The 903,887-nt window shown below is 61.2% G+C and carries 811 protein-coding genes, 9 tRNA genes, 3 rRNA genes and 17 pseudogenes (2 of these 840 cut by a window edge); 419 read left to right on the top strand and 421 right to left on the bottom strand.

Annotated features, from left to right (window positions below):
- Positions 1–1,350: the 3' portion of a malate dehydrogenase (quinone) gene (gene mqo, locus LJX93_RS07775; protein ID WP_033700443.1), read on the top strand. Its footprint begins 219 nt before the window's first position; the window shows 1,350 of its 1,569 coding nt (coding positions 220–1,569); its start codon lies beyond the left edge, outside the window; it ends in the stop codon at positions 1,348–1,350.
- A gap of 87 nt (positions 1,351–1,437) precedes the next feature.
- Here the strand turns inward: mqo and LJX93_RS07780 are convergent.
- A tRNA-Pro gene (locus LJX93_RS07780) sits at positions 1,438–1,514 on the bottom strand.
- Between the two features lie 81 nt (positions 1,515–1,595).
- Entirely contained in the window at positions 1,596–1,817 is a 222-nt protein-coding gene (locus tag LJX93_RS07785) for a YgdI/YgdR family lipoprotein (RefSeq protein WP_027596642.1), read from the bottom strand.
- A gap of 194 nt (positions 1,818–2,011) precedes the next feature.
- Here LJX93_RS07785 and moaB point away from each other — a divergent pair, with 194 nt between their 5' ends.
- Both moaB and glp read left to right on the top strand, forming a co-directional pair.
- The gene (gene moaB, locus LJX93_RS07790) at positions 2,012–2,551 is read left to right on the top strand and encodes a molybdenum cofactor biosynthesis protein B (RefSeq protein ID WP_033700442.1); all 540 of its coding nucleotides are present in this window, start codon (positions 2,012–2,014) and stop codon (positions 2,549–2,551) included.
- Positions 2,535–3,761 (top strand): gephyrin-like molybdotransferase Glp, encoded by a 1,227-nt coding sequence (gene glp, locus LJX93_RS07795; protein WP_084213349.1) that lies wholly within the window; start codon positions 2,535–2,537, stop codon positions 3,759–3,761. The genes moaB and glp overlap by 17 nt, the downstream gene beginning before the upstream one ends.
- Here glp and LJX93_RS07800 read toward each other — a convergent pair.
- Positions 3,750–4,997, bottom strand: coding sequence for a glycosyltransferase family 4 protein (locus LJX93_RS07800; protein WP_047583285.1), 1,248 nt, complete (start codon positions 4,995–4,997; stop codon positions 3,750–3,752). The two genes, glp and LJX93_RS07800, sit on opposite strands and share 12 nt — an antisense overlap.
- 314 nt (positions 4,998–5,311) lie before the next feature.
- On the opposite strand from LJX93_RS07800, the gene yegS reads away from it, so the two are divergent.
- Positions 5,312–6,199 carry a lipid kinase YegS gene (yegS, locus tag LJX93_RS07805; RefSeq protein ID WP_033700440.1) on the top strand — a complete coding sequence of 296 codons (888 nt, stop codon included), beginning with the start codon at positions 5,312–5,314 and terminating at the stop codon, positions 6,197–6,199.
- Here the strand turns inward: yegS and LJX93_RS07810 are convergent.
- The 3 genes from LJX93_RS07810 to LJX93_RS07820 form a co-directional block, all read right to left on the bottom strand.
- The gene (locus LJX93_RS07810; RefSeq protein WP_033700438.1) at positions 6,183–6,842 is read right to left on the bottom strand and encodes a response regulator; all 660 of its coding nucleotides are present in this window, start codon (positions 6,840–6,842) and stop codon (positions 6,183–6,185) included. The two genes, yegS and LJX93_RS07810, sit on opposite strands and share 17 nt — an antisense overlap.
- On the bottom strand, positions 6,832–7,728 hold the full coding sequence (locus tag LJX93_RS07815; RefSeq protein ID WP_227696898.1) for a sensor histidine kinase: 897 nt from the start codon (positions 7,726–7,728) through the stop codon (positions 6,832–6,834). Before LJX93_RS07815 ends, LJX93_RS07810 begins: the two co-directional genes overlap by 11 nt.
- A gap of 386 nt (positions 7,729–8,114) precedes the next feature.
- Positions 8,115–8,615 carry a hypothetical protein gene (locus tag LJX93_RS07820; RefSeq protein ID WP_047583289.1) on the bottom strand — a complete coding sequence of 167 codons (501 nt, stop codon included), beginning with the start codon at positions 8,613–8,615 and terminating at the stop codon, positions 8,115–8,117.
- A gap of 349 nt (positions 8,616–8,964) precedes the next feature.
- Between LJX93_RS07820 and LJX93_RS07825 the strand changes: the two genes are divergently transcribed.
- Positions 8,965–9,900, top strand: a complete 936-nt coding sequence (locus LJX93_RS07825; RefSeq protein WP_033700434.1) for a chemotaxis protein CheV — start codon at positions 8,965–8,967, stop codon at positions 9,898–9,900.
- 55 nt (positions 9,901–9,955) lie between these two features.
- Complete coding sequence (locus LJX93_RS07830; protein ID WP_033700433.1) at positions 9,956–10,756, top strand: MOSC domain-containing protein; 801 nt, start codon at positions 9,956–9,958, stop codon at positions 10,754–10,756.
- 57 nt (positions 10,757–10,813) lie between these two features.
- Here LJX93_RS07830 and LJX93_RS07835 read toward each other — a convergent pair whose 3' ends face one another.
- On the bottom strand, positions 10,814–12,742 hold the full coding sequence (locus tag LJX93_RS07835; protein WP_227696899.1) for a transglycosylase SLT domain-containing protein: 1,929 nt from the start codon (positions 12,740–12,742) through the stop codon (positions 10,814–10,816).
- Between the two features lie 221 nt (positions 12,743–12,963).
- Between LJX93_RS07835 and LJX93_RS07840 the strand changes: the two genes are divergently transcribed.
- On the top strand, positions 12,964–14,892 hold the full coding sequence (locus LJX93_RS07840) for an ATP-binding cassette domain-containing protein (protein ID WP_033700430.1): 1,929 nt from the start codon (positions 12,964–12,966) through the stop codon (positions 14,890–14,892).
- A 64-nt stretch (positions 14,893–14,956) separates the two neighbouring features.
- Here the strand turns inward: LJX93_RS07840 and LJX93_RS07845 are convergent, their stop codons facing one another.
- On the bottom strand, positions 14,957–15,397 hold the full coding sequence (locus tag LJX93_RS07845) for a universal stress protein (protein ID WP_033700428.1): 441 nt from the start codon (positions 15,395–15,397) through the stop codon (positions 14,957–14,959).
- A 110-nt stretch (positions 15,398–15,507) separates the two neighbouring features.
- Here LJX93_RS07845 and LJX93_RS07850 point away from each other — a divergent pair, with 110 nt between their 5' ends.
- From LJX93_RS07850 to LJX93_RS07880, 7 genes are all read left to right on the top strand, one after another.
- Positions 15,508–15,945: a hypothetical protein gene (locus LJX93_RS07850; protein WP_047583292.1), complete on the top strand. Its 438-nt coding sequence runs from the start codon at positions 15,508–15,510 to the stop codon at positions 15,943–15,945.
- A gap of 496 nt (positions 15,946–16,441) precedes the next feature.
- A complete protein-coding gene (gene fadB / locus LJX93_RS07855) occupies positions 16,442–18,589 on the top strand; it encodes a fatty acid oxidation complex subunit alpha FadB (protein ID WP_047583293.1) in 2,148 nt (715 codons plus the stop codon).
- Between the two features lie 34 nt (positions 18,590–18,623).
- Positions 18,624–19,799, top strand: coding sequence for an acetyl-CoA C-acyltransferase FadA (gene fadA, locus LJX93_RS07860; RefSeq protein WP_033700424.1), 1,176 nt, complete (start codon positions 18,624–18,626; stop codon positions 19,797–19,799).
- Positions 19,800–19,877: 78 nt separating this feature from the next.
- The gene (locus LJX93_RS07865; RefSeq protein ID WP_033700421.1) at positions 19,878–20,129 is read left to right on the top strand and encodes a DUF1653 domain-containing protein; all 252 of its coding nucleotides are present in this window, start codon (positions 19,878–19,880) and stop codon (positions 20,127–20,129) included.
- A 101-nt stretch (positions 20,130–20,230) separates the two neighbouring features.
- Positions 20,231–22,840: a type I DNA topoisomerase gene (gene topA / locus LJX93_RS07870; protein WP_033700418.1), complete on the top strand. Its 2,610-nt coding sequence runs from the start codon at positions 20,231–20,233 to the stop codon at positions 22,838–22,840.
- A 123-nt stretch (positions 22,841–22,963) separates the two neighbouring features.
- Entirely contained in the window at positions 22,964–23,479 is a 516-nt protein-coding gene (locus LJX93_RS07875; protein WP_033700416.1) for a DUF6586 family protein, read from the top strand.
- 50 nt (positions 23,480–23,529) lie between these two features.
- Positions 23,530–23,763: a hypothetical protein gene (locus tag LJX93_RS07880; RefSeq protein ID WP_028632474.1), complete on the top strand. Its 234-nt coding sequence runs from the start codon at positions 23,530–23,532 to the stop codon at positions 23,761–23,763.
- Between the two features lie 50 nt (positions 23,764–23,813).
- Here LJX93_RS07880 and sulA read toward each other — a convergent pair whose 3' ends face one another.
- Both sulA and lexA read right to left on the bottom strand, forming a co-directional pair.
- On the bottom strand, positions 23,814–24,290 hold the full coding sequence (gene sulA / locus LJX93_RS07885) for an SOS-induced cell division inhibitor SulA (RefSeq protein ID WP_033700413.1): 477 nt from the start codon (positions 24,288–24,290) through the stop codon (positions 23,814–23,816).
- A gap of 13 nt (positions 24,291–24,303) precedes the next feature.
- Entirely contained in the window at positions 24,304–24,912 is a 609-nt protein-coding gene (gene lexA / locus LJX93_RS07890) for a transcriptional repressor LexA (protein WP_033700412.1), read from the bottom strand.
- Positions 24,913–25,129: 217 nt separating this feature from the next.
- On the opposite strand from lexA, the gene LJX93_RS07895 reads away from it, so the two are divergent.
- Genes LJX93_RS07895 through nagZ form a run of 3 tightly spaced genes read left to right on the top strand, consistent with a single transcriptional unit; the run spans position 25,130 to position 27,423 of the window.
- Positions 25,130–25,837 (top strand): TetR/AcrR family transcriptional regulator, encoded by a 708-nt coding sequence (locus LJX93_RS07895; RefSeq protein ID WP_227696901.1) that lies wholly within the window; start codon positions 25,130–25,132, stop codon positions 25,835–25,837.
- A 40-nt stretch (positions 25,838–25,877) separates the two neighbouring features.
- Positions 25,878–26,402, top strand: coding sequence for a L,D-transpeptidase (locus LJX93_RS07900; RefSeq protein ID WP_227696903.1), 525 nt, complete (start codon positions 25,878–25,880; stop codon positions 26,400–26,402).
- A gap of 22 nt (positions 26,403–26,424) precedes the next feature.
- Positions 26,425–27,423: a beta-N-acetylhexosaminidase gene (nagZ, locus tag LJX93_RS07905; RefSeq protein ID WP_177326498.1), complete on the top strand. Its 999-nt coding sequence runs from the start codon at positions 26,425–26,427 to the stop codon at positions 27,421–27,423.
- Positions 27,424–27,534: 111 nt separating this feature from the next.
- On the opposite strand, the gene LJX93_RS07910 is transcribed toward nagZ, so the two are convergent.
- Genes LJX93_RS07910 through mfd form a run of 3 tightly spaced genes read right to left on the bottom strand, consistent with a single transcriptional unit; the run spans position 27,535 to position 34,915 of the window.
- Positions 27,535–30,882, bottom strand: coding sequence for a DEAD/DEAH box helicase (locus LJX93_RS07910; RefSeq protein ID WP_227696905.1), 3,348 nt, complete (start codon positions 30,880–30,882; stop codon positions 27,535–27,537).
- Between the two features lies 1 nt (position 30,883).
- Positions 30,884–31,456: a CsiV family protein gene (locus LJX93_RS07915; RefSeq protein ID WP_033700403.1), complete on the bottom strand. Its 573-nt coding sequence runs from the start codon at positions 31,454–31,456 to the stop codon at positions 30,884–30,886.
- Positions 31,457–31,465: 9 nt separating this feature from the next.
- Positions 31,466–34,915, bottom strand: a complete 3,450-nt coding sequence (mfd, locus tag LJX93_RS07920) for a transcription-repair coupling factor (protein ID WP_033700401.1) — start codon at positions 34,913–34,915, stop codon at positions 31,466–31,468.
- Between the two features lie 167 nt (positions 34,916–35,082).
- Between mfd and LJX93_RS07925 the strand changes: the two genes are divergently transcribed.
- The 3 genes from LJX93_RS07925 to sthA all read left to right on the top strand — a co-directional run bounded on the left by LJX93_RS07925 (position 35,083) and on the right by sthA (position 39,338).
- The gene (locus LJX93_RS07925; protein WP_033700399.1) at positions 35,083–36,546 is read left to right on the top strand and encodes a glyceraldehyde-3-phosphate dehydrogenase; all 1,464 of its coding nucleotides are present in this window, start codon (positions 35,083–35,085) and stop codon (positions 36,544–36,546) included.
- A 197-nt stretch (positions 36,547–36,743) separates the two neighbouring features.
- Entirely contained in the window at positions 36,744–37,742 is a 999-nt protein-coding gene (locus LJX93_RS07930; protein WP_033700398.1) for an FAD:protein FMN transferase, read from the top strand.
- A 201-nt stretch (positions 37,743–37,943) separates the two neighbouring features.
- Positions 37,944–39,338 carry a Si-specific NAD(P)(+) transhydrogenase gene (gene sthA, locus LJX93_RS07935; protein WP_033700396.1) on the top strand — a complete coding sequence of 465 codons (1,395 nt, stop codon included), beginning with the start codon at positions 37,944–37,946 and terminating at the stop codon, positions 39,336–39,338.
- 48 nt (positions 39,339–39,386) lie between these two features.
- On the opposite strand, the gene LJX93_RS07940 is transcribed toward sthA, so the two are convergent.
- A complete protein-coding gene (locus LJX93_RS07940) occupies positions 39,387–40,103 on the bottom strand; it encodes a glycerophosphodiester phosphodiesterase (RefSeq protein ID WP_033700395.1) in 717 nt (238 codons plus the stop codon).
- A 29-nt stretch (positions 40,104–40,132) separates the two neighbouring features.
- Entirely contained in the window at positions 40,133–40,717 is a 585-nt protein-coding gene (locus LJX93_RS07945; protein ID WP_033700393.1) for a PilZ domain-containing protein, read from the bottom strand.
- 93 nt (positions 40,718–40,810) lie between these two features.
- Here LJX93_RS07945 and LJX93_RS07950 point away from each other — a divergent pair, with 93 nt between their 5' ends.
- Genes LJX93_RS07950 through LJX93_RS07960 form a run of 3 tightly spaced genes read left to right on the top strand, consistent with a single transcriptional unit; the run spans position 40,811 to position 44,050 of the window.
- Positions 40,811–42,061 carry a lipoprotein-releasing ABC transporter permease subunit gene (locus LJX93_RS07950; protein ID WP_033700392.1) on the top strand — a complete coding sequence of 417 codons (1,251 nt, stop codon included), beginning with the start codon at positions 40,811–40,813 and terminating at the stop codon, positions 42,059–42,061.
- 7 nt (positions 42,062–42,068) lie between these two features.
- Positions 42,069–42,752, top strand: coding sequence for a lipoprotein-releasing ABC transporter ATP-binding protein LolD (gene lolD, locus LJX93_RS07955; RefSeq protein WP_177326495.1), 684 nt, complete (start codon positions 42,069–42,071; stop codon positions 42,750–42,752).
- Positions 42,753–42,808: 56 nt separating this feature from the next.
- Positions 42,809–44,050, top strand: a complete 1,242-nt coding sequence (locus LJX93_RS07960) for a lipoprotein-releasing ABC transporter permease subunit (RefSeq protein ID WP_227696906.1) — start codon at positions 42,809–42,811, stop codon at positions 44,048–44,050.
- A gap of 38 nt (positions 44,051–44,088) precedes the next feature.
- Here LJX93_RS07960 and LJX93_RS07965 read toward each other — a convergent pair whose 3' ends face one another.
- Together LJX93_RS07965 and cinR are read right to left on the bottom strand one after the other, a co-directional pair.
- Entirely contained in the window at positions 44,089–45,441 is a 1,353-nt protein-coding gene (locus tag LJX93_RS07965; RefSeq protein WP_227696907.1) for a heavy metal sensor histidine kinase, read from the bottom strand.
- On the bottom strand, positions 45,438–46,118 hold the full coding sequence (gene cinR / locus LJX93_RS07970; protein ID WP_033700385.1) for a two-component system response regulator CinR: 681 nt from the start codon (positions 46,116–46,118) through the stop codon (positions 45,438–45,440). Before cinR ends, LJX93_RS07965 begins: the two co-directional genes overlap by 4 nt.
- 184 nt (positions 46,119–46,302) lie before the next feature.
- Between cinR and LJX93_RS07975 the strand changes: the two genes are divergently transcribed.
- Both LJX93_RS07975 and queF read left to right on the top strand, forming a co-directional pair.
- Positions 46,303–46,806: a plastocyanin/azurin family copper-binding protein gene (locus LJX93_RS07975; RefSeq protein WP_033700384.1), complete on the top strand. Its 504-nt coding sequence runs from the start codon at positions 46,303–46,305 to the stop codon at positions 46,804–46,806.
- 67 nt (positions 46,807–46,873) lie between these two features.
- On the top strand, positions 46,874–47,704 hold the full coding sequence (gene queF, locus LJX93_RS07980; RefSeq protein ID WP_227696909.1) for an NADPH-dependent 7-cyano-7-deazaguanine reductase QueF: 831 nt from the start codon (positions 46,874–46,876) through the stop codon (positions 47,702–47,704).
- A gap of 142 nt (positions 47,705–47,846) precedes the next feature.
- Here queF and LJX93_RS07985 read toward each other — a convergent pair whose 3' ends face one another.
- Positions 47,847–48,110 (bottom strand): DUF4404 family protein, encoded by a 264-nt coding sequence (locus LJX93_RS07985; RefSeq protein WP_003248815.1) that lies wholly within the window; start codon positions 48,108–48,110, stop codon positions 47,847–47,849.
- A gap of 122 nt (positions 48,111–48,232) precedes the next feature.
- Complete coding sequence (locus LJX93_RS07990; protein ID WP_156310700.1) at positions 48,233–48,796, bottom strand: phosphonoacetaldehyde phosphonohydrolase-related protein; 564 nt, start codon at positions 48,794–48,796, stop codon at positions 48,233–48,235.
- A 191-nt stretch (positions 48,797–48,987) separates the two neighbouring features.
- On the opposite strand from LJX93_RS07990, the gene LJX93_RS07995 reads away from it, so the two are divergent.
- Entirely contained in the window at positions 48,988–49,695 is a 708-nt protein-coding gene (locus tag LJX93_RS07995) for a VacJ family lipoprotein (RefSeq protein WP_227696911.1), read from the top strand.
- A gap of 34 nt (positions 49,696–49,729) precedes the next feature.
- Here LJX93_RS07995 and LJX93_RS08000 read toward each other — a convergent pair whose 3' ends face one another.
- Entirely contained in the window at positions 49,730–50,029 is a 300-nt protein-coding gene (locus tag LJX93_RS08000) for a PilZ domain-containing protein (protein ID WP_033700379.1), read from the bottom strand.
- Positions 50,030–50,298: 269 nt separating this feature from the next.
- Here LJX93_RS08000 and rssB point away from each other — a divergent pair, with 269 nt between their 5' ends.
- A complete protein-coding gene (rssB, locus tag LJX93_RS08005) occupies positions 50,299–51,483 on the top strand; it encodes a two-component system response regulator RssB (protein WP_027596602.1) in 1,185 nt (394 codons plus the stop codon).
- Positions 51,480–51,962 carry an anti-sigma factor antagonist RssC gene (gene rssC, locus LJX93_RS08010; RefSeq protein ID WP_016500715.1) on the top strand — a complete coding sequence of 161 codons (483 nt, stop codon included), beginning with the start codon at positions 51,480–51,482 and terminating at the stop codon, positions 51,960–51,962. Before rssB ends, rssC begins: the two co-directional genes overlap by 4 nt.
- Before the next feature lie 70 nt (positions 51,963–52,032).
- Here rssC and LJX93_RS08015 read toward each other — a convergent pair whose 3' ends face one another.
- From LJX93_RS08015 to dusA, 4 genes are all read right to left on the bottom strand, one after another.
- Positions 52,033–53,898 carry an alkaline phosphatase D family protein gene (locus LJX93_RS08015; RefSeq protein ID WP_227696912.1) on the bottom strand — a complete coding sequence of 622 codons (1,866 nt, stop codon included), beginning with the start codon at positions 53,896–53,898 and terminating at the stop codon, positions 52,033–52,035.
- A 189-nt stretch (positions 53,899–54,087) separates the two neighbouring features.
- Positions 54,088–55,014 (bottom strand): transaldolase, encoded by a 927-nt coding sequence (tal, locus tag LJX93_RS08020; RefSeq protein ID WP_047583300.1) that lies wholly within the window; start codon positions 55,012–55,014, stop codon positions 54,088–54,090.
- Positions 55,015–55,190: 176 nt separating this feature from the next.
- Positions 55,191–55,412: a hypothetical protein gene (locus tag LJX93_RS08025; RefSeq protein WP_227696913.1), complete on the bottom strand. Its 222-nt coding sequence runs from the start codon at positions 55,410–55,412 to the stop codon at positions 55,191–55,193.
- A 32-nt stretch (positions 55,413–55,444) separates the two neighbouring features.
- Positions 55,445–56,455: a tRNA dihydrouridine(20/20a) synthase DusA gene (gene dusA / locus LJX93_RS08030; RefSeq protein WP_227696914.1), complete on the bottom strand. Its 1,011-nt coding sequence runs from the start codon at positions 56,453–56,455 to the stop codon at positions 55,445–55,447.
- Positions 56,456–56,558: 103 nt separating this feature from the next.
- Here dusA and LJX93_RS08035 point away from each other — a divergent pair, with 103 nt between their 5' ends.
- Positions 56,559–57,695, top strand: coding sequence for a site-specific integrase (locus LJX93_RS08035; RefSeq protein ID WP_227696915.1), 1,137 nt, complete (start codon positions 56,559–56,561; stop codon positions 57,693–57,695).
- A gap of 491 nt (positions 57,696–58,186) precedes the next feature.
- On the opposite strand, the gene LJX93_RS08040 is transcribed toward LJX93_RS08035, so the two are convergent.
- The 6 genes from LJX93_RS08040 to LJX93_RS08065 all read right to left on the bottom strand — a co-directional run bounded on the left by LJX93_RS08040 (position 58,187) and on the right by LJX93_RS08065 (position 61,959).
- Entirely contained in the window at positions 58,187–59,710 is a 1,524-nt protein-coding gene (locus LJX93_RS08040) for an SIR2 family protein (protein ID WP_227696916.1), read from the bottom strand.
- 373 nt (positions 59,711–60,083) lie between these two features.
- Entirely contained in the window at positions 60,084–60,347 is a 264-nt protein-coding gene (locus tag LJX93_RS08045; protein ID WP_227696918.1) for a pyocin activator PrtN family protein, read from the bottom strand.
- The gene (locus LJX93_RS08050; protein WP_227696920.1) at positions 60,344–60,727 is read right to left on the bottom strand and encodes a hypothetical protein; all 384 of its coding nucleotides are present in this window, start codon (positions 60,725–60,727) and stop codon (positions 60,344–60,346) included. The genes LJX93_RS08045 and LJX93_RS08050 overlap by 4 nt, the downstream gene beginning before the upstream one ends.
- Positions 60,724–61,221, bottom strand: coding sequence for a hypothetical protein (locus tag LJX93_RS08055; RefSeq protein ID WP_227696921.1), 498 nt, complete (start codon positions 61,219–61,221; stop codon positions 60,724–60,726). Before LJX93_RS08055 ends, LJX93_RS08050 begins: the two co-directional genes overlap by 4 nt.
- 85 nt (positions 61,222–61,306) lie before the next feature.
- On the bottom strand, positions 61,307–61,555 hold the full coding sequence (locus LJX93_RS08060; protein WP_061203481.1) for a pyocin activator PrtN family protein: 249 nt from the start codon (positions 61,553–61,555) through the stop codon (positions 61,307–61,309).
- Complete coding sequence (locus LJX93_RS08065; RefSeq protein ID WP_227696922.1) at positions 61,552–61,959, bottom strand: hypothetical protein; 408 nt, start codon at positions 61,957–61,959, stop codon at positions 61,552–61,554. The genes LJX93_RS08060 and LJX93_RS08065 overlap by 4 nt, the downstream gene beginning before the upstream one ends.
- A gap of 20 nt (positions 61,960–61,979) precedes the next feature.
- On the opposite strand from LJX93_RS08065, the pseudogene LJX93_RS08070 reads away from it, so the two are divergent.
- The 6 genes and pseudogenes from LJX93_RS08070 to LJX93_RS08095 all read left to right on the top strand — a co-directional run.
- Positions 61,980–62,585 (top strand): annotated as a pseudogene (locus LJX93_RS08070) (phage tail protein); the annotation flags it as partial.
- Positions 62,560–62,766, top strand: coding sequence for a tail protein X (locus LJX93_RS08075; RefSeq protein ID WP_227696923.1), 207 nt, complete (start codon positions 62,560–62,562; stop codon positions 62,764–62,766). The pseudogene LJX93_RS08070 and the gene LJX93_RS08075, both read left to right, overlap by 26 nt.
- A 59-nt stretch (positions 62,767–62,825) precedes the next feature.
- Complete coding sequence (locus LJX93_RS08080; RefSeq protein ID WP_227696924.1) at positions 62,826–63,869, top strand: phage late control D family protein; 1,044 nt, start codon at positions 62,826–62,828, stop codon at positions 63,867–63,869.
- Between the two features lie 36 nt (positions 63,870–63,905).
- Positions 63,906–64,475 carry a glycoside hydrolase family 19 protein gene (locus LJX93_RS08085; RefSeq protein ID WP_095065277.1) on the top strand — a complete coding sequence of 190 codons (570 nt, stop codon included), beginning with the start codon at positions 63,906–63,908 and terminating at the stop codon, positions 64,473–64,475.
- Positions 64,475–65,029, top strand: coding sequence for a lysis system i-spanin subunit Rz (locus LJX93_RS08090; protein WP_227696925.1), 555 nt, complete (start codon positions 64,475–64,477; stop codon positions 65,027–65,029). Before LJX93_RS08085 ends, LJX93_RS08090 begins: the two co-directional genes overlap by 1 nt.
- Before the next feature lie 151 nt (positions 65,030–65,180).
- Entirely contained in the window at positions 65,181–65,975 is a 795-nt protein-coding gene (locus LJX93_RS08095; RefSeq protein WP_227696926.1) for a DNA adenine methylase, read from the top strand.
- A gap of 167 nt (positions 65,976–66,142) precedes the next feature.
- Here the strand turns inward: LJX93_RS08095 and LJX93_RS08100 are convergent, their stop codons facing one another.
- Together LJX93_RS08100 and LJX93_RS08105 are read right to left on the bottom strand one after the other, a co-directional pair.
- Entirely contained in the window at positions 66,143–67,063 is a 921-nt protein-coding gene (locus tag LJX93_RS08100; RefSeq protein WP_227696927.1) for a hypothetical protein, read from the bottom strand.
- 467 nt (positions 67,064–67,530) lie between these two features.
- Positions 67,531–68,946: a hypothetical protein gene (locus LJX93_RS08105; RefSeq protein WP_227696928.1), complete on the bottom strand. Its 1,416-nt coding sequence runs from the start codon at positions 68,944–68,946 to the stop codon at positions 67,531–67,533.
- Between the two features lie 577 nt (positions 68,947–69,523).
- On the opposite strand from LJX93_RS08105, the gene LJX93_RS08110 reads away from it, so the two are divergent.
- Positions 69,524–69,757: a hypothetical protein gene (locus tag LJX93_RS08110; protein ID WP_320442644.1), complete on the top strand. Its 234-nt coding sequence runs from the start codon at positions 69,524–69,526 to the stop codon at positions 69,755–69,757.
- Positions 69,758–69,819: 62 nt separating this feature from the next.
- Here the strand turns inward: LJX93_RS08110 and LJX93_RS08115 are convergent, their stop codons facing one another.
- From LJX93_RS08115 to LJX93_RS27455, 3 genes and pseudogenes are all read right to left on the bottom strand, one after another.
- The gene (locus LJX93_RS08115; RefSeq protein ID WP_227696930.1) at positions 69,820–71,727 is read right to left on the bottom strand and encodes an acyltransferase family protein; all 1,908 of its coding nucleotides are present in this window, start codon (positions 71,725–71,727) and stop codon (positions 69,820–69,822) included.
- Between the two features lie 159 nt (positions 71,728–71,886).
- Entirely contained in the window at positions 71,887–72,324 is a 438-nt protein-coding gene (locus LJX93_RS08120; protein WP_033700370.1) for an acetyltransferase, read from the bottom strand.
- 278 nt (positions 72,325–72,602) lie between these two features.
- A pseudogene (locus LJX93_RS27455) lies at positions 72,603–72,728 on the bottom strand (arsenical resistance protein ArsH); the annotation flags it as partial.
- A 290-nt stretch (positions 72,729–73,018) separates the two neighbouring features.
- On the opposite strand from LJX93_RS27455, the gene LJX93_RS08130 reads away from it, so the two are divergent.
- From LJX93_RS08130 to LJX93_RS08170, 9 genes are all read left to right on the top strand, one after another.
- Positions 73,019–73,306 (top strand): DUF3077 domain-containing protein, encoded by a 288-nt coding sequence (locus LJX93_RS08130; protein WP_047583310.1) that lies wholly within the window; start codon positions 73,019–73,021, stop codon positions 73,304–73,306.
- Between the two features lie 129 nt (positions 73,307–73,435).
- Positions 73,436–74,035 carry a DUF2491 family protein gene (locus tag LJX93_RS08135; protein WP_050506117.1) on the top strand — a complete coding sequence of 200 codons (600 nt, stop codon included), beginning with the start codon at positions 73,436–73,438 and terminating at the stop codon, positions 74,033–74,035.
- A 12-nt stretch (positions 74,036–74,047) separates the two neighbouring features.
- Complete coding sequence (locus LJX93_RS08140) at positions 74,048–74,473, top strand: DUF350 domain-containing protein (protein ID WP_033700365.1); 426 nt, start codon at positions 74,048–74,050, stop codon at positions 74,471–74,473.
- A 28-nt stretch (positions 74,474–74,501) separates the two neighbouring features.
- The gene (locus tag LJX93_RS08145; protein WP_177447961.1) at positions 74,502–75,218 is read left to right on the top strand and encodes a DUF1190 domain-containing protein; all 717 of its coding nucleotides are present in this window, start codon (positions 74,502–74,504) and stop codon (positions 75,216–75,218) included.
- A gap of 2 nt (positions 75,219–75,220) precedes the next feature.
- Entirely contained in the window at positions 75,221–76,378 is a 1,158-nt protein-coding gene (locus tag LJX93_RS08150) for a glutathionylspermidine synthase family protein (protein ID WP_227696931.1), read from the top strand.
- A gap of 262 nt (positions 76,379–76,640) precedes the next feature.
- The gene (locus LJX93_RS08155) at positions 76,641–77,123 is read left to right on the top strand and encodes a formate dehydrogenase subunit gamma (RefSeq protein WP_033700360.1); all 483 of its coding nucleotides are present in this window, start codon (positions 76,641–76,643) and stop codon (positions 77,121–77,123) included.
- Complete coding sequence (locus tag LJX93_RS08160) at positions 77,117–78,676, top strand: formate dehydrogenase beta subunit (RefSeq protein ID WP_227696933.1); 1,560 nt, start codon at positions 77,117–77,119, stop codon at positions 78,674–78,676. The genes LJX93_RS08155 and LJX93_RS08160 overlap by 7 nt, the downstream gene beginning before the upstream one ends.
- Positions 78,673–81,552, top strand: a complete 2,880-nt coding sequence (gene fdhF / locus LJX93_RS08165; RefSeq protein ID WP_033700357.1) for a formate dehydrogenase subunit alpha — start codon at positions 78,673–78,675, stop codon at positions 81,550–81,552. The genes LJX93_RS08160 and fdhF overlap by 4 nt, the downstream gene beginning before the upstream one ends.
- A complete protein-coding gene (locus LJX93_RS08170; RefSeq protein WP_033700355.1) occupies positions 81,549–81,752 on the top strand; it encodes a formate dehydrogenase subunit delta in 204 nt (67 codons plus the stop codon). Before fdhF ends, LJX93_RS08170 begins: the two co-directional genes overlap by 4 nt.
- Before the next feature lie 195 nt (positions 81,753–81,947).
- Here LJX93_RS08170 and LJX93_RS08175 read toward each other — a convergent pair whose 3' ends face one another.
- Positions 81,948–82,811, bottom strand: coding sequence for a universal stress protein (locus tag LJX93_RS08175; RefSeq protein WP_156310694.1), 864 nt, complete (start codon positions 82,809–82,811; stop codon positions 81,948–81,950).
- A 154-nt stretch (positions 82,812–82,965) separates the two neighbouring features.
- Here LJX93_RS08175 and LJX93_RS08180 point away from each other — a divergent pair, with 154 nt between their 5' ends.
- The gene (locus tag LJX93_RS08180; protein WP_047583899.1) at positions 82,966–83,583 is read left to right on the top strand and encodes a tRNA-(ms[2]io[6]A)-hydroxylase; all 618 of its coding nucleotides are present in this window, start codon (positions 82,966–82,968) and stop codon (positions 83,581–83,583) included.
- Positions 83,584–83,618: 35 nt separating this feature from the next.
- On the opposite strand, the gene LJX93_RS08185 is transcribed toward LJX93_RS08180, so the two are convergent.
- Complete coding sequence (locus LJX93_RS08185; protein WP_033700349.1) at positions 83,619–83,939, bottom strand: DUF883 family protein; 321 nt, start codon at positions 83,937–83,939, stop codon at positions 83,619–83,621.
- 126 nt (positions 83,940–84,065) lie between these two features.
- Between LJX93_RS08185 and LJX93_RS08190 the strand changes: the two genes are divergently transcribed.
- Positions 84,066–84,329 (top strand): hypothetical protein, encoded by a 264-nt coding sequence (locus tag LJX93_RS08190; RefSeq protein ID WP_033700347.1) that lies wholly within the window; start codon positions 84,066–84,068, stop codon positions 84,327–84,329.
- 6 nt (positions 84,330–84,335) lie between these two features.
- Here the strand turns inward: LJX93_RS08190 and LJX93_RS08195 are convergent, their stop codons facing one another.
- A complete protein-coding gene (locus LJX93_RS08195) occupies positions 84,336–84,824 on the bottom strand; it encodes an LEA type 2 family protein (RefSeq protein WP_227696934.1) in 489 nt (162 codons plus the stop codon).
- Positions 84,825–84,960: 136 nt separating this feature from the next.
- Here LJX93_RS08195 and LJX93_RS08200 point away from each other — a divergent pair.
- From LJX93_RS08200 to zapE, 7 genes and pseudogenes are all read left to right on the top strand, one after another.
- Positions 84,961–85,467: pseudogene (locus LJX93_RS08200) on the top strand (RNA polymerase sigma factor); the annotation flags it as partial.
- A 4-nt stretch (positions 85,468–85,471) separates the two neighbouring features.
- Complete coding sequence (locus LJX93_RS08205) at positions 85,472–86,344, top strand: FecR family protein (RefSeq protein ID WP_315972656.1); 873 nt, start codon at positions 85,472–85,474, stop codon at positions 86,342–86,344.
- A gap of 120 nt (positions 86,345–86,464) precedes the next feature.
- The gene (locus tag LJX93_RS08210; protein WP_186661180.1) at positions 86,465–88,900 is read left to right on the top strand and encodes a TonB-dependent receptor; all 2,436 of its coding nucleotides are present in this window, start codon (positions 86,465–86,467) and stop codon (positions 88,898–88,900) included.
- Between the two features lie 64 nt (positions 88,901–88,964).
- Positions 88,965–90,044: an extracellular solute-binding protein gene (locus LJX93_RS08215; protein ID WP_033700343.1), complete on the top strand. Its 1,080-nt coding sequence runs from the start codon at positions 88,965–88,967 to the stop codon at positions 90,042–90,044.
- A gap of 131 nt (positions 90,045–90,175) precedes the next feature.
- Positions 90,176–90,493 (top strand): hypothetical protein, encoded by a 318-nt coding sequence (locus LJX93_RS08220; RefSeq protein WP_033700341.1) that lies wholly within the window; start codon positions 90,176–90,178, stop codon positions 90,491–90,493.
- 22 nt (positions 90,494–90,515) lie between these two features.
- On the top strand, positions 90,516–91,664 hold the full coding sequence (locus LJX93_RS08225) for a PQQ-dependent sugar dehydrogenase (protein WP_033700340.1): 1,149 nt from the start codon (positions 90,516–90,518) through the stop codon (positions 91,662–91,664).
- Positions 91,665–91,712: 48 nt separating this feature from the next.
- Positions 91,713–92,822, top strand: coding sequence for a cell division protein ZapE (zapE, locus tag LJX93_RS08230; RefSeq protein ID WP_227696935.1), 1,110 nt, complete (start codon positions 91,713–91,715; stop codon positions 92,820–92,822).
- A gap of 2 nt (positions 92,823–92,824) precedes the next feature.
- On the opposite strand, the gene LJX93_RS08235 is transcribed toward zapE, so the two are convergent.
- The 6 genes from LJX93_RS08235 to yegQ form a co-directional block, all read right to left on the bottom strand.
- Positions 92,825–93,823 (bottom strand): alpha/beta fold hydrolase, encoded by a 999-nt coding sequence (locus tag LJX93_RS08235; RefSeq protein WP_227696936.1) that lies wholly within the window; start codon positions 93,821–93,823, stop codon positions 92,825–92,827.
- A gap of 75 nt (positions 93,824–93,898) precedes the next feature.
- Positions 93,899–94,336, bottom strand: a complete 438-nt coding sequence (locus LJX93_RS08240; RefSeq protein ID WP_033700336.1) for a YqaA family protein — start codon at positions 94,334–94,336, stop codon at positions 93,899–93,901.
- Positions 94,336–94,764, bottom strand: coding sequence for a DUF411 domain-containing protein (locus LJX93_RS08245; protein ID WP_033700334.1), 429 nt, complete (start codon positions 94,762–94,764; stop codon positions 94,336–94,338). Before LJX93_RS08245 ends, LJX93_RS08240 begins: the two co-directional genes overlap by 1 nt.
- Before the next feature lie 14 nt (positions 94,765–94,778).
- Positions 94,779–95,648: a copper resistance protein B gene (locus tag LJX93_RS08250; protein WP_047583903.1), complete on the bottom strand. Its 870-nt coding sequence runs from the start codon at positions 95,646–95,648 to the stop codon at positions 94,779–94,781.
- Positions 95,641–97,332 (bottom strand): copper resistance system multicopper oxidase, encoded by a 1,692-nt coding sequence (locus LJX93_RS08255; RefSeq protein ID WP_227696938.1) that lies wholly within the window; start codon positions 97,330–97,332, stop codon positions 95,641–95,643. The genes LJX93_RS08250 and LJX93_RS08255 overlap by 8 nt, the downstream gene beginning before the upstream one ends.
- Positions 97,333–97,410: 78 nt before the next feature.
- Positions 97,411–98,745 (bottom strand): tRNA 5-hydroxyuridine modification protein YegQ, encoded by a 1,335-nt coding sequence (yegQ, locus tag LJX93_RS08260; protein WP_033700329.1) that lies wholly within the window; start codon positions 98,743–98,745, stop codon positions 97,411–97,413.
- 131 nt (positions 98,746–98,876) lie between these two features.
- On the opposite strand from yegQ, the gene LJX93_RS08265 reads away from it, so the two are divergent.
- Complete coding sequence (locus LJX93_RS08265; RefSeq protein WP_033700327.1) at positions 98,877–99,941, top strand: AI-2E family transporter; 1,065 nt, start codon at positions 98,877–98,879, stop codon at positions 99,939–99,941.
- A gap of 79 nt (positions 99,942–100,020) precedes the next feature.
- Positions 100,021–101,430 carry a PLP-dependent aminotransferase family protein gene (locus tag LJX93_RS08270; RefSeq protein ID WP_227696940.1) on the top strand — a complete coding sequence of 470 codons (1,410 nt, stop codon included), beginning with the start codon at positions 100,021–100,023 and terminating at the stop codon, positions 101,428–101,430.
- Here the strand turns inward: LJX93_RS08270 and panB are convergent.
- The 3 genes from panB to LJX93_RS08285 all read right to left on the bottom strand — a co-directional run bounded on the left by panB (position 101,418) and on the right by LJX93_RS08285 (position 104,351).
- Complete coding sequence (panB, locus tag LJX93_RS08275; protein ID WP_033700322.1) at positions 101,418–102,233, bottom strand: 3-methyl-2-oxobutanoate hydroxymethyltransferase; 816 nt, start codon at positions 102,231–102,233, stop codon at positions 101,418–101,420. The genes LJX93_RS08270 and panB overlap by 13 nt on opposite strands.
- 149 nt (positions 102,234–102,382) lie before the next feature.
- Positions 102,383–103,210, bottom strand: coding sequence for a phosphonoacetaldehyde hydrolase (gene phnX / locus LJX93_RS08280; RefSeq protein ID WP_033700321.1), 828 nt, complete (start codon positions 103,208–103,210; stop codon positions 102,383–102,385).
- A 34-nt stretch (positions 103,211–103,244) separates the two neighbouring features.
- A complete protein-coding gene (locus LJX93_RS08285; RefSeq protein ID WP_156310683.1) occupies positions 103,245–104,351 on the bottom strand; it encodes a 2-aminoethylphosphonate--pyruvate transaminase in 1,107 nt (368 codons plus the stop codon).
- 134 nt (positions 104,352–104,485) lie between these two features.
- Between LJX93_RS08285 and LJX93_RS08290 the strand changes: the two genes are divergently transcribed.
- From LJX93_RS08290 to LJX93_RS08340, 11 genes are all read left to right on the top strand, one after another.
- Positions 104,486–105,349, top strand: coding sequence for a LysR substrate-binding domain-containing protein (locus tag LJX93_RS08290; protein WP_033700317.1), 864 nt, complete (start codon positions 104,486–104,488; stop codon positions 105,347–105,349).
- Positions 105,350–105,406: 57 nt separating this feature from the next.
- Entirely contained in the window at positions 105,407–106,429 is a 1,023-nt protein-coding gene (locus tag LJX93_RS08295) for an AraC family transcriptional regulator (RefSeq protein WP_156310681.1), read from the top strand.
- A gap of 263 nt (positions 106,430–106,692) precedes the next feature.
- Positions 106,693–108,339, top strand: a complete 1,647-nt coding sequence (locus LJX93_RS08300) for an acyl-CoA synthetase (protein WP_033700313.1) — start codon at positions 106,693–106,695, stop codon at positions 108,337–108,339.
- A gap of 11 nt (positions 108,340–108,350) precedes the next feature.
- A complete protein-coding gene (locus LJX93_RS08305) occupies positions 108,351–109,118 on the top strand; it encodes an SDR family NAD(P)-dependent oxidoreductase (RefSeq protein WP_033700311.1) in 768 nt (255 codons plus the stop codon).
- Between the two features lie 12 nt (positions 109,119–109,130).
- A complete protein-coding gene (locus LJX93_RS08310) occupies positions 109,131–110,324 on the top strand; it encodes an acetyl-CoA C-acyltransferase (protein WP_033700309.1) in 1,194 nt (397 codons plus the stop codon).
- A gap of 8 nt (positions 110,325–110,332) precedes the next feature.
- Positions 110,333–111,460, top strand: coding sequence for an acyl-CoA dehydrogenase (locus LJX93_RS08315; RefSeq protein ID WP_033700307.1), 1,128 nt, complete (start codon positions 110,333–110,335; stop codon positions 111,458–111,460).
- A 13-nt stretch (positions 111,461–111,473) separates the two neighbouring features.
- Positions 111,474–112,247 (top strand): enoyl-CoA hydratase, encoded by a 774-nt coding sequence (locus LJX93_RS08320; RefSeq protein ID WP_033700305.1) that lies wholly within the window; start codon positions 111,474–111,476, stop codon positions 112,245–112,247.
- A 267-nt stretch (positions 112,248–112,514) separates the two neighbouring features.
- Positions 112,515–112,919: a TraR/DksA family transcriptional regulator gene (locus LJX93_RS08325; RefSeq protein WP_033700302.1), complete on the top strand. Its 405-nt coding sequence runs from the start codon at positions 112,515–112,517 to the stop codon at positions 112,917–112,919.
- Positions 112,920–113,101: 182 nt separating this feature from the next.
- Complete coding sequence (locus LJX93_RS08330; RefSeq protein ID WP_033700301.1) at positions 113,102–113,296, top strand: hypothetical protein; 195 nt, start codon at positions 113,102–113,104, stop codon at positions 113,294–113,296.
- A 362-nt stretch (positions 113,297–113,658) separates the two neighbouring features.
- A complete protein-coding gene (locus tag LJX93_RS08335) occupies positions 113,659–114,129 on the top strand; it encodes a hypothetical protein (protein ID WP_033700299.1) in 471 nt (156 codons plus the stop codon).
- Positions 114,126–114,338: a hypothetical protein gene (locus tag LJX93_RS08340; protein ID WP_033700297.1), complete on the top strand. Its 213-nt coding sequence runs from the start codon at positions 114,126–114,128 to the stop codon at positions 114,336–114,338. The genes LJX93_RS08335 and LJX93_RS08340 overlap by 4 nt, the downstream gene beginning before the upstream one ends.
- A gap of 12 nt (positions 114,339–114,350) precedes the next feature.
- Here the strand turns inward: LJX93_RS08340 and LJX93_RS08345 are convergent, their stop codons facing one another.
- From LJX93_RS08345 to LJX93_RS08375, 7 genes are all read right to left on the bottom strand, one after another.
- The gene (locus LJX93_RS08345; protein WP_033700295.1) at positions 114,351–114,716 is read right to left on the bottom strand and encodes a Na+/H+ antiporter subunit G; all 366 of its coding nucleotides are present in this window, start codon (positions 114,714–114,716) and stop codon (positions 114,351–114,353) included.
- Positions 114,713–114,991 (bottom strand): K+/H+ antiporter subunit F, encoded by a 279-nt coding sequence (locus tag LJX93_RS08350; protein WP_003259015.1) that lies wholly within the window; start codon positions 114,989–114,991, stop codon positions 114,713–114,715. The genes LJX93_RS08345 and LJX93_RS08350 overlap by 4 nt, the downstream gene beginning before the upstream one ends.
- Positions 114,988–115,476 carry a Na+/H+ antiporter subunit E gene (locus tag LJX93_RS08355; protein WP_033700293.1) on the bottom strand — a complete coding sequence of 163 codons (489 nt, stop codon included), beginning with the start codon at positions 115,474–115,476 and terminating at the stop codon, positions 114,988–114,990. The genes LJX93_RS08350 and LJX93_RS08355 overlap by 4 nt, the downstream gene beginning before the upstream one ends.
- Positions 115,473–117,152 carry a monovalent cation/H+ antiporter subunit D gene (locus LJX93_RS08360; protein ID WP_033700290.1) on the bottom strand — a complete coding sequence of 560 codons (1,680 nt, stop codon included), beginning with the start codon at positions 117,150–117,152 and terminating at the stop codon, positions 115,473–115,475. The genes LJX93_RS08355 and LJX93_RS08360 overlap by 4 nt, the downstream gene beginning before the upstream one ends.
- Entirely contained in the window at positions 117,149–117,493 is a 345-nt protein-coding gene (locus tag LJX93_RS08365) for a Na+/H+ antiporter subunit C (RefSeq protein ID WP_003250128.1), read from the bottom strand. The genes LJX93_RS08360 and LJX93_RS08365 overlap by 4 nt, the downstream gene beginning before the upstream one ends.
- Positions 117,493–120,408, bottom strand: a complete 2,916-nt coding sequence (locus tag LJX93_RS08370; protein ID WP_047583907.1) for a monovalent cation/H+ antiporter subunit A — start codon at positions 120,406–120,408, stop codon at positions 117,493–117,495. The genes LJX93_RS08365 and LJX93_RS08370 overlap by 1 nt, the downstream gene beginning before the upstream one ends.
- Before the next feature lie 149 nt (positions 120,409–120,557).
- Positions 120,558–121,508: a DMT family transporter gene (locus LJX93_RS08375; protein ID WP_047583908.1), complete on the bottom strand. Its 951-nt coding sequence runs from the start codon at positions 121,506–121,508 to the stop codon at positions 120,558–120,560.
- A gap of 83 nt (positions 121,509–121,591) precedes the next feature.
- Here LJX93_RS08375 and LJX93_RS08380 point away from each other — a divergent pair, with 83 nt between their 5' ends.
- Positions 121,592–122,155 (top strand): helix-turn-helix domain-containing protein, encoded by a 564-nt coding sequence (locus LJX93_RS08380; protein ID WP_033700285.1) that lies wholly within the window; start codon positions 121,592–121,594, stop codon positions 122,153–122,155.
- A 49-nt stretch (positions 122,156–122,204) separates the two neighbouring features.
- On the opposite strand, the gene LJX93_RS08385 is transcribed toward LJX93_RS08380, so the two are convergent.
- Positions 122,205–122,759, bottom strand: coding sequence for a cysteine hydrolase family protein (locus tag LJX93_RS08385; RefSeq protein ID WP_033700282.1), 555 nt, complete (start codon positions 122,757–122,759; stop codon positions 122,205–122,207).
- 174 nt (positions 122,760–122,933) lie between these two features.
- Between LJX93_RS08385 and LJX93_RS08390 the strand changes: the two genes are divergently transcribed.
- Positions 122,934–123,314, top strand: coding sequence for an antibiotic biosynthesis monooxygenase (locus LJX93_RS08390; RefSeq protein WP_033700280.1), 381 nt, complete (start codon positions 122,934–122,936; stop codon positions 123,312–123,314).
- On the opposite strand, the gene LJX93_RS08395 is transcribed toward LJX93_RS08390, so the two are convergent.
- Positions 123,293–124,063: an alpha/beta hydrolase family protein gene (locus LJX93_RS08395; protein ID WP_033700278.1), complete on the bottom strand. Its 771-nt coding sequence runs from the start codon at positions 124,061–124,063 to the stop codon at positions 123,293–123,295. The genes LJX93_RS08390 and LJX93_RS08395 overlap by 22 nt on opposite strands.
- The gene (locus LJX93_RS08400) at positions 124,047–125,159 is read right to left on the bottom strand and encodes a DUF3182 family protein (RefSeq protein WP_227696941.1); all 1,113 of its coding nucleotides are present in this window, start codon (positions 125,157–125,159) and stop codon (positions 124,047–124,049) included. Before LJX93_RS08400 ends, LJX93_RS08395 begins: the two co-directional genes overlap by 17 nt.
- A gap of 237 nt (positions 125,160–125,396) precedes the next feature.
- On the opposite strand from LJX93_RS08400, the gene LJX93_RS08405 reads away from it, so the two are divergent.
- Complete coding sequence (locus LJX93_RS08405) at positions 125,397–127,205, top strand: aminopeptidase P family protein (protein WP_227696942.1); 1,809 nt, start codon at positions 125,397–125,399, stop codon at positions 127,203–127,205.
- A gap of 57 nt (positions 127,206–127,262) precedes the next feature.
- Here the strand turns inward: LJX93_RS08405 and LJX93_RS08410 are convergent, their stop codons facing one another.
- Positions 127,263–127,544 carry a hypothetical protein gene (locus tag LJX93_RS08410; RefSeq protein WP_033700272.1) on the bottom strand — a complete coding sequence of 94 codons (282 nt, stop codon included), beginning with the start codon at positions 127,542–127,544 and terminating at the stop codon, positions 127,263–127,265.
- Between the two features lie 190 nt (positions 127,545–127,734).
- Complete coding sequence (gene rhtA, locus LJX93_RS08415) at positions 127,735–128,622, bottom strand: threonine/homoserine exporter RhtA (RefSeq protein WP_033700271.1); 888 nt, start codon at positions 128,620–128,622, stop codon at positions 127,735–127,737.
- Positions 128,623–129,373: 751 nt separating this feature from the next.
- On the opposite strand from rhtA, the gene LJX93_RS08420 reads away from it, so the two are divergent.
- The 6 genes from LJX93_RS08420 to LJX93_RS08445 all read left to right on the top strand — a co-directional run bounded on the left by LJX93_RS08420 (position 129,374) and on the right by LJX93_RS08445 (position 136,508).
- A 16S ribosomal RNA gene (locus tag LJX93_RS08420) occupies positions 129,374–130,910 on the top strand.
- Positions 130,911–130,987: 77 nt separating this feature from the next.
- A tRNA-Ile gene (locus LJX93_RS08425) sits at positions 130,988–131,064 on the top strand.
- Positions 131,065–131,070: 6 nt separating this feature from the next.
- A tRNA-Ala gene (locus LJX93_RS08430) sits at positions 131,071–131,146 on the top strand.
- 236 nt (positions 131,147–131,382) lie between these two features.
- Positions 131,383–134,275 (top strand): 23S ribosomal RNA (locus LJX93_RS08435).
- Between the two features lie 133 nt (positions 134,276–134,408).
- Positions 134,409–134,524: ribosomal RNA gene (gene rrf / locus LJX93_RS08440) — 5S ribosomal RNA — on the top strand.
- The 16S, 23S and 5S rRNA genes sit together here with 2 tRNA genes alongside, the layout of an rRNA operon.
- Positions 134,525–134,693: 169 nt before the next feature.
- Positions 134,694–136,508 carry an ABC transporter ATP-binding protein/permease gene (locus LJX93_RS08445; protein ID WP_033696665.1) on the top strand — a complete coding sequence of 605 codons (1,815 nt, stop codon included), beginning with the start codon at positions 134,694–134,696 and terminating at the stop codon, positions 136,506–136,508.
- A 34-nt stretch (positions 136,509–136,542) separates the two neighbouring features.
- Here the strand turns inward: LJX93_RS08445 and LJX93_RS08450 are convergent, their stop codons facing one another.
- Positions 136,543–137,247 (bottom strand): SOS response-associated peptidase family protein, encoded by a 705-nt coding sequence (locus tag LJX93_RS08450; RefSeq protein ID WP_227696943.1) that lies wholly within the window; start codon positions 137,245–137,247, stop codon positions 136,543–136,545.
- Between the two features lie 100 nt (positions 137,248–137,347).
- Here LJX93_RS08450 and LJX93_RS08455 point away from each other — a divergent pair, with 100 nt between their 5' ends.
- Both LJX93_RS08455 and LJX93_RS08460 read left to right on the top strand, forming a co-directional pair.
- Entirely contained in the window at positions 137,348–137,776 is a 429-nt protein-coding gene (locus tag LJX93_RS08455) for a LexA family protein (RefSeq protein ID WP_227696944.1), read from the top strand.
- A 250-nt stretch (positions 137,777–138,026) separates the two neighbouring features.
- Positions 138,027–139,316: a Y-family DNA polymerase gene (locus LJX93_RS08460; protein ID WP_227696945.1), complete on the top strand. Its 1,290-nt coding sequence runs from the start codon at positions 138,027–138,029 to the stop codon at positions 139,314–139,316.
- A gap of 70 nt (positions 139,317–139,386) precedes the next feature.
- Here LJX93_RS08460 and LJX93_RS27460 read toward each other — a convergent pair.
- Positions 139,387–139,587: pseudogene (locus tag LJX93_RS27460) on the bottom strand (ArsB/NhaD family transporter); the annotation flags it as partial.
- A 206-nt stretch (positions 139,588–139,793) separates the two neighbouring features.
- Here LJX93_RS27460 and LJX93_RS08470 point away from each other — a divergent pair.
- From LJX93_RS08470 to LJX93_RS08485, 4 genes are all read left to right on the top strand, one after another.
- Positions 139,794–142,034: a TonB-dependent siderophore receptor gene (locus LJX93_RS08470; RefSeq protein ID WP_033696670.1), complete on the top strand. Its 2,241-nt coding sequence runs from the start codon at positions 139,794–139,796 to the stop codon at positions 142,032–142,034.
- Between the two features lie 112 nt (positions 142,035–142,146).
- The gene (locus tag LJX93_RS08475) at positions 142,147–142,434 is read left to right on the top strand and encodes a hypothetical protein (protein ID WP_033696671.1); all 288 of its coding nucleotides are present in this window, start codon (positions 142,147–142,149) and stop codon (positions 142,432–142,434) included.
- A complete protein-coding gene (locus tag LJX93_RS08480) occupies positions 142,431–143,951 on the top strand; it encodes a PepSY-associated TM helix domain-containing protein (protein ID WP_033696672.1) in 1,521 nt (506 codons plus the stop codon). Before LJX93_RS08475 ends, LJX93_RS08480 begins: the two co-directional genes overlap by 4 nt.
- On the top strand, positions 143,948–144,280 hold the full coding sequence (locus LJX93_RS08485; protein ID WP_047583942.1) for a DUF3325 domain-containing protein: 333 nt from the start codon (positions 143,948–143,950) through the stop codon (positions 144,278–144,280). The genes LJX93_RS08480 and LJX93_RS08485 overlap by 4 nt, the downstream gene beginning before the upstream one ends.
- Before the next feature lie 20 nt (positions 144,281–144,300).
- On the opposite strand, the gene LJX93_RS08490 is transcribed toward LJX93_RS08485, so the two are convergent.
- A complete protein-coding gene (locus tag LJX93_RS08490; RefSeq protein WP_033696674.1) occupies positions 144,301–144,816 on the bottom strand; it encodes a DUF4880 domain-containing protein in 516 nt (171 codons plus the stop codon).
- 434 nt (positions 144,817–145,250) lie between these two features.
- Complete coding sequence (locus LJX93_RS08495; protein WP_033696675.1) at positions 145,251–145,562, bottom strand: DUF6124 family protein; 312 nt, start codon at positions 145,560–145,562, stop codon at positions 145,251–145,253.
- A gap of 88 nt (positions 145,563–145,650) precedes the next feature.
- Between LJX93_RS08495 and LJX93_RS08500 the strand changes: the two genes are divergently transcribed.
- Entirely contained in the window at positions 145,651–146,358 is a 708-nt protein-coding gene (locus LJX93_RS08500) for a LexA family protein (RefSeq protein WP_095064378.1), read from the top strand.
- A gap of 93 nt (positions 146,359–146,451) precedes the next feature.
- On the opposite strand, the gene LJX93_RS08505 is transcribed toward LJX93_RS08500, so the two are convergent.
- Genes LJX93_RS08505 through LJX93_RS08520 form a run of 4 tightly spaced genes read right to left on the bottom strand, consistent with a single transcriptional unit; the run spans position 146,452 to position 152,010 of the window.
- Positions 146,452–148,404, bottom strand: coding sequence for an acetyl/propionyl/methylcrotonyl-CoA carboxylase subunit alpha (locus tag LJX93_RS08505; RefSeq protein WP_033696677.1), 1,953 nt, complete (start codon positions 148,402–148,404; stop codon positions 146,452–146,454).
- Positions 148,401–149,216 carry a gamma-carboxygeranoyl-CoA hydratase gene (locus tag LJX93_RS08510; protein ID WP_033696678.1) on the bottom strand — a complete coding sequence of 272 codons (816 nt, stop codon included), beginning with the start codon at positions 149,214–149,216 and terminating at the stop codon, positions 148,401–148,403. Before LJX93_RS08510 ends, LJX93_RS08505 begins: the two co-directional genes overlap by 4 nt.
- Positions 149,217–149,219: 3 nt before the next feature.
- The gene (locus tag LJX93_RS08515) at positions 149,220–150,827 is read right to left on the bottom strand and encodes a carboxyl transferase domain-containing protein (RefSeq protein ID WP_033696679.1); all 1,608 of its coding nucleotides are present in this window, start codon (positions 150,825–150,827) and stop codon (positions 149,220–149,222) included.
- Positions 150,828–150,846: 19 nt separating this feature from the next.
- Positions 150,847–152,010, bottom strand: coding sequence for an isovaleryl-CoA dehydrogenase (locus LJX93_RS08520; protein ID WP_033696680.1), 1,164 nt, complete (start codon positions 152,008–152,010; stop codon positions 150,847–150,849).
- Between the two features lie 181 nt (positions 152,011–152,191).
- Between LJX93_RS08520 and LJX93_RS08525 the strand changes: the two genes are divergently transcribed.
- Positions 152,192–153,874, top strand: coding sequence for an AMP-binding protein (locus tag LJX93_RS08525; protein WP_227696946.1), 1,683 nt, complete (start codon positions 152,192–152,194; stop codon positions 153,872–153,874).
- A gap of 75 nt (positions 153,875–153,949) precedes the next feature.
- On the opposite strand, the gene LJX93_RS08530 is transcribed toward LJX93_RS08525, so the two are convergent.
- Positions 153,950–154,111, bottom strand: a complete 162-nt coding sequence (locus LJX93_RS08530; RefSeq protein WP_003251307.1) for a hypothetical protein — start codon at positions 154,109–154,111, stop codon at positions 153,950–153,952.
- Between the two features lie 142 nt (positions 154,112–154,253).
- On the opposite strand from LJX93_RS08530, the gene LJX93_RS08535 reads away from it, so the two are divergent.
- The 3 genes from LJX93_RS08535 to glgB are packed head-to-tail and all read left to right on the top strand — an operon-like array spanning position 154,254 to position 161,845.
- On the top strand, positions 154,254–156,272 hold the full coding sequence (locus LJX93_RS08535) for an alpha-1,4-glucan--maltose-1-phosphate maltosyltransferase (RefSeq protein WP_227696947.1): 2,019 nt from the start codon (positions 154,254–154,256) through the stop codon (positions 156,270–156,272).
- A 44-nt stretch (positions 156,273–156,316) separates the two neighbouring features.
- The gene (gene treS / locus LJX93_RS08540; RefSeq protein ID WP_227696948.1) at positions 156,317–159,634 is read left to right on the top strand and encodes a maltose alpha-D-glucosyltransferase; all 3,318 of its coding nucleotides are present in this window, start codon (positions 156,317–156,319) and stop codon (positions 159,632–159,634) included.
- Positions 159,635–161,845, top strand: coding sequence for a 1,4-alpha-glucan branching protein GlgB (glgB, locus tag LJX93_RS08545; protein WP_033696684.1), 2,211 nt, complete (start codon positions 159,635–159,637; stop codon positions 161,843–161,845). It begins immediately after the preceding gene.
- 183 nt (positions 161,846–162,028) lie between these two features.
- Here glgB and LJX93_RS08550 read toward each other — a convergent pair whose 3' ends face one another.
- Entirely contained in the window at positions 162,029–163,105 is a 1,077-nt protein-coding gene (locus LJX93_RS08550; protein ID WP_033696685.1) for an autotransporter outer membrane beta-barrel domain-containing protein, read from the bottom strand.
- 187 nt (positions 163,106–163,292) lie between these two features.
- Between LJX93_RS08550 and LJX93_RS27270 the strand changes: the two genes are divergently transcribed.
- On the top strand, positions 163,293–163,418 hold the full coding sequence (locus LJX93_RS27270; RefSeq protein ID WP_256577300.1) for a hypothetical protein: 126 nt from the start codon (positions 163,293–163,295) through the stop codon (positions 163,416–163,418).
- A 3-nt stretch (positions 163,419–163,421) separates the two neighbouring features.
- Here LJX93_RS27270 and LJX93_RS08555 read toward each other — a convergent pair whose 3' ends face one another.
- The 8 genes from LJX93_RS08555 to LJX93_RS08590 all read right to left on the bottom strand — a co-directional run bounded on the left by LJX93_RS08555 (position 163,422) and on the right by LJX93_RS08590 (position 175,777).
- Positions 163,422–164,216, bottom strand: a complete 795-nt coding sequence (locus LJX93_RS08555; protein ID WP_227696949.1) for an endonuclease/exonuclease/phosphatase family protein — start codon at positions 164,214–164,216, stop codon at positions 163,422–163,424.
- Positions 164,217–164,393: 177 nt separating this feature from the next.
- On the bottom strand, positions 164,394–166,547 hold the full coding sequence (gene glgX, locus LJX93_RS08560; protein WP_227696951.1) for a glycogen debranching protein GlgX: 2,154 nt from the start codon (positions 166,545–166,547) through the stop codon (positions 164,394–164,396).
- A gap of 103 nt (positions 166,548–166,650) precedes the next feature.
- Entirely contained in the window at positions 166,651–166,899 is a 249-nt protein-coding gene (locus tag LJX93_RS08565) for a DUF2934 domain-containing protein (protein ID WP_033696691.1), read from the bottom strand.
- Between the two features lie 14 nt (positions 166,900–166,913).
- Positions 166,914–169,688, bottom strand: a complete 2,775-nt coding sequence (locus LJX93_RS08570) for a malto-oligosyltrehalose synthase (protein WP_227696952.1) — start codon at positions 169,686–169,688, stop codon at positions 166,914–166,916.
- Positions 169,685–171,754 carry a 4-alpha-glucanotransferase gene (gene malQ, locus LJX93_RS08575; protein WP_156310074.1) on the bottom strand — a complete coding sequence of 690 codons (2,070 nt, stop codon included), beginning with the start codon at positions 171,752–171,754 and terminating at the stop codon, positions 169,685–169,687. The genes LJX93_RS08570 and malQ overlap by 4 nt, the downstream gene beginning before the upstream one ends.
- On the bottom strand, positions 171,751–173,493 hold the full coding sequence (gene treZ / locus LJX93_RS08580; RefSeq protein ID WP_033696694.1) for a malto-oligosyltrehalose trehalohydrolase: 1,743 nt from the start codon (positions 173,491–173,493) through the stop codon (positions 171,751–171,753). The genes malQ and treZ overlap by 4 nt, the downstream gene beginning before the upstream one ends.
- A gap of 14 nt (positions 173,494–173,507) precedes the next feature.
- Positions 173,508–175,067 carry a glycogen synthase GlgA gene (gene glgA, locus LJX93_RS08585; protein ID WP_033696695.1) on the bottom strand — a complete coding sequence of 520 codons (1,560 nt, stop codon included), beginning with the start codon at positions 175,065–175,067 and terminating at the stop codon, positions 173,508–173,510.
- A gap of 542 nt (positions 175,068–175,609) precedes the next feature.
- Positions 175,610–175,777 (bottom strand): DUF6026 family protein, encoded by a 168-nt coding sequence (locus tag LJX93_RS08590; RefSeq protein WP_077068354.1) that lies wholly within the window; start codon positions 175,775–175,777, stop codon positions 175,610–175,612.
- A 204-nt stretch (positions 175,778–175,981) separates the two neighbouring features.
- On the opposite strand from LJX93_RS08590, the gene gnd reads away from it, so the two are divergent.
- The 6 genes from gnd to LJX93_RS08620 all read left to right on the top strand — a co-directional run bounded on the left by gnd (position 175,982) and on the right by LJX93_RS08620 (position 181,841).
- Positions 175,982–176,965, top strand: a complete 984-nt coding sequence (gnd, locus tag LJX93_RS08595) for a phosphogluconate dehydrogenase (NAD(+)-dependent, decarboxylating) (RefSeq protein ID WP_156310076.1) — start codon at positions 175,982–175,984, stop codon at positions 176,963–176,965.
- Complete coding sequence (zwf, locus tag LJX93_RS08600) at positions 176,962–178,467, top strand: glucose-6-phosphate dehydrogenase (RefSeq protein WP_047581814.1); 1,506 nt, start codon at positions 176,962–176,964, stop codon at positions 178,465–178,467. Before gnd ends, zwf begins: the two co-directional genes overlap by 4 nt.
- 143 nt (positions 178,468–178,610) lie before the next feature.
- Entirely contained in the window at positions 178,611–180,407 is a 1,797-nt protein-coding gene (locus LJX93_RS08605) for a glycoside hydrolase family 15 protein (protein WP_047581816.1), read from the top strand.
- Between the two features lie 60 nt (positions 180,408–180,467).
- Positions 180,468–180,824, top strand: coding sequence for a VOC family protein (locus LJX93_RS08610; RefSeq protein WP_047581818.1), 357 nt, complete (start codon positions 180,468–180,470; stop codon positions 180,822–180,824).
- Complete coding sequence (locus tag LJX93_RS08615; RefSeq protein WP_033696704.1) at positions 180,824–181,444, top strand: TetR/AcrR family transcriptional regulator; 621 nt, start codon at positions 180,824–180,826, stop codon at positions 181,442–181,444. The genes LJX93_RS08610 and LJX93_RS08615 overlap by 1 nt, the downstream gene beginning before the upstream one ends.
- Position 181,445: 1 nt before the next feature.
- Positions 181,446–181,841: a DUF4440 domain-containing protein gene (locus tag LJX93_RS08620; protein WP_052040622.1), complete on the top strand. Its 396-nt coding sequence runs from the start codon at positions 181,446–181,448 to the stop codon at positions 181,839–181,841.
- Between the two features lie 101 nt (positions 181,842–181,942).
- Here the strand turns inward: LJX93_RS08620 and preA are convergent, their stop codons facing one another.
- The 3 genes from preA to hydA all read right to left on the bottom strand — a co-directional run bounded on the left by preA (position 181,943) and on the right by hydA (position 186,131).
- Positions 181,943–183,217, bottom strand: a complete 1,275-nt coding sequence (gene preA, locus LJX93_RS08625; RefSeq protein ID WP_095064368.1) for an NAD-dependent dihydropyrimidine dehydrogenase subunit PreA — start codon at positions 183,215–183,217, stop codon at positions 181,943–181,945.
- Complete coding sequence (locus tag LJX93_RS08630; RefSeq protein ID WP_227696953.1) at positions 183,218–184,585, bottom strand: NAD(P)-dependent oxidoreductase; 1,368 nt, start codon at positions 184,583–184,585, stop codon at positions 183,218–183,220.
- 106 nt (positions 184,586–184,691) lie between these two features.
- Positions 184,692–186,131 carry a dihydropyrimidinase gene (hydA, locus tag LJX93_RS08635; protein WP_186660184.1) on the bottom strand — a complete coding sequence of 480 codons (1,440 nt, stop codon included), beginning with the start codon at positions 186,129–186,131 and terminating at the stop codon, positions 184,692–184,694.
- A 616-nt stretch (positions 186,132–186,747) separates the two neighbouring features.
- On the opposite strand from hydA, the gene LJX93_RS08640 reads away from it, so the two are divergent.
- A complete protein-coding gene (locus tag LJX93_RS08640; protein ID WP_033696709.1) occupies positions 186,748–188,238 on the top strand; it encodes an NCS1 family nucleobase:cation symporter-1 in 1,491 nt (496 codons plus the stop codon).
- A gap of 45 nt (positions 188,239–188,283) precedes the next feature.
- Positions 188,284–189,567, top strand: a complete 1,284-nt coding sequence (locus LJX93_RS08645; protein WP_033696711.1) for a Zn-dependent hydrolase — start codon at positions 188,284–188,286, stop codon at positions 189,565–189,567.
- Positions 189,568–189,687: 120 nt separating this feature from the next.
- On the opposite strand, the gene LJX93_RS08650 is transcribed toward LJX93_RS08645, so the two are convergent.
- From LJX93_RS08650 to nhaB, 5 genes and pseudogenes are all read right to left on the bottom strand, one after another.
- Positions 189,688–190,647, bottom strand: coding sequence for a ribonuclease Z (locus LJX93_RS08650; protein WP_227696955.1), 960 nt, complete (start codon positions 190,645–190,647; stop codon positions 189,688–189,690).
- Positions 190,648–190,664: 17 nt separating this feature from the next.
- Positions 190,665–191,111, bottom strand: a complete 447-nt coding sequence (locus LJX93_RS27275; RefSeq protein WP_050506093.1) for an NUDIX hydrolase — start codon at positions 191,109–191,111, stop codon at positions 190,665–190,667.
- Positions 191,106–191,405: pseudogene (locus tag LJX93_RS27280) on the bottom strand (NIPSNAP family protein); the annotation flags it as partial. The gene LJX93_RS27275 and the pseudogene LJX93_RS27280, both read right to left, overlap by 6 nt.
- A gap of 81 nt (positions 191,406–191,486) precedes the next feature.
- Positions 191,487–192,038, bottom strand: coding sequence for a lipocalin family protein (locus tag LJX93_RS08660; RefSeq protein WP_077068357.1), 552 nt, complete (start codon positions 192,036–192,038; stop codon positions 191,487–191,489).
- 172 nt (positions 192,039–192,210) lie between these two features.
- Positions 192,211–193,713, bottom strand: coding sequence for a sodium/proton antiporter NhaB (gene nhaB / locus LJX93_RS08665; RefSeq protein ID WP_227696958.1), 1,503 nt, complete (start codon positions 193,711–193,713; stop codon positions 192,211–192,213).
- A 151-nt stretch (positions 193,714–193,864) separates the two neighbouring features.
- On the opposite strand from nhaB, the gene LJX93_RS08670 reads away from it, so the two are divergent.
- Positions 193,865–194,677: a crotonase/enoyl-CoA hydratase family protein gene (locus LJX93_RS08670; protein WP_047581826.1), complete on the top strand. Its 813-nt coding sequence runs from the start codon at positions 193,865–193,867 to the stop codon at positions 194,675–194,677.
- A 34-nt stretch (positions 194,678–194,711) separates the two neighbouring features.
- Positions 194,712–195,542, top strand: coding sequence for an NAD(+) diphosphatase (gene nudC, locus LJX93_RS08675; RefSeq protein ID WP_033696716.1), 831 nt, complete (start codon positions 194,712–194,714; stop codon positions 195,540–195,542).
- Here nudC and LJX93_RS08680 read toward each other — a convergent pair.
- From LJX93_RS08680 to LJX93_RS08740, 13 genes are all read right to left on the bottom strand, one after another.
- Complete coding sequence (locus tag LJX93_RS08680; RefSeq protein ID WP_033696718.1) at positions 195,510–196,289, bottom strand: TSUP family transporter; 780 nt, start codon at positions 196,287–196,289, stop codon at positions 195,510–195,512. The two genes, nudC and LJX93_RS08680, sit on opposite strands and share 33 nt — an antisense overlap.
- Positions 196,290–196,432: 143 nt before the next feature.
- Entirely contained in the window at positions 196,433–197,263 is an 831-nt protein-coding gene (locus tag LJX93_RS08685) for an alpha/beta fold hydrolase (RefSeq protein WP_047581828.1), read from the bottom strand.
- 182 nt (positions 197,264–197,445) lie between these two features.
- On the bottom strand, positions 197,446–198,792 hold the full coding sequence (locus LJX93_RS08690; RefSeq protein ID WP_077068516.1) for a glutamine synthetase family protein: 1,347 nt from the start codon (positions 198,790–198,792) through the stop codon (positions 197,446–197,448).
- Positions 198,793–198,807: 15 nt separating this feature from the next.
- Positions 198,808–199,359, bottom strand: a complete 552-nt coding sequence (locus LJX93_RS08695) for a helix-turn-helix domain-containing protein (RefSeq protein WP_033696721.1) — start codon at positions 199,357–199,359, stop codon at positions 198,808–198,810.
- Positions 199,352–200,641 (bottom strand): NAD(P)/FAD-dependent oxidoreductase, encoded by a 1,290-nt coding sequence (locus LJX93_RS08700; RefSeq protein WP_095064364.1) that lies wholly within the window; start codon positions 200,639–200,641, stop codon positions 199,352–199,354. Before LJX93_RS08700 ends, LJX93_RS08695 begins: the two co-directional genes overlap by 8 nt.
- A gap of 108 nt (positions 200,642–200,749) precedes the next feature.
- Positions 200,750–202,708 (bottom strand): DNA topoisomerase III, encoded by a 1,959-nt coding sequence (locus LJX93_RS08705; RefSeq protein WP_227697296.1) that lies wholly within the window; start codon positions 202,706–202,708, stop codon positions 200,750–200,752.
- 155 nt (positions 202,709–202,863) lie between these two features.
- A complete protein-coding gene (locus LJX93_RS08710) occupies positions 202,864–203,298 on the bottom strand; it encodes a GNAT family N-acetyltransferase (protein ID WP_033696724.1) in 435 nt (144 codons plus the stop codon).
- A complete protein-coding gene (locus LJX93_RS08715; RefSeq protein ID WP_033696725.1) occupies positions 203,291–204,457 on the bottom strand; it encodes a cupin domain-containing protein in 1,167 nt (388 codons plus the stop codon). Before LJX93_RS08715 ends, LJX93_RS08710 begins: the two co-directional genes overlap by 8 nt.
- Positions 204,458–204,538: 81 nt before the next feature.
- A complete protein-coding gene (purB, locus tag LJX93_RS08720) occupies positions 204,539–205,909 on the bottom strand; it encodes an adenylosuccinate lyase (protein ID WP_033699922.1) in 1,371 nt (456 codons plus the stop codon).
- A 189-nt stretch (positions 205,910–206,098) separates the two neighbouring features.
- The gene (gene hflD / locus LJX93_RS08725) at positions 206,099–206,725 is read right to left on the bottom strand and encodes a high frequency lysogenization protein HflD (protein ID WP_047581833.1); all 627 of its coding nucleotides are present in this window, start codon (positions 206,723–206,725) and stop codon (positions 206,099–206,101) included.
- Positions 206,722–207,846 (bottom strand): tRNA 2-thiouridine(34) synthase MnmA, encoded by a 1,125-nt coding sequence (gene mnmA, locus LJX93_RS08730; RefSeq protein WP_033696727.1) that lies wholly within the window; start codon positions 207,844–207,846, stop codon positions 206,722–206,724. Before mnmA ends, hflD begins: the two co-directional genes overlap by 4 nt.
- Before the next feature lie 59 nt (positions 207,847–207,905).
- Positions 207,906–208,346 carry an NUDIX hydrolase gene (locus tag LJX93_RS08735; RefSeq protein WP_033696728.1) on the bottom strand — a complete coding sequence of 147 codons (441 nt, stop codon included), beginning with the start codon at positions 208,344–208,346 and terminating at the stop codon, positions 207,906–207,908.
- 152 nt (positions 208,347–208,498) lie between these two features.
- Positions 208,499–210,724, bottom strand: a complete 2,226-nt coding sequence (locus LJX93_RS08740) for an NADP-dependent isocitrate dehydrogenase (protein ID WP_033696729.1) — start codon at positions 210,722–210,724, stop codon at positions 208,499–208,501.
- 414 nt (positions 210,725–211,138) lie between these two features.
- Between LJX93_RS08740 and icd the strand changes: the two genes are divergently transcribed.
- Positions 211,139–212,395 carry an NADP-dependent isocitrate dehydrogenase gene (gene icd / locus LJX93_RS08745; protein ID WP_033696730.1) on the top strand — a complete coding sequence of 419 codons (1,257 nt, stop codon included), beginning with the start codon at positions 211,139–211,141 and terminating at the stop codon, positions 212,393–212,395.
- Between the two features lie 69 nt (positions 212,396–212,464).
- Here the strand turns inward: icd and cspD are convergent, their stop codons facing one another.
- The gene (gene cspD, locus LJX93_RS08750) at positions 212,465–212,725 is read right to left on the bottom strand and encodes a cold shock domain-containing protein CspD (protein WP_033696731.1); all 261 of its coding nucleotides are present in this window, start codon (positions 212,723–212,725) and stop codon (positions 212,465–212,467) included.
- A 230-nt stretch (positions 212,726–212,955) separates the two neighbouring features.
- On the opposite strand from cspD, the gene clpS reads away from it, so the two are divergent.
- Both clpS and clpA read left to right on the top strand, forming a co-directional pair.
- Positions 212,956–213,318 carry an ATP-dependent Clp protease adapter ClpS gene (clpS, locus tag LJX93_RS08755; RefSeq protein ID WP_003251220.1) on the top strand — a complete coding sequence of 121 codons (363 nt, stop codon included), beginning with the start codon at positions 212,956–212,958 and terminating at the stop codon, positions 213,316–213,318.
- Between the two features lie 30 nt (positions 213,319–213,348).
- Positions 213,349–215,619 carry an ATP-dependent Clp protease ATP-binding subunit ClpA gene (gene clpA, locus LJX93_RS08760; RefSeq protein ID WP_033696733.1) on the top strand — a complete coding sequence of 757 codons (2,271 nt, stop codon included), beginning with the start codon at positions 213,349–213,351 and terminating at the stop codon, positions 215,617–215,619.
- Positions 215,620–215,774: 155 nt separating this feature from the next.
- Here the strand turns inward: clpA and infA are convergent, their stop codons facing one another.
- From infA to aat, 3 genes are all read right to left on the bottom strand, one after another.
- Positions 215,775–215,993, bottom strand: coding sequence for a translation initiation factor IF-1 (gene infA / locus LJX93_RS08765; protein WP_002553999.1), 219 nt, complete (start codon positions 215,991–215,993; stop codon positions 215,775–215,777).
- 102 nt (positions 215,994–216,095) lie between these two features.
- Positions 216,096–216,803, bottom strand: coding sequence for an arginyltransferase (locus LJX93_RS08770; RefSeq protein ID WP_033696734.1), 708 nt, complete (start codon positions 216,801–216,803; stop codon positions 216,096–216,098).
- A gap of 57 nt (positions 216,804–216,860) precedes the next feature.
- On the bottom strand, positions 216,861–217,541 hold the full coding sequence (aat, locus tag LJX93_RS08775; RefSeq protein ID WP_047581837.1) for a leucyl/phenylalanyl-tRNA--protein transferase: 681 nt from the start codon (positions 217,539–217,541) through the stop codon (positions 216,861–216,863).
- Between aat and LJX93_RS08780 the strand changes: the two genes are divergently transcribed.
- The 7 genes from LJX93_RS08780 (at position 217,534) to cysG (ending at position 225,468) form a co-directional block, all read left to right on the top strand.
- Positions 217,534–217,767 (top strand): hypothetical protein, encoded by a 234-nt coding sequence (locus tag LJX93_RS08780; protein ID WP_143500745.1) that lies wholly within the window; start codon positions 217,534–217,536, stop codon positions 217,765–217,767. The genes aat and LJX93_RS08780 overlap by 8 nt on opposite strands.
- An 87-nt stretch (positions 217,768–217,854) precedes the next feature.
- The gene (locus LJX93_RS08785; RefSeq protein ID WP_371856424.1) at positions 217,855–220,371 is read left to right on the top strand and encodes a DNA translocase FtsK; all 2,517 of its coding nucleotides are present in this window, start codon (positions 217,855–217,857) and stop codon (positions 220,369–220,371) included.
- A gap of 61 nt (positions 220,372–220,432) precedes the next feature.
- Positions 220,433–221,056, top strand: coding sequence for an outer membrane lipoprotein chaperone LolA (gene lolA / locus LJX93_RS08790; RefSeq protein WP_033696739.1), 624 nt, complete (start codon positions 220,433–220,435; stop codon positions 221,054–221,056).
- 12 nt (positions 221,057–221,068) lie between these two features.
- Positions 221,069–222,394: a replication-associated recombination protein A gene (locus LJX93_RS08795; RefSeq protein WP_033696740.1), complete on the top strand. Its 1,326-nt coding sequence runs from the start codon at positions 221,069–221,071 to the stop codon at positions 222,392–222,394.
- Positions 222,391–222,765: a fluoride efflux transporter CrcB gene (crcB, locus tag LJX93_RS08800; protein WP_033696741.1), complete on the top strand. Its 375-nt coding sequence runs from the start codon at positions 222,391–222,393 to the stop codon at positions 222,763–222,765. Before LJX93_RS08795 ends, crcB begins: the two co-directional genes overlap by 4 nt.
- A gap of 30 nt (positions 222,766–222,795) precedes the next feature.
- The gene (gene serS, locus LJX93_RS08805; RefSeq protein ID WP_033696744.1) at positions 222,796–224,076 is read left to right on the top strand and encodes a serine--tRNA ligase; all 1,281 of its coding nucleotides are present in this window, start codon (positions 222,796–222,798) and stop codon (positions 224,074–224,076) included.
- On the top strand, positions 224,077–225,468 hold the full coding sequence (cysG, locus tag LJX93_RS08810; protein WP_033696745.1) for a siroheme synthase CysG: 1,392 nt from the start codon (positions 224,077–224,079) through the stop codon (positions 225,466–225,468). It abuts the gene before it with no gap.
- A gap of 34 nt (positions 225,469–225,502) precedes the next feature.
- Here the strand turns inward: cysG and LJX93_RS08815 are convergent, their stop codons facing one another.
- From LJX93_RS08815 to LJX93_RS08850, 8 genes are all read right to left on the bottom strand, one after another.
- Positions 225,503–226,465 (bottom strand): glutathione S-transferase family protein, encoded by a 963-nt coding sequence (locus LJX93_RS08815; protein WP_033696746.1) that lies wholly within the window; start codon positions 226,463–226,465, stop codon positions 225,503–225,505.
- Positions 226,466–226,560: 95 nt separating this feature from the next.
- The gene (locus LJX93_RS08820) at positions 226,561–227,562 is read right to left on the bottom strand and encodes a glycosyl transferase family protein (protein ID WP_227696960.1); all 1,002 of its coding nucleotides are present in this window, start codon (positions 227,560–227,562) and stop codon (positions 226,561–226,563) included.
- Positions 227,559–227,894, bottom strand: a complete 336-nt coding sequence (locus LJX93_RS08825; protein ID WP_033696748.1) for a TusE/DsrC/DsvC family sulfur relay protein — start codon at positions 227,892–227,894, stop codon at positions 227,559–227,561. The genes LJX93_RS08820 and LJX93_RS08825 overlap by 4 nt, the downstream gene beginning before the upstream one ends.
- Entirely contained in the window at positions 227,891–228,187 is a 297-nt protein-coding gene (gene tusB, locus LJX93_RS08830) for a sulfurtransferase complex subunit TusB (RefSeq protein ID WP_033696751.1), read from the bottom strand. Before tusB ends, LJX93_RS08825 begins: the two co-directional genes overlap by 4 nt.
- Entirely contained in the window at positions 228,187–228,546 is a 360-nt protein-coding gene (gene tusC / locus LJX93_RS08835; protein WP_033696752.1) for a sulfurtransferase complex subunit TusC, read from the bottom strand. The genes tusB and tusC overlap by 1 nt, the downstream gene beginning before the upstream one ends.
- 1 nt (position 228,547) lies before the next feature.
- The gene (gene tusD / locus LJX93_RS08840) at positions 228,548–228,940 is read right to left on the bottom strand and encodes a sulfurtransferase complex subunit TusD (protein ID WP_033696753.1); all 393 of its coding nucleotides are present in this window, start codon (positions 228,938–228,940) and stop codon (positions 228,548–228,550) included.
- A gap of 117 nt (positions 228,941–229,057) precedes the next feature.
- Positions 229,058–230,437 (bottom strand): nucleobase:cation symporter-2 family protein, encoded by a 1,380-nt coding sequence (locus LJX93_RS08845; RefSeq protein WP_033696754.1) that lies wholly within the window; start codon positions 230,435–230,437, stop codon positions 229,058–229,060.
- Positions 230,438–230,626: 189 nt separating this feature from the next.
- Positions 230,627–231,298: a Bax inhibitor-1/YccA family protein gene (locus LJX93_RS08850; protein ID WP_033696755.1), complete on the bottom strand. Its 672-nt coding sequence runs from the start codon at positions 231,296–231,298 to the stop codon at positions 230,627–230,629.
- A gap of 133 nt (positions 231,299–231,431) precedes the next feature.
- On the opposite strand from LJX93_RS08850, the gene LJX93_RS08855 reads away from it, so the two are divergent.
- Positions 231,432–231,519, top strand: a tRNA-Ser gene (locus tag LJX93_RS08855).
- Positions 231,520–231,720: 201 nt separating this feature from the next.
- Here the strand turns inward: LJX93_RS08855 and LJX93_RS08860 are convergent.
- A complete protein-coding gene (locus tag LJX93_RS08860; protein WP_033696799.1) occupies positions 231,721–231,900 on the bottom strand; it encodes a hypothetical protein in 180 nt (59 codons plus the stop codon).
- A 208-nt stretch (positions 231,901–232,108) separates the two neighbouring features.
- On the bottom strand, positions 232,109–232,294 hold the full coding sequence (locus tag LJX93_RS08865; RefSeq protein WP_033696800.1) for a hypothetical protein: 186 nt from the start codon (positions 232,292–232,294) through the stop codon (positions 232,109–232,111).
- A 398-nt stretch (positions 232,295–232,692) separates the two neighbouring features.
- Here LJX93_RS08865 and LJX93_RS08870 point away from each other — a divergent pair, with 398 nt between their 5' ends.
- Both LJX93_RS08870 and LJX93_RS08875 read left to right on the top strand, forming a co-directional pair.
- Positions 232,693–233,046, top strand: a complete 354-nt coding sequence (locus LJX93_RS08870) for an SH3 domain-containing protein (RefSeq protein WP_186663850.1) — start codon at positions 232,693–232,695, stop codon at positions 233,044–233,046.
- Positions 233,047–233,472: 426 nt separating this feature from the next.
- Positions 233,473–233,667 (top strand): hypothetical protein, encoded by a 195-nt coding sequence (locus LJX93_RS08875; RefSeq protein WP_033696802.1) that lies wholly within the window; start codon positions 233,473–233,475, stop codon positions 233,665–233,667.
- Between the two features lie 132 nt (positions 233,668–233,799).
- On the opposite strand, the gene LJX93_RS08880 is transcribed toward LJX93_RS08875, so the two are convergent.
- Positions 233,800–234,705 carry a LysR family transcriptional regulator gene (locus LJX93_RS08880; RefSeq protein ID WP_033696803.1) on the bottom strand — a complete coding sequence of 302 codons (906 nt, stop codon included), beginning with the start codon at positions 234,703–234,705 and terminating at the stop codon, positions 233,800–233,802.
- Positions 234,706–234,803: 98 nt separating this feature from the next.
- Between LJX93_RS08880 and LJX93_RS08885 the strand changes: the two genes are divergently transcribed.
- The gene (locus LJX93_RS08885) at positions 234,804–235,565 is read left to right on the top strand and encodes a sulfite exporter TauE/SafE family protein (RefSeq protein WP_033696804.1); all 762 of its coding nucleotides are present in this window, start codon (positions 234,804–234,806) and stop codon (positions 235,563–235,565) included.
- A 1-nt stretch (position 235,566) separates the two neighbouring features.
- On the opposite strand, the gene LJX93_RS08890 is transcribed toward LJX93_RS08885, so the two are convergent.
- The 4 genes from LJX93_RS08890 to LJX93_RS08905 form a co-directional block, all read right to left on the bottom strand.
- Positions 235,567–236,991 carry a GGDEF domain-containing protein gene (locus LJX93_RS08890; RefSeq protein ID WP_227696961.1) on the bottom strand — a complete coding sequence of 475 codons (1,425 nt, stop codon included), beginning with the start codon at positions 236,989–236,991 and terminating at the stop codon, positions 235,567–235,569.
- A gap of 138 nt (positions 236,992–237,129) precedes the next feature.
- On the bottom strand, positions 237,130–238,959 hold the full coding sequence (locus tag LJX93_RS08895; RefSeq protein ID WP_033696806.1) for an SLC13 family permease: 1,830 nt from the start codon (positions 238,957–238,959) through the stop codon (positions 237,130–237,132).
- Positions 238,960–239,097: 138 nt separating this feature from the next.
- Complete coding sequence (locus LJX93_RS08900; RefSeq protein ID WP_033696807.1) at positions 239,098–239,484, bottom strand: glycine zipper domain-containing protein; 387 nt, start codon at positions 239,482–239,484, stop codon at positions 239,098–239,100.
- Positions 239,485–239,558: 74 nt separating this feature from the next.
- Positions 239,559–239,747, bottom strand: coding sequence for a hypothetical protein (locus LJX93_RS08905; RefSeq protein WP_033696810.1), 189 nt, complete (start codon positions 239,745–239,747; stop codon positions 239,559–239,561).
- Positions 239,748–239,971: 224 nt separating this feature from the next.
- Here LJX93_RS08905 and LJX93_RS08910 point away from each other — a divergent pair, with 224 nt between their 5' ends.
- Complete coding sequence (locus LJX93_RS08910) at positions 239,972–241,123, top strand: GGDEF domain-containing protein (protein ID WP_227696963.1); 1,152 nt, start codon at positions 239,972–239,974, stop codon at positions 241,121–241,123.
- A 10-nt stretch (positions 241,124–241,133) separates the two neighbouring features.
- Here LJX93_RS08910 and LJX93_RS08915 read toward each other — a convergent pair whose 3' ends face one another.
- On the bottom strand, positions 241,134–241,436 hold the full coding sequence (locus LJX93_RS08915) for an RcnB family protein (RefSeq protein WP_033696812.1): 303 nt from the start codon (positions 241,434–241,436) through the stop codon (positions 241,134–241,136).
- 114 nt (positions 241,437–241,550) lie between these two features.
- Here LJX93_RS08915 and LJX93_RS08920 point away from each other — a divergent pair, with 114 nt between their 5' ends.
- Both LJX93_RS08920 and LJX93_RS08925 read left to right on the top strand, forming a co-directional pair.
- The gene (locus LJX93_RS08920) at positions 241,551–241,901 is read left to right on the top strand and encodes a hypothetical protein (RefSeq protein ID WP_227696964.1); all 351 of its coding nucleotides are present in this window, start codon (positions 241,551–241,553) and stop codon (positions 241,899–241,901) included.
- Positions 241,902–241,956: 55 nt separating this feature from the next.
- Positions 241,957–242,778, top strand: coding sequence for a class I SAM-dependent methyltransferase (locus LJX93_RS08925; protein WP_033696814.1), 822 nt, complete (start codon positions 241,957–241,959; stop codon positions 242,776–242,778).
- On the opposite strand, the gene LJX93_RS08930 is transcribed toward LJX93_RS08925, so the two are convergent.
- The 4 genes from LJX93_RS08930 to LJX93_RS08945 form a co-directional block, all read right to left on the bottom strand.
- On the bottom strand, positions 242,779–243,546 hold the full coding sequence (locus LJX93_RS08930) for an SDR family oxidoreductase (RefSeq protein ID WP_227696965.1): 768 nt from the start codon (positions 243,544–243,546) through the stop codon (positions 242,779–242,781). It lies immediately after the preceding gene.
- Between the two features lie 23 nt (positions 243,547–243,569).
- A complete protein-coding gene (locus LJX93_RS08935) occupies positions 243,570–244,637 on the bottom strand; it encodes a phosphotransferase family protein (RefSeq protein WP_227696966.1) in 1,068 nt (355 codons plus the stop codon).
- Positions 244,638–244,824: 187 nt separating this feature from the next.
- Positions 244,825–245,142, bottom strand: a complete 318-nt coding sequence (locus LJX93_RS08940) for an SCP2 sterol-binding domain-containing protein (protein WP_033696817.1) — start codon at positions 245,140–245,142, stop codon at positions 244,825–244,827.
- A gap of 56 nt (positions 245,143–245,198) precedes the next feature.
- Positions 245,199–245,909: a histidine phosphatase family protein gene (locus LJX93_RS08945; RefSeq protein ID WP_033696819.1), complete on the bottom strand. Its 711-nt coding sequence runs from the start codon at positions 245,907–245,909 to the stop codon at positions 245,199–245,201.
- A gap of 198 nt (positions 245,910–246,107) precedes the next feature.
- Between LJX93_RS08945 and sohB the strand changes: the two genes are divergently transcribed.
- From sohB to trbK, 3 genes are all read left to right on the top strand, one after another.
- On the top strand, positions 246,108–247,127 hold the full coding sequence (gene sohB, locus LJX93_RS08950) for a protease SohB (RefSeq protein WP_047581873.1): 1,020 nt from the start codon (positions 246,108–246,110) through the stop codon (positions 247,125–247,127).
- Positions 247,128–247,281: 154 nt separating this feature from the next.
- Positions 247,282–247,355 (top strand) — tRNA-Cys (locus LJX93_RS08955).
- A 310-nt stretch (positions 247,356–247,665) separates the two neighbouring features.
- Positions 247,666–247,884 (top strand): entry exclusion lipoprotein TrbK, encoded by a 219-nt coding sequence (trbK, locus tag LJX93_RS08960; RefSeq protein WP_033696822.1) that lies wholly within the window; start codon positions 247,666–247,668, stop codon positions 247,882–247,884.
- Positions 247,885–248,147: 263 nt separating this feature from the next.
- Here the strand turns inward: trbK and LJX93_RS08965 are convergent, their stop codons facing one another.
- Both LJX93_RS08965 and LJX93_RS08970 read right to left on the bottom strand, forming a co-directional pair.
- The gene (locus LJX93_RS08965; RefSeq protein WP_047581907.1) at positions 248,148–249,047 is read right to left on the bottom strand and encodes a DMT family transporter; all 900 of its coding nucleotides are present in this window, start codon (positions 249,045–249,047) and stop codon (positions 248,148–248,150) included.
- 178 nt (positions 249,048–249,225) lie between these two features.
- On the bottom strand, positions 249,226–250,293 hold the full coding sequence (locus LJX93_RS08970; protein ID WP_033696824.1) for an SDR family oxidoreductase: 1,068 nt from the start codon (positions 250,291–250,293) through the stop codon (positions 249,226–249,228).
- Between the two features lie 73 nt (positions 250,294–250,366).
- Here LJX93_RS08970 and LJX93_RS08975 point away from each other — a divergent pair, with 73 nt between their 5' ends.
- On the top strand, positions 250,367–250,762 hold the full coding sequence (locus LJX93_RS08975) for a MerR family transcriptional regulator (protein ID WP_227696967.1): 396 nt from the start codon (positions 250,367–250,369) through the stop codon (positions 250,760–250,762).
- A gap of 105 nt (positions 250,763–250,867) precedes the next feature.
- Here the strand turns inward: LJX93_RS08975 and LJX93_RS08980 are convergent, their stop codons facing one another.
- Both LJX93_RS08980 and LJX93_RS08985 read right to left on the bottom strand, forming a co-directional pair.
- Complete coding sequence (locus LJX93_RS08980; protein ID WP_227696969.1) at positions 250,868–252,838, bottom strand: acyltransferase family protein; 1,971 nt, start codon at positions 252,836–252,838, stop codon at positions 250,868–250,870.
- Between the two features lie 223 nt (positions 252,839–253,061).
- A complete protein-coding gene (locus tag LJX93_RS08985; RefSeq protein WP_186660094.1) occupies positions 253,062–253,271 on the bottom strand; it encodes a DUF6434 domain-containing protein in 210 nt (69 codons plus the stop codon).
- Between the two features lie 183 nt (positions 253,272–253,454).
- On the opposite strand from LJX93_RS08985, the gene LJX93_RS08990 reads away from it, so the two are divergent.
- The gene (locus LJX93_RS08990; protein WP_047582044.1) at positions 253,455–253,679 is read left to right on the top strand and encodes a hypothetical protein; all 225 of its coding nucleotides are present in this window, start codon (positions 253,455–253,457) and stop codon (positions 253,677–253,679) included.
- Between the two features lie 342 nt (positions 253,680–254,021).
- Here LJX93_RS08990 and LJX93_RS08995 read toward each other — a convergent pair whose 3' ends face one another.
- Positions 254,022–254,363: a hypothetical protein gene (locus LJX93_RS08995; RefSeq protein WP_227696970.1), complete on the bottom strand. Its 342-nt coding sequence runs from the start codon at positions 254,361–254,363 to the stop codon at positions 254,022–254,024.
- 444 nt (positions 254,364–254,807) lie between these two features.
- Here LJX93_RS08995 and LJX93_RS09000 point away from each other — a divergent pair, with 444 nt between their 5' ends.
- Positions 254,808–255,005, top strand: coding sequence for a hypothetical protein (locus LJX93_RS09000; RefSeq protein WP_227696971.1), 198 nt, complete (start codon positions 254,808–254,810; stop codon positions 255,003–255,005).
- Between the two features lies 1 nt (position 255,006).
- On the opposite strand, the gene LJX93_RS09005 is transcribed toward LJX93_RS09000, so the two are convergent.
- Together LJX93_RS09005 and LJX93_RS09010 are read right to left on the bottom strand one after the other, a co-directional pair.
- A complete protein-coding gene (locus tag LJX93_RS09005; RefSeq protein ID WP_033696831.1) occupies positions 255,007–255,420 on the bottom strand; it encodes a DoxX family protein in 414 nt (137 codons plus the stop codon).
- 103 nt (positions 255,421–255,523) lie between these two features.
- Positions 255,524–255,608: transfer RNA gene (locus LJX93_RS09010), tRNA-Leu, on the bottom strand.
- A 213-nt stretch (positions 255,609–255,821) separates the two neighbouring features.
- On the opposite strand from LJX93_RS09010, the gene LJX93_RS09015 reads away from it, so the two are divergent.
- The 4 genes from LJX93_RS09015 to LJX93_RS09030 all read left to right on the top strand — a co-directional run bounded on the left by LJX93_RS09015 (position 255,822) and on the right by LJX93_RS09030 (position 259,175).
- Entirely contained in the window at positions 255,822–256,106 is a 285-nt protein-coding gene (locus tag LJX93_RS09015) for a hypothetical protein (protein WP_177447944.1), read from the top strand.
- Between the two features lie 83 nt (positions 256,107–256,189).
- A complete protein-coding gene (locus tag LJX93_RS09020; RefSeq protein WP_033696834.1) occupies positions 256,190–257,350 on the top strand; it encodes a two-component system sensor histidine kinase NtrB in 1,161 nt (386 codons plus the stop codon).
- Between the two features lie 5 nt (positions 257,351–257,355).
- Positions 257,356–258,801, top strand: coding sequence for an ATPase domain-containing protein (locus LJX93_RS09025; RefSeq protein WP_033696835.1), 1,446 nt, complete (start codon positions 257,356–257,358; stop codon positions 258,799–258,801).
- An 11-nt stretch (positions 258,802–258,812) separates the two neighbouring features.
- Positions 258,813–259,175, top strand: a complete 363-nt coding sequence (locus LJX93_RS09030; RefSeq protein WP_033696837.1) for a response regulator — start codon at positions 258,813–258,815, stop codon at positions 259,173–259,175.
- Between the two features lie 45 nt (positions 259,176–259,220).
- On the opposite strand, the gene csrA is transcribed toward LJX93_RS09030, so the two are convergent.
- The 8 genes from csrA to LJX93_RS09070 form a co-directional block, all read right to left on the bottom strand.
- Positions 259,221–259,418, bottom strand: a complete 198-nt coding sequence (gene csrA / locus LJX93_RS09035) for a carbon storage regulator CsrA (RefSeq protein ID WP_004375914.1) — start codon at positions 259,416–259,418, stop codon at positions 259,221–259,223.
- A 253-nt stretch (positions 259,419–259,671) separates the two neighbouring features.
- Positions 259,672–260,694: a DNA topoisomerase IB gene (locus LJX93_RS09040; RefSeq protein ID WP_033696839.1), complete on the bottom strand. Its 1,023-nt coding sequence runs from the start codon at positions 260,692–260,694 to the stop codon at positions 259,672–259,674.
- A gap of 57 nt (positions 260,695–260,751) precedes the next feature.
- A complete protein-coding gene (modC, locus tag LJX93_RS09045) occupies positions 260,752–261,843 on the bottom strand; it encodes a molybdenum ABC transporter ATP-binding protein (protein ID WP_033696840.1) in 1,092 nt (363 codons plus the stop codon).
- A gap of 1 nt (position 261,844) precedes the next feature.
- Positions 261,845–262,525 carry a molybdate ABC transporter permease subunit gene (modB, locus tag LJX93_RS09050; protein ID WP_033696842.1) on the bottom strand — a complete coding sequence of 227 codons (681 nt, stop codon included), beginning with the start codon at positions 262,523–262,525 and terminating at the stop codon, positions 261,845–261,847.
- Positions 262,525–263,283 carry a molybdate ABC transporter substrate-binding protein gene (gene modA / locus LJX93_RS09055; RefSeq protein WP_033696843.1) on the bottom strand — a complete coding sequence of 253 codons (759 nt, stop codon included), beginning with the start codon at positions 263,281–263,283 and terminating at the stop codon, positions 262,525–262,527. The genes modB and modA overlap by 1 nt, the downstream gene beginning before the upstream one ends.
- A gap of 107 nt (positions 263,284–263,390) precedes the next feature.
- Entirely contained in the window at positions 263,391–264,467 is a 1,077-nt protein-coding gene (locus LJX93_RS09060) for an NAD(P)H-dependent flavin oxidoreductase (protein WP_047581918.1), read from the bottom strand.
- A 51-nt stretch (positions 264,468–264,518) separates the two neighbouring features.
- Positions 264,519–264,689 carry a hypothetical protein gene (locus LJX93_RS09065; protein WP_077068364.1) on the bottom strand — a complete coding sequence of 57 codons (171 nt, stop codon included), beginning with the start codon at positions 264,687–264,689 and terminating at the stop codon, positions 264,519–264,521.
- Between the two features lie 7 nt (positions 264,690–264,696).
- Positions 264,697–264,999 (bottom strand): DUF1883 domain-containing protein, encoded by a 303-nt coding sequence (locus LJX93_RS09070; protein ID WP_033696846.1) that lies wholly within the window; start codon positions 264,997–264,999, stop codon positions 264,697–264,699.
- Positions 265,000–265,160: 161 nt separating this feature from the next.
- Between LJX93_RS09070 and LJX93_RS09075 the strand changes: the two genes are divergently transcribed.
- From LJX93_RS09075 to LJX93_RS09115, 9 genes are all read left to right on the top strand, one after another.
- The gene (locus LJX93_RS09075) at positions 265,161–265,520 is read left to right on the top strand and encodes a hypothetical protein (RefSeq protein WP_033696847.1); all 360 of its coding nucleotides are present in this window, start codon (positions 265,161–265,163) and stop codon (positions 265,518–265,520) included.
- Positions 265,521–265,664: 144 nt separating this feature from the next.
- Positions 265,665–266,315, top strand: a complete 651-nt coding sequence (locus LJX93_RS09080) for a c-type cytochrome (RefSeq protein ID WP_033696848.1) — start codon at positions 265,665–265,667, stop codon at positions 266,313–266,315.
- On the top strand, positions 266,312–267,226 hold the full coding sequence (locus tag LJX93_RS09085; protein ID WP_033696850.1) for a c-type cytochrome: 915 nt from the start codon (positions 266,312–266,314) through the stop codon (positions 267,224–267,226). Before LJX93_RS09080 ends, LJX93_RS09085 begins: the two co-directional genes overlap by 4 nt.
- A gap of 102 nt (positions 267,227–267,328) precedes the next feature.
- Positions 267,329–268,690 carry a UDP-glucose dehydrogenase family protein gene (locus tag LJX93_RS09090; RefSeq protein WP_047581924.1) on the top strand — a complete coding sequence of 454 codons (1,362 nt, stop codon included), beginning with the start codon at positions 267,329–267,331 and terminating at the stop codon, positions 268,688–268,690.
- A gap of 48 nt (positions 268,691–268,738) precedes the next feature.
- Entirely contained in the window at positions 268,739–269,578 is an 840-nt protein-coding gene (galU, locus tag LJX93_RS09095) for a UTP--glucose-1-phosphate uridylyltransferase GalU (RefSeq protein WP_033696852.1), read from the top strand.
- Positions 269,579–269,675: 97 nt separating this feature from the next.
- A complete protein-coding gene (gene gorA, locus LJX93_RS09100; protein WP_227696972.1) occupies positions 269,676–271,031 on the top strand; it encodes a glutathione-disulfide reductase in 1,356 nt (451 codons plus the stop codon).
- A 288-nt stretch (positions 271,032–271,319) separates the two neighbouring features.
- Entirely contained in the window at positions 271,320–271,883 is a 564-nt protein-coding gene (gene ahpC, locus LJX93_RS09105) for an alkyl hydroperoxide reductase subunit C (RefSeq protein WP_033696855.1), read from the top strand.
- Between the two features lie 203 nt (positions 271,884–272,086).
- Positions 272,087–273,649: an alkyl hydroperoxide reductase subunit F gene (gene ahpF, locus LJX93_RS09110; protein ID WP_033696856.1), complete on the top strand. Its 1,563-nt coding sequence runs from the start codon at positions 272,087–272,089 to the stop codon at positions 273,647–273,649.
- A gap of 57 nt (positions 273,650–273,706) precedes the next feature.
- Entirely contained in the window at positions 273,707–273,895 is a 189-nt protein-coding gene (locus tag LJX93_RS09115) for a hypothetical protein (RefSeq protein ID WP_047581928.1), read from the top strand.
- 4 nt (positions 273,896–273,899) lie between these two features.
- Here LJX93_RS09115 and LJX93_RS09120 read toward each other — a convergent pair whose 3' ends face one another.
- The 3 genes from LJX93_RS09120 to nhaR all read right to left on the bottom strand — a co-directional run bounded on the left by LJX93_RS09120 (position 273,900) and on the right by nhaR (position 276,845).
- Positions 273,900–274,547, bottom strand: coding sequence for a YceH family protein (locus tag LJX93_RS09120; protein ID WP_033696859.1), 648 nt, complete (start codon positions 274,545–274,547; stop codon positions 273,900–273,902).
- Positions 274,548–274,635: 88 nt separating this feature from the next.
- Complete coding sequence (sstT, locus tag LJX93_RS09125) at positions 274,636–275,847, bottom strand: serine/threonine transporter SstT (RefSeq protein ID WP_033696861.1); 1,212 nt, start codon at positions 275,845–275,847, stop codon at positions 274,636–274,638.
- A gap of 104 nt (positions 275,848–275,951) precedes the next feature.
- Positions 275,952–276,845 carry a transcriptional activator NhaR gene (nhaR, locus tag LJX93_RS09130; RefSeq protein ID WP_033696862.1) on the bottom strand — a complete coding sequence of 298 codons (894 nt, stop codon included), beginning with the start codon at positions 276,843–276,845 and terminating at the stop codon, positions 275,952–275,954.
- A 135-nt stretch (positions 276,846–276,980) separates the two neighbouring features.
- On the opposite strand from nhaR, the gene LJX93_RS09135 reads away from it, so the two are divergent.
- On the top strand, positions 276,981–277,220 hold the full coding sequence (locus tag LJX93_RS09135) for a hypothetical protein (RefSeq protein ID WP_033696863.1): 240 nt from the start codon (positions 276,981–276,983) through the stop codon (positions 277,218–277,220).
- 28 nt (positions 277,221–277,248) lie between these two features.
- Entirely contained in the window at positions 277,249–278,001 is a 753-nt protein-coding gene (locus LJX93_RS09140; protein WP_033696865.1) for a TerC family protein, read from the top strand.
- A gap of 77 nt (positions 278,002–278,078) precedes the next feature.
- On the opposite strand, the gene LJX93_RS09145 is transcribed toward LJX93_RS09140, so the two are convergent.
- Positions 278,079–278,258 carry a hypothetical protein gene (locus LJX93_RS09145; protein ID WP_033696866.1) on the bottom strand — a complete coding sequence of 60 codons (180 nt, stop codon included), beginning with the start codon at positions 278,256–278,258 and terminating at the stop codon, positions 278,079–278,081.
- Positions 278,259–278,481: 223 nt separating this feature from the next.
- On the opposite strand from LJX93_RS09145, the gene LJX93_RS09150 reads away from it, so the two are divergent.
- Positions 278,482–279,168: a peptidase C39 family protein gene (locus LJX93_RS09150; protein WP_033696868.1), complete on the top strand. Its 687-nt coding sequence runs from the start codon at positions 278,482–278,484 to the stop codon at positions 279,166–279,168.
- A 50-nt stretch (positions 279,169–279,218) separates the two neighbouring features.
- On the opposite strand, the gene LJX93_RS09155 is transcribed toward LJX93_RS09150, so the two are convergent.
- Positions 279,219–280,502, bottom strand: coding sequence for an NAD(P)/FAD-dependent oxidoreductase (locus LJX93_RS09155; protein ID WP_033696870.1), 1,284 nt, complete (start codon positions 280,500–280,502; stop codon positions 279,219–279,221).
- A gap of 201 nt (positions 280,503–280,703) precedes the next feature.
- Here LJX93_RS09155 and LJX93_RS09160 point away from each other — a divergent pair.
- Positions 280,704–280,780 (top strand) — tRNA-Val (locus LJX93_RS09160).
- A gap of 182 nt (positions 280,781–280,962) precedes the next feature.
- Positions 280,963–281,039 (top strand) — tRNA-Val (locus LJX93_RS09165).
- A gap of 46 nt (positions 281,040–281,085) precedes the next feature.
- Here LJX93_RS09165 and LJX93_RS09170 read toward each other — a convergent pair.
- From LJX93_RS09170 to LJX93_RS09185, 4 genes are read right to left on the bottom strand one after another with little or no spacing between them, the layout of a single operon-like run.
- Positions 281,086–282,366: a TRAP transporter large permease gene (locus tag LJX93_RS09170; protein WP_047581930.1), complete on the bottom strand. Its 1,281-nt coding sequence runs from the start codon at positions 282,364–282,366 to the stop codon at positions 281,086–281,088.
- Complete coding sequence (locus tag LJX93_RS09175; protein WP_050506094.1) at positions 282,360–282,968, bottom strand: TRAP transporter small permease subunit; 609 nt, start codon at positions 282,966–282,968, stop codon at positions 282,360–282,362. The genes LJX93_RS09170 and LJX93_RS09175 overlap by 7 nt, the downstream gene beginning before the upstream one ends.
- A gap of 26 nt (positions 282,969–282,994) precedes the next feature.
- Positions 282,995–284,044 (bottom strand): TRAP transporter substrate-binding protein, encoded by a 1,050-nt coding sequence (locus LJX93_RS09180; RefSeq protein WP_227696973.1) that lies wholly within the window; start codon positions 284,042–284,044, stop codon positions 282,995–282,997.
- Positions 284,045–284,090: 46 nt separating this feature from the next.
- Complete coding sequence (locus LJX93_RS09185; RefSeq protein WP_047581932.1) at positions 284,091–284,759, bottom strand: RraA family protein; 669 nt, start codon at positions 284,757–284,759, stop codon at positions 284,091–284,093.
- A gap of 112 nt (positions 284,760–284,871) precedes the next feature.
- Here LJX93_RS09185 and LJX93_RS09190 point away from each other — a divergent pair, with 112 nt between their 5' ends.
- Positions 284,872–285,771, top strand: a complete 900-nt coding sequence (locus tag LJX93_RS09190) for a LysR family transcriptional regulator (RefSeq protein ID WP_033696874.1) — start codon at positions 284,872–284,874, stop codon at positions 285,769–285,771.
- A gap of 51 nt (positions 285,772–285,822) precedes the next feature.
- Here LJX93_RS09190 and LJX93_RS09195 read toward each other — a convergent pair whose 3' ends face one another.
- Genes LJX93_RS09195 through LJX93_RS09215 form a run of 5 tightly spaced genes read right to left on the bottom strand, consistent with a single transcriptional unit; the run spans position 285,823 to position 290,329 of the window.
- On the bottom strand, positions 285,823–286,623 hold the full coding sequence (locus LJX93_RS09195; RefSeq protein WP_320442645.1) for an HpcH/HpaI aldolase family protein: 801 nt from the start codon (positions 286,621–286,623) through the stop codon (positions 285,823–285,825).
- Positions 286,624–286,648: 25 nt separating this feature from the next.
- Positions 286,649–287,452, bottom strand: coding sequence for a carbon-nitrogen hydrolase family protein (locus tag LJX93_RS09200; protein ID WP_033696876.1), 804 nt, complete (start codon positions 287,450–287,452; stop codon positions 286,649–286,651).
- A gap of 51 nt (positions 287,453–287,503) precedes the next feature.
- Positions 287,504–288,499, bottom strand: a complete 996-nt coding sequence (locus LJX93_RS09205) for a TRAP transporter substrate-binding protein (RefSeq protein ID WP_033696877.1) — start codon at positions 288,497–288,499, stop codon at positions 287,504–287,506.
- A gap of 28 nt (positions 288,500–288,527) precedes the next feature.
- Complete coding sequence (locus tag LJX93_RS09210; RefSeq protein WP_033696879.1) at positions 288,528–289,811, bottom strand: TRAP transporter large permease subunit; 1,284 nt, start codon at positions 289,809–289,811, stop codon at positions 288,528–288,530.
- Positions 289,811–290,329 (bottom strand): TRAP transporter small permease, encoded by a 519-nt coding sequence (locus tag LJX93_RS09215; RefSeq protein WP_033696880.1) that lies wholly within the window; start codon positions 290,327–290,329, stop codon positions 289,811–289,813. Before LJX93_RS09215 ends, LJX93_RS09210 begins: the two co-directional genes overlap by 1 nt.
- A gap of 341 nt (positions 290,330–290,670) precedes the next feature.
- Here LJX93_RS09215 and LJX93_RS09220 point away from each other — a divergent pair, with 341 nt between their 5' ends.
- Both LJX93_RS09220 and LJX93_RS09225 read left to right on the top strand, forming a co-directional pair.
- Complete coding sequence (locus tag LJX93_RS09220) at positions 290,671–291,240, top strand: SPOR domain-containing protein (RefSeq protein WP_033696881.1); 570 nt, start codon at positions 290,671–290,673, stop codon at positions 291,238–291,240.
- Between the two features lie 115 nt (positions 291,241–291,355).
- Positions 291,356–291,781: a GTP pyrophosphokinase gene (locus tag LJX93_RS09225; RefSeq protein WP_033696882.1), complete on the top strand. Its 426-nt coding sequence runs from the start codon at positions 291,356–291,358 to the stop codon at positions 291,779–291,781.
- A gap of 3 nt (positions 291,782–291,784) precedes the next feature.
- Here the strand turns inward: LJX93_RS09225 and LJX93_RS09230 are convergent.
- Positions 291,785–292,108: pseudogene (locus LJX93_RS09230) on the bottom strand (endonuclease); the annotation flags it as partial.
- Between the two features lie 1,109 nt (positions 292,109–293,217).
- Between LJX93_RS09230 and LJX93_RS09235 the strand changes: the two are divergent.
- The gene (locus LJX93_RS09235) at positions 293,218–294,333 is read left to right on the top strand and encodes an RES family NAD+ phosphorylase (RefSeq protein ID WP_414004133.1); all 1,116 of its coding nucleotides are present in this window, start codon (positions 293,218–293,220) and stop codon (positions 294,331–294,333) included.
- A gap of 359 nt (positions 294,334–294,692) precedes the next feature.
- Here the strand turns inward: LJX93_RS09235 and LJX93_RS09240 are convergent, their stop codons facing one another.
- Both LJX93_RS09240 and LJX93_RS09245 read right to left on the bottom strand, forming a co-directional pair.
- On the bottom strand, positions 294,693–295,169 hold the full coding sequence (locus LJX93_RS09240) for a hypothetical protein (protein WP_227696977.1): 477 nt from the start codon (positions 295,167–295,169) through the stop codon (positions 294,693–294,695).
- A complete protein-coding gene (locus LJX93_RS09245; protein WP_227696978.1) occupies positions 295,166–295,438 on the bottom strand; it encodes an ECs_2282 family putative zinc-binding protein in 273 nt (90 codons plus the stop codon). The genes LJX93_RS09240 and LJX93_RS09245 overlap by 4 nt, the downstream gene beginning before the upstream one ends.
- Positions 295,439–295,646: 208 nt before the next feature.
- Here LJX93_RS09245 and LJX93_RS09250 point away from each other — a divergent pair, with 208 nt between their 5' ends.
- Together LJX93_RS09250 and LJX93_RS09255 are read left to right on the top strand one after the other, a co-directional pair.
- A complete protein-coding gene (locus LJX93_RS09250; protein WP_122388858.1) occupies positions 295,647–296,225 on the top strand; it encodes a DUF6037 family protein in 579 nt (192 codons plus the stop codon).
- A 123-nt stretch (positions 296,226–296,348) separates the two neighbouring features.
- Entirely contained in the window at positions 296,349–297,173 is an 825-nt protein-coding gene (locus LJX93_RS09255) for a hypothetical protein (protein ID WP_227696980.1), read from the top strand.
- Positions 297,174–297,201: 28 nt separating this feature from the next.
- Here LJX93_RS09255 and LJX93_RS09260 read toward each other — a convergent pair whose 3' ends face one another.
- Together LJX93_RS09260 and LJX93_RS09265 are read right to left on the bottom strand one after the other, a co-directional pair.
- Entirely contained in the window at positions 297,202–299,202 is a 2,001-nt protein-coding gene (locus LJX93_RS09260) for a UvrD-helicase domain-containing protein (protein ID WP_227696981.1), read from the bottom strand.
- The gene (locus tag LJX93_RS09265; protein ID WP_227696982.1) at positions 299,199–301,364 is read right to left on the bottom strand and encodes an ATP-dependent nuclease; all 2,166 of its coding nucleotides are present in this window, start codon (positions 301,362–301,364) and stop codon (positions 299,199–299,201) included. The genes LJX93_RS09260 and LJX93_RS09265 overlap by 4 nt, the downstream gene beginning before the upstream one ends.
- A 281-nt stretch (positions 301,365–301,645) precedes the next feature.
- On the opposite strand from LJX93_RS09265, the gene LJX93_RS09270 reads away from it, so the two are divergent.
- From LJX93_RS09270 to LJX93_RS09290, 5 genes are all read left to right on the top strand, one after another.
- Positions 301,646–302,695 (top strand): hypothetical protein, encoded by a 1,050-nt coding sequence (locus LJX93_RS09270; RefSeq protein ID WP_227696983.1) that lies wholly within the window; start codon positions 301,646–301,648, stop codon positions 302,693–302,695.
- Between the two features lie 87 nt (positions 302,696–302,782).
- The gene (locus LJX93_RS09275) at positions 302,783–302,986 is read left to right on the top strand and encodes a hypothetical protein (RefSeq protein WP_227696984.1); all 204 of its coding nucleotides are present in this window, start codon (positions 302,783–302,785) and stop codon (positions 302,984–302,986) included.
- A 118-nt stretch (positions 302,987–303,104) separates the two neighbouring features.
- The gene (locus tag LJX93_RS09280; protein ID WP_227696985.1) at positions 303,105–303,293 is read left to right on the top strand and encodes a hypothetical protein; all 189 of its coding nucleotides are present in this window, start codon (positions 303,105–303,107) and stop codon (positions 303,291–303,293) included.
- A 267-nt stretch (positions 303,294–303,560) separates the two neighbouring features.
- The gene (locus tag LJX93_RS09285; RefSeq protein WP_227696986.1) at positions 303,561–305,159 is read left to right on the top strand and encodes an ATP-dependent nuclease; all 1,599 of its coding nucleotides are present in this window, start codon (positions 303,561–303,563) and stop codon (positions 305,157–305,159) included.
- Entirely contained in the window at positions 305,149–306,540 is a 1,392-nt protein-coding gene (locus LJX93_RS09290) for a UvrD-helicase domain-containing protein (RefSeq protein ID WP_227696987.1), read from the top strand. The genes LJX93_RS09285 and LJX93_RS09290 overlap by 11 nt, the downstream gene beginning before the upstream one ends.
- A gap of 1,672 nt (positions 306,541–308,212) precedes the next feature.
- Here the strand turns inward: LJX93_RS09290 and LJX93_RS27285 are convergent.
- Positions 308,213–308,341: a hypothetical protein gene (locus LJX93_RS27285; protein WP_265106051.1), complete on the bottom strand. Its 129-nt coding sequence runs from the start codon at positions 308,339–308,341 to the stop codon at positions 308,213–308,215.
- A gap of 30 nt (positions 308,342–308,371) precedes the next feature.
- Positions 308,372–308,764, bottom strand: a complete 393-nt coding sequence (locus LJX93_RS09300; RefSeq protein WP_227696988.1) for a helix-turn-helix domain-containing protein — start codon at positions 308,762–308,764, stop codon at positions 308,372–308,374.
- Positions 308,765–308,976: 212 nt separating this feature from the next.
- Here LJX93_RS09300 and LJX93_RS09305 point away from each other — a divergent pair, with 212 nt between their 5' ends.
- Entirely contained in the window at positions 308,977–309,438 is a 462-nt protein-coding gene (locus LJX93_RS09305; protein WP_227696990.1) for a Rid family hydrolase, read from the top strand.
- 20 nt (positions 309,439–309,458) lie between these two features.
- On the opposite strand, the gene LJX93_RS09310 is transcribed toward LJX93_RS09305, so the two are convergent.
- A complete protein-coding gene (locus LJX93_RS09310) occupies positions 309,459–310,442 on the bottom strand; it encodes a LysR family transcriptional regulator (RefSeq protein WP_227696991.1) in 984 nt (327 codons plus the stop codon).
- 183 nt (positions 310,443–310,625) lie between these two features.
- Positions 310,626–311,735 (bottom strand): alkene reductase, encoded by a 1,110-nt coding sequence (locus LJX93_RS09315; RefSeq protein WP_227696992.1) that lies wholly within the window; start codon positions 311,733–311,735, stop codon positions 310,626–310,628.
- 255 nt (positions 311,736–311,990) lie between these two features.
- Here LJX93_RS09315 and LJX93_RS09320 point away from each other — a divergent pair, with 255 nt between their 5' ends.
- The 3 genes from LJX93_RS09320 to LJX93_RS09330 all read left to right on the top strand — a co-directional run bounded on the left by LJX93_RS09320 (position 311,991) and on the right by LJX93_RS09330 (position 314,862).
- Entirely contained in the window at positions 311,991–312,941 is a 951-nt protein-coding gene (locus tag LJX93_RS09320; RefSeq protein ID WP_227697297.1) for a LysR family transcriptional regulator, read from the top strand.
- Between the two features lie 119 nt (positions 312,942–313,060).
- Positions 313,061–314,215, top strand: coding sequence for an FAD binding domain-containing protein (locus tag LJX93_RS09325; protein WP_227696993.1), 1,155 nt, complete (start codon positions 313,061–313,063; stop codon positions 314,213–314,215).
- Positions 314,215–314,862 carry a DsbA family protein gene (locus LJX93_RS09330; protein WP_227696994.1) on the top strand — a complete coding sequence of 216 codons (648 nt, stop codon included), beginning with the start codon at positions 314,215–314,217 and terminating at the stop codon, positions 314,860–314,862. Before LJX93_RS09325 ends, LJX93_RS09330 begins: the two co-directional genes overlap by 1 nt.
- 150 nt (positions 314,863–315,012) lie before the next feature.
- Here the strand turns inward: LJX93_RS09330 and LJX93_RS09335 are convergent, their stop codons facing one another.
- Positions 315,013–315,636 carry a TetR/AcrR family transcriptional regulator gene (locus LJX93_RS09335; protein WP_227696995.1) on the bottom strand — a complete coding sequence of 208 codons (624 nt, stop codon included), beginning with the start codon at positions 315,634–315,636 and terminating at the stop codon, positions 315,013–315,015.
- Positions 315,637–315,762: 126 nt separating this feature from the next.
- Here LJX93_RS09335 and LJX93_RS09340 point away from each other — a divergent pair, with 126 nt between their 5' ends.
- On the top strand, positions 315,763–316,203 hold the full coding sequence (locus LJX93_RS09340) for a hotdog fold domain-containing protein (RefSeq protein ID WP_227696996.1): 441 nt from the start codon (positions 315,763–315,765) through the stop codon (positions 316,201–316,203).
- Positions 316,204–316,627: 424 nt separating this feature from the next.
- Here LJX93_RS09340 and LJX93_RS09345 read toward each other — a convergent pair whose 3' ends face one another.
- Genes LJX93_RS09345 through LJX93_RS09360 form a run of 4 tightly spaced genes read right to left on the bottom strand, consistent with a single transcriptional unit; the run spans position 316,628 to position 321,594 of the window.
- Positions 316,628–317,596 (bottom strand): XdhC family protein, encoded by a 969-nt coding sequence (locus LJX93_RS09345; protein WP_227696997.1) that lies wholly within the window; start codon positions 317,594–317,596, stop codon positions 316,628–316,630.
- 44 nt (positions 317,597–317,640) lie between these two features.
- The gene (locus tag LJX93_RS09350) at positions 317,641–319,875 is read right to left on the bottom strand and encodes a xanthine dehydrogenase family protein molybdopterin-binding subunit (RefSeq protein ID WP_227696998.1); all 2,235 of its coding nucleotides are present in this window, start codon (positions 319,873–319,875) and stop codon (positions 317,641–317,643) included.
- On the bottom strand, positions 319,865–320,335 hold the full coding sequence (locus LJX93_RS09355) for a (2Fe-2S)-binding protein (protein WP_227696999.1): 471 nt from the start codon (positions 320,333–320,335) through the stop codon (positions 319,865–319,867). The genes LJX93_RS09350 and LJX93_RS09355 overlap by 11 nt, the downstream gene beginning before the upstream one ends.
- On the bottom strand, positions 320,332–321,594 hold the full coding sequence (locus LJX93_RS09360; RefSeq protein WP_227697001.1) for a c-type cytochrome: 1,263 nt from the start codon (positions 321,592–321,594) through the stop codon (positions 320,332–320,334). Before LJX93_RS09360 ends, LJX93_RS09355 begins: the two co-directional genes overlap by 4 nt.
- A 748-nt stretch (positions 321,595–322,342) precedes the next feature.
- Here LJX93_RS09360 and LJX93_RS09365 point away from each other — a divergent pair.
- The 9 genes from LJX93_RS09365 (at position 322,343) to LJX93_RS09405 (ending at position 332,209) form a co-directional block, all read left to right on the top strand.
- Entirely contained in the window at positions 322,343–323,245 is a 903-nt protein-coding gene (locus LJX93_RS09365; RefSeq protein ID WP_227697002.1) for a LysR family transcriptional regulator, read from the top strand.
- Between the two features lie 93 nt (positions 323,246–323,338).
- The gene (locus tag LJX93_RS09370) at positions 323,339–324,019 is read left to right on the top strand and encodes a DsbA family protein (RefSeq protein ID WP_227697003.1); all 681 of its coding nucleotides are present in this window, start codon (positions 323,339–323,341) and stop codon (positions 324,017–324,019) included.
- Positions 324,020–324,203: 184 nt separating this feature from the next.
- Positions 324,204–325,337, top strand: a complete 1,134-nt coding sequence (locus LJX93_RS09375) for an efflux RND transporter periplasmic adaptor subunit (protein WP_227697004.1) — start codon at positions 324,204–324,206, stop codon at positions 325,335–325,337.
- Positions 325,338–325,340: 3 nt separating this feature from the next.
- Positions 325,341–328,499, top strand: coding sequence for an efflux RND transporter permease subunit (locus LJX93_RS09380; RefSeq protein WP_227697006.1), 3,159 nt, complete (start codon positions 325,341–325,343; stop codon positions 328,497–328,499).
- The gene (locus LJX93_RS09385) at positions 328,496–329,890 is read left to right on the top strand and encodes an efflux transporter outer membrane subunit (RefSeq protein ID WP_227697008.1); all 1,395 of its coding nucleotides are present in this window, start codon (positions 328,496–328,498) and stop codon (positions 329,888–329,890) included. Before LJX93_RS09380 ends, LJX93_RS09385 begins: the two co-directional genes overlap by 4 nt.
- A 123-nt stretch (positions 329,891–330,013) precedes the next feature.
- Positions 330,014–330,511, top strand: coding sequence for a helix-turn-helix domain-containing protein (locus LJX93_RS09390; RefSeq protein WP_227697009.1), 498 nt, complete (start codon positions 330,014–330,016; stop codon positions 330,509–330,511).
- Positions 330,512–330,898: 387 nt separating this feature from the next.
- Entirely contained in the window at positions 330,899–331,267 is a 369-nt protein-coding gene (gene bamE / locus LJX93_RS09395; protein WP_227697011.1) for an outer membrane protein assembly factor BamE, read from the top strand.
- 475 nt (positions 331,268–331,742) lie between these two features.
- Complete coding sequence (locus LJX93_RS09400; protein ID WP_227697013.1) at positions 331,743–331,901, top strand: hypothetical protein; 159 nt, start codon at positions 331,743–331,745, stop codon at positions 331,899–331,901.
- Between the two features lie 83 nt (positions 331,902–331,984).
- On the top strand, positions 331,985–332,209 hold the full coding sequence (locus LJX93_RS09405; RefSeq protein ID WP_227697014.1) for a DUF2188 domain-containing protein: 225 nt from the start codon (positions 331,985–331,987) through the stop codon (positions 332,207–332,209).
- A 543-nt stretch (positions 332,210–332,752) separates the two neighbouring features.
- Here the strand turns inward: LJX93_RS09405 and LJX93_RS09410 are convergent.
- Positions 332,753–333,001: a DUF6555 family protein gene (locus tag LJX93_RS09410; RefSeq protein ID WP_227697015.1), complete on the bottom strand. Its 249-nt coding sequence runs from the start codon at positions 332,999–333,001 to the stop codon at positions 332,753–332,755.
- Positions 333,002–333,300: 299 nt separating this feature from the next.
- Here LJX93_RS09410 and LJX93_RS09415 point away from each other — a divergent pair, with 299 nt between their 5' ends.
- A complete protein-coding gene (locus LJX93_RS09415; RefSeq protein WP_227697016.1) occupies positions 333,301–333,558 on the top strand; it encodes a DUF1652 domain-containing protein in 258 nt (85 codons plus the stop codon).
- Positions 333,551–333,928, top strand: a complete 378-nt coding sequence (locus LJX93_RS09420) for a hypothetical protein (RefSeq protein WP_227697017.1) — start codon at positions 333,551–333,553, stop codon at positions 333,926–333,928. The genes LJX93_RS09415 and LJX93_RS09420 overlap by 8 nt, the downstream gene beginning before the upstream one ends.
- Here LJX93_RS09420 and LJX93_RS09425 read toward each other — a convergent pair.
- A complete protein-coding gene (locus LJX93_RS09425; protein WP_227697018.1) occupies positions 333,916–334,326 on the bottom strand; it encodes a response regulator in 411 nt (136 codons plus the stop codon). The two genes, LJX93_RS09420 and LJX93_RS09425, sit on opposite strands and share 13 nt — an antisense overlap.
- Positions 334,327–334,572: 246 nt before the next feature.
- On the opposite strand from LJX93_RS09425, the gene LJX93_RS09430 reads away from it, so the two are divergent.
- Together LJX93_RS09430 and LJX93_RS09435 are read left to right on the top strand one after the other, a co-directional pair.
- A complete protein-coding gene (locus LJX93_RS09430) occupies positions 334,573–335,274 on the top strand; it encodes a glycosyltransferase (protein WP_227697019.1) in 702 nt (233 codons plus the stop codon).
- Between the two features lie 14 nt (positions 335,275–335,288).
- A complete protein-coding gene (locus LJX93_RS09435; protein WP_227697020.1) occupies positions 335,289–335,537 on the top strand; it encodes a hypothetical protein in 249 nt (82 codons plus the stop codon).
- Positions 335,538–335,622: 85 nt separating this feature from the next.
- Here LJX93_RS09435 and LJX93_RS09440 read toward each other — a convergent pair whose 3' ends face one another.
- Together LJX93_RS09440 and LJX93_RS09445 are read right to left on the bottom strand one after the other, a co-directional pair.
- Positions 335,623–335,937: a hypothetical protein gene (locus LJX93_RS09440; RefSeq protein ID WP_227697022.1), complete on the bottom strand. Its 315-nt coding sequence runs from the start codon at positions 335,935–335,937 to the stop codon at positions 335,623–335,625.
- Positions 335,934–336,342 (bottom strand): annotated as a pseudogene (locus tag LJX93_RS09445) (low affinity iron permease family protein). The gene LJX93_RS09440 and the pseudogene LJX93_RS09445 overlap by 4 nt, the downstream one beginning before the upstream one ends.
- A 219-nt stretch (positions 336,343–336,561) precedes the next feature.
- Between LJX93_RS09445 and LJX93_RS09450 the strand changes: the two are divergent.
- From LJX93_RS09450 to LJX93_RS09485, 8 genes are all read left to right on the top strand, one after another.
- Positions 336,562–336,867, top strand: a complete 306-nt coding sequence (locus tag LJX93_RS09450; protein ID WP_227697023.1) for a hypothetical protein — start codon at positions 336,562–336,564, stop codon at positions 336,865–336,867.
- The gene (locus LJX93_RS09455; RefSeq protein WP_227697025.1) at positions 336,842–337,354 is read left to right on the top strand and encodes a CinA family protein; all 513 of its coding nucleotides are present in this window, start codon (positions 336,842–336,844) and stop codon (positions 337,352–337,354) included. The genes LJX93_RS09450 and LJX93_RS09455 overlap by 26 nt, the downstream gene beginning before the upstream one ends.
- Positions 337,347–337,865, top strand: a complete 519-nt coding sequence (locus LJX93_RS09460; RefSeq protein ID WP_227697026.1) for a hypothetical protein — start codon at positions 337,347–337,349, stop codon at positions 337,863–337,865. Before LJX93_RS09455 ends, LJX93_RS09460 begins: the two co-directional genes overlap by 8 nt.
- Before the next feature lie 7 nt (positions 337,866–337,872).
- Entirely contained in the window at positions 337,873–338,319 is a 447-nt protein-coding gene (locus LJX93_RS09465; RefSeq protein WP_227697028.1) for a DUF421 domain-containing protein, read from the top strand.
- Positions 338,320–338,412: 93 nt separating this feature from the next.
- On the top strand, positions 338,413–338,640 hold the full coding sequence (locus LJX93_RS09470) for a PLD nuclease N-terminal domain-containing protein (protein ID WP_227697029.1): 228 nt from the start codon (positions 338,413–338,415) through the stop codon (positions 338,638–338,640).
- A gap of 132 nt (positions 338,641–338,772) precedes the next feature.
- Entirely contained in the window at positions 338,773–339,657 is an 885-nt protein-coding gene (locus LJX93_RS09475; RefSeq protein WP_227697032.1) for a manganese catalase family protein, read from the top strand.
- 216 nt (positions 339,658–339,873) lie between these two features.
- Positions 339,874–340,803: a ZIP family metal transporter gene (locus tag LJX93_RS09480; RefSeq protein WP_227697034.1), complete on the top strand. Its 930-nt coding sequence runs from the start codon at positions 339,874–339,876 to the stop codon at positions 340,801–340,803.
- A gap of 157 nt (positions 340,804–340,960) precedes the next feature.
- The gene (locus tag LJX93_RS09485) at positions 340,961–341,458 is read left to right on the top strand and encodes a ferritin-like domain-containing protein (protein WP_227697035.1); all 498 of its coding nucleotides are present in this window, start codon (positions 340,961–340,963) and stop codon (positions 341,456–341,458) included.
- 94 nt (positions 341,459–341,552) lie between these two features.
- Here LJX93_RS09485 and LJX93_RS09490 read toward each other — a convergent pair whose 3' ends face one another.
- Together LJX93_RS09490 and LJX93_RS09495 are read right to left on the bottom strand one after the other, a co-directional pair.
- Positions 341,553–342,776: a zinc-dependent alcohol dehydrogenase gene (locus LJX93_RS09490; RefSeq protein WP_227697036.1), complete on the bottom strand. Its 1,224-nt coding sequence runs from the start codon at positions 342,774–342,776 to the stop codon at positions 341,553–341,555.
- A 185-nt stretch (positions 342,777–342,961) separates the two neighbouring features.
- Positions 342,962–343,216 carry an AbrB/MazE/SpoVT family DNA-binding domain-containing protein gene (locus tag LJX93_RS09495; protein WP_227697037.1) on the bottom strand — a complete coding sequence of 85 codons (255 nt, stop codon included), beginning with the start codon at positions 343,214–343,216 and terminating at the stop codon, positions 342,962–342,964.
- Between the two features lie 365 nt (positions 343,217–343,581).
- On the opposite strand from LJX93_RS09495, the gene LJX93_RS09500 reads away from it, so the two are divergent.
- The gene (locus LJX93_RS09500) at positions 343,582–344,049 is read left to right on the top strand and encodes a nuclear transport factor 2 family protein (RefSeq protein ID WP_227697038.1); all 468 of its coding nucleotides are present in this window, start codon (positions 343,582–343,584) and stop codon (positions 344,047–344,049) included.
- 312 nt (positions 344,050–344,361) lie between these two features.
- On the opposite strand, the gene LJX93_RS09505 is transcribed toward LJX93_RS09500, so the two are convergent.
- A complete protein-coding gene (locus LJX93_RS09505) occupies positions 344,362–345,006 on the bottom strand; it encodes a hydrolase (RefSeq protein ID WP_227697039.1) in 645 nt (214 codons plus the stop codon).
- A 359-nt stretch (positions 345,007–345,365) separates the two neighbouring features.
- On the opposite strand from LJX93_RS09505, the gene LJX93_RS09510 reads away from it, so the two are divergent.
- The 5 genes from LJX93_RS09510 to ycaC (LJX93_RS09530) all read left to right on the top strand — a co-directional run bounded on the left by LJX93_RS09510 (position 345,366) and on the right by ycaC (LJX93_RS09530) (position 351,044).
- Positions 345,366–346,286, top strand: a complete 921-nt coding sequence (locus LJX93_RS09510) for a LysR substrate-binding domain-containing protein (protein WP_227697040.1) — start codon at positions 345,366–345,368, stop codon at positions 346,284–346,286.
- Between the two features lie 248 nt (positions 346,287–346,534).
- Positions 346,535–346,948: a DoxX family protein gene (locus LJX93_RS09515; RefSeq protein WP_227697041.1), complete on the top strand. Its 414-nt coding sequence runs from the start codon at positions 346,535–346,537 to the stop codon at positions 346,946–346,948.
- A gap of 96 nt (positions 346,949–347,044) precedes the next feature.
- Positions 347,045–348,883: an amidohydrolase gene (locus LJX93_RS09520; protein ID WP_227697042.1), complete on the top strand. Its 1,839-nt coding sequence runs from the start codon at positions 347,045–347,047 to the stop codon at positions 348,881–348,883.
- 101 nt (positions 348,884–348,984) lie between these two features.
- Entirely contained in the window at positions 348,985–349,608 is a 624-nt protein-coding gene (gene ycaC, locus LJX93_RS09525) for an isochorismate family cysteine hydrolase YcaC (RefSeq protein WP_227697043.1), read from the top strand.
- An 815-nt stretch (positions 349,609–350,423) separates the two neighbouring features.
- Positions 350,424–351,044, top strand: coding sequence for an isochorismate family cysteine hydrolase YcaC (gene ycaC / locus LJX93_RS09530; RefSeq protein ID WP_227697044.1), 621 nt, complete (start codon positions 350,424–350,426; stop codon positions 351,042–351,044).
- A gap of 144 nt (positions 351,045–351,188) precedes the next feature.
- Here ycaC (LJX93_RS09530) and LJX93_RS09535 read toward each other — a convergent pair whose 3' ends face one another.
- Positions 351,189–352,094 (bottom strand): LysR family transcriptional regulator, encoded by a 906-nt coding sequence (locus LJX93_RS09535; protein WP_227697045.1) that lies wholly within the window; start codon positions 352,092–352,094, stop codon positions 351,189–351,191.
- A gap of 257 nt (positions 352,095–352,351) precedes the next feature.
- Positions 352,352–352,870 (bottom strand): acyloxyacyl hydrolase, encoded by a 519-nt coding sequence (locus LJX93_RS09540; protein WP_227697046.1) that lies wholly within the window; start codon positions 352,868–352,870, stop codon positions 352,352–352,354.
- Between the two features lie 372 nt (positions 352,871–353,242).
- On the opposite strand from LJX93_RS09540, the gene LJX93_RS09545 reads away from it, so the two are divergent.
- A complete protein-coding gene (locus LJX93_RS09545; protein ID WP_227697048.1) occupies positions 353,243–354,364 on the top strand; it encodes an amidohydrolase family protein in 1,122 nt (373 codons plus the stop codon).
- Positions 354,365–354,617: 253 nt separating this feature from the next.
- Entirely contained in the window at positions 354,618–354,887 is a 270-nt protein-coding gene (locus LJX93_RS09550) for a DUF2790 domain-containing protein (protein ID WP_227697049.1), read from the top strand.
- Between the two features lie 133 nt (positions 354,888–355,020).
- On the opposite strand, the gene LJX93_RS09555 is transcribed toward LJX93_RS09550, so the two are convergent.
- The 9 genes from LJX93_RS09555 to LJX93_RS09595 form a co-directional block, all read right to left on the bottom strand.
- Positions 355,021–356,358, bottom strand: a complete 1,338-nt coding sequence (locus LJX93_RS09555) for an OprD family porin (RefSeq protein WP_227697050.1) — start codon at positions 356,356–356,358, stop codon at positions 355,021–355,023.
- Positions 356,359–356,537: 179 nt separating this feature from the next.
- The gene (locus tag LJX93_RS09560; protein WP_227697051.1) at positions 356,538–358,193 is read right to left on the bottom strand and encodes a cation acetate symporter; all 1,656 of its coding nucleotides are present in this window, start codon (positions 358,191–358,193) and stop codon (positions 356,538–356,540) included.
- Positions 358,190–358,552, bottom strand: a complete 363-nt coding sequence (locus tag LJX93_RS09565) for a DUF485 domain-containing protein (RefSeq protein ID WP_227697053.1) — start codon at positions 358,550–358,552, stop codon at positions 358,190–358,192. Before LJX93_RS09565 ends, LJX93_RS09560 begins: the two co-directional genes overlap by 4 nt.
- A 28-nt stretch (positions 358,553–358,580) precedes the next feature.
- Positions 358,581–359,804, bottom strand: coding sequence for an FAD binding domain-containing protein (locus LJX93_RS09570; protein WP_227697054.1), 1,224 nt, complete (start codon positions 359,802–359,804; stop codon positions 358,581–358,583).
- Positions 359,801–360,283 (bottom strand): VOC family protein, encoded by a 483-nt coding sequence (locus LJX93_RS09575; RefSeq protein WP_227697055.1) that lies wholly within the window; start codon positions 360,281–360,283, stop codon positions 359,801–359,803. Before LJX93_RS09575 ends, LJX93_RS09570 begins: the two co-directional genes overlap by 4 nt.
- Positions 360,284–360,573: 290 nt before the next feature.
- A complete protein-coding gene (locus LJX93_RS09580; protein WP_227697056.1) occupies positions 360,574–361,293 on the bottom strand; it encodes a TetR/AcrR family transcriptional regulator in 720 nt (239 codons plus the stop codon).
- Positions 361,294–361,938: 645 nt separating this feature from the next.
- Positions 361,939–362,343 carry a helix-turn-helix domain-containing protein gene (locus LJX93_RS09585; RefSeq protein WP_227697058.1) on the bottom strand — a complete coding sequence of 135 codons (405 nt, stop codon included), beginning with the start codon at positions 362,341–362,343 and terminating at the stop codon, positions 361,939–361,941.
- Between the two features lie 67 nt (positions 362,344–362,410).
- The gene (locus tag LJX93_RS09590) at positions 362,411–362,665 is read right to left on the bottom strand and encodes an AbrB/MazE/SpoVT family DNA-binding domain-containing protein (protein ID WP_227697059.1); all 255 of its coding nucleotides are present in this window, start codon (positions 362,663–362,665) and stop codon (positions 362,411–362,413) included.
- A gap of 563 nt (positions 362,666–363,228) precedes the next feature.
- Positions 363,229–363,810, bottom strand: a complete 582-nt coding sequence (locus tag LJX93_RS09595) for a hypothetical protein (RefSeq protein ID WP_227697060.1) — start codon at positions 363,808–363,810, stop codon at positions 363,229–363,231.
- Positions 363,811–364,523: 713 nt separating this feature from the next.
- Here LJX93_RS09595 and LJX93_RS09600 point away from each other — a divergent pair.
- The 7 genes from LJX93_RS09600 to LJX93_RS09630 all read left to right on the top strand — a co-directional run bounded on the left by LJX93_RS09600 (position 364,524) and on the right by LJX93_RS09630 (position 371,274).
- On the top strand, positions 364,524–365,747 hold the full coding sequence (locus LJX93_RS09600) for a hypothetical protein (protein ID WP_227697061.1): 1,224 nt from the start codon (positions 364,524–364,526) through the stop codon (positions 365,745–365,747).
- Positions 365,744–366,205 carry a three component ABC system middle component gene (locus LJX93_RS09605; protein ID WP_227697063.1) on the top strand — a complete coding sequence of 154 codons (462 nt, stop codon included), beginning with the start codon at positions 365,744–365,746 and terminating at the stop codon, positions 366,203–366,205. Before LJX93_RS09600 ends, LJX93_RS09605 begins: the two co-directional genes overlap by 4 nt.
- Positions 366,202–368,205, top strand: a complete 2,004-nt coding sequence (locus tag LJX93_RS09610) for a DUF3732 domain-containing protein (RefSeq protein WP_227697064.1) — start codon at positions 366,202–366,204, stop codon at positions 368,203–368,205. Before LJX93_RS09605 ends, LJX93_RS09610 begins: the two co-directional genes overlap by 4 nt.
- Before the next feature lie 28 nt (positions 368,206–368,233).
- Positions 368,234–368,617 carry a hypothetical protein gene (locus tag LJX93_RS09615; RefSeq protein ID WP_227697066.1) on the top strand — a complete coding sequence of 128 codons (384 nt, stop codon included), beginning with the start codon at positions 368,234–368,236 and terminating at the stop codon, positions 368,615–368,617.
- A gap of 96 nt (positions 368,618–368,713) precedes the next feature.
- Positions 368,714–369,082 carry a type II toxin-antitoxin system CcdA family antitoxin gene (locus LJX93_RS09620; RefSeq protein ID WP_227697067.1) on the top strand — a complete coding sequence of 123 codons (369 nt, stop codon included), beginning with the start codon at positions 368,714–368,716 and terminating at the stop codon, positions 369,080–369,082.
- Positions 369,083–369,892: 810 nt separating this feature from the next.
- Complete coding sequence (locus LJX93_RS09625) at positions 369,893–370,204, top strand: hypothetical protein (protein WP_227697069.1); 312 nt, start codon at positions 369,893–369,895, stop codon at positions 370,202–370,204.
- A gap of 410 nt (positions 370,205–370,614) precedes the next feature.
- On the top strand, positions 370,615–371,274 hold the full coding sequence (locus tag LJX93_RS09630) for an HAD family hydrolase (protein WP_227697070.1): 660 nt from the start codon (positions 370,615–370,617) through the stop codon (positions 371,272–371,274).
- A 194-nt stretch (positions 371,275–371,468) separates the two neighbouring features.
- On the opposite strand, the gene LJX93_RS09635 is transcribed toward LJX93_RS09630, so the two are convergent.
- Entirely contained in the window at positions 371,469–371,885 is a 417-nt protein-coding gene (locus LJX93_RS09635) for a hypothetical protein (RefSeq protein ID WP_227697071.1), read from the bottom strand.
- Between the two features lie 11 nt (positions 371,886–371,896).
- On the opposite strand from LJX93_RS09635, the gene LJX93_RS09640 reads away from it, so the two are divergent.
- Both LJX93_RS09640 and LJX93_RS09645 read left to right on the top strand, forming a co-directional pair.
- Positions 371,897–372,070 carry a rhodanese-like domain-containing protein gene (locus LJX93_RS09640; protein WP_227697072.1) on the top strand — a complete coding sequence of 58 codons (174 nt, stop codon included), beginning with the start codon at positions 371,897–371,899 and terminating at the stop codon, positions 372,068–372,070.
- A 286-nt stretch (positions 372,071–372,356) separates the two neighbouring features.
- A protein-coding gene (locus LJX93_RS09645; protein WP_227697073.1) for an IS3 family transposase occupies positions 372,357–373,507 on the top strand; the annotation gives its coding sequence in 2 pieces (ribosomal slippage) (positions 372,357–372,591 and positions 372,591–373,507; 1,152 coding nt in all).
- Positions 373,508–373,600: 93 nt separating this feature from the next.
- Here the strand turns inward: LJX93_RS09645 and LJX93_RS09650 are convergent.
- Positions 373,601–374,014 carry a Cro/Cl family transcriptional regulator gene (locus tag LJX93_RS09650; RefSeq protein ID WP_320442648.1) on the bottom strand — a complete coding sequence of 138 codons (414 nt, stop codon included), beginning with the start codon at positions 374,012–374,014 and terminating at the stop codon, positions 373,601–373,603.
- Positions 374,015–374,365: 351 nt separating this feature from the next.
- Here LJX93_RS09650 and LJX93_RS09655 point away from each other — a divergent pair, with 351 nt between their 5' ends.
- From LJX93_RS09655 to LJX93_RS09670, 4 genes are all read left to right on the top strand, one after another.
- Positions 374,366–375,097 carry a metallophosphoesterase gene (locus LJX93_RS09655; RefSeq protein ID WP_227697075.1) on the top strand — a complete coding sequence of 244 codons (732 nt, stop codon included), beginning with the start codon at positions 374,366–374,368 and terminating at the stop codon, positions 375,095–375,097.
- Positions 375,097–375,411: a hypothetical protein gene (locus tag LJX93_RS09660; RefSeq protein ID WP_227697076.1), complete on the top strand. Its 315-nt coding sequence runs from the start codon at positions 375,097–375,099 to the stop codon at positions 375,409–375,411. Before LJX93_RS09655 ends, LJX93_RS09660 begins: the two co-directional genes overlap by 1 nt.
- A gap of 167 nt (positions 375,412–375,578) precedes the next feature.
- Positions 375,579–376,076: a hypothetical protein gene (locus tag LJX93_RS09665; RefSeq protein ID WP_227697078.1), complete on the top strand. Its 498-nt coding sequence runs from the start codon at positions 375,579–375,581 to the stop codon at positions 376,074–376,076.
- 290 nt (positions 376,077–376,366) lie between these two features.
- Positions 376,367–376,777 carry a hypothetical protein gene (locus LJX93_RS09670; RefSeq protein ID WP_227697080.1) on the top strand — a complete coding sequence of 137 codons (411 nt, stop codon included), beginning with the start codon at positions 376,367–376,369 and terminating at the stop codon, positions 376,775–376,777.
- Positions 376,778–377,080: 303 nt separating this feature from the next.
- On the opposite strand, the gene LJX93_RS09675 is transcribed toward LJX93_RS09670, so the two are convergent.
- Together LJX93_RS09675 and LJX93_RS09680 are read right to left on the bottom strand one after the other, a co-directional pair.
- Positions 377,081–377,275, bottom strand: coding sequence for a hypothetical protein (locus LJX93_RS09675; RefSeq protein WP_227697081.1), 195 nt, complete (start codon positions 377,273–377,275; stop codon positions 377,081–377,083).
- 140 nt (positions 377,276–377,415) lie between these two features.
- The gene (locus LJX93_RS09680) at positions 377,416–378,234 is read right to left on the bottom strand and encodes a DUF6602 domain-containing protein (protein ID WP_227697082.1); all 819 of its coding nucleotides are present in this window, start codon (positions 378,232–378,234) and stop codon (positions 377,416–377,418) included.
- Between the two features lie 335 nt (positions 378,235–378,569).
- Here LJX93_RS09680 and LJX93_RS09685 point away from each other — a divergent pair, with 335 nt between their 5' ends.
- Both LJX93_RS09685 and LJX93_RS09690 read left to right on the top strand, forming a co-directional pair.
- Positions 378,570–378,989, top strand: coding sequence for a DUF6088 family protein (locus LJX93_RS09685; protein WP_227697083.1), 420 nt, complete (start codon positions 378,570–378,572; stop codon positions 378,987–378,989).
- Positions 378,958–380,040, top strand: a complete 1,083-nt coding sequence (locus LJX93_RS09690) for a nucleotidyl transferase AbiEii/AbiGii toxin family protein (protein ID WP_227697084.1) — start codon at positions 378,958–378,960, stop codon at positions 380,038–380,040. The genes LJX93_RS09685 and LJX93_RS09690 overlap by 32 nt, the downstream gene beginning before the upstream one ends.
- Positions 380,041–380,155: 115 nt before the next feature.
- Here LJX93_RS09690 and LJX93_RS09695 read toward each other — a convergent pair whose 3' ends face one another.
- Together LJX93_RS09695 and LJX93_RS09700 are read right to left on the bottom strand one after the other, a co-directional pair.
- Complete coding sequence (locus LJX93_RS09695; protein ID WP_227697085.1) at positions 380,156–380,776, bottom strand: 3'-5' exonuclease; 621 nt, start codon at positions 380,774–380,776, stop codon at positions 380,156–380,158.
- Positions 380,777–381,053: 277 nt separating this feature from the next.
- Positions 381,054–382,310, bottom strand: coding sequence for a DUF4427 domain-containing protein (locus LJX93_RS09700; RefSeq protein WP_227697087.1), 1,257 nt, complete (start codon positions 382,308–382,310; stop codon positions 381,054–381,056).
- A 460-nt stretch (positions 382,311–382,770) separates the two neighbouring features.
- On the opposite strand from LJX93_RS09700, the gene LJX93_RS09705 reads away from it, so the two are divergent.
- Positions 382,771–385,578, top strand: a complete 2,808-nt coding sequence (locus tag LJX93_RS09705; RefSeq protein ID WP_227697088.1) for a TrlF family AAA-like ATPase — start codon at positions 382,771–382,773, stop codon at positions 385,576–385,578.
- A gap of 158 nt (positions 385,579–385,736) precedes the next feature.
- Here LJX93_RS09705 and LJX93_RS09710 read toward each other — a convergent pair whose 3' ends face one another.
- Both LJX93_RS09710 and LJX93_RS09715 read right to left on the bottom strand, forming a co-directional pair.
- Complete coding sequence (locus tag LJX93_RS09710) at positions 385,737–386,903, bottom strand: reverse transcriptase family protein (protein WP_227697089.1); 1,167 nt, start codon at positions 386,901–386,903, stop codon at positions 385,737–385,739.
- A gap of 161 nt (positions 386,904–387,064) precedes the next feature.
- Positions 387,065–388,333, bottom strand: coding sequence for a hypothetical protein (locus tag LJX93_RS09715; RefSeq protein WP_227697090.1), 1,269 nt, complete (start codon positions 388,331–388,333; stop codon positions 387,065–387,067).
- A gap of 387 nt (positions 388,334–388,720) precedes the next feature.
- Between LJX93_RS09715 and LJX93_RS27290 the strand changes: the two genes are divergently transcribed.
- Entirely contained in the window at positions 388,721–388,837 is a 117-nt protein-coding gene (locus LJX93_RS27290; protein WP_265106055.1) for an MbcA/ParS/Xre antitoxin family protein, read from the top strand.
- 350 nt (positions 388,838–389,187) lie between these two features.
- On the opposite strand, the gene LJX93_RS09725 is transcribed toward LJX93_RS27290, so the two are convergent.
- The 7 genes and pseudogenes from LJX93_RS09725 to LJX93_RS09755 all read right to left on the bottom strand — a co-directional run bounded on the left by LJX93_RS09725 (position 389,188) and on the right by LJX93_RS09755 (position 396,874).
- Positions 389,188–390,255, bottom strand: coding sequence for an endonuclease/exonuclease/phosphatase family protein (locus tag LJX93_RS09725; RefSeq protein WP_227697092.1), 1,068 nt, complete (start codon positions 390,253–390,255; stop codon positions 389,188–389,190).
- Between the two features lie 26 nt (positions 390,256–390,281).
- The gene (locus LJX93_RS09730; protein ID WP_227697093.1) at positions 390,282–390,857 is read right to left on the bottom strand and encodes a hypothetical protein; all 576 of its coding nucleotides are present in this window, start codon (positions 390,855–390,857) and stop codon (positions 390,282–390,284) included.
- Complete coding sequence (locus LJX93_RS09735) at positions 390,854–392,815, bottom strand: hypothetical protein (protein WP_227697095.1); 1,962 nt, start codon at positions 392,813–392,815, stop codon at positions 390,854–390,856. Before LJX93_RS09735 ends, LJX93_RS09730 begins: the two co-directional genes overlap by 4 nt.
- Before the next feature lie 7 nt (positions 392,816–392,822).
- A complete protein-coding gene (locus LJX93_RS09740) occupies positions 392,823–394,985 on the bottom strand; it encodes a hypothetical protein (RefSeq protein ID WP_227697097.1) in 2,163 nt (720 codons plus the stop codon).
- Positions 394,978–396,123, bottom strand: coding sequence for a tyrosine-type recombinase/integrase (locus LJX93_RS09745; RefSeq protein ID WP_227697098.1), 1,146 nt, complete (start codon positions 396,121–396,123; stop codon positions 394,978–394,980). The genes LJX93_RS09740 and LJX93_RS09745 overlap by 8 nt, the downstream gene beginning before the upstream one ends.
- A gap of 109 nt (positions 396,124–396,232) precedes the next feature.
- Positions 396,233–396,625 (bottom strand): annotated as a pseudogene (locus tag LJX93_RS09750) (endonuclease); the annotation flags it as partial.
- 6 nt (positions 396,626–396,631) lie between these two features.
- Positions 396,632–396,874 (bottom strand): DUF1654 domain-containing protein, encoded by a 243-nt coding sequence (locus tag LJX93_RS09755; RefSeq protein ID WP_033696884.1) that lies wholly within the window; start codon positions 396,872–396,874, stop codon positions 396,632–396,634.
- 219 nt (positions 396,875–397,093) lie between these two features.
- Here LJX93_RS09755 and LJX93_RS09760 point away from each other — a divergent pair, with 219 nt between their 5' ends.
- Positions 397,094–399,217 (top strand): TonB-dependent receptor family protein, encoded by a 2,124-nt coding sequence (locus LJX93_RS09760; protein ID WP_371856421.1) that lies wholly within the window; start codon positions 397,094–397,096, stop codon positions 399,215–399,217.
- A 29-nt stretch (positions 399,218–399,246) separates the two neighbouring features.
- Here the strand turns inward: LJX93_RS09760 and LJX93_RS09765 are convergent, their stop codons facing one another.
- From LJX93_RS09765 to LJX93_RS09785, 5 genes are all read right to left on the bottom strand, one after another.
- The gene (locus LJX93_RS09765) at positions 399,247–400,542 is read right to left on the bottom strand and encodes an NAD(P)/FAD-dependent oxidoreductase (RefSeq protein WP_047581940.1); all 1,296 of its coding nucleotides are present in this window, start codon (positions 400,540–400,542) and stop codon (positions 399,247–399,249) included.
- Between the two features lie 53 nt (positions 400,543–400,595).
- Positions 400,596–401,018: a RidA family protein gene (locus LJX93_RS09770; protein WP_227697099.1), complete on the bottom strand. Its 423-nt coding sequence runs from the start codon at positions 401,016–401,018 to the stop codon at positions 400,596–400,598.
- Between the two features lie 26 nt (positions 401,019–401,044).
- Entirely contained in the window at positions 401,045–402,184 is a 1,140-nt protein-coding gene (locus tag LJX93_RS09775) for a tyramine oxidase subunit B (RefSeq protein ID WP_033696889.1), read from the bottom strand.
- 185 nt (positions 402,185–402,369) lie between these two features.
- On the bottom strand, positions 402,370–403,680 hold the full coding sequence (locus tag LJX93_RS09780) for a hypothetical protein (protein ID WP_033696891.1): 1,311 nt from the start codon (positions 403,678–403,680) through the stop codon (positions 402,370–402,372).
- Positions 403,681–403,868: 188 nt separating this feature from the next.
- A complete protein-coding gene (locus LJX93_RS09785; RefSeq protein WP_095064272.1) occupies positions 403,869–405,356 on the bottom strand; it encodes an aldehyde dehydrogenase family protein in 1,488 nt (495 codons plus the stop codon).
- A 275-nt stretch (positions 405,357–405,631) separates the two neighbouring features.
- Between LJX93_RS09785 and LJX93_RS09790 the strand changes: the two genes are divergently transcribed.
- The 3 genes and pseudogenes from LJX93_RS09790 to LJX93_RS09800 form a co-directional block, all read left to right on the top strand.
- Entirely contained in the window at positions 405,632–407,128 is a 1,497-nt protein-coding gene (locus LJX93_RS09790; RefSeq protein WP_033696897.1) for an APC family permease, read from the top strand.
- Positions 407,109–407,720, top strand: coding sequence for a DUF3156 family protein (locus LJX93_RS09795; RefSeq protein WP_227697101.1), 612 nt, complete (start codon positions 407,109–407,111; stop codon positions 407,718–407,720). Before LJX93_RS09790 ends, LJX93_RS09795 begins: the two co-directional genes overlap by 20 nt.
- Positions 407,648–408,154 (top strand): annotated as a pseudogene (locus tag LJX93_RS09800) (MarR family winged helix-turn-helix transcriptional regulator); the annotation flags it as partial. The gene LJX93_RS09795 and the pseudogene LJX93_RS09800, both read left to right, overlap by 73 nt.
- Positions 408,155–408,285: 131 nt before the next feature.
- On the opposite strand, the gene hpaI reads toward LJX93_RS09800, so the two are convergent.
- The 8 genes from hpaI to LJX93_RS09840 form a co-directional block, all read right to left on the bottom strand.
- Complete coding sequence (hpaI, locus tag LJX93_RS09805; RefSeq protein ID WP_047581952.1) at positions 408,286–409,089, bottom strand: 4-hydroxy-2-oxoheptanedioate aldolase; 804 nt, start codon at positions 409,087–409,089, stop codon at positions 408,286–408,288.
- 10 nt (positions 409,090–409,099) lie between these two features.
- A complete protein-coding gene (gene hpaH, locus LJX93_RS09810) occupies positions 409,100–409,903 on the bottom strand; it encodes a 2-oxo-hept-4-ene-1,7-dioate hydratase (protein WP_033696913.1) in 804 nt (267 codons plus the stop codon).
- 17 nt (positions 409,904–409,920) lie between these two features.
- On the bottom strand, positions 409,921–411,228 hold the full coding sequence (locus tag LJX93_RS09815; RefSeq protein WP_033696916.1) for an MFS transporter: 1,308 nt from the start codon (positions 411,226–411,228) through the stop codon (positions 409,921–409,923).
- Positions 411,229–411,277: 49 nt separating this feature from the next.
- Entirely contained in the window at positions 411,278–411,688 is a 411-nt protein-coding gene (locus tag LJX93_RS09820; RefSeq protein ID WP_033696918.1) for a 5-carboxymethyl-2-hydroxymuconate Delta-isomerase, read from the bottom strand.
- 59 nt (positions 411,689–411,747) lie between these two features.
- On the bottom strand, positions 411,748–412,671 hold the full coding sequence (gene hpaD, locus LJX93_RS09825) for a 3,4-dihydroxyphenylacetate 2,3-dioxygenase (protein ID WP_033696920.1): 924 nt from the start codon (positions 412,669–412,671) through the stop codon (positions 411,748–411,750).
- A gap of 69 nt (positions 412,672–412,740) precedes the next feature.
- Entirely contained in the window at positions 412,741–414,201 is a 1,461-nt protein-coding gene (hpaE, locus tag LJX93_RS09830) for a 5-carboxymethyl-2-hydroxymuconate semialdehyde dehydrogenase (RefSeq protein WP_033696922.1), read from the bottom strand.
- On the bottom strand, positions 414,198–414,971 hold the full coding sequence (locus tag LJX93_RS09835) for a fumarylacetoacetate hydrolase family protein (RefSeq protein ID WP_033696925.1): 774 nt from the start codon (positions 414,969–414,971) through the stop codon (positions 414,198–414,200). The genes hpaE and LJX93_RS09835 overlap by 4 nt, the downstream gene beginning before the upstream one ends.
- A gap of 11 nt (positions 414,972–414,982) precedes the next feature.
- Positions 414,983–415,642, bottom strand: a complete 660-nt coding sequence (locus LJX93_RS09840) for a fumarylacetoacetate hydrolase family protein (RefSeq protein WP_033696928.1) — start codon at positions 415,640–415,642, stop codon at positions 414,983–414,985.
- A 172-nt stretch (positions 415,643–415,814) separates the two neighbouring features.
- Between LJX93_RS09840 and hpaA the strand changes: the two genes are divergently transcribed.
- Positions 415,815–416,720, top strand: a complete 906-nt coding sequence (gene hpaA / locus LJX93_RS09845; RefSeq protein ID WP_033696929.1) for a 4-hydroxyphenylacetate catabolism regulatory protein HpaA — start codon at positions 415,815–415,817, stop codon at positions 416,718–416,720.
- Positions 416,721–416,895: 175 nt separating this feature from the next.
- Positions 416,896–417,318 (top strand): homoprotocatechuate degradation operon regulator HpaR, encoded by a 423-nt coding sequence (gene hpaR / locus LJX93_RS09850; protein WP_033696931.1) that lies wholly within the window; start codon positions 416,896–416,898, stop codon positions 417,316–417,318.
- Positions 417,319–417,375: 57 nt separating this feature from the next.
- Here the strand turns inward: hpaR and LJX93_RS09855 are convergent, their stop codons facing one another.
- A complete protein-coding gene (locus tag LJX93_RS09855) occupies positions 417,376–418,464 on the bottom strand; it encodes an asparaginase (RefSeq protein WP_033696933.1) in 1,089 nt (362 codons plus the stop codon).
- A gap of 392 nt (positions 418,465–418,856) precedes the next feature.
- Between LJX93_RS09855 and LJX93_RS09860 the strand changes: the two genes are divergently transcribed.
- The 7 genes from LJX93_RS09860 to LJX93_RS09890 are packed head-to-tail and all read left to right on the top strand — an operon-like array spanning position 418,857 to position 425,784.
- Entirely contained in the window at positions 418,857–419,813 is a 957-nt protein-coding gene (locus LJX93_RS09860) for a sugar ABC transporter substrate-binding protein (RefSeq protein WP_047581957.1), read from the top strand.
- A gap of 21 nt (positions 419,814–419,834) precedes the next feature.
- Complete coding sequence (locus LJX93_RS09865; protein WP_033696935.1) at positions 419,835–421,388, top strand: sugar ABC transporter ATP-binding protein; 1,554 nt, start codon at positions 419,835–419,837, stop codon at positions 421,386–421,388.
- Entirely contained in the window at positions 421,385–422,380 is a 996-nt protein-coding gene (locus LJX93_RS09870; protein WP_033696936.1) for an ABC transporter permease, read from the top strand. Before LJX93_RS09865 ends, LJX93_RS09870 begins: the two co-directional genes overlap by 4 nt.
- Positions 422,381–422,384: 4 nt before the next feature.
- Entirely contained in the window at positions 422,385–423,407 is a 1,023-nt protein-coding gene (locus LJX93_RS09875) for a LacI family DNA-binding transcriptional regulator (RefSeq protein WP_033696937.1), read from the top strand.
- Between the two features lie 9 nt (positions 423,408–423,416).
- Entirely contained in the window at positions 423,417–424,325 is a 909-nt protein-coding gene (gene rbsK, locus LJX93_RS09880) for a ribokinase (RefSeq protein ID WP_033696938.1), read from the top strand.
- The gene (gene rbsD, locus LJX93_RS09885) at positions 424,322–424,720 is read left to right on the top strand and encodes a D-ribose pyranase (protein WP_156310109.1); all 399 of its coding nucleotides are present in this window, start codon (positions 424,322–424,324) and stop codon (positions 424,718–424,720) included. The genes rbsK and rbsD overlap by 4 nt, the downstream gene beginning before the upstream one ends.
- 56 nt (positions 424,721–424,776) lie before the next feature.
- Positions 424,777–425,784 (top strand): nucleoside hydrolase, encoded by a 1,008-nt coding sequence (locus tag LJX93_RS09890; protein WP_095064266.1) that lies wholly within the window; start codon positions 424,777–424,779, stop codon positions 425,782–425,784.
- Here the strand turns inward: LJX93_RS09890 and LJX93_RS09895 are convergent.
- Positions 425,756–425,968 (bottom strand): hypothetical protein, encoded by a 213-nt coding sequence (locus LJX93_RS09895; protein WP_033696941.1) that lies wholly within the window; start codon positions 425,966–425,968, stop codon positions 425,756–425,758. The genes LJX93_RS09890 and LJX93_RS09895 overlap by 29 nt on opposite strands.
- Positions 425,969–426,256: 288 nt before the next feature.
- Here LJX93_RS09895 and LJX93_RS09900 point away from each other — a divergent pair, with 288 nt between their 5' ends.
- Positions 426,257–426,574, top strand: a complete 318-nt coding sequence (locus LJX93_RS09900) for an I78 family peptidase inhibitor (protein ID WP_186659810.1) — start codon at positions 426,257–426,259, stop codon at positions 426,572–426,574.
- Positions 426,575–426,635: 61 nt separating this feature from the next.
- Here LJX93_RS09900 and LJX93_RS09905 read toward each other — a convergent pair whose 3' ends face one another.
- Positions 426,636–426,848: a cold-shock protein gene (locus LJX93_RS09905; RefSeq protein ID WP_003179963.1), complete on the bottom strand. Its 213-nt coding sequence runs from the start codon at positions 426,846–426,848 to the stop codon at positions 426,636–426,638.
- A gap of 163 nt (positions 426,849–427,011) precedes the next feature.
- The gene (locus LJX93_RS09910) at positions 427,012–427,314 is read right to left on the bottom strand and encodes a hypothetical protein (protein WP_033696944.1); all 303 of its coding nucleotides are present in this window, start codon (positions 427,312–427,314) and stop codon (positions 427,012–427,014) included.
- Positions 427,315–427,650: 336 nt separating this feature from the next.
- On the opposite strand from LJX93_RS09910, the gene thrS reads away from it, so the two are divergent.
- The 9 genes from thrS (at position 427,651) to LJX93_RS09955 (ending at position 435,124) form a co-directional block, all read left to right on the top strand.
- Positions 427,651–429,573 carry a threonine--tRNA ligase gene (thrS, locus tag LJX93_RS09915; protein ID WP_227697102.1) on the top strand — a complete coding sequence of 641 codons (1,923 nt, stop codon included), beginning with the start codon at positions 427,651–427,653 and terminating at the stop codon, positions 429,571–429,573.
- Positions 429,573–430,124, top strand: a complete 552-nt coding sequence (gene infC, locus LJX93_RS09920; RefSeq protein WP_177326478.1) for a translation initiation factor IF-3 — start codon at positions 429,573–429,575, stop codon at positions 430,122–430,124. The genes thrS and infC overlap by 1 nt, the downstream gene beginning before the upstream one ends.
- A 60-nt stretch (positions 430,125–430,184) precedes the next feature.
- Positions 430,185–430,379, top strand: a complete 195-nt coding sequence (rpmI, locus tag LJX93_RS09925) for a 50S ribosomal protein L35 (protein WP_028696462.1) — start codon at positions 430,185–430,187, stop codon at positions 430,377–430,379.
- A 28-nt stretch (positions 430,380–430,407) separates the two neighbouring features.
- On the top strand, positions 430,408–430,764 hold the full coding sequence (gene rplT / locus LJX93_RS09930; protein ID WP_009394046.1) for a 50S ribosomal protein L20: 357 nt from the start codon (positions 430,408–430,410) through the stop codon (positions 430,762–430,764).
- Between the two features lie 109 nt (positions 430,765–430,873).
- On the top strand, positions 430,874–431,890 hold the full coding sequence (gene pheS, locus LJX93_RS09935) for a phenylalanine--tRNA ligase subunit alpha (protein ID WP_047581971.1): 1,017 nt from the start codon (positions 430,874–430,876) through the stop codon (positions 431,888–431,890).
- A gap of 33 nt (positions 431,891–431,923) precedes the next feature.
- On the top strand, positions 431,924–434,305 hold the full coding sequence (gene pheT, locus LJX93_RS09940) for a phenylalanine--tRNA ligase subunit beta (RefSeq protein WP_033696947.1): 2,382 nt from the start codon (positions 431,924–431,926) through the stop codon (positions 434,303–434,305).
- Between the two features lie 4 nt (positions 434,306–434,309).
- Complete coding sequence (ihfA, locus tag LJX93_RS09945; protein WP_033696948.1) at positions 434,310–434,612, top strand: integration host factor subunit alpha; 303 nt, start codon at positions 434,310–434,312, stop codon at positions 434,610–434,612.
- On the top strand, positions 434,593–434,949 hold the full coding sequence (locus tag LJX93_RS09950; RefSeq protein WP_033696949.1) for a MerR family transcriptional regulator: 357 nt from the start codon (positions 434,593–434,595) through the stop codon (positions 434,947–434,949). Before ihfA ends, LJX93_RS09950 begins: the two co-directional genes overlap by 20 nt.
- Before the next feature lie 98 nt (positions 434,950–435,047).
- Positions 435,048–435,124: transfer RNA gene (locus LJX93_RS09955), tRNA-Pro, on the top strand.
- Between the two features lie 79 nt (positions 435,125–435,203).
- Here the strand turns inward: LJX93_RS09955 and LJX93_RS09960 are convergent.
- The 5 genes and pseudogenes from LJX93_RS09960 to LJX93_RS09980 all read right to left on the bottom strand — a co-directional run.
- Positions 435,204–435,395 (bottom strand): annotated as a pseudogene (locus tag LJX93_RS09960) (site-specific integrase); the annotation flags it as partial.
- A gap of 41 nt (positions 435,396–435,436) precedes the next feature.
- Positions 435,437–435,874, bottom strand: coding sequence for a GNAT family N-acetyltransferase (locus tag LJX93_RS09965; RefSeq protein ID WP_156310111.1), 438 nt, complete (start codon positions 435,872–435,874; stop codon positions 435,437–435,439).
- A 230-nt stretch (positions 435,875–436,104) separates the two neighbouring features.
- Positions 436,105–436,341: a hypothetical protein gene (locus LJX93_RS09970; RefSeq protein ID WP_033697049.1), complete on the bottom strand. Its 237-nt coding sequence runs from the start codon at positions 436,339–436,341 to the stop codon at positions 436,105–436,107.
- 138 nt (positions 436,342–436,479) lie between these two features.
- Positions 436,480–436,866, bottom strand: a complete 387-nt coding sequence (locus tag LJX93_RS09975) for a cupin domain-containing protein (RefSeq protein WP_227697103.1) — start codon at positions 436,864–436,866, stop codon at positions 436,480–436,482.
- A 72-nt stretch (positions 436,867–436,938) separates the two neighbouring features.
- Positions 436,939–437,763, bottom strand: coding sequence for an AraC family transcriptional regulator (locus tag LJX93_RS09980; protein ID WP_047581977.1), 825 nt, complete (start codon positions 437,761–437,763; stop codon positions 436,939–436,941).
- Between the two features lie 2,051 nt (positions 437,764–439,814).
- On the opposite strand from LJX93_RS09980, the gene LJX93_RS27465 reads away from it, so the two are divergent.
- On the top strand, positions 439,815–440,465 hold the full coding sequence (locus tag LJX93_RS27465; protein ID WP_371925411.1) for a methyl-accepting chemotaxis protein: 651 nt from the start codon (positions 439,815–439,817) through the stop codon (positions 440,463–440,465).
- 76 nt (positions 440,466–440,541) lie between these two features.
- Here LJX93_RS27465 and LJX93_RS09990 read toward each other — a convergent pair whose 3' ends face one another.
- Both LJX93_RS09990 and LJX93_RS10000 read right to left on the bottom strand, forming a co-directional pair.
- Complete coding sequence (locus LJX93_RS09990; protein ID WP_033697054.1) at positions 440,542–442,587, bottom strand: TonB-dependent receptor domain-containing protein; 2,046 nt, start codon at positions 442,585–442,587, stop codon at positions 440,542–440,544.
- 410 nt (positions 442,588–442,997) lie between these two features.
- A complete protein-coding gene (locus tag LJX93_RS10000; RefSeq protein ID WP_167334455.1) occupies positions 442,998–443,174 on the bottom strand; it encodes a hypothetical protein in 177 nt (58 codons plus the stop codon).
- Positions 443,175–443,332: 158 nt separating this feature from the next.
- Here LJX93_RS10000 and LJX93_RS10005 point away from each other — a divergent pair, with 158 nt between their 5' ends.
- The 3 genes from LJX93_RS10005 (at position 443,333) to LJX93_RS10015 (ending at position 446,145) form a co-directional block, all read left to right on the top strand.
- A complete protein-coding gene (locus LJX93_RS10005) occupies positions 443,333–444,046 on the top strand; it encodes a hypothetical protein (RefSeq protein ID WP_033697059.1) in 714 nt (237 codons plus the stop codon).
- A gap of 366 nt (positions 444,047–444,412) precedes the next feature.
- Positions 444,413–444,742 (top strand): hypothetical protein, encoded by a 330-nt coding sequence (locus LJX93_RS10010; protein WP_033697060.1) that lies wholly within the window; start codon positions 444,413–444,415, stop codon positions 444,740–444,742.
- A gap of 329 nt (positions 444,743–445,071) precedes the next feature.
- On the top strand, positions 445,072–446,145 hold the full coding sequence (locus tag LJX93_RS10015) for an aldo/keto reductase (protein ID WP_227697105.1): 1,074 nt from the start codon (positions 445,072–445,074) through the stop codon (positions 446,143–446,145).
- A 79-nt stretch (positions 446,146–446,224) separates the two neighbouring features.
- Here the strand turns inward: LJX93_RS10015 and LJX93_RS10020 are convergent, their stop codons facing one another.
- Positions 446,225–446,788, bottom strand: coding sequence for a DUF1003 domain-containing protein (locus LJX93_RS10020; protein WP_227697106.1), 564 nt, complete (start codon positions 446,786–446,788; stop codon positions 446,225–446,227).
- 110 nt (positions 446,789–446,898) lie between these two features.
- Between LJX93_RS10020 and LJX93_RS10025 the strand changes: the two genes are divergently transcribed.
- Positions 446,899–447,372, top strand: coding sequence for an anti-virulence regulator CigR family protein (locus LJX93_RS10025; protein WP_227697108.1), 474 nt, complete (start codon positions 446,899–446,901; stop codon positions 447,370–447,372).
- Between the two features lie 79 nt (positions 447,373–447,451).
- Positions 447,452–448,090, top strand: coding sequence for a hypothetical protein (locus LJX93_RS10030; protein WP_143500738.1), 639 nt, complete (start codon positions 447,452–447,454; stop codon positions 448,088–448,090).
- 114 nt (positions 448,091–448,204) lie between these two features.
- Here the strand turns inward: LJX93_RS10030 and LJX93_RS10035 are convergent, their stop codons facing one another.
- A complete protein-coding gene (locus LJX93_RS10035; protein ID WP_033697067.1) occupies positions 448,205–448,663 on the bottom strand; it encodes a GNAT family N-acetyltransferase in 459 nt (152 codons plus the stop codon).
- Positions 448,664–448,904: 241 nt separating this feature from the next.
- On the opposite strand from LJX93_RS10035, the gene LJX93_RS10040 reads away from it, so the two are divergent.
- The 3 genes from LJX93_RS10040 to LJX93_RS10050 are packed head-to-tail and all read left to right on the top strand — an operon-like array spanning position 448,905 to position 454,668.
- Positions 448,905–452,420, top strand: a complete 3,516-nt coding sequence (locus LJX93_RS10040) for a hypothetical protein (protein ID WP_227697109.1) — start codon at positions 448,905–448,907, stop codon at positions 452,418–452,420.
- Positions 452,421–452,438: 18 nt separating this feature from the next.
- On the top strand, positions 452,439–453,602 hold the full coding sequence (locus LJX93_RS10045) for a hypothetical protein (RefSeq protein WP_033697071.1): 1,164 nt from the start codon (positions 452,439–452,441) through the stop codon (positions 453,600–453,602).
- A 22-nt stretch (positions 453,603–453,624) separates the two neighbouring features.
- A complete protein-coding gene (locus tag LJX93_RS10050) occupies positions 453,625–454,668 on the top strand; it encodes a hypothetical protein (RefSeq protein WP_047581997.1) in 1,044 nt (347 codons plus the stop codon).
- On the opposite strand, the gene LJX93_RS10055 is transcribed toward LJX93_RS10050, so the two are convergent.
- Entirely contained in the window at positions 454,655–455,662 is a 1,008-nt protein-coding gene (locus LJX93_RS10055) for a 5'-nucleotidase (RefSeq protein WP_227697111.1), read from the bottom strand. The two genes, LJX93_RS10050 and LJX93_RS10055, sit on opposite strands and share 14 nt — an antisense overlap.
- Before the next feature lie 59 nt (positions 455,663–455,721).
- A complete protein-coding gene (locus LJX93_RS10060) occupies positions 455,722–455,967 on the bottom strand; it encodes a hypothetical protein (RefSeq protein ID WP_033697075.1) in 246 nt (81 codons plus the stop codon).
- Positions 455,968–456,327: 360 nt separating this feature from the next.
- Here LJX93_RS10060 and LJX93_RS10065 point away from each other — a divergent pair, with 360 nt between their 5' ends.
- The 9 genes from LJX93_RS10065 to adhP all read left to right on the top strand — a co-directional run bounded on the left by LJX93_RS10065 (position 456,328) and on the right by adhP (position 466,362).
- Positions 456,328–457,206: a helix-turn-helix transcriptional regulator gene (locus LJX93_RS10065; protein ID WP_033697079.1), complete on the top strand. Its 879-nt coding sequence runs from the start codon at positions 456,328–456,330 to the stop codon at positions 457,204–457,206.
- A 52-nt stretch (positions 457,207–457,258) separates the two neighbouring features.
- A complete protein-coding gene (locus LJX93_RS10070; protein ID WP_227697113.1) occupies positions 457,259–458,746 on the top strand; it encodes a hypothetical protein in 1,488 nt (495 codons plus the stop codon).
- A gap of 274 nt (positions 458,747–459,020) precedes the next feature.
- Positions 459,021–460,691, top strand: a complete 1,671-nt coding sequence (locus LJX93_RS10075) for a hypothetical protein (RefSeq protein WP_227697114.1) — start codon at positions 459,021–459,023, stop codon at positions 460,689–460,691.
- Positions 460,692–460,776: 85 nt separating this feature from the next.
- Positions 460,777–461,106 (top strand): hypothetical protein, encoded by a 330-nt coding sequence (locus tag LJX93_RS10080; RefSeq protein ID WP_033697085.1) that lies wholly within the window; start codon positions 460,777–460,779, stop codon positions 461,104–461,106.
- 131 nt (positions 461,107–461,237) lie between these two features.
- Positions 461,238–462,719 carry a GIY-YIG nuclease family protein gene (locus LJX93_RS10085; protein WP_227697116.1) on the top strand — a complete coding sequence of 494 codons (1,482 nt, stop codon included), beginning with the start codon at positions 461,238–461,240 and terminating at the stop codon, positions 462,717–462,719.
- Between the two features lie 3 nt (positions 462,720–462,722).
- A complete protein-coding gene (locus LJX93_RS27470) occupies positions 462,723–463,718 on the top strand; it encodes a hypothetical protein (protein WP_227697118.1) in 996 nt (331 codons plus the stop codon).
- A gap of 62 nt (positions 463,719–463,780) precedes the next feature.
- Positions 463,781–464,032, top strand: a complete 252-nt coding sequence (locus LJX93_RS10095; protein ID WP_047582004.1) for a helix-turn-helix transcriptional regulator — start codon at positions 463,781–463,783, stop codon at positions 464,030–464,032.
- Positions 464,032–465,228, top strand: coding sequence for a type II toxin-antitoxin system HipA family toxin (locus LJX93_RS10100; RefSeq protein WP_227697119.1), 1,197 nt, complete (start codon positions 464,032–464,034; stop codon positions 465,226–465,228). Before LJX93_RS10095 ends, LJX93_RS10100 begins: the two co-directional genes overlap by 1 nt.
- A 123-nt stretch (positions 465,229–465,351) precedes the next feature.
- On the top strand, positions 465,352–466,362 hold the full coding sequence (gene adhP / locus LJX93_RS10105) for an alcohol dehydrogenase AdhP (protein ID WP_033697090.1): 1,011 nt from the start codon (positions 465,352–465,354) through the stop codon (positions 466,360–466,362).
- Between the two features lie 61 nt (positions 466,363–466,423).
- On the opposite strand, the gene LJX93_RS10110 is transcribed toward adhP, so the two are convergent.
- The 5 genes from LJX93_RS10110 to LJX93_RS10130 all read right to left on the bottom strand — a co-directional run bounded on the left by LJX93_RS10110 (position 466,424) and on the right by LJX93_RS10130 (position 472,456).
- On the bottom strand, positions 466,424–467,938 hold the full coding sequence (locus tag LJX93_RS10110) for a DHA2 family efflux MFS transporter permease subunit (protein WP_047582009.1): 1,515 nt from the start codon (positions 467,936–467,938) through the stop codon (positions 466,424–466,426).
- On the bottom strand, positions 467,928–469,082 hold the full coding sequence (locus tag LJX93_RS10115; RefSeq protein WP_033697093.1) for an HlyD family secretion protein: 1,155 nt from the start codon (positions 469,080–469,082) through the stop codon (positions 467,928–467,930). Before LJX93_RS10115 ends, LJX93_RS10110 begins: the two co-directional genes overlap by 11 nt.
- Positions 469,079–470,434 carry an efflux transporter outer membrane subunit gene (locus tag LJX93_RS10120; RefSeq protein WP_081874743.1) on the bottom strand — a complete coding sequence of 452 codons (1,356 nt, stop codon included), beginning with the start codon at positions 470,432–470,434 and terminating at the stop codon, positions 469,079–469,081. The genes LJX93_RS10115 and LJX93_RS10120 overlap by 4 nt, the downstream gene beginning before the upstream one ends.
- Positions 470,435–470,680: 246 nt before the next feature.
- The gene (locus LJX93_RS10125) at positions 470,681–471,412 is read right to left on the bottom strand and encodes an AraC family transcriptional regulator (RefSeq protein WP_033697094.1); all 732 of its coding nucleotides are present in this window, start codon (positions 471,410–471,412) and stop codon (positions 470,681–470,683) included.
- 114 nt (positions 471,413–471,526) lie between these two features.
- A complete protein-coding gene (locus tag LJX93_RS10130; protein ID WP_033699968.1) occupies positions 471,527–472,456 on the bottom strand; it encodes a LysR family transcriptional regulator in 930 nt (309 codons plus the stop codon).
- A 94-nt stretch (positions 472,457–472,550) separates the two neighbouring features.
- Here LJX93_RS10130 and LJX93_RS10135 point away from each other — a divergent pair, with 94 nt between their 5' ends.
- Both LJX93_RS10135 and LJX93_RS10140 read left to right on the top strand, forming a co-directional pair.
- Positions 472,551–473,726: an MFS transporter gene (locus LJX93_RS10135; RefSeq protein ID WP_033697095.1), complete on the top strand. Its 1,176-nt coding sequence runs from the start codon at positions 472,551–472,553 to the stop codon at positions 473,724–473,726.
- A gap of 187 nt (positions 473,727–473,913) precedes the next feature.
- Positions 473,914–474,678, top strand: coding sequence for a hypothetical protein (locus LJX93_RS10140; protein WP_227697121.1), 765 nt, complete (start codon positions 473,914–473,916; stop codon positions 474,676–474,678).
- 55 nt (positions 474,679–474,733) lie between these two features.
- Here LJX93_RS10140 and LJX93_RS10145 read toward each other — a convergent pair whose 3' ends face one another.
- The gene (locus tag LJX93_RS10145; RefSeq protein WP_033697098.1) at positions 474,734–475,357 is read right to left on the bottom strand and encodes a glutathione S-transferase family protein; all 624 of its coding nucleotides are present in this window, start codon (positions 475,355–475,357) and stop codon (positions 474,734–474,736) included.
- A 201-nt stretch (positions 475,358–475,558) separates the two neighbouring features.
- Between LJX93_RS10145 and LJX93_RS10150 the strand changes: the two genes are divergently transcribed.
- The gene (locus tag LJX93_RS10150; RefSeq protein ID WP_227697123.1) at positions 475,559–476,293 is read left to right on the top strand and encodes a hypothetical protein; all 735 of its coding nucleotides are present in this window, start codon (positions 475,559–475,561) and stop codon (positions 476,291–476,293) included.
- Between the two features lie 13 nt (positions 476,294–476,306).
- On the opposite strand, the gene LJX93_RS10155 is transcribed toward LJX93_RS10150, so the two are convergent.
- On the bottom strand, positions 476,307–476,849 hold the full coding sequence (locus LJX93_RS10155) for a WYL domain-containing protein (RefSeq protein WP_033699969.1): 543 nt from the start codon (positions 476,847–476,849) through the stop codon (positions 476,307–476,309).
- A 169-nt stretch (positions 476,850–477,018) separates the two neighbouring features.
- Between LJX93_RS10155 and LJX93_RS10160 the strand changes: the two are divergent.
- Positions 477,019–477,263 (top strand): annotated as a pseudogene (locus tag LJX93_RS10160) (type II toxin-antitoxin system Phd/YefM family antitoxin).
- A gap of 76 nt (positions 477,264–477,339) precedes the next feature.
- Here LJX93_RS10160 and LJX93_RS10165 read toward each other — a convergent pair.
- Positions 477,340–478,260 carry a LysR family transcriptional regulator gene (locus LJX93_RS10165; RefSeq protein ID WP_227697124.1) on the bottom strand — a complete coding sequence of 307 codons (921 nt, stop codon included), beginning with the start codon at positions 478,258–478,260 and terminating at the stop codon, positions 477,340–477,342.
- A gap of 167 nt (positions 478,261–478,427) precedes the next feature.
- Here LJX93_RS10165 and LJX93_RS10170 point away from each other — a divergent pair, with 167 nt between their 5' ends.
- The 3 genes from LJX93_RS10170 to LJX93_RS10180 are packed head-to-tail and all read left to right on the top strand — an operon-like array spanning position 478,428 to position 482,026.
- The gene (locus LJX93_RS10170; protein ID WP_047582020.1) at positions 478,428–479,732 is read left to right on the top strand and encodes an MFS transporter; all 1,305 of its coding nucleotides are present in this window, start codon (positions 478,428–478,430) and stop codon (positions 479,730–479,732) included.
- Between the two features lie 30 nt (positions 479,733–479,762).
- Positions 479,763–481,004, top strand: coding sequence for a Zn-dependent hydrolase (locus LJX93_RS10175; RefSeq protein WP_033697105.1), 1,242 nt, complete (start codon positions 479,763–479,765; stop codon positions 481,002–481,004).
- Positions 481,004–482,026 (top strand): histone deacetylase family protein, encoded by a 1,023-nt coding sequence (locus LJX93_RS10180; protein WP_033697106.1) that lies wholly within the window; start codon positions 481,004–481,006, stop codon positions 482,024–482,026. The genes LJX93_RS10175 and LJX93_RS10180 overlap by 1 nt, the downstream gene beginning before the upstream one ends.
- A gap of 127 nt (positions 482,027–482,153) precedes the next feature.
- Here LJX93_RS10180 and LJX93_RS10185 read toward each other — a convergent pair whose 3' ends face one another.
- Positions 482,154–483,578, bottom strand: coding sequence for a PLP-dependent aminotransferase family protein (locus LJX93_RS10185; protein WP_033699971.1), 1,425 nt, complete (start codon positions 483,576–483,578; stop codon positions 482,154–482,156).
- A 326-nt stretch (positions 483,579–483,904) separates the two neighbouring features.
- Between LJX93_RS10185 and LJX93_RS10190 the strand changes: the two genes are divergently transcribed.
- Positions 483,905–485,314, top strand: a complete 1,410-nt coding sequence (locus LJX93_RS10190) for an amino acid permease (RefSeq protein ID WP_033697107.1) — start codon at positions 483,905–483,907, stop codon at positions 485,312–485,314.
- 3 nt (positions 485,315–485,317) lie between these two features.
- On the opposite strand, the gene LJX93_RS10195 is transcribed toward LJX93_RS10190, so the two are convergent.
- On the bottom strand, positions 485,318–485,509 hold the full coding sequence (locus LJX93_RS10195; protein WP_033699973.1) for a hypothetical protein: 192 nt from the start codon (positions 485,507–485,509) through the stop codon (positions 485,318–485,320).
- A 107-nt stretch (positions 485,510–485,616) separates the two neighbouring features.
- Between LJX93_RS10195 and tam the strand changes: the two genes are divergently transcribed.
- Positions 485,617–486,393 carry a trans-aconitate 2-methyltransferase gene (tam, locus tag LJX93_RS10200; RefSeq protein WP_186661340.1) on the top strand — a complete coding sequence of 259 codons (777 nt, stop codon included), beginning with the start codon at positions 485,617–485,619 and terminating at the stop codon, positions 486,391–486,393.
- Here tam and LJX93_RS10205 read toward each other — a convergent pair.
- Both LJX93_RS10205 and LJX93_RS10210 read right to left on the bottom strand, forming a co-directional pair.
- The gene (locus LJX93_RS10205) at positions 486,383–486,754 is read right to left on the bottom strand and encodes a DUF2784 domain-containing protein (RefSeq protein WP_047582021.1); all 372 of its coding nucleotides are present in this window, start codon (positions 486,752–486,754) and stop codon (positions 486,383–486,385) included. The genes tam and LJX93_RS10205 overlap by 11 nt on opposite strands.
- A gap of 63 nt (positions 486,755–486,817) precedes the next feature.
- Positions 486,818–487,687 carry a LysR substrate-binding domain-containing protein gene (locus tag LJX93_RS10210; RefSeq protein ID WP_227697125.1) on the bottom strand — a complete coding sequence of 290 codons (870 nt, stop codon included), beginning with the start codon at positions 487,685–487,687 and terminating at the stop codon, positions 486,818–486,820.
- Between the two features lie 245 nt (positions 487,688–487,932).
- Between LJX93_RS10210 and LJX93_RS10215 the strand changes: the two genes are divergently transcribed.
- From LJX93_RS10215 to LJX93_RS10235, 5 genes are all read left to right on the top strand, one after another.
- Positions 487,933–489,249 (top strand): MFS transporter, encoded by a 1,317-nt coding sequence (locus LJX93_RS10215; RefSeq protein WP_156310120.1) that lies wholly within the window; start codon positions 487,933–487,935, stop codon positions 489,247–489,249.
- A gap of 14 nt (positions 489,250–489,263) precedes the next feature.
- Positions 489,264–490,655, top strand: coding sequence for an FAD-dependent oxidoreductase (locus LJX93_RS10220; protein WP_095064249.1), 1,392 nt, complete (start codon positions 489,264–489,266; stop codon positions 490,653–490,655).
- Between the two features lie 95 nt (positions 490,656–490,750).
- The gene (locus LJX93_RS10225) at positions 490,751–491,461 is read left to right on the top strand and encodes a YebC/PmpR family DNA-binding transcriptional regulator (RefSeq protein ID WP_033697117.1); all 711 of its coding nucleotides are present in this window, start codon (positions 490,751–490,753) and stop codon (positions 491,459–491,461) included.
- A 138-nt stretch (positions 491,462–491,599) separates the two neighbouring features.
- Complete coding sequence (locus LJX93_RS10230) at positions 491,600–492,544, top strand: LysR family transcriptional regulator (protein WP_033697119.1); 945 nt, start codon at positions 491,600–491,602, stop codon at positions 492,542–492,544.
- A gap of 82 nt (positions 492,545–492,626) precedes the next feature.
- Entirely contained in the window at positions 492,627–494,039 is a 1,413-nt protein-coding gene (locus tag LJX93_RS10235; RefSeq protein WP_227697126.1) for a DOPA decarboxylase, read from the top strand.
- Between the two features lie 38 nt (positions 494,040–494,077).
- Here the strand turns inward: LJX93_RS10235 and LJX93_RS10240 are convergent, their stop codons facing one another.
- On the bottom strand, positions 494,078–495,451 hold the full coding sequence (locus tag LJX93_RS10240) for an MFS transporter (RefSeq protein WP_033697123.1): 1,374 nt from the start codon (positions 495,449–495,451) through the stop codon (positions 494,078–494,080).
- 466 nt (positions 495,452–495,917) lie between these two features.
- Here LJX93_RS10240 and quiC point away from each other — a divergent pair, with 466 nt between their 5' ends.
- Complete coding sequence (gene quiC / locus LJX93_RS10245; protein ID WP_033697125.1) at positions 495,918–497,825, top strand: 3-dehydroshikimate dehydratase QuiC; 1,908 nt, start codon at positions 495,918–495,920, stop codon at positions 497,823–497,825.
- A 75-nt stretch (positions 497,826–497,900) separates the two neighbouring features.
- Here quiC and LJX93_RS10250 read toward each other — a convergent pair whose 3' ends face one another.
- The 4 genes from LJX93_RS10250 to LJX93_RS10265 all read right to left on the bottom strand — a co-directional run bounded on the left by LJX93_RS10250 (position 497,901) and on the right by LJX93_RS10265 (position 503,516).
- Positions 497,901–498,569, bottom strand: a complete 669-nt coding sequence (locus LJX93_RS10250; protein ID WP_227697127.1) for a class I SAM-dependent methyltransferase — start codon at positions 498,567–498,569, stop codon at positions 497,901–497,903.
- Between the two features lie 533 nt (positions 498,570–499,102).
- Positions 499,103–500,431, bottom strand: coding sequence for a TolC family outer membrane protein (locus tag LJX93_RS10255; protein WP_033697129.1), 1,329 nt, complete (start codon positions 500,429–500,431; stop codon positions 499,103–499,105).
- A 1-nt stretch (position 500,432) separates the two neighbouring features.
- The gene (locus tag LJX93_RS10260) at positions 500,433–501,773 is read right to left on the bottom strand and encodes an HlyD family type I secretion periplasmic adaptor subunit (RefSeq protein WP_050506031.1); all 1,341 of its coding nucleotides are present in this window, start codon (positions 501,771–501,773) and stop codon (positions 500,433–500,435) included.
- A gap of 6 nt (positions 501,774–501,779) precedes the next feature.
- Complete coding sequence (locus LJX93_RS10265) at positions 501,780–503,516, bottom strand: type I secretion system permease/ATPase (protein ID WP_033697131.1); 1,737 nt, start codon at positions 503,514–503,516, stop codon at positions 501,780–501,782.
- Between the two features lie 477 nt (positions 503,517–503,993).
- Here LJX93_RS10265 and LJX93_RS10270 point away from each other — a divergent pair, with 477 nt between their 5' ends.
- Positions 503,994–515,522 (top strand): peroxidase family protein, encoded by an 11,529-nt coding sequence (locus tag LJX93_RS10270; RefSeq protein WP_227697128.1) that lies wholly within the window; start codon positions 503,994–503,996, stop codon positions 515,520–515,522.
- Positions 515,523–515,670: 148 nt separating this feature from the next.
- On the opposite strand, the gene LJX93_RS10275 is transcribed toward LJX93_RS10270, so the two are convergent.
- From LJX93_RS10275 to LJX93_RS10330, 12 genes are all read right to left on the bottom strand, one after another.
- Complete coding sequence (locus LJX93_RS10275) at positions 515,671–515,967, bottom strand: chorismate mutase (protein ID WP_047582030.1); 297 nt, start codon at positions 515,965–515,967, stop codon at positions 515,671–515,673.
- Positions 515,968–516,024: 57 nt separating this feature from the next.
- On the bottom strand, positions 516,025–516,810 hold the full coding sequence (locus LJX93_RS10280; RefSeq protein ID WP_033697136.1) for an ABC transporter ATP-binding protein: 786 nt from the start codon (positions 516,808–516,810) through the stop codon (positions 516,025–516,027).
- An 11-nt stretch (positions 516,811–516,821) separates the two neighbouring features.
- Positions 516,822–517,577, bottom strand: coding sequence for an ABC transporter permease (locus LJX93_RS10285; protein WP_095065611.1), 756 nt, complete (start codon positions 517,575–517,577; stop codon positions 516,822–516,824).
- 10 nt (positions 517,578–517,587) lie between these two features.
- Positions 517,588–518,340: an ABC transporter permease gene (locus LJX93_RS10290; RefSeq protein WP_095065609.1), complete on the bottom strand. Its 753-nt coding sequence runs from the start codon at positions 518,338–518,340 to the stop codon at positions 517,588–517,590.
- A gap of 180 nt (positions 518,341–518,520) precedes the next feature.
- Positions 518,521–520,968 (bottom strand): TonB-dependent receptor plug domain-containing protein, encoded by a 2,448-nt coding sequence (locus LJX93_RS10295; protein ID WP_227697130.1) that lies wholly within the window; start codon positions 520,966–520,968, stop codon positions 518,521–518,523.
- A gap of 72 nt (positions 520,969–521,040) precedes the next feature.
- Entirely contained in the window at positions 521,041–523,284 is a 2,244-nt protein-coding gene (locus tag LJX93_RS10300) for a TonB-dependent receptor (RefSeq protein ID WP_033697144.1), read from the bottom strand.
- Between the two features lie 204 nt (positions 523,285–523,488).
- On the bottom strand, positions 523,489–524,547 hold the full coding sequence (locus tag LJX93_RS10305) for an ABC transporter substrate-binding protein (RefSeq protein ID WP_033697146.1): 1,059 nt from the start codon (positions 524,545–524,547) through the stop codon (positions 523,489–523,491).
- Positions 524,544–525,608, bottom strand: a complete 1,065-nt coding sequence (locus LJX93_RS10310) for an ABC transporter substrate-binding protein (protein ID WP_033697147.1) — start codon at positions 525,606–525,608, stop codon at positions 524,544–524,546. The genes LJX93_RS10305 and LJX93_RS10310 overlap by 4 nt, the downstream gene beginning before the upstream one ends.
- A 19-nt stretch (positions 525,609–525,627) precedes the next feature.
- Positions 525,628–526,779: an LLM class flavin-dependent oxidoreductase gene (locus LJX93_RS10315; protein ID WP_033697148.1), complete on the bottom strand. Its 1,152-nt coding sequence runs from the start codon at positions 526,777–526,779 to the stop codon at positions 525,628–525,630.
- Between the two features lie 502 nt (positions 526,780–527,281).
- Complete coding sequence (locus tag LJX93_RS10320) at positions 527,282–529,129, bottom strand: ABC transporter ATP-binding protein (protein WP_095065241.1); 1,848 nt, start codon at positions 529,127–529,129, stop codon at positions 527,282–527,284.
- A complete protein-coding gene (locus tag LJX93_RS10325; protein WP_033697152.1) occupies positions 529,122–530,897 on the bottom strand; it encodes an ABC transporter ATP-binding protein in 1,776 nt (591 codons plus the stop codon). Before LJX93_RS10325 ends, LJX93_RS10320 begins: the two co-directional genes overlap by 8 nt.
- Positions 530,898–530,987: 90 nt before the next feature.
- Positions 530,988–532,220, bottom strand: a complete 1,233-nt coding sequence (locus tag LJX93_RS10330) for an acyl-CoA dehydrogenase family protein (protein WP_227697131.1) — start codon at positions 532,218–532,220, stop codon at positions 530,988–530,990.
- Positions 532,221–532,577: 357 nt separating this feature from the next.
- Between LJX93_RS10330 and LJX93_RS10335 the strand changes: the two genes are divergently transcribed.
- The 8 genes from LJX93_RS10335 (at position 532,578) to LJX93_RS10370 (ending at position 541,987) form a co-directional block, all read left to right on the top strand.
- Positions 532,578–533,633 carry an ABC transporter substrate-binding protein gene (locus LJX93_RS10335; protein ID WP_047583975.1) on the top strand — a complete coding sequence of 352 codons (1,056 nt, stop codon included), beginning with the start codon at positions 532,578–532,580 and terminating at the stop codon, positions 533,631–533,633.
- A 27-nt stretch (positions 533,634–533,660) separates the two neighbouring features.
- Positions 533,661–534,392: a class II aldolase/adducin family protein gene (locus LJX93_RS10340; protein ID WP_033697159.1), complete on the top strand. Its 732-nt coding sequence runs from the start codon at positions 533,661–533,663 to the stop codon at positions 534,390–534,392.
- 63 nt (positions 534,393–534,455) lie between these two features.
- Positions 534,456–535,643 carry an LLM class flavin-dependent oxidoreductase gene (locus LJX93_RS10345; RefSeq protein WP_033697161.1) on the top strand — a complete coding sequence of 396 codons (1,188 nt, stop codon included), beginning with the start codon at positions 534,456–534,458 and terminating at the stop codon, positions 535,641–535,643.
- 10 nt (positions 535,644–535,653) lie between these two features.
- Positions 535,654–537,231, top strand: coding sequence for an ABC transporter substrate-binding protein (locus LJX93_RS10350; RefSeq protein WP_227697133.1), 1,578 nt, complete (start codon positions 535,654–535,656; stop codon positions 537,229–537,231).
- A complete protein-coding gene (locus tag LJX93_RS10355) occupies positions 537,224–538,303 on the top strand; it encodes an ABC transporter permease (protein WP_033697165.1) in 1,080 nt (359 codons plus the stop codon). The genes LJX93_RS10350 and LJX93_RS10355 overlap by 8 nt, the downstream gene beginning before the upstream one ends.
- Positions 538,296–539,123: an ABC transporter permease gene (locus LJX93_RS10360; protein WP_227697134.1), complete on the top strand. Its 828-nt coding sequence runs from the start codon at positions 538,296–538,298 to the stop codon at positions 539,121–539,123. Before LJX93_RS10355 ends, LJX93_RS10360 begins: the two co-directional genes overlap by 8 nt.
- Positions 539,120–540,904 (top strand): ABC transporter ATP-binding protein, encoded by a 1,785-nt coding sequence (locus LJX93_RS10365; RefSeq protein ID WP_033697168.1) that lies wholly within the window; start codon positions 539,120–539,122, stop codon positions 540,902–540,904. Before LJX93_RS10360 ends, LJX93_RS10365 begins: the two co-directional genes overlap by 4 nt.
- A 369-nt stretch (positions 540,905–541,273) precedes the next feature.
- The gene (locus tag LJX93_RS10370; protein ID WP_033697173.1) at positions 541,274–541,987 is read left to right on the top strand and encodes a GntR family transcriptional regulator; all 714 of its coding nucleotides are present in this window, start codon (positions 541,274–541,276) and stop codon (positions 541,985–541,987) included.
- 6 nt (positions 541,988–541,993) lie between these two features.
- On the opposite strand, the gene LJX93_RS10375 is transcribed toward LJX93_RS10370, so the two are convergent.
- Together LJX93_RS10375 and LJX93_RS10380 are read right to left on the bottom strand one after the other, a co-directional pair.
- The gene (locus tag LJX93_RS10375; RefSeq protein WP_227697136.1) at positions 541,994–542,944 is read right to left on the bottom strand and encodes a PDR/VanB family oxidoreductase; all 951 of its coding nucleotides are present in this window, start codon (positions 542,942–542,944) and stop codon (positions 541,994–541,996) included.
- A 12-nt stretch (positions 542,945–542,956) separates the two neighbouring features.
- A complete protein-coding gene (locus LJX93_RS10380) occupies positions 542,957–544,024 on the bottom strand; it encodes an aromatic ring-hydroxylating oxygenase subunit alpha (RefSeq protein WP_033697176.1) in 1,068 nt (355 codons plus the stop codon).
- 245 nt (positions 544,025–544,269) lie between these two features.
- On the opposite strand from LJX93_RS10380, the gene LJX93_RS10385 reads away from it, so the two are divergent.
- Genes LJX93_RS10385 through LJX93_RS10395 form a run of 3 tightly spaced genes read left to right on the top strand, consistent with a single transcriptional unit; the run spans position 544,270 to position 548,442 of the window.
- Positions 544,270–544,938, top strand: coding sequence for an ABC transporter ATP-binding protein (locus tag LJX93_RS10385; protein ID WP_227697138.1), 669 nt, complete (start codon positions 544,270–544,272; stop codon positions 544,936–544,938).
- Positions 544,935–547,397, top strand: coding sequence for an ABC transporter permease (locus tag LJX93_RS10390; RefSeq protein WP_227697139.1), 2,463 nt, complete (start codon positions 544,935–544,937; stop codon positions 547,395–547,397). Before LJX93_RS10385 ends, LJX93_RS10390 begins: the two co-directional genes overlap by 4 nt.
- Positions 547,387–548,442: a lipocalin-like domain-containing protein gene (locus tag LJX93_RS10395; protein WP_227697140.1), complete on the top strand. Its 1,056-nt coding sequence runs from the start codon at positions 547,387–547,389 to the stop codon at positions 548,440–548,442. Before LJX93_RS10390 ends, LJX93_RS10395 begins: the two co-directional genes overlap by 11 nt.
- Before the next feature lie 244 nt (positions 548,443–548,686).
- On the opposite strand, the gene LJX93_RS10400 is transcribed toward LJX93_RS10395, so the two are convergent.
- The 10 genes from LJX93_RS10400 to tssB all read right to left on the bottom strand — a co-directional run bounded on the left by LJX93_RS10400 (position 548,687) and on the right by tssB (position 558,102).
- Complete coding sequence (locus LJX93_RS10400) at positions 548,687–549,211, bottom strand: Hcp family type VI secretion system effector (protein WP_227697141.1); 525 nt, start codon at positions 549,209–549,211, stop codon at positions 548,687–548,689.
- A gap of 134 nt (positions 549,212–549,345) precedes the next feature.
- Complete coding sequence (gene icmH / locus LJX93_RS10405) at positions 549,346–550,188, bottom strand: type IVB secretion system protein IcmH/DotU (protein ID WP_414004134.1); 843 nt, start codon at positions 550,186–550,188, stop codon at positions 549,346–549,348.
- Between the two features lies 1 nt (position 550,189).
- Positions 550,190–551,527 (bottom strand): type VI secretion system baseplate subunit TssK, encoded by a 1,338-nt coding sequence (gene tssK / locus LJX93_RS10410; protein ID WP_227697142.1) that lies wholly within the window; start codon positions 551,525–551,527, stop codon positions 550,190–550,192.
- A 55-nt stretch (positions 551,528–551,582) separates the two neighbouring features.
- Positions 551,583–552,377 carry a type VI secretion system lipoprotein TssJ gene (gene tssJ / locus LJX93_RS10415; RefSeq protein ID WP_227697143.1) on the bottom strand — a complete coding sequence of 265 codons (795 nt, stop codon included), beginning with the start codon at positions 552,375–552,377 and terminating at the stop codon, positions 551,583–551,585.
- Positions 552,374–552,937 carry an FHA domain-containing protein gene (locus tag LJX93_RS10420; RefSeq protein ID WP_227697144.1) on the bottom strand — a complete coding sequence of 188 codons (564 nt, stop codon included), beginning with the start codon at positions 552,935–552,937 and terminating at the stop codon, positions 552,374–552,376. The genes tssJ and LJX93_RS10420 overlap by 4 nt, the downstream gene beginning before the upstream one ends.
- Positions 552,934–553,950: a type VI secretion system baseplate subunit TssG gene (tssG, locus tag LJX93_RS10425; protein WP_227697145.1), complete on the bottom strand. Its 1,017-nt coding sequence runs from the start codon at positions 553,948–553,950 to the stop codon at positions 552,934–552,936. Before tssG ends, LJX93_RS10420 begins: the two co-directional genes overlap by 4 nt.
- Positions 553,914–555,680 (bottom strand): type VI secretion system baseplate subunit TssF, encoded by a 1,767-nt coding sequence (gene tssF / locus LJX93_RS10430; RefSeq protein WP_227697146.1) that lies wholly within the window; start codon positions 555,678–555,680, stop codon positions 553,914–553,916. Before tssF ends, tssG begins: the two co-directional genes overlap by 37 nt.
- A gap of 3 nt (positions 555,681–555,683) precedes the next feature.
- Positions 555,684–556,094, bottom strand: a complete 411-nt coding sequence (gene tssE, locus LJX93_RS10435) for a type VI secretion system baseplate subunit TssE (RefSeq protein ID WP_227697147.1) — start codon at positions 556,092–556,094, stop codon at positions 555,684–555,686.
- Positions 556,091–557,581 carry a type VI secretion system contractile sheath large subunit gene (gene tssC, locus LJX93_RS10440; protein WP_227697148.1) on the bottom strand — a complete coding sequence of 497 codons (1,491 nt, stop codon included), beginning with the start codon at positions 557,579–557,581 and terminating at the stop codon, positions 556,091–556,093. The genes tssE and tssC overlap by 4 nt, the downstream gene beginning before the upstream one ends.
- Positions 557,582–557,598: 17 nt before the next feature.
- Positions 557,599–558,102, bottom strand: a complete 504-nt coding sequence (gene tssB, locus LJX93_RS10445; protein WP_186660765.1) for a type VI secretion system contractile sheath small subunit — start codon at positions 558,100–558,102, stop codon at positions 557,599–557,601.
- 341 nt (positions 558,103–558,443) lie between these two features.
- Here tssB and vasI point away from each other — a divergent pair, with 341 nt between their 5' ends.
- Genes vasI through tssM form a run of 3 tightly spaced genes read left to right on the top strand, consistent with a single transcriptional unit; the run spans position 558,444 to position 564,147 of the window.
- Complete coding sequence (gene vasI, locus LJX93_RS10450; RefSeq protein ID WP_227697149.1) at positions 558,444–559,094, top strand: type VI secretion system-associated protein VasI; 651 nt, start codon at positions 558,444–558,446, stop codon at positions 559,092–559,094.
- Positions 559,082–560,551, top strand: a complete 1,470-nt coding sequence (gene tssA / locus LJX93_RS10455) for a type VI secretion system protein TssA (protein WP_227697150.1) — start codon at positions 559,082–559,084, stop codon at positions 560,549–560,551. Before vasI ends, tssA begins: the two co-directional genes overlap by 13 nt.
- Positions 560,548–564,147 carry a type VI secretion system membrane subunit TssM gene (gene tssM / locus LJX93_RS10460; protein ID WP_227697151.1) on the top strand — a complete coding sequence of 1,200 codons (3,600 nt, stop codon included), beginning with the start codon at positions 560,548–560,550 and terminating at the stop codon, positions 564,145–564,147. The genes tssA and tssM overlap by 4 nt, the downstream gene beginning before the upstream one ends.
- A gap of 7 nt (positions 564,148–564,154) precedes the next feature.
- Here the strand turns inward: tssM and LJX93_RS10465 are convergent, their stop codons facing one another.
- Positions 564,155–564,925 carry an NAD(P)-binding domain-containing protein gene (locus LJX93_RS10465; protein ID WP_227697152.1) on the bottom strand — a complete coding sequence of 257 codons (771 nt, stop codon included), beginning with the start codon at positions 564,923–564,925 and terminating at the stop codon, positions 564,155–564,157.
- Positions 564,926–564,937: 12 nt separating this feature from the next.
- Positions 564,938–566,257, bottom strand: coding sequence for an NAD(P)/FAD-dependent oxidoreductase (locus tag LJX93_RS10470; protein WP_033697215.1), 1,320 nt, complete (start codon positions 566,255–566,257; stop codon positions 564,938–564,940).
- Positions 566,258–566,448: 191 nt separating this feature from the next.
- On the opposite strand from LJX93_RS10470, the gene LJX93_RS10475 reads away from it, so the two are divergent.
- The gene (locus tag LJX93_RS10475) at positions 566,449–567,078 is read left to right on the top strand and encodes a glutathione S-transferase family protein (RefSeq protein ID WP_227697153.1); all 630 of its coding nucleotides are present in this window, start codon (positions 566,449–566,451) and stop codon (positions 567,076–567,078) included.
- A gap of 260 nt (positions 567,079–567,338) precedes the next feature.
- Here the strand turns inward: LJX93_RS10475 and LJX93_RS27475 are convergent, their stop codons facing one another.
- The 4 genes and pseudogenes from LJX93_RS27475 to mrdA all read right to left on the bottom strand — a co-directional run bounded on the left by LJX93_RS27475 (position 567,339) and on the right by mrdA (position 569,785).
- Complete coding sequence (locus LJX93_RS27475; protein WP_410011016.1) at positions 567,339–567,560, bottom strand: hypothetical protein; 222 nt, start codon at positions 567,558–567,560, stop codon at positions 567,339–567,341.
- Between the two features lie 6 nt (positions 567,561–567,566).
- A complete protein-coding gene (locus LJX93_RS27295; RefSeq protein ID WP_256577332.1) occupies positions 567,567–567,701 on the bottom strand; it encodes a hypothetical protein in 135 nt (44 codons plus the stop codon).
- Between the two features lie 68 nt (positions 567,702–567,769).
- Positions 567,770–567,889 (bottom strand): annotated as a pseudogene (locus tag LJX93_RS10485) (sigma-54-dependent Fis family transcriptional regulator); the annotation flags it as partial.
- Positions 567,890–567,892: 3 nt separating this feature from the next.
- A complete protein-coding gene (mrdA, locus tag LJX93_RS10490; RefSeq protein WP_033697218.1) occupies positions 567,893–569,785 on the bottom strand; it encodes a penicillin-binding protein 2 in 1,893 nt (630 codons plus the stop codon).
- 564 nt (positions 569,786–570,349) lie between these two features.
- On the opposite strand from mrdA, the gene LJX93_RS10495 reads away from it, so the two are divergent.
- On the top strand, positions 570,350–571,681 hold the full coding sequence (locus LJX93_RS10495) for an MFS transporter (protein ID WP_227697154.1): 1,332 nt from the start codon (positions 570,350–570,352) through the stop codon (positions 571,679–571,681).
- Here LJX93_RS10495 and LJX93_RS10500 read toward each other — a convergent pair.
- Positions 571,678–572,574, bottom strand: a complete 897-nt coding sequence (locus tag LJX93_RS10500) for a LysR family transcriptional regulator (RefSeq protein ID WP_227697155.1) — start codon at positions 572,572–572,574, stop codon at positions 571,678–571,680. The genes LJX93_RS10495 and LJX93_RS10500 overlap by 4 nt on opposite strands.
- A gap of 126 nt (positions 572,575–572,700) precedes the next feature.
- Between LJX93_RS10500 and mdlC the strand changes: the two genes are divergently transcribed.
- The 4 genes from mdlC (at position 572,701) to LJX93_RS10520 (ending at position 578,551) form a co-directional block, all read left to right on the top strand.
- Positions 572,701–574,287: a benzoylformate decarboxylase gene (mdlC, locus tag LJX93_RS10505; RefSeq protein WP_033697224.1), complete on the top strand. Its 1,587-nt coding sequence runs from the start codon at positions 572,701–572,703 to the stop codon at positions 574,285–574,287.
- A gap of 61 nt (positions 574,288–574,348) precedes the next feature.
- Entirely contained in the window at positions 574,349–575,689 is a 1,341-nt protein-coding gene (locus tag LJX93_RS10510) for an MFS transporter (protein ID WP_033697225.1), read from the top strand.
- Between the two features lie 14 nt (positions 575,690–575,703).
- Positions 575,704–577,179, top strand: coding sequence for an aldehyde dehydrogenase family protein (locus LJX93_RS10515; RefSeq protein WP_047583524.1), 1,476 nt, complete (start codon positions 575,704–575,706; stop codon positions 577,177–577,179).
- Positions 577,180–577,297: 118 nt separating this feature from the next.
- On the top strand, positions 577,298–578,551 hold the full coding sequence (locus LJX93_RS10520) for an OprD family porin (RefSeq protein ID WP_033697229.1): 1,254 nt from the start codon (positions 577,298–577,300) through the stop codon (positions 578,549–578,551).
- Positions 578,552–578,601: 50 nt separating this feature from the next.
- Here LJX93_RS10520 and LJX93_RS10525 read toward each other — a convergent pair whose 3' ends face one another.
- From LJX93_RS10525 to LJX93_RS10550, 6 genes are all read right to left on the bottom strand, one after another.
- Positions 578,602–579,690 carry an LLM class flavin-dependent oxidoreductase gene (locus tag LJX93_RS10525; protein ID WP_047583525.1) on the bottom strand — a complete coding sequence of 363 codons (1,089 nt, stop codon included), beginning with the start codon at positions 579,688–579,690 and terminating at the stop codon, positions 578,602–578,604.
- A 29-nt stretch (positions 579,691–579,719) separates the two neighbouring features.
- Positions 579,720–582,296 (bottom strand): TonB-dependent receptor, encoded by a 2,577-nt coding sequence (locus LJX93_RS10530; RefSeq protein ID WP_095065221.1) that lies wholly within the window; start codon positions 582,294–582,296, stop codon positions 579,720–579,722.
- Positions 582,297–582,406: 110 nt separating this feature from the next.
- Positions 582,407–583,960 carry an ABC transporter substrate-binding protein gene (locus LJX93_RS10535; protein ID WP_033697235.1) on the bottom strand — a complete coding sequence of 518 codons (1,554 nt, stop codon included), beginning with the start codon at positions 583,958–583,960 and terminating at the stop codon, positions 582,407–582,409.
- A 4-nt stretch (positions 583,961–583,964) separates the two neighbouring features.
- The gene (locus tag LJX93_RS10540) at positions 583,965–585,170 is read right to left on the bottom strand and encodes an LLM class flavin-dependent oxidoreductase (protein ID WP_156311374.1); all 1,206 of its coding nucleotides are present in this window, start codon (positions 585,168–585,170) and stop codon (positions 583,965–583,967) included.
- A 12-nt stretch (positions 585,171–585,182) separates the two neighbouring features.
- A complete protein-coding gene (locus tag LJX93_RS10545; protein WP_033697239.1) occupies positions 585,183–586,406 on the bottom strand; it encodes a lipase family protein in 1,224 nt (407 codons plus the stop codon).
- 11 nt (positions 586,407–586,417) lie between these two features.
- Positions 586,418–587,491 carry a PhnD/SsuA/transferrin family substrate-binding protein gene (locus LJX93_RS10550; protein ID WP_227697156.1) on the bottom strand — a complete coding sequence of 358 codons (1,074 nt, stop codon included), beginning with the start codon at positions 587,489–587,491 and terminating at the stop codon, positions 586,418–586,420.
- A 331-nt stretch (positions 587,492–587,822) separates the two neighbouring features.
- On the opposite strand from LJX93_RS10550, the gene LJX93_RS10555 reads away from it, so the two are divergent.
- The 4 genes from LJX93_RS10555 (at position 587,823) to LJX93_RS10570 (ending at position 593,528) form a co-directional block, all read left to right on the top strand.
- Positions 587,823–588,887, top strand: a complete 1,065-nt coding sequence (locus LJX93_RS10555; protein WP_033697246.1) for a sigma-54 interaction domain-containing protein — start codon at positions 587,823–587,825, stop codon at positions 588,885–588,887.
- Between the two features lie 134 nt (positions 588,888–589,021).
- Positions 589,022–589,531 (top strand): sigma-70 family RNA polymerase sigma factor, encoded by a 510-nt coding sequence (locus tag LJX93_RS10560; protein ID WP_227697157.1) that lies wholly within the window; start codon positions 589,022–589,024, stop codon positions 589,529–589,531.
- A 3-nt stretch (positions 589,532–589,534) separates the two neighbouring features.
- The gene (locus tag LJX93_RS10565) at positions 589,535–590,482 is read left to right on the top strand and encodes a FecR domain-containing protein (protein ID WP_033697251.1); all 948 of its coding nucleotides are present in this window, start codon (positions 589,535–589,537) and stop codon (positions 590,480–590,482) included.
- A gap of 568 nt (positions 590,483–591,050) precedes the next feature.
- Entirely contained in the window at positions 591,051–593,528 is a 2,478-nt protein-coding gene (locus LJX93_RS10570) for a TonB-dependent siderophore receptor (RefSeq protein ID WP_081874701.1), read from the top strand.
- 11 nt (positions 593,529–593,539) lie between these two features.
- On the opposite strand, the gene LJX93_RS10575 is transcribed toward LJX93_RS10570, so the two are convergent.
- Entirely contained in the window at positions 593,540–593,980 is a 441-nt protein-coding gene (locus LJX93_RS10575; protein WP_033697253.1) for a GNAT family N-acetyltransferase, read from the bottom strand.
- Positions 593,981–594,199: 219 nt separating this feature from the next.
- Between LJX93_RS10575 and LJX93_RS10580 the strand changes: the two genes are divergently transcribed.
- Both LJX93_RS10580 and LJX93_RS10585 read left to right on the top strand, forming a co-directional pair.
- Positions 594,200–594,679, top strand: coding sequence for an isochorismatase family protein (locus tag LJX93_RS10580; RefSeq protein ID WP_033697255.1), 480 nt, complete (start codon positions 594,200–594,202; stop codon positions 594,677–594,679).
- A 106-nt stretch (positions 594,680–594,785) separates the two neighbouring features.
- Complete coding sequence (locus LJX93_RS10585; RefSeq protein ID WP_156311462.1) at positions 594,786–596,636, top strand: DUF3857 domain-containing transglutaminase family protein; 1,851 nt, start codon at positions 594,786–594,788, stop codon at positions 596,634–596,636.
- Positions 596,637–596,720: 84 nt separating this feature from the next.
- Here LJX93_RS10585 and LJX93_RS10590 read toward each other — a convergent pair whose 3' ends face one another.
- The 5 genes from LJX93_RS10590 to LJX93_RS10610 all read right to left on the bottom strand — a co-directional run bounded on the left by LJX93_RS10590 (position 596,721) and on the right by LJX93_RS10610 (position 604,522).
- Positions 596,721–599,171: a TonB-dependent siderophore receptor gene (locus LJX93_RS10590; RefSeq protein ID WP_033697259.1), complete on the bottom strand. Its 2,451-nt coding sequence runs from the start codon at positions 599,169–599,171 to the stop codon at positions 596,721–596,723.
- 135 nt (positions 599,172–599,306) lie between these two features.
- A complete protein-coding gene (locus tag LJX93_RS10595) occupies positions 599,307–600,254 on the bottom strand; it encodes a FecR domain-containing protein (protein WP_095065214.1) in 948 nt (315 codons plus the stop codon).
- A gap of 2 nt (positions 600,255–600,256) precedes the next feature.
- A complete protein-coding gene (locus LJX93_RS10600; protein ID WP_033697263.1) occupies positions 600,257–600,787 on the bottom strand; it encodes a sigma-70 family RNA polymerase sigma factor in 531 nt (176 codons plus the stop codon).
- A gap of 96 nt (positions 600,788–600,883) precedes the next feature.
- The gene (locus tag LJX93_RS10605) at positions 600,884–603,685 is read right to left on the bottom strand and encodes an amino acid adenylation domain-containing protein (RefSeq protein ID WP_227697158.1); all 2,802 of its coding nucleotides are present in this window, start codon (positions 603,683–603,685) and stop codon (positions 600,884–600,886) included.
- 138 nt (positions 603,686–603,823) lie between these two features.
- Positions 603,824–604,522 carry a pirin family protein gene (locus tag LJX93_RS10610; protein ID WP_033697268.1) on the bottom strand — a complete coding sequence of 233 codons (699 nt, stop codon included), beginning with the start codon at positions 604,520–604,522 and terminating at the stop codon, positions 603,824–603,826.
- 175 nt (positions 604,523–604,697) lie between these two features.
- Here LJX93_RS10610 and LJX93_RS10615 point away from each other — a divergent pair, with 175 nt between their 5' ends.
- The 4 genes from LJX93_RS10615 to LJX93_RS10630 all read left to right on the top strand — a co-directional run bounded on the left by LJX93_RS10615 (position 604,698) and on the right by LJX93_RS10630 (position 610,741).
- On the top strand, positions 604,698–607,214 hold the full coding sequence (locus LJX93_RS10615; RefSeq protein WP_227697159.1) for a UvrD-helicase domain-containing protein: 2,517 nt from the start codon (positions 604,698–604,700) through the stop codon (positions 607,212–607,214).
- A 216-nt stretch (positions 607,215–607,430) separates the two neighbouring features.
- Positions 607,431–608,351 (top strand): alpha/beta fold hydrolase, encoded by a 921-nt coding sequence (locus LJX93_RS10620; RefSeq protein WP_033697269.1) that lies wholly within the window; start codon positions 607,431–607,433, stop codon positions 608,349–608,351.
- A 76-nt stretch (positions 608,352–608,427) separates the two neighbouring features.
- On the top strand, positions 608,428–608,862 hold the full coding sequence (locus LJX93_RS10625; protein WP_033697270.1) for a VOC family protein: 435 nt from the start codon (positions 608,428–608,430) through the stop codon (positions 608,860–608,862).
- A gap of 199 nt (positions 608,863–609,061) precedes the next feature.
- A complete protein-coding gene (locus LJX93_RS10630; protein WP_033697271.1) occupies positions 609,062–610,741 on the top strand; it encodes an MFS transporter in 1,680 nt (559 codons plus the stop codon).
- A 68-nt stretch (positions 610,742–610,809) separates the two neighbouring features.
- On the opposite strand, the gene LJX93_RS10635 is transcribed toward LJX93_RS10630, so the two are convergent.
- Together LJX93_RS10635 and LJX93_RS10640 are read right to left on the bottom strand one after the other, a co-directional pair.
- Entirely contained in the window at positions 610,810–611,379 is a 570-nt protein-coding gene (locus tag LJX93_RS10635) for a hypothetical protein (protein WP_033697272.1), read from the bottom strand.
- 83 nt (positions 611,380–611,462) lie between these two features.
- Positions 611,463–611,849 carry a VOC family protein gene (locus LJX93_RS10640; RefSeq protein WP_033697273.1) on the bottom strand — a complete coding sequence of 129 codons (387 nt, stop codon included), beginning with the start codon at positions 611,847–611,849 and terminating at the stop codon, positions 611,463–611,465.
- 216 nt (positions 611,850–612,065) lie between these two features.
- On the opposite strand from LJX93_RS10640, the gene LJX93_RS10645 reads away from it, so the two are divergent.
- On the top strand, positions 612,066–612,971 hold the full coding sequence (locus LJX93_RS10645; RefSeq protein WP_227697160.1) for a LysR family transcriptional regulator: 906 nt from the start codon (positions 612,066–612,068) through the stop codon (positions 612,969–612,971).
- A 32-nt stretch (positions 612,972–613,003) separates the two neighbouring features.
- On the opposite strand, the gene LJX93_RS10650 is transcribed toward LJX93_RS10645, so the two are convergent.
- Positions 613,004–613,477, bottom strand: coding sequence for a YMGG-like glycine zipper-containing protein (locus tag LJX93_RS10650; RefSeq protein WP_047583536.1), 474 nt, complete (start codon positions 613,475–613,477; stop codon positions 613,004–613,006).
- 166 nt (positions 613,478–613,643) lie between these two features.
- On the opposite strand from LJX93_RS10650, the gene LJX93_RS10655 reads away from it, so the two are divergent.
- Positions 613,644–614,861 (top strand): MFS transporter, encoded by a 1,218-nt coding sequence (locus LJX93_RS10655; RefSeq protein ID WP_047583537.1) that lies wholly within the window; start codon positions 613,644–613,646, stop codon positions 614,859–614,861.
- Positions 614,862–614,874: 13 nt separating this feature from the next.
- Here LJX93_RS10655 and LJX93_RS10660 read toward each other — a convergent pair whose 3' ends face one another.
- Positions 614,875–616,656, bottom strand: a complete 1,782-nt coding sequence (locus LJX93_RS10660; protein ID WP_077068372.1) for a phosphoethanolamine transferase CptA — start codon at positions 616,654–616,656, stop codon at positions 614,875–614,877.
- Positions 616,657–616,906: 250 nt separating this feature from the next.
- Here LJX93_RS10660 and LJX93_RS10665 point away from each other — a divergent pair, with 250 nt between their 5' ends.
- On the top strand, positions 616,907–617,068 hold the full coding sequence (locus LJX93_RS10665) for a DUF2986 domain-containing protein (RefSeq protein ID WP_077068373.1): 162 nt from the start codon (positions 616,907–616,909) through the stop codon (positions 617,066–617,068).
- 19 nt (positions 617,069–617,087) lie between these two features.
- Here the strand turns inward: LJX93_RS10665 and LJX93_RS10670 are convergent, their stop codons facing one another.
- Complete coding sequence (locus LJX93_RS10670) at positions 617,088–617,465, bottom strand: hypothetical protein (protein ID WP_050506036.1); 378 nt, start codon at positions 617,463–617,465, stop codon at positions 617,088–617,090.
- A 279-nt stretch (positions 617,466–617,744) separates the two neighbouring features.
- Positions 617,745–618,335 (bottom strand): biliverdin-producing heme oxygenase, encoded by a 591-nt coding sequence (locus LJX93_RS10675; RefSeq protein WP_033697278.1) that lies wholly within the window; start codon positions 618,333–618,335, stop codon positions 617,745–617,747.
- A 136-nt stretch (positions 618,336–618,471) separates the two neighbouring features.
- On the opposite strand from LJX93_RS10675, the gene LJX93_RS10680 reads away from it, so the two are divergent.
- A complete protein-coding gene (locus tag LJX93_RS10680) occupies positions 618,472–618,963 on the top strand; it encodes a GNAT family N-acetyltransferase (protein WP_033697279.1) in 492 nt (163 codons plus the stop codon).
- A 3-nt stretch (positions 618,964–618,966) separates the two neighbouring features.
- On the opposite strand, the gene LJX93_RS10685 is transcribed toward LJX93_RS10680, so the two are convergent.
- Positions 618,967–620,346, bottom strand: coding sequence for an APC family permease (locus LJX93_RS10685; RefSeq protein ID WP_227697161.1), 1,380 nt, complete (start codon positions 620,344–620,346; stop codon positions 618,967–618,969).
- Between the two features lie 354 nt (positions 620,347–620,700).
- Between LJX93_RS10685 and LJX93_RS10690 the strand changes: the two genes are divergently transcribed.
- From LJX93_RS10690 to LJX93_RS10700, 3 genes are read left to right on the top strand one after another with little or no spacing between them, the layout of a single operon-like run.
- Positions 620,701–621,486, top strand: a complete 786-nt coding sequence (locus tag LJX93_RS10690) for a helix-turn-helix transcriptional regulator (protein ID WP_050506037.1) — start codon at positions 620,701–620,703, stop codon at positions 621,484–621,486.
- Positions 621,487–621,531: 45 nt separating this feature from the next.
- Positions 621,532–622,914 (top strand): aspartate aminotransferase family protein, encoded by a 1,383-nt coding sequence (locus LJX93_RS10695; protein WP_033697281.1) that lies wholly within the window; start codon positions 621,532–621,534, stop codon positions 622,912–622,914.
- Positions 622,915–622,968: 54 nt separating this feature from the next.
- Positions 622,969–624,462, top strand: a complete 1,494-nt coding sequence (locus LJX93_RS10700; RefSeq protein WP_227697162.1) for an aldehyde dehydrogenase — start codon at positions 622,969–622,971, stop codon at positions 624,460–624,462.
- 120 nt (positions 624,463–624,582) lie between these two features.
- On the opposite strand, the gene LJX93_RS10705 is transcribed toward LJX93_RS10700, so the two are convergent.
- Positions 624,583–625,131 (bottom strand): GNAT family N-acetyltransferase, encoded by a 549-nt coding sequence (locus LJX93_RS10705; protein WP_227697163.1) that lies wholly within the window; start codon positions 625,129–625,131, stop codon positions 624,583–624,585.
- A gap of 478 nt (positions 625,132–625,609) precedes the next feature.
- On the opposite strand from LJX93_RS10705, the gene LJX93_RS10710 reads away from it, so the two are divergent.
- A complete protein-coding gene (locus LJX93_RS10710) occupies positions 625,610–626,056 on the top strand; it encodes a GNAT family N-acetyltransferase (protein WP_227697164.1) in 447 nt (148 codons plus the stop codon).
- On the opposite strand, the gene LJX93_RS10715 is transcribed toward LJX93_RS10710, so the two are convergent.
- Together LJX93_RS10715 and LJX93_RS10720 are read right to left on the bottom strand one after the other, a co-directional pair.
- Positions 626,057–627,877 (bottom strand): DAHL domain-containing protein, encoded by a 1,821-nt coding sequence (locus LJX93_RS10715; protein ID WP_033697285.1) that lies wholly within the window; start codon positions 627,875–627,877, stop codon positions 626,057–626,059.
- Positions 627,874–628,839 carry a cytochrome-c peroxidase gene (locus LJX93_RS10720; protein WP_227697165.1) on the bottom strand — a complete coding sequence of 322 codons (966 nt, stop codon included), beginning with the start codon at positions 628,837–628,839 and terminating at the stop codon, positions 627,874–627,876. Before LJX93_RS10720 ends, LJX93_RS10715 begins: the two co-directional genes overlap by 4 nt.
- Positions 628,840–628,976: 137 nt before the next feature.
- Between LJX93_RS10720 and LJX93_RS10725 the strand changes: the two genes are divergently transcribed.
- Entirely contained in the window at positions 628,977–630,329 is a 1,353-nt protein-coding gene (locus tag LJX93_RS10725; protein WP_033697286.1) for an HD domain-containing phosphohydrolase, read from the top strand.
- Positions 630,330–630,338: 9 nt separating this feature from the next.
- Here the strand turns inward: LJX93_RS10725 and LJX93_RS10730 are convergent, their stop codons facing one another.
- Positions 630,339–630,722 carry a tautomerase family protein gene (locus LJX93_RS10730; protein ID WP_033697287.1) on the bottom strand — a complete coding sequence of 128 codons (384 nt, stop codon included), beginning with the start codon at positions 630,720–630,722 and terminating at the stop codon, positions 630,339–630,341.
- A 94-nt stretch (positions 630,723–630,816) separates the two neighbouring features.
- Positions 630,817–631,641 (bottom strand): aldo/keto reductase, encoded by an 825-nt coding sequence (locus LJX93_RS10735; RefSeq protein ID WP_033697288.1) that lies wholly within the window; start codon positions 631,639–631,641, stop codon positions 630,817–630,819.
- A gap of 247 nt (positions 631,642–631,888) precedes the next feature.
- Here LJX93_RS10735 and LJX93_RS10740 point away from each other — a divergent pair, with 247 nt between their 5' ends.
- Positions 631,889–632,767 (top strand): DMT family transporter, encoded by an 879-nt coding sequence (locus tag LJX93_RS10740; RefSeq protein ID WP_033697289.1) that lies wholly within the window; start codon positions 631,889–631,891, stop codon positions 632,765–632,767.
- 12 nt (positions 632,768–632,779) lie between these two features.
- Here the strand turns inward: LJX93_RS10740 and LJX93_RS10745 are convergent, their stop codons facing one another.
- Positions 632,780–633,685, bottom strand: a complete 906-nt coding sequence (locus LJX93_RS10745) for a LysR family transcriptional regulator (RefSeq protein ID WP_033699993.1) — start codon at positions 633,683–633,685, stop codon at positions 632,780–632,782.
- A gap of 382 nt (positions 633,686–634,067) precedes the next feature.
- Here LJX93_RS10745 and katG point away from each other — a divergent pair, with 382 nt between their 5' ends.
- The 3 genes from katG (at position 634,068) to LJX93_RS10760 (ending at position 639,217) form a co-directional block, all read left to right on the top strand.
- On the top strand, positions 634,068–636,326 hold the full coding sequence (katG, locus tag LJX93_RS10750) for a catalase/peroxidase HPI (protein WP_186660051.1): 2,259 nt from the start codon (positions 634,068–634,070) through the stop codon (positions 636,324–636,326).
- A 221-nt stretch (positions 636,327–636,547) separates the two neighbouring features.
- On the top strand, positions 636,548–637,759 hold the full coding sequence (locus LJX93_RS10755) for a M24 family metallopeptidase (RefSeq protein WP_033697291.1): 1,212 nt from the start codon (positions 636,548–636,550) through the stop codon (positions 637,757–637,759).
- 123 nt (positions 637,760–637,882) lie between these two features.
- Entirely contained in the window at positions 637,883–639,217 is a 1,335-nt protein-coding gene (locus LJX93_RS10760) for an MFS transporter (protein ID WP_095065208.1), read from the top strand.
- Positions 639,218–639,269: 52 nt separating this feature from the next.
- Here LJX93_RS10760 and LJX93_RS10765 read toward each other — a convergent pair whose 3' ends face one another.
- A complete protein-coding gene (locus tag LJX93_RS10765) occupies positions 639,270–640,262 on the bottom strand; it encodes a GlxA family transcriptional regulator (protein WP_033697293.1) in 993 nt (330 codons plus the stop codon).
- A 183-nt stretch (positions 640,263–640,445) separates the two neighbouring features.
- Between LJX93_RS10765 and pssA the strand changes: the two genes are divergently transcribed.
- On the top strand, positions 640,446–641,774 hold the full coding sequence (gene pssA, locus LJX93_RS10770) for a CDP-diacylglycerol--serine O-phosphatidyltransferase (protein ID WP_084213381.1): 1,329 nt from the start codon (positions 640,446–640,448) through the stop codon (positions 641,772–641,774).
- 83 nt (positions 641,775–641,857) lie between these two features.
- On the top strand, positions 641,858–643,024 hold the full coding sequence (locus tag LJX93_RS10775; protein WP_227697166.1) for a GGDEF domain-containing protein: 1,167 nt from the start codon (positions 641,858–641,860) through the stop codon (positions 643,022–643,024).
- Between the two features lie 42 nt (positions 643,025–643,066).
- Here the strand turns inward: LJX93_RS10775 and ppnN are convergent, their stop codons facing one another.
- On the bottom strand, positions 643,067–644,440 hold the full coding sequence (ppnN, locus tag LJX93_RS10780; RefSeq protein ID WP_033697295.1) for a nucleotide 5'-monophosphate nucleosidase PpnN: 1,374 nt from the start codon (positions 644,438–644,440) through the stop codon (positions 643,067–643,069).
- Between the two features lie 155 nt (positions 644,441–644,595).
- Positions 644,596–645,657, bottom strand: a complete 1,062-nt coding sequence (locus LJX93_RS10785; RefSeq protein WP_186659411.1) for a YeiH family protein — start codon at positions 645,655–645,657, stop codon at positions 644,596–644,598.
- Between the two features lie 112 nt (positions 645,658–645,769).
- Between LJX93_RS10785 and LJX93_RS10790 the strand changes: the two genes are divergently transcribed.
- The gene (locus LJX93_RS10790; RefSeq protein WP_033697297.1) at positions 645,770–646,657 is read left to right on the top strand and encodes a LysR family transcriptional regulator; all 888 of its coding nucleotides are present in this window, start codon (positions 645,770–645,772) and stop codon (positions 646,655–646,657) included.
- Positions 646,658–646,746: 89 nt separating this feature from the next.
- On the opposite strand, the gene LJX93_RS10795 is transcribed toward LJX93_RS10790, so the two are convergent.
- The 5 genes and pseudogenes from LJX93_RS10795 to LJX93_RS10815 form a co-directional block, all read right to left on the bottom strand.
- Complete coding sequence (locus tag LJX93_RS10795; RefSeq protein WP_033697298.1) at positions 646,747–647,439, bottom strand: DUF421 domain-containing protein; 693 nt, start codon at positions 647,437–647,439, stop codon at positions 646,747–646,749.
- A gap of 12 nt (positions 647,440–647,451) precedes the next feature.
- Entirely contained in the window at positions 647,452–647,688 is a 237-nt protein-coding gene (locus tag LJX93_RS10800) for a hypothetical protein (RefSeq protein WP_186659415.1), read from the bottom strand.
- 81 nt (positions 647,689–647,769) lie between these two features.
- Positions 647,770–648,969 (bottom strand): nicotinate phosphoribosyltransferase, encoded by a 1,200-nt coding sequence (pncB, locus tag LJX93_RS10805; protein ID WP_227697167.1) that lies wholly within the window; start codon positions 648,967–648,969, stop codon positions 647,770–647,772.
- Positions 648,966–649,280, bottom strand: a pseudogene (locus tag LJX93_RS10810) (isochorismatase family protein); the annotation flags it as partial. The gene pncB and the pseudogene LJX93_RS10810, both read right to left, overlap by 4 nt.
- A gap of 202 nt (positions 649,281–649,482) precedes the next feature.
- Positions 649,483–650,127 (bottom strand): annotated as a pseudogene (locus LJX93_RS10815) (IS66 family transposase); the annotation flags it as partial.
- Positions 650,128–650,147: 20 nt separating this feature from the next.
- Here LJX93_RS10815 and LJX93_RS10820 point away from each other — a divergent pair.
- On the top strand, positions 650,148–650,555 hold the full coding sequence (locus tag LJX93_RS10820; protein ID WP_261871932.1) for a reverse transcriptase/maturase family protein: 408 nt from the start codon (positions 650,148–650,150) through the stop codon (positions 650,553–650,555).
- Between the two features lie 457 nt (positions 650,556–651,012).
- Here the strand turns inward: LJX93_RS10820 and LJX93_RS10825 are convergent, their stop codons facing one another.
- From LJX93_RS10825 to LJX93_RS10840, 4 genes are all read right to left on the bottom strand, one after another.
- A complete protein-coding gene (locus LJX93_RS10825) occupies positions 651,013–651,975 on the bottom strand; it encodes a Gfo/Idh/MocA family protein (protein WP_186665024.1) in 963 nt (320 codons plus the stop codon).
- Positions 651,976–651,984: 9 nt separating this feature from the next.
- Positions 651,985–652,917: an inositol 2-dehydrogenase gene (gene iolG / locus LJX93_RS10830; RefSeq protein ID WP_265106053.1), complete on the bottom strand. Its 933-nt coding sequence runs from the start codon at positions 652,915–652,917 to the stop codon at positions 651,985–651,987.
- 700 nt (positions 652,918–653,617) lie between these two features.
- Positions 653,618–653,884 (bottom strand): hydroxyacylglutathione hydrolase C-terminal domain-containing protein, encoded by a 267-nt coding sequence (locus LJX93_RS10835; RefSeq protein ID WP_227697169.1) that lies wholly within the window; start codon positions 653,882–653,884, stop codon positions 653,618–653,620.
- Positions 653,885–654,085: 201 nt separating this feature from the next.
- Entirely contained in the window at positions 654,086–654,211 is a 126-nt protein-coding gene (locus LJX93_RS10840) for a VOC family protein (RefSeq protein WP_227697170.1), read from the bottom strand.
- 615 nt (positions 654,212–654,826) lie between these two features.
- Here LJX93_RS10840 and LJX93_RS10845 point away from each other — a divergent pair.
- The 4 genes from LJX93_RS10845 (at position 654,827) to LJX93_RS10855 (ending at position 659,769) form a co-directional block, all read left to right on the top strand.
- Positions 654,827–656,494: an AMP-binding protein gene (locus LJX93_RS10845; protein ID WP_227697171.1), complete on the top strand. Its 1,668-nt coding sequence runs from the start codon at positions 654,827–654,829 to the stop codon at positions 656,492–656,494.
- 203 nt (positions 656,495–656,697) lie between these two features.
- Positions 656,698–658,050: an MFS transporter gene (locus LJX93_RS10850; protein ID WP_186665018.1), complete on the top strand. Its 1,353-nt coding sequence runs from the start codon at positions 656,698–656,700 to the stop codon at positions 658,048–658,050.
- Between the two features lie 198 nt (positions 658,051–658,248).
- A complete protein-coding gene (locus LJX93_RS27480; protein ID WP_414004137.1) occupies positions 658,249–658,407 on the top strand; it encodes a hypothetical protein in 159 nt (52 codons plus the stop codon).
- A gap of 42 nt (positions 658,408–658,449) precedes the next feature.
- On the top strand, positions 658,450–659,769 hold the full coding sequence (locus LJX93_RS10855) for an OprD family porin (protein WP_227697172.1): 1,320 nt from the start codon (positions 658,450–658,452) through the stop codon (positions 659,767–659,769).
- Between the two features lie 206 nt (positions 659,770–659,975).
- Here the strand turns inward: LJX93_RS10855 and LJX93_RS27300 are convergent, their stop codons facing one another.
- The gene (locus LJX93_RS27300; RefSeq protein WP_261871920.1) at positions 659,976–660,110 is read right to left on the bottom strand and encodes a hypothetical protein; all 135 of its coding nucleotides are present in this window, start codon (positions 660,108–660,110) and stop codon (positions 659,976–659,978) included.
- A gap of 374 nt (positions 660,111–660,484) precedes the next feature.
- On the opposite strand from LJX93_RS27300, the gene LJX93_RS10860 reads away from it, so the two are divergent.
- The 5 genes from LJX93_RS10860 to LJX93_RS10880 all read left to right on the top strand — a co-directional run bounded on the left by LJX93_RS10860 (position 660,485) and on the right by LJX93_RS10880 (position 666,658).
- Positions 660,485–661,891 carry an NAD(P)/FAD-dependent oxidoreductase gene (locus LJX93_RS10860; RefSeq protein WP_186664984.1) on the top strand — a complete coding sequence of 469 codons (1,407 nt, stop codon included), beginning with the start codon at positions 660,485–660,487 and terminating at the stop codon, positions 661,889–661,891.
- A gap of 18 nt (positions 661,892–661,909) precedes the next feature.
- On the top strand, positions 661,910–662,257 hold the full coding sequence (locus LJX93_RS10865) for a cupin domain-containing protein (RefSeq protein ID WP_227697173.1): 348 nt from the start codon (positions 661,910–661,912) through the stop codon (positions 662,255–662,257).
- A 43-nt stretch (positions 662,258–662,300) separates the two neighbouring features.
- Complete coding sequence (locus tag LJX93_RS10870; protein ID WP_186664980.1) at positions 662,301–663,665, top strand: MFS transporter; 1,365 nt, start codon at positions 662,301–662,303, stop codon at positions 663,663–663,665.
- A 136-nt stretch (positions 663,666–663,801) separates the two neighbouring features.
- Positions 663,802–665,295: a PucR family transcriptional regulator gene (locus LJX93_RS10875; RefSeq protein ID WP_186664978.1), complete on the top strand. Its 1,494-nt coding sequence runs from the start codon at positions 663,802–663,804 to the stop codon at positions 665,293–665,295.
- 322 nt (positions 665,296–665,617) lie between these two features.
- Positions 665,618–666,658, top strand: coding sequence for an ABC transporter substrate-binding protein (locus tag LJX93_RS10880; RefSeq protein WP_186664976.1), 1,041 nt, complete (start codon positions 665,618–665,620; stop codon positions 666,656–666,658).
- Between the two features lie 44 nt (positions 666,659–666,702).
- On the opposite strand, the gene LJX93_RS10885 is transcribed toward LJX93_RS10880, so the two are convergent.
- Positions 666,703–667,068: a hypothetical protein gene (locus tag LJX93_RS10885; protein ID WP_227697174.1), complete on the bottom strand. Its 366-nt coding sequence runs from the start codon at positions 667,066–667,068 to the stop codon at positions 666,703–666,705.
- A gap of 368 nt (positions 667,069–667,436) precedes the next feature.
- On the opposite strand from LJX93_RS10885, the gene LJX93_RS10890 reads away from it, so the two are divergent.
- The 5 genes from LJX93_RS10890 to LJX93_RS10910 all read left to right on the top strand — a co-directional run bounded on the left by LJX93_RS10890 (position 667,437) and on the right by LJX93_RS10910 (position 672,907).
- Positions 667,437–668,714, top strand: a complete 1,278-nt coding sequence (locus tag LJX93_RS10890; RefSeq protein WP_227697175.1) for an FAD-dependent oxidoreductase — start codon at positions 667,437–667,439, stop codon at positions 668,712–668,714.
- 25 nt (positions 668,715–668,739) lie between these two features.
- Complete coding sequence (locus LJX93_RS10895; protein WP_227697176.1) at positions 668,740–669,180, top strand: flavodoxin domain-containing protein; 441 nt, start codon at positions 668,740–668,742, stop codon at positions 669,178–669,180.
- 20 nt (positions 669,181–669,200) lie between these two features.
- On the top strand, positions 669,201–670,382 hold the full coding sequence (locus LJX93_RS10900; RefSeq protein ID WP_227697177.1) for a cytochrome P450: 1,182 nt from the start codon (positions 669,201–669,203) through the stop codon (positions 670,380–670,382).
- A 255-nt stretch (positions 670,383–670,637) separates the two neighbouring features.
- Positions 670,638–672,107 (top strand): APC family permease, encoded by a 1,470-nt coding sequence (locus LJX93_RS10905; protein ID WP_227697178.1) that lies wholly within the window; start codon positions 670,638–670,640, stop codon positions 672,105–672,107.
- Positions 672,108–672,232: 125 nt separating this feature from the next.
- Entirely contained in the window at positions 672,233–672,907 is a 675-nt protein-coding gene (locus tag LJX93_RS10910; protein WP_186664964.1) for a TetR/AcrR family transcriptional regulator, read from the top strand.
- 34 nt (positions 672,908–672,941) lie between these two features.
- On the opposite strand, the gene LJX93_RS10915 is transcribed toward LJX93_RS10910, so the two are convergent.
- The 4 genes from LJX93_RS10915 to glcD all read right to left on the bottom strand — a co-directional run bounded on the left by LJX93_RS10915 (position 672,942) and on the right by glcD (position 678,302).
- Complete coding sequence (locus LJX93_RS10915) at positions 672,942–674,129, bottom strand: MFS transporter (protein ID WP_410011014.1); 1,188 nt, start codon at positions 674,127–674,129, stop codon at positions 672,942–672,944.
- 340 nt (positions 674,130–674,469) lie between these two features.
- Positions 674,470–675,741: a glycolate oxidase subunit GlcF gene (gene glcF, locus LJX93_RS10920; RefSeq protein WP_186664962.1), complete on the bottom strand. Its 1,272-nt coding sequence runs from the start codon at positions 675,739–675,741 to the stop codon at positions 674,470–674,472.
- Positions 675,742–675,750: 9 nt separating this feature from the next.
- The gene (gene glcE, locus LJX93_RS10925) at positions 675,751–676,803 is read right to left on the bottom strand and encodes a glycolate oxidase subunit GlcE (protein ID WP_186664960.1); all 1,053 of its coding nucleotides are present in this window, start codon (positions 676,801–676,803) and stop codon (positions 675,751–675,753) included.
- Positions 676,803–678,302 (bottom strand): glycolate oxidase subunit GlcD, encoded by a 1,500-nt coding sequence (gene glcD / locus LJX93_RS10930; protein WP_186665028.1) that lies wholly within the window; start codon positions 678,300–678,302, stop codon positions 676,803–676,805. Before glcD ends, glcE begins: the two co-directional genes overlap by 1 nt.
- A gap of 249 nt (positions 678,303–678,551) precedes the next feature.
- Here glcD and glcC point away from each other — a divergent pair, with 249 nt between their 5' ends.
- A complete protein-coding gene (gene glcC / locus LJX93_RS10935) occupies positions 678,552–679,343 on the top strand; it encodes a transcriptional regulator GlcC (protein ID WP_227697180.1) in 792 nt (263 codons plus the stop codon).
- Between the two features lie 104 nt (positions 679,344–679,447).
- On the opposite strand, the gene LJX93_RS10940 is transcribed toward glcC, so the two are convergent.
- Genes LJX93_RS10940 through gcl form a run of 3 tightly spaced genes read right to left on the bottom strand, consistent with a single transcriptional unit; the run spans position 679,448 to position 682,978 of the window.
- Positions 679,448–680,341: a 2-hydroxy-3-oxopropionate reductase gene (locus LJX93_RS10940; protein WP_186664956.1), complete on the bottom strand. Its 894-nt coding sequence runs from the start codon at positions 680,339–680,341 to the stop codon at positions 679,448–679,450.
- A 53-nt stretch (positions 680,342–680,394) separates the two neighbouring features.
- A complete protein-coding gene (hyi, locus tag LJX93_RS10945) occupies positions 680,395–681,177 on the bottom strand; it encodes a hydroxypyruvate isomerase (protein ID WP_186664946.1) in 783 nt (260 codons plus the stop codon).
- A gap of 19 nt (positions 681,178–681,196) precedes the next feature.
- The gene (gene gcl / locus LJX93_RS10950) at positions 681,197–682,978 is read right to left on the bottom strand and encodes a glyoxylate carboligase (RefSeq protein WP_186664938.1); all 1,782 of its coding nucleotides are present in this window, start codon (positions 682,976–682,978) and stop codon (positions 681,197–681,199) included.
- 111 nt (positions 682,979–683,089) lie between these two features.
- On the opposite strand from gcl, the gene LJX93_RS10955 reads away from it, so the two are divergent.
- The 4 genes from LJX93_RS10955 (at position 683,090) to LJX93_RS10970 (ending at position 686,992) form a co-directional block, all read left to right on the top strand.
- A complete protein-coding gene (locus LJX93_RS10955; RefSeq protein WP_186664936.1) occupies positions 683,090–683,992 on the top strand; it encodes a LysR family transcriptional regulator in 903 nt (300 codons plus the stop codon).
- 705 nt (positions 683,993–684,697) lie between these two features.
- Positions 684,698–684,865 (top strand): LysR family transcriptional regulator, encoded by a 168-nt coding sequence (locus tag LJX93_RS27485; RefSeq protein WP_227697181.1) that lies wholly within the window; start codon positions 684,698–684,700, stop codon positions 684,863–684,865.
- Positions 684,862–685,194, top strand: a complete 333-nt coding sequence (locus tag LJX93_RS10965; RefSeq protein WP_227697182.1) for a LysR substrate-binding domain-containing protein — start codon at positions 684,862–684,864, stop codon at positions 685,192–685,194. The genes LJX93_RS27485 and LJX93_RS10965 overlap by 4 nt, the downstream gene beginning before the upstream one ends.
- 334 nt (positions 685,195–685,528) lie before the next feature.
- Positions 685,529–686,992, top strand: a complete 1,464-nt coding sequence (locus tag LJX93_RS10970; protein ID WP_186664908.1) for an APC family permease — start codon at positions 685,529–685,531, stop codon at positions 686,990–686,992.
- Positions 686,993–687,025: 33 nt separating this feature from the next.
- Here the strand turns inward: LJX93_RS10970 and LJX93_RS10975 are convergent, their stop codons facing one another.
- The gene (locus LJX93_RS10975; RefSeq protein WP_186664906.1) at positions 687,026–687,919 is read right to left on the bottom strand and encodes a LysR family transcriptional regulator; all 894 of its coding nucleotides are present in this window, start codon (positions 687,917–687,919) and stop codon (positions 687,026–687,028) included.
- A 346-nt stretch (positions 687,920–688,265) separates the two neighbouring features.
- Between LJX93_RS10975 and LJX93_RS10980 the strand changes: the two genes are divergently transcribed.
- The 24 genes from LJX93_RS10980 (at position 688,266) to LJX93_RS11095 (ending at position 712,310) form a co-directional block, all read left to right on the top strand.
- The gene (locus tag LJX93_RS10980; protein ID WP_186664904.1) at positions 688,266–689,243 is read left to right on the top strand and encodes a thiamine pyrophosphate-dependent dehydrogenase E1 component subunit alpha; all 978 of its coding nucleotides are present in this window, start codon (positions 688,266–688,268) and stop codon (positions 689,241–689,243) included.
- A gap of 7 nt (positions 689,244–689,250) precedes the next feature.
- Entirely contained in the window at positions 689,251–690,261 is a 1,011-nt protein-coding gene (locus LJX93_RS10985; protein WP_274080638.1) for an alpha-ketoacid dehydrogenase subunit beta, read from the top strand.
- 5 nt (positions 690,262–690,266) lie between these two features.
- Positions 690,267–691,391 (top strand): acetoin dehydrogenase dihydrolipoyllysine-residue acetyltransferase subunit, encoded by a 1,125-nt coding sequence (locus tag LJX93_RS10990; protein ID WP_227697183.1) that lies wholly within the window; start codon positions 690,267–690,269, stop codon positions 691,389–691,391.
- Positions 691,392–691,455: 64 nt separating this feature from the next.
- Positions 691,456–692,211 (top strand): SDR family NAD(P)-dependent oxidoreductase, encoded by a 756-nt coding sequence (locus LJX93_RS10995; protein WP_186664896.1) that lies wholly within the window; start codon positions 691,456–691,458, stop codon positions 692,209–692,211.
- A gap of 19 nt (positions 692,212–692,230) precedes the next feature.
- Positions 692,231–692,638 (top strand): GlcG/HbpS family heme-binding protein, encoded by a 408-nt coding sequence (locus LJX93_RS11000; protein ID WP_186664893.1) that lies wholly within the window; start codon positions 692,231–692,233, stop codon positions 692,636–692,638.
- Positions 692,639–692,668: 30 nt separating this feature from the next.
- Positions 692,669–693,472 (top strand): putative hydro-lyase, encoded by an 804-nt coding sequence (locus LJX93_RS11005; RefSeq protein WP_227697184.1) that lies wholly within the window; start codon positions 692,669–692,671, stop codon positions 693,470–693,472.
- A gap of 23 nt (positions 693,473–693,495) precedes the next feature.
- On the top strand, positions 693,496–693,945 hold the full coding sequence (locus tag LJX93_RS11010; RefSeq protein WP_186664887.1) for an OsmC family protein: 450 nt from the start codon (positions 693,496–693,498) through the stop codon (positions 693,943–693,945).
- Between the two features lie 23 nt (positions 693,946–693,968).
- Complete coding sequence (locus LJX93_RS11015) at positions 693,969–694,259, top strand: putative quinol monooxygenase (RefSeq protein WP_227697185.1); 291 nt, start codon at positions 693,969–693,971, stop codon at positions 694,257–694,259.
- A 43-nt stretch (positions 694,260–694,302) separates the two neighbouring features.
- Positions 694,303–695,076: a LamB/YcsF family protein gene (locus LJX93_RS11020; RefSeq protein WP_186664881.1), complete on the top strand. Its 774-nt coding sequence runs from the start codon at positions 694,303–694,305 to the stop codon at positions 695,074–695,076.
- Between the two features lie 16 nt (positions 695,077–695,092).
- Positions 695,093–696,679, top strand: a complete 1,587-nt coding sequence (locus tag LJX93_RS11025) for an urea amidolyase family protein (RefSeq protein ID WP_227697300.1) — start codon at positions 695,093–695,095, stop codon at positions 696,677–696,679.
- Positions 696,676–698,385 carry an acetyl/propionyl/methylcrotonyl-CoA carboxylase subunit alpha gene (locus tag LJX93_RS11030; protein ID WP_186664875.1) on the top strand — a complete coding sequence of 570 codons (1,710 nt, stop codon included), beginning with the start codon at positions 696,676–696,678 and terminating at the stop codon, positions 698,383–698,385. Before LJX93_RS11025 ends, LJX93_RS11030 begins: the two co-directional genes overlap by 4 nt.
- Before the next feature lie 143 nt (positions 698,386–698,528).
- Positions 698,529–699,689 carry a Gfo/Idh/MocA family protein gene (locus tag LJX93_RS11035; protein ID WP_119688877.1) on the top strand — a complete coding sequence of 387 codons (1,161 nt, stop codon included), beginning with the start codon at positions 698,529–698,531 and terminating at the stop codon, positions 699,687–699,689.
- Positions 699,690–699,774: 85 nt separating this feature from the next.
- Entirely contained in the window at positions 699,775–700,752 is a 978-nt protein-coding gene (locus LJX93_RS11040) for a Gfo/Idh/MocA family oxidoreductase (protein ID WP_227697186.1), read from the top strand.
- A gap of 47 nt (positions 700,753–700,799) precedes the next feature.
- Positions 700,800–701,885 (top strand): Gfo/Idh/MocA family protein, encoded by a 1,086-nt coding sequence (locus LJX93_RS11045; RefSeq protein ID WP_186664869.1) that lies wholly within the window; start codon positions 700,800–700,802, stop codon positions 701,883–701,885.
- Between the two features lie 59 nt (positions 701,886–701,944).
- The gene (locus LJX93_RS11050) at positions 701,945–703,066 is read left to right on the top strand and encodes a Re/Si-specific NAD(P)(+) transhydrogenase subunit alpha (RefSeq protein WP_186664866.1); all 1,122 of its coding nucleotides are present in this window, start codon (positions 701,945–701,947) and stop codon (positions 703,064–703,066) included.
- 11 nt (positions 703,067–703,077) lie between these two features.
- Positions 703,078–703,392 carry an NAD(P) transhydrogenase subunit alpha gene (locus LJX93_RS11055; protein WP_227697187.1) on the top strand — a complete coding sequence of 105 codons (315 nt, stop codon included), beginning with the start codon at positions 703,078–703,080 and terminating at the stop codon, positions 703,390–703,392.
- Between the two features lies 1 nt (position 703,393).
- On the top strand, positions 703,394–704,830 hold the full coding sequence (locus tag LJX93_RS11060) for an NAD(P)(+) transhydrogenase (Re/Si-specific) subunit beta (protein WP_186664859.1): 1,437 nt from the start codon (positions 703,394–703,396) through the stop codon (positions 704,828–704,830).
- Between the two features lie 136 nt (positions 704,831–704,966).
- Positions 704,967–705,740: an SDR family NAD(P)-dependent oxidoreductase gene (locus LJX93_RS11065; RefSeq protein WP_227697188.1), complete on the top strand. Its 774-nt coding sequence runs from the start codon at positions 704,967–704,969 to the stop codon at positions 705,738–705,740.
- A 41-nt stretch (positions 705,741–705,781) separates the two neighbouring features.
- Positions 705,782–706,666 carry an alpha/beta fold hydrolase gene (locus LJX93_RS11070; RefSeq protein WP_186664853.1) on the top strand — a complete coding sequence of 295 codons (885 nt, stop codon included), beginning with the start codon at positions 705,782–705,784 and terminating at the stop codon, positions 706,664–706,666.
- A 200-nt stretch (positions 706,667–706,866) separates the two neighbouring features.
- Positions 706,867–708,093, top strand: a complete 1,227-nt coding sequence (locus LJX93_RS11075) for a maltoporin (protein WP_186664850.1) — start codon at positions 706,867–706,869, stop codon at positions 708,091–708,093.
- Positions 708,094–708,144: 51 nt separating this feature from the next.
- A complete protein-coding gene (locus LJX93_RS11080; RefSeq protein ID WP_227697189.1) occupies positions 708,145–709,740 on the top strand; it encodes a purine-cytosine permease family protein in 1,596 nt (531 codons plus the stop codon).
- A gap of 552 nt (positions 709,741–710,292) precedes the next feature.
- Positions 710,293–711,261 carry an AraC family transcriptional regulator gene (locus tag LJX93_RS11085; protein WP_227697190.1) on the top strand — a complete coding sequence of 323 codons (969 nt, stop codon included), beginning with the start codon at positions 710,293–710,295 and terminating at the stop codon, positions 711,259–711,261.
- An 86-nt stretch (positions 711,262–711,347) separates the two neighbouring features.
- Positions 711,348–711,716: a histone-like nucleoid-structuring protein, MvaT/MvaU family gene (locus LJX93_RS11090; RefSeq protein ID WP_227697191.1), complete on the top strand. Its 369-nt coding sequence runs from the start codon at positions 711,348–711,350 to the stop codon at positions 711,714–711,716.
- 48 nt (positions 711,717–711,764) lie between these two features.
- Positions 711,765–712,310, top strand: a complete 546-nt coding sequence (locus LJX93_RS11095; protein WP_227697192.1) for an IS110 family transposase — start codon at positions 711,765–711,767, stop codon at positions 712,308–712,310.
- 57 nt (positions 712,311–712,367) lie between these two features.
- Here LJX93_RS11095 and LJX93_RS11100 read toward each other — a convergent pair whose 3' ends face one another.
- Both LJX93_RS11100 and LJX93_RS11105 read right to left on the bottom strand, forming a co-directional pair.
- Positions 712,368–713,297: a DMT family transporter gene (locus LJX93_RS11100; RefSeq protein WP_186664836.1), complete on the bottom strand. Its 930-nt coding sequence runs from the start codon at positions 713,295–713,297 to the stop codon at positions 712,368–712,370.
- Between the two features lie 294 nt (positions 713,298–713,591).
- Positions 713,592–714,185 carry a helix-turn-helix domain-containing protein gene (locus LJX93_RS11105; protein WP_186659426.1) on the bottom strand — a complete coding sequence of 198 codons (594 nt, stop codon included), beginning with the start codon at positions 714,183–714,185 and terminating at the stop codon, positions 713,592–713,594.
- A gap of 303 nt (positions 714,186–714,488) precedes the next feature.
- Between LJX93_RS11105 and glnT the strand changes: the two genes are divergently transcribed.
- The 4 genes from glnT (at position 714,489) to LJX93_RS11125 (ending at position 718,837) form a co-directional block, all read left to right on the top strand.
- A complete protein-coding gene (gene glnT, locus LJX93_RS11110) occupies positions 714,489–715,823 on the top strand; it encodes a type III glutamate--ammonia ligase (protein ID WP_186659429.1) in 1,335 nt (444 codons plus the stop codon).
- 65 nt (positions 715,824–715,888) lie between these two features.
- Positions 715,889–716,794 (top strand): class II glutamine amidotransferase, encoded by a 906-nt coding sequence (locus LJX93_RS11115; RefSeq protein WP_227697193.1) that lies wholly within the window; start codon positions 715,889–715,891, stop codon positions 716,792–716,794.
- A gap of 27 nt (positions 716,795–716,821) precedes the next feature.
- Positions 716,822–717,496 carry a protein glxC gene (locus LJX93_RS11120; protein ID WP_047583883.1) on the top strand — a complete coding sequence of 225 codons (675 nt, stop codon included), beginning with the start codon at positions 716,822–716,824 and terminating at the stop codon, positions 717,494–717,496.
- A 15-nt stretch (positions 717,497–717,511) separates the two neighbouring features.
- Positions 717,512–718,837, top strand: a complete 1,326-nt coding sequence (locus tag LJX93_RS11125; protein ID WP_033697307.1) for an FMN-binding glutamate synthase family protein — start codon at positions 717,512–717,514, stop codon at positions 718,835–718,837.
- 98 nt (positions 718,838–718,935) lie between these two features.
- Here LJX93_RS11125 and LJX93_RS11130 read toward each other — a convergent pair whose 3' ends face one another.
- The 4 genes from LJX93_RS11130 to LJX93_RS11145 form a co-directional block, all read right to left on the bottom strand.
- Entirely contained in the window at positions 718,936–720,186 is a 1,251-nt protein-coding gene (locus LJX93_RS11130; RefSeq protein ID WP_227697194.1) for an OprD family porin, read from the bottom strand.
- A 36-nt stretch (positions 720,187–720,222) separates the two neighbouring features.
- Entirely contained in the window at positions 720,223–721,527 is a 1,305-nt protein-coding gene (locus LJX93_RS11135) for a CitMHS family transporter (RefSeq protein ID WP_033697309.1), read from the bottom strand.
- Positions 721,528–721,639: 112 nt separating this feature from the next.
- Positions 721,640–722,956 carry a C4-dicarboxylate transporter DctA gene (gene dctA, locus LJX93_RS11140; protein WP_033697310.1) on the bottom strand — a complete coding sequence of 439 codons (1,317 nt, stop codon included), beginning with the start codon at positions 722,954–722,956 and terminating at the stop codon, positions 721,640–721,642.
- A gap of 62 nt (positions 722,957–723,018) precedes the next feature.
- Entirely contained in the window at positions 723,019–724,089 is a 1,071-nt protein-coding gene (locus tag LJX93_RS11145; protein ID WP_077068377.1) for a 4-oxalomesaconate tautomerase, read from the bottom strand.
- Between the two features lie 147 nt (positions 724,090–724,236).
- On the opposite strand from LJX93_RS11145, the gene LJX93_RS11150 reads away from it, so the two are divergent.
- Complete coding sequence (locus LJX93_RS11150; RefSeq protein ID WP_033697311.1) at positions 724,237–725,130, top strand: LysR family transcriptional regulator; 894 nt, start codon at positions 724,237–724,239, stop codon at positions 725,128–725,130.
- 83 nt (positions 725,131–725,213) lie between these two features.
- On the opposite strand, the gene LJX93_RS11155 is transcribed toward LJX93_RS11150, so the two are convergent.
- Both LJX93_RS11155 and LJX93_RS11160 read right to left on the bottom strand, forming a co-directional pair.
- Positions 725,214–726,626: a purine-cytosine permease family protein gene (locus tag LJX93_RS11155; RefSeq protein WP_033697312.1), complete on the bottom strand. Its 1,413-nt coding sequence runs from the start codon at positions 726,624–726,626 to the stop codon at positions 725,214–725,216.
- Positions 726,627–726,941: 315 nt separating this feature from the next.
- Complete coding sequence (locus tag LJX93_RS11160; protein WP_033697313.1) at positions 726,942–727,394, bottom strand: Lrp/AsnC family transcriptional regulator; 453 nt, start codon at positions 727,392–727,394, stop codon at positions 726,942–726,944.
- A 110-nt stretch (positions 727,395–727,504) separates the two neighbouring features.
- On the opposite strand from LJX93_RS11160, the gene LJX93_RS11165 reads away from it, so the two are divergent.
- From LJX93_RS11165 to LJX93_RS11175, 3 genes are all read left to right on the top strand, one after another.
- Complete coding sequence (locus tag LJX93_RS11165; RefSeq protein WP_047583884.1) at positions 727,505–728,119, top strand: LysE family translocator; 615 nt, start codon at positions 727,505–727,507, stop codon at positions 728,117–728,119.
- Between the two features lie 66 nt (positions 728,120–728,185).
- Positions 728,186–728,818, top strand: coding sequence for a LysE family translocator (locus tag LJX93_RS11170; RefSeq protein WP_033697315.1), 633 nt, complete (start codon positions 728,186–728,188; stop codon positions 728,816–728,818).
- An 86-nt stretch (positions 728,819–728,904) separates the two neighbouring features.
- The gene (locus tag LJX93_RS11175) at positions 728,905–731,070 is read left to right on the top strand and encodes a response regulator (RefSeq protein WP_227697195.1); all 2,166 of its coding nucleotides are present in this window, start codon (positions 728,905–728,907) and stop codon (positions 731,068–731,070) included.
- A gap of 7 nt (positions 731,071–731,077) precedes the next feature.
- On the opposite strand, the gene LJX93_RS11180 is transcribed toward LJX93_RS11175, so the two are convergent.
- The 10 genes from LJX93_RS11180 to LJX93_RS11225 all read right to left on the bottom strand — a co-directional run bounded on the left by LJX93_RS11180 (position 731,078) and on the right by LJX93_RS11225 (position 740,639).
- On the bottom strand, positions 731,078–733,261 hold the full coding sequence (locus LJX93_RS11180; RefSeq protein WP_033697317.1) for a response regulator: 2,184 nt from the start codon (positions 733,259–733,261) through the stop codon (positions 731,078–731,080).
- A 186-nt stretch (positions 733,262–733,447) separates the two neighbouring features.
- Positions 733,448–734,011 carry an NUDIX hydrolase gene (locus LJX93_RS11185; protein ID WP_033697318.1) on the bottom strand — a complete coding sequence of 188 codons (564 nt, stop codon included), beginning with the start codon at positions 734,009–734,011 and terminating at the stop codon, positions 733,448–733,450.
- A gap of 2 nt (positions 734,012–734,013) precedes the next feature.
- The gene (locus LJX93_RS11190) at positions 734,014–734,778 is read right to left on the bottom strand and encodes a GntR family transcriptional regulator (RefSeq protein WP_033697319.1); all 765 of its coding nucleotides are present in this window, start codon (positions 734,776–734,778) and stop codon (positions 734,014–734,016) included.
- Between the two features lie 88 nt (positions 734,779–734,866).
- Positions 734,867–735,256 (bottom strand): carboxymuconolactone decarboxylase family protein, encoded by a 390-nt coding sequence (locus LJX93_RS11195; RefSeq protein WP_033697320.1) that lies wholly within the window; start codon positions 735,254–735,256, stop codon positions 734,867–734,869.
- 84 nt (positions 735,257–735,340) lie between these two features.
- Positions 735,341–735,826, bottom strand: coding sequence for a flavin reductase family protein (locus tag LJX93_RS11200; protein WP_033697321.1), 486 nt, complete (start codon positions 735,824–735,826; stop codon positions 735,341–735,343).
- Positions 735,827–735,839: 13 nt separating this feature from the next.
- Complete coding sequence (locus tag LJX93_RS11205) at positions 735,840–737,321, bottom strand: aldehyde dehydrogenase (RefSeq protein WP_227697196.1); 1,482 nt, start codon at positions 737,319–737,321, stop codon at positions 735,840–735,842.
- Entirely contained in the window at positions 737,318–738,151 is an 834-nt protein-coding gene (locus LJX93_RS11210; protein ID WP_033697323.1) for an alpha/beta fold hydrolase, read from the bottom strand. Before LJX93_RS11210 ends, LJX93_RS11205 begins: the two co-directional genes overlap by 4 nt.
- A 68-nt stretch (positions 738,152–738,219) precedes the next feature.
- Positions 738,220–738,816, bottom strand: a complete 597-nt coding sequence (locus LJX93_RS11215) for an amino acid synthesis family protein (RefSeq protein ID WP_033697324.1) — start codon at positions 738,814–738,816, stop codon at positions 738,220–738,222.
- A 230-nt stretch (positions 738,817–739,046) separates the two neighbouring features.
- Complete coding sequence (locus tag LJX93_RS11220) at positions 739,047–740,087, bottom strand: LLM class flavin-dependent oxidoreductase (RefSeq protein WP_033697325.1); 1,041 nt, start codon at positions 740,085–740,087, stop codon at positions 739,047–739,049.
- 66 nt (positions 740,088–740,153) lie between these two features.
- Positions 740,154–740,639, bottom strand: a complete 486-nt coding sequence (locus LJX93_RS11225; protein ID WP_033697327.1) for a flavin reductase family protein — start codon at positions 740,637–740,639, stop codon at positions 740,154–740,156.
- Positions 740,640–740,955: 316 nt separating this feature from the next.
- On the opposite strand from LJX93_RS11225, the gene LJX93_RS11230 reads away from it, so the two are divergent.
- Positions 740,956–742,359, top strand: a complete 1,404-nt coding sequence (locus tag LJX93_RS11230; RefSeq protein WP_227697197.1) for a purine-cytosine permease family protein — start codon at positions 740,956–740,958, stop codon at positions 742,357–742,359.
- A 137-nt stretch (positions 742,360–742,496) separates the two neighbouring features.
- Here LJX93_RS11230 and LJX93_RS11235 read toward each other — a convergent pair whose 3' ends face one another.
- Together LJX93_RS11235 and LJX93_RS11240 are read right to left on the bottom strand one after the other, a co-directional pair.
- Complete coding sequence (locus LJX93_RS11235; protein ID WP_033697330.1) at positions 742,497–744,122, bottom strand: methyl-accepting chemotaxis protein; 1,626 nt, start codon at positions 744,120–744,122, stop codon at positions 742,497–742,499.
- A 228-nt stretch (positions 744,123–744,350) separates the two neighbouring features.
- Positions 744,351–744,596 (bottom strand): annotated as a pseudogene (locus LJX93_RS11240) (NAD(P)/FAD-dependent oxidoreductase); the annotation flags it as partial.
- Positions 744,597–744,941: 345 nt separating this feature from the next.
- Here LJX93_RS11240 and LJX93_RS11245 point away from each other — a divergent pair.
- Both LJX93_RS11245 and LJX93_RS11250 read left to right on the top strand, forming a co-directional pair.
- Positions 744,942–746,321, top strand: a complete 1,380-nt coding sequence (locus tag LJX93_RS11245; RefSeq protein ID WP_033697334.1) for an NAD(P)-binding domain-containing protein — start codon at positions 744,942–744,944, stop codon at positions 746,319–746,321.
- A 105-nt stretch (positions 746,322–746,426) separates the two neighbouring features.
- The gene (locus tag LJX93_RS11250) at positions 746,427–746,966 is read left to right on the top strand and encodes an RrF2 family transcriptional regulator (protein ID WP_033697335.1); all 540 of its coding nucleotides are present in this window, start codon (positions 746,427–746,429) and stop codon (positions 746,964–746,966) included.
- A 158-nt stretch (positions 746,967–747,124) separates the two neighbouring features.
- Here LJX93_RS11250 and LJX93_RS11255 read toward each other — a convergent pair whose 3' ends face one another.
- Positions 747,125–749,989, bottom strand: coding sequence for a hypothetical protein (locus LJX93_RS11255; protein WP_227697198.1), 2,865 nt, complete (start codon positions 749,987–749,989; stop codon positions 747,125–747,127).
- Between the two features lie 786 nt (positions 749,990–750,775).
- Here LJX93_RS11255 and tnpB point away from each other — a divergent pair.
- Positions 750,776–751,135, top strand: coding sequence for an IS66 family insertion sequence element accessory protein TnpB (gene tnpB, locus LJX93_RS11260; protein WP_033697337.1), 360 nt, complete (start codon positions 750,776–750,778; stop codon positions 751,133–751,135).
- Between the two features lie 182 nt (positions 751,136–751,317).
- Here the strand turns inward: tnpB and LJX93_RS11265 are convergent, their stop codons facing one another.
- The 3 genes from LJX93_RS11265 to LJX93_RS11275 form a co-directional block, all read right to left on the bottom strand.
- The gene (locus LJX93_RS11265; protein WP_227697324.1) at positions 751,318–751,833 is read right to left on the bottom strand and encodes a hypothetical protein; all 516 of its coding nucleotides are present in this window, start codon (positions 751,831–751,833) and stop codon (positions 751,318–751,320) included.
- Positions 751,833–752,453: a hypothetical protein gene (locus LJX93_RS11270; RefSeq protein WP_227697199.1), complete on the bottom strand. Its 621-nt coding sequence runs from the start codon at positions 752,451–752,453 to the stop codon at positions 751,833–751,835. Before LJX93_RS11270 ends, LJX93_RS11265 begins: the two co-directional genes overlap by 1 nt.
- A 297-nt stretch (positions 752,454–752,750) precedes the next feature.
- A complete protein-coding gene (locus LJX93_RS11275) occupies positions 752,751–753,662 on the bottom strand; it encodes an AraC family transcriptional regulator (RefSeq protein WP_033697341.1) in 912 nt (303 codons plus the stop codon).
- A 102-nt stretch (positions 753,663–753,764) separates the two neighbouring features.
- Here LJX93_RS11275 and LJX93_RS11280 point away from each other — a divergent pair, with 102 nt between their 5' ends.
- The 5 genes from LJX93_RS11280 to LJX93_RS11300 are packed head-to-tail and all read left to right on the top strand — an operon-like array spanning position 753,765 to position 758,202.
- The gene (locus tag LJX93_RS11280; protein ID WP_033697343.1) at positions 753,765–754,325 is read left to right on the top strand and encodes a carboxymuconolactone decarboxylase family protein; all 561 of its coding nucleotides are present in this window, start codon (positions 753,765–753,767) and stop codon (positions 754,323–754,325) included.
- Between the two features lie 47 nt (positions 754,326–754,372).
- The gene (locus LJX93_RS11285; RefSeq protein ID WP_033697344.1) at positions 754,373–755,437 is read left to right on the top strand and encodes an acyl-CoA dehydrogenase family protein; all 1,065 of its coding nucleotides are present in this window, start codon (positions 754,373–754,375) and stop codon (positions 755,435–755,437) included.
- On the top strand, positions 755,434–756,255 hold the full coding sequence (locus LJX93_RS11290; protein WP_047583895.1) for an ABC transporter ATP-binding protein: 822 nt from the start codon (positions 755,434–755,436) through the stop codon (positions 756,253–756,255). The genes LJX93_RS11285 and LJX93_RS11290 overlap by 4 nt, the downstream gene beginning before the upstream one ends.
- Positions 756,242–757,447, top strand: a complete 1,206-nt coding sequence (locus tag LJX93_RS11295) for an ABC transporter substrate-binding protein (protein WP_227697200.1) — start codon at positions 756,242–756,244, stop codon at positions 757,445–757,447. Before LJX93_RS11290 ends, LJX93_RS11295 begins: the two co-directional genes overlap by 14 nt.
- Positions 757,447–758,202 (top strand): ABC transporter permease, encoded by a 756-nt coding sequence (locus LJX93_RS11300; RefSeq protein WP_227697201.1) that lies wholly within the window; start codon positions 757,447–757,449, stop codon positions 758,200–758,202. The genes LJX93_RS11295 and LJX93_RS11300 overlap by 1 nt, the downstream gene beginning before the upstream one ends.
- 33 nt (positions 758,203–758,235) lie before the next feature.
- On the opposite strand, the gene LJX93_RS11305 is transcribed toward LJX93_RS11300, so the two are convergent.
- The gene (locus LJX93_RS11305; RefSeq protein WP_033697350.1) at positions 758,236–758,922 is read right to left on the bottom strand and encodes a GNAT family N-acetyltransferase; all 687 of its coding nucleotides are present in this window, start codon (positions 758,920–758,922) and stop codon (positions 758,236–758,238) included.
- 80 nt (positions 758,923–759,002) lie between these two features.
- The gene (gene argC, locus LJX93_RS11310; RefSeq protein WP_227697202.1) at positions 759,003–759,944 is read right to left on the bottom strand and encodes an N-acetyl-gamma-glutamyl-phosphate reductase; all 942 of its coding nucleotides are present in this window, start codon (positions 759,942–759,944) and stop codon (positions 759,003–759,005) included.
- 104 nt (positions 759,945–760,048) lie between these two features.
- Between argC and LJX93_RS11315 the strand changes: the two genes are divergently transcribed.
- On the top strand, positions 760,049–760,927 hold the full coding sequence (locus tag LJX93_RS11315) for a LysR family transcriptional regulator (protein ID WP_047583897.1): 879 nt from the start codon (positions 760,049–760,051) through the stop codon (positions 760,925–760,927).
- A gap of 368 nt (positions 760,928–761,295) precedes the next feature.
- Here the strand turns inward: LJX93_RS11315 and LJX93_RS11320 are convergent, their stop codons facing one another.
- A complete protein-coding gene (locus LJX93_RS11320) occupies positions 761,296–761,946 on the bottom strand; it encodes a TIGR04211 family SH3 domain-containing protein (RefSeq protein ID WP_227697203.1) in 651 nt (216 codons plus the stop codon).
- A gap of 203 nt (positions 761,947–762,149) precedes the next feature.
- Entirely contained in the window at positions 762,150–763,199 is a 1,050-nt protein-coding gene (locus LJX93_RS11325) for a cytochrome D1 domain-containing protein (protein ID WP_162525107.1), read from the bottom strand.
- Between the two features lie 140 nt (positions 763,200–763,339).
- Here LJX93_RS11325 and LJX93_RS11330 point away from each other — a divergent pair, with 140 nt between their 5' ends.
- On the top strand, positions 763,340–763,819 hold the full coding sequence (locus LJX93_RS11330; protein WP_033697354.1) for a VOC family protein: 480 nt from the start codon (positions 763,340–763,342) through the stop codon (positions 763,817–763,819).
- A 44-nt stretch (positions 763,820–763,863) separates the two neighbouring features.
- On the opposite strand, the gene LJX93_RS11335 is transcribed toward LJX93_RS11330, so the two are convergent.
- Positions 763,864–765,615, bottom strand: coding sequence for a BCCT family transporter (locus tag LJX93_RS11335; protein WP_095065095.1), 1,752 nt, complete (start codon positions 765,613–765,615; stop codon positions 763,864–763,866).
- A 312-nt stretch (positions 765,616–765,927) separates the two neighbouring features.
- On the opposite strand from LJX93_RS11335, the gene LJX93_RS11340 reads away from it, so the two are divergent.
- The 4 genes from LJX93_RS11340 to LJX93_RS11355 all read left to right on the top strand — a co-directional run bounded on the left by LJX93_RS11340 (position 765,928) and on the right by LJX93_RS11355 (position 768,100).
- Positions 765,928–766,245, top strand: coding sequence for a hypothetical protein (locus LJX93_RS11340; RefSeq protein WP_033697356.1), 318 nt, complete (start codon positions 765,928–765,930; stop codon positions 766,243–766,245).
- Between the two features lie 8 nt (positions 766,246–766,253).
- Positions 766,254–766,454 (top strand): DUF1289 domain-containing protein, encoded by a 201-nt coding sequence (locus tag LJX93_RS11345; protein WP_033697358.1) that lies wholly within the window; start codon positions 766,254–766,256, stop codon positions 766,452–766,454.
- A gap of 52 nt (positions 766,455–766,506) precedes the next feature.
- Entirely contained in the window at positions 766,507–767,148 is a 642-nt protein-coding gene (locus tag LJX93_RS11350; protein WP_227697204.1) for a LysE family translocator, read from the top strand.
- A 136-nt stretch (positions 767,149–767,284) separates the two neighbouring features.
- Positions 767,285–768,100: a substrate-binding periplasmic protein gene (locus LJX93_RS11355; RefSeq protein WP_033697361.1), complete on the top strand. Its 816-nt coding sequence runs from the start codon at positions 767,285–767,287 to the stop codon at positions 768,098–768,100.
- Here LJX93_RS11355 and LJX93_RS11360 read toward each other — a convergent pair.
- The 5 genes from LJX93_RS11360 to LJX93_RS11380 are packed head-to-tail and all read right to left on the bottom strand — an operon-like array spanning position 768,094 to position 773,806.
- Entirely contained in the window at positions 768,094–768,693 is a 600-nt protein-coding gene (locus tag LJX93_RS11360) for an NTP transferase domain-containing protein (protein WP_227697205.1), read from the bottom strand. The genes LJX93_RS11355 and LJX93_RS11360 overlap by 7 nt on opposite strands.
- The gene (locus LJX93_RS11365; RefSeq protein ID WP_033697364.1) at positions 768,675–769,703 is read right to left on the bottom strand and encodes an XdhC family protein; all 1,029 of its coding nucleotides are present in this window, start codon (positions 769,701–769,703) and stop codon (positions 768,675–768,677) included. The genes LJX93_RS11360 and LJX93_RS11365 overlap by 19 nt, the downstream gene beginning before the upstream one ends.
- Positions 769,704–769,737: 34 nt before the next feature.
- Positions 769,738–771,084 (bottom strand): c-type cytochrome, encoded by a 1,347-nt coding sequence (locus tag LJX93_RS11370; protein WP_033697366.1) that lies wholly within the window; start codon positions 771,082–771,084, stop codon positions 769,738–769,740.
- Between the two features lie 17 nt (positions 771,085–771,101).
- Positions 771,102–773,348 carry a xanthine dehydrogenase family protein molybdopterin-binding subunit gene (locus LJX93_RS11375; RefSeq protein WP_033697367.1) on the bottom strand — a complete coding sequence of 749 codons (2,247 nt, stop codon included), beginning with the start codon at positions 773,346–773,348 and terminating at the stop codon, positions 771,102–771,104.
- Positions 773,348–773,806 (bottom strand): (2Fe-2S)-binding protein, encoded by a 459-nt coding sequence (locus tag LJX93_RS11380; RefSeq protein WP_033697370.1) that lies wholly within the window; start codon positions 773,804–773,806, stop codon positions 773,348–773,350. Before LJX93_RS11380 ends, LJX93_RS11375 begins: the two co-directional genes overlap by 1 nt.
- A gap of 254 nt (positions 773,807–774,060) precedes the next feature.
- Here LJX93_RS11380 and LJX93_RS11385 point away from each other — a divergent pair, with 254 nt between their 5' ends.
- On the top strand, positions 774,061–776,247 hold the full coding sequence (locus LJX93_RS11385) for an OsmC domain/YcaO domain-containing protein (RefSeq protein ID WP_227697206.1): 2,187 nt from the start codon (positions 774,061–774,063) through the stop codon (positions 776,245–776,247).
- A gap of 97 nt (positions 776,248–776,344) precedes the next feature.
- Here the strand turns inward: LJX93_RS11385 and LJX93_RS11390 are convergent, their stop codons facing one another.
- Positions 776,345–776,644, bottom strand: a complete 300-nt coding sequence (locus LJX93_RS11390; protein WP_033697374.1) for a hypothetical protein — start codon at positions 776,642–776,644, stop codon at positions 776,345–776,347.
- A 234-nt stretch (positions 776,645–776,878) separates the two neighbouring features.
- Between LJX93_RS11390 and LJX93_RS11395 the strand changes: the two genes are divergently transcribed.
- The 3 genes from LJX93_RS11395 to LJX93_RS11405 all read left to right on the top strand — a co-directional run bounded on the left by LJX93_RS11395 (position 776,879) and on the right by LJX93_RS11405 (position 779,231).
- Positions 776,879–777,253 carry a DUF2231 domain-containing protein gene (locus tag LJX93_RS11395; protein ID WP_095065156.1) on the top strand — a complete coding sequence of 125 codons (375 nt, stop codon included), beginning with the start codon at positions 776,879–776,881 and terminating at the stop codon, positions 777,251–777,253.
- Positions 777,250–778,542, top strand: coding sequence for a PQQ-dependent sugar dehydrogenase (locus LJX93_RS11400; protein ID WP_186659521.1), 1,293 nt, complete (start codon positions 777,250–777,252; stop codon positions 778,540–778,542). The genes LJX93_RS11395 and LJX93_RS11400 overlap by 4 nt, the downstream gene beginning before the upstream one ends.
- Positions 778,543–778,652: 110 nt before the next feature.
- On the top strand, positions 778,653–779,231 hold the full coding sequence (locus LJX93_RS11405; protein ID WP_033697378.1) for a hypothetical protein: 579 nt from the start codon (positions 778,653–778,655) through the stop codon (positions 779,229–779,231).
- A 20-nt stretch (positions 779,232–779,251) separates the two neighbouring features.
- On the opposite strand, the gene LJX93_RS11410 is transcribed toward LJX93_RS11405, so the two are convergent.
- Complete coding sequence (locus LJX93_RS11410) at positions 779,252–780,016, bottom strand: DNA alkylation repair protein (protein WP_227697207.1); 765 nt, start codon at positions 780,014–780,016, stop codon at positions 779,252–779,254.
- 223 nt (positions 780,017–780,239) lie between these two features.
- On the opposite strand from LJX93_RS11410, the gene LJX93_RS11415 reads away from it, so the two are divergent.
- The gene (locus LJX93_RS11415; protein WP_047583743.1) at positions 780,240–780,755 is read left to right on the top strand and encodes a DMT family transporter; all 516 of its coding nucleotides are present in this window, start codon (positions 780,240–780,242) and stop codon (positions 780,753–780,755) included.
- Here the strand turns inward: LJX93_RS11415 and LJX93_RS11420 are convergent.
- From LJX93_RS11420 to LJX93_RS11430, 3 genes are all read right to left on the bottom strand, one after another.
- Positions 780,740–781,660, bottom strand: coding sequence for a LysR family transcriptional regulator (locus LJX93_RS11420; protein WP_033697381.1), 921 nt, complete (start codon positions 781,658–781,660; stop codon positions 780,740–780,742). The genes LJX93_RS11415 and LJX93_RS11420 overlap by 16 nt on opposite strands.
- 161 nt (positions 781,661–781,821) lie before the next feature.
- Positions 781,822–782,151, bottom strand: a complete 330-nt coding sequence (locus tag LJX93_RS11425; protein ID WP_033697382.1) for a hypothetical protein — start codon at positions 782,149–782,151, stop codon at positions 781,822–781,824.
- A gap of 74 nt (positions 782,152–782,225) precedes the next feature.
- Entirely contained in the window at positions 782,226–782,873 is a 648-nt protein-coding gene (locus LJX93_RS11430; RefSeq protein ID WP_047583742.1) for a DUF998 domain-containing protein, read from the bottom strand.
- Positions 782,874–783,070: 197 nt separating this feature from the next.
- Here LJX93_RS11430 and LJX93_RS11435 point away from each other — a divergent pair, with 197 nt between their 5' ends.
- Positions 783,071–783,820 carry a FadR/GntR family transcriptional regulator gene (locus LJX93_RS11435; RefSeq protein ID WP_033697384.1) on the top strand — a complete coding sequence of 250 codons (750 nt, stop codon included), beginning with the start codon at positions 783,071–783,073 and terminating at the stop codon, positions 783,818–783,820.
- Between the two features lie 81 nt (positions 783,821–783,901).
- Here LJX93_RS11435 and LJX93_RS11440 read toward each other — a convergent pair whose 3' ends face one another.
- The 11 genes from LJX93_RS11440 to LJX93_RS11490 form a co-directional block, all read right to left on the bottom strand.
- Positions 783,902–785,482 (bottom strand): aldehyde dehydrogenase (NADP(+)), encoded by a 1,581-nt coding sequence (locus LJX93_RS11440; RefSeq protein WP_033697385.1) that lies wholly within the window; start codon positions 785,480–785,482, stop codon positions 783,902–783,904.
- A gap of 69 nt (positions 785,483–785,551) precedes the next feature.
- Positions 785,552–787,105: a galactarate dehydratase gene (gene garD / locus LJX93_RS11445; RefSeq protein WP_227697208.1), complete on the bottom strand. Its 1,554-nt coding sequence runs from the start codon at positions 787,103–787,105 to the stop codon at positions 785,552–785,554.
- Positions 787,106–787,183: 78 nt separating this feature from the next.
- The gene (locus LJX93_RS11450) at positions 787,184–788,545 is read right to left on the bottom strand and encodes an MFS transporter (RefSeq protein ID WP_033697387.1); all 1,362 of its coding nucleotides are present in this window, start codon (positions 788,543–788,545) and stop codon (positions 787,184–787,186) included.
- Positions 788,546–788,648: 103 nt separating this feature from the next.
- Complete coding sequence (gene kdgD, locus LJX93_RS11455) at positions 788,649–789,560, bottom strand: 5-dehydro-4-deoxyglucarate dehydratase (protein WP_033697388.1); 912 nt, start codon at positions 789,558–789,560, stop codon at positions 788,649–788,651.
- Positions 789,561–789,940: 380 nt separating this feature from the next.
- A complete protein-coding gene (locus LJX93_RS11460) occupies positions 789,941–790,750 on the bottom strand; it encodes a gamma-glutamyl-gamma-aminobutyrate hydrolase family protein (RefSeq protein ID WP_033697389.1) in 810 nt (269 codons plus the stop codon).
- Positions 790,751–791,120: 370 nt separating this feature from the next.
- Positions 791,121–791,903: an amino acid ABC transporter ATP-binding protein gene (locus tag LJX93_RS11465; protein ID WP_227697209.1), complete on the bottom strand. Its 783-nt coding sequence runs from the start codon at positions 791,901–791,903 to the stop codon at positions 791,121–791,123.
- 20 nt (positions 791,904–791,923) lie between these two features.
- On the bottom strand, positions 791,924–793,168 hold the full coding sequence (locus LJX93_RS11470) for an NAD(P)/FAD-dependent oxidoreductase (protein ID WP_033697391.1): 1,245 nt from the start codon (positions 793,166–793,168) through the stop codon (positions 791,924–791,926).
- Between the two features lie 16 nt (positions 793,169–793,184).
- Positions 793,185–793,895, bottom strand: coding sequence for an ABC transporter permease (locus tag LJX93_RS11475; protein WP_033697392.1), 711 nt, complete (start codon positions 793,893–793,895; stop codon positions 793,185–793,187).
- Positions 793,892–794,611, bottom strand: coding sequence for an ABC transporter permease (locus LJX93_RS11480; protein ID WP_033697393.1), 720 nt, complete (start codon positions 794,609–794,611; stop codon positions 793,892–793,894). The genes LJX93_RS11475 and LJX93_RS11480 overlap by 4 nt, the downstream gene beginning before the upstream one ends.
- Positions 794,612–794,852: 241 nt before the next feature.
- Positions 794,853–795,605, bottom strand: coding sequence for a transporter substrate-binding domain-containing protein (locus LJX93_RS11485; RefSeq protein WP_033697395.1), 753 nt, complete (start codon positions 795,603–795,605; stop codon positions 794,853–794,855).
- Positions 795,606–795,626: 21 nt separating this feature from the next.
- A complete protein-coding gene (locus tag LJX93_RS11490) occupies positions 795,627–796,499 on the bottom strand; it encodes a MurR/RpiR family transcriptional regulator (RefSeq protein WP_033697396.1) in 873 nt (290 codons plus the stop codon).
- Positions 796,500–796,641: 142 nt separating this feature from the next.
- On the opposite strand from LJX93_RS11490, the gene LJX93_RS11495 reads away from it, so the two are divergent.
- The 9 genes from LJX93_RS11495 (at position 796,642) to LJX93_RS11535 (ending at position 812,815) form a co-directional block, all read left to right on the top strand.
- On the top strand, positions 796,642–797,667 hold the full coding sequence (locus tag LJX93_RS11495; protein WP_033697397.1) for an Ldh family oxidoreductase: 1,026 nt from the start codon (positions 796,642–796,644) through the stop codon (positions 797,665–797,667).
- A gap of 138 nt (positions 797,668–797,805) precedes the next feature.
- A complete protein-coding gene (locus tag LJX93_RS11500; protein WP_033697399.1) occupies positions 797,806–799,002 on the top strand; it encodes an aromatic amino acid transaminase in 1,197 nt (398 codons plus the stop codon).
- A gap of 196 nt (positions 799,003–799,198) precedes the next feature.
- Positions 799,199–800,479 (top strand): serine/threonine transporter, encoded by a 1,281-nt coding sequence (locus LJX93_RS11505; protein WP_047583738.1) that lies wholly within the window; start codon positions 799,199–799,201, stop codon positions 800,477–800,479.
- 168 nt (positions 800,480–800,647) lie between these two features.
- Positions 800,648–801,148 carry a thiol peroxidase gene (gene tpx, locus LJX93_RS11510; protein WP_033697401.1) on the top strand — a complete coding sequence of 167 codons (501 nt, stop codon included), beginning with the start codon at positions 800,648–800,650 and terminating at the stop codon, positions 801,146–801,148.
- 231 nt (positions 801,149–801,379) lie between these two features.
- Complete coding sequence (locus LJX93_RS11515) at positions 801,380–802,651, top strand: MdtA/MuxA family multidrug efflux RND transporter periplasmic adaptor subunit (RefSeq protein ID WP_095065104.1); 1,272 nt, start codon at positions 801,380–801,382, stop codon at positions 802,649–802,651.
- The gene (locus tag LJX93_RS11520; RefSeq protein ID WP_033697403.1) at positions 802,648–805,743 is read left to right on the top strand and encodes an MdtB/MuxB family multidrug efflux RND transporter permease subunit; all 3,096 of its coding nucleotides are present in this window, start codon (positions 802,648–802,650) and stop codon (positions 805,741–805,743) included. Before LJX93_RS11515 ends, LJX93_RS11520 begins: the two co-directional genes overlap by 4 nt.
- Before the next feature lie 109 nt (positions 805,744–805,852).
- Positions 805,853–808,960, top strand: coding sequence for an efflux RND transporter permease subunit (locus tag LJX93_RS11525; protein WP_033697405.1), 3,108 nt, complete (start codon positions 805,853–805,855; stop codon positions 808,958–808,960).
- Positions 808,957–810,438 (top strand): efflux transporter outer membrane subunit, encoded by a 1,482-nt coding sequence (locus tag LJX93_RS11530; RefSeq protein ID WP_033697406.1) that lies wholly within the window; start codon positions 808,957–808,959, stop codon positions 810,436–810,438. The genes LJX93_RS11525 and LJX93_RS11530 overlap by 4 nt, the downstream gene beginning before the upstream one ends.
- A gap of 289 nt (positions 810,439–810,727) precedes the next feature.
- The gene (locus LJX93_RS11535; protein ID WP_033697407.1) at positions 810,728–812,815 is read left to right on the top strand and encodes a putative bifunctional diguanylate cyclase/phosphodiesterase; all 2,088 of its coding nucleotides are present in this window, start codon (positions 810,728–810,730) and stop codon (positions 812,813–812,815) included.
- Here the strand turns inward: LJX93_RS11535 and LJX93_RS11540 are convergent.
- The gene (locus LJX93_RS11540) at positions 812,812–813,072 is read right to left on the bottom strand and encodes a DUF1652 domain-containing protein (RefSeq protein ID WP_027593589.1); all 261 of its coding nucleotides are present in this window, start codon (positions 813,070–813,072) and stop codon (positions 812,812–812,814) included. The two genes, LJX93_RS11535 and LJX93_RS11540, sit on opposite strands and share 4 nt — an antisense overlap.
- Before the next feature lie 285 nt (positions 813,073–813,357).
- A complete protein-coding gene (locus LJX93_RS11545; RefSeq protein WP_227697210.1) occupies positions 813,358–814,005 on the bottom strand; it encodes a DUF1345 domain-containing protein in 648 nt (215 codons plus the stop codon).
- Positions 814,006–814,118: 113 nt separating this feature from the next.
- Here LJX93_RS11545 and pgm point away from each other — a divergent pair, with 113 nt between their 5' ends.
- Positions 814,119–815,756 carry a phosphoglucomutase (alpha-D-glucose-1,6-bisphosphate-dependent) gene (pgm, locus tag LJX93_RS11550; protein WP_033697410.1) on the top strand — a complete coding sequence of 546 codons (1,638 nt, stop codon included), beginning with the start codon at positions 814,119–814,121 and terminating at the stop codon, positions 815,754–815,756.
- 39 nt (positions 815,757–815,795) lie between these two features.
- On the opposite strand, the gene LJX93_RS11555 is transcribed toward pgm, so the two are convergent.
- Positions 815,796–816,749, bottom strand: a complete 954-nt coding sequence (locus LJX93_RS11555; protein WP_227697211.1) for a LysR family transcriptional regulator — start codon at positions 816,747–816,749, stop codon at positions 815,796–815,798.
- 147 nt (positions 816,750–816,896) lie between these two features.
- On the opposite strand from LJX93_RS11555, the gene LJX93_RS11560 reads away from it, so the two are divergent.
- Genes LJX93_RS11560 through LJX93_RS11575 form a run of 4 tightly spaced genes read left to right on the top strand, consistent with a single transcriptional unit; the run spans position 816,897 to position 820,656 of the window.
- Positions 816,897–817,724: an amidohydrolase family protein gene (locus LJX93_RS11560; protein ID WP_033697412.1), complete on the top strand. Its 828-nt coding sequence runs from the start codon at positions 816,897–816,899 to the stop codon at positions 817,722–817,724.
- A gap of 42 nt (positions 817,725–817,766) precedes the next feature.
- Positions 817,767–819,116, top strand: a complete 1,350-nt coding sequence (locus LJX93_RS11565; protein ID WP_050506041.1) for an MFS transporter — start codon at positions 817,767–817,769, stop codon at positions 819,114–819,116.
- Complete coding sequence (locus LJX93_RS11570) at positions 819,113–819,853, top strand: SDR family NAD(P)-dependent oxidoreductase (RefSeq protein WP_033697414.1); 741 nt, start codon at positions 819,113–819,115, stop codon at positions 819,851–819,853. Before LJX93_RS11565 ends, LJX93_RS11570 begins: the two co-directional genes overlap by 4 nt.
- Positions 819,850–820,656: a sugar phosphate isomerase/epimerase family protein gene (locus tag LJX93_RS11575; RefSeq protein WP_033697415.1), complete on the top strand. Its 807-nt coding sequence runs from the start codon at positions 819,850–819,852 to the stop codon at positions 820,654–820,656. Before LJX93_RS11570 ends, LJX93_RS11575 begins: the two co-directional genes overlap by 4 nt.
- Here the strand turns inward: LJX93_RS11575 and LJX93_RS11580 are convergent.
- From LJX93_RS11580 to LJX93_RS11590, 3 genes are all read right to left on the bottom strand, one after another.
- Positions 820,647–821,063, bottom strand: a complete 417-nt coding sequence (locus tag LJX93_RS11580; protein ID WP_033697417.1) for a RidA family protein — start codon at positions 821,061–821,063, stop codon at positions 820,647–820,649. The genes LJX93_RS11575 and LJX93_RS11580 overlap by 10 nt on opposite strands.
- Entirely contained in the window at positions 821,063–822,382 is a 1,320-nt protein-coding gene (locus tag LJX93_RS11585; RefSeq protein ID WP_033697419.1) for a flavin-containing monooxygenase, read from the bottom strand. Before LJX93_RS11585 ends, LJX93_RS11580 begins: the two co-directional genes overlap by 1 nt.
- Before the next feature lie 99 nt (positions 822,383–822,481).
- Positions 822,482–822,676: a hypothetical protein gene (locus tag LJX93_RS11590; protein ID WP_152604624.1), complete on the bottom strand. Its 195-nt coding sequence runs from the start codon at positions 822,674–822,676 to the stop codon at positions 822,482–822,484.
- Here LJX93_RS11590 and LJX93_RS11595 point away from each other — a divergent pair.
- Complete coding sequence (locus tag LJX93_RS11595) at positions 822,675–823,349, top strand: DUF1028 domain-containing protein (RefSeq protein ID WP_033697421.1); 675 nt, start codon at positions 822,675–822,677, stop codon at positions 823,347–823,349. The genes LJX93_RS11590 and LJX93_RS11595 overlap by 2 nt on opposite strands.
- A complete protein-coding gene (argE, locus tag LJX93_RS11600; RefSeq protein ID WP_033697422.1) occupies positions 823,342–824,502 on the top strand; it encodes an acetylornithine deacetylase in 1,161 nt (386 codons plus the stop codon). The genes LJX93_RS11595 and argE overlap by 8 nt, the downstream gene beginning before the upstream one ends.
- A 46-nt stretch (positions 824,503–824,548) precedes the next feature.
- Here the strand turns inward: argE and LJX93_RS11605 are convergent, their stop codons facing one another.
- The 3 genes from LJX93_RS11605 to LJX93_RS11615 all read right to left on the bottom strand — a co-directional run bounded on the left by LJX93_RS11605 (position 824,549) and on the right by LJX93_RS11615 (position 828,951).
- A complete protein-coding gene (locus tag LJX93_RS11605; protein ID WP_033697423.1) occupies positions 824,549–825,817 on the bottom strand; it encodes a carbohydrate porin in 1,269 nt (422 codons plus the stop codon).
- 109 nt (positions 825,818–825,926) lie between these two features.
- Positions 825,927–828,344, bottom strand: coding sequence for a glucose/quinate/shikimate family membrane-bound PQQ-dependent dehydrogenase (locus LJX93_RS11610; protein ID WP_033697424.1), 2,418 nt, complete (start codon positions 828,342–828,344; stop codon positions 825,927–825,929).
- Between the two features lie 256 nt (positions 828,345–828,600).
- Positions 828,601–828,951 (bottom strand): cupin domain-containing protein, encoded by a 351-nt coding sequence (locus LJX93_RS11615; RefSeq protein ID WP_095065112.1) that lies wholly within the window; start codon positions 828,949–828,951, stop codon positions 828,601–828,603.
- Between the two features lie 117 nt (positions 828,952–829,068).
- On the opposite strand from LJX93_RS11615, the gene LJX93_RS11620 reads away from it, so the two are divergent.
- Entirely contained in the window at positions 829,069–829,968 is a 900-nt protein-coding gene (locus tag LJX93_RS11620; protein ID WP_227697212.1) for a LysR family transcriptional regulator, read from the top strand.
- 113 nt (positions 829,969–830,081) lie between these two features.
- Positions 830,082–831,284, top strand: a complete 1,203-nt coding sequence (locus LJX93_RS11625; protein ID WP_156311089.1) for an MFS transporter — start codon at positions 830,082–830,084, stop codon at positions 831,282–831,284.
- Positions 831,285–831,727: 443 nt separating this feature from the next.
- Here LJX93_RS11625 and LJX93_RS11635 read toward each other — a convergent pair whose 3' ends face one another.
- Positions 831,728–832,339, bottom strand: coding sequence for a LysE family translocator (locus LJX93_RS11635; protein ID WP_156311090.1), 612 nt, complete (start codon positions 832,337–832,339; stop codon positions 831,728–831,730).
- Between the two features lie 101 nt (positions 832,340–832,440).
- Between LJX93_RS11635 and LJX93_RS11640 the strand changes: the two genes are divergently transcribed.
- Entirely contained in the window at positions 832,441–833,421 is a 981-nt protein-coding gene (locus LJX93_RS11640) for a GlxA family transcriptional regulator (protein WP_227697213.1), read from the top strand.
- Between the two features lie 23 nt (positions 833,422–833,444).
- Here LJX93_RS11640 and LJX93_RS11645 read toward each other — a convergent pair whose 3' ends face one another.
- Positions 833,445–834,296: a CAP domain-containing protein gene (locus LJX93_RS11645; protein ID WP_033697431.1), complete on the bottom strand. Its 852-nt coding sequence runs from the start codon at positions 834,294–834,296 to the stop codon at positions 833,445–833,447.
- Between the two features lie 256 nt (positions 834,297–834,552).
- Here LJX93_RS11645 and LJX93_RS11650 point away from each other — a divergent pair, with 256 nt between their 5' ends.
- On the top strand, positions 834,553–836,718 hold the full coding sequence (locus tag LJX93_RS11650; RefSeq protein ID WP_033697433.1) for a TonB-dependent receptor: 2,166 nt from the start codon (positions 834,553–834,555) through the stop codon (positions 836,716–836,718).
- A gap of 9 nt (positions 836,719–836,727) precedes the next feature.
- On the opposite strand, the gene LJX93_RS11655 is transcribed toward LJX93_RS11650, so the two are convergent.
- The 5 genes from LJX93_RS11655 to LJX93_RS11675 form a co-directional block, all read right to left on the bottom strand.
- Positions 836,728–837,339, bottom strand: a complete 612-nt coding sequence (locus LJX93_RS11655) for a cell wall hydrolase (protein WP_033697434.1) — start codon at positions 837,337–837,339, stop codon at positions 836,728–836,730.
- Positions 837,340–837,373: 34 nt separating this feature from the next.
- Positions 837,374–838,291, bottom strand: a complete 918-nt coding sequence (locus tag LJX93_RS11660; protein ID WP_033697436.1) for an AEC family transporter — start codon at positions 838,289–838,291, stop codon at positions 837,374–837,376.
- Between the two features lie 109 nt (positions 838,292–838,400).
- Positions 838,401–839,264 (bottom strand): LysR family transcriptional regulator, encoded by an 864-nt coding sequence (locus LJX93_RS11665; RefSeq protein WP_033697437.1) that lies wholly within the window; start codon positions 839,262–839,264, stop codon positions 838,401–838,403.
- 81 nt (positions 839,265–839,345) lie between these two features.
- A complete protein-coding gene (locus tag LJX93_RS11670; RefSeq protein ID WP_033697438.1) occupies positions 839,346–840,194 on the bottom strand; it encodes an ABC transporter permease in 849 nt (282 codons plus the stop codon).
- Positions 840,191–841,207, bottom strand: coding sequence for an ABC transporter substrate-binding protein (locus LJX93_RS11675; RefSeq protein ID WP_047583765.1), 1,017 nt, complete (start codon positions 841,205–841,207; stop codon positions 840,191–840,193). Before LJX93_RS11675 ends, LJX93_RS11670 begins: the two co-directional genes overlap by 4 nt.
- A 186-nt stretch (positions 841,208–841,393) precedes the next feature.
- Between LJX93_RS11675 and LJX93_RS11680 the strand changes: the two genes are divergently transcribed.
- Positions 841,394–843,322 (top strand): S8 family serine peptidase, encoded by a 1,929-nt coding sequence (locus tag LJX93_RS11680; RefSeq protein ID WP_227697214.1) that lies wholly within the window; start codon positions 841,394–841,396, stop codon positions 843,320–843,322.
- On the opposite strand, the gene LJX93_RS27490 is transcribed toward LJX93_RS11680, so the two are convergent.
- The gene (locus tag LJX93_RS27490; protein ID WP_371097434.1) at positions 843,319–844,074 is read right to left on the bottom strand and encodes a methyl-accepting chemotaxis protein; all 756 of its coding nucleotides are present in this window, start codon (positions 844,072–844,074) and stop codon (positions 843,319–843,321) included. The two genes, LJX93_RS11680 and LJX93_RS27490, sit on opposite strands and share 4 nt — an antisense overlap.
- 150 nt (positions 844,075–844,224) lie before the next feature.
- A pseudogene (locus LJX93_RS27495) lies at positions 844,225–845,463 on the bottom strand (chemotaxis protein); the annotation flags it as partial.
- Between the two features lie 188 nt (positions 845,464–845,651).
- On the opposite strand from LJX93_RS27495, the gene LJX93_RS11690 reads away from it, so the two are divergent.
- Positions 845,652–846,971, top strand: a complete 1,320-nt coding sequence (locus LJX93_RS11690) for a Na+/H+ antiporter family protein (protein WP_033700005.1) — start codon at positions 845,652–845,654, stop codon at positions 846,969–846,971.
- Positions 846,972–846,975: 4 nt separating this feature from the next.
- Here LJX93_RS11690 and LJX93_RS11695 read toward each other — a convergent pair whose 3' ends face one another.
- The 3 genes from LJX93_RS11695 to LJX93_RS11705 form a co-directional block, all read right to left on the bottom strand.
- Entirely contained in the window at positions 846,976–847,983 is a 1,008-nt protein-coding gene (locus LJX93_RS11695) for a FecR family protein (protein WP_033697443.1), read from the bottom strand.
- Between the two features lie 170 nt (positions 847,984–848,153).
- The gene (locus LJX93_RS11700; RefSeq protein WP_033697444.1) at positions 848,154–849,923 is read right to left on the bottom strand and encodes an acyl-CoA dehydrogenase C-terminal domain-containing protein; all 1,770 of its coding nucleotides are present in this window, start codon (positions 849,921–849,923) and stop codon (positions 848,154–848,156) included.
- 80 nt (positions 849,924–850,003) lie between these two features.
- Positions 850,004–851,626, bottom strand: coding sequence for an acyl-CoA synthetase (locus tag LJX93_RS11705; RefSeq protein ID WP_033697445.1), 1,623 nt, complete (start codon positions 851,624–851,626; stop codon positions 850,004–850,006).
- 196 nt (positions 851,627–851,822) lie between these two features.
- Between LJX93_RS11705 and LJX93_RS11710 the strand changes: the two genes are divergently transcribed.
- From LJX93_RS11710 to LJX93_RS11735, 6 genes are all read left to right on the top strand, one after another.
- Positions 851,823–853,229 carry a sensor histidine kinase gene (locus tag LJX93_RS11710; RefSeq protein ID WP_047583761.1) on the top strand — a complete coding sequence of 469 codons (1,407 nt, stop codon included), beginning with the start codon at positions 851,823–851,825 and terminating at the stop codon, positions 853,227–853,229.
- 12 nt (positions 853,230–853,241) lie between these two features.
- Positions 853,242–853,859, top strand: a complete 618-nt coding sequence (locus tag LJX93_RS11715) for a response regulator transcription factor (protein ID WP_033697449.1) — start codon at positions 853,242–853,244, stop codon at positions 853,857–853,859.
- Positions 853,860–853,984: 125 nt separating this feature from the next.
- Positions 853,985–854,458, top strand: coding sequence for a MarR family winged helix-turn-helix transcriptional regulator (locus tag LJX93_RS11720; RefSeq protein WP_227697215.1), 474 nt, complete (start codon positions 853,985–853,987; stop codon positions 854,456–854,458).
- 30 nt (positions 854,459–854,488) lie between these two features.
- A complete protein-coding gene (locus LJX93_RS11725; RefSeq protein WP_033697453.1) occupies positions 854,489–855,682 on the top strand; it encodes an HlyD family efflux transporter periplasmic adaptor subunit in 1,194 nt (397 codons plus the stop codon).
- The gene (locus LJX93_RS11730) at positions 855,679–857,214 is read left to right on the top strand and encodes a DHA2 family efflux MFS transporter permease subunit (RefSeq protein ID WP_033697455.1); all 1,536 of its coding nucleotides are present in this window, start codon (positions 855,679–855,681) and stop codon (positions 857,212–857,214) included. The genes LJX93_RS11725 and LJX93_RS11730 overlap by 4 nt, the downstream gene beginning before the upstream one ends.
- 335 nt (positions 857,215–857,549) lie before the next feature.
- A complete protein-coding gene (locus LJX93_RS11735) occupies positions 857,550–858,296 on the top strand; it encodes an SDR family oxidoreductase (RefSeq protein WP_033697456.1) in 747 nt (248 codons plus the stop codon).
- Between the two features lie 6 nt (positions 858,297–858,302).
- Here the strand turns inward: LJX93_RS11735 and LJX93_RS11740 are convergent, their stop codons facing one another.
- From LJX93_RS11740 to LJX93_RS11765, 6 genes and pseudogenes are all read right to left on the bottom strand, one after another.
- Positions 858,303–860,027: an ATP-binding protein gene (locus LJX93_RS11740; RefSeq protein WP_081874704.1), complete on the bottom strand. Its 1,725-nt coding sequence runs from the start codon at positions 860,025–860,027 to the stop codon at positions 858,303–858,305.
- A gap of 165 nt (positions 860,028–860,192) precedes the next feature.
- Positions 860,193–860,453: pseudogene (locus LJX93_RS11745) on the bottom strand (PAS domain-containing protein); the annotation flags it as partial.
- Positions 860,454–860,480: 27 nt separating this feature from the next.
- Positions 860,481–862,136 (bottom strand): PAS domain-containing sensor histidine kinase, encoded by a 1,656-nt coding sequence (locus LJX93_RS11750; RefSeq protein WP_033697459.1) that lies wholly within the window; start codon positions 862,134–862,136, stop codon positions 860,481–860,483.
- 60 nt (positions 862,137–862,196) lie between these two features.
- A complete protein-coding gene (gene mapR, locus LJX93_RS11755) occupies positions 862,197–863,606 on the bottom strand; it encodes a GntR family transcriptional regulator MpaR (protein WP_033697460.1) in 1,410 nt (469 codons plus the stop codon).
- Between the two features lie 52 nt (positions 863,607–863,658).
- Positions 863,659–865,062 carry a cytochrome c oxidase accessory protein CcoG gene (gene ccoG, locus LJX93_RS11760; RefSeq protein ID WP_033697461.1) on the bottom strand — a complete coding sequence of 468 codons (1,404 nt, stop codon included), beginning with the start codon at positions 865,060–865,062 and terminating at the stop codon, positions 863,659–863,661.
- 121 nt (positions 865,063–865,183) lie between these two features.
- The gene (locus tag LJX93_RS11765) at positions 865,184–865,423 is read right to left on the bottom strand and encodes a DUF3203 family protein (RefSeq protein WP_033697462.1); all 240 of its coding nucleotides are present in this window, start codon (positions 865,421–865,423) and stop codon (positions 865,184–865,186) included.
- A 154-nt stretch (positions 865,424–865,577) separates the two neighbouring features.
- Here LJX93_RS11765 and LJX93_RS11770 point away from each other — a divergent pair, with 154 nt between their 5' ends.
- Positions 865,578–866,111 carry an MgtC/SapB family protein gene (locus LJX93_RS11770; RefSeq protein WP_033697463.1) on the top strand — a complete coding sequence of 178 codons (534 nt, stop codon included), beginning with the start codon at positions 865,578–865,580 and terminating at the stop codon, positions 866,109–866,111.
- A 531-nt stretch (positions 866,112–866,642) separates the two neighbouring features.
- Here LJX93_RS11770 and LJX93_RS11775 read toward each other — a convergent pair.
- The 3 genes from LJX93_RS11775 to LJX93_RS11785 all read right to left on the bottom strand — a co-directional run bounded on the left by LJX93_RS11775 (position 866,643) and on the right by LJX93_RS11785 (position 868,925).
- Positions 866,643–867,542: a hydroxymethylglutaryl-CoA lyase gene (locus LJX93_RS11775; RefSeq protein ID WP_033697465.1), complete on the bottom strand. Its 900-nt coding sequence runs from the start codon at positions 867,540–867,542 to the stop codon at positions 866,643–866,645.
- A 20-nt stretch (positions 867,543–867,562) separates the two neighbouring features.
- Entirely contained in the window at positions 867,563–867,961 is a 399-nt protein-coding gene (locus LJX93_RS11780; RefSeq protein ID WP_027593543.1) for a MerR family transcriptional regulator, read from the bottom strand.
- 85 nt (positions 867,962–868,046) lie between these two features.
- Positions 868,047–868,925 (bottom strand): helix-turn-helix domain-containing protein, encoded by an 879-nt coding sequence (locus tag LJX93_RS11785; RefSeq protein WP_033697466.1) that lies wholly within the window; start codon positions 868,923–868,925, stop codon positions 868,047–868,049.
- 171 nt (positions 868,926–869,096) lie between these two features.
- Between LJX93_RS11785 and pobA the strand changes: the two genes are divergently transcribed.
- On the top strand, positions 869,097–870,284 hold the full coding sequence (gene pobA / locus LJX93_RS11790; RefSeq protein ID WP_227697216.1) for a 4-hydroxybenzoate 3-monooxygenase: 1,188 nt from the start codon (positions 869,097–869,099) through the stop codon (positions 870,282–870,284).
- 37 nt (positions 870,285–870,321) lie between these two features.
- Here pobA and LJX93_RS11795 read toward each other — a convergent pair whose 3' ends face one another.
- On the bottom strand, positions 870,322–870,972 hold the full coding sequence (locus tag LJX93_RS11795) for an ankyrin repeat domain-containing protein (RefSeq protein WP_265106054.1): 651 nt from the start codon (positions 870,970–870,972) through the stop codon (positions 870,322–870,324).
- Between the two features lie 116 nt (positions 870,973–871,088).
- On the opposite strand from LJX93_RS11795, the gene ggt reads away from it, so the two are divergent.
- The 3 genes from ggt to sodC all read left to right on the top strand — a co-directional run bounded on the left by ggt (position 871,089) and on the right by sodC (position 874,474).
- A complete protein-coding gene (ggt, locus tag LJX93_RS11800) occupies positions 871,089–872,879 on the top strand; it encodes a gamma-glutamyltransferase (RefSeq protein ID WP_033697473.1) in 1,791 nt (596 codons plus the stop codon).
- A 70-nt stretch (positions 872,880–872,949) separates the two neighbouring features.
- Entirely contained in the window at positions 872,950–873,831 is an 882-nt protein-coding gene (locus LJX93_RS11805; RefSeq protein ID WP_033697476.1) for a LysR substrate-binding domain-containing protein, read from the top strand.
- A gap of 127 nt (positions 873,832–873,958) precedes the next feature.
- On the top strand, positions 873,959–874,474 hold the full coding sequence (gene sodC / locus LJX93_RS11810) for a superoxide dismutase family protein (protein ID WP_227697217.1): 516 nt from the start codon (positions 873,959–873,961) through the stop codon (positions 874,472–874,474).
- Between the two features lie 374 nt (positions 874,475–874,848).
- On the opposite strand, the gene ctlX is transcribed toward sodC, so the two are convergent.
- Together ctlX and LJX93_RS11820 are read right to left on the bottom strand one after the other, a co-directional pair.
- Positions 874,849–875,805, bottom strand: coding sequence for a citrulline utilization hydrolase CtlX (ctlX, locus tag LJX93_RS11815; RefSeq protein ID WP_052040690.1), 957 nt, complete (start codon positions 875,803–875,805; stop codon positions 874,849–874,851).
- Between the two features lie 23 nt (positions 875,806–875,828).
- A complete protein-coding gene (locus LJX93_RS11820; protein WP_227697218.1) occupies positions 875,829–876,881 on the bottom strand; it encodes an ornithine cyclodeaminase in 1,053 nt (350 codons plus the stop codon).
- Between the two features lie 190 nt (positions 876,882–877,071).
- On the opposite strand from LJX93_RS11820, the gene LJX93_RS11825 reads away from it, so the two are divergent.
- Entirely contained in the window at positions 877,072–877,494 is a 423-nt protein-coding gene (locus LJX93_RS11825) for an Lrp/AsnC family transcriptional regulator (protein WP_033697484.1), read from the top strand.
- Between the two features lie 384 nt (positions 877,495–877,878).
- The gene (locus tag LJX93_RS11830; protein WP_227697219.1) at positions 877,879–879,297 is read left to right on the top strand and encodes an amino acid permease; all 1,419 of its coding nucleotides are present in this window, start codon (positions 877,879–877,881) and stop codon (positions 879,295–879,297) included.
- A 25-nt stretch (positions 879,298–879,322) separates the two neighbouring features.
- Here the strand turns inward: LJX93_RS11830 and LJX93_RS11835 are convergent, their stop codons facing one another.
- From LJX93_RS11835 to LJX93_RS11850, 4 genes are all read right to left on the bottom strand, one after another.
- Positions 879,323–879,928, bottom strand: coding sequence for an START domain-containing protein (locus LJX93_RS11835; RefSeq protein WP_033697488.1), 606 nt, complete (start codon positions 879,926–879,928; stop codon positions 879,323–879,325).
- Positions 879,929–880,016: 88 nt separating this feature from the next.
- Positions 880,017–880,853, bottom strand: a complete 837-nt coding sequence (locus LJX93_RS11840; protein ID WP_047583757.1) for a bifunctional allantoicase/(S)-ureidoglycine aminohydrolase — start codon at positions 880,851–880,853, stop codon at positions 880,017–880,019.
- Between the two features lie 106 nt (positions 880,854–880,959).
- On the bottom strand, positions 880,960–882,351 hold the full coding sequence (locus LJX93_RS11845; protein ID WP_227697220.1) for an LLM class flavin-dependent oxidoreductase: 1,392 nt from the start codon (positions 882,349–882,351) through the stop codon (positions 880,960–880,962).
- Positions 882,352–882,367: 16 nt separating this feature from the next.
- On the bottom strand, positions 882,368–883,348 hold the full coding sequence (locus tag LJX93_RS11850; RefSeq protein WP_033697494.1) for an aliphatic sulfonate ABC transporter substrate-binding protein: 981 nt from the start codon (positions 883,346–883,348) through the stop codon (positions 882,368–882,370).
- A 221-nt stretch (positions 883,349–883,569) separates the two neighbouring features.
- On the opposite strand from LJX93_RS11850, the gene LJX93_RS11855 reads away from it, so the two are divergent.
- The gene (locus tag LJX93_RS11855) at positions 883,570–884,454 is read left to right on the top strand and encodes a hypothetical protein (RefSeq protein WP_227697221.1); all 885 of its coding nucleotides are present in this window, start codon (positions 883,570–883,572) and stop codon (positions 884,452–884,454) included.
- A 4-nt stretch (positions 884,455–884,458) separates the two neighbouring features.
- On the opposite strand, the gene LJX93_RS11860 is transcribed toward LJX93_RS11855, so the two are convergent.
- Positions 884,459–885,343, bottom strand: coding sequence for a DMT family transporter (locus LJX93_RS11860; protein ID WP_033697496.1), 885 nt, complete (start codon positions 885,341–885,343; stop codon positions 884,459–884,461).
- Positions 885,344–885,523: 180 nt separating this feature from the next.
- Between LJX93_RS11860 and LJX93_RS11865 the strand changes: the two genes are divergently transcribed.
- The gene (locus LJX93_RS11865) at positions 885,524–886,195 is read left to right on the top strand and encodes a TetR/AcrR family transcriptional regulator (protein WP_095065147.1); all 672 of its coding nucleotides are present in this window, start codon (positions 885,524–885,526) and stop codon (positions 886,193–886,195) included.
- Positions 886,196–886,201: 6 nt separating this feature from the next.
- Here LJX93_RS11865 and LJX93_RS11870 read toward each other — a convergent pair whose 3' ends face one another.
- Positions 886,202–887,209, bottom strand: a complete 1,008-nt coding sequence (locus tag LJX93_RS11870; RefSeq protein WP_033697498.1) for a GlxA family transcriptional regulator — start codon at positions 887,207–887,209, stop codon at positions 886,202–886,204.
- 500 nt (positions 887,210–887,709) lie between these two features.
- Here LJX93_RS11870 and LJX93_RS11875 point away from each other — a divergent pair, with 500 nt between their 5' ends.
- On the top strand, positions 887,710–887,922 hold the full coding sequence (locus LJX93_RS11875; protein WP_033697499.1) for a PLDc N-terminal domain-containing protein: 213 nt from the start codon (positions 887,710–887,712) through the stop codon (positions 887,920–887,922).
- Positions 887,923–887,972: 50 nt separating this feature from the next.
- Here LJX93_RS11875 and LJX93_RS11880 read toward each other — a convergent pair whose 3' ends face one another.
- Complete coding sequence (locus LJX93_RS11880) at positions 887,973–888,290, bottom strand: hypothetical protein (RefSeq protein WP_033697500.1); 318 nt, start codon at positions 888,288–888,290, stop codon at positions 887,973–887,975.
- A gap of 287 nt (positions 888,291–888,577) precedes the next feature.
- Complete coding sequence (locus LJX93_RS11885) at positions 888,578–889,297, bottom strand: TorF family putative porin (RefSeq protein WP_033697501.1); 720 nt, start codon at positions 889,295–889,297, stop codon at positions 888,578–888,580.
- 179 nt (positions 889,298–889,476) lie between these two features.
- Between LJX93_RS11885 and LJX93_RS11890 the strand changes: the two genes are divergently transcribed.
- Entirely contained in the window at positions 889,477–889,821 is a 345-nt protein-coding gene (locus LJX93_RS11890) for a hypothetical protein (RefSeq protein ID WP_033697502.1), read from the top strand.
- 12 nt (positions 889,822–889,833) lie between these two features.
- On the opposite strand, the gene LJX93_RS11895 is transcribed toward LJX93_RS11890, so the two are convergent.
- Positions 889,834–890,085 carry a hypothetical protein gene (locus tag LJX93_RS11895; RefSeq protein ID WP_033697503.1) on the bottom strand — a complete coding sequence of 84 codons (252 nt, stop codon included), beginning with the start codon at positions 890,083–890,085 and terminating at the stop codon, positions 889,834–889,836.
- 180 nt (positions 890,086–890,265) lie between these two features.
- On the opposite strand from LJX93_RS11895, the gene LJX93_RS11900 reads away from it, so the two are divergent.
- Together LJX93_RS11900 and LJX93_RS11905 are read left to right on the top strand one after the other, a co-directional pair.
- Positions 890,266–891,621: a DUF3300 domain-containing protein gene (locus tag LJX93_RS11900; protein ID WP_227697222.1), complete on the top strand. Its 1,356-nt coding sequence runs from the start codon at positions 890,266–890,268 to the stop codon at positions 891,619–891,621.
- Positions 891,618–892,526 (top strand): DUF2950 domain-containing protein, encoded by a 909-nt coding sequence (locus tag LJX93_RS11905; protein ID WP_050506043.1) that lies wholly within the window; start codon positions 891,618–891,620, stop codon positions 892,524–892,526. The genes LJX93_RS11900 and LJX93_RS11905 overlap by 4 nt, the downstream gene beginning before the upstream one ends.
- Positions 892,527–892,553: 27 nt before the next feature.
- Here LJX93_RS11905 and LJX93_RS11910 read toward each other — a convergent pair whose 3' ends face one another.
- From LJX93_RS11910 to LJX93_RS11925, 4 genes are all read right to left on the bottom strand, one after another.
- Complete coding sequence (locus tag LJX93_RS11910) at positions 892,554–893,510, bottom strand: helix-turn-helix domain-containing protein (protein WP_095065150.1); 957 nt, start codon at positions 893,508–893,510, stop codon at positions 892,554–892,556.
- 149 nt (positions 893,511–893,659) lie between these two features.
- Positions 893,660–895,744 carry a hydantoinase/oxoprolinase family protein gene (locus LJX93_RS11915; protein ID WP_156311544.1) on the bottom strand — a complete coding sequence of 695 codons (2,085 nt, stop codon included), beginning with the start codon at positions 895,742–895,744 and terminating at the stop codon, positions 893,660–893,662.
- Between the two features lie 13 nt (positions 895,745–895,757).
- A complete protein-coding gene (locus tag LJX93_RS11920) occupies positions 895,758–897,437 on the bottom strand; it encodes a hydantoinase B/oxoprolinase family protein (protein WP_241380952.1) in 1,680 nt (559 codons plus the stop codon).
- A 234-nt stretch (positions 897,438–897,671) separates the two neighbouring features.
- Positions 897,672–898,526, bottom strand: coding sequence for a LysR family transcriptional regulator (locus LJX93_RS11925; RefSeq protein ID WP_033697508.1), 855 nt, complete (start codon positions 898,524–898,526; stop codon positions 897,672–897,674).
- A gap of 93 nt (positions 898,527–898,619) precedes the next feature.
- Between LJX93_RS11925 and LJX93_RS11930 the strand changes: the two genes are divergently transcribed.
- Complete coding sequence (locus tag LJX93_RS11930; protein WP_033697509.1) at positions 898,620–899,051, top strand: multidrug/biocide efflux PACE transporter; 432 nt, start codon at positions 898,620–898,622, stop codon at positions 899,049–899,051.
- 13 nt (positions 899,052–899,064) lie between these two features.
- Here the strand turns inward: LJX93_RS11930 and LJX93_RS11935 are convergent, their stop codons facing one another.
- The 4 genes from LJX93_RS11935 to LJX93_RS11950 all read right to left on the bottom strand — a co-directional run.
- Entirely contained in the window at positions 899,065–900,555 is a 1,491-nt protein-coding gene (locus LJX93_RS11935) for an aldehyde dehydrogenase (protein ID WP_227697223.1), read from the bottom strand.
- A 2-nt stretch (positions 900,556–900,557) separates the two neighbouring features.
- A complete protein-coding gene (locus LJX93_RS11940) occupies positions 900,558–901,460 on the bottom strand; it encodes a dihydrodipicolinate synthase family protein (RefSeq protein WP_033697511.1) in 903 nt (300 codons plus the stop codon).
- A gap of 64 nt (positions 901,461–901,524) precedes the next feature.
- On the bottom strand, positions 901,525–902,853 hold the full coding sequence (locus LJX93_RS11945) for an MFS transporter (RefSeq protein ID WP_033697512.1): 1,329 nt from the start codon (positions 902,851–902,853) through the stop codon (positions 901,525–901,527).
- 144 nt (positions 902,854–902,997) lie between these two features.
- Positions 902,998–903,887: the 3' portion of an NAD(P)/FAD-dependent oxidoreductase gene (locus tag LJX93_RS11950; RefSeq protein WP_033697513.1), read on the bottom strand. It continues 430 nt past the right edge of the window; the window shows 890 of its 1,320 coding nt (coding positions 431–1,320); the start codon falls outside the window, past its right edge; the stop codon is at positions 902,998–903,000.

Below are 903,887 nucleotides of genomic sequence, written 5' to 3' on the forward strand. Positions count from 1 at the left end.
GGTACCGGCCACTCCGCGTTTTGCGAACTGAACTACACCAGTGTCGGCACGGATGGCAGCATCGACATCAGCAAGGCCGTGGGCGTCAACGAGCAATTCGAAGTCTCCAAGCAGTTCTGGGCCTACCAGGTCGAGCAAGGCGTGCTGAACAACCCGAAAACGTTCATCAACAACGTGCCGCACATGAGCTTTGTGTGGGGCGACGACAACATTGCCTTCCTCCACAAGCGCGTCGCTGCCCTGCAGCACAGCTCGCTGTTCCGTGGCATGCAGATCAGCGAAGACCACGAGCAGATCCGCCAATGGGCGCCGTTGGTGATGGAAGGCCGTGACCCTCAACAGAAGGTCGCAGCCACGCGCATGGCGATCGGCACCGACGTGAACTTTGGCGAGATCACCCGTCAGCTGTTCGCCTCGATGACCCGCAACCCTAACGTCAGCGTGAACCTTAGCCATGAAGTGCGTGACATCGTGCGCAACGATGACGGCACCTGGCGGGTGGTGGTGGCCGACCTGGCCAATGGCGGCAACGAAGTGGCGGTCAACGCCAAGTTCGTCTTCATCGGTGCCGGTGGTGGCGCGCTCAAGCTGTTGCAGAAGTCGGGCATCCCCGAAGCCGAAGGCTATGCCGGGTTCCCGGTGGGTGGCCAGTTTCTGATGACCGACAACCCGGACGTGGTTGCGCGCCACCAGGCCAAGCTGTACGGCAAGGCGTCGGTCGGTGCACCGCCTATGTCGGTCCCGCACCTGGACACACGTATGATCGACGGCAAGCAGGTGCTGCTGTTCGGCCCGTTCGCGACCTTCTCCACCAAGTACCTCAAGCACGGCTCGCTGCTGGACATGTTCGCGTCGCTGAACAGCCACAACATCCTGCCGATGGTGAACGCCGGCATCGACAACATCGACCTCAGCACCTACCTGATGGGGCAATTGATGCTGAGCTTCGACGACCGCATGAATGCCCTGCGCGAGTACTTCCCCAATGCCAAGAACCAGGACTGGAAGCTGCTGCAGGCCGGCCAGCGCGTGCAGGTGATCAAGAAGGACCCGGTGCTCGGTGGCGTGCTGCAGTTCGGCACTGAAGTGGTCGCTGCCCAGGACGGCACTATCGCCGCGCTGCTGGGGGCCTCGCCAGGCGCTTCGACTGCCGCGCCGATCATGCTGACGGTGCTGGAGAAGACCTTCAAGGACCGCCTCAAGAGCCCTGAATGGCAGGCCAGGCTCAAGCAGATCGTACCCAGCTACGGGCAGAAGCTGAACAACAACCTTGAGCTGACCAACCAGACTCGGGCATGGAGCAGCGAGCGTTTGCAACTGCTGTACGTGCCCGTGCAGGCCGAGCAGTAAGCCGCGCCTGCCGCCCCCTGTGCATGCAGGGGGCATTTTTGGCGCACAACAAAAAGCCCGCGCAAGGCGGGCTTCTTGAATAGGATTTGGTCGGAGAGACAGGATTCGAACCTGCGGCCTTCTCGTCCCGAACGAGACGCGCTACCTGGCTGCGCTACACTCCGATGAACGAAATCCTACTGCATCCCTTTTTTGCACGCAAGCCCTTGTTGTTAAAAGGGCGTTTGCCAAAAAGGGAAGCCAGATCACAGCTCTTTGACGGTACGGATCTGGTCTTTGTTCAGGCGCGTACGCTTGCCATCAAGTTGCTCGAATTCGTAGAAGCCCGAGTCCTCGTCGAACGAAGGGGTGTCCACTGCCTGGATCTCGCGACCATCGTTCAGGGTAATGACGGTTGGCGATGCGCAGCCAGCGAGGGCGCCCAGGCCCAGGGCAAGCAGAAAGGCGGGAAGGGTCCGTTGAATCATCGTGTTTCTCCAGTGCGATGGTGCTAGATGACAGTTATGACGCAGGGCGTCCGCGCAAGTTCCTTTACAGTGCAGCATAGCGGCAAAACCTGAGTATTGACCAAGGGCAAGGGCAAGGGCACAGGGGCGCGCCGCTGTGTCGGGGGTGTGCTGTGTTATAAATGCGCCATCCCATCTTCTTGTGACGGACACCCATGAAAGCCAAGGCAGATACCCCCTTCGTGCCGCTGAACATCGCCGTGCTGACGGTCAGCGACACGCGTACCTTCGACACCGACACCTCCGGCCAACTGTTCGTCGACCGCCTGACTGCGGCTGGTCATCAACTGGCGGCGCGGGTGTTGCTCAAGGATGACCTGTACAAGATTCGCGCCCAGGTCGCGACCTGGATCGCCGAGGAAGGCGTGCAGGTGGTATTGGTTACTGGCGGCACCGGTTTCACCGGCCGCGACAGCACGCCCGAGGCCGTGGCCTGCCTGCTGGACAAGCAGGTGGACGGTTTCGGTGAGCTGTTCCGGCAGATCTCCGTGGCCGATATCGGCACCTCTACCGTACAGTCGCGCGCGCTGGCAGGCCTGGCCAATGGCACGCTGGTGTGCTGCCTGCCGGGCTCGACCAATGCAGTGCGCACCGGCTGGGACGGCATCCTCGCCGAACAGCTCGATGCCCGCCATCGCCCGTGCAATTTCGTGCCACACCTGAAGCAGGCAGCGGCCTGTGAAAGCCGTGGCTGAGGTCAATCAGGCCCGGCCGCTGATGCCGGTGGAAGACGCCTTGGCGCGGTTGCTTGCGCTGGCAGAGGCCGCACCGATCCGGGAAACCGAAAACGTGCCGTTGGCCGAAGCCGAGGGGCGAGTGCTGGCCAGCGACCTGGTGGCGTCTCTCGACCTGCCGCCTTGGCCGAACAGCGCCATGGATGGCTACGCCCTGCGCCTGGCGGACTGGCAGGGCGAGCCCTTGCCGGTCAGTCAGCGTATCTTTGCCGGCCATGCCCCGCAGCCCCTGCAGCCAGGTACGTGTGCGCGCATCTTCACCGGCGCACCGGTGCCGGCCGGCGCTGACTGTGTCGAGATGCAGGAAAACGCCGACGTGACTGACGACGGTCGGGTACGCTTCCTCGAACCATTGAAAACCGACCAGAACATCCGCCCACAAGGCCAGGAAACGCGTCAGGGCGAGCAGGTGATGAGCGCCGGTACGCGCCTGGGGCCGATCGAGCTGGGCTTGGCTGCAACCCTCGGCCAGGCCCGCCTGGACGTGGTGCGCAAGGTGCGCGTGGCCGTGCTGTCTACCGGTGACGAGCTGATCGAGCCTGGCCAGCCCTTGGGACCAGGGCAGATCTACAACAGCAACCGTCGCCTGTTGGTCAGCTGGTTGCAGCGTTTGGGGTGCGAGGTTCGGGATGCGGGTATTCTGCATGATGACCTGGCGCGTACCCGTGAATGCCTGGGGGCACTGGGCGATGTTGACCTGATCCTGTCCACCGGCGGTGTCTCTGTTGGCGAGGCCGATTACCTGGGGGCCGCTTTGCGTGAGGCCGGCGAACTGGCCTTGTGGAAGCTGGCTATCAAGCCGGGCAAGCCACTGACCTTCGGCCATTTTCGCGGTGTGCCGGTGATCGGCCTGCCGGGTAACCCGGCTTCCACGCTGGTCACCTTTGGCCTGCTGACGCGGCCGTACCTGTTGCGGCGCCAGGGTGTGGCCGATGTCACGCCGCTGCGCTTCGACATGCCGGCAGGCTTCGACTGGCCCAAGCCAGGCATGCGGCGCGAGTACCTGCGCGCCCGCATCGAGCATGGCCAGGTGCACATCTACAAGAACCAGAGCTCTGGGGTGCTGCGCAGTGCGGCCTGGGCCGAAGGCTTGGTGGAGGTGCGCGAAGGCAGCACGCCCAAGCTGGGTGACAGCGTGCCGTTTATCCCGTTCAGCGAGCTACTTGGCTGAACGACCGAGCCAGCCTCCCACCAATTGCGTAGCGTCGGTGGGCTGTGCCTGGTGCAGGCGCATGTGCACGTTTTCCAGTTGCTGCGCCGCGACACTCCAGTCGTGACGCTGGCGGGCGAATTGCCGGCCGGCTTCGCTCAACTGCGCCATGCGCCACGGCTGGTTGAGCAACTGGGTGATCAGCAGCGCCAGTTGGTCGCCATCGTCGCTGCCCAGGTAATGCTCAGCGTTGTTCACGGCCAGCCCTGAAACACCCTTGCTGGTGGTGATCACCGGCAGCCCGGCAGCCATCGCTTCGAGCACCTTGGCCTTGGAGCCCCCGGCATAAAGCAGGGGGGCGAAGAACAGTGCCGAGCGGCGCTGCAGCTCGCGCAGGTCGGGGCGATAACCGACCCATTCGATGCGTGGGTCGTTCCAGTGCAGCCTCCAGCTGGCGGGCAGGGCATGGCCGGCAATGGCCAGGCGCACTGCTGGGTTGCTCATCCACACCTGCGGCATGATCTCTTCCAGCGCCCATTCGATGGCCTCCAGGTTGGAGCCATATTCGAAGTTGCCGACAAACAGCAGGCGCTGGCTGTGCAGCGAGGGTTGCACCTGCTGATAGAAGTCGCAGTCAACGCCACTGACCACCACGTTCACCGGGCGGCCGCTGATCTGGGCGATCAGCTCGGCGTCATGGCTGCTGACGGCCACCACTTCAGTGGGTTGGCGCAGTACCCGTTGCTCCCAGCGCCGATAGCGCCAGCGATCAAATGCGTTGAGTGGGCGCAGCCACAGCGGCAGGCGGTCATGGCGAGCGCCGCCCATGACCGATTCCAAGGTGTGTTCGCTGAGCATGTAGGGCAGGCCGCGGGCCTGCAGGGCCTTCTCGAACGGTTGGAAGCTGTAGCTGTGCTCGATCTGGATGACGTCCCAGGGCTCGTCCAGCAATTGCTCGAAGCGGTGCCTGAGGCAGGGCGCCAGGCCATTGATGATCGCCCGCATGGGGTAGTCGATGATCGGTGATGCCAGCAGGTTGAGCGGGCTGTGCAGGGCACGCCTGGGCATTACGATCAAGCGTTCGAGCAAGGGCTCGAGGGCTTCGCGGGCAGCGTCGCTCAAGGGGATCTTGGACTGCACCAGCAGGGTGATCCGGTGGCCACGCTGGGCGAGTGCGCGCATCAGGTGGTATTGCCGGGTCTTGCTGCCGCTGGTGGTCGGCCAAGGCAGGTAGGGCAGTGTCCAGAGAATGCGCATGTCCCGGAATCCTCGCAACAGATCGCGGATGAAAAGACGCGCCCATCGGCAGTCAGCTGATCACTGCTGCCGGGGCGCGTCCATGGCTATCGGAAATAGGGGCCCAAGGTTGACCGAGTCAATATGCTGACTCGCGGGGTGATTTCCAGCGCTTGGGTCAAATACTTGTCAACTGTGCGTTTTCTGAGCATAGCCGGGCATTGGCGGGTGTGTGGAAAATGGCTGAAATCCATTGTTTATTGTGTTCGGTATGCAACGATCAGTGTGCGTCAGTGGTCGAGATCAGGGTTGGTCATTTTTCTCGGAGAAGCGCGATGCAAGGGCGCAAGGCAATGATGATCCTGCACGGCAAGCAGGCGATGAACGAAGCGCTGCGCAGTGCCGTTCTGGCGATGCGCGAGACCGGCTGGGTGCTGGATGTGCGGGTAACCTGGGAGGCCGGGGATGCCCAGCGCCTGGTGGCCGAGGCACTGGCAGCCGGCTACAGCCATATCGTCGCCGGGGGCGGTGACGGCACCTTGCGCGATGTGGCAGAGGCCATGGGCCTGGCGGCGACCGACGCCAGCCTGGCGCTGATGCCGCTGGGCACCGCCAATGATTTTGCCAAGGCTGCGGGGGTGCCCTTGGAGCCGGCAGAGGCGCTGGCGCTGCTGAACAACCCGGCGCAACCAATCGACCTGGGGCAGGTCGGTGATCAGTTGTTTCTCAATATGGCCACCGGTGGCTTCGGCAGCCAGGTCACGGCGAACACCTCCGAGGACCTGAAAAAGGTCCTGGGCGCTGCTGCCTATCTGTTCACGGGGTTGTCGCGTTTCAGCGAGTTGCAGGCGGCGTCGGTAGAGCTGCAGGGCCCGGATTTTCACTGGCAAGGTGACGTGCTGGCACTGGGTATCGGCAATGGCCGGCAGGCCGGCGGTGGCCAGGTACTGTGCCCGGATGCGCTGGCTGACGATGGCCTGCTCGACATCGCCATCTTGCCGGCGCCGCAGGAGGTGGTGGGGGCATTGCGCGACCTGGTGGCCGGCGATGGGTTGTTTGTGCGGGCCAGGTTGCCGTGGGTTGAAATCAAGAGCTCGCAGGGCCTGGACATCAACCTCGATGGCGAGCCGTTGCAGGCCGACAGCCTGCGCTTCGAGGCAAGGCCAGCGGCGCTGCGCCTGCACTTGCCGGCCGGGTCGCCGTTGCTCAGTCGTCCAGGCTGATGATTTTTTCGCGCACCGCGTATAGCACCAGGCCTGCCACATCGTGAATCTGCAGGCGTTTCATGATCTGCGAGCGGTGGGTTTCCACGGTTTTTATCGAAAGCCCCAGGCCGCTGGCGATCTCCCGGGTCGATTTGCCCCGCACGATCAGGCGCAGGATTTCCAGTTGGCGGGCAGTCAGGGTGTGGCGCTCGCCGCTCGGTTGCTTGCGATGCTGAGTGTGCAGCAATGCCTGGTTGATGACCGTGTGCGCGATTGCCGGGCTGAGGTAGCGCTCGCCGTTGCGCAGGGCGCACAGGGCCTGCTCCAGTTCGGTGGCGCTGGTGTCCTTGAGCAGGTAGCCATGGGCGCCGCTTTCCAGGGCGCGCATGATCAGGTCCGGGTCGGTGTGCATCGACAGGATCAGCACCTTGCAGGTGCTGCCGCTGGCGCTGAGTTGGGTCAGGGCATCCAGGCCGCTGGTCGAGCGCATGGAGATGTCCAGCAAAACGATATCGGGTGCCAGCGTGCGCACCTGCTCAAGTAACAGATTGCCGTCGTCGGCCTCACCGACCACGCAGTAGCCAGGGATGTCGGAGACCAGCGCGCGCACCCCGGCGCGTATCAGTGAGTGGTCGTCGACCAGCAGCAATTTACAGGTCATGGGCGGTCAAGGTCCTGGCGCGTTCCCGGGTGCGCGGCGGCCACGGGAACAGGGCTTCGATCTGCGTGCCAAGGCCCGGCTGGCTGGTGATCTGCAGGCGGCCTTGCAAGGCTGTCACGCGTTCCTGCATGCCAGCCAGGCCACGCTGGCCCGACGCGGCCGGGTGCCTGGCGGGGAGAAAACCGCGACCATCGTCCTCGATCTTCAAGGCAAGCCCGGCGTGGCTGCGTTGCAGGCGGATCGACAGGTTGCGCGCCTGGGCATGGCGCAGCATGTTGGTCACGGCCTCCTGGGTGATGCGAAACACGGCCATCGCGACGGCTTCGTCAATGCCCCTGAGGCGCTGGTTGCATGCCAGGCTCCAGTGCACGTCGGTGTTTTCCAGCGTGCGCAGCAGGTGCGCGCGAAGGCTGGCTTCGAGCCCAAGGCTGGCCAGTTGCCGCGGGTTGAGCAAGGCGGAAACATCGCGCACGTTGCCAAGGGCGTCGTCGAGCGTGGTGCGCAGGGTATCGCAGTGGCTGTGCAGTTCATCGGGCACCCGCCGTTGCAGCCATTGCAACTGAAGCTTGGCGGCGGTGAGCAGTTGGCCGATGTCGTCATGCAGTTCGCGGCTCAGCTGCTGGCGCTCGCCTTCTTGAACCTTGAGCATGCGCTTGGCCAGTTCTGCCGGGTGCAGGCGGATCGACCCTGCCCCCAGGCTTACCTGCAGGCCCACGCCGAGCATCGCCGCAGCGTGCAGCAGCAACAGGCTGGCTGGCATCGGTTTGCCGGCCATGTACAGCAGCAGGTTGGCGACCACCGAGGCCACGCACAATACTATCGTCGTCCAGCGCAGCAGCGCAGTACGGGAGCAGCAGCGCAGGGGAGTCTTCAAGCGTGGGAACATAAATAGAGAAGCCACTGAAGTGTTGCTGATGGAGGCCTTGCACACGTCTTGCTAGAGGCTCTGGCGCATTACTTTCGAAGTTTTGCCGGGTCACGTCCTCAATCAGCCTTGTTACAGACTGCAGGCATTCGCTGGCGAGCATGGTAACACTTCGCGTGGCGTTGGTCGCTGCTGGGCAACGCTTTGAAACCTCATGGTTTACGGGGTATTCCGGGACGTCCGTCCGATTAGCGCAAGTAGCAAAATGCCATCCGTTATTCGGCTGGCAATCACTTTCAGAGCAACTAGCGGGTTAATGCCAGCGGTATTGCGGCCGACACTTGGGGGAACTTCCAAGTTAGACCATCGTGGGCTTGAACAAGGCCCTTAGTTGCTCTTCGGGTGAGTTAATGCGCAGCGCGAGGGCGCGTGTCGGGGGTAGCGTCTACGTGGGGGTGAAGGCAGCGGCTGCCCTGTTCTTCGCACGAGGCACACGTTTGCGGTAGCGGTTGTTCCAAAACACTGGCCAATTCAGTAAGCAGCGTGACCTGTTCACCGCTATCAAGGTTCAGCTGCCCGGTGCTGGGGTCTGTCAGCTCCAGTTGCCAGGCCAGCAGAGTCAGGCAGGCATCCGTCGCCGGCAAGGCCCCACGCAGCAGGCGTTGCTGCTCGCAGGCGGGTGCCAGCAGTTGCTGCAATACGGTGGTGTAGTGGGCAACCTCAACCAATTGCAGGCGGCTGGCACGGCGGGCCAGGGTGTCGAGGGCGGTGTTCAGGCACTTGCAGGCATCTGCATCGTTGTCGATCAGCTCCAGGTGCTGCAGGCACTCCTGGGACTGAGTCAGCAAGACATGCGCATCCAGCAGAAACTCCTGCAGGGCAGCTTCAAACGATAAGGCACTGTCCATCAGGACGCTCCAGCGCTTGGAGCTGCAGCAAGGGGCGGACACGGCGATACGATAGCGAGCAAAAGCCTGACTCCATTCATGCAATGAGAATGGTGTCACATTAATGGCTAATGGATATCGCGAACATCAGGTTGCACCCGATTGCCACTAAGGGTTTCCCTGATGTGCGGCTAGGGTGCAACAAGGTGCAAAGCGGCAGACAGCCACCGTGAAGTGCCCGCAGTAAAGCATGATGGTAAAGTGATATCAATTGCCTCGGCGGCATTTTCCAGCAAGGGTCAAGGTGTGCGTGAATCCGCCGATACAGGGTGAAGAACTCAACTTTTCGACTCAAGCCTGGGGGCTTCCAATGGCTGGCATTCTCGACACGGTAGACCAACGCACGCAATTGGTGGGTGAGAACCGCCTGGAAATTCTGATGTTTCGCCTGGCAGGTCGGCAGCTGTTCGCGATCAACGTGTTCAAGGTGCAGGAGGTGCTGCAACTGCCCAAGCTGACGCTGATGCCGCAGCGCCATGCCTTCGTCTGCGGGGTGGTCAACCTGCGTGGGCAGACCTTGCCGGTGATCGACCTGTCCCAGGCGATTGGCATGCGCCCACTGCAGCCTGGGCCGGACAGCACCATCATCGTGACGGAATACAACCGCTCGGTGCAGGCCTTCCTGGTGGGTGGCGTGGACCGCATCGTCAACATGAACTGGGAAGCGATCATGCCGCCGCCTACCAGTGCCGGGCGCCAGCATTACCTCACCGCCATCACCAAAGTCGACGAGCAACTGGTCGAAGTGATCGATGTGGAGAAGGTGCTGGCTGAGATCGTGCCCTACAACGCCAAGGTCTCCGGCGAACGCCTCGCCGACCCGGTGCTGGCCCGCGCCAGAGGGCGTGAAGTGCTGCTGGTGGACGACTCCAGCGTAGCCCTGGCGCAGTTGCGCGACACCCTGTCGCAACTGGGCATGAAGTTGCACGTGGCCAGCGATGGTCTGAAAGCCTTGCGCCTGCTCAAGAGCTGGGCCGATGCCGGTGAGGATGTTTGCGAGAAGCTGCTGATGGTGTTCACCGATGCCGAAATGCCGGAGATGGACGGCTACCGGTTGACCACCGAGATCCGCAGCGATGCCCGCCTGCGTCAGCTCTACGTGGTGCTGCACACCTCGTTGTCGGGCAGTTTCAACGAGTCCATGGTCAAGAAGGTTGGCTGTGACAACTTCTTGTCCAAGTTCCAGCCGGATCGTCTGGTCGAGGTGGTCAAGCAGCGGCTGCTGCTGGATTCCGCTACTGCGTGATACCGGGCCCTGCGGGGTATAAGCTTGGCGTTTTGAATGACGCGAGGCGGCAGGGATGTTTCTGAGTGAGTTGTATCGGTACCCGGTGAAGTCGGGGCGGGCGCAAAGCCTGCAGGCGTCACCGGTTGGCCAATTGGGGTTGTTGGGTGACCGTCGCTGGATGGTGGTGGAGGCAGACAATGGCCGCTTTCTCACCCAACGTGCCTGGCCTCAGCTCGGCCAGCTCAGGGCGAGCTACGATGCTGCCGGGCAGTTGTTGCTGGAGGCCCCAGGGCAGGCGCCACTTCGCGTGCCCGTACCGCTTGCAGACGACGACCTGCGGGGGGTGACCCTCTGGCGTGACACCCTGCGGGTACCGGATGCCGGCGATGCGGCAGCGCTGTGGCTGTCGGCGCTGCTTGGCAAGGACGTGCGGCTCGTCTATTGCCCGGAACAGCGGGCGCGTTATCTGCCCAATGGTTATGGCCTCAACAGTGACCGTGCGGCGTTTCCGGATGGTTTTCCGCTGCTGTTGATCGGCCAGGGTTCGTTGGACGAATTGAACCGGCGCATTGGCCGGCCGATGGAGATGCTGCGGTTCAGGCCGAATCTGGTGGTGCAGGGTGCAGAGCCGTTTGCCGAGGATGGCTGGAAGCGGATTCGCATCGGCGCGCTGGAGTTTCGAGTGCTCAAGCCCAGTGTGCGTTGCATTTTCACCACGATCGACCCGTTGACCGGCGAGCGCAGCGCAGACCGCGAGCCGATGACTACGCTCAAGACGTTCCGCGAGAAGGAGGGGGATGTGTTGTTCGGCCAGAACCTGGCCGTGGATGGCAGTGGCGTACTTGAAGTAGGTATGGAAGTCGAGGTCTTGTAGGCGCGGCCTTCCGTTGCGAAAGGGCCGCGCAGCGGCCCCTACACGACCCCGACGCAGCTACATATCGTCGAAGTACCGCTCGTGCCAATCCACCAGCGGCTGCGGCGAGTTGAGCTTCTGCCCGTAGATCACCGAATACGACAGCACGTTCTGCACATACTGACGTGTCTCATCGAAGGGTATCGATTCGACCCAGACATCGAAGCTCAAATGCTTGGCGCCCTTGAGCCACTGGCGTACTCGTCCGGGGCCTGCGTTATAGGCCGCAGAAGCCAGTACCCGGTTGCCATTGAACTGGCTGTGTACCTGGCTCAGGTACGCGGCCCCCAACTGGATGTTCTTGTCCGGGTTGAACACCTGCGCAGGCGAGGCCAGCGGGATGCTGAACTTGCGCGCGGTTTCCTTGGCGGTGGCCGGCATCAGTTGCATGAGGCCGCTGGCGCCCACGCTGGAGCGTGCATCTTCCATGAAGGCGCTTTCCTGGCGGGTGATGGCAAACACCCAGCTCGAATGCAGCCCACGGACCTTGGCCTCGCGCACCAGGGTGTCGCGGTGGGCCATCGGGAAGCGGATATCCAGGTCATCCCAGTACTTCGCCTGGCTGATGGTGCGGATGGCCGGGAAGTACCAGCGCAGGTCGTAGGCCAGGCGTGCCTGGGCGACCATCTCGTCGCGGTTGAAGTGGCGGCTGACGTGGTACCACTCGCGGCGCCCATCGACGATCTGCCCGCGGGCATGGAATTCCAGCGCGCGCTGGATGCCCGGGGTGTTGCGCACCTTGCTGACCAGTTGCGGGCTCAGTACCAGTGGCTTGTTGTTCAACTGGTAGGGGGTCTGCGCCCGGTCGGCTGCAAGGAACCCATAGAAATCACGCTCGCGCGCCACGGTCTTGTACAGCAGGGTGACCTGCGGGTTGTTCGGCTGGGCCAGCTCAAGGCTGCGGGCTTGCCAGTACTTCCAGCGGCTACTGCTGGCCAGGTCCTGGGGCAGGCGTTTGGTCAGCTCGTAGGCATCCTCCCAGCGGCCCAGGCGCAGCAGCAGGCGCAGGCGCCATTCGCTGACGGTGTTGTCACGCAGCTCGGGGTCGTAGCGGGTCATCAGGTCGAGCGCGCGAGGGTCGTAACGGCGCGCCAGGGTCAGGCCGATTTCGCGGGCGATGGCGACTTTTTCATCGCGCGAGAAGTGCATGCGCTGGGCGTAGTCGTCGAGCAGCGCCATGGCCCGCTCCGGGTCCTGCCGGGCCAGGCGGCGCAGGCCGAGGCTGACCACGTCGGACATGGCTTCGTTGACCGGGCTGAAGCGCGATGGCTGGTTGAGCAGCTCGGGTTTTTGCGCCACGTCGATCAGCAGACGCCCTTGTGGGCCGAGCGTGGTCAAGGTCTTGACCAGGTTGTTGGCCAGGCCGTAGTTGCGTGCCTGTGCCGCCAGTTTGGCGCGGTTCCAGCGCTTGGCCTCGGTCAGTTGGCCTTCGGCGGCCCACATGCCGAACAGGGTGTCACAGGCCGCCGGTTGCGACTTGCCGACGTTCCACAGCTTGTCGGCCGTGGCATACCCTTCGGCGCGCAGGCCGTGGCTCAACTGGTACTGGCCGTTGAGGCAGTCCAGTTCGGTGAAATTGAGTTTGGGGTCGTAGTACTTGACGAAAGTATTCCATTCGCCGCGCTCGGCCAGCCAGCGCAACCAGCGCAGTTTCATCCAGTTGGACTGGGGCAGGTCGCCATGCTTGGCCAGGAACCCTTCGATCTCCTCGTTGCTGGCGCTTTTCAGGCGCGCGGTCAGCTCGTCGTACGTGAGGTAAGGCGTCAGCGGGTAGTCGCGCAACTGTTGGGCATAGCGCAGGTAAGGGCCTTTGTCGCCCTTGGCCAGGGCGCGCTTGGCCTCGTCGTAGTACTGGCGTTGTTGAGTGAGGTCGAGGGCCTGCGCCGCGCTGGCGGTGGCGGCGGTAAGCAGCAGGCAGGATGCAATCTGTAACAGGCGGCTGCGCATGATACGTCCGGGCAGTTGAACCATGGGGAAGTGACGGCGAAGCCAGCACTGTTGGAAGCTATGGCCTTAGCTTAGCCGTTTGCCGGCGGCAGATGAAAGCACAGTGCTTGTATCAAGACATTAAGTTCGACCAGATGTCGTAAAGCCCTCGCAGGGTGGTCAACTTAATGCCCTCGGGCCCCAAGTCAGGTAGAATGCGCGCCCGATTTCTGGAGACCAATATGACCCTGCTCAAATTCAGCGATGTGTCCCTCGCATTCGGCGCCATGCCGCTGCTGGACAAAGTGTCCTGGCAGATCGCTCGTGGTGAGCGGGTGTGCATCATCGGCCGCAACGGCACCGGCAAGTCGAGCATGATGCGCCTGGTCAAGGGCGAACAGAAGGGCGACGACGGTGAGATCTGGCGCGCCCCGGGCCTGAAAATCGGCGAGCTGCCGCAAGAGTTGCCGCTGGCCGACGAGCGCAGCGTGTTCGATGTGGTGGCCGAGGGCCTTGACGGCGTGGGTGCGCTGCTGGCCGAGTTCCACCACCTGAGCCAGAACATCCAGGGCGACGAAGACCTGGAAAAACTCATGCACGTTCAGCACGAACTCGAAGCCCGTGACGGCTGGCGCCTGCAGCAAGTGGTGGATAGCACCCTGAGCCGCCTGCAACTGCCCGCCGACAAGACCCTGGCCGAGCTGTCCGGTGGCTGGCGCCGCCGTGTGCTGCTGGCCCAGGCGCTGGTGTCCGAGCCTGACCTGCTGCTGCTCGATGAACCGACCAACCACCTGGACATCGGTGCGATCGCCTGGCTTGAAGAGGCGCTGCGCGGGTTCAATGGTGCGGTGCTGTTCATTACCCACGACCGCTCCTTCCTGCAAAACCTCGCGACCCGCATCCTCGAACTGGACCGCGGTGGCCTGATCGACTGGAACGGCGACTACGCCAGCTTCCTGGTGCACAAGGAAGCCGCGCTGGCCGCGGAAGAAACCGCCAACGCGCTGTTCGACAAGCGCCTGGCCCAGGAAGAAGTGTGGATCCGCCAGGGCATCAAGGCCCGCCGTACCCGCAACGAAGGGCGTGTGCGTGCCCTCAAGGCCTTGCGCGTCGAACGCGGCGAGCGCCGTGAGCGTCAGGGCAAGGCGAACATCCAGATCGAAGCGGCCGACAAGTCCGGCAAGCAGGTCATGGTGCTGGAGAACGTCAGCTTCGCCCATGCCGAAGGCCCGATGCTGGTCAAGGACTTCTCCATGGTCCTGCAGCGCCAGGATCGCATTGGCCTGCTGGGTGCCAACGGTACCGGCAAGACCACCTTGCTCAAGCTGATGCTCGGCGACCTGGAGCCTACCTCGGGCAAGGTCGAGCGTGGCACCAAGCTGGAAGTGGCGTATTTCGACCAGATGCGTCATCAGCTCGATCTGGAAAAAACCGTGATCGACAACCTGGCCGAAGGCCGTGACTTCATCGAGATCGATGGCCAGAACCGCCACGTGCTGAGCTACCTGGGCGACTTCCTGTTCAGCCCCCAGCGTGCCCGGACCCCGGTCAAGGCGCTGTCGGGTGGCGAGCGTGCACGTTTGCTGCTGGCCAAGCTGTTCAGCAAGCCGGCCAACCTGCTGGTGCTCGACGAACCGACCAACGACCTGGACGTGGAAACCCTCGAACTGCTGGAAGAGGTGCTGGCCAACTACAAGGGCACGGTGCTGATGGTCAGCCACGACCGGGCCTTCCTCGACAACGTCGTCACCAGCACCCTGGTGTTCGAAGGTGGGGGCAAGGTACGCGAGTATGTCGGCGGCTATGAGGACTGGATCCGTCAGGGCGGTTCGCCCAAGCTGCTGGGGGTAACCGAGAGCAAAGGCGGCAAGTCCGAACTCAACAGCGCAGTGGTTGAGAAGCAGGAAGTGCAAGCGGCACCGGCGCCGGTGGCGGCTGCTGCCGATGCCTCGAAGAAGAAGCTCAGCTACAAGCTGCAGCGTGAGCTGGAGATGCTGCCTGGGCAAATCGACGAGGTCGAACAGCGCATGGCGGCGGCCCAGGAAGAGGTCAATGCACCAGGTTTCTATCAGCGGTCGATCGAAGAGACCACCGCGGTGCTGGCCAAGATCGAGCAGTTGCAGGCAGAGCTGGATGTGCTGGTAGAGCGCTGGGCCGAGCTGGAAGGGTGATCAGCTTTTGATCTGCACTGGCTTCTTCGCGGGTAAACCCGCGAAGAAGCTGGCACAGGTCAACTCATTCCTTCTTCAGCAAGCGCACTGCCAGCACATCGCAGGGTGCGCCGTGCAGTACATCGTTGGCGGTGGAGCCCAGCAGCAACGCCAGGCCATGCCGGCCGTGGCTGCCCACGACGATCAGGTCGCACTTCTGGTCCTTGGCCAGTTGGTGGATTTCCTGGCGTGGCTGGCCGTAGGTCAGGTGCGAATCGCCGCGCTGGATGTCCGGGTACTTGTTGAACAGGCGGTCCATGCGCTCTTTGGCCTGGTCGAACTGCTGTTGCTGCAGTTGCGACAGGTCCATGGGGACGTCACCGCCAAAAGCCATGGCCATGGGTTCGACGATGTGCACCAGCGAGACCTTGGCGTTGTACGGCGCTGCCAGCGCCATGGCACGCTTGATCACCGGGTCGCATTCCTCGGTCAGGTCGACGGCAACCAGAAGATGTTCGTAGGACATGAGCGGTACTCCTGACAATCGCGATAGAAGAAGTATGGTCGCTTTCGGGCGGGTCTTCCGTGAAAAATGGCTAACCAGCTCATTTGCAACGCTTTATGGGGTCTACTGATATGACGGTATTGCTGGTGGTGTCAATCCTTGCGCTGATTCTCAGCCCGCTTTCCTGGTTGCGCACATCGCGCAAGCAGAGCGAGCAGATGAACCTGCGCCTGGAAGCGCGGCGCATGGGGCTGGCCATGCAGCTGGCGCCCCAGCAGTGGCCGCACTGGCTGGTAAAGGAGCCGCCAAGCCCCTGCCCGCAGTACCATCGCGCACGGCGCCGGGGGCGTGAGGACAGCTTCTGTTACTGGCAGGTCACGCCGGGCGTGTGGTGGAACCAGTGGCGCGAGCCGTGTGAGGACCCGCGCCTTGCCGAGGCCTTTGCGCGCTTGCCCGCCAGCGTCTACAAGGTCGAAGCCGACCCGCGCATGATCGCCTTGTACTGGACCGAACGGGGCGATAAATCTGTATTGCAGGATATTGCCCAGGTCTTCGAAACACTCGCCTGACACATGGCTTAACGACAAAGCGGCGGCTTGGCAGAGCCCCTGAAGGGGTGGGGTGCCAAGTCGCCGCTTTGCGTTCTGCTGCGCAGAAAAGGCCAGGCAGGCCGGGAATGCTTGAAGCCATTGGCAGTGTAGTCGGCTGCCAGTGAAATGCCGGAAAAATCTTCCCCTCGCAGGGTCACTCCCTCCTCCTCGTGGTCAATCGCTGACATGAATGCCCCGTGATCACTGACGTCATGCTTTGTACCCAGACGCTACAAAATGACCGGAAAGTCGTGTTTTCGCTCTGTGCGTGAGCATTTGACAACGCTGATCTTTTCGGAGAATGTGTGCACACCCAAATCAAACGGGCGTATGAATTGAGCGTTTGTATGTCACACGGCTCGTTCATAGTCCCGACTAGCGCGCTGACGGGTGTGCCTGGGGCAGGGCCACATGGCCTGCCTGGGCAGCAGCGACCGGCGTGTACAGTTAGCTTCCATATCGTGGAGATCAGTTGATGATTTACGAAGGTAAAGCCATCACGGTTAAGGCTCTTGAAAGTGGCATCGTCGAACTCAAGTTCGACCTCAAGGGTGAGTCCGTCAACAAATTCAACCGCCTGACCCTGAACGAGCTTCGCCAAGCCGTCGATGCCATCAAGGCCGACGCTTCGGTCAAAGGCGTAATCGTCAGCAGTGGCAAGGACGTGTTCATCGTCGGCGCCGACATCACCGAGTTCGTCGACAACTTCAAGCTGCCCGAGGCCGAACTGGTCGCTGGCAACCTGGAAGCCAACCGCATCTTCAACGCCTTCGAAGACCTCGAAGTGCCGACCGTAGCCGCCATCAACGGCATCGCCCTGGGCGGCGGCCTGGAAATGTGCCTGGCGGCCGACTACCGGGTCATGTCCAGCAGCGCCAAGATTGGCCTGCCTGAAGTCAAACTGGGTATCTACCCAGGCTTTGGCGGTACTGTGCGCCTGCCACGCCTGATCGGCTCGGACAACGCTGTCGAGTGGATTGCAGCCGGCAAGGAAAACCGCGCCGAAGACGCCCTGAAAGTAGGCGCCGTCGATGCCGTGGTCGCCCCGGAGCTGCTGCAGGCTGGTGCCCTTGACCTGATCAAGCGCGCCATCAGTGGCGAGCTGGACTACAAGGCCAAGCGCCAGCCGAAACTGGAAAAACTCAAGCTCAATGCCATCGAGCAGATGATGGCGTTCGAGACGGCCAAGGGCTTCGTCGCCGGCCAGGCTGGGCCGAACTACCCAGCGCCGGTCGAAGCGATCAAGAGCATTCAGAAAGCCGCCAACTTCGGCCGTGACAAAGCCCTGGAAATCGAGGCCGCTGGCTTTGCCAAGCTGGCCAAGACCTCGGTTGCCGAGAGCCTGATCGGCCTGTTCCTGAATGACCAGGAGCTCAAGCGCAAGGCCAAGGCTCATGACGAAATCGCCCATGACGTGAAGCAGGCTGCCGTGCTCGGCGCCGGCATCATGGGTGGCGGTATCGCCTACCAGTCGGCGGTCAAGGGCACGCCGATTCTGATGAAGGACATCCGCGAGGACGCCATCCAGCTGGGCTTGAATGAAGCCTCCAAGCTGCTGGGCAATCGCGTCGAGAAGGGCCGCCTGACCCCGGCGAAGATGGCTGAAGCACTCAATGCCATCCGTCCGACCCTGTCCTACGGTGATTTTGCCAACGTCGATATCGTCGTCGAGGCCGTGGTCGAGAACCCTAAGGTCAAGCAAGCTGTGCTGGCAGAAGTCGAAGGCCAGGTGAAAGAGGATGCCATCCTCGCGTCCAACACCTCGACCATCTCCATCAACCTGCTGGCCAAGGCGCTCAAGCGCCCCGAGAACTTCGTCGGCATGCACTTCTTCAACCCGGTGCACATGATGCCGCTGGTCGAAGTGATTCGTGGCGAGAAGTCCAGTGATGTGGCGGTTGCCACCACCGTGGCCTACGCCAAGAAGATGGGCAAGAACCCGATCGTGGTCAACGACTGCCCGGGCTTTTTGGTCAACCGCGTGCTGTTCCCGTACTTCGGCGGCTTCGCCAAGCTGGTCAGTGCAGGGGTCGACTTCGTGCGCATCGACAAGGTCATGGAGCGCTTCGGCTGGCCCATGGGCCCTGCATACCTGATGGACGTGGTCGGCATCGACACCGGCCACCATGGCCGCGACGTCATGGCCGAGGGCTTCCCGGACCGCATGAAAGACGAGCGCCGCTCGGCGGTAGACGCCCTGTACGAGGCCAACCGCCTGGGCCAGAAGAACGGCAAAGGCTTCTACGCCTACGAGACCGACAAACGCGGCAAGCCGAAGAAGGTGTTCGATGCCGCCGTGCTCGACGTGCTCAAGCCGATCGTGTTCGAGCAACGTGAAGTCAGCGACGACGACATCATCAACTGGATGATGGTCCCGCTGTGCCTGGAGACCGTGCGCTGCCTGGAAGACGGCATTGTCGAGACCGCCGCCGAAGCTGACATGGGTCTGGTCTACGGCATCGGCTTCCCTCCGTTCCGCGGTGGTGCGCTGCGCTACATCGACTCGATTGGTGTCGCCGAATTCGTCGCCCTGGCCGATCAGTACGCCGACCTGGGGCCGCTGTACCACCCGACCGCGAAGCTGCGCGAAATGGCCAAGAGCGGCCAGCGTTTCTTCAACTGAGCGGCCAACGCAAGAGTAGAGCGAGAGATTTGATATGAGCCTCAATCCAAGAGACGTGGTGATTGTCGACTTCGGTCGCACACCAATGGGCCGCTCCAAGGGTGGCATGCACCGCAACACGCGCGCCGAAGACATGTCCGCGCACCTGATCACCAAGCTGCTGGAACGCAACGGCAAGGTCGACCCTAAAGAGGTCGAGGATGTGATCTGGGGCTGCGTCAACCAGACCCTGGAGCAGGGCTGGAACGTCGCCCGCATGGCCTCGCTGATGACCCCGATCCCGCATACGTCGGCGGCGCAGACCGTCAGCCGTCTGTGCGGGTCATCGATGAGTGCGTTGCACACCGCCGCCCAGGCAATCATGACTGGCAATGGCGATGTGTTCGTGGTCGGGGGTGTCGAGCACATGGGCCACGTCAGCATGATGCATGGCGTCGACCCCAACCCGCACCTGTCCTTGCATGCCGCCAAGGCTTCCGGAATGATGGGCCTGACGGCAGAGATGCTCGGCAAAATGCATGGCATCAGCCGCGAACAGCAAGATCTGTTCGGCCTGCGTTCGCACCAGCTCGCCCACAAGGCGACGGTCGAAGGCAAGTTCAAGGACGAGATCATCCCGATGCAGGGCTATGACGAGAACGGCTTCCTGAAGGTCTTCGATTTCGACGAGACCATTCGCCCGGAAACCACGCTCGAAGGGCTGGCGTCGCTCAAGCCTGCGTTCAACCCCAAAGGTGGCACCGTTACCGCCGGTACTTCGTCGCAGATTACCGACGGCGCTTCGTGCATGATCGTCATGTCTGGCCAGCGTGCCATGGACCTGGGTATCCAGCCATTGGCGGTGCTTCGCTCGATGGCCGTGGCCGGTGTCGACCCGGCGATCATGGGCTACGGCCCGGTGCCGGCGACCCAGAAAGCCCTCAAGCGCGCCGGCCTGACCATGGCCGATATCGACTTCATCGAGCTCAACGAAGCCTTCGCTGCACAGGCCCTGCCAGTGCTCAAAGATTTGAAAGTGCTCGACAAGATGGATGAGAAGGTTAACCTGCACGGCGGCGCCATTGCTTTGGGCCACCCGTTCGGTTGCTCTGGGGCACGGATTTCCGGCACCCTGCTCAACGTCATGAAGCAGAATGGCGGTACTCTGGGGGTCGCTACCATGTGCGTCGGCCTCGGCCAGGGCATCACCACTGTCTTCGAACGCGTCTGATCGCGTTGCGGGACAGCAGCCGGGGCCATGTGCCCCGGTTTTTGTTTTTTACAAGATTTGTTCAAGAGGGTGAGTAGCATGCAGATACAGCCAGGCGTATACCGGCACTACAAGGGGCCTGAGTACCGTGTCTTCAGTGTTGCGCAGCACTCCGAGAGCGAAGAGTGGATGGTGTTCTACCAATGCCTGTATGGTGATTACGGGTTCTGGGTACGCCCCCTTTCGATGTTCCAGGAGTCCGTCGAGGTTGACGGCGAGCAGGTGCCACGCTTTGCTTTGGTCAAGGCCGAAGAGGGGCTGCCAGGGTTGCTTGGCAAGTCGCACGTGTGAACGACCGCGCTTGACCTCACTCTTTTGCCACTATATATAGCGGTGCCGCGTCTGGCACCTGACGCGTTTTTCATCTTTCAGATTCAGGAATACTCCGATCCATGGGCAAATCGCTGGTCATTGTGGAATCCCCGGCCAAGGCCAAGACCATCAACAAGTACCTGGGCAACCAGTACGTGGTGAAGTCGAGTATCGGCCATATCCGAGACCTCCCCACCAGCGGTTCGGCCAGCGCTAGCAAAGAGCCGGCCGCCAAGCGTGGCAAGGCTGCGGGTGAGGCGCCGGCCCTTTCGCCGAAAGAAAAGGCACGCCGCCAACTGGTGGCGCGCATGGGTGTCGACCCCGATCACGGCTGGAAGGCCAAGTACGAGATCCTGCCTGGCAAGGAAAAGGTGATCGAAGAACTGCGCCGCCTGGCCAAGGACGCCGACACCATCTATCTCGCAACCGACTTGGACCGCGAAGGGGAGGCCATCGCATGGCACCTGCGCGAAGCCATCGGTGGTGACGACAGCCGCTACAAGCGCGTGGTGTTCAACGAAATTACCAAGAAGGCCATCCAGGAGGCCTTCTCGCAACCGGGCGAGCTGGACATCGACCGCGTCAATGCCCAGCAGGCGCGACGCTTCCTCGATCGCGTGGTGGGCTACATGGTTTCGCCGCTGTTGTGGGCCAAGATTGCCCGTGGCTTGTCGGCCGGCCGGGTCCAGTCGGTAGCGGTGAAGCTGGTGGTCGAGCGCGAACGCGAGATCCGCGCCTTCATCCCCGAAGAGTACTGGGAGATCCACGCCGACCTCGGCACCGCCAAGAACGCCAAGGTGCGTTTCGAAGTGGCGCGCGAGAAGGGCGAGGCTTTCAAGCCGCTGAATGAAGCACAGACCATGGCTGCACTGGAGAAGCTCAAGGCTTCCAGCTACAGCGTGGTCAAGCGTGAAGACCGCCCGACCAGCAGCAAGCCGTCGGCGCCGTTCATTACCTCCACCTTGCAGCAGGCGGCGAGCAACCGCCTGGGCTTCGGGGTGAAGAAAACCATGATGATGGCCCAGCGTCTGTACGAAGCCGGCTACATCACTTACATGCGTACCGACTCGACCAACCTGTCGGCTGATGCCCTGGACATGGCGCGTGGCTACATCGAGCGCGAGTTCGGCAAGCAGTACCTGCCGGAAAACCCGCTGGTGTATAGCAGCAAGGAAGGGGCTCAGGAGGCGCACGAAGCGATTCGTCCTTCCGACGTCAACACCCACCCGACCAAGCTCAGTGGCATGGAGCGCGACGCAGAGCGCCTGTACGAGTTGATCTGGCGCCAGTTCCTGGCCTGCCAGATGCCGCCGGCGCAATACCTGTCCACCAGCGTCACTGTAGCCGCTGGCGACTTCGAGCTGCGTGCCAAGGGCCGTATCCTCAAGTTCGACGGTTACACCCGTGTGCTGCCGCAACAGAGCAAGCCTGGCGAAGACGACGTACTGCCGGAGATGGTCCAGGGTGAAGCGCTCAAGCTGATCCAGATCGACCCGAGCCAGCACTTCACCAAGCCACCGGCGCGGTTCACCGAAGCGAGCCTGGTCAAGGAAATGGAAAAGCGCGGCATCGGCCGCCCGTCGACCTACGCCGCGATCATCTCGACCATCCAGGACCGTGGCTATGTGACCCTGCACAACCGCCGCTTCTACTCCGAGAAGATGGGCGACATCGTCACCGAGCGCCTGTCCGAGAGCTTCGCCAACCTGATGGACTACGGCTTCACCGCCGGCATGGAAGAAAACCTCGACGACGTGGCCCAGGGCGAGCGTGACTGGAAGAACGTGCTCGACGAGTTCTACGGCGACTTCAGCAAAAAACTGCAGACAGCCGAGTCGGCCGAAAACGGCATGCGTGCCAACCAGCCGACCATGACCAACATTGCCTGCAAGGAATGTGGTCGCCCAATGATGATTCGCACCGCCTCGACGGGCGTGTTCCTTGGCTGCTCGGGCTACACCCTGCCGCCCAAGGAGCGTTGCAAGGCAACCGTCAACCTGGTGCCGGGTGACGAAATTGCAGCGGACGATGAAGGCGAGTCGGAATCCCGTGTTCTCTTGGGCAAGCACCGCTGCCCGATCTGCGCCACGGCGATGGACGCTTACCTGCTGGACGAGAAGCACAAGCTGCACATCTGCGGTAACAACCCGGACTGTGTGGGCTACGAGATCGAAGAGGGTAGCTACCGCATCAAGGGCTATGAAGGGCCGAGCCTGGAGTGCGACAAGTGTGGCAGCGAGATGCAGCTCAAGACCGGCCGCTTCGGCAAGTTCTTCGGTTGCACCAACCCTGCGTGCAAGAACACCCGTAAGCTGCTCAAGAGCGGTGAGGCGGCGCCACCGAAGATGGACAAGGTGGACATGCCGGAGCTCAAGTGCGAGAAGGTCGATGACACCTACGTGTTGCGTGACGGTGCTTCGGGGTTGTTCCTGGCGGCCAGTCAGTTCCCGAAAAACCGCGAGACACGTGCACCACTGGTGTTGGAGATCGTCCCGCACAAGCATGAGATCGATCCGAAGTACCACTTCCTCTGCGATGCACCGCAGAAAGACCCGGAAGGGCGTCCAGCGGTAATTCGCTACAGCCGCAAGACCAAGGAGCAGTATGTGCAGTCCGAGGTCGATGGCAAGCCGACCGGCTGGAAGGCGTTCTACGACGGTAATGCGTGGAAGGTTGAAGACAAACGCTGATTGGCGTTGAACTGGGGGCCGCTTTGCGGCCCCCAGTCATTTCAGGGACATTCAGCTTGCGGCCGGGCAGGGCTTGCCGGAAACTGGCTGCAATCGTTCTGCATCTCAGGGGAGGGCATTAAAATGGCCCAGGAACTCTACACCCGCACCAATCAGAAGCTGTTCTTCGCAGGCCTCGCACTCGAGTCCATGGCCAAGGCCGAACAGGGCCAGGCAATGAACGCCCAGGGCCTGGTCCAGGCCGAACGCGAATCGGCACTGTTCCACCTGTACGGTGCTCTGCTGGGGCTGTGCCATGAGATCGGCGGTTTCTACCGCTTGCCGGCAGGGGCTAATGTCGAGCAGCTGCTGGCTGGCGATGCTTTTAATGAGATTGCTATCCCGGAGGTGGCCGAGCTGCTGGAATTGTCCCGCCAGCGGGAAACCTGGCTGGCGCAAATGCTCAGTGCTTATGCCGATCTGTTCCGACCACCGGTCGCGAAAAAAACGCCTAAAACCGATGTCACCCAGCCGTTGATCCAGGCCGTCAATCTCGATGAGCCCGAGCAACCCGCGCTGTCGCGTGAAGAATTGGAAAGCTGGCGCAGCAACCTCAAAAGCTTGGTGAGACGTTTCCGTGACGCGTTGAGTGAGTGCTGATAGCCGCTGCGGCTGGTACAATGCTGGCCTTTCGTGGAGAACAGCCTTTTATGTCTACGTCTTTTCTGGAAATTGTCGAGTTGCCTGATGGCCGGATCGAACTGCGTCGTGCGGAGGATGAGGGCTCTCTGGTAACCCTGGATTTCTCGGAAGACGCCAAGGTGTTCCTGCAGGGTCAGCATGTGGAAGTGGCCAAGGCCATGCTCAGTGTGGGCGTGCAGATGGCAGGTCGCCTGATGGACGGCGAGCTCGAACGCGAAGAAGGCCCTCGCGTTCTGCATTGATCGGCGTGCAGGGTATCAGCGGTTTCTGAGTGACAGGCAAAGCCTGAACATCAGCCGAGGCGGATGTTCAGGCTTTGTGCGTTTCCGGCACTGGCTGAGCGAAGCAGCAGTTGACGCGCGCTGGCATTGACGCTGCCAAGCCAGCTGACCACGGTGTGGCTGCGGCCCAGGCGCAGCGCTTCGCAAGTGAGTTGCAGTGGGCTCTGATTGCCACGAGGGTGCAGCAGCAGGATGCGTTCGCGGTTGAGGCCGGCATCGCGCAACCAGGCCTGGGTCAGGCTTGCGGGTGGGGCGATCAGGGTCAACCAGCGGGCATCGTCCTCTTCGCTCAGTTCGCGCAGCACCGGGGCCAACAGGCTCTGGCAGTGCCCGGCAGCGCCGCGCAGCGACAGCTCGCTGAACAGATCGGGCTGGCTGATCTTGCGCGCCTGCTCACTGGCTTTCAGGCCGGGCAGGATGGGCTGGGCTAGAAATGCTTCGAACAGTGGCAACTGGGCTTGCTCGGGTGCGTGAATGAACTGCTGCATGGCGCCTCCTGGATCAGCGGCGTATGACGCCGACGCTCAAGCCCTCGATCACCAGTTCCTGTTCTTTCAGGTCGACTTCGATGGGGGCGAATTCGGGGTTTTCGGCAAGCAGCCAGACCTTGGTGCCTTCGCGCTTGAAGCGCTTGACGGTCACCTCGTCACCGATGCGGGCGACGACGATCTGGCCATTGCGGGCTTCGCGGCAGGTGTGCACTGCCAGCAGGTCGCCGTCGAAGATGCCGACATCCTTCATGCTCATGCCGTGTACGCGAAGCAGATAGTCGGCGTGAGGGTGGAAGAAGCTCGGGTTGATGTTGCAAGATTGCTCGATGTGCTGCTCGGCGAGGATCGGTGCGCCGGCTGCGACCCGGCCAATGATCGGCAGGCCGTTCTCTTCGGCCTTGGTTTCAAGGCCCGGGATACGGATGCCGCGGGATGCGCCCGGGGTCATCTCGATGGCGCCTTTGCGGGCAAGGGCCTTGAGGTGCTCTTCGGCGGCGTTGGGCGATTTGAAGCCCAGCTCCTGAGCGATTTCAGCGCGCGTCGGAGGGAAACCGTTGTCTTCAAGGCAACGTTTGATGAACGCGAGAATTTCGGCTTGGCGTGGCGTCAGTTTCAACATGGTGAGCGCTCTGTCTTTTTATACAGTGACTGGGATTATATACAGTACTGGATGAGCTGCAAGCGCCAAGCAGCAACAAAAAGTGCCGCGCGGGCCAACTTGTCGCTTGCAGCGTGTAAAGGGGCGCTTTTAAATGGCGACCGCCCGGTCACCGAGCCTTGACAGAAGCAGGACTGAAACGTATGTTTCAAACACCTGTTTGTCTGGCGGAATAATCATGGCCCAATCGGAAACCGTTGAACGCATTCTCGATGCTGCCGAGCAGTTGTTCGCGGAAAGAGGGTTTGCAGAAACGTCGTTGCGGCTGATTACCAGCAAGGCCGGGGTGAACCTGGCAGCGGTCAACTATCACTTCGGTTCCAAGAAGGCCCTGATCCAGGCGGTGTTCTCGCGCTTCCTTGGGCCGTTCTGTGCCAGCCTCGAGCGTGAGCTGGAGCGTCGTCAGGCGCGCCCGGAGCAAAAGCCCAGTCTCGAAGAGCTGTTGGAAATGCTCGTCGAGCAGGCCCTGGCCGTGCAGCCGCGCAGCAATAACGACCTGTCCATCTTCATGCGCCTGTTGGGGCTGGCTTTCAGTCAGAGCCAGGGGCACTTGCGCCGCTACCTGGAAGACATGTACGGCAAGGTGTTCCGCCGCTACATGCTGCTGGTCAACGAGGCTGCACCACGGGTGCCGCCGCTGGAGCTGTTCTGGCGCGTGCATTTCATGCTCGGCGCCGCCGCGTTCAGCATGTCCGGCATCAAGGCCCTGCGTGCCATCGCCGAGACCGATTTCGGCATCAATACCTCGATCGAACAGGTCATGCGCCTGATGGTGCCATTCCTGGCTGCGGGCATGCGCGCCGACAGCGGGGTTACCGACGAAGCGATGGCAGCGGCCCAGCTGCGCCCACGCAGCAAGACCAGCGCCACCACCGCCAAGGCCTGAAGGCTGGGCGGGGCAGGGCGCTTCGGCTAAGCTAGCGCCCATGCCCGATCTCGATTTTTTGCACATATCCCTTGCCGACCAGTGCCTCTATGGGTTCACCCAGGGGCGGCTGTGCGTGCGCATGGTGGTTTCTACGGCGCGCAACGGCGCTGGCGAGCGCAACGGTTCGGGCTGCACCCCGCGCGGGCTGCATCAGGTGCGGGCAAAAATTGGCACGGGCCTGCCGCTGAACGCAGTGTTGCGCGGGCGGCGCTGGACCGGCGAAGTCTGGTCGCCCGAGCTGCAGGCGCAGTTCCCCGGGCGTGACTGGGTGCTCACCCGCATACTTTGGCTCAGTGGCTGCGAGCCGGGCGTCAACCGCCTGGGTGCGGTCGACACGTTCCGGCGCTATATCTACCTGCATGGCACCCCGCTGAGCGAACCTTTGGGCGTGCCGCTGTCCCATGGCTGCATTCGCCTGCACAACACCGATTTGGTTGCCCTGTTCGACCGGGTGCCGGCCCATTGCCGCGTGCGCATCGAACAGGCGGCTTGCCCCCAGTGGGCTTCTTTAAGTCTTCAATGAAGGATTTCCCATGACCGTCAGCCTGCAAGGCTCCCTGATGGTGGACATCGCCGGTAAATGGCTGACCGCCGAAGACCGTCACCTGCTGCGCCAGCCTGAAGTGGCCGGCTTGATCATTTTTGCCCGCAACATCGACAGCCCGCGCCAGGTGCGCGAACTGTGTGCGTCGATCCGCGCGATTCGCCCTGAGTTGATCCTGGCGGTCGACCAGGAGGGTGGTCGGGTACAGCGGCTGCGCCAAGGTTTCGTGCGCCTGCCGGCCATGCGTGCGCTGGCCGACAACGACAACGCCGAGTACCTGGCGGAACAATGCGGCTGGTTGATGGCCACCGAGGTGTTGGCTGTAGGCCTGGACCTGAGCTTTGCGCCGGTGCTGGACCTGGATCACCAGCGCAGCGCCGTGGTCGGCAGCCGCGCCTTCGAAGGTAACCCGCAGCGTGCCACGCAGTTGGCGGCGGCCTTTATCCGTGGCATGAACGCTGCGGGCATGGCGGCCTGTGGCAAGCATTTCCCGGGGCATGGTTGGGCCGAGGCCGATTCCCATGTGGCCATCCCCACTGACGAGCGCAGCCTTGAGCAGTTGCGCCAGGCGGACCTGGTGCCGTTCACCCGGCTCAGCGGGCAACTGGCGGCGGTAATGCCGGCGCACGTGATCTATCCGCAGGTCGACAACCAGCCGGCGGGCTTCTCGCGGCGTTGGTTGCAGGACATCCTGCGGGGCGAGTTGGGCTTTGACGGGGTGATCTTCAGTGACGACCTGTCCATGGCCGGTGCGCACGTGGTCGGGGATGCCGCCAACCGGATCGAGGCGGCCTTGAGCGCCGGTTGCGACATGGGCCTGGTGTGCAATGACCGGGCGGCGGCGGAGCTGGCATTGAGTGCGGCGCAGCGGCTCAAGGTCAAGCCTTCGCCGCGCATTGCGCGGATGCAGGGGCAGGGCTTTGCACGTACCGATTATCGCCAGCAGCCGCGTTGGCTGGAGGCGTTGGGGGCCTTGAAAGAGGCGCAGTTGATCGACTGAGTTTGGCCAAGAGGCGCATGTCTTGAGGCTTGAGGTGTATTGGAGATCGAGCGCCGCCCGCGCGGCGCTCGATTCTGAAGGCGCCGTAAACCCCAAGCGGACGCCGTAAGCTCAGCGCCCGCGCTTGCCAGGCAGCGGCGCGAACAGCGCTTCGATCTCCTCATCCCCCAGCCGCCACTGCCCTGCCTGCCCACCATCGAGCAGGCTCGAGGCCAGTGCCGCCTTCTCCTGTTGCAACAACTGGATTTTCTCTTCCACGGTGCCGCGGGTGATCAGCTTGAACACGAACACCGGCTTGTCCTGGCCAATGCGGTAAGCGCGGTCGGTGGCCTGGTTCTCGCTTGCCGGGTTCCACCAGGGGTCGAAGTGGATCACCGTGTCTGCAGCCGTCAGGTTCAGCCCGGTGCCACCTGCCTTGAGGCTGATCAGAAACACCTCGCTGTCCCCCTGCTGGAATGCCTGCACCGGTGTGCGGCGGTCACGGGTGTCGCCGGTCAGCAGGCTGTAACGGACTTTGCGCTTCTGCAGTTCCTGCTCGATCAGTGCCAGCATCGAGGTGAACTGGGAGAACAACAATACCCGGCGGCCTTCACTGAGCAGCTCTTCGAGCATTTCCAGAAGCGCCCCGAGCTTGCCCTTGTCGGCCTGGTTGCCCTTGGTTTCAACGCCCTTCACCAGGCGCAGGTCGCAGCACACCTGGCGCAATTTGAGCAGGGCGTCGAGGATGATGATCTGGCTACGCGAGGCGCCATTGCGGGCGATCTCGTCGCGGACCTTCTTGTCCATGGCCACGCGCACGGCTTCGTAGGTGTCGCGCTGGGCATCGCTGAGCTCGACCCAGTGGACCATTTCGGTCTTGGCAGGCAGCTCGGTGGCTACCTGCTCCTTGGTTCGGCGCAGCAGGAACGGGCGGATGCGGCTGGCCAGGTGGGCCAGGCGCTCGGTATCGCCATGGCGTTCGATCGGGGTCCGGTAGGCCTGGTTGAAGTGCTTGAGGTCGCCCAGCCAGCCAGGCATCAGGAAGTGGAAGATCGACCACAACTCGCCGAGGTTGTTTTCCATGGGCGTGCCGGTCAGGCACAGGCGTTGTTCGGCCTGCAATTCGCAGACGGCGAGGGCCGCCTTGCTGGTGCTGCTTTTGATGTTTTGCGCCTCGTCGAGCACCAGCAGGTGCCAAGGCTGCGCGCGCAGGTGTTCGAGGTCGCGGGGTACCAGGGCGTAGGTGGTCAGGACCAGGTCGTAGTCGTGCAGCGCGGCAAAATGCTTGCTGCGCCCCGGGCCGTGTAACGCCAGCACGCGCAGGTCGGGGGCGAAGCGTTGGGCTTCGTCGAGCCAGTTCGGTACCAGGCTGGTCGGCATCACAGCCAGGGCCGGGGCGGTCAGGCGCCCGGACTGTTTTTCCAGCAGCAGGTGCGCCAGGGCCTGCAGGGTCTTGCCCAGGCCCATGTCATCGCCGAGGATGCCGCCGGTACCCATTTCGCGCAGGGCCTGCAACCAGTTCAGGCCTTGTTGCTGATAGGGGCGCAGGGTGGCGTTCAGCTGCGTGGGCGGCGCGACCTGCAGGTCGCGCGCATCGCGCAGGCGCTTGCCCAAATCGCGCACATGCGCACCACCTTCCCAGTGCAACGGCAGGTGATCGAGTTCGTTCAGGCGCGCGGCATCTGCACGGTCCAGGCGCAGCGAGGGGCCTGCGGCGTGTTCATGCAGGTACAGTTCGCCAAGGGTGCCCATGACGGCCTTGATGCGGCCGTAGGGCAGGGCGACGCGCAACGCAGGGCTGTCGAGGCGGCCGCGGTTGAGGTCGATCAGCAGGTGTTCGTCATCGCTGCGCCGGGCCAGTTCGGTGGCGCGCAGCAGCTCCGGGTTGCTGCGCAGCAACTGCAGCACGATCGGCAGCAGGCTGTGGCGCTGGCCATCGACCACGATGCCCAGCTCCAGGTCGAACCATTCATGGCCGGGGGCTTCGTCGATGTTGGCGTACCAGTCGTCCACCTCTTGCAGGTTGAAGGCAAAATCACGGTGGATATCGATCACCCAGCCGTCTTCACGCAGGCGCGCCAAGTCGTTGCGGGCAAAGTGCAGCCAGGCCTCGTCATCCGGCAACTGGTGCATCTCACCGGCGCTGTCGGGCAGGGCTTTGCTCTGCCGGGTGGCGGCCTTGAAGCCCAGGTCGCGCAAGGCTTTGCGCAGTGCCTGCTCGGCTTTGGGCTGGCGGCGAATGCGCTGGCTGGTGGCGTCGACCAGGCGGGTCAGTGGCTTGTCGTCGTTGCCACTGGTGCGCAGGCCATCGTAGTCGAACGACAGCGCGGCGCGGTGCTGCATCTGGCGCTGCATGCGGCCGGTCTTGGGCATGTAGGCGCTGAATTCGAGGCTGCCCAAGGTCAGGTGAGGGCGCGGCTGGATGTCATCGATCTGTTCGCTGCGCACGGTTGTGGGGGTCGGCACCTGCCGGTTCAGCGCATTCAAGCGATGGCTCAACGGAATGATCAGGTGCTCGGGAACCGTGGGTGCACTCGCCAACTGACTGGCAATGAACGGGTCAAGGTCATGCAGCAGCTTGCCGGTCTGCCCGTTCTGGGTGTCCACGTAATAGAGTGGGTCGAGCGGCAGTGCCAACCGGTGGGCATGTTCATCATGGTGCCAGGCGCCGCGATAGCTACCGTTGTCCAGTCGCACCCAGCGAAATTCGGCAGGCAGGTCCGGGCCTTGGGCCAGTGGAGCCTGTTGTTCGTCGTACAGCAAGCGGCCGGTGGCCAGCGCATACTCATAGAGTTCGGCGCCCTTTTTGCCTTCCAGTCGCGCAATCGGCAGGCTGTAATCCTTGCCGAGGGCATCGATCAGCCGGAGTGCGCGCAAGTCCTCATCGGTCACGTATTTGGGCGTGTAGTAGATGAGCTCGGGCATCGAACTGGGGCGGCCCAGCTTCAAGGTGCCATCGGCCTGCCGGGTGCCTTTGAAAACGCTGAGCATGCATTGGCCATGGTTGTTGCTCACCACGTAGTAGAGTGCGGGGCCTTTTCGCTTGGCAGGCTCCGCAGTGGGTGCTGCTGGTAGTTCCAGCGCCTCCACCCAGTGCGCGAGTTCGGGGGGCAGTTCAAGGGATTGCTGCGCTGACTGCGTGGCAGCAAGGGGCTGGTCTGGCGCGCCTTCGATAAAGTCCGGGCCACGTTCCAGCACATAGAGCGCCGCCGCGCAGTGTTTGCAATTGTCACCGACCGGGCACGAGCACGTTCCCTCGCATTCAAGGCCGTCCTCGGTCATGTCCAGTTCGATGCGTTGGTGGTATTCGCGGCCACCGGAACCCGCACATTGAGCGCGGATGGTCAGGTCGAGGATCGATACGATCTTGCTCCTGCCATCCTCGGCATAATCCAGGCCGCGCTGCAGGGTTTTGCGGTCAAACGTGAACGTCCACCCGTCATGCTCGCGGACGAAGAACTGCGCATCGCTCTCGCTCACATCACTGCTCCATCATCTCCGGGTCAAGCGCCGGCAGTTTGCGCATCCCGGCCGGGGTCACCTTCAGCAGCACCGCCAGGTGCCCGCCGTCGAGGAAGGTCAGCTGGCCGGCCTTGACGTTGCTGTTGCTCTGCTTGAATTGCTCGCTGCGCAGCACGCTACCGTTGCTGTCGAGCTGGTTGACCCAGAAGTTGGCCTGCACGGCAATGAAGCGGCCTTCGGCGATGCTCAGGTTGCCTTCGATGGGGAAGTGGCCGAACTGCTCTTCACCCTCGCTCAGGGCGATGCGGCTGGGCTCGCTGCCGGCCTGCTGCTGCCAGGCCTTGTGCATGAGCACGGTGTAGTCGGCGGTGGCCTGCAGGCGGGTGACCTCGTCCTCCAGGCCCAGCGGGCGCTCGGCCGCCTTGTCCAGGGGGTTGCCGTCGGCGCGCCAGTTTTCGGGCGCGAACGGGCTGGTGAAGGCGGGCACGCTGTTTTGCCGCACCAGGATCATTTCTACCTGATACACCCCTTCGGCGAAGGCTGTTGGCGCGAACAGCGCCAGCAGCAGGGTCAGGCAACGGATGGCACGCATGGATCTTCCTTAGGCAGGCTGTGGGGTCAGGCGCTCGAACAGCGCCTCAAGGGTGTTGAAACGTTCGTCGGGGCGCTCCATCGGGACCAGGAAGCGGAACTGGGTGGCGCCTTCGAATTTGTAGCGTTTGGGCTGGCCCTGGATCAGCTTGATCAAGGTCAGCGGGTCGACCGGTGTTTCGGCCTCGAACTCGAGTTTGCCGCCGTTGGGGCCGGCATCGACTTTCTTGATGCCGAGCTTTTCCGCCTGCAGTTTGAGTGAGGTCAGGCGCATCAGGTTCTTGGTCGGCTCGGGCAGCAGGCCGAAGCGGTCGATCATCTCGACCTGCAGGTCCTTGAGGCCCTCTTCGTCGGCCGCCGAGGCGATGCGCTTGTAGAGGATCAGCCGTGCATGCACATCGGGCAGGTAGTCTTCGGGGATCAGCGCTGGCAGGCGCAGGTTGATCTCTGGGCCGCCACCGAGCGGTTGCTCCAGGTTCGGCTGGTTGCCCTTGCGGATCGCCTTGACGGCGCGTTCGAGCATTTCCATGTAGAGGGTGAAGCCCACGGCCTGGATCTGCCCGCTCTGGCCTTCGCCAAGCAGTTCGCCGGCGCCGCGGATTTCCAGGTCGTTGGTGGCCAGAACAAAACCGGCCCCCAGGTCCTGGGTATTGGCGATGGCTTCCAGGCGTTTCTCGGCGTCGCTGCTGACCTTCTGCCGTGCCGGGGTCAGCAAGTAGGCGTAGGCCTGGTGGTGGCTGCGCCCGACCCGGCCGCGCAACTGGTGCAACTGGGCCAGGCCGAACTTGTCGGCACGCTCGATGACAATGGTGTTGGCGCTGGGCACGTCGATGCCGGTCTCGATGATGGTCGAGGCGATCAGCACGTTGAAGCGCTTGTGGTAGAAGTCGCTCATCACCTGTTCCAGCTCGCGCTCGCGCATCTGCCCGTGGCCGATGCCGATGCGTGCTTCCGGCACCAGTTCGGCGAGGTCTGCGGCGCATTTTTCGATGGTTTTCACATCGTTGTGCAGGTAATACACCTGGCCGCCGCGCAGCAGTTCACGCAGCAGTGCTTCTTTGACCGTGCTGTTGTTGTGCTCCATGACGAAGGTGCGCACCGACAGGCGTCGCGCCGGCGGCGTGGCGATAATCGACAGATCGCGCATGCCGGCCACGGCCATGTTCAGGGTGCGTGGAATTGGCGTGGCGGTCAGGGTGAGGATGTCCACCTCGCTGCGCAGCGCCTTGAGCTGTTCCTTCTGGCGTACGCCAAAGCGGTGCTCTTCGTCGATCACCACCAGGCCCAGGTCCTTGAAGCGGACATCGTCCTGCAGCAGCTTGTGGGTGCCGATGAGGATGTCGATCTTGCCCTCGGCAAGGTCTGCCGCAGCGCTGGCCACTTCCTTGGCCGACTTGAAGCGGCTCATCACTTCGACGGTTACCGGCCAGTCGGCGAAGCGGTCGCGGAAGCTGTTGTAGTGCTGTTGGGCGAGCAGGGTAGTAGGCACCAGTACCGCCACCTGGCGGCCGCTGTGCACGGCGATGAAGGCCGCACGCATGGCCACTTCGGTCTTGCCGAAGCCCACGTCGCCACACACCAGGCGGTCCATCGGCTTGGCCGCGAGCATGTCGGCGCGCACGGCTTCGATGGCGTTTTGCTGGTCGGGGGTTTCCTCGAAGGGGAAGCCGGCACTGAAGGTGGCGTAGTCGGCGGCCGGGTCGGCGAAGGCATAGCCTTTGCGGGCGGCGCGGCGGGCGTAGATGTCGAGCAGTTCGGCAGCGACATCGCGCACCTGTTCGGCGGCCTTGCGCTTGGCCTTCTGCCAGGCCTCGGAGCCGAGCCGGTGCAGCGGCGCCAAGGCGTCGTCGCTGCCGGTGTAGCGGGCAATCAGGTGCAGGTTGGCCACCGGCACGTAAAGCTTGGCGTTCTCGGCGTATTCCAGGGTGAGGAACTCAGCGGCTTGGCCGTCGATCTCCAGGGTCGCCAGGCCCAGGTAGCGGCCCACGCCATGGTCGATGTGCACCACCGGCGCGCCTTCGCGCAGCTCGGTGAGGTTCTTGATCACGGCATCGTTGGCGGCTTCGCCACGTTTGTCGCGGCGCCGGCGCTGCATCACGCGCTGGCCGAACAACGGGCTCTCGGCCACCAGGGCGATGGCCGGGTCGTCCAGCACCAGGCCCTCGTCAAGCGGCGCGACGGTGATCGCCAGGCGCTCGGAGCCGGTGATGAAGTCGGTCCAGCCTTCGACGGTGTGTGGGCGCAGCTTGAGGCGCTCGAGCAGTTCCAGCAGTACTTCGCGACGGCCCGCCGATTCTGCGGTGAACAGTACCCGCCCGGGGAACTGGTCGAGGAACCCGGCCAGCGCGGCCAGCGGCTGATTAGCCTTGGCCTCGATGGCAAGGTCCGGCAGGGCGCGTGCGGGGAAGCGCTCACGGCCGACGCCAGGGTCGACGTCTTCGGCGCTGACCACCACCCGCGGCCATTGCTTGAGCTGGGCGAAACAGTCTTCGACCGGCAGGAACAGTTCGGCAGGCGGCAGCAATGGCCGGCTCAGGTCGCCACGGCGGTCTTCGTAGCGCCCGCGCACGTCGTTCCAGAAGTGCTCGGCCGCCTGCTCGACACCGGGCAGGGAAAACACCTGGGTATCGCTGGGCAGGTAGTCGAACAGGGTCGAGGTTTCTTCGAAGAACAGCGGCAAGTAGTACTCGATGCCGGCCGGGATGATGCCGCTGGCCAGGTCCTGGAAGATCGCGCTGCGCCGGAAGTCGACGTCGAAGCGCTCCCGGAAGCGGGCCTTGAAGCGGGTCACTTCCTCTTTCTGCATCGGGAACTCGCGCGCCGGCAGCAGGCGTACCGAGTCGACCTTGTCGATCGAGCGCTGGGTCTCGGGGTCGAAGGTGCGCAGCGTTTCGATCTCGTCATCGAACAGGTCGATGCGGTAGGGCAATTTGCTGCCCATGGGGTACAGGTCGATGAGGGCGCCGCGCACGGCGAACTCGCCATGCTCGTACACCGTGTCGACGCAGCGGTAGCCGCTGGCTTCGAGGCGCGTGCGCATCTGCTCGACGTCGATGGTCTGGCCGATGTCCAGCACCAGGCTGCTGCCCAGCAGGAAGCGGGTCGGCGCCAGGCGATGCAGGGCGGTGGTGATCGGCACCACCAGGATGCCGTGGCTCAGCTCCGGCAGCCGGTACAGGCTGGCAATACGCTGGGAGATGATGTCCTGGTGTGGCGAGAACAGGTCGTAGGGCAGGGTTTCCCAATCGGGGAAGGGCAGCACCGGCAGGTCTGGGGCAAAGAAGCGCAGCTCCTGTTCCAGACGGTCGGCGGCCTGGCTGTCTGCCGTCAGCAGCAGGGTAAAGCGGCCAGCGCTGCTGGCGGCTTCGGCAATGGCAAGGCTGAGGGCGGCACCGGGCAGGTTGCCCCAGGTTTGTTTGCCGGCCGTGGCCGACAGTTGCGGTAGGCGCAGAACTGACACGGGAGATTGCACTCCAAGCGTTGCGGCAAAGAGACCGATTGTACCGGTGCCGGTGCCCGCTGTCAGGCTCCAAAGGCCATGAACACTGGCTCTGGCTGCCGCGACAGGCGCTCATTGCCCGTTCCGCGTTGGGGCGTCATAATGTAGCCCCTTTTTTCTGTCCCTACATGTGGAAGGTTCCCGTGACTCAGAAGCCCGACCAGTGTCTTGGTGAGTGGATTGATCGTGAAGCGTTGGCTGAAGCGATGATCCCGCTTATCGGTCAGCTCTACCGCAACAACAACGTGGTGAGCTCGATTTATGGCCGCAGCCTGATCAACCGTTCGGTTATCTCGATCCTCAAAGCACACCGCTTTGCGCGTCATCGTCAGGCCGACGAGACCGAACTGTCTGTCCACGAGACGTTCCCCCTGCTCAAGGCCATGAGCGAGCTGAAACTGGGCGCCGCTTCGGTCGACCTGGGCAAGCTGGCCAACAAGTTCAAGCTAGAAGGCAACGGCCGCAGCGCCGAGCAGTTCGTGCGTGAAGAACTGGCCGACGTGGTTGGCCAGCAGAACGCTTCGGCGCGTAAAGGCACCGACGTCGTGCTGTACGGTTTCGGCCGTATCGGCCGCCTGCTGGCGCGCATCCTGATCGAGAAGACCGGTGGTGGCGATGGCCTGCGTCTGCGTGCCATCGTCGTGCGCAAAGGCGCCGAGAACGACCTGGTCAAGCGTGCCAGCCTGCTGCGCCGTGACTCGGTGCACGGCCCGTTCGATGGCACCATCACCATCGACGAAGCCAACAACACCATCACCGCCAACGGCAACCTGATCCAGGTTATCTACGCCAAGAGCCCGAGCGAAGTCGACTACACCCAGTACGGTATCGACAACGCGCTGATCGTCGACAACACCGGCGTATGGCGTGATGCCGACGGCCTGGGCCAGCACCTGGCCTGCCCGGGCGCTGCCCGCGTGATCCTCACCGCACCTGGCAAGGGCGCGCTGAAGAACATCGTGCACGGCATCAACCACGGCGAAATCGCTGCTGATGACAAGATCATCTCGGCCGCCTCCTGCACCACCAACGCCATCGTGCCGGTGCTGAAGGCTGTCAACGACCAGTACGGCATCATCAATGGTCACGTCGAAACCGTTCACTCGTTCACCAACGACCAGAACCTGATCGACAACTTCCACAAGGGCAGCCGCCGTGGCCGCGCCGCGCCGCTGAACATGGTCATCACCGAGACCGGTGCCGCCACTGCTGCCGCCAAGGCGCTGCCAGTGCTCAAAGGCAAGCTGACCGGCAACGCCATTCGCGTGCCGACGCCGAACGTCTCGATGGCCATCCTGAACCTGAACCTGGAAAAGGCCACCACCCGCGAAGAGATCAACGAGTACCTGCGCCAGACGGCCATGCACTCGGACCTGCACAAGCAGATCGACTACGTCAGCTCGCAGGAAGTGGTTTCCACCGACTTCGTCGGTTCGCGCCACGCCGGTGTGGTTGATGCCGAAGCCACCATCTGCAATGACAACCGCGTTGTGCTGTACGTCTGGTACGACAACGAATTCGGTTACAGCTGCCAGGTGGTTCGCGTGATGGAAGACATGGCCGGTGTGAACCCGCCAGCGTTTCCGCGCTGATTCGCTTGTAAGGCAATGAAAAAACGGGAACCTTCGGGTTCCCGTTTTTTTGTCCTGACTATTGTGTTGTCCGGGCTGCCTCTTCGCGGGGCAAGCCCGCTCCTACAGGATGAGTGACATCCTCAAGGTTGAGGGTTTTTCTGTGGGAGCGGGCTTGCCCCGCGAAGAGGCCGTCCCGGATAGTCGAGTAAGCGAATGTGCGTACAGTCCTTCTCCTGGCATTGATGCTCCTCACCGCCTGCAACCAAGGCCCGACCCTGGAGCGCCTGGGCGGCCCTACCATGGGCAGCAGCTACAGCATCCAGTACGTGCGCGAGCCCGCAGGCCCGCCCCCGGCCCAGGTGCAGGCGGCAGTCGAGGCAATCCTGCAGGAGATCGACCTGCACTACTCGACCTATCGCAGCGATTCCACCGTCAGCCAGTTCAACCAGCTCGCGGCCAACCAGTGCCTGGCGCTGCCGCGCGACATGCTCGACCTGGTCCGTTTCGGCCAGCACCTGGCTGTGCAAAGTGCCGGCGCCTTCGACCTCACTGTCGAGCCCTTGCTCGACCTCTGGGGCTTCGGCCCCCAGGCTCGTCACGAACAGGTGCCCGACCCGCAGGCCCTGGCCCAGGTGCGCCTTCGCGTGGGCTACCAGCACCTGCGCATCGAAGGCCAGGCGCTGTGCAAGGACGCCCCCGTCGAGCTGGATTTCAACAGCATCGCCGCCGGCCACGCCGTCGACCTGATCGCCGAGCGCCTGCGCGCCATGGGTATTACCAGCTTCATCGCCGAAGCCACTGGCGAGCTCAAGGCCGTTGGCCGCAAGCCTGATGGCAGCGCCTGGCGCATCGCCCTGGAGCTGCCCCGTGAAGACCGCCAGATCGCCCGCCAGGTCATCCCGGTGGATGGCCTTTCGGTATCGACCTCGGGTGACTATCGCCATTATTTCGAGGAGAATGGCCGGCGCTATTCGCACACCTTCGATGCCCGCCTCGGGCGCCCGGTCGCGCACGACCTGGCCGCCGTCACCGTGCTCGATGCCTCGGCGCTGCAGGCCGATGGCTACTCGACCCTGCTGCTGATCCTCGGGCCGGAGCGCGGCTGGGATTTCGCCATCAGCCATGACCTTGCCGCTGTGCTGGTGACTCGGGCCGAGGGTGGCTTCGTCTCCCGAACCACCCCTGCGTTCGAACGGGCAATGAAAGGCGAGTGAAAGCGCAAGGATGGATGATCGCCAGGGAATCGGTGAACCACATGTAGTGCAGGCAAAATTGGCCTACGACGCGACCAAGGGTTAATGTGCGCGGCGTTCACGCTTGATTAGACTGCAACCGAATTTTCTCATGGCGCCCCGGCGACATGATCGCGCCCCGCGAGCCACCGTGACTCGCGGGCCAGTTCTGAAGGAGTACGCATGGCTGTCTACAACTACGACGTAGTGGTGCTGGGTTCCGGCCCGGCCGGAGAAGGCGCGGCAATGAACGCCGCCAAAGCAGGGCGCAAGGTGGCGATGGTCGACAGCCGTCGCCAGGTCGGCGGCAACTGCACCCACTTGGGCACCATCCCGTCCAAGGCACTGCGTCACTCGGTGCGGCAGATCATGCAGTTCAACACCAACCCGATGTTCCGTGCCATCGGCGAGCCCCGCTGGTTCTCCTTCCCGGACGTGCTCAAGAGCGCCGAGAAGGTCATTTCCAAGCAGGTCGCCTCGCGCACCGGCTACTACGCGCGCAACCGTGTCGACCTGTTCTTCGGCACCGGCAGCTTCGCCGACGAGCAGACCGTCGAAGTGGTCTGCCCCAACGGTGTGGTGGAAAAACTAAACGCCAAGCACATCATCATCGCCACCGGCTCGCGCCCTTATCGCCCGGCCGACATCGACTTCCATCACCCACGCGTCTACGACAGCGACACCATCCTCAGCCTCAGCCACACCCCGCGCAAACTGATCGTCTACGGCGCCGGCGTGATCGGCTGCGAGTACGCCTCGATCTTCAGCGGCTTGGGCGTGCTGGTCGAGCTGGTCGATAACCGTGGCCAGTTGCTGAGCTTCCTGGATTCGGAAATTTCCCAGGCGTTGAGCTACCACTTCAGCAACAACAACATCACCGTACGCCATAACGAGGAGTACGAGCGGGTCGAAGGCCTGGACAATGGTGTGGTCCTGCACCTGAAGTCGGGCAAGAAGATCAAGGCCGACGCCTTGCTGTGGTGCAACGGCCGTACCGGCAACACCGACAAGCTGGGCCTGGAAAACATCGGCATCAAGGTCAACAGCCGTGGCCAGATCGAGGTCGACGAGGCCTACCGCACGACCGTGCCGAACATCTACGGCGCCGGTGATGTGATCGGCTGGCCGAGCCTGGCCAGTGCCGCCCACGACCAGGGCCGTTCGGCTGCCGGCAGCATCGTCGACAATGGCAGCTGGCGCTTCGTCAATGACGTGCCGACCGGCATCTACACCATTCCGGAGATCAGCTCGATCGGCAAGAACGAGCAAGAGCTGACCCAGGCCAAGGTGCCGTACGAAGTGGGCAAGGCTTTCTTCAAAGGCATGGCGCGTGCGCAGATCGCTGGCGAGCCGCAGGGCATGCTGAAGATTCTGTTCCACCGTGAAACCCTGGAAATCCTCGGCGTGCACTGCTTCGGCTACCAGGCTTCGGAAATCGTCCACATCGGCCAGGCCATCATGAACCAGCCGGGTGAGCTGAATAACCTGAAGTACTTCGTCAACACCACCTTCAACTACCCGACCATGGCCGAAGCTTATCGGGTAGCTGCCTACGACGGCCTGAACCGGCTTTTTTAAGCGGCTCCGGCCGGTGGCCTGAGCCGGTCGGGGAGACCGATTTCAGCCCTACCCGAGGGTGGTCTTGGCCAAACCGGGAAAGTCTGTAATCAGGCTGTCCACGCCAAAATCAGCGAGCCGGCGCATCAGTGCCGGTTCGTTGACTGTCCACACCGACACGTGCAACCCCTGGCCCTGTGCCTTGAGCAGGCGCTCGGGGGTGCACAGTGTCCAGTTCAATGCCAGCAGCTCGCAGCCGTAGTTCTGCGCGACCTTCAGTGGGTCGAGCCAGGCGTATTCGGCCACCAGCCCGCGCGCCACGTCCGGCACCAGCTCCAGGGCAGCACCCAGCACTTCGCGTGAGCTCGAGGTGATGGTGACTTTGTCCAGCAGGCCGTATTGCTGGGCCAGTTCACGAATCGCCAGCACCGTGCTGGCGGCGCGGGTGCGCGAGGCGCTCTTGACCTCCAGCTGCCAATGCTCGAAAGCGCATTTTTCGAACAGTTCTTCCAGTTTCGGGATGGGGCAGGGCTGCACCCAGCCCGGGCCGCCCTTGCGCGCGTCGATCTTGGTGAGGTCGGCCGCCGGCTGCTCGACCACCTTGCCGCGACGGCCGGTGGTGCGTTTGAGGGTCGGGTCGTGGATCACCATCAGCTCGTTATCGGCCGACAGGTGCAGGTCCAGCTCGCAGCGATTGACGCCGTGGGACAGGCATTGGCGGAAGCTGTTCAGGGTGTTTTCGGGGGCTTCGCCCTTGGCGCCGCGATGGCCGTAGATCAGGGTCACGTTCGTTCCTTCAATTCAAAGGGAAAGGCTCAGGAAGCAGGGTCGTTCTGTTCCAGTTGCTGGCGCCGTTGCTGTTGCTGGCGCTGCAGGATGTAACGGGCCAGCAGTTGGCGCTGGGCGTCGGTCATGTCGATGAATTCGGTGCCGAGCTCGAAGCTGCCGTCCGGGCGCGGGTCGCAGTGGCTGACCTTGCCGCGCAGCAGCAGGCCGTGGGCGCGGGGCATCAGCACCATCTTCACCTTGACCCGGGTGCCAGGGGTGATGGGCTGGGCCTGGCTGGACTCGATGCCGCCTTCGGAGATGACCACTGCCTGCGGCTGGCCGATTTCGCCGATGAGGGTCTGCGCGACCACGGCGCTGAGCAGGTCGAGGCGTTTGCTCTGCGCCCGCAGAAACGCCGCGAGGGTGCGGTCCTTGTCACTCAACTGGCGCAGCAGGTGCTGGGCTTCGAAGTCGGACAGGTGCAGCTCGCTGAGCAGGTTGAACAGCGGTGAATCATCCTGCAACACTTCTGGCTCAAGGGCTTCGGCCGCACTCAAGGGGCTGATTTGAAGTGCGATCTGATCTTCGATGCGGTAGTATTCGCGGCGATCTTCTTCGTCTAATGTCGTCATGGCGAACCCATGGTAGCGGCGGTGGTCCGAGTGTAAAGCCGCCGTAAGCGCCTCGCCACAAGGACGTTCCCTTTCATCCGAACAAGCCCCGACATGTTCAGACCTCTTTTCGCATTTATCGGCACGCGTTATACCCGTGCCAAACGTCGCAATCACTTCGTCTCGTTCATTTCCCTGACCTCGATGATCGGCCTCGCCCTGGGCGTGGTAGTGATGATCGTGGTGCTCTCGGTCATGAACGGCTTCGACCACGAGATGCGTACCCGCGTGCTGGGCATGATTCCCCATGCCACGCTCGAGAGCGGCCAGCCGCTTGACGACTGGCCTGCGCTTGCCCAACAAGTAAAGCAGAATCCGCAGGTGGTGGCGGTTGCGCCCTTCACCCAGATGCAGGGCCTGCTGACCCATGACGGCAAGGTGCAGAAGGTGCTGCTCAATGGCATCGACCCGGCGCGCGAACGCGAGGTGTCGATCATTGACAACTTCGTCCAGCAAGGCCGTCTCGACCAGCTGGCGCCGGGCGAGTGGGGCATCATGATCGGCGACAAGGCTGCGGCCAAGCTGGGTGTCGCCATCGGCGACAAGCTGACCTTCGTCGCCCCCGAGGTCAGTGTGACCCCGGCCGGCATGTTCCCGCGCATGAAGCGCTTCACCGTGGTCGGTACCTTCCACGTGGGCGCCGGCGAGATCGACGGTTACCTGGGCCTGACCAACATCAACGACCTGTCTCGCCTGCACCGCTGGAAGCCGAACCAGGTGCAGGGCCTGCGCCTGAAGTTCGACGACCTGTTCCAGGCACCGCGCGTGGCCTGGGACATCGCCCAGCACTTGGGTGACCAGGAGTTCTACAGCCGTGACTGGACTCGCACCCATGGCAACCTGTACCAGGCGATCCGCATGGAGAAGGCCATGATCGGCCTGCTGTTGCTGCTGATCGTGGCGGTGGCGGCATTCAACATCATTTCCACCCTGGTAATGGTGGTCAACGACAAGCGCGGCGACATCGCGATCTTGCGCACCCTTGGCGCCACGCCTGGGCAGATCATGGCCATCTTCATGGTGCAGGGTACGGTGATCGGGGTGATCGGCACCTTGATCGGCGCCGTGGTCGGCATCCTGGCAGCGCTCAACGTGAGCGCGGCGATTGCCGGCATTGAGACGCTGATCGGGCACAAGTTCCTCAACGCCGACGTCTATTTCATCGATTACCTGCCGTCGCAGATCATGGCCAATGACGTGTACATGGTCTGCGCCGCGGCGCTGGTCCTGAGTTTCTTCGCCACCCTGTACCCGGCCTGGCGTGCGGCCCGCACCCAGCCTGCAGAGGCGCTACGTTATGAGTGAGTCGCGCATGAGTGATAAAGCCGTTCTGAGTTGCCGCAACCTGGGCAAGTCCTACGACGAAGGCCCGGAGTCGGTACAGGTGCTGTCGGGCCTGCAGCTGGAGCTGCACCCGGGTGAGCGCGTGGCCATCGTCGGCAGCTCGGGCTCTGGCAAGAGCACCTTGCTCAACCTGCTTGGCGGCCTCGACACGCCCACCCAGGGCAGCGTCTGGCTGGCGGGTGAGGAACTGTCGGCCCTGGGTGAGCGTGCGCGTGGCCTGTTGCGCAACCGGGCACTGGGTTTCGTTTATCAATTCCACCACCTGCTGCCGGAATTCACCGCGCTGGAAAACGTCTGCATGCCGCTGCTGATCGGCCGCACGCCAATCCCGGAAGCCCGTGAGCGCGCTGAGGCGCTGCTCAAGCGGGTCGGCCTGAGCCACCGGCTCACGCACAAGCCAGCCGAGCTGTCCGGCGGCGAGCGCCAGCGTGTGGCGATCGCCCGTGCACTGGTCAACCGCCCGGGCCTGGTGATGCTCGACGAGCCTACCGGCAACCTCGACCACCACACCGCCCAGGGTATTCAGGAATTGATGCAAGAGCTGTCCAGCGCCTCGCGCACGGCGTTCCTGGTGGTAACCCACGACCTCAACCTGGCGCGCCAGATGGACCGCGTGCTTAAACTCGACGACGGTCACCTGGTGGCGATCTGAGCCGCCTGCACGGGGTGGCCTGAGCCGCCCCGCAACTCTTTCATTGGGTGTTTTACATGTTCAGACCCTTGCCCTTGTTCATCGGTGCTCGCTACACCCGTGCCAAGCGCCGCAACCATTTCATCTCGTTCATCTCGATGACTTCGATGATCGGCCTGTCCCTGGGCGTGCTGGCGATGATCGTGGTGCTGTCGGTAATGAACGGCTTCCAGCGTGAAATGAGCTCGCGCATCCTTGGCCTGGTGCCGCATGCCAGCATCCTGGGCGTGCAGCCGCTGGACGACTGGCGCACGGTCGCCGATGCCGCGCTGAAAGACCCGGCAGTGATGGCCGCCGCGCCGATCACCGAGATGGAAGGCATGCTCTCGTACAGGGGCGCGATGCAGCCGATCCAGGTCAGCGGCATCGACCCGGCAGAGGAAGGCAAGGTCTCCATTGTCGGCCAGCATATTGTTCAGGGCCGTTTGCAAGACCTGCAGCCGGGTGAGTTCGGCGTGGTGATCGGTGAGCTGAGTGCGCGCCGTTTCCGCCTGAACACCGGCGACAAGCTGACCCTGATCGTGCCGGAAATCAGCAAGGCACCGGGTGGCATCACCCCGCGCATGCAGCGCCTGACGGTGGTCGGCATCTTCAAGGTTGGCGCCGAGTTGGACGGTTCGCAAGCCTACATTCACGTCGCCGATGCGGGCGAAATGCAGCGCTGGGCACCCGGCCAGGTGCAGGGCGTGCGGCTGAAGCTGCATGACCTGTATGCGGCGCCGCAGGTGTCCAAGGCCATCGTCGCGGGCCTGGGTGATGCCTACCGCGCCGATGACTGGTCGCATACCCAGGGCAGCCTGTTCAGCGCCATGAAGATGGAAAAAACCATGATCGGCCTGTTGCTGATGATGATCATCGCGGTCGCGGCGTTCAACATCATTGCCACGCTGGTGATGGTGGTGAACGACAAGGGGCCGGATATCGCCATCCTGCGTACCTTGGGCGCCACGCCTGCGCAGATCATGGGCACGTTCATGGTGCAGGGTAGCTTGATCGGTGTGGTGGGGACGTTGATCGGGGGTGTGCTGGGGGTGATTGCCGCGTTCAATGTCAGCCAGATCGTGGGCTGGCTGGAGCGAGTCAGCGGCCAGCACATCTTCACTTCGGATGTGTACTTCATCAGCAGCCTGCCTTCGCAGCTGCAGTGGGGGGATGTGGCGATGATCTGTGCGGCGGGGTTGGTGATGAGCTTTTTGGCGACTATTTACCCGGCTTATCGGGCATCGCAGGTGCAGCCGGCGATTGGCTTGGCGGTTTGAGGGCTGTTTGAGCGTCTGGGGGCGCATTGCGCCCTCGGTCACCGACCTTCAGGCAGCTCGATCACAAAGCGCGTCCAGCCGTTTTCACTCGTCGCAGAAATGCTGCCGCCATGCGCTTGCACGATCGAGCGGGTAATCGCCAACCCTAATCCTGCATGCTCGCTACTGCCTTCCCGTCGCGCCGGGTCCACCCGGTAGAACCGATCGAACAAGCGTGGCAATGCAGCCGGTTCGATCGCAGCCCCGGTATTGGCCACGCATATCCGTGAACCAGGCCCCAACGTCACCTGTACCTGCCCACCCGGCGGGGTAAAGCGCAAGGCGTTGTCGAGCAGGTTGGACAGTGCCCGGCGCAGCATATGGCGGTCCCCCTGCAGCAGCAATTGGCCTTCGCGCAACAGCCTTACATCAGAGTCTTCGGCCAGCGGGGCATAGAACTCCAGCAACGCATCCACATCCTCGTGCAAGGCCAGCGCAGCCTGCCCGGGCACCAGCAAGCCGTGGTCGGCTTTGGCCAGGTACAGCATGTCGTTGATCATCTGTGCCATCCATTGCAGTTCCTCCAGGTTGCCATGCAGCGCCTCGCGGTACTCTTCGAGGCTGCGCGGACGGGTGAGGGTGACCTGGGTGTGGGTCAGCAGGTTGGACAGCGGCGTGCGCAGTTCGTGGGCGATATCGGCCGAGAACGCCGACAGGCGCTGGAAGGCATCGTCCAGGCGTTGCAGCATGGCATTCACGGTGGTGGCCAGTTCGGCCAGTTCTTCCGGCATCTGCGCCACTGGCAAACGGGTGGTCAGCGAGCGTGCCGACACGCTGGCGGCGACCTGGCCCATCTGCCGCAGGGGCCGCAGCCCGCGGCGTACGGCCCAGGCGCCGAGCAGCGCCGTAGCCAGGGCCGAGAGGCCGACGGTGAGCCAGATCAAGCGCTGCATGCCCTGCAGAAAATGTTGATGGTGGGTGATGTCGAGGTACAGCGTCAGCTGCGCGGATTGCGGGTCGGCCGGCTTCAGGGGCATGGCCAGGCTGCGGTAGTCGGTGCCGTCCGTGTGCAAGGTCGCAAGCCCGGAGGGCGGCGTGGTGTCGGGCAACTGCGTGCGGCTGTCGAACCACGGTGTGCCGTCTTTACCGCTGATGCGCAGGGCCAGGTCAGCCTGGTGGCTGAGCTCATCGCGCAGGGCCGGGAGCCGGGTCGCAAGCTCGGCGGGTGTGGCGACACCGGCGAGTTGCGTGCGAAACAGCGACAGGCGTGATTCGAGCAGTTGTTGGTCCAGCTCGATGAAGTGCTGTTCGCTGGCACGGTTGAACAGGATGCCGGCACCCAGCGAAACAGCAGCCGTGCAGGCCGCGAACAGCAGCGCCAGGCGGCTGCCGAGGGAAAGCCTGCGCATCAATCTTGACGTTCCTCCAGTACATAACCCATGCCGCGCACCGTGTGGATCAGCTTGTTGGCATGCGGGTCGTCGATCTTCAGGCGCAGGCGGCGAATCGCCACTTCGATGACATTGGTGTCGCTGTCGAAATTCATGTCCCAGACTTGCGAGGCAATCAGTGACTTGGGCAACACCTCACCCTGGCGCCGCAGCAGCAGTTCGAGCAGGGCGAACTCTTTGGCGGTGAGGTCGATGCGCTGGCCGGCACGCTCGGCACGGCGGCGGATCAGGTCCAGGCGCAGGTCGGCCAGGCTCAAGGTGGTGTCCAGGCTGGGGCTGGCGCCGCGGCGCAGCAGGCTGCGTACCCGTGCCAGCAGTTCGGAGAAGGCGAACGGCTTGACCAGGTAATCATCCGCGCCCAGCTCCAGGCCGTGCACGCGGTCCTCGACGGCATCGCGGGCGGTGAGGAACAGCACAGGTGTGTCCAGGCCGGCCTGGCGCACGGCTTGCAGAATCTGCCAGCCGTTGCGGCCTGGCAGCATGACATCGAGGATCAACAAGTCGTGATCGCCGCTTAGCGCCAGGTGCTGGCCGGTTTCGCCATCGGCCGCCAGTTCGGTGGCAAAGCCTGCTTCGCTCAGGCCTTGGCTGAGGTACTGGCCGGTGCGGGCCTGGTCTTCGACGATCAACAGTTTCATGCGGTGTCCACACTATCGGGAGGCAGCCCTGTGCGGGCGGTGTGATGACTGAAATGATACGTGACTATATCAAGGGCCGCCCAAGCGCCGCCCAAGCTGACAAAGTTGTAATCTTCCTGTCAGGTAGTTGCCAGCCGGCCTTTTCTAAAGTGGCCTTATCCCCGCTGTAAGCTTTGGAGTCATCATGAAACACCTGTTCATCGCCGCCGCCTTTGCCCTGGTAAGCCTGTCCGCCCTGGCTGACGGTGGCAAAAGCTTCGCCTTCGGCGAGCCGGCCCCGGCGGCCAAGGCTACCCGCACGGTCGAGGTCGTGCTCAAGGACATCGCGTTCGAGCCCAAGCGCCTGCACGCCAAAGCTGGCGAAACTGTGCGTTTTGTCTTGATCAACGAAGGCAAGTTGCCCCACGAGTTCAACCTGGGCGACAAGGCCATGCACGCGGAGCACCAGAAGCAGATGATCGCCATGCAGGGCAAGCTGTTTACCGCAGGCATGCACCACGAGGGCATGGACCACGGCCAGATGGGCCACGCAGACCATGGCCATGACGCGGGCAACACCGTGCTGGTGCAACCGGGCCAGCGTGCCGAGCTGACCTGGACCTTCCGCCAGTCGGCGCCCATCGAGTTCGCCTGCAACGTGCCGGGGCACTACCAGGCCGGCATGGTCGGGCCGCTGACCATCGAGTGACTTGCCCTGCAAGGCGGGCGGTAAAAACGGTAGACTAGGGGTATTTCGAACCTTCAGGTCAGTTTCCATGCATCCCGCCGCCGAACACTCCCCGCTGGGCAAGTCCAGCGAATACATCGCTACCTACTCCCCTGAGTTGCTGTTCCCGATCCCGCGTACTGCCAAGTGGGCCGAGCTGGGCGTCACTGCCCAGACCCTGCCATGGCAGGGCGTGGACTACTGGAACTGCTTCGAGTTGTCGTGGCTGTTGCCCTCGGGCAAGCCGGTGGTAGCGATCGGTGAGTTCGCCATCCCTGCCGATTCGCCGAACATCATCGAGTCCAAGTCGTTCAAGTTGTACCTGAACTCGCTGAACCAGACGGTGTTCGCCGCGATTGGCGAGCTGCAGGCTTGCCTGGTGAAGGACTTGTCGGCAGCCGCTGGCAAGCCGGTCAGCGTCAAGGTTCGCACCTTGGCTGAAGTCGAGGCCCAGGGCGTGGTGGCGTTGCCGGGGCAGTGCATTGATGCACTGGATGTGGCCATCAGCAACTATGAACAGCCGCAACCGGAGCTGCTGCGCTGCAACCCGGAGCGTGTGGTCGAAGAGACCGTACACAGCCATTTGCTCAAATCCAACTGCCCGGTCACCGGTCAACCGGACTGGGGCAGCGTCGTGGTCGAGTACAAGGGCAGGGCGCTGGACCATGCCAGCCTGCTGACTTACCTGATCAGCTTCCGTCAGCATGCCGACTTCCATGAGCAGTGCGTGGAGCGGATCTACCTGGACTTGAGGAACCTGCTGCAGCCCGAGTATATGACGGTGTATGCGCGGTATGTGCGACGAGGGGGGCTGGATATCAACCCGTATCGCAGCACCGGGGCGATCAGCCCGAATAACGTGCGCCTGGTGCGTCAGTAATTCTGACATGACGGGGGCCGTTTCTCGGCCCATTCGCGGGGCAAGCCCGCTCCCACAGGTACCGCGCTGCCCTCAAGTACAGCCAATAGCCTGTGGGAGCGGGCTTGCCCCGCGAATGGGCCGAGAAACGGCCCTTGCTATTTCAGATCCCCATGCTGTGCAGCGAGTTGGCAATGCTGCGCAGGGTGGCGGTCAGGTCGGGGTGATCAGCCTCGAAGCGTTCAATCGCCAGGTTCACGCCATCCACCAGGTTGTTGTCCGGCGTGGCTTCTTCAAGCTTCAGTTGCGCTTCTATCTGTCTGGCTTCCTCATGCAGGGCGGCCAGCTCTTCTTCCGAAAGCGGTACGTTCCGGTCCAGTTGCTCGCGCAAGCTGTTCAGACGCTCTTGCAATTCGCGGGCAGGCATTGGCTTTTCTCCATCAATGGCTTGGCAAGGCATGGACCTCAGCGAAGCGGCAAAGGTTCTGGCCTGCTTTCAATGTAATCCACTCGCAGCCGCTTTGCATGATCCGCATCAAAGGTGCTGTATCAGGGTTTTTCACCCTTGCGGCGCCGTTGGGCAATGTCCTGCAGGCAGGTGTCCAGCGCTTCGAGGTGATCGATCACCGAGTGCACGCCCAGGCTGAACAGTTCGAGGGTGGCCTTGCCGCGGGCCAGGTCCCGCTCCTGTTGGCTCATGGCTTGCCAATGGCGGGAACTGAGGTCGCAATAAGGGCTGCAGGCGGCCAGGCCCACGGTCCACAACCCGGCGTTCAGGCCCGATTGCAATAGCGCCGGTTCGCCACTGACCAGTACGCAGCCATCCAGGCGCGCGCTGTCCAGCGCCATCAGTGCCTGCCAGCAGGCGTTCGGTGCCGGCCAGCGCATACCATTAACCGAATGCCCCGGCAACCAGTCGGGCAGCACGTTGGCCAGGCGTTTGCCTTGCGTGGCACTCAGGTCGTCCAGCCAGATGCAGGGCACCTGGCGCTGGCGCAGGCTGGCCAGTGTTGCCAGGGCGCCGGGCGCGGGCAGCGGGTTGCCGTTCGCCCCCTGGACCAGGCAGCCACGCAGGCCGAACAGCACAGCAGTGAAGGCGGATGCATCGTGCATGGCAACTTCCCTGAAATAGTCCGCAGGCTATGCCGCCATTGTTACTGGGCGATGACGGTGCAACATGCGCTCACAAAATCTTGAGCAAAAATGTGTAATGCTGGTGATCAGCCCGTAAGCCCTTATACTTGCGCCTTACCAGCAGCGCGCCCGGTGCGGCTGCGGCCAAGAAATTCGATGGAGAGACATCTATGCGTAGGATCGGTGCCGGTGTGATCGAGCGAGTCACCCAGGCCTGTGTCTGCGCCAGCTTGCTGCTGGCGCCCGTGGCGGCTACCCAGGCGGCCACCGAGGACGACCCGTGGGAGGCGGTCAACCGACCGATCTTCAGGTTCAACGATACCGTCGACACCTATGCCCTCAAGCCATTGGCCAAGGGCTACGAGGCGGTGACGCCGCAATTCCTCGAAGACGGCATCCACAATGTCTTCCGCAACCTGGGCGACGTGACCAACCTGGTCAACAACGTGCTGCAGCTCAAGCCGCATGCGGCAGGGGTGGACACCGCACGCTTGATCGTCAACACCACGTTCGGCATCGGTGGCTTCTTCGACGTCGGCACCAAGATGGGCCTGCAGCGCAGCGACGAGGACTTTGGCCAGACCCTGGGTTACTGGGGCGTGGGCAGCGGCCCTTACGTAGTCATCCCGTTGCTGGGCCCAAGCACCGTGCGTGATGGCCTGGCCAAGTACCCTGACAGCTACACCAAGCCCTACCGCTATATCGACCATGTGCCGACGCGCAACTCAATCTTTGCACTGGACGTGATCGATACCCGCGCCAGCCTGCTGTCGGCGGAAAAATTGATTCAGGGCGACAAGTACATCTTCATTCGCAACGCCTACCTGCAGAACCGCGAGTTCAAGGTCAAGGACGGCGAAGTCGAAGACGACTTCTGATTCTTGAACAAGGGGCTGCCCTGCAGCCCCCGCGTCAATGCATGGCCAGGATGCGCAGGCCGAACTTCTGCTGCCCATCGGGCTGATCGGCGATCCACACCACCTCGGTGCTGGCGTGCAAGCCCTTGAGCGCCGGGTGATCAGAGTCGATCCGCACCTCAAGCGTATCCCCCACCTGAAAGCGCTGCGGCGCCTGCACCTGCATGCCCCCGCTGGACAGGTCCAGGCACACCGCCGCAATCACCTGGCCTTCGTGCAGCAGGCTCACCTCGGTATCGATGCGCATGCGGATGAAATCGCGTTTTTCGCTGTGGTTGGAGGGCGTCTGAGGCATGCTGCATCCTTCCCTTTGGGTTGCACGGTCGGCTTTCTTATAACTCCCGGTGATTTGGCCTGTAAAGAGCAGCGAGGTCGACCCTCGTACGCTTGAAACGCCTGGCGGATGGGAGTACCGTCTGCGCCTTACAGGGTAGCGCTGATAGTTGCCGGGCGGGTCTTCTTGTCCTACAACTCAAGTAGAGTGTTACCACAGAGTATTCCCGTAGCTGGCCGTCAGCTTTGCCGACACCGCTGCACCAACCCAAATCGGCGCCGTTCGCCCACATGCAGAAAACCAGTGCAACGCTGTTGATCATCGATGACGACGACGTGGTCCGTGCGAGCCTCGCCGCCTATCTTGAAGACAGTGGTTTCAGCGTCCTCCAGGCCGGTAATGGCCAGCAGGGGCTTCAGGTCTTCGAAGAACACCAGCCCGACCTCGTGATCTGCGATCTGCGCATGCCGCAGATGGGCGGGCTCGAACTGATCCGCCAGATCAGCGAGCGCGCGCCGCAATTGCCGGTTATCGTGGTGTCCGGTGCCGGCGTCATGAGCGATGCGGTCGAGGCCTTGCGCCTGGGCGCTGCCGACTACCTGATCAAGCCGCTGGAAGACCTTGCCGTGCTCGAGCATTCGGTGCGCCGGGCGCTCGACCGTTCGCGCCTGGTGCTGGAAAACCAGCGCTACCGCGACAAGCTCGAAGCGGCCAACCGTGAGCTTGAAGCCAGCCTGCACCTGCTGCAGGAGGACCAGACCGCCGGTCGGCAGGTGCAGATGAACATGCTGCCGGAAAGCCCCTGGGTAGCCGGCGAGTTCGCGTTCGAGCACCAGATCATCCCGTCGCTGTACTTGTCGGGTGACTTCGCCGACTACTTCCGTGTGGATGACCGCCGCATCGCCTTCTACCTCGCCGATGTCTCCGGGCATGGCGCGTCGTCGGCCTTCGTCACGGTGCTGCTCAAGTTCATGACCACGCGCCTGTTGTTCGAATTCAAGCGCGGCAGCAAGATGCGCGAGTTCAAGCCTTCGCAAGTGCTCAGCCACATCAACCGCGGGCTGATCAACTGCAAGCTGGGCAAGCATGTGACCATGGTCGGCGGTGTCATCGACGAAGACACCGGCCTGTTGACCTATGCCGTGGGCGGCCACTTGCCGCTGCCGGTGCTGTACACCCCGGGCAATACCCGCTACCTGGAAGGCCGCGGCCTGCCGGTGGGGTTGTTCGACGAGGCCAGTTACCAGGACCTAGTGGTGGAGCTGCCGCCTGTGTTCAGCCTCAGCTTGATGTCCGATGGCATTCTGGACCTTTTGCCGGGTGACACGCTCAAAGATAAAGAAGCCGCCTTGCCAGAAATCGTCAAGGCAGCGGGTGGCAGCCTGGATGGGCTGCGCCAACGATTTGGATTGGCTACGCTTGGGGAGATGCCGGATGATATCGCCCTATTGGTGTTGAGCAGGAACCTTCAATGAGTACCGGTAGAATTCAGTTCGCCGAGCAAAGCGGTACCTTTGTACTGAAATTCGTCGGTGAAGTGCGCCTGACCTTGTGTTCGGCGCTGGATGCGACGATCGAGAAAATCTTCACTGCGCTGAATTTCTCGGCCATCGTCATCGACTTGACTGAAACCGAGAGCATCGACAGCACCACCTTGGGCTTGCTGGCCAAGTTGTCGATCCTGTCGCGCCAGAAGGTTGGGCTGCTGCCGACCGTGGTCACCACCAACCCGGATATTTCCCGGTTGCTGCAGTCGATGGGCTTCGATCAGGTGTTCAACATCGTCGATCGTCCGATACCGTGCCCGGAGTGCCTGACCGACCTGCCGTCGCAGGACCAGAACGAAGAGGTGGTGCGGTCAAAGGTGCTGGAGGCGCACAAGATCCTGATGGGCTTGAATGACTCCAACCGTGAAGCCTTCCATGACCTGGTGAATGCGCTAGAGCGCACCTGACTCATGCCTTTACCGGCCCGTGGTCGCGGGCTTACCCCGCCAAGAGGTCGGTAAAGGTTAAAACCATCGCTTATTCCGGCGCAACGAACTCTGTCACTTCCCGCCCACCGGCATCCAGCTGAAACACCCGCGCCGGCCGCCCTTGCTCATCAAAGAACACCTGCCCCAACCCCGCACCATTCCACAGCCGTTCCCCCGCCTTGCTATGGTTGGGCGTACGCGGCACCACCTCCATCTCCCGCCGCTTGGTAAACCAGTTGAGCGGCGAGCGTGGTGAATACAGCCAACGGTTCAGCCGGTCGAGCACATCGAGCAGGCGCCTGGGGAACTCGTTCTTGATGCCGCTGCTGGTGATCTGCCACAAGTGCGGGCTGCGCTGGCGATGGCGAATCAGTACTTCATACACGAATGAATAATGCACGTCGCCGGAGAGCACCACGTAATGCCCCGGCGTGCGCGAGTGGCGGAAGATATTCAAAATTACCTGCGCCGCGCCGCGGTGTGCCATCCAGTTCTCGGCATCCACCAACAACGGGTAGCCCAGCCAACTGAACACCTTCTGCACGGTTTCGATCAGTTTTACCCCGAAGATCGGCGCGGGTGACACGATAATCGCCGAGGGATGATCGAGCAGCGCCTGCTGCAGCTCGCTCAACGCTTCCCAGTCGAGCAGGCCGGATGGCTTGGCCAGGCTGCTTTCGCTGCGCCAGCGGCGGGTGCGGGTGTCGAGCACCAGCAACGGCGGGTTGCTGGGCAAGCTGTACTGCCAGCCCTGGAACTGCAACGCTTCGCCGATCAGTTCGTCCTGTGCCTGGCTGTCTAGCGTTGTACCTGTCAGCACCTGGCAGCGCTCGACCAGCCCCGCGCAGCCATCCGGGTCGTTGCCCCAGCCCTGGCACAGCAAGTAGCCAAGCAACGCGTTGCCGATGATGCGCCGCGAGAAGGGGTGGCCATAGGCGGTTTCTTCCCACTGTGCCGAGAGGTTCCAGTCGTCGGTGATGTCGTGGTCATCGAAGATCATCAGGCACGGCAGGTGGGCCATTACCCGTGCCACCTGGCCCAGGTTGCTGGCGAAGGCCTCGATCAGTGGCAGCTCTTGCCGATACCGCGCCTGGCGCTCATCAGTGAGCCCGGCGGGCATGTCCAGGTTCACCAGGCGCCAAGGCTCGGGTGACCATACCAGCAGGTACATGGCCATGACTTCAGCGAAGGTGACCAGGTGGTTGTCGGCATTGCTTGACGAGAAGATCGGCTTGCGTTTGCCGCCGAAAAAGCGCTCGCGCAGGCTTTCGTTCTGTTCTTGGGCCGGCAGCAGGTCTGCACGGTGGTAATAGCTGGCCGGGTGCTGGTACAGCGCTGTGCTGTCGGCCACCACCGCACCATCGAGCTGTTCGTCGAACAGCCCCAGGCGCTCGATCAGGCTATGGATGGCCCGCAGCATGGGGCCGGCAACATCGTCGGCATACACCTGGTCACCGCTCATCAGCAGCACGGCAGGGCGCTGTTCGGGCTGTTCGCACTGTGCCAGCAAACGGTCGGCGCAGAGCAGGCCATCCGCGGCAGGGTGGTGCGGCTTGCGACAAGAACCATGCAATAAATGGTCGAGGCGGTCCCGCAGCACAAAGCTTGGGCGCTGGCAGCCTGGGTAGAGCAGGTGGGGTGCCCACTCGGCGATGCCCTGGCCATCGATGCGCAAGTCATAGCCCAGCGCCTGGTTGCAAGGGAGGGGCTGGTCGAAGTGGATATCCAGCAAGTGGATAAACGCGTGCTGGCCTATCGGGATAACCTGGCAAGTTGCGTTGGCTGTACGCGCTGCGCCGTCCAGGGTGAATTCGGGTTGCAAGGGTTGCGTGGCGACCAGCCAGATGGCCAGGCGCTGGGGCTCTAGCCGGCGCAGTACCGGGCCGGCAAGAACGAGGGGTAGGGATGAGGTCATCAACAGCTCTGTTGGCTAGACAGCCCATCCACCCGTGCAGCGACAGCACTGCACCAGTGGCAGCGGGCTTGCCCGCGAATAGGCCATCGAATTCAAAATACCTCTGAAGCCTGGCGCTATTCAGCGCCAAACCAAAAACGGGCGGAAAATGCTGAGCATTTCCCGCCCGTCAGGCAAACCTAATATGTATCAGGCTTTTTCAGCCATCAGTTTCTCCAGCTTCTCCTGATCGCGGGCAAACTGACGAATACCCTCGGCCAGCTTCTCGGTGCCCATGGCATCTTCGTTCATCGCCCAGCGGAACTGGCTCTCGCTCAACACCTGCTTGGCCTCGCCAGCGTTGCCCGGTTTGAGCACGCGCGGCAGCTCGCCCTGATCATCGCTCAGTTGCTGCAGCAGCTCGGGGCTGATGGTCAGGCGATCGCAGCCTGCCAACTGCTCGATCTGGCTGATGTTGCGGAAGCTGGCGCCCATGACCACGGTGTCGTAGCCATTGGTCTTGTAGTAGTCGTAGATGCGCGTGACCGATTGCACGCCCGGGTCCTCGGCGCCCACATACTCCTTGCCGGTGCTTTTCTTGTACCAGTCGTAGATACGGCCCACGAACGGCGAAATCAGGAACACCCCGGCATCGGCGCAGGCCTGAGCCTGGGCGAAGGAGAACAGCAGGGTGAGGTTGGTCTGGATGCCTTCCTTCTCCAGCTTCTCGGCGGCGCGGATGCCTTCCCAGGTGGAGGCCAGCTTGATCAGCACGCGGTCTTTGCCGACCCCGGCTTTGTCGTACAGCGCGATCAACTGGCGGGCCTTGGCCAGCAGGGCCGGTTCATCGAACGACAGGCGGGCATCCACTTCGGTGGAGATTCGCCCAGGGATGGCCTTCAGAATGCCCGAACCCACCGCCACCGCGAACTTGTCGCAGGCCAGGTCCACATCGCCGTTGGCATCGCCCTTCACCTGCTTGAGCAGTTCCGCATAGCCGGGCATGGCAGCCGCCTTGAGCAGCAGCGACGGGTTGGTGGTGGCATCGACCGGTTTCAGGCGGGTGATGGCGTCCAGGTCCCCGGTGTCGGCGACCACGGTGGTGAACTGTTTGAGTTGTTCCAGCTTGGAGGTCATGGGCGTGCTCTGTCCTGTGCAATGACTCGACATTACCCGAGCCCCGGCGGCCGCTCAAGGCCCGTCGAAGCCGGGCGTGCAAAGCGGCCTTGCCGGGGCATCGGGCCGGTCGGAAAGGGCTGCGAAAGGTGATGATTCGAGTCCCCTCCCGCCGCGAGGTTCCCAAGTCTGCTGGACTATCTGCTTTTCAGCGCTTCGCCCAAGGTGCCGGATTCCCCTTCCTGGAGCCGTTTGCCGTCGGGCATGATGATTTCCAGCGTGGTCCCCGCAGGCCGAGGTGCTGGTTGTGCCGCCCGCGCCTGCGCCTTCCTCGCTTCAACCCTGCGCTCGATCATGGTCGGGTACTGCGAGGCCACCAACAGGATGATGGCGACCGGAGCAAAAATCGCCAGTGCCACACCCCAAGTGCCCTGGGAACGCGTGCGCCTTTTCAACGCCCCTCCATCAGTTCCGCCGCTTGATCAAACACCGCCAACGGCTCGGCCGCCTTGTGAATATCCGCCGACAGCAACTGCCGGAACCGCCGAGCGCCCTTGAACCCCTGGGCCAGCCCCAGAATATGCCGGGTGATGTGGTGCATTGCCCCGCCACTTTCTATATGCGCCACGATATAAGGCCGCAGCAGCGCCAACGCCTCGCTGCGGCTGACCACCGGCGCCTCGCTGCCAAACAGTTGCTGGTCGACATCGGCCAGCAGGTAAGGGTTGTGGTACGCCTCACGCCCCAGCATCACCCCGTCGAACGTTTCAAGGTGCGCCTGGCATTGCGCCAAGGTCTTGATCCCCCCGTTGAGCACAAACTCCAAGTCCGGGAAGTCCGCCTTCAACTGTGCCGCCACGTCATAGCGCAACGGCGGCACCTCACGGTTCTCCTTGGGCGACAGCCCCTCAAGAATCGCGATCCGCGCATGCACGGTAAAACTCCGGCACCCGGCCTCACGCACCTGGCCGACGAAGTCGCACAGCTCGGCATAGCTGTCACGGCCATTGATGCCAATGCGGTGCTTCACCGTCACCGGCGTCGAAACCGCATCCCGCATGGCCTTCACGCAATCGGCCACCAGCGCCGGGTGGGCCATCAGGCAGGCGCCGATCATGTTGTTCTGCACCCGGTCGCTCGGGCAGCCGACGTTGAGGTTGACCTCGTCGTAACCGGCCTCTTCGGCCAAGCGCGCGCAGGCCGCCAGGTCAGCCGGCACGCTGCCACCCAGTTGCAGGGCCAGCGGGTGCTCGGACGCGTCGTGACGCAGGAAACGGTGGGCGTCGTTGTGCAGCAGGGCGCCGGTGGTGACCATTTCGGTGTAGAGCAGGGTGTGCTTGGAAAGCAGGCGCAGGAAGAAGCGGCAGTGGCGGTCTGTCCAGTCCATCATCGGTGCAACGCTGAAGCGGCGTGACGGCTCATGGCGCGTGGTTTGTGGCTTTGAAGCTGATTCTAGGGGCATTCTGGTCTACGCATTTTGTACCATTTTTCGGGGTTTTTGGGCGTTTTTGGTGTGACGGTGGTACGATGTACCACCGCCAGCCACGCTTGTACCACCGGAAATCATGGCAACGATTAGAGCAAGGAAAAAGGCCGATGGAACGGTTAGCTATACCGTCCAGATCCGCCTCAAGAAAAAGGGTGTCATAGTCTACCAAGAAGCCCAGACGTTCGCCCGAAAGCAGGCAGCTCAGGCCTGGGCGAAGCGACGAGAGACAGAGTTGGCAGAGCCGGGCGCGATCGAGCGGGCCAACCGTGGTGGGCACGCAGTCAAGGACATGATTGATCGCTATCTGGTGGAAGCCGAGAAAGCCCGGCCGCTGGGTAAGACGAAGCGGCAGACCCTCTTGGCTATCAAGAACAGTTACCTCGGGGAAGTGGTCGACTCAGACATATCTCAGCAGGTGCTGGTGGACTATGCCCTCTGGCGTATGAGCCCTGAAGGCGGTGGTATCAAGCCGCAGACAGCCGGCAATGATCTGGCTCACCTTGGGTCAGTGTTGTCGCTGGCCAGAGCAGCGTGGGGGTACGAGATAAACCCCCAGGCTATGCCCGACGCACGGCTTGTCCTGAAGCGTCTCGGCTACAACATGAAAAGCCGTGAGCGGGATCGCCGGCCAACGCTCGAAGAGCTCGACAAGGTGCTTAAGCATTTTTTCGAGATGCTTGCACGGCGTCCGACAGTCATTCACATGCCGAAGGTCGTGGCGTTTGCCATCTTTTCTACGCGCCGTATGGACGAGATCGCTCGCATCATGTGGGAGGATCTGGATGAGCACCGCCAAGCGGTGAAAGTGCGGGACATGAAGAATCCCGGGCAGAAGATCGGCAACGATGTGTGGTGCCATCTGCCGGATGAGGCGTGGGCGATTGTGCAAAGCATGCCTCGTCAGTGCACTGAGATCTTCCCTTACAACACCGACTCTATCGGCACGGCCTGGTCCAGGGCATGCAAGATGGTTGGCGTGGAGGACCTGCATTTTCACGATCTGCGCCACGAAGGTGTGAGCAGGCTGTTCGAAATGGATTGGGATATACCGAGGGTGTCGAGTGTTTCCGGCCATCGAGACTGGAACTCGCTGCGGCGTTATACCCATCTAAGAGGGCGAGGCGATCGATATGTGGAGTGGAGTTGGTTGGAGCGGATTATCCAGGCTTCAGTCACCCTAGGCGCCCGCGTTGAGCAGTTGGTTAGGGTATGAGCAGAGTTGGCCATCACTTGCACTCGTCTCGACGAGTCGGTTGTATCGGACCTCGTTAGTGCATTGTATCCGTTGATCGACACGAAATGGCCATGATCTACCCTGTGTGTACCACCGCCTTGGGGCTATCCGTCTCGGAGGAGTGGCCGCTTTCGACCTAAGCTTTGTTGAGAACTTCTGGTGTGATTCGAGTAGTTAAAAACCATCCCAGAATTCGCGCCTTTATGCGAACTCTGGGTCAGCTGAGTAGCCAAGCTTTTTCAGTTTTCACGTAGGGCCGCGCTCTCTTAAGAGCTATTGGGGGCACACACCCTGGCCCATTACATGGAGCCCTCTCGAGTATTGATGGGGCTGTTTGGGATGAACAATTTCTTAATCGTGATGATCAAAGTACTACTTGGTGTGAGCTACGCGATCAGTGTCAGTCACCTTTAAAGTTACGCGCTTAGAGTTACATGGAGCGTCACCATTCTGCGGTTTTAATCCGCAGATTAGACCCTGGTTAGCTTCTCCAGGATCTCTGGTATTTCATCGTATTTTTCGTACCAGATTACAGTTACGCCAAGTTCCATCATCAGGCCCTCATTGAGGGCGTGATGTGTATCCAGGAATTTTTTTGCTGCCTCTAGGTTCTTTATTGCACCTTTTTTTTCTGCCCCGGTAGAATCGAAACAAAATTCTTCTATCGAAAGCCTCTTCATAAATGCAAAGTGCTTGTTAAGTTCAAGGCTGCGTGCAGAGATATCCATTAGCCTCCGCAGATTTGGATCAGTCATAGACAGGCCGATCATCAGGCAGTTATTTTCCCTCAAGCAATTCAGCTGCACTAGGTTCGACCAGTGATATGCGTTAGTGTAGATGTGATGATAGCCTTCTTCAGAAAAGACGAGTGTGGATTTTTCTAACGACGGGTAGTTGGTGCGATCTTCAGGAAGAAAACCATGCACGTGGTATACGGGTAGTTCATCTGGATCGTAGACTTCAGCCTCAGTGTAAACGCTTCGATGTGAGATGCCCACATTGGAAAGCTGTTTCTCTAATAAGTCGTCAAAGTTATAATTCACCACAGATCTCACCCGTGCGCCAGTGCGGCGAGGCATACAGGTTGCAGCAATGGCACGTAATAATCTGGAATTGATGTTGTAGTTTTTGTTTCTGAGTTCGTAGAGGCTCTTAGTTATGGCGTCAACGAATGCGCTTGCTTCGGCAGAGCTGCCTACAAGCCCTTTTCTGAGATATCTTGCGCCCATAAGAGCTGAGGATTCAGAGACTTTATTCAATCGCCCAACCAGCTCTTTTATATCAGAGCTATCGATTGCATTGTCTTCGTCAAATTCTTGAGATAAGTATGCCACAAAAAGAGAATTTAATAGGTTTTCCCAGTTCGGCATTCCCGCGCTACTAGAAACTCCGGCCCCAAGAAATAGAGAGAACTGCCCCCGCTCATAGCTGTCCTTCAATTTCTCTATAATGGCCTCTCGATCAGCAACCCAATCGGCCGCCGGAGTTTTCACGGCTGCCTCTAGTCGCAGTGAGAACAAGTTGTTAACGATTTCTGATGCTTTGGCTCTGTGTCTGTTTACTATTTTGTTTATCTCTTCAGGTCCCCAATAAATTATCTTAACGGCACTATTGGAAATTCCTAGGCCTAAAGGCATTTCGTTCTTAAAATTCTTAGATAGAGGTTTTGCACTTATAAATATAATGCTTTTTGGGCGTTTTTCAGGGTCGGTGAGGCTTAAGTAGCTGAAAATCGTCGATGCCCAAGCTTCTTTGAAACTCTTTATATCTCTAGGTGGGTTGAATCTTATTTCAAACAAGGCTGGGCCTGGGATGTCATCAATCCCTTCAGGAGCCACTGCGTCGCATGGGAGATTTCGATCTGAATTAGACTCTAACGACTTCCCCTGAAGTGATAAGTGATGTTTGAGTAAATTTATAATAAAAGTCTCAAAGGAGTAGTAGCTTTTTGGTCCGCCCTCATCTAGTCGGGCTACAATATCATCTATGAGCATTTTTTTGCCTTCCGATTTTTGGGCAAAACGATATCACACCATTCATGAGCTGACGGCCATTTCTTTTCCAGTTTGGAAGCTTCAACGTTGCTCTAAAGGCCGGCGCTGTGAACCTCCGCTTCCGGTCGATAGATGACCTCTATGAGACGCAGTAATCGGTCCGGATCGCTCACTATCACCTAAAGGTTTGGGCATTTCCGCCGTTCCGATCCAGTCGATTCAGGGACGGTTGATAGCTGCCGATCGTAGGCGGCCATCAACGCAAGGTTGATAAGGTGTATTCGACTGCGGGGAACGACGGATGCAGCCAGATGTCCGCGAATACGGCTGCCCCCTGATCAAGTGGGGTGCATTTTCCGTATCAGCCTCTCCATCACCTCCTATTTAGTTGCGCACACTCTTTGCGCGCGGCATCCCGCTGCTGGTCCAGGTAGAGAGCCAGATCGGCAATGTGTATGCCTCGGGCGCTTTTCTGGCTCGGTTCAAGTCGGGTGATGGGCAGCTTGATCTCCCCGGCCAGCACCTTGCGTTGGAATACGAGCGGCGTGAGGTGCGTGAAGTAGTCAGCGCATACCTGGTCGAGCGAGATAATCGCCATGCCGTTGTACTGCGCCATCAAAACAAAGGCTGTGTTCACGCGAGGGCCTCCTGTTGCTCCGAGTTCGGCTGTGTGCTGCTGGGCTGAGCGGATTGCCGGCCCTCATTGAACTGGCTCAGCACCTGCTTGCTGGCAAGGTTGAACAACTCGTCGGCGGTAACCGGCGCTACGGACTGCTCGAAGTTGCCCACGGCCTCAAACCGAGTTCGGTACAGCCCGGCCTGGCCGAGCCAAGCGACGGCGTGATATTCGGCGTCGGATACGGGGCAAGGTGTCGCAAGGCGCTCGCCTTGAGAGCCGAGTTTGCACTTCTTGCAGATGTGATAACCGCCGTCGTAAGGGTCCACTGTTTCCCAGAGATGCTTGTGCGTGGTTATGCGTCCATCAACGAGGCAGCTTCGTTGGATAACGGTGGTCATGCTGCAGCCTCCGCAGTCGATGCCGTGGCTGGGGTGCTGCGCAACTGGGCGTGAATGCGCTTGGCGAGCGAATCAACACTGAGTGCCTGTGCTGTAGCCAGGATCGCCTGCTGATCCGACTTCAAGGCTTTCATGGTGCGATGAGCGAGCTGCAGTGTTTCGCCGACCTTTGTCAGCAGCTCGTAATCGGCCCTGGTCACCGGCATGCCGGTGTAGGACATGATTCGCTCCTCGAGCTCGCTGATGGTGAGCTTGAGGTTTGCCACGGTCTTGAGGTGTTTGCGTTGGTCGGCTTCGCGTTGTACGGCGAGTTCTGCCAGTTCTTCGTTCAGCGTTCTGAGCCGTTGGGCATGCGTGGCATTGCGTTCCGCCAAGCCAATTTCCTTGCCTTCTTCATGTGCCCGGCGACGGGCTCCAGCGAGCAAGTAGGGCAGGATCGCCAAGACGAAGAGTAAGACGATCCCGGCGCTGAGTGCGTATTGGTAGGGTTGCATGTGCTGTGCTCCGAACTGCCCGCCATCGGTGCAAGTGAGAGGTCGACGGCGAGCTGGTTGCCCCTGTAGACCGGGGCCGTCTGGTTTAAGCCGACTGCTTTGTCTCTTCCGACTGGCGGTCGAGGTACTCGGCCAGGTCGTGGAGGTAGATCACGTGTTGTGCCTTTGCCGAGTTGTGCAGCTTCTTGAGCTTCAACTTGATCTGGCCTTTGTTGATCAGCTCCCGGAAGCGGCGGTCAGTCCCGATGTGGGAGAAGTAGTGCTCCCTTACAGCCGTCAACGTGGGGCAGGGCGTGCTCCACTGACTGCGCAATTGCTCCAGCGTGCTGCTCATGCGCGCTCCCCGAGCCCCTCTTGGGCGGGCCGGAGCTGGGTGCGGATGACTTGAGCGAGGTGCTCTTTGCAAGTGCCGGTGGCGGCTGCGCAGATCTCGCCCAGGTCATTGGTCACTACTGCGCCAACCGGTAGCTCAGGGTTGGTGGTGGCGGTGATGTAGGCTATCTGATCGGCGCGGATGACGGTGTTTACGCTGTCTAGCGCCTCCCTCAAGTCGATGTCTTCCTGCGAGATTTGGCCAGATTCGGTTCGGCCGTTCGCCACGTCTTGGAGGAAGTCCCGCAGGGCCATGTACTTGGCAGAGTCGCCACGCTTGAGCGTGATCGAGCTGGTGAGCGGGCCAAAGCGAACGCTCAGGCGGTGGGCCTGGCTATCGTTCTCGACTTCAATCTCCGCGTCCATCGTCGTTTCTGGCCGAAACATATGGCCGTGTCGTATCCGGCGCGTCCCAGGTGCAGGAACGGCTCGGCACGTTCAAGCGGATGGCGTCCAAGGTCACGGCCGAGGCCAGCCGGGTGGCGGGAAGGGTGAGCCCTTCGCTGTCCAACATCCTGCCCACCGGCGGGCTGCTGGGCTCGGCCACGCCGCTGCCCGAGGCGGTCGCGCCGTTCCCGCACCTGCTGATCATCCAGCCGCATGACCCGAAGCTGCAGCCGTATTACTTCAACCTTGATACAGCCGCGTTTGACGAGCTGCGGCGGCAGGCGACGTACCGCTGGGCTGGCCAGGAGCGCCTGCGCCGCAGTGTGGCGCAGCAGGCGGTGGGCTTGGGTGAGGAAAAAATCACGCTCAAGGGCGCGATCTTCCCCCACCACAAGGGCGGCATTAAGCAGTTGAACGTGCTGCGCAGCATTGGCCGCAACCTGCAGCCGTTGAACCTGGTCACGGGATATGGCGAGGTCCTGGGCAACTGGTGCCTGGTCAGCATCGAGGAAGAGCAAAGCCACCTGCTGCCAGGCGGCATCCCCCGAAAACAAGGCTTCACCCTGGAGTTTGTGAGCTATGGCAACGACCTGCAGAACGTCTGACGGGGATCTGCTCGATGTGATCTGCCAGCACCATTATGGGCACCTCAACGGCACCGTCGAAGCGGTGCTAGAGGCCAACCCGGATCTGGCCAGGGAGGCGCAGCCTTATCGCGCCGGCCTGCTGATCCGTTTGCCCGATCTGTCGGCGCCGGCGGTCGAGCTGCTGCAGCTGTTCGGCTAACCCGCGTTACGCGTAACCAAGCCCCGCCCTGTGCGGGGTTTCTTGTTTCTGGAGCAAGCATGAAACCCACGTTTCAAATCGTCGCGGATGGCAAGGACATTACCGCCTTGATCAATGACCGCCTGTTGCTGCTGCGCATATCGGACAAACCCGGCATGGAGTCGGACGAGTTCGAGCTGCGCATTGACGACCGCGCCCAGGCTGTCGCGCTGCCGGCGCGCGGTGGCCGGGTGGAGGTGTTCCTGGGCTATGAGGGCCAGCCGATCACGCGCATGGGCGCCTTTACGGTGGACGAGGTGCAGGTATCTGGCCCGCCGGACGAACTGACCATACGCGGCAAGGCCAGCGACATGCGCGGCAGCGGTAAGACCGTTCGCAGCGGTAGCTGGGAAAACGTGCCGCTGTCGCAGATCGTCACCGAGGTGGCCAAGCGCAACGGCTGGGAGCCGGTGTGCCCGGTGACAACCAAGGTCGAGCGCATCGACCAGCGCAACGAATCGGATTTTAACTTCATCACGCGCCTGGCCCGGCAGTACGACAGCACCGCCAAGGTGGCCGAGGGCAAGCTGCTGGTCATGCCTCGGCAGGGTGGCAAGACCACAACCGGCAAGTCGCTGCTGGTCGTGACCATCAACAAGACGGACGTCGCCCGGTACCAGTTCCGTCTAGGAGATCGCAGCACGCAAAAGGCTGTGAAGACCCAGCATCAGGACCAGAAAACCGGTGCCTTGAAGGTGGTGCAGCTGGACAACGGCGAGTCGCCCGATGGTCTGCCTCCGGTCCACACCGACCGCCATATCTACCCCAACAAGACCGCCGCCGAGCAGGCCGCCAAGGCGCGGCTGGCCGCGTTCAACCGCAGCACCGCTGCCGTGCGTCTGGAGATGGCCGGGCGTACCGACCTGTTTGCCGAGTGCTCGATCAACGCCCAGGGCTTCAAGGTCGGGCTCGATGGCGAGTACCTGGTGGATGCCGTCGAGCAGGTGTTTACCCAATCCGGGTGGACGACGACGGTGGAGTGCAACGGCGGCAAAAAGGGCAAGGCCAAGGCCTCGGGCAAGAAGAAGAAAGAACAAAAGCCGCTCAGGGTTGAGCAGCTGTAACCCCACGGCCGCACGCGGCTATCACTGGAGAACGCAATGGCTATCTCGGTTCAACAACTGCAACAAATCCTCCCCAACGCCGGCCGCAAAGCCGGCGTTTTTGTTCCTGGCCTCAACGCGACAATGGGCAAGTACTCGATCATCACGCCCAAGCGTATGGCAGCATTCCTTGCCCAGGTCGGCCATGAGTCTGGCCAGCTGCTGTATGTGCGTGAGCTCGGTAACGAGGCCTACTTGGCCAAGTACGACACCGGCCGCTTGGCGCAGCGTCTCGGCAACACCCCGCAGGCTGATGGCGATGGCCAACGGTACCGTGGCCGTGGGCTAATTCAGATCACCGGACGTGACAACTACGAGGCCTGCAGCGAGGCGCTGTTCGGCGACAGCCGCTTGCTCAATACCCCTGATCTGCTCGAGCAGCCGGTTTATGCATCGCTGTCAGCTGGCTGGTACTGGCAGCGGGCGGGGCTCAACAGTCTCGCTGACAAGGTGACGCATGCTGATGATGCGGCTTTCGAGTCGATCACCCGCCGCATCAATGGTGGCCTGAATGGTTTGAAAGATCGCCAAGCGCTCTACAAGCGAGCTCTTGAGGTGCTGCAGTGATGTCACTTAACGTGCGCATCGCGTTGCTCGCCATAGCGGTAGGGCTGTGGGTTGGTGGTCGCGGTGCCTGGGTGTGGCAGGCGAGCGACTACGGGAAGCAGCTCGCCGAACAGGCTGCGGATTTTGGCCGGCAACTGGCGGACAAGGATCGAGCCTATGGCCGTGAACGTGAAGAAGCCTCTGTTGCTGCCCTCAAGAAGTTGGCGGAACAGCAGGCGCAACGGCGCACCCTGGAAAATCACCTGCAGGAGCAGAGCCAGGCGCATTGGAAGGAGATGAACGATGCTCACCAAACTCAAGCTCGCCTGCGTGACAGGCTTGCTACCGCTGATCTGCGGTTGTCAGTCCTTGTCGACGCCGGAGCCTTTGCCGCCCCGGGTTGTGACGGTGGGGTGCGAGAAACCGCCGGCACCGGAGGCGTGGTACATGGCGCCTTACGCGCCCAACTTGACCGAGCGCATGCTCAACGAATTGTCGCCATCACCGACGAAGGCGACCGGGGGCTGATCGCGTTGCAGGCCTGCCAGGGCTACGTGCGCGAAGTCACCAAGTGAAAAGAGGCGAGCCGGGTGGATGCGTCAACATCCAGCCCGGCCCGCCGAACCCGCAGACCCTTCCTGCAAGTCCAGCCGTGGCCTCTGCCTTGTGCACAAAGCGCGGCGAGCCTAACACCTGTCTATCCATACAGTAAAGACTTGCATACCTATGACCTCTCCAATCATTCCCTGGATGGGTGGCAAACGCCGCCTGGCCGACCGCTTGATCCCCCTCTTTCCCACTCATGAATGCTACGTCGAAGTCTTCGCCGGCGGTGCCGCGTTGTTCTTCATGCGCCCCCAGCCCGCCCCGGTGGAGGTGCTAAACGATCTCAACGGTGACCTGGTCACCCTCTATCGCGTTGTGCAGAATCATCTGGAAGAGTTCGTGCGCCAGTTCAAATGGGCGCTCAGCTCCCGCCAGATCTTCGAGTGGCAGAAGATGACACGCCCCGAGACCCTGACTGACATCCAGCGCGCCGCTCGGTTCTTCTACCTGCAGCAGCACGCCTTCGGTGGCAAGGTCACCGGGCAGACGTTCGGTACCGCAACTACGGGGCCGGCCATCAACTTGTTGCGCATCGAGGAGAACCTGTCTGCGGCGTGGCAGCGTCTCGCCGGCACTTACGTCGAGAACCTTTCCTGGCTCGACTGCGCCGAGCGCTACGATCGGGCACACACCTTCTTCTACATGGATCCGCCTTACTGGCAGACCGCTGGTTATGGGCTTAATTTCCCGTTCGAGGAATACGAGCGCATGGCCAATTTCATGCGGCGCTGCAAGGGCAGGGTCATGGTAAGTATCAACGATCACCCGGATATCCGGCGCGCCTTCGATGGCTTCCACTTCGAGTGTCTAGATATTCGCTACTGCAACACAAACCAGCGTCAAGGCACGGCCGAGATGACAGGCGAGCTGGTGATCATGAATTGGCAGCCTTCAGTGTTGGAGCAACTTTTCTAGCTGTCGTAATTGAAGCCATCGGAAGCACATTCTCACGGCGGAGCAGGGGCACGAGCGTGTTGAGATCAGGTGTGCGTAGAATCCCTGCGCCTGGCACTGCACAGAAAATTCACTGACCGATGTGCATAGGAGGGTGCAAGGATGCCCTAATTAAATACAGGTGCGTATTAGCTAAAGATTCTCTTTCTCAGACGATGCAACGTGCTAAAGCTTTCCTTTTTAGGCGAGGCTGGGAAACCAGATAGCCAGCCATCGTACTCTTCGTCCCTCGGCAGTAATCCTTCCTGCTCTGCCTTGCTCCAATCGAAATCGCTTACCTTCGGAGCATCGCCACGAAAGTTTTTCGTATATTTTTTTGCAACATGCAGGCCATGCTCCCGAAGATCTTCACTTAGCTTCATGCTGAAGAATATCACGTCGTTAGTATACAGCCACAGTGCTTGAACATAGCATCCGTATTCTATGTTTGCTTTTCCCTCAGCATACGGGATGCCAAGATAGAAATGCTCTATTTTTGCTCCTTGTGGAAGGTCATCTTCTTTTATTTTCTCAAGAAGATGATTTCGTCCTCGTAAAGTGTCATTCAAATTTCCTATGGCGTCAGCCAGCCCTGTTACTGATGCTATGGCCCGACCCGTAGTGGAAATTTGCCCCATTACGATGTTTTGAAGGGCTGAAATCGGCGGGGCGACCTCCTCTAAGCGGTCGAGATTAGGAGACATCTTGAAAGGCTCCTTCCCTGCGCCGTTGGCTTTTTCTTGCTTGTAAAGCTCGAACAATAAACAATCGCTGTCATAGCTCTCTTTAAGTTTTTTTATATGTTGCTTCTTTAGGGCGTATGATAGATTCGTTATAGTATAGGATAACATGATGCCTGCATTCGTACTGCGCAGCTCTTTCTGCAGTTCATCACGGAGTTTATGGCGAGCTGCAATACGTTGGGCTGCCCACGCACCCAGCCAAGCACCTGCCAACGCCCCTATAACAGTGGTGAACAGCGACCAATAGTCAATAGAAAAGTCCAAACTCGGCAGCCACGATGCCGAAGCTGTGAACACACCGTTTACTGGCTCCCACAATTGTGTCATTGCATCCCCTTGGTTTGACTCGTGGCAAATAGCCGGCAATCATAGCCGCAGTAGTGGGTGGCCGCTACCTGCTGCGCTGAGCACCGTGGTCGTACTCCGGTTTCTTTCAAGTGGGTTCTTTCCTGTCCCCAGCACACCCACATGTGGTGAACGCGCTTCGTCGTAGCGGTCGAGCGCCCCAATCGGCTCGTAGATCGGATAATGTCCACACACATCCACCTCTCGCCTCCCAGAAATTTCGCCGCCTAGGACGTGGAGGCAGTGATGGTCCAATCGGTGGTGATGAGGCACAAAGTGTGTGAGCCGCACGCCATGCATTCCCAATGTGCGGCCACTGTTACGCTTATGCCCGAATGTAGAAAGGCACGCAGGTCCCTGCGTTTACGGGTGGTGCCTTTTTCTGCTCATGTTCCAGCACAATTGAAAGCTTGTTTTATAATGAGTAAAAGACTTGCCTAGGGGTGGTGTTAATCTTTCTTTTTTACAATTTCAATAAGTTTTTTTACTTCGTCTATATTGAGCTTTTCTAGTGCTTGAAATATTGGTGGCTTCTCAGTGTGCTTTCCATCTAGGGTGGATGAAGCATTAAAGGCTATAGCATCAATGGCTTTGGCGATAAGTTCTTTTTGCAGTTCGTCGCCACTGACCTGAAGATCGCTCAGTTGTTTTTTGTAGCTCTCGTATGAGGCCGCAAATGCTTCTTTGTGGGCATATTCCTGCTGAAGGCGCTCATATTGACTTCTTCGGGTGGCAGAAAATATAGCAAGCCAGATTACAGGTAGTACGATTGGCGATCGCATAAGAAGATTTCGAAGTATTTCTTGCCAATCAGTAGCTTTTATAAAGGTAATGCTTGGCGGCCACAGAGATAGTGAGTCTGTTACAAGAAGTAGACCGCCGATAAGCAGTGCTGCCATAGAAGAATAAAATGCGACCGTATATCGCTGAATTGGTGTACTGAAGTAATCTTTCAAGGTTTTGTAGGCAGACGCTAAGCCCGCACTGGTCGCACCTGGTAAAAGGGCCTCAATCGAAGTGTATAAAGTTTTATGGCGATTTTTTTGCTCGACTTCAAAGCTGTTGAGTTGACGTAATCTCTCTTCCAGTTCTTGTTTGAGGCCACCTTCAGCTATCTCGTCGTCATCACCTTTTTTTACTCCGAATATTTTATTGTGGAACTTTGTTAGGTCATTGGTTTGCTGGGTGCTAGAATCTAGCAGTTCACTTAGTTCGCTATTGATTTTAACGATTTCTTGTTGGTTTGTCTTTATGCCTGCAAAAGTTGATTCTGGGCCCTCAAGCAGGGATTCTTTAAGCTCACTTATTGCTTTGTGATGTTCGGTGATTTCTTTTACTGCAGATCGAGTGTATTCCTCTGCGGGTGCAAAGTCTGCGTCTCCCTCATACAGGTATTTGTCAAGTTCTTTGACTTTTGATTCTATGTCGTTGAGGTAGCTCTGCTGTTGCCTAGATTTCTCAATGGTTTCATTTAGCTCGGTTGTTATATTGGCGATGTGGCGGTTGTAGTTTTCTGCGTGTTGCTTCAGTGTGTCTGAATAGGCCGCTGTGGCGGCGCTGTAAGCTGGAAGCACTTCTCGGGGAAGTACCATGTATGGCCGTATATAAGTGAGTAAGTTGTCCGCGTGCTCGTTGGCTTGTACTAAATGGCTGGCGGCTCTTGATGCGGTATATGCGGTTACTTGATTGAGGCACGCATGGCTTTGATTGTAGCAGTTATCTAGTACTGATTTTGGGGTGAGTTCCGCATCGATGCTTTTAATGATCTCGTCGATGAAGTATGCAACTTTATTTAAGCGGGCAAGTTCTTCTACGGTTGTTGTAATGGTTTTGTCGTCAACATCCTGCTCGCTGATGGTGCCCAAGAGACTTGGCCATATCGACATGAAATTGCTGGATTGAAACTGTTGAACCCATCTGGTCAATTTGGTATCCGTCCTTTTCCATGTTTGCAAGCGTTAACCAAGGCTCGAAACGTCTGTCCATTTTAGAATGCACTGAGGACATTCTTCACCCGGGTTTCCGCTGGGTACAGTAGTTGTATGGTTCTGCGCAGCCTCTGAGCAATAGAGGGAGCCAACCCATGGCTAACGCGCCAGTACGATGGGATAGTAGCTAAATGATATTCTATAAGGAATGGGCGGATGAGAGGATTTGGGTCAAGGTTGGCTCAGTCAGGGGGTTGGGTGGTACAAGTTTGGTACATGAAGGTGGGGTGCGATGCTTCAAGCCTTTCTATGAAGGGGTTTTAGGTAAAGTATGCCCAATCCATCATCGGCGCGACAGAAAACCTCCTAACGACCAAATCGCCTGAGGTTGCTGGGGTTTCTGCTTGTTTCAGTGGCATTTTGGGGTCTCTGTTTGTCGTCGCTTTTTCCGGTTCTTGCTGGTTTTGCTACAGGCGTTGCTTCTGTTTAGCAAATCAGCCATGGAGCAAATCCGATGGGAGCCATCACGCAGCGCAAGCGCAAGGACGGGTCATCTGGCTTCACAGCCCAGATCCAAATCATGAAGGAAGTGGCGGCAGTTTATCAGGAAACCCAGACCTTCGATCGCAAGCGCAGAGCCCACTTCTGGATCCGGAATCGAGAGGCCGAGCTCTACGAGCCGGGCGCGATAGCGGAGGCGAAACGCCAAGGCATCACTGTTAAGCCGATGATCGAGCGGGCAAGCTGAAATGACTGCGACGCCCGTCGATCAGGCCAGGCGCCGCATGCAATCCACGCTACCTCCTGCCGTTAGCTATTGCTGTTGATGCCGGCAAGGATGTTAGGCATTTTCTGGTACAGCTTCACAGAACCGGTATTGCTCAGGTGGCCTGGATCTCGGTAGATCGGCACGCCATCGATGATGGTTTTGCACGACTTGGCATCGCAGAGTGCGTCGGACAGGTAGATCACCTTGGCACCGAGGCTAGTCTCGGCGTACTTCATCAGGTTGAGCACATTTTTGTGGGAGCGCTCGAACAGCTTCCTGTCGAGCAGGCATTTGCTGGATTGATTGGTGAGCGATGGACTGGCCATTTCGGCCTGAATGCAGCTCACGATGGTGGTGTTGATGGGGGGTGGCGGAGAAATGATGACTACCTGTTTACCCAGTGCCTTCAGCTTCTCGACGACCACCTGCATATCCTTCATGGCGCGCTCTGGGGTCGACTTTTCAATCTGCATTACCCCGCTGGTGTCGAAGGAAATCGACTCGAAGGTGTCTTGCATGTATTGGCCATAGGAGCCGGCCAGGATAACGGTCTTGATCGACGGGGTGTCGCTGATGAACTTGAAGGTGCTGTCATTGAAGCCAACGCACTGACGCGCTTGCGCTTCGAAGTCGCTGCGCTTGGTATTGGGCGCTGTGTTCAGGAAGGGCGCACAGGCACTGCGGGTGGCTTGGCGGATGTCAATCTTCTGCGCTTGCGACAGTCCAGGGATGTTGTGCATTGCATAGGAATCGCCCCACACGATGATCTTCGGATCTTGCGAGGTCCGGCACTTCTCGGTGTCTTTGTAGATGTTGGTGCCGCAGGACCGGTCAAGGCCGTAGTTCGGTGCGAACAGCTTCTCGATCTTCTCCGCCGACTGGACCTTGAGGAATGAATGCGAAAGGCCGAACAGTGCCAGGGTAAGGGCAGGGAAGACGACCAGCGATGGCTTGAAGCCGTACTGCATAACCCGGAAAGGCTTTTCCACCAGGTTGTACAGTGCGATGGCCGTGACCAACGAAGCGGCTAGCAGGGTCGCTTTCACCGTCATGCTCTCGGTGCCGATTGAGGCGTTCGCGATCGCGATGATTGGCCAGTGAACCAGGTACAGGGAGTAGGAAATGTCGCCCGCTTTCTCGATGGGTGACCAAACCTTGCTATTGATCAGTCGGTGGTTCGCCAGAAGAACGATGGCAGTAGCGAAGCAAACCACCACTGCGTCAAGGCCAGGGTGCGACAGGCCAGAGTTGAAGAAGGGCGATGCCAGCAGTACGGCGAATGCCGGAATTGCCAGCTTCGACGTGACGTTCTTGACGGAGGCGCTGTGCACGAACATGGACGCGATGCTGCCGATCAGCAGTTCCCAGGCTCGGGTCGGGAGCAGATAGAACGCTGCCGACTGGTTGCTCAAGGACAGGTACAGGCAGCCCACGAAGCTGGCGATGGCGAGCACCACCAGGATCTTGCGCCAATGCCTGGCCGGGGTGAAGGCCAGCAGCGCTGGGACAAAGAAGTAGAACTGTTCTTCAACCGCGAGCGACCACATGTGCAGCAGGGGCTTGGTCGCAGACTCGAGGTCGAAGTAACCCGCCTGGCTCAGCAATACAAAGTTTGTGGAGAAGGTCAGCGCACCGATGATCTGTTGCTTCAGCGATTCAATCTGCATGGGTGGCAGGAAGAGTTTCGCCGCAATGATAGTTGCAAGGATCGTTACGAACGAAGCAGGCAGCAGGCGTTTGGCGCGGCGAAGATAGAATTCTTTGAAGGAGAACTTATCGCGCGCTAGTCCTCTTGAAACTATGGATGTAATCAAGAAGCCAGAGATGACAAAGAATATGTCTACGCCCAGATATCCATAGTGGAATCCCGGGATAGCCAAGTGTTCTAGAACGACGAATAAGACGGCAAGCCCGCGTAAGACTTGTATATCAACCCTGATAGTAGACATCGAGATCCCGGTTTGTTTTTCTGCGACAGCCGGAAATTGTATCCACAAATCCCCCCGGAACCAATGACTATCGGAGTTGTCAGGCTGCCTTTTGGTGCTCGGACCGCGATGCCGGAAATCGTCCCTGCGTCCTGGCGCAGGAACGATTTTGCCAGTTGCCTAGCCAGGCAAGCTCATATGCAACAACGGAAATGGCCGCCCCTCGCCATCCAGCGCAGAGCGCCCCGTTTGCACAAACCCGTAATGCAGATAAAACCCCACGGCCTCGGGGTTCTGCTCGTTCACATCAACGCTCAATGCGCTGCGCGAACTGCGGGCGTAATCCAGGAGCGCGCGGCCAATGCCTTGCCCACGCAAATCGGGATCGATAAAGAGCATTTCCACATGGTGCTGATTCAGCCCGATAAAGCCCTGCGGGCAGTCGTCAGCATCGACTGCAACCCACAGCTCGACCGCGGGTAGGTAAACGTCGCGCAGCTGCGGTAGCAGCGCGTCTATGTCGGATGCCTGCAAAAAATGGTGAGTGGCGCGAACGGCGCGCAGCCAGATGTCGAGCAGCAGCGAGTGGTCGGCGGCGTTGGCCTGACGAATGATCATGGAAGCAACCTTTTGCACTTGATGACGGATAGCGGCACGCCATTGAGTGGCGACCGTATAAGTGTCGGCATCATGAATGCCCGCTTCGCGATTTAACGCCTGGGCGGTGCACAGCAGAGGTAGCCGAAAAGGAAGGGGCTGAAAAATACTGGGCGCCGCAGGGGGCGTCAAGGCCAGAGCCCCTGCAAACACCAGGTGCTCAGATCGAACGCTGGTTCACCCGCGCGGTAAGCTGTTCGGCGCTATACGGCGATGGCTTCATGCGGCCGCTGTCGTTTGAACGACTGCGAGCCGCCGCATACCTGCATCACGGCCAGGGTTTTGCCTTGGGTGGGGCGCACGGCGCCAAGGGCCAGGGGTATCCAGTCGATCTGTGCCTTGAACACGGCCGACAGGGCGCCATGTGCGCATGAACAGGACTTGCATGGAAGGATCGCTCGTGGGGTGGCGGATTTAGCCGCAGGCAGCTGCGCGGACAGGGCGGTCGTCCATGTTCTGCAGGCGGGAGGTGTTCTCTTCGAGCCCCAAGTTGGCGATGAGCAGGGTGGCGCGGGCGCGGGTCTCGTCGCCAGGTTCTTGAAGACCTTGGGTGGGGTAATCATGGAGGGGCTTTACATATGAATAATCGAATATGCGGATATCCATATGTATTGTTCAGGCTCGAAAATGGCATCAAAAGGGTGCAGGCCTTGAAATGGACAAGACAGTACCAGAAGGCACCGGCACGCTGGGTTTGACCGTAGGTTCAGCGTCGTGCATGGACGGCGTGATAAAGGGCAAGCGCCTGTTTCGCGTTAAAGCCGGCAACTGCTGCAACCATGCCATCGAGCAGGCCTCGCTGCTGCTGGATTGCTCACGACGGGCATCGTTCATCGGTGTGATGGACGACGAACCTGTGCTGGTCTGGGCTTCGCACTTTCTTTGCGAAATGGCCAAGGCGCTGATGGATGATGCGCACATGGGTATGCGTAAACAACGCTGATGCGTCTCGGGGCTGTTGGCTGTTGCCCCCGCAACAGTGTTTCGCAAACAGTGCTTGAATTGGCTCGGGCGGCCAAACCCGTTAAGGTGTCGCCCCTCGCAAGGACTGCCCCGCTTCAGGACGTTTACGATGCCACTTTCGCCTAGTGCCACGCCGCCATTTGGCTTGCTCAGCGGTCGCCGGTTCACACCCGCTGCGTCACTCGAACCATTGCTTGAGGGGCATTCGCAACTGCTGGTTCCCGGCCCGGAAACGGTCTGGGCCATCGGCGAGGTCGACCTCGGTGCTTCGATGCACCTGCTGCGTTTCTATCTGGACGATGAAGACTATTGGCTGCAAGTGCTGATGAACGGTAGCGAAGTGGGTGATACCGTATTGTTCGGTTATCACAGCGCTGTACCGATCCGCGACACGTCGCACCTTCAGCGCCTTGTCGGCAGCCAGTCCAAGGTCGGCCTGCCGATCTACGAACACGACGACTACCTGTATTCCCGCCAGTGGGGCCAGGAGGCAGGCCAGGCCAAACTGGTTCCGTTGCACGAGCGCGTGACCAGCCCTGATGCGCGCTATGGCATCCAGCACCTGTCGATGCTCTACGCCCGCGATACCGGCCTGCCAGAGCGTCGCGAATTCCTGCTGCTGTCAGCGGAGGAGGACGAGCAGGGCAACGCCACTTTCACCACTTCGTTGGGCGTCACCCTGCACCCCACGGACTTTCACGTAACCTGACAAGGACTCACCATGCTCGACGCTCTGCGCCTGTCGCTCAATGCCACTGCAGTGACTGGCTTCATCCTTTATATCAGCGTGGCACTGTTGCTGTTCTGGCTGTTCCAGTTCATCTATACCCGCCTTACTCCGCACCGCGAGTTCGCGCTCATTCGTGAGAACAACCCGGCCGCGGCCATTGCCCTGGGCGGCTCGCTGATCGGCTTTTCGCTGCCGGCCAGCAATATCATTGCCTACAGCGTCGGCATCCTCGACGTGGTGGCCTGGGTTGTGATTGCGGCAGTGGTGCAGTTGCTTGCCTTCGGCCTTACCAGCCTGGTGCTGCGCGGCCTGTCCAGGCGTATCGCCGCAGGCGAACTGGCCGCTGCCATCTACGCTGCCAGCGTGGCGATCAGCGTCGGCTTACTCAATTCGGCTTGCATGACCCCGTCGGCCTGACGCACTAGGAGCCCCCATGAAATCCCCAATGAGACGAAGCTCCGTCAAGCTGGTGCTGGCCAGCTCGCTGCCCTTGGCGTTGACCGCGTGCAGCCCGCAAGAAGAAACCTACACCGTCAGCCAGCAGGTGAACTACGGCAGTGTCGAAGCCTGCGTCAACGACAAGGTGCCGGAGAAGGCGTGCAACGATGCCTACAAGCAGGCGCTGGCCGAGTACCGGCGCACCGCCCCGACCTATGTATCGAAGCCCGACTGCGAAGCCGAATTCGCCCCTGACGGTTGCCAGATAGGCGCCGGTGGCCGTTACATGCCCCGCATGAGCGGGTTCGAGCTGGACACCGCAGGTGAAGTCACCCAGTCCCAGGTCGATGCGGCCCACGCTCAGGGCGGCGGCTATGGCCATGTCGCCACCGCCGTGGTCGCTGGCATGCTGCTGGGGCAGATGACCAACAGCGCCGACCGCCGTTATCGCGCGCAGCCGCTGTATACCTACCGCGATGGCGCCGGGCAGCGCAGTGGCCTGCTTGGGCAGCGATATGGTTCCGCCGGGGGCATTCAGCGCAACAAGGATGAGCAGAGCAGCAGTGGCGGTTCGTCCGGCGGCGGCGGTGCTGGCTATGGCGCCTCAGGCCGCACGGCGTCGCGCTCAGCCGTCTCTGCGTCCATCTCGCGGGGTGGGTTTGGCAGCCAGGCCACGGCCCGCAGTGGCTGGGGCGGCAAGTCCGGCAGCTTCTTCGGGGGGTAGGCATGCGCAAGGTCGAGCTCGCAGAGCGCCCAGGTTGGCGCGCCACTGCCCAACAAGAGGGCTTTGCCTTCCACACCCTCGATGGCGAGCGCTACTGGGACGAGCGGGGCTACTACCAATTCAGCCAGGCCCAGGTCGAGCGCGACTTGCAGGCCCCGACCGAAGCACTGCACGCGATGTGCCTGGACGCCGTTGATCGTATCGTCGACAGCGAGGCGCTGATGACGCGCCTGGCCATTCCTGCGGCATTCTTCGACCTGGTGCGGCACTCGTGGCTAGCGCGGCAGCCGCATCTGTATGGGCGCTTTGACTTCAGCTATGACGGCCATGGCCCGGCGAAACTGATCGAGGCCAACTACGACACGCCTACCTCGCTGTACGAGGCGGCGGCGTTCCAGTTGATCTGGCTTGAAGAGCAGATCCAGCGGGGCGTTCTGCCCGCGCATGCCAGCCAGTTCAATACCCTGGCCGAAGACCTCATTCAGGCGTTTGCCGCGCAGCAGGGGCAGGGCACGTTCTACTTCTCGACCATCTCGGGCTCGGTAGAGGACCGTGGCACAACGGACTTTTTGCGCAAGATGGCCGCGCACGCCGGTATTCCCACACGGCATATCGACCTGGAGGACATCGGCCTGAATGGCGAGGGGCGTTTCGTTGACCTGAAGGGGCAGCCGATTCAGCGCTTGTTCAAGCTGCACGCCTGGGAGCACATCTTCCACGAAGCCTTCGGCAAGGCCATCCCAGGTTGTGACACGCAGTTCATCGAGCCGCCGTGGAAGGCGCTGATCTCCAACAAGGGCATCTTGCCGTTGCTGTGGGAATGGCACCCAGGGCACCCCAACCTGTTGCCGGCCTTCATCGACGATAGCCCTTCGCGGCCTGTGCCCAAGGGCTGGGTACGCAAGCCGTATTTCTCGCGGGAAGGGGCCAATGTGGACATCCGCACCGGCGAGGGGCAGCGGGTGTTCGAAGACGGGCCCTACAACGATGCGCCGTACATCCTGCAAGGGTTTGCGCCGTTGCCCAGGTTTGCTGACAGCTACACGCTGATCGGTTCGTGGGTAGTCGGTGACACAGCGGCGGGTATCGGCATCCGTGAGGATGACTCACTGATTACCAAGGACAGCTCGCGGTTTTTGCCGCATGTCGTGCTGGACTGACGGGCCGCGAAGCGGGGCAGCTGAAACCCCCTGAACCTCACGTCGGTTTCAGGATGCGCCTGGTCGTTCGCATGCAACCCTGCGCCGCCACAAGTGCCATGCTTGCAGGATGCCCTCGGGCCAGTGCGCGCAGACGCACGGCCATGGGCAAGGAGGCTGCCGACACCACGCAACCGTGACGTGGCCGGTACGCCGCAGCAGAACACGCCGGCCCCTGCCTCTACAACGCCAAGGCAGGGTCCGTGATGCCGAGGTCCGCTGTATGCCTGATGAACTGCTCCACCTGCCTTTGATCCACAGCATCCTGGCCCGTGAAAAGGAGACCCCCGGCGCCCTGTTGCCGATCCTTCACGCCATTCAGCAAGGCATCGGCTTCGTCCCCGATGCCGCTGTCGCCGAAATTGCCCATGCCCTGAACCTCAGCCTGGCCGAGGTGCGCGGGGTGATCAGCTTCTACCACGACTTCCGTACCACGCCGCCTGCACGCCATACCTTGCGCCTGTGCCGGGCCGAGTCATGCCAGAGCCGTGGCGCCGAGGCCTTGGCCGCGCAACTGCGCGACCAATTGGCGCTGGACGACCATGGCACCAGCGCCGACGGCGCCATCAGCCTGCGCCCGGTGTACTGCCTGGGCGCCTGCGCCTGCTCGCCAGCACTGGAGCTGGACGGCCAATTGCACGCACGCCTCACGCCTGAGCGCCTGCGTGCCCTGGTAAACGGTTGCCTGGAGGGCGAAACATGTTGAAGGTGTTCATCCCCTGTGATTCGGTAGCCCGCGCCGTGGGTGCCGACCAGGTTGCCGAGGCCGTGCAGCGCGAGGCCGAACGCCGGCAGTTGGCGGTCGATATCCAGCGCACCAGTTCGCGTGGCCTGTACTGGCTGGAGCCGCTGCTTGAATGCGAAACCGCACAAGGGCGCCAGGGTTTCGGCCCGGTCACGGTGCACGATGTGCCGGCGCTACTCGATGGCTTGGCAGGCGAGGCCCACGAACATGCCCTGGCCTTGGGGCCGGTTGAGCAAATCCCTTATCTGAAAAGCCAGCAACGCCTGCTGTTCGCCCGGGCCGGGGTAACCCGGCCGCTGTCGCTGGACGACTACCGTGCCCACGGCGGCTTTGCCGGCCTGGAACACGCGGTGGCGCTGGACGGCGCCGAGGTGGTTGCCGCAGTGCTTGATTCCGGCCTGCGTGGCCGTGGCGGTGCGGCGTTCCCGGCTGGCATCAAATGGCGCACCGTGCGCGATGCCGGGGCTGGGCAGAAGTACGTGGTCTGCAACGCCGACGAAGGCGACTCCGGTACCTTCGCCGACCGTATGCTGATGGAAGGCGACCCGTTTCTGCTGATCGAAGGCATGATCATCGCCGGCCTGGCCGTGGGGGCCGACAAAGGCTACATCTACGTGCGCTCGGAATACCCCGACGCCATTCGCGTGCTCGACCAGGCCTTTGCCATCGCCCGTGACGCCGGCTACCTCGGTGTGAACGTGGCCGGCAGCGGCAAGGCCTTCGACCTGGAAGTCCGGGTTGGCGCTGGCGCTTATATCTGCGGCGAAGAAACCGCGCTGCTGGAGTCCCTTGAAGGCAAGCGCGGCATCGTCCGCGCCAAGCCGCCCTTGCCGGCCCTGCAGGGCCTGTTCGGCTTGCCGACCCTGGTGCACAACGTACTTACCCTGGCCTCGGTGCCGATCATCCTGGCCAAGGGCGCGGCGTTCTACCGCGACTTCGGCATGGGCCGTTCGCTGGGCACCATGCCGTTTCAGCTGGCCGGCAATATCCGCCACGGCGGCCTGGTGGAGCGGGCGTTCGGCCTGACCCTGCGCGAGCTGGTGGAAGGCTATGGCGGCGGTACCGCCAGCGGCCGGCCACTGAAGGCCGCGCAGGTCGGTGGGCCGCTCGGTGCCTGGGTGCCGCCCAGCCACTTCGACACGCCGCTGGACTATGAAGCCTTCGCCGCCATGGGCGCGATGCTGGGCCACGGCGGTGTGGTGGTGGCCGATGACACCCTCAACATGGCCGGCATGGCGCGCTTCGCCCTGCAGTTCTGCGCCGAGGAATCCTGCGGCAAGTGCACGCCCTGCCGCATCGGCTCGACCCGTGGCATGGAGGTGGTGGATCGGCTGATCGCCAGCACCGATTTCACCGAGCGCCACGACCACGCCCTGCTGCTGCGCGACCTCTGCGACACGATGCAGTACGGCTCGCTGTGCGCCATGGGCGGGATGACGGCCTACCCCGTGGCCAGCGCGCTCAAGTACTTCCCCGCCGATTTCGGTCTGACTCAGACGGAGGCCGCACAGTGATCAATTTTTTCGACCCCGAGACCGATCTTGGCACCCCGGCCCGCGACAGCCAGGTGCAGGTCAGCCTGAACATTGACGGCCGCGCGATCAGCGTGCCTGCCGGTACCTCGGTGATGCGCGCCGCCGCCATGCTCGGCACCAGCATCCCCAAACTGTGCGCCACCGACAGCCTTGAAGCGTTCGGCTCGTGCCGCATGTGCATGGTGGAAATCGACGGCATGCGCGGGTATCCCGCCTCCTGCACCACCCCTGTCAGCGAAGGCATGGTGGTGCGCACCGAAACCCCGCGCCTGGCCGGGCTACGGCGCAATGTGATGGAGCTGTACATCTCCGATCACCCGCTGGACTGCCTGACCTGCTCGGCCAACGGTAACTGCGAACTGCAGACCGTCGCCGGCCAGGTGGGGCTGCGTGAGGTCCGCTACGGCTACGACGGCGCCAATCACCTGGCTGAGAAGAAGGACGTCTCCAACCCGTACTTCGACTACGAACCCAGCAAATGCATCGTCTGCAGCCGCTGCGTGCGCGCCTGCGAAGACATCCAGGGCACCTTTGCCCTGACCATCACCGGGCGTGGTTTCGACTCGCGGGTGGCGGCGGCTGGGGGCGATAACTTCCTGGCCTCCGAGTGTGTGTCGTGCGGTGCTTGCGTGCAGGCGTGCCCGACCGCCACCTTGACCGAAAAGAGCCTGGTGCAGCTCGGCCAGCCCGAACGTGCGGTGATCACCACCTGCGCCTACTGCGGTGTCGGCTGCTCGTTCCGTGCCGAGATGAAGGGCGACCAGTTGGTGCGCATGGTCCCGGACAAGAACGGCGGCGCCAACCACGGCCACGCCTGCGTCAAGGGCCGCTTCGCCTGGGGCTATGCCACCCACCCGGACCGCATCACCAAGCCGATGATCCGCAAGCGCCTCGAAGACCCGTGGCAGGAAGTCAGCTGGGAAGAGGCGGTAAACTATGCGGCCAGCGAGTTCCGGCGCATTCAGCTCAAGTACGGGCGTGATTCGATTGGCGGCATCACCTCCAGCCGCTGCACCAACGAAGAGGCTTACCTGGTGCAGAAACTGGTGCGCGTGGCGTTTGGCAACAACAACGTCGACACCTGCGCCCGGGTGTGCCATTCGCCCACCGGCTACGGCCTCAAGCAGACCCTCGGTGAGTCGGCCGGTACCCAGAGCTTCGATTCGGTGATGCAGGCCGACGTGGTGCTGGTGATTGGCGCCAACCCCACCGACGCCCACCCGGTGTTCGGCTCGCAGCTCAAGCGCCGCCTGCGCCAGGGCGCGCGGCTGATCGTCATCGACCCACGGCGCATCGACCTGGTCGACTCGCCCCACGCCCGCGCCGAGCTGCACCTGCAACTGCGCCCTGGCACCAACGTGGCCATGCTCAACGCCCTGGCCCATGTGATCGTCAGTGAAGGCTTGCTGGCCCAGCGCTTTATCGACGCGCGCTGCGAGACCGAGGACTTCGCCCGCTGGCGCGACTTCGTCAGCCTGCCAGAGAACGCGCCGGAAGTACTCGGCCCGGTCTGCGGCGTGCCTGCCGAGCAGATCCGCGCCGCAGCCCGGCTGTACGCCACCGGCGGCAATGCGGCCATCTACTACGGCCTGGGTGTCACCGAGCACAGCCAGGGCAGCACTGCGGTGATGGGCATCGCCAACCTGGCCATGGCCACCGGCAACATTGGCCGCGAAGGGGTAGGGGTGAACCCACTGCGTGGGCAGAACAACGTGCAGGGTTCGTGCGACATGGGCTCGTTCCCGCACGAACTGCCCGGCTACCGGCATATCTCCAACGAAGGGGTACGTGCCGAATTCGAGCGGGCCTGGGGCGTGACCTTGCAACCCGACCCGGGCCTGCGCATTCCCAACATGTTCGAAGCGGCCCTGGATGGCAGCTTCAAGGCGCTGTACTGCCAGGGTGAGGACATTGCCCAGAGCGACCCCAACACCCAGCACGTCACTGCGGCCCTGCATGCCATGGAGTGTGTGGTGGTGCAGGACATCTTCCTCAACGAAACGGCCAAGTTCGCCCACGTGTTCCTGCCGGGCAGTTCGTTCCTTGAAAAGGACGGCACCTTCACCAACGCCGAGCGGCGTATCTCGCGGGTGCGCAAGGTCATGGAGCCGCTGGCCGGCAAGGCCGACTGGGAGGCCACGGTGGCCTTGGCCAACGCCTTGGGCTACCCGATGCAGTACCGCCACCCGTCCCAGATCATGGACGAGATCGCCCGCCTGACGCCGACCTTCCACCGCGTCAGCTACGCCGAGCTCGACCGCCATGGCAGCCTGCAGTGGCCGTGCAACGATGCCGCGCCCGATGGCACGCCGACCATGCACATCGACCAGTTCGTGCGCGGCAAGGGGCGCTTCATGCTCACGGGTTACGTGCCCACCGACGAGAAGGTCAACAGCCGCTACCCGCTGTTGCTGACCACCGGGCGTATCCTCAGCCAGTACAACGTTGGCGCCCAGACCCGGCGCACCGGCAACGTTGCCTGGCATGATGCCGACCGCCTGGAGCTGCACCCGACCGATGCCGAGAGCCGTGGCATTCGCGACGGTGACTGGGTGGGTATCGGCAGCCGTGCCGGGCAGACGGTGCTGCGCGCCAAAGTCAGTGCGCGGGTGGCGCCGGGGGTGGTGTACACCACGTTCCACTTCCCTGAGTCTGGCGCCAACGTGATCACCACCGACAACTCCGACTGGGCCACCAATTGCCCTGAATACAAGGTGACGGCGGTGGAGGTGGTGAAGGTGTTCCACCCGTCTGAATGGCAGAAGCGCTACCAGGACTTCAGCGACGAACAGCGCCGCCTGCTCAAGGAGCGCCGCACCGCCGAGCAACCGGAGAACGCCGAGGTGCGCCGATGAGCAGCGACAACCTGGTCAAGATGGCCAACCAGATTGCCCATTATTTTGACAGCGAACCGAACCGGGTGCTGGCGGTGCAGGGGGTGAGGCAGCACTTGCAGAGCTTCTGGACGCCGGCGATGCGCCGGCAGTTGCTGGCGTGGAGCGAGGCCAATGGCGGGGAAGGCCTGGACCCAAAAGTGCGCGAGGCGCTGACCTAGCCCTTCGCGCGAGGCAACGCCTTGCCTGTGTAGGAGCGGCCTTGCCGGGGCGCCGGACCGGTCGGAAAGGGCCGCATAGCGGCCCCAGGTTCTGTGGCGCAGCAAAAATCGCCGGGGCCGCTTCGCGCCCCTTTCCGACCGGTCCGGCGCCCCGGCAAGGCCGCTCCTACAAAAGCATGCTGATGCTGTGCTGGCCTACCCGCGGGCCAGTTCCGTCAGGTGGGCAATCGCTTCTTCGCTCTTGAGCACCAGCACATCCCCTTCGAGCGAGTCGAGCACCACCTCCGACGTATTGCCGATCAAGGCACCGGAAATCCCCGTGCGGGCCACCGTGCCGATCACCGTGACCACGGCGCCGAACCTCTTCTCGGTATGGGGTATCAGCACATCGGCCGGGCCTTCGGCGACATGCAGGCGTTCATCGCTGATGTCGAACTCGGCCTGAAACGCGCGGCAGGCTTCGCGGTAGCGCTCTGCAATGGTCTCGCTGAGCTGGTAGACCGGGTCCGCAGCCGACAGCATGGGGGAGGGGTGCGCACTGATGACGTGCAACTGACCTTTAGCCAGGCCGGCAATGGCATAGCCATGGTCGATGATGCTTGCGTGCAACCGGCGGTGATCCTCATCCTGATTGCCGACATCCACGGCCGCCAGAATCACCCCGCCCGTCCATGGGCGCTCGGTTTTCACCATCAGCACCGGGCTGGGGCACAGGCGCAGCAGCTTCCAGTCGCTGGGCGTCAGCAGTGCTTTTTTCAGGGGGTTGTCCGGCCGGTGCTCCTTGATGACCAGCTCGCAGCCTTCAGCTTGCTGCACCGCGATGATCGACTCGTGAAGGGTGTCGTGCCAGGCCTGCTCAAAGGTCACGTTGTCATACCCGTCATCGTGCAACTGGCTGCACAGCAGGCTGAGCAGCGCGCTGTGGTCCTGCTTCTTGTCACACATCAACAGGTGCAGGCGCGCGCCGGTAACCCCTGCGATTAGCTTGGCGCGGGTCAAGGCCCGGCTATGGGCATGCGTGGGGTCGAGGACGACGAGGATGCTGCGGACGGCTTGCATGGGCTTGAGCTCCGTTCAAAGATGGCGGCCAATGCCTGACTATAGTCGGCGCCCCACTCGCCGCCGCTTGATGTACATCAAGCATAGTCACTGGCGCTGCCGCTTGCCGCCGGTATAATCGCCGGCCTTGCCTGTTCTGTCTGGTTGCACGTTTATGTCCTTGATCCCCGAAATCGACGCCTTTCTCGGCTGCCCGACCCCAGATGCCTGGATCGAAGCGGCGCTTGCCGACCAGGAAACCCTGCTGATCGACCACAAGAACTGCGAGTTCAAGGCCGCCAGCACCGCCTTGAGCCTGATCGCCAAGTACAACACGCACCTGGACCTGATCAACATGATGTCGCGTCTGGCCCGTGAAGAACTGGTGCACCATGAGCAGGTGTTGCGCCTGATGAAGCGCCGGGGTGTGCCTTTGCGCCCGGTGTCGGCCGGGCGTTATGCCTCGGGCCTGCGCCGCCTGGTGCGTGCCCATGAACCGGTCAAACTGGTGGATACCCTGGTGGTGGGGGCTTTCATCGAAGCACGCAGTTGCGAGCGCTTTGCCGCACTGGTGCCGCACCTGGATGAAGAGCTGGGTACCTTCTACCACGGCTTGCTGAAAAGTGAAGCGCGCCATTACCAGGGCTACCTGAAGCTGGCCCATCAGTATGGTGAGGCAGCGGACATCGCCCGCCGGGTGGAGCTGGTACGTGAGGCCGAGGCCGAACTGATCCAGTCACCGGACCAGGAGCTGCGCTTCCATAGCGGTATCCCGCTGGCGCAGGCCGCCTGAAACCGGTCAGGCGGCGCTGCGGCCGTTAGCGCTGCTTAGTAACGGCGGCCCAGCAACAGGCCGACCACCAGGCCGAAGCCTGCGGACACGGCAACGGTCTGCCAGGGGTGGCCGCCGATGTAGTCCTGGGTGGCATCCACCACCGGCTGGGCCTTGTCACGCACATTGCTCGCCGCCTGGCGGGCCTGGCGCAGTTTCAGGCTGACTTGGGCGCGCAGGGTTTCTGCCTCCTCGCCAACCAGGGCTGCGCTGTCGTTGAGCAGCTTTTCGGATTCTTCGATCAATGCCTGCAGTTCGCTGAAGACCTGATCCTTGATCTGATCGCTGGCGGCTTGTGCGGCGTTTTTTCGGGCCATGAACTCATCCTCGTCAATGGGGGGGTGAACAATGGATGCCGGCGCGTCGGGAAAGTTGCGCCGGCTTTCCGGTGACGCATCGCTACGGTGTAAGATAGCGGCCATTTTCAACAGGCAGGTACCTTCATGAGTTTCAATCTGGCCAACAAGAGCTTCGAGGAACGGGCGCAGATCGAGGCAGAGAAGGCGCGGTTGTTCGAAATGTGGCAGAGCAACCTGGGCAAGGCCAAGGGCGAAGCGGCCCGGCTGATTTCCGAAAAGCCACGGCGCAAGGGCAAATGGGCCGAGTGGGTGCGTGCCGAGCTTGAAAGCATGTCGCCGCCCGAATACGCCAGCATGGTGCGCAGTGAGGTCAACAAGATGATGGCCGCCGCCAACAACAGCCGCTGAGGCTGGTTACCCGCCAGCGCCTGCAGCCTTCGGCAAATCCAGCGTGCCTTCGTCGGTGAAGCGGACGGTGCCCAACCACCCGCCTGCCAGTTTGCCGCGCAGTACATAGGGTAGCCCTTGCAGCGAATTGCGCTGGCCCAGGCCATACGCCTGGCGCAGGAAGGAAAACGCGGTGACGCTGACCGGCACCACGATCACCGCTTCGTCGAACCGGCCTATATTCCCCTGCTGGTCACTCACCCCGGCGGCCAGCGGCTGGCCGTTGACCTGCAGGTCGAGCGCGATGCCGTTGTAGTCGATCGGGGTTTCGTTAGGGTTCTGTACGCGTATTTTCACCGCCATGCGCAGTTCCAGCTCCTGGCCGGGCAGCGGCTCGATGCCGATCACGCTGATGTTGAGCGGGTCGCGCGCTTGGAACAACGCACAGGCGCTGAGGCCGAACGCCAACAGCAGTACCAGGCAGCCGCGGGCACAGCGGTGCAAATGGGCAGTCATGGGTTGCAACCTTGCCAGAAGAATTCAAGCGTCAGTGTGGCAAATGCTCTCTGACGTTGAAAGTGGCGTGCACAATGAAAGATACTGTTTCTCATTAACGCCCGACAATTCCTCTTACTGGCCTTTCTCCTACCTCATGCTGACGTCTCCCGTGTCTGGTCTGCTGGCGAGTTTCCAGGAGCACTACGACGACCTCCTGCAGTTCCTGACCCGGCGCATGAGCGATCGCCAGCGCGCTGCCGACGTCGCGCAGGAGACGTACCTGAAGCTGGTGAAGATCGACCAGCAAGCGGTCACGGTGCTGCATGCGCGCAGCTTCATCTTTCGGGTCGCGGGCAACCTGGCGATCGATGCCTTGCGCCGTGAGCAACGCAACGCTGCCCGTCACGATGACAGCGATGGCACAGGGGAGGTGGCCTGCCCGGCGCCGGCGCCCGAGGCGGCGTTGCTTGCCCGCGAGCGCCTGCAGATACTCGACGAGGCGCTGTTGCAGCTGCCCAGCAATGCCCGCCAGGCGCTGCTGCTCAACCGCATCGAAGGCCTGACCCAGGCACAGATTGCACAACGGCTGGGCGTTTCCGAAAGCATGGTGGCAAAATACATCGGCCAGGCGCTGCGCCATTGCCGTGACTGGCTCAAACACAACCATGACTGAGCCTTACGCCATGCCTGCAGCCCAACCGCTCAGCGACCTCAGCGACGATGCCATCGATTGGCAGGTGCTGTTGCACGCGGGCAATGCCACGGCGGCGGACCACGCCCGCTACCAGCGCTGGTGCGCATTGAGCCCGGCGCATGCCGAGGCGGCGCGCGAGGCGCAAGCGCTGTGGCAAGACATTGGCCACACCCCGACCGCCCAGGTTGTCGCGCCACCACCCGTGCGGCGCCGACGGCACTGGGCGGCCGGCTTGGCGGCCTCGGTGGTGGTGCTGGCCGCAGGCTTTACCGGCTGGCAGCAGGCCCCAATCTGGCTGGCGGACTACCACACCGGGCTGGGGCAGCGGCAGGCTATTACCCTGGCCGATGGCTCGCGGGTACTGCTGAACAGCGGCAGTGCCTTGACGGTGGCATTTACCGACCGCGAGCGCCGAGTGGTGCTCAATGCTGGCGAGGCCTTGTTCGAAACGGCCAACGACGCACGGCCCTTTGTGGTCGATACCGAAGGCGAGGCGGTGCGGGGCACGGCGGCGACGTTCAGCGTGCGCCGCGATGGCCGCGTGGTGCTGGCCCAGGGCGAGGCCACGGTGGGTGAGCGCAGGGTGCCGGTGTCGCCCGATGCCAGCGCACAGACCGCCTGGCAGCGCGGCAAGCTGATTTTCAACGGCAAGCCGCTGGGGCAGGTGCTGGCGGAGCTTGAGCGTTACCAGCAGGGGCGCATTTTGCTGTCCGATACCACGCTGGCCGCCCTGGAAGTGAGCGGGGTGTTCGACCTCGATGAGCCCCAGGCACTGCTGCGTACCTTGGAGCAGCGTTATGGCCTGAAGGTCACCTACCTGCCCTGGTTGGCCGTGGTGCACTGAGCCTGCAAAAAATAATCGAAATATTTTTCATCTGCCGCTGCAAGTTCATGCAGGCCAGATCGTCGTAGTGGGACTGATCAGCAACCCATTCTCATTTACGACTTGTCTGGAAGCTCATTCGTGGCCCTTACGCTCAAGCCCTTGCACCGCCGCAGCGGTTCTCTCCATCACGCCTTGCTGTCTTGCAGTGCCCTGGCCATGCTGGCTGGCCCGCTGCAGGCGTTGGCCTCGACCGCTGCGCAAGCGGCCCAGGTCGAAGCCCGCCAGGTGCAGTTGGACGTGCCGGCCCAGCCACTGGACCAGGCCCTGACGGCGTTCGCCGACCAGGCCGGTTTGCACTTGCTGTACACCACCGGTGATGTGTCGGGCCTGAATAGCCAGGCCTTGCAGGGCAGCTACAGCATCGAGCAGGCGTTGCAGCAGTTGCTGGCCGGCAGCGGCATGGGCTGGCAGTTCAGCGATGCCCGCACCGTTACCCTGCGCAAGGCGGACACTGCGCCGCAGGCTGTCAACTTGAAGCCCATCGAAGTCAGCGTCGCCTCGCGCACGAGCACCGCCATCAGTGAAATCCCCGGCACCGTCTGGGTGGTCGACCAGCAGCAACTGCGCGAGCAGATCGACAGCGGTGTGAGCCTGAAGGAAGCCATCGGCAAGCTGGTGCCGGGCCTGGACCTGGCCCCAGAGGGGCGCACCAACTACGGCCAGAACATGCGTGGGCGCAATGTGCTGGTGATGATCGACGGGGTCAGCCAGAACAGCTCGCGCGGCCTGTCGCGCCAGTTCGACAGTATTTCGCCGTTCAACGTCGAGCGTGTCGAAGTGCTGTCGGGTGCCAGTGCCCTCTACGGGGGTGGCGCCACCGGCGGCATCATCAACATCGTGACCAAGAAGGGCGAGCCCGGCCCGGCACGCTTCGAGACCCAATTAGGAGCCAGCAGCGGTTTCAACAACAGTGACGACCTGGCCACCCGCATCGCCCAGTCGATCAGCGGCGGCAACGAGCGGGTCAGCGCCCGCCTGGGCATCTCCGGCGAGCAGAATGAAGCCTTTTACGACGGCGCTGGCGACCAGATCTTCATCGACAATACCCAGACCGACCTGCAGTACAACCGCACAATCGACGTGCTCGGCACCTTGGGCCTGACCCTGACCGACGAGCAGAGCCTGGACCTGCTGGCCCAGTACTACGACTCGGGCAACCACGGCAGCACGGGTATCTACTTCCCCAACCTCAACCACAACGCCCCCTCGGACCTGGAAGACGCCGAACTGCGCAGCGGCTATTCCTCCGACCTCGAGCCACGCACCCGGCGCCTGTTGCTCAACGCCAACTACCATCACACCGATGTGCTGGGCCAGGACTTCTACCTGCAGGCCTCGTACCGCAAGGAAGACGACAACTTCTACCCGTTTCCGTACTACAACCGCGCCACCCCCACCGGGTCGCGCGGGGTGTACTTCGCCGCATCACAACAGAACTTCGAAGTCACCAGCCTCAAAGGCCTGTTCGCCAAACAATGGGATGCGCTCAAGCTGACCTACGGCGTCGACCTGGACCGCGAGCGCTTCAACGCCGAACAGACCACCTTCGATGCCCTGACGTCATCCGAAAGCGGTGGCCTGGAAATGGACAAGGCCAGCAAGGCCGCGCGCTACCCCAGTTACCGGGTTGACGGTGTGTCGGTGTACGCCCAGCTCGACTGGCATGCCACCGACAACCTGACCTTGTCCGGTGGCGCGCGGCGCCAGCAGATGGACGTGGATGTCAGCGATTTCAAAGGCGTACCCGGCGGCAGCAACGATTATCAGGTCAGCCTGTACAACGTCGGCGCCATTTACGATTTCAAGAATGGCCATCAGCTGTGGACCAACTACGGTGAAGGTTTCGACCTGCCAGACCCGGCCAAGTACTACGGCAAGCCAGGCCTGAGCGTCGCCGACAACCCGCTGGCCGGTATCAAGAGCCGCCAGGTCGAACTCGGCTGGCGCTTTGCCGACTTGGACTGGGACGCCCAGGCGGCGCTGTACTACATCTGGTCGGACAAGATCATCAACGTCGACTCGCAAACGCTGACCATCAACGTCGAAGAGCAGAAGAGCCGCGACTTTGGTTTCGAAGGTGCGTTGACCCGTCACTTCCAGAGCGGTTGGGAGGCCGGTGGTACCTTGCACCTGACCCGTTCCGAAGAAGAGGCCGCCAACGGTGGCTGGAACAAGCGCGATGCCCGCTATGCGTCGCTGTCCAAGTCCACCGCGTTCGTCGGCTGGAAGGGCGATGGCCGCAGTGCGCGGCTGCAGGCCAACCACGCATTCAGCCTCAAGGACGATGCCGATCACGAAATCGACGGCTACACCACTTTCGACCTGCTGGGCAGCCAGGACACTGGCTTCGGCACCTTCAGTGCAGGCATCCAGAACTTGCTGGACAAGCAGTACAGCACGGTCTGGGGGCAGCGTGCGACGTTGTTCTATGCACCGACCTATGGGCCAGCGTACCTGTATGACTACCAAGGGCGTGGGCGCACCTACACCCTGACCTGGAGCATGGCCTACTGATTGGCGCAGCCTGAAAACCCTTGGGCTACAGTGACGGGCAGCCCCCTTTGCCGAGGTGTCCGTCATGCGTCGATCGCTGTGCCTGTTGTCCGTGTGCCTGGCCCTGCCGCTGCAGGCCCAGGAAAAGGTCGTCAACCTCTACAGCTGGGCCGACTATGTCGCCCCGCAAACCCTTCAGCGCTTTGAGCGCGAAACCGGCTACAAGGTGCGCTACGACACCTTCGACACCACCGAGGTGCTGGAGACCAAGCTGCTGACCGGGGGCAGCGGCTACGATGTGGTGGTGCCGTCATCCACCGTGCTGGCCCGTGCCCTCAGGGCCAATGCCCTGCAGCCGCTCGAAGCCCAGGCCATGCCGGGTTATGCCAACCTCGACCAGGACCTGCTGGCCAAGCTGGCCGAGGCCGACCCCGGCAACCGCTATGCGGTGCCCTATACCTGGGGCACTTTGGGCCTGGGGGTGAATGTCGAGGCCGTACGCCAGCGCCTGGGCGATGTGCCGCTGGACAGCCTCGACCTGTTGTTCAAGCCCGAGTACGCCAGCCGCCTGAAGGACTGCGGTATCGCCATGCCCGACTCGCCGCAGGAAGTGATCGGCCTGACCTTGAACTACCTGGGCAAGGACCCCTACAGCCAGGACAAAACCGACCTTGCAGCGGCGCAGAAACTGCTGAACCAGCTGCAGCCTTCGATCCGCTATGTCGCCAACGGCCGGCAGATCAGCGACCTGGCCAACGGCAGTGTGTGCCTGGCACTGACCTACAACGGCGATGCGGCGATGGCCGCCGACCAGGCCCGCCGTGCGGGCAAGCCGTTCGAGTTGATCTACCGCATCCCCCAGGAAGGCACCGTGGTCTGGCAAGACAACCTGGTCATCCCCAAGGATGCGCCGCACCCTGAAGCAGCCCGGGCGTTCATCGCCTTCATGCTCAAGCCGGAGTCGGTTGCGGCACTGACCAACACGCTGTTCTTCGCCAATGCCAATCGCGCAGCCACGCCCTTGGTGGACGAAGCCGTGCGCAACGACCCGGACATCTACCCGCCTACCCAGGTACGTAAGCGGCTGTATGCCGACCGCAGCATGGCGCTTTCCGACCTGCGCCAACGCAACCGCCTGTGGATGGCCTTTCGCACCGGCCAGTAAACCCGCCCGTGCGGGTCCATACTGAAACATCAGGAATTATCTCCAGCTGCATTCACACTTTTGCCGCGAACCCCTCGCGCCTTAGGCTATCAAACGCACAAGGCGCGGCATTTTCGTACAGGAGGTGAAGCATGAACCTGACCCTGCCAATCCTGGCCATCGGCCTGGCGTTGTGTATGCCCGCGCGCGCCGCGCCGGTTGCGCCCTTGCAGCTCGCTGCCAGCAACAACAACCCGTACAACAGCCCGATCCAGCGTGCCAACCCTAACAGTCGGCAAGGCAGCATGCCTGCCACACCGCCGGTGCGCGGCCCTTCGACCGACCCCTACCAGCGCACGCCGTCACTGGACAACCGCGGCATTGGCAACGGTGACAACCTGCGTCGCCAACAGCAGACCCCTAATCTGGAACCCACCCGGCCACCGCGCGATAACCCACGCGCGCCGTGAGCCCCGTTGCAAGGAACCCTGAATGACCAGAGCTACCTGGCTGACCACCGTGACCGCTGCCGCGCTGCTGCCTTTGCTGGCACAAGCGGCCTCCGAACAGCAGTTCCCCAGCGAGCAAGGGCAGTTGACTGTCAATACCGTGGCCGACGGCCTGCGCAACCCTTGGGCACTGGCCTTCCTGCCCGGTGGCAAAGACATGCTGGTCACCGAACGCCCCGGCAACCTGCGGCTGGTGAACGCCGAAGGCAAGGTCGGCCCGCCCATCAGCGGTGTGCCCAAGGTCTGGGCCGAGGGCCAGGGCGGCTTGCTGGATGTGGTGTTGTCGCCGGCATTCGGCAAGGACCGTACCGTTTACCTGTCCTATGCCGAAGCGGGCGATGACGGCAAGGCCGGTACGGCGGTTGGCCGGGGCCAGTTGTCTGAAGACCGCGCGCGGTTGGAGAACTTCACCGTGATCTTCCGCCAGCAGCCCAAACTGTCGGTGGGCAACCACTTCGGCTCGCGGCTGGTGTTCGACCGTGAGGGTTATCTGTTCATCGCCTTGGGCGAGAACAACCAACGGCCAACCGCCCAGGACCTCGACAAGCTGCAAGGCAAGATCGTGCGCATTCTGCCCGACGGCGAAGTGCCCAAGGACAACCCCTTCGTCGGCCAGGCCAACGTGCGGCCCGAGATCTGGTCGTTCGGCCACCGTAACCAGCAGGGTGCGGCGCTCAACCCCTGGACAGACACGCTCTGGACCCACGAACACGGCCCGCGTGGCGGTGACGAAATCAATATTCCGCAGCCCGGCAAAAACTACGGCTGGCCGATTGCTACCCACGGCATCAACTACTCGCTGCTGCCGATTCCGGAGGCCAAGGGCAAGCATGTGCAGGGCATGGTCGACCCGCACCATGTCTGGGAGAAGTCCCCTGGCATCAGCGGCATGGCGTTCTACGACAGCCCGACATTCAAGGGCTGGGACCATAATCTGTTCATTGGTGCACTGGCCAGCCAGGAGCTGATTCGTCTGCAGCTCAAGGGCGACAAGGTCGTGCACGAGGAGCGCTTGCTGGGGGACCTCAAGGCACGAATCCGTGATGTGCGGGTAGGGCCGGATGGCTACTTGTATGTACTGACCGACGACAAGGACGGCCAGTTGTTGAAAGTGGGGCTCAACGAAGGCTGAGGGGCAGGGCCGGCTTGCCGGCGAGGGGGCCGGTACTGATAATGCCGCATGACCCCAGACCCGCAGACCCTCTACCAACAAGCCCTGGCCGACCACGGCTATGTCCACGACCCTGCACAGGCCGATGCGATCAACGCGCTGCAGGCCTGTTTCGAGGCAGTGGCACATGGCCGCCCGACCCAGGGCATCTACCTCTGGGGCCCGGTCGGCCGTGGCAAGACCTGGCTGATGGACCAGTTCCACCGCTGCCTGCAACTGCCCAGCCGACGCCAGCACTTTCACCATTTCATGGCCTGGGTGCACCAGCGCCTGTTCCAGCTCAACGGCACCGCTGACCCGCTGCTGGCCCTGGCCCGTGAACTGGCCAGGCAGATTCGTGTGCTGTGTTTCGACGAGTTGTTCGTCAACGACATCGGCGACGCGATCATCCTCGGGCGGCTGTTCCAGGTACTGTTCGATCAGGGCGTGGTGATCGTCGCTACCTCCAACCAGCCACCAGACCAGCTCTACCGCGACGGCTTCAACCGTGACCGCTTCGTGCCGGCAATTGCGGCCATCGAGCGGCACATGCGGGTGCTGTCGGTGGCCGGTGATCAGGACCATCGCCTGCACCCGGGCGCGCAGCACCAGCGTTACTGGGTGGTCGAACCCGGTGAGCGAGGGGTGCTCGCCGAGGTGTTTCGCCAACTCAGCCCGGCAGACCCGGGGAGCGACCAGCCGTTGGCCATAGGCTCCAGGCAGATCACGGTCATCCGGCGCAGCGAGCAGGCCATCTGGTGCCGCTTTAGCGACCTCTGCGAGCAACCCTTGGCGGCCACCGAGTTCATGGCGTTGTGTGACCGCTTCCCCTCGATTCTGCTGGAAGGGGTACCGGCGTTGGGCGGCGAACAACGGGCCGGCCGCATCGCCCGGGGTACAGAAGATGGCGCGGCGCGGGTCGCGGCAGGGGACCGTGAACTGCCGGCGCTGTCGCCCAAGGACGATGCGGTGCGCCGGTTCATTGCGCTGGTCGACGAATGCTACGACCGCCGGGTGGCGTTGTATGTGGAGGCGCAGGTACCGCTCGATGCGCTGTACACGCAAGGGTACCTGGCGTTCCCGTACCAACGCACCCTGAGCCGCTTGCGCGAGATGCAACTGCAGCGCTTCGGCTCGTAGGCTTAGCGCTCCAGCCACTCGATCAGGGTCCGGTTGAACCGCACCGGCTCTTCGATCTGCGGCGCGTGGCCCATGCCTTCGAATGTCACCAGTTCACCCTGGGGGATCAGCCTGGCCACCTGCGGCCCCAGCACCTGGTACTTGCCCAGCTGTGCCTTGACTTCTGGCGGTGCGATATCGCTGCCAATGGCCGTGGTGTCCTGATCGCCGATCAGCAGCAGGGTCGGCATCTTCAGGTCCTTGAACTCGTGGTACACCGGCTGGGTGAAGATCATGTCGTAGATCAGCGCCGAGTTCCACGCCACTGCTTCGTGGCCCGGGCCTTGGTTCAGGCCTACCAGCATCTGCACCCAGCGCTCGTACTCCGGCTTCCAGCGCCCGGCGTAGTACGTCTTGCGCTCATACTCACGTACCCCTGCGGCATCGAGCTTGAGCTCCCGTGCATACCACTGGTCCACCGTACGATACGGCACGCCCAGGGCTTTCCAGTCCTCAAGGCCGATCGGGTTGACCATCGCCAGGCGCTCGACCTGCTGCGGGTACATCAGTGCATAGCGGGTGGCGAGCATGCCGCCTGTGGAGTGGCCCAGCACAATGGCCTGCTTCACGCCCAATTTGTCGAGCAGGGCATGGGTGTTGTCTGCCAGTTGCTGGAAGCTGTACTGGTAATACGCGGGTTTGCTGGAGGTGCAGAAGCCGACCTGGTCCGGGGCGATGACCCGGTAGCCGGCCTTGCTCAGGGCATTGATGGTGGTTTCCCAGGTGGCGGCGCAGAAGTTCTTGCCATGCATCAGCAGCACGCTGCGGCCGTTGGCCTGACCTTGGGCAGGCACGTCCATGTAGCCCATCTGCAGGGGTTGGCCCTGGGATTTGAAATCGAAATGCTTGAGCGGGTGAGGGTAGCTGAACCCTTCGAGCTGTTTACCGTAGGTGGGCGACTCGGCGGCGATGGCCGGGCCGCCGACAAGGCAGGCCAGAGCCAGGGCGGTTGCGCGCAGCATGGGGGCACTCCGTGTAGGGCCATGTAGGAATTGGCGACTGTAACAGTGAGTTGACCCCCGCAAGCGGCAAAGGTGTTACCAGGCGTGAAACCAGCCCAGAGTGATCATTGCCACCACCGCGTAACGGCCGGCCTTGGCCAGGGTTACCAGCAGCATGAAGCGCCAGAACGGCTCGCGCATGATCCCGGCGATCAGGGTGAGCGGGTCGCCGATCACTGGCATCCAGCTCAGCAGCAGCGACCACTGCCCCCACCGCTGGTAGCGCTGCTGGGCACGCTCCAGCTGGACGGCGCTGAACGGGAACCAACGCTTGTCACGCCAGTGTTCGATGGCCCGCCCCAGTAGCCAGTTGACCACCGAGCCGAGCACATTGCCCAGGGTAGCCACCAGCAGCAAGGTTACCCAGGCATCGGGCTGGCGCAGCAGCAAGCCGACCAGCACCGCCTCCGATTGCAGCGGCAGCAGGGTGGCGGCGCCGAAGGCGCTGAAAAACAGCGCCCATAAGCTGAGCATCAGTAGTTGGCGACCACGGTGTCCTTGCCATCCTGGGTCACGCCGATGACCTGGTAGGCGTCTTTGTGGTCACCCATTTCCATGCCCGGCGAGCCCATGGGCATGCCCGGCACGGCCAGGCCCTTGAGGTCGTCGCGCTTGGCCAGCAGGCGAACCTGTTCGGCCGGTACATGGCCTTCGACGAACTTGCCGTCGATCACCCCGGTATGGCACGAGGCCAGGCGCGGCGCCACGCCCAGGCGTTGCTTGACCGCGCTCATGTTGGGTTCGACGTGGTCATTGACGGTGAAGCCGTTGTCGCGCAGGTGGCTGATCCAGGCCTTGCAGCAGCCGCAGTTGGGGTCGCGGTACACATCGAGGGTTTCGGCGGCCTGGGCCAGGCCGGTGATGGCCAGCAGGCCGACGGTGAGCAGGTGTTTGCGCAGCATGGTGAAGCACTCCTTTAGAAACGCAGGCGGATACCGGCCACCAGGCGGGTCTGGCCTGTGTCTTCGCCGTCTTCGCGGGCCTGATCGGCGCGGTTGCCGTGCAGGCGATTGAAACTGACCCCGAGGTAGGGCGCAAAGCCACGGCTGATTTCGTAGCGCAGGCGCAGGCCGACCTCGCTGTCAGCCAGCCCTGTGCCTTGCTCGCGGCCGCCATCGTTGCGGCCGAAGAAGTTGGCTTCCAGGGTGGGTTCGAGTATCCAGCGGTTGGTCAGCAGCATAGCGTAAGCGGCTTCCAGGCGCAGCGCGGACTGTTGCCGCTCGCCGGCATAGGCGGTGGCCTCCAGCTCTACGCCATACAGCGGTGTGCCCTGGATGCCGAAGGCTGCCCAGGCCTGGCCGCTGGCGGGCTTGAAGTCTTGGCGCAGGCCGCCGACCAGTTCCCACCAGGGGCTGATGGCGTGGCCCCACAGCGCCTGCAGTTCGGCCTTGTGGGTCTGGCCTTGCTCGCGCTCGCCTTCGCTGCGCAGCCACAGCCGGTCGATATCGCCGCCGACCCAGGCGCTGGCGTTCCAGTTCAAGGCACTGCCGTTGTCCACATGCTGGTATTCGAGCTGGTCGACGATCACTGCCCAGTTGAGCGCGCGGTCATGCACCTGGTGCCCTGGCAGCGGCGCGAAGGCGGCGTGGCGGTCGGCGTCGCTGAACATCGGCAATGGTGTGCGCGGTTGCTGCGCAGGCGGCGTTGCATGGTTCATCTGGCGGTGGTCCATGGGCATGGCGCCGTGGTCCATGTGCTGCATGCCGGCGGCCAGGACGCGCTCACTGGCGAGCAATGCCAGCAGGGCTACGCCGGTGATGATGCGGCGGTTGTTGGGCTCATTCATCGACCCGTACCTCGCGGAACATGCCGGTCTCCATGTGGTAGAGCAGGTGGCAGTGGTAGGCCCAGCGGCCCAGGGCGTCGGCAGTGACCCGGTACGAGCGGCGGCTGCCAGGCGGGATGTCGACGGTATGCTTGCGCACCTGAAAGCGCCCGTGCTCGTCCTCCAGGTCGCTCCACATGCCGTGCAGGTGGATGGGGTGGGTCATCATGGTGTCGTTGACCAGGGTGATGCGCACGCGCTCGCCGTAGGTCAGGCGCAACGGTGCGGCATCGCTGAACTTGACCCCGTCGAACGACCAGGCGAAGCGTTCCATGTGGCCGGTCAGGTGCAGCTCGATGTCGCGTGACGGTTCGCGGCCGTCGGGGTCGGGGTAGGGGCTGCGCAGGTCGGCGTAGGTCAGCACCCGCCTGCCATTGCCGCGCAGGCCGATGCCTGGGTCGGCGAGGTTGGGCTGTGGGGCCATGGTCTGCATGTCCACCAGTGGGTTGTCGGTTTCGCTGGCCGGGTGCTGCTGCATGGCGGGCATGGCCGAATGGTCCATGCCGGCCATATTGCTGTGGTCCATGCCGGCCATGGCGCCGTGGCCCATGTCGGCCATGCTCAGCACCGGCCGAGGGTCGGGCTGCGGCACCGGTGCCTGCAAGCCGCTGGCGCGGGCCAGGGTGCCGCGGGCGTAGCCGCTGCGGTCCATGCTCTGGGCGTACAGGGTGTAGGCGGGCAGGTTGCCGACGGTTACCAGCACGTCGTAGGTTTCGGCCACGGCGATGCGCAGTTCGTCCACGCTGACCGGCGTCACCGGCAGGCCGTCGGCGGCGATCACCGTCAGTTTCAGGCCGGGGATGCGAAAGTCGAAATAGGTCATGGCCGAGGCATTGATCAGCCGCAGGCGCACGGTTTCACCCGGTTGGAACAGGCAGGTGAAGTTGCCGTCCGGCGGCTGGCCATTGAGCAGGTAGGTGTAGGTAGCTGCGCTGATATCGGCAAGGTCGGTGGGGCTCATGCGCATGCTTGCCCAGCCCATGCGTTCGGCGACCGTAGCGCGCCAGCCATTGTCAGCCACGTCATCGATGAAGTCACCGAGCGTGCGCTTGTGGTAGTTGAAGGCGTCGGACTGCTTCTTCAGTGTCGCCAGCAGCTGCTCGGGAGGTTGGTCCGACCAGTCGCTGAACAGCAGCACATGGTCACGCTGGTAGCGGTGCGCCTCGGCTTCGCGGGGTTCGATGACGATCGCCCCATACACCCCCGCCTGCTCCTGCAGCCCGGAATGGCTGTGGTACCAGTAGGTGCCGCTTTGGCGCAGGGTGAACTGGTAGAGGTAGCTGCCCCCAGGCTCGATACCGGCAAAGCTCAGGCCAGGGACGCCGTCCATGTTGGCCGGCAGAAGGATGCCATGCCAGTGGATCGAGGTGGCCTGATCGAGGTGGTTGCGCACGCGCAGGCTGACCGTATCACCTTCGCGCCAGCGCAGCACCGGGCCGGGCAGGCTGTTGTTGACGGTGAGGGCTGTGCGCGGGCGGCCGGTGATATTGACGGCGCTCTGGCCGACCGACAGCTCGAAGTGCTGCCCGGCCAGGTCGCGGCCATCGGCTGCCTGGGCCAACGGCCGCCACAGGCCCAGGCCTGCCAGTGTGGTGGCGGCGCCCAGGCCTTTGACGAAGGTACGACGGGAGGGGGTGCGCAACATGGCGAGGCCTCATGCGAGAGAGCCCCGATGTTCGCTTGTGCCGGCTGTCAGCCAGCTGAGCTGCACATTACAGCGTTGTCAGGCGGCGGCTTCTTCGTGGCGCAGGTCGCGCATCAGCAGGCCGTACTCCAGGGAGACCTGTTCAGGGATCGGCAGGTACACCACATGGCCGTCCCCTGGGGCCACTTCGAGGGCTTGCTGCTGGCGGCCGCACAGGCGGTGCAGGTCGAAATGGTAGTTGCCACGCGGTGTCATCAGCTCCAGGTGGTCGCCCACGGCGAAGCGGTTCTTGACCTTGACCTCGGCCAGGCCGTCCACGCGCGCGCCGGTCAGCTCGCCGACGAACTGCTGGCGTTCGGACAGTGAGTTGCCACGCTGGTAGTTCTGGTACTCGTCGTGCACATGCCGGCGCAGAAAACCTTCGGTGTAACCGCGCTGGGCCAGGGATTCAAGGTTGTCCATCAGGGCGCGATCGAAAGGCCGGCCGGCCACGGCGTCATCGATCGCCTGGCGGTACGACTGCACCGCGCGGGCGCAGTAAAAGTGCGACTTGGTCCGGCCCTCGATCTTCAGCGAGTGCACGCCCATGCCGGCCAGGCGCCCGACGTGCTGGATGGCGCGCAGGTCCTTGGCGTTCATGATGTAGGTGCCGTGCTCGTCCTCGAACGCCGGCATCGCGTCGTCTGGGCGGTTGCTTTCGTGCAGCAGGAAGACGTGCTCGGTGGGCGCACCGAGGCCCAGGGTCGGCTCGACCTGGCGCACGATGTCGCCCGTGGCGTCTTCGCCGGCGGGCGTGGCCTGGTACTTCCAGCGGCAGGCATTGGTGCAGCTGCCCTGGTTCGCGTCGCGCTTGTTGAGGTAGCCCGACAGCAGGCAGCGGCCGGAATAGGCCATGCACAGCGCGCCGTGGACGAAAACCTCCAGCTCCATGCCCGGCACCTGCTGGCGGATTTCTTCGATCTCCTCCAGCGACAGCTCCCGCGACAAAATCACTCGGCTTATCCCCTGCTGTTGCCAGAACTGCACGCTGGCCCAGTTGACCGTGTTGGCCTGCACCGACAGGTGTACTGGCATCTCTGGGTAGTGCTGGCGCACCAGCATGATCAGGCCGGGGTCGGACATGATCAGCGCATCCGGTGCCATTGCGATCACCGGTGCGAGGTCCTTGAGGAAAGTCTTGAGCTTGGCATTGTGCGGGGCGATGTTGACCACCACGTAGAAGTGCTTGCCCAGGGCATGCGCTTCCTGGATGCCCAGCGCCAGGTTGGCGTGGTCGAATTCGTTGTTGCGCACCCGCAAGCTGTAGCGCGGCTGGCCGGCATAGACCGCGTCGGCGCCATAGGCGAAGGCATAACGCATGCTCTTGAGGGAGCCGGCGGGGGCCAGCAGTTCGGGCTTGGCGGGAGGGTTCATGGACGCACCGGGGCAAAAGGTGCGGATGCTAAGCACCTGCCGGCCACAGCGTATTGACCTGAATCAACGGAGCAGCGGCACTTTTGCGGCAGCGGCGGGCACTAATGTCCAAGAACCCGCGAGGAAGTGCCATGAACCCAACCGCTCTACAGAACAAAGCCCTGGCAGTCCTCCTGACGCTGGTGACCATTGCCTTCGTCTGGATCCTGCTGCCGTACTACGGTGCGATCTTCTGGGCGGTGATACTGGGCATCCTGTTTGCCCCCTTGCAGCGGAACCTGCTGATCCGCTTTGGGCGGCGGCGCAACCTGGCAGCGTTCACCACCTTGATGGTGTGCCTGCTGGTGGCGGTACTGCCGGTCATCATCACCAGTGCCCTGCTAGTACAGGAGGGCGCCACGCTGTACCAGCGCATCGAGAGCGGGCAACTGGATATCGCCGGCTACGTCGAGCGCGGCAAGGTCATGCTGCCGGCCTTCGCGCAGCACAGCCTGGACAGCATGGGCATGGGTAACCTGGATGGGCTGCGCGACAAGATCACCAAGTGGGCCACGCAAGGTAGCCAGGTGCTGGCCAGCCAGGCATTCAACTTTGGCCAGGGCACGTTCGAGTTCCTGATCAGCTTCGGCATCATGATGTACCTGCTGTTCTTCTTTCTGCGTGAGGGGCCGGAAGTCGCCAGGCGAGTGCGGTTGGCGGTGCCACTGCCCGAGCACCAGAAGCGCCGGTTGCAGTTGAAGTTCAACCGTGTGGTGCGGGCGACGGTCAAGGGCAACGTGCTGGTTGCCATTACCCAGGGCGCGCTGGGCGGTCTGATCTTCTGGGTGCTGGATATTCCGAGTGCGCTGGTGTGGGCGGTGCTGATGGCGTTTCTGTCGCTGTTGCCAGCGGTGGGGGCGGGCATCGTGTGGGCGCCGGTGGCGGCGTACTTCCTGCTGACCGGGGCGATTTTGCCGGGGGTGATCCTGAGCGCTTTCGGCGTGCTGGTGATCGGCCTGGTGGACAACGTGCTGCGGCCGATTCTGGTGGGCAAGGATACGCGCATGCCAGACTACCTGATCCTGGTTTCCACCTTGGGCGGGCTGGCGGTGTTCGGGCTCAACGGGTTCGTGATCGGGCCGTTGATCGCGGCGTTGTTCGTGTCGAGCTGGGCGATTTTTGCCGCGACCAAGCCGCAGGTGCAGTTACCGGAATAAAGGTTGCGCCGCTGATGCTGGACGCTGGGCAGGGGCTTTCGTTTACCCTGTAGCCGTTATCTGCCTACGATGCCCGAGTATGGATACCCGCCACAGCGACAAACCCGGCTTCACCTACCAGGCGGTCTACCGCTACCTGCTCGACTGGATCGAGGCGGCGCCTTGCGACGTGGAGCAGCGCATGCCGTCGTTGCGTGATCTGGCCCAGCGGCTGAGTGTTTCGGTCTCCAGCACCAAGTACGCCTATGCGCTGCTCGAGGATCAGGGGCGGGTGATTGCGCGGCCCAAGCGGGGCTACTTCACCGTCACCCGCAGCGCGCCGTTGCGCAGGGAGCCCTCCGCGAGCTTGCTCGACACCGTGTTTGCCAGCGCTCGCCAGCCTGGCATGCTGGCCCTTGGCAGTGATGCGCCGGCCATGCTGCTGTCGCTGGATAAACCGCTGCTGATGATCGAACGGGAGCTGGCGCGCCAATACCCGCGTGCCCAAGTGCCGCTGTATCAACCGTTCGGTGAACCTGAATTGCGCAGCGTGCTGGCGGGCATTTATACCCGCTCGGCGCAGCTTTGCTGGCAAGCCGAGCACGTGTTCATCGGTGCCGACCTGCGCAGCATGCTGGAGCTGGCGGTGCGTGCCCTGAACCTCGAAGGCGAGGTGGCGCTGGTCGAGTCGCCCTGCAGCTGGGCGGTACTGAGGCAGTTGCAGGCCGCGCGCATGACCATCATCGAAGTGCCCTTGGGCGACGACGGTCGGTTCGACCTGCAGCACTTGCAGCAACTGCTGAGCAACGCGCCGGTACGCCTGGCAGTGCTGTCCTCAACCACCAATGCGCCTCAGGGTGGCCTGATGCCGGCCGAGGACAAACAGCAGATCTGCCGCTGGCTGGCCGAGCGCGAGGTGTGGCTGTTCGAGAACGACGGTTATGGCGAACTGTGTTTCCACGAGGCGGCGCCGCGCTATCGTGATTTCGCCGACCCCGACCGGCTGTTGGTGTTCGCTGCCTTCGACAAGGTGATCGGTGCCGAGGCGCCTTATGGCTATCTGCTTTGCAAGCGCCATGCCGAGCGCTTGCAGCACGTGTTTCTGGAGCGCGGTTTTCGGTTGTCACCGATTCGCCAGAAGGCGATCGCCAAGTTGTTCACCTCGCGTCGGGTAGAGCAGCATCTGCAACGCCTGCGGCCTTTGCTGCGCGCTCGCATGCTGTACATGAAGGCGTTGCTGGAGGCCCACGGCCAAGGCTGCCTGCGTATCGTCGAGCCGCAGGGCGGGGCGAGCCTGTGGCTGGCGGCGACCCGGCCAGTGGACATGCGCCGGGTCTTCGAGCGGCTGTTGGCCCAGCGCATCGTCATCGCGCCGGGGGAAATCTTCAGCCAACGTGGCCTTTGGCAGGGCCACCTGCGGCTGTGCTACACGCTGGACTGGGACAAGGACATTCGCCAGGCGCTGCAACGCCTGGTCAAGGCGATTCAGGACGAGGCTCAGACCCCGTAGCAGTGATGCATTTCGGGGAAGGCGCCGTTGCGCACTTCGTCAGCGTAGCGGGCGCAGGCCTCGCGGATCACCTGGCCTACGTCGGCATACTGCTTGACGAAGCGTGGCACGTGCTCGCCGCCCAGCCCCAGCAGGTCTTCGGTGACCAGCACCTGGCCATCGCAAGCGGGTGAGGCGCCAATGCCGATGGTCGGTTTGTCGGTGGCCTCGGTGATGGCGCGGGCAATGGGTTCGGCCACGCCTTCGAGCACCAGGCTGAAGGCTCCGGCCTCAAGGTTGGCCTGCGCATCGGCACGCAGTGCAGCGCCACTGTCGGGGCTCAGGCCTTGGGCCTTGTAGCCGCCCATCACATTGATGAACTGCGGCATCAGGCCGATGTGCGCCATGACCGGTATGCCGCGCGCGACCAGAAACGCCACGGTGCTTGCCAAGGCCTGGTTGGCCTCCAGCTTTACCGCGTCGCAACCGGTGCTGGCGAGTACCTGGGCGCAGTTGCGAAACGCCTGCTCATGGGATTCCTGGTAGCTGCCGAATGGCATGTCGGCGATCACGCAGGCCAGGCGCGTGCTGTCTACGACCGCCCGGGTATGGCCAATGATTTCGTCCAGGCGCATGCCCAGGGTGGACGGGCGGCCGTAGCCGACCATCGCGGTGGAGTCACCCACCAGAATGAAATCGACCAGGGGGTCGATGACCTTGGCAATAGCGCTGGAGTAGGCCGTCAGCGAAACGATTTTCTGCCGGCCTTTCATGGCCACCAGCTGCGGTACCGTCAGCCGTCTGTTGCGGGTATGCGTGCTCATCGGTGTTCCCTTTGCGGTGTAATCGTCAGGAAAGAGGTGGCCCGATTATTGAGTTTCGCAGTCACGGCGCAATGTACAGAATGGCCCTGGAAAACAACCCAGATGCGCGCCTGGGGCTGCAAGGCAACCCCAGGCGCCAAGCGCGACGGTCAGCAGGCCTGCGGCATCTCGCCCTTGGCCAGGCGCTGGTTGATATCGGCAATCACCTCGGGCAGCTCGTTGATGGTGTCGATCAGGTAGTGCGGGCGGGAACTGGCGAACAGCGCATGAATGCGCTTGCGCTCGCTCTCCAGCGCCTCGGCACTCAGCGCCTGGTAGCCTTCCCAGGTCAGCCCCAAGGCATTGCCGGAGCACACCAGGGCCACGGTCCACATGCCCGCACGACGGCCTTCGAGGATACCCGGCACGGTGTCATCGACCTTCACACAGGCCGCCACGTCATCGATGCCCAGGGCAATCACGTTGGCCAGGGCCTGGGCCGGCCATGGGCGGCCATTCGGGGTTTCGTCGGTGGCCACTACATGGTCGGCCACGTAGCCGTTCTGCGCGGCCAGCGCCACCACCTTGTCCATGACCACCTTCGGGTAACCCGAGCACGAGCCGATCTTCAGGCCGCCCTGGCGCAGGCCGGTGAGGGTGTCCAGCGCGCCGGGGATCAGCGCCGAGTGCACGGCGATTTTTTCGATCTGCAGCGGCATGAAGCGGTTGTAGAGGGCGGTGACGTCATCGTCGGTCGGGGTGCGCCCGAACACCTTGCGGTAGCGCTCGGCGATGTCTGGCACGTTGCACAGGGTGCGGATGTGGTCCCACTTGCCCATGCCCATCGGGCCACGGGCTTCTTCGATGGAGACCTGGACATCGAACTCGGCGAAGGCTTCGACGAAGATCTGCGTCGGGGCGAACGAGCCGAAATCGACCACGGTGCCGGCCCAGTCGAGGATGGCGGCTTGCAGCTGTGTTGGGTTGCTGTAGTTCATGTGCGCTAATTCCTGAAGTCGGGTGGGCAAAGGGTCAGATGGTCAGTACTTCCATTTCCCGCAGTACGTCGGCCACGGCATTTACGGCGGCCTGCATGCCGTCTGGCCCGACCACGCCGATGCAGCCGACGCGGAAGGTTTCGACCTGGGTCAGCTTGCCGGGGTAGAGGATGAAGCCCTTGGCCTTGACCCGCTCGTAGAAGTCCTTGAACTGGTAGCGGGCGTCGTTCGGGGCATGGAAGGTGACGATGATCGGCGCCTGGATGTCGGCGGGCAGGAAACTGCGCAGGCCGATGGCGGCCATGCCGTCCAGCAGCGTCTTGCAGTTGTCGGCGTAGCGCTGGTGGCGGGCGGGCAGGCCGCCTTCCTCGTTGTACTGTTGCAATGCTTCGTGCAGCGCCGCGACCACGTGGGTGGGTGGGGTGAAGCGCCACTGGCCGGTCTTGGCCATGTAGGTGTGCTGGTCGTACAGGTCCATGGCCAGGGAGTGGGCGTTGCCTTCGGCTGCGGCCAGTGCGGTTTTTTCGGCGAAGACGAAGCCCATGCCAGGTACGCCTTCCAGGCATTTGCCGGAGGCGGCGATCAATGCCTCGAAGGGGACTGCACGGGCATCGATCGGCAGGGCGCCGAACGAGCTCATGGCATCGATGATCAGGCGCTTGCCGTGGCGTTTGATCACCTGGGCGATCTCTGGCAGCGGGTTGAGGATGCCGGTGCTGGTTTCGCAGTGGATCAGCGCCACGTGGGTGACACCCGGGTCGGCAGCCAGCAGGCGGTCGACGTCGGCGGCGGTGGTCGGCTGGTCTTCGGCGGTTTCGAAGGTGCTGTAGGTGCGCCCCAGCACCTTGCAGATCTTCGCAAGGCGTTGGCCGTAGGCCCCGTTGATCAACACCAGCACCTTGCCGTCACGCGGAACCAGAGTGCCGATGGCGGCTTCCACGGCGAAGGTGCCGCTGCCTTGCAGGGGCACGCAGTGGTGGCTGGCGCTGCCGTCGATGATCGCCAGCAATTGCTCGCAGACGCTGGCCGTGAGTTGGTTGAAGTCGCGGTCCCAGGAGCCCCAGTCCACCAGCATGGCTTGGCGGGTACGGGCTGAAGTGGTCAGGGGGCCGGGGGTCAGCAGGATCGGGGCGTTGCTCATTCCGTGGTTCCTCACAAGCGGCGGGTGGTGAGCCGAAAAATCTGGCGCTGAAACTACGGAGCCAAGGTTGCAATTCACTGTGCTATCAATCAAATTGTTTGTTGTTATGCCAGCCATAAGTCGGGCCGATAGATATGAACCTGTTCCAGCTGCGTGCCTTCGATGCGGTGGCGCGTGAAGGTAGCTTCACCCGCGCTGCGGCGCGGTTGTTCATCAGCCAGCCGGCCGTCACCGGCCACGTCAAGGCGCTGGAAGAGCACTACCAGATCACCTTGTTGCGGCGTACCGCCCGGCGCGTGGAGCTGACCGAGGAGGGCACGCGGTTGGCAGCCATCACCCGCGCCATGTTCGGCCTGGCGGAGGAGGCCCAGGCCATGCTCGAGGCCAACCGGCAATTGCTGACCGGGCGCCTGGAAGTGGCCGCCGACGGCCCGCACCGGGTCATGCCGATGCTTGCGCTGCTGCGCGAGCGCTACCCGGGCATTACTGTCAACCTGCGCCTGGGCAATGCCCAGGAAACCCTGGCTGCGTTGCTCAGCGAGCATGCCGACGTGGCCGTGCTGACCGAGATCGAACCGCGCAAGGGCCTGCATTTGCAGAGCCTGTGTGAATCGCGCCTGTGCGCCTTGCTGCCGGCGGGGCATGCCTGGGCCAGTGGCGAGGGGGACTTGCCGCTGGCCGAGCTGCACCAGCAGATCATGGTGCTGCGTGAGCCGAGCTCCACTACCCGGCGTACCTTTGACAAGGCCTGCGCCAAGGCGGGCGTGCAGCCGCGGGTACTGTTGGAGCTGGACAGCCGCGAGGCAGTAACCGAAGCGGTGGCCTCGGAGCTGGGCATTGGCGTTGTGTCGTCCACTGAAGTGGCCCATGACCCACGGGTGGTGGCTCGGCCGCTGGCCGGCGATGGTCTGCTCAACCAGCACATGATCGGCTGCCTGGAGCGCCGCCGCGAACTGCGCCTGATCCAGGCCTTCCTGAGCCTGGCGGCGGGGCTGTGATGGCTGTTTTCAACTGGGCGCCCTAACATGGCCGGCACAGAACCGACAGGACTGTCGATGAGCGATAAAGACACTATCTCCATGCAGCTGGTGCGCGAAGCGCTGTTGCAGACCTGCCCGAAGGGTGAACCCGACAGCGGCTTGCTGGCGCGGGCTGGCATTGCCGTCGAGCACTTGCACCTGCCCGCTGCACGGGTCAGTGCCGACGCCTATGCCCGCCTCTGGCGTTTGCTGGCGCGGCGCTGCAATGACGAGTTCTTCGCCATGGACCCGCGTGGCCTGCGCAGCGGCAGCCTGGCGTTCATGTGCCGGGCGAGCATGGGCCAGCCGAGCTTGGGCACGGCGCTGGAAACCGCGTTGGCGTTCCTGTCGCTGATGCTCGAAGACCTGCAGCCAAGTTTGGTTCGCCAGGAAGGCCTGGCCGAGATCGTCATCAACGAGCCGCGTGACGAACCCCGTCGCGCCTTCACGTATTTCACCTTCTGGATGATCGTGCATGGCGTGGCCTGCTGGCTGGCCGGGCGGCGCATCCCGATCCTGGCCATCGACCTGCGCTGTGCCGAACCCCCCTTCTGTGATGACTATCGGGTGATGTTTTCGGAGAACCTGCAGTTCGAGCGCCCGCGCACGCGCATGATCATCGCCGCCGAATGCCTCGAGCTGCCACTGCGGCGCAGCGAGGAGGAACTGCAGCGCTTTCTTGCCGAAGCGCCGGGCAACATTCTGGTCAAATACCGTGACCCCGCAAGCCTTGGGCGGCGTATCCGCACCGACCTGCTGCGCCTGGCCCCGGAGCATTGGCCCGACGGTGACAGCCTGGCGCGCCAGTTGTGCCTGTCGCCCTCGACCCTGCGCCGGCGCCTGGCCGAGGAGGGGCAGAACTACCAGGGCTTGAAAGACAGCGTGCGCCGTGAGCTGGCGATCGCCTGGTTGAGCCAGGAAGAGGCGGCCATGGGCGAGATCGCCGAGCGTCTTGGGTTTGCCGACAGCAGTTCGTTCTACAAGGCGTTTCGCAAGTGGTTTGGCTGTAACCCGGGGCACTACCGGGCATTGATTCAGGCACGCGATTCGGGGCACTGAGGGCGCTGCCGTGGCAAGGCCGCGCGGGCCGCTTCCCTCTGCGTAAAGCGGCCTGCGGGAACAGCAGAGCATGGATACCGAGCGCCTGATCAGCGGGCTCACCCAGTCCTACCTGCGTGCAGCCAAGCGCGCAGCGGGGTGAACGAGGGCGGCCAAACCGGTCATCCAGATTGACAGCTTTGGCCATTGCCGCCGCGATTGAGCGGCGCGAACATCGTCGGACTGATGGTTAAACTCCAAAAACAAGAACCAGGAGTCAGACGATGCGTGATTACGCCGAGGCCGTTCGAGCGTTCGACCTTGCCCAGGCCGCCAGCACGGCGCTGCATGGCAACCTCGCTGCCCTCAATGCCTGTGTCGAATGCTGTGATCGGCATGCCGGTGACGGCAAGCTGGCGCTGATCCACGAGGACCGCGAGGGCAACAGCACGCGCCACAGCTTCGATCAGCTGAAGGCGCAAGCTGCCCGTTTTGCCAATGTGCTCAAGGCGCAGGGCGTGGGTGCCGGCGACCGGGTTGCCGGCCTGATGCCGCGTACCCCCGAGCTGCTGGTCACCATTCTCGCCACCTGGCGCCTGGGGGCGGTGTACCAGCCGCTGTTCACCGCGTTCGGGCCTAAGGCCATCGAACACCGCCTGGAGCAGTCCCACGCCCGGGTCGTCGTCACCGACAGCCACAATCGCGCCAAGCTGGACGATGTGCAGGCCTGCCCGACGATCATCACGGTCAACGCCCGCAGTGGCGAGCTGGATTTCCAACAATGCCTGGCGACGGCCTCAGCCGTCTGTGAGCCCGTCATGCGCTCGGGCGATGACCCGTTCCTGCTGATGTTCACCTCCGGCACCACCGGCCCTGCCAAACCCTTGGAGGTGCCGCTGCGCGCGATTGTGGCCTTCCAGGGCTACATGCGCGATGCCATCGGCCTGCGCCCCGAGGACAACTTCTGGAACCTGGCCGACCCAGGCTGGGCGTATGGCCTGTATTACGCGGTGACCGGCCCGCTGTCGCTGGGCCACGCCACCACCTTCTACGATGGCCCGTTCAGCGTCGAGAGCTGCGCGCGGGTCATCAACAAGCTGGGCATCACCAACCTGGCGGGCTCACCCACGGCCTATCGGCTGCTGATTGCCGCGGGTAGCGAGTTCTCCGCGCCGATCAAGGGGCGCCTGCGGGTCGTCAGCAGCGCGGGCGAACCGCTCAACCCGGAGGTGATTCGCTGGTTCGCCGACGAGCTGGGTGTGACCATCCACGATCATTACGGCCAGACCGAACTGGGCATGGTGCTGTGCAACCACCATGCTCTCAAACACCCGGTACACCTGGGGTCAGCCGGGTTCGCCATTCCCGGTCACCGCATCGTCGTGCTGGATGAACAGGGCGCAGAATTACCGGTCGGCCAGCCAGGCATCCTGGCGGTTGACCGCGAGCAATCGCCGCTTTGCTGGTTCGGTGGTTACCACGGTGTGCCTACCCGATCTTTCGTGGGCAAGTACTACCTCAGCGGCGACACTGTCGAGCTCAACGCTGACGGCAGCATCAGTTTTGTCGGCCGCAGCGACGACGTGATCACCACCTCCGGCTACCGGGTTGGTCCGTTCGATGTGGAAAGCGCGCTGATCGAACACCCGGCAGTCATCGAGGCGGCGGTGATCGGCAAGCCCGACCCCGAGCGCACCGAACTGATCAAGGCCTTCGTGGTATTGGCCAACGGTGTGTCAGGCACCGCTGAGCTGGAAGAGACCTTGCGCCAACACGTGCGCCAGCGCCTGTATGCCCACGCCTACCCGCGTGAAATCGAATTCGTCAGCGAGCTGCCCAAGACCCCGAGCGGCAAGCTGCAACGCTTCATCCTGCGCAACCAGGAAATCGCCAAACAACACGCGCTGCTGGCCGCCAGCGCCAGCGCCTGAGGGAACCTACCATGCAGATCATCAACAAACATTTCATCGTCAGCGGCGCGGCTTCCGGGCTAGGTGCCGCCACCGCGCAAATGCTGATCGAGGCGGGTGCCAAGGTCATGCTGGTCGACCTCAATGCCCAGGCCGTCGAAGCCAAGGCGCGTGAACTGGGCGACAACGCCCGTTTCGCAGTCGCTGACATCAGCGACGAGCAGGCCGCCAAGGCTGCGGTCGACGCCGCCGTCAGCGCGTTTGGCAGCATTCATGGCTTGGTCAACTGCGCCGGTATCGTCGGCGCCGAGAAGGTCCTGGGCAAGCAAGGGCCGCATGGGCTGGCGAGCTTCGCCAAGGTCATCAACGTCAACCTGATTGGCAGCTTCAACCTGCTGCGCCTGACGGCGGCGGCGATGGCCGAGGGCCCGGCTGACGAAGGCGCTGAACGGGGTGTGATCATCAACACCGCGTCCATCGCCGCCTATGACGGGCAGATCGGCCAGGCCGCCTACGCCGCGTCCAAGGGCGCCATCGCCAGCCTCACGCTGCCAGCGGCCCGTGAGCTGGCGCGTTTCGGTATCCGCGTGATGACCATCGCCCCAGGCATTTTCGAGACGCCCATGATGGCCGGCATGACCCAGGAAGTGCGCGACTCGCTTGCCGCTGGCGTACCGTTCCCGCCACGCCTGGGCCGCCCGCAGGAATACGCCGCACTGGCCCGCCACATCATCGAGAACAGCATGCTCAACGGCGAGGTGATCCGCCTCGACGGCGCACTGCGCATGGCTGCCAAGTAAGGAGAAATGAACATGACCCTCGCCAACGACCCGATTGTCATCGTCAACGCCGTGCGCACGCCCATGGGCGGCCTGCAGGGCGACCTCAAGAGCCTGACCGCGCCGCAACTGGGCGCCGCCGCAATCCGCGCCGCCGTCGAGCGCGCCGGCATCCAGGCCACCAGCGTCGAGCAGGTGCTGTTCGGTTGCGTGCTGCCGGCAGGCCTGGGGCAGGCGCCTGCACGTCAGGCGGCGCTGGGCGCCGGCCTGGATAAACACACCACCTGCACCACCCTGAACAAGATGTGCGGTTCGGGCATGCAGGCGGCGATCATGGCCCATGACCTGCTGCTGGCCGGCAGCGCCGATGTGGTGGTGGCCGGTGGCATGGAGAGCATGACCAACGCGCCCTACCTGCTGGACAAGGCCCGCAGTGGCTACCGCATGGGGCATGGCAAGATCATTGACCATATGTTCATGGACGGCCTGGAAGACGCTTACGACAAAGGGCGCCTGATGGGCACCTTCGCCGAGGATTGCGCGCAGGCTGGCGGCTTTAGCCGCGAAGCCCAGGATGCCTTCGCCATCAGCTCGCTGACCCGCGCCCAGGACGCCATCAAAAACGGCCGCTTCAGCGCCGAGATCGTCCCGGTAGAGGTCACCGAAGGCAAGGAAAAGCGCGTGATCAAGGATGACGAACAACCGCCCAAGGCGCGTCTGGACAAGATCCCGCAGCTCAAGCCGGCCTTCCGTGAGGGCGGGACGGTGACAGCGGCCAACGCCAGTTCGATTTCCGACGGCGCCGCGGCACTGGTGCTGATGCGCCGTAGCGAAGCTGAAAAGCGCGGTTTGAAACCCCTGGCCGTCATTCATGGCCATGCGGCGTTCGCCGATGCTCCGGCGCTGTTCCCCACCGCGCCGATCGGCGCCATCGACAAACTGATGAAGCGCACCGGCTGGAACCTGGCCGAGGTGGACCTGTTCGAGATCAACGAAGCCTTTGCCGTCGTCACCCTCGCGGCCATGAAGCACCTCGACCTGCCGCATGACAAGGTCAACATCCACGGCGGTGCCTGCGCGCTGGGCCACCCGATCGGTGCCTCGGGTGCGCGGATTTTGGTGACCTTGCTGTCGGCCCTGCGCCAGAACAACCTGCGCCGGGGCGTGGCCGCCATCTGCATCGGCGGTGGCGAGGCCACGGCCATGGCCGTCGAATGCCTGTATTGAGGTGAACCATGCTGGTAACTGACGAGCAACAACAAATCGCTGACGCTGTCCGTGACTTTGCCCAGGAACGGCTGCGGCCGTTCGCCGAACAGTGGGACAAGGCGCACCGCTTCCCCCGTGAAGCCATCGACGAGATGGCCGCGCTGGGCCTGTTCGGCATGCTGGTGCCGGAGCAGTACGGGGGCAGCGACACCGGCTATGTAGCCTACGCCATGGCCCTTGAAGAAATCGCCGCAGGCGACGGTGCCTGCTCGACCATCATGAGCGTGCACAACTCGGTGGGTTGTGTGCCGATCCTGAAGTTTGGCACCGAGCAGCAAAAGCAGCAGTTTCTGACGCCGCTGGCCAGCGGTGCGATGATCGGCGCCTTCGCCCTGACCGAGCCCCAGGCGGGCTCCGATGCCAGCAGCCTGAAGACCCGCGCGCGTCTGGAGGGCGATCACTATGTGCTCAACGGCAGCAAACAGTTCATCACCTCCGGGCAGAACGCCGGTGTGGTCATCGTGTTTGCGGTGACCGACCCGCAAGCGGGCAAGCGCGGCATCACCGCTTTCATCGTGCCCACCGATGCGCCGGGCTACCAGGTGGCGAGGGTCGAGGACAAGCTAGGGCAGCATGCCTCGGACACCTGTCAGATCGTTTTCGACAATGTGCGCGTGCCCGTTGCCAATCGCCTGGGCGAAGAAGGGCAGGGCTACAAGATCGCCCTGGCCAACCTTGAGGGTGGGCGTATCGGCATTGCGTCCCAGTCGGTCGGCATGGCACGTGCCGCGTTCGAGGTGGCGCGCGACTATGCCAAGGAGCGCCAGAGCTTTGGCAAGCCGTTGATCGAGCACCAGGCCGTGGCGTTCCGCCTGGCTGACATGGCCACGCGCATTGCCGTGGCCCGGCAGATGGTGTTGCATGCCGCCGCGCTGCGTGACGCCGGGCGCCCTGCGCTGGTGGAGGCGTCGATGGCCAAGCTGTTCGCCTCGGAAATGGCCGAAAAGGTCTGTTCGGATGCCTTGCAGACCCTGGGCGGATATGGCTATCTGAGTGACTTCCCGCTGGAGCGGATCTACCGCGACGTTCGGGTTTGCCAGATCTACGAAGGCACCAGCGACATTCAGCGCATGGTCATTGCGCGCAATCTTTGAAGGAGCAGTCTGCATGGCATTCGAAACCATCCTGTTGGACATCCACGGCAAGGTCGGCCTGATTACCCTCAACCGGCCCCAGGCGCTCAATGCACTCAACGCGCAGATCGTGGGCGAGATCAACCAGGCCCTGGACCAGCTGGAAAAGGACCCGAACATCGGCTGCGTAGTGCTGACAGGCTCGGCCAAGGCGTTTGCCGCCGGTGCCGACATCAAGGAAATGGCCGACCTCAAATACCCGCAGATCTACGTCGATGACCTGTTCAGCGATGCTGATCGCATCGCCAACCGGCGCAAACCGATCATTGCTGCGGTGTCGGGTTTTGCCTTGGGTGGCGGCTGTGAACTGGCGATGATGTGCGACTTCATTCTGGCCGCTGACAATGCCAAATTCGGTCAGCCTGAGGTCAACCTGGGCGTATTGCCCGGCATGGGCGGCACCCAGCGGCTGACCCGCGCAGTCGGCAAGGCCAAGGCCATGGAACTGTGCCTGACCGGCCGCCTGATGGGCGCCGAAGAGGCAGAGCGCGCCGGCCTTGTGGCGCGCATCGTGCCCCAGGTCGAGCTGCTTGAGGAAGCGCTGAAAGTGGCTGCGACCATTGCCAGCAAGTCGATCCCGGTGAGCATGATGGTCAAGGAGAGTGTCAATCGGGCCTTTGAAGTTACCCTCAGTGAGGGCGTGCGGTTTGAGCGTCGAGTGTTCCATGCGGCCTTCGCCACTGAAGACCAGAAGGAAGGCATGAGTGCCTTCATTGGCAAGCGTGAGGCGCAGTTCAAGGATCGCTGAGTGCGTTGTACTTGCCTTGAGAGGTGGCGCGCTTCTTCTCGAATGCACCCGCCCTCTCAAGGCATGCCCGCCCAGGGCGCCGACCAGCGGATTCTGGTCAATGGGCGTAAATTCCCCCCCAATTGCAGTTGCTCCACGCGACGTGGCGCCTTAGACTGCCGCCCCCTGTAAAAGAGTGCCGGTTGGCGCTTGAAGAATTCCGCTGCCGACGCGCTGGCGTCGGCGGCACCCGAATCGCCCAATGCACATTTTTTCATAGAGAAATCGATGACCAAGGAACAGTTGCTGGCCATGTCGGCCGATGACTACATGAGCGCTGAACAGCTGGCCTTTTTCACTGGCCTGCTGCAAGCGATGAAAGTCGAAACCCATGAACGCATCGATAAGAACCGCATCATCATCGAAAGCCTGGAAACCCCGTCGGATCCAGCTGATGTGGCCTCGGTCGAAGAAGAGCGCCACTGGTTGGTCAACGCCATCGAGCGTGACCAACGCCTGCTGCCGCAGCTGGAGATGGCCCTGGGCCGAATCGCTGACGAAAGCTTTGGCTGGTGCGATGACAGTGGTGAGCCCATCGGCCTGCAGCGTCTGCTGATCAGCCCGACCACCAAGTACTGCATCGAAGCCCAGGAGCGCCACGAGCAGCTCGACCGCCACCAGCGGCAGATCTGATCGAGCGCGGTGCGTGAGCCCCACGGAGAAATCCCTGGGGCTTTTTGCGTTGTTGCGGCAAACGCTGCTGAATTTGTTGCTTGTGGCGTAACACTGCTGTACCGAGATGCGCTGTTTCCTGCCTGCAGGCAGGCGTATCATGGCTTTATCGTTAGGGTGCTAATTAAATTCCGGAGGGGATGATGAATAGCCGAGTCGATGTAGCCGTGATGATTGGCTCCGGTGTGCCTGCCACCTTGCAGGCGCTGGGCAAGCGCATTTGCTGGGTGGTGCTGGTCAATGGTGAGCGCCGCGGTACTGCGTTCGCCACGCGTGATGAGGCTGTGGAATGCCAGGCGGCCTGGTTGCAGCAACTCAGGAAGGGCCTTGCCGCTTGAAGGCGGTCGCAAGAAATGTTGTTTGCCTCTCGACGGATTTCGGTGTTTTCGTGCATATTCCTTCCCCAGTAATGCGCTGATGGATTTCAGAGCCCGTTCTGTCGGGTGCTCTGCAACGCCCTATCGCATCTTTTCTGGCGGCTTTATTGTCAGGCATTACACTTCCCGCGTTGGGAATTTGCCGAAAGCCTGTACTGAGGCCAGATCTGGCAAGCCAGAGTAAAGAATCCTGCATGCTGCATCGCCAGCAGGCACAGACATCAGCGCATCGCTTTATTACTCTTTTCGCCTATCGCTATGTAATGGCCGTGCCTCACCGAGCGTGTGTGGGGGCGGGATGTAACCGGTTGAGGATCACTTCATTGGCAGTCAGCACTCTTGATACCCACGCCTTGTTCGCCCTGGGCGATTTGCGCGGTAAATTGGCCCAGCTGTTCCAAGGCCGCTTTATCTATGTCACCGAACAAAGTCCTGAAGGCTTGTATATGGCCGAGATCGACACCGAGAGCGCATTGGTGGTCGATGACAAGCAGCGCCTGGAGCTGAAAGTAGGCGATCACTTCCGTGCCGCCGTACTGCCCAGCCGCGAGGGCGGCAAGTTGGAAATGCGCTTTCGTGACATCAAGCTCAACGTCTACGGCGTGGGCGACTATGCCTTTGTTTCGGTGCCTGAAGGCGAGGGCATCGTGCTGCGCGAGGGCCATGGCGTGATGTTGGTCTTTGCTGCGCAACAGCAAGTGCAGGAAGGCCTGGGCAAGCTGCTCAAGGCCGTGACCGGCAAAGTCGCGAAATGGCGCAAGGGTGAGCTGACCACCTTCAAGGCAAGTGAATGACTGACGGCAACGGCTCGCCCGTTTCGCGTGCCGAGTTCCATCAGCAGCACCAGGCGGATGCGCTGGCGCAAGCCGAACGCCTGTTGGCTCGGCGTGAGGACTTGCAAGGGGCTTGGCTGAACTGGGTGGCCGGTGAACTGTATCGGCTCGGCCCGCCACCGTATGCCGCCATGGTCCGACGCGAGCTGCAGCGCCTCAGCCAGGGCTGAGGCTGCACGCTGTCAGTGGCCGCGGTCGCCGCCGCTGCTGACTTCCTCGGGCACCGCTTCTTTCGACATGCGCTTGCGAAACAGCGCAGCCCTGGCCAGCAAGAGCGTGGTGACCGGTACGGTGATCGACAGCAGTATCGGGATCAACCAGGCGTGCAGGATGGGCGCTTCCTTGAGCCACGAGAAGTAGATGATCGAGGCCAAGGCCACGCACCATGCGCCGAGGGTCGAGGCCAGCGCGGGTGGGTGCATGCGCTGGAAGTAATCCTTCAGGCGCAGCAGGCCCACGGCACCGATCAGGGCAAACAGGCTGCCGATCAGCAGCAGCGCGGCAGTGACCAACTCCAGCCAGAAGGGCAGTGCTAGCGTTTCGGTCATTCGATCACCTCACCACGAAGCAGGAACTTGGCCAGGGCGAACGAGCCGACAAAGCCGAACAACGCAATCAGCAGCGCACCTTCGAAGTAGGTGTCACTTGCATAGCGAATCCCCAGTACCAGCATGGTCAGCATGGCCAGGATATACAGGTAGTCCAGCGCCAGAACCCGGTCCTGGGCGGACGGGCCGCGGAACAACCGGATCAGCGCCAGGGCCATGGCCAGGGCGAAGATGAACAGGCTGGCGAGTACAGCGTTGGCGAGCAGGCCTGTCATTGGAAAATCTCCATCAGCGGGCGTTCATAGGTGGCCTTGAAGTGCTCGATGAAGGCGGCTTCATCCTCCAGGTCGAACACATGCAGCAGCAGCACGCTGCGGTCCAGTGCCAGCTCGGACCAGACCGTACCCGGTACCACCGTGGTGATCATCGAAAGCGCGGCCAGGCCATGGGCATCACGCAGGGCCAGCGGGATGTGCACGAATGCCGAGCGCGGCGGCTGTTTGCCGGCGCGCAGCACGCCACGGGCCACCAGCAGGTTGGACACAATCACATCAAGGCCTACCCGGCCAATCAGCTTGGCAATCACCAGTGGGCGCCGCACATGGGCATGCTGGGGGCGTAGGGGTGCCATCAACAGCGGTGCAAGGATGCCGAGCAGGGCAGCGAGCAGCAGGTTGCCGGCGCTGACCGACAGGTTCAGCAGCAACCACAGGCCAAACAGCGACACCGACAGCAGCGGGGCGGGGAACAGACGGTTCATGGCTGCAGCTCCACGTCGAGGGAGGTCGGGCCAGGGATCGGTTGGGCAGCCATCACCGCTTTTATGTAGGTGTCCGGCGCCTGCAGGCTGGCAGCCGTGTCCTGGGTGTAGCGCAGCAACGGCTCGGCTTTGAAGCTGAGGATGATGCACAGCCCAAGCAGGATGACGATCGGCAGGCACTCATAGCGACGCAGCACAGGCGAGGGGCGCTCCTCGGGCTTCCAGAAGCGCTGAATACCTACGCGGCCAAAGGCGATCAGCGATGCCATGCCGGAAAGTACAAGCAATGCCACCAGGCCCCAGCCAGCTGTTGTCAGCGGTTGCTCCGGCGCTATGCCCAGCCCCAGCGGGTTGAACAGCGCACTGATCAGGTTGAGTTTGCCGACGAAGCCCGAAAGCGGCGGCATGCCGATGATCAGCAACGCACAGGCGATGAAGCTCAGGCCGAGGAAGGCCATGGTCCATGGGATGATCTGGCCGATCACGACCTTTTGTTCATCATCGAGGTTGATGCCCTTGGGCGGGTGCAGCGACTCCAGGGGCGAAGGCATGGCGTCTTCTTCTTCATCCAGCGGCACTTCGTTGGCCGAGCGCGAGCGCTCGACCAGCTCGGCGAGCAGGAACAGGGCGCACAGCGCCAGGGTCGAGTTGACCAGGTAGAACAATGCCGCGCCGGTGAGCACCGGTTGGGCAAAACCGACGGCCGCGAGCAGCGTGCCGGCGGAGACCAGGATGCTCAGGGCAGCCATGCGTTCCAGGCGTTGTGCGGCCAATATCGATACGGCGGCCACCGCCAGGGTGACCAGGCCGCCGTAAACCAGCCACTCGCCACCGAAGTGCGCCGAGGCGCCGGCTTGCCCGGAGAACAGCAGCGTCCACAGGCGCAGCACGGCATACAGGCCGACCTTGGTCATGATGGCAAAAAGCGCGGCAACCGGTGCGCTGGCCGAGGCGTAGGCAGGCACCAGCCAGAAGTTGAGGGGCCATATGCCGGCCTTGGCCAGAAACGCCATGGCCAGTATCGCGGCGCCTGCGTGCAGCAAGCCGCGATCGGCCTCCGGCACCAGCGGGATCTTCAGCGCCAGGTCGGCCATGTTCAAGGTGCCTGTCACGCCATAGAGCATCGCCGCGCCCACCAGAAACAACGACGAAGCGAACAGGTTGATGGCGATATAGTGCAGGCCGGCCCTGACCCTTGCGCGGCCCGAACCGTGCAGCAGCAAGCCATAGGAGGCTGCCAGCAGCACCTCGAAGAACACGAACAAGTTGAACAGGTCGGCCGTCAGGAATGCACCGTACAGCCCCATCAGCTGGATCTGGAACAGTGCGTGGAAGCTGGCACCGGCGCTGTCCCAGCGGGCGCGGGCAAACAGCAGGGCGCTGAAGCCGATGATGCCGGTCAGGGTCAGTAGCAATGCCGAAAGATGGTCGACTACCAACACGATGCCGAACGGTGCCGGCCAGTTGCCTGGCAGGTACACACCGATCGATTCGGCCTGGCCCTGGGTGCGCACCCACAGCAGCAGGCTGACCGCGATGGCCAGGCCGGCGAAGGTGGACAGCAGGTTCAGTTGCGCCTTGATGCGCCGGTGTTTCTCGCCCAGCAACAGCATCACCGCAGCGGTGATGAGGGGCAGCAGGATGGGGGCGACGATCAGTTGACTCATGCCACTCATTCGTCACGCTCCCGGCCATCCACATGGTCGGTGCCGGTCAACCCGCGTGAGGCCAGCAGCACCACCAGGAACAGTGCGGTCATGGCGAAGCTGATGACGATGGCAGTCAGTACCAGGGCCTGGGGCAGGGGGTCGGTGTAGTGCAGCAAGTCCTGGGTCACGCCGTCCTTGATGATGGGCTCCTTGCCGATGAACAGGCTGCCCATGCTGAAGATGAACAGGTTGACGCCGTACGACAGCAGGCACAGGCCCATGATCACCTGGTAGGTCCGTGGGCGCAGGATCAACCAGACCCCCGAGGCGGCCAGTACGCCGATGGCGACTGCAATGACTTCTTCCATCAGGCGGCTCCTGCTTGGCTGGATTTCGACGGGTTGCCCGGGCGGTAGGCGCGCACCGACTGGTGCGCCAGGGCAGTGAGGATCAGCAGGGTCGAGCCGACCACCACGGTGTACACGCCGATATCGAAGAACAGCGCGCTGGCCACGTGCACATCCCCCAGCACGGGCAGGTGCAGGTGTGCCGTGTGCGTGGTCAGGAACGGGTAACCCAGCAGCATGGCGCCGACCCCGGTCAGGGTCGCGCACAGCAGGCCAGTGCCCATCCAGCGCAGCGGCCGCAAGCTCATTTGCGCCTCGACCCATTGGGTGCCGGCGACCATGTACTGCAGGATGAACGCCACCGACATCACCAGGCCGGCGACGAACCCGCCGCCAGGCTGGTTGTGGCCGCGCATGAACAGGTACATCGATACCAGCAGGGCGATTGGCAGCAGCAGCCGCACCAGCACCGCAGGCACCATCATGAAGCCCAGCGCGGTGTCTGTGGCGTGACGCGGGTTGATCAGGTCTGTGACCACGTCGGGCGCCAGCTGGCGCTGCTGGGCGGGCAACTGCATGCTCTCCTTGGGCGGGCGGAAGCGTCGCAGCAGGGCGAACACGGTCAGGGCCACGGCGACCAGCACGGTGATTTCACCGAGGGTGTCGAAGCCACGGAAGTCGACCAGCATCACATTGACCACATTGGTACCGCCCCCTTGCGGCAGGGCGCGGCTCAGGTAGAACGAGGAAATGTCGTTGGGCGTTGGCCGGGTGAGCATGGCGTACGACAGCACCGCCATGCCGCCACCCACCAGCACCGCCAGCAGCAGGTCGCGCAGGCGGCGCATGCGGGCGCGCTCCAGGCTGCCCGGCAGCGGTGATACGCCTTCGATACGGCGCGGCAGCCAGCGCAGGCCGAGCAGGATCAGTACAGTGGTGACCACTTCCACGACCAGCTGGGTCAAGGCCAGGTCGGGCGCCGAGAACCAGACGAAGGTGATGCAGGTCATCAGGCCGCAGACGCTGACCATGATCAAGGCGGCCAGACGGTGGTATTTGGCCTGGTAGGCGGCGCCGATGGCGCAGGCGATGGCGATCAGCCAGAGTGCGACGAACACGCCGGAACCAGGGATTTTCGGGCGCTCACCCCAGGTCAGCCCGCTGTACAGCATGGGCGTGAGGCCGGCCAGGAAGGCCGCCAGTACCAGCATGAACAACTGCGATTGCAGGCGGCGCGTGGTCAGCAAGCCTTCGATTCGGCGGGCCAGCAGCATCAGGCGCACCAGGCCGTGCTCGAACAAGCGCTTGCCGTTGAACCGCTCGATCAGTGGTGGGTAGGGGAAGCGGCCCATGCGCAGTTGCTTGCGCAGCAGCAGGTAGAGCACGATGCCGCCGCTCATGGCGACCAGGCTCATGATCAGTGGCGCATTCCAGCCGTGCCAGATGGCCAGGCTGTATTCCGGTAGCGTACCGCCCACCACCGGCAGGGCCGCCGCAGCCAGCAACGGGCCGACCGACTGGGCAGGGAAGATGCCTACCACCAGGCAGGTGAGCACCAGCAGTTCGACCGGCGCGCGCATCCAGCGGGGTGGTTCGTGAGGTGTGTGGGGCAGGTCCTGGGCGGTTGGCCCGAAGAAGACATCGACGGTAAAGCGCAGTGCGTAGGCCACGCTGAAGGTACCGGCCAGCGTGGCGATCACCGGGAGGGCGGCTTCGACCCAGGCCGTGGAGCTGATGAACACTGTTTCTGCGAAGAACATCTCCTTGGACAGGAAGCCGTTCATCAGCGGCACGCCGGCCATCGAGGCGCTGGCCACCATGGCCAGGGTGGCGGTGTAGGGCACCAGGCGGATCAGGCCGCTGAGGCGCCGGATATCGCGCGTACCGCTCTCGTGGTCGATGATGCCGGCGGCCATGAACAGCGAGGCCTTGAAGGTGGCATGGTTGAGGATGTGGAAGACGGCGGCGACCGCCGCCAGCGGGCTGTTCAGGCCCAGCAGCAGGGTGATCAGGCCCAAGTGGCTGATGGTGGAATACGCCAGCAGGCCCTTGAGGTCGTTCTGGAACATCGCGGCAAAGGCGCCGAGCAGCAGCGTGATGGCGCCAGCCCCGCCGACGATCCAGAACCACTCCTCGCTGCCTGACAGCACAGGCCAGAGCCGCGCCAGCAGAAACACCCCGGCCTTTACCATGGTTGCCGAGTGCAGGTAGGCGGACACAGGGGTCGGCGCCGCCATCGCGTGGGGCAACCAGAAGTGGAACGGAAACTGCGCACTCTTGCTCAGGGCGCCGATCAGGATCAGTGGCAGCAGCACCGGGTACAGTGCGTGCTGGCGGATAACGTCACCCGCGGCCAGCACCTTGTCCAGGTCGTAGCTGCCGACCACGTGGCCCAGCAGCAAGGCACCGACCAGCAGGCACAGGCCGCCGGCACCGGTCACCATCAGCGCCATGTAGGCGCCGCGGCGGGCGTCGGCGCGATGGTGCCAATAACCGATCAGCAGGAAGGAGAAAACGCTGGTCAGCTCCCAGAAGAACACCAGCTGGATCAGGTTGCCAGAGATCACCAGGCCCAGCATGGCGCCCATGAACGCGAGGAAGAAGGCGAAGAAACGCGGCACCGGGTCTTGCGGTGACATGTAGTAGCGGGCATACAGCGACACCAGTGTGCCGATGCCCAGTACCAGCAGCGAGAACAGCCAGGCGAAGCCGTCCATGCGCAGCACAAGGTTCAAACCCAGGCTGGGCAGCCAGAGGAATTCCTCGCGAATCACGCCACCGTGGGCGACCTGAGGGTACAGCAGTGCTACCTGGACCGTACCGACCAAGGCGACGAGCCCCGCCAATATGGACTCGGCGTTACGTGCGTTGTGCGGCAGCACGGCTGCCAGGCAACTGCCCACGAACGGCAGAAGCAATAGCACTATCAAGGACATAGCGTTCTATTCTGGAGAGGTTTGCAAGGATCATACGTGCCGATCAGTTGATCACCAACACGCAAGCTGTCGCAGAATCGTACAAATACGCTGTGACAAGGTGTTTTTTTATAACAGTTTTTTACAAAGCATAGCTGGAGTTGGCCGCTTTACAGGCCGGCTTGCTGCTCGCGTTCGGCCTGTGCTTCGCGTGCCTCGGCGTCTTCGCGGGGGCGGCGCACCTTCAGTTCGCTGACCACCACTGCGATCACGATCAGCAGCCCGCCGATCAATGCAACGCCAGGCAGGCGCTCGCCGGCGAGGCGCCCGACGATCCCGGCCCACACCGGCTCGCCGGCATAGATCAGGGTGGCGCGGGTGGGCGAAACCGACTTCTGTGCCCAGTTCATCGCTACCTGGATCACGGCGCTCATGGCGCCAAGCCCCAGGGCACTGGCCAGCAGCAGCCAGGAGAAGTCGGGGATGCGTTCCTGGGTCGGTACGATCATCAGGAACGACAGCAACGAGGCGGTCGCCAGCTGCACCACGGTTACACGGCGCACATCGACCTGGCCGGCATAGCGGCTGATCAGGATGATTTCGCCAGCAATGGCGATGGCGCTGACCAGGGTCACTATCTCGCCTTCGCTGAAGTGCAAGGTGCCGCCCTCTGGCCCGGCCAGCAGCATCAAGCCGCAGAATGCCAGGCAGATGCCAATGCTTGGCATCAGGCCGGGCCGGCGGCCGAGCACCAGCCATTGCAGCAGCGGCACGAAGGGCACATATAGCGCGGTAATGAAGGCTGACTGGCTGCTGCTGATGGTTTGCAGGCCCATGGTCTGCAAACCGTAGCCCAGCATGATCGACACGCCGATCAGCACGCCGGCCTTGAGCTCGGTAAGCGTCAGCCCCGGCAGTGCACGCGCCGAGACCACCCCCACGAACAACGCCGCCGCAGCGAAACGCAGGCCGACGAAGAACATCGGGCCGCTTACCGTCATCACGTTATGCACCAGCAAGAAGGTGCCGCCCCACAGCATGGTGATGAAGACCAGCACCAGTTCAGCCTTGCTCAGGCGAAAAGAGACGGCAGTGTTCGGTTTGCGGCTGGGGTGGGTCATGGTCTTGCACACTCGGAGGGGCCGGCGCACAATCTGCGCAAAGTGGGCAGTATACTGCGCAGCCACGATCAGCGAGCAACAACGTGCACAAAAATCCCACACACCGCGCCTCGGTGCTGCAGCATGTCAGCCTCAACGTTCGGCGCCTGCGTAACGCAGCCGGTATGAGCCAGTCGGCCCTGGCCGAGCGCTCTGGCGTCAGCCGGCGGATGCTGGTGGCGATCGAGGCGGGTGAGAAGAATGTCAGCCTCACCACCCTCGATCTGATTGCCGAAGCCCTCGGCGTAGCATTCAGTACCTTGATCCAGGCGCCTGAGCAGCGCGACCCGAGCCGTATCGATGAACTGGCCTGGGCTGGCGAACATCCGCAAAGCAAGGCGGTGCTGCTGGGTAGCAGCACCGCCCGGCGTGAGGTCGAGCTTTGGGAATGGACGTTGGCGCCGGGCGAGTGCTACCTCAGCGAGGCGGATGCCGATGGCTGGAGCGAGCAGATCTATGTGGCCGAAGGGCAGCTCACACTGGTCATCGAAGACGCCGAGCACCGCTTGCAGGTCGGCCAGTTTCATGTGTTCCCCAGCAACTGCCGTTATGCCTATCGCAATGATGGCGCCGTGGCTGTGCGCTTTGTCCGCAACGTGGTGATCTGACCCTTGCAGGAGCGGCCTTGCGTCGCGAAAGGGGCGCAGTTCACAAGCGTCAAGCCTTGGGGGGCAACAGGTCGTCGGTCTTCACCACCTTGGCATAGGCAAATGCCAGTGCAGCCATCGCCGAGTCGTGCACATGGGCCGCCGGCACCTGTTTACCATTGAAATCCAGGGGCAGGGTGGCGCAGGCATCGTGGGCCACGGTCACTTCGTAGCCAAAATCGGCGGCGGCTCGGGTTGCTGCATCGATGCACATATGGCTCATGCTGCCGACGATGGTCAACGCCTGAACCCCATGCTGGTCCAGCGTATCCTTGAGGCCGGTGCCGAGAAACGCATTGACCTTGTGCTTGAGTACCACGGGTTCGCCGGTCACGGGCTCGACCTTGGCATGGATGGCCGCCCCTGGTGACTGCGGCGTGAAGAACGGCGCATCGGCGCTTTCGAATTCATGCCGCACATGCACCACCAGGTCGCCCCGGTCGCGTGCGGCGGCCAGCAGCCGGGCGGCGTTGTCGGCTGCCTGCTCGGCGCCGTCGAGGGTCCATTTGCCACCGGGGAAATAGTCGTTCTGGATGTCGATGATGATCAGCGCTTGCTTGCTCATGTTGCCTCCTGCGGCGGTAGTCGTTGAATGACCATAGCGTGTGTACATCGACCTGAGGGTTCAACTGCAGCGCTTTTGCGTCTTCTGACGAAAAAACCACTTGACCTTGACTTAGCTTGAGGTTTTACCCTGCTCACCATCACGCTGATAGCGTCCAGAGCAAGGAGACTGTTCATGAGGGCGACGCCTCACTCTCTGTGGTTTACCCAGATGATCGAATATGAAGTCCCGGCCATGCGCCAGGTGGCATTGGCCCAGGCGTTGGTGGCGCGCAGCGAGGAACTGGCAACGCGCTGTGAAGGCTTGCAGGGCGTGAGCATCCAGGCCAGTGACGATGGCAGCCGGGTCTTGCAGTATCTGCAATGGCAATCGCGGCAGGCTTGGGCGGCAGCTGCGGCTGACTTCGCCGAGGAGCCTTTCTTCGACCTGCTGTGCCAGCATCAGGCGCGCGGCGTCAACTTTGCTGCCTACCAGACATTGCGCAGCCTCGTACGTGGCGCCGATGGTGGCCTGCACTGCCAGGTCGGCGAGCCTCAGGCATACCAGGGCGCGTAGTGCGGGTAGCGATCCAGGCGCGCGCCTACGACCATTTCGCCGATCCAGGAGGCAAGGATCGAACTGTAGGCTTTCTGGCTCTCTTCGCTGGACAGCGCGTGGTCGGCACCGTCGACGATGCGGTGGGTCAGCGAATGGGCGCTGACGAACGCCGAGCGGTAGCTCATCAGTGTGCTGTGGGGCACATAGTCGTCTTGTTCAGACTCCACAAGTAATACATCACCACCGAATTCCGCGCACGCGGCCAGGGCACGGTTGTCCGTCGGGCCAAGCGGGCGTTTGCGGTAGGCGTTAAGCCGCTGCCGATCAAGGGTTTGCTTGGGGTTATCCCACTCGTCGTCCCAGTACATGGCGGGTACCCGCAGTGCCAGCCATTTCACTGGCCGCAGCCGGGTCAGCAGAGTGGCCAGGTAGCCACCGTAGCTGCTGCCGATGATGGCGATGGCACTGCTGTCCACGGACGGGTGGCTGACCAGGCGGTCGTAGGCGGCCAGCAAGTCGTTGAGGTTCTGTTCGCGGGTGACGGTCAGGCGCTGGCTTTCGGTCTTCTCGTGCCCGCGCAGGTCGAAGGTCATGCACACGCAGCCCAGCCCGGTGATATGCCGGGCGCGGGCCAGGTCGCGTTGCTGGCTGCCGCCCCAGCCGTGGACGAAGAGTATGCCTGGCATCTTGCTGCCAGGGCTGACCAGGGTGCCGACGATGGTGTCGTTCTCGACCTGCAGTTCGATGGTTTCACTCTGAATGGTCATGTTCGCGAATCCGTGCATATTTGCTGAGTTGTCCGAGTTCACTGTCGATTCCTTGGTAAAAGAGGGTGGCGTCAGTGGGCAGGTCGGGCGTACCGAACACTTCATGGGTGGAAGCGCGAACCCGTTGCAGGGCGGGGTCATCGGCGAAGGCCTGCAGGGCCAGCAGTTCTGCACTGCTGGCACCCCCTAGGCGCCAGGACTGTTCAAGCACGCCGCTGCGCACATGGCCTTGGGCGGTGGTGCCGCGCGCGATGTCGTAGTTGCGCCTTGATGCGACGAAGCCCGGGAAGTGCTGCTCGGCCGCCCGTTCGTAGGCCATGGCCTGGTTGATCGCCAGGCGCAGGTGGTCTTCCAGTGGCAGTTGCAGCAGTGCCTGATAGTCACCGCGCACCACGATCAGGTCGGAGCCGCCATAAACCTCTGTGCCTTGATGGTCGTGGGTCAGCTGCTGGGTGCCGTGGTAGCTGCAGGTCAGGCCGGCGACCCGCACTTGGCCGACACTGAAGGTCTGTACCTCGCTCAGGTCTTCTTCAAGTACCAGGCCCCACACTGCCAGGGCCTGATCATCCATGTCGGCCAGCAAAGGCTCCAGCGCATCCGCTGTATCGATTACCTGTTGCCCGCGGCCGGCGCAAGCCAATACCGGCTTGATGCGCACTGGGCCGTCGAGCAGCAGCAAGCGTGCCGCAGTGCGGGCATCGGTTTTGCTGAACACGGTGTAGCCCCGCAGCAACGCATCGCTGGCCTGCAGGGCGAAGGCGTCGGTCCAGCCTGGCGGGAAGCTGGCGTCGGCCGGCAGCGGATGGGAGATCGCCTTGGTCGCCATGTAGGGATAGGCGACCAACCCGCCGAACAGGTCCTGCTCGGTACGGATACCCAGCGCGGCATGGCGCTGTGGGTCGACCAGCGTTTCGGTCGGTACATAGTAGTAGCGGTCTGCAGCAGTGGCAGGTGCGGCAGGGTCTAAGCGTGGGCAGCCCAGCAGTTGTGCCAGGCCATCGGCGAGCTTGAGGTGGGCGGCATGTTGGTGGTCGGGCGTGTGCTCGCGGGTGTCGAGCAGCACAACGCCGGTTTTCGAGTCGCAGGCAGCGGGCATAAGGGTTGGCCTGTCTGCAATGAATGTACTGTGTGTGAATCCGTCGTTTTGGGGAAGTTCATCGGGATGTGATCGGCGGTCCGTGCGACTCTGTAGGGTCAGTTGTAGGAAACGTCTTGATTGCAGAGGGCGTGCCGGGCATTGCATGCCGTTAGCCGGTCGCCGCGATTGCAGGGCTCGGGTGGCTGTTCCATTATCGACAGCCTGGATTAGCCAAGATGTTTCGCAGGAGTGCGCATGAACGTTCAGACCACGATTGAGCAGAGTGTGCCGGAGCGCCTGATGCAGGTGCGCCAGGCAATGGCCGCAGAGGGCATCGATGCGCTGCTGGTGCCATCGGCCGATCCCCATCTTTCCGAATACCTGCCCGGCTTCTGGCAGGGGCGCCAATGGTTGTCCGGTTTCCACGGCTCTGTCGGCACGCTGGTGGTCACGGCGGGCTTTGCCGGGCTCTGGGTCGACAGCCGCTACTGGGAGCAGGCCGAAAACGAGCTGGCCGGCAGTGGCATCGAACTGATGAAGCTGCTGCCAGGCAAGCCGGGCGCGTTGGAGTGGCTGGGTGAGCACATCGCGCCGAAGGGGGCCGTTGCCGTGGACGGTGCCGTCATGGCCCTGGCGTCGGCGCGGCTGTTGGGCGAGCGGCTGAAGGCCCGCGAGGTAAGGTTGGTGACTGACAAGGACCTGCTCGGCAAGGTTTGGCAGGGGCGCCCGCCGTTGCCAAGCAACCCGGTCTATCAGCACTTGCCGCCACATGCGACGCAGAACCGGGCGGACAAACTCGCCCAATTGCGCGACAGCCTGAAGGCCAAGGGCGCCGACTGGCACTTCATCGCTACCCTGGATGACATTGCCTGGCTGTTCAACTTGCGCGGCAGTGATGTGTCGTACAACCCAGTCTTTGTTTCGTTCGCTCTGATCAGCCAGCAGCAGGCGACTGTGTTCGTGGGGCGCGACAAAGTCGATGATCATCTGCGCCATGTGTTGGCGGTAGACGGCATTGAGGTGCGTGACTACGCCGATATAGGTCAGGCCCTGGGTGCGGTGCCCTCAGGGAGCCGGCTGTTGCTCGACCCGGCGCGAGTCACTTGCGGCCTGCTGGAAAACCTGAGCCCTGGGGTGGAACTGGTCGAGGGGATCAACCCCACTACCCTGAGCAAGTCGTGCAAGCGTGAGGAGGACCTTGTGCACGTTCGCCGGGTCATGGAGCAGGATGGCGCCGCCTTGTGCGAGTTCTTCGCCTGGCTGGACGCAAACCTGGGCCGGGAGGTCATTACCGAGTTGACGGTCGATGAGCAACTGAGCGCCGCGCGTGCCCGACGCCCCGACTTCGTGTCGTTGAGCTTCTCGACCATTGCGGCCTTCAACGGCAATGGTGCGATGCCTCATTACCGCGCCACCGAGCAGTCGCATGCCACGCTCGAAGGTGACGGCTTGCTGCTGATCGATTCGGGTGGGCAGTACCTGGGCGGCACCACCGACATTACCCGGATGGTGCCGGTGGGCAACCCGACGCTTGAGCAGAAGCAGGATTGCACGCGTGTGCTCAAGGGTATGATTGCATTGTCGCGGGCCACCTTCCCGCGCGGGATCCTCTCACCACTGCTCGATGCCATTGCCCGGGCACCGATCTGGGCTGATCAAGTGGACTATGGCCACGGCACCGGTCATGGGGTGGGCTACTTCATGAACGTGCACGAGGGGCCACAGGTAATCGCCTATCAGGCGGCAGCCACGCCGCAAACTGCGATGCAGGCGGGCATGATCAGCTCAATCGAGCCAGGCACCTACCGGCCGCGCGAGTGGGGCGTTCGTATCGAGAACCTGGTGGTCAGTCGTGAAGCGGGCAAGAGTGCTTTTGGTGACTTCCTGAATTTCGAGACCTTGACGCTTTGCCCGATCGATACGCGCTGCCTGTTGCCCGAGTTGCTTGCCAGGGAAGAGCTGGACTGGCTGAACGGTTACCACGCGATGGTGCGTGAGCGCCTTGCGCCTTTATTGAAAGGCGAGGCGCTGGCCTGGCTGCAGGCGCGCACCGCGTCGCTGTGATAACCGGCCAATGAAAAGGGCAGCGTTCGCGCTGCCCTTTTCAATTGCGTGTGGTCATCACTTGCAGATGACGATCATGCTGCGGCTGGTATAGCCGGCCGGGTTGATACCGAACAGGTAGTCGCCGGGTTCTTCGTCGGTGTCGCCCGAGCGCGCAATGACCTTGTAGCCACGTGAGCTGCAAGACGTCGCGGCCTTGCTGTAGCAGTTGTCCCAGGACGAGGAAAGGCCAGAACAATTGATATGCAGGCCTTTCTTACCCCTTTTGACCTCAGTCTTGGCCGTGGCGGCACATCCAGCAATAGCCAAGATGGCCAGGATGAGCAAAATACGTTTCATTCCTGTCCTTAAATGCAGGGCGGAGCAGCTGTCTTGCCCTGTCGTTATCGCTTTGGTTCTTCCTGAAGTTTCCCCAGCGTCCGTGTTCGCTCCAGTAGATAGCGTAAAGATGTTGAAGCTGTGACAGCTTAATCAGCGAGACGGGCCGCTACAATCACTATTCCCGTCACAAATGAAAATATTTCTCATATCAGTCGGCGGCGACGGGTGGGGTGGGCGTCTGTCGCATGGACAGCGTGGTGCCTACCGATGCGACGATGATCGCCAGAATTGCCAACCATTGGGTGGTACTGAGTACTTCGCCGAGAAACAGCAGGCCGGACAGCGCGCCAAAGGCCGGTTCGATACTCATCAGCGTGCCGAAGGTGCGTGCAGGCATGCGTGTCAGGGCGACCATTTCCAGGCTGTAGGGCAGGGCGGTGGACAGTACCGCGACAGCCAAGGCCATTGGGATCACGGCTGGGGTGAGCAAGGCGCTGCCGGCGTGGATTACGCCGATAGGGGCAACGAACAGGGCGGCGACGACTACCCCGAGTGCGGCACTCTGGATGCCGTGCTCGGCGCCGGCGCGTTGGCCAAACAGGATATACAGCGCCCAGCACACGCCTGCCCCCAATGCGTAGGCGGCGCCCACCGGGTCAAGTGCTTGCCCACCATCGCCTGCCGGCAGCAATAGCAACAGGCCAACAATCGCCAGGGCGATCCAGAGGAAGTCGATCGGGCGGCGCGAAGAGCAGATCGCCACGGCCAGGGGGCCGGTAAATTCCAGTGCCACGGCAATGCCGATAGGTACCGTCTGCAGAGACATATAGAAGAGGAAGTTCATGCCGCCGAGTGCCATGCCATAGATGATGACATTGCGCAGGGTGTTGGCGGTCATGCGGACACGCCATGGGCGCAGGATCAGCAGCATGATGATGCTGGCGAAGATCAGGCGCAGCGCGGTGGTGCCCTGAGCGCCGATGATAGGGAACATGCTTTTGGCCAGTGACGCACCGGATTGTATCGATGCCATGGCGATGAGCAGCAGGCCGATGGGAAAGAGCGTGGCGGCCAGGCTGCGGGCTTGGGTGTTCATTTATGTGCGGCGATCCTTGAGCAGGCGTGGGTGTGCACTATAGTGCGCACTTGTGGGGCTGCGGGGCAATGGGTTATTGGGTGTAAGGGTGGTGGCCGCGCGCCAATCCCTCACCAATAACTGGCCCGAAACAAATGTAGGAGCGGCCTTGCGTCGCGATGCGCCGCGCGGGCGGCGCTCGATCTCATAGGCGCCGAAAGGGTAATGGCGGGCACCTGTCAGCCTTGATGCGGTCTTTTCTGCGGTTATTTCACTTTAATGAACATTAAGGGTTGACGCGATTTCGAATCCCCTTATAATGCGCCCCACTTCCAGCGTAGTCGGAACGAAAAGCTCCTTGAGATTCAACGAGTTAAATAGTCAAGACGAAGTTTGAAGGGCTCCGATCGAAAGATCGTCAGCGGTTAAGATGGTGGTTGACAGCGCTTCTAAACGCTGTATGATTCGCCTCCCGCTACGAGAGATCGCAGCGAGTCAAGTGTTTGAAGCTAAACGAGTTTCTCGAAAAAACTTCAAAATAAACGCTTGACAGCAAATGAGGAAAGCGTAGAATGCGCGCCTCGGTTGAGACGAAAAGCTCTTAACCAACCGCTCTTTAACAAATTGAATCAAGCAATTCGTGTGGGTGCTTGTGAGTACGGACTGATAGTCACAAAGATTATCAGCATCACAAGTGACCATGCGAGAAATCACATAGTCATTTGAGATTGCTGAGCCAAGTTTAGGGTTTCTTAAAAACCCAAGCAGTATTGAACTGAAGAGTTTGATCATGGCTCAGATTGAACGCTGGCGGCAGGCCTAACACATGCAAGTCGAGCGGATGAGAAGAGCTTGCTCTTCGATTCAGCGGCGGACGGGTGAGTAATGCCTAGGAATCTGCCTGATAGTGGGGGACAACGTTTCGAAAGGAACGCTAATACCGCATACGTCCTACGGGAGAAAGCAGGGGACCTTCGGGCCTTGCGCTATCAGATGAGCCTAGGTCGGATTAGCTAGTTGGTGGGGTAATGGCTCACCAAGGCGACGATCCGTAACTGGTCTGAGAGGATGATCAGTCACACTGGAACTGAGACACGGTCCAGACTCCTACGGGAGGCAGCAGTGGGGAATATTGGACAATGGGCGAAAGCCTGATCCAGCCATGCCGCGTGTGTGAAGAAGGTCTTCGGATTGTAAAGCACTTTAAGTTGGGAGGAAGGGCAGTAAGCGAATACCTTGCTGTTTTGACGTTACCGACAGAATAAGCACCGGCTAACTCTGTGCCAGCAGCCGCGGTAATACAGAGGGTGCAAGCGTTAATCGGAATTACTGGGCGTAAAGCGCGCGTAGGTGGTTTGTTAAGTTGAATGTGAAAGCCCCGGGCTCAACCTGGGAACTGCATCCAAAACTGGCAAGCTAGAGTACGGTAGAGGGTGGTGGAATTTCCTGTGTAGCGGTGAAATGCGTAGATATAGGAAGGAACACCAGTGGCGAAGGCGACCACCTGGACTGATACTGACACTGAGGTGCGAAAGCGTGGGGAGCAAACAGGATTAGATACCCTGGTAGTCCACGCCGTAAACGATGTCAACTAGCCGTTGGAATCCTTGAGATTTTAGTGGCGCAGCTAACGCATTAAGTTGACCGCCTGGGGAGTACGGCCGCAAGGTTAAAACTCAAATGAATTGACGGGGGCCCGCACAAGCGGTGGAGCATGTGGTTTAATTCGAAGCAACGCGAAGAACCTTACCAGGCCTTGACATGCAGAGAACTTTCCAGAGATGGATTGGTGCCTTCGGGAACTCTGACACAGGTGCTGCATGGCTGTCGTCAGCTCGTGTCGTGAGATGTTGGGTTAAGTCCCGTAACGAGCGCAACCCTTGTCCTTAGTTACCAGCACGTTATGGTGGGCACTCTAAGGAGACTGCCGGTGACAAACCGGAGGAAGGTGGGGATGACGTCAAGTCATCATGGCCCTTACGGCCTGGGCTACACACGTGCTACAATGGTCGGTACAGAGGGTTGCCAAGCCGCGAGGTGGAGCTAATCTCACAAAACCGATCGTAGTCCGGATCGCAGTCTGCAACTCGACTGCGTGAAGTCGGAATCGCTAGTAATCGCGAATCAGAATGTCGCGGTGAATACGTTCCCGGGCCTTGTACACACCGCCCGTCACACCATGGGAGTGGGTTGCACCAGAAGTAGCTAGTCTAACCTTCGGGAGGACGGTTACCACGGTGTGATTCATGACTGGGGTGAAGTCGTAACAAGGTAGCCGTAGGGGAACCTGCGGCTGGATCACCTCCTTAATCGACGACATCAGCCTGCTGATGAGCTCCCACACGAATTGCTTGATTCATATGTGAAGACGATCAAGACCCTATATAGGTCTGTAGCTCAGTTGGTTAGAGCGCACCCCTGATAAGGGTGAGGTCGGCAGTTCAAATCTGCCCAGACCTACCAATATGCGGGGCCATAGCTCAGCTGGGAGAGCGCCTGCCTTGCACGCAGGAGGTCAGCGGTTCGATCCCGCTTGGCTCCACCACTCTTGCAGTACCTTGATCAAACTTAGAAATGAGCATTCGCGTCGAATGTTGATTTCTGGCTTTTGTCAGATCGTTCTTTAAAAATTCGGATATGTGATAGAAATAGACTGAACACTACTTTCACTGGTAGTGGATCAGGCTAAGGTAAAATTTGTGATGTGCTCTTAACTGAGCAGCATGCGAATTTTCGGCGAATGTCGTCTTCACAGTATAACCAGATTGCTTGGGGTTATATGGTCAAGTGAAGAAGCGCATACGGTGGATGCCTTGGCAGTCAGAGGCGATGAAAGACGTGGTAGCCTGCGATAAGCTTTGGGGAGTCGGCAAACAGACTGTGATCCAGAGATCTCTGAATGGGGGAACCCACTCAGCATAAGCTGAGTATCTTGTACTGAATACATAGGTGCAAGAGGCGAACCAGGGGAACTGAAACATCTAAGTACCCTGAGGAAAAGAAATCAACCGAGATTCCCTTAGTAGTGGCGAGCGAACGGGGACCAGCCCTTAAGTTGGTTTGAGATTAGTGGAACGCTCTGGAAAGTGCGGCCATAGTGGGTGATAGCCCCGTACACGAAAATCTCTTATCAATGAAATCGAGTAGGACGGAGCACGAGAAACTTTGTCTGAATATGGGGGGACCATCCTCCAAGGCTAAATACTACTGACTGACCGATAGTGAACTAGTACCGTGAGGGAAAGGCGAAAAGAACCCCGGAGAGGGGAGTGAAATAGATCCTGAAACCGTATGCGTACAAGCAGTGGGAGCCTACTTTGTTAGGTGACTGCGTACCTTTTGTATAATGGGTCAGCGACTTATATTCAGTGGCGAGCTTAACCGAATAGGGGAGGCGTAGCGAAAGCGAGTCTTAATAGGGCGTTTAGTCGCTGGGTATAGACCCGAAACCGGGCGATCTATCCATGGGCAGGTTGAAGGTTAGGTAACACTGACTGGAGGACCGAACCGACTACCGTTGAAAAGTTAGCGGATGACCTGTGGATCGGAGTGAAAGGCTAATCAAGCTCGGAGATAGCTGGTTCTCCTCGAAAGCTATTTAGGTAGCGCCTCATGTATCACTGTAGGGGGTAGAGCACTGTTTCGGCTAGGGGGTCATCCCGACTTACCAAACCGATGCAAACTCCGAATACCTACAAGTGCCGAGCATGGGAGACACACGGCGGGTGCTAACGTCCGTCGTGAAAAGGGAAACAACCCAGACCGTCAGCTAAGGTCCCAAAGTCATGGTTAAGTGGGAAACGATGTGGGAAGGCTTAGACAGCTAGGAGGTTGGCTTAGAAGCAGCCACCCTTTAAAGAAAGCGTAATAGCTCACTAGTCGAGTCGGCCTGCGCGGAAGATGTAACGGGGCTCAAACCATGCACCGAAGCTACGGGTATCATCTTATGATGATGCGGTAGAGGAGCGTTCTGTAAGCCTGTGAAGGTGAGTTGAGAAGCTTGCTGGAGGTATCAGAAGTGCGAATGCTGACATGAGTAACGACAATGGGAGTGAAAAACTCCCACGCCGAAAGACCAAGGTTTCCTGCGCAACGTTAATCGACGCAGGGTTAGTCGGTCCCTAAGGCGAGGCTGAAAAGCGTAGTCGATGGAAAACAGGTTAATATTCCTGTACTTGCAGTTATTGCGATGGAGGGACGGAGAAGGCTAGGCCAGCTTGGCGTTGGTTGTCCAAGTTTAAGGTGGTAGGCTGAAATCTTAGGCAAATCCGGGATTTCAAGGCCGAGAGCTGATGACGAGTTGCCTTTAGGCGACGAAGTGGTTGATGCCATGCTTCCAAGAAAAGCTCCTAAGCTTCAGATAACTGGGAACCGTACCCCAAACCGACACAGGTGGTTAGGTAGAGAATACCAAGGCGCTTGAGAGAACTCGGGTGAAGGAACTAGGCAAAATGGCACCGTAACTTCGGGAGAAGGTGCGCCGGCGAGGGTCAAGGACTTGCTCCGTAAGCCCATGCCGGTCGAAGATACCAGGCCGCTGCGACTGTTTATTAAAAACACAGCACTCTGCAAACACGAAAGTGGACGTATAGGGTGTGACGCCTGCCCGGTGCCGGAAGGTTAATTGATGGGGTTAGCGCAAGCGAAGCTCTTGATCGAAGCCCCGGTAAACGGCGGCCGTAACTATAACGGTCCTAAGGTAGCGAAATTCCTTGTCGGGTAAGTTCCGACCTGCACGAATGGCGTAACGATGGCGGCGCTGTCTCCACCCGAGACTCAGTGAAATTGAAATCGCTGTGAAGATGCAGTGTATCCGCGGCTAGACGGAAAGACCCCGTGAACCTTTACTATAGCTTTGCACTGGACTTTGAATTTGCTTGTGTAGGATAGGTGGGAGGCTTTGAAGTGGGGACGCCAGTTCTCATGGAGCCATCCTTGAAATACCACCCTGGCAACTTTGAGGTTCTAACTCAGGTCCGTTATCCGGATCGAGGACAGTGTATGGTGGGTAGTTTGACTGGGGCGGTCTCCTCCCAAAGAGTAACGGAGGAGTACGAAGGTGCGCTCAGACCGGTCGGAAATCGGTCGTAGAGTATAAAGGCAAAAGCGCGCTTGACTGCGAGACAAACACGTCGAGCAGGTACGAAAGTAGGTCTTAGTGATCCGGTGGTTCTGTATGGAAGGGCCATCGCTCAACGGATAAAAGGTACTCCGGGGATAACAGGCTGATACCGCCCAAGAGTTCATATCGACGGCGGTGTTTGGCACCTCGATGTCGGCTCATCACATCCTGGGGCTGAAGCCGGTCCCAAGGGTATGGCTGTTCGCCATTTAAAGTGGTACGCGAGCTGGGTTTAGAACGTCGTGAGACAGTTCGGTCCCTATCTGCCGTGGACGTTTGAGATTTGAGAGGGGCTGCTCCTAGTACGAGAGGACCGGAGTGGACGAACCTCTGGTGTTCCGGTTGTCACGCCAGTGGCATTGCCGGGTAGCTATGTTCGGAAGAGATAACCGCTGAAAGCATCTAAGCGGGAAACTTGCCTCAAGATGAGATCTCACTGGGATCTAGAATCCCCTAAAGGGCCGTCGAAGACTACGACGTTGATAGGTTGGGTGTGTAAGCGCTGTGAGGCGTTGAGCTAACCAATACTAATTGCCCGTGAGGCTTGACCATATAACACCCAAGCAATTTGCTCATGCAGATTGCGGTGGTGAAGACACACGAACCGAAAGTTCGAATGTACATCACAACATCACATATCCGAATTCGCTGGGCTGTCCATCTGGACGTTCTGGCAACAGAATTTCTTGACGACCATAGAGCATTGGAACCACCTGATCCCATCCCGAACTCAGTAGTGAAACGATGCATCGCCGATGGTAGTGTGGGGTTTCCCCATGTGAGAGTAGGTCATCGTCAAGATTCATTTCGCAAAACCCCTATCTGCGCGAGCAGGTAGGGGTTTTGTCTTTTCCGGCTTGCACTCTCTATCGCGCTGCCGGGCACCCGACAATGAAATCTGCGTCATCTATGCCTGATTAATCGCGGGGTAGTGCTACCCTCGCGGAAATACTCAGCATGGATACCCATCATGGAAATGAACTGGCACCAGGCCCTGCAAGAGAGTCTGAGCTGGCTTGCAATTGCCTCGTTCATCACCTTGGTCTGCTTCACCGCAGCCGCCACACTGGCAGTACGTTATACCCGCTGGGGCAGCCAGTTCTGGCAGCTTGCCGGGGCATATTTCAGCTTCAGGCGCAGTTGGCGGCCGTTGTTGGTGTTTGCCTTGCTACTGGTGCTGACACTGTTCTCGGTGCGCCTGAACGTGCTGTTCTCATTCTGGTACAACGGGTTCTACAGTGCCCTGCAAGGCCTCGACCAGAATGCCTTCTGGTACCTGCTTGGGGTATTTGCGGTGCTGGCGACCATTCACGTATTGCGCTCGCTGTTCACGTTCTACGTGACACAGGCTTTCAGCATTCAATGGCGAGTCTGGCTCACCGAGCGCTTGACCCGCGACTGGATGCATGGCGATGCCTATTACCGTAGTCAGTTCCTCGCTGAGCCGGTAGATAACCCTGACCAACGTATCGAGCTGGACGTAAACGCGTTCGTCACCAACTCGGTGTCGCTTGCGCTCGGCGCGGTCAGCGCGCTGGTCTCGCTGGTAGCCTTCACTGGCATCCTCTGGGGGTTGTCGGCGCCGCTTGAAGTGGCGGGGTACGAGGTACCACGGGCGATGGTCTTTGCCGTTTACCTGTATGTGATCGTCGCCACCTGGATCGCCTTTCGTCTCGGGCGCCCGCTGATTCGCCTGAACTTCCTCAACGAAAAACTCACCGCCAACTTCCGTTACGCCCTGATGCGTCTGCGCGAAAATGCCGAAAACATTGCCTTCTACCAGGGCGCGGATGTCGAGCGGGGTACGTTGTTGGGCCGCTTTGGCGCATTGATCGTCAACGCGTGGGCATTGGTCTTCCGAAACCTCAAGTTCAGCGGCTTCAACCTGGGCATCAGCCAGGTCGCCGTGGTGTTCCCGTTCATCCTCCAGGCGCCGCGCTTCTTCAGTGGCGCGATCAAGCTGGGTGACGTCATGCAGACCTCCCAGGCATTTGGCCAAGTGCAGGATTCGTTGTCTTTCTTCCGTGAGTCCTACGATGCGTTTGCCCAATACCGTGCCACCCTCGATCGTTTGACCGGCTTCCTGGATGCCAACGAGCAGGCCAGTTCACTGCCGCGCGTCAACACCGAGGAACAGGCGCACGCCCTGGATATCACCCGTTTGCAGGTGCTTCGCCCCGATGGCCATCACCTGATCGCCGACCTCGCCCTGAGCCTGCGTGCCGGTCAGGCGCTGTTGATCAAAGGGCCGTCGGGTAGCGGTAAAACCACCTTGTTGCGCGCCCTGGCGGGCCTCTGGCCATACGCCGAAGGTGAGGTGAAACGGCCTACGGGGCATCAGGCGTTGTTCCTGTCGCAGCGGCCCTACCTGCCGTTGGGTGACCTGCGTACCATCATCGCCTATCCCTCGGCCAGCGTGCCCGAGGACGAAGCGCGCATGCAGCAGGCTTTGCGCCAAGTCAACCTGGCCCACCTTGCCGAGCGCCTAGATGTCAGTTGTGACTGGTCGCACATACTCTCGGTCGGTGAACAACAACGCCTGGCGTTTGCCCGCGTGCTGTTCAACCAGCCCCAGGTGGTGTTTCTCGACGAGTCCACCTCGGCAATGGATGAAGGGCTGGAGCATGCGCTGTATGCGCTGTTGCGCAGCGAAATGCCAGACACCTTGCTGGTCAGTGTCGGCCACCGCAGTACCTTGGCGGCGTTCCACACCCACCGCCTGGAAGTGGATGGGCATGGGGGGTGGTCAGTACAGGAGCAGCACCCGGCGCAGGTTCCGGTTTAGCGACATTGCACACGCGGATAACGGCAAGACGACGTCAGGGCTGGTGCTCGGTATGCTGCATCACGATCAACTCGGCACCGTCGTTGCGCACATTCCCTACGTCCTTGCCCACCGCAAACCACTCGAACGCCTCCACCGGCAGGCATCGCTCCCGCGCCAGGCGTTCGGCTTGTGCGGCTGGCACATCAGCGTCAATCCACGCGCGCGCGTCCGCCGGCCCCAGCACCAGAGGCCGGCGGTCATGGATGTCGACCATTCCCTCATCACTGGCGGCGGTGATGATCACGAAGCCATCGCCCTCGTTGGGCGCCAGCCCCGTGTGCACTTCGGCCAACGCGGCCATGAACATCGGCGCGCGGCTTTTCAGGCGGATGTAATAGGGCTGCTTGCGCTTGGCATCGTGCGGGTCGGCCACCCATTCGTACCAACCATCCGCCATTACCAAGGCCCGCCCCTGAGGCCACAGGGCCTTGAAGAACTTGCCGGTGGTCACTGTCTCGACCCGCGCATTGATGGGGGTCGGGTGTTTGCGAGTGGCCCAGAAAGGTGCCCAGCCCCAGTGGCAAGGGTCGATGCGCAGGCCGTGCTCGGCATTGTGCAGGATCAGCACCCGGCTGCCGGGGGCAACGTTGTAGCGTCCGATTGGCAGGTTGTCGTAGCCGCTGATTACGTCCTGTTCGGCGTCCAGTTCACGCAGGTAATCGGCCAGGCCCTGATATTGAGCGAAGCGTCCGCACATGGCATGTACCCCCACTTGTCGAAATTTCCTACGCCGAAATTGACCTGATACTCAGCAGGTCGATACTGTATCTATATACAGTTAATTTCAAGGTCGTACCATGACATCCATCCTGGGCCCCATCACCTGCGGTAGCGGTGTTGTTCCACGTTATCTGTTCCGTATCCCGGCAGGCTTTCCGTCACCGGCGGCGGATCACATGGAGCAGCCCATCTCGCTGGACGAACTGTTCAACCTGCGCGCCCCGCACATGTATCTGGTCAGGATAGACGGCGACAGCATGCAGGGCGCCGGGATCTTCGACTGCGACCTGGTGCTGGTCGACCGCTCCCTCGAAGCGCGGCATGGCCAGATCGTGATCGCTGCGGTCAATGGCGAGCCGCTGTGCAAGCGGCTGCACCGCATTGGCGGACAGGTGGCGTTGCGCTCGGAGAATCCGCGTTACCCGCCGAGGTACATCCTCGAAGGCGACGAGTTGACGATCTGGGGCGTGGTGACGTTCAGCGTCCGCAGCCATGACCTGAAATAGCGGCGCAGCCCGTTCAGCGCAGCAGGCGAAGCCCTGCAAAGGTAGCCCCGGCGCACACTGCGTGGGATCTTCGGCAAGGCCTTGGCGGGTGGCCATGTGCTGGGGTTTCTCGACGCTGCGCATCGGCCTTGTGGTTACGTTCGAAACTGTAGGAGCCCTGGCCCAAGATGCAAATCGGATGAGCGGGTAGCAGCATCCGCGCAGCGGTGTGTTTAACTGTATATAAATACAGTATTCGTGTTGCCGCCCGATGAATCCTGCTCCCGTTTTCGCCCTGATCGATTGCAACAGCTTCTACGCCAGTTGCGAGCGTGTGTTCCGCCCCGATCTGTTGCGCACACCCATCGTCGTGTTGAGCAACAACGACGGCTGCATCATCGCCCGCAGCGCCGAGGCCAAGCAGTGGGTGAAGATGGGCCAGCCGTATTATCAGGTGAAGGAGCTGCTGCACCGCCATGGCGTCGTGGCTTTTTCATCCAACTACGCGCTGTACGGCGACATGAGCCAGCGCGTAATGACGGTAATCGAAGGCATGGTCCCGGCACTGGAGGTGTATTCCATCGACGAAGCCTTCGCGGACCTGGCCGGCGTGCCTGGCGACCTCGACTACCTTGGCCGTTGCATTCGCGAGCGGGTGCTCAAGCACACCGGCATTCCTGTGGGCGTTGGCATCGCCGGCACCAAGACCCTGGCCAAGCTGGCCAACCATGCGGCCAAGCGCTGGGCGGTGCACAGCGGCGGGGTGGTCGACCTGCGGGTTGCGTCGCATCGTGAGTGGGTGCTGAAAAAGTGCGACGTGTCCGAGGTCTGGGGCATCGGCAAGCGCCTCACCGCGCACCTGCAGGGCTTGGGCATCCGCACGGCCTGGGACCTGTCCCGCGCCGAGCCGGGCTTGTTGCGCAAGACCTTCAGCGTGGTGGTGGAAAAGACCGCGCGCGAACTGGCCGGCACGCCGTGCCTGCAACTGCAGGACATCGATCCGCCACGCCAGGAAATCTGTTGCAGCCGTATGTTCGGCCAGCGCCTGACCGAACTGGCGCCCATCAAGGAAGCAGTGGCCACCTACGTGATGCGCGCCTCGGAGAAGCTGCGTGGCCAGGGTTCACTGGCGAGCAAGATGCGTGTCAGCATCCGTACCGGCATGTTCAACCCGGACGAAGCCAAGTATGCCAATGGCGTGGTGGTGCAGTTGCCATACCCTACCGATGACGTGCGGCTGCTCACGCGCATGGCCCTGGAGGCGGTGGGCCGGGTGTATCGGCAGGGCTTTCGCTACAGCAAGGCAGAGGTGTTGCTGTTGCAGTTGTGCCGGCGCGGGGAGTTCACCGGCGACTTGTTTACGCCGTCGCAGACGCTGCAGACGGAGCGGGTGATGAGCGTGATCGACGGTGTGAATGCGCGCTGGGGCAGGGGCACGCTGCGCAGTGCGGCGGTGCCGGCGGCGGCGCAATGGGCGATGCGGCGTGAGTTGATGAGCGCAGGCTTTACCACGCAGGTGGATGGGTTGTGGCGGGTAAACCGCGCGCCCACAGAGCGCTGATGCACCTAAATACTCAAGCGCACCGCCAACGCCGCCAATGTCACCAGCAACACCGGACCGTCAGCAGTACCCCGACCTTGAAGTAATCCCCCCAGCCAATGCTGACCCCTTTGCGCGCCAGCACATGCAGCCCCAGGTTCGACACCACCAGCGGCAGGCTGGCGGTGTCGGCGATGAAACCTGCGCCCATCACGAAGGCCAGAGTCGCGGCAGGCGAGAAGCGCAGCGCCAGCAGCATCGACATGACGAGGTCTCGATGGGCCAAAGAGGCCGCCACAGAGTAGGGCAAGCTCGGGCGTTTCAGCAAAGTTCCGTTACAAACATGTAAGTTTCGTAAATAAGATTTAAACTCATTTGAGAATCACTATATTTACCACCCCTATTGACCTCCACATTGTGTTTGCGAGGGCGGTGGGCGAGGGCTCTCCGGCCTGGCAAGGATGTGCCTTTCGCTCATGAACCGCAGGAGATGTACCGATGCAATCCAGAACCTCACCCAACAGCCTGGCCCTGGCGTTCGTCGCGCTGGCCTCGCCGGCCATGGTCGCGACCGCAGCCCACGCCGAAGAGCAACGCACGGGTGAAGTGCTGGAAGTACCGGCTGCTGAAAATACCCTGGTCATCCAGGACACCCTCGTCACCGCCGAGCGCGAGGCGCGGCAGGCACTGGGTTCGTCGATCATCACCGAAGAAGACATCAAGCGTCACCCTCCGAGCAATGACCTGTCCGAGCTGATCCGTCGCGAGCCCGGGGTCAACCTGACCGGCAACAGCGCCAGCGGTGCGCGCGGCAACAACCGGCAGATCGACCTGCGCGGCATGGGGCCGGAAAACACCTTGATCCTCATCGACGGCAAGCCTTCCAGCGCCCGTAACGCCGTGCGCTACGGCTGGAACGGCGACCGTGACACCCGTGGCGAAACCAACTGGGTGCCGGCTGAAGCGGTCGAGCGCATCGAGATCCTGCGCGGGCCGGCGGCGGCGCGTTACGGCTCCGGCGCCATGGGTGGGGTGGTCAACATCATCACCAAGCGCCCGACCGATGAGCTCAAGGGCAGCGTCAGCCTGTACACGCAGATGCCCGAAGACAGCGCTGAGGGTGCCAGCCGCCGCGCCAACTTCAACCTGGGCGGCGGGCTCACCGAAAACCTTGGGTTCCGCCTGTACGGTGGCCTGGCCAAGACCGATGCCGACGACCTGGACATCAACGCCAGCCATGCCAACAGTGCGTTGTCGGCTGGCCGCGAAGGCGTGCGCAACAAGGACATCAACGGCCTGTTGAGCTGGAAGCTCAACGATGAGCACCGCCTCGAAGCCAGCGCCGGCTACAGCCGCCAAGGCAACCTCTACGCCGGCGACACCATGAACAGCAACGGTGGCAGCAATGTCGAGCTGATCTCCAGCCTGTATGGCCACGAGACCAACGTGATGCAACGCAACACCTACGACCTGACCCACCTGGGCGACTTCACCTGGGGCACCAGCAAGACCACCCTGGCCTATGAATACGTGCGCAACTGGCGCCTCAACGAAGGCCTGGCCGGTGGCCCGGAAGGCGCGATCAACGACAGCGGCGCGGCCATGTCGCGGCTGCGCAATACACGCCTGAGCAGTGAAGTGAACCTGCCGTTCGCGATGGGCAGCACCGAACATGTGCTGACCCTGGGGGGGGAGTACCTGTACGAGTCGCTGAACGATCAGGGCTCGTTCCGCCCGCAGAGTTTCGACCCGAGCGGCGGTGGCAACGACGCGATCAGCGGCTTCGATCGCAGCAACTCGAAGATGACCGCCAAGAGCTACGCGCTGTTCGTCGAAGACAACATCATTGTTGGCGACACCACCGTCACCCCGGGCCTGCGCTTCGACCACCACGAAACCTTCGGCGACAACTTCAGCCCTAGCCTGAACCTGTCGCACAAGCTGACCGAGGCGCTGTCGCTCAAGGGCGGTATCGCCCGGGCCTACAAGGTGCCGAACCTGTACCAGTCCAACCCCAATTACCTGCTCTACAGCCGGGGTAACGGTTGCAGCGTGCAGCAGACCAACTCCGGTGGCTGCTACCTGCAGGGCAACGCCGACCTCAAGCCCGAGATCAGCGTCAACAAGGAGATCGGCCTGCTGTACGACCGTGGCACCTGGCGTACCAGCGCGACCTACTTCCGCAACGACTACAAGAACAAGATCATCGGTGACACCGATGTGCTCTACACCATCAACAGCGGCCGTCGCGTGACCCAGTGGGAGAACGCCGGCGAGGCGCGCGTGGAAGGTATCGAGGGCAACTTCTTCATCGAGCTGACCCCGACCCTGGACTGGAACACCAACCTGACCTGGATGCTCGACAACGACAGCCGCGAGACTGGCGAACCGCTGTCGGTGATCCCGGAATACACGGTCAATACCACCCTCGACTGGCGCGCCACCGACAAGCTGTCGTTCCAGGTCGCGGGTACGTACTTCGGCAAGCAGAAATCGCCGACCTACAACTACCGCACCCAGGAAAGCTACGACCAGGATGCGCAGCAGGATGTGGAAGCCTACGGCCTGGTGGACGTGAGCACGGGTTACAAATTCAACGCCAACTATGACGTGCGGGTGGGGGTGAACAACGTGTTCGACAAACAGATCCTGCGCGGTGGCAATGCCAGCAGCTCGGGGGCCAATACCTATAACCAACCGGGTCGGGCGGTGTTTGCCTCGTTGAACATCACCTTCTGACCCCTGGGGCCGCTGTGCGGCCCTTTGCGATCGGTCGGCGCGAAGCAAGGCCGCTCCTGTACGCAGGCGCGGCCTTGCTTCGCGCCCCATCATGACCTTTGAGGGACACCCGATGATCCAAGCCCCCGCCTGGCTGCAGATCCTCTCCCGCAGCGCGGCCGCACTGTTTGGCGGCTACGCGCTCAGCTACGCCGCCAGTGCCTGCCTGGCCCGGTTGTTGCCGCTTTCAGCCGCCGATGCAGTCATTGTCGCGACCCTGCCAGCGTTCGTCTTCTACACCGGCGCAATCCTCTGGGCCTTTGCCAGCCGTGATGCCGTGCGCGCCTGGGCACCCTTGGCCCTCGCCGCACCGCTGGCATTGCTCGGCTTCTGGCCGCAGGCATTGGGGTGGCTGGCATGAAGAATACCTTCACACAATCGATGGCCTGGCTGCATACCTGGGCCGGGCTGATCTTCGGCTGGCTGTTGTTCGCCATCTTCGTCACCGGCACCCTGGCGGTGTTCGACAAGGAACTCGACCACTGGATGCAGCCAGAGGTCCCGGCTACCGAGGTTTCCCAGGCCGATGCCGCGCGACGGGCCGTTGCCTACCTGCAGGCCCATGAACCGCAGGCCGGCAACTGGGGCATCAGCCTGCCGACCGAACGCTCGCCGGGGTTGCGCGTATCCACCGGCGACCGTCGCCATGGCGGTGGCGTGCAGCTCGACCCGCGAACCGGCGAGGCCATCGAGGTGCGTGACAGCGTTGGCGGCAACTTCTTTTTCCGCTTCCATTTCACCCTCGACCTGCCGCGCAACTGGGGCATCTTCGTGGTTGGTGCGTTGGCGCTGGTGATGCTGGCCGCATTGGTCACCGGCATCGTGATCCACAAGAAAATCTTCAAAGAGTTCTTCACCTTCCGGCCCAACAAGGGCCAACGTTCGTGGCTGGACTTTCACAATGCCAGCGCTGTGCTGTTGCTACCGTTCCACCTGATGATCACCTATACCGGGCTGGTGATCTTCATGCTCATCTACATCCCGGCAGGGGTCGATGCGCTGTTCGAAGGCGACAGCCGCGCCTACTTCAATGCCCAGGGCAATGCCCGCCTGGAGCAGCCTCGGCAGCTGGCCAGGCAGCCGGGCCAACTGGTCGATGTAGCACCCTTGCTGGCCCAGGCCGAGGCTCGGCTGGGGCCGCTGGGCGGCCTCAACATCCGCAACCCCAACACGGCCGGTGCGCGCATCGAAATCCGCCCCGAGCTGGGCAACCGCATCGCCCTCGCCAAAGGCCAGGCCATGGTCTTCGATGGCGTCAGTGGCGAGCTGCTCAGCGATGTACCGCAATGGCGCGCGGCCCCCCTGACCCAGCGGGTGATGGTCGGCCTGCACTTCGCGCAGTTTGGCGGTTACCCGATGCGCTGGTTGTACTTCATCTGTGGGCTGGTCAGTTGCGTGATGATCGCCAGTGGGTTGGTGCTGTTCTGCGTCAAGCGTGGGCGCAAGTATGGCAACGGCACGGCCCAGGCTTCGGCGCGGCGCTGGTACCGGGTGGCCGAAGTGTGCAATGTCGGTTTCATCAGCGGCTTGCTGCTGGCCTGCGTGGCCCTGCTGTGGGCCAGCCGCGTACTGCCGGTCGAGCTGGCGCAACGGGAAAGCTGGGAAGTGCGTACGTTCTTCGGTGTGTGGGTGTTGGCGCTGTTGCATGCAGGCGTCAGGCCGGCCCGGCGGGCTTGGGTCGAGCAACTGCTGCTGGTGGCCGTGCTGTGCATCGGCTTGGGCGCACTGGGCGGCGTGGGGGATGCGATGCGCGTGGGGGTGGTACTCAGTGCCCTGGTGATGGGCGTTTTGCTGGGGCTGGTGGCGTGGCGGGTGGGCAAAGCGGTACCGGCGCCGATCCGGGCCAAAGCTGGGCGCAATGTGGAGGCTGGCGCATGATGATGTGGGTCACAGGTGGCGTGTTGTTCGCCTACGTCGGCATGCTCGGGCTGTGCCAAGGCCTGGAACGGCATTACAAGCAGGTATGGCAGCGGCCCTGCCCACGTGCGCTGCGTGTGGGGTTGCGCGGCGCGGGATGGCTCGCGTTGCTGGTCAGCCTGCTGTTGTGCGCTCAAGCCTGGGGGTGGGCCATGGGGCCGGTGGCCTGGCTGGGCGCGATGTCGTTGTCGGGGATGCTGCTGGTGATGCTGCTGCCGTACTGGCCACGGCTGGCCGTCGGCTTGGCGGCGGTTGTGCCTGTGTGGGGGATGGTGCAGCTGTTTGGGTGATGCCCGTTACTGAGCAGGGGTCAGGCCCAAAAGCCAAACAGCAGCAACGCTGCAACGCCTAGGCCCATTGCAATCGAACACCCCCCCAACGACAGCGCCGCGCGCCCTTGGCGGTACCAACCGTCCTGGCCAAGTTGCCGGGCCGGGGCCAGCAGGCTGCGCCAGCGCAACTCGGTGTCGTGAAACGCCTGCAAGTTCGCCGGGTCGGCATCCAGCCAGCGGCGAAAGTCGATGCGCTCGCACGCGGTCACGTGGGGGCTCTGCAGGCGCACGTACCATTGCCCGGCAACGCTCGCCAGCACATCGAGGCGCGAACGGCCTGCCTGCAGCGCCTGGTTCATATGGCGCTCGATGCTGCTCAACGGCAAATCAAGCCGGGCAGAGAGGGTGGCGAAATCCAGTTGGTCAAGACGGTTGAGCAGGAACACTTGCTGGACGCGTCGGGGCAGGCGTTTCAGGGCATGCAGCAGGGCGTCTTCGGCAGCGTGCTCGGCAGTGGCGGTGGGGTGTTCAAGGGGCAGCAGCAGACGTGTCATGGACAGCTCCTTGCTCAAAAGGGGAGGTGTGGGGGCATCTTCCTTGATGCCTCATCAGCGTAGGTGAAACGAGATTGATTCTCAAGTGCTGATTCGGCAAAGTTTTGTAATGAGCGTTCACGGTCTGACACACTTTTGCTATCATGCCGGCCACTCACGATCTTCATTAGCCTGAAGAGCAAAAAAAAAGACCCGGCAAAAAGCCGGGTCAAAAACCGTGATTAGCCTGATGAGGAGATAATCTGAGAGCGACCTAAGCTCCAGGTTATCCAGCAGATCTCGCGATCAGCTGAGTGCAATAATAATCGTTATCATTTGCCAGTCAAATGATTTTTCGCTAATTCGGTAAAATAGTTTTACCGATGCGCTTCCTTGTCCCGGCAATCGGGGCCTTTGCCGTTACCCGGCCATCACGTATCTCCCTTCCTTGTTACCTACAAACCCGTCTGCGCGGTGCGTTTGTGCTCCAGCAGTGCGCGCGCCATGTCCATCATGTGCATCAATGCGAAGGTCAACTCGCGCTGGGTGCCTTGCTGATGGACAGCGGTTTCCTGCGCCGTGGCGGCGGCGCAGCGGAGCAGGGCGATGGCGTGCTCCTGGGCTTGCTCACCGCTTACGCCTTCGTGGAGCGTCCAGATCTTGTTCTCGGTACTGGGGCGCGTCGGGTTGGGGTTGAGGTAGTAGTCGAGGGCGCGGCGGGCCGCTTCGCTGTCGAGATCTGTTTCGTCGTTTTGCGGTGGTTTCATCCTGATACCTGCGAATGCCAATAGGGAAAGGGTTCAGGTCGATACTAATACCTAAAGTATTTTCGCGCTTTCTGATAAATAATACTGAATGTTTATTGAGCGCCGGAAGGCAGTCCGTATCGTGCCAGCGATGAATATGGATAAATGGATTGCCCTCGTCCGTGACCGGATGGAGGAGCTAGGGCTTACTCAAGAGCAGCTTGCCGAGCGCGTTGGCGTGTCGCAAGGCAGCGTAGGGCATTGGGTGAACAAGCGGCGACAACCGAAGATCGAGTCGATGAACCGAACGTTCATCGAGCTTGGCATGCCTCATTACAATGTCAGCTTACGGCTGCGCATCGTGGGGCAGGTTGGCGAGGTGCGAGGCATCTATGATGTGGATGATGCCGACGACGACCTGGATCTCATGCAATACATCGTGTGTTTCCGCTACCCGGTACTGAGTTGGGATGAACTCGGTGCAGAGGCGCTGGCGGAGCCTGTTGCATACGAGCAGACGGACTACATGGCCCAGGGCAAGGCGTTCTGGCTGACCGTTGAAAACGATGCGATGAGTGCCGCCAGTGGCCGCAGTGTGCCGCAGGGCATGCGCATGCTGGTGGACCCAGGGGTGGAGGCTGAGCCGGGGCGCTTGGTCATCGCCCGCCAACCGGGCAAGCAGGCGATTTTCCGTGAGCTGGCCGAAGAGGGTGGCCAGCTGTACCTGAAGGCGCTGAACAGCAGCTACCCGGCACTGTTGTGCGAGGAGGGCTGCGTGTTTCTGGGCGTGGTCGTGCGGGTGCATGGGGCGTTTTGACTGCTGGTTTTTGTAGCGCCCATGTGATCGAGCGCCGCCCGCGCGGCACTCGATCGCATAGACACCCCAGGCCTCAAGCCGGCCCGCCTTGAATCATTCCACCAATTCGACCAGCACCGTCCCTTCGCTGACCATATCCCCTTCCTGACAGAACAGCGCCTTCACCGCCCCAGCATGCGGTGCGCGAATGCTGTGCTCCATCTTCATCGCCTCCAGTACCACCAGCGCGGTACCGGCCTCCACCACCTGCCCCGGCTCGACCAGCACCCGCACGATGCTGCCGTTCATGGGCGCGCCCAGGCCACCTTGGTGGCTATGGCTGGCCTCAGCCTCGGCAATCGGGTCGAAGGCTTCGATGGCGTGCATCTCGCCCTCCCAGCGCAGGTACAAGGTGCCACCGCGGCGTATCGCCAGGTGCTGACGGCGCACGCCTTCCTGGTCGTGCACCAGTTGCTCGCCATCGAGCTGCCAGGTAGAGGCCGCGCTGTGTTCCAGCGCCACTGCCTGGTCCTGCCCGGCACTGGCCAGATGCAGACAGCTACGCGCTGGCAGCCCCAGGCGCAGGCCGTTGCGCTCAGCCCACGGCGAACGGTTGTCGTCGTCCCGTTGCTGACCGGCCTGGCCCTGTAGCCAGGCTTCGGCGGCCGCCTCCCAGAAAGGTGCTGGCAGCGCTTGCGGGGCGGGCAGCAAAACATCCTGGTGACGCGGGATGAACCCGGTGTCGAGCTCGGCCTCGGCAAACGCCGGGTGGGCGAGAATGCGCCGCAGGAAGGCGATGTTGGTCTTCAACCCGCCGATGGCGAACTCGTCCAGCATCGCCAGCAAGCGCAGGCGAGCCTGTTCACGGTCCTCGCCCCAGGCAATCAGCTTGCCCAACATGGGGTCGTAGAACGGCGACACCTCGTCACCCTCGCTGACTCCGCTGTCCACCCGACGGCCTTCGCCCGGGGTCGACTCGCGGTACAGGGCCAGCTTGCCAGTGGCTGGCAGGAAGCCGTTGGCCGGGTCTTCGGCATACAGGCGCACCTCGATGGCATGGCCGATCAGCGGCACCTGTGCCTGCGTGATCGGCAATGCCTCGCCGCGCGCCACGCGGATTTGCCAGGCCACTAGATCAAGGCCGGTGATGGCTTCGGTAACCGGGTGTTCGACCTGCAGGCGGGTGTTCATCTCCATGAAGAAGAACTCGCCGCGGGCATCGAGCAGGAACTCCACCGTGCCCGCACCCACATAGCCGATGGCCTGAGCAGCGCGCACCGCGGCCTCGCCCATGGCCTGGCGCTGCGCGGGGGACAGGCCAGGGGCAGGGGCTTCTTCGACCACTTTCTGGTGGCGGCGCTGGATCGAGCAGTCACGTTCGTTGAGGTACAGGCAGTTGCCGTGCTGGTCGGCGAACACCTGGATTTCTACGTGGCGTGGCTTGAGTACGTACTTTTCCACCAGCATGCGAGCATCGCCAAACGACGATTGCGCCTCACGCTGCGCCGAGGCCAAGGCGTCGGCCAGTTGGCTTTCGTCCTCGACCACTTTCATGCCTTTGCCGCCACCACCGGCGCTGGCCTTGAGCAGCACCGGGTAGCCGATGCGTTCGGCGGCGGCACGGAAGGTGTCCAGGTCCTGGGCTTCACCGTGGTAGCCCGGCACCAGCGGCACGCCGGCCGCGTCCATCAGGGCCTTGGCCGCCGACTTGCTGCCCATCGCGTCGATGGCGCTGGCCGGTGGGCCGAGGAAGATCAGCCCGGCGTCTTCGATGGCGCGGGCAAAGCCTGCGTTTTCGGAAAGAAAGCCATAGCCCGGGTGGATGGCTTGGGCGCCGCTGGCCTTGGCCGCGGCAAGCAGTTTGTCCACCAGCAAGTAGCTTTCGGCGGCCTTGGTGCCGCCGAGGTCGACGCGGATATCGGCTTCGCGGCTGTGCCGTGCGTCACGGTCGGTGGCGCTGTGCACGGCAACGGTGGTCAGGCCCATGGCCTTGGCGGTGCGCATCACCCGGCAGGCAATCTCGCCGCGGTTGGCGACCAGCAGGGTGGTCAACGGGGTGCGGCTCATGGGCGCGGCTCCTTGTTATCGTCGGTTTGCCAGGCTGGGCGGCGCTTTTCGAGGAAGGCGCGCAGGCCCTCCTGGCCTTCGGCGCTGACGCGGATGCGAGCGATGGTGTTTTCGCAGTAGCGGCGCAGGGCAGGGCTCAGCTCGCCGTCATCGACCTCGCGCAGCAGGTCTTTGCTGGCGCGCAGGGCTTGCGGGCTGTTGAGCAGCAGGTTGGCCACCCAGGCTTCGACCTGGGCATCCAGTTCATGGGCCGGGTACACCTCGGCCAGCAGCCCCAGTTCACGGGCGCGCACGCCGCTGAAGCGTTCGGCGGTCAGGGCATAGCGGCGCGTGGCGCGCTCGCCGATGGCCTTGACCACGAACGGGCTGATGACCGCCGGGGCCAGGCCGATGCGCACTTCCGAAAGGCACAGCTGGGCGTCTTCGGCGCCGATGGCCATGTCGCAGCAACTGATCAGGCCCAACGCGCCACCAAAGGCCGCGCCTTGCACCACGGCCAGGGTCGGCGCCTTGAACCGGTGCAGGGTGTACATCAGCTCGCCCAGCTCGTGGGCGTCATCGAGGTTGGTGTTGAAGTCCAGTTGTGCCGACTGTTGCATCCAGGCCAGGTCGGCGCCGGCGCTGAAGTGCCGGCCACGGCCACGCAGCAGCAGAAAACGCAGGCTGCTGTCTTCGGCTAGCTGGCCGAGGGCGACGATCAGCTCGCGGATCATCTGGGCGTTGAAAGCGTTGTTCTTGTCTTCGCGGCTGAGCCACAGGGTGGCGAAGCCGCGAGGGTCGTTGACCACTTCAAGGGTGCTGAAATCGCTCATGGATCACATCCGGAAAATGCCGAAGCGGCTCTGTTCGATCGGGGCGTTCAGCGCGGCGGACAACGCCAGGCCGAGCACGTCGCGGGTCTGTGCCGGGTCGATCACGCCGTCGTCCCACAGCCGGGCGCTGGAGTAGTAGGGGTGGCCCTGGTGCTCGTACTGGTCGAGGATCGGCTGCTTGAGCCTGGCCTCGTCCTCGGCGCTGAAGGGCTGGCCGCTGCGCTCGCTTTGTTCGCGTTTGACCTGGGCTAGCACGCCTGCGGCCTGCTCGGCGCCCATCACGCCGATGCGTGCGTTAGGCCACATCCACAGCATGCGTGGGTCGTAGGCGCGGCCGCACATGCCATAGTTGCCGGCGCCGAAGCTGCCGCCGATGATTACCGTGAACTTCGGTACCTGGGCGCAGGCCACTGCGGTCACCAGCTTGGCGCCATGCTTGGCGATGCCGCCTTCCTCGTACTTCTTGCCGACCATGAAGCCGGTGATGTTCTGCAGGAACAGCAGCGGGATGCCGCGCTGGCAGGCCAGTTCGATGAAGTGCGCGCCCTTTTGCGCGGCCTCGGCGAACAGAATGCCGTTGTTGGCCAGGATCGCTATCGGGTAGCCGTGCAGGTGGGCGAAGCCACACACCAGGGTGGTGCCGAACAGTGCCTTGAACTCATCGAACACCGAGCCATCGACCAGGCGGGCAATGACCTCGCGCACGTCGAACGGCTGCTTGGCGTCTGCCGGTACCACGCCGTACAGCTCATCGGCAGGATACAGCGGGGCGATCGGCGCCTGGCGCTGCAAGGTGCCCAGCTTGTGCCAGTTGAGGTTGGCCACGCTGCGCCGGGCCAGGGCCAAGGCGTGTTCGTCATTGTCGGCGTAATGGTCGGCCACGCCGCTGATGCGGCAGTGCACATCGGCGCCGCCGAGGTCTTCGGCGCTCACCACCTCACCGGTGGCGGCCTTCACCAGCGGCGGGCCGGCCAGGAAGATGGTGGCCTGCTGGCGGACCATGATCGCTTCGTCGGCCATGGCCGGCACATAGGCCCCGCCGGCGGTACACGAGCCCATCACCACGGCGATCTGCGGGATGCCCAGCGCGCTCATGTTGGCCTGGTTGAAGAAGATCCGCCCGAAGTGCTCGCGGTCAGGGAACACTTCGTCCTGACGCGGCAGGTTGGCGCCACCGGAATCGACCAGGTAGATGCACGGCAGGCGGTTCTGCAGGGCGATGGTTTGCGCGCGTAGGTGTTTCTTGACCGTCAGCGGGTAGTAGGAGCCGCCTTTGACCGTGGCGTCGTTGGCCACGATCATGCACTCCACGCCTTCGACTCGGCCGATGCCGGCAATCACGCCCGCAGCGGGCACGTCTTCGCCATACACCTCATGGGCGGCCAACTGGCCGATTTCGAGGAAGGGTGAGCCTGCGTCCAGCAGGCGGTCGATACGCTCGCGCGGTAGCAGTTTGCCGCGCGAGGTATGCCGCTCCTGGGCCTTGGGGCCGCCGCCCTGGGCGATGTGGGCAAGCAGGCCACGCAGGGCCTGGACCTGTTCGAGCATGGCCGCGCTGTTGCCGGCGAACTCCGCCGAACGCGGGTTGATCTGGGTGTGCAAGGTAGCCATGTGCGCCCGTCCCTTGTGCTCAGCGGGTTTCGTTGAACAGTTCGCGGCCGATCAGCATCCGGCGGATTTCGCTGGTGCCGGCGCCGATCTCGTAGAGTTTCGCGTCGCGCAGCAGGCGCCCGGCCGGGAACTCGTTGATGTAGCCGTTGCCGCCGAGAATCTGGATAGCCTCCAGGGCCATTTGCGTGGCGCGTTCGGCGGTATAGAGGATGACCCCGGCAGCGTCCTTGCGGGTGGTCTCGCCACGGTCGCAGGCCTGGGCCACGGCGTACAGGTAGGCGCGGCTGGCGTTGAGCTGGGTGTACATGTCGGCGATCTTGCCCTGGATCAGCTGGAACTCGCCGATGCTCTGGCCAAATTGCTTGCGGTCGTGGATGTAGGGCACTACCAGGTCCATGCAGCTTTGCATGATGCCAGTCGGGCCGCCGGAGAGCACCACGCGCTCGTAGTCCAGGCCGCTCATCAGTACGCGTACGCCGCCGTTGAGCTGGCCGAGGATGTTCTCTTCGGGCACCTCGACGTCATCGAAGAACAGCTCGCAGGTGTTGGAGCCGCGCATGCCCAGCTTGTCGAACTTGTTGCTGCGGCTGAAGCCGTTCCAGTCACGTTCGACGATGAACGCAGTGATGCCGTGTGCGCCCTTGTCCAGGTCGGTCTTGGCGTAGATCACGTAGGTGTTGGCGTCGGGGCCATTGGTGATCCAGGTCTTGCTGCCGTTGAGCACGTAGCGGTCGCCGCGTTTTTCGGCGCGCAGCTTCATCGAGACCACGTCGGAGCCGGCGTTGGGCTCGCTCATGGCCAACGCGCCGATGTGTTCGCCGCTGATCAGCTTGGGCAGGTACTTGAGCTTTTGCTCATGGGTGCCGTTGCGGTTGATCTGGTTGACGCAGAGGTTGGAGTGCGCGCCGTAGGACAGTGCCACCGAGGCCGAGCCCCGGCTGATTTCTTCCATCGACACCACATGGGCCAGGTAGCCCAGGCCAGCGCCGCCGTATTCTTCCGATACGGTGATGCCCAGCAGGCCCATGTCACCGAATTTGCGCCACATGTCGGCAGGGAACAGGTTGTCGTGGTCGATTTGCGCGGCACGCGGCGCCAGTTCGGCGGCGACGAAGCTGCGCACCTGGTCGCGGAGCATGTCGATGGTCTCGCCCAGGGCGAAGTTCAGGGAGGGGTAATGCATGGGGGCACCTTCTTGTTCTTGAAATAGGGAAAGCACAGTGTCTTTTTCACCTTTACGTTAACGTAAACCTGCCTTCTATTACTGTCAATCTCAGCATCACCTTTACGTAAACGTAAATCTGCGCCAGAGTATCTCCCGCTTGCTCCAATCGTGCCCAGAACAACCACAAGAAGGGACACCCATGAGTCAACCGAGCTATACCCGCGGTCGCCAGGACCGGCCCTTGCTGACCCTGACCATCGGCCAGGCCTTCGACGCCACTGTGGCCCGTTACCCCGACCGCGAAGCGTTGGTGGTGCGCCATCAGGGCCTGCGGTACACCTGGGGGCAGTTGGCCGAACAGGTCGATGTACACGCCCGCGCCTTGATGGCCCTGGGCGTGGGCACCGCCGACCGGGTCGGCATCTGGGCGCCCAACTGCGCCCAGTGGTGCATCCTGCAACTGGCCAGCGCCAAGGTCGGCGCGATTCTGGTCAACATCAACCCGGCCTACCGCGTGGGTGAGCTGGAATACGTGCTGCGGCAGTCTGGCTGCCGCTGGCTGGTGTGCGCCGATACCTTCAAGACGTCCGATTACCACGCCATGGTCCAGGAGCTGGTACCGGAACTGGCTGCAGCGGCCCCCGGTGAGCTGGCCAGCGAACGCTTGCCCGATCTGCACGGGGTGATCAGCCTGGCCTGCAACCCGCCGCAGGGCTTTCTGCCCTGGCCTGCGCTGGCAGAGCGGGCAGGGCAGACGCCTGCCGAAGCCTACCAGGCCCGCCAGCAGAGCCTGCAGTTCGACCAGCCGGTGAACATCCAGTACACCTCCGGTACCACTGGCGCACCCAAGGGGGCGACGCTCAGCCACTACAACATCCTCAACAACGGTTTCATGGTCGGCGAGAGCCTGGGCCTGACCAGCGACGACCGCATGGTGATCCCGGTGCCGTTGTACCACTGCTTCGGCATGGTCATGGCCAACCTCGGTTGCATTACCCATGGCAGCACGATGGTCTACCCCAATGACGCCTTCGATGCCGAGCTGACCCTGCGAGCGGTTGCCGAAGAGCGCGCCAGCATCCTCTACGGCGTGCCCACCATGTTCATCGCCATGCTCGACCACCCGGCCCGCCAGGGCATGGACCTCTCGACCCTGCGCAGCGGCATCATGGCCGGCGCCACCTGCCCGATCGAGGTGATGCGCCGGGTCATCGACCAGATGCACATGGCCCAGGTGCAGATCGCCTACGGCATGACCGAGACCAGCCCGGTATCACTGCAGACCGGCCCGGATGACGCGCTTGAACTGCGCGTGACCACGGTCGGCCGCACCCAGCCGCAGCTGGAGAACAAGCTGGTGGATGCCGACGGCTGCATCGTACCCAGGGGCGAAATCGGCGAATTGTGCACCCGTGGCTACAGCGTGATGCTGGGATACTGGGACAATCCGCAGGCCACGGCAGATGCCATCGACCCCGCGGGGTGGATGCACTCGGGCGACCTGGCGGTGATGGACGAAGAGGGCCATGTGCGCATCGTCGGGCGCAACAAGGACATGATCATCCGCGGTGGCGAGAACATCTATCCACGCGAGCTGGAGGAGTTCTTCTATACCCACCCGGCGGTGGCCGATGCGCAGGTGATCGGCATTCCGTGCAGCAAATATGGCGAAGAGGTGGTGGCCTGGATCAAACTGCATCCGGGGCATAGCGCTACGGTTGATGAGCTGCACGGCTGGTGCAAGGCACGTATCGCGCATTACAAGGTGCCGCGGCATTTTCGCTTTGTCGACGAGTTCCCGATGACGGTGACGGGCAAGGTGCAGAAGTTTCGGATGCGCGAAATCAGCTCGGCGGAAATTCCGGCGGTCTCTGCGGGTTGACAGGTTTGCGCTGCCGGCCTCTTCGCGGGTAAGCCCGCGAAGAGGCCAGTGCGGCCACTGTAAAAGCCTCTATCCTTAAGCCTTCACCGGTGGCTCCTGGCTCGGCGGGTCGCCCACTGTCGGCGGTACCGTCGGCTTGATCGGCAGCTCGTCCGGGTCTTCTTCCGGTACGGGCGGCGGCAAGCTGGGGTCGTCGATGTTGGGATCGGGTGTCTCCGGTGGAATGGGAATGTTCATGGCCTGACCTCGCGTGGGTGAATGAAGAGGTGCTGCAGGCTCTGACTGTCAGGGGCTGCCATTCGCTCAATTTTTTTTGAACCCCCACGCCCGCGCTCGGCTCTGAACCCTTACCGCCACCAGCCCAAGGGAGCAAGGTCCGATGTCACGAAACGAGCCCTTCCAGAGCGTGCCTGCGGCGAATGATCACCCGGAGCAGGCCATCAGCCTGTCCCAGGCGTTGCTGGCGCCGCGCATCGTGATCGAAGGCACGCAACCCGCGCTCGACGGTGGTACGTTCGCCGTCAAGGCCATCAGCGGCCAGGCGGTCGCAGTCAGCAGCAAGGTCTACAGCGACGGCCACGACCGCCTGGCCGTGATGCTCAATTGGCGCCAGGCGAACAGCCGGCGCTGGCACTGCGTGCCGATGCAGTCGCCGGGCAATGACCTGTGGCTGGCCGAGTTCACCCCGACCGAGCTCGGCCCGCACCTGTTCAGCATCGAAGCCTGGATCGACCCGTTCGCCACCTACTGCCACGACCTGGAGAAAAAGTACCACGCCGGGGTGGAGGTGAAGCTGGAGCTGGAAGAAGGCAGGTTGATGCTGGGCAAAGGCATCGAGCTGAGCCAAGGCGCGTTGCGTGACGAACTGCAAGCCGTGCAGCAGCGCTTGCCTGGGTTGAGCGCCGATGACCAAGTGGCGGTGTTTCTGAGCGAGAGCACCGCGCGCCTGATGAGCGAGGCCGAGCACCGCAGCTACTTGACCCGCAGCAGTGACTTCCCCCTCGACGTCGACCGCCCCGCCGCGCAATTCGCCAGTTGGTACGAGCTGTTTCCGCGTTCGATCACCGACAGCCCCGAGCGCCACGGCACCTTCAATGACGTGCACGAACGCCTGCCGATGATCCGCGACATGGGCTTTGACGTGCTGTATTTCCCACCCATTCATCCGATTGGCAAGCAGCACCGCAAGGGCCGCAACAATGCCTTGCAGGCAGCGCCCAGCGACCCGGGCAGCCCATACGCCATCGGCAGCGACGAAGGCGGGCACGATGCCATTCATCCTGAATTGGGCACCCGTGAAGACTTCCGCCGCCTGGTAGCCGCCGCTGCCGAGCATGGCCTGGAAATCGCCCTGGATTTCGCCATCCAGTGCTCCCAGGACCACCCGTGGCTCAAACAGCACCCTGGTTGGTTCAGCTGGCGCCCCGACGGCACCATCCGCTATGCGGAAAACCCGCCGAAGAAGTACCAGGACATCGTCAACGTCGACTTCTACGCCCCCGACGCCGTGCCTTCGCTGTGGCTGGCGCTGCGCGATGTGGTGGTCGGCTGGGTCGAGGAGGGCGTCAAGACCTTCCGCGTCGACAACCCGCACACCAAGCCGTTGCCATTCTGGCAATGGCTGATCGCCAATGTGCGCAGCCAGCACCCGGACGTGATCTTTCTCGCCGAAGCCTTCACCAAGCCTGCAATGATGGCGCGCCTGGGTAAGGTCGGCTACGCGCAGAGCTACACCTATTTCACCTGGCGCAACACCAAGCAGGAATTGCGCGAGTTCTACGAACAGCTCAACCAGCCACCGTGGAGCCTGTGCTACCGGCCCAACTTCTTCGTCAACACACCCGACATCAACCCGTTTTTCCTGCACACCTCAGGGCGTGCCGGTTTTCTCATTCGCGCGGCCCTCGCCACCATGGGGTCGGGGTTGTGGGGCATGTATTCGGGCTTCGAGCTGTGCGAAGCCACACCGCTGCCCGGCAAGGAGGAATACCTCGATTCGGAGAAGTACGAAATCCGCCCGCGTGATTTCACCCAACCCGGCAACATCATTGCCGAGATCGCCCAGCTCAACCGAATTCGCCGGCAGAACCGCGCCCTGCAGACGCACCTGGGGGTGGCGTTCTTCAATTGCTGGAACGACAACATCCTGTACTTCGCCAAGCGCACGCCCGAGCGCGACAACTTCATCCTGGTGGCCATCAGCCTGGACCCGCACAACGCCCAGGAAGCCAGCTTCGAGTTGCCGCTGTGGGAGTTGGGGCTGGACGACAATGCCGACACGTTGGGTGAAGACTTGATGAACGGCCACCGCTGGACCTGGCACGGCAAGACCCAGTGGATGCGTATCGAACCCTGGCATCAGCCGTTTGGTATCTGGCGCATAGAAAAGGCCCGTTAGTCCCTCAGGGGCGGTGCTGAACCCGCAATTGAAAGGAGTCACCCATGGCCAAGCGTTCCCGCCCGGCAGCCTTCATCGACGACCCGCTGTGGTACAAGGACGCGGTGATCTACCAGCTGCACATCAAGTCGTTCTTCGACGCCAACAACGACGGCATTGGCGATTTCGCCGGGCTGATCAGCAAGCTCGACTACATCGCCGAACTGGGCGTCAACACCCTCTGGCTGCTGCCGTTCTACCCCTCGCCACGGCGCGACGACGGCTACGACATCGCCGAGTACAAGGCCGTGCACCCCGACTACGGCAGCATGGCCGACGCCCGGCGCTTCATTGCCGAGGCGCACAAGCGCGGCCTGCGGGTGATCACCGAACTGGTCATCAACCATACCTCCGACCAGCACCCGTGGTTCCAGCGCGCCCGCCTGGCCAAGCGCGGCAGCAAGGCGCGCGACTTCTACGTGTGGTCGGATGACGACCAGAAGTATGACGGCACACGCATCATCTTCCTCGACACCGAAAAGTCCAATTGGACCTGGGACCCGGTCGCCGGCCAATACTTCTGGCACCGCTTCTACTCGCACCAGCCCGACCTCAACTTCGACAACCCGCAGGTGCTCAAGGCCGTGATCGGGGTGATGCGCTTCTGGCTCGACCTGGGCGTCGACGGCCTGCGCCTGGACGCCATCCCCTACCTGATCGAGCGCGACGGCACCAACAACGAAAACCTCCCCGAGACCCACCGGGTGCTCAAAGCCATCCGCGCCGAGATCGACGCCAACTACCCGGACCGCATGCTCCTGGCCGAAGCCAACCAGTGGCCCGAAGACACCCGCCCGTACTTTGGCGAGGGCGACGGCGACGAGTGCCACATGGCCTTCCACTTCCCGCTGATGCCGCGCATGTACATGGCCCTGGCGATGGAGGACCGCTTCCCGATCACCGACATCCTGCGCCAGACCCCAGAGATCCCCGCCCACTGCCAGTGGGCGATCTTCCTGCGCAACCACGATGAGCTGACCCTGGAGATGGTCACCGACCGCGAGCGCGACTACCTGTGGAACTACTACGCCGAAGACCGCCGCGCGCGTATCAACCTCGGCATCCGCCGCAGGTTGGCGCCTTTGCTGCAACGCGACCGCCGGCGCATCGAACTGCTGACCAGCCTGCTGCTGTCGATGCCCGGCACACCGACCCTGTACTACGGCGATGAGCTGGGCATGGGCGATAACATCTACCTGGGCGACCGCGATGGCGTGCGCACCCCCATGCAATGGTCGCCGGACCGCAACGGCGGGTTCTCCCGCGCCGACCCGCAGCGCCTGGTGCTGCCGCCGATCATGGACCCGCTGTACGGCTACCAGACGGTCAACGTCGAAGCCCAGGCCCACGACCCGCATTCGCTGCTCAACTGGAACCGCCGCCTGCTGGCGGTGCGCAACCAGCAGAAGGCCTTTGGCCGGGGCAGCATTCGCATGCTCACACCGAGCAACCGGCGCATCCTCGCTTACCTGCGCGAGTACGTCGACCAGGACGGCAACAGCGAGGTGATCCTGTGTGTGGCCAACGTGTCCCGTGCCGCACAGGCCGCTGAACTGGAGCTGTCGCAATACGCCGATAAAGTGCCGGTGGAAATGCTCGGTGGCAGCGCCTTCCCACCGATCGGCCAGTTGCCTTTTCTGCTCACGTTACCGCCGTATGCGTTCTACTGGTTCCTGCTGGCCTCGCACGACCGCATGCCCAGCTGGCACATCCAGGCTACCGAGGGGTTACCCGAATTGACCACACTGGTGCTGCGCAAGCGCCTGGAAGAGTTGCTCGAAGCGCCTTCCAGCGAAATACTCGAAGGCTCGATACTGCCGCAGTACCTGCCTAAACGGCGCTGGTTCGCCGGCAAGGAAGGGCCGCTCGACCAGGTTCGCCTGCGCTATGGCGTGCGCTTCGGCACCGCGACCACACCGGTGCTGCTCAGCGAGCTGGAGGTGCTCAGCGACGGTGTGGCCAACCACTACCAACTGCCCTTCGGCCTGTTGCCCGAAGAGCAGATCAAGAGCGCCTTGCCCCAGCAGCTGGCGCTGTCGCGGGTGCGCCGTGGCCGCCAGGTCGGCCTGATCACCGACGCGTTCGTCCTCGAGCCGTTTATCCGCGCCGTGCTACGTGCCTGCCAGGAGCGCCACCGGCTGCCGTGCGGCAATGGCCTGGGCGAGCTGCGCTTCGAGTGCACCGATCAACTGGCCGGGCTGGGGCTTGGCGAAGACAGCCCGGTGCGCTACTTGAGTGCCGAGCAGTCCAACAGCTCGGTGGTGGTCGCTGACCGGGTGGTGCTCAAGTTGATCCGCCGGGTCAACCCGGGCATTCACCCCGAGCTTGAGATGAGCGCCTACCTGACCGCGGCGGGCTTTACCAATATTTCGCCGCTGCTGGCGTGGGTCAGCCGCGTGGACGAGCACGCCACCCCGCACCTGCTGATGATTGCCCAGGGCTACCTGAGCAACCAGGGCGATGCCTGGGCCTGGACCCAGAACACCCTGGAACGGGCCATCCGCGACGAAATGGAGCCGTCCAGCGCGGCCAGCGAAGCCCACACCGATGCGCTGGCCGAACTCGACGGCTTCGCCGCCTTGCTCGGCCAGCGCCTGGGCGAAATGCACCTGTTGCTGGCGGCACCGACCGAAGACACCGCCTTCCAGCCGCGCCCAAGCGATGCCCGGGACAGCGAACGCTGGAGCAGCCAGATCAGTGCCGAACTGACCCACGCCCTCGACCTGCTGGCCCAGCACCGCGACAGCCTCGACAGTGACAGCCAGGCGCTGGTAGATGACCTGCAGCAACAGCGCGACGGCCTTGCCCAGCACATCGATAACCTCGCGCACCAAGCCCAGGGCGGCTTGCTGATGCGGGTGCACGGCGATCTGCACCTGGGCCAGGTGCTGGTGGTGCAGGGCGATGCCTACCTGATCGATTTCGAGGGTGAGCCGTCCCGCCCCGTGGAAGAGCGCCGGGCCCGGCACAGCCCCTACAAAGATGTCAGCGGCGTGCTGCGATCCTTCGACTATGCTGCTGCGATGATTCTGCGCAGCGCCTCTGCCGTGGACCTTTCCGACCCTGCGCGCAAGGCGCGGCAACGGGTGGCCAGGCAGTACCTGCACCAGTCGCGGCATGCCTTTGTCGAAGCCTATGGCCTGGCCACCGCTGCCATGCCCCACGCCTGGCAACAGGCGGAAGGCGAGCGTGCCGCGCTGGAATTGTTCTGCCTGGAAAAAGCCGCGTACGAAATCACATACGAAGCTGAAAATCGACCGAATTGGCTGGCCGTGCCTTTGCATGGCTTGCATGGACTGATCAGTACCTGGGGAGAGTCATAGATGAATGCAACCACGCGTGAAAACGGCGGTCTTCGGCAACGGGACCTCGACGCCCTGGCCCGCGCCGAGCACGCCGATCCATTTGCGGTACTTGGCCCCCATGGCGATGGCGCGGGTGGGCAGTTCGTGCGCGCCTTCTTGCCCACTGCCCTGAACGTGCGCGTACTGGCGCGCGACGATGGGCGCGTACTCGCCGAAATGCGCCAGGGCAGCCTGCCGGGGCTGTTTACCGCGCACCTTGATGAGGCACAGCCGTACCAGCTGCACATTGCCTGGGCCGGCGGCGAGCAGGTGACCGAAGACCCGTACAGCTTTGGCCCGCAGTTGGGCGATATGGACCTGTACCTGTTCGCCGAGGGCAACCACCGTGACCTGTCGGGGCGCTTCGGTGCGCAGCCGATGCAGGCCGACGGCGTCGACGGCGTGTGCTTCTCGGTGTGGGCACCGAATGCCCGACGGGTGTCGGTGGTGGGTGACTTCAACAACTGGGACGGCCGCCGTCACCCCATGCGCCTGCGTCACAGTGCAGGGGTCTGGGAGCTGTTTGTGCCACGCCTTGGCGTTGGCGAAACCTACAAGTTCGAGGTGCTGGGCAAAGACGGTGTGTTGCCCTTGAAAGCCGACCCGCTGGCCCGTGCCACCGAACTGCCGCCGAGCACGGCGTCGAAGGTGGCCAGCGCGCTCAGCCACCCCTGGCAGGACCACGACTGGATGGCGCAGCGTGCGCAACGTCACGCCTACAGCGCGCCCCTGTCGATCTATGAGTTGCATGTCGGCTCGTGGCAATGCGAGCTGGATGACCTGGGCGAAGTCGCGCGTTACTACAACTGGCGCGAGCTGGCCGAGCGTCTGGTTCCCTATGTGCAGGCGCTGGGCTTCACCCACATCGAACTGATGCCGATCATGGAGCACCCGTTCGGCGGCTCGTGGGGCTACCAGCCCCTGTCGATGTTCGCGCCCACCTCACGCTACGGCAGTGCCGAAGATTTCGCCGCCTTCATCGACGCCTGCCACCAGGGCGGCATCGGTGTGATCCTCGACTGGGTGCCGGCGCATTTCCCCACCGACGAACATGGCCTGGCGCGTTTCGACGGCACCGCCTTGTACGAATACGAGAACCCGCTGGAGGGTTACCACCAGGACTGGAACACGCTGATCTACAACCTTGGGCGTAACGAAGTGCGCGGCTTCATGCTGGCCTCGGCGTTGCTCTGGCTCAAGCAGTTCCACATCGACGGCCTGCGGGTCGACGCGGTGGCATCGATGCTCTACCGCGACTACTCGCGCAAGGCCGGCGAGTGGGTGCCCAACCGCCATGGCGGGCGCGAGAACCTGGAGGCCATCGACTTCATCCGCCACCTCAATGGCGTGGCGGCGCACGAGGCTCCTGGCGCGTTGATCATCGCCGAAGAGTCCACCGCCTGGCCGGGCGTCAGCCAGCCGATCCAGCAGGGCGGGCTGGGCTTTGCCTACAAGTGGAACATGGGCTGGATGCACGACACCTTGCACTACATCCAGAACGACCCGGTGCACCGCACCTATCACCACAACGAGATGAGCTTCGGGCTGATCTATGCCTACTCCGAGCATTTCATCCTGCCGATTTCCCACGACGAAGTGGTGCATGGCAAGCATTCGCTGATCGACAAGATGCCGGGCGACCGCTGGCAGAAGTTCGCCAACCTGCGGGCCTACCTGACGTTCATGTGGGCGCACCCGGGCAAGAAGCTGTTGTTCATGGGCTGCGAATTTGGCCAGTGGCGCGAGTGGAACCACGACAGCGAGCTGGACTGGTACCTGCTGCAGTACCCCGAGCACAAGGGCGTGCAGCGCTTGGTCGGCGACCTCAACCGGCTGTACCGCGAGGTGCCGGCGCTGCACGAACAGGATTGCCAGCCCCAGGGCTTCCAGTGGCTGATCGGCGACGACGCGCAAAACAGCGTGTATGCCTGGCTGCGCTGGAGCAGCAATGGCGAGCCGTTGCTGGTGGTGGCCAACTTCACCCCGGTGCCGCGCGAGGGGTACCGGATTGGCGTGCCGTTTGGCGAGCGCTGGGAAGAACTGCTGAACAGCGATGCCGAATTGTATGCAGGGTCTAATGTAGGCAACCTGGGGGCCGTGGAAAGTGACCAGGTATCCAGCCATGGGCAGCCATTGTCGCTGGCGCTGAACCTGCCGCCGCTGGGCGTATTGATCCTCAAACCGGCCTGATCGATCGGCCAACTCGGTTGCGTTGTAGGAGCGGCCTTGCGTCGCGAAAGGGCTGCGCAGCGGCCCCAGCAATCTCTGCGGCGAAGCTGAAATTCAGCTCTGCGGCGAAGCTGAAATCCAGGGGCTGCTACGCACCCCGTTCGCGACGCAAGGCCGCTCCTACACACAAACCGGGGTTACCGGCTACCAGCGCATCCGCACCCCAAGGCTGCCGATCAACCCATTCAGGTCATTGTCATCCACATCGCTGCTGTAGTCGGCACTCACAAACAACGCCACATTCGGCGTCACCCGGGCTACCAGCCCCAACCCCAATTCCACTGTGGTCGAATACCGCGAGCTGGAAATTTTGTCGACCTGGTCCAGCTTCACCTCGTCGGCATTGCTGAAGTCATACCAGACGTTGGTCCGCACGTAGGGTTCGATCGGCATGCCACGCACCTCGTAGCGCCCGGACAACTTGGCACCGACCCGGCCGCTCCAGCTGGGCTGGCTGTCGAATGCCTGCAGCGTCTCCTCCTGCACGCGGCTGCCGGGGAAAAACTGCTGGTTGATCAACTGTGCCTGCGGCTCGATCACCCAACCCCCGCCCAGGCCGATCGGGTAGCCACCTTCCAGCGAGAAGGTCATGGCATGGCCGCTGTCGTCCAGGCGCTGGCCGCTCTCGCCACGGCCATTGATATCGATACGCGAGCCCATGGCCACGGCATCCAGGTGCCAGCCCCGTTCATGGGTCATGCTCCAGTACACGCCCAGGCTTTCGCCACTCAGGTTCACGGCATTGCGCTGCTTGTCGCCCAGCAGCGGGCGAATGCCATTGAAGCTGCTCTGCAGGTTGTTGTGGCCAACGAAGATGCCCGCGCGGTGCACATTGCCCGCCGTGGTTTCACGCATGAACAGGTCCGGGCCGATCATCAGTTGCTGGCTGGGGGCCTCTAACTGGTCGGGCGGCTGTGCACCGGTGCGCGGGGCACCAGGGAAGAATTGCGACCACTGGCTGGCGACCAGGTCGGCTACTCCCTGGTCGTGGCGCTCGGACATCTTTTCCGAGAATGCGTTGAGGGTACCGATGTTCAACCCGCTGGCGCTGACCGGGTCGAGCGATAGCTGCGGGACCGCCGCTTGTTGCAGAAAACGGGGGGAGGTCGGGTCGTCCTGCAAGTCGAATGCGAAAGTTTCCACCGGGGTTGCCAGAAGCAGCGACGTGGAAACCGCGCAGAAAATGCTGTCGAAGCGCAAGGGATTCGAGGTTCTTTTCATGGCGGATCTCCGTAGTTTTTGTGGTACAGCCCAAGGACCTGGCCTGTTGTCACGAGCTGTACGGCAAAAACAGGGGGCGACCCAAACCAGCACGCCTGCTTTCGCAAACGCGCACGAAGGCGCGAGCTAGAGGCCCGGCGCGAGATCTTTACGACTAGATACTGTTCAGCTAAGGAGAGGTCTGGGCTTGCGTCAAGAAAGCGTGAAGGATCTGTTCATAGCCTGTGATTCGGTACAAGTAGCTGATTTGTTGAGTGAAATACTCGGGGATATCGAAGTTCGCTATTTACCGCTGCTTGGCTATGAAGAATGATTGCTACAGCTTGACCTCGACGGCCAGCGGCAGATGGTCGGAGAGGTGCGTCCAAGGTTTGTGCCCCAGAATCCGAGGTGCATGGCTTTCGGCGTTGCGCAGGTAGATACGGTCCAGGCGCAGCAGCGGCATGCGCGCGGGGTAGGTGCGCGCCAAGTGCCCGTGGTGGCGCTCGAACGCTTCGTGCAAGTCGTTGCGCAGGCCCAAGGTGCGATTGCCGCGCAGCTTCCAGTCGTTGAAGTCGCCGGCGATGATCACCGGGGCGCCTTCCGGCAGTGATTCGAGCAACCTGCGCAGCAGCTGCAACTGTTGCTGGCGGTGGCTTTCCAATAGCGACAAGTGCACGCAGATGGCATGCACCTGGTGTGGGCCGGGCACATCGAGGATGCAATGCAACAGGCCACGGCGTTCGGGGCCGGTGATCGAGATGTCGAGGTTGCGGTGCTCGATGATCGGGTACTTCGACAGCAGGGCGTTGCCATGGTGGCCGTCGGGGTAGACCGCGTTGCGGCCGTAGGCGAAGTCGCTCCACATGCTGTCGGCGAGAAATTCGTACTGGGAGGTTTGCGGCCAACCGGGGTAGCGCGCAGCGTGGCGGTCGTGGCTGCCCAGCACTTCCTGGAGGAAGACGATGTCGGCCTGGGTACTGCGCACCGCCTCGCGCAGTTCCGGCAGGATGAAGCGCCGGTTGAAGGCGGTAAACCCCTTGTGGGTGTTGACCGTGAGTACCCGCAGCCGATGCACGGCCGGGGCCTGGTTGACGGTGGCGAAACCTGCACTGCCGGCTTCGAGGTTCACAGTGGCTCCTCTGTTAAAACGTCACGCTCGGCCTTTGTAGGAGCGGCCTTGCGTCGCGAAAGGGTCGCGCAGCGGCCCCAGCAATCTCTGCGGCGAAGCTGAAATCCAGGGGCCGCTGCGCAGCCCTTTCGCGACGCAAGGCCGCTCCTACAAGGGACCGGTCAGGGCCCTTCGGGTTCACTCTTCCTCGCGTTGCAACACCATCAATAGCATTGAGCGCCCCTTCACCTCGAACGTGCTCTCGAACGCCAAGTGCTGCCCCTTGCGCAACTCTGGCCGGTCGGTATCCACCAGGCAGCTCCAGTAATCACCGTCAGGCACGGTCGGCAACTGGAACGGCACCACGTCATGATGGGCATTGACGATCAGCAGCACCGTCGCCTCGGCGCCTGGCCGGGCGATGCCGCTGACCTGGGCACGCCCGTCGATCAACATGCCCAGGCACCGGCCATGGGGGTCTTCCCATTGCTCGACGCTCATCTCGCTGCCATCCGGCGCCAACCAGGTGACATCCTTGACCCCGATCGCCTCGTTGTAGTCGCCCACCAGAAAGCGTGAGCGGCGCAGCACCGGGTAGGCCAGGCGCAGGCGGGTCAGGCGCTTGACGAAGGCCAGCAGCGCGGCGCCCTCGTCGTCCAGGTCCCAGTTGACCCAACCGATCTCGCTGTCCTGGCAATAGGCGTTGTTGTTGCCGTGCTGAGTGCGGCTGAACTCGTCGCCGGCGACGATCATCGGCGTGCCTTGGGCAAACAACAGGGTGGCGAAGTAGTTACGCATCTGGCGCATGCGCAGGGCATTGATTTCCGGGTCGTCGGTGGGGCCTTCGGCGCCACAGTTCCACGACAGGTTGTTGTCGGTGCCGTCCTGGTTGTTCTCGTCGTTGTCCTCGTTGTGCTTGTTGTTGTACGACACCAGGTCGCGCAAGGTGAAACCATCGTGGGCGGTGACAAAATTGACCGAGGCATAGGGGCGCCGGCCGCGGTTGTTGAACATGTCGCCCGACGCGGTCATGCGCGAAGCGAAGTCGGCCAGCTGGCCTTCGTCACCTTTCCAGAACGCCCGCACGGTATCGCGGAAGCGGTCGTTCCACTCGGCCCAGCCGGGCGCGAAGTTGCCCACCTGGTAGCCACCGGGGCCGCAGTCCCAAGGTTCGGCAATCAGCTTGACCTGGCTCAGCATCGGGTCCTGGCGGCAGGCGACGAGGAACCCGTGGCGTTCGCTGTAGCCGTCATGGTAACGGCCAAGGATGGTCGCCAGGTCGAAGCGGAAGCCATCCACGTGCATCTCACCGGCCCAGTAACGCAGTGAGTCGGTGACCAGTTGCAGCACGCAAGGGTGGCTCAGGTCCAGGGTATTGCCGGTGCCCGAATCGTTGATGTAGTAACGCTTGTCATCGGGCATCAGGCGGTAGTAGGAGGCGTTGTCGATGCCGCGCATGGACAGCGTCGGGCCACGCTCGTTGCCTTCGGCAGTGTGGTTGTAGACCACATCCAGAATCACCTCCAGGCCGGCGTCATGCAGGTGCGCAACCATCTCCTTGAATTCGGCGATCTTGCCGCTGGCCAGGTAGCGGGGGTGGGGGGCGAAAAAGGCAATGCTGTTGTAGCCCCAGTAATTGTTGAGGCCCTTGTCCAGCAGGTGCTGGTCGTTGACGAAGGCGTGGATCGGCAGCAGTTCGATGCTGGAAACGCCCAGGTCCTTGATGTGCTTGAGCAACTCGTCATTGGCAAGGCCGGCGAAGGTCCCGCGCAGCGCTTCGGGCACCGCCGGGTGGCGCATGCTGATGCCGCGGGTATGGGCTTCGTAGAGGATGGTGCGCTCCCACGGTATCTGCACGCGCTGATCGCGGCCCCAGGTGAAGGCCGGGTCGATAACCTTGCATTTGGGCACGAATGGCGCGCTGTCACGCTCATCGAACGACAGGTCGCCGTCGGGGTGGCCGATGGTGTAGCCGAACAGGGCCTCGGACCATTTCAGGCTGCCGACCAGTTGCTTGGCGTAGGGGTCGATCAGCAGTTTGTTGGAGTTGAAGCGGTGGCCGTTCTCGGGCTCGTAAGGGCCGTAGACGCGGTACCCGTAGACCAGGCCCGGGTGCGCGTCGGGCAGGTAGCCGTGGTAGATCTCGTCGGTGTACTCGGGCAGTTCGATGCGTTCGATTTCCTGTTCGCCGCTGGAGTCGAACAGGCACAGCTCAACCTTGGTGGCATTGGCCGAGAACAGGGCGAAGTTGACCCCAAGCCCGTCCCAGGTGGCGCCGAGGGGGAAGGGCATACCTTCGCGAATGCGCGATGGGGCGACTGACCGGGTTTTCTTCGGGATGCGGGGGCTCATGGCGGTCCTCGTGTGGCCGTGGTGAAGGGGGAAACAGTGCAGCGTCTGTGCCGTCTTCTTCGCGGGGCGATCCGACTTGCCCCGCGAAGAGGCCGGTACAGGTTTAACCAGCAGCCGGCTTCTTCACCGCGCGAGGCTTCTTCACCGCTGCAGGTTTCTGAACCGGCTCTGCTGCTACCTTAGGCTTGGCCGGCGCTTTCTTGCGTGGTGCTGCCTTGGGCGCAAGCGCTTCAGCCTCGGCGAGCTTGCGCGCCATGTCCCAGTGGCGCTCCTCCTCACCGACCGGCTTACCTTCCGATTCCCAGATCTGGTAGGCAAATTCACGAATACGTTTTTCATCGACACTCATCATGACGCTCCTGATGCTCAAGATTGTTGTATCAACACATTGACTGGAAATTCCGACAGTACGGCGCTCAACGGCAGCTCCTTTGAAAGGCTGACCGCAGCACAGGGGAAAAGTCCCGTCGAGTTGGCAGACGACAAGGCAAACGGCAGTATCAGCCGGGTGTCGTCCCAGTTATGGGCCGGGATCAACGGTGTAGGGGCGCTACCGAGCAGGCCACTGGCCAGGCGCGGCGCAATCACGATGGCGCGCTCGTCGTCACCCAGGCGGGCGAAAGCCAGCACTTTGTCGGCATGCCGGCCCTGCACGGTCAGCGGCAGGTAGGCGCCACGGCGAAACAGTTCGGCATGCGCCTGGCGACAGTCCAGCACCCGCGCCACCAGCGCTTGCTTGATGCGGCCATCGCGCCAGTGCGCCAGCAGTTCGGCGACCGGCGTGGCGTCGTCCAGGGTGCGGCGCCTGCTGGCGTAGTCGACTGGGCGGCGGTTGTCCGGGTCGACCAGGCTGAAGTCCCAGTATTCATTGCCCTGGTACAGGTCGGGCACGCCGGGCACGGTCATGCGCAACAGCGCCTGGACCAGGCCGTTGAGCGCGCCTGGGCAGGCGATGAGCTGGGCGGCATCGGCCAGCGACTTGCGCAACTGCTGGTTTTCGCCATCGAGCAGCAGGCCATCGATGTAGCGTGCGCAGGCGGCCTCGTAGGCGTCGTTCGGGGCGCTCCAGCTGCTGCGCAACTTGGCTTCGCGCAGGGCCTTCTGCTGCCATTGCCGCAGGCGCTCGGCGTACTGGCGCAGTGCGCCGTCATCGTGTGGCTCAAGGCTCAGCGGCCAACTGCCCAGCAGCGTCTGCAGCAGCATCAGCTCATCACCGGGGCTGGGTGCCAGGCCATCGTCCAGTTGCGCCCGCAGGGGCGCCGCCAGCTCGCGCCAATGCTCCACGCGGCTGGCCAGCCACGGCCCGCGTTCGCTGAGCACCGCCAAGCGGGCGCGGGTGTCTTCGCCGCGTTTATGGTCGTGGGTAGCGGTGGCCAGCAGGCTGTCGGGGAAGTCGCGCAGGCGCCGCTGTGCCTCGTTATGGAAATACGCTGGGCCCGCGCTGAAGCGCTCGGCCTCGAAGCCCACGTCGTTACGCGACAGCAGCCGCGCACTGCGGTAGAAGGCGGTGTCTTCCACTGCCTTGGCGGCGCTGGGTGCGGTCAGTTGCTGGAACCGCACGCAGGCATGGCGCAGGTGCTTGCGCGGCCGGCCCGGTGGTAGGCCACGCCAAGGCTGGCCACCCAGCCATCGTTCGAGCTGTTCGAGCAGTGGCCAGTCCGCCTCGCCAAGGTCCTGGCGGGCAGCGGCCAAGGCCTGCTGGAAGAACGCTTCGTCCTCGGCTGGGCGGCCGCAGGCGTTGAAGTAGGTGCGGTACACCGGGTAATGCGCGACCAGCGCCTGCAAGGCCCGGCGGATGGCGCCAAGGGTCAGGTCACGGGTCATCAGGTCGTCGCGAGCCACTTGCAGCAACGCCTGGGCCACCGATTCGCAGTCACCGGCCAGGCTGGCGTTGAGCACCAGGTGGCGGGCCAGGCGCACCTCCTCGGTGAAGTCCGGGCGTTCGCTGACGTTGGCCCAGAGCTCGGTCAACGGCGCTTCGCCCGCCGGGTCGTGTTGCAGCAGCGAGACCTGGTTCATGAACTCGTAGCCGGTGGTGCCGTCGGTGAGCCAGTCGCGGTGCAGGTGTTCGTTGGCCCCGAGAATCTTCTCCACGTAGATCGGGAAGTGCTCCAGCGCCGCATGCAAGGGCCGCCGGGCCAGCAGGCCATCGACCCTTCGGCGCAGTTTGCGGCAATAGCCGCGTGGGTCGGCCAGGCCGTCGATATGGTCGATGCGCAGGCCGTCCACCAGGCCGCGTTCGATCAGTTCGAACAGCTTGGCGTGGGTGGCTTCGAATACCACGGCGCGCTCGACCCGCAGGCCGCCCAGCTCGTTGATATCGAAGAAGCGCCGCCAGTTGATGTCGTCGGCGGCGGTGCGCCAGCTGGCCAGGCGGTAGGTCTGGCGTTCGAGCAGCAGGTGCAGGCGCTTGAAACCGGCCTCGCTGCGGCTATCGAAAGCGAGCAGGGCCGCGTCGAGGTCGGCGCCGTCCTTTACCAGGCGCGCCAGTTCAGCCTGCAAGGGCAGGGCGTCGGCCAGCGGTTGGGCGCTGTCGTGCAGGGCAGTGAAATGCGCGGCCAACGCCTGCAAGGCGGGTTCGGGGCTTTGCGCGAGGATCCAGCCGTAGTCGATCGGGCAGATGGGGAACCGGTGTTCGTAGTGGGCAATCTGCAGCACACCGTGGTGCTTGTCGAACGTCAGCGGCATATCGCCTTGCTTCAAGGCCGCCCCGTAATCGCTGCCCAGGAAGGGCAGCAGCAACTGGCCGGCCAACAGCGGGTCGCTGGAGTGCCACTGGATATCGAAGAATGCCGCATACGGGCTACGCCGGCCCCAGGCCAGCAGGCTTTGCCACCACGGGTTGTCGGCGCCGCCCACGGCCATGTGGTTGGACACCGTGTCGAGGATCAGCCCCATGCCGTGCTGGCGCAGTGCGGCCACCAGGCGCTCCAGTGCAGCCTCACCGCCAAGCTCCGGGTTGACCTGGGTCGGGTCGACCACGTCGTAACCGTGGCGGGAGCCGGCGCGGGCCTTGAGAATCGGCGAGGCATACAGGTGGCTGATGCCTAACTGGGCAAAATACGGCACCAGCGGCACGGCGTGATCAAGGGTGAAGTCGCTGTGAAATTGCAGGCGCAGGGTCGCGGTCAAGGGCTTCATCGGTCACGCTCCCAGGCTTGTTCACGGGCCTGGGCCAGCAGCTCCAGGCGCCGTGCGGCGTCTTCGTCGTCGAGCAGTTCGCGCACCGGCAGGGCGAAGCGCCGGCGCCAATTGGGGTGCCCTTCGGTGGTGCCGGGCAGGTTGGGTTGTTCGTCGCAGCCCAGCAGGTCTTCAAGTGGCACCAGCACCAGCGGGGCGCGGGTATGGCCGACGTAGCGCAGGGCGGCATCGATAACCGCGTCGTTGTCGGGCAAGGGGCCGTAGTTGGCCTCCAGGGTGCGGCGCAGGCCGTCGTGTTCTTGCTGGCGCTCCTGGCGCCAATGGAGTTCGGTGGCGGCGTCGATCAACTGCAGGCGATGGCTCCAGTCGATGTCGCGGTTCTGCAGCCAGCCGGCCAGCGGGGCCAGGTCGTGGGTGCCGGTGGTGGCCAGGGCGCTGTCCGGCCAGTCGAGAATGGGCCTGAAGTGGCCGGGTTGGGTCTGCTCGAAGGGCAGCACACGCATGCCCAGCACGGCCTTGTCGGCCAAGTGTTCGCGCAGGCCTTCGGGCACGGTGCCGAGGTCTTCGCCGAGGATGATCGCCTGGTGGCGCACCGACTCCAGCGCCAGCAGGCGCAGCAGGTCTTCGAGGGGGTAGTTCAGGTATGCGCCCTCGCTGGGCTTGGCGCCCCGGGGGATCAGCCACAGCCGACGCAGGCCCATGACGTGGTCGATGCGCAGTCCACCGGCATGGGCCATGTTGGCCCTCAGCATCTCGATGAAGGCGCGGTAGCCATTGCGCTTGAGGCCTTCTGGGGAGAACGCGCAAATGCCCCAGTCCTGCCCCGAGCGGTTGAGAATGTCGGGCGGCGCGCCGACCTTGAGGTTGGCCAACAACTCGTCTTGGCGGCTCCAGGCCTGGCTGCCGGCACCGTCGGCGCCTACCGCCAGGTCGGCGATCAGGCCGACGGCCATGCCATTGCCACGGGCGGCCTCCTGGGCTCGTTGCAGGCTGCGTTCGGTCAGCCATTGGCAGAAGGCGTGGAACTCGACCTTGGCCGGGTAGGCATTGGCGAAGGCTTCGACCTCGGCGTGGTAGGGGTCGTGCCAGGCACTGGGCCACTTGCGCCAGTCGGCGCCCAGGCCATGCTCCACCGCTTGTGCCTGCAGCACCTCGAAGCGGCAGTGGTGCTCCAGGGCCTGGCCGGCGGCTTCGCGGTAGCTGTCGAAGTCCTTGCGCAGCGGGTGATCGCCCTGGCTGAAGTCCTGGTACAGCGCTTCGAGCAGGCGCAGGCGGGCACTGGCAGCGCGGGGCCAGTCGACCAGCGGGCGTTGCTCCAGGTCTTCGAGCTGCTGCTGCAGCCCGCAGGCTTCGATGGCCATGCGCACGGCGCGCTCGCCAAACAGCGCGGCCGGGCTGGCATAAAGGCTGTTGAGCAGCAGGCGGCTGGAGGGCGAGTAGGGGCTGTAGTGCTGCTGGTCGATGGACGACAGGGCGTGGATCGGGCTGATGGCCAAGGCGTCCGCACCGCGCTCGGCGGCCGTACGCGCCAGTTGCTCCAGCGCCAGGCAATCGCCGTAGCCGCCATCGCCGCTGCGGCGCAGGCTGTACAGCTGCACGGCCAGGCCCCAGCAGCGCGGCGGCGGTTGCGGCACGCTGTCTTCGAGGCTGTAGCAGCGCGACGGCGCCACCGCCACGGTGAAGGTGCGGCCGTCGATTTCCAGGCTGTGGTAGCCCAAGGGCAGTTCGCCGGGCAGGCGAGCCTGGCTGTCCAGTGCCAGGCTGTGCTGGCTGTGGTCTTCCAAGGTGCAACGCACCGCGCTGCCTGCGCTGAAATAGCGGTGCAGGGCCAGCGGTTGGCCCAGCTCGACGGTCAGCAAGGGCGGCAGGTGCTCGCTGTCCTCGGCGGCCTCCACAGCGCGCAGGCTGGCCTGGATGGCGGTCTCGTCGGCGGCGGGGTGGCCCAAACCTTCGAGGACGTTGCGCAGTACGGCGTCACTGACTTGCTGGGGCCGGGCGTTGGCATCGATCCAGTCACGGCTGAGCCCGACGCGGGCCGCCAGACGGTGCAGGGCGGTTTCGCTCATGGGCGCTCCTGGCCAGGGGGAATCAGGCTGACCACGCAGCTGTACGCGGCCAGATGGGTATCGGGGTGGCGGTTGTCACTGCTGTCGAACAGCCGTGTTGCGGCAGGGGGTAGTTCCACGGCTTGGGGGCTTGCGGCCAGGTTCAAGTCGATGCGCAAGGTGTTGCCATCGCCCAGCCGCCAGCGTGCGCTGAGCGCTTTGTCGCCGTGCACGTCGGCGCCCAGCGCACGGCTGCCAGGCAGGTGCGGGATGACATGGCGACGGCGCAGGTCGAGCAACTGCTGATAGAGGCCGTGCCAGCCGGCAATGACCTCGTTGTGCTGCGGGCGTGATGACTCGAATGTCTGCTCGGCGTTGGGGTCGGGAATGCGCTCACGCTGCGCGGGGTCGGCAAATGCGGTGAAGTGGGCGAATTCGCCGCGTCGGCCTTCGCGCACGGCATCGGCCAGTTCATCGTGAAAGTCGGTAAAGAACAGGAACGGGCGGCAACTGCCGTCATCGTCGCCCATGAACAGCAGCGGGATCATCGGCGCCAGCAGCAGCAGGCCCGTGGCCGCACGCAGGGCTGGCGGCGGGCACAGGCGGGTCAGGCGTTCACCCAGGGCGCGGTTGCCGATCTGGTCGTGGTTCTGCAAGAACAGCACGAACGCGCTCGGCGCCAGGTGCCCACTGGGTTCACCGCGCGGCTCGCCATGGCGGTTGGCCTGGCCCTGGAACACGAAGCCTTCCGACAGGCAGCGGGCGAGCTGGTCGATGGGGCGCTGTTTGTAGTCGGCGTAATAGCCTTCGGTTTCGCCGGTCAGCAGCACGTGCAGGGCGTTGTGGCCGTCGTCATTCCACTGCGCGTCGAAACCTTGCTCCAGCAAAAAGGCCTGGTTGTGCTCGTTCTCCAGCACCAGCCACACATGCCGGCCAGGCTCCACCGCAGCGCGTACCCGTTGCGCCAGCTCGACGAGAAAGTCTGGCTGGTCGATTGCGTGCACCGCATCCAGGCGCAGGCCGTCGCAGCGGTAGTCGCACAGCCACATCAGGGCGTTCTGGATGAAGAACTCGCGCACCTCGGCGCGGCGGAAGTCGATGGCCGCGCCCCACGGCGTCTGCTGGTCTTCGCGGAAAAACGGGCTGGCGTACTGGTGCAGGTAATTACCGTCCGGGCCGAAGTGGTTGTAGACCACGTCCACCAGCACCATCAACCCTTCGCCATGGGCCTTGTCGACCAGCGCGCACAGCTGCTGCGGACTGCCGTAGGTATTCTGCGGCGCGAACGGCAGCACGCCGTCGTACCCCCAGTTGCGTTCACCCGGAAACTGCCCCAGCGGCATCAATTCGACAGCACTGATGCCGATGGCGGCCAGGCGTGGCAGTTGCCGGGCAACCCCGGCATAGCCGCCCAGCACGCCGACGTGCAATTCCTGAATGACCGCTTCGTGCCACGGGCGGCCCTGCCAGGGGTGTTGCCAGTCGTAGCTGGCCACATCCACCAGTTCGCTCGGCCCCTGCACGCCCTCGGGCTGGTAGCGCGACGCGGGGTCCGCTACCTGCAGTTTGCCGTCGATCCGATAGTGATAGCGATCGCCGGCCTGGCACGGGGCGGTGCCGGTGTACCAGCCATCATTGTCGGGCAGCAGCTCGACCGGCGGCTGCTGCTCGATTTCCACGCTCACGCTGCGCGCATCCGGCGCCCAGAGGGCGAAGCGCGCCGACGTGGCGTCCAACAACTGTGCGCCATGCCTGTGCATCTTCGATTCTCCGCTCAGTTGTGGCTGAACTGTGCCTGCTTGACCAAGTCCTCATAGAGGCGAGCGTAGGGTTCCACCGCCTGGCACCAGTTGAACGGCTGGGTCATCGACAGGCAGCGCATGGCGTTGAGCAAGTCTTTCTTGCCGTACACATAGAAGGCGCGGCTCAGCGCTTCGCGGTAGCTCTCGACGGTCGATTCGTTGAACAGAAAACCCGTGACCCCACACTCGATGGTATCGGCCAGGCCGCCGGTGTTGCGCGCCACCGGCAGTGAACCGAAGCGCTGCGCGTACATCTGGCTCAGGCCGCATGGTTCATAGCGCGACGGCATCAGCAGGAAGTCGCTGCCGGCGAACATGCGCCGCGCGTCGGTCTCGTTGAAACCGATGCGCACGCCGATACGGCCCGGGTGGCGCAGCGCCAGTTCGCGCATGGCCTGTTCTTCTTCCGGCTCACCACGGCCGATGATCGCGATCTGCCCGCCTTGCTCGACGATGTAGTCGGCCACACCCAGGGTCAGGTCGAGGCCTTTCTGGTAGACCAGGCGCGAGACCACGGCAAACAGCGGCCCCTCGGAGGGTTCGAGCTCGAACAGCTGGCGCACGGCTTCGGCGTTGCGCGCCTTGCCGTCCCAGTCATTGATGCTGAAGTTGTGTTGCAGGTGCTTGTCGGTGGCCGAGTCCCAGCTTTCGTCGATGCCGTTGGGGATCCCGCCCAGCAGGCCTTGCTGGGCCTTGGCCGCAAGGAAACCGTCCAGGCCGCAGCCAAACTCGGGGGTGGTGATTTCCCGGGCATAGGTGGCGCTGACCGTGGTGATGTGGCTGGAGTAGGCCAGGCCGGCCTTGAGGAACGACAGCTTGCCGTAGAACTCCATGCCTTCCTGCTGCATGGCGTGCTCGGGGATTGCCAGCTCCGGGCTGCAGCCACGGCTGTAGACGCCCTGGTAGGCCAGGTTGTGGATGGTGAACAGGGTCGGCGTGTTCAGCCCGCGCCAGTGCATGTAGGCCGGGGCCAGGCCTGCAGGCCAGTCGTGGGCGTGCACCACTTCGGGCTTCCAGTGGATCATGCCTTCGCCGGCAGCAATCTCGGCTGCAGCCAGGCCCAGGCGGGCGAAGCGGATATGGTTGTCGGGCCAGTCGCGGCCATTGTTGGCACCATAGGGAGTGCCGTCACGCTGGTACAGCTCAGGGCAGATCAACACATAGATGACCAGGCCATCGGCCAGGTCCATACGGCCGATCTTGCACGGCGGCAGTGCGGCGTGGCCGCCCAATTCGCCGACGATGTGAATCGGGTTGTCGCTCTCCATCACCTGGCGATAGCCGGGGATCAATACGCGCACATCGTGCAGGTGCGCCAAGGCGCGGGGCAGGGCGGCAGAGACGTCGCCCAGGCCGCCGGTCTTGACCAGGTCGGCGATTTCAGAGGTGACGAACAGGATCTTGCGTTTGTTCGGGTTGTGCTGGCGCTGTGCGCCGGGTGCCTTGCCTGTCGTGGCGAATTCCGGGGTAAGCGGCTCGCGGTTGTCCGGTTTGAATGACTCTACGTGAGGCTCGACAGCGGCACTGATCATACTTCTCTCCGTCCCTATGCTTGGCCGGGTGCTGGCACCCGCGGCGTTATCTCGTGTTGGTTCTCTCTGGTTCAAATCCGTGTAGTGCTATCCATGCCCCTGAGTCGTGCGCGCAGGCACAGCGCGATCAGCATTCCGGCCGAAGGCGATTGGACTGAATGGGGTTGGTGGGCCGAAGCGGGGGAGGTCCCTTTGCATTTGGCCTACTTAGTTCCTGACCCACCGCCGTTTGTGAAAGTTCGACTTTTTTACGTCACTCTTTCTATGAGCAAATGGCGGGCCGAAAGCTGAGTGTAGGAGAGAAGAAGTAAAAAAGGTGACCCACTGGTCACTTTCGTTATGGCCGGTTTAGACGCAAACGTTGGCGTCTGCGACCCGATGTGAACGGGGTGCTCGAGGGTAGGGCACAGGGTTTCAGACGCGCATCATTTCGTCGCGCAGAGAACGGGGTTGCCCTGTTTTGGTGCGCCCGCAGAGGCAAGCGGAGAGGGGGAGGTACAGCAGCGTGGGAGCCGGTCAGCCCCCACCGGGGAAGGTCACGATCAGAGATTGATAGCTTTGTCGCCGGAGCGAGCTTGCTCAAGCATCATGTGCAACTGAGCGACCTGCTGACGCAACTGGTCACGTTCGTCTTTCAACTTACGCAGCTCATCACGGCGTACGGAGACATAGAGGGTCTGGGTTGGAGTAGCAGGCATCAAGGTACCCATGAGCACACCTCGCGGTTTTGGCTGGTGACAGTTAAAGCGTAGTCGCTTCACGCGGGGCGCATTCTGAATTCTTTCGCCGCCCATGGGAACTTTTTTGTTTATCGTGGTCTCGCCGTTCGTCGCTGAACCCTTGGGCGGTACGCTGGACTAATCTGAAACGCTTAACTGCATCATCATCCATTTTCGAAACGGGAGCATCGGCTCATGCAACTGGGAATCGTCGGGCTGGGCCGCATGGGCGGCAATATCGCAAGGCGCCTGATGGGCGCCGGCCATCGCACCGTGGTGCACGACCGCAACCGCGACGCCGTCGTCGGGCTGGAGGGCGAGGGCGCACAAGGTGCCCACGACCTCGGCGCCCTGGTGCAAAAACTCAAGGCCCCGCGTGCGGTGTGGGTGATGTTGCCGGCCGGTGACCCTACCGAGCAGACCATTGCCCAACTGGCCGACCTGCTGGAACCGGGCGATGCGATCATCGACGGTGGCAACACCTTCTATAAAGACGACATGCGCCGTGCCGCCGATCTGGCCAAACGTGGCCTGCACTATCTGGACGTGGGCACCTCTGGCGGCGTGTGGGGGCTGGAGCGTGGCTACTGCATGATGATCGGGGGCGAAAAGGACGTGTTCGAGCGCCTCGAGCCGCTGTTCAAGGCCTTGGCGCCCGGCGTCGGCGACATCCCGCGTACCCATGGCCGCGAGGGCGAGCACCAGCGCGCCGAGCATGGCTACATCCACGCAGGCCCACCCGGTGCCGGGCACTACGTGAAAATGGTGCACAACGGCATCGAGTACGGCCTGATGCAGGCCTACGCCGAAGGCTTCGACTTGCTGCGCAGCAAGGGCGGCAACGAGCTGCCCGAGGACCAGCGCTTTGACCTCGACGTGGCCGAGATCGCTGAAGTCTGGCGCCGCGGCAGTGTGGTCACGTCCTGGTTGCTAGACCTTACCGCCGATGCGCTGGTGGCCGACCCGCAGTTGGCGCAGTTCAGTGGTTCGGTGTCCGACAGTGGCGAGGGCCGCTGGACCATCGACGCCGCCGTGGAGCAGGCCGTGCCAGTGCCGGTGCTGTCCAGCGCGCTGTTCGCCCGCTTCCGTTCGCGCCAGCAGCAGGGCACGTATGGCGACAAGATTCTCTCGGCCATGCGCCTGGGCTTTGGTGGGCATGTCGAGAAGAAAGGCGAATGACTAAACAGACGATCCCTGCAGCGCCTCCCTGCACCCTGTTTCTGTTCGGCGCCAATGGCGACCTGGTCAAGCGCCTGCTGATGCCGGCGCTGTACAACCTCAGCCGTGACGGGTTGCTGGACCGCAACCTGCGCATCGTTGGCGTCGATCACAATGCCGCCACCGCCGAGGCGTTCGCCGAGCGCCTGCACGCCTTCATGCTGGAGCGTGACAAGGGCGGCGAGGGCAGCGCCAAGTGCCTGGACGAAAAACTGTGGGCGCGGCTGGCCAAACGGCTGGACTACCAGACCGGCGACTTTCTTGACCCGGCCACGTACCAGGCGATTGCCAAGCGCATCGAAGCGACCCGTCATGGCAACGCGATCTTCTACCTGGCCACCTCGCCACGTTTCTTCCCCGAAGTGGCCCTGCGCCTGGGCCAGGCCGGCCTGCTCGACGAGTCGGCCGGTGGCTTTCGTCGCGTCGTGGTGGAGAAACCCTTTGGCACTGACCTTGCCAGCGCCGAGGCACTCAACGCCTGTTTGCTGAAGGTGATGGGCGAGCGGCAGATCTACCGCATCGACCATTACCTGGGTAAAGAGACGGTGCAGAACATTCTGGTCAGCCGCTTCTCCAACGGGCTGTTCGAGTCGTTCTGGAACAACCACTACATCGACCATGTGCAGATCACCGCCGCCGAGACCGTCGGCGTCGAAACCCGCGGTGCGTTCTATGACAACACCGGGGCCCTGCGCGACATGGTCCCCAATCACCTGTTCCAGTTGCTGGCGATGGTCGCCATGGAGCCTCCGGCCGCCTTTGGCGCCGATGCCGTGCGCGGCGAAAAGGCCAAGGTGGTCGGCGCCATTCGCCCGTGGTCGGCGAAGATGGCGCTGAAAAACTCGGTGCGAGGCCAGTACACGGCGGGCAAGCTGGGGCGCAAGCGCTTGCCCGGCTATCGCCAGGAAGCCAATGTCGGCGAAGACAGCCAGACCGAGACCTACGTGGCACTCAAGGTGATGATCGACAACTGGCGCTGGGCCGGCGTGCCGTTCTACCTGCGTACCGGCAAGCGCATGAGCGTGCGCGACACCGAGATCGCCATCTGCTTCAAGCCCGCGCCCTATGCGCAGTTCCGCGAGTCGGAGCTGGAGCGGCCCAAGCCCAACTACCTGAAGATCCAGATCCAGCCCAATGAGGGCATGTGGTTCGACCTGCAGGCCAAGCGCCCGGGGCCTGAGCTGGTGATGGAGAACGTCGAGCTGGGCTTTGCCTACAAGGACTTCTTCAAGATGACCCCGGCGACGGGCTACGAAACCTTGATCTACGACTGCCTGACCGGTGACCAGACGCTGTTCCAGCGGGCCGACAACATCGAGAACGGCTGGCGCGCGGTGCAGCCCTTTCTCGATGCCTGGGCCAAGGATGGCGAAGTGCACGAATACCCGGCAGGTGAAGATGGGCCAGAGGCTGGCAATGAACTGCTGACCCGTGACAGGCGGGAATGGCACCGTTTGGGGTGACCTGATCAAGTTGGGTTGCCAGTGCCGGCCTCTTCGCGGGGCAAGCCCGCTCCCACTGGTGCGGTGTTGTACCTGTGGGAGCGGGCTTGCCCCGCGAAGAGGCCGACCCAGGCGACCAACCGGCTCAACCGAAAGGAGACTCAATGCCCGCCCACATCGAAGACTACGCCTTGCTCGGCAATTGCCGCAGCGCCGCCCTGGTCAGCCGCGATGGCTCCATTGACTGGCTGTGCCTGCCCCGCTTCGACGCCCCCGCCGTGTTTGCAGCCCTGCTGGGCAATGAAGAAAACGGCCGCTGGCGCCTGGCCCCTTGCGACCCGGTCGAGCACACCAGCCGGCAATACCTGGAGGACACCCTGGTGCTTGAAACCACCTGGGTCACCGCCTCTGGTCGGGCGCGCGTGCTCGACCTGATGCCCCTGGGCGAGGTCAACTCGGTCGTGCGCATCGTCGAAGGCCTGGCCGGCGAAACCAGCTTCGAGATGGACCTGGTGCTGCGTTTCGACTACGGGCGCAGCGTGCCTTGGGTAGAAAAGCTCGACCCCCTGACCCTCAGCGCCGTAGCCGGCCCTGACCGCCTGATCCTGTGCAGCACGGTCCCCTCGCACGCACGTGACCACCACACTGTCGCACGCTTTCGTGTCGGTGCCGGCCAACGTCAGGTGTTCAGCATGCGCCACCAACCCTCGCACCTGCCTGTGCAGCCCGATTGCGATGTCGAGGCGGCGCTGGCGCAAACCATCAACCAATGGCAGGCCTTTGCCGCCCGCTGCCCGGAGGTCGGTCCCTACACCGCCCTGGTGCGGCGCTCGCTGCTCACGCTTAAGGCCATGACCTACGCGCCCACCGGCGGCATCGTCGCCGCTGTCACCACCTCGCTGCCCGAGCGCATAGGTGGCGAACGCAACTGGGACTACCGCTTCTGCTGGCTGCGCGACGCCACCATGACCCTGCTGGCGTTCATGAACCTGGGCTACTTCGACGAAGCCCAGGCCTGGCGCGAATGGCTGTTGCGTTCGGTGGCAGGCAACCCCGAACAGATGCAGATCATGTACGGCCTGGCTGGCGAGCGTGACCTGCAGGAGTACACCCTGCCATGGTTGGCCGGTTACGAGCACTCGCAGCCGGTGCGGGTGGGCAACGCGGCGGCCGGGCAGATGCAACTGGATATCTACGGCGAGCTGGCCGATGCCATGACCCAGGCGATCAAAGGCGGCTTGCCTCGGCACCCACGCAGCGCCGCGATTGCCCGTTTGATCCTGCCGTACGTGGAGCGCATCTGGCGAGACCCGGACGAAGGTATCTGGGAAGTTCGCGGTGGCAGGCAGCATTTCGTGCATTCCAAGGTCATGGCGTGGGTGGCGTTCGACCGCGCGGCGGGGTTGGCCGAAACCACCGAAGAGGATCGCGAGCGCGGGCGGCACTACCGCCAGGTGGCAGACGAGATTCGCCGTGAGGTGTGCGAGCGCGGGCTGGACCCGAGCGGGGCGTTTTTTGTCCAGGCCTACGGCGCCAACGAAATGGACGCCAGCCTGTTGCAGATTGCATTGACCGGCTTTCTGCCGGCGGAAGACCCACGGTTTTTGCGCACGCTGGCAGAAATCGAAAAGCGGCTGCTGAAAAATGGCCTGTTGTCGCGCTATGACACCGACAGCTGCAGCGACGGCCTGACACCCGGGGAGGGTACGTTCCTGGTGTGTTCATTCTGGCTGGCCGATGTCTATGTGCTGCTAGGCCGGCAAGCCCAGGCACAGGCCCTGTACGAACGCTTGAGCGGCCTTTGCAACGACCTGGGGTTGCTGGCGGAGCAGTATGACCCGGCAGGCAAGCGAATGCTGGGCAACTTCCCCCAGGCGTTCAGCCATATCGGCATCATCAACACGGCGCTGAACCTGCACCGCGCGCAGTGCCCGGTGCGCGATCGGGCGCGTTGTGGTTAGGTCTGCGTGTGTGCACTGACTCAAGTAGACTGGGCCATTACCCATTGGCAAGGAGCACGCATGAGCGTTCGTGGCCACGATCGACAGATCGACAACATCGAATTCAATGTCAGCGATATCGCACGGAGCAAGGCCTTTTATGGCAGCGTCTTCGGCTGGCGCTTCACCGATTACGGCCCTGCCTACACCGAATTCAGCGATGGTCGGCTGACGGGTGGCTTTACTACAGGCGAGCCGGTACGCCCGGGTGGCCCGCTGGTCATCCTGTACGCCGACGATCTCGACGCCACGCAGCAGCGGGTCGAGGCCGCCGGTGCGCAGATCAGCCGTGCCACGTTCTCGTTCCCCGGCGGGCGAAGGTTCCACTTCGTCGACCCGGACGGCTATGAACTGGCGGTGTGGACGGCCCAAGCTTGATGGCCAACCACAAGATCGAGATCCGCCGGCGTAACATCGAGAAGATTCTCCAGGCTGCAGAAAAGGTGTTCGCCGAGAAAGGCTATGGCGCCACCTCGATGGGCGATATCGCCGAGCAGGCCGAGTTGCCGCGCTCCAACCTTCATTACTACTTCAGCACCAAGGACGACCTGTTCCGCGCCGTGCTGCAGGACCTGCTGGATGTGTGGAAGCAGGATGCGCTGTGTTTCGAGAACTTCGATGACCCACGTGTGGTGCTCACCAGCTACATCCGCGCCAAGATGGGCCATTCGCGTTCACGCTCGCTGGGCTCGAAAATCTGGGCTGAAGAAATGCTGCACGGCGCGCCCGTGCTGGGCGTGAGCCTGGACGAAAGCCTGGTGCCCTGGGCGAAGCTGAAGGAGACCAAGATTCGCCGTTGGGTGGAAGACGGGCGCATCCTGCCGGTAGAGCCGTCTGCGCTGTTGTACATGATCTGGGCATCGACCCAGCACTATGCCGACTTTGGCTATCAAGTGGCGTTGCTCAATGGCGGCGAGCCCTTGTCGGACATGGCATTCGAAAACGCAGTGCAGACGGTGACCAGTGTCATCCTGCGTGGCATTGGTTTGGAACCTTGATATGACCTTGAGTGAACGGGCTGCACGCAGCATCCACGATGTACATGATCTGATCCATGCAGTATTCACCCGGCCCGCTGCGCGAACCGAGGCGCTTCGCAGCGAGTTGATGGCGGTGTTTGCCGACAACTTCAGTATGGTCACCACGGCGGGCGCGATCGTTGATCGGCAGCAGGTAGGGCAGTTGTTCGAGCGGGGGGCCGGGGCTCGGCCAGGGCTGGAAATCGAGGTCAGTGACGTGCAGGTAGTGTGGCAGGCGGGGGCGAGTGTGGCGGTGCGCTACAAGGAGACGCACCGGTTGCAGGGGCAGGAGACTGCGCGGTATTCGTTGGCCATTGTGGAGTGTGACGAGCAGCGGGTGGTGTGGGTGTACCTGCATGAGACAGCGGTGGCTTGACCAGAGATGGGGCCGCTTCACAGCCTTTCGCGGGGCAAGCCCGCTCCCACAGGATTTCTGCCTGCCTGAAAAAGCACACAACGCCTGTGGGAGCTTCAGCCTCAGCTCGCCTCGCGATAGGGGTTACGCGGGTCTTGTGTCCAGTTCAGGTAAGGCTTGCCGGTATCCTGCGCCACCATGTCGATGCAGTTTTCCACCGGGCAGGTGATCTGGCACAGGTTACAGCCCACGCATTCCTCCTCGATCACGCTGTAGATGTGGGTGCCATCAGCCTTGGCCGTGCTGGCAATGGCCTGGTGCGACGTATCTTCGCAGGCGATGTGGCAGCGCCCGCAACCGATGCAGGCGTCCTGGTCGATGTGTGCCACTGACTTGTAGTTGATGTCCAGGTACTTCCAGTCGGTGGTATGCCCCACGGCCTGGCCTCTGAACGCCTCCAGGTTGCGGTGCCCATGCTGGTCCATCCAGCGGGCCAGGCCATCTTTCATGTCTTCGACGATACGGAACCCATGTAGCATCGCGGCCGTGCACACCTGCACGGCGCCACTGCCCAGGGCGATGAACTCGGCAGCGTCACGCCAGTTGCCGATACCGCCGATGCCGCAAATCGGCAAGCTACGTGTCTCGGGGTCGCGGGCGATCTCCGCGACCATGTTCAGGGCGATCGGTTTGACCGCCGAACCGCAGTAACCGCCATGGGTGCTCTGGTCGCCGACGATGGGGTGGGCCACCATGCGGTCCAGGTCAACGCTGGTGATCGAGTTGATGGTGTTGATCAACGACACCGCATCCGCCCCGCCGCGGTGCGCGGCGCGGGCCGACTGGCGAATGTCGGTGATGTTCGGCGTGAGCTTGACGATCACCGGCAGGGCGCAATAAGTCTTGCACCAGCGGGTGACCATCTCCACATACTCCGGCACCTGGCCGACCGCCGCGCCCATGCCACGTTCAGGCATGCCGTGGGGGCAGCCGAAGTTCAGTTCGATGCCATCGGCGCCCGTGGCCTCCACCAGGGGCAGGATGAACTTCCACGATTGTTCCTCGCACGGCACCATCAGCGACACGATCAACGCGCGGTCGGGCCAGTCCTTCTTCACCTGGGTGATCTCACGCAGGTTGATCTCCAGCGAGCGGTCGGTGATCAGCTCGATGTTGTTGATGCCCTGCACCTGGCGGTTGGCGCCGTAGTGCGCTGAGTAGCGCGACGACACGTTGACCGCCGCCGGGTCCTCGCCCAGGGTCTTCCAGACCACGCCGCCCCAGCCGGCCTCGAACGCGCGGACCACGTTGTAGGCCTTGTCGGTGGGTGGCGCCGATGCCAGCCAGAAAGGATTGGGCGCCTTGATACCGGCGAATTCGATAGACAAGTCGGCCATTTACGCAGCCTCCACATTGAGCATGAGTTGGGCATGGATGGCTTCAGCGGCCAGCTTGCCGTGTTGCACGGCCTGGACGGTGAGGTCCTGGCCCATGGCGGTGCAGTCGCCCCCCGCGTAGACACCCGCAAGGCTGGTGCGCATGTGCGCATCGACGTGGATGCGTTCACCGTCGCGGGCCAGTTGCGCGGCCACGGGGTCGATGAGGCTGGCGTCGTCGAAGCGCTGGCCGATGGCCTTGAAGATCGCATCGGCGGCCAGTTCGAAGGTTTCGCCGGTGTCGCGCAGGCGCCCATCCGCCAGTGCCGTGCGGGCGAAGCGCATGCCGCGCACCTTGCCGGCGTCATCCAGCAACACGGCATCGGGGCGCGCCCAGGTGTGCAGGCGCACCTGGTTGGCCTTGGCGATGTCCTGCTCGTGGTCGGTGGCGCCCATGTCGGCGTGGCCGCGGCGGTACACCAGGTTGACGTCACGGGCGCCCAGGCGGCTCATCTGCACGGCCATGTCGATGGCGGTGTTACCGGCGCCGATCACCAGGCAGCGGTCGGCCAGCGGCAGTTGGCTCAGGTCGTCGGCCTGGCGCAGTTCGCGGATGTATGCAGTGGCGGCGAGCACGCCGGGCGCCTCTTCATCGGCCAGGCCGAGCTGACGCACCGCATTCAGGCCAAGGCCCAGGAATACTGCATCGTACTGATCGCGCAGCTCGCCCAGGCTGAGGTTGCTACCCAGGCGTTGACCGTGGCGGATTTCGATGCCGCCAATACCCAACAGGAATTCCACCTCGCGCTGGGCGTAGTCGTCCACCAGCTTGTAGCGGGCGATGCCGTACTCGTTGAGGCCACCGGCCTTGTCGCACGCTTCGAAGACCACTACGTCGTGCCCATGCATGGCCAGGCGGTGCGCGCAGGACAACCCGGCCGGGCCTGCGCCGACCACGGCGATGCGCTTGCCGGTGGCCGGCGAGCGGGTGAAGGGGTGCTCGGTGAAGTGGGCGTTGTCCAAGGCATAGCGCTGCAGTTGGCCGATCAGCACCGGTGCGCATTCCTGGGCGTTGTTGCGCACGCAGGCTTGCTGGCAGAGGATTTCGGTCGGGCACACACGGGCACAGCTGCCGCCGAGGATATTCGCCGAGAGAATGCGTTCGGCAGCGCCTTGCAGGTTCTCGTCACTGATGCGGTGGATGAACGAGGGGATGTCGATTTCGCTTGGGCAGGCATTGACGCAGGGGGCGTCGTAGCAATACAGGCAGCGGGCGCTTTCCACGGCGGCCTGGCGGGCGGTGAGGGGCGGGGCGAGGTCGCCGAAGCGCTCGGCCAACTGGTCGGCGCCGGCCCGGGGGCGCGGCAAGTGGTTCAGGGCATCGATCACGGTTGTTAGCCTCTCTTTTCTTTTTTGGATGTGGCAGTCAACGGCAATACGGCGCCGCCCGGCCTCTTCAGGGCCGGTACGGCAGTGCGGGTGCTGTGGGTAAGGCTCAGCGCTGGACGGGTGTCGGGCGCTGCTGCTCGGCGCGTCGGCCCAACACCTCGTACACCGAGGGGTAGGCCGGGCGCTCCACGTAACGGCCGGCGCCAGGTTCGGCGCGCAGGTCGCCATCGGCCCAGACCACACGGCCCTGGCTGATGGTGTGGCTGGGGATGCCGCGCACGGTGCGGCCTTCGAAAATGTTGAAGTCCACGCGCTGGTGGTGGGTCTGCGCCGAGATCAATCGCGTGCCCTCTGGGTCCCACAGCACCAGGTCGGCATCGGCACCGACGCGGATGGCGCCCTTGCGCGGGAACAGGTTGAAGATCTTCGCGGTGTTGGTGGAAGTCAGTGCGACGAACTCCTGCATCGACAGGCGCCCACTGTTGACCCCGGCATCCCACAGCACGGCCATGCGGTCCTCGATACCGGCGGTGCCATTGGGGATGCGGCTGAAGTCGTCGCGGCCCATAGCCTTCTGCTCGGCGCAGAAACAGCAGTGGTCGGTGGCGGTGGTGTGCAGGTTGCCCGATTGCAGGCCGCGCCACAGGGCTTCCTGGTGTTCCCGTGGGCGGAAGGGCGGGCTCATCACGTAGCCGGCGGCGGTGGCCCAGTCCGGGCTGCGGTAGACGCTGTCATCGAGCAGCAGGTGGCCGGGCAGTACTTCACCGTACACCGGCTGGCCTTTGGCCCGGGCATAGGTGATCTCGTCCAGCGCTTCGCGGCTTGAGATGTGCACCACATACAGCGGCGTACCGATGGTTTCGGCAATGCGGATGGCGCGACTGGCGGCTTCGCCTTCGACCTGCGAAGGGCGCGACAGGGGGTGTGCCTCGGGGCCCGTCATGCCCTGGGCCAGCAGTTTTTTCTGCAGGTGGTAGACCAGTTCGCCGTTCTCGGCATGCACGGTGGGCACCGCGCCCAGTTGCAGGCAGCGCTCGAAGCTGGCCACCAGCGTGTCGTCGGCGGCCATGATGGCGTTCTTGTAGGCCATGAAGTGCTTGAAGCTGTTGACCCCGTGCTTGGCCACCAGCTCGCCCATTTCTTCGGCGACCTGCTCGCTCCACCAGGTGATGGCGACGTGGAAGCCGTAGTCGCAGGCGCTCTTCTGTGCCCAGCCACGCCAGGTGTGGAAGGCCTCCAGCAACGACTGCTGCGGGTTGGGGATGACGAAGTCGATGATCGAGGTGGTACCGCCGGCCAGGCCTGCAGCAGTGCCGCTGAAGAAGTCCTCGCTGGCCACGGTGCCCATGAAGGGCAGTTGCATGTGGGTGTGCGGGTCGATGCCGCCGGGCATCAGGTACTGCCCAGTGCCGTCGAGGATTTCGCAGTCGGTGGGGGGGTCGAGGTTTTCGCCAATGGCGCGGATCACACCCTCGACACACAAAACATCGGCGGGGTAACGCTCTTCGTGGGTTATCACGGTGGCACCACGGATCAACAGGGACATGCCGTCTTCCTCGCAGGCTGACCGGTCTGGGCCGGTTCTTGAATTGTTATCGGCCAGTGGCTGAAGGGTAACTTGCAATCCTGTCAGACCTGACAAGAATAAAATTTAGATGGTGATTTGAGATTGTTCAAGAAAATAATTTATTAGCTTATAACATTTATAACTTATTGATATTAAAGGGGAAAATATAAAAATCACCAAAATGGTGAGGCCCTTCACCATTTTGACGCACTTGACAAGAAGCCAAATTGGTCAAGATTTTCCATGCAAAATCAGCTGCTTGATAACCGGTTCGAAGGGCCGGCTATCCTGCTCAAAAAACCAGGCTGCACCAGATTGAAACCAAAGGCAGGGTGCAGGGGCGGCCGAAGGTGGTATGCGCAGCAGGCGAGGGGAACACCGTACTTTCGCCAGGCGCAGATAAATGCTTTGCAGTTCAGTTGATTACCTCCGGTAGGCGGCGGCCACCCGGGACGGCGCAGGCCAACCCGGCACGCAATTTGAGTACGGCCACAACCGCCAGGCCGGACCGGAGGAGCAGTACTGGTGGTGTGTGTACTCCGGCCATCGCGTTAGCCCGATGAGCAAACAATTAGAAAAACCTGGAGAAGGCCCCATGCAACAGAGCAGATCGCAAGTGATCGAGCAGGAAGGCCTGTTCGAGCTGGAGGCGGGCAGTGACGTGCTCGACAGCCCGCGCTACAACCACGACATCGCGCCCACCAAGGTGCACCAGCGCACCTGGAACAAGTGGCACATCACTGCCTTGTGGGTGGGCATGTCCATCTGCGTACCCACCTACACCCTTGGCGGTGTGCTCACGGCCTACTTTGGCCTGAGTGTGGGTGAAGCGTTGCTGGCGATCCTGCTGGCCAACCTGATTGTGCTGATCCCGCTGACCCTCAACGCGTTCCCCGGCACCAAGTACGGCATCCCCTTTCCGGTGCTGCTGCGTTCCTCGTTCGGCATCCTTGGCTCTAACGTGCCGTGCTTGATCCGCGCCGTCGTCGCCTGTGGCTGGTTCGGCATCCAGACGATGTTTGGCGGTCTGGCCATTCACCTGTTCCTCGGTTCGATGTTCGATGGCTGGAAGGCCCTGGAGGGCACCGGTGAGGTCATTGGCTTCATGATCTTCTGGGCCCTCAACCTGTGGGTGGTGCTGCGCGGGGCGGAGTCGATCAAATGGCTTGAAACCCTTTCAGCGCCATTGCTGGTGGCGGTCGGCATCGGCCTGCTGGTGTGGGCTCTGCCGCACATGTCGATGACCGAGTTGCTGGCGCAACCGCCCAAGCGGCCCGAGGGCGCCAGCGTGGTCAGTTACTTCTGTGCCGGGCTCACCGCCATGGTCGGTTTCTGGGCCACGTTGTCGCTGAACATTCCCGACTTCAGCCGCTACGCGAAAAGCCAGAAGGACCAGATTCTGGGGCAGATCTTCGGCCTGCCGCTGACCATGTTCCTGTTCGCCGCCCTGGGTGTGGTGCTGACCGCCGCTTCGGCGTCGCTGGTGGGCGAAACGGTGTCGGACCCGGTGAGCCTGATCGGCAAGATCCAGAGCCCAGGCTGGGTGGCCCTGGCCATGGCACTGATCGTGATCGCCACACTGTCGACCAATACTGCGGCGAACATTGTGTCGCCAACCAATGACTTCCAGAACATCGCCCCACGCCTGATCGGGCGTAGCCGTGCGGTGTGGCTGACCGGCCTTATCGGCTTGGCGCTGATGAGTCACGAACTGCTCAAAAAGCTTGGCTTGATCGTTTCCGACCTGAGCCTTGAGAGCGTCTATTCCAACTGGTTGCTGGGCTATTCGAGCCTGCTTGGGCCCATTGCCGGGATCATGGTGGTGGACTACTTCCTGATCCGTCGCCAGCGTCTGGACCTGGCCGGGCTGTACCGTGACGACGTGTATCCGGCCTGGAACTGGGCGGGGTTTGCGGCCTTCGCACTGCCGGTGGCGCTGACTGTCATGGCCATCGGCAACAGCAGTTTCAGCTGGTTCTACGACTACGGCTGGTTCACCGGTTCGCTGCTGGGTGGGGCGCTTTACTACGTCCTCGGCGGCGTGGCGGCGCGCAGCCCGACGCGGCTGGCCAAGCCTTTGCCGTGACCGCTTGCCAGTACCGACAACTAGAAATGCCTGAGGAGAACGATCATGACCCCAGCCAAGCAAGTGCTGCATTCCACCCAACGCCACGTCGACAGCGCGCGCCTGTGGCAATCGTTGATGGACCTGGCCCGCCTCGGCGCCACGGCCAAGGGCGGCGTCTGCCGCCTGGCGCTGACCGACCTCGACCGCCAGGCCCGTGACCTGTTCGTCCAGTGGTGCGAGGCGGCCGGTTGCAGCGTCAGTGTGGACGCGGTCGGCAACATCTTTGCCCGCCGCCCGGGGCGCAACCCCAAGCTGCCCCCGGTGATGACGGGCAGCCACATCGATACCCAGCCCACCGGCGGCAAGTTCGATGGCTGCTTCGGGGTGATGGCTGGGTTGGAGGTGATCCGTACACTCAACGACCTGGGCGTGGAAACCGAAGCACCGCTGGAAGTGGTGGTGTGGACCAACGAAGAAGGTTCGCGCTTTGCGCCTTGCATGATGGGCTCGGGGGTGTTTGCCGGGAAGTTCACCCTGGAAGACACCTTGGCCAAGCGCGATGCCCAGGGCGTCAGTGTTGGCGAGGCGCTCAACGCCATCGGCTACGCGGGCCAGCGCGCCGTGCTAGGCCACCCGGTGGGGGCTTATTTCGAAGCGCATATCGAGCAGGGGCCGATTCTTGAAGACCAGGCCAAGACCATCGGCGTCGTGCTTGGGGCCTTGGGCCAGAAGTGGTTCGACCTGACCTTGCGCGGTGTAGAGGCCCACGCAGGCCCGACGCCCATGCACCTGCGCAAGGATGCCCTGGTGGGGGCGGCGGCGGTGGTCGAGGCGGTCAACCGCACCGCCCTTGGCCATCAGCCGCATGCCTGTGGCACGGTGGGTTGCTTGCAGGCCTACCCTGGATCGCGCAACGTGATTCCGGGTGAGGTGCGCATGACCCTGGATTTTCGCCACCTTGAAGGTGAGCAGCTGGATGCGATGATCGCCGAGGTGCGTGGGGTGATCGAAAGCACTTGCGCCAAGCATGGCCTGGCGCATGAGCTGACCCCCACGGCGGATTTCCCGGCGTTGTACTTCGACAAGGCGTGTGTCGATGCGGTGCGGGATTCGGCAGATACACTGGGGCTGGCGCACATGGATATTGTCAGCGGCGCCGGGCATGACGCGATCTTTTTGGCTGAGCTGGGGCCGGCGGGGATGATTTTTGTACCGTGCGAGAATGGCATCAGCCATAACGAAATCGAGAATGCCACGCCGGAGGATCTGGCGGCGGGGTGTGCGGTGTTGTTGCGGGCGATGCTGGCGGCTTCGGAGGCGATTGCCAGTGGGCGGTTGGCGGCTTAAAGCCGCTAGGCCCTTGGTTTGAGGTTTCAGCGCCCATGAGATCGAGCGCCGCGCGGGCGGCGCCCGATCTCATGGGCGCCACACCCCCAACGGCATGCACCTGTCAGCCCAACCCCAAATCTACCCAACCGCCACCAGACACCCATCGCGCCCAATGTGATACCGCTGCAGGTCCCGCGCCAAGGTCAAATGCCCGTGGTAATGGGCCAGCGCCTCGACCCGAACATCATCAATGGATGGACTACGCCGCGAATCACTCTGATACCGCGCACTGAAATGCGTCAGCACCAGGTTACGTACACCCGCGGCCTCGGCAAACCGTGCCACTTGCGCCGCCGTGCTATGGCCGAATGTAGCCCCCGTGCGTTCGACGATCGCCTGGGTGAAGGTCGCCTCATGCACCAGGACATCCACGCCCTTGGCGACCTCCGCCAGCAGTTCGGGCCTGTCGTTGTCACCGCACACAATCACTCGCCGTGCCGCTCGCGACGCACGCAGGTAGTCATGCCCGTGCAGGGTTCGCCCCTCATGTTCCACCGACAGCCCCTTGGCCAGGTCACCCCACAACGGCCCGCGAGGGATGCCCTCGGCATCCAGGCGTTGCACGTCCAGGCGCGGCCCAGGGTTGAGCTCGGTAAACACGAAGCCAACGCTCGGCACCCGATGCGACAACTGCACGGTACTGACCTGCAGCGTCTCGCTACGCCAGTCAGCCAGGCTCTCTACTGCCAGCAGGCGCACTTCGAAAGGCAGGTAGCTGTCGCTGGCAGCCAGGCTCAGCCTCACCCAATCATGCAGCGCAGCGGGCAGGATCAGGTCCAGCGGCTGGGTACGCCCGCTCATTCCGGCACTGGCCAGCAAGCCCGGCAGGCCGAAGCAATGGTCGCCATGAACGTGGGTGATGAAAATGCCGCGTAGGTCGCGTATCGATAACGGCGTGTGCAGTAGCCGGTGTTGCGTGCCTTCGCCGCAATCGACCAGGTACCACTGGCTGCCGCTGGCTTCGATCACGGCGGTGGCACTGACGTTGCGGGCCTTGGTCGGCACACCGGCACTGGTGCCTAGAAACAGCAGGTCCATGATCTGCCTCCTTCAGTTCAACCGAGCAGCGACAGGTCGCGCAGCATGGCTTGCAACCCTTCGGGGACAAGCGGGCCGATACTGTCGAAGTCGGCGCTGTCGCACCACTTGGCGCGAAAAGGGTTGCCGTTGGATTCGCGGCCTTCCAGCCACGGCTGCTGGTACAAGCTGGCGTCATCGAAGCGGGCATCGAAAACCTGCACAATCTCATGCCCCGGTGCACCGGCATAGGTGAACAGGCTCTCCAGCGTACCAAGCAAGCGCACATCGCTGATCGACTGCCCCAGTTCTTCTTCGATTTCCCGGGCGATGGCTGCACTGCCCCGTTCACCAAACTCGATACCGCCACCGAGCGGTCGGCACAGTGTCCGTTGCGTCACAGGGTCATCGAAGACGTTGACCAGGATCTTGCCCTGGTGATGGAACACGCACAGGGCAAGTGAGCGAATGCGCGGCTCGAGCAGTGGCTTGAGGAAGCTGCGCTCATAGCTGAGGATAAACCGTTGCTCAGTGGCCAGGGCCACCGCGGCGATGCATTCGGGGTCGGTCTCCGCCTGTTTGCGGTATTGCTCGTAGGCCGCCAGGCTGGGAAAACTGAACAGGCAGTAGGCAACATTGTTGGCGCCTTCGGCAGGCAGGAAGTAGCCGTGGTGCTTGCCGCCCATGCGCGTAACCAGGCCCATCCACAGGCGCGAATAGGCCTCGAACGCTGGCAGCTGGTAAGGGTCGACGGTGTATTTGACGTGGCAGGTGATCAACGGCTCGTTCCTTCGAGGGGATGCGGGGCGCACACCTTAGCTTGATTGCCCCGCGTCGTCGACGAGCAGCCGTGCGGCGGGCTAGCCCTCCTGGCGCCAGATCAGCTTGCTGGTGTCATAGCCTTGCTTGCGGGCTATCGACAGCAGCTGTTCGCGCTCCTGGTCGGTGACCGCCGGTGTGCGCGAAAGCAGCCACAGGTACTCGCGGTTAGGGTGCCCGACCAGGGCTACGCGGTAGTCCTTGTCGTGGTAAAGCACCCAGTAGTCACCCTTGGTCAGGCCCGGTGCCAGGCGGCTGAACCAGTTGTCGAACTGCACCCAGAGCTTGTCGGTCTTGCCTGGCTGCTGGGCTTCGGCGATGCCCTTGGCTTCATTCCATTGGCCGTCCTTTTCCTTGCAGCGGTTGTTGACGTCGATGCGGCCGTCCTCGCGCAGGCCGTAGTGCGCTTCGGATTGCACGCAGTTGCGCTGGAAGAACATCGGCAGGCGTGCCAGCTCGTACCAGGTGCCTTGGTAGCGTTGCAGGTCGACCTGCTGCGTGGTGGGGGGCGTCTTGTGTTCGTCGTTGGACCCGGCGCAACCGATCAGGGCAAGGGTCATGCAGGAAAGCAACAGTGCCGAGCGCATCGCCATGGCGAACCTCCTTGAAGCGGATGGGGACTTACTGTGATTCGATGCTGGGTAGGGGGAAAAGTTGTATCGGGTTGGGTGTGGGATGTTTGTCTTTAGGATTGCAGCGTCTGAGATCGAGCGCCGCGCGGGCAGCGCTCGATCTCACAGACGCAGCAAAACCCAAGCCAGGCCCTCACAACCAGTAGGTCACCGCCCACCACCCCAGCCCACCCATGACCACGGTATAAGGCAAGGCCATCCACACCATTCGGCCATACGACAGCCGGATCAGCGGCGCAACCGCCGAGGTCAGCAGAAACAGGAACGCCGCCTGCCCATTAGGGGTCGCCACGCTCGGCAGGTTGGTACCGGTGTTGATCGCCACCGCCAGCGTCTCGAAATGCTCGCGGCTCATGCCACCATTGAGAAACGCCTGCTTGACCTCGGTAATGTAGATGGTAGCGACAAACACGTTGTCGCTGATCGCCGACAGCAAACCGTTGGCCAGGTACAGCATGCCGGGTTGTTGTTCGGCGGGTAGCGCCAGTACCCAGGCGATCAGCGGGCTGAACAGCTGCTGTTGATGGATCACCGCGACCACGGCGAAAAACACCACCAGCAGCGCGGTGAACGGCATGGCGTCCTGGAAGGCACGGCCTAGGCGGTGCTCATCGGTAATGCCGGTAAACGCGGTGATCAGCACGATCACCAGCAGGCCCACCAGGCCAACCTCGGCAATGTGCAGGCCCAGGCAGATCATCAGGATCAGCGCGGCGCTGCCTTGCACCCACAGCGCGGCTCGCTGTGCCGCGGTGCGCGCGGCATCGTCTTCGGCGGCGTAGGCGGCCAGTACCTGGCGCACACGCTCGGGCATCAGCGTGCCGTAGCCGAACAGGCGCAGTTTTTCCAGCAGCACACAGGTCAGCAGCCCGGCGCCGAGCACCGGCAACGACACGGGCGCGACCTTGAAAAAGAAGTCGGCGAAGTGCCAACCCATCTCATGGCCGATCAACAGGTTCTGCGGTTCGCCCACCAGCGTGCACACGCCGCCCAACGCGGTACCGACCGCACCGTGCATCAGCAGGCTGCGCAGGAAGGCGCGGAACTGGTCGAGGTCTTCACGGTGCAGTTGGGGGATCTGCTGGTCGCTGTCGAGCGCGCTGTCTTCGCGCGGGTTGGCGCCGGAGGCGACACGGTGAAAGACCGCGTAGAAGCCTACCGCAGCGCTGATGATCACCGCCGTAACCGTCAGGGCATCGAGAAAGGCCGAGAGAAACGCCGACAGCACGCAGAACAGGACCGACAGCAGCGCTTTCGAGCGCACGCCAAGCAGGATCCGCGAGAACAGGAACAGCAGTAGTTCCTTCATGAAGTGAATACCGGCAACCATGAACATCAGCAGCAGGATCACCGGGAAGTTGTGCTGCAGTTCTTCGTACAGCGCCTGAGGCGTGGTCATCTCCAGCAGCAGTGCTTCAACCAGCAACAATCCGCCAGGCATCAGCGGGTAGCACTTGAGCGCCATGCCCAGGGTGAAGATGAATTCGATCACCAGCACCCAGCCCGCCGTGACCGGGCCTGCAGTCAGCAACAGCAATGGGTTGAGCACCAGGAACAGGCCGATGACGGCCTTGTACCAGAGCGGTGACTGGCCCAGGAAATTGTGCGCGAGCGCGCCGGCCACGGAGCGTGACATGAATATGTATCCTTATAATTCGGCAATGCCGCACGGTGCCGGATCGGGCCGCCTTAGGCAAGGTGTGCAGTCCCGTTTTTGGCACAAGTGCGGCCTCGCGGCTGGGTTACCATCCTGCGCTATGAACCCTTCAACCGCAGGAGTGCCGCACGTGACCGAGTACAGCGCGTTCAAGGTCGAACTGACCGACAACATTGCCCACGTTCAGATCAACCGCCCGGAAAAGGTCAACGCCATGAACGCGGCCTTCTGGGAAGAGATCATCGACATCTTCCAGTGGGTCGACGACACCGATGCCGTGCGTGCCGTGGTCATCAGCGGTGCGGGCAAGCATTTTTCCGCCGGCATCGACTTGATGATGCTGGCCTCGCTCGCTGGCCAGATGGGCAAGGACGTCGGCCGTAATGCGCGCTTCCTGCGCAGTACCATCCTGCGCCTGCAGGGCTCGTTCAACGCCGTGGACAAATGCCGCAAGCCGGTGCTGGCGGCGGTGCAGGGCTACTGCATTGGGGGCGCCATCGACCTCATCTCGGCGTGCGACATGCGCTACTGCAGCCAGGATGCGCAGTTCTCGATCAAGGAAATCGACATGGGCATGGCCGCCGATGTCGGCACGCTGCAACGTTTGCCACGTATCATCGGCGACGGCATGATGCGTGAGCTGGCATTCACCGGGCGCAACGTCGAGGCCGATGAGGCGCTGCGCATCGGCCTGGTCAACCGCGTCTATGATGATCAGGCCGCGCTGCTCGACGGGGTCTTTGCCATTGCCCGCGAGATTGCCGCAAAATCGCCGATCGCCGTGGCCGGCACCAAGGAAATGCTCAGCTACATGCGTGACCATCGCATTGACGATGGCCTGGAGTACATCGCCACCTGGAACGCCGCGATGCTGCAGTCCGAAGACCTGCGCGTGGCAGTGGCGGCGCACATGAGCAAACAGAAACCGACGTTCGCCGACTGACAGCTCGGGGGGCGCTCAGCAAGGAACCCCCAACATGTCAGCACGCTGGACTACCGCAGTACTCGACCCGCAGATCACCGGGGGCTGGGCCGTCGCCCGCAGCCCGGAAGGGTTCCTGGTGGACGACAACGGCGCGCTGTTCCCCCGCGAGTGGCTCAAGCGCCAGGACCTGGACGTACTGTGCGAGCATGGTATCGGTCACTTCGATGGCCAGCCGGTGTTCCTGCTCGAACTGCGCACCGCCACCGACGTGCCGGGGTGTGCCTGGCGTGGGTTGCGTGCGTTCATGCTCGAAGGCGACTTCGCCCTGTACAAGGTGCTGGGCTACGCCGCGCAGATCGGCACCTGGGCCCGCGAACACCGGTTCTGCGGCAGTTGCGGCCAGGCGATGACGCAAATCCGTTGGGAGCGGGCAATGTATTGCCAGCCGTGCGACCTGCGCAGCTACCCACGCATTTCGCCGAGCATGATCGTGCTGGTCACCCGCGGTGACGAGATTCTGCTGGCGCGCTCGCCGCGTTTTGTCACCGGTGTCTACAGCACCCTGGCGGGCTTTGCCGAGCCAGGCGAGTCGGCCGAGGACTGCCTGGTACGCGAGGTGCGTGAAGAGGTGGCGGTCGAGGTGCAGAACATCCAGTACGTTGGCAGCCAGTGCTGGCCGTTCCCCCATTCGATGATGCTGGGCTTCCATGCCGAGTACGCGGGCGGGGAGATTGTGATGCAACCGGACGAGATCGAGGACGCCCAGTGGTTCAGCGTGCACGACCTGCCGCCGCTGCCGGCCGGGCGTTCCATCGCCCGCTACCTGATCGACCTGTATGTGGCTCGGCGTTTAGGCCTGCCCGAACCAGTGCTGCCACGCTAGGCGCACGGTCAAGGCCAGCACCACGGTGATGAACACCGGGCGGATGAACTTGCTGCCGCCGCTGATCGCCGTGCGTGCGCCGAAGAAGGCGCCGACCATCACCGACAGGCCCATGGCCAGGCCGACGATGTAGTCCACCTGCCCGGAAATGATGAACACCGTCAGCGCCGCGATGTTGCTGACGAAGTTCATGCTGCGTGCCACGCCGCTGGCGCGCACCAGGTCGATGGGGTACAGCAGCAGGGTGCTCACGGTCCAGAACGCGCCGGTGCCGGGGCCGGCCACGCCATCGTAGAAGCCCAGGGTGAAGCCTTGCGGCACTTGCCATTTCTTCTTGATCGGCGCATTGGCATCCAGCGGTGCCTTTGGCGTGCCGCCGAACAGCAGGTAGACCCCGCAGGCGAAGACCACCACCGGCAGCATCTTGTTCAGCCATTCGGCGGGCAGGTAGTGGGCGATCACTGCGCCCAGCGAGGCGCCGACCAAGGTGGCGAACAGTGCCGGGCGCCACTGCGCAGGGTGGAACAGTTTGCGCTTGTAGTAGGTGAAACCGGCGGTGGCCGAGCCAAACGTGGAGCTGAGCTTGTTGGTGCCCAGCACCAGGTGCGGTGGCATGCCGGCCGTCAGCAATGCCGGGGTGGTGAGCAGGCCACCACCGCCGGCGATGGCGTCGATGAAGCCGGCGACGAAGGCGACCAGGGCCAGGATCAGCAGCGTGAGGGGTTCTACGGTGAGTTCGAAGGGCATTGGTATCTGGCAGGCAGGGAGGCAAGGGTGCGGCAAACGGCCGCGCTAGAAGTGGGACATGGTAATCCTGACGAGTGGGTGTTGCCAGTGCGGGCCGTTTCGCGGGTAAACCCGCTGCCATAGGGGCCCGCACTGGCACCGCTTCAGTTGCGGATGAACGCCAGCAAATCGGCATTGATCACATCGGCATGGGTGGTGGGCATGCCGTGCGGGTAGCCTTTGTAAGTCTTCAGCGTGCCGTTAGGCAGCAACTTAGCTGACAACGGGCCGGAATTCTCGTAGGGCACGATCTGGTCATCGTCGCCATGCATCACCAGAACCGGTTGGTTGATGCCCTTCAGGTCTTCGGTGAAGTCAGTCTGCGAGAACGCAACGATGCCGTCGTAGTGCGCCTTGGCGCTGCCGATCATGCCCTGGCGCCACCAGTTGCCGATGATGCCTTCAGCAGGTTCGACGCCAGGCCGGTTGTAGCCATAAAAGGGCCCTGTCGGCACGTCGCGGTAGAACTGCGCCCGGTTATCTGCCACCTGGGCCTGGAAGCCGTCGAACACCGACTTGGGCAGGCCGCCCGGGTTGGCAGGTGTTTGCACCATCAGCGGTGGCACGGCGGCAATCAGTACCGCCTTGGCGACCTTGTCGCCGGGGTAGCGCGCCATGTAGCGCACCACTTCGCCGCCGCCGGTCGAGTGGCCTACATGCACCGCGCCCTGGATGCCCAGATGTTCGACAACGGCCGCCACGTCGTCGGCGTAGTGGTCCATGTCATGGCCGTCCCACACCTGGCTGGAGCGCCCATGGCCGCGGCGGTCGTGGGCGACCACGCGAAAGCCCTCGGCCAGGAAAAACAGCAGCTGGGCGTCCCAGTCGTCGGCACTCAGCGGCCAGCCGTGGTGGAAGTGGATGACCGGCGCATCGCGCGGGCCCCAGTCCTTGTAGAAGATCTGAACGCCATCCTTCGTGGTTACGTAGCTCATGGTCGCGGCTCCTCTGTGCAGGGGGATTGCCAAGTGAGCTATTGAGAACAGGAGAGATTTTGGTCTTGTCAGTACCGGCCCTTTCGCGGGGCAAGCCCGCTCCCACTACAATCTCCAACCTTGTGGGAGACCTGTGGGAGCGGGCTGGCCCCGCGAAAGGGCCAGCACTGACAATCAAGTCATTACAGGAACCATCGATATTCTCTGGCACTGACCTCCTGCATGAACGCCAGATGGTCCTGACGCTTGTTCTCGCAATACACCATCACGAACTCTTCGCCCAGCCCCTCATTCACCGCCGGGTGATTGCGCATCGCGGCTACGGCGCTGAGCATGTCCTTCGGAAAGTCGATACCGCTGCCACGGTCTTCGTTCAGCGGCGCAATCGGCTCCCGCGCCGCATCCAGCCCATGCTCCATGCCACACAGGATCGCCGCCAGCACCAGGTACGGGTTGGCGTCGGCACCCGCCAGACGATGCTCGATGCGTAAATTGCGCGCATCGGACTCGGGAATGCGGATGCACGCATCGCGGTCCTCGAAGCCCCAGCTCGCACGGCTGGCAGCGTTGACCATGGCGCCATAGCGGCGAAATGCATTGTGGTTGGCGGCAAAGATCGGCATGCAGTGCGGCAGGGTCGCCAGGCAACCTGCCACCGCCTGGCGCAGCGGGCGCTGCCCGTCGGCGGCCAGCAGGTTGTTGCCGTCGTTGTCATACAGGCTTACATGCACATGCATGCCGCTGCCCGGGGCTTGCAGGTAGGGTTTGCTCATGAACGAGGCGCGCAGGCCATGCTTGAGCGCCACGCCACGGGTGCTGCGGCAGAACAGGGCTGCCCAGTCGGCGGCGCGCAGGCCGTCGTCGCAGTGGCCGAAGTTGATTTCGAACTGGCCCGGCCCAAGCTCCGCGGTGATGACATTGGCGTCGACGCCTTGCGCGTTGGCCGTTTCGACCATGTCGCGCAGCACATCGCTGAAGCGCGATAGCCGCTCGATGTGCATGTTGGGCTGATCGTCCGGGTCATCGCTGAACGGGTCGCGCGGAAACTGTGGCAGGCCTTCCTTGAGTGCCCGCTCAAACAGGTAGAACTCCAGTTCGAACGCCACGACCGGGCGAATGCCGCGCCGGGCCAGGCGCTGCAACACGCGGGCGAGCACTTCTCGTGGCTCGAACTCGATGGGCGCTGCGGTGCCATCGGAGCTGATCAGCATCTGGCCCAGCGGCTCGCGCTCCCAGGTGACCGGCTTGAGGGTGCCGGGGATCAGGCGCCGCAGCGCATCCGGGTCTCCATCGTTGAAGCAATAGTCGCCAATCGGGAACAACCCGCCCTGTACCCCCAGCAGCACGCAGTTCTGTGGCAGTTTCAGCGGGCTGCCGGCGGCGACCTTTTCCAGCATGTCGATGGGGTAGCGCTTGCCGTAGAAATGCCCGGGGATATCCAGGCTCAGCAGGTCGACGTGGCGTACGTCGGGGTAGCGGGCACGGAACGCGCGTACTTCACTGAGCAGATCGGGAAAACCTGTGGTGATGGTCATGCTGTGCTCTCATCGGAAGACCCAGAGGACCCGGGTCGTCTGGTCGGTCAGGTTGGCGTAGCGGAACTGGTTGTGCGGGGGGAGCTGAAAGCTGTCGTTGCGCCGCAGCGTCACCGCCTCGGCGTGGCCTTCGCGCCAAAGCGTCAGCTCGCCTTCGAGGACGAAGCCGCCTTGCTCGGAACTGTCGTTCAGGTGCCCCTCGCCACTGCTGGCGCCAGGCGCCAGGTGGCTTTCGAGCATGGAGAAGCCGCCATTGAGGGTGGGCGATACCAGCACGTCGCTGATGCCCTCGGCGTAGTAGATCGTGCGCCGTTCACCGGGCCGGGTGACCCAGTCCAGCGGGCGCGGCTGGCCGGCCTGGTAGAAGTAGGTGGTCGGCACGTGCAGGGCTTCGCTGATGGCCGTCAGGTCGGCCACGGTCGGGCGCGACAGGCCGCGCTCGACCTGCGAGAGAAAGCCCAGTGAGCGCTTGACCTTGCCGGCCAGCTCGTCAAGCGTCAGCCCGCGGTGCTTGCGCAGGTCGCGGATCAGCACCGCCAGTGTTTGAACTTCATCAGACATGGTCGCGCAACCTGTACCAGGCTTTGGCCGCGGCCTCCAGCGGTGCGGCTATCAAGTCGCCGCCAGGGAAGCGACCGTTGTCGATGCCTTGGTACAGCGTCAGCAGGTCGTCGTTGCCGAGGATCGCATCGCTGACCGCCCGCGCCCCAGCCAGGGTAGGCAGCACGCCATGACCGGAGAAACCCTGCAACCAATAGCGCTGGCCGTCACGGCCGATGTCGGGCGTGCGCTGGATGCTGCAGTCGATGTGGCCGCCCCAGGCAAAGTCGATGGCCACCCCAGCCAATTGCGGGAACACCCGTTCAAGGTAGGGGCGGGTGGCGCCGGCCACGTCCTTGGGGATGCCGCCCAGGTAGGTGCAGCCGCCGCCGAACAGCAGGCGGTTGTCGGGGGTAAGGCGGAAATAGTCGGGCACGAACTGGTTGTCGATCACGCAGCTGTTGCGCGGCAGTAATGATTTGGCGAAGTCGGCTTCCAGTGGCGCGGTCGTTACCTGGTAGGAGCCAACGGGCAGCAAACGGCGCGACAGTGCCGGGTCGAGGCGGTCGATGTAGGCGTTGCAGGCCAGCACCAGGACCTGGCTGTGCACCTCGCCATGGCCGGTGCGGGTGACATACCCGTTGCCGGTCTTCTGGTAGTCGAGCACCTGGCTTTGCTCGAAGATGTGCCCGCCGGCTGCCTCGATAGTGCTGGCCAGGCCCTGGGCCAGCTTGAGCGGGTTGAGGTGTGCACCTTTGGCGTCATACAGCGCAGCCTGGTAGCGCGGGCTGTCGATCCACTGGGGCAGCTCATCGCGCCCAATCAGGCGCAGGGCGTCATAGCCCCACTTGGCCTGGGCGTCATGCAGGGCATCCTCAAGCATCTTCACCCGCCGTGGCAACACGGCGGTCCACAAGCTGCCAAGCCGATAGTCGACATCGAAACCATGGCGTTGCGGCAGTTCACGCATTTCATCGGCGGCCCAGCACATGCTGTCCCACAAGCGCCTAGTGCGTTCGATGCCGAGGGCTTTTTCCAACGGCGGCATGTCGCATGACCAGCCCAGCAACGCCTGGCCACCGTTGCGCCCGGACGCAGCCCAGGCCACACGGCTGGCTTCCAGCAGCGTCACTCGCTTGCCGGCCATGGCCAGGCGCAGGGCGGTGTGCAGGCCGCTGAACCCGGCGCCGACAATCAGCACGTCAGTGTCGTGTGGGCCTTGCAGAGTAGGGCGTAGAGGAATAGGGGTGGGGTAGGTCTGGGCGTAGTAGGTGGCAATGTGTTGCGCGGATTGCTTGAACATGCCGGGGCCTCATGAAAATTTTTATCATTATTTTCATGAAAATTTAGCAGGTAAATTTCACGGCGCCAGTTTGTTTGTCGGGTTTTGTGGTTTTGGCATTGCAAGGGGTCAGGTTGCCGCCTTTTTCCTCGGTTGCCTTGGCTTGCCTGCGGCCGCCTTGCTTGCGGTGGTTTTGCCTTTCCCGCCGCCCCGGCGCTTCTTTTTCCAGGGCGGCGCGGCGCCGGCTGCCGGCCCTGTGATGGTCATGCGCATGCCGCTGCAGCGCTCGACCAGCTTGCCCATCCAGGCCGACTGCCGGGCGACGAACTCTTCCAGGCTCATTTCACCGCTCTGCACCATGTCCAGGGCCTGCTCCCAGATTGCCGTGGTGCCGGGGTCGGCGATAGCGCGTGGCACGGCGTCGATCAGGCTGAAGGCCGCAGGCGTAGCGGCCAAGGCCTTGCCGTGCTTGACCAGGTAGCCGCGGTCGAGCAGGCCCTGGATGATGCTGGCCCGGGTCGCTTCGGTGCCGATGCCGGTGGTTTCCTTGAGCTTCTGTTTCAGCCGAGGGTCATCTACCAGTTTGGCGACGTTCTTCATCGCCTTGATCAGGTCGCCTTCGGTGAAGGGCTTGGGCGGCTGGGTCCACATGTCCTTCAGCTGCAGGCTTTGTACGTTGCAGTCCTGGCCTTCGCGCAAGGCTGGCAGGACCTGGGCTGGCGCTGCCTCGCGGCCTTTGGCCGGGGTCAATGCCTCGGGCAAGGCACGCCGCCAGCCAGGCTCGACGATCTGCTTGCCCACGGCGCGCAGGGCATGGCCCGCACAGTCGAAATCGGCCTGGGTGCGGTCGTACTCGTGGTTGGGCAGAAACTGCGCCAGGTAACGGGCACGTATCAAGGTGTAGACCGCTTTGTACTTGGCGGGCAGGCGCGCGGGGTCGCTGGCCGCTGCTGTGGGAATGATGCCGTGGTGGGCACTGACCTTGGCATCGTTCCAGGCACGGGAGCGGCGCTGTGGCTCAAGGTAAGGCTGCAGCGGCGCAAGGCTGCTATCGGCGCGCTGCAACGCTGCGAGAATGGCGGGCGCCTCGGCGTGCTGGCTCAGTGGCAGGTAGCCGCAGTCGCTGCGCGGGTAGGTGATCAGCTTGTGGGTTTCGTACAGGGCCTGGGCGATGTCGAGGGTTTCCTGGGCGCCGAGGCCAAACTTTTTCGAGCACAGCTCCTGCAGGGTGCCCAGGTCGAAGGGCAGGGGGGCAGCTTCGCGCACGCGTTCTGTCGCCACCTTGACCGCTCGGGCCGTGCCCGCGTTACTCATATCGGCGGCAGCCTGTTGCGCCAAGGCCGGGTTGAGGCACCGGCCCTGATCGTCACAGGCGTCCTCCGGGGCCCGCCATTGGGCATTGAAGCCTTGGCCGGCATGTTCGAGTTGCACGTCGATGGCCCAGAACGGCACTGGCACGAAGTCGGCGATGCTGCGATCGCGGTCCACCACCAGGCGCAGGGTCGGCGTCTGCACCCGGCCTACCGGCAACACCCCTTGGTAGCCGGACTGGCGGCCGAGCAAGGTAAACAGCCGGCTCATGTTCATGCCGATCAGCCAGTCGGCACGGGAGCGGCCCAGCGCCGAGTGGTAAAGGCTGAACGTCTCCTGGCCGGGCAGCAGGCGCGCCAGGGCCTTGCGGATGGAGGCATCGTCGAGTGCCGACAGCCACAAACGCTGGATCGGCCCGCGGTAACGGCAGTGCTCGACCAGTTCGCGGGCGATCATCTCGCCTTCGCGGTCGGCGTCGGTGGCGATCACCAGTTCGCGCGCTTCGCCGAGCAGGCGCTTGACGGCCTTGAACTGGCTGGCGGTCTTGGGTTTGACCAGCATCTTCCATTTTTCGGGAATGATCGGCAGGTCGGCGAGGTTCCAGCGCTTGTAGCGTTCGTCGTAACTGTCGGGCGGGGCGGTTTCGAGCAGGTGGCCAATGCACCAGGTCACGCAGACTTCGGTGCCTTGCCAGCAGCCGTCGGCCTTGCGAGTGGCGCCGAGTACTTTGGCGATGTCTTTTGCCTGGGAGGGTTTTTCGCAGAGGAACAGGCGCATGGCCGCAAACGCTTCATCGGGGGTGATGGGCACTAGGATGCGCAAGCAGGGGCGCAGAGGCAAGTTTTATCTGGATGGATGTACAGGTTTTGTCGGTCGAGATGTTTTGCCTGCGCTGCCCCTTTCGCGGGGCAGTGCAGGCAAACGCTTAGGGATCAGGCGATTTCGCGAGAGTCGCGCACCATGTCCACATGCGGGATGCCGGCTTCAAGGAACTCTTCGCTGACGACGCGAAAGCCCAGGCGCTCGTAGAACGGCGTGGCGTGCACCTGGGCACTGAGTGTCTGCTGCTTCAGGTCGCGCTGCTGGGCTTCGATGATGACCGCATTCATCAGTGCATCGCCCACCTTCAGCCCGCGCCAGTCCTTGAGTACCGATACTCGGCCGATAGTGCCGTCGGGCAGCAGGCGGGCGGTACCGATCGGGTAGTCACCCTCCAGGGCCAGGAAGTGCACCGCAGTCGGATCGTCCGAGTCCCACTCGAGCTCTGGCGGTACGTGCTGTTCGGCAATGAACACCGCTTCACGGATACGCCGGATGTCGGCGTTGTCCTTATGCCAGTCGGCGAGGCGCACACGAATCTTATTCATTGGCGAATCCCAGGCTTCCTTGTTTGATCAGCTGCTGTACCAGCATAAGGCCATCTTCATCCTCCAACCACTCTGCAAGGTTTTCGATGTGTAACGCGTCCGCCGCACAGACCAGCTTCAGCAGCTCACGCAGCTTGGCGGGCAGTGGGCAGCTACGGCCGCTGGCGAACAGCATCAGGTCGTCATTGAGCTCGGACCAGGCCATGCGCGCACTTGGGTTACGGATCAGGATGGCGCCATCCTCAAGGGCTTCGATCAGCTCTTTCTCGTTCAGCTCTTCACCCACCACCTGCTCCGGGTAGCGCGGCTCGGTCATGAACTGGCCGAACCAGGTCAGCAGCAGGTCCTTGTCACCCATGTGCTTGTCGAGCAGGCCCTTGAGGCGGTCGAGGGCATCGTGCTGGATCTGGTGCGGGTCGCTGACCGGCTGCGCGTCGGCGTCGCTGTAGCGCTCTTCGTCCGGCAGGAACTGGCCGAGGAAGTCGGTGAAGTGGGTCAGCACTTCGGCGGCGCTCGGGGCACGGAAACCGACCGAGTAGGTCAGGCAGTCGTCCTCGGCTACGCCGTAGTGGGCCAGGCGCGGCGGCAGGTAGAGCATGTCGCCGGGCTCCAGGGTCCACTCACCGCTCTGTTCGAAGTCGGCCAGGATGCGCAGGTCGGCGTGCTCGATCAGCGGGCTGTCGCTGTTGCACATCTGGCCGATCTTCCAGTTGCGCTTGCCGTGGCCTTGCAGCAGGAACACGTCGTAGTTGTCGAAGTGCGGGCCGACGCTGCCACCGGGGGCAGCGAAGCTGACCATCACATCGTCGATGCGCCAGCTGGGCAGGAAGCGGAACTCTTGCAGCAGTTCGGCTACTTCCGGGACGAACTGGTCCACGGCCTGTACCAGCAAGGTCCAGTCACGCTCGGGCAGGGTGGCGAAGACATCTTCCTCGAACGGGCCGCGACGCAGTTCCCAAGGGCGTTCGCCGTGTTCGAGCACCAGGCGCGATTCGACTTCTTCTTCCAGCGCCAGGCCGGCCAGTTCGTCGGGTTCGATCGGGCTGATGAAGTCGGGGAAGGCCTGGCGTACCAGCAGGGGCTTCTTCTGCCAGTAGTCGCGCATGAATTCGCGGGCAGAGATGCCGCCCAGCAGCTGCAGTGGAGTATCAGGATTCATGTTCAACCTATTGAAAAAAGGTAATTTTCGTCCGGGAATAAAAACGCCCGGCTAAGCCGGGCGTTGAACGCGACGGTCAGCTTAGATGCGTTTGGCCTGTGCTGCCGCGTTACCGATGTAGGTAGCAGGGGTCAGCAGCTTGAGCTCGGCCTTGGCGTCGGCTGGCATGTCCAGGCCGTCGATGAAGGTCAGCAGCGCTTCAGGGGTGATGCCCTTGCCACGGGTCAGCTCTTTGAGCTTCTCGTAGGGGTTCTCGATATTGAAGCGGCGCATGACCGTCTGGATCGGCTCGGCCAGCACTTCCCAGCAGGCGTCCAGGTCGGCGGCGATGCGTGCAGTGTTGACTTCCAGCTTGCCGATGCCCTTGAGGCTGGCTTCGTAGGCGATGACGCTGTGTGCGAAGCCCACGCCCAGGTTGCGCAGCACGGTGGAGTCGGTCAGGTCACGCTGCCAGCGCGAGATCGGCAGCTTGCTGGCCAGGTGCTGGAACAGCGCGTTGGCGATACCCAGGTTGCCTTCGGAGTTTTCGAAGTCGATCGGGTTGACCTTGTGCGGCATGGTCGACGAGCCGATTTCGCCCGCGACGGTCTTCTGCTTGAAGTAGCCCAGGGAGATGTAGCCCCACACATCGCGGTCGAAGTCGATGAGGATGGTGTTGAAGCGGGCGATCGCATCGAACAGCTCGGCAATGTAGTCGTGTGGCTCGATCTGGGTGGTGTACGGGTTGAACTGCAGGCCCAGCTCGTCTTCGATGAAGGCGCGGGCGTTGGCTTCCCAGTCGATCTGCGAATAGGCCGACAGGTGGGCGTTGTAGTTGCCTACGGCGCCGTTGATCTTGCCCAGCAGCGGCACGGCGGCCACCTGGGCGATCTGGCGCTCCAGGCGGTACACGACGTTGGCCAGCTCTTTACCCAGGGTGGTCGGCGAAGCCGGTTGACCGTGGGTGCGCGACAGCATCGGCACGTCGGCCAGGGCGTGGGCCTGGGCGCGGATGGCGTCGGCGATCTGGCGCATCAGCGGCAGCAGCACTTCGTCACGGCCGGCGCGCAGCATCAGGGCGTGGGACAGGTTGTTGATGTCCTCGCTGGTGCAGGCGAAGTGGATGAACTCGCTGACCTTGGCCAGCTCAGGCAGCTGGGCAGCCTGCTCCTTGAGCAGGTACTCGATGGCCTTGACGTCGTGGTTGGTGGTGCGCTCGATTTCCTTGACGCGTTCGGCGTGCTCAAGTTTGAAATCGGTGGCCAGGGTGTCCAGCACGGCGTTGGCTTCGGCGGAGAACGCCGGCACTTCGCCGATTTGCGGGTGGGCGGCCAGGCGCTGCAACCAGCGGACTTCGACCAGGGCGCGGAAACGGATCAGGCCGTATTCGCTGAAAATGGGGCGCAAGGCCTGGGTTTTGCCGGCATAACGGCCGTCTACAGGGGAAACCGCAGTGAGCGAGGAAAGCTGCATGGGGTGTTCTCGGACAGTCAGGCTTTTGGAAGGGCGCATATCATACATGAAAAATGCCTGTAGGAGCGGCCTTGCGTCGCGAAAGGGCTGCGCAGCGGCCCCGGCAATCTATGCTGGGGCGGCGATTCTGGGGCTGCTGTGCAGCCCTTTCGCGACGCAAGGCCGCTCCTACAGGTCCGGCGTTTTTCTTCAGGACGGCGTGCGCATCATGTCGTACAGTTCGTTGAGCAGCTTGCGGCGGCTGAACACCAACTGCCAGCGATGGCCGCCCAGTTGGCGCCACAGGCGCGCGGCGCGGATGCCGGCCAGCAGCAGGGCGCGGATCTTCGAGGCGTTGCTGGGCTGCTGCAGGAAGCGCATGTCGCCGTGTACCTGAATACGCTGGCGCAAAGTGCTCAGGGTGTCCTGGTACAAGGCTCCACTGGAAGCGATGACGTTTTCATGAACCAGGCCGAAATGGTCGGCCTGCGACTGGATCTGCGGCAGGCGGTTGCCGATGGTGTCGAGCAGGTCGCCGCGCTTGGCCAGCTGGCGTTCCAGGCCCAGCATCGACAGGGCATAGCGCAGTGGCTCGCGCTGCAGGCTGCTGGGGTCGCGCTCGAGCGCGCCGACCAGGGCGCGGTAACCGTCGCGCAGGTTGAGGTCGTCACCGCCGAACACCTCCAGGGTGTCCTTGGGGTCGCGTACCAGCAGGCTACCCAGCATGCAGCCGATGTTGGCCTCGCTGGCCTGGCCGGTGCGGGCGATGCGGTCGACCAGCACGGCGGCCTGGAACACACCGCCCAGGGCAATCAATTGCTCCTGCAGGTTGCTCATGCGCGCGGGCTCCAGGGCTCGGCGGTCTCGATCACGCCGCCACCCAGGCATACCTCGCCGTCGTAGAACACCACCGACTGGCCGGGCGTCACGGCCCGCTGCGGCTCGTCGAACACCGCGCGGTAGCCGTTTTCGCTGCGCTCAAGGGTACAACCCTGGTCGCCCTGGCGGTAACGCACCTTGGCAGTCAGGCGGCGTGGGCTGGACAGGTCGATTGGGTTGACCCAGTAGATGTCCGAGGCCAGCAAGGCGCGGGAGAACAGCCACGGGTGCTCATTGCCCTGGCCGACCACCAGCACGTTGCGCGAGAGGTCTTTGTCGAGCACGTACCACGGCTCGTCACCGGCATCCTTGAGGCCGCCGATACCCAGGCCCTGGCGCTGGCCGATGGTGTGGTACATCAGGCCATGATGGCGGCCGATGACTTCGCCGTCGGTAGTCTGGATTTCACCTGGCTGGGCCGGCAGGTACTGCTTGAGGAAGTCGCTGAAGCGGCGCTCGCCAATGAAGCAGATACCGGTGGAGTCCTTTTTCTTGGCCGTGGCCAGGCCGTGCTTTTCGGCAATGGCGCGGACTTCGGGTTTTTCCAGTTCGCCGACCGGGAACAGGGTGCGGGCGATTTCCTTGCCGCCGACGGCATGCAGGAAGTAGCTCTGGTCCTTGTTCGGGTCCAGGCCCTTGAGCAGCTCGGTGAGCTCACCGGTGTCGCGGCGGCGCACGTAGTGGCCGGTGGCGATCAGGTCGGCACCCAGCGACAGGGCGTAGTCGAGAAACGCCTTGAACTTGATTTCGCGGTTGCAGAGGATGTCGGGGTTGGGCGTGCGGCCGGCCTTGTATTCTTCGAGGAAGTGCTCGAACACGTGGTCCCAGTACTCGGCGGCGAAGTTGGCGGTGTGCAGCTTGATGCCGATGCGGTCGCACACGGCCTGGGCGTCGGCCAGGTCTTCGCGGGCGGTGCAGTATTCGGTGCCGTCGTCCTCTTCCCAGTTTTTCATGAACAGCCCTTCCACCTGGTAGCCCTGTTCCATGAGCAGAAGGGCGGAGACGGAAGAGTCCACGCCGCCGGACATGCCGACGATGACGCGGGTCTTGGCGGGGTCTTTGAGTGCTGGGCTGGTCATGGCTACCGATGTGTATCAGAGGGGAAAAACGCCGATTCTATCAAACCCGAGGCCGCGCGTCAGTCGCGCAGCAGGGCGAGGCTGTGCAGCGGGCCGGCCAGGTAATCGTCGAGGCAGCGCGCCACCAGCTCGCTGCGCCAGCGGCTAGGGTCGGCGAGCAGCTCGTCGCGGGTCAGCCAGACGGCGCGGACGATGTCGCTGTCCAGCCCCAGGTCGGCGTGATGGCGCACCGGGCGTGCGGCGAAGCAGATGCGCTGGTAGGTCACGCCATTGCTGGGTGCGGTGTACAGGTAGATGCCGACCACGCCGGTCAGTTCGACTTCCCAGGCGGTTTCTTCGAGGGTTTCGCGCAGGGCGGCCTGGGGCAGGGTTTCGTTGGGTTCCAGGTGGCCAGCGGGCTGGTTGAAGACATGCTGGCCAGCTTTGAACTCTTCGACGAAGAGGAATTTGCCCTCATGCTCGACGACGGTGGCGACGGTGATATGGGGTTGCCAAGACACGGTCGATTCTCTCCCTAAGTAGCAAGTTTCAAGCTGCAAGCCACAAGTCGAAGCAGTACGCGGGCTGCTTTGATTTGTGGCTTGCAGCTTGCGGCTAAAAAGCACAAACCCCGGTGCGTGGCCGGGGTTTGCGGTGTTACATCAAGCGAACCTTACAGAGCGGCAATGGCGCTGTTGAAGGTCTGGCTTGGGCGCATTACCTTGGCGGTCAGCTCGGCATCCGTGGCGTAGTAGCCACCGATGTCGGCCGGCTTGCCCTGAACGGCGTTGAGCTCGGCGACGATGGTCGCTTCGTTCTCGGCCAGGGTTTTAGCCAGCGGGGCGAAGCGCGCCTGCAGGGCGGCGTCGTCAGTCTGGGCGGCCAGGGCTTCGGCCCAGTACAGGGTCAGGTAGAAGTGGCTGCCGCGGTTGTCGATACCACCGACTTTGCGCGAAGGCGACTTGTTGGTGTCGAGGAACTTGCCGGTGGCTTGGTCCAGGGTGTTGGCCAGGACCTTGGCTCGCGGGTTGTCGTAGGTGTTGCCCAGGTGCTCCAGGGAAGCGGCCAGGGCCAGGAACTCACCCAGCGAGTCCCAACGCAGGAAGTTCTCTTCGACCAACTGCTGCACGTGCTTGGGTGCCGAACCGCCAGCGCCGGTTTCGAACAGACCGCCGCCGTTCATCAGCGGCACGATCGACAGCATCTTGGCGCTGGTGCCCAGCTCCATGATCGGGAACAGGTCGGTCAGGTAGTCGCGCAGCACGTTGCCGGTCACCGAGATGGTGTCCTTGCCTTCGCGGATGCGGGCCAGGGAGAACTTGATGGCGTCGACCGGTGCCAGGATACGGATGTCCAGGCCGGTGGTGTCGTGATCCTTCAGGTACTGCTGCACCTTCTCGATCATCACGCCGTCGTGGGCGCGCGCCGGGTCCAGCCAGAACACCGCCGGGGTGTTGCTCAGGCGGGCACGGTTGACGGCCAGCTTGACCCAGTCCTGGATCGGCGCGTCCTTGGTCTGGCACATGCGGAAGATGTCACCCGCTTCGACGTTCTGCTGCAGCACGACCTGGCCTTTGCCATCGACCACACGCACCACGCCATCGGCCTGGATCTGGAAGGTCTTGTCGTGGGAGCCGTACTCTTCGGCTTTCTGCGCCATCAGGCCGACGTTCGGTACGCTGCCCATGGTGGTCGGGTCGAAGGCGCCGTTGGCCTTACAGTCTTCGATGGTGGCCTGATAGATGCCGGCGTAGCAGCGGTCCGGGATGATCGCCTTGGCGTCCTGCAGCTCACCAGCGGTGTTCCACATCTTGCCCGAGTCACGGATCATGGCCGGCATCGAGGCGTCGACGATGACGTCGCTCGGCACGTGCAGGTTGGTGATGCCTTTGTCGGAGTTGACCATGGCCAGGGCCGGGCGAACGGCGTACAGCGCCTGGATGTCGGCTTCGATCTCGGCCTGCTTGTCAGCTGGCAGGTCCTTGATGCGGGCGTACAGGTCGCCGATGCCGTTGTTGGCGTTGAAGCCCACTTCAGCCAGTGCGGCGGCGTGCTTGGCCAGTACGTCGTTGTAGAACGCTTCGACGATGACGCCGAACATGATCGGGTCGGAGACCTTCATCATGGTGGCTTTCAGGTGCACCGACAGCAGCACGCCAGAGGCCTTGGCATCGGCGATCTGCTCGGCGATGAAGGCTTGCAGGGCCTTGCGGCTCATGGTGGCGCAGTCGACGATCTCGGCAGCTTTGACCGCAGTCTTGGCTTTCAGAACGGTGGTGGTGCCGTCTTTGCCGACCAGCTCGATGCGCAGGCTGTCGTCAGCCTCGATCAGCGCGGCCTTTTCGCTGCCGTAGAAGTCGCCTTGGGTCATGTGGGCAACGTGCGACTGCGAGTCGGCAGCCCAGGCGCCCATCTTGTGCGGGTGCTTGCGTGCGTAGTTCTTGACCGACAGCGGGGCGCGGCGGTCGGAGTTGCCTTCGCGCAGCACTGGGTTGACGGCGCTGCCCTTGATGCGGTCGTAGCGGGCGCGGGATTCTTTCTCGGCCTCGGTGGACGGCTCGTCGGCGTAATCGGGGATGTTGAAGCCTTTGCCTTGCAGTTCCTTGATCGCGGCCTTGAGCTGCGGTACCGAGGCGCTGATGTTTGGCAGCTTGATGATGTTGGCTTCAGGCGTGGTAGCCAGTTGGCCCAGTTCCGCCAAGTGATCGCCTACTTGCTTCTCGGCGCCCAGTTGCTCCGGGAAAGCCGCGAGTATACGGCCAGCCAGGGAAATGTCGCGAGTTTCGACGGCGATGTCGGCCGAGGCGGTGAACGCTTCGACGATCGGCAGCAGCGAGTAGGTGGCGAGGGCAGGGGCTTCGTCGGTGAAGGTATAGATGATCTTGGAACGGGTGGGCATGCGGTTTAACTCTCTATGTGCTGAGCGTACTCGAGTCTCGAGGTGCGCAGGGTAGGCGCTTCGCCCTGGCGACGCCATGAGCGGAAAGTCGAGAGGCTGCGAGCGGTGATGGTGGATGCATCAGTCGAGCGTCAAGTGCTGAACTGCGGTAACAGCCCAGGCTTCGTGGCCGTTCTTGGCCAAGGGCGAGCCGCATTTTCCAAGGGTTCGCCCCGATGACCCTACGGTCGCGGCGCAGTATATCAAACCAATCGGGCTATTCAGCAAGGCGAAGTGACATCGGCGCCATTTATAAGACCAAAGACGTAGGGGCAATGTGGCGCGTTGTCGCAGCGCTTGCAGGTCAGCAGATGTGGTTTAGGCTCAGTGGATCGCACGATGTCCAATCACACCCGAAAGCGGAGTAGTGCAAGCATGGGATACCAGAAAATCAAGGTTCCGACCGACGGCACCAAGATCACCGTCAATGCAGACCATTCGCTCAATGTGCCCGACAACCCCATCATTCCCTATATCGAAGGCGACGGGATCGGCGTCGATGTCTCGCCGGTGATGATCAAGGTGGTGGATGCTGCCGTACAGAAAGCCTACGGCGGCAAGCGCAAGATTGCCTGGATGGAGGTGTACGCGGGCGAGAAGGCCACACAGGTCTATGACCAGGACACCTGGCTGCCGCAGGAAACCCTCGATGCGGTGCGTGAGTACGTGGTGTCGATCAAGGGCCCGCTGACCACGCCGGTCGGCGGTGGCATCCGCTCACTCAACGTTGCCTTGCGCCAGCAGCTTGACCTGTACGTGTGCCTGCGCCCGGTGGTGTGGTTCCAGGGCGTGCCGAGCCCGGTGAAGAAGCCTGGCGATGTCGATATGGTGATCTTCCGTGAGAACTCCGAAGACATTTATGCGGGCATCGAATGGAAGGCCGGCTCGCCCGAGGCGAACAAGGTGATCAAGTTCCTCAAGGAGGAAATGGGCGTCACCAAGATCCGCTTCGACCAGGACTGCGGCATCGGCGTCAAGCCCGTCTCCAGGGAGGGCACCAAACGCCTGGTGCGCAAGGCGTTGCAATACGTGGTGGACAACGACCGCGAATCGCTCACGCTGGTGCACAAGGGCAACATCATGAAGTTCACCGAAGGCGCCTTCAAGGACTGGGGTTACGAGGTGGCCCGTGATGAGTTTGGCGCCGAGCTGCTCGACGGCGGCCCCTGGATGAAGTTCAACAACCCCAAGACCGGTCGCGAGGTCATCGTCAAGGATGCCATCGCCGACGCCATGCTCCAGCAGATCCTGCTGCGCCCGGCCGAGTACGATGTGATCGCCACCCTCAACCTCAACGGTGACTACCTGTCTGACGCCTTGGCGGCGGAAGTGGGCGGTATCGGCATCGCGCCGGGCGCCAACCTGTCCGACACCGTGGCCATGTTCGAAGCTACCCACGGCACCGCGCCCAAGTATGCCGGGCAGGACAAGGTCAACCCGGGCTCGGTGATTCTGTCGGCAGAGATGATGCTGCGCCACATGGGCTGGACCGAGGCGGCCGACTTGATCATCAAGGGCACCAACGGCGCGATTGCCGCCAAGACCGTGACCTACGACTTCGAGCGCCTGATGGAAGGGGCGAAGCTGGTGGGCAGTTCAGGCTTTGGCGATGAGATGATCAAGCATATGTGAGGCAAGAGAAAACCGGTCGCTTGGCTAAAGAGGCGACCGGTTTTTTCGTATACCGACACGGAGCAGGGTTCAGGCTCTGGCGGTTTCGCTCGCGGTCTGGCTTTGGGCCTTGGCAGCCGCAGCGGTAACGGCGTCCATTATCTTGACCGCGTGCAGGCCTTTGGGGCCCTGGATGATTTCGAATTCCACGGCCTGGCCAGCCTTGAGCGTCTTGTATCCGTCCATCTGGATGGCCGAGTAATGAGCGAACAGGTCATCGGATTTACCATCCTCGTTGATGAATCCGTAGCCCTTGGCATTGTTGAACCACTTGACTTTACCGCTTGCCATCCCTATGTCCCTCTGCAAAGGACTCCATCACTGGAGTATCATCCACTTCATCCGCATACGAACCATGCGAAAAATCTGGTTGACTGCGCGGATCTTTATCGACCACGGTGGGTTCTTATTGGTTGTAACACCGTTTTGCCGATAGTCAAGGTCAGGCGGCGCGTGCGCCGTAGGCGAACTTTGCGCTCAACCGACAACTTTAACCTGTCGATCATGATGAAATTCTTTCCATGCATGCACCTAGTGAGATTCGACTAACATTCAATCAGGATCGCCCGCAATCGAATGAGGACGACGGCTCAGGTCTTGCTGTCCAGGAAGCCAAGCCGATCCTGCAGGCGCCACCGATGTACAAGGTGGTTTTGTTCAATGATGACTACACACCGATGGATTTCGTCGTCGAAGTGCTCGAGACGTTCTTCAGTCTGAACCGCGAGCTGGCGACCAAGATCATGCTGACCGTCCATACCGAGGGGCGGGCAGTGTGCGGATTGTTTACCCGTGACATCGCCGAAACAAAGGCTATGCAGGTCAACCAATACGCCAGGGAAAGCCAGCATCCGCTACTCTGTGAAATCGAGAAGGACGGTTAATCGCCGACCACTTGGGTATGAGGTGAAGCTATGTTAAACCGCGAGCTCGAAGTCACCCTCAATCTGGCCTTCAAGGAGGCTCGTTCGAAACGTCATGAATTCATGACCGTCGAACATCTGCTGCTGGCACTCCTTGACAACGAGGCTGCCGCGACCGTTCTGCGCGCCTGTGGCGCCAATCTCGACAAACTCAAGCACGACCTGCAAGAGTTCATCGATTCCACCACGCCCCTGATTCCGGTCAACGATGAAGACCGCGAGACCCAGCCAACCCTGGGCTTCCAGCGTGTGCTGCAGCGTGCCGTGTTCCATGTGCAAAGCTCCGGCAAGCGCGAAGTGACCGGCGCCAACGTGCTGGTGGCGATCTTCAGCGAACAGGAAAGCCAGGCCGTGTTCCTGCTCAAGCAGCAGAGCGTGGCCCGGATCGACGTGGTCAACTACATCGCCCATGGCATTTCCAAGGTGCCGGGCCATGGCCCGAACACTGAAGGCGACCAGGAAATGCAGGACGAGGACGGTGGCGAAACGTCATCGTCGAGCAACCCGCTGGATGCTTACGCCAGCAACCTGAACGAGCTGGCCCGCGCCGGGCGCATCGACCCGCTGGTCGGGCGCGAGCAGGAGGTCGAGCGCGTCGCGCAGATTCTGGCGCGTCGGCGCAAGAACAACCCGCTGCTGGTGGGTGAGGCCGGGGTGGGCAAAACTGCCATTGCCGAAGGCCTGGCCAAGCGTATCGTCGACGGTCAGGTGCCTGACCTGCTGGCCCAGAGCGTGGTGTACTCCCTCGACCTGGGTGCGCTGCTGGCCGGCACCAAGTACCGTGGCGACTTCGAGAAGCGTTTCAAGGCGCTGCTCGGCGAGCTGCGCAAACGCCCGCAGGCGATACTGTTCATCGATGAGATCCACACCATCATCGGTGCCGGTGCGGCGTCTGGTGGGGTCATGGATGCATCCAACCTGCTCAAGCCGCTGCTGTCGTCTGGCGACATTCGCTGCATTGGCTCGACTACCTTCCAAGAGTTTCGCGGCATCTTCGAGAAGGACCGTGCCCTGGCGCGACGCTTCCAGAAGGTCGATGTCAGCGAGCCTTCGGTGGAAGACACCGTTGGCATCCTGCGCGGGCTCAAGGGCCGGTTCGAGAGCCATCACAACATCGAGTACAGCGACGAAGCCCTGCGCGCCGCCGCCGAGCTGGCCTCGCGCTACATCAATGACCGGCACATGCCGGACAAGGCCATCGACGTGATCGACGAGGCGGGTGCCTACCAGCGCCTGCAGCCAGAGGCGAACCGGGTCAAACGCATCGACGTGCCGCAAGTTGAAGACATCGTCGCCAAGATTGCACGGATTCCGCCGAAGCATGTCAGCAGCTCCGACAAGGAACTGTTGCGTAACCTGGAGCGTGACCTGAAGCTGACCGTGTTCGGGCAGGACCCTGCCATCGACTCGCTGTCGACCGCGATCAAGCTGTCTCGTGCTGGGCTCAAGGCACCCGACAAGCCGGTCGGCTCGTTCCTGTTCGCCGGGCCTACCGGTGTCGGCAAGACCGAAGCGGCGCGGCAGCTGGCCAAGGCGCTGGGCGTAGAGCTGGTGCGCTTCGACATGTCCGAGTACATGGAGCGGCATACCGTTTCGCGCCTGATCGGTGCCCCGCCCGGTTATGTCGGGTTCGACCAGGGTGGCCTGTTGACCGAGGCAATCACCAAGCAGCCGCATTGCGTCCTGCTGCTGGACGAAATCGAGAAGGCCCACCCGGAAGTCTTCAACCTGCTGCTGCAGGTGATGGACCATGGCACGCTGACCGACAACAACGGGCGCAAGGCGGACTTCCGTAACGTGATCCTGATCATGACCACCAACGCCGGGGCTGAAACCGCGGCGCGGGCTTCGATCGGGTTTACCCATCAGGACCATGCGTCCGATGCCATGGAAGTCATCCGCAAGAGCTTCACACCGGAGTTCCGTAACCGTCTGGACACCATCATCCAGTTTGGCCGCCTGAGCCACGAGACGATCAAGAGCATCGTCGACAAGTTCCTCATCGAGCTGCAGGCCCAGCTGGAAGACAAGCGTGTGCTGCTGGAAGTCAGCGATGACGCCCGCGGCTGGCTGGCGGCCTCGGGCTACGATGTGCAGATGGGTGCGCGGCCAATGGCGCGGCTGATCCAGGACAAGATCAAGCGGCCACTGGCCGAGGAGATCCTGTTTGGCGAGCTGGCCGAACATGGTGGCGTGGTGCACGTCGACCTGCGCGATGGCGAACTGGTGTTCGACTTCGAGACCACGGCTGAGGTGGCGTGACAGTGGGGCCGCTATGCGGCCCTTTCTCACCGTACCTACAGGTTACCGCGATCCTGTAGGAGCGGCCTTGCGTCGCGAAAGGAGGGCAAAACCCTCCCAGTTCTCCAAGCCAAAAAAAAGCCCGGCACATGGCCGGGCTTTTTCATGGCTTGGGCTTAGCGCGCACGGTAAGTGATGCGGCCTTTGCTCAGGTCGTAAGGTGTCAGTTCGACGCGGACCTTGTCGCCAGTGAGAATACGAATGTAGTTCTTGCGCATCTTTCCGGAGATGTGCGCGGTTACGACGTGCCCGTTTTCCAACTCCACGCGGAACATGGTGTTGGGCAGGGTGTCGACGACAGTACCTTCCATTTCGAAGCTGTCTTCTTTCGACATGCAGTTGAGCCCTCGGTGTCCAGTGTTGGCCCGACGCATAACCGCACCGGGCAAAAAAGTGGCGTGGATTATGCCGGAAAATAGTGTTTCAAGCCAATGCTTTCAGTTGAGGGTGACCCAGCGCTGGTTGATCAGCAGCTCGATGGGGCGATACTGCGTCTTGTAGTTCATCTTCTTGCAGTTCTTGATCCAGTAACCGAGGTAAACCGCCTCAAGATTCTGGCGCAGGGCTTCGGTGATCTGCCAGAGGATGGCGAAACGGCCCAGGCTGCGGCGCTCTTCATCGGGCTCGTAGAAGGTGTACACCGCCGACAGGCCGTTAGGCAGCAGGTCGCACACCGCCACCGCCAGCAGGCGCCCTGCCAGGCGGAACTCGTAGAACCAGCAGAACGGCAGGTCGCGCACCAGGAAGGTGGAGAACTGGTCGCGGCTGGGCGGGTACATGTCGCCGTCGGCGTGACGGGTCTCGATGTAGCGCCGGTACAGGTCGAAGTACTCTTCCTTGAATGCCGGGCGTGCCGCGGTCACGGTCAGGTCGGCGTTGCGCTTGAGGATGCGGCGCTGCTGGCGGTTGGGGATGAAGCGCGCCGTCGGAATGCGCGCCGGCACGCAGGCATTGCAGTTTTGGCAGTGGGGGCGGTAAAGGTGGTCGCCGCTGCGCCGAAAACCCATTTCAGACAGGTCGGCATAGACGTTCACGTCCATCGGCTGGCTGGGGTCGAGAAACAGCGTGGTGGCCTGCTCCTCGGGCAGGTAGCTGCAGGAGTGGGGCTGAGTGGCATAGAACTTCAACCGCGCCAACTCTGTCATGATCAACCCCTTCGGTGAGACTTTGCCTTTAAGTGTAAGCCAGCTCTGGGAACTCGCCTAGGGAACCCAGGTGGCGCTGTTGGGCTGGTCGAGGTAGCGCGCGAGGTACCCGGCGAACTCGGCGCGGCTGATGGCGCGGGCGCCAAGGCTGTGCAGGTGGTTGGTCGGCATCTGGCAGTCGATCAGGACAAAACCGGCCTGGCGCAGGTGCGTGACCAGCGTGACGAAGCCGACCTTGGAGGCATTGTCGGCACGGCTGAACATCGACTCGCCGAAGAACAGGCGGCCCATGGCCAGGCCGTACAGGCCGCCGACCAGCTCACCGTCCTGGCGCACTTCCACTGAATGGGCATGGCCGCGACGGTGCAGCTCGCAGTAGGCGGCGCGCATGGTGTCGGTGATCCAGGTGCCGTCGGCATAGTCGCGGGGTGCGGCGCAGGCGGCGATCACGGCGGCGAAGTCGGTGTCGAAGGTGACCTGGTAGTGGCCCTGGCGGATGAACTTGGCCAGCGAGCGCGAGACGTGCAGCTCATCTGGCAACAGCACCGTGCGGGGGTTGGGTGACCACCAGAGGATCGGCTGGCCCTCCTGGTACCAAGGGAAGCAGCCATGGCGGTAGGCCTGCACCAGGCGTTCGGGGCTCAGGTCGCCGCCGGCGGCGAGCAGGCCGTTGGGTTCATGCAGGGCCTTTTCCAGGGGCGGGAAGGTCAGCGAGTCGCGGGTCAGCCAGGTGAGCATGGTCTATTGTGCGGTGGGGGAGGGGAGCGGCCAGCATGGCGCGGCTGAAAAGCAGGGTCAATCGCTGTCGTTCATTCGCCAAGGTACGGGCAACCGTTTAGGTAATTTCCTGCACATTCATGAGGCCACAGGCACCATCCGGGACATTTGCTGTCATACCTGTGCAAAAACACAGCATAAGCCTTTGTCACAAAAGAAAATGCATGCTCAAATTGCAGCTAAGTGAAAGTAGCCCCCTCAAGCCCATGTGCGGCGCGCCGTCATGGCGGCTGACGGGCAGTAATGTTAAAAGTAGTGGTTCATTGGCCATGCATTGGCCGATCACTATTGGACGCGCAGCACGCGCAGGAATAGACGCGTTTTGAAGAAATCCACCGCAACTCCAGCTCCCTTGCCAGTGCCCCTGTGGCGGCAGCAGCTGCACTATCGCCTGAAGGAAGGTGCGTTGATCGCCGTCGGCGCCATGTGCCTGTACCTGTGGATGGCGCTGCTGACCTACGACACGTCCGACCCTGGCTTCAGCCACACCAGCAACGTCGACCAGGTGCAGAACGCCGCCGGGCGAGCAGGGGCCTACTTCGCCGACATCCTGTTCATGGTGCTGGGCTATTTCGCCTACATCTTCCCGCTGCTGCTGGCGATCAAGACCTTGCAGATCTTCCGCGAACGCCACCAGGCCTGGGAATGGAGCGGCTGGCTGTTCTCCTGGCGGCTCATCGGGCTGGTGTTCCTGGTGCTGTCGGGCGCGGCCCTGGCGCATATCCATTTCCACCCGCCGGCGAGCATACCGTTCTCTGCCGGGGGCGCCCTGGGCGAAAGCCTGGGCGAGCTGGCGCGCAACCTGCTGAACGTGCAGGGCAGCACGCTGATGTTCATTGCCTTGTTCCTGTTTGGCCTGACGGTGTTCACCGACCTGTCCTGGTTCAAGGTGATGGACCTTACCGGCAAGATCACCCTTGACCTGTTCGAACTGGTGCAAGGCGCCGCCAACCGCTGGTGGGAAGCCCGCAACGAGCGCAAGCGCCTGGAGGCGCAGTTGCGCGAGGTCGATGAACCTGACTTCGGCGTGGCGCCCATGGTGGCCCAGAAGCGCGACCCGGCCAAGCCACAGCTGCGCGAGCGCAGCGTCGAGCGTGACGATGTGCCCGCCCGGCCTGTAGCCGCGCCGCCTGCTGCGCCGCGTGAACCCGTGGTGGCGCGTGAGGCCGTTGTGCCCCGCGAGCAACCTGCGGCCCCGGTAATCGTCCCGCCCGCGCCGGCCAAGGCGCCGGAACCGAGCAAGCGGGTGATGAAGGAGAAGCAGGCGCCGCTGTTCGTCGACAGCGCCGTGGAAGGCACGTTGCCGTCCATTTCCATCCTCGACCCGGCCGAGCAGAAGAAGATCGAGTATTCGCCAGAATCCCTGGCCGGCGTCGGCCAGCTGCTGGAAATCAAGCTCAAGGAATTCGGCGTGGAAGTCTCGGTGGACTCCATCCACCCAGGCCCGGTCATTACCCGTTACGAGATCCAGCCAGCGGCCGGGGTAAAGGTCAGCCGTATCGCCAACCTGGCCAAGGACCTGGCGCGCTCCCTGGCAGTGACCAGCGTACGGGTGGTCGAGGTGATCCCGGGCAAAACCACTGTGGGTATCGAGATCCCCAACGAAAACCGGCAGATGGTGCGCTTCTCCGAAGTGCTGTCGTCGCCGCTGTTCGACGAATCCAAATCACCGGTCGCGCTGGCCCTGGGCCACGACATCGGCGGCAAGCCGGTCATCACCGACCTGGCCAAGATGCCGCACCTGCTGGTCGCCGGTACCACTGGCTCCGGTAAGTCGGTGGGTGTGAACGCGATGATCCTGTCGATCCTGTTCAAGTCCGGGCCCGAAGATGCGCGGCTGATCATGATCGACCCGAAGATGCTCGAACTGTCGATCTACGAAGGCATCCCGCACCTGCTGTGCCCGGTGGTCACCGACATGAAGGATGCCGCCAACGCGCTGCGCTGGAGCGTTGCCGAGATGGAGCGGCGTTACAAACTGATGGCCGCCATGGGTGTGCGTAACCTGGCCGGCTTCAACCGCAAGATCAAGGATGCCCAGGAAGCCGGCGAGGTCATTCACGACCCGCTGTACCGCCGCGAGAGCATGGACGACGAGCCGCCAGCCCTGAAGACCCTGCCGACCATCGTGGTAGTGGTGGACGAGTTTGCCGACATGATGATGATCGTCGGCAAGAAGGTCGAAGAGCTGATCGCGCGTATCGCCCAGAAGGCGCGGGCTGCCGGTATTCACCTGATCCTCGCCACCCAGCGTCCGTCGGTTGACGTGATCACTGGCCTGATCAAGGCCAACATCCCGACCCGCATGGCGTTCCAGGTGTCGAGCAAGATCGACTCGCGCACCATCATCGACCAAGGCGGTGCCGAGCAGTTGCTTGGCCACGGTGACATGCTGTACATGCCACCGGGCACCAGCCTGCCGATTCGCGTGCATGGCGCGTTCGTTTCCGACGACGAAGTGCACCGCACGGTGGAGGCCTGGAAGCTACGTGGCGCGCCGGACTACAACGACGACATCCTCAACGGCGTCGAAGAGGCTGGCAGCGGCTTCGAAGGCGGTGGTGGTGGCGGTGACGGCGACGATTCGGAAAGCGATGCGCTGTATGATGAGGCGGTGCAATTCGTGCTAGAAAGCCGTCGAGCCTCCATTTCGGCGGTGCAGCGCAAGCTGAAGATCGGCTACAACCGCGCCGCACGCATGATCGAGGCGATGGAGATGGCCGGTGTGGTCACCCCCATGAACAGCAACGGCTCGCGGGAAGTGATTGCCCCAGGCGGCCCGCGCGATTGATGAACACATTGCCGGGCGCCTCGAGGGCGCCTGGTTCATAGACTGCCCTACGAGGATTTCCATGCGCGCGATTCGCATGCTGTTGGTTTCTGCCCTGGCCATGGGCTCTGTGTCGGCCCACGCCGGCGAGCTGGACGTAAAGCGCCTGACCCAGTTGCTGGAAAAGTCGCAAACCATCGATGCCAAGTTCTCTCAACTGACGTTGGGTGCCGATGGCACCAGCCTGCAGGAAACTGCCGGGCAGATGACCGTGAAGCGCCCGGGCCTGTTCTACTGGCATACCGATGCCCCGCAGGAGCAGGTAGTGGTGTCCGATGGCAAGATGGTCACCCTGTGGGACCCGGACCTGGAACAGGCCACCATCAAGAAGCTTGATGTGCGCCTGAACCAGACCCCGGCGTTGTTGCTGTCCGGTGACGTGTCGAAGATCAGCCAGAGCTTCGATATCGACTCCAAGGAGCAGGGCGAAGTGATGGACTTCACCTTGAAGCCGAAAACCAAGGACACCCTGTTCGACTCGCTGCGTGTTTCGTTCCGCAAGGGCCTGATCAATGACATGCAACTGATCGACAGCGTCGGCCAGCGCACCAACATCCTGTTCACCGGGGTGAAGGCCAACCAGGCGGTGCCGGACAGCAAGTTCAAGTTCGATGTCCCGAAAGGCGCGGACATCATCCAGGAGTAAGCGGAGCCCGTGATGGACCTGTTTCGAAGCGAACCCGTCGCCCAGCCCCTGGCTGCTCGCCTGCGCCCGTCCAACCTGGACGAGTACGTCGGCCAGGAGCACCTGCTGGCGCGCGGCAAGCCGCTGCGCGAGGCGCTGGAGCAGGGGGCTTTGCACTCGATGATCTTCTGGGGCCCGCCCGGGGTCGGCAAGACCACCCTGGCGCGGTTGCTGGCGCAGTTCTGTGATGCCCACTTCGAAACCGTCTCGGCGGTGCTGGCGGGGGTCAAGGAAATTCGCCAGGCGGTCGAGGTGGCCAAGCAGCAGGCGGCCCAGTATGGCCGTCGGACCATCCTGTTCGTCGACGAAGTGCACCGCTTCAACAAGTCCCAGCAGGACGCTTTTCTGCCCTATGTGGAAGACGGCACGCTGATCTTCATCGGCGCCACCACTGAAAACCCCTCCTTTGAGCTGAACAATGCCTTGCTCTCGCGGGCGCGGGTGTATGTGCTCAAGAGCCTGGACGAGCCGGCCCTGCGCAAGTTGGTCGACCGGGCCCTCAGCGAGGAGCGCGGCCTGGGTCAGCACAACCTGCGGGTTGGCGACGAGGCCTTCAAGATGCTCATGGCTGCCGCCGACGGCGATGGCCGACGCATGCTCAATTTTCTCGAAAATGCCTCGGACCTGGCTGAAGATGGCAGCGAAATTGCTGTCGAGCTGCTGCAAAGCCTGCTCGGCGACAGCCGCCGCCGTTTCGATAAAGGGGGCGAGGCGTTCTATGACCAGATCTCGGCGCTGCACAAGTCGGTGCGCGGCTCCAACCCCGATGCGGCCTTGTACTGGTTCGCGCGCATGCTCGATGGTGGCTGCGACCCGCTGTACATCGCCCGCCGCGTGGTGCGCATGGCCAGCGAAGACATCGGCAACGCCGACCCTCGTGCCTTGAGCCTGTGCCTGTCGGCCTGGGACGTGCAAGAGCGCCTGGGCAGTCCCGAGGGGGAGCTGGCAGTCGCCCAGGCCATCACCTATATCGCCTGCGCGCCGAAGAGCAACGCGGTGTACATGGGCTTCAAGACCGCCCTGCGCGAGGCCGCCGAGCACGGCTCGCTGGAGGTGCCGCTGCACCTGCGCAACGCCCCGACCAAATTGATGAAGCAACTGGGCTATGGCGATGAGTACCGCTACGCCCATGACGAGCCCGATGCCTACGCGGCGGGTGAAGATTACTTCCCCGACCAGCTTGAACCCCGCCAGTACTATCAGCCCGTCCCCCGTGGCCTGGAGCTGAAGATCGGCGAGAAACTTCGGCACCTGGCCGAGCTGGATCGCAGCAGCCCCCGGCAACGGAGAAAACCGTGATTGCACTGATCGCCGCCGTCAGTGCGGGCGGTGTCGCCGGCACGTTGCTGCGCTTTGCCACCGCGAACTGGGTGGTTGCCCACTGGCCACGGCACTTCTATCTCGGTACGCTGGCGGTCAACCTGATCGGCTGCCTGCTGATCGGCCTGCTCTACGGCCTGTTCTTGCACAAGCCGATGGTGCCGGCCGAGCTGCGCGCCGGCCTGATGGTCGGCTTTCTTGGCGGCTTGACGACGTTTTCCTCTTTTTCGCTCGATACCGTACGCCTCATGGAAAGCGGGCAGATGCCCCTGGCTTTGGGCTATACCGGTATCAGCGTGGTGGGCGGGCTGCTCGCGACCTGGGCCGGCCTGTCCCTGACCCGATTCTGAACCAACACTTACATATAACGAGAGAACGATATGCTCGATTCCAAACTGTTACGCGGCCAACTTCAGGAAGTGGCGGATCGCCTGGCCTCCCGTGGCTTCAGCCTGGATGTCGCGCGCATCGAATCACTGGAAGAACGCCGCAAGGCGGTGCAGACCCGCACCGAGCAGCTGCAGGCCGAGCGTAACGCCCGCTCCAAGTCCATCGGCCAGGCCAAGGCCAAAGGCGAGGACATCGCGCCGCTGATGGCCGATGTCGAGCGCATGGCCAATGAGCTGGCAGCCGGCAAGGTCGAACTGGACGGCATCCAGGCTGAACTGGACGCCATCCTGCTGACCATCCCCAACCTGCCGGACGCCAGCGTGCCGGTCGGCGCCAGCGAAGACGACAACGTCGAAGTGCGCCGTTGGGGTACGCCGACAGCGTTCGACTTCGAGATCAAGGACCACGTCGCCCTGGGCGAGGTCAGCGGTGGCCTGGACTTCGAAGCCGCTGCCAAGCTGTCTGGCGCACGCTTTGCCGTGCTGCGTGGCCCGATCGCCCGCCTGCACCGCGCCCTGGCGCAGTTCATGATCAACCTGCACACCGGCGAGCACGGCTACGAAGAACACTACACCCCGTACCTGGTACAGGCACCGGCCCTGCAGGGTACCGGCCAGCTGCCCAAGTTCGAGGAAGACCTGTTCAAGATCACCCGTGAAGGCGAAGCCGACTTCTACCTGATCCCGACGGCCGAGGTTTCGCTGACCAACCTGGTCGCGGGTGAAATCCTCGATGCCAAGCAGCTGCCGCTCAAGCTGGTCGCCCACACCCCGTGCTTCCGCAGTGAAGCCGGCGCTTCGGGCCGTGATACTCGCGGCATGATCCGCCAGCATCAGTTCGACAAGGTCGAGATGGTGCAAGTGGTCGAGCCGTCCAAGTCGATGGAAGCCCTGGAAGGCCTGACAGGCAACGCCGAGCGTGTGCTGCAACTGCTGGAGCTGCCGTACCGCGTACTGGCGCTGTGCACCGGCGACATGGGCTTTGGTGCGGTGAAGACCTACGACCTGGAAGTGTGGGTGCCAAGCCAGGACAAGTACCGCGAGATCAGCTCCTGCTCCAACTGCGGTGACTTCCAGGCCCGTCGCATGCAAGCCCGCTGGCGCAACCCGGAAACCGGCAAGCCAGAGCTGGTGCACACCCTCAACGGCTCTGGCCTGGCGGTAGGCCGCACCCTGGTGGCGGTCCTTGAGAACTATCAGCAGGCCGACGGTTCGATCCGTGTGCCTGAGGTGCTCAAGCCGTATATGGGTGGCGTCGAGGTCATCCGCTAAATGGATTACCTGCCACTGTTCCACAAGCTGCAGGGCGGCCGGGTACTGGTTGTCGGTGGCGGTGAAATTGCCTTGCGCAAGGCGCGCCTGCTGGCTGATGCCGGCGCCGCGCTGCGCGTGGTGGCGCCCGAGGTTGATGGCCAATTGGCTGCATTGGCCCGGGAAGGTGGCGGTGAGGTGCTGGTGCGCGGTTATCAGGCGTCCGACCTGGTCGGTTGCCGGCTGGTGATCGCGGCCACCGACGACCCTGGGCTCAACGCCCAGGTGTCGGCCGATGCCCAGTCGCTCAACCTGCCGGTCAATGTGGTGGATGCGCCGGCCCTGTGCACGGTGATCTTCCCGGCCATCGTCGACCGCTCGCCGTTGGTGGTGGCTGTCTCCAGTGGCGGTGATGCGCCGGTCTTGGCGCGCTTGATCCGCGCCAAGCTGGAGGCGTGGATCCCTTCGGCGTACGGCGAACTGGCCGGGTTGGCCGCGCGTTTCCGGCACCAGGTCAAACGCCTGTACCCGGACGTCAACCAGCGTCGCGGTTTCTGGGAAAACGTATTCCAGGGCCCGGTTGCCGAGCGCCAGCTGGCCGGGCAGGGCGCCGAGGCCGAGCGCTTGTTGCAGGCGATGGTCGAGGGTGCGCCGGTGCAGCAGGGCGGTGAGGTGTATCTGGTAGGCGCGGGGCCGGGCGATCCGGACTTGCTGACCTTCCGTGCCTTGCGCCTGATGCAGCAGGCCGATGTAGTGCTGTACGACCGCCTGGTGGCCCCGGCCATCATCGAGATGTGCCGGCGTGATGCCGAGCGTATCTACGTGGGCAAGCGCCGCGCCGAGCATGCCGTGCCGCAGGACCAGATCAACCGTCTACTGGTCGACCTGGCCAAGCAGGGCAAGCGTGTGCTGCGGCTCAAGGGTGGCGATCCGTTCATCTTTGGGCGGGGTGGCGAGGAGATCGAGGAACTGGCCGAGCAGGGCATCCCGTTCCAGGTGGTACCGGGTATTACTGCGGCCAGTGGTTGCTCTGCCTACGGCGGCATCCCGCTGACCCATCGCGATTATGCGCAGTCGGTGCGCTTCGTGACCGGGCACCTGAAGGACGGGACCAGTAACCTGCCTTGGAATGACCTGGTGGCGCCGAACCAGACCCTGGTGTTCTACATGGGGCTGGTGGGCTTGCCGACCATTTGCGCCGAGCTGATTCGTCATGGGCGTGCGGCCAGCACACCTGCGGCGCTGGTGCAGCAGGGGACGACGCGTAATCAGCGGGTGTTCACCGGTACCCTGGCGGATTTGCCGGGCCTGGTCGCCCGGCATGAAGTGCATGCGCCGACCCTGGTGATTGTCGGGGAAGTGGTGCAGTTGCGTGAGAAGCTGGCTTGGTTTGAAGGGTCGCAACAAAGCTGAAATCGAACGGGGCCGCTTTGCGGCCCCGGCGTTATCAGCTATTAAGCCATATCCCATGCCCCGCCAAACGCTCCCGATCATGCGCCAGGCCAAACTCCTGCAGCGGCCCCTTGGGCACGATCCCATTCGGGTTGATGGTCTTGTGGCTCATGTAATAGTGCTTCTGGATGTGCTCCATATCCACCGTCTGCGCCACCCCTGGCCACTGGTACAGCTCGCGCAACCAGTTTGACAGGTTCGGGTAATCGGCCAGGCGCCGCAGGTTGCACTTGAAGTGCCCGTGATACACCGCGTCGAAGCGCACCAGTGTGGTGAACAGGCGCACATCGGCCTCGGTCAGGTACTCACCAGCCAGGTACCGCTGGCGGCTCAGCAGCGCTTCCAGATGAGCCAGCTCATTGAACACCTCGTCGAATGCCGCTTCGTACGCGTCCTGCGTCGTGGCGAAACCTGCGCGGTATACGCCATTGTTCACCGCTGGGTAGATCCGCTCGTTCAGTGCATCGATCGTTGGGCGCAACGGCTCTGGGTACAGGTCCAGGCGATTGCCGGTCAACTCGTCGAAAGCACTGTTGAAGATGCGGATGATCTCGGACGATTCGTTGTTGACGATGCGCTTCTCTTTCTTGTCCCAGAGCACCGGCACGGTGACACGCCCAGTGTAATGCGGGTCATCCTGGGTATAGCGTTGGTGCAGGAACTCGAGGCCGTCGAGGTGATCGCCGCTGGAGCCCTGCTGCTGGTCGAAGGTCCAGCCGTTTTCTTGCATCAGCCAGCTCACCACCGACACATCGATAAGCGGCTCCAGGCCCTTGAGCGCACGCACGATCAGGGTGCGGTGGGCCCATGGGCAAGCCAGCGAGACGTACAGGTGATAGCGGCCGGCTTCAGGCGCGGGCAGGGAGTTGCGGCGCTGGGCGTTTTCGCGTTTAAAGGCACCGTCTTTGCCTGTTTCATACCACTGGTCGTGCCAGCGGCCGTCGATCAAAAGGCCCATGCTGAGCTCCTTGGAACAAAGTTGTTTGTCGTTGGAGCCCAGTCTAGGGAATATCGTTCGAACAAATAGCGCAAAGACTCGGGGTCTTTGATCGATTAAATCGATGTGTTGCGTTCGCTCCAGTAACGGCGCGCGGTGGCGAAGGCGTCTTCACGATGCTGGCCAAGGCCGCGCAGGGCCAAAGCCATGGTGGCGACCACCGCCATTTCGCCGTAACTGTCCTCGGCATCACCTTGCCACACGGCAAGCAGCTGCTGCGGTTGCAGGCTAGGCGGTTTGACGTGACGCCGTTCGCTCAGGGCTGGCCACTCTTCATCCCAGGCCTCGCCAGCGGTGGTGCCGTAGAGGTGGCTGATGACGTCGGGGTTGACTTCGATTTCGCCGCCGTCGCCCTTGATCACCACGGCGTGGTCGCCGAGCAGGCGGCTGGCTTCGCGGTGCACCGCCTGGTAGCCCGGGTGGAAGATGCTCTGCAGGCCGCAGCGTGCGCCCAGCGGGTTGAGTACCCGTGCCAGCGAATGAATCGGCGACCGCAGGCCCAGGGTGTTGCGCAGATCAATCATGCGTTGCAACTGCGGCGCCCAGTCCTGCAGCGGGAGGAACGCCAGGCGCTGCTGGTCGAGCGCGGTACCGACTGCCGACCAGTCACGGCACAGTGGGATATGCAGCAGTGCAAGCAGTTGTTCGGTGTACATGCGCCCGGCGGTATGGGCACCGCCACCATGCATCAGGATACGCACGCCGTTGTTGGCCAGGCACTTGGCGGCCAGCAGGTACCAGGGCAGGTGACGTTTCTTGCCGGCATAGGTGGGCCAGTCCAGGTCCACGGCGATGTGCGGGGCCTGCAGGTGCGCGCGCAGGGCCTCGGTGAAGCCGGCCAGTTCCTCGGCGCTTTCTTCCTTGTGGCGTAGCAGCATCAGGAAGGCACCCAGTTGAGCGTCTTCGACCTTGTCCTCCAACAGCAAGGTCATTGCTGCATGGGCTTCCTCGCGGGTCAGGCCGCGCGCGCCGCGCTTGCCTTTGCCAAGTATGCGCACGAATTCGGCGAACGGGTGTTCGGCGGGGGTTTGCAGGGTGAGCGGGCGTGGTTCGATCATATGCAGTTGGTCGGCTTGGGCAGGCCCGCCAGCTTGGCGGCAAGTTTGGCGGGAGTGCCGTTGAACAGGCGGTTCAGGTGCGCGCTGTTGCCCTTTTCGGGCCCCAGCTTGAGGGCGGTGTACTTGATCAGTGGGCGTGTGGCCGGGGAGAGCTGGAATTCCTGGTAGAACTGGCGCAGCAGTTCGAGGATTGCCCAGTGGTCCTCGGTCAACGGGATGCCTTCGCGTGCGGCGAGGGCATTGGCAACGGCCGGTGACCAGTCTTGCAGGTCGACCAGAAAACCGTCTTTGTCCAAGGCAATCGGCTGATCACCAACATTGAGGGTACTCATAACCAGCTGTTGACCTTGTCGTAATGCAGTGACAGCTGGACGAATGCGGCGTAGTCCACGGGCGTGGCCAGGTGGTTGGCAACTGCGCGGGCTTGTAGGTCTTCGTCGAGGGCGAACAGGCGCTGGCTGAGGTTTGCGCCCTGCAACAGGCGCTGTGGTTCGCTGCCGGCGTGCAGTGCATAGACCGCATCGCCACACAGCAGCAGTGCATCGTCGGCACCTAGCAGGCGCAGGCAGCTGGCCAGCCGGTTGTCGCCAAAGGGCGAATGGGCAATTACATGCAGGGTCGTCATCAGAGCGTTACCACCTGGTCGAAACGGGCGATCAATGCAGCCAGGGCCGCGTCGTCCAGCACTTGTACGGGCAGTTCCAGGGTGTCGGCTGCCAGGCCGCGCTGGCGCAAGCTGTGGCTGCAGGCGAACAGTGCTTCTACGCCGAACATCGGCAAGGCCTGCAGGTTGGCGCCAAGGTTTTTCTGTTGCAGGGCGGTGGGCTGCTGGCCTGGGGCAAGCTGGAACACACCGTCATCGAGGAACAGCATGCCCAGCGGCAGGTCGAACGCGCCCCCGGCCAATGCGATGTCCAGCGCTTCGCGGGCCGATGGGCCGTTCCAGGGGGCCTGGCGGCTGATGATCAACAAGGACTTGGCCATTTCAATCGCCTCCGAAGCAGATCAGGCGATCGGCACTCTGCGCCGCCTCGTGCAGTTGGCCGAGCCCCGACAGCTCCCAGGGCTTGGGCAGGTTCGCGGCCGGGCGTTGATAGCGGCTGGCCTCGGCTTCGTCGAGCACGCCACGGCGCAGGGCGGCGGCAATGCACACCACAGCGTCCAGTTGGTGGCTGTCGATGAAGGTGCGCCATTGGGCGGCGACATCCAGCTCATCCTGAGGGGTAACCACATTGGCCGAGGCACTGTGTACCCCGTCCTGGTAGAAGAACAGCCGGGCAATCTCATGCCCGCCGGCCAGCACCGCCTCGGCAAAGCGCAGCGCGCGGCGCGAGGAGGGCGCATGGGCCGGGGAAAATACCGCGATAGCGAATTTCATGGACAACTCATGCAAGGGAATGCCGCCATGATAAAGCAAAAAAGCCCATCCCCGCTCATGCAAGGGCCTTGTGGCCTTGCGCAAAGGGGTGGGCTTTTCAACTGAGGCGCCGAGTGATCAGGCGCGCTCTTTACTCTCTGGCAGGAACCAGTTCAGTACCAAGGCGCAGATACCGCCGGTAGCGACGCCGGACTCCAGCACATTGCGGATCGCCGCTGGCATGTGGGCCAGAAACTCTGGCACCTGAGCCACACCCAGGCCCAGCGCCAGCGATACCGCGATGATCAGCAGGGCGCGACGGTCCAGCTGAGTGCTGGCCAGAATGTTGATGCCCGAGGCCGCTACCGCGCCGAACATGACCATGGCTGCGCCACCGAGCACCGGCTCCGGTACCGCCTGGATCACCCCGGCAACCGATGGGAACAAGCCCAGCAGCACCAGCATGACAGCGATCCAGATGCCGATGTGGCGGCTGGCGATGCCGGTCAGCTGGATAACGCCATTGTTCTGGGCAAAGATCGAGCTGGGGAAGGTGTTGAACAGGCCAGCCAGCAGCGAGTTGGCGCCGTTGACCAGCACCCCGCCCTTGATCCGTTGCATCCACACCGGGCCTTCGACTGGCTGGCGCGAGACCTTGCTGGTAGCCGTGACGTCACCGATGGCTTCCAGCGACGTCACCAGGTAGATCACCAGCATCGGAATGAACAGCGCCCACGAGAAGCTGAGGCCAAAGTGCAAAGGTGTTGGCACCTGGAATAGCGCGGCCTCGTGCATGCCGGTGAAGTCCAGGCGGCCCAGATAGCCGGCCAGTGCATAACCGACCGCCAGGGCGATGACGATGGCGCAGCTGCGCATCCAGACCACCGGGATGCGGTTGAGGATGACGATGATCGCCAGCACCACACCCGACAGCAGCAGGTTCTCGCCATTGGCGAAAGTGCCATTGGCCATCGCGCCAAAGCCGCCGCCCATGCTGATCAGGCCGACCTTGATCAGGGTCAGGCCGATCATCAGCACGACGATGCCGGTCACCAGCGGGGTGATCAGACGTTTGACGAACGGCAGGATGCGCGACACGCCCATTTCCACGAAGGAGCCCGCAATCACCACGCCGAAGATGGCTGCCATCACGCCTTCAACCGGCGTGCCTTGCTTGACCATCAACGCGCCACCGGCAATCAGCGGCCCGACGAAGTTGAAGCTGGTGCCTTGGACAATCAGCAGCCCCGCACCGAACGGCCCGAAGCGCTTGCACTGGACGAAGGTGGCGATACCGGAGATCACCAGCGACATCGACACGATCAGGTTGGTGTCACGTGCCGAAACGCCAAGCGCCTGGCAGATCAGCAGGCCCGGCGTGACGATTGGTACGATGATCGCAAGCAGATGCTGCAACGCCGCCAGCAGGCCGATCAGCAGCCGCGGCTTGTCCTCAAGGCCAAGCACCAGTTCATTGGCAGGCGCCGATGCGCCTGGGCTGTGTTCGTGTGAGCTCATTGCACAAAGCTGCCCTGGGAGAAAAAAGGAGCGCATTCTACGGGCTGAGGCGCGTCAGGGGTAGTGGCAAGCACGATGGCAGCATGATCGGTGGCTATTCACCCAATAAGCTGACTTTTAGGTCAATCTCTGCACATGAAAAAGCCCGCCGAAGCGGGCTTTCCTTTTACTGCATTCGACCAATCGCAATCAGTCGTCGCGGCCCATGATGCCGAACAGCTGCAGCAGGCTGACGAACAGGTTGTAGATCGATACATACAGGCTGATGGTCGCCATGATGTAGTTACGCTCACCGCCATGGATGATCGCGCTGGTCTGGAACAGGATGCAGACCGACGAGAACAGCACGAAGCCAGCGCTGATCGCCAGTTGCAGGCCGCTGATCTGGAAGAAGAAGCTGGCAACCACTGCACCCAGCAGCACGAAGAAGCCTGCGGTGATGAAGCCGCTGAGGAAACTCATGTCCTTGCGGGTGATCAGCACGTAGGCCGACAGACCACCGAACACCAGCGCGGTCATGGCGAAGGCCGAGCTGACCACTTCAGCGCCACCGGCCATACCCAGGTAGCGGTTGAGGATAGGGCCGAGGATGAAGCCCATGAAGCCGGTGAGGGCAAAGGTGGACACGATGCCCCAGGCCGAATCACGCAGTTTGTTGGTGAGGAAGAACAGCCCGTAGAAGCCGATCAGCACCACGAAAATATTCGGGTAGCCGACACGCATCTGCTGGGCAACGAAGGCCATAACACCGCTGAAGGCGAGGGTGAGTGCCAGCAGGCTGTACGTGTTGCGCAGGACCTTGCTGATCTCCTGCTGCTCGACCTGCTGGCCGTGGTGTACGGCGTAATCCTGTTCGCGCATGGCGACACTCCTTGGTAAACCTGTGGTTTCAGACGTTCAGATGCTAGGAGTCTATCAGAGCTCCTGCAACCGGCGACATAGAGAGTTTGACAGCGTGTTTCATTACGGTATTATGGCGGCCGCAAAACGAGCTGGAAGCGTGGCCGAGTGGTTTAAGGCAACGGTCTTGAAAACCGTCGATGGGCAACTATCCTAGAGTTCGAATCTCTACGCTTCCGCCATATTCAAAGCCCTGATTATTCAGGGCTTTTTGCGTTTTTGGGCATGCAAAAATTGTCATCAAGTGCACCCAGTTGGCCGCTGACCGGTCTGCTATGAAGCGATGTTTTCCTAACTGGAATATTGATTCTCACTTCAAGGGGCGAAAGAAAGCCCGCGAAAGCGCCCCTGCTAAGGTGGAAAAACCAGAGGCAGAAGGCGAGTCAGCGTTGGGCTTTTTGCTGCTGCATGCGCTGCAAACGCGAAACCGCGATCTGCACGGCCGCTGCCACGAGGCAGAGCAAGCCGATTTTCCAGCTGCCCTCAAGCCCGAAGTGCTCGGCTAGCTTGCCGGCGATGAGCACGCTAAAGAAGATGGCGGCAGGTAGGATCAATTTATTCATGGGCGCTTCCAACGGCGAATGGCATAAGGCGTACAGGGTACACAATTCGCGTCGTGAGGCTTGGTCATCTTTGCCTGGCTGAACCTTTCGCAGGGTTACTTTTGCGCCAGTTACCGAGAGCCTACGGGGCAGGCGCAGGCATGACCGACGCACCTTTGACCAATGTTCGCCAAGGGCGCGCACCCGCCGTACACGAAAATGCTTGGGCTCACTGCAATGTTGGCGGTCTGATCGTACCTTGCATATTGCTCAACACCGCCTCGATTCGCGCGATCTGTTGCGCAAGCTGATCCGCTTCCTTGTCATTGCCTTCCTGCCTGAGGCGGTCACGCGCCCGGCGCAGTGTCAGCAGGTTTTTCTGTAGTTTCAGGGCTGAGGAGTCGAACGGGTCCATGCTTTTCTCATGCGGTAGGCGTCCGTGCCGTTGTAGGAAAACTGGACCGTATCAGCTCGATTTTGCCGATGAAACTGATGTTTCATACAGGGCGACGTTGCTGCCTAGAGTTGTCCTACGAATCACAGGATAAAATCCTACAAATCTTGAATCTGACCATTTCAAGAAGTGTGTTTCAGATGGCGCTCAATACCGCGGATTGACGGGTATTGAAGCGAGTTCGATAGCGTCATCAGTTACAGTGATCTGTAGCAGGCGCGCCGTGAGCTTCGAAATCTTGTGTAGCAATTAAGGCCCTGAAGCGGGCCGCTGGCGAGGTTAATGGGCCGCGGCTTGAGCAAATGCATATCAGACAGCATCTGCTACGATCCCTGATTTCCCTGGCCAAGGAGAGGCGTATGCATTACATCGTGATCGAGCCCCACCGCAGCGAATACCCGCACCCGCTTCGTTTCGTCAAGGGCACGCTGCTGGATATCGGCCCGCGTTATGAGGGGGAGCCGGGTTGGCAGGACTGGTACCTGTGCTCGTGCACCGGCCAGGAACCGGGCTGGGTGCCGGCCCAGCTCATCGAGCCGATCAGCGTGGGGCGGGGCAGGGCGCTTGATGACTACTCGGCCCATGAACTGGACGCCGACCCGGGGCAGTTGGTGCAGATACTTCGCCCGCTCAATGGTTGGATATGGTGCCGGCGCCAAGGCGATGGCGAGCTGGGCTGGTTGCCAGCAGAGAAGCTCAAGCAACTGAGTTGATTCAACTTGTTTCGACGAAATGTAGCGCACCTGCGGTGCATCTGATCTGCTTTTTTTCTGCAAACCTGAATCTGTAACCGTATCAGGCCAAGTAAGACAATATGCCCATCCCCGCATCACACTGTAGAGGTTCCGATGGGCAAGCTGACGCTGTTCCTGGGTGGTTTTCTGCTCCTGACCATTCTGATAGGTCTTTTAGGCACCATCCCGCCAAGCTGACATTCACCACACTTCCCCCTCTGCGGCCCGTCTGATTCGCCAGATGGGCCCGCACGTGCGCGCCCTTCGCCAACCCCGCCCGATCGCTATCGCTGGACCAGCGGTAGCTGCAAGTCATTCTCAAGTGCAAATGGCTCGTGTAGTCTCCCGCCGCCGTCATACGGCCCGCATGGACGGGCCGGTCTTTTGCCTTGGAGTCGAACATACATGGAATGCAAGAAAGGCACTTCAGCCATGCTGGAGTGGCGTTGCCGTTTTCTCGCTGAAGGCTCCCTCGACGAGGAGGGCTACGATGAGGCGCTACGCAGTGCCGGCGTGCTGGAACAGTCGGGAGTGATCAGCACCCTCGAATGGATCAAACTGGTCAAGCTGGCCAATTCGGCGTTGCTGCATGTGCGATAAGTCGTTCTTTGCGCTGGGAAATCTGTCCACAAAAAACGTGGGTAGGTCTGTGGATAAAATGCTGTAAGCCAAGCCGGAAGCGGGCTCTGTTAAATTGAGCAGAATTTGAACAGTCCTTTTCGGGTGCTTGGGTCAGGCCGACAGCCCGGCGCGGCGCAGGGCCTGCAACAGCTCACGCACCCGTGCGGGCAACTCGCCAGCGGGGTAGACCGCGTGCATTTGCGGGTCCTGGCCTGTGCTTGAAGTCAAGTGGTATTGCGGGCACACCCGCACCAGGCGCCCGGCTTCGACCTGGGCTTCGCCAACCCAGGCTGCCAGGCGCGCGATACCGCCCCCTGCCAAGGCGCTGTGGTACACCGCATCGCCCGAATCCAGGCGAAGCCGTGGCGTCGGGCGCAGGCTGGTGATCTGGCCATCACGGCAGAAGTGCCAGGCTTTGAGTATGCGCGGGGCGGTATGCAGAATCAGTGCGTGGTCTTCCAACTGATCGGGGTGTTGCGGGTTGCCCGCCATGGCCAGGTAACCTGGGCTTGCATAGAGATGGCGGCGGTAGCTCCACAGCGGATAGCCGATCAGCTCGCTGGATTGCGGAAAGGCACCGCGCACCACGAAGTCGAATTTGTCCAGCAGTGGGTCCAGGGCGGCATCGCTGTACTGAACGTCCAGGGTCACTTGTGGATGGCGTTGGGAAAACGCGGCAAGTACCCGTGGCAGCACATGTTCAGCGAGCAATTGCGGCACGGCAAAACGGATCCAGCCTTGCGTACTGCCGCTGAGCGCGGCCAGCTCATCGGCTGCATCACGTTGCGCATCCAGCAAGCGTTCGGCATGGGGCAACAAGCGCTCGCCGGCTTCGGTGAGGGTCACGGCATTGGCGTTGCGGTTGAGCAGTTTGCTGCCGGCATTGTCTTCCAGAGTTTGCACCGCACGCGTCACTGCACTGGGTGAGCGGCCCAGGGCGCGCGCTGCGGCAACGAAGCTGCGCTTGTGCGCCACACTGACGAACGCCTGAATCTCCCGCAGCATGTCCAATGCCATTGCCTAGCCCTCGTTGCAGTTTTCGCAATGTGGCATTTCAACACAAGTGCGGCACTTTGATTAGCCTTGCAGGCTGACTCACTGCCTGGAGCTGTATCATGATGGATATCGCCGTACTTTCTGTATTCGCCTTTGCCGCCGGTTTGATCGACGCCGCCGTGGGCGGTGGTGGGCTGATTCAGATTCCGGCGTTGTTCAACGTGCTGCCCACCGCGCAACCGGCGGCCTTGCTGGGCACCAACAAGCTGGCCTCGGTGTGTGGTACGGCCTTTGCGGCGCGCTCGTTCATTCGCAAGGTCACGCTGGACTGGGGGCTGATTGTGCCCGCAGCGCTCAGTGCCTTCGTCATGTCGTTCGTCGGCGCCGCCACAGTATCGCTGGTGCCGCCCAGCGTGATGCGCCCGGCAGTGCTGGTGATGATCGTCCTGATGGCGATCTACACATTCTGCAAGAAGGACTTCGGCACCTTGCACAAGCCCACGCAGATCGGTCGCAAGGAGCAGTGCCTGGCGGTGCTGATCGGCGGCGCGATCGGTTTCTACGATGGGCTGTTCGGGCCAGGCACCGGCAGCTTCCTGATCTTCCTGTTCATTCGCTTCTTCGCCCTGGACTTCCTGCATGCCTCGGCTTCGGCCAAGGTGGTGAACATCGCGACCAACCTGGCGGCGCTGGTGTTCTTCGTGCCGTCGGGCAACGTGTTGTACGCCATCGCCTTGCCGATGGCGGCATGCAACATTCTCGGCGCTTTGACCGGCACCTGGCTGGCGGTGCGCAAGGGGGCAGGGTTCGTGCGCGGGCTGTTCCTGATTTTGCTGTGCGTACTGATCGCCAAGCTGTCCTGGGACTTGCTGGCCGGGTGAGTCAGACCACCTGGCGCTGTGCCTCGGCCTGTTCGACACGGTTGCGGCCATGGGCCTTGGCCCGGTACAGCGCCTGGTCGGCGCGCGCCAGCAGTTCGTCCAGGCTCGGTGCCGGGGTCTCGGCGGCGCAGCCGTCCAGGCCGATACTCACGGTAATCTGCAGGCGATGGTCGGCCTGCACCACATGCAGGTCCTGCACCGCCCGGCGCAGGCGTTCGGCGGTGAATTTGGCACGCTCCGGCGCAAGGCCCGGGAGGACCACGACAAACTCCTCGCCGCCCATGCGTGCGAACAGCTGCCCTTCGTGCAACTGGTCTTGCAGGGTGCGGGCGAACTGGCGCAGCACTTTGTCACCGACCGCGTGGCCATGCGCGTCATTGATCGCTTTGAAATGGTCGATGTCCAGCATCATCAAGGTCAGCGGCAGTGCCGGGCCGTGTTGCTGGCGGCTGTCGAGCAGGGCGTTGGCACGGCGGGTGAACGCGCTGCGGGTCAGTACACCGGTCAGGTGATCGATGGTGGCCTGATGCGCCAGGCGCGCCAGCAGGCTGCGGTTGGCCTGGCTGACACAGGCCACCACCAGCGGGCCGAGCACCAGCATGGCGATGCCCAGGCGCGCCGACATCAGCGTAGTGACCCCCGGTTCGCTTTGCGGCACGCTGAAGTGCATGAGGTTTTGTGCGACCGCGACGATCAGCGTGCTGCCAGCGGTGAGCGTCAGCAGCGAGACCAGAAACGGCGGGTAAGTCCAGGCACACCACAACAGTGCGGCAATGGGGAAGGCAATGGCGCCTGGCCCACCAAAGGCAATGCTGAAGGCCAGCGAAGCAAGCAGCACCAGCAGGGGCGGCAAACGTACCGGCTGGGCGCCGCTGCGCATCAGGGCGCGTACCGAGGGGGCGGTCAGCAGCACTGGCAGCACCAGTACGCCGGTCGAGAACTGTTCGCTGAACCAGGCCAACCAGGTGGCCGGCAGGGATTGCTCGAACCAGGGGGCGGCCATGACCGAGGCCAGGCTCGCCGCGACCATGGCACCGGCCGCGCAAGCGGCAAACACGCTGAGCACGCCATGCGGGCTGCGCATGCGGCGGTGCAGGCGCGGCACGCGTGCCAGCAACTGCCACACGCTGAACACCATGCCGAGGTTGCACAGGTTGAACCACAAGGCCGGCATCCAATCGCTGCCGCACAGCAGGTCGGCCGCCACCATGGCCAGCCACACCAGTGTGAAACCAAGGGCATTGGCCTGACGGGGGTAACGCAACAGCACGCCGACCAGTACCGCATTGACTGGCCAGAACAGCGACAGGGACTCGATCGGGCGTGCCAGGATGCCGCCCAGGGTCAAGGCAAAGGTCAGGCAAAGCAGAGCGACGTAGGACAACAAGCGCGATTGGGCTGGAAAAACCATGAACTCGACCGGCAAGCGGAAACGAAATCCAGGACAACGCCTTGAAGCACCTGGGGCAATTACGTATCAGTGTGTTTCCACAGGGCAGTGGGTGTCAATCTGCCGCGATCCGGCTGGATAATAGCAAATTGCCTGCACTCCCTGTCGATTTCATCACAAGCCGAAGAACCACGGCACCATCAGTACGGTGACCAGCATCACCAGCAAGGTAAAAGGGACGCCGACTTTGACGAAGTCACCGAAGCGGTACTGCCCAGGCCCGAGCACCAGGGTGTTGACGGGTGACGAGACGGGCGTCATGAACGCTGCCGATGCGGCGAGGGCCACAGTCATGGCGAACGGGTAGGGCGACATGCCCAACTGGGTGGCGGTGCTGATTGCTACCGGTGCCATCAGCACGGCGGTGGCGGTGTTGGAGATGAATAGGCCGATCACCGCGGTCACGGCAAACAGGCAGGCCAGAATGGCCCTCGGTCCGGCGTCGCCGAGCAAGCTGACCAGGCCGGTCACTGCCAGGTCGATACCGCCGGTTTTCTGCAGGGCCAGGGCAAAGGGCAGCATACCGACGATCAGTACCAAGCTCTGCCAATGGATGGCCCGGTAAGCGCTGTTCATGTCGATGCAGCGGCCCGCGCCCATCAACAGGCAGCCGATCAAGGCGGCGATGACATTGGGCACCGCGCCGCTGACCATCAGGCCGACCATCACCGCCAGGCTCAGCAAGGCCTGCGGTGCGCGCCTGCGGGCCGGGGCGACCTGATCGACTTCGGCGGGCAGGCTCAACACTAAAAAGTCGTGGGGGTTGCTTTGCAGTTGACGCACGGCTTTCCAGGGGCCTACCACCAGCAGCGTATCGCCCAGGCGCAGCTTTTCTTCCACCAATTGCTCTTCGATGGCGGCCTGTTCACGGCGCAAACCCACCACGTTGAGGCCGAAACGGCTACGGAACGCCAGCTCGAGGATGCTCTTGCCGACCAACTGCGAGCCGGGGGGCAGCGACACTTCGGCCATGCCCAGCTCCTGGGACTGGTCGATGAAGTACGCCGCCTTGAAGTGCAGGGGTTCCAGTTGCATGGTCTGGCACAGGCTGCGCAGGTCGTCGCGGTTGGCGAACAGGTCGAGCAACAGCACGTCACCTTGGTGCAGCACGGTGTTGGAGTCGGCCGCGATGACCCGCGTGGTGAACTTGTGCTGGCGTTCGATGCCGATCACGTTGGCGCCATGCCGGGTGCGCAGCTCCAGCTCGCCCAGGGTATGGCCGATCAGCGGCGAGTGGGGGCGGATGCGCAGGCGCCGCTCGCGGCCGTTGAGCTTGTAGTCCAGCACCAGGTCGAGCAGCGTACGGCGGGTTTCCACGCGGCCGTCCTTGCGCACTTCACCATTGAGCCAGTGGCGCGTCAGCAGCATGTAGCCGATGCCCAGCACCAGCACCACCAGGCCGAACGGGGTAAAGCTGAAGAAGTTGAAGCCCTGCTCGCCATGGCGCACCAGTTCACTGTGCACCACCACGTTGGGGGGCGTGGCCACCAGGCTGAGCATGCCGCTGATCAGGCCGGCGAAGCTCAAGGGCATCATCAGGCGGCTGGGTGACAGTTTGAGGCGCGCGGCGATGCTCAGCACCACCGGTATGAAGATCGCCACCACCCCGGTCGAGCTCATCACCGAGCCCAACCCCGCTACCGCCACCATCAGCAATACCAGCAGGCGCACTTCACTGTTGCCGGCCCGCTCGCTCATCCACTCGCCAATGCGGTAGGCAATGCCGGTGCGTACCAGGCCTTCGCCGATCACGAACAGGGCCGCGATCAGCACCACATTGGGGTCGCTGAAGCCGGCCAGGGCCTGTTCCACGGTAAGGATGCCCGATAACGGCAGGGCGAGAATCACCATCAGCGCGACCACGTCCATGCGCGGGCGGTTGATGATGAAGAGGACGACGACGATGGCCAGCAGGCCGAGGACCCAGAGCAGCTCTTGGTTCATGGGGAGGGGGTGTTCCTTCACACGGGGGCACGGTAGACAGTAGCAGCCAGTGTGCCAGCTTGCGGTGAAGTGTATGTTGACGTGTTGCAGGGTTTCACAAGCAAAAGGGGCTGCCGAGCAGCCCCTTGGTCACCGGGATCAGTGACGGTGACGGCGGTGCTTCTTGCCGTTGTTGTCGCCCAGGTGGTTGCCGATGGCACCCCCTGCAGCACCGCCCAGGCCGGCACCGATGGTCGAACCGGCAGAGCCACCGACCTTGCCGCCCAGCAGCGAACCACCCGCCGAACCCAGGCCACCGCCGATGGCGGCTTCGGTGCGATTGCCCTTGCGTGCGCCTACCGCACTGCCGGCCGCGCCGCCGACACCGGCACCAATCGCAGCGCCGGTGCTGCCGCCGATCTGTTGACCGACAACGTTACCCAGTACACCACCCAGGCCACCGCCAATGGCGGCGGTACCGTCACCGGCGAAAGCGCCCTGGCACAGCAGCAGGCCGAGAGCAAGGGAAGGTAGAGTCAGACGCATGGTACGAACCTCAAAAGGAATCATCAGGTTAAGGTGCCGCGCAACGGGCGGCGGGTCAGGGGTGCAAAGACGCTTCAGCGGTAGTAGCGGTCACCGCGGTATTGACGATTGTCATCGTCATCATCGCGGTCATGCCGATGATGGTGGCGCTGGCCACGGTCGCGATCACGCCAGCCATCGTCGTCGTCATGGTAGCGATGGCTGTGGCAACCAGCGGTCAGCAGGATGGCGGCAACCAACGAGAAGCTTGCAAGGCGGGTCATCACGATATAGGTCCTTGATCCGCAAAGGTTTACGGGGCACTTCCTGAGACTGGGAACGGTCCATTTGGTTTCCTTGGCAGGCAAAATTTTGTCAGGCGCGCGATCAGCGGCGTGCCTGCCGGCTGCTGTTCTGTCCCGCTCGGTCATGGCCGAGCCGCGGGTCGGCCACTAAACTGCACAGCAAGCCGCAGCCAAGACGGCAAACTGCCACACGGTGAATCACGATGATCGCCCACACCCCCACGTTGTTCGCCGCCGTTGCCCTGGTTGCAACCATTCTGGCCTTCTGCCTGCTGCTGGTCGGGCGCAGCAACCGCCGCGACAACCTGATGCTGACCGGTTGCGGGCTGCTGGTGCATGCCTTGGCCTATGTGTGCTACACGCTCTATGCCCAAGCGCCGTTATGGGTGAGCTATGGCCTGGGCAACAGCTTGCTGTCCCTGGCCTTGGCGTTCTATTCGGCCAGCCTGTTCCGGGTGCGCGAGCAAGTGATCCCGTGGCGGATGATCTTCGTCATTCCCGCCGTCATGCTGGTGGGGCTGATGCTGCTGCTCGATACCCTTGAGCCCCGCATGTTGCTGGCGACGCTGGTGCTGATGCTGCAGTGTTCGATGATCCTGTATTGGGCGCGGCGTTACGTCGAGCGGCCGGGCAGGGCGCACCTGCTGCTGCAGATCGGTGCGCTGATCAGCCTGGTCGGGCTGGGCATGCGCGCCGTGGCTGTGGCCAATGGCACGGCCGTGGAAATGCGCTACGACACCAGTAACCTCAAGCAAAGCATTTCGGTGGCGATCGGCACTGCCACGGTGATGATGTATTCGATCGGGCTGGTGCTGATGGCCAAGGAACGCAGCGAATCACGCCTGCAGCACCTGGCCCTGCGCGATGTGCTCACGGGTACATACAATCGCCGGGCGATCCTCGAGCGCTTCGTCGTCGAGCTGGACCGCGCCCGGGACGCGCAGAGCAGCCTGGCCGTGGCCATGATCGACATCGACCACTTCAAACGCATCAACGACCTGTACGGGCACCTGGCCGGTGACGAGGTCCTGTGCCATTGCGTGCGCCAGTTGCAGCAACGCTTGCGCCAGGGAGACAGCCTGGGCCGCTATGGCGGCGAGGAATTTTTGCTGCTGTTGCCCGAAACCGACCGCGTTGGCGCAATGGCGGCGCTGCAGGGCTTGCGTGAGGCCATTGCCCGCAGCCCCGCACGCTTTGCCAGCGATGAAATCGAGCTGCGTTTCAGTGTCGGATTGTGGTGCAGTGTGCCCGGCGCCAACGACAACACTGCCAGCCTGCTTGCTCAGGCCGATGCAGCGCTGTACCAGGCCAAGGCCGCCGGGCGCAACACGGTGCACATGGCGGCCTGTGTGTAGCTCGGCAGGGTCAGGACGCGGGGTGGATGGCCAGGACCACACCATTGGTGATCTGCACCAGCACATAGTGCTCGCCCATGCGCACCCAGTGGCTTTCCTTTTCGGGGGCCGGCAGACCTTTGGTTTTCCAGTCTTTTACCGTCTGGTCATCGCGTTTGTATTGGTCGGGGGCCTTATCACCTACCTTGAGTTCGCGGTTGTGGGTTTCCGGCCCGGTGATGCTCTCTTCGGCCGAGGGCGCGGCAGAGGCGGCCAGCGGTAGGCAGGGCAGGGCGGCGAGCAGCAGTGAAGGCAGCAGGTGATGCAGTTTCATGGCGGTTTCCTTGTGACGGCATGTCCTTACTGCGACAGCGGCGTGCCGCCAACAATTCACTCGCGGTGCCTGCCAGTGCTAGAGTCGCCTTCTTTTTTGCCCTGAGGGTTGAACATGCGAGCAATTCTGCCGATGGCCGCGATACTGATGCTGGTCGGTTGTGCTTCTGCGACCATGGAAACGGCACGTGGCGGCAAGCCGACCGCGCAGCTCGATTCGCACAAGGCGCCCGCGCTGGTAGCCCAGTGCATCCAGTTCAGCTGGCAGGAAGAGGCGGTGTTCGGGGTCGATGTCAGTGGCTACCTAGAGCCGCGCAAGCTGGGTGGTTTCACGGTGTATACCCGCGATGCCGAAGCGTTCGTGGATATCTATCCGCAAGCAGACGGAACGCGGGTCGACTACTACGCGCAAAACAATGACAGTGTGGCCCTGCAACGGCGCGCGGCGGCGGCGACCTGCCTGTAATGATGAAGGCCTGACCAGGGCTGCCGAGACACGACACGTAGACAAGGACGTAAGCATGGACCGATCACTGCAACTCAACCGCAGCAGTTGGGACGAACGAGCCCCCTTGCATGCGGCCTCGAAAGACTATGAGGTCGAACGGCTCGTCGAGCACCCTGCGCATCTTTCCGAAACCGTTCGCTTCGACCTGCCGTTGCTAGGCGATATCAGCGGGTTCAACACCGTTCACCTGCAGTGCCACATCGGTACCGATACCCTCTCGCTCGCCCGCCTGGGCGCGAAGGTCTGCGGCCTGGATTACTCCGGGGCTTCGCTGGCCGAGGCGCGGGCACTCGCCGAGCGCTGCGCGGTGCCGATCGACTATGTGGAATCGGATGTCTATGCCGCCGACCAGGTGTTGCCCGCAGGTAGCTTCGACCTGGTCTATACCGGCATCGGCGCACTCTGCTGGCTGCCCCACATCGAACCGTGGGCGCGTACGGTGGCAGCCCTGCTCAAACCGGGTGGGCGGTTGTTCCTGCGCGATGGCCACCCGATGCTGATGGCGGTCAACGAAGACCATCAGGACCGCCTGTTGATCGAGTATCCGTACTTCGAGCACGACACTCCGACGGTCTGGCATAACGACCAGACATACGTCGAAACCGATCAGCGCCTGGTCCATACCGAGACCCATGAGTGGAACCACGGCCTGGGCGAGGTGATCAGTGCGTTGCTGGCGCATGGGCTGCAACTGACAGCTCTGGTCGAGCACCAGAGCATCCCTTGGGAGGCGCTGCCGGGCCAGATGGACAAAGGTGCCGACGGCGAGTGGCGCTTGCGCCAGCAGCCGTCACGCCTGCCTTTGAGCTACACCCTGCAGGCAATCAAGGCCTGATCAGGACAGGTAACCGCCGTCGACGTTGAGTGCGGTGCCGGTGGTGTAGCTGGAGGCATCGCTGGCCAGGTACAGCACCGCGCCGGCCATTTCCTTGGGGTCGGCCACGCGCTTGAGCGGGATCTGCTGCAGGGCGGCGTTGAGGATGGCGTCGTTCTTCACCAGTGCCGAGGCGAACTTGGTGTCAGTCAGGCCTGGCAGCAGCGCATTGCAGCGGATGCCGAACTGCGCGCATTCCTTGGCGAAGACCTTGGTCATGTTGATCACCGCCGCCTTGGTCACCGAATAGATGCCCTGGAAATGCCCCGGCGAGACGCCGTTGATCGACGCCACATTGATGATGCTGCCGCCGCCGTGTTCGCGCATCAGCTTGCCGGCTTCCACCGACATGAAGAAGTAACCACGAATGTTGACGTCCACGGTCTTCTGGAAGGCGTTCAGGTCGGTGTCCAGCACGTTGCAGAACTGCGGGTTGGTGGCGGCGTTGTTGACCAGGATATCCAGGCGCCCGAACTGTTCGCGGATACCGGCGAACACCTGCTGGATCTGCTCCATCTTGCCGATGTGGCAGGCCACTGCAGTTGCCTTGCCCCCGGCGGCAATGATCGCCTCGGCGACCTGCTGGCAGCCGTCCAGCTTGCGGCTGGAGACGATCACGTGGGCGCCCTGCTGGGCCAGCAGGTGGGCAATGGCTTCACCGATGCCGCGGCTGGCGCCGGAAACGAAGGCGATCTTGCCGTCAAGGTCGAACAAGTGGGTCTTGGACATGCTGTTTTCCTTGTTGTCTGTCGTCAGAGCGTGGTGCTGGCGATGACCTTCAAGGCCATCTGCTCCAGCAGCCGGTTCATGTGGATGAACTGAGCGAAGCGCTTGTCCTGGGTCTGGCCGTGGTAGTAGCGGTAGTAGATCTGTTGCACGATGCCGGCGAGGCGGAACAGGCCATAGCAATAGTAGTAATCGAAGTTGTCCAGGCGGATACCGGAGCGCTCGGCGTAGTAATCGACGAACTGGCGACGGCTCAGCATCCCAGGGGCGTTGCTGGGTTGGCGGCGCATCAGTTGCATCGGCGCCGGGTCACCCGCTTCGATCCAGTAGGCCAGGCTGTTGCCCAGGTCCATCAGCGGGTCGCCAATCGTGGCCATCTCCCAATCCAGCACGCCGATGATGCGCATCGGGTTGTCGGCATCGAGGATCACGTTGTCGAAGCGGTAGTCGTTATGAACGATGCCGGGGCGCGGATGGTCGGCGGGCATCTGCTCGTGCAGCCAGGCGATGACCTGCTCCCAGCGTGGCGCATCCTCGGTGATGGCTTTTGCATAGCGGCTGGTCCAGCCCTCGACCTGGCGCTGCACATAGCCTTCCGGCTTGCCTAGGTCGGCCAGCCCGCAGGCCTGGTAATCGACTTGGTGCAGTTCCACCAGGCGGTCGATGAAGCTTTTGCACAGGGCTTCGGTCTTGGCGGCGTCAAAGTTGAGTTTAGCGGGGATGTCCGAGCGCAGGATGATGCCCTTGACCCGCTCCATCACGTAGAACTCGCCGCCTATCAGGTGCTCGTCGGTGCAGTGCACGTACGCCTTGGGGCAGTACGGGAAGCCATCGTTGAGCTGGTTGAGAATGCGGAACTCGCGGCCCATGTCGTGGGCCGACTTGGCCTTGTGGCCGAACGGCGGCCGGCGCAGTACAAAGTCGCGGCCCGGGTAGCTGACCAGGTAGGTGAGGTTGGAGGCGCCGCCAGGGAACTGGCTGATGCTCGGCAAACCCGCCAGGCCGGTGATATGGGCCTTGAGATAAGGGTCGATGACGGCCGCGTCGAGTTCTTCGCCGGGGCGTACCTGGGTGGACTGATCGGTGAGCGTCATGCGTTTTCCTTATTATCGATCGCAAGGACTATTGGCTAATTTAATGGCCTGCGGGAACTGGAACAAGCGTCCTAGTAGTCATATAGACAAGGGTGTTGCAGGTGGATCAATCGCCTTGATGGGGTGGGCAAAAAAAAACCGAAGCCGGTCAGGCTTCGGTTTTTTCATCGCTCGGCGTGCCCGTCACTCAGGAAGGGAACAGCTCGCTCAGTTTCATCGACAGCATCATGTCGCCCTCGACGCGCAGCTTGCCGCCCATGAAGGCCTGCATGCCGTCGGTCTCGCCACTGACGATACCCTTGAGGGTCTCGCTGTCCAGCACCAGGGTGCAGTTGGCGTCTGGGTTCTCGCCTTCCTGGATGTCGCAGGCACCGTCCTTGACGATCAGCGCGTACTTTTTGCCTTCGTCGGTGATGTCGAAGCCGAACACCAGGTCCAGGCCGGCGGCAGCGGCTGGGTTGAACTTCTCTTGCATCTTCTTAACGGCATCAGCTACGGAGGTCATGGCGCATTCCTTATAGAGTGATTTTCACGTCCCCGCAGGGACACAACAAGCCGGGCTCATCGGTAGGTAATGAGCTCCGGCGCCCTCAACAGCTGCACATGGGCTTGGCTGTTGAAGGAAGCCAGTGCCACGTCGCGGCCGCGGAACTTCAGCTGGCTGAGCGACGTGTTGATAATTTGCCAGTTCAGTGCGAAAGCCTGGCTGGGGGTAATGCAGGTGACCAGGTGGAGCAGGGCGGCGATGGTGCCGCCGGAGGTGAAGATGGCGATGTTGTCGCCACTGCCTGCGGCTTCGAGCACACGTTGCAAGCCCTTCTGGACGCGGGCGGTGAAGGCCTGCCAGGTCTCCAGGCCGTCGTCGGCATGCTCGCCATCGTGCCAGCGCTGCACCATCAAGGCGAACAGGCGCTGGAATTCACTGCGGTGCTGCGCGCCATTGCGCAAGATGTGCAGGGCGTTGGGTTCGTGCTCCATCAGCCCCGGCAGCAGGGCGTGGATCACCCCGTCGGCATCGAATTCATTGAACGCCGCGTCGGTCTCGACAGCCGGTACCGCGCAGCCGCTGGCGTGCAAGGCCTCCAACGCCAGGCGTGCGGTATCCTGCTGACGGCGCAGGTCGCCGGCCACGCAACGATCCAGCCGCACACCGAGCTGAGCCAGGTGTTCGCCCAGGGCCTGGCTCTGACGCACACCGACGGCTGAGAGGACGTCGTAGTCTTCGGCACCAAAGGAGGCTTGGCCATGTCGGATCAGGTAGAGGTTGCCCACGAAGGTATCCGGCCTGTTGGAGGTTGCTGCGAGGTTAGGATGTGCCACACAGGCTGTCAACGAAAAAACATACAAGCGTTTGAAAAGGTTGTTTGAACTGTGTTGCCAGCGTTTACACCGGCTAGCAGCGCCTCAGGCGCACCGGTATGCTTGTAGCAGTTACGCGCTGAACTGGCGCCAGTCTTTGAAGGAGTCAACGTGGAGTTTCTTGCCGAATACGCAAGCTTTCTCGCTAAAACCGCCACCTTGGTGATTGCCATCCTGGTGGTGTTGTCGGCCATTGCCGGTTTGCGCGGCAAAGGGCGGCGCAAACCGGGCGGGCAACTGCAGGTCACGCGCCTGAACGAGTTCTATAAAGAGCTGCGCGAGCGCCTGGAGTCGGGTTTGCTCGACAAGGCCCAGCTCAAGGCCTTGCGCAAGCAGCAGGCAAAGGCGGAAAAACAGCAGAAAAAAGCCAAGGCTGAAGAAAAGAGCCGGGTCTTCGTGATCGATTTCGATGGCGACATCAAAGCCTCGGCCACCGAGAGCCTGCGCAACGAGATCACCGCCCTGCTGACCCTCGCCACCCCGCGTGACGAGGTGGTGCTGCGGCTCGAAAGCGGCGGTGGCCTGGTGCACAGCTATGGCCTGGCCGCTTCGCAACTGGCGCGTATTCGCCAGGCAGGCATCCCGCTGACCGTGTGCATCGACAAGGTGGCTGCCAGCGGTGGTTACATGATGGCCTGCATTGGCGAGAAGATTGTCAGCGCACCCTTTGCCGTGTTGGGTTCGATTGGTGTGGTGGCGCAACTGCCCAACGTCAATCGTCTGCTGAAGAAGCACAACATTGATTTCGAGGTGCTCACCGCCGGCGAATACAAGCGCACCCTCACGGTGTTCGGTGAAAACACCGAGAAGGGCAGGGAGAAGTTCCAGGAAGACCTGGACATCACCCACCAGCTGTTCAAGGATTTTGTCGCCCGCTATCGGCCACAGCTGCACATGGACGAAGTGGCCACCGGCGAAGTCTGGCTGGGCGTGGCAGCGCTTAACCGCAAGCTGGTGGACGAGCTGCAGACCAGCGACGAATACCTGAGCGACCGCGCCCGCAACGCCAACCTGTTCCACTTGCACTTTGCTGAGCGCAAGAGCCTGCAGGAACGCATCGGCATGGCCGCCAGCGGCACGGTGGAGAACACCGTGGTGGGACTTTGGAGCAAACTCGGCCGCTTGCGCTAACACCTTGAACCCCTTGAAATTTTTTTCTGTTCAGGGGGTTGCAAGGTTCATTGAATGCAGACATAATGGCGCCCATCGAAACGCAGCGAACTTTGAAAAAGGTTCAGTGTTTCAAGGGGATAGCAAAGCGAAAGCGGCTAACTCCAAACTTTGAGGCCGAGTAGCAAAGTGGTTATGCTCCGGATTGCAAATCCGTCTACGCCGGTTCGATTCCGACCTCGGCCTCCATTATTCGAAAGCCCCGCAGATTAACGTCTGCGGGGTTTTTCTTTGTGGGTCGAAAAAGACAGGGGTTCCGAAACTACAGAGGTGGAGTTCCGAAACTTCAGCCTTTTGAGGGCTTGGCGATGGCGCCGACGCGGCGGTAAACGCGCTCCATATCGTCCCTGCGCATGGAATTGATGATGCAGGTGCCGCCATCTCTGGTGAGGCGTTATGGTTGAATAGGGGAGGGGGCTGGCTAATGGCACTACGCCACGTTTTGCGGGGCATTTCGATCCTTGGTATAACGCCCGTCCATTTCACAGGAAGGAACCTCATGAAGCGCACCCTTACTACAATGCTCGCTGCTGCACTCGCTATGGGCTTGGCCGGCTGTAAAGAAGAAGCCGCCGATACTGCCGCCTACGAGCCCACTGCCGAACATTGCCAGCCGGACTACCTCAAAACGCTTCCAGACAACAAGGCCCGGGAAGACTTGGTCGAAAAGTGCATGACCGGTGGCTCGTACAAGAAGTCAGAGCCGAAGACCTGGTAACGCCCGTCCTTCGTCAGTCATCGCCGCCTCATCAGGGGGCGTTTTCGTTTTCCGGGAGGGTGAATCCGTCTACACCGGTTCGATTCCGACCTCGGCCTGCACATTCAAAAGCCCCGCAGATTAACGTCTGCGGGGTTTTTCTTTGTGGGTCGAATAAAACAATCGTTTCCGAATCTGGCCATTGCGTGGTGGGGCACACGCGCTCACCCGTTCGGCGATAGATGCGCTTGGTGTGTGCGCCGAGTGCTGACTCAAAAAGCGAATTACACCGCAGACGGCTGTGCTGTCTTCTTGCCTAATCGGATCAATTCGTTTGAGAAACACAGTCCAGTGAGGATGAGCCCGGCCCCCCAGTACAACGTGTCTCGCGGTACCTCATTAAGGACCACGAACGCCAGAAGTGCGGCAAACAGCGGTTCAGTCAGTTCCAGTGCCTGAACTTGTGATGGCTTTAAATACTCGATGGCTTTGGTGGTGCAGAAGAAACCGAGGATGGTCGGCAATGCAGCCAGGGCCACCAAAGCCATGACCGCCACCGGTGACAGCTCTCCCATGATGAACCCATTGGTTGCAGCCGGCATCAGCAGGTAAAGACTCCCGAAAAACAATAGCTGCCGAGTGAAATGCAGTCCTCCAGAAACGCCCATGCGCTTCATGGCAACCGAAAACGCGCCATAACCGCAGCCTCCAATCGACGCGAGCACTGCGCCTTGCAGCGAAAAACCTTGTTCCAGGTCTGCTCCAAAAACCACGGCAATACCGGCTATCGTCAATCCGGCACCTACCGCTGCGTTGGCGGTGATTGGGTCCTTGAGGACTATCCGGCCTAGTAATAACGAAGAAATGGAAGCACTTGCCATCAGGATCACCACCACGCCCGCTGCGGCGTAATGGTTATAGGCCGAGGTTTCAAAGTGGAACAACACAAAAATGCCGAGAAAGGCGCAGACGGCTGCCTGGAGCCACTTAGCCGTATGCCAGGGCCGCTTGAGGAATAGCAGCAAGACTGACAGCAGTAGGCAGCCGAGTACGGTCTTTATCAGGGCGATACTGCTGGGGCTGAACCCACTGTTCATCAGCACCTTGCTGAATACTCCGATTGTTGCATTCAGTGCAGCGGCGCAAAGTGCAAAGAGGACGCCTTTGCCGAATTGAGATTGCATCAGTACATTCCTTGTTAATGTATGCTGGATTGCTCGTAGGCGAGGCTAAGTGTCGATCCTTTTGACCAACCAAACGGTCTGAAAGTAACTATTTGGTCTGCGAAGAAAATAGAGTGCCTTAAGGGCAGAAATAAATGCCAATGTGCGCAGAGGGCAAGCAACTCTGTAGAGGGCTAGATTATTGCTTCGTCACGTAGTCCTTGACGTAGCGCACCGTGTTCTCGATAGCACGTGTCATGTTGGGATGGGTTAATTGATACTTCCGTTCCAGTTGTCTACTCATACCCATATCGAAGCGCTGCACCTGAATAAAATTTAATGACTCGGCGCTGATCGCGAACCGGGTCGCCAGTCCGGGAATGGTCAATAGCGACCTGAGCAACCCTATTGGTACATGGCGGCGGGGTGCCTTGACGTCTAGCGTTTTTGCGATCTGCAGAAGCATCCCTTGTAAGCTCGGTGTTCGCTCATAGAGCGCCAGGACCTGACGGTTGGCCATGAAGGGGTCGAAGGCCACGCAAATCATCATCTTCACCAGGTAATCGACGCTGACTAATGGTAACCAATGCCTGACAGAGCCGGGTACAGCTTTGAACTGGCCTTGTGCCAGGTTTCGAATCAGTTCGGAAAACGGTTGGCCTTCCAAGATATGTCCGTTCTCGCTGTGGCCACACACCGTAGCAGGATGAACAATCGTGTAATCCGCGTCTGCGTCTTGCATGTAGCGGATGACAGCAAAATGGGATTCGAGTTTGCTGCCTTCATAGCCACCTACACGGGCGTAGACCGCAGGCCAGTCTGTGTTCTCAGGGCATGTGATATCAACTCCGATACTGTTGAGGTGGGTAAGGTTTTGTAGCATGAAACCGCCCACCATCAGCAGTCGGATGCGTTGGCTAGCCGCAAGCTTGGCCACGCTCAGAGCACCTTGAACATTAATGGCGCGAGCACGCTCCAGTGTCAGCCCCCAGGAGAATTGCGCAGCGAGGTGGAAAATCACAGTGGCCGAAGACACGTTTTGCTTGTCTGCCTCGCTGAGTCCAAGCCCCTCCCTGCTGATATCGCCCTCAACGGCATGGATAAACGCAGGGTTACCTCCCAGTTGGCCTACCTGTTCCCTGAGACGCTCTATGTTTCCAGGGGTGCGCATAAGCACCCAGGTCTTGTGCCCTTTCGCCGTAAGACGGCTCAGTAGATGTTGGCCCACAAACCCACTGCCACCTGTGATGAAGCATTCCGCACTCATGACTGAATCCTTGTTTAGCTGATCGGCGCAGGCTAAGGTATAGAGCCTACTCTACAGTCAAGGATTTTTTACCGTGAACATTGGTGAGTTGGAGCGCCGGAGTGGGATCAGCCGCCACGCATTGCGCTATTACGAACAGCTCGGCCTTATCGTGTCTCATCGACAAGCCAACAACTACCGCAGCTACAGCGAACAGACCGTTGTCGATTTAGCCTTCATTCAGAGTGCGCAGAGCGGAGGTTTTTCACTCGCAGAGATTGCGGAAATTCTTGCGGCCAGGCGGGGTAATAACATCGATTGCGCGCACGGTGTGGTTTTGGTAGCCGCCAAGATGGCCGAGATTCAAACGAAGATCACCACACTGCAAGCCGCTTATGTTTTTCTAAGCGCGGAGCGTGCGAAGCTTGAAGCCAGTGCTCTGGCCAACGGACAAACTATTCCTCTACTGCCTGACCATGGTCATGTCTAAGGCGCAATGTGCAAGAGCAAGGCATCCCGGCCAGGTCAGACTGTAAAAGTGCAAGCCCGCCGAGGTGGCGGGCTTGCAGAGATGGCAGTTTAAATGCTCATGCGTTCAATCTTCGACGTGTTGCCCAACAGATCGAGCGGATTGCCCCAGGGCCGCGATAGGCTGGGGTACTTGACCGGACTCTACTACGGAGCGGCCAATGATCTCAGAGCCGACCATACTGATGTGGCCGCTGTCAAAGTAGAGAAGCGTATCTTTGTCGTAAGCCGAGCACGTTCCGTTTTTGCAGATTTGCGGCCGGACATCGAACGTGGTTACGTTGGCGTACTGGCTTGCGAGTTCCTTGAGATAGAGGTTGACTTCGCTTTCGCCTTGATCTGGAATCATCGCGGTTGCTGGACAGTTCATTCCTGGGATGCGAATGGCTTTTGCCGTACACATGCGGTCCAGGCCTACGAATACGGGGACATTCAGGGCAATGATCACCTGATTGTGGTTGCCGGCCAGTTCAGCGATGGTATCGGCGAACTTTTCCTTTCCGCCCTTCACAGCATAGGCTGCCCATGATGCTCCGAGGATTACGGTTCTATAATTCTTGGACTCGGCGAACGCTCGCTCATTGAAATCATTGCAGGACTTGGCGCGATCCGGACCAAGAAGGCCTTTCGTATCACGCACCGGAGGGCACGACGAATGAGAGATATTTCGGATGGAGAAGTGAGCGCTTTCTCCTACAGCCTTCAGATACCCAACGTAATGCGCTGCGTTTGAGTCGCCCCAAAGCAGTGTTTGCGCAGGCACTGTCTTATCACCATTGACGCACTGATCCTCGGTCCATTTTTTCGGATCGTACTGCATCATCTGGCAGTTGAATGGGAACCGGCTCGCAGGTTTCGTGTTGTAGTCGTGTAAAGAGATTTCTCTCTTGTATGCCGCTCCTGCTGCGGTTGGCCAATAACCATTGTTCTTCACCAAGACGTATCCCAGTACCATTACACCCGCGCTGGTCGCAATGATCGGCCCAGCCTTGGTGATCAGCCACATTGGAGTGCGAGCCCTGAAAGGCGTCTCTATCAGGTGATACGAGATGAGGGTGAGTAGGCACATCAGCAGTGCGCAGGCGATGCCACCTGACAGCGTCGGCTCACCGTATGCGTAACGGTAGAACGCCAGAACAGGCCAGTGCCAGAGGTAAAGCGAGAATGAACGCAGCCCCACATAACGGGCGACTGGGGTCCCAAAAATTCTGGATAGAAGGTTTCTTTGGTTAGTGCCTGAAAGGATCAGCAGTGCCGCGCCCAGGGACGGAATAATCGACCGAACGCCAGGGAAACCATTCTTCTCGTCAAGATAGACAATCGATCCGGCAACCATGGCCAGGCCCACTGCACCTGCCACGTTGGCAGCGGAGGCAGGGATGCGTCGCGAGTCCTGCCACAGGAACAGAAGGGCACCGACCAGAAGTTCGCCTGCCCTGGAAGGCAGCATGTAATAAGCGAACGAGGGGTCGCGAGCCAGGAAGTACTCACTCACCGCGAAGGAACCGATAGCGAGAATGACGCCGGCTGCCACCAGCAGGCGCTTACCTCCGACCTTCATGGCGATGATCATCAACGCCGGCCATATCAGATAGAACTGCTCTTCGACGCCGAGCGACCACATGTGCAGCAGTGGCACGGTGTCGGACGAAGCGGCGAAGTAACCCGTGTCCAGGAAGAGCCAATAGTAGACGTTAGCTGCAGAAAGGGTAGCGCCGATGGCCGACTCCGAAAGAGACTTGACGTCGGCAGGCAAGAGTAAGAACGAGCCAGCGATTAACGTGACGATTGTTACAAATGCAGCTGCAGGTAGGATCCGACGGACACGGCGACCGTAAAAGTCAGCGAAAGAGAAGTTGGGCCCTTTTCCGTAGATGATCCCTGTGATCAGGAAGCCGGAAATGACGAAAAAAACGTCAACGCCGACGAAGCCGCCAGGGAGCCATTGCTTGTTGAAATGGAAAATTGTGACAGCCAAAACGGCCAGAGCCCTGAGCCCGTCTATGTCCGGTCGATAGGCTAAGTGTTTGCCTTGCATTTCTGAATTCCCTGTCATGGGGGCTGAATAAACGGCGGATGATACCTTTTTGCCTGCATTCGCGGGCATTTTTGTGCTTGGTGAAATCGGCGACGGATGTGCCCTGTCTATCTCCATAAATCGCGAGGCGAGGCGACACTTCCTGCAATCGGCAAGTCGTTTTCCAGCATCGTGTCGAATAGCTAGACGGTATGGCGGATGAGTTAATAAATCGGTGTTGGCGTCATAGCTTCCTTCTACGCAGCCATTCATCAGCAACGTCGCCCAGTGTTACGGGCTCGCCGCCCTTGATCCAGGCCATGAAGGTGCGATCGAACTTGAAGCCATCGCCGCATTCGCCGACCATGAACTGCCGGACCTTCTGCGTGTTGCGGTAGTTCTTGTCCAGCGGGGTTGCACGGGTGATCGGCCCTGCGTGCCAGTCAAAACTCATTCCCTGCTCCTTGGGTGGCAAAGTCGCCCGCAGCGTAGCACTGCTCGTGCTGCAGAACACTGACGGTGTAAGCACCCTCTGTGCCCGGCCACACACGGGTAGGCAAATTTTTAAGTAGCGCTTATGTAGCCGGAGGAGGAGTATTGATGGCTTCCCGGCGCAATGTCGGAGGGAGTCATCTCAATGGATCGCAAGCCCAGCAATCAGGAAGTCGCAGTAGCGATCGGCATAAGCGAAGCGGAAGTCCTACGATACCGAAGCGAAACGTTGTTGCTCGGCGATGGCTCATGGCTGATCCACTTCACGTTCGTGATGCCCAAAGAGCTTCGGTTCGGCTTGACCGGGAGCTTTTCCCACATCTTGAAAGCGCCGCCGCCTTTCGGTGACCGGCGGATGGAGGCTCTTTAAGGCTGGCACTTGGGGGAGGGGAAGGGGAATTCACCCCGTCAGTGACGGATGAGGCGTATAGTGACAAACGAGTTGCTGCATTCCAGTGACTTCCCTATCGAGGTTCAGTCATGAATGCCTCCCATCAGTCCCCCACGCACAAAGCCCACCTGCGGCTCGACGAGCAGATCAAAGTATTCCTCTCAAAAGGCGGGTCCATCCAGGAGGTGGCTTCCGGTATTGGCGCTTCCGATCGTGTCGGCCCCAGGCAGCCTTCTGCCAGGTGGTCCAATTCGAAGGGCTAGGCCTTGCGTTTGAGACGTTAAAGCAAAACCGGCCAGTGGCCGGTTTTTTTGTGGGCTTTCAGCTGTCTGCTGATGGGCGTGTGGGGAAATGCTGAGGATACAGCGCCCTGTCCACCTCCAGCTTTTCAGCGTCGCCAATACGCTTGCGCACTTCGGCGTAGAACTGCTGGCTCTGATTTTGGAACCTGATAAAGTCGCGGTCGCACTCCGCCTGCGCGGCCATCAGCTCCAGGCCGGCAAGCCCCTGGGTGGACTTGCGCGACAGGACATAGGCCTGCCAAGCGTTTTCAACCTTCAGCAGCCCTCTAGCGAACGCTTTTGTCTCGATTGTCGCCATTGAAACACCCTCTTTGAGCCAAATAGGCTCGTCGGTGTGGATCGCCAGAGCGACGATGGGCAAGCGCGTTGAAACGCCGATTACCAAGGCATCGGATAGCTGAGCTTAGCGTGTTTTCTGGGTGACGCCGCATAGTGGTTGGAGCGAGGAAAGGGGCTAGGCCCAACCTGGGGTCAGGCAATTATTAAGCGGCAAAAGAAAAGCCCGCCGACAATGGGCGGGCTAAAGAACGTACGGAGCAAGGCCAGTGTGCCAAGCAGGTTGTCGATAATATGTGAAGAGGGTGTCATACGGCTGTCGTTTGCTACGGGTATTCAAGCCAGGTGTTTCCCCGTCTTCAACAAACCCCCGCGCAAAAAAAAGCCCGCCATTAAATGGCGGGCAAGGAACGCTTGAAGGGAGAGCCTGCAGACTGCCCGCGCCCGGTTAACCCAGCATTAAGCGGCCATCCATTGACCTTGCCCGCTGTTCAGCCTATATAGGCCTCCCGCCAATCCAGGAGCCAGCATGCGCGACGAAGACCACCTGCACGAACCCGAGCATGACCACCTGCTCGACCACGAATTCCTCTACGACGACATCGAGCACGAAGCAGATGCCCAAGGCGCGCTAGACGAAGTCGAAGAAGATGAGGAAACGCTGGATGATCTCGATGACGAGGACCGTGATCACCCAGCCTGGCACGACGACTGCGAAGACGATTGAGTCAACGGCGGTCCAGCGAGAAACGCCCGGGGCCGCTCACTGCCAGCAACAGCAAGCCGCCAATGATGCTCAAGTTTTTCAGGAACTGAGTCATGTTGGCGCTGCGTTCGGGGTCGACCATGTTCCAGAACGGGTGGCCGATCAGCGCGGTGCCCAGCACGAACAGTGCGAATAGAAACGCCAGTGGGCGGGTATAGAACCCCAGAATCAGCACGATGGCGACAAAGAACTCCATCACCACTGCAACTGCTGCGGCAAGCATTGGCGCAGGCGCGCCTAGTGATGTCATGTAGCTGACCGTACCTTCAAAACCAGTCAGTTTGGCCCAGCCGGATACAACAAACAGAATCATCAACAGTATGCGGGCAATCAGGATGATGACGTCGCGTTGACCATCGAACAGGGAGTAGCGCATGGCGGCGTTCCAGTGGACGGGGACAAACTCCACTCTAGCAGTTGCGCCGGGAATTTCCGTAGGACGAAAAAAGGCGCCACAAGGGCGCCTTTTCGAAGGAATTTGGTGCGAGTGGCGGGACTCGAACCCGCAAGGCTCACGCCGACAGATTTTAAGTCTGCTGTGTATACCAATTCCACCACACTCGCACTTGAATGGGTCTGAGCGACCGGCATGCTTCTAAGTCAATGCTTTTAAGTAGAAGAGCCTTGCATTCAAGCGCGCTTTATAACCCATTGTTATAGTTGAGTCAACCGCAGCACCTATGATCAAGGGTGTGAAGGGTGCTCGAATGGGTGATTGACACCTTGCTGTCATTACGCCACTGTTGCCCCTCATTTGGATCCAATGGCTATGAAACGATGACTCGGGCCAGTCCGTCCGATGCTAGTGGTCGTGTGGTGCGCCCGCGGTTTATATGGCGTCTGTTGTTCGCCCGGGTGACACTGCTGGGGGCGTTTCTCTATGTGAGCCTCATCAGCCTCGGCGGTTATTTGCTGATGCTAGGGTTTGACGCCGAGCACCCGCAACCCCAGCGCATGATGGCTTTGGCGGGCGGCGGCGGCATTCTGCTGCTGGGCCTGTGGCTGCTCAAGGTGGCGCTGCCGCGTCGAGTGAGCCCTGTACTGGTCGACCGTGACCGCTGACAAACAGTTGCCACAGGGCGGATGCAGGGTGACACTGCTGGTTAGGCCTATTTTCTACCTCCCGCTGTGCCTGTGGAGTTTGCATGGTTTCAGCTGACTGCCTCGATCACCCCGTCATTCCCGCTCACCGCTATGAACAACTGGTTCAGTCGGTGGTGGACTACGCCATCTACATGCTCGACCCGGATGGGCGCGTGGTTTCCTGGAACGCTGGCGCCGAACGGATCAAGGGCTACCGCGCAGATGAAGTGATCGGCCGGCATTTCTCGTTGTTCTTCACGCCTCAGGATTGTGCCGAAGGGCGCCCCGAACGCCTGCTTCGCCAAGCGCTGGAGCAGGGGGTGGCGCAGGATGAGGGGTGGCGCGTGCGTAAGGACGGCTCGCAATTCTGGGCGATGGCCGCGCTGGACGTGATCCGTGACGATCTCGGGCAGATCGTCGGCCTGGCCAAGGTTACCCGGGATATCACTGACCGGCGCGATTCTGCGCTGCAGCTCGATGCTGTGCGTGCCCAGCTGTTCCAGGCGCAGAAGCTCGAAGCCCTTGGTCAACTGACCGGTGGGCTGGCGCATGATTTCAACAACATGCTGACCATCATCCTGAGCTCGGCACGGCTGGCCATGAACGCTCAGGACCCGGCGCGTATCCAACGTATGCTGCAACACATTGTCGACGCGGGGCAGCGGGGTACCGAACTGACCCAGCAACTGCTCAGTTTTGCCCGACACCGCAAACTCGATGTCAGCCGCGTCGCGCCCTTGGAACTGATCGCCGCCACCCGTGGGCTGCTGGAACATTCGCTGCCCAGTGACATCGACCTGGAGCATCACCTGCCGTCAACTTTGCCATCAATAGAAGTGGATGCAGGGCAGTTGCAGATGGTGCTGCTGAACCTGTTGTTCAATGCCCGCGATGCTATCCCGGGCAGTGGCCAAATCCGTATGGCGGCCGAGGTTGTCGAGCTTGTCGGTGAGGTGGAGGGGTTGCATGGCAGCTTCGTGTGCTTCGAGGTGCAGGACAGCGGAAGCGGGATCGCCCCTGACGTGCTGCCACGCATTTTCGAGCCGTTCTTCACCACCAAGGCATTCGGCAAGGGCACCGGCCTGGGCCTCAGCCAGGTCTATGGCTTCGCCAAGCAGAGCAATGGCGCCATCAGCGTCGACAGCGTGCTCGGCAAGGGCACCTGCATGCGTCTTTATTTACCCACGTCTGACCCACAAGCAGATCGCCAACTCGACAGGTAGAAACCATGGCACAGGCACTCAAGCGGCTGGTGACGGGGATCGAAGGGCTCGATGCGCTGCTCAGGGGTGGGCTGGTGGCGGGGGCGTCGTACATCATTCAAGGCCCACCCGGCGCGGGTAAAACCATTCTCGCCAATCAGTTGGCCTGTCACCACGTGCAGACTGGCGGCAGGGTGCTGGTGGCGACGTTGCTCAGTGAATCCCACGAGCGGCTGTTCCAGTACCTGGGTACCCTTGAATTTTTCGACCCGAGCCTGGTTGGCGACCAGATCCAGTTCGTCAGTGCCTTCGACGCCCTCGAGCAGGAAGGGCTCGATGCCGTGGTCAAGTTGCTGCGCCAGGAGATCGGGCGCCAGCAGGCCAGCCTACTCATCGTGGACGGTGTGCTCAATGCCCGCGTGCGTGCGCAGACGCACCTGGACACGAAAAAATTCGTCTCGGAACTGCAAGGCCACGCAGCTTTTGCCGGCTGCACCGTGTTGCTGTTGACCAGTGCACGGCTGGACGAAGGCAGCCCGGAACACACGATGGTCGATGGGGTGATCGAGCTGGGCGAGCAACTGGTCGGCAGCCGTGCCGTACGCCACATTCAGTTGCGCAAGACGCGTGGCAGCGCAGCCTTGTCGGGCCGTCACGAATGCCTGATCGACGAAGCGGGCATGCATGTGTTTCCGCGGCTGGAGTCGCTGCTCGGTCACCTCAGTCAGAAGGGCAACGCCACGCTGAGCCGGGTCTCTTCAGGCATCCTGAGCCTGGATGAAATGTGCGGTGGCGGGCTGGCCGCTGGCTCGGTCAGCCTGTTGATGGGGCCTTCCGGTATCGGCAAGACGTCCCTGGGCCTGGCATTTCTGGGCGCATGTACCGCGCGGGCGCCAGGGGTGCACTTCGGTTTCTACGAAACGCCCGAACGCTTGCGCCTCAAAGCGGCGTCGCTGGGCTACGATTTTGCCGCACTTGAGCGCGAAGGTGCCCTGCAGTTGTGCTGGCAGCCCACCACGGAGGGTTTGCTGGACCAGGTTGGCGCGCGCTTGCTTGAACGTGTCGAGGCGCAAGGCAGCAAGCGTGTGGTGATCGACAGCCTGGGTGCCTTCAGCCGTCTGGCGATCGACCCGACGCGGCTCAACGCGTTTTTCCGCGCCTTGACTGCTGAGCTGCGAGCACGTGAAGTCAGTGTGCTGTTGACCTGGGAAATGCGTGACATCTTCGGTTCGGAAATCACTGCGCCGACAGCGGACCTGTCGAGCATCGTCGACAACCTGATGCTGATGCGCTTCGTCGAGCTGCAGTCGCAGCTGCGGCGCATGCTGTCGATCCTCAAGGTGCGTGACAGCCACCATGACCCTGCGTTGCACGAGCTGCTGCTCGGCCCCCAGGGCATCACCTTGCGCAAGGCCTTCGAGGGCGCCAGCGGCGTGCTCTCTGGGGCCCCTGTGCCGCAGGGGAGCGGGTGACGGGCCCTCTGATGAACACCATTCTGATCGTCGATGACGAATACCTGATCGCCGACATCCTCGGCTTCGCCCTTGAGGATGAAGGTTATCTGGTGGAGAAGGCGAGCAATGGCCTCAAGGCCCTGGAAGCGCTCAAGGAAAAACGCGTCGAGCTGGTGATCACCGACTACATGATGCCCCTGCTCAATGGCGAAGAGCTGGTGCGCTCGATGCGCGATGAGCTGCACCTGAGCGACCTGCCGGTCATCTTGATGAGCGGCGGCCAGGTTAGCCAGGCCAACCACGGGTGCCCGGAACTGTTCGCCGCGGTATTCGACAAACCCTTCGATATGGACAGGATGATCGCCAAGGTGCGCGAACTGGTGGGCACCTGAGGCACCGTCGATCAAGCGCGTCCGTGCGTCTTGAGGCGGGGTCGCTCAGTGCGAGTCGTCGTGTTTTTCCGGGGCCGGGCTGCCAGCCTGGATACGCTTGAAGATCTCTTCGCGGTGCACCTGGACATCTTTCGGTGCGTCGATACCAATCCTCACCTGCATCCCTTTGACGCCCAGAATGGTGACTTTGATGTCATCGTTGATGACGATGCTTTCGCCAACCTTACGGGTGAGTATCAGCATGTAGTTCTCCTTGGTAATGTTGAAATCCGTCGGGCTATTTGCCGCGGCGGTGGGAGCCAGTCCCTCTTCCTTCTCATTAAAGACGCTTTCGGCGGATAGGAATTCCCCGACAGACAAATTCTGTTGCGTGTCTTCAGTTGCAGGCGCCGATAGTTACCGCAAGCGGATTGTCGGCGAAGGTGCTCGGTGGCAAGAATAGGGGGGTTCAGCCCGTATTGGAAATTTCTCTGCATCATGGCCTAAATAGACAGTGTCAATGATCGTACTGTTCCTCTAGTGCCTGAAGAAATAACAGCAACGCGACTTCCTCCGGGTCCAGGCCCTTGCGGTTACGCTTGCGCGGCAAACTGGCCAGCCGCCCGAGGGCAAAGTGTTCCAGCACCGCCGGGTGAATGTAGCAGCGTCGGCACACCGCCGGGGTGTTGCCCAGGCGTGTGGCGACCTGTTTGACGATGGCCGCGACCTGGCGCTTCGCTTCGCTTTCCGGCTCCCATGCCAGCGGCCTGAGCAGATCCAGCGCCAGGCTGCTGCCGGCCCAGGTGCGGTAGTCCTTGGCAGTGAAATCGGCGCCAGTGAGTTCCTGCAAAAACTGGTTGATCTCGCTGGAGCCGACGCTGCGGCGTTGGCCGTCTTCGTCCAGGTACTGGAACAGCGCCTGGCCCGGCAGCTCCATGCAACGCTTGAGCAGGTTTGCCAGGCGCCGGTCATGCAAGGTGACGTCGTGCTCGACGCCGCGCTTGCCGCGGAACTGGAAGCGGATGGTGCCGCCTTGCACCTTGACGTGGCGGTTGCGCAGCGTGGTCAGCCCGTATGACTGGTTGTCGCGCAGGTAACGCTGGTTGCCGATGCGGATCAGGGTGTGGTCCAGCAGGCTCACCACCAGTGCCATGACCTTTTCCCGGTCCAGGCCCGGGCGGGCCAGGTGCGTTTCCAGTTGCAGGCGCAGTTTCGGCAGTGCCTGAGCAAAGGCCAGCATGCGCCCGTATTTGTGCTGGTCACGCAGTTCGCGCCATTGCTCATGGTAGCGGTACTGCTTGCGGCCACGGGCGTCGCGGCCAGTGGCTTGCAGGTGACCCTGCGGGTCGGCGCAGATCCACACTTCGCTGTACGCCGGCGGAATCACCAGCGCGGCGATGCGCGCGAGGGTGTCGGCGTCGCGCACCCGTTGGCCCTCGGCGTCAAAGTAGATGAAGCGGTCGCGCCAGCGCCGCCGGCTCAGGCCCGGTTGGCTGTCGTCAACGTAATGCAAGGTGCGGGGCAGGGGGCAGTCGAGCATTGGCGGCAGGCCTCGATCAGGTCACTGATCAATGGACAACGGCCGCGTGGTGGTTGCTCAGCCCAACAATGCCACCGACTTGATCTGGGCAAACAGTGCCTGGCCCGGGTGCAGGCCCAACTGGTCTGCCGAATAGCGAGTGATACGCGCCAGCAAGGCATTGCCGCCGGCATCCAGGCTGACCAGGACATGGGCCGGGTTGTCTGCCGGGCGGCTTTCACGCACCCGCACCGGCAACCGATTGAGGATGCTCGAGGCGCTGTCTGCGGCCAGGGCCAGGCTTACATCGCGGGCCTGAACCTTGACCCGCAGGGTACTGCCCATGACATGCGCAGGGTGGGCGATGCGCAAGAGTGGCGCGCTACTGCCGGGCAGGCGTAGGTCGAGCAAATCGTAATGAGGGTCATGACCGACCACCAGGCCTTCGAACACCACCCCGGCGTCCTCGCCCTGGGCCAATGAAAGGTCGAGGCGCGCCAGCGTTTCGCCGATCGGGCCGCTGGCCACGGCCTGGCCTTGCTCCAGCAACACCAGGTGGTCTGCCAGCCGCGCCACTTCGTCCTGGGCGTGGCTGACATACACCAGCGGGATCTCCAGCTCGTCATGCAGGCGCTCCAGGTACGGCAGGATCTCGCGCTTGCGCGGCCCGTCGAGGGCCGCCAGTGGCTCGTCCATCAGCAACAGCCGTGGGCTGCTGAGCAGCGCACGGGCAATGCCGACGCGCTGGGCCTCGCCGCCGGACAAGGTGGCCGGGCGGCGTGCCAGCAGGTGGCCGATGCCCAACAGTTGGCAGGCCTGATCAAGGCTGACCTTGCGCTCGCCCGGCGCAATTCGCCGCCAGCCGAACTCCAGGTTGCTGCGTACCGACAGGTGCGGGAACAGGCTGGCTTCCTGGAATACGTAGCCCACCGGTCGCAGATGCGGCGCCTGGAAATAGCCGCTCGCGCTGTCTTCCCAAACCTCGCCGTTGATCTCGATATACGCGCTGGCAGCCCGCTCCAGCCCCGCCAGGCAGCGCAGGCATGACGTCTTGCCCGAGCCGGAGTGGCCGAACAGCGCGCTGATACCGCGCCCTGGCAGCAGCAGGTCGACATCCAGGGTAAAGTCGTCGCGCGCCAACTCCAGGCGCGCCACAATCGATCCAGTCATTTCAGCTCCAGCCAGCCTTGCCGCGGCGCCCAGCGTATAGCAATAGCAGCACCAGGAACGAGAACACCAGCATGGCACCGGCCAGCCAGTGGGCTTGCGAATATTCCATGGCCTCGACGTGATCGAAGATCTGTACCGAGACCACGCGGGTCTTGTCGGGGATGTTGCCGCCAATCATCAGCACCACGCCAAACTCGCCCACGGTATGGGCGAAACCCAGGATGCTCGCGGTGACGAAGCCGGGGCGGGCCAGCGGCAGTACCACATGAACGAAGGTGTCCCAGGGGCTGGCGCGCAGGGTGGCTGCAACTTCCAGTGGCCGTTGGCCGATAGCGCCAAAGGCATTTTGCAGCGGCTGCACCACGAACGGCATGGAATAGATCACCGAGCCGATCACCAACCCCGTGAAGCTGAACACCACGCTACCCAGGCCTAGCGCCTGGGTAGCCTGGCCGAGCCAACCGTGCGGGCCGAGGGCGATCAGCAGGTAAAAGCCGATCACCGTCGGTGGCAGCACCAGCGGCAACGCCACCACGGCGCCCACCGGCCCGCGTAACCACGAACGCGTGCGTGCCAGCCACCAGGCGATGGGCGTACCGAGGACCAGCAGAATCAGGGTGGTCAAGCTGGCTAGTTTGACGGTCAGCCAGATTGCCCCCAGGTCACTGGCGTCCAGTGGCATCAGATTTCATAACCGTAGGACTTGATCACCGCTGCGGCTTTCGGGCCCTTCAGGTACTCGACCAGCGCCTTGGCGGCGGCATTGTCTTTGCCCTTGTTGAGGATCACGGCGTCCTGGCGGATGGGGTCGTGCAGCGCGGACGGCACGATCCAGGCCGAGCCGCTGGTTACCTTGCCGTCCTTGTAGATCTGCGACAGGGCAACGAAGCCCAGCTCGGCATTGCCGGTGGATACGAACTGGAAGGCCTGGGTGATGTTCTGGCCTTCGACGATCTTGCCCTTGGTGGCCTCGGTCAGGTTCAGTTTGTCCAGCACCTGCGTCGCGGCCAGGCCGTAAGGGGCGGCTTTAGGGTTGGCGATGGACAGGTGCTTGTAGGCGTTCTTTTTCAGCACTTCACCCTTGGCGTCCACGTAACCTTCCTTCGCCGACCAGAGGGCCAGGGTGCCGATGGCGTAGGTGAAACGCGAACCGGGTACGATTTCGTTTTCTTGCTCGAGCTTGGCTGGGGTGCTGTCATCGGCGGCGAGGAACACTTCGAACGGCGCACCGTTCTTGATTTGTGCGTAGAACTGCCCGGTGGCACCGTAGGCTGCAACCAGCTTGTGGCCGGTGTCTTTCTCGAAGTCCTTGGCGATGGCCTGGATCGGTGCTGTGAAGTTAGCTGCGACCGCGACCTGAACCTCGTCGGCCCAGGCAGTGTTGAGGCAGATCAGGCTGGCCAGGGCAGTGGCAGCCAGGTGCAGTGGGCGGATTCGCATGAAGACAGCTCCTTGGGATTATCGTTATAGCGTTAACTATATAGCGATACGCCATTGGCCGGGAAGGGCCTGAGGGCAACTGTGTTATAGGCGTTCGCCAACCGGGTTCAGCGCCCGATTTGTTGCAGGGCCTTGTCGGCGATATCCTGGGTCAGCTCACCTGCCGGCAAGTGCCTGCCCAGGCGCAGCGCCTGGCCTGACCAGAGGTTGCTGAAGTCGCTGTTGCCCTGGGGGTCGGTGATTGCGCGCAGCGGCATCAGCGCGCCACCCGCCAGCGGAAAGCGCGGTGCCAGCTCGCTCATCGGACCCAGCTCGCGCATGACGCGATTGATGATGCCCCGCGCTGGGCGGCCGGTGAACAGATTGGTCAGTGCGGTTTCGCTGGCCGGCGCGGTGTCCAGAGCGTGGCGGTGAGCGGCAGAAACCTTGGCCTCAGGGCAGAACAGGTAGGCCGTGCCGATCTGCACGGCCGACGCGCCGAGGGCCAGGGCCGCGACCAGGCCGCGGTGGTCGCCGATGCCGCCGGCTGCAATCACCGGCACCTTGACCGCATCGGCAATCTGCGGCACCAGGGCGAAAGTGCCAATCTGGCTGGTGATTTCTTCGCTGAGGAACATGCCGCGATGGCCGCCGGCTTCATAGCCCATGGCGATGATCGCGTCGCAGCCGTGGCGCTCCAGCCACACCGCTTCTGCCACCGTGGTGGCGCTGGACAGCACCTTGGCGCCGGTTGCCTTGACCCTCTGCAGCAACTGCGGCGCGGGCAGGCCGAAATGGAAACTCACCACTTCAGGGCGCAGTCGCTCGACCAGTTGGCAGCTTTGCTCATCGAAAGGCGCACGGTTGGAGACCGGGGTAGGGGCCTCGAAGTCGGCACCCAATTCGCTGTAGTAAGGCTTCAGTGCCTGCTTCCAGCGCGCATCGCGCTCGGCATCGGGCAGCGGTGGCTGGTGGCAGAAGAAGTTCAGGTTCAGCGGGCGCCCAGGGCAGGCGGCGCGAAATGCTTCGATCTCTTCAGCGATCTGCGCGGCGGTGAGCATGGCGCAGGGCAGCGCACCGAGGCCGCCCGCAGCGCCCACGGCAATGGCCATGGCCGAGCCGGTCGCACCGGCCATCGGCGCCTGGAGAATGGGCAGCTCGATGCCCAGCAGATCGAGGATGCGACGGTCAGGCCACTGGCTCATGCGATTCTCCTTGCGGGGCAGCGTGATCGGTACGGCAGTGCACGTGGGCGTTTACAGGGCCTTGCTGACCTGGATGTCGCTGATCTTCACGGCATCGTCGCCGTGGATCTTTTGCAGCGCTTGCAGGGCCTGCTCCACGGAAGCCTCGGGCATGAACGCGAATTCAAAGCGGCGCTCGCCGTCGAGTTTGTATTTGATGACGTACTTGATGGTCTGGGTCATGGCGGTCTTATCTGAGTTTCGACGACGAGCGACGGATGATCTTGATCTTGTGGGTCAAGGTCGGTTTGCGCGTTACCGAGATCGGGCGAGTGGTCACGGTATCGAGGGTGATGTTCCAGAAACCGGTACTTGGCACGGTGATCTTTGCCGGGAACTGGTCAAAAGCACCCCCGTGGTAGGTGTGCCGGCCGCCATTTTTGAAACTGCGGAAGTTGGCGTCGTTCATCAGGCGGATGTTGCAGCGCTGGGAGCACTCGATGACGACGATATCGTCTTCGTTCAGGTGCTCGCGCTGGTGTACGAATTTCATGTGATGCTCCGCAAGGTTTGGATCTGCAAAGGCGAAAGATACCACGATGTAGCGTTACACTGCCGCGCCTGTTGGCCAGGCGTAGATAAATCTGCCAAAGCAGGGAGCAAAACAGCCCGGCGGTGGTCGAACGGGATTCTTGAAAGGCAGAGGTGCTGCAAATGAAATGGATGGTAGCGGCGTTGTCCCTGACGCTGGGTGGCTGTGTCAGCGTTTCGGAGCTTGAACAATCGCGCGAAACAATGGATGTGATCTCTGGCAAGACGCCGCGTGAATACGCAGATTGCATCAAGCAGAAGCTGGCCGATACCCGTGATCCGTTGGTCGAGGAGCCGCGAGGCGACGGCCTGCGCCTGATCGTGCCGCAGAAGCTGACGTCCGGGGCCGGGCCTGCGGCGCTGGTCGATATCGACAAGCGTGGCAGCGGCAGCAGCATCAAACTGCGTGAGCGGTTGAACAACTTCCCGCTGCGCCTGGGCGACGTGCGCACGGCGACGACGCAGTGCATTTCTGGCCATTGATCTGGCGCAATTGATTCGCGGTTAAAAAGCCAATAACCCTCGCTTGGCGAGTCTGGCGTTGTTGCGATTTGCCTTACGGGGCTAGTATCCATTTGCTTATGTTTTTTAAGCCTAAGCTTATAACAAAAGAAATGGAGATTCGTGATGACACCGTTGAGTCGAGTCGTGATCGGCAGCTTGCTGATCCTGGCCTGGCCCACGGCGCATGCCGCCGATGGCCAGAAAATCTTCACCCAGGGCGGGGCGAACCCCGCCGCCATGGCCTGCCTAGGTTGCCATGGGCCAGACGGCAAGGGCATTGCCGCCGCTGGGTTCCCCCGTTTGGCCGGGTTACCCGCCGGCTACCTGAGCAAACAGTTGCACGACTGGCGTGATGGCACGCGCAAGCAGCCGGTGATGGAACCGCTCGCCAAGGCTTTGAGCGAAGACGAGATCAAGGCGGTCAGCGCGTACCTGGCCAGCCTACCGGCCGAGCCAGCGGCTGACCTGCGCCGCCAGCAGATTGCCGATGACCCCACCACGCGCATGGCCCTGTACGGTGATTGGGGGCGACAGATACCCGGTTGTGTGCAATGCCACGGCCCTGGTGGCAGTGGTGTAGGTGAGCATTTTCCGCCCTTGGCAGGCCAGCCTGCGGCTTACTTGATGGCGCAGCTCAATGCCTGGCGCGACGGCAGCCGCAGCAATGACCCCAACCAACTGATGGTCGGCGTGGCCAAGGCCATGACCGATGACGAGGTCAAGGCCATTGCCGAGTTCTTCGCCCGCCCCGCCCGCCAGGAGGTCACGCCATGAAGCCCTTGATTCCCGCCGCGCTGCTGTTGGCCATGGGCAGTGCCCAGGCGGCCCCGATCGCCATGGAAGACCAGTCGCAGTTGAAGGTGCCAGGCGTGCAGGCCGCGCCGCAGTTCGTGCCGCCCGCCGAAAGCGAGTTGCCGGACAATGCCTTTGGCAAGATGGTCCGCGAGGGCCATGCCTTGTTTGTCGATACCCGACGCAAGATGCCGGAAGCCGTGGGTAACGGTTTGAACTGCAGCAACTGCCACCTCGACCAGGGGCGGCTGGCACACTCCGCGCCGATGTGGGGCGCGTACCCGATGTACCCGGCCTATCGCAAGAAAAACGACAAGGTCAACACCTATGCCGAGCGCATCCAGGGGTGTTTCCAGTTCAGCATGAACGGCAAGCCGCCGGCGGCAGACAGCCCGCAGATGACGGCGCTGTCGGTGTATGCCTACTGGTTGTCGACCAAGGCACCCACAGGCGTCGAGATCGCGGGTCGCGGCTATCCGGACGTGGCGCAACCCCAGGGTGGCTACGACTTCAAGCGCGGCCAGCAGGTTTACCGTGAGCAATGTGCGATTTGCCATGGTGACAACGGCGAAGGGCAGAAGGTGGCCGGTGAGTACGTGATGCCGCCGCTGTGGGGCAAGGACTCCTACAACTGGGGGGCCGGTATGCACCGGATCAACACGGCAGCGTCCTTCATCAAGTACAACATGCCACTGGGCAAACCGGGCAGCTTGAGCGATCAACAGGCCTGGGATGTGGCGGCGTGGATCAACCGCCACGAACGGCCGCAGGACCCGCGCTTGGTGGAGGGGTCTGTGGAGAAGACGCGGCTGAAGTTTCATGCCAATGACGGGGTGAACCTGTATGGCCAGCAAGTCGAGGGGGTGTTGATCGGGCAGGGAACGGGTAGCTGACGGGTTTGCTGCGCCGGCCGCCTTCTTTTGTCATCTGCCCGTCACCGCCCTGCAACCACCTTCGGGTTGCAATGACCGCCATCATCCTCAAGGAGCGCGGCCATGGAACTCTGTGTGATCGGGGCGGGGTATGTCGGCTTGGTAACGGCGGCCTGTTTTGCCGAAATGGGCAACCGGGTGACCTGCCTGGAACGTGATCCGCAGCGCTTGATGCAGTTGCGCCAGGGCCAGAGCCCGATCCACGAGCCAGGCCTGCCGGCACTCTTGCATAGCGGCATGCAGGCGGGCCGCCTGCTGTTCAGCGATGATTGGCAGCAGGCGCTGGCCAGTGCCGAGGTGGTGTTTATCGCCGTGGGCACGCCCAGCCAGGAGGACGGTTCGGCCGATCTGCAGCATGTGCTGGGCGTTGCCGACAGCCTGGGGCGCCACCTGACACGCCCAAGCCTGGTGGTGAACAAGTCGACAGTACCGGTAGGTACTGCAGAGCGGGTGGCCCGGCACATTGCAGTCGGTTTGCGCGCGCGTGGCGCAGGCTTTGCTGTCGAGGTGGCGAGCAACCCCGAGTTTCTCAAGGAGGGCAGCGCCATCGATGACTTCATGCGCCCCGACCGCATCATTATCGGCAGCGACAGTGCGGCGGCCGGCCAGTGCCTGCAGCGGCTGTATGCACCCTTTGTGCGTAACTGCGAACGCATTCTGTTGATGGCGCCCCGCGCCGCCGAGTTCAGCAAATACGCCGCCAACGCCTTTCTGGCCACCAAGATTTCCTTCATCAATGAGCTGGCGGGGCTTTGCGCACAGCTGGATGTGGACATCGAGCAGGTGCGCCGGGGCATCGGCAGTGATCGGCGCATCGGCAGCCATTTTATCTATGCCGGGTGTGGCTACGGCGGTTCGTGCTTCCCCAAGGATGTCCGGGCCCTGCTTCGCACTGCCGAGCAGCAGGGCTACCAGGCCGCGATTTTGCAGGCGGTGCAGGCACGCAACGACGAACAGAAGACCTTGCTGTTCAAGGCGCTGCACCAGCACTTTGGCGGCTTCATGCGTGGGCGTAGCGTCGCGCTCTGGGGGCTGGCCTTCAAACCGGGCACTGACGACCTTCGCGAGGCGCCCAGCCTGGTGCTGATCGATGCGTTGCTTGCGGCGGGGGCCCGGGTACAGGCCTGCGACCCGGTGGCACTTGGCGGCATGCAGGGGCGTTATCCGCAGGCCGTGGCCAGCGGTCAGTTGCGCCTGAGCGAAGACCCTTACGCCTGTGTCGAGGGCGCAGACGCCCTGGTGCTGGTGACCGAATGGAAGCAGTTTCGGCAGCCGGATTTCGTGCGTGTGCGGGGGCTTATGCGTATGCCAGTGCTATTTGATGGGCGCAATATTTACGATCCCTTGGAACTATCTACACTGGGTTATCTCTATCATGGCATCGGTCGGCCTCAGGCGGGGCATTGTAAGGTGACTGCCGCCTGATTAGACTGCGCCGAATTCCACAGGCCTAGCCTTTGTTTAAGGACGTATATGATCAAGAAATGCTTGTTCCCGGCCGCCGGTTACGGCACCCGCTTCCTGCCCGCTACCAAAGCCATGCCCAAGGAAATGCTGCCGGTGGTCAACAAGCCACTGATCCAGTATGGCGTTGAAGAAGCGCTGGATGCCGGCCTGAACGAGATCTCCATTGTGACCGGCCGTGGCAAGCGTGCCCTGGAAGACCACTTCGACATCAGCTACGAGCTGGAAAACCAGATCAAGGGCACCGACAAGGAAAAGTACCTGGTCGGTATCCGTCGTCTGCTCAACGAGTGCTCCTTCTCCTACACCCGTCAGACCGAGATGAAGGGCCTGGGCCACGCGATCCTCACCGGCCGCCCGCTTATCGGTGACGAACCGTTCGCGGTGGTGCTGGCTGACGACCTGTGCGTCAACCCGGAAGGTGACGGCGTACTGACCCAGATGGTCAAACTGTTCAAGCAGTACCGCTGCTCGATCGTCGCCATCCAGGAAGTCGACCCGCAGGAAACCAACAAGTACGGTGTGATCGCCGGTGAGATGATCCGCGACGACATCTACCGTGTCACCAACATGGTCGAAAAGCCTGCACCGGAAGACGCGCCTTCGAACCTGGCGATCATCGGCCGCTACATCCTGACCCCGGACATCTTCGATATCATCGCCAATACCGAGCCGGGCAAAGGCGGCGAAATCCAGATCACTGACGCCCTGCTGCAGCAGGCCAAAGATGGCTGCGTGATTGCCTACAAGTTCAAGGGCAAGCGTTTCGACTGCGGTGGCGCCGAAGGCTACATCGACGCGACCAACTTCTGCTTCGAGAACTACTACAAGACTGGCAAGGCTTACTGATAAGCCCCGCTGGTCTGCAAGCCACCCCTCGGGGTGGCTTTTTTGTTTGCGGCGGCCAACGGCGGTATGCTGGGCGCCAGCCTAGGAGACTGAATAAATGGCCTACGATTTTGATCTGTTCGTGATTGGTGCCGGGTCCGGCGGTGTGCGCGCAGCGCGTTTTGCCGCGGGCTTCGGCGCGAAGGTGGCGGTAGCCGAAAGCCGCTACCTGGGCGGTACCTGCGTCAACGTCGGCTGTGTGCCGAAAAAACTGCTGGTGTATGGCGCGCATGTCGCAGACGAGCTGGAGCAGGCCGCAGGCTTCGGCTGGACCCTGGAAGAAGGGCATTTCGACTGGGGCACCCTGATTGCCAACAAAAACCGGGAGATCGAGCGCCTCAACGGTATCTACCGCAACCTGCTGGTCAACAGCGGGGTGACCCTGTTGCAGGGCCATGCACGCCTGACTGGCGCCAACGAGGTGGAAGTCGACGGCCAGCGCTATACCGCCGAGCACATCCTCATCGCCACCGGCGGCTGGCCGCAGGTGCCGGACATCCCTGGCAAGGAACTGGCCATCACCTCCAACGAAGCGTTCTACCTCAAGGCGTTGCCGCGCCGCGTGCTGGTGGTGGGCGGTGGCTACATCGCCGTCGAGTTTGCCGGCATCTTCCAGGGGCTGGGGGCCGATACCAGTTTGCTGTACCGGGGCGATCTGTTCCTGCGCGGGTTTGATGGTTCGGTGCGCACGCACTTGAAGGAAGAGCTGGAAAAACGCGGCCTCGATCTGCAGTTCAACGCGGATATCCAGCGCATCGACCAGCTGGACGACGGCAGCCTCAAGGCCACCCTCAAGGATGGCCGCGAGCTGGTTGCCGACTGCGTGTTCTACGCCACTGGGCGGCGGCCGATGCTCGACAATTTGGGCCTGGAGAACACGGGCGTCGAGCTGGATGCACGGGGCTACATTCGCGTCGATGAGCAGTACCAGACCACCGCGCCGTCGATTCTGGCCATTGGCGATGTGATCGGTCGCGTGCAGCTCACCCCAGTGGCGCTGGCCGAAGGCATGGCCGTTGCGCGGCGCTTGTTCAAGCCCGAGCAGTACCGCCCGGTGGACTACCAGAACATCCCCACTGCGGTGTTCAGCCAGCCGCCGATCGGCACCGTTGGCATCACCGAGGAACAGGCGCTGGAGGCCGGCCATAAGGTGCAGATCTTCGAGAGCCGTTTCCGGGCCATGAAGCTGACCTTGACCGACATCCAGGAAAAGACCCTGATGAAGCTGGTGGTCGATGCCGAGACCGACAAGGTGCTGGGCTGCCACATGGTCGGGCCGGATGCCGGCGAGATCGTGCAGGGCCTGGGGATTGCGCTGAAGGCGGGCGCGACCAAGCAGCAGTTTGACGAGACCATCGGCGTGCACCCGACCGCGGCTGAAGAATTCGTGACGATGCGCACCGTTACCCGCTAAAAGCACCTCTGGCCTTTGTAGGAGCGGCCTTGCGTCGCGATGGGCGGCGAAGCGGCCCCAGGATCTGTGTTTCGACGCCGAAATCCTGGGGCCGCTTCGCCGCCCATCGCGACGCAAGGCCGCTCCTACATAAAGCAACCGCCGTTCAGCGCTATCTCTTCTATTAATAGACCCTGGTTATAGCCAAAACCAATCGCCAGCATCAGGTTTGCCAATGAGCCTTTCTGGGGGCCAGCGGTTAGGATTCTCTCCGTCAACTGATTTCAACCCCATGAAGGAGCGTCTCTCATGCCTATCATCAACAGCCAGGTCAAACCGTTCAACGCCACCGCCTTCCACAACGGCGAATTCGTTCAGGTAAGCGAAGCCGACCTGAAAGGCAAGTGGTCTGTCGTGTTCTTCTACCCGGCCGACTTCACCTTCGTTTGCCCGACCGAGCTGGGTGACCTTGCTGACAATTACGCAGAGTTCCAGAAGCTCGGCGTGGAAATCTACGGCGTGTCCACCGACACCCACTTCACTCACAAAGCCTGGCACGACACTTCGGAAACCATCGGCAAGATCAAGTACCCGCTGATCGGTGACCCGACCCACGTCATCTCGCGCAACTTCGACGTGCTGATCGAAGAAGCCGGCCTGGCCGATCGCGGTACCTTCGTGATCAACCCGGAAGGCCAGATCAAGATCGTCGAAATCAACGACGGTGGTGTAGGCCGTGATGCCAGCGAACTGCTGCGCAAGGTCAAGGCTGCCCAGTACGTCGCTGCCCACCCAGGCGAAGTCTGCCCGGCCAAGTGGAAAGAAGGCGAGGCTACCCTGGCGCCATCCCTGGACCTGGTCGGCAAGATCTAATCGTCGTCCAACAAGTGCCTGCGCGACGATCATGCTGCGTTGAAACTGATCGCCGCTCGGCACTTCACGAACGAATAGACGTTATGCGCCAGTCGAGGGCGGTAAGCAGCCGCCAAAGCTGAAGTACTTACCGCCCCGCCAAACGCCCGGGCGCTGTTGCCTGGGCGTTTTTGTATCTGAAGATTGAAAAAGGAATCGCCCGTATGTTGGACGCCACGCTTAAATCGCAACTGAAAACCTACCTGGAGCGGGTCACCCAGCCGATCGAGATCGTTGCTTCCCTCGACGACGGCGCGAAATCCCGCGAATTGCACGACCTGCTGGTGGAAATCGCCGGCCTGTCGAACCTGATTACCCTGCGCGCGGACGGGACCGACGCTCGTCGTCCATCGTTCTCGCTCAATCGCCCTGGGGCTGACATCAGCCTGCGTTTCGCCGGCATCCCCATGGGCCATGAATTCACCTCCCTGGTGCTGGCGCTGCTGCAAGTCGGTGGCCACCCGTCCAAGGCCAGCGCCGAAGTGATCGAGCAGATCCAAGGGCTGCAAGGCGAATTCACCTTTGAAACCTACTTCTCGCTGTCGTGCCAGAACTGCCCGGACGTGGTCCAGGCGCTGAACCTGATGGCGGTGCTCAACCCCAACGTGCGCCACGTGGCCATCGACGGCGCGCTGTTCCAGGACGAAGTCGAATCGCGCAAAGTCATGGCGGTACCGAGCATCTACCTGAACGGTGAAGTGTTCGGCCAGGGCCGCATGGGCCTGGAAGAGATTCTGGGCAAGATCGACACCAGTGCCGGCAGCCGCCAGGCCGAAAAGATCAACGCCAAGGACGCTTTCGATGTACTGATCGTCGGCGGTGGCCCGGCCGGCGCTGCGGCCGCGATCTATGCCGCGCGTAAAGGTATCCGTACCGGTGTTGCCGCCGAGCGTTTCGGCGGCCAGGTGCTCGACACCCTGGCCATCGAGAACTTTATCTCGGTGCAGGAAACCGAAGGGCCGAAACTGGCCACTGCGCTGGAAGAACACGTCAAGCAGTACGACGTCGACATCATGAACCTGCAGCGCGGTGAAGCGCTGATCCCGGCCACCGATGGCGGCCTGCACGAAGTGCGTCTGGCGGGCGGTGCGTCGCTCAAGGCCAAGACCGTGATCCTGGCCACCGGTGCACGCTGGCGCGAAATGAACGTGCCGGGCGAGCAGCAATACCGTGCCCGGGGCGTGGCTTACTGCCCGCACTGTGATGGCCCACTGTTCAAGGGCAAGCGTGTGGCGGTGATCGGCGGCGGCAACTCGGGCGTGGAAGCGGCCATCGATTTGGCGGGCATCGTCGCCCAGGTGACCCTGATCGAGTTCGACAGCCAGTTGCGTGCCGACGCCGTGTTGCAACGCAAGCTGCACAGCCTGCCGAACGTCAAGGTGATCACCCGCGCACTGACCACCGAAGTGGTCGGCGATGGTGAGAAGGTGACGGGGTTGCGCTACAAGGATCGCGCCAGCGATGAGCTGCATGACCTGGCGCTGGAAGGCATCTTCGTGCAGATCGGCCTGTTGCCCAATACCGACTGGCTCAAAGGCACCGTCGAACTGTCGCCGCGTGGCGAGATCATTGTCGATGCCAAGGGCGCGACCAACATCCCCGGCGTGTTTGCCGCGGGTGATGTGACCACCGTGCCGTACAAGCAGATCGTCATTGCCGTGGGTGAGGGCGCCAAGGCTTCGCTGGCGGCCTTCGATCACCTGATTCGGGCTTCGGCCCCGGCGTAAGTCAGCAGCAGCCTGAGGGTGTCTATCATTACCCCAGACACCCTCAGGAAGCTCACCATGACCCTGATCAGCCGCGAACCCTGGTGGCTAGTGCCACCCAAGCCCGGGCAGAAAGAGCAGGACCTGCACTGGGGCTTCCTCGAAATCTACGCCGACGGCCGCACCGTGTTCGTCGACCAGCGCCCCAGTGAGCGGGAGCTGGCTGAGCGCAAGAGCTGTCGCAATTTCCCCGACCCCGAGCACTAATGGCTCAGCCTTCGAGTTCGGCCAGGCGCGCCTCCAGCGCTGCAATCCGGGCTTCCAAGGCCTCCATGCGCTCTTCCGAAACACTGCCACCGCTGCTGCGGGCACCGCCTTCCTGTTGGCGTGCGGCCATGATCGCTTCGATTTCTGCCGGGTCGCCCAATGCATGGGTATAGCGGTCTTCGCGCTGGCCTGCCTGGCGCGGCAGGTGCAGGGCAAGGTCCCTTGAAATCAGGCGTTCCAGCTGGTGCTGGATCTGCTCGGTGTCATCGAATTCATGCAGGCGGTTGCTGCGGCTGAGCAACTCGTTGAGGGTTTGCGGGCCGCGCAAGAACATCAGGCCCATCAGCACCAGTTGCGCCGGCACCAATTCCAGGGCCTTGTCCACCCGCTGCTCCCAGCGGTCGGCGCGGCTGCCCATCTGCAAGCGGGTCATGCCTTGGCCTTCGAGCGCCCGCAGGGCCTGGCCGACCTGGCCTTGGGTGAGGTTCATCACCGGTTCCCGGCTGGTCTTCTGGTTGCAGGCCAGGACCAGGGCATTGAGGGTCAGCGGGTAGCTTTCCGGGCTGGTGGCCTGCTTTTCGATCAGCGAGCCGAGAATGCGGATCTCGGTGCTGTTGAAACGGCCTTCACCTACGGTTTCGTGTTCGGACATGGCCCTGTCTCATTGCGAGGAAAAGGCCACTAGCGTAGGTAAAGCCGTTGATTAAGGCAATTGGGGCCGCAACACGGCCCCGACAGCCTCACGCCCCGCGTCGTTCCTCAGCCTGGCACGCCGCCGCGGTGAACAGCACGTCGGTCGACGAGTTCAGCGCAGTCTCCGCCGAGTCCTGCAGCACACCAATGATGAAGCCCACCGCCACCACCTGCATGGCAATCTCGCTGGGGATGCCGAACAGGCTGCACGCCAGCGGGATCAACAACAGCGAACCACCTGCCACGCCCGAGGCGCCGCACGCACAGACAGCCGCCACCACGCTGAGCAGCACGGCAGTCGGCAGGTCGACCGGGATACCCAGGGTATGCACAGCGGCCAGTGTCAGTACGGTGATGGTGATCGCTGCGCCCGCCATGTTGATGGTCGCGCCCAGCGGGATCGACACCGAATAGGTGTCTTCATGCAGGCCAAGACGCTCCGACAGGGCCAGGTTGACCGGGATGTTGGCCGCCGAGCTGCGGGTGAAGAACGCCGTGATACCGCTCTCGCGCAGGCACAGCAGGGTCAGCGGGTACGGGTTGCGGCGAATCTTCCAGAACACGATCAGCGGGTTCATCACCAGGGCCACAAACAGCATGCAGCCGATCAGCACGGCCAGCAGGTGCAGATAGCCGAACAGGGCATCGAGGCCCGACTGGGCGAGGGTGGCACTGACCAGGCCGAAGATGCCCAGCGGGGCGAAGCGGATGACCACGCGCACGATCAAGGTAACCCCGTTGGACAGGTCCTCGACCACAGTGCGGGTGGTTTCGCCGGCATGGCGCAGGGCCACGCCCAGGCCAATCGCCCAGGTCAGCACGCCAATGAAGTTGGCATTGAGCAAGGCGTTGACCGGGTTGTCGACCGCGCTCAGCAGCAGGTTTTGCAGGACCTCGGTGATACCGCCCGGCGCACTCAGCGTGGCGTCGCCGGCACTCAGCACCAGGTGGGACGGGAACAGCATGCTGGCCACCACGGCCACCACCGCTGCGGCGAAGGTGCCCAGCAGGTACAGCCACAGGATCGGCCGTATGTGGGTTTCCTGGCCGTGGCGGTGGTTGGCGATCGAGGCCATGACCAGAATGAACACCAGAATGGGTGCCACTGCCTTGAGGGCGCTGACGAACACCTTGCCGAGGAACGCCAGGTCGCGGGCGACGTCGGGTGCGAGCAACGCCAGGGCGATGCCGGCCAGCAGGCCGATGACGATCTGCGTCACCAGGCTGGTGCGGTTGAGAAGGCGGAAGAAGGGGGTCATATGCAGCGATATCCCGGCATGTTCAAAAAGGGCGAGACTTTACCATAGACCTTTGTCGGGCAGGTTCGCGGTCTTCAGGGTTCACGCGCGAAGCGGCGAGCACATCACCAGTGGAACAACTCCCGTCGCGCCCCCTCGGTAATGGCGACGATCCCTGGGTGCTTGACCTTGCGCTCCACCGAAATGGCATAGAACGACTCATGCACCGCTTCGGTCTGCCCGATCAGTTGCACGCCATACTGGCGGCACACTTCCTCGGCGATCACGCTGGGCGCCACGAAAATGCCGCTGCCCGATTGGCCAAACGCCTGCATCAAGGCGCTGTCGTCGAACTCGCCAACGATCCGCGGCTGTACCTGCTGTTCCCCCAGCCAGCGCAGCAAACGGCTGCGCACCACGGTCTCCTGGCCCGGAATCAACAGCGGTGCATCGTCGAGGCAGGCAGGGAAGGGGCCGGCAAGGCGTTGCGCCAACGCCTGGGTGGCGAAGAAACTCAGGCCACACTCGCCGAGCTTCTGGCTGTAGCCCTTGATATCCAGGTGGTTGGGCATCGGGCTGTCGGAAATGACCAGGTCCAGGCGCTGAATCGCCAGGTCCGCCAGCAGCCGCTCGAGTTTGTCTTCCCGGCAATTGATGCGCAGCACCTCGTCCAGCTCCATGGTCGGCGCCAGCAGGCGATAGACGATGGATTTGGGGACAACGTCGGCCACCCCCACGCGAAACAGAATCTGCTCTTGCGGACCGGCGCGCAGCATGGCTTCCAGCTCGCCGCCGAGTTGGAACATCTGCTCGGCATACACCAACGTCTGGCGGCCGGTCTCGGTCAGCTCCAACTGCCGACCGACTCGCTGGAACAATTCAAGGCCATACGTCTGCTCGAACAGGCTGATCTGCCCGCTGATGGTCTGCGGGGTGAGGTTCAACTGCTCGCTGGCACGCGCGATGCTGCCGGTCTTGGCCACGGCCCAGAAGTAGTGCAACTGGCGATAGTTGAGCATCGGTGTATTTCTCGATTCGTAAAAACCGAAGTATAACCGCTGAAAATACGAATTTTCCTGATGTATTCGCCTCTCTAGAATGCGACTCCATGAGGCGCGTTGCGCGCCGCCGGAATATCGACAAGCGAGGAACCCATGTTGCAGCTTAAATCCATTGGCACGCCTTTGGTGCTGGCCCTGGCCCTGTTCACCCTGGCCGGCTGCGATCAGGCTGAAAAATCTGCCCAGCAGATGCTCGACCAGGCCGCCCAGTCGGCCAAGCAGGCCATCGACAAGACCAACGAAGCGGCCCAGCAGGCCCTGAGCGATGCCATCGGCAGCGAAGGCCAGCCGCCCAAAGATGCTGAAAAGCACGAAAAGACCCAGGACATCTGACCCCAAGACCCGATGCAGGATTGATTAAATGGAATATTTGCTGGAACTCGCCGCAAGCCCGACCGCCTGGGTCGCCCTCGCCACCTTGGTGGCCATGGAGATCGTGCTCGGCATCGACAACCTGATCTTCATCTCCATCCTGACCAACAAGCTACCCATGGAATACCGTTCCAAGGCGCGGCGCATTGGTATCAGCATGGCCCTGGTCATGCGCCTGGCGCTGCTCAGCACCGTGGCCTGGATCGTGCAATTGACCGAGCCGGTGATCGATGTGTTCGGCCACAGCTTCTCGTGGAAGGACATGATTCTGATCGCAGGTGGCTTATTCCTGCTGTGGAAGGCCACCAAGGAAATCCACGAGAACGTCGACCCGCATGGTGCCAAGGAAGAGTCCAAGGCCGGTTCCACCATCACCTTGGGTTTTGCCGCAGCCATTGGCCAGATCCTGCTGCTGGATATCGTCTTCTCGATCGACAGCATCATTACCGCCGTGGGTATGACCGAGCACTTGCCGATCATGATCATTGCCGTGATCGCTGCCGTGATCGTAATGCTGGTGGCGGCCGACCCGCTGGCCAAGTTCATCAATGACAACCCGACCGTGGTGATGCTGGCCCTGGGCTTCCTGATCATGATCGGCATGACCCTGATCGCCGAAGGCATGGGGGCTCATGTACCGAAAGGGTATGTGTACGCAGCGATGGCCTTCTCGACCTTGATCGAGGTCCTCAACATCATGGCCCGTCGGGCGCGGCTCAAGCGCGAAGCGGCAGAAGGTTGATGTAAAAGGCGCAGGCCCACCGCTGGCCTTGAAGCCAGGGGTGGGCCCCGCGAATGGACCATCACAAAAGCGTGAGTTTAATGCGCCTCCACTTGCCGCCGTACCCTGTGCCCAACCTGAGGTTTGGCCAGGCCCTGCGGGGGCAGGGAGTGATGATGGGAATGACGCCGCACGATACGCAGTACACCCCACAGCATGGCGGCTGCGACGCTCAGCCACATACCTACCAGCATGAGGATTGCCAGGGTCAGGCTCATGTGTGCCTCCTTCTCTCGGGCAAGCGCGCTGTCAGCCAGGGCTCGCCTTACAGACACTGCTTTAGTCTAGCTCGACCCGTGTGACGTTCCATTGATCAAAGGTCTATTGCTTGGTCCGATTGGCTACAAGCCTGTGTCGGACTATACCCGCGCACCTGTGGGCCCTATGATCTGAGCCCAGAGCCGGGCGCTGCCTGCCTGGCATCGGAACAAGCGAGTGCCCATGGAGCAAGTTTCCTTCAAACCGCTGGCCTCAGCCCCCCGTCGGCTGCTGCTGGCCTGCCTGATGGCGGCCAGCCTGGCCGGTTGTGCCAGCGCACCGCCCGCGAACCTGAAAGGCCTGCCGCAGCGGGTCGAGATCAGCAGCGTGCCGTTCTACCGTGGCAATGCCAACCACAGCGGCGCCATGGCCCTGGCAGCGCTGCTTTCGCAGCAGGGCGCGCCGATCACGCCAGGCCTGCTGGACAAACCATTGAACCTGCCCCAGGGCGCCGAAACGCTGGACACCAGCATCCCCCGCGTGGCGCGTGACTACGGCATGGTGGTGTACGCGCTGGACAAGCAGATGGACGCCTTGCTGACGCAGGTGGCGGCGGGCAACCCGGTTTTGCTGCGTTACGAGGAGGGTTCAGCCTGGTGGAGCGAACCACGCTACGCGGTGCTGATCGGTTATGACCGCTACAAGCAGCGGGTACTGTTGCGCTCAGGCATGCACCGCAGGCAACTGATGGCCTTCGATGATTTTGCTTCGGCCTGGGCCAAGCAGGGCAGTTGGGCGGTGCTGGTGCAACCGCCGCGGCAACTGCCCGCCCAGGTAGACCGGCAACGCTGGTTGCAGGCGGCCGACGAACTGGCCCGGGCAGGGCAGGAAATTGCCGCGAAGCAGGCCGTGAACAGCCTGGGGCGGTAAACGTACACCGGCCTTTTGAAGAGGCCGGTGCCAGGTTACCGAGGCATCAATCAGAAGCCCAGGCGGTCACGCAGGCTGTAGTACCAGGCACCGATGGCGCTGAATGGCACACGCAGCATCTGGCCACCCGGGAACGGGTAGTGCGGCAGGCCTGCGAACGCATCGAAACGCTCGGCCTGGCCACGCAGCGCCTCGGCCAGCACCTTGCCTGCCAGGTGCGTGTAGGTGACGCCGTGGCCCGAGCAGCCCTGGGAGTAATAGATGTTGTCGCCGATGCGGCCAACCTGCGGCAGGCGCGACAGGGTCAGCAGGAAGTTGCCGGTCCAGGCGTAATCGATCTTCACGTTCTGCAACTGCGGGAAGGCCTTGAGCATCTTCGGACGGATGATTGCCTCGATGTTCGCCGGGTCACGCGCGCCGTAGACCACGCCGCCACCGAAGATCAGGCGCTTGTCGCTGGTCAGGCGGTAGTAGTCGAGCAAGTAGTTGCAGTCTTCGACACAGTAATCCTGCGGCAGCAGGGTACGTGCCAGGTCATCGCTCAGGGGCTCGGTGGTGATCACCTGGGTGCCGCACGGCATGGACTTGGCGGCCAGCTCTGGCACCAGGTTGCCCAGGTAGGCGTTACCGGCGACGATGATGAACTTGGCGCGCACCTTGCCTTGCGGTGTGTGCACGACCGGGTTGGCGCCACGCTCGATACGGATGGCCGGGGTCTGCTCATAGATGATGCCGCCCAGCGACTCTACCGCGGCCGCTTCGCCCAGGGCCAGGTTAAGCGGGTGGATGTGGCCGCCGCTCATGTCCAGCATGCCGCCGATGTAGCTGTCGCATGCGACTACTTCACGGATGCGCTTCTGGTCCATCAGCTCGAGCTGGTTGTGGCCAAAGCGTTCCCACAGGCGCTTTTGCGACTCCAGGTGGCCCATCTGTTTAGGGGTGATGGCTGCGAACACGCCACCGTCTTTCAGGTCGCACTGGATATTGTACTTGGCGACACGCTCACGAATGATGCGGCCACCTTCGAATGCCATCTGGCCCAGCAGTTGTGCCTGCTTTGGGCCGACGGTGCGCTCGATCACGTCGATGTCACGGCTGTAGCTGTTGACGATCTGGCCGCCGTTGCGACCGGACGCGCCAAAACCAACCTTGGCGGCTTCGACGATGCTGACCTTGAAGCCGTTTTCCAGCAGGAACAAGGCGCTGGACAGGCCGGTGTAGCCGGCACCGATGATGCACACATCGGTTTCCACCTCACCCTGCAGCGCCGGACGTGGCGGCACCGGGTTAGCCGAGGCGGCGTAGTAGGACTGGGGGTAGGGGGTGTTGGCCATGCTCGAGAAACCTCGTGTGTTATATTTTTAACGAATGTAGCGATGCTATCAATAATAATAAACACCCGCTAGTCGTCCGTTGAAAATCCTTTACCCGGCCGTCGCCGAAGCTTTCCTATAAAGAGGTTAAGATTCAGTAAGTTAGCGCGAAAAAAAGTGTTGACATGGTTTTCGGAATGCGTAGAATGCGCACCACACGACAGGCACATAGCTCAGTTGGTTAGAGCACCACCTTGACATGGTGGGGGTCGTTGGTTCGAGTCCAATTGTGCCTACCAAATCGAAGAAGGGGCAATCCGAAAGGGTTGCCCCTTCTTTCATTGGGCGGCCTACCGGGGCGTCGATCCGGTCGAAAAGGGGCATGAAGCAGCCCCTCCGGTCAAAACCGAAAGTTTTTGATTTTTCTGAAAAAAAAGCTTTACAGGTACGCATTCGATCACTAATATGCGCACCACACGACAGGCACATAGCTCAGTTGGTTAGAGCACCACCTTGACATGGTGGGGGTCGTTGGTTCGAGTCCAATTGTGCCTACCAAATCGAAAAAGGGCGATCCACACGGATCGCCCTTTTTTATTGCCCGCTAAACAGCTGCCGGCAACCACAACGCCAGTTGTGGAAAGGCGATCAACAGGGCGATCAGCACCAGCAACGCCAGGCAGAACGGCAGCGCGCCGTACACCACGTCCATGAAGTTGCCCCGGCCACGAATGCTCTGCACCACGAACAGGTTCATGCCGAACGGTGGCGTAATCTGGCCCATCTCGCACAGCACGATCAACACCACCCCAAACCACAACGGATCGAAGCCCAGTGCGACGATGATCGGCACGATCAGCGGCGCGGTGGTGATCAACATGGCCAGCGTGTCCATGAAGCAACCCAGCACGATGTAGAACAGGATGATCGCCAGCAGTGTGGCCGTGGGGGAAAGGTTCAGGTCAGTGACAAAATGGACCAGCGTGGTGGTCAGGCCAATGGAGGCCAGCACAAAGTTGAGAAAGAACGCCGACAAGGTGATGAGCATGATCATGCCGGTGGTGCGCAGGGTTGCCTCGAACGCCTGACCCAGGCTCTGCCAGGTGAATGCCCGGCGCCATAGGCCCAGGCCGAAGGCGCTGAGCACACCCAGCGCGGCCGACTCGCTGGCGGTGGCGAAGCCGCTGTAGATCGAACCAATCACCAGGGCGAAGATCGCCAGTGGCGGCAACAGGTCAGGGAGGCAGGCCAGGCGCTCGGCCCAGCGCGTAGGCGCCTTGCGGCCGTCCAGCTGTGGCCGAATCAGGCAGGCCAACACGATCAACGCGATAAACAGCACGCTCAGGATGATGCTGGGAACGGTCGCGGCCAGGTACAGCTTGGGCACTGACACGTTGGCGATAAGGGCAAACAGGATCATGTTGATCGAGGGCGGAATCAGGATGCCCAGTGTGCCACCGGCGGCAATCGAGCCGAGAAACAGCGGCGCGTTGTAGCCTTTGCGTTCCTGCTCGGGGATGGCCAGGGTCGAGAGGGTGGCCGCAGTCGCCACGCTGGAGCCGCTGGTGGTGGCGAACAGTGCGCTGGCGCCGATGTTCGAATTCATCAAGCCACCTGGCAGCCACGACAGCCACTTTTCGACGGCCTGGTACATGCGCCCGGCCACGCCTGAACACACCAGCAGTTCACCCATCAGGATGTACAAAGGGATCGCCACCAGAAGGAATTCGCTACTGGTATTCCAGGCAATTTCACCCATGGCGCTGCTTAACGGCAATGTCGAGAACAGCTGCGACAGGGACATGCCCAGCAGGCCGACACTGACTGCAGCGGCCACGCTAAGCGCCAGCAGTGCGAGCAGCACGATCAGGGTGAGGCTCAGCATGGCTTTTGCTCCGTGCCAGCAGCGGGGCTACCGTGGTAGCGCTCCTGCTGAATGTCCTCCTCGACCGAGTTGATGCCGATCAGTTTGCTGACAGCGTGCCAGCGGCCGTGCAGCAAGTGGCGGGTGCAGGTGACCACCAGGCTCGACAAGGTCAGGGCAAAGAACACGTAGCCGGCGAACCAGAGTGATTGGGGCAGCCATTGTGGTACCTGCAGTGGCGTGTTTGACACTGAACGGTATTCGATGGAGTCCCACAGCACGTTCCACGCGTGGTAGGCCAATGTGCTGGCAAGCACCAGCATGCAGGCGAGGGCGAACAGGTCGAGCGCGACCCTGGGGCGCAGGCCAAGGCGGGTGTAGAGGATGTCCACGCGGATATGTGCGCGCTTCAGCAAGGTGACCGGGAACGCCCAGGCGCTGGTGATCGCCAGCACGTAACCGGCTATTTCGTCGGCGCCGCCCATGGAGATACCCAGGGCCTTGCGCAAGATCAGGTCGATGCCGATCAGAAGGGCGCAGGTGAGCAGCGCGAAGCCGCCGACCCAGGTACTGGCCTTGGCAATGGCGCTGATGGCTCCCATGCTTGAGCGGGCGGTGTGCATGTGGGCAGTCTCCGAAGCAGGGTAACTCATGGGGCCAGGCGCATGCCGATGGCATCGCCCACGGTGGCATTCCAGCGTGCCACGCAAGGTCCGCCGCAGCGTTTGCCCCAGTCGTTGGCAATGGTCAGTGCGGCCTGGCGCAGGGTCCGCTTCTCTGCTGCGGTCGGGGCCGAGGCGGTCATGTGTGCGGGGTGATGAATCTGGCAGTCAGGGCCGCCGACATTGCAGGCCTGGGCATAACGGTTCTCCTGGGCGGTCGTTTGCCACAGGGCCTGCTCCAGCACTTGCGATTGCACCTGCAGCAATTGCTGTACCTCGGGCGGCAGTTGCTGCCAGCGCTTCAGGCCGATGCCATAGAAGCCGATCGACCAATCCACGGGCAGGTTGTAAAGGTAGCCTGCAACGTCGTACCACTTGGCGGCGTTGCCCGAGCCAATGCCGGTGATTGCGCAGTCGATGACGCCGGTTTGCATGGCGGTTACCACCTCGGCAAAGGGCAGGGTGACGGGCGCCGCGCCCATGGCCTTGACCAGCTCGGCCATGTTGCGCCCGCGAGTGCGCACTTTCCTGCCCTTCAAGTCAGCCAGCGAGTGCACGGCATCGCGGCAAAAGAAGACCTGCGCGGTATAGGGGACGGTGGCCAGCAACTTGATGCCGTGACGCTCGGCCATGCGTTGTTCGAGCACCGGCTTGTAGGCGTTGGCGACCCTGTGGGCGGTGTCGATGGTATCGGCCAGGCCGGGCAGGTCCACACCTTCGAAGGTGGCATCGTCGCCGGCGACGAAGGCGAACACGCCCATGCCGATATCGACTGCGCCAAAGCGCATCAGGCGAATGATCTCCGGCCCTTTCAGGCCACTTTCCGACAACCCCAGCAGTTGCGCGGTGACCCTGCCTTGCGAGCGCGCGGGCAACGTCTGATTCCAGAACGGCTGTTCAACCGCCCGGAACGTGTAGTTGTGGCTGCCACCGCCCACCACGTTGAAGCGCATCACGGGGTAGTCTTGCGCGCGCGCCAGCGAGGTACCGAGCAGCGCGCCGAACGCCAGGGGGATGAGCAGCGAGCTGAGTTTCACGGTAGTCCTCTTGTGCTTGTTCGGGAGCTACTTTGGGGCTGTTCGATCAACGAGGGCGGGACGCGGCCTCGATGGTGGTTCGCGAACCGACGATATCAGGGAATTTCTCACCCTTGGCCAGCCGTGCCAGCGTGTGCTTTTCGTTGTGCTGGAAGTCGATGGCCCGCTGAGCCATTTCGATCACCTGGCCGGGGCGCAGAAACACCATGCCGTTTTCGTCTGCCACCACCGCATCGCCGGGGTGGACAATCACCCCGCCACATTGGATGGCGGTACAGAACTCGCCTTCCAGGCCCATCACGCGGGTGGTAATCGCGCTGGCACCGCGTGACCACACTGGCACACCATGCTCGCGTATTTCGCCCAGGTCGGTGACGTAGCCGTCGACGATGATCCCCGCCACGCCAGCCTGCTTGGCGGCGTAGGCCATGGCGCCGCCCAGGGCGGCGGTCATGCGTTCACCGCAGCGGTCCACCACCAGAAAGTCGCCTGGGCGCACGCAGCCCATGGCGTAATGCAGAATCCCGCCATCGTTGCCTGGCATCCTCACGGTCACCGCGGTACCCACGGCCCTGACATTCTGAAAGTGTGCCTTGATGTGCGGGCTGGCAATACCGTGGGTAATGAAATGGCCGATGGTCGCCGGTTCGGCGTTGATCAAGACTTCAAGTTCAGCGGCGCTGATCGGGGCGGGCAGTGCTTCGATAATATACATAGGGTGTTGTTATTAGGCCGGATGCTTTTTCGAAGGGTTTCGGTCATCCTAACAAGCACGCTTAACGGTCGATAATAAAAATCCGTAAGCAGTAACCGGAGCAGTTTTTATCATGCGAATCACGCTGATGCAGATCGAGGCGTTCTACTGGACCGCCCGCCTCGGGGGCGTTCATGCCGCCTCCCGTCATCTTCACCTGACGCAACCTGCAGTGTCGGCGCGTATCAAGGAAATGGAATCGCTGCTCAGCGTCAAGTTGTTCGACCGCAGCAAGCAACGCATGAGCCTCACCGCAGATGGCCATACCGCTTTGCGCCACGCCGAACAGGTGCTCAACAACAGCACGCAACTCGAGCAGTTTGCCGCGCAGCAGAAAAAGCACCGGCGCTTGCGCCTGGGCGCGGACGAATGTTCGGCGATGGTCGGGCTGACGGCGGTAATCAGCGATATAAAGGCGCACTTCCCAGAGATCACCCTGGAGATCTCCATCGATGTCGGTGCGGTGCTCAACCGCAAGCTGAACGACCACGAACTCGACATCGCGCTGCTGACCAACCCGGCCACGCGTGAGGATGTAACCGATGTATTCCTCGGCTGGATGACCTTCCAGTGGGTGGCGGCGCGGCACCTGGACGTGGCCCCGGGGCCTTTTCTGGCGCAGCAGGCCCGGCAATATTCGATTGTCACCCACAGTGCGCCCTCGACACTGTATTCAGTGGTGGACCGCTGGCTGATGGAAAGTGGCTCGGTCAGCCATGCCTTTCATTCGAGCAACTCGCTGGCCTTTATTGCCAAGATGGTAGCGGCAGGGCATGCCATAGGTATTTTGCCGGTACCCTTGATTCGCGACCTGCTGGCCGTCGATTTGTTGAAGACATTGCCTTGCGATCCGCCGATCCCGCCGGCCAAGTTCTGCCTGTCTTATTTGACCGAACGCCCGGATATGCAGCTTGATACCTTGGTTTCGATCATCCGGGCGACCTTGGTCAAACAGAATTTTCTGGTCGATTGATCAAACCGGGTGTGCCCGGCCACGGCGCAGGCGCCTTGGCCGGGCCGGCGTTCAGGCCAGTGCGCGTTTAACGGCCGAGATCTGTTGCCCGGCCTGGTTGAGCCAGGACAGGTCGCTGCCCATCAACAGCATGTCGCTGCCCATTTCGATGAGGCGCTGCGCGGTGGCCTGGTCTGCGGGGAAGCACGGCACCATGACCTGGATCGCGCGGGCATGGCACTTCTCGATCAGCAGCTCAAGGCGTTGCAGCACTTCGGGGTTGCCAAGGCGGTAGTCGACCGGCAAATGTCGCGACAATGAATAATCGGCAGGGCCGAAGTGCACGGCGTCGATGCCCTCCACGTCGAGTATTTCATCGATGTTGTCAAAGAACTCGTAGCTCTCGGCCATCGGCACGATCACGCTGCGGGTATTTTCGGCCTGGGTGTAGGTGGCCCAGTCGAAGCCGGGCCCGGCGAACCCTGCCGAGCGCACCGAACTGTCACCGCCGCGGCGCCCCAGCGGGGGGAACTTGCTGTAGCGGATGATTTCGCGCATCTGCGCCGCCGTGTGGACCTGCGGCACGATCACGCCCGAAGCGCCCATCTCCAGCGCCTTGCGGATGTCCCACTCCAGCGTGCCACGCACCCGTACAAGGCAGGGGATGGCCGTGCTGTTGGCGGCCAGCAAGAGCTTCTCCATGTGGCTGTCGACACCCAGCGCAGTGTGCTCGGCATCGATGAAGACGAAGTCCAGGCCCCAGTTGCCGGCCACCTCGATGGGCATGCAGGCCGTACTGTAAATGTTCATGCCGAAGGTAGCACGGCGTGCCATGCGCGCCTTCAGCGTTGTGTGTGTGATGTTTGGGTTCATGATTAAGGTCTGCCTTGGGCTGATATCAGAGGCGATAGGTTTCGGGCAGGCGGTCGCGGAACGGGTGCACCTCGAACACGCCAGGGTCACGTATCAGCGATTTGTTGCGAGCCTTGGCCAGGTCGATTTCGACGCTGTACACACCGTCTTCCAGCCCTGCGCGTACCAAGGTCTTGCCGGAGGGTTCGATGATGTGGCTGGTGCCGATGAACTGCATGCCTTCATCCATGTCGTTGCGGTTGGGCGCGACGAAATAGACCATGTTCTCGGCCGCGCGCACGGTGCTGAAAATGTCCGGCAGCATGCGCGCCTGCTCAGGCCAGGCGGCAGGCAGCACGACAATATCGGCGCCTTCGAGCGCCAGCGTGCGGACGACCTCCGGGAAACGGATTTCATAGCAGATGGCCAGGCCGATACGGCCGATCTCGGTGTCGAACACCGGCGGCGCCCACTCGCTCGGGCGGTCGGTGAAACGGTCGCCGATCATGAACGGCAGATGGCGTTTGCGGTGCAGGCCGATAATGCCCTGTGCGCCGATCAGCGCGGCGGTGTTGTACACCGAGGCTTCATGCCGTTCGTAGAAACCGACCACGATCAAGATGCCGCTCTGCGCCGATACCTGCAGCAGCGGTGCCAAGGCATCCAGGGTAATGGCGCCGCGTTCGAGGTCTTCGCGGCTGTCGAAGGCGCCACCGGTAATCAGGCATTCGGCAAAGGCGATCAGGCGCGAGCCTTCAGCCGCAGTCTGACGTGCCAGTTCGGCAACCTTTTCTAGGGTGAGGGCCGGGTTGCCGGCCACGGGATGAATCTGGGCGACGGAGATTTTCATGCGGGTCCTTGTGGTAATTGAAGGGCGCCGCCGCGGGCGGCGCGGGTAATGTCACTGCGCCTGGTAGCCCATGGCCTGGTAGACCTTGCTGACCAGTTCGGGGTTGATCTGGGCGGCGTACTTGTCGACCACGGGGCGGATCCTGGCCTGGATCCGCGCGACCTCTTCGGCCGGCATGTCGTTGACCTGCATGCCGTCGCTGCGCAGTTCGGCGATGGCCTTGCTGTCGGCCTCGCGGGAGATCCTGCGTTGCTCCAGGCGCACTTCCTGGGCCACCTCGGTCAGCAGTTGCTGCTCATCGCGGTTGAGGGTGTCCCAGAAGGTCTTGCTGATCAGCACAATCTGCGGGTTGTAGTTATGCCGGGTCAGGCTCAGGTACTTCTGGACCTCGTTGAAGCGCGAGGCCAGGATCAGCGCCGCCGGGTTTTCCTGGCCATCCACGGTGCCGGTCTCCAGTGCCGTGTGCACCTCGGTGAAGGGCAGGGGGGTGGGGTTGGCACCCAGCGCAGCCCACACGTCGAGGAACAGCGGCGATTGCTGCGCGCGGATCTTCAGGCCGGCAATGTCTTCAAGGCTTTGCACCGGGCGCGCATTGTTGGTCAGGTTGCGTACGCCCAGCTCCCAGAACGCCAGGCCGACCAGGTTCTTTTCGGGCAACTGGTCGGTGAGCATCTTGCCCACTTCGCCATCGAGCATGGCATCGACCTTGGCGGTGTCGGTGTACAGGAACGGGAAGTCGAGGATGCCGAAGTCGGTGACGTGGTTGATCATCAGCCCGGCGTTCCAGGTCATCATTTCAACCACACCGCCTTGCAGCGACGACAGCACTTGCACGTCGCCACCCAGGACGCCATTGGGGAAGGTGCGTACCTTGATCTTGCCATCGCTGCGCTCTTGCACTTTCTTGGCGAACAGCTCCATGCCGATGGCCGGTGGCGTGCCCTTGGGGCTGGTGGCGGCGAACTTGATCACACGCGGATTGTAATCGGCGGCCATGCTCAGGCTGCTGGAGAGCAAAAGGGCGGCGATGACGGCGAGCTTCTTCATGGTGTGTGCCTTTTATTGTTGTAGGGGATCAGTGGCCGAACCACTGAGCGGGGACGGTGACCAGTTCGGGGAAGATGACCAGCAGGAACAGCACGATGATTTCGGCGATCAGGAACGGGAACGTGCCCTTGAGCAGCGCCTCGTAGCGCATCCTGCCGATGCCGCACACGACGTTCAGCACCGTGCCCACGGGTGGGGTGATCAGGCCGATCGAGCAATTGATCATGAACAGCACGCCGAAATAGATCGGGTCGATGTTGGCGGCGGTTACTACCGGCACCAGGATAGGCGCAAGCAGCAGTACGGTCGGCGTCAGGTCCATGACCATGGAGATCACCAGGATCAACAGCATCAACACCACGATCAGCAGGCGTGGGTTGTCCATCACTGGCTGGATCAGGTCGATGATCTGCCCCGGGATGTCGGCGATGGTGATCATCCAGGCGGGTATCGAGGCAGCGGCGACCAGGAACATCACGGCGGCGGTGGTCTTGCCGGCGCGCAGCAGCAGGTCATTGAGCGACTTGAGGCTGAGTTCGCGGTAGATCAACGACGACACCAGCAGGGCATAGACGCTGGCAACCGCACCGGCCTCGGTGGGGGTGACCACGCCAAAGCGCAGGCCTACCACGATGATAACCGGCAGCATCAATGCCCAGAAGCTGTCGACCAAGGCCTTGAGGCGCTGCTTGGCACTGGCCTTTGGGCTCAGCTCGACCTCGGTATTGCGCCGCGACATCAGCCACCAGGCCACGACCAGGGCGGCGGCGATCATCAGCCCCGGGGCAATGCCGGCAAGGAACAGCTTGGTGATCGACAGGCCGGAAGCCACCCCCAGCACGACGAACCCGATACTGGGCGGGATGATCGAACCGAGCACCGAGACCGAGGCGATCAAGCCGCCGGAGCGGTCGCGGTTGTAGCCGGCGATGACCATCATCGGCAGCAGCAGCGCGGTCAGCGAGGCCGCGTCCGCCAGTGCCGAACCGGACAGGCTGGACAGCAGCACGCCAGCGAAGATGGTGACGTAGCCGAGCCCGCCGCGCAGGTGGCCGACCAAGGTGATGGCCAGGTTGATGATGCGCTTGGACAAGCCACCGCTGTTCATGACCTCGCCAGCGATGATGAACAGCGGAATGGCCAGCAGGGGGAAGCTGCCTGCAGAGTTGATGATGTTCTGCGCGATGATCTGGCCATCGAACAGGCCCAGCAGCCACATCAAGGCAACGCCGCAGAGGATCAGGGCGTAAGCGATGGGGGCGCCGATCAGGATGGCGGCCATCAGCACGCCGACGAAGACAGACAGGGCCATTATTCGACTGCTCCGTGTTCGGCTGCCGAGGGTTCGGCCGGGGTGTGCGCGGGCAGGGTGCCCGTGAGGTTTCTGACCAGCTGGGTAAAGATCAGCAGGCCGCTGAGTATGCAAAAGACCAGGCCTGCACCATGGAACAAGGCCATGGAAATGCCTGTGGAGGGGGCGCCTACATGCAGGTTGATCACGGTCTGTTTCCAGCTGCCGTCAAGGAACAGCCAGGTCACGTAGAGCATCAGCACTTGAGTGAGCGCCAGCAGGCATCTGGCCACGCTGGGGGAGACCCGCCGGGTAACGATGTCGACGCCGATGTGGCCATGTTCGTGAAGCATCAGTTGGGCGCCGGCGAACACCAGCCAGACGAAGGCCAGGCGCGAAATCTCCTCGCTGAAGAACAGGCCCGAGTTGAAGCCGTAGCGCAGCACGACATTGGTGAAAATCAGGCAGGTGATGGTGACAAGGCACCCGATCACCAACGTCTTCAGAACCAGGAAGTAACCATCGATCAGTGTTTTCATGGCGCCTCCTGGAGCATCACTGCCCAGGGAGCGCCGAAAGCGCTTGGTGCGAGAACGCGGACAGGAACATCCACCTGTAAGTGTGAGCGGGGCATGGAGTCACCTTTTTATTATTGGACATACGTCGTCGTACGACTGTGTGGATTGTTCAACGAAACGCCCGGTGTCTGCTGCCTCAAGTTTTTTATCAGGGGGATAAGAAATAGCGATCAGTGGGCTGGCGCCGCGCGTGCAAGGGACTGCCGTCGCAGCGTCGCGGTAGCAGGGTGTAACGTATGGTCGCGGTCCTTGCCCTGGGTCGGCATGCTAGAATCCGCCCCTTCGAATCTGGAGGTACACGCGTGCGCAAACTGGCTGTGGTAATGGCAGTGCTCGCCCTGGCGGGCTGTGAAAACGAGGTCGAAGGCGTGCACAAGCAGGTGGCCGAGCACCTGCACAACCCCAAGACGGCCAAGTTCGGCAACGTGCGGATCGACACGAATGGCACCCTCTGCGGCCAGGTCCGCGGCAAGGACGATGCCGGGCAGTACGAAGCCTACCGCAGCTATGTGGCGATCAAGCGTGATGGCCAGTACCAGATCATCGTCGACGACAGCGGCAACAACCTGCGCATCCGCGAACTGTGTGGCGGTGCCGACCTGCAGCGCCGCGCCGAGGCGCTGGCCGGTGAGCCGGCCCCTGAAGGCTGGGATGTCGAAGTGGTGCAGGGGGCGAACATGGGCGCATTGAGCGACATGACGGCGCGCCTGATCGAGAAGGGCATCCCGTCTTCTGTCGAATACCGCAACGGCAAGCCGGTCGTGCTGATGGGGCCGTTCCCCACCAAGGAAGAAGCCGAGGCGCGCAAGGCCGAGGTGATGGCCAAGCTGGGGACCGATTCGGTGGTGATCCAGCACGGCGCCCAGCGCTGAGGGTTATCCAGGCTGCAAGGCAGGCCGCAAGGGCTCTATCGCAAGCAGCCGACCTGTCATCTGCGACCAGTGCGGGCTATGCTTGCACTGGGAGAGCTGAACGGGGAGGGGCCTCATGTCTACACTGGAGCGGGCCATTGTCGTGGCAGCCAAGGCACATGAAGGGCAATACGATAAGGGTGGGGCGGCGTACATCCTCCACCCGTTGCGCGTGATGATGCGGGTTTCCACGCCCGAGCAGCGGATCGTCGCGGTGCTTCATGATGTGATTGAAGATACCCCGCTGACCCTGTCCGACCTGGCGCGTGAAGGTTTTGCACTGAAAATTCTCGCCGCCTTGCTGGCGCTGAGCCGACGTGACGGCGAGGCCTATCAGGACTTCGTGGTACGGCTGGGCGTCGACCCGCTGGCGCGTACCGTCAAATTGGCCGACCTGGCCGACAACAGCGACCTCTCGCGCATCGCCTGCCCAGGCCCTGCCGACCTGGCGCGGCTGGCCCGTTACCGGGAGGCCAGCGCCTACCTGCAGACACTGGCCTGACCCTCAGCCGCAGGCCTTGAGGTTCACCGGCCCGACGAATGCGTTACCACGCCCCATCACGCAGGCCACCTGCTGGTTGCGTTGCAGCTCCCAGGCCTGCGGTGGGTACGTCTTGTTCCAGGCTTCGAACAACTGGCGGTCCTGCTTCGACAGGCGCAGGTTGTACTGCTTGCTCATGTAGAAGTAGGTGCGCGCGATCATGCCGCGGATCGAGGGGCGCGGCATGACCTTCTTGGCCTTGAAATCGACCTGGGTCAGGCAACTGCCGTACTGACCCCGCTGTTCGGGCAGCCAACCGAAACTGAAGTTGCTGCGGTCGCCGTTGACATTCTTATCCGATCAGGCCCCGCATTGACATTTTATAGATCTTGCAAAAAACTCATATAAATCAATGCATTCTGTAATATTAAGACTCCGTTGAATTTTGTCAAATCGTGTCAATGTTGACTTTTTGGGGGTGCGCCAAAGGCAGTTTTTTCCCGACGAACGGTACGCTCTGAGCTGGCTTCTTGTAAGCTCAATGCCCAACTGCCCCATGTCAGTAGCTTTCAAAAAACCTCAGTTACTCATGAGATTGGGGGCTGAAAGGCGTTTACAAACCTCTGCGCTTATTTACAGCGCACCTAGCCCATTCCCTCTTCAGGTAGTGCCTGAGTCCAATTTGCCGGCAACCTCACGCAACCTTTGAAATCAACGTGGCTGTTAAAACTCACCACTGGTATCGCGATGCTGATCACTGGCGGTTAAGCGAGGCTGGAGTGGCGAGGTTTCTGGTGCGATAGGTTTTGCAAGGTTTCAGAATGACTGGATTAGGCAAAAATAACTATTGACGGGAATACTGTGTTTATATACAGTATAATCATCTTCCGAAGGTTTCCTCTCCATTTGGTGAGCTGTACGACCCATGCGATGTACCCCGGCAGAACCACGTTACAAACTGGATGATTGTGATGTGGCATTAAGCCCCCTAGTGGGGCTTTTTTCGTTGGCTTTGTAATGTGAGCTACTCACGACCTTCGCAGTACGGCAGAGGCCAGCAACTATGCTTTGCTAGCAAGGATTTCGAGGTGTGGGATAGAGGCGAAAATGCCCTTGTACGGCAGTCAGGTCTAGATCCTGGGAAGAAGCCGGGTCGCGCCGAAAGGCGGACTGCAAGCCCACGCTATCTACACCCTACGATTAGCTTCTTTCCTAACCGGTCAGTCTGCCCTATTGGTGCTACGCGCAACTTCGGTGATCATGGCCAGCTTCTGAGGAGGGCATCCCGTTGAGGCGACGGGGTAAATGGTCAAGTGAGGAACTACGTGGCTTTAAGCACTTATGGGGAACAGGTCTGCTACAAATGTGTTCACGATGCCTACCTTGGCGGCCAGATCAGGCGTACCGGGATATCTGCCGCCTGCACCCTCTGCAACGCCACTCGAAAGTGCATTCCCTTGTCCAAGGTCGTGTCCCGCGTTGAGAGGATCCTTGATGGCTATGTCATGGAAGGCGAGTACTACCGAAATTTTAGTGACGGGGGCGACAGTCAGGAGGGGGACAGCCTGGATACTTGGGTCAGCGTGATCTTCGGCTGCGACAACATCGAGCCTATCGTGGAGGTCGTGTGTGACGGCCTATTCTCCTACAGTTTGGACACCAATTACTCCGCACGGCCATACAGCCTGGACGACATCGGTCACCAGTGGCGGGAGTTCCAAGACGGGATGAAGCACGGTAACCGCTTTTTCAACGTCAGCGCCAAAAAGTTCCTGGACTGGATTTTCAAAGACCTAGGCAAATACTCAGCCTCCTCCGATGAGCACGCTGTGGTTCGACTACTCACGCCAGGGGAGGCCCCATTCATTTACAGGGCTCGTACATGCATGAGCTCATCGAGCGTTAGAGATATTGCCGCCAACCCGTCGCGCAACCTGGCCGCTCCTCCGAGAGAGCGTGCAGGGGAGGGTAGGATGAATCCAGGTGGCGTCCCTGCGTTTTATGGCGCATTCGAGCGAGAGACGTGCATTGCTGAGTTACGTCCACCAGTTGGCGGTACGGTGGTGAGTGGCCAGTTCAAATTGAACAGGGCGGTGAGGGTGCTGGACTTCGGGCGTTTTGAGGAGGCGGATCTTGGCCCTGCACCGAGCTTCTTCGACCCTAAGCACCAAGCGAAGACTGGACGCCAGGAGCTCCTGAAATACCTGCACAACGAGATCACAGTACCGGTGCTGCCAGGGGCTGAACGAGACTACCTGACGACACAGGTCATTGCGGAGTACCTGGCGACCCACTGCAAGCCTAGGATCGATGGTGTGATCTTTAAGTCGGTGCAGCAGGGCGCGGGCAGCAACATCGTTCTGTTCTCACACGTGGCCTGTCCTATTTTGGCGTCCTGGGGGCGAATACAAGATAGCTTCGGTACCAATGCAGACGGGCAGTCTGACGGGCCTTGCATTGAATATGTCGGCGGCAGCCTTGTTCAGCACGCTATTTGCGAGGTGCAGTACAAGGCCGAAGACGTGCGTCTGCGGGATGGGATGACAAAGTTCGTTGTGGACTCCCAGTTCTGATCGAAATCCGTCATCCAGGCAGGGGCGGCAGGTAAAAGCAATATGGCTAGTGGCTATATGTCCATCTCGGCCAATCTCTCCATCATCATGGGCCTTGATCAAGGAGCTCCTCACGTGGAAATTGCCTCGCTGAAGGTGCCTGCTGACCTACACGCTGCTAGGAGGTCAGGGATACACCCAGTATTCAAAATTTTGCGTAGGTGTCTTCGTACTTATCGCCTGTTCTTTGAAGATTTTCGTGGTCACGATTCCAAGCATTCTGACTGCGGTCTTTAGAGTTACTCTCTGATGAAAGTTATTTGGTGATGGCCAGGTGTTATGAAACTTCAAATGATGCTGAATCGTGGTTGTAAATTGTCTTACAAGGTTGCCCATAATTCCTTTTCCACTCTGTCCGTCCGCCCATCATCCCACGCAAGCTTTACCAAGTGCTTTGATTTTGCGCCCAAATAAACGGCTGCGATCAGATCAACCGACTGGTGCACGTCGAGTAGTTGAAGCGGAAACTTGCTTTCGATGTCGCTTTCAAGAATGACTTCATTGCCTTCAGGGAAGTCAATCGTTACGTGGCGCGCAGGGGCTTTGCCTTTGTTGAAGACCCTTAATTTGTATTTGCTATTGCCCAGCTTTAAGAAATTAACACCTAGATCGGCCTGCTTGTCCATTTCTACCCCAGCGGCCTCCTTGTTCAGAAGCAGCTCATTCAGCTTTGCCTGGCTCTTAATAACATCCTGCTGCCGGTTGTTGAACTGAACCGTTTTGAAGGTGGCGTACATAGAAAAAAGCAGAGCCAGGGTGGCGATGATGTCTCCGGATTCGAAGGTGACGTTGATCATTTGAGCTTGAACCCTTTGCTGCCCTTGAACGCTGTTTGAAGACGCTTACGCAAATCGTCGGCCACTGCCTTCGAGATCTCTGTCTTGATCTCTCCAAGATGCGCCTGGATGTTCTCCTCGTTCTCGCGGCGCAGATCTTCCCTTGTGATCACGCGCTCACAACCAGTGCACGTTACGCTGTAACTTTCGGGTGATTCGCTTTCGAACTTCGTGCCGGCGCAGGTAGGGCAGTGGAGGGGGATCGTGCGGGAGTGCTTGTCCAGATTCATGCCATAGCCTCTGTGAAGTTGTTTCGCTTAGATTAGCCCATCACGGGAGACCTTTCAGTGACTGAGGGTTGTTCGGGGTACAGGTTTGCTGTCTGAATTTTGATGGCAGACAGAGGGGCTGCAGGCCGACGCGTTATGGCCCGTGGCCGCTTGTCCATCGTGGCAATCCTCTGCATCATCATGGGCTCTCGATCAAGGAGCTCATCACATGGAAATGACTTCGCTGAGGCTACTCCACCGCAGCATGATTTCGATTGGCAGCGACATGCAGCAATTTTTGGTGAGAACTGGAGCGGCGAGTTTCGACTGCCTTTTCTCCACGCGGGACACACCCTTTGTGCTTACGCTCACAGCCCGAGGGAAAGCGCGAGGGTTTTTCCGGTTCGATGTCCTGGCAGGCTATCGGATTCGTGATTACCTGGGTGATATGTACGGTGACCTGTTGGAGGTTCTCAAGGAAGACGGTACTAGTGGGCAACGTCTGATCCCCAAGGAGTTCCTGGCACAACTCAACGATGCCATTCCCACCAAGGCCACCGAGAAGGCCCATCCAGCCCCTCCGGACATCGTGCGCTTGCGACCGGACATCATCGAGGACAGGGAAAAGCCTTTCTTCAATTGCTGGTCATACTGGACGCAGGGTCAGAAGCCTAGTGCTGAGAATCAGCACAAAACGCTGCTTCTCTTGGGCCCTGATGCCTTGCGCCACAGCCAGGAGCGCAGCGCCTCCTCTCGTTGGAGTTCTACCGACACGGGCGGATCATGGACTAAAGATCTTTCGAAATAGCCAGCCAAACTGCCGAGCGTTGAGCAGGTACCTATTGATGATGGAAAGAATTTCCAATAGGTACCGAGCGCTTTCGCTTTAGGCGATAGCCTATGCGCACTTTCTCCAATCAGGTATACCCGAGTGTCCTACGCACCCACTGAAGCTGTTCAGCACTGCGAAACCCTTCTGCGCGAGATGATGGGAAGCTTCCGGGCAAACGATATTTGGCCCAACGTCCAGAACATCATAGGAAGCATGCTGAAGCGCCGTATCGAACTGATTGAGGTCTATGAGGAGGTTCACGCTTCCCTCTCCCAGAAGCCCCGAGCGATCTACATGTTCTGGGACGTATTCGTCCATGCGGCTGACGGCTGGAACCCTGAGAAGAACCGAGCAGCGCGGCAGGCTCGGGAAGATTTGATCGGCGTTAACACACAAATCAGCGACCTCGCTGATCAGCTAGCCGCACTGCTCGATCGCCGAGATGACCTTCACAACTACTCGGGGTTTAGCTCAAATACGCAATCTCAGATCCTGGATATCGTGCACGAGGCTTCGGAGCACAATGGCCTGTATGAGAACTACGTGAAACCAGACGTCGAGCGGCTCCTGTACCAGTTCGATCCGAAATATTGGCCAACCCTGAGCGAAGTGATCCAAACGATTGGTACCGATGCGGAAATGGCAGAAGTGACTGCCAATGACCCAGCTACTGAAGCTGCGACTGCCAGCCGTAAATCGGGCCGTTCAGATTTTGTAAGAGCGTTTCTGGCTCGTATTGATGACAACCGTGTGCGCGAGTGTGGCTTCATACCTAACAGATTCGCGCTCTCTGACGGCAGCTTGGCATCGCTCGTTAACTGTGGGCTTGGCTTAGCTGTGGATGAGTTGGTGGACGCTGATTTCATCAAGCGCTTCCGGCAACGTGAGCGTCAGGTGAAAAAGGCTGAATCAGCATCAGCATGATTCTTCAGAGCTCGACGAAGGCTGCAGCCTACAGGTGCTGGATACTCCAGCCCTGCTCGCGAAGCTGAATGCAGTTGGCCTCGAACACTTCTTCCTCGCCGAGCGTTCGCCTGCTGATGGCCAAGCACAGCAGGTGCGTCGGGCGGGTCATCGCAACATACATGGCAAGCAAGCGTTGGACGATTCTCTTACGCGGCCTGGTACCTCCGTGGCTTTTTTGCCCAGCAAGCCAAGGCATGAGGGCATCGATAAAGTGTTCGTAGTTGTAGGTTTCGAGTACAAGCGTTGCGGTATGGGTTTGCCCCTTGCAGGAGTGAATAGAGCCGAGCCTGATGTCCAGGACGCCCTGATCTTGAGTGCTCCGGAAGGTATTTACTGGAAGCTGGACAGCGCCTTCGTGAAGAGCCTCTCCATCCTCCGGCACCCAAGCAAGGTATCCCTGAGCTGCCTCCGGCTGCTCATGCGTACCGGCGAGGACAGATGCCAATGACCAGAAACGCTGAACGAAGGTTGCCCAGGACTCGTCGCTAAGGACATGAGATGCAAATAGCAGATCAACCACCAGCTTTTGGTAGCTAGCCAAATCGTTCAGGTCGGTGAACAGCTGCTGGACTTGGACGTGCTGTCGATTTCCCACTTTGATTCTGGTGTTGGGGTTGGAAAGGTTCACCAGGTGGAGAAGCCCTTTCGCGATCTCTTCGACGCAGTGGTGAGCAGTATCGCTCTTGGCGAGACCACGCTTGGCTTGACGAACACGCTCGATCAGAGTGGGTGGACGGTACGCTATTACCGCTGCATCGCGATCATAACCCTCCCAGTAATGTCCGACCGTCTTGGGGTAGTGCAGCTGATCTGTGTCGTCGGGGTCGATGTCTTTGTGGGTGTAGCCAACGGCACTAACTATCGCCTTCTCGTGAAGGGACACTGGAAGCTGTTGGAATGCGAGTCGCGCATAAGCATCCAATACAGCGCTACAGTCCCCATCAGGAAAAACAAAGATGGTGTGGCGAAGGGGCCCTTGCTCTCCTAGGTTGCGCCGCCCTGAGAGCCTGCCCGCGACGGCATGGAGGGCCAAAGGATTTGCCAATCTGGCTATCGACTCATCGAAGCGAAAGCTGCTGGAGATATCGACTGCTCGATTCCGATCAGGGAAGTCACTGCCACTGGTGTGGGCGTCCGATTCGAAAATTGCCTGATTGGAGTCGCCAACTCGAACCACGCATATTGCAGGATTTTCACGGTGAAAAATGGCGCTGAGGTACTCGTTCTGCATCGCCGAGGTGTCCTGCATCTCGTCGATGAAAACGCATGGGAAACGGTACCGCAGCCCCTCAGCTACGCTTGGCCGCGCAGCCAGTTGAGCACTGCCCAGCACGAAGATTTCGTCATAACAAAAGTATCCTCGCTTTGCTGTGTCCACGACTGCTTTGGCCATGATTTGGTAGCTCTGCGTACCTGGCCCGCAGGGAAGGTTTCCTTTGGAAACCCTAATGCATGGGTTGGCAAAATCTGCATTGGCTAGCCGCAGCAATGAGGTGTCGAAGGTTCTTCGGGACAAGAAACTGCGCAGGAACCCCCTGTCCTCCGGTGGCAAAGACCTGAACCGCATTCGGTGGGTCAGCTCATCATCGATTGCGGTGAAACGATATTGAGCGGAAAGGAGCCAGGGTGTTGCGAGGAAGCGTCTGACAAAGCCATGAATCGTGTCGATGTAGTGAGGATAACTCAACAGTCTCCGGCCAACGTCGGTGTTCCCGAGCCGCTGCTCGATTTCATGGCGAGCGACGTTGGTATGGGACAGCACGCAGATCCCACGTGTGCGGCTTTTCCATTTGCGGGCAAGGATTGCGAGCTTGGCGACCACCAGCGTAGTTTTCCCGCTGCCTGGGCATGCCGACACATCGAGCGTTTCCCGAGATCGAAGAAATGCCAAGCGCTGCTCATCCAGGCCCTCCAGCTTCATAAGACCAGAGATCCACTCGATGTCCTCGTCGGTGATCTCGGGCACTAGGTCGCGGAATGCGGTCATGGAGTTTGGCTCTGCGATTGCTGCTGCGAGGTTACGCTCTGGGGCATTTCCCAGCGAGAGGTAACGTACGTGATCGCTTCAACAAGGTAGCCGGGGAGCCTTTCAGCCAAGCCCTCAGGGCTGACCACGATCCTTTGATAGCGCTGCTCCACAATATCTACGAGGTACTGAGCTGTGATCGCTTTGGAGGCAATTTTGCGGTGGAACATGTCATAGATAGTTGAGCAGATTTGCTCAGGAGTCATACCCGCGTTTTGAAGTCCCTCGTACTCAGAGATGGCTAGCGTGATTACCTCATCATGCGTTGTCCGCAGAGCATGAATGGCATCGTCCTTAGCAGCCAGCCGGGCGGCTACTAGAAGTTCACGGGCCATGCCGCTAAAGGCCAGGTCGTACTCCAGTGTCCATTGTCCCGCCACGAACGTTTGTACGTTCTGTTCGTCGTTCGCTTTGCGCGAGTTTCTCCACTCAGCCAGCCGTCGAAGCCGGGTTTCCTCATCGGTGCCGAAGTCGCTGATCGCTCGCCACTTCCGCCTGCCATCATCCCACTTGGGGTCGTCATCATTTTCGACCAAACCGAGAATCTGCGGTGCGCAATTTGGCATGACGTCCATGTCTGATATGCAGGCGACTGGAATTTTGAGAATGCCATGCTCCGGGTGCGCACGCTGAAGGATCCGGGCATATCGCCCCAAACCAACGCCCCCGACGTTCACCACCGAGACGCCATGGCGAGTCAGGTCTCGTCCGAGCGACTTTGCCAATGCAGGTAACAGGATCGCTTCAGCATCGCCCTCGACGACGAGCAGGCCGCGTGCGAAAAACAAATTTGCCTTGGTCACGTCTAGGAAGCGGGCGAGGAATCGATAATCTCCCTTATCCAGCTTCGTGTGTTTTTTGCCGAGTGAGTAAGCCTTTCGACCGTGCATGAGCACTAGGTTTTCCAACGCGATCTTCGAGCTGAGATTGGGTGAATGGGTAGTGAGGATGACTTGAACAGGGCGCGTTTCGCTTTCCTGGTTGACCTCATTTGTAGTCGAGCCATCCTCACGAGAGGAAAGAGAAGATGGAGTCTCGGTGCCTTCGCTCCATGGCAGAGGGTCTTCCTCTTGCTGATCGTCCACCGTCGGTTGACCAACTGAGGATGAGATGGGTTTGGGCGTCGCTGCAGCAGTCAGAAACTCCATCAGGCGAAGTTGTCGCTGTGGATGAAGATGGGCCTCGGGTTCTTCGATGAGCAACAGAGGCAGTCCGTCTGGCTCCTTGCCAAGCAGCAGTAGCTCACACGCCATGAACAACAGATTGTTAGAGCCCAGCCCGTACTCGCCACGACCCTCTCGTGATCCTTGGTCGAGCAGGCTCAGTTCCATCCGCTCCAGGATCTGTCGTAGGCGGGCCGACTCCGAGATGCCCTCAACAAAATTGATGCGTCCATGTAGCTGATCACCTTCAAGTGAGAGGTGGGACAGGTAGTTGTCGTTGACCGAGTCTTGGGCGGCAGCCACACCTGGATGGAGATTTACCAGATGCCGTAGATAGCCCGCCAAACCGGCAAGGCTCAGCGAGGCAGGGTTCTCAAGCGGGTTGTCGATATCGAATCCGGTGCCGTCTTTGATGCTGGGGAAGTTTTTGAGTACCTGAGAGAGGCGCGATCCACGTCCTGGAGACATTTCCCGCGTGGCATCTCGAAGGGGACGCAGGTACGCAGCAGCTAGCAGCTGGCGGACGTTGGTATCGATGCTTGGGCCACCGCCGCTATGGCCACTGCGGACAGCAATATCAACCCATCGACGCGCGAGGGCATCGTCTGTGAGTCTGCGGGCAGTCCAGTGGATGTAAAAGACCGCTGCTCCACCGTTGAAGGTGACGTACTCCGACAGCGCGCCCTGATCTGCGACAGACAAATCCGAAAACTTGGCAATGATCGTGATTTGGCTCGCCTGAGCCCCTTCCATCGGGATGTGGAAGTCTTCGGGTTGCAAGCGTACGTACTCTCCGTCACGCGTCTGGAGGACGAATCGCAGGGCATCGATGACCGACGATTTACCCGCGTCGTTCTCTCCCACCAACGCCGTGACACCCTTGTTGAATTCGATGACAAGACCGTTCGTGTCGGCGCCGAACTGACGAAAATTCTGAACCTTCAGTGCTGACAAATACATCCGTGTGTTCCTGTCATAGAGGCGTGCGGGGCAGTAGGCCGGTCTGCAAATAGTACTGGAAACCGTGCAGGCTGTTTGCCTGTCACTGAAACCCAAGTGGACACCTTGCAATTCTGCAGCTGTCTCGTTAGTCTCTGAGGTGCGCAAGGTAGGCGTATCTCACCCGTCAGTGAAAGCTCGAAAGAGCACTACCTGTAACACCACGATCTCCTAGGCCATGATTTTTTGCGGCCCCAGTAAGACGTAGGCGGGTGGCGTTGATTTTGGGGTTGGAGAAAATTATGAGCACATCATCCTCGCTCCCCGAGCACTCTAGCTTCATCAAGACCTTGCCCCAGACACTCAAGGGCATCAAGAAACGAGCTAAGAAAATCTGTCTGCCCGGCCAAAAGCATGCCGAGGCGCTCGATATGGTTGCGCGTGAACTGGGCTATCGCAATTACCGCCAGGCACAGCAGAAGCTGGCATCAGGGGATGTACCGCCGGAAACGGCTTCGAACCAAAACCGGCACTCCGTGTTTCTCTCTGCTTACTGGCGGGACGTGGACACCAGACCTCGTTCGGCGGGTTGTGAAACGTTGGAAATCTTTCTCCCGCGTCCGGTGAACAGCATCGTGTCGAAGCACCAGGCAACCTATGCCCGCAACCTTGAGGGGTTCCGGCAAGAGGCGGCTGATCATTTTGAAATGATCTCCAATGCGAATAGCCAGGTTCGGGCTTGGGAGCTGCTGGTTCGTGCGGCGTTCACGCTGCAGTTCATGCAGGTGAGTGGACTGCACCCAGCCACCTCACAGAAACAAAGGCAGGCGCTTGAGCTGCTCACGGACTTTCCATTGAAAGACCACCTCTCTTTGTGGATCGATCCTACATCTGGCACGTGGGTCGCGTTGGACGAACCCTATGGGCACGTGAATGATGTGTCGAATGTCACGAAACGCGCTGCCTGGATCTCGGATAAGGCTCTGCACCTCACCAAGCCAATCTGGGCAGGCCTGTACTACCCGGATAACGCTGTACCACATCTGATCTCCCCGAACGAGGCTTTGGTGACCAAGATCACTGGAAGCCTCGAAGCGCTGTCGCCAATTGCGACAGTGCCGTCTGAGGATCAACCTTGGTCTGGTACTTCCGAATCCTACAACGCTCGGTTCACCAGCCCTGCGAGGAAAGCGAGTGGTGTCGCTCGACGGGTTCGTCCTGGCACCACTTATGGCTTCAGCAAAGGTGCAGTCGAGTATCACCGGGAAGCCGGTCATCCTTTGCACTGGCGTCCTGAGAAGCCATTGAGCCAGCCAGATCACAAGCGGGTTGGGCAGAACTCCAGTGCCTGATGATCTCGCCTATGCCGTTCAAGGCATATGACAAGCTTCGCAAGTGGTGCTCGACCTTGGAAAACTGGATGTTCCAGGAATACCGGGATGGCGATCGTCAAGCGGGCTTTCTACGAGAACTACTACGGCGGCGAGCCCTCCAGGTATCTCACGGTGCCGGAACAAGTCTCCGCTCTGATGCGTATTCGCGAGATCGTTATCGAGGGGTATGGTGAATGCAAGCCGCGCCGAGACCTGTTGAAGGATCTGGAAGGCGCTGTGGCGATCATCGAGAGCCAAGCTGCTCAATAGTCGCCTCAACCCGATAAATTAGCCGTCTACCACCAGGCATGGATATGGTGGTAGGCGACTTACGGGAAGCGTGTGTACGAGCTCCCGCCCTCGACCTTCAGGGAAAAGGATGTGTCACGTGATTCATGATCTGTTTTCGAAGCGTCAACGCCGTCAGCGCGGTGAAATGCCGGGTGTTTTGCAGTGCGACACCCTGCCAATCGATTCGAAAAAGCAGGTGGGTATGTTGATTGAGCAGGCCCTCAGTAAGGCGATTTTCAAACCAGCCACTATGCAGGCAATCGACAAGTTGCTGAGGGTTTTGTGAGCTTCGAGGAGCCCACGGTCTGCTTTGCGAGAGGTGAGGGTGAGGCCGCCGGCCTTGTGGTTCAGAATCCTTGTACTAATTGATGTAGCCAGTTCGGCATCTGAAGCTACAGTTTCTCGAATGGAATACTCCACCGGCAGGGAACGACTTATGCGAATAGCCAAATTGGTTGTACACAACTTTCGTGGTCTCCGGTCTCTCTCTTGGCAGCCTGGCTCACAAGCAATGAACTGCATCATAGGCCCTGGAGATAGCGCTAAGACCACAGTGCTCGATGCCATCGAGGCGACGTTATCTCCAAGATGGATCACGTTCAGCGAGTCAGATTTTCATCTCGGCAACAGCCTAAACTCCATCAGAATCGAAGCGACGATTGCCGAGCTCTCAAATGCGTTGCTATCCGACCAACGCTTTGGTTTGTACATTCGGGGGTTGGCCGATGACGGAGCTGTGCACGATGAGCCAGAGGCGCATCACGATCCAGCTTTGACCATTCGGCTCACAGTCGATGCGACCATGGAGCCGGTTTGGGAGCTGGTTTGCGATCGTTACCCCACACCACGCGTGCTTTCAAACCGAGATAGGTCATTGTTCGGTGTGGTGAGGTTGGCCGGTGAAGAAGCCCGTCATCTGACGTGGGGGCAGGGATCTGTTCTTGCGAGGATGACAGGCGATACCGAGGGCGCAGCGAACCAACTGGCAGATGCCTATCGTGTGGCAAAGCAGACTGCCAACCTTTCCTCAATTCCGTCACTAGTAGAGACAGCAGCACGTGCGGAGGTGCTCGCCAAGCAACTGGGCGCGTATGTGCATGATGCGTTCGGGCCTGATCTGGAATTGGGGCGCGGAGGGTTCAGCTCGGGCTCAATCGCGCTTCACGATGGCACCACCCCTTTGCGGATGTCCGGGCTTGGAACCCGCCGCTTGGCAACCTTGGCTATCCAACGCGCTTCGATCAAAGAAGGTGCAATTGTGTTGGTGGACGAGATCGAGCAAGGACTTGAGCCTCACCGTGTACTCGGCGCGGTCTCAGCACTGCGAAGTGCCCAAGAGCATGCCAAGTCCAGCAGTTCTCCCACCGGTCAGCTGCTAATAACAACGCATTCAGAGGTTGTGCTCTCAGAACTGAAAAGCCATTCCTTGTTCATTATGCGACGTGGCTGGGAGGGTGACGCGTTCATCAATGCGGTGCCTACTGAAGCGTTCTCCAGAATCCTCAAACACGCCCCTAGGGCGCTCTTCGCGCGGCGAATACTTGTCTGTGAAGGTGCGACGGAATTGGGGCTCATGTTGGGGCTGCGTGAGTTGTTTCGCACCCGACATAGTGATGTCCCGATTGAGCACTTGGGGGTCGCAATCGTGGACGGAAATGGAGCAGCGGCGCCGTTGCTGGCCACGGCATTAGCGGGTCTGGGTTATACGACTGCGCTTTTCAGAGATTCGGATCAACCTCTGAAGGGCAATGCGATGGGACTGCTTCAAACCAATAACGTCCAGGTGTTTGAGTATGGAGCATCCATGTGCACTGAGACCGCGTTATTCAGTGCCGCCTGGCCAGACGTTGCGGACAAACTGATCGGTTCAGCCGTAGCCTCACTAGGCCAGGCCACAATTCTTGCTCAGCTACGCCCTGCGTTTCCTGCCAGCGACGTGACGGCCTCTACGGCGACTTGGGTTCCGCCCATTCCAGGTACGGATCCCATCTGGCTGTGTTTGGCGAAACTCGCGATTCAGTTCCGATGGTTCAAATCCGAAGAGCGTGGGCGCGGTATATCGGCAGTTGTTGACCAAATTGTCCAGCAGGGTCAGCCGTGTCCGCTTTCGCTGTGTATCCGGGGACTGGAGAGTTGGGTCTATGGCCAGTGATTTTAGTTGGCTGATGGGGCTGAGCGCCCGGTCGGTAGTAGCTCCTGCTGGCCATGGCAAAACTGAACTTCTTGCCAGAGCAGCCGCACAAGGGCAGCGTACCTTGATCCTAACTCACACCCACGCGGGCGTACATGCCATCGCCGCGCGTATCAGGCGAATGGGGATTGCGAAGGATTCCGTTACGATTGATACCATCGCCAGCTGGGCCAGCCGCTACGCCTACGCGTTTCCCAAACTATCAGGCAATCCACCTCGTAACCCCAAGGGAGCCGAGTGGAATCAGGTCTATCAAGGGGCTCTGAATGTGTTATCGAGCCCCATTACTTGGCGAATTGTCCAAGCATCGTACGACCGTGCATTCATCGATGAGTATCAGGATTGTGAGGGCTTTCAACATGCCATTGCAGTAACGCTGTCCCGAATCATCCCGACCCTCGTCTTCGGCGATCCCATGCAGGGAATCTTTGAGTTCGTCGAAACCAAGATCAACTGGGGCGAACGGGTGATACCGGACTTTCCGGTGGCTGCTGAGTTGGAGGAGCCGCACAGGTGGAGTACGTCTAATCCCGCACTTGGAAAATGGATCGCGGACACCCGTAATCGCCTTATTGCCGGGCAGCCTGTTGACCTAAGGCAGGGGCCAATTACCTACCTACAGACGGACAATGCTTTCGATATGGGGCTATTTTTTGATGGCTTCGACGATCGAGAGGGTTCAACGGCTGCGATCCATTGCCGTCGAAAGATTTGTGACAGCCTGGCAAGTGCAACACGTGGTGCGTTCCAAGCGATTGAGGAGATCGCAGCCGCGCGCCTTATGGCTTTCGCCGCTCAATGGGACGCCTCCCTGGCTAGTCGGCAAAAAATTGAAGCGTTACGGTCGCTGCTAGGCGATACCATGCACAGAAACCTGGCCCAGCTTACGGTACCCGATAGTCTCTACGAGATCGACGCACGCCGGCAGGCTGCATGGAATGCGTTAATCGACACAGGAAGTGCGCAAAGCGGCAGCGACGTGATTTCTCATGAGCGAGGTCACCCTCTATCCCGTACCTTTAGAGGCGAGCTCCTCAACGACGCCAAGCGTGCGCTCATCGAACTGGCCTGCGGACGCAGTGAGTCTTTGACTCAAGCATGCCAACATGCCCGACATCGGCTGAGCCATACCGGTCGACCTCCAATCAAGCGGGTGATATCGACGCCATTGTTGTTGAAAGGCCTGGAGTTCGATCATGTCCTGGTACCGGACGCGACTCATTTTCTGACAGAGCGATTTGCTGCCGCCAAGCTCTTCTACGTCGCGATTTCGCGAGCTAGGCATTCGCTTTCTATCGCATCCTCCAATCCAATTCTCCTTTTCCCAAGGCCGACTCTCTAGGCCACAGACAGATACCGATCAAATTACAACGCAGCTTTTTGGCCACCACTGTGCAAACGCCAGGGGCGTAATGCGAAGGCGCGACGTTCTGTTTTGGGCATGGGCGGATCCCACGTTTCACGACCGTATACATGATGAGGCGCTTGATAGCGGAGTGGTCATTGACGATCGGGTCAGGCTTACTGGCGTCGGAGATTTGTAAGTGTCCATCGAGGCGAGTCTTGGAGAGGCAATTCTTAACGAAGCAAGCTACATTCGGCCAGGTGAGCCTATGACCCAAGTCTTGGAGTGGGGCGTTGACAGGGCGGGAGCAGTTGCCGCTCATATCGATTCGCCAATAGTTGATGCGGCAGCTTCAACTGGCCCCTCTACTTTGCTACATCAGAGTGGCCTCAACTGAACGCAAGCCCGTGAAACAAATGCTGGCACCTGCCTCCAAGGCATGAGTTTATTACTTCAGTACCCGTATTCGTTCATTAATTTGCGCAGGAATTCACGCCGCCTCTGAGCGATACACAGAATGAGGAAATCTCGCTCGTAGTCCTTGGTCGAGAGGTGCCCGGCATCTACAAGACCATGGATGTAGCCTTCCGCTTTGCCTCTAGCTTTGAGCAGTGCCTCAATTGTCGTGCTTTGATAAATGTCTTCGGCTAGCAGTCGCCACCGTTTCTTTTGGTGTTGCCCGACTGGGTCGTCCGAAAACTTTGGGGCGCTGATCAGGGTATTTAAATCGGCACGTGCGTCAGGTGTGTTCAAAGCGGGTTCTCAGAACAGTGATATCTGTACCGAGGTTATCACGCGCACACTTAATGGCCTGCTGTTGGCTGGTTTACGTAGGCGCTGTCGCGAAGGAACGACTTCAATGATGGCGCAGGCTTTCGATGGCGGCTTTGAAACTTGGAGTTCGATATGGGGCACCTTAGCCTTGAGGACGTCTACCCCGACGACGTAGAAAAATACGGCCATCTTCGGGTGGGATTGACCGACCTCTACGTAAAAGAAAATCACGCCACTTATGGTGTGGTTACGCGTGGCGAATACCTCGAGCTGACCAGTAGGTTACTGCGTGACGTAGCAGTGCAACTGATCATCAGCGCTAGGCTCGCCGCGTTGCCTGAGGACTACGATCCGTGGATCAGTAGGATTGAGCGCAATCGCGCTTTACGCACTAGGTACGGAGTCAAATTCGATCCCTGGGGAGATGATTGATAGGGCCTCACGGCCAATTGCTTGTGGCTGGTCATCCCGATGCAGACTGCGTGAAAACGCACTGGCAAGGCCACCAATGGACGCCCCTACTTCTTCGGGGGCGTTTGGTTTTCAGCTGAGAAAAGATTTTCAGCTCATCAATTCCATCACCTTCCTGCGCACGCGAAGACATTCATTGCCGCCCCAGGTTTACGCGGTCACCGCCAACGCCGTTTCTGCTCGCGTTTCCCGAGCTAAAGGGACGAGAACAGCGCATTACCAAATAGCCGTTGCTTGAGATTGCCACGTGGGCGTTACATGCTCGATCTGCGCCGTCTCATCATCTCGTGAAGCTTTCGCACTCGCTGGACGGGCAATACTATGATCGCCTGCGTCGTCTAGAGTCTTGAACGCTGTATATCGCGGTTTTTTGAAAGCAATCGGCAGAAAATTGAATAGTCCGTATCGGGAACGGGCTCTGGGCTTACTCACCCTTTTTGTGCTTATGAGGCTTCAGGCGGGGATGATCCTTCTGCTTTTCTGGCGTGACTCTCTGCCGTTTGTCTGGAGTGCCGTCGTCGTTCGTTCTTTTGGGGCCAGGTTTGATACTCATGGTCGATCTCCTTGACTCAGTTTCGTCAAGTCACAGCGTAGGCAAATAAGTGTTCTGTTTCCAGGTGCCTGGAGTAATACCTTCGGCTCGAATGAACGTTCGGCAGAAGTGAGACTGATCAGAGAAGCCACACTCTAGCGCAATGTCTGCGAGGAGCATTCTAGAGGTTTGAAGTAGCTGCTTGCCCCGCAGAATCCGCTGCTCTCGCATCCACTCTTTGGGTGAGAGAAGAGTACTTCTCTTGAACTGGCGGGTGAAGTGGCTGCGCGACAGCGCACAGGCCTGTGCGATAGCTTCCACTGAGATATCCCCGTCCAAGTTATTGAGCATCAACTGTTTGGCGCGATGGATCTGCCAGGGTTTCAGTTGTCCGGTCTTTTTAGCCAAATCCTCAAATGACAACGCGCTTTTTTCCCTGTTCATCCTGATTCCTTTTCCCAGTGGCCGGTTGAGTTGCTCAATCCGGCAGTCAGTCGATGGGTGAAATCTAACGGATGTCGCTTCGTCGCGGGGAGGCAGTTTTGCGCGATTACAGGCGCAAAATTGCCCACTTTCGGAAGCGTTCGCGATGCTAGCCTTTGCCTTCAGACACTCGAGTCGACCTCGTTCGACTCGTCATTTTCGAGGAGAAAGCAATGGCTGCTTCACAACCATACGGTGAGAACACCGCTTACTGGGGAGTTTCATGGGAGGAAAGCTATGGCTATCTGCAGGCCAGAAAGGTCGGAAATCAAATCTACATCTCGGGCCAGTTTAATCACGATGAAAACGGCAATCTTGTTGCTCCTGCGCCCTCAGATAACGAGAGAAAACCCAGCGATTTTTCGTCGATAGGAGAGCAGATGCGCGCCTCTTACGACAACATCGCCAAGTTGCTCGCGCTCTACGGAGCAACCCTTGATGATGTCGTCGAGGAAACGCTCTATGTATTGGATGTGGATGCGGCATTTGCCGTGGTAGGTGATGTACGCAAAGCCGCATATCGCACTGAGCGGCCTCAGTGCGCGAGCAATATCATCGGTGTGTCCAGGTTGGCCCAGCGCTCGCAGTTGATTGAAATCGTTTGCAAGGCTGTGATTGGATCTGGTGCTGAGTAAGAACCGCTCCCGGTTACGGTCTATGTAACCGGGAGATCCAAACGCCCTTCGATCAAAGGTTTTTGATGAGCTACGGCGGCTGCGCAAAATGTCATGAATGCTTTGACTCTCCATGACTTTCGAATGTCTTGGTGCGTAAGCAGCCAGAGTTCATCTTGTAGTTCGCGTACCACTGGGCCGACACGTGTTAGCCCAGGCGTGATGTCACCTAGCATGCAGGGAAGAAACCCGTAACCAAGACCTGCCGTAATGGCGACGCTCGCCGCTGCAACTGAGTCGGTACGATAAGAAATACAGTCGGCGCTGACTCTGTCCTCGACGTAGTTTTTGGCCTTTAGTCCGCATAATCCTGCGGAATAGGACACCCACGGCTTACCATCAGCGAACGGTGTATTGGTCGCTTGTTTGACGCTACCGTATGGTGCCCAGGCAATCGAAGCGAGTTTGCGCCCGACGAGACTTTCAGATGGTTTTTTGGTCGCTCTCACCGCTACGTCAGATTCATCGCGGGCGAGACTTAAGGTCTCGTTGCCAACCAGAACCTCGATGGCAATCCCTTCATTGATTGCCTTGAAGTCCGCAATGATCGGCGTGAGGAAATACAGAAGTAGGGAGTCACTGGTAGTGATCCGCAACTTTCCAAGTGGCCCTTGACCTGCACGAGAGACTCGACGTGTGACGCTGACGATATCAAGCTCTACGCGTTCGGCGAGCGCCCGTAACTCAACGCCTTCGGGCGTCAGCGTGTACCCAGAGCGACGATGATCAAATAAAGCGACCCCTAAGGCCTTTTCTACTTGAACCACACGACGCGATACGGTGGATACATTTATTCCTAACCTCTTTGCAGTCGCGCCTCGGTTGCCGCATTCGCTTAGGGTTTTGATGATTCGCAAGTCGTCCCAAGAAAGCTGACTTACAGCATCGCTTAGATTCTGGGTGACGCCGGATGGTACGGGCGGATTGGTTGAAGCATTTTTTGATGATGGTTTCACGCCAAGCATCCCAAACTTAGGTTGCTCATCATACGAAATGGCTGGAGGCTAACCAAGAAGTCACTTGCACGAACGGACTCTAACCAAGTAATCCGTCAGGACGTCCTGGTTAGGTAGGCGGTGTCAGGCGATAGGCATAGTGCTCGGTCTTTACCATCCAATCCCTGACCCACCTTCGTCGTGGAGCCTTCTTCACTGCATGACTGGATAATCGGTGTAGCCAGTTTCAGTGCCACCGAAAAAACTCGTCGCGTCGGCTTGGTTCAATTCGGAATTAGCTTTGATGCGGTCGGGCAGGTCGGGGTTGGCAATGAATTTGCGACCAAACGCAATGATGTCTCCGCGCCCGCTGGACAGTGCTTGTTCGGCAGTGTCCGCTTCATACCCACCAGCAAGCATCAAGACGCCGGTGAATTGCGTGCGAAGGTGCTTGATAATGGCATCCCAACGCGGGTCATAGTTTTCGTCACGTGTGATTCCGACTATCGCTGGTTCAACCAAGTGCAGATAGGCGAGGTTCATCGTGTTGAGCTGTTTGGCGATGTAGCCAAATGTGTCCTCGGGAGTAGCGTCGCCCATACCCATGAAACGTCCCATGGGGGTGAGCCGCACCGACACTCGGTCAGATCCCACTTCTTCGATGACCGCCTTCGTCACTTCGAGTAGAAAACGGGCGCGGTTCTCGATGCTGCCGCCGTACAGATCATCACGTTGATTACTGTTGGAGTCGATGAACTGGTCTAGCAGATAGCCGTTGCCGGCGTGAATTTCAACGCCGTCCATGCCCGCCAAGATGGCATTTCGTGCAGCCGCTCGGTAGTCCAGAATGATCGATTGGATGCCCTCAATTGTCAGCGCTTGAGGAACAGGGACGGCGCCCCATGTTCCGTTACCGTCTTCATCGACGATGAACGTCTTTCCATCGGGCACTGCCACTGCGCTGGGGCCGACTGGGAGTCCACCATTGGGTTGAAAGCTTTGATGGGAAATCCGGCCTACGTGCCACAATTGAAGGAAGATCGTTCCGCCCTCGTTGTGAACCGAGTCGCTCACCGTTTTCCAGCCTGCAATCTGCTCTTCTGTGTAAATGCCAGGAGTCCAGGCGTAACCTTGACCTTGCTGAGAAATTTGAGAAGCTTCGGTAACGATCAGCGCAGCCCCCGCACGTTGACGGTAGTATTCAGCATTCAAAGCTGTCGGGACATTTCCAGGCTGTCCGGCGCGGGAACGAGTGAGCGGAGCCATTGCAATTCGATGCTTCAGAGTATGGCGACCGACTTTGATAGGCGTGAACAGCTTCATAGGTAACTCTCTTAGTAATTGGCGGAAGGGGTGAGGTCAAATCAGGCCTCTACCCTAAGCCTCCTGGCGCAACCGATGTATCCGTCCACTCAGCAACGCTCTTTTGCGTTCTTCGCAAAATGCGTTCACCCGAGTGCGTCCGGTGAAGCCACCTATGGAGGCAACCGGACGCAAGCTTTGGCAGTGAAGAGTGAACGCGGCGATCTACACCAGACCATTGAAAGCCCGCTTCAAACAGTTCTCGAGGATCGACTATTGGATAAGCTACTCGCGCTGAAAATGTTCGTTGCAACCGTGGATGCAAATGGCTTTTCTGCAGCTGCGCGAAGTCTCGGTGTTGCCACATCGAGTGTGACCAGAATGGTCGACTCTCTGGAGGCGGATCTGGAAACTGTTCTGTTGAATCGCTCAACTCGCCAGGTCTCCGTATCGGACGCGGGCATGGCTTACTATGTGAAAGCTCGTAAAATTTTAGAGTATGTGGACGAAGCAGACGCCTCGATTATGGATTCCACAGACGAGCCGAGCGGCCCACTACGCATATCTGTTCCAGCAGCCTTCGGTAGACGAATGATTGCAACCCATCTCGATAGCTTCATGTCGCGTTTTCCGAAGCTCGAGCTGGATATCACCCTGACAGACTCAATCGTGGACATGTTCGCCGACCGTGTTGACCTGTCGATTCGGTTGGGCTCACCAGGTGACATGGATGGCGTTGTATGTCGCGTTTTGGGATCCTTTCGCAGGTGTGTCGTGGCCAGTCCAGGCTATTTGAGCAAGCATGGTTCTCCAGTCAATCCGGAAGATTTGCAGCAGCACTCCTGCTTGCGTTTCAACTATGGCGCTTCCCAACAATTCTGGAGCTTTAGGGACGGTGAGACGCTCACGAAAGTTGCAGTAACGGGGCCGTTCAAAAGCAATAACGCTGAGGTCTTGAGAGATGTGGCGTTAGCGGGTAGGGGGGTAGCGCTTTTACCGGATTGGCTCGTTGGTGAGGACGTTACGGCTGGTCAGTTGACTGCTTTATTCCCCACTCATGACGTCAATCCCGATAGCGCCAGTAATGCCATTTCCGCGCTTTATCTGCCCAATCATCGCGGCTCACACCGAGTGAATGCGTTCATCTCATTCATCCTGGAAATTCTCTCGCCTGATAAACAGCTGGATAAATTGGGAGCATCCCGGCTGGCCCGTACAGTTGCGTAGAACGCAACGTCGTATTGCACAACCGCTGTATTCTCTGAAAAGCCCCTGCCTCGTACCTTGGATGCATCGGCGTTCGGGATGTATTCGAACGCACTAGCAGACAGCTTAGGAGGTGCGAAATGGATGAACGCAATGTACGTAAGGCGTTAATCATCGGTGGGTCATTGGGAGGGCTCTTCGTCGCAAACGCTTTGCGCACGATAGGTTGGCAGGTGGATGTCTTTGAGCGTTCCCCTACGGCTTTGGACAGTCGCGGTGGTGGGATTGTGCTTCAACCGGAGGTGGTAAATGCATTCAGGTTCTCGGAGATTCCGACCTCTCATGCATTAGGAGTACGGTCAAAGAATCGTATCTACCTGTCCAACGACGGTGCAGTACGCCACAAGCAAGTTGCTCCCCAAACGCAAACCTCCTGGAGCACTCTTTACAGTCACTTACTCGCTGCATTGCCCGATGAACACTATCACCGGGGGAAGAAGCTCGTCGACCTAAAACAGGATGAGGATGGAGTCGTAGCCTTGTTCGAAGACGGGACTACAGCGACTGGCGACATTCTGGTTGGGGCGGATGGCGGAGGTTCAACTGTTCGTCAGTTGGTATCGCCAGACTCTCGACCTACCTACTCAGGCTATGTCGTGTGGCGGGGGTTGGTCGATGAAAGAGATCTGCTCGATGAAGCTAAAAATCGAATTTATGAAGATTTTGTGTTTCAGCAGAATCCTGGATCGCTGATGCTCGAGTACATGGTTCCAGGAACTGATGGTGCCACTGAAGTCGGAGAGCGTCGATTCAATTGGCTGTGGTATCGCAAGGCATCTAAAGGGCCAGTGCTTGATGCCATTTTGACCGACAAGGAAGGGCGTCGACGAGATCATTCCGTCCCTCCAGGAGCTCTAAGTGAAGAGCAAGAGACTGCATTCCGAAAATTTGCCGAAGAACACACGAATCCCGCATTCCGTCAGCTGATTCGCCAGACCCAAGAGATTTTCGTCCAGTCGATCATGGATCTAAAAGTTTCACAGATGGTGTTCAACAGGGTGCTTCTAGTCGGTGATGCCGCTTTCATACCGCGTCCTCATACGGCTGGTAGTACCGCCAAGGCCGCCGCTAATGCAGTAGCCCTTGCAAAAGCGCTGACTGAAAACACACCAATCGACGAGGGGTTGCGGCGCTGGCAGCGGACGCAGATGGACGATGGCGCACGGATGAGCGACTGGGGAGTTGATATGGGGAATCGCATCATGGGTATCGGTGAATTTTCGGGAGCTGCGTAATGAGTAAGGTGACGTTGCATTATTTGTATGACCCATTTTGCGGCTGGTGCTACGGCGCGTCGCCTTTGATCACGGCTGCGGGGCAAATCGACCAGATTGATATCCAAGTCCATGGGATTGGCATGCTTTCCGGAGAGAACAGCAAGCTCGTTTCGCCTGAATGGCGTGACTTCGTGCGTCCTCATGAGGAACGTATCACTGCGTATAGTCACCAAGTTTTTGCAGAGGCTTACGTCAAGGGCGTTCTGGAGAGTCAGGACGTCTTGCTCGACTCCTCGCCTCCGATAGGGGCCATGCTTACCGCCGAGAAACTCGATGGTCGCGGCTTGGAAATGCTCAAACGACTTCAGAGGGCGTATTACATTGAAGGACGACCCATCGCGACGCCGCAGACCATCGCGCAGGTTGCAGAAGAGCAAGGCTACGACACTCAAGAGTTCATGTTGGCCTTTGATGAGGTGTCGCAGACCGCCCTTGGAGAGCACTTGGAGCAAAGTCGCACGTTGATGGAGAGATTAAGTGCTCGTGGAGTACCCGCTTTCTTTCTTGAGGTTGATGGCGAATACGAGCTGTTCCATTTCGGCCATTATCTAGGCAAGCCTGCTGAAAGGTTCAAAGGCGACATCCTGAAGCGACTGGGAGATTGAGTCGTTCAGTCGCGTGTACAGAGCCAATCGAGTGATCTCTGGGTCACGTGTGATCAATGGGCGCTGAACAAGCGCCCATTTTTTTGCGTTGCGTAAAGTGGGGGAGAGGTCAGTAACCGTCTGATTGTCCGCGCAGGTGACAGGGATAGCTTATGCGCCAGGTTTCTTGATGGATGCCCAAGCTGCGTTACCGAGGTGTTCTCGATAGTCCCTGGGGCTTTTCTCTACCCGTTTTGAAAGCCAAGCTCTTGAATAACTCTCGGACTGCCCGATTATCAGCGAAGGCAGAAGCTCCGCAGGGATATGGGAAAGGAGTTCATCTGCGCCGAGATTACTCATCCGGACGAGCAGATTTTTATTCCTCTGTTTGTTTCGCGCCGCCAGATCTTCCTTGAAGGGCCCGGTGGCCACGGAGGAACGTGCTTGCAGAACGAAGCGTGCCCATTCGGGTTGGTCATCGACCCAGTCGACGTAGCTGTAAACAAGCGCCCTAATGCCCCCTTCCACTGATACCGCGTTGTTCAAGTATTCGTCCCTAAGACTTTCCTGATCATCCAGGGCTGCGTAGAACAACGCGGCCACCAACCCCTCCTTACTTTTGAAGTGGTGGTAAACGGCTCCCACGCTCGCACCGCATTCAGATCGAATACCCTCAATCGTAGTGGAATCGATGCCTTCGACGTTGAACGAATGCAGGGCTTGGCGAAGGATGGCGCGCTTAAGATCAGCACGCCTGCCGGGAAAGACGCGATCTAGGAGATCTGTTGCGTGCATTACTTATGCTCAAAAATCGAATGATACGGCGTCAACCGTCAGCTAGGAAGTCAGTTGACATGCTCATTTTTACAGAATAATGTTCTGTAACCGAATAATATTCTGTTTCCACTCAAGGGGTGTGTCATGAGTCAGGCTCTCAGCATGTTCAACAGCGTAGGTTCTTCTGCATTCACCAACATGGTGTGCCAGATGGCGCCTTACTTCAGTACGATTGGCCCGGAAATCACTGAGTTGAGGTCAACGTATGCTGCCGTGACGGTGCCGTTTCGAAAAGAAATCACAAACCACTTGGCATCCGTACACGCCATTGCGCTCTGCAACGCTGCGGAGCTAGCAGGAGGCATGATGACTGACGCGTCTGTCCCGCCAGGTGCGAAATGGATTCCTAAGGGTATGGTCGTGGAGTATCTGGCGAAGGCAAAAACCAACATCCGAGCTATCGCAGATGGCAGCACTGTTGACTGGGCAACGGCAGGAGACAAAGTTGTGTCTGTCGACATTTTTGATGAGGGCGATGTAAAAGTTTTCACCGCCAAGATCACTATGGGTGTGAAGTTGACTTGATGTGCCCTCCCGGCGCCGACCTCGCGGTGGGCGCTGTACTTCCTCGCATCACGCGTTACCTGCGTATATGTTCGGATGTTCGCACCTTTACATTCCAGTTAACCGGTCGTGTCCATTCGCACTGTGCACCTATTTGCATGCGGTGCTCGAGGAAAAAAGCGGGCTTCAAGGGAGGGGAAAAGCAATTGACCGACTGTGCCGTACATTCATTTTGACGTAGGGATACGCCAGCTGGTTTAGCAGTCCTGAGACTGGGACGAACTGGGTTGGAGACTTTGCCGGACGCAGTAGAAATGTCATGCGAAAGTGAGGGGCTGTCTCTTGGTGCTTTGAGGCTACGTTGAGACGTGGACATCCTCTCACCATGCCGTGATGGTGGATTGGCGAAAATAGCTGCCCGGCACGTTGACGGGCTTCAGGAGCATCAGAGCTCTTGTCGTGATTTGCCGTGGTAAACCCGCAGTACGTCGGCAAGGACTGACAGGGCAATTTCTGCGGGAGTGCGGCTCCCGATGTCCAAACCTATGGGCATATGCAGTCTGTTCACTTGATCGTTATCCAAACCACCGATACGGATTAAGCGCTCGGCGCGTGCGGATGATGTGCGCTGAGATCCCATAGCTCCAATGTAGAAAGCATCGGTATTGATCGCTTCCATGAGGGCGAGATCGTCGATCTTGGGATCGTGAGTTAGAGCTACAACGGCAGTGGCCGCGTGGCATCCGTACTTAGCGATGTACATGGATGGCAATACCGGAAGAACCTCGACGCCACCGATTTTGAGGTGCTGCACCTCTTCGCGAGGATCACAAGCAATGACCTCGAATCCTAACGTCTTCGCGAATTGGCCGCAGATCTGCGCCACCGGCGATAGGCCGGCCAATACTAGGCGCATTGCAGGGCCAATCGAAATGGCCGCGCGCGTTGGATTATATGTGACCGCCTGACCCCCGACGGTTGCATGAGCCATTGAGAAATCGCCTTGATCTAACTCTACTTCACGGGTCAACCTCTGTTGTCCTTTCAGCGCACCGAGTAAATCTTCAAGGTGCGCAATCCATTTCCCGCAAGGTGTACGGTGCTCAACCAGGAGTTCAAGTGCTCCTCCACAGGGAAGCTGTAGCCGTTCCCGCTCCTCGCTGCTTTTACCGTAAGTGAGGTATTGAGCAGGACTTCGGAATTTCCCTTCCCCAATGCCTCGGAGAAATTCCTCCTCAACACAGCCCCCAGACAACGAGCCCTGAAATTGCATGTCTTCAGTAGCGACCAACATCGCTCCTGGTGACCTTGGTGCTGAGCCAAAAGTGGACAGCACCGTGCATAGCCACACATCACGGTCTTCTCGAGCCCATTTCAAGGCATGCTCAAGAACGATCACGTCCAAATGTTGCATCTGATCCTCCATGCACCAAGTAGGACAATTCAGGGCTGGTCACCTTATCCATGGGCTACGCTCGATGATCGAGTCAGAGGCAACTTGAGGCGACGTTGCCCAGTTGCGTTGGCCAAGGCATTGCCAATAGCGCCGGCCATTGGCCCTTGAACGATCTCCGCAGCTCCCAGGAACGGTTGCCCGGGCTGGTCGATCAAATGCGCCTCCACCTTTGATGGGAGCTGCGGGAACCTGAGAATTGGATACCCGCTCCAGTCGTAGCTGCGCACACCGTTCGCGTCGTAGTCCACGGCTTCATACAGCGTCCAACTCGCGGATTGAATAATTCCGCCTTGGACTTGATTCAGGAGACCATCAGGGTTAACGATCTGACCCACATCGACAGCTGTCACCACGCGGTCGATCTCGACCTCGCCTGTCTGAGGGTGGACGGTCAGCTCGACCGCTATCGCGCAATAACCCATGATGTTTTTGTATCTGGCGAACGCGAAACCCACACCTGCCCCGGGTCGGTTGGTTTTGTTTGGCCATCCGAAAGCATCTCTTGCTTGCTTGATAACGGCCTTGGCTCGTGGATCTGCAAGATGGGCCAAGCGGAACTCGACAGGGTCGGTTCCAGCCTTTGCAGCGAGTTCGTCGATGCAGGCCTCAATGGCAAAAATATTGATATGGGCACCCAGCGACCGCATGGCCGATGTGCGAAAGGGCATCACGGTAACGAAGTTCATATCGATGTTGGTGGACGCGACTGTGTACAGGGGTACTGCGTTGCGGTCGCCATCACCTTCTGGCTGTGCGATTGGGATCGACGGTGCGGATTTGAAAGGGCGTGCAATTAATCGCGCCGCAATCAGGCGTCCGGCGTTAACGATCCGTTCGTTATGCGGCGTCGTCCACAGCTCGTAGTTCCAGTTTTGAAGCTTCCCCTTTGCATCCAAACTGGCTTGAACCTCAGTAACCATCGCCGAGCTGTAGGGTTCCCAGAGGTTCTCCTGCTCTCGCATCCACTGTACTCGAATGGGCTTACCCGGGACTCGCATTGCGATCAACGCGGCGTCTGCCGCCGCATCATCAGCCCCGTTATGGCCATAACAACCAGAGCCTTCCGCATGAATGCACCGAACGCGTTCTGGAGGCAGTCCTACCATTTGCGCTATGCCCGTTCGTAGTGGGTAGACGCCTTGGCTATGAGTCCAAACGGTGAGAATTCCATCCTTGAACCAAGCGACTGCGCACGAGGGGCCAATCGAGCCATGCATCAGGTATTGCTTAGTGACTTTCGCCTTGAAGGTGGGGCCGGATGGTAGTGTAGGCTTGCCTTCATGGCTGATCGGGAATCGGGTCGCCGGTAGCCGAGTGAGCAGTTGGTGAATGTGTTGGGCGTCAGGAATCACGTCCCCGCCGCTCCAGCGGCTTAGCGCGTAGCCATCGCGCATTGCCTTGATCGCTTGCCACTCGTCTCGTGCCACAACTGCCAGATAATTCCCATCCTGGATAACCTGAACGACGCCTGGAAGGGATTTGATCGACTGTGCGTCGAAACTTTCGAGGGTGCCGTTAGGCCGTGGCGGACGAATTACGCGTGCATGCAGCATTTCTGGGAGGCGCATATCCTGTACGAATGCGGCACCTCCGCTGACCTTCGCCGGTATGTCCAAGCGCTGCACTGAGTGGCCGATAAGCTTGTAGTCCGAGGGAGGCGTCAGGATAGGGTCGGCCTTTGCATAGCGATGCAGATCGACACCTTGTACCGCTTGTACGTAGGTCATGCGCTGGCCAGACGCACTTTCGATGACACCGTTGTTGGTTGTTAGTGAATTGAGATCTGCTCCCCACTGGTGGGCGGCTGACTCCATCAGCAATTGTCGAACTTGTGCGGCGGCATTGAACAGCGCGGTGCCGCTGTCGAACATGGTGTGGCTGCCGGCGGTGTAGCCCTCATTAGGGGTAAGCGCAGTATCAGCAGTCAGGAAGTTAATGGCGGAAGGAGTAACTCCGAGACGCTCCGCTGCAATTTGAAGTAGCGCGGTTTTGACCCCTGTGCCTAGCTCAACCTTGCCGGTATACACGGTGATTCCATTGGCATCGATTTGAACCCACGCATCCAGGTAAGGGTTAGTACGAAGGCTGCCTGGTAAGTCCGGCGCGAGAACGACAGTCCCAAGCGTGTCGACCTCGGTATCAGCCAACACTCGTCCGATGGGCAGTAGTGAAAAAGTTACTACCAATGCTCCACCACGCAGGAATGCGCGGCGACTCACATCAAACTCATTGCCCATGACTGGCTCCTGCTACGTGTTTGATCGCTTCAATGATCCGCAGGTGGGTGCCACACCGGCAAAGGTTGGTTGCCATATGTTCACGAATTGTCGTTTCGTCAGGGTGAGGATCTCGCTCAAGCAGCGATTGCGCGCGCATAAGCATCCCAGCAATGCAGTAACCACATTGTGCTGCCTGCTTGTCGATGAATGCCTGCTGCAGCTTCCCTGGTCGCTCTGCCGAGCCAAGGCTTTCGACTGTACGGATTGTTTTGGACTCAAGACTTGAGCAGGGTGTGAGGCACGAAAAAACCGGCTTGTCATCAATCAACACTGTGCAGGCACCGCATTGGCCCAAACCGCAACCATACTTCGCACCGTTTAGATTCAGGTGATTGCGCAGGGCGTAGAGCAATGGCATATCGGGATCAAGCTCCAACTGGTGAAGTGATCCATTGACGTTGAGAGTCGTGCTAGTCATTTCGCCTCCGGGCGCAATTCTTGGAGAGTGGATGAAAGGTCTGTCCATGCATGGCCTGGTTTGTATTGATCACGCAGGTAGATAGCCAAAACAGTCAGCTGTTGATTGTTAAGGCTGTTGGCGAAGGCCGGCATGGTTGGGCCTGGCGCGCCGGGAGCGGGTGGTACACCCTCCAAAACTGTTTTGATGAAATTGCGCGAAGTGTCGGCGGTTAGCGCCGAGGTCTGCGCCAGAGCAGGCCGTCCATCGATTTGTCGCATAGGTGCTGCGTCACCGTGGCAGCCCGCACATGAGCCTTGAAAGAGATCTGCTCCCATTTTTTTATAGGCTGCGCTGATCGGTTCACCCTTTTCCGGAGAGGGAACAACAGGGGCGCCCTGAAGGCTTAGAAGATATTCTGCAATCGAGTCGACCTCGCTTACTTCCATTTTCGCCAAGCCGAGACTGACTGGTCGCATTGGGCCGGCTGGGGTGCCATGACCCACTACAACTTCTGCGCGTAGATAGCTAACGAGTTGATCCTTCGTCCAGGGATTTTCACCCTCAGCCATTCCTAAGAGCGTGGGTGCATGCCACCCATCAACGACGCCACCAGCCATCCGTTCCCCAGATTTTTCAGCGCCGAGAGGGTTGAGAGGCGAATGGCAGGCCGCGCAGTGTCCTGCACCTTCAACCAGGTACCGCCCTCGATTCCATGCCTCTGACTGCCCAGGCTTTGCGGCGATGGGGTCGCCATGAAGAAATAGTAGATTCCAAAAGAACACCAGCGGCCTGATGTTCATAGGAAAGGACATTTGATTCTGCTTTGAGGGTGAGTGAACAGGCGGCCCGCTCATTAGGTATGCATAGGCGTCGTTGATATCGCCGTCTGTCATCCGGCGGTAATGAACGTAAGGAAATGCCGGGTAGAGATAGTGGCCGTCTCTAGCGATGCCCTCGCGCATTGCGCGTCTGAACGCGGGATATGACCAGTTACCAATACCTGTCTCCATATCTGGAGTGATGTTAGTGGAGTACAAGGTGCCGAACGGAGTAACCAGGGGCAGGCCTCCTGCCAGATATTTTCCACCAGGCGGGGTGTGACATACCGCGCAGTCACCGGCCTCAACGACCTTGGCCCCTCGCACTATCTGAGCACGGTCGAACTTTTCCACCGACGCGATGGGCGCGATTGCGGGGCGCCACATCCAAACGAGCACGCACGCGCCTGCGAAGATTCCGAGCCCCAGCAATGTCAGCCACACTTTTTTTGCTTTCATAACCGTACCGTTCATTGTTGGCGTAAACCGCAGTCAGTCTGCGAATAACCTTGTTGCAGTGGGTTGCTCAGTTCGAGCGTGCTTGAACAACTGATGTGGCTTACGCCGTTGAAGTCGTTTACGAAGAATGACCCTCTCTGCCTGAACGAGCCTTCGTTGCTCGTCACCCCTGATGAGGCACTCTCGGAGTTCGTGAACCTTACGGGCCGGGCTCTAGGATCTGTATCCATCAAGCGCGCAAAGTAGCGTTGCTTCGTACGCAACACTGCATGACGCTGAACGGTCGAGGCGCCGATATGGGGGTAGCCAGGGGTACGAGGTATCTGCCATTTGAGAGGAAGCGGCGTCCCTCATATTTTTCATATGTGGCTATTCAGGCGTTCGGAGATGTCGAGGGTTTGTCGGGAGGTAGTGACGCTGCAGGCGCGAAATCTCAGTCGCTGGCATGAGATGCGGTGGCGGGAAGGGTAGTGATCCGACCGTTTATTTCATTATCTGTATATTAGCTTTGGCCGGTGCACGTGAGATCGTGCACCCAGCGCCTTCAAACTCAAATTGTTGTGAGGCCTGAATGCTGTTCTACAGATTTAGAGCAACACTCGATGTGGTTTGTGGATCGGTGCTCTTCACCTGCATCGGGTGCTCATTCAGTGAAATGAGCACATTCTTACAAGCGGGGCGCCCGACTTTTGAGCTAAAAGCCGATCAATTTCGACTATTTTTCGTCATCCCTGTGAATTCGTGAGCCATGGACAAATTATTAGCACTGAACATGTTTGTTGAGACGGTTAGGTGTGGCGGATATTCAGCTGCCGCGCGCAAGCTTGGTATCGCGACATCTTCAGTCACTCGCCAGGTTGCTGCGCTGGAGGCGGATCTGGGCGCCGTCCTTCTGAGCCGCAGCACCCGTCACAACATTCCGACAGACGCTGGCGCAACTTACTTTGAGCGTGCAGTGGCGATTTTGGAAGCAGTGGCCAATGCAGACAGTCTTGTCAGCGACAGAGGGGGTGAGGCTCGTGGCCGCCTGCGTATCAGTGTCCCGGTAGAATTTGGGCGCAGAGTGATTGCGCCGCATATAGGTCGCTTTCTTGCGACATACCCAGAGCTTGATGTGAGCTTGAGTCTGAGCGATGAAATTATCGATCTTTCCAAGGAGCGTGTGGATGTGTCAGTGCGGTTAGGAACCGCAGTGTCCAGCGACGATATTGTTTGCAAGCCGGTGGGGCAGTTCGAGCGATGGATCGTCGGTAGTCCAAGCTATTTGGTACAGGCACGTCTACCGTTGACTCCGCACGACCTGCTTGAACATCCATGTTTGAAATTCGACTACGGAAGCGCCCAGCAGAATTGGCAATTCCGGAAGGGTGAGGAACTCTTCTCAGTAGCTGTGACAGGCCGGTTGCAGAGTAATAACGCGGATATTTTGAGAGAAGCAGCACTGGATGACCAGGGTCTGACTCTGCTTGCGGACTGGCTGGTAATGGACGATGTCCGAGAGGGGAAGCTGACTCGTGTTTTACCGGACTTTCAGGTCAATCCTGGGAATGCCAATGCAAGCATCAATGTCATGTTTTTACCCAACCATCGGGGTTCCTCTCGCATCAAGGTCTTTGTCGAGTTTCTTCAGGAGCTCTTGAGTAATAGATGAGCCTGCTCGCAAAGCTGTCTTGCGTGGAGTGTGGCTACTGGCTTTTTTTGAACTGATTTAGCCTGCTTATACACATTAATAGGCAGAGCCGAAATGAAGAACGAAATATCGCTGGTCTTTGACTTTCTTGATCCTTGGGGTTGGGTTGCGGAGCGTCGATTACAGCTAGCCATGCGCAAGGCCGGAGTCACTGATCTGATCACCTACCTACCTTGCCGGACTTCATTGTCGAGGAAGGCGGTAGGAAACCACTTCGGTACCTACCAGCAGCTTCGTTTCGGGAGTCAGGCAACGATTTATGAGAAGCGACTCATCGCAGAGGCGTCCAGCCTAGGTCTCGCGCTTGACTCTTTGAATGTCGAAACGATCCCTGACCCTTGGATCGCGATGCTCGTCCTTACCAAGGAGCATCGACATGCCCCGGCGTTGTTCGAAGCAATCTACGGTGCCATCTTCCGTGATGGACGTGACGTTGGTGATCCCCATGTGATGGCAGAGCTACTGCAGAGTGCGTCCTCTGACATCACCATGCAGGCTTTGTCTAGTGATAGCGCCGTAGCCGATGAATTGCTTAAGCGCGAGTATGCGGTGGCGCACTGGTCTCACAATCTGACTCCCTGCATCCGAATAGGTGAGTCAATCGTCTCGGGCGCCCAGCCTCCCTCTATTCTCGAGCGCCTTTTGATGGCGTCCGCGTCCTCCACTGCAGCGGCGCCGAGTAGGGCCGTGAGTTCCGCTGGCCGTTGCGTGACACGCAACATCGTTGAGCGCTGAGCTCCAATTATCAATCTGCTCATAGTTGCTTAAAGTGATGGCAACCGGGCAGTTGCTAAGCCACGTAGAACACCACTCAATCATCGCTGCCAGTCAGCGTTAAACCTGAATCCTTCGATTAATGACCACCGGGAATTCTCCGGACGGGCAGGCTGCTGCCTGGAAAAAATTAGGAGTTTTAAACATGAGACTCAATCGGGTAATTCCCACAGCACTTTCAGCTATCGCACTCGCGGTATTTCTGGCCGGCTGTAAGTCTGAAGAAAACGCCCCGGCGCCTGCTCCTCCGGTAGTCGGTGTTATTACAGTTCAGCCGCAGGACTATGTAATTAAGACTGAGTTGCCTGGTCGGACTGCACCTTACCGTGTCGCCGAGGTTCGCCCTCAGGTAGACGGCATCATTCAGCGTCGTCTATTCAAGGAAGGCACCGATGTGAAGGAGGGCCAGGCGCTCTACAGCATCGACCCGGCCCCTTACGAGGCGACTCTCGAGCATGCCCAGGCCATTTCATCGCAAGCACGCTCGCTGGTCAGTCGGTATCGGCAGTTGGTTGCTCAACAAGCTGTCAGTCGTCAGGAGTTCGACGATGCTCAATCTAAAGCTTTGGCCGCCGACGCTGACCTGAAAAGTGCTCAAATCAATTTGCGCTATACCCACGTCCAGTCCCCTATCAGCGGTCGCATCGGTAGATCAGCAGTCACAGAGGGCGCGTTGGTAAACAAAGGTCAGAGTGACGCTCTTGCTACGATCCAGCAGCTCGACCCGATCTATATAGATATCACTGAATCGTCTTCCGCTTTGCTTAAGCAGCGTGAAGACTTCAGCAAGGGCAGGCTGCAAGCGTCGAGTGGAAGCGCTGCCACCGTCAATCTTACCCTCGAAAACGGAAGCGTGTATCCGGCACAAGGACGGCTTGAGTTTTCCGAAGTTTCAGTAGACCCCTCCACCGGTTCCGTGACGCTGCGTGCGGTATTCCCTAACCCAGATCACGTGCTGCTACCGGGTATGTTCGTACGCGCCCAGTTGCAAAGCGGAGTTAAGACCGGCGCCATTCTCGCCCCTCAGCAGGGCATAACACGCGACCTCAAGGGCACTCCAAGTGCTCTGGTCATCAACTCCGATAGCGTCGTCGAACAGCGCGTGTTGGTTGCGACTCGTACTGTCGATAACAAGTGGCTGGTCGAGAAGGGACTCAATCCTGGTGATCAGCTCGTGACCGAGGGACTTCAGTTTGTAAAGCCGGGCATGAAGGTCACGACTCAGGTGGCTTCCAACATCTCAGCTGAAGCATCCAGCACCGTCGCTAAGGGGAACTGAGCCATGTCCAAGTTCTTCATTGACCGTCCCATTTTTGCTTGGGTAATTGCACTCATCGTCATGATCGCCGGGGGGTTATCTATTCTGAAACTCCCCGTTAATCAGTACCCAGATATTGCTCCTCCAGCAATTTCGATCCAGGTTACCTATCCAGGTGCATCAGCTCAGACCGTTCAGGATACTGTCGTTCAGGTCATCGAGCAGCAGCTCAACGGTATTGATAGCCTTCGCTACGTCAGCTCCGAAAGTAACTCTGACGGGACGATGACGATTACGGTGACCTTCAACCAAGGCACCAATCCCGATATTGCCCAGGTGCAGGTGCAGAACAAGCTGAACCTGGCTACACCACTCCTACCCCAAGAAGTGCAACAGCAGGGTATCCGCGTCACTAAGGCCGTCAAGAACTACCTGATCGTCGTAGGTGTGGTTTCCGAGGATGGCAGCATGTCCCGGGAAGACCTCGCGAACTACGTGGTTTCCAACATGCAGGATCCACTCTCACGAACTCCTGGAGTTGGCGACTTCCAAGTCTTCGGCGCCCAATATGCGATGCGGATCTGGCTTGATCCAGCCAAGCTGAACAACTATCAACTGACGCCCGTCGATGTGAAGGCTGCCATCCAGGCACAGAACGTCCAGGTGTCATCGGGCCAACTCGGCGGTTTGCCCGCGCTGCCAGATCAGCAGCTTAATGCAACGATCATTGGCAAGACTCGCCTGCAAACGGCGGATGAGTTCAACGATATCCTTCTCAAGGTCAACGAAGATGGCTCGCACGTAGTCCTGAGCGATGTTGCAAATATCACGCTCGGTGGGGAAAACTACAGTGTCGATGCTCAATTTAACGGTAAGCCTGCTTCCGGCATTGGCATCCGCCTCGCGCCCGGCGCAAACGCACTTGATACCACTCGTGCGATTCGTCAAACCCTGGATCACCTGGAGCCGTTTTTCCCCCACGGCATGAAGGTGGTCTACCCCTACGACACAACACCGGTTGTTCGCGACTCCATCCTGGGCGTGTTTCATACCCTAGGAGAGGCCGTTGTTCTGGTGTTCTTCGTCATGCTGCTGTTTCTCCAGAACATCCGCGCAACGATCATCACCACGCTCACTGTGCCAGTGGTTCTACTGGGCACATTTGGTGTGCTGGCTGCCGCAGGTTTTACGATCAATACCTTGACGATGTTCGGCATGGTGTTGGCAATCGGGCTTTTGGTGGACGATGCGATTGTGGTGGTGGAGAACGTCGAGCGGGTCATGCACGACGAGGGGTTATCGCCTAAAGACGCCACACGCAAATCGATGGAGCAAATTCAGGGAGCCTTGGTAGGTATTGCAATGGTGCTCTCGGCAGTCATGCTGCCTATGGCTTTCTTCGATGGCTCGACCGGTGTGATCTACCGTCAATTCTCGATCACCATCGTGTCGGCCATGGCGCTCTCTGTTCTGACCGCTTTGGTGTTCACTCCGGCTCTCTGCGCAACTTTGCTGAAGCCTCATCGTGCTGGTCATGGGCTGGCGCATCTTCGGTTTTTCCGAGCATTCAACAACGGCTTTGAACGAGGCGCGGCTCGCTATGAGCATGGCGTGGCTGCCCTGTTGCGCCACAAAACCCCGGCATTTCTGGCCTATCTCCTGATTTCGGTTGGTATGGTTTTCCTGTTCAGCAAAATCCCCACAGCCTTCCTACCTGAGGAAGATCAGGGCGTCATTTTCACGCAAATTCAAACGCCCGCCGGATCCACTGCTGCTCGCACTCAGCAAGTGCTCGACCAAGTGAGAGAATATCTGCTGGCAAGCCATGAGCAGGGCGGTGAAGGGAACGCTGTAGACGCAGTATTTACTGTTAATGGGTTTAACTTCGCTGGCCGAGGTCAGAGCTCGGGCCTGTCTTTTGTCTTGCTTAAACCTTGGGAGGAGCGGGGACTGGCCGATACCGCAGATGAGGTGGCCAAGCGTGCACAAGCCCATTTCAAAACAATGAGAGATGCGATGGTTTTCGCCATCGTTCCACCTGCCGTACGTGAGTTGGGTAATGCTTCGGGCTTCGACGTTTTCCTGCAAGATCAGTCGGGTCTGGGCCACGAGGCACTGGTCGAGGCGCGTAAGCAATTCTTGCAGTTGGCCTCGCAAAGCAAAGTGCTGTCAGCTGTTCGGTTGAACGGCCTCAGCGATGAGCCCCAGTACCAGCTGCTCATCGACGACCAGCGAGCTCGCGCTCAAGGCGTCACCCAGACAAACATCAATACGACGCTGTCGGTGGCATTCGGCGGCAACTATGTGAACGACTTCATTGATCGAGGCCGCGTTAAAAAGGTCTTCGTGCAAGGTGAGGCCAGCGCGCGCATGGCTCCGGAAGATCTGGATAAGTGGTTCGTGCGAAACGATGCCGGAAAGATGGTTCCATTCTCGGCGTTCGCATCTGGCAAATGGGTATATGGCTCGCCCAAGCTGGCTCGTTACAACGGTGTGCCCGCTGAAGAGATTCTGGGTGTCCCAGCTCCCGGCTATAGCACCGGCGAGGCCATGGCAGAGGTTGCATCCATTGCTAGCCAGTTGCCTCCGGGCATCGGTTACTCCTGGACAGGGCTCTCTTATGAAGAGCAGTTGTCCGGCTCCCAAGCACCGGCTATGTACGCGCTCTCCATTTTGATTGTGTTCCTCTGTTTAGCTGCGCTGTATGAGAGCTGGTCGATCCCTCTGGCTGTGATGCTTGTGGTTCCACTGGGGGTAATTGGTGCGCTCCTGGCGACACTGCTACGTGGTCTTTCCAACGACGTCTTCTTCCAGGTAGGGCTGCTCACCACAGTAGGCTTGTCCGCGAAGAATGCGATTCTGATTGTTGAATTCGCCAAAGCTTTGCATGCCGAAGGAATGAGCTACGCCGACGCTGCCATTCATGCCGCACGCCAACGCCTACGCCCCATCGTCATGACCTCCATGGCCTTTATTCTTGGCGTAATCCCGCTCGCTATATCCCACGGTGCGGGATCGGGCAGCCAGCACGCAATTGGTACGGGTGTTATTGGCGGGATGTTGACTGCCACCGTTCTAGCGATCTTCTGGGTGCCGTTGTTTTATGTGGCCGTATCTTCCTTCTTCGGTCGTAAGGCCAACCGCTCTGAAGTTGTAGAAGTAAATCAGGAGGCAGCAGTATGAATACTCGAATCGCTTCTTTGATGCTCGCGGGATTCCTGTTGGGTGGCTGTTCCATGATCCCAGCTTACGAACAACCTTCGTTGCCCGTCGCCTCGATGTATCCAGGGGCCACAGCCACCGAAAAACAGAATGCGGCAGATCTTCAGTGGAGAACTTTCTTCGATGATCCAGCATTACAACGGCTGATCCAGGCCGCCTTACAAAACAACCGCGACCTGCGTGTGGCTACGTTGAACGTCGCTGCCTACCAGGCTAAGTACCGAATTCGCAAAGCAGACCTTTTACCTGTGGTGACAGCGGATGCCAATGGCTCCCGGCGGCGTGTACCTGCAGACCTGTCGCCTACTGACCAAGCCAGCGTGGATGGGCAGTATTCGGTGGGGCTCAACATGAGTTACGAGCTGGACTTTTTTGGCAGGATACAGAGCCTCAGCGAGGAAGCGTTGCAGGAGTATCTGGCTACGGAGCAGGCGCAATCTTCCGTCCGACTCAGTCTTGTCGCAAGCGTCGCAAACGCATGGCTGACTTGGAAGGCAGATCAGCAATTGCTGCACATTACGGCTGATACTGTGAACACCTATCAACGCAGTTATCAACTCACGCAAAGCAGCGCCCAGGTTGGGACGGCCACGGCTTTAGCGGTTCGTCAGACAGAGACGTTGCTGCGAGAGGCTCAAGGTAAGTATCAGCAGTATTTGCGGCAGGTAGCACAGGATTACAACCTGCTGGTGACACTGGTGGGTGAGAGCTTGCCTTCTGATCTGCCTGCAGCTGAGTGGAACCATCCACTCATGGCAGAAATTCCTGTAGGTCTTCCTTCTGACTTGTTAACTCACCGTCCAGACATTCTGGAGGCAGAGCACCGGCTCAAAGCTGCGAATGCCAACATCGGTGCGGCCCGGGCGGCGTTCTTCCCGAGGGTAAGCTTGACGGCTGGCGGAGGAACCTCCAGTGACGAGCTTTCGAACTTGTTCAGCGCAGGATCTGGCGCTTGGAGTTTCGCTCCCGTTATCAGTCTCCCAATCTTTAACGCCGGTAGCCTGAAGGCAAGTTTGGACGTCGCCAAAATCGGGAAGGACATCAATGTGGCCCGCTATGAAGGTGTCATTCAGGTTGCCTTCAAGGAAGTGAGTGACGGGTTGGCCGCCACTCAAACCTACCGTCAGCAAGTTGAATCGCAGCAGCAACTGGTGGATGCAAGCGCCGAATACTACCGGCTGGCGGAGAGTCGATACCAGACGGGTATCGACAGCTCGCTGACGCTGTTGGACGCTCAACGCACGCTTTTCTCGGCGCAACAAGCGTTAGTGGTTGATCAATTGGCAGCCAGGATTGCGTCGGTCGACCTCTACAAAGCACTTGGTGGTGGTTGGGGTAAGCCAGCGAGCTGATAACCGAACGGTAGTCGATGAGAGAGGTCATCCAGCCTCTCTCAACGACTTGGAAGGGTAGTCGATAAACTCACTTTTTGTCACGAACACGGTGACAAATTTTCTGGGACAGGGAGTACTCGCATGCCTTATTCACGCAAGAATGAAGAGTGTGTAGTTCACAACACGTCTGAACCACCTAACGCAACAGATCAATCAGATCGTAATGTGAGGGTGATTGACGCAGTCCTGGATAAGGAAAAGGAAGGCGGCTGTTTAAGCGCTTTGCAGACAAAAAAGGCACAACTTTACATGATACAAAACATGAGTTCGGGAGTGCTGATTTCAGCGGTTGCGCAGGCGTGCCATCTATCACGAAGTCATTTTTCGCGCGCATTCAGAAATAGCACGGGTTGCAGCCCACGCGACTGGATTAGACGGGCAAAATTGCTCCAAGCTGCAAAGCTGCTCACGTACACAGATCAGGCGATAGCTGAAGTAGCCTTGGCGTGCGGATTCGCGGATCAGTCTCACTTTACCAGGGCCTTTGCTAAAACACTTGGGATCAGCCCTGGAAAATGGCGAGCATTGAGAACCTCCGTCGCGAAGGACGATACTGGTTCGTTGCACTTTTTTGGGTAACGCTGGGAGTGCCGGCACTAGGCAGTTTGGCTCAAGATAGGAACTCTTCTTGCACCTCAGGATTGCTTTCGGCTAACGGTGGTTTCTCATGAACCCTACAAACTAGCCAAAGTCATCCGAAGAATCATGTAGCCACCCTCCAACACTGCCAACATCCGTCTCGTCCCCTCGGCGCGGTGCGCATTTCGTTACGGCGCCGTTGAGCGAGCTTGAGCTATACCGGCCCATCATCTGGGTATAGTCTTTTATCCAGCTGTTAAGTCGAGGATCCCTAGCGCCCAATCCAGAGGAAAAAACGTTCGAGGGAAGCCGCAGCTTGCAGCTAGCATATGATGGCACTTTGGTTTCATCAACATTAGGCTTCTTTTTCTCATTCCAAGGATGGTCATGAACCAATTCTTTTTAGCGGCATGCATGTGCTTCGCACTCACCGGCTGTGCCACCTCCAATTACACAGTTGGCAGAGACTTCTCCTCTGCGAGCGTCGCCCAAATACAGAAGGGGAAGACGACTACCAGCGAGGTGGTAGCGTTGTTCGGCGAGCCTTTTGCTAAAAGTGCAGTGAGCGAGACTGACGAGAAATGGATTTACACCTACACCAATGGCTCGGCCCATGCACAAAGCTATGTGGTCACGATGAAGGTGACATCTACTGGCACTCAGAAAACCCTAGACGTTCTGATCCGCAATGATGTGGTTATCAATTACACGTTTAGCGAAGGCCCTGCGCCCGGTTCAACCATGACGACAAACTGAGTTCGCTAGTAGCTGTGAACCGTGCGAGCACATGAAGGTGTCGGATGGGTCTTGCATGAAGACCTGTGACAGCACCAGGTGGGCAGCCGGTGATTTCGTAGGCGCTCTTGTAGCGCTTGCTCTGCGGAGGATAAGTTCCTCCGCTTCGCTACTGCCTACCCTTCCCGCGCAAGCTGAATGTTGACCCGCTCCTTTACCTTCACTACGACATCCAATACATGACCGAGAACACCGCTGAAGCCCAGATGATTGTTAAAACAATCGAGTAGCCCAAGAGCTGTTTGTCCATGTGTGCCGCTTCAACGAACCGTATGAGAATGGTGAGCGTCTTGTCAGCTCTCCACAAGGCTGTCCCAGAGCCACTATCGGTGTGTCGTGACGAAAAGTATGCCCTCTACCCGATCAACCTCCGCTCAAACAAGAATGAACAACCGCCCGATGCAGCCCTCCAAATGTAATTACTGGAGGATCTCAAATGCAGCCGAAAACCGAAGGACTAGAAGAGCAAGGGCCTAGTGGTGTTCCTTTCATCAATGATCCGAACAAGCCGACATCGCCGCCTTTGAATGATGCTGACGACACAGACGCACTAGAGGCAGAGGAAGACATCGAGGACGATGGCCAGTCGATCTAGGTTCTATGAGTAACGTTACGAAATCGCCATCACCGCTCAAATGGTGACGGTAAGGCCAGGCGTATTGGGGGTAAGGAGGTCAGATGGATAATTACCACATCACTAAATCAGACAAGCTTTGGGCTTTGACGAAAGAGGGCGCTCAGCGGGCTTCTAAAACCGCTGTTACGAAGGCGGAGATCACTGCCATAGCGTCCGAATTTCTCCAAGGGAAAACGGCTTCGCTGAAGATTCATAAAGAGGATGGGACGATTCAGGAGGAAAGGACATTTCCTCGCTCGGCGGATCCGCAAGAAACCAAGGGTTAGGGCCTGGAGAACGCATCAAACTCCACCTTCTCTCGGTGGAAGACTTCCCTGGTCACGTATGTAAACCCTCCGCGCATTGTCGGCTCGTCTACAATCGAGCCTTGCGTGAAGCGATGCGCAACAGATTCCATTGTGTTGATTCTTTTTCTTTTACCCAAAAAAAAGCCCGCAATGGAAAGCGGGCTGGGAAACAAAAGAGAATTTGCTCTCCCACAAAGTGGGTTGAGGAAGCTGCGGTTGAGGTGAAAACCGTAAGTCCCATGCTAGCAAGTGCGCGGAAGGCTACATGGAATTACCTCCCTTGGCTAGCGGGGTCGATTATAGGACGCCCGTAAGCGCTGGACGAAATCTGAAGGCTCCTTGGAGACTACTATGCTCCGCTCTCGCGTTGATGCCCTCGGTGTGGTTCCAACTTCCTCTGCTCGAGTTTTTTCATAGCGCTCGCGGGAAACCAGTTTGCCTCCGCGCGTCCGTTAGCGTGGCGCATTTGTTTCTCTTGATTGATAGCGCCGGCTGGAAAGTTTGGAGGTAACGCTGGAATACCTAAGCTTCTTCCCAAACTAACGCGGCGGTCTCGCGCCATCTCACCTCAGTAACGCCGTAACGCTCGGCCTGCGGTTTTGAAATGACCTTCAGTGGGGGCCTGCCAGGTTTTGGAATGGGTGCTATTCCAGCGTCGCAGCTCGCCCAGTGCCATGCGTCTACGTTGTGCATCGTTTTAGCACGAATGATGAATGACTTTGGTTGCCCATGGAGCTTGTAATCAATTACAAAAATATCTGTTTGGCTCATGAGTTCCTCCTTACGCTCATAGCCAAATGAGTGGTGTGAAAAGGAAAAATTCCAACGTTTTTCTGAGCGGTACGTATTCTGGCTGGCGAGCTCATTTAACTAGGCAAGCAGCGATCACAATGCACTGGGCAGCGGCGTTTTAGACGCTCAAGGGAATGCTGCTGCTAGGAACTGCGGATATCGCGCATCGGCCTGTCCGGTGGCGTCTGAAATGCTTTGTCGAATTATCCATTTTGTGCGCCTTGACGACAGTTCCTGATGGGCAACACTTAATAGACTGTGAAACCAGGACGAGCGATATGATTTCGGCCCTCGAGCTCCGACATATTATTGAGTGCGGATTCCTGCCACTGGCCTGCGCATGCACGCTGAATCCGGATGGTTCACTGATGATTAAGGTCACCGACCCATCAACGGGCAGTGTCGAGCTACTGGTGACGGGTATTACGACCACGACCCTCACGTCTAGCCGCGCGATTGCCAGTCTCATTGGTGAGCTGCGCGCCGAGATGTCTGTACGCAAAAGCACTTTTGAGTCTCACGAGCGTCGTGCTTAAAAGTAATAGCCATCCGGTGGTCTGGATTTACAAAGCACTCTTTGATGTCAAACTGACATCGGATCATAATGCTCCATCGATTTTATGGAGATGCGCACTCGTGCACGCCGATAGAACCCAGCAGCTTGAACAAGCGCTGCTTGCTGTCATCGCTTCAGCCACAAGAATGGGCGTCAGCAGTGATGTGCTGTGTGCCGAAGCTGTCGGCGGCCTTATGGCAAATCACTACTGGAAGTGGGCAGATCCCGAGCAGAAGCACGGAGCTGCCGACGAGATTGATAGCGCCCTTGTTCTGCTTTCCAATCCTCCGTTGACCACCCATGAATTACAAAGCCGTAAGCGTGGTCTTGAGGCTGATCAGCCTTTGTAAACTGGTGTTCCAGGTTGTAGTGACGTCGCTATGGCTACCATCAGCTCATCGAGCGACCAGGGCTTGTGCAGGTAAATAGTGCCTCTGGGTACCGTTTCAGGCTCTATTTCGTAGCCTGAGGTCAATATAGACGCGATGGTGGGCCAGCGACTGTTTACCATCTCTATAAATTCGATGCCTTGAACCTGGCCGGGGACGCCATGATCTGCAATCACCAGGCGACATTTATCTGGTGTTTGTAAAAGATGAGTCAGCGCGTCGTCCGCCGTCACGAACGAGACTGCCTCAGCGCCAATCTCCGAGACGATCTCTCCCATCAGTGACCGCAGGGTGTGGTCGTCCTCAACGATGACTATGTGACCTTCAATTGGCAGAAAACCTGCCCACTTCGCTATCACTTTTTGTTCCTTAGCCGGGCCAAAGCATACCGACATCGGTCAATCGGACGTCGAGTCTATGCCCATTTCTGCTTTCTGTGTTTTCTGTGCAGCCATTTGATGATTCAAGTCACACAAGCGCATGAGTCGCTAAAAAAACGTTCACGGAAAGGATCGGCCCCCCACACACCTAAATTTTAAACCTCCTGGCCCAATTGGAGGTCGACTGCTGGAGCCTAAGAGACTGGCAGCCAGGAGCTAACATTTATGATCGGTGTCGTGATACCTGCCCATAACGAGGAAAACCAGATTGCTGCTTGTCTTTCATCTGTGTTGCTAGCCGCCGCGCACCCTTCATTGGCCGACCAGGAAATACGGATAGTTGTCGTTCTAGATGACTGCTCTGACCAGACCGATAAGATCGTTGAAGCGCATGGTGTATTTAGGCTCGATGTTTGTTATCAGAACGTGGGCAAGGCTAGAGCTACGGGTGCAGATCTCGTGCTGGCAGCCGGTGCAAACTGGCTAGCATTCACTGATGCCGACACTGTGGTGCCACGCGATTGGTTGGCACGTCAGATCGAGTTCAAAGCAGATGCAGTCTGTGGAACCGTCGAGGTGGACAGCTGGGCTGACCATGGCGAGTTGGTACGCTTGAAGTACATGGAGCGCTACGAGTTCATCGAAGACCATAGACATATCCACGGTGCCAATCTAGGTCTGAGTGCTGAGGCCTATCTCAAAGCGGGTGGCTTTCAGCACCTCACTGCGCACGAAGACGTCGGCCTGGTCGCTGACCTCAGCAGAATCGGTGCTCACATCATCTGGACTGCGAAAAATCCCGTTATTACCAGTGCTCGGAAGGATTACAAGTGTCGCAGTGGATTCGGTGAGTATTTGTCCAGTCTCGGTGAGTCCCTGAAGATGCCTGTCCTTGATCCACATGTGAGTACTGGCCTATCCCTTTGACTCTGGAGGTGGGTGTGGAATACATCGATTGGGTGCAATGGCCAGCCATGGTGGTAACAGTAGCGTCTGCCTGGTTTATTGGTTCGCAGCGGGCCTATAGACGGATGATCGCTTTTTGGGGATTTATCCTTAGCAACGTTCTCTGGGTGGTGTGGGGGCTCAACGCCGACGCCTATGCGCTGATTGTGCTTGAGTGCATTCTTCTAGGAATGAATGCCCGAGGCTTCAAGAAAAACCTCACCGCATTCCGGTCTGCTAGCTGATACCTTCGGCGCAGAAAGCTATCGCACCAGAAACCCCGTACGAATCCATGAATGAGCTCAGATTCTGGAGTTTCCCTTTCAGATTTTACCTCCCCAATGATCGGTACCAGTCTGCGTAGGGGGTATTTGAGACCTGGTGCCGGTTGTCGTCTGGGCTTCCATCGTTCCACCAGACCGGGCCGCGCTCCCCGAGCGCGACTTTTGCCACCTGAACCTTCTCTCGAGCGTTCGATATTTGCTGACCATCGTCAGACGCTTTTGCCAGCTTCACTTCTCGCCGCGCGCTCATCAGGTCATTCACCAGCCTCTGACGCAAAGCATCTGGCAACGATGGATTTGTGCATCGCCATAGCTTTCCTTCAACAACGAAGTAGCGACCATCTGGCGTGACGGGGTTCATTGCTCTGATGCCTTTGGGACACTTTCTGGAATACCGGTGATATCGACGTTGATCTGATCAGTCTCACCCAACGAGCTGTAATGCTCCCGAAGTTTTCTCAGCTCTCGTGAGCCCAGTTTCTCCAGGGCCAACGTGGCATCTTGTGCATCTTTGGTGGCTCGAATCAGCTCATCGATTTTCAGATGCAGTATGTCGTTATCTCGGTTTTGAGTGTTTTGAATCAGGAACATCATGAGGAAGGTGATGATCGTTGTAGAAGTGTTGATGATCAGTTGCCAGGGTGTCGTTGTAGTGGAAATATGGCCCAGTCATGGCCCACACAGCGATCAGTACGATAGCGAGGAGGAAGGTTTTTGAACTGCCGGCCCAGTTGGAAAGCGATTGGCAGAAGCGTGCGAATTTCATGGTTGCAGACTCTTGTTGTGGATAACTGATTGACCTCAGTGAGTCTTTGAAATTCTTTTTTACAAATTCTATTTCATGGGCTAGTCGCACGAATTTTCTTCGATTGTTAAGTCCCGGCTCCGCTGGCTTACCGGGCGGAGGAAGCCATAAGTCAAATGCTCTGAACCTATTCATCAGCCATCGACTCCACCGGTAAACATCTCGTCCGGGCTAGCAAAAATGAATGTCTTCAGAGATTTGCTTACGCCATTCCAAGAGCAGCGGCTACGTGCCTTGGATGCATGGCATTGTGCGCTCGAAAACAGAGTGCTGCGGATGGATTGCCCCGATGCCTACCACGAGGAACTGGTGCGTCAGACCGATGAGATGGATCGCTTGAAGATGGTTACCTGGAGCGAATGGCGAGATCTACGGATGGAAGCTGATCGGGCTTATCTGAAGGCTGTTGCAGGTGGCGATTATCACGGCTGCCCCAAGAGCAGGCTGGAGGAAATCGAAGATGGCCATCGCCCAAGAGACCATTGATTACCTGCGCGAGCACTCGCTGCTGCTCACGACGGCAGAGTCCTGTACTGCCGGCAAGATCGTGACGTGGCTGTCTGAAGTAGAGGGCGGCGGTGAGTTTATTGAGAGCGGTTATGTGGTGTATTCGCCCCAGGCCAAACAGCGTTTGCTGCATGTCAGCCCGTACACCATCGCCACTTTCAATCTTACGAGCGTTGAGGTGGCCCGGGAGATGGCCCTGGGGGCGCTGCAAGACAGCACCGCCACTGTTGCTGTCGCCACCACGGGCATCCTTGGGCCTGAAGATGTCGACGGTATCCCCGCCGGTACCATCTGCTTCGCCTGGGCGTTTCAATCTAAAGGTGCAAAAGAAGTGTTCAGTATCGAGCAGCATTTTGTCGGTACTCGCTGCCAGGTTCAGAGGCAGGCAACGGAGTATGCCCTGCGTCAGATTCCTCATTTCCACCGGCGTGTGATGCGCTCTGAACCGGGCCAAGCTGATGAATGAAGATTCCAATCATCCGGATCTGAAAAGCCGCGAATATCCTATCAAGGAAGACATGGAGTATCAGGTCAAGGTATGGCGCTTCGAGCGAATCGGTTGGTATGCGCTGGTTCTGCTGATGGTTTTGGGGCTGGCAGGGTTGTTCTCCCGGGGAGTGCTGAGCTCTAGGGAGTTGCACAGTAATGACGGCACTCTGCAAGTGGAATACGAGATGTTCCATCGCAATGGCTCTACCAACTCCATGAAAATCAGCCTGAACGCAAAGCCAGACTCTACGGTTGAACTGGAATTGGGTGGAGAGCTTCTCGATGGCTTCAGCATCGAGACTTTGCAGCCTGAGCCGGCACGCTCTCGGAGTTCCGCAAAAGGCATGCGGTTGTGGGTGCAGACCGATGCCGAAGGCCAAGCCAGTCTTTTCCTGACATTGCGCGGTGATGGGCTAGGACTGTTTCGCAGCAGCGTAGTCGTTCCTGGTGTGAGCGACGTAAAACTTACCCAGTTCATTTTTCCGTAGGTGATTTATGGATTCAGTATTACGTGCGGCGGCGATGTATGTGGCGCTCATGGTGCTGTTCAAGATCGCCGGAAGACGTTCATTGGCTGAGCTGACGACCTTTGATTTTGTGCTGTTGATGATCATCGGCGAGGCGACTCAGCAAGCCTTATTGGGCGACGATTTTTCGCTGACCAATTCGATGCTGGTGATTGTCACGCTAATAGCCGTAGACGTTGGCCTTTCGCTGCTCAAACAGCGTTCGGGATGGGTTTCACGCCTGATCGATGGTGAGCCGACGATCATTGTCGAGAACGGCAAACTCTTGCACGGGCGCCTACGCCATGCACGTTTGGTGGAGGCTGATGTGATGGAGGCGGCGCGATCCAGCCAAGGCATTGAAAAGCTGGAAGAGATCAAGTTTGCGATCATTGAGCGCAACGGCAAGATTTCGGTGATTCCACGGGAGAGTTGACGGACGAATACCCTTTTCCGACTTCGACATATTACTTTGAACACTCGACCGCGCGTTGACCCTAACGGATACCAGTCTCAGGAGGGTTGGATCATGTCAGAAGCTATGAGTTACTTCTCGATTGCGGTGGCGGTCATCATTTTGCTCGTCGACCTTTGGGCAATTGTGAGCGTGTTCCGGAGTGAAAAAACAGTTGGAGTGAAGGCGGGATGGGCCATTGCGCTCATCGTGTTTCCGGTGATTGGATTGATCGTGTGGGGAATTGCAGGACCGCGCGGCGTCAAGCAGGGCCCAACGTCCCCGGAGCACAGCAAAGGTTAAGAATTGCCCGTCTGTCGTCAGCGGCGAAGCTTTTTGAAATTAACCGAAGCGCGCTCCCTTCAGATGAATATGGGTTGGCATTCGATTTTCTGTCGGATGAATCGCAACCCAGATTCGCCTGAGGAGAATGTCATGTTCTTACACAACAAAAGACTTCAATACACCGTGCGAGTAGCCCAGCCCAATCCTGGTCTAGCAAACCTTTTGCTCGAGCAATTCGGAGGCGCCCAAGGAGAGCTAGCTGCAGCTTCTCGCTACTTCACTCAAGCTTTGGCAGAGGATGATCCAGGTAGGAAAGACCTGCTGATGGACATAGCCACTGAAGAGCTCAGCCATCTCGAAATTGTGGGTTCAATCATCGTGATGCTCAACAAGGGCGCCAAAGGCCAATTGGCAGAAGGCGTTGAAGAAGAGGGGGAGCTCTACCGCGCGATCAACGGCGCCGGCAACGACTCCCATATCACCAGTTTGCTCTATGGGGCCGGCGCACCACTCACCAACTCTGCAGGGGTACCGTGGTCGGCGGCTTACGTTGACACGATTGGCGAACCGACAGCAGACATGCGCTCCAATATCGCTGCAGAGGCCCGAGCGAAGATTGTCTACGAACGCCTGATGAATGTTACCGATGATCCTGGAGTGAAGGAGGCGCTCGGGTTTCTGATGACACGAGAGATTGCCCATCAGCTCTCGTTTGAAAAGGCCTTGCATTCGATCCAGCCAAATTTCCCACAAGGCAAGCTGCCTGGCATGCCTGAGTTCACCAATGTCTACTTCAACATGTCCCAAGGTGAAGGAAGCACACGTGGGCCATGGAATCAGGGTGATGATTGGGAGTTTGTAGAAGAGCCAGCACCCGCAGTGGATGGTGGCGACGGATTGGCGAGCGTCGAGCTCAGTGCCGAGGACGAAGCACTGCTGATGGACATGAAGGCCAGGACAATGTCCGACCCTGACAGCAACCCTGTCACCGGGGCCGATCTAGGCGCCGGAGCTCAAGGTGAACCTCAGCCGTAAGTCAGCAACCGCACGCTTTCGAGCGTGCGGTTTCATTTCTGTTTACCAACCAGAGGGTAATGCAATGTTGACCAGACAACAGCCGCGTAAAGAGCAAGACTTCGGAAAATTGTTTCACACCACCTGTGTTTCTTACGAGCGAGAGGCTCAGCGCGCCTCCAGAGAGTTTTGAATTCCTTCGTTGAAAAACCTGTGGCACAAAAATAAGGAGGTTCAATGTCGGAGCCGTCCACTCACTTGAACGCCCAGCCACGTAGCCGCCATCAATGGTTAATCCGAACCGGCTGGGGCGGACTGGTCTTCTGGCTGCTTCTAGCGGTCGTTGGCGTCCTATTGCTGATCAGCGGTTACGGTGCACTTACCGGTGCGAACAGAAGCAATCTGCATTTGGCGGTGGTGGGTGGGCTGTCCGGCTTTGGTGCAACCGCACTAGGGGCAGTCCTGGCGATTGCGATGCGCGAAATTGCCGCCCGTACGCAAGACATCATGCTGGGTTTCGCAGCCGGGATGATGCTTGCTGCCAGCTCTTTCTCACTCATACTTCCCGGGATTGAGGCGGCACGGGAGCTTTGCGGCAATCAATTTCTCGCAGCCTGCATAGTGATTGCAGGGCTGGGTCTGGGCACAGCATTGATGGTGGGGCTAGATCGATTCATTCCTCACGAGCACGAGAAAAGTGGTCGACGAGGGCCTCAGGCACAACGTATTAATCGGGTCTGGCTGTTTGTCCTGGCTATTACGCTGCACAACCTCCCAGAAGGTATGGCTATCGGGGTGAGTTTTGCGAGCGGCGACATGAAGGTCGGCTTACCCCTCACCACCGCAATCGCCATCCAGGACATTCCCGAAGGTTTAGCCGTTGCGTTGGCATTGCGTGTCACTGGTCTTTGCGCATGGCGTGCGGCGTTAATCGCAATTGGTTCAGGCCTCATGGAACCACTGGGCGCGGTTGTGGGCTTGGGCATCTCGACCAGCTTCGCGCTGGGCTATCCCCTGGCTCTCGGTCTTGCTGCCGGTGCAATGATCTTTGTCGTATCGCATGAAGTGATTCCCGAGACCCATCGCAATGGCCATGAGACGCCGGCAACGATGGGATTAATGCTCGGTTTTGGGGTGATGATGTTCCTCGATACGGCATTGGGTTGAGCGCGGAATGCACTTCGTCGGCGCCATGGCGAGAAACTTGGAACAGCTAGCTCCGGGCCTGGGTCAGTCCTCTTGTACAGCCGGTGAATGGCTTGTCGCGCTCTCAGCACATGTCCTCTTTCGGACAGTGCCCACTCGACTAGAAGGAATGCACCCGATGGCTAGAAAAACTGTTGAAGACCTGTTTATCCACGAATTGTCGGACATCTATAGCGCCGAGAAGCAAATCACCAAGGCGCTGCCTCGATTGGCCAGGGCGGCGACCAACCCGCTTCTGGCTGATGCCTTCACCTCTCACCTCGAAGAGACTCAGGGTCAAATCGAGCGAATTGATCAATTGGTCGAGTTGACTGGATTGAAGCTCAAGAGGATGAAATGCGTGGCCATGGAAGGGCTGGTGGAAGAGTCCAAGGAGTTGCTGGACGAAATAGAGAAAGGCGCCGTGCTTGATGCCGGTTTGATTGGTGCGGCACAAAAGGTGGAGCACTACGAAATCGCCAGCTACGGCACGCTGATCGCGATGGCCAAGCACCTCAAACTGGATGACGCAGTGGCGCTTCTGGCGGCAACTCTGGCCGAGGAAAAAGGCGCAGATGAAAAGCTGACGAAGATTGCGGAGCAAGGAGGCAATCAAGCAGCGACATTGAAGAAGTAGCCGCTAATGAAATGCGGTTGCACTGGCCCTCACACCACGGCAGCGAGATTTTTCGCGCCGTGGTTTTTTTAGGCTGTCCGTATCCCAAGATTGATCAGGAGTTAGTTACAACAACGCTTTCATCGATCACGGGAATAGGAGTTTCATTGCTTCCCGGCGTCAGAATGACCTTCCTGCAGTCCTCTTCCTTCTTGTCAAAGATCCTGTAGCCCTCTGCAGCTTGCTCCAGGGCCATCCGGTGGCTGATGATGACTTCGGGAGCGAGCCGACCCGTTTCGATGTGCTCAAGGAGTTCGGGCAAATACTTCTGCACGTGAGTTTGCCCCATCTTGAAGGTCAGGCCCTTATCGAAGGCGTCGCCGAAGAGGAATCCGTGGATAAACCCCGAATAGACGCCGGGCACGCTCACAACGCCGCCTCGTCTAACCGCTGCAATACATTGGCGTAGTGCTTTGCCGCTACTGCCCTCCAGCTTCAACGTAGCTAGCACGGTTTCTGTGGTGCTGCCTTTGGCTTCAAAGCCCACCGCATCGATCACAGCATCAACGCCGCGCATGCCTTTGGTCTGCCTAATGATCGTGTCGGCGGGGTCGTCGTCCTCGTCGAAATTAATTGGAATCACGCCATAGGTTTTCTGCGCATAAGCGAGGCGATAAGGGTGGTGATCGACCATGAAGATCTGCTCTGCACCGCGCATGCGTGCGCAAGCGGCGCTCAACAAGCCGACGGGGCCTGCGCCATAAATGGCAACACTCGAACCATTGCCAATTTCAGCATTGGTCACCGCCTGAAAAGCGGTGGGTAGAATATCGGAGAGGAACAGGACTTTTTCGTCAGACAGGGTACCCGGCACTTTGAACGGCCCTGTATTGGCCTTAGGCACCCGGACATACTCAGCCTGTCCACCCGGTATGCCCCCATACATATGGCTGTAACCAAACAGCGCGGCGCCAGGTGGAATCGCTTTTTTATTGATGATCGCGCCGCGACCGGTGTTGGTCGTTTCGCACGCAGCAAACAAATCCATCTGACAGAAAAAGCAGCTTCCGCAAGCGATAACGAATGGGATCACTACGCGATCACCAGGCTTGACAGCAGTCACTGAGGATCCTGTCTCCTCGACGATACCCATGAATTCATGGCCGAAAATATCGCCATGTTCGACTGTGGGGATTTTTCCTCGATACAGGTGAAGGTCTGAGCCGCAGATCGCAGTGGCGGTCACGCGAAGAATGATGTCTTCACTGTCCTCCAGGACAGGATCGGGAACCGTGTCGACTTTTACGTTGTGCGTGCCGTGATATGTGAGAGCTCTCATGGTGTGCCGCCTCTTTCATCGCTTGATGGTAAGCGGGAGAGGTTATGCAGAGGAGCTAAGTTCAGAGTTTGAGAAATCAGCAAGACTGGCGGTCTGCTTGTCCTGATGCCACGAATTGAAGAGTCGATGAAAAGTTGGTTGGAGCAGCCCACGTGTAGCGCAGGCGCTTCCGGTCGTTAAGGCCTTCAGCAGGCGGTTTCAGACGCTTCCAACGAAGAGCTCTGGGTAGAGTGAGTGAGTTGCTCCACCAGCTCGTCTATGGGATCCGGCAGCTTTGGAGCCTTCGTCAAAATCAGGCATTGCCGATTGCCAATAAACTCTTCAACCAGATAGAGCGAATCGCCAACGTCGACCCCCATTTCCTGCAACGCTTCGTCAGGGATGCGAACAGCGCCATCGCCATTCCAATCTTCAATGGTGATTTTGACTGAAGTATTCATTCGGTTCTCCATACAACAGCTTCAGATGTTTACGACTCAAGGCTGCATACACGGCGTCTTGGCCAGCGCCGTGATCTCATGCTGCTAGTAGCAAGACAATGACCGCATCCGAATGGTTCGATGTGTTGGAGCAGGACTCGATAAGGATATGGATTCTTCGGGCACCTGGGCCCGGCTAATGTCAGCACGTTTCGACAAGAATATTCACGACATCGGCATGAGACTCCTGCTTGGCAGAACCAGCGTCCAGGGAGCGCCATGATGGGAAAGTCAAATAGGCCACCCGTTGCTCCAACTGTTCGGTGTTTTCAGTTCGCAGCCAGCACTGGCGATTACCAATGACTTGTCGAAAAGGGGTAGAAGAAATGCTCAGCCACATGACCATGACTGACGAGCAACGCAAGTCAGTAATCCTGCAGTATTTTCGTGCGTTCGATAACGGTGGTACTGCACCTGATGGCAGCAGCATTCTTGAGCTGTTTGCACCGGATGCTCAGGTGTATTTCCCAAAGTGGGGGATTGCGACTGGCCGTGAACAAATCGGCAAGATGTTTGCCGATTTAGGTGCGCGGTTGGTTTCGATCACTCACGACTATGCACATTTCAATTGGGTATTTTCGGGTTCAGATACGGTGGTCGTGGAAGGGGTTAGCCATGGCGAGCACGTGGATGGGAAATGGAGGGCCGGCGATCCCACATGGGGAGCAGGTTACTGGTGTGATGTGTTCGAGGTCAGGGACTGGCTGATCACAAGGTGTTTTATCTATCTCGACCCTGATTATGGGAGTGCGGATGTCGAGCGTTATCCTTGGCTTAGCCGACCGCCGGTGTGATAGCGAGGCCTCACATCCACATGAGGGATACAGACGCGGGTCTATGTGAAGTTAAGACGTGCGCTTATGGACGGATTACCGGAACGCTTGCGCTATTGACCATGTTTTTCGGAGCCCACAGCCCGTCCATAAACCTGCGAGTCGGGTGCTCAGGAAAAACGCTATGTGTCGCGCCTAAGCTACCCAAAGCAAAAGCTACGAATGTTGCAGTAAAGATGGTTTTTACGCTGATCATAAACCGTACCGTTTGTGGCTAAAAATGAAGGTCGGAAGGCGGGGACGCGGGCACCGATCAGGTGCCCGCTGCCAGGGTCAACTCACTTTTCGCTGAGGTGCGCCGTGTACCATCGTGTAAGCGTAATCAACGCCCATCCCGTACGCGCCGCTGTGCTCGAGTACTAGCTCCATCACAGCTTCGTAAGTGTCCTTGTGAGCCCAATCGCGTTGAAACTCGAGCAGCACTTGCTGCCAGGTAACAGGCACCGCGCCGGCTTGAATCATTCGCTGAACCGACATGTCATGTGCCTCTTTGGTTGTGCCGCCCGAGGCGTCCGTGACGATGTACACCTCGTAGCCTTCAGCAAGCGCATCCAGCGTTGGAAAGTTCAGACAGACCTCAGTCCATAGTGCAGCAATGATGAGTTTTTTACGGCCCGTCGCTTTGACGGCTTCGACCAGTTTTTTGTCCTCCCAAGAGTTCATCGAGGTGCGTTCGATGGGCTGATGATCGGGGAACACGTTGAGCAATTCTGGCCATATGTAGCCACTGAAACTCTTCGTTTCAACTGATGTGAAAATGGTAGGGACGTTGAAGATTTTCGCGGACTTGGCCAAACCAATCGCGTTGTTCTTCAGCGTCTGCCGATCAATTGACTGTACGCCGAAGGCCATTTGTGGCTGGTGGTCGATGAGAATCAGTGCGGAGTTGGTCGGGTTCAACAGTTCACGAATAGACATTTTAGTGATTCCTCAAGGCATTGATGTTGGTGGCCGGAATGGATATGCCGGTTCAGCGGATGAGCTGTTGCGGCGGCTTGGAACACAATCTACGACCGGTGACGACATCCAACAATTAGCCTGTTTTGAGAATCATTGATTCCGAAATCGGGACATTCGAGTCTGTTGCTTCAGTGTTCCAATGCTCGTCGAGGAGAAAGCTTTTTAGATTGGTGGGCCTCTCTGCTGGGGAGCCTATTGCCTGACGCATTTGGTCGATTACTTCGTCGAAAGCACATTCGTTCAATGCACGACGTATCGCCGCATATATATCTATGGTTCTTAGCCATCCTGGCTCTTCCAGATGACGGAGCCGACTCATGAATCGGAACGACCTACGCCGCCTCGATCTCAACCTATTGGTGATCTTTGAAGCGCTAATGTTTGAAAGGAATCTCACGCGGGTCGCCGCAAGGCTCTTCATGGGGCAGCCAGCTGTGAGCGCGGCACTGGGGCGGTTGCGCGACCTCTTTGATGATCCGCTTCTCCTGCGCAACGGTCGCACGATGGAGCCCACTGCTCGTGCGCTGGACATATTGAAAGAGCTCAGGCCGGCGTTAGATACGATTTCTGATGCGGTCAGTCGGGCGAAAGAATTCGATCCATCAACCAGCTGCGCTACATTTCGAATTGGTCTGTCGGACGACGCGGAGTTTGGATTGTTTCCCCCACTGCTGGCCCGCCTTCGAAAGGAAGCTCCGGGGATCATCGTAGTGGTGCGTCGGGCGAATTATCTGTTATTACCGTCTCTTCTAACGTCTAACGAAGTCTCTGTCGGTATCAGTTACACCACTGACCTGCCCGCGAACGCTACGCGTAAAAAGCTGAGAGATATTGGAGTTAAAGTGCTTCGGGGGGACACGCGTTCTACCCCTCTGACCCTCGACGAATACTGCGAACGAGGTCACACCATGGTGTCCTTTTCTGGCGATCTCAGCGGCAATATTGATCTCGACCTTGCGAAGGTTGGGCGTACGAGGTCTGTGGTAGTAGCAGTACCTCAGTTCAGCACTCTTCGAGCGCTACTGGTCGGAACAGATTTGATCGCAACCGTTCCCGACTATGCAGCATCTGCGCTCGTCGAGGGCAGCGGTTTGCGCGCGGAAGATCCCCCCTTTCATATCGAGCCTGCCGAGCTATCAATGGTTTGGAGCAGAGTGCACGACAACGATCCAGCGGAGCGCTGGCTACGCTCACGCATCTTTGAATTCATGTCGCAGGAAACGCGGCCAATCCTCTGACTGAATACCGAACTAGGACTTGAATGGCATGAGGTGCCTTCATCGTTTGCGCATGTCGGCGACCGTCTGTACCACATATGGCCCCATTATTTTCAGATTTACGCCATGTGTACATCTCGCTTCACGAATGCGTACTCACGGCAGCACGTTTATTCAATAAGGATTTTTTTTTCCGTTCCATTATGGACATCGAATCCGGAGCAGGCCTACATCAAGTCGTGGCTCCGAACAGTTTCCAGGGAGTAACCATGTACTCGAATTCTAATGATCGTCTGCAGGATTTGGGGCTTCTCTTCCTCAGAGTAAGCGGTGCTGTTTTTTTGTTATGTGTTCACGGGTTACCGAAGCTTTTCGATTTCAACGCTCAGTTGAAGCTGATCGAAGACCCATTTCACATGGGGGCAACTACAACGCTCTGTATGGCGCTTTTTGCCGAAGTGTTGTGCCCATTTCTGATTATCGCAGGCGTGCTAACACGGCTTGCTTGTTTGCCAATTTTGTTTTTGCTACTGGTCGCCTTGGTGGTGGTTCATCCGGAGTGGACGATTGATCAGGCTCAGTTTGGATGGCTTTTGACCATCATTTTTACCTGCGTATTAATTACGGGCCCTGGTGGTCTCGCCCTCAATAGTCGGCTGGCTGGGGTGCTCCGTTATGCCTGAACCCGCGCCGTCTCAATTGGCCCATTGCATTTTTTTCCGAAACGAGATTGCCGGTTTGTCACCGGTAGCTTCCAGCCTTTTCCTTAAGGAGCTCCTATGAACGTCGACCTGATTCTCTTCAACGGAAATTTTCACACTGTCGATCATGAAAAGCCTAAGGCAAGTGCCGTGGCTATCGCGGGCGGTAAATTCGTCGCTGTAGGTAATGATGCCGAGATCATGGGCATGCGCACTGGCGTTACTCAAGTCATCGACATGCAGAAGCGCACGGTCATTCCAGGGTTAAACGACTCGCACCTGCACCTGATCCGTGGTGGCCTCAACTACAACCTGGAACTGCGCTGGGAAGGCGTGCCCTCGTTGGCCGATGGTCTGCGCATGCTCAAGGCTCAGGCTGAACGCACCCCGACTCCGCAGTGGGTGCGTGTAGTTGGTGGCTGGAACGAATTCCAGTTCGCCGAAAAACGCCTGCCAACTATCGAAGAGCTGAACCAGGCGGCCCCGGACACCCCTGTATTCGTTCTCCACCTGTACGACCGCGCGCTGCTCAATCGTGCCGCATTGCGCGTGGCCGGCTACACCCGTGACACACCGAACCCACCCGGTGGCGAAATTGTGCGCGACAGAAATGGCGATCCAACCGGCATGCTGGTGGCCCGCCCGAACGCGATGATTCTGTACTCGACTCTGGCCAAGGGCCCGAAACTGCCACTGGAGTATCAGGTCAACTCGACGCGTCAGTTCATGCGTGAACTGAACCGTCTGGGCCTGACCAGCGCCATCGACGCCGGCGGTGGTTTCCAGAACTATCCAGACGACTACGAAGTGATCAACCAACTGGCCGACGCCAAGCAGTTGACCGTGCGTATCGCCTACAACCTGTTCACCCAAAAGCCGAAAGAAGAGCTGGAAGATTTCAAGCACTGGACGAGCACCGTCAAGTTGCACCAAGGGGACGACTTCCTGCGTCACAACGGCGCCGGCGAGATGCTGACCTTCTCGGCTGCTGACTTCGAAGACTTCCTGGAGCCGCGTCCCGATCTACCGCCAGGCATGGAGCAGGATCTGGAACCGGTGGTGCGCCATCTGGTCGAGCATCGCTGGCCGTTCCGTCTGCACGCCACATACGATGAGTCGATCTCTCGCATGCTGGATGTGTTCGAGAAGGTCAACCTCGACATCCCATTCAACGGCATTCCGTGGTTCTTCGACCACTGCGAAACCATCTCGCCGAAAAACATCGAGCGTGTGAAGGCGTTGGGCGGCGGCATCGCGATTCAAGATCGCATGGCGTTCCAGGGTGAGTATTTCGTTGATCGTTATGGCAAACAGGCCGCTCAGGCCACGCCGCCAATTAAGCGCATGCTGGCCGAAGGCGTGCCTGTAGGTGCTGGTACAGACGCCACCCGCGTCTCTAGCTACAACCCGTGGACTTCACTCTACTGGATGGTCAGCGGTCGCACCGTTGGCGGCATGGAGTTGTATCCGGAGGGGCTGTCTCGCGAGACGGCGCTGGAGCTGTTCACCCGTGGTAGCGCCTGGTTCTCTTCGGAACAGGGCAAGAAGGGTCAAATCAAAGTGGGCCAACTGGCCGACGTGGTTGCGTTGTCCCAAGACTTCTTCAGCGTGCCCGAGGAGTCGATCAAATGGATCGAGTCCGTGCTGACCATCGTCGACGGACAGGTTGTCTACGCCACCAACGAGTTCGACCAACTGGCGCCGCCAACCGTGCCGGTTCTGCCGGACTGGTCGCCAGTAGCGATGGTGCCTGGGCATTGGCGCCAGGGTGCTCCACTGGCTGCAGCCGTTCACCAGTGCAGCGGCCCATGCGGGGTGCACGCGCACAGCCATGACACGGCCCGGCAATCGAAAGTGCCTGTTAGCGACTTCCAGGGCTTCTGGGGCGCCTTCGGCTGCTCCTGCTTCGCGTTTTAACGAGCAAAAGAAACCTTGCCAGGCTTTCCTGGCAAGGCCACTCGCCGACGTCATTTGTTGGCATAGCACCACACATCGCAACTCAACTATTGGAGTCAATCATGACCGCTCCTTATAAGCGTTTGGACATCAACGATGCGGTTGTCCTGCTGGTCGATCACCAGACCGGTCTGATCTCGCTGGTTCAGGATTTCTCGCCGAACGAGTTCAAGAACAACGTGCTGGCTCTGGCCGATTGCGCCAAATTCTTCCAACTGCCGACCATCCTTACCACCAGCTTCGAATCCGGCCCGAACGGCCCGCTGGTGCCAGAGCTGAAAGAAATGTTCCCGGATGCGCCGTACATCGCTCGTCCAGACCAGATCAATGCCTGGGACAACGAAGACTTCGTCAAGGCGATCAAGGCGACCGGTCGTAAGCAACTGATCATCGCTGGCGTTGTGACTGATGTCTGCGTGGCGTTCCCGACCCTTTGCGCTCTGGAAGAAGGCTTCGACGTATTCGTTGTGACCGACGCTTCCGGTACTTTCAACGAAGTCGTGCAGCAAGCAGCATGGGCTCGTATGACCGCTGCCGGCGCACAACTGGTGAACTGGTTTTCCGTCGCCTGCGAGCTTCAGCGTGACTGGCGCAACGACATGGAAGGCTTGGCCAATCTGTTGTCCCAGCGCATCCCGAACTACCGCAACCTGATGAATAGCTACTCGGCATTTACTGCCAAGTAAGTGAGCCATGAGGCCAGGGACGGCTTCATTGCTTCCAGAAGGGGGCCCAGTAGAGAAAGGAAACGTACAGCCATCAGCATTAGCCAGACTCACAATAAATCGCCTGCACCCATCTCCCCTCGCTTGATTCAAATTCAGGGATGTTCCTCCTCTGATCCCTCCTCACTGTCGCTCTTCGCTAAGGTTTATGCGTCTTAAGCCTCGTTCGTCTGTGTAACGCCAGACTAATTTTGATCCCAGAAGTGAAGTGCAAATCCGACAACTAATGTTCAATCTCTCGAGCGATGCGGTGGATGCCATGGTCTCTCATCGCAATGAAGGGCGGCAGCTTGTCATTCGTACCGCATGCGAGGATGACTGGCTGGAGGGAGTATCCAGGACAACGGCTAGGGTATATCCGGTGGCAATCAGGACAAAGTGTTCGAGCCCGTTTTCACAACCAAGGGCAGCGGCCTGACCTGGGCTCGCTATCTGCAAGTCATCGTTAGCGCTCAGCATGGTTGCTTAGAGGTCGATCCCAATAACAGCCAAGGATGCCGCATGCGTTTTCGGCTGCCCCCCCGCAGGTTGAGTGACACACACTCCTAGGCAAGGGTCGTCATCGAGACGTGGTGGTGTCCTCTTTTGAGTGCGTGCGCGAGTCAAACGGATATCGAGAATTGTCTCTTTTTTTGAATCAGTGAGTTCGTTTTTAGCTGGATTGTTAGTGAGGATCGTGTTCCCTAAAGTACACCTCATGCCGCAGCCAATGAGCAGAGCGCCACGGCTGGCACCATTTTCTAACCTACTCTCTCAATTCAAAAAGGAATGCATACATGACTCCGTACAAGCGCCTGGACAAGAACGACGCCGTACTCCTGCTGGTTGACCATCAGACTGGCTTGATCTCCTTGGTTCAGGATTTCTCCCCTAACGAGTTTAAGAACAACGTTCTGGCCCTGGCTGACTGCGGTAAGTTCTTCGACCTTCCGACGATCTTGACTACCAGCTTTGAACAAGGCCCGAACGGCCCATTGGTTCCTGAACTTAAAGAGATGTTCCCCGATGCGCCGTACATCGCTCGCCCAGGACAGATCAACGCTTGGGACAACGAGGACTTCGTCAAGGCAATCAAGGCCACCGGTCGCAAGCAACTGATCATCGCCGGTGTGGTGACCGACGTGTGTGTAACCTTCCCGACCTTGTCGGCACTGGCGGAAGGTTTTGAAGTGTTCGTAGTGACTGATGCTTCCGGCACCTTCAACGAAACTGTTCAGCAGGCCGCTTGGGCCCGTATGACCGCTGCCGGTGCACACATGATGAACTGGTTCTCGGTTGCATGCGAGTTACAGGGCGACTGGCGCAATGACATGGAAGGCTTGGGTAATTTGCTGTCCCAGCGTATTCCCAACTACCGCAATCTCATGAATAGCTACTCGGCATTTGCCGCGAAGTAAGCAGAAATTTGTAACGCCCTCACGTTCGCCTGGCTCGCTGCCAATGATCTCTTAAGAGGTCATTGTGCAGAGACCAGGTTTTTCCTCGTTTGAGCCATAATGGCGCGAGTTTTTTACGCTCTCGCAGATCTGCCGATGGCGCTCTCAGCTTGCCTGAGCTAAGGACTGAACAGCCAGTTCAGATGTCAGGAAATCCAAGAAGGCTCGTGTTTTCAGCGGCACCCTTCGGGCAGTCGGGTAGACCGCATTGATCGAAATAGGCGGAGCCTCCCATTCTGGCAACACCTGCACCAACCTGCCGCTCGCGATGGCACGCTCAACGATAAACAAAGGTAGAAGGGCTATTCCCATCCCTGCTTCAGCACCACATGCCAGCATGTCTCCATTGTTAGCTTGGAGTGGCCCGGTGACGTGGACGCGTTCCGATTGCGCGCCGTTGCACAACTGCAGCGTCGTTCCTCCCTGCAGGTATCCGTAGTTCAGGCATTTATGGCGTGTCAGATCTTGTGGGGTCAGAGGTGTGCCGGCTTTGGCGAGGTAATCTGGAGACGCGACCAGTAAGCGAGGGGCAGGGGATAAGTGGCGCGCGATCAGAGACGAGTCCGCGAGACTCGCGATTCGTATAGTCACATCGAACCCTCCCTTGATCGGGTCAACTTGCTGATCGCTGAGCACCAACTGCAGCTCTACTTTGGGATGCAACTCGTGAAACTTTGGCAATAACGGGCCCAGCCTGCATAAGCCGAATGACATGGGGGCATTGACTCTCAACACGCCGTGGACTTCGCAGAGTCCGCTTCGAGCGCGAGTTTCAGCTTCGTCAACAGACGCAATCACTTCCCTGGCAGCCTCGTAGTACTCCGCTCCAGCTTCGGTGAGATGCAGGCTACGAGTGGTGCGCAAGAGGAGTTGAATTCCAAGACCTTCCTCCAACGCCTGTATCTGCTTGCTAACCTTCGACCTAGGCATCTCCAGGCGTCGTGCTGCTGCCGCAAAGCCATTAGCGTCAACGGTGGCGATAAACGTACGCATGCAATCGATCCGATCCATGTTGCCCCTTAATCTGAAGCTGTGTGCTTTTGGTAGATCTGATTTTTGAGCTATTTGCTAAACATCAAAATTGATGGAACGCCAAGAGCGTGAACCTCACCAATGTTCAAACGAGAGACCCAGACAACTAGTGAATGGCTGGCAGCGAAACGTGCATTTCAATGTAATTAGCTTCCTGATTTGAAGTCTTCAGACGCCATACGTGGATTTGGTAGCTGACTGCAGCTCATCTCATCGCAGGCGTCTGATCAGCGATATCAGAATTGGTGGGCGTAAAACAGAGAGTACGATTCAATACCGTCGTTTGGCTGGGCTAAGCCTGCGTTGGAATAATGAATTACTCGAACGCCGACCCGCTGTGTATCGTCAATCTTCACACCAGCACCCAGACGATCTTCGAAGTTGAAGCTCGACCCCAGCTTTTGATCTCCTGCACTGGTGCCGGAGAAGAACGACGCACCGATACCAGCCTCGATGAAAGGCTTATAGAAACCGTCGCCGAAAACGTATTCGAAGACGGGAGCCGCAGATATGGAATGCCTTCCGCTGGCTTCATCACCACCTTCCCAATACGTGTAGCCAACATCCCAGTAGCCGCCGAGATGACCAGTGGATGATTCAAGCCAACGCTTATCCCATTGCCAGCCCAGACCTGCGCGGTACGTCATGTCGCCCTGAGTAGTAACACCAACGGCCCCAGATGTCTCTGCAGCTTGGATCGACGCCGACACACTCACGAGCAGCGCTGCGAACAGTGATGGAAAAATTTTTGCCACGTGAAAATCCCGTATGAGTTTGATCGTTCAAGAGCGATTCGTCTGATTCGCCCATACGAAATTCTGATAGAGCTACGCGGAACGTTCTAGGCCATATGTGCTGTCGTGGAGGGAAACTGACTCACAACGCCTGCAGGGCAGCATCGAAATTCAGTTGAGCCGCGCTCTGAAATCGATCCGTCGCCCAATTCAAGTCGTTGATTTAACTTAGTTTGTTCAAATAAACCATCGTGGGTCATACACCAGAGATCATCAAATACCCTCAACGGGCTGTCAATTTATCGTTCGATAATCTAAATTGTTGGTGATCGCGCGATCAATACTGCCGTTCGGTGCTCTACGCCATAGAAAACAATAAGAAGGAGATCGATCATGGAATGTCCTTGCTGCATTTCGAAGACCCGCCGTCAGTTGCTCGGCATGATGGCAGTCACTGCGGGAGGTCTTTTAGTGTCCCGATTGGCACCTGCCTCGACAGGTTCGATTGGCAAAGGAGCCAACACGCCGGTGAAATCGGTCGATATACATGCGCATTATTACCCTGAAGAATTCTTACACCTCGTGGGAAGCGAAGGTAAGGCCTTCGGTGGAAGCTACACGCGGCAAGCAAACGCTTTCAGTTTCGCGACCCCAGCCGGATCACTGGGGCCATTGCCTCTAAAATTTATCGATATACAAGCTCGCTTACTCGACATGGATAACTCTGGTGTCGACGTTCAGGCTCTCTCTCTAAGCGTGCCCATGGTGTACTGGGCGGATCGCCAGCTTAATGCCCGCATGGCACGAGTCTGGAACGATGCTGCGTCTGCCGTTCACCGCCAGCATCCGCAACGTTTTGTTGTATTGGCGACGCTCCCAATGCTGGATGCACATGACTCAATCGCCGAGCTTGAGCGCGTAGCTGATTTGCCCGGGGTGCGGGGAATCTATATGGGCACAAATATCAACGGTTTGGATTTGGACGATCCGCGCTTCGCACAAGTGTTTGCTCGCATTGAACAGCTAGGCCTGCCGGTGTTCTTGCACCCACAACAGACAGTGGGGGGTACTCGTTTGAGCGAGTATTACCTGAGCAATTTGTTAGGTAATCCGTTTGATACAGCTATTGCGGCTTCGCACCTGATATTGGGAGGAGTGCTAGATCGCCACCCACAATTACACTTCTCATTACCCCATGCGGGAGGAGCGCTACCAATACTCGTCGGGCGTTTGGACGCTGGCTGGACATCTCGCCCAGAAACCCGACGCCTGGCTGAGAAACCTAGCAGTTATCTAACGCGATTTAGCTACGACACCGTATCCCACTCTGTGCCAGTCCTGGATTTCCTGATCGCGAATGTGGGTATTGACCATCTAGTGTTGGGTAGCGATTACTGTTTCGATATGGGCTACGAACAGCCAGTACGATTCATAGAGAATTCCGGACTAGACAGCCGCGAGAAGGCAGCAGTGCTCGGTGGAAATGCTGCGAGAATCCTAAGGCTTCCTGGATGACTGTAGCAATACACATCTCGATGCAATGGCCGGTCTGACCGGCCTTTTTTTCGTCTGACCGTCACACGCATTTCGGTGTTAGCGAACATCTAGTGTTGTCTACTAAGATGATGCGACAGTGTTCATCGATGCATCAATCGGAGTGATGGCCGATATCAGGATGCGTAATTTTCTAAGAAATCCAATTAGCGCCATAATTGATTCCAGAAGCAAGAAAACGGAATGTTCTAATCACTCTCTGGAAATCATACTCATGAAATACGCCATACTCGCCTCCCTTATGATGTTTAGCGTTTACGCATCGGCTAATAGTGATGTGAAGGGCGATGTTGCCCAAGCTGTACCGGAACAATACAATTATTCTGAGCATCTGGATATCGCAAAAGTCATCGACATTACGACTGCGAGTAACTCAGTAAGTCCTTGCGCTCCGGTAGATGCGCACATGGTGTATGTAGATCACAACGGCGTCACTCACGACCTGCAGTATAAAATGCTCGGCGGTGATTGCCAAAGTGGCTGATAATTTCAAGGCTTACTCGTTAACGAGAGAAAGGAGGGGCTTCTTGTTGAAGTTGCCCTCCTTTTTTATTTGTTTCGATTCGAGCGGATAAGGCTGAGATTTATATGAACGAAATTCTTAGGCTGTACAGGCTTCAGAATAATGCCAGTTGGTAGTTGATAATTACGCGGTTCTCATCTTGTTGTCGATTGTTCGGGATGTTATTTCGCACCATCGCGTTCTTCCACATAAAGCCCAATCCTTTAAATGGGCCTGATTGGATAACGTATGAGAGAGTTACGTCACGCTCCCATTCGCTGGAGCTACTCGACGAAAGGGTATCTATATCGTTCCCTTTGACGTACACGACTCCCGCGCTAGCCCCCGGTAGGCCAATCTTTGCGAAATCGAAAGAATAGCGAGCTTGCCATGATTTTTCGCCCGCACGAACGAATTTTTGGATCTGCATTTCCGTAATAGTGTACGTTGTTGGGCCGTCACCCTGATTTAGATAAGGGAAATCACTTTTGCCATCGCTAACTTCGTACCCTAATCCGAAGGTGCTGCCGGCGACCGAGTAGGTAAATAGTCCACTGTATAGATCATTATCCACTTTACCCTTTAACGTACCGTTCCCATAGTAACCCGTTGTGAAGTACCCAGGATCGTAAGCGTTTGCACCGTCATCGGTACTGATAAAATATCGCAGATCACTGGTCAGGATGCCGGGCCCAATATCTAGGCTATGAGTCAGGCCAAAGAAGTTTTGTTTATAAAAATCTTTGAGATTGCCGTAGTAGTATTGCAGGGTTAAGTTTTTATTCGGTTTGTAGTCGACACCTGCATAAACGAATTTGTTGCTGAAATGCCCGGTGGCTGCATTATTGGCTCCGGCGATTGACATGTTTTCATTGTTGCTGGAGTTTCGGCCTTTCACTTTGTCTATTTGTCCTCCAGTCAGGGTGAGATCTTTGATGTCCGTGGATGTCACTTGAGTGCCTTGCCAAGTTTGCGGTAGCAAGCGACCGTCGTTGCTGAAAATTACAGGCAGCTTAGGCACCAGCGTTCCTAGTTTAAGTTCAGTGTTGGAAACTTTTACCTTTCCGGTCAGTCCTAAACTGGACATGTCATTGACTGCATGGTCGCCATCACTGGGAAAGACCACGCCACCATAATTAGAGCCGGTCGGATTTCCGTGTTTACCGCCGCTGGAGTCCAGCCGGATGCCCAACATACCCAAAGCATCAACCCCAAAGCCAATAAGTCCTGGCGTATAGCCAGAGTTGAATTCGAGTTGAAAAGCTTGACCCCATTCTGATTGATAACTTTGGTTGGCTGCTTTCTGGGCGGGTGTCGCGGCATCTCGGTAATCGCTATTGATATAGAAATTGCGCAGTTTAATGACAGCCTTACTGTCGTCAAAAAAACCAGTCGCTTGGGCTTGTTGTGCCAATATAAATATTGTCAGCGATATAGGGAAAGTAGGCTTCATTTCTTCACCAAATTTTTAATTTTTATTTTGAGGGGTGTGTAGCTACTTGCAAGTACGTATATTTGGTGTAAGAGGCAAATGACCAAAACAGCGTTCAGTCGAAAAATATTTGCCTCTCGCAGTGGTTTTCAATCGCACACTAGGCGGATTTATGTATTGACTGTAAATAGAACCTCGGCTTAATCAGCTTTAAGCCGCGCCTTCCAAGATGCTGGCGTCCCCAGTTCTGTGTCGACTAACTGGTTTTCAAACCGATTGCGCTCAGCTTTGGCACGTGCGGATTGATCTGTAACGGAAAACCAGAAAATACTCATGAAAGCCACAGCCATCGAGAAAAGAGCTGGGTATTCAAATGGGAACCATGCTTGTTCATGATGCAAAATCTTAACCCATACAGTGGGGCTAAGAATGCACAAGACGACTGCGGAGATTAATCCCATTGATCCGCCTATCACTGCACCACGTGTGGTTAAGCCCTTCCAGTAGATTGAAAGTAACAGCACTGGGAAGTTTGAGCTTGCGGCGATGGAGAACGTTAAGCTTACGATGAAAGCGATATTCTGTTTCTCGAATGCTATCGCCAGCAGGATCGACAGCACTCCCATCACGATGGTTGTGATCCGAGAGACGCGCATTTCCTCACGGTCGCTCGCGGTGCCTCGACGCAGTGCGTGCGCATAGAGGTCGTGCGAAACGGCAGATGAGCCGGCTAGAGTTAACCCTGCAACCACGGCCAATATTGTGGAAAACGATACTGCACACATGAAGCCGAGAAACACATTCCCGCCGACCTTGTGTGAGAGGTGGATGGCGACCATGTTTACGCCGCCCAATATGCCGCCTGACGCGTCCCGATATTCTGGGCTACTGGCAACGAGTGCGATGGTGCCGAAACCGATTATGACGATGAGGGCATACCCTATGCCTACAAGGCCTGTTGCGTAGAGAATGCTCTGGCGGGCGGCCTTTGCATTTCCCACGGTGAAGAATCGCATAAGGATATGTGGAAGACCTGCTGTACCGAAGATCAATGCCAGACCTAGGGAGATCGCAGACACTGGATCAGTAATCAGCCCGCCCGGGCTCATGATAGCGTTACCCGATGGGTGCACCTGCGCAGCTTGCGTGAACAATTCGTTCAAGCTAAATCCGAATTTAGATAGAACCATGAAAGCCATGAAGATACAGCCAGTCAGCAATAACACAGCTTTAATGATCTGAATCCAGGTCGTCGCTAGCATGCCCCCGAAGAACACATAGATGACCATGAGCGTACCCACGAGCAGTACAGCGGCGGTGTAATCGAAGCCGAACAGTAATTCCACCAGCTTTCCGGCACCTACCAACTGAGAAACCAGATAAAGCAGAACGATTACTATCGAACTCGATGCAGCAAACGCGCGGATGGGGCGTTGCTCCAAGCGGTAAGACAACACGTCAGCAAGGGTGTATCGCCCTAGATTGCGTAACGGCTCCGCAATCAGAAACAGGATGATTGGCCAGCTGGCAAGAAAGCCGATGGAATAAATCAGTCCATCGAATCCACTTGTGAAAACCAGGGCTGAGATACCCAAGAGTGATGCCGCAGACATATAGTCTCCGGCGATAGCCCATCCATTTTGGAAACCAGTGATTTTTCCGCCCGCAGCGTAGTGATCAGCGACGCTGTTGTTTTTACGTGCAGCCCATCGGGTGACGAACAGGGTAAAAATTACGAAAGCCAGGAACATTCCGATGGCAATGAGGTTGTACTTGTGTGCTGGGGCGGGAACGTCAGCCGCGTTTACCGCTACCGAAGTAATGGTGGACGCGAGCGCAATGAATAGACGCTTCATTTTTCGAAGCTCCTGATGATTGTTTTTATTTTGGGGTCATAGCAGGTGTTTGTGCGCCACACGTAGACAGCGACCAATAGCGTCGTAAACGCAAGCATTCCAAAGCCAATCGGCACACCCCACGTCATAGGTTGCCCCTCGACAATAGGTGTACCTAAGGTGGCGGGTATAAAGGCTAAGGACAGAACAAAACCGAAGTAAACTGACAGCATTAGAGCCGTCATACTCCAGGAAAATATCCGTCGCTGCTTTACCAGAGCACGAAAATCAGGATCTTCCAGAATAGGATTTTGGACTGTCTTCTCAACCTGGCCAGAAGAAAGTGCCGGGTCGCTGTCCTGGGAATATGCATGTTCCATGGTCGTCTCCTGCAAAAGGCTTGCTGCGTTATCGAAAATTAACCGGCACTGCGGTCTCGCGCATCACAGCCTCCGGCGTTCGATACAGCTCAGCCATTTCGCGCTCTTCTTCGCTTTTCAATTGGGCCTGCATGTATGCACCTAGGTGCCTCGCATGCTGAACAACAGAAGCCCCGAAGCGACAACGTCGCTCGCTGTAGTCAGCGAGGGCCTTCTCGATGGATTCATGTCGATCAAGAGCCTCAACAATTGCGAGTGCATCACCCGCAGCCTTCGTAACGCCCATACCGCAATGAGGGCGAGCGACAAAAGCCGCGTCACCAAGCAGAGCGACACGCCCAAAATTCATCTTGGGGACTTCCAAATCATAGATTGGTTGGAATAACGGCTGTGCCGCCTTCGTTACAACCTCCGCAAACTGTGGTGCGAGTAAAGTTCGCGCGGAATCGTACATAGAGTCCAGCACATCACGGCGTATCAGGCCTGGGGGAATTCCACCTTCAAATTGCTTGCCACTTTCGTCTCTGAGCAAATCGCGCAATTCATCGTCGCCGCTCGTACGGTACCAAACGAAATTGTAACGACGCTCGCCAACACGAGTGCTGTTGGAATGCCCTGCCACGGGATATCCAAGGATTTGCTCATGCGGGGGCAGACAGAAGGCGAATTTGTCGAAAAGAGCCGCGTGGGCGGAGTCTGAAAGCGCGTTCTCGTCGACTAGGCCTCGCCATGCGATATACCCCGCGTACTGCAAGTGCACGTCTGGCAAAAAATGCTGGCGGATTGTTGACCGAACTCCATCGGCAGCGATGACCATGTCTGCCTGGTGTACAGTCCCGTCAGCCAAAGATACGTTCGCATGCGTTTCGGTGCTTTCAACCGCGACGACGTTCCCACCACAGCAGTACAGCGAGTCGGGAAATGCATCTCGGAGAACCTGGTACATTTTTCCCCAGGCAGTCAACGTCTGTGGAAGCGCATTCTCGAGCACTACAGCTCCCTCTTGAGCCAACGTGACACGTGAAAGCACATTGATGCCCACAGACGCGTCGAGGGGAATGCCTGCAGCTGCCATTGCCTCGAACAATTCGGGATGTGTGACGATGCCGGCACCCCGTCCCGCTAGTTCATCGGGTACTCGCTCGAAGACTTCAACATCCCAGCCTTTACGTAGCAGCATGTTCGCTGCAAATAGGCCACCCAAGGAACCTCCCACCACGATGGCACGGCGTTTGTTCGACGTAGCGGTCATGAGAGATCTCCTAGCGAGGCAGCTACATAGGAGTCGTAAGAACCAACAGCCTCAATTTCTGATGCTGGAAAATTGAGTTCAATGGTGACGCCCGATGGATCTTCAATAAAGACTTGGTGTAAGCCGAGGCTCGGAACTGTTCGATCACGCCATGCAATGCCCTCGGCTTTGAACACGTTCCAGAACCCAACCAGGCCCGTAACCAAGAATGCAATATGGTCAACGGTACCTGTCCCGGTTGAGGGGATAGCTTTATCGCCCAGATACTTCTTCAGACCTTCAGGGTTGTTGGGATCGATCCCGATAATGTGGACTGTGCCAAATTCCTTCTCATCGCCACCCATGTATAACCACACGCCTGGAAAATCGAACGGCGGACGGTAACCCGGGGTGAAACCAAGCACGTTTTCATAAAATCGACTGGACTTCTCCAAGTCGAACGACCGAATCGAGTAGTGGGCGAGCTTCAAGACTTGCATGGTGCCTCCAGCGTTTTTTGTAGTTATTTATCATTCGATAAACATTACGTCGTGGCGAAATTGAAGTAAATAGGCGCGGGAGCAAATTTATCCCGGCTGGCGGTAGCTGAGTCACGGATGCAGCGAGGAGCAGCGCATGCTTTAGCGCTTGGAAGGGGCCTTCCAGAGATGTTGGGAGCGCGTAAGCCACCCAGTCACCTGGTCAGCGGCGGAGTCAGGCAGGTGATGAGTGGTCGGCAGAACAGGAGGCATATGAGGAGCGGAAGGTACGCTATGGCAATTGCGGGCGATCACGTTCGCTGGGGAGTCTCTGCAATGTCGTTATCGACTTGCTGCAGCACGTGAGGACTGCCGTGAAGGAACGCGTCGACCATTTGCTCGATCAGAGCATCAATGTCCTCAGTGACCGGCAAATCGTAAATCCACTTGCGTACGCCGACATAGAAAATGCTGGCATGCAGGCTCCAAATCAATTCCAACTCTTTGTCATTGATGGTTTCACCTGAGGATGGGGCTAACCCATGAGCGTGGCGAATTTCTGCGATGACTGGAATGAAGACTCGCTCACGGAGCTTACCGAGATAGCGATCATTGATGCCTTCTCGCGTCAGTCCAGCGAAAACGAAGATACGTATCCATTCCCTGCGCAGTATCACCCCGGCGTATGAGGTGTAGAAACGTACCAAGCGTGACTGGAGGGGCTGTGAGCGATCCTTGATCACCGATTCCCACGAGGTATCCCACCGATAAACCTCGTCGTAGACGCGGTCAATCAGCGCCTCTTTGCTCGGGAAATATCGATAGAGCAAGGGCTGGGTGATATCCAGTTGTCTCGCCAACTCACGGGTGCTGCCCGAGAACCCATAAGTAGCGAAATGCTCAATGGCTTTGAGCACAATCTGTTTTTCCCTGACCTCTGGTGAAAGGCGCCGAGTCGTCGATTTCACGGGGGGAACGGAGTCCGAAGGCTCACTCAGCTCACTGTTATCCACATTTTTTGAGTCTTGCATAATGCCTCACTAGAGCTTCCTTCCAACATCATACAAAACAAAAGAATGCACTGGCTATGTACGGCACAGCACGTTCTAGTAAACGTCACGCATGATGCAGTGCTCGGAAATTTTTCCCTTACAGCTACGGAGAGGGCGATAGCGGCCCGGGAAATGTCGTTTATGAGACAGACTAGATAGCAAAGGCGACATCTTCGGTTGTCCACCCTTGAATAGTTTTTTTCAAAACGGAGCTTTTATATTTGTTATCAAAAGCAAGGCAGCTTTGCATGGGTGGATACCGCCGTATCTCAGATGACCTTCGATTTTTAGTCTTTTCAGCAACCTGCCAAGCTGAGTTGAAGCTTGCGACGATGAGGAGATTTATTTGGAAATCATCGAAGTGTTGGCACTTGTAGCAAAGTCGCTTCTTCGAGGCCGACAGGTCTTCGGCTAGCTTTTTTAATCTGAAAATTCATATGAAATTTTTAGGGTTGAGTGCTCGCGCCTTGTTATCCCGAGTGCAGCGAGAAATTTAAACTCAACGCCTGTTCCAATCTCGGCGGTAGTGCCGTTCCAATTGCTGTGAAGGAAACGTCCGAGGAGCCGCACCCGATGGGCCGACCTGCGTCAGCTCGAAGCCGTATCTGTTGTCCTCTCAGACTATCAATCAGCGAACGAAAACTCCGCCTGGTGAGTCGTTTCGGTCTGCCACCTGACCCTAGAGGATGCAGTCGGAGTGGGGGCTATGGAGGTCACTCCATCAGTGATGTGCAATTCCTTAAGTACTCCCATGCGGGCGAGTTCAGTGACCTCATCTTCAATCTGTTTGATCAATGATCTGATCGGCTGTCCGGAATCAGTGGCAATCGTCATCGCTACCAGCGTCAGTGGGCTCAAACTCAGCCTAGGGCAAAGGGTGTGCATCATCTCCAGTGTCGGGCTGCTCTGGGCACGCTCAAGTTTGGATATGTACGTCCGACTGCTGACTTGAGCCAAGTCTTTTTGCGTCAGGCCTCGGGCACCGCGCATCGCTTTGAGCACGGAAGCAAAGGCAGTTTTCAGCGACATACAACATTTCCGAATCTGGAGGCTGTGGCAGCCCACGCGCAGCGTGGGCGTTCCAGAATGGAGGCTATCACATGGCCGTTGTAGCGGGGGCGACTGCAAGGTTTTGCGTAGATTGAGTGAGTTCCTCCACCAGCTCATCGATGGGATCCGGTAGCTTAGGAGCACTTGTAAGAATCAGACATTGTCGGTTGCCAACAAACTCTTCAACCAGATAAAGCGAGTCCCCAACGTCCACCCCCATTTCCTGCAGAGCTTCATCAGGGATACGAATCGCGCCATCGCCATCCCAATCTTCGATGGTAATTTTGATAGAAGTATTCATCTCACTCTCCATACATAGATTTAAGTGGCGGCTCCGACTCAACGCTCGGATTTGTTAGGCAATCAGGCCTGGCAGTAGGGGAACGCTTCAGCCGTCGCACGCTTGGAAAAACTCCCTACCCACGTTGCAAGCTTTCACTAGACAGTGCGTTGGATTCGGCGTGGCCAGGGCCTGCTGCGTAGGTTCGCGACCTATCAGCAAGGCAATCCCGGTGTCTGAAAGGTTCATATCACGCGGACTGAAAATAACGGCTGGGATGGACAAAATTTGAATCCTGAGCCCGCGAGCGGTCGGGCCTTATCTCTTGGGTGATCGCATTAATTTGACCACCTGTTTGCATTCGACTTGTTCAGCCATTTGCGTCGGATTTGACCAGCGCACAGGTACATCGTGACCTGCAGAAATCAACCCCTCGTAGACATCCAGATCTGGTCGGTTTTATGGGGTTCAGCTTGGATGCCCTCTGCTAGTTGTCAACACCAATGCGAAACCCTGATCAAAAAACCATTGCCGCCCCTAAACTAGCTTCACAGGGGCGGGATTCGCCGCCCCTGTGAAGGACTTCAGATAAGCCCTTTGTCCTTGAGTTCTCGCTGGACACGGCGTTTGATTTTCGCGATTGGCGGGTCTTCGACAACCCTAGATTGCTGGTTAAATAGCGAAGGGAACCGGGACTTGGCCATGGCTACAGGCACCAACGCGAAGGAACCCCACTTCAACTGCCAAGCGTGAAACTCCGCTTCTGTCTCGATGACGTATAGCGGTTCGTCAAAAATTTCACGGAAGTCCATGGCGCTGAGCCTGCCATGACCAGGAGTCGGTACTCGCACCTCGCGTCCCCGCTTGTCCCAGCCAATGAAGTACGAGTCAAACCCAACTGATGTCCAGGTACAATCATTCAGGCGTACATGGTCGACATCTTCCTTAGGCAGCCGCAAGGCACATAGCCTTTGCATGAGGCCTAGGTAAAAATCACCAATGCGATCAGATGGGGCGGTTTTGACGCATCCTTTAAAGTGATTGCAGTCCTGGTACCCGAGCCGTTTAGCCAGGTAGTTGAGATACTGGGAGTGCTTAAGCTGTGGCGCACCCGCCACCTTCGTTTCTTTGAAGGTTTCCAGGATGTATTCAGCAGAAAAACTCATGGCATTAGCTCCACTGTCATGGCCTTTAAAGCACCTTAGAGGACAGATCCTCGCAGATCTTATGCGCTTTGCTGGGCTTGCTTCGAGCCGGGCTGGCCGCAGCTACTGCACCGTACTTTCCCACGTAGCAGGGCGGTGTACAGCAACCTGGGCTCTGGGCCCTGATCTGCAGGATAGCAAGGGTCGAAATTCATGTGCAGGTTCTCATGTCGGGTGGATTTCCTCACTTGCGTCTGCGCATGCCACAATGGTGGACTGTTTTACGATGCACGTTTCAGCCTTCGCGATCGCCATTCTTGACGGAGTGGTGTCCACCTACCGAGTTGCGGCATGTTGCGCTGCTTCCGTCCTACCTAAAGGGTTCGTGCCTACTCATCTCGTGAGTGAGAGGTAATTGGTGCCATGATATGTTCCCGACAAGGGTGGCCTGCAAGCTTGAGTCCAGAAAAGCCGTGTCCGGGCTTCTAGTTTGTAAAGTAATGAGCAGGACTAATGGCTTTTTGCGACTACTTGGTCAAAGTGCTGGTAGCATATGCCGGGAGGCTGCCTATAGGCTGTATTTATATACAGTATTGGAATAATGGCTATGTACCCTCAATCCAAGCCCGGGTATGCCAGGCGCAGATTTGCCGGAGCGCACATAAACGGCGCGTGTGCCCGGTTTGCTAGGTCACGTGGCTGGTCAGGGAAGCATGCCAAACATTGGAACGAGTATGGATACGACACAATCCCAAGATGCGACGCTGCCCGGCGACGCTGCCTTGCCGTTCGACGCGACCCTCTTGTTCAAGGCTCTCCAGTATCAACTGCTCGTCGCTGTAGAGCATTGTTATGACCTGGCTCCCGATGAGTGCATGTGGTTAGAAGTCATGGGGGATGTCACGGTTCCTGGAAAAGTGCAGGCGGAGGTCAAGCTTTACTCCGACAACCTCACCGACAGCCACGCCAACTTCTGGAACACGGTGAAGAACTGGCTCCATGAGAAGTTTGATCGCACCTCCTTCAAGCGCCTGGTGCTGCTCACGACTCAGGAGTACGGGGCGCAAACCCTGCTTAAGGGTTGGAACACGGCCACTGCCGCCCAGCGCCTCTCGATCATGGAGGAAATCGCTGGGCCCGCACCAACCGCTGGCGACGAGAAGGCAGAGGTCGAGCCTGATGCTGGGAAAGTCACTCCCAAACCTTCCAAATCTCGATCGCTCCAACAGTATGTATTGGCCTCCGAGCGTCGTGATGCGTTGATAGAAGTGCTGGAGCGGATGCACATCACCACAGGCTCAGAGTCGCTTGAGCAACGTCTCAAAACTTATGAGACTCGCCACCTCAAGCCTATCCGAACTTCTAAACACCAGCAGTTCATCTACGAGTTGCTGGGCTTCGTTTACAGCCCTGAGCTTGTCATCGGCGGGTGGAAGATCACCCATCAAGCCTTTACTGACAAATTGTCAGAGCTCACGCATCGGTATATGAAGCACCCGAAAACTTTTCCTCCTGTGGACATGGCAACTCTGAAGAAAAGCGTGGACGTCGAGGAAATCCGGCCCATGCCATTTGCTCAGAAGATCGTGGAAATCGGGGGAGAGCAGTATCTGAAGCGGGCTGCGTTGCACCGGGTGGTGGCTCAGACCACGATCTCCGATCTATACAAGGACGGCGTGCTCTTTAAGCATATGTTGGATACCTACATGGGCAACCATTTGACCCAGCATCAGTTTGGGCGTGAGCACGCGATGCTTGGATGCTCGGGGATTGCTTGCCAGACCCAATTGAATACCCAGTCCATGATGTTCTTCCTCGATCGAAACGGTCTGCCGGCTGAGCCTTTTTGTGGCTTGGAGCACACGATGATCGAGTTCCGCAATGGCATCTACCACATGCTGGCTGGTGAGCAGCCTGAGGACGAGGATGACGAGTTTCACTGGAAGCTATGGCGATGAATACACAAGCCTCTGATCACCTGTATACCCTGCACAGAACGCCTTTCGCCCTGGCACCTGTCATCCAGAGCTTCTATCAGCACTGGGAGCCAGTCGAGAAAGATGTCCTCCTCAGCTACCTCATCCTTCCCCTAGTCACTTACAAGCCGATGCATGCTTTCCTGCACAGAGCTCGACGGGACAGCTCAGTCCGGACGATGGCTGCTGATGTGGAGAGACTCATAGGTCTGGCCTTGCGCGTAGAGGAATTCAAGCCAATCACCAATGCCGCGTTGCTGATCCTGGCTGCGGAAAAAAGTCTGGAAATTACGCCTGACCTTTCTGTGCGGACTCTTCAGAAACCCCGGTCGGCCAACGCCGACAAGGCGTTGTTGAAATACGGTCAGAAGCTGGCAATGGTGCTTTCCGGTGAAAACGTTGTTTCTATTTACAGGATGTTGGGGCTCAAATCGCTATGAAGTGTTATGTAGAGTACATCGGTGTCGTAGACAAAGAGCACGGCGTCCACCACGTTCCCTTCAAGCCTGGTCTCAACATCGTGACTGGGAGGTCTTCCAAGGGCAAGAGCGCGATCCTCGACATCTTCGATTATTGTCTGGGGAGCTCGGAAGATACGATCCCCGAGGGCATCATCACCGATCGTGCCAAGCTTTTTTTCACCGTATTGCGGTTCCCTACCATCACAGTTGTCACGGGGCGTGAGGCATCCGGCAACCGCTGTTTCCTGCGCGAGATCAGCGGGCCAGCGATGGACAACCTGCTTGAGCTCATTCAAGACGTGGCCGCGTTCTTCTCCCCGAGTTTCTTCCAGCACAAAAGCGAATTCATCAAGAGCCTGGGTCGCTATTTCGGCGTCACGTTGGAGAACATCGACACGGATCCGATGCAGAAAGAGATGACAGGGAAGTGGAGCGCGACTCCGTCGGTACGCAGCTTTCCTTCCTTCATGCTGCAGCATCAGAACCTTGTGGCCAACAGGCATGCGATTTTCTACAGATTTGAAGAAAAACGTAAGCGTGACCAGGCGATTGACCAGTTCAAGATTTTCATGAACATCGTTGGCGAAGACTATTTCGACCTAGCTAAACTCCGCACCGAGGCTCTTTACGAGCTGAAGCGCGCCAAGGCTCAAATACCCAAGCAGGACAAGGTCAAAGACGAGTACCTGACTGAGTTCTCCAACTTGCTGAAGGAATACGAGGCGCTTTCCGGCCAGCCGCTGACCGAGCTCACTCCTGAGGAAATCTGGCAAAAGCCCAAACCCGCTCTGGAGCGTTTCACGGGTATCTCAGTCAGAGTCGATGGCCAATCGAGCACATTTGAAACCAGAAGGACGGAGCTGCGCGAGCAAAAGGCCGAACTGATGGCCAGCATCCAGAAGGCGCTCAATACTCGCTATTTGCTGAAGGTTTCAACAGAGCAAGCTTCGGGTTTCGCAGAGTCGATTACAGCACTGCCCATCCCCAAGGCCAGCAATCTGGAACACGCGGTCTGCCCCGTTTGTGCATCGCACTCAGATGTGGCTGAGGATGAGGCCGGCAAGCTGTCGGCAGCCATTCACTGGCTGAATGGCGAGCTCAAGGTCTCTACCTATGCACGAGAAGGCTTCGGTGAGGAGCGTCGCACGGTCGACGGCGAACTCAAGAGGCTTCGTGCTGAGCTCGCAGTGGTTGAGAGAGCGCTCAAGCCTTTGGATGATGAAGCTGAACGGCTGGAGAAGTCCAAGTCAGTCGACGGCGGCGCTCAGAAGACCAAGATCAAGCTTGAGCTGGCAGTAGAGAGGCGCATCGCGAACCCGCCATCTGAGATCAAAGGAATGGTCGACTTCTGGCAAAAGGAGGTCGATAGGCTCGATGAAAAAATGGCTCAATATGACGTTGAGTCAAAGCTTTGGGCATTGCAGAGCGACATCAACACGACAATGGAGACCCTTGGTAAAGATTTCGATTTTGAAGACACCTATAAGAGCGGCTCGTTGAAATTCGATGTTGAAACCTTCGATCTCTGGCACGAAAGGCCTATCGGAGGGGGGCGTGTCAAAAATGTGTACCTGCGGAGCATGGGCAGCGGTGCGAACTGGTTGTACTCCCACTTGACCCTGTTCATGGCATTGCACTACCAGTTTGCCGCTCATGAAAAGTGCAAGGTGCCGCCGATTCTATTCTTGGATCAGCCGACCCAAGTCTATTTCCCCTCGATAGATGATGCCGAAGACTTTAAGGCGGATGAGTTGCGGGGAGATAGGAAGAGGACGAAGACAGTAGATGAGGACATCAATGCCGTGTCCAAGATGTTCACCAATCTCGCAAGGTTCTGCGATGTCACCTTTAAGGAAACTGGGGTCATGCCGCAGATCATCGTATGTGACCATGCCGACAAGCTGTCTCTGCTGGGTGACTACGTCTTTGAAAACTTCGTTCGTGCTCGGTGGAGAACGCGAGGCTTGATCGCAGAGTAACCCTGAGTGCCAAGGGAGCCGACCTCCCTTGGCCCATTTGCTGATGATGGCTGAGGCCGTGTTGAAGACTGATGTTGAAGCAGAGACCTGGCGTCTATCCTGTTCGGAGTATCCTGGGAAGCTGGCTCAAATGCTCCAAGACGCGCTTGATTGTTACAGCCGAAGGCCTGGGCTAGATGACCTATCCCGTATCCATCTTGCAACGCTGACCGACCTCGGATTTCAGGTGCTTGGTGAAGTGCTAGAGAGCCGATCCCGGCATGCCTGGCACATCCGTCACAGCGATCATATCGAGCTTCGCTGGCAGCTTAGAGAGCACCTCAAGCGACAACTGCAAATGCGGCTTATACACGACGGTCTAGCGTCCAGTTCCATTCGTGACGAGCGCTTCGCCGCTGATCTTGGCCTCTGAGGAACGGGATGCCGAGTAGTCTTTGGCAAGGATTTTTCATGGCATGCTTGGGCAGTAAGGCATAGTCTTGGATCGAGGTAATTCAGGAGAAAAGCCATGCCTGCAGCTTGCGATCCGAGTGCTCCCAAGGAGTCCGTTAGTCTTAGTATCAACGCTGAGCTGCTCGCTAGGGCGGGGGAGTTGGGTGTGAATCTCAGCGGAACCTTGGAGCAAGCCCTGGCGGAAGCCATTACTCAGCGCGAGCCCCGAGGTGCAGAAAATCGAAAGGCCGAACCTGCGGCGTCAGTGGGGGAGATTGATCCCGTGCTGTTGGCTGCTGCAATTGGTTTATTTGGCAACGAGGCGCAGGCAGTGAGTTGGCTGAATACACCTGCTTGCGCACTTGGTCACAAGTGTCCAGTTGAAGCTGACATCCAAGAAGCCTCGGATTTGGTCGGGCGGATTGCGCATGGATTTGGCGCATAGCAGTCATTTCCTTGGTCTCGGCAGAACGCGGCGCATCGCTTCAATATGCCCCCCCCCTCTACCTTCCCGTGATCGCGGTTCGGTGCTCAAGGCATCGTCCAGCTCAGCTCGTTCGTTACGATGTGGTGCCGGGCTCGACACTGGAACGTGATCTGCCTTTGTCGTATCCATTTGAAGTCCACATGGATATCTCGGGTTGGTAGATTTCTTGGACGGTTTCAGACAAACGTTCATGGAAGCGACAAAAAATTCAAATTCGCGACAACCTGTTCACCCCCCCCTCTTGAAAATTTTTAAACGAGACGGAGCTTTATTATTTGAAGACAAGAGAAAAGCACTGCTGCCCCAGGCGCTGCCGTTCCAGCAGAATCACGCTGTGTTTTTCATCCGATACTTGCGGTTTTTGCCTACTCGGTTTTCCGGCCTTGAGGGGGGGGCGGCTACCGTAGCTCGGCTTGGGGGTCATGGGAGAGATCGCTTTTCTTTGCATCCGTAAGGATGCTGCTTTTATTTTGGTTACAAACCAAACGCGATAAATTTGAAAAAACTATATGTAGTGTTTTTTCTCTATTATTTTGCTTGTTTAATCTATATGTGGTGTTTTGCGATGGGGTCTCGCTGTGGGCTCTGCCTCTTAGACAATCGTTGCCCTAGTCGCAGGACTACCTGCTGGCCGCAGCTTAGTGCTGGAAGCAAAGGGAAGGGCTGGTTGCGGTGTAGAATGTCTGGCCTGATGGCTTCTGTGGCCCGTCGGTGGGCGAAAGCGTGAAGGCTATTTTCTATAATCCGTAGTGTGTGAGCCCCCGAAATATGAATGAAAGCCTAAGCGAAGATGAGATGCGAGCAGCGTTGTTTGGCGCTGCTACTTCGCCTGTGAGCGAGCCAGTTCAACATCCTATCCAGCGCGGACTGGCCGCTTCTACCTCAAGGGGTAAGCGCCTGTCCTCCAGGTTACGTGTCACCATGCACGTAACGAGGGAGTTCGAGGGGGATGAGGAAGTGTTTGTTCATGATGCAAACACGCTCAGTACCCTGAGCGCGGAGGGTGAAGCCAAAGCGGCGGCCAAAAAGAAAAAATATCGCTACTTCGACGTGATTTCAGTGACCCCTGTCCAGGTTTGAGCGGCTGGTACGCAACTGGTAGGAGTCGCTCTCGCAGCGGTTTGCAGCATGGGGGTAGGCAGAACGCGCACGACCAAGACAGCCGCTCTTGATGGATCATTTTCGCCGAGCTGACCATCTGGCAGTACATACCTGAAATTGAGAGAGAACCATGCCTTCCAAGCGTGAGCAACGTCCCGATACAGTGATCTGCGGGAATTCTGAATGCGCGAATACGATTAGTTTCTCGACGTACCGCTACGGGTATGTTGATGACCAAGTTGAACGAGAACGTGTTCATTGGCGGGCATACCCGCTCCTCGATGGCGACTCTGTATTGTGTCTGTGCGGGCACTTCACGGCTTACTACAATCCCGCGACGCGCACTCCGCCCTCCAGGTAAGTGGCCGCCATCACCTGAGACCAACCCTATGCCGGTCATAGCAGCAGTGTTTGATGCGTTTGGAACCACGGTTCAAATCAAGTGTAAGCGTCATCCATTTCGCAAACTGCTGCGTATTGGAACTCAGCATGGCCGCAAGCCTAACGCTGGTGATCTTCATCGCCTCATGACTTCCAGCCTAGGGCTACAGGATGCCGCAGAGTTGTTCGGTATCAGCTTGAGCGCGCACCAACTGAGATCGTTGCAAGATGACCTTGACGAAGAGCTGGAGTCGATCTCGGTTTATCCCGATGCGATCGAAGGAATCCGGCTGCTCAAAGCCGAGGGACTGGCGGTGGGTATCTGCTCTAATCTGGCCATGCCCTATGGGCCTGTGCTCAGAAATCTACTAGGTGATGTTGATGGTTTCGCCCTGAGCTATGAGCTTGGGGTGATGAAACCTAACCATGAGATCTATCGCGAGGTGTGCCATCAGCTGGGAGTGCGCGGTGAGCTGGATACGAACGCCTCTGGAGGGCGCATCGTGATGATCGGTGATTCTCAGCTATGCGATAGAGATGGGCCTGATGCTATCGGGATGTGCGGCTACTACTTGGATCGGAGCGGTAATAAGGCGGTATCCAACCTTGTTGAATTTGCGGAGCTCGTACTGAGGCACGAGCATTCTGATGACGGTGTGTTGCGCTAATGAGCAGTCGACGCAAGGAGCCCCGTTCAAGCTTCGAGTCGGATGCCTAGGGCGCGAGCATTATCGGCCAGGGCGGCGGCTCGCGCTTTTGCGTCTCTGCACTCCGCCGTTTTACAAATCAGCAACTTCGGCTAGCAATTTGAGCACACGGGTTGTGCCCGCACAGAGCTATCTTGAGCGCGGTCAAAGATGGACTAGAGCTGAGGATATGACGACTTAAGCAAGGCTAAAAAAGATCGAAGAGTGGCCTTGATATCCTTGCTCTGGCTCTCGGCATTTCTCAGATTTTCATAAAGCAATCCCGTCACCAACCCTCGAAACATCTCAATGGTGGCAGCCTTGTTCAAGCATTGCGGAAGCTCACCATTTTCAATGGCCTGCTCTAGCAGTTGATCGATTTGGCGAGTGAAACATGCCTTCGATTTCATAAACCGTTGATGGATTACACCTGAGTCACCGAGCCCTTGGTAGATCAAGATTTCTGAGAGGTGCCGGGGCTTTTGGTCGCGAGTGATTGTCACCATCGCGTCAATGATTTTTTCCCATGCACCGTTCAGGCTGGAGTCGTTCGATAATGCCAGCTCCAAAGGGTGTTCTACTGAGGTGAGCACGCACCGAGAGCATGAAAGCCGGTGAAGTGATGTTGCTGGACGTCAGGCCAGGGGATGAATTTGCCGAAGGCCATTTGCCCGGTGCGTTGAACATTCAGTTGGATCAGCTGGTGGACTGGCTTGAAGGAATGCCCGAGCCGATGCAAGTCGTGGCATACTGTCGAATGAAGCTGTCTCGCTGTTGAGCAAGCGTGGCTGGCCTGCCAAGCGCCTGGATGGGTAGCAGCGGGGTTTGCACTGGAGGTCAGTTAGCGGAAGCTTGCTCGACAGGGAGCGCCTTAAGAGCTTGCAGGCAAGCTTCCGTCCGACTCGGGCTGATCGATTCTGTCACCAATGCCAGGTGATGCGCTGGCGTTGCATGCAGCATTTGGAAGCTCAGATCAATGTGCCAAGCACTTACCGAGCTAGGTGAATCGCCCCGGGTTTCGTAGACACCTCCATGCCTTAAACTGAGGCCAATCAGGAGGTGCCATGAGCAACCCACGTTATCCCGAAGAATTCAAAATCCAAGCGGTCAATCAAGTGACCGAAAAGAAGCTGCCTGTCGCTGATGTGGCGGCGCGTCTTGGCGTGTCGACGCATAGCCTCTATGCCTGGATAAAGCGTTACAGCAAACCTCAGGCAGAACGGCAGCAAGACGATGATCAGCACGCGGAACTGAGGCGTCTGCGAGCCGAACTCAAGCGGGTCACCGAAGAGCGAGACATCTTAAAAAAGGCCGCCGCGTACTTTGCCAAGGAGTGCGGTTGAAGTACGCCTTTATCAAGCAGCGAGCGGGCGACTATTCCATTCGGCGGCTTTGCCTGACGCTGAAAGTCCATCCCAGTGGTTATTACGCTTGGTTGTCTGAGCCGCAATCTGCACGCGCTAAAGACGACCAACGATTGCTGGGTTTGATCAAGCATTCATGGCTGGAGAGCGGCGGTGTTTATGGCTATCGCAAAATTCATGACGATCTGCGCGAGGTCGGTGAGGATTGTGGTCGGCATCGTGTGGCGAGGCTGATGCGTCTTGAAGGTTTGCGCTCTCAGACAGGGTATCGACGCCGCCCTGGCAAGTACGGCGGTAAGCCAGCGGTCGCCTCACCCAATTTGCTGAAGCGCCAGTTTGATGTCGTAGAACCCAACAAAGTTTGGGTCACCGACATCACCTACATTCGCACGTATGAAGGCTGGCTGTATTTGGCGGTCGTGCTGGATCTGTTTTCTCGTCAGGTCGTCGGCTGGTCAATGAAATCGCAGATGACCAGTGATTTGGCCATTGATGCGTTATTGATGGCGGTTTGGAGGCGAAAACCGAAACAGGAGGTGATGGTTCACTCCGACCAGGGCAGCCAGTACAGCAGCTCCGATTGGCGCAGTTTTTTGAAAGCGAACAATTTGGTTGCCAGCATGAGTCGCCGAGGCAACTGTTATGACAACGCCGTGGCCGAGAGCTTTTTCCAGCTTCTAAAGCGGGAACGGATCAAGCGGAAAATCTATTCCACGCGCGAAGATGCTCGTAGTGATGTGTTCGATTACATCGAGATGTTCTACAACGCAAAACGCCGGCATGGTTTCAACAATCAACTGTCACCGGTAGAGTTTGAAAAGCGTTACGCAATGAGCTTGCAAGGTGTCTAGAGAATCCGGGGCGATTCAAGGCAATACGCTGACCTAGTCATCCTATGGTTTTGGATGGCTGATGGCCGAGGCTTCTAGAGCGAGCCCGAAAGGTCAGGGAGAAGCCGGAATTGTTCGCTTCCAGAGAAAACTCACAGTTGATCGACTAATTTTTAGCTGCCGGGCCGTCTCCGCTTGTGTCAGTCCAGATTTCTTACAGTCCTGAACCTTTTGCAGCTTGTCTAGATCTGCTGGGCGCGCTGCTGGCCGTTTCAATACCTCAGCCCCCGCAAGATGGGCGGCGATGTCCTCGGGGCTGACTCGCTCCTGTAGCGCCTTCAAATCCTCTTTTGCCTCGGCCAGCAGCATGGCCGTGGGCTTTTGGTCTCGTGTTGCCAATACCAAGGCCATCAACGCCAAAGGGCTCAGCTCCAAGACGGCAGCGAGCTCAACGAATTTATCCAACGAAGGGGTGCTCTGAGCGCTTTCGAGCTTGGTGAGATAGGTGCGCGACGTGGCCTGCGCCATTTCTTCTTGAGTCAGTCCCAAGCTACCTCGGACGGCTCTTATGACTGCTGCGAGCGCTGGTCTTATCGGCGTCAATGCGAATGCCCTCGAAAACCGAGGATGTAGCCACGTTGCGTTGTACAGTTACACATCACATAGTGTATAAAACTGGTCGAAAGGCTTTCTGAGCCTGGCAGGGCTATGAGGTGACTGATGCTGAGGTGCGTCTGCATACGGTCGAACCATCGCCGGCAGAAGTGTACGAGCCCATCAGCTCTGGCAATGTTGGCGCACTGCTGATGATCAATTAATCGCTAAATCGTATCGTAACCCACCGTCTCCGGCGGGTTGCAGGTCAATGGAGGCCTGGCTGTGAGAGTGCGGATTTACTCCGACCTGCACCGCGAATTTGAGGCTTGGGAGCCCCCGGAGTGTTCAGGGGTCGACCTGGTGATTTTGGGCGGTGATATCGATAAAAAGGGCAGGGGGGTCAGATGGGCCAATCAAGCTTTCAGTTGCCCTGTGGCGTACGTCACTGGGAACCACGAATTTTATGATGGTCACATTGATCGTACTCTGTTGAAGATGAAAGACGGCGCCGCCGGCCATGTTCATATTCTTGAAAACGAGACATTGGTGCTGGGCAATCTAAGAGTCCTCGGCACGACAGGCTGGACTGATTTCTCATCTACTGGAGATCAGATCGCAGCAAGCAACATGGCGCGCGAGTGGATGGGCGATTTCAAATACATTCGTACCGACTCAAATTACCGGCGTTTGAGGCCCGATGACGTCATCGCCAGAAATCATGCCGCCAAGGCTTGGCTGAGACAGGAGCTGGCTAAAAAATTTGAAGGCAAAACATTGGTGGTGAGTCATCACTCTCCTTCTCCGCTCGTCATCGGAAACGAGCACGAGGGGCATCTGACTGCTTCGTACACAAACGACTGGCAAGACCTCATTCCTCTCGCGGACGTGTGGGTGTTTGGGCATACGCACAAGGCTGCGGACGTTGAGTTGGCAGGGTGCAGAGTCATATCGAACCCCAAAGGCTATCCAAATGAAAACACGGGCTTTGATCCCGATTTTGAGATCCAAATCTGATGCCTAGTCTCTTGAGCAAGCGACCTGAGTTCGCTGTCGATGCCATTCCGGTTGCACAGGGCGCGCCATCCGAGGTGATCAGAGCGCAGAGCATCGATTGGAATGTCCCTGTCGACGCGTTCTTGGTCGATGCTGCTCGGGCCGGGAGGAGATATGCCGCTTTGGTCTACGGCGATCGATCAGGGATGAACCAGGATGGTATGACCATCGCCACACCGCCACTTGAATACGTCGAGGCCAAGTCGGGTTTCAAATTGATGCGGAGCGTCAGTGGCGAGGACTACTACGTGATCACTAGCGAGCTGAACATCTAGCCGCGCAACGCCAGGTATCAATAAGGCCGGATCGCACGATTCTGCCTTCGGTGCAATGTTCCAGATCTTTCATCCGCCATGTCTGATTGATGGCGGCGATGTATGGCGCTGTCGATGAGATTTACGCGCAAGCCTCAGTGGTTAATAAGTGCACTTAAGGATAATGCATGTCTGAACTTAAAAAGATTACAGTTACAGTTAAGAATTACGACCTTCAAGCGAGTGGTGATCTAGATGCCCTCTATCGAAATGTTCGGTACGAGGATGAGGAGGGCAGAACGTCTTACTTTAAGGAAGTTGTGATGCTCAACTATCTGAGGAAGCACGGTGCGATCGTTACTGATACTCGATGCACCTGGTACTATAAGCATCTTTCCAAAAAGTCGATTGTTCTCGTAGCGTTTGAGAAGAATAACGGCAAGGTTGAGTATGATTTAGAGCATATGCGGGTGGTCGCTAGGTCTAGTGTTATCAAAGGCATTATCTTTGCGGCGGCGGCCATCCCTGCGGGGCTTGTCATCGCTACAGCCACCTACGGCGTCGGCTTAATATTCATCCCGGTTGGATTTTTTTATGCGTATAGAAGCGCTTTCAAAATTCCAGGCTTGCTCCGCCGAAAGACACTTGTGCGTGACCTGGCTGAGCATGGGATTGTCGTTCGATAACTGCGCTTGTAGCCACGACTTTGAGAACGCGAGCTGCTGTTGTCGCAGAGAGTCGGGCTTTCTCTGCCAGCAGGCCGCTGCCATCAATAAGTAGCCTTGCCATCGGGGCTTTTTTCGTCAACAACTGCTCGGACTGACATCCAGCTCTCAATTTCTGTTCCTGTAGGCACGCTAAGTAGAGCCCAGTGAGTGGCTGCGCTGGGTTCGGAGGTTTCTTCCTGACAGACCTGATAGCTTGGGTCGTTGCTCAACTGTTATGGGCATTTTGAGAAAGTGAGAAGGAGCCAGATGTGTCAGTTTTGAAGAGGTCGGCCAGGCATGTGGTCGCAATGGTTGGTGTCATTTGCATCCTGTGCCCAGGAATCGATACAGGCGCTGCCGCACAGGTACTGGGGGACGGCGCATGGCTGGAGCTCAGCAGTTCTAGCCTGGTGCATGGTACGACAGGGCAGGCCCGTGTAGTCATTCAGCAAGGCGCTGAGGTTGCGGCGCTGAATGCGCCGTATGAAATTGCGGGGCATGGGTATGGCGCTGCCAGCATCAAGGTGCGTACTCATTGCGGCCCGATGACGTTCATGGTTATCAACGGTGAACTGAAGCCATCAGAGACCGAGCGTCTCGGAAAGTATGGGGGAGAGGCGAACTGCGGGCTTGGGCAGCGGCTGAGCCGAGCCGGAGACTGGCACCTAGTTTCTCAGTAGCTATTCAGGCCGAGCGTTTGCAGAGGTCAGTCAGCCATCGCTGCCTCTGCGCCATCGAGCCAGTTTTTTAAGCGCCCCCGCTGATCAACTTGGATGAGTGGGGGCGATGCATCTTCAAAGCGTTTGTAAGCGTGCCCTATTCATGCTCATTGCCATGTGAGGCGATTGAGCGCGAGCCAACGTTGCCTCAAGCGGAGTAGACAGGCGTGAGAAGCTACGCCCGAAAGGGACTCGATGTCGTGCCTGGGGTAAGTCAAAGTACCCCGAGTTGTCAGAGGCTTCGGTTCAAGCGGCGGGGGCGGGCTAATCGTCAATATTCAGCGCGATGTGGTGGATCAGTTCCCTGGGGCGGGGGTTACTGATCAGTTCGTAGATGATGTCTCTTTTGCTGCGAGGCAACTTCTTCACGACGTTCTTGCCCGCGTGGCGGACTGCTTCATCCGAGCCATGGATTCGGTCAGCGAGCATCAGAACGAGGATGGCATCGGATAGGGTCATGCGCGTCTCGTTGCTTGAGGGGCGTTAAAAATGCTGGTGAGCCACCTTCCCATTCTCCCACATCGCGCGGTATCACGGCTCGGGGAGGCACTGCCAGTGCGCGGTGGCACCGGCAAGGCTCATATCTCAAACCATCTATTTCAGATCTTCTTGCTCAGATTGTCGTAGAAGGTTGCGTTCAGCGTTGCTGCCCAGTCAATAGGCAGCAGCTCAGTCCAGCTTAGCGCTTCAAGCAATGTCACCAAGCCCAGTCCATAGGCATTGTCCGGCGCTGACTCAACGCAAAGGCCTGCCCAGTATTTGCTGTCAAAGAAAAGCGAGGATTTGAGACCGTCTGCACCCAGGTTAACTGTCTGAGTGGCGATGTGGTTGTTACCTAGCACCATAAGATCCGGGGTGAGCTCGTTGAAGGTGCGCGGCAATACCACGTCCGCTGAAAATTTTCGTGCGAATACTGCGCAGAACGGCTGATTCTTCAGCGGCGGAAAGGTGCGAGGCCAGTCTCTGATCTTTCCGTTGTAGACAGGCCCAGCTGCTTCGTACTCAGTGTTCACGCGGGAGCGGCGAGTGAGCATGAGCCGCTTCACGGCCTCGGCCTGACCGATCGCTTTTTCCAGTACGCCGGCATCCGAAATGGAATGCTTGCATTCGATGTAGGCGTACACAGCGTCCACCGGGATCTGTTCCTTCACGGGGAACTGGCGGCTCAAGCTGCTGCGCAACGTTGGACTCGCCATCTTGTCGTAGATGATGACGTCGTCACCAGCCGTCGTGCCATCCTCGGCAACAACGAAGCCCCGGCAGACACCATATTTGGCAGGAAGCAAATCCTCCAGAAGGGCACAAAGGGCGAGCTCGAATTCGTCGCCAAGGTCGAAATTGTAGATCGCCTCGATGTCCTGAAGGCGTGCCTCCACCTTCTTGGCTAACCTCTCGATGTAGCCACCGTACAAGCCCATGTGATTCTCTCTCCGCGTCATGTGAACCTTGGCCCCGGCCTTTGGGCGGGCCCGAAATTTTCATCGTGGCCGGTGACTGACGCGCTACGTTGCTTAAGCGAGGAGCTCACTCGTCCAGATGATCATCCTGTAGTCGCCCAGGGCGACCACTGTCTAGCGCTGTGCTAGGGACGGATCGTGGGCCAAAAACGTCTTCACCGCCACCCTTTTTAGGTTAGAGTCTCACGCATGGATGCGCAGGTTTTGTCAGGCTCAATGCTTGTAATCACTGGCCTAACCTGCGATTAAGGCCTATAGTGACCTTAAGGTAAATAGCTTGTCTTAGGAGCTGATATATGAAACTCGAAGACCGCATGAGCCGTTCAATCAAGCAACGGACGAGCATCGTCGTGTTGCGTTCAGATTTTTCGAAAATGGGCAGCGATTCGCAAGTGGGCCGCGTTTTGGCTCGGTTTGTCGAGAATGGCGTGCTTGTTCGCGTGAGCAAAGGCGCTTTCGCGAAAGCGCGCATCAACCAGTACACGGGCAAACCAACGCCCGCAGGCACGTTGGAAATGATTGCTGCTGAGCTGTTCAGCAAGCTAAAAATTTCGATTGCCCCCAGCACCCTTGTTGCCGAGTACAACAGCGGAAAGTCGACTCAGATCCCCATGGGAACGGTAGTCAACACTGGGCGCCGACGTATCTCCCGTAAAGTGATTGTAGGAAGCAACGCTGTCGTCTATGAAAACTCTGTCAGAGCAGCTGCGGGTTAATATTGAAGATGCGTCAACAGCGGGCATTCTGAAAAGCATGCCTGCTGCCGTCGCAGAGAAAGATCAGCACATCACTGATGCCCTTCATGCCCTTTCGCAAATTCAAGTCACCCACGTCGCCGCTCAGTTGAACCGGAAAAAGGGCGATCCCCAGCCTGCAACGGTCAATGTGGAAACGCGAATGGTTTTCGCGGGCGGCACCTGCCTTTCGAAGGCCTATGGTCTGATCGAGCGGATGTCGGAAGACATCGACATCAAGGTCGAGTTGGATGCGCCGCCTGAAGGCTATGCCTTTTCAAGAGACCTTGGTGATCGCAGCCGCCTGAAGGCGCTGCATGCGGCGGTCGAGAAAGCCCTGGCTGACCTTGATTTCCACTGGATCAAAGTCGAGCGTAATCCAACTCGCAGGGACGGAAGTCGGTATTACTGCCTGATGGTATCGTACGGAGCGCATTTTCAAGATGCGACAGGCACCCTGCGCTCGCAGCTGAAGATTGAGCTCGTTTGTCGGCCACCCATGATCCCCTCGGAAACGCAGAACCTGGGCTATATGCTGGAAAAACTGAGTGGGAGCAACGACCCTTTCCTGTTCTCCATGCAGTGCATCACGGTCGCCGAAACCCTCGCGGAAAAAGTGCTTTCACTGCTGCGGCGCTGCGCCAGTAGCTGGGATGGACGCCAGGTCGGTGAGTTCGACACCGCGTTGGTACGCCATGTGTACGATGTGTGGCGTATCGCGACCAGCCACCCTGAAGCGATAGAGCCTGCTGCAGGTGTTTTCGCCTCGTCGGTGGCCAAGGACGTCGCTGAGTTCGGCAGGCAGCATCCTGAATTTGGAGCGGATCCGTTCGGGGTCTTGCGACAAACCCTTGAGGTTGCTGCCACCCACGATGGCCTTAAGGCTAATTTTGAGCAGCGCCTTATGCCCCTGCTTTACGCTCATGAGAGACCTGACTACGAAACCTGCTTCGCCGCGTTCGCCGATGTTGCACGGCAGTTGCTCGATCGCGTTGCAGCGGGCGAAGAGGCGGGCAACAAGGTTGTTGCTTAGGCTCTCAAGTCAGACCAGATGAGCTATCGCTGAGCGTACCTGGTGTCGTGAGCAATTGCGCGCGGGCCCTAGCCGATGACAACGGGCCCGCTCAGCATGTCTCCTGCCGATCCCATCAACCAAGCATGTGGATCGCCACCTGAGCGACGTTGCGGGCGTCATCTATGCCTCGGTGGTATGTGCCTTTCCATTGCATGCCTAGCATTTCCACCGCAGGCTGCAGGCCGAGCGCGCGGCAGTCGTAAACCTTCCAATGCCATTTCTTCAAATTGGTGTGGCGCATCCCGTCAAGCATAGGTCTGGAATTTAAGCGCGAGGCATCTTGCTGAAGCTGCTTGAAGTCGTAATCGCCCCATGAACACCACATTGAGTTGGGGTAGTCCACGAGGAATGCATCAAGCATCTGGGCCACCCGTACGTAATCAGGTGCTGCGTCCACGTCGCTCTGCTTGATTGTCGTTAACGTTCGACAAAAGTCGGTGAGCACCGGATGCAGGGTAGGCCGGACAAAGCTCTGAAATTGGTCGACTACTTTCAGCGAGGACAGATCGATCACCGCCAAGCCGATCTCAATGGTTTCCATGTCCTCGCGTTGCACGATCAACTGACGTGGTGGCTCTCCGGGCTTGGCGTCCTCATCACACGTAGCCTCAAGATCAATGCACAGTAGGTATCGGTAAGGGCTCAGAATATCCCTTAGGGCGCCTAAATGCTGGGGCTTACGAACAGGTACCATGCTCAGCTCTAATCTTTGAATTGAAGAATGATGGCCAGCTTCTCGTTGGCCATCTAGAAAACTATCCGATGCCACTGCGGGTTGTCCACCGGACGACCCATCTCGACAGCACAGCACGTGCCGGGTTTCAACGCAGGTCGATCATGGCGCAGATATCAACTGAGAGATGGACGTTAACGCTGCCTCGGTAACGATGACATGATCAACCCTCACCTTGCGTCTTTTGCCAGAGTTATCAAACATGAGCAGCCGTCACACCGGAAGCCGTGCCCCCCGGTTAATCACTTGCTTTAGTGTGGTTGTAGAAAGGGTGATCCATGTCGTCAAAACCCATGTAGTAGGGGATGCCGTCGCAGCTGAGGCTGTTTCGAACGGTGAAGTAGGTAGCATTAACCCCAAACTCGGTGGCCAACCCCTTAGCAATCTGTTTGCAGTAATGCTCGTCAAAGCCAGCGGGTAACGGCACCAACAGGGCGATATCAAGGAGATAACGGCCTTCAGTACTGACAATGAGGCGGTTTGCGGCAAGCAGGGCTCTGACCAACTCCGACCCGTTGTCCGGAATCCATACCCAGGATTTACCGTAGGCGTCATCGCGATCGCTTGGCTCATGGCCTCCCGACCTCGTGATAATCCTGACAATGCTATCTACTTCGTTGTTGATCTCCTCTACACGCTCTTCGGAAATGGAGAAATAGCCAGAGAGATCGATAGAGTGCTCGTTAATCAGATCAGAGACCCGGCTCGGATCCTGGATGCTACCATGCTGTTCCACCTTACACAGCGGTATCACGAAACGGATCATCGCCTGATCGATAATCCCGGCGTCCACCAAGGTCAGGATGTCATAGATCACTTTCTCTACGTCTTCCTGATCCTGAACCAGGATGCCCATTCCATTGAGGCCGGAGTCTCCAAGACTTAACCCTGGCATCTCCGCCAAAGTCTCGACCAAGTCCTCCCCATCTGGCTCGAAATGAGATTCTTCACCTTGGTAGCGCCACCGCCACTCGCGCTCATGCGTCCAGTCAATGGTTTTGACGTCACCGATGTTATAGGCGACGTAACGGTATTGCTCACCGATAGGCAGGGTGTCGTTATCAAAAACCCTGTACGGATGGGCGTCCTTGAGCTCCCAAGCGGGTTGGCTTAACCCGTAGATCACTGGGCGCGCGCCTAGGCTGAACATCGCCGCCTTTGGAATCATGAAGGCGTAACGACCGACATTCTCGCCTCTGGCCAAGCGCTCGTTGCTGGACTGCACAAAGGCCGCGAGTGGCATATCTGTGAAGCAGACTGCTGGCGACTTGCCGTAGATGGTTGGCCTCTCATTCCGAAATGACCAGGTCGCAAAGATCTTGTTGTGCCGGAGCGCGCAGCGCATCAGGAACAGCGAATCCAGCACGCTGGACTCTGCGACGTTATTGAAACGGGCATGCTCCGGAAAGAGGATGCCATCAGAGCTGAATTGGTCGACGTCCCGGAAGAAATGGATGAGGTAGTCAGATAGATCAAATCGAATGTTGTTGAGCATGGTGCGTCCCTGCGAGATACGATGGTGGCAGAATCCTAGCGCGACGTGATTGTCGCTTTATGACACAGCACTGACCCAGTGGAGCTGCTCAGCACGTGGAAATATGCCAGTTGGAGAGGCCCCTCGGCGCGTCAAAGCAGGACTCGCGACCGCATTGAGGCCCGGATGGTACGGTCAAACCGTTCCGCAAAACGGTGACCGATTCCGGCAAAAAGCACGCTGGGGAGGCGGGCCGGGGTTTATAGGCAATCACACAGTCGACGTTTGCCATCGCTTGGCAGTGTGAAATGCGAGTGAACCGAACATCAACTCAGTGTTGAATGCACCGAGTCGCGATACAACGAAATCGGGTGGTAGCACCTGGTGCATCACTGGGCCAGAATTGGTGCTCCCTGAACGCAGGTGCTAGCCCGCTGGCGATTCAGGCATTAGGGATAGATGCATAAGGGGAGTTCGAGTTTTGAGTAATTACCAAGGAATGCGGTGGTTCAAGGCTGACTTTCAAGTACAGACTCCTGAGGACAGCAAAAACTGGGACGATGTGGAGCTCCGTTTGGGCAACCCAAGACGTCCTAGAGTTGATGGCATGCCCTCGTCGGCGGGTATCCAAGAGAAAGCCCAGGTATTCCTGCGGCGGTGCCATGAGCTTGGATTGCAGATCGTCGGCCTGACTGATCACAACTTTTCAGAGCAAACCGATCCCGAAGATTGGTTTTTAACCCACTTGCTCAGGCAGAACAAATCCGTTGCCAAAGCCCTCGGCAAAGATCCGATCGCTTTTTTTCCTGGCTTTGAAGTGGACATCGGTTACCACGTCCTTTGCCTGTTCGAGACCACGAGCAGCGTCGAGGATTTGGTAAGGGCTAACGGTGTGCTCACCAAGCTCGGGCTGCCGTCGCACGAGCGATTTGACCGAGGGGAGCCTCTGCCTCTCCGGCATCGTGGTGGGACTGTCAGCCTTGCTGAGCTGATCGACATAGTCCAGAAAGAGTATGGTGGGTTGGTAATTCCAGCGCATGCTGATCAAAACGACGGTTTGTTTGCCGACGCAGCCAACAGGCTCGATTACCAACATCCCGACCTCATGGCCGTTGAGGTCACCCAGTATCCTCTTAATGCAAAGACCTCAGGTATCTTGGGCGGTAAAAACCCTCATTGGTCGCGACCAGGTCAGCAGCCAGCGTACGTGCGATCCTCGGATGCCAAGTCTCTCAAGACGGATGAGCAGGGCGAACCGAAAGCCAATTCACTTGGCTACCGCCACACCTGGCTGAAATGTTCGAAACCGTCTATCGAGGCGCTGAAGCAGGCATTTTTTGATCCCCTTTCCAGGATATGTCTTGACGACGCGAGGCCAAGTGATTCTGAGCGACATCCAAGAATTAGCTCTATAAGCATCTCCAATACCCGGTACCTGAAAGACCAGCGGATCTGTTTCTCTCCCAATCTGAATACTGTGATCGGAGCGCGGGGCTCAGGTAAGTCCACCATCCTTGAACTGCTCCGGATGATGTTTGCGCGCGCGCAGGGCGAATCTCTCTCAGAGAAGACGGTGGCGAAGGCCAGTCGCGCCCGGCAAACACTCCTTGAAAATGCGGAAATTCAAGTCGAGTGGGAGGGCGTTCCAGGCCAAGTAGATGTCCTGTCGTACTCGCCCGGAAAGGGAGTGTCTCTGATCCAAGGCCAAGCCCATGATCTTGCGACCTACCTGCGGCAGATCCCAGTACAGTTCTACAGCCAGCAGCAGTTGAGTGACCTCACGGCGCCGAACGGTCAGCCACAGTTGCTGAGAATGCTTGATGAAGCCTGCATTGATGATTTGAACAAGCTGGCTGGCGAAGAGCGTATTTTGATCGCGGAGATCAAGCGGCTCTTCGCGGCGCGGGATCAAGCCAAGGCGATCACCGATCAGATCGTCTCCCTGACTCAGGAGATGGGTGAGCTTGAGCGTCAATGGCAGGCGCGCAAAGACGTCCAGGAGGAGGCCGCCGCCTACCAGCAAGCTCAGCGAGCAAAGCGCTTCCTCCAGGAGAAACGTGATCGGGTGGATAGTGATGCCGGGATCCTTAGATCTTCTCTTGATGCCTTGGACTCCGTGGAAGGTAACTCAACCGTCGTCGCCGATGTCTGGCCCCATGCCGAATGGATTACAGGTCATGCGAGACAGGCGGACGCGCTACGGCAGCGTTTCAAGGAGAAGCTTTCGGCGGTGCTGAATGAGATGCTCGCAGAGACCGAGACGCTGTTTGATCAAAATGTTGAGCGGCATGAGGTGATCCAGACGCTCGATGCCGCGCGCACGGCGTTCGTAAAGGCCTGTGATGAAAAGGGAATCCAGCCGCAGGATGTTAGCCGCCTTCAGGAGCTTGACCGTAGCAAGCAGGCCAAGCAGTCAGCGTTGGATGAAAAGAACCGCGAATTTAATGCCTTGGATGGTACAGAGGTTTCTCTGGAACAGTCATTGGCCCGGCTGTTCTCCTTATGGGCAGAACAGGCGGCGTGCCGCACTGCAGCGGCTTCTGAGCTTACTCAAAAGACCGGTGGGGCCATAAAGGTTTCGATAAGGCCTATGGCTTATCGGGAGCATTTTGAGAAGCTTTGGGTGACCATTGAACCTGATAGACGCACTCGTATAGGTAGAGAATGGTTGCTGATAGGCCAGGCGTTGCTGAACAGCTTTTCCGAAGCTGCAGAGAGGCATCCTTCGCCTTGGGAGCACATCGAGTTTGTATTGACTCACCCAGAGAAGGGGCCAGAGGTCTTGCGTCAATTCCAAGGTGAAATTGGGGACTATCTCTTCAAGCAAACCGATACTTGGCGGGATTTTCGTTTAAGCCGCATTCCCGATGTCGTCGACATCGAGCTTTACCGTGCTGACCAGACCTTGGTCGGTAACCTGGAAGGCGGACAGCTTTCGGAAGGCCAGCGGAACACCGCTATTCTTCACATGTTGTTGGTGAAGGGTGATGGCCCAATCGTGATTGATCAGCCTGAAGATGAGGTCGATGCGAGCTTTATTTACAGGGAGCTTGTGCCTCTTTTGCGCCAAGCTAAGCAAACACGCCAGGTGATCCTCGCAACCCACAATGCGAACCTCCCTGTTAACGCTGATGCTGAACTCGTGGTTGCGCTTGAATCACGCCAAGGGAAAGGGTGTATTCTTGCGCAGGGAGGTCTCGACAAAAAGGACGCATCGCATGCGGTGCTTGAGATCATGGAAGGGTCTGAGGAGGCGTTCCGTCGCAGGCGCCAGAAATACCATTACTGAGGTGACAGTTTTCGCACTGACTGGCGTCTAGCAAGCGCCGCATCGGCGCCGGCACGCATGTCCAGTCGCTCAGTGGCGAGCCAGATGACGTCGATGTGGATCATTGCTTAAGGCTGCGCATGCAGCTGTGCTTGAGGTCATGCATCCAAGAGAGATGGCTAGGGAAAGATCACGTGGTCGAGGTCAAGCTCCCTGCAAACTCCTCTGAGGCGGTCGCCTTGCTCCTTACCCCAGACTGGCTCAATGCTGAAGCCGTAGGCGATTTTTCCACTGACATGGTTGATCAGCCCCTGGACTGACTGAAAACCCCGACTCTCCGCATGGGCCATGGCATCAATCGTAGGGTGGGACAGGTAGTAAAGGTGATCGCTGACGTACTTCTTGTACGATTTCGGAAGCCGGGGTTTTTTCCCGTCAACCAGCAGGCCCAAAACGATCTTGCGAGTGCCTGGCGTAACGATCTTGGTCTTGGCTTTGTTGAGCCAAAACCCTTCATCAACTAAGCGATTGTTGATTGCCTTGATGTGCTGTGTCGCTTGTGACCGGTCAAATTCTGCTCTTGACGAGAACACTAGATCGTCAGCGTATCGAGAGTACGTTAAGTCATTCTCAGACGCGAAGTATTGAAGGCTTTCATCCAGAGACCGCATCACCAGGTTCGCGATTCTGGGGGAAGAGGCGGCACCCTGGGGGAGGTGGCCAATGCGAGTGTCGCCGGTATAAGGAAGTCCTTCGGGAGGCGTCTTGTTTTTGTATCTTCGATCAGGATTGCCGCTGACTCTTAAGCGCGTGCACAGCCTGGCCAGCTCGAAAGCCACAAGCGGTTGATACCCTAGCGACTTGAACAGCTCGTATACCTGCGGCTCCAAGATGGACTCAAAAAAATTGGTCAGATCGAGCTTGATCAGCCAGCGTGCGCCGCAATGCAGCGCTGCCGCATCCAATACCCCATGGCGATTATCGTAGGCATAGCTGGCTTCGTGGGGCTCAATGCGAGACAGGATGTGGTTATTGATCCATCTCTGCACCCGAAGCAAATCCTCGCAGGGCGCACAGATGTACCTGAATCGATCTGGGCTATGGCCCACATTAGGTTTTTTGAGCCTGAAGACCTTGTACGCCTCTTCCTCGTTTTCCCGGCTGACCGTTTCATGCAAAAAGGGGTACGTGGTGCCGATCAGATGAGAGAGGTGATTCAGGCTGAAGATCGGCGGACAGCCGTGCTTCATCTGCTTCGCTGTGTCGATAGCGTTCTGCAGGGTCGCCTCAGACACGCCTTCCTGGCGGCCTGCTTTGAGATAGCGCTGAGGGCTCCAGCGATTCATCTACCTTTAGATTCCGCCCTGGCGGAGGGAGCCTTCTGATCGCCAGACATCGCCAGCGAGTAAAGGAAGGTTCCCACCTCCGGTAGGCGTGAGATCGTTCCAACGGCAAGCATAATTTGCTCCCTTATCGTCCCGCACAACGCACGGGATACTAGATTCCGCTACTGCGGAGCCCTCAGCTGCTGCGGATAATACGAAGCGAAAGGGTCGTCGGCTACAAAAAGTTTCCGCCCTTCGCGGCGCAGGGTGCGGATGGTTTTTTGCCCTGCTGCTGTCAGCGCCCCTGTGTCGGTTAGCCAACCTCTTTTCTGAGCAAGGTATTTAGCGCTGAGGAGTGAGTCGAGTGATAGCGGCAGAACGCGTCGTAGCTCAGCAATCCGCCGTTTCCCTTGGGAATAGGCGAGTAGCACGATCATGGCTGACTTGGTCTCATCGGGTGCTCTCTGGAAACGGAGTGACCTGGATATCTCGCTGAGCTGCAGGGCCTCCAAGGCCTTCTTGGTGACGCTACCCATCTTGATTTCGGTCGACTGCCAAAGGTTGTCGGTTACGCGTTTGGGAAAGAGCGGGGCCCATCGTCTGTTACCTGTGTTTTTCTCCGAGACGAAGATGGCGGGCATGTTGTTGGGCGCTCCATGCTCAAAGGCGAGCAGGGCTGCGGTTCTTTCGAAGCCCAGGGGAGTTGAGCTATGAGCCCCGTAGGTTTCACATAGCTCAACCATTTCATCCAGTTCTTCATCGAAACTGTTAAAGAGCGTAGGGCACTCGGTCACAACCCGGACGTCTGGAGCGAACCGGTGCTTCTGGACTCTAGTGATACCCTGCTGAGTTCCGCTGTAAGCGAGTACCCAGAATTTCACGAACTTAAACGAATGCCAGCTTCTGATTGAGGCCACGTTCCACATCGCGTCAAGCATGTCGAAAGCCCGTTTCCCACTACCGATGAAATCAGTAAAAATCACGAAGTTACGTACCTTCGACTTTCTTACATTTTCCGCTGTGGGTTGAAGTAAAAAGCGGTTAGGATTTGAACGGCATACCGTATTACCAATGAATGCCACAACTCCTTCGCTGCCCACATCCTGTGTTGTGTATGTCAAAGATTGAACAGCCTGCATCGCAGCGCCATATGCTCTGAAGTGTCTCTTCTTCGGCTTGGACTTGGACTCTGATTTTAAAGTCAGCTGTTGCTTGTAAACAGGGGGAGGTAGTGTAGCCCGTGTTTTCTGAAGCTCGCGCTCAACAAACAGTGCTGAAGGCTGTTTGAGTGGGAGCTCAGTTTTAATTAGCTTGGTTAGGCTGTTTTTGAACTCATTGAGAGGGCAGTAGTTGATCGAATCCAGCAAAGTTTCGGCCAGTTGACGGTCGGAGGGGTTGGAGAACTGGCTTAGCCAAAGCTGTGTCTTCTCTTGTTCCTTCAATGGCTGCACGGCGTTAGTTCCTTTTTATTGCTTGGCTGGTTCATCTGTGATCTTGGGAATCTAGGTTTTTCCAGAGTGGTGCATCCGCTTGGCAGGGCATTTTTGGTCAGGGGGAGTGTCCCGCAAGGGGTACCTAGGACAGCATAATGAGGTCGGTTGGTTTGCCGAGTCCAGTGGCGAGCTTCGGCAGGTAGAATGTGAAGGGGGGGGCTGGACTGGCTGCGGTGCCATTATCCTTTTGACTAATGGCCACGGTTCGGATTGACATCAGCCAAACGCCGGGTCTCATGGCGATGGCCCGATGTAAAGGAGGTGAGCATCATGGAGTTCGCAGAGCCGCTTCGCCATCACGCGGAGCAGGTATTTGGGTGCAAAGTAAAGGCAGCGGTGTGGATGATGCATCCAAGAGCTGCGTTTGAAGGCCGCAGTGCACTGGATTACGCCCAGAGCGACTTAACCTATCAGCGTGTCATAGATGAGCTAGAACGAATCAAGCATGGGTTCGCATGCTGATTTGATCGCCAAGTGAAGGATTGTGCTCGTACGTTTCACCAGTAGCACTCGGCCCTCAGTGCGATCATGAAGCAAGCCAAGCTATTGAGGTGGTTGGCCCTCGACTTGGGGGTTGGCCTGCTTGAATCTTGCGATCACGGGCCGACAGGTCTCTGCCGACATTTGTCCACAGATACCGTTGTCAGTCTTCACTTGTCCATGGGGGCGGTGGCACTGGGCGTGAGTATCAGAGTGACGCAAAGCTATTTTGTCCTGATCAACCTCTCGCCCAGCCTTAAAAATTAAGCTGCCTAGAGGACGCCGGTATTTACCCCACACTTATTGATCCCGACCGCCCTCACCACCTGGCATCAAGTTTTCTTGCAGTTACCCGCCAGGCGAAAATGCTGATTAACCGCATCTGCTTCACTAACGAAAGACACGCGATTTTTTTCTGACACAGCATCATATGAAGGGCAATCCGGGCGGTGGTAAACCAAGGTTTTCCGGTTGCCAATAATGGCGACATTGACTGATTTTTTGTTTGTCCCAGCTTGAACTGGCGTAGCGTTGGTCTCTACCTGGCGGGTTGTGGTTGACGTCGAGCCTTTGCCTCCTTTGCTGAGGTCGGCATTCAGAAAAATGGGTGCATGATCAGATACGCTGGTACGACCCTGAGCATGGGTCAGACCCAAATGTTTTGGATAGTCGAACACCTGCACCGAATTGATCTTGATCGTCGAGTCCTTGCTGACAAAAATATTGTCGTAGAGGTTGGCGAATTTTCCGTCCGTGGTAGAGAGGGTGGACGCACCATTCAATACCAGTGGTCTCGCACTTGAGTCCAAACTATCCCAGGCGGGGGAAGTGGGTGGGGTATTGAAATCACCCATCAGCATAATCTGGCTGTTGCCCGGGTATGTTTCTTTCAGCCACGACCAATAGTTAGAGAGTGCTACTATCTCTGAGGCACGGTCAGCTTGGCTTTTGCCATACAGGATGTGGACAGTGGCAACAACGAAATACGAATTGTCAGCGAGGGATTTGAATCGAGCAGAGTAGGGCTCTCGTTCAAATGTATCCTTGCGATCGAGGTAGGTCACAGCGCCGTCCTCATAGGCGATAGCCTCATTCTTCCACACGAAGCCGTACATTTCTTTGTAAGTGGATCGGCCCACAGCGTGTGATGCCATGAAGCTCCATTGCTTGCCGGTTTGGCTGGTCAGCTCCTTCGCTAATGCGGCAAGAGCGTCTTCACTCATCAATTCCTGGACGGCAAGAAAATCGACCTTCTTCGCAACCTTCGCTATTGCGACAAAATCCTTCGTGTCCCGAATACTGAGATGTTCGAGGTTCCAGGTTCCGATGTTAGTGGCCGCGAAGGCATTCGTGCAGCAAAGAAAAAGAAAAACGGAGATGTGGCGGAAAAACTTAAGCATTTTAAACTCTATGGCGAATTTGGTAATCATGAACTTTTGATGGCGTCAATCGTCTTCATCATCTGGCGAAGCTGCTTGCTAAGTTCACTGTTACGAAACTGAAGATCGGCGTTCTCAGCTTTCAGGTGCTCAATGGTGCTTACGAGACTTCTATGGCTATCGACCATCTGATTGCCAATGGCCGCAGTGAGCGCCTCAGAGAGGCGAAGATTGGTCAGGCGTTCGATCTCAGATGTTTGAGAGCGAAGCTCGTTCCGTATGACCTCCTTCGTGCGCTTTATTCTTGGGTTGTATTTGGTGGCTGAAATGCTTGTCCACAGTTCTTCAAGCTCAGCGTTCTTTTGAACGATCAACTCACTGAGTTCAGGTTGACGGCGTTTGTTCAGTAAGCTGTCATGGACACCACTGTCTTTGGCAATGTTGCGAGCTACGATTCTCCTGTCTTTAATACTGAGATTTTCGCCTGCCTCCATAGATGCTTTAATGCGATCAAACGCCTTACATACATTCAGGTAAAGGTTGCGCTTCGTTTCCGAAGTCACCCAGGAAGGTTCTTCGGGAGCATCAGTAGTGTTGGAGTATTGCCCAAGGCTGAATTTCATACTGTCACCTTCTCTTCCAAACGGCGCTCGATTTTCCGAACGACTTCACCGCTCATATTGCCGAGTGCCTTTAGAGGATGGTTCTCCGCAATAAATTGATGTGAGATTGCTGTGCGCTCAAGCTCCCGTTTTTGCAGGCTATTGTTCATGCTGTGGGGGCATCCAGCGCAGACTTCCGGCATGCTGCGTTGATCTACGTTCGGCGTGCCGGTTTTAGGATCATGGCACTTCGCGATGTGCTGCTCATTGGCACGCAATGCGCAATAGCCCCATTCAAATGCGGTGAACCGCTCGAATTCATTTGCCAACGCACTTAGGCGGTCATCGAATTCATCTCCTGTGAGTACGGAGATTTCCGCCATTTCTTTATCAATGCGCTTGGCCGCTGGGCCATAGAAGCGATCGTCAAGTTTGCCATGTGCAATCCGGCCCATAATCTCTTTGGCGTAGTCGCGCTCCAGGCTGATCCGAACTGACTCGCTCAGTTTCTCGCGAGTATAGCGCCGCGTGTGGAATGAGCCGTATGAATGGCGGAAATGTTCGCGGATTTTCTCCATGACATTCCCATCAAATCGACGCAGTGCAAATTCTGCGAACGTATGACGGGCTTGGTGAGGTGACACCTCACTATGAAGTTTTCCTGCTTCAGGGTATTTGTCTACGACATGAGTCTTATAGAACGACTTGAACCAACCCCTCAAAGCGAACAGGCCATAACCTGCATCTGCCAACCATTGCTCGTCGCTGAGCGTTCCAACTCCACGGGCAACATGAAAGGCTTCTGATCTGTAAGCCCTGTGCAATAATGGTAAGTTGAATTTATCCGTATCCACTGCGGACAAGTTTTTCATGAGTGTTGCTGCTTCTGCGGCAAGTCCGTGTAGAGATCTTGGATGCGCGAGGCCTGATTCTGTTTTGTAGTTCTCTGAGGTAAACCACCAAGAGCCGTCTGGTTCTTGCTCGTAATCTGCAAGTCGCATTCCATTGATTTCAGAAATACGAAAGCCGCTCAATAGCGTGATGACGGTCAGCGCGGCCTTGGTAAGTTCACCACAAAAATCACTGAGTGCGCCTTGATTTTTCCATGGCAAAGATTCGAAGTGCCCTGTGGTTGCTGCATCGATTGCGGTTCCGAGTTCTACCGCAGACGACGCCCAGCCTCGTTCAAATCGGGACAGTACATAGTCTGGTGCCTGCATCCTTCGATATAAGGCGAGACGATCCTTTTCGCCGAACCAGCTTTTTATCTTCGTCTTTTCCTTGCGCCACTGAGTAAAAAATATAGTCGCAATTTTTGCTTCATCGGATTCAATCTGTGTGATTGCTTCGGCGAGCATCAACGAAGCGCAAGTCATAGGTATTGAACCGTAATTTCCGCCTTTACTCCACTCGGCGTAGTCTACTTCCAGTTCTTTGAGTAACGGCTCCATTGTGCTTTTTTTGAAGGGCACGGTCATCCGATGGACGACACCGTCCACGAGTTTCCCGGAGTGGAGCATGGTATAAGTACGTTCGAGAATTTTGCAGAACATTGTCATTGTTGAGACGCCGAGAATGAGACCTCCGTCCTCATTTTTCTCCTTCTTTATCATAAAGGAGCGAAGCATTTGCTGAATCTCAAGCCTCGATAGCGACTGTAGTGCTCGATCCGAAAAGTGAACCTCCCAGTACTCGCAAAGCTCACGTAAGTATGCAATTTCCTGGCGCGCACTTGAAAGGCTACTCACAACAATTCGACCTTTGTCGTCTGCGTAGCCCCGTGATATATCTCCTTTCAAGAAACACATCTGTGCATACAGTCTTTTTTGTATGGAGCATTTCCAGGAAAAATTGACAATGTAAAAAATTCCCGTGATTGGATCCTGAATCTGAAAGGACTCATCACCATACTGATTGGCTATTTTTTGGGGTTCCGCTAACATGGTAAACAGCGCGGACTGGGTTGCGTTATTTTGCATCGCGTGTTTACCTTATGACAGGAGTGGGGAAGGTGTAGTTTTTAAGTATGTCCTTTCCCTGAACAATGGTTTTTTGGTCAAATTTCTCAAGCGCGTCCTCTACATACGCTGCTTGCATTGCAATTGAAAAAGCTTTTAATTCATCTTCAACGGAAAAGTTCTTTAGCTGGTTAATGCACTCATTTCGGTAACTCATAAGCAGGGCGGCTGTAATGCCATTGGTAATGATGAACGTTTTACTGTCTTTCTCAAGCTGTCCGAATGGGGAAATGGTGAAGCCTGCCATTTGAGCGGACAACAGCAATTCGTCAAACTCTTCCATTTCATTCGCATCAGATTTTGCCTTAGACCAACCGAGCATCTGTTTTAGTTCGGTCACGCTAATCATTACTTCATCACGAATGGCCGCTTGAACTTTGCGCGCGTCCTGCACCATAAGATGACCGACCTCAGATGCAAATAATGCCCTTTTTTTCAAGCGATACTTGGTTTCGCTTGCGTGCATATAAACGACTTCTTTTACGCCTGGTGAGTGCGCAGTCGCATCGGCCCCTACAACCTCTTGTGAATACTTTTCAAATGCCTCATTGCCTGGGTTGCCACCGTCGGTATCTAAGATGGCGCGCGATTGGGCAATCGCGGTAACACTGATTGTTTGACGTTTTGCGGGGCTTGGATTTTGGCCCGTGATGCCAATTGCTGCATTTTCATACCGTCGCTTTTTATTGTCCCAGATGGGGCGATTATTTATAGCAACACGACGAATGATATCTGCGAGAGTTTCAATTTCGTTATCTGCATTATAGATCGCGTGGTATTGCAGTGTGTTCTGAAAAGCGGCCATTACCAAAGGCCTGTATACCACGCTGTCAATTCCCTGGATGTTGCTCGTAACGGGAAGATCAAAAAGCAAATCTCCTGTTTCAGGAAAACGCTTGTAGAAACTCATTTTCAGATTGTCAAAATCAACGTAGGCGCGGTATTGCAGAGACTTTGAGCGGTGCATCGGTACTTCGCGAATTGGGGTCTCGCTTCGGTTTTTAATGAAGATGGGGGATGCAACGCTTGGCGTAATTCGAAGATCCCCTTGTCGCATATCCAAGATGCCGGACAATTGAACCCTGTCAGTAGCCAGCAACCACGAAAACGCCACCTCTTCACAGGGGGTGTGCTTTATAAGGTACAGGTAATCGATATTATGGAAGTATAGTTTGTGGTCACTGTTTTCTGGGTAGATGTCTAACGCCCCGGAGTCACGAAGGCCGGCCTTAATCAGACGGTTTGCCTCATTGATTGTTAAAGGCGATGCCTTTTCGATCTGAGCGTAAGCAAAGTCAGTACTGTTATGTAAGAGTCGTTCTTTTAGGCGCAGATTGTCGCTTTTGAGTATGGCCCCTGCGAGTGCTTTGTATGCAGTGCTGCGATCAGTCTGGCTTGTGCTATATTTAAGTTTTTCGTAATCTCCGTCGCACTTTTCAAGAAGGTTAGTGACTTGTTGCATTACGCCGTCATCACTGAGGAGTTCTAAGCGCTGCTCATTCATCTCCTTGAGAAATTCACAGCAAAAACGTATAGTCGACCTCACAATCTTCAATTCGTCTTTTTCGGGCTGGTCGGTAATTTGCCCTAAACTCGGAGTTGCCTGACCCGACCGATTGGAAGCGGAAGGGATGTATACCATGGCCTCTCGAACGGCTGCGGCAGCATCGGCAAGTGCAGGGTTCTCGTACGCCGCGTTAAGAAAACTCTCGAATGTCGTTCGATATACCGACATGTAAACGCAAATGCTATTAAGTTTAGCTTTCTTTTCAGTGCGTAGATAACGTGTGAAATCTTCCATAAATGCCGCTGGTAGTGCCCGCGCGCCTGGATACTCGGTGATTGCCCAATTTGCGAGAGCATTAAATCTCAAAATTCTACTATATGCATCGAGTAGCGAATTTTTTTTACATTCGGTGCTGTTGAAGTATCTCAATAGGGAGCGGAAAATTGGGCAATTATGAAATTGCTCTGGTATCTCTACGCGGCGCTGTTCGACTTTCTTACCCTTGGCACTTTGCATCGCAACGATGGCATACGTATCTGACGGACTGAAGTTGTGAACAGGATTGGGGGCAAGCGTCGATAAGCTTGCAGGGGTGTCCGTAACAGTCTCAGTAGTATCAGTCATCATGATCATCGTTTAGCGCACGCCTAATTTTTTCACGACGTTGAAGTTTTCCATCGAAAATTACATATTCTTTGGTAGTAGCTTCATCCTCATGCCCCATTTGTTCGGGAACATATTGCCACGGGTCATATCCGTGTTTGTAGCAGAAATCAACAAGGTTCGTGGCGTAGGTGTGCCGTAGTGCATGAAAGGTCAGCTTGAGGAAGCTGGGCTTCGTCACAAAATGCAAGTATGGATCTTTCGCGTGAAGTTCATCCAGTACATCGTCTATATTTGCGGACGCAGCGACGCGTGCTGATTTGAAAATATTAGTGGCGTGCCCGGAGAACAGGGCTTTTCCATTTCGCGTGCAAATTAGCGGGCCATCGGCAATATCCTTCCGCCTTCCTTCCAGAAAGTGTTTGATTTTTTTAAAGGCCTTGGGTGGAATGTCAACTTTCCGAAGCTTCTCGCCTTTCCCAATGATTGGTACCGTTATTGTTTGGTCACCGGCCTTCTCGGCTTGAGCAATGCGTTTTCTCAAGTCACTCGTTTGTAGATTTCTAGAGTCGGTCACTTCGGCACTACGTAGGCCGCAGTAATAACCAATGTGGAGCACTAGCTCGTCCCGTTCTTTTTCGAATGCGGACTGGGCTTTGATGCAGCCCAGGAGTCTTTCGAAGATGCCTTTTTCGACGTACTTGTTGTAGAGGTCAAAGTTGACCCTTTTCTTCCCGTCACCCTGTTTCTTCTGTTCGTCGGAAATGAAGTGGTAGGAGAAGGATGCTGGAGCGTCAAGCATGCCGAGCTGCCAGGCGTGCGCGTAGAACAACCTAAGCGTGGTGATATGGCGCTCGATCGACTTGTCGGAACACAACCTAGCCACCTTCAGATGGCCATACAGATAGCCTGACATGTCTACGTTTGTGAGCAGCTTCCAGTCTTGATCGTGGGCTTGTAGCGCCTCGAAGAAGCTTCGTAGGTCATGTGCGCAGGAGCGGATGGAATTCGGCAGCTGGCCTTCTTGAGCGAGGTGTATCAGGAAGAGCGTGGGGGCGGGGACGATGCTCTGTTCTGTGAGCGGGCCGTCTTCGAGGATTGCGTAGGTGCTGAGGGGGCTACCTGACCAGTTGATCTCCCTCACATATTTGACTTTCACCGTTTCGCTTCCCTACCTCGTGAAGCACCATTTGCTTCTTATAGTCAAGCTAATCAGTAGGTTATGTCGCTGTCAATGCACCCGGTGAAAGATTGTCAACGTTTCCTGAAAAATGGGACTCTCTCGGATAAACCTCGCCAATGCTGGGCACCAGGTTGTGCAGGTCGGCCTCGGCGCGTTTGTACACCTCATCCTGTTGCGAGCATTGTTTGCGCCCTCCGGCCTGCCAGCACTGGCGCTGGTGGCCAATGTGCCAGGCCGGCACGATGTGCTCCCATTCGATGCGCGAAGCCCGTTGCGCATTCTTGCGCGGGGCATAACCGCAAGAGGCAAGGTCGACCTTGTTGCCTTTATATTTGCAGCCGCAATAAAACTCCGTCGACTGGGGCGCGTACAGCTTCCAGGCGACTTTCTTGGCCTCCTGGAAGGTGCGCGGGGCATCGGCTTGGGCAAGCGGGGTGGCCAACAGCAGGCAGATTGCAGCGAAAAGCGAAACTCTCATGCGCGGTCAGTCTTCCTTGGGCACGGTCCAGAAAATCTGCACGCCACCGTCGTCGCGATGGGCGAGTGTGACGTTGTCGTTTTCGGCGATTTCCTCAAGCAGGGTTTCCCAGTCGTCCGGGGATTCCTGCTCCAGGCGGAAGATCAGCGCGGCGCGGTTGCGCTGGGCGGATTGGCTGTTGATGATCTTCTGGATACGGACACCCAGTTGTTCATAGCTGCTCGGCGTTGCTGAGGAGGTGCTGGCCACAGGCATTTCCTTGTTTTTGCTGTATGTGCATACAGTATTTCACTGTAAGTAAATTCGCAACTGCCTGTGAGGCGAAAGAGTGTGTGACTGAGGAGAAGGATTGATACCATTCAGCCCATCACCCCTCCGCCATCATTCGCGCGCGCTGTGCATGGCCACAGCAGCGACGCCTTGGGCGTGGCCCGCAACGGGTCAGGCGCAAGTTTCAGGAAGCTTCACATGTACCCACTCCCTTTGCATCGACCTGCCCACTTGCGCACAGGCCTGGCCCTGTTGCTGACCGGTAGCATGAGCCCCTTGAGCCATGCCGGCAGCGAGGCAACCGATGTGCTGATCACCGACCCTGTGGTGGTCACCGGCGCCTATGCGCCAACCGGTAGTTTCGACTTGCCTTTTTCGATCGATACCGTCGACCTTTCACAGGGCAATGACGGCCAGTTGGGCGTCAACTTGTCGGAAGTGCTGACCAAGGTGCCTGGCCTGGTGGTGCAGAACCGGCAGAACTACGCGCAAGACCTGCAGGTGTCTTCGCGGGGTTACGGCGCACGCTCGGCCTTCGGCATTCGTGGCCTGAAGCTGCTCAGCGACGGCATTCCGGCCAGTACCCCGGACGGGCAGGGGCAGGCGGCCTCGCTGAACCTGGATGTGGCCGACCGTATCGAAGTACTGCGTGGCCCGGCCGCGACCCTTTACGGGAGCAACGCCGGCGGCGTCATCCAGATGTTCAGCCGGGACGGGCAGGGGCCTGCCAGGGTCGGGGCCGAAACCACCTTCGGCAGCGACGGTTTCAACAAGAATCACCTGTCGGCCGAGGGCGGTAACGAGACGGCCGGCTTTGTGCTCGATGCCTCGCGCATGGACACCGACGGTTACCGTGACCACAGCGCTGCCCGCCGCGACCAGACCTTCGCCAAGGTGCACGTCAGGCCAGACGCCGATTCACGCCTGGCACTGATCTACAGCAGCCTTGAGCAAAACAACACGCAAGACCCGTTGGGGCAGACCTGGAGCGCTTACCAGCACGACCCGCGCTCCACCGCGACAGTGGCTGAAACCTACAACACCCGCAAAAGCATCGACCACCAGCAGTTGGGCATGAACTACGAGCGCTATTTTGGCGATGCCACGTTGCAGTTCAATCTCTATGCGGGGCAGCGCAGCGTCATTCAGTACCTGTCCATCCCCAAGACGGTGGCCTCCAACAACCAGCGTGGCGGTGGGGTCGTCGACTTCGACCGTGAGTTCCACGGTGGCACCTTGCGCTGGATACAACCGGTTACCGCCGCACCCGGCAACCTGACCGTCACGGTGGGCGCGGACTACGACCAGAGCAAGGATGACCGCCGCGGCTACCAGAATTTCAGCGGCGACACGCTAGGCGTCAAAGGCGAGTTGCGCCGTGACGAGCAAGACACCGCCACCAGCCTGGACCCATACATCCAGGCGCATTGGGAAATCGGCGACTGGACCACCCAGCTCGGCGTGCGCCACAGCACCATGCAAATGCGCGTCGATGACCACTACCTGGCCAATGGCGACGCCAGTGGCAAGAAGAAATATCAGCAGAACACGCCATCGCTGTCAGTGATGTACGCGTTCACTGCCGACTTGCGTGGTTACGTGAGTGTCGGCAAGGGTTTCGAGACCCCGACCCAGGCCGAGATGGCTTACGCGCCCGGCCTGGTCGAAAGCTTCAATTTCGGGCTCAAGCCTGCCACCAGTACCCAGTATGAACTGGGCGTGAAATACCGGCTCGGTGAGCGCACCCGGATCAACGCAGCGGTCTACGAAATCCACACCGATGATGAAATCGTCGTGGACCGCTCCACCGAAGGCCGCACTAGCTATCGAAACGCTGGGCGAACCTTGCGCCGCGGTTTCGAGGCGAGCCTGCACAGTGACCTGAGCGATCAGTGGCAAACCACCGTGGTCTACACCCGCACCGATGCCCGCTATGCCGAAGATTTTGCCCAAGGCACGCAGACTATCGACAGCGGTAACCGGCTGCCTGGGGTACCGCTGAACAACCTGTATGGCGAGCTGGTATGGAAGCCTGCGACGTTCGTCAGCATGGGGGTTGAAGGGCAATACCGCAGCAAAGTGTATGTGGAGGACAGCAACAACGCCAAGCCGGCGCCTGCCTATGCCGTGTTCAACTGGCGAACGCGCTTTGAGCAGCACGTCGGGCCTTGGACGTTTCATCAGCTGATCCGCTTGGATAACCTGCTTGACCGGCAGTACGTGGGGTCGGTGATCGTGGGCGACAGCAACTCGCGTTACTACGAAGCTGCGCCTGGGCGCTCGTGGTATGCCGGGGCAGGGTTGGAGTATCAGTTCCGCTGATGTGATGCGGTGCTATATCCGCTGAGGGTTCAGGCGAAGCGTTCGAACCGATAAGGGCTTGGATCGATCAGCGGTGGCGCTTGCGAAACCAGGTCTGCGGCCAGTTGGCCGGCAGCCGGCGAGGTGCCGAAGCCATGGCCGGAAAAGCCGGTGGCCAGGGTCAGGCCGGGTAGGGCCGGCACCGGCCCGATGACCGGGTTGGAGTCGGGGGTGACGTCGATGGTGCCGGCCCAGGCTGCGGCGATCTGTGCCTGCTCGAAGACCGGCCAGGCCGCCTTGAGGTTACGCAGGGCTTCGTCATTGAGAGCGGTGTTGGCCTGCGGGTCCTGAACCCTGACGCGTTCGAAGGGCGTGACTTGCGAGGCCTTCCAGTGCCGGGCCAGGGCCAGGTCCTTGAAGAAATACTTGCCGAAACTGATGCGCAAAAAATCACGTTGCGCCCGCAATTGCGGCAGGTAGCGCCTGCCCAGCAGCACATGGTCCCAGGTCAGGAACGCATCGAGCGCGCCGCGTTGGGTGATGATGTAGCCGCCATCCTTGTGTTTGCGAAACGAAAAGTCCGGTGCGCCCACGGCGATGTCGGTCGGGCCTTGCAGCGGGTGGGTACGCAGCACGGAACAGGTCAGCGGCAAGGTTGGCAGGTCGATATCGAGGTTGCCGAGAAACTTGCGTGACCACATGCCCCCGGCCAGCAGCACCTGCTCGCAGCGGATCTCGCCTTGTTCGGTGACCACGCCGCTGACCCTGCCGGCGGCGGTGACCAATGTGCGCACGGCGCAGTTTTCCACGATCACTGCGCCTTTGGCGATCGCCGCCCGGGCAATGGCGCTGGCTGCCAGGGTTGGCTCCGCGCGGGCGTCGGAGGCGGTGTAGATGCCCCCGGCCCATTCGGCACGGCCACCGGGCACCCGGTTGGCAATCTCTTTGCTGCTGAGCAGGCGAGAGTCCAGGCCAAGGTGCTCGATGCTCTTCAGCCAGCTCTCGTGCATGCCCATTTGCGTGTCGTTACGGCCAATGAACATGATACCGGCTTGCCGGTAGCCGACATCGCAGCCAACCCGTTCTGGCATCTTCGCCCACAGCCGATCGGCGGCCAGGGCCAGCGGAATGTCGTGCGCATGGCGGTTGGTCTTGCGCACCCAGCCAAGGTTGCGCGACGACTGCTCGCCCGCCAGGCGGCCCTTCTCCAGCACCACCACCGGGATGTTGCGCTCGGCCAGGGTCAGGGCTGCGGTCAGGCCGATGATGCCAGCGCCGATGATCACCACGCTGGTGGCCTGAGGGTGGGTGGTACTGGTGTGCACAGGATCGATGACGGGGGACATGGCTTCACTCGGCGGCAGTGTGAACAGAACGTGGCGGGTTCAAGGCGGGCAGGTCACTGGCCCAGCCGGATCAACGAGACCTGCGCGCGGGAGGCACCCCGGTACGCCGTCACTTCCAGCTCGACCTTGTACACGGTCGACCCCAGCGGCGGGCAGGTGACGGTGGTGGCCGGGTCGACGCCCCTGAATTTCTCGCCGATCACGTCCATGACCTTGGGAACATCGTTTGGGTCCTGGATGAACACGCGCGAGCTGATCACATCGCCCAGCCCAGCGTCGACGGCCGCCAGCGCGGCTTCGATGTTGGCGAACACCTGATGAGTCTGTTCGATCACGTCTTCGGGGATGATCTGGGTCTGCGGGTTGCGGCCGGCAGTGTTGGACACGTAGATCCAGTTGTCTACCGCCACCAGGCGGGAGTAGCTGGCCATGTCTTCGAATTTGGAGCCGGTTTTCAGTTTGGTGATGTGCGTCATGGGGGAGCCTTTTGAGGTGAGGAGGGTCAGCTGAGGACGGGTTTTTCCCAGAGGTTGAGCTTTACGCCGATGCCTTTCTCGACAGCGTTGCGGTACACCACGGTGCCCCAGGCGACGTCTTCCACGGGCATGCCGCCCACCGACATGATGATGATTTCATCGTCGTTCAGACGCCCTGGCGCATCACCGCTGATGATCTTGCCGATGTCTTCGACCTGCGCGGCGTCGAGCGTGCCTTCGGCGATCATGTCCATGAAGCGCACGCCTACCAGCGGCACATGGTTGTGCGCAGGCTTGGGCAGTTCGTCGAACCACGCTTCGTACAGCCCGGTGTTGTCCACCACCTTGCGCACGTCCGAACGCTCCATGCCTGCATCGATGCTGCAGGGGGCGGGCATCGCCAGAAACGCGCCGGGCTTGACCCATTCGCGGCGTACCAGCGGGTAGGTGCTGGGGTCGCCGACTTCGCCCGAGCTGCAATAGCTGACCAGGTCGGCATCACGCACCACCTCTTCCAGGGTTTGCACGACCTGGATGCGCGTGATCTGCGGGAAGGTGGCCTTGACCCAGGCCACGAACTCATCGAGGTTCTTCTGGCCACGGCCTTTGATCTTGATCGTGTCGATCAGCGGGCACACGGCCATGAACGCGGCGACCGTGGTCTTGCCCATCACACCTGGCCCGGCCAGGCCGATGACCTTGGCGTCCTTGCGGGCCAGGTGGCGCGCGCCAACACCGGGGATGGCGCCGGTGCGGTACGCCGACAGCAGGTTGGCCGACATGTGCGCCAGGGGCGCGCCAGTGTCGGCGTCGTTGAGGGTGAACATCAGGATGGAGCGCGGCAGGCCCTTTTCCCGGTTGGCGATGTTCGAGCCATACCATTTGGCGCCTGCGGTGCGGAAGCTGCCGCCCAGGTAGGCGGGCATGGCCATCATGCGACGGTCTGCGGTGGGCTTGGGCATGTGCGGGAAGGGCGACTGTTCGGGGAACGTGATCATCGCGCCGTGGGAATCGTTGTTCGGGCCGGCCATGCGGTAGTCGCCCTGGTAGAGCAGGTTGAACATCGCTTCCATGGTGTCGACACAAGCGGGCATGTCGGTCACGCCGGCGCGGATCATGTCCTGCTCGGACAAGTAGATGAAGTCAATTCGGGTATCGAGGGTCATGGCGGGTCTCGCAGGGCGGCCGTTGTCAGGGACGACGGCGTCATCGGGTTTTGTTGTTGTGGGCTGGCGCTAACACGTGCGGCCAGTTTCGCTAACGGCTGGCAGGGCGTCTTGTGCCTGCGTGCCAGCCGTTTTGACCTGCCGTGCCATCGGCGTATTGGCAAGACGGTGACTGCCATCAGGGCCTAGAAGGGCACCGCGATGGTCAGCTGGCTGTAGACGTTGGTGCCGTTGCCACCCACCTGGTTGCCGCCGTTGCTTTCGCCCTTGCGTGGCTGATACAGGCCGACCAGCGGGCTGATGACCAGGTGCTCGTTGACCGCCCATTCCAGGTACAGGTCGAGCTCCCTGGCATCGAGGTTGAGGCTGTCGCGGGTGCGCACGGTATCGAAGTCGAAATACAGCGCACCGACCGTGAGGTTTTCCAGCGGGGTAGCCTTCACGCCAACATGGTGAATGCCGGTGTTGCTGTTGAACGGGCCGGCGTAGTTGGCGGCGACCTCACCCTGGAACCAGGTGCCATAGCCACTGGACAGGCCACTGAACAGCGAATCCCAGCCTGCCGAGTAGCGCGTGTAACGGTAGGTCACCTGGGGTGCCCAGGGCAGGTCGGCGAAGGTGTAGCCGGCCTGCAGGTACCAGGCTTTTTCCGGGCCGCCTTGCTTGTCTTGCCACGCGTATTCGAAGGCGAAGCTGGCGTTGTCGATGCCGGCGCTGCCTTCGCCCCGCAAGCTGTAGACATCCATGCCCTCACGCGCCTTCTGGAAGGCGCTGGCCCATTGGTCGGTCACGTCGATGCCGTGCACCCAGGTCAGCCCCAAGGTGCCCAGGGCATGGGTGTAGTCCAGCGTGCCTGCGGCCAGTTCGGTCTCGGCCTGTGCGCGGTTGTCGGACTTGAGCCACAGCAGGCTGCCATGCAGGCCATCCTGCCCGCCCAGGCGCAGCACGGCGGTGCGGTCGAAGGCATGGCGCGCCGCCAGGTAGTAGGCACCGCCGCGGTCCAGGGTGCCATCCGCCACGCCGTTGCCCAGGTTGGGCCCGTCGTCGTTGATCAAGAAGCCACTACCCAGGCGCACCACCTGGCGCCCTGCGGAGATATCCACGCCATCCTTGCCCAGCCAGGGCAGCAGATCGCCCGAACGCCAGCCCAGGTAGGCGTCTTCGATCTTGGTGGTGCGTTCGGAGCCATCGGTATTGCCTGCGGCATCGCCATCGCCCCAGGTGGCGGAACTGACCCAGTTCAAGGCGCCATAAAGGCTGCCGTTGCCGGCCAGGCCCTGATCGCCGCTAACGCCATACTTGATGAAGCCCTCGCGCCAGGTCGAGCCACCGGGGGTGCCGTCATAGTTCTTGCGGCTGTTGAACATGCCCCACACCGCGAGCATGTCGGCATTCAAGTGGCTGTCGTCGTCGGCGTAAAGCTCGTAGGCCGGCGCGGCCTGGCTGGCCAGTAAGGTGGCCAAGGCCAGGGCGGACAGCCGTTGCGGTTTGAACATTGCACTTCCCTCGATTGTTCTCGGCACCTTGCAAGGCGGCCTTTGTTTTTCGGGGGCACCCGTGTGGGGACGAGGCGCCGTCGCGGTTGGCTGCGACGGCCTATTAGCGCGTGGATGGCAGGGTGGGGTCTTGTTCGTGGCTGCCAAGGCGTTTGCACGCCTTGGCCAGGCCTGTTCGATTGGCCTATTCAGTAACGGATCATCACCGACTTGAGCTCGGTGAAGTCATCGATGAACGCCGAGCCGAACTCGCGGCCGATGCCGGACGCCTTGATACCGCCAAACGGCACGGCCGGGTCGAGCAGGGTGTGCATGTTGACCCACAAGGTGCCGGCCTGGATTTCCGGCACCAGGCGCATGGCCTTGCCCAGGTCGTTGGTCCATAGGCTGGCGCTCAGGCCATAAGGCGTCGCGTTCATCAGGTGCAGCAGTTCGTCTTCGTCGTCGTAAGGCAGGAAGGTCGCCACCGGGCCGAAGGTTTCCTGGTTCAGCAAGGTGTCGCTGGCGGCCTTGGCAAGGATCACCGTCGGTTCGACGAAGCAGCCCGGGCCCTCGCCAATCTGCCCGCCATGGATGATCTGGCTGCCCTCGGCGCGCGCGGTGGCGAACAGCTCGGCCAATTTCTGCTGGTGCGGCTTGTTGGCCACTGGGCCGAACTGGGTGGCCTCATCCAGGGGGGAGCCGACCTTCAGCTGGCTCAGGCGCTGGGACAGCGCATCGAGCAGCGGGTCGATGCGCGAGCGGTGGACGAAGAAGCGCTCACCCGCTGCGCAGATTTGCCCTGAGTGCAGGAAGCCTGCCTCGATGATGCCATCGACGGCCTTGTCGAGCGCCACGTCAGGCAGGAATGCCACTGAGTTCTTGCCACCCAGCTCCAGAGTCGCCCGGGTCAGCTTGGCGCCCATGGCGGCCTGGCCGACGGCGATGCCGGTAGGCACCGAGCCTGTGAACGAGACCTTGTCGGTGCCGGGGTGCTCGATCAATGCCTTGCCCACCAGGCCGCCACCGGTCAGCACGTTGAGCGCGCCCGGCGGCAGGCCGGCCTGGCTGGCCAGTTCGGCGATGCGCAGCAGCGTCAGGGGCGTGAACTCGCTGGGCTTGAGGACGATACTGCAGCCGGTGGTCAGGGCCGACGCGAGTTTCCAGATGGCGATCATGGTGGCGAAGTTCCACGGCACGATGCCCACGACCACGCCGATCGGTTCGCGCAGGGTGAATGCACTGTAGCGCTCACCGGCGAACGAGGGCAGGGACGGGGTGATGGTCTGGCCGGTGATCTTGGTGGCCCAGCCTGCGTAATAGCGCAAGAAGTGCGCGGCCTGCTCGACTTCGAAAGCGCGCGAGATACCGATCAGCTTGCCCGACTGCAAGGTTTCGAGCTGGGCCAGTTCTTCGCGGTTGGCTTCCAGCAGGTCGGCCAGTTTGAACAGCACGGCGGCGCGGGCGGCGGGGCTGGTGCGCGACCACGTGGTGAAGCCCTGGCGGGCCGAGCTCACGGCATGCTCCACATCGGCCTGGTTGGCGTCGGCGATGCGGGCGATGGTTTCGCCATCGGCCGGGTTGACCACCGCAAGGGTCGCAGACGATTGGCTGGCCAGGTGTTGGCCGTGAATGAACACGCCATGTTGTCGGGCCATGAATGCGGTGACCGCGGGAATAAGGGTAATGTCGCTCATGCAGGCTCCTGAGGCAGAGACGCGGCCCGGCAGGCCGCCAAAGCGTCGAGCATAGTGAGCGTGCACGGTGTTGATCTTGCATCTCCCTGACGCCGGCATGACGCTGCCTGCCAGGCGTGATGGCATTGGCAGGCAGCAACAAGGGCCACGGCAGCCATGGGCAAGACGCCCTGCCGGCTGCGGCGCACAGTGGCAGCGCAGGGAGGCAAACAACAGCCGTGCGTGCAGGTTCGCTTGCCGCGTTCAACGCCACAAAAACAAGCCGGGGCATAACGATGTCACTCAACAATAAGCTCACCGAGCATCTCAACCGGGGCACTGTCGGGTTCCCCACGGCGCTGGCCAGCACCGTCGGGCTGATCATGGCCAGCCCGGTGATCCTTACCGCGACCATGGGCTTTGGCATTGGCGGCAGTGCCTTCGCCATGGCCATGGTCATCGCGGCATTGATGATGCTGGCGCAGTCGACCACCTTCGCCGAGGCGGCGGCGATACTGCCGACCACAGGGTCGGTGTACGACTACATCAACTGCGGCATGGGCCGGTTCTTCGCCATCACCGGCACCTTGTCGGCCTACCTGATCGTGCACGTGTTCGCCGGTACCGCCGAGACCATTCTGTCTGGCGTCATGGCCCTGGTGAACTTCGAGCACCTCAATACCCTGGCGGAGTCCGCAGGTGGCTCGTGGCTGCTCGGCGTGTTCTTCGTGTTGGCATTCGCGGTGCTCAATGCTTTTGGCGTCAGTGCCTTCAGCCGCGCCGAGGTGATCCTGACCTTCGGCATGTGGACCACGCTGATGGTGTTTGGCGTGCTCGGCCTGATCGCTGCGCCGGCGGTTGAGCTGGAAGGGCCGTTCGGCGCTTCGCTGGTCGGCACCGACCTGATGACCATCCTCTCGCTGATCGGTATGGCCATGTTCATGTTCGTCGGGTGTGAGTTCGTCACCCCGCTGGCGCCGGAACTGCGCCGTTCGGCCTGGGTGTTGCCGCGGGCCATGGCGTTGGGTTTGTTTGGCGTGGCCAGCTGCATGTTCATCTACGGCGCAGCGATGAAGCGCCAGGTGGAAAACGTCGTGCTCGATGCCGCCAGCGGTGTGCACCTGCTCGACACGCCTATGGCCATCCCGCGTTTTGCCGAGCAGGTGATGGGCGATATCGGCCCGGTGTGGCTGGGTATCGGCTTTCTGTTTGCCGGCGCTGCCACCATCAACACCTTGATGGCCGGGGTGCCGCGCATCCTCTACGGCATGGCGGTGGATGGTGCACTGCCCAAGGCTTTCAGCTACCTGCATCCGCGCTTCAAGACGCCTTTGCTGTGCATTCTGGTGGTTGCGTTGATCCCGTGCCTGCACGCCTGGTACCTGGGGGGCAACCCGGACAACATCCTGCACCTGGTACTGGCGGCGGTGTGTGCCTGGAGCACCGCTTACCTGCTGGTGACGTTGTCGGTGGTGATCCTGCGCATCCGTCGTCCGGACCTGCCACGTGCCTACCGCTCGCCGTTGTTCCCGCTGCCGCAGATCCTCTCCAGCAGCGGCATCGTCATCGGCATGGCGTTCATCACCCCACCGGGCATGAACCCGGCCGATATCTACGTGCCGTTCGCCATCATGCTGGCCGGCACCGCGACCTATGCGCTGTTCTGGACGCTGTGCGTACAGAAGGTCAACCCGTTCAAGCCGGCGCGGGTCGAGGATGTACTGGCACAAGAATTCGCGGCAGAGCCGGGCCCTGCAGTGGAGCACATGCAGCATGATCAGACATTTGCGTGAGCGCCTGCTGGCGCCGCGTGCCCCAACCGGTTACCGGCCAGGGGCTACGCTGGGGCTGCTGTCGCGTAACCTGGGGCAGGTACAGATGCACCTGCTGGAACCCGCCCGCGCGGTGCTCGACAACCCCGCCCAAGGCTGGCGTGCCGAGGTGCGCGAGTGCGTCGAGGCGCACTTGCTGATGCACGTGGTGACCTGCGAATTCCACCTGTGCCTGCCTGCCCTGCAAGGGGGCGAGGTGAGGCTTGAATTGCGTCACGCTGGTGCAATCCGTCGTACGGGCCTGGCCTGCGTGTACCGCAGCGGTGACAAGGCGCGCTTCATCCAGGCACGTGACCTGCTGCTGAGCAATGCGCAACTGACCGCTGCGCTCATGCCGCTGGATTTCAAGCGCCTGGCCCTGGAATGCCGCGATGGCCACTGGTGGCTGACCCTGGAACACATGGGCGGCAGCGAAGTGGTCAACCGCATGCCGGCGTTCCGGCGCTACATCCAGATCAGCCCGCCGCAGCGGGCGCACCTGATGACTTCGGCCGCTCGCCGTTGCTGTACCACCAGGGGGCCTACTCGATGGTGCTGCCCCATACCCGCATGACCCAGCGTGCCGAGGGCCAGGCGCCGAGCAGCCACTTCCAGGGCCGCCTGCAGCACAACCTGTACTACCTGATGACCCAGGCGTTGCGGGCCTACCAGGGTGACTATCAGCCACGCCAACTGAGCACCGGCCTGCGTACCAGCGAAGCGCGGATGCTGATGGTGCTGGAGAACGATGCCGGGCTAGGCCTGAACGACCTGCAGCGTGAAGTGGCGATGCCGGCCCGGGAAATCGAGGAAGCGGTCGCCAACCTCAAGCGCAAGGGGTTGATTGCTAATGAGGAGGGCCGTGTGCGGCTTTCGGTCAAAGGTGTGGACGAGACCGAGATGCTCTGGACCATTGCCAGGGAGCAACAGGACAAGGTGTTTGGGCAGTTCAGCGATGAGCAGATGGACACCTTCAAGACGGTGTTGAGGGCGATCATCCAGGGGTAGGGCATTGCAGACTGGGGCCGCGTTGCGGCCCTTTCGCGACGCAAGGCCGCTCCTACAGGCACAGCGCATGGCTCTGATGGTAGGAGCGGCCTTGCGTCGCGAAAGGGGCGCAAAGCGCCCCCCAAAGGTTGTCAGTAAACGCCGCCCCCATCACCGACCGCAGCCGCCCCCCCCTTGAACGCCCCCGCCAACGCCGTGAGCCCACGCATCAGCACCGTGGTATCCACCCCCACCGCCACAAACGCCGCGCCCAACGCCATGTAGCGCCGTGCCAGCGTCTGGTCCGCGCTGAGGATCCCCGCCGCCTTGCCCGCCTGGCCGATACGCACGATCGCGTCCTCGATGGCCGCTTGCACTTCAGGATGCCCAGGGTTACCCCGATGGCCCATGGCGGCGCTCAGGTCGGCCGGGCCGATGAACACGCCATCGACACCCTCGACCGCCACGATCTCATCCAGGTTGGCCAGCCCTTCCATGTTCTCGATCTGCACCAGCAAACACATTTGCGCATCAGCCTGGTCGAGGTAGCCGGGGATGCTGTTCCAGCGTGACGCCCGCGCCAGCGCGCTGCCCACCCCGCGTATGCCCTTGGGTGGGTAATGCATGGCCTGCACCAGCTGGCGCGCCTGCGCGGCGCTTTCCACCATCGGCACCAGCAAAGTCTGCGCGCCGATATCCAGCACTTGCTTGATCAGCGCGGTATCGCCAATCACCGGGCGGATCACCGCCTGGCTGGCGTAAGGCGCCACCGCCTGCAACTGCGCGAGCATGCTGCGCAGGTCGTTGGGTGCGTGCTCACCGTCGATCAACAGCCAGTCGAAGCCGGCGTTGGCGGCAAGCTCCGCGCAGTATGCATCGGCCAGGCCGAGCCACAGGCCGATCTGCGCCTCGCCACTGCGCAGGCGTTGTTTGAAACGGTTGACGGGCATGTCCATGGGCAAGTCCTCAGACGAAACGGCAGGCAATCGAGCCGAGTTGGTCGTAGTCGACGTGGAAGGTGTCGCCCGGCCGTGCGGCCACCGGGCGCGTGAAGGAGCCGCCCAGGATGATCTGCCCCGGCTGCAGCGTGACGTCATACGCGGCCAGCTTGTTGGCCAGCCAGGCGACGCCCTTGGCCGGGTGGTTGAGCACCGCAGCGCTGACCCCGGACTCCTCGATCACACCGTTGCGGTACAGCACGGCTGGCACCTTGCGCAGGTCGATCTCGGTGGGGCGCACGGCGCGCCCGCCCATCACCACGCCCGCATTGGCGGCGTTGTCGGAAATGGTGTCGAACACCTTGCGTGTGGCCTGGGTCTGCGGGTCGACCTGCTGGATACGGGCGTCGATGATCTCAAGCGCAGGGATCACCCACTCGGTGGCGTCCAGTACATCGAACACCGTGACATTCGGGCCCTTGAGCGGCTTGCCGAGAATGAAGGCCAGCTCCACTTCGACGCGCGGCACGATGAACCGCTCGAAGGGGATGTCGGTGCCTTCATCGAACAGCATGTCGTCCAGCAGGGCGCCGTAGTCAGGCTCGGTGATGTTCGACGACACCTGCATGGCGCGTGAGGTCAGGCCGATCTTGTGGCCGACCAGCTTGCGCCCGGCCGCGATCTTCTTGGCGACCCAGGCGCGCTGGATGGCGTAGGCATCTTCGATAGTGATAGCGGGTTGGTCGAGCGAGAACTGGCGCACCTGTTCGCGCGTGCGCTCGGCCTGGTCGAGGCGCTCGGCCGCCTGTTGGATGAAAGCGTTATCAAGCATTGTCAGAGTCTCTGCGTTCAAGGGTTGACGATGGCGGCGCGGGTGCGCAGCACCAGCAGGCCGCCGAGGGTGATGAAAGTGGCGAGCACATACAGCGCAAGGCTGGCGCTTTGCGTGGTGTCGCGGACCCAGCCGATGAAGTACGGTGTGGCGAACGAGGCGATGCTGCCCAGCGAGCTGATCAGGGCAATGCCAGCCGCCTGGGTGCGGTCATTGAGAAACGCCGGGGGCAGTTGCCAGAACATCGGCAGGGCGGCGCTCGCACCCATGCCTGCCAGTACCAGGCCGGCCAATACCGGCAGCGGCTGAGAGGGCGCAAGGGCGGCGATCGCGATACCGGCAGCGGCCATCAACAGCGGGATGGACAAGTGCCAGCGGCGCTCGCGGTGGCGGTCGGACGAGCGCCCGCAGGCCAGCATGAACACGCAGCCGGCCAGGTACGGCACGGCGCTGAGCAGGCCGACACTGGCGTCGCTGGCGATGCCGGCGGTGTGGATCAGGCTGGGCATCCAGAATGCCAAGGTGTTCACCGCCAGCATCACCGCGCTGTACACCGCCACCAGCAACCACAGCGCAGGGCTGGCGAGGATGCCGGCGAACGAGGTAACCGGCTTGCGCTGTTCTTCCTGACCGAACTGAGCGCGCAGGGCGGCTTTTTGCTGCGCGTCGAGCCAGTTCACCTGCTCGAAGCGTTCCGGCAGGGTGGCCAGCACCACCAGGCCAAGCAGGATGACCGGTGCGCCTTCGAGCAGGAACATCCACTGCCAGCCACGCAGGCCCGCAGCGTCATGCATGAACGCCAGAATACCGCCAGACAGCGGCCCGCCGACCACCCCCGCCAGCGGCACGGCGATGGCGAACAGCGCGGTGATCTGCGCCCGGCGGCCGGCCGGGTACCAACGGTTGAGGTACACCAGAATGCCTGGGAAGAACCCGGCTTCGGCCGCGCCCAGGGCGAAGCGCAGCAGGTAGAACGCGCTGCTGCTCTCGATCAGCAGCATGCAGGTCGACAGCGCGCCCCACACCACCATCAGGCTGGCGATCCAGCGCCGTGGGCCGAAGCGTTCGAGCATCAGGTTGCTGGGCACGGCGAACAGCGCGTAGGCAATGAAAAACAGCCCGGCGCCCAGCCCGTAGACCGTGTCGGACAGGTGCAGGTCCTGGCTCATCTGCATCTTGGCGAAGCCGATGTTGATGCGGTCCAGGTGGGCGAACAGGTAACACACCAGCAGCAGCGGCATCAGCCGCCAGGTGATGGCCCGGTGTGTACTGTCGATGAGTGTGGCTTGCGCCGTGCTGCGCGAGGCGTGCTCCAGTGTGCTCATATTCTTGTACTTGTAGTGGATGAGACGTTGAGAGGGGCTGGCCGTGGCTTCAGGCCGGCGTGTTGAACAGCGGGTGCAGGGTGCTGTGCTTGGCGTCGTAGACCTGCGCGGTGCTCTCGTCGATCTGCACGGTGATGCCGATCGGGCGTTGCTGCAGCAGCCCGTCCAGGTGTTGTTTGAGCACTTGCAGCAGGCTGTCGCCCACCGTTTTGTGAACCTCGGCAGCGCGGCCGCTGCCCATCCGCAGGTTGGCGTACAGGAAGCCATAGTCGCCGTTGCCATCGGCTACCGCGCAGTGGGCGGCGGGGTAGGCCAGCACGCGCGTACCGCCGGTGGGGAATACCGCCTTGCCGGCGGCATCGCGTTGTTCAAGCATGGTGTCGGCCAGGGCGCGGCACAGGGCCGGGATGTCGGCGTCGGCTTCCAGGTCGGGGGTGTAGAGCAGAACCAGGTGTGGCATGAAGGGCATCCTCAGGGCAGGAATGCCTGGCCGCCGGGCAGGGCGGCCAGGCAGCGGGGTCACAGGCGGCTGGTGGAAAGCACAGCGGCCGGGTTGGCGGCCTGTGCGGCGGGAATGGCCGAACCATCCTGGGGGGTGACCGGGAAGATCGCGTTGATCTGGCCGGTGCCCGACGAGCCGAAGTAGGGCGTTACCACGTCGGCCTTGCCGTCGTACTTCGACCAGCCCAATGCGCCGAGCAGCATCGCGGTGTCATGCATGAACCCTTCGCCGTGGCCCTTGGCAGCGTATTCGGGGAGCATGCCGCAGAAGTCCTCCCATTCGGCGTTTTCCCACATCTTCACCACGCGGTGGTCCAGGGTTTCCAGGAATGGGCTCCACACCTTGGTGGCGAAGTCCGGCGCCTGGCCGTTCTGCGCGAAGCGGTGGGACAGCGAACCGCTGGCCAGGAACGCCACGGTGCCGTCGTAGTGGTCTTCCACGGCCTTGCGCATGGCCCAGCCGAGGCGCGCACTGTCGGCCAGGTAGTGGGAGGTGCACAGCGCCGAGACCGAGACCACTTTGAAGTGCTGGTCCTGGTTCATGTAGCGCATCGGTACCAGGGTGCCGTACTCCGGGCCCAGGGTGGTGGCGTGGTGGGCCATGGTCTCGACGTTGAAGCGGTTGCACGCTTCGGCCAGGATCAGCCCCAGGTCCTTGTTGCCCGGGAACTCGTACGCCATGTTGCTGATGAAGTGCGGCAGTTCATTGGAGGTGTAGACCCCCTTGAAGTGCTCACCACAGAGGATGTGGTAGTTGGCATTGACCAGCCAGTGGGTGTCGAACACCACAATCGTGTCGACCCCCAGCTCACGGCAGCGTCGGCTGATCTCGTAGTGCCCGTCGATGGCGGCTTGCCGAAAGCCCTGACGCGGGCCAGGCAGCTCGGACAGGTACATGCTGGGCACGTGAGTGATTTTGGCTGCGAGCGCCACTTTACCCATGATCAGACTCCTTATTCTTGTAAGTCCCGCAGCGCCGGGGCGGGTTTGCTCGGCGCTGCAGGAGGATGATCACACGCCCCAGCGCGGGATGTGGTGGCTGCCCATGGAAATGCACACGTTCTTGATCTCGGCGAACACTTCGAAGCTGTATTGCCCGCCTTCGCGACCGGTGCCGGAGCCTTTCACACCACCGAACGGTTGGCGCAGGTCACGTACGTTCTGGCTATTGATGAACACCATGCCGGCTTCGATGCCGCGCGCCAGGCGGTGGGCCTTGCCGATGTCCTGGGTCCAGATGTAGGAGGCCAGGCCGTACTCGGTGTCGTTGGCCAGCTGCAGCGCTTGGGCCTCGTCCTTGAACGGGATCAGGCACACCACCGGGCCGAAGATTTCTTCCTGGGCGATGCGCATGCTGTTGTTCACGTCGGCGAACACGGTCGGCTGGATGAACTGCCCCTTGGCCAGGTGCGCTGGCAGGTTGGCCGGGCGCTCCAGGCCGCCTGCGACCAGGCGTGCGCCTTCCTCGATACCGATGCGGATGTAGCCGGTGACCTTGTCGTAGTGCTGCTGGGTGATCATCGAGCCGACTTGGGTTTTTAGGTCGGTCGGGTCACCGACGATCAGGCGCTTGGCGCGGGCAGCGAACTCGGCCACGAACTGCGAGTACACGCTTTCCTGGATGAAGATGCGGCTGCCGGCGGTGCAGCGTTCGCCGTTCAGCGAGAAGATGGTGAACAAGGCCGCGTCCAGGGCGCGCTCTAGGTCGGCATCCTCGAAGATCAGCACCGGTGACTTGCCGCCCAGCTCCATCGAGTACTTCTTCAGGCCTGCGGTCTGCATGATCTTCTTGCCGGTGGCGGTGCCGCCGGTGAACGAAATCGCCCGCACGTCCGGGTGACGCACCAGCGCATCGCCGGCAGTGGCGCCATAGCCTTGGATCACGTTGAGCACACCGTTGGGGATGCCGGCTTCAACGGCCAGGCGGCCGAGTTCATTGGCGGTCAGCGGCGACAGCTCGCTCATCTTCAGCACCGCAGTGTTGCCCAGCGCCAGGCACGGTGCGGTCTTCCAGGTGGCGGTCATGAACGGCACGTTCCACGGCGACACCAGGGCGCAGACACCCACCGGCTGGTACAGGGTGTAGTTGAGCATCTGGTCGTCGACCGGGTAGCTGTGGCCGTCCATGCGCGTGCACACTTCGGCGAAGAAGTCGAAGTTGTGCGAGGCACGCGGGATTAGTACGTTCTTGGTCTGGTGGATCGGCAGGCCGGTATCGAGGGTTTCCAGCTCGGCCAGTTTCGGCACGTTCTGCTCGATCAGCTCACCCAGCTTGCGCATCAGGCGGGCGCGTTCCTTGGCTGGGGTGTTGGCCCATTTGGGGAAGGCTTCCTTGGCCGCAGCAACCGCCTGGGCCACTTCCTCGGCACCGCCGCTGGCGACTTCGCAGATGGCATCGCCGGTGGCCGGGTTGTAGTTGACGAAGGTGTCTTTGCTCTCGACCTCACGGCCGTTGATCCAGTGCTTGATCATGCTGCTGATGCCTTGTTGTTCTTGAAGAAGTCAGCTTCGCTGACGATACGGTTGACCAGGCGACCGACGCCTTCTACCTCCACCACCACTTCATCGCCCGGCACCACGTCGGCCAGGCCCTCTGGGGTGCCGGTGGCGATCATGTCGCCAGGTTGCAGGGTCATGAAGCTGGAGAAGTATTCGATCAGGTAGGGGATGTCGAAGATCATGTCCGAGGTGCTGCCTTCCTGCTTCAGCTCGCCGTTGATCCAGGTGCGCAGTTTCAGGTTGCTTACATCCGGCACGTCGGCGGCGTCGACGATCCACGGGCCGACCGGGGTGGTGGCGTCGCGGTTCTTCACCCGTAGGTTGGGGCGGTAGTAGTTCTCCAGGTAGTCGCGGATGGCGTAGTCGTTGCAAACGGTGTAGCCGGCAACGTAGCCCAGGGCGTCCTCGCGCTTGACGTTCTTCGCCGCTTTACCGATGACCGCGACCAACTCGCACTCGTAGTGCATGTAGGCGACGTTGTCTGGGCGCCAGGTGACCTGCTTGTGGCCGGTGTAGGTGCCGGGTGACTTGATGAACGCCAATGGCTCGGTGGGCGGCGAGAAGGCAAGCTCGGCAGCGTGGTCGGCGTAGTTCAGGCCAAGGGCGAACATGCTGCCGGTGGCCGGCGGCAACCAGGTCACCTGGTCTTCATGCACCAGACGGCCATCGGCCAGACGCAGGTGCTCGTCTTCGACGGTGACGGTGTGGGCTTGGCCGTCGAACTGGATACGGGCGTGTTTCACAGGGTGAGTCCTCATTCGGCGACGATGTGGTTGGTGAGCTTGCCCAGGCCGTCGATCTCGACCTCGACGCGATCGCCCGGCTGCACATCGACGCGGCCTTCGGGGGTGCCGGTGATCAGGATGTCGCCTGCATGCAGGGTCATGAATTCGCTGAGTTCGGCGATCAACTGGGCCACTGTGCGCACGCAGTTGGCGGTGGTGTTGTGCTGGCGCAGTTCACCGTTGACCCACAGGCGCAGGCCGAGGGCGTCCGGGTTGGCGACCTGGGCCGCAGGCACCAGCTCGGGGCCGACCGGGCAGAAGCCATCGCGGCACTTGGCCTTGACCGCAGGGCGGTAGTAGCTGGTTTCAGGCAGGCTGATTTCGTTGACGATGGTGTAGCCCGCCACATAGGCGAGTGCGTCTTCGGCGCTGACCCGGCTGGCGTCCTTGCCGATCACCACGCCCAGCGCAGGGCCCGGTTGCAGGCGCTCGACACCGGCCGGGTACAGCACATTGCCCTCATGGTGATTGCGGGTGTTGGGCGTCTTGATGAACAGCACCGGCTTGACGGGCGGTTGTTTGTAGGGCGCTTCGTGAAACGCCGCTTCGTGCTGCTGCAGCAGACCCTGGTAGTTCAGCGCAACGCCGAACAGGGTGCCGGTCGCAACGTCATGCAGGGCATGGCTCATGCTTTTCTCCAGGCGGTGCAGGGCGATAGTCGCTCTGCCGAGATTGTTAACGTGTTAATGTTATAGTTAATATGTTAACGAAGGTCAACACATCCGTCAGTGGTATCTGCCGGGCAGCCGGGGCACCATGGGTGAACGTCAACACGGTCAAGCGATTTGCGGGTAAGCAGGCATGAGCGATCGGCATCCGATTCCGAACATCAACATCGGCCAGGTCTACGACCAGCGCTACAGTGACAGCGAGGTGCATTACGACCGGCTGGGTAACCTTGCCGGGTTCTTCGGGCGCAACATGCCCGTGCACCGTCACGACCGGTTTTTTCAGGTGCATTACGTGAAGTCCGGCACGGTGCGGGTGTACCTGGACGATCAGCAGTACATCGAGTCGGGGCCGATGTTCTTCCTGACGCCGCCGACGGTGGCGCACGCCTTCGTCACCGAGGCGGACAGCGACGGCCATGTGCTGACGGTGCGTCAGCAGCTGGTCTGGCAATTGATCGAAGCGGACGCCAGCCTGCTGCCGGCGGGGGTGCAGGTACAGCCTGCCTGCGTTGCCCTGGGCAACGTGCCGGCCGCGTACAAGGCCGAGGCGCGCCGGCTGGAGCGCTGGCTGGATGCGCTCAGCGATGAGTTTGCCAGCCCCCACCCGGGGCGCGAGGCGGCACTGCAGTCGCTGACCCGGCTGATCATGGTCAGCTTGCTGCGGCTGTGCCCCAACTCGCTGGAGTCGACGCCGGCCCGGCATGAAGACCTGAAAATTTTCCACCGCTTCAATGCGCTGATCGAGGCGCACTACCTTGAGCATTGGCCGCTGGCGCAGTACGCACAACAGATCGGCGTGACCGAAGCACGCCTTAACGATGTGTGCCGGCGTATTGCCGACTTGCCGTCCAAACGCCTGGTGCTTGAGCGGCTGATGCAGGAGGCCAAGCGCCTGCTGTTGTTTTCCGGCAGCACGGCAAACGAAATCTGCTACCAGCTGGGCTTCAAGGACCCGGCCTATTTCAGCCGGTTCTTCAACCGTTACGCCAAGCTCACGCCCGGCGAATACCGCCAGCGGCAAGCCCAGTTGCAGTGATATGGCCACGTCGGTACGCCCGGATCGGGTTGTGAGTGTTTGATCCGGATGGTCGCAGCTTGCCCCTTGGCCTTGAATGGGTTTTCCATGGAACAGATTGCACTTTCCAGGTGCCTTGTCCCTTTTCGCCTATGCCCCTAATCTTGCCCGTTGTACTCCTATCACAGGCGCCAACATGACCAAGACTCAACCCTCGCTGACGCTGAGCCTGCTGCAGGCCAGGGAGGCTGCGATGGCATTTTTCAGGCCATTGCTGAACGAACATGACCTGACCGAACAACAGTGGCGAGTCATCCGTATCCTCAGCCAGCAGGGCGAGCTGGAAAGCTACCAGCTTGCGCACCTGGCTTGCATTCTCAAGCCGAGCATGACCGGGGTATTGAGCCGGCTTGAACGCGACGGCCTGGTGCGCCGGCAAAAGGCCGCCCAGGACCAGCGGCGCATGTTCGTGAGCCTGACCGAGCGTGGCGAGGCCTGCTTCGAGTCGATGCGCGAGGGTATGGAGGCCAACTACCGCAAGATCCAGCAGCAGTTCGGCGAAGACAAGCTGGAGCAACTGATGGGCTTGCTGAATGAGCTCAAGCGCGTTGCGCCGTAGGCTTGGCTGAAGGGAAGGGCCGGCGCAGGCAGCGCACCGGCCTTGCTGCTACAGCACTCAGTATTCCCAGAAGATACGCTGCAGCTCTTTGCTGTCCTGGGTCTTGGTCATTGCCACCATGGCCAGGATGCGGGCTTTTTGCGGGTTGAGGTCGTGGGCCACGACCCAGTCGTTCTTGTCGTCAGGCTGCTCGGCGTTACGCAGCACGAAACCGCCCTGGTTGACGTGGGACGAACGGATGATCTGCACGCCGTTCTTGCGCAGCTCTTGCAGCGCCGGCACTACCCGCGACGACACCGAGCCATTGCCGGTACCGGCATGGATGATCGCCTTGGCGCCGTTCTGCGCCAGTGCCTTGTAGGCGGTGTCGGTCACGTTGCCGTAGCCGTAGGCGATGTCCACGGCAGGCAGGCTGCTGATCTGCTTGATGTCGAATTCCGAATTGACCGTGTGGCGCTTGGCCGGCAGGCGGAACCAGTAGGATTTGCCTTCCACCACCATGCCCATTGGGCCCCAGGCGCTCTTGAACGCTTCGGTCTTGATGTTGACCGACTTGCTGACATCGCGGCCGGACTGGATTTCATCGTTCATGGTCACCAGTACGCCTTTGCCGCGCGACTGCTTGTCGCTGGCCACGGCCACGGCGTTGTACAGGTTGAGCATGCCGTCTGCCGACATGGCGGTACCGGGGCGCATCGAGCCGACCACCACGATGGGCTTGTCGGTCTTCTCTACCAGGTTGAGGAAGTAGGCGGTCTCTTCCAGGGTGTCGGTACCGTGGGTGATGACGATCCCGTCGACGTCGTTGCTCTCGGCCAGTTCGGCGACGCGCTTGCCCAGTTTCAGCAGGTCTTCGTTGGTGATGCTCTCGGAGGCGATCTGCATCACCTGTTCGCCGCGCACATTGGCGAGGTCTGCCAGCTCCGGTACGCCGGCGATCAGCTTGTCGACGCCAAGCTTGGCGGCCTGGTAGGTGGCACTGTTGGCCGCGCTGGCGCCCGCACCGGCAATGGTGCCGCCGGTGGCGAGGATGACCACGTTGGCCAGTTTCTGTTGGGTTTCGGCTTCCTTGGCCGAAGCCGTGGTCGGCAGGATCAGCAGCAGAGCGAGTGCGCTGGGGGCGAAGGTTTTAAGTGCAGCATTCATAGTTATTGTTCTCTCTTCCTAATGAGGCGATTGCTGAAGTGCAACTAACGCTAGGCATGTTTCGTACCAGCCTAGATGCGGCTTGTGGTAGGAGCGGCCTTGCGTCGCGAAAGGGCCCCGAATTTATGCGTCGCTGCGGATATCCCGGGGCCGCTATGCGGCCCTTTCGCGACGCAAGGCCGCTCCTACAAACATCAGGTTTAATTCGGGAACCCGAACAAGCATAGGAAAACCTGTTCGGTTTTTCGGATAAATTCCGGATACTCTGCCCCAGGGCGTGACTCAGGCCCAGCCAGCCAAACGGATTTGACAAAACCAGGTCCTGTTTCCATAGTGAGTCAACGCAAACGTTTGCGATCCGATAAAAAACACAAGATTCGGAGTCATCGTCCATGAAACTGCCGTTCCCCGGTCGTCTGCTGGCCCTCGCTGTCGTCTCCACCCTGTCCCTGGCCTTGCCGCTGTCTGCGGCCCACGCCGAAGAAAAACCCAAAGTCGCCCTGGTGATGAAGTCCCTGGCCAACGAATTCTTCCGCACCATGGAAGACGGCGCCAAGGATTACCAAAAAGCCCACGCCAGTGATTTCGACCTGGTCGCCAACGGCATCAAGAACGAAACCGACACCGGCGAGCAGATCCGCATCGTCGAGAACATGGTCAATTCGGGGGTCAAGGCGCTGGTGATTGCGCCGGCGGACTCCAAGGCCCTGGTTTCTGCGGTTAAAAAAGCCATGGACAAAGGCGTGGTGGTGATCAACATCGACAACCGCCTTGACCCCGAGTTGCTCAAGAGCAAAGGCATCAGCGTGCCCTTCGTCGGCCCCGACAACCGCAAGGGCGCACGCATGGTCGGTGACTACCTGGCCCAGCAAAAGCTCAAGGCCGGTGACCAGGTTGGCATCATCGAAGGCGTGTCGACCACCACCAACGCCCAGCAGCGCACGGCAGGCTTCAAGGATGCCATGGACGCTGCGCAGATGAAGATCGTCGCGGTGCAGTCCGGCAACTGGGAAATCGACAAAGGCAGCGCCGTCGCCGCCGCCATGCTCAACGAATACCCCGAGCTCAAGGCCCTGCTGGCCGGTAACGACAGTATGGCCTTGGGCGCAGTGTCGGCGGTGCGTGCGGCAGGCAAGGCCGGCAAGGTACAAGTGGTCGGTTACGACAACATCAACGCCATTAAGCCGATGCTCGAGGATGGCCGCGTGCTCGCCACCCTCGACCAGGCCGCCAGCCAGCAGGCGGTGTTCGGTATCCAGGCGGCGCTGAAGATGATCAACGGCGAGAAGCCGGGCGTGGATGCCGACAACGTCATCCAGACCCCGGTCGAACTCATCACCCAGCCCTGATACCCGCCAGGAGAGAGGGCTATGCCTGCTACGGCAAATGAAGTGGTGCTCGCCGCCAGCGGGCTGGGCAAGACCTACGCCCAGCCCGTGCTCGGTGACGTCTGCCTGAGCCTGCGGGCCGGTGAAGTGCTGGCCCTGACGGGCGAGAACGGCGCCGGCAAGAGCACCTTGTCCAAGCTCATCAGTGGCCTGGAAGTGCCCACCACCGGGCACATGACCTACCGCGGCCAGGCCTACGCACCTGGCAGCCGCAGCGAGGCGGAGCGCCTCGGTGTGCGCATGGTCATGCAGGAACTCAACCTGCTGGCGACGTTGACCGTGGCCGAAAACCTGTTCCTCGACAACCTGCCCAGCCGCTTCGGCTGGATCAGCCACAAGCGCCTGCGCCAACTGGCCACGGCGGCCATGGCCCAGGTCGGCCTGGACGCCATCGACCCGGACACGCCAGTCGGCGAGCTGGGCATCGGCCATCAGCAGATGGTCGAGATCGCCCGTAACCTGATCGGCGATTGCCACGTGCTGATCTTCGACGAACCCACTGCCATGCTAACCGCCCGCGAGGTGGAGCTGTTGTTCACCCAGATCGAGCGCCTGCGCCAGCGCGGCGTGGCCATCGTCTATATCTCCCATCGCCTTGAAGAATTGCAGCGCGTGGCGCAGCGGATTGTGGTGCTGCGCGACGGCAAGCTGGTGTGCGACGAACCGATCCAGCGTTACAGCAGCGCCGAGTTGGTCAACCTGATGGTCGGCCGCGAGCTGGGCGAACACATCGATCTGGGCCGCCGCGAGATTGGCGCGCCCTTGCTGCAGGTCGATCGGCTCAGCCGCGGCGACAAGGTGCGCGACGTATCATTCCAGGTCAGGGCAGGGGAGATCTTCGGTATCTCCGGCCTGATCGGCGCCGGCCGCACCGAGCTGCTGCGCCTGATCTACGGTGCCGACCGCGCCGACAGCGGCAGCATCGCGCTGGGCCAGCCGCCACAGGCCGTGACGATCGACTCACCGAAGGCGGCGGTAAAAGCCGGCATCGCCCTGATTACCGAAGACCGCAAAGGCGAGGGCCTGCTGTTGACCCAGTCGATCGGCGCCAATATCGCCTTGGGCAACCTCGGCGCGGTATCGCGTGCCGGTGTGTTAGACGGCGCGGCAGAAAGGGCCCTGGCCGAGCGCCAGATTCAGGCCATGCGCATCCGCAGCGCCGGCCCGCACCAGGCCGTGGGTGAATTGTCGGGCGGCAACCAGCAAAAGGTGGTAATCGGCCGCTGGCTGGAGCGTGATTGCCAGGTGCTGCTGTTTGACGAGCCGACCCGAGGCATCGACGTCGGCGCCAAATTCGACATCTACGGCCTGCTGGCTGAGCTGGCGCGGCAGGGTAAGGCCCTGGTGGTGGTGTCCAGCGACCTGCGCGAACTGATGCTGATCTGCGACCGCATTGCCGTGCTGTCGGCCGGCCGCCTGATCGACACGTTCGAGCGTGACCACTGGAGCCAGGACCAGCTACTTGCCGCCGCCTTTGCCGGCTATCAGAAACGTGACGCACTGCTGCATGACGCAGCGCCCAGGACGGATGCATGAAAACCACCCCCCTCGACAGCCAAAGCGCCGCCCCCGTGCGCCGCACTGGCACGTATTTCGGCCTGGGCACCTACCTGGGTCTGGCCGGCGCCTTATTGGCGATGATCGTGCTGTTCTCGTTTCTCAGCAGCCACTTCTGGTCGTACGCCACCTTCAGCACCCTCGCCAATCAGATCCCCGACCTGATGGTACTGGCGGTCGGCATGACCTTCGTGCTGATCATCGGCGGCATCGACCTGTCGGTCGGCTCGGTGCTGGCGCTGGCGGCCTCCACGGTCAGCGTGGCCATTCTCGGCTGGGGCTGGGGCGTGCTGCCCTCGGCGTTGCTCGGCATGGCCGTGGCCGCCCTGGCTGGCAGCATCACCGGTGGCGTCACCGTGGCCTGGCGTATCCCGTCGTTCATTGTCTCGCTCGGCGTACTGGAGATGGCGCGCGGTCTGGCCTATCAGTTCACCGACTCGCGTACTGCCTATATCGGCGACGCCTACGCCTGGTTCTCCGACCCGGTCGCGTTCGGCATCTCGCCGGCCTTCATCATCGCCTTGCTGGTGATCGTGCTGGCGCACCTGGTGCTGACCCGTACGGTGTTCGGCCGCTACTTGATCGGTATCGGCACCAATGAAGAGGCCGTGCGCCTGGCCGGCATCGACCCGCGCCCCTACAAAGTGCTGGTGTTCGCCCTGATGGGCCTGCTAGCCGGCCTGGCAGCGCTGTTCCAGATCTCACGCCTGGAAGCCGCCGACCCCAACGCCGGGTCGGGCCTGGAGCTGCAGGTGATCGCCGCCGTGGTAATCGGTGGCACCAGCCTGATGGGCGGGCGCGGCTCGGTGATCAGTACCTTCTTTGGCGTGCTGATCATCTCGGTGCTGGCCGCAGGGCTTGCGCAGATCGGCGCGTCGGAACCCACCAAACGCATCATCACCGGGGCGGTGATCGTCATCGCCGTGGTGCTCGACACTTACCGTAGCCGGCGTGCAGGCCGGCGGAACTGAAAACATGGCAACCATTAAAGATGTCGCGGCACTGGCGGGTATTTCCTACACCACCGTGTCCCATGTACTGAACAAGACCCGCCCAGTCAGTGAACAGGTGCGCCTGAAGGTCGAGGCCGCCATCGTCGAACTCGACTACGTGCCCAGTGCCGTGGCGCGTTCGCTCAAGGCGCGCAGCACCGCCACCATCGGTTTGCTGGTGCCCAACAGCGTGAACCCGTATTTCGCCGAACTGGCACGAGGCATCGAAGACGCCTGCGAGCGTAACGGCTACTGCGTGATCCTGTGCAACTCCGACGACAACCCGCAAAAGCAGCGCAGCTACCTGCGTGTGCTGCTGGAGAAACGCATCGACGGCCTGGTGGTGGCGTCCGTGGGCGAGGACAGCGACCTGCTGCACAGCCTGGCCTGCGTGCGCACGCCGATGGTCATCGTCGACCGTGAGCTGGATGGCGTCGACGCCGACCTGGTACGCATCGACCACGAGCACGGCGCCTACCTCGCCACCCGGCACCTGCTTGAGCTTGGCCATCGCGACATCGCCTACATCGGCGGCCCGGCCGAAACCGGCGTCAGCCAACTGCGCCTGGCCGGTTTCCGTCGCGCCATGGGCGAGGCGGGCGCAGCGGTGGGGGCGAGCCGCGTGCTGCATTGCGACTTCACCAGCCCGGGCGGCCACGGGGCGGCGGCACAGTTGCTGGATGGCAATCGGCCCACGGCGATTTTTGCCGGCAACGACATGATCGGCTTTGGCGTGCTGCGCGCTGCGGCCGAGCGCAATATCAACGTACCGGGCGAGCTGTCGGTGATCGGCTTCGATGACATTGAGCTCAGCCGCTACGTGTACCCGCCGCTGACCACCGTGGGCCAGTCGATCCGCGAGCTGGGCGAAAGCGCTGCTGCATTGCTGCTTTCACGCATCGCCACGCCCCGGCAAGGCTCGGCGGAGCAACGCATCGTTGCCCCGCGCATCGTGCAGCGCGAGTCCACCGGGCCACGCCCGGACCTGTTCAATGATTACCGCTAAGGAATTCCCATGCATGCCAAGGTAGTGGTGGTCGGTAGCCTCAACATGGACCTGGTGGCCCGCGCCCAGCGCCTGCCACGGGCCGGTGAGACCCTGCCCGGCGAGGCCTTTTTCACCGTGCCTGGCGGCAAGGGTGCCAACCAGGCGGTGGCGGTGGCGCGGCTGGGCGGCAGCGTGGCGATGATCGGCAACGTGGGCGACGACGCCTACGGCCAGCAACTGCGCAAGGCGCTGGAAGTAGAAGGTATCGACTGCCAGGCAGTGAGCGTGTGCGAAGGGGTTTCCAGTGGTGTGGCGCTGATCACCGTCGATGCCGCCAGCCAGAATTGCATCGTCATCATCCCTGGCGGCAATGGTTTGCTGACACCGCAGGCGGTGCAGCGCTTCGACGCGCTGCTGCAAGCGGCCGAGGTCATCATCTGCCAGTTGGAGGTGCCGTACGACACCGTGGCCTGGACGTTGGCGAGGGGGCGTGAGCTGGGTAAGCAGGTCATTCTCAACCCGGCACCCGCCACCGGGCCGTTGCCACCGGCATGGTTCGCCCATATCGATTACCTGGCCCCCAACGAAAGCGAGGCCGAAGCCCTGACCGGGATCGCCGTCAGCGACCAGGCCAGCGCCCGGCGCGCCGGCGAACGGCTGCTGCAACTGGGGGCTGGCAAAGTGATCATCACCCTCGGCGCCCAAGGCGCCTTGCTGGTGACCGAACAGGGCCATCGGCACTTTCCCGCGCCCAGCGTGCAACCGCTGGACACCACGGCGGCAGGCGACACCTTCATCGGTGGCTTTGCTGCCGCCCTGGTGCGTGGGCTGGAGGAGGGCGAGGCGATCGCGCTCGGCCAGCGCGCAGCGGCCTTGTCGGTCACTCGCGCCGGGGCGCAGCCGTCGATCCCTTACCTTGCGGAGCTGCAGCCATGAAGAAGACCGCGCTGCTCAATGTCGCCCTGTCACGGGTCATTGCGGGGTTGGGGCATGGCGATATTCTGGTGATCGGCGATGCCGGGTTGCCGGTGCCGCCGGGCGTCGAGCTGATCGACCTGGCGTTGACCCCGGGCATACCGGATTTCGCCAGTGTCTTGCGCGTGGTGCTGAGCGAGTTGCAGGTGGAGCGGCATGTGCTGGCCGAGGAAATGCAGAAAGTGGTGCCGCCCGGGCTGGTGGAAATCGAGCGCTTGCGCGGCAAGTTGGGCAAACGGGAATGGATGCCCCATGAAAATTTCAAAGTGCTCTCACGCAGCGCGCGGGCCGTGGTGCGCACGGGGGAGTGCCAGCCGTACAGCAACATTGCTTTGATCTCAGGCGTTACGTTCTGATCGCATCGCCGCGCCTACAAAACCCGGTAAATACCCCAAGGCAACAGGAGTGCCTCATGCTCAAACCCCTGCTACAAGGACTCACTTTCATGGCTGCAGCTGCCACCACCACCCTCCAGGCCGCCCCACGCGACCTGATCATCGACACCGACCCCGGCGCCGACGACGTGGTCGCGCTGTTCCTGGCCATGGCCTCGCCCGATGAGCTGAACATCCGCGCCATTACCACCGTGGCCGGCAACGTGCGCCTCGACAAAACCTCACGCAACGCCCGCCTGGCCCGCGAATGGGCTGGCCGCGAAGACATCCCCGTCTACGCCGGGGCAGGGCGCCCGCTGGTGCGCGCCCCCATATACGCTGCCGACGTCCATGGCGAAGAAGGCCTGACCGGCGTTCCGGTGCATGAGCCGAAAAAGCCCCTGGCCCAGGGCAATGCCGTGCAGTACCTGGTCGACACCCTCGGCGCCGCCAAGCCCAACAGCATCACCATCGCCATGCTAGGCCCGCAGACCAACCTGGCCCTGGCACTCATCCAGCGCCCGGAAATCGCCAAAGGCATCAAAGAGGTGGTGGTCATGGGCGGCGCCCACTTCAATGGCGGCAACATCACCCCCGCCGCAGAATTCAACCTCTACGCCGACCCGCATGCCGCCGAGGTGGTGCTGGCCAGTGGTGTGCCGCTGACCTATCTGCCGCTGGATGTCACCCACAAACTGCTCACCAGCGAGGCACGCCTCAAGCAGCTTGCAGCGGTGAACAACCGGGCCAGCCAGCGGGTGGTGGACATTCTCAACGCCTACATTACCCATGACATGGACCTGTACGGCATGCCCGGCGGGCCGGTGCACGACGCCAGCGTCATTGCCTACCTACTGAAACCCGAACTGTTCAGCGGCCGGCGCATTCACTTGGCCATCGACAGCCGCGAAGGCCCGACCTTGGGGCAGACTATCGCCGACTGGTATGGCGTGCTTAAACAGCCCGCCAACGTGATGTGGGTGGAGGAGGGAGACGCCCAGGGCGTGTTCGACCTGCTCAGCGCGCGCCTGGCTCGATTGCAATAGCCGGATGGGGTGCGAAGCGTTCGAGCACCTGGTCGATGAAGCTGCGCGCCGCTTCACTGCCGCGATCGCGTACCAGCAGGTCGATGGCAATCAGTAGCAACTCTTCCGGTGTGCTGGGGCTGTAGGCGCTCTGGCCCTCGGCCCATTTGACCTTGATATCGGCATCGATGCTGTGGCTGCTCATGAAAGGCTCTCACTGGGGGCCTGGGACGGAAGGGCGAACACCGGACCCTGGTGTTCGCTGGAGGCACGGTGCGCTCCACTTTTTGCAGTAAATCATGCCGTTGCGTCAATGACTCTGCGACTTAAGAATAAAAAGCTTTGCGCAGCAAACCAAGCCCATTGTGCAAAATCCGGTCACGATTGCATTTCGCCTCCTAGGGCGTGTTCAGGCAGACTTGTGCGGTTTTGCAACAAACTATGCGCGCAGCTGTCGGATCAGACAGTGCCCAGATCGATTTTAGGAGGATTCATGTTTCGTACCCGTGCTTACCTGGCAACCCTGGCGATGGCTGCTGTCCTGGCTGGTTGCAGTACAGGTGGCAACTCTGGTGGTGGCGCCCCTGCCGCGCCAGCAGGCAACGACGGTCGTTGTGAGGCCAGCGGTGCCGATTTCGCCATCGGCAAGCCGGGCAGTGCAGAGCTTCTGGAGCAGGCGCGCAAGGCCAGTGGCTCGCAGATGGCACGTATCCTCAAGCCGCATGACGTGGTGACGCTGGAGTACCGCTCCGAGCGTCTGAACCTGAATGTGGACGAGCAAGGTGTGGTCACGCGCGTCAACTGTGGTTGAGCCTTTGCAAACCCCATAAAAAAACCCGCCACCAGGGCGGGTTTTTTTACAGCTACCCGAATTACTCCGGACGAACCTGTGCAGCCTGCATGCCCTTCTGGCCTTTTTCGGCTACGAAGGAAACAGTCTGGCCTTCTTTCAGGCTCTTGAAGCCGTCAGATTCGATGGCCTTGAAGTGTACGAACAGGTCGTCGCCGCCGCCTTGTGGGGTGATGAAGCCGAAGCCTTTCTCATCATTGAACCATTTAACGGTGCCGGTTTGGCGATTGGACATGGGGTGAATCTCCAGATTTGATTTTTTTCAGTAGTGCGATGTTGCCGAGGCTTCGAAGCACAGGACACATCATAGTCTAATTCTGCGCATCTAGCGCCTTTTACCTTCGCCAAATGTTGATCCAGCGCAAACACGGGGTGGCGAACCCCCCGGCTTTATGGTTTCAGCCCTTCATGCACGCTTGCTGCACGACCTTCTGTGCCTTCTGCATCAGGGCGGCGTCAACGCCGTCCTTGCTGTCCAGGTCCTTGATTTCCTCAGTGCTGAAGTTCTTTTCGATAGCGGTTGCGCCACAGGTGCAGTGCTGCTGCGCCGATTTGGCGTCCAGGCCCTGGCCGGTGGCGGCCTCGGTGCACTGGGTCATGTAGTTTTGCTTCGCGCCAGCCGGGAATTCACCCGCATTGGCGGCCACAGGTAGCAGCAGGGCGCCAGCAACGCTCAGGGCCAGAAGAGACGGAAATCTCATAACCAGACACTCCTTGGTTTAGGTCTCATCAAGAGTAGGATGCTTCCCAAAGTCTGATAGGGAATTTTCCGCGGAAGTTCACCCCTGCGGTGTAATTTCCAAATATTTCTGCATAGCGCCCAACCCCGCGTGCTAGCATGCTCGGCTTGCAGCACCGCAGCCGCGGCCTGCAGCTATTTCTTACTTTCCAGTCACTCTGGTTCGCCCCTGGTAAGCCGAAAGGCTTCTGCCACTGTGAGGCAGGCTTTCTCTTGAGAAAGACAGCGCGGATCTTGTACTGGCTCATCCCAACCCACGTGACCTTTGGTAGGGGTCACCACTAGGAGAGGAGGCGCCATGCCCACTATTACTCTTCCCGATGGCAGTCAGCGCACGTTTGATCACGCCGTATCCGTAGCCGAAGTCGCAGCCTCCATTGGTGCAGGCCTGGCCAAGGCCACCCTGGCCGGCAAGGTTGACGGCAAGCTGGTCGACGCTAGCGACCTGATCACTCACGACGCCACCCTGCAGATCATCACCCCTAAAGATGAAGAGGGACTGGAGATCATCCGTCACTCGTGCGCCCACCTGATCGGCCACGCGGTGAAGCAGCTGTACCCGACCGCCAAGATGGTGATCGGCCCGGTGATTGACGAAGGCTTCTATTACGACATCGCCTATGAGCGCCCCTTCACCCCAGAAGACATGGCCGCCATCGAAAAGCGCATGCTGCAGCTGATCGAGAAGGACTACGACGTCGTCAAGAAGATGACCCCGCGCGCCGAAGTCATCGACGTGTTCAAGGCCCGTGGCGAAGACTACAAGCTGCGCCTGGTCGAAGACATGCCGGACGAACAGGCCATGGGCCTGTACTACCACGAAGAATACGTCGACATGTGCCGCGGCCCGCACGTGCCGAACACGCGCTTCCTCAAGGCATTCAAGCTGACCAAGCTGTCCGGCGCCTACTGGCGCGGCGATGCCAAGAACGAGCAGCTGCAACGCGTCTACGGCACCGCCTGGGCTGACAAGAAGCAGCTGGCTGCTTACATCCAGCGCATCGAAGAAGCCGAAAAACGCGACCACCGCAAGATCGGCAAGCAGCTCGACCTCTTCCACCTGCAGGAAGAAGCCCCGGGCATGGTGTTCTGGCACCCGGACGGCTGGACCGTCTATCAGGTGCTCGAGCAGTACATGCGCAAGGTCCAGCGCGACAACAACTACCTCGAGATCAAGACCCCGCAGGTCGTTGACCGTATTCTCTGGGAGCGTTCCGGCCACTGGTCCAACTACGCCGAGAACATGTTCACCACTTCGTCGGAAAACCGCGACTACGCGGTCAAGCCGATGAACTGCCCGTGCCACGTGCAGGTGTTCAACCAGGGCCTGAAGTCGTACCGCGACCTGCCGATGCGCCTGGCCGAGTTCGGTGCCTGCCACCGTAACGAGCCGTCCGGCGCCCTGCACGGCATCATGCGTGTGCGTGGCTTTACCCAGGACGACGCGCACATCTTCTGCACCGAAGACCAGGTAAAGAAAGAAGCCGCCGACTTCATCAAGCTGACCCTGGACGTCTACAAAGACTTCGGTTTCAGCGACATCGCCATGAAGCTGTCGACCCGCCCAGCCAAGCGTGTGGGCTCTGAAGAGCTGTGGGACCGTGCCGAAGGTGCACTGGCCGATGCCTTGAATGAATCGGGCCTGGAGTGGGAATATCAACCGGGGGAGGGTGCCTTCTACGGCCCGAAAATCGAATTTACCCTGCGCGACTGCCTCGGCCGTAACTGGCAGTGTGGTACCCTGCAGTACGATCCGAACCTCCCAGAGCGTCTGGATGCCAGCTACATCGCCGAAGATAACAGCCGTAAGCGCCCGGTCATGCTGCACCGCGCCATTCTCGGCTCGTTCGAACGCTTCATCGGCATGCTCATCGAGCACTATGCTGGCGTGTTCCCGGCTTGGCTGGCGCCGACCCAGGCGGTGATCATGAACATCACCGACAAACAGGCCGATTTCGCCCTTCAGGTAGAGAAATCTCTGAACGGTAGCGGTTTCCGTGCCAAGTCGGACTTGAGAAATGAGAAGATCGGCTTTAAAATCCGCGAGCATACTTTGCTCAAGGTCCCGTACCTTTTGGTTATAGGGGATCGCGAAGTCGAAACGCAAACCGTCGCTGTGCGTACTCGCGAAGGCGCAGACCTGGGCTCCATGCCCGTCGCGCAATTCGCTGAGCTGCTGACACAAGCGGTTTCCCGGCGTGGTCGCCAAGAATCGGAGTAATGACTATTAAGCGTGAAATGAGAAACGATAAACGTGCTGCACCGAAGGCCCCGATCAACGAGAATATCTCGGCTCAAGAGGTTCGCTTAATCGGTGCTGACGGTGAGCAGCTGGGCATCGTCTCGATCCACGAAGCGCTTCGTATCGCTGAAGAAGCGAAGCTGGATCTGGTAGAAATTTCTGCCGACGCCGTACCTCCTGTCTGCAAGGTCCTCGACTACGGCAAAAGCCTCTTCGAGAAGAAAAAGCAGCAGGCTGCGGCGAAGAAGAACCAGAAGATCATCCAGATCAAAGAAATCAAGTTTCGTCCAGGGACGGAGGATGGGGATTACCAGGTAAAACTACGCAACCTGGTACGTTTCCTTACCGATGGGGACAAGGCCAAGATCTCTCTGAGATTCCGTGGTCGTGAGATGGCCCACCAGGAGCTGGGCATGGAGCTGTTGAAGCGGGTCGAAGCTGACCTCGCCGAATACGGCACCGTTGAGCAGCATCCTAAGATGGAAGGACGCCAGCTTATGATGGTCATCGCCCCCAAGAAAAAGAAGTAATCTCCCGGGCACGGCAGGCCTGATGATTATGTGTAATTTTATCGAATGCGGAGTTCCAACATGCCAAAAATGAAAACCAAAAGCGGTGCTGCGAAGCGTTTCCTGAAAACGGCTACCGGCTTCAAGCACAAGCACGCTTTCAAGAGCCACATCCTGACCAAAATGTCGACCAAGCGTAAGCGTCAACTGCGTGGTAGCAGCATGCTGCACCCGTCTGACGTCGCGAAAGTCGCGCGCATGCTGCGCGTTCGTTAATTCTGGTCAAAGATAGAGGAAGTTACTCATGGCTCGTGTAAAGCGCGGCGTTATCGCTCGTAAGCGTCACAAAAAAATTCTGAAACTGGCTAAAGGTTACTACGGTGCACGTTCGCGCGTATTCCGTGTTGCCAAGCAGGCTGTCATCAAGGCCGGTCAATACGCCTACCGTGACCGTCGCCAGAAGAAGCGTCAGTTCCGCGCACTGTGGATCGCTCGTATCAACGCTGGTGCACGCAACAACGGCCTGTCTTACAGCCGTCTGATTGCTGGCCTGAAAAAAGCGTCGATCGAAATCGACCGTAAGGTTCTGGCCGATCTGGCAGTGAACGAAAAAGCGGCGTTTGCTGCGATTGTCGAGAAAGCTAAAGCCGTTCTGGCTTAAGTACCCGCGACAATCACCCGGCGGCGCTTGCGCCGTCGGGCATTGAACGTCATCGATAGGGGAAGAGCCTTCAAAGCTCTTCCCCTATTTTCGTATCTGGAGTCTGTACATGGAAAACCTGGATGCGCTGGTCTCCCAAGCCCTTGAGGCCGTAGAGCGCGCTGAAGACATCAATGCCCTGGAACAGATCCGGGTTCAATATCTCGGCAAGAAAGGCGAGCTGACCCAGGTGATGAAGACCCTGGGCAACCTGCCAGCCGAAGAGCGGCCGAAAGTCGGCGCGCTGATCAACGACGCCAAGGAACGCGTCACCGTGGTGCTCAACGCACGCAAGGCCGCCTTTGAAGAAGCCGAGCTCAGCGCTCGCCTGGCTGCCGAATGCATTGACGTCACCCTGCCAGGCCGTGGCCAGACCACCGGTGGCTTGCACCCGATTACTCGTACACTCGAGCGCATCGAGCAGTTCTTCACCCACATCGGCTACGGCATCGCCGAAGGCCCAGAGGTCGAAGACGACTACCACAACTTCGAAGCGCTCAATATCCCCGGCCACCACCCGGCCCGGGCGATGCACGACACCTTCTATTTCAATGCCAACATGCTGCTGCGCACCCACACCTCGCCGGTGCAAGTGCGGACCATGGAGTCCACTCAGCCGCCCATCCGCATTGTCTGCCCGGGCCGCGTCTACCGCTGCGACTCGGATATCACCCACTCGCCGATGTTCCACCAGGTCGAAGGCCTGCTGATCGATCGCGATATCAACTTTGCCGACCTCAAGGGCACCATCGAAGAATTCCTGCGCGTGTTCTTCGAAAAAGAACTGGCCGTGCGCTTCCGCCCGTCGTTCTTCCCCTTCACCGAGCCGTCCGCCGAAGTCGATATCCAGTGCGTGATGTGTTCCGGCAACGGCTGCCGCGTGTGCAAGCAGACCGGCTGGCTCGAAGTCATGGGCTGCGGCATGGTCCACCCGAACGTGCTGCGCATGTCCGGCATCGACCCTGAAGAGTTCCAGGGCTTCGCCTTCGGCATGGGCGCCGAGCGCCTGGCCATGCTGCGCTATGGCGTCAACGATTTGCGTCTGTTCTTCGACAACGACCTGCGCTTCCTCGCGCAATTCCGCTAGGTCAATGCCCGACGCAACTTTCAGGAGAACAGCATGAAATTCAGTGAACAGTGGCTGCGCGGTTGGGTAAACCCGCAAGTCTCCCGTGACGAACTGGTCGCCCGCCTGTCCATGGCCGGCCTTGAAGTCGATAGCGTGACCCCCGCTGCCGGCCAGTTCAGCGGCATCGTCGTGGGCGAAATCCTCGCCACCGAACAACACCCGGACGCCGACAAACTGCGCGTCTGCCAGGTCAGCAACGGCCAGGAAACCTTCCAGGTAGTGTGCGGCGCCCCCAATGCGCGCCCGGGCATCAAGATCCCGTTTGCCATGATCGGCGCCGAACTGCCAGGCGACTTCAAGATCAAGAAGGCCAAGCTGCGCGGCGTCGAGTCGTTCGGCATGCTGTGCTCGGCGGCTGAGCTGCAGATCAGCGAAGAAAACGACGGCCTGCTCGAACTGGCTGCCGATGCCCCGGTTGGCCAGGACATACGCCAGTACCTGAGCCTGGACGATGCCAGCATCGAAATCGGCCTGACCCCGAACCGCGGTGACTGCCTGTCCCTGGCCGGCCTGGCCCGCGACGTCAGCGCGCTGTACAACGTCCCGGTCACCCGCCCGGTAGTGCCAGCCGTGCCGGCTGCCCACGATGAAGTGCGCCCGGTCGAAGTGTCCGCCCCGGCTGCCTGCCCACGCTACCTGGGCCGCGTCATCCGCAACGTCGACCTGTCCAGGCCGACCCCACTGTGGATGGTCGAACGCCTGCGCCGCAGTGACGTGCGCAGCATCGATGCCGCCGTCGACATCACCAACTACGTGATGCTCGAGCTCGGCCAGCCGATGCACGCCTTCGACCTTGCCGAAATCAACGGCGGCATCCGCGTGCGCATGGCCGAAGAGGGCGAGAAGCTCGTCCTGCTCGACGGCCAGGAAGTTGCCCTGCGCGCCGACACCCTGGTTATCGCCGACCACACTCGCGCCCTGGCCATTGCCGGCGTCATGGGTGGCGAGCACAGCGGCGTCAATACCGAGAAAACCCGCGACCTGTTCCTCGAAAGCGCCTTCTTCGAGCCGATCTCCGTTGCCGGCAAGGCCCGTTCCTACGGCCTGCACACCGACGCCTCGCACCGCTACGAGCGCGGCGTCGACTCGCAGCTGGCCCGCGAAGCCATGGAACGCGCCACCGCGCTGATCCTGGAAACCGTCGGCGGCGAAGCCGGCCCGATCGTCGAGGCCGTCAGCGAACAGCACCTGCCGCAGGTCGCCCCGGTGACCCTGCGCGCCGAACGCATCACTCAAATGCTCGGCATGCAGATGGACCCAGCCCAGGTCGAGCAACTGCTCAACGCCCTGGAGCTGACCACCACGGCCAATGGGGCAGGGCAGTGGACCGTCAACGTCCCAAGCCACCGCTTCGACATCAGCCTGGAAGTCGATCTGATCGAAGAGCTGGCCCGCCTGTACGGCTACAACAACCTCCCGGTCCGCTACCCACAAGCGCGCCTCGCGCCCCAGGGCAAGCCGGAAACCCGCGGTGACCTGCCGAACCTGCGCCGCCTGCTGGTTGCCCGTGGCTACCAGGAAGCCATCACCTACAGCTTCATCGACCCGAAACTGTTCGAGCTGTTCAGCCCTGGCGTAGAGCCACTGCTGCTGGCCAACCCGATCTCCAACGACATGGCCGCCATGCGCGCGTCCCTGTGGCCGGGCCTGGTCAAGGCGCTGCAGCACAACCTCAACCGCCAGCAAGACCGCGTACGCCTGTTCGAAAGCGGCCTGCGCTTCGTCGGCCAGCTCGGTAACCTCGAGCAGCAGCCGATGATCGCCGGCGTCGTCACCGGCAGCCGCCTGCCAGAAGGCTGGGCGAACGGCCGCGACGGCATCGACTTCTTCGACGTCAAAGCCGACGTCGAAGCCCTGCTGGGCTATTCCGGCGCCCTGAGCGACTTCACCTTCAGCGCCGGCAAACACCCCGCCCTGCACCCAGGCCAGACCGCCCTCATCGAGCGCGACGGCAAGCCAGTCGGTTACCTCGGCGCCATCCACCCGGAGCTTGCCAAAGCCCTGGACCTGGACCGCCCAGTGTTCCTGTTCGAGCTGGTGTTGGGCGACGTGGTCGAAGGCCGCCTGCCAAAGTTCAGCGAACTGTCCAAGTTCCCAGAAACCCGTCGTGACCTGGCCTTGATCGCAGGACGTGATGTAGCTTCTAGCGCGGTGCTTGAATTAATTCGTGACAATGCAGGCGAATGGCTCACAGACCTCAGGCTGTTTGATGTCTACCAAGGTAAAGGCATTGATCCTGATAGAAAAAGCCTGGCCGTCGGCTTGACCTGGCAGCATCCATCGCGCACTCTTAACGACGATGAGGTGAACACTACCCTGCAAAACATCCTCACCTCGCTTGAACAAAGGTTGAACACCACGTTAAGGAAATAACGGCATGGGTGCTCTGACGAAAGCTGAGATGGCCGAAAGGCTGTACGAGGAGCTGGGGCTTAACAAGCGTGAGGCCAAGGAGTTGGTCGAGCTGTTTTTCGAAGAAATTCGGCACGCACTTGAAGAGAACGAGCAGGTCAAGCTGTCCGGTTTCGGCAACTTTGACCTTCGCGACAAACGCCAGCGGCCGGGCCGCAACCCCAAGACTGGGGAAGAGATCCCGATCACCGCTCGCCGCGTCGTCACCTTTCGTCCAGGGCAGAAGTTGAAGGCCCGGGTTGAGGCCTATGCTGGAACCAAGCAATAACGACGAACTGCCCCCCATACCGGGCAAGCGCTACTTCACCATTGGTGAAGTGAGCGAGCTTTGTGCGGTAAAACCGCACGTGCTGCGGTATTGGGAGCAGGAGTTCCCTCAGCTGAACCCTGTGAAGCGGCGGGGGAATCGGCGGTATTACCAGCGCCAGGATGTGCTGATGATCCGCCAGATTCGGGCGCTGCTTTATGATCAGGGGTTCACCATTGGCGGGGCGCGGTTAAGGCTCTCCAGTGATGAGGTGAAGGATGAGTCAAGCCAGTACAAGCAGCTGATTCGGCAGATGATTGTTGAGTTGGAGGATGTGTTGGTGGTGTTGAAGAAGTGATCTGCTCCGACGAATGGAAATTTTTTGAGAAAAAGCTTTCATTTATCAAAAGGTTAGGGTAGATTCTTCATCGTTCTCAGCAGTATCGAGAATAGAGTCGGGGCGTAGCGCAGCCCGGTAGCGCACTTGCATGGGGTGCAAGGGGTCGAGTGTTCGAATCACTCCGTCCCGACCAATAATCCCAATGACTTAGGCCATTTCCGCAAGGAGTGGCCTTTTTCATGTGCGTGACTTTTGCGTGACTTCTCAGGTTTTTACGCCTGCCTCCTCTTCTGATTTGTCAGCACCGGCCCACGCGAGTCCGTCGCTGAGGCTTTGTTTGCCGCTTCTATCAGCTGCCAGCTCTGCACCAGAGTAGTGGCGGTCTTGTGTCTCAGAAACGATTTCCGATCTTCCTCTGTTGCACCTGCTGCTTTCAGGGGCCTACCGAAGGTGTGCTTCAGGTCGTCTTTGACCAAACTCAAATCATCAGTACATTTGTTGATTACTATTTCTGATGCTTTTCAAAGCGAATATCACCTTCTGGTAAGGTCTTCACGGGCTGCCAGCCGAGGTTTCGATAGAAGCCACTCGCGCGGCTAGCCTCAGCCGTTTCTAACCAGATCGTCTGGTGGTGTTGAAATAGGAAAGTCTCTGCTTTATCCATCAGTCTGCGCCCTAATCCGTTTCCTTCGAATTCGGGTAGAACGAAAGCGGCAAACACACATCCGTCCTCGACATTGGCCATGGAAAAGCCTACAGGGGCACCATTGACCTCGGCGACCCAAGCGCATGGGGCCTCTATAATTGCCTGTCGTATCGTTCTAGGAGTAATCCCGATTTCCGCGAGCTGATCAAGGGATAAGTGATTTTCGTGAACGCTGGTTCGAATATCAAAAATGGCATCGATATCCGCGAGGTTGGCGAGTCTGATTGTTTTTTCCATGATGTCCTCCTTTATAGCCCCTCTCGAATGAAAGTATCCTTTCACAGCTGGCGCAATGAACGGTGGCCCCCTTTGTACGGCAGTAACTCCGTAATCTTACTCGCCCACTGCATCGGCGGCCGTGTCAGCAGGTCTGCTTTCCTGTGCGTCAGGGTCCCGCATTCTTCGCGCTGCGGCAGAGTGTGGTTACGAAGGCTGGATGAGTGGCCAGCCGGACAGATGCGCTGCCGTTAGCCTTCAGGTAGGGTGCTACCGCATACGAATTCCTTCGAGCCAAGGCGGTGTGACCCGTACTCAACGACGTAGCCATCACCAAGGCGCTCCGCCTCCGCCTTGGCTGTCTTCTGGTCTGCATAGACGTCGACAAAATGCCATGGATGCCTGTCCCGAAGGACGCCCCACCCAAGCACCCAGCCTTCTTTGGCGGGGTCTGGAGGCAGGTTTTTCGCTAAGCTGCGGATGCCCATATAGCGGTCCTCTGAAGCGATAGCTATTAAAGCGCCGGATTCACGAAGTTCTACAGCATTGAGGATCTTAGTTCCATATACGCATAGTGTGCTCGCGGTTCTACGCGCATCCCGGTATCGTCTATTGAGACGATCAACTCAGATCCAGACGTCGTTCAAAGCCGTCCGCTCACCGCCTTCATGGCCGGTATTCACCACGCCGCGTGGCTCGATCATCATCAGTTTCGCTTCCCCCTGCGCCGCTGTCCTGTGTTCCACCTCACGTGGCACGACATACAATTCGCCGGGGTTCACATAAACGCAGCCCTCTGGCAGATCGATGCGCAAGGTGCCTTCAAGCACAAGAAACGCTTCATCGGTCTCCGGGTGCGAATGCCAGATGAATTCACCTTCGATTCGCACAACCTTGAACTGGTAGTCGTTCATTTCCGCGACCACCCTGGGGCTCCACTGCTGTTCAATCAGTGAAGCCTTCTGGGTCAGGTTCACAGGGCATGATGCGCGTTGCGTGTTGGCGTCGGACATGACGGATCCTCTGTAGTTGAGGTGATCAGCCTACCCAACCCAACGCACGCCGCTCTTGTACGATCCTGCAAGTCAGCGGGCAGGCCGCAAGCGTTCCAGCCAGCGCAATGGCGACACGCCATAGCTGCGGGTGAAGTGCCGTGTCATGTGGCTCTGATCGTGAAAGCCCGCAGCCAGTGCTGCATCGACCAGCGTGAAGCCATCCAGCATCAGCCGCCGAGCAGTGTCCAGGCGCCGCAGCGTGACAAAGCGGTAGGGGCTGGTGCCATAAAGGGCGCGGAAGTCGCGTGACAAGCTCCATTGCTCGCGGCCGCTGGCCTGTTCGAGCATCTCCAGGGTGATGCCCTGTTGAAGGTGTTCCATGATGAATGCCCGGGCGCGCTCGGCCGAGCGGTAGTCCAGGCGTTTGCGGCCGCGGGGCTTGCCGCCGACCGCACGCAGCGCCATGGCCAGGTCATAGACGGCGTCCTGCTCCTCCAGCGTTTCGAGTGGGTGATCCAGTGCCTGCACGAAGGCTTCACTGGCGCGGTACAGGCGCGGGTCGCTGGTCAGCCCGCCGGCAATGAAGGGCAATGGCTCACCGCTGAGCACGTTTTGAATCAGCGCCGGGTCGATGTAGGCCATCCGGTAGCGAAAGCCCGCATCCGTACCCGCCATACCATCATGGACTTCGTCAGGGTGGAGGACGAGCGTATTACCCGGTACGCCGTGGCACAGCGCCCCCTTGTAGTGAAAGCTCTGCACGCCGGCGAGGGTGCGGCCGATCGAGTAGGTGTCGTGACGATGCGGGTCGTAGCCATGGCTGCCGAACCATGCTTCGATCCGCTCCACGCTGCCGGTTTGAGCGCTACGTATGACCCAGTCCGAGGTGGCAGCGGGGCTTGCTTTTCGTACCATGAAGGGGCTTTCCTGCGAGTTACCTCGCGTGATGGTCACATGAAAACGGTCGCTTTCTGTAAGGCCGCTCTCAGCCAGAGGCCCTGAACCTCTAAAGCAGATCGGCGGTCCCAGGCGCTGTCTGAAGTGAGGTGTCGCAGACAGTTTCCAGCCTTCCTAACGTACACCCCAATAGCGTTAGAGCCGCCTAGAGCGTAATGCTGTTCACGTGAGTTTTCCATCGCTTGGAGTGGGGCCGCTTTGCGGCCCATCGCGGCACAAGGCCGCTCCCACAATGTTCGCGCATGCCCTGTAAATAGCGGCATAACGCGGTCGGTGGAGCGGCCTCGGCATTCTTATGTGAACAGCAGCAGACCATGCCAACGATCGCTTCATTCTCTCCGCGCCCCTTCAGGGTGCGAAGTGGCCTGGAATAACAGCCTTCATGCACCAGCAGTGAGCGTCTAGTGGTAGCCACTACCCGGCATTCCGCTTGGATTACAGTTGGCGTGGAAGTTGCTGGCATTTTGATATCTGCGTCGCTTATGGTGAACTTAATGTCGCTTTCAAGTAGTTCCATGCAGTTGTCATCGAGCGAGCGGGGTTGGCTGCCCTGGTTCGGCAAAGCCGGCAAGTTCAGCATGAGGTGGGCGTGCCGCCTCAATCGTTCGAACTATGTAGAAATCGAGCAGACGTTCGAAGCCATTGCCCAGACGCGGGTGCAATTGCTGCACAACTGGGCGCGCGAACAATGGGATCACCTGGCAGAGTTGGCGGAATGCCTGGCAGCAGACTTCGCTCATATTCAGCCCTCGGCATTACTCGACAAGCTGGCACAGGCCGAAGATTTTTCGGAACTGAGTGTGATTGACTGCACGGGCAACGTCAGGGTATCCACCTGGCCAAAGCGTGGCAGTACGCAGAGCGAGCAGCTCGCGGCGTTGGCCCAAGGCCTGAAAGCGCCATTTCTTCACGGGCCCTACAGCGACCCGATGACCTTGCAGATCGGCCCATCCTCGTCGCGTTTTCACGATGAGGTGACGCTGATGTTCTACCAGCCGATCAGGCACGCGGGCAACGTCCTGGGCTGCCTGTGTGGCCGGGTCCCCAATGATGTGCTGGGCGACCTGATCCAGCGCGAGGCCGGGCATATTTTTGCCGAGTCGGGCGACAACTATCTGTTTATGGTGCAATCGCGTTTCGACCTGACCGTGCAACCAGGCACCGCTTTGTCCCGTTCGCGCTTTGAGGACGGGACGTTTACCCATGGCGAAAACCTCAAGAGCGGCGTGCGTACGCCCTGGAGCACTGTGCAGGTGCAGCGCCATACCGAGCTGGAGCTGCGCTTCACCGACCCCGCGACGCGTGAGCTGCACCCCGGCGTGCGGGAAACCATCCGGCGTGGTACCAACCTGTTCGTGACTTACCCGGGTTATTCGGACTACCGCCATGTGCCGGTGGTCGGCAAGGGCGTGACCTTCCAGTTACCAGGGTCGCCCGACCGTTGGGGCATGATGTGCGAGGCCGACTTGGAGGAGGTCTATCGCCGCCGTTCGCTGAGCTACCGGTTGATGAAACCCTACGTGGCGACCATGGTTGGGCTGTTCGGCTGTAATTACCTGGTGCAGCATTACGCCGGATTGCCACAGGGGGTGAACGACGCCATCCAGGCCCTCAGCATGGTCGGTGCTACGCTGCTGTTCGGCGTGCTCGGGCCAAGGCGCCTGGCGGCCAGGTTGAACGGCATGAGCGGTGTGCTGCGTACCATCGCCGAGGGTGAGGGCAACCTGCGCCAGCGCCTGGACACTGGCGCCCTGGCCAATGACGAGAGTGGCGACATGGCGCGCTGGATCAACAGTTTCATCGACCGCCTGGACGCCGTGGTGGGGCAGGTGGTCAAGGCCAGCCGCACGGTTGCCAGCACCAACCAGATGATGCTCGGGCGCAGCCAGGAAGCGAGCGTGAGCTCTGTCGAGGTGGCCGATGCGGTGCACCAGATGATGATCATCATGGAGGAACAGCTCGGTGAGCTGCAGCAGGCTTCGGTCAGCGCCGAACACATGAAGCAGGCCATGGACGAGGTGGTCAGCCGCGCCCGCGAGCAGTACCTGGCTGTGCAGGCGGGCACCCAATCGATTCGCGATGTGGTGGCCCGCTCGGCCTCTAGTGTGCAACTGCTCGACAGCCGCATGGCGCAGATTGGCAATATCACCGGGCTGATCAGCGACATTACCAACCAGACCAACCTACTGGCGTTAAATGCCGCCATTGAGGCGGCACGGGCGGGCGAGCATGGCCGTGGGTTCGCGGTGGTGGCCGATGAGGTGCGCAGTCTGGCGGCCCGCACCGCGCGGGCGGCCGACGATATCCGGCACATGGTCGAAGGCCTGCAGAACGAAACGCAGCAAGCGGTGAGTTTTATGGAGGAGGGCGTGCAGAATGTCGATGATAGTTTGCGCCTGGCCGAGGATGCGTCGTCGGAGAACGTGCAACTTCACCAGGCGGTGGAGGGCATGTTCGCCATCATCCAGCAGCTCAACCGCCGCAGCATCGAGTATGGCAAGACCATCGAACAGGTTAACCACTCCTCCAGCGAGATGCGCCAGACCGCAGTGGTGCTGCAAAACAGCGCGCAGAAGGTAAAGGTGGATGCCGGCAAGCTGCAGAAGCTGGTGGGGCAATTCGAGGTCAGCGGTGATGGCGAACGGGTCGCTGCTGCTTGAGCGCCGACGGCGCCTCACACAAGTAACCCAGAATTCGCGTAAAAAAAAGCGCGAATTCTGGGTTGTCCGCTGCCAATTAAAAGTAGGTAGTTACCCCAGCAAAATACGCCCGGCCAGGCACGTAATAGCTGGTCGAGTCATCACGCGGGTCTTCATCCAGCAGGTTCTGCACGCCGACATTCAGGGTGAGCCAGTGGGTGGCTGCCCAGTTGGCGGTCAGATCGTACGTGGTGTACGGCTTGACGAAGTCGGTACCCAGGCCGCGTTGCTTACCCACGTGCTGAGCTGACAATTCGGTACCGAACCGTTCGGTGATCTGCCAGTCGATGGCGCTGTACAACGACAGCTTCGGCGAGCTGATCAGGTCTTCACCGGTCGACAGGTTGCGGCTTTCGAGCATGTAGGTGGCATTGGTGCGCCAGCTGGCGTTTTCCCACAACGGCACTTTGGTGCTGCCTTCCCAGCCGCGGGTGCGGGCTTTGTCAGCATTTTCCAGCATGGTCCACCAGCGGCCCTGGAAATACCCCAGCGGCGCATACTCGATTTTGTCTTTGAAGTCGGTGTGGAAGTAAGTGAGGCTGGCCTCCCAACCGTCGCGGTCGAAGGAGACGCCAATCTCTTTGTTGGTGCTGATTTCCGGACGCAGGTTCGGGTTGCCTGCCATCCAGCAACTGCCGGTCACATAACCCAGCGGGCGCAATGATGTACAACCGCGACCGCCAGAGTTGGTCGCCGCGCCAGCACTGCCTTCTTTCAGGCTGGGGGCACGGAAGCCGCGTGACACGCCACCGCGTACGGTCCAGTCAGGGTGAGGGTGATAGACCACGTAAGCACGTGGGCTGTTGTGGTTGCCGTACTCGTCGCTATGGTCGAAGCGGTTCCCCAACGTCAGCGATAGGTTGTCGAGCAGAAACAGCTCGTCTTCGATAAACAGCGCGGAATAGTCGCCCTCAAGCTCCGCGCCGCCCACCGTTGCCCCTTGGTAATCAACCGGTACGGTGCCCAGCGTGTCGGTGTTGGTCAGTTGCTCGCGTTTCCATTGGCCGCCAACGGTGAGGCGCTGGTTTACCAGCAGTTCAAACGGGATGTTAAGGCTACCCTCGACGATTTTTTCTTCGGAGTTGGCCTTGCCCTCGCTGAGTTCGTTGTCGAACTTGTTCAGGTAAGCGTCGATACGCGAGGTACCAAAGCCCCAATCGCCGTGGTGAGAGACCACGAAGCTATCACGGGTCAGGCGCCCGGCACCGAAGCCCTCACCGACCGTGTCACCCCAGTCACCGAAGGTTTTCTTCGACGACCACGAACGCTCCACGCCTTGGATAGCCTCGAAGGACAACTCATGGTTGTCGTTGATCTGCCAATTAAGCAAGGCATTGACGCTGTGGTCTTTGGAACCGCCGGCGCCGTCGTTGTAAACGAAGTCACCTAGTGCATCGAGGCGCGGCTCGGCTTCGTCGGCAGCGCGCCGAGTAAGGTTGGCGCCCAGGCGCAGCCCCAGGGAGTCGGTGACAGGGCCAGAGAGGTTAACGCTGGTCTGGTTGGTCTGACCGCGGTCGGAGTCTTCTGGGATCGTGGTATTGACGTTGAGCGAGCCGCTCCACTCACGGGATACCTTGCGGGTGATGATGTTGATCACACCACCCATGGCGTCCGAGCCATACAACGACGACATCGGCCCGCGCACGATCTCGATCCGCTCAATCATGTTCGGCGAGATCCAGTTGATGTCCTGGCGACCCAGATCACGGCGGTAGTTAGTGTCGGCGGAGCTGCCGATGCGTTTACCGTCCACCAGGATCAAGGTGTATTTGTCGTCAAGGCCGCGCAGTTTGATCTTCGACTGCTCGCCCACGGGGCCGTAACCCCCGGTAACGCCGGGGATGCGGCGTAGCAGGGTGTTCAGGTCGTAGACCGGCTGGCGCTCGATCTCCTCCCGGGTGATGACGCTGACGCTGGCCGGCGCATCTCGCACATCCGTGCCGCCGCCCGTGGCGGTGACGAACGAGGCTTGCAGTTCTGTGGCGGGGAGCGGTTCAAGCTCGTGAATTTCCTCGGCCTGCACCGCAGTCGCGGCGAGCAGTGCGACGGTGAGCAGGGGACGGGAAAAAGGTGGGAATGGCATCGTGTAACTGTCCTTGTCGAGCGGTTGGATTCCAGGGGCAGAATGCAATCGGGGCGGGACATTAACGCAAACGAGAATCATTTAAAAGAAAATGTGAAAAATAATTTACCTAGAATTTACAAAAATTGACTGTGGGGAGGGGGGGTGCAGTCAGGGGATGGCCAGGCGGGTACCTGCATTCCTGGGCGCTGTATGAGTCCGTGGTGGTAATTGAGTTGCTGGGCCGCTTTTGCGGCCCTTCGCGGGGCAAGCCCGCTCCCACAAGTGGTTACTTTTGAGTTTTCAGCATGCCCAGCTCGGCATCGTCAAGCAGGGCCTTGGCCAGGGCGCAGAGGTAGTGCGAGGCCCAAAGCAAGTGGGGTTTGTCTTCCATCAGGCCGTCGATGGACAGGTCGCGGGCGTAGATGCCCTTAGTGCCGCGTTCCCGGCTCAGTCGGCATTTGCACCTGCGCCAATGCCACCTCAAGCAGTCTGCGCAAGGTTTCAAGCTCGTGCATCGAGGTCATGATCAATAAGGAGGAGGGCGACTTGGGTTGCATGAACATCGCCTGCTGGGCAACGGCTTCGGCAGGGACTATCTTCAGCATCAAAAACGACCGCAACGAAAAACAGGCGCAGCGAGTATCTTTGGGAATTGACTACAAGATAGGGTTTAAATCTGATTTTCTAGACCGTTCGCCGTAATAACTTGCGACGCTCGGGCTTCGAAACTAACCCGTGACAGGCATTCAAACCAAGGAAGGTCATGACTAACTTAAAACCCGCAAGCTGCCTCCTGTTGTTGCTGGCCATGACCACCCTGGCCGCCTGCGTCCCCTGGAAGCGCGAACGCGCTGCCTACGCGGACCTCTGCCAATCCGAATTCCAGTTCAAAGTCCCAGGCCCGCAAGGCGAGACCACCCTCTACCTGGAAATGTACCTCTACGACCACGCCGCCCAGTGGAGCGACCGGCCATTTTCGCAGGGCTTGTACGTCGACTATCCCGGCGAGAAGTACTCGCGGCCGGAGTTCTACGTACAGCTCATCGCCTACAACAAAAACCGCCAACGCCCATCGTCTGGCAACCGTGGAGAGCCGCCGATCCCGATCCTGTACGACAGCCGCCAGGCCTACATCACCTTCGAAGACGGCTCGCGCCTGAGTGCGCGGCCAGAGGTCTACCTGGGCATCGACAAAACCTACGACTTTCCGCTGGTGTACCCACCCTCAGCGCGCCCATCGCCCTACAACATCAACAGCGACGAAGTGCAGCGCCACATCCCCAAAATCACCAACAACAAACGCTACGGCTCCGCCTATGTGATTTTCCAGACGGACAAGTTCAACGCCGATGCCAAGTGGATCATCCACCTGGGCGCATTAGAGGCCCAAGGCCGAAAACTGCCGATCCCACCCATCGAGCTCTGCTACCACCCCGTGAAGAAGTGGATCGGTATCGAGCCTTTGATGCGGCCTTGAAGTAATGCATTGACCGACAATGCAAAGCCTGTGTGCGGCGAGCCGGTCTTCACCGCGCAGGCGTGAGCGGCCAGCGTCGCACATTCGCTTGAACTGCCCAACTGCAGGGGTGCCTAACGTTCATCAACCTGAGGGCGGCACGATGACTGAGCGCAAAGACGATACGCAACAAAGCCAGGTACCGGCGCATTCCACGGAAGAGGAAAAGGCCAAGCTCAAGGACAAGAACAAGGACGGTATCCCCCCGGGCGCTGAATAAGGCCGGGGCGTTCGGTGTAGTCGTGCACCCCGGTTTCAAGCGCCAATAGGCGCTGCCGGGGCACGCTCTCTCTATTGAGGCGTTGGCACGCAAACTGGAGAACTATCATGGCAATCGATCACAACGGCCCCGATGCGCCCTATCCAGGCCCAGAAGAACTGGCACCTGAAACCGGCGCGGTCCATGGGTCAGGGCTGGAGCAGACTGAGTCTGAACCCAAACAGGGCGCGGGCGAAAAATGGTCCGAGAAACGACCGGAAGACTGGAACCCTCCACCCGGCGACCCAGGCTCGGGTCAGGACGCCCAGGATGACGCGGCGCAAAAGGCTGGCCCTGATGAAGGCGAAGTACCATTGCCGGCGGACGATGAGTCGCCGATTGAGGAAGAGATGAGGGATGTCGACGCCAACAATTCAGTGTCCAGCGAGCATCCGTAAGCTCGCTGGGTGACCCAGCGTTTCATCCGAGGCGTACAGCGATGAACAGTGACCACACCGCGCAAGGCGGCAGCAACCGTGACCTGCCCACTTCGCCCGACCCTGCCGTGAACCCGGACAACCCTACAGTCCCGAACCCTGATGACGACCCGCTAATGAATGAGCAAGAGGACGCAGATTGGCCAGCGCGTGATGGCGCGACGGACGAGGAACGGCAGAGCGTTGAACAGCCCTATGAGTATCAAGCCCCTCGTAAACGATCGGATTGAACGTTTCAGCACGCAGTATCGTCGGTACTTCCAAGTCCTTTGCATTTGGAGGTACTCACCATGAAATACCGCGCACTTGGCAATACCGGCCTGCTGGTTTCGGAGCTGGTCATCGGCACAGTCCCGTTCGGCGGCCGGGGCGCATTCGAAAAAACCGGCAGCGTGGACGTAGCGCTGGCCAGGCGCATGTTCGACATGGCCTTCGACGTTGGGGTCAACCTGGTCGACACAGCGGACCTTTACTCCCACGGCCTGGCCGAAGAAATCGTCGGCCAGGCGCTGGGGCAGCGGCGCCAGTCGATCATACTGGCCACCAAAGCGCGCAGCCCGATGGGCGAAAACCCCAACGACAGCGGGGCTTCGCGCTATCACCTGATCCGCGCCTGCGAGGCGAGCCTCAAGCGCCTGGGCACCGACCATATCGACCTCTACCAGATTCACAATTGGGATGGCATCACGCCAGTTGAAGAGACGCTGTCGGCGCTGGAGCAATTGGTGCAAAGCGGCAAGGTGCAATATTTCGGCACCTCCAACTACACCGCGTGGCAGATGATGAAAACCCTCGGCACCGCCCAGCTCAAGGGCTGGCAGCAGCCGGTTACCCAGCAGATCTACTACACCCCCGAGGCGCGCGAAGCCGAGTATGAGCTGCTGCCGATGGCGCTCGACCAGGGTATCGCCACACTGGTGTGGGGGCCGCTGGGGGAGGGGTTGTTGACCGGCAAGGTACGGCGCGGGCACAAGACCCCGAGCGGCACGCGCCAGGGCAATGACTGGCCAGAGCCCTACGTGCACGACCAAGAGCGCGCGTACGGCATCATCGAGGCACTCATCGAGGTGGGGCAGCGCCATGGCTGCTCGCCGGCGCGGGTGTGCCTGGCCTGGCTCAAGGACCGGCCCGGTATCACCAGCGTGATCACGGCGGCGCGCACGGCCGAGCAGTTGCACGATAACTTGCAGGCGGTGGAGCTGCTGCTGACCGCCGAAGACCAGCAATTGCTCGAACGGGTGACGCGGATTGCGCCGCAGTATCCGTACTGGCACCGGATTGCGGCGGGCATGGATCGAATCGACCCGGCCGAGGCGCCGTTCATTGAGTTGCATCGGCAGACCATGAAGCAGCAGAAACAGTAATAGCTTGCGCCATGAGGCGGTGCCTGGCGTAGAGGTGCCACCTCTTTCAGGTCACGACGCCCGTGGGGCTCCCTGACGGTTAGTCGTTGTGCTCGGCTGCTCGCCCTCCTGCGCTCAATAAGTGCGCGTGCAATTGCGAGGTCAGCATTTCAATCCTCTCGCTCATCTGCTTGGTGGCTTCGGTCAAATGGGTATTCACCTCCAATAGCTGCTGCAATTGTTTACTGTGCGTCTCAGCATCGCGCTGGCGGCGTTGGTTGGCCATGGCAATGGCTTCGCGGTGGCGGGCATCTGCCTCGGAAGAGGCCTTGTCACGATCGGCCTGGCGGGTTTGAGCGAGCAGAATCAGGGGCGCCGCATAGGCCGCCTGTAAGCTGAACGCCAGGTTGAGCAGAATGAACGGGTAGGGGTCGAAATCGGACAGCCCTGACAGGCTGATGCCCACCCAGATCAATACCACGAGTGACTGTGACCCTAGAAACAAGGGCGTGCCAAAGAAGCGGGCGAAGGCTTCTGCCTTGCGGGCGAACGCGTCGTTGCCAAACACCGGTTGCATGTGCGCATGGGCGCGGTGAAACCTGAGATGGTCGACGTGCTCGGAAGGCTCGGAGACAGAGGGCTGTGCAGGTTTGGAAGGGTCCATCGGCGGGCTCCGGATGGCTGGGGCATGTCCAAACTAGCTTAGCCCGCAGCTACGCAATGGCCGCATGGCCTAAAGTTCAGTAAACCGCTTCACTGAAAAAGGGTGTCGTAATGGCCAAGTTGCACGTGTTGATTGCCGCAGTAACCTCAATGGCGCTGTTAGCGGCCCCTGGCGCTTCGTACGCCGACCCGGGAAACGGTAACGGCAATAACAAAGGGCACGGGCAAGGTAAGGGGCAGGGCCAGCATTCCCAAGGGCAGGGCAATCCTGGCGGTAAAAAGTCGAGCTCGGGTGGCGGTGACTGGCACGGCGGGCCAGCAATCGACCGAGGCGATGTGCTGGGCATCTTGAGTGGCCATCGCAGCTATTGGAGCCCAGGCCCTGCATTGCCGCCTGGCATTCAAAAGAACCTGGCGCGCGGCAAACCGCTGCCGCCGGGTATCGCCAAGAAGCTGGATGGCCGGTTGCTTGGGCAACTGCCTCATTATGAGGGCTACGAGTGGATGCAGGCGGGGGGGGACTTGCTGCTCGTGGCGGTCGCGACCGGGATTATTTACGAGGTTGTGAACGGGGCGTTCGATTGAGCCGCCGAAGTTAAGCGGCCAGAGAGGAATCTGGCTTGATTGGCATCCCCGCCGCGGTGCCAAATTTAGATGAGAATGCTTGAAAATGGACTTGAAGGTTTTATTTAGTATTGTGAGTGCAGTGACGACAATGATGGCTGCGGCCAAGGTTATTATTGACCTTTCGGTGGGTACCAAGGCCCGTCTCAAAGACGACTATCGCTTTGCGAAGGAGTTTTTCAGTGACCTTGATGCTGAACGGCTACACCCCCTGGCGGTGGAACGCGGCTACCATGCCATAGCTGGCACGCGAGGCATCAACGCTACCGATATTGCTTACTTGATATCGCTGGATAAGCCTCAGCGACGGTTAACGGATTACGTTTTTTCACGTGCCTATGTTGATATGGACGCGTCGAATCATAAGATAGCGTTCAAGCAACCTTACAGGACCGCGTTCTCCAGGCGGTGGCGTAAATGTTGGGAGTGCCTGAAGTATGTTGTGCTCGCCGCCATTGCGCTTGCCCCATTCTTGGTGGTTGGCGTTCTTCGCTATGACCTTGAATATCTGATGCTTCTGATAGTCACCGTGCCCATATTTGGTACGTTGGCCGTCAATTCATTGGTTAATTATGTGAGGATTGGCTGTGCGGAAGAACTCGTGAAAGAGCAGCGCCTGCATACACCGCTTATTCAACTCGAAAATGTGGGCAAGGCCGTCGCTCGGCACCGGGCTTAATCTGCAGGGGAGCGCATTTGGCTCAAAAGGCCAAGTGCTTTGGCAGTGGCTCGGAAGAGCCACGGCTGCTGATCTAAATGGTGGCAATTTTGCCATTCAGAACAGTCACTTCAATTACGCCCTTATCAACCGCTTCTGCATCACAATCGTACGTTCCTCGCCACAAAATACATCCCGCACCTTGCAGAACCCCAGGCCTGCATAGAACCCTTCAGCAGTAACGGAAGAGGGCACTCGCAACCCTTCCAGCCCTCGGGCAATCGCTTCATTTTCGATCACCTCCATCATCTGCTTGCCGACCCCATGCCCCTGAAATTCAGGGTCAACGAACACACTCCTGACCACATCTGCGTCAAGGCTGGCGGTGGCAATCACTTGGCCCTCATTCAATGCCACGAATACCAGGCGTCGAGTGAGCAGTTCAAGAATGGCGTTTGCGCTAAACGATGCTTCCACGCGCAATATCGTGCCGGCATCGTAGTCAGCTGCGTTCGACCGGCGTAATGCAGCTATCACGACGCGGCTTATGTCCTCGGCATCTTCTGGCTTCGCCAAGCGGATATGGCAGTTCATCACTCGGTTCCTTGTGTAGTGCCTGCTTTGCAGATCAGAACATATTTTTTGCACTGGCGGGGTATGGCACCGGCGTTGCCGGTGTTCGCGGGGTAAACCCGCTCCTACAGGCAGTGTGGAAGCGCCATAGAAGAAGCTGATAGCAAATCGCTACCCTCTGTATTCCAAAATAAACGAAGCCCCCTGTCAAAACGCTCCTACTCTCTCCGTCGATGGACCAACCTGCCCCCCGGAGCAAATCATGGAAAGATTAGCGTCGTCGCCCCCGCACGCCCGTACCCCCGTCACCGTCGTCCCAGAATCGCGCTTCATGCAGAACTACCGCGTGGCCAGTGCGGTGCACGGTGGCAGCTCGGCATCGGCCATCGTCAATGGCCGTGGCGATGTGGAGCTGTTCACCAGCGGCAGCAATACCGAGGTCTGGAACATCTACCCCGACCCGCAAAGCACCACGGCCAACAGCGCGACAGCCACCGGGCTGACCGGTGAGGTGATCGCCACCGGCCTGACCCCGAGCGGCGACATCGTGCTGTTCGCCGCCCAAGGCACCAACCTGCTGTACTGCGTCGAGCAGCCCACATCGGCTTCGCGCTGGTCGGCGGTGAAAATGATCGATGTGCCGTTGCCTTCCAATGCCATCCGCATTGCGCGTATCACCACCACGCGCATCAACAACAAGCTGTACATCGGGGTGCTGATCGAAGCCAAGGGCCTGGTTGGCACACTGTACAACTTCAGCTGGGGCGTGTGGGCTGGGCGTGCACCGGCCTCGCTCAATGGCACCACCTTGCAGTTGCAGACCCTCAACGCGGTGTGGACGGGCAACAGCGACGCCAATGTGGCGTTCTCGGTGTTCGATACGGTCATCCTCGAATACACCCTCAGCACCGGGCAGCTCGATCGGCCGGCGATTGCCGCCAACTTCCGCAGCCTGGATGTGGCGGCGGCGACCGATGAGGTGGGCAATACCCAGGTGCTGGCCGTTCTTTCCGATGGCAATGCCTATTGCCTGGTCGGGGGTGGCAAGCAGCCGTACAGCTGGGCGCAGTTGACGGTGGCGTCGTCGTTCAAGCAGGTGGCTGTGCTGCCTTCGCGCCCGGCGCTGAATGCGCTTTTGCTGGGCGTGGACAATACGCTGTACCACGCCAGCCAAAGCGCCCCTTCAGCCACCGGCTGGTCGCAGCCGACGCCGATATACAACGGCGTGCAGTCGTTTCAGGCGACGGTGGAAGACGGCGGGCTGGCGGTGTTCGCGATTCAGGCGCAGCAAAACACCGTCACTCAACTCACCCGCGAAACCCTCAGCGGTAACTGGAATATTGCGCCGCTGCAGGTGCAGGCGGGCGGCAAGATCGAGGACTTCGCTTCGTACAGCACGGATGTCACGTTGTTCAGTGAAGTGGGCACGCCACTGGCCGATACGCCGGTCGAAGTATGGACCGAGGAGCCGTCGCGGCTGGCCATCAATGGTGGGGTCTACTACGCCACGCCGCGCCGGCCGGTGCGGTTGTTGACCAACAGCGCCGGGGTGCTGTCGATTGCGCAGCAGGTCAGTGCGTTGGCGGCTCCGGCGATTTTGGTGGCGGTGCCGTCGTTGATGTCGCCCGGCGAGCGCATCGAGATCCGTCAGGATGCCGAGGTGCAGGACAGGCTCAGCGTCACCACGGGCGAGGAGTTGATGAACGCCAAGCTGGCCGGTGGTGCGCCGTTGCTGCGCGATCAGTACCACAAGCAGGAAACCGCCAACGCGGTGGCCGAGGCGGTCAGCCGCAGCATGCAGTTGGCAAGCCCGCTGTACCGCAAGGCTTCGGCGGCAACGCCGTATGTAGACCCGCGCCGGCCTCGCGCTGGGGTTTCGTTGCGTAGCGATGCGCTTGCAGGCGCGCGCTTGCTCGACCTGGCGCTGGTGCCGGAGCAGCACTGGCATTTGAGTGTTCAGGATGGCGAGGTGCGCTTTACCGATTTGTCCGCCGATGCGGCGTCGGGGCTGCTGATGGCCTTGCGCAGTAGTTCGCTGTCGGGCGGGTGGTTCAGCTGGTTGACCGACATCGGTGATTTTATTGCCGGGGTCGCTCAGGGCATCATCAAGGTGGTCGATTTCGTAGTGACCACGGTCAGTGCCGGGATACAGGCGGCGTTTCACTTTGTGGTCGACGGCGTCACCTACCTGTTCGAAACCCTGGTGGACACGGTCGAGAAAGCGTTCGACCTGGCCGAGGCGGTGTTCTCGGCGGTGAAGGTGTTCTTCCAGCAGCTCTACGAATGGCTGGCATTTCTGTTCAACTGGGGCGACATTCTGCGCACCCATGACGCCATTGCCCACATCGTCAACACCGGCTTCGACTTCCTGGTCGGCGCCACCGGGGGTATCCAGCGTATCGTCGATGGCAGCATCAACACCTTGCAAAGCCAGTTGCAGCAGTGGTTCGCCGAGGCCCGCAACACCTTGGCCGGCAGCTACAGCCTGGGTGGGTACGAGCAGGCCAATACGCCGGATGACCCGGCCACGTCCAAGGCGGTGGCCAACAACATCGTCTACAACGGCCTGATCAACAACGCGCCGGCCGCACAGTCGAACATGGCTGCCGCGGCGCTGATCCAGGAGGCCGACGGCCCGTTCACCCAGTTCATGGAGGCGCTGGCGAACTTGGTCGACTTTACCGAGTCGTCCCAGGCGTTCGCCCAGGCGCTGGTGTACCTGCAAGACCTGGGCACGGCGCCGGACGAGATCTTCCGCAAGCTGCTGGCAGCGCTGATGAGCGTGGTCGAAGGGGTGCTGCAGGCGGTGCTGTCGGGCGTGCAGGCGGTGATCGATGCGATGCTGAAAACGGTCGCGACGCTGATCGCGGGCCTCAAAACGCTGATGAATGCCAAGTGGAACATTCCGTTTGTCAGTGACCTTTACCGGCTGATCACCAACGGCTCGGACCTCACCACCCTGGACTTGATGTCGTTGGTGCTGGCGGTGCCGGGCACGGTGCTGTTCAAGATCCTGCAAAACAAGGCGCCGTTCCCGGACCAGGCGAGCGTGCTGCGCTTCAAGGCCGCGTTCAATGCCGACACGCTGCTCACCGCCACCGGGCTCAAGCCGGCTGGCCGACAGGTGCTGGCGCAGGCCGAGGATGGCTGGAGCGGTTGCCTGCCGCGCGACCTCGCGCTGCTGACCGGGGTGTTGGGCTCGGTGGCCTACTTCTTTTACGGCAGCCTCACTGCCCTGGGCGACATCATGCCACCGGAGGCAGGGCCGCCAGCGATCGTCGCCTACGTCGCGCTCACCCTGGAGACTGCTGCGCAATTGTGCAGTTGCCCGTGGATCTTCTCCAGCGGCGTGCCTGGCTGCGTCACCGCCGACGGTGCCAGCCGCACGCTGTGGATTTACACCTGCGTAGGCGTGCTGCTGGATGGGATATTTGTGCTGGGCGCCAACAAGATGCCCGAAAACCGCGACGACATGGGCGTGGTTGCGACCTTCCTGTATGGCCTGGGCCACCTCGGTGCAGCCATCCCCGCATCGCTTGGGCAAAGCGCCTCGGTCGTGGCGCTGAACATCGTCCCTTGCCTGCCGGAAGTGTGCAAACCCTTGCGTCTGAAACGGGTGGTACTGGCTACCGAAGGCCTTTCGCTGGTGGGCCAGGCGGCCCTCGATGTGATCTGTTACACCTCGACCACGGTGCTCAATGTGGTGTCGGTGTCTGCTGCAACCCAACCCACCCTCGTCGATGCCAGTGCGCTGCGCACCGGTACTCGTTCGATGTAGTCAAAAAGGAGTTTGGCAATGTTGATCGTAACCAAGAACCCACCCGTGGTCGGCCATGGCCAGGTGCTGCGCGGGCCGTCCGTGCAGGCACCCAGCCGGATAGCCGCCTTGCAAGGTGCCTACGACAGAGGCATCTACCTGCGCCCCAACCTGAGCAGCGAGGGCACGGTGCCGGCCAGTTCGCCCTTGTCGGCATCGCCCGATATCTGGATCGCGGGCACCCAGCCAGTGGCCAACTTCCAGACCGCGTTGGCCACGCCTAACAGCTATGCGCAACAGTCGCCTGGCACCATTACCCAAGGCACACCCAATTACATCTATGTACGCGGGCGCAATGGCGCTGCCGTCAGCAGCTCGACCAAGGTGCTGCTGTACGGCGTACCCTGCGCCTCCATTCAGTGGCCCAGCGAGTGGGCCAAATACGGCATCCCTACGGACCGCGACCACCCGGACGGCACGAACCCGCATTACGACTCATCGATCGTCAACCTGGCATCGTCGAGTATCGGGGTGACGGCCGACACCTTTGTCTGGAGCAACCCGCAACCGCCAACCGGGGGCAGTGACCACTATTGCTTCATCACCTGGATGAACAACGCCGGTAACCCGTTCCCGGATGTGTTCTCGCAACTGGACATGGCTGCGCTGATCACCAACAACCTTCAGTTCGGCTGGCGCAACGTGTCGATGCAGTCCGGGCGTTCGCCCACCCGGCAAATGGCATCGCAGCTGATCATCCCCAGCGACGTGACCGCAGGCAGCCGCGAGTACTCGTTGCAGGTCACCAACATGGGCTTCCCGACCACGGGCTGGACCCTGTCGATGAGTTGCAGCCAGCTGGACTCGAAGGGCAACAAGATTGCCATCGACAACGTCGCCATGCCTGCCCTGGGGCAGTTCGTTGGCGTGCGCTGCACACTAGTGCCGGGCTTCAGCGCGCTGCTCACCCTCAACCTGTACAAGAACAACGGGCCCGACTCGCAGCCGGGCGCCTCGATCGACATCACCCCGACGTACTTCTCCGACGGCTCGCCGCAGGAGCTGCAAGAGGCACTGGACCGGGGCCTGGTGGACTTCGCCATGTCGCATGCCCTGCACCGGGCCTATGCCGGCACCGAGGTCGCCGATATTCGTCCACGCCCGGTGGTGCCGCTGGGTGCTGACGGCTTGCACGTCATTTGATGATTACAGGGAGTTAAACGTCATGAGCGAAACAGTCGTCAATTTGTTCAGCAGCAGCCAGCCCGCCAGCCAGACGCTCTACCTGCGCAACAACCTGGCTTCCACCGGCAGTGTGCCGTTCAAGGGGCCGCTGGGCCTGTGCCCGGACATCATCCAGAGCGACCAGCCGGTGGACAACGCGCAAAGCGTGTTCAGCACGGTCAGCAGTTGGGAGCAGGCCTACAACGTGCAGCCGGTCGCCGCCGCGCGCAACTACTACTACCTGCGTGGCATGAACGGCGGCAGCGAGACTGAGAGCAATGCGCTTTCCCTGTACTTCGCGCCGGCCCAGGTGTTGTTGCTGCCGGCAACGTTCAGGGGCAACGCGCTGACCACGGTCGATGGCCTGGACTGCACGCAGGCCAGTGCACCACCAGGGCATATCGGTGTAGGTGAGCAGGCCTTCCTCTGGAAGCCGCCGGCCTTGCCGGCTGACAGCTACTTCAACCTGATTGCCCAGGTGAGCGCGGGTGCTCATCCTGACCCGCTCCCGCAGGTGCGGGACTGGCTCGACCTGGCCAAGTTCATTGGCCAGACCCCGACCTTCGGCATTCGCTCCCAGGCGCTGGTCAGTGACGACCCGTGGGTACGCCGTCAGCAACTGAACGTGCCGGCGAACTTCACCACCGCGCCAATTACCATCACCCTGTCCGCAAGGGGGCTGGCCGGTACCCGGGTGAGCGTGTTGTGTGACACCGTGACTGCGCTACAGACCCCAGTGCTGCTGGGGCCACTGACGCTTGGCAGCGATGGCACGCAAACCGGTGCGGTGTTCATTCTGCCAGCCGGCTATTCGGCCAACCTGGCCGTGCAGTTCTGGAACCCGGACAAGCAGAAGGTCGAGCCGGGCGCGAGCTTGTCGGTGACCTTTGGCTACCCGATCAACCCAGGTGCGGAACTGGAGCGGGCGATTGCCGACAACCTGGTCAACCTTCACCTTCACGGTGCGCTGGATGACAAAGTCAGTGCGTCGATCCAGCCCAAGGCCATGGCGATTGTGAGCCAACTGACGTTCACCTTTGTTTAGGTGTCGTTAAGCGTTCAGCCAGTGGTGCCCGTGTTTCCACCAAGCGGACACCACTGGTCTTGCCAGGCGCCCTGTTCGCCACCCCAAAAGGCACGTGGACCATCGGCAAATCCCCCGCCGGCGATTGCAGGTGGCTGCGCTGGTCATCAAAAAACACATGGGGTTTGAGAATCGACAGCACCCGGGGTTTTTCCATCCCGCCAAGGAAGAAGCATTCGTCCGGCGACACCCCCCAATCTTTCAGTGTGGTTACCACCCGCTCGTGCGACGGTGCGTTGCGTGCGGTGACGATGGCAATGCGCAGGATGCGTGTGTAGTCAGGGTCTTGTGCCAGCTTCTGGTCTTCGAGCGTGCGAATGTGTGAAAGCTTGCGGTAAAGGTCGGCCAACGGCCCGGGCTGGTGGGGGATGGCTTTGCGTGCTCGCTCATGGGCCTGGAAGTCGTCCAGGTTGTCATTCTGCTTGTACACGCTCTCTGCCTCGTCATCGGCAATTACCCCGTCAAAGTCGAACGCCACGCGCAGTTCGGTATCGATCTCGTCGTCATAGATTCGCGTCGGCAGCACCAGGCCGGCCGGGTAGCTGGCGTCGATGGCGCGCTGCACATCGTCCTCGTTGGCGCTGAGAAACAATGAGGCGTTGAACGCCGGGATGTACTCGTGGGGCGAGCGGCCGGACATGAACGCGGCGCGGGTGATGTCCAGTGTGTAGTGGCTGATGGAGCGAAACACCCGCAAGCCGGTCTCTGGCGAATTGCGCGAGAGCAGCACCACTTCCACCGGCAGTTGATCGGGGAATGCCTGGTTGATGCTGAGGAAGCGGCGGATGAAAGGGAAGGCGACCCCTTTCGGGAACGGTTCATCCAGGTTCTGCTCCTGGTGCTGGCGGTAAGCCTCGACGCCTTCGGTCTTGTAGATGTCGTCAGACACGGTGAGGTCGAAGAGTGCGCTGGAGGCCACGCCGATGACCAGTTTGTGTTCGATGGGGTAGGGCATGAACGTGCTCCGTGAAGGGTGCTGGTAACGAGTATACGGGCATGCAGGCGGGGCAGGCCTCAACCTTCCGGCACCAGCCCCAGCAGCAGTTGCACCTGGCGGCGCAACTGGCTCACATGCTCGCGCTCCGCGCGCAGGGCAGACCGCAACTCGTTGTTCTCCTGCTTGTGAATGCGTGCGGTTCGCTCCAGTTCGCGATCGCCCTGCAGCAGGTTCCACATTTCACCCTGGCGGGCATGTGTCAGGCAGGCAATCAGCAGGGTGATGCCGGTTGTGCCAAGCAGGGTGATTTCGAGGGCGTCCATGGTTGCTTCCTTGAGTAGTGGCGGTTTGCCTGTAGCGGAAAGATATGTCTAGTTTGGCTACATGTCCATATTGGAGACTTGTACAGGTAAAGGAATGGTGCAGGTTTTGCTGGTTTATTCACGGCAGTTGAAGGGGGGATGACAGGCGACATGGCAGCGTGTTCTGCGCGCATGGGCGCAGCTTGCGGGGCGTGGGCGCGGTACAAGGGGGGGTGCGAGTCGCCAGGGGGGCCTGGGCTGCATATGCCTGGTTAGTTTACATATCCAGCCAGCCTTGCATTAAAACTGGGTGGACACGTAATATTAAGCGACACGTCAATTGGCTGAGCATGCACTGCTGCTCCTCACGCAGGAACCCGTATGAAACGCACGCAACGCATGGAGCAAACCCGTTGGGACCTGGCCCTGCGCTACCGTCTGATTGAAACGGTGGTCTGGTGGGAAGGCCGCCTGACCACCAATCATCTGATGCAGAGCTTCGGCATCAGTCGTCAGCAGGCCTCGAAGGACATCAACACCTACATCAACGACTACGCGTCGAAGAACCTGGTGTACGACAAGCAGATCAAAGGCTACGTGCCGACGCGGCAGTTCAAACCTTTGTTCATCGACGACAGTGCCAGCGCCTACCTCGACCTGCTCAACCAGAACAACGAGCGCGCACCACACATCGAAGGCCTGGCGTTGGCCTACGCCCACACCGAGGTGCTCAAGGTTCCGGACCGCTCGGTCAAGCCCGAGGTGCTGCGGCCGCTGCTCAAGGCCTGCCGCGAGAAGCGGCGCCTGGATATCGAGTACGTGTCGTTCAAAAGCCCGGAGCCCGAAGGCCGTACCATCGCGCCGCATACCCTGGTGTACACCGGGATGCGCTGGCATGTGCGGGCCTATTGCGAAAAAAACCGCATGTACCGCGACTTCGTCCTCAGCCGTTTGCGCGGTGTACCAGAGCTGCACGACGCTGAAACGGAAAACGGCATCGAGCATGACCTTGAGTGGAACACCCCGGTCGATGTGATCTTCAAGCCGGACGAGCGCCTGACACAGGCGCAGCGGGCCATCATCGAGGTGGACTTTGGCATGGCCGACGGCCAGTTGCTGGTGCGCAGCTCGCAGGCTCTGGTGAAGTATGTGGTCAAGCGCTTCCAGGTGAACCCCAACGTGCATGATGCAAGGCCCGAGGCGCAGCAGTTGGTGCTGGCGAACAGGGCGGAGCTCAAGCCGTGGTTGAACCTGGACTGAATGCACAGTGCCGCAGACAGCAGAAAATCTTCTTGTAGGGTGTAGTGAACAGATGGATCGAAACACGTTTCTTGCGCAGCCGGATGTGCGTGGCTTCATCGAATGGCTTCAGGTCAACTTGCCGACACTGGATGTGCACCTGCGCTTCAAGCCCAGCCATCAGGTCAAGGGTGGCCTGAATCAGCGGGTGGTGGGTATCGAACAGGTGCTCGCGCTGTATCGCTGGGGCAGTGCCTGGCAGGATGCACAAACCGGGCAGTGGGTCACGTCCATGGACTGGGCCAGCACCACCGCTTCGTTGCAGCTTTTGCGCAGCCGGTTGGCGGCAGCGTTGGCGTCAGGCTGCGATGATGCGGCCTACAACGCCTGCTGCGCCGTACTGAAGTGGGGCGGTGTACGCGGGGCCATCCCGTTCCTGGGGGCGCTACGCCAGCAACAGCAACTGGTGAGTTACCTCAAGGCGTGCATACCGTTGTTCGACCTGGGCGCAGGCCAAACGCTCTCTGCGCTGAATGCCGGCAGCATCCAGCGCTTCGATGCGGGGCTGACCAAGATCCACTCGCTGATCGACACCACCGGCTCGCCCATCTACGACAGCCGGGTCGGCGCCGCCATTGCCATGCTCTATGCGCTGTACCGCCAAGGCAAAACCACCCCTGCGCAATTGCGTTTCCCGTCTGGCGGGGCACGCGGTGACCAAGTGCGTGACCCGGGGGCGCTAGGCTTTGCAAAAGCACCGCAGTTCTTCACCAAGGCGGTGCCGGGGTATGCGTGGGCGCGCAGCCAGGTCGAGCTGGGGTGGATCATCCAGGCTACGCTGACGGGCGCTGGGCAGCTGTTCGAAGGTTCGCTGCAGGCGCGTAGCCACAGCTTCGAAGCGGCGTTGTTCATGCTGGGTTATGACCTGCGCTGCCTGCTTCCAGAGGCTGCCTATGCGCCCGCGTCCAGTGAAGGCGCCGGGGGCGGCAGCACCCGCTCGACCTGGGTGCCGACCAGCGTAACCTTCCCGCAGGTGTTCATCGACTATCTGCACTGCAGCCAGGCTGCCGGGCACAGCGTAAGCCTGAAGGACTTCCGGCAGTGGCAGGTCGAGGTCAAGGGCCGCACGGCCAACACTGCACAAGCATACTGTGCACCTTTGCAGCCACGCGAGTTCGACCTGGTCAGTTTCAACCTCGAGCAACTCGCGTGCATCGCGCAGGGGGGCGCGCCAGGGTTGGAAGTGCTCAGTGGCGGCGTTGCGCAGTTCATTGCAGGTGACGAGTACGAGCAGGTCTATCTGACCAACGTGTACCTGAGTGGCAAGGTTGCCGAGCTGGCGCTTGAGCATTCGGTATCGCCTGCCGAGTTGCTGGTGCGCTCAGGGTTAGCAGGCAACCCTGATACTGCGAAGCCTGAAACCGCGAAGCTGATTCTGCGCACGGGCCGTGCACTGGGAGAGCATTTTGGGTTACTGGAAAACCAGCGGCCGACGGACTTGTTCAAGGCCTTTTTTGGCGAAGCCTTGACGGATCTGGACGATCAGTTGATGGCTGTCTGAGCCAGCTGGGGCCGCGAAGTGGCCCCACAGGTTTCAAAGCCAGCAGCAAACAGACCATTAGCTTTGCCATTATTAGGCCGCTATGTATAATCCCGCCAAAACCCGCATCCCAGAGCGTTTTTACATGGATGGTCAGCTTCTTGATGCGCTTCTAATAGAGGCCCCTCCAGCCGCACTGCCCGCCACTGCATAACCCCGTTACACCCAGGCCAGTACTGAGCGTTGGCGAAGCCATGCCCAGCACCAGCCCGCACGCATTTCTACAAGGATATTCATGAAAAAGCGTTTCGTTCTCTGTGCCCTGGCGTCCGCCTTGGCAGGCTGCAACTCCGAATACAACTTCGACGAAGTCACCAGCTACACCGGCACTGTCGGTTCGCCACATGCGCTGTACCTGGAGCGCAAGTCCGGCGAGCGGGTCAATGGCACCGTGGTGCACAAGGTAGGTGACCGGGTACTGCAGTCGTTCAAGGTGGAAGACGGCAAGGCGGTCGGGGAATGGAAGGAGTTCGACCAGGATGGCAAGCTGCTGGTCGAAGGCCAGTTGCAGGACGGTGCCTTCGTCGGCCCCAAGAAAACCTGGTGCAAGGGTGAATTCGCCGACCATCTGGAAAACGTTCTGACCCTCGAAGGCGGCCGCCGCAGCGAGCAAAGCTACGACTGCGCCACCGGCCTGCAGGTCGCTGACAGCACGGTGCTTCCGACCGTTGATTTCCGCAAGCCCTCCATCCGTGTGGGCACCCAGCGCGAGTGGCGGGTCATCGACGGCGAGCAGAAGCTCACCCTGCTGGAAACCTTTGCCAGTGACGGTACCGGCAAACTCGATGGCCCGGTGGAGCACTATGACTACAAGGGCAACCTGAAAGACCGCGCCACCTACAAGGCCGGCGAGCTCGAAGGCGTGCGTGAGACCTGGACGGCGTTCACCGATGGCACGTCGGTACCGGCCAGCAAGGTCACCTACAGCGCAGGCAACAGGAACGGCCTGTCCGAGATGTACTTTGTCCGCGGCTGGCCGGCCGGCACCGTGGCGGAGAAGGGCAGCTACAAGGACGACAAGCAAGTGGGCGTGTGGGTCAGTTATCAGCCTGGGTATGCCCAGGTGCGTGATATCGACAGCCCGCCAGACACCTCGCCCATGGCCATGCGCGTATGGGATGCCGCACAAGGCCAGGCGCGCAATTCGGACTGGGCGAAAGAGATCAAGGACCTGGACGCCTTTGCCTACCTGCTCAAAAGCTCCGGCATCAACGTCAACCAACGTATCCATCATGAGAACAAGCCGCTGATCGTCGGCGCCGCCGACAACGCCTATGACTACCTGGTATCGATTGGCGCCGACCCGATGGGCCGGGATGTCAACGGCAACACTCGCCTGATCGACTGCCTGGCAGGTAGCGACTACAACAGCTGCAGCTTCGCCCACATGATCACCCTGGCCGGCAAGGAAGACCTCAAGGCCCACAACGTCTATGGCGACACCGCGCTGTCGACCTTCTGCAAAAAAGCCGGCGAGCTGCAACGTCGCCGTGGCGCGGGTCAGCAACCTGAAGCGCTGTTCCAGGCACTGCTCAAGGGCAGTGACGTGAACGCCAAGGCCTACGGTGGCGAGACGGCCCTGCACGCCTGCATGGCCCAGCGCGACCATAGCTACGCCGAGGCGTTGATCGCGGCTGGCGCGAACTTGAATGCGGCGGATGTCGATGGCACCACGCCCGTGGCCGCAGCCTTCTTCGACGGTTACAACCTGGCTGCAGGCGGGCACCGCGTGAGCTGGTCGGACAACGTGATTCGCTTCGCTGCCAGCTACCAGGGCAAGTCCGACTTCACCTTCGACACGCCGCTGGCAGGGTTCGGCAAGTCCATTCGCCAGCTGGTGCTGGAAAACGGCGATACCGCCTCGGCGATGTTGATCGACTCCCTGGTGGGTACCGCCAAGGGTTGATTGCCGTTCTGGCGGCACCCGGCTTTCGCCTAGGGCGCGAGGCGTGCCGCCGCCTCTTTAGATGAATGACTGACAAGGAATACCTATGCGTCGCTTCAAATACGTGCTGGCAGCATTGCCATTCTGTGTACTGGCTGGCTGCGGCAACGATGCGCTGGATGGCACCTACGAGGCCGAGACCACCGTGATGGGCTTCAGCGCTGGCAAGCAGACTGTCGAGTTCTCCAGTGACTACATCGTCTCTGCGGGCAACAAGATCAAGGTCGACGAGTGGGAGCGCAAGGACGATGTGGTCGTGGCCCGTGATGCCAACGGCGTTGCGCTGATCAACGTGCGCGTGCTGGACGGCGGCAAGCGGCTGGAGTCGATTGGCGGCAACAACATGGCCAAGCAGGTGTTCGTGCGGGTGGATTGATCGCCCGCGTCTTGGGGCTGCCATGCAGCTCCAAAACGCCAGTTTTCGACATTTCAAGCATCCCGGCAGTGGATCCGATGATGTCATTTTGATAGCTTGCCGCCCATGATCGAGCTATCCGGATAGGGATGATGAACCAGCCATACCAACACAGGACGCTGTCGCCGCTCGCCAACCTGATTGTCGACCGTGCGATCGAGAACACCAACCGCAAGCTCGTGGCCGGTTTTCGCAACAAAAAGAATTCCCAGCCCAACGCCAAGTCACCGGACCCGCTACAGGCCGGCAAGGACACCCTCGTTGCCACCTCGGCGCAAAGCGCCATGCAGGTTGCCAACCGGGGTGTCGCCTGGAAAGAAATCCTCTTCAAAAGCCTGTCGGCCGGTATCGGTTCGCTGGCCACGCTGCAATTCGACGGCGCGCTCTCGGTAAGCGCCAACGACGCCTCCAGCCTCAACGACTTGCCCGACAAGCCCGGCGTGTACGTGGTGTACGACGCCAGCGGCCAGCTGGCCTACATCGGTGACAGCACCAACATGCGTCAGCGCTGGCAGGACGGCCACATGAACGAATACCGCGGCCGGGCCAACAGCGAAACCCGCAAGCCCTACAAGCTGGCGGACCAGCTTGAGGCCGGGTGCACCGTGAAGTTCGTGGTCATGGACTCGGCCGAAACCGCCGCCGCCCTGGAAGCGTTCCTGATCAAGAACGAAAAGCCGCCGGTCAACCGCAAGCAAGAGCTGAAGGAAGAGCAGGGCATCCGCAGCAACATCGAAGCCAAGAAATTGAAGGACGCGATGGGCAGTGCCGGCGAGGTGGCCATGGGCGCTGGCAAGGAGGCGCTGAAGAACTCGGGGTGGCAGGTATTCGAGCAACTGACCGCTGCCGCGATCATCGCCATCAAGGATGAACTCGTCGACCTGTTCATGGGCGGCACTGCGCGCCTCAAGGCCCGCGTCGAGCGCTTTCTGCAAAAGATCTGGGCCGTGGTCGAGCGTATCGTCGCCGCGCCCCTGAAGCTGCTCAACGGCGTGGTCGAGTTCATCGTCAACGCCCTGTCCAAGGCGGTCCGCCAGGTCTACAACCTGAGCCGCAACCTGTTCGACCTCGCCCATGGCGCCTGGCAGCTCTACAAGGGGGCCCAGTCCATGCCAAGGGAAGAACTCATCCAGAAGATCGTCGAAACCGTGGTGGTCAGTGGCACGCTGATTTTCTGGGACGGCATCGAGCCGGTCATCGAGGCGCAGTTGCTGCCCTTGGTTGGCGTGGCTGCGCCGTACATTTCCTGCGTGATCGCGGCCATCGGTTTCGGGCTGTGCAGTTACCACCTGCAAAAGGTCGTGCCACCCATCGTGGCCTTCCTGGTGGACTTCAAGAGCGGCTGGCACGAAGCGCTGGAGGCCAAGCGCGCGGCGGCGTTGCAACTGATCCAGGTACAAGAGAACGAATGGCTGATGGCCGAGGGCCTGATGGAATACGCTCAGTCGGTCGACACCCTGGCCCGTGAGGCCGGCGCCCACCGCGAGCGCCTGGCGCAGCATCGGGCAGTGCGGGCGATCGACTACTCGGCACTGCTGCAATCGAACAAAAACCGTATTACCCAGGAGTCCTGACAGGTGTTCAACACTACAACCGACCTCGCCGCCAAGCTCTTTGGCCAAGTCAGGCTGGCCGAGTCGCTGCCCGTACCCGCCCCTGCGTCGCTGCCGGCGCCCCGCGAGGAGCACGACCAGCTCAAGGACTTCGAGCACGGGCTGCGCAAGCTGCACGAGGCCATCGTCAACAACAAGGGGGCGCGCGAGCAGCTCGAGGCGTTCAAGCAGCAAGGCACCTGGGATTCGTTCTGGGGCGGCCTGACGGGCAAAAACGACAAAGACCTGGCCGACATGGTCAGGCAGGTGGGTGAGAGCCTGGCCGTGACCCAGAGCGTGGTGCAGTTGTTGACCCAGTTGCACACGGCCAACAACAAGGTACTGCGCGGCTTCAATGACGCCCTGGTGCGTGAGATCGAACGCCTGCAGGCCGACGCGGTGACGCTGGAGGGCAACCAGGAAGGGGCCCTGGTGGTGCTGTGCGAATTCAAGCAGCAGATCGACGACCTGCTGGCGATGGCCGATGGCTACGCCTATTGCACCCAGGAGGTGGAGCGGCTGGCCTGGGCCCAAGGCAAGCAGGAGACCGAACTGACGGCCCTGGATGCCAAGATCGATGCGCAACACCAGAAGCTGGTGACCAGCACCCTGGCCCGGGTGCAGAAAGAGGCCGTGATCAGGAAGAACCTGGAGCACCATCAGCACAAGATCGCCGCCCAGGAAGGGCAACTTGAGGAGCTGAAGAAAAACCTGAACGCCAGCAACCTGGCCCGGGAAAGCCTGTCGACCACCGTGACCACGGCATTGAAGAAACTCGCCCTGGCCACCAGCACCCAGGCCCAACGCGTGGACCGCATGGAGGCGCAGCTGGCCACGCTGCTGGACAGCCAGCGCCAATGCCAGGCCCAGCTGACGCAACTGGCCGCACCGGGTTGGGTTGCCTACCTAGGCCGCAATGCCGTGTCGCTGGTTGCACTGGCTGCGGCGGTGTTTGCCTTGGGGCTGAACCTGCGGGGGTGATTTGATATTTACCTAGGTTAGGTATACGTTACATTAACTTAAATTTGTTACGTATACAGAACATGGATCCCTCTTTTATCATTGCACGCCTGGGTCAACAAGTTCGGCAGCGCCGGTTGAGTCGTGGGTTCACTCAAGCCAAGCTGGCGGCATTGGCCGGTGTTACACGTCAGAAAGTTATCGCGATAGAGCGAGGCGATCTATCTGTAGGTATGGCCGCCTATGCTCGAGTGGTGGGCGCTTTGGACTGCGAGTTCGCGCTAGTGCCCGCAGCCATGCCCACGTTGGATGAAATTCAGGGAGTATTCGACTGATGACGGCCATGCTACGGGTAGCGACACCGGGAGGGGAAAGCGGGACAGTTTTCAGCTCCGCTGACGACTATCTGTTTCGCTACCGTGAGGATGCTTCGGCTCATGCAGCGATCAGTCTACTGATGCCATTACGCCTGGATGAATACCGACACCGGGAACTGCACCCGATATTCCAGATGAATTTGCCTGAAGGCTATGTGCTGGAGCAATTGCGTAACCGTCTGGCCAAGGTGGTGAATGTCGATCCGATGCTGCTATTGGCGCTCTCTGGTAGCAGCTCGCCAATTGGGCGGGTGGCAGTGAGTTCATCTGAGGTCGATGCATTGTTGCGTCGCCAGCAGTTCCCCGGCGAGCGACTGGACGAAATCCTGGCCTGGGATGGTGCAGAAGATATTTTTGCCGGTCTTGTTGACCGATACATCTTGCGCGCTGGAATATCGGGCGTGCAGCCCAAAGTTTTGGTGCCTGAGGATCAGAGCGATGCGCCGCAACGTTTCACCTCGAAAACGTCTGACCTGATCATAAAAAGCGGGCGGGACGAGTTCCCGGGGCTGGCAATCAACGAGTTTCTCTGCATGTCCGTGGCCAAGGAAGTAGGGATCCCAGTGCCGGAATTCTACCTGTCCGATAACGCCAAGCTTTTCGTCATGCGGCGCTTTGATCGGGACGGGCAGCTCAATCCGATCGGCTTTGAGGACATGGCCGCATTGATGGGGCTTTCGGCGCAGCAGAAGTACAGCAAGAGCTATGCGGCTATCGCCAAGGCCATTCGTCTGTTCTGCCCGCAGGACCACGTGCAAGGTTCATTAGCGCAACTGTTTGCCATGGTGAGCCTGACCTGTATCGTTGGAAATGGCGATGCCCACCTGAAAAATTTCGGCTTGCTGTACTCCGATCCTTCCCAGCGTAATGCGCGGCTGGCACCGGCGTACGACATCGTCAATACCACAGCCTACATCCCTGAGGATGTGTTGGCCCTGGACCTAGGCGGTAACAAGTCGTTGTTTGCTTCAAGGCAGGGCTTGATGGACTTTGCTGTCACCTGTGATGTGGCTCGGCCAAAGGAAATCATTTGCGAACAGTTGCAGGCGTTGGAGCAAGTACTGGCTCGCTCTGCTGAACTGTGCGAACAAGTCCCCGATGTGGTGAGGGCAATTCGGCAGTCTGCCGGGCCGTTCATCAGTACCTTTGGCTAACGTCCAACCCTTATTACTGCCCACTGTTCAAAACCTGACCTGCAGCAACGCCTCTTCATCAATCCGCCACTATGCTGACCCGGGCACTCTCTCAAGCTCACTCAGCCAGACACGGAGGTATTTATGAAAGCTGCTGTTGTTGCCAAAGGGCGTCGCGTGGACGTGGTGGAAAAAACACTGCGGCCGCTGGCGCACGGGGAAGCGTTGCTGAAGATGCAGTGTTGTGGCGTTTGCCATACCGACCTGCATGTCAAGAATGGCGATTTCGGCGACAAGACCGGTGTGATCCTGGGCCACGAAGGGATTGGCGTGGTCGTGGAAGTGGGGCCGGGCGTGACCTCGCTCAAGCCAGGTGACCGGGCCAGCGTTGCTTGGTTCTTCCAGGGCTGCGGGCATTGCGAATACTGCAACAGCGGCAACGAGACACTGTGCCGCGCGGTGAAGAACTCCGGTTACACGGTCGATGGCGGCATGGCCGAGGCGTGCATCGTGGTGGCGGACTATGCGGTAAAAGTGCCGGACGGGCTGGACTCGGCGGCCGCCAGCAGCATCACCTGCGCCGGTGTGACCACCTACAAGGCGGTGAAGTCGTCGAATATCCGCCCTGGGCAATGGCTTGCCATCTACGGCCTCGGTGGCCTGGGCAACCTCGCCCTGCAGTACGCCAAGAACGTCTTCAATGCCCGGGTCATCGCCATCGACGTCAATGATGAACAACTGGCCTTCGCCCGCGAAATGGGCGCCGACCTGGTGGTCAACCCGCGCGATGAGGACGCAGCCAAAGTCATCCAGGCCAAGACCGGCGGCGCCCATGCGGCGGTGGTCACGGCCGTGGCCAAAAGCGCCTTCAACTCGGCGGTCGATGCGCTGCGTGCTGGCGGTCGGCTGGTCGCGGTTGGGCTGCCACCTGAAGCCATGAGCCTGGACATTCCACGCCTTGTGCTCGACGGTATCGAGGTGGTGGGTTCGCTGGTCGGTACCCGTCAGGACCTGCAAGAAGCCTTCGAATTTGCCGCGCAAGGCAAGGTGGTGCCGAAGGTAACGCTGCGCCCGATCGAAGACATCAATGACATTTTCGAAGAGATGCAGGAAGGCAAGATCAAAGGCCGCATGGTGATCCACTTCGCCGATTAGCCCAAAGCCGGCCCGCGTTCGCGGGCCGTTTTTATACCGGCGCAGCGGGTTACACACATGCTCATGCCGGTTGCCGGGTGCGCAGTAACAGTGCCGCTACTGCGCAGCCGATCAATGCCAGGCACGCCAGGTAGAAGGCATCACTGTAGGCCATCAGGTAAGCCTCGCGCCTGATGGTCGCGGCCAACCCTTCCAGCGCCTGTTGCTGGGCCGGCAGCCAGCTCTGCACGGTCTGGCTGATGCGCTCCTGCACACTGGGTGCGAACACCGTGACATGTTCGTGAATGCGCTCACTGTGATAGCGCTCGCGCGTTGCCACGATCTGCGTCAGCGTGGCGGTGCCGATGGCGCCACCCAAGTTGCGCAGCATCGAAAACACCGCCGAGGCCGAGCCCGCTTCACGTTTTTCCAACCCTGCCACCGCCAGTACCGACAGCGCGACCATGATGAACGGCTGGCCAATGCCGCGCACCACCGTGGACGGGATGATGACGTTATCGGCGCTGTCGATGTTCAGGCTCGCGCCCAGCCAGCAGCCTGCAGCCATGATCAGAAAACCACTGGCCACCATGAACTTGGCGCTGGTCCAGGCCATCAATTTTGGCATCAACGGCGCCAGCAGCAGTTGCACCACGCCATAAGCGATCAACGCGACCCCCACATCCCGGGCGCTGTAGCCCTGCAGCTGGGAGAGGTAGTTGGGCACCAGGAACACCAGGCCAAAGGTGGCGGCGCCAAAGATGAACATGGCGATGCTGGCGACCCCGAAGTTGTAGCGCCCCAGCAAGCGCAAGTTGATGAATGCGCGCTGGCCGTACAACTGGGTGAACACGAATACCGCCAACGCCAAGCCTGCGATGATCGACATGCCGACGATGTACGTCGAGCCGAACCAGTCCAGCCGGCCGCCTTCCTCCAGCACGATCTGCAAGCCGCCCAAGCCCAGGACCATGGCCGCTATGCCCACCCAGTCGCCCCGACGCAACAGGGCCAGTTGCATGGGTTTGGCTTCGATCGACCAGGCGATGGCGAGCAGCAGTGCGACGCCGGGAAACAGCTGCAGGTAGAAAATCCAGCGCCACGAATAGACATCGGTCAACCAGCCGCCAATGGAAGGCCCCGCCGCCTGGGCCACGCTGTTGGCCAGGCTGAACAGCGCCATGCCCATGGCCATCTTGCTGGCGGGCAGTTCGGTGATGATCAACTGAAAGGAGAGGGGGATGAGCACTGCGCCGGCTGCGCCCTGGATCACCCTGAGGGTGATCATTGCCTCCAGATTGGGCGCCCACGAGCAGGCGATCGATGCCAGTAGGAAGATGAACGACCCCGTCCACATCACCCGGCGCATGGAAAACACCTCGACCAGCCAGGCCGTCAGCGGAATCATGACAATCTCTGCCACCAGGTACGCGGTGGAAATCCACGAGCCCTCTTCGAAGCTGGCACCCAGCGAACCGCGGATTTCAGGCAGCGCCGCGCTGGTGACGTGCACGTTCATGCCGGCCATGAAGCACCCAAGCAAGCCGCCGAACACCGCCACCCAGGCCCGCAACGGTACCCTTTGCTCAGTGCTCATCGGCCGGCTCCACGGGGCGCGTGTCGACCGTGGTCACCACCGACATGCCGGGCAGTATCTGCACGCCGTCTACGGGTTGGTCGAGCACGATGCGCACCGGAAAACGCTGGACGATCTTGGTGAAGTTGCCGGTGGCGTTGTCCGAAGGCAGCAGCGCAAAAACATTGCCGGACGCCGGCGAGAAGCTCGCCACGCGGCCTTGCACAGGCTGGCTGGCGAAGCTGTCGATACGCACCTGCACCGGTTGCCCCGGGCGCATGTGGGCCAGCTGGGTTTCCTTGTAGTTGGCGACCACGTAAGTCTGCTGCAACGGCACCACCGCCAGCAACGGCTGGCCTGGCACCACATACTGCCCGGCGCGAACGCGGCGCTGACCGACTACGCCATCGATGGGCGCGCGGATGACGGTGTCCTGTTCATCCTGTTCGGCCAGCGCCTGGCGGGCCTGGGCACGGCTCAAGGCCGCCGTGCGTTGCTTGATGTCGGCATCGGCCGCCAGCGCCAGGGCCTTGGCCATCGTCAGTTGCGAACGCTGTTCTCGTAAGCGTGCCTGCGCGCCCTGCAGCGCGGCACCCGCTTGTACGGCACTGGCATTGGCCGCTTCCAGGCGCTGCACGGTGGCTGCGTTGTCACGCACCAGGCCACGGTAGCGCTGCATGTCCAGCTCGCTGCGCTGGCGCTCGGCGCTGGCACTGTGCACGGCCGATTCGGCCTGGAAGATGGCCTGCTGTTGCTGGTTGATACGCTCGCCAGCCACTTGCTGGCTGGCCTGCGCCGCCGCCAGCGCGGCCTGTGCTTCGGCCACCCCGGCAGTGGCCTGGTCGAGGCGTGCACGGTAGTCGCGGTTGTGCAGGCGCACCAGCACATCGCCTGCCTTGACGGGCTGGTCGTCCTCCACTTCAACCTTGGCCACATAGCCGGCCACGCGCGCGCTCAGGGCCACCCAGTCGGCGCGTACATAGGCATCATCGGTGGTCTCCAGGTAGCGCCCGGTAGTGAACCAGTACCCGCCGAAGGCCAGCGCTGCCAGCAGCGTCAGGCCACCACCGGCGTACAGTGCCAGGCGGCGACGGGGCCTGCGGGCAGTGACAGCCGCCTGGGGCTGGTCACCCGCCAGCGTGTTCTTTGTAACGGCAACATTCATGATTGGCTTCCAGTAGCGGGAGTGGAGCGACGCACCCGGCTTGGGGCCGGTGCCGGTGATGATTGCCAGCGCCCGCCCAGGGCGCGGAACAGGTTGATCTGGGCACGTGCCAGGCGGCCTTGGGCCTCGACATGGCTGGCCCTGACTGCGATCAGGTCGCGCTCGCTGTCCAGCAGCGCCAGTGCGTCGAGGGTGCCGGCGCGGTAGCTGCTTTGCGCCAGGGCAAAGCCGCGTTGGCCCTGCACCAGGGCTGCTGCCAGGGCCTGGGTACGTTGCCGTTCACCGTCAAAACGGGCCAGGGCCTGGCGTACATCCTTGAGTGCCGCCAACGCCACCCCGCGGTAATGAGCGATTTGCGCCTGTTGCAAGGCCTGGGCCTTGCTCACCCGTGCGCGGTTGGCCTTGATATTGGGGAACTCCCAGCGAATCAACGGGCCGATGGCAAACATCAGCGCACGGCTGTCGCCCAGGTTGGCCAGGTGGTGATCCGACGAGGTCAACGAGGCGCCGAAGCTGACCTTCGGATACAGGTCAGCCTTGACGATGTCGACTTCCAAAGCGGCAGCCTGCAGCTCGCGTTCGGCCTTGCGCACGTCTGGCCGGCGTTCGAGCAGGCGCCAGGCGTCGCCAGCAGGCAACGGCGCGGCGAGGGTCGGGATGGTCTGGCAGGGGGCGCCGTTGTCGATCAGCGCCGCCGGTTCCTGGCCACTGAGCATGCTCAGTTCGTACAGGGCCATGCGCCGGCGTGCCTCCAGCATCGGCAGTTGCGCCTGTACCTGTTCGCGTAAACCCACCAGGCGCACAGCATCGAGTTCGGTGGCGACGCCAGCCTGACGCTGGCGCTCGCTGAGCTGCACACTGCGCTGCAACGTGTCCAGGGACTGGCTGGCTGCCGCGATGCGGGCGCCGTAGACGCATTGGTCGATGTAGGCGCGGGTGGTCTGGCTGACCACCTGCAGGTGCACCAGCTCCAAGGCCTCGCGGCTGGCCTCGGCCTGTACCCGTGCCCGTTCGATGGCCGCGCGCACCTGGCCCCAGACGTCTACCTGGTAGGCCAGCTCGATGGCCGGGTTGAACGCCCATTGCGATGGCGCATGGCTGTCGGTGGCCTCGGCCAGGGTCTGGTCATCGGCGCTCTTGCCATAGCTCGCGGCAAACCCGAGGGAAGTGCTGGGCCAGCGCTTGGCGTCGAACTCGCCAATGCCGGCCAGCATGGCCTGCACATTGGCTTCGGCCTGCGCCAGGTCCTGGTTGTGCTCCAGGGCCTGCTGCACCCAGGCGTTGAGCTGCGGGTCGTGATACAACGCCCACCAGCGCGCGGGCAGCGCCTGGTCGCTGACGTCGGCAGGCAGGCGCAGCCCGGGCAATGCCTGGAAGGGGTTTGGGGGGAGGGCGCCTGTGGGGTGCCCAGTGCACGCCGACAGCACGCTGAACACGCCGATGGCGGCAGCCCGCCTGGCGGTGCTGGAAAGGGATCGAATTGGCATCACGCAAGCCGTATTAGGGGTCGTGAGGCCAGATTAACGAGGGCTGGGGTAGCCCCGCTGCCGCAAGCGGGACAACCCTGCGCGCAACTGGGACAACCTCAGCCTCGGCGCTCAGGGCGTTGGCGCGGCGCCCGTGCCCAGCACGTTGACCTGCCAGTCGCTGGGGTTGTAGCCAAGGATGCGCTTGAACATCGCGGCAAAGGCGCTGGCGCTCTGGTAGCCGTGGTCCAGTGCCACGTTCAGGATTGGCTTGCCATCGGCCAGGCACTGCTGGCTGAGGACCATGCGCGTGCGTGCTCGCCACTCGCCATACGACATGCCCACCTCACGCTGGAACAGCCGCGCCAGGGTGCGCGCGCTCATGTTCAGTTGCGCGCCGCACTGCTCCAGCGTCAGGTCCTGGGCCGGGTCTTCGAGAAAGCCCTCGCACCAGGCGCGCAGCCGTGCATGCTGCGGCACCGGCACGTAGGCATCGATGCGCTCGGCCGTTTCCAGCTCACGCTGGATCAACGCCCGGGCGTGCTCGCCCAGCGGCTCGTCGCGCTGCAACATCCGTGACCCCGCCAGGATCAGCTCGCGCAGCAAACCGGACACGGCGATGACATGGCAGCGCGTGACGTGCGAACCCAGCAACAAGGTGCGCATCGACACTTCACCTTGCATGCGGATTTCGTGGCCGACCCCAGCAGGTATCCACAGTGCCTGCCCACGGGGGATCACCCAGTTACCGCCATCGCTGCACACCCGCATCACACCGTTGGCGGCATAGATCAGCTGATCCTCGGCGTGGCAGTGGCTGGCAACCACCTCACCGTGCCGATAGTCCATTCCCAAAGCTTGCATGCCGATCTCCCCAGCCCTGTGTGGCGCGCGATTGGATCCAATAATATCGCAAGGCAATCGGCTGTGGTTGCTAAGTGCGCAGGGGCGAGGGCGAGTTATGCATTTTAATTGCGCTCAGGGTTGCGATGTTGGCGGTGCGTGGCGCAGCGGCCAACCCTGATGATGCTCGACCAGAAAGTCCACGAACACCCGAACCCGTGCCGGCATCGCCGGGCCGCCGACGAACACCGCATGAATCGGCTCCCGGTCGCCGGGGTTGTAGGCCTCCAGCAGCGGCACCAGTTGTCCGCTGGCAAGGTCATCGCCCACCGTGAACGTACCGATGCGCGCGATGCCGGCCCCCAGCCTGGCCAATTGCGCCAGCGCCTCGCCGCTGCTGCACTCCAGGTTGCCGCTGACTTTAAGGGCAAACGCCTGCCCGTCACGGCGAAACGGCCAGTCGGGCTCGGCACGTCGGAAGTTGAAGCGCAAACAGTTATGGCGGGCCAGGTCTTCAGGTTCGTTCGGGGTGCCGCAGCGTTGCAGATAATCGGGCGAGGCAACGATCACCTGGCCGGTGTCGCCAATGTAACGGGCACTCAGGGAACTGTCCGGCAGGTGGCCGAAACGCAGCGCGACATCGGCCTGGCCGCCGGCAATGTCGACCAGTTCGTCGCCTAGCGTCAGGTCGACCAGTATCTGCGGGTACAGGGCGCTGAACTGCGCCAGCAAGGGCACTACCGTAAGCCGGGCATGCCCCAGCGCGGCGCTCACCCGCAGGCGCCCGCGCGGTACGCCCTGGTCGGTGATGGCATCCTCGACTTCATCCATGTCGGCGAGGATGCGCCGGGCGCCACGCAAGTAGGCTTCGCCCTCCGGGGTAAGCGAAATGGCCCGTGTGGTGCGCAACAGCAGGCGGGTGCCCAGGCGCTGTTCGGTGCGCGCGATGATCCGGCTGACCGCCGATGGCGTCAGCCCCAGCGCCCGCGCCGCCGCAGACAAGCTGCCCGCGTGCGCGACCTTGGCAAAAATTTCCATCTCGCCGGACCTGCCGTTGAAGTCCATTTGTGCCTCGCGCGCAAAGGTGATTGGCAAAAATGCGGTCTAGTGCATTAACGGAGTGGATCGTAGCATTTGCGGCACAGATAAGGAGCCCGTTATGCGCATCAATCCACCCCTCGTCGCACTCGCCATCGGTGCCTTTGGCATCGGTGTCACCGAGTTCGCCCCCATGGGCATGTTGCCCAGTATTGCCACAGACCTCGGGGTCTCGATACCTGCTGCCGGGCTGCTGGTCAGCGCCTACGCGGTGGGGGTGCTGATCGGTGCCCCGTTGATGACCCTGGCCACCGGCAAGGTGCCGCGGCGTTACCTGTTGATTGGGCTGATGGCCATTTTCACCCTCGGTAACCTGATGTCGGCGCTGGCGAGCGATTACGTCAGCCTGCTCGTGGCCCGCGTGGTGACCTCGCTCAACCATGGCGCGTTCTTTGGTATCGGCTCGATCGTGGCAGCCAGTGTGGTGCCGCCGGAAAAACGCGCAGGCGCCGTGGCCGCGATGTTCATGGGGTTGACGCTGGCGACCATCGGCGGTGTGCCGTTGGCGACCTGGTTCGGTGAGTTGTTGGGGTGGCGCACTTCGTTCTGGGGGATCGCGGGCCTGGGCTTGGTGGCCATGTCGGTGCTGTGGTACGCGCTGCCCAATGTGCCGCTGCCCAAAAGTGATGGGGTAATGGCCGAAATCCGCGTGCTCGGCCGTGGGCCGGTACTGGCGGCATTGGCGCTGACCGTGGTCGGCTCCAGCGCGATGTTTACCGTGTTCACCTACATTGCGCCCATTCTGCACAGCGAGGCCCAGGCCTCCACCACGTTCATCACGGTCATGCTGGTGTTGTTCGGTATCGGCCTGACCTTGGGCAACGTGTGGGGCGGCAAGGCGGCGGACCGCTCGGTCGATCGTACGCTGATCGTCTCGCTGGCGGTGTTGATCGCTGTGCTGCTGGTGTTTCCGCTGCTGATGCCCTGGTCGCTGCCCACGGCACTGGCGGTGCTGGTGTGGGGGGCGGCCAGTTTTGCCTTGGTGCCGCCGCTGCAGATGCGCGTGATGGAAGCGGCCAAGGACGCGCCTAACCTGGCGTCTGCGGTGAATATCGGCGCGTTCAACCTTGGCAACGCAATAGGCGCTGCGCTGGGTGGGGCGGTGATCAATGCGGGGCTGGGTTACCCGGCGATTTCCCTGGCAGGTGCGTTGATGGCGGGTTTGGGGTTGCTGATGGTGCTGGCGTTTGCCTGGCGCGCGCGGGGCGTGGCAGCGTCGAAGGCCGCCTTGGTATAACACAGCCTGAATTGCGCCCCAGATGTTGGACACCCGCCCATCATTTGGGGCGCAGCTCAGGCGTTCCAAACCCTGGTCTGAACCTGGATAGGCGGATGGCGCTTGCCCGCAACGGCCATCGTCACTGTGCCCCGGAGCGCGCTTCAGCTAGCATGCGCTATCCCCCGCCTCAGACCTGAACCTCTGCATGACTGTCTTCTACCTCAAACTCTTCATGACCCCCACCCTGATGCTGGCCATTTCGCTGGCTGGCAAACGCTGGGGCACGCAAATTGGCGGGCTGCTTTCAGGGCTACCCGTTACCTCGGCGCTGGTCATGCTGTTTCTCAGCCTTGAACAAGGCGAGGCGTTCGCCTCATTGGCCGTACCAGGGGCATTGGCCGGGGTGGCTGCCGTGCAGGCAACCTGCTTGTTCTACTACGGGGTGACCCGACGTGTAGGCGCCTTGGTCGGCTGCATCGCAGCGCTGGCGTTCTTTGTGTTGGCGGCGTTGGCAACCAGCCACCTGGGCGGGGTGGCGTTGTCGGTCATTGCCACGCTGCTACTGGTCATCGTCATCGTCGTGGCCACCGCCAAACCGGCAGACGCCAGTGCCGCACGCTACGTGCCGACGCCTCGCTGGGTCATCCCGATGCGCATGATGACCGCCACCTTGCTGCTGCTGGTGATCACGGCCAGCGCGACCTTGCTCGGCCCTGTGGTCAGCGGGATGCTGGCGCCGGTCCCAGTCATCGCCTGGCCGCTGGCGGTGTTCGCCCACGTCCAGGGCGGGCGCCAGGAGCTGGCTGCGATCATACGCGGCAACGGCATTGGCGCCGTGGGCGTGGTCGGCTTTTACCTGACCTTGCAACACACGCTGTTGCAGTGGGGCGCGGTCATGTCGATCGCCATTGGCGTGTTGCTGGCAGTGGTGGTGACCTTCGTATTGGCGAAGGTGCTGGAGGCACGCTGAGCAGGGGGCGGCTTCAGTCAGTGCCTCCGGCCGCCCCAGCGTTAAAGGCCTGTGTTTAAGGCGTGCCGTTTCTGCCATGCAGGCAAAACGCGCGGCGCTGGCTCAGCCGCTCGTAGTAGGCCCTGACTGCCGGCAGGTGAGGGTGCTCGAACGGGGTCTCGAACCAGCGGTTGACCGACAGGCCGATAGGGATGTCGGCCAGCGTGAACCGGCTACCGGCCACATAAGCGCCGGTGGCGGCGAGCTGGCGCTCCAGAATCTGCATGTGGCGGCCCCATTCTGCGCAACCGGCGGCCAGTGCTTGAGGGTCCTGGTGGGCAGGGGAGTGCCTGACCAGCGACATGAACGCGTAGCTCCACGACCGGTTGAGGTCCGATGCTTGCCAGTCGATCCATTGATCGATGCGCGCCCGCGCTTGTGCCTCGGTGGGGTAGATGGCGCCCTGGTCATGGCGCGTTGCCAGGTAGCGGATGATGGTGTTGGATTCCCATAGGGTGAAATCGCCGTCCTGGATCACCGGGATCATGGCGTTGGGGTTCAGTGCCAGAAATTCGGGCGTGTTGGTGGGTTGGAAGCCCGAACCCCAGTCTTCCCGCTCGAAGGGGATATCGAACTCGGCACAGGCCCAAAGGACTTTTCGCACATTGATGGAAGAAGCTCTGCCCAGTATCCGTAACATGGTTTGCGTCCTTGTCTGTGGAAGCCTGATCCTCGTTCACGGCATGACCATGGTCAAGGACAAAGCGAATACGGTGATCAGGCCTATGCTGGTAGCGTCACTGCCCGTACTACTGGGGCGTTGAATGCTTGCCTGGGCGCCACGAAATTGGCACCCTTGGGCCGCTTGAATCGTCAGTACCACGACAGAAGGAAGTTTGTGTTGAGCTGGGACAAAGTCGGGAAATGCCTCGTAGCGCTGCTGATTGGCCTGATGGTCATACTGGTGGCCTATGTGGTGATCAAAGGCCGCCCTCGCCTGGAAGCCTCCCTGACCTATGCCTACCTCACTTACCCGAGCCAGTTCAGCGAGCGGATCAGCAAGGCCAGCGAGCTGCTGAAGTACGAGCAGTTGCAAGGGCGCATCAACAGTATCGGCCAGGGCGAGTTGAGCCATGAGCAGGTCGACCGGTTGATCGAACTGGCCCAGGCGCCTTATGCCCAACTGTTCGCCAAGCCGTTCGAGGCGGGGTTGGTGGACCACCGCACCGGTCTGCTCATCGACCTGCGCAACACGGGTGATGCGCCGGTGCGCCAGGTAACCATCCGCCTGCCGGCCAAGGGCCTGGTGCAAGTGCGCGATGCCGCGGGTAACGACACCATCATCGAGGCCGCCACGCCCGTGGTCGAAATACCGGCCATTGAGCCGGGTGGCGCCTGCAAGGTGTGGGTGTACTTCGATGCGGACTACTCGCAGATCCGCCAGGGCGGCGTCAGCATCCGTCACGCCGACGGCGTGGCCGATGTGCAGGTGTACCGCGAGTTCAGCGGTTTTCCCGCGCTGGTGGCGCGCTACAGCCGTGAGCTGATGGTGCTGTTGGGGGTGCTGGGGTTCGGCGTGCTGGCGTTGGCCTACGCCTGCCTGTCACGCCGCCGCATGCCGGTGTTGCCGTCCTGACGTACGTGCCCAATCACTGACAGTCATCGTGCAGCGCCAGGCTCTGGCGCATTTGTTCCAGCAAGGCCTCGCGCAGCGCTTGCGGGCCCTGCACGCGTATCGACCCTGCCTGTGAAAGCAACCAGCCCATCAACGCCCGGCCGTCGTCGACGGTCGCTTGCAGCGAGGCGCCGCCGTCCTGCTGCGGGGTGAGTTGCATGTCTGAGGACAGGGGCTGGTGTTCAAGACGACGGGCAAGTGCATCGTCGACCCAGGCACGTAGCACGACCTGGCGTACCGGGCTGAGGGCATCCGGTTGCAGGTGCCGCGCCTCGCCCAGGCTCAAGCCAGGTTGCCAGTACCAGCCGTAGGGCATGCCTTTGCTGTTGCAATGCAGTGGGAACAGCGCCGACAGCTCGACCAGGTCGCGCTCGACGGTGCGCTTGCTGGTGCTGTGGCCCACGGATGACAGAGCAGCCTGCAACTGCGTGGAGCTCATGCCGGGGTGGCGGCCTGGCAGTAGCTTGAGCAACTGCCACTGGCGGGCGATGGTGTGGCGGGTAGGGTGGCTGGGCAAAGGAGGCTCGTCCATGAATGCCAGGCGCTTGGCGCTCCTGGGTGGTGGCATTTGGCTATCTCGCAGAGCATACCTTGCCAGAGGATGGGATCCAAACTTTTAGCAGGCCATGGCTTGTCATTGCCCGAGGCATTGACCAAAATATAGGTCTTAATTGATGTCGATAAATATGCAGAATATCTTCGCCGATGTAGCGGTAAGCGTGTCGGAACTGAAAAAGAACCCAACTGCGGTCATGTCCGGTGCCGCAGGGATGCCCATCGCCGTGCTCAATCACAATCGGGTGATGGGGACATGGTGCCGGCTGAGCTTTATGAAGCCATGATGGAGCGGCTCGAAGATATCGAGCTAAGCGAACTGGCAAAGTCTCGACTGGGTGAAAAAGGCGTATCGGTGTCTTTGGATGAGCTATAAGTCATCCAAAAAGCGGTAGAGGAAGGTTCGTCGCAAGCACAGCTTCATAGTGCGCGGATGATCAACCAACCCAAATCTACAGATGCCCTTTCTCCAAACACTGTTGCAACGCCTGGATAAACACCTCTTCCGCCCGACTCAGCCGCTGCTCCCTGTTCCACAACAGGTGTATATCCACATCCGCGATCCCCTCCTGCGGCGGCAGCTTCCATAACAGCCCGGCGGCCACATCCGGCGCCACCACGTGTTCTGGCAGGCAGCCGATGCCGAACCCAGCAATCACCAGGCGGCGCACCTCTTCAAGGCTGGGCGAGGACGCCACGATGCGTCCGGAAAACCCTTGCTGGTCACGGAAGATGGTCAGCGGCGAGAGCATCCCGCCAATCTGGTCGCTGGTAAAACTGACGAAGTTCTCACGCTGCAGGTCGCCCTCAAGCTGGCCGAACAAGGCATGGTGCTTGCCGCAGAAAAACGCATAGCGCTGGCGCAGAAACAGCCGCTGCTCCAGCCGCGGTTGAGGCCTTCGGTTGAGGCTCAGGCCTGCGGTGGCGGTCTTCTCCTGCAAGGCGGCGACAATGTCGGAGCTGCGCATCACGTCGATTTCCAGCTCTACCCGGGGGTGCTGGCGGTGGAAGTCGGCGAGAAAGTCGTCAAAGCGCTCGCTGACGATGCGGCTGATGATCAGCAGGCGCACTTTGCCCACCAGTTCGTCAGCCGGTTGCTCCAGCAGCCCGCCGATCTGCGACATCTGCCCGTACACCTCGCCAGCCAGCAAGAACATCTGCTCGCCCATTTCGGTCAGCACGAAGCGCGGCCCGCGGCGGGCGATGAGTTGCCGGCCAAGCTGCTCCTCCAGGCGTTTGAGCGCCTGACTCACCGCCGGCTGGGTAAGGTGCAGGCGGGCGGCGGCGCGGCTGATGGACAGCTCCTGGCCGATGACCCGGAAGGTGCGCAGCAGGTTCCAGTCGAGGCGGTCGTTGAGCAGGCGGTCAGACATGGTCGGGCTCGAATGATAAGCATGGCTAATAGTGCGAATAATAAATAGAAAATTGACTAATCATAGCCCTGGGACGATAAATCGCAGCCATGCATCGACCAGGCGCCACCAGAGCGCCCCGTGATTTCCGATAACTCCTGCCAGAAAAACAAGCAAAGGAGCCCAGCATGAAGCCCACCGCTTCGCCCCAGCCGCGCCGTGCCGCCGCCGCCGCGTTCATCGGCACCATGATCGAGTGGTACGACTTCTACATCTACGCCACCGCCGCTGCACTGGTGTTCGGTGCGTTGTTCTTCCCCTCCGACGACAGCCTGTTCAGCACCATGGCCGCCTTTGGCACCTTTGCCGTCGGTTTCTTTGCCCGCCCGCTGGGCGGCGTCATCTTCGGCCATGTGGGCGACCGCATCGGGCGCAAGAAGTCGCTGGTCATCACCTTGCTGATGATGGGCATCGTCACCGTGTGCATCGGCCTGCTGCCGACCTACGCGCAGATCGGCGCCACCGCGCCGGTGCTGCTGATTGTGCTGCGTATCGTCCAGGGCATCGCCGTGGGCGGGGAGTGGGGCGGGGCGGTGCTGATGGCGGGTGAGCACGCGCCGAAGGGTCGACGCAACTTCTTTGCCTCGTTTGCCCAGCTGGGTAGCCCGGCGGGCCTGATCCTCTCGCTGCTGGCCTTTGGCGCCGTAACCCGGCTGCCGGAAGACCAACTGATGAGCTGGGGCTGGCGTGTGCCGTTCCTGGCCAGCGCACTGTTGCTGCTGGTGGGCCTGGCCATCCGCCTCGGGGTCAACGAATCGCCGGAATTCATCGCCAGCCGCGAGCAGGCCGAAAAGGCCCACCGCAAGGAGCAGGCGCCGGTGTTCGAAGTGCTGCGCACCGCCTGGCGCCCGCTGCTGCTGTGCATCGGTGCCAATACCCTGGGCATTGCCGGGGTCTACTTCACCAACACCTTCATGATCAGCTACACCACCCAACAGTTGCACCTGGATCGCTCGCTGATCCTTGAATGCCTGTTCTTCGTGGCGGTCATCCAGTTTTGCCTGCAACCGCTGGCCGCCTGGTTGTCCGAGAAAGTCGGCGCTACCCGCTTCCTGGCCCTGGTCGCACTGCTGGCGATGGCCTCGCCGTATCCGATGTTCGTGCTGGTCAGCTCGGGCCAGGGCCCGTTGATCGTGCTTGGCATCGCCCTGGCGGCGGCCTGCATGGCGTCGTTCTATGCGGTGATCGCCGGTTACGTCAGCGGCATGTTCGAAACCCGCGTGCGCTACACCGCGATCTCTCTGGCCTACCAGATCTGCGGTGCAATTGCCGGGGGCCTGACGCCGCTGATCGGCACCTGGCTGGCCCACACCTTCAGCGGCCAGTGGTGGCCGATGGCGGTGTTCTACACCTTGATCGCCTCCATTTCGCTGCTCTGCGTGCTGGCCTTGGCGCGCCAGTACACCCGTAGTCAGCAGCTGGAAATGGCCTGATCCACCCGATTCGATCTGGAGTACCTGTACATGTTGAAAAGCAATGGCGAACGCCTGTGGGCGAGCCTGATGGCCATGGCCGAAGTCGGTGCCACGGCCCGTGGCGGCAGCTGCCGCCTGGCCCTGAGCGATGAAGACAAGGCCGGCCGAGAACTGTTCAGCCACTGGTGCCGCGAGGCCGGCCTGACCCTGTCGGTGGATGCCATCGGCAACCTGTTCGCCCGCCGCGCAGGCACCGATGCGCAGGCTGCACCGGTGATGATGGGCAGCCACCTCGACACCCAGCCCGAAGGCGGCCGTTTCGATGGTGTGTACGGTGTGCTGGCGGGCCTTGAGGTAGTACGCCGGCTCAACGACCTCGGCATCCGCACTCGCAAGCCGCTGGAGATTGCCGTGTGGACCAACGAGGAAGGCGCACGCTTCACGCCGGCCATGTTCGGCTCGGCAGTGTTCACCGGTACCCTTGACCTGCAGCAGGCGCTGGCTATTCGCGATGCTGCGGGCATCAGCGTCGCCGATGAGCTGCAACGCACGGGGTATGCCGGCCAGCGCCCCTTGGGCGGCAAGGTCGATGCTTATTTTGAAGCGCATATCGAGCAAGGCCCGATCCTTGAAGACAACGCCAAATGCATTGGTGTGGTCAGTGGTGGCCAGGCGATTCGCTGGCTCGACGTGACGGTCGAAGGCATGGCCGCCCACGCCGGCACCACGCCGATGCCGCTGCGCAAGGACGCCCTGTACGGCGCGGCACGAATGATCCAGGCGGTGGAGCAACTGGCCGCCGATTTCGCCCCCCAAGGCCTGACCACGGTGGGCGAGCTGTCGATTGCCAAGTCTTCGCGCAACACCATCCCAGGTGTACTGCGCTTCACCGTCGACTTGCGCCACCACCGTGACCAGGCCATTGAGGCGATGGAGCAAGAGCTTGGTCTGAAACTGCAGGCCATCGCCGCGCAGCGTGGCCTGCAGGTACGCATCGAGCGCCATTGGATGAGCCCGGCGACGCCCTTCGACGCCGCTTGTGTGGCCGCCGTGCAACAGGCCGTGGACGGCCTGGGCTATGCCCAGCAGGCGATTGTCAGTGGCGCTGGCCACGACGCTATTCTGCTCGCCCGTTACTGCCCGACAGCCATGGTGTTCATCCCCTGCGTCGGTGGCCTGAGCCACAACGAGGCTGAAGACGTGCTGCCCGACGATGCCCGCCAGGGCGCCGATGTACTGCTCAACGCCGTGCTGGCCCGTGCCGGCCGGGTCGAACAAGGAGAAGCCTGATGCGTTGCTACTTTCACCCCGAACAGCTGCTGCACCACCCGCGCAGCTACTACTCGCGCGGCGCCATGCGTACCCCGCAGGAAGTCCCTGAGCGTGCCCAGCGCCTGTTGCAGGCGGCCAAGGACCTTGGCTTCGACATTCGTCAGCCCGAAGATGCCGGCCTGGGCCCGCTCAAGGCGGTACACGGTGAGGCCTATCTGACGTTCCTCGAAGAGGCCCATGCACGCTGGAAGGAAGTGCCCGAGGAGTGGGGCGACGAGGTCATGTCGAACATTTTCGTGCGCGAGCCCAATGCCCTGCGCGGCATTCTCGCCCAGGCTGGCCGCTACCTGGCCGACGGCAGTTGCCCCGTGGGTGAGAACACCTGGCGCTCGGCCTACTGGTCGGCGCAAAGCGCAGTGGCCGCCGCCAAGGCCATTCTCGGGGGTGAGCCTGCGGCCTATGCGCTGTGCCGCCCACCGGGGCACCATGCGCGTTTCGATGCGGCTGGCGGCTTCTGCTACCTGAACAACGCCGCCGTCGCGGCCCAGGCCTTGCGCGGCCGTTATCGCCGCGTGGCGATCCTCGATACCGACATGCACCATGGGCAAGGGATTCAAGAGATTTTCTACGACCGTAATGATGTGCTGTATGTGTCGGTGCACGGTGACCCGACCAACTTCTACCCGGGGGTGGCCGGGTTCGCGGACGAGCGCGGCGAGGGTGTGGGGGAGGGCTACAACCTCAACCTGCCGATGGCGCACGGGGCCAGTGAGGCGGATTTCATGAATCAGCTTGAGATTGCGCTGAGTGCGGTGAAGGACTTTGGTGCCGAGGTGCTGGTGTTGTCGTTGGGGTTCGATATCTACCAGCTGGACCCGCAGAGCAAGGTGGCGGTGACCACCGATGGGTTTGCGGCGTTGGGTGAGCGGGTTCGGGCGCTGCGCTTGCCGTGTGTGATAGTGCAGGAGGGGGGGTATCACCTGGAGAGTTTGGAGGCGAATGCGCAGGCGTTTTTTGGGGATAGGGTGGATTGGCGTTAGGGTTTGGGTGGGTGTCAGGGCTGCCAGGTGTTCGCCACGGCAAATTCAGCGCCTGGGAGATCGAGCGCCGCCCGCGCGACGCTCGATCTTCCAGGCGCTGCAAATGCCATGGCAAGCCCTAAACCCACTAAACCCCACCCCGCCGCACATGCTTCACCAGCACCTTCTCCAACAACTCCCACATCGCAGGGTCGGTACTGAACGCCACATTGAACCGCATCCACCCCGTCGCCTTGGCATCCACCATGAACAACTGCCCAGGCCCAAGCATGATCCCTTGCTCCAGCGCATCGTCCAGCAACGCCGCGCTATCCGGAATCGCCGGATGCCGGGTCCAGATGTACATCCCTTCGTCCGACTCGGTGAACAACTCGAAACCCAGCCGATGCAAGTGCCGGCCCACTTCCTGGTGCGCCTCGGCCAAACGCTGGCGCAGCCGTTTGAGGTGCTTGCGCCAGCGCCCGTCGATGATCGCGGCATACACCACGCGCTCCATCACCTGCGAGGTGGTGAGGCCCGAGCGCATTTTCAGGTGTACCAGTTTCTGCATCAGCTCCGGGTTGGCCATCATGTAGCCAACCCGCACGTTGGGCGAAATGCTCTTCGAGTAACTGCCCACGTACACCACCTGCTGCAGGTGGTCGAGGCTGGCCAGGCATGGCTGCGGCTCGGAGACCATGTCGGCGTACAGGTTGTTCTCCACCAGGCGGAAGCCATGCTGGCTGGCCAGTTGCAGCAAACGGTGCAGCTGCGGCAGCGGGGTGCGTGAGCAGGTCGGGCTGTGCAGGTGCGGCTGGGTGAAGAAGGCCGTCGGGCTGTGGTGCGCCAGCAGTTGTTCCAGCTGGTTGAGGTCGTAGCCGTTGGGCGTGCGCGGTACGCCGATTAGCGTCGCGCCCTGGGTACGTAGGATGCTCATCAGGTTGGGGTAGCCGGGGTCGTCCACCAGCACCACGTCACCTGGGCGTACCAGGGTGCGCGCGGCCAGGTCCAGGGCTTGGCTGGCGCCGTGGGTGAGCATCAGTTGCGCCGGGTTGGCGACAATCGACAGCTCCTGCTGCAGGTTCTGCGCGGTCAGCGCACGCAGTTCCGCCAGGCCCATGGGGTCGCCATAGCCAGACAGCTCCAGCGGGCTCCCGGCGACCTGGCGCAAACCGCGGCGCAGGCCGTCTTCGTACATCCAGTCATTGGGCAACCAGCCGCAGCCGGGCTTGAACGGCAGTTGGCGGATCTCGAAGATCTGCTGCAGGTACCATTCAGAGTTGAACGTTGGTCGACTGGTGTCGGCCTCGGCATTGTGTTTTTCCAGCAACTCGCCGGCCGCGCGATTGATGAAAAACCCCGCGTTGCCCCGGCTTACCAGCAGGCCCTGGGCGACCAGACGATCATAAGCCTCGACCACGGTAAAGGTACTCACCGAGTAAGTCGCGGCAAAGGCGCGGATAGACGGGACCTTGGCCCCAGGCTTGAGCGTCTGGTTGTCGATCAGCTCGCGCAGTCCATCGATGATCTGGTTGACCAGCGGGGTTGGGGAGTCTGGATGTAATTCGAACATTCGGGGGCCTTCAGGGTGCTTGGCGCCAGGCGCCTGCAAGGTGTATTGCATGGGCGGCCTGTACAGTGCAGTGCGAGATTCATGCCACTGTGCATGGCTCTCTGCGTCGGACATTTTTACATTAGGTGTCGGATATCGCCACATAAAGCATGTTCAGTTCGCTCGAAGGGCAAACCTTCGGGCGCGTCAGCAGGCCGCCATGGATGGCCTGCGTGTGTTTGTTCACACCATCCTGCCCGCATTAGCACTGATGTACAGGTGAGGCCGCTAGCCATCGGGGCCTCACAGTTTTCCTTGGATAAAAAGAAGCACGGGGTACACAACTGATGGACGCAACATCCACAACCACCACCGCGAAAGGCGGGCACGAGAGCAAGCTCAGTGCCTCCCTCAAGTCGCGCCACCTGACGATGATGTCGATCGCCGGGGTTATCGGCGGCGCCTTGTTCGTCGGTTCCGGCAGCGTGATCCACAGCGCCGGCCCGGCCGCTGTCCTGGCCTACCTGGCAGGCGGCATCCTGGTGGTGCTGATCATGCGCATGCTCGGCGAAATGGCGACGTCCTCGCCTGACACCGGCTCGTTCTCCACCTACGCCGACCGCGCCATTGGCCGCTGGGCCGGTTTCACCATCGGTTGGCTGTACTGGTGGTACTGGGTAATCCTCATGGCGTGGGAAGCCTACGTGGCGGGCAAGATCCTGCACGGCTTCTTCCCTGACGTCAGTGTCAACGTGTTCGTGCTGGCCACGACCCTGCTGCTGATCACCGTCAACTTCTTCAACGTCAAGCACTACGGTGAGTTCGAGTTCTGGTTCGCCTTGATCAAGGTGATCGCCATCGTCTGCTTCCTGGTGGTGTGCACCGCCGCCGTGATGAACGTCTGGCAGTTTGGTGAAGTGCGCGGCATCAGCCAGCTGACCGCAGAAGGCTTCATGCCTAACGGCATCACCACGGTGATTGGTGCCTTGCTCGGGGTGATGTTCGCCTTCCTCGGTGCCGAGATCGTGACCATTGCGGCATCCGAAGCCAAGGACCCGGCCGCACAGATCGTCAAGGCCACCAACTCGGTGGTATGGCGTGTGTGCCTGTTCTACGTCGGCTCGATCTTCCTGATCGTCTGCCTGGTACCGTGGAACGACCCGCACCTGGGCGTCTCGGGCTATGGCGCCTACCGCCGTACCCTGGAGCTGCTGGGCGTTCCGTATGCCGAGTTGCTGATGAACTTCGTGGTCCTGACCTCGGTCAGCAGCTGCCTGATCTCCGGTCACTACACCGCCTCGCGCATGCTGTTCTCGCTGTCCCAGCGTGGCGATGCGCCGTCGTTCTTCAAGATCACCCGCGCCGGCACCGGCGTACCGGTGTACGCGATCATGGGTTCGTGCGCCGTGGCGGTAGTGTGTGCGCTGATCAACTTCAGCGAGACCCTGCGTCCGAAAGATGTGCTGGACACCCTGATGAACACCACCGGCATGATCGCGTTGCTGGTGTACCTGGTGATCGCCTTCTCGCAACTGCGCATGCGCCGCAAGCTGATCGCCGAAGGCAAGGAAGTTCGCCTGAAGATGTGGCTGTTCCCGTGGCTGACCTACCTGGTGATCGCGTTCATCGTGGCCGCCCTGGTGACCATGGCATTCATGCCTGACTACCAGATCCTGGTGATCTCCACCGGCATCGCTGCGGCGGTCGTGGTGGCCATGGGCGTCGTGCATCAGATCCGCAGCGCCAAGCGCCACTAAGCCTTAGTCGCTGTTCGAAACGGCCGGCTCCCTTGGGGACCCGGCCGTTTTTGCGTTCAGGGCCTGGCTTTTTTCACTCGCATGCCGGTCAGGCATGTGGAAGCGCTGGTTCATCCAGGGTGAGCCGAGCAGGGCGGCGGCAGCGATCAGGGTCAGGATGGCCAGGGCCAGGTATGTTTTCATAGGCATGCGCATGTAAGGACTGACTTCAAGCATAGGCAGTCAGTTCCGGCCTGCGAGGAACCCCTAACAGGCAGCACATGGCTTATGCTCAGCGCATTGCCCGCCCAAAGGAGCCGCACATGGCCTGGTCCGCCACCCAGTATTCCCTCTTCGAAAATGAGCGCACCCGCGCCGTACGCGACCTGCTGACCGCCGTGCCGCAACGCCCGGTGCGTCATGCCACGGACCTGGGCTGCGGCCCGGGCAACTCCACCGAAGTGCTGCTGCAGCGTTACCCCGATGCCCAGGTAATGGCGCTGGACAGCGACCCCGACATGATCGACAAGGCCCGTGAGCGCAAACGGTTGTGTGTGCCCCGGGTACGCTGCGCCATTGCCGACATTGGCAAATGGACCGCGCCGCAAGCACAGGACCTGATCCTGGCCAATGCCTCGCTGCAATGGGTGCCCAACCATGCTTCGCTGTACCCGCACCTGATCAGCCAGTTGAGCGAGGGCGGCAGCCTGGCGGTGCAGACCCCAGACAACCTCGACGAGCCGGCGCACCGGCAATTGCGCGAGATCGCCAGCCAAGGCCCGTGGGCCGCCAAGTTTGCCGACTTCCAGTTGCCGCCCAGGCACAATGCGGCGTTCTATTACGACCTGCTCAGCCCACTGTGCACGCGGGTGGATGTGTGGCGTACCACTTACCATCACCCCTTGGAGGGTGGCGCCGAAGCCGTGGTGGAGTGGTTCAAGGGCTCGGCGTTGCGGCCTTACCTGGCCAGGCTGGACGAGCACGAGCAGGCAGGCTTCCTGCAGATGTACCTGCAGGCGATGCAGCGCGACTACCCGCCGTCCACCGACGGCAAGGTATTGCTGCCGTTCCCGCGGTTGTTCGTGATCGCTACCCGGTAGGGCGGCGCCAGCGCCAAAGCACGTAACCGTAAATGCCGACATTGAGCAGCAACACCACGGTGCCCAGCAGCACCTGGGTCTGTGGTGTCAGGCCGGCGGGGTAGATGAGCGGCCAGATGTAATGCTCGACGAAGCCGCCCTGGTAGCCCGCATCGCCAGCGGCGCTGCGCATGCGGTTTTCCCAGCTGGTCAGCGGGCAACCCAGGTGCAGGTATTCCACCGCCAGGCCCCAGGCCAGGGCTGGAATGTGCACCAGCAGGGCAGGGCGCCAACGCAGCACCAGCAGGCCGCCGAACAGCACCAGCAGGATGAAGGCCAGGTGCAGCAGCACCAGCGTGTCGGCGGTCAGGCGAAAGAGCATTGGCAGTTATCCAGGCGGTAGGGTGACGCGAGCTTTGCGTTAGCGGGAAGCGATGGAGCGGATTTACAACCCTTCCTGCACCATTTGCAAGAACGTCGCCAGCACCCGCCGTGTACGCTGCTCGCTCAGGCACACCAGCGTCTCGGTCAAGTGCCGCTGGCAATCGACGATCGGCAACGCACACACGCGCGCATCGGCGCCAAACTCCGCCGCCGACACCACCCCCACGCCAATCCCCACCACCACCGCTTCACGTGCCGCTTCCCGGCCCTCTACCTGGATCGCCGGCCGAATCCGCAAGCCGGCCCGCTGCATCTCTTCCTCCAGCGTCTGTCGCGTCACCGACCCAGGCTCGCGCAGCACCAGCGGTGTGTCATCCAGGTCCGCCAGGCTGATCGAGCCGCGGCTGGCCCACGGGTGGTGATGGGAAACGAACGCCACCATCGGGTCGCGGCGCAGTGGCAGGCAATGCAGGCGCTCATCGTCGACATCCCGCCCCAGCAGTGCCAGGTCGGCCTGGTAGCTGAACAGCCGGGCCAGCGACTCATCGGTGTTGCCGGTCTCGATCTTCACCTGGATACCCGGGTAGCGCTGGCAGAACCGGGCGATCTGCGGCAGCACATGCACCGGTGCATCCACCGCCAGCACCAGGCTGCCGGTGTGCAGGGCGCGCGAGTCCTGCAGCAGCTCAAGGGCTTCGGCTTCGCAGGCGAACAGGCGTTGGCTGATGCCCAGCAGGCGCTCGCCCAGGTCGGTCAATTGCACCGAGCGCTTGTTGCGGTGAAACAGCAGCACGCCAAAGCGCTCTTCGAGCTTGCGCACCTGGTCGGAGACTGCCGGCTGGGTAAGAAACAGCTTTTGCGCCGCACGGGTAAAGCTGCCGTGAACCGCCACCGCGTGGAAGGCCTTGAGTTGAGCGTGTGAGACCGACATGACGACTCCAGTAACAAGCTGAGCTTATGTGTGAAATACGATAAATCGATTTTATTTATCAGTCACCAGCTGTTTCCATAGCTCTCAGCCCAACGCTGGTGCCACAAGCGCCAGCCGGGCCATGGTGCTCTTGCAGCGCCATCTGACCCGATGACGGGCCACCGTCATCGCTGTGCGCAACACAAGAACAAGACAGGCGTTTCTTCACATTCTGCCGGCACACTTGAGCAAGAGGTCAGACTCACATGAACCATTCCCTAGCCACGTTCAAACGCTGGCGTATGCAGATTTTCGCAATTACCTGGCTGGCTTATGCCGCCTTCTACTTCACCCGCAAGGCCTTCTCGGTGGCCAAGCTGGGTATCGCCGAAGACCCAAGCTTCATGCTCGACAAGGCCGCCATGGCCAACCTCGATGCCATCTACCTGGCTGCCTATGCGGTGGGCCAGTTCACCTGGGGCATGCTTGCCGACCGCTTCGGCCCCCGCGTGGTGGTGCTCGGCGGTTTACTGATTTCGGCGGCGGCGGCCGTGGTGATGGGCAGCTACGCGACCTTCCCGATCTTCGCCACCTGCATGTTGATCCAGGGCTTGGCGCAGTCCACCGGCTGGGCCGGCTTGTGCAAGAACATCGGCAGTTTCTTCCCCGCCGCGCAGCGCGGCCGGGTGCTGGGCCTGTGGAGCTCGTGCTATGCCTTCGGCGGCCTGGTGGCCTCGCCGTTTGCTGGCTGGTGGGCCTACACCCTGGTCGGTACCTGGCACGCAGCGTTTTACTCCAGTGCCGCCGTGGTCGCGCTGGTGGCCGTGCTGTTCTTCTTCCTGCAGCGCAACAAACCTGAAGACGTCGGCTTGCCCGCCGTCGAACCCGAGCCGCAAAGCATGGCGCCGGGCGCCAACCTGTGCAGCGTCTGGGCGCCACTGCGCGAGATCATGCGCAACCGCACGGTACTGACCCTGGGCCTGGCCTACTTTCTGCTCAAACCGGCGCGCTACGCCATCTTGCTGTGGGGGCCGGTAATCGTCTTCGAGCAGATGCCATCGGTGGGCAAGGTCGGCGCGGCGATTATCCCGACCGCCTTCGAGCTGGCTGGGCTGTTGGGGCCGATCATGATTGGCCTGGCCTCCGACAAACTGTTCGGCGCGCGGCGCATGCCGGCCTGCGTGATCAGCTTGCTGCTGTTGACGGTGACCCTGGCGGCGTTCATGGCGGCCATGCACAGCGGCAGCGTCGTCATGGTGGTGGGCCTGCTGTTTGTCATGGGCCTGACCCTGTACGGGCCGGATTCGATGATCAGCGGCGCGGCTGCCATCGACTTCGGTACGGCCAAGGCCGGTGCCACTGCCGCGGGCTTCGTCAATGGTTGCGGCTCGGTGGGGGCGGTGCTTGGCGGCCTGCTGCCCGGTTACTTCGACAGCGTCACGGTGTTCATCGTGTTCGCCGGTTGCGCACTGTTCTCGGCCCTGGTGCTGTTGCCGCACTGGAACAGCCGCCCAGCCACCCTGGCCGAAGCCAATGACGTGGCACCCAACACCAGCATGGCGATCAAGCCACTGCGTACCTAAAGGAAAGCGAGCGAATGAGACCCTTCTGGCTGCAACAGGCCCTGGATTCGGAGCAGGATGCGCTATGCGCGCCGCTGCAAGGCGACGCGCGTTGCGACGTATGCATCGTTGGCGGGGGCTACACCGGCCTCTGGACTGCACTGATGCTCAAGGAGGCGGCGCCGGCGCTGGACGTGATGCTGATCGAAGCAGACATCTGCGGCGCAGGTGCCAGTGGGCGCAACGGCGGTTGCGCGCTTTCCTGGTCGGCCAAGTACTTCACCCTCGAACGCTTGTTCGGCACGGCCGAGGCGGTGCGCCTGGTGCGCGAGTCGGAGCGCAGCATCGCGGCCATTGGTGCGTTCTGCGCGGCCAATGGCATCGACTGCGACTACCGCCTCGACGGCACCCTGTACACCGCCACCAACCAGGCCCAGGTGGGCGCGACCGATGCGGTGATCGCGGCGCTGGCGCAGCAGGGCATCAACTCATTCGAACGCCTGCCGCTGGAGGCTGTGCAGCGCCTGGCCGGTTCGGCGCGGCACCTGGAAGGCTGGTTCTCCCCGGCGGCCGCCACCGTGCAGCCTGGGCGGCTGGTGCGTGGCCTGCGCCGTGTGGCCTTGCAGCGCGGGGTGCGCATCCATGAAGGCACGGCCATGGCCAGCCTGGAACACGGCGCGCCAGTGCAGGTGCGTACCGCCCACGGGACGGTGCGCGCCGACCGCGTGGTGCTGGGCCTCAATGCCTGGATGGCGCGGGCCTTCCCGCAGTTCGAGCGCAGCGTGGCCATCGTCTCCAGCGACATGGTGATCACCGAGCCGTGCCCCGACCTGCTGCGCGAAATTGGCTTGAACAACGGCGTCAGCGTGCTCGACTCGCGGATCTTCGTGCATTACTACCACAACACCTCCGATGGCCGGCTGATGCTCGGCAAGGGCGGCAATACTTTCGCCTATGGCGGGCGCATGCTGCCGGTGTTCGACCAGCCTTCGCCGTACCGGCCGCTGCTGCGCGAAAGCCTGGGCGCGTTCTTTCCGGCCCTGGCCGAGGTGCCGCTGGCGGCCAGCTGGAACGGCCCGTCGGACCGCTCGGTGACCGGCCTGCCGTTCTTCGGCCGGCTGGACGGGCAGGGCAATGTGTTCTACGGCTTTGGTTATTCCGGCAGCGGCGTCGGGCCGTGCCACATGGGCGGGCAGATCCTCTCGTCGCTGGCGTTGGGGTTGGACAACCCGTGGTCCCGTTCGCCGCTGGTCAACGGCCCGCTGGGGTTGTTCCCGCCCGAGCCGATTCGCTACCTGGGCTCGCTGATGGTGCGCAATGCCATCCGTCGCAAGGAGCGCGCCGAGGACCGCGGGCAACGGCCACGGCACCTGGATGTGCGCCTGGCGCGTTTCGCGGCGGCGGCCGGCAAGGCCGACAAAGCATAAGATTTTTTGTCGATCACAGGCCCGAGGGCGTATAAACTGCACCCACTTTTTGGCCGGTCGCTTCCTGAACTGGCCGTTGAAACAAGAGAGTCGACATGGGCGCACAGTGGAAAGCCAAACATAGAGAAACAGCGGCCAATGCCAAAGGCAAGGTCATGGGCAAGCTGTCAAAAGAGATTCAGATCGCTGCCAAATCGGGCGCCGATCCCGACATGAACCCGCGCCTGCGCCTGGCCATCGTGCAGGCCAAGAAGGCCTCGATGACCCGCGAGACTCTGGATCGGGCAATCCGCAAAGGTGCTGGCCTGGACGGTGATGCCGTGCAGTACCATGCGGTGAGCTACGAAGGCTTCGCACCGCACCAGGTGCCGCTGATCGTCGAGTGCCTGACCGACAACATCAACCGTACCGTCGCGCAGGTGCGTGTGCTGTTCCGCAAGGGCCAGCTGGGTGCAAGCGGCTCGGTGGCCTGGGACTTCAACCACGTCGGCCTGATCGAAGCCACCCCGAACGGCGATGCCGACCCGGAAATGGCCGCCATCGAAGCCGGTGCCCAGGACTTCGAGGAAGGCGAAGAAGAGGGTTCGACCCTGTTCATCACCGACACCACCGACCTGGACGCTGTGCAGAAGGCCCTGCCGGAGCATGGCTTTACCGTGGTCTCGGCAAAGATCGGCTACACGCCGAAGAACCCGGTGAGTGCTGCCAGCCTGAGCGCTGAGGCGTTGGCCGAGGTCGAGGCGTTCCTCGAGGCGATCGACGAGAACGATGACGTGCAGAACGTCTATGTCGGCCTGACTGACTGATTTGTGCCTCTGGGGCCGCTTGGCGGCCCTTTCGCGACGCAAGGCCGCTCCTACTGGTACAGCGCTGTACCTGTAGGAGCGGCCTTGTGTCGCGAAACGAGGGCGCAGCCCTCGCCTGCGGCCCGGAGACGAACACCCATGAACCCAACTTTCGCCTCCCTCAGCCTCGCCCACCTGCGTACCCTCGACCACCTGCTGCAGCTGAAAAACCTCAGCCACGCTGCCGAGCGCCTGGGCGTCAGCCAATCGGCCCTGAGCCGCCAACTGGCCCACCTGCGCGAAGCCTTCGACGACCCGCTGCTGGTGCGCCAAGGCCGTGGCTACGTGCTCAGCGAATATGCCGAAGCGTTGGTCGAACCCCTGCGCCAGGTACTCGAAGAACTCCAGGCCCTGCGCCAACCGGCCGTGTTCGACCCGGCCCGCTGCGAACGGCGCTTCTGCCTGGCGGCCTCCGACTACGTCGCCGAGCACATGCTGCCGTTGCTGGTGGCGGCGCTGGAGCACGAAGCTCCCGGCGTCAGCCTCGAATACCGCACCTGGCAAGCCGGCCAGTATGCCTTGCTGGCCAGCGGCGAAATCGACCTGGCCACCACCTTGTTCGACGAGTCGCCCGCCAACCTGCATGGTCGCTTGCTCGGTGAGGATCGCGCCGTCTGCCTGATGCGCCGCGATCACCCGCTGACAGCCCATCACACGCTCAGCCAGGCGGACTACCTGGCGCACAAGCATGTGCGTATCTCCGGTGGTGGCGACAAGGACAGCTTCATCGACCGCCACTTGCGCGCCCAGGGCCTGCAGCGGCGGGTCAGCCTGGAAGTGCCGTTTTTCTCCGCCACGGTGCAGGTGATCGGCAACAGCCAGGCGGTGGCGACGGTGCCCGAGCACATTGCCCGGCAACTGTGCCGCCTGCATGACCTGGCCTGGCGGCCCCTGGGCTTTATCGACCACAGCCAGCGCTACTGGGTGGTCTGGCACCAGCGCCTGCAGGCCTCGGCCGAGCACCGCTGGTTGCGCAACCGGGTGTTCGAATTGTGGCGCCAGTCGCAGTTCGGCGTGCACGGTGGGCATGCGCCAACGCCATAGGAGGTATGCGCGAAGCGGGGTTCATTGGGGGGCAGGCGGCACTTAGACTGAAAGGCAGCAAACTGCCCAAAGGAGACCGCCCGTGACCCCCGAACAATTCCGCCTGTACGGCCACCAACTGATCGACCTGATCGCCGACTACCGCCAAACCGTGGGCGACCGCCCGGTGATGGCCCAGGTCGAGCCCGGCTACCTGAAGGCAGCCCTGCCAGCATGTGCCCCGCAGCAGGGCGAACCGTTCGAGGCGATTCTCGACGACGTCAACAAACTGGTCATGCCAGGCCTGTCCCATTGGCAGCACCCGGATTTCTACGGCTACTTCCCCTCCAACGGCACGTTGTCGTCAGTGCTGGGTGATTTTCTCAGCACCGGCCTGGGCGTACTGGGCCTGTCGTGGCAGTCCAGCCCGGCCTTGAGCGAACTGGAAGAAACCACCCTTGACTGGCTGCGCCAGCTGCTGGGCCTGTCAGGGCAATGGAGCGGGGTGATCCAGGACACCGCCTCGACCAGTACCCTGGTGGCGCTGATCTGCGCCCGCGAACGTGCCAGCGGTTACGCGTTGGTGCGTGGCGGCCTGCAGGCCCAGGCCAAGCCGCTGATCGTCTACGTCAGCGCTCACGCCCACAGTTCGGTGGACAAGGCCGCACTGCTGGCAGGTTTTGGCCGTGACAACATTCGCCTGATCCCCACCGACGAGCGCTTCGCCCTGCAGCCGGCTGCCCTGCAAGCAGCCATCGAGCAGGACCTGGCGGCGGGTAACCAGCCGTGTGCGGTGGTTGCGACCACCGGCACCACTACCACCACGGCACTCGACCCGCTTCGCCCGATCGGTGAAATCACCCAGGCCCATGGCCTGTGGCTGCATGTCGACTCGGCCATGGCCGGCTCGGCGATGATCCTGCCGGAGTGCCGCTGGATGTGGGATGGCATCGAGCTGGCCGACTCGGTGGTGGTCAATGCGCACAAGTGGCTGGGCGTGGCCTTCGACTGTTCGATCTACTACGTGCGCGACCCGCAGCACCTGATCCGCGTGATGAGCACCAACCCCAGCTATTTGCAGTCGGCGGTGGATGACGAGGTGAAGAACCTGCGCGACTGGGGCATCCCGCTGGGGCGCCGGTTCCGTGCGCTGAAACTGTGGTTCATGTTGCGCAGTGAGGGTGTCGAAGCGCTGCAGGCACGCTTGCGGCGTGATCTGGAGAATGCCCAGTGGCTTGCCGAGCAGGTCGAGGCGACGCCGGGCTGGGAACTGCTGGCGCCGGTGCAATTGCAGACGTTGTGCATCCAGCATCGGCCGGCGGGGCTGGAAGGGGAGGCGTTGGATGCGCATACCCGCGGCTGGGCCGAGCGGCTCAATATGTCTGGGGATGCCTATGTGACGCCGGCAACCTTGAATGGCCGGTGGATGGTGCGGGTGTCGGTGGGGGCGCTGCCTACCGAGCGTGAGCATGTCGAGAAACTGTGGCGGGGGCTGCAGGCAGTGGTCAAGGGCTGAAAATGCAGGGGGCCGCAAAAGCGGCCCCCTACGGTCTATCAGTGGCTTACGGTCTGGAGGCTACCTTTACGGCTGGCCTCATACGCTTCTTTGTCCATCGGCTTGGCCTGCGGATTGCCCAGGTCTTCCATCGCCATACGGTGGGTTTCCGGTGCAATGTAAGCCGCCAGGGCGCAGATGCAGGTGATGAAGAACGCCATGCTACCGACCACCAGCGGAATGTTGTCCGAGCCTGGCGGTGCCACGATGGCGAACAGCGCGGGCAACATGGCGGTCAGCATGGTGCCGATGTTCTGCGCAATGGCCATGGCCGAAACACGGTAACGGGTGTGGAACAGCTCGGGGTAGAAGCTTGGGAACACCGCGTTGTAGCCCTGGTAGACCATGCCCCACATCACGATCGAGGCGGCGAAGGCCAGCGGCACGTTCTGGATGCTGATCGCATACAGGTAGACGAAGGCCAGCAGGCCTGAGCCCAGGCACCCGGCGATCATGGTCGGGCGACGGCCGATCTTGTCGGAAAGGTTGCCGACAAAAGGAATCACCAGCACCGCAACGATATTGCCGACCACCGGGATCCACAGGTACACGCTCTTGTCGAAGCCGATGCCATAGGCCGGCTGCACCGCGTAGGCCGCGCCGAAGATGGTGGCGACCACCGGAATCACGTTCATCAGTGCCATGAACATCACCAGCACCATGTGTTTCCAGCTATGGCGGAAGGCCTCGCTGACCGGCGACTTGGCGACTTTGTCCTGCTTCTCTTCCTTCACGAACGCAGGCGTCTCGTGCACTTCCTTACGGATGATGAAGCCGGCGATCAGCACCACGGCGCTCATCAGGAACGGAATGCGCCAGCCCCAGTCATTGAAGGCTTCGCTGGGCATGAAGTAGGCCAGTGGCAGGAATACCGCCGCCGCCAGAACCTGGCCGGCCTGCACGCCTTGCAGGGTGAAACTGGCGTAGTAGCCACGTCGGCCGAATGGCGCATGCTCCATGATCATCGAACTGGCCCCGGAAATCTCGCCGGCCACGGCAAAACCCTGGATCAGGCGCAGCACCACCAGCAAGACGGGGGCGAGGATGCCGATGTCGTGGTAGGTGGGCAGCAGGCCCACAGCCATGGTCGACAGGCCCATCAGGAACATGCACAGCAGCAGTACGTTCTTGCGCCCGCGGGTATCACCCCAGTGGCCGAGCACAAAGGCCCCGACCGGGCGGGCCAGGTAGCCGACACCGTAGGTAGCCAGCGAGGCGATGATCGCCATCTTGGGGTCGGTATTGGGGAAGAAGATCTGCGGGAAGATCAGGGCCGCAGCCTGGGCATAGATGAAGAAGTCGTAGTACTCGAGTGCCGAGCCTATCCATCCACTGGCGGTCGCTTTCTTGGCTTGAGAGCTGGAGTGAGCCATCGTTGTCTCCGTTGTTCTTGTTGGTTCCCGCACGGCGCATGGCGAACGTGGGGTTATCTCGGGAGTGGGGTCAAACGTGAAGTGCGGGGGTATTCCGCGCCAAGGCCGTGACAGACAGCCAGGAGACAGGTGCGGAACGCAAGGCCAGAGCAGTGTTCATAGGTCGGTACCCGGTTTTATTGAACTTATTATGTTGTGACGTTGGGCTTGTCAGCGCAGGTTCTGCCGAACGACCGTCTTGGCAAAGGGCATCGGTCGGTGTGCCTGCGTCTGGTTTCATGTTGACCACGGGTTGGCGGTGTAGCAATTCGCGAAATCGGGTTTTGTTCGGTAATCGAACACAAAACTAACCATTCCGTACAAAGGGATTGATGAGGCGACTTTACCTGCGAATAATCGATCGTGCCAGGTACTGTCACAGTAGGTTTCCTGCGCCGTCGTCCCCTAACAACAAGGAAATCCCGCCATGCAGCGTTCGATTGCCACCGTGTCCTTGAGCGGCACCCTGCCGGAAAAGCTCGAAGCCATCGCCGCCGCCGGCTTCGACGGCGTCGAGATATTCGAGAACGACCTGCTTTACTACGCTGGCAGCCCGCGCCAGGTTCGCCAGATGTGCGCCGACCTGGGCATCGCCATCACCTTGTTCCAGCCGTTCCGTGATTTTGAAGGCTGCCGCCGCGAGCGCCTGCAGAAGAACGTCGACCGCGCCGAGCGCAAGTTCGACCTGATGCAGGAACTGGGTACCGACCTGGTGCTGGTGTGCAGCAACGTTCAGGCCGACGCCCTGGGCGACGAACAGCTGTTGGTGGACGACCTGCGCCTGTTGGCCGAGCATGCCGGCCAGCGAGGCCTGCGCATCGGTTATGAAGCCTTGGCCTGGGGCCGCCACGTCAATACCTACCAGCAGGTCTGGAACCTGGTGCGCCAAGCCGACCACCCGGCCCTCGGGGTGATTCTCGACAGCTTCCATACCTTGTCGCTCAAGGGCGACCCCAGCGCGATCCGCGACATCCCTGGCGACAAGATCTTCTTCGTGCAGATGGCCGACGCTCCGATCCTGGCCATGGATGTGCTGGAGTGGAGCCGGCATTTCCGCTGCTTCCCGGGGCAGGGCGAAATGGACCTGGCCGGCTTCCTCGCCCCAATCCTTACCACCGGCTATCGCGGCCCGCTGTCACTGGAAATCTTCAACGACGGCTTCCGCGCCGCGCCGCCTCGGCAGAACGCCGCCGACGGCTTGCGCTCGCTGCTGTACCTCGAAGAGCAGACCCGCCTGCGCCTGGAGCAGGAGGCCGTGGCGGTGGAGCCGGGCGTGCTGTTTACCCCGCCTGCGGCCAGCGCCTACGACGGCGTGGAATTCCTCGAGTTCGCCGTCGACGAGGCGGTGGGCGCACGCCTGAGCAGCTGGCTGAAACGCCTGGGCTTTGCCGATGCCGGCAAACACCGCAGCAAGGCCGTGCAGCTGCTGCGCCAGGGCGACATCAACATCGTCCTCAATGCCGAACCCTACTCGTTCGGCCACAACTTCTTCGAGGCGCACGGGCCTTCGTTGTGCGCCACGGCGTTGCGGGTCAAGGACCAGCAGGCTGCGCTGAAGCGCGCCACCGCCTTCCGTGGCCAGCCGTTCCGCGGCCTGGTCGGCCCCAATGAATGTGAAGTGCCTGCCGTGCGGGCACCCGATGGCAGCCTGTTGTACCTGGTAGAGCCGGGCAGCGCTGGCCAGACGTTGTACGACACCGACTTCAGCCTGGACAAAACCGCCAATGCCAGCGGTGGCCTGCGCCGTATCGACCACATGGCGCTGGCGCTGCCGGCCGAGTCGCTGGACAGCTGGGTACTGTTCTACAAGAGCCTGTTCGATTTCGCTGCCGACGACGAAGTGGTGCTGCCGGACCCTTACGGCCTGGTCAAGAGCCGTGCCCTGCGCAGCCAGTGCGGCACCCTGCGCCTGCCACTGAACATTTCCGAGAACCGCAACACGGCCATTGCCCATGCACTGTCCAGCTATCGCGGCTCGGGTGTGCATCACATCGCCTTCGATTGTGACGACATCTTCCGTGAAGTAGCGCGCGCCAAGCTGGCCGGTGTACCGCTGTTGGAGATTCCGCTCAATTACTACGACGACCTGGCAGCGCGTTTCGACTTCGACGACGAGTTCCTCAGCGAATTGGCGTACTACAACGTGCTGTACGACCGTGATGCCCAGGGTGGCGAGCTGTTCCACGTCTACACCGAACCGTTCGAGGAGCGTTTCTTCTTCGAGATCATCCAGCGCAAGGGTGGCTATGCCGGGTATGGCGCAGCCAACGTCGCCGTGCGCCTGGCGGCGATGGCCAAGGCCCGCAGCGGGGTGGCGCGCAAGCCGGTCCTGTAACTGCCTCAGAACTCATGTTTCATTGAGTCAGCAGGGGCGTGTGTCTGCACTCGTCGAAGATCCTTCGGCGTAGGCTCAACGCCCCTCGGCCACCATCAGCAGCGCCTGCGGCACCGCACTTTGCGGGTGCTGCGGCTCCTGCAGGCTGACCAGGCGCAGCCCGGCCATGTCCAATGCATTGAGCCAACTGGCCAGCGTGCGGAAATACCACGGCATCGGCCGCCAGGCCCCGGCAAACCCTGCGAACGACTCTTCCCGCCAGCCATCCTGATAATCGCCCGCTGCCACGCTCCAGGGGTGCAATGTCTGGATCACCAGAGCACCACCGGCTGCCAGCAAGCCCTTCAGTGCTGCCAGCAGTGCAATGATGTCCTGGTGCAGCAGCGCGAAATTGGCACAGATCAGGTCATAGTCACGGCCAACGTTGACGTCGCCCTCGGCTAGCTGGGCGTAGCTGGCAAGGTGCACCTGCGCGGACCCTGCCGCGCGTGCCGCGGCCACCAGAGTCTGATCGCCATCCACCCCGGCCGCCTCGATGCCGCGGTCGGCAAGTGCCCGCAGCAACCAGCCTTCACCACAGCCAAGGTCCAGCACGCGCTCGGGTTGGCGGCCCAGAATGGCCAGCAGGATGGCCTGGTCGGTAACCTGGCGGCGGCTCTCGATGGCGCCGCTGCGCACCGCGTCGATCCAGGCTTGGGCGTTGTGCTGCCAGCTGTGCAGCACGGTATCTTCGGGGTTGGGCATGAGGGTGTCCGCAGCAGTGGGTTGGTTCAAGCATAGGCCGCCATCGCGGCCCCTTGGGGGCTACACGCTGGCCGAGACATTGAACTTGATTTGCGCGCTGACGCTAATGTGGTGTTTCAGAAATACCAATCAAAGTTACTTACCCAAGACCCGTGCCGCACGGGCGACTGAGGCCAGAATGGCCGTGGCTTTTTTAAGGGGGGTTGTGGATGCCTTGAGACTGTATGCGGGGCCACCAGGTGCCTGGCTTGGCATTTTCAGCGCCTATCAGATCGAGCGCCGCCCGCGCGGCGCATCGCGACGCAAGGCCGCTCCTACATTTGTTTCGGGCCAATTATTCTTGGGGCATTGGCGCGCGGCCCCTTGGTGCCCCCCTCAATATCGCGTCGTACAAACAAGGCGGTCGCGCGCAAATGCCACTGGCCTCACTGGCCCGAAACAAATGTAGGAGCGGCCTTGCGTCGCGATGCGCCGCGCGGGCGGCGCTCGATCTGCGCCCCACCTCCAAACCCAAGACAGGCACCTAGCCGCCATCACTTACTGACCATCAGTTCCGGCCCCAGGTAGTCGTTGACCAGCTCGATATCATCATCCCCCAGGCTGCCCACCGATGACGCCAGGCGCAGGCGCGACATCAGGTAGTTCAGCTTGGCCTCGAACAGGTCATGACGCGCGTCGAACAGCAGTTCTTCAGCGTTGAGCACATCCGAATTGGTGCTGGTACCACCCTCCTTGAAGCCCTTGCGCGTCGAGGTCAGCGAGCGTTCGTTGGACGCCACGGCCTTTTCCAGCGCCTGGATACGCATGGCCCCACTCTGCACACCGCGGTACTCACGGGTGGTGCCCGAGATGACTTCCTGACGGGTGGCGTCGAGTTCGTCCAGTGCTTTCGAGCTGTTGGCGCTGGCCTGACGGGTCAGCGCGCTGGTGCTGCCGCCGCTGTACAGCGGGATGTTCAGTTCCAGCCCGATCGAGTTGTACTGGTTGCGCTGATTCAGCTCTGAAATCGACTGGCTGCTACCTGCGGTGTAGCCCGCCACAAAGTCCAGCGTCGGCCAATGCCCGGCCCTGGCCCGGTTGACCTCTTCTTCGGCAAGCTCATAGCTGTGCCGGCGTGCGTGAATCAGCGGGCTGTCGGCCTGGGCCTTGACCAGCCAGTCCTGCAGGTTGCCCGGTAGCAGTGGCGGGGTGCTGAAGCCCGGCTGCAGGGTGGTCAGCGATGCCGGGGTTTCACCGATGTATTCCTCAAGCGTGCGGCGGGCGTTGACCAGGTTGTCTTGCGCCTCGATCAGGTCGGCCTCGGCCAGGTCGCGACGGGCGACCGATTCGTCGATGTCGGTCACCGTACCGGCGCCCAGCTCCATCCGCCGCTTGGCCGAGGCAAGCTGCTCTTCGAAGGCGTTCAGCTTGGCCTTGGCCAGGGTGATGGTTTCGCTGGCCAGAAGTACATCGAAGTAGCTGTCGGCCAGGCGCACCGCAGCATCCTGGCTCTTGGCGTCGAACACCGCGACGCTGTAGTCGGCACGCTGCTCGCCCTGGCGGTACTCAGCCATTTTCTGCTTGTTGAACAGCGGCTGGCGCAGGCGCACGCTGGCGCCCTTGGAGTCGTAGTCCAGATCGTTCTCGAGGCTGTTCTGGTGCTGGGTGCCATTGACCTTGTTGTAGTAGGCAGTGGCATTGATCTGCGGCAGCAGGCCGGCCTGGCCAATGGCCCGGTTCTCCATGCCGGCTTGTTTTTCATGCTCGGCGGCGCGGTAGACAGGGCCTTGGTATTGCAACAGGTCCCAGGCTTGTTTCAGGTCCATGGCACTGGCCGGCAAGGACAACCCCAACAGGCACAACAACAGGCAGTGTCGGTTCATTTCATTGCTCCTTGAAAGCACTGTCCACGCGTTCGAGCATTGGCTTGAGCAGGTAACTGAGCAGGTTGCGCTCACCGGTCTTGATGGTGACGGTGGCGGGCATGCCGGGCCGTATGTGGTTGCTGCCCAACAGGCTCATGCCGGCGGGCGAGACGTCCACCTGGGCCAGGTAGAAGGGTTGCTTGCTCTCTTCATCAAGCAGGCGGTCGGCAGAGATGGTCTTCACCCGGCCAGGAATGTTCGGTGTCTGGGCGTGGTTGAAGGCCGGGAAGGCGATGTCCACGGCAAGGCCTGGGACCATCTTGTCGATGGCCTGAACCGGGATCATCGCGTCGACCTGCAACGGCTCGTCCAGCGGGACCACTTCCATCAGCTTGGCGCCGGGCTGGATCACCCCGCCCACCGTGGCGATGCCCAGCGCCTGGACCATGCCGTCGATGGGCGAGCGGATCACCGTGTGGGTCACTTCGTAGTCCAGCGCCCGCAGGCGGTCGGCCAGCGTGGTGTTTTCCTTGGCGGTGTCGGTCAGTTGCGATTCGACCTCTTTCAGGTAGTCGTGCTGGCGCTGCAGAATGCGCAGCTTGATCTCGGTGGTCTGGCTGCGCACCCGGGCGATATTGTTGAGGTTCTCGGCCTGGCCGGCGGACAGGTCGGCGTTGCTGCGTTCAAGTTCCAGCAGGCGGTTGCGTGGCACATACCCTTCGGCCGCCAGCACGCGGGTGCCTTGCAGTTCCTGGCCGAGGAAGTTGATCTGCGAGGCGCGGGCGCCATACACCTGCTGCAGGCCCTTGAGCTGCACGGCCGATGCCGCCAAGTTCTCTTCGAGGATGCTGATTTCGCCAGCCAGGCCGGCGCGGCGGGTATCGAGCAAGCGTTGCTGCAAGTCCATGGCGGCCAGCAGGCGCGGGTCAGTGCCGAAACGCGTGAGCAAGGCTGGGTCGAAGTTCACCGTGTCGCGGCTGTCGCGCTCGGCTTCCAGGCGGTTTTCCACGGTCTTGCTGACAATGTACTGGGCGCTAACTGCGCCTTGTTCGGCGACGGCGCGCAGGGCATCGAGGCGCACCAGTTCCTGGCCCTTTTTCACCACTTCGCCTTCGCGCACCAGGATCGCCTCCACGGTGCCGCCACTCAAGTGCTGCACCGCCTTGCGGTTGCTGGTGACCTTGACCGTGCCGGTGGCGACCACGCCGGCATCCAGCGGCGCCAGGCACGACCACAGCAGGAAGCCGCCGAAGCCGGCAACGACCAGCCATACACCCCAGCGCGCCGGTTTGCCGGCATCCAGGTCGATCAGGTTTTTCGCCTCGGCGGGGATCAACTCGGTAGGTTGGCTCATGTGCATGATCGGTCACTCCCGTACTTTTACCGACGCCAGCGGCGCCGCTGTGCCCGCCGGTATCACGCTGGCTTTACGCAGCGCAGCGAAGACTTCGTCGCGCGTGCCCAGCATCTGCACGCCGCCGTCACGCAGCATCAGCACTTTGTCGACGGCGCACAGCACGTTGGGCCGATGAGAAACCAGTATCACCGTGGCGCCACGCGCCTTGAGTTCAGCCAGGGCATCGACCAGGGCCTTTTCACCGACGTCGTCGAGGTTGGCGTTGGGTTCATCCAGCACCACCAGGTTGGGTTCGCCGTACAACGCACGGGCCAGGGCAATACGCTGCTTCTGGCCACCGGACAGTGGGCTGCCATCGGTACTCAGGCGGGTGTCGTAACCCTGCGGGAAACGCAGGATCATTTCGTGCACACCGGTGCTCTTGGCGGCGCGGATGACCGCCTCGCTGTCCACCTCGGCAAACCGCGCGATGTTGTCGGCGATGGTGCCTTCGAACAGCTCCACGTCCTGCGGCAGGTAGCCGAGCCAGGGGCCGAGTTCGCTTTTGTTCCAGTTGAAAATGTCGGCGCCGTCCAGGCGCACCTTGCCGGCTTGGGTCGGCCAGACGCCAACCAGCAGGCGGGCGAGGGTGGACTTGCCCGAGGCGGAGGGGCCGATGACGCCCAAGCTTTCGCCCGGCGCCAGGCTGAAACTGACCCCACGCAGAATGGTGGTGTTGGTGCCGGGGGCGCCGGCGAACACATTCTCCACAGCGAGCATGCCCACCGGCCGTTGCAGCGACATGCTCGGTGGCCGGCGTGGGTAGTCCTGCAGCAACTCGTTGAGCCGGCCCCAGGCCGTGCGGCAGCCGAGCAGTTGCTTCCAGGAGGCGATCACCTGTTCAACCGGCCCCAGCGCGCGGCCGGTGAGGATCGAACAGGCGATCATCATGCCCGGGGTGATCTTGCCTTCGATTGCCAGCAGCGCGCCGGTGCCGAGAATCAGCGATTGCAGGGTAATGCGCACAAAGCGCCCGGTACTGCTGATCAGGGCTGCACGGTCGGAGGCCAGGGTCTGCATCTGCAGGATGCGCAGGTGGCTCTGGTACCAGCGCTTGCTGATCGACGGCAGCATGCCCATGGCCTCGATGACTTCGGCGTTGCGCAGGTTGTTGTTGGCGTAGTTGGCGGAGGACAGTGCCGCGTGGTTGGCCTCGGCCAGCGGTTTGTGCGTGGCCTTTTCGGTGAGGTACGCCAGGCCCGCGAGGATCATCGAGCCGATCATCGTGACCAGCCCGAGCAGCGGGTGGATCAGGTAGCAGACCAGCAGGTAGATCGGCGTCCACGGCGCATCGAAGAAGGCGAACAGGCCATTGCCGGTCAGAAACTGGCGGACCTGCGCGAGGTCTTGCAGGGCCTGGGCCGGGTTGCCCCCGGCGCGGTTCAGGTTGCGCTCGAAGGCGGCGCTGAAGATGCGTTGGTTGAGGTCCATGTCCAGGCAATTGCCTACCCGGATCAACACCCGGGTGCGGATCATTTCCAGGGCGGACATCAGCAGGAACAGCCCCACCACCAGCAGGGTCAGCATCGTTAACGTGGTGATATTGCGGCTGACCAGGGCGCGGTCATAGACCTGGAGCATGTACACGGCTGGCGTCAACATCATGACGTTTATCACGCCGCTGAAGCCTGCCAGGGCGTAGAAGCTGCGGCGCAGGCGAAAAAGCGCCTCGGCCAATTCGGAACGGGTGCGCGGCTGCTTGTGCATCTGGGGCCTCCCTCTTCACAAAACCGGAGGCCGTTGCGGCGTCCCGGACAGCTCTAGCTGTGGCTTCTGATCGGCTCGCAGGCGGGTCGCTCTATAGGCGGGTTGTCCGAAAACGCTGCGTTGCTCCCACAAGCAGCAGCGTAGGTTGCAGAGAAATGTCTTGTAATATCATTTTGCTCTATAAATGCATTGAACTTCTCATAAGTCACGTAAAAACAGCGAGTTGCAACGCATTATCATCGAGGGTCATTTTTACGGCGGCTTATTGACAAGGTTTGACTCTACGACTTTAGTCTTGGTTATTCGGGCCCTGAATGGTTACCGGCAAGGCCGTACCTACAGGGATCGCGTTTGACCAGAAGTCATCGCCTGTACATCCCCGGAAAACCGAACCACGCACTGCGCACGTCAAACGACTGGGCGCGGGAAGGACCCTGTTGCCCCGCTTGTTTCTTCGATACATCGAGGGCAATTGAAATGGCCAATTTCAGCAAGTCGGACCTGGAGTTCATCCTCAAGCAGATCTTTATCGCCGAAGCCCACGCCAAGGGCGCCAACCTCATCGATCTGCTGCCCAATAGCCAGGTGCCGTTCGGCTTGCGCACCGTGGACGGCAGCTTCAACAACCTGGTGACCGGGCAAAGCGAGTTCGGCGCTGCCGACAACGCCTTCCTGCGCCTGCTCGACCCCGCCTACCGTGCGGCCTACGCCGGCACCGGCACGGTGGTCGACAGCCAGCCCCGCACCATCAGCAACCTGATCGTCGACCAGACCGCGAACAACCCCGCAGCGGTTGAGGCCAACGGTGGCGCCGCGCCGGTGATCAGCCCCGGCCTGGATGGCGTGTTCGGCACCGCCGACGACAAGCCTGTGTTTTTCATCCCCAACCAGTCGGCAGACGCGGGCCTGACCGCCGGCTTCAACGCCTGGATGACCTTCTTTGGCCAGTTCTTCGATCATGGCCTGGACCTGGTGACCAAAAGCGCCACCGACATCGTGTTCATCCCGCTGCAGCCCGATGACCCGTTGTTCGTGCCCAACAGCCCGACCAACTTCATGGTGCTGTCACGTGCCGTGCGCACGGCCGGCGCCGATGGCGTGGTCGGCACGGCCGACGACAGCCAGCCCAATACCACCTCGCCCTTCGTCGACCAGAGCCAGACCTACAGCTCGCACCCCTCGCACCAGGTGTTCCTGCGCGAGTACATGCTCAACGCCGCCGGCGACCCGATTGCCACCGGGCGCCTGATCACCAACCGTGACCTGGGCGCCGACGGCATATTCGGCACGGCCGACGACGGCGATGGCGAGAGTGGCGGCATGGCCACCTGGGCCGTGGTCAAGGCCCAGGCCCGCGACGTGCTCGGTATCAACCTGACCGATGCCGACGTGCATAACGTGCCGCTGCTGGCGACCGATGCCTATGGCAACTTCCTGCGGGGGCCCAACGGCATGCCGCAGGTGGTGATGCGCATCAGCAACGGCGCCGACGGTATTGCCGGGACTGCCGATGACGTGACCCAGTTGGTCGAAGGCAATCGCGCCGCGCCCATCAGCCTGGCCAACGCCGTGAGCACCGGACATGCCTTCCTCGACGACATCGCCCACAACGCCGCGCCGGTGGTGGTCGGCGGCGTGCTGCAGGCCGACGCCGACAGCGACGTGGGCAATGCGCAGCCGGTGGGTGCAGGTGGCAACAACCTGACCTATGACAACGAACTGCTCGACGCCCACTACATCGCTGGTGACGGCCGGGTGAACGAGAACATCGGCCTGACCGCCGTGCACCACGTGTTCCACTCCGAGCACAACCGCCTGGTCCAGCAGTCCAAGGACACCATCCTTGCCGCGGGCGACCTGGCCTTCCTCAACGAGTGGCTGGTGGATGACGTTGCCGCGATACCGACCACACCCGGCGCTATCGCGGCCTTGGTGTGGGATGGCGAACGCCTGTTCCAGGCTGCCAAGGTCGGCACCGAGATGCAGTACCAACACCTGGTGTTCGAGGAGTTCGCACGCACCATTCAGCCGCAGATCGACGAATTTCTGGCGCCCAATGGCTATGACACCTCGATCAACCCGGCCATCCTCGCCGAGTTCGCCCACGTGGTGTACCGCTTCGGCCACTCGATGCTGACCGAAACCGTCGACCGCCTGGACCCTGAGTTCAACCCGATCCTCACCGACCCCAACAACCCCGATCAGCAGCTTGGCCTGATCGCCGCCTTCCTCAACCCATTGGCGTTCGCCGGCAGCGGGGCGACTGCGGATGAAGCGGCAGGGGCGATCATTCGTGGCGTGACGCGCCAGGTCGGCAACGAGATCGACGAGTTCGTCACCGAAGCGCTGCGCAACAACCTGCTGGGCCTGCCGCTCGACCTGCCGGCACTGAACCTGGCACGCGGGCGCGATACCGGCATCCCCACCCTGAACGAGGCCCGCCGTGAGTTCTGGGCCGCGACCGGCGACAGCCAGCTCAAGGCCTACATCAGCTGGGTCGACTTTGCCGACCACCTCAAGCACCCCGCATCGCTGGTCAACTTCATCGCCGCCTACGGTACCCATGCCTCGATCACCGGGGCGACCACCATGGAAGACAAACGCGCCGCCGCCATGGCCCTGGTGTTCGGGGGCGAGGGTGCGCCGGCCGACCGCCTCGACTTCCTCAACGGCACCGGTGCCTGGGCCAACGTGACCCTGGCCGGCAAGGACGGGGTACTGGGCACTGCAGACGACGTGACCGGGGTGACCATCACCGGCGTTGACACCATCGACTTCTGGGTCGGTGGCCTGGCCGAGCAGAAGATGCCGTTCGGCGGCATGCTCGGGTCGAGCTTCAACTTCATCTTCGAAACCCAGATGGAGGCGCTGCAGAACGGCGACCGGTTCTACTACCTGTCGCGCATGGCGGGGACCAACTTCGGCACGGAGCTTGAAAACAACTCCTTCGCCAAGCTGATCATGCTCAACTCCGATGTCACCCACCTGTCCAACACCGTGTTCCTGACGCCCACCTTCACCCTCGAAGTGAACCAGGCCAACCAGTTCACCGGGCTGGGTGCCGACGGCAAGGCCGACCCGACTGGCGGCATCATGATCTACGGCCAGGAAATCGTGCCCCTGGTGATCCGCGACAACCCCGATACCGTGGGCGCCGACAGCAACTACCTGCACTACACCGGCCTGGATCATGTGGTGCTGGGGGGTACTGCAGGCAATGACATCATCATTTCCAGCGAAGGTGATGACACGCTCTACGGCGACGGCGGCAATGACCGCCTCGAAGGCGGCGCGGGCAACGATGCGGTGTTGGGCGGCGCGGGCGATGACATCATCACCGATTCGTTTGGCGACAACCGCCTGGAAGGCAACGCCGGCAACGACGTGATCGTCGCCGGCAGCATGGGCGTTGCCGGCAACCTGATCCTGGGCGGCGACGGCCAGGACTTCATCATCACCACTGAAGACATCAGCACCACCTTCGGCGGCCAGGGCGACGACTTCATCCTAGGCGCCAAGACCAACCTGCCACCGACCGGCAACGAGGGTGATGATTGGATCGAGATGGGTACCCAGGACGGTGCGCCCGGCGACAACTTGGCGCCCCTGCTGGGTGACGAAGTGATCGGCAACGACATCTTCGTCGGTGGCCCTGGCTTCGACGAAATGATCGGTGAAGGTGGCGATGACATCTTTGTCGGCAGCGATGCCCAGGACAAGATGGAAGGCATGTCTGGCTTCGACTGGGTGACCCACAAGAATGACAAGGTCGGTGTGACTGTCGATCTGAGCCTGGCCGCATTGGCGCAGCCCCATGGTAATGCGCCAAACCAGAATAATGGCGTGTTCAGCCCGGTCGGTGCGTCACCGGCCTCGATCCTCGACCGCTTTGCCGAAGTCGAGGGGTTGTCCGGTTCCAGGTTCGGCGATGTACTCAAGGGTGACGACGTCGATGCGGTCACCATCCTCAATCACGGCGGCACCACAGGCAGTGCGCTGACCAACGTGGCGTTGATCCACGGGCTGGAGCAGTTCCTTGCCGATGCAGGTTTACCCACCACCGGCTTTGCCACCGGCAACATCATCCTGGGCGGCAACGGCAGCGACCTGATCGAGGGCCGTGGAGGCGATGACCTGATCGACGGTGACAAGTGGATCAACGTGCGGATTGCGGTGTACGCCGCCGACGACGTCAACCATACCGGGCCGGAAATCGCCAGCTTCGACAGCATGGTCGACATGATCCCGTTCATGCTCGACCGCACCTACAACCCCGGCCAGCTCAAGGCCGTGCGGGAAATTCTGCCGGGCAGCTCGACCGGTGGTGCAGCCTTCGATACCGCGGTGTTTTCCGGGCTTCAGGCCGACTACGTGGTCACCCAGAACACCCGCGGCACGGCCGATGTGGCGGACGATGTGTGGACGGTAACCGATACCGTCGGCAATGACGGCACCGACACTCTGCTGCATATTGAGCGCCTGCAATTCTCCGACGGCCAGCGCGTGCTGGTGGCGGGCGTGAACGCTCAGCCTACCGGCAGCCCGACCATCACCGACAGCAATGCCGGCGCGATCACCGTGGGCGACATGCTGACCGTGAGCATGGCCGGGGTGCTGGATGGCGACAACATTTCACCGACCAACCCACAAGGGCTGCTCAACAACACGTCGGTGTCCTACTACTGGCAGTTCGAGGCCGACCCGGGCAGCGGTGTGTTCGAAGACATCATCCTGTTGCCGGCCGGCGACCTGGCGTTCCAGAGCGCCGATGGCACCGCGTTCAAGGTCTCGCCGGACCTGGCCGGGTTGTCGCTGCGGGTCAAGGCGATCTACCAGGATGCCCACGGCACCACCGAAGTGCTGTTCTCGCAGCCCACTGCCGTAGTCGAAGCGGGCGCGCCCGTGGTACCAACTGCACCAACGCCGGTGGTCGATGCCAGCGAAGGGGGAGAGGGTCTGCACATGGTCCGCTCCGACCTGAACTTCATACTGGCCCAGATCAAGATTGCCGAGGCCGATGCTGCCGGGCAGGATATCCTCTCGCTGATACCTAACATCCGGGCGGCCATGGGTCTGCGGACGGTCGACGGCTCGAACAACAACCTGATGAACCTCAACGGTATCAACAACACCCAGTTCGGTGCTGCCGACAACGTCTTCCCACGGCTGACAGACCCGGTGTTCAACCCGGCCGAAGGCGCGCCGGCCGGCTTCTTCGGCCCTGGCTCGCCGGCCATTCCCGGGTCTTCCTATCAGCAGACCAGCGGAGCGGTGTTCGACTCGCAGCCGCGTACCATCAGCAACCTGATCGTCGACCAGACCTCGAACAACCCGGCAGCTTATGCCACGGCCTACGACCCAGGCGCGGACGGTGTGCTCAACTTCGGCACGCCGGGTAACGACGACGTGCTCAAGGATGGCGTACGGGTGGTCGCCAGCCCTGGCATGGATGGCCAGTTCGGTACCACTGACGATCGCGATGTCTACCTGTTCGAAAACACCACGGCGGATGCTGGGCTGTCTGCACCGTTCAATGCCTGGATGACTTTCTTCGGGCAGTTCTTCGACCACGGTCTGGACCTGCTAACCAAGGGGGGATCAGGCACGGTGTTTATTCCATTGCAACCGGATGACCCGCTCTACGTGCCTGGTGGCAACACCAATTTCATGGTGCTGACCCGCGCCACCAACCAGCCAGGGCCAGATGGTCTTCTCGGCACCGCCGACGATATCCGCGAGCACACCAACACCACCACGCCGTTCGTTGACCAGAACCAGACCTACAGCTCGCATCCCTCGCATCAGGTATTCCTGCGCGGCTACCAGATGACCGACCAGGGCCCCGTCGCCACTGGCCGGCTGATCACCAACCGTGACCTCGGTACCGATGGCAAGTTCGGCAGTGCGGACGACAGCGAAATTGGCGGCATGGCGACCTGGAAGGTGGTCAAGGCGCAGGCTAACGACCTGCTCGGCATTCACCTCACCGATGCCGACGTCGGGAATGTTCCGCTGTTGGCAACTGATGCCTATGGCAACTTCGTCAAAGGGCCCAATGGCTACCCGATGGTGGTGATGAAGGGCGCCGATGGGCTGGGCGGCACGGCGGATGACGTGCTGGTCGAAGGCAACCCGCTGGCGCCGATCGACCTGACCAATGCCGTGCGCACGGGCCACGAGTTCCTCGCCGACATCGCCCACAATGCCGTACCGGTGTTCAACGCTGGCGTGCTGGCGCCCGATGGCGATGCCCTGGTGGGCAACGCCGTGCCGGTCAACCCGCAGACAGGCGCCAACCTGGCCTACGACAACGAGCTGCTGGATGCGCATTACATCGCGGGCGATGGCCGGGTCAACGAAAACATCGGCCTGACCGCCGTGCACGCGATCTTCCACGCCGAGCACAACCGGCTGGTGGCGCAAACCATGGACACCGTGCTCGATGCCGGCGACGTGGCCTTCCTCAACGAGTGGCTGCTCAACCCGGTGACCGCACTGCCTGCCAGCCAGGCCGAGATCGATGCGCTGGTGTGGAATGGCGAGCGGTTGTTCCAGGCGGCCAAGTTCGGCACCGAGATGCAGTATCAGCACCTGGTGTTCGAGGAGTTCGCGCGCACCATCCAGCCTCGCGTCGACCTGTTCTTCGCCCCGACCCAGGTGTATGACGTCGACCTCGACGCCTCGATCGTTGCCGAGTTCGCGCACACCGTGTACCGCTTCGGCCACTCGATGTTGACCGAGACCGTCGACCGTTACGATATCGACTTCAACGTGGTCAAGGACCCGGCCAGTGCCAACCCCGAGCAGCAACTGGGCCTGATCGCCGCGTTCCTCAACCCATTGGCGTACGCCGCCAGTGGGGTCACGCCAGAGGATGCGACCAGTGCCATCGTGCGCGGGGTGACGCGCCAGGCCGGTAACGAAATTGACGAGTTCGTCACCGAGGCGCTGCGCAACAACCTGCTGGGCCTGCCGCTCGACCTGCCGGCGATCAACATCGCCCGTGGCCGCGATGTGGGGATTCCTTCGCTCAACGCCGTGCGCCGCGACATCTACGAGCAAACCGGCGATACCCAACTCAAGCCGTACACCAGTTGGGTCGATTTGGTGCAGCACCTCAAGCATGCGGAGTCGTTGATCAACTTCATTGCCGCCTACGGCACGCACAGCACCATCACCGGTGCAACCACCCTGGTGGACAAGCGCGCGGCAGCCATGGCGCTGGTGTTCGGAGGCGACGGAGCGCCGGCGGACCGCCTGGACTTCCTCAACGGCACTGGGGCCTGGGCCAACGTGACACTGCCCGGCAAGGATGGTGTGCTGGGCACTGCCGATGACCTGAGGGCTGTGACAGTGACCGGGGTCGATGCCATCGACCTGTGGATCGGTGGCCTGGCCGAAGCGAAAGCACCCTTCGGCGGCATGCTCGGCTCGACCTTCAACTTCGTGTTCGAAAACCAGATGGAAAAACTCCAGGACGGCGACCGCTTCTACTACCTGGAGCGCACCTCTGGCCTGTCGATGAATGCCGAGCTGGAAAGCAACTCGTTCGCCAAGCTGATCATGGCCAACACGTCGGCCACCCACTTGCCGGGCCTGGTGTTCTCGGACCCGGCGTTCTACCTCGAAGTGGACCGCAGCAAGCAGTTCAACGATGGCCTGGGCAATGCCGACCCGCTGGGCGATAACGGTCAGCAGGTGGTGTTCCGCGACAACCCGCTGACTGCAGGGCCCGACACCAACTACATCCGCTACGCCGGTGAAGAGCACATCGTGCTGGGCGGCAGCAACGGCGATGACATACTCGTCTCTGGCGGTGGCGACGACACGGTCTGGGGCGATGCCGGCAATGACCGCATCGAAGGCGGCAACGGCAACGACCAGCTGCGCGGCGGTGCCGGTGACGACATCATCAGCGACGTGGGTGGCGACGACAACATCCAGGGCGGCGACGGCAACGACGTGCTGCACGGCGGTAATGGCGTCAACCTGATCATCGGTGGTTTTGGCAACGACTTCATCGTCACCGGTGAAGACGCTTCCGAAGCCATTGGCGGCCAGGGCAACGACTTCATCCTGGGTAGCAAGGCCAACGAACAGGACATGGGCAACGAAGGTGACGACTGGATCGAGAAGGGCACCTCGGACGGTGCGCCTGGCGACAACTTCGACCCGCTCGGCAACGACCCGGTGATCGGCAATGATGTGTTCGTCGGCGGCAACGAGAACGACAAGTTCAACGGCGAAGGGGGCGACGACATCATGGTCGGCAGCCTCGGCTTCGGTGACCGCTATATCGGCGGCTCGGGCTACGACTGGGCGACTTTCAAGGGCCTCGCCCAAGGCGTGAGCATCGATTTCACCGACCGCTTCTTCGATGTGCCGCCGGTGCCGGGCTCGGGCGCTTCGGCGCAGGTACGCTTCGACATCATGGAAGGCCTGTCGGGTTCGGCGCACGGTGACTTCCTGCGTGGCGACAATGAAGATGCCGCCTCGCTGCCCACCGCCGGTGCCACCGGCAGCGTGCTGACCAACATCAACCTGATCAACGGCCTGGCCGACCTGCTGGCTGCCGGTGCGACCTTCTACGACGGCGGCAACATCATCCTTGGCGGCAGCGGCAGCGACCTGCTTGAAGGGCGCGGCGGCGATGACATCCTCGACGGTGACAAGTGGCTCAACGTGCGCATCAGCGTGCGCGCCAACAGCGATGGCACCGGCCCGGAAATCGCCACGTTCGACAGCATGGAGCCGATGGTGCCGCTGATGCTCAACGGTACTTACAACCCGGGCCAGCTGGTGATCACCCGGGAGATTGTCAGCGGTACCGACAACTATGACACCGCCTTGTTCTCGGGGGTTGCGACCGACTACAGCGTCGTGGTCGATGGCAATGCGGTCATCGTCACCGACCTGGTGGCGGGGCGTGATGGTGTCGATCGGCTGACCGGCATCGAGCGGCTGCAGTTCTCTGACCGCGCCATTGCCTCTGGCGTCGGCACGGCCGTCAACGCCGACCCATCGGGCCACCTGGCGATCCTTGACGATGCCACGGGCGGGCGTGAGGACACACCGGTTGCCGGCCAGTTGCTGCGTGTCTCTGACCTGGCGGTGCACGATGCCGACAACGTCAGTGCGGCCAACCCGACGGGTGCGGTCAACGGGCCTGTGGCCTACTACTGGCAGGTCGAGCAACTGCCGGGCTCGGGTGTCTATGAGGACATCACCTTCGTCGCCGCAGGCGAAGCATCGCGGGCGATCGGCAGTACCTATCGGGTGACGGATGATGTGGCGGGGTTGAGCATTCGGGTACGGGCGGTGTATCAGGATGCCAAGGGCACCCTGGAGATCGTCGACTCCGCGCCAAACAGCGCACCGAGCGCCGGGCCGGCCGTGACCGGGCTGCTGGTGCAGAACCAAACACTGACGGCCGACCCGGCGACCATCGTCGACGCCGACGGCCTGAGCAATCCGCAGTTCAGCTTCCAGTGGCAGTCGAACCGCGGTGTCGGTTGGGTCAACATCGCGGGCGCCATCGGCAGCACCTTCGTCCTGACCCAGGCGCAGGTGGGGCAGAACATGCGGGTGGTGGTCAGCTACGTGGATGACTTCGGCGTGCAAGAAAGCATTGCCTCCGACATCCTCGACCCGGTGGCCAACGCCAATGATGCACCGACCGGTGCGGTTCTGATCAGTGACACTACGCCAGTCCAAGGGCAGACGCTGACGGCCCTAACCGGCAGCATTGCCGACCTGGACGGGCTGGGGGCGTTCAGCTTCCAGTGGCAGCAAGGCACTGGCGGCGTCTTCAGCGACATCATTGGCGCCACTGCGGCCACCTTCACCCCGGGCCTCAACCATGGGAACCAGCAACTGCGGGTGATCGTGCGCTACACCGACGGCTTCGGCACCCCGGAGACACTCACCTCGGCGGCGACTGCTGCAGTGCCAGGGTTGACGCTGGTCGGCACCAACGGTAACGACATTCTGATCGGCAGTACGGGCGATGACGTGATCTCCGGCCTGGACGGCGCCGACCTGCTGTTTGGCGGGCTTGGCAACGACATCCTCAACGGTGGGCTTGGCAACGACAGCCTCGACGGCGGGCTTGGCGCGGATACCATGACCGGCGGTGATGGCAACGATACCTATGTGGTGGATAACGCTGGGGATGTGGTGATCGAGGCGGCGGCGGGCGGTTCGGATACTGTGCGTACCACGTTAGCCAGCTACAGCCTGGGTGCCAACGTCGAGAACCTGACCTATACCGGGGTGGGCAACTTCGTCGGTAGCGGTAACGCGCTGGACAACATCATGGTCGGCGGTGTCGGCAACGACCTGCTCAATGGCGGTACCGGTGCCGACCGCCTGGTGGGTGGTCTCGGCAACGACACCTACGTGGTGGATAACGCCGCAGATGTGGTGATCGAGGTCGCGGGGGCCGGTACGGATACCGTGCGCACCACGCTAGCCAGCTACAGCCTGGGTGCCAACCTCGAGATCCTGACCTATACCGGGGTGGGCAACTTCGTCGGTAGCGGTAACGCGCTGGACAACATCATGGTCGGTGGTGTCGGCAACGACCTGCTCAATGGCGGTGCCGGTGCCGACCGCCTGGTGGGTGGCCTCGGCAACGACACCTACGTGGTGGATAACGCCGGGGATGTGGTGATCGAAGCCACAGGGGCTGGTACGGATACCGTGCGTACCACGTTAGCCAGCTACAGCCTGGGTGCAAACCTCGAGAACCTGACCTATACCGGCATAGGCAACTTCATCGGTAGCGGTAACGCGCTGGACAACATCATGGTCGGCGGTGTTGGCAACGACCTGCTCAATGGTGGTGAGGGTGCCGACCGCCTGGTGGGTGGTCTCGGCAACGACATCTACCTGGTAGACAATGCTGCAGATGTGGTGATCGAAGCTACAGGGTCGGGTACGGATACCGTACGTACCACGCTAGCCAGCTACGGCATGATCGACAATCTTGAGAACCTGACCTATACCGGCGTGGGCAATTTCGTCGGTGTCGGTAACACGCTGGACAACATCATGGTCGGCGGTGCTGGCAACGACCTGCTCAATGGCGGTGCGGGTGCCGACCGCCTGGTGGGTGGTCTCGGCAACGATAACTACGTGGTGGATAACGCCGGGGATGTGGTGATCGAAGCCACGGGGGCCGGTACGGATACCGTGCGTATCACGCTAGCCAGCTACAGCATGAGCAGCAATGTCGAGAACCTGATCTATACCGGGGTGGGCAACTTCACTGCTAGCGGTAACGCGCTCGACAACATCATCAGCGCAGGCGCTGGCAACGACTTGCTCAATGGCGGTGCAGGTGCTGATCGCCTGGTGGGTGGCCTCGGCAACGATACCTACGTGGTGGATAACACCGGGGATCTGGTGATCGAGGCCGCGGGGGCCGGTACCGATAGCGTGCGTACCACGCTAGACAGTTACACCCTGGGTGCCAACGTCGAAAACCTGACCTATATCGGAGTGGGCAACTTCGTCGGTAGCGGTAACACGCTGGCCAACACCATCAACGGGGGCACTGGCAACGACAGCCTCGATGGTGGCCTGGGCAATGACATCCTGAGCGGTGGGGCGGGCAACGACACGCTGTTCGGTGATGATGGCAACGACATCTTGTCAGGTGGTAGCGGCAGCGACTTCCTCAACGGCGCGATTGGCGATGACAGGGTCAACGGCGGCGCGGGTGATGACACGATGATCGCCAGCGATGGCAACGATACCTTCCAGTTCGGTGCGGGGTCTGGCGCCGACCTGATCATCAACTTCGATGCCAACCTGGTGGGCGGGCAGGACTTGCTGGATATCTCCGCGTTCAACATCACTGCGGCGACCTTCGCGGGCAACGTCACCATCGCCGATGTCGGTGCCGATACGCTGGTCAGCATTGGCGCTACCGACTCGATTCGCCTGGTAGGGGTTGCCGATGCCACGACTGTGACGGCAGCGGACTTCGTGCTGGCGGGGTGAGTCGCAAAGGTGAGGGCAAGGGATGCCCTCCAGGCTTGACATTGGGGCTGCTTCGCAGCCCATCGCGACGCAAGGCCGCTCCTACAAGAGATCGCATATTCCTGTAGGAGCGGCCTTGCGTCGCGATGGGCCGCAAAGCGGCCCCAACTCACTTCCGGTCTAACGCGGCATGCAGTCTCAGCTCTTCATCGATGAACGCCGCAATCATCGCCCGGTACACCCGTTCCACCACGTCGGGCGATGCCCCGGTATCACCGGCAATGGCACGCACTTTGGCAATCACCTGCTCGACCCGCGCCGGTGCGCGCACATCGTCGCGGGTCTTCTTGAAAGTCGCCGCCTGGGCGACCAGTTGGCCACGTTGGGCAAGCAGTGCGACCAGGTTCTGGTCGATGTGATCGATGCGCGAGCGAACGTCCTCGATCGAGGTGCAGCGTACGTCCATGTGGCGGGCTCCTTGAGGGTGTCGCAGCACAGTAGCACAGGCACGCTCGAATGCAGCTCAATGCCCCACCAGCTCACCCAGCAGCCGCTGCTTGTAAGCCTGCAACACGGTACTGTCACGTTCGCGCGGGTGCGGCAGGTCGATGCGCAGGTCTTCGCGGATTCTGCCCGGGTGGGCATCCATCACGATCACCCGGTCGCCCAGGTAAAGCGCTTCCTCGATGTCATGGGTGACCATGATCACGGTGCAGCGCTCCTGCACCCAGATGCGTTGCAACTCCTGCTGCAACCTTACCCGGGTCAGGGCATCCAGGGCGCCCAGCGGCTCGTCCAGCAGCAGCACCTTGGGTTTGTTCACCAGCGCCCGGGCAATGGCCGCGCGCTGGGCCATGCCGCCGGATAGCTGGTGCGGGTAGGCCTGTTCGTAACCGCTCAGGCCTACCAGGGCGATATGCTCAGCTACCAGGCGGTCCTTGTGTGTCGCCGGCATGGTGTGGTTCTTCAAGGCCAGGGCGATGTTCTGCTGCAGGGTCATCCACGGGAACAGGCGGTGGTCCTGGAACACGATGCCGCGTTCCAGGCCCGGCCCATGGACGGGCTGCTGGTCGAGCAGGATCTGCCCCTGGTAGGCTTGGTCGAGGCCGACGATCAGCCGCAGCAAGGTGGACTTGCCACAGCCACTGGCGCCGACAATGCTGACGAATTCGCCGGGCTGGATGTTCAGCTCGATGTCCTTGAGCACCTGCATCGGCTTGCCCTTGAGCGCGTAGCTTTTGCTCAGGCCGCGAATGCTCAGTGCGCCGTGGGTGGCGGTGGTGGGTAAAGCGTGGGCGATGGCGTTCATGATCGGGCCTTTCAACGGGTCGGGCGCCAGCGCAGCAGGCGGCGGGAGAGGAGGGTGCAGAGCCAGGACATCAGGTAGCCGCACAGGCCGATGCACAGCACGCAGACCACAATGATCTCCATGCGTGCGCCGGCCTCGGCGTTCATCATCAGGCTGCCAAGGCCTGCCCCCGAGGACAGGAACAGCTCGCTGCCCACCGAGGTCACCCAGGCGAACGCCAGCGCCTGCAAGACGCCGGCGGCGATGCCCGGCAAGGCGGCGGGCAACAGGATCAGGCGCAACTGCTGTGCGCGGCTGAGCATCAGCACCCGGGCCGCTTCGCGGTGCTGGCCCTCGACCTGGCGCAGGCTTTCGAAGGTGTTGAGCACCATCGGGTACAACGCCGCCAGGCTGACGATGAGCAGCTTGGCACTTTCGCCGTTGCCAAAGCACAAGGCGATCAACGGGATCCAGCCCAGCATCGGTACCTGGCGCAGGGCGTGGAACAGCGGCGCGATCAGGCGGTTGGCCGGTGCCGACAGGGCCATCAGCGCCCCCAAGCCGATGCCACCGACAATGCCCAGCGCCAGGCCTGTGCAGGTTCGCAGCAGGCTCGCCCACAGGTTGACCAGCAGCTCGCCGCTGCCCAGCAACTCGACCCAGGCCGCACCCACCTGGGCCAGCGGCACAAAGGCATAGGCGCCAGCGGCGTCCTGGCGCGAGGCATACTCCCACGCTACGAGCAGCAGCAATGGCAGCACCAGGCCACGAAGACTCTTCAGGTTCATCAGCAACTCCTTAGCGGCTCTGCCAGCGGGTAAACCGTCGCTCGACGCGACGCAGGCCGAAGTCCAGGGTAAAACCAATCACCCCGGTGATCACCACCCCGACCATCACCACATCGATACGCAGCATCTGCCGGCCCATTTCGATCATCTGCCCCAGCCCACTGTCTGCAGCCAGCAGCTCGCACGCCACCAGCACCACCCAGGCGCGGGTCAGGGCCACGCGCACGCCGGTGACGATCGCGGGCACGGCAGCGGGCAGGGCGATAAGGCCGACCAGCGTGGTCCAGTGCAGGCGGTACACCGCTGCGACTTCAAAGTGGCTGCGCGGGATGGCGCGCACCCCTTCACAGGTGGCCAGGGCCACGGGGAAGAACGCGGTCTTGGCGACGATGACGATCTTGAAGGTTTCATCGACGCCGAACAGCAGCACGAACATCGGGATCAGGGCGATGCTGGGGATTTGCCGGAGGGTGTGAAACAGCGGCGCGCAGTAGGCCTCCACGGTTTTTGACAAGGCCAGGGCGGTGCCGAATGCCAGGCCCGCCAGCGCACCGACGACAAAGCCCAAGGCCAGGCGCGAGAGGCTGCCAGTGAGGTGCTCCTGCAGTTCGCCGGTGGCCAGCAGGTCGGTGAAGCTGTGCCAGACCTCCAGCGGCGGGATAAGCAGGTTGGCAGGGAACAGCCCGGCGTTGGCCAGCAGGGCCCAGAGGGCGAGCAGGGCCACGGGGGAAATCAACCAGGAGAGGAGCGAGAGCAAGCGCATGGCAGGCCTTGGGGGGAGCAGACGATGGAAAGGGCTATCGCAAGAGCTGTGCCAGGCGGCCGGGGCCCGGAAATACGGCGGCTGAGGAAGGGGTGATGCTGGAGCAGCACAGGGCTGCTGCTCCAGCAGCAGGCTGCCAGCAACATGGGGTCTTCGCGGGTGAACCCGCGCCCACAAGGATCAGAAGTCGTAACTGACGCTTGTGTAGTAGAACGCCCCCTGTGCGCCCTCGGGGCTGGTGATGGAATACTTCGGCACCCCATACAGCTGCGCGCCTTCCAGCTTGTCCGGGTGGCTGTCGAACAGGTTGATCGCGCCCGCCGACAAGGTCAGGCCCAGGTCAAAGCGGTACGACACATCCAGGTCGGTCACCCATTGCGCGCCGAAGGTCTGGTCCAGCGTCGGGTTGGCGGCGTTGCGGCTCTGCCACTCGCCATAGCGTCGCTGCGCCACGGTGACGCTCCAGCCGTCGTACAGCCAGTTGGCGCTCAAGGTCAGCTTGTCTTTGGGCGTACCGTCCTCGATCAGGCCCTGGGTGTTGCGGCCGATGATCTGGTTGCCGGGGATGCTGCCAACATCGTCCAGCCCGGTGATGCGGGTATTGTTGCGTGCATAGCCGCCATTGAAGTCCAGGCGCCCCCAGCGGCCCACGTCCAGTTGGTAGCGGCCGGCCAGTTCGAACCCGTCGGTGCGGGTGTCGGCGATGTTGCTGTAGAACGCTGCGCTCTGGATGTTGGCGTAGGGCGTACCCGCGAAGATCGGGCCGACCACCGAGGCCGGCAACTGGTCGGACAGGGTGATGCGGTTGTCGATGTCGATGCGGTAGGCATCGAGCGTGACCGAGGCATTCGGCAGCGGGCGCCAGACCAAGCCTACGGAGAAGTTGGTCGACTCCTCGGGCTTGAGCGACTTGCCGCCCAGCAGCGCTGCCTCCGGGCTGTCGGCGCGCAGGGTGCGTTGTTGCACCTCGACCCAGTTGCCACTGCCCGGCGGCTGCTCGACCACCTGCACACTGAACGACGACAGCCCGCTCTGCACCAGCGACGGTGCGCGGTAGCCGGTGCTGGCGCTGGCCCGTGCGGCGATTTGCGGGGTGAAATCGTAGCGCAGCGACAGCTTGCCGTTGGTGGTGTCGCCAAAGTCCGAATAATGCTCGCTGCGCACCGCGACGCCAGCCTGGAATTTCTCGGTCAGCTGGGCTTCGACATCGAAGTAGGCACCGATCACCCGGCGGTCGAGCGACACGGCATCGACCTGGGTGATGCCTGAGTAATAGCCCGGAATCCGTCGGCCAGAGACTGGGTCCAGGGTGTTGAACAGCGGCCCGTTGGACCAGCCGGCTGCATCACCTGCCGTCAGGTCGTAGTTTTCCTGGCGCCAGGCCAGCCCTGCCGAAACGGTCAGCGGCTTGAACAGCCAGTCGTTGGCGAAGTCGCGGGTCCAGTCCAGGGTCAGGTTGGTCTGGTCGGCCTCGCGGCGGCCGGTGTAGATCGTCGATGGGCTGGCGTTGCCCCAGCTGGGGTTGATCGCGTCGCGGTCGGTAGAGTCGACGCGGTTATTGCCGTAGTTCAGCGCCAGGTCGAAGTGGCCCAGGGTTTCGTCTTCGAAGCGCAGGCCGCCGGTGACGGCGTAGTCTTCCAGGCCATAACGGGTCACCGGCAGACGGCCGTCGGGGTAGCGCGCCAGGGCCACGCTGCCATAGTTGTTGCGCAGGGTGGTGGGCGGGTCGAAGAAGTTCTCGGCATCGGTGTTCTTGTGCGCGTAGGTGGCGAAGCCGTAGGCGCTGAGGCCCTCGGTGAGGCCCATCTCGGCGTTGGCGGTGAAGTTGTACTGGTCGGAAACGTTGCCCGAGCCCCAGCGCCAGTTGCGGTAGCGGTTGTTCTGCTCGCGCGGGGTGTCGATGCTGGTCGAGCCGGGGTAGAACAAGCGGTTGTCGTCACGGGTATCGCTGGCCGGGTCCTGGCTGCCGGCGTCGAAGGCCAGGGTCAGGAAGCCGTCGTTGGGCAGGGCAAAGCCTTTCCAGCCGCTGAGCTTGCGCTGCAGGCCGTCGCCCTTGTTGTAGCCGCCGAAGCGGTAGCCGGCGTTGCCGCCTTCATCGCGCGCCTTGAGCACGATGTTGATCACCCCGGCGATGGCGTCCGAACCATACTGGGCAGCAGCGCCATCGCGCAGGATCTCCACCCGTTCGATGGCTGACAGCGGGATCAGGCTGAGGTCCACCGCTGCGGCACCGCGGGCGTTGACCAGGCCCTGACGGGTGACGTTGGCGCTGGTGTGGCGGCGTTTGCCGTTGACCAGTACCAGCACCTGGTCGGAGGCCAGGCCGCGCAACGAGGCGCCCTGGGCGATGGAACCGGCGAATGCGCCCTGTGGCGACTGCGGGAAGCTGAACGACGGTGATAAGGCGGTGAGCGCGGCAGACAGGTCGCTGGCGCCGGTTTCCTGCAGTTTCTCGCCGCTGAGGACGTCGACCGGCGCGGCGCTCTGCAGGGCAGTGACGTCGCTGCGGTGGGTGCCGACCACGACCACGGTGTCGAGGTTGGCGGCGGGTTCGGCGGCGAATGCGGGCACGGCAAGGCTGCCGATGGCCAGGGCGATGGCGCTGGCCAAGGGGGTGTAGTGGGGCATGGGAATAATCCTTAGTAGGCGTTGTTGCCTTGCGTCGCGATGGGCCGCGCAGCGGCCCCTTTGTGAGAAAAATCAGAACCGGCTGGTGACACTCAGCCCGACCGTGCGCGGGTCGCCGTAGGTGATCACGTACTGCCCGGCAGTGCCGTTGGGCCGGCCATGCACCTGGTAGCGGCGGTCGGTGAGGTTGTTGACGAAGCCGCTCACGCTCAACTTGTCATCAGGGCTGAACCAGGTCAGGCGGGCGTTGGCCAGGGTGTAGTGCGGCTGGCTGAGGGTCTCGTCGGCACTGCTCTGGCGGTCGGCGAGGAAGTATTCCTTGTCGCGGAAACTCACGTCGCCGCCGGCCACCAGCTTGCCGCCGACCTGAAGCGGTATGGTGTAGTCGGCACCCAGCGACACCACGTTGCGTGGCGAGCGCACGAAACTGTTGCCGCTGTAGTCACCGGTCACCGCGCCCGTGGTGGGGTTGGTGTTCTTGAAGTCGGTGTACTCGGTGTCGAGGAACGACACCGCCGCGCGCAGGTGCAGGCGGTCGGTCGGTTGGCCTTCGATCTCAAGCTCGGCACCTTTGACCGTACCTTTGGCACCGTTGGTCAAGGCGGTGGTGAGTACACCATTGTTGACCGTCAGCAGGTTCACCTGGATGTCCGAGTAGTCGTAGTAGAAGACGTTGGCGTTGACCGTCAGGCGGCGGTCGAACCACTCGGACTTCAGGCCAAGCTCGTAGGCATCCAGTTCTTCCGGGTCGACCGTGGTCAACTGCGCAAGGCTGGTCGACAGCCCGGTGTTGAAGCCGCCGGAGCGGAAGCCATGGGCGTAGCGGAAGAACACCCGCAGGTTGTCGTTGATGCGGTACTCGGGGGTCAGGTCGTAGGTCCAGGCTTCCCAGGTCTTGTCTTCCTGGCGGTTGCCGTTGCTGCCCACGCCGCCCAGCGGGATCAGCGGGCCGTTGGCCGTGGCGCGGGTCAGTTGCACCAGGTCCAGGTCGATGTCCTTCTTCTCCTGGGTCCAGCGCAGGCCGCCGGTGACGCTGAAATCATCGGTGAAGTCGTAGGTCAGGTTGCCGAACAGCGCGTAGCTGTCGGTGCGGTGGTCATAGCCCAGGTCGCGCAACGCAGTGGTGCCAACCTGGTTCGAGCCGGTGCCGTTGGGCGTCGGGCCTGGGGTGACGATGCGCTGGGCCGAGCTGTCCAGGTCTTCATGGAAGTAGTGGGCGCCCGCCAGCCAGTGCAGCGGGCGGTCTTCCGGCGATGCCAGGCGCAGCTCCTGGGACCACTGGCGGTAGCTGTTGTCGGTGATTGCCGCGCCGTTGACTTCATAGGGGGTGTAGTCGGCGTCGCTGGTGGAGCGGTTGCGGATGTAGTCGTAGGCACTGATCGAGGTCAGGGTGTAATCGCCCAGGTACCAGTTGAAGGTCAACGACGCGCCGTCGTGGTCGAGGCGGTAGTCCTCGTTGACGTTGAGCGCGATATCGCGGCCATTGGGGCGCTCGTAGCCGACGTTGTAATAACGGCCCACCGGCAGCGAGCCGTTGCTGCCGTCGCCCTTGAACTGGCGGCTGTGCAGCTTGAGCAGGGCGTCCAGGTTGGGGTTGAGCTGGGCCAGGAACTGCAGGCGGATCGCCTTTTTGTTCACGTCGCCATAGGTGTTGCCGTCGAAATCGTTGTTCTGGAAGCCATCGCGTTCTTCGGAATACAGCGATACCCGCCCGGCCAGCTTTTCGTCCACCAGCGCGCCACCGATGGCACCGGTGACGATGCGCTCGTTCTTGCTGCCGAAGCCGACGGTACCGTAGCCGTCGGTGTCGAAGGCCGGCTTTTTCGAGATGACATTGACCGCACCGGCGGTGGTGTTCTTGCCATACAAGGTGCCCTGCGGCCCGCGCAGGATCTCGATGCGTTCAAGGTCGAACAGGGGGCCGCCCCCGGCGATCGGTGCATTGAGGTAGACGTCGTCGGCGTAGATGCCCACCGGGAAGACCGTCGCCGCACCGGTATCACCGGTGCCCAGGCCGCGGATGTACCAGCGCGGGCGGCCATCGCCGTCGGGGTTCTTGGCCGAGGCGTTGGGCACGAAGGTGGTGATGTCGCCCATCGAGCGCACGCCATCGGCGGTGATGCTGGTGCCCTTGATCGCCGACACGGCGACGGGCACTTCCTGCAGGGTCTGCTCGCGATGCTGGGCGGTGACGGTGACGGTTTCCAGGGCTGGCTCGGCCTTGGTGTCTTCGCCGGCGGCGACGGCTTGGCCGCCGGTGCTGGCCAGCAGCAGTGCAAGGCTGATCTGGCGGGCTAGTGGATGGCGCTGGTGCATGGTGAATCTCCCCGTATGTAAAGCGTTGTTGGGGAGAGCTAGAGCAGGGACTGTGCCAGGTTGATAAATTATTGATTTATATAGGTTATTTGATTTGATTTGTAGGTTGTTGCCGATCTGGCAGCAGTGGGGTGCTTGGCGGGTGCTGCTGGGGCAGCAGCTGCTCATCAGGAATGCTGGGGCAGCCAAGCGGCCCCCCTGCAATCACACCGCCAACCGCGAAGTCGAGCCGATCACACTCTCCAATACCCTGAAGTCGATCCATTCGCGCACGTCGAACCGGCGCGGTATGAACCCCCACCTGAACAAGAACTCGGTAAAGTCCTGCAACGCGTCGATCGAACGCCCATCCAGCGTCGTGCGCAAGCGCCGGTGGGCATCATCACCGTAAGCTGCCGCTACCCAGTACTCGCTGGTGTTCAGTTCGCGCGCCAGAAAACGCCGGGTCTCCTCCGGGTTGGCCCAGGCCCACTGCTCGGTGCGCAGCACGGTGTCGACCAGTGTGCGGCTGGCATCGAAGTGCTCTTCCAGCAGGTGCCTGTCCACGGTCAAGGTGCGCGGCGTACCGTTGTTGCTGCGGATCAACGGGTCGGGGTGGCTGCCGGTGTCGACCACCACCCGCAGGCCGAACTCGTGGGCCAGGTGTACCGCGTGGGCGCCCTTGAGGAAGATCGCGTCGATGTCGCCGCGCAGCAGGCCGATCAGCTCATTGTTGCGCCGGCTGAAGCGGCTGGTGTCCAGGCTCACTTCGGCGCCGTACAGGTGCTGCTTGGCATCGTCGCTGTAGGTGCCGCCGTAGGGGTAGTCGACCCGTTCGACATCAGCCACGCTCAGGCCTTCGAGCTTGAGCGCGTTCTCCAGCCCGCGCAGGGCCTGCGCGCGGGTGAAGTCGATCTGCACGTTGGCCCACTTGGGCAGGCCGAAGCGGCGGTTTTTCAGGTCGCGGATACTGCGCACACCGCTTTCTTCGGTGGTCAGAATCAGCTGCACCTCGTCGCTCCACGACAGCCCCAGCACCCGGGTTTCGACCCCGCTGGCATAGGCCCAGATCGCCGGGATGTTGCCACCGTGGCGCACGGAGTTCTGCAGGTGATGGTCGTAGTGGGCTTCGCGCACCTCCCGTTCGCTGGACTCGCGTAACGACTGGATGTTGGTGCCGAACGGCGCAAAAGCTTCGGCCAGGCGCCCGGATTGCACGGCAATGCCGAGCCCGGTGGGCACAGGGCTGTGGGTGTACCAGAGAGTTTCCAGTGGCTTGGTCATGGGGTAATGGGCTTCCTGTCCAGGGGGGTGGGTGCCAGCAAGTGGTCCAGCGGTTGGCGGTCGATCCAGTCGCGTACCTCGAAACGGTTCGGGATGAAGCGCCAGCGTTTGAGAAATTCGACAAAATCTTGCAGGGCGTCGATGGCCTGCTCCTCCAGCCGGGTGCTCAGGCGCAAGTGGGCATCGGCGCCGTAAGCGACCGTGACCCAGTATTCGCTGCTGTTGGTTTCCCGGGCCAGGTAGCGGCGGGTTTCGTCGGGGTGCTGATGGGCCCAGCGCTCGGCGCGCAGTACTGACGACAGCAAGGTGCGCACCACCTGCGGGTGCTGCGCCAGCAGGTGGCTGTCCACCGCCAAGGTACGCGGCGTGCCGTTGTTGCTGCGGATCAGCGGGTCGGGGTGGCTGCCGGTGTCGATCACCGTGTGCAAGGCAAAGGCATGGGCCAGTTGCACGGCGCTGGCGCCCTTGAGGAAGATGGCATCGACCTCGCCGCGCAGCAGCCCGGCCAGCTCCAGGTTGCGGCCTTCGCTTTGGCTGCTGGATACCGGTGTACCGGCCACATTGCGCACCGGGCGGTCGCTGAAGGTGCCGTCGTAGTGGTAGTTGACCAACGCCACGTCGCCCACTTGCAGGCCTTCGAGCTTCAGGGCGTTTTCCAGCCCACGCAAGGCCTGGGCGCGGGTGAAGTCGATCTGCGCCGAGGCCCAGTCGGGCAGGCCGAAGCGGCGCCCCTTGAGGTCTTTGACCGTGTGGATGCCACTGTCTGGGCGGGTCAGGATCAACTGCGCCTCATCGGCCCAGGACAGCCCGATCACGCGTGTGTCCCGCCCTTGGGCACGGGCCCAGATCGCCGGAATGCTGCCACCGTGGCGCACCGAGTTGCGCAGGCTGTGGTCGAAGTGCGATTCGCGCACCGCCTGCTGGTCGGCCTCGCGCAGCGACTGCACCTGGGTGCCGAGGCTGGCCAGGTCGTCCTGCAGCCAGCCTTGCTGCACGGCGATGCCCAGGCCGGTGGGTACTGGGCAGCGGGTATACCACAGGGTGTCGAGGGGGTTGCTCATGTGCTTGCTCCGGTCGGCTTCAGGCGTTGGCCTTCAAGGGGGTGGTGGCCGCAGCCTGCTGTACCAGCGGCAGCACTTCCTGGCCAATGCGCAAGGCCTCTTCCAGGTGCGGGTTGGCGGCCAGGATGAAGGTGCTGAAACCGGCATCACGGTATTCGGCCAGGCGCTCGGCGATGTGCTGGTGGCTACCCACCAGGCCCACGGTCGGGCCGGGTTTGGCCTTGGCGAAACCGGCCCACAGGTTGCGTGCCAGGACCAACTCGTCGAACCCTTGCAGGTGTTGGTGGTAGGCCGCCTGGCGCGCGCCGCCGACCGAGTCGGAGCCGCTGACGAAGCCCTTGGCAGAGGCGCTGGCCTTGCCTTCCAGGCGCTCGAACTGCTGGCGCAGTTCACGCCAGGCCTGCTCTTCGGTCTCGCGGGCGAACAGGTCGACGCGCAGGCCGAAGCGCACCGTGCGCCCTTGTTTGTCGGCCAGCTCGCTGACCCGCTCGATATGGGGTTTGAGCTTGTCGATCGGCTCCGCCCAGTTCAGGTACACATCGGCGTGGCGTGCAGCCACCTCCAGCGCGGCATCGGAAAACCCGGAGAAGTACACACCCGGCTTGCGTTCGTGTTGCAGGCCCGCTGGCAGGCTGCCGTGTTCCAGGCGATAGATGTCGCCTTCGTAGGAGAACGTGTCCTGCTGCCACAGGCCCTGGATCACATCGAGGAATTCGCCGGTGCGCTTGTAGCGCAGGTCGTGTTCGAGGAAGTCGCCGTTGGCCCGCTGGCTGGCCGGGTTGCCGCCGGTGATGATGTTCCAGTCCAGCCTGCCGCCGCTCAGGTTCTGCAGGATGGCGGCCTGTTGCGCGGCATAGGCGGGGAGGGTCCAGGTGGCCTGGAACGCGATCAGAAAGCGTATGCGGCGGGTTTCGCGGGCCAGCGCGGCGGCGGCGATCCACGGCTCGGGGCCGGTGGGCAGCAAGGCCCCCTCGAAGCCCGCCAGTTCAGCGGCCTTGGCCACCTGGGCGATGTAGTCGATGTAGGTGAAACCATCGCTGTCGCCATTGGGCAGGCGACCGGGGGCGATGTTGCCGGGGCGGTGGTGGGGGTTGCCGCGGTTATGGCGGTCGGTGGACAACTGCGGGCCATCGGTGCCCAGGGGCAGGCGCCAGAAGAATTCGGTGGTCATGGGGGCTCCTGAAGGGGGCGGTTGTGCGGATGGATAGGCAGGTGCAACCGCTGTGCCATGCACGGCGGCAGCCTTATGGGGCAGGGGTTTGCGCAGAGGGCAGAGGGCCGGGTGCTGCTGTGGCAGCAATCGGTAAGCAGTGGATGCTGGGGGAGCAGCATGAGAGAGCCTGCGAAGTGCAGGGGCATTTGAGGTCATGGGGAAGCCAGGTCGCATGGCTTTGGATTTTTAGCGCCTGGGAGATCGAGCGCCGCCCGCGCGGCGCTTCGCGGCGCAAGGCCGCTCCCACATTTGTTTCGGGCCAGTTATGCCTGAAGCATTGGCGCGCGGCCCCTTGGCGCCCGCCTCGATATAGCGTCGTACAGACAAGGGGGCGCGCGCCTATATAACAGGACTCACTGGCCCGAAACAAATGTGGGAGCGGCCTTGCGCCGCGAAGCGCCGCGCGGGCGGCGCTCGATCTCCCAGGCGCTAAAAATCCCAAGGCATGCCAGCCGCTACATCACACCAGCGCCCCTGCAACAACCTCCCCGGCACTGCGCAAATACGCCTCATACAGCGCCGCATAAGCCCCCCCACGCTCCATCAGCTCAGCATGCACGCCGTGCTCCACCACCTGCCCATGCCGGACCACGGCAATACGGTCGGCATCGCGGATGGTCGCCAACCGATGGGCAATGATGATCGCTGTGCGGCCCTGGCACAGCCGGCGCAGGGCTTGCTGGATGCGCCGTTCGGTATGCACATCCACCGCTGAAGTGGCTTCGTCCAGCACCAGCACCGCCGGGTCGGCCAGGTAGGCGCGCACCAGGCACACCAGCTGGCGCTGGCCGTGGCTGAGGTGCGCGCCCAGCGGGCCGACTTCGGTGTGGTAACCCTGGGGCAGCCGTTCGAGCACCTCGTCGGCCCCCAGCTCGCGGGCTGCCGCTACCAGCCGTGCAGCGTCGGCACCGGGGGCGGCAAGGCGCAGGTTGTCGAGGATGCTGCCGCTGAACAGCACGTTGTCCTGCAATACCACACCGACGTTGCGACGCAGGTCATGCTGGGCCAGTTCGCGCAAGTCGATGCCGTCCAGTTTCACGGCGCCGCTTTGCACCTCGTAGAACCGCGTCAGCAACTGCACCAGGGTGCTCTTGCCATGCCCGGACGGGCCGACGATGGCCAGGACTTCGCCGGCGCGGATATGCAGGTCGAGCCCGTCGATCACCGGGCGCGGGCTGTTCGGCGCATAGGCAAAACCCACGTGTTCGAAGTCCACCTGGCCGCGTGCCCTGGCCAGCGGGCGGGGCGAGGGGGGGTCAAGGACCTGTGGCCGGGTGTCCAGCAGCAGGAAGATCCGCTGCGCCGAGGCACTGCCGGTGGCGTAGCGTTCGAACAGGTCCGACAGCTCTTGCAGCGGCCCCAGGAACAGGAACACATAGAACAGGCTCTCGGCCACCTGGCCGACGCTGACCTTGCCTTCTGCCAGGCCATGGCCGCCGACCAGCAGCAACACCGCCATGCCGGCCGTGCTCAGCAGTGCGGTGAACGGCGCAAACCAGCCGGCGCGCAGGCTGCCGTGTATCAGGGCCTGGTTGAAGTCCTCCAGCAGGCGCCGGTAGCGCGCCTGGTTGGTCTGTTCCTGGCCGCACTGCTGAATCAACCTCACCCCGCTCACGCTCTCGACCAAGTGGGCGGTGAAACGGCTGCGCTGTTCGGCGACCTTGGCCCAGTTGCGTTGCGAAACCCGTTTGAAACGCCAGGTAGCCAGGGCCAGCAGCGGCACCGTGGCGGCCAGGCTGTAGAAGAAGCTTGGCTCGATACGCCACAGCATCACCGCTGCCAGGCCGCAGCGCAGCAGGGCACCGAGCAGCTCCGGCGGGCCTTGCACCAGCAGCGGCTCCAGAGCATCCACATCACGATCGGCGCGCGAGATGATGCGCCCGGCGCGCGTCTGGTCGAAGTAGCTCACCGACAGCGCCTGCACATGGGCGAATACCTTCACCCGCAGGTCGTTGAGCACGCGGATCGCCGCCCGCCCGGCAATGAACTGCGACACCCCCGCCAGCAGGAAGCGCCCCAGCCAGCTGGCCGCCAGACCCAAGCCCAGCCACAGCACCAGGCGTTCGTCCAGCAACCAGTGATCGGCGCTGGGTACCAGGCCCTTGTCGAGCAGCTCGCGCACGAACCAGGGCCGCAGAAACACCGTGAACACCAGCAGCAGTTCGATGCCGATCACTACCAGGATCTGCCGGCGAATCGGCCGCAGCAGTGGTAGCAGGCGGTGCAACATGCCACGGTCCAAGGCCTGGCGCGCCAGATGTTGTTCGATCTCGATGTCGCTGGGGGTCTTGTTGCGCGTATCAGTCATGGTCGATCCCCAGCAGGTCGCGGTAGTGGGCATTGTTCGCGCTCAGCTCGGCATGGCTGCCACTGGCGCTGATGTGGCCGTTTTCCAGCATCAGCACGCGGTCGGCCAACAGCAGGGTCGAAAGGCGGCTAGTGATCAGCAGCAAGGTCGGCCCCTGGCCTGTGCTGCCGCGCAGGCGGCGGATGTTGTGCAGCACCTGGCGCTCGCCCAGGGCGTCCAGCGCGCTGGTGGCGTCGTCCAGGCAGAGGATGTCGGGCGCGCCGAGCAGTGCCCGGGCCAGGCACAGGCGCTGGCGCTGGCCGCCGGAGAGGGTCACGCCGCGGTCGCCCAGCGGGGTGTCGAGGCCGTGGGGCAGGCGTTCGAGTACGTCCTCTGCCGCCGCCAGGCGCAGCCCTTCGCGCAGTTGTACAGGGCTGGCTTGCGGGGCCGCCAGGCGCAGGTTGGCGGCCAGGCTGTCGGAGAACAGAAAGCTTTCTTGAGGCAGTACCTGCACGCGCCGCCGCAAGGCGGCCAGGTCGAGCTCACGCACATCGTGCCAACCTGCAGCGTCACTGCCGACCAGCACAGCGCCGCCCTGCACGTCGGCCAGGCGCGGCAGCAGGCTGGCCAGCAGGCTCTTGCCGGTGCCCGTGGCGCCGACCAGTGCCACCACCTCGCCGGGCTGCAGGGTCAGCGAACAGTCATGCAGGATGTCGCGCTCACCCGCTGGCGCACCGACCCGTACCTGGGCCAGTTTCAGCCCCAGCGGCCCCGGGGGCAGGGTGGCTTGGCCGCCGACGATCGCCGGGCGCTCGTCCAGCAACTGCCAGATACGTTCGGCACTGGCACGGGCGTCGGCGAAGGTCTGCATGACCCGGCCGATGCCTTCGATACGGAACACCAGCGTGGTGGCCACTAGCAGCGAGGTGACCAGCTCGCCGATGCCCAGCGTACCCGCTGCCACACAATGGGCGCCGTACACCAGGATCCACACATGCCCCAGTGCCACCACCGCCTGTGGCAGCGGAATGCGCGAGCTGGCGTAGGCCAGGGCTGCCCGTGCGTGGCCGGTGAACACGTTCACTTGGCTGGCGAAACGCTCGATGCGCTGGCCCTCCAGACCGAATGCCTTGATCACCCGTACACCACCGATGCCTTCGGCCAGGTCCTGGCTGACCTGGTCGTAGGCGGCGCCTACCGCTCGGTCAAGGCTGACCAGGCGATCGGTCTGCACGACGAACAGCCACAGCCCGGCCCCGGTCAGCAACAGTGGCACCAGGCCGAGCAGCGGGTCGTACCCACTCAGCAGCCCCACGGCCGCCATCACCACCAGGGGTGTTTCGATGATCTGCCGCCAGAAGGTGATCAGCGCATCACGCACCTTGTCGGCGTCGCGGGTGGTGCGGGTTACCAACTCACCCATGCCGTGGCGCCAGTGGTAGCCCAGGTGCAGGCGCTGCACCTGGGTCAGGATACGTTCACGCAGGCGCGTCAGCAGGGCCTGGCTGAGCACCAGCGACAGCACCGCTGCCGCGTACTGCAGCAGGCCACGGCCCAGCGCGATGGCCAGCAGCAGCCACAGCCAGTGCCAGGCCACGGCGGCGTCCAGGCCGCCATCAGCCAGGCGCACCACGGCACGGCCGGCGCTGACATCGTCCACGGCGTGGCCGATCAGCCATTGCTGCCAGACCAGGCCAAGGTTGCCAGCGATGTACAACGTGGTGACAAGCGCAAAGCGCCAGGGCATTTCACGATAAATGGCCAAGGCACGAAGAAGCGGATGGTTCATGAAAAGGCTCGATCAAAAGCGACACGGCCCCTGTAGGAGCGGCCTTGCGTCGCGATGGGGGCGCAAAGCGCCCCCCCCGGGTTCAAAAGCTCAACGGCGCGTCGCGCCCTGCGCTTCCTTGGCATTGAGCACAGCGGTGTACTCCCCCGGATCGGCACCATTGAGGTAATAGTTACCCACGTTATGCAGCCGCCAGCGAATCGGGTCATGGGTGGTATGCACCCGCGCGTTTCGCCAGAATCGGTCAAGGTTCCACTTGCTCAACGAAGCGCTGGCCCCCAGCAGCGAAAACAGGTCGCTGGCGATCTTCAGCGACGCGCCATCGGAATGCGCACGGGCAGTCGCCACCGAGAGAATCAGCTCGTCCTGCAGGGCCTTGTCCTCCGGGTCACGCTCATGCGCGTCGAACACCCGCGCAGCATCACGCAGCACTGACTCGGCCCCGCGCAGGGCCACCGCGTACTCGCCTATCTGGCGAATGACATGCGGCTCGTCGCTGGCGCGCTCGACGCCACTTTCCACCCAGGCCCGCGCATGCTCGCGCAGGTAGTCGACGCCCGCCTGCAGCGCGCCGGCCGCGATGCCGGTGTCGATGGCCGCGTGGAGAATCTGCGGGAAGGTCAGGCCGGTGCGCTTCATCGGGCCGCTGCGCCGCGACAGATAGCGCTCGTCGAGCACGATATCGTCGAAGTTCACCGTGCCGCTGACCGAGTTCTGCTGGCCGAAGGCCTGCCAGTCGTCGACCAGGGTCAGCCCGGGAGTGTCGCGGTGCAGCAGGACACCAACGCCGCCGTCCTCGCTGGCGGCGGTCAGCGAAATCCAGTCGGCGAGGTAAGAACCGGTGGAGTAGAACTTGCTGCCATTGAGCACCAGCTTGCCATCGGCGCGGCGCTCGACGCGGGTCTTGAGGGCGAACTTGTTCTTGCCGCCGACCTCGGCCAGGGCATTGCCAAAGCGCTTGCCGGCCAGCACGTCGGCGATCAGGCGGTCACGTACTTCGCTGGCGTAGCCGGTGAAAATGCCGCGCAGCATCACGTTGTGAATCTGCAGCAACTGGCCGACGCCGCCATCGGCAATGGAGATCAGGCGCACGGTTTCGACGAGGGTTTGCACCGAGGCACCCAGGCCGCCGAATTCGGCCGGTACGCCAATGGCGGTGAGGCCGCTGCTGGACAGCAGTTCGGCCTGGCGGCGCGGCAGTTGGCCGTTGTTGGCCGGGTCGGCGGCGAGTACCGCGATCTGTGCGGCGACCTCGCGGGCAGCAGCGATGGCTTCGGCCTCGCTGGTCAAGCGGTGGGTGGGGCTGGGTTCTATGGCGCTCATGGAAAGGTCTCGGTTTGCTTGAGGGGCCAGTGCGCCTGCTGCGCGGGCAAACCTGCCCCACAGGGCGTGCACGGCCCCTGTGGGGGCGGTTTACCCGCGAATGGCTACACCGCGGTCAAATGCCCTTGAGCAATATCTTTGCCACCCCTCGCCAGGCCCCATTCCACGTGGCCCTCGCCAGCTTTTGCTGCCCCAGCAGCAGTGCCCCTGCTGGTCTGGCAGCAGCCCGCCCGCAATCCTGCTCCGTGCCCAGCAGCCAGGGCCTGCGAGCGACTACGAGTTCCGCGTAAATCAAGGCCTCCAGCGGTTGGCACGCACGCTGCAATGGGGCTTTCACGACGCCCAAGGAGCCACCCCATGACACGTGCTACTGCCGCAACGCAAACCGACGACCCTACCGCCCTGGACCGCATCTGGTTCACCCGCTGCCCTGTGCCCACCGCCTCGGGCATTGCCTACAAGCTTGGCTGGCTGGACGAAGAGTTCGCCCGTGACGGTTTGCCGGTCTCGACCCTGCAAGAGGCCCGTCAGCTCGGCCACCACCATTACGATCACCAGCTGCCAGGGCTGTTTCGCGAAGGCGGTAACGTGCCGGCACTGGCCGCCCGTGCCGCCGGTTCGCCAAGCCGGCTGATCGGCCTGACCTGGATCGAAGAATGGCAGACCATCCTGGTGCGCCCCGACGCAGGCATCCGCAGCGCCGCCGACCTGCGCGGCAAGCGCCTGGCCCTGCCGGCCTGGGGCGACAGCCGCCCCGGCAGCATTGCCCGCGCCATGAGCCTGCAGGGCTACAAAGGCGCCCTGGCCTCGGCCGGCCTGCAGCTGGATGACGTGCAACTGGTGGAGGTGGCGCTGCTCGACCAGGCGAGCGCCGCTACCCCGCAACTGGGCCTGCAGCGCCTGTGGTCTGGCCTTGATTACCTGGTGCGCGGCGAAGTCGACGCCGTCTACGTGAAGGGCGCGGCAGCTGCCGATGCGGCGCGGCGCCTGGGCCTGGTGGTGGGCGTCGACCTCGACCTGCTGCCCGACCCGCGCCACCGCATCAACAACGGTACGCCCAGGCCGATCACCGTGCACCAGAGCTTGCTCGACAACCATTTCGACCTGGTCGCGCGCTTCCTCGCCCAGACCTTGCGCGCTGCCGAGTGGGCCGCGGGCAACCGCGAGGCACTGAACCGCTTCCTCGAAGACGAAACCCGCGCCGGTAGCCAGGGTGTGGCCGACGCCTACCGCGGGGCCTTCCACACCACCTTGGCGCCGGACCTGTCCGAGCAACGCCTGGCCTTCCTCGGCAGGCAAAAAGACTTTCTGTACCTGCATGGCTTCCTGGAAGCCGATTTCAGCCTCGCCGACTGGGTCGACCCACGGCCCCTGCAAGCTGCCCATGAACTGCTGGCCCAGCGCCGCGCCTGACCTTGCACTAGCACCCGGAGATTGAACATGACCGTACTGATCAACGAACGCCCCGTCACTGCCGAACTGCAAGCCTTCATCGACCAGGTGGTGGCTGAAGCCGAAGCTGCGTTTACCGTGTTCCGCGAGACCAACACCATCACCGCCAATGGCACGGTCGGTTTCATCGAGCGCGTGCCCGGTGAAGAGCTGCTGGTGTCGGTGAACTACGGCGGCCCCTGGAACCACCGCAAGCCGCTGCAGGCCACCGTGACCGACTTCTCTGGCAACGTCATCGTCGGCAAGGGCAAAGGCGGCCTGGGCCGCTACACCAAACTGTTCCACACGCACCCTGACATCACCACGGTCTCGCATGTGCACAGCCCTTACCTCGGCGCCTGGGCCCAGACCCACCGCACCTTGCCGTTCCACTATGTGCCGGTGCAGCGCTATCAGCTGGCCAGGGAGTTGCCGGTGTACATCGACCGGCGTCAGGCCGAGGTGGACTTCATCCTCGACAAGATTGCCGAAAACCCGTTCAACCTGGCCATTCTGGAAGCCAACGGCGGCTCCACCGTGTGGGGCAAGCAGGGGCTGCGGGCAACGGCCGAGTTCATCTTGTTGCTGGAGGAGGGCGCGCAGATTCAGTTGCTGGCTGATGCACTGGGCGGCTCGCGGCCCTATGGCCCTGGGGTGCTGACCCAGCAGTGGAAGATGAGTGGGTTGTATGAGCGCGCAACCGAACTGGGGCTGGTGCCAGGCATCGATCGGCGTAGCTGATGCGATAGCTGGGGCTGCATAGCAGCCCCCCAAGGCCTACTCACCCGCTCAAGGAACAGCCCCATGGCAGTAAAAATTCTCTGGTACCTCACCACCCCCGACGGCCCCTATCCCTGGGAGCCAGAAGGCCGCTGGAACACCGATTTCGAGCACCTCAAGCAACTGGCCATCGCGGCTGATCGCCTGGGCTTCTACGGCTCGCTGCTCGGCTCCAGCCCCAACGAAAGCCTCGCGGTGTCGGCCGCCCTGATCGATGCCACATCGCGGCTGCGCTTCCTGGTCGCCCAGCACCCAGGCGAACTGTCACCTGCGGTACTGGCCAAGTGGGCACTCACTTTCGACCAGTTCTCCAACGGCCGCCTGCTGTTCAATGTGGTCAATGGCAACGACGCAGGCCTGGCCACACTGGGCGTACATTACCCGCACGATGAACGCTACGACTTCAGCCTGGAATACTGGCGCGCGTTCCAGGGCTTCTACGCCGGCGAAACCGCGGGCTACCACGGGCGCTACGTCAAGCTCTCGCCACGTGCGCCAGCGGCGGCCAGCCACCCGCTGGGCGGCTGGCACCCCCCTAGGCAGAAACCCGGCATCCCGCTGTGGGGCGCAGGCACTTCAGCGCCGGGCGTAGCCCATTCGGTGCAGTTGCTCGACGTCTACCTGAGCTTCGCCGATACCCCGCAAAAACTCGGCGACAAGTTCCGCCGGGTGGCGGCAGAAGCCGCAAAAATCGGCCGCGAGCTGACCTATGGCACGCGCCTGCAAATCATCGTGCGCGAGACCGAAGAAGAAGCCTGGGCCCATGCCGAGCGGCTGCTGCAGCGCACCTCGCTGGCCACCGCCCGGGCGGCCATCGAGCGCCAGCTGCCGGCGGGGCAGACCCTGGACAGCTATGTCAGCGACGACCCGCGCATCCAGCGCAACCTTGACAGCATTCGCGCCGGGCGCCTGCCCACCGCCCGTGAGCTGGAAATCCACCCCAACGTCTGGCTGGGCCCCAGCCTGTTCGGTTTCAACCTGCTGGGCCCGGCTGCCGGCACCTACCTGGTTGGCAGCGCCGAACAGGTGGCCGCGCGGATCCGCGAATACGAAGCCCAGGGCACCTCGGCGTTCATCCTGTCGGGCTTCCCGCTGATCGACGAAGCCCACCGGGTGGCAGACCTGCTGTTCCCGCTGCTCGACCTGGACCATGGTTTCGAAGTGCCGCGCCTCGGCGCCCAGGCCAAACCGACTGTGGCGCAACCGGCGTAAGGAGAGGGTGATGAGTGAGCTGTTTTCGCGCCGGGTGTTTCTCGGCAACAGCCTGGCCGTGGGGGGAGGCTTGCTGCTCGGTGGCGGGCTGCTCAGCGGCTGCGACGGCGGCGCGCCTGCGGCAACGGCTGGCGCCGCCGCATTGGCGGCCACGCCGGTGCACGGTGGGCGTTTGCGCGTGGGCATCATCGACGGTGACCAGGCCGGCAACCTCGATGCTCACAAACCGGTGGGCGGCGGGATCATCCGCGGCTGGGCGCTGTACGCCAAGTTCTGGGAATGGAACCCGGATGTCAGCACGCGCCTGGCCCTGGCCGAATTCGCCGAACCGAATGCCGATGCCAGCGCCTGGACCATCCGCATCAAGCCGGGGCTGGAGTTCCACCATGGCAAGAGCATCACGGCCGACGACATGCTGTTCTCGATCCTGCGCCTGACCGACCCGCAGTTGGCGTCGCCGTTTGCCGGGCTGGTCGGTGCCATCGACCGCCAGGCGCTGCGCAAAGTCGACCCTCGCACCCTCGAGATCCGCTTCAAACACGGGCAGAGTTTCTACCCGCTGGATGAAACGCTGATCAGCTTCGGCGGCATCGTGCCCACCGACTACCACCCAGTGACCAACCCGGTCGGGGCGGGGCCTTACAAGCTGAAAAGCTTCATCCCCGGGCAGCGCTCGCTCTACACCCGCTTCGAAAACTACTACAAGCCCAACCGCCCCTATGCCGATGAGCTGGAAATCATCGAATTCAAGGACCAGGTCTCGCGGGCCGCCGCCTTGCGTGCCGGGCAATTGGACGTGGCCAGCGGGGTGCAGGCCGAGCACAGCGCCTTGCTCAAGGCCGACCCGCGCCTGCGCCTGTACGCCTCGCCCAGCACGTCGTTCACCGGCTTCAACCTGAACCTGGCCAAGGCACCCTTCCAGGATGTGCGCGTGCGCCAGGCGTTCCGCCTGCTCGCCGACCGCCAGGAACTGGTAGCGCGCGGGCTCAATGGCTTCGGCCGCATCGCCAACGACCTGTATTCGCCCCACGACCCGACCTACAACCATGCGCTCGCCCAGCGCCCCTACGACCTCGATCAGGCCCGTTCGCTGCTGCGCCAGGCCGGGCAGGACGACTTGCGCGTCGAGCTGACCACCACGCCAGGCCCCGGCGTGAATGCCGCCCTGGTGTTTGCCCAGCAAGTACAGAAGGCGGGCGTTCAGGTCAAGGTCAACCAGGTCGATGGCTCGGTATTCAACGGCCCGCAGCGCGAGCAGTGGCAGCTGTCGCCGGGGTCGACGCCGGCCCGCGGCTTCCTCGCCTCGGCGTTGCACAACGATGCCCCGCAGGCCATCTACAACCGCAGCAACTTCCATGACCCTCGCTTTACCGAACTGTTCCACCAGGCCCTGGCCCAACCGGATCTTGAGCGGCGTAAAGCGCTGGTGCACGAGGCCCAGGTGATCCAGCACGAACGCGGCGGCCTGTTGATCTGGGGCTTTTCCGACGTGCTCGATGCGGCGTCCGCCAAGGTGGGTGGGCTTGCCCCGGAACAGACCACTTTCGCCTCCTGGCGCTTCGATGAACTCTGGTTGAACCATGCCTGATCACGCTCACCGTTCCCCACGTACGCCGGCCTGGCTGGCCTGGTTCATAGGCCGTCTGGGCTACGGCCTGCTGACCGCGTGGGTCATCAGCCTGGTGGTGTTCATCGCCACCCAGGCGCTGCCCTCGGACCCGGCGCGGGTCATTCTTGGCCCCGATGCGCCGCTGCAAAGCATCCTAACCTTGCAGCAGCAACTGGGCCTCGATCAGCCGATCCTGGTCCAGTACCTGCGTTGGATGGGCGCGGCGCTGCGCGGTGACCTGGGTATTTCGCTGGACTCACAGGTGCCCGTGGCGCAGCTGCTGTTCGGTCGTCTTGGTCATACCTTGGCACTGCTGGCCGGCGTGCTGGCGCTGGTGGTGCCGCTGGCACTCACCCTCGGCGTGAGCCTGGCCTTGCGGCGTGATCGTCCGCTGGACCGCTGGGGCTTGTCGGCATTGATCCTGTTGAAGGCCACGCCGAGCTTTCTGCTGGCCGTCGGCCTGGTGCTGCTGTTTTCCATGCCTGGCATGGGTTGGCTACCGGCGGTGTCGATCCTTGACCCGCAACTGCCCCTGTGGCGGCAGCTGCCGTCGCTGGTGCTGCCGGTGGTTGCCCTGAGTTTGTCGGCGCTGCCGTACCTGACGCGGATGGTGCGTGCCTCGATGATCGAGGCGCTGGAGTCCGATTATGTGGTTGCCGCCCGCCTGCGCGGCATACCGGAGCGGCTTATCGTCTGGCGCCATACCTTGCCCAACGCCCTGACCCCGGCGATCCAGGGCGTGGCGCTGACCCTGCGCACGCTGGTAGGCGGCGCGCTGCTGGCCGAGGTGATCTTCAGCTACCCCGGTATCGGCACCGCCCTCAATGCGGCGATCCAGATGCGCGACTTGCCGATGATCCAGGGCGTGGTGCTGGTCATCACCCTGGCCGTGGTGCTGATCAACCTGCTGGCGGATCTGCTCACCGTTCTGCTCACCCCCAAATTGCGCACCGCGCGCCGGGTCAAGATGATCCGCCGTAACCGGCGCGGCATCCGCCCCTGGTGGCGGCGCGCACGCAGCACACCTGCCCAGGAGGCTACTCATGACTGACGCACGCTGGCTGGCCGACCCGCAGGTGCGGCGCGGCGCCGTGATTACCTCGTGGGTGGTGCTGGTGGCTGTACTTGGCCCCTGGCTCGCGCCCCATGCCCCCACGGCCATGGTCGGGCCGGTGTATGGCCCGCCGACTGCCGGTGCGCCGTTGGGGCATGATTTTCTTGGCCACGACTTGCTGTCACGCCTGCTCAGCGGCGGCGTGTCGGTGCTGTGGATGTCGGTGGCGGCGGTCACCCTGGCGTTGCTGGTCGGGGGTAGCCTGGGCCTGTTGGCCGGGTTCTCGCGCCGTCGGCTGGACCAGGCGATCAGCTGGGCGGCGGATGTCTCGTTGGCCTTCCCGGACCTGATCCTGGTGCTGCTGATCGTGTCGATGCTTGGCCGTGCACCGTGGCTGATTGTGCTGACCGTGGCCATCGCCTTCACCCCCGGGGTCATCCGCCTTGCGCGTGGCAGTGCGGTGGCGGTGGCAGGCCAGGAGTTTGTCGAGGCCGCGCAGATGATGGGCTACTCCCGCTGGCGCATCCTGTTCAACGAAATCCTGCCGAACATTCTTACGCCGCTGCTGGTGCACTTCGGCAACATGTTGACCTGGGCGGTGGGCATGCTCTCGGGCTTGAGCTTCCTGGGCTACGGCGTAGCGCCGCCTGCGGCCGATTGGGGCCTGATGATCAACGAGAACCAGGCCGGCCTGCTGGTCCAGCCCTTGGCGGTGCTGGCGCCGGCACTGCTGATTGCCGTGTTCGCCTATGGCACCAATATCCTGGCCGAGGGTATCGGCCGGGTCAGTGCACGTATCGGGGAGAAGCAGCCATGACGGCGGCGGTGAAGATTGCCAGCGACGTGTTGCAGGTCAGTGACCTGCGGGTGGAGCTGGCCGGGCAGGTGGATGTGCTGGCCGATGTCTCGTTCAGCCTGGCAGCGGGTGAAATCGTTGGGCTGGTGGGCGAGTCCGGTTCGGGCAAGACCACCCTGGCCACCGCCTTGTTGCGCCATGCGCGGCAGGGTGCGCGGATTACCGGTGGGCACATTGCGGTGGCCGGGCAGGCGGTGCTCGAACTCGAGGGCGAGGCCCTGCGCCTGGCGCGCGGCGGGTTGGTCGGCTACGTCGCCCAGGACCCGGCCACCGCGCTGAACCCGGCCCTGCGCATTGGCGCATTGCTGCGCGAAACCGTGCTGGCGCATTTGCCGAAATTGCCGGGCGATGCAGTGCAGCAGCGTATCCAGGAGACCCTGGTCGATGTCGGCTTGCCGGATGATGCGGCCTTCCTGCGGCGTTTCCCCCACCAGTTGTCCGGTGGGCAGCAGCAGCGGGTGATGCTGGCACTGGCGTTTGTGCTGCGGCCGAGGCTGATCGTGCTCGACGAGCCCACCACGGCGCTGGACGTCAGCACCCAGGCGCATGTGCTGGACACCCTCAAGCGCCTGTGCCGAGGCCATGGTGTGGCGGCGCTGTACGTGACCCACGACCTGGCCGTGGTCCGTGACCTGGTCGACCGGGTGATGGTGATGTATGCCGGCCGGCTGGTTGAAGTGACGGGCCGCGAGAGGTTGTTCAGCGCCCCGGCGCACCCCTACACCCGCGCCTTGCTCGCGGCGATCCCTGACATTGCCCGGCGTCAGCCGCTGCAAGCCATCGCCGGGCACGCACCGGCACCGGGGCAGCGGCCTGCGGGCTGTGCCTTCGCCCCGCGCTGTGCCCGGCGGCGTGCCGAGTGTGCGGTGATAGAACCTTCGCTGTCGGCGCTCGACGCGGGTCATCAGGTCGCCTGCCTGGTGCCGCACCGTGAGGTATTGCCCCGTGGCGACGTCGCTGTCGAGTCGGTCACGGCGCCGGGTGAAGGTGTGTTGCTGGAGGTCCAGGGGCTGGATGTGGCGTACGACCGCCAGGTGCTGTTCGATGTGTCTTTGCAGGTGGCGCCAGGCGAGTGCCTGGCGCTGGTGGGCGAGTCCGGTTCGGGCAAGACCAGCCTGGCCAGGGCCATCGCCGGGTTGGGCGAGAACGTGCAGGGCCAACTACGCTATGGCGGCGAGCCGTTGGCGTTTTCGGCGCGTCAGCGTGATGCGCGGCTGCGTCACCAGATACAGTATGTGTTTCAGAACCCTTACCGGGCCTTGAACCCATGCCAGACGATCGCGCAAACCCTCAGCGCGCCGTTGGCGCATTTTTTTGGTGTACGCGGTGATGAGGCGCATCGCCGGGTCGAGGCGGTGCTGGCGCGGGTGTCGCTGCCGGCGCGTGTGGCAGGCCTGTACCCGCAGAGTTTGTCGGGTGGCGAGCGGCAGCGCGTGGCGATTGCCCGTGCGCTGATCTGCGAGCCGCGGTTGTTGGTTTGCGATGAGATCACCTCGGCGCTGGATGTGTCTGTGCAGGCATCGATTCTGGCGTTGCTGCGGGGGTTGCAGGGGGAGGGGCTGGCGGTGTTGTTTGTGACCCATGACCTTGGGGTGGTGCGGGCGATTGCTGATCGGGTGCTGGTGTTGCGGCGGGGGCGGGTGGTGGAGGAGGGGTCTGTGGAGCAGGTGCTTGGGTGGCCGGTTGATGATTACACCCGAACGTTGGTGGCGCATTCGCCTCGGTTGCATTTGGGGGGGTAGGGGCATGGCTTGGTGCTTTTGGCGCCTGTGAGATCGAGCGCCGCCCGCGCGGCGCTTCGCGGCGCAAGGCCGCTCCCACATTTGTTTCGGGCCAGTTATGTCTGAAGCATTGGCGCGCGGCCCCTTGGCGCCCGCCTCGATATAGCGTCGTACAGACAAGGGGGCGCGCGCCTATATAACAGGACTCACTGGCCCGAAACAAATGTGGGAGCGGCCTTGCGCCGCGAAGCGCCGCGCGGGCGGCGCTCGATCTCAAAACCACCCAATGCATCAAGGCGAGCACCTCTGCGCCCTCAGCCACACCCCAGGCGGTCCACAAGCTTTCCCATTACGCTAAGATGGCCGCCCACGTCTCTGGAAACTGCCTGGATGAGCAAGCCCGGTCAATTGGTGCTGGTTACGCTACGCAAGATGATCGCCTCCGGCGAGCTGGCCGCCGGCGAGCGTCTGATGGAAATCCCCACCGCCGAACGCTTCGGTGTTTCGCGCATGCCGGTGCGCATGGCATTCCGCACCCTTGAGCAGGAAGGTTTGCTGGTGCGCTTTGGCGGGCGTGGGTTTCAGGTGCGTTCGGTCAGCGCAGACGACATCGCCGGCGCAGTCGAGGTTCGCGGTGTGCTCGAAGGCCTGGCCGCCCGCCAGGCGGCAGAGCGTGGCCTGTCGCACGAAGCACAAGAGGCGCTGCAGCGCTGCCTGGTCGAAGGCGACCAGCTGTTCGGCAAAGGCTTCGTCACCGAAGAGGACCTGCAGGCCTACCATGACCTCAACATGCGCTTCCACCAGGTGATCGTCGAAGCCAGCCACAACCCGGCGATCGCCGATGCCCTGGCGCGCAATGACCACCTGCCGTTCGCCTCGGTCACCGCCCTGGCAGTGGACCGCCATGACCTGGCGCGTGAATACCGGCGCTTCAACTACGCCCACATGCAGCACCATTCGGTGTTCGATGCCCTGGTCAGCAGGCAGGGTGCCCGCGCCGAAGCCATCATGCGCGAGCACGCCAATGCCACTTTGCGTTATGCCGAGACCTTCGGCGCGGCAACGGCAGACGCGCGCATGAAGGTCATCCTGCCCTCGGCGTGAGGCCCCTCAGAGGTCAAGCACCAGCAGCGGGGTTTTCGACCGCGAGCAGCAGGGCGTGAACTGATCGTTCAGGGCCTGCTCCTGCTCCGTGAGGAACAGGTCGCGATGCTCGGGCGTGCCGGACAGGACGCGTGTCAGGCAGGTGCCGCAGATGCCTTGTTCGCATGACATGGCGATCGCGATGCCGTGCTGTTCAAGCACGTGCACCACGCTCTGGTCGGCGGGCACCTCGAACACCTGGCCGGTGCTGTTCAGCTGGACCGAGAAGCTGCCATCGCCCTGGGTATCGACCGGCGCGGCGGCAAAGTATTCGCGGTGCAGGCACGCCTCCTGCCAGCCCTGCGCCTTGGCGCTTTCCAGCACGTGCTGCATGAACCCGCCCGGGCCGCACACATACAGGTGCACATCGGCTTGCGGGGTGGCCAACACCTGGGCGATGTCCAGCGCGGTCTCGGGTTGCTCGTCGAAATGCACGAACAGGCGATCGGCAAAGGCGGCGCCGCGCATACGCTCGATGAAGGCTGCGCGTTCGCTGGAGCGGGCGCAGTAATGCAGTTCGAAATCCGCGCCGTTGGCGGCCAACTGCTCTGCCATGCACAGGATCGGGGTGATGCCGATACCGCCTGCGAACAACAGGCTGCGGCGGGCGCCCTGGGCCAGTGGGAACAGGTTGCGCGGTGCGCTGATACGCAGGCGGGCGCCGTTGTGGATCTGCTCGTGCAAGCTGCGCGAACCGCCGCGTGAGGCGGGGTCTTTGAGCACGCCGATCAGGTAGCGGTGGCGTTCTTCGGAGTGGTTGCACAGCGAGTACTGGCGAACCTGCCCTTCAGGCAGGTGCACATCAATGTGTGCCCCGGCGCTGAAGGGCGGCAGCAGGCTGCCATCGACGGCGGCCAGTTCGAAGCTGCAGATGTCTTGTGCTTCGTCGTTACGGGAAACCACTACGGCATCGATCATGTCCGTTCCTCGTCAGGCTGGGCTTGCGCTGGTCGCGATCAGTTCGGCTTGGGGCATGCGCTCGTTGGCGATCAGGCGCTCGAGGATCTTGCGCGACTGCACGCCACCGGCATCGATGTTGAGCTTGAGCAGGTTGCGCTGGGGGTAGGCGAGCAGGTTCTGCTGCTGGCGTTCGAGCATTTCCAGGTCTTCACTGAAGATCTTGCCCTGGCCCTCGCGGATGTTTGCAGTCAGCGCTTGGTCCTGCGCAGCGAAGTTGCGGGCCATGCCCCAGAAGTACCAGATCGAGGTGTCGGTTTCGGGGGTGATGAAGTCGACCACGATGCTGGATGCCTTGTGCTGCGCGTCGGCGTGATAGCCACCTTTGCCCGCGTGGGCCACGCCGACTTCGATCAGCACATGGCTGGGCGGGGTGAAGCGGCAGATCTGCCAGCGGTCCACCGGTACATCGTCGGCCAGCCCGTTGCCGCGCAGGGCCATGCGCCAGAACGGCGGTGCCATGATGTTTTCCATGTGCCGTGCAGTCACCACTTCATCGCCGGTGACGGTGGTCACGGGCGGTGCTTCATCGATTTCCTTCTGGCCGATGCTGGAGGCGTGCACGTAGGTTTCATGGGTCAGGTCCATGAGGTTGTCGATCATCAGGCGGTAGTCGCAGCCGATGTGGAACAACCCGCCGCCATAGGCCCAGTCATCGTTTACCGCCCATTCCAGATGGGGGATCAGGCTTGGGTCTGCCTGTGCCTGGTCGCCCGGCCAGACCCAGATGAAGCCATAGCGCTCGACCACGGCGAAAGTCTTGTTGCAGGGGAAGCCCCTGACCCGTTGGCCTGGCATCTCGACAGTCTTGCCGTCGCAGCCCATTACCAAACCGTGGTAGCCACACACCAGGTTGCCGTTTTCGACATAGCCCAACGACAGTGGCGCGCCGCGGTGCGGGCAAAAATCTTCCACCGCCGCCACCCGGTTCTCGTGGCCTCTGTAGAACACGATCTTTTCCCCGCAGATTTGCCGGCCCAACGGCTTGTCGGCGATTTCGTCAGGGGTGCAGGCGACATACCAAGTGTTTCTCGGGTACATGAGGCTCTCCGGAGTAGCGATTGTTTTTATTTAATGGATCCATTAAACAGGGCGCCTGATGGTTTGGTCAAATTAATAAGTCCGTAATTCGCCGTCTTTTGGGCGATTATCGAACCTTGATGGGCTTGGCTTGTTTTTTATGGATCCATTAGCTCGTTGCCTGGCTGTTGTAGTGCCTGGCTGTGCTATTCCTAAGGGGGCACTCAGCCACCGCTTGCGAGGTGGCGCCACGAGGAACACTCCCGATGCTGGTGGTCGAGCAACTGCACAAGTCGTTCATCACGCCCCAAGGCCCGCTGCCGGTGCTGCAGGGCATCGACCTGTGCCTGGCGCGCGGCAGCAGCGTGGCGCTGATGGGGGAGTCCGGCAGTGGCAAGAGCACGTTGCTGCACCTGATTGCCGGGCTGGACCGTGCCGACAGTGGGCGCATCCTGATTGACGGTGAACCGCTCGATAGCCGCTCGGAATCGTCCCTGGCGCGCTGGCGACGCGAAGGCATCGGCCTGGTGTTTCAGCAGTACAACCTGATCAGCAGCCTGGATGTGGGGGCGAACCTTGCTTTTCAGGCACGGCTTGCCGGCCGGCATGATCGGCCTTGGCTGGGGTACCTGGCTGCGCGTCTGGGCCTGGCCGAGCTGTTGACGCGTTACCCCGAGCAGTTGTCCGGCGGCCAGCAGCAGCGGGTTGCCATCGGCCGCGCCCTGGCGGCTCGCCCCGCATGGGTGCTGGCCGACGAGCCCACCGGCAGCCTGGACGAAGCCAGCAGCGACGAGGTGCTGGGCCTGTTCCTGCAACTGGTGGCCGAGGCCGGCAGCAGTGTCTTGATGGTGACCCACAGCCAGCGCCTGGCAGCGCGGTTGGCGCATTGCTGCTACTTGCAAGCTGGCCGTGTGCGCGACGAGCACGGCCCATGAACCCGCTGATGCTCACCTTGCGGGCGCTGTTGAGCCATTGGCAGCGTCATCGCGTGCAGTGCTTCAGCATTTTTACCGGTTTGTGGCTGGCCACTGCGCTATGGACCGGTGTCCAGGCGCTCAACACCCAGGCGCGCAGCGACTATACGCGCGCCAGTGCGGTGTTGGCGGGGCCGCTGCAAGCGCAGTTGGTGCCGCGTGAGGGGGAGCGGTTCGATCAGGCGCTGTACCTGCAATTGCGCCAGTTGGGCTGGCCGGTTGCCCCGGTGCTGGAAGGGCGGTTGCGGTTTGCCGGGGAGCAGCCCGTGAGTGTTCGGCTGGTGGGCATCGAGCCGCTGAGCCTGCCATCGACCACCGCCGTTGCCGGTGTGCGGGCGGCAGACTTCGATCTGCAGGCCTTTATCGGTACGCCGGGGCAAGCCTGGGTAGGGCCGGATACCTTGCGCCAGTTGGGCAAGGCCGTTACCGACCAGGCCGTGAGCAGTGAGGGGCAGGTGCTGCCGCCTTTTGTGCTCAAGCCGGAGCTGGCGCCAGGCGTGATCGTGGTCGACATCGGCCATGCCCAAGCCTTGCTGCAGGCGCCTGGGCGGCTGTCGCGGCTGTTGCTGACGGGGCCTGTCGAGCCACTGCCTGCAGATATTGCCGCGCAGCTCGAACTGCAACCCCCCAGTGACGACGGTGGCTTGCAGCGGCTGACCGAAAGCTTTCACCTGAACCTGACGGCCCTCGGCCTGTTGGCGTTCGTGGTCGGGCTGTTTATCGCGCATGCCGCCATTGGCCTGGCACTGGAGCAACGCCGCAACCTGATCAGAAGCCTGCGTGCCTGTGGCGTCAGCTTGCACAGCCTGTTGTTTGGGTTGGCCTTGGAGCTGGGGCTGTTCGCCGTGCTGGGCGGTCTGGCCGGGGTGGCCAGCGGCTATGGGCTGGCGGCGCTGCTGCTGCCGGACTTCGCAGCCAGCTTGCGTGGCCTGTATGGCGCCCAAGTTGGCGCAGCGTTGCACCTGCCAGCGTGGTGGTGGTTGGCGGGGGTGCTGGTGAGTGTGCTGGGGGCGCTGCTGGCCGGGGTCGGCAGTGTGCTGCAGGCCGCCCGCCTGCCGTTGCTGGCGCTTGCGCAACCCCAGGCCTGGCGGCTGGCACAAGGCCGTTGGTTGAGGCGCCAGCGCTGGCTGGCGGTGTTTTTGCTGCTGGTGATGCTGGGCGGTTGGCAACTGGGCCAGGGCCTGGTCAGTGCATTTGTCACGGTGGCGGCACTGCTGCTGGCTTCGGCACTGGTGTTGCCAGCCTTGCTAGACGGTGTATTGGCCTGGGCCGCGCGCGGGCGCCGTCGGCCCCTGTCGCAGTGGTTCATCGCCGATAGCCGCCAACAGTTGCCCGCGTTGAGCCTGGCGTTGATGGCCTTGCTGCTTGCGCTGGCCGCCAGTGTCGGCGTGGGCAGCATGACCGAGGGCTTTCGCAAGACCTTTGTTGGCTGGCTTGACCTGCGCTTGGCCGCCGATCTCTACGTGACGCCCCGGGATACTGCGCAAGGTGAGCAGATGTACCAATGGCTCCAGCAGCAACCTGCGGCCAAGGTGGTACTGCCAGGCTGGCGTGTGGAAACGCGCCTGCAGGGTTGGCCGGTGCAGGTGCAGGGGGTTGTCGACCACCCGGCCTACCGCAGCCGCTGGCCCTTGCTGGAGCAGCACGCGCAGGCCTGGCAGCAATTGGCACAGGGCAAGGGAGTAATGCTCAGCGAGCAGTTGGCCCGCCGCCTCGGCCTGGGCGTGGGCGATACCCTGGCACTGGCAACCGATGGCGCGCCGCCCATGACGGTGGTGGGGGTGTATGCCGATTACGGCAACCCCAAGGGGCATGTGCTGGTCAATGCCGACTGGCTGCGCAAGCACTGGCCGCAGGCAACGCTGACCGGCCTGAGCCTGGATAGCGCCCCCGCGAACGTGCCGGCCCTCAAGGCCGCGCTGCAGCAGCGTTTTGCCCTGGACGACAGCCGCGTGGTCGAGCAGTCGCGCTTGAAGGGTTGGTCGACTGACGTGTTCAACCGCACCTTCGCCGCCACCGCTGCCCTCAACAGCCTCACGCTGGGTGTTGCTGGCGTGGCCATGTTCATCAACCTGCTGACCCTGGGCCAGAGCCGCTTGGGCCAGCTGGCGCCGCTTTGGGCGCTGGGGGTGCGCCGCAGGCAACTGGTCTGGCTGAGCTTGGGCCAGACGCTGATGCTGAGCAGCCTCACCGTGCTGCTGGCGATCCCGGTAGGGGTTTTGCTGGCGTGGTGCCTGGTGGCGGTGGTGAACGTGCAGGCGTTCGGCTGGCGATTGCCGCTGTATGTCTTCCCTGCGCAACTGATGCAACTGGCCGTGCTGGGCATCCTGACCAGCCTGCTGGCCAGCGCCTGGCCGTTGTGGCAACTGGCGCGGCGCCAGCCAAGCGATTTGTTGAGGCAGTTTGCCGATGAAACGTAGCGCGTCTGTGCTGTTGTGCCTGTTGCTGTGCGGGTGTGATGAGCCTGCGCCCGAGAGCTTTGCTGGGCTGGGGCAGCAGGTTAGCGGGTTCAGCCAGGTGACGCGTGATCACCCCTTGGTGTTCCCGCGTGATCACGGGGCCCACGATGGTTTTCGCATCGAGTGGTGGTACGTCACCGCGAACCTCAAGGATAGCCAGGGCCGTGACTGGGGGGCGCAGTGGACGCTGTTCCGTTCGGCGCTGCGCCCAGGGGCCGAGACCCGCGACTGGAACAGCCCAAACCTGTGGATGGGGCACGCGGCCCTGACCGGGCCAGGTGGGCATCGTTCTGGCGAGACCTTGGCGCGCGGCGGTGTCGGCCAGGCAGGCGTGGTGGCCGAGCCGTTCCGGGCTTGGATCAATGACTGGTCATTGCAGGGGCACGAGGGTATCGCGGGGTTGCAGATGAAGGCAGCTGGTGAAGGCTTTCGCTACGACCTGAGCCTGCGCAGTGACAGGCCGCTGGTGTTGCATGGCAGCCAGGGCTACAGCGAAAAGTCGGGCAAGGGGCAAGCTTCGTATTACTACAGTCAGCCGTTTTATCGGGTCAGTGGTGAGGTAGAGCGTGATGGCCAGTGCATTGCGGTGACCGGCCAGGCCTGGCTTGACCGGGAATGGAGCAGCCAGCCGCTGGCTGCCGGGCAGACGGGGTGGGACTGGTTTTCACTGCACCTGGACAGTGGTGCGAAGCTGATGCTGTTCCAGGTGCGCGACACCGGGGGATTGCCGTACCGGGCGGGGACGTGGGTCAGCCCGCAGGGGGAGGTGGTGGCGCTGCGGGGGGATCAGATTCAGTTGGAGGCGTTGGCCTGGAATCGGCAGGAAGACGGGAGGGCGGTACCGACGCGTTGGCGGGTGCGGGTGGTGGAGTATGGGGTTGATGTGCGGGCTGATGCCGTGGAACCGCGTGCCTGGATGTGGACACGGTTTGCATATTGGGAAGGGCCGGTGCGCTTGCAGGGGCGTGTGGGGGGGCGGGGGTATCTGGAGATGACGGGGTATTAGGGGGGATTGGGTGTGGTCTTCGGGGTGTGGGGCTTGAGGGTTTTGGCGCCTGTGAGATCGAGCGCCGCCCGCGCGGCGCTTCGCGGCGCAAGGCCGCTCCCACATTTGTTTCGGGCCAGTGAGTCTTGTTATATAGGCGCGCGCCCCCTTGTCTGTACGACGCTATATCGAGGCGAGCACCAAAGGGGCCGCGCGCCAATGCTTCAGGCATAACTGGCCCGAAACTTTTCGTACAGAGCCTAGATCAAACGGCGGTTTCTATGGGTTTGCGCCAATCGTCAATAGCCGACGTCCCGGCTACTCTATGCTCCCAGGTAATTTTGCGATAAGTCATCGATACCTCAATGAGCTGTGTATAATTTTCGTTCACTTTATTCTGTGCATGGGGGAGTACGCTGTTGATGTCGACAATGATTCCGTCAACTAGCTCTGTTGTGAAGAAATGCTCTTGCTTCCCTTCAACCGATGTTCGATACCACCGGACAGTGGTCATAGGTAGTACTTCACCCCTTACTAGTGCCTGATACAACATAGGAACTGCTTTGTTCAGCGCGCACGTAAACACAAAGGGCTTGTGAATACGTTGCCCAGAGGGTTGTCCGCTCTGTGGGTCAGTCGGCACGGTTACCTGATGCTTGATTTCCTGAGCGAGGATCTCGTTCTCGTGGCCTTCGACATAAACATTACCTACAGAGTCAGGTGTGAAAGCGTTTTTCGTAATCAGGCCTTGAGACGTACCTTCAATTGCGATGTAAGCGGGTGTTGGCATGGCAGTTTCTCCTGCGTCCATTTGGATAAAACACGCGCACCCCAAGGTGGCGTGGCCATCGGAAACGATGGGCTTGTCAGCGAGGCAGCAACCCCGCTAATTCGTTGAATTCATTGGCGCCGTGTGGCGGTTGGTTATTGCTGCAAAATGCCGTTGAGCGACTCCAGTACCTCGGTGGTGACCAGGTGCAGGCGGTAGCTGTAGATCCCATAGGCCACCGCCATGGCAAAGGCGCACGCCAGCAGAGGGCTCCACCACGGCCATTGCCGGTTCATGCGAAAGTTGCGCGGGGCCACGTGGGTGTAGGGGTCGCAGACGTCTTCCGGCGTAGGGCCGCGGAACTCGCGGATGATCCCGTGGAGTTGGTGAATCAAGGCATTGAGTGTTTCTTCGCCCTTCGGGGCGATGGCGTACTTGCCCTTCAGGCCTAGGGCCAGCGCGAAGTACATGAACTCCAGTACGTCCTGATACCGCTGGGGTTCTTGCATCAGGCGGGAAAGCACGGTGAAGAATTTCTCCCCTCCCCAGGTTTCGTGGTGGAAGATGCTGAGCAGTGGCTCCTGGCTCCAACAGCTGTTCTTGCCCCAGGGCCTTTCCATGACGGCTTCATCAATGTAAAGGCACAGGCCATACGAGTACGCCAGCAACTGAGCGGGGTCATAGCCGTGCTGGCGCATTTCTTCCTGGATGTTAGCGATCTGGTTGCGGACTTGCCCGTGCACGTCCTTGATGTTGGGCAATGTATCGAGGGTGCGCAGGCGCATGACCAGGCCGAACAGGGGGGCAGCAGCATCCAGCATCAGGTTTGCGTAGCCGCCCCGTAGCTGGAAGTCGGGATCAGCGGCATAACCCTCGAAGGTAGGCTCAGCCTGTTCCTTCTCTGGCTCGGCGTTCCCTGCAGACCGCTTGCCCTCTATAGGCGCCTTGCCTGGCATGCCGAAATGTTCACCCACACTGTCTTGACTGTTCTCTGTCATCTCATTCGCCCCTGATCGCCCAGAACTGCAATTCAAGCCCCGGGAATTCACCCGCAATGTGGATGCCGAACCCATTGGCCTTTGTCATGCACGTCCAGGCCGGGTCTCGCCGGTCCAGTTCGAAGTAGCTGAAACCTGCATGGAAGGGCAGGTCGCGAGGTGCCACGGGCAAGGGGTTCAAGGGGATACCGGGCAGTTGCAGTGGCACCAGGTCGTTCAATGACTCCAGCGAGGTAACCTTGGCTTTCTGCACAAACATCTGGCGCAGCGATTGTGGTGGTAGATTGGCGCGCACGGCGAGGATGAAGTCGGCTTCGTCGATCAGGCGGCGATCTTCCAGCGTCGTCGTCATCACGCCGTAGTCCAGGGACTCCAACGGTAGCGACACGGCGCGTGGTTGCAGGACTGTGCTCAATGCCCGGCGCAAGGTCTCTTGCAGCGGTTTGAATGAGGTGTGCAGCGCGGTGTGGTGATACGCAGGGTATTCCTGCGCCAGCCGGGTCTCGTCGGTGAAGGTCAGCAGCTCGCCACAGGCCTGGCTCATGCACAGGTAGAGCTGCTCAGGGTGCGTCTGCGCTTGCCTGGCCAGGTGGCGGAAGCAGGGCCACCAGCGGTTCATGGCTTGCAAGAGGTTGAAGTCGCGGATGTCGGCGATCCCGGACTGGCCCGATGCACCAATGCGGGTGGCGAGGTTGCGTGCCCGTTCGCGTAGGGTATTGCAGATTTCTTCGAGAAAGCGCTGCAGCGCCGGCACCGCGCGCACCGATACGCTGGTGGGGTAAAACGCTTCATCCAGCTGCAGGCTGCCGTCGGGGCGCCGCTCGAGAATACGGGCCAGGGCCAGGCGGGTGTAGGCGCTGCTGTCTTCGGCTTTGCGTTTGAGCTGCAGGTTGGGCATGGCGAGGTCGACCTGAGCCAAATCACCGTCGGCGGTGTGGGTGTCCTTGATCTCATGCGCCTGGGCGATGTAACGGAAGTTGGCGGTGTTGTCGGGCCAGCTCACTTCGCGGCCGCCCTCGGTGCGCAGCGGCAGGCACAGGTACACCTCACTGTCTTTGGCGCCATCATCATCGATTTCCAGCGGCGGCGGCGGCGGCAGGTCTGCGGGTATATCGAACACCGTGCCGTCCGGCATGATGCCCCGCGCCCGGGTGATGGCGATCTTGCCCAGGCTCAGGTACTCATCGTTCAACTGCAGTTCGCTGAAGCCATAAAAGGCTGCGCTGAGGCTGCCAAGGCGCTGGTGCAGCGCCGCTTCCGTGGCGCGGGCCGCCTGCTGAAAATGTTGCGGCTTGACGAACAGGCCCTCGGGCCACAGGACGGGGTTACGTGAACTCATGAGGGCTCCATGTCAGCGTGGGTAAGCGAGAGGGGCAACAGGTGTGCAAGCGTCATCAGTCTTCCTCCTTGAGCAGGATCTGTGTGTCGTTGACCAGCACCGAAATGATGATCTGGCGGCCCCGTGGGGGAATGCGCAGCACCTGCTGCCAGGTGGCGTTTTCCTGGTTTTGGTAGTCGCCGATGACTGCGACGAAACGGGTCTCGGGCTCGATGGGCGCGAAGGGGATGAACTTGAACTGGCCGGGGCGCAGCAGGTAATCGTCATCGCGGATATAGGTGCTGCGCAGGGCCGTGGCCGGGTCTTCGTCCAGCAGTCGATACACGCTGTTACGCAGCAGTGAGTCGTCGCGCAGTTGCAGGATCTTGATGGCGATGGGGGTCGCAACAGGTTCTGCGGCGACGGCCGTTGTGCGTGGCAACGTAAGGACTACCGTTGGGTCGTCATAGCTGCCGGGTGTGCTCTCTTCCAAGGGGGAGCGTTGCAGGTCAGCTTCGTCGTCCTCGGCCATTTCGACGGGGGACATCGCTGGAAATTGCGCCTGCAAGAACGCGAACAGGCTCGCCACTTTCTCTGTCAGTGCATAAGGGTCGCCCGCGCTCAAGCTGACCCCATAGGGGCTGGGCTCCAGGACGCTCTCGTGTTCAGTCGGCAGGTCGATGCTGTTCGGGTTGCCATTCAGCGTGGGGCTGGCATTAATGCTGAACGCGACCTCGGTGGGATGATCCTTGGGCGGCCCAATGGGCAGTGAAGGGTCCATGACCACTTGCCTTACTCTGCTCAAGGACGTGCAGGCGGAGAGCCCAACCATTGCGACCAGCAGGGCGATTACCAACGGATGACGCGTCATGGGCGTTCTCCTGCAATCAAACGTTGCAGCAGGTTGTCTTCCGACGCCCTCGCATCCGGCACGGCATTCAGTGCTGCCAGAGGGTCATTGCCACTGGCAGGCTCGAACACCGAGCAGATCTCGACGGCTGCGTGGGGGGCTGAATGCCTCGGTTGCCAAGCCTGGGTTGGAGCATCGGCTATCAGTTGGTCGAGCACGCGCGGGGCAGGGCTGAACAGGTCCTCCAGCGACTGCGCATGGGTGAGCGCGTACTGAATGTGCAGCCGATAAGCGCCAATACGCAGTTGGTCGCCTTCCAGAAGGCGCCTGGGGGGTAGCGCTCCCAGGCTGTTGATGCTGTCGTTCAGGTAGGTGCGGTGGCAGCGGTCGATCACGCAGAAGCCACCCTCTATCCAACGGATTTCGCAGTGGATCGCTGCAACGGTATGGTGACGGTCATCAATCAGCCAATGGGCGCCTTCGCTGCCGATGGTGCCGCCCTTGCAATCGAACGCATGCCGAGCAGTGACGCCGTGCTGCAACTGGTCGAGGTTGGAGATGCTCAAGATCAATGTGCTCATGCGCGCCCCCGAAAGCGCACGACGGGGCTGATCTCGCCATGGCGGTCATCGACAAAACTGGTCCAGCCCAGATAGGCGCCTTGGCTACGGTGCAGGCAGAAAGGTGACAGCGCGTTCTGCTTCAACCGCAGTTCCAGGTCATAAGCCAGGCCATCACGCAGCAGAAAGTCGATCAATGCCCGCACGCGGCCGAAGTTGATGCCGCTGGGCAACAGGTCTCGCAACTGGGCCTGGTCTAGCTCACTGATCACCAGGGTGAACTTGCTGCTGCGGGTGCGCGTGCGGCTGCCGACCATGAAGCTGCTGCCCAGCTCGCCATTGCTACGCCCGAGGCTGACCCGCTGTTTGCCCGTGGTGGGCACCGAGCGCGTTTCGAATTCACGGATATGCACGCGCTTCAGATCGAAGCAATGGGCAATGATGCCGGCGACGGTGCCCGGCGCGCGGCTGCGGCTGGCGATGACGCCGGCAAAGCTGAGCAGCCGGCTCCAGGGCAGCGCTGTGTCGCCTCGAAGTTGCTTGTTGTTCAACCCGAGCAGGGCGAACACGTACTGCGAGAACTCATCGCTGGCACCCGGCTGAAAACGGATGTAGTAGCGGTATTTGCGCCAGATGCGATGCAGCAGGCTGAGCACATAATGGTTGAAGAAGTCGAAGAAGGCCGGCCGCACGCCAATACCCTGCGCATGTTCATAAGCCAGCTGCTCCAGGTAATAGGTGGGCAACGGTGAGTCCGTGCCATGCAAGCCCATGAAGGTGGTGCAAACGCGATAGCGCGGCTGTTCACCGGGCATGCGTTCGGCTTTGTATACATCCGACACAGGGAAGGTCAGCCGCGGATCGCTGGCCAGGCGCACGCGCAGCCGGGTGGCCTCGTCTGGCCAGCGCGGTTCCAGGTCATCACCGTGCAAGCTGTGCAAGCGCTCCAGCAACTGGAAGAAGTTGTACTGGTGCGCGTCGGCGAGCAGCCTGTCGGCTAGATCAGCGGTTGCTTGCCGGTCTGGATTGGCCATGTGTAGTGCTCGTTGTTGGTGGTGTTGATCACTTCCAGTTGATGGAAGGAATTGATGCTCGCGTACAGCGCGAAGAAGTGGGCGAGCACGCAGCTGAACAGGTACAAGTCGCCTTCGCAGAGGAAGGCGGCCTGGTCCAGCTTCAACCGGGTGTGCAGGCCGCGGATGGGTTGCCCCTTGATCAGCCAATCCATAGGTTCGGTGTGAATTTCACGAATGCCGTCGAGGCGTTTAGCGGTGGTGCGTGCTTGCTGGATGTCGTGCAAGGCTGCGAAGTCGTAGGTACGGATGACCGCTTTCAACGGCTCTACCGAGAGCAGCGACAGGTAGTTGAGCGACATGTTGGAGACCAATGCCCACTGCAACTGGCCGTCCAGTACGGGGCGATAGGGGCGGGTAGGCGCGCAGATGTTGGTATAGGCGGCGAGCGGCGGCGTGACCTCGGTGAGCACGTTGATGTCATTGACGCCCAACGCCAGCGGCAGGTCCCGATTGGTGCAGGTCAGGTCTATCGACGCTGTTTCCAGCTGGCCAATGTAGGCGTTGGCATCGGCGCGGACGAACGAGATGCGATGGGTGACGCCATCACCGCGCAGCGAATCTTCGAGCTGGTAGCGGTAATACAGCGCGGTGCGCCCTTGCACGTGCTCGATTTCATGCGCAAACGACTCGAATGGGCGGAAGGTTCGCAGGTGCTCACCGGTACTCCCATCTGTCGTCGCTCGGGTACTGATAACGTGGTCGACACTGAAAATTTCGTAAACGAACTGCTCTGAGCCTTTAGGCTTCAGTTGGACCTGGGCGTCCTCGTTGGACAGGTCGATCGGTTCGGCGCTGTGCGCGAACAGGTTGACCGCCGGTGTGCAATGCAGGCTGAAGTCTGCTTTGCCGACACGCAGTGAGTCAGGTAGCTGACGCGTGAAGTGAAACGCCATGCTCACCTGCTGGCTGGCATGAGCGGGCCACAGTTTTTCCAGCCCGGTCACGCTGAAGAAGTGAAACCGCTGGGGGAAGACGAAGTACTCCTGCAGGATGCGATAGCCGTCAAAGACGTTCTGCGGGTAGGGCAACAAGGCGTCGTCGGGGCTGAACCCCGGGAAGAGGACGCTGCTGGCCGGTAGCCGGCGCACCTCACCGTTGATGGTCACGCTGACTTGCTTCAGGTATTGGGAAAGCCACAAGTACAGCGTGCGGGCGTTACTGCTATCGCCGCTGAGGTGGAAGTCGAGGCTGGAGCAGCCCAGGCTGTTCAATGGCCGCTCAACCAATGTTTGAAGGTCGATGCGAACCACCGAACTGTCCAATGTCTGGGTTGCGCCCACCGCCTTGATCTCGAACGGATGGATATTCACCGCAGTACAGGTGCGAAATTCGCAGGCCACACTGTCTACTGGCCTCGAGAACAGTCTTGAACCTTTGGGGATGTGCTGTGACTGGCTGAGGGACTGCTTGAGCGGCGTGAACTGGATGATCGTCGCGCTGGGCAGGGGCCGCAGATAGTTCGGCCACAGCAACTGCAGCATGGGGTGGGTCAGCTCTGGCAGGTCGTCTTCCAGCTTGAGCCGCAGCTTGGCCGTCAGGAACGCGAAGGCTTCCATCAGGCGTTCCACATCGGGGTCGCTACCTCCCTTGCCTAGCAGCCGGGCGAGCTGTGGATTGTCCTTGGCAAAGTCGTTCCCCAGCTCGCGCAGGTAGCGCAACTCTTCGCTGAAGCGGTCCTTTAGTGACATGGGTCACCTCACTCGGGTGTAACGGTTGTGCCCGTTGACCAGCAGCTCGAGTTGCAGCTGCTCCGTGTGGTTGTTGACCTGTACGTTGCAATCCAACCTGAAATGCAAGTCCAGTGGGGCGTGAATATCGGGCACGGCTTTAAGGGTGCGCAGCTGTATGCGTGGCTCGTAGCGTTGAAGGGTGCGGCGAATATCCGCGCTCACTTGCGCAAGCAATTCGCCGCTGCTCACGTCATGCCCGTTGAAGTCACGCAGGCCCAGGTCAGGGCTGCTCTGCGAGCACCCCTGGCGGGCGTTGAGCAAGGTTTCAAGGTGGCGTTTGATGGCGGCGAATTTTTGCGAAGCGCTCTCCCGCCGGGACGGCTCTCGGGGAGTGGACTGGTCCGCCATCAAGCGATCGAAAAGGGCGCTCATTGCGTGTCGAGCCGCCCGACCAGGGAAATCTCGAAATTCGCACCCATGTATTTGAAGTGCGGGCGCACGGCGAGTGAAACCTGGTACCAACCCGGGTCACCGGTAACGTCCGAGACTTCAACCCTGGCTGCACGCAGCGGGCGGCGGCTGCGAACATCGGCGGAAGGGTTTTCCTGGTCGGCGACGTATTGCTTGATCCATTTGTTGAGCTCGGATTCAAGGTCCCGCCGTTCCTTCCAGCTGCCGATCTGTTCGCGCTGCAGCACCTTGATGTAGTGGGCAAGCCGGTTGACGATGAACAGGTAGGGCAACTGGGTGCCAAGCTTGTAGTTGGTCTGGGCCTGCAAGCCCTCAGCGGTTTTCGGGAAGTGCTTGGGTTTCTGCACCGAGTTGGCGGAGAAGAACGCCGCGTTATCGCTGTCTTTGCGCATGGTCAGGGCGATGAAGCCTTCTTCAGCCAGCTCGAATTCCTTGCGATCGGAGATCAGCACTTCGGTCGGGATCTTGGCCTGCAACTGGCCCAAGGATTCGTACAAATGAACCGGCAGGTCTTCGACGGCGCCACCCGACTGTGGGCCGATGATATTCGGGCACCAGCGGTAGCGGGCAAAGCTGTCGTTGATGCAACTGGCCAGCAGGAACGCGGAACTGCCCCAGAGATAGTTATCATGCCGGCCGTCGATGTTCTCGTCGTAGTTGAAGCTGCTGATCGGCTGGTCCTGATGGTGGTAGACGGAGCGAAGCATGAACCGCGGCCCGGTCAGGGCCACGTGACGAGCGTCCTCGCTTTCACGGAAAGCCCGCCACTTGGCATGCCGAGGCCCTGCAAAAATATCTTTGATTTCCTTGAGATTGGGCAGCTCTTCGAAACTGCTCAAGTTAAAGAATTCGGGGGACGGCGCTGCGAGAAAGGGCGCATGTGACATGGCGCCCACCGAGGCCATGTAGCTCAGCAGTTTGATGTCCGGTGAGGACGGGCCGAAGTTATAGTCACTCACCATGGCCGCAACCGGTTCGCCACCGAATTGCCCGTAACCGGCGGTGTAAACGTGTTTGTACATGCCACTGGATGTGATATCAGCCGCATGTTCGAAGTCATCGAGCAAATCGGCTTTGCTGACATGCAACACTTCGAGCTTGATGTTTTCGCGGAAGTCCGTGCGGTCGACCAGAAGTTTCAGCCCGCGCCATGAAGACTCAAGCTGCTGGAACGCGGGCTGATGCACGATGGCGTCCATCTGCTTGCTGAGCACCCGGTCCAGTTCCGCAATCATCTGGTCGACACGGTGCTTATTGATAAGTTGCTCTGGGTCATGGTTTTTGAGGATGTCGGCAATAAAGGCAGATACACCCTGCCGGGCGACCTGATAGCCTTCTTGCGCAGGCACCAATTTGGTTTGCGCCATGATCTGGTCAAGCAGCGTGGTTGGGCTCAACGTTTCGGCAGGGGTATCAACGGCGACGGTAGTGCTGTTTTGCTTTGGCATGGGTTCGCTCCGTTGTCTCAGTCTTCTTTTGGCGCCTCAAGCACCAGGTCCAGTTCTTTGGCGAGCTGCTTGCGGGTTTGCTCATTGCTCAACAGGTGTTGCAGTTGCTTGCGGAATGTCGGCACGTTGCCCAGCGGGCCCTTCAGGGCGACCAGCGCCTCGCGCAGCTCCAACAGTTTGTTCAGTTCGGGTACCTGTCGAGCGATCTGGTCCGGCCCGAAGTCATGGATGGACTTGAACTGCAGGCTGACCGCCAGCTCGGCGTCGGGGGCGGTGCTGAGCAGGGAGGGCACTGACATATTCAGGCGCACGTCGGCTTCGCTCAGGACGTTGTTGAAGCTGTGTTTATCAATGCGCATGACCGCGCGGTCTTCTAGCGCCCGGCTGTCATCCAAGCCGAAATCGCCCAGGACGAGCATTTTGTGCGGCAGCTCTACTTCGGCCTGTTCGTCCCCGGTGGCAGGAACATACTTGATGTTTATGCGCTCTTTAGGCGCTACAGAGCCTGTGTTTTTTGACATTGGCGTTTAACTCACTGGTTGTTTTTGATCGTTTTCTGCAAGGTCCGTATTGTCGCGTGTTTAATTGCGATACTTGTTTTGTAGGAAATTTCCTAAGTTTCAATGGTTGGCTCTATATAGTTGTCGGTGGCCTATAAAAACCATGCAGTAAATAATGTCTCTTGGTCGAGCGGGAAAATGTAAGCGAATATTTGTTTGTGTGCAGTTGGTTCTATGTACTAGGCTCGTGGTGATTTTATTTGGGTCGGCTGTGTGTGAGTGCGTTTATTGGTGCGTGCTTGTAGGAAAAGTGTGCACGGCTATGTAGGGCATTTGTTCTGTTTGTAGAGAGTGAACTTGGAATGATAATTCGCTGTGCATATGTCGCCGGTCTTTCGTTGGTGTTTTTCCTGCAGCCGGTGCTGGCAAGCCCTATTCAGGACTGCCCCGCGATCGTGTCTAACATCGAGCGGTTGGCCTGTTTCGACCAGGCTGCCGGCACACCTGCGCACAAGGCGAAAAAACAGTGGTCAGCACCGGAGCTGGAGGCAACCAGCGTGTTACGGGTGATGGCAAATGAGGCCACACGTACGGCAGATGACCTGACGTTTCGCATTGGCAGCCAAAGCGAGGGCAGTGAACGCGCACCTGAATGGGTCATTTCGGCCCCCGCCATTGCCTCAGGCGATGACCCTTCTTATCTGGCCATCAGTTGCATACAGCACATCTCCCGCCTGCAGTTGATTGCCAGGCAGCCCATCGGCGCCAGCTGGGTGACTGTGCGGCTGAAGGGGGAAGGCGGGTCTACGAATGCGACGCCCTGGCAGGTGATGGAGAACGGGCAAGTGCTCGACGCGGGGCGAGGTTTGCCGGCGATCGAGCAGATCAAGCAGCTGATAGGGGCGCAGCGCATCGAAGTTGTGAGTGATCACAACGAAGTCGATGGGCTGATTTTTGATGCGCAAGGTCTGGACCCTTTGATCCGCCAGGTGCGAAGCACATGCCGGTGGTAGCGCAAGTGCCTGCGCAGCACATCACTGGGTTGCTTGCACCGATTGATCCGGCGGTCCCTGCTGGGCTGTTCGATGTGGAGGACGAAACCTACCAGGCCATTGACCAGGAGATGGTCAAGCTGGGCGGGCTGCAGGAAGCCTCGATCGACTGGGTTTACATTGAAGAGGCGTCCCGGCTTTACCTGAGCCAGCAATGCAAGCACCTGCGCATCGTCTCTCACCTCAGTGTTGCGTGGTTGCGCAGTGGCTGCTGGGAGCGCTGGGGCTACACGTTGGCGTTGTTGGCCGGCATGGTCGAACACTACTGGGAACCCGCTCATCCAAAGCCCGGCCCTAAAGGTTTCCTGGGCAAACGCAAGCTGGCGGCCTTGATGCTCAACCGCTTGATCGAAGCGTTGCCGCGCCTTGACCGCTTCACCTATACGCCGGCGCTTGCGGCGGCGGCGCAGCAAGCGTTCACGTGCCTGCAACAGCAGCAGGGCATCGCCCAACTGGACGCGGGCCTGCTGGGCGAACTGCAGCGCTTGCTTAGTAAACACACGGCGGTTGCCGACGGCGTCGGCGAGCCTGCTGCACCCAAGGCGCCTGCGGCAAGCATTGATGTTGCGCCGCTGGCCGAGGTCATCGCCACACCCATGCCACGTGTATCAATGGGCAACGAGCGAGAGACACGGCGGTCCGTGTTGACCATGGCCGAGCTCATCAATCAACAGGACCCGTACGACCCGACCGGCTATCAGTTACGTCGTTTTGGCTTGTGGGCGCACCTCCAGGCAGCACCCCAAGCCAGGCAGGGCGGCAACCGTACGGAACTGATGGCGGTTCCGTTGGATATAGCAGGGGCCTACGAAGACGCTATCGCCGGCACGGTGATTGACCCGGGGTTGCTGCAGCGGATCGAAAAGAGTGTGGCGGCATGCCCCTTCTGGATTCGCGGCAGTTTTCTGGCCGCGACTACCGCTTCGCGGCTGGCGATGGGCGAGGTCGCTGAGGCGATCCGCGCGACCACCGCGCGGTTCGTACAGCGTATGCCCGCCCTGCAGCAGTTGGGCTTCAGCGACGGCAGGGTATTTGTCGATGACCAATGCCTGGCTTGGCTCAAGGGCGGTCAGGGGCAGGGCGAGCAGGGTGCCCCCACTCATGAGTTCAGCGGCTTGCGCGAGGAGTTGGTCAGCCAACTGGAAAGCGGCGGCGTAGAGCCGGTTCTGCTCCGCTTGCAAGCGCTGCAGGCGGATTTTCGTGCCCCTCGTGATCGCTGCCATACCACCGTGATTGCTGCTGACGTGCTGGCGGCGCGGGGCGTGTCCTGGCTGGCCCAGGACCTGTGCGCCGGTGTGGCCCGCACGATGCAGCAAACCACCGCCGACGCCTGGGAGCCTGAGGTGTTCCAGCGGCTCCAGCAATACGCCACAGCCCCAGCGTTGGCCAACCAGAACAAGGACCAAGAGCCCTCATGAATCAACTATGGAAGCAACTCAAACGCTGGGGCTTGCCGGTGGCTACGCGCATTGGCCTGGCACTGCCGCTGCTGTTGGCTATTGGCGCTGCGCTGATGTTGGTTGCCATCTGGTGGCTTGGCCCGCACTGGACATGGCGTGAACAACAGCCACTGGCGAGCGTGGCCCATCGAAGTCTGGCGAGCCTGGTGCTCGTGCTGGTGCCCTTGGTGTGCTGGCTGGTCATACTGCGTGCGCGCTTTCGCCGCCTGCAAGCTGAGCAGGCTCTGGCAATGGCTGCCGAGTCGGACCCTGCGCTGCCCTTCGTCCACGCCCAAGAGAAGGCGTTGAACCAGGGCCTTGCGCGGTATCTGGACAATGCAGGCGGTCGACGGGCTTTGTATCGGTTGCCGTGGTATCTGGTACTGGGTGATGAGCATGCCGGCAAGAGCAGCTTCATCGATTGCACCGATCAGAGTTTTTCCCTGACGCGTATCGACAAGGCCCAGGCACGCGGCCGGCAGGCCGAAACGCTTGCTTACCCGGTGGGGTGGTGGATCAGCAATGATGCAGTGATCATCGACCCACCCGGCGCCTTCATCAGTCAGGGCGCGCTGGCAAGCTCGCCGAACAGTGAGCCCGCGGTATCTGAAGGCACCCAGGGCAAGTTGTGGAGCCATCTGTTGGGCTGGTTGCTGCGCAATAGAAGCCAGAGAGCGCTCAATGGCTTGTTGCTGGTTGTCGACCTGCCCGGGCTGTTGCATGGGTCACCTGAGCAACGCACGGCATTGGCCCATGTGTTGCGCACACGCTTGCACGAGGTAAGCAGTCAGCTGGGTTCGCGCTTGCCACTGTATGTGGTGCTCAGCAAATTCGATCTGCTCGATGGTTTTGATCCTTTCTACAGCAAGCTCTCAGCGGCCAGCCGCGCAAACATGCTGGGGTTCACGTTCAAGCTGGATGCGGTCGAAGCGTTCGACGCCTGGCTGGACGAATACGCTGAACACTACGATCGCTTGATTTGCCAGCTGTTCGAGCAGGTCGTGGACCGTATCGATTCAGTGGGCAGTGCACCCCTGCGCGCACGGCTGTTTTCCTTGCATGCGCAGTTGATCGGGCTGCGGCCGATACTGCTAGGGTTTCTACGCGAGGCCTTGGCGAGTGACCGTTTCACCACCCCGGCCTTGGTCCGTGGTGTGTATTGGTCATCCGTCACGCAGCAAGGCGAAATGCGTAACGCTTTCATCCGAGAAGCGGCTCAGCCCTATAAAACGAAGCTTCCCTTGCGTGAAGGTAAGGCGCCAGGCAAGGCGCTGGTCTACTTCGTCCAACGGGCTTTTGCGCGGGTGATCTACCAGGAGGCCGGCCTTGCCGGGGACAATGTCAAGGTGGCTCGCAGCAAGCGCCAATTGCTGTGGGTGGGGTCTGGCGTAGGCCTGCTTGCGTTCTGCATCGCCATTGCCAGTTGGCAACGCTACTTCGATATCAATGGCACCAAGGCCGCCGGGGTGCTTGCCAAGAGCCGGGAGTACAGCCATCACGAAGTGGATCAGCGCCTGGACCCGACCGGCCGCAATTTGCTGGAGCCATTGGACCAGATCCGTGATGCGGTATCGGTGTTTGGCGATTACCGTGCTGCGTGGCCTGGTGTGGCGGATTTGGGCCTGTATCAGGGCCGCGCCATCGGGCCCCGGGTGGACGAAGCCTACCTGAGCTTGCTCTCCAAGCGCTTCTTGCCGGCCTTGGCCAGCGGAGTGATCGATGCCATGAACGCGGCGCCCCCCGGCAGTGAGCAGCAAATGGCGGCGCTCAGGGTTTACCGTATGCTCGAAGACCGCAAGAGCCGCCGGCCTGAATGGGTCGAGGTGTGGATGGCACGGCAGTGGCAACAGGCGTTTCCAGGCCAGGGGCAGCTGCAGCGCGACCTCATGCAGCACCTAGAATATGCCTTGGCGTATGCCGATGCAGATCTGCCGCAGTTCCGCCAGCGGGTCAGTGAAGTGCAGCAGGCATTGCGCAAGGTGCCGTTGCCACAGCGGGTGTATGCAGGCCTCAAGCAACAGGCCCAGGAGCAGCTACACATCGGCTTGGACCTGCGTCACCAGGTGGGCCCGGCGTTCGATGTGGTTTACCAACCGTCTGCAGGGGCCGGACGGGAGGATAACCTTCTGCTGGCCCCCATGCTGACCGCCAAAGGCTACACGGCGTATTTTGAACCGCGCAGCCAGCGGTTCGCCGAGATGGCGATGATCGACCAGTGGGCCCTCGGCGAACGCGCTCAACTTGACTATTCGGACGCCGACCGGGAGGCGCTGAGCGAACGCTTGCGCAATCTGTACAGCACCGACTACATCGACAGCTGGCGGCGTGCCCTGAATGCGTTTGCGGTGGCTGACTTTCGCGACCTGGATCATGCTGTCGTGATCCTGCAACAGCTGACGGGGCCTGCGGCGCCGCTGCAGCGGCTGCTGGATACCGTGCGCGAAAACACGTCGCTGTCCTCGGCAGCAGGCATTGAAGCGCCGAGTGAGGCTGCTGCGCTGCAGCCTGCAAGTCGCCCACCCGCGCAACAACAGACGTTAGCGATTCAGCGGGCATTCGCGGGCCTCAGTGCCATGTTGCAGTCAACAGGCGATAAACCGAGTTACTACGATGAAACGCTCGCCGCCATTGCCGCCGTCCACGACTATGCCAAGGCGGTGCAGGACAGCCCCGACCGAGGTAAGGCAGCCCTGCAAGCGGTGCATCAGCGCTTCTCGATGACGGGGCACGACCCGATCGGTACCTTGCAGCGTGTTGCGACGGGGTTGCCGGAACCCCTCAACTTCCAGGTAAGAAAAGTCGCGGATCAAACCGCGCGGGTGTTGAACGTGGAAGCGTTGCGTGAACTGGAGCGACGCTGGGACGTTGAAGTGTACAGCTTCTTCCAGCAACGCCTGGCGGGGCGCTACCCCTTCGTGGTGAAAGCGCCCGATGCCTCTCTGGAAGACTTCGAGGCGTTCTTTGGGCCGAAGGGTCGCCTTCAACAGTTCAATGATCAGTACCTGAAGGTGTTCCTGAACGACAACCTCGAAGCCCTGCAGTCAGGTCAGGGGCAGTCCTTGATCCGCAGCGACGTGATCGAACAGTTGGCGCTGGCAGACCGCATCCGCGAGACCTTCTTCGACCAGCGCGGCAACCTGAGTGTGCAATTCAGCATCGAGCCGTTGGGGCTCAGCGCCAATCAGCGTACCAGTCTGCTGGACCTGGATGGCCAGTTGATTGCTTACACCCATGGTCCAAGCCAGATCAGCGGGGTTGTCTGGCCCAATACCCTGGGGCGCAAAGTGCGCAGCAACCTTACGTTGCTCCGGCAGAACGGCAATAGCAGCAGCCTGGAGTACCGCGGGCCTTGGTCGATGTTCCGCTTGCTTAGCCGCGGCTCGCTCAATGGGCGCACCGCAACCAGCGTGGACCTGAGCTTCAGGACCGGAGACGGCGTGATGCGCTATCGGCTGAATGCTGAAAAAGCCTTCAACCCGATTACCCAACAGCCTTTCAAAGGCTTCCGCTTGCCGCGTGGCTTGTTGCAGCTGCCACCCAAGGTTGCACTGGCCGGGCAAGCGGACGGTACGTAAGAGGACGTTACCTGGACCGCGTCAACAGCCCATCCAGCACCACCTCGCAGGCCGCGCCCCAGCTGGCACTCACTGGCTGATGCATCAGTACCGCCAGCCCATCGGCGGTAAAGGTGCCTGGCGTGGCAATCGCCTGCCCCAACGCCTTCAGCGTGTGCTCGGGCTGACGCTGGGCACTGGTCACACAGTCGTGCAGGTTGCCCAGCACCAGAGCACGCGCTTCGGCAGCCGGCAGACCCTTGTCGGTCAGCCATTGCTGCAAATCGTGCAACAGGAAGTAGAACCAGCCGTTCATGCACGCGGCAACCGTGGCCAGCTCGAACGCGGCTTCATCCTTCAGCACCACCAGGTTGCCCAGCGCGCCCAGGCCCTGCTCGGTAGGCACGTCCGGCGGGCAGACCACCACGGTGGCCTGGTTGTGTTGCGCCGCGTAAGACAGCATCACGCGCACGCAGTGGGCCGCAGGGAAGGCCGCTTGCAACTGTGCCAGGCCCACACCCGCCGCCAACGACAGCAAGCGTTGCCCGGGGCGCAGGCGCACCTCGCTGGCGAGTTGTGCCAGCGCTGCCGGGCGCACGCCCAGCATCACCAGCTCGGCCTGATCGACCACCGCCTGGTTGCTCGGCAGTACCTGGCAACCTTGCGTGTGGGCCAGCGCTTCGGCGCGCTGGGCGTTGCGTGGCGACAGCAGGATCGCGCCGTCGAAACCACTGCTGCGCAGGCCCATCACCACTTTTTCGGTCAGCTCGCCGACCCCGAGAATACCCAGACTATGCATGATGCCTCCTTGTCAGCTTTCCAGGCCGGCACGGCGCTGGCCCCAGTGCAGGTTCAGGTTCACGCCCATGCTCAGCAGCGGCTCCGGTGGGTTGCGGTTAGGCCCCGCCGAGCTCAGCAGGAAGTCGATCAGTTCGTCGCGTTCACCGCTCAGCCAATCGGCCAGCAAGGTACCGGTAGCGGTGCCCCGGGTAATCCCCAGGCCGTTGCAGCACAGCGCGGCATGGACATTGGGTGCCAGTGTGCCGAAGTGCGACAGGTGGTTGCGCGACAGGCACATCGCGCCGCCCCAGGTGAACTCGAACGGCGTACCCAAGAGCATCGGGAAGCGCCGTTCGAACGACGCCCGGTGCTGCCGAACGGCCCGCTGCAAGTGGCGCTGATTGGCACGGCCGTCGGCGTTGAAGCTGAAGCTGTTGCGCACCAGCAGGCGCTGGTCCGGGGTGCGCCGCAGGGTGCTGCCGAACGGGTCGGCGGGGATGATGCCCCAGCTTGCCTTGCCGCCCAGGCGTGCCTGTTCGTCTTCGCTCAGGGGGCGGGTCATGCTGGCGTAGGTGAAGATCGGCAGCAGCCGGCCCGGCAAAAAGCCGAAGTATGAGGCGAAGGCGTTGTTGGTCAGCAGCAATTGGTCGGCAACGATTTCGCCGTGGGCGTGCTTGAGGGTGATGCGCGAGCCCTGTTCAAGGCGGGTGATGGTGGTGTGTTCGTACAGTGTCACGTTGCCGGGCAGGCTTTGCGCCAGGCCTTTGGCCAGGGCGGCCGGCTGCAGCAACTGGGTACCGGGCGTGTACAGCGCCTTGCGGTAGAACGACGTGCCGAGGTGTGCCGGCAGGTCATGGGCATCGATCATCTGGTAGGGCTGGCCGAGTTTTTCCAGGCCGCTGCGGTAGGCTTCCAGCACGGCCAAGCCCTTGTCTTCGACGGCGGCCTGGTACTTGCCGTCCGGGCGTAACTGGCAGTCGATGCCGTGTTGGCCGATCAGCTTGTGCAGTATCGACTGCGCGCGCAGGTTCAACTTGAGGTTCATTCGCGCAGTGGCCAGCTCACCGATGTAGTCAGGCGCACCGATGTCGTGGGGCAGGTCGATGGCAAAGCCCGAATTGCGCCCCGAGGCGCCGAAGCCGACTTCCTGGGCTTCCACCAGGATGATCTCGTCGTCGGGGTGATGCAGCGCCAGTTGCCGTGCTGCCGCAAGGCCGGTGAAGCCGGCACCGAGCACCACCCAGCGCGCTTCGCTCCGCCCCCGATGCGCGGCGCAGGGCTGGCGCCGGGGGCTGAGGTGGAACCAGCCGCAACCGTTGTCGTCCGCAGGGGTAGAGGTGTTTCTGTACATGGGGTTTATCCGTGTTGTTTTCCTCACTGTCGCACGACGCACGCGGCGGGCATATAACGGGAGTGACGGGTCGTGGGAGGTTTTGAATTGACCTTTGCGAGTTGCTCGTGATTTGCTCGGTTGGCCGGTGATTGGCCCATGCAACGGCCCCCAGCAGCCAACGATCATTCAAAGGAAACTGAAGGTCTGCCATGTCCGAATACAAACTTCACTGCTTCGCAGAATCCGGTAATGCCTACAAAGTCGCCCTCATGCTCGAACTCACCGGCCAGGCCTGGCAGCCGGTGTTCGTCGACTTCTTCAACGGCCAGACCCGCGAGCAATCCTGGCGCGATGACGTGAACGAGCAGGGCGAGGTGCCGGTGTTGGAGCACGCTGGCAAGTCGCTCACCCAATCCGCGCTGATCCTCGAATACCTGGCCGAACAGACCGGCCAGTTTGGCCCGCGCGATGAGGACGAGAAACGTGAAATCTGGCGCTGGATGCTGTTCGACAACCACAAGTTCACCAGCTACTACGCGGCGCTGCGGTTCATCTACTGCCTGAAAAAGATGGGCGAAACGGAGGTGACCAAGTTCTTGCGTGACCGCGCCACGGCGGCCTATCGCATCGTCGATGCGCACTTGGCCAAAACCCCCTTCATGGTCGGCGGGCGGTTGACCATCGCCGACCTATCGCTGGCGGGGTATGTGTTCATGCCTGGAGACACCGGTATCGCGCTGGCCGAATTCACCCATATCGAGGCCTGGAAAGCGCGTATTAAGGGCACACCCGGTTGGAAGCACCCGTACGACCTGATGCCGCGCACAGCGACCGTTTAGGCGCCATTCGGATGACTGGTCGGCGACAAGCCGGGCGGCATGACTACGCTCAGGGCGTAAGAAACATTTTGCAATAACTGGCCAGCTGGCCCTGAAGGACCTCGTTCACTCGCTGCAGATGGAAGGCCGCACTGGTTGCAGGTCGCCCCACGGGGGGGGCCGGAACTCATGGGGTGCCCTGTGCAACCCCGTGCTACTCCAAGCGGAGGCACATCATGCTCAAGAAATACTTGTTGGCTTTGGCGATCGGCGCGGTTTTGTCAGCGTCGGCAGTTTTGGTGCCTGACTCCATGGGCGGTGCGTCCAGTGCGTATGCGAAGGATGGCGGCGGTGGAGGTGGCGGTCATGGTGGCGGTGGTGGTGGCCATGGCGGCGGAGGTGGAGGTGGAGGCCACGGTGGTGGCGGCGGCAGTGGCGGCGGTGGCGGTGGCGGTGGCCATGGCGGCAGTGGCAGCGGACACAGTGGCGACGGCGGCGGACATGCCAGCTCAGGTCGGGGTGACAGCGGACGTAACGGGGCCGATGATGGTGCCAACCATGAGGCCAACCACAATGTGGGAGAGGCCCACGGTGTAGGGCACGGCGCGGACGACGGTCCCGATCATGATGTCGGAGACGATCATGGAGGTGACCGCACGTAGATTTTGAGTTGCCAGTACTGGCCTCTTCGCGGGTACTGGCAACGCACCTCTCAGATCGACAGCCGCACCACCCGGTTATCCAGCGCCTGCTGCGCCTGGTCACGCCGCTTGTTCACCATCAATTCCCCAATCGCAATCAGCCGGGTTCGTGTGATGTTGCGCGACAACCCCCTCTAACTATGTGGCACCGCCTTGCTCGCCACATTCCCCGCATACTCCGGTTTCAGATGCCCCTGCTCATCCAGCAGGTAGGCATCCATCACCTCACGCACCACAGGCCCCGCCACGCGCCCGCCCGCTTCACCATTCTCGATCATCACCGCCACCACCACACTCGGGTGATCAGCCGGTGCAAAGCCGACGAACAGGGCGTTGTCGCGGTGCCGCTCCAGGGTCTTGTTGCGGTTGTAGCGCTCGCCCTGCTTGATCGCCACCACCTGCGCCGTGCCGCTCTTGCCGGCGATGCGGTACTGGGCGCCGGCTGCCGAAGCGCGGGCGATGCCGCGTGGGTCGTGCATGACCATCTGCATGCCCTGGCTGACCTGGTCCCAGGCGTGCTTGTCGTGCAGCACGATGTCGGGCATGGGGTTGGGGTCGACCGGCGTCTCGCCGCCCACGGTCATGGCCAGGTGCGGGCGGTGCCACACGCCCTTGCTCGCCAGCAGGCTGGTGGCCTGGGCCAACTGCAGCGGGGTGACCTGCATGTAGCCCTGGCCGATACCCAAAATCAACGTCTCGCCGGGGAACCAGGCCTGGCGCCGTGTGGCACGCTTCCACTCGGCGGACGGCATCAGCCCGGACGCTTCTTCGAACATGTCCAGCGACACCTTCTGCCCCAGGCCGAACTCGGCCATGTAATCGTGCAGGCGCTCGATCCCCAGCTTGTGCGCCAGGTCATAGAAGTAGGTGTCGTTGGACCGCATGATCGCGGTGTACATGTCCACCCAGCCGTCGCCGCTGCGGTTCCAGTTGCGGTACTTGTGCGCGTAGTTGGGCAGTTCGTAGTAGCCCGGGTCGAATACCCGGCTGCCAGGTGTGATCACGCCGCTGTCGAGGCCGGCGATGGCCACTTCCGGTTTTACCGTCGAACCCGGCGCATACAGGCCGCGCAATACGCGGTTGAACAGCGGGCGGTCGATCGAGTCGCGCAGGGCGGCGTACTGCTTGAAGCTGATGCCCTTGACGAACAGGTTGGGGTCGAAGCTTGGGTTGCTGACCATCGCCAGCACGTCGCCGTTGGCCGGGTCCAGTACCACTACCGAGCCGCGTCGATCGCCCAGGGCTTTTTCGGCGGCCAGTTGCAGGTGGGCATCCAGGCTCAGGGTGATGTCCTTGCCGGGGGTCGGTGCCTTGTGGTTGAGCACACGCATGACCCGGCCCTGGGCGTTGGTCTCGACTTCTTCGTAGCCCACCTGGCCGTGCAGCTGGCTTTCGTAAAAGTGCTCGATGCCGGTCTTGCCGATCGACTGGGTGCCCCGGTACTCGGTGCTGTCGAGGGTCTTGGCTTCTCTTTCGTTGATGCGCCCGACATACCCCACCGAATGGGCGAAATGCTCGGCCAGGGGGTATTCGCGAATGAACTGCGGCTCTACATCAAGGCCTGGCAGGCGGAACTGGTTGACCGCAATCAGGGCGATCTGTTCTTCGTTCAAGCCGACCAGCAGGGTGACCGGCTCGAACGGTTTGCGGCCGCGGCGCAGGTCCTTGTCAAACTGTTTACGGTCATCCTCGGTCAGGCTCAGGACCTGCGCCAGGGTATCGAGCACTTTGGCCGAATCGCCTGCCCGTTCACGGGTCATGGTCAGGTCGAAACTGGGTTTGTTGTCTGCCAGCACCACGCCGTTGCGGTCGTAGATCAGGCCGCGCTCGGGGGCGATGGGCAGCACGTGCACGCGGTTGTTTTCCGACACGGCGCTTTGCTGGTCATGCTGCACGACCTGAAGCACATAGAGGCGGCCCACCAGGACGGCGACCAGGCTGAAGACCAGGGCAGCGCAGGCCAGTAGCCGGCGATTGACCAGGTGCTTTTCCTTTTCGTGGTCCTTGAGGGGGATGGGTTGGGGCATGGGGAACTCTGAGGGGTAGCGGTGTGGCCGGGCAGCGGCCCCAGGGCCGGCGATGCTACGCAACGCGTCCTTTTCCCTCAAGGCAGGCAGGCGTTGGCGGGGGCTGGCGATCGGCCGTTGGCCCCCGTGATCAGGGTGCTTACGGGCAACATGAAGATTTGTTCATGGCTGCGCTCGTTGGCGTGATGAATGGCTCGCAGAAAGGTACTTTGTGGATCCATAAAAACAGGTGTGCGGTAAACGAACGGAAAAACTAAAAATTGCTAAATTCATAAATAATTGAAAATACTCGTAAAAATAATAGATATTTTTGGGTGACTGCCAATTTCTGTGCCGTGTGGTGGTTTAGCCAAAATTCACCATATTGTCTATGGATCCATTATCTGGTTGATTAGCGCCTGACGACGGCCAGAGCCCTCCGGCCGTGCGCGACAACAATTACAAGAAGGGTCCAGTCATGAATGGCTTATCACGGGCGTGGAACCGTCACGGTTTCTGCTGCTCGCCTTGCGTGTGCACGTCTTCTCTCTCGTCTGTGGTCAGCATCGGCCGGCAGGTGACCCCATGAACACCGACCTCAAGCAGCGTCTGGACAATGACCCGATGGGCCGATTCCAGTGCCTGGCCATTGGTATCTGCATCGTGCTGAACATGATCGATGGCTTCGATGTGCTGGTGATGGCCTTCACGGCGGCTTCGGTTTCTGCAGAGTGGGGCCTGAGCGGGGCGCAGGTGGGGCTGTTGCTCAGCGCCGGCCTGTTCGGCATGGCGGCCGGGTCGCTGTTCATCGCGCCGTGGGCCGACCGTTTCGGCCGGCGCCCGCTGATACTGTTTTGCCTTGCGCTCTCCGGTATTGGCATGCTGCTCTCGGCCTTGAGCCAGAGCCCGTTGCAACTGGCGCTGCTGCGCGGCCTGACCGGGCTTGGCATTGGCGGCATTCTGGCGAGCAGCAATGTGATTGCCAGCGAATATGCCAGCAAACGCTGGCGCGGCCTGGCGGTGAGCCTGCAGTCCACCGGTTATGCCTTGGGCGCGACGCTTGGCGGCTTGCTGGCGGTATGGTTGCTGGGCCATTGGGGCTGGCGCTCGGTGTTTCTGTTCGGTGGCATCGTCACCGTGCTGGTGATCCCCCTGGTGCTGTTGTGGCTGCCGGAATCGCTGGACTTCTTGTTGGCGCGTCGCCCGCGTAATGCCCTGGCGCGGGTCAACCGCCTGGCGGCCAAACTGGGGCAGCCGGCACTGTCAGCATTGCCGGCGCCACAGCTCATGGTGCCAGGCGCTGCCACCGGGTTCAGGCAGTTGCTGACACCCGACATGCGCCGCACCACCCTGGTGATCTGGTTGCTGTTCTTCCTGGTGATGTTCGGGTTCTATTTCGTCATGAGCTGGACGCCAAAACTGCTGGTTGCCGCAGGCCTGTCGGCGCAGCAGGGCATCACCGGCGGGGTGCTGCTGAGCGTTGGCGGCATCCTCGGGGCGGCGCTGATTGGTGGCTTGTCGTCGCGCTGGCCACTGAGCCGCGTGTTGTCGATGTTCATGCTGATCACCGCCGGGCTGCTGGTGCTGTTCGTGGCGAGCGGTTCATCGGTCAGCGCAGCGCTGGCGTTGGGGCTGCTGATCGGGCTGTTCTCCAACGGCTGCGTGGCGGGGCTGTATGCCCTGTCGCCGGTGGTTTATGACGCTTCAGTGCGCGCCACCGGGGTGGGCTGGGGCATCGGCATCGGCCGGATCGGCGCCATCCTGTCGCCGACCGTGGCCGGCGTGTTGCTCGATGGTGGCTGGCAACCGCTGCACCTGTACGGGGTGTTCGCCATTGTCTTCGTACTGGCCGCAGGTTGCCTGCTGTTGCTCAGGCCAGCGGCAAGGCCGGCGCAGCCCGCCATGGTCGACGCCTAGGCCTGGCCATCGATGATCGCCTCGGCGACCGTCGCGCAAAACCATTGCAGGGCGGCAGAGTTGTCGCTGTTGGGGTGCCAGTTCAGCGAGACATCGAACGCGGCCACCTGGAAGGGCAACTCGAGCATCTTCAAGCCGCCGTCCTGCATGAACAGCCTGGCGATCTGGGCTGGCAATACCGCCAGCAGGTCGGTGCCGGGGATGATCTTGGGCAGCACCGAGAAGTGCGGCACGTGCAGGCTGATGCGGCGCTGCACCTGCATGCTGTTCAGCACATCCTCGACGCTGCCGTGGCCGGTGGTGCGGGTGACGGTGATGTGGCGCTCGGCAACGAACTGCTCAAGGCTGAGGCTGTCGCCGATGCGCGGGTGGGCGCTGCTCAGCAGGCAGACGTAGCGCTCGTGCATCAGCACCTGGCTGCGGGTGCCGGGCACGGGTGGGCGGCAAATCGCAGCGTCGATCTTGCCACTGGCCAGCCAGTCGCCCACCTGGTCGACCTGCAAGGGCAGCACTTCGACCTCGGCATGCGGTGCCTCGCGGTTCAGGCGCGCCAGAATCAGCGGCAAAAAGCCCATTTCGCCAAGGTCGGAGAGGGCGATGCGAAACCTGCGCTCGGTGCTGGCAGGGTCGAACTGGCGGGTGCTCTGCACGGCGCTTTCGATGCGCGTCAGTGCGTCGCGCAGCGTCGCGTACAGCTGGTCGGCAACGAACGTCGGCTGGATGCCGTCACGGGTGCGGCTGAACAGGGCGTCGTCGAACAGCTCGCGCAGGCGCGCCAGGCCATAGCTCACCGAAGGCTGGGTGACGAACAAACGCTCGGCAGCGAGGGTGACGCTGCGGGCTTCGTAAAGGGTGACGAAGGTGCGGATCAGGTTCAGGTCAATGTGGCTCATGGGCACTCGCGTCGTGCGTAGTCATATAGATCAGTTTTATTTTTGTCAAAGATAGTATCGATTTGATCAATTTGGTAGCGGCTGCAAAAGTAACCCAAATTCTAAAAACGAGCTGCAAGGGTCTTTATGAAAACTGTTCACAGCGCCGCCTACGACATCCTCCGCCAGCATGGCCTGACCACCATCTTTGGTAACCCTGGCTCCAACGAGCTGCCGTTTCTCAAGGGCTTCCCAGAAGACTTTCGCTATGTCCTGGGCCTGCATGAAGGGGCGGTAGTGGGCATGGCCGACGGCTATGCGCTTGCCAGCGGCCAGCCGACGTTCGTCAACCTGCATGCCGCGGCCGGCACCGGCAATGGCATGGGCGCACTGACCAACGCCTGGTACTCCCACAGCCCGCTGGTGATCACCGCCGGCCAGCAGGTACGCAGCATGATCGGCGTGGAGGCCATGCTGGCCAATGTGGACGCGGCGCAGTTGCCCAAGCCGCTGGTCAAGTGGAGCCACGAACCGGCCTCGGCGCAGGATGTGCCGCGTGCCCTCAGCCAGGCGATCCATGCTGCCAGCCTGCCGCCACGCGGCCCTGTGTATGTATCGATCCCTTATGACGACTGGGCCTGCGAAGCACCGAAGGGCGTCGAGCATCTGGCCCGTCGACAGGTGGCCAGTGCCGGGCTGGCTTCGCCGGCACAGGTGCAGGGGCTGTGCGAGCGCTTGTCGGCGGCGCGCAACCCCGTGCTGGTACTGGGGCCAGATGTCGATGGCTGCGGGGCCAACGGCCTGGCGGTGCAACTGGCGGAAAAGCTGCGCATGACCGCCTGGGTGGCGCCGTCGGCCTCACGTTGCCCGTTCCCGACGCGGCATGCGTGTTTCCGTGGAGTACTGCCGGCCTCGATCGCGGGCATCAGCCGCTGCCTGGCGGAGCACGACCTCATCCTGGTGGTGGGGGCACCGGTGTTTCGCTATCACCAATATGCACCGGGCGACTACCTGCCTGCCGACTGCCAGCTGCTGCACCTGACCTGCGACCCTGGCGAGGCCGCGCGCGCTCCGATGGGTGATGCCCTGGTCGCGGATATCGCGCTGACACTTGAAGCCCTGGTGGCGGGGGTGACGCCGAGCGAGCGGCCCATGCCGGTGGCCTTGCCGCAGCCGGAGCCGGTGGCCGACGACGGCGGGCTGCTGCACCCGGAAACGGTCTTTGAGCTGATCGACCGCCTGGCCCCCGCCAACGCGATCTACGTCAAGGAGTCCACCTCCACGGTCGGTGCCTTCTGGCGGCGTATTGCAATGCGTGAGCCGGGCAGCTACTTCTTCCCGGCCGCAGGGGGCTTGGGTTTCGGCCTGCCAGCGGCGGTCGGCGTGCAGCTGGCATCCCCCGAGCGGCGCGTCATCGGCATCATCGGCGACGGCTCGGCGAACTACGGCATCACCGCGCTGTGGACGGCTGCGCAGTACAACATCCCGGTAGTGTTCATCATTCTGAAGAACGGCACTTATGGGGCGCTGCGCTGGTTCGCCGATGTGCTGAACGTGAGCGATGCGCCAGGGCTGGACGTGCCAGGCCTGGACTTTTGCGCCATCGCCCAGGGGTACGGCGTACAGGCTGTGCAGGCGCAAACCGGCGCCGAGTTCGCCCGTGCGTTCAGCGCGGCCCTGGCGGGTAACCGCCCCGTGCTGATCGAGGTACCGACCCAGACCATTGCTCCCTGAAGCATCGGGCAACCGCCGCGCGTGGCGCGAAACACAACAACAATAAAAAACCGAGGTGGCTATGAAGACGACTTCCGTCAGTGAAGTGATCGATGCTGCACCCTTTAATCGCACCCACCTGCTGATACTGCTGTGGGGCTGTTTCATCATGCTGTTCGACGGCTATGACATGGTGATCTACGGCTCGGTGGTGCCGCGCCTGATGCAAGAGTGGCAACTCAGTGCAATCGAAGCCGGCACACTGGGCAGTTGTGCACTGTTCGGCATGTTGTTCGGCGGCACCTTGCTGGCGCCGCTGGCTGACCGTTACGGGCGGCGCAAGCTGATTATCCTGACCACCTTGCTGGCCAGTTGCGCCGCCTTCATGACCGGGCATGCGAGCACCCCGCTGCAGCTCGGTGCATGCCGCCTGGTGACGGGGTTGGCGCTGGGGGCGCTGGTGCCGAGCGCAGTGAACCTGATCAGCGAATTCGCCCCCCAGGGGCGGCGCAGCACCATGATCACGATAATGTCCAGCTTCTACTCGGTGGGTGCGGTGCTGTCGGCCCTGCTGGCGATCGTGGTGATCCCGCAGTGGGGCTGGCAGGCGGTGTTCTACGTGGCCGTGCTGCCAGTGCTGGCGGTGCCGTTCATGCTGCGGTACTTGCCTGAGTCGGCGGCGTTTCTTGAGCTCAAGGGCCGCCGTGACGAGCTTGATCGGCTGCTGGTCAAGGTCGACCCGACGTTCCGCCCAGGCACCGAGCTGCGCCTGCAGGGCGCCGGCCAGCCGGTGCGCACGGCGCGCGTGGCGCAGTTGTTCGGCAAGGGCCAGGCATTGGCAACCTTGCTGCTGTGGGTGGCCTTCGCCATGTGCATGCTGATGAGCTACGGCCTCAACACTTGGCTGCCCAAGTTGATGGCGCAGGGGGGCTATCCGCTGGGCTCGAGCCTTGCGTTTCTGGTGACGCTGAACATCGGCGCCACGCTGGGCGCGCTGTTCGGCGGCTGGCTGGCCGACCGGCTTGGGGTGCAGCGCACCCTGGCGCTGTTCTTCGTGCTGGCCGCCCTGTCGCTGGCGGCATTGGGCCTGCAGCCTGGCCCTGTGCTGCTGAACCTGCTGTTGCTGGTTGCCGGGGCCACCACCATCGGCACCCTGGCAGTCATCCACGCCTATGCCTCGATTGCCTACCCCGCGCACATCCGCTCCACCGGCGTCGGCTGGGCCGCCGGCATCGGCCGCCTGGGTGCGATTGCAGGGCCGATGCTCGGTGGCAGCCTGCTGTCCATGCAGTTGCCGTTGCAGCAGAACTTCCTGGCTTTCGCCTTGCCGGGGGTGATCGGTGCGCTGGCCATCGTCTGCATCCACGTGCGTGCACCGCAACCGGCCGACGCGCCGGAAGCGGCCAACAAACCTACGTTTTGACCAAGGAGCCTTTCATGTCTGATACCTGCCCGCGTTACCGTGACCTTCACCTGCAGCCGATTGCCGGCCAATGGCGCGCCGGCGCTGCCGGCAAGACCCTGAACGTGCACAACCCGTTCGACGACGCCTTGTTGCTGCAGATTCCACAGGCCAACCGTGATGACCTCGATGCGGCCTACCGCGCTGCCGCCCAGGCCCAGCCGCAATGGGCGGGCCTGGGGCCAGCGGCGCGGGCGGCGGTGCTGCATGAGGTGGTGGCGGTGTTTGACCGTCGCCGCGAAGAAATTGTCGAGTGGATCATTCGCGAGTCCGGCAGCACCCGGCTCAAGGCGCAACTGGAATGGGGCGCGGCGCGGGCGATTGCGCTGGAGGCTGCGTCGTTTCCATCGCGGGTGCACGGGCGTATCGTCGACTCCAACGTGCCGGGCAAGGAAAGCCGCGTGTACCGCAGCGCCTTGGGCGTGGTCGGGGTCATCAGCCCGTGGAACTTCCCTTTGCACCTGACCCAACGCTCGATTGCCCCCGCCCTGGCGCTGGGCAATGCCGTGGTGGTCAAGCCCGCCAGCGATACGCCGGTGTGCGGCGGTTTGCTGCTGGCGCGCATCTTCGAAGAAGCCGGGCTGCCGGCGGGCGTACTCAGCGTGGTGGTCGGTGCAGGCAGTGAAATCGGCGATGCCTTTGTCGAGCATGAGCTGCCCTCGTTGATCACCTTTACCGGTTCCACCCCGGTGGGGCGCGGCATCGGCCGTATCGCCAGCGGTGGCCAGCACCTCAAGCATGTTGCGCTGGAGCTGGGCGGCAATAGCCCGTTCGTGGTGCTGGACGATGCCGATCTCGACCAGGCGGTGAACGCTGCCGTGTTCGGCAAGTTCCTGCATCAGGGGCAGATCTGCATGGCGGTGAACCGGATCATTATCGATGACAGCCTTTACGACGCATTTGCCGAGCGCTTCGTCGCACGCGTCAAAGCGTTGGTGGTGGGGGACCCGAATTTGCCGGCAACGGTGATCGGCCCGGTGATCAACGCCCGGCAACTGCAGGGCCTGCAAGAGAAAATCAGCCTGGCCCGGGCTGAGGGCGCCGAGCCGTTGTACGAGGGTGGGGTGACCGGCAACCTGCTGGCGCCGCATGTGTATGGCGAAGTCACGGTCGACATGGACCTGGCCCGCAATGAAATCTTCGGCCCCCTGGTCGGCCTGTTGCGTGCGCGCGATGAAGCCCATGCCTTGGCGCTGGCCAACGCCAGCGAGTTCGGGCTTTCCAGCGCGGTGTTCAGCCGCAACCTGGAGCGTGCCGTGCGCTTTGCGCGCCAGGTGCGTGCGGGCATGACGCACATCAACGATATCCCGGTGAACGATGAGGCCAATGCGCCGTTCGGTGGCGAGAAAAACTCGGGGCTCGGGCGCTTCAACGGTGACTGGGCGATCGACGAGTTCACCCGCGATCACTGGGTCAGCGTGCAGCACACGCCGCGCGCGTACCCCTTCTGATGCACTGAGCCCCTGAGTGCTGCCCGGCCCGGCCGGGCACCCCAGCAGCCACCCGATGACGGGCGCCGAGCCGCCCGCAGGGGCCGGCTGCGTCCATGAAAAGCGGAGAACAATAATAATGATCGACACGTCTTGCACCCTGGCCCGTACGGCCGTTGCCGTTTCGCTGGTGTCAGGCCTGAGCCTGCCTGCCTGGGCCGAGGAGGGCGGCTTCTTCGAAGATGCCAAGGCTGGGCTGACGCTGCGCAACTACTACTTCAACCGGGATTTTCGCGATTCGGGTGCGGCCAAGAGCAAGGTCGACGAGTGGGCCCAGGGCTTCATTCTGAAGTTCACCTCCGGCTATACCCCTGGCCTGGTCGGCGTCGGCCTGGATGGCATTGCCCTGTTCGGCATGAAGCTGGACAGCAGCCGCGATGCCAGTGGCTCCGAGTTGCTGCCGGTGCACGATGACGGGCGTGCGGCAGACAACTATGGGCGGGCCGGGCTGGCGGCCAAGCTGCGCATTTCGGCAACTGAGCTGAAGGTGGGCGAGCTGATGCCCGACATCCCGCTGTTGCGCTACGACGATGGCCGCTTGCTGCCGCAGACCTTTCGCGGGGCGATGCTCGACTCGCGCGAGATAGAAGGCCTGAGCCTGCAGGCTGGCCAGTACCGTGAGGTGAGCCTGCGCAACTCGTCCAACATGCAGGACTTGTCGGCCTGGGCGGCGCCGGGGGTGATGGCTGACGGCTTCAATTACGCCGGTGCCGAGTACCGTTTCAACCAGCAGCGCACGCTGGTCGGTGCCTGGCATTCGCAGCTCGAAGACATCTACCAGCAAAGCTACTTCAACCTGCTGCACACGCAGCCGCTGGGTAACTGGACGCTGGCGGCCAACCTGGGTTATTTCATCGACAAGGAAGACGGTCAGGCGCGCATTGGCGATATCCAGAGCCGCACGGCGTATGGCTTGGTGTCGGCTTCGCACAGCGGGCACACGGTGTACCTTGGGTTGCAGAAGGTCAGCGGCGACAGCCAGTGGATGTCGGTGTATGGCAGCAGTGGCCGGACCTTGGGCAACGATATGTTCAATGGCAACTTCAGCAACGCCGATGAGCGATCCTGGCAGGTGCGTTATGACTACAACTTTGCCGCGATGGGCGTGCCAGGGTTGTTGGCGATGGTGCGCTATGGGCACGGCGAGAATGCCACCACGGGGGCGGGCAGCAATGGCAAGGAGTGGGAGCGTGACACCGAGGTGAACTACACCTTCCAGAGTGGCACCTTGAAGAACCTCAACATTCGGTTGAACAACGCCAGCAACCGGCGCAGCTTCAGTGGTGACTTCGACCAGACGCGGTTGATCGTGAGTTATCCGTTTTCGTTGTGACCGTTGGGGGCGCTGTGCGCCCCTTTCCCACAGCACCCTGGAAACTGCAGTTACCCGGCGAATCGAGCCTGGCGCCGGCGCACTTCCTCGCGTACCGCCGGGATCACCCAGCGCCCGTAATCCACCGTGTCATACAGCGGGTCATACCCACGGTTGAGAAACGTACTCACGCCTAGATCAACATAATCCAGCAAGGCCTGCGCCACCGTTTCGGGCGTGCCCACCAGCGCCGTGGTATCACCATAAGCCCCCACCGCCGTCGCCGTCGGCATCCACAACGCCCGGTCATGCCGGTCAGCGCGGGCGGCGGCGGCAAGCAGCCGCTCGGAGCCTGTGCCCTTGATGCGCTTCTGCCATGGGCTGTCCGCTGCAAACTGCGGGTTGGCCTTGATCTGCGCGAGGATCTGCTCGGCACGCTGCCAGGCCAGCTCCTCGGTGGCCCCCAGAATCAACCGCACCGACAAACTCACCCGGGGTGCCGCCACGCCTGCGGCACTCGCTGCAGCCTTGAGCTTGGCGATCTGCTCGGCCACACCGGCCAGCGGTTCACCCCACAGGGCATACAGGTCCGCATGTTTGACGGCGATCTGGTAAGCGATATCGGACGAGCCACCGAAGGAGATCGGGATATGCGGCTGCTGCAGCGGCTTGACCGGCGAGAAGGCCCCTTGGATGTTGAAGAAGCGGCCTTCGAAGTCGAACGGCTCCTCGGCCGTCCAGGTGCGCCGGACAATCTCCAGGTACTCGTCGGCACGCCGGTAGCGCTCGGTCTTGTCCAGCAGGGTGTCACCTTCCTGCGGCTCGGCGGTGATGCCGGTGATCGCGTGCAAGCGGATGCGCCCGCCGCCGGTGGTGTGGTCGAGGGTGGCGAATGCCCGCGCAGCCACCGTCGGCGCGGTGAGCGCCGGGCGGTGGGCGATCATGAAGCCGAGGCGTTCGGTGTGCGCGGCCGCATAGGCGGCAATCTGCAGGCTGTCGGCGCTACCGGGGCCGCTGGCGATCAGCACGCGGTCGAAACCGGCCTGCTCATGGGTGCGGGCATGGTGGCGGATGAACGGCAGGTCGAAGTCGGGTGAGCGTACGCCGCGCGTCTCGGACCACTGGCGGGGGAAGATCATACCGACGAATTCAATGGACATGGCTTAAGCCTTTTACGGTGAGGATGGGGTCAGAACTGGTAATCGACCTGAGCCAGCAAGGTGCGCCCGGGCATCGGTTGCAGGAAGGTGTTGGTCGAACCTGCCAGGCCACTGACGAAATTCAGCTCGTCGGTAACGTTGAGCATGCGCACCGTGACGCCCCACTGGGGCTGGCGGTAGTACACGGCAAGGTCGAGGTTGTATTCGTCGGGCACCTTCACCGTCTTGCTCAGGTTCAGGTACCAACTGCTGGTCCACCAGCCGGAAAGCTCCACGCCGAAGCCGGAATCGAAGCGGTAGTCGACATAGCCGCCGGCGTTGTACTCGGGGATCTGCACCGCATCGAACTTGCCGGACGGGCGCTGGTTGAGGCTGTTGTTGTCGCCGAACACGGTGCCGTTGTCGGCGATGAAACCGGCCGAGGCAAACCCGGCCTGGCTGGTGAACTCGTTGTAGGCACTGATGCGGCTGAGGTTGAGGCCCCCGCGCAGGTGCTCGTCCTGGTAACGCAGGGTCGCTTCCCAGCCTTTGACGATCAGCCGGGCGATATTGTTGTTGCTGTCCGGCGCCTGGTCGCGTGCCTGCTTGTAGGCGGCCAGGGTGAAGAACAGCTGGTCGGGCACGGCCTCCACCTTCAACCCTACTTCGTGCAGCACGCTCAGGCTCTCGAACGCCAGCGGGTTGAGCTGGTTGGCCCCGGTGCCACTGCCCCAGCCCAGGCCATTGGTGAAGAAGCCGGTATTGACGGCCAGCGAGCGGTCGAAGGTGTAGTACAGGGTGCTGTTGTCGGTGGGCTTGAAGTAGGGGCTTACCTGTACCGAGAACAGCCGGTAGTTGTCCGAGTCCTTGCGCGGGTTGCCGCCGGCGAGCACGAAGGGGTTTTCGATGCGGGCATCGATCCAGCTGCGGCTGGCCCCCACATTCAACCCCACGCGCTCGCCCAGGCGCAGGTTGTGCTGGCTGAACAGGGTCTTGGTGGTCCAGGTGCTGTCGGCGGTGTAGGGCGCCACCGATTCGGCGTACAGGCCGTGCCCCGCCGGGTACATGGCCGGCAGGTTGAGCCAGCCGTAATAGCTGGACAGCTGCGGCACGCCGGGTTGGCCGATCCAGGCGCCGTTGCCGCCTGCGGGGTTGCGCCCGGCCAGGCCAAGCAGGTCGCCCGGGTTTTTCAGGGTCGGGTCGAGGGTGAGGTCGTAGGCGTTGATGGTGGAGCCGAAATTGTTGTTGGCAGCGATCGACTCGTTGCTTTCGCGGCGGTAGATCAGCCCGTTGTTGCTGTCGTCGACCAGCGTCAGGCCGCCCAGTTGCCATTGCCCGCGGGCGCGGAACTCGAAGCGGTTGTCGAAGATGTCGTCCTTGCCTTGCACCTGGAACGCGCCCACAGCATCGGTGGTGTCGGTCGAGCGCTGGTAGAAGGTGCTGTTGGCCAGGGTGATCGACGGGGTCAGGTCACCCTCGACGCGCAGTTGTGTGGTGAAGCGCCGCGAGCGGTTCTGGTCCTCGGCGCGCTGGCCGGTCTGCGCCGACAGCGAGGTCTGGCCATTGCCTGCCAGCGCCGGGTCGTACACCCAGCCGCGCAGGCTGCCTGGGTTTGCCTGGGTGTTGGGTGAGGCGCCCTGGAAGCTGCCATCGACCACCTGGTACTGGCCCTGCGCGTTGCGCTGGCGCTGCACCCAGCCCAGCACCTGGGCGTCGCTGGCAGCGGACGACAGCACCGGCGACCACAGGTTGTTGCCGTTCTGGATGATCGGCGTGGCACGGCCGGCGTTGTACTTGCCGTGGTCTACCAGGTCTTGGGTGGCACGGTTCCAGCCGTGGGTGATGTTGTAGTCGTAGTAGTCGTCGTAGGCGGCGTTCCAGTCCACCCGCAGGTTGTCGTTGCGCCAGGCGAGTGCGCCGTAGAACGCGTCGAAGTTGTTGTCGACGTTGTCGTAGAAGGTTTGCTGGCGCTGGCGGGTGATGCTGACCCGGTAGGCCAGGCTGTCACTGATGGGGCCGGTGTGGTCGACACTGAATTTGCTGGCATCGCGCGATTCGCCGTCGGGGACCCAACTGCCGACTTCGCCGCTGAGGCGGGTACGGAAGCGGTTGAAGTCGGGCTTCTTGCTCAGGTAGTTGACGTAGCCGCCGCTGCCACTGACCGAACCGTAGGTGACCGAGGAGGGCCCGGCAACGATGTCGGCACCCTCGTAGGCGTTGAAGTTGGCGGGGTGGCGTACGCCGTAGGCGCGTTGGCCATCCTGGAACACCTCGGAGTTCTGCCCGCGCATCTGCGGGGCGATACCGGCGTTCTGGCCGCCACCGCGGGTAATGCCGGGGGCGTACTTGACCAGGTCATCAGCGCTCTGGATCGGGTCGCGGGCCAGTTGCTCGGCGTTGATCTGGGTGACCGAGCGTGGGGTGTCGAGGACCTTGGTTTCCAGGCCGCCGTAGATCGAGGCGGGTGGGCGCGTAGGCAGGGCGTCGTCGTCAGTTTGTTCGGCTTGCACGGTGACCGTTTGCAGGGGGGTGTCTTCGGCATACGCCATGGGCACGGTAGCGGCCAGGATGGCGAGGGCCAGCGAGCTGGGCTGGAATTTGGGGTGCAGCAAGGCAACGCGGGGCATGGGGCTGGGCCTCGTACTATTCGGGGAATGGGAAAAGCGAGGGGCGCAGCCGCGCCTGCGGTTGATGGGTTTATCGGGGGATTGCCGGGGGCGCTAAGCGCCCCTGATGCTCAACTTCTCAGCCACAGGCTCTCGAACCTCCAGGTACTGAACAGCGATTGCTCCGCCTGCGCCCCACCCACCCGGGTACTGACGCTGTCGAGCAAATCGGCAAAGCCCCAGATCAGCATGCCGCCGCGTTCGTATTGGATGCGCTGCGCGCGGTGCACCAGCGCCTTGCGTTTCTCCAGGTCAGGCTGAGCCATGGCGGCGAGGAAGGCTTCGCTGAAGGCGCGGTCGTGGAAGTGGGTCTTGTTGGCCACGGCGAACGGCGCGTCGGTGTGAATGGCGCTGGCCAGAAACGGCGCGCCGATGCTGCCACCGGTGCTCAAGGTCCAGTCGTCGCGTTGCGGGCCCTGGAACGTTGCCAGGTCCACTTGACGCACCGTGATCGTCACGCCGATGCGCCGCGCCTGTTCGGCCAGCACCAGCGCTGAGGCAAGCCCCGGCCCTGGGGTCGTCACCAGTTCCACCTGCAGGCCTTCCTGGCCTGCGTCCTTGAGCAGCTGCGCCGCCCGTTGTGGGTCATGCGGGCGTGGCCCGAGGCTGTGGTCGAAGGTGGGGTCGAAGGGTGCGTACAGGTCGTTGGCCACGCGGCCTTGGCCATTGAGCGCGCGGCGCACCAGCTCTTCGCGGTCGGCCAGCAGGCGAAACGCCTCGCGCACCCGTGGGTCGTCGAACGGCGGCTTGGCGGTGTTCATGTCGAACGACAACCAGTTGCCGCTCACCGATTTCAACAGGCGCAGGCGCGGGTCGGCCTGCAGCACCTGAAGGTGCTCGGTGGACATCACGTTGGCCATGTCGATCTGCCCGGCGCGCAAGGCCGCCAGGCGGCCGGTCTGGTCCTTGAAGTCGATGATTTCCAGTTCATCGGCGTAGGGCTTGCCGGGCTTGTAGTAGTTGTCGAAACGGGTGAACAGCGAGCGTTGGCCCGGGGTGAAGCTTTTGAGTTTGTAAGGCCCGGCACCGACCGGGTTGGTGACGGGGTGGTAATCGACCGGCACGATGCCGCCGAAGTTGACCCAGGTTTCGGGCAGCGGCAGGTAGCTACGGCCTTCGCGAAAACCCAGGCGCACGGTGCGTGAGTCGAGCTTGACCAGGTTGTCGCGGTCGACCCAGTGCAGCAGCGCCGCGTAGGGTGAGGCCAGCTGCGGGTCGGTCAGGCGCCGGATGGAGAAGATCAGGTCGTCGGCGTCGATGGTCTTGCCGTGGTGAAACTCCAGCCCCGGTTTGAGCCGCAGGGTCCAGCCGCTGGCGTCGGCATTGGGCTCGGCAAGTTCGGCCAGGGCCAGGCGCGGCTGCATCTGCTCGTCCCACTCCCACAGCTTGCTGTACAGGGCAAAGCCCCGCACGATGCCGCTGCCGACCGGCTTGTGGGCGTCGAGGTTACCGCTCTGGTTGCCATCGATGATGCCCAGGCGCAGGCGCCCGCCATGACGCGGCAGGTCGGCAACCGCGTGGCCGGGGCTGTCGCTTGGGCCGCAGCCGGCCAGCAGCCCGCCGGCCAGCACGCCGGCATGGCCGAGGAAGCTGCGCCGGTTCAGTGGGTAACCGTCCCAGGCCATGGCATCAGGCTCCGTTGCTGGCGTGCAGTTGCACAGGGGTGGGTGCCGGGCGGGTGAGGGCGGCCCGCTGGTCACGGAAGTGCGGCAGGATGTGCTCGCCGATGCGGTAGGCTTCTTCCAGGTGCGGGTAGCCGGCGAGGAAGAATAGGTCGATGCCGATGCCGTGGTATTCGCGGATGCGCGCCACCACGTTGGCATAGCTGCCCACCAGCGCGCAGCCCGGGGGGATGCCGATGTAGCCGAAGCCGGTCCACACGTTGGGGTGGATGAAAAAGTCGTCGAAGGCCTGTTGCTCGTCGTTGTCGTTGTCGCTGTAGCCGTGCTCGTAGCTCAGCTTGCGTGCCGTGCGCAGGCCGGCGTGGGCGGCGCGGGCCTTGACCGTGCCCTTGGCCACGCCTTCGTCGAAGAAGCGTTTGGCCTCGGCCCGCGCGGCCTCTTCGGTGTCGCGGGCGATCACATCGATGGACAGGCCGAAGCGAATGTCGGTACGCCCCCACTTCAAGGCGCGGGCGCGGATGTCGGCGATCAGCGCGGCGATCTCGTCCGGGTGTTCGGCACGCATCAGGTAGAAGTCGGCATGCTTGGCAGCGAACTCGCGCGCCGCCACCGACGAACCAGCCGTGCAGATCAGCGGCAGCTCGGCTTTTTTCAGCGGCCCGCGCAGGCCGCCGCCCTCGGCGCGGTAGTAGCGGCCTTCGTAGTGAAACTGCTCGTTGTGCCAGTAGCCGCGCACCACGTCCATGAACTCCGTGGCGCGGGCGTAGCGCTGGTCGTGGTCTTCGAAGTCGCCGACCTGGCGCTGGAGGGCATCGGAGCCGCCGTTGATGATGTTCCACACCAGCCGGTTGCCCGTGGCGCGCTGGTAGGTCGCGGCCTGTTGCACCGCCACCCAGGGTGTGTAGTGGTAGGGCTGGAACGCGGTGACGAACTTGAGGGTGCGGGTTTCTCGCGCCAGCAGCGAGCACACGGTCCACGGCTCTTCGCCGGTGGGTGCATTGACCATCAGCGCGCCACCGAAGCCGTTGATTTCCGCTGCGCGGGCGATCTGGCCGAGGTAGTCGATATAGGTGAAGTGATCACCTACGGCAAACCCGGACACGGCACCGCTGCTGGCGCCGCCCGCGTGCCAGTCGCCACGGTTGCGGGGGTCGCCTGGGAGGTACTGGGTTTCGCCATGCAGCGGCAGGCGGGTGAAGAATTCGAGGCTCATGAGGTGGCTTCCTTATTGGACGCTGGGGCTGCAGTTGGGCGTGACCGGCTGGCCGCTGATGACCTGGCGGGCGAAGGGGATCGAGTCCTTGAGCGAGGCGTTGACCGTTTCGCTGTGCCCCAGGCCCTTGTACAGATGGCCTTGCACCACCGAGCCTGCCTTGCAGGCGTCCTGCATCAGCGCTACCTGGGTGGCGGCGGCGGGGGTCTTGTCCTCGGCACCGGTGCCGATGAAGATCGGCTGGGCCAGTTTCAGGGTGGGGTAGGACACCTGTGCCAGCCATGGCTTGAGCTTATCGCCCTGGTAGTCCTTCTTGGCGTTGGCCGGGGTCAGGCCGGTGCCGACCACGTCACTGACCAGCGATGACAGGCAACTGGTGCGCGCTTGCTCGAACAGCGGCAGGGCTTTGTCGGTATAGAAATCACGCGGGTTGATGCTCGGGTCGTACTGCTGCGCGGCAAGCAGGGTGTAGAAGCCGTACGCCAGCGCCGGGTCGACCTTGTTCGGGTCCTGTTCGCCGACGTTTTTCTGGCCCACGGTGTAGATCACGCCGGTGCCGATGCTGCCCTTGACCCCCAGTTTCGGCGCGTAGGTTGCCGCGTAGGCACCGGCTGCGAACGCACCGGCGCCGCCTTGGGACTGGCCGACGATCAGCACTTTGTCGGCAAGCCCAGGCACGCCCGCGACCACGGCTTTGGCTGCATCGAGAATGCCGTAGGCGGCCATGCGGTTGTTCAGCAGCGGGTGGCCACCTGGCACGCCCAGGCCTTGGTAGTCGGTGGCGACGATGGCATAGCCCTCTTCGAGCCAGCGGTTCAGGTACTGCACATCGCGGTAGGAGCGCCCGGCCCACGACGGTGCGCAGATATCCGCCACACCGACGGTGCCATGGCCCCAACTGGCGACCGGCCAGCCGCCGGCCGGCGCCTTGCCCTTGGGAATGAACAGCGCGCCGGACACCACGATCGGCGTCTTGCCGTCGATGCCGTCCAGCGAGGTGTAGAGGATGCGCTGGGCACTGGCGGCGTTGGGCAGGCTCAGCGCCGGGTCCAGTGCTTCGCTGCGCAGCAGTTTGCCAGGCGTGGCGGGGATCGCCTTGGTCCAGGTGTAGAAGCTCGAAACGCGGCCGTCACCCTGTTGTGGGTCGGGTGTGGGGGCGTAGGTGTCGGCGGCCAAGGCGCCAATGGAAAAGGCCAGGGCACTAAGGCCGAAGATGACGGAAACAGGCAGTTTCATGGGTGATGTTCTCAAGGTTGTTGGCTGATTTGAGCGTCCAGGGACGGCCAATAGTGGGTGAGCTGCAGGTCGATCAGTGCCTGGCGGGTGAAGCCTGTGGCCAGGTCGTGGGTGATGTCGTAGGGCGTGCGGATCAGGCGGTTGGCCAGGGCGTACTGGCCCAGCGCGTCGTAGTGGGCCTTGAGCTGGGTATCGCTCTTCGGTGCCCAGCGCGCCTTCCACGCCACCGGGTCGTCCTGGTCGTCACGGCGCAGCACGCTTTCGGCCACGCCCGCGCGCGAGGACAGCGCGTAATAGCCATCGCGGTTCTGCTCCTGGGAGATCCACCAGGCCGCGCGCACCCAGGCCGTGGCGACCAGCTGCGTGAGGTCGGCGTGCTGCTGCACGAAGCGGTCGGTGCCCCACAGGTCGGATACCAGCCGCCAGTCATTGGCGCCTTGCTTGGTCGACCAGAGGATCCGCGCCACGCCTTTGTCTTGCAGGGCATAGGCCTCGTTGAGCAGCACGGCTGCATCGACCTTGCCGGCTGCCACGGCGGCGGCGCCAACCTGCGGGTTGAGGTTGGCGACCTTGAAGTCGCCGAGCGTCAGCCCCTGGCTTTGCAGGAAGTTGCTGAAGGCGAACTCCCAGGGGCGCCCGCGGTGCAGGGCCAGGCGCTTGCCCTTGAGGTCCTGGATGCTGTTTACCGTAGAGTCACTGGGCACCACCAGGTAGATGTTGTTGCCGCTGCCGCCAGGCACGATCAGCTTGCCGGGCACCTGGCCGGCCCCGGCGATGACCGAAGGCAGGTCGCCGCGCACGGCGAAGTCCAGGCTGTTGTTGCTGAAGCCTTCGTTGATTTGCGGGCCGGCGCCGGCGTGGGGCAGGGCGGTCCATTGCAGTTTCACGCCGCGGGCGGTCAATTGCTGTTCGAGCCAACCATCTTCGATCACCCGCCCCGGGATGCCACCGAATACCGGCGCGCCGCCTTGGGTGAAGGCAACGATGGCGATGCGCACCGCAGCCGGTGGTTCGGCCGCCAGTGCGGTCAGGCTGAGGAGCAGGCCGCCCAGCAGGGCCAGGCCGTGACGCCAGAGATTGTTCATGTGCAGCTCCAGGCAGGGTTCAACAGGATTGGGCCGCGTGTTGCAGCGGACCAGGCGTTGACAGGCCAAGAGCGAAATACATGCCATGATTTGCAAAGCGCGCTGCAGGCCTTTAACGGCGGGGCTTTCAGCGAGTATGGAGGGTACGTTGGGCAGCCTTGCCTGCTGATCGGCAGGCAGGGGAGTGTTGACGGGTTGCTGCTCCAGCAGCAGCCGGTTGCTGGAAATTTTTATATTTCAAATTAGAATATATAAAGATGAATTAATAATTTTTTGATCTAATTTGTTTCGGGCACTATGGGGGTGCGCGTCAATTGCCAGGAATGCCCCCATGTCGCTGATCACCCATCCTAATGCCCGAGAGCTGACCAAGTCGGTACGTGCCACCGTGCTTGTGTTCAAGGACCCTCGTTCCCAGGAGTTGCTCAGCCGTATCGAGCGCCTGGCGCCCAGCGAGGCCAATACCCTGATCATCGGCGAAACCGGAACCGGCAAGGAACTTGTCGCTCGCCATATCCATCAACTGAGCCGTCGTGGCCGCGAGCCGTTCGTGGCAGTGAACTGCGGTGCGTTTGCCGAAACCCTGGTCGAGAGCGAACTGTTCGGCCATGAGAAAGGTGCCTTCACCGGCGCCACCTCGAACAAGGCCGGTTGGTTCGAGGCTGCCAACGGCGGCACGCTGTTCCTCGACGAGATTGGTGACTTGCCGCTGAACATGCAGGTGAAGTTGCTGCGCGTGCTGCAGGAGCGCGAGGTCGTGCGGCTGGGCTCGCGCACGCCGATCCCGATCAATGTGCGCCTGGTGGCGGCGACCAACGTCAACCTGGCCGATGCCGTGGTGGCGGGGCATTTTCGTGAAGACCTGTTCTACCGCCTGCACGTTGCTACCATCCGCCTGCCGCCGCTGCGTGAGCGGCCGGGTGACATTCTGCCACTGGCAGAATTTTTCATCGAAGAGCATTGCCGGCGCCTGGGTTACGAGCGTGCCGCGCTCAGCCCGGACGCCGAACGCAAATTGCTGGCCCATAGCTGGCCGGGCAACATTCGCGAACTGGAAAACGCGATTCACCATGCGCTGCTGGTGTGCCGTTATCAGGTCGTGGCACCTGCGGACCTGCACCTGGTGGACATGAGGCCGCAAGGCGCGGCCCAGGTGTATGCCGCGCATCCCGGCGCAGCACCGGCGATCGCCCCACCGGCCAACCTTGAGAGTGCGTTGCTGGCGCTGTTTGAGCAGAACGTGCCGAACCTCTACGAGCACATCGAGGAGACGGTGTTCCGGGCCGCGTACCGCTATTGCCACGGCAACCAGTTGCAGACCGGGCGGTTGTTGAACATCAGCCGCAACATCGTGCGGGCTCGGCTGGAAAAGATCGGTGAGTTGACCAAGGCGTGATGTGAGGGGCAGCCGCCGGTCAGGCAGACAGCCTGGCGGCGTGGCAGTAGCGGCATGAATGAAGGGTTGCGAAGCCCCAGACGACTCAGGTTAAATGAGAGTCATTACTAAAGACGCCCTTGCCGGTTCACTCCATGTCCTGCGCTGACCCCTCCCTGCAAAAAACCGTGCACACGCTCTACGCCGAGCACCATCCCTGGCTGTGTGGGTGGCTGCGCAACAAGCTCGGTTGTGTCGAGCATGCCGCAGACCTGGCCCAGGACACCTTCATCCGCGTGCTGACCCTGCGCAAGGCGGCCGAGCTGCGTGAACCACGGGCCTATCTGAGCAGTATCGCGCGCAGCCTGATGATCGACATGTTCCGGCGTCGGGCCGTTGAGCAGTCCTACCTGGAAACGCTGGCCGCCCGCCCCGAGCAGTTCGAGGTTTCGCCCGAGGCGCGCACGTTGATCATCGAAGCGTTGCTGGAGATCGATCGCCTGCTCGACGGCCTGGGCGCCCGCACCCGTGAAATTTTCCTGATGGCGCAACTCGATGGGCTGAGTTATGTCGAGATCGGGCGGCGGCTGGACGTTTCGGTCACCACCGTCAAGAAGCACGCCGTGCGTGCGCTGACCCATTGCCTGATGCTGGCCGAGGACTGAACCGTGGCCGAGGCTCAGCCCCTGGACCGGCGTGTGCTCGAAGCCGCTGCGCGTTGGTATGTCGAGTTGCGTTGCGATGCGGATGAAACCACGCGTGCGGCGCATCAGCGCTGGTTGCACAGCCATCCATTGCACTTGCAGGCCTGGGAACGCCTGGCGCGCTTGCAGGGCACGTTCGAGCAGGTGGCACCGGGCATCGCCCGCCCGACCCTGAGCAGTGCCAGGGCCAAGCGCCGCGAGGTGCTCAAGGTGATGTCGATCGTGCTGGCTGCGGGCGGGGCAGGGGGGCTGGCCTGGAACGAGGGGGGCGTTGCGCGGTTGATGGCCGACCAGCGCACAGGGGTTGGCGAGCGCCGTTCGCTGCGCTTGCAGGATGGCAGCCGCTTGCAGTTGAACACGGCCACGGCGGTGGATATCCGCTACAGCGCCCAATGGCGAGCATTGCACCTGTTGGGCGGTGAGATAGCGGTGGAAACTGCCCGCGACGAGCAGGCCCGAGCGTTCATCGTGCATACCGATCAAGGCAGCATCCGTGCCCTGGGCACCCGGTTCACCGTGCGCAGCGATGCCGATAGCACCCGGGTTTGTGTGCTGGAGCATGCCGTGGAGGTGCGCAGCGCGCATGCGTTGGCCGCAACGCGCGTCGAGGCCGGCCAGCAACTGAGTTTTCGCGCCGATGGCGTAGGGCTGGTGCAGCCCGCCACCGCGCTGCCTGACGCCTGGACCCGCGACATGCTGCTGGTGGATGACTGGCGCCTTGGCGATGTTGTCAGCGAATTGCAACGCTATCGGCCTGGGCACCTTGGGTGTGATGAGGCGGTCAGTGAGCTGCGGCTGTCTGGGGCTTTTCATTTGGGCAATATCGACACTGTGCTGGATAACCTCACGACTACCTTGCCGGTGCGTGTTCGTCGGTTCAGCCGTTATTGGGCGCGTGTTGAGGCGGTTTGAGGGTGAGGGTATTGAGGGGGTGCCATGTGTTTGCCACGACATTTTCAGCGCCTATGAGATCGAGCGCCGCAGGTGCCAGGCTTGGCATTTTCAGCGCCTATGAGATCGAGCGCCGCCCGCGCGGCGCATCGCGACGCAAGGCCGCTCCTACATTTGTTTCGGGCCAATTAGTCCTGGGGGATTGGCGCGCGGCCCCTTGGTGCCCCCCTCAATATCGCGTCGTACAAACAAGGCGGTCGCGCGCAAATGCCACTGGCCGCACTGGCCCGAAACAGATGTGGGAGCGGCCTTGCGCCGCGAAGCGCCGCGCGGGCGGCGCTCGATCTCATAGGCGCTGAAAATGCCAAGCCTGGCACCTGCGGCGCTCGATCTCACAGGCGCTGAAAATGCCGTGGCAAACACAGGGTCACCTTTACCCATCTCCCAACCAGAAAATCGCAGCCAAGCCCCATTCCATAAACGCGCCCTTTTTTACATAAGGGGGGTTACCGATTCCGATTCTCATTCGACTTGTAAGTAGAGGCGCCTCTGACGCCATAAAAAACTGCCGCAGGGCGAAAGGAATACCATGCTCCCCACAGACACTCGCACCCCCGTCATCCTCATCAACGCCGCCAAAACCGCACTGGCCCGCTCAGTCCATCGCGCACTGTTCAGCATCACCCTGGCGACCCCGCTGGCTGCGGTGATGATTGCCCAGCCCGCCGTCGCCCAGGCCCGCGCCGATGCCGCGTTCGACATCCCGGCCGGCCCGCTGGGCTCGGCGCTCACCCAGTTCGCGGCAGCGGCAGGGGTGACGGTCTCCTTCGAGCCGTCCTACGTCCAATCGCTGAGCTCGCCGGGCCTGCATGGCCGCTACAGTGCCGAGGCCGGCCTGCGCCAACTGCTCGTGGGCAGCAAATTGCAGGTGCTGCGCCAGGCCAATGGCAGCTACTCGCTGCTGCCCATGGTCGGCGATGCCTCGACGCTGCAACTGGACAGCACCAGCATTACCGGCACCGCCGTGGAATCGGCCTATGGCCCGGTAAACGGCTATGTCGCCACCCGCAGTGCGACAGGCACCAAGACCGATACACCGATCCTGGAAATACCCCAGGCCATCAACGTGATCACCGCCGACCAGGTGCAGGCCCAGGGCGCACGCAACCTGACCCAGGCACTGCGCTACACGCCGGGGCTGGCCACGGGCGGCTTCACCGACCGCAACACCATTGCCGACGAAATCACCAGCCGTGGCTTTGCCCCGACCCCGCTGTACCTGGACGGCGCATACGTGCCGTATGCCGGCAGCCTGGGCGGTGCACCGCAGATCGACCCCTACACCCTGGAGCGCATCGAGGTGCTCAAAGGCCCCTCGTCGGTGCTCTATGGGCAAAACCAGCCGGGCGGGCTGATCAACATGGTTTCCAAGCGCCCGACCCGCGAACAGCGTAGCCAGGTCAAGCTGGGCGCCGGCAGCTACAACCGCGCCAACGGTGCTTTCGACACCAGCGGCCCCTTGGATGAGCAGGGCGAGTTTACCTATCGCCTGGTCGGTGTTGCCAACAAGGGCAACGAACAGGTGGCCCACGCCCATAGCGAACGCCTGCTGCTGGCACCCAGCCTGACCTGGTCGCCGAACGAGGACACCTCCTTCACCGTGCTGGCGCAGGTGCAGCGTGACGATGGCGCTGCCGACTACCAGTCGCTGCCGATGATCGGCTCGCTCAAGCGTGGCCCGACGGGCCAGCACATCGACCGCGACTTCTTCTCGGGCGACTCGCACTACAACGATTACAAGCGCAACCAGTACATCTTCGGCTATGACTTCACTCACCGCTTCAGCGATGACCTGGCCGTGCGTTCGACGGCGCGTTACACCGATGTGCGGGATCGCTACAAAGGGTTCTACCTGCGCAGCTTCGTCTCGGACGGCGACAGTGTCGATTACACCCGGGCCAACCGGGTCAAGCTCGACTGGCGCCAGCACAATATCGCCTACACCCTCGATAACAACCTGGAATACAAGTTCAACACCGGCGCGCTGCAGCACACCACGCTCGCGGGTGTGGACTACCGCCACTTCTCGCGCAAATACGATGGCTACAACGCCTACAACGTGTTGCCGGTCGACCTGTATGGCAAGAACAACTACGACACCAGCAGCGTGACCCCGGTGCTGGACACCCAATGGGACAACACGGTTCGCCAGACCGGTGTATACGTGCAGGACCAGATCAAGCTGGACCAGTGGATCCTGACCGTGGGCGGCCGCCAGGACTGGGCCGAAATCGACAACAAGGACCTGCTGGCCAAGAGCATCGCCTCACAGCGTGACAACAAGTTCACCGGCCGTATCGGCCTGACCTACGTCACCGAGTTTGGTCTGGCGCCTTACGTCAGCTATTCGCAGTCGTTCTTGCCGACGCTGGGCACGGACTCCGCGGGCAAGTCGTTTGAACCGACCGAGGGTGAACAGTACGAAGTGGGGGTGAAGTACCAGCCGGCCGAGGGCACATTGCTGACCGCCTCGGTGTTCCAGGTCACGCAGAAGAATGTGCTTACCCAGGACGACGACAACCCCCAGTACCAGGCGCAGGATGGCGAGGTGCGTTCGCGCGGCATTGAACTGGAGCTCAAGTCCACCCTCGACAATATCGATGTGCTGGCCGCTGCAACCTACATCGACTCGTTCTATACCAAGAGCAACTATGGCGACCAGGGTAACCGCAGCGAATCGCAAGCGCCGGTTTCGGCCTCGCTGTGGGTGGATTACCACTTCACCCAGGCCATGCTCAATGGCCTGACATTCGGCGCAGGCGCACGCTATACCGGCCGCAAACCGGGTGATTCGTCCAACTCGTTCGACGTACCGGCGTATGCGGTGTACGACGCCACCGTCAGCTACGACATGGGCAAACTCGACCCAAGCCTGCGCGGCCTGCAGGCCAGCGTGAACGTGCAGAACATCTTCGACCGCGAGTACGTGTCGGACTGCAACTATGCGTTCGGTTGCTACTATGGCCAGGAGCGCGTGGCCTCGGTGGAGATGACCTACGATTGGTGACCGGCGCGATTTCAGGAGAGGAATTTGACAAAGATGAGCTCTGGATCACCGTCATCCAGGTTGTCGATCTGCCCACTCCTGATGAAGCCGAGTTGAGCCAGCACACCCTGCATCGGCGCATTTGAAGCATTGGTTGACGTGAACAGCTTGCCACCCCGGCACTGCGACTCCAGTGCGCGCATGATGGCCGCCGCGATACCGCGGCGGCGTGCCGATTCCTTCACCACGACCAGCGCAATGAACGGTTGATCGAAGAAGGTATCGTTGAGCACGCCATACCCTGTCAGCTGCGATGTATCGTGCGCGTCTGCGGCCACCCAGCACTGGCCGCAGGTGACTGCGTGTGCAATGAATGTTTGCCGTTGCCGATCACCCCGAGCGATCGCGTCCAGCGCAAAAAGCGCCTCGACGTCCTCGGGCTGGGCGAGTCGTATGGTTGATCGCAAGTCCATTTTTGTTCACCTCTACGCGTGCGTGCGCGATGTAAAAACTGCAGGTTCTTATGAATCAAATACGATGCATATAAGGCAGTTTTCAGAAAAATGCACCGTATACGATGCAGGGCGCATCGTCGGTAGCCTCGATGAGGGTAGAGCGCCCGTGCTATCAACAAACCCCAGCACGGGCGCCACGTTATACTTGGCGCCTTTTGCCCGTGGCCGGAGAGCCCTATGCGCCAGGTTTTGCTTATCGTCGATGTTCAATCCACCTTCAGCCCGCCCGAATGGTTGGTAGACGGTTTGCGGCGGTTGTCGGCGAACATCCCGACCGTCGCCTCGGTCGAGCTGCACGATGAGCAGATCACGCCGTTTCAGCGCCAGCTTGGCTGGCACCCGGCGGCCGAGGACGAGAGCCTGATCGAGGCGGACCAGGTGTTCGTCAAGCATGGCTACGGGCAGACCGTCGAAACCCTCGAGTACATCAAGCAGCTGGGCGTGGAGCGGGTACTGGTGTGTGGCATGCAAACCGAAACCTGCGTGCTTGCCGCTGGCTTCGCCCTGTTCGATGCAGGGCTGGCGCCTACGCTGGTGACCGACATGACGGTAGGGTCATCGCTGGACAGGTCCGGCCAGTTGGGCATCGACCTGTGGAAGCATCACTTTGGCCAAGTGACGACCGCTGCTGAAGTGCTGGCCTCGCTGCACGGGTGAGGGCAAAAGGCGCTAGCGGTGCTATCATTTTGCCATCGGCATTCGTCAATGAGTATCATTGTCGATTGATGGCAACTTTGATACACCTGGATCGAGAAGGAACTCCATGCTGAAAAAGTCTTACCTTGTGGCTGTGCTGCTGCCGGTTGCCATGAATTGGTGCGCCCTGGCGCACGCCTTCACCGACGGCACCGACCACTCCGCGACCCTGGAAAAGGTCGAGCAGACCTTCGTGGTGCAGATGGATGGCAGTAATCGTCTGGATGTCGACAGTGTGCTGTTGATCAACGAGGAGCGCGCGATCAAGGCCAGTGCCCAGCGCCCGGTGAGTTACAACCGGTCGCTGGAAACCCTGGATGTGATCGAGGCGTACACGCAAAAGCCCGATGGGCGCAAGGTGATGGTGGACGCCGCGCACATCAAGGAGCAGCAGGAGCAGGCATCCGCGCAGGCGCCGATGTTTCAGGACAGCGTCAACAAGGTGATCATCTTCCCTGAGGTTGCGGTGGGGGACCGTCTGGTGCTGCGTTATCAGCGCAACCGCTTCACGCCGCTGTTCCCTGGCCAGTTCGAAGACATCACCGTGCCGGAATTCCACCCGGTCGGGCAGTTCACGCTCATCTATGACATGCCTGAGGGCCTGCCCCTGCAGGCTGATGCGCGCAACTTCAAGGCGTCGCTGCCGGCGGCTGAGCCAGGGCGCAAGGTCTATCGCTGGGATTACGTGCCGGCGGACCGTGCGCGGATCGAGGCGAGTGCGGTGTCCTACCTGGACTACGGGCACTACCTGGCGGTGTCGACATTCACCGATTTCAAAGCGTTCGCCCAGGCCTACCAGGCACGCGCCAAGGTCGAGGTTACGGCACCGATCCGCGAACTGGCGCAACGCCTCACGGCCCATTTGCCCACCACGCGGGAAAAGGCACTGACGCTCAGTGACTGGGTGCGTGAAAACATCCGTTATGTCGCCGTGTATGTCGGCGCTGGCGGGGTAGTGCCGCACGCGGCGCAAACCGTGCTGGACAACCGTTACGGTGACTGCAAGGACCATGTTGCCCTGCTTGAGGCGCTGCTGACGGCGGCGGGGATCAAAAGCACGCCGGCCCTGATCAACCTGGGCAACGCCTACGTGTTCCCCAAGGTGCCCGCGCTGGGGGTGTTGAACCATGTGATCACCTATGTGCCGAGCCTGGACCTGTACCTGGACTCCACCGACCCGTCGATCGCCGCAGGCTACCTGCCGTTGGCCGTGTTGAACAAGCGGGTGCTGCTGACCGCGACGGGTGAGTTCGGGCGAACCCCGGCCATCCAGCTCAACAAGGTTTCCAGTGACTTGCAGTTCAAGGTCAAGGGCGATGGTGGCGCAGACTTCACCCACGTCGCGACCGTGCAAGGCTGGGCCAGCGAGGTCAGCCGCTACGGTGTGAAATCGATGAAACCGGCGGACCGCGACCTGCTCGTCGAAAAGGTACTCGGTGCCTATGGGCAGCGTGGCAGCGGTACCTTCGAGGTGCGCCCGAGCAACGCCAATGGCGACTTTGTCAGCGCCGTCGATGGGCGCACGGAAAACCTCGTCAACCTGCCAGGGCCTGTGGGCATGGTGGCTTTGAGCAGCCTGGCGGGGGGGATCTCACAGAACGTCTACAGCTTTGCCATGGAGAAGGAACGCAGCCAGCGCTTCGTGTGCATTTCCAATGACACCGTGGAAAAGTCGCGCTTCGAATTCCCGCCTGAGGTCAGTGTGCTGGCGATCCCCAAACAAGTGCGTCTGCAGGACGCCAACGTTGAGTACAGCGCGCAGTATGCCCAGGAGGGCAATGCCGTAGTGATCGAGCGGCATTTCAAGTTCAGCCGCCCGGATGTGGTCTGCTCACCTGAAGATTTTGCCGCCATGAAGCCGGCCATCGAGGCGATGGTCAGGGACCTGCAGAGCCAGATCATCGTACAGGCCAGCTAGCCCGATCTGGCCGCCCCTGCAGCGCCCCTCATGGATCAATGCGTAGCCATTGATTCATGAGGGGCGCTGCAGGTGGGGGCTTGCTCAGAAGTCCCAGCGGGTGGTGACCATCAGGTTGCGTGGCTCGCCATAGTAGGTGGTGCCGAAGTTGCCAAGCCCGGTCAGGTACACCTTGTCGAACACGTTGTTGGCATTGACCGTGAAGCTCAGGTGCTCGCTGTACTGGTAGCGGGTCATCAGGTCCACCAGGGTGTAACCGCCTTGCTTGATGCGTGTGTAGTCGTTGGCGGCCGGGCTGTAGATGCTGCCGTAGAACCCACTCTGCCAACGCAGCCCACCGCCGACGGTGATGCGGTCCAATACGCCGGGCAACCGGTAGGTGTTGAACAGCCGCGCCACATGCTCAGGCTTGGTGGTCGCCAGCGGGAAGCCGAACAGGCGGTTGTCGTCAGCGTCGCGCGTACGGGCGTAGGTGTAACCGGCGGTGATGTTCCAGCCCGGGGCCAGTTCGCCTGCCAGTTCCAGTTCGACGCCCTGGGTGGTGGCACCGTCGATGGCGGTGTAGATGCCCTCGTTGGTGACCGGGTTGGTGCCCACCGAAGAGGCGACGTTGTCTTGTTCGATACGGAAGAACGCCAGCGTGGCGTTCAGCCTGCCATCGAAATAGGCCGCTTTGAGGCCTGCCTCATAACCATCGCCTTCCACCGGGTCGAGGGTGGCGCCGCTGACGTCCTTGTAGACTTGCGGCTGGTAGATCGAGGTGTAGCTGGCGTACACCGAGTACGTGTCATCCAGGTCATAGACCACGCCGGCGTAAGGGGTGACGACGCCGTGCTGCTTGTAGCTGGCGTGGGTGTCATCCAGGGGCGAGGTCGGGTAGTAGTCCTGGTCGTCGTTGTACTTGAAGGTACTGACCCGGGTGCCGAGGATCACCGAGAGGTTGTCGGTCGGCTTCAGGCGTGTGGCCACGTAAGCGCCGTTCTGGCTCTGGGTGGTGGTGTAGTCGCCGTTCTTCGGGAAGTCCTGTTCCGCAACCTTGCCGTTCCAGTCGAAGATCGAGCCCGGTACTTGGGCGAAGGCACTGCCGTCGTAGGTGTCGCCGGTCAGGCGCGAATGCGAGGTCATGAAGCCTGCGACCAGCTCATTCTGACGGCCGAACAGGGTGAAGGGCCCCGACACACTCAGGTCTGCGGTGTTCTGCACACGATGCCCTTCCCAGCGCCCCCAATAGAAGAACATGCCTTCGCCGGTCGTGGCGTCGGGGTTGCCACCACTGGCTGATGCCAGACGGGTGTCATGGTCGCTGATCATGTGGTTGAGGCTGAGCTTGACCTTCCAGTCGTTGGCCAGCGCCTGCTCCAGCGAGCCGAAGTAGGTGGTGGACTGGAAGTCGCGGCGGCTCCAGTCGGCCCCGGGGTTGTGCGAGCGCGAGAAGTCGGTGCGGCTGCCGTCGGAGAAGTACGTCGGGTTACCGGTCCAGGAGGAGCCGCGCGGGGTGGTGGTCTGGTTGTCGATGCCGAAGGTGAGCAGCGTGTCGGGCGTCAGGTCGGCTTCGAGAATGCCGTAGTAGACGTCCTTCTTCTGTTTGTAGTGATCCAGGTACGACTTGCGATCCTGGTAGGCGCCGACGAAACGGCCGCGCACGCTGCCGCTGGCATTGAGCGGGCCGGAAATGTCACCTTCGGTGCGGTAGTTGTCCCAGGAGCCAGCGCTGGCGGTGATCGAGGCCTTGAAGTCGTGGGTAGGCTTCTTGCGGATCAGGTTGACCGTGGCGGAGGGGTCGCCGGAGCCGGTCATCAGCCCGGTTGCGCCCTTGATGACTTCCACGCGGTCGTAGGCGGCCATGTCGACATGGGTCGCGCCCTCGTCGTAGACGCCGTCATAGATGGTGTTGACGCCATCGTACTGGTAGTTGGTGATGGCAAAGCCGCGCGCGGAATACTCCATGCGCTCGCTGTCATACGCCTGCACCGAAACCCCGGGGGTGTTGCGCAGCACTTCGCCGATGTCTTGCGAGCCGTGGTCGTCGATGGCCTGGCGGGTTATCACGCTGACAGACTGGGGCGTCTCGCGCAGGGTCAGCGGTAGCTTGGTCGCGGTGGTCGAGCCACCGGTGGTGTAGCTGCCAGTGCCTTCGGTGATGTTGCCCAGGCCTTGGCCGTCGATGCGGCTGGGGGCCAGTTCCACCACGTCACCCTGGTGGGTGGTGAGCAGCAGCGAGTAGCGGCCGTCGCTTTCCTTGACGGCCTGCAAGCCTGTGCCGCTGAGCAGAATCTGCAGGGCCTGGTCGACCGGGTACTGGCCATTCAAGGCCGGCGAGCGTTTACCGCGCGTCCACTGGGTGTCGAACGACAGCACAATGCCGGACTCTGCAGCGAACTGGGTCAATGTTGCGCCCAGGTCCCCTTGCGGCAGGTGGTAGTCATGCGCTTGCGCGGCGCAGGCTGCGCCCGGCCCACCGAGCAAAGCAGTCAACAGCAGGCAGGTGCGCAGGTCTGGCGCGCTGAAGGGCCTGAGAGTGAAGCGGCAGGTCATCGTCGAGGTCTCGGAAAGGTAAAGAGGCAGCCACAGCTGGGGTTACCTATGAGTCGGATGAGCCGCGCGAAAGTGATCAGGCATGGTGGTTTTTTTTGGGGGAGAGCGAAATGTTGAGGTGCCCCAAAATACCACTTAAGCCGCAGTAATCGTCACCCAGAAACGCGTGCGACGCTGCACCTGCACCGGCAAGGAGGTAGCCAGTGCCCGCAAGATCTGCTCGGTATCATCGAGCCGATAGGTGCCGCTGATGCGCAGGCCAGCAACCGACGGCGCGCAGTGCAGCCAACCTGGCCGGTACCGTGAAACCTCGGTGACGAAGGTGTCCAGGCGTTGGTCATTGACGATCAGCAAGCCTCTGCTCCAGGCGTCTGCGGCGTTGGCCAGCGTCTGCACAGCCGAAAAGCCCTTGCCATCGAACTGGCAGCTCTGGCCGCCGTGCACCTCCATGGCCTGGCCCGAGGCAAGCGTCACACGTGCCTGCTGGCCAAGCACATCGAGCTTGCTGGCGTCATCGAACAGCCGCACGCAAAAGCGGCTGTGGCCAGCCGCGATGCTGCCGTGCCGGGTCACCACGCTGCAGCGTTGCTGCTCTGGCACCTCGACCATGATCTCGCCCTGGCGCAGCCGCACATGCGGCTGTTCGCGGGTGTCATCGATATCAACTGCCGAGGCACTGTTGAGCAGCAGCGTGCTGCCGTTTTTCAGGGTCAGTGAACGCTGTTCACCCACGCCACTGCGTACATCAGCCAGCAACGGTGAATACTGCATTTCGCGATAGCTACCCAAGCCCAGTGCACTGCCACCCAGCAGTACCAGCCCGGCCTTGACCACGCGGCGGCGGGTGGCGTGGCGGCCATGCGCCGCCAGCGACAGTACACGGCTGGTGGCCGGGGCAGGGGTTGCGCTCATGCGGGTCTGCAAACGCTCGGCCTGCTGCCAGGCCCAGGCATTGGCGGGCGCAGCGTTCAGCCATGACTGCCAGGCGCTATGGTCGCTGGGCTGCACTTCACCGCTGTTGAGCTGGCTGTACCAATGCGCGGCCTGACGCAGGGCTGTGCGCTGCTCGGCACTCAAAGCCATGCTCACTGGCCGTGGGTCAGGCTGTAGATCATGCAGTGTTCCGCCGCTTTGGCAATGTAGCGGCGCACCGTCACTTCAGAGACGCCCAACTGGGCGGCGATGCGTTTGTACGGCATGCCATCGACCTGCGACAGCAAGAATGCCTCCCGCACATTGGCGCCAAGCGCTGCCAGCATCGCATCGAGCTCGAACAACGTTTGCAGCAGCGACAAGCGTTGTTCGGCCGAGATATCCAACGCTTCGGGTTGCTCTGCCAGTACCTGCAGCCAGGCCCGCTCCAGGTGCACCCGGCGCAGGTGGTCGATCATCAGGCGACGGGCGATCGTGGCCAGGTAGCCCTTGGGTTCACGGACCGCTTCGAGCTTGGCCGCCGCATCGGCGGCCGTCATCACGCGAACGAACACGTCCTGGACCAAGTCCGCGGCCAGGTGGGTACAGTTGACCCGGGGTGTCAGCCAGCCGTGCAGCCATTTGCTCTGCGCACGGTAGAGCTGGCTGACCTGGGAATTGAGGGCTACGTCCGGGGTGCTCATCCATGCCGCCTGAAAAGAGTTGCAAATGTTAATGGTTCGCATTTTATGCAAACTGTTTCAGGCTTGGCAATCACCAGCGGGCGGGCATTGCCTTGTTCAAGAGGAAGTCACGCGTTCCAAGGCCTGCGCTGCGCGCGCCTTCCTGCTCACGTGCCAGCGTGTCAGTACGCTGCGCAGCAGGGTGTTCCAGCAGTAGCTCAGCACTACGCCACCGACAAGCGCCAGGGCCACCGCGAACAACGGCTGATCGTAGATGTGGCGCGCCAGCGACTGGAACTGGAAGTGCGTCAGGTAGATGAACAAGGTCGACGACGCGATCATCGCCCCCGCCCTGGCAACCACGCCCGGCACGGGCACAGCGCGGAACCAGATCAAGGCGAGCATCGCCGGCAGGGCAATATCGAAGTAACTGGCAAACGCTTGCCAGCCGATGCCGGCAATGGCCACCAGGTCCAGCTCGGCAATCAGCAGTACCGCCACTGCACTGGCGACGCCTTTGCGCAGCGTCGAGTCGGCGTAGTGAATCGCCATGCCCAGCACCATCACCGCCAGGTAATGCTGGGGCACGCGGTTGAGCAGGGCCGTGGCGTCGAAGACGAAATGGCTGAGCAGCAGATCCGCCACCACCAGCGCGCAGGCGGCCATGGTCAGCCAGCGGAACGGGTTGGCAAGGATCGCCTTGCGCACGCGTTTGAACGACAACACAAGGCCAATGACCAGGATCATCTGCACCAGCACTTCGATGTACCAGTAGGCGAAGATGCCGACCTTGTCGGGGGGGAACCAGTTGGAGATCAACAGCAGCGATTGCCAATGCACCTGGTCGAACACCGCCTGAACCAACACCGTATAGGCAATGGTCGGCACCGCGATGGCTGCCACCGACTTGACCAGCATACGGGCGTCACCGCGCTCGTCGATGGCCTTGAACTGGAACCTGGCCAGGCTGATGCCAGAGATCAGGAACAGCACTGACGTTTCGCCTGCGATCCGCCATTCGGAAAACACCTCCAGGTGGCCAACCACAATCAGGATGATGGCGATCATCCGCAGGAAAACCGGCACCTCCATGACCCGCATCGACCACTTCGAGGCCTTGCTGCGCTGCTCGGCCAGTTCGGCCAGGTCCTGGACCGGGATCATTTCCCAGCGATCCGGCAGGTGGCCGATCAGTTCTTCCAGCACCATCGACGCGCGCACGAACGACAATGAATCGCCGCCGAGCTCCACGAAGCTGAGCCGGGCATCGATGCGCGAGGCCTGCAGGATCTGTGACCAGGCGTCGGTCAGTTTCAGGGCGAGCGGTGACAGTGGCTGCGTGGCCGCGTTGTCGAGGGTGTCGCTGCCGTCGAACGCCGCTGGCAAGGCGCGTTTGTCGACCTTGCCGTTGGGTGTGAGGGGGATGCCGGGCACCAACAGGAACATCGCCGGCACCATGTAGTCGGGCAGCATGCCCGCCATGGCTTGGCGCAGTTCAGCGGTGCCTACGGGTTGCTCGGCAACGCAATAGGCAACCAGCCTGACCGTCGCGTTGTCGTGGTTGGCCAGCACCACGCACTGTTTGATGCGTGGATGCTGGCACAGGGCATTTTCGATTTCCGCCAGTTCGATGCGGTGGCCACGAATTTTCACCTGGCTGTCGCCGCGCCCCAGGAAGCTGGCGCTGCCATCGGCCAGGTAAGTGCCGAGGTCGCCAGTGCGGTAGCAGCGGTCGGCCTGGGCGCCGGTGAAGGGGTTGGCCACGAACTTTTCTGCGGTCAGTGCCGGGTCACCCCAATAGCCTAGCGACAGGTAAGGGCTGCGGATCAGGATTTCCCCGACTTCGCCCGCTTCGACCAGGCGGTTGGCTTCATCGATGATCAACAGCTGCGCGCCGTCTATGCCTTTACCCAAAGGGATGCGGCTGTTATCGGCGCCCGGGTCGAGTGGGTGGTACGCCATGGCCTGCGGCGTTTCGGTGGTGCCGTAGAAATTCACACTGCTGGCGTTGGGCGCAATCGCGCGCACCTGCTGGTACAGCGTAGGGCTGAGTGCATCGCCGCCCCAGAACAGGTAGCGCAGGCGCTCGAACACCTGCCCGTTCATGCGCGCGCCGGTTTCGATGAGCTTGCCCAGGGGCGGGGTCAGGTGGATGACCGACAGGCCGTGGTGGTGTATCCAGGCGGCCAGGCGCGACGGGTCGGTCAGGGTGGCCTGGGCCGGGCAGAGGACCGTTGCGCCGATCGACAACGGCGTGAACACGTCCCGGTAGACCGGGTCGTGGCCCAGGCCCGAGAGCAGGGAAAAACAGTCGCCCCGGGTAAAACCCTGCTGCTGCACATGCCAGTCGATGAAATGCACCAGGGGCGCGTGGTGGGTGACGATGCCCTTCGGTTCGCCAGTGCTGCCTGAGGTGAAGGTGATATAGGCCGGCTGCGCGGGGCTAACCTCAGGCAGGGGCGACTGCTTGCTGGCGAAGTGTTGCAGTGCTTGGTCGGGGCAGGGTGGCACGTTGACGGTGCGGGCAAGGCTTGGCTCGACCTGGGTATCGCCACAGCGCAAGACAAAGGCTGGTTCGAGGGTGTGGATGATCTGCGCAATGCGCGCAGCAGGGTAAGCGGCGTCGGCCACGGTGAAGGTCAGGCCGGCGCGCAAGGCGCCGAGCATGGCATAAACCAGCGCGGCACCACGGCTGGCGACGATTACCAGCCGATCGCTGCCATTGGCGCCGTTTTCCAGCAGGTACGTGGCAATGCCCTGGCTGATGCGGTCTAGCTGGCCGTAGCTGCAGGTGGCGTCGTGGGCGATGATGGCGGTGGCATCGGGCGAGTGCTTTGCTTGCTCCACAAAGGCGTGAAAGATCGGGCGCTCGGCGCGATATTCCAGGTTCTGCGTCGGGTTCGGGCGCATTTCCGGCATGTTGGGTGTTTGCTCCGCATCAACGGCAGGGGGTTGGCTGGATAGCACAACGCTAGTGCAGGCTGGCGTTTGGCGCCAATGCCCCTGCGGTGATTGTGTTGAGGAGCAATTTTGGGGCCGCTTCGCAGCCCCAGATACTCAGGCAACATCCACCAGCACGATCTCGCTGTCTTCGATGGCCGTAACCCGCAACACTGCTTCTTGCTCGATGGCCAGCCCATCACGTGCCTTGACGCGCACGCCGTTGACCTCCACCACCCCCTTGGCCGGCACCAGATAACCACGGCGCCCGGCATCAAAGCGGTACTCGGCGCTTTCCCCCGCCTGCAACGTCGCAGCCACCAACCGTGCATCGGTACGAATCTGCAAACTGTCTTCGTCACCTGCACGCCCACTGGCCAGGGTCACGAAGCCTTCGCCACGTTCTCCTTTAGGGAAGGGCCGGCTGCCCCAGGTCGGCGCATCGCCCACCCGCTCAGGCACCACCCAGATCTGGAAGATGCGCGTATCGACGTCCTCCAGGTTGTACTCGCTATGGACGATGCCGGAGCCTGCACTCATTACCTGCACATCACCCGCTTCGGTACGGCCTTTGTTACCCAGGCTGTCCTGGTGGGTGATCGCGCCTTCACGGACATAGGTGATGATTTCCATGTCCCGGTGCGGGTGCGACGGGAAACCGCTGCCAGCCGCAATCAGGTCGTCGTTCCAGACTCGCAGGTTGCCCCAGTGCATACGGGCGGGGTCGTAGTACTCGGCAAACGAGAAATGGTGATGGGCATCGAGCCAGCCGTGGTTGGCGTGGCCGAGGCTTTCGAAGGGTCGCAGTTGCAGCATGGTCGTGCTCCTTGAATGGGTGGAATGGGGCCATGATGCGTCAAAGAAAGATCGAAAATAAGCGTAAATATCGGCTAATTATAATCGATTAAATTGATTGCTCTGGGTGTGGTGTTTTATCCGTTTCATCGCCTAATCCACTGATCTGCAAGCATTCGCTGGTGATTTTTGGTGGATGCGGCGAACATGGCACGCTGATTTGTTTTCCATCGGAGTGACCGTGGCCCACGAGCATCCCCAGGCGCCTGCCGACCTGACCCCACCTGCCCAGTTACCCTGGTTTCGCCGCCTAGCCGCCCGCCTGCTGGGCCGAGGCTTGACCCGCCTGCAAGCCCAGCATCGCGACTCCTGGTTCCTCGGCCATGCCACGGGGCAGCGCAGTGGCCATGAGGACGGTGTGCGTGAAGGCTTCGAGCGCGGGCGGGTAGAAGGCTACGAGGCGGGGCGACAGGTGCTGGTCATTCGCGATACCCGCCCCGATACCGCCGCCGTGCCCGGCCAGGACAACAATCTTTTCGACGACTGGCGCCTGCCGTTGACCGCCGAACTGAAAAAGCGCTTCAAGGCTGATGTGGCGCAGCGCCTGCCGGCCGAAGCGCAACCCAGTGCGGCGCAGTGGAAGCTGATTTTCAGCGACACCCCCTCCACCTGTGTGGTGGCCGGGGCCGGGGCGGGCAAGTCGACCTCGCTGGTACTGCGGATTCTGCTGCTGCGCCATTACCTGGGCTACGAGCTGGATGCGATGACCGTGGTCACCTTCACCCGCGAGTCGCGCAAAGACTTCATCAAGCGCCTGTTGCAGGTGTTCGCCTTGTGGCAGATCGACCTGCAGCCCGCGCTTGCCCGTGAGCTGGTGCGCACCTTCCATTCGCGCATCTTGCCGCTGGTACGCAGCCTGCCAGGCTTTGGCCAGGTGCGTGCGTTCGAGACGCTGGGCAACGAGATGCCGGCCGGCCGTGAGGCCGAGGCCGAGAGCAACCCGTTCGACCTGCGCCTGAACGATGCGCAACGCCAGCAGCTCAACCTCTGCTACAGCACCTTGCTGGGCGAGAACCCGCGTTTCGCCGAGCTTGTTGGCCTGTTGCGCAGCGAGGCGTTGCAGCTCAAGCCGCTGGACCCCAACCACCCCGATGTGCAAAAGCGTGCGCAGGTGACGCAGTTGGCCGCCCAGCGCGACGAAGAGCTGTGCGATGTGATCGAGGACCTGTGGTTCGCTGCAGGTGCCTGGCCGATCAAGGGCATCGAGCCGTGCCGCGACACGCTCGAAATCCGCGGCAGCCGCTTCCATGTGCATGGCCGCCTGCAGGGGCAGGGTGCCTGGGTGGTGCTGGGCTTCGACCCCGCAGAGAGCGCGCAGTACCAGCGCCCCGGCGCCAAGCTGGCGGTGCGTGCCGAGTGGGCGGTCAAGCGCACCCTGTTGCAGGCGTTCTGCGACATGCCCCTGATCTGGCTGGACAACTATGCAGCCGCCCGGCGTTTGGCTGCGTCCCTGGCCGGTGATGCGGTGGCCGGCCCCGGCTTCGAATACAAGGTCAAGGGTGAACTGGCCCCGGCACCGCTGCTCGACGCCTTTGTTGGCGCCGCCAACTTCATCGAAAACCTGGGCCTTGACGTGAACAGTGCCGTGGCGGCGATGAGCTTCCCGGCAGGCGACAGCGACGGCCTGTTCTTCGAAGCGTTGGCCTTGTACTGGAAAGCCCTGGAGGCACATCTGCTGAGCCAGTCGCCACCGGTGATGAGCTACAACCGCATGTTCGCCCTGTTTGGCGAGAACAACCCGGAAAACCTGCAACTGCTGCCTGACCCCTTGCTCAGGCCGCTGGCGCACCTGATGATCGACGAGTTCCAGGACGTTTCGCCGCAGATCGTCAGCTGGCTGCGTGCCAGCCTTGCCGAGATCCGCCGGCGCGGGCCGTCGATGCACACCGGTCGTAATGCCCAGCATTCCTCGCTGTTGTGTGTGGGGGACGACTGGCAATCGATCTATGGCTGGCGCGGCAGTTCGCCGAAGTACTTCATGGAGTTCACCAAGGCATTCGTGTCGCCGGCCAACACCCGGGTGATGATGGTCGAGAACTACCGCTGCCAGCAGCAGGTGATCGACGCTGCCGAGTTCCTGGTCAAGGGCACCCCGGCGATCACCGGCAAGAAGGCCCGGGCCAGTGGGCCTGCAGCCGAGTTGCCGGGCTCGCCGGTCAAGGTGTTCGACCGTGATGAGGCGGCGCTGGGCGAGACCCTGATCGAGCATTATCAACGTGGCGAGTCGGTGATGATGCTGTACCGCAAGGGTAGCGATAAAGCCGTGATGAACGAACACCTGCAAGCGGTGCTGCACGCCGAGGCTGGATTGCCCGCCGAGCAGCGTCGGCTGCGGCAGCTGACTTATCACAGCGCCAAAGGCTTGCAGGCCGATGCGGTGTTCATGCTCGGCGACTGCCAATACCTGACCAGTTCGCCCTACAAGAACCAGGTGTATCGCTTGGCCGGCCTTGGTAAGCCCGGTGATGCCCAGGCATTCGATACGGCGCAGAAGGAAGAGGTCCAGCGGCTGGCCTACGTGGCGGTCACGCGTGCGGTCAGGCACTGCTATTGGCATGTGGAAGCGGCCAACAGCGAAGCGCCAGCGGCGCCCCGGGCGTCGGGCCAGGTGGATGGCCGGCAGGCCTTCTTCGAGGACCTGCGCGGCCAGTGACGTGCATGGGTGCACGGGCTTGAACCTGAGGGTCGGTGATGGCTAAGTCACAGTCGGTGACGGGCCAATCAGTCGCCTGCCGTTACGCCAAGGTAACCTGTCGGAGCCCCGTGCGGCCCGGCGCAAGGGTTGTCGCTGGCGATCTGCTTCGAAGGAGGCCGGCGGCGTATTCGGCCTGGTGTGGTCGTGCCAGGCTTCAAGTCAGGAAGCGTACCCATGCGTGCAACACCCAAGGATCACCTGCTTGACCTCAATGGCATCCAGATTGCCATACGCTGCTGGGGCCCGGAGGACGGCATTCCCGTGCTGGCCCTGCATGGGTGGCTGGACAACGCCGCCTCGTTCGAGCGCCTGGCACCGATGCTCGATGGCTGTTTCGTGGTGGCCCCCGACCTGGTCGGCCATGGCCGTTCGGACCATCGCCGCCACGACAGTGGCTACTACCTGTGGGAGCACGCCGAGGACATGCTGGCGGTGACCGACGCCCTGGGGCTGGCGCAATTTCATGTGCTGGCGCACGGCATGGGCACCGGCGTCGCATCGCTGCTGGCGGCCATGACCAGCGGTATCGCCAGCATGGTTTTTCTCGATGGCATGGGGGCGCCGTTCACGGTCGCCGAGGATGACCGCGTACAGCACCTGGCCCGCGCTTATCGGCTCAAGCGCATGGTTCAGCGCAGCCAGTTGCAGGGTTTCTCCGAGCCCGATGCGAGCCGTTTCGACAGCCTCGCCTCTGCCCTGGAGCAGCGGCGCACGCGCCTGGATGGCGAGCTGTCGGAGGGCGCCGCACGGCTGTTGGCGCAACGCGACCTGTTGCAGCTCAGCGATGGCTATTGCTGGCGCCACGACCCGCGCCTGGTGCTGCCCGAGCCCATGCCGTTGACCGAGCGCGAAGCCTGTGACCTGCTCAGCCAGATCCGCTGCCCGCTGTACTTGATGTTCGGTCGGCAAGGCGCTTTCAGCGGTAACGCCTTTGCCCAGCGTGAGGCGGCCTTGCCCAGCCACGCCAAGGTTTCCTGGCACCCCGGCGGGCACCACTTCCACCTGGAAGCGCCCGATCGGGCCCTGGTCGATCAGCTTCTGCGGTTGTTGGCGCGGCACGAAGGCGGGGTACTGCCGCGGTTGGTCAACGAGTAGCGGGCAATGGCCAGCGCGCCGGGTACTGGGCTATGGTGGCGGTTCACCTCGCGCAGCCGCCACAAGGAGCTCCGACATGCGACCGTTCGCCATCAAGCGCATCGACCACCTTGTGCTGCGGGTCAGTGACCTGCCGCGCAGCATCGCCTTTTATGTGGATGTGCTCGGCTGCACGGTCAGCAGGGTGCGTGAGGACCTGGGCATGGTCCACCTGGCCACGGGTACGGCGATGATCGACCTGGTTACGCTGGACGGTGTGCTGGGGCAGCCCGGTGGCGCTGCCCCGGGCGCAGAGGGGCGCAACCTGCATCATTTCTGCCTGCGTATCGAACCCTTCGATGAACAGGCATTGACCGCTTACCTGCGCGCTGCGGGGGTGCAGGTGGAGCCTGCCGAGAAGCGCTACGGCGCCGAGGGCGAGGGGTTGTCGGTGTATTGCTTTGACCCGGACGGCAACCAGGTCGAGCTCAAAGGGCCGATTCCGTCGCCCGAGGCGCCTAAAAGGCAATGACGCGCCCGTGTGCCAGTTCGCCATCACGGCGAGTGGATATCCCGGTAAAGCCGATTATGCTTCAGATACCTTGCTGCGATCCGAGGCGGCCCGCCTCGTCGTGCTTCGCGCAACCAATGCAAGCCCTAGGGCCTGGGTGCGACGGTGAAATGGGTGTGAGGTGCTCCGGCCTGGGATAACAACAAGACGGAGGCAACCCATGGCGGTTATCGACAGCGCATCCACGGGCAGTAGCGCGCCCCAACGCGGTATCACCCGGGAGGAGCGCAAGGTTATCTTCGCCTCGTCCCTGGGCACAGTGTTCGAATGGTACGACTTCTACCTGTACGGCTCACTGGCCGCGATCATCGCCAAGCACTTCTTTGCCGGCGTCAACGAGACCACCTCGTTCATCTTCGCCCTGTTGGCGTTTGCCGCAGGCTTTGCCGTGCGACCGTTTGGCGCCATCGTGTTCGGCCGGCTGGGCGATCTGATCGGGCGCAAGCACACCTTCCTGATCACCATCGTCATCATGGGCCTGTCCACCGCGTTGGTCGGGTTATTGCCCAGCTATACGACGATCGGCGTGGCCGCGCCGATCATCCTCATCACCCTGCGCCTGCTGCAAGGCCTGGCACTGGGCGGTGAATACGGAGGGGCGGCAACCTACGTGGCCGAACATGCGCCCAAGGGCCGGCGTGGCTTCTTTACCGCCTGGATCCAGACCACCGCGACCTTGGGGCTGTTCCTGTCGCTGCTGGTGATCCTGGCTTGCCGCACGGCCATGGGCACCGAGGCCTTCGAAGCCTGGGGCTGGCGCATTCCGTTCTTGCTGTCGATCCTGTTGCTGGCCATCTCGGTGTACATCCGTATGCAGCTCAACGAGTCGCCGGTGTTCTTGAAGATGAAGGCCGAGGGCAAGGCGTCCAAGGCGCCACTGACCGAATCGTTCGCCCGCTGGGAGAACCTCAAGGTGGTGATCATGTCGCTGCTCGGCGGTACCGCCGGCCAGGCCGTGGTGTGGTACACCGGGCAGTTCTATGCGCTGTTCTTCCTGTTGCAGACACTGAAGATCGACCCACAGACCGCCAACCTGCTGATTGCCGGTTCGCTGCTGATCGGCACGCCGTTCTTCATCATTTTCGGCAGCCTGTCGGACCGCATCGGGCGCAAGAAGATCATCATGGCTGGCTGCATCATCGCGGCGCTGACCTACTTCCCGATCTTCAAGGCGCTGACCGAGTACGGCAACCCCGACGTGTTCGTCGCTCAGGAGCAGAACCCCGTAGTGGTGGTGGCCGACCCCGGCCAGTGCGCGTTCCAGTTCGACCCGGTGGGCAAGGCCAAATTCACCAGCTCCTGCGACCTTGCCAAGAGCGTGCTGGCCAAGCGCGCGATCCCTTACTCCAACGAAAAGGCCGAGCCTGGCAGTGTGGCGCAGATCCGTATCGGCGAGCGGGTGATCCCGAGCTTTGACGGGCGCAGCCTGGCCGCAGCCGACTTCAAGGCGCAGAATGATGCCTTCACCGCCACCCTTGGCGGCGCGCTGAAAGAGGCGGGTTACCCCGAGAAGGCCGACCCTGCGAAAATCCACTACCCGATGGTGCTGTTGCTGCTGACTATCCTGGTGATCTACGTGACCATGGTCTACGGGCCGATTGCGGCCTGGCTGGTGGAGCTGTTCCCGGCGCGCATCCGTTACACCTCGATGTCGCTGCCGTACCACATCGGCAACGGCTGGTTCGGCGGCTTCCTGCCGACCGTGGCGTTTGCCATGGTGGCGGCGACCGGGGATATCTACTACGGCTTGTGGTACCCGATCGTGATCGCGCTGATGACGGCGGTGCTGGGGATCTTCTTCATGCCGGAGACCAAGGACCGGGACATCAGCCACACCTGATCCTGTCGCTGTATGCAGGAGCGCCCTGGCACGGGCGCCCCTGCAAGGGCGCATGGCGGGAAGTGGCGTCAGTCGAAATAGCCCCGCAGGGTAAAGGCGTACCCGGTATCCACCACTGCGGCTTCAGCCCTGCTCCAGCGCTTGCTCAAGACGAACTCGAACGCCGGCTCGTACAGCTCGTCGCGCACCACCGCACCGCCGAGCACCTCCACGTCGTACCAGCCATTTTCCAGCTCGATGATCGGCCTCCCCGGCGCCTGGTAGCGTGCCAGCAGGTCGCCGAGGGTCTTGTTGGTGAAGTGCTGCAGGATGCGCCAGGTATAAAGCATCACCGCACGGTGCTCGACGTGCAGTACATACCCAGAACGCTGATGCTTCAGCCGGCTGCCCGGTTCACGCAGGGCGGGTGTGTGGCCATCGAGGGTGAAGATGATCCGGTAGGGCAGGTTGTCGATGCCCGCCATGGGTAGCACCACGCCTTCGCGCACTGCCTGATCGCCGCTGTCGTCATGGGTGAACGCGTGGGCCAGGTCGTCGGCCAGGCCGTTTTCCTGCTTGAAGCGTTCGAGTAGCTGGATGTCGCCGACCAGGAAGTAATCGATCAGGTCGTTGAGGACTTCACTGAATTCGTGGCGCATTTGTTTTCCTTGTCAGGTGCGCAAGTGAGCAATCGCAACGCTAGCGGAGGGCGGGCCACATATGCCCGCCGGGCGGGCGGTCGCTAGTGTTTCTGGGCGATCTGGATCAGGTTGCCGCAGGTGTCGTCGAACACTGCCACAGTGACCGGCCCCACCACTGTGGGGGGTTGGGTGAATTGCACGCCGGCCGCGCACAACCGGGTGTACTCGGCCTGGATGTCGCGCACGCCGAAAGAAGTGGCGGGAATGCCGTCTTGCTTGAGCGCTGCCTTGTACACCTTGGCTGCGGGGTGGGCATCGGGTTCGAGCAGCAGCTCGACGCCATTGGGGTCGTGAGGTGAGGTGAGGGTCAGCCAGCGGTGCCGGCCCAGGGGGATGTCATGTTTGGGCATGAAGCCGAGCACGTAGTGATAGAAAGCCAAGGCCTTGGCCTGGTCGTCGACAAGGATGCTGGTGACCACGATCTTCATAGGCACACACCGTTTGCTGGGGCTCGTTCACTCTTAGTAAAGACGCTCGGGCCTATTTGACCAGTGGCAGGCTTCACAGGGCGCCAGTCGCCGGCTACAAAAAACATGCTCAAGCCATAGGTAAATCCTTCATCGGCCGATCCCCCGGCAGCCAGGCCGCACGTTACAGTGACAGGCAAAATCCCCGAGCGCCCAGACAGCGCCAGAGAGGTACCTGTGGCTTCCTATACCTTGCGACAACTCAAGTATTTCGTCACCACCGTGGAGGCCGGCAGTGTCGCCGAGGCCTCGCGCCAGCTGTACATCGCCCAGCCGTCGATTTCCACGGCAATCAAGAGCCTGGAAGAAAGCTTTGGCGTGCAGTTGTTCATCCGCCACCACGCCCAAGGTGTGTCATTGACCCCCAGCGGCAAGCGCTTTTACGCCAAGACCAAATCGCTGCTGCAAATGGCCCACGAGTTCGAGCAGAACGCACTGGCGGACAACGACACCGTGGCCGGGCAGATCGACATCGGCTGTTTCGAAACGGTGGCCCCGCTGTACCTGCCGCGGCTGATCGCCGGTTTTCGCGAGCGTTACCCGGGCGTCGATATCCGCCTGCGCGATGGCGAGCAGCAGGACCTGATCCAGGGCCTGACCGCCGGCACCTTCGACCTGGTGTTTCTCTACGACCACGACCTGGATGGCACGATCGAGGCCGAGCCACTGATGCCGCCGCAAAAACCCTATGTGCTGTTGCCCGAAAAGCACCGCTTCGCCGGGCAAAGCCAGGTGTCGCTGCGCGACCTCTGCCCCGAACCGATGATTCTGCTGGACGTGGCACCCAGCCGTACCTACTTCGTCAGCCTGTTCAACGAAATGGGGTTGACCCCCAACATCGTCTTCAGCTCGCCGTCGATCGAGATGGTGCGCGGCATGGTCGGGCAGGGGTTCGGCTTTTCGTTGCTGGTGACACGCCCGCATTCGGAGTGCACCTACGACGGGCAGCGCCTGGCGATGGTGGACATCGCCGAGCCGGTGGCGTTGTCAGGGCTGGCGGCAGCCCGCTTGAAGCGGGTACAGCTGACCAAACCGGCGCAGCTGTTCGTGGAGTTCTGCCGTGAAGAACTGGCCAAATTATGATGCGCGCCGCTGGGCTGGCCCGTGCCTGAGGGTCAAGGGTTGAGCTGATACCCGCGCCCCTGCAAGCAACCACTGTACGCGCTGGCATGGGCCGAGCTCTGCGCCTGGTCCTGCGTGCGCCGATCCTCTCGACGGTCCTGGCGCTGGCGCATGCCACCGACCGCAGCCCCGGCGGCGGCGGTTTCACCGGCACGGTTCTGCCGGTACGCCTGCTTGGCATCGTCACTGGCCCGGTCATACACCTCGTCATGCTGATTGCCACGCACCTGCGCACCTACGGCACCTGCGGCAGCACCTGCCGCTGCGCCGCGAACCCGGCCACCGACGTGGGCATCGCTGGAAGTCGCGGTGCTGTTCGCGGCATTGGTTGCGACGCTATTGCACTCATTGATGTCCTGTTGCATCTGCTGGCTGCTCTGGCCCTTCAGCGGCACCACTGTCTGCGCCTGGGCGGCAGGTGCTGTGCATAGCAGCACCAGCAGGTAACTCCAAGTAAACGAACGCATGGCACACCTCCTGTGGGCGTGACCCCCTTTCACAGGATAGTCCGTGCGAAACAAAACACCGACTGCTCTCGGACTTGCGGGCCGTTTTACATTCATTGCGTATGATAATAAGATCGCAATCATACGAAGTGTATGTAAAACGTTTTTTCCCTAAGGAGAGCCGATCATGCTCAGCCCCTACCGCCAACTGTTCCAGGCCAAAGGCACGGCAGGTTTTGCCCTGGCTGGCCTGGTGGCTCGCTTGCCCTTGCCGATGATGGGCATCGGCATCATCACCATGCTGGCGCAACTGCGCGGCAGCTATGGCCTGGCGGGCGCCGTGGCGGCGACGTTCGTGTTGACCTATGCGCTGATGTCGCCTCAGGTGTCCGCCCTGGTCGATCGGCACGGCCAGCGCCGTGTGCTGCCTGTCGCTGCCGCCTTGAGTGTGGTGGGCATACTGTTGCTGTTGGCGTGCAGCGGGTGGCAGGCGCCTGACTGGAGTCTGTTCATCGGGGCCGCGCTGGCAGGCTTGATGCCCAGCCTGTCGGCGATGGTGCGTGCGCGCTGGACGGCGCTTTACCGGGGTACACCGCAGTTGCAGATGGCCTATTCGCTGGAAACGGTACTCGACGAGCTCACCTTCATCGCCGGGCCACCGCTGTCGGTAGGGCTGTGCGTGGGGCTGTCGCCCCAGGCCGGGCCCTTGGCGGCGGCGGTGCTGCTGGCGATCGGGGTGTTCGCGCTGGTCGTTCAAACCGGCACCGAGCCAGCGGTGGACGCAGACGCAGGCGCTTTGAATGGTCAGAGGTCGGTGTTGCGGCGCTTGGAGGTACAGTTGCTGGCACTGTTGATGGTAGCCATGGGGGTGATCGTGGGCAGCGTCGATATCGTCAGTGTGGCATTCGCCGAACAGGCCGGCATGCCGGCCGCGGCCAGCCTGGTGCTGGCGTGCTACGCCATTGGCTCATGCGCGGCGGGGCTGGTGTTCGGTGCCTTGAAATTGCCAATGCCACCGCACCGGCTGTTGCTGCTCGGCGGCCTGGCGACGGCGGCGACGACCCTGCCGTTGCTGCTGGCGGGCAGCGTTTTCGCGCTTGCAGGCGCCGTGCTGTTGGCAGGCCTGTTCTTCGCACCGACCCTGATCGTGGCGATGTCGCTGGTGGAGCGCAGCGTGCCCGCGCACCAGCTCACCGAAGGCATGACCTGGCTGTTGGCCGGGCTGAATGTCGGCGTCGCGCTGGGGGCTTTGGCCTCAGGGCAGGTGGTCGACCTGCTGGGGGCCACGGCGGGCTACCAGGTGGCCGTGGCCGCAGGGGTTGCCGTTGCGCTGGTTGCGCTGGGCAGTTACCGGCGCCTGGGCGCGGTGGCCGGTGCGGCACTGCCAGGCGCTTGCACCGGTTGATAGCACCGGTCGATCAGTTGAGGTTGTTGCCTGGCTGCGCCTTGGCGCTACTGGCAGTCTCCTGCACCCGTGCGGCCTTGTCCTGGGGCAGTTTGTCGAACTCGCGCAGGCCGTTGTTGCGGTAAGGGTCACCGATCCAGCGCGGCGCCACCACGAACTGCGAGTTGACGATGCTTTTTGCCGGCTCGTAGTGGTCATAGCTGAGCCCGGCCAGGTCGGACAGGGTGTGGATCAAGTGCGAGCTGCTGTAGGGGCGGTTGGCCATGGCCTGCAGGTCGCGTGGGTGGGCCGCCTGCCAGCTCGGCGAGGTCCAGAGCAGGAACGGGATGGTGTACATCGGCCGGGTCGGGGCACCTTCGTTGCGCCCTAGGCGGTCATGATCGCCAGAGCTGTAGACATCTTCGCCATGGTCGGAGAGGTACAGCAGGAAGCCGTTGGGGGTACTGGCCGAGTAACGCTTGATCAGGCTGGCGACGACGTGGTCGTTGTAACGCACCGCGTTGTCGTAGAAGTTGTAGGTTTCTGCCTGGCTCTGCGTCAGCTTGGCCGGTACGCCCTGGCGATCGGTGAAGTGCTGGTAGGTTTTCGGGTAACGGTAGCGGTAATCCATGTGCGTACCCAGCAGATGGATGATGATGAACTTGTTCGGTGCAGGGTCTTGCAACGCCTTCTGGAACGGGTCCAGCACCACCTCGTCGTACTGGCTGGCATTCTGGTTGCGCTGGTTGTTCAGGTAGACCGGTGCATCCGTTTGCTGGGAGAAGGTGGTCAGCATCGTGTTGCGCTTGGTCATCGTCTGCTGGTTGGTGATCCAGAAGGTCTTGTACCCCGCCTGTTTCATCAGGTTGATCAGCGACGGGTCGGTGAGGAAGCGGTCCGGGTGCTGTTCGTCACCGAAGGTAAGGATCTGCTGCATCACTTCGATGGTGTAGGGGCGCGGCGAAACGACGTTTTGAAACACCGTCAGGCCCTTGTCGCTGGCCGCCAGCGCGTCGAGATTCGGTGTGGTATCGCGCGGGTAGCCATACAAGTGCATGTGCTCGCGGGTGGTCGATTCGCCCAGCACCAATACCAGCGTGCGCGGTGTGTCCCCGCTGCTGTTGCGCAGGTTCTGCAAGGGCGGCAGCGCGGCGTTCTGTGCCAGCAGCTGCTGCATGTTGTTCAGTTGCTGGCGATATTGCCTGTAACCAACCAGCAGTTGCCAGGGCACGGCGGGCTCCATGCGCTGCTGGACCTTTTCTGCGGCGTCGAGGAAGTTGCGTTCCTGGGTAACCATCTGCTTGTAGAAGGGGTAGACCAGGTTGGCCAGCAACAGCAGGACAACTACCGGGATTCGGCTGCGCATAGGCAAGGTGACCGGGCGCACGCGTTTCCACAGCACCACGGCAACCAGGCTGTACAGCAGCAGCGCCAGGCCCAGCCAGAGGCTGAAATACTGGCTGAAGTATTCGCCGGCCTCGGCGGTGTTGGACTCGAACATCACGAAGATGACGCTTTGCGAGAACTCCTGGCGATAGATGCCGAAGTAGCTCAGGCCTACCAGCGAAGCGCCCCACAGCACCAGGCCGATGACCGCCGAAGTGGCCCGGGTGAAGCGCGGCAGCAGCAGCACCGGGGCCAGCCACAGGCTGCTGAGGAACAGCGCATCGCGAAAACCGGCAAACCCTGTGGTGCCGCTGAACAGCAGCAGCGCTTGGGTAACGCCGGAAAAATACCAGAAGAACAGCAGGAGCCAGCCCAGGCCGGCCCAGTCCACCCGTTTGCGCGGGGAGGGGGTTGTTGTAGTGTCTGACACGTATGCCTCGTTGAACCTTGGCAGCCACCCAATGTGCGGGCGGCCGGAAAGGGCGTGACGCTAATCTGATGGCTGTGAAAATAACGTCAATGCCGTTGGCAAGGAGGCCCAGCCGTATTGCGCCATTGCGCGAACTGTCAAGGGCGCCAACGCTTGTCCTGTAATGGGTGCGATAACTTAACCCGTGGTCCCCGCCACGCGTGCAGGTATGATGTCGGCAGCGTAACCAGACCTACAGGCGCAGTGGAATATGAACCGTCGTAAAAAGATCAAACAGTTGATGCAGGCACATGCCAAGAAGGCCAGTGCCAAGCTGGCGCCCAAGAGCAAGCCCAAGTACATCAGTAAAGCCGACCGGTTGAAGCTGGCAGCCGAAGCTGCCGAGGGTACGGTTTCAGACGCCCAGAGCTGAGCGGGTGGGGGCTGGCGTATCAACGGCGATAGTAACGATGGTCGTCCTGGTAGCGGTGATGCATCGCCCGCTCATGATGACGCTCCCAGTCTCGCCGGCGTTCCCAGTCGCGACGGCGCTCGGCTTCGCGGCGGGCTTGTTCCCGGCGCCACTGGTCGCGGCGCCAGTCGCCTCGGTGATCGTGCCAACGGTCGTCGTGCCGGTAGCGGTCATCATGGGCGAGCAAGGGCGCTGAGTGCTCGCCAGCCAGGCTGGCCACGCTGGGCCAGGGGGATTCGGCAGGGGCTGCGACAGGCGAGGCAGTGTTCGGGGTTTTCATTTGTGATGCGGATGCCGAGCCCACCGCCGCGAAGGTGAACAGGCCGAGAAGCATCAACCGTGCGACATGCATTTTCATCAGCGAAGGCAACCTCTGGTAAACCATTTTTCCTGAGCACATAGACCTTTTAATTGGGAAAAGTTCTGGTGGGGTAGGTTTGATGGTTGTCTTGGGCTCGGGTGCTCGCGCGGTGTTTTGGGGGTTCCTGGCTTGAGGTTTTCAGCGCCTGTGAGATCGAGCGCCGCGCGGGCGGCGCTCGATCTTGTAGGCGCTGAAACTCCCAAGGCATGCACGGCGGCGCTCGATCTCACAGGCGCTGAAGATCCAATGCCAGGCACCAGTCAGCCCCCCACACCATCACCCCCCGGCAAACACCGCACGCAAATGCCCCCGATAACTGTCAAACGCCGCAATCACCCCCGCAATCACCTCAACCTCTTCCCCAGCATCAAGCGCCAGGCCATCAACCCTGGCAACAAACTCCCGCCAGTGCAGGGCACGCCCGTCGGGATGTGGCGCCAGGTGCCGAGCCCCCTCGTTGCCGTCCAGGCCCAGGCGCTGGGTTTGCTTGAACAAAAACGCCGCCCCAAGGTTCGACCCCTCGCTGCAATACAGCCAACCCAAAGCCTGGGCCGGGCTGGCACTGACCGTCGGCGGCGCCGAAGGCAGCGCCAGGCCCAGGTCAAGCAGATCGCGCTCGACCGCCGCGAAACGCGACAATTGCATCAGCCCCGGCAGGCGATCGTTGAGCAACTCATCGTGGTACAACGCCAGCAGGCTGCCATGGAAGCGGTGTTGCACCTGCAGAAAGCGCGCATAGCGCTCACGGTCTTCGAAGGGGCGTGCGGCCATGACCAGTTCATCGACACTGTCGTGGTCGCGGCTGCTGGACGCCTTCAGGCGCGCGCAGCGGCCGGGGACGGTGAGGCGCGTGGCGGTTGCAGTCATCGGGGATTTCCATGTCGAAGTGGCAAAAGGGCATGGTAATAAGATCACTCAGCCCAGGAAACGATCCTGTCATGCCGAAAATAAACGGCAGTGATTTATCATGCAGCCTGTTGTCATGTCCCAAAGGAGTCAGCGCATGAGCGCCCCCCAGTTCCGCAACCCCGAACCCACCGACGCTGAACGCTGCTACGCGATCGAAATCGGCGCCTATGAGGGGGATGAAGCGGCAACCCTGGAAAAAATCCGCACCCGCATCGCGCAGTACCCCGAAGGGTTCCTACTGCTCGAAGCCGAGGGTGAAACCGTCGGCTTCATCAACAGTGGCTGTGCCCATGACGTGGTCATGTCCGACGAAGCCTTCAAGGAACTGGTCGGCCATGACCCGGCGGCGCCCAACGTGGTGATCATGTCGGTCGTGGTCGACCCCGCCCATCAGGGCAAAGGCTATGCGAAGCTGCTGATGGGCGCGTTCATCCAGCGCATGAAGGCGCAAGGCAAGCAGACCATCCACCTGATGTGCAAGGAGCAGCATGTCGCGCTGTACGCCAAGCTCGGCTACGCCTACGTTAAACCGTCGCCGTCCGACCACGGCGGCATGGCCTGGCACGAAATGCTCATGACGCTCTGAGCGTCATTCGGCCATCTGCAACTCGGGCAGTTTCACCCGAAACGCCCGGGTCAGCCCGAGCAGGCAGAGGAAGCCCACGGCCATCCAGCACAGCCCGATGGTGAACGACAGGCTCGACAGGCTGCTCCACAGCCAGAGCGTGCTGAGAAACCCCAACCCCGGAATCGCGCCATACAGCAGGTAATTGCGGGTGCCGCGCAGCTTCTGGTCGACCAGGTAGTGCTTGACCACCGCCAGGTTGACTGCCGAAAAGGCGAACAGCGCACCGAAGCTGATCATGTTGGCGACTGTGTCCAAGGTGATGACCAGGGCGATCAGCGAGAGGATGCTGACCAGCATGATGGCCGCAGCCGGTACGCGTTTTTTCGTCACCAACTGGCCAAACACCCCTGGCAACGCACCATCGCGGCCCATGGCGAACAGCACCCGCGACACGCTTGCCTGGGAGACCATGGCCGAGGCGAAGCAGCCGGCCACGTAGGTGGCGGTAAACGCCGTCACCAGCAGTTCACCGCCGACCCGGCGCATCACGTCCACCGAGGCCGAATCGGGGTCGGAGAAGGCGCCCCACTCGGGGAAGACCATCTGCGCGCAGTACGACACCACCAGAAACAGCAGGCCACCGATCAGCGACACGGCCATGATCGCCAGTGGGATGCGAAACGTCGGGTTGCTGGTTTCCTCGGCCATGGTCGAAACCGCGTCGAAACCAAGGAACGACAGGCACAGCACCGCGGCACCGGTCATGATTAGCGGCACGCTGAACCCTTCGTGGTGGAAGGGGGCAAGCAGTGACACCGGCGCCGATTGACCCGCCAGGTTGTTGATCGACAAGCCGACGAACACGACGATGAACACCAGTTGCACAACCACCAGGATCCAGTTGACCCGGGTAATCGACTCGATGCCAATCAGGTTGAGGAAGGTCACCAGGGCGATGGAGCCGGCAACCCATACCCAGGCGTGGATGGCCGGGAAGTACTCCGACATGTAGATGCCGATCAGCAGGTAGCTGAGCAACGGCAAAAAGATGTAATCGAGCAGCAGCGTCCAGCCGGCCATGAAGCCGATGTGGGTGCCAAATGCCTTGCGGGTGTAGGTGTACACCGAGCCGGAGTAGGGGTGCGCCTGCACCATGCGGCCGTAGCTGTAGGCAGTCAACAGCATGGCGGCGAGGGTCAGCAGGTAGGCGGTGGGCAGGTGCCCCTTGGTCATCTGGGTGACCAGGCCATAGGTGGTGAACACCGCCAGGGGCACCATGTAGGCGAGGCCGAACAGCACCAGGGCGCTGAGCCCCATGGACTTTCTGAAGCGGCCGGAAGACGCGGAGGGTGACGAGGCGTTGGCGGAGTGGGTCTGGGCCGTAGTTGTTGTTGTATGCATTGCGAACTCCTGAAATCGGATGCAGGACGCCGCAGTATGCGAGCGGGCTCGATACTGTTGAGGGGCCATGAAAGGAGGCTGGGCCAGCTTGGGTTGCGCAGCCCTCAGGGGTGGGGCCGGACGATGCTCCCATACCCCGGGCCCGCTCGAAATCACCCTTTGGGGTGAGCCGCTGGTCGCCTGAAAACGCTCACCCCAAAGGGTGATTTCGGTCTTCGCCTGGCCATGGGAGTATCTGGAAACAACGCGCCGCCCCGACGGCGATACCGTTTTCCCGCTACCGGCAGATTTCCAGTGACCAGTGATCAATTGGCTTCAACACAGTGGTTCGAGCACATTGCCAGGGTTACCGACATGATCGGCCAACCGGGCTTTGCCGCCACCTTGTTCGCAGCGCTCGGGGTGATCCGGCCCATCCAGGCCACCACGGTCTACCTCTACCCGCATGACGGCATGCCATGCGCGTTGTTCGAGCAGGATGACAAGGCTCCCTGGCAGCCAGAAGGCAACGTCAGCCGCTACCTTTCCGGCTTCTATCTGCTCGACCCGTTCTACGGCGCCTGCGTCGAGCAGGTCGCGTCGGGCTGCTATGGCCTGTTCGACGTGGCGCCCGACCACTTCGAAGTGAGTGAGTACTACCAGTCGTTCTACCGCCATTCACACCTGGAGGATGAGCTCAATTACATCCTGCAGGTCGCGCCCGGCCAGAGCCTGGCAGTGTCGCTGGCCTTCACCGACAAGCTGGACGCCCCAAGCCGCGACCTGTTCGGGCGCATCACGCCCTGGGTGCTGGCGGTACTCAGCAAGCACTTTGCCGGGCTGGGCAGCCGCGGTGGGCGTTTCGAGAATGTGCTGGAGCAACGCATCCATGCCGCCCTCAACAACTTCGGCAGTTCGTTGCTGACGATGCGCGAATGCCGCATTGCCCAGCTCATCTTGCGTGGCCACTCGACCAAGTCCCTGGCCGAGCGCCTGGGGGTTTCGGAAGACACCATCAAGTCACACCGCAAGCATGTCTACGCCAAGCTCGACATCGGCACGCAGTCCGAGCTGTTCTCCTTGTTCATCGACGCGCTGGCCAATGCCCAGGGCGTGCTGGGCAAGGACCCGCTGGAAAGCTACATGGGCAAGCTTCGCTAAGCGCAGCCGCCTCGCCCGCCCCTATAACCACAAGGAAACCCGCCAATGAACGCGCCTTTTGCCCCCAAACGCCAGACCCGTGACTACCAGGCCGCTGACGCGGCGCACCACATCCATGCCTTCCTCGACCAGAAGGCGCTCAATGCCGAAGGCCCGCGGGTCATGGTCGGTGGCGAACGGCTGCACCTGTGGGACAGCGAGGGCAAGCGCTACCTGGACGGTATGTCGGGCCTGTGGTGCACCCAGTTGGGTTACGGGCGCAAGGACCTGACCGCCGCGGCCGCCGCACAGATGGACCAGCTGGCCTACTACAACATGTTCTTCCACACCACCCACCCGGCGGTGATCGAACTGTCCGAACTGCTGTTCAGCTTGCTGCCAGGCCACTACAGCCACGCGATCTACACCAACTCCGGGTCCGAGGCCAATGAAGTGCTGATCCGTACCGTGCGCCGTTACTGGCAGGTGGTCGGCCAGCCGAACAAGAAGGTCATGATCGGCCGCTGGAACGGCTACCACGGCTCGACCCTGGCGGCCACGGCCCTGGGCGGGATGAAGTTCATGCACGAGATGGGCGGGCTGATCCCGGACGTGGCGCACATCGACGAACCGTACTGGTACGCCGAGGGCGGTGACCTTACCCCGGCCGAGTTCGGCCGGCGTTGCGCCCTGCAGCTGGAGGAGAAGATCCTCGAATTGGGCGCGGAAAACGTCGCAGGCTTTGTCGCCGAACCCTTCCAGGGCGCTGGGGGCATGATCTTCCCGCCGGAAAGCTACTGGCCCGAGATCCAGCGCATCTGCCGCCAGTACGACGTGTTGCTGTGTGCCGACGAAGTGATCGGCGGCTTTGGTCGCACCGGCGAGTGGTTTGCCCATGAGTATTTCGGTTTCGAGCCGGACACGCTGTCGATCGCCAAGGGCTTGACCAGCGGCTACGTGCCCATGGGTGGCCTGGTGTTGAGCAAGCGCATCGCCGAGGCATTGGTGGAGCGCGGCGGGGTGTTTGCCCACGGCCTGACCTATTCGGGCCACCCGGTGGCGGCGGCGGTGGCCATCGCCAACCTCAAGGCGCTGCGTGACGAAGGCATCGTGCGTCAGGTCAAGGACGACACCGGGCCGTACTTGCAGCGCATCCTGCGCGAAGTGTTCGCCGACCACCCGCTGATTGGCCAGGTGCAGGGTGCCGGCCTGGTGGCGGCGCTGCAGTTTGCCGAGCACAAGCCGAGCCGCAAGCGTTTTGCCAACGAGAACGACCTGGCCTGGCAATGCCGCACCTTCGGTTTCGAGGAAGGCTTGATCATTCGCTCGACGTTGGGGCGGATGATCATGGCGCCGGCATTGGTGGCCAACCGCGCCGAGCTGGACGAGCTGGTCGACAAGACCCGCATTGCCGTGGACCGCACTGCCAAGTTGGTGGGCAGGCTCTGAGTATCTGGGGCCGCAAGGCAGCCGCAAAATCCAAGACAGTCGTATGGAGCGCAAATGAAAAGTCTCGAATACTGGCAAACCCGCGCCGCAGGCCTGCGTTTTCTCGACAAGGCCTTGATCGGCAGCCAGCAGGTGAGCGCCAACTCCGGCGCCACCTTCGCGGCCATCAACCCGGCCACCCAGCAGGTGCTGGCGCAGGTTGCCGCCTGCGCTGAGGCCGAAGTCGACCTCGCGGTGGCCACCGCACGGCGGGCCTTCGAACAGGGCGCATGGTCGCGCATGGCCCCGGTCGACCGCAAGAAAGTCCTGCTGCGCCTGGCCGAGCTGATCATGGCCAATCGCGAAGAGCTGGCACTGCTGGACTCGTTGAACATGGGCAAACCGGTGATGGATGCCTACACCCTCGACGTGCCTGGCTCGGCGCATGTCTTCGCCTGGTATGGCGAGGCGCTGGACAAGCTGTACGATCAGGTGGCCCCCACGGCGCCCAGCGCGCTGGCCACGATCACCCGCGAAGCGCTGGGCGTGGTCGCCGCCGTGGTGCCGTGGAACTTCCCGCTCGACATGGCCGCGTGGAAGCTTGCGCCGGCGCTGGCCGCCGGCAACAGCGTGGTGCTCAAGCCTGCCGAGCAGTCACCGTTCTCAGCGCTGCGCCTGGCGCAACTGGCGCTGGAGGCCGGTTTGCCGGAAGGCGTGCTGAATGTGGTGCCCGGCCTGGGTGAACAGGCGGGTCGGGCGCTGGGGTTGCACCCGGACGTCGACTGCCTGGTGTTCACCGGCTCTACCCAGGTCGGTAAATACTTCATGCAGTACTCGGCGCAGTCCAATCTCAAGCAGGTCTGGCTGGAGTGTGGCGGCAAGAGCGCTAACCTGGTGTTCGAAAACTGCCAGGACCTGGACCTGGCGGCGGAAAAAGCGGCATTCGGCATTTTCTTCAACCAGGGTGAGGTGTGCTCGGCGAATTCGCGCTTGTACGTGCAGCGTTCGATCCACGATGAGTTCATCGAACGCCTGCAAGCCAAGGCCCGCCAATGGATGCCAGGCAACCCGCTGGACCCTGCGAGCCGCGCGGGTGCAATTGTCGATGCCGAGCAGACCGGCCGCATCAAGGCCGCCATCGACCATGCGCACGAGCAGGGCGCTCGGCTGGTGTGCGGTGGCCGGCGCCTGACCCTGGGCGGGTCGGACAACTACATCGAGCCGAGCATTTTTGCCGGGGTCGAGGCCAGCATGAGCCTGGCCCGGGAGGAAGTGTTCGGGCCGGTGCTGGCGGTCAGCGCGTTCGACAGCGAGGAGCAGGCCGTGCGCTTGGCCAACGATAGTGTCTATGGCCTGGCCGCGTCGGTATGGAGCGATGACTTCAACCAGGTGCATCGCGTGGCGCGGGCGTTGAAGGTGGGCACCGTTTCGGTCAATACGGTGGATGCGCTGGATGTCACGGTGCCCTTTGGTGGGGGCAAGCAGTCGGGGTTTGGTCGCGACCTGTCGTTGCATTCGTTCGACAAATACTCGCAGCTCAAGACCACTTGGTATCAGCTGCGCGCGTGACGCAGGCCAGTTCATACGTATGCGGCGCCTGGCTTGGGGTTGGCGGTGGGGCGGAGATCGAGGGCAGCCCGCCCCCCGAAAAACCACGACAGGCACCTAGGCGCCTCACACCCTACCCATCTACTGCTCGCTGCACTCCAGCCACTGCGGGTAGGTGATGCAACGGATGTGCTCGGTCCGATAGCCCTGCAAAAACGCGTTGTACTTGTTTTCCTCGGTGTGGTGATAACGGAACCCACACTTCGACTGGGCAGCATGAGACTGAGTGTTCTCCGCGAAATAGCCACACCACAGCGCCTTGAGTTTCAGGGTTTCAAACGCGTGCCGCATCACTTCCCGCACGGCCTCCGGAATCAGGCCTTGGCCCCAGTACGGCACACCGATCCAGTAGGCGATTTCGCCTTCCTGCTCACTGATCTCGAAATGGCTGTTGGCCCCAATGAGAATGCCGACACACCCTACCGCACGGCCATTCTCCTTCAGCTCCACCGCATAGACTTCGGGGTGATTGAAGACCGTGCGGATGATCTCGGCACTGTTCTGCACGCTGGTGTGCGGGGGCCACCCGGCCCTGGGGCCGACGCGGTCGTCCTTGGCATATTCGTACAAGTCCGCGGCATCTGTGTCTTGCCAAGGGCGCAGCAGCAATCGTTCTGTTTCAAGTCGCATATCCTGGACTCATCCTGGGTTGGCTCGGGGTGACAGGGTAATGGGTGGTGCTTAATTGGTACATGCATACCGCCTTGCTTAAGCGTCGGTCGCCAGCGTCAGGGTATTTTTTTAAGGGGGTTGTGGATGCCTGGAGGTTGTATTCGGGGCCACTCGGTGCCCGTCTTGGGTTTTGCAGCGCCCATGAGATCGAGCGCCGCGCGGGCGGCGCTCGATTTCCGCGCCACCTCCAAAACCAAGACAGGCACCTAGCCGCCATCGCCTATCTCCCGACACGTACCTAGCAACCCCACTTCCCCAACATTCCGTGAAGAACCATTCTTGTGCCGTTATTTCAAGCGCCAGACCGGAGTTTCGTTGTCCCACTACCGCAGGCACGTGCATGAGGCCAACGGCCAAGGCTGAGCCACAGGTAGGGCGTGCGCCGCACCCGTGAATGCGTGCATTATCCGGTTTCGACAAGACAAGGAAGACGACCGTGCAAGTACGCAAGCTGACCCACGATGACCTGCCCCACGCCAGCGCCCTCTGCCTGGATGCATTCACCCAGGCCGTTGCGCCCTCGCTGTCGGCACAGGGGGTGGAAACCTTCGCCAAGGTAGCTGCGGCGCAGGCGTTTGCCGAACGCATGGCCGGCGACAACCTGATGCTGGTCTGTGTCGCAGAGGGAGTGATCACCGGGCTGATCGAACTCAAGCAAGGGCGCCACGTGGCGATGCTGTTTGTCGCGCCAAGTTGGCAGCGTCGGGGCGTGGGCACGCGCCTGATGAACGCAGCGCTGGAGCAGGCGAGAGCGGCGGTAGTGACGGTCAGCGCATCGTTGAGCTCGGTGGCCGCCTACCAACGCTACGGATTCGCACTGGCAGGGGATGTAGGCGAGATTGCCGGGCTGATCTATCAGCCGATGGAAAAGCGCCTGCCTTGATCAACGAATGGCCGCTTGTGCCTGGCGCACCGGCAGTTCGACCCTGAACGTGGTGCCCACGCCGACCTCGCTGTGCACATGGATCTCGCCGCAGTGGCGCTTGATGATGCCGTACGACAGCGACAACCCCAACCCGGTGCCTTGGCCGACCGGCTTGGTGGTGTAGAAGGGGTCGAAGATCTTCTGCAGGCTCTGTGCAGGAATGCCGCAGCCGTTGTCGGCCACTTCGATCCACACCTTGTCGTCGTTGGCGCAACCGGTGCGCACGGTGATGGTGCCGCGCTCGGTGCCCATGGCGTGGGCTGCATTGACCACCAGGTTCATGATCACCTGGTTGATTTGTGACGGCAGGCACTCGACCTCTGGCAGCACACCGTATTGCTTGACCAGGTCGGCCTTGTACTTGAGCTCGCTGGCCGCGATGTTCAGGGTCGAGTCGATGCCCTGGTGCAAGTTGGCCCATTGCCAATCCTGGCTGCTGTCCACCCGCGAAAAGTCTTTGAGGTCCCTGACGATCTGCCCGACGCGGCTGATGCCGTCCTTGGACTCACTGATCAGCAACGGAATATCGTCGAGAATGTATGCCAGCTCCATTTCGCTGCGCAGTTTCACCAAGCTCGCCTGCAGCGTCGCCGGGCCGATGGCCGGCTCTGCGTCACGGTAGGCCTTGAGCATGTCCTGCAAGCGGGCGAAGTAGGTGCCCAGCGCCCCCAGGTTGGAGGAGACGAAGCCGATTGGGTTGTTGACCTCATGGGCGATGCCCGCCGCCAGTTGGCCAAGGGAGGCGAGTTTTTCTGATTGCACCAGCTGGCTTTCGAGCAGCTTGCGTTCATCGATCTCGCGCTGCAGCGCCGCGCTGGCCTGGGTCAGTGCCTGGGTGCGGCGCGCGACCCGTTGTTCCAGTTCATCGTTGGCGACTACAAGCGCGCGGTTGACCCGGTTTATCTCGCCGAAGCTGCGCAACAGCCACACCGCCATGTACAGCAACAGCAAGACCAACAGGGTAGAGAACACCAGCAGGTAGAAGTGGTAGCGCTGATTGACCAGCAGCGCCGTGCGTTCGTCACGGTCGAGCATCATGGCAATGGCATCCAGGTGCGCGGCGACCGGCAAGGCGCCGATCTGCTCAAGCAACTGATTGACCTTGGGCTGCTCGCGCAGGATCAACGCAATGTGGTTGCTGAGGGTGTCGATGGGCGCATGAAACTCCAGCGGCAGGCGCTCTTTGTTGACCGCCAGCTTGTTCAGGCCGACGAGGATGTCAGCCGCCTTGTCATCCGTGGTCATCTGGGCGAACTCAAGGCTGCTGAGCATCAGGTCGTAGGTGTCGGTAGAAATGTTGTGCAAGCGCAGTGCGTCGGCATCGGCCAACTGCCCCAGTTGTGCCTGGATACCGTCGGCGGCGGCGGGCAGAAACGCCAGGGAGTTGCGCAGCACGGCGTTATGCGACTTGAAGCGCTCGACGTAGTTTGCCTTTTCCTCGAACGCCTGCTGGTAGTCGGCGTAGGCCTGGCGCCATGCCGGGGAGTTACCGTGCTGGTTGCGGGTTTCAATGCTTTCGAAAGCCCGCCACAGGCGCTTCATCTCGACCACTGGCCAGACCAAGGGGTCGTAGTTGTAGTTGATGCTGGTGCGGGCCTTGAGTATTTCGTTTTCCCATTGCGAGTCGTTTTGCTTGATCTGCCGGATCAGGTCACGGGCCTGGGTGTAGGTACCGCTCTCGTCGGCCTTGGACATCAGGTACAGGTAGACCAGCACCGAGGCCAGCAACACGGCACTGGTCGTCAACAACAGCAAGCTGCGGCGGCGGGTCAGTCTCATAGGGGGTTGCCCTCCCATTCACCGGTCAGGGTCTTTAGAAACTGAATGATCAGCGCTTTATCGTCGGTGCTTGGCGTGCGCCCCAATTGGTAGCGGAACATGACGTCCACCGCCGCTTCCAGGGTCGGCGCCGAACCATCGTGAAAGTACGGGGCGGTGACCGCGACATTGCGCAGGCTGGGCACCTTGAACACATGCCGGTCTTCTTCATCGCCCGTGACGTTGAAGCGCCCCAGGTCGGCAGGCGTGGGGTTGCCGCGGTCGGCGAAAAAATCGCCCAGCACGCCGAACTTCTGCAGCATGTTGCCGCCGATATTGACGCCTTGGTGGCAGGCAATGCAGCCGTATTCCTGAAACCGCGCGTAGCCGTATTTTTCGTCCTTGCTGAGGATCTCGGTGTCGCCCTGCAGGTAGCGGTCAAAGCGTGAATCCGGGGTCAACAGCGTGCGTTGAAAGGTGGCCAGCGCGTCCTGAAGGGTATGTTCATCCACCGCCTTGCCATAAGCCTTGGCAAACCCTGCGCGGTAGCTTGGGTCTGCGGCGATGCGCTGCACAACCACTTGCCAGTCGCTGCCCATTTCGCCTGGGCGCTGGACCACCAGGTGGGCCTGCTCTTCGAGGGTTTGCGCACGGCCATCCCAGAACTGGCGAAAGTTCAGGCTGGCGTTGAACACGCTGGGGGTATTGACCGGCAAGGGCTTGCCATCGACGCCGAGCGAGCGCACCTGGCCGTCGGCGCCCCCTTGGTCAAGCCGGTGGCAACTGGCACAGGCCAGGCTGGCGTTGCTCGACAAGCGCGGGTCATTGAACAGTTTGCGGCCCAGTTCGACCCGCTCAGGCGCTAATGCAGGCACCGCGGGCAATGGGGTGAGGGGCCCGCCAATGGCCTGTGCCAACCCAATCGAAGGCACCAGGAGCAACAGCACGCCCGCGCACGTGCGAAACGGCGGGTGGATAGGCATCGGGCAACCCTCCCTGGTGACAACGCGCTATGCCGCTGAGAATAGTCAGTGCCGTGCGCCAGCGCTAACCGATGGGGCAAATGTCATCTAGCCTGTAACCAAGGACCCGTTTGATTACCCGGTGCACGGAGGGGACCATGGAACAACCGGTAATGGATGATGTGGCCGACAGCGCCTGTGAGAAAGCCGTCGTGCTGCTGGTAGACGACGAGGCCTCGATTCTCAACAGCCTGCGCCGGCTGCTGCGTGGCCAGCCCTATGATGTGTTGCTGGCCGAAAGCGGCGCTCAGGCCCTTGAGCTGCTTGAACAGCAGCCCGTCAACTTGGTGATCAGCGATGCCCGCATGCCCGGCATGGATGGCGCGACCTTGCTGGCCCAGGTGCACCAGCGCTTTCCTGGCACCTTGCGCATCCTGCTGACTGGTTATGCCGACATGGCCACGATCACCAAGGCGATCAATGACGGCCAGATTCACCGCTACATCAGCAAACCCTGGAATGACGAAGAGATGCTGGTGACCGTGCGCCAGGCCCTGGCCTTGCAACACTCGGAAAGCGAGCGACGGCGCCTGGAGGCGCTGACCCAGGCACAGAACCAGCAGTTGAAGGTGCTCAATGCCAGCCTCGAACAGCGTGTCGCGGCGCGCACCGCCGAGCTGCAGCAAACGGCCGACATGCTCGACCTTGCCTACGAAGAGCTCAAGCACAGTTACGTCACCGGCACCGAGGTGTTCTCGCTGCTGGCCAACCTGCGCCTGCCCAAGCCCAAGCAGACCAACCGCCAGGTCATCGAACTGATTCGTGTGTACTGCACCCGCCATGGCCTGGACGAAGCCAGCCGCCGCGACCTGACCATGGCTGCCGCCCTGTACAACATCGGCAAGATGAGCTGGACCGACAGCATGCTGACCTGCCCGGTGGACCTGCTGCCGCATACCGAGCGCGACCTGTATCGGTCGTACCCGAAACAGAGCGAATCGCTGGTGATGACCCTGGAACCGATGAAAGAAGCGGCGCAACTGATCTTGCACCATCAGGAACGTTGGGATGGCAGCGGCTTCCCCGACCATCTCAAGGGCGAGGCCATCCCCCTTGGGGCGCGCTGGTTGAAGCTGGCCGTGGACTTCATCGAGTTGCAACGCGGCCTGGTGCTGGAGCGGCAGATGAACAGCGATGAGGCCTTGATGTACATCCGCAAATACGCAGGCAAGCTGTATGACCCGGCGCTTGTGGAAGACTTTGTAAACGTCTGCGCGGAGTTTCTCAGCGATGTGACCCTGGCCGACCCGACGGTGCAGGCCCTGGGTACCCGCGACCTGGCCGCCGGCATGGTCCTGGTGCGCAATCTGAATGCGGACAACGGCATGCTCTTGCTCAATGCCGGCAAGGTGCTGAGTACGGCGTTGGTGGAAAAGCTGATTGCCTTCGAGCAGATGGAGGGGGGCAAGTACAGCGTGTTCGTTCGCGTCCCCGAGGGGGCTGTGACTTGAGCCCCCCTGTCAGATAGCATACTGAGCGATGCCGTTACCGAACGACCAGTTCTCCTTGCGCACTTCGACCAGATTGATGAAGACGTCCTCCTTGCGCACACCGGCCTCGCGGTTGAGCCCTTCGGCGATGGCCAGGTACAGCGCCTTCTTCTGATCTACCGTGCGCCCTTCGCTCAAGGTGATCTGGATGAAAACCTGGCCGTCGGTGCGGGCGATGCCCAGGTACTGTGGGTCGTTCACCAGGCGGTCGTCGTCGTGCTCGGTCAGTACCTGGAAGTTGTCGTGCTCAGGGACGTTGATCGTTGCCCTGAGCGCGGCGTAGACCACTTGACCGACCCTCGGCAGGTGCGTGGGGTCTGGGTGTCTCTTGCTGTCGATGCGTACCAGCGGCATGGGCGGCTCCTTGGCAGAAGGGCGGTGCCCATGAGCTTAGCCTGTTCAGCAAAGGGTGCAGTACGCGTCGACAGCGCATGGCTACAGCGCCTTATCAGCTGTTCCAGTCGGGTGCAAAATCGGGGCTTACCACGCGCTGATCCTTCGGCAAGCCTGCGATCAACGCCCGGTCTTCATCATCCAGCCGTACCTCCAGCGCCGCCAGGTTCGCCAATTGGTTTTCGCGGCTGCTGGCCTTGGGGATCACTGCGACGCCGTCCTGGTCGAGCAGCCACTGCAGCGCCACCTGGCTTGGCAGTACGCCGTGCTTGCGCGCAATCGACTGGATCACCGGTTGCTGCGCCGCCTGGCCACGGGCCAGCGGGGTATAGGCGGTAAGCAGCAGGTCATGGCTGCGGGCATAGTCGAGCAGCGGTTGCTGGTCGAGCAGCACGTGGTACTCCACCTGGATAGCCGACAACGGCGCGCCCAGCGTCTCGATCACCTGGCGCAGCAGGCCGAGGGGGAAATTGGCCACGCCGATGCTGCGCGCCTTTCCTTCGTCACGCAGCGCTACCAGGGTCTCGATGCTGCGGGCCAGGTCCCAGTCCTTGCCGGGCCAGTGGATATGAAACAGGTCTACCTGGTCGGTGCCCAGGGCGCGCAGGCTGTCTTCCAGTGACTGACGCATGGCCTTGGGTTCAAGGCGATCCCACCACACCTTGGTGGTCAGGTGGATCTGCTCGCGTGGCACGTCGCTGTCGCGCAGGGCTTGGCCCACGGCGGATTCATTGTCGTAGGCAGTGGCGGTGTCGATGTGTCGATAGCCCAGTTCCAGGGCCTGGCGCACGGCGTGGGTGCACTCGGTGCCGGTCATCGGCCAGGTGCCCAGGCCGATGCAGGGCAGGTCCAGGCCGTTGTGAGTGGTGAGCCTTCGCATGACGATTCCTTGTAGTGGTTACAGAGTCCGTAACGGATGGTCTACGATCAGCCCGGTGCGAACCATGCGCGGCAGGCGGAAAGTGGTCGATCAGCGAACGGAAATTGCTTTTGGCCTGGACAGGCGGCAATTGAACTTCCTTATGCTCGTGCATCTCTTCTAGAATTCCAGCTGTTACATCCGCCAGGCCAGCCCTGTGCGGCTTTCCCTGGGCGTTGCATCCAGCCGCGCCGCCGTCGAGAACGCCATGAGTTCCAGCACACCGCTGTCCGGAGTCAACCAACCACTGCGTGGCATCGCCCTGGTGGTGGTGGCGACGTTCCTGTTTGCCAGTCACGATGCCCTGTCAAAATTCCTCGGTGGCCTGTACCCGATCATCATGGTGGTATGGGCGCGCTATCTGGTGCACACCTTGCTGATGGCCGGGATCTTCCTGCCCAAGTCGGGCCTCAATGTGCTGCGCACCCGCCGCCCGCTGTTGCAGACCCTGCGTGCCCTGAGCCTGTTGAGCACCAGCCTGTTGTTCACTACCGGCCTGCAGTATCTGCCGCTGGCCGAAGCCACTGCGGTCAACTTCCTGGCGCCGGTGCTGGTCACGGCCTTGTCGGCCCCGCTGCTCAAGGAGCGGGTGACGGTGGGGCAGTGGGTGGCGGTGGTGATGGGCTTTATCGGCGTGCTGGTGGTGGTGCACCCCGGCGGCGCGATGTTCACGCCGGCAATCCTGTACCCCTTCGGCTCGGCGCTGGGCTTCTGCTTCTATCAGTTGCTGACGCGGATTCTGGCCGCTCACGACAGCCCTACCACCAGCAACTTCTATGCAGGGCTGTGCAACACCCTGGCGATGAGTGCGCTGGTGCCGTTCTTCTGGGAGGTGCCGCGTTGGGACCACGCGCTGTTGATGCTGGCGCTCGGCGGGTTCGGCATGACCGCCCACCTGCTGCTGACCCAGGCGTTTCGCCATGCCGCCCCCGCGCTGCTGGCGCCGTTCAGTTATTGCCAGATCGTGTTTGCCGGGCTGCTCGGTATGTTGTTCTACAGCCAGGTGCCGGACAGCCTGAGCCTGGTGGGCATCTCGATCATCTGCCTCAGTGGCCTGGGCGCCGCCTGGATGCAGCGGCGCAAGTGAAATTGCCCGTGTTCACGGCAACGCCATGAACTGCAGGATACGCTCGCGCAACCAGCGTTCGGCCGGGTCGTTGTCCTGGGCGCCACTCCAGACCATGGACAGCTCCGCTTCGGTGATCTCGAAGGGTGCCGGGTCGGCGCGCAGGCTGCCGTCATCGGCCAGGGCGCAGGCGGCGTAGTCCGGTACCGTGGCGATCAGCTCGGTGTTGCGCAGCAGCGCACGCAGGCTGCCGAACTGCGGCACGGCCAGCACCACCTTGCGGCAACGGCCGATGCGCGCCAGGTCGAGGTCGATATTGCCGCTCATGTCGCCAGAGAACGACACCATCACATGCGGCCGGGCGCAGTACTCGTCCAGGGTCAGTGGCCCCGGGCGATCGTCGGCGCGCAGCACCCGTACGCCAATGTCGCGCAACTTGCGGCGCTTGGCGGTGGCGGGCAGGTCGGTGGTATAGCTCACCCCAACCGAAATCTCGCCGCTGGCCAGCAGCCCCGGCATCAACAGGAAATTGGCCCGCCGCACCACCACGCTGATCTCCGGCGCCTCTTCGCGCAGGGCCTGGAGCAGGGCGGGGAACAGGCCGAACTCGGCATCGTCCGACAGCCCGAGGCGGAATACATTGCAGCTGTTGGCCGGGTCGAATGCCCGCGCTCGGCTGATGGCCGAGGAGATCACATCCATGGCCGGCCCCAGCTCGGTGAAAATCTGCATCGCCCGCGGCGTGGGCTCCATGGCCCGGCCATTGCGGATCAACAACGGGTCGTCGAACAGCTCGCGCAGGCGGGCGAGGGCGGCGCTGACGGTGGGCTGGGTGATGAACAGCTTTTCACCGACGCGGGTCAGGTTGCGTTCGATCATCAGGGCTTCGAACAGCACCAGCAGGTTCATGTCGACGCGGCGCAGGTCGTTGCGGTTCATGGGGCATGGCTCACGTTGGCTGGAAGGTTCGCGGTGCATTGAAGCACGGCGCCGGCCGTTGTGCCTTGTATGGATGTGCCGGCCTTATGGCGGGCCGGATCGGCGCTGACAGAGCCAGCCTATTACGCCGGAATACTGGCTCTATTAGAAGTCTGCCCAAGCTCGACTAGTCTTTCCTCTGGCCCTGCGAATTGCCCATGTGGGCGGCGTCTGAGCACCTGTATTCAAGACCCTGCCGCCATGGCGTGACAGCGTTGCAAGCCCCGTGTCGGCAAAAGACCGACCCGACCTGATGAGGGGTAGGCACGAGCCCCAGTGCTCGGCTGATAGAACACCTGGCATAGACCGGAAATCTGGATAACCGACCCAAAGGTACCCACAGATGTCGAACGAATCGAAATGCCCGTTCCATCAAACCGCAGGTGGCGGCACCACCAACCGTGACTGGTGGCCTGACCAGCTCAACCTGAGAATCCTCCACCAACATTCGTCCAAGTCCGACCCGATGGACCCGGACTTCGACTACGCCAAAGCCTTCAAGAGCCTCGACTTCCAGGCCCTCAAGCAAGACTTGACGGCCCTGATGACCGACTCGCAGGACTGGTGGCCCGCCGACTTCGGCCACTATGGCCCGCTGTTTATCCGCATGGCCTGGCACAGCGCCGGTACCTACCGTATTGGTGATGGCCGGGGTGGCGCAGGCTCTGGTCAGCAGCGCTTCGCGCCGCTCAATAGCTGGCCGGACAACGTCAGCCTGGACAAGGCCCGGCGCCTGCTATGGCCGATCAAGCAGAAGTACGGCAACAAGATTTCCTGGGCCGACCTGATCGTGCTCACCGGCAACGTCGCGCTGGAGTCCATGGGCTTCAAGACCTTTGGTTTCTCGGGCGGGCGCGCCGATGTGTGGGAACCGGACGAAGACGTGTACTGGGGCTCGGAAAAGGTCTGGCTGGGCGGCGACACCCGCTACGGCAAGGAACAGCTCAAGGCCCAGACGCCCGGCCAGGGTGACCTGGTGGCCGAGCCTGCCAAGCATGGCGAAGAGCAAAGCCGCGACCTGCAGGCCGAGCGCAACCTGGAAAACCCGCTGGCCGCCGTGCAGATGGGCCTGATCTACGTCAACCCGGAAGGCCCGGAAGGCAACCCCGACCCGGTCGCCTCGGGCAAGGATATCCGCGAGACGTTCGGCCGCATGGCCATGAATGACGAAGAGACCGTGGCCCTGATCGCCGGTGGCCATGCGTTCGGCAAGACCCACGGCGCCGGCCCCGCCGACAATGTCGGCGCCGAACCCGAGGCCGCCGGGCTTGAGCTGCAGGGCCTGGGCTGGGCGAACACGTTCGGCACCGGCAAAGGCCCCGATACCATCACCAGCGGCCTCGAAGTGACTTGGACCTCGACGCCGACGCGCTGGAGCAACGAGTACCTCAACAACCTGTTCAACTTCGACTGGGAACTGACCAAGAGCCCGGCCGGCGCGCACCAGTGGCGGCCGAAGGAAGGCAAAGGCGCCGGCACCGTGCCGGATGCCCATGACCCGGGCAAGAAACACGCACCCTCAATGCTCACCTCCGACCTGGCGCTGCGTTTCGACCCGATCTACGAGCCGATCGCCCGGCGCTTCAAGGACAACCCCGAGCAGTTGGCAGACGCCTTCGCCCGCGCCTGGTACAAGCTGATCCACCGCGACATGGGCCCGCTTGCGCGTTACCTCGGGCCGGAAATGCCCAACGAGGTACTGCTGTGGCAAGACCCGTTGCCCAAAGCCGAGCCCTCGTCGCTGAATGAGCAGGACATCGCTGCGCTCAAGGCCAAGGTGCTGGCCTCGGGCTTGAGCGTGGGTGAACTGGTGTCGACCGCCTGGGCGTCGGCTTCCACCTTCCGCGGGTCGGACAAGCGCGGTGGCGCCAATGGCGGGCGCTTGCGCCTGGCGCCGCAGAAAGGCTGGGCTGCCAACCAGGGCGTGGACAAGGTACTGGCGGCGCTGGAGAAAATTCAGGGCGAGTTCAACAACGGCGGCAAGCAGGTCTCCCTGGCCGACCTGATCGTGCTGGCCGGTACTGCAGCGGTGGAAAAGGCCGCCAAGGATGCCGGTTACACGGGCAGCGTGGGGTTCCGCCCCGGTCGCGTCGACGCGACCCAGGAACAGACCGACGTCGAGTCGTTCGCGGTGCTGGAGCCGCTGGCGGATGGCTTCCGCAATTTCACCAAGGACCGTTACAGCGTCAAGGCCGAGAAGCTGTTGCTGGACAAGGCGCAACTGCTGACCCTCACCGCCCCCGAGCTGACCGCGCTGATCGGTGGCCTGCGCGTACTGGGCGCCAACCAGGGTGGCAGCAAGGACGGCGTGTTCACCGACCGGCCCGGTACCCTGAGCAACGACTTCTTCCGCAACCTGCTGGACATGGGCGTGGAGTGGAAGCCGACCTCGGCCGACAACGAAGCCTTCGAAGGCCGGGACCGCAAGACCGGGCAGGTGAAATGGACTGGCAGCCGCGTCGACCTGGTGTTCGGCTCGCATGCCCAGTTGCGCGCGCTGAGCGAGGTATATGGCAGCAGCGATGGCCAGGCCAAGTTCATCAAGGACTTCGTTGCTGCCTGGGTAAAAGTGATGGAGCTTGATCGCTTTGATCTGAAGTAACGCCATCAGTACGTGGGGGCGCTGTGCGCCCCATTCGCGGCGCAAGGCCGCTTCCACAGGGTGTGGGGGCGGCCTTTTGTCGCAAATGGCCGGCAAAGCAGCCCTGGCCATCCCGCCAATTCCAGGTCGGATAGATACAAAAGCGTCCTTGTTCGTTCTGTTGCAATGCTTCTCAGGCGGCCGGCCTGAACAGCGTGCTCACAACGACAAGGAACCCGACCATGCAAATGCCAAAGACCCTGAAGATCCGTAACGGCGAAAAGGTCAAAGCGACTTTCTCCGCACAGGAATACGCAGCCCGCCACGCCCGTCTGCGGGCCTACATGGCCGAGCAGGACATCGAGGCGGCGATCTTCACCTCGTACCACAACGTCAATTACTACAGCGACTTCCTCTATTGCTCGTTCGGCCGCCCGTACGCGCTGGTCGTGACCCAGGACAAGGTCGTCTCGATCAGCGCCAATATCGATGGCGGCCAACCTTGGCGGCGCACGGTCGGTACCGACAACATCGTCTACACCGACTGGCAACGCGACAACTACTTCGTTGCCATCCAGCAGGCGCTGCCGCTGGCCTCGCGCATCGGCGTGGAGTACGACCACCTCAACCTGCAAAACCATGGCAAGCTCGCTGCCTGCTACCCCAAGGCCGAGCTGCTGGACATCGGCGCCCCGTGCATGCGCATGCGCATGATCAAGTCCGCCGAAGAGCAGGCGTTGATCCGCCACGGTGCCCAGGTGGCCGATATCGGCGGCGCTGCGGTGGTCGAGGCCCTGCGTGAGCATGTGCCAGAGTACGAAGTGGCCTTGCATGCTACCCAGGCCATGGTGCGTGAAATTGCCAAACGCTTCCCCGACGGCGAACTGATGGACACCTGGACCTGGTTCCAGTCCGGGCTCAACACCGATGGCGCGCACAACCCGGTTACCAGCCGCAAGGTCGGCAAGGGCGAGATCCTCAGCCTCAACTGCTTCCCGATGATCGCCGGCTATTACACGGCGCTTGAACGCACCCTGTTCCTTGACCATTGCCCGGATGATCACCTGCGCCTGTGGCAGGCCAACGTCGAGGTGCACGAAGCAGGGCTGAAACTGGTGCGCCCGGGCATGCGCTGCAGCGACATTGCCCGTGAGCTGAACGAGATCTTCCTGCGTCACGACCTGCTGCAGTACCGCACGTTCGGCTATGGCCATTCGTTCGGCACCCTCAGCCACTACTACGGCCGCGAGGCGGGGCTCGAGCTGCGCGAAGACATCGACACCGTGCTGGAGCCCGGCATGGTGGTGTCGATCGAGCCGATGATCATGCTGCCCGAGGGTCGGCCGGGTGCTGGCGGCTACCGCGAGCATGACATCCTGATCGTCAACGACAACGGTGCCGAGAACATCACGCGCTTCCCGTATGGCCCGGAGCACAACATCATTCGCAAATAACGCCCGGTGCCGGCCTTTTTGGGCGGGGGGTTGCCCCGCAAAGAGGCCGGCACGCACACCACAATAATTACTGAATGACCATTAGACCCTGCCTCCAATTAGAAGAATCAGAGGGTACCCGTCATGTCCAGCACCACCCTGAACGCTTCCACTCTCGACGGCTCCGTGCCTAGCGCCGAACGCCAGGCCTTGCGCAAGGCCGCGCGCGCCAGTTTCATGGGCAACTTCGTCGAATGGTTCGATTACGCCGCCTACGGCTACCTTGCAACCATCATTGCCGCTACGTTTTTCCCGCAAACCGACAAGACCAGCGGTTTGCTGGCAACCTTCGCGGTGTTTGCCCTGTCGTTTCTCGTTCGCCCCTTGGGCGGGGTGGTCTGGGGCCATTTCGGCGACCGCCACGGGCGGCGCAACGCGCTGTCGTTGTCGATCCTGATCATGTCGATTTCGACCTTCTGCATCGGGCTGCTGCCCGGCTACGCGCAAATCGGCGTGTGGGCGCCGTGCCTGTTGTTGTTGATCCGCCTGGTACAGGGCTTTTCGGCCTCGGGCGAGTATGCGGGGGCGTCGGCGTTTCTGGCTGAGTACGCACCGCAGGGCCGGCGCGGGCTGTATACCAGCATCGTGCCGGCCAGTACGGCGGCGGGGTTGTTGTTCGGCGCGGCGTTCGTGGCGGTGCTGCATGAGGTGCTTAGCAGCGAAGACCTGCACAGCTGGGGCTGGCGGCTGCCGTTTCTGCTCGCGGCACCCTTCGGCCTGGTAGGCCGATATATCCGCATGAGCCTGCAGGACACCCCCAAGTTTCTGGAGATGGAGCAGCGCCTGGAGAACAAGGCCTGCATGGTCCCGGCGCCGATCCGTGAGCTGCTGACCGCGCACCGCCGCAGCCTGGCCATCGGTATCGGCGTCACCTGCCTCAACGCGGTCGCGTTCTACCTGCTGCTCAGCTACATGCCCACGTACCTGTCCACCGAGCTGGGCATGGGCGAGCGGGATGCCTTCATCGCCTCGACCGTCTCGCTGGCCACCTACATCGGCCTGATCTTCCTGATGGGGCGGCTGTCTGACCATTTCGGCCGCAAGACCATGCTGGTGATCGCCTCGCTGTTGTTTCTGGGGCTTACCGTGCCGCTGTTCACCCTGCTAGATGGGCAGCCACTGCTGGTGATCCTGGCCATCCAGATCCTCTTCGGCGCGATGCTGGCGATGAACGACGGTACCTTGCCGTGCCTGTTGGCGGAGATCTTCCCGACCCGGGTACGCTTCAGCGGCTTTGCCCTGAGCTTCAATGTGGCCAATGCCTTGTTTGGCGGGACGGCGCCGTTCATTGCCACCTGGTTGATACAAGTGACCGGCAGCAAGCTGGCGCCGGCCGGGTACCTGCTGGCGGCGGCACTGGTGGCGCTGGTGGCGATGTTGATGTGCCGGGAGACGGCGCATGCGGCCTTGAAAGACTAGCGGGCTTTGCCGGCCGCTTCGCGGGGTTACCCGCGAAGCGGCATCCCCTCACTCAGTGCAACGAAGCCTGGCGCCGCTCCCCCAACGGCGACAGCCCAAAGAAGCGGCTGTAGCTCTTGGAGAAATGCGCCGGCGAGCTGAAGCCGCACGCCAGCGCCACCTCACGTACCTGCACATCGCTGCGCAGCAGCAGCTCCCGCGCGCGCGACAGCCGCAACTCCAGGTAGTACTGGCTGGGTGTCCGCTGCAGGTATTTATGGAACAACCGCTCCAACTGGCGCACGGTCACTTCGTTGAGGCTGGCCAGCTCCTCCAGCCCCAGTGGCTCTTCCAGGTTGGCCTCCATGATTGCCACCACCTGGCTCAGCTTGGGCTGGGCGCTGCCGAGCAACGTGCGCAGCGGCACCCGCTGGCGTTCCCGCTCGCCACGCACCCGGTCGCACAGCAGCAGCTCGGCCGCCTTGGCGGCGATGCCCTGGCCACCTTCCTCACGGGCCACCAGTTGCAGCATCATGTCCATGGCCGCCACACCGCCCGAGCAGGTATAGCGGTCGCGGTCCAGTTCGAACAGCTGGCCGGAAATGACGATACCGGGGAACTGCTCCTGCAAGGTCTGCATGTCTTCCCAGTGGATGGTACAGCGGTAGCCTTTGAGCAGCTCGGCCTTGGCCAGCAGGTAGCTGCCGGTGCAGATGCCGCCCAGCGGCAGGCGTTGACGGGCCAGTTGGCGTAGCCAGTCGATCAGTGGCCGGGTGCCACGGCTGCGGTCGATCGGGTTGGCACCGACCACCAGCAGGGCGTCCAGCGCAGGGGCGTTGTCGATACTGTGGTCAGGCAGCACGCGCATGCCGTTGCTGGCCATTACCGGCTCGTGGCTGGCGGCGATCAGCACAGTGCGAAACATCGGGCGGCGGGCGGCCAGGTTGGCCATGCGCAGGGTCTCCACCGCCGACGCCAGGCCGATGGTGGTGAAGTTGGGCAGGATCAGAAAGCCGAAGGTCTTGACGGTGCAGGGTGATACGGGTGCTGTAGCGGGGTGGACCATTGCGATCTTCCTGTGCAAGCTGAGGCATAGTTGGTCAGGGGCAGTGAAAAATCCAAGCCTCGCGTGTTTCTTGTTGTTATAGGTCGTTGCCGGGTCGATCTTACACCCCCGGCGCAGCGGCCAGGAATGGCTCCGCCGGCTGGCGGCTGCCAACATTGATTGCCTATAGAAGGTGAACGTTCAGTGAACCCCGAATCCATGCTGGCGGCATTGCCAGGTTTCGCCATGACACCCGCGTCGATCGAGGTGCTGCCCGATGCCAGGGCCTACCGCGCCTGCCTGCTCGAGCGCATCAGGGCGGCGACCCGGCGTATCGTCATCGTCGCGTTGTACCTGCAGGAAGACGAAGCCGGCCAGGAAGTGCTGGATGCCTTGTACCAGGCCAAAGCCGCGCGGCCAGGCCTGGAGATCACCATCGTGGTCGACTGGTTCCGTGCCCGGCGCGGCCTGCTGGGGGGCGGGCGGCAGCCGGGCAACGCTGCCTGGTATCAGGCCCAGCGCCAGCACCATGGCCTGGACATCGTCATCCATGGCGTGCCCGTGCAAACCCGCGAGCTGTTTGGTGTACTGCACCTTAAAGGCAGCATCATCGACGATTGCGTGATCTACACCGGCGCCAGTCTCAACAACGTCTACCTGCACCGTTTCGACCGCTACCGCCTGGATCGCTACCACCTGTTCCACTCACCGGCCCTGGCCGATGCCATGGTCGATCTGGTGCGTCGCCTGCTGCACCACACTGCCACGCCGCGCCTCGACCTGCCGGCACCGCCCTCGACCCGCAGCCTGCGCGGCGACATCCGGCGCTTGCGCGCGCGGCTGCGGCGCTTGGCCTATGACGTGCCTGCCAGCGCGTCGGGGCAGGGCCTGCGGGTGATCCCGCTGCTGGGTGTCGGGCGCGGCAATCTGCTCAACCGGGTGCTTTGCGCACTGCTGGGCGCTGCGCGCACGCAAATCGTCATCAGCACGCCGTACTTCAACCCGCCACGGGTATTGATGCGCGAGATCGACCATGCACTCGACCGAGGCGTGCGGGTGGAGCTGATTGTCGGCGATCGTACCGCCAATGACTTCTATATCGCGCCCGGCGAGCCGTTCAGTGCCAGCGGCGCGTTGCCTTACCTGTACGAAGACAACCTGCGCGCCTTCACCCGCCGTCGCCAGGCCGCTCTTGCCAGTGGCCAGCTTGAAGTGCGTATCTGGAACGACCCAGGGCACACCTTCCATGCCAAGGGGCTGTGGGTCGACCAGCGCTACTCGCTGTTGACCGGCAACAACCTGAACCCCCGAGGGTTCAACCTGGACCTGGAAAACGGCTTGCTGATCGATGACCCCGAGGCACAGTGGTTAGTGCCGCGCGAAGCCGAGTTGGCGGGGTTGCGCCAGCATGCGCGCAGGATCGATTCAGCTGCCGAGCTGGGGGTCAAGGCCGAGCACCCCAAGGAAGTGCGCAAGCTCTTGCGGCGGTTGCGCTACAGCCGCCTGGAACCGTTGATCAAGCGGGTGCTGTAACGCTGGTGAGAGGGCTCTGAAAAAGTCTTGCAAGCGCATACAATCAGGCCTTTTCCACGTTAACCAGATAGGCCAAACCGTCCATGGCGCTTGACCCCCCAACGATGCTGACAATCACCATCGCCCTGGCAGCTGCGGCTGCCTTGTACCTGGCGATCGAGTGGCGCAGTGTTCGCGAGCCTTCGCTGCTGTTGTGGAGCGCCGGCTTCGCCACGATCACCGTCGGCTCCACCCTGGCCCTGTTGCGGGGCATCGGCTTGCTGCTGATCGGTATCTGGTTCGCCAATGGCTTGCTGGTGGTGGCGCACGGGTTTTTCCTGCTGGGGGTGTTGCGCTTCACCCAGCACCGCCTGTCGCGCGCCTGGCTGCTGATGGTGGGGGTGTGGTTCGCCTTGCTGCTGTTGCCCGCCGGCCCGGAGTGGTCGAAGGTGATGCTGATGGTCAACTCGTTGCTGGTGGCGTTGCTGACGCTCAAAGCCAGTTTCCTGTTGAAGCCCCACGGCAGGTCGTTGAGCGTGGGCGCGGTGCAGTTGCGTTATGTGCTGCTGATTCATGGCCTGTTCTATGTGGCGAAGGCGATCACTGCGATTGCCCCGGGCACGCTGATTGACCTGGCGACGTTTGGCGGGCTGATCATCCAGGTTTCCCTGGTCGAGGGGGCGATGGCAATCATGCTGATTGCGCTGTCGATGACCGGTACGGTGCGTTATCGCCGTGAAGAGCGCATCGCCCGGCTGGCGGCACGGGACCCGCTGACGGCGTTATACAACCGCCGCGCGCTGGAAGTGCGGGCGACGCACTTTTTCAAAGAGGTGAGCCCGGCGCGGCCAGGCGCCTTGCTGCTGATCGACATCGACAATTTCAAACTGGTCAACGATTTGCACGGGCACATTGCCGGTGATCGGCTGTTGATCGCCTTGAGCGAGATGATGCGTGCGGTGTTGCCGGAGCGGTCACTGGCGGCGCGGCTTGGCGGCGACGAGTTTGTCATCCTGCTCAGTGCGGCGACCAGCGAGCGCGTGGTGGCGCTGGGCAGCCAGTTGCGTGAACAGTTTCAGCAGTTTGCGCTGCAAACGGTGCCCACGCCGCAGGCCGTGACCTTGAGCATCGGTGCCAACCTGTTCGACCAGCCGCCCGCGAGCCTGGCGGCGTTGATCGAGCAGGGAGATCTAGCGCTGTATCAGTCCAAGCGCGGTGGGCGCGACAGCATTCGCCTGGTCGACCGGACGCTGGTCAGCTCGGGCAGCTAGCAACGCTTGACGCTGGGGGCCGCCAAAGCGGCCCCCAAACACTCAGGTCACAACCTGATAGCAAGGCACATACGCCGCGCCACCCGGCAGTTTCATCCGGTGCTGGTCGACAAACGCCTGCAACAGGTGCCCCAGCGGCGCCAATACCGCACTGTCACCACGGATCTGGTACGGCCCGTGTTCCTCGATCAGGCGGATGCCCTTGTCCTTGACGTTGCCCGCCACAATCCCGGAAAACGCCCGGCGCAGGTTGGCGGCCAGTTCATGCGGCGGCAGCTCGCGGCGCAGGGCCAGTTCGGCCATGTTGGCATGGGTCGGGTCGAACGGATGCTGGAAGCCCTCGTCGATCTTCAGCAGCCAGTTGAAGTGGAAGGCATCGTTGCGCTCGCGGCGGAACTGCTTTACCTCCTTGAGCCCTTCGACCATCTGCCGCGCCACTTCGGCCGGGTCATCGATGATGATCTGGTAGTGGCGCTGGGCGGCGTCCCCCAGGGTGGCGCCGACGAACGCGTGCAACTGCATCAGGAACGGCTCGGCACTGCGCGGGCCGGTCAGCACCACCGGGAAGGGCAGGCCCTGGTTGTCCGGGTGCATGAGAATGCCGAGCAGGTAGAGGAACTCCTCGGCTGTACCGGCGCCGCCGGGGAAGATAATGATGCCGTGGCCGACGCGGACGAAGGCTTCCAGGCGTTTCTCGATGTCCGGCAGGATCACCAGTTCGTTGACGATCGGGTTCGGCGCCTCGGCAGCGATGATGCCCGGCTCGGTCAGGCCCAGGTAGCGGCTGCCGTGCATGCGTTGCTTGGCATGGGCGATGGTGGCGCCCTTCATCGGGCCCTTCATCACCCCAGGGCCGCAGCCGGTGCAGACGTCCAGCTTGCGAAGGCCCAGCTCGTGGCCGACCTTCTTGGTGTACTGGTATTCCTCGGTGCTGATCGAGTGGCCGCCCCAGCACACCACCATCTTCGGCTCTACGCCGGGGCGCAGGGTGCGGGCGTTGCGCAATAGGTGGAATACGTAATCGGTGATGCCCTGGGAGCTTTCCAGGTCGATGCGCTGGCTGGCCAGCTCGCTTTCGGTATAGACGATGTCGCGCAAGGCGCTGAAGAGCATTTCGCGGGTGCTGGCGATCATCTCGCCATCGACGAAGGCATCGGCTGGGGCATTCAACAGCTCCAGGCGTACGCCGCGGTCTTGCTGGTGGATGCGCACCTCGAAGTCCTTGTAGGCCTCGAGGATGGTCTTGGCATTGTCGACATGCGCGCCGGTATTGAGGATGGCCAGGGCGCACTGGCGGAACAGGGTGTAAAGGCTACCGGTACCGACTTCACTCAGTTGCTGCACTTCACGTTGCGACAGCGTCTCCAGGCTGCCTTTGGGGCTGACGGATGCATTTATGACATGGCGTTGAGGCATCTAAGTCTTTCCTGTGCGGGTAAAACATCCTTCTTTGACACCACCATACCGAGAAATGCACGCGACAACGAGGGGGCACCGTGGAAAGATTCTGCAGACGGAGTGGGCGGCTTCGCGGGTAAACCCGCGAAGCCGCCCACTCCGAGCTTGCATGTTCAGCCGAACAGTTTTTGCACCCCGAGGGTAATGGCCAGCCCACCGCCCACCAGCCACAGGTTGAGTATTGCCCCGGTAATCAGCGCCCGTGGCCCCGCCTGGCGGATCTGGCTGAAGCGCGTCTCCATGCCCAGCGCTGTCATGGCCATGGTCAGGGCAAAGGTGTCGAGCGTATTCACCACCTGGGTCACACTGCCAGGCAGCACCTGCAGCGAGTTCACCAGCACCAGCGCCAGGAAGCCGAAGGCGAACCAGGGCATGGCGATGCGCCCGTTGCCTTGCCCCTGGCCAGGCTGGCGTGCGCGGCTGATCCACAAGCCCACCACCAGCAACACCGGCACCAGCAGCATCACCCGGGTCATTTTGACGATGGTCGCAATGTGCGTAGCCTCGGGGCTGACGTTGCTCGCGGCGCCGACCACCTGGGCTACTTCATGGATAGTGCCGCCCAGGAACAGCCCGGCGCCCAGGGTATCGAGGTGCAGCCAGCCGGCATTGATCGCCAGTGGGTAGAGGAACATCGACAGGGTACCGAACAGCACCACGCTGCCGACCGCCATGGCGCTCTTGTGCGGAGCGCTGCGCAGCGCCGACTCGAAGGCCAGCACCGCAGCCGCGCCGCAAATGGCACTGCCGGCGGCGGTGAGCAGCGCGGTGTCGCGGTCCAGCTTGAGCAGCTTCATGCCACACCAGAGGCCGATCAGCAGGGTGCTGACCACCACCAGCAGCGACACCGTCAGCCCCGACCAGCCGACTTCGGCGATTTCCTGCAGGCTGACCCGCAGGCCGAAGAAGGCCACGGCGATGCGCAGCAGCCCGCGCGCCGAAAAATTGATGCCCGCCGCCCAACTGGCCGGCACGCCATCGCGCAGTGCATTGCCATACAAGGCACCGGCAACGATGCCGACGATCAAGGGGCTGATACCCAGGCTGGCGATGGCGGGCAAGGCCGCCAGCTGGGTGACGGCAAGCGCGAACAGCGCGACGAACAGGATGCCATTGAGCCGCCCTCGGGTAGAGAGGGTAGGCGTATAGGCGGGGTGGGACGGAGCCGTGGCCATGTGAGTCCTCCGGAAAAGGTGTTTCGACAAGGCCTACGTTAATCTGGTTATAAGCTTATAAAAAATCGTAATTTAGGATGTGAAGTATCCATTTTGCTGATATTTTCAATTCATGACCCCAGAACAACTGATAACGTTCGCCACGGTTGCCGAGCACGGCAACATCAGCCATGCGGCCCAGGCGTTGCACCTGTCGCAGCCGGCTGTGTCCGGGCAGCTGAAGTTGCTGCAGGAGGCGTTCGGCGAACCGCTTTATCAACGCGCCGGCCGTGGCGTGCGGCTGACAGCTGCGGGTGAGCAGCTGCTGGCCCATGCCGAGCGACTGCGCGACACCTTTCGCCAGGCGCAAGCCCTGCGCGAGGCTATGCGCGGCCTGGAGCGCGGCACACTGCGCATCGGCGCCAGTACCACCCCGGCCAGCTACCTGTTGCCGTACCTGATCGCCGACTTCCATGCACGCTACCCCGACGTGTCGGTGAGTACCTCCAATGGCAATACCGCAGAAATCGTCGCCGCGCTGGGCAGTGTCGACATCGCCCTGATCGAAGGCCCCCCCGGGCAGGAGCTGCCCCTGGGCACGGGGGTGACGCCGTGGCGTGAAGACGAGATCGTCGCCATCGTGCCCAGTGGCCATCCGTTGGCAGGTGACGAGCCGCAGACCCTGGAGGCTGTGGGGGCCTACCCCTTGGTGCTGCGCGAGAGTGGGTCAGGGGTGCGGCAGATTGTCGAACGCGCGTTTGCCCGCAGTGGCGTGGCAATGCGCGTGGGGCTGGAAATTGCTGGCGTGGAGGGGGTAAAGGAAGCGGTGCGGGCGGGGATGGGCATCGGCTTTGTGTCGGCCATGTCGATTCGCCATGAGGATGGCGCGTTGCGGCGGCTGCGGATTGCGCCGCAGCCACTGGTGAGGCGCTTTTCCATCCTGATGCCCCATGCCGCCACGCCTTCGCGGGCGGCGGCACGGTTTATGGCGTTGTGCGTTGGGGAGCTTGAAGTGGGTTAGGTCTTGCGGGCGCCCAATGCATTTCGCGCGCCGCCCGGCTTCCACGGCAGTCAATAGCGTCGGGCCAAGGTCGAGGCTGAGCACGTTGCCTAACGATTGCGTAGCGTGTCCAGCGCTGGGGACCAAACGACATGGCCACAGCGCTCACATGCGACCGAGTCGTGCGCCCCATGGTAGGTCGGAAAACCACAGCCCACGCAACAGTAAAGGCCGGCAGAAGGTGGTGAGGAGTATTGCGGACGATGCTCGAAAGGGAGCACTGACAAGCCCGCCTTGGTGTCCTCCGGCTCATAGAAATACAAACTGAGCTCACCGTCAGTTTCCAACAAGCCCAAACGTACCTGTCCCAAGTGCTCTACACCGCGCTGGCGTAGTTCCATGAAAAGTTCATTCGAGGAAATGTTCATATTGCGCAGCGAATGGATCTCGTACATTCCGTCCTTCACCACCGTTATCGGCAATCCATCAATCCAGGCTTCACACGTCTTGCTCCGCTTCATGAGGTAGACCGTACCCCGATACAGCAACAGGAGCGTCAAGAAGACCAGGGCCACCGGCAGCAGCGGAACATCCTCGTAGAAGGTCACATCGCCGGCAGCGGAGCCGAGGGTCAGAATAACGACCAGCTCGAAGCGGGAGAGCTGTTTGATTCCGCGTCGGCCACTGAATTTGAGGAAGAAGAAGACGGCTGCAAATGCGGCCAAGACCCTAAGGGCGACCTCCAGAAGAAAGGTCACAGGCAGATCGCCCAGCAGCATCCGTTGAAGGTCGAAAGATACCATTCGTTTTCCTCGTTAGCGGCCACCGCTGTGGTGAATCCACACCGCATAGGCCGATTTCAATGATTGAGGCAAGCAAGGAAGATCTCGCTTCAACGCAGCTTGGGTTTCCGGGCCTCGCACCCACTCGGTTAACCATGCGATAAGCAAAAGGCGAGTCACTGGACATGGGGCTACTTGGCGTTCGAGTTCATCTGCGATCTGAGCGAGCCCCTCTAGGGTTTCATCCAGCTTAGTGATCTGATCTTTCATGGGTTGGACTCCAATAACCGTTTCGCTTGACCGCTTCGCATACACCTCTTCCACTCTAGTAGGCGCTCACAGTGACAGGGCTCAAGCTACCTTGAACACATGCTTCAGATAAGCCACGAAGTTCTCATCCCGGCACTGCGTCTTGCCCGGGCTATCACTGATCTTCGCCACCGGCGCACCATTGCAGGCCGTCATCTTGATCACGATGTTCATCGGTACGACACCTGGGATATCGCAAGTCAGATGGGTGCCGATGCCAAAGCTAACATTGATCCGTTCATGCAGCGCGCGGTACAGGCCAAGTGCCTTGGCAAAGTCCAGCCCATCGGAAAAGATCAACGTCTTGCCCTGCGGGTCGATGCCCAGACTTTCATAGTGGGCAATGGCCTTCTCTGCCCAGGCTAGCGGGTCGCCAGAGTCGTGGCGCAAACCGTCGAACAGTTTGGCGAAGTACAAATCGAAATCGCCCATGAACGCGTCCATGGTGATGCAATCGGTCAACGCGATGCCCTGCAGCCCGCGATATTCGCGTACCCAGCAATCCAGCGCGGCCGCCTGGCTGTCGACCAGCCGCGGGCCAAGTTGCTGGTGAGCCATGAACCATTCGTGGGCCATGGTACCGATGGGCTTGAGTTGGTATTCGCGGGCCAGGTGCACGTTGCTGGTGCCGACGAAGCGGCCCGGGAAGTCGCGTTTGAGGGTGTGCACCACGGCCTCCTGAACGCGGTACGAGAAGCGCCGCCGGGTGCCGAAGTCGGCCAGTTGAAAGCCTGCCAGCTCATCGGCGCTGGCCTCGGCCTTGAGCCAGTCGAGCTTCTGGTACAGCCGCTCGCCCACCTGCTCCATCACCACCTCGCGGTAGCGATAGCGGTTGCGCACTTCGCTGATGATCGCCAGCAGCGGGATCTCGTAGAGGATCACGTGCAGCCACGGCCCACGCACGCGAATCGCCAGCTGCCCGGCGTCATCCAGGCCCACCTGCACGTAACGCAAGTTGAAGCGGAACAGGCTGAGAAAGCGGATGAAGTCTGGTTTGATGAACGGAATCTGCTCCAGATACGCCAGTTGGTCGTGGGTGACGGTGACCTCGGCCAGTTGCTCGACCTGGTAGCGGATTTCTGCCAGGTAAGGGGAGAGGTCTTCACCATTACGGCAGCGGAACTCCCATTCCACCTCGGCATTGGGGTAGTTGTGCAGCACCGCCTGCATCATGGTGATCTTGTAGAAGTCGGTGTCCAGCAGGTTCTGGATGATCCGTGGGCCGAATACGCTGTCATTCATGGGCGGTCTTCCTTGATCAACGCGAGCTGGTGGTCGAGCGCGGCCTCGTCGCCGCAGAGGATGACACCCTTGGCAGCCAGCGCCCCGCAGGCGCTGATGGCGCCTTCCTGGGTCAGGGCGCGGCAGGCGGGCAGGTACAGCAGCACCTGGAAACCGGCCTGGCGCAGTTGGCGGGCAGTGGTCTTGACGCAGTAGTCCAAAGCCAGGCCGCCGACGATGACGGCCCCCACCTGTTGCACGGTGAGGTATTCGATGACCCCGGTGGAGCGGCGTTCGGCCAAGTCGTGGTAGCAGGCGCCGTAGGGGTGCAGGAGAACACCGCCTTCAATCTAGTCACCTCACCACCTGGTGCTTCTTCGCAATCCCACCTCCTGTAGGTACCCCGATCTGGAAACCAACCCGGCGTGCCCACCGAACGACACCTTAGGTCTCTCCATCTTGACTCACCTGACGCGTACCAATGCTGGGTAAGCGATCCATGAACCCCCACCTACCGCAAGGTGAGGCCATCCTTTACCGTGGCATTTCCGGTGAACAGTTCCACGGCAACAGCGCTTCATAATCTGCCACCGACGTGGCGCAGCCACGTATAGGGCTCTTGGCCCTTGATCATGGCGGTCTCGACTAAACTGTAAAGCTGAACACTGGTGGTGGCACCCTTGGGCGTGTCGCTGAACAGCCAGGCTTTGCGGCCAATCACAAATGGCTTTATTGCGCGCTCTGCCGGGTTATTGTCGATCGGCAAATACCCAGCCTCCACATAACGCTCCAGCCGGCGTAATCGTCCGTCATCACATAGCCGCGATAACTTTCCAGCAAGCGCAACGGCACCTCCTGCGCACGGCTGGAGGTGTAGTCGAACAGCACGACTTTCCGATCCGGTGGCCCACTGGCTTGCACCCAAATCCGGGATTGGTTGGTCGGGTCTCGATCCGGTTCTTTAAGAACTTGGACGCGGGTTTCATCGCAATGGATGACCGGGCTTTCCAGCAACCGGTCGCGCATCAGATTCAGCAGTGGTTGCAGGTGCTCACCGCACTGAATCACCCCGCGCGCCATGGTCTGACATGAAATCTCGATACCGTGTCGGCTCAGCACCGTTTCAAAACGGTGCAGCGGCAAGCCATCGACACAACCACGGCAACCGTAAATAGATCGTCCAAGCCGCCGTCGTACAAGTGCTCAACGCCATCTATGAGCAGAATTTCCTTGGACTCTCATATGGGTTTCGCCCTGGTCGAGGGCAGCACGGTGCACTGAATGCTTTATCGGTAGGGATACAGACTGCTCGAGTTCGGTGGCTATTGGACGTGGATATTTGTGCGTTCTTCGACACCATTGATCACGAGTGGATGATGTGTTTCCTGCAACACCGAATTGCGGATAGACGAGTGTTAGCACTGATAGCACGATGGCTGCGCACAGGTGTTCTCGAAAACGGGAAGCGAATTTCTGCGAAGCAGGGCACACCACAAGGTAAGATCGCAAGAAGCGTGGGGAAGGAAAACCAGAAACATTCGACTTCCTCGGGTTCACGCATTTCTGTAGTCAAGCCAAGAATGGGATGTTCGAGGTCGGGCGGGTGACCATCGCCAAGCGGATGAGAGCAACACTCAAAGAGATACGCAGACAACTGCATAAGCGTAGGCACGAACCGATTCCCGTGATCGGAAAGTGGCTGCTCAAATTCAGTTGTGAAGACCGAGGGACATTGATCTCATGGCGTCTTTCAATGCAGTAGGAACACTGACGGGACTGTTGGGGCGGAAAAAGGTGATCGAAGGTCTTTTTGCAAGGATATTATATATGTCACTTTATCGGCTTCACCAGGTAGCACTGTTTGGCGCTACAAGGATGCTGTTGAAGGCATTCTCTGAGTTGCTGCAGCGTAAGACCCGACCAAGGCTCACACTGCACTAATATTGAGATGGATTGAAGCGTATGTGTAGGTTGCGGATAATTTATGGGGCAGCTGCAGTAGTGTGAGTGCTACTGCAGCAAACGTTCCGTTGGCCGGCCACTAGGGAGTGCTTCGTGTAATTCTCAGCTGAAATCGAGTTCGATAGACCTTTTTTCACTAATGGACTTTCGGGCAGCATCCATGATTACAGCGGCGTCATAAGCGTCGCTCAAAGACGAAAGTGGTGCACGCTTTCCAGTGAGGCACTCTTCAATGAAATATTTTTGGATTTGGTAAAAGCTATCCCAATATGTGCCGTCGTCCCAGAACGGAAGTCTCGCGCTCCCAAACTTTGTCGTATCCCATGGCACCACTGATGAACCATTCTTGCCGATAATTTTGAAGTACACAGACCAGGGGTCACGGCTACAATCATCTGCTGAAAAGCTGCCCCAAAGATTCGCGATGTTGCCGTTTGGATATTCTGCAATGATCATTAGCTGGTCGTGGGCTTGCGGATCTTTGAAATGGACATTAGAGCCTGTAGCGAATACTCGTTCCGGTCGGCCCAAGAAATACAGCATACAATATATGTGATGAACCATAAGTTCGCTCATGGTTAGATCAGGTGCGCCAATGTCGGCAGGGTGACGCTTGTTATAGATTGCCCAAAAGTTTACGATATCTCCGAGGTGCCCGGCGTCAATGTGTGCGCGAACACGCTGCATGGTTTCGGCGTAAACATAGTTGTGAGACGGTACGCACAATCGGTTGACACCGCGCGAAAGTATTTCCAGTTCTCGGATTTTATCGGTGCTCGTGCAAATTGGCTTTTCTATCAGTACATGCTTTCTTGCGAATAGAGCCTCTCTGGCGAAGTGGAAGTGCGTCTCTGCGTTGGTACAAATCACAACCGCATCGATGCTGTGATCATCAAGCAAGGCTTCCGGCGTCGGATAAAGTACTCCTCCAAATCGTTCTTTGAATGCTGTTGCTTTGCCCGGAGTTCTACCCCATCCGCCGACGTAGGCGGTGGAATCAATTTCATTGATTGCAGTTACATGGAGCTCTGCAACGTTACCTAGCCCAATAATGCCAATTTTCATATGCTATTCTCAATACTTGATATCGACAGGTTGGCCGGATGCTAAAGACTCAGCGGCAGCATCCGCGATCACTTGAGCAAACAACCCATCTGCGGCGTTCGGAGTAGGTGGCGTGCCATTGGAAATGCAGTGAATAAAGTGCTCCATTTCTGCAAGGTACGCAGGGCCAAATCTCTCTAGGAAAAATGGCTTGGCGACAGGCATCGTAAATCCTGAACTTGTCGCACTTTCAACTTGGCTTTCATGGACGTTTGTAACTCTCAGCATTCCTTTGGATCCATGTGCCTCGATTCTTTGGTCATAGCCATAACTAGCACGCCGTGAGTTGGAAATTTGACATATTTTTCCGGACTTTGTCATAAGAAGCGCTATAGCGGTGTCAACGTCGCCCACATCTTTAACTGCGGAGTCTACCAGCGATGACCCCGTTGCAAACACCCGAATAGGGTTTTCATTCAGTAAGAATCGTGCCAAGTCAAAATCATGGATCATCATGTCCCTGAAGATGCCGCCAGAGCCTTTCAGGTACTCGACCGGAGGTGGAGCAGGGTCTCGGGACGTGATTGTGACAGTTTCCAGTTGCCCGATTTCACCCGCAGCTAATCGTTTCTGCAACGCACCAAAATGCGGGTCGAACCGTTGATTGAACGCGGTCATAAACGGTACGCCGGCGCTGGAGACCTTTGCTAAGCATTGACGAACCCGAGCTGAGGACATGTCTATGGGCTTTTCACAGAAAATCGGCTTCCCTGCGTCTGCCAAGGCATGGATAAGGTCGAAGTGAGTCGGAGAGGGCGTGGCAATCACTACCGCATCTATGTCCTCTGCCCGAATGATTCCTTCGATAGTCCTGGCTTCAGCATTGAAGCAGCTGGCACATGTGTCAGCTGCTGCGGATATGGCGTCAGCTACCGCTACAAGCTTGGCGGATGGAATCTGCATTAGGCTTGCCGCGTGAACATTTCCGATTCGACCGCAGCCTAGAATACCTACTCTGAGCATATCGCTATCTCTATATTTAAAATTGTTGATTTGATGACGGCGGAGTTAGAGTGGCAGCGAGTGCTTAGATGGGCGAATCGTATTTTGTTATGAGTGCTGAAAGCTAAAGGTTATCAGCGGAAATGCTTGTCTTCACCAGGGACTTCCTTGCAAATAGTGGAATCGCCTAGATTTGCGAGGATTGCGCGAGCGGAATGCTGTGAATGGTGGCCAGAAATCATCCCGATTTTAATTGGCATTCCTACTATTTCGGGTTCGTTACTGATTTTGGTAACACGCAGGGAGGAAATCTGATCATCTGGTCATTTTTCAAGGCTTGGCCAGGCCGCTGTCTCAGTTTGGCACAGTTGCGTCGTCTGCGTGAGGAGAGTCTATCGATTCGGTAAGCAGATCTATCGGCTTAGCTCTAGAATATCAGAGCCAAGCAGTGATGGCGCTGACCACGCCAGACCTCAGTTCCCAATTCTAGGCTGTAGGGAATGCGCGGAACCTCAATAAGCGTCTCTCCAAAGCTACGATTTAGTAGGCACTGCCATCAACTGAGAGAAACTTTGTTTTGAGAAACATAAACAGCTTTTGGTCGAGGCCTGGTATTTGATCTATACATTGTGTCTATCATAGGTGATCTTCTTGTTGTTGTTCAGAAATTGTCTTTCCACTTACGCATCGCAGCGAAGCATGCCTCGGCTGATGTGATGGGTAGTCCCGTGTGGCGCTGGACAGCTTCAACGATGTTCGCCTCCCGTACACGCAGAAACGGGTTACAAGCCCGTTCAACGCTGATGCGGGTAGGTAAGGTGAACTGTTCGCGATTGCGGATTTCACAGACCTCAGCCAAGCGCTCGGCTATTTCATGATTGTCTGGGTCGACAGCCAAAGCAAAAAGCAGGTTGGAGGGTGTACTCATGTGCGCAGTACACTCGCGTTTGGTCTGGCAGCGCTCCAAGGCATTCGAGCGACTTCAACACCTGCAGCGGCGTCCCTCCAACAGCCGGCGCTGAATAGGGCATCCTCATCAACCAAGTGGTAGGCCAGATGCCCTGAGGTATGGCCAGGCACGGCGATCACGTTAATGGTTCGTCCCAACACTTGGATCCGATCACTATCCTTAGACGAGGGAAAAGTCGTCGAACTCAAGGCAATGGGATTCCTGCAGGTCGAACGCTTGTCCGTAGAAACGCATGGAGGCATCCAGGTCACCTACGCGGATCATGGTATGGAGGAATTTCGGCATGATCAGGCTTTCCTGGACTGTTGTTATGCAGTCAGGATGGCAGTCTGGGTCGCGGTAGAAACGGCAGTCATCTGCCGCCCTCCGCACAGATCCGTACATGCGGAACTACCACATAGCGCTCCTGGCTCGGGTATGCGACGCAAAGCGATCCTCAAAGTAAGGATCTGCCTTCTAGATCTCGGGAGGTAGGGGATCGCCAAGGCGTCCATACCGTGACCATTGAAGCCCATTACGCTTAAGGGCTTGCTGCCAAAGACGGCATACCGGCAAACGAAATCCGCCAAGAGGTATAGGTTCCCCGGTATCGCGTGGTAATTGAAGTAGCCGCTCACCACACGTTTGAGCCTTTGCCCTTGAATCCGGACAAGGTCATGACACCGACGACTCAGCTTCTCACGGATAGCAAGAAACGTCGCACGTACAGATACCGCCTCTCACAGCTCTATTGCTGCAGCTGTAGTGGGTGACCCTTCTGATTTCTCGGTGGTAAGTGGCAAATCCGGTCACAGACATTGAGAGCTTTTACCATTGTCGGGCACGTCATTCGAAGGCGATTATTTTCCGCCCGTTTCAGCGATTTCTCCCATCTAAAAATAACTCAGAGGGACGCTCGTGATGCCTGATTACTTTTCTGCTTTGACTAGCTTTAGCTATCAGCATGTTGTTGACCTTGAGCTAGCTGGACGTTTGTCAGCCGTCAATGCGTGTATCGAATGCTGTGATCGGCATGCTCAAGATGACCGAGCTGCCCTATTTTACGAGGGCTCTGATGGTACCAGTGCAACCTATACATTTGGAGACCTGCAATACAATGCTGCTCGCTTCGCTAACGCCCTTCGAGCGCAAGGTGTCAAAAAGGGGGATAGGGTCGCGGGACTGCTACCAAGAAAGGCTGAGTTGCTTATCACTATCTTGGCCACATGGCGTATTGGCGCGGTTTACCAACCTCTTTTCACCGCCTTCGGGCCGAAGGCCATTCAACATCGCCTGGAAGGCTCCGCTGCACGCGTTGTGGTGACGGACCTGCAAAACCGCCCGAAGCTAGATGAAGTCGAGTTCTGTCCCTCCATTATCACCATTGGAAACAACGGTCGTGACTTGAGTTTCTGGGATGAGTTGGAAAAGTTCCCCCCTGAGTGCCAGCCCGAAATGCTGACTGGGGACGACCCGTTTCTCATGATGTTTACCTCAGGTACTACGGGCCCAGCAAAGGGGATGACGGTACCGCTTAAGGCTTTGGTGGCGTTTAAAAGCTATATGCGCCAGTCAGTAGACCTGAGACATGAGGATGCATTCTGGAACTTAGCGGATCCAGGCTGGGCTTATGGCCTCTACTTTGGTATCGCGGGCCCTTTGGCGATTGGCCATTCAATCACCTTGTACGATGGACCGTTTACGGTGCAGAGCACCTGCCAGGTAATACGGAAGTACGGCATTACAAATCTTGCAGGATCACCTACCGCCTTTCGACTGCTAATTGCTGCCGGCGAGGAGTTCACAAGCGCCATTAGGGGGAAATTGCGAATTGTGAGCAGCGCCGGCGAGCCATTGAATCCGGAGGTGATCCGTTGGTTCGCCGATACATTGGGAGTGACCATCCACGATCACTACGGTCAGACCGAACTGGGCATGGTGCTCTGCAACCATCACGGACTAGATCACCCTGTACATCCAGGCGCAGCCGGGTTTGCCTCCCTGGGCTACCGGATCGTGGTGGTGAATGACGTGGGTAATGAGCTACCACCTGGTCAACCGGGAATTCTGGCGATTGATCGGAAGCAATCACCGATGTTCTGGTTCTCTGGCTATCACGGGGCGCCGACTAATTCTTTCATCGGGCAATATTATTTGAGCGGCGACAGTGTTGAGCTCAACGCGGATGGGAGTATTAGCTTTGTAGGGCGCACGGACGACGTGATTACCACGTCGGGCTATCGTGTAGGCCCATTTGACGTTGAAAGCGCCTTGATTGAACACCCCGCAGTGGTTGATGCAGCCGTTGTTGGTAAGCCTGATGCGGAGCGTACAGAGCTGGTTAAGGCGTTCGTTGTGCTCAATCAGAGATTCACGGCTTCGCCTGAGCTGACCGAAGAACTCTCCCTGTACGTTCGTAGGCGCTTGGCAGCTCATTCCTATCCACGAGAAATAGAGTTTGTTAGCGACCTGCCGAGAACACCGAGTGGGAAGCTCCAACGCTTTATCCTGCGTAACCAAGAGATTGCTAAAGCTCAAGCGTCGCTCGTCAAGACTGCTGCTGGTTCGACTTGCAAGAGTACGTGCTAGCAAACGCAGCCGGGCCTACGTTGCTAAGTTCTTTGCCTCGCGAAATTCCGCTGATGTCGAGAGCCTCTACTGCGCGAGCTGTGAGAGTCCCGATAGGCAGCGCTGGGAATTCCATCCAGGTGGTCGGACAGATCCGATTGCTCTGCGATCGCAGTACGTATGTGGACTTCAAAAGACAAAAACAAGACTGAAGGAGACACGGTATGAGTTCTTTGAATATGTACACGCTGGCCGGAGAATCAAAGTTCAATCGCTTTCATGGGCTGATTCTTTTTTGGTGCGTGTTGATTCTTATAATTGATGGTTACGACTTGGCGGTGGTTGGCGCAGCGCTGCCAGCCATCATGGCTGACATGCAAATTGACGCAACCAGTGCCGGCGTGATGGCTGGCTCAGCACTGTTTGGCACAATGCTGGGGGCAATTTTCCTGGGCACTCTGGCAGACCGTATTGGTCGGCCAAAGATGATCGCAATCTGTGTAGCTCTCTTCAGCATATTCACCGCTGCAGCAGGTTTCACTGACAACCCGCTGACCTTCAGTATCATGCGCTTCATCGCCGGCCTGGGGATCGGCGGCGTGCTGCCTATCTGCACGGCGCAGATGGGAGAGTTCTCGCCCTTGAAAGTTCGCACCCGCCTGGTGACCATCGTTTTCGCGGGCTATTCGGTGGGAGGCATTTTGGTAGCGCTCACGGGTAAGCAACTGATCGAAAGCTACGGCTGGCAATATGTGTTCTACGTGGCAGCCCTACCAGTAGTTTTGATTCCCTTCATACTGAAGACCATGCCCGACTCTATCGGCTTCATGTTGAAACAAGGTCGGGATGACGAGTTGAAAGTCATTGCCCGTCGCCTCCGTCCTGACCTTATGATCAAGGATGATACTCAACTCGTCGGCAACCCTCAAATTGTCTCTGCCCAAGAGAAGCCTGTACGAAGCCTTTTCCAGGAAGGGCGTGGATACAGCACCGTCATGATTTGGATGGCATTCATGACCGGGCTTTTCATGGTGTACGCGCTCAATTCATGGCTCACCAAGCTGATGGCCATGGCGGGCTTCAGCCTCGGCTCCGCCCTGAATTTTGTTATCGTGTTCAATCTCGGTTCGATCTTCGGTGCAATTTTCGGTGGCTGGCTCAGCGATAAATTCAGCATCAAGCACGTCTTGGTGGTGTTCTACGTAGTGGGCGCGGTTGCTCTCACGCTACTGGGTTATACGCGCTCTACTGAACTGCTCTTCGTCGTAGTGTTCATCGTGGGTGCCTCGACGCTCGGTACCCAGCTTCTGGCCTATGCATACGCCGGAGATTTCTATCCCTCCACCATCCGCTCCACTGGGGTCGGCTTTGCGTCGGGCGTCGGTCGCATCGGGGCGATTGTCGCGCCTGTTTTGATTGGTGCACTCGTATCGATGGCCTTGCCTCTGGAGCAGAACTTCATGGCAATCGGTCTCGCCGGGCTGATAGGTGCTGTTGCTGTGACCATGATCAACCAATCTCGCGCGGACTCCGCTGTGGTGAGGAAGAAGGCCACTGCTTCACACGATCTGACCTAACCGTAAATCTGAGAGACAGGTTCAAAATGCTTACTCATCGCTTGTGCCAATCATCGGTAGGTTCGGACGAGACGGCTCTACAGCCTGTTGGGGAGCAGTCGAAGCGATAAGCAAAGGATTGCATGAGCTGCATGGGCGGAATTATCGTTTCTCGTTCAATTAAAGCCGGGCCATGTCCAACCCTCGGAGCGTGCAGTCATTGAGTTCTGTCAGGAGCGATTCGCGCGGTTTAAGTGTCCTGGTCGAGTGATTGTCCAAGCGCTTCTAAAAACTGCAACTGGCAAGGTTCAGAAATTCATGCTTCGAGAGTTGGCCGGAAGTGGGGATGCAATCACTGGATTGGTGGTTAATGGTTAATTCGTCAGCAGCGGTTTGATCCTATCCAAGGGCAGAATCTACATGAGGCGCTGGTGGGCGGCTCATGCTCAAGCACACAACAAAAACAAGGTGCCTGTGATGTCTATTTTTTTACAAAAGTCGTTAGCGTGTTCTGCTGCACTGTTGGTCGCGCCTTATGCTTCTGCCGCGTTCGTGGACGACTTCAAAGGCAATGTCGAGCTTCGGAATTTCTATTACAATCGTGATTTTCGCAATGATGGAACTGCGCAGTCCAAGCGCGATGAGTGGGCACAAGGCTTTATTCTGAACCTGCAGTCTGGCTTCACAGAAGGGCCAGTGGGTTTCGGTATCGATGCCATGGGTTTGTTGGGGGTTAAGCTTGACTCTAGCCCTGACAGAACGGGGTCTGGACTGCTTGCCTACGATTCCGGCAGGAATGTGGAGGACGAGTACGGAAAATTTGTGGCTACCGCTAAAGCGAGGGTAGGCAAGACTGAGTTGAGGGTAGGAGGGGTGAATCCTCTAATGCCTCTCCTCTGGAGCAATAATAGTCGCCTACTGCCTCAGGTTTTTCGCGGGGGGTCTTTGACCGTCAACGATATCGATAAATTGACGGTAACGGCTATTAGGGTAAACGCCGTGAAGCAGCGTAATTCCACCGATTTCGAATCCCTCACAGCTACTGGCTATGCTCCGGTTGAGGCTGATCACTATAACTACATGGCATTGGACTTCAAGCCAGCAAAGGACATGACATTCAGCTTGCACGCCGCCGAGCTTGAAGACCTCTACAAATCCTACTTCGCTGGGATTAAAGTTATCCAGCCGGTTTCGGAAGGCAATGTGATCGCGGATGTTCGCCTGTTCGATGCTAGCGAAACCGGCTCCAAAAAATTAGGTGAGGTGGACAACCGAACGCTGAGTAGTTATTTCGCCTATAGCATTAAAGGGCACACCATCGGCGGCGGTTACCAAAAGGCTTGGGGCGACACGCCATTTACGTTTGTAAACGGCACAGATAGCTACCTATTCGGCGAATCGCTGGTCAGCACATTCACTGCCCCCAACGAGCGCGTCTGGTTCGCGAGGTATGACTTTGACTTCGCTGCTTTGGGTGTGCCTGGCTTGCTGTTTACCACCAGGTACATGAAAGGTGATGATGTTGATCCTACTCTGCTGACAAGCCGCCAAGCCGCCTCTCTGCGTCTAAACGGGGAGGATGGCAAAGAATGGGAGCGGGTCACTGACATCTCTTATGTCATCCAGAGTGGGCCTGCAAAGGGCGTTTCGTTCCAATGGCGTAACGCTACGAACCGATCGACCTATGCGGATAGCGCTAATGAAAATCGATTGATCATGCGTTACACCTTAAACTTCTAAAATGGTGAAATGGGCCGAACCTACCGAGCCGGCCCTTTCCACATCATCCCCAGTAGAAGGTTTCGTTGCCTCCCGCTTGAATTGATCCATAGGATCGTGAAAAGCGACCAACACTGTCCCTTGCGCTAGGCGCCCCATTGCCCAACTGATACTAGGTGGAGCGCTGAAGCTTGATAAAGTTTCCCGCCAAAATCCATGATCGAGCGTCATTCCTTCTCGTAGCGCCATTGCTTGGCCTTGGTGAACAGGCAGGCATCCAAAAAGCTTTCCGTGGCGCCGGCAGGCAGGTTTTTCACGGACAGTGACCGGTAGACATCGGTGTACTGCACCGGTTTGGCCATAGTCTTCAGCGGGGAGGACTCATCAATTTTGTACTCGATGCAAAACCCTTGTGGTACTCGGCGTAGTGAGACCACATCAGAATTTCATCGGGTGCGCAGCGAGGCATTTGCTCTCGAATCCCGAGCTTTAGCATTCAGCAGAAAAGCGCTGTTGCCGGGGATTCTATATCCGTCAGGCCGGAGTTGCTCGCCGCAGCTCTTGAGAAGCTAGCCACAAACGCTTCGGTCACCCACATCCACCATACGTCACGTATGCCCCGATCTGGTCTCATTCGATCATATGAACGGTTCAGGTCATATTCCTAAGATTGCCCAATAGTTGCGAAGCTCAAGGCGCGGGAAACTGTGGAAAACAAAACAGTGGAACCAACCCCATGCGCCTGTCCCCTTCTCAACCTTTGACGCGTAGCTACTGGCTGCAGAGTCTGGAGGAAAACCTTCAGCCCACACCGTCCCTGGAGGGTGAGTACAACGCTGACGTTGCAATCGTCGGTGGTGGTTTTGTTGGCCTGTGGACTGCGCTCACGCTCAAGGAGCGTGATCCCCACATCAACATCGTTGTGTTGGAGCAGGATATTTGCGGAGGTGGGGCCTCGGGACGCAACGGTGGTTTCGTCATGTCCTGGTGGCCGAAGATCGGCTCCCTGTTGAGCTTCTGTACCCATGAGCAAGCATTGTTCCTGGCGCACGCCGCTGAGCGTGCTATCGGTGAACTGGGCGAGTTCTGCGACCAGCATCAGATCGATGCGCACTACGTCCGTAAGGGCTGGCTCTGGACGGCGACAACTCCGGCCCACATTGATAGCTGGAATAGTACGCTGGACATGTGTGCACGTCTCGGCGTCGAACCCTTCACCCGTGTCTCGGGGGAGGAGGTGGCAAAAGCTACCGGTTCGGGTGTTCATCTTGCGGGGGTGTATGAGCGTAGCAATGCGACGGTGCAGCCGGGCGCTCTGATTCGAGGCATGCGAGAGGTGGCAAAGAAGGCAGGTATTCGGATTTTCGAGCAAACGCCGATAACCAGCATTGAGCCGGGAGCATCGGTGCGCCTGACCTCAGACAAGGGGCATGTGAACGCCACTTCAGTAGTGCTTGCCAGCAATGCCTGGGCTGCTTCGATTCCGGAGCTGTCCAAGCTTATCGTCCCTGTGAACAGTTCCATTGTTGTAACTGAACCGATCCCTGAAAAGCTTAAAAGAATGGGCTGGACTGGGCAGGAGTCAATCACCGATTCGCAGTTGATGGTGGACTACTACCGGACTACCCGGGACGGTCGTATTGCGTTTGGGAAAGGTACCGGGGCTCTGGCCTACAACTCACAAATCAACAGCACCTTCAGTGAGCACGCGGAGAGCATCGAGCTGACCGAGGCTGACTTCCGTCGTACGTACCCTGAGCTGGCCTCGACACGGCTTACCAATGCCTGGTCTGGCCCGATTGATCGTACCTATGACAGCCTACCAGTTTTCGGCACGTTGTCGGGAAGCACGAACATTCACTACGGCATAGGCTGGAGCGGAAACGGCGTGGGCCCAAGCCGCCTCGGTGGCCGAATTCTAGCCAGCCTTGCCCTTTGCAGCCGGGATGAATGGAGCACCTGCCCATTGGTTGGCCGTGACTGCAAAACCTTCCCACCTGAGCCATTCCGCTACGTGGGGGGCACTCTCGTTCGAAATGCCGTCATTCGCAAGGAGCGGGCCGAAATGAGTGGCGTTCGACCATCTGCAATTGACCGAATGCTGGCCGGGCTTGCCCCCGCCGGACTTGAAGACAAAGCCTGACATAAGAGGAGCCATAACATGACCCCAATCATTAAACGCCTTGCTGCGGATACTGAGTTCTCAGCATTGACGCCAGTCGCACAGCCTCTGGGGGATGCGGTTTCTCAGACTTGTCTAGCCCTAGATGAAGTAGTAGAAGATCCGCGCTTCTCGTTAGGTGTATGGGAATGCACGCCAGGTAGCTGGCGTCGCCAAGTTCTCCAGGCTGAGTACAGCTATTTCATCAGCGGTAAGGGTTCTTTCAATCCAGATGAAGGTGAAATCATTCACTTTCAAGCGGGCGATGCTGCCTACTTCGCTCCCAATACCACGGGTATTTGGATCATTGAGGAAACGGTAACTAAGCACTACTTCATTGTCGGTTGACTAACTTTTCGCCTTTCACAACTTCAATAATAAAGGTTGTATTATGAGCGTCTTCGATATCATCGAAAACTCGCCTGTGTCCAAGTTTCACCGCAAGTTACTGCTTGCGTGCTGCGGTGGCCCATTCTTGGACGGCTATATCCTCAGTTTGATCGGTATTGCTCTCATCGGTTTTGCCCACGACATTCCGGCATCACCAGTTGAGACTGGCCTCATCGGTGCCGCTTCGTTGCTGGGCATTTTCTTCGGCGCGACAGTGTTCGGTGCGGTCACTGACCGGATCGGGCGCGAAACGATGTATGCACTGGATCTGACCGTACTCATCGTCGCATGCGGTCTGAGTGCCTTTGTGACCGATGCCTGGCAATTGATCTTGCTGCGCTTCGTCATCGGCCTCGCGGTCGGCGCGGACTATCCGATTGCCACCTCCCTTCTCACCGAGTTCACACCATCCAAGCGACGCGGCTTCATGATCGGCCTGTCTGGGCTGGCTTGGTCGGTTGGAGCCATGACTGCCTTTGTCGTTGGTTATCTGGTAGTGAAATTCAGCGGTGACCACTCCCTGTGGCGTTGGATGCTGTTCAGCGGTGCTGTGGTTGGTCTTATTGTCGTGATCATGCGTCGTGGCATCCCTGAGTCGCCACGCTGGCTGGCCAGCAAAGGCCGTATCAAGGAAGCAGAGGAGGTCATCCTCAAGGTCTACGGCAAGTCGGTAAAGATCACCCAAGCGGATATCAACCAGCTCCATGATGGGGGGCGTCCACGCTCCATCATGTCTGACCTCAAGTTGATATCGTCTGGTGGCTACCTCAAACGCACGATTATGTGTGGCGTGCTCTATTTTGCCCAGATCACACCTCAGTACGTGCTCTACACCTTCGGTGGGATGATTTTGATCACTGCCGGCATTGAAGGCGTCAACGCATCGACACTGGGCGAACTGCTGATTGCAATCCTGTTTGCCATTGGCGTGATACCTGCATTGAGGCTGGTGGAAACTTGGGGGCGACGTCCGATGGTATTGGTACCGTTCGCGCTCATGGCTTTACCGCTGTTCGCGCTCGGGCTGTGGGCCGATGCCCCTGCCTGGTTCATCATCGGTGCTTTTGCCTTCTACGCCTTTGTTTCTGGCGGGCCGAGTATTCTGGAATGGATCTATCCGAACGAGTTGTTCCCGACGTCCGTGCGTGCGACTGCTGTTGGCGTGGCCGTTGGTATCAGCCGTATCGGTGCTGCAACGGGTACCTACCTGATGCCAATTGGTATCGAATCCATCGGTCTACAAGCGACGCTTTTGATCGGTGCAGGTATTACGCTCTTGGCGTTCTTTGTCTGCCTGGCGTGGGCTCCGGAAACCAAAGGTAAGTCTTTACAGCAGTCTGCTTCGCTGGGCTTGGCCACTAATTGATCTACATGCCACCGTTCTGGCTCGACGGCTTGTAGGCGTCGCTGCTAGGGTGGAAGCGGAATCTGGCGGCGTTGGTGACGATGAGTCACCAACGCCGCTGGACGTTTGAGCATCTCCATTGTGGCAGTCAAATACCATGTCTTTTAGCATCCAGGACATTATCGACAACGTATCTCTGCGTACCCGGTTATTGACCGGTGCGCAGGGTACCCAGCGAGTGTTGCGCTGGGCGCACGTATGCGAATTAGCCGATCCCAGTGAGTGGTTAGGGGACGGTGACCTGCTGATGACCACGGGCATGGGAATTCCCCGCGAGGCCGATCAGCAGCGAGCGTATGTCACCCGTCTTTTCGAGGCGCAAGTAGCCGGTATGATGATTGGGGAGAACATGCAGGCTCCAGACGATCTCACTGGGTTAAGTGAGCAGGCGTTGCTGCTAGGTTTTCCAATCTTGATCACTCATTACTCGGTGCCTTTCTCCGCAGTAACGAGGGCCATTGTCGATGCTAGGCAGCAGGCAGAAGATCAGCGACGACGTGCCGTAGTGCGGCTCTACGAGAGCGCCAGGATTGGCTTGCGGCACCTCGGCCTAAACGGATTGTTGCTCAGGCTTTCTGCAGATGTCTGCGCAGAGCTCTACCTTTTTGACACGCGCAGTCTGTGCCCTTGGCAGGAGGGGCTCGCGCCCCTACCTGAACGATGGCGAGAAGTGATCGGTTCGCGGGCACGATTCACCTATGATCTAACGCGCTGCCATGACGGGGAGAATGAGGCCTTAGTAATGGCACTCCCTGCGTTACCTGAGTGCGCGATTCTAGCCACAGGTGGCCAGCTCTTGGACTACGGCATTTTGCACCATATCGGCTCGGTGTTAGCCATTGAGCTTGAGCGTGTTCAAAGTGAGCACGAGCGTATGCTGCGGCTCGGCTCCGAACTGGTAGATGATCTTCTAAACATGAGGCTTGCCCAGCGTGCTGCATCGGAGCGGCTGGAGCAGTTAGGCTGCCCTCCAGAAGCGACACACCTTGTGCTTGCCCGGCTTGTTCATGCAGATCCGGGCACCTGGCAGCTGGAACTCGGTCGTCAAAACGTAAAGATGCTAGCGAGACAGGCGGGGGACGAGCTTGTTATTTTGATGACTGACCAGGCAGCTTATAAATCGCTCCAAGCTGTTTTAGGCTGTTCGTTAGGGATAAGCGCTGTGCTTGGCTCTGGCCTCAGAGTACCAGAGGCGCTTAGAGAGGCTCGTCTGGCCTTGGCCCATTCGACAGAAGCTCGGATGATTGTCGACTACGCCAACGCACTGGATGAAGCGTTCTGGTTGCCGAGCGATCTCGAGCAGGCAAACAGGATGTATCGTCGGGTGATCGGTACGCTTGCAGATTACGATGCTCAGAACGGCAGTCACCTGATTCACACACTTACGATTTTCCTTGAGCACAACCGCTCATGGCAGAAGTCGGCGCAAGCTCTAAACGTGCATAAGCAGACCTTGGTCTACCGCATCCGTCGTATTGAGGAAATCACCGGTCGTTCATTAGATGACACAGAGGGTGTTGTGGCTCTGTGGATCGCTTTACGTTCTATGGAAATTGCAGCGGGTGGGCATGACGCCGGATCACTCAGCTAGGTGATGTGGCGATAAACACAGCGGTGGGCATGGGATGGCCATCAACGCGGGCCCGGTGATGTTCACCCGGCGGCACAGTATCACGGAGTTTCCGTATCGATCATCTACACATCCGGCGCCCTCGATAGCGAGTTCTTTCATCGTTCGTATTCAAAAACGGTTCTTGTGTTTCTGTATGAAGCGCTGCGCCCGTTTCATTCGAATGAATGATTGTGGTGAATTAGACAAAACTCTAAAACCTTTTATAGGTGCCCACGGATCCCGCTACCGGAGGCCTGGGGTTCCCCATCGTCTAAAATATCGTCCAGCCGAGGCAATAATAATGTCAAAACTCCTCAGTACCGGTCTCACTCTCGTCTTCAGCTCCGCTATTGCAGTACAGGCGCACGCTGATTTGACTGTGGTTTCACATGGCGGCGCCAATAAGGCTGCTCAAGTCAAAGCTTTCTACGAGCCCTATAGCGCAATGACTGGCACGAAAATCATCGCCGACGAGTTCAATGGTGAAATGGCGAAGGTTAAGGTACAGGTCGATACCAAGAACGTCGCGTGGGACGTTGTGGAAATGGAGATGCCTGAGCTGATCCGGGCTTGCGATGAGGGAATGCTGGAGGAAATTGGCGAAGATCCTGTTATTTCCAAGCTGACACCTGAACTACTCGATGGGGCGGTACAGCCATGCGGTGTTGGTTTCTTTGTTTGGTCGACTGTGCTGGCCTACAACGCGGAGAAGCTTAAAACTGCACCGCAAGGGTGGGCCGACTTCTGGGACGTTGAAAAGATCCCAGGGAAGCGTGGCCTACGGAAGGGGGCGAAGTACACCTTGGAATTCGCTTTGATGGCCGATGGCGTAGAGCCCAAGGACGTGTACATGGTTCTGGAGAGTAAGGCGGGGCAAGATCGAGCGTTCGCTAAGCTGGATAAACTGAAACCGTACATTCAGTGGTGGGAGGCGGGCGCCCAACCACCTCAATATCTCGCCTCTGGTGATGTGGTGATGAGCTCTGCCTACAATGGCCGCATCGCAGCGGTGCAGAATGAAAGCAATCTTCGCATGGTGTGGAATGGCGGAATTTACGACATGGACGCGTTTACAATTCCTAAGGGTGCCAAGAACCGCGAAGAGGGTTTGCGCTTTATCCAGTCGGTTCTTCAACCCGAGGCCCAGAAGGCCTATGCCCAGCAAATCGCCTATGGCCCAGTGAACCGTGCAGCTGTTTCGATGGTAGACGCAAATCGTCGAAGCACTATGCCGACGGATGAAGCGAACCTCGAGCACCAAGTGGCCATCAGCGCTTCTTTCTGGGCAGATCATGGGGATCAGCTGGAGCAGCGCTTCAACTCTTGGGCCGCAAGGCAGTAATCAAGTAGACCATAGGGCGGCTGTTTTCAGTCGCCCTTCCTACATCAAAGGGAGTGATAGGGCAGCTTGCTCGAAAAGGAGGCGAAAGAGGGCGTGGAGCGGGTTTTTAGAGAGGGCTTCCGTCGCAGCAAGGCTGAGGTGCTGCTCCCCGACTTAGCCAGCGTAACGGGGTCACTCGCGGTCTGTTCGCTGCGAAGGATGGCGAGGTGGTCACCCTCGCGATGGTCAGCAGCAAGAAGGTGACGAAGAACGTAGGTTTGCCAGCGGTGTGGCGAATAGCCGACGCCCAGCATCGACTCATCGGTCTGGCCGGCGACAAAGTCAGTGACGATTAGGTCGAGCGTGTTTGCGATGTCTGGCGTGGCATGCTCAAACGACATGATCATGTCGATATTGTCGGGGGCGAGCACGTCAGCACCTGCGTCCGCCAGTTTTCCGCGCTTGAGTGCATCTACCAGTGCTTGCTTGTTTTTAACATCTCCACGGTTGGTTCTCTGGGGGAGATGGTGGGAACGGGGTAGCCTTGAGGTGGCTTCACTCCCCATTGGCCGCCACTTTTCCACAACGGTGTGTGGGCCCGTAGCAGTGCACTACTAGTGCTCACTTCCGACCCAAGACGCACCGTTTACGTCCTTTCCTACGCGTAGAGCCCCTGTGAACCGCCCTACAACGGTCTTGCCGGAGCTGGCATGTACTTTGCTAACAAGCAATAACCGAACGAACGTTAGAGCGGTTTCGATTTTTCTTGCCTCATCACACTTTGCCTTGGGAGATCTCAATGCCTACCTTGCCGACCATAGCCATTGTTGGAGCAGGCCCATCTGGTTGTTTCGTGGCGCAGTTCCTTGAAAAGAAATGGCCGGAAGCTGAGATTTCAATTTTTGAGGCGTTGCCTGTGCCCTATGGACTCGTGCGCTATGGAATCGCGGCAGACCACCAAGGGAGTAAAGGGGTTATCCAGCAGTTCGAAAAAATGTTCGAAAAGGGTAACGTCAAATTCTTTGGAAATGTGAGCGTAGGCAGGGACATAACCTTTCAAAAGCTTGCTGAATCGTTCGATGCTTTGGTGCTGGCCACAGGCCTGAATCATGACGCCGTTTTAGATGTGCCCACTCATCCCGGAGCTCATGTCATTGGAGCGGGGCAGATTCTGAAGGCATTGAATGGATACCCTTTACATCGCCTACCAAAAGATGTTGGCGGTCAGATCCGATCACTGGGTAGTGATATTGCGGTCATTGGAAGCGGCAATGTCGCAGTCGATTTTGTACGGATGATTTGTAAATCAGGTGATGAGTTTCTTGGTTCTGATGTAGTAGATGACGTCCTTGCGCAATTAAAGTCTTCAGGGTTGAAGAAGATAAAGCTATTCAGTCGCTCTCCCGCATCCATGGTGAAGTGCGATGGTTCAATGCTTGAGGAATTACTGAAGCTTCCAGGCATACGTGTCAGTTTTGAAGATGCTCCTGAGGAGCAGGGGCGCGTCCCGGATATCCTTCGTATGCAAAAAGAAAATATGAAGGCCCGAGAGGGTGAAAAAATCGAGATCGAGCTTGTTTTTGATGTGACTATCAATGAGCTGGATTTTGTTGGTGGGCGTACTGTTATTTCAAGCCTGAGCAAGGGCGCTGGTGCTTTAAAAGTTGATGGATTTGATACCGTCGTAACTGCTATCGGCTTCACTAATGGCGTGTCTGAGAATAATTTGATTCCTGGCAACGACTGCGATGGTGATGCAGTATATCGAGTTGGGTGGTTGAGGCGTGGCCCGAAAGGAACTGTTGCAGAGAACAGGAAGGATGCAAAGTCCGTTGCAGATAAAATATGCCAGGATTTTGAAGATGGATTAAATAGGCCTGGGAAGGTTGGGCGTGCATCAGTGCTGCATGAGCTATCAACTAATGTTGTCGATTATGATGGCTGGCGCCGTATTGACCGGTATGAGCAGAGTAGCGCTGTTAAAGACCGGTGTAGAAATAAACTCCGGGACTTGGTGGCAATGATTAGAGTGGCGCGCGGGCAGGATGCTACTACGGCAAGTGCTGATATTGTTTGATTAAATTCGTAAACAAGGTGAATGTATGAGCGATATCTTAGTGGCTTTTGGTACTGAGAGTGGTAACGCTGAAATGGCAGCGGATGATATCGTTGCAAATCTCAGTGCAAGGGGGGTCGAGGTTTCGGTCAAGTCAATGGAAGATATTACCGCATCAACGTTACTTACGTGCTCAACCGTTATTGTTGTGACGTCGACGTATGGTGAAGGTGACTTACCTGAAACGACGATTCCTTTTTTCGATGTGCTAAACAATGAACGACCAGATCTCAGTCGGCTTGGATTTTACGCATTTGGCTTGGGCGATAGCACCTATACCAATTTCAATAATGCAATTAGAACTATTTCCGATAAGTTGGTCGAGTTAGGCGCAACCATGATTGGCGAGGTTGGTCGTCACGACGCTGCGAGCGGCAAGTCGCTCACGGTAGTGGCATCGGACTGGATCGACGCAGTCTACCCGTGATTCGAGCCTGGAGTTAATTGATGAATATTACACATGAAGTACTGCCTTGGGCGCATCCGGATTTTCGAAGAAACCCTTACCCTTGGTATGCACGTTTGCAGCGGGACTACCCAGTTTATCAAGAGAGTGAGCGTACTTTTGTAATCTCTCGCTACGAAGATTACATTAAGTATGTGAAGCATCCCGCTATGAGCATGGTTGAGCCGGATTGGGTCAAGCCCCATAATTGGCATGTGTTCCTAGATACGATTCTGTTTTATGATCCGCCGCAGCACACCAGTCTTCGCCGTCATACGAATAAGTGGTTCACGCCAAAGTTGGTTAAGGATTGGGTGCAGCACACTGTCGATGTTGCCGAGGCCGCGCTAGATCTGATCGATGAAGATGGGTATATCGAGGCGCACCACCATATTTGCGTGGTGCCGACACACGTGACGATGTGTCGAGTGCTTGGGGTCGCTGAGGATGATATTGATCTTGCGGCACTGAACTCGTTGAAAATCGTTGGGATGCAAACACCTGCGGCAACTCAAGCAGATAAGGATCGCGCAAAAGAAGGCTTTGAGTGGCTTTTTGCTAAATGTCAGGCAATGATTGAGGAGAAAAGAACAAACCCCGGGGAGGGATTGCTGGACGCGATGCTCAAGCTTGAGCAGGCTGGGGAAATGACTTCTCGGGAGGTCATCCAGACACTGGTGCTGCTCTATTTCTCTGGAGCTCCCAATCCAGCATACGTAACAGCTGCGATTTTAGAACATTTTGCTAGGGATCCTGATCTCTACGATTTGTATCGCGCGCAGCCTGATGCCAGGGCTGCCATGATCAACGAATTCATACGACTTAATCCCCCTGAGCAATCCTTTACTCGCTATCCCACCGAAGATATTGAAATCCGCGGTATTACCATTCCTGCCGGCTCATGTATCCGATTTATGACCGCGGCGGTTAACAGAGATGAAACTGTTTTCAAACGACCTAATATGTTCGATCATACTAGGCCCCAAGAGGCCAGTCAGCACGTTTCCTTTGGGGTTGGTGTGCACGCTTGCGCAGGTCAAGTAATCAGCAGGGCGGAAATTGAAGCAACACTTAATGTCATTGCTAGCAAGTACTCTCGTGTCGAGCTTGCAGAAGAGCCTGTGACATTGAATGATGATCGAATTCGTAACTATATTACGCTCCCTCTGATGTTCAAGAACTAGCTTGATGACTAGCATGTGGGCGAGTGGGAATAGTCTGGTAGGTCTGGGCTTTTTGGCTCGCAGAGGGTGGTGTGTCAATGGATAATGAGTTTGAGGTTGTATCAATGTCAAGCGCTATTAAACGGTATGTGTTAATGGTGGTTGATATCTTGATCCTGGAAGTCTACGCGAACCTGCGTTGAATAAATATAATGATGAAGCATCTCCTTATCTGCCGAGCTGACGTTGAATTAACTATTTATCGAGGATCGGTTTATGACGATGACTGCAGAGGCAGGGGGAGCATTTGGAGCTTCTGAAACGGGGCGTGCCAGGCTAACGGGTAAAATGGGTGCTTTTAGTTTGGCGCTGACGGTGCTGGCTTTCTCCGCTCCACTCACAACCGTTTCAGGGTATATACCTGTTGCTTTAATGTTTGGAGGAGTGGCCAGCCCGCTCGTATTTCTAATCGTCACTGTGATGATACTTATTTTTAGCGTCGGCTATGTGACGCTTAATACAACCGTAAAGCGTCCTGGCGATTTTTACTCCTTCATTAGCTATGGCTTGGGTAAGGAGGCAGGTCTAGGCTCCGGTTTGATGGCTGCAGTTGCCTATTTCCTGATTCTGACTGGTGTGGCTTCGTATTTCGGTGTTTCGGCAGCGGATTTCCACCGGGAAATCACTGGGCACGCCTTTTCCTGGTATTGGTATGCGCTGTTTTGCTGGCTCGCTGTTGGGATGCTGGGATATTTGAATGTGGAGCTATCTGCCAAAGTTCTGACTTGGGTGATGGTTGCTGAAGTGATCGTGTGCTTGCTTTTTGCATTTGGAGTACTGCAGGGAGGCGGGGAGTCAGGGATTGCTTCCGTTGATGCATTTACACCTGGCGAGTTGAGTAAGCCCGGTGTCAACTTGCCATTCGCCATGCTGTTTGTGGTGTCGTTCTTCATGGGTTTTGAAGCGACCGCGTTGTTTCGCGATGAAGTGAAATTCCCAGACACTACGATTCCAAGGGCTACCTACGGTGCAGTAATATTCATCGGCTGTATTTATACTTTGTGTGCTTTTGCCATGATTATGGCGTATGGGGGCAGTGTTCAGGCAGTGGCTTCAAATTCACCGGCGTCCATGTTTTCAGGCGCCCTCTCGAGTTTCTCCGAGGGCCCTGTTCACTTGATGATTTCTGTCCTGATCCTGACCTCATCGTTCGCCTGCATTCTTTCGATCCACAATGTTCTGTCACGGTATCTGTATAACTTAGGTACAGACGGTGCGCTTCCCGCATTTTTAGCATCTGTCCATGAAAAGCATGGATCGCCTTATAAGGCTTCTGTGTCGGTTTCTGTGCTAGTGCTCCTAGTGCTTATGCCCTTCATCACGCTTAAGGTGAAGCCTGACCTGCTTTATGGTCAACTTTCTGGCGTGGGAACAGCGGGTGTTATTTGCCTGCTCACCATGGTCAATGTCTCTGCATTGGTTTGGTATTTCGCAAAAGGAAGGGCCAACAAAGCTAGCTTCCTCAAGTCGTTTTTGGCGCCCACTGTTTCAACAATATTTTTTGTTAGCTTGATGGTTTTGGTCGCTAAACACTTTGAGTTATTGGTCGGGGGGGAGCCAGGTGAACGGGTATGGATGCTCTACGCAATACTGGTTGTTCAAGTAGTGGGTATGATACTGGCTGGTTTTTATCGCAAAACCAAGCCTGAAACGTTTGCGAGGCTTGGTCGAGCCCATCACGGGTGAGCTTACCTTTGCGCCTGGGTGACTAGCATCACTCAGGCGTGAGAAGGTCTTTTGTAGCAGCTGAACCCTGGTTATGTGGTAAGGTCAAGCGTGTTGATGAGGGGTGACAAGGTTGGTAGGGGATTATGCGCAGCAGTGAAAATACATTGGTTATGCTTGAGCGTTTAAAGGGATACCTTAATACGTTCGACTGGAATGAATTAACGAAAAGCAAACAGGTCATCCTCGAGTCCTTTCTTCGGGTTGCTACGCGCGAAGGGATTTCCAATGTTTCTATGCGAAGTTTGGCACGTGCGGCTGGCGTGAAACCTCCGACCATCTACTTCCACTTTCCGGAGGGGCGCGAGCAAATCCTGTCTGCTGCTTTACGCTGGCACTACAACAACTTTGCTCATGCGTTATACAAAGCTCTCGAAGGATGCATCTCTCCGGATGAATATTGGCGTAAGCTCATCGCATTTCATGTTTCTCAGCAATTACAGCGACCCGAGAATGATATGTGGGATGCGCTGATAGCGACTGATCGGATCGTCAAGGTCTTGCCAGGAACTCTTCGCTCGGAAGTGGATGATTGGGAAGACTTCTGTGACCACATGTATTTTGCTATCTCGCAAGACATGGGCGTTTCGGAAGGTGAAAGAAATGCTAGGGCATTGCGGAAGCTCGTTGACACTATTGGATCTTGGTGGCGTTGGGATGGCAGCGAGCAGGGGCTCAGTGATGCGGCTTCTTATGTAATAGATATTTCCAATAAACTCATGGAAATTAAGGTTTTTGAGAGTCAAGGTGAGCCGGAATAGTCAGATGAGTACCCAGGCTCACGAGTAGTGCTGATCAATCAGCGGTGATCTCCGATCGCTTCTCTAATGCTCGGGCGAGCAAGTAGATCAGGCATCCAACTAATGCCATAGCCGCACCGACGTACCCGGTTGAAGTCCAACCCCAACCGGCATTGATTGCCAAACCACAGATCCACGGCCCCAGCGCATTGGCAAAGTTCAGTGCGGCATGGTTGGACGCTGCAACCAGGGACTGGCCATGCCTGCTCACGTCCATGAGCCTCATCTGCAGGGCGGGTGTCAGGGCAACCATGCAGCCCAGCATAAGCGCACCGGCGGTGATTCCGGTCACTGACTCGGAGAGCAACGGGAAAGCGAGTAGAACAACGACGCTGAAGATCATGACCTGATTTACGGCCAAGAATTTGTACTTGTCATAGAGCCAGCCGCCAGCCAGGTTGCCAATCATGGTGCCGACGCCGAACACCGCTAGCATCGGTGCGATCCAGTTTTCGCTCAAATGGGTGACATGAAGGACGGTGGGAGCGAGGTAGCTGTAGACACCAAACATTCCGGAGAATCCGATAGCACCGATGGCGAGAGCTAACCAAATCTGAGTGTTTTTGAAGGATGCAATTTCAGCTCGAAAGTCCATCCGGGCTTCATTCTCGACATCTGGAGCATAGCGGTAGAGCAACACCACACTCAGAACACTGAGGACGGTTATGCCTCCGAACACCCAACGCCATCCCATTGCTTGCCCCAGGTATGTGGCACCCGGTGCTCCGATCAAAATGGCGGCGGTGATGCCCAACAGGATTCGACTCACGGCTTTACCCCGTTTGTTAAACGGTGCCATTGAAGCAGCAATGGTTGCGGCAACTCCGAAATATGCGGCGTGAGGGAAGCCGGCAATCAAACGCGAAAGCAGCAGGGTTTCGTAATTAGGCGCCAGAAGGCTTAGCGCATTGGAGACGGTATAGATCCCCAGCAAAAACAAGATCAGATTTCGCTTTTTGAGGTAAACACCGACAAGCACCATAATAGGTGCACCGACAACTACGCCGAGAGCGTAGGCGCTGATCAGGTGAGCCACAGTGGTTTCAGGCTTGTCGAAAGCTGTGGACAAATTGGAAAGCAATCCCATGACGGCGAATTCACCGGTGCACAATGAGAAAACACCAAGAATTAGCGCAATCTCTACAAGGGCCTTCTGGCTTTTAAATATTGACAAAGCACACACCTCATAAGGTAACGACCAAAGCGGTACCGCTGATATTGAATTTCAACGAGTTTGGTAAAGTGTTAAACGCTAGTCGCGTCCAGTACCCAAAGCTTGCTAAAGGAGTTAAGCGTGTTTTAGGCTTTGTGTGTTTTGTGCCTGTAACGTGGGCTCGCGATGGTACGTTATCACACCCTCGGGGATGTGCAGAAGATAGATTCGATATGTGTCTGAGCGGCATTATTTTTCAGAGGTGATAATGCGTTGTTATCACAGTGAAGTGGAGTGTTGCGTCGGAATGCCAAGGCTTGATTTGTAGTAGTGCTCGAAGCCTTGGCTTTTTTGACTCAAATACAGTTTTCTATACGAACGGGGAGATCATTTCCGCTGGCTTAAGCTCAACTGGTTTGGTCGGTGGGTTCAAACTTTCCTCGACTATTTCAATCCAGTGTTTCACTGGTTTTTTTCTAGCTCCGCTTAAGTGCGTTTGGCAGCCAATATTGGCAGTAACAATTTCATCCGGGTTACCACTCTCCAACGCTGCTAGCTTCTGATCACGAAGGCGGATGGAGAGCTCTGGTTGAGTGATCGAATAGGTGCCTGCAGATCCACAACAGAGGTGGCTGTCGGGCACTGAGGTGAGCGAGAAACCGAATCGCGTGAGGATTTCTTCGACGGCACCGCCGAGTTTTTGAGCGTGCTGAAGTGTACAAGGGCAGTGGAATGCGATGCGCTGGCTAGCACTGGGGCTTAAAGTTTCAAGGGGCTCGGCTCTGATCACCTCAGCCAAGTCTTTTGCCAGTGAGCTTATGACGCGAGCTTTCTCTGCATACTGCTTATCGTCCTTCAGGAGGTGCCCGTAGTCACGGACAAACGCCCCGCAACCGCTTGCGGTTTGCACGATCGCTTCGGCACCATGCCGCACTGCTGGCCACCAGCTGTCGATGTTCCGGCGGGCTCGCTCCAAGCCACGTTCCTGAGCATTCAGATGGTAGTCTACGGCCCCACAACAACCGGCTTGTGGAGCACTCAAGACAGAAATACCAAGCCTATCGAGCACTCTGGTAGCAGCAGCATTGGTGCTGGGCGCCAGTGTTGGTTGCACACATCCTTCCAGCATCAGAACCTTACGTTTGTGATGCCTGCGTGGGCGCTCCCTAGGTGAATCGGGAAGTGGCGGTATCTTACGTTTGAAGGCTCCAGGCAGTAATGGCCGGACAATCATGCCAGCTGTGCACAATATTTTGAACAAAACTGGGCGCGGTATCACTGTCCGAATACCGGTGCGTAGGAGACGCTCATAGAGGGAACGGGGAACTTCTTTTTCAACTACTTCGCGCCCGATATCTAGAAGGTTGTGGTACTGAACACCAGAAGGGCAGGTTGTTTCGCAGTTTCGGCATGATAGGCAGCGATCTAGATGCTGCTGGGTTTTTGCGGTAACCTCGTTACCTTCTAAAACTTGTTTGATCAGGTAAATTCGACCGCGTGGCCCATCAAGTTCATCGCCCAATAATTGATAGGTTGGGCATGTTGCGGTGCAGAATCCACAGTGCACGCATGAGCGCAGGATTTTTTCCGCTTCTTCTGCTCGGGGTAATTCCTTCGCCTTCTGGCTGAGTAGAGTTTGCATGAGCTGTCCTTAAACCTCTGCACTTAAGCGGCCAGGATTGAATATGTTCTGAGGATCGAATTGGTTCTTCAGATTTTTCTGGTATTTCATCAGCGTTTTCGACAACGGCTGTAGTGAGGATTCCCCCGCGGCGTAACGAATGGCATGACCGCCAACATGTTCCACCGCACTACGAATCGCTTGAGGATCTTCATTGGTCTTGAGCCAGCGTTGAGCGCCTCCCCAATCCAGCATTTGATCACCTGATGAAATGTAGGGCGAGACGTTAGCAGGCAACGAAAGGCGCCAAAGAGCTTCTGGCTTTTTGAAAAAATCACTCTCGTGCTCGCGAAGGCGTTTCCAGTAATCATTTTCGAGGGGCTGACCTCCCAGTATGCTTAATGCTGACCTTACAGAACCTTCGCCGCCTTCAATGCGCAAGTGGAGGAGCGCGCCATCGTGGCACGCAGCGGTAATCGGAATAGGTTGCTGACCCCAGCGCGCCAGGTTCGCCATAGCCTGCGCTGGAGTCATGTCTAGAGAAAGACTTGCGGAGGCTCTAGGTTTGGGAAGAACCTTCAGCGATACCTCGGTGATGACACCGAGACAACCGAAGCTTCCTGCCATCAGGCGGGAGAGGTCGTAGCCTGCAACGTTCTTCATGACCTCGCCACCAAACCGCATCAGCTTGCCGTTGCCGATGATTACCTGGACTCCAAGGACATAGTCCCTTACCGCTCCTGCCCAAGGGCGACGTGGCCCAGATAGGCCGGCTGCAACCATCCCGCCTACGGTCGCATCAGGGCCGAAGTGCGGCGGCTCGAACGGAAGCATCTGGCCCGCGTGATCCAACGCAGCTTCGATTTCCCACAACGATGTGCCTGCGCGGGCGGTGATGACAAGCTCAGTTGGATCATAATTCACGATGCCGCGATGGATCCTGGTATCGAGGACTTCGCCAGCCATGTGATTGCCGAGCATGTGCTTGCTGTTGCTCCCCTGAATACGAAGGGGGATGTCCTCGTTGAGGGCGTAATTCACTTGCTCAAGCAAGTCAGCGCTGTTGTCGTAATCGTGCTGCATCAGAAGCGCTCCAACTCAGGAAAGGGCAGGTTGCCGTGATGAATGTGCATGGAGCCGAATTCAGCACACCGATTCAGTGTTGGAATGTTTTTTCCAGGGTTGAGCAAACCGTGCTTGTCGAAGGCATGCTTGACCGCGTGCATGAGGGTGATTTCGTCACCACTGAACTGCGCGCACATTTGGTTTATCTTTTCCCGTCCAACGCCATGCTCTCCCGTGATGCTCCCACCGACCTCAACACACAGCTCGAGGATTTTGCCTCCAAGCGCTTCAGCGCGCTCCAGCTCACCCGCTTTATTGGCATCAAAGAGAATCAGTGGGTGCATATTCCCGTCACCTGCGTGGAATACGTTCGCTACCCGCAAGCCGTACTCGTTGGACAGCTCTTCGATCCCGTTCAGTACCCGGGGCAGCTGACGGCGGGGGATCGTGCCGTCCATGCAGTAGTAGTCGGGAGATATACGCCCAACAGCGGGGAACGCGTTCTTCCTGCCCGCCCAAAATCGCACCCGCTCTGCTTCATCTTGCGCAAGCCTGACCTCAGTCGCGCCGGCCAATTCGAGGATGGTTTTTACCCGCTCACAATCTTCCTGCACATCCGCTTCAACGCCATCGAGTTCGCAGAGCAACATGGCGGCGGCGTCGACCGGATAACCGGCGTGTATAAAGTCTTCGCTGGCACGGATGGAGAGGTTGTCCATCATTTCCAAGCCACCTGGGATGATGCCGTCAGCGATGATGTCGGCTACTGCCGCGCCCGCCTTTTTGACTGAGTCGAAGCTGGCAAGCAGCACGCGCGCCACCTGTGGCTTGGGAAGAAGTTTCACGGTCACTTCTGTGATGACTCCCAACATACCCTCTGACCCAGTGAACAACGCCAGTAGATCAAAGCCAGGGCTGTCGAGCGCGTCGCTACCCAGTGTGAGTGTCTCCCCCTCAATGGTGAGGATTTCGACCTTCAAGATGTTGTTCACGGTCAGCCCGTATTTGAGGCAATGCACGCCGCCCGCATTCTCGGCAACGTTTCCACCAATCGAGCATGCGATCTGTGATGACGGATCAGGTGCGTAATAGAGGCCATGTGGTGCTGCTGCTTGGGAAATGGCCAGGTTGCGAACCCCGGGCTGAACCGTTGCAAATCGACCTAGTGGATTGACCTCTATGATCTGGTTGAAGCGGGCCATGACGAGGAGAATGCCTCGCTCGTGCGGCAGTGCTCCGCCTGAGAGTCCGGTTCCCGCACCTCGCGCTACTACGGGGACACGCAGCTCGAAGCACGTGCTGAGAATGGATTGAACCTGATCAATTCTGGTCGGTATCACGACCAGGAGAGGCATGACTCGGTAGGCCGATAGGCCATCACATTCGTAAGGTCTGAGCTCCTCTTCTGAGGAGAGAATTTCGAGATCAGGAATCAGGCTTGATAGCTGATCGAGCACCTGCTTTTTGTCGACGTTGGGCAACGCACCATCGACACGCTCGTCATAGAGGATGTTCATCGCGCTCTCGAGTTTGGCTTTTATTCTTGTGTGATTTACCTCCCGCTCGGACGTTTTTATCTGGCAGGAGCGGAAGGTAAACCCACACTGCGCGGCTGATTTCAGCATGTCGATCATCAAGCGATCTGGTAGTACCAGTTTTTACCGGCAACCGATCGAAGTCCCTTTGGATCGGGTCTTTGCGGGGATAGACTGACTTCTGTCATCCTGCAATTTCCGGCTGGTCGTACCAGCTATCCAGGAGCCTTGATGGAAAACTCGCACTCGGGCAAACAAGAAAAAACCCAAGTCGCTGACCAGGTTGCCGAGCGCATCGAGCGCTTGATTGTTGATGGCGTAATCAAGGTAGGTCAGGCGCTACCCTCTGAGCGGCGATTGATGGCCAAAATGGGTTGTTCGCGCTCAGCGCTTCGAGAGGGGCTCAGGATTCTTCGCGGACGAGGGATCATCGAAACTGAGCATGGTCGAGGTTCATTTGTTGCTGATCTATCCAACACTGAAGCTACGCAGCCGATGATGTATCTGTTCAGTTCCCAACGCAGGACACTCTACGATCTCCTGGAGGTTAGGGCACTGTTAGAAGGTGAGTCCGCGAGACTAGCCGCCCTTAGAGCAACGGATGTGGATCGATTCCTAATCCGTAAGCGCTACGAGGAAATGCTCTCTGCGCATTCTGATCCTAAGCAGCATGATCCCAAGGAGCAGGCCAGGCTCGATCACGCCTTTCATCGTTCTATCAGCGAGGCTTCGCACAATCCTGTACTTGTTCACACGCTGCAAAACCTGAGTGATTTGACGTTGAGCACGGTCTTCGCGTCGGTCAACAATCTCTATTGCCGCCCTCCCCAAAAGCGACAGATTGACAGGCAGCACTCTCGTCTCTATCACGCGGTGATGGAGCAACTGCCGGAGCAGGCTCAGCGTGCGGCGCGAGACCATATCAACAGCGTTCGAGATAGTCTGCGAGAAATCGAGGAGGAGGAGCAGAGGCTAGTGCGTTCCACCATGCGATTGGAGGGGGGCACTGACTTGTCGGAGTGAGTTCGCCTATTGGCGGGAGGCGGGATCGCGCGGAGTCAACGCATAACGCATTCAGGTCGCTGGACTAGGTGGTAGCGCGGACTACCACCCAGCCTAGCTGTCCCTTAGCGCTTATCGCGAATCGAGAAATTCGCCATATGCTCCAAGCCTTTGATCAACGCTGAATGATCCCAGTCGCCCCCACCCAATGCCACACAGGTGCTGAAGACTTGCTGAGTATTTGAGGTGTTGGGCAGATTCAGCCCAAGCTCTTTCGCTCCCTGCAGGGCCAGGTTGAGGTCTTTCTGGTGCAGGTTTATACGGAACCCTGGGTCGAAGGTGCCTTTGATCATGCGCTCGGCGTGCACTTCGAGGATTTTCGACGAGGCGAAGCCACCCATCAATGCTTCACGCACCTTGGCTGGATCGGCACCGTTTTTGGCGGCGAACAGTAGCGCTTCGCTGACTGCCTGAATGTTCAGGGCGACGATGATCTGGTTGGCAACTTTAGCGGTCTGGCCGTCCCCATTGCCACCTACGCGGGTGATGTTCTTGCCCATGGTTTCGAACAGCGGCAGGGCTCGCTCGAAGGCTTTCGGGCAACCACCGACCATGATGCTCAGGGTCGCCGCCTTGGCTCCCACTTCACCGCCGGATACCGGAGCATCCAGGTAGGCCGCACCGGTTGCCTTGATTTTTTCGGCGAAAACCTTAGTCGCGGTAGGTGAGATCGAGCTCATGTCGATCACAACCTTGTTCGGGCCCACGCCTTCGGCAACGCCGTTTTCACCAAACAGTACGCTTTCCACCTGAGGGGTGTCAGGCACCATGACGATAATGAATTCAGCTTCCTGGGCAACCTCTTTTGGGTTGGCCAAAGCTACTGCGCCAGTGGCGATCAGATCGGCAGGAGCGGCGTCGTGATGGGTGGAGACGAAGATGCTGTGACCTGCTTTTTGCAGGTTTTGCGCCATGGGCTTGCCCATGATGCCGGTGCCGATGAAACCGATTTTAGCCATGACAATGTGCCTCTTTGTATTGGTTCACATCAGGCGCTTAGCGCCTGGCTGTTTCAGACTGCGTTGTGGGACTTCAGCCAACCCAAACCTGCTTCAGTGGTTGTCAGCGGTTTGTATTCCGCGCCGACCCAGCCCTGATAGCCAATGCGATCCAAATGCTCGAACAGGAAGCGGTAGTTGATCTCGCCAGTACCAGGCTCGTTACGGCCCGGGTTGTCGGCCAGCTGGATGTGGTTGATCAACTGCAGGTTGGTTTCCATGGTGCGAGCCAGGTCACCCTCCATGATCTGCATGTGGTAGATATCGTACTGCAGGAACAGGTTGTCACTGCCCACTTCGGCCTGGATTTCCAGGGCCTGCTGGGTGGTGTTCAGGTAGAAACCCGGGATGTCGCGGGTGTTGATCATTTCCATGACCAGGCGAATACCGGCGGCCTTGAGCTTGTCGGCGGCGTAGCGCAGGTTTTCGACGAAGGTCTTGCGCACGGTGGCGCAGTCCGGGCCTTGTGGGCGGATACCGGCCAGGGCGTTGACCTGGGTGTTGCCCAGCACCTTGGCGTACTCGATGGCCTTGTCGACACCGGCACGGAATTCTTCGATACGGTGGGGGTGGCAGGTGATACCGCGCTCACCCTTGGCCCAGTCGCCGGCAGGCAGGTTGAACAGCACCTGGGTCAGGCCGTTGGCTTCCAGCTGCTGCTTGATGTCGGCAGCGCTGAAGTCGTACGGGAACAGGTATTCGACGCCTGTGAACCCGGCATTGGCGGCAGCACTGAAGCGCGCGAGGAAATCGTGTTCGGTGAACAACATCGAAAGGTTGGCTGCTAAACGTGGCATCTGGCTGTCCTCACAAGTCTCAAGAATTGCTCAACGGCACAATCGAGGTCGGCGCATCGCTGGCGAATACTGCCAGCTCTTCGAACTCGTTAATTGCGTCGATTTCGGTACCCATGGAGATGTTGGTCACTCGCTCCAAAATCACCTCAACGACCACTGGTACCTGGTGCTGTTGAGCCATTCGCTGGGCTTCCCTGAGAGCAGGGGCAATCTCAAATGGCTCGAACACGCGAATCGCTTTACAGCCCAGACCCTCGACAACCGCGACGTGATCCACGCCGTAACCATTGAGCTCTGGGGCGTTTATGTTTTCGAAGGCCAGCTGGACGCAATAGTCCATCTCGAAACCGCGCTGGGCCTGACGAATAAGACCCAGATACGAGTTGTTTACCAGGACGTGAACGTAGGGCAGGTTGAACTGAGCACCGACAGCCAGCTCTTCGATCATGAACTGGAAATCGTAGTCGCCGGACAACGCAACGACCTGACGGCTTGGGTCAGCTTTGACTACACCCAGTGCAGCTGGGATCGTCCAGCCCAGAGGGCCCGCCTGGCCACAGTTGATCCAGTGACGTGGTTTGTACACGTGCAAGAACTGAGCGCCGGCAATCTGTGACAGGCCGATGGTAGAGATGTAGCAAGTGTCCTTACCGAACACTTGGTTCATTTCTTCATAAACGCGCTGAGGCTTGACCGGTACGTTGTCGAAGTGGGTCTTGCGCTGCAGAGTGGCTTTGCGTTGCTGGCAGCTCTCAAGCCACGCTTGTCGGCATTTCAATTTACCAGCGGCTTTCCATTCGCGGGCGACTTCAAGGAACGCTTCCAGTGCTTTTCCAGCGTCGGAAACGATGCCCAAGTCCGGGGTGAAAACGCGGCCAATCTGCGTAGGTTCGATGTCGACGTGAACGAACTTGCGACCCTTGGTGTAAACGTCCACCGAACCGGTGTGGCGGTTTGCCCAGCGGTTACCGATGCCGAATACGAGGTCAGATTCGAGCAGCGTGGCATTACCATAACGGTGCGACGTCTGTAGGCCGACCATGCCGACCATTTGTGCGTGGTCGTCCGGGATGGTGCCCCAGCCCATCAGCGTAGGGATAACCGGTACGCCGGTAAGCTCAGCGAACTCGACAAGCAGGTCGCTCGCATTGGCGTTGATAACGCCGCCACCGGAGACGATCAGTGGGCGCTCGGCGTCGTTGAGCAGGGCAAGTGCCTTTTCAGCCTGAATACGTGTCGCGCTTGGCTTGTGTACTGGCAGCGGCTCGTACGCGTCAATGTCGAATTCGATTTCGGCCATTTGCACATCGAATGGCAGGTCGATCAGGACGGGGCCTGGGCGTCCAGTACGCATCTCATAGAAGGCTTTCTGGAATGCGTAAGGAACCTGGCCCGGCTCCAGAACTGTGGTGGCCCACTTGGTCACAGGCTTGACGATGTTGGTGATATCGATAGCCTGGAAGTCTTCCTTGTGCAGCCGGGCACGTGGAGCTTGGCCGGTGATGCAAAGAATTGGAATAGAATCAGCGGAGGCGCTGTACAGGCCCGTGACCATGTCAGTCCCGGCAGGGCCGGAGGTGCCAATGCATACGCCGATGTTACCAGGGTTAGCCCGCGTGTAGCCCTCGGCCATATGCGACGCACCTTCGACGTGACGAGCGAGGACGTGATCGATACCACCGACTTTCTGCAGGGCGGAGTAAAGTGGGTTGATGGCGGCACCCGGAATACCGAAAGCCGTATCGACTCCTTCGCGACGCATCACCAGGACGGCGGCATCGATTGCTCTCATTTTGGACATACTCTTTCCTCCAGGAAATCGATATCTTTTTGTAGTGGCCTTCAGTCTGGACGAGCGGGATAGCGGCTTGAAGATCCCAAAATGAGTTTCTGTCGATATAAAAGGTATCGAATGGCACGTTTCACTGAACTGCAAAGTTTCATCCAAATCGCACAGAAAGGGAGCTTTGCGGCTGCCGCCTTGAGTGAGGGCGTCACACCAGCCATGTTGGGTAGGCGGCTGGACTCGTTGGAGAAGCGGTTGGGTGTAAAGCTGATGCACCGTTCTACCCGCGGTTTGCACCTGACAGAGTTGGGTGAGCAGCTACTGGAGCGCGCCAAGGATCTCGTTCGTGAATTTGATGAGATGGAAGCGAGCATCAGCAACAGCGCCAAGCTGGTGACGGGGAACCTGATGGTCTCGGCCCCGGCTGCATTTGGCCGGTTACATGTCGCGCCACATGCGCTTGGGTTCCATCAGAAATTTCCGAATTTGAAGTTGTCCTTCAACCTGACCGATAGCCTCGTCGACCTTGTGAGTGAGGGGTACGACCTGAGCATTCGCATTGGCTGGGTGACCGACCCGAACTACGTGGCGGTGAAGCTTTGCTCCAATCGCAGAGTGGTCTGTGGTACGCCGGAATACTTCGAGAAGCATGGCAAGCCAACCAGTCTGGAGCAACTCGCCAATCACAACTGTCTGGCCTTCACATCGCAGGGGGGGCAGCCACGCGGGTGGACATTCCAGCGAGAGGGCAAGCAGGTGGCCATGAGGGTGAGCGGAAGTATGGCTTGCAACGATGGTGAGCTGCTCTTCTCCTGGATGAGGCAGGGGTTAGGCATTGGTTGGCGTTCGACTTGGGAGATCCATCGTGAATTGGCGAGTGGAGAATTGGTGACGGTGCTGGACGAGTTCGCACTGCCAGATTACGACATCCAGGCGGTGTATCCTCAGCAGCGTTTTTTGCCTGCCAAGGTGCGTCACTTCATCGACTACTTGAGGCACATCTACCAGCAGCCAGACTACTGGTTGTGAAAAGTGAGGCGGGTAGAACCGCCCCACGGCTGTTAATGCTTCAGGAGAAATGCTGCCTCGATTTCCACCGCCATCCCTGAAGGCAGAGAGGATGCGCCTGTTGCGATTCGCGCATGTTGCCCCGCAACACCCAGCACTTTGGCGATCAGGTCAGATGCTGCATCACGCTCCCTCGCAGTGCTCTGACCATGCCTTCGTATTCGCGCATAGCGATGCCGTCATGAGCAGATTCAGGCCCCATGAACATGACATCTACCCGCCGTGAGCGATGCACAGCTCGGTGCTCCGGGTCTCGATTTCTGGTTCATGGAAGACCACTGGTTTCTCCAGCAGAGCCGAGAGTGCAGCCACGATTCCGGTGGCGCCCCAGCTCCACGGAATTCGAATGAAGCAGTGCGTTGCAGTACCTCAGGCTTGAACAACAACCGACCGCCTAGGAGCTCATTGAGCTCTGGATTCTCCAGCAGTTGCGTTCGTGCCGCGTAACCTTGAATTCTGACTGCGGCATCCTCGATGTCCTTCAGTGTAGGAGGAAGCGGTCGGTCACCCTTTTCAATGCTGGACATATCAACACCTTCATAATTTTTGGAAAAAGCGCTCGCCCTCACGCTGAAAGAGAGTGTATGGATGCGTTTCAAAGGCTGTAAATTAAATAAAAATGGCCATGTTCGTTAAGGAAAGTTGAACAGATGTCTGGAGGGACTGATGAATACAAAGCGTCTTGAGACGTTTGTAGAACTCGCCCACACACCGCACTTGAGGAAACTGGCAGAGCGTCTGCATGCCACGCCTTCCGCGCTGTCCATGAGAATGAAAAACCTTGAAGCGCAGCTAGGGGTTTCATTTTCTCGCACCAAATACTCACGCCCATGAGCAACACCACGCCGTCCGATGATGCTGCTCGGACGGTGCAGAAGCTGGCCTTCAAATATGGCATCAACCCCACGACCATTCAGCTGTCCAGCTCACCTTCGATATCGGCGCTGATCACGCTGATTCGAAATGGCATTGGTAGCGGTGTTCTGCCTGCCGTCCTGGTACAAGAACATCTGGCCAGTGGCGAGCTTGAGATCTTGCCAGTGACTGCTCCACCTCCCATGGTCATCCATAGGTGGCATCTGACCAATGCGGGTTCGGCCACCTTGGGAGTGGCCGAACTGGTTTCACAGGTGGCCCTGGAGCAGGAGGGTGACCACGGGTGAGTCTGAATTAATGGCTTAGGTGTTAAGGTCTTGCAGTGTTGTGATAGGGCGCGCACCGCTCACTGATAACCGGCCATTATCACAGACAATAGGTAATGAAAATTTGACGTTATCGAAGGGCGGCGCGAGGATGATCCACAGCGCGATGAGCACGCTCAACACGATGTTGAAATGTTGGATGGAACGCTCGATTGACTCCGAGTGAATCATTAGCATCTGTGTGCACTAAGCCGAGTATCCATCATAACAAAAATTGTGGCGCTTCACTTGAGTAATGACTACTGCCGTTTACTAAAGTTGCGCTTACGAGTCGAGGAGAAAGGAATAAATGGCTATGAGTATTGAGGCTTCCGAAAGCGTCGGAGACGCCGCAGTCAGTCAGAAGAAATTGTCGGGTAATATGGGTGCACTGAGCTTGGCTATGACGGTGCTGGCCTTTTCTGCACCGCTTACTACAGTTGCAGGATACATTCCGGTCTCTTTAATGTTCGGAGGCGTGGCGACGCCGCTCCTATTCGTTGTAGTTGCCTCGGTCATGCTGCTGTTTGGTATTGGTTATATCACGCTCAATAACATGGTTCGTCGATCCGGCGACTTCTACTCGTTCATTACTTATGGCTTAGGGAAATCAGCGGGTCTTGGAGCAGGGCTGACAGCTGCAGTTTCCTATTTCGTTCTTCTTGCGGGTATCACTTCCTACTTCGGTGTTGCGTGTTCTGATTTCCACCGAGGCCTCACAGGCTCAGCTTTCCCTTGGTATTTCTACTCTCTGACTTGCTGGGTCATCGTGGGTATTCTTGGTTACCTTCACGTTGAGCTCTCGGCAAAGGTACTGCTGTGGGTCATGTTGTCGGAGATCGTGGTGTGCCTGGGCTTCGCCTTCGGGGTGTTGAGCATCGGTGGTGATACGGGTATGGCGGCGTCCGCCCCCTTCTCGCCAGGTGAGCTTTCCAAGGAAGGTGTGAATATTCCTTTCGCGATGCTGTTCGCCGTATCGTTCTTCATGGGCTTCGAAGCTACCGCGCTGTACCGTGACGAAGTGCGAGACCCTGACAAGACCATCCGTCGCGCTACGTATGGGTCGATTATCTTCATCGGCGCGATGTACACCGTATGTGCTTATGCGTTGGTCACCGCTTACGGCGAGAATGTGCAGCAGATTGCCACTGATTCCCCTGCTACCATGTTCTCCCTTGCGTTCAGCAAATACATCGATGGTCGCTTCCAAGTGATCGTTACGATCCTTGTGCTCACTTCGGCCTTCGCATCGGCCCTCTCTACTCACAACGTCCTTTCGCGTTACCTCTTCAACCTGGGTACTGACCGCGCGCTGCCGAAATTCCTTAGCCGCATTCATGTGAAGCACTCATCCCCATTCGCTGCTTCGATGAGTGTGTCCACGATGGTGCTCTGTGTGCTTATGCCGTTTATCGTCATTGGTGCAAAGCCCGAGCTTCTGTACGGCCAGCTCTCCGGCGTAGGTACTTCGGGTGTGATCATCCTGATGGCTGTGGTGAACCTCTCTGCTCTGACTTGGTATGTACGCAAAGGGCGTCACGGTGAGGTCAGCTTTGCAAAAGCCTTCCTGGCTCCGATCATTTCGGGCGTTTTCTTCGTCGCCTTGGTTACCCTGGTTGCCTACCACTTCGACCTGCTGGTAGGTGGTGAGCCTGGTGAGCGTACCTGGATGCTGCTCTGCTTGACCGGTGTGCTGATTGCCGGTATGGGGCTGGCTCAATACTTCAAGGCCATGCGCCCCGAAGTCTATGAGCGACTGGGGCGAAACCCAGCAGCCTGACAATACAAAAAACGGAGCCTCGGCTCCGTTTTTTTATACCCGCCAATACTCGGCTGCTACCTTTTGAGCAAGCTGCGCAACCATCCTGTTCAGGGGCATATCTGCGCGCTCGATGAAGCTGGCGGTGAACGACATGACTGGCATTTCGTGCGTGGAGGAGACGGTGTGGAGCTTGCCGCTGGCCAACTCATCGAATACGGCATGCTCGGGTATGGCTGCTATGCCAATCCCATCCACCGTCATGCGTACAATCGAGGACAGCGAGGAGTTCGAGAAAAGCCGTACCTTGTGAAGCCCTTTGCGTTCAAACATGTCTTTGAGCTGCCAGTACGGGCGCGTGTTCCTCGCGTACGTGATCACTGGGTGGGCTGCAATCTCCTCGAGCGTGAGCGGCTTATCGCCCAGATCTAGCTTGGGCGATTTGATCCAGCTCATCGGGTAGCTGCACAGGGGAAGATTCTCCGCGTTACCGATGTTGACCGGGCCCATCAGCAACGCTACGTCCAGGGTGCAATCTGCGAGTCCAGTGGTCATGTTCGCGGTGCTGTCTACCACGACATCCAATGTGATCTCGGGATATTCCAGGCTTAGCTGTTTCAAAAGGTCAGAGAGCCAGGTGTGCACGATGGTGTCGGAGGCGCCCAGGCTTACGGTTCCACTCAGCCCCTTACGGCCTGCAACAGCCTCTACCATCTCGCTCTCAAGCGCGATCATGCGCTCGGCATAAGTCAGCAGCTCTCGTCCTTGCGCGGTCAGAAAACACCCGCGCTTATCTCTCTCGAACAGCCGCCCATTCAGCTGCCTTTCAAGCTGCGCAATACGTGCAGAGACGGCTGGCTGGGAAGTGTGAAGCTTGTCTGCTGCTTTGTGAAAACCGCCCAGTTGCGCAACCGCATAGAAGGTTTGAAGGCTTCGTAGATCGATCATGTTGCGCCTCTTTATTTTTTGTGTAATGCGGTGTAGGGCTCGCGCTAGAAGGCTCGCCGCTGTCGAGCCGGCTGATACGGTACCGCAGAAATTGAGAGAAATGCTCATGTGTGAGGGCTTTTTTTGCGGTCTGTTTCGGTCGGTACCGATAAGAAGACGTTATCTCTGACAATCCGCAATCGCAATTGGACGTTATCAGGCTATCGCGAGACGATTGGGCTACGAGGCGATCACTGTCACCCAGGATTCGGATGACCACTAGGGTGCCTTCGGTTAAAGAGAGCGTTGGACTGTGACGCACAATAACGACAAAACAAGTTGCAATACTCAAATGAGGAGAAGTGGAATGTTCTCGCCACATTTGCCCCGCGAACGGCTGCTGGAAGCCTATCGCACCATGCAAACGATTCGCTGTTTCGAAGAGCGCGTGATCAACGAGATGGGTACCGGTGATATCCCGGGGAGCACCCACCTCTATGCCGGCCAGGAGGCAAGCGCAGTCGGCGTATGCATGCACCTCACCGATGAGGACTACATTTCGTCGACCCACCGTGGCCATGGCCACTGCATCGCTAAAGGCTGCGATATCAATGCGATGATGGCCGAGCTGTTTGGTCGAGTCACTGGTACTTGTGGTGGTAAAGGTGGATCCCAGCACATTGCCGATCTGCGCAAAGGTATGCTGGGTGCTAACGGCATCGTGGCCGGCGGCGCTCCGATCACCTGCGGTGCCGCACTGAGTGCGAAACTGCAGAATACAGATCGTGTTGCGATTGCCTTTGCAGGCGATGGCGCCATGAACGAAGGCGCAATGGCCGAGAGTCTCAACCTGGCCAAAATCTGGATGCTGCCAATGATCTTCGTGATTGAAGACAACGGCTTCGGCGAAGCGACCGCGAACGAATTCGTTTCTGCGGGCAGCTTCGTACGTCGTGCCGAGGGCTATGACATCCCTGCCACCGAAATTGATGGCACCGACGTTTTCAAGGTCTACACCATTGCTGGTGAGGCGATTGCGCGTGCCCGCTCAGGTGGTGGCCCAACCCTTCTGCATATTCATGTGCCGCGTTACTACGGTCACTACAGTGGTGATCCGGATACCTATCGTACGCCGGAAGAGAAGAAGATCATGCGTCAAGAACAAGACTGCCTGATCAAATTCCGCAGCAAAGTCACGGAAGAGTCCCTCGCAGATGTGGCTGCTCTGGACGCGATTGACGAAGAGGTTACGGTTGCTGTGAACGAATCTGTTGCATTCGCACGCGCTTCTGAGTTCCCTCCCGTTTCTGCTCTCACCACCGACGTCTACGTGAAGTACCAGTAAGGAGCGCATCATGGCTAAAATTTCTTTCCGTCAGGCGCTGAACGATGCTTTGCACCTGGAGATGCAGCGTGATCCGCGCGTGATCATGATGGGCGAAGACCTTACTGGTGGCGCTGGTGCAAACGGTGTCAAGGATGCTTGGGGTGGCGCGTTCGGCGTCACTCGTGGTCTGCTCGGTGAGTTTGGCCCGGAGCGTGTTCGCGATACCCCGATCAGCGAAACTGCGTTCATTGGTGCTGCAGCGGGTGCTGCGCTGACCGGTATGCGACCGATCGCTGAACTGATGTTCGTCGACTTCTCTGGGGTTTGCCTCGACCAGATCGTCAACCAGATCGCCAAATTCCGCTACATGTTTGGTGGTCATGCTCGAACTCCTCTGGTTATTCGAGCAACCTATGGTGCAGGTACCCGCTCTGCAGCCCAGCATACCCAAGCGTTTTATCCCATCTTCACTCATGTGCCTGGTCTGAAGGTGGTCATCCCGTCGAACCCTTATGACGCCAAGGGGCTGCTGCTTCAAGCCATTCGGGATGATGACCCTGTCATCTTCCTGGAGAACAAAATGCTGTACGACACCATGGGTGAAGTCCCCGATGGCGCTTACACCGTGCCATTTGGTGAAGCCCGTGTGGTGCGCGACGGTAAGGACGTGATGATCGTGGCCATCGGTCGTATGGTTCATATCGCAGAAGAGGCTGCGCGCAAGCTTCAGTCTGAAGGTATTTCTGCGTGCATTATCGATCCGCGAACCACTTCGCCGCTCGATGAAGAAACACTGATGGACTTCGCCGACGAAATCGGTCGTGTCGTCATCGTGGATGAAGCAAACCCGCGTTGTGGTATGGCTGCAGATATTTCGGCAATGCTGGCCGACAAGTGTTTCGACTCGCTTCGCGCACCGATCAAGATGGTTACCGCCCCGCACACCCCGGTTCCATATGCGCCCAACCTTGAGGACGCATATGTACCGAATGCCGATGCGGTCATCAAAGCGGTCAAGTCGATTGTTGAGAGGTAAGCAGTATGTCGATTGAAGCAGTCACAATCCCCAAATGGGGCATGACAATGACTGAGGGTCTTGTCGCTGAATGGCTGGTAGCCGAAGGCGACGAGGTTACCCGGGGTCAGGAAATCATTGAAGTCGAGTCGACTAAAACCACCAATGCGGTGGAGTCAGCTGCCAGCGGCATTCTGCGTCGAATCGTCGTTCAGGTAGGTGTCACTGCACCGCTTGGCGCTCTGGTCGGCGTGATCGCTGATGCATCGGTGAGCGATGATGAAATCGAAGCATTCATTGCATCGTTTGCTGATGCCAATGATGCCGCTGCAGAAGAAGACTTGAACGCACCGAGCGTTAAGGCCGTGGATGTCGGTGACGGTCGAGTTGTGAATGTGCTGACCATGGGTGCTGATGGCGATGACACTGTTGTCCTGGTGCACGGTTTCGGTGGTGACCTTTCCACTTGGCTGTTCAACCAGGATGCGTTCGCTCAAGGGCACCGTGTGGTTGCAGTGGATCTTCCAGGTCACGGCGCGTCCACCCCGATTCAGGGCGACAAAGTCTTCGACGATCTGGTCAATGCGGTAGAGCGTGCGCTCGAATCAGCCGCGCCTGGCAAGATGCATATCGTTGCTCACTCGTTCGGCGGCGCTGTCGCTTCATCTCTTGCTGTTCGGCAACCCGGTCGGGTCGCTTCTCTGTCACTCATTGCTCCGGTAGGTCTGAGCAAGCAGATCAACAAATCGTTCCTGGATGACTTCATCTCGGCTGAACGTCGCAGGCCGCTGAAAGATGTCTTGGAACGTCTGCTGGCCGATCCGTCGAAAATCAGCAACGACATGATCGAAGGTACTCTGCGCTTCAAGCGCCTTGAAGGGGTTCCTGAGGCCCTGTCGGCGATCCGCGACACTATTGTTGATGCCGAAGGTCAGCAGCGTCATTGGATCGCTGGGACGATCGCCGACTTCAATGGCCCCGTTGCGCTTATCTGGGGCGATAAGGATCAGATCGTACCGCTGCCGGTTGATATACAGATTCCGTCTCAGGCCAAGCTGAGCATCATCAGTGGCGCAGGTCACATGCCGCAGATGGAAGCTGCTTCGGAAGTTAACTCGCTCGTTCTGGAAAACATTTCCCGAGCGAAGTGATGCATAACGCCATTGCTAATAAAGCGATGGCGTACTTCAAATAAAATATTTGAGCGAGGTTAATATGACCGATCGTTTGGCGGGTAAGCTCGTCCTTCTTACGGGCGGCGTAGCCAATATCGGGCTCGCTATTTTGGAGTCCTTTGTTCAAGAAGGCGCGAAAGTAGCAGTTGTAGATATCGATGCGGAGCGTGGTTCGAAAGTTGAGCAGCGTTTTCCGGGCATTGTAAAGTTTTTCCGTGCTGACCTTAGTAGCGAGACTGATGTCCGGTCGGTGGTGGGTAAGGCGGCAGATTGGTTGGGAGGTATTAATACCCTGTGCTTGAATGCAGGTATTCAGCTCTCCGGCAATGTTTCTGATTTTTCCACTGAAGCCTGGGACAAAGTCTACGGCATCAATGTGCGCTCTAGCTTTATCTTCGTGCAGGAGTCCTTGACTCATTTGCGGAAGGCTAAGAAATCGTCCGTTGTCATGATGTCTTCGCTGGCTGGTAAGCGCGGCGCACCTGGCCTCACATGCTACTCGTCCTCTAAGGCCGCAGTCATTGGTATGGCAACGACCATGGCGATCGAGTTGGCGAAAGACGGTGTACGTGTCAATGCTGTTTGTCCTGGTTGGATCGACACTCCGTTCAATGCGCCGGTGATCGACTTCCTCGGCGGTAAAGAGAAGCAAGAAACGCTGGTTAAATCGCTGATTCCGCTGGGTCGTCAAGCGATCGCTGATGAGGTTGCACCGCTGTTCGTATTCTTGGCTTCGGACGAGTCCTCTTACATTACAGCCCAAGCAATTAATGTTTGTGGCGGTGCGTACAACTAGGTCAATAGGAGAGTTCACAATGTTGATTAAACACGAACTTGCCATGGCCGCTCTGCAGGCTGGTATCAAACGGGCCAACGAACTCGATCAGCGCTCTTGCCTGTCGATCGTTGATGCAGGCGGTCATCTTGTTGGCTTCATCCGTGTCGATGATGCTGCCTTCGGTACGATCGAGGTGGCGACTAACAAGGCTTACACCGCCGCCGCGCTGCGCAATCCGACAGATACCTGGATGGCGATTACGCAGCCAGGGCAGGAGCTTTATGGGCTTGAGCGCTCCTGTGCACGTCCATTCGTAGTGTTCGGTGGTGGTCTGCCAGTGACCATCAACGGTGTAGTTGTGGGTGGTGTCGGCGTATCCGGTGGGCCGGAAGCAGCTGACGTTGAGATCGCGAAAGCAATGGTCGACGTCCTGCAAGCCCAGTAAGCGGTTTGAGTCGTTCACTTAGGTGCCAGAATGGAACCAATTAAAATAATGCAAGCGAAGTCTGCCGCTGAAGTAAGGCAGATGATCCGTGCTGGTGACCTGCGGGTTCCAACGAGCGGTTTCGCTGATGGATTTATGCAAGCCAATTTGATGATTCTGCCAAAGCGGTTTGCGGATGATTTCAAGGTCTTCTGCGATCTGAACCCTAAGAGCTGCCCGCTGGTTGCTATGGGGAAACCAGGTGACCCGACCCTTCCGCTGGCTGGTGAGATAGATATCCGTACGGACGTGGCGCGCTATCGCGTCTATCGGAACGGCGTTCATACCGAAACCGTTGATTCGCTGGTCGACCTGTGGCGAGACGATTTCGTAACGTTCGCTTTGGGCTGCTCGTTCTCTTTCGAGAATGCGATTCTCAATGCGGGCATCGAGATCCAGCACATTAGCGCGAACCGAAATGTGCCGATGTACATCACCAACCTCCCGACCGAAGGGTATGGCCCGTTTAAAGGGTCGATGGTGGTGTCCATGCGAGCTTTCCGCCCGAAAGACACGATCAGGGCGATTGTCCTGTCTGAGCGTTTCCCGCTCGCTCATGGCGCTCCGGTTCACATTGGTGACCCATCGCTTATCGGGATCAAGGACATTGACCGCCCAGACTTCGGTGATGCTCCCGTTTATCGTGAAGGCGATATCTTGGGCTTCTGGGCTTGCGGTGTCACCCCGCAGATGGCTATTAAGCAAGCAGGCGTTGATATTGCTATCACGCATGAGCCAGGTTACATGTTAGTGACTGACCTTGCTGCCGATTCGCCAGATCTTTCTGTTGCCTAGTATCAACTAACGAGGTGTTTGTAATGTCTGAGCATTTTGCAAAAGTTGTCTGGGCAGCAGTTGAGCACAAAGATAAGGCTGGCACCTACAGTCGTGACCTCGAAGTTGAATTTAGTAGCCAAGTAAAAGTGGCCGCTTCTGCGGCGGCTGATTACTTGGGTTCTCCTGAGAAGGCGGATCCTGAGCAACTGTTGGTAGGTGCGCTCGCGAGTTGTCATATGCTGTACTTCCTGGCTATCTGCGAAGGGCAGGGGTACGTTGTTTCGAAGTATATTGATAATGCTAAAGGGATTGTTGCTAAACGTGAGGAAGGCGGTTTTTGGGTCTCTGACATCACGCTGAGTCCACATGTAGAGTTCAGCTCGGAGAAGCAGCCTGATCGGTCGGCTTTAGAACGTTTGCATCACCGGGCTCATAAAGGTTGTTTCATCGCTAATTCGATTAAGGCTGCTGTCAAAGTCGAGATCGCTTAAAACGTAATAAGCTAGGAGTAAAGATGATGGGCAAACTGTATGTTGTTGCTGTGACCCACGCTCAGCCAGGCAAAGAGGCCGAGCTTCAAAAGGCACTGCTGGAGCTGGTCGATTACGCTAAAACCGAGCCAGGGTTCGTGAAGTATGACCTTCACGTTTCGGAAGAAAATCCAGGCGAGTTCCTGTTCTACGAGATCTGGGACGATCAAAAGTCGCTGGATCTGCACTCCAGTACTGACAATATGAAAGCGTTCGGTGAGAAGTACGGTCACCTGGTCAAGTCGTCTTCGCTGAGCAAATATCAGCTGCTGTAATTGCTTGATCAGCCAACGTGATCTTCAGTAGGTGAGCAGGGATATGGTAAAGATTGACCTCAATAGCGACCTCGGCGAAAGCTTTGGCCCCTGGGCAATGGGAGACGATGCGTCCATGTTGGACATCGTCACCAGTGCGAACATCGCGTGTGGATTTCACGCGGGTGACCCCGCTGGCATCCTTTCGGTGCTGAAAGAAGCCGTTGCGCGTGATGTCGTTATTGGAGCTCACGTTGGTTACCGAGACCTGGTTGGTTTCGGTCGGCGGGTGATGGAGCCTTCCAGTTCAGAGTTGATAGGTGATGTGATCTATCAGATTGGCGCTTTGGAAGGCTTAGCCAAGGCCGCAGGAACCACGATCAGCTATGTCAAACCTCACGGTGCGCTGTACAACACCATCGCTAAGGATCGCAGGCAAGGCGCAGACGTGATTGCTGCAATCAAAGCGGTGAATCCCTCGCTTGCTTTGCTTGTCCTGGCAGGAGCCCCAATCGTCGAACAAGCGCGCGAAGCGGGCTTGAAGGTTGTGTGTGAGGCTTTTGCCGACCGAGCCTATAACAGCGATGGATCGCTCGTTAACCGACGCATAGCAGGTGCCGTCATCCATGATCCTGAGCTGATTACCCAGCGGATGCTGAGATTGGTTCGAGAGGGTGTCGTTGAGGCCGTCGACGGCAGTATCGTGCCATTACAGGCGGATTCGATCTGTGTCCATGGCGACAATGCCGCAGCGGTTCAGACTGCCAAAGCCCTTCGCGATGCTTTCGAAATGAACAACGTTCATCTACGCAGTTTTGCTGTCGTGAGAGAGGGTTGATCGCATGTCTAAGACACTGCAGTTTCTTCCGGCGGGCTCAAATCGCTTCATCGTTGAGCTTGATGATCTTGAATCTACCATCGCTCTCGGTGACGCGCTGAAGGCAGCCTGCATCGAGGGTGTGGCCGAGGTCATTCCAGGCGCTGTGACACTCCATGTGTCGTTTGACCCGCTTGCTACCTCAGCGCAAAAACTTTATGCGCAAATTTCCTCGCTGCGGCCCCAGGTTGGTTGCAGCCGTTCGGGCGATCTCGTTGAGATCCCGATGGCTTATGACGGTGAAGATCTCGCGTTTGTTGCCGGTTATCTGGGGTGGTCGGTACCTGAGCTGATTCGCCGCCACCGTGCAGCAACTTTCACCGTTGCATTCACGGGATTCGCCCCTGGATTCGCTTACATGACATGTGACGATCCTGAATTGGATGTCCCTCGTCGAGATAGCCCACGCGTGCGGATCCCTGCGGGCTCTGTAGCCCTCGCTGGCCGTTTTTGCGGCATTTATCCTTCTGATACACCAGGTGGCTGGCAGCTGCTGGGCGCCACGACAATACCGATGTGGGATGTAGACCGTGAGCAGGCGGCGCTATTGAAGCCCGGCGACCAGGTTCGCTTCGTGGAGGCCGTCAACGACCAACTGCCAGTTCCGTCTGCCGAGGCTGAGTCGGCTCCGAGCTCGACTCAGATCGCTAAAGGCTTAAAGGTCGTCAGCACTGATAGGCCATTGTTGTTCCAAGATCTAGGCCGGGCTGGGAACGCTCACCAGGGCGTCTCTCAATCGGGCGCAGCTGATCTGCAGGCGCTGCGTGACGCCAACTCTTTGGTCGGCAATCACGAAGCAGCAGTGGCGCTCGAGGTGACCTATGGTGGTGCCGTTTTCGAGGCTGAGATTCCTCTGACTGTTGCCATAAGTGGAGCTCCAGCGGGTCTCACTCTCACTACCGCAGATGGGCGTACCAGAACACTTCCCCCTTATGCTCCGATTGCATTGGATGCCGGTGACAGCTTGGCCCTGAGTGTGCCAACGAAAGGTGTTCGAAGCTATGTTGCTCTGCGTGGTGGCTTTGCTGCCGCGAAAGTATTGGGGTCAGCGTCGACCGATACACTCGCGAAAGTTGGGCCAGGCGCGATCACTTCTGGCGTGAGCCTGCAGCCATCGAATGATGTGCGTGGCTCCGTTTCTGCATACGCATCGCAGGCCCTCAAGTTGCCTGCAAGTAGCGACATTGTGGTGCTCGACGTGGTGATGGGGCCGCGCACTGATTGGTTTACCCCTGAAGCGATTCGCACGTTCACTGAGCAATCCTGGGCAGTAACACCAGAGTCGAACCGTGTGGGTGTTCGGCTCAATGGCACGAGTGCGCTGTCTCGTGAGTGTGCTGACGAGCTTCCCTCGGAAGGTGCTTCTCGGGGGTCGATTCAAGTACCCCGCAATGGTCAGCCTGTGCTGTTCCTCGCAGATCACCCACTTACTGGCGGCTACCCGGTGATTGCCGTAGTAGCCGAGCATCACCTCTCATTGGCGGCGCAGATCCCGATTGGTGCACGCATCCGCTTTAACGCTATCGCTGGCTTTGATCCGCAAGTAAAGGAAATCGATCGATGAAGAAGTTACTCATCGCTAACCGAGGCGAAATCGCAATCCGGATTATCCGAGCTGCGAAGGATTATGGTGTGACTTCCGTTGCCATCTATTCGGACGTCGACGCATCATCCCTTCATGTGGAGCTGGCTGACGAAGCCTACGGTCTCGGCCCAGGTCGACCAGTCGACACCTATCTCAATATCCAGAAAATTGTTGAGATCGCCAAACGTGCTGGGGCTGATGCTGTACACCCTGGCTATGGTTTCCTGTCGGAGCGGGCCGAGTTCGCGCAGGCGGTTCTTGATGCCGGCTTGGCTTGGGTGGGGCCTTCTCCACAGGTAATCCGGGCGTTGGGTGATAAGGTCGAAGCTCGACATATCGCGCAAGCAGTTGGAGCACCTTTGGTAAAAGGTACTCCAGGCCCGCTTGCGAATGCCCGTGAAGCGGTCGCATTTGCCAAGGAAGCTGGTTTGCCGCTTGCTATCAAGGCGGCGTTCGGTGGCGGCGGTCGCGGTATGAAGGTTGCCCATAAGCTGGAGGAGGTGGGGCAGCTCTTCGATTCGGCAGTGCGTGAAGCAACTGAGGCGTTCGGACGTGGTGAGTGCTACGCCGAGCAATTCCTGGAACAACCCCGCCACATCGAAGCGCAGGTGATTGCCGATACCCATGGCAATACTGTGGTGCTTGGCACTCGCGACTGTTCGCTGCAACGCCGCAATCAGAAACTGGTGGAAGAGGCGCCGGCGCCATTCATCTCTGAAGAGCAGCGTGAAGCTATTCATAAGGCTGCCCGGGACATCTGTAGCCGAGCCGGCTACGTCGGTGCAGGTACTGTTGAGTTTCTGCTCTCCCGTAACGGGACGATTTCGTTCCTGGAAGTAAACACCCGGCTGCAGGTTGAGCATCCAGTTACAGAAGTCACCACCGGCATCGACATCGTGGTTGAGCAATTGCGCATTGCTGATGGGCTTCCACTTTCCGTCCTGGAGACTCCGGTAACCCGTGGGCATGCGTTCGAGTTTCGTATCAATGCCGAGGATCCTGGGCGCGGCTTCTTGCCCACACCAGGTCGTATTGAAAAGTTTCGCGCCCCATCGGGCCCTGGCGTTCGTCTCGACACGGGCGTGGAGAGTGGATCCTCCATCCCAGGGCTCTACGACTCTATGATGGCCAAGCTCATTGTCTTTGGTGAGACCCGCGAGCAAGCCGTAAACCGAGCTCGGAGGGCGCTGGCAGAGTTCCAGATCGAAGGAGTGGCTTCTGTTCTTCCTTTCCATCGGGCTGTCATGGAGGAGCCGAAATTCAATGGTACTGAATCGTTCGGGGTCTATACCAACTGGATTGAGACGGAGTTTCAAGGTTTGCCTCCGGCAGACCGTGTAGATTACTCGGAAGAACAATTGGTTCGATGCGTAATTGAAATTGATGGAAAGATCCATCGTCTTGGGGTTCCCACAGCACTGTTCTCATTCAGTAAATCAAGTACTGAATCCGCCAGGGTGACGAAATCCGAAAATGCTAATTCGGTAAGCTCTCCTATTCCAGGTACGCTGCAGCAGTGGCTTGTTGAAGATGGAGCAGTTGTTAAAGAAGGTGAAACCATTGCTCTCGTTGAGGCGATGAAAATGGAAACTCAAGTGCTTGCCAAATTGAGCGGGAAAATCAAGATTCTGGTTGGCTCTGGATCTGCTGTTACGCTCGGTGAAGAATTAGCAATAATTGGCTAATTACTAAGCCAGTCGGTCGGGTAGAGTAGTGCCGTGTAAGGCGGCACTTGTTAACGAAGTGTCCAGCATCTGATAAAGATCGTTGGGGTAGGTTTAACAGAAGCAGGGTCAGACAAACAGTCAGCCCTAGAGGAGTAAGGATCGTGAAAAAATATAATGTCGCACTGATCGGCACTGGCTTCATGGGTAAGGCCCATTCGATCGCCACTGCAGTTGTCCCAATCCTGTTCGGTGCCCCGGTCGAGATCGAGCGTAAGGTAGTAGTCGATATCGATGAAGAATTGGCGCAAAACGCAGCTAAGCAGTATGGGTTTACCGAGTACGCTACTGACTGGCGTGACGTTGTGAACCGCCCAGATATCGACATCATCGATATCTGCACCCCAAACGACACTCATGCAGAGATCGCAATTGCAGCGGCATTGGCTGGTAAGCACGTTATGTGTGAGAAGCCGATGTCGATGACTGTTGAAGAAGCTCAGCGTATGCAGGAAGCCGCCCGGGAAACCGGTGTGGTGACCATGGTTTCTTATAACTATCGGCACACTCCAGCGGTTCAAATGGCCAAGCGCCTGATTGACGAAGGCCGCATCGGTGACATTCTGAACTTCCGTGGTTACTACCTGCAAGACTGGGGCGCTGACCCTGAGCTGCCGCTGTCCTGGCGCTTCAACAAAGCGAAAGCAGGTTCCGGCACTCTGGGCGACATCGGTACTCACGTTATCGACGCTGCTCGCCTGCTGGTAGGTGAGTTCGCCTCGGTGAACTCGATCGTCAAGACCTTCGTGCAAGAACGTCCGCTGCCAGCTGGCCGATTCTTTGGCCCAGCGGGTCAAGCTTCGAGCGAGCGTGGCAAGGTTGACGTAGATGACGCCGCACTCACTATGATCAAGTTTGCCAACGGTGTGTACGGCACCATCGAGGTGACTCGAAATGCGTGGGGCCACCACAACCAGCTCGGTTTCGAAATCTACGGTACCAAAGGTTCTATCGCCTTCGACTACCAGCGCCTCAACGAGCTGCGCGTTGCTTTCGCAGATGATCCTAAGGATGCTTTCGGTTTCCGTACCATTTACTCGGGCCCTCACCAGCCGTTCGGCGACAAGCTGTGGCCAGTTGCCGGCATGGGCCAGGGCTACATCGATATCAAATCGATCGAGTGGTACAACTTCCTGAAAGCCATTGCTGAGAACGGCAAAGCGTCTCCGAACTTCGATGACGGCCTGCAGATCGAGCGAATTGCTGACGCCATCTTGACTTCGGGCGTGAGTGGCGATTGGGAGCATATCGAGCAGCCTGCTTGATAGCTGAACACTAGCCTAGGGTGGACGTGATCTCGGTCACGCCCACCTGTCCCACCGTAACGTTTGACACTGCAGGAGACTCTTAATGAGTATCGCGGTTGGACTGATTGGTGCTGGTGTCATGGGCAGGGAGCACGGTCGTATTCTGTCCATGCACACCCCAAATGCTCACTTGGCAGGGGTCTGTGATTTCGATTCAGACAAAGCCCGATCTATAGCTGGTAAGGCATGTGTTTTTTCCGATCCGTTGGATCTGATTGCTTCTAGGGAAATTGATGCGGTTCTGATTGCATCACCGGATTCTACTCATGCTGATCTGGTGCAAGCCTGCATAGCTGCAGAGAAACCAGTACTGTGTGAAAAACCATTGGCCATGACCGCTGAACAAGCGCGCTTGGTCGTCGAGGCAGAATGCTCCAAAGAGCGCTCCTTCGTTCAAGTCGGATACATGCGCAGATTCGACCCAGGTTATGAAGAGCTCAAAAGGCTTTTCGACGCGAATGCCGTTGGTTCCCCCGAGATTCTTCACAACTTCCATCGTAATCCAGTTGCCCCAGATTGGATGACGGGTGACATGCTCATCACAAACGCTTTTGTTCATGAGATTGATGTCATGCGTTGGCTGATGCATACCGAGCTTGAAGCCGTCAGGATCACTGTTGCCGAAAAAGGTGATCCGATGATGATCGTGACGCGGCTTGCGAACGGTGCGATTTCGTCTACTGAACTTTTCATGAACTGTAAATTCGGCTACCAGGTTCATGCTGAATTAGTAGGTACAGAGGGGACTGTGGCCTTGCCTCAGTTTTCAGCGCCTGTCATAAGCACATCGGGTCATCGTGCATCGCATGTTCCTCGGAACTGGATACCACGCTTCACCGCGGCTTACCAGGCGCAAACGCGCCGCTGGATTCAAAGCATTGTTTCTGGTGTCCCGAACCATGGGGCAACAGCATGGGATGGCTACCTCACTACTCTGATTGCCGAGCAATTGGTTAAACGGATAGGCACTGATCAAACAATCATACTTGATCTGCCACCTCGTCCTTCGCTGTACCGATAAACATGATTATCTGAGTTGCGCCCCTACTAAACGGTAGACCGCTCGGTATGGCGCAGTTCTTCGAGGATCTAAACGTGATTCGATATGCCGTAGTGGGAACTGGCTGGATATCCCAGACCGCATTCATCCCTGCTGTCTCTCTGTTAGAGAACGCAGTGGTTACAGCACTTGTCTCAGGAAACCCGGAGCGTGCTCGTCAGCTGGCGAATAAACATGGCATCGAACATGTTTGCTCGTATGAGGATTTTGATGAGCTGCTAGCGAGTGATCTGATTGACGCTGTTTACGTGGCCGTACCCAATCCATTGCATGCTACCTACGCCATCCAGGCAGCGAAGGCGGGCAAGCATGTGCTCGTAGAAAAGCCAATTGCCACTTCCCTGCCTGATGCTGACGCGATGATCGCCACAGCTCAAGCTGCAGGGGTGTCACTCATGACCAGTTACAGGTTGCACCATGACGTAGGCACCATCGCGGCGTTACAAGCTGTTCGAGAGGGTCGAATCGGTCAGCCAGTGTTCATGTCCGCGACGTTTAGTTTCCAAAGCGATATTGGTAACCACCGATTGGATGTGGAGCATTGGGGCGGCCCACTGCAAGACATTGGCATCTACTGCATTAATGCCGCTCGCCACGTCTTTGAATCTGATCCTATCGCAGTCTCTGCAATGAGCACCCGTCGCGCCGGCGATCCCCGATTCGCCAACGTGGATGATTCGATCGCGGTTACGCTCAGATTCCCAGGCGATCGGCTAGCGCAGTTCTATTGCAGCTTCGGAGCTTACCCTGTCGACACTTATCAGATCGTGGGTACCGATGGCGTTCTGAACATGGATCCTGGCTTCCGGTTTGAGCACGCCATGGCGATGTCGCTGAAGAGCCGGGATGAGAACGAATACGTTCACTTCCCGCTCTACGATCACTTCGCGGGTCAAATCTCATACTTCTCGGATTGTATTGAGCAGGGCAAAGCACCGCAGCCATGTGGTGAGGAGGGGCTTGCAGACCTGGAAATTCTTTTCGCCATCGAGCGCGCTGCTGCCTCCGGTTTGCCACAAACGTTGTTGCCAAAGAAAAGTAGAGCTCGGCCATCAGAAGAAACCCTGAGGACAATCAAACGGGCGGTTGCCTGATCCGCATTCTTCATTCCATGAAGGATCCTCGAATCAAGAATAATAAACGGAGAAGTTCCTTGTATATCGGAGTACCGTCGGAGACCGCTTACGGTGAAACGCGTGTTGCGGTCACCCCAGACACAGTAAAGCGACTGGTTGCTTCTGGACATCAAGTTGTCGTCCAAAGAGGCTGCGGGCTGCTTTCTTGCGTTACCGACCGCGCGTTTGAGGCCGTGGGCGCCAAGGTCGGGGAGGCGAGCGATGCTTTTGGTGCGGAAATTGTCCTGAAAGTAGTTGCCCCTAGTGACCAAGAACTTGAGCTAATCAATGCGGGTAGCGTGATAATTGGCATGCTCAACCCGTTCAACAGCGAGCTCATCGGCAAGATGGCCGATCGGGGGATAACCGCTTTCGCACTAGAGGCTGCGCCACGCACCTCTCGTGCGCAAAGCCTGGACGTACTGTCGTCGCAGGCCAACATCGCGGGCTACAAGGCCGTGCTGCTTGCTGCTCAGTACTACCCACGGTTCATGCCCATGCTCATGACCGCTGCGGGTACTGTTAAAGCGGCACGGGTGCTTGTCCTCGGAGCGGGTGTTGCCGGCCTTCAAGCCATCGCTACGGCTAAGCGCCTGGGCGCGGTGATTGAAGCGTCTGATGTGCGCCCCGCCGTGAAGGAGCAAGTCGAATCTCTGGGCGCCAAGTTCATCGACGTACCTTACGAGACGGATGAGGAGCGAGCGTGCGCCGAAGGGGTTGGCGGCTATGCTCGCCCGATGCCGGAAAGTTGGATGCTTCGACAAGCACAAGCCGTCCATGACCGCGCTAAGCAGGCTGACATTGTCATCACCACCGCCCTGATTCCGGGACGCAAAGCGCCGACTCTTTTGAACACTGGCACTGTGGCGCAGATGAAGCCCGGATCCGTTGTCATTGACCTGGCTGCTGCTCAGGGTGGCAACTGTCCGCTAACCGTTGCCGATCAAGTAGTTGTAGAAAATGGTGTGACTATCGTCGGCCCGACCAACCTACCCGCTCAGGTGGGTGCTGACGCGTCCGCGCTCTACTCCCGCAACCTGCTGGACTTCATGAAGCTGCTGTTCGACAAGGACGGTGCGCTAGACATCAACCTGGAAGACGACATTGTCGCCGCGTGCCTGATGTGCCGCGATGGCCAGGTCGTGCGCAAGAACAGCTGAGGAGCACGACAATGGAAGACCTGGTGATTGCCCATGGCATCTACAACCTCATCATCTTCGTGCTGGCCATCTACGTGGGATACCACGTGGTTTGGAATGTCACTCCAGCCCTGCATACGCCATTGATGGCCGTCACTAACGCCATTTCGGCGATCGTGATCATTGGTGCCATGCTGGCTGCCGCACTCACTGTGACACCTGCAGGAAAAATCATGGGCACCTTGGCCGTGGCCTTAGCTGCAGTGAACGTATTTGGCGGTTTCCTGGTTACCCGGCGAATGCTGGAAATGTTCAAGAAGAAACCCAAAAGCGAAGGGCAGAAGTAACATGAGTATCAACTTGATAACGCTGCTCTACCTTGTCGCTTCGGTCTGCTTCATCCAGGCGCTCAAAGGTCTGTCTCACCCGACAACCTCGCGACGGGGTAACCTGTTCGGCATGATTGGCATGGGCATCGCCATCCTGACGACCGTAGGGCTCATCTATAAGCTGGGTTCAGGAATCGCCAGCGGTGGGATGGGCTATGTCATCTTCGGGCTGTTGGTCGGCGGCACAGCCGGTTCGATCATGGCCAAGCGCGTGGAGATGACCAAGATGCCAGAGCTGGTCGCCTTCATGCACAGCATGATCGGCTTGGCAGCGGTGTTCATCGCCATTACAGGTGTTATTGAGCCCCAGTCACTCGGTATCGTTGCCTCGATCAACGACCCCATTCCGGGTGGGAACCGTCTTGAGCTCTTCCTAGGCGCGGCGATCGGTGCCATCACCTTCTCAGGCTCTGTGATCGCTTTCGGCAAGCTTTCTGGCAAATACAAATTCCGTCTCTTCCAAGGAGCGCCATTTGTCTTTCGGGGCCAATTCAGAACCAACCTTCTGGTGCTGTTCACGACAATCGGCCTAGGCATCATTTACAGCACCACAGGCTTGTTTGACGCTTTCATTCTGATGCTGCTGCTCGCCTTCGTCCTCGGCGTTCTCTTGATCATCCCCATTGGCGGCGCAGACATGCCAGTGGTGGTTTCCATGTTGAACAGCTATTCAGGCTGGGCCGCAGCGGGCATCGGTTTTTCGCTGAACAACTCAATGCTGATCATCGCCGGCTCCTTGGTTGGCTCCAGTGGTGCAATCCTCTCGTACATCATGTGCAAGGCGATGAACCGCTCATTTTTCAGCGTGATCTTGGGCGGCTTCGGTGGTGACGCTGATATCAGCGCAGATCAGGGATCTAAGGAGCAGCGACCAGTGAAGTCTGGTTCTGCCGATGACGCCACCTTCCTGCTAACCAACGCCGACACCGTGATTATTGTTCCTGGTTACGGTCTGGCCGTGGCTCGTGCCCAGCACGCGCTGAAGGAGCTGACTGAAAAGTTGATCCAGAGCGGCGTTACCGTGAAGTACGCGATCCATCCGGTGGCTGGCCGTATGCCAGGGCATATGAACGTGCTCTTGGCGGAAGCTGAGGTGCCCTACGACCAGGTGTTCGAAATGGAGGACATCAACTCCGAATTTGGACAGGCTGACGTGGTGCTGGTGCTCGGTGCCAATGATGTGGTTAACCCGGCGGCGAAGAACGATCCGAAGTCGTCGATCGCCGGCATGCCCATTCTTGAAGCGTACAAGGCTAAGACCATCATCGTTAACAAGCGCTCCATGGCGAGCGGCTATGCCGGACTCGATAACGAACTCTTCTACATGGAAAAGACGATGATGGTCTTCGGTGATGCCAAAAAGACGATCGAGGACATGGTGAAGGCTGTGGCGTGACACGGCTGATAATGAAATGTGATCTAAAAGCATCGTAAATGGCGATTGGACGCGTTCAGATCCTTCGCTGATCATCGAAGGCATCTGGCGGCGATAGATATCAATGCGCAATTAACTATCTGACAAAGAGTGCTATATGAATAATTACAATGGTCGAGTAGTCATTATCACCGGTGCAGGCTCTGGCATGGGACGGGCAATGGTTGAAGAATTCGCCACGCGCCAAGCTTTAGTTGTAGCACTTGATATCAACTTGAAAGCCGCCGAAGAATCGATTTCCAAAATTGCAAATCCTGAGGCCGGTTTCGCTTATCGTGTCGATGTAAGCGACCCTGCCAGCGTGAACGAAGCGGTGGAAGCAGTCATCGCCAAGTGGGGGCGAATTGACCTGCTCTGTAATAACGCCGGTATCCTTGATGGGCATTCCACCGCGCACGAGGTTTCCATTGAAGAGTGGAACCGCGTTATTGCGGTCAACCTGACCGGGCCTTTCCTGATGGCACGTGCTGTCATCCCTCAAATGCTCAAGCAGAAAAAAGGCGCCATTATCAACACGTCCTCCACTTCCGGCTTCAGTGCCGCGGGTGGCGGTACTGCTTATACTGCTTCTAAACATGGCGTCATTGGCCTTACTCGACAGCTGACGTTCGAGTACGGAGCAAGCGGTATCCGTGTCAACACAATCTGCCCAGGGGCAACTGCCACCCCACTCGCTATGGCTGATCCTGTGACTGCTCACTCGCCTGATATGCTGGCTGCCCTTGAGAAGTTCCCTGCCCGGCGCTGGTGCCAGCCGAGTGAAATCGCCAAGCTTGCCGCATTCCTGGGCGGTGATGAGGCGGACTTCGTTCACGGTAGTGAATACGTAATGGATGGTGGCTGGCTGGCCGCTGCCCGCGATCCTTTCTGATAGACCTGGTGTCTGCAAGCATTTCAGCATAGGTGAATACGATGTTTAGCAAGCGTGAATGGCCCGATAGCGGCGTAGAAGGATTTCAGCGTGGTTTTGTAACTGTTGAAGGCACGCGGATGCACTACGTGAGTGGTGGCCGCGAAGACGGTGAAGTGATGGTGCTGGTCTGTGGCTTTCCGCAAAGCTGGTATGCATGGCGAAAAGTCCTCCCGATCCTGGGCAAGCACTTCCGGGTAATTGCGCCTGATTTGCCAGGTCAAGGCGACTCTGATCGCCCTGCAGAGTGCGATACGTCCAACATCGCTCGCTTGCTGCGTGGCATGCTAGACAAGATCGGTGTGGGCAAGCATTCCCTCATTTCTCATGATCTCGGCGCATGGGTTAGCTACCCCTACTGTGCGATCTATGGCGATCAGGTCACCGGGTGGGCCATTCTCGATTGCGGCATTCCTGGTATCAGCCTGCCAGACAACCTTCCATGGGCTGGAAATGTCGCTTGGCGTACTTGGCACTGCGGGTTCCACAACCTCATCGATCTGCCTGAGGCTCTCCTGGAAGGGCGCGAGCATATCTACCTGCAGTGGTACCTCCAGCGCAAAGCTGCTATTCCTCAGATCTTCACTCAAGATGACTTTGAAGAGTACCTGCGGGTCTTCAAACTCAACGGCCTGAAAGGCGGCCTGGCCTACTACCGTGCCATGGCAAAATCGGCTGATCAGAACCGTGAGTTGGCGAAGAAGGGTAAGCTACAAGTGCCTATTCTGGCGGTTCATGCAGATCAGGGTTCGATGCCTGACCTGGTCACTGAGTTGAAAGCTGTCGCGGCGAATGTGACCGGAACACTGGTTCAGAGCGGTCACTATATTCCGGAAGAGCAACCTGAGCAGTTGACTAATGAACTGCTGAAGTACTTCTCAAAGTAATACTCTGAATTTTCGTCGCTGTGCCACATTTGCTAGGAGCCGATGTTAATCGGTTTCTAGCCTTTTTGTATCTGTTATTCAAATTTTGTTGTCATGGTCGACGACTGAAGCTATGAGTTTTCATGGTTTATTGGTTGGCCGTGTGTGCCTTTGTTCATGCATTGTTCAGTGTCCACTCAATAATAATAACGGAGTCGTGAATGAGGACTTTGAGGTTGAGCTCTTTTGGGGGCGCGCTTTCGGCTGCGCTTTTGTTGCCAACAGAAGCGCCTGCAATTGAATTCAATGGTTACATACGAAGCGGCGCTGGTGGCTCAACATCGGGGGGTAAGCAAAGCTGTTTCATGCTCCCCGGAGCCCAGTCGAAGTACCGCCTCGGCAACGAATGTGAGCAGTACATCGAGGTGGAGGGGAGGCAAGATGTAGCCACTCTCGATGATGGTTCGGTTATCAGTCTGGATGGAATGGTTCAAACACAAACAGATTATGGTCACACGCCGGCGCTTTCAGGTGACGACAGCTTCACCCGAATGAACCAAGCTTATGTGGAATGGAGCAAGATGCCTTCATTGGGAGGCGGGTCACTTTGGGCCGGGCGTCGATTCTACAAGCGAAATGACATCAACATCTCAGACTTCTTCTATTGGAACCAGAGCGCGACCGGTTTTGGCTTGGATCGGGTAGCAATAGGCGACTATAAGTACAGCTACGTATTCTCACGCAAGGACAGCGTCTTCCAGAAAGAGAAGATTACCCGACAAGACTTCAACGTCGAAGGCTTTAAGGTCAACCCGGGTGGCGAGATTGAGGTAGGGGTCAGCTTTCTTCGGGCTCCAAGCGGTACTAATACCCATGACGGGTGGTCAACAGCTGTCCAGCACAAACAGGCTGGCTTCCTCGGCGGTCAGAACAAGTTTGCGTTGCAGTATGGTGAAGGCCCAGGAACGGCGTTGGGTTATACAGGTGATCCAGAGCTCGACAAGAGTAATCGGAGCTGGCGAGCAGTAGAAATTTTCGACTGGCAGTCAACCCGAAACTTTGGCGGGCAATTTAATGTCGTTTTCCAGAAAGATAAACGACAAGACGACGCAGACCAAAACTGGCTGTCTGTCGGTGTTCGTCCAGTCTATGGGTTCACCGAGCAGTTCAAGCTTGCGGTTGAGCTTGGGCGAGATCAGGTAACGGCACCTGGTGGGACTCGAAAACTGACAAAGGTCACAATCGCGCCAACATGGTCGCCAACTGGCCCCGGATTTAACGATCGGCCAGAGATCCGTCTTTATTACACTTATGCACGTTGGAATGCTGCTGCACAACGAGCGGCCAACGAGTTTGCAACCGGGTCAGCGCTCTCGGATTCAGGGGCTTTTGGGAGTGCTCTTCATGGATCCAACTTTGGCCTTCAATTTGAGTATGGGTGGGAGTAACTTTAAGCTAGCAACGCTTCCAGGCAACCGACTTAAAAGCGAGAGAGTGATATGTCACAGCAAGGTCGTTTAAATATCAGTGATAATGATGATCGCCGTGTGTTGCAGGAGCAGTCTGCCGAGGATTATTCGCGACATGTCGTTCCATTGGCCGCCCGTACAGGTCGGTGGAGCTTGGCCATGGCCTCTTGGTCAGTGCTGAGTGCTCTATTTTACCTCTACATCAGCGTAGCTGTAGCGCAAGCAGTCGGGACGCGTAGTGCCTTGTTGGGCATCGGATTGTCGATCGTATTTTATGGATTGATCAATTATGTGATCTGTCAGCGATCGATCAAAAACGGCTTGTCCGTAGCTCTTCTTTCTCGAGGGATATTTGGGGGCGCGGGAGCGGTAATATCATCGCTGCTTTTTGCAGTTACCGCGATGTACTATGCCGTGTTTGAGGGTTCCATAATCGCAGTTGCTTTCCAGCAATATTTTGCGCCTGGAAGTGATATTCGGTGGTGGTATTTGCTCGTCGTGCTATATGCACTGCCGCTGGTGATGGGTGGCATTCAAGCTTGGATGGATAAGCTTAACGGCGCCCTGTTACCACTGTATATCGCTGGTTTGGCAACGGTGATTATCATGGCGGGAAGTCGCTTTGGTTTTTCAACCAATTTCCTGTCGCTTGAGGGCCATGTCGATACTAACCTTCCAGGGTGGCTCTGGGCGTTTATCGTCTACATGGGCATCTGTGTCAATATGATGGTTACCGCTGAATTCTCGCGATTCGGCAAGCCGCAAGACGCTAATTTCCATGGTTGGGTGACATACGGCCCGTTGTTCTATTTCGCTCTGTTTGCTGTTAACGGTGTCGCTGGAATCTTCATCATGGATACCGTTTTCCCAGGCTTGCAAGCTAGCGAACAGGGTATTGCGGAGGCTGTGCTTAAGTCATCTGGTGTTATAGGTTTGCTGTTTATTCTGGTCAGCCAGACTCGAATTAATACTGCAAACTACTACATGGCTTCGCTTAATATGGCCGGTTTCGCAGCGCGCGCCTTTGGGCTACGTTGGCGTCGTGGTGTATGGATTCTGTTTGTCGGAGCATGCGTATACTCTCTGATGTTGACAAACGTTTTCAGTTACTTGCTTAAAGCGTTGGCGTGGCAAGGGGTGGCAGTTACATCATGGGTTGCAATACTCCTAACTCATTATGCCATCTATCCCGATGCAAGCAGAGATGAGTTCCGCCCTGGCAGAGTCAAAGCAGTGATGCCAGGTGCATGGGCTATTATTGCATCGACAGTACTGGGAATTATGATTATCGAGTTGGGCCCGAAAGGTGCGTGGTTCGTGGAAATTGCACCGATGTTGATAGCTGTAGTTGCTGCAACTACCTATTGGCTATTGACCCGGTTCACATTTGGTGGGCGACTTGCTCGGCTTTCTGATCCTCGCAACGATGTACAAGACCCTTGGCGCTACCATATCGAGTGTCATGTGTGCAATCGTTCATATAGCGCGATCGAGATGGATAGAGATCCTTCACATAATCAAGAGGCCATTTGTACAGGCTGCGGAGAGGGGAATGCGGCGTTCTTGCACGCGGTAAAAGTTGAGTCTGATGGGATGGTCGGCCAGCGTTCAAATCTGGCAACATAATATTGTGCAACTTGATTTACTGGCCCGGCACTTGCCGGGCTTTTTTTAATTTCACTAGCTAAAGTTGTGCGAGGGCTGAGATTGGAGGTTGAGATATTGTTCGGGTATTTCGTTTGGTACGCATCATCTTACCTATCGATAAATGCGGCTGCTCTTGGGTGCTTGAAGATTACTCAGGGCTCGATTAGCTAAGCGAACCATCAAGCACCACTCTTCGTTCGTGATTTTTACTGCTGTAAGAAGTGTTTCAGCCTCGTGAATCGCTGCAAAATATTCATTTTCGTCGACAAACGGTTTTCGGATATATTTTGAGAACCAGTGCAACGCCGAGTTCGAAGGGGCTTTCATGACTGTCAGCAAGCCTTCTGGAGGGTGAGGGTGATATAGCATAGTAGAATGAAGCAAAGCGTCCGTTAAAACTTGCAGCAGATTTTCTCACGCTTTGCAATGGTTCGTTGTGTCCTCATTAGCGTTTTTTGTGTCCACAGAACCCACTGTGTCTCTCCACGGTCTGAGCGCGTCTTAGGCTACCCACAATTTAGCTGAATAACTATGCTAACTATAAGTGCCCCATTTGTCGATATACTAGTTCGAAGTCTGGTTGATGGTGGAGTTTCGGGGCTCCCCGCTGGTCAGCTTGTTCCGAATAGTGCCGGAGTTTACAGTCTTAAAGACCTTTATCTATTATTGAATTCCGTAAATGACTGTGCTGATAATTCTGACTTCGGCGTGCAGGTGTACACGCATGCACATCCGGCTATGCTGGAGAAACTGAGCCATGCTGTTATGGCGTGCCCAACCCTCGAACATGCTCTGCAGTGCCTGGCTAAATTTCATCACTTGAATACTAATGGCTCTGTTCTCACTGTCGAAACGTCTGGGAAGCTAATCACATTGGTCGGAATTGAAGTGGGAGATCCTGCGCCGAGGCCGTTTATTGATGCCGGCCTCGCGGTCATCATCGGTATTCTTAAGTGGCTTTCGCCCATCACTCGTATTTCGCCTGAAAAAGTTGAACTCACATACGAGAGGCCTAAAAGCATAAAGGCGCTAATGGAGGTTTGCGGTTGTACACCTGTTTTTTCAGCGCCCCGCAACAGTGTTAGTTTTTCACTAGCAATGGCCAAGCTGCCGTTGCCTATGGGGTCTGAGGCACTGTGGAACTTGCATGTGAGCCAGTTGAATCAGTTGTCCAAGGCAAAGTTAAAAGTGTCCGAAGCGTTGGCTTTAGAAATCCGCGAGCGCTGGATATTGGGGGAGTCAACGGCGGTTACAGACGTCGCGTTTGCTATGAAGATGAGCCCGAGAAGCCTTCAGGGGGCATTAAATTCAGAAGGTATTAACTATGCGAGCATTGCAGATTCGACCCGTTCTCTGCTTGTGAGTGAACTGCTCCGGGATTCTCAGAGGTCACTCAAGGATATCGCTCACCTCACAGGATTCGCGGATCACAGCAGCTTCCATAAGGCTTGCGTGCGTTGGTTCGGCGTGCCTCCCGGCGCCTATCGTCGAGGCTTGTAAAGCTGAGTCGGCGCTGCCGAGCTTTACGGTAATTGATCGATCTGCTATACGATAGCCATCTAGATGATCACCCTTGAGGAGCATATATGTCTCGTCTGGTAGAATTCCGTCAACTTGAGCAGAAACTCGCAGCTCAGCTGGCCGAGTTGGAAGCGATGAAAGGTTCCTCCGAGCTGCAGAAAGAGATCGAGTTTGAGACCAAACTGCGTGATCTGCTTACCAAGTACGGCTTCAATCTGCGCGACATCATCAACATTCTGGATCCGCAAGCCAGGGCTCGTGCTACTGCGCCGGCTGCAACAGAAAAGGCTCCGCGACGGGCTCGCCAAGTGAAGCAGTACAAGAACCCGCACTCTGGCGAAGTCATCGAGACCAAGGGCGGCAACCATAAGCAGTTGAAAGAGTGGAAGCAGCAATACGGTGGCGACGAAGTGGAGAGCTGGCTCGCCCGTTAATGGGGTCACAGCCAGGTTCAAGAAGCCGCCCTTTGGGCGGCTCATAGTATGAGCGTATCCTATCCTCAAAGCTTGAGGTCGCTTGGTGCTGTATTCCTGAGCGGTTTCGTAGCGTCTTGCAAAAGATCGCTCTATAGCTGGGTGCGGCCACAGGGCGTCAAAATCGCTGTGAGCAATGATCCAGCTGGATTTGAAGAGCTGGAAAGGATCCTACGCAAGTTCCGTATCAAGCGTATCTTGCTCGAGGCCACAGGTGGCTACGAGCGTGCTGTCCTGCGCTTTTTGCAGGACGCTGGCTACAAGGTCATACGCGTTAATCCCTTGCGAGCCAGGAAATTCGCTGACTCTATGGGCGTCAAAGCCAAGACCGATGCTATCGACGCTGAAGTGCTGGCCCATTTCGCCGAAGTCATTCCGGACCAGCCTACCCTGCAAATCAGCCCTGACAGGGCGCTGCTGCGAGAGCTGCTGCAGCAACGTGATCGCTTGGCTCAGCAGCGAGACGATGACAGGCGGCGCCTGAAACAAGCCCAGTCACGTAGGAGCGGCCTTGCGCCGCGAAGCGCCGCGCTCGATCTCATAGGCGCCAGATAAACCAAGGCACGCGCTTCGCTCAAGCCCCTCGATCCGACGAGCAACCCACAGCCATTCTTACCGCCCACACCGGCTGGTATCACCATGCTCCGCCGGCGCTGTGCGCGCCGCAGCCAGCAGGGTCGCCAACACAATCAACGCCGCCCCCGCCGCCATGCGCAGGCTCGGCTGCTCACCAAACAGCCACCAGGCACCGAGGATCGCATACACCGGTTCCAGCGCGATGATCATGCCGGCGGTACGTGCCTCCAGGCCTTCGAGGCTCTTGACGAACAGAAACTGCGACAGCCCGGTGCAGAACACCCCCAACAGCGCCAGGTTGACCCAGTCGTCGCCGCCCAGGCTGGTACTGGCCAGGTGGGTGAAGGCGAACGGCGCAACCAGCGCGGCTACCACCACGTTCTGCCAGAAGGCTACCTGCAAGGCATTCATGCTCGACGCATTGCGGCGGTTGGCCACGGTCAGCACGGCGAACGCCAGGCCCGAGCCCAGGCCCCAGATCAGGCCAAGGGTGCCGCTGTCGAGCAGGTCGAAGGACGGCACCACCATCACCAGGCCCGCAGTCACCATCAGCAACAGCAAGCCCTGTACGGCACCGATACGCTGGCCGAACACGCCGCGTTCGATCATGGCTATGAAGGCAGGGAAGCTGGCGAAGCCCAGCGTGGCCACAGCCACGCCGCCGACCTTGACGGCGATGAAGAAGGTCACCCAGTGCATTGCCAGCAGCGCGCCGGTCACGCCCAGGATGGGCAGGTTGCGCAAGGTCAGCGCATCGAGCAGGCGGGTGCCCTTGAGCCCGGCGACAAAGCCCAGGGCAATGAAGGCGAAGGTGGCACGGCCGAAGGTGATGATGCTGGCGTCGGCCTCGATCAAATGGCCGAGGATACCAGTCAGGCCGAACAGCACAGCGGCGAGGTGTGCAACGAGCAGGGCGTTGCGCCGGCCGGTGGCAGCACCGGCTACGGGGATTGAAGTCGCGATCATGGCAGTCAAGTCTTCACAAAGTGGCGCGCGCAAACACTCCCGGCTGGCGCGGCGCGGGTCTCTGATTCTGGGAGTTTTATCGTTATGAGCCCGGGCGAATTGCCCGGTGCAAAAAGGCGCCACAGCGTTGGAATTGTGAAGCGAGGCTGCTTACTCGCAAATACCGCGTCAACCAGCCCACGGCGCGGGGCTGGTCGATGTGTGTATTATTTTTGTATACAGGGGTGTGAGGCCGATTGCGGGCGACGCATACATGTCAGATCGCGACATCGCTTGTTGCTTGACCGCGCCGTGTCATTCTTCGCCGTAGTTCATGATCGACAACAGCCGGATCGGCACCTGCACCAGTTGCTCCGGCCCGTGTGGGGTTTCGCCATCGAAGGTCAGGCTGTCGCCGGCATGCAGGTGGTAGAGCTGGTTACCGTGGCGGTACACCAGTTCACCCTCCAGCAAATGCAGGAACTCCGTGCCCGGGTGGGCAAAGGTCGGAAACTCCTCGCTGGCATCGTCCATGCTCACCATGTACGCCTCGAAGTTCTTCTTCGGGCCCCTGGCGTGATTGAGCAAGTGGTAGGTATGGCCCTTCTCGGTGCCGCGGCGCACCACCTCCAGCCCTTCACCGGCCTTGACCAGCAGTGCGTTGCCATCGGGCTGGTCATACTGGCTGAACAGCTTGGCCATCGGCATGCCCAGCACGTCGCACAGGCGGCTGAGGGTATCGAGGCTGGTCGACACCTGGGCGTTCTCGATCTTGCTCAGCATGCCCTGGCTGATCCCGGCGATGCGCGCCACATCGGCGAGCTTCAGCGACTGGGCCTGGCGCTGGCGCTTGATCTGCAGGCCCAGGTACTGCTCCAGGCGAAGGCGGGGTTCGGTTTCGGTCGGCATCAAGAGTCCTGCACGGTTTCAGTTCAAGAATAAAGATTTCGCACTGGGAAAGTGCGCCGGGCGGCTGCGATGGCCGTCGGTTTCCTCGGGTGAAAACGAGTTTCCCATATCTATAACGAAAATGTCTCCGTCATGGCACCAGCTCCTGTCGCGGGCAAGCCCCCTGTGACAAGGGATTGTGGGAGGGGACGTGCCCGCTAAGCGGTAGCACTCGGTAAGTTGGCAAGCACATTGCATTCCTGTGATGAAAGTAAGTTTCCCATGCGGAATTACATGCCGCCCCTTACCAGGAGTGTTCAACCCATGTTGCCAGCAGAAACCCAGCGCACGCTCGACCAGCACGGCATCAAGTACGTGCTGGCGCAGTTCGTCGATATCCATGGCTCGGCGAAGACCAAATCGGTGCCGATCTCGGGCCTGAAGATGGTGGCCGAGGAGGGCGCCGGTTTCGCCGGGTTCGCCATCTGCGGCATGGGCATGGAGCCGCACGGCCCGGACTTCATGGCCCGTGGCGATCTGGCCACGCTGATCCCGGTGCCCTGGCAGCCTGGTTATGGCCGGGTGGTATGCGTCGGCCACGTCAACGGTAAACCTTGGCCCTACGACAGCCGCTATGTGTTGCAGCAGCAGGTGCAGCGCCTGGCCGACAAGGGCTGGACGCTGAACACCGGGCTTGAGCCCGAATTCAGCCTGTTCCGCCGGGACGAAGCCGGCAAGCTGCAGGTGGTGGATGCCTCCGACAACCTCGACAAGCCGTGCTACGACTACAAGGGCCTGTCGCGCTCGCGGCTGTTCCTCGAACGCCTGACCGAAGCCCTGCAGCCGGTGGGCTTCGACATCTATCAGATCGACCACGAGGACGCCAACGGCCAGTTCGAGATCAACTACACCTACAGCGATGCCATGGAGTCGGCCGACCGCTTCACCTTCTTCCGCATGGCGGCCGGCGAGATCGCCAACGACCTGGGGATGATCTGCTCGTTCATGCCCAAGCCCGACCCCAAGCGTGCCGGCAATGGCATGCACTTCCACCTGTCGCTGGCCAGCAGCACACACAAGAACCTGTTTCATGACCCCTCCGACAGCAGCGGCATGGGCCTGTCCAAGCTGGCCTACCACTTTGCTGCGGGCTTGCTTGCCCATGGCCCGGCGCTGTGCGCGTTCGCCGCGCCCACGGTCAATTCGTACAAACGCCTGGTGGTCGGCCGCTCGTTGTCCGGTGCTACCTGGGCGCCAGCCTTCGTGGCCTATGGCGCCAACAACCGCTCGGCGATGGTGCGCATCCCCTATGGCCGCCTGGAGTTTCGCCTGCCGGATGCCGGCTGCAACCCCTACCTGGTCACCGCCGCGATCATCGCCGCCGGCCTGGATGGTATCGACCGTGAACTGGACCCTGGCCAGATGTGCAACGAGAACCTCTACAACCTGAGCCTGGAAGAAATCGCCGCACGCGGCATCAAGACCTTGCCGCAGTCGCTCAAGGAAGCCGCCGACGCGCTGGAGGCCGACCCGCTGTTCCGCGAGGTACTCGGCGCCGAGATCGTCGACGAGTTCATCAAGCTCAAGCGCATGGAGTGGGTGGAGTATTGCCGCCACGTCTCCGACTGGGAAATCCAGCGCTACACCGAGTTCTTCTGACCGCCCCCATCCTTGTCGCGGCCAGCAAGACAGCGGTCGCCCACTGCCCAGTAAGGAGCAACACCATGTGTGGAATCGTAGGCCTGTACCTGAAAAAGCCGGCGCTGGAAGCCCAGCTCGGCAAACTCTTCGAACCCATGCTGCAGGCCATGACCGACCGTGGCCCGGACAGCGCCGGCTTTGCCATCTATGGCGATGAAGTAGCCGATGGCTGGGTCAAGCTGACCTTGCAGGCGAGCGCTGTGGACTATCCGTGGGCGGCGCTGATGGGGCAACTGGAAGGGCGCCTGGGCTGCTCGCTGGACTGGTTCCAGAACGCCAGCGCCGCCGTGCTCAAGGTGCACACTTGCGAAGCGGCCGCCCGTGCAGCCTTGGCCGAACTGGCCGCCGACGTGCGCATCATGAGCGCCGGGCAGAGCATCGAAATCCTCAAGGGCATGGGCCTGCCGGCCGAGATCTCTAGCCGCTTCGGCCTGGCCGGCATGCAAGGCAGCCACATCATCGGCCACACCCGCATGGCCACTGAAAGTGCAGTGACCCTGGAAGGCAGCCATCCGTTTTCCACCGGCGTCGACCTGTGCCTGGTGCACAACGGCTCGCTGTCCAACCACTTCCGCCTGCGCCAGGAGCTGAAACGCGAAGGCATCAGCTTCGAGACCGACAACGACACCGAAGTGGCGGCTGGCTACCTGGCCTGGCGCCTGCAGCAAGGCGACAGCCTGGCACAGGCCCTGGATGGCGCCCTGCAAGACCTGGACGGCTTCTTTACCTTCGCCATCGGCACCCGCAACGGCTTTGCCGTGATCCGCGACCCGATTGCCTGCAAGCCGGCGGTGCTCGCCGAAACCGACGACTACGTGGCCATGGCCTCCGAGTACCAGGCCCTGGCCAGCCTGCCAGGCATTGAAAACGCCAAGGTCTGGGAACCAGCACCGGCCACCTTGTACGTCTGGGAGCGCGAAAGCGCCTGACCTGTCACCGACTCACTGGAGCACCTCATGAAAACGATCGACCTTTCCAGCGCCTCGGTGCGCGAACTCAACCAGGCCCTGCATGGCGACGTGCAGGACCGCGAGTGGCGGGTCAGCCGCCCGGACGGCAAGCACAACCTGGCCGTGGGCATCAACCAGCCGGTGTCGGTGGATATCGACGGCCACGCCGGCTACTACTGCGCCGGCATGAATCAACAGGCCAGCGTCACCGTGCACGGCAACGTCGGCGTGGGGGTGGCCGAGAACATGATGTCCGGCTCGGTGCGGGTCAAGGGCAGTGCCTCGCAGGCAGCCGGCGCCACGGCCCACGGCGGGCTCTTGGTGATCGAGGGCGATGCCGGGGCACGCTGCGGCATTTCGATGAAGGGTGTGGACATCGTGGTCGGCGGCAGCATCGGCCACATGAGCTGCTTCATGGGCCAGGCCGGGCGCCTGGTGGTATGCGGCGATGCCGGCGATGCGCTGGGCGACTCACTGTACGAGGTGCGCATCTACGTCAAAGGCTCGGTGCAGTCGCTAGGCTCGGACTGCATCGAAAAAGAGATGCGTGCCGAGCACTTGCAAGAGCTGCAGGCGTTGCTCAACGAGGCGGGCCTGGAGCACAAGGCCGCCGATTTCAAACGCTACGGCTCGGCCCGTCAGCTGTACAACTTCAAAGTCGACAACGCCAGCGCGTACTGATCCAGGAGCCTACCCATGAGCGAACAATTCCCCCCGGTACTGCGTGAATCGGCCACCTTCGATCGCCTGACCATCCAGGAAATCCAGCGTGCCGCCGAAACCGGCATCTACGACATCCGCGGCGGCGGCACCAAGCGCCGTGTGCCGCACTTCGACGACTTGCTGCTGCTGGGCGCCAGCGTGTCGCGCTACCCGCTCGAAGGCTACCGCGAAAAGTGCGGCACCGATGTGGTGCTCGGCAACCGTTTTGCCAAGAAGCCGATCCACCTGAAGATCCCCGTGACCATTGCCGGCATGAGCTTCGGCGCGCTGTCGGCCAATGCCAAGGAAGCATTGGGCCGGGGTGCGACCATCGCAGGTACCAGTACCACCACCGGCGACGGCGGCATGACCCCGGAAGAGCGTGGCCAGTCGCAGCACCTGGTGTACCAGTACCTGCCGTCGCGCTATGGCATGAACCCCGACGACCTGCGCAAGGCCGATGCCATCGAGATCGTCCTCGGCCAGGGCGCCAAACCGGGCGGCGGCGGCATGTTGCTGGGCATGAAGGTTACCGAGCGGGTGGCCGGCATGCGCACCTTGCCGATCGGCGTAGACCAGCGCAGCGCCTGCCGCCACCCAGACTGGACCGGCCCGGACGACCTGGCGATCAAGATTGCCGAGCTGCGCGAGATCACAGACTGGGAGAAACCCATCTACGTGAAAATCGGCGCCAGCCGCCCGTACTACGACGTCAAGCTGGCGGTGAAGGCCGGCGCCGACGTGATCGTGCTCGACGGCATGCAGGGCGGTACCGCCGCGACCCAGGAGGTGTTCATCGAGCATGTCGGCATTCCCATCTTGCCGGCCATCCCGCAGGCGGTGCAGGCGCTGCAGGAGATGGGCATGCACCGCAAGGTGCAACTGATCGTCTCGGGTGGTATCCGCAACGGTGCCGACGTGGCCAAGGCCATGGCCCTGGGGGCTGACGCCGTGGCCATCGGCACCGCCGCGCTGATCGCCCTGGGTGACAACCACCCGCGGCTGGATGAGCAGTTGAAGGCGATCGGCTCTGCGGCTGGTTTTTACGATGACTGGCAGAACGGCCGTGACCCGGCGGGCATCACCACCCAGGACCCGGAACTGGCCAAGCGCCTGAACCCGGAGGAGGCCGGCCGGCGGCTGGCCAACTACCTGCGCGTGCTGGTGCTTGAGGCGCAGACCATGGCCCGCGCCTGTGGCAAGTCGCACCTGCATAACCTCGACCCGGAGGACCTGGTGGCGTTGACTGTGGAGGCGGCGGCGATGGCTCGGGTACCACTGGCGGGCACCGCCTGGGTGCCCGGGCAAACGCAGTACTGATGCGGCCCTTTCGCGGCACAAGGCCGCTCCCACAGGGACCGCGCAGTGCCCGTACCTGTGGGAGCGGCCTTGTGCCGCGAATGGCTGCAAATCAGGCCCTACCAGAGCGCGATGTCATAGGTCAGGTAGACCCGGTTACTGTCCCGTCCCCGGGAATAATCAGCGCGGTAGACGTAGTTGCGCAGCTTCACTCCCAGCCCCTTGAATGTGCCCGCCTGCACGACGTAGGCCAGTTCGCTGTCGCGCTCCCATTCACGTGCCCCGGCATCACCTGCCTTGTCGTTGTCACCGCTCAGGTAGCGGCTCATGAAGGTCAGCCCAGGCACACCGGCTGCCGCGAAGTTGTAGGCGTAACTGACCATCCAGGTCTTCTCGTCTTCTTCAATGAACTTGCCGATACCGACGTTGCTGAACGAGTACACGGTGGCGCCGCTGATGTAGGGCAGCCCGGCAACCCCATCGAGCACCTGATAACCCGCACCCACGGTGTGGCCGCTGTGGGCATAGCTGAGCTGGCCGCTGAGCATGTCGTTATCAATGGGGCCACCCTGCGCTGCGCCATCGTCGCGGCTCTTGAAGTAACGCACATCACTGGCCAGCACGCCCCCTGCCAGCGGCAGTTCATGGGCAATGCCGGCAAAGTCCTGGCGGTAGAAGTTGTTCAGCTCGCCGCGAAAGTAGCTCAATCGCAGGGTTTTGCTCACTGCGTAATCGGCACCGGCATAGCTGAAATCCGCCGATGCATCGCCGCTGTAGCCATCGGCGAACAGGCCAGTGCTGTCGGACGAATCGCGCTGCTTGAAACGCTGCAGATGGCCACCGGTCAAGGTCAACCCGTCAATATCGCTGGAGACCAGCTGGGTGCCCTGGTAGGTCTGCGGCAGCAGGCGCGCGTCGTTGTACACCAATACCGGTGTCTTGGGCAGCAACGTACCGTGCTTGATCACGGTCTTGCCCAGCCGGGCCTTGGCGGTGACCCCGGCACTGGCAAACTCATTGGCCGCGCGGCCATCGTCATGCACCGGCAACAAGCCGGTACCGCTGCGCCCGCGGCCCGAGTCCAGCCTGACGCCCACCAGTGCCATGGCATCCAGGCCTACCCCTAGCGTGCCTTGTGTGAACCCGGATGCGTAATCCAGCAAGAACCCTTGCGCCCATTCCACCCGTTCACTTTTTGCCGTAGCAGCACGTGTGCTGAGGCCTTGCTCGTCGCGAAAGTTCTCGTTGAAGTACACGTTGCGCAATTGCAGCTTGAGTGCGCTGTCTTCGATGAAACCAGCAGCGTGGGTCAGGGGCACATGGGCAAGCAGCAGGCCGCACGCAGCCCTGCGGAGAATGACTTGGGTCATGGTCCGGATACTCTCTTGTTATTGTGGGTTGGGCACTCAGACGAAGAACGACAGCGCTCCGGTCAGCAGCGCAATGGCAGTAATGACCAGCGAGGTGAGCACGGCCCACTTGACCGTGGCTTTCTGGAAGTCGCCGATATCCCGGTCGACCATGCCTACCAGCAACAAGGTCGAGGCCACCAGCGGGCTCATCAGGTGCACCGGCTGGCCGAGCACCGAGGCGCGGGCGATCTCTACCGGGTCGATGCCATACGCTGCGGCGGCATTGGCCAGGATCGGCACCACACCGAAGTAATAGGCATCGTTGGAGAGCACGAAGGTCAGCGGCATGCTGGTAATGGCCACCACCAGCGGGAACCAGTGGCCCCAGGATGGCGGAATCCAGTCGACCAAGGTCTGCGCCAGCGCATCGACCATCTTGGTGCCGGAGAAGATGCCCGCGAAGATGCCTGCGGCAAATACCAGCAGTACGACGGTCATGGCATTGCCGGAGTGCGCCAGTATCCGCTCCTTCTGCACATTCAGTTGCGGGTAGTTGATCATCAGCGCGGCGACAAAACCAATCATGAACAGAATCGCGGCGTGCATCACCCCGGCTACCAGGGCGATCATCACTGCCACCACCAGCACCAGGTTGACGTAGGCCAGCCGTGGGCGCTTGTGCGGGGTCTCTTCCAGAATGGCCTTGATGTAGCAGTTGCCGCCGCCTGCTTGCAGTTGGATGTTGCCGATGCGCTTGCGCTCGGCGCGCCCCAGCAGAAATGCCGTGAACACCACCCAGGCGGCACCGCCGACCATGGTCGGCAGCATGGGGATGAAGTACTCGGACGCGTCCAGGCCCAGTGCCGCAATCGCCCGCGTCGCCGGCCCGCCCCAAGGGCTCAAGCCACTCATGATGCTCAGCGACAGCATGGCTACGGTGGCGAGGATCATCGGGTTCATGCCGATGCGTTTGTACAGCGGCAGCATGGCTGCGCAGGTGATCATGTAGGTGGTGGTGCCATCGCCGTCCAGCGCCACCAGCAGCGAGAGCAGGGCGGTACCGATGGCGATCTTTACCGGGTTGCCGTTGACACGCTTGAGGATCATGCGGATCAGCGGGTCGAACAGGCCGGCATCGATCATCAGGCCGAAGAACAGGATGGCGAACAGCAGCAATGCTGCCGAGGGTGCGACCATTTTCAGGCCGTCGAGCATCATTTTGCCAAGGTCGGGCGCGAAGCCTCCGATCACGGCGAACACGATCGGCACCAAGGTCAGGGCGACGATAGGCGACAAGCGTTTGCTCATGATCAGGTAGGTGAATGCCACCACCATGGTCAAACCCAGCAATGCCAGCATGGTTTTCTCTCTTGTTGTTATTGTCAGTGTGGCCGAACGCAAGGCAAACGGCGGTCTTGCCGCCCGGCGTCATGCCTGCCGGGCGGTGCGGTTAACGTAGGTGCAGCGGGGGTCAGCTTTGGCGGGTAGGCTCAGCGGCCGGCCAGGGGGCGTTCGGCTCGGCGACGGCGGTTGACGGCATTTTCCCGTCTGCCAGCATTTGCCTGAGTACCTGCCGGTCGCAAGCACCTTCGGACAGCGAGATGACCACGGTGGCCACGGCGTTGCTGGCCAGGCTGGTGAGGGCGCGTGCCTCTGACATGAAGCGGTCGATACCGATCAGCAGCGCCAGGCCGGCCAGTGGGATATCGTGGATCACCGTCAGCGTCGAAGCGAGCGCCACGAAACCGCTGCCCGTCACACCGGCGGCGCCTTTGGACGACAACAGCATGATCGCCAGCATGGTCAGCGTCTGGCCCAGGCTCAAGTCGATGTTGCACGCTTGCGCGATGAATACGGCGGCGAGCGACAGGTAGATCGCAGTGCCATCGAGGTTGAAGGAGTAGCCCGTGGGCAGCACCAGCCCGACCACGCCCTTCCTGCAACCCAGCGCCTGCAGCTTTTCCAGCATCCGTGGCAATACCGGCTCGGTAGACGAGGTGCCGAGTACCACCAGGAACTCCTCGCGGAAGAACCGCAACAGCTTCCACAAGCTGAAGCCGTGCAGCCGGCACAGGCCACCCAGTACCACCAGCACAAAGAATGCGCAGGCGATGTACAGGGTCATCACCAGCTTGGCCAAGGCGCCCAGCGAGGTAATGCCGTACTGGCCCACGGTAAAGGCCAGCGCGCCGAACGCACCGACCGGGGCAAAGCGCATCAGGTAGCCGAAGATGCGGAACACCATCTGCGAGGCGGACTCCAGCACGTTCAGCACAGGCTGGCCATGTTCGCCCATGGCCGACAGGGCAAACCCCGACAGCACCGCGATGAACAGCACCGGTAGCACTTCACCTTTGTTGAAAGCGCCCATGAAGGTGTCAGGGATGATGTGCATGAAGAAGTCGACCACGCCCAGCTTGGCCGCCGACGCGGTGTACTGGCTGAGGCCCGCCGTGCTCAACGTGGCAGGGTCGATGTTCATGCCCACGCCAGGCTGGAACACATGCACGGCCACCAGGCCGATTACCAGGCTGATCACCGTCAGCACCAGGAACAGCAGCAGCGTCTTGCTCATCAGGCGCCCCAGCGAGCGCTTGTCGGTCATGCCGGCAATGCCGGTGACGATGGTGCAGAACACCACGGGCGCGATCATCATCTTGATCAGCTTGATGAAGGCATCCCCCAGCGGCTTCAGCGCCACGGCCTGCTCGGCCCAGAGGTGGCCGACCAGTACACCCAGCAGCACGGCGCAGAGGATCTGAAAGTACAACGATTTGATGAGTTTCATGAGGCATCACCCATTGTTGAAATTGTGCGGATGCGCTTTGGGTTGAACATGTGCAGTACGCGCTAGCTGGCAAGGCGGCGCATTGTCGGGGCATACACGTAACCTGAGAAGAGCCGGCGGGCAGTGCGGATCACCGACGCTTGCAGCTTGCCGCCATCGCGGCTCAAGGCCACATCGATGACGCCGCTGGGGTGCTCCAGCCGTACTTCGGACAGTTGCAGGGCGTGCTCGCCCAACAGTTGGGCGGTCACGGTGCCGGGGGTCACGCAGGCCGTGGCCAGGCCAATCGCGCCAGTGATCGCCAGCGCACGGTGGCAGTTGTGCGGCATGAAGTAGCGCACCTGCAGCGTGCCGTCGCTGGTTGGCGGCGACACCACCACCGGTTTCGGGATCACCATGCCACGCACATCACCCAGGCCCATGGCCCGGCCCGCTTGCAACCGCAGGGCTTCCAGGCGCTCGAGCAGTGCGCTGTCGGCATCCAGGGCGGCAGGGCGCTCGTTACCGGCCAGGCCCAGCTGGCTGGCTTCGATGATCATCAGCGGCATGGCCATGTCGATGCAGGTGACGGCCGTGCCATCGAACACATCGCGGGCCTGCCCGGTGGGGAACAGTTTTCCAGTCTTGCTGCCGACCGCATCAAGGAAGGTCAGGTGGATCGGCGCGGCCGTGCCGGGTACGCCGTCGATAGCGGTGCGGCCTTCGTACTTGACGGTGCCGCCAGGGGTTTGCACCAGCGAGGTGACGAAGGTCTGGGTATTGAGGTTGCGAATGCGCACCAGGGTTTTGTCGCCTTGGGCTTTCACCAGCCCCTGTTCGATGGCAAATGGGCCGACCGCACACAACATGTTGCCGCAGTTAGGCGCGGTGTCGACGCGTCGCTCGGCGACCATGACCTGCACGAACAGGTAATCGACGTCGGCGTCAGGGTGCAGCGAGGGGCTGACGATCGCCACCTTGCTGGTTTGCGGGCTGCCACCACCGATGCCGTCGATTTCCAGCTCATGGCCAGACCCCATCAGGCTGATCAGTACTTCGTCGCGTTCCACCACATTGGCCGGCAGGTCCCAGGCATGGAAGAAAGGGCCTTTGGAGGTACCGCCGCGCATGAGCACACAAGGGATTCGTTGCATGACTACTGACTCTCGTTGATCAATTGGCATCATTGATGTGTTGAGAGAAAGAGTGACAGGCGTTGATAAATCAATCCAATGCAAATATCGTAGCGATTGATGCATGCAGTTGAATAATTGCCGACGCTATGACGTGGAGCCAAACCTGTGGAATATGAGCTGCAAGATATCCGTTCTTTCGTGAAAATCGCCGAACTCGGCAGCTTTCATGAAGCAGCTGAGGCCCTGCACCTTTCCCAGCCAGCACTCAGCCGGCGGATCAAGAAGCTGGAAGAGGGCCTGGGCACGCCTTTGCTCGAACGCACCACGCGTCGGGTTGGCCTGACCAGTGTCGGCCGTGATTTCCTGCCCAAGGCGCGGCGCCTGCTCGATGATTTCGAAGACTCGATCCTGAGTATTCGCGAACTGGCCGAGCGCCAGACCGGACAAGTCACCCTGGCGTGCATCCCGACGGCGGCGTTCTACTTCCTGCCCACCGTGATTCGCCAGTACAACGAGCAATACCCGAAAATCCGCATCCGCCTGCTCGACCTCAGCGCCAACGATGGCCTTGAAGCGGTCTTGCGCGGCGAGGCCGATTTCGGCATCAACATGATGAGTGGCCAGCACCCGGACATCGAGTTTGTGCCGCTGGTCAACGAGCATTTCGTGCTGGCCTGCCGCCGCGATCATGAACTGGCAAGCCGCGAATCGGTGACTTGGACGCAGCTGGCTGACCACCGCCTGATCGGCGTGGGGCGCCTGAGTGGTAACCGCATGCTGCTGGACCACGCCTTGTCGGGGCTCAACATACGGCCCAAATGGTTTTATGAGGTGCAGCACCTGTCCACTTCGCTCGGCATGGTCGAGGCAGGGCTTGGTGTGTCTGCGATGCCCAGCCTGGCCATGCCGGCAGCGGACCACCCGACCCTGGTCAGCGTGCCCCTGACCGACCCACAGGTGACGCGCACTCTGGGCCTGGTCTATCGGCGCGGGGCTTCGCTGTCGCCGGCTGCAGAAAAGTTCGTGTCGATCCTGCTGGAAAAATGGCGGGGCGGCTAAAAACGCCGTGCGGGGGTCAGAAACAAGCCGGCCCGTGTCGCCACGGGCCGGCTGCAGGTGATGCCGGTTGGCTCAGCGGGCGATCACACGCCCACCGCCAGCTTGGCACTGGTCTGCCGACGACGATAGGCACTGTCGCGGCTCGCCAGCCACCCGTACAGCGGCGAGGTGACCAGCAGCCCGACCACCCACGACAGGTCGGCGCCGTTGATGTGCTCGGAGATCGGCCCGACGTACAGCGGCGTGTTCATGAACGGGATCTGCACCACGATGCCCACCGCATAGGCAATCAGCGCCTGGGGGTTGTAGCGCCCGTAGATGCCGCCATCGACCTTGAAGATCGACTGGATGTCGTAGTCGCCCTTGTGGATCACATAGAAGTCGATCAGGTTGATCGCGGTCCAGGGCACCAGCACCACCAGCAGCACCAGCACCATGTCGACGAAGTGGCCGATGAAGTCCTTCGAGGCGAACACGGCTACTACACTGCAAGCCGTCAGCACGATCAGCGACAGCACCGCGCGGCTCTTGGCGGTGGGGATCCAGCGGTGGGCGAAGGTCTGGATCAGGGTGATGATCGACAGCACCGCGCCGTACAGGTTGAGGGCGTTGTGGCTGATCACGCTGAGCAGGAACAGCACCAGCATGATCGGGCCGAGGGTGCCGGTGGCGAGCTTGACCGCGTCCATGGTGTCCATGCCGGCCGGGATCGCCAGCACCGCCACGGCGCCGAAGATGAACGACAGGCTCGAACCCAGGGCCGAGCCCAGGTACGTGGTCCAGAAGGTCGATGAGACCTTCACGTCAGCCGGCAGGTAGCGCGAGTAATCCGACACGTAAGGGGCAAAGGCAATCTGCCACAGCGCCGCCAGCGACACGGTGGCCAGCCAGCCGGCCAGGTTGAAGCCGCCGCGGGTCAGGAAGTCGTCGCTTTGCACATGGCTGAAGATGTAGCCGAAGCCGACCACGATGCCGATGCCGAGCACCCAGGTGCCGATGCGGTTGAGCACGTGGATGAAGCGGTAGCCGATGATGCCGATGATGCCCGACCCCAGCGCACCGATGACGATACCCACCGGTACCGGCACGGCCTCGACCACACCATGCAGCGACTTGCCGGCCAGGACGATGTTGGAGGCGAAGAAGCCGATGTACATCACCCCGGCGATCACCACCACCAGCAGCGCGCCGAGCGAGCCGAACTGGGCGCGGCTCTGGATCATCTGCGGGATGCCCATCTGCGGGCCCTGGGCCGAGTGCAGCGCCATCAACACCCCGCCGACCAGGTGGCCGACCAGGATGGCGATGATGCCCCACACCAGGTTCAGGTGAAACAACTGCACGCCCAGCGCGCCGGTGACGATGGGCAGCGGCGCGATGTTGCCGCCGAACCACAATGTGAACAGATCCCTTACCTTTCCATGGCGGTCTTGCGGGGGCACGTAGCCGATCGTGTGTTTTTCTATAAGGGGTGCCGTGTTGGCTGCACTGGTCATGACTGACTCCAAGGCAAGGTGGGGCAGGGGGTACTGCCCGGGGGCGTGCCGGCGAAGGGCAACGCGTTCTTGTTGGAGGGATGATGCGGGGAGTCGGGATAACGAGAAATTAGTAAATATGTGCCCATAAACCTTAAAAAACCTAAGGCTGACAAAAGGTTAAGGGACGAGTGGTAGCAAGGAGCGGGCCACCGCGCTGAAAGCCTTGAGCGTGGGGGCTGCAGGCTGTCGGGAAACAGCACAGGTGAGCCGGCGTGGTGCGGCGTGCGCGTTTCCAGTGCAGGTGAACAGGCGGTAGATAATCAGAAATTGTCACTACATCGGTAACAGCCGATCCTGAATCACTTCCTTCATCACCAATGTCGAACTCAGCCGCTTCACATTGGGAATGCTGGTCAGGTGCTCGTCATACAGCTTCTGAAACGCTGGCAGGTCCTTCGCCACCACGTGCAGCAGGTAATCCGGGTCACCGAACAACCGCTGCGCCTCGACGATCTGGGGGATCTCGGCTAGCGCCGCCTCGAAGTCCGCCACCGGCTGGCGCGTCACCTCGCGCAAGGTGACGAACACCAGCGCGGCAAAGTTAAGCCCCAGCGCGGCCGGTGCCAGGCGCGCGTGGTACCCGAGAATGGCGCCGGCGTCTTCCAGCGCCTTCAGGCGACGATGGCAGGGCGACAAGCTCAACCCTACGCGGTCAGCCAGCTCGGTCACCGACAGGCGCCCATCTTTTTGCAGCTCGGCAAGGATTTTTCGATCTGTCCGGTCCATTGAGAAGAATCTTCCAGTATTTATATGTTGGTTGGGAATATACGAAAGAAAATGCCCCGACGGAATCCGTAATCTTTCTGCACACCAAGACAACACTAAGGAAGATTCAAGTGGCAATCAGTGTGCTGACGGCGTTCTGGGCCGTGTCGTTGCTGTTCGTGATCACCCCAGGGGCGGACTGGGCGTATGCCATCTCCGCGGGCATGCGCGGGCGCTGGGTGATGCCTGCGGTGGCAGGCATGTTGTCGGGGCACTTCCTGGCAACCCTGGTGGTGGCTGCTGGCGTGGGCAGCCTGCTCGCTGGGCACCCGCTGGCGCTGATGTTGCTGACGCTGGCGGGCTGTACCTACTTGCTGTGGCTGGGCGGCAACCTGCTGCTGAGCCCGGGTGTGCCGCAGGCGGGGCAGGACGGCGTGGGGGACTCCGGTTCGCGCTGGGCATTGAAGGGCTTTTGCGTGAGTGGGCTGAACCCGAAGGTGTTCCTGCTGTTTCTTGCCCTGTTGCCGCAATTCACCGACCCACACTCCAGCTGGCCCGTGCCGCTGCAGATCCTGTTGCTCGGGCTGGTGCACCTGTGCAGCTCGCTGGTGATCTATTCGCTGGTGGGCTATGGCGCCAAGGCCGTACTGAGTACCCGGCCTGGGGCAGCGAAGATGGTCGGGCGGGTATCGGGCCTTGCCATGATCGCGGTGGCCCTGGGGCTGATTGCCGGGCAGTTGGGCTGAATCTACCGGCGCTGACGTGGCTCGGATACACTTGCCGCTTCTCTTCGCACAGCCAGGATGTGCCCCATGCCCGAAACCGCCCAACTGCTGACATTCGCGCTGATCTGCCTGGGCATGGTGCTGACGCCCGGGCCGAACATGATCTACCTGATTTCTCGTTCGATCTGCCAAGGCCGTAACGCCGGCTTGATATCCCTTGGCGGCGTGGCCCTGGGCTTCGTCATCTATATGCTCTGCGCGGCGCTGGGTATCACCGCGCTGGTGATGGCGGTGCCGTTTGCCTATGACGTGCTGCGCATCGGTGGCGCACTGTACTTGCTGTACCTGGCCTGGCAGGCGCTGCGGCCCGGCGGTAGCTCGCCATTTCAGGTACGTGAACTGCCTGCCGACAGCCCGCGGCGGCTGTTCACCATGGGTTTTGCCACCAGCCTGCTGAACCCCAAGATCGCGGTCATGTACCTGTCGCTGATGCCGCAGTTCATCGAGCCCGGTCACGGCAGTGTACTGGTGCAGTCGCTGGTGCTGGGCTGCACGCAAATCGCCATCAGCGTATCGGTCAATGCGCTGATCGCCGTGATGGCCGGTTCCATCGCCGTGTTTCTCGGCGGCCGGCCCGTGTGGCAGCAGGTTCAGCGCTGGCTGATGGGCACCGTACTGGCCGGCCTGGCCCTGCGCATGCTGGCCGAAGGGCGCCGCTGAACAACCGCTGATTTCTGTGGAACGAACCGTTGATTGCAACGCTCCTATCGTAAGATGGATAGCAAGGTGCCCGGGGCTTCCCAGACATGAACCTGTTACAGCAACGCGATGCGCACACTCCGCCACTGCATTTTCTGCTCAACGGCGGCACCATCGGTGGCCTGCTGCAGTCGATGGACTGGAGCAGTTCGCCGCTCGGCCCTCCCGAGCACTGGTCGCCCCACCTGCAGGCGGTAATGGCTACATTGCTGCCGGCCCAGGCGCAGTTCGTGCTGTTCTGGGGCGAAACTTACGTAGCGCTCTACAACGATGCCTATGCACCGACCATTGGTACCAAGCATCCCCAGGCACTGGGGCGCCCGGCTGAGGACAACTGGCGTGAGCTGTGGGACGACCTTGAGCCGCTGCTGCGTGGCGTGCGTGAGACCGGCCAGACGTTTTCAGCCAAGGACCGCCCATTCTATATAGAGCGTCGCGGTCTGGGTGAGACCGTGTACTTCGATGTCTCCTATTCCGCCGTGCGCGAAGCCGATGGCAGCGTTGGCGGGGTGTTGTGCCTCGTGACTGAAACCACCGAACGGGTTCGTTTCCAACAGCGCCAGGCGTTTTTGCTGGAGCTGGGCCGCACCTTGCCTGGGCTGGGTGAAGCGGAGCGTATCGAGGCCTATGTGGTGGCACGCCTCGCCCAGCACCTGGGGGCGACGCAGGTGTGTTTCGGCGAGGACCTGGGCGACGGCGCAGGTTACAAGGTTGCGCATGACTGGGCTGACGGCCTGCCTTCGAGGGTCGGCCAGCACCGCTACGCCACCTACGGGGCCTCGCTGCGTGAGCAGTTGGTGGCGGGCAAGGTGGTACAGCAGGCTTATGACAGCGCATCGGCGCCGCTGAGCGGCTTGTGTAGCACGCTGCATGTGCCGGTGCTGCGCGCCGGCCGCCTGGAAGCCATGCTTGCCGTGCACTTTCACACGCCACATCACTGCTTCGAAGACGAGTGCCAACTGGTCGAGGATGCCGCCAAGCAAGCCTGGGCGGCCATTACCCATGCCCGTGCAGAGCGTGCCCTGCACCTGCTCAACGAAAGCCTGGAGGAGCGCGTCGCGGCCGTGCTGGCCGAGCGTGAGGCGGCGATTCTGCAACTGCATGAAGCGCACAAGCTGGAGATGATCGGCCAGTTGACCGGTGGCATCGCCCATGACCTCAACAATATGCTCACGCCAATTATCGCCTCCTTCGAATTGATGCGTCGGCACCCGCAATCCGAGCGAGCTCCCCGCTTGATCGACGGTGGCCTGCAGGCCGCCGAGCGGGCGCGCAATCTGGTGGGGCGCTTGCTGAGTTTCGCCCGTCGACAAACCCTCAAGCCACAAGCCGTGTCGCTGGCTGCCTTGGTGGAGGACATGCGCGAACTTATGGCGCGCTCGCTTGGGCCGACCATTGCCGTGCAGGTGCAAGTCGACCCGTTGCTGCCCGCCGTGCTGGTCGATCCGCATCAACTGGAGCTGGCGCTGCTCAACCTGGTGGTCAATGCCCGCGACGCCATGGCCGGCGGCGGTGCCCTGAGCATCGTCGCCGGGCTCGATGCCGACGGCCCACCGCACCCGGCAGGCACTGCGGGCGCGCCGTTGGTCTGGCTGCAGGTTCGCGACAGTGGCAGCGGCATGAGCGATGAGCAGCTGCGCCGCTGCGTCGAGCCATTCTATTCCACCAAGGGCGTGGGCAAAGGCACCGGCCTTGGCTTGCCGATGGTGCAGGGGCTGGCGGTGCAGTCGGGTGGTGGCTTCGCGATTCGCTCGCAGCAGGGGGAGGGGACTGTGGCCACGCTGTGGTTGCCGATCAGCGATGTCACCGCAGTTGGCCGTGACAGTGACAGTGCAGAGGCGCCCCTGGCCGACCACGCCAGCCGAATTCTGTTGGTGGATGATGAGGAGATCGTGCGCCATGCCACGGCCTTGCAGTTGCGCGACCTGGGTTACGAGGTGTGCGAAGCGAGCAGTGCCGCAGCAGCGATGCAGCAGGTGGAGCAGGGCTGGCAGCCGGACGTGCTGGTGACTGACCACGTCATGGCCGACATGACCGGGGTGCGTTTTGCCCAACAGATGCGCGAGCGCCAGGCTGACCTGCCGGTGTTGATCATCACCGGCTATGCCAACCTTACACCCCGCGAGCTCAAGGGCTTCGAGGTGTTGCGCAAGCCGTACCGGCGCGCCGAGCTGGCGCAGAGTGTGGCGCGGTTGCTTGCCGCCCCGCGTTAGCCGCTGCTCAGCTGCCCAGCACCTTGGCCAGCATCTGGCACACCTGCTCGGCCGAGTACGGCTTGGCCAGGAAGGCAAAGCCCTGGTGGCCGCCTTCGGCAATCGCATCGCTGTAGCCCGAGGTGAGGATCACCGGCAGTTGCGGGCGTTGGCGCCGCAGTTCGCGGGCCAGCGCCAAGCCTCCCATGCCGGGCATGAGCACATCGGAAAACACGGCATCGAAATCGCCCGCCGGGCCGGCCAGCTGTGCCAGCGCCTCTTCCGCCGAGTTTGCCCAACTGATCCGGTAGCCGTGGTCCTCAAGGATCTGCGCGGTGAACGTGCAGAGATCGGGGTTGTCCTCCACCACCAGTATCCGCCCTCGCGCCTTGCCGACCTCGGGTTGGGTGGGGGCGGCGGTGACGTCGGCCGGTTCGGCAGGCGGGGCCTCTTGCGGCAGGTACAGGGTGAACGTTGTGCCTTCGCCCTCGACGCTGACCACGGCTACATCGCCACCGGACTGCTTGGCGAAACCGAACACCTGGGACAGGCCAAGCCCGGTCCCTTCACCGGGCGCCTTGGTGGTGAAGAAGGGGTCGAAAATGCGATCGAGCAACTGCGCGGCAATGCCGACGCCGCTGTCCACCACCGAAATGGCCGCAAAGGTGCCCGCCGGCGCCGGCTGGCCCCGTAGCGCCGGCATGTGCTGATCGGCCAACAGGCGCAGGCGCAAGGTGCCTTGGCCGGCCATGGCATCGCGGCCGTTGAGCATCAGGTTGATCACCGCCGTTTCCAGCTGGCTGAGGTCGGCGCGGATATGGCAAGGCGCGTCTGGCAGTTGCAGTTCCACCTTGATACGCGCCCCGGTGGCGGTATCGAGCATCTCGGCCATGGCCTCCAGGCGGGGCCCGGCCTCGAACACTTGCGGGCTCAATGCCTGCCGGCGGGCGAAGGCGAGCAACTGGCCGGTCAGTTTGGCGCCGCGGTCGACGGTGTCGGCCATGGTTTTCATGTAGCGTTCGCGACGGCTTTGCTCAAGGTCGGGGCGCTGCAGGAAGTGCAGCGACGAGCGAATGATGGTCAGCAGGTTGTTGAAGTCGTGCGCCACGCCACCGGTGAGCTGGCCGATGGCTTCGAGCTTTTGCGCCTGGCGCAACACGGCTTCGGTGTGCAGCAGTTGGCTGGTGCGTTGGTCGACGCGCTGTTCCAGCGTGGCATTGAGTGCCTCCAGCGCCGCCATTGCCTCGCGCACTTCGGCATGGGCCTGGACCCGCTGGATATGCGACCAGCAGCGCTCGGTCACCTCGCCGATCAAGCGCAGCTCGTAGCCGGTCCACACCCGGGGCGCCTTGTCGTGGATGGCCATCAGTGCGGTCAGGCGGCCGTCCTTGATCAGCGGCATGCAGATGGTCGCGGTGATGCCGATGGCCTGGAAGGTCGCCGCTTCTTCGGCGGCCAGTTCGCTGAGGTTGTCGTTGATCACCAGCGGCTCGCCAGCGCGCAATTGGCTGACTGCCAGGCGGCCGAAGTCGGCCAGGCGGTATTGGCCGATCAGCCGTGGTGAACCGGCTACCACGGCGTCGCCACAGATGTTGAAGCCATCCTGGTCGGCATCCATGACCGCGTAGGCGCAGCTGGAAAGCTGCAGGTGCTCAACCAGCATGCGCGTGGTGATGGCCATGATCCGCTCGGGGTCGGTGGCGTTGGCCACCTCCCGGCCCAGGCCGTCGAGGAAGTTGAGGCGCTGGCTGTTGACCACGCTGGTGGTAGTTTCGGTCACCGTGTCGAGCATGCCCAGCACGCTGCCGTCCTCGCCACGGATGGGGCTGTAGCAGAAGGTGAAATAGGCGCGCTCGGGGCCACCGTTGCGGTCGATGACCAGCGGGAAGTCTTCGATGAACACCGCTTCACCGGCCATGGCGCGACCGGCCATGGCGCCGATCTCGCCCCAGGCTTCCTGCCACACCTCGCTGAACGGGCGGCCCAGGGCCTGAGGCTTGCTGCCGAGAATCTCGGCGAAGGCGTCGTTGTACAGGGTAATCAGGTCATTGCCCCACAGCACTGCCTGCGGGAACCGCGAGCCCAGGCACAGGGCCACCGTCGTCTTGAGTGCACTGGGCCATGCCTGCAGCGGGCCAAGTGGGGTGCTGTGCCAATCATGCTGGCGGATGTGTTCGGCCATCAGCCCGCCGCCATCTAGCCATTTCGCCATGTGCTCTGCCGATCCTTACGCCTGGGAGCATAAGGGTGCACCGAGAATGGCCAATTGGCGAGGCCTTTATGTCGCCTGGTCCGGCCTTTTCGCGGGGCAAGCCCGCTCCCACAGGTGCCCCTCTGCATTCGGATTCAAAGGTGGCCTGTGGGAGCGGGCTTGCCCCGCGAAAAGGCCGGACCAGGCTCAGCGAATGAAGTGCACCTTGCCGGTATCGTCGTTGCCCATGTAGATGCCGTAGACCCCCGCCTGGCGCTCAAGAATGTAGCGCTCGAGAATCTGCCGGATCGCCGGGTAGTAGATTTCGTCCCAGGGGATTTCCCCCGGTTCGAAGAACTTGTAGGCCAGGGTCTCCGGCCCGAACTGCCCGGTCTCCTGGGTGGCGATGGCGCGGAAGATGATGTACACCTCGCTGATCTTGGCCACGCTGAAGATCGAATAGGGCGAGACGATTTCGGCGTGCACGCCGCTTTCTTCCCACACTTCGCGCAACGCCGCCTGCTCGGTGGTTTCGCCCGCTTCCATGAAGCCTGCAGGCAAGGTCCAGGTGCCAGGGCGCGGCGGGATGGCGCGCTGGCACAACAGGTACTTGCCATCGCGCTCGATGATGCAGCCGGCGATGATCTTCGGGTTGATGTAATGGATGTAGCCGCAGGCGGTGCAGCGCAGGCGTTCGTGGGTGTCGCCTGTGGGAACGCCCCGAGCCAGTTCCGTGGTGCAGTGCGGGCAGTAGCGCGGGGCGTTGGGCATGGTCAGCGGCCTATGCGGGGTTCTATACGGGGCTCTTTGAGGGCCAGGGGCTCGACCATGTCGCGCACCTTGGTGTTGTCATCCTGCTTCTGGCGCAGGTAGTCCAGGGCTACCTTGGCGGCAGCGCGGACGTGATCGACCGAGGCCTGGTGGGCGACCAGCGGGTCGCCGCCCTTGATCGCCTCGACGATCTTTTCCATCTCCCGGTTGCTGGCACCCCGGCGGTTCTCTTGCGAGACCGAGGTGGCACGCAGGTAGCTGATGCGTGCCTGCAACTGGCGCAGCTGCTGGGCGGCGACCTGGTTGCCGGAGCCTTCCAGCAGCACGTCGTAGAAGCCTTGCACCGAGTCGAGCACCTGTTGCAGCTCGCCTTCTTCCAGCGCTTCGCGGTTGACCTCCAGCGCGCGTTCCAGGGCGCGGATGTCCTTGGCCTTGGCATTGAGCGTGAACAGCTGGACGATCAGGCCTTCGAGCACGCAGCGCAGCTCGTAGATATCGCGGGCATCTTCCAGGGTAATGATTGCCACGCGCGGGCCTTTGGCATCGGCGAATTCGACCAGGCCTTCGGATTCCAGGTGGCGCAGCGCTTCACGCACCGAGGTACGGCTGACCCCGAGGCGGTCGCAGAGGTCGCGTTCTACCAGGCGGTCACCCGGCAGCAGATGGAAGTTCATGATCGCGGCGCGCAGCTTGTCGAGCACGATTTCGCGCAGGGTAACGGGGTTGCGGTTGACCTTGAAGCTGTCGTCGAGTGGCTGGCGTTTCATCAGGTGCGCTCTTTATGAGGCTGTTGCGCCAACATCGCGGAGTGCCTGGAACCTTGGCACTCCTTGCAGTGGTTCGAACAGCCCGTTGTTAACGGGTTGACTCCGCATCGGCTTCGGCGAACGCTTCGCGGGCCAGGCGGAAACTGTCCACCGCCGCGGGTACGCCGCAATAAATGCCGACCTGGAGCAGGATCTCGCGAATCTGTTCACGGCTCAGCCCATTACGCAATGCGCCGCGGATATGCAGCTTGAGTTCGTGGGGCCGGTTGAGCGCGGAAATCATGGCCAAGTTTATCATGCTGCGCTCTTTGAGCGACAAGCCATCGCGGCCCCAGACATGGCCCCAGCAGTACTCGGTGACCAGCTCCTGCAGCGGTTTGGTGAACTCGTCGGCGTTCTGGATGGAACGGTTGACGTACTCCTCGCCCAGCACCTGGGTGCGGATCTGCAGGCCTTTCTCGTACTTTTCGTTGCTCATGCACTGTACTCCGGAAGAAAACAGGGGCCGCTACCGAGGGTGAGGCGATAGCGCGGCCCCTAAAAGCAGGACGGTCGGTGTCTGTCAGCCAAGTGGCGGCAGGGCGCCCAGCTTGCCCCGGTGATAAACCATCGGCGTCACCGGCGCAGCCGGCAGCACCAGGTTCTTCACCGCGCCAACGATGATCGCGTGGTCACCGCCGTCGTACTCGCGCCACAGTTCGCACTCGATGATCGCCGTGGCCTTGGCCAGCAACGGGTTGCCCAACTCGCTCAGGTGCCAGTCGATGCCTTTGGCTTTCTCCTTGCCCTTGCCGGCAAACGCATAAGCCTCGGCAGTCTGGTCGGCAGACAGCAGGTGAATGGCGAACTGTTTGCTGTCACGCAGGATCGGGTAGGTGTCGGAGGCGTAGTTGGGGCAGAACAGCACCAGCGCCGGCTCGATCGACAGCGCGCTGAACGCGCTGGCGGTGATGCCGACGATGCCGCCGTCGGCGTCCAGGGTGGTGACCACCGTAACGCCGGACGGGAACGAGCCCATCACGTCTTTGTAGATGCCTGGTTCGATCATCTCGTGCTACCTCTCAACGCATCACAAACGGGTCGGGCATGGGCGCGGTGGACAGGTTGATCCACACGGTCTTCAGCTCGGTATAGGCCAGCACCGAATCGATGCCGCTTTCACGGCCGTAGCCGCTGTTCTTGAAGCCGCCGATCGGCGCCATGGCCGATACCGCGCGGTAGGTGTTGACCCAGATGATGCCCGAGCGCACGTCGCGGGCCAGGCGGTGGGCGCGGCCCAGGTCGCGGGTCCAGATGCCGGCGGCGAGGCCGAACTGCGAGTCGTTGGCGATTTCCAGGGCTTCTTCCTCGGTCTTGAAGCGGATGACCGCAGCCACCGGGCCGAACACCTCTTCCTGCATGATGGTCATGGCGTTGCTGTCGCACTCGAACAGGGTCGGCTCGTAGAACCAGCCGTCACCCTCGACCTCGGCACGCTTGCCGCCCAGGTGCAGCTTGGCGCCTTCAGCCTTGGCTGCGGCGACCAGGCCTTCGACCACGGCCAGTTGCTGGGCGGTGGCCATCGGGCCCATTTCACTGGCCTCGTCCTGCGGGTTGCCGATGCGGATGCGCTTGGCACGCTCGACCAGGCGGGCGACGAATTCGTCGAAGATCTCGTCCTGCACCAGCAGGCGCGAACCGGCCACGCAGCTTTGCCCGGAGGCGGCATAGATGCCGGCCACGGCGCCGTTGATGGCGCTGTCCAGGTCGGCGTCGGCAAAGATGATGTTCGGCGACTTGCCGCCCAGCTCCAGCGACAGCTTGGCGAAGTTCTCGGCGCTGCTGCGCACCACGTGGCGGGCGGTGGCGGCGCCGCCGGTGAAGGCGATCTTGCGCACCAACGGGTGACGGGTCAGCGCCGCGCCGGTGCTTGGGCCGTAGCCGGTGACCACGTTGACCACGCCCGGCGGGAAGCCGGCCTCATGGGCCAGGCGGGCCAGTTCGAGGATGGTCGCCGAGGCATGTTCGGACGGCTTGAGCACGATGGTGTTGCCGGCGGCCAGGGCCGGGGCCAGCTTGATTGCGGTCAGGTACAGCGGGCTGTTCCACGGGATGATCCCGGCGACCACGCCGATCGGCTCGTGCACGGTGTAGGCGAACAGGTCCGGCTTGTCCAGCGGCAAGGTGCCGCCTTCGAGCTTGTCGGCAAGGCCTGCGGTGTAGTGGAAGAACTCTGGCAGGTAGCCGACCTGGCCGCGGGTTTCGCGGATCAGCTTGCCGTTGTCACGGCTTTCCAGCTGGGCCAGGTGCTCCTTGTTCTCGGCGATCAGGTCACCCAGGCGGCGCAGCAGCTTGCCGCGCGCGGTGGCGGTGATGCTGCGCCAGGCTTTGCTGTCGAACGCGCGCTGGGCGGCCTGCACGGCCAGTTCCACATCGGCTTCGTCGGCGTCGGGCAGTTGCGCCCAGGCCCGGGCGGTGGCCGGGTTGAGGCTGTCGAAGGTCTTGCCGCTCTGGGCATCGAGCCATTGGCCGTCGATGCACATCTGGAAACGTACGAGGGTCATGCAACAATCCCCTTGGCGGATTCGGTGAGGGTGCGGGCTTGCTTGAGGAAGTCCAACAGCATCTTGTTGACTTCACGCGGTGCTTCCACCGGCATCATATGCCGTTGCTCGGCGAGGACCACGCTGTGCGCGCCCGGAATGCTGGCGGCAAGCTGGCGGGTCATGGCCGGGGTGGAGCCCGAGTCGAGTTCGCCGGTGGCGATCAGTGTCGGCACCTGGATACTGCCCAGGTCGCTGGCGCGGTACATGTCCTGGGTGGCGAACAGCGAATAGGTGGTGTGGTAGCCCTGCGGGTCGTTGCTCGCCAGTACCTGGCGAATGGCGGCGACCTGGGCCGGGTTGGCGGCCTTGTATTCGCGGCTGAACCAGCGGTCGAGGGCGGCGTCGACGTTGGCGTCGGGGCCCAGTTCTGCAGCCTGGGCGGCGCGGGCGATTACCCCGGCACTTTGCTCGGGGGTGCGGTTGAACACACTGTTGAGCACCACCAGCGCCGCCAGCCGTTGCGGGTAGGCGAGGGCGAAGGCGCGGGCTACCAGGCCGCCCATGGAGAAGCCGATGACGGTTGCCTGGGCAATCTGCAGGTGGTCGAGCAGCTCGGCGAGTTGGGCGGCGTAGCCTTCCAGGCTGGTGTCGGCGGCTGGCAGCGCGCTCTGGCCGTGGCCGAGCATGTCATAGGCGATGACGCGGTAGTCGTTGGCCAGGCCAACGAACTGACCACCCCACATTTCTTTGTTAAGGCCCACGCCGTGGATCAGTACCACAGCCTGGCCCTGGCCTTGAACCAGGTAACTGGTCCCGGCCGGTGTGCGTTCAGCGACAGGCTGAATCATGGAGGGCGCTCCTTGAAGGTCGGGCGCGGCGGGTAAGCACGCCACGCCCCGGCCCGTCTTGGTTGTTGTTATTGAGCGTTGGCTTTTTCGGCAGCCAGTTCTTCCAGGTCGATGTAGCGGTTACCGATGCGCGGGTGCAGACGGCCACCGTCGGCGGCGCCCAGGACCACGACGATTTCGTCGGCACGTGGGGCGTCTTCGATCTGCATTTCCAGGGTGATGTAGTGCGAACGCAGGCCTTCGTCGTCCTTCTGCATCATCGGGATCTGGATCGAGGTGCCTGGGCCGCCGCGCTTGTTGGTGAAGCTCAGGTAGCTCTTGGCCTGCACCGCTTCGCGGTAGTGGTTGCCAAAGCGCAGGGTGTGGATCACGGCAGAGGCGTGCTCGATTTCGCCGTCGGCGCCGACCACTGCGGCTTTACCGTAGGCTTCGATCTTGTCGGCACCGCCGATGGCGGCAATCAGGCGCTCGACCATCAGCGCACCCAGCTCGGAGCAATTGGCGCGGATTTCCGGCTTCAGATCTTCAACAAAACCGCGACCTGCCCATGGGTTTTTGATCACCACAGCCAGGCCGACCATGGTCACCGGTTTGTCGGTGGCCTTGCCGCCTTCGATGCGGGTCTCTTCGGAGTAGGTGACGATCTTGCGGATTTCGAAACTCATGGGTGGCTCCTGGTGAGGGTTATCAGCTCTTGTTGTCTGATGGTATACCATAATATTTGTTGTGCAAGAGGGGGCTGGAAAAATCTCTTGCCGGGGGACGAAAGGCGTCTTGATCCCTTGATTTGCGCGGCATCTGTACCGGCCTAAAACTCAAAAAAATGCCCGCTCGCGAGGGCCACGAGGACCCCCGGGAGCGGGCTGATCCCGCAACTACTTCAGGCAAAGGGAATTCAGGCGAATGCCGGCACCACTTCGTTGATGAACAGCTCGAGCGACTTCTTCTTCTCGGCGTGGGGCAGGCTGTTGTCGCACCAGAAACTGAACTCGTCGACGCCCAGTTCCTGGTAGTACTTGATGCGCGCGATGATCTCTTCGGGTGTACCGATCATGGTGTTCTTGCGGATGTTCTCCAGCTGGAACGCCGGCACTTCGGCAAACTTCGACTCCGGGCTTGGCGCAAGGAAGCCATTGACCGGTACGGTCTTGTTGCCGAACCAGGCATCGAAGGTGCGGTAGAAGCGCGAAATGGCCTGGGCGCCGACCTTCCAGCCTTCAGGGTCGGATGGGCTGTGCACGTGGGTGTGGCGCAGCACCATCAGTTGCGGGCGTGGCACATCCGGGTTGTTGTCCAGGGCCGCCTGGAACTTGTTGCGCAGGTCCAGCACTTCTTCATCACCCTTCATCAACGGGGTGACCATGACGTTGCAGCCGTTGGCCACGGCGAAGTTGTGCGAGTCCGGGTCGCGGGCGGCGATCCACATCGGCGGTTCGGCGTTGAAAGGTTTCGGTACGCTGGTGGAGGTGGGGAACTTGTACACCTCGCCGTCGTGGGCGTAGTCGCCTTCCCACAGCTTGCGCACCACCGGCACCATTTCGCGCAGGGCCTTGCCGCCGTCGGTGGCGGGCATGCCATTGGCCATGCGATCGAACTCGAACTGGTAGGCGCCACGGGCCAGGCCCACTTCCATGCGGCCGTTGCTGATCACGTCGAGCAGGGCGCATTCGCCAGCCACGCGGATCGGGTTCCAGAACGGCGCGATGATGGTGCCGGCGCCCAGGCGAATCTTCTCGGTGCGCGCAGCGAGGTAGGCCAGCAGCGGCATCGGGCTAGGCGAGATGGTGTATTCCATGGCGTGGTGTTCGCCGATCCACACGGTGCTGAAACCGCCGTGCTCGGCCATCAGGGTCAGTTCGGTCAGGTCTTCGAACAGCTGGCGATGGCTGACCTGTTCATCCCAACGTTCCATGTGTACGAACAACGAAAATTTCATGGGGCTTTCCTCGGAGCTTGAAAGTCTCGCCTGGCGCACCAGGCGTCAGTAATAAGGCTAGGTGCTTCAGGCGAAGGCGGGCAGGCTGGCCATCTTGCCGCGGCAGTAGATCATCGGCTGCGGGGCTTGCTCGGGGACGATGAGGTTGTGCACTTTGCCGACCATGATGGCGTGGTCGCCACCTTCGTATTCACGCCACAGTTCGCATTCGATAATGGCGGTGGCATTGGCCAGCAACGGGTTGCCCAGGGCGCTGAGGGTCCACTCGATGCCGGTGGCCTTGTCCTTGCCCTTTTTCGCGAAGGCATAGGCTTCGGCTTGCTGTTCACCGGACAGCAGGTGAATGGCGAAGCGCTTTTGCTTGATCAGCACAGGGTAGGAGTCGGAGCTGTAGTTGGGGCAGAACAGCACCAGCGGCGGGTCCATCGATAACGAAGAGAAGGCGCTGGCGGTGAGGCCGACGATCGAGCCGTCGTCGTCCAGGGTGGTGATGACGGTGACGCCTGAGGGGAAGGAGCCCAGGACGTTCTTATAGACGGTTGCGTCGATCATGGCGTGTTCCTCGAAAGGGGTAGCGGTGGGCCGCTTTTTATCGTTGATGTGTCTGATGGTATACCGTAATACTCGATTTGCAAGCGGAATTTTCTAGCGCACAAAATTCGCGATGAATGGCGCAAAGCCGCGTGAATAGGGGGTTTGGCGAAAGCGAGACGGCCTGGGCGCGGCTGCTGAACCGGATCAGTTAAAGATTTTTAGACCGAATCAGTGTTGTCAAAAGTTTGGAATACCATAATATGGTCCGCAGCTGAGAGGCCGCCTAGACGCGGTTTCCTTACAACGATAAAAACGACCTTTCGAGCTGAAAACCATGTCCCAACCGTCATCGCAACACCAGTTTGTCGAGAATCACACGGTCGATTACGTTCCACCTGCCGAGCGCCATGGGAAGGCGCGCGACCTGTTCACCCTCTGGTTCAGCACCAACATTGCGCCACTGCCCATCGTCACCGGCGCCATGGTGGTCCAGGTGTTCCACCTGAACCTGTTGTGGGGCCTGGTCGCCATCGTGCTTGGCCATCTTGCCGGGGGCGTGGTCATCGCGCTGGCTTCTGCGCAGGGACCGCAGTTGGGCATTCCGCAGATGGTCCAGAGCCGCGGGCAGTTTGGCCGTTATGGTGCGTTGCTGATCGTGTTCTTCACGGCGCTGATCTACGTCGGCTTCTTCATTTCCAATATCGTGCTGGCGGGCAAGACCATCCACGGCATCGCCCCGAGCGTGCCGATGCCCGGTGCCATCGTCATCGGCGCCCTCAGCGCGACGGCCATCGGCGTGATCGGCTACCGCTTCATCCATATCCTCAACCGCATCGGTACCTGGGTCATGGGCTCGGCGCTGCTGGCCGGTTTCATCATGATGTTCGTCCAGGAGCTGCCGGCTGATTTCTTCAGCCGTGGGGCGTTCAACCTGTCCGGCTTCATCGCCACCGTGTCGCTGGGCACGATCTGGCAGATCAGCTTCTCGCCGTACACCTCGGACTACTCGCGCTACCTGCCGAAGGAAGTGGGCATTGCCAAGCCGTTCTGGGCGACCTACTTCGGCGCCACCCTGGGCACCATCCTGTGCTTCAGCTTTGGTGCAGTGGCGGTGCTGTGCGTGCCAGAAGGCACCGACGCGATGGACGCGGTCAAGCAAGCCACCGGCTGGCTGGGGCCGATCCTGATGGTGCTGTTCCTGCTCAACATCATCAGCCACAACGCGCTCAACCTGTATGGCGCGGTGCTGTCGATCGTCACGGCCATCCAGACCTTCTTCGCCAAGTGGACGCCGAGCATCAAGGTGCGGGTGGCCCTGGCCTCGGTAATTCTGCTGGGCTGTGGCCTGGTGGCGCTGAATGCATCGGCGGACTTCATCGGCCAGTTCATCGGCCTGATTCTGGCGCTGTTGCTGGTGCTGGTGCCGTGGGCCTCGATCAACCTGATCGACTTCTACCTGATCAAGAAGGGCCAGTACGACATCGCGTCTATCTTCAGTGCCGACGGCGGCATCTATGGCCGCTTCAACCACCACGCGATCATTGCCTATGCTTGCGGGATTGCGGTGCAGCTGCCGTTTGCCAATACCGCGCTGTATGTGGGGCCGTATTCGAACCTTGTCGAAGGGGCTGATTTGTCCTGGTTGATCGGCTTGCTGGTGACGGTGCCGCTGTATTACTGCCTGGCCACGCGAGGGCAGGCGGTCAATAGTGCGCGGGTTATCAGGGTCAATGACTGACAGTTGCAACGGGTGGCCGCCTTGCGGCCCATTCGCGGGGCAAGCCCGCTCCCACAGGATCACTCAAAAAACTGAATCAACCTGTGGGAGTGGGCTTGTCCCGCGAATGGGCTGCAAAGCAGCCCGGCTATTCCTGATCAGACTTTGAACTGCGCCACCATGCCATTCAGGTCCACTGCCAACTGCGACAAGTCCTGCGCCGCTGCACTGGTCTGGTTTGCCCCCGCCGATGTCTGCATCGCCAGGTCACGAATGTTCACCAGGTTACGGTCCACCTCGCGCGCCACCTGTGCCTGTTCTTCAGAGGCGCTGGCGATTACCAGGTTGCGCTGGTTGATCGAGGCGATGGCCTCGGCAATCACCTCCAGCGCCTGGCCCGCACCCTGCGCCACTTCCAGGGTACCCGCAGCGCGCCCTTGGCTGCTGTGCATGGCCGTCACCGCACGCTCGGTGCCGGTCTGGATGCCCACGATCATCTGCTCGATCTCTGCCGTCGACTGTTGGGTACGGTGGGCGAGGGCGCGTACTTCATCCGCCACCACCGCAAAGCCGCGGCCGGCCTCACCCGCGCGGGCGGCTTCGATGGCGGCATTGAGCGCCAGCAGGTTGGTTTGCCCGGCGATTGCGCCGATCACATCGAGCACCCGGCTGATCTCGTTGGCGTTGCTGGCCAGCTGTTCGATTTCGGCCGAGGTGCCGGTCACGTCGTCGACCAGGTGCTGGATCGACGCCAGCGCCTGGTTGACCTGGTCGCGGCCGTCACGGGTGGTGCGGTCGGCGCCTTTGGAGGCGTCAGCGGTACTCACTGCATTGTTGGCCACTTCTTCCACGGCGGCGGTCATCTGGTTGACTGCGGTGGCTGCCTGGTCAATTTCGGCGCTCTGCTGATGCAGGCCGCGGCTGGTGTCTTCGGTGACGGTATGCAGCTCTTCTGAGGCCGAGGCCAGTTGGTCGGACGAGGCGGCGATCTTGCGCAAGGTGTCGCGCAGGCTCTCTTGCATGCGGCCCAAGGCGCGCAGCAGCAGGGCAGGCTCGTCGCGGCCGGTGACATGGATGTTCTGGGTCAGGTCGCCGGTGGCCACGCGCTCGGCCACGGCCACGGCATCGGCCAGGGGCACCACGATGCTGCGGGTGAGCAGTGTGGCGATGGCGGCCAGTACCAGCATGATGACCAGCAATGAACCGATGATGGCGGTCAACGCCTGGTCAGCGACGTCGCTGCTGCGTTGCGAAGCCTCTTCGGCGCCCTTGCCGTTGTAGGCGATCAGCGCGGCCATGGCTTTCATCATGTTGTCGGCATGCTCGGAAAGCGGGCCGTTGATCTGCAGTTTGGCCTGGTCGAGGCGCCCGGCAGCGATGTCGCTGATGACCTGCGCCTGAAGACTGACGTATTGCTCGTGGGCGGTATTGAAGCGGTTGAACAGGGCGCGGTCATCGGTGGCGACGATGGTGTTGTCATAATCCTTCAGGCCGTCCTTGAGTTGCGCATTGATGCTTTTGAGCATGTCCAGACTGCGCGCACGCTCCAGGTCGGTTTCTTCCAGCGCTGCGCGCAGGGTGATGGCACGCGCTCGGCCGAGGTTGCTGCTGATTTCACTGAGGGCTACCACGGCCGGCATCCAGGTGACACGGATTTCATCCGTGGCCTCATCCATTTGCCGGGTTTCATAGAGGGCTATCATGCCCATGGCCAGTACCAATACGCCCAACAGGGCGAATACGCTGGCTGCGCGAATGCCGATCTTCATATTCCGTAATTGCATGGAATGCTCCTTGACGGTGGCGTGCAGGCGTCAAGAGCATGGACGGAAGGCCGGCTCACCAGGGGGGTGCCAGCTCTCGATGCGCTGCGGATTTAGTGTGTGTGCCTCACCCTCTTACGTTTTTATTTAAATGATGTCACAGTGCCATCATTATTGACCAGTCATTCAATGTAACGACGTGTGCGGGCAAATCCGTCGTTTACTGACGGTTTTGCCCGCAATCAGACGTCATACGATCGGGATCAACGGGTCGGCAGCGGCCAGTGCCTGCGCGCGGTCAGCGGCTGGCGGGTAGATCCATACCGAGTTGATCTGGCGTTTCAGCGCCTTGCCCTCCTGGCCGTGCAGCTTCAGCTCCCGTTCCCAGCCCTCGCTGTAGGCCGCGCCCCAGTCACCCAGGTCGAGGCAGGTGACATATTTGGGCTGGCGGTAGATAACAGGTTCGACGCCGAGCAGGTCGGCGGCCGCATTGTCCTTGATATCCCCACCCCCATCCGTTATAGATAAAAAGGAAACCATAAAGAAAAGAGGCCATTTCAGCCCCCATGCACGAGATCACACGTATCTTCCGCCCCTCAGGCCCCCATTTCGCGCCCTGCGCAGATGGATACGGGCCGACCTCAATGACGCCTTCTCCGCTTTCGAGCCTGTTCCACGTGTTGTCGATCCCGCCGGTCAAGCTCCTGCTGACCCAGATGCGCAAACGCCCCGTCCCTCCACCTGCACCGTAGCGCCTGAATTCCACCACCCCCGGCCTTTTGCCGTTCGGGGTTGGGGAGCCTTTGCATTTTTTCAGCGTTCAACTGTTCAGGAATCACTATGACTCTTCGTGTCGCAATCATCGGTGCCGGCCCGTCCGGCCTTGCGCAACTGCGTGCCTTCCAATCCGCCCATGCCCAGGGCGCACCCATGCCCGAAATCGTATGCTTCGAAAAGCAGGCCGACTGGGGCGGTATGTGGAACTACACCTGGCGCACCGGCCTCGACCAGCATGGCGAGCCGGTGCACGGCAGCATGTACCGCTACCTGTGGTCCAACGGCCCCAAGGAATGCCTGGAGTTCGCCGACTACAGCTTCGATGAGCATTTTGGCCGGCCGATTTCCTCGTACCCGCCGCGCGAGGTGCTGTGGGACTACATCCAAGGCCGCGTGAAGAAGGCCGGGGTGCGCGACTACATCCGCTTCAATACCGCAGTCAAAAACGTCAGCTTCGATGAAAACACCCGCGAGTTCACCGTGAGCGCCCACGACTACAGCGCGGGGCTTGGCATCGAGCAGGTGTTCGATTACGTGGTGGTGGCCAGCGGGCACTTCTCTACCCCACACGTGCCGGAGTTTGAAGGCTTCGAGCGGTTCACCGGGCGTATCCTGCACGCCCACGACTTTCGCGAAGCGATGGAATTCAACGGCCAGGACCTGCTCATTGTCGGCAGCAGCTACTCGGCCGAAGACATCGGCTCGCAGTGCTACAAGTACGGCGCGCGCTCGATCACCACGGCCTACCGCACCCAGCCGATGGGCTACAAATGGCCCAAGGGCTGGGAAGAGCGCCCGCAGTTGGTCCGCGTCGAGAACGACCTGGCGTTCTTCGCCGATGGCTCGAACAAGCGTGTGGATGCGATCATCCTGTGCACGGGCTACCAACATCACTTCCCGTTCCTGCCCGATGAACTCACCCTCAAGACCAACAACCGCCTGTGGCCAGCCGGACTGTACCAAGGCGTGGTGTGGGAGCAAAACCCGCAGTTGCTGTATCTGGGCATGCAGGACCTCTGGTACAGCTTCAACCTGTTCGACGCCCAGGCATGGTTTGCGCGCGACTACATGCTGGGGCGCATCAAGCTGCCGGCCAAGGCGGCCATGCAGGCCGACAGCGCGCGCTGGCGCGAGGATGAGGAGCAGCTGGTAACCACAGCTTCGATGTATGAGTTCCAGGGCCGATACATCAAGCACCTGATCGAGCAGACGGATTACCCGCGCTTCGACATCGATGCGGTCAACCGCATCTTCCTGCAATGGAAGACCGACAAGAAGCACGACATCATGGGCTACCGCGACAAATCGTACCGCTCGGTGATTACCGGCACCAAAGCGGTACCACACCACACCCGCTGGATGCAGGCGATGGACGACTCGCTGCAGGAGTACCTGCGCGAAACGGATGGCAAGCAAGGCGAGGTGAAGGTGCTGCGCGGGTAGCTGCCGGAACGGCCAGCACGATCAGGATGCGTGCAAGCGGGGAAGTGTTTTGCCGCACCGACGCTCCCCGCGTATCATTTGCGACATGGTTGGTCGGAGATTGATATGTCGCTTTACAGTGCTGGCGTCGAATACGGCATCCATTGCCTGCTGTTTCTGGTAGGCGAGGGCAGTGAGAGCCGTGATTCCAGCGTGCGCGACCTGGCCGAGTTGCAGGGCGTGCCGCAGGAATACCTGGCCAAGGTTTTCACCAAGCTGGCACGTGCCGGGTTGGTGGCCGCCACCGAAGGCGTGCGCGGTGGTTTTCGCCTGGCGCGACCGGCGGCTGAAATCAACGTGCTGGATATCGTCAACGCCATCGACGGGCCGAAAAAGATTTTCGATTGCCGCGAGATTCGCGAACGCTGCACGCTGTTCGAGGGCTCGCCGCCCGCTTGGGCGACGGAAGGCACCTGTGCGATTCATGCCGTAACGCTGGGGGCGCAGAAGCGCATGGAAGAGGCGTTGGCGCAGCAGACTGTTCTGGCATTGGCAACGCGCTTCGGGCGCAAGGCACCGGCCGAGTTCGGGCAGCAGGTCGATGCCTGGATGGCCGAGCGGCGAGAGAGTAAAGGGGCTGGGGATATTGCGGTGGATCAGCTTTGATTTTGATTCCCACATTGGCGCCGGTGTCGAGGCCGGTGATGGCTTATCACGTCCAGGGCACCGCCGCCAATGTGGCGAAAGTTACACAGGCTCTTGCGCTGCTGTGTGGCGCAAAAAAACGCTGTGTGCATCATTGCTGGTCATACGTCTCATTATGGCTAAATGGGTCTGACGGTTATCGGAGTATGCATATTAAGCCGTGGCGGAGCGCCGTTAAATTGTCCATGATAACCTGATGCCGTAATTTGCACGGGCAAGCTTTGACTTCTGACAGTAATAACCCAATTGCCTTGGGCTTCGTTTGGGTATTTTTTATATCGCATGGATATAAAGCCACATGCGTCCTGTGAGGGATGCAAGCTATCAGCTGTTGGCCGGTGCAAGAAGCTGTATTCTGTATGTGGTATGTACGCGACCTGCCCTTTCCCGTGTTCTTCCAGTAAATTGTACTGTTCGTTTTCTTTTTTACTGAAGACGTGATAAACACGATAGTGCGTGTCATTTATCTGGTCCACAACAAAACTGCAGCCGCTGAAATTATCTGTGAATAGAGTGGTTGGCTCCGTGCCCGTGGGGTGAATCGGAATATCATAATGCCTGTTCTGAGGCACCCAGTACGCTGAAATGAGTTTGTTGTTGTCACTGGCTCGTTCAGTGCTCGTGGGTGTGACATTAATAAAATCGTGTAACGTATTGTTCCTTGGGGAATCAACCATAAAACGTCGCGTTTCAAACAATAAAATACCTGGCTCTCGGTCATTGCCCATCCACCTCGGATCTGACGGGAGTCTTGCATCAGCACCGATAGCGATCGGCAAGGCACTATTATCGGCCTCTTCAAAAGTTATAGGGAGTTTAAGTCGGATGGCGCCTTGACCCACATAATTAGGGTCGTAGGATAACTGTGGCTCGGGGTTGTACCCAGAACGGATGTCTTGATAAAGAGGAATGGTCCGTTCGCCTACGCCTCCCCTTAATTTAAGTACGGTCCAGTTTCCATTACTGTCTTTTACAATGTCGGTCGGCAAGTTGGTCACGGATGTGCCGTTTCTATCTGCCGGGACGGGTGAGCCATTTTTCCTGAAACCATTAATCCTTACCCATCTGCCATCGACATAGATATAGTCTTTGTTGGTGGTCAAGTTTCTGTAATAACCGCCGCCTTGATAGGTAATGCCTCTGAGCTCCAAATCGTCTGCAACAATTTTGGCTTCATGTGAAAAATTACCGTACAGTGGAGTTAATGGTTTGGGTGTTATGATGAAGTCGCGAGATCCCCTGCTGTCGATGGTTGTATTTTCTATTAATTTTTTTTCATCAATTAGATTTCCATATTTAGGTGTTGCAAGGTTGCCCAGATCTATAAAGTCCTTCATGATATTGCTAATGTCAAGAAGGTTGTCGTGTGTGATGGTACCTTGTTCAGTTACTTTGATAACTTCCTGAATCACAGTGCCAGCCATGGCTAATCCTGCAACTACCGGGCCCACTACAGGTGCTCGCATAAGCAGGATTTGTAAGATAAAGCCGATGGAGGTGCCGATATTATAGGCGATGGCAACACTTTCACGGTTGGAGGTGAAAGGCAGGGTAATGAGCGTTGCAAATACGCCCACAGGGTTTTTTAAAGCTTCGGCGGCTACATAAGCGGCTTTCGCCCAATTGAATGAACTGTATAAGGTGCCAATAAAATCCATTTCAGAAACGGTGGTTATTTTATCGTTGATTTTTTGAAAATCAGCTTCTGTATAGACAGCGTGAAGGGGTATCTCAGGATTTGCTTGTCGCTTGTATCGGCTGACTGTCAAAGTGCCATTTAGACGTGAAGTTGTCAGGCTGTCTGCTAATGGGTGATAGTAAAGATTGTTTCTCAGGTGCAATGGGATATGTCCTCTGACCTCAACCCAAACACCTTCATCGTTTTTAGGCGGCTCGAAAGCGCTGTATCGATATTCGGCAATGCGGAAACCTGCTTCGCTATCTTGTTTTGGATAATATTTGAGCCATAAGCTAACGACTTTGAAGTCGTGGCCCCATGTGCAGACATTGGATTTGCCCTTGTTGTATTTCGCGGCGATTTTGTGATCACCATTTTTCACAGTTAAGGATGCTTTCCACTTACCCTCGCTGTCCGAGGTGGTTAAAGCAAAGAAATGTATCTTTTTTTCCTTCCAGCCGTTATGGCATAGCCAAATACGTGTATTTGCTGGGGCGTTTCCTTTAAGGGTTATGTGTCGTCTGTTTATTTCGCTGTTTTTCAATGGGTGATAAATATGAATGTCAAGCGCGTATGGCTTGCTGCATCCATATGGAAGTGTCTCGCCGGCGCTTATTTCCTCCTCAGTATCCTCAGCCTCCTCGTCGATGATGTCGACTTCTTGCTGTTCGACGGTGCCCTCATTCAGTTCTGCGGCCTCATCGTGGCTTTCTAGCGGTAAGTCATCCGAATGCATGATGACGCTTTGTAAAATCATTTCTGTTTCAGGGTCAAGCTGTGCATGCTCGCATATGAGCGTGTGCAACGCGTCGTCCGTCGTTGATGTCGTGTCAACTATAACTTTGAGGTCGTTGAGGGTGTCGCAGAGTGTGTTGAATTTGTCGATAAACTTTTTATTTCCAGTCACGATGAGATTTTTGTCAGGCGATATGCCAACATTTAGGACTGAGATTTTTGCCATTGGTTCATTGGGTAGAAAGATGTGCGTACTTAAGATGGATGGTGCAGAGGCTATAAATAGTCCTTCCAAATCGTTTTTTACGAAGTCATCAAAATGAAATGGCTTTTCATTAAAGCTGTGCGTTTTTTTCAGGTCTACTGATATGGTTTTTTTGTTGGTGTCGTTAAATATTTTTATTTTTCCTGTCTTCCAGTTGAACTCTTTGATGGTGCCCTGTTCCAAGACAGGGTTGATAGTGTTTTCAGCTTTTATCCATAGCCTCACATGACTATCTTTTGCGAAATCGCTCACGTTAAGGCTTTCATTCCCACTATGGGAAGGGCCAAACTGCTGATAAAGTTCCATGGGGTATCCTCAGTTTATGCATTTATCCTGGTAGCTGACGGCCGTATCCATAACGGGGCTGCGCCGGAATTATGCAGGTGGGCCATCGGCGATGGCTTATACTGCGTAAGCCATTGCTCATGTATGACGATCTTCCGTTAATACCGCTTTGCGTTTGGTACGTTTGTCCTGCTTTTGACCGGGCGACCGGCGCCCGTGTTGATGGACGTTGTTCTATCTTCCAGCGGGGAGTTTTTCTGAGGTCTTCAGGCTTGATTATGCAGGCACACTAATCCTATTGAAACTGGTAAAAATGTCAGGTCATAGGGGCAATTCAAATCTCAGTAAACCACTCGTCGTCCCTCGGGTATTTTGGCTTGTGAAGCCTCAGCAACGCTCTAGCTTGCGGCCACGGCTCTCCAGACACACCTCAAACCAATAGAGGCGTGCGCCCATACTGCCGAGTTCTGTATTAGGCTCTGCACGAAAAGTTTTGTGGGAGCGGCGGTGCGGCGATCCGACTTGTCCCGCGATGGAGTGCGAAGCGCTCCTGTACCCGATATCAAATGGTGTCAAAGAAGCCGCGAACTCAGGCTTTGCTGCCGCGTTGCGGCAGATCGCGGGGCAAGTCGGATCGCCGCACCGCCGCTCCCACAACGATGAATGACCCTACTTTTCGTACAGAACCTAAATCCCGCAAATCCAATTACTGCCGTTTAAATGTAAGGGATCCATCATCCCCACATTCCAAGCGTCCACCGGATGCCCGATGCTGCGCTCCCGATTTCTTTCTGGAGCCCGCCCGCCATGATGCGACCCGACAGCAAAGTCGAAAAGGTGTACCTCTATCCCAAGCCCGTAGACTTCCGAAAGTCCATCGACGGCCTCACCGCGCTGGTCGAGTTGGATATCAAGGTCGCCGTGTTCGACCCCGTACTGTTCGTTTTCCTCAATAAAGCTCGCAATCGCATCAAGGTGTTGTATTGGGAGCGCAACGGCTTCTGTCTTTGGCTCAAACGCCTCGAAGCCGAACGTTTCAAAACCTCCCCCGACGCCAGCGACGAAGCGATTGTCCTGACCGTCCAAGAACTGAACTGGCTACTCGACGGTTTCGACCTCTGGCGCAACCGTCCGCATCAGGTTCTGACGCCCCGTTTCGTCGCCTGACCCGGTAATCCGGGCCATGATTTCAGTGCCCGAACCTCCCGGATGACCCTGTTCTGCTCAAGCAAATGCTGCTTGAGAGTTACGCTGCTCGTGCGTGTGAGCAATCGGCTGCCCGTGTGCGCGCGCAGGAGGTCAAGGAGGCTTATGCGACACACATCGACGACCTGAAAGAGCAGATCAAGTTATGGATAGGTGGGGTTCATGGATCGCACTCCCTCATGCAGGGCGTAAGCGTGGGTTATGTATTTGTGCGTCTCCGCGAAATTACCCAGCAAAATCCGCAGGGGCTTGTCGACTTGCCAGAGGTCGACGGTACCTTCGGCTTCGATATCGCCATCGACTGCAGTGTGGGTACCCAGGCGCACGTATTTACCTAGTTCTGACGCCTCCAGTTGTTCGCGGAAATAGGCGGACGATGCTTCCTTCGTGGTGTGTTCCCCGAATTTAAAGCTCAACCTTGGGCCTACTGGCATACCGGTCTCATCATCATGGACAAAGAGCAAACGTTCAGTGGTGGCATCCCTGCTGTCCAGCTTCAAGTGCGTGTTGCAGCGGCGCCAACCGATATTGCTCTGATCGGTCGCGGGCAAGTCGGGTTTCTGGCCGCCCGCAGGTTTTTCAGTGCTCGGCTCTATTTTTATGCGCCCATACTCGTCGGCAACAAACTTCCACTCATCGGCCTGATAGGAGTCACCCATCAGGCGCTTTTGAACGCGTTCTGATATTCCTCTACGGTGTCCTCGTTGATACCGTCGGGGAGTGCCGAAGTGTCGCCTACATAATAGTAAAAATTGATAGAGCCTTGAAAAGGAATAGCGCGGTCCCCTGCGCGGATAGACTGTTGCTCCTCAATGGCGCGGTGAACAAGGGCGTTGTCGGCGTAAGCAGGGAGGTTGGTGAGGCTTTCTGTCGCCTTGAGCTGGTACTCGCCGACCCATGTTCTGTTATACGGTATACTGCCGTAGCCATAATAAATATTTAAATTTTTATTTGACGGAGCAAACTCTATAAGGAAGGGGTTAGGTGATAACTTATTTATCCCCGGACTTGGGCGTGCAACGTTGATCCAGCCTGCATCTAGAAGTGATCGTAACGCCATGCCGGCGCGTAGCCGCATGCTGCCGAGCCCGGGAATATTGTTTATGTCTGACCATGCTATTCTTTCGGACTTGCCATCGATCTCTACGGTGACTGAGGTTTCACCGCCCGTGACCCATATGCACTTTTTCCCATCAATTTCAAGCGCGTCACCTTTTTTATAATATTTCTCTACCGTGTCCCTGGTGAAGCTTGTCGTTGGCTTACTTGAAGAGGTCATGGGCTTTCATCCTGGTCGAGATAAAAAGTTCAAGTTACCGCGCGCACATGTCGTGTTCGCCGCACGGGCGGGACGATTCGTTGTTTTTCTGAGAAAGGCTATGGCCGGCCCGGATGACACACAACTGGTAAAAATGTCAGTGGCAATAAGTTAAATAAGCGCTACATCCGGCCGCCGGCAATCGCCCATCTATCGATGGGCGTAGACGCGCTTTGATTGCCAAGCGCGATGTATCGAGTTCGAACATGCATCGCAGCAGGTCCGTCCCGACCTGGCGCAGTGATAGGGCCTGTACGTTCAGCGGCTCACGTGTTGCCGCCGATAGGCCCCCGGCTGCTGGCCCACCGCCTTGGCAAAGGCCCGGGTAAACGCCGCCACCGATTGGTACCCCACCTGCGCGCCCACTTGCTCCACGGTATTGCCCGCCCGTAGCAGCTGACTGGCATGGCGCATGCGCAGCGCCAGCAGCACTTGCCCCGGAGATTGCCCGGCCAGTTCATTGAAACGCTTGAAAAACGCCGACCGCGACAAGCCGGTGCAGGCGGCCATGCTCTCCAGTGTCCAGGCTTGCCCCGGTTGCTCGATCAACTGTTCCAGCAGCCCGGCAAACGCCGGCTGGCGGGCGAGGGCGACCAGCCCGCCCAGTGACTGCCCGACATTGACCTGCTGGCGCAGCACGTACAGGAACAACAGGTGCGTCAGCCGCTCCAGCAACGTCTGTGACGGGCCGGCGGTGCGCCGACATTCTTCCAGAATCAGCTCGAACAGCGCCCGCGCTGCACTGCCGGCGGGGTCTTCGGCGCGCAGCAGGATCCAGTCGGCGAGGCCTTCGACAATCAGTGAAGAAAGGCCGGACTGGAAATGGAAGAAGCCACAAACCAGCCCGACGCCGTCGCGGGCTTCGCTATCCAGTGCCTGCATGGCCTGACGCGGTTGGGCGCAGGCGTCGACCGGGTCCTGCTCGCTGGAGAAGCGATAGGCAAGGTCGCGCAACAGGAATACTGCATCTCCCTTCTTCAGGCGCACCGGTTGCGGCTGACCGTCGATGTGCAGCCAGCAATATCCTTGCACCACCAAGTGGAAGCTGGCGCGGCCCATACCCTGGGTGCTGGCGTGCCAGCCACCGCAATAGCGGCCGACATGAAACAGGCTGGCATCGAGCTCCAGGCCTTCTAATAACCAATCGACAAGGGGGCTGGACGAAATCATCTAATGCAAAGACTCAGGAGCAAGGAAAGGCGACTGATGAATATGGAGGCGAATTCTTATAACCAACAGACTGTAAGGACACCCACCACAGGAGACCACTCCATGTCCTCGCGCATTACTTTACACACGCTGCAGAGCGCCCCGGAAGCGGCCCGTCCATTCCTCGAGAACGCTCAGAAGAATTCTGGCTTCATCCCCAACCTGCTAGGCGTGCTGGCCAACGCCCCGGCCGCCCTGGAAACGTACGTGACCGTGTCGGCGCTCAATGGCAAGTCGGAGCTGACCCTGGCCGAGCGAGAGGTGGTGCAGCTGATTGCCGCTACCCAGCATGGCTGTGATTTCTGCGTCGCCGGTCACACTGCGGTGGCCCTGAACAAGGCCAAGCTGCCCCAGGCCGTGGTCGACGCGCTGCGCGCCCGTGGCGAACTGCCCGATGCCCGCTACGAAACCCTGGCCGCGTTTGCCCGTGAAGTGATCGCCACCCGTGGCAACGTCAGCGAGCCCACCTACCAGGCATTTCGCGATGCCGGCTTCAGCGAAGGCAACGCCCTGGAGGTGATTCTTGGCGTGAGCCTCGCAACCTTGTGCAACTTTGCTAATGTCTTCGCCCAGACACCGCTCAACGACGAACTCAGCAAGTACCGCTGGCAGCCGTCTGCGTAAGCCAAGTGTGGTGCCGGCCACGCCGGCGTTTTCAAAGGAGTAGAGACATGCTTGATCCCGCATTTCGGCAATGGCTGGATGCCAACGCCGAGGCAATCGACCAGGGCGTGTGCGACCCGCACCTGGTCCTGGCGCACATCGCCGAAGCGCAAGTGCTGCGCATCGGCGTCGATGCGGCCCTGGGCGGCACGGGCGGGCAGGTGACCGACGCGGTCGAAGCGATCGCGGCCATTGCCAGCCGTTCATTGGCGGCGGCGTTCGTCTGCTGGGGCCAGCGCGCCTTCATCGAATACCTGCTGCAAAGCCCCAACCAGCCGCTGCGCGAGCGCCTGTTGCCACGCCTGTTGACGGGCGAGCTGGCCGGTGCAACCGGGCTGTCCAATGCCATGAAGTTTCTCTCCGGCATCGAGAGCCTGCAGGTGCGAGGCCGCCAGAGCCGCGACGGGTGGCAGCTTGAAGGCCGGCTGCATTGGGTGACCAACCTGCGCAAGAGCGGTTTTGTGGTGGCGGCAGCCATCGAAGGTGATGCCGAAGGGGCACCGTTCGTGGTGGCCATTCCGTCCGAGGCGCAAGGGTTGGAGCGCTCGGACGACCTGCAACTGATGGGGCTGCAATCGAGCAATACCGCCGCGCTGGCGTTCCACCAAGTCGAGCTGGGCCGCGAGTGGCTGCTGCACGAGAATGCTCGCGCGTTCCTGCCCAAGGTGCGCCCGGCCTTCCTGGCACTGCAATGCGGCATGGCCATCGGCCTGGCCCGGCGGGCACTGGATGAGGTGGCGGAACACCTGCAAGGCCGTGGCTCGTTCCTCGACGAGGCCGGCCAGGTGCTAAAGGCGCGCCTGGAAAACACCGTGAGCGAACTCAAGCAGGGCCTGCTCGACGAGCGCTTCCTGCAGCAGCCAGCGGCGCTGTTCAAACTGCGCATCACCCTCGCCGAATGCGCTGCCGACGCGGTGCAGCTGGAGCTGCAGGCCAGTGGTGGCAAGGCCTACCTGAGCGAGTATGGCGAAGGCTTCGCCCGCCGTTGGCGCGAGTCGGCGTTCGTGCCGATCGTGACGCCGAGCCTGGTGCAACTGCGCGCCGAACTGCAACGCCAGGCGGGCGCCGCATGAGCGAGGTACTGCTCGACGCCCGTGCCATCAGCCTGGGCTACCCCCGCGAGGGGGGCTGGCAAGAGGTGCTGGCACAGTTCGACCTGCAGCTGGCGCCGGGCGAGGTGGTGAGCATCCTGGGCCCCAGTGGTGTCGGCAAGTCCAGCCTGTTGCGGGTGCTGGCGGGCTTGCAGGCGCCGCGTGGCGGTAGCGTGACGCTGCGCGGCGAGCCGCTGCAAGGGCCGCATCCGCGCCTGGCGGTGGCCTTCCAGGATCCCAGCCTGCTGCCCTGGTTGAGCCTTGAGAAGAACGTCGCCTTCGGCCTGGACTTCGCCCGCCAGCCCAAATTGGCGGCCAGCGAGCGGCGTGCGCGCATCGACCATGCGATTGCCGCCGTGGGCCTGGCCCATGCGCGCAACCAGTACCCGGCGCAGTTGTCCGGTGGCATGGCCCAACGCACCGCGCTGGCCCGCTGCCTGGCACGCCAACCTGAAGTGCTGTTGCTTGACGAGCCGTTTGGCGCCCTCGACGAGGTGACCCGGGCCGACATGCAGCAACTGCTGCTGCAACTGATCGCCACCCACAATACTGCGGCGGTGCTGATCACCCACGATATCGACGAAGCCCTGCTGCTGTCCGACCGGGTCCTGCTACTGGGCAACCACCCAGCGCATATCCTCGGCCAGTGGTGTATCGACCTGCCGCAGCCGCGCACGCACCGGGTCGAGGAACTGGGCGCCCTGCGCATCGAGATCGTCAAAACCCTTCGGCGGGCAAGCCGCACAGTCGAACCTTCCCCCACCCCCTTGCCCTCGGAGGCTGTCCATGTGCATGGATGACTGCTGTTCTGCTTCGTCGCGTCGCGACTTTCTCAAGCTTGGGGCCATGCTCACTGCCGCCGGTGCCTTGCCGTTGCTGTCGAGCTTGCAAGCCCGCGCGGCCGCCGAACCGGACGCGCCGGTGCGCATCGGCTACTTGCCGATCACCGACGCCACGCCGTTGCTGGTGGCGCACAACAATGGCCTGTTCGAGGCCGAAGGCATCAAGGCCGAGCGCCCGGTGCTGCTGCGCAGTTGGGCGCAGGTGATCGAGGCGTTCATCTCCGGCCAGGTCAACGTCATCCACCTGTTGTCGCCAATGACCGTGTGGGCGCGCTACGCCAGCAAGGTGCCGGCCAAGGTCGTGGCCTGGAACCATGTCGGCGGTTCGGGCCTGACCGTGGCGCCCGACATCACCGACATGAAGCAACTGGGCGGCAAGACCGTCGCCATCCCGTTCTGGTACTCGATCCACAACGTCGTGCTGCAGCAGATGCTCAACGACAACGGCCTGACCCCGGTGTCCAAACCGGTCAATACGCAGCTTGCGGCCAACGAAGTCAACCTGATGGTGCTGCCGCCGTCCGACATGCCACCGGCACTGGCCAGCAAGCGTATCGCTGGTTATATCGTCGCCGAACCGTTCAACGCCCTGGCCGAAAACCTCAAGGTTGGCCGTGTGCAGCGGTTTACCGGCGATGTCTGGCGCAACCACGCCTGCTGCGTGGTGTTCATGCACGAGCACGACCTCAACAACCGCCCGGAGTGGTCGCAGAAGGTGGTCAACGCCATCGTCAAGGCCCAGCAATGGACCCGCGAGCACCGCGCCGAAGCCGCCGCGTTGTTGTCCAAGGCCGGCCCCAACAAGTACACCCCGCACGAGCCTGCGGTGCTGAGCAAAGTCCTGGCCCCAGCCGCCGAGGACCGCGCAGCCTATATCGCCAGTGGTGCGATCCAGCACCAGCAATGGGACGAGCGGCGTATCGACTTCCAGCCTTACCCGTTCCCCAGCTACACCGAGGAGCTGGTCAAGCGCCTTCAGCGCACGTTGATCGAAGGCGACAGTGGTTTTCTCGCAGGCCTGGACCCGGCGCAAACCGCCCGCGACCTGGTCGACGACCGCTTCGTGCGCAACGCCATCGCGGCCGTTGGCGGGCCATCGGTGTTCGGTATTGCCGACAGTTTCGAGCGTAGCGAGGAGTTCGCGGTCTGATGGGCAAGCATGTGGTTCATACCGGCCTGGGCTTGGCCGGGCTGTTGCTGTTGCTGCTGGCGTGGTGGGCGGGTGTGGCGCTGTTTGGCGAGGCCGACGGCCTGTCGGCGCGCTTCTCGCCCGAGGCCAGCCTGGCCAGCCTGGTCGAGCTGTTGGGGCAGGGCGAGGTCTACGGCCACGTGTGGGTCAGCCTCAAACGTATTTTGATCGGGCTGCTGCTGGCGCTGTTGATCGGCGTACCCCTCGGTTTTCTGGTAGGCAGCTACCGGCACCTGGAGGCGGCGACCACGCCGGCCTTCCAGTTTCTGCGGATGATTTCGCCGCTGTCGTGGATGCCGGTGGTGGTGATGCTGATGGGGGTGGGCGACCAGCCGATCTATTTCCTGCTGGCCTTCGCCGCGCTGTGGCCGATTCTGCTCAACACCGCTGCGGGCGTGCGCCAGCTCGACCCGCGCTGGTTGCAACTGAGCCGCAGCTTGAGTGCCACGCGCTGGGAGACGTTGTGCAAGGTGATCGTGCCGGGGGTGATCGGCCATGTGCTGACCGGTGTGCGCCTGGCCATCGGCATCCTGTGGATCGTGCTAGTGCCGTGCGAGATGCTAGGGGTCAGTGCGGGGTTGGGGTATTTCATTCTCGACACCCGCGACCGGCTGGCGTATTCGGAGCTGATGGCGATGGTGCTGCTGATCGGCGTGCTGGGCTTCATGCTCGATGCCCTGGCGCGTGGCTTGCATCGGCGCTGGGTGCATGGCTGAAAACAGTAGGGGCCGCTGTGCGGCCCCCCCGTATCAATGCACGGTCTTGCGCTGCCTTACACAGGCCTGCGCCTGAACAGCCAGCTCGTCCAGCCGCTCGTCGCGCATCTGCTCGGCCTCGATCATCGCATCCTCGCCCTGCTGGTTGAGCAGGTAGGTATGGATCTGATGTACCTCGGTGGTCTGGTAGATCGGCCCGATATCCAGCCGGCCAATCAACGCCCCGCTGGCTTGCCCGGTGCTGCTCATCAGCACCTGCGGCCCGTTGGCCGCCACCACCTGCATGCCCATCGCTTCGAACCACGGTACCTGGCCGGCAAAGGTGTTCAATTCGACGCAGGCATGGCGGGCCTGCAAATCACCCAGCAGGGCGCGGGCGATACCTTGGCGGCGATGGCTGGCGCGCACGGCGAGAAATGCCAGCGCGCAGGTGTCCGGGTCGTCATCGGCCGGCAACGCCAGGGCAAAGCCGAGCAATTGGTCCGGGGCCTCGGCATCCAGCGCCAAGGTCAGCGTCACCGACAGGCCACCGGTACCGTCCATGGCCTGCAGGTACTGGTGCACCTCCATCCCGACACCGTACTGGTACAGCGGATACAGCGGGTTGTCGGCAAGAATGGCAACGCTGCTCAATTCGCCGACGTGGTTGATCACCAGCTCACGGATCTGGTTCTGGAAAGACTCGGGCGGCACGCTGTCGAGGCGGCTCAGGATGAACATCGGGGGGCGGGCTCCGGCGGGTAGGAATACAACCCGCGCCTGGCTGACGCGGGTAGTACAGTCTAACCGGTTTTGCCGAATCAGCCTTGCGCGTGTAGCGCCGCGAGCATCAGCTCGAGGTTTTGTACCGCCGCACCGGAGGCGCCCTTGCCAAGGTTGTCGAACACCGCAGTCAGCAGTACCTGGCCATGCTCCGGGTTGGCGTACAGCGCCAGGCGCAGGTCATTGCTGTCGTTCAGTGCTTCGGGGTCGAGCGCCGCCGCCGGGCCTTGCTGATGCAGGGGCATCAGGTGCACGTGGCGAGCCCCTTCATAGTGCTGTTGCAGGCAGGCATGCAGCTGTTCGGCGCTGGCCTTGCCTGGCAGCAAGCGCAGTTGCAGCGGGATGCTGAGGACGATGCCCTGGCGATAGGCGCCGTAGCCGGGCATGAACATCGGCCGCGCCGACAGCCCGGCGTGCTGCTGGATCTCCGGCACATGCTTGTGCGCCAGCTCCAGGCCATACAGTTGCAAGGTCGGGATTTTCTCGGTACCTGGCTGCTCATGGCGCTCGACCGCCGCGCGGCCGCCGCCGGAGTAGCCCGAGATGGCATGAATGCTCAGTGGGTAATCGGCTGGCAGCAGCCCGGCGCTGACCAACGGGCGCAGCAAGGCGATTGCTCCGGTGGGGTAGCAGCCAGGGTTGCTGACACGTTTGCTGTGGGCGATACGTTCGGCTTGCTGTTCATCCAGTTCTGGCAGGCCATAGACCCAACCTGGGCTGGTGCGGTGGGCGGAACTGGCGTCGATAACCCGTACCTGCGGGTTATGGATCGCCGCCACGGCTTCGCGCGCTGCGTCATCGGGCAGGCAGAGCACGGCGATGTCGGCGCTATTGATCGCTTCGGCGCGGCGTTGTGGGTGCTTGCGCTCGGCTTCGGGCAGGGTCAGCAGGCGCAAGTCGCTGCGCCCGTGCAGGCGGGCGTGAATCTGCAGGCCAGTGGTGCCTTGGTCACCGTCGATGAAGACAACAGGGGTGTGCATGGTCGGGGTCCGGTCGGGGGAGAGATGGCCTATGCTCGCCTGCGGCTGGACTAAAGGAAATTTGAATATCATGATGCTGATGTTCATTTTTACTGAAGCTAGCCATGCGCGAAATCAGCCTTGACCGCCTCCGCACCCTGGTCGAAATCTCCGACCTGGGTTCTTTTGCCGAGGCCGCACGCCGGCTCAACCTGGCCCCGCCCACCATCAGCCTGCACGTGGCCGAGCTGGAGGCCCGGGTGGGCGCCCCCTTGCTCACCCGTAACCGTGGCCAGGTGCGCCCTACGGCCATTGGTGAGACGTTACTGGCCCGCGCCCGACGCCTGCTGGCCGACGCCGACCTGGCCCTGGAAGAGGTTCGCCGTCAGGTCGAGGGCCTGACCGGCCGGGTACGCCTGGGCGCCTCGACCGGCGCCATCGCCCACCTGTTGCCCAAGGCGCTGGAACACTTGCGTGTGGCTCACCCGGGGATCGACGTGCAGGTCCAGGTGCTGACCTCCCAGGCGTCACTGGCGCGGCTGCGCGAGGGGGCTCTGGACATTGGCCTGGTGGCCTTGCCGCAAGTTGCGGGCAAGGGGGTGAAGGTCACCCCTTGGCGGCGCGACCCGATCCTGGCCTACGTGCCGGCCGACTGGCAGCCGCCGGCCAAGGTAACGCCGGCATGGTTGGCGCAGCGGGCGTTGATTCTGAATGACAGCAGCACGCAGTTGTCGCGGGTGACAGGGGAGTGGTTCGCGGCGGCGGGGTTGTTCCCCGCACCGCGCATCGAGCTGAACTACAACGATGCGATCAAGAGCCTGGTGGGGGCGGGGTACGGTGCGACGTTGCTGCCGCAGGAGGGCGACGCGGCGGAGCTGGACCGGCGTATTGCCCGCCGGCCGTTGCGTCCGGGGTTGTGGCGGCAGTTGGGGATTGCCTGCCGAGAGGGGCAGGTCGAGCGGGCCACGGGGTATGTGCTGGAGGCGCTGGAGCGGTTGTTGTAGGGCACCTGCTGTAACAAGGGTCCTGGCAGTAGGACTTGGGAAAGCATCAGGGCTGGCGGGTGCATGCCTTGATGCTTTCAGCGCCGGTGAGATCGAGCGCCGCCCGCGCGGCGCTTCGCGGGGCAAGCCCGCTCCCACATCTGTTTCGGGCCAGTGAGTCCTGTTAAATAGGCGCGCGCCCCCTTGTTTGTACGACGCGATATCGAGGCGAGCACCAAAGGGCCGCGCGCCAATGCCTCAGGAATAATTGGCCCGAAACAGATGTGGGAGCGGGCTTGCCCCGCGAAGCGCCGCGCGGGCGGCGCTCGATCTCACCGGCGCTAAAACTCCCAAGGCATGCACCTTCCACCCCTAACGCCTAACCAACCTCAGAACCAGCGGTCGTTCTTCTTCCGCCCGCGGGTCAGCGCTGGCATGATCAACCCCACCAACAAACCCGCGCCCGCAATGCTGCCGCCATACACCATATAGCGCATCATCACCTGCTTGTTCTCGTCCCCCAGGCGCGCCTGAGTGTCGCGCAGGGTCGACTGGCTCTGGTCCAGCTGCTCATTCAGCGCCTGGTTGCGCGCCTCCAGCTCATCGATCAATTGCTTGCGCGAATCCAGCGTTTCCTGCATGCCCTGCACGCGGTTCTTCCAACTGTCATCGATGCTCTTGAGCTGCCCGGACAGGTCCGCCACTTGGGCATCGAGCTGCGGCAGCCGCTCGCCCTGGCCAGGCACGTCCTGCAGGTCGCTGCTGAGGATCCACACCAGGTCACCATTCTGCCCGCGTACCTGGCTGTAGCTGCCTTGGCTGCCGACCAGAGTCAGCTTTTGCCCAGACTTGAGCGTGCCGACAATGCGGTGGCCATCGGTCGGCCCGCTGCGCACATAGGTACTCAGGCTGTCACTGACCCAGCGCGCATCACTGGCAGGCGTTTCGGCATGCACCGGGGCGGCTAGAGCCACCAGGGTTGCGATCAAGCCGCCGCGCAGGGCTGGGAGGGCGGAAAATGTTGGACGGGAGTCGGGCATGTTGAGTCTTCGCTGAAACAGGACAAAAGTAGGCCCGATGACTGGGCCGATGAACCGGTCGGTGAGTTGACCGTCAGCGAAAGACCGTTTTTATGTAAGCAGGTTCACTACCTGATATCGGAAATGTCTGCAGAATGTTGCAAAAGCCGAGGTGTACGGCCTGTCGCGATGGTGGTTGAAACACCGCGACAGGCGCGTGGCGATCAGCTCTCTGGCTGCGGTACAATGGCCAGTGCATCAGGCTCCGGCCCGGTTTGCCAGCGTGCCTTCTCGCGCCAGTCAGCGGTATCGATGACGGCTATCTGGTCACCGCCGCTGATGGCCACGTAGACCCGTTTGCCATCCGGCGAGACCACCGCGCCGATGGGCAGGGCTTCGGCACCCAACAGTGTCTTGCGGTACTCGGCGCCTTCCTGAGCCAGGCTGATGCGCTTGATCTCGCGCTTGGCCGCGACGTCGAACACGGCCAGCTCCGCCGACTTGGCGCAGGTGACCAGAGCATGCTTGCCGTCCGGGGTCATGACGACGCGTATCGGAAACAGGCCGGTACGGAGGCGGTCGGTGACCTCCAGGCGTTCGGCATCGACGATCACCACCTCATTGCCTTCGCGATTGCTGACCCACACCTGGGCGCCCGTCTGGGTCACCGCAACGCCCTCGCTGCCGTTGCCGGTGGGGATGTCAGCGATCTTCTTCTTGTGCAGCAAGTCGATGACCGACAACGTGCCGGAGTCTACATGGGTCACGTAGGCGCGGTCCGCACCGGGCGACAGGGCGACCATGTGCGGCTTGCCGCCGCCGACGTCGATGCGGTCGAGGACCTGGCCCTGGGCCAGGTCGACAATCAGCAAGCGCTCGCTGTCCTCGGTGGTAACCACCACCCGCTGGCTGTCTGGCAGGAAGCGGATGCCGTGGGGGCGCGAGTCCTTGCCCAGGTCGATAGTGCGCACCACGCTGCGTGACGGCCAGTCGATCACGCTCAGGCTGTTGTTGGCGGTGCCGTGGGCGCCATAGTTGCCCACCACGGCCAAGCGGCCATTGCTGGCAACTACCACCTCGTGCGGGCCGGTGCCCACGGGCAGGCGGACCAGTTCCTTGCCGTTGCTGATGTCCAGTGCCGAGACACTGGCATCGGCCTTGTTGCCCACCAGCAGCACATCCTGCGCCTGAACCAGCGACGCGCAGGCCAGTAGTGCGCCAGCCAAGGCCAGGTTACGGATGCGGAGGGCGATCGGGTTGTAAGGGTAGGGCATGTCCAGTCTCCTTTGGATTACAGTCCATGTTGCATGCTCATAGGGTGTGACCGGGGCAGGGTGGCAAGGGTTTCGTTTTTTTGCCGCGCCACGCTCACGATCTAGACTGAAGGGTTCACACCTGTTCATGGAGCTATACCATGACTGCCAAGAATACGGTTTGCCTCTGGTACAACAATGATGCCGAGGAGGCGGCGAACTTCTACGCCGTGACCTTCCCCGACAGCCGCGTGGTGGCGGTTCACCAGGCCCCCAGTGATTACCCGTCGGGCAAGGCGGGTGATGTGATCACCGTCGAATTCACCGTGATGGGCGTGCCCTGCGTAGGGCTTAACGGCGGCACGGCGTTCAAGCACAGCGAAGCGTTCTCGTTCCAGGTCAGCACTGAAGACCAGGCCGAGACTGACCGCCTGTGGAACGCCATCGTCAGCAATGGCGGCGAAGAGAGCGTCTGCGGCTGGTGCAAGGATCGATGGGGGGTATCGTGGCAGATCTGCCCGCGCATCCTGATCGAGGCCCTCGGCAACCCCGACCGGGCGGCGGCCAAGCGGGCCTTCGAGGCCATGATGGAAATGGGCAAGATCGATGTCGCCGGGATCGAGGCGGCCTTGAAGGGCTGACGGCGAGCAACCCAGGGGCCGACTGGCGGCCCCTGGGTTGCTGCTTAGTCGTTCAACTCCACGTCGGCCTGGGGTTGTGTCTGCTTGGTCGCAGACTTCTTCTCCTGCACCACGATGTAGAACTCCTCGCCATGTTTCACCGCGCCATACAGCACGGCCTTTTCGATCAGCTCGGTACCCCGCAGATGCCGCAGCATCATCGGGTCCTTGCGCAGGTCGCGGTACAGCGCCAGGCACAACAGCACCATCACTACGACAAACGGCAGCGCCACCACGATCGTCAGGTTCTGTAACCCCGTCAGTGCCTCGCCGGGGTTGCTGGGGTCGCCGATCGCCAACATGACCGCCGCCACCGTGCCGGTCAGCGCCCCCCAGAAGATCACGGTGCGCCGCGACGGCGCGGTGGTGCCGTGTTCCGACAGGGTGCCCATGACCAGTGAGGCGGCATCGGCGCCGGAGACGAAGAAGATGCCCACCAGGATCATCACCAGCACCGAGGTCAACGAGGCCAGCGGGTAGCTGTCCAGCAACTGATAGAGCGCGTGGTTGCTGTTGACGGCGCCATTGACCAGCGCGAAGCTGCCCTCGCGCAGGGCATCGATCGCCGCACCGCCGAAAATGGTGAACCACACCAGGCTGACCAGGCTTGGTACCAGCAGCACCCCGGTGACGAACTGGCGAATGGTGCGGCCGCGGCTGATGCGGGCAATGAACATGCCGACGAAAGGCGTCCAGGAAATCCACCAGGCCCAATAGAACACGGTCCAGCCGGCCAGCCAGCTGTCCATCTGCTCACCGCCGCTGGCGTTGGTGCGTGCCATCATTTCTGGCAGCAGCTTGATGTAGATGCCGATCGAGGTGGGCAGCAGGTTGAGCATCAACAGCGTCGGGCCGACCAGGAAGACGAAGGCCGCCAGCACCAGTGCCAGCACCATGTTGGTATTGGACAACCACTGGATACCCTTGCCGATGCCGGACACTGCGGAGGTGACGAAGGCAATGGTCAGCAAGGTGATGATCGAGATGTAGAACAGCTTGCCGGGGCTCTCGATCCAGCCGTTGTATTCCAGGCCGCCGGCGATTTGCAGGGCGCCCAGGCCGAGCGAGGCGGCAGAGCCGAACAGCGTGGCGAAAATCGCCATCATGTCGATCACGCGGCCGACGGGGCCGTTGGCGTGCTTGCCGATCAGCGGCCGAAAGGCCGTGGAAATCAATTGCGAACGCCCGCGGCGGAACGTGCCGTAAGCAATCACCAGGCCGACGATGGCGTACATGGCCCAGGGGTGCAGGGTCCAGTGGAACAACGTGGTGGCCATGGCCACCTGCATCGCCTCGCTCGATTGCCCGGTCGTCGTTCCGGGAGGGGGTGTCACATAGTGCGACAAGGGCTCGGCAACGCCGAAGAACATCAGGCCGATGCCCATGCCGGCGCTGAACATCATGGCCACCCAGGAGACGGTACGGAATTCTGGCGCTTCGCCATCACGCCCCAGCGGGATCCTGCCATAGCGGCTGGCGGCTAGCCACAGCACGAAGATGACGAACACGGTCGAGGTGAGTACGAAGAACCAGCCAAAGTTGAGAATGACCCAGGACTGTGCCGACGACGCGCTGGCGGCAAGGCTGGCCTGGCTGACGAAGCCCCAGATGACGAAGGCAATGGCCAGAATGCTGGTGATGCCGAAGACGATCCAGTCGATCTTGCCCTCCAAGTGCCTGTCCTGGCGGGCCTCGGCGGTTTTCGAGGGGTCCGTAACGCCAAGGTCGAGCGTTTCGGTGATGTGTTCCTTTGCCATGAATAGTGATGCCCCTTTGTGGCTTACCTGCGTATGCAGGCTTGTTGTTGTGGGCTGCCGGGGTCGGTGACGGTCTCGGCGGGAAGTGCAGCTGGCCGAATTATCCTGCTTGGCAAACAGCGGCTCCTGTCCCGATAACGCCCTGGGGCGTCCACTGAACGACCTGTTTAATACTTTTAGTTCCGGGGGCGATGGCCCTTTCTGCGCTGCGTTCTGGTACCCTGATGGGCATTAACCTGGCCTGCATTCCCGAGCACCGTAGAAGCGGCGTTGCCTGCGGGCCTGGCCTTACCAGGAAACGGAGATTCGTCAATGGCCACTGACCGTGTGAGCCTGATTCATTTCGATAAATTGAGCATGAGCCCGGCTGCTGCCGATCGGTTCCAGACAGCCCTCGACGCGCTGGAAGCGCTCAAGCTGCAGGACCGTTACGTGTACCTCGTTGCTCCTTATCTGGGTGATATCGCCGACGCCTCCGACCGTGAGCAGCTGGCCACGGCCATGGAGCAGGGCATCCGCGTCGTGCATGACCTGTTGGCCGCCAAGTCGATCACCAAGGTGAAGTCCGAAGAGCTGTGCAACGTGTTTGAAAACGCCGCCGAGCGTGTGCGCGCTGAAATGCCGGCCTGAAGGGTGCAATGGCCAAGGACATAGACAACCCCTGCGTTTCGCTATGCCAGCTCAACAGCGAGCTGTGCGTCAGCTGTGGCCGCAGCCGTGAAGAAATCCGCAAGTGGCGTGGCATGAAGCGCCCGGAGAAGATGGCCACCGTGCAGCGGGCGGCCACGCGGATGAAAGCCATCGTCAAGAAGAGCGCGAAGCGGCAGAATGCCAACTGACCTTCGCATGCTGTTATAACCGCGTCCCCTGAAACTTTATCGAGCCTGGAAAATGGATTCTCACTCGCTTCTTGCCTTTACCCTGGTTGCCGCGATCGCCATCGCCAGCCCTGGCCCTGCGACCTTGATGGCGATCAACAACAGCCTGGCCCATGGGCAACGCAGCGCGGTCTGGTCTTCACTGGGCAATGGCTCGGGCCTGTTCTGCCTGTCGGCAGCGGCCATGCTCGGGTTGGGGGCGTTGCTGGCAAGCTCCGAAGTGCTATTCAACGTCGTCAAGATCATCGGCGCGGGTTACCTGTTCTACCTCGGCGCACGGCAGTTGTTGAAGAAGAGCCCGATGCTGGAGGAGGGCGGCACCGCCGGGGTGGCCAAGGAGCGGCCGACACCGCTCAAGCTGTACAAGTCAGCATTCCTGACGGCGGTCACCAACCCCAAGGCGACCATGTTCTTCACCGCGCTGTTCCCGCAGTTCATCGACCAGGGCGCCGCGTTGCTGCCGCAGTTCCTGATCCTTACCGGGATCTTCGTCGCCTTGTCGCTCATTTCACTGACCCTGTACGCCGCGCTGGCCTCGCGGGCCAAGGGCGTGTTGACCCGGCCGGCGCTTTCGCGCTGGGTGAGCCGGGTCGTGGGCACGACCTTCATCGGCTTTGGTGCGGCGATTCTCACAATCCGTCGACAGTCGGCGTAGGTCTTTGCGGGCCGCCTGACGACGCGCAGCGGCCCTGGCAACTCGCCGGTCGATGAAAACCCTGGCGGCTGGCTGCCGATGGGCCAGACTGTCTACACCACGCGAAGCCAGATGCCCCATGTGCCGAGGGTTGTAGATGATCGAGCGTTGCTTTCGCCACGCCTTGCTGTCGTTGCTGTGCGCGCTGCTGCCCGCGGTTGCAGGCGCGCAGGAGGCCTGCCAGCGCCTGACGGCCACCGGTAACCCCGAATACCCCCCTTATTTGTGGCGCGACCCGCATGACCCTCACCAGTTGATCGGTGCCAATGCCGACCTGCTCAAATACTTGGGCAAGCAACTTGGGCTAGAGATCGAAGTGGTTTACGGGGGGCCGTGGTCACGTGCCCAGGAGCAAGTGCGCACCGGCCGTATCGACCTGCTTGCCGGGTATTTTCTGACCCAGGCACGGCAGCAGATGATGGACTTCATAAGCCCGGCCTTCCTGCACACGCCCAGCGTGGTCTGGGTACGCCAGCAAGGGGCCTTTGTCTACCATCAATGGGCTGACCTGCAAGGCCGCAAAGGCGGGACCCTGGTCAATAACAGCCACGGCCAGCAGTTCGATGACTATGCCAAGGCCAACCTCACGCTCGAAGCGGTGCCCAGTGCCAAGCAGGCTTTCGAGAAGCTGCTGCTCAAGCGCAGCGACTACGTGGTGTTCGAGCACTATCCAGGCATGGCGTTGGCGCAGACGCTGGGCATGCAAGACAGCCTGCAGGTGCTGGACCCGCCGGTGTCCAGCGAAGGCTTGTACCTGGCGCTGTCGCATCAATCACCGTGCAACCAGCCGCAGTTGCGCGAAGACCTGGCACGGGAGATGAAAGCGATCGTTTCCGGCGCATTGCCAGAACAGTTGTTGCGCCAGAACCTGGAGCGCTGGCATCAACAGCACACAGCAGCCATTGTTCAATGACCCATCGGTAAACCGAGGGCCTGAGGGACATCCACGTCCAGCACCACCCCGGCATCGTCAACGGCGACCGTGATACAGGCGTGCGGGTTGTCCAGAATGACCTGCCGGCCGCCCTGATCACCTTGCAGTTGCGCCAGCGCCGGCCAGAACGCACGGCCGAAAATCACCGGATGCCCGCGCTGACCCTGGTACTGCGGCAACACGATGTGTGCTGCGCTTGCTTGCCGGCAAAGTGTTTGCAAGCTGCCAGGTGCGATCCATGGCATATCCGCCAACAGCACCGCCACCGCCACCGCCTGGGCCTGTGTCTGCAGCAGCGCCGTCACCCCGGTCGCGAGGCTGGCGCCCATGCCAAGCGCTGCCTGCTCGGCCCGCACGATATGGGCCCGCGGGTCGATACCCAGGTGCTGCGCATCGTCACCCGGCCGTAGCACGACGTGCACATCTGCAAAATGATCGAATGCGCGCGCCAATGCCGTCGCCAGCAGGGTGTGCCCGGAGGGCAGCCGTGCCAGGCGTTTGTCGCTGCCAAAGCGCTGCGCACGCCCGGCCGCCAGCACCAGCGCGGTGCAGATCACAGGTTGTGCTGGCACGCCTCGGCCTCCCGGGCAAGCTTGGCCTTGGTCACGTTGACTGCCCCAGGCAGGCTCACGTCATTCTTGGCTGCGAGGATCTCGGCCATGACGCTGACGGCGATTTCGGCCGGGGTCTTGCTGCCGATGTAGATGCCGATAGGGCCGTGCAGGCGCTTGAGGGTGGCTTCGGTTTCGCCAAAGTGTTCGATCAGGCGCTCGCGTCGCAACTGGCTGTTGCGCCTGGACCCGATCGCGCCGATGTAGAACGCCGGGCTGTGCAGCGCCTCGAGCAAGGCCAGGTCGTCAAGTTTGGGGTCGTGGCTGACGGCAACGATGGCGCTACGCACGTCGGGGGCGAAGGTACGCACCACATCGTCCGGCATGCCGGCCAGTTTCGAGACGCCCGCGACGCCCCAGCCGCCCATGTATTCTGGCCGTGGGTCGCACACCGAAACGTTGAAGCCATTGAACAGCGCCATGGTCGCCAGGTACTCGGCCAGCGCGCCGGCGCCGATCAGCAGCACGCGGTAGCCAGGGCCGAGGGTGCTGAGCATGCGCTGGCCATCGAAGCTGAACTGCTCGGGCGTGCTGCTGGCCATGAGCGCGGCTTCGCCGCTGTGCAAGTCCAGTTCACGGCGCACCAGGCTGCCGCTGTCGAGGCAGGCCAGCAGTTGTTCGAGGTGTTCTGCCGAAGGTTCGAACTCGAGGACCAGTTGCAGGGTGCCGCCACAGGGCAAGCCGAACCGGTGAGCGTCCTCGGCGCTGACACCGTAGCGCACCACCTCGGGCAGCCCGGTCTGCATACCTGGGCCACCGTAGGCAGTGGTGTAGCGGTGGATGAGGTCATCCTCGATGCAGCCACCGGACACGCTGCCGACCACGCGACCGTCGCTGCGCAGCGCCATCATCGAACCGACCGGGCGAGGGGACGAGCCCCAGGTGCGGGCCACAGTGGCCAGCAAGACGCGCTCGCCGCTGGCAAGCCAGTCGCGGGCGGTGCGCAGGACCAGCAGGTCGATGCTCTCCATCATCTTTCTCCAAAGCGTAATGCTTGTGCCGGTTTCATCGCATGTGCAACACAATCGGGCTGCTGCTGGCCGGGTCTGTGTGCCCGCGCAACGTGCCCACGGCCTGCGCACCCACTGCACCACCGTGATTACCCCAGGCGCCGCGCACGAAGCTCAATACTTCGGCAATTTCCCGGTCGCTCAGCTGTTCACGGAAGGCCGGCATGCGGTAGGCATCGGGCAGCCCGGCAGCGACGATGCGCTGCGAGCCATTGAGGGTGATGTTGATCGCCGACGCGCTTTCCTTGGCCAAGGCCGACGTGGCCCCGGCCAACGGCGGCATCCACTCGGCCTGGCCCTTGCCGTCCAGGCCGTGGCACGACGCGCAACGGGTCACGTAAGTATGCGCCCCAGGGTTATCGAGCTTCGCGGCTACCGATTCAGCCTGGTACTGCCACGGCGTGCCGTCACGCTGTGGATCGCCGGGCAGCGATTTCAGATAGCGGCCGATCGCCGCCAGGTCATCGTCACTCATGAATTGCGTGGAGTTGTTGAACGCCTCGGTCATCGAGCCATAGACCACGGCATGCCGGTTGCGCCCGGTCTTGAGGAACTGCACGATTTCCGCTTCGCTCCAGCGGCCAAGGCCGGTGTTGTGGTCGGCGCGCAGGCTTGGTGCGTACCAGCCATCGAGCAGCGCACCGGCCAGGAAGGGTTTGCCACTTTCATCCAGGGCTTTCTCGTTGAAGGCCAGGCCGCGGGGGGTATGGCAGCTGCCACAGTGCCCTGGGCCTTGAACGATGTAGGCGCCGCGGTTCCACTGGGCGTCCTGATCAGGCTTGGCGGCATACGGTGTGTTGGCGGCGAACAGCCCATTCCACAGGGCGATGGGCCAGCGCATGTTCAGCGGCCAGGGAATGTCACTGGCGAGGTTCGCCTGCTGGGCAGGTTGCACGCCCTTCATGAAGAACGCGTACAGGGCCCGCACATCGTCATCGCTGAGCTTGGCGTAGGAAGGGTACGGCATGGCCGGGTACAGCCGCCGGCCACCGGGGGCCACGCCGTGGCGTACGGCGCGGTCGAAGTCGGCAAGGCTGTAGTGACCGATGCCGGTGTCGCGGTCGGGGGTGACGTTGGTGGCGTGGATCGCCCCCAGTGGCGTGGCCATCTCCAACCCGCCGGCGAACGGTTTGCCGCCGGGCAGGCTGTGGCAGGCCACGCAGTCACTCAGCCGGGCCACATACTCGCCGCGGCTGACCAGTGCAGGGTCGAAACGGGCAGCCTGCTCGGCCTCGAAAGGTGACGCGGGGTCACGGGTGACGTACCAGGCCAGCAGGCCTGCCGCGACCAGGCACGGCAGCGCCAGCCAGCCGGCGGTTCTTGCGAATCGGCTGTGGGTCATGGGCGTTCCTTGTCCTGTCAGGTGAAGGTGTAGCGGCTTAGCGGAATGCTGCGGATGCGCTGGCCGGTAAGCCGCGCCACCGCGTTGGCCACCGCTGGCGCAACGGCAGGTAGCGGCGGTTCGCCGATGCCGCCCATCTTCGCGCCGCTTTCGACGATGCGCACATGCACCCGTGCCATGCGCGAAGGCGGCAGGATGGGGTACAGGTCGTAGTTGCGCCCGCGGGGCTGACCGTCGATGTACACCGCCTCTTCCAGCAACGTCTGCGACAGGCCCAAGGCCACGGCGCCGTTGACCTGGGCCTCGATAATCGCCGGGTTGACGATGCTGCCCGGGTCGATCGCCTGCCAGATGTCGTGCACCTTGACCTGGCCATTTTCGATCGAGACTTCGGCGATCACCGCCGCTTCCGAGCCGAACGGCGAGGCCATGGCCACGCCGCGCGCCCGCTTGCTGCCGTCCTCGGCAGTGAACGGCCCGCGCTTCCAGCCGCCAGACAGCTCGCCTACCGCGTGCAGCAGGTTGGTCAGGCGCTGATTGTCACGCAGCAGGTGCAGCCGCAGCTCATAGGGGTCCTGGCCACCCTTGTCGGCCAGCTCGTCAAGGAACGCTTCGTAGAAGAAGTCGTTCAGCGAATTGCCCACCGAGCGCCAGTAGCCGAGCATGACCGGGCCTTTGACGTAGATCTGGGCGATGCGTTTGTTGGCGATGGCGTACGCTTTACCCGACAGCCCTTCGAGGGCGGTGGGGTCTATCTTGTCCCCTTGCTTGCCGGCCAGTGCCTCGGTCGGGCCTTCGGTGGCGCTCACCGCTTCTATGGCCACGGGCAGCCCATCGGCGTCCAGCGCGGCGCGGAACTTGACCACCGCCAGTGGGCGCAACACGTCGCGCAGAAACTCTTCCTCACGGCTCCAGATCAGCTTGACCGGGCGGCCGACCGCTTTGGCCAGGGCGATGGCCTGAGGGTAAGGGTTTGCCGAGTCGTAGAGAAAGTGCCGGCCAAAAAAGCCGCCGAGCAAGGGCGAGTGCAGGGTGATGCGCGCAGCGTCCAGGCCGGTGCGCTTGGCGATGTCGTCGCGGAACATGTCTGGAGCCTGGTTGGGTAGCCAGACCTCCAGCGAGCCGTCGGGGTTGAAGCGGGCCAGGGCAGAAGGTGGTTCAAGCTGGGCGTGGTTGAGGTACTGGTTGTGGTAGGTGGCCTCGACCTTTGTTTTGGCGTTGGCCAGCACCCCAGCCACATCGCCTTCGTTCTCTTCGTCGCGGGCCGGGCCTTGCTCGCTGGCCAAGCGCTCCCGGTAGGCGTCGCTGGAAAAATCCGCCGGCATCGGCCGTAGCGGGGAATCATTGCCGGGCTCTTGCCAGTCCACCTGGATGGCCTCGACTGCGCGCTTGGCATGCCACCAACGCTCGGCGACCACCGCCACCGCGCCCGGCAATTGATGCACCGAGTGCACGCCTTTCATGGCCTTCACCTGCGCTTCGTTGCGCAGGCTGCCCACCGTCATGCCCAGGCGGGGGGCATGCTGCACGGCGGCGTGCAGCATGCCGTCGAGCTTGATGTCGATGGTGTACAAGGCTTTGCCGGTGGATTTGTCATAGGCGTCGACCCGGCGTACCGGCTTGCCGATCCAGCGAAACTGGCTGGGGTCGCGCAGCTGTACGCTGGCCGGGTCTGGCACGGGCAGGTCGAGGGCGCGCTCGGCCAGTTCACCGTAGGGCAGTGAGCGGCCAGATGCGGCGTGCACCACCTTGCCAGGCTCGGTGGACAGTTCGCCGAGCGGTACCCCCAGTTGTTCGGCAGCCGCCTGCAGCAACATGGCCCGGGCCAGCGCGCCGAGGCGGCGCATGGTCGGGTAGCTCATGCGCACCGACATGCTGCCGCCGGTGATGCGCATGCCATTTTCCATCACCACATAGGCCTCGCCGGGCGGCGCGCTGTCGACCAGGAAGGTGGCAGGGTCGGCATCCAGCTCTTCGCCAACGATCTGCGCCATGGCGGTGTAGGTGCCTTGGCCGCCCTCCATGAACGGGCAGAGCAGGCGAACGGTGCTGTCCGGGCGGATTTCGAGGAAAGCCGGGACCTGGGTGCCGCGCTCCTGGCCAGCAGCGGTGGCGGCCTGGGCCCTGGCCGAACCCAGCGGCAGGCCAAAGCCGAGCACCAGGGCACCGGCGGCGGCACCGGCCGAAGCCAGCAGGAAGCGGCGGCGCGACAGGTTGACCGGCGCGCCCAAGGGCCCAAGCGGGCTATCGACAGGCGTGTTCATCAGGCACCCTCCTGCTGCGCGGCAAGGTCGTGCACGGCCGCATGGATGGCGTTGTAGGTGCCACAGCGGCACAGGTTGACCATGGCCGCATCGATCTGCGCGTCGCTGGGGTTGGGCGTGTGCTTGAGCAGCGCGGTGGCCGCCATCACCTGGCCCGACTGGCAGTAGCCGCACTGCGCCACCTGGTGCTCGACCCAGGCTGCGACCACGCGCTTGCCGACGCTGTCGGCCTCGATCGCCTCGATGGTGGTCACCTCACGCCCGACCACGCCTGCCACCGGGGTCACGCAGGCGCGCACTACGCTGCCGTCCACCAGCACCGAACAGGCGCCGCACTGGGCCAGGCCGCAGCCATACTTGGTGCCGGTCAGCCCGAGGTCGTCACGGATCACCCACAGCAGCGGCGTGTCAGCGTCGGCTTCGACCTCATAGGTCTTCTGGTTGATGCGTAGTTCCATGGTTCACCTGCCCATCATCGGTTTGCTGTCGCGTCGTTGTCTTGAGCGGGGGGTACGTTGCCCCCCAGTGCAGAAACGCTAGCACAGCGCGGCGGCCGGTGAGCCGGCGCTGCCGGGAGGTCAGGAGGATCAGGCAAGTAATCCGGCGAAATGCGCAAGGCCGGCGTTGCGCCAGGCAAACAGGACTTCCAGGCGAAAAACCCGGATAATGCCGGCCAATTTCGTTTTGCACGCTTAAATCACGGTAATCCCGCATGGAAATCAAGGTCAATTTTCTCGACAATCTCCGGCTCGAAGCCAAATTCGACGACTTCACGGTGATCGCCGACCAACCGATCCGTTACAAAGGCGACGGTTCGGCCCCAGGGCCGTTCGACTATTTCCTGGCGTCTTCGGCGTTGTGCGCGGCTTACTTCGTGAAGCTGTACTGCCAGACCCGCGATATCCCCACCGAAAACATTCGCCTGTCGCAGAACAACATCGTCGACCCGGAAAACCGCTACAACCAGATCTTCAAGATCCAGGTCGAGTTGCCCGAAGACATCTCCGAGAAGGACCGCCAAGGCATCCTGCGCTCCATCGACCGTTGCACGGTGAAGAAGGTGGTGCAAACCGGGCCTGAATTCGTCATCGAAGTGGTCGACAACCTGGATGCCGATGCCCAAGGGCTGTTGATGCCGGTGTCGGACACCACCACCTACATCCCGGGCAAGGACCTGCCGCTGGAGCAGACCATCGCCAACATGTCGGCGATCCTGACCGGGTTGGGGATGAAGATCGAGATCGCTTCGTGGCGCAATATCGTGCCCAACGTATGGTCGCTGCATGTGCGCGATGCGCAGTCGCCGATGTGCTTCACCAATGGCAAGGGCTCGACCAAGGAGGCCGCGCTGGCCTCGGCGCTGGGTGAGTTCATCGAGCGTTTGAACTGCAACTTCTTCTACAATGACCAATTCTGGGGCGAAGAGATCGCCAACGCTGCGTTCGTGCACTACCCGAACGAGCAGTGGTTCAAGCCTGGGCCAAAGGATGCGCTGCCCAGCGAGATCCTCGACGCGAACTGCCTGGACATCTACAACCCCGACGGCGAACTGCGCGGCTCGCACCTGTACGACACCAACTCGGGCAATACCGCGCGGGGCATCTGCTCGTTGCCGTTCGTGCGCCAGTCGGACCAAGAGGTGGTGTATTTCCCGTCCAACCTGATCGAGAACCTGTTCCTCAGCAATGGCATGAGCGCTGGCAATACCCTGGCCGAAGCGCAAGTGCAGTGCCTGTCGGAAATCTTCGAGCGGGCGGTGAAGCGCGAAATCCTCGAAGGCGAGCTGTGCCTGCCGGATGTGCCGCAGGAGGTGCTGGCCAAGTACCCGGGCATCGTTGCTGGCATCCAGGGGCTGGAAGAGCAAGGCTTCCCGGTGCTGGTCAAGGATGCGTCGCTGGGCGGTGAGTTCCCGGTAATGTGCGTGACCTTGATGAACCCGCGTACCGGTGGCGTGTTCGCCTCGTTCGGCGCGCACCCGAGCCTTGAAGTGGCGCTGGAACGCAGCCTCACCGAGTTGCTCCAGGGCCGCAGCTTCGAGGGCCTGAACGACCTGCCGCAGCCAACCTTCGAAAGCCACGCGCTGACCGAGCCGAACAACTTCGTCGAACACTTCATCGACTCAAGCGGCGTGGTGTCGTGGCGTTTCTTCAGTGCCAAGGCCGATTTCGAATTCGTCGAGTGGGACTTCTCCGGCCACGGCGAAGACTCCAACGTGCAGGAAGCCGCGACCCTGTTCGGCATTCTTGAAGACCTGGGCAAAGAGGCGTACATGGCGGTGTACGACAACCTGGGTGCTACTGCGTGCCGCATCCTGGTGCCGGGCTACTCGGAGATCTACCCGGTAGAGGACCTGATCTGGGACAACACCAACCGGGCTTTGTCGTTCCGCGCCGACATCCTCAACCTGCACAGCCTGGACAACCGCTCGCTCAAATTGCTGCTCAAGCGCCTGGACAACTGCGATGTGGATGACTACACGACCATCACCACGCTGATCGGTGTCGAGTTCGACGACAACACGGTGTGGGGCCAGTTGACCATTCTTGAGCTGAAGCTGCTGATCTGCCTGGCTGTGCAGCGCTTTGAAGAGGCCAAGGAGCTGGTCGAGGCGTTCCTGCAGTTCAACGACAACACCGTCGAGCGCGGCCTGTTCTACCAGGCCTTGAATGTGGTGCTGGAAGTGGTGCTGGACGATGAACTGGAGATGGAAGACTACGAAACCAACTTCCGCCGCATGTTCGGCAACCCGCGAATGGACGCGGTGCTGGGCTCGGTAGACGGTAGCGTGCGGTTCCATGGCCTGACGCCGACCAGCATGAAGCTGGAAGGCCTGGATCGGCATTTGCGTTTGATCGAGAGCTACAAGAAGCTGCATGCCGCTCGGGCGAAGTTTGCCTGAGGCGGTGTAGGCCTGGAGTGTTTCAGTGCCTGTAAGATCGAGCGCCGCCCGCGCGGCGCTCGATCTACCAGGCGCCTCAAGCCTCAAGCCACACGCCTCAGTTCTTGCACTTCGCCATCACCACCTGGCAAGTCTTGGGTGTCCCCCCCGATCGGCCTGCGTAACGAACGCAGTTATTCAGCGACTTCTGCCGGGCAATACTCAAGGTATTGCCCCAGGCCAGGCCGCCTTCGCCGGTGCTGGGCACGGCCTTGGCGAAGCAGTTGGAGCCGACGGTGGTGGCTGCGTAGCGGGCCTTGCTGTTTTTGCTGGAGCAGCCCGAGGCCAGGCCCAGGCCGAGGATGAGCAGCGTGTTCAGTGCCCAGAGCGCACTCGTGCGCCCCCAGTTGTTGCTCATGCCGATCTCCTTGTTGAAAAATGCCGCACAGAAACACCGTGGCGGTTCCTGTCAGGATATTTCATTCAAGCGAAACGGTGAACTATCGCGTTGTAGAGACGCTCCTTTGCTAAGCGCACCCCGCGCACGCCTGATGGCTTCAGCCATCAGCCAAGGGTCACTGAACGATAAGGAGGCGCCGTGACCGCATCAGAGCAAACCCTCTACCGCTGCACGCCAGGCCCGTTGCACGCCATGCTGCTGGCCGGCAGTGTTCCGTTGTTTCTTGGCGCGCTGCTGAGCGATATCGCCTACTTCAACAGCTTCCAGATCCAGTGGAGCAACTTCGCTGCCTGGCTGATCGCCGGTGGCCTGCTGTGCTGTGGGCTGGCGCTGCTGTTCGCGTTGGTCAACCTGGTCCGCGCCGAGCACAAGGGTGGGCGTGCAACCCTGTACTTCGTACTGTTGCTGGCCACCTGGGGGCTGGGGCTGGTCAATGCCTTCGAACATGCCAAGGACGCCTGGGCGGTAATGCCCTCAGGCTTGGTGTTGTCGGTGATCGTGACCGCGCTTGCAGCTGTGGCCGCGTGGACCGGGCTGAGCAACCTGCGTTCGGGAGGTGTGGCATGAAGCCTTTGCATGCATTGAGCCTGTTGAGCGTGGCGGTATTGCTGAGCGCGTGTGGCGGGGAAGGGGAGCCTACCCAGGCCCATGGCCCCGACCCGAAGTTGCCGGAGCCACAGCGCGGGCTGCTGCCGAGCATGAAAATCGCCGAGCCGGTGGCCTGGGGTGAACAGAAACCCACCGTGCCCGAAGGCTTCAGCGTCACGGCGATCGCCACCGGCTTGAAGATCCCCCGCCAGAGCCTGGTGCTGCCCAATGGCGATATCCTCGTGGCCGAGGGCCGCGGTGGCAGCGCAGCGAAACTCAAGCCCAAGGATGTGATCGCCAGCCAGATCAAGGCCAAGGGCAATACCCAGGTCAAAGGCGGCAATCGCCTGACCCTGCTGCGGGACGCGGACGGCGATGGCACCTACGAGCTGCAGACGGTGTTCGCGGAAAACCTCAATGCGCCCTATGGCCTGGCGTTTGCCGACGGCAAGCTGTACGTGGCCAACCAGGATGCGCTGGTGCGTTTCGACTACCAGGACGGCCAGACCAAGGCCAGTGCTGCGCCGACCAAGGTCACCGACCTGCCGGCCGAGATCAACCACCACTGGACCAAGGCGCTGACCGCAAGCCCTGATGGTCGTTTCCTGTATGTCGGCATTGGTTCGAACAGCAACATCACCGAGCGCGGCCTTGAAGTGGAGATCGATCGGGCCATGGTCTGGCAGGTCGATGCCCAGACCGGCGCGCACCGGCCCTACGCGACGGGCCTGCGCAACCCGACGGCCTTGGCTGTTCAGCCGCAGACCGGGCAGGTGTGGGCGGTGGTCAACGAGCGTGACGAACTTGGCCCCGACCTGGTGCCGGACTACCTCACGTCAGTGCGCGAAGGCGGCTTCTACGGCTGGCCCTACAGCTACTGGGGGCAGAACGTCGATGAGCGGGTCAGGCCGCAGAACCCGGACAAGGTAGCGGCGGCGATCAAGCCGGATTACAGCCTGGGTTCGCATGTGGCCGCCTTAGGTGTCGACTTCTCTATTCCGGCCATGGGCGAGCGCTTCGCCGACGGTGTGTTCGTGGGGCAGCACGGCAGCTGGAACCGGCCGAACCCGGTGGGCTACAAGGTGGTGTTCGTGCCGTTCAGCAATGGCAAGCCGGCAGGCGAGCCGGTCGACTTCGCCACAGGCTTTCGCGGTGAGGATGGCAAGACCCGTGGGCGGCCAGTGGGGGTCACGGTCGACCCGCGTGGCGCCTTGATCATCGCCGACGACCTGGCCAACACCGTCTGGCGGGTGACTCGCAACCGCTAAGCGCAACGGGCGCCCTTGCATCGCCGCACGGGCGCCCGACAGTGTCTATGCTTGTTGGCGCGTGAGTATTTCACGCACCAACCCGGAAACGATTACAGGGAAGCATGCCTATGAAACCTATCAGTTCACTCGCTCGCGCTGTGGCAATCGCCTCGCTGGTCTTCGCTGGCAGCTTCACAGCCCAGGCCGCCGACGTGCCGATTGGCAGTGAAGCGCTTGAAAGCCATGTCACCACCCAGGTCCAGGCCATCGACCTGGAGAAGCGCCTGGTCACGGTGCAGGGGGCCAACGACAAGCCTGTGACCTTCCAGTTGACGGAAAAGGCCAAGGCGCTGCCCAACCTCAAAGTCGGTGACACGGTCGACATCTACGTGACCCGCGCGGTGGCCTATGTGCTCAACACCGATGTGGGCGGTGCGCCGAAGGTCAGTGATGAGTCCGGCACCATTCGCGCCACCGAAAACAACCCGAACCCGGGCGGCGAGGCGTTCCGCCAGGTCAGGGTCACCTCGCAGATCAAGAAGATCGACCTCAAGCAGCATGAAGTGAGCCTGCTGCCGCCAGAGGGCAAGCTGCAGGTGGTCAAGGTCGAGAACCCCGACCTGCAGGCGCGGATGAAAAACCTCAAGGTGGGCCAGACGGTCGATGCCATCTACACCGAAGTGCTGAGGGTCGAGACGTCGCGTTGACGGCGGCCGCTTAGGGGGATTCAGCGCGTCAGGCTGCGTGTGGCCCTTTGCTGGATGCGTCGCGAGGCCTTGCAGGCCGGTGGATGGCGCTCGAACAGGTCGAGTACCCAGTCTGGTCGGGTTTTGCTGGCGTCATTGAGCCAGTTGGCTACCGAGTCCTGGGGGTATTTCTCGCTTTCCGCCAGGTGCGGCACCAGCAGCGCTTCAGCGGCCTCCGGCGCCTGCTTGAGGGCCGTTATGTGTTCGCACCAGACGCCGCGGGGGCGCAGCACTTCGATGCAGAACCGACGTTCCAGCGGGTCTTCGCTACTGGCCTGCCTGCCGAGCAATGCGAGGGCCGCAGGGAGGTCCTCGCTGAGGCGCGGTCGCAAGGCGATCCAGGCCCATTCGCGCACACCGAAGTGCGGGTCTCTGGCGAAGCGCAGTTGGGCCGCCAGGGCCGCCTGCAGGTCAAGGCTGACGGTGAGGTGCGCCTGCGCGAAGGCCGCCCAGCTGCGCACCGTATCCGAAGGGTGGGCACCGCAGTGTTCGAACACCTGCTGGCTAATCGCAACGGGGGCTTGTTGCAACCATTGGCCAAGGGCCAGGCCGATGCCCGAGATTTTTTTCGACAGCCCCAAGGGCTGTTTTTCCTTGGTTGCCTGAACCAGGCATTCACCTACGGCAGGCGGCAGTTGCTGTGCGACGGCCGTTGCCAGGGCAAGTTGGTCGACTGCCAGGCATTCTGCAAGGTTGCGGGTCGGTATCAAGCCGTGGTCCAGTTGCGTCTTGCGTTCATCGCTCATCGAATGTGTTCCATCACAAAAGGGGAAATACACCTGCGGCCCACAGGGTGTAGGCGCGCAAGGCCAGCATCCTAGCTCAACGGGTTGGTTCTGGGGCTGCCCTGTATCACGCTAGGTCTCCCGCCATCCATCGCGCGAATAATTCGCGTGCATATTTTCGATTTCCATGGTCCTGGCAAATGTCCGGATCATGACCCTCTTACTACCGATATTGAGGGCGGTCATGTACAGCAAAACCCTGCTTTTCATCGTTGTCCCGGTGGCCATGGCCTTTCTCGCGGGGGCGCTGCTGCCGTTTCAGGCGGCTGGCAACGCGGCGGTTGGCCGTGCCTTGGGGCATTGGTTGTGGGGGGCATTCACCTCACTTGCGGTGAGTTCGCTGGTGGTGATCGCAGCGCTGCTGATCCTCCGGGTGCCCGTACCAGACGTAAGCAAGGCCCTGCAAGGGCCCTGGTGGTTATGGATCGGCGGCGTGCTGGGCGCCATTTACGTGGCCGGCGCGGCCGCACTTACGCCGAAACTGGGCGCAGCGGGTTTTCTTGCGCTGGTGGTGGCAGGGCAGATCCTGATGGCGGTAATCGCTGACCATTTCGGGGTAATGGGGTTGGGTGGCAAGCCGATCAGCCTGGTCAGGCTGGCCGGGGTGGTGCTGATTTTGTGCGGGGTATTCATGGTGCAGGGCAACTGGGCGACAAGCGCTGCGGCCAAGCCGCCAGCGCTCAATCAGTCAGAAGGCTGATCAAGCGGCTGACTGCAAGCCCACACGGCTTCGCGCAGCCAGCGGTGCCCAGGGTCGCTGTCTTTGCGCTGGTGCCAGGCCTGTTGATAGGCAAATGAGGGAATGGCCAGTGGCGGTTCAAACCGGCGCAATGCTGTGTGCTGGCGCAATGAACCGACCGCACGGCTGGCCACTGTGAGAATCAGGTCGGTGCCGGCAAGTACCTCCACCGCCGCGCTCCAGTGCGGCAGCGCCAGGGCAATGCGCCGTTGCAGGCCTCGGGCGGCCAGCGCGCGTTCGATTTCATCGTGGGCATCCGGGCGCATGGCTATCAACACATGGGGCCGCGCAAGCCACTCGGCCAACGTCAGGCCCCCGCTGGCGGGCAACACCTGGCGGTCGGCGACGCTGGTGAAGCTTTCCTCGAACAGTGGCTGTGCGGTGATGTCCTGCGGCAGGTCGGGGAATATGCCCAGGGCCAGGTCGAGTTCGCCATCGAGCAACTGAGCCAACATGGTTTCACGGCTGGCCTGGCTGATCGCCAGGTCCACGCCTGGGGCGACCTGGCGCACGTGGCGAACCAGCGCTGGCAGGATGATGCGCGACGAATAGTCGGACAGTGACAAGCGGAAGCGGCGCTGCGCCTGGGCCGGGTCGAACAGGGGGGCGGCCAGCAGCGCATTGAGGTTGCCCAAGGCGTCTTGCAGCGGCTTGGCCAGCGACTGCGCACGTGCGGTCAGCGCCATGTGGCCGTTCTGGCGGATCAGCAACGGGTCGTCGAAATGCCTGCGTAGTTGTGCCAATGCATGGCTCACTGCCGGCTGGCTGCGATGCAGACGAAGGGCGGCGCGGGTCACGTGCTTCTCGGTCAGCAGCGCATGCAAGGCCAGGAGCAGGTTGAGGTCGATCTTGCGTAGTTCATCCATGGGGCGAATAGTCGAGGCTGGGCGAGAGGGGTTTGATCAGCCTAACAGATGTCCAGGCGCTGGACGCCGGTAACAGCGTCTAGCGGCTTGATAGTTCGGACAGGATCCGTATTCAATGTTTTACTTAAAGTTTCGACTATAACTTTATGAAAAATAATATTTTATCTTCTTGCCACAGCATGCTGCACGCATTGCTCGTAGTAGGTCTGCTTGATCGCCGCCGGCTTCAACCGCGATCGGCTGTTGTAGGTCTGCTCGGTAATGCCGAAGGCGGTCATGCGCATCCACGGTTTGGCGAACCTGCGCACTTGCAGCTTCTTGCGCGTGGCATACAGGGTTACCCCCGCTAACTTGGCCTGCTGAGCTTCTGCGGCAATCTGCGCGCCCCAGCCACAGGTGTGGCGATCATTCTGGCTCAGCGCCCTGGCCTGGGCGCCGAAGGCAGCCGTGGCCAGCAGGCAGCCGGCCATCGTTGCTAGAAGTACTCGCATGTTGCTGTCCTAAGCATCTGAAGGAGAAGGGAGTTTGCCTTCGCTTCAAGCCGCTGGGGGCCAGCAATTTGCCGTCAGATTGCGGCCATGCGCAGCGCGTTGGCTGGCGCGCGCAAGCTGGCCCAGGCCAGGCCAGCCACCCAGATCACCGATATGCCGTAGTTCAGGCGCTGGTACAGGCCAAACAGATGGCCGCTCTGCGCCGCCTGCCCCATCAGCACGACGGTGGCGATCGCCAGCACCACGCACGCCAGGGAGAACAGCGCCAACGTTCGCGAACCGGCAACCCGCTTGCCCAGCCATGCCCACAGGGCACTGGCCAGGGTCAATGAAAGAAACATCAGCAGGCCCGAGAGGTTGTGCAGTTGCTGTGACAGCGAGGGCTGCGCCGGTGCGCAGCCCTGGTCGCAGGGGAACCAGCCAGTGCCCAGGCTGCCCAGGCCATGCAGCAGCACCAGAACGGCGCTGACCCGTGCCAGGGTCGACCCCTGCCAGCGACGGGCCAGGCCCCAGGCGAACAGGGCGAACAGCACGGCCAAGGGGAAGTTGTTGACCCGTGGCGACCAGAGCTGGGTGGGTGCACCCTCGGCGCCGAGTTGGCTCATGGCCTGTTGCAGGTGGTCGTAACCTGGGTAAGCCTGGGCGGTCAGCCAGACGCCGGCCAGCAGCCAGAGGGGGATCAGCAGGCCAGTGGCGAGCAGAAGACGGTCGAGGGGTTTCATGCTGTCGTTTCCTTCCATGGATGAGTGAGCGCGAAGGCGCACAGTACAGCCTCGCATTGGGGATAGACCAGTGCATGAAGCAGATTTTTTGCGTGGTGCGTGGCGCAGACCCATACAGAAATACCGCATACGGTGTATGTGATCGTACAACTGCTTGCGCTATCATGGGCATTGTCTTTCAAGGTGAAATACAGGGCATGACAGAGCAGCAGGTACAGGCAAGGACCCGGCGCAAGCCGCGCAGTCTGGCCCAGGAACTGGTCACAGTGCTGACCGAGCGGATTCGCAGCGGCCAACTGAAGCGTGGCGACAAGCTGCCGACCGAATCGCAGATCATGGCCGAAGAGGGCGTCAGCCGCACGGTGGTGCGCGAGGCTATCTCGCGGCTGCAGGCCGCAGGGCAGGTGGAGACCCGGCACGGCATCGGTACGTTTGTGCTGGATGCACCGTCCACGGGCGGTTTCCGTATCGACCCGGCGACCGTGGTGACCCTGCGTGAAGTGCTGGCGGTGCTGGAATTGCGCATTGCCCTGGAGATCGAGTCGGCGGGCCTGGCGGCGCAGCGGCGCAGCGATGAACAGCTGGTCGGCATGCGCGCGGCGCTGGATGAGCTCAACGAAGGCGCGGCCCATGCCAACGATGCCGTATCGGCGGATTTCCAGTTCCACCTGCGCATTGCCCAGGCCAGTGGCAACCACTACTTCGCCGACATCATCAACCACCTGGGTACCAGTATCATCCCGCGTACCCGGCTCAACTCGGCGCGCCTGGCCCATGACGACCAGGCGCACTACATGAGCCGGCTCATGCATGAACACGAGGCGATCTACGAAGCCATTGCCCGGCAAGACAGCGAAGGGGCGAAGATGGCCATGCGCATGCACCTGAGCAACAGCCGCGAGCGCCTGCGCCAGGCGCATGAGGAAGCTGAGGCGCAAGGGGCCTGAGACCTCTCTCACCCGCGAAGAGGCCGGTACCGACAAAAGAAAAAGCCCCGACGTGTGCGGGGCTTTTACATTTCAGGGCGATCAGATCCTCCCGTCACTCCACTGCCCATTCACCAACCGGCGCAACCCCAGCGGGTTCTCATCGCGAAGTGCCTCAGGCAGCAACGCCTGTGGGTAGTTCTGGTAGCACACAGGGCGCAGGAAGCGGTCGATGGCCAAGGTGCCGACTGAGGTGCCGCGCGCATCCGACGTAGCCGGATACGGCCCGCCGTGGACCATGGCATCGCACACTTCGACGCCGGTGGGGTAGCCATTGACCAGAATCCGCCCGACCTTTTCTTCCAGCAGCGGCACCAGCCAGGCGAAGGCTTCGAAATCTTCAGGCTCGCCGATCAGGGTCGCGGTCAACTGGCCACGCAGGCCGAGCAGCGCGGCGCGCAGTTGGGCGTTGTCCTGGGCTTCGACAGCCACGGTGGTCGGGCCAAACACTTCTTCTTGCAGCAAGGGGTCGGCGTCGACCAGCAGGCGCGCCTGTGCCTTGAACAGCTGTGCGCGCGCCTGGCTGCCTGCTTGCGGTTGGCCGGCCAAGTGTTCGATACCGGCATGGGCGTGCAGGTGTTCCAGGCCGCCCACATAGCTGCGCAGGCCGCCGGCGTTGAGCAGGGTCTGGCCGGCCTGTTGCTCGAGGTGCTGACCGAGGTCGGCGAGCAGTTGGCTGTATTGCGGCGATTGCAGGCCGATCACCAGGCCCGGGTTGGTGCAGAACTGGCCGGCACCCAGGCACACCGAGCCCGCCAGTTCGCGGGCGATGGCTTCGCCGCGCTTGGCCAGGGCACCAGGCAGGATGATCACCGGGTTGATGCTGGACATCTCGGCGAATACCGGGATTGGCTGTGGGCGCTCGGCGGCCATGCGGCACAAGGCGTCGCCACCCTTGAGCGAGCCGGTGAAACCGACCGCCTGGATGGCCGGGTGCTTGACCAGCCATTCGCCGACACCACCGCCGAAGACCATGTTGAACACGCCCTTGGGCATGCCGGTGCGCTCGGCGGCGCGCTGGATTGCACAGCCGACCAGGTCTGCTGTGGCCATGTGGCCGCTGTGTGCCTTGAACACCACCGGGCAGCCAGCGGCGAGGGCGGCAGCCGTGTCGCCACCGGCCGTCGAGAAGGCCAGCGGGAAGTTGCTGGCACCGAACACGGCGACCGGGCCTACGCCGATGCGCATCTGGCGCAGGTCGACGCGAGGCAGTGGTTGGCGCTCGGGCAGGGCCAGGTCGATGCGTGCACCGAGGTAGTCACCGCGCCGCAGCACGTGCGCGAACAGGCGCATCTGGCCACTGGTACGGCCGCGCTCGCCCTGGATCCGCGCTGCAGGCAGAGCGGTTTCGCGGCAGACGATGGCGACGAAGGCGTCGTCCAGTTCATCCAGCTCGGCGGCGATGGCATCGAGGAACTCGGCGCGGCGCGCCGGGGCCAGTTGGCGGAACTCGGCAAAGGCGGTAGCGGCGGCCTGGGCGGCTTGGTCGACTTCGCTTTCAGTGGCTTGCACGAAGCTGTAAGGCAGGGCCTCGCCGGTGGTGGCGTCCAGGCTCTGCAGGCGTTGCGCGCCAGCGGCACTGCGCTGACCGGCGATGAAGTTGTGGCCTAGGATCTCAGGCATTTTGGCACTCCTGTAGGTGAATGAAGGGGGGTAGGCGGTCGAGAAGGGCTGCAAAGCAGCCCAAGGGCCTCACGTAATCGGCGCCGGGTTGAACAGGGTGATGTCGTTGTGCAGCCTGTGCTGTTCGGCCCAGGTCTGCTTGCGGCCGCTGGCCACGTCCAGGTAGTAGTGGAACAGCTCCCAACCCAGCTCCTCGATGCTCGAGCGGCCTGTGGCGATGCGCCCTGCGTCGATGTCGATCAAGTCGGGCCAGCGTTCGGCCAGTTCGGTGCGGGTGCAGACCTTGACCACCGGGGCCATGGCCAGGCCGTACGGCGTGCCGCGGCCTGTGGTGAACACATGCAAGTTCATCCCGGCCGCCAGTTGCAAGGTGCCGCAGACGAAGTCGCTGGCCGGGGTGGCGCAGAAGATCAGGCCTTTGCGCGCCACTCGCTCGCCAGGGCCAAGCACGCCCTGAATGGCGCCGCTGCCGGACTTCACGATTGAGCCCAGGGACTTTTCGACGATGTTGGACAACCCACCCTTCTTATTGCCCGGTGTGGTGTTGGCGCTGCGGTCGGCGGCGCCTTGTTGCAGGTAGCGGTCGTACCAGTCCATCTCACGCACCAGCGCCTCGGCCACGTCCTGGTTCTCGGCGCGGGAGGTCAGCATGTAGATGGCGTCGCGTACTTCGGTCACTTCCGAAAACAGCACGGTCGCACCCGCACGTACCAGCAGGTCCGAGGCGTAGCCCAGTGCCGGGTTGGCGGTGATGCCGGAGAACGCATCGCTGCCGCCACACTGCATGCCCAGGATCAGCTCGCTGGCGGGCACCGTTTCGCGGCGGCGCTGGTCGAGTTTTTTCAGGCGGGTTTCAGCCAGCGCCATGATCTGTTCGATCATTTCGCCGAAGCCCAGGCTGGCATCCTGCAGGCGGTACAGCCACGGGTCACTGAGGTCTACCGACGGATCGTTGTCATGCATGACCTGGCCGGCCTGCAGTTTTTCGCAGCCCAGGCTGATGACCAGCGCTTCGCCACCAAGGTTGGGGTTGCGCGCCAGGTTGCGCACGGTGCGGATCGGGATGTAGGCATCGCGGGCATTGATCGCCACGCCGCAGCCGTAGCTGTGGGTGATGGCGACCACGTCATCGACGTGGGGGTACTTGGGCAGCAGTTCTTGGCGAATGCGCTTGACCGCATGCTCTAGCACGCCGGTCACGCATTGCACGGTGGTGGTGATGCCAAGGATGTTGCGGGTGCCCACGGTGCCGTCGGCATTGCGGTAGCCCTCGAAGGTGAAGCCTTCGAGCGGCGGCAGGGCCTCGGGCACGGCATCGCAACGCGGCAGGCTTTCCAGCGCCGGCGCCTCTGGCATGGCCAGCTGGCTTTCCTGCACCCAGGTGCCCTGGCGCAAGTCTTCCAGGGCGTAGCCGATGATCTGCCCATAGCGGCGCACCGGCTCGCCCTTGGCGATCAGCACGGTGGCCACCTTGTGGCTCTGTGGCACGCCTTCGACCAGGGTCAGGCCGTCGGGGAAGCGGGCGCCTTCACCCAGGCCACCGTCGTTGACCACTACCACGACATTGTCGTCATCGTGCAGGCGGACGTAGCGGGGCGAGTCGGAATGTTCGATCAACTGCATGTTCGGGCCCTTCTAGTGATTGCTCAGGCTTTATACATCCGCCCGCCGCCGGCAGGTGCCGGCGGCGGGCGTGTTCACTCAGTGACGGGAGCTTGCCAGTTCGCCATTGGCGCCGGGCTCGGCTTCAGCCTTTGGGGTTTCACGCAGCTCGATGCGCTTGATCGGGCCGACGATCACCAGGTAGCTGAACACCGCGACCAAGGCATTGGCACCCACATACACCAGGGCCCACTTGAACGAGCCGGTGGCGCTGATGATGTAGCCGATGACGATGGGCGTGGTGATCGAAGCGATGTTGCCGAAGGTGTTGAACAACCCGCCCGACAGGCCAGCGATCTGCTTCGGCGAAGTGTCGGCGACCACCGCCCAGCCCAGTGCGCCAATGCCCTTGCCGAAGAAGGCCAGGGTCATGAAACCGACCACCATCCACTCAGCATCGACGTAGTTGCAGAAGACCATGGTGGTTGACAGTAACAGGCCGCAGACGATGGGCAGCTTGCGCGAGAAGGTCAGCGAGTTGCCGCGGCGCAGCAGCCAGTCCGACAGCACACCGCCCAGCACGCCACCGATGAAACCACAGATGGCGGGCAGCGAGGCGATGACACCCGCCTTGAGGATGGTCATGCCGCGCTCCTGCACCAGGTACACCGGGAACCAGGTCAGGAAGAAGTAGGTGATGGCGTTGATGCAGTACTGGCCCAGGTACACCCCCAGGAGCATGCGGCTGGTCAGCAGCTGCTTGATGTAGCCCCATTTCGGGCCGTCGTTGCCGCGTTTCTGGTCCATGTCCACCAGGCCGCCGTTCTGCTCGATGTGTTCGAGCTCGCTTTGGCTGATGCGCGGGTGTTGCTTGGGGTTGTAGATGGTTCTCAGCCACACGAACGAGAACAGGATGCCAAGCACGCCCATCACCACGAACACGTGTTCCCAACCGAAGCTGAAGACGATCCAGCCCATGATCGGGGCAAACAGTGCGGTGGCAAAATACTGCGCCGAGTTGAAGATGGCCGACGCCGTACCGCGTTCTGCGGTGGGGAACCAGGCCGCGACGATGCGGGCGTTACCCGGGAACGACGGGGCTTCGGCGAAACCGACCAGAAAGCGCAGGGTGAACAAGGTTACCACCGCCCAGGCCACCGGCATGCCACCAACAAACCCTTGCAGCAGGGTGAACAGCGACCAGGTGAAGATGCTGAAGGCGTAGACGTTCTTGGAGCCGAAACGGTCGAGCAGCCAGCCACCAGGAATCTGGCCAGCCACGTAAGCCCATCCAAAGGCGGAGAAGATATAACCGAGGGTGACGGCGTCAATGCCGAGGTCTTTCTGCAGGCTGGAGCCTGCGATTGCAATGGTGGCGCGGTCGGCATAGTTGATCGTGGTCACCAGAAACAGCATGAACAGGATCAGGTAGCGCACATGCGTCTTTTTAGTCGCTTGCATGCTGGTAATACTCCCACTAGTTATTTTTGTGCGGGCTCACGAGTTGTAGCCGGAGTGGGGGGTTCCCACTCCGGCGGCGGCAGTTCAGGCCGCAGGGGTTCGCTTATTGCGGACCCATCTTGTCCATCAGCGCTGCGAGCATTTCGTATTCTTCGCCGGTCAGGTCGGTCAGCGGCGTGCGTACCGGGCCTGCGTCGTAACCGGCAATCTTCGCGCCCGCCTTGACGATGCTCACGGCGTAGCCGGCCTTGCGGTTACGGATGTCCAGGTACGGCAGGAAGAAGTCATCGATCAGCTTGCCGACGGTGGCGTGGTCTTCGCGGGCGATGGCGTGGTAGAAGTCCATCGCGGTCTTCGGCACGAAGTTGAACACGGCCGAGGAGTACACCGGCACGCCCAGCGCCTTGTAGGCCGCAGCATACACCTCGGCGGTCGGCAGGCCACCCAGGTAGCTGAAGCGATCGCCCAGGCGGCGACGGATCGACACCATCAGCTCGATGTCACCCAGGCCGTCCTTGTAGCCGATCAGGTTCGGGCAGCGCTCGGCGAGCTTCTCCAGCAGGTCGGCATTCAAACGGCAGACATTGCGGTTGTAGACCACCACCCCGATCTTCACCGATTTGCACACGGCTTCGACGTGGGCGGCAACGCCATCCTGGCTGGCTTCGGTCAGGTAGTGGGGCAGCAGCAGCAGGCCCTTGGCACCCAGGCGCTCGGCTTCTTGTGCGTATTCGATGGCCTGACGGGTCGAGCCGCCGACGCCGGCAAGGATCGGTACCGAGGTGGCGCAGGTATCGACGGCGGTCTTCACCACCTGGCTGTACTCGCTGGCTGCCAGGGAGAAGAACTCACCGGTACCACCGGCCGCGAACAGGGCGCTGGCGCCGTAGGGGGCGAGCCATTCCAGGCGCTTGATGTAGCCAGCCTGGTTGAAGTCGCCTTGGGCATTGAAGTCGGTGACCGGGAAAGACAGCAGGCCGTGGGAGAGGATGGATTTGAGTTCTTGTGGATTCATTGTTGTTGGCATCCTGAGGCGCTTGGGGTGAAGGGAGTGATGTGTTGCGATGGAGGTAAGTTATCGTACAACTAGAGAGATGGCTAGTGCCTTAGGAGAATTTTTTATAATTGGGGTGCTTGGCTGGGGTGTTGGGGGGATGCTGAAATCGAGCGCCGCCCGCGCGGCGCTCGATCTTTCAGGCATAGAAAATCCCCCGACAACCACCTGAACAGTCATCGTATCTCTTAAGCGGGGGAAAGGCTAAAAAAAGGATCGCGGAGACAGGCACAAGCCCGCCGCCCGCTTCCACGGGAAGTGTTCTGGGACCAGCAGAGGGTGACCGGGGAAGCGGGGGCGGCCTTGCGCCGCCCCGCGATCAAAGCTAACGAAGCTTTGTGTCAGGCAGCCTGATGGTGCTTGACCTGGGACTTGCGGACCTGGGCACGGCACGCATCGCCGAACGCCTGGAAGATCTTGATCGAATCAGGGTTCTTCGCGGCTTGCCACTCGGGGTGCCACTGCACCGCGAACAGGAAGGGCGAAATGCTCGGGGCATGGATGGCCTCGACCAGGCCGTCTTCGGCCAGGGCAATAGGCTCGATGCCTTTACCCAGGTTGCGCAGGCCTTGGCCATGCAGCGAGTTCACGCGGATCTCGTCGCAGCCCAGGGTGTCGCGCAGCCAGCTACCTGGCTTGACCTTCACACTGTGGACCTGGGCGTACTGTACTTCGACCGGGTCTTCGGGGTTTTCACGGTGGTCGTTGAAGCCTGGCTCGGCATACACCTTCTGGTAGATGTCGCCACCCAGGGCCACGTTGATTTCCTGCATGCCGCGGCAGATGCCGAAAATCGGCAGGCCACGCTTGATGGCTGCCTTGACCAGCGGGATGTCGAACAGGTCGCGTGCTTTATCCTGGCCCTTGCCCGGGGTTTCGTTGTCCTGGCCGTACAGGGCCGGGTCGATGTTGCTGCCGGCACCGGTCAGGTAGACGCCGTCGGCCATGTTCAGATAGGTCTCGAGGTCTTCGGTGCCACAGCAAGTGGGTACCAGGACCGGGACGCAATCGGCGAAGTCGACCAGCGGCGTGATGTATTTATGGGTCATGACCTGATAGTCATGGCCTTTGCGCTCTTGGCTGCCCATGGTCATCAGGACGACGGGTTTGCGCAGGGAAGGTTGCTTGTTGCCAATGTTGCTGTTGGACATATGTCACCTTGGGACAGGTTCGACCTGTCGTTGTTGTGCAGGCGCACGGCCGGGGCCTTGTGTGCGACCTGAAGCCCCGAGCACTGCCGGCTCGTCAGAGGCGACGATTCCGGTCGGGACTTGTTGATAGCTTGCCAGAGCCGTTCGATATGTCAAACGACTGGTAGAGGCTTTAGCGGGGGGGATACGCCGAATTCAGGGGGGTTAAACCGTTGCAGCCCTGTAGCGGCAAGGGTTTGGCAGGGGGTTAGGTCAATTATATTTAACGACGCAGTTGGTTCATTGCACCGCTGCAATGAAGGGGGGGGTGTACCGGCCTCTTGGTGGGCAAGCCCGCTGCCAAAGGAAGCCGGTACAGGGAGGAACGGGCTCAGTGCAGAATCTGCGCCAGGAAACCCTTGGCCCGTTCTGTCTTGGGCTGGTTGAAGAACACCTGTGGCGGGCTGTCCTCGATGATCTGCCCGCCCTCAAGGAACAGCACCCGTTCGGCCACCTGCCGGGCAAAGCCCATCTCATGGGTAACGCAGAGCATGGTCATGCCCGTGCCGGCCAGTTGCACCAGGACATCCAGCACTTCGGCGACCACTTCCGGGTCCAGTGCCGAGGTCGGCTCATCGAACAGCATGATCCGGGGTTTCATGCACAAGGCGCGGGCAATGGCCACGCGTTGCTGCTGGCCACCGGAAAGCTGGCTGGGGTATTTGTGCGCCTGGGACTCGATGCCGACCTTGCACAGGTACATCCGTGCCCGTTCTTCGGCGTCCTTGCGCGACAGCCCGCGCACGCTGGTAGGGGCCAGCAGGCAATTGTCGAGCACAGTCATGTGCGGGAACAGGTTGAAATGCTGGAACACCATGCCGATTTCGCTGCGGATCTGCGCCGCCTGGCGTGTGGTGGCAGCCAGGTCGGTGCCATCAACCTGGATGCTGCCCTGTTGGGCCACTTCCAGGCGGTTGATGCAGCGGATCAGGGTCGACTTGCCCGAACCGGACGGGCCACAGAGGACGATGCGTTCGCCTTCGCGTACCTGCAGGTTGATGTCGTGCAGCACATGGTACGCGCCATAGTGCTTGTTCAGGCCCTCGATGCGGATGAGCACCGGGCGCGGGTCGGGTTCTGGGGCAAGGTTGGCAAGGCTCAGAGGGGCGGTCATATTGTTGTTCTCCGCAAGGTTCAGTCGAAACGCGTCGCGCTGTAGGGCGCAGGGTCGGTAAAGGGGCGCTCGCCGGTCAGAAGCTCTGCCAGCAGCCGGCCACTGACCGGGCCAAGGGTGAGGCCATGGTGGGCATGGCCGAAGTTGAACCACAGGCCTTGGTGCCGAGGGGCAGGGCCAATTACCGGGCGCATGTCTGGCAGGCACGGGCGACGGCCCAGCCAAGGGGTATCGTCGAGGCGCTCGCCGAGCGCCGGGAACAAGCGCCTGGCCAAGGCCTCGCAGCGGCGCAGCTGGATCTCGTTGCCGGGCGCATTACTGGCGGCAAACTCGATGCCGGTGGTCAGGCGCACGCCCCGGGCCATGGGCGCCAGCACGTAGCCGCCTTGGGTATCGCAGACCGAGTGTTCGAGTTGCGCACCGTCGCGGGTGCTGTAGTGCATGTGGTAACCGCGTTTGATCGCCAACGGGATCTTGTACCCCAGGCCTTCGTACAAGTCTGCCGACTGTGGACCGAGGCAGACCACCACTTCGTTTGCGGTGACAGGGCCACGACGGCTGTCGACCTGCCATTGCCCTTCCACTTGGCGCAGGCTGCGCGCATCACCATGCAGGAACTGCCCACCACGCTGCACGAACAACGCGGCATAGCCCCGGGTGAGGCCACCGGGATTGTTCACCGTCTTCGGGTCGAGCCAGTGAATGCCACCGACCACGGTGCTGTCCAGTTGGTGCTCGCGGGCCTGGAGCTGCCCGCATTCAAGGATTTCATACTGCAGGCCGTAGCGGCTCAGGCCTTTGACCTCGGCCTTGGCCTGCTCGAACAGGGCCGGGTCACGGAACACTTCGATCCAGCCTTTGGCCTGTACCAGCCCTTCAAGGCCGGCGGCTTTGATCAGGGCGTCGTGCTCCTCGACGCAGCGTTGCACCAGCGGCAGCATGTCGGCAGCGGCGCCCGCCAGGCGCCCCGGCGCCGATTGGCGCCAGTAGCGCCACAGCCAGGGCGCGGCCTTGGGCAAGTGCAGGAGGCTGTAGCGCACGTCAGGCTGGCGGTTCAGGCCGTAGCGCAGCAGCGCACCGGCTTGGCGCGGGAAGGCATACGGGATGACGCTGGAGCGCTCGATCAGCCCGGCGTTGCCATGGCTGGTACCGCTGCCGGGTTCGTCACGGTCGATCAGAATCACCTGGCGCCCACGCGCCTGCAGGTGCAGCGCGGTGCTGACGCCGACAATGCCGGCGCCGAGGACGAGGGTCTGGCAATGCATGGTAGGTATCCTTCGGTCAGTTCAGGTGGCGGCCCAGGCGGGCTTCCAGGTGTTTCAGGAGGCGCCGCACCAGCTCGACGATCACCAGGTAGAGCACGGCGGCCCACAGGTAGATCTGGAAGTCGAAGCTGCGCGAGAACGCCAGTTTGGTCACGCCCATCAGGTCGTAGATGGTTACCAGCGAGGCAATGGCGCTGGCCTTGATCATCAGAATCAATTCATTGCCCAGCGGGCCGATGGCCACCAGCAACGACTGCGGCAGGATCACCTTGAAGAAGGTGGTCGAGCGTTTCAGGTTCAGCGCCCGCGCAGCTTCGTACTGCCCAGGCGCTACGGCCATCAGGCTGCCGCGGAAGATCTCGGCCTGGTAGGCGGCGGTGTTCAGGGTGAACGCCAGCAAGGTGCAGAACCAGGCCTCGCGGAAGAACCACCACAGGCCGACGTCCTGCCAAAACCCCTTGAGCGAACCGAGGCCGTAATAAAGCAGGAACAACTGAGCCAGCAGCGGCGAGCCGCGGAAGAAGTACACGTAACCGGCGGCCATGCGTTGCAGCAGTTGGCTGCGCGACAGGCGTGCCAGTGCCAGCAACAGGCCGAGCACGGCACCCAGGGTGAACGAAATCGCCACCAGCTTGGCTGTTACCAGCAGGCCATCGACGAAGCGTGGGCCGTAGCGTTCCAGCAGGTCGGGGTCGAGGACTACCGCCAGCCATTGTTCGACGTTCATGCCCGGGCTCCTTGCAGGTGGCGGCTGCTACGCCGCTCGATGAAGGCAAAGACCCGGCCCGAGACTGCCGAAAACAGCAGGTAGCCCAGGCAGGCAACGCCATAGAAGAACATCGGTTCCTTGGTCACGCTCACCGCCAGGTTGGTCTGGCGCATCAGGTCGACCAGCGAGATGGTCGACACCAGCGAGGTGTCCTTGAGCAACGACAGCCAGTTGTTGGACAGGCCGGGCAGGGCGATGCGCGTCAGTTGCGGCAGCACTACCTTGAAGAAGCCTGTGCGTTTGCTCAGGCCCAATGCCGAGCAGGCCTCAAGCTGCCCTTTGGGCAGGGTCTTGAAGGCGGCCAGCCAGATCTCGCTGGAAAACGCGGCAAACACCAGGCTGAACGCGATCATCGCGGCCAGGAAGGTGTTGATTTGGAACTCGCCCTGGTAGCCCATGGCGGCCAGCAGCTTTTGCGCTGCGATCTGGCAGCCGTAATAGATGATCAGCAAGGTCAGCAGTTCGGGCAGGCCGCGGAAAACGGTCGAGAAGGTCGTGGCCCAGGCCCGGGGCAGGCGCTTGCGCGAGCGCGCCGCGAGGGCCACGGCCAGCCCCATGGGCAGGCCGATGGGCAGGCAGGCGAGGGCCAGCGAGACGGTTACCAGGGCACCGGCCAGCAACGCCTGGCCCCAGCCTCCGCTGGCAAAAGACAGCAAGGACAATTGATCGAGCATGACAAACCCCTTGGACGGGTAATGCGGTCGCTGTAGGAGCGGCCTTGCGTCGCGAAAGGGCCGCGTAGCGGCCCCGGCAATCTGTGCCGTTGCATAAATCCCGGGGTCGCAAAACGTCCCCCGGCAATCTGTGCCGTCGCATACATCCCGGGGCCGCAAAACGTCCCCGGCAATCTGTGCCGTCGCATAGATCCCGGGGCCGCTACGCAGCCCTTTCGCGACGCAAGGCCGCTCCTACAGATCAGTTGTAGATATCGAAAGCGAAGTACTTGCTGGCGATCTTCTGGTAGGTACCGTTGGCGACGATCTGTTGCAGCGCGGTGTTCAGGCGCTGGCGCAGCGCCTCGTCTTCCTTGCGCACGGCAATGGCGGCGTCGGCCTTGGTGTCGGCCACGTCGCCGAGGATCTTGCAGCAGTCCTGGCCGTTCTTGTTCATCCACTCGTGCAGGGGGAACTTGTCGGCGATCACCCCGTCCAGGCGGCCCGCGGCCAGGTCGGCGTTGGCTTCGTCCATGGTCGGGTACAGCTTCACATCGGCGCCGGCCTTGCCATAGACGTCTTCGGCATAGATGGCCTGGGTCGAAGAGGACTGCGCGCCGACGGTGTAGCCGACGAAATTGTTCTGGGCGTCGCTGATCTCGCTGTCCTTGGCCACGGCCACGGTCAGCGGGGTGCGGTAGTAATGATCGGTGAAGGCGATTTTCTTGCGGCGCTCTTCGGTGTCGATCATCGACGCGACCACGGCGTCGTACTTACGTGCCATCAGGGCCGGGATGATGCCTTCCCAATCCTGGGCCACCAGCGTGCACTCGACTTTCATCTGTTCGCACAGGGCGTGGGTGATGTCGATGTCAAAGCCGTGCAGTTGGTTATCGGCGTCGACATAGTTGAAGGGCGGGTACGCGCCCTCGGTGGCGAAGCGCAGGGTTTCGGCACTGGCGGCGCCCGTCAGCAGCAGGGCACACGCACCCACCATAGCCATGGTCTTGTTCATCTCGCACCTCTTGCACTCTTGCTATTGTTGTTTTGCCGACGGCCACGAGGTGTAGCCGACGAATTCGTTATGTAGAGCGGCAGTCGCTTCCAAGCGTTTTTCAACATCCGGCCCGAGCTTCTTGCAGACCTCGTTGACCATCAGGTGCACCCACGACAGCATGGTCGCGGTGGATTCCCAGAACAGATTGAACTCGGTGGGGATGCGGAACACCTCGTCGGCGTTGGCATCGGCCCAGTCACAGAAGGTGTCGGTCACCAGGGTGACCGCAATGCCGGCTGCGCGCGCCTTCTGGCACAGCTGCAGGGCGTGACGTGAATAGCGGCGGGCCTCGAACACCACCAGTGCGCTGTCTTCGGCGCGGCCCAGCAGCACGTCGCCGAAATGCCCGGCGCTGAGGTCGACCAGTTGCACGCCATCGCGCAGGTACTGCAGCAGGTGGCTCATGCACATGGCGACGCCGCGCTCGGTCTGAAAGCCCGCGACGAATACCCGCTGCTTGCTCGCCAGGCGTTGCGCGGCGCGGTGCCAGGGCTCGCTCTGGCGGTACTCGTGCACGCGGACCAGGGCGGCGATTTCCAGCTCCAGGCTGCCGGCGGTGTCGCTGGCATCGTGGTTCTGGCGGTAGTCTTGCAGGCGGTCACCCACCAGCCATGGGCCATCGCCCAGGTCGTTCTGCAGGTCTTGCTTGAGCGCCTTGAGGTGGGCATAACCTAACGAGCGGCAGAAACGGCCGACACTGGATTCGCTGACGCCGAGCTTGGCAGCAATGCTGGCCGAGGTCTGGAACGGCAGTTCGTGCAGGTTGGCGAGCATGTAGCTGGCGATCGTGCGGCCTGAGGCGGCAGCCCCTTGCAGGCTGTTTTCCAGGCGTTGCTTGATCGGTTGGCTCATGCTGCATCTCCGGGGTGAGGCTTGCGATAGAAAATGAATGTTTTCTGTCATCAAGTCAACATTTGACAGATAGCTGTCACATGCAGGAAAGTTTTTGTCGTTGCAACGCTGTAGCCATTCCAATTCCAACAAGGAGCTTCAGATGTCCGCACCTTCCACCGGCACTGTCGTACGCGTGCCTTTTACCGAGCTGCAGACCCTCTTGCAGGCGATTTTTCAGCGTCATGGCTGCAGCGAGACAGTGGCCCAGGTGCTTGCCCACAACTGCGCCAGCGCCCAGCGCGATGGCGCCCACAGCCACGGGGTGTTCCGTATTCCGGGCTATGTTTCGACCCTGGCCAGCGGCTGGGTCAATGGGCGTGCCACCCCGAAGGTGACCGACGTGGCCTCCGGTTATGTGCGTGTCGATGCCGCCGGCGGCTTCGCCCAGCCGGCACTGGCAGCGGCCCGTGCGCTGTTGCTGGAAAAGGCCCGCAGCGCCGGTATCGCCGTGCTGGCCATTCACAACTCGCACCATTTCGCCGCGCTGTGGCCGGATGTCGAGCCGTTCGCCGACGAGGGCCTGGTGGCGCTCAGCGTGGTCAACAGCATGACCTGCGTGGTCCCGCATGGCGCCCGCAAGCCGCTGTTCGGCACCAACCCCATCGCCTTTGCCGCGCCCTGCGCCGAACACGACCCGATCGTCTTCGACATGGCCACCAGCGCCATGGCCCACGGTGACGTGCAGATCGCCGCCAGGGCTGGCCAGCAGTTGCCCGAGGGTATGGGCGTGGACGCCAATGGCCAGCCGACCACCGACCCCAAGGCCATTCTCGAAGGCGGCGCCTTGTTGCCGTTTGGCGAGCACAAGGGCTCGGCGCTGTCGATGATGGTCGAGTTGTTGGCCGCAGCGCTGACCGGCGGGCACTTTTCCTGGGAGTTCGACTGGTCCGGGCACCCAGGGGCGAAAACGCCATGGACCGGGCAGCTGATCATCGTCATCGACCCGAGCAAGGCCGAAGGCGAGCGTTTTGCCCAGCGCAGCCGCGAACTGGTGGAGCAGATGCAGGCGGTGGGGTTGACGCGGATGCCGGGCGAGCGCCGCTACCGCGAGCGTGAAGTGGCCGAGGAGGAGGGCGTGGCGCTGACCGAGCAGGAGCTGCATGGCCTCAAGGCGCTGCTGGGCTGAGCCAGGCTGTCGGCGCAGATTGGCGGCTGTGCAATCTTGCATAGACAACCTGCACAATAGGTGATGTTACTCAGCAGCGACTCCGGGTATCCTCAGGGCAGCCTTTCCGAACTGTCCTGATCCAAGGAGCTGCACGCTGTGTTCAAACATGTCGATGCCTATGCCGGCGACCCGATCCTCTCGCTGATGGAAACCTTCAAGGCCGATCCCCGTGCCGACAAGGTCAACCTGAGTATCGGCCTGTACTACGATGAAGCCGGCGTGGTGCCGCAGTTGGCAGCGGTGGATGCGGTCGAGAAACGCATCGCCGGCCAGGCTCACGAAGCCTCGCTCTACCTGCCGATGGAAGGCCTGGCCAGCTACCGCCAGGCCATTCAGGCACTGCTGTTCGGTGCCGATCACCCGGCGGTGACCGGCGGCCGAGTGGCCACCGTGCAGACCGTGGGCGGTTCTGGCGCACTGAAAGTCGGTGCCGACTTCCTCAAACGTTATTTCCCGCAGTCCGAAGTCTGGGTCAGCAACCCGACCTGGGATAACCACCGCGCCATCTTCGAAGGCGCCGGTTTCAAGGTGAATAGCTACCCGTACTTCGACCAGACCAGCCGTGGCGTCGACTTCGCTGGCATGCTGCAAGCGCTGCAGACCTTGCCGGCCAACAGCGTCGTACTGCTGCACCCGTGCTGCCACAACCCGACCGGTGCCGACCTGGACCAGAACCAGTGGCAGCAAGTGGTGGAAGTGGTCAAGGCGCGTCAGCTGATCCCGTTCCTCGACATCGCCTACCAGGGCTTCGGTGAGGGGCTGGTCGAAGATGCCTTCGCCATCCGCGAAATGGCCCGTGCCGGCGTGCCGTGCCTGGTCAGCAACTCGTTCTCGAAAATCTTCTCGCTGTACGGCGAGCGAGTAGGGGGCCTGTCGGTGGTCTGCGACGACGACGCCACTGCCCAGAGCGTACTCGGCCAGTTGAAGGCTACCGTGCGCCGCAACTACTCCAGCCCTCCCAACTTCGGTGCTCAGCTGGTTGCCGGCGTGCTCGGCGATGCCGCGCTCAATGCCCAGTGGGCGGCGGAGGTCGAAGTGATGCGCAAGCGTATCCTCGACATGCGTCAGGCACTGGTCGATGCCCTGGGCACGCTGCTGCCGGGGCAGGACTTCCAGTTCTTCCTGCGCCAGCGCGGCATGTTCAGCTACACCGGTTTCAGCGTCGAGCAGGTGCGTCGCCTGCGTGACGAGTTCGGCGTGTACCTGATCGACAGCGGCCGGGTGTGCATGTCTGGCCTGCGGCCGGCCAACCTGCAACGGGTGGCCGAGGCGTTCGCCGCGGTTCAGCAGTAATGTGACAGGGGGGCCGTAAAGCGGTCCCCTTGGTTTCACCTTGTTGTCATGACAAGTGCAACCGTCCCTCGGACGGGGCTTCGCAAGTGCAACCTTTCAGTGCACAATCGCGCCCTCTTTTTCGGTTGAGGGGTGCGATACGTCTGTTTCGCCACTCTCAGCCTGTTGCAGTCTTGCGAGTGGAGCTACACCCGGAATGAATGAGCAGGCCCCAAGCGTCGAACGGCGCTATGAAGAATCGACCCCGGCAGCCTTGGGCAGCTGGGCACGTCAAGACACCACCTGGATGCTGGGCCTGTTTGGCACTGCCATCGGTGCAGGCACCTTGTTCCTGCCCATCAATGCCGGCTTGGGTGGCTTCTGGCCGTTGCTGATCCTGGCCGTACTGGCCTTCCCGATGACCTACTTCGCCCACCGCGGGCTGACCCGTTTTGTCCTTTCCGGGCGCACGGGCGGCGATATCACGCAAGTGGTCGAGGAACATTTCGGCATCAAGGCCGGTGCGCTGATCACCGTGCTGTACTTCTTCGCCATCTTCCCGATCCTGCTTATCTATAGCGTGGCGCTGACCAACACCGTTACCAGCTTCATGGAGCACCAGTTGCACATGACGCCGCCGCCACGGGCGCTGCTGTCGTTCGTGCTGATCCTCGGCCTGCTGGCCATTGTGCGTTGCGGTGAGCAGGCCACGGTCAAGGTCATGAGCCTGCTGGTCTACCCGTTCATCGTTGCCCTGGCGTTGCTGGGCCTGTACCTGGTCCCGCACTGGACCGGGGGTATCCTCGACAGCGCCACGCAACTGCCCTCGGGCTCCGCCTTCCTGCACACCGTGTGGCTGGCGATTCCGGTGATGGTGTTCTCGTTCAACCACTCACCGATCATCTCGGCCTTCGCCGTCGACCAGAAGCGCCGCTACGGCGAGCATGCCGATGAGCGCAGCGGCCAGATCCTCGCCCGCGCCCACCTGCTGATGGTGGCCATGGTGCTGTTCTTCGTCTTCAGTTGCGTGCTGACCCTCAGCAGTGCCCAACTGGCTGAGGCCAAGGCGCAGAACCTGTCGATCCTGTCGTACCTGGCCAACCACTTCAGCAACCCGACCATCGCCTTTGCCGCACCACTGATCGCCTTCATTGCCATCGCCAAGTCGTTCCTGGGCCACTACATCGGCGCCAGCGAAGGCCTCAAGGGCATCATCGTCAAGGCCGGTGCGCGCCCGGGTGCAAAAACCCTGGACCGCGTGGTCGCTGCGCTGATGCTGGTGGTCTGCTGGATTGTCGCCACCCTCAACCCGAGCATTCTGGGCATGATCGAATCGCTGGGCGGCCCGATCATCGCGGTGTTGCTGTTCCTGATGCCGATGTACGCCATTCGCCGTGTACCGTCGATGCGCAAGTACAGCGGCGCGATGTCCAATGTGTTCGTCGTGACAATCGGCGTGGTTGCGCTGACTTCGGTGGTTTACGGCTTGCTGAGCTGATTCACCACCGCTGCAAGCAGTGCCCAGGTCGCTTGTCGCGATCTGGGCATTTTTTTTGTCCACAATAATTGTCTGGCAATAGAACAATTTTAACTTCACCCATAGGCACCCGGCCGCCTTCATGCTTAACTCAGTGTCCTTTTCAAACCCCGCATAAGGATTTCGTTCATGGCTCAAGTGACTCTCAAAGGCAACCCGGTTCAGGTCAAGGGCAACCTGCCGCAGGCCGGTGCTCAGGCCCCAGCCTTCTCGCTGGTGGGTGAAGGCCTGGCCGACCAGTCGCTGCAGAACTACGCCGGCAAGCGCAAGGTGCTGAACATCTTCCCGAGCGTCGATACCCCAACCTGCGCCACCTCGGTGCGCAAGTTCAATGCCCAGGCCAATGACGTGGCCAACACCGTGGTGCTGTGCATTTCCGCCGACCTGCCGTTCGCCCAGGCGCGCTTCTGCGGTGCCGAAGGCCTGGAGAACGTGAAAAACCTGTCGACCCTGCGCGGCGCCGAGTTCCTCGAGAACTACGGTGTGGCCATTGCCGACGGCCCGCTGGCCGGCCTGGCTGCGCGTGCGGTAGTGGTACTGGACGAGAACGACAAGGTGCTGCACAGCGAGCTGGTAGCTGAAATCGCTGAAGAGCCTAACTACGAGGCAGCGCTGGCTGTCCTGAAGTAAGGGCTTCTGGCGGGGCCGGTTACCGGTAACGGAACTCCAGCCACGCCCACCGCTCCAAGCAACACCCTGTAACGGCCCGGAACGATTTCCGGGCCGTTTTCGTTTAAAGTTCAGCGTTTTGGCAACGTCAGCCAAAGGTAAACCTCTGGTAAAGGGCCTTTGCTAAAACGATGCCAGTGCTTATCGTTCACCCTCCCCACATCGTTATTCCGAACAAGGTTCGTTCAACCCATGCAAGCGTCCAAATCCCGTTCCTCCCGTCGCTGGCTCGTCGGCCTGCTGATCCTGCTGCTGGTGGCCTTGCTGGCCTGGTGGCTGTGGCCCGCAACGCCGGCCCACACAGAGGCCGGCAGCGGGCGCATGGGCAAGGGCGGGCGCCCAGGGTTCGGCGCATCCAGCGACCCGGTGCCGGTACGCGTCGAGCCGGCACGGGTTGGCGACTTCCCGCTCTATTACAAAGCCTTGGGCACGGTCACCGCGACCAACACCGTCAACGTGCGCAGCCGGGTGGGCGGTGAGCTGGTCAAGATCCACTTCAAGGAAGGCCAGCAGGTCAAGGCCGGCGACCTGCTCGCCGAGATCGACCCGCGCAGCTACCGCATCGCCTTGCAGCAGGCCGAAGGCACCCTGGCGCAGAACCAGGCTCAGTTGAAGAACGCCCAGGTAGACGTCGCGCGCTACCGAGGCCTGTATGCCGAAGACAGCATCGCCAAACAGACCCTCGACACCGCCGAAGCCCAGGTCGCGCAGTTCCAGGGCCTGGTCAAGACCAACCAGGCGCAGGTCAACGACGCGCGCCTGAACCTCGATTTCACCCAGATCCGTGCGCCGATCAATGGCCGTGTAGGGCTGCGTCAGCTCGACCTGGGCAACCTGGTAGCCGCCAACGACACCACGGCGCTGGTCGTCATCACCCAGACCGAGCCGATCAACGTCGTGTTCACCCTGCCGGAAACCGAGCTGAGCACCGTACTGGAACGTTATCGCAGCGGCGCCAGCCTGCCGGTCGAAGCCTGGGACCGCAGCGACAGCAAGCTGCAGTCCAGCGGTGTACTGGGCAGTATCGATAACCAGATCGACACCACCACCGGCACCCTCAAGTTCAAGGGCCGGTTCGAGAACAAGGACCTGGCCCTGTTCCCCAACCAGTTCGTCAACGTGCGCCTGCTGGCCGACACCCTCAAGCAGGTGGTAATGGCCCCTGCGGCGGCCATCCAGTTCGGTAACGACGGCACCTTCGCCTATGTGATAAACGCCGAGAACACCGTCAACGTGCGCAAGCTCAAGGTCGGTGCCAGCGATGGTGAAAACAGCGTGATTCTCGAAGGCCTGGCTGCCGGCGACCGCCTGGTGCTGGAAGGCACCGACCGGCTGCGTGAGGGCACCAAGGTGGACGTGGTGGAAGACAGCTCGCAAGTACCGACCGCCCCCGGTCAGCACCTGCAAGGTCAAGACGCCAAGGGCGCCGCCCAGGCTGCTGAAGCAGGCAAGGCGGGCGCATGAACCTCTCGCGCCTGTTCATCCTGCGGCCGGTCGCCACCACGCTGAGCATGCTGGCCATCGTCCTGGCCGGCCTGATTGCCTACACGTTGTTGCCGGTTTCGGCCCTGCCTCAGGTCGATTACCCGACCATCCGAGTCATGACCTTGTACCCCGGCGCCAGCCCGCAAGTCATGACCAGTGCGGTCACCGCGCCGCTGGAACGCCAGTTCGGGCAGATGCCGGGCCTGACCCAGATGGCCTCGACCAGCTCCGGCGGTGCTTCGGTGCTGACCCTGCGCTTCAGCCTCGACATGAACATGGATGTCGCCGAGCAACAGGTGCAGGCAGCGATCAATGCGGCCAGCAACCTGCTGCCCAGCGACCTGCCTGCACCGCCGGTGTACAACAAGGTCAACCCGGCCGACACCCCGGTGCTGACCTTGGCCATTTCCTCCAAGACCATGCCGCTGCCCAAGCTCAACGACCTGGTCGATACCCGGGTGGCGCAAAAGCTCGCCCAGATCAGTGGCGTGGGCATGGTCAGTATCGCCGGTGGCCAACGCCAGGCGGTGCGCATCAAGGTCAACGTCGATGCCCTGGCTGCCAATGGCCTCAACCTCGATGACGTGCGTACGCTGATCGGCGCGTCCAACGTCAACCAGCCCAAAGGCAACTTCGACGGCCCGACCCGGGTGTCGATGCTCGATGCCAACGACCAGCTGCGTTCCCCGGCGGAATACGCCAACCTGATCCTGGCCTACAACAACGGTGCGCCGCTGCGCCTGAAGGATGTGGCCGAGATCGTCGACGGTGCCGAAAACGAGCGCCTCGCCGCCTGGGCCAACGAAAACCAGGCCGTGTTGCTGAACATTCAGCGCCAGCCGGGGGCCAACGTCATCGAAGTGGTCGACCGGATCAAGGAACTGCTGCCTTCGATCACCGACAACCTGCCGGCCGGCCTCGACGTGTCGGTGCTCACCGACCGTACCCAGACCATCCGCGCTGCGGTCAAGGACGTGCAGCACGAGTTGCTGATCGCCATCGTCCTGGTGGTCATGGTCACCTTCGTGTTCCTGCGCCGTTTCAGTGCCACCCTGATCCCGTCGATTGCCGTCCCGCTGTCGCTGATCGGCACCTTTGGCGTGATGTACCTGGCCGGTTTTTCGGTGAACAACCTGACCCTCATGGCCCTGACCATCGCCACCGGTTTCGTGGTGGACGATGCCATCGTCATGCTGGAGAACATCTCCCGGCACATCGAGGAAGGCGAAACCCCCATGCAGGCCGCGCTCAAGGGCGCCCGGCAGATCGGCTTCACCCTGATATCGCTGACCTTCTCGCTGATCGCGGTACTGATCCCGCTGCTGTTCATGGCCGATGTGGTCGGCCGGCTGTTCCGCGAGTTCGCGATCACCCTGGCGGTGGCGATCCTGATTTCCCTGGTCGTGTCGCTGACCCTCACGCCGATGATGTGCGCGCGCTTGCTCAAGCGCGAGCCCAAGGAAGAAGAGCAGGGCCGTTTCTACCGCGCCAGTGGCGCCTGGATCGACTGGCTCATCGAGCACTACGGCCGCGGCCTACAGTGGGTGCTCAGGCACCAGCCGCTGACCCTGCTGGTGGCGGTGGCCAGCCTTGCGCTTACCGTGGTGCTCTACATGGCGGTGCCCAAGGGCTTCTTCCCGGTGCAGGACACCGGCGTGATCCAGGGTATTTCCGAAGCGCCGCAATCGACCTCGTTCGCCGCCATGAGCGAGCGCCAGCAGTCGCTGAGCAAGGTAATCCTGCAGGACCCGGCCGTGCAGAGCCTGTCGTCCTACATTGGCGTGGATGGCGACAACGCCACGCTCAACAGTGGGCGTTTGCTGATCAACCTCAAGCCGCACGGTGAACGTGACGTCACCGCCGGCGAGGTCATCAGCCGCCTGCAGCCGCAGCTCGACAAGCTGGTGGGCATCCGCCTGTTCATGCAGCCGGTGCAGGACTTGAGTATCGAGGACCGGGTCAGCCGCACCCAGTACCAGTTCAGCCTGTCCTCGCCTGACGCCGACCTGCTGGCGCAGTGGAGCGGCAAGCTGGTGCAGGCGCTGCAACAGCGCCCGGAGCTTGCCGACGTGGCCAGCGACCTGCAGGACAAGGGCCTGCAGGTGTACCTGGTGATCGACCGCGACATGGCCAGCCGCCTCGGCATCACGGTTGCGCAGATCACCAACGCCTTGTACGACGCCTTCGGCCAGCGGCAGATCTCGACCATCTACACCCAGGCCAGCCAGTACCGCGTGGTGCTGCAGTCGCAAGCCGCCGCCAGCATCGGCCCGCAGGCGCTGGAGTCGATCCACGTCAAGGCCACCGATGGCGGCCAGGTGCGGTTGTCGGCGCTGGCGCGTATCGAGCAGCGCCAGGCGCAGTTGGCGATTTCGCACATCGGCCAGTTCCCGGCGGTGATGATGTCGTTCAACCTGGCCCATGGCGCGTCGCTGGGCGAGGCGGTCAAGGTCATCGAGCAGGTGCAGCAGGAGATCGGCATGCCGATTGGCGTGCAAACCCGCTTCCAGGGCGCCGCAGAAGCCTTCCAGGCCTCGCTGTCGAGCACCTTGCTGCTGATTCTCGCCGCCGTGGTGACCATGTACATCGTGCTGGGGGTGCTCTACGAGAGCTACGTCCACCCGGTGACCATCCTTTCGACCTTGCCCTCGGCGGCGGTCGGCGCGTTGCTGGCATTGCTCATCAGTGGCAACGACCTGGGCATGATCGCCATCATCGGCATCATCCTGCTGATCGGCATCGTCAAGAAGAACGCGATCATGATGATCGACTTCGCCCTTGAAGCCGAACGCCATCAGGGCATGACCCCGCAGGACGCCATCTACCAGGCCGCGTTGCTACGCTTCCGGCCGATCCTGATGACCACCCTGGCTGCGCTGTTCGGTGCGGTGCCGCTGATGCTCGCAACCGGCTCCGGTGCCGAACTGCGCCAGCCGCTGGGCCTGGTGATGGTGGGCGGGCTGCTGGTCAGCCAGGTGCTGACACTGTTCACCACGCCGGTCATCTACCTTTATTTTGATCGGCTTGCGCGTCGTTTTGGTCGGCAGGACGTTGCGGAGGAGCCGGCATGAGCGGCCTCAAGCATCAAGCCGCAAGCTGCAAGCTGATTGGCGTGAGCCGGAGTTCCGAGCCTGCTCGCACGCCCACTTGTAGCTTGCAACTTGCAGCTTGGAGCTGCAAATGAACCTGTCCGGACCGTTCATTCGACGCCCGGTGGCGACGATGTTGCTGAGCCTGGCCATCATGCTGCTGGGCGGGGTCAGCTTCGGCCTGCTGCCGGTTGCGCCGCTGCCGCAGATGGACTTCCCGGTGATCGTGGTGCAGGCCAACCTGTCCGGTGCCAGCCCTGAGGTCATGGCCGCCACCGTGGCCACGCCGCTGGAACGCAAGCTGGGCAGTATCGCCGGCGTTACCACGCTGACCAGCAGCTCCAACCAGGGCTCGACGCGGGTGATCATCGGCTTTGAAATGGGCCGTGACATCGACGGCGCGGCGCGTGAGGTGCAGGCGGCCATCAATGCCACCCGCAACCTGCTGCCCAGCGGCATGCGCAGCATGCCCACGTACAAGAAGATCAACCCGTCGCAGGCACCGATCATGGTGCTGTCGCTGACCTCCGATGTGCTGCAGAAGGGCCAGCTGTACGATTTGGCAGACACCATCCTGTCGCAGAGCCTGGCCCAGGTATCCGGGGTAGGGGAGGTGCAGATCGGCGGCAGTTCGCTGCCGGCCGTGCGCATTTCGGTGGAGCCGCAGTTGCTCAACCAGTACGGCGTGTCGCTGGACGAGGTGCGCACCGCCGTGGCCAACGCCAACCAGCGCCGGCCCATGGGCTTCGTCGAGGATGCCGAGCGTAGCTGGGAGGTGCGGGCCAACGACCAGCTGGAAACGGCCAAGGACTACGAGCCGGTGGTGATCCGCCAGCAGAACGGCACCATCCTGCGTCTGTCCGACGTGGCGACCATCACCGACAGCGTCGAGAACCGCTACAACAGCGGCTTCTTCAACGACCAGAGCGCGGTGCTGCTGGTGGTCAACCGCCAGACCGGGGCCAACATCATCGAAACGGTCGACCAGATCAAGGCGCAGTTGCCGGCGTTGCAGTCGCTGCTGCCGGCCAGCGTCCAGTTGAATGTGGCCATGGACCGCTCGCCGGTGATCAAGGCGACCCTCAAGGAGGCCGAGCACACCCTGTTGATCGCGGTGGGGCTGGTGATCCTGGTGGTCTACCTGTTCCTTGGCAGCCTGCGTGCCTCGTTGATCCCGAGCCTGGCGGTACCGGTGTCGCTGGTGGGCACCTTTGCCGTCATGTACCTGTGCGGTTTCTCCCTCAACAACCTGTCGCTGATGGCGCTGATTTTGGCCACCGGCCTGGTGGTGGACGATGCCATCGTGGTGCTGGAGAACATCTCCCGGCACATCGAGGATGGCCAGCCGCCGATGCGTGCGGCGTTCCTGGGTGCCAAGGAAGTGGGTTTCACGCTGTTGTCGATGAACGTGTCGCTGGTGGCGGTATTCGTCTCGATCCTGTTCATGGGCGGCATCGTGCGCAGCCTGTTCCAGGAGTTTTCGATCACGTTGGCGGCGGCGATCATCGTCTCGCTGGTGGTCTCGCTGACCCTGACACCGATGCTCTGCGCGCGCTGGCTCAAGCCGCACCAGGCGCAGCAGACGCGCGTGCAGCGCTGGAGCGACAAGCTGCACCAGCGCATGGTCAATGGCTATGACCGCAGCCTTGGCTGGGCGCTGCGCCACAAGCGCCTGACCCTGCTCAGCCTGTTGGCCACTATCGGCATCAACATTGCCCTGTACGTGGTGGTGCCCAAGACACTGATGCCGCAGCAGGACACCGGCCAGTTGATGGGCTTTATCCGGGGTGACGATGGCCTGTCGTTCAGCGTGATGCAGCCGAAGATGGAAATCTACCGCCGCGCCTTGCTCGCCGACCCTGCGGTGCAGAGTGTGGCGGGCTTCATCGGCGGCAACAGTGGCACCAACAATGCCATGGTGCTGGTGCGCCTGAAACCGATCAACGAGCGCAAGATCGATGCCCAGAAGGTTATCGAGCGCTTGCGTAAAGAGATGCCCAAGGTGCCCGGCGGGCGCCTGTTCCTGATGGCCGACCAGGACCTGCAACTGGGTGGCGGCGGGCGTGACCAGACTTCGTCGCAGTACCTCTATACCCTGCAGAGCGGCGACCTGGCAGCCCTGCGCGAGTGGTTCCCGAAAGTGGTCGCGGCGGTGCGTGCCTTGCCCGAGTTGACCGCCATCGACGCCCGTGACGGCGCCGGCACCCAGCAGGTAACCCTGGTGGTCGATCGTGATCAGGCCAAGCGCCTGGGCATCGACATGGACATGGTCACCACGGTGCTCAACAACGCCTACAGCCAGCGGCAGATCTCGACCATCTACGACAGCCTCAACCAGTACCAGGTAGTGCTGGAGATCAACCCGAAATACGCCTGGGACCCGAGTACCCTGGAGCAGGTGCAGGTGATCACCAATGATGGCGCCCGGGTGCCGTTGTCGACCATTGCCCACTACGAGAACAGCCTGGCCAATGACCGGGTCAGCCACGAGGGCCAGTTTGCCTCCGAAGACATTGCCTTCGACGTTGCCGAAGGCTACAGCCCCGACCAGGCCATGGCCGCAGTGGAGCGGGCGGTGGCCAAGCTGGGCCTGCCCGAGGAAGTCATCGCCAAGCTCGGCGGCACCGCCGACGCTTTCGCCAAGACCCAGGAAGGCCAGCCCTTCATGATTCTTGGCGCGTTGGTGCTGGTGTACCTGGTGCTGGGCATTCTTTATGAAAGCTACATTCACCCGCTGACCATTCTCTCGACACTGCCCTCGGCCGGCGTCGGTGCCTTGCTGGCGCTGTATGTCACCGGCGGCGAGTTCAGCCTCATCTCGCTGCTGGGCCTGTTCCTGCTGATTGGCGTGGTGAAGAAGAACGCGATCCTGATGATCGACCTGGCGCTGCAACTGGAGCGCCACCAGGGCCTGTCGCCGGAGGAGTCCATCCGCCGCGCTTGCCTGTTGCGCTTGCGGCCGATTCTGATGACCACCCTGGCGGCCATCCTTGGCGCCTTGCCGCTGCTGGTCAGCCGTGCCGAAGGCGCGGAAATGCGCCAGCCGCTGGGTTTGACCATCATCGGCGGCCTGGTCTTCAGCCAGATCCTCACCCTTTATACGACACCGGTGGTCTATCTGTACCTCGACCGCCTGCGTCACCGTTTCAACCATTGGCGCGGCGTGCGCACCGACGCCGCTCTGGATACCCCGCTATGAACTTTGCCCAGACACCCCTTCACCGTACCCTGCAGTCGTTGACCCTGGGGCGTGGCTCGCGCCTGCTCGGCGCCGGCCTGTGTGTGGCGCTGCTCAGTGCCTGTACCCTGAGCCCGGACTACCACCGCCCCGAGCTGAGCACCCCGGCGCAGTACAAGCAGGCCGAGGGCTGGAGCCAGGCCAAGCCGTCGGACGCGATTGCCCGTGGCGCCTGGTGGGAGGTCTATGGCGATGCCGGGCTCAATGCCTTGGTCGAAGAGCTCAACCGCAGCAACCAGACCGTCGCGCAGTCCGAAGCCCAGTACCGCCAGGCCCAGGCGCTGGTGCGCAGCAGCCGCGCCGCGCTGTTCCCGAGCCTGGACCTGAGCGCCAGCAAGAACCGTTCGGCTCAAGGCACTGGCAGCTCGAGCTCCAGCCTGTCGAACAACAGCAGCGGCATTCGCAACACCTACAACACGCAGCTCGGCGTGAGCTGGGAGATCGACCTGTGGGGCAAGCTGCGTGAAACCTTGAACGCCAACGAAGCCAGTGCCGAAGCCAGCTTTGCCGACCTTGCCTCGATTCGCCTGAGCCAGCAGTCGGAGCTGGTGCAAAACTACCTGCAGTTGCGTGTGATCGATGAGCAGAAGCGCCTGCTGGAAGCAACCGTGGCCACCTACGAGCGCTCGCTGCGCATGACCGAAAACCAGTATCGCGCCGGTGTGTCCGGCCCGGATGCGGTGGCGCAGGCGCGGACCCAGCTGAAAAGCACCCAGGCGGACCTGATCGACCTGATCTGGCAGCGTGCGCAGTTCGAGAATGCCATTGCCGTGTTGCTAGGCAAGGCCCCGGCTAACTTTGCATTGGCCGACAGCAAGAGCATCCCGGCGCTGCCGGACATCCCCGTGACATTGCCCTCGCAATTGCTCGAGCGCCGCCCGGACATTGCCTCGGCCGAGCGCAACGTGATGGCCGCCAACGCCAATATCGGCGTATCGCGGGCTGCCTACTTCCCCGACCTGAGCCTGAGCCTGAGTGGGGGCTATTCCAGCAGCAGCTTCAGCAACTGGATCGAACTGCCGAACCGGTACTGGTCGGTAGGGCCTTCGCTGGCCATGACCCTGTTCGATGCGGGCAAGCGCAGCGCCGAGGTGGACCGTACCGTGGCGGTGTATGACCAGACCGTAGCGCAGTATCGCCAGACCGTGCTCGATGGCTTCAAGGAAGTGGAGAACTACCTGGTGCAGCTGAAGGTATACGGCGATGAAGCGGTGGTACGCCAGGAGGCGTTGGACGCGGCGCGTGAGTCGCTTCGCCTGACGGAGAATCAGTACCGCGCGGGGTTGATCGGCTACCTGGATGTGGTGAACGTGCAGACCACGGCGTTGAGTAACGAGCGCAGTGTGCTGAACCTGCTGCAAGGGCGGTTGGTGGCGAGTGTGCAGCTGATTGCTGCGCTGGGCGGCGGTTGGGATGCCGAGCAGGCGTTTGCCGAGTAGGAGGTCGCCCAGCCCTAGGGCTGTGGGAGCACCTGTCTTGCTCGAAATTCAGAAAACACGCATGACCCAGTAGGAGCGGGCTTGCCCCGCGAATACGGGCGAAGCCCGTGCCATTCTCCGCGGTGCCTGCTTCGCGGGGCAAGCCCGCTACCACAGGCCGCGCCTGGGCAGGGCCTAAGAAGGGGATGTTGGATCCATTCCCATTCTCAAAAACCCCGTGCGTTTCGCCAAAGCTTGAGTACAATCGTCAGCTTTTTCCGGGCCCCCTGGCCTGTCGCTGGAACTCCCAATGCTCACAGGCAGCTACTCCTCTTCGTTGGTGTTGATTTCGCTGTGCGTGGCGATCCTGGCGTCCTATACCGCCCTTGACCTGACCGGCCGTATTGCCACGGCCAAAGGCAGGGCTGTGCACCTGTGGATGGGGGGCGGCGCGCTGGCCATGGGCATCGGCGTGTGGTCGATGCACTTCATCGGCATGCTCGCGTTCAGCCTGCCCATCGACCTGGGCTACGACCTTGGGCTCACGGCGTTTTCGCTGTTGATCGCTGTGCTGTCGTCAGGCTTTGCCTTGTGGCTGGTGAGCCAGCCAAGCCTGCCCTGGCTGCAATTGGGCTTCGGTGCGTTGATCATGGGGGCAGGCATCAGTTGCATGCACTACACCGGTATGGCCGCGCTGCGCATGCTACCGGGCATCGACTATGACCCAACGCTGTTCGGCGCTTCGCTGTTGATCGCCGTTGGCGCCTCGGCGGCGGCGCTGTGGATCGCGTTTCGCTTGCGCAGGCACACCCCTTACGTGCGCCAGATCCGGGGCCTGGCGGCCGTGATCATGGGGGTTGCCATAGTGGGCATGCACTACACCGGCATGGCGGCGGCCAATTTCCCTGCGGGTAGCTTCTGTGGTGCGCTGGGCGGCGGGCTGCAAGGCGACGGGCTGGTCTACCTGGTGCTGATCACCACCCTGGCGGTATTGGCGGTGGCGTTGCTGACCTCGGTGTTGGACGCGCGCCTGGAAGCGCGCACCGCTGAACTTGCCCGCTCGCTGACCCTGGCCAACCAGGAGCTGACCCAGTTGGCCCTGCACGACACGCTCACCGACCTGCCCAACCGTACCCTGCTGGCCGACCGCATCGAGCAGGCCATCGGCAAGGTGGCGGAGCAGGGCGGGTGCTTTGCCTTGATGTTCATCGACCTGGATGGCTTCAAACCGGTCAACGATGCCTTTGGTCATCATGTCGGCGACTTGTTGCTCAAGGCCGTGGCCGGCCGTTTGCGTGGCCACTTGCACAGCCAGGACACCTTGGCGCGCATTGGCGGCGACGAGTTCGTGCTGCTGGTGGAATTGCGGGAGCCGAACGATGCCATGGACGTGGCGGTCAAGCAGGTCAACCTGGTGTCGCGGCCGTTCCGTGTCGCCGAGCATGATCTGCAACTCACGGCCAGCCTGGGCATCGTCTTGTACCCCGGCAATGGCCTGGACCAGCACGAGTTGCTGCGCAATGCCGATGCCGCGATGTACCACGCCAAAAGCGCAGGCAAGAATGGCTACAGCTTCTTCGACGTGTCGATGAACAGCAACGCCCGGCAGCAGCTGCAGTTGCTGCAGGACCTGCGCCAGGCGCTGGAGCAGGGCCAGTTCCGCCTGCATTACCAGCCCAAGTTCGATGCTCAGGCCTGCCAGCCGATCGGTGCCGAAGCCCTGCTGCGCTGGGAGCACCCGCAGCAGGGGTTGTTGCTGCCTGATCGGTTCATCGGCCTGGCGGAAAAAACCGGCCTGATCATCCCCATTGGCGAATGGGTGCTCGACGAAGCCTGCCGGCAGATGCGCCAGTGGCTGGACCAAGGGCACCTGGGCTGGCGCATGGCGGTCAACCTTTCGGCCATCCAGTTCTGCCACGCTGGGCTGGTCGAAAGCGTGGCCCGGGCTTTGAGCGAGAATGGCCTGCCGGCCAACTGCCTGACCCTGGAAATCACCGAAACCACCGCCATGCACGACGCCGATGCCAGCCTGACGGTGCTGCAACGCCTGTCCGACATGGGCGTGGACTTGTCCATCGATGACTTTGGCACTGGTTACTCCAGCCTCATGTACCTCAAGCGCCTGCCGGCCAACGAACTGAAGATCGACCGTGGTTTCGTGCGTGATCTGGAGCAGGACAGCGATGACGCCGCGATTGTCTCTGCAATCGTTGCCCTGGGCCAGGCACTGGGGTTGCGCATCGTTGCCGAAGGGGTAGAGACCGACAAACAGCAAGACTTCCTCACCCGCCTGGGGTGCGATTCGCTGCAAGGTTATCTGCTGGGCCAGCCGGTGCCGGCAGAGCAGTTCATGGGCAATTTGCAGGCGCTGCGCCAGGAACCCGAGGTGCCGGTTTAGCCTGCGTCGCGCAAGGCGAAGACCGGTACGAAGGCGTCCATTTCGGCCTCGACCGCTTCGATGATGCGCTCGACATCTGCTGCGGCCATGATGGCGGCGCAAGGGATGCCGGCGATGGCCAGCAGGGTTTCCCCGGTGGCGCGGTCGAACAGGCGCGCGATCATGCTGCGCGGCGCATCCATGCTGGCCTCGAAGCCCAACGGGTGGAAATGCCAGCGCATCACCTGGCAGGCGTTCGGGAACGTCATCTTGTTCATGCCAGCCTCCTTGTCCTTACCTGGACGCGGTGAGCGGGTGGCCGCAGGCACGGCCGCCGGGAATGTAACCATAGCACCTGCCACGCCAGTGCCCAGTGGCTGAGTCCGACCAAAGCGATGAGGCTTGACCCACGTCACATTAGCGTCTCGGACAGCGGCTGGCGGCAAAAGGCCCGGCAAACGTTTTCCTTGCGCGGCGGTGCCGAACAACCCGGCAGATTCTGCCAATTTCACGATTATCAGGCGTGCAGCGTTTTCTGACGAGCGGTGGGGGTTGAACCGGTGCTAGCCCAGCAGGCCCGCCGCAATATTGATGGTGAACCCCAGAATCGCCGTGTTGAACACGAAGCCAACCACGGAGTGCGCCAGCACCACCCGCCGCAGCCCGCGCCCGGCGACGCCGACATCGGACGTTTGCACCGCCACGCTGATGGTGAACGAGAAGTAATGGAAGTCCCAGTAATCGGGGTTGCGTTCGCCATCGGCGAAGCGCAGTGGGGGTTCGTGGTTTTGCCCGTTATAGAACAGCCGGGCGTAGTGCAGGCTGAAAATGCAGCCGATCAGCAGCCAGGAGCCGGCCACGGTCAAGCCGGTGTAGAGGTAGTGCAGGGTCAGCGCATTGCCTTGCAGGCCGCGGCTGGAGACCAGTTGCAGGGTGATCGCGGCCAGGCTGGCGATGGCGGCGATGCACACGGTAAACAGAACCAGCCCGGCGTTTTCGTCCTCGATCTGGGCGACCTTGCGGACTTTATCCGGGTTGGCGTTCCAGGTCAGCCACAGCACCAGCACCAGGTAAAGCCAGACGCCGAGGTTCCAGCCGACGAGGATGTGCTGGACGGTGTCACCTGCCGGGACCAGCCAGGCGCCGATGATGCCGACCAGGGCAGCGAACGTGAGGCGGGGGTGAGTGCGGGTCAGGCGGTGGACAGCCATGGGGCCTCGTTGCCGGGGAGTGATGGCAAATACTCTAGACCATCGCGCGGCATTGCAACTCTCAGTACACTGCAGGCTCCAACACCAACATCCGTTGAACTCGAGGTTTCTGCATGACGCTCAGTCCTTTGGCAGGCAAGCTGGCTCCGGCCAGCGTGCTGGTCGATATTCCCCGACTGCTCACCGCTTACTACACCGGCCGCCCCGACGCGGCGGTGGCGGCCCAGCGGGTGGCCTTCGGCACCTCGGGGCACCGAGGTACTTCCTTCGAGTTGAGTTTCAACGAGTACCACGTGCTGGCCATCACCCAGGCCATCTGCCTGTACCGCCAGGAGAAGGGCATCGACGGCCCGCTGTTCATCGGCGCCGACACCCACGCGCTGTCGGCACCGGCCTCGGCCAGTGCGCTGGAAGTGCTGGCGGCCAACGGCGTGCAGGTGATGTTGTCCAAAGACGACGAGTACACGCCGACCCCGGCGGTGTCCCACGCCATCCTTTGCTACAACCGTGGCCGCGAACAAGGCCTTGCCGACGGCATCGTCATCACGCCGTCGCACAACCCGCCGCAAAGCGGGGGCTTCAAGTACAACCCGCCCAATGGCGGCCCGGCCGACAGCGACGTGACCAAGTGGGTCGAGGCCAAGGCCAACGAACTGCTGGCGGCGAACCTGGCGGGCGTCAAGCGCATGGACCATGCCCAGGCCTTGCAAGCTGCCACCACCCATCGCCACGACTACGTGAGCCACTACGTGGCAGACCTGGGCAATGTCATCGACTTCGATGTGATTCGCAGCGCCAACCTGCGCCTGGGCGTTGACCCGTTGGGTGGGGCCGGGGTGCATTACTGGTCGGCGATCGCCGAGCATTACAAGCTCAACCTGGAAGTGGTCAACACCGAGGTCGACCCGACCTTCCGCTTCATGACCGTCGACTGGGACGGCCAGATCCGCATGGACCCATCCTCGCCCCACGCCATGCAGGGCCTGATTGGCCTGCGCGAGCGCTTCGACGTGGCGTTTGCCTGCGACCCGGACCACGACCGCCATGGCATCGTCACCCCGGATGGCCTGTTGCAGCCGAACAATTACCTGGCTGTGGCCATCGACTACCTGTTCCGTCACCGCCCGCAGTGGCGCAGCGACGCGGCAGTGGGCAAGACCGTTGTGTCCAGCGGCCTGATCGACCGCGTCACCGAGCGCCTGGGCCGCGAACTGTATGAGGTGCCGGTGGGCTTCAAGTTCTTTGCCCAGGGCCTGTTCGATGGTTCGTTGGGTTTTGGTGGCGAGGAAAGCGCGGGGGCGTCGTTCCTGCGCCGCGATGGCTCGGTCTGGGCCACTGACAAGGACGGGTTGATTCCGGCCTTGCTGGCTGCAGAGATGACCGCACGTACCGGGCGCAATCCGAGCCAGGCCTATGCGGACCTGACGGCGGCACTGGGCAAGCCGTTTGCTACGCGTGTCGAGGCCAAGGCCGATGTACGGCAGAAGGCGTTGCTGAGCAAGCTGGCACCCGAACAGGTTAAGTCGACCGAACTGGCCGGTGAGCCGATCGTGCAGATCCTCAGCCATGCGCCAGGCAACGGCCAGGCGATTGGCGGGTTGAAGGTGATGACCGCCAACGGCTGGTTTGCCGCGCGGCCGTCGGGCACCGAGGACATCTACAAGATCTACGCCGAGAGCTTCATCGACGAGGCGCACCTGCAGCGCCTGGTGCAGGAAGCGCAGGTATTGGTGGACGCCGCCATCGCCTGATTCCCTGCAGAGGCGGCCTTGCCGGGCCGCTTCTCTGCCTCAGGCGGTAGGCAGCTCGAACCCGGCAACCCCACGCCCAAGCTTCAACGCCTGCGCATGCAGCACCTGCATCAGGTGCAGCGCCGAGTGCGAGGGCGGTTCGAAGCGCGAATAGACAAAGCTGATGTCGAAGTGGATTTCTTCGGCCAGTGGCACCACCGCCAAGCCGCTGTCCTGCGCCACGAACTCGTCGATCAGGGTAAGCCCCATGCCTTGCTTGACCAGGGCCACGGCTTCGTTGGCATTGGTGAACGACAACAATGATTGCAGCTGCAGGCCGCGCTGGTGGATGTGTTCGGCCAGCAGTTTGCCAAACGGCATGTCGGGCCTGAACAGCAGCAAGTCATGGCCTTGCAGTTGCTCCAGGGTCAGGGATGCCTGCCGCGCCAGGGCGTGCTCCTGCGGCATCACCACCACCATGCGCCCACGCATGAACGCCCGTGAATGCAGGTGATCGTGGATCACCGGCAAGGCGGCAATCGACAGGTCGACCTTCTTCGACAGGATCTGGTTCGGCATTTCACCCATCAGCGAGGTTTGCCACTCGATGTTCAGCGAGGGCGACTCGCGCTTGAGCTGGGCCAGCGCAATCGGGATGACCACGGTCGACAGTGATGCGCTGCAGGAGATGCGCAGGTTGCGATGGCCGCCACTGGCCAGTGACAACGCACATTCATTGACCTCCAGCGCCGCCTGATACACCCGCTCGACTTCGCGAAAGAGAATCTGCGCCTCGTGGGTTGGCACCAGGCGGTTGTTGATGCGCTCGAACAACCGGTACGCCAGGCGCCCCTCGATGTACTGGATCAACTTGCTCACCGCCGGCTGCGACACATACAGCATTTTCGCCGCCGCGCTGATCCACCCGGTCAGCATCACCGCACGAAACACTTCCATGTGCCGCAGTTTGAACACCAGCGCGCGGGCTTCCGGGCCTTCGTTGTCGAGGGGCATGAGCATTACCTTTGGTTATGGTCTTCGCCATCTGGGTATGAGCGCATCCGCTGGGCACGCAGTATCTTGAACCCAGCCGAGCCGCCTTTGCGGCGCACAATAACAAGATCTGCAGGCAAGCGCAGCGGCGCTTGACGGGAGTGCTGCGTGAACATCTTTGACGAACCCAAGATCGATTGCCATAACCATTTGTTTGACCCCGCCCGCTTTGCCTATCACCCCGACGCGCCCTATGCACCGTCCGGGCAGGAGGTCGCCACCCTCGAGCAGTTCAACCGGGTGATGGAAGCCTACGGTGTGCAGCATGCCTTGCTGGTAGGCCCCAACAGTGGCTACCACACCGACAACCGTTGCCTGTTGCACGCCCTGGCCGTGGGGCAGGGGCGTTTTAAGGGCGTGGCGGTGGTCGACCCTGGCATCACCCTCGATGCGCTGGCCGCGCTGCAGGCCCAAGGGGTGGTCGGGGTGGCTTTCAACCCGGCGCTGTACGGGGTGGCGAGCCTCGACGCGGTCGACGGTTTGTTCGGCAAGCTCGCCGAGCTCGACCTGTTTGCCCAGGTCCAGGTCTGCGAAGACCAGTTACTGGCGTTGCGCGGGCTGCTGCAGCGTACCTCGGCACGCCTGTTGATCGACCACTGCGGCCGACCAGACGTACGCGCCGGCGTCCAGCAGCCGGGCTTCCAGGCCTTGCTGCAGTTGGCTGGCAGCGGCCGGGCCAGCGTCAAGCTGTCCGGTATGCAGAAGTTTGCCGCGGCCGATGCGCTGCTGGCGCAGAGCAGTGCCTACGTCCATGCCCTGATCGAGGCCTTTGGCCCGGATGCCTGTGTGTGGGGCTCCGACTGGCCGTTCATTCGTCAGCGCGCGCGCGTGGACTACGGGCCCTTGCTGAAACTGGCCGAGCGCCTGATGCCGGATGCGCAACTGCGCCGCAAGGTCATGTGGGACACGCCGCGACGTCTGTTCGGGTTCGCCTGACGCAGCGCCCTTTGCCATTCCAATAACAAGAGAGCAACCGTCATGAACACTGAGCAGAACATCGGCTTGGGGGTGTTCGACACCCCTGCACGCCTGCAACAACGCACCCGCACGCGCTTCATGATCCTGGCGCTGATATCTGGCGGCACCATGATCAACTACCTCGACCGCAGCGTGATGGGCATTGCGGCGCCCAGTATCAGTGCCGACCTGGGCCTGAATGCGGCGATGATGGGGGTGATTTTTTCGGCGTTTTCCTGGACCTACGCGGCGGCGCAGATCCCGGGCGGGATCCTCATCGACCGGCTGGGTACCAAGTTTACCTACTGGCTGGCCTTGACGCTGTGGTCGCTGTTCACCGGCTTGCAGGGGTTGGCCCAGGGCTTTCTGTCGCTGTTGGGCATGCGTTTTCTGGTGGGGGTGACCGAAGCACCGTGCTTCCCCACCAACAGCCGCGTGGTAGCGACCTGGTTCCCGCAGAGTGAACGGGCCAGGGCGACCGGTATCTACACCTTCGCCGAGTACACCGGGCTGGCCTTTTTAACGCCGCTGCTGTTCTGGGTGCTGCATGCCTACGGCTGGCGTTTTCTGCTGATGGCGGTCGGGCTGATGGGCATCCTGTATGGCCTGGTCTGGTGGCGCAAATACCATGAACCGCACCAGTCCACCACGGCTAACCAGGCCGAACTCGACTACATCGCCGCCGGCGGCGGCGTGGTCGACGGTGGCCAGAAAGCCACGGTGTTCCGCTGGTCGCAGATCCCGGCGTTGCTCAAGCACCGCAACATGCTGGGTATCTGCCTGGGGCAGTTTGCCTGCAACTCGACCAACGTGTTCTTCCTGACCTGGTTTCCGACGTACCTGGTGACCGAGCGGCACATGCCGTGGCTGAAGGTCGGCTGGGTCGCAGTGCTGCCTTTCATCGCCGCGTCGCTGGGGACCCTGGTCGGCGGCTGGTTGTCCGACGCCTTGCTGCGCCGTGGCTACTCCCTGAACGTGGCGCGCAAGCTGCCGGTGATTGCCGGCCTGCTCACGGCCTCGGTGATTGTGTTGGCCAACTATGTCGAGTCCGACGCGCTGGTGATCGCCATTCTCTGCATCGCCTACTTTGCCCAGGGCATGTCGGCGCTGGCCTGGATGATCGTCTCCGATATCGCGCCCAAAGGCCTGCTGGGCTTGAGTGGCGGCCTGTTCAACCTGTTCGCCAACGCGGCGGGCATCGTCACCCCACTGACCATCGGCATCATCGTGTCAATGACCGGCTCGTTTGTCTGGGCCCTGGTCTTCGTGTCGTCGATCACCGTCCTGGGGGCGCTGTGTTACCTGTTCATGGTGAGCGACCTGCGTCGCCTGCCAGACGTTCCCTCTCTCGATAATGGAGCAAAGCAATGAGCCAATACCTGCAAGGGCAGACTGCAATCGTCACCGGCGGCATGCGTGGCATCGGCCTGGGCATTGCGCAGCGGTTGCACGCTGCCGGCGCCCAGGTGGTGATCTGGGACCTCGCGGTCGATGGCTGGGACGCGGCCGAGCAGGGTTTCGAGCCTGTGCTGCGTCAGTCGGTTGATGTGTCGTCTCTGGCCTCGGTAGAGGCGGCCTTCGCCCATGTGCTGGCGCAGGTCGGGCAGGTCGAGATCCTGGTCAACAACGCCGGTATCAATGGCCCGGTGGTGCCTGCGTGGGAATACCCGCCAGCGGCCTGGGACAAGGTCATCGCCATTGACCTGAACGGCGTGTTCTATTGCTGCCGCACCGCCATCCCGCACATGCGTGAGCGCGGCTACGGGCGCATCGTCAATGTCGCCTCGATGGCCGGCAAGGATGGCGTGCAATACATCTCGGCGTACTCGGCAGCCAAGGCGGGGGTGATCGCCTTCACCAAGGCCGCGGCCAAGGAGCTGGCGCAGGATGGCGTGTTGCTCAACTGCGTGGCGCCGGCCATGGTCGAAACACCGCTGATGGCCGAGATGACCCCGGAGCACATTGCCGCGAGCAAGGCCAAGATCCCCATGGGGCGGTTCCTGAAGGTAGAGGAAATCGCCAACATGGTGAGCTGGATCGCCGGGCCCGAGTGCAGTTTCACCACCGGCTTCGTGTTCGACCTCAGCGGCGGGAGGGCGACCTATTGAGTGGCCTCGGCGTCGCTCACCTGACGGCGCTGGACCTGGCGCCTGCGGTGCTGGTGCGCGAGGCGCGCCGTGCCGGCTTCAGTTCGGTGGGGCTGCGCTTGCATCCGGTGCTGCCGGGTGCACTGGCTTACCCGGAAGCGGCGGGTAGCCAGGCGCTGCGTGAGCTCAAGGCGGTGATGGCGGGCGAGGGCGTGCGGGTCGCTGACATCGAGTTCGTGTCATTGACACCCGAGGTGGTGGTCGCCGATTACGAGCCTTTGCTGGCGGCAGGTGCAGAGCTGGGGGCGGTGAGCTTGACGGTGTCGGGGGATGACGCCGATTTCACGCGGCTGACCGGGCACTTCGCGGCCTTGTGCGTGCTGGCGCGGGGTTATGGCCTGCGCGTGGACCTTGAGTTCATGCGCTGGCGGCCGGTGGCGACCGTGCAGCAGGCCTACAGCGTGGTGGCAGGGGCGGGGCAAGGCAACAGCGGTGTGCTGGTCGATGCCCTGCACTTGTTTCGCGCGGGGGGGCAGGTGGCGGACCTTGCCCACATCGACCCGCGTTACTTGCAGGCCGTGCAGTTATGCGATGCGCCCCTGCAGGCGCCACCCGAGAGCGGCATCATCCAGGAAGCGCGCCAGGGCAGGCAGTTGCCGGGCGACGGGCAACTGCCGTTGGTGCAGTTGCTCGCAGCCTTGCCCAAAGGCGTCAGCCTCAGCGTGGAAGTGCCGTCAGCCCAGTTGCACGGGGCACAGCGGCTAACGGCGGCTGCGCGGGTAACGCAGGCCTGGCTGAGTGCGCAGGCGGTGGCTCAAGCCTGATCCGGCACCACGGCGATCACATCGATCTCCATCAGCCACTCGGCCTGGGCAAGGCCTGCCACCACCAGCCCGGTGGAAATTGGGAACACGCCCTTGAGCCACTTGCCGACTTCCTTGTACACCGGCTCGCGGAAGCGCGGGTCGGTGATGTAGGTGGTGGTCTTGACGATGTGCGACAGGTCCGAGCCTGCCTCTTCAAGCAGCTGCTTGACGTTTTTCATCGCCTGTTCGGCTTGTGCCCGTGGGTCACCCAGGCCCACCAGTCGCCCTTCGAAGTCGGTGCCCACCTGGCCGCGTACGTAGACGGTGTTGCCGGCGCGCACTGCCTGGCACAGGTCGTTGTCCAGGGTCTGGTTGGGGTAGGTGACCTTGGTGTTGAACATGCGGATACGGGTATGGGTAGGCATCAGTGGGCTCCGAGGGTGCTGACGTTGCTGATCGTGGGTTGTTGCTGGTCATCCGCTGCGCGTTGATCGCTGTCGCGGTAGGCCAGGTAGGTCCGTTGCGTGGCGATGTGGCCGGCGACGTGCTTGGCGTCGTGCCACACGCCCCAGATGAACGACGAGCCGCGACGTGACAGCCAGGGCAGGCCGAGGAAGTACACGCCCGGTTCGCGGGCAACGCCACGCTGGTGTTGAGGCTTGCCGTTGGCGTCGAAGGTGTCGACCTGCAACCAGCTGAAGTCCACGCCATAGCCGGTGGCCCAGATGATGCTGCTGACGCCGGCCTTTATCAGGTCGAGTTCGAGCAGCGGGTTGCTGACGCACTCTGGGTCGGGCAGTCGCTCGCGAGCTGCGGGCTCTTCTGGCAGGTCCAGGCCGTTGCGTTCGATGTAGGCGTCGGCGGCATCGAGCAGGGCCAGGTAGTTCTCGTCGCCACGGCGAATGTTGTCCGCCAGGTTGTCCTGGAAGCGGGCAACGCCTTCGCTGAACGACTGAGTGAGGCCGACCAGGGTCATGCCTTGGTGGGCGAGGGCGCGGAAGTCCACCGTGTGGCCGCCGCGTGCGCCGCTGACGGCAATGGTCACGTGCTCACGGCCGGGCTTGGCGATTTCTGCGTCCCACTCGCCCAGCACGCCCAGCCACCAGCAGAAGTCGCGGTTGCGGTAGGCCCGCGGCGGGCGGTCATGGGCGCCGACCGAGAGGTACACCTGGCGCCCGGCGCGCATCAGTTCTTCGGCGATCTGCACGCCCGAAGAGCCTGCCCCAACCACCAGTACGGCGCCTGCGGGCAACTGCTCGGGGTTGAAATAGGCGGCGGAGTGGATCTGGTGCAGACGCGGGTCTTGCGGCGCAATGGCCGGAATCACCGGGCGCTGGAACGGGCCGGTGGCGGCGACCACGCGGTTGGCGCGGATCACGCCCTCGTTGGTTTCGATGGTGAAGCCGGGGCGGTCGCTGTTGCGCACCACCTTCTTCACTTCGATGCCGGTGCGTACCGGCAGGTTGTACTTGCGCACGTACTGTTCGAAGTAGTCGGCGACCTGCTCCTTGCCGGCGAAGGCATCGGCATCGAGGTTGAATTCGAGCCCCGGGAAGCGGTCATGCCAGACCGGGCCGTTGGCGACCAGCGAGTCCCAGCGGCCGGTGCGCCAGGCTTCGGCGATGCGGTTGCGCTCCAGTACCAGGTGCGGCACGCCGAGCTTGTTCAGGTGTTCACTCATGGCCACGCCGGCTTGGCCGGCGCCGACGACGAGGGTGTCGATTTCGATGTTGTTCAGAGTCATGTCCGAGCCCTTTTCTGGCGGTTTTTGTAAGGTCGGTTTGGAGGACCGCCGTTGCCTGGGGCCAGACTAGGGATGCAGCACAAATGGCGAAAATAGTATTTAGCTGGTGCTTGCCGATAAAACGGCGAAGGCCTTGATTCGCGTGGCTTGCAGCGGTGTTTTGGCGGTTTTTCGCAGCGCGGGCGAGGGGCTTAGTTTTTTCCTGCTCAAGCCCTCGGAAAAAGGTCGTTTCGCGTGCTGGATGCTTCCACCCAGAATGGCGTGCATTGGACAGAACAACAGGAGCCATGACATGACTTTCTCCATCATCGGTCGCTGCCAGGAAACCGGCCAGGTCGGTATCGCCATCAGTTCGTCGAGCATTGCGGTAGGGGCACGCTGCCCCTGGGTACGTGCAGGTGTGGGTGCGGTCGCGACCCAGAACATCACCTTGCCGGCCCTCGGGCCGCAGCTGCTCGATGCCTTGGAGCAGGGGCAGCTGCCGCCTGCTGCGCTGGACCGGGTGCTCAATGCCAACGGCTGGAGCGAATACCGCCAGGTCACGGTGATCGACAGCCATGGCCAAGTTGCGCTGTTCACCGGAAAGCAGGCCCTGGGTGTACATGATGCCGTGGCGGGCGAGCAGTGCGCTGCGGCCGGTAACTTGCTGTCTTCCCGGCAGGTGATCGAGGCCATGGTGCACGCCTTCGAACAGGCCGAGGGGCATCTGGCCGACCGCCTGCTGGCGGCCATGCACGCGGCCATGGCGGCGGGGGGCGAGGCCGGCCCTGTGCACTCTGCGGCATTGAAGATTGCCGGGGAGCTGACCTGGCCCTTGGTGGACCTGCGTGTCGACTGGGCCGATGAGGACCCGATCGGGCAACTGGATGGCCTGTGGCAGGCCTATCGCCCCCAGATGCAGGACTACGTGACCCGCGCCCTCGACCCCACGGCAGCGCCAAGCTACGGGGTACCGGGGAATGAGTGAGTTCGCCAGCCGCGCGCTGCTTGCCCGGCTGATCGGCTTTGCCACGGTCAGCCGCGATTCCAACCTGGCGCTGATTGGCTTCATCCGTGACTACTTGGCGGGTCTTGGCGTGGACTGCGAGTTGTTCCATAACGCCGAAGGCACCAAGGCCAACCTGTTTGCCACCATCGGCCCGCAGGACGTGGGCGGTGTGGTGCTGTCGGGGCACACCGACGTGGTACCGGTGGACGGCCAGGCCTGGACGGTCGAGCCGTTTGCCCTGAGCGAACGTGATGGACGCTTGTACGGGCGCGGCGCTGCGGACATGAAGGGCTTCATTGCCTCGGTGCTGGCGGCGGTCCCGGCGTTTCTCGCGCGGCCTTTGCGTATGCCGCTGCACCTGGCGTTCTCCTATGACGAAGAAGTCGGTTGCCTGGGGGTACGTTCGATGCTCGCGGCGCTTGAACAGCGGCCCCATAAACCGCGGCTGTGCCTGATTGGCGAGCCGACCGAGCTCAAGCCGGTGCTAGGCCACAAGGGCAAGCTGGCCATGCGTTGTCAGGTCCATGGCGCGGCCTGCCATTCGGCCTATGCGCCTTATGGGGTGAATGCCATCGAGTACGCGGCGCGCCTGATCGGCAAGCTGGGCGAGATTGGTGAGGGGCTGGCGCAGCCCGAGCAGCATGACGTGCGTTTCGATCCGCCGTTCTCCACGGTGCAGACCGGCGTGATCAAGGGGGGCAGGGCGCTGAACATCGTGCCCGAGGAGTGCGAGTTCGACTTCGAGGTGCGTGCCTTGCCGGGCTTCGACGCGCAAGGCGTGGCTGACCAGTTGCAGGGCTACGCCGAGGCCGAGTTGCTGCCGCGCATGCGCGCCGTCAACGAGGGCGCCGATATCCGCCTGCAAGCACTCAGTGCCTACCCGGGGCTGGCCACGCCGGCTGACAGCGAGGCGGCGCAGCTGGTGGCGTTGCTCAGTGGTTCGCAAGCGTTCGGCACGGTAGCGTTCGGTACCGAAGGCGGCCTGTTCGATCAGGCGGGAATCCCGACGGTGGTCTGCGGGCCTGGCAGTATGGAGCAGGGTCACAAGCCGGACGAGTTTGTCAGTGTCGAGCAGTTGCAGGGGTGTGATGCCATGTTGCTGCGGCTGGTGGATTACCTGCGGCAGGGCTGAAAAACGGGGGCCGCGTTGCGGCCCCAGGATGTCACTGCCAATTAGGTCAGAACGTCGCCTTGACCTGCAAACCGACGACCAACGCATTGTCGATGGCTTTGCCCGAAAACGCCCCAGGCTCGATGATGTACTGCACATCCGGCCGCAGGTTCAGCCAAGGGGTGGCCTGGTAGCCGTAGCTCAGTTCGATCAACTGTTCGGCGCTGTCGATGTCCGGGAACTGCTGGCCTGCGTCGAACGCGGCGTCTTCCAGCACATCGCGGCTGCGCGGGTTGGGCACGGCGCGGCCATAGCCCAGGGCCACGGTATCGCGCGGGCGGCCTTCGAACGGCTTGTACAGCACCACGCCAGCGCCATACCACTTGGTGAACGGCGAAGCGGCCTTGCTCGATGCCGAGTACTGGCCAAAGGCATGCAGGCTGCGGCCCGGCGAGCCCTGGTCGTTCCACACGGCCTGGTCGATCAACACGTAATGGCCGCCACGGCCGGACACGTCCTTGTCGCTGCCGATACGTTTCACGTCGGAGCTGTCGTAGTAGTAGCCCAGCTTGTACTCGCCTGGCAGCTCGCCTTGCAGTTTGTACACCAGCTCCACCGGCACCACGGTGCCTGTGGTGTGCTTGGGCCCCAGGTGCCAGGCACGGCTGGAGTTGCCGTTGCTTTCGGGGTCGACGTTGAACGCCGCCACCCGCAGCTGCCAGGACGGTGACAGGTCGTATTTGACCCGCACGCCAAGGTGCGCGTTGGGGTAGTTGGTCCAGCCGCTGCCGCCGGACATGTTCAGCGGGTGGCCGCAGAAACCGGCGTTCATGAAGTTGCACAGAATGCCGCTGTCCAGGCCGCCGAGGTCGTTGCCCATGGCCATGTAGCCGAGCTTGACGTTGAGGGCCGGGGTGAACAGGGTGCGCTCGTAGCTCAGTTCGGTCAGGCGGGTGTACAGGCCACCGAAGTTCTCCTGGATCGGCAGGCGGTTGCCCACCAGGTCTTCCGAGGCGCTGTTGCCGCGGCGGTCGTTGATGGTCAACTGAACCTTGCCGCCGTTCTCCAGGCCATACAGTTTCGACAGGTCGAACTGCACGCCAAGCTTGAGGTTCTGCGAGTAACGGGCCGAACGGTGCAGGCCGCCGTGGGCGTTGTAGGCGGTTTCACCGCTGTAGTCGCCGGTGAACTTGACGCCGTCTTCTTCGAGCTGATGGCGCAGGCCACCCCAGTCACCGGTCATCGTGCTGCGGTTCATGAGGTCGCCGTCGGCGAGGGCACTGCTGCTGGCCAAGGCAAGCAGCAGGGAAGACGTGATGCGAATTGCGGATGGCATTGCGGGGTCTCGATTGATCTTTCAGGGCCTCATCGCTGGCAAGCCGGCCCCCACAGGTTCCGTGTAGGGCCTGTGGAAGCCGGCTTGCCAGCGAGGGGGGTGACGCGGTTTATGGCAGTGCGTAAGAAATCACGTAGTCGCCACGGTCAGTCGACTGACGCGCGCCACCGGCGGTGATCACCACATACTGCTTGCCGGTTTTCGGCGAAACGTAGGTCATTGGGCCACCCTGGCTGCCTACCGGCAGGCGGGCCTTCCACACTTCATTACCGTTGCTGCTGTCGTAGGCGCGCAGGTAGAAGTCCTGGGTGCCGGCGATGAACACCAGGCCGCCTTGGGTCGACAGCGTGCCGCCCAGGGTGGGCAGGCCGATCTTGATCGGCAGGTGCATGCGGATACCCAGCGGGCCGGTGTCCTCGACGGTGCCGACCGGTACCTGCCAGGCGATCTGGCGGGTTTTCATGTCGACGGCGGTGAGGGTGCCGAACGGCGGTGCCTGGCAGGGGATGCCGGCAACCGACAGGAAGCGGTTCTTGTTCACCGCATAAGGCGTGCCCTTGAGGGGTACGGCGCCCATGCCGGTGTTCAGTGCTTCGCCACCCGAAGCGGCATCGCCTTTGTTCTGCGACGGGATCATCTGGATCCACAGGCCTAGGCGCATGTCGTTAACGAAGATGAAACCATGCACCGGGTCGGTGGAAATGCTGCCCCAGTTCATGCCACCCAGCGAGCCCGGGAAGCTCAGCGACAGGTCGGTGCCTGGCGCGGTGTACAGTCCGTCGTAGCGCATTTTCTTGAAGTCGATGCGGCACAGCAACTGGTCATACGGGGTAGCGCCCCACATGTCCGATTCGGTCAGGGTCTGCGCGCCGATCTGAGGCATGCCTACCGATTTCGGCTGGGTCGGGGAGTACGGCTCATTGGGGATGTTGCTCGGTTTGACCGGTACTTCGTCGACCTGGGTCAGCGGTTTGCCGGTGGCACGGTCAAGCACGTAGATCTGCCCGGCCTTGGTACCGATCACCACCGCAGGCACGGTCTTGCCGTCGTCCTTGGTGAAGTCGATCAGGCTTGGCTGCATCGGCAGGTCGAAGTCCCAGAGGTCGTTGTGTACGGTCTGGTAGACCCATTTCTGATTGCCGGTGGTGGCATCCAGCGCCAGTACCGACGCACCGTAGGTGTGATCCAGCGTGTTGCGTTCAACGCCATAGATGTCGGTGGACGACGAACCCATCGGCAGGAACACGGTGTTCATGGCCGGGTCGTAGGACATCGGTGCCCAGCTGTTCGGGGTGCTGCGCACGTAGCTGCTGCCGTCGGCCGGGGCGTTGCGGTCTTCCGGGTTGCCTGGGTCGAACGCCCAGCGCATGGCCCCGGTGATGACGTCGAAGCCACGGATCACGCCGCCTGGCATGTCGGTCTGGACGTTATCGGCAACGCGACCGCCAACCACCACGGTGGTACCGGCCATCAGCGGTGCGGACGACAGTTGGTAGAAGGAGTCCGGCACGTCACCCAGGCCGGCCATGAGGTTGACCTGGCCGTTGTTGCCGAAGCCCTGGCAGAACTCACCGGTGTCGGCGTCGACTGCGATCAGGCGGCCGTCGATGGTGTTGGTGAGCAAGCGGCGCTGGCAGTTGGCACCGGCCGCCACAGTGGCCGCGGCAATCGGCGAGCTGTTCGGCTGGGTCGGTTGGGCCAGCGGCGCGGTGGCGTCGAAGTAGGCCATGCCGCGGCAACGCTGCCAGACCTTGGACTGGGCGTTGATTGCGTTCTTCCACAGCTCTTTGCCGGTGTCGGCGTCGAGTGCGATCAGGTTGTTGTGCGGGGTGCAGATGAACACCTTGTTGCCAACCTGCAGCGGGGTCAGTTGGTCCTCGGCGCCGTTGCCGTCGCTGATGGCGACGTCACCGGTGTGGTAGGTCCAGGCCACCTTCAGCTTGTTGACGTTGTCACGGTTGATCTGGTCGAGCGCAGCGAAGCGGCTGCCACCTTCGGTGTTGCCGTAGTGGGCCCAGTCCTTCTGCTCCTTGCCCGCTTCGACCGGGGTCATGCCAGGGCCTTTGCCGGTAGGGGCGACGCTTGGGTGGGCGACGAACATGTTGCCTGCAGCAACCACCAGCGCCACCGCCAGCACACCGGCGATGCCGTAGGCGCCACGCCCGGTGGTGCCGCCGTTGGCGCGGACCAGCTGCGGGTAGACCAGCGCCACCACCATACCGATCGCGGCGAACATGAACACGCGGGAGAACAGCGGCCAGAACACCAGGCCCGCGTCGATCAGTGCCCAGATCGCGGTGCCGATCAGGAACACGGCATACAGCCAGGCCCCAGCGACCTTGCGACGGGCGATGAGGATACCGGCGATGGCCATGGCCAGCCCGCCGACCAGGAAATACCAGGAGCCGCCGAGGCCGGCCAGTTTGATGCCGCCAGCGGCCAGGAGCAGGCCGAGCAGGGCTACGATAACGCCCAGGCCGACCAGAATGAGGGTTGTGGCGCCAGAGGCGCGCGGTGTTTCTTTCATGCCAGGGATCTCAGCAGGTGGAATGTGCGCAGTTTAAGCCCTTAGCAAGCTAATTAACAAGTTAGTACAAAGTTTTGTGAGGCTGATTGTCGCAGGGCTGAACTTGCCAAGGTGTCGGCAAAAGTTTAGATCAGGCGCTGAAAATTGCAGTAAACAAGGCGTTCATGCGGGCTATGCAATCGGTACTCATACTTTGGTCGAGTCGCTACCCGCGAAAGCCTGCAGCACCTGCAGGCCCCGATTGCACCGCACAGCCTCAGTCGGGCCACGGGTTGGTGCTGCTGTAGAACACCGCGAGCCAGACAGTCGGGGTACCGGGTGCGGTCCATTCCACGCGGTGGCGGTAATGCGCCGGGATGTCCAAACAATCGCCAGGCTCCAGCAGCCGGGTATGCTTTTCATGCTCGAAGCGCAGGCCGGCTGCGCCGCTCAGCAGCACGATCCATTCACCTTCGGCCTGGTCGTACCAGTACCCCGGCGGGCTGCATTGGCCGCTCGAGACAATGCGCTCTATCCGCACGCCGGGGCGGCTGAGCAGCTCGTCGACCCGCTCGGCAGAGGTCGGTTCGCAGGGCGGGAGGGGGCTGAGCACGTTGAGGGGCACCATGTGTCATCTCGTTCAAAGGGAGGTGCTTCCACTATGGACGTGATTGCCGGGCCGCGCGCTTCTTGACCCGCCCACTAGATTGTAGGACCGTTCCGAGTTTTTAACGATGGACGAAAAATGGACAAACTCCTGGCCATGAAGATGTTCGCGGCGACCGTCGATGCTCAGGGGTTTTCTGCAGCAGCGCGCAAGCTCGGGCTGGCGACATCGTCGGTGACACGCCTGGTCGATGCCTTGGAGGCGGAGCTTGGGGCGACCTTGTTGAATCGCTCGACCCGCCAGGTCAGCCTGACCGAGGCGGGCGCCCGCTACTACGCGAGTGCCCGGGGCATCTTCGAAGCGTTGGACGAAGCCGATGCCAGTGTCGCCGACCGGGGCGAGGAGCCGGTCGGCGTACTGCGCCTGTGCCTGCCAGTGGAATTCGGGCGCCGGGTGATCGCGCCGCACCTGGGGGCGTTTCTGGCCAGGCACCCGGCCCTGGAGCTGGACATCGACCTGAGCGATCGCCTGGATGACTTGCTCGATGGCCGTTACGACTTGTCGATCCGCCTGGGCGACCCTGCGCCGAATGATGAGCTGGTGTGCCGCCCTCTGGGTCGGTTCGAGCGTTGGCTGGTGGCCTGCCCCGCCTACCTGCGCGGTCGCGAAACGCTGGCCCACCCGCAACAGTTGATGGAGCACGCCTGCCTGCGTTTTCGCTATGGGCAAAAAGCTCGCCCCTGGCGCCTGTCCCGCGGGCAGCAGGTGCTGGAGCTGGACGTGAGCGGGCCGCTGCGCAGCGCCAATGCCGACCTGTTGCGTGAAGCCGCGCTGGCGGGTAGCGGGATTGCCCTGCTGGCCGACTGGCTGGTGCGTGAGGATGTGGCTGGCGGCGCGCTGCAGCGCGTGTTCGCTGATTGGCAGGTCAGCCCCGGCACCGCCAATGACAGCATCAATGCGTTGTACTTGCCCAACCACCGCGGCTCGCGTCGGGTGCAGGCGTTCATCGGCTTCTGTGAAGGCTTGCTGGCCCCCTGAAACACCAGCGTTGCGCAGGGTGCAAAGCCCTGTTGCGTGCTGGCCGGATTCTCGCCTGCGGCACGCCTGGGTAAGGTGTGTGGCATATTCCGTCCCTTGTCGAGGCACATCGCATGAACCCCTCCCTAGCTGCAGAGCAGCCCTCGGCCATCGGCCTGAGCCGGGCCCTGGTGACACTGCTGGCGTTTTGTTGCGGCGCCATCGTCGCGAATATCTACTATGCCCAGCCCATCGTCGGGCTGATCGCGCCAGACCTGGGGCTTTCCAACGAGCACGCTAGCCTGATCGTTTCCCTGACCCAGCTGGGTTACGCGCTGGGCCTGCTGTTGCTGGTACCGCTGGCCGACCTGCTGGAAAACCGCCGGCTGATGATCGCCACTGCGGTGCTGGCCTGCATCAGCCTGCTACTGGCAGGCACCAGCGGCAGTGGCCAGGGCCAGCTGTTTCTGGGCTATGCGCTGTTGATCGGGTTCAGTTCGGTGGCGGTGCAGATGCTGATACCGCTGGCGGCGCACCTGGCACCCGAGCAGCAGCGTGGGCGTGTGGTCGGCAACATCATGGGCGGGCTGCTGTTGGGCATTCTGCTGGCGCGGCCGTTGTCGAGCCTGGTGGCCGACCATTTCGGCTGGCGAACCGTGTTCATCGGCGCGGCAGGGGTGATGCTGGCGATCATCGTGCTGCTGGCCCTGACCCTGCCGCGGCGAGTGCCCGAGCACAAGGCCAGCTATGCCGCGCTGATGATGTCGCTGATCGCGCTGCTGCGCCGTTATCCGGTGCTGCGTCAGCGTTCGCTGTATCAGGCATTGATGTTCGCGGCCTTCAGCCTGTACTGGACCGCGGTGCCACTGGCGTTGGCAGGGCAGTACGGCCTGTCGCAGAGCCAGATCGCGCTGTTTGCTCTGGTCGGTGCGGTGGGCGCTGTGGCCGCGCCCTTGGCCGGGCGCCTGGCCGATGCCGGGCATGCCCGTGCCGGTTCGCTGGCGGCCTTGCTGCTGGCGCCGGTGGCGCTGCTGATCGGGCTGACTTCGCCTGGCTTCAGCGTGATCGGCCTGGCGCTGACAGGCGTGCTGTTGGACTTCGCGGTGCAGATGAACATGGTCATAGGCCAGCGTGAAGTGTATGCCCTGGACCCGGCAAGCCGTGGGCGGCTGAACGCGGTGTACATGACCAGCATCTTTCTGGGCGGGGCGTTGGGCTCGGCGGTGGCCAGTGCGCTGTTTGCCCAGTTCGGCTGGCACGGGGTAGCGCTGGTGGGCGCCGGGTTGCCTGGGGTGGCGCTGATCGTGTTCCTCATCCAGGCCCGGCGGGGTTTGTAGGAGCGGCCTTGCGTCGCGAAAGGGCTGCGCAGCGGCCCCGACAATCTATGCGGCGAAGCTGAAATCTGGGGCCGCTACGCGCCCCTTTCGCGACGCAAGGCCGCTCCTACATTCGCCTGGATTCAGCGTGATCGGCCTGGCGCTGACAGGCGTGCTGTTGGACTTCGCGGTGCAGATGAACATTTCTGGGCGGGGCGTTGGGCTCGGCGGTGGCCAGTGCGCTGTTTGCCCAGTTCGGCTGGCACGGGGTAGCGCTGGTGGGCGCCGGGTTGCCTGGGGTGGCGTTGATCGTGTTCCTCATCCAGGCCCGGCGGGGTTTGTAGGAGTGGCCTTGCGTCGCGAAAGGGCTGCGCAGCGGCCCCGACAATCTATGCGGCGAAGCTGAAATCTGGGGCCGCTGCGCAGCCCTTTCGCGACGCAAGGCCGCTCCTACAAACGGCCACTCAGCGGCTCAGGGGCAACGCCACGCCAATCACGGCGAACAAAGTCCCGCAGCAGCGATTGAACCCTTTTCCGCCTTTGGCCAGCCAGGGCCGAATGCGAAACGCCAGCCGTGCCAGCAGGTACTCGACCACAAACTCCACGCTGGCAAAGGTCGCCGCCATCACCACGAACTGCAGCAACAGCCCCCGTTGGGGGTCGAGGAACTGCGGCAGGAACGCGCCATAGAACAACAGCACCTTGGGGTTGGCCATGGCCGACAGCAGCCCCTGACGGAACAGGCTCGCATTGCTCAAGCGCGGGGTTCGCTGGGTCACCTCCAGGTGCAGCGCCGGGCTGCGCCACAGCTGCACACCCAGCCAGACCAAGTAGGCGCCACCCACCCACTTGAGGATGCCAAGCACCGATGCAGAGGTTTGCAGCAACGCACTGAGGCCGAACATCGCCAGGGCGATCAGGGCGCTGAAGCCGCATACCCCGCCAACGATGGTGAACAGGGTGCGGCGCGCGCCATACAGTGCACCGTGGGTCAAGGCCAGCAAACTGTTAGGGCCTGGGGTCAGCGACAGGCCAATGCTGGCCAGCAGGTAGATAAGCCAAGTGTCGAGTGCCATGGGTAATGCCTTGTAGGTTCACAGGGCGCCAGTCTAGGCTACGACGACGTTTTTAGAGGGTATTATCTGGACATTATATGGTTCAATCCGGACGCCCTGCGATGCCCCCTGATATCCGCCTGCTGATCGTGCCGCTGCCAGAATTCGCCTTGCTGCCGTTCGGGGCGTTTCTCGACAAGCTCCGCTTCAGCGCCGATGACGAAGACTACAGCCGTCAGCGCTACTGCAGCTGGACCCTGGCAGGACTGACCCGCGAGCCGGTGCCCGCCAGCAGTGGCGTGGTGGTGCAGGTAGAGGCCATCGCCGAACAGCTCGACCTGCAGCAGTACGATTACCTGGTGCTGTTTGGCGGCCGCAACGCCATGGCCACCGCCGAGCTGGCACCGTCTTACAAGGGCTTGCTGAAACGGGCCGCCAAGGCTGGCGTCAAGCTGGTGGGTGTCGATAACGCGGCGTTTCTACTGGCCGCGTGCGGCCTGCTGGAGGGGCACGACGTGGTGGTCCACTGGCGGCATGAGGCCGAGTTCCGTACCGCGTTCCCTCATCTGAAGGTCCTGCGCGATCAGCTTTATTGCATTCAAGGCGGGCGCGTCACCTGTGCTGGGGGGACGGCGGCCGTCGACCTGGCCGTGGAGCTGTTGTCACGCGCCTGTGGGCGAGCCCGAGCGCTGAAGGGCCTGGCCGACATGGTGGTAGACGAAACGCGCGATAGCCGCCACGCCTTGCGCTCGCTGGAGCTGGAGCTGGGGGCGGGGCAGGGGCGGCAGGTTCAGCGCGCATTGGCGTTGATGCGCCATCACCTGGGTTCACCGTTGTCGGTCGAGCACCTGGCGGCAGAGCTGTGCATCAGCCGTCGGCAGCTCGATCGACAGTTCCTGGCCAGCCAGGGCATGAGCGCCAAGGCCTGGTGGCTGGAAATGCGCTTGCAGCAGGCGCGCTGGCGGTTGCTCAATTCCAGCCACAGCCTGGCGCAGATTGCCGATGAAGTCGGGTTGGGCGATGCCAGCCACCTGGGCAAGTGCGTGCGGCGGCGGTTTGGCTGTACGGCGTTGCAACTGCGCAGCGGGGCGGCTGCTGGCTGAGGCCGCCCAGGCTGTTCAGGTGCTTATTGCGGGGTACCGAACAAGGCCGTCCAGTAGATCCCGGCATCACTCTTCGGGTCCACCGCATAGGCGGCCCCCAACTCGCGCAAATCAGGGTTCATCAACGTAGCGCAATGCCCAGGGCTGGCCAGCCAGCCGTCGACCACCTTGTGCGCGCTGTCGCGGCCGGCAGCGATGTTCTCGCCGACCTGCTGATACAGGTAACCGGCCAGCTCCGCCCGATCGCCGGGGGTACGGCCGTCCTTGTCGATGTGGTCGAAGAAGTTCTGGTTGGCCATGGCCCGGGTGTGGTCGGCGGCCACGCCGGCCAAGGTGGTATTCCAGGTCAGCGCCGGTGCGCCAGCAAAGGGCTGGCCGCCGCACTGGCGCGGCAACTTGCGCGCAGCGTTGATTTCCTGCAGCACCTTCTGCCCCTCGGCTTGCCAGTCACCGAGGCGCCCGCTGAGCAACGGGCGGGCGAGGACGATGCGCCAGTCGCGGCCTTCCTGGCTGACGCCGATATCGACGAACTGCGGGTCGAGCACCACTTGGCAGAAACTTTCTTCGATGGCATGCATGGCTGCTTGTGCATCACGCGGGCCCGAGAGGCTGATCGCCTGCACGTTGACCATCGGGTAGGCAGCGCGGGTCATGGCCTGCTGCAAGTCGCGGGTGCCCTCGGGGGACAATGCCAGGCGGGTGTCGCTGTTGAGGGGGGGAAGCTCCAGCGACGCTTCGCCACCGCAAGGCTGGGCCTTGCTGCGGTAGGCATTGATCGAATCGATCAGTTGCCCCTCTTCGCCAGTCACGGCGAAGGCCCCGGTCGAGATGACCAGGCCCAGCGACAAGGCGGCAACAGATGACAGGACGCGCATGTGAATCTCCCTATGACTGGCAGCGTCGTGGTAAGCGCTGCTCATCCTACACAAGCCCAGGGTTTTTGGCCCGGTATCGTGTAAAGCAATGAAAACGCCGGCAATCGTTGCAGGCGGCAAAAGAGGGAGTAGACCACTGGTCGCCCCAAAAGTGCGATCACTTGGTAATCATTCGTAATTTCGGCTAGAAACAAGACTCAATCGCTCTTAGCTTCACTGTGCCAGGAAGGCCCCATCCCCTATCGAGGCGCCTTGCATGGCACGATCCCGTCAGTATCAATCGACCTTTCTCGCTGTCTGCTGTTCCGTCGCCGTTACCGCACAGGCGGCTGACGGCGTTATCCAGCTGGACGCCACCGCCATCAATGCCGAGTCCGCCAAGCTCAAGGGCGAGCCCCCGGAGCCCTTTGCCGGGGGGCAGGTTGCGCGGGGCGGGCAGATGGGCGTGTTGGGCAACCAGGATATGATGGATGTGCCGTTCACCATGACCAGCTACACCTCGCAGTTGATCGAAGACCAGCAAGCCGAGGACATCGGCGATGTACTGCTCAATGACCCGTCGGTGCGCCAGTCGTTCGGTTTCGGCAACCAGTCGCAGGTCTTCGTCATCCGGGGTTTGCCGCTCAACGGGGATGATGTGGCATTCAATGGCCTGTATGGCGTGCTGCCCAGGCAGATGATCAGTACCGATGCCGTGGAGCGGGTCGAGCTGCTGAAGGGGCCGAACGCCTTTCTCAACGGCGCCAGCCCCACGGGTACTGGCCTGGGCGGTAACGTCAACCTGCAGCCCAAGCGTGCCGGCGATACGCCGACCCGCCGCTACACCCAGGACATCAGCAGCGATGGCCGCCTGGGTGAGCACCTGGACCTCGGCCAGCGCTTTGGTGAGGACAATCGCTTTGGCGTGCGCCTGAACCTGTCGCAACGTGAAGGCGAAACCGCAGTCGACGACCAGGACCAACGCAGCAAGCTGTTCATCGTCGGCCTCGACTACCGTGGCGACAAGCTGCGCCTGTCTACCGACATCGGCTATCAGAAACAGCGGGTCAACCATATGCGCAACTCGGTGCGCCTGGGGGCTGGCCTGAGCGATATCCCCCGGGCGCCGGATGCCGACCATAATTATGGCCAGGACTGGGCCTGGACCGAGACCGAAGACACCTTCGGCATGGTCCGCGGCGATTACGACTTCAACGACAACTGGAGCGGTTACCTGGCGGGTGGCGTCAAGCACACCCACGAAAACGGTTTTTATGGCACGCCGGTCCTCACTGACGCCGCCAGCGGTGCTGCCACCATCGGCGGTTCGGAAATCCCCCATAACGAAGACAACACCACCTTCATGGGCGGCATCAACGGCCGCTTGCAGACCGGCCCGGTCAGCCACCAGGTGAACCTCGGCGCTGCCAGCATCTGGACCCAGCAAGAAAACGCGTTCGTCTTCTACAATTCGCAGGCCACCAACCTCTACAACACCGACCCGTTGCCCAAGCCCACCACCCCCACCTTCACCGGTGGCAAGCTGGACGACCCCGGGGTCACCGGCAAGACGCGCAACCGCAGCCTTGCCGTGTCCGACACGCTGGGCCTGTTCGACGATACCTTGCTGGTCACCGTCGGCGTGCGGCGCCAGCAGTTGCGCGTCGAAGGCTATGCCTATGACGGCGAGGGGCCGGACCTTGGCCGCAACGCCTTCTACGATGAGTCGGTCACCACGCCTGTCTACGGCATCGTCTACAAGGTAAACCCGTCGATCTCGCTGTACGCCAATCGCATCGAAGGGCTCGCGCAAGGGGCGACTGCATCGGGCCAGGTGATCAATGCCGGGGAGGTGTTCCCGCCGGCCAAGACCAAGCAGGTCGAGGCCGGGGTCAAGCTCGACTACCAGACCTTCGGTGCCAACCTGGCGCTGTTCCGTATCGAGCGGCCCACCGACGGTTTTGTTCAGGGCGATGTATTCGTCCAGGATGGCGAGCAGGTCAACAAGGGCGTCGAACTGAGTGTGTTCGGCGAGCCGGTGCAGGGGCTGCGCTTGATGGCCGGCGGAACGCGCATGGACACCGAGCTGAAAAACACCCAGGGCGGGGCCGATGACGGCAACCATGCGGTCGGGGTGCCGACCTTCCAGTTGAACGCCAGCGTCGATTGGGACGTGCCTGGCTTGCAGGGCGTGGCGCTCAACGCCCGTATGCTACGTACCGGGGGGCAGTACGCCAACCCGGCCAACACCCTCAGCCTGCCGACCTGGAACCGCTTCGATGTGGGCGCACGCTACCGCTTCAAGGTGCAGCAAAAGGAGGTCACCCTGCGCATGAACGTGGAAAACCTCACCGATAAGCACTATTGGGCTTCCGCCAACGGCGGCTACCTGACCCAGGGCGACCCGCGCCTGGTCAAGTTCTCTGGCTCGATTGACTTCTGACAGCGCCGCTCAACGGGCGAGCGCCTGATGAGGCTTGTAGAACAGAAAGTGCGTGGTCTCGGCCGTCCTGCGGTAGGCCTTGGCCCACTGCGGGTGCACATTGCGGTCGTGAAAGTACAGCGCCCCGCCGGTGGGGTCCTTGAGCTGCTGGTTCAGCGCCTTGCGCGCGATCTCTTTGGCGATGTCGTAGCGTTGCGCCTCTTCAACCTGATCGGAGCGCCCGTCGCACCACCAGGAAAACTGGCAGGCCTTGGTCTCCACGCCCTGCTTGACGACACCGCAGATGGTGTCTGGGAAGCCATCGTGGCCCAGGCGGTTGAGCACCACGCTGGCCACTGCGGTCATGTCCTTGGCATCGGCACCCTTGGCTTCCCAGTAGATGGTACGGGCCAGACAGGTGATGCTGTCGTCCAGCGGCGACTTGCCGGCCGGGTCCACGGCCTTCACCTCGCCCGGGGTGATGGTCTCGGCCTTTTTCGGTGGTGGGGCATCCTCCACCACCTTTTCCTCAAGCACTTCGGCCTTGTCTTCGGCGACGGCGGCCTTGGCCGTGTCAACTGCGTGCACTGGGCCTGCAAGCAGGGCGCTAGTCAAACCGATCAGCATCCACGAAAGGCGCATGGCCGAGCTTCCGAACTGTGGGTTGAATCACAGTCTAGCCAAGCGTAAGCATTAGCACCAAAGGAAGGGTTGCGGCAGCGGCCACGGTCTGCAGGGCGATGATGGTGGCCATCAGCGGGGCGTTGCCGCCCATCTGCCTGGCCATCACATAGGAAGAGGATGCGGTAGGCAGCGCCTGGAACAGCACGGCCACCACTGCCGCCTGGCCACTCAGGCCAAGGATGCGGCACAGGCCCCAGGTGGTCAGTGGCATCACCAGAAACTTGAATGCCGAGGCTGCCATCAACGGGCGCACCTGTTGGCCGACGCGGGCGCCCCCCAGGGCCGCGCCCACGCACAGCAGGCCCAGGGGCAGGGCGGCCTGGCCGAGGGCCTTGACGGTAGGCTCAAGCCCTGCGGGCAAGCCAAGCCCGGTGACCCGCAGCAGCAGGCCGCCGGTACAGCCAACGATCAGCGGGTTGGCGAAAATCGCACGCAACACCGTGGCCGGTGAGCTGTGGCGGGCGCTGAAACGGGCGAACACCAGGACGCACAGCAGGTTGACCAAGGGCACGATGGCGGCATTGGCCACCGCCGCCAGGGCGATGCCGGCACTGCCATAGATCCCAGCGGCCAGGGTAGCGCCGATGTAGTTGTTGAAGCGTACGCCACCTTGGAATACCGAGGTGAAATCGGCGCCGTCATGGTTGACCGCACCTTGGTAGAGCACCAACAGCAGGGCGCCGAGCAGGGTCGAGAGCATCAGCACACCGACCATGCCCAGCACCGGCACCCCGTCGAGGTTGGCAGTGGCCAGGCCGTGGAGGAACAGCGACGGCAGCAGCACGTAATAGCTCAGGCGTTCAGCACCGGGCCAGAAGGTGTCGGCAAGAAAACCGCGAACACGCAGAAAGGTGCCCAATGCGATCAGCAGGATGATCGGTAACAGCGTGGTCAGCAGCAGGTGGAGCATGGTCGGCCTTCCGTAGTCGGGTATCGCTAAAGCCTACGGGGACGCTTTGGTTTGGAAAAACGTTGTTTTCTTCAGTGACCGTTGAGAATAAATGCACGGTCTGCTTGGGTCAGGCCTCCAGTGCCGTCTTCAATACGGCGCTCAAGTGGCGCCGCTGACTTTTTTCATGTTCCAGCAGCACCACCCGCCGCGTCAGTTGCGGCTCGCCAAAGGGCAGGCAGGTGGCCGCTGGTAAGCGTTGCAGGTCTTCGTCGGCCATCGGGATGATCGCCACCCCCAGGCCCATCACCGCCATGCGTGCCAGGGCTTCTTGGCTGTCCAGCTCCATCTGTTCGCTCACTTGCAGGTGCTGGCGGCGCAGCTCCTGTTCGATCTGTCGCCCGGCCCAGGCGCGCTTGTCAAAGCGCAAAAACGGTTGGCTGGCCAACAGCGCTGGCAGGCTCTGGCCCGCCAGTTCAGGGCTGGCGATGGCCCAGAAGCGGTCAGCGAACAAGGGTGTGAAGACCAGGCACTGGGGGTAGGGGCTGATTGGCTCGGTGGTGATCGCCGCATCGAGTTCGCCGTCTTCGACGCGCCGCGCCAGTTCCGCCGACATGCCTGAAGCGACGCTGATATGCAGCTGCGGGTGATGGGTCTTGATCCACAGCAGCGCCTTGGGCAGGCGCCGGGCCAGCACGGTGTGGATCGCCCCTAGGCGCAAGCGGCCGCGCAAGCTCGGGCCACTGGCCAAGGCGTCGGCCAATTCGTCATAGGCGCCGAGGATGCCCTCGGCGCGCGCCACTGCCAGCTGGCCGGCTTCGGTCAGCACCACCTGGCGCCGGCTGCGATCGAACAGGCTGACCTGCAGCTCGTCTTCGAGGCTCTTGATGTGCAGGCTCACGGCTGAAGGGGTGAGGCTGAGCAGATCGGCCGCTCGGGCAAAGGTGCCGTGGCGAGCGATGGTCACCAAGGTGCGCAGGGCTTTGAGGGACACGCTGAAAGGCTCCAAGGCTGAGCGGACGGTAGCGCATTGTCAGCGCCGGCCCGGCCGCCGGCAAGCCGGTAGATGCCGAGATCAGCGTTTGACCTGCCCATACGCCTGGCTGATGCGGTCAATCACCATGGCCAGGGCCACGATCGCCAGCCCCGCTTCAACGCCCTGGCCGACGTTGAGGGTCTGAATGCCGGCCAGTACATCCTCACCCAGGCCGCGCGCGCCGATCATCGAAGCCACTACCACCATCGACAACGCCATCATGACTGACTGGTTGAGGCCGGCCATGATGCTCGGCAGGGCCAACGGCAGGGCAATGCGCTGCAGCCGCTGCCAGCGGCTGGCGCCCAAACCGTGTGCGGCTTGCAGCAACGACGGGTCGATCTGCCGTAAGCCCAGGTCGGTCAGCCGCACCAGTGGCGGCAAGGCGTAGATCAGGGTGGCGAACACCGCCGGTACCTTGCCCAGGCCAAACAGCATGAGCACCGGGATCAGGTAGACGAAGGCGGGGAGTGTCTGCATCACATCCAGCACCGGCATCAACAACCGCCGAGCCAGCGGGCGTGACGCCAGCAGGATGCCCAGCGGCACCCCGACCAGCACGCACAGGCCGGTGCTGACCAGCACCAGGGCCAAGGTCTGCAGCAGCTTGTCCCACAGCCCGAGCACGCCGATCAAGGCCAGCAGGGTAACCATCGCCACGCTGCGCAGTACGCTGCGGCTGGCATGCCAGGCGAGCAGCCCGACCAGCAGCAAGAGTGCCCACCAGGGCAGCAGGCGCAGCAGGTTCTCCAGGCTTACCAACAGTTGCAGCAGCTGGTCCGAGACGCTGCGCAGGTGATCGCCGTAGTTCAGCACCAGCCAGTCGACCAGCTGGTTGACGCGTTCGGCGAAGGAAAATTGCAGCGCTTCGGGAAAGCCGCCACTCATAGGCTGCCCTCGACCTTGGCGGCGACGTCTGCCGGCAACCAGGCTTTCCAGACGTCTGGGTTGTCACGCAGGAAGGTGAGGGCAGCCTTGTTCGGTGGTGTGCGTTTTTCGCTCATCTCGGCCAGGGCGCGGTTGAGCCGATCGATCGGCAGGTCGACCTTTTCGAACACGGCCACCAAATCCGGGTAACCCTCGTGGAACGCCTTGGACACGCCAATCGACAATTTGGCCGGCAGTGACTGGCTGCCTTGCGGGTTGGGGTTGCTGGCATCTGTCAGGGTGGCCCAGGCCTGGGCATTGAAGGGCGGTTCTTGCAGGCGTATCAGTTTGTAGCGCCCCATCAATGGGGTCGGGTTCCAGTAGTAGAACAACACCGGTTGACCGCGCCGGATCGCGGAGCCGATTTCGGCATCCAGCGCCGCACCGGAGCCACTGCGAAAGTTGCTATAGCTGTCGTTGAGCCCGTAGGCCTTGAGCTTCTGGCTGTTGACCGTTTCGGAGGTCCAGCCGCTGGGGCTGTTGAGGAAGCGCCCTTTGGCCGGCGACTCGGGGTCGCGGAACACCTGTGGGTAGCGCTTGAGGTCATCGACACTGCGCAGGTCCGGCGCCAGGGCCTTGAGGTTGCGCGAAGGGTCGCCTTCGATCACGTAAGCCGGCACCCACCAGCCTTCCTCGGCGTGCTTGACGGTATCGCCCAGAGCGAACACTTGCCCGGCCTGTTCGGCCTTGACCCAGGCGGGGCTGCGCCCGGCCCACTCCTCGGCGATCACCTGCAGGTCGTTGCGGGCCAACGCCACTTCCATGCTCACGGTGCTGCCGGGCAGGGTGTCGGTGGGGTAGCCATACCCACGCTCGACGATCAGCCGCAGTATTTCGGTGGTCAGGGCGCCGCTTTCCCAGCCAATGGCGCCAAAGTGAATGGGCGTGGTGCGCTCCGCTGAGGCGGCGCTGTCGGTGCTGGCCAGGCCGGCGGCGAGCAGCAGGCTGGCCAGCAACGTTGGAATTTTTTTCATCGGGGCCTCGTGGGTTGTCATTCCAGTTGCCGCGAAAGTGTAGTCGAAGGTACTTGTAGCCGAAGTTGCTGCGGCCCCTGCTGCACCAGCAGGAACCGCTTCTGTCTAGGCGCGTTGGATACAGGTTGCAAGGCTATGCACCTGTGCCCGCGGCCGCTGGGCACGTAGCGCTGACAGGAGTACGCAATGGGTTTCAATCTGGATTTCGTGTATTACCGCAACTTCACGTTCGATGGGAAGTTTCATGTGCGTTGTACAGGGGACGACCTGCACAAGGTCAAGTCCATCCAGTATCTACTTGAGCGCGAGGTCCCCGAAGGTGTGGTTCAGCTGGATGGCGTTAACGTGCTTTCACAGGTTCACAGTGGCACGGTCGCCAATCATGGATGCCCTGCCACCCTCAGTTGCGAGGTGCTGGCAGGTACCTACAGGATCACCCCGCTGGTCACGCTGATCGACAGCGAAGTCATCAAGCAGGACCTGGACGCTGATGCAGACGCTACCTTGCGTGAGGGGCCATTGCTGATCGAGGTCAGTGAAGGTGAACTGACCCGGCGCATTCTTGATACGGTGCCGCTGTCGTCGTCCGGCACCCGGCGAAGGCGGGCCGCGCAGGAGGGCGCAACGCTCCCGCCTCTGCCTGAAGGGCAGCGTTACCCCGCGCTGATTCTGGTGTTCAGTGAAGGGGGGCATGCGCGTTTCATGGCTGATGTGCAAGCTGATGCCAGCTCGTCATTGGCCCATGATTGGCCCGGCCTTCAGCAAATCATTGACCTGCAACCGTTTCTGGAACCTCACGAGCGTGAGGATGAGCACTTGCAGGTACTCGCCAACCACTACTGGGTCGAGCAGCCGCAGGGCATGCCCAACGCAACCTTCAGCGCCCTGGTCCAAAGCCTGAATGGGCTTGAATACGTCGAAGACAGCGCACTGCTCCCCCCGCAACTCGAACCGGGCAATCTGCTGGCCTTCGCTGCTGCCGCTGTCATCGCGACGCTGCTGACTGGCGGTGCCTACGCCGCTGGCACCAATGCCAATGAGCAAGCGCAGCCCACACCCGACTTTGAAGCGCTGCAGCGCTACCTGAACGAGCCAGACAGCAGCGCCAAAGGCTTGAATATCCGCAACGCATGGCAGGCGGGAGTGCAGGGCAGAGGGGTACGCGTGCATTTCTCCGACGGTGGGCTCTATGCCAATCACGAAGACTTGCGTGGTAACCCCAGGCTCAAAGTCATCCCGCCAACAGTCGATTCGGAGCCTGACCACGGCACGGCTTCGGTGGGGGTGTTGCTGGCACATGACAATGGGTTGGGCATGACCGGTATTTGCCATGCCGCGGAGTTGTTCCTGTATGACAACCGTGCCTACGATGCACGTGGGTATTCCCAGACACTGAAAAAGCTGCTGGCTTATGCAAGGGCTGGCGATATCGTTGGCGTCAACCGCCAGACAGCCAATGTGAATGTCCTGGGGACCTTCCTGCCTTCTTTGCATGACAGGACCTGGTGGGATGTCACCCGGTCGCTGACCGAGCGAGGCGTCGTGGTGCTCAATGCGGCGTGCAATGGTACCAGCGTGTCCGATCACAACGCCCGTACCACTCAAGGTTACGGCGTCGACCTGGAGCAGTGGCGTTACTTCGACGACCATGGTGAGGCCGATGCAATTCTGGTGGGCGCCTGCCATTCCTGGGATGGCAAACCGCATCAGTACTCCAATTACAACTACCGCTACCGCATGCTCAATGGCTGGGGGGATAGCGTCGCAACGCTAGGGTATGGGGCACTGCAGGACAAGAACGGGCACGATCGCGACTACACCAGCACCTATGGGGGTACCTCCAGTGCCACGCCGATGGTGACCGGTGCCCTGGCCTTGATCCAGTCGTATGCCATCGAGCAGCACCACCTGTACCTGAACGCCGACCAGATGCACCTGCTGGTGATGCAATCGGGGTATAAGGACGCCACGTTGCCAGACGCAAGCAGGCTACCCATGGGCGCCCGGCCGAATGTGCTGGGCGCCTTGGTGTTGCTCGATCAAATCCTCCAGGCCGGTCGGTTTCCCCTGCCGGACGATGGTTTCTGCGGCGACGAGTGCGCGCCACAGGCCTAGACCCGGAACTGATCCATCAATGCCTGCTGCTGGTTGGCCAGGCTATTGAGCGACTGGCTGACCCGTGCCGATTCGTTGGCCTGCCCTGACAGCGACTCGGTCACATCACGAATGGTCGCGACGTTGCTGTTGATCTCCTCGGCCACTGCGCTTTGCTCTTCGGCGGCCGAGGCGATCTGCAGGTTCATGTCGGTGATCACCGTCACTGCCTGGCCGATGCGCTGCAGCGCGGTGACGGCCTGGCCGACCTGTTCCACGCCACCCTGGGCCTGGCGGTGGCTGTTGTCCATGGCGCCGACCACTTCGCGGGTACCGGCTTGCAGGGCTTCGATCACCTGGCGGGTTTCTTCCACCGATTCCTGGGTGCGTCGGGCCAGGTTGCGCACTTCATCGGCGACTACGGCAAAACCACGGCCTGCCTCGCCGGCGCGGGCAGCTTCGATCGCGGCGTTGAGCGCCAGCAGGTTGGTCTGTTCGGCAATCGAACGGATCACTTCCAGCACCGAACCGATCTTCTCGCTGTTCTGTGCCAGGCCTTCGACTTCGGCCATGGCGTTGTTCATGTCGGCAGCCAGGGCGTCGATGCTGTGGGTGGTGCGGTCGATCACGGCCAGGCCTTCACGGGTGGCCTGGTCGGCTTCACGGGCCGCCTGCGCAGCCTGGGCGGCGCTGCGGGCAACGTCCTGGGCGGTGGCGCTCATCTCGTGCGAGGCAGTCGCCACCTGGTCGACCTGGCGGTACTGCTGCTCCATGCCGGCGCTGGTTTCGCTGGCGATGGCCGAGGACTGGTCGGCGGTGCCTCGGGCGGCCTGTACCGATTGTTTGACCTCGGCAATGATCGGCTGCAGCTTGTCGAGGAAGCGGTTGAACCATCCCGCCAGCTCGCCCAGTTCGTCGTGCTTCTGGTAGGTCAGGCGACGGGTCAGGTCACCTTCGCCGCTGGCGATGTCCTTGAGCATCGCTGCCACACCGAGAATCGGCCGGGTAACACCGCGGGCCATCAACCACACCAGCAGCAGGCCGGCGATCGCAGCGGCCAGGCCCAGGCCCAGCTCCAGCAGGGTGCCGCTGGTGTTCAGTGCGTCCAGTTCCTGCTTCAGCGTTTCGGCAGGCCCGGTCAGCGCGTTTTCCGGTACATCCAGCAGCACGCCCCAGGGCTGAGCGCCGGGGATCGGCTCGAAGGCAGCAAGCACCTTGAGGCGCTGCTGGTCATGCAGGATGCTCAACTTGCCTTCGGCCAGCTTGCGCACCAGTTCGGCACCCTTGGCCGTGTCGACCTGGTCGAAGCGCTGGGCCAGCTTGCCGGCATCGGCGCTGTAGCCGGCCAGCAGGCCCACCGGGCTGAGGATGCCGACGGTGGTGCGGCCTTCATAGAGGCTGCGGCTGGCATTCTGGGTCAAGGCCTGCAGGCTGTTGAGGTTGATGTCGATGGACAGGGTGGCGATCACCTTGCCGTTGACTGCCAGGGGGAAGACGATGCTGGTCATCAGCACCCGCTGGCCATCGATGTCATAGAAGTAGGGCTCCACCACGCAGACCTTGCCAGTGCTGCGCGGGCACACCCACCAGGTGTTGGCGGGCTGGCCGCTGGGGCCGATCTCGGTGTTGGCCATGTCCTGTTCGGGCAGGGCCATGGCCGTCAGTTGGCCGGCACGCGGTTGCGACCAGTACAGCGCGAAACGCCCGGTTTCGTTGCTGCCCAGCTCGGGCTTGGCGGTGAACAGGTTGTCCTTGTTGTCCAGGGCGTTGGGCTCGAACACCAGCGACAAACCGAGCAGGTCAGGGTTGGCCTGCAGCGCGGCACGTACCTGGCGCGTCATGTCCTCGCGCAGGTCGTAGGCATCGAGAAAGCGCTTTTCAGCCTGCTCGCGCAGGAACAGTACCTGGCGGGCGAAGCCGGCGCCGTACTGGTAGGCGTCCATAAACTGACGGCGAATGTTCAAGGCCTGCACTTCACCTTGCGACTCGATGCGCCCCTGGGCCGCCTCGGTGAGCATCTGCATGCTGCTTGCCTTGACCAGGTCTGAACTGTGGTCCATGCGGTACAGCGAGAGGCCGACGAGCAGGGTGACGATACCGGCCAGGCAGAGACCGGCAAGCAGGGTGATCTTCCACTGGATGGAAAGTTGTCGCAAAGGCATGGGGCGAATCCCTTGTAATAGTGCTGGCTGACGACTGTGTCGGCCGTGGCGATTTTTTCTTTATTCAAACGTTCAATTTAAACTCGAAGGGGCTGGGTAATGCGCCGACACGTGGCGCTTTTGACATCTGCCGCCCACTGCTTCAGAGTGCCCGCTTTTTTGTCCGCAGCTACGAGGAAAGCCAAACCATGAATGCAGTGATCGCCGCAGTCGGCATCATGCTGATACTCAGCCTGTCGCGCGTGCACGTGGTCATCGCCCTGATCATCGGCGCGCTGGTCGGTGGCCTGGTCGGCGGGCTGGGCATCGAGGGGACGCTCAAGGCCTTCAACGGCGGCCTGGGCGGGGGGGCCACGGTGGCGTTGTCGTATGCGCTACTGGGTGCCTTTGCGGTAGCCATCGCCAAGTCCGGGCTGGCGCATGCCCTGGCTGACCGTGCCTTGTCCATGATCGATCGCCAGGGGCATGCCAATGGTGGCAAGGTCAAGTGGCTGCTGATCGGCCTGATGCTGGTAGTGGCGGTGTCATCGCAGAACATCCTGCCCATCCACATCGCCTTCATCCCGCTGCTGGTGCCGCCGCTGCTGTATGTGCTGACGCGCTTGCGCATCGACCGCCGGCTGGTCGCCTGCGTGATCACCTTTGGCCTGATCACGCCCTACATGTTCCTGCCGGTGGGTTTTGGCAACATCTTCCTCAACGAAATCCTGCTGGCCAACGTCGCCCGGGCCGGGGTCGATGTGAGTGGCGTCAACGTCACCCATGCCATGGCCATTCCGGCGGCTGGCATGCTCGCCGGCCTGCTGCTGGCGGTGTTGTTCAGTTACCGCAAGAAGCGCGATTACGACCTGGCGCGTATCGAGCAGGTCGAGCAGGTGAGTGTGCAATACAACCCGTTGACCCTGATGGTCGCGGGCCTGGCGATCGCCGCAGCGTTCATTGTTCAGCTGTGGCTGAACTCGATGATCATCGGCGCCATGGTCGGGTTCCTGATCTTCTCGCTGTCTGGCATCGTGCGCTGGAAAGACACCGACGACCTGTTCACCGAAGGCATGAAGATGATGGCCATGATCGGCTTCATCATGATTGCCGCCTCGGGCTTTGCCGATGTGATGAAGGCCACCGGCGAGGTCAACAGCCTGGTCCAGGCGTCAGCGCAGTGGATCGACCACAGCAAGGGCGTCGGCGCTTTGCTGATGCTGCTGGTGGGCCTGCTGGTGACCATGGGCATCGGCTCGTCGTTCTCCACCGTGCCCATCCTGGCGGCGATCTTCGTGCCACTGTGCGTGCAGCTGGGCTTCGACCCACTGGCCACGGTGTGTATTGTCGGCACCGCGGGGGCGTTGGGGGATGCTGGTTCGCCAGCGTCGGACTCGACCCTGGGGCCGACCTCGGGCTTGAATGTGGATGGCCAGCATCACCATATCTGGGACACCGTGGTGCCGACCTTCCTTCATTACAACCTGCCGCTGTTGGCCTTCGGCTGGTTGGCGGCGATGACGCTGTAAGGCGTTAGCCCTTGCCGGGCGGCGGCGAAATGCGGTTGAGGACGGTGCTGCCGTCCTTGCTGCGGGTGAGGTACACCGGCAGTACCTTGGGCAGGTTGTTGACCAGGCGCCCGACTTCACGGGTGTTGTAGATGCCGCTGATGCGGATCCGGCCGGTGCTGGCATCAGCCAGCAGCAGCGGGGCGTCGAGGTAGCGGTTGATCACCGGCAACGCCTGCTCCAGGCTCAGGTTGTCGAGCACCAGCTTGCCACTGCGCCAGGCCAGGGTATTGCCGTAATCGTCGCTCTGCTCCAGTTGTGGCTCGAAATCACCTTTGTGATAGCTGGCCTGCATCCCAGGGCCGAGGCGGTAACCGCCCGCGCTGCCGTCACTGGTGACCAGCACCGAGCCTTCCACCAGCGTGACCTTGACCTGGTCCTGGTACTTCCACACGTTGAACTGGGTGCCGGTGACGCGGGTCTGGCCGCGGCCTGCGCGGACGATGAACGGGTGTGCACTGTCGTGCTGCACCTTGAAAAACGCCTCGCCGCGCTTGAGGGTGACCTGACGTTGGTCTTTGTAGTTGAGGTAGGTCAGCTCGGTGTTGAGGTTGAGTTCCACCGTGCTGCCGTCGCTCAGCTCCACCGTCTGCATCCGGTTGCTGGCTTCAACGTGCTGGTAGTGGTTCGGCAGCCAGCCTTGTTCCCAGCCTAGCCAGCCGGCCAAGGGCAGCACCGCCAGGGCAATGGCCGCGGCCGAGGCCAGCGGGCGCCAGTTGCGTACCCGCGGTGCTTGGCGTGCAGGCGGGTTGAAATCGACCACGGTGGCGTTGCGTGGCAGCAGGTCGGCGGTTTGCCAGATCTCCAGCATCGCGTGGTATTCCTCGGCGTGCCGTGGGTCGGCCGCCAGCCAGCGGGCGAACGCCTCACGCTCGGCCGCAGTGCAATCTTCGGCGTGCAGGCGCATGCACCAATGCGCGGCGGCGTCGGTGATGGCATCGTCTGAGCTGGGATTGAGGCGGTCGTGGTTCATTGCGGCTCCGGGTTTTGCGCATTCTACCCTTGCTAAGGGGTCCCGAGAACCGAGGTAATGGCGAATGACTATCAGTTGTGACGGTTTTTCGTCGGATTTGCAATGGAATTTCAGCGTTTGAGAACCCTTCGCGGGCAATGCCAGGGGGCGCTGCGCACCCCCTGGGCCGATCAGAACTGCGCTTCTGTCATGCCATAAAGGCTGGCGCTGCCCGCCCGGATGCTTGCCTCCAGCCCAAGACTGCGCGGCAGGATGCGCTGAAAGAAGAACGCCGCACAGGCCAGCTTCGCTCCATGGAAAGCGGGGTCTTGTTCATGCTTGGCCTGCGCCACGGCTGCCATGCGCGCCCACATGTAGGCATAGGCGGTTAGGCCGAACAGGTGCAGGTACTCCACGGCCACGCTGCTGACCAGGTTGGCGTCTTCACCGGCCTGGGCCCGCAGCCACGCACTGGTCGCCTCCAGGCGCGCAACGCTGGCCTGTAGAGCTTCGCGATGCAGCGGCGCGGCAACGCTAAACGCGCGCACTTCGGCGGTGAAGCTGGCCAGGGCCTGGCCACCATCGGCCAGTACCTTGCGCCCGAGCAGGTCGAGGGCCTGGATGCCGTTGGTGCCTTCGTAGATCTGCGCGATGCGCACGTCGCGCACACGCTGTTCCTGGCCCCATTCGCGGATGTAGCCATGGCCCCCGTACACCTGCTGGCCGAGCACGCAGCTTTCCAGGCCATTGTCGGTGAAAAAGGCCTTGGCCACCGGCGTGAGCAGCGCCACCAGGCGTTGGGCATGTTCACGCTCGCCTGTGTCTTCGGCATAACGGGCCAGGTCCAGTTGTTGCCCCACGTAGGCCGCGAATGCCCGGCCGCCCTCGGTGAGGGTGCGCATGGTCAGCAGCATACGCCGCACATCGCCATGCTGGATGATCGGGTCGGCCACCTTGCCCCGTGCCTGCGGGCCGCTGGCGGCGCGGCTCTGCAGGCGTTCGCTGGCGTAGCGCGCAGCGCTCTGGTACGACGCTTCGGCGCAGCCGATACCCTGGATGCCGATGGACAACCGCTCGTAGTTCATCATGGTGAACATGGCCGCCAGGCCCTTGTTCGCTTCGCCCACCAGGTAGCCCGTGGCGCCATCGAAGTTCATCACGCAGGTGGCCGAGGCCTTGATGCCCATTTTGTGCTCGACCGAGCCGCAATGCGCGGCGTTGCGCTCACCCAGGCTGCGATCGGCATTGACCTGGTACTTGGGCACCAGGAACAGCGAGATACCTTTGGCGCCAGTGGGGGCATCCGGCAGCTTGGCCAGCACCAGGTGGACGATATTCTCGGTCAGGTCCTGCTCGCCACCGGTGATGAATATCTTGCTGCCCGTGATGCGATAACTGCCATCGGCCTGTGGCTCGGCGCGGGTGCGGATCAACCCCAGGTCGGTGCCGGCCTGGGGCTCGGTCAGGCACATGGTGCCGGCCCAGCGGCCTTCGTAGAGCGGTGGCAGGTAGATGGCCTTGAGCGTCTCGCTGGCGTGGGCATCGATCGCCAGGCAACTGCCGGCGCTCAAGGCGGAATACAGGCTGAAGCTGCAGTCGGCGGCGTAGAGCATCTCTTCAAACAGCACGCCAAGCATCTTCGGCATGCCCATGCCGCCATGCTCGGGGTTGCCCCCCAAGCCGACCCAGCCGCCTTCCCGGTAGATGCGCCAGGCTTCGCGGAAACCGTCCGGGGTGCTCACCCGGCCGGCCTCGAAGTGCACGCCTTGTTCGTCACCGTTGCGGCTGAGCGGGGCGATCAGTTGGCCGGTGACCTTGGCCGCTTCTTCGAGGATGGCATCGGCGGTGTCGGCGTCGATGCGCTCGGCCAGGGCGGGCAGGCGTGCCCACAGGGCAGGGGCGTTGAAAACGTCACGCAGGATAAAGCGCATGTCGCGCAGGGGGGCGATGTAGTCGGTCATCAGCGGCTCGGTAGGTGTAGAAGCAACGGGTGTGGTGCTGGCCTCGGCGGCGGATTGCCGACGACGAGGCCAATGAACGGTCAGAGGGCTTTGGCCCGGTCGCGCAGGAGGTACTTCTGGATCTTGCCGGTGGAGGTCTTCGGCAGTTCGCCGAAGATCACCGTCTTGGGCACCTTGAAGCCGGCCAAGTGCTCCCGGCACCAACTGCTGATGTCGGCTTCGCGGGTGTCTTCCCGGCCAGGCTTGAGGGCAACGAAGGCGCACGGTGTCTCGCCCCATTTCTCGTCGGGGCGTGCCACCACGGCGGCTTCAAGCACCGCCGGGTGCTTGTACAGGGCGTCCTCGACCTCGATGGTAGAGATATTCTCGCCACCGGAGATGATGATGTCCTTGAGCCGATCCTTGATCTCGACATAGCCATCGGCGTGCCACACGGCCAGGTCCCCAGTATGGAACCAGCCACCGCGGAAGGCTTCGGCCGTGGCTTCGGGGTTTTTCAGGTAGCCCTTCATCACTGTGTTGCCACGCATGAAGATCTCGCCCAGGGTGTTACCGTCACGCGGTACCGGCGCGAGGGTTTGCGGGTCGGCGACCATCAGGCCGTCGAGGGTCGGGTAGCGCACGCCCTGGCGCGACTTGATGCGCGCACGTTCCTCGAGCGGCAACCCGTCCCACGCTTCATGCCAGGCGCATACCGTCACTGGCCCGTATACCTCGGTCAGGCCGTAGGTGTGGGTCACCTGAATGCCCATTTCTTCCACTGCACCAATCACCTTGGCCGGTGGCGCGGCACCTGCGACCATCGCCTGCACCGGGTGCTCGATGGCAGCCTTGGCGGCCTCAGGCATGTTGACCAGGGCGTTGAGCACGATGGGTGCGCCGCACAGGTGCGTGACCCGATGTTCGCGGATCAGGGTGAGGATCTTCTGCGGGTCGACCCGGCGCAGGAACACGTGGGTGCCTGCCAGGGCGGTGATGGTCCAGGGGTAGCACCAGCCGTTGCAGTGGAACATCGGCAGGGTCCACAGGTACACCGGGCGGTGGCCCATGGCCCAGGTCATCTGGTTGCCCAGGGCATTGAGGTAAGCGCCGCGATGGTGATAGACCACGCCCTTGGGGTTGCCGGTGGTGCCGGAGGTGTAGTTGAGCGAAATGGCCTGCCATTCGTCATCGGGCCATTCCCAGGCGAAGTCCGGGTCACCCTCGGCCAGCAGGGCCTCGTAATCCAGCTCGCTGACCGCGCGGCCTTCGCCGTACTCCGGGTCATCGACATCGACCACCAGGGGCGGGTGTTCGAGCAAGGCGAGGGCGGCTTCGATGACCGAGTGGAATTCGCGGTCGGTGATCAGCACCTTGGCCTCGCCGTGTTGCAGCATGAAGGCGATGGCTTCGGCGTCCAGGCGAACGTTGAGGGTGTTGAGCACTGCACCGGTCATGGGGATGCCGAAGTGCGCTTCGAGCATGGCCGGGGTGTTTGGCAGCATGACCGCTACCGTGTCGCCACGCCCGACGCCACGGCCGGCCAGTGCGCTGGCCAGGCGCCGGCAGCGTTGGTAGGTTTCCTGCCAGGTGCGGCGGATGGCGCCATGGATGACAGCCGGGTAGTTGCCATACACGGCTGCGGTGCGTTCGATGAAGCTCAGTGGGGTGAGGGCGACGTGGTTGACGGCAGCGGGCATCAGGCCCTGGGCATAGATCGACATGCGGTAATCCTGTAGGGGAGGCAGGCGCAGCCTGTGCGCTTGGCCCCCGGTGGCTGATTGTTAGCTCTGTTCAGGGTGTGGGAAGGCGTACGGTTGGCCGCAATTCCCCTGTCGCAGTTTTACGCGAGTCGCTATGGTAGATGGAATATCGACTATAGCAATATAGTAAAACTACTATAACAACGAGCCTCACATCGTGGACAAGACCCTCTCTCCCTTGCTCGCCAAAGACCCCCAGCCCAGCCTGCTGCTGGCCGCCGATGCCAGGCCGCTGGCCTGCAACCCGGCCTTGCAGGCCTGGGTTGATGAAGGCCCTGCGCTGGCCTGCTGGCTGCCGGCCAACTGCGCCGCACTGGTGCGCGCCTGCCTGCGACAGCACCGGGCAATTGCCGATGTGCAAGTAGAAGTGGGCGAGCGCATCGTGCTGTGGACGTTCATCCCCGACGACCAAGGCCAGCAGGTGCTCGGCCGCTGCCGTGACGCCAGCGCCGAGCGCCAGGGAGCGCGCGAAGCCAGCCGCGCCCGGCGCCTGTACCGCTTGATCATCGAGAACACCACCGACCTGATTTCCCGGCACAGCCCCGATGGCCGTTTTCTTGATGCCTCACCGGCGGCGTTCCGCCTGTTGGGCCTGTGGCCAGAGCAACTGCGAGGCATGGCCGTACGGACCTTGCTGCACCCGCGCGAGCGCCGCCAGGTGCTGGCTCAGGCGGCCGCCGCCCTGGACCAGGACGGTTATCACACCATGACCTGCCGGGTGCGCCAGGCCGCTGGCGGCTACCGCTGGTTCGAGATCGCCAGCCGCGCCATCCGCGAAACCTATACCGGGGCCGTGGTGGAGATCGTCAGTGTCTCGCGTGATATCACCTTGCGCATCGAGGCCCAGGAGAACCTGGCGCACAGTGCCCGGCTCGCCACCCTCGGCGAGTTGGCCTCGGGCATCGCCCACGAGATCAATCAACCGTTGGCGGCGGTGGTCAACTATGCCAATGCCAGTCAGCGTTACCTGCAGGGCCTGGAGCGCGACCCGCAGGCACGCGTGCGGGTCGGGCAGGGGCTGCAACGCATCACTGAGCAGGCGACCCACGCCGCGCAAGTGATCCGCAGGCTACGGGCGTTTCTGCGTAAAGGGCCGCGGCGGCTACAGGCACTGGACATGCTGGATGTCGTCAACGAGGCCATGCGCCTGTGTGCCTGGGAGGCGGCCCGTGACCAGGTCAGCATCGAGCTGCGCGTGAGCGCGCAATTGCCGGCGGTGTATGCCGATCGGGTATTGCTTGAGCAGGTGCTGCTGAACCTGCTGCGCAACGCCATTGATGCCAACCGCGAGCAGCATGGCGAACGCCCGTCACGTATCCTCCTGGCCGCCGTGCGCGAGGGTGATGGGGTGTTGGTGGAGGTGGCCGACCAAGGGCCAGGGGTTGCGGCCGAACGCCTGGAAGACATTTTTACCCCGTTCACCACCAGCAAGGCCGATGGTCTGGGGCTGGGCTTGAGCATGAGCCGCAGCCTTGTCGAAGGGTTTGGCGGCAGTGTGTGGGCACGTGCGGGCGAGCAGGGCGGTTTGGTAGTGTGCTGCCGCCTGGCGGTGAGCAGGGGCTAAGAGGAGGTCAGGGTGCAAGCGAAAGTGTATGTGGTCGACGACGACCAGGGCATGCGTGATTCCACGGTCTGGCTGTTGCAGTCGGTGGGGCTTGAGGCCCTGTCGTTTGCCAGTGGTCAGGCGTTTCTGGACGCGTGCCGGGATGATGGGCCCGCCTGTGTGCTGCTGGATGTGCGGATGCCGGGGCTGGGTGGGCTGGCGGTGCAGCAGCTGATGAGGGAGCGGGGCCTGGACTTACCGGTGATCTTCGTCAGCGGCCATGCCGATGTGCCGATCGTGGTGCGGGCATTCAAGGCCGGTGCCTGCGACTTCATCGAGAAGCCGTACAGTGACCAGTTGCTGCTCGACAGTGTGCAGGAAGCGCTTGAGCGCGCCGGCCGCGCGCGTCAGGGCAACCAGGCGCTGGCCCAGGTGCAGGCGCGCATCGATGGCCTGACACCGCGCGAGCGCGATGTGTTCGTGCCGCTGGCCCAAGGCCTGAGCAACCGCGAGATCGCCGTGCAGTTGGGGGTTAGCGTGAAGACCGTGGACTTGTACCGGGGGCGGGTGATGAAGCGACTGCAGGCCGGCAGCCTGGCCGAGCTGGTGGGCATGGCGATTGCCTGTGGCGCGGTGCCGGCGTTGGCGTAGCAGCGCAACCACATCAGCAAGTCATGAGCGTCAAATCATGAAGTTTTGCATAGCAGCCTAATCAAAGCTTTGACATTCACTGCCTAGGCAGTAACATTTCCACACAATTACCCACGGCAGATCCTATGGCGCATTTTTCTCCCGAGAATTTCCAGACCTGTGCCATTGGCATGCTGTTGGGCCGCGCGGCGATCCTCAAGGACCGCATTCTTGACTGGCACCTTGAATCCGAGGGCGTCACCGCCGCGCAGTTCAAAGTGTTGATCATCGTCACCCAGTACCAGGTCGACACCCCGGCCGAGCTGTGCCGCTACCTGGGCCTGGACAGTGGTTCGATGACCCGCATGCTCGATCGCCTCGAGCAGAAGGGCCTGATCGCACGCAACCGCTGCGCCGACGATCGCCGCCAGGTGCGCCTGGCCCTGACCGACGATGGCCAGCGCCTGGCTGATCGGCTGCCAGAGATCGGTGCGGCGGCGATGAACGAGTTGTGCGGCGTGCTGCAACCAGAAGAACTCAAGACCCTCGAGGGCTTGCTGGCCAAGGTGCTGCTCAGCGCTGGCGACCCTCTGACGATCCGCCGCTTCGGCGATCGTTGATCCCTGTTACGCATTTTCCAAGGTATTGTCATGGCTACTCCCACAGACACCACACCCCCCGCCGACGCGCCCGAGCCGTCGCGCAAACGCAAGGCCTGGCTGCTCGGCCTGCTGCTGCTGTTGATTGTTGGCGGCATCGGCGCCTGGGCCTGGTACTCCCTGGTCGGGCGTTGGCACGAGAGCACCGATGACGCCTACGTCAACGGCAACGTGGTAGAGATCACCCCGCTGGTGACCGGTACCGTCACCAGCATTGGTGCCGATGACGGCGACCTGGTGCATGCCGGCCAGGTGTTGCTGCAGTTCGACCCGGCCGACAGCGAGGTGGCGCTGCAGTCCGCTGAAGCCAAGCTGGCGCGCACGGTGCGCCAGGTGCGTGGCCTGTACAGCAACGTGGATGCGCTCAAGGCCCAGTTGCAGACACGCCAGGCCGAGTTGCAGAAGGCCCAGGACAACTACAACCGGCGCAAGGTGCTGGCCGACAGCGGGGCGATTGCGGCGGAAGAAATCTCCCACGCTCGCGACGACCTGAGCGTCGCTCAGAGCGCCCTCACCAGCGCCCGCCAACAGCTCAATACCAGCACCGCGCTGGTCGATGACACCGTGGTGTCCTCGCACCCCGAAGTCATGGCGGCCGCGGCCGACCTGCGCCAGGCCTACCTGGACAATGCCCGCACCACCTTGGTGGCGCCGGTGACCGGTTATGTCGCCAAGCGCACCGTGCAGCTGGGGCAGCGCCTGCAACCTGGCACCGCGACCATGGCGGTGATCCCCCTGGACCAGGTGTGGATCGATGCCAACTTCAAGGAAACCCAGCTGCGCGACATGCGCATCGGTCAGCCGGTGGAAATCAGCGCCGACCTGTACGGCAGCGAGGTCAAGTACAGCGGCACGGTGGACAGCCTCGGTGCAGGTACGGGCAGCGCCTTCGCGCTGCTGCCGGCGCAAAATGCCACCGGCAACTGGATCAAGATCGTGCAGCGGGTACCGGTGCGTATTCACTTGAGCCCTGATCAGCTCAAGGACCATCCGCTGCGGATCGGCCTGTCCACGGTGGTCGAGGTCGACCTGCACGACCAGAGCGGCCCGACCCTGGCCCAGCAACCCCCGCAACAGGCCAGCTACACCACCCAGGTGTATGACCGCCAGTTGGTCGAAGCCGACCACCTGATTGCCCGGCTGATTCACGACAACAGCGCATCCGGCAAGACGGCGCAGCGATGAGCAACCAGGCCGCCGCCCAGTTCACCCCGCCGAGCCTGTTGCTGACCACCATCGGCCTGTCGTTGGCGACGTTCATGCAGGTGCTCGACACCACCATCGCCAACGTGGCCTTGCCGACCATCTCCGGCAACCTGGGGGTGAGCTACGAGCAGGGCACATGGGTGATCACCTCGTTCGCGGTGAGCAACGCGATCGCCTTGCCGCTGACGGGCTGGCTGAGCCGGCGCTTTGGTGAGGTGAAGCTGTTCATCTGGGCCACGTTACTGTTCGTGCTGGCATCGTTCCTGTGCGGGATCGCCCAGTCGATGCCGGAGCTGGTGGGCTTTCGTGTGCTGCAAGGGGTGGTGGCGGGGCCGTTGTACCCGATGACCCAGACCTTGCTGATTGCCGTGTACCCCCCGGCCAAGCGGGGCATGGCCCTGGCACTGCTGGCGATGGTCACGGTGGTGGCGCCGATTGCCGGGCCGATACTGGGGGGCTGGATCACCGACAGTTACAGCTGGCCATGGATCTTCTTCATCAACGTCCCCATCGGCCTGTTCGCCGCCGCCGTGGTACGCCAACAGATGCGCACGCGGCCGGTTGTGACCAGCCGTCAGCCGATGGACTACATCGGCCTGCTGACGCTGATCGTCGGTGTCGGCGCGTTGCAGGTGGTGCTCGACAAGGGCAATGACCTGGACTGGTTCGAGTCGTCGTTCATCATCATCGGCAGCCTGATTTCGGTGGTGTTCCTGGCGGTGTTCGTGATCTGGGAACTGACCGACCGGCACCCGGTGGTGAACCTGCGGTTGTTCGTGCACCGCAACTTCCGGGTCGGCACCATCGTCTTGGTCGGGGGATATGCGGGGTTCTTCGGTATCAACCTGATCCTGCCGCAGTGGCTGCAGACGCAGATGGGCTATACGGCTACCTGGGCGGGGCTGGCGGTGGCACCCATCGGGCTGTTGCCGGTGATCATGTCGCCCTTTGTCGGCAAGTACGCGCACCGGTTCGACTTGCGCCTGTTGGCAGGGTTGGCGTTTCTGGCCATTGGGACCAGTTGCTTCATGCGTGCCGGGTTTACCAGTGAGGTGGACTTCCAGCATGTGGCGTTGGTGCAGTTGTTCATGGGGATTGGCGTTGCGCTGTTCTTCATGCCGACGTTGAGCATTCTGCTTTCGGACCTGCCGCCGCATCAGATTGCCGATGGCTCGGGGCTGGCGACGTTCCTGCGTACGCTGGGGGGGAGTTTTGCGGCGTCGTTGACGACCTGGATCTGGATTCGCCGGGCTGATCAGCATCATGCCTACTTGAGCGAGAACATCAGCCAGTTTGACCCGGCGACTCGGCATACGCTCGAGCAGCTTGGGGGGGCTAGCCCGCAGAATTATGCGCAGTTGGAGCAGATTCTGAATGCGCAGGCTTACATGATGTCGACGGTGGACTACTTCATGATGATGACGTGGGTGTTTGCTGGGTTGATCTTGCTGGTGTGGTTTGCGCGGCCGCCGTTTACGGCCAAGGCTGGGCCGGCTTCGGCTGGGCATTGATTGGTTGGTCGGTGATATTGGTCGGTGATATTGATCGGTTGGTATTGATATCTGGCAACGTCCATTTGCGAGGGTGACGCTTAGTCACCTTTCCGCTCTTACAGCGGGTCACTTTTTGGCAAACGCCCCAAAAAGTAACCAAAAAGGGCTGCGCTCCATCATACGGCCCCTACGCTGCGCTTCGGGGTCCCCTCGCTCCTGAGTCGCTGAAGATCAAGATCAAGAGCCAGATCAAGAACGCGGGTGATAGCACGCTTTGCAGGGCGACTGTCATTCCCTTGAGTTGGTATTTCCCCTATTGTCCAAGCTCCACTTTCAAACACATTGGCAGACCCATGGAGAATGTCATCGTCATCACTGGCGCCAGTCGAGGTATCGGCGCGGCCACCGCGCTGCTGGCAGCACAGCAGGGTTATCGCATCTGCATCAACTATCACGCCGACAACCAGGCCGCCGAGCATATCCTCAGCCAGGTGCGGGCATTGGGCGCCGAGGCGATTGCCGTGCGCGCCGACGCCAGCGTCGAGGATGAGGTCATCCAGCTGTTTCAGCGCGTCGACCAGGAACTCGGTCCTGTCACTGCGCTGGTCAACAATGCTGGCACCATCGGCCAGCAAAGCCGCGTCGAGGAGATGTCCGAGTTTCGCCTGCTCAAGGTGATGAAGACCAACGTCGTCGGCCCCATGCTCTGCGCCAAACATGCCCTGCTGCGCATGGCACGCCGGCATGGCGGGCAGGGCGGGGCTATCGTCAACGTCTCTTCGGTGGCCGCTCGCCTGGGCTCGCCCAACGAGTATGTCGATTACGCCGCCTCCAAGGGCGCACTGGACACCTTCACCCTTGGCTTGGCCAAGGAAGTGGCGGGGGACGGTGTGCGAGTCAATGGCGTGCGCCCAGGCTACATACACACCGGCTTCCATGCGCTTTCCGGCGACCCCGACCGCGTCGCCAAACTCGAACCCGGTTTGCCCATGGGCCGTGGTGGCCGGCCTGAAGAAGTCGCCGAGGCGATCATCTGGTTGCTCTCGGACAAAGCGTCCTATTCCACCGGCAGCTTCGTCGACCTGGGCGGCGGGCGCTGAGGGCTATCAGCCGTCAAGCAACTGGCCGACCTGCTCGGCCAGCGCTTCAAGGGTGAAGGGCTTGGTCAGCACACGCATGTCCCTATCGAAGTCGCCTTGGCCAAGCGCCGTGCTCTCGTCGTAGCCTGTGACGAACAGCACCTTGAGCCCGGTGTAGCGCAGGCGCAGCCGGTCGGCCAACTGGCGCCCGTTGATGCCACCCGGCAAGCCCACGTCGCTGACCAGCAGGTCGGGTGGCGGCTTATTTTCCAGCCCGGCAATCGCCATGGGGCCATCCTCGTACATCTCCACCTCATGGCCCAGGTCATGCAGCACTTCTGCAATGACCAGGCGCATCGCGCTTACATCCTCGACCACGACGATCCGCTTTGCGGCGCCGCTGCTCGGGCGCGCTGCCGGCGCCAGGGGCTTGAGCGCGGCAGGGGCAAATTGCGCGTGGTACCTCGGCAGGTACAGCAGCACCTGTGTGCCGTGCCCAAGCGTCGATGTGATTTTCAACTGCCCGCCGGATTGCCGCACAAAGCCGTAGGTCATCGACAAGCCCAGGCCTGTGCCGCGGCCCAGTGGTTTTGTAGTGAAGAAAGGGTCCACGGCGCGGCTGAGCGTGTCATCCGCCATGCCGCCACCCGTGTCCTCGACACTCAGGCACAGATAGTCGCCAGGTACCAGTTCCAGCTCGCTGGCGTGGTCAAGCGTGAGCGAGGTATTGCACAGCGCGATACGGACCCGGCCGCCATTGGGCATGGCATCGCGGGCATTGATGCACAGGTTGAGCAGGGCACTCTCAAGCTGAGGAGGGTCGATACGTACCGCCCAGAGGGCGTCTTTGCACTGGTAGTCGATTGCGATGTGGGGGCCGGTGCTGCGGCTGATCAGGTCCAGCATGCCGCTGACCAACTCGGCGACATCCGTAGGGCGAGGTTGCAAGGTTTGCTGCCTGGAGAACGCCAGTAGCCGATGCACAAGCGCAGCTGCCCGTTGCGCAGCACCGTGGGCGCTGTCGAGCAGCGGGCTGATCGTTGCTTTGCGCGGGTCGGCTGCAAGCCTGTCTCTGGCCAGTTCCAGAGCGCCGAGGATGCCGCCGAGCAGGTTGTTGAAGTCGTGCGCGATGCCCCCCGTCAATTGCCCTACGGCTTCGACCTTTTGCGCCTGGCGCAACGCTTCCTCGGCCTTCTGGCTCTGCGCCACGGCCAGTTCCACGCGCTGTTCGAGCTCTGCGTTGAGGTGCTGCAGGGCGCTTTCAGCGCGCTTGCGTGCCGTCACGTCACGAAAGATCACCGCAACCTGATGATTGTGAGCAGGCTCAATACGGATTGCCGCAAGGCCCAGGCAGCGTTCGGTGGCCAGCAGCTCGTGCTCGAAATACAGGGGTTTGCCGGTGCGCTCCACCGTACCGAAATAGTCGAGCCAGACCTCGGCCTCGTTGGGGATCACTTCACGCAGGGTGCGGCCCACCACATCGGGCAGCCCGGCATGGCGGCAGTAAGCGGGGTTGGCCATCAAGTGCACGTAGTCGCTCAATGGCCCCAGAGGGCCGTCGATGAACTGGATGATGCAGAAGCCTTCTTCCATGTTCTCGAACAGGAATCGGTAACCTTCCGCCTCCTGAGTGCGCTCGTGCAACCGCGACAATTCGCTGCTCAACTCGGTATTGCGCCGTTCGAGTTGATCAACCCGTTGGCGTAGAAAATTCAATTCATCGGTAGTGCTCAAGCGAGAGTCACTGGGCATCCTTTGCGCTCCATCGCTATCCAGTGGCCGTTGGTTAATCAGCCAGGTCGAAAGGTTTGGTCAGCACGCTGGAAGCCTCCAGTGGCTGACCGTTGCTGAGTACGGCGCTTTCATCGTACCCGTAATGAACAGTACTTTGCTGTGCGGGTGACGTACGCGGTATTAGGCAATGCCGCCACTCAAGTGGCCAACGGCCTCCATCTTCTGGGCATGACGCAATGCCTCCTCAGCCTTGAGCAGACGTTGTTGGGCCGTGACCCGTTCGCTGATGTCGTGGGCGAACAGGTAGGCGCCTTGAACAACGCCATCAGGGGCACGCAAGCAATTGAAGCACAGCTCGTAATGCCGCTGTGCAGCCCCATTGCCTAAATGCTGGGTCAAGGTGAACTGCTCGCCCGACAGCGCACGTTGCCACAAAGGCTTAACGCGTTCACGGCGAGGGCGAAAAGCCGCTCAACGCAAATACGCGTTAACGCCCAGCAGGCGATCGATGCGCTGCGCAAGTGCCTTGAGCTCGAACGGCTTGCAAAGCACTTCGGTGGGGCCGGCAGGCAGACTGCTGGCCACGCTGCTGGTGATGTCATAACCGGTGATCAGTATCACCGGCGCCTCACTGGCAAGGCTTCGGTAGGCCCCGGCGAGTTGCTGCCCATCGATGCCGCCGGGCAGGCCGACATCGGTGATCAGCAAGTCCGGCAACGGCCCCTCCCGCAATGCATTGAAGGCGCTAAGGCCGTCCTCGCAAACCTGGACCTCGTGCCCCAGTTCTTGCAGCACTTCGCTGAGCACCAGGCGCATGGTCGCCTGATCTTCAACCAGCATGATCCGATAAGGCCTGTGTTGCGGCTTTTCGAGGATCTCTTCGGGTGCCACACAGGGTGCTGGGGGCGTGATACTTTCGTCCCGAGGCAGATACAGGTGAACGGTGGTGCCTTGGCCCGGCGTACTGTCGATGCGTAACTGGCCGCCCGACTGGCGCACAAAGCCGTAGACCATCGACAACCCAAGGCCAGTACCCTGGCCCATGGGCTTGGTGGTGAAGAAGGGATCAAGCGCACGCTGCATAATGTCCTTGCTCATGCCTATGCCGGTGTCGTCCACGCGGATATGCAAGAACTGCCCCGACGGCAGGTCCATGCTGCTCGCCTGGTCTTTGTCGAGTTCGGCGTTTTCGCAACCAATGCGCAATGTGCCGCCCAGCGGCATGGCGTCGCGGGCGTTGATGCACAGGTTGAGCAGGGCATTTTCCAGCTGCTGAGGGTCGATGCAGATCGACCACAGTCCTGCCTGGGTCAGGTCCTGGAAGTCGATGTGCGAATCAATCGAGCTACGGATCAGGTCGTTCATGTCAGCCACCAGCAACTGCACGTCGACCGGTTGCGCCAACAGTGTCTGCTGGCGCGAAAATGCCAGCAGGCGTTGCACCAGCGACGCCGCGCGCAATGCATTGTGCTTGCCGACGTCGAGCATCCTGGCAGTGTCGAAGTAGCGCTGTTGGCCCAGGCGTTGCTCGGCCAGCTCCAGTGCGCCAAGCATGCTCCCCAGCAGGTTGTTGAAGTCATGGGCAATGCCGCCGGTCAACTGGCCGACCGCTTCCATTTTCTGCGATTGGCGCAGGGCTTCTTCGGTTTGGCGCAGGCGCTCCTGCTCGGCAACCCGTTCGGTGATGTCATAGGCGAACATGTAGCCACCCTGAATGCGCTGCTGCTCATCGCGCAGCGGGTTGTAGCGGATTACGTAGTGGCGCAGGTCGTCAGGTGGCCCGAGGGAGATGGTATCGATGAATGCTTCGCCGGCCAGCAGGCGCGGCCATACCGGGGCCAACCGGCCCATGATGTCCGGTTGGTTGGCAAGGAACTGCGGAATGTAGTCGCCGATCTGTGGCACAAAACCGCGCAAACGCTGGAAGGTTTCGCGGGCAGTGCGGTTGATTGCCACCAGGCGCATCTTTCGGTCGGCCGCAAACACGTTGGCCAGGCTGCTGTCGACCAGTTGACCGAGCAGTTTGTTGTTGGCCTGCGCGATGTCCTCGCGCTCGGTCAGCAGAGCTTCCAACTCTGCGACACGTGCCTGCAGCTGCTGGTAGGAGGGTTGAGTGACTGGCGGCATGCTGTTCGATCCGTTGAACAATTCGCACAAACTATAGTCGTGTCTCAATGCCCCCAGCCATCAAAATGAACGAATGATGCGCCCCAGGGTCTCCATCGCCCGTTCGGCACCGTCATGCCAGGGGCTACCGTAATTCAGGCGGATGCAATTGCCGAAGCGTCGCGTTGGCGAGAAGATCGGCCCGGGCGCAACGCTGATGCCTTGGGCCAAGGCCATGTGGAACAGCTTCAGTGCGTCCATCTGCTCTGGCAGTTCGAGCCACAGGAAGTAGCCGCCGGAGGGCTGGCTGACCCGCGTCTGTGCCGGAAAGTACCGGGAAATGGCTGCGAGCATGTTGGCTTGCTGGCCTTCCAGGGCGTAACGCAGCTTGCGCAGGTGGCGGTCATAGCCACCGTGCTGCAGGTAGTCGGCGATGGCTGCCTGGGCGGGCATCGAGGCGCACAGCGAGGTCATCAGCTTGAGCCGTTCGATCTTCTGGGCGAAGCGCCCGGCGGCCACCCAACCGATCCGGTAGCCGGGCGCCAGGCTCTTGGCGAACGAACCGCAGTGCATCACCAAGCCCTGCGTATCGAAGGCCTTGGCTGGCTTGGGCGCCTGTTGCGCGTAATACAGTTCGGCATAGACGTCGTCTTCAATCAGCGGCACCTGGTGGCGTGCCAGCAGCTCGACCAGCGCCTGCTTCTTGGCCTCCGGCATGCTCGCACCCACCGGGTTCTGGAAGTTGGTCATGCACCATACGGCCTTGACCGGGTGCTTCTCCAGGGTCTGCGCCAGCACGCTCAGGTCCATGCCCTCGCGCGGGTGAACGGGGATTTCCACCGCTTTGAGTTTCAGCCGTTCCAGCACCTGCAGGCAGGCATAGAAGGCCGGTGCTTCGATCGCCACCAGGTCGCCGGGTTCGGTCACGGCCTGCAGGCACAGGTTGAGGGCTTCGAGAGCGCCGTTGGTGATCAGCAGCTCTTCCATCGGCAGCATGAGCCCGCCGACCATGTAGCGCAGGGCGATCTGCCGGCGCAACTGGGGGTTGCCAGGGGACAGGTCGGTGACCACCATGCGCGGGTCCATTGCGCGGCTGGCGCTGGCCAGCGAGCGCGACAAGCGCTGCAGCGGGAACAGTTCGGGGCTTGGGAACGCCGAGCCGAACGGCACGGTGTTGGGGTCCTTGATCGAGTCGAGGATGGAGAAGACCAACGCGCTGACGTCGACATCGGTGGACTCGCTGACCGGTTGCAACGCCTGCGGCTCACTGAACTGGCGCGGTGCATGGGCGTTGACGAAATACCCCGAGCGCGGCCGTGCGCGGATCAGCCCGCGCCGCTCAAGCAGGTAATAGGCCTGGAACACCGTGGACGGGCTGACCCCGTGAGTCTGGCTGGCATAGCGTACCGAGGGTACGCGCTGGCCGGGGCCCAGCACACCCGAGCGGATCAGTTCGGCAATGTCGTCGGCGAATCGTTCGTAGCGTTTCATTCTGGCCTTCTGTCGAAGCCTGGCAGGCAAGGTAGACAAACAGTTTAAGGGATCAGCGGTTCATCGGCGCGACGAAGCGGCTTTGGGCAACACTGCGTACAGCAGGTTCGTCGCTGTCCTGCACCTCGAAACTCAAGGTCTGCGAGCTGCTGGCGGGACGCTCGGCGAGCATCGCCACCGAGACAGGCAGTTCGCTCATTTCGCCGGCCGGGATGATGAACTCGGTCTTGCCCTGCAGGGTGAAGCCGTCGGCGTCCAGCAACCGCAGGTGATAGCGCTGGGTGCTTTCGGTCTTGTTGATGACTTTGAGCAGGTAGATGTTCTCGATCTGGCCCAGGGCGTTTTCGCGGAACAGGCCACGGTCCTTGATCACGTCCAGCGACACCATCGGGCGCCACTGCAAGGCAAGCACCAGTGCGCCGACCATCACCACCAGCGCGGCGGCATAGCCCAGCAGGCGAGGCCGCAGCCAGTGGGTGGTGCCGCCCTGCAGGCTGTGTTCGGACTTGTAACCGATCAGGCCGCGGGCGTAACCCATCTTGTCCATGACCCCGTCGCAGGCATCGATGCAGGCCGCGCAACCGATACAGGCCATTTGCAGGCCGTCGCGGATATCGATGCCGGTGGGGCAGACTTGCACGCACATCGTGCAGTCGATGCAGTCGCCCAGGCCTTGGGCTTGGGCGTTGCTGCTTTTCTTGCGCGGGCCACGGGTTTCGCCCCGACGCGGGTCGTAGGCTACCGCCAGGGTGTCTTTGTCGAACATCACGCTCTGAAAACGGGCATATGGGCACATGTGCAGGCAGACCGCTTCGCGCAACAGACCGGCATTGATGTAGGTGGCGGCGGTGAAGAACAGCACCCAGAACAGCGCGACGCCGCCCAGTTGCAGGGTGAACAGCTCCGCCGCCAGGGGCTTGATCGGGGTGAAGTAGCCAACGAAGGTCAGGCCGGTGAGCAGGCCGATGGCCAGCCACAACCCGTGCTTCAGTGAGCGGCGGGCCAGCTTCTCCAGGCCCCAAGGGGCTGCGGCGAGCTTGATGCGTTGGTTGCGGTCGCCTTCGCTGATCTTTTCACACCACATGAACAGCCAGGTCCAGGTGCTTTGCGGGCAACTGTAACCGCACCACACACGGCCGGCGTAGACAGTGATGGCGAACAGGCCGAAGGCGCAGATGATCAACAGCGCCGACAGCAGGATGAAGTCCTGCGGCCAGAAGGTGGCGCCAAAGATATGGAACTTGCTGCTGCTCAAGTCCCACAGCACGGCCTGGCGGCCGTTCCAGTCGAGCCAGACGGTGCCGAAAAACAGGAGAAACAACAGCCCGGCGAAGCCGATGCGCAGGTTGCGGTACAGCCCGGTGAAACTGCGGGTGTGAATGCCGCTGTCGACATGGCGTTTGGCGGCGGTGACTACGGGCGCGGCAATCTCGGTAAATTGAATTCTATCGTTCATGGCTCGGTGCTCATCAGGCCTCGATCAGGCATGAGCACTATGGCCCCCGAGCTGTTATCAGCACAGGCTCAGGTTTCGCGATAAAAACCGTATCAGATGCGCAGCTGAAGGCCGCCAGGCCTCATATTACCGAGCCTGGAACGCTTGTCTTCAGATGCCTGCGGCTATCCACCGCACCCGCCACGGTCAGGGCATCGGCCTCTGCCTCGGTGATTGGTACGCGTTGCCCGGCGAGCAGCGCCACCGACATGCGCAGCTGTTCGTCGGTGATGATTTCGATGGCTGGGCCATCGCCTTCCAGATGCACATCGTCGCCGATGAGGGTGCAGCGGCGGGTGCTTTCGTCGATTTCAACCGGCATGGGAACATCCTCTTGGTGGCGGTTACAGGTTGTGACCGCAGCACATGGCAGGTTGCTGCATCGTTCCGCCGGGCGGGCGGCATCGCACTTGTCAGCGCGCAGCGGGTCAACCCTCAGAAGGGCCGCACGCCGAGCCCGGTCGAGGAGCATCACTATGAACCCCTGGTGGCACCCCATCTGGCAGGCCATACAAGCCGAGTTCGCCGACATCACCGACGAGCGCGAAGTGACCCAGGTCCTCGTGCGCCTGCTGATGGCCGCGCTGCTCGGTGCGGTACTGGGTTTCGAGCGCGAGCACAAAGGCAAGTCTGCCGGCGTGCGCACGCACATGCTGGTCTCGCTTGGCGCTGCACTGTTTGTGTTGTCACCGAGCATGGCCGGCGCTGACGAGCAGGCGCTGAGCCGGGTGATCCAGGGCATTGTCGCCGGTATCGGCTTTCTGGGCGCGGGGACCATTCTCAAGGGTAACGGCCAGGACACCAGCCATGTGAAAGGGCTGACTACCGCTGCCGGGTTGTGGATGACCGCCGCCATCGGCACGGCTGCCGGCATGGGGCGTGAGGCCACGGCATTGATCAGCACGGTGCTGGCCTTGCTGGTGCTGGGCACGATGCCTTTGCTGGTGGAGAAGGTCGAGAATGTGGATGAGGCGAAGCAGGAGGAAGAGGAGGAGGGCAGGAAGCACTGAGGGGAGCCTAAGCTCCCCTCAAAGTGATGTTGCCTGCTCTTTTTTATTATTGAAGACTGGCCTTTTGTTGTTTTTGTAAGCCTGTCTTTGTGTTGCGAGCGACCCCCATGCGGGGTCAAGAGCAAACGTATTTTTTTGAGCGCTGACCTGCTTTCACCATGACTGGTCCGGTGCTGACTGCTGCTACCTTGAGGTAGTTTTATTGTTCTGTGTCAGACCGCGGGGCGTACCCCTGAAAAGCGTGCCTACTCCAAAAAAATCTGCTTGCTACGCCTCTGCCGTGTTGTTCTTGTTATGTCAGAGCCGTTACCTGTTGTTTTTATTGGGTGTGTCGTTTTTCTTGTTCTTGTACCAAAGATATAGCAGGGCCCGTGCCAACTTTTGCAAACCCTTTAAAATCAATCACTTAAGCGTTTACGGAAAAACACCGAGCCTGAAATTTTGTCGATTTGTTTCCCTGTTACCCGATTTTTTGCTGTGAAACGTGGGGGAGGTAACACTCCACCCACATTCATGTGACACCCGTATGACTTACTGCGCGCTGCGTGCCCGCGCCACCCGCGAGCCGTTGGCCCGGCCAAGCACCTGGCTGATGCGTTGCCCCGCAGCAATCAGGCGGTCCAGGTCGATGCCGGTCTCGATGCCCAGCCCCTGGAGCAGGTACAGCACGTCTTCGGTGGCGATATTGCCGGTGGCGCCTTTGGCATAGGGGCACCCCCCCAAGCCCGCTACCGAGCTGTCAAACACGCTGATGCCTTCAAGCAGGCTGGCATACACATTGGCCAAGGCCTGGCCGTAGGTGTCGTGGAAGTGCCCGGCCAGCTGCTGGCGGGGCACCTGGGCCGAGACGATGTCGAACAGCCGACGGGTATCACCGGCGGTACCGGTACCGATGGTGTCACCCAGCGACACCTCATAGCAGCCCATTTCATGCAGGGCTCGAGCGACCGGGGCAACCTGTTCGGCGCTGACCGTGCCTTCATAGGGGCAGCCCAGCACGCAGGAGACATAGCCACGCACGCGCACGCCGTGGTTGCGCGCGGCTTCCATGATCGGCTCGAAGCGTTTGAGGCTGTCGCTGATCGAACAGTTGATGTTGCGCTGCGAGAAGGCCTCGGACGCTGCGGCGAACACCGCCACCTCCTTTACCCCTGCCGCCAAGGCATCTTCGAAACCCCGCAGGTTGGGGGCCAGGGCTGCGTAGGTGACACCGGGCTTTTGCTGGATTGCGGCGAAGACTTCGGCGGAACCGGCCATCTGCGGTACCCACTTGGGCGAGACAAAACTGCCGACTTCGATGTAGGCCAGGCCCGCCTCGGTGAGGTCGTCCACCAGGCGTACCTTGTCGGCGACGCTGATGGGTTGGGCTTCGTTTTGCAGGCCGTCGCGGGGGCCGACTTCGACCAGACGGACTTCTTTGGGCAAGGGCATGGCGGGTTTCCTGTGGCGGGTCAACGGTTGTCTTTATTGTTCAAGGTCGCGGCGAGGGCTTGTTCACAGCGCTCCTGGGCGGTGTCGAGTTCGAGTTGCATCTGGTGGATGTCGAGCATCTGCTGTTCCAGCTGGGCGCGTCGTTCGGCGATTTTCACCAGCATGCTATTGAGCTGCTTGAGATTGCCGCTGGTGGGGTCGTACAGCTCGATCAGCTCGCGGCATTCGGCGAGGGAAAAGCCGATGCGCTTGCCGCGCAGGATGAGTTTCAGGCTGACCTTGTCACGTGCCGAATAGATGCGTTCCAGGCCGCGCCGCTCGGGGCTCAGCAAGCCCTGTTCCTCGTAGAAGCGGATGGCGCGGGTGGTGATGTCCAGCTCGCGGGACAGGTCGGAGATGCTGTAGGTCTGAAGGCTCATGCTGGGGCTCGGCGTGGAGTATGCAGGTATCCTGAATGCAGGTTGACGTATACGTCAAGCAGGGCTTGAAGGCGTGTGAGGGTTTCTAATCTGGCACGCCTGTGCGCCGATACGCATTGGGTGTCTGCCCACTTAGTCGCTTGAAAAACCGCGCAAAGTAAGTCGGGTCGGTAAACCCCAGGGTATCCGACAACTGCCCGATGCTCATGCGGGTATAGAGGAGGTTGCGGCGCGCCTCCAGCAGCAGGCGCTGATGCACCACCTGCAAGGCGGTCTGCCCGCTCAAAGCGCGGCACAGCTGGTTCAGCTGCAGGCTCGAGACGTTCAGCCGCGCAGCAAAATCTTCCACGGACAGGTGCTCGCGGTAATGGGCCTCGACCAGGCGCAGGTATTGCCCGAGCAATTGCCGGTCACGTTCGTCACGGTTGCGTGGCGTCTGCCCCAGTTGCTGCTGGCGGCTGATCCACACCATCAATGCTGTGACCAGCGCCTGCAGCATCGTCGCCCGGGCCGGGGCATTGCCCTGGTACTCCTGCTGCAAGGTGTCGATCAGGCTGCGCAAGCGCTGGCGGTCCTTGCCCAGCGCATAGCACGCCGGCGCGGCAAGCATGCCCAGCGGCGCGCCCAGTTGCTGCTCAAGGCCCGCCACCAGCGCGGTGCCGAAGGTCAGCACATGCCCTTGGATGTCGGCACTGAAGCGAAAGCCGTGCACGGTCAATGGCGGTACTACCTGGATCGAGGCTTGGCTGATCGCGCGGCGAACACCTTCGATCTCCACCTCGGCCTGGCCACGTTGCACATACAACAGCTGGAACAGCTCGGCGTGCTGGTGCGGTTTGATTTCCCAGTGGTGCAGGCGGCTGCGTGCCGGGATCGACTCGCAGTGCAGCAGGTCGGTGCCGGGCCACGCCTGGTTTTCGCCATACAGCTGGAACAACGGAATGCCGGGGAGGGTGGATTTCATGCGGGGATGCCTGTCCGTTAATCGAACGTTTTTTGTAAAAGTGCAGGTTTTGCATGGAATAGCACACTTAAACGGCTGGCGTTGCCCGTAAAAATGCAGGTGCAAACCCTAACAGCAGATGCCCGGCCACTGCCAGTCCAGGCCGGCATCGCCCGACTAGAGACAACAACAATGAAAACTCAGGTTGCAATTATCGGTGCAGGTCCGTCTGGCCTGCTGCTCGGCCAATTGCTGCACAATGCCGGTATCGAGACCGTCATCGTCGAACGCCAGACCCCTGAATACGTGCTTGGGCGCATCCGTGCCGGGGTGCTTGAGCAAGGCACTGTCGACCTGTTGCGTGAGGCCGGTGTATCGGCGCGCATGGACCGTGAAGGCCTGGTGCATGAAGGTGTCGAACTGCTGGTCGGCGGGCGTCGCCAGCGGTTGGACCTCAAGGCCCTGACCGGCGGCAAGACAGTGATGGTCTACGGCCAGACCGAGGTCACCCGTGACCTGATGCAGGCGCGTGAAGCCAGTGGGGCGCCGATCATCTACGCGGCGAACAATGTGCAGCCGCATGAGCTCAAAGGCGAGCGGCCGTACCTGACGTTCGAGAAGGACGGCCAGGCCCACCGCCTGGAGTGTGACTACATCGCCGGTTGCGATGGTTTCCACGGGGTTTCCCGGCAGAGCATTCCCGAGGGCGTGCTCAAGCAGTACGAGCGGGTCTATCCATTTGGCTGGCTTGGCTTGTTGTCCGATACGCCCCCGGTCAATCACGAACTGATCTATGCCCACCACGAGCGGGGTTTCGCGCTGTGCAGCCAACGCTCGCAGACGCGCAGCCGCTATTACCTGCAAGTGCCGCTGGACGATAAGGTCGAAGCCTGGTCCGACGAGCGTTTCTGGGACGAACTCAAGGCCCGTTTGCCCGCCGAGGTTGCGGCTGACCTGGTCACTGGCCCAGCCCTGGAAAAAAGCATCGCGCCGCTGCGTAGCCTGGTGGTCGAACCGATGCAGTACGGCCACCTGTTCCTGGTCGGTGACGCTGCGCACATCGTCCCACCCACCGGCGCCAAAGGTTTGAACCTGGCAGCTTCGGACGTCAACTACCTCTACCGCATCCTGGTCAAGGTGTACGGCGAAGGGCGTACCGACCTGCTTCTGCAATATTCGCCGCTGGCCCTGCGCCGGGTATGGAAGGGCGAGCGTTTCAGCTGGTTCATGACCCAGCTGCTGCATGACTTCGGCAGCCACAAGGATACCTGGGACCAGAAGATGCAGGAGGCAGACCGCGAGTACTTCCTGAACTCCCCGGCGGGGCTGCTGAACATTGCCGAGAACTATGTGGGGCTGCCGTACGAAGCAGTAGTCTGACCTGCCATTGCGCAAACGAATTGTGCCTGCCTCGAAATTAGCGAGTCAGTAGCGCCTCCATCTCCCGGTATCCCCGCTGGCGCGCATGCTCCAGCGCGGTAACCCCGTCCTTGTCGGCAATCTGCCGATCCGCCCCCGCAGCCAGCAGCCGGCGCACAATCTCTACATGCCGCGGCCCGCCATCCCCCAGGATCACTGCCTCCATAAGCGCGGTCCAGTGCAGCCGGTTCAGGTGGTTCACGTCCACCCCGGCGTCTATCAGCATCTGCACGGTCTCGACGTGCCCACGCTCCGCCGCAGGGATCAACGCAGTTCCCCCGTATCGGTTGGTGCTCCGGAGGTCGGCACCGTGGCTCAGGGTCAGCCGCAGGATGTCGTTCAGGCCCCGGGCGCCGGCATACAGATAAGGGCTGTCATCAATATTGTCCTTGGCGTTCACGTCGGCACCGGCCTCGATCAGCGCTTGGGCCGCCGCAACCTGGTTGCCGTGAGTGGCCACCATCAGGGCAGTGCGCCCTTGCTCATCACGGCTTTCCAGTCGGGCACCTTGTGTCAGCAACTGTTGCAAGGTGCGCACGTCATCGTGACTGGCAGCGTTGTGCAGGTGGTTGTCCATGGTGGTGTTCTCGGCGTGGGCGGCAAGGCTGGTGAACAGGGCGAACAGCATGGTTGCGAGTGGTATACGCATGGGATGGGCTCCTTGGTGACCTGTCTGCATCCTAGAAAAATCACACCAGGTCTTGAAGTTAAGTTTGCGCATGACCGACAGTGGTCTGCTGAATAGACAAGGCAGGAAGCAAAACGATGAAGTTCTCTACACCGCTGATGAGCGCGCTGTGCCTGGCGGTCGCGAGTGGGTGGGCCTGTGCCGACCAGGTGATGCCCGCACCACCCGAGCTGGCGTCCGGCTATCGCACTGGCCTGCAGCCGGTGCACGCCAACCGGCATATGGCCGCCGCCGCCAACCCGCTGGCCACCGAAGCGGGGCGGGCGATGCTGCGTGCCGGCGGCAGCGCCATCGACGCGGCCATCGCCATGCAAATGGTGCTGACCCTGGTCGAGCCGCAATCCAGCGGCATCGGTGGTGGGGCTTTTATCCTGTACTGGGACGGCAAGCGCGTGCAGGCTTTCGACGGCCGAGAGACTGCCCCGGCGCAGGTAACGGAAAAACTGTTTTTGCAAGCCGATGGTTCGCCGATGCCGTTCAAGACGGCGCAGATCGGCGGGCGCTCAGTGGGTGTACCCGGGGTACTGCGCGCGCTAAAACTGGCTCACGAGCAGCACGGCAAGCTGCCTTGGCAGCAACTCTTTGCCCCGGCCATTGCGCTGGCACGTAACGGTTTCCCGGTTTCCGAACGCCTTCACACCCTGGTGGCGGGCGACCCGTATATTCGCCGTTCACCCTCCATGGCCCGCTACTTCCTGGATGAAAAGGGCAAGCCGCTGCCGGTGGGCACGAGGTTGCGCAACCCCGAGCTTGCGCAAACCTTCGAGCAGATTGCCGCGCACGGTCCCCGAGCGTTCTATACCGGTGAAATCGCCGGGGCCATCGTGGCCAAGGTGCGCAGCCATGCCAATGCCGGTTACCTGTCGTTGCAGGACCTTGAGCAGTACCGCGCCAAAGAGCGCGAGCCGGTGTGCGGCCCCTACAAGGCCTGGCGTATCTGCGGCATGCCGCCGCCATCGTCGGGTGGGGTAACGGTGTTGCAGACGCTGGGCGTGCTTGAAGCCGTGCAGCGCGCCACGCCACAACGCGATCTGGCAGCATTGCGGCCGCTGGCGAACGCGTCCCCGGCAGGCCTGGAGGCATCGCCGCTGGCCGTGCACCTGATCGCCGAGGCCGAGCGCCTGGCCTATGCCGACCGCGCTCAGTACCTGGCCGACAGCGATTACGTGCCGGTCCCGGTCAAGGGCCTGATCGACGCCACCTATCTGGCCAGCCGAGCAGCGCTGATCGGCGAGTACAGCATGAAGCGCGCCCGCCCAGGCACCCCGCAGGGCGCGGACCTGGCCATGGCCCCTGACCGTTCGCCGCTGCGCATTTCCACCTCGCATCTTTCTGCAGTGGACGACAGTGGGCAGGCCTTGGCGATGACCACGTCGGTGGAGGCCGCGTTCGGCGCGCACCTGATGGTCAAGGGCTTCCTGTTGAACAACCACCTGACCGACTTTTCCTTCCTGCCGCAGGAGCATGGCAAGCCGGTGGCGAACAGGGTCGAACCGGGCAAGCGGCCCTTGTCGGCCATGGCACCGACCCTGGTGTTTTCACGTAACTCGGGGGAGCTGGTGGCCAGCCTCGGTTCGCCCGGTGGGTCGCAGATCATCGGTTACGTGAACAAGGCCCTGGTCGGCTTGCTGGACTGGCAGCTCGACCCACAGCAGGCCAGCAGCCTGCCCAACTTCGGCAGCCGCAATGCCGCTACCGAGGTGGAAGCACAGTTGACCAGCCCGGCGCTGATCCGCCAGCTGGCGGCCTGGGGGCACGAGGTCACGCCCATGACCATGACCAGTGGCATGCAGATCATCCAGCGCGATACCAACGGTTGGTCAGGCGGCGCCGACCCGCGGCGCGAAGGCGTGGCGCTCGGCGATTGAGGGCGCGCGTTGCGGGGCATCAGGTAGCGTGGTAGAAATCACCCTTGTCATTTAGAAGTTGAATATCAAGATGTCTATCAGCGTGAAATCGAATAGAGCCCTGTTCGACCTCGACCTGCTGCGCGCTATTGTCGTGGTGGCCGATTGCGGCAGTTTCACCACCGCCGCCGCGCGGCTGCATTCGACCCAATCCACCATCAGCCAGAAGGTGCGGCGCCTCGAAGAAATGGTCGGCCACCGTCTGCTGGTGCGCGGCAACCGTGATGTGCTGCCGACCGACGCCGGGCAGACCTTGCTCGGCTACGCCCGCCATATGCTGGCCTTGAACGACCAGATGCTCGAAGCGTTGGCCGGGGCGATGGTGGGTGTCACAGTGCGCCTGGGCGTGCCCGAGGACTTCGTCGGTGGGCGCACCACCAATGCCTTGTCGGCGTTCAGCCGCCTGCACCCCCAGGTCAAACTGGAGGTGACCAGCGGGCTGTGCCGCGACCTCAGCCAGGCCTATGACAATGGCGAGCTAGACCTGGTGCTGCTCAAACAACGGCGCAACAGCCGCGAAGGGGTGGCGTGCTGGCCAGAGCGCCTGCAGTGGATAGACAGTGCACGCATGCCGTCTTTCGAGCTCGACCCGATTCCGTTGGTGACCTTTCCGCCGCGCGGTTTGTACCGCGACGACATGATCACCGCCATCGAAGGCATGGGCCGGCGCTGGCGTATCAGCTTCACCAGTTCCAGCCTCAGCGGCATCCAGGCTGCGGTAGCCGATGGCATGGGTATCAGCCTGCTGCCACCTCGGGCGGCAACGCGTGAACACCAGGTACTGGGGGGCGAGCAAGGGCTGCCCGAGGTCGACAGCTACGAGATCGTCATCGTGCACCGGCCCACGGCGGACGTGATGGTCAAGGCATTGGCCGAGGTGATGACACAGTTGCTGGCTGGCGGCGGGATCTAGAGCCCCTTGCTGCCTCGTGCAAAGGAAGTGTTTCAGTCTGTGGCCGAATGGAATATCTGACAGGTTATGCAGTCCCACTTGTTATCCGGGTACGACACCCATCCTCCCCATGCCATGGAGAAACAACATGAAAGCAGCGCTTTTCATCGCATTGCTGGCCAGCGCCGGCCTCGCCCAGGCCGCCGAGAAGGTGGAGCTCAAGCTGGCAGGCCCCGACGGCCCAGGCAAGTCGATAGGCACCATCAGCATCGAACAGAACAAGTACGGCGCGCTGTTGACCCCTGATCTCAAGGACCTGCCGCCTGGCGTGCACGGGTTCCACTTGCATCAGAAGGCGTCGTGCGCGCCTACCGAGGAAAACGGCAAACCTGTGCTTGCAGGTGGCGCGGGCGGCCACTGGGACCCGGATTCGACCCAGGCGCACAAGGGCCCGTTCGATGACAGCGGCCACCGTGGCGACCTGCCGGCGTTGTACGTCGGTGCCGACGGCAAGGCCACCTACCCCGTGCTTGCGCCCCGCCTCAAGGCCGAGGACTTCAAAGGCCATGCGCTGATGGTGCATGCCGGTGGCGACAACCACAGCGACCACCCTGAAAAACTGGGCGGTGGCGGTGCACGCGTGGCGTGTGGGGTTGTGCAGTAATAGGTGTTCGCCACAACATTTTCAGCGCCTGTGAGATCGAGCGCCGCCCGCGCGGCGCTTCGCGGGGCAAGCCCGCTCCCACTGTCTACCTTCGGCCAATTATGCCTGTGGCATCTTCACTGTCCGCCTTGTGTGCCCGACTCGATATTGAGGCGGGTGCTGTTTGCTTCACCTCAATCTCATGCATGCACCAAGGCTGGCAGTGGAAATGTAACTGACAGCACTTGCCGGAGTTAGACAGTGGGAGCGGGCTTGCCCCGCGAAGCGCCGCGCGGGCGGCGCTCGATATCCGCCCCCCTGAAGAAACCAAGGCAGGCACCGCTAGCCCCAATACCCTCCCAGACGATCCTCAAAACTCAGCAATACACCCCAGATCAGTCAACCGCCCCCCGCGCGCCCCTCGGTGACAGGTGAATCCCGGCGATCATACAGCGCACCGAGCCGCCGGCCATTTCAATGGTCGGTACATCCAGCGGCACCAGCCGCGCCGAACGCTCGATGCGTTGACGCTGCTCACCGGTAAGGCTGTCGAACGCTTTGCGCGAGAGCGCCAGAATCCGACCATCGCTGCCCGACAGCTCGATGGCGTTACCTGCAAACTGGCTGATCTGCTGGTTGCTCAGGTCGATGACATCCCGGCCCGACTCGATCAGCCGCATGCGCACCTCTAGTGCGCGGGCGCGGTTGGTGAACGTGCCAAAGCCGACCAGGGCAAACTCGGTGGCTACGCACATCAGCACGTTGGTGTGATAGATCGGCGTGCCGTGCTCGTCTGCCGTGTCGAACACCATGGGCTCGAAGTTGAAGTGGGTGCTGAAACGCTCGAGGGCGATCGGGTCGGCGCGGTTGGAGCGTGCGGTATAGGCAACCCTGGACAGATGGTCGAACACCATCGCCCCGGTGCCCTCCAGAAACAGCTCGTCCTGCTCCAGGCCGGAATAGTCGATCACATCCTGCACGCGGTACTCATGCTTGAGCATTTCGATGACGTCCGCGCGGCGCTCGCGCCGACGGTTGCGCGAGTACATCGAGTAGATCGCGACATGGCCGCCCGGGTGGGTCGAGAACCAGTTGTTGGGGAACACTGAGTCCGGCGTGTTCTGCTCGCCGAAGTCATCGAACAGGTGCACCCGCACACCCTCTGCTTCGAGCCTGCCTGCTGCCTGGGTAACCTCGTCGCGCGCCACATTGGCCAAGGCCTGGGCGGTGATGTCGGGGTGGGTGCTCTGGAACGAATTGTCTGCTGCTGTTTCCGGGTTGGGGGTGAAGGCGTGCGGCCTGACCATGACCACGGCCGCAGGTGCTTGAATGGAACGCGTTGGAAATGCCATCTGGAATACCGAGAGTAGGAGAGTTATGCAACGCGTCGGATACGGCTTTTTGCAGCGCGGCCGCGGGTGTGGCTGAACAGGTCTTTAGGGTCTTCGTCCACCCACGGTACCAGGTCTATCTTCGAACCCATGCCGCGCTTCTCGGCTTGCTGTAGTGCGTACCGTAGTACAGTGTAATCTTCCAGCGCGAAGCCTACTGAGTCGAACACTGTCACCTGGCTTTCACTTTGCCGGCCTTCGGTTTCACCGCGCAGTACACGCCACAAGTCAACGACCGGGAAGTCGCCGGGCAACTGCTGGATGTCACCTTCGATGCGGGTTTGCGGTTCGTACTCGACGAACACGCGCGCGTTGCGCAGTACGTCGGCATGCAGTTCGGTCTTGCCTGGGCAGTCGCCGCCTACCGCATTCAAGTGCATGCCAGGTTCGAGCATCTCGGGGGTGATGATGGTTGCGTAGGCCTTGTCGGCGGTCACGGTGGTGATGATGTCGGCACCTTTGACCGCTTCTGCCACCGAGCCGGCTTTGCGAATGCTCAGGCCCGTGTATTCCTTGAGGTTGGCAATCAGTTTGGCGGTGGCCAGCGGGTCGGTGTCGTAGGCGACGATTTCTTCGATCCCCAGGTGCTTATGGAAGGCCAGCGCCTGGAATTCGCTTTGCGCGCCATTGCCGATCAGCGCCATTTTCTTCGAGTTTGGCCGGGCCAGTGCCTGTGCGGCCATCAGCGAGGTTGCGGCGGTGCGCAGGGCAGTGGCGATGGTCAGTTCCGACAGTAACACCGGGTACCCCGTCGCCACATCGGCCAGCACGCCAAATGCCATGACCGTATGCAGGTCTTTGGCAGTGTTGGCCGGGTGCCCGTTGACGTATTTGAAGGCATATCGATGTGTGTCCGCGACTGGCATCAATTCGATAACGCCGACGTCCGAATGGCTGGCAACGCGTGCGGACTTATCAAAGTCCTGCCAGCGTTTAAAGTCTTCGCGCAGGGCGGCGGCCAGTTCACCCATGAACGGCGCTACGCCAATGTCATGCACCAAGTCGGACATGGTTGGAACATCAATGAAATACGTCATGCTCTTGCACCTTATTGTGGGCGTTCTCACCCGTTGCCGCAGGGTGAACGCTTACGATTGTTGAGGGGTTGCCAGCACGACAATTTTGATGAAAGGTTGCGTCAAATTGAAGAGAGCAGGTTGCCAGTTTCGTCAACTTTCTAGACAATCTGTTACCCCAGAATAACAATCTGATTACTTGGCAGGCACCATGGACACTGTAGATCGGGAACTGATCGCGCTATTGCGTGATAATGCGCGCACGCCCATCCTGACCCTGGCGAAGAAGCTCAAGGTCGCCCGGGCAACGGTGCAAAACCGCATCACCAAGCTTGAAGAACAAGGGGTAATCATCGGTTATACGATACGCCTGAGGTCTGATGCCCTGGACCAGGGCGTGCGGGCGATTACCAGCATCGGCATCAGTGGCCATCACGCGGCGGAGGTCAAGCACGCGCTACGCGGGCATCCCAATGTCGTGGCCATCCACACCACCAATGGCCGCTGGGACCTGATGGCCGAGCTGCGGGCCGACACCCTCGAAGCCTTCGACCGGGCGCTGAACACCATCCGCTCGATACCGCACATCGAAAACACCGAGACCAGCATTTTGCTCTCCACCTACAAGATGTGATCAGGTCGATAACCCAATTGGGTAGCGGCGTAGAGCAAACTGTCACCCGGGCTTTTCACTGTGCAACATATCCCATTTCGTGTGCGCACTCTGTAGCGTTCCGATTGACCTTATCGGCTGGCAAAATGAAACAGCTTCAGCGCCATGTATTTCACGTTCAACACTGTCTTGCCAGGCATCTCCCCGAATAATGGGCGTGCACTTGTGGTGGGCTTTCAATCACTCTCAGGCCTGATGAAAAGTTCATCTGGGCGTGCTTATCCATCTGCATTAATACCCCTACCTCCTGACGCTTGCTATCACAAGGCGTTTGCACTTTCGTGCCAACTAACGGCCGCAGTGGCGAGGGCGAGGGTTTTACAGAAAAAGAATAAGAGGTCAACTATGCATCCAACGTGCAACTCGCAAGACGCGACTCCGGAGGCTGGCCGCACACTGAAACGACGGCTGGAAAACAGGCATATTCAGCTCATTTCGATCAGTGGCGCGATCGGTACCGGGCTGTTCATGGGGTCGGGCAAGATTATCGCGCTATCAGGCACCTCGATCATTCTGGTGTACGCCATCATCGGCTTTTTCGTGTTCTGCATCATGCGTGCGATGGGTGAGATGCTGCTCGCCAACCTGCACATGGAGTCGTTCGCAGACCTGGTGCATAACTACCTGGGGCCGCGTGCCGGTTACATCCTCAGTTGGTCATACTGGCTCAGCTGGGTGGTGGCGGCGGTGGGCGATGTGGTGGTGGTGGCAGGTTTCTTCCAGTACTGGTACCCCGGCGTGCCCACCTGGCTACCGGCTTTTACCACGATGTTCCTGCTGCTGGGCCTGAACATGCTTGCCGTGAAGGCCTTCGGCGAAGTCGAGTTCTGGTTCGGGCTGATCAAGATCGTTGCGATCGTGTTGCTGGTGGTGACGGGGCTGGTGATGGTCGCCACGTCGTACACCTCCCCAGGCGGGGTCACAGCCTCCTTCAGCCACCTGGTGGCGCCCGGTGTGGTCATGCCCCACGGCATTCTCGGCTTCCTTGCCGGGTTCCAGATCGCGATCTTCTCGTTTGTCGGCACCGAACTGATCGGTACGGCGGCAGCCGAGGCCAAGGACCCCGAAAGGACCCTGCCCAAGGCGATCAACACCATTCCGGTGCGTATCCTGCTGTTCTACATCTGTTCGCTGGTGTGCATCATCAGTGTGGTCTCGTGGGCCAACGTGCCTGCCAATCGCAGCCCATTCGTCGAGCTGTTCCTGCTCGGCGGCCTGCCGGCTGCTGCCGGGATCATCAACTTTGTCGTGCTGACCTCTGCGGCCTCGTCCGCCAACAGCGGTGTGTACTCGGGGTCGCGGATGCTCTATGGCCTGGCGCATCAACAGCAGGCACCCACGGCATTCGGGCGCCTGTCCGGGTCGGGTACGCCGGTCAGGGCGTTGATGTTCTCGGGGGTGTGCATGGCGATTGCGCTGACGCTGCTGTTCGTGATCCCCGAGGTCATGACCGTGTTCACCCTGGTATCGACCATTTCTGCGGTGATGATCATCGTCACCTGGTCGTTGATTCTGATGTCCTACTTCGCCTACCGCCGTCAGAACCCCAAGGCACATGAGCAGTCTAGGTTCAAGCTGCCGGGTGGCAAGACGACGGCGGCCATGGCGCAGCTGTTTCTGATCTTCGTGTTGTGCCTGCTGGCCCTGGAGCCTGATACGCGTACGGCGCTGTATGTCATGCCGCTGTGGTATATCGGTTTGCTGCTGGCCTACCGGCGACGGGTCAAGGTGTGTGCCCGCCAGATGGCTGCCACGGTGTCCTGAAACCCCAGGCATCGGCGAGCGGGCCTCAGCGTTGGCGCTCGGCCACCGCCCGCAGGGTGCGCAGGGTAACCACCGGCGCATCCACCACGAAGCGGTTGGCCAGCCAGCCGGGCACATCCCCGGCAGGGTCTGCCTTGAGCTGGTAGGTAACCTCGGTTTGCCGTTCACCCAGCGGTTTCATCACCCATTCGCCCGTGAGGCGCTGCACGCGTATCAGCCCGGCCACCTCGGGGACCTTGCCGGGGTCGGCGCGCAGGTGGCGCAACAGGGTGCCATCGTCGCGCAGTTCGGTGGTGACCTTGAGCACGATATCCCGCGGCATCGTCGGCCACGGCAGGTCGGTGGTCAGGTACACCCAGGTACTGTCGCCGTCGACCTCCAGCAGGCGCATTTCGGCACAGGCGTACAGCCATTTGCATGCCACCCGCAGGTTTTCCTGCAGGTCGGTGAGCGTGCGCACGCTGGCCTTCATGGTGCTGACACCGCGAAATTGCTGGTAAGGGGAGCCGGCAGCGGCACTGAGGTAGACGCGGATGCCTTCTCTGTCGTAGGCCAGGTTCCAGTCGTCGGCTGCCTGAGCAGCGCCGGACAGCGCCAGCAACAGGGCGGCAAGCAGGCGATAGCGGTTCATGATGAGCACCGCGCAGGGCAGGGGTGATCAGTATGAGCGGCAAACAGAAAGCCCGCCAGGTGGCGGGCTTCGGACCATCAGCCTGGGCTCAACGCTGTGGGTTGAGGGTCAGGTGCACGTGGCGGTTGACGTCCTTGTACAGCAGGTAGCTGAAGTTGCCTGGGCCACCGGCGTAGCAGGCTTGCGGGCAGAAGGCGCGCAGCCACATGAAGTCGCCGGCTTCGACTTCGACCCAGTCCTGGTTCAGGCGGTACACCGCCTTGCCTTCCAGCACATACAGGCCGTGCTCCATGACGTGGGTTTCAGCGAACGGAATGACGCCGCCTGGCTGGAAGGTCACGATGTTGACGTGCATGTCGTGGCGCATGTCGGCCATGTCGACGAAGCGGGTGGTGATCCAGCGGCCTTCGGTACCCGGCATTTCAATGACAGTGGCATTGTCGCGGTGGGTGACGAAGGACTCTGGCAGGTCCAGGCCTTCAACCTTCTGGTAGTGCTTGCGCAGCCAGTGGAAGGTGACGTTGGCCTTGCTGTGGTTGCGCAGGCTCCACTCGGCGCCTGGGGCGATGAAGGCGTAGCCGCCCTGGGTCAGGGTGTGGTGCTTGCCTTCCAGGGTGATGTCGAGCTCACCCTCGACCACGAACACCACGGCTTCGGCGTTGGGGTCCAGTTCCGGGCGCTCGCTGCCGCCTTCCGGGGCAACTTCGACGATGTACTGCGAGAAGGTCTCGGCAAAGCCGGTCAGCGGGCGGGCGATGACCCACATGCGCATCTTGTCCCAGAACGGCAGGTGGCTGGTGACGATGTCACGCATCACGCCCTTGGGGATGACGGCATAGGCTTCGGTGAACATGGCACGGTCAGTCAGCAGCTCGGTTTGAGCCGGGTGCCCACCGTGGGGGGCGAAGTAGGAATGATTCGACATGGACGATCTCGACTTGTTGTTCTCTCCCCGTGCCGTGAACCGCACCGGCCGGTGCGGCGCAGGGGATGTGCCGACAGAATAGGGTCGAGCGCGTGCCATCTACAAATTAAATGTTGGAATACCCGGTATTTGCCGGCTGAATGCTAACCTGGCGCCCTGCATGTTGCTCCGGCAGGCGGTTGCCCTGGCCGAACAGCTTGTGGCGCAAGGTGCCGTCCTGGTAGTGCAGGGGGTAGCGGCCGCGACGTTGCAGCTCGGGTATCAGCAGCTCGACCACATTGGCCAGGTCATCAAGTTGCACGGCGTAGGTGAGGTTGAACCCGTCGATGCCGGTCTCGTCCAGCCAGCTTTCCAACTGATCGGCAATATCACTGGCTGCGCCCACCAGTACCGGGCCGCGGCCCCCCAGGCCAACGAACTCGGCGGCCTCGCGCACGGTCCAGCGGCGGTTGGGGTCGGCCGCGGTGAAGGCGGCCAGGGCCGCGCGGCCGGCATCGTTCTCGACATATTCGATGGGGGCATCCGGGTCGAGGCCGGCGAAGTCGATGCCGGTCCAGCCCGACAGCAGGGCCAGGGCGGCGTCCAGGTCAACGTAGCCACGGTACTCGGCGAAGCGCGCTTCGGCTTCTTCACGGGAGGGGGCGACGATCAGCAGGGCCTGGGCGTAGATCAGTACCTCGTCGCGGCCACGCCCGGCAGCCTCGCTGGCCTGGCGGATGCCGTCGGCATAGCGGCGCAGCACCGTAGCCGTAGGCCCGCTGATGAACACGCACTCGGCATGTTGCGCGGCGAACTGCTGGCCGCGTGCCGAGGCCCCCGCCTGGAACAGCACCGGCGTGCGCTGCGGCGAGGGCTGGCACAGGTGCATGCCAGGCACCTGGAAGTGCTCGCCGGCATGGCTGATCGGGTGTACCCGGGCAGGATCGATGTAGCGGCCGCTGTCACGCTCAAGCACCACCGCATCGTCGTCCCAGCTTTTTTCCCACAGTTTGTACAGCACCTGCAGGTACTCCTCGGCCAGGTCGTAACGCTGGTCGTGGCCAAGCTGGCGAGCCAGGCCCAGGTTGCGCGCGGCGCTGTCCAGGTAGCCGGTGACAATGTTCCAGCCGACTCGGCCATTGCTCAGGTGGTCAAGCGTGGACATGCGCCGGGCAAAGGGGTAGGGGTGCTCGTAGGTCAGTGAGAAGGTCACGCCAAAGCCCAGGTGCTCGGTGACCCCGGCCATGGCCGGAACCAGCAGCAGCGGGTCGTTGACCGGCACCTGTACGCCGCCGCGCAGGGCCGCTTCGGGGCCACCCTGATAGACGTCGTAGATGCCCAGCACATCGGCGATGAACAGCGCATCGAACAGGCCGCGCTCCAGCAGGCGGGCCAGGTCGGTCCAGTAGTCCAGGCGGTTGAAGGCCACGCTGGTGTTACGCGGGTGGCGCCACAGGCCAGGGGACTGGTGGCTGGCGGCGTTCATGCTGAAGGCGTTGAAGCGGATGGGGCGGGGCATGGCGGTCAGTCTCCAGTCACGGCAGCACGGAAGCCGGGTAGACCGCATCGGCTACCTGCAACTTGCGCGGAATCAGGCCCAGGCCCTGGAAGGTGTCGGCCAGCTTCTGCTGTTCGGCGACGATCTGCGGGGTAATGGCGACGGCGTTGTAGTTACGGCGTTCGCTGGCCACTTGCAGCACGTCGGCCTTGATCCCCAACTGCGGCGCCAGCAGCGCGGCGACTTGCGCAGGCTCGGCGTTGGCCCATTGGCTGACCTTGCCCAGTTCGGCGAAGAAGGCCTTGAGCAGCGGGCGGTGCTGGTCGGCGAACGCAGCAGTGGAAAGGTAGAACGTGCGGTTGTTGGTCAGGCCGCTGCCGTCGCGCAGGTTCTTGAGCCCTGGCTGGCTTTCTGCCGCCGCGAGGAACGGGTCCCACAGGGTCACGGCCTGGACGCTGCCTGATTGCAGGGCCGCCACTGCGTCGGCGGCATTATTGACGTAGGCGGGGGTGATGTCCTGGTAGCTCAGGCCGGCTTGCTCCAGCGCGACGGCCAACAGGTACTGGGCGTTCCAGCCGCGGCCGGTGGCTACCCGCTTGCCTTTGAGGTCCTGCACGCTGGTGAGGTGGTCTTGCTCGCGTACCACCAGGCCGATACCGCGTGGGTAGGGTTGTTCGGCGGCCAGGTAGACCACCGGTTTACCGGCGGCCTGGGCAAATACTGACGGGGCGTCAGCGGCGTGGCCGAGGTCGATGGCGCCGGTGCTCAGGGCTTCGAGCAATTGCGGGCCTGCGGCGAACTCGTGCCAGCTGACGGTCACGCCTTGCGGGGCGAGGGCTTTCTCCAGGGCGCCGCTGCCTTTGAGAATATTGATGCTGTTGAACTTCTGGTAACCAATACGCAGGGTCTTGGCGTCTTCGGCCAGGGCATTGGACCAAGGCAACAGGGCGCTGGCGACACTGGCCAGCAGGCCGCCGATTAGCAGGCGACGCAGGGGCGAGAAGGCACGGACGGGCATGAGGCGTATTCCTTGAATGGGGTGGCAATCGATGCGCCCAGACTAAGGAGGTGGCGTTTGGCTTTCAATTTGTTTATTCCATTTAGTTAGAATGTTTAGTTATTTTTATATCATTTTTATGATTCACGATTCAGCACCCGTTACACGGCAAATACAGTGTGCCATGACATTTTTTTCACATCTCCTTGCTAGGATCCCGCACTCTCGAGGAGCCCTTTTTCATGCCGCACATCCTGCGCAAACGCAGCACCCGCATCGGCCTGACCGCCACCGCCAGCCTGCTCGCTGCCACGCTGGGCTTCTTCGCCTGGCAGAGTTTTTACCCCGTCCAGGCTGCCAGCGGTTGGGATGTCGAGGTGTTGCACCGCGACGTGACCAAGGCTGCGTCGTTGTTGCCGCAGGCCGACGGCAGCCTGCTGGTCAGCCGCGAGCTGGACGACGGCCGTGGCAGCATCCTCAAGATTACTGCCCAGGGTGACCGCGTGGTGGTGATCGACAACCTGTCCAAGCCCGACGGCATGGTCGCGGCCGAGGGCGGCTGGGTCTTCAGCCAGGAGGGTGGCCTTGCGCCGGTCAGCCTGTCTCGCGACGGCCAGGTCACCCACCTGTTCGACGGCGAGAGCGTGCAAGGGTTGTGGAACGATGGCGATCACCTCTATGCGATCGAAGACCGCAAGGGCAATGGGCGGTTGATGCGCTATGACTGGCGCAGCGGCCAGCTGGATGTGCTGCGCACAGGGCTCAGCGAAACCGAAGGCCTGACCCGCTGCAACGATGGCCGCCTGCTGTATACCGAGAAAGCCAACGGCAAGGTTCGCGCATTGTCCGAGGACGGCCAGGACCCGGTGGTGGTCGATGGCCTGCGCAACCCGACCTTCCTGTTTTGCGACCAGCGCGGCTTGTGGATCAGCGAAGACAACACGCACCGCGCCCGCCTGCTGCGCATCGACGCCGATGGCACGCGCCAGACGGTGCTGTCGTTCCTCAAGGCGCCCCAGGCAATCGTTGCCGATGGCAAAGGTGGTTACCTGCTTGCCGAAGGCGGGCGTAACCGCGTACTGCACCTGGCCCCTCCGGTAGAGCGCAATACCGCGCAGCGCGACTGAGGGCTCAGTTTGGCAGGCGCGGTTTGCGCCCTGGCAGCAGGCCCAGCACCAGCAGGCAGCCGACCAGCACCACCGCGCCGCCCGCCAGTTGCAGCAGGCTCAAGGCTTCGTCGAGGAACAGCGCGCCCACCAGTACCGCGACCAACGTCACCACGAACTCGACACTGAGGGCACGGGTGGCGCCGATGCGCGCCACCAGGCCGAAATACAGCACGTACGTGGTGGCGCTCATGACCGCGCCGCTGATCATCAAGTACAGCCAGTCGCTGGCTTGCGGCACGCTGGGCACCGGCACCACCCACAGCAGGGGCAGGGTCAGCAGGCCGCCGGCCAGGAAGGCGCCGCCGGTGACGGTCCACGGGTCCTGGCCACGCAGGTGCAGGCTGGCGTAGTTGCTGCCGAACGCGGCGCTCAAGGCACCGAACAGCGAAGCGATGCAGCCGTGGATGAACACGTCGCTGACCGGCTGGGCCGGAAACCCCACCAGCATGGCGATACCGACGAAGCCCAGAAGCAGGCCCGCCAGGCCCTGCAAGGTGATTTTCTCCAGCCCCCAGACACGGCCGATGATCATCGAGAACAGTGGGATGGTGGCCACGAAGATCGCCGCCATGGCCGTACCGATCCGCGGGGTGGCATAGGACATGCCGATCAACTGCCCGGCCACGGTGGTAGCGCCGATCACCAGCAGCGGTTTCAACAGCGGGCGCAGGCGCAGGGTGCGCCCGAGCAAGGCGGCCAGAATCGCCAGGGTACTGCCGGCAATCAGCGCCCGCAGGCTGACCGCGCCGACCCAGCCGAAGGCGTGCACCACCTTGAGCAGGACCAGAAAGGAAAATCCCCAGGCAATGGCCAGAAACAGGTAGGCGGCAAAGTCACGCGGTTGCATGGGGCAGGGTCCGTCCAGGGCAGAGGAACGCAGGCTAGCGGGTTGCGGGGCGTGACTTCAAGCGCCGTCGGCGGTTTGCCTGCAACGCCGTTTCGTGGCTACCCGACCAACAGCGTGCTTCCCTGCATGGCCGCGCTCACGGATAATCACTGTATTCCAATAAACAGCCTGTGAGTGGGTATGAGTGATTCCGTAGTCAGCCTCGGCCAGCCTGAGATCGAAGGGGTGCGCAAGTCGCGCAAGAACAACCCCGAGAAAACGCGCGAGGATATCCTTCAGGCCGCCATCAACGAGTTCGTCCAGCAGGGCCTGGCCGGCGCGCGCGTCGATGCCATCGCCGAGCGCACCGCCACCTCCAAACGCATGATCTACTACTACTTCGGCAGCAAGGAGCAGTTGTACGTCGAGTGCCTGGTCAAACTCTACGGTGATATCCGCAAGACCGAGCAAAGCCTGGACCTGGAGTCGCTGCCGGCCGAGCAGGCGATCCGCCGTCTGGTGGAGTTCACCTTCGATCACCACGACCGCAATGTCGATTTCGTGCGCATCATCTGCACCGAGAACATTCACTACGGCGAGTACGTCAAACAGTCGCCGGTCATTCGCGAAATGAGCAGCCTGGTGCTCGAAGCCCTTGGCAGTACCCTGCGCCGGGGCGAGCAGGAAGGCGTGTTCCGTGCCGGTATCGAGGTCATCGACCTGCACATGCTGATGAGCTCGTTCTGTTTCTACCGGGTGTCGAACCGCCACACCTTCGGCGAGATCTTCCAGATAGACCTCGCCGACGAAGCCATCAAGCAGCGCCACAAGACCATGATCGGTGACGCGGTCATTCGCTACATCCGCGCCTGAGCGGTGTCATTCGCCCAGCCGTTGCTCGCGTGACGGCGGGTAGCCGAAGTATGCGGCGTAGCACTTGCTGAAGTGCGACACCGAAACGAACCCGCAGGCCACTGCCACGTCCATCACCGACAGGTCGGAGTACTGCAGCAGGCGGCGGCTCTTGGTGATGCGCAATTCCATGTAGTAGCGCCGCGGCGAGGTGCCCAGTTGGGCCTGGAACAAGCGGTCGATCTGGCGCCGCGAGCGCCCGCTGTAGGCGGCCAGCTGATCGAGGCTGAGGGTTTCTTCGAGGTTGTTCTCCATCAGCTCGACGATGGTGCGCATGTGCAGGCTCATGGACTTTTTCGCCCCCGGGCCGACCTGGCGATAGCGCGCGCCCGAGAACGACAGGATTTCTTCGACGCCTTCGGCCAGGCCGTCGCCGTAGAGCCTGCGAACCAGGCCGAGCATCAGCTCCATGGCGCCATTGGGGCTGGCGGCGCTGAGGCGGTCACGGTCGAGGGTGAAACTGGCCGGGGTGATGCGGGTTTGCGGGCTGCGCTCCGAGAGGCTGGCGCGTTGCTCGGGGTGGATGCTGCAGCCATAGTCATCCAGCACGCCCGCGCGGCCGAGGAACCAGGCGCCGTTCCACAGGCCGCCCAGGGCCATGCCGTGGGCTGCGCAGTCGTGCAGCAGTCGGTCGAGTTCAGGGTACCTGAGCGGCGTGCGCAGGCCGCCGCAGATGATCAGCAGGTCCAGCTCGCGCAGTGCTTCGGCCGACAGGTCGCTGGCCACCAACTCCAGCCCCAGGTCGCTCAACACCCGGTCACCGTCCAGCGACAGCGGGGTGAACTGGAAGCTGTCGGTGCGCAGCAGGTTGGCGGTGACCAGCACATCCATGGCCACGGTGAAGCTGGCCATGGAGAAGTGTTCCAGCAATACGAAGTCGACCCGATAGGGCGCTTGGGCATTTGCGGTGGTGGACTTGAGCCGCAGCATGTTGCTGGTGCTGGTCTTTTTGCTGAACTGACGTGGGGTGGGCACTCTGGACTCCGCTTCCTGGCTGGCCTGGGGAGTGTGCTCGGTGGCAGGGGGAAAGACAATCTCCGGGGTGGGGGTGTCGTATTTGAGGTCGTGTTCAGGCAATTGGGCGGGGGGAGTGCATGGCTTGAATTTTCCAGCGCCTATGAGATCGAGCGCCGCCCGCGCGGCGCTTCGCGGGGCAAGCCCGCTCCCACTGTCCACCTCCGGCCAGTTTTGTCAGTGAGATCTCCACTGCAAGCCTTGGTGCATGGCATGAGCTTAAGGGGATCCGAACGATGCACCGGCTCGATATCGAGTCGAACATACGAGGCGGACAGTGAAGATGTCACAGGCATAATTGGCCGAAGGTAGACAGTGGGAGCGGGCTTGCCCCGCGAAGCGCCGCGCGGGCGGCGCTCGATCTCATAGGCGCCGAAACCCTGACGGCGTACCTTCTAACCAAATTGAACCCTCAGCGCCTGCCACAGCCCAACGCATTACACGCCAATGGGAGAGCGCTCATGGAAATCGGAACGATCTGGATCATCCTCGCAGCCGTCGTGATTCTTCTGGAAATCTGGGCCATCTGGCACATCATCGGCAGTGACCGGCGCGCCGAGCGCAAGATGCTATGGGTCGTATTCGTGGTCTATGCACCGTTGCCAGGCTTGCTGTTCTGGGCTTGGCGCGGGCCGCGCGCAGTGAAGGGCAGGGCGGTATTGCAGGAAAAGTAATAGCCAGAGCATCAGGCGCGGGGGCGCCTGATGCGGCCACCGTCAACGCCTCAGGGCAGGATGCTGAACCGGATGGCCTGGCCCAGGCCATCCACCATCAAGCAGCCGTGAAACCTGACGCGCGACAGCACACGCAAGCTCTTGAGCTCTTCGTGGATGCGGTCGCGTATCTGCTTCTCGGCCTCGTCGATCCGGTCCGCCGTCGTCGCATGGTAGAGGTGAACCACACCCAACAACGTGGTTTCAATGTGCTCAACGGTATCCCAGCCGATTTTGCGCAGATGCAGGCGTGCGCTCGCGGCTTCGTCCTCATCGCCTTCATGCCGTGGGTTGATGGTGTAGGCGAGTTGAAAATGATGCTTGGTCATTGTCGCTTTCCTTGTTGCAGGCTGGCCTCCGTGCCGGGTCTTGCAATCTAGCGGCTGACAGACCTCGCTGAAAACACACACGTGGTTCAATGCTCCGACTTCGCTATCAGAAAAGTCTTACGGCGTTCTTGACCTCAAGCTAACGCGAGGTCTGATACTCGGGCCTTTCTTCCCCCGTGCGAGTTGCTGTATATCGCCGGCCAAGATACCGCTACCGCGCTTGGCGCTGGACGGGATGTTCATGGAAATCGAGGCCGTGGCGGCAACGGACTGATCAGCGCCTCAGGCTAGAAGAAACTGCGCTGCGCCTTGAACGTGACCACACTCTCGCAATACGCATTGATACCGGCATAGGCATCGCAACCGGAACCGCTGAGGTTGGAGTTGCTGTAGATCAAATTGAGGTCGATGCCCAGCCAAGGCCGCGACAGCTCCAGCGACCAGTCGGAAAACGCGCTGACCTGGCTGCCATCGCCAATCGTGAACGGCGTGCCCAAACGATGATGGGCCAGCTTGACGGTAAAGTCGGCGTCGAGCAGGGGCAGTTGACCGAGGTCGGCGAACAGGGTGCTGGTGCGGTTGTCGGGGTTGTCACGCAACGCGCCACCAAAACGGCTGCCGTATACCGAGATGCCCCCGTAGACGGCGTAGCTGTCAGGGCCTGAGAGGTTGGGTTGGCTGTAGTGGATCAACCCCACTTCATAGCCCAGGGTGCTGTCGAAGTGGTGCTGGTAGCCCATGTAGCTGTCCAGGCGCAGGGTGGAGTCGGGCGACAGGCCCATGCTCGGGGCGTATTGCCCCAAGTACCAGCCGTTGAGGTGGCTGAGGTCGAGGCCGCCATGAAAGGCCCCCACGGCGCTCGGCGAAATAAGCCCCTGGGCCATGCTGCGCGTCGGCGTAGTGCCAAGTTTGAAGTCGAAATCGCCCAATTGGCGCTGTATCTGCTGGGCCTGCAACGCGGCGCTGAACAGCAGCGCTGCGCTCAGCAACAGAATGGGCCTGGTCATGGTCACCGTCCTGGAAGGCTTGCTGTAGAGCGCCCAAGGATACCCGTGTTGGCCAAGGGTGCAAACCGTTCGGCGCGCCACCCAGGCGGCAGGGCTAGCGCTGATCGTGCGTTTACGCCCGAGCGTCGCACATTCTCTTCTAGAATTGCCTGAACACTTTCCACTCCAAGGCCCAGGCCATGCGCAGACTGTGGCGGAAATACCTCGACCTGCTGGATGCGGACCTGAGCACCAAGGTTTTTGACAATTTCAAGAACCTGTTGGTCTGCGGCCTGCTGTTTGCCGCCGGTACGGATGCCCTGCACAACAGCGACCCCGTGTTCCTCGGGCTGTGGGTACCGAGCGTGACCGGCTGGGGGTTGATCATCGTGTCGGCATTGCTGCTGCTGTTGAATGTCAGCGATACGCTGCATCGCTTGGCCAAGCTGCCGTATCACACGGCGCTGCAGGTTGCGCTGTGTTTGCTGTACCTGGTTCTGGCGTCGCGGGTGGTGGAAATCATCTGGAATTTTCGCGCGCACTGAACGTGGCCGGGCCTAGCCTTGGCTGGAGGAGGAGCGTTCGGCAACCTCTGTCACCACTTGATCGCTGCCAGCGCGCTGGATGACCAACCGCCGTTGTTCGTATTCGTCCAGGGAAAGGCCCTGGCGTTGCAACGCTTCGAGTTGCAACTGCCGGGTTTCCTCGGCGGTGTAGGCGCGCAGTTCAGGGTGGCTGGCGCAGCCGCTCAACACGGTCATGGCGGTGGCAATCAGGGCAGTGAGCAACAGGCGGGCCGAGGTTTTCATCGAGCAGCTCCAGAGTTTGGGGGGCGCAGGGATCGAAGCGATGGAGCAAGGTTATTGGGCATCCTCGATCAGTAGAAATTGCCTTGCTCGATAGTGACTATCGACAGCACCTTCTGGCGGGCAATACGGCTGAGCTTTGCTACCGTTAACCCACGCGGTTCGACCACATAGGGATAAGTCATGCGCATGCCATTGTTCGGGGTCTTGTCGGCGGTGCTGTGCCTGCAAGGCGTACCGGGGCTGGTCAAGGCCGAGGATGCTGCGGCGCCGCAAACCGCCGCAGTCGCCGCCAAGGAGGCGGTGTTCACCCAGGAGCAACTGGACCAGATGCTGGCGCCCCTTGCCCTTTACCCGGATGCGCTGCTGGCGCAGGTACTGATGGCGGCGACCTACCCCGGGCAAGTGGCCGAGGCGGTGGCCTGGTCCAAGGCCAACCCTAAGGCCACTGGCGACGCTGCGGTCAAGCAAGTGGCCAACCAGGCCTGGGACCCGAGTGTGCAGGCGCTGGTCGCCTTCCCGCAGGTGCTGGCAACCCTCGGCCAGGACCCAGTCTGGGTCCAGCGTCTGGGCGATGCCTTCCTCGCGCAACCCGACGATGTCATGAATGGCGTGCAGCGCCTGCGTCACCAGGCCCAGGCTGCCGGTAACCTGCAGAGCAACCAGTACCAGCAGGTGACTGTGCAGGCGGCACCGGCGCCCAAGGCCAGTGCTCCGGCCAGCAGCGCGCCGACCACCATCATCATCGAGCCCGCCGAACCGCAGGTGGTGTACGTGCCCAGCTACAACCCGACCACCGTCTACGGCACCTGGGCCTACCCGGCCTCACCACCGGTGTATTACCCGCCGCCGCCGATGTATTACGCAGGCTCCGCACTGGTGGCGGGGCTGGCGTTCGGTACCGGCGTTGCGATTGTCAGTTCGCTGTGGGGCAATTGCGACTGGGGCCACAACGACATCGATATCGACGTCAATCGCTACAACAACATCAACGTCAACAACCGCATCAGCAACAACCAGAACAAGTGGCAGCACAATGCGGTAAATCGCGAAGGCGTGCCATACCGCGATGCACGCAGCCGTCAGCAATATGGCCGGCAACTGGACGGCGCCGCGCAGCGCACCGCCTTCCGGGGTGACGACGCCCAGCGTGCCCAGGCACGGGACAAGGCGCGCGCCTCGATGGACAGGGCAGGCATCGAACGGCCTGCCACCAGCAACCGCGAGGCGCGCGACCGGGTGCGCGAGGCGCAGGCGAACACCCCACGGCCTGCCGAGCGCCGAGCGCAGGCGGGCAGTAGCCGTGACAACCTGCAGGCCAGGCAGCAGGTGGCGCAAGCGCGGCCGGCCAACAGCGCTGGCCGTGCCCGCAATAACGCCTTCGATGGCGTGCGCTCGCCATCGAGCACCCGTGCGCAGGCCGACCGAGGTCGCATCAGCCAGTCGTTTGCCCAGCGGCCGCACACTGCGCGAGCCGCCGGGCATCAGATTTCCAGGCCCAGTGCGCCCATGCGCCGTGGTGGAGGAGGCCGTCGATGAACCGTCGATCAGGGTGGGTTGCCTGTGCCCGTTGTTGGTTGTTGGTCGCAGGGATGGCGGGCTCGTGCCTGGTGACGGCGCAGGAGGCCTTCCCGACGCCCGAAAAGGCCGCCGAAGCCTTTGTTGCAGCGCTGGGCAAGGAGCACGCCGACGAGACACGCCTGGCACAGTTGTTGGGGGATGACTGGCGAACCTATATCCCCAGCGGCGGCGTACAGCGCAGCGACGTGGATGCGTTCTTGCAGCAGTACCGCGAAGCGCACCGCGTTGAAAGGCCCCATGAGCACCAGGCCATCCTGGCAGTGGGGCACGAACGATGGACACTGCCCATTCCCATCATCCAAGGCAGCCGCGGTTGGCGTTTCGACCTCAAGGCCGGCAGCGCCGAAATCCGCGCCAGGCGCATCGGCCGCAACGAGCTGGCGGCGTTGCAGTCGGTGCTGGCCTACCACGACGCGCAGCTCGATTACGCCTCGCAGGACCGCAATGGCAACGGTGCGCTCGAGTATGCACAGAAGATCCTCAGTACGCCCGGCAAGCACGACGGCCTGTACTGGGAAGATGCCGGCGATGGCCAGGTCAGCCCATTGGGGCCACTGTTCGGCCGGGATGTGGTCGGTGATGACTGGTACGGCTACCGTTTCCGCATCCTCGCTGCACAAGGCCCGTCAGCGCCCGGGGGCGCCTACAGCTACCTGATCGGCAACCAGATGAGCCGTGGTTTCGCCCTGGTTGCCTGGCCTGCCAAATATGACGACAGCGGGGTGATGAGTTTCATGATCAGCCACGACGGGCAGGTCTTCGAAAAGGACCTGGGGCCAGAAGGAGAGAAGCTCGCCAAGGCCATGAAGCGCTTCGACCCCGACGACAGCTGGAAGCTGGTCGATACCCCTGTTGGCGGCTGAAGCCGGCGCATCCTTGCGCCGCTGCATTCAGTGCGTGCGCACCGCGCGCACCTCGCGTGCGGTACAGCCATAGCGTTGGCGAAAGGCGCGGGTGAACTGGGCCTGGTCGGTGAAGCCCCAGCGAAACGCCAGCTCGCCGATCGCCTGGTGGCAGTGCGGGTCGCGCAGTTGCTGATACACCGCCTCCAGGCGCTGTTGGCGCACCCATTCGCCGAGGGTGTAGGGCGTGATCGAGAATAGCTTGTGCAGGTAGCGCAGTGACAGGCCGCAGGCATTGGCGATGGCTTGCGGTGACAGGTCGGGGTCGCCGAGGTTTTGCAGTACATAACGCTCGACCCGGGTCAGGTGCAGCGTGCTGAGGTTGGAGCCTTCGCTGCCCAGCACGCGCTCATCCTGTTGCAGGGCCAGCAGCAGAGTCGCACTTGCTTGCTCCAGCAGCAGGTGGCGTGCCGCTGCGGGGCTGGCGTCGAAGTGGCGCGCGCAGAGGTCCAGCTGCTCGACGAAGATGCGCCCCAAACCTTGGCTGGCGTCGAAGCAGTGGCGGGTGTAGCGCCTGTGCCCGAGCAGGTTCGCCTTCAGCGCACGCTCCGGCAGCTTCAGTACCCACAGGTCATTGTCCGCGCGGTAGTGGAAGCGGTAAGGGGCGTCGCCGCGCTCGACGATAAAACCGCCAGGGCGGCAGCTCAGTTGGTGGCCATCCTGCTCGAAATGCACCTCGCTGCGGCTAGGGACGGTAACCAGGTAGAACGCGTCAGAGTCCTGGCCGATGTGCGCCTTGTTGCGTGAATAGCCGAGCTGGCTGGAGCGCAGGCGTGACAGGCTGAGCGGGGTGGTGGGCGTGCTCCAGCGCTGCAAGTGGCCGTCGAATGGCTGTTCGGCGGCAAATTCCAGGCTCAACGGGAAGTACGTATCACTGATCGCTTCGGCCCAGCGTGCCTGGCGTTCGGGCTGCGCCCAGCCGTGGGTCGAGAGTTCTGTGGGCATGGTGGGTCCTTTTTCAAAGAGGGCAGCATTGAAAAAAGGAACTGCAGGCAAGCTACTCAAGCAGCTCTTGTTATTGTGCAAAAAAGCCCGGCTGCGCAAAGCGGCCGGGCAGGTATCACGCCCATGATCGGCGCGTGCCGACCTTCAGATCAAGCGCCGCGTGTCACCCGGTAGGTGGCAGACGGCTCCAGGCAGGCTTGCCAGCCTGGCGGCACGACGATGTTGGTGGTGTCCTCCTCGATCACACAGGGTCCCTGCACGGTCTGCCCAGGCAGCAGGCGGTTACCGTTGAACACCGGCGTGCGTTGCCACTCACCATCGGCACTGAACAGCATCGGGCGCTCGCTGTCCGGGGCTGCGGCCGGTGGCTGGGCCGGCCCTTGCAGCGTTGGCTGTGGCGGGCGGGGCAGGTGACCGATGACCGAGCACTCCAGGTTGACCAGCTCTACCGGGCTCTCTGGCTCGCTGTACGAATAGAGCGTCTGGTGGCGTACGTGGAAAGCCTCGATCAGCGCTGCCAGCCCGTTGCTGTCCAGGGCGTGGCGTTCCAGCTGCACGCTGCATTCGTGGATCTGCCCTCGGTAGCGCATTTCCAGGGTGTAGTGGCAACTGCTGGCCTGGTCGCCGAAACCGTCTTCGCGCAGGTTCGCCAGGCCTTGCTGGCGCAGCTCGGCGAGGGCATGGTTGAGCTGCGCCAGGTCAGCGTCCTGCGCGTCCAGGCGCATCGACAGGCTGGTCAGCTGGTCATAACGCACATCCGAGAGGATCTGGCCGAAGGCGCACAGCCCTGAGGCCACCTTGGGGATCAGCACGGTGTGCATGCCGATTTCTTCGGCCAGGCGCACCACGTGCATGCCCGCCGCGCCGCCCGCCCCGATCAGGGCGAAGTCGCGAGGGTCGTGGCCGCGTTCGATGGACACCCGGCGGATACCGTTGACCATGTTCAGGTTGACCAGGGTGGTAATGCCAAACGCGGCGCGTTCCACGCTGATGCCCAGCGGCTCGGCGACCTTGATGCGGATGGCGTCCAGCGCCGCCTGGCGGTTCAAGCGAATGCTGCCACCGAGCAATGCGCCGTCGGGCAGGTAACCCAGGGCCAGGTTGGCATCGGTGACGGTGGGTTCAGTGCCGCCTTTGCCATAGCACACCGGGCCGGGCGTGGCGCCAGCGCTGCGTGGGCCGACCTGGAGCATGCCGAATTCGTCGAGGTGGGCGATGGAGCCACCGCCGGCGCCCAGGGTTTCCACCTGGATCATCGGCACGCCGATACGCTGGCGTAGAAAGTCCACATCCTTGCTGAAATTGGTGCGCCCGGCGTTGGTCAGGGTAATGTCGAACGAGGTGCCCCCCATGTCCACGGTGATGACGTTGTCGATGCCGAACGGGCGCGCTACCGCGAGCCCGGCCTGGGGCGCCGAGGCAGGCCCCGAGTTGATCGCGTTGACCGCACGCTCACGCATTAGGTGGCCGGGTGCCAGGCCGCCGTTGGACTGGAAGTAGCGTACCGGTTGCTGCGCGCCCAGTTCCTCGAACAGGCTGTCGATGCGTGCCACGTAACGCGCCATCACCGGGCTCAGGTAGGCGTTGACCACGGTGGTGGAGGTACGGGTGTATTCGCGGATTTGCGGGAACACTTCAACGCCTGTGCAGACGAACACCCCGGGCAGCGCCGCCCGTACCAGCTCGGCGGCGCGCTGCTCATGGCTGGGGTTGCGCACCGACCAGAGGAAGGAGATGGCCACCGCTTGCACGCCTTCGGCACGCAAGTAATCGATGGCCTCGTGTACCGCGCGTTCGTCCAGCGGGGTGTGTTCGCGGCCATCACCGAGGATCCGGCCGCCGATGGGACGGCGCAGGTGACGCGGGGCAAGCATGTGCGCCGGCGGGTAGTGGGCGTCATAGCGGTGGCCCTCTTCCTTGTGGCCGAGGCGGATCTCCAGGCTGTCTTCGTGGCCCTCGGTGCACAGCAGGCCGACCTTGACCCCGGTGCGCTCGATCAGGGCGTTGAGGGCGACCGTGGTGCCGTTGATGCACAGGTCGCAGTTGGCGATGATCTCGGCCGGCGTGCGGCCGGTGGCGTCGGCGATCTGCGCCAGGCCGGCGCGAATGGCCAGGGTGCCATCCTGCGGCGTGGATGGGGCTTTGAACAGCTGCACGCCACCGTCGCGGTCAGCCAGGATGAAGTCGGTAAAGGTGCCGCCGGCGTCGATGCCCAGGCGATATTGATTGCGCATGATGGGTCTCCGGTCAGTGCAGGTCGCGGGCAAGGCGGGTGGCGGTTTCGTCGAGCTGGCCGTCGGCATCGACGATCACTGCGTAGTCCAGGGCTGCGCCCTGTGGCGACACCAGGCCGTTGCGCAGGTCTTGCAGCACGGCAGCTACCGGGCGGCGCAACGGGTCGCCGTAGCCACCACCGCCAGGGTTGATGTTGATGATCCGCTCGCCGGGCTGCAGGGTGAGCATGGGGTTCTGGGTGTAGTGGTCTTGCGTGCCATCAGCGTGCTGGTGGATCAACCGGCCGAGCTTGGGTGCGAGCAGGCCATTGCGTGCTCCGGCTGCGCCGGCCGTGGGCAGTTGGCGGCCTTCGCCGAAGCCGACCACGGTCATCGCGTGTTGCAGCGGTTCGATCTCCAGGCGGGTGCCGGAACCGCCGCGAAACTCACCGGCACCGCCACTGTCGGCCATCAGGCTGTAGCGGTGGATAAGCACCGGGTAGGCGTGCTCGAGCAACTCGATGTCGCCGCTCATCAGCGCGCCAAAGCAGCACAACGGCCCGCATGCGTGCCAGCCATCCATGACTTTGTTGGCGCCGGCGCCGGCAATGATCGAGGCCAGTACCATGGTGACGTACTCGCTGTTGCCATGGCGCGGGTCGTGGCCGGCAATGTTGATGCCGCTGGTATGGCCCCACGAGGCGGTGACCCGCTGCGGCGAGGCTTGCTCCAGCGCCGTGCGCACGGCATCGGCCAGGGTTTCCATCGGGGTGGTGGTGCAGTTGACGTGCGGTGCCGGCTCCTGGGCGTTGCACAGGGTGCCCTTGGCGCCGACATCGACCGTGACGCAGCGATACAGGCCCTCGTTGTAGGGCGGTGCGACCTGGGCGAACATCATCAGCCCAAGGTACACGCCGGAAACCGAGTTGCCCTCGTAGGAGTTGATGAAGTAAGGCACCTGCGGTGGGCTTTCGATACGCACGTGGGCTTGGTCGCCACGGATCTCGACATGGGCGGTGATGGCCAGCTCGCCCAGGCCGTGGCCGGAGTCTTCGAGCACGGCGGTGCCGCTGTACTGGCCGTCCGGCACGTCGCGCAGCAGGGCGCGCATGTGGCGGTCGGCCATGTTCTTCAGCTCGGCGATGCAGGCGCGTACTTGCTCGACGCCGTACTTGTCGAGCAAGTCGAGCAAGTGCCGTTCACCGACTTTGCAGGCCCCGTACTGGGCATTGAGGTCGCCTTCCTGGTACGGGCGGGCGCGCATGTTGGTGAGCATGAAGTTGATCACGTCTTCCCGGCGCTTGCCCTTTTCCCACAGTTTGACGGGCGGGATGCGCAGGCCCTCGGCGTAGATCTCTTTGGCGTCCGGGTTGTAGCCAGCGGGTACCGGCCCACCGATGTCGGTCAGGTGGCCCTTGCACACGGTCCAGAACACCAGCTCGCCCTGGTAGTACACCGGCTTGTACATGCAGCAGTCGAGGATGTGGCTGCCCTTGTACGCCGGGTCGTTGTGGTAGATCACGTCACCTTCGGCGATGTCGTCACCGAAGAATTCGGCCACGCACTTCATCGCGGGGATCAGCGAACCCAGATGGATGGGGATGTCCTGGCCTTGCAGGATCATTTCGGGGAGGTGGTCGAACAGCGAGTTCGAGTAGTCGTGGGCCAGGTTGAACACACTGGAGCGGCCAGTCTTTTCCAGGGTCAAGGTCATTTCCCGCTGCGCTGTCTCCAGCGCACCCCGGACAACCGCAAGGGTGATCGGATCTACTGTTTTCATGGGTCACCAACGTTTCTTGTTGTGCTTTGGGTGCGTGCCGCAGAGCTCGGCGCGTGGTGACAGGCTACGGGGGGAGGGGGACGGCTGACTTGTCGGTGGGTGTACTGCTTGTTGCGCGTGGGTGCACGGGGTCGGGCAATTATTCCGCTGGGGTTCTGTGGCGGCGGCCTATCGGCCCAGCAACTGCTGTACCAGCCACTGCCCGGCCGGGCCGAGGGCGCGGCGGCGTGACCAGGCGATATCCATGTCGACCCGCCGCGGGTAACCGGCCACCTGCAATTGCACCAGGCCGCTGCCAAAGCGGGTGACCAGCGCTTTGGGCAGTTCTGCCCAGCCAAAACCACGGTCGGCGAACTCCAGCAAGGTCAGGTAATCCGGTGCCGACCAGGCTTGGCCGCGGTCGTGATGCAAGCTGGGGGCGTACGTCTTGATGTACAGCTGGCGCACGCTCTCCAGCTGCTGGCGCTGCACCGTGCGCAGTGCCGCCAGCGGGTGGTCGGCGCTGACATACACGCAAAACTCCGCCTGTTCAGGCAGGCGCGCCACGGCGACGTCGGCAGGGTAGTGGGGCTGTGCGGCCAGTATGCCGATCTGGGCCATGTCCAGTTGCACCAGCTCGATCACATCAGCGTCTTCAGACGGGCCGCAGCGCAGTTCGGTGTGCGGGTAGCGGTCGGCGAAGCCGGCCATGACCGCACTTTGGAACGTGACGCTGTAGCTGTCCGACATCACCACCGAGACCAGCGCTTCAACATGCTCGCCCAACCTCAGCGCCAGGGCGTCGAGCCCGGCGCTGGCATCGAGGATCGCTTCGACGTGCGGCAACACCTGTCGGCCTGCGGCATTGAGCGTGGGGTGGCGGCCTCCTCGGTCGAACAGAGTGCAGCCGATATCGGCCTCGAAATTGGCAATGGCGATGCTGACGGTGGACTGGCTTTTCTTGAGTTTGCGCGCCGCCGCAGAAAACGAGCCGAGTGAGGCAGCTTCCACAAAGGCAAGCAGGGCTTCCGGTGAGTAGCGCATAGGTATTGATAAAATCGATGGGTGCTATGTCGCGAGTATCTGTTCTATCAAAGAAAATAGAAAGCACGTCTTAAGCAATCGATGGAATTAGTAATGAAAAAGGTCTCTTTCACCGAGCGTATGGTCCATGCGGTGGGTTATGAAGTGTTCGCCGTGCTGCTGTGCGCACCGCTGTTGTCCTGGGTGCTGGGTAAGTCTTTGGCCACCGCGGGCACACTGGCGGTCACCTTGTCGGTAATCGCCATGGTGTGGAACATGGTCTACAACGCAGTGGTCGACCGCTTTGTGCAGACCGAGCGGGTTCACTGGAAAGCCCGGGCGCGCGTGGTGCATGGCCTGGGCTTCGAGGCGGGGTTGGTGGTGTGGTGCCTGCCTGTGGCGGCCTGGATGCTGGATATTTCGCTGCTGCAGGCGTTCATGGTCGAGCTGGGCTTCTTTGTGATCATCCTGCCCTACACCGTGGTGTACAACTGGGTGTTCGACAAGCTCCGGCACCATGTGGCCCAGCGCCAGACAGCGGCCTGAAGCCGCGACCAGCTCACGCAGCGTTGATCCAGATGGTCTTCAACTCCGTGTACTGGTCATGGGCCCAGATGGACTTGTCACGCCCACCAAAGCCGGACTCTTTGTAGCCACCGAACGGCGTCGACGCATCGCCCTCGCCAAAGCAGTTCACCGTCACCACCCCCGCGCGGATTTCCCGCGACAGGCGCAAGGCATTGCGCAGGCTGCCGGTGTAGGCCGAAGCGGCCAGGCCGTAGACGGTGTCGTTGGCCAGCTCGATCGCTTCGTCAATGGTCTCGAACAACGTTACGCTCAACACTGGGCCGAAGATTTCCTCGACGAACAACCGGTTATCAGGCGTAACCCCGTCGACGATGGTCGGCTGCACGAACACGCCTTCCTCGGTCTCACCGCCCTGCACCACGTTGAGCTTCTGCTCGGCGGCATATTCCAGGTAAGACTTCACCTTCTCGAAGTGCGATTTGCTGACCATCGCGCCCAGGCGGTTTTCCGGGTCGAGCGGGTCGCCCAGCTTCCAGTCCTTCAAGTGCTTGCCAATCAGGGTCAGCAGCTCGTCCTTGACGTCCTTGTGCACGATCAGGCGCGAAGAGGCCGAGCAATTCTCGCCCATGTTCCAGAACGCACCGGCGGTGATGAACTGGGCCACTTCGTCCAGGTCTTCGCAGTCATTCATGACCACGGCCGGGTTCTTGCCCCCCAGCTCCAGGACAATGCGCTTGAGGTTGGACTCGGCGGCGTATTTCAGGAACAGGCGGCCGGTGTCGGTGGAGCCGGTGAAGCTGACCATCGGGATGTCCATGTGGCGGCCGATGGCTTCGCCCACTTCACGGCCACCGCCAGGCACCAGGTTGAACACACCCGCCGGTACGCCAGCCTGGTGGGCCAGTTCGGCCACGCGCAGGGCGCTGAGGGTGGTTTCCTTGGCGGGCTTGACCACGATCGAGCACCCGGCGGCCAGCGACGGGGCGATCTTCCAGGCCAGCATCAGCAGCGGGAAGTTCCAGGGCAGCACCAGGCCGACCACACCGATGGCTTCACGCACCACCATGGTCACGGCAGCGTTGCCGGTCGGCGCGGTGCTGTCGTAGATCTTGTCGATCAGCTCGGCGTGCCAGCGGATGGTGTGGATGGTTTCCGGCACGTCGACGTTCTGGCATTCACTGACCGGCTTGCCGCTGTCCAACGCTTCCAGTACCGCCAGCTCATGGCTGTGGTCTTCCAGCAACTGGGCGAACTTCAGCAGGATGTGCTTGCGCTCACCCGGTTGCAGCTTGGACCACGAACCGTCTTCGAACACGCGCTTGGCTGCTGCCACGGCAAGGTCGACATCCTGCACGTCGCAAGCGGCGACTTCGGCCAGTTGCTTGCCGGTGGCCGGGTTGGTGGTGACGAAGGTGCGGCCCGAGACAGCATCGCGGAATTCACCGTCGATGAACGCCTGGGTACGCAGTTGCAGGTCGGCGGCGATGGCCGCGTACTGTGCCTTGCTCAGTAATTCAGCCATTTTCAGGCACCTCCGGTGATCTGGGCGATGTTGCGCTTGAGTTCAGTGACCACGCGCTCGAGTGCCTGCTTCTCGGCAGCGTCCAGCTCGGACAGCGGCTTGCGCACGCCACCGGTGCTCAGGCCGTTCAGGGCCACGCCGTACTTGATCGACTGGACGAACTTGCCACCTTCCAGGAAGTCCATCAGCGGCATCATGGCGCTCATGATGCGGCGGCCTTTGTCGAAGTCTTTCTCGACCACGCAGGCCTCGAACAGGGCCACGTGCTCCCGCGGGATGAAGTTGGAGCCGGCGCACACCCAGCTTTGGGCGCCCCAGGCGAAGAACTCCAGGGCCTGGTCGTCCCAGCCGCACGACAGCTGGATATTCGGGCGCTGGATGGCCAGGCGGTGCAGTTGGGCCATGTCGCCAGAGCTTTCCTTGATGGCGACGATGTTTTTCACATCGGCGACCGCATCGAAGAACGCTTCGCCCATGCTCACGCTCATGCGGCCTGGGTAGTTGTAGAGCATGATCGGCAGGCCGGCGGCAGCGTCGACCGCTTTGACGTGCAGGGCGATTTCCTGCTGGGTCGGCAGCGCGTACGGCGGGGTGCCCACCAGCAGCGCATCGGCTTTGATTTCCTTGGCGTGCTTGGCGAACGCCACCGAGTCTTCGGTGCGGATCGCGCCGGTGCCGATGATCAGCGGCAGGCGGCCGTTGAGCACGTCCTTGGCCTGGGCGGCCAGTTCGATACGCTCTTGCGCGGTGTGGGCGTAGTACTCGCCGGTGGAGCCACCGATGATCACGCCGTGGATTTTCGATTCGACCAGGTAATCGAGCACGTCGGCGAACGCCGCCTTGTCGATCGAACCGTCCGCAGCCAGCGGAGTGATTGCCGGGGTGTAGATGCCTTCGAATTTCATTGATATCGCTCCAGTCACTATCACTGTTAGTCAGCGCTGACCCGGTCAGCGCGGGGTGTTTGGATCAACCTAGAGAGGCTGCCTGCTGAAGGTTGAGCGAACGGGTTTCCGGGGCCAGCATCCAGGACAGCAGCAGCCCTACCAACGTGATGGCTGCAGCCACATACATGGTTTGGCCGATGCCGAGCACGTCGAGTGAAATGGGTACCAGATAGGTTCCGATTGCCGCTCCGATGCGCGAAAACGATGTACCTACGCCAACTGCGAATGCGCGAATCTCAGTCGGGAATATTTCGTTGGGGTACACCAGGGTGAGTACTTGTGCGCCGCCGATGAACAAGGCATAGACAGCAAAGAACAGCAGGATCCAGATACCGGCACTGGCGTGGAAGGCACCCAGGCATAGCAAGGCTAGCCCTGAAAACAGGAAGCTGTAGAGGAGCATGCTTCGGCGGCCGATCCGGTTGATGATCTTTGTGGCGATGATGCAGCCAACCACGAAGAACAAGGTAATCAGTACGGAGCCGATCGAAGCGCTGTCGCCGCTGACATTCATCGCCCCCAGAACCTTCGGCGCGAAGGCGTAAACAGCAAAAAGCGGAATGATGCAGCAGGTCCAGAAAACGATGACGAACAGCATCCTGGCGCCATAGCCGGCGTACAGCAGGTTCCAGATGGTAACTTTGTACTGGCTATCCTGTTCGGGCAGGTTCTTCAGCGAGAAATCATCACCATAGACTTGTTTGATGATGGCCTCGGCCTCTGCGCCCCGGCCTTTGCTCAACAACCAGCGGGGTGATTCTGGCGTGCCCAGCCGTACCAGGAACAAACCAAGGCCAATGATCGCCGAGCTCGCCAGCACCCAGCGCCAGGCATCATCACCACCGAATCTCAAGATCACTTCGCCCACCATGTATGCGCATGCAGCCCCTGCAAACCAGAGGATCGTCAGCATGGCCAGGCGAGGGCCACGGTACTTCCTGGGCATGAACTCGACGAGCAGCGAGGTGGCAACCGGGTACTCGATACCGACGGCAATACCGATCATTAACCTCAGCAGGAAGATAGCCAACGCTGTATCTGCCCAGTACTGGGCAACGGAAGCCACTACGAACAGGATCGGGCCGACGAAGAACAAGCGCTTTCGGCCCAACCGGTCGGTGAGCCAGCCGCCGAGGAAGCCACCGAAGAAGATACCGATCAGCGCCGAAGCGGCGATCATGCCCTGCCAAAAGCTGGTCAGTGCCAAGGATCCTGAAATAGAGGCAAGGGCCACACCAATAATGCTCAGGACGTAGCCATCAACGAACGATCCCCCACCCGAGCGCAGGGTGAGTAGTTTGTGAAACGTATTGAGCGGAACATCTTCAACTGAAATATGCGGGCTTGTCATTCTTGTACCTGATATTGCTTTTTTGGTTAGGGCAGAGCGAATCCACATAACGTTGCCGTCGTGCGGTCGAGGCCTCCTCAAAAACTCAATGAGCGATGGCAGTTTTATTGTTGTTGGAATGTACAGCTGGCAGTCCGGGTGCGGTCAGCTCTCCTGGCCTGCTCGGTACTGACCCCATTTCAAGTTCAGATTGACCCCCAGTGATACCAGCGCTGGAGGCGGATTGGCACAAGGCCCCGCAGAGCCGAGCACGAAGTCGATTAGCTCCGAGCGCTCGCCCGCCAGCCAGTCAGCCATCAGCTTTCCAGTCGCGGTACCGCGGGTCACACCCAGCCCGTTACATCCCAAGGCCCCGTAGACATTGGGCCGCAGCTCACCAAAATAGCCCTCGTGGTTGCGCGATAAGGCCAGCGCACCACCCCAGGTATATTCGAAGGGGAGGCCGGGAAGCATCGGGAAACGGCGTTCGAAAGAGGTCCTGTGACGGTTGACGAATCGATGCAGGTATCTGGCGTCACTTCGCCCGTTGGGGTGGAAGCTGAAGCTGTTGCGAATAAGAATTCGATTGTCTGGTGTGCGCCTTACCGTGGTACCAAACGGGTCTGCCGGAATCAGCCCCCAGTAGGGTTTTCCGCCAAGGCGTAGCTGTTCTTCTTCAGTCATGGGGCGCGTGAGGCTGGCGTAGGTGAATACCGGTAGCATCCGACCTTTGAGAAAACCGAAACTCATCCCGAACGCGTTGTTGGCCAAGATCAGCTTGTCTGCGGTAATGGACCCGTGCGCATGTTTGAGGACGGTCTTCTCACCGTACTCGATGTCGGTGATTGGGGTGTTCTCATAAAGGGTGACATTGGCGGGAAGCGAGTCGGCCAGCCCTTTGACCAACGCTGACGGCTGGATCAGTGACGTACCGGGGGTGAACAACGCCTTACGGTAAAAACGAGTTCCGATGTGCTCAGGCAACTCATCTGCTTCGATCATCTGGTAGGGTTGCCCCAACTTGTCGAGGCCATTTCGATAAGCGTCGAGTACGG

It is taken from the genome of Pseudomonas sp. HN2-3, assembly GCF_020691745.1.
GTDB classification, from domain to species: domain Bacteria; phylum Pseudomonadota; class Gammaproteobacteria; order Pseudomonadales; family Pseudomonadaceae; genus Aquipseudomonas; species Aquipseudomonas capeferrum.

Excerpts from the sequence above, each read along its gene's own strand:
- LJX93_RS10790 (WP_033697297.1), top strand. The coding sequence starts at position 645,770 with ATGACCCCAGAACAACTGATAACGTTCGCCACGGTTGCCGAGCACGGC.
- LJX93_RS09795 (WP_227697101.1), top strand. The coding sequence starts at position 407,109 with ATGATCAGACATTTGCGTGAGCGCCTGCTGGCGCCGCGTGCCCCAACC.
- LJX93_RS10560 (WP_227697157.1), top strand. The coding sequence starts at position 589,022 with ATGTCCTGCGCTGACCCCTCCCTGCAAAAAACCGTGCACACGCTCTAC.
- LJX93_RS10300 (WP_033697144.1), bottom strand. The coding sequence starts at position 523,284 with ATGCACCAGCGCCATCCACTAGCCCGCCAGATCAGCCTTGCACTGCTG.
- LJX93_RS11545 (WP_227697210.1), bottom strand. The coding sequence starts at position 814,005 with ATGGCTGTCCACCGCCTGACCCGCACTCACCCCCGCCTCACGTTCGCT.
- LJX93_RS10130 (WP_033699968.1), bottom strand. The coding sequence starts at position 472,456 with ATGGACTTCAACGGCAGGTCCGGCGAGATGGAAATTTTTGCCAAGGTC.
- LJX93_RS08615 (WP_033696704.1), top strand. The coding sequence starts at position 180,824 with ATGGCCAACCACAAGATCGAGATCCGCCGGCGTAACATCGAGAAGATT.
- LJX93_RS09600 (WP_227697061.1), top strand. The coding sequence starts at position 364,524 with ATGGATACGACACAATCCCAAGATGCGACGCTGCCCGGCGACGCTGCC.
- LJX93_RS08570 (WP_227696952.1), bottom strand. The coding sequence starts at position 169,688 with ATGAAGCCCTTGACCGCGACCCTGCGCCTGCAATTTCACAGCGACTTC.
- LJX93_RS08965 (WP_047581907.1), bottom strand. The coding sequence starts at position 249,047 with ATGCAATCTCAATTCGGCAAAGGCGTCCTCTTTGCACTTTGCGCCGCT.
- LJX93_RS27490 (WP_371097434.1), bottom strand. The coding sequence starts at position 844,074 with ATGGAGCAGCAGTACCGCCAGGTCGACCAGGTGGCGACTGCCTCGCAC.
- LJX93_RS10335 (WP_047583975.1), top strand. The coding sequence starts at position 532,578 with ATGACACGTGCTACTGCCGCAACGCAAACCGACGACCCTACCGCCCTG.
- LJX93_RS10980 (WP_186664904.1), top strand. The coding sequence starts at position 688,266 with ATGTTCTCGCCACATTTGCCCCGCGAACGGCTGCTGGAAGCCTATCGC.
- LJX93_RS10305 (WP_033697146.1), bottom strand. The coding sequence starts at position 524,547 with ATGACCAAGCCACTGGAAACTCTCTGGTACACCCACAGCCCTGTGCCC.
- LJX93_RS11180 (WP_033697317.1), bottom strand. The coding sequence starts at position 733,261 with ATGGCGAAATGGCTAGATGGCGGCGGGCTGATGGCCGAACACATCCGC.
- LJX93_RS11030 (WP_186664875.1), top strand. The coding sequence starts at position 696,676 with ATGAAGAAGTTACTCATCGCTAACCGAGGCGAAATCGCAATCCGGATT.
- LJX93_RS09520 (WP_227697042.1), top strand. The coding sequence starts at position 347,045 with ATGAACGTCGACCTGATTCTCTTCAACGGAAATTTTCACACTGTCGAT.
- LJX93_RS09875 (WP_033696937.1), top strand. The coding sequence starts at position 422,385 with ATGGCAACCATTAAAGATGTCGCGGCACTGGCGGGTATTTCCTACACC.
- moaB (WP_033700442.1), top strand. The coding sequence starts at position 2,012 with ATGAAAGCCAAGGCAGATACCCCCTTCGTGCCGCTGAACATCGCCGTG.
- LJX93_RS09085 (WP_033696850.1), top strand. The coding sequence starts at position 266,312 with ATGAAGCCCTTGATTCCCGCCGCGCTGCTGTTGGCCATGGGCAGTGCC.
- LJX93_RS08525 (WP_227696946.1), top strand. The coding sequence starts at position 152,192 with ATGAGTCAACCGAGCTATACCCGCGGTCGCCAGGACCGGCCCTTGCTG.
- LJX93_RS11855 (WP_227697221.1), top strand. The coding sequence starts at position 883,570 with ATGCCGCACATCCTGCGCAAACGCAGCACCCGCATCGGCCTGACCGCC.
- LJX93_RS09855 (WP_033696933.1), bottom strand. The coding sequence starts at position 418,464 with ATGAATGCTGCACTTAAAACCTTCGCCCCCAGCGCACTCGCTCTGCTG.
- LJX93_RS11830 (WP_227697219.1), top strand. The coding sequence starts at position 877,879 with ATGCATCCAACGTGCAACTCGCAAGACGCGACTCCGGAGGCTGGCCGC.
- preA (WP_095064368.1), bottom strand. The coding sequence starts at position 183,217 with ATGGCCGACTTGTCTATCGAATTCGCCGGTATCAAGGCGCCCAATCCT.
- LJX93_RS08160 (WP_227696933.1), top strand. The coding sequence starts at position 77,117 with ATGTTGAAGGTGTTCATCCCCTGTGATTCGGTAGCCCGCGCCGTGGGT.
- LJX93_RS27295 (WP_256577332.1), bottom strand. The coding sequence starts at position 567,701 with ATGATCGTCTCCGACATCATGATCGGGACCGTCGTCCGCGCCGTGCCC.
- LJX93_RS10630 (WP_033697271.1), top strand. The coding sequence starts at position 609,062 with ATGGCGGTTATCGACAGCGCATCCACGGGCAGTAGCGCGCCCCAACGC.
- LJX93_RS10845 (WP_227697171.1), top strand. The coding sequence starts at position 654,827 with ATGCCTGATTACTTTTCTGCTTTGACTAGCTTTAGCTATCAGCATGTT.
- LJX93_RS11325 (WP_162525107.1), bottom strand. The coding sequence starts at position 763,199 with ATGCCCTACCCTTACAACCCGATCGCCCTCCGCATCCGTAACCTGGCC.
- LJX93_RS10175 (WP_033697105.1), top strand. The coding sequence starts at position 479,763 with ATGTTGAAAAGCAATGGCGAACGCCTGTGGGCGAGCCTGATGGCCATG.
- LJX93_RS11370 (WP_033697366.1), bottom strand. The coding sequence starts at position 771,084 with ATGACCCACAGCCGATTCGCAAGAACCGCCGGCTGGCTGGCGCTGCCG.
- LJX93_RS10760 (WP_095065208.1), top strand. The coding sequence starts at position 637,883 with ATGTCCAGCACCACCCTGAACGCTTCCACTCTCGACGGCTCCGTGCCT.
- LJX93_RS11785 (WP_033697466.1), bottom strand. The coding sequence starts at position 868,925 with ATGAAATCCACCCTCCCCGGCATTCCGTTGTTCCAGCTGTATGGCGAA.
- LJX93_RS11695 (WP_033697443.1), bottom strand. The coding sequence starts at position 847,983 with ATGAACCACGACCGCCTCAATCCCAGCTCAGACGATGCCATCACCGAC.
- LJX93_RS08895 (WP_033696806.1), bottom strand. The coding sequence starts at position 238,959 with ATGAACCAAGAGCTGCTCTGGGTCCTCGGCCTGCTGGCCATCGTCGTC.
- LJX93_RS09465 (WP_227697028.1), top strand. The coding sequence starts at position 337,873 with ATGGATTCAGTATTACGTGCGGCGGCGATGTATGTGGCGCTCATGGTG.
- LJX93_RS09025 (WP_033696835.1), top strand. The coding sequence starts at position 257,356 with ATGGCACAGGCACTCAAGCGGCTGGTGACGGGGATCGAAGGGCTCGAT.
- LJX93_RS10225 (WP_033697117.1), top strand. The coding sequence starts at position 490,751 with ATGGGCGCACAGTGGAAAGCCAAACATAGAGAAACAGCGGCCAATGCC.
- LJX93_RS10500 (WP_227697155.1), bottom strand. The coding sequence starts at position 572,574 with ATGAGCCACATTGACCTGAACCTGATCCGCACCTTCGTCACCCTTTAC.
- hpaE (WP_033696922.1), bottom strand. The coding sequence starts at position 414,201 with ATGATCAAGCACTGGATCAACGGCCGTGAGGTCGAGAGCAAAGACACC.
- LJX93_RS10390 (WP_227697139.1), top strand. The coding sequence starts at position 544,935 with ATGAACCCGCTGATGCTCACCTTGCGGGCGCTGTTGAGCCATTGGCAG.
- LJX93_RS11175 (WP_227697195.1), top strand. The coding sequence starts at position 728,905 with ATGAACCTGTTACAGCAACGCGATGCGCACACTCCGCCACTGCATTTT.
- LJX93_RS08915 (WP_033696812.1), bottom strand. The coding sequence starts at position 241,436 with ATGAAACTGCATCACCTGCTGCCTTCACTGCTGCTCGCCGCCCTGCCC.
- LJX93_RS10315 (WP_033697148.1), bottom strand. The coding sequence starts at position 526,779 with ATGACCACCGAATTCTTCTGGCGCCTGCCCCTGGGCACCGATGGCCCG.
- LJX93_RS11945 (WP_033697512.1), bottom strand. The coding sequence starts at position 902,853 with ATGACAAGCCCGCATATTTCAGTTGAAGATGTTCCGCTCAATACGTTT.
- LJX93_RS09495 (WP_227697037.1), bottom strand. The coding sequence starts at position 343,216 with ATGAATACTTCAGTCAAAATCACCATTGAAGATTGGAATGGCGATGGC.
- LJX93_RS11250 (WP_033697335.1), top strand. The coding sequence starts at position 746,427 with ATGTCGCTTTACAGTGCTGGCGTCGAATACGGCATCCATTGCCTGCTG.
- LJX93_RS09730 (WP_227697093.1), bottom strand. The coding sequence starts at position 390,857 with ATGAAATTCAGCCTTGGGCAATACTCCAACACTACTGATGCTCCCGAA.
- LJX93_RS08815 (WP_033696746.1), bottom strand. The coding sequence starts at position 226,465 with ATGGGCCTTTTGATCGACGGCCGCTGGCACGACCAGTGGTATGAAACA.
- LJX93_RS11680 (WP_227697214.1), top strand. The coding sequence starts at position 841,394 with ATGGGTTTCAATCTGGATTTCGTGTATTACCGCAACTTCACGTTCGAT.
- LJX93_RS11660 (WP_033697436.1), bottom strand. The coding sequence starts at position 838,291 with ATGCTCCACCTGCTGCTGACCACGCTGTTACCGATCATCCTGCTGATC.
- LJX93_RS11170 (WP_033697315.1), top strand. The coding sequence starts at position 728,186 with ATGCCCGAAACCGCCCAACTGCTGACATTCGCGCTGATCTGCCTGGGC.
- LJX93_RS11040 (WP_227697186.1), top strand. The coding sequence starts at position 699,775 with ATGAGTATCGCGGTTGGACTGATTGGTGCTGGTGTCATGGGCAGGGAG.
- LJX93_RS07960 (WP_227696906.1), top strand. The coding sequence starts at position 42,809 with ATGTTCAGACCCTTGCCCTTGTTCATCGGTGCTCGCTACACCCGTGCC.
- LJX93_RS08390 (WP_033700280.1), top strand. The coding sequence starts at position 122,934 with ATGAGGGCGACGCCTCACTCTCTGTGGTTTACCCAGATGATCGAATAT.
- LJX93_RS07835 (WP_227696899.1), bottom strand. The coding sequence starts at position 12,742 with ATGCGCAGCCGCCTGTTACAGATTGCATCCTGCCTGCTGCTTACCGCC.
- galU (WP_033696852.1), top strand. The coding sequence starts at position 268,739 with ATGATCAAGAAATGCTTGTTCCCGGCCGCCGGTTACGGCACCCGCTTC.
- glgX (WP_227696951.1), bottom strand. The coding sequence starts at position 166,547 with ATGAGCCCCCGCATCCCGAAGAAAACCCGGTCAGTCGCCCCATCGCGC.
- LJX93_RS11270 (WP_227697199.1), bottom strand. The coding sequence starts at position 752,453 with ATGACCTCTTCAAGTAAGCCAACGACAAGCTTCACCAGGGACACGGTA.
- LJX93_RS10715 (WP_033697285.1), bottom strand. The coding sequence starts at position 627,877 with ATGAGACTGACCCGCCGCCGCAGCTTGCTGTTGTTGACGACCAGTGCC.
- LJX93_RS09480 (WP_227697034.1), top strand. The coding sequence starts at position 339,874 with ATGTCGGAGCCGTCCACTCACTTGAACGCCCAGCCACGTAGCCGCCAT.
- LJX93_RS11470 (WP_033697391.1), bottom strand. The coding sequence starts at position 793,168 with ATGCATTGCCAGACCCTCGTCCTCGGCGCCGGCATTGTCGGCGTCAGC.
- LJX93_RS11350 (WP_227697204.1), top strand. The coding sequence starts at position 766,507 with ATGGATTCTCACTCGCTTCTTGCCTTTACCCTGGTTGCCGCGATCGCC.
- LJX93_RS11300 (WP_227697201.1), top strand. The coding sequence starts at position 757,447 with ATGGGCAAGCATGTGGTTCATACCGGCCTGGGCTTGGCCGGGCTGTTG.
- LJX93_RS08115 (WP_227696930.1), bottom strand. The coding sequence starts at position 71,727 with ATGTCTACTATCAGGGTTGATATACAAGTCTTACGCGGGCTTGCCGTC.
- LJX93_RS09965 (WP_156310111.1), bottom strand. The coding sequence starts at position 435,874 with ATGGAAAAAACAATCAGACTCGCCAACCTCGCGGATATCGATGCCATT.
- LJX93_RS09735 (WP_227697095.1), bottom strand. The coding sequence starts at position 392,815 with ATGCAAAATAACGCAACCCAGTCCGCGCTGTTTACCATGTTAGCGGAA.
- quiC (WP_033697125.1), top strand. The coding sequence starts at position 495,918 with ATGCAGCGTTCGATTGCCACCGTGTCCTTGAGCGGCACCCTGCCGGAA.
- LJX93_RS07950 (WP_033700392.1), top strand. The coding sequence starts at position 40,811 with ATGTTCAGACCTCTTTTCGCATTTATCGGCACGCGTTATACCCGTGCC.
- argE (WP_033697422.1), top strand. The coding sequence starts at position 823,342 with ATGAGTGAGTTCGCCAGCCGCGCGCTGCTTGCCCGGCTGATCGGCTTT.
- LJX93_RS09695 (WP_227697085.1), bottom strand. The coding sequence starts at position 380,776 with ATGGTACCTGTTCGTAAGCCCCAGCATTTAGGCGCCCTAAGGGATATT.
- LJX93_RS08145 (WP_177447961.1), top strand. The coding sequence starts at position 74,502 with ATGAGACGAAGCTCCGTCAAGCTGGTGCTGGCCAGCTCGCTGCCCTTG.
- LJX93_RS11305 (WP_033697350.1), bottom strand. The coding sequence starts at position 758,922 with ATGTTCATCCTGAGCCGCCTCGACAGCGTGCCGCCCGAGTCTTTCCAG.
- sodC (WP_227697217.1), top strand. The coding sequence starts at position 873,959 with ATGAAAGCAGCGCTTTTCATCGCATTGCTGGCCAGCGCCGGCCTCGCC.
- LJX93_RS11015 (WP_227697185.1), top strand. The coding sequence starts at position 693,969 with ATGATGGGCAAACTGTATGTTGTTGCTGTGACCCACGCTCAGCCAGGC.
- LJX93_RS08305 (WP_033700311.1), top strand. The coding sequence starts at position 108,351 with ATGCAGATCATCAACAAACATTTCATCGTCAGCGGCGCGGCTTCCGGG.
- LJX93_RS07850 (WP_047583292.1), top strand. The coding sequence starts at position 15,508 with ATGACGGTATTGCTGGTGGTGTCAATCCTTGCGCTGATTCTCAGCCCG.
- LJX93_RS09665 (WP_227697078.1), top strand. The coding sequence starts at position 375,579 with ATGTCTGAACTTAAAAAGATTACAGTTACAGTTAAGAATTACGACCTT.
- LJX93_RS09560 (WP_227697051.1), bottom strand. The coding sequence starts at position 358,193 with ATGAAGCGTCTATTCATTGCGCTCGCGTCCACCATTACTTCGGTAGCG.
- LJX93_RS11095 (WP_227697192.1), top strand. The coding sequence starts at position 711,765 with ATGAGCGTATCCTATCCTCAAAGCTTGAGGTCGCTTGGTGCTGTATTC.
- LJX93_RS08640 (WP_033696709.1), top strand. The coding sequence starts at position 186,748 with ATGCAACAGAGCAGATCGCAAGTGATCGAGCAGGAAGGCCTGTTCGAG.
- pobA (WP_227697216.1), top strand. The coding sequence starts at position 869,097 with ATGAAAACTCAGGTTGCAATTATCGGTGCAGGTCCGTCTGGCCTGCTG.
- LJX93_RS11450 (WP_033697387.1), bottom strand. The coding sequence starts at position 788,545 with ATGCAAGCGACTAAAAAGACGCATGTGCGCTACCTGATCCTGTTCATG.
- LJX93_RS09260 (WP_227696981.1), bottom strand. The coding sequence starts at position 299,202 with ATGACCGCATTCCGCGACCTAGTGCCCGAGATCACCGACGAGGACATC.
- LJX93_RS08400 (WP_227696941.1), bottom strand. The coding sequence starts at position 125,159 with ATGCCCGCTGCCTGCGACTCGAAAACCGGCGTTGTGCTGCTCGACACC.
- LJX93_RS11265 (WP_227697324.1), bottom strand. The coding sequence starts at position 751,833 with ATGGGTGACTCCTATCAGGCCGATGAGTGGAAGTTTGTTGCCGACGAG.
- LJX93_RS09005 (WP_033696831.1), bottom strand. The coding sequence starts at position 255,420 with ATGCGCTACTCCCTGTTCGATGGTCAACGCGACGTCATCATCCTGATT.
- LJX93_RS08475 (WP_033696671.1), top strand. The coding sequence starts at position 142,147 with ATGATCCAAGCCCCCGCCTGGCTGCAGATCCTCTCCCGCAGCGCGGCC.
- LJX93_RS08365 (WP_003250128.1), bottom strand. The coding sequence starts at position 117,493 with ATGGAAGAAGTCATTGCAGTCGCCATCGGCGTACTGGCCGCCTCGGGG.
- LJX93_RS11935 (WP_227697223.1), bottom strand. The coding sequence starts at position 900,555 with ATGGCTGAATTACTGAGCAAGGCACAGTACGCGGCCATCGCCGCCGAC.
- LJX93_RS08265 (WP_033700327.1), top strand. The coding sequence starts at position 98,877 with ATGAACCCAACCGCTCTACAGAACAAAGCCCTGGCAGTCCTCCTGACG.
- LJX93_RS08355 (WP_033700293.1), bottom strand. The coding sequence starts at position 115,476 with ATGAACCGTCTGTTCCCCGCCCCGCTGCTGTCGGTGTCGCTGTTTGGC.
- LJX93_RS07900 (WP_227696903.1), top strand. The coding sequence starts at position 25,878 with ATGCCCGATCTCGATTTTTTGCACATATCCCTTGCCGACCAGTGCCTC.
- LJX93_RS11585 (WP_033697419.1), bottom strand. The coding sequence starts at position 822,382 with ATGACTCTGAACAACATCGAAATCGACACCCTCGTCGTCGGCGCCGGC.
- LJX93_RS10265 (WP_033697131.1), bottom strand. The coding sequence starts at position 503,516 with ATGCACAAGCAGCCGCGCACCCGTTCCGAATTGGCCGAGGCGCTTTTT.
- LJX93_RS10535 (WP_033697235.1), bottom strand. The coding sequence starts at position 583,960 with ATGGCCTGGGACGGTTACCCACTGAACCGGCGCAGCTTCCTCGGCCAT.
- lolD (WP_177326495.1), top strand. The coding sequence starts at position 42,069 with ATGAGTGATAAAGCCGTTCTGAGTTGCCGCAACCTGGGCAAGTCCTAC.
- LJX93_RS08250 (WP_047583903.1), bottom strand. The coding sequence starts at position 95,648 with ATGAATGAGCCCAACAACCGCCGCATCATCACCGGCGTAGCCCTGCTG.
- LJX93_RS09580 (WP_227697056.1), bottom strand. The coding sequence starts at position 361,293 with ATGCAAGACTCAAAAAATGTGGATAACAGTGAGCTGAGTGAGCCTTCG.
- LJX93_RS10530 (WP_095065221.1), bottom strand. The coding sequence starts at position 582,296 with ATGCCCCGCGTTGCCTTGCTGCACCCCAAATTCCAGCCCAGCTCGCTG.
- LJX93_RS10895 (WP_227697176.1), top strand. The coding sequence starts at position 668,740 with ATGAGCGATATCTTAGTGGCTTTTGGTACTGAGAGTGGTAACGCTGAA.
- LJX93_RS08130 (WP_047583310.1), top strand. The coding sequence starts at position 73,019 with ATGGACAAGACAGTACCAGAAGGCACCGGCACGCTGGGTTTGACCGTA.
- LJX93_RS11835 (WP_033697488.1), bottom strand. The coding sequence starts at position 879,928 with ATGAACCGCTATCGCCTGCTTGCCGCCCTGTTGCTGGCGCTGTCCGGC.
- LJX93_RS11385 (WP_227697206.1), top strand. The coding sequence starts at position 774,061 with ATGGAAATCAAGGTCAATTTTCTCGACAATCTCCGGCTCGAAGCCAAA.
- LJX93_RS08395 (WP_033700278.1), bottom strand. The coding sequence starts at position 124,063 with ATGACCATTCAGAGTGAAACCATCGAACTGCAGGTCGAGAACGACACC.
- LJX93_RS10515 (WP_047583524.1), top strand. The coding sequence starts at position 575,704 with ATGTCTGATACCTGCCCGCGTTACCGTGACCTTCACCTGCAGCCGATT.
- LJX93_RS10145 (WP_033697098.1), bottom strand. The coding sequence starts at position 475,357 with ATGTTACGGATACTGGGCAGAGCTTCTTCCATCAATGTGCGAAAAGTC.
- LJX93_RS10350 (WP_227697133.1), top strand. The coding sequence starts at position 535,654 with ATGAGTGAGCTGTTTTCGCGCCGGGTGTTTCTCGGCAACAGCCTGGCC.
- LJX93_RS08015 (WP_227696912.1), bottom strand. The coding sequence starts at position 53,898 with ATGACCTCATCCCTACCCCTCGTTCTTGCCGGCCCGGTACTGCGCCGG.
- LJX93_RS10825 (WP_186665024.1), bottom strand. The coding sequence starts at position 651,975 with ATGAAAATTGGCATTATTGGGCTAGGTAACGTTGCAGAGCTCCATGTA.
- LJX93_RS10965 (WP_227697182.1), top strand. The coding sequence starts at position 684,862 with ATGAGCAACACCACGCCGTCCGATGATGCTGCTCGGACGGTGCAGAAG.
- LJX93_RS11925 (WP_033697508.1), bottom strand. The coding sequence starts at position 898,526 with ATGCGCTACTCACCGGAAGCCCTGCTTGCCTTTGTGGAAGCTGCCTCA.
- tssG (WP_227697145.1), bottom strand. The coding sequence starts at position 553,950 with ATGGCCAATCCAGACCGGCAAGCAACCGCTGATCTAGCCGACAGGCTG.
- LJX93_RS07975 (WP_033700384.1), top strand. The coding sequence starts at position 46,303 with ATGAAACACCTGTTCATCGCCGCCGCCTTTGCCCTGGTAAGCCTGTCC.
- LJX93_RS09740 (WP_227697097.1), bottom strand. The coding sequence starts at position 394,985 with ATGACTGATACTACTGAGACTGTTACGGACACCCCTGCAAGCTTATCG.
- LJX93_RS08295 (WP_156310681.1), top strand. The coding sequence starts at position 105,407 with ATGAGCGATAAAGACACTATCTCCATGCAGCTGGTGCGCGAAGCGCTG.
- LJX93_RS11355 (WP_033697361.1), top strand. The coding sequence starts at position 767,285 with ATGATCGAGCGTTGCTTTCGCCACGCCTTGCTGTCGTTGCTGTGCGCG.
- hpaI (WP_047581952.1), bottom strand. The coding sequence starts at position 409,089 with ATGGACATGCCCGTCAACCGTTTCAAACAACGCCTGCGCAGTGGCGAG.
- LJX93_RS09970 (WP_033697049.1), bottom strand. The coding sequence starts at position 436,341 with ATGGGCATCCGCAGCTTAGCGAAAAACCTGCCTCCAGACCCCGCCAAA.
- LJX93_RS10470 (WP_033697215.1), bottom strand. The coding sequence starts at position 566,257 with ATGTACAGAAACACCTCTACCCCTGCGGACGACAACGGTTGCGGCTGG.
- LJX93_RS09455 (WP_227697025.1), top strand. The coding sequence starts at position 336,842 with ATGGCCATCGCCCAAGAGACCATTGATTACCTGCGCGAGCACTCGCTG.
- LJX93_RS10210 (WP_227697125.1), bottom strand. The coding sequence starts at position 487,687 with ATGTCGGTCTCACACGCTCAACTCAAGGCCTTCCACGCGGTGGCGGTT.
- LJX93_RS08300 (WP_033700313.1), top strand. The coding sequence starts at position 106,693 with ATGCGTGATTACGCCGAGGCCGTTCGAGCGTTCGACCTTGCCCAGGCC.
- cysG (WP_033696745.1), top strand. The coding sequence starts at position 224,077 with ATGGATTACCTGCCACTGTTCCACAAGCTGCAGGGCGGCCGGGTACTG.
- LJX93_RS11440 (WP_033697385.1), bottom strand. The coding sequence starts at position 785,482 with ATGCCTGAGATCCTAGGCCACAACTTCATCGCCGGTCAGCGCAGTGCC.
- LJX93_RS09360 (WP_227697001.1), bottom strand. The coding sequence starts at position 321,594 with ATGAAAGCAAAAAAAGTGTGGCTGACATTGCTGGGGCTCGGAATCTTC.
- LJX93_RS11320 (WP_227697203.1), bottom strand. The coding sequence starts at position 761,946 with ATGCCCGACTCCCGTCCAACATTTTCCGCCCTCCCAGCCCTGCGCGGC.
- glnT (WP_186659429.1), top strand. The coding sequence starts at position 714,489 with ATGTTGCCAGCAGAAACCCAGCGCACGCTCGACCAGCACGGCATCAAG.
- vasI (WP_227697149.1), top strand. The coding sequence starts at position 558,444 with ATGATAATTCGCTGTGCATATGTCGCCGGTCTTTCGTTGGTGTTTTTC.
- LJX93_RS10905 (WP_227697178.1), top strand. The coding sequence starts at position 670,638 with ATGACGATGACTGCAGAGGCAGGGGGAGCATTTGGAGCTTCTGAAACG.
- sulA (WP_033700413.1), bottom strand. The coding sequence starts at position 24,290 with ATGCAGCAGTTCATTCACGCACCCGAGCAAGCCCAGTTGCCACTGTTC.
- LJX93_RS11615 (WP_095065112.1), bottom strand. The coding sequence starts at position 828,951 with ATGGTGCCCCTCAACGTGCTCAGCCCCCTCCCGCCCTGCGAACCGACC.
- LJX93_RS09065 (WP_077068364.1), bottom strand. The coding sequence starts at position 264,689 with ATGACCCAGACCATCAAGTACGTCATCAAATACAAACTCGACGGCGAG.
- LJX93_RS10185 (WP_033699971.1), bottom strand. The coding sequence starts at position 483,578 with ATGTTCGAATTACATCCAGACTCCCCAACCCCGCTGGTCAACCAGATC.
- LJX93_RS08535 (WP_227696947.1), top strand. The coding sequence starts at position 154,254 with ATGTCACGAAACGAGCCCTTCCAGAGCGTGCCTGCGGCGAATGATCAC.
- LJX93_RS09070 (WP_033696846.1), bottom strand. The coding sequence starts at position 264,999 with ATGAAATTCGTACACCAGCGCGAGCACCTGAACGAAGACGATATCGTC.
- LJX93_RS11520 (WP_033697403.1), top strand. The coding sequence starts at position 802,648 with ATGAACCTCTCGCGCCTGTTCATCCTGCGGCCGGTCGCCACCACGCTG.
- LJX93_RS08620 (WP_052040622.1), top strand. The coding sequence starts at position 181,446 with ATGACCTTGAGTGAACGGGCTGCACGCAGCATCCACGATGTACATGAT.
- LJX93_RS10085 (WP_227697116.1), top strand. The coding sequence starts at position 461,238 with ATGAACCAGCCATACCAACACAGGACGCTGTCGCCGCTCGCCAACCTG.
- ppnN (WP_033697295.1), bottom strand. The coding sequence starts at position 644,440 with ATGCCTCAACGCCATGTCATAAATGCATCCGTCAGCCCCAAAGGCAGC.
- sthA (WP_033700396.1), top strand. The coding sequence starts at position 37,944 with ATGGCTGTCTACAACTACGACGTAGTGGTGCTGGGTTCCGGCCCGGCC.
- LJX93_RS09150 (WP_033696868.1), top strand. The coding sequence starts at position 278,482 with ATGGAGCAAGTTTCCTTCAAACCGCTGGCCTCAGCCCCCCGTCGGCTG.
- LJX93_RS11055 (WP_227697187.1), top strand. The coding sequence starts at position 703,078 with ATGGAAGACCTGGTGATTGCCCATGGCATCTACAACCTCATCATCTTC.
- LJX93_RS09410 (WP_227697015.1), bottom strand. The coding sequence starts at position 333,001 with ATGAGCCAAACAGATATTTTTGTAATTGATTACAAGCTCCATGGGCAA.
- LJX93_RS11765 (WP_033697462.1), bottom strand. The coding sequence starts at position 865,423 with ATGCCGGTTGAAATCGACGAAAGCACCCGCCGCTGCACCCTCATCGGC.
- LJX93_RS11920 (WP_241380952.1), bottom strand. The coding sequence starts at position 897,437 with ATGACCTTGACCCTGGAAAAGACTGGCCGCTCCAGTGTGTTCAACCTG.
- tam (WP_186661340.1), top strand. The coding sequence starts at position 485,617 with ATGGCCTGGTCCGCCACCCAGTATTCCCTCTTCGAAAATGAGCGCACC.
- LJX93_RS09200 (WP_033696876.1), bottom strand. The coding sequence starts at position 287,452 with ATGAAAATCTCCGTCGCCCAGATTCATCCCGTGGCCGGCAACCCGGCC.
- LJX93_RS09470 (WP_227697029.1), top strand. The coding sequence starts at position 338,413 with ATGTCAGAAGCTATGAGTTACTTCTCGATTGCGGTGGCGGTCATCATT.
- LJX93_RS11130 (WP_227697194.1), bottom strand. The coding sequence starts at position 720,186 with ATGACCCAAGTCATTCTCCGCAGGGCTGCGTGCGGCCTGCTGCTTGCC.
- LJX93_RS10205 (WP_047582021.1), bottom strand. The coding sequence starts at position 486,754 with ATGCTCTTTCGCCTGACCGCCGACACGCTGGTGCTGCTGCACCTGGCC.
- LJX93_RS08085 (WP_095065277.1), top strand. The coding sequence starts at position 63,906 with ATGGCTATCTCGGTTCAACAACTGCAACAAATCCTCCCCAACGCCGGC.
- LJX93_RS07915 (WP_033700403.1), bottom strand. The coding sequence starts at position 31,456 with ATGCGTGCCATCCGTTGCCTGACCCTGCTGCTGGCGCTGTTCGCGCCA.
- ihfA (WP_033696948.1), top strand. The coding sequence starts at position 434,310 with ATGGGTGCTCTGACGAAAGCTGAGATGGCCGAAAGGCTGTACGAGGAG.
- LJX93_RS11195 (WP_033697320.1), bottom strand. The coding sequence starts at position 735,256 with ATGAGCAACGAAAAGTACGAGAAAGGCCTGCAGATCCGCACCCAGGTG.
- LJX93_RS11640 (WP_227697213.1), top strand. The coding sequence starts at position 832,441 with ATGCCCCCTGATATCCGCCTGCTGATCGTGCCGCTGCCAGAATTCGCC.
- ccoG (WP_033697461.1), bottom strand. The coding sequence starts at position 865,062 with ATGAACGATAGAATTCAATTTACCGAGATTGCCGCGCCCGTAGTCACC.
- LJX93_RS09430 (WP_227697019.1), top strand. The coding sequence starts at position 334,573 with ATGATCGGTGTCGTGATACCTGCCCATAACGAGGAAAACCAGATTGCT.
- LJX93_RS08185 (WP_033700349.1), bottom strand. The coding sequence starts at position 83,939 with ATGGCCCGAAAAAACGCCGCACAAGCCGCCAGCGATCAGATCAAGGAT.
- LJX93_RS10550 (WP_227697156.1), bottom strand. The coding sequence starts at position 587,491 with ATGAACAATCTCTGGCGTCACGGCCTGGCCCTGCTGGGCGGCCTGCTC.
- LJX93_RS08120 (WP_033700370.1), bottom strand. The coding sequence starts at position 72,324 with ATGATCATTCGTCAGGCCAACGCCGCCGACCACTCGCTGCTGCTCGAC.
- LJX93_RS07820 (WP_047583289.1), bottom strand. The coding sequence starts at position 8,615 with ATGGACAGTGCCTTATCGTTTGAAGCTGCCCTGCAGGAGTTTCTGCTG.
- LJX93_RS10195 (WP_033699973.1), bottom strand. The coding sequence starts at position 485,509 with ATGCGCATGCCTATGAAAACATACCTGGCCCTGGCCATCCTGACCCTG.
- modB (WP_033696842.1), bottom strand. The coding sequence starts at position 262,525 with ATGCCACTGGACGCCAGTGACCTGGGGGCAATCTGGCTGACCGTCAAA.
- LJX93_RS10055 (WP_227697111.1), bottom strand. The coding sequence starts at position 455,662 with ATGCCCTACCCCATCGAACACAAACTGGTCATCGGCGTGGCCTCCAGC.
- LJX93_RS08870 (WP_186663850.1), top strand. The coding sequence starts at position 232,693 with ATGCATTACATCGTGATCGAGCCCCACCGCAGCGAATACCCGCACCCG.
- LJX93_RS09675 (WP_227697081.1), bottom strand. The coding sequence starts at position 377,275 with ATGACCCTATCCGATGCCATCCTCGTTCTGATGCTCGCTGACCGAATC.
- LJX93_RS11675 (WP_047583765.1), bottom strand. The coding sequence starts at position 841,207 with ATGAAAAAAATTCCAACGTTGCTGGCCAGCCTGCTGCTCGCCGCCGGC.
- LJX93_RS10610 (WP_033697268.1), bottom strand. The coding sequence starts at position 604,522 with ATGCTGCAACTGCGACCCTTCGAAAGCCTCGGCCACGCCAACCACGGC.
- LJX93_RS10230 (WP_033697119.1), top strand. The coding sequence starts at position 491,600 with ATGAACCCAACTTTCGCCTCCCTCAGCCTCGCCCACCTGCGTACCCTC.
- LJX93_RS10465 (WP_227697152.1), bottom strand. The coding sequence starts at position 564,925 with ATGCATAGTCTGGGTATTCTCGGGGTCGGCGAGCTGACCGAAAAAGTG.
- LJX93_RS08090 (WP_227696925.1), top strand. The coding sequence starts at position 64,475 with ATGTCACTTAACGTGCGCATCGCGTTGCTCGCCATAGCGGTAGGGCTG.
- LJX93_RS09030 (WP_033696837.1), top strand. The coding sequence starts at position 258,813 with ATGAACACCATTCTGATCGTCGATGACGAATACCTGATCGCCGACATC.
- LJX93_RS08190 (WP_033700347.1), top strand. The coding sequence starts at position 84,066 with ATGAGTTTCAATCTGGCCAACAAGAGCTTCGAGGAACGGGCGCAGATC.
- LJX93_RS11595 (WP_033697421.1), top strand. The coding sequence starts at position 822,675 with ATGACTTTCTCCATCATCGGTCGCTGCCAGGAAACCGGCCAGGTCGGT.
- LJX93_RS11225 (WP_033697327.1), bottom strand. The coding sequence starts at position 740,639 with ATGATCGACGCAACCGTCTATAAGAACGTCCTGGGCTCCTTCCCCTCA.
- LJX93_RS09475 (WP_227697032.1), top strand. The coding sequence starts at position 338,773 with ATGTTCTTACACAACAAAAGACTTCAATACACCGTGCGAGTAGCCCAG.
- LJX93_RS11580 (WP_033697417.1), bottom strand. The coding sequence starts at position 821,063 with ATGCCTACCCATACCCGTATCCGCATGTTCAACACCAAGGTCACCTAC.
- LJX93_RS10795 (WP_033697298.1), bottom strand. The coding sequence starts at position 647,439 with ATGGTATCTTTCGACCTTCAACGGATGCTGCTGGGCGATCTGCCTGTG.
- tssC (WP_227697148.1), bottom strand. The coding sequence starts at position 557,581 with ATGCCAAAGCAAAACAGCACTACCGTCGCCGTTGATACCCCTGCCGAA.
- LJX93_RS11020 (WP_186664881.1), top strand. The coding sequence starts at position 694,303 with ATGGTAAAGATTGACCTCAATAGCGACCTCGGCGAAAGCTTTGGCCCC.
- LJX93_RS10775 (WP_227697166.1), top strand. The coding sequence starts at position 641,858 with ATGGCGCTTGACCCCCCAACGATGCTGACAATCACCATCGCCCTGGCA.
- LJX93_RS10320 (WP_095065241.1), bottom strand. The coding sequence starts at position 529,129 with ATGACTGATACGCGCAACAAGACCCCCAGCGACATCGAGATCGAACAA.
- LJX93_RS09685 (WP_227697083.1), top strand. The coding sequence starts at position 378,570 with ATGAAACTCGAAGACCGCATGAGCCGTTCAATCAAGCAACGGACGAGC.
- LJX93_RS08825 (WP_033696748.1), bottom strand. The coding sequence starts at position 227,894 with ATGAGTACCCTCAATGTTGGTGATCAGCCGATTGCCTTGGACAAAGAC.
- LJX93_RS10975 (WP_186664906.1), bottom strand. The coding sequence starts at position 687,919 with ATGATCGATCTACGAAGCCTTCAAACCTTCTATGCGGTTGCGCAACTG.
- glcE (WP_186664960.1), bottom strand. The coding sequence starts at position 676,803 with ATGCAGCACGATTACGACAACAGCGCTGACTTGCTTGAGCAAGTGAAT.
- LJX93_RS08445 (WP_033696665.1), top strand. The coding sequence starts at position 134,694 with ATGGAAATGAACTGGCACCAGGCCCTGCAAGAGAGTCTGAGCTGGCTT.
- mapR (WP_033697460.1), bottom strand. The coding sequence starts at position 863,606 with ATGAAACGCTACGAACGATTCGCCGACGACATTGCCGAACTGATCCGC.
- LJX93_RS11780 (WP_027593543.1), bottom strand. The coding sequence starts at position 867,961 with ATGAGCCTTCAGACCTACAGCATCTCCGACCTGTCCCGCGAGCTGGAC.
- LJX93_RS08270 (WP_227696940.1), top strand. The coding sequence starts at position 100,021 with ATGGATACCCGCCACAGCGACAAACCCGGCTTCACCTACCAGGCGGTC.
- LJX93_RS09500 (WP_227697038.1), top strand. The coding sequence starts at position 343,582 with ATGCTCAGCCACATGACCATGACTGACGAGCAACGCAAGTCAGTAATC.
- LJX93_RS11395 (WP_095065156.1), top strand. The coding sequence starts at position 776,879 with ATGCTGCTGGCCGGCAGTGTTCCGTTGTTTCTTGGCGCGCTGCTGAGC.
- pheS (WP_047581971.1), top strand. The coding sequence starts at position 430,874 with ATGGAAAACCTGGATGCGCTGGTCTCCCAAGCCCTTGAGGCCGTAGAG.
- argC (WP_227697202.1), bottom strand. The coding sequence starts at position 759,944 with ATGCACACCCCTGTTGTCTTCATCGACGGTGACCAAGGCACCACTGGC.
- LJX93_RS08795 (WP_033696740.1), top strand. The coding sequence starts at position 221,069 with ATGGACCTGTTTCGAAGCGAACCCGTCGCCCAGCCCCTGGCTGCTCGC.
- LJX93_RS09610 (WP_227697064.1), top strand. The coding sequence starts at position 366,202 with ATGAAGTGTTATGTAGAGTACATCGGTGTCGTAGACAAAGAGCACGGC.
- LJX93_RS08150 (WP_227696931.1), top strand. The coding sequence starts at position 75,221 with ATGCGCAAGGTCGAGCTCGCAGAGCGCCCAGGTTGGCGCGCCACTGCC.
- LJX93_RS10675 (WP_033697278.1), bottom strand. The coding sequence starts at position 618,335 with ATGACTGCAACCGCCACGCGCCTCACCGTCCCCGGCCGCTGCGCGCGC.
- LJX93_RS09690 (WP_227697084.1), top strand. The coding sequence starts at position 378,958 with ATGAAAACTCTGTCAGAGCAGCTGCGGGTTAATATTGAAGATGCGTCA.
- LJX93_RS10180 (WP_033697106.1), top strand. The coding sequence starts at position 481,004 with ATGCGTTGCTACTTTCACCCCGAACAGCTGCTGCACCACCCGCGCAGC.
- rssC (WP_016500715.1), top strand. The coding sequence starts at position 51,480 with ATGAGTACCGGTAGAATTCAGTTCGCCGAGCAAAGCGGTACCTTTGTA.
- LJX93_RS09405 (WP_227697014.1), top strand. The coding sequence starts at position 331,985 with ATGGATAATTACCACATCACTAAATCAGACAAGCTTTGGGCTTTGACG.
- LJX93_RS08050 (WP_227696920.1), bottom strand. The coding sequence starts at position 60,727 with ATGACCACCGTTATCCAACGAAGCTGCCTCGTTGATGGACGCATAACC.
- LJX93_RS10625 (WP_033697270.1), top strand. The coding sequence starts at position 608,428 with ATGCGACCGTTCGCCATCAAGCGCATCGACCACCTTGTGCTGCGGGTC.
- yegQ (WP_033700329.1), bottom strand. The coding sequence starts at position 98,745 with ATGAACCCTCCCGCCAAGCCCGAACTGCTGGCCCCCGCCGGCTCCCTC.
- LJX93_RS09415 (WP_227697016.1), top strand. The coding sequence starts at position 333,301 with ATGATTTCGGCCCTCGAGCTCCGACATATTATTGAGTGCGGATTCCTG.
- LJX93_RS09190 (WP_033696874.1), top strand. The coding sequence starts at position 284,872 with ATGCGAATCACGCTGATGCAGATCGAGGCGTTCTACTGGACCGCCCGC.
- LJX93_RS11770 (WP_033697463.1), top strand. The coding sequence starts at position 865,578 with ATGAACCCCTGGTGGCACCCCATCTGGCAGGCCATACAAGCCGAGTTC.
- LJX93_RS09590 (WP_227697059.1), bottom strand. The coding sequence starts at position 362,665 with ATGAATACTTCTATCAAAATTACCATCGAAGATTGGGATGGCGATGGC.
- LJX93_RS11230 (WP_227697197.1), top strand. The coding sequence starts at position 740,956 with ATGTCCCAACCGTCATCGCAACACCAGTTTGTCGAGAATCACACGGTC.
- hydA (WP_186660184.1), bottom strand. The coding sequence starts at position 186,131 with ATGTCCCTGTTGATCCGTGGTGCCACCGTGATAACCCACGAAGAGCGT.
- LJX93_RS09900 (WP_186659810.1), top strand. The coding sequence starts at position 426,257 with ATGTTTCGTACCCGTGCTTACCTGGCAACCCTGGCGATGGCTGCTGTC.
- LJX93_RS11930 (WP_033697509.1), top strand. The coding sequence starts at position 898,620 with ATGAAAAAGGTCTCTTTCACCGAGCGTATGGTCCATGCGGTGGGTTAT.
- LJX93_RS11010 (WP_186664887.1), top strand. The coding sequence starts at position 693,496 with ATGTCTGAGCATTTTGCAAAAGTTGTCTGGGCAGCAGTTGAGCACAAA.
- LJX93_RS11290 (WP_047583895.1), top strand. The coding sequence starts at position 755,434 with ATGAGCGAGGTACTGCTCGACGCCCGTGCCATCAGCCTGGGCTACCCC.
- glgB (WP_033696684.1), top strand. The coding sequence starts at position 159,635 with ATGAATGCAACCACGCGTGAAAACGGCGGTCTTCGGCAACGGGACCTC.
- LJX93_RS09155 (WP_033696870.1), bottom strand. The coding sequence starts at position 280,502 with ATGGCCAACACCCCCTACCCCCAGTCCTACTACGCCGCCTCGGCTAAC.
- LJX93_RS09865 (WP_033696935.1), top strand. The coding sequence starts at position 419,835 with ATGCCTGCTACGGCAAATGAAGTGGTGCTCGCCGCCAGCGGGCTGGGC.
- LJX93_RS11065 (WP_227697188.1), top strand. The coding sequence starts at position 704,967 with ATGAATAATTACAATGGTCGAGTAGTCATTATCACCGGTGCAGGCTCT.
- LJX93_RS11340 (WP_033697356.1), top strand. The coding sequence starts at position 765,928 with ATGGCCACTGACCGTGTGAGCCTGATTCATTTCGATAAATTGAGCATG.
- LJX93_RS10730 (WP_033697287.1), bottom strand. The coding sequence starts at position 630,722 with ATGCCGCTGGTACGCATCGACAGCAAGAGACACCCAGACCCCACGCAC.
- LJX93_RS11740 (WP_081874704.1), bottom strand. The coding sequence starts at position 860,027 with ATGCCCAGTGACTCTCGCTTGAGCACTACCGATGAATTGAATTTTCTA.
- LJX93_RS11805 (WP_033697476.1), top strand. The coding sequence starts at position 872,950 with ATGTCTATCAGCGTGAAATCGAATAGAGCCCTGTTCGACCTCGACCTG.
- LJX93_RS09400 (WP_227697013.1), top strand. The coding sequence starts at position 331,743 with ATGCAGCCGAAAACCGAAGGACTAGAAGAGCAAGGGCCTAGTGGTGTT.
- LJX93_RS10865 (WP_227697173.1), top strand. The coding sequence starts at position 661,910 with ATGACCCCAATCATTAAACGCCTTGCTGCGGATACTGAGTTCTCAGCA.
- LJX93_RS08850 (WP_033696755.1), bottom strand. The coding sequence starts at position 231,298 with ATGCGCGAACAGGATTACGCCGTACACCACGGCCAGCAGGTCGAGCAG.
- LJX93_RS09870 (WP_033696936.1), top strand. The coding sequence starts at position 421,385 with ATGAAAACCACCCCCCTCGACAGCCAAAGCGCCGCCCCCGTGCGCCGC.
- LJX93_RS08075 (WP_227696923.1), top strand. The coding sequence starts at position 62,560 with ATGGCAACGACCTGCAGAACGTCTGACGGGGATCTGCTCGATGTGATC.
- LJX93_RS10330 (WP_227697131.1), bottom strand. The coding sequence starts at position 532,220 with ATGAGCGCCATAGAACCCAGCCCCACCCACCGCTTGACCAGCGAGGCC.
- LJX93_RS08340 (WP_033700297.1), top strand. The coding sequence starts at position 114,126 with ATGACTGACGGCAACGGCTCGCCCGTTTCGCGTGCCGAGTTCCATCAG.
- LJX93_RS09765 (WP_047581940.1), bottom strand. The coding sequence starts at position 400,542 with ATGTCCCCCGTCATCGATCCTGTGCACACCAGTACCACCCACCCTCAG.
- LJX93_RS10755 (WP_033697291.1), top strand. The coding sequence starts at position 636,548 with ATGCAAATGCCAAAGACCCTGAAGATCCGTAACGGCGAAAAGGTCAAA.
- LJX93_RS10880 (WP_186664976.1), top strand. The coding sequence starts at position 665,618 with ATGTCAAAACTCCTCAGTACCGGTCTCACTCTCGTCTTCAGCTCCGCT.
- LJX93_RS11605 (WP_033697423.1), bottom strand. The coding sequence starts at position 825,817 with ATGCCATCCGCAATTCGCATCACGTCTTCCCTGCTGCTTGCCTTGGCC.
- tssA (WP_227697150.1), top strand. The coding sequence starts at position 559,082 with ATGCCGGTGGTAGCGCAAGTGCCTGCGCAGCACATCACTGGGTTGCTT.
- LJX93_RS08860 (WP_033696799.1), bottom strand. The coding sequence starts at position 231,900 with ATGAATAAATTGATCCTACCTGCCGCCATCTTCTTTAGCGTGCTCATC.
- LJX93_RS10695 (WP_033697281.1), top strand. The coding sequence starts at position 621,532 with ATGAACGCGCCTTTTGCCCCCAAACGCCAGACCCGTGACTACCAGGCC.
- gnd (WP_156310076.1), top strand. The coding sequence starts at position 175,982 with ATGCAACTGGGAATCGTCGGGCTGGGCCGCATGGGCGGCAATATCGCA.
- LJX93_RS08000 (WP_033700379.1), bottom strand. The coding sequence starts at position 50,029 with ATGCCTCAGACGCCCTCCAACCACAGCGAAAAACGCGATTTCATCCGC.
- LJX93_RS10995 (WP_186664896.1), top strand. The coding sequence starts at position 691,456 with ATGACCGATCGTTTGGCGGGTAAGCTCGTCCTTCTTACGGGCGGCGTA.
- LJX93_RS10420 (WP_227697144.1), bottom strand. The coding sequence starts at position 552,937 with ATGAGCACATTGATCTTGAGCATCTCCAACCTCGACCAGTTGCAGCAC.
- bamE (WP_227697011.1), top strand. The coding sequence starts at position 330,899 with ATGAACCAATTCTTTTTAGCGGCATGCATGTGCTTCGCACTCACCGGC.
- LJX93_RS10840 (WP_227697170.1), bottom strand. The coding sequence starts at position 654,211 with ATGCCGAAATTCCTCCATACCATGATCCGCGTAGGTGACCTGGATGCC.
- LJX93_RS10015 (WP_227697105.1), top strand. The coding sequence starts at position 445,072 with ATGAAATACCGCGCACTTGGCAATACCGGCCTGCTGGTTTCGGAGCTG.
- LJX93_RS07840 (WP_033700430.1), top strand. The coding sequence starts at position 12,964 with ATGACCCTGCTCAAATTCAGCGATGTGTCCCTCGCATTCGGCGCCATG.
- LJX93_RS11850 (WP_033697494.1), bottom strand. The coding sequence starts at position 883,348 with ATGCCCGTCCGTGCCTTCTCGCCCCTGCGTCGCCTGCTAATCGGCGGC.
- LJX93_RS10690 (WP_050506037.1), top strand. The coding sequence starts at position 620,701 with ATGATCGGCCAACCGGGCTTTGCCGCCACCTTGTTCGCAGCGCTCGGG.
- LJX93_RS08500 (WP_095064378.1), top strand. The coding sequence starts at position 145,651 with ATGTTTATTGAGCGCCGGAAGGCAGTCCGTATCGTGCCAGCGATGAAT.
- LJX93_RS10575 (WP_033697253.1), bottom strand. The coding sequence starts at position 593,980 with ATGGACTTGCGATCAACCATACGACTCGCCCAGCCCGAGGACGTCGAG.
- LJX93_RS11795 (WP_265106054.1), bottom strand. The coding sequence starts at position 870,972 with ATGCGTATACCACTCGCAACCATGCTGTTCGCCCTGTTCACCAGCCTT.
- LJX93_RS08905 (WP_033696810.1), bottom strand. The coding sequence starts at position 239,747 with ATGACCCGCCTTGCAAGCTTCTCGTTGGTTGCCGCCATCCTGCTGACC.
- LJX93_RS08310 (WP_033700309.1), top strand. The coding sequence starts at position 109,131 with ATGACCCTCGCCAACGACCCGATTGTCATCGTCAACGCCGTGCGCACG.
- csrA (WP_004375914.1), bottom strand. The coding sequence starts at position 259,418 with ATGCTGATACTCACCCGTAAGGTTGGCGAAAGCATCGTCATCAACGAT.
- sstT (WP_033696861.1), bottom strand. The coding sequence starts at position 275,847 with ATGACCCCCTTCTTCCGCCTTCTCAACCGCACCAGCCTGGTGACGCAG.
- LJX93_RS11200 (WP_033697321.1), bottom strand. The coding sequence starts at position 735,826 with ATGATCGAACCAGGCATCTACAAAGACGTGATGGGCTCGTTCCCGTCC.
- LJX93_RS11885 (WP_033697501.1), bottom strand. The coding sequence starts at position 889,297 with ATGACCAGGCCCATTCTGTTGCTGAGCGCAGCGCTGCTGTTCAGCGCC.
- rplT (WP_009394046.1), top strand. The coding sequence starts at position 430,408 with ATGGCTCGTGTAAAGCGCGGCGTTATCGCTCGTAAGCGTCACAAAAAA.
- icd (WP_033696730.1), top strand. The coding sequence starts at position 211,139 with ATGGGATACCAGAAAATCAAGGTTCCGACCGACGGCACCAAGATCACC.
- LJX93_RS08235 (WP_227696936.1), bottom strand. The coding sequence starts at position 93,823 with ATGCTGCGCGCAACCGCCCTGGCTCTGGCCTGCCTTGTCGGCGGCCCG.
- LJX93_RS08110 (WP_320442644.1), top strand. The coding sequence starts at position 69,524 with ATGGGAGCCATCACGCAGCGCAAGCGCAAGGACGGGTCATCTGGCTTC.
- LJX93_RS11415 (WP_047583743.1), top strand. The coding sequence starts at position 780,240 with ATGTACAGCAAAACCCTGCTTTTCATCGTTGTCCCGGTGGCCATGGCC.
- hpaR (WP_033696931.1), top strand. The coding sequence starts at position 416,896 with ATGACCAAGACTCAACCCTCGCTGACGCTGAGCCTGCTGCAGGCCAGG.
- LJX93_RS27465 (WP_371925411.1), top strand. The coding sequence starts at position 439,815 with ATGGACGAGGTGGTCAGCCGCGCCCGCGAGCAGTACCTGGCTGTGCAG.
- LJX93_RS10890 (WP_227697175.1), top strand. The coding sequence starts at position 667,437 with ATGCCTACCTTGCCGACCATAGCCATTGTTGGAGCAGGCCCATCTGGT.
- LJX93_RS11125 (WP_033697307.1), top strand. The coding sequence starts at position 717,512 with ATGAGCGAACAATTCCCCCCGGTACTGCGTGAATCGGCCACCTTCGAT.
- LJX93_RS08710 (WP_033696724.1), bottom strand. The coding sequence starts at position 203,298 with ATGAATAAGATTCGTGTGCGCCTCGCCGACTGGCATAAGGACAACGCC.
- LJX93_RS11155 (WP_033697312.1), bottom strand. The coding sequence starts at position 726,626 with ATGACCAGTGCAGCCAACACGGCACCCCTTATAGAAAAACACACGATC.
- tssB (WP_186660765.1), bottom strand. The coding sequence starts at position 558,102 with ATGTCAAAAAACACAGGCTCTGTAGCGCCTAAAGAGCGCATAAACATC.
- LJX93_RS09535 (WP_227697045.1), bottom strand. The coding sequence starts at position 352,094 with ATGGATCGGATCGATTGCATGCGTACGTTTATCGCCACCGTTGACGCT.
- LJX93_RS11000 (WP_186664893.1), top strand. The coding sequence starts at position 692,231 with ATGTTGATTAAACACGAACTTGCCATGGCCGCTCTGCAGGCTGGTATC.
- LJX93_RS11705 (WP_033697445.1), bottom strand. The coding sequence starts at position 851,626 with ATGTCGATCTATGCCCAGGGCCTGATGCCCGCTGCCGTCAACCACGTC.
- LJX93_RS08100 (WP_227696927.1), bottom strand. The coding sequence starts at position 67,063 with ATGACACAATTGTGGGAGCCAGTAAACGGTGTGTTCACAGCTTCGGCA.
- LJX93_RS09975 (WP_227697103.1), bottom strand. The coding sequence starts at position 436,866 with ATGTCCGACGCCAACACGCAACGCGCATCATGCCCTGTGAACCTGACC.
- LJX93_RS10135 (WP_033697095.1), top strand. The coding sequence starts at position 472,551 with ATGCGCATCAATCCACCCCTCGTCGCACTCGCCATCGGTGCCTTTGGC.
- LJX93_RS11875 (WP_033697499.1), top strand. The coding sequence starts at position 887,710 with ATGGAAATCGGAACGATCTGGATCATCCTCGCAGCCGTCGTGATTCTT.
- LJX93_RS11255 (WP_227697198.1), bottom strand. The coding sequence starts at position 749,989 with ATGGAACTTTATCAGCAGTTTGGCCCTTCCCATAGTGGGAATGAAAGC.
- LJX93_RS11075 (WP_186664850.1), top strand. The coding sequence starts at position 706,867 with ATGAGGACTTTGAGGTTGAGCTCTTTTGGGGGCGCGCTTTCGGCTGCG.
- LJX93_RS10385 (WP_227697138.1), top strand. The coding sequence starts at position 544,270 with ATGCTGGTGGTCGAGCAACTGCACAAGTCGTTCATCACGCCCCAAGGC.
- LJX93_RS11205 (WP_227697196.1), bottom strand. The coding sequence starts at position 737,321 with ATGACCCTCGTACGTTTCCAGATGTGCATCGACGGCCAATGGCTCGAT.
- LJX93_RS09575 (WP_227697055.1), bottom strand. The coding sequence starts at position 360,283 with ATGCAAGTCTTGAAGCTCGCCCACTACTCGATTCGGTCGTTCGACTTG.
- LJX93_RS10635 (WP_033697272.1), bottom strand. The coding sequence starts at position 611,379 with ATGCGCCACGAATTCAGTGAAGTCCTCAACGACCTGATCGATTACTTC.
- LJX93_RS08220 (WP_033700341.1), top strand. The coding sequence starts at position 90,176 with ATGAACCTGACCCTGCCAATCCTGGCCATCGGCCTGGCGTTGTGTATG.
- cspD (WP_033696731.1), bottom strand. The coding sequence starts at position 212,725 with ATGGCAAGCGGTAAAGTCAAGTGGTTCAACAATGCCAAGGGCTACGGA.
- LJX93_RS10165 (WP_227697124.1), bottom strand. The coding sequence starts at position 478,260 with ATGTCTGACCGCCTGCTCAACGACCGCCTCGACTGGAACCTGCTGCGC.
- LJX93_RS07865 (WP_033700421.1), top strand. The coding sequence starts at position 19,878 with ATGCAGATACAGCCAGGCGTATACCGGCACTACAAGGGGCCTGAGTAC.
- LJX93_RS10280 (WP_033697136.1), bottom strand. The coding sequence starts at position 516,810 with ATGAACGCCATCGCCCACGCTTTACCCACCACCGCCACCCACGGCGCA.
- LJX93_RS11845 (WP_227697220.1), bottom strand. The coding sequence starts at position 882,351 with ATGCCCCGCCCCATCCGCTTCAACGCCTTCAGCATGAACGCCGCCAGC.
- LJX93_RS09365 (WP_227697002.1), top strand. The coding sequence starts at position 322,343 with ATGGACAAATTATTAGCACTGAACATGTTTGTTGAGACGGTTAGGTGT.
- LJX93_RS11105 (WP_186659426.1), bottom strand. The coding sequence starts at position 714,185 with ATGCCGACCGAAACCGAACCCCGCCTTCGCCTGGAGCAGTACCTGGGC.
- ycaC (WP_227697044.1), top strand. The coding sequence starts at position 350,424 with ATGACTCCGTACAAGCGCCTGGACAAGAACGACGCCGTACTCCTGCTG.
- treZ (WP_033696694.1), bottom strand. The coding sequence starts at position 173,493 with ATGCACAGGCATGGCGCACAGTTGTTGGACGCCACGTCGGCGCGCTTC.
- LJX93_RS11100 (WP_186664836.1), bottom strand. The coding sequence starts at position 713,297 with ATGATCGCGACTTCAATCCCCGTAGCCGGTGCTGCCACCGGCCGGCGC.
- LJX93_RS08910 (WP_227696963.1), top strand. The coding sequence starts at position 239,972 with ATGATCGCCCACACCCCCACGTTGTTCGCCGCCGTTGCCCTGGTTGCA.
- LJX93_RS11915 (WP_156311544.1), bottom strand. The coding sequence starts at position 895,744 with ATGCGCAATCAATATCGCCTGGGCATCGACGCCGGCGGCACCTTTACC.
- LJX93_RS10260 (WP_050506031.1), bottom strand. The coding sequence starts at position 501,773 with ATGCACATGAGCCAACCTACCGAGTTGATCCCCGCCGAGGCGAAAAAC.
- LJX93_RS10040 (WP_227697109.1), top strand. The coding sequence starts at position 448,905 with ATGGAAAGATTAGCGTCGTCGCCCCCGCACGCCCGTACCCCCGTCACC.
- LJX93_RS07990 (WP_156310700.1), bottom strand. The coding sequence starts at position 48,796 with ATGCACGATGCATCCGCCTTCACTGCTGTGCTGTTCGGCCTGCGTGGC.
- LJX93_RS11910 (WP_095065150.1), bottom strand. The coding sequence starts at position 893,510 with ATGCCCACAGAACTCTCGACCCACGGCTGGGCGCAGCCCGAACGCCAG.
- LJX93_RS11515 (WP_095065104.1), top strand. The coding sequence starts at position 801,380 with ATGCAAGCGTCCAAATCCCGTTCCTCCCGTCGCTGGCTCGTCGGCCTG.
- LJX93_RS09015 (WP_177447944.1), top strand. The coding sequence starts at position 255,822 with ATGACTCGGGCCAGTCCGTCCGATGCTAGTGGTCGTGTGGTGCGCCCG.
- LJX93_RS08715 (WP_033696725.1), bottom strand. The coding sequence starts at position 204,457 with ATGAATCCTGATACTCCACTGCAGCTGCTGGGCGGCATCTCTGCCCGC.
- LJX93_RS08240 (WP_033700336.1), bottom strand. The coding sequence starts at position 94,336 with ATGCTCAGCTTATGGGCGCTGTTTTTCAGCGCCTTCGGCGCCGCCACC.
- LJX93_RS10570 (WP_081874701.1), top strand. The coding sequence starts at position 591,051 with ATGCTCCCCACAGACACTCGCACCCCCGTCATCCTCATCAACGCCGCC.
- LJX93_RS11655 (WP_033697434.1), bottom strand. The coding sequence starts at position 837,339 with ATGCGCCTTTCGTGGATGCTGATCGGTTTGACTAGCGCCCTGCTTGCA.
- tnpB (WP_033697337.1), top strand. The coding sequence starts at position 750,776 with ATGATGCGACCCGACAGCAAAGTCGAAAAGGTGTACCTCTATCCCAAG.
- LJX93_RS10735 (WP_033697288.1), bottom strand. The coding sequence starts at position 631,641 with ATGCGAAGGCTCACCACTCACAACGGCCTGGACCTGCCCTGCATCGGC.
- LJX93_RS11220 (WP_033697325.1), bottom strand. The coding sequence starts at position 740,087 with ATGAAATTTTCGTTGTTCGTACACATGGAACGTTGGGATGAACAGGTC.
- LJX93_RS10270 (WP_227697128.1), top strand. The coding sequence starts at position 503,994 with ATGGCCAATTTCAGCAAGTCGGACCTGGAGTTCATCCTCAAGCAGATC.
- LJX93_RS08255 (WP_227696938.1), bottom strand. The coding sequence starts at position 97,332 with ATGTTGCGCACCCCCTCCCGTCGTACCTTCGTCAAAGGCCTGGGCGCC.
- LJX93_RS10035 (WP_033697067.1), bottom strand. The coding sequence starts at position 448,663 with ATGAACTGCCATATCCGCTTGGCGAAGCCAGAAGATGCCGAGGACATA.
- LJX93_RS11045 (WP_186664869.1), top strand. The coding sequence starts at position 700,800 with ATGGCGCAGTTCTTCGAGGATCTAAACGTGATTCGATATGCCGTAGTG.
- LJX93_RS11280 (WP_033697343.1), top strand. The coding sequence starts at position 753,765 with ATGTCCTCGCGCATTACTTTACACACGCTGCAGAGCGCCCCGGAAGCG.
- LJX93_RS10290 (WP_095065609.1), bottom strand. The coding sequence starts at position 518,340 with ATGCGCTTGCTCTCGCTCCTCTCCTGGTTGATTTCCCCCGTGGCCCTG.
- LJX93_RS10665 (WP_077068373.1), top strand. The coding sequence starts at position 616,907 with ATGAACCGTCGTAAAAAGATCAAACAGTTGATGCAGGCACATGCCAAG.
- nhaB (WP_227696958.1), bottom strand. The coding sequence starts at position 193,713 with ATGTCACGCTCCGTGGCCGGCGCGCTCGCGCACAATTTCCTGGGCCAG.
- nudC (WP_033696716.1), top strand. The coding sequence starts at position 194,712 with ATGTCAGCACGCTGGACTACCGCAGTACTCGACCCGCAGATCACCGGG.
- LJX93_RS09040 (WP_033696839.1), bottom strand. The coding sequence starts at position 260,694 with ATGCTCGACTGCCCCCTGCCCCGCACCTTGCATTACGTTGACGACAGC.
- LJX93_RS08450 (WP_227696943.1), bottom strand. The coding sequence starts at position 137,247 with ATGTGCGGACGCTTCGCTCAATATCAGGGCCTGGCCGATTACCTGCGT.
- LJX93_RS10510 (WP_033697225.1), top strand. The coding sequence starts at position 574,349 with ATGAAGACGACTTCCGTCAGTGAAGTGATCGATGCTGCACCCTTTAAT.
- infC (WP_177326478.1), top strand. The coding sequence starts at position 429,573 with ATGACTATTAAGCGTGAAATGAGAAACGATAAACGTGCTGCACCGAAG.
- LJX93_RS10870 (WP_186664980.1), top strand. The coding sequence starts at position 662,301 with ATGAGCGTCTTCGATATCATCGAAAACTCGCCTGTGTCCAAGTTTCAC.
- malQ (WP_156310074.1), bottom strand. The coding sequence starts at position 171,754 with ATGAGCGAAACCGCCCTGCACCGTCTGGCGGCCCGCGTCGGGCTCAGC.
- fadA (WP_033700424.1), top strand. The coding sequence starts at position 18,624 with ATGAGCCTCAATCCAAGAGACGTGGTGATTGTCGACTTCGGTCGCACA.
- LJX93_RS11860 (WP_033697496.1), bottom strand. The coding sequence starts at position 885,343 with ATGCAACCGCGTGACTTTGCCGCCTACCTGTTTCTGGCCATTGCCTGG.
- LJX93_RS07995 (WP_227696911.1), top strand. The coding sequence starts at position 48,988 with ATGCGTAGGATCGGTGCCGGTGTGATCGAGCGAGTCACCCAGGCCTGT.
- LJX93_RS09585 (WP_227697058.1), bottom strand. The coding sequence starts at position 362,343 with ATGTCGCTGAAAACTGCCTTTGCTTCCGTGCTCAAAGCGATGCGCGGT.
- LJX93_RS09565 (WP_227697053.1), bottom strand. The coding sequence starts at position 358,552 with ATGGAACATGCATATTCCCAGGACAGCGACCCGGCACTTTCTTCTGGC.
- LJX93_RS10340 (WP_033697159.1), top strand. The coding sequence starts at position 533,661 with ATGACCGTACTGATCAACGAACGCCCCGTCACTGCCGAACTGCAAGCC.
- LJX93_RS08590 (WP_077068354.1), bottom strand. The coding sequence starts at position 175,777 with ATGGGTACCTTGATGCCTGCTACTCCAACCCAGACCCTCTATGTCTCC.
- LJX93_RS08350 (WP_003259015.1), bottom strand. The coding sequence starts at position 114,991 with ATGACAGGCCTGCTCGCCAACGCTGTACTCGCCAGCCTGTTCATCTTC.
- LJX93_RS10615 (WP_227697159.1), top strand. The coding sequence starts at position 604,698 with ATGCGGCGAACATGGCACGCTGATTTGTTTTCCATCGGAGTGACCGTG.
- LJX93_RS11215 (WP_033697324.1), bottom strand. The coding sequence starts at position 738,816 with ATGAGTTTCGAAATCCGCAAGATCGTCACCTACTCCGAAGAGACCCGC.
- LJX93_RS11590 (WP_152604624.1), bottom strand. The coding sequence starts at position 822,676 with ATGTCATGGCTCCTGTTGTTCTGTCCAATGCACGCCATTCTGGGTGGA.
- LJX93_RS11380 (WP_033697370.1), bottom strand. The coding sequence starts at position 773,806 with ATGGAACTACGCATCAACCAGAAGACCTATGAGGTCGAAGCCGACGCT.
- LJX93_RS10745 (WP_033699993.1), bottom strand. The coding sequence starts at position 633,685 with ATGAACCGCAACGACCTGCGCCGCGTCGACATGAACCTGCTGGTGCTG.
- LJX93_RS09210 (WP_033696879.1), bottom strand. The coding sequence starts at position 289,811 with ATGGCCCTGTCTGTCTTCGTCGGCGTGCTGATGGCCGCCATCCTGATC.
- LJX93_RS10395 (WP_227697140.1), top strand. The coding sequence starts at position 547,387 with ATGAAACGTAGCGCGTCTGTGCTGTTGTGCCTGTTGCTGTGCGGGTGT.
- LJX93_RS09605 (WP_227697063.1), top strand. The coding sequence starts at position 365,744 with ATGAATACACAAGCCTCTGATCACCTGTATACCCTGCACAGAACGCCT.
- LJX93_RS10355 (WP_033697165.1), top strand. The coding sequence starts at position 537,224 with ATGCCTGATCACGCTCACCGTTCCCCACGTACGCCGGCCTGGCTGGCC.
- gorA (WP_227696972.1), top strand. The coding sequence starts at position 269,676 with ATGGCCTACGATTTTGATCTGTTCGTGATTGGTGCCGGGTCCGGCGGT.
- LJX93_RS11645 (WP_033697431.1), bottom strand. The coding sequence starts at position 834,296 with ATGCGCGTCCTGTCATCTGTTGCCGCCTTGTCGCTGGGCCTGGTCATC.
- tssK (WP_227697142.1), bottom strand. The coding sequence starts at position 551,527 with ATGAGTTCACGTAACCCCGTCCTGTGGCCCGAGGGCCTGTTCGTCAAG.
- pgm (WP_033697410.1), top strand. The coding sequence starts at position 814,119 with ATGACGCTCAGTCCTTTGGCAGGCAAGCTGGCTCCGGCCAGCGTGCTG.
- LJX93_RS10080 (WP_033697085.1), top strand. The coding sequence starts at position 460,777 with ATGCGTCGCTTCAAATACGTGCTGGCAGCATTGCCATTCTGTGTACTG.
- LJX93_RS08990 (WP_047582044.1), top strand. The coding sequence starts at position 253,455 with ATGGATCGCAAGCCCAGCAATCAGGAAGTCGCAGTAGCGATCGGCATA.
- LJX93_RS08865 (WP_033696800.1), bottom strand. The coding sequence starts at position 232,294 with ATGGACCCGTTCGACTCCTCAGCCCTGAAACTACAGAAAAACCTGCTG.
- LJX93_RS10700 (WP_227697162.1), top strand. The coding sequence starts at position 622,969 with ATGAAAAGTCTCGAATACTGGCAAACCCGCGCCGCAGGCCTGCGTTTT.
- LJX93_RS09355 (WP_227696999.1), bottom strand. The coding sequence starts at position 320,335 with ATGACTAGCACGACTCTCAACGTCAATGGATCACTTCACCAGTTGGAG.
- LJX93_RS27300 (WP_261871920.1), bottom strand. The coding sequence starts at position 660,110 with ATGGCCAAACCGGTGCAGTACACCGATGTCTACCGGTCACTGTCCGTG.
- LJX93_RS11160 (WP_033697313.1), bottom strand. The coding sequence starts at position 727,394 with ATGGACCGGACAGATCGAAAAATCCTTGCCGAGCTGCAAAAAGATGGG.
- LJX93_RS11690 (WP_033700005.1), top strand. The coding sequence starts at position 845,652 with ATGAATGCAGTGATCGCCGCAGTCGGCATCATGCTGATACTCAGCCTG.
- LJX93_RS11120 (WP_047583883.1), top strand. The coding sequence starts at position 716,822 with ATGAAAACGATCGACCTTTCCAGCGCCTCGGTGCGCGAACTCAACCAG.
- LJX93_RS09660 (WP_227697076.1), top strand. The coding sequence starts at position 375,097 with ATGCCTAGTCTCTTGAGCAAGCGACCTGAGTTCGCTGTCGATGCCATT.
- LJX93_RS11775 (WP_033697465.1), bottom strand. The coding sequence starts at position 867,542 with ATGCCCTTGCCCAAAGAAGTCCGTCTGGTCGAAGTCGGCCCCCGCGAC.
- LJX93_RS10725 (WP_033697286.1), top strand. The coding sequence starts at position 628,977 with ATGGAACAACCGGTAATGGATGATGTGGCCGACAGCGCCTGTGAGAAA.
- LJX93_RS08180 (WP_047583899.1), top strand. The coding sequence starts at position 82,966 with ATGTCCTTGATCCCCGAAATCGACGCCTTTCTCGGCTGCCCGACCCCA.
- LJX93_RS11730 (WP_033697455.1), top strand. The coding sequence starts at position 855,679 with ATGAGCAACCAGGCCGCCGCCCAGTTCACCCCGCCGAGCCTGTTGCTG.
- LJX93_RS08405 (WP_227696942.1), top strand. The coding sequence starts at position 125,397 with ATGAACGTTCAGACCACGATTGAGCAGAGTGTGCCGGAGCGCCTGATG.
- hflD (WP_047581833.1), bottom strand. The coding sequence starts at position 206,725 with ATGAGCAACCTGCAGGAGCAATTGATTGCCCTGGGCGGTGTGTTCCAG.
- LJX93_RS10360 (WP_227697134.1), top strand. The coding sequence starts at position 538,296 with ATGACTGACGCACGCTGGCTGGCCGACCCGCAGGTGCGGCGCGGCGCC.
- LJX93_RS10095 (WP_047582004.1), top strand. The coding sequence starts at position 463,781 with ATGGATCCCTCTTTTATCATTGCACGCCTGGGTCAACAAGTTCGGCAG.
- LJX93_RS11865 (WP_095065147.1), top strand. The coding sequence starts at position 885,524 with ATGAGTGATTCCGTAGTCAGCCTCGGCCAGCCTGAGATCGAAGGGGTG.
- LJX93_RS10255 (WP_033697129.1), bottom strand. The coding sequence starts at position 500,431 with ATGAACCGACACTGCCTGTTGTTGTGCCTGTTGGGGTTGTCCTTGCCG.
- hpaH (WP_033696913.1), bottom strand. The coding sequence starts at position 409,903 with ATGCTTGATAACGCTTTCATCCAACAGGCGGCCGAGCGCCTCGACCAG.
- LJX93_RS11135 (WP_033697309.1), bottom strand. The coding sequence starts at position 721,527 with ATGCTGGCATTGCTGGGTTTGACCATGGTGGTGGCATTCACCTACCTG.
- LJX93_RS09315 (WP_227696992.1), bottom strand. The coding sequence starts at position 311,735 with ATGAAGCTGTTCACGCCTATCAAAGTCGGTCGCCATACTCTGAAGCAT.
- LJX93_RS11480 (WP_033697393.1), bottom strand. The coding sequence starts at position 794,611 with ATGCTCGATCAATTGTCCTTGCTGTCTTTTGCCAGCGGAGGCTGGGGC.
- LJX93_RS10600 (WP_033697263.1), bottom strand. The coding sequence starts at position 600,787 with ATGAGCACCCCGGACGTAGCCCTCAATTCCCAGGTCAGCCAGCTCTAC.
- LJX93_RS08685 (WP_047581828.1), bottom strand. The coding sequence starts at position 197,263 with ATGAGCTACGTAACCACGAAGGATGGCGTTCAGATCTTCTACAAGGAC.
- LJX93_RS09680 (WP_227697082.1), bottom strand. The coding sequence starts at position 378,234 with ATGGGCTTGTACGGTGGCTACATCGAGAGGTTAGCCAAGAAGGTGGAG.
- LJX93_RS08930 (WP_227696965.1), bottom strand. The coding sequence starts at position 243,546 with ATGTCCAAGACCCACTTGTTCGACCTTGACGGCAAGATCGCCTTCGTT.
- LJX93_RS11365 (WP_033697364.1), bottom strand. The coding sequence starts at position 769,703 with ATGGAGAGCATCGACCTGCTGGTCCTGCGCACCGCCCGCGACTGGCTT.
- LJX93_RS11400 (WP_186659521.1), top strand. The coding sequence starts at position 777,250 with ATGAAGCCTTTGCATGCATTGAGCCTGTTGAGCGTGGCGGTATTGCTG.
- LJX93_RS09135 (WP_033696863.1), top strand. The coding sequence starts at position 276,981 with ATGTTGCAGCTTAAATCCATTGGCACGCCTTTGGTGCTGGCCCTGGCC.
- LJX93_RS11635 (WP_156311090.1), bottom strand. The coding sequence starts at position 832,339 with ATGGCACTCGACACTTGGCTTATCTACCTGCTGGCCAGCATTGGCCTG.
- LJX93_RS11940 (WP_033697511.1), bottom strand. The coding sequence starts at position 901,460 with ATGAAATTCGAAGGCATCTACACCCCGGCAATCACTCCGCTGGCTGCG.
- LJX93_RS08315 (WP_033700307.1), top strand. The coding sequence starts at position 110,333 with ATGCTGGTAACTGACGAGCAACAACAAATCGCTGACGCTGTCCGTGAC.
- LJX93_RS08410 (WP_033700272.1), bottom strand. The coding sequence starts at position 127,544 with ATGAAACGTATTTTGCTCATCCTGGCCATCTTGGCTATTGCTGGATGT.
- LJX93_RS08055 (WP_227696921.1), bottom strand. The coding sequence starts at position 61,221 with ATGCAACCCTACCAATACGCACTCAGCGCCGGGATCGTCTTACTCTTC.
- LJX93_RS08480 (WP_033696672.1), top strand. The coding sequence starts at position 142,431 with ATGAAGAATACCTTCACACAATCGATGGCCTGGCTGCATACCTGGGCC.
- LJX93_RS09090 (WP_047581924.1), top strand. The coding sequence starts at position 267,329 with ATGGAACTCTGTGTGATCGGGGCGGGGTATGTCGGCTTGGTAACGGCG.
- rpmI (WP_028696462.1), top strand. The coding sequence starts at position 430,185 with ATGCCAAAAATGAAAACCAAAAGCGGTGCTGCGAAGCGTTTCCTGAAA.
- LJX93_RS09595 (WP_227697060.1), bottom strand. The coding sequence starts at position 363,810 with ATGAGTTTTTCTGCTGAATACATCCTGGAAACCTTCAAAGAAACGAAG.
- LJX93_RS11475 (WP_033697392.1), bottom strand. The coding sequence starts at position 793,895 with ATGAACGTCGAACAATGGCTGGCGGTAGTCCTCGACCCCGACCTGCTG.
- LJX93_RS08385 (WP_033700282.1), bottom strand. The coding sequence starts at position 122,759 with ATGAGCAAGCAAGCGCTGATCATCATCGACATCCAGAACGACTATTTC.
- LJX93_RS11080 (WP_227697189.1), top strand. The coding sequence starts at position 708,145 with ATGTCACAGCAAGGTCGTTTAAATATCAGTGATAATGATGATCGCCGT.
- LJX93_RS11555 (WP_227697211.1), bottom strand. The coding sequence starts at position 816,749 with ATGCCCCTCGACAACGAAGGCCCGGAAGCCCGCGCGCTGGTGTTCAAA.
- LJX93_RS11890 (WP_033697502.1), top strand. The coding sequence starts at position 889,477 with ATGCGCAGACTGTGGCGGAAATACCTCGACCTGCTGGATGCGGACCTG.
- nhaR (WP_033696862.1), bottom strand. The coding sequence starts at position 276,845 with ATGCTCAACTATCGCCAGTTGCACTACTTCTGGGCCGTGGCCAAGACC.
- LJX93_RS11620 (WP_227697212.1), top strand. The coding sequence starts at position 829,069 with ATGGACAAACTCCTGGCCATGAAGATGTTCGCGGCGACCGTCGATGCT.
- LJX93_RS10375 (WP_227697136.1), bottom strand. The coding sequence starts at position 542,944 with ATGATCGATGCCGTAGTGGTTTCCCGTAACGACGAAGCACAAGACATC.
- LJX93_RS09145 (WP_033696866.1), bottom strand. The coding sequence starts at position 278,258 with ATGAGCCTGACCCTGGCAATCCTCATGCTGGTAGGTATGTGGCTGAGC.
- dctA (WP_033697310.1), bottom strand. The coding sequence starts at position 722,956 with ATGAAACTCATCAAATCGTTGTACTTTCAGATCCTCTGCGCCGTGCTG.
- glcF (WP_186664962.1), bottom strand. The coding sequence starts at position 675,741 with ATGCAAACTCTACTCAGCCAGAAGGCGAAGGAATTACCCCGAGCAGAA.
- LJX93_RS09840 (WP_033696928.1), bottom strand. The coding sequence starts at position 415,642 with ATGAGCCATGCCCTGCATGACGTTGCGACCGGCACCCTGTTCGGCGTT.
- lolA (WP_033696739.1), top strand. The coding sequence starts at position 220,433 with ATGCGCGCGATTCGCATGCTGTTGGTTTCTGCCCTGGCCATGGGCTCT.
- LJX93_RS10685 (WP_227697161.1), bottom strand. The coding sequence starts at position 620,346 with ATGCATACAACAACAACTACGGCCCAGACCCACTCCGCCAACGCCTCG.
- LJX93_RS08740 (WP_033696729.1), bottom strand. The coding sequence starts at position 210,724 with ATGCCCACCCGTTCCAAGATCATCTATACCTTCACCGACGAAGCCCCT.
- LJX93_RS08880 (WP_033696803.1), bottom strand. The coding sequence starts at position 234,705 with ATGGCATTGGACATGCTGCGGGAGATTCAGGCGTTCGTCAGTGTGGCG.
- LJX93_RS09895 (WP_033696941.1), bottom strand. The coding sequence starts at position 425,968 with ATGAGCAGCCACAGCATCGATGCCGATATCAAGGTCAAATGGGCCGAG.
- LJX93_RS11750 (WP_033697459.1), bottom strand. The coding sequence starts at position 862,136 with ATGCCGCCAGTCACTCAACCCTCCTACCAGCAGCTGCAGGCACGTGTC.
- LJX93_RS10400 (WP_227697141.1), bottom strand. The coding sequence starts at position 549,211 with ATGCCAACACCCGCTTACATCGCAATTGAAGGTACGTCTCAAGGCCTG.
- LJX93_RS11895 (WP_033697503.1), bottom strand. The coding sequence starts at position 890,085 with ATGAAAACCTCGGCCCGCCTGTTGCTCACTGCCCTGATTGCCACCGCC.
- LJX93_RS09450 (WP_227697023.1), top strand. The coding sequence starts at position 336,562 with ATGAATGTCTTCAGAGATTTGCTTACGCCATTCCAAGAGCAGCGGCTA.
- LJX93_RS09335 (WP_227696995.1), bottom strand. The coding sequence starts at position 315,636 with ATGCACGCAACAGATCTCCTAGATCGCGTCTTTCCCGGCAGGCGTGCT.
- serS (WP_033696744.1), top strand. The coding sequence starts at position 222,796 with ATGCTCGATTCCAAACTGTTACGCGGCCAACTTCAGGAAGTGGCGGAT.
- LJX93_RS09270 (WP_227696983.1), top strand. The coding sequence starts at position 301,646 with ATGAGCACATCATCCTCGCTCCCCGAGCACTCTAGCTTCATCAAGACC.
- LJX93_RS10835 (WP_227697169.1), bottom strand. The coding sequence starts at position 653,884 with ATGAGTACACCCTCCAACCTGCTTTTTGCTTTGGCTGTCGACCCAGAC.
- LJX93_RS11460 (WP_033697389.1), bottom strand. The coding sequence starts at position 790,750 with ATGTCCAACAGCAACATTGGCAACAAGCAACCTTCCCTGCGCAAACCC.
- modA (WP_033696843.1), bottom strand. The coding sequence starts at position 263,283 with ATGCGAATCCGCCCACTGCACCTGGCTGCCACTGCCCTGGCCAGCCTG.
- LJX93_RS08155 (WP_033700360.1), top strand. The coding sequence starts at position 76,641 with ATGCCTGATGAACTGCTCCACCTGCCTTTGATCCACAGCATCCTGGCC.
- LJX93_RS11190 (WP_033697319.1), bottom strand. The coding sequence starts at position 734,778 with ATGAAACGCCAGCCACTCGACGACAGCTTCAAGGTCAACCGCAACCCC.
- ahpC (WP_033696855.1), top strand. The coding sequence starts at position 271,320 with ATGCCTATCATCAACAGCCAGGTCAAACCGTTCAACGCCACCGCCTTC.
- LJX93_RS08935 (WP_227696966.1), bottom strand. The coding sequence starts at position 244,637 with ATGACGCTCACCGATCAGTCCACCCAGGTACGCCCCGGCGAAGAACTC.
- icmH (WP_414004134.1), bottom strand. The coding sequence starts at position 550,188 with ATGACAGAGAACAGTCAAGACAGTGTGGGTGAACATTTCGGCATGCCA.
- zapE (WP_227696935.1), top strand. The coding sequence starts at position 91,713 with ATGACCCCAGACCCGCAGACCCTCTACCAACAAGCCCTGGCCGACCAC.
- LJX93_RS08515 (WP_033696679.1), bottom strand. The coding sequence starts at position 150,827 with ATGGCTACCTTGCACACCCAGATCAACCCGCGTTCGGCGGAGTTCGCC.
- LJX93_RS07815 (WP_227696898.1), bottom strand. The coding sequence starts at position 7,728 with ATGTTCCCACGCTTGAAGACTCCCCTGCGCTGCTGCTCCCGTACTGCG.
- LJX93_RS08605 (WP_047581816.1), top strand. The coding sequence starts at position 178,611 with ATGCCCGCCCACATCGAAGACTACGCCTTGCTCGGCAATTGCCGCAGC.
- LJX93_RS09225 (WP_033696882.1), top strand. The coding sequence starts at position 291,356 with ATGTCTACACTGGAGCGGGCCATTGTCGTGGCAGCCAAGGCACATGAA.
- LJX93_RS09060 (WP_047581918.1), bottom strand. The coding sequence starts at position 264,467 with ATGAGCCAGTGGCCTGACCGTCGCATCCTCGATCTGCTGGGCATCGAG.
- LJX93_RS08460 (WP_227696945.1), top strand. The coding sequence starts at position 138,027 with ATGAATCCTGCTCCCGTTTTCGCCCTGATCGATTGCAACAGCTTCTAC.
- LJX93_RS08290 (WP_033700317.1), top strand. The coding sequence starts at position 104,486 with ATGAACCTGTTCCAGCTGCGTGCCTTCGATGCGGTGGCGCGTGAAGGT.
- LJX93_RS10955 (WP_186664936.1), top strand. The coding sequence starts at position 683,090 with ATGGCACGTTTCACTGAACTGCAAAGTTTCATCCAAATCGCACAGAAA.
- LJX93_RS10240 (WP_033697123.1), bottom strand. The coding sequence starts at position 495,451 with ATGGCTCACTCCAGCTCTCAAGCCAAGAAAGCGACCGCCAGTGGATGG.
- LJX93_RS07830 (WP_033700433.1), top strand. The coding sequence starts at position 9,956 with ATGTTTCTGAGTGAGTTGTATCGGTACCCGGTGAAGTCGGGGCGGGCG.
- LJX93_RS08925 (WP_033696814.1), top strand. The coding sequence starts at position 241,957 with ATGGACCGATCACTGCAACTCAACCGCAGCAGTTGGGACGAACGAGCC.
- lexA (WP_033700412.1), bottom strand. The coding sequence starts at position 24,912 with ATGTTGAAACTGACGCCACGCCAAGCCGAAATTCTCGCGTTCATCAAA.
- LJX93_RS10990 (WP_227697183.1), top strand. The coding sequence starts at position 690,267 with ATGTCGATTGAAGCAGTCACAATCCCCAAATGGGGCATGACAATGACT.
- LJX93_RS11335 (WP_095065095.1), bottom strand. The coding sequence starts at position 765,615 with ATGGCAAAGGAACACATCACCGAAACGCTCGACCTTGGCGTTACGGAC.
- LJX93_RS09440 (WP_227697022.1), bottom strand. The coding sequence starts at position 335,937 with ATGAACCCCGTCACGCCAGATGGTCGCTACTTCGTTGTTGAAGGAAAG.
- LJX93_RS09250 (WP_122388858.1), top strand. The coding sequence starts at position 295,647 with ATGGAAATGACTTCGCTGAGGCTACTCCACCGCAGCATGATTTCGATT.
- LJX93_RS09780 (WP_033696891.1), bottom strand. The coding sequence starts at position 403,680 with ATGTTCAAACCGCAACGGCTGTCCGCCCTGGCCTTGGCCACCTTACTG.
- LJX93_RS11670 (WP_033697438.1), bottom strand. The coding sequence starts at position 840,194 with ATGAGTGGCGGCTTTCCCGAAGCGCTGCAATTTTCCTTCGCCGAACGC.
- LJX93_RS10970 (WP_186664908.1), top strand. The coding sequence starts at position 685,529 with ATGAGTATTGAGGCTTCCGAAAGCGTCGGAGACGCCGCAGTCAGTCAG.
- LJX93_RS11425 (WP_033697382.1), bottom strand. The coding sequence starts at position 782,151 with ATGCGAGTACTTCTAGCAACGATGGCCGGCTGCCTGCTGGCCACGGCT.
- LJX93_RS11720 (WP_227697215.1), top strand. The coding sequence starts at position 853,985 with ATGGCGCATTTTTCTCCCGAGAATTTCCAGACCTGTGCCATTGGCATG.
- LJX93_RS11735 (WP_033697456.1), top strand. The coding sequence starts at position 857,550 with ATGGAGAATGTCATCGTCATCACTGGCGCCAGTCGAGGTATCGGCGCG.
- LJX93_RS09350 (WP_227696998.1), bottom strand. The coding sequence starts at position 319,875 with ATGGGCAATGAGTTTGATGTGAGTCGCCGCGCATTCCTGCGTGGTGGA.
- LJX93_RS07895 (WP_227696901.1), top strand. The coding sequence starts at position 25,130 with ATGGCCCAATCGGAAACCGTTGAACGCATTCTCGATGCTGCCGAGCAG.
- LJX93_RS11570 (WP_033697414.1), top strand. The coding sequence starts at position 819,113 with ATGAGCCAATACCTGCAAGGGCAGACTGCAATCGTCACCGGCGGCATG.
- LJX93_RS11085 (WP_227697190.1), top strand. The coding sequence starts at position 710,293 with ATGCTAACTATAAGTGCCCCATTTGTCGATATACTAGTTCGAAGTCTG.
- LJX93_RS10170 (WP_047582020.1), top strand. The coding sequence starts at position 478,428 with ATGAAGCCCACCGCTTCGCCCCAGCCGCGCCGTGCCGCCGCCGCCGCG.
- garD (WP_227697208.1), bottom strand. The coding sequence starts at position 787,105 with ATGCAGTTGATCGAACATTCCGACTCGCCCCGCTACGTCCGCCTGCAC.
- LJX93_RS09980 (WP_047581977.1), bottom strand. The coding sequence starts at position 437,763 with ATGGTACGAAAAGCAAGCCCCGCTGCCACCTCGGACTGGGTCATACGT.
- LJX93_RS09710 (WP_227697089.1), bottom strand. The coding sequence starts at position 386,903 with ATGAATCGCTGGAGCCCTCAGCGCTATCTCAAAGCAGGCCGCCAGGAA.
- LJX93_RS08470 (WP_033696670.1), top strand. The coding sequence starts at position 139,794 with ATGCAATCCAGAACCTCACCCAACAGCCTGGCCCTGGCGTTCGTCGCG.
- LJX93_RS07875 (WP_033700416.1), top strand. The coding sequence starts at position 22,964 with ATGGCCCAGGAACTCTACACCCGCACCAATCAGAAGCTGTTCTTCGCA.
- LJX93_RS09990 (WP_033697054.1), bottom strand. The coding sequence starts at position 442,587 with ATGCCATTCCCACCTTTTTCCCGTCCCCTGCTCACCGTCGCACTGCTC.
- tssM (WP_227697151.1), top strand. The coding sequence starts at position 560,548 with ATGAATCAACTATGGAAGCAACTCAAACGCTGGGGCTTGCCGGTGGCT.
- LJX93_RS09620 (WP_227697067.1), top strand. The coding sequence starts at position 368,714 with ATGCCTGCAGCTTGCGATCCGAGTGCTCCCAAGGAGTCCGTTAGTCTT.
- LJX93_RS10190 (WP_033697107.1), top strand. The coding sequence starts at position 483,905 with ATGGACGCAACATCCACAACCACCACCGCGAAAGGCGGGCACGAGAGC.
- LJX93_RS10595 (WP_095065214.1), bottom strand. The coding sequence starts at position 600,254 with ATGGCTTTGAGTGCCGAGCAGCGCACAGCCCTGCGTCAGGCCGCGCAT.
- phnX (WP_033700321.1), bottom strand. The coding sequence starts at position 103,210 with ATGAACTACAGCAACCCAACACAGCTGCAAGCCGCCATCCTCGACTGG.
- LJX93_RS08485 (WP_047583942.1), top strand. The coding sequence starts at position 143,948 with ATGATGATGTGGGTCACAGGTGGCGTGTTGTTCGCCTACGTCGGCATG.
- LJX93_RS11465 (WP_227697209.1), bottom strand. The coding sequence starts at position 791,903 with ATGACCGCCCCTCTGAGCCTTGCCAACCTTGCCCCAGAACCCGACCCG.
- glgA (WP_033696695.1), bottom strand. The coding sequence starts at position 175,067 with ATGATCAGTGCCGCTGTCGAGCCTCACGTAGAGTCATTCAAACCGGAC.
- LJX93_RS09790 (WP_033696897.1), top strand. The coding sequence starts at position 405,632 with ATGTCACTCAACAATAAGCTCACCGAGCATCTCAACCGGGGCACTGTC.
- LJX93_RS11610 (WP_033697424.1), bottom strand. The coding sequence starts at position 828,344 with ATGAAAGAAACACCGCGCGCCTCTGGCGCCACAACCCTCATTCTGGTC.
- LJX93_RS11535 (WP_033697407.1), top strand. The coding sequence starts at position 810,728 with ATGCTCACAGGCAGCTACTCCTCTTCGTTGGTGTTGATTTCGCTGTGC.
- LJX93_RS08225 (WP_033700340.1), top strand. The coding sequence starts at position 90,516 with ATGACCAGAGCTACCTGGCTGACCACCGTGACCGCTGCCGCGCTGCTG.
- LJX93_RS09545 (WP_227697048.1), top strand. The coding sequence starts at position 353,243 with ATGGAATGTCCTTGCTGCATTTCGAAGACCCGCCGTCAGTTGCTCGGC.
- LJX93_RS08205 (WP_315972656.1), top strand. The coding sequence starts at position 85,472 with ATGACTGAGCCTTACGCCATGCCTGCAGCCCAACCGCTCAGCGACCTC.
- LJX93_RS09340 (WP_227696996.1), top strand. The coding sequence starts at position 315,763 with ATGAGTCAGGCTCTCAGCATGTTCAACAGCGTAGGTTCTTCTGCATTC.
- LJX93_RS10115 (WP_033697093.1), bottom strand. The coding sequence starts at position 469,082 with ATGAATGTTGCCGTTACAAAGAACACGCTGGCGGGTGACCAGCCCCAG.
- LJX93_RS09310 (WP_227696991.1), bottom strand. The coding sequence starts at position 310,442 with ATGCTTGGCGTGAAACCATCATCAAAAAATGCTTCAACCAATCCGCCC.
- LJX93_RS08375 (WP_047583908.1), bottom strand. The coding sequence starts at position 121,508 with ATGACCCACCCCAGCCGCAAACCGAACACTGCCGTCTCTTTTCGCCTG.
- LJX93_RS09305 (WP_227696990.1), top strand. The coding sequence starts at position 308,977 with ATGGCTGCTTCACAACCATACGGTGAGAACACCGCTTACTGGGGAGTT.
- LJX93_RS09860 (WP_047581957.1), top strand. The coding sequence starts at position 418,857 with ATGAAACTGCCGTTCCCCGGTCGTCTGCTGGCCCTCGCTGTCGTCTCC.
- fadB (WP_047583293.1), top strand. The coding sequence starts at position 16,442 with ATGATTTACGAAGGTAAAGCCATCACGGTTAAGGCTCTTGAAAGTGGC.
- LJX93_RS10065 (WP_033697079.1), top strand. The coding sequence starts at position 456,328 with ATGAAACGCACGCAACGCATGGAGCAAACCCGTTGGGACCTGGCCCTG.
- LJX93_RS11505 (WP_047583738.1), top strand. The coding sequence starts at position 799,199 with ATGAATGAGCAGGCCCCAAGCGTCGAACGGCGCTATGAAGAATCGACC.
- LJX93_RS09515 (WP_227697041.1), top strand. The coding sequence starts at position 346,535 with ATGTACTCGAATTCTAATGATCGTCTGCAGGATTTGGGGCTTCTCTTC.
- LJX93_RS08175 (WP_156310694.1), bottom strand. The coding sequence starts at position 82,811 with ATGCAAGCCGTCCGCAGCATCCTCGTCGTCCTCGACCCCACGCATGCC.
- LJX93_RS08135 (WP_050506117.1), top strand. The coding sequence starts at position 73,436 with ATGCCACTTTCGCCTAGTGCCACGCCGCCATTTGGCTTGCTCAGCGGT.
- LJX93_RS11530 (WP_033697406.1), top strand. The coding sequence starts at position 808,957 with ATGAACTTTGCCCAGACACCCCTTCACCGTACCCTGCAGTCGTTGACC.
- LJX93_RS10855 (WP_227697172.1), top strand. The coding sequence starts at position 658,450 with ATGAGGCGCTGGTGGGCGGCTCATGCTCAAGCACACAACAAAAACAAG.
- LJX93_RS07925 (WP_033700399.1), top strand. The coding sequence starts at position 35,083 with ATGTGGAAGGTTCCCGTGACTCAGAAGCCCGACCAGTGTCTTGGTGAG.
- LJX93_RS10125 (WP_033697094.1), bottom strand. The coding sequence starts at position 471,412 with ATGCAAGCTTTGGGAATGGACTATCGGCACGGTGAGGTGGTTGCCAGC.
- LJX93_RS08320 (WP_033700305.1), top strand. The coding sequence starts at position 111,474 with ATGGCATTCGAAACCATCCTGTTGGACATCCACGGCAAGGTCGGCCTG.
- LJX93_RS11285 (WP_033697344.1), top strand. The coding sequence starts at position 754,373 with ATGCTTGATCCCGCATTTCGGCAATGGCTGGATGCCAACGCCGAGGCA.
- kdgD (WP_033697388.1), bottom strand. The coding sequence starts at position 789,560 with ATGAATCCACAAGAACTCAAATCCATCCTCTCCCACGGCCTGCTGTCT.
- LJX93_RS08505 (WP_033696677.1), bottom strand. The coding sequence starts at position 148,404 with ATGAGCCGCACCCCGTTGACCACCCTGCTGGTCGCCAACCGCGGCGAG.
- LJX93_RS11410 (WP_227697207.1), bottom strand. The coding sequence starts at position 780,016 with ATGAGCGATGAACGCAAGACGCAACTGGACCACGGCTTGATACCGACC.
- tssF (WP_227697146.1), bottom strand. The coding sequence starts at position 555,680 with ATGTCACTAAAGGACCGCTTCAGCGAAGAGTTGCGCTACCTGCGCGAG.
- LJX93_RS10215 (WP_156310120.1), top strand. The coding sequence starts at position 487,933 with ATGAACCATTCCCTAGCCACGTTCAAACGCTGGCGTATGCAGATTTTC.
- LJX93_RS09815 (WP_033696916.1), bottom strand. The coding sequence starts at position 411,228 with ATGAGCACACTGGAGCACGCCTCGCGCAGCACGGCGCAAGCCACACTC.
- ggt (WP_033697473.1), top strand. The coding sequence starts at position 871,089 with ATGAAGTTCTCTACACCGCTGATGAGCGCGCTGTGCCTGGCGGTCGCG.
- LJX93_RS07945 (WP_033700393.1), bottom strand. The coding sequence starts at position 40,717 with ATGACGACATTAGACGAAGAAGATCGCCGCGAATACTACCGCATCGAA.
- LJX93_RS11390 (WP_033697374.1), bottom strand. The coding sequence starts at position 776,644 with ATGAGCAACAACTGGGGGCGCACGAGTGCGCTCTGGGCACTGAACACG.
- LJX93_RS11090 (WP_227697191.1), top strand. The coding sequence starts at position 711,348 with ATGTCTCGTCTGGTAGAATTCCGTCAACTTGAGCAGAAACTCGCAGCT.
- LJX93_RS09275 (WP_227696984.1), top strand. The coding sequence starts at position 302,783 with ATGGCGATCGTCAAGCGGGCTTTCTACGAGAACTACTACGGCGGCGAG.
- LJX93_RS08900 (WP_033696807.1), bottom strand. The coding sequence starts at position 239,484 with ATGCGTCTGACTCTACCTTCCCTTGCTCTCGGCCTGCTGCTGTGCCAG.
- LJX93_RS10295 (WP_227697130.1), bottom strand. The coding sequence starts at position 520,968 with ATGCCCCACTACACCCCCTTGGCCAGCGCCATCGCCCTGGCCATCGGC.
- LJX93_RS09700 (WP_227697087.1), bottom strand. The coding sequence starts at position 382,310 with ATGCTCAACAACATTCGATTTGATCTATCTGACTACCTCATCCATTTC.
- LJX93_RS11540 (WP_027593589.1), bottom strand. The coding sequence starts at position 813,072 with ATGAACAAGATGACGTTCCCGAACGCCTGCCAGGTGATGCGCTGGCAT.
- LJX93_RS08940 (WP_033696817.1), bottom strand. The coding sequence starts at position 245,142 with ATGACCTCCGTAGCTGATGCCGTTAAGAAGATGCAAGAGAAGTTCAAC.
- LJX93_RS09650 (WP_320442648.1), bottom strand. The coding sequence starts at position 374,014 with ATGGCGCAGGCCACGTCGCGCACCTATCTCACCAAGCTCGAAAGCGCT.
- cinR (WP_033700385.1), bottom strand. The coding sequence starts at position 46,118 with ATGAAACTGTTGATCGTCGAAGACCAGGCCCGCACCGGCCAGTACCTC.
- LJX93_RS07810 (WP_033700438.1), bottom strand. The coding sequence starts at position 6,842 with ATGACCTGTAAATTGCTGCTGGTCGACGACCACTCACTGATACGCGCC.
- LJX93_RS10555 (WP_033697246.1), top strand. The coding sequence starts at position 587,823 with ATGTCGCTGATCACCCATCCTAATGCCCGAGAGCTGACCAAGTCGGTA.
- ycaC (WP_227697043.1), top strand. The coding sequence starts at position 348,985 with ATGACCGCTCCTTATAAGCGTTTGGACATCAACGATGCGGTTGTCCTG.
- tusC (WP_033696752.1), bottom strand. The coding sequence starts at position 228,546 with ATGGCCAAGTCCTTGTTGATCATCAGCCGCCAGGCCCCCTGGAACGGC.
- LJX93_RS07785 (WP_027596642.1), bottom strand. The coding sequence starts at position 1,817 with ATGATTCAACGGACCCTTCCCGCCTTTCTGCTTGCCCTGGGCCTGGGC.
- LJX93_RS09245 (WP_227696978.1), bottom strand. The coding sequence starts at position 295,438 with ATGAATCTGGACAAGCACTCCCGCACGATCCCCCTCCACTGCCCTACC.
- LJX93_RS09185 (WP_047581932.1), bottom strand. The coding sequence starts at position 284,759 with ATGTATATTATCGAAGCACTGCCCGCCCCGATCAGCGCCGCTGAACTT.
- LJX93_RS08170 (WP_033700355.1), top strand. The coding sequence starts at position 81,549 with ATGAGCAGCGACAACCTGGTCAAGATGGCCAACCAGATTGCCCATTAT.
- hpaD (WP_033696920.1), bottom strand. The coding sequence starts at position 412,671 with ATGGGTAAAGTGGCGCTCGCAGCCAAAATCACTCACGTGCCCAGCATG.
- LJX93_RS10380 (WP_033697176.1), bottom strand. The coding sequence starts at position 544,024 with ATGTACCCGAGAAACACTTGGTATGTCGCCTGCACCCCTGACGAAATC.
- LJX93_RS09760 (WP_371856421.1), top strand. The coding sequence starts at position 397,094 with ATGTACCCACTCCCTTTGCATCGACCTGCCCACTTGCGCACAGGCCTG.
- modC (WP_033696840.1), bottom strand. The coding sequence starts at position 261,843 with ATGACTGGATCGATTGTGGCGCGCCTGGAGTTGGCGCGCGACGACTTT.
- LJX93_RS09905 (WP_003179963.1), bottom strand. The coding sequence starts at position 426,848 with ATGTCCAATCGCCAAACCGGCACCGTTAAATGGTTCAATGATGAGAAA.
- LJX93_RS11210 (WP_033697323.1), bottom strand. The coding sequence starts at position 738,151 with ATGATTCAGCCTGTCGCTGAACGCACACCGGCCGGGACCAGTTACCTG.
- LJX93_RS10310 (WP_033697147.1), bottom strand. The coding sequence starts at position 525,608 with ATGAGCAACCCCCTCGACACCCTGTGGTATACCCGCTGCCCAGTACCC.
- LJX93_RS09120 (WP_033696859.1), bottom strand. The coding sequence starts at position 274,547 with ATGTCCGAACACGAAACCGTAGGTGAAGGCCGTTTCAACAGCACCGAG.
- LJX93_RS09775 (WP_033696889.1), bottom strand. The coding sequence starts at position 402,184 with ATGACCCTCGATACCCGAATTGACTTCATCTACTTGTCCGAGCAGGAC.
- LJX93_RS11275 (WP_033697341.1), bottom strand. The coding sequence starts at position 753,662 with ATGATTTCGTCCAGCCCCCTTGTCGATTGGTTATTAGAAGGCCTGGAG.
- LJX93_RS10275 (WP_047582030.1), bottom strand. The coding sequence starts at position 515,967 with ATGGACGTACGCTGCACCTCGATCGAGGACGTTCGCTCGCGCATCGAT.
- LJX93_RS08550 (WP_033696685.1), bottom strand. The coding sequence starts at position 163,105 with ATGAAAAGAACCTCGAATCCCTTGCGCTTCGACAGCATTTTCTGCGCG.
- LJX93_RS09390 (WP_227697009.1), top strand. The coding sequence starts at position 330,014 with ATGCCTTATTCACGCAAGAATGAAGAGTGTGTAGTTCACAACACGTCT.
- LJX93_RS09215 (WP_033696880.1), bottom strand. The coding sequence starts at position 290,329 with ATGAAAACACTGATCGATGGTTACTTCCTGGTTCTGAAGACGTTGGTG.
- LJX93_RS11565 (WP_050506041.1), top strand. The coding sequence starts at position 817,767 with ATGAACACTGAGCAGAACATCGGCTTGGGGGTGTTCGACACCCCTGCA.
- LJX93_RS11060 (WP_186664859.1), top strand. The coding sequence starts at position 703,394 with ATGAGTATCAACTTGATAACGCTGCTCTACCTTGTCGCTTCGGTCTGC.
- LJX93_RS11490 (WP_033697396.1), bottom strand. The coding sequence starts at position 796,499 with ATGAGCCAACCGATCAAGCAACGCCTGGAAAACAGCCTGCAAGGGGCT.
- tusD (WP_033696753.1), bottom strand. The coding sequence starts at position 228,940 with ATGAAATTCGCTATCGCGGTATTTTCCCCGGCCCATGCGCCCTCCTCG.
- LJX93_RS09485 (WP_227697035.1), top strand. The coding sequence starts at position 340,961 with ATGGCTAGAAAAACTGTTGAAGACCTGTTTATCCACGAATTGTCGGAC.
- LJX93_RS11315 (WP_047583897.1), top strand. The coding sequence starts at position 760,049 with ATGCGCGAAATCAGCCTTGACCGCCTCCGCACCCTGGTCGAAATCTCC.
- glcC (WP_227697180.1), top strand. The coding sequence starts at position 678,552 with ATGGAAAACTCGCACTCGGGCAAACAAGAAAAAACCCAAGTCGCTGAC.
- LJX93_RS11525 (WP_033697405.1), top strand. The coding sequence starts at position 805,853 with ATGAACCTGTCCGGACCGTTCATTCGACGCCCGGTGGCGACGATGTTG.
- LJX93_RS11235 (WP_033697330.1), bottom strand. The coding sequence starts at position 744,122 with ATGCAATTACGGAATATGAAGATCGGCATTCGCGCAGCCAGCGTATTC.
- LJX93_RS08140 (WP_033700365.1), top strand. The coding sequence starts at position 74,048 with ATGCTCGACGCTCTGCGCCTGTCGCTCAATGCCACTGCAGTGACTGGC.
- tssJ (WP_227697143.1), bottom strand. The coding sequence starts at position 552,377 with ATGACGCGTCATCCGTTGGTAATCGCCCTGCTGGTCGCAATGGTTGGG.
- queF (WP_227696909.1), top strand. The coding sequence starts at position 46,874 with ATGCATCCCGCCGCCGAACACTCCCCGCTGGGCAAGTCCAGCGAATAC.
- LJX93_RS08650 (WP_227696955.1), bottom strand. The coding sequence starts at position 190,647 with ATGGACCTGCTGTTTCTAGGCACCAGTGCCGGTGTGCCGACCAAGGCC.
- gcl (WP_186664938.1), bottom strand. The coding sequence starts at position 682,978 with ATGTCCAAAATGAGAGCAATCGATGCCGCCGTCCTGGTGATGCGTCGC.
- mnmA (WP_033696727.1), bottom strand. The coding sequence starts at position 207,846 with ATGACCAGCCCAGCACTCAAAGACCCCGCCAAGACCCGCGTCATCGTC.
- zwf (WP_047581814.1), top strand. The coding sequence starts at position 176,962 with ATGACTAAACAGACGATCCCTGCAGCGCCTCCCTGCACCCTGTTTCTG.
- LJX93_RS08325 (WP_033700302.1), top strand. The coding sequence starts at position 112,515 with ATGACCAAGGAACAGTTGCTGGCCATGTCGGCCGATGACTACATGAGC.
- hpaA (WP_033696929.1), top strand. The coding sequence starts at position 415,815 with ATGAGCGATCGGCATCCGATTCCGAACATCAACATCGGCCAGGTCTAC.
- LJX93_RS10580 (WP_033697255.1), top strand. The coding sequence starts at position 594,200 with ATGCGCCAGGTTTTGCTTATCGTCGATGTTCAATCCACCTTCAGCCCG.
- LJX93_RS08985 (WP_186660094.1), bottom strand. The coding sequence starts at position 253,271 with ATGAGTTTTGACTGGCACGCAGGGCCGATCACCCGTGCAACCCCGCTG.
- LJX93_RS08065 (WP_227696922.1), bottom strand. The coding sequence starts at position 61,959 with ATGGACGCGGAGATTGAAGTCGAGAACGATAGCCAGGCCCACCGCCTG.
- hyi (WP_186664946.1), bottom strand. The coding sequence starts at position 681,177 with ATGCCACGTTTAGCAGCCAACCTTTCGATGTTGTTCACCGAACACGAT.
- LJX93_RS11005 (WP_227697184.1), top strand. The coding sequence starts at position 692,669 with ATGGAACCAATTAAAATAATGCAAGCGAAGTCTGCCGCTGAAGTAAGG.
- LJX93_RS11625 (WP_156311089.1), top strand. The coding sequence starts at position 830,082 with ATGAACCCCTCCCTAGCTGCAGAGCAGCCCTCGGCCATCGGCCTGAGC.
- LJX93_RS27285 (WP_265106051.1), bottom strand. The coding sequence starts at position 308,341 with ATGAGTATCAAACCTGGCCCCAAAAGAACGAACGACGACGGCACTCCA.
- LJX93_RS10910 (WP_186664964.1), top strand. The coding sequence starts at position 672,233 with ATGCGCAGCAGTGAAAATACATTGGTTATGCTTGAGCGTTTAAAGGGA.
- LJX93_RS08660 (WP_077068357.1), bottom strand. The coding sequence starts at position 192,038 with ATGGCGATGCGCTCGGCACTGTTGCTTTCCTGCATGACCCTTGCCCTG.
- LJX93_RS08980 (WP_227696969.1), bottom strand. The coding sequence starts at position 252,838 with ATGCAAGGCAAACACTTAGCCTATCGACCGGACATAGACGGGCTCAGG.
- LJX93_RS27485 (WP_227697181.1), top strand. The coding sequence starts at position 684,698 with ATGAATACAAAGCGTCTTGAGACGTTTGTAGAACTCGCCCACACACCG.
- rhtA (WP_033700271.1), bottom strand. The coding sequence starts at position 128,622 with ATGAACACCCAAGCCCGCAGCCTGGCCGCCACGCTCTTTCCCATCGGC.
- LJX93_RS08645 (WP_033696711.1), top strand. The coding sequence starts at position 188,284 with ATGACCCCAGCCAAGCAAGTGCTGCATTCCACCCAACGCCACGTCGAC.
- LJX93_RS10640 (WP_033697273.1), bottom strand. The coding sequence starts at position 611,849 with ATGAAGATCGTGGTCACCAGCATCCTTGTCGACGACCAGGCCAAGGCC.
- LJX93_RS09770 (WP_227697099.1), bottom strand. The coding sequence starts at position 401,018 with ATGACGCACATCACCAAACTGAAAACCGGCTCCAAATTCGAAGACATG.
- infA (WP_002553999.1), bottom strand. The coding sequence starts at position 215,993 with ATGTCGAAAGAAGACAGCTTCGAAATGGAAGGTACTGTCGTCGACACC.
- LJX93_RS11405 (WP_033697378.1), top strand. The coding sequence starts at position 778,653 with ATGAAACCTATCAGTTCACTCGCTCGCGCTGTGGCAATCGCCTCGCTG.
- LJX93_RS11375 (WP_033697367.1), bottom strand. The coding sequence starts at position 773,348 with ATGAACACGCCTGTCGATAGCCCGCTTGGGCCCTTGGGCGCGCCGGTC.
- LJX93_RS11430 (WP_047583742.1), bottom strand. The coding sequence starts at position 782,873 with ATGAAACCCCTCGACCGTCTTCTGCTCGCCACTGGCCTGCTGATCCCC.
- pncB (WP_227697167.1), bottom strand. The coding sequence starts at position 648,969 with ATGAATGACAGCGTATTCGGCCCACGGATCATCCAGAACCTGCTGGAC.
- LJX93_RS11185 (WP_033697318.1), bottom strand. The coding sequence starts at position 734,011 with ATGCCCAACGCCCCGCGCTACTGCCCGCACTGCACCACGGAACTGGCT.
- LJX93_RS09080 (WP_033696848.1), top strand. The coding sequence starts at position 265,665 with ATGACACCGTTGAGTCGAGTCGTGATCGGCAGCTTGCTGATCCTGGCC.
- LJX93_RS10365 (WP_033697168.1), top strand. The coding sequence starts at position 539,120 with ATGACGGCGGCGGTGAAGATTGCCAGCGACGTGTTGCAGGTCAGTGAC.
- LJX93_RS11900 (WP_227697222.1), top strand. The coding sequence starts at position 890,266 with ATGCGCATGCCATTGTTCGGGGTCTTGTCGGCGGTGCTGTGCCTGCAA.
- LJX93_RS10220 (WP_095064249.1), top strand. The coding sequence starts at position 489,264 with ATGAGACCCTTCTGGCTGCAACAGGCCCTGGATTCGGAGCAGGATGCG.
- LJX93_RS08195 (WP_227696934.1), bottom strand. The coding sequence starts at position 84,824 with ATGACTGCCCATTTGCACCGCTGTGCCCGCGGCTGCCTGGTACTGCTG.
- LJX93_RS11725 (WP_033697453.1), top strand. The coding sequence starts at position 854,489 with ATGGCTACTCCCACAGACACCACACCCCCCGCCGACGCGCCCGAGCCG.
- tal (WP_047583300.1), bottom strand. The coding sequence starts at position 55,014 with ATGACCTCCAAGCTGGAACAACTCAAACAGTTCACCACCGTGGTCGCC.
- LJX93_RS10045 (WP_033697071.1), top strand. The coding sequence starts at position 452,439 with ATGTTGATCGTAACCAAGAACCCACCCGTGGTCGGCCATGGCCAGGTG.
- pheT (WP_033696947.1), top strand. The coding sequence starts at position 431,924 with ATGAAATTCAGTGAACAGTGGCTGCGCGGTTGGGTAAACCCGCAAGTC.
- LJX93_RS10060 (WP_033697075.1), bottom strand. The coding sequence starts at position 455,967 with ATGGACGCCCTCGAAATCACCCTGCTTGGCACAACCGGCATCACCCTG.
- LJX93_RS10070 (WP_227697113.1), top strand. The coding sequence starts at position 457,259 with ATGGATCGAAACACGTTTCTTGCGCAGCCGGATGTGCGTGGCTTCATC.
- LJX93_RS08875 (WP_033696802.1), top strand. The coding sequence starts at position 233,473 with ATGGAATGCAAGAAAGGCACTTCAGCCATGCTGGAGTGGCGTTGCCGT.
- LJX93_RS10585 (WP_156311462.1), top strand. The coding sequence starts at position 594,786 with ATGCTGAAAAAGTCTTACCTTGTGGCTGTGCTGCTGCCGGTTGCCATG.
- LJX93_RS07845 (WP_033700428.1), bottom strand. The coding sequence starts at position 15,397 with ATGTCCTACGAACATCTTCTGGTTGCCGTCGACCTGACCGAGGAATGC.
- LJX93_RS08820 (WP_227696960.1), bottom strand. The coding sequence starts at position 227,562 with ATGATCGAACCACGCCCGCTCACCCTGCAAACCCCCGCCGAACACCCG.
- katG (WP_186660051.1), top strand. The coding sequence starts at position 634,068 with ATGTCGAACGAATCGAAATGCCCGTTCCATCAAACCGCAGGTGGCGGC.
- LJX93_RS10345 (WP_033697161.1), top strand. The coding sequence starts at position 534,456 with ATGGCAGTAAAAATTCTCTGGTACCTCACCACCCCCGACGGCCCCTAT.
- treS (WP_227696948.1), top strand. The coding sequence starts at position 156,317 with ATGGCCAAGCGTTCCCGCCCGGCAGCCTTCATCGACGACCCGCTGTGG.
- LJX93_RS08060 (WP_061203481.1), bottom strand. The coding sequence starts at position 61,555 with ATGAGCAGCACGCTGGAGCAATTGCGCAGTCAGTGGAGCACGCCCTGC.
- LJX93_RS08455 (WP_227696944.1), top strand. The coding sequence starts at position 137,348 with ATGACATCCATCCTGGGCCCCATCACCTGCGGTAGCGGTGTTGTTCCA.
- LJX93_RS09325 (WP_227696993.1), top strand. The coding sequence starts at position 313,061 with ATGGATGAACGCAATGTACGTAAGGCGTTAATCATCGGTGGGTCATTG.
- adhP (WP_033697090.1), top strand. The coding sequence starts at position 465,352 with ATGAAAGCTGCTGTTGTTGCCAAAGGGCGTCGCGTGGACGTGGTGGAA.
- LJX93_RS09385 (WP_227697008.1), top strand. The coding sequence starts at position 328,496 with ATGAATACTCGAATCGCTTCTTTGATGCTCGCGGGATTCCTGTTGGGT.
- LJX93_RS10140 (WP_227697121.1), top strand. The coding sequence starts at position 473,914 with ATGACTGTCTTCTACCTCAAACTCTTCATGACCCCCACCCTGATGCTG.
- LJX93_RS10250 (WP_227697127.1), bottom strand. The coding sequence starts at position 498,569 with ATGCCCAACCCCGAAGATACCGTGCTGCACAGCTGGCAGCACAACGCC.
- LJX93_RS11345 (WP_033697358.1), top strand. The coding sequence starts at position 766,254 with ATGGCCAAGGACATAGACAACCCCTGCGTTTCGCTATGCCAGCTCAAC.
- LJX93_RS08330 (WP_033700301.1), top strand. The coding sequence starts at position 113,102 with ATGAATAGCCGAGTCGATGTAGCCGTGATGATTGGCTCCGGTGTGCCT.
- LJX93_RS10110 (WP_047582009.1), bottom strand. The coding sequence starts at position 467,938 with ATGAGCACTGAGCAAAGGGTACCGTTGCGGGCCTGGGTGGCGGTGTTC.
- LJX93_RS10875 (WP_186664978.1), top strand. The coding sequence starts at position 663,802 with ATGTCTTTTAGCATCCAGGACATTATCGACAACGTATCTCTGCGTACC.
- LJX93_RS11145 (WP_077068377.1), bottom strand. The coding sequence starts at position 724,089 with ATGCAACGAATCCCTTGTGTGCTCATGCGCGGCGGTACCTCCAAAGGC.
- LJX93_RS08565 (WP_033696691.1), bottom strand. The coding sequence starts at position 166,899 with ATGATGAGTGTCGATGAAAAACGTATTCGTGAATTTGCCTACCAGATC.
- LJX93_RS11700 (WP_033697444.1), bottom strand. The coding sequence starts at position 849,923 with ATGACCGACTACATCGCCCCCCTGCGCGACATGCGCTTTATCCTGCGT.
- LJX93_RS09460 (WP_227697026.1), top strand. The coding sequence starts at position 337,347 with ATGAATGAAGATTCCAATCATCCGGATCTGAAAAGCCGCGAATATCCT.
- LJX93_RS09240 (WP_227696977.1), bottom strand. The coding sequence starts at position 295,169 with ATGATCAACGTCACCTTCGAATCCGGAGACATCATCGCCACCCTGGCT.
- LJX93_RS08360 (WP_033700290.1), bottom strand. The coding sequence starts at position 117,152 with ATGAGTGGCATGAGTCAACTGATCGTCGCCCCCATCCTGCTGCCCCTC.
- LJX93_RS10605 (WP_227697158.1), bottom strand. The coding sequence starts at position 603,685 with ATGCCGGAAATGCGCCCGAACCCGACGCAGAACCTGGAATATCGCGCC.
- LJX93_RS10900 (WP_227697177.1), top strand. The coding sequence starts at position 669,201 with ATGAATATTACACATGAAGTACTGCCTTGGGCGCATCCGGATTTTCGA.
- LJX93_RS08245 (WP_033700334.1), bottom strand. The coding sequence starts at position 94,764 with ATGCTGCGCAAACACCTGCTCACCGTCGGCCTGCTGGCCATCACCGGC.
- LJX93_RS09000 (WP_227696971.1), top strand. The coding sequence starts at position 254,808 with ATGCGCGACGAAGACCACCTGCACGAACCCGAGCATGACCACCTGCTC.
- LJX93_RS11435 (WP_033697384.1), top strand. The coding sequence starts at position 783,071 with ATGACAGAGCAGCAGGTACAGGCAAGGACCCGGCGCAAGCCGCGCAGT.
- LJX93_RS10050 (WP_047581997.1), top strand. The coding sequence starts at position 453,625 with ATGAGCGAAACAGTCGTCAATTTGTTCAGCAGCAGCCAGCCCGCCAGC.
- LJX93_RS10860 (WP_186664984.1), top strand. The coding sequence starts at position 660,485 with ATGCGCCTGTCCCCTTCTCAACCTTTGACGCGTAGCTACTGGCTGCAG.
- LJX93_RS10785 (WP_186659411.1), bottom strand. The coding sequence starts at position 645,657 with ATGGCCACGGCTCCGTCCCACCCCGCCTATACGCCTACCCTCTCTACC.
- mdlC (WP_033697224.1), top strand. The coding sequence starts at position 572,701 with ATGAAAACTGTTCACAGCGCCGCCTACGACATCCTCCGCCAGCATGGC.
- LJX93_RS08970 (WP_033696824.1), bottom strand. The coding sequence starts at position 250,293 with ATGAGTGCGGAATGCTTCATCACAGGTGGCAGTGGGTTTGTGGGCCAA.
- LJX93_RS08490 (WP_033696674.1), bottom strand. The coding sequence starts at position 144,816 with ATGACACGTCTGCTGCTGCCCCTTGAACACCCCACCGCCACTGCCGAG.
- LJX93_RS10020 (WP_227697106.1), bottom strand. The coding sequence starts at position 446,788 with ATGGACCCTTCCAAACCTGCACAGCCCTCTGTCTCCGAGCCTTCCGAG.
- LJX93_RS10325 (WP_033697152.1), bottom strand. The coding sequence starts at position 530,897 with ATGAACCATCCGCTTCTTCGTGCCTTGGCCATTTATCGTGAAATGCCC.
- LJX93_RS08370 (WP_047583907.1), bottom strand. The coding sequence starts at position 120,408 with ATGTCCTTGATAGTGCTATTGCTTCTGCCGTTCGTGGGCAGTTGCCTG.
- LJX93_RS09370 (WP_227697003.1), top strand. The coding sequence starts at position 323,339 with ATGAAGAACGAAATATCGCTGGTCTTTGACTTTCTTGATCCTTGGGGT.
- LJX93_RS09380 (WP_227697006.1), top strand. The coding sequence starts at position 325,341 with ATGTCCAAGTTCTTCATTGACCGTCCCATTTTTGCTTGGGTAATTGCA.
- LJX93_RS11905 (WP_050506043.1), top strand. The coding sequence starts at position 891,618 with ATGAACCGTCGATCAGGGTGGGTTGCCTGTGCCCGTTGTTGGTTGTTG.
- LJX93_RS10525 (WP_047583525.1), bottom strand. The coding sequence starts at position 579,690 with ATGTCCATTGAATTCGTCGGTATGATCTTCCCCCGCCAGTGGTCCGAG.
- LJX93_RS10940 (WP_186664956.1), bottom strand. The coding sequence starts at position 680,341 with ATGGCTAAAATCGGTTTCATCGGCACCGGCATCATGGGCAAGCCCATG.
- LJX93_RS27290 (WP_265106055.1), top strand. The coding sequence starts at position 388,721 with ATGCATCCAAGAGCTGCGTTTGAAGGCCGCAGTGCACTGGATTACGCC.
- LJX93_RS11245 (WP_033697334.1), top strand. The coding sequence starts at position 744,942 with ATGACTCTTCGTGTCGCAATCATCGGTGCCGGCCCGTCCGGCCTTGCG.
- ahpF (WP_033696856.1), top strand. The coding sequence starts at position 272,087 with ATGTTGGACGCCACGCTTAAATCGCAACTGAAAACCTACCTGGAGCGG.
- LJX93_RS08700 (WP_095064364.1), bottom strand. The coding sequence starts at position 200,641 with ATGTTCAAGCAATCCGCGCAACACATTGCCACCTACTACGCCCAGACC.
- LJX93_RS07825 (WP_033700434.1), top strand. The coding sequence starts at position 8,965 with ATGGCTGGCATTCTCGACACGGTAGACCAACGCACGCAATTGGTGGGT.
- LJX93_RS09300 (WP_227696988.1), bottom strand. The coding sequence starts at position 308,764 with ATGAACAGGGAAAAAAGCGCGTTGTCATTTGAGGATTTGGCTAAAAAG.
- LJX93_RS11070 (WP_186664853.1), top strand. The coding sequence starts at position 705,782 with ATGTTTAGCAAGCGTGAATGGCCCGATAGCGGCGTAGAAGGATTTCAG.
- LJX93_RS09170 (WP_047581930.1), bottom strand. The coding sequence starts at position 282,366 with ATGCTGAGCCTCACCCTGATCGTGCTGCTCGCACTGCTGGCGCTTAGC.
- clpS (WP_003251220.1), top strand. The coding sequence starts at position 212,956 with ATGCATGCACCTAGTGAGATTCGACTAACATTCAATCAGGATCGCCCG.
- LJX93_RS10545 (WP_033697239.1), bottom strand. The coding sequence starts at position 586,406 with ATGAAACTGCCTGTTTCCGTCATCTTCGGCCTTAGTGCCCTGGCCTTT.
- LJX93_RS11650 (WP_033697433.1), top strand. The coding sequence starts at position 834,553 with ATGGCACGATCCCGTCAGTATCAATCGACCTTTCTCGCTGTCTGCTGT.
- LJX93_RS09330 (WP_227696994.1), top strand. The coding sequence starts at position 314,215 with ATGAGTAAGGTGACGTTGCATTATTTGTATGACCCATTTTGCGGCTGG.
- aat (WP_047581837.1), bottom strand. The coding sequence starts at position 217,541 with ATGCTCACCTGGCTGACCCGCGACTCGCTGACCTTCCCGCCCCTGGAA.
- LJX93_RS09265 (WP_227696982.1), bottom strand. The coding sequence starts at position 301,364 with ATGTATTTGTCAGCACTGAAGGTTCAGAATTTTCGTCAGTTCGGCGCC.
- LJX93_RS09375 (WP_227697004.1), top strand. The coding sequence starts at position 324,204 with ATGAGACTCAATCGGGTAATTCCCACAGCACTTTCAGCTATCGCACTC.
- LJX93_RS08345 (WP_033700295.1), bottom strand. The coding sequence starts at position 114,716 with ATGACCGAAACGCTAGCACTGCCCTTCTGGCTGGAGTTGGTCACTGCC.
- LJX93_RS09890 (WP_095064266.1), top strand. The coding sequence starts at position 424,777 with ATGCTCAAACCCCTGCTACAAGGACTCACTTTCATGGCTGCAGCTGCC.
- LJX93_RS10740 (WP_033697289.1), top strand. The coding sequence starts at position 631,889 with ATGAGTTCCAGCACACCGCTGTCCGGAGTCAACCAACCACTGCGTGGC.
- LJX93_RS11825 (WP_033697484.1), top strand. The coding sequence starts at position 877,072 with ATGGACACTGTAGATCGGGAACTGATCGCGCTATTGCGTGATAATGCG.
- rbsD (WP_156310109.1), top strand. The coding sequence starts at position 424,322 with ATGAAGAAGACCGCGCTGCTCAATGTCGCCCTGTCACGGGTCATTGCG.
- LJX93_RS08495 (WP_033696675.1), bottom strand. The coding sequence starts at position 145,562 with ATGAAACCACCGCAAAACGACGAAACAGATCTCGACAGCGAAGCGGCC.
- LJX93_RS10655 (WP_047583537.1), top strand. The coding sequence starts at position 613,644 with ATGCTCAGCCCCTACCGCCAACTGTTCCAGGCCAAAGGCACGGCAGGT.
- LJX93_RS10475 (WP_227697153.1), top strand. The coding sequence starts at position 566,449 with ATGTCCGAATACAAACTTCACTGCTTCGCAGAATCCGGTAATGCCTAC.
- LJX93_RS10000 (WP_167334455.1), bottom strand. The coding sequence starts at position 443,174 with ATGCTGAAGATAGTCCCTGCCGAAGCCGTTGCCCAGCAGGCGATGTTC.
- LJX93_RS10590 (WP_033697259.1), bottom strand. The coding sequence starts at position 599,171 with ATGACCTGCCGCTTCACTCTCAGGCCCTTCAGCGCGCCAGACCTGCGC.
- LJX93_RS11485 (WP_033697395.1), bottom strand. The coding sequence starts at position 795,605 with ATGAACAAGACCATGGCTATGGTGGGTGCGTGTGCCCTGCTGCTGACG.
- LJX93_RS09950 (WP_033696949.1), top strand. The coding sequence starts at position 434,593 with ATGCTGGAACCAAGCAATAACGACGAACTGCCCCCCATACCGGGCAAG.
- clpA (WP_033696733.1), top strand. The coding sequence starts at position 213,349 with ATGTTAAACCGCGAGCTCGAAGTCACCCTCAATCTGGCCTTCAAGGAG.
- LJX93_RS09725 (WP_227697092.1), bottom strand. The coding sequence starts at position 390,255 with ATGCTTAAGTTTTTCCGCCACATCTCCGTTTTTCTTTTTCTTTGCTGC.
- mrdA (WP_033697218.1), bottom strand. The coding sequence starts at position 569,785 with ATGCCCCAACCCATCCCCCTCAAGGACCACGAAAAGGAAAAGCACCTG.
- LJX93_RS09505 (WP_227697039.1), bottom strand. The coding sequence starts at position 345,006 with ATGTCTATTCGTGAACTGTTGAACCCGACCAACTCCGCACTGATTCTC.
- LJX93_RS09820 (WP_033696918.1), bottom strand. The coding sequence starts at position 411,688 with ATGCCACACCTGGTTCTGCTCTACACCCCCGACCTGGAAGCCGACGCC.
- LJX93_RS11115 (WP_227697193.1), top strand. The coding sequence starts at position 715,889 with ATGTGTGGAATCGTAGGCCTGTACCTGAAAAAGCCGGCGCTGGAAGCC.
- LJX93_RS08215 (WP_033700343.1), top strand. The coding sequence starts at position 88,965 with ATGCGTCGATCGCTGTGCCTGTTGTCCGTGTGCCTGGCCCTGCCGCTG.
- LJX93_RS09290 (WP_227696987.1), top strand. The coding sequence starts at position 305,149 with ATGGCCAGTGATTTTAGTTGGCTGATGGGGCTGAGCGCCCGGTCGGTA.
- LJX93_RS07800 (WP_047583285.1), bottom strand. The coding sequence starts at position 4,997 with ATGCGCATTCTCTGGACACTGCCCTACCTGCCTTGGCCGACCACCAGC.
- LJX93_RS09555 (WP_227697050.1), bottom strand. The coding sequence starts at position 356,358 with ATGAAGCCTACTTTCCCTATATCGCTGACAATATTTATATTGGCACAA.
- tpx (WP_033697401.1), top strand. The coding sequence starts at position 800,648 with ATGGCTCAAGTGACTCTCAAAGGCAACCCGGTTCAGGTCAAGGGCAAC.
- LJX93_RS09625 (WP_227697069.1), top strand. The coding sequence starts at position 369,893 with ATGAATGAAAGCCTAAGCGAAGATGAGATGCGAGCAGCGTTGTTTGGC.
- LJX93_RS11840 (WP_047583757.1), bottom strand. The coding sequence starts at position 880,853 with ATGTCGAATCATTCCTACTTCGCCCCCCACGGTGGGCACCCGGCTCAA.
- LJX93_RS10850 (WP_186665018.1), top strand. The coding sequence starts at position 656,698 with ATGAGTTCTTTGAATATGTACACGCTGGCCGGAGAATCAAAGTTCAAT.
- ctlX (WP_052040690.1), bottom strand. The coding sequence starts at position 875,805 with ATGGCATTTCCAACGCGTTCCATTCAAGCACCTGCGGCCGTGGTCATG.
- LJX93_RS10540 (WP_156311374.1), bottom strand. The coding sequence starts at position 585,170 with ATGAGCCTCGAATTCTTCACCCGCCTGCCGCTGCATGGCGAAACCCAG.
- LJX93_RS10765 (WP_033697293.1), bottom strand. The coding sequence starts at position 640,262 with ATGGTCCACCCCGCTACAGCACCCGTATCACCCTGCACCGTCAAGACC.
- LJX93_RS10495 (WP_227697154.1), top strand. The coding sequence starts at position 570,350 with ATGAACACCGACCTCAAGCAGCGTCTGGACAATGACCCGATGGGCCGA.
- LJX93_RS09910 (WP_033696944.1), bottom strand. The coding sequence starts at position 427,314 with ATGAGATTTCCGTCTCTTCTGGCCCTGAGCGTTGCTGGCGCCCTGCTG.
- LJX93_RS08770 (WP_033696734.1), bottom strand. The coding sequence starts at position 216,803 with ATGACAGAGTTGGCGCGGTTGAAGTTCTATGCCACTCAGCCCCACTCC.
- LJX93_RS08095 (WP_227696926.1), top strand. The coding sequence starts at position 65,181 with ATGACCTCTCCAATCATTCCCTGGATGGGTGGCAAACGCCGCCTGGCC.
- LJX93_RS27475 (WP_410011016.1), bottom strand. The coding sequence starts at position 567,560 with ATGTCCGCCGCCGTCGCCACTGTGTCCGCTGCCACTGCCGCCATGGCC.
- LJX93_RS10650 (WP_047583536.1), bottom strand. The coding sequence starts at position 613,477 with ATGCGTTCGTTTACTTGGAGTTACCTGCTGGTGCTGCTATGCACAGCA.
- LJX93_RS09640 (WP_227697072.1), top strand. The coding sequence starts at position 371,897 with ATGAAAGCCGGTGAAGTGATGTTGCTGGACGTCAGGCCAGGGGATGAA.
- LJX93_RS10370 (WP_033697173.1), top strand. The coding sequence starts at position 541,274 with ATGAGCAAGCCCGGTCAATTGGTGCTGGTTACGCTACGCAAGATGATC.
- LJX93_RS10705 (WP_227697163.1), bottom strand. The coding sequence starts at position 625,131 with ATGCGACTTGAAACAGAACGATTGCTGCTGCGCCCTTGGCAAGACACA.
- LJX93_RS11880 (WP_033697500.1), bottom strand. The coding sequence starts at position 888,290 with ATGACCAAGCATCATTTTCAACTCGCCTACACCATCAACCCACGGCAT.
- LJX93_RS09630 (WP_227697070.1), top strand. The coding sequence starts at position 370,615 with ATGCCGGTCATAGCAGCAGTGTTTGATGCGTTTGGAACCACGGTTCAA.
- LJX93_RS11495 (WP_033697397.1), top strand. The coding sequence starts at position 796,642 with ATGTCCGCACCTTCCACCGGCACTGTCGTACGCGTGCCTTTTACCGAG.
- LJX93_RS09020 (WP_033696834.1), top strand. The coding sequence starts at position 256,190 with ATGGTTTCAGCTGACTGCCTCGATCACCCCGTCATTCCCGCTCACCGC.
- LJX93_RS07880 (WP_028632474.1), top strand. The coding sequence starts at position 23,530 with ATGTCTACGTCTTTTCTGGAAATTGTCGAGTTGCCTGATGGCCGGATC.
- LJX93_RS08530 (WP_003251307.1), bottom strand. The coding sequence starts at position 154,111 with ATGAACATTCCCATTCCACCGGAGACACCCGATCCCAACATCGACGAC.
- LJX93_RS09075 (WP_033696847.1), top strand. The coding sequence starts at position 265,161 with ATGAAATGGATGGTAGCGGCGTTGTCCCTGACGCTGGGTGGCTGTGTC.
- tssE (WP_227697147.1), bottom strand. The coding sequence starts at position 556,094 with ATGAGCGCCCTTTTCGATCGCTTGATGGCGGACCAGTCCACTCCCCGA.
- LJX93_RS10670 (WP_050506036.1), bottom strand. The coding sequence starts at position 617,465 with ATGAAAATGCATGTCGCACGGTTGATGCTTCTCGGCCTGTTCACCTTC.
- LJX93_RS10010 (WP_033697060.1), top strand. The coding sequence starts at position 444,413 with ATGGCAATCGATCACAACGGCCCCGATGCGCCCTATCCAGGCCCAGAA.
- tusB (WP_033696751.1), bottom strand. The coding sequence starts at position 228,187 with ATGACGACCCTGCATGTAATTGCCCATTCGCCCTTTGGCGACAACCGG.
- rbsK (WP_033696938.1), top strand. The coding sequence starts at position 423,417 with ATGCATGCCAAGGTAGTGGTGGTCGGTAGCCTCAACATGGACCTGGTG.
- LJX93_RS08610 (WP_047581818.1), top strand. The coding sequence starts at position 180,468 with ATGAGCGTTCGTGGCCACGATCGACAGATCGACAACATCGAATTCAAT.
- LJX93_RS08680 (WP_033696718.1), bottom strand. The coding sequence starts at position 196,289 with ATGCCCTTCGAACTCACCGTAGAACCCCTCACGCTGCTGATCCTGGCC.
- LJX93_RS10025 (WP_227697108.1), top strand. The coding sequence starts at position 446,899 with ATGGCCAAGTTGCACGTGTTGATTGCCGCAGTAACCTCAATGGCGCTG.
- LJX93_RS09195 (WP_320442645.1), bottom strand. The coding sequence starts at position 286,623 with ATGAACCCAAACATCACACACACAACGCTGAAGGCGCGCATGGCACGC.
- LJX93_RS08035 (WP_227696915.1), top strand. The coding sequence starts at position 56,559 with ATGGCAACGATTAGAGCAAGGAAAAAGGCCGATGGAACGGTTAGCTAT.
- LJX93_RS10520 (WP_033697229.1), top strand. The coding sequence starts at position 577,298 with ATGATCGACACGTCTTGCACCCTGGCCCGTACGGCCGTTGCCGTTTCG.
- yegS (WP_033700440.1), top strand. The coding sequence starts at position 5,312 with ATGCAAGGGCGCAAGGCAATGATGATCCTGCACGGCAAGCAGGCGATG.
- rssB (WP_027596602.1), top strand. The coding sequence starts at position 50,299 with ATGCAGAAAACCAGTGCAACGCTGTTGATCATCGATGACGACGACGTG.
- LJX93_RS09140 (WP_033696865.1), top strand. The coding sequence starts at position 277,249 with ATGGAATATTTGCTGGAACTCGCCGCAAGCCCGACCGCCTGGGTCGCC.
- LJX93_RS11295 (WP_227697200.1), top strand. The coding sequence starts at position 756,242 with ATGTGCATGGATGACTGCTGTTCTGCTTCGTCGCGTCGCGACTTTCTC.
- LJX93_RS10285 (WP_095065611.1), bottom strand. The coding sequence starts at position 517,577 with ATGAACCTGAAGAGTCTTCGTGGCCTGGTGCTGCCATTGCTGCTGCTC.
- LJX93_RS09345 (WP_227696997.1), bottom strand. The coding sequence starts at position 317,596 with ATGCAACATTTGGACGTGATCGTTCTTGAGCATGCCTTGAAATGGGCT.
- LJX93_RS10620 (WP_033697269.1), top strand. The coding sequence starts at position 607,431 with ATGCGTGCAACACCCAAGGATCACCTGCTTGACCTCAATGGCATCCAG.
- trbK (WP_033696822.1), top strand. The coding sequence starts at position 247,666 with ATGAAGCGCACCCTTACTACAATGCTCGCTGCTGCACTCGCTATGGGC.
- LJX93_RS10680 (WP_033697279.1), top strand. The coding sequence starts at position 618,472 with ATGAGCGCCCCCCAGTTCCGCAACCCCGAACCCACCGACGCTGAACGC.
- dusA (WP_227696914.1), bottom strand. The coding sequence starts at position 56,455 with ATGCCCCTAGAATCAGCTTCAAAGCCACAAACCACGCGCCATGAGCCG.
- LJX93_RS09550 (WP_227697049.1), top strand. The coding sequence starts at position 354,618 with ATGAAATACGCCATACTCGCCTCCCTTATGATGTTTAGCGTTTACGCA.
- LJX93_RS11330 (WP_033697354.1), top strand. The coding sequence starts at position 763,340 with ATGACTGCCAAGAATACGGTTTGCCTCTGGTACAACAATGATGCCGAG.
- LJX93_RS09490 (WP_227697036.1), bottom strand. The coding sequence starts at position 342,776 with ATGAGAGCTCTCACATATCACGGCACGCACAACGTAAAAGTCGACACG.
- LJX93_RS09205 (WP_033696877.1), bottom strand. The coding sequence starts at position 288,499 with ATGAAGAAGCTCGCCGTCATCGCCGCCCTTTTGCTCTCCAGCAGCCTG.
- thrS (WP_227697102.1), top strand. The coding sequence starts at position 427,651 with ATGCCCACTATTACTCTTCCCGATGGCAGTCAGCGCACGTTTGATCAC.
- glcD (WP_186665028.1), bottom strand. The coding sequence starts at position 678,302 with ATGAACATCCTCTATGACGAGCGTGTCGATGGTGCGTTGCCCAACGTC.
- LJX93_RS08695 (WP_033696721.1), bottom strand. The coding sequence starts at position 199,359 with ATGTCTGATGAAGTTCAAACACTGGCGGTGCTGATCCGCGACCTGCGC.
- LJX93_RS08885 (WP_033696804.1), top strand. The coding sequence starts at position 234,804 with ATGATGGATATCGCCGTACTTTCTGTATTCGCCTTTGCCGCCGGTTTG.
- LJX93_RS08920 (WP_227696964.1), top strand. The coding sequence starts at position 241,551 with ATGCGAGCAATTCTGCCGATGGCCGCGATACTGATGCTGGTCGGTTGT.
- LJX93_RS07985 (WP_003248815.1), bottom strand. The coding sequence starts at position 48,110 with ATGCCTGCCCGCGAATTGCAAGAGCGTCTGAACAGCTTGCGCGAGCAA.
- iolG (WP_265106053.1), bottom strand. The coding sequence starts at position 652,917 with ATGCAGATTCCATCCGCCAAGCTTGTAGCGGTAGCTGACGCCATATCC.
- LJX93_RS09175 (WP_050506094.1), bottom strand. The coding sequence starts at position 282,968 with ATGCACACCGCCCGCTCAAGCATGGGAGCCATCAGCGCCATTGCCAAG.
- LJX93_RS09510 (WP_227697040.1), top strand. The coding sequence starts at position 345,366 with ATGAATCGGAACGACCTACGCCGCCTCGATCTCAACCTATTGGTGATC.
- LJX93_RS08520 (WP_033696680.1), bottom strand. The coding sequence starts at position 152,010 with ATGCATTACCCCTCCCTGAACTTCGCCCTGGGCGAGACCATCGACATG.
- LJX93_RS08705 (WP_227697296.1), bottom strand. The coding sequence starts at position 202,708 with ATGCGCCTGTTCCTCTGCGAAAAACCCTCCCAGGCAAAAGACATCGCC.
- LJX93_RS09115 (WP_047581928.1), top strand. The coding sequence starts at position 273,707 with ATGACCCTGATCAGCCGCGAACCCTGGTGGCTAGTGCCACCCAAGCCC.
- LJX93_RS10800 (WP_186659415.1), bottom strand. The coding sequence starts at position 647,688 with ATGAAAGATCAGATCACTAAGCTGGATGAAACCCTAGAGGGGCTCGCT.
- LJX93_RS10075 (WP_227697114.1), top strand. The coding sequence starts at position 459,021 with ATGAAAAAGCGTTTCGTTCTCTGTGCCCTGGCGTCCGCCTTGGCAGGC.
- LJX93_RS08040 (WP_227696916.1), bottom strand. The coding sequence starts at position 59,710 with ATGCTCATAGATGATATTGTAGCCCGACTAGATGAGGGCGGACCAAAA.
- LJX93_RS08510 (WP_033696678.1), bottom strand. The coding sequence starts at position 149,216 with ATGAGCGATTTCAGCACCCTTGAAGTGGTCAACGACCCTCGCGGCTTC.
- LJX93_RS10100 (WP_227697119.1), top strand. The coding sequence starts at position 464,032 with ATGACGGCCATGCTACGGGTAGCGACACCGGGAGGGGAAAGCGGGACA.
- LJX93_RS09570 (WP_227697054.1), bottom strand. The coding sequence starts at position 359,804 with ATGACCGCTACGTCGAACAAACGCCGTGCCATCGTGGTGGGAGGTTCC.
- LJX93_RS09785 (WP_095064272.1), bottom strand. The coding sequence starts at position 405,356 with ATGAGCGACATTACCCTTATTCCCGCGGTCACCGCATTCATGGCCCGA.
- LJX93_RS11420 (WP_033697381.1), bottom strand. The coding sequence starts at position 781,660 with ATGGATGAACTACGCAAGATCGACCTCAACCTGCTCCTGGCCTTGCAT.
- panB (WP_033700322.1), bottom strand. The coding sequence starts at position 102,233 with ATGAGCACGCATACCCGCAACAGACGGCTGACGGTACCGCAGCTGGTG.
- LJX93_RS08285 (WP_156310683.1), bottom strand. The coding sequence starts at position 104,351 with ATGAGCAACGCCCCGATCCTGCTGACCCCCGGCCCCCTGACCACTTCA.
- LJX93_RS11820 (WP_227697218.1), bottom strand. The coding sequence starts at position 876,881 with ATGACGTATTTCATTGATGTTCCAACCATGTCCGACTTGGTGCATGAC.
- LJX93_RS08080 (WP_227696924.1), top strand. The coding sequence starts at position 62,826 with ATGAAACCCACGTTTCAAATCGTCGCGGATGGCAAGGACATTACCGCC.
- LJX93_RS08845 (WP_033696754.1), bottom strand. The coding sequence starts at position 230,437 with ATGAGCTCACACGAACACAGCCCAGGCGCATCGGCGCCTGCCAATGAA.
- LJX93_RS10005 (WP_033697059.1), top strand. The coding sequence starts at position 443,333 with ATGACTAACTTAAAACCCGCAAGCTGCCTCCTGTTGTTGCTGGCCATG.
- LJX93_RS10720 (WP_227697165.1), bottom strand. The coding sequence starts at position 628,839 with ATGCCTATCCACCCGCCGTTTCGCACGTGCGCGGGCGTGCTGTTGCTC.
- purB (WP_033699922.1), bottom strand. The coding sequence starts at position 205,909 with ATGCAGCTTTCCTCGCTCACTGCGGTTTCCCCTGTAGACGGCCGTTAT.
- topA (WP_033700418.1), top strand. The coding sequence starts at position 20,231 with ATGGGCAAATCGCTGGTCATTGTGGAATCCCCGGCCAAGGCCAAGACC.